Genomic DNA, 909560 nt, shown 5'->3' with positions numbered 1-909560 from the left:
CAGCGCGAACAGCCCGACGCCGCGCCTCTCCTTCGCGGGCGTCTGGGCCGGGACGGGATGCTGGGCCGGGGCCGGCTGCTCAAGCGGGGGCGCTGCAGACTGCTGGTCGTGCTCCTGGTGGGCGGCATTCGCGTAGCCGCCGCTGGGCGTGCCCCAGCCCGGGGTGGGGCGGGCAGGCTCCATGTGGCCGTAGTGGTAGTCACCGTCGTCGTCCCGCTGGTCGCCGCGCTGGCCGTTGGGGTCCTCGGTCATGAGGGTGTCCTCGCTCCTGTGGATGGACAGTCGGTGTGTCCTGTTCGTTCTATAGACTCTGGGACATGGTGCCAGAAGCTTCTGCATATTTCCCGGTCGTCCCCCCGATGCCGCTGGGAACGCTGGTGGGCCCGCTGCTGATCGGAGCAGCGGTCCTGGCGCTCATCGGGCTCGGAGCAGTGTGGGTCTCCGGCTCCGGCCGATCCTCCGGGCGGCTGGCCGCGGGGGACCGCGCCCAGCAGCTGCCGGCGGGTGAGCAGGACCCGCTGGATGAGCATCCCACGGATGAGCTGCGCAAGCAGGCCGGCTCCCTGCTGGTCAGCGCGGACAACGCGGTGCAGGAGTCGGAGCAGGAGCTGCTGTTCGCCTCCGCCGCCTACGGGCAGGAGAAGGTCGAGCCCTTCCAGGAGGATATCGACCAGGCCAAGGAGCACCTGCGGGAGTCCTTCCACCTGCAGCACCAGGTGGACTCTGCTCGCGCCGGTCGTGAGGAGCTGGACGAGCAGACCGTCAGGGAGCGGCTCAAGCAGATCATCCGGCACTGCGAGCAGATCAGCGAGACGCTGGACTCCCACCAGGACCAGTTCAATGAGCTGCGCAGCCTCGAGCGCAACCCGGACCCGGCCATCGAGAAGCTGGCCGAGAGGATCTCCGAGCTGGCTCCCCGCCGGGAGGCCTCCGAGCGCGCGCTGGAGGAGCTGGCCCGGGCCTACGACGACGAGGCCCTGCGCCAGTACCGTGACAACCTCGCACAGTCCGCCGAGGCGCTGAAGGCCGCCGAGGACGCCCGAGCGGAGGCAGCCTCGGCCGTCGAGCGCGGCGAGACCTCCGAAGCGGTCCTCACCCTGCACTCCGGGGAGCAGGCCGCCGCCGACGCCGGGGAGCTGGTGGACTCCCTGGAGCACACCGAGGAGCGGCTGCGCACCGCCCGGAAGAACCTCGAGATCGGCATCGCCCAGACCGAGACGGACATCGCCCAGGCCAAAGCCGTCTACGAGGCGGGGCAGGGCCATGATCTCGCCGGTCCGGTCGCCGCCGCGGAGACCGCCGTCCGCCGCGCCAAGGATGCCCTGGCCTCCGGGGGGCGCATCGACCCGCTGGAGCTGCTGGAGGCCCTGGAGATCGCCCACCGGGAGCTTGACGAGCCGCTCAACGCCGTCCGGGACCAGCAGGCCAAGGACCGCAGGGCCCGCGAGGTGCTCGACCACGAGCTGCTCACCGCCCGCAACCAGGTGCAGTCCTCCGTGGACTACCTGCGCTCGCGCAGGTATGGGATCTCCGCGACCAGCCGCACCCGCATGGCTGAGGCCGAGCGGCGCCTCGCCGAGGCGGAGAGCCGCGGCGCCGGTGAGCCGGCCCGGGCGGTGGAGGCCGCGCAGCAGGCCAAGCAGCTGGCAGTCCAGGCCGCGCAGATCGCCCAGCGGGAGCAGGCCGAGGCCAACCTCGGAGGCTCTGGGAACTTCGGCCCCGGCTACCAGACCCCCGGAGCCGGGATGGGCCGCCCCCGCTACGGCACCGGGGGAGGGTTCGGCGGCGGGTTCGGCATGGGCATGGGCTACGGCCGCCGCTCCCCCATGGGCAGTGCGATGCGCACCGCACGGATGGCGAACCGCATGTCCGGCGGCCGGCGGCGGCGCGGGCTCTTCTGAGGAAGCCCGCGGAGCTCCGCAATCTCATCCCAGAGGCTGACGCTGTGTCCGCCCCTGCTACTAGGATCGAAGGTGTGATCGTGCCACCGCGATGCAGCCCGATAAGGAGAAGGTGATCACCGTGAGCAAGCAGTCCATTTTCGGCCGGATGTCCCAGCTGATGCGAGCCAACGTCAACGCGATGCTCGACCGGGCGGAGGACCCGGAGAAGATGCTGGACCAGATGGTCCGGGACTTCACCAACAACATCAGGGAGGCCGAGGAGGCCGTCGCCCAGACCATCGGCAACCTGCGGATGATGGAGGACGACTACAAGGAGGACCTCGACACCGCCCGCGAATGGGGCCAGAAGGCCCTGGCCGCCTCACGCAAGTCTGATGACTTCGGCAAGGACGGCGATGAGCAGTCGGCGGCGAAGTTCGACAACCTCGCCAAGGTCGCCATCCAGCGCCAGATCGACTCGGAGAACTCCGCGAAGGCCGTGGAGCCCACCATCCAGTCCCAGCGCGAGACGGTCGAGCAGCTGCGCAGCGGCCTGGAGCAGATGAAGACCAAGCGCCAGCAGCTGATCAGCAAGCGAGACGAGCTGGTCGCCCGCTCCAAGGCCGCCCAGGCCCAGTCGCAGGTGCACGACGCCGTGAAGTCCATCGACATCATGGACCCCACCTCCGAGCTCGGCCGCTTCGAGGAGAAGATCCGCCGCGACGAGGCCATGGTCCGCGGCCAGAACGAGCTGGCCGCCTCCTCCCTGGACTCCCAGTTCGAGCAGCTTGAGGACCTCGGCGAGCAGGCCGAGGTGGAGGCCCGCCTGGCGGCCCTGCGCTCCGGCGGCTCCTCGGAGCCCCGCTCCCTGGAGGCCGGCGGCGACGAGTCCGCCGTGGACGAGTCGGACTTCGCTGCCCTGGAGGCTGAGAAGGACAAGGCCTGACCCGGCTGAGGGCGGGCATAAACCTGCCGTGTTTGGTGTAATGGAGGGTGGACTCTTTGCAGTGCACCCTCCATTCACCTTCTCTAGGAGATTTTTGTGACCGTCAACGGCTCTGACAACGGTGCGGCTTCCAGCACCGGCACCGTGAACAAGGGACTGGCCCAGATGCTCAAGGGCGGTGTGATCATGGACGTGGTCACCCCCGAGCAGGCCCGGATCGCTGAGGAGGCGGGCGCGGTGGCCGTCATGGCCCTGGAGCGCGTCCCCGCCGACATCCGCGCCGAGGGCGGCCTGGCCCGGATGAGCGACCCGGAGCTGATCAGCTCCATCGTCGACGCCGTGTCCATCCCGGTGATGGCCAAGGCGCGCATCGGGCATTTCGTGGAGGCTCAGGTGCTCGAGCACCTGAAGGTGGACTACATCGACGAGTCCGAGGTCCTCTCCCCCGCCGACGAGGCCCACCACATCGACAAGACCCAGTTCAACGTGCCGTTCGTCTGCGGCGCGACGAACCTGGGCGAGGCGCTGCGCCGCATCGCCGAGGGCGCCTCCATGATCCGCTCCAAAGGAGAGGCCGGGACCGGCGACGTCATCGAAGCCGTCCGCCACCTGCGCACCATCAGGGGTGAGATCGCCCGCCTCTCCGCCCTGGACGAGGTGGAGCTGTTCGCCGCGGCGAAGGAGCTCGCAGCCCCCTACCCGCTGGTCAAGCAGGTCGCCGCCGAGGGCAGGCTGCCCGTGGTGCTGTTCGTCGCCGGCGGTGTGGCCACCCCGGCAGACGCCGCCATGATGATGCAGCTGGGCGCCGAGGGCGTGTTCGTGGGCTCCGGCATCTTCAAGTCCGGCAACCCTGCCGCCCGCGCTCAGGCGATTGTGAAGGCCACCACCTACTACGACGACCCGTCTGTGGTCACTGAGGTCTCCAAGGGCCTGGGCGAGGCGATGGTCGGCATCAGCGCCGGCAACATCCCCGAGCACCACCGTCTGGCCGAGCGCGGCTGGTGAGCAGGACCCCCACCATTGGTGTCCTGTCCCTGCAGGGCGCCGTCGCTGAGCATGAGCGCGCCCTGCAGGCGGCCGGCGCCCGCACGGTGAAGGTCCGCCGCCCCGCCGAGCTGGCCGGCCTGGACGGCCTGGTGGTTCCCGGCGGCGAGTCCACCGCGATGGCCCGTCTCGCGGCGCCGGCGGGGCTGATGCCGGCGGTCCGCGCCCGGCATGACGAGGGCATGGCCCTGTTCGGCACCTGCGCCGGCCTGATCCTCATGGCGGACCAGGTGCTGGACGCGGAGGCGCTGAAGGGCTTCGACCGGATCCGTGGACTGGACGTGGTGGTGCGCCGCAACGCCTACGGCAGCCAGCTGGACTCCTTCGAGACGGAGCTGGACACCCAGCAGATCCCGGAGTCTCAGCGCCGCCTGCCGGCGGTCTTCATCCGCGCACCCATCATTGAGGACGTCTCCGGCAAGGACGTGGAGGTCCTCGCCGAGACGGGGATCGGCGACGGCGAGACCCGCCCCGTGGCGGTCCGCCAGGGCAACCGGCTGGCGGCGAGCTTCCATCCGGAGCTGACCCCGGACCACCGCCTCCACGAGCTCTTCGTCGCCGTCGCCCAGGCGTAGAAGGACCGTTTCCACCTACACGTCCGGAGCCGGAACGGAGCACTGGCGCGCAGGCTGCTAGATGAAGGGCACCACGACGGCCACCGTCAGCCCCACCATGCCGATGGCGGCGTACCGGTACCGCTTGTACCAGGGCTTTTCGGCCTGCTCGGCGGTCTCCCGGTCCCAGACCTCGCGGCTGAACGTCACCTCACGGATCTTCTCCGGGTCCGGGGCCTCCTGCGCCAGAGTGATGACGGTGAACATCACTGCCGAAAGTACGAACATGATGCCTGTGGCGTACAGGAACTGCACCCCGTGCAGGTCCAGCAGCTCACCAGTGATGAAGCCGACCAGGCCCAGCGGCGCGATGATGATCAGCGTCCAGAAGGCGGCTCCCGCCGTCGCCCGCTTGAAGAAGATGCCGCCCAGCAGCACCACCACGAACGGCATGGTCACGTAGCCCAAGAAGCTCTGGAAGTACTCGACGATCGTGTCGAAGGTGAGGATGACCGGTGCCCACAGCACGGCGATCACCATGAAGACGCCCACCAGGATCCGGGAGAGCCGCAGCAGCTGCTTCTCCGTGTACTGCTTCTTGCGGGTCTTCACGAAGTCGTTGACCACCAGGGAGGAGGCGCCGTTGAGGACCGAGTCCAGGGTGGACATCAGGGCTGCGATCAGCGCCGCGACGACCAGGCCCCGCAGGCCCTCCGGGAGGTACTCGAAGACGAGGGAGGGCCAGGCCATGTCCGCGTCCTCCAGATCGGGGAAGACATCCCGGGCGAGGATGCCGGGGAAGATCAGCAGCACAAGCAGCGGCAGCTGCATCAGGCCGGCGAACAGCACGCCCCAGCGGCCGTGGTCCAGGTTCTTCGCCGCCAGCACGCGCTGAACCACGATGTGGTTGGAGACCCACACGTAGAAGCCCAGCCAGATCGCGCCGGTGAAGATGCCCGGCCAGGGCAGGAAGTCGTCGTCGGCAGGGCGCGCGATCGAGAAGTCCTCGTCCCCGGCGATCTCCGGGAATGCCATCCAATCCCAGTCGAAGTCCTGGAACAGGAACACGAAGATCACGCCTGCGGCGACGAACAGCAGCACCCCCTGGATCGTGTCGGTGATCATGACTGCGCGCAGACCGCCCAGGATCACGTAGACGCCGCCGAGGATCGCGATCGTGATGATGTGCACCATCAGCGGCACATCCGGGAAGAGGAGGCTGAGCACGAGAGCGCCGGCGAACATGCCGCCGGCCGAGTCGATGAGCATGCCTGTGACCACGGTGAACCCGGAGAACGCGTGCCGGGAACGTCTGTCGTAGCGCTTCTCGAGGAACTCGGGGACGGTGGTGATCTTCGACTGCAGGTAGATCGGCAGGATGAACATCGCGAAGACGACCAGGACGAGGGTGGCCATCCACTCGTAGTTCCAGACTGCGATGCCCGTCTCATAGCCGGCGCCCGCCAGACCCAGGAACTGGGTGCCGGAGAAGTTCGTGACGATCAGCGAGAAGCCGACCAGCGGCCACACCATCCCGCGCCCGGCGAGGAAGAAGTCGTCCGAGTCCTTGGTCTTCCGGCCGGACCACCAGCCGATGAAGATCGTTCCGACGATGAAGAGCGCGATGACGGCGAGGTCCAGGGCGCCGAGGTCGAAGTCAGGCATAGTGCCCCACGGTGACAGCCATCACTTGCTGATCCCTGGCCGATTCCTGGGAGCCCGGTGGACGCAAGGTGTGTGCCGCCGTCGCGCCCTGTTGTCCGCAAGAGTTCAGCCGACCCTCTCTGCGCGGCGCTCCCCTGGCCGCCGCGAACTCGGGAGGCGGCCGCGTCGAGGACTGGCAATTCGCGGATGACGAGCCCACCGGTGAGGACGGGGGTCCCTGAATCGCGATAGGTTGCTCAGCAGACCTCTCCACCGACAAGGAGCAAGCACGACATGACGGACGGACCCCAGGACGCCGCGTCGCAGGCCGCAGACCCCAGCACCTCCGCCCAGGAGCTCTACGAGCTGGCCGCCGCCCGCCCGGAGCTGCGCGCCCAGATCGCCGAGCACCCCAACGCCTATCAAGGGCTGCTCGACTGGCTGGGCACCCTCGGAGACCCTGACGTCGACGCGGCACTGGCGCGGCGCGTCCGCGAAGCAGACCCCCAGGCCACCCAAGTGCTGCCTGACAGCGGCCGGCAGGACCCGCAGCAGACGCAGGAGTTCGGGGCCGTCCACCACGAGCAGCCGGCTCAGCACGGTGTCCCTCCCTGGGAGGACCAGACCGCCGCCTACCCGCAGCAGCAGGCGTGGGGGCAGCATCAGCAGCAGGGCTATTACCCTGCTGCCCCCGCCAGCGGCCACCCAGGCCCGTATCCGCCCCAGGGCGGCTACGGGCAGTGGCAGCAGCCGGAGGCCCAGGAGGAGGAGCGCCGCAGCCCGGCCGGCATGTGCGCGCTGCTCGCCCTGCTGGTCCTCATGCTCGTCGGTGCGCTCGTCGCCGTCTGGGCGCTGTTCCTCTCCGGCGACGATGACGACGAGCCGGTCCAGGAGCCTCCTGCCGAGGAGCAGCAGGAGCCTGATGACCAGAACGGCGACGACGAGGCCGAGGAGGAGCAGGCCCAGCCGGTCACGCCGCAGTCCCCGGAGTTCGACGAGGAGGACGGCGTCCTCACCATCCCTGACATCGAGGGGGTTCAGTACTCGGTCGAGGGCAGCGCCGCCAGCGGCGAGGTCGGCCTGGAGCCCGGGGAGAGCGTCACCGTGACCGCCGAGCCTGAGGACGGATACGAGTTCCTCGACGACGCCACCGCCGAATGGGGCTTCACCGCTGAGGACGACGGCGAGGAGCGGCCAGCACCGGGGAACGCAGCCACCGGGGACGCATTCTCAGCGCCCAGCGGAAACATCCACTGCGAGCTGGGCAGCGACGACGTCACCTGCACGATCGACGAGCACGACTTCAGCGCCCCCTCCGGGTGCGAGGACGGCACCACCGTCAGCGTGGGCACCACCGGCAGCTCAGAGCCCGACTGCGGCACCAGCGTGAGCTCACAGCCCGCGAGCCTCGACTACGGCCTCTCCATGACCAACGGTGACTTCGCGTGCACCTCCGATGAGTCCGGCGTCGAGTGCTGGTCCGTCGAGACCGGCAACGGCTTCACCCTCGCCCGGGAGACCCTGGACCTCTACGACTGGTGAGGCGGAAGCCTGCCTACTGGAGCAGGCTGATGTCCCCGGCCTCATCGTCCACCAGCAGCAGACGATCGCCGACCTGATGGATGGACTCGGAGTCGGTGCGGTAGTCGTACCACCACTCGCTGCGCCCGTCCTCCCAGCCGTAGGCGGCCAGCTCCCCGTAGACGTCGACGTAGAGGAACTCCTCGCCGACCCACACACCGTGGGGGCTTCCCTCCAGGCGCTCGCTGAAGATGACCTCGCCGTCGGAGTCCAACAGGGTCACCTCGTCGGTGGATGAGTTCAGGCCGATGATCCGGTCATCCTCGGAGGCGGCGTGGATATGGGTGACCTCGGCCCGGGCGGGCTGGTCCCACTGCTCCTCACCGGTAGAGGCGTCGAGCAGCATCACGTCGGTGTGCTGGTCGTCCGAGCGGGAGCCTCCGGCCACCAGCAGACGGTCGCTGGCCTGCAGGACAGCAGCGACCTCGACCGGACGGTCCCAGGCGGGCCTCAGGTCCTCGTCCAGTCCTTGGATCTCGTAGCCGTCGCCGCGCGCACGAATCTCGAGCAGCTCGCCGTCAGCCACCACGTAGCGCTCCCGGTCGCCGCGGTTGGCGAGGCCTTCGATGCCGGAGCCGTCCCTCAGACTGATGAAGTGGCCCTCGGCCCCATCACCCTCACGCTCAGTGCCGTTGACCACTGCGTAGGGGCCCAAGCGGCCGCCGTCGGGCTCGATGGTGAGGGCAGCGGCGTTCGGGCTCGTTCTGCTCAGGCGCAGGTCGGACTCCCACTGGACCTCATCAATGCTGCCGAGGCTGCGGTGCTCCATGGCGGAGAGGGACTCCGTGCCGTCGGCGGCCTGGGCGAGCAGGATGCCGTCCTCGAAGGCGTGGACGCTGCGGTGTCCGTCCAGGCTGGTCTGCTCCTGTAGTGCGCCGTCGGAGCCGTCCACCACGGCCAGGTGGGTGACAAGCCCGGCGTCGTCCTCATCGGCCCCCTCCTCCTGCCAAGAGAGGACAGCCGAGCCGCCGACGGTCCGCACATGCAGGAAGGGGAAGGGATAGTAGGAGTGCGGGTCAGCGGAGACCTCGAAGTCCGCCAGGACCTCGGTGAGGTCGATCTCCCACTTGGGCTCGCCGGAGTCGATGTCCAGCGCCATCACCGGAAAGCCCGCGTCCGGAGCGCTGGGCTCACTCGGCAGCGAGGAGCCGAAGCCGGCGCCGTTGTGATGGTCGTCCCAGCCCAGCTCAAAGCCCTGATCGCTGCTCACTGCGTCCTGGCTGTACCACTGGTACTCGGAGGGGATCGTGCCCCAGGTGCTGGGCCGGCCGTCGTCGTCCCATTCCTCCCAGGTCTCCCACCCAGCCTCGTAGTCGCCCTCGACGCCCTCGTACCAGTCGCCGGACTCCAGCTCCTCGGAGAGCTCACCCCAGCTGGAGGGAATCTGGTGGACCAGGACGGTGCTGTCGTCCAGAGCGCTGACCTGCGGGCTCGACCAGTCGAGCCGGCTGTCGCCGAGATCATAGGGGGCCCGCCAAGCGGTTCCTGGACGCTCATCGATGTCTGCGATGCGGAAGGGGCTCTCTCCGCCCCCGCCCCCGCCGCCGATCAGGCGCGGCACCAGCAGCGCCCCGGTCACCACGAGCGTGATGACCAGCACGGCGGCGACGCCGATCACCGCCAAAGTCAGCGCGTTCAGCCGGCCGAATATCCCCGGCGTGCTGCGCGGAGGCTTCCGGCCCGCCCCCGGCGGCGGCTTGGGAGGCTGGGGCGGGGCAGGCGGCTGAGGGGCTCCGCTCGGCGGCGTCGGCGGGACGGGCGGGCTGCCGGAGTCTCTCATCATGTTCCCCTCATGAGACGGACCGCGGGCGGCCTCGTGCCCCCGCTGACACGACACTCAGCTTAGCCGGACGGTGACGCGCGTCGCTTAGCATGACGAATCTCACGCAACACTCGCCGCGTGTGAGCCCCGACCCCATAGGCTGTGAGAAGGCAACGATCAGGTTCTTGACGAGGGGTTCGCGTGAGTGACAATCAGCCGCAGGGCGCGGTCGACGGCAATGGCCAGTGGCAGCCCGGCTTCCATGACCCCCAGGGGACCTGGTACGGCGGCTTCTACGACGCCCATGGCCAGTGGCAGCCCGGCTTCTACGACCAGCAGGGCACCTGGCACGCCGGCTTCCACGACCAGCAGGGCACCTGGCACCCAGGCTTCCGCGCTCCCGACGGCACCTGGACAGACATCAGCCGGGCCGCACAGACTTCCCCTCAGCAGGAGGATCCGGAGGAGCAGGCTGACGACGCCGCCCCCGCTGAGCAGCAGGCGACCCACGCCGCCGACGCACCGGAGCAGGCCGAGCCCGCCGACGAGCAGCCCACCGAGGTGCTGCCGGCGGAGTCCCCCTCCGAGGCCGGGGGTGACGTCCCCGGAGACTCCTCCGAGCAGCTGCAGGCGACCACGGCCCTGCCCCCGCTGAGCGCCAGCACCCCCGCGGACCCCGCCGCGGCCGCTCATGAGCAGGCGCCGGCTCAGCACCAGGAGCAGCAGCCCTACCAGCAGCCGGCGGCTCACCAGAATGAGCCCGAGAAGAAGGGCAGCGGCAGCCGAGGGATGTGCCTCGTCCTGGCGATCCTCAGCCTCGTCACCGCAGCCATTCTGGCGGCGGCCGCCTGGCTGCTGCTCATCAACGAGGACACCCGCCAATGGGATCTCTTCGGCGACGATGGGGAGAACGCTGAGGAGCGGGATGAGGAGCGCCTCGACGAGCATGGTGACGAGGAGCAGGAGGCGGATGACGAGGCCAGCGTCGTCGAGCCCGGGTTCTTCCTCCAGGAGCCGGACGAGGCCGGTTTCGAGCGCGGCGAGGACTTCGCCGAGCTGCCGACCCTCTCCTCCCCGGTGGGCAGCGTGGCCTTCGACGAGTTCGCCGAGGTGGAGAGCGTGGAGGTGGACGGCGAGCCCGCCGTCGCCCCCGAGGGTGAGGAGCTGCGCTACGTCGCCTGGAGCTACGTCCCTGCTGAGGAGGAATGGCCCGAGGACGGCGAGCTGACTGTGCGCATCGGCGGCGAGGACCAGTCCGGCCCCCTCTCAGACGAAGACGTCAGCGGAAGCTTCATCGCCTCCGTCGCAGACGAGGACGCCCTCGTGCTCACCGCCCACGGCGTCGAGCAGGAGGTCAGCCTCAGCCAGGGGGACCTCGACGACGCCGACGCAGCGCTCTTCCGTCTGCCGGAGGTCCCTCACACCGATGAGATCGGCGCGACCTTCAGCTTCCCGGAGCAGTCACTCAGCGACGGCGATGACTCCGCCGAGCACGAGACCGAGCTCACCATCAGCCGAGCCATGCTCACCTACGAGCACGAAGAGCTCGAGTGGGACCTCGATGAGTACAACGACGGCTACAACGAGGGCACCAGCGACAACTGGATGCTCTACGGCCTCGAAGGCACCGGGCCGGCTGAGGCCGGCAGCATCTGGCTGATCCTGGACATGCGCATCGAGATGCAGGGGCCCGACGGCACCCTCGACTTCGACGGCGGCACCTGGACCATCACCGCCACCGATGAGGACGGGCAGAGCACCCAGCACGAGTACACCTCCCAGGCCTCCGGCATCAATCAGTGGCCCTACGGCGACTACGGCGCGGCCCTGCAGATCCCCATCAGCGCGAGCGCCGTGGAGCTGACCGCCGAGCTGGACATCGACTACGGCGGGGGCAGCGACACCATCGAGACCGACGAGCCGGTCATTCTCGAATTTCCCGTCGAGGACTGACCCTTCCGGCCCGGGCCGGTGCTGCTCAGCTGAGAGTGGTGCTGGCCGCTCCGAGGGCAACGACGGACGCGGCGCACGCCAGACCGGCCCACCCGCGGCGGGCGGGCCGCTCCCGCAGAATGGCCACCGCCAGAAGGATGGGCACCGCCGGGTAGACGGCAACGATCGCCGAGGTGGTCGCCAGCCCCACCCCGGAGGCGCTGAGGTGGAACAGCAGCATGCCCGTGGCGCTGAGCCCGCCGGCCACCAGCACCAGAGCCCCGCCGCGCCCGCGGGGCATCAGCTGACCTTTGCGGCGGGCAAGAACCAGCACCAGCATCACCACGAATGAGGCCGCCGCCCACGCGAGCAGGCCCTGGGTGAAGGTCTCGCCCGGGATCTGCGCCACACCCACCAGCTCCACCGCGTAGCCCAGCCCCGCGCAGAGAGCCAGGGGCGCGGAGCCGCGACGGGACTGCGTCCTCGGCTCCGGCAGGCTGCCGTGGGCGGCGACGGTGGGGATGGAGGAGGTGACCACCGGCAGCGGGGAGGTCACGACCGCGGCCGTCCCGTCTCCGCGCTTCTGTGAGACGAGCAGCCAGACGGTCAGCATCGCCATCCCGATCAGCACCAGCCTCACCGGCGTGATGGCCTCGCCGAGGAAGCTCATGGCCACCAGGCCGGGGGTCACAGTGGCGGTCACCGTGGAGGCGCCCACCGCCAGGGTGAAGGTGGCCCGGGAGAGGGCGGCGTACAGGCACAGTGAGCCGGCCACCCCGCCCAACGCGGCGACGACGCCCCACACGAGCGCGGGGATGCTCCATGTCTGCGGCAGCGGCTGCTGCAGCAGCAGAGCCGCGGCCACAAGCACCACGCCGTACTGAGTCCAATAGGCCACGGCCAGCGGTCCCGACCGACGGCTCACCGTCCCGCTCAGGTAATGGCCGGCGCCGAACATCACGGCCGCGCAGACGGCGTAGCAGATCTCCATGACGACTACTGTCCGGCGTGATGACCTTGTACGTCCACGGCACAGTGATCGGCATTTCCATTGCTCACACAGCAATGGTTGACTGGTGGGATGGGTGTTCGGCTGATTGATGAGGCGCTGCCGCTGCTGGAGGCGGTGGCGCAGTACGGCGGGGTCAACGCCGCCGCTGACGTTTTGGGCCGCAACGCGTCGGGCATATCCCGGCAGATCCAACGGCTCTCAGCCGAGCTGGGCACCCCGCTGCTGGAGCGTCAGGGCCGCACCGTCGAGCTGACCGCGGCCGCTGAGGCTCTGGTGCGGGCGGCCCCGCAGCTGCACGCCGCGGATGAGGCCGCACGGATGGCAGTCTCCGACGCGGCGGATCCGAGCGTGGGCGAGCTGCGGATCGCCTCGCACGTCTTTGCGATCTCCTCGATCGTCCTGCCGGCCCTCCACCGTTGGGGGACAGTGTGGGAGCACAGCGTCTGGCGCGTGCGGGAGGCCGAGCCGGCGCTGGGGCAGCGTCTGCTCACAGCGCGGGAGGCCGACATCGTGATCATGCCTGCGGGCCCGCATGCCCCGGCTGATGACCACCCTCGCTTTGCGGTGCGGCGACTGGTCACAGAGCCCGCGGACCTGATTGTGCCGCGCGGGCACCCGCTCGCGGTCCGGGAGGATGAGGTGAAGCTGGCTGAGGCCTCCCAGGAGCCGTGGATCCTGGGATCTGCCGGGCAGGGGTCTCGGCAGGAGATTCTGGAGCAGTGCTCAAAGGCAGGCTTCACCCCGCCGGAGGACCACCATGCCCAGGACTGGACGGCCGTCTCCACCCTGGTCGCCTCCGGGCTGGGAGTCTCCCTGATGCCGCGGATGGCACCCACCCATCCCGGGGTGGTTCGCGTCAGCCTCTCCGGGCCCACCGCCCCGGTCCGCACGATACTGACAGCGGTGCGCCGCGGCTCCGAGCAGCGCCGGCTGATCTCGGCGGCCCTCGACATCCTCACGACGACGGCGGCGGACGCGGTCGCCAGCCAGCAGCCGCTGCTCGGCCTCGGCTGAGCGCCTCGCCTCGGGTCCGCTGACGCGCGCGGGCTGCCCCATGAACCTCGCCGAAGGAATATTGCCTCTTCACCCGACGAGGACTTTCCACTATCGTACGAACTATGGAACGGCTCACGCCTCTAGAATGGCCCGTCATTCGCCAGCTGCGCTCCCGGGACTCCACCGGCCGCGGCGCCGCGGTGACGTCCAAGCAGACGCGTGAGACCACCCCCCGCACTGACGACGCTGACACCGTGGTGCAGAGCATCTGCCCCTACTGCGCGGTCGGATGCGGCCAGAAGGTCTATGCCAAAGACGACCGCGTGATCCACATTGAGGGAGACCCCGACTCCCCCATCTCCCGCGGACGGCTCTGCCCCAAAGGCGCAGCCAGCGAGCAGCTCGTCAACTCTGCGGGACGCCAGACCAAGATCCTCTACCGCGCTCCGCGCTCGCACGAGTGGGAGGCGCTGGACCAGGACCGGGCGATGGACATGATCGCCGACCGGTTCATCGACGCTCGCCGCCGCCACTGGGAGGACCACGACCAGCACGGCAATCCGGTCAACCGCACCCTAGGCGTCGCCAGCCTCGGCGGGGCGACCATCGATAACGAAGAGAACTACCTGATCAAGAAGCTCTTCTCCGCCGCCGGTGCGGTGCAGATCGAGAACCAAGCGCGCATTTGACACTCCTCCACGGTTCCCGGTCTGGGAACCTCGTTCGGGCGAGGCGGCGCCACACAGCCCCAGCAGGATCTGGCCAACGCTGACTGCATCGTCATTCAGGGATCCAATATGGCCGAGTGCCACCCTGTCGGATTCCAGTGGGTGACTGAGGCGAAGAAGCGCGGGGCACGCATCATTCACGTCGACCCTCGATTCACGCGCACCAGCGCAGTGGCCGACAAGCACATCGCTCTGCGCGCCGGCAGCGACATCGTGCTCCTCGGCGCGCTGATCAACTATGTGCTGAGCAACGACCTGCACTTCGAGGAGTACGTCCGCCACTACACCAATGCGGCCACCATCGTCTCTGAGGACTACCAGGGCGCCGAAGACCTGGACGGCCTCTTCTCCGGCTACAGCCAGGAGAAGGGCACCTACGACGAGACCTCCTGGTCCTACCAAACTTCTGGTCGTGACGAGAAGGTTGAGCAGCCCGGCCCTCAAGAGGATGGCGATGAGGCGGAGCCGCAGGAGTACGGAGAGGGCGGTCCGCCCCTGAGCCACGCCGACCTGGCTCACGACGACACCCTGCAGGATCCGCGCTGCGTCTTCCAAGTGCTGAAGCGTCACTACCTCCGGTACACCCCAGAGATGGTGGAAGAGGCCTGCGGCATCTCCGCCGAGGACTTCCGGTACCTGGCCGAGTCGGTGGCCAAGAACTCGGGCCGCGACCGCACCACAGCCTTCTGCTATGCGGTGGGCTGGACCCAGCACGCCCAGGGCGCACAGTTCATCCGCACAGCAGCTGTGCTGCAGCTTCTCTTGGGGAACATGGGACGGCCCGGCGGCGGCATCATCGCCCTGCGCGGCCACGCCACCATCCAGGGCTCCACCGACATCCCCACACTGTTCAACCTCCTGCCCGGCTACCTGCCGATGCCCGAGGCCGGACAGCACAACACCTTGGATGAGTTCACCGAAGCGATCGGCTCAAAGCATCAGAAGGGCTTCTGGGCCAACGCCGACATCTACACCGTCAACCTGCTCAAGGCCTGGTGGGGCGATGCCGCGCACCAGGACAACGACTATGCCTACGAGTACCTGCCGCGGCTGACCGGAGCCCACGGAACCTACCAGACAGTGGAGCGTATGCTCCGCGACGAGCTCGACGGCTACTTCCTGGTGGGACAGAACCCCGCTGTGGGCTCCGCCAACGGCAAGATGCAGAGAATGGGCATGTCCCATCTGAAGTGGCTGGTGGTCCGCGACTTCAACCTCATCGAATCCGCCACCTGGTGGAAGGACGGCCCCGAGATCGAAAGCGGCGAGCTGCGCACTGAGGACATCGACACCGAGGTCTTCTTCATGCCGGCGGCCAATCACACAGAGAAGGCCGGGTCCTTCACACAGACCCAGCGACTCGTCCAATGGCGTCACCAAGCCGTGCATCCGCCCGGGGACGCCCAGAGCGAGCTGCAGTTCTTCTACGAGCTGGGCAGGCGCCTCCGGGAACGCCTTGCGGACTCCGATGACCCGCGGGACAAGCCGCTGCTGGACCTGACCTGGGACTATCCCACTGACCAGCACGGAGAGCCCGATGCCGAGGCCATCCTGAAGGAGATCAACGGCTATCATGTCTCGGGAACCGAGGCAGGAAAGCCGCTTTCGGCCTTCACCGAGATGCGCGGCGACGGTTCCACCGCCGGAGGCTGCTGGATCTACACCGGGATCTACGCCGACGGGGTCAACCAGGCGGCGCGCCGCAGACCCGGCCAGGAGCAGGACGAGACCGCCGCCGAGTGGGCCTGGGCCTGGCCGGCCAACCGCCGTGTGCTGTACAACCGGGCTTCGGCCGACCCCCAAGGGCGTCCGTGGAGCGAGCGCAAGAAGTACATCTGGTGGGACGCCGACCACGAGCATTGGACAGGCAAAGACGTCCCGGACTTCCCCAAAGGCCTGCCGCCGGGAGCGAAGTCAGATCCGGAGGCGGGCGGCCCCGAGGCGCTCGCCGGCGACGACCCCTTCATCATGCAGGCCGACGGCAAGGGGTGGCTGTTTGCGCCCAGCGGCATGGCGGACGGACCGATGCCCACCCACTATGAGCCCCCGGAGTCGCCGATCTCGAACCCTCTCTACGGGCAGCAGAGCAACCCTGCGCGCATCGTCTTCCCCCGCAGTGACAACCTGCTCGCGCCCTCGGCGGTGGATCCGGGATCCGAGGTCTACCCCCACGTCTTCACCACCTATCGCCTGACCGAGCACCACACGGCCGGAGGCATGAGCCGGTTCCTGCCGTACCTCGCCGAGCTGCAGCCGGAGATGTTCTGCGAGGTCTCCCCGGAGTTCGCAGAGCTGATCGGCCTGGAGAACTATGGGTGGGCGACCATCATTTCGCCGCGCTCGGCCATCGAGGCCAAGGTGCTCGTCACCGATCGGGTCCGCCCCCTGACCGCCGGCGGCCGACGCATCCACCAGGTGGGGCTTCCTTACCACTGGGGAACCGGCACAGACGCAGTGGTGGAGGGCGATGCGGCCAACGACCTGCTGGGAATCACGCTGGACCCCAACGTCCATATCCAGGGGTCCAAAGCCGCCCAGTGCGCCGTTCAGCCGGGCCGGCGCCCGCGCGGCCGGGAGCTGCTCGACCTGGTCGAGGATCACCGGCGGCGGGCAGGCGTCACCGCGCAGACAGGCAACGAACGGCTCACCGTGCCCTACGGCGAGTCGGACGACACCACCAGTGAGGAGGAATGATGGGTTCGCTCACCGAAGATCTCCATCGCAGCGCCGAAGCCCACGGGGACCGCGCCGAGGCCCGCAAGTCGTTCTTCACTGACACCTCGATCTGCATCGGGTGCAAAGCTTGTGAGGTCGCCTGCAAGGAGTGGAACCGCAATCCGCAGGACGGTGACCTGGAGCTGCTGGAGTCCTCCTATGACAACACCGGCGGGCTGGGCGCGAATACCTGGCGCCACGTCGCCTTCGTGGAGCAGGACAAGGACCGTATCGAGACCGCGCGAGAGTCCGGCAGGCAGCTGGTCGAGCTGGGAATGCCGAGCGTGGGGCCGCCCCCGTCGTCCGGTTCGGCCTCCGCGGCAGGATCCGACACCGCTCCCCCGGACACCGACGAGTTCCGTTGGCTGATGTCATCGGACGTGTGCAAGCACTGCACCCACGCCGGCTGCCTGGACGTGTGCCCCACCGGGGCACTGTTCCGCACCGAATTCGGCACGGTCAAAGTCCAGGAAGACATCTGCAACGGCTGCGGCACCTGCGTGGGCGGATGCCCGTTCGGGGTGATCGAGCGCCGTGATGAGGGGATCATTCGGGCCAAGGTGGAGCGGAACCAGTCCAAATTTGCCCAGGAGGTGCCCAATGAGGGCACTGCCAATAAGTGCACGTTCTGCCACGACAGGCTCGTGGACGGCCAGACTCCGGCCTGCGCCCAGACCTGCCCCACCACCTCGATCAAATTCGGCGAGCACACCGATATGGTCGCCCAGGCCCGCGAGCGCGTCGCCGAGCTGCACAGCCAGGGCATGACTGAGGCCCGCCTCTATGGGGCCAACCCCAATGACGGCGTCGGAGGAACCGGCTCCGTGTTCCTCCTTCTGGATGAGCCGGAGGTCTACGGCCTTCCGCCCGACCCCCGTGTTCCCACGAAGGATCTGCCGCGGATGTACAAGCACACCGCGATGGCCGCGGCCGGCATGCTCGCCGCAGTAGGGGCTTCCTTCGTCTGGGGAGGCCGCCGGTGACGACGTCGCAGCACGACGCCTACCGACACCCGGAGCCTCGTGCGGAGGGCAGAAAGCGGAAGGCCGACGAAGGCGCGCGCGAAGTGCCGGTGGTCGAGAAGCCGAACTTCTCCTCCTACTACGGCCGGCCGGTCGTCAAAGCCCCGCCCTGGGGCGACGAGATCGCAGGCTACCTCTTCCTCGGCGGGCTGGCCGGCGGCTCCTCTCTGCTCTCCGCCGGGGCCCAGCTGACCGGCAAACCGATCCTGCAGCGCAATGCACGGATCATCTCCCTGGGCGCGGCCGGGCTGGGCACTGCGGCGCTCATCCATGACCTGGGCCGGCCCGAACGGTTCCTATACATGCTGCGCACGTTCAAGCCCACCTCGCCGATGAGCATGGGCAGCTGGCTGCTGAGCTCCTTCAGCACCGCGGCAGGTGTCACCGCCGCCGTGGAGGTGGACCGTCTGTCCCGATACCGGCTGCCCCTGGGCCCAGGCCGCCGTCTGCTGCACGGGATGGAAGGGCCTGCCGAGGCGGGGACGGCCCTGCTGGCTGCTCCCCTGGCCAGCTACACCGGCGCCCTTCTGGCCGACACCGCGGTGCCCACTTGGAACGCAGGCCGCGACGAGCTCCCGTTCCTGTTCGCCTCCTCTGCGTCCCTGGCGGCTTCCGGCGCGGCGCTGGTCTCAACGCCGACGGCCCAGACGCAGCCGGCCAGGGCGCTCTCGGCGGTCGCGGGCGTGGGCGAGGTGATCTCGATGAAGGTGATGAAGAAGCGGATGCACCCTGCCGAGGCTGAGCCGCTGGAGAAGGGCGCTGCCGGCACCATGCTGAAGTGGGCTGAACGGCTCACCGTCGCCGGCGCGGTCGGATCTGTGCTCCTGGGCGGTCGGCGCGCGCCGGCGGCGGCCAGCGGGCTGCTGATGCTCGGAGGATCCGCCCTCACCCGACTGGGGATCCTGCGCGCAGGCATCGCCTCAGCTGAAGATCCCCGGCACACGGTGGAGCCGCAGAAGGCCCGGCTGCAGGCAAGGCAGGCCGATGGGGTGGTGGACGACTCCATCACCACCCTCGCCTGAGCGGCGATGATGACGCTCAGGCTCAGCGGATCTCGAGGACCGGGCCCCCGGTCTCCGGAGCCGGCGTGGTGTGCCCGATGACCGGGTAGCCGGGCACTTCCCCGACCACCAGCAGACCGCCGGATGTCTGAGCGTCTGCCAGCGTCAGCAGCTCTTCCTCACCGATGCCGCCGCCGGCGCTGAGATGCTCACGCACCCAGTCGAGGTTCCGCCGGGTGCCCCCGGAGACATACCCCTCACGCAGCGCCTCGGCTGCTCCATCGATCAGCGGGACCGCTGCGGCTTCGAGACGGGCGCCGACGCCGGATCCTCGGCACATTTTGTACAGGTGGCCCAGCAGCCCGAAGCCCGTCACGTCGGTGGCCGCTCGCGCGCCCGCTGCGACAGCAGCCTGAGCGGCGTCGCGGTTCAGCGTGACCATTGTCTCAACTGCTTCGGCGAAGACCTCGCCGGTGGTCTTGTGGCGGTTGTTGAGCAGCCCCAGGCCGATCGGCTTGGTCAGCGTCAGGGGCAGACCCGGCTCGGCTGCGTCGTTGCGCAGCAGATCCTGGATCGGCGCGGTGCCTGTCACAGACAAGCCGTACTTCGGCTCCGGATCGTCCACCGTGTGGCCGCCGATCAGGGGGCACCCTGCCTGTTCGGCGACCGCCAGACCGCCGCGCAGCACCTCAGCCAGCAGCTCCATCGGCAGAGTCTCCCGGGGCCATCCGACCAGGTTGATGGCCACCATCGGCGTGCCGCCCATCGCGTAGATGTCGGAGAGCGCGTTGGCCGCGGCGATCCGGCCCCAGTCATAGGCGTCATCGACCACCGGGGTGAAGAAGTCAGCGGTGGAGAGAACGGCGGTGCGGCCGTCGAGGCGAACCGCTGCGGCGTCGTCGCCGTTGTTCAGGCCCACGAGGACCTCGTCGTGCTGCGGAGACGGCAGGCCGCCCAGCACCTCCTCCAGCTCGCCCGGCGGGATCTTGCACGCACATCCTCCGCCGTGAGCGTAGGTCGTCAGTCGCGGTGCAGCAGCATGAGCGGGCATGGGGCCGAGTATAGGAGCGCAGGAGGAGAAGGTCACCCTCAGGCTGCATCTCCCCTTCTCAGGGGCCTGCGGCCGGGAGCCTCCGTGGTACTTTGAGGGAGGAGGCGTATGAGTCCTGGTGGGCTCCGCGGTCTTCAAAACCGTTGAGACCGAGCATCTCGGTCTGGCGGGTTCGATTCCCGTCCGCCTCCGCCACACGCGCACAGGCGCCGCCTTGCCGAGAACGCTCCGCGGCGACGCCACCACCGGTCGGAGGGAGACCAGACGTGGTCGAAGACGATCCTCGCCGCCTCATTCCGGGGACTGACACCCTGCTGTCCCACCCTCGCGTGCGCAGGGCCTCGAACACCCTCAGCCGCCATGTGATCGAACAGCTGATCCACCAGGCTCAGGAGCGCGCCCGCCACGGTGAGCTGCCCCCGGACCGTGTAGAGGGGGAAGTGCTCGCCCAGCTGGATGCCTACCGACCATCGTCCATGCGGCCTGTCATCAACGCCACCGGCGTGGTCGTCCACACGAATCTCGGTCGCGCGCCCCTCTCCCCCGCGGCCCGCAGCGCCGTCGCCGACGCGGCCGGATACGTCGATGTGGAGATGAATCTTGAGACGGGCCGCCGCTCCCGGCGCGGGGCATCAGCCCGCCGCGCCCTGCTCGCCGCCTGCCCACCGGCCGAGGATGCGCTGGTCGTCAACAACGGTGCCGCCGCACTGGCTCTTGCGGCCGCCGCGCTTGTGGGCACCGGCACGATCGTCATCAGCCGCGGAGAGCTGGTCGAGATTGGTGCCGGCTTCCGCTTGCCGGAACTCATCGAATCCACAGGCGCCCAGCTGCTCGAAGTCGGCACCACCAACCGCACCCACCGCTCCGACTATGCCGCCGCCCTGGCTCAGATACCCGAAGGCACCCCGGCCTGCGTGCTGAAAGTCCACCCCAGCAACTACCGCATCAGCGGGTTCACGTCCTCCGCGACAGTCGCAGAGCTGGCCGCCTTGAGCCGGCAGCACCAGCTGCCCCTGGTGGCAGACATCGGCAGCGGTCTCCTCGCGCCGGAGGCGGCGCTGCCTGATGAGCCTGATCTCGCCACCACCCTGAGCGATGGGGCGGACTTGGTCATCGCCAGTGGGGACAAGCTGCTGGGAGGGCCCCAGGCAGGCTTGCTGCTGGGCACCTCGGCTGTCATCTCACAGCTCTCCGCACACCCGCTGGCCCGAGCGATGCGCACCGACAAGCTCACCCTTGCCGGACTGGAGGCGACGCTGAACGGCGGCGAGACCCCGGTGAGCACGGCACTGAGCCCGGACGGCGAGAAGCTGCGCCAGCGCACCCAGCGCATGGCTGACTCGCTGGGAGCCGAGGTGGTTCCTCATGACGGTCGTGCAGGCGGCGGAGGGGGACCTGGAGTGCCGCTGCCCGGCTCGGCGGTCCAGCTTCCCGAGCCGGCCGCCGCGCTCCTCAGAAGCGGCGAGCCGCCTGTTGTCACCCGCACCCACGGCGCATGGTGTCTGCTGGATCTGCGCTGCGTGCCGGAGAGCGAGGACGAGACCGTCCTGCAGGCCGTCCGCACGGCCCTGGAAGACCTCCCTCCCCCCACCCGAGGGGTCGGCTGACGATGTTTGTCATGGCCACCGCCGGTCATGTCGATCATGGCAAGTCCACACTGGTCCGAGCACTGACCGGCACCGAGCCGGACCGTTGGGATGAAGAGCATCGCCGCGGACTGACGATCGACCTGGGCTTCGCCGCCACCGCACTGCCCTCGGGGCGGGTCGTCTCCTTCGTGGACGTCCCTGGGCATGAGCGCTTCCTGGGGAACATGCTCTCCGGCCTCGGCCCAGCGCCCATGGTCTGCTTCGTCGTCGCCGCCGATGAAGGATGGCAGCCCCAGTCCAGCGACCACAGGGACGCGATTGCTGCCCTGGGCATCGAGACGGGGCTGATCGTCATCACCCGCACGGATCGTGCCAGCGACCAGGTTCCCGAGGTCCTGGAGCAGGCGCGTCACGAGCTTTCCCGCACCGGCCTGGGCGCCGCACCTGCTGCAGCGGTCTCCGCCGCCACGGGCGCCGGCATGGATCAGCTGCGCAGGACCCTCGACTCGGTGCTCGCCGCAGCTCCACGACCCCAGGTCGATGCTCCGGTACGGACGTGGGTCGACCGGGCGTTCAGTCTCCGCGGTGCCGGCACCGTGGTCACCGGCACGCTCGCTGCGGGGCGGCTCCACCGTGAACAGCGGCTGCACCTGTTCGGCGAGCAGGTCGACGAGACGGTGGTGATCCGAGGACTTCAGGCACAGGGTGCTGACGTGGAGATCCTGGAGGCCGCCCACCGGGCCGCAATCAACCTGCGCGGGACAGTCGCCGAGCAGATCGGGCGCGGCGATGTTCTGCTCAGTCCCGGGGACTGGCACCTCACCCGCACGATCGACGTTCGGCACACCACGGGAGAGGACTTCTCCAACGCGCCGCAGAGCGTCACCGTCCATATAGGCACCGCCGCCGTGGCCGCCAGATGCCGCCGGTTCGACGACCACCACGCCCGTCTCACGCTCACCCGGCCGGTTCCGGCGCAGATCGGAGACCGTCTGCTTCTGCGGACCTCCGGCAGCCGCACAGTCCTGGCGGGTGCACAGGTGCTCGACGTCGTCCCGCCTTCGCTGAGCCGCCGCGGGGACGGTCGACGGCGCGCCACAAGGCTGGCAAGCATGCCCGCCGCAGGAGACCTCCGGGACGAGGTTCTCCGGCGGACAGCCGTCACCGCCGACTCGCTGCGCCGCATGGGCATCCAGGTGCCCGATGCGCTGCCCCCTCAGGTGCGGCGGATCGACGACTGGCTCCTGGACGCAGAGCAGGTCACCCGGTGGGGGCAGCAGCTGCGGGACGCTGTGGAGAATCACACCCAGCGGGACGCTCTGTCCGCGGGGCTCTCCAAAGGTGCTGCGGTCGATCTTCTCGCACTGCCGGACAGCGCATTGCTGACACCGCTGATCCTTGAGGCCGGGCTCCACCAGGCGGCAGGCCGCATCACGACCGGGTCTGGGCGGCGCACCCTGGGCCCGGCGGAGAAGTCGACGGCTCTCCTGGAGCGCGAACTGAACGAGTACCCGTTCCGCGCGCCGGAGGCGCAGAGGCTGTCTGAGCTGGGGCTGGGCGAACGGGAGCTGGCCGCGGCCGAACGTCACGCACGACTGCTGCGGCTCGCTGACGGCGTGGTCCTGCTGCCCAGCTCACCGGCCCGAGCGATGCGAGAGCTGGCCGCACTGGAGCAGCCCTTCACCATGAGTGCCGCACGGCAGGCGCTGGGCACCACCCGGCGAGTGGCTGTTCCTCTGCTGGAGCATCTTGACTCCTTGGGGTGGACTCGCCGCCTTGACGCCTCGCTGCGCGAAGTAGTGCGCTGAGCCCGTCAGGACGCAGGAAAAGGGGCTCTTCGGATTTCAGGTGGGGATGTGCCCGTCGAGGCCTCCGCCGATCAGCAGCATACGTAGCCGGTAGTTGTGTCTGTTGCGGAAGCCTCGGGCGATGCGGCGGGCCAGTTCGATGAGCCCGTTGATGGCCTCAGTCCCGCCGTTGTTGGCCCGTCCGGTGGTGAAGTAGCCCAGGAACTCGGTCCGCCACCGCCTGAGGGTCCGCCTGAGCCTGGCGATCTCCGGGACCGGGCAGGACCGGAAAGACTCCAGCACCTTGACCGCGATCCGCCGTCCGGCGCGTAGGTCCTTGTGCTGGTAGGCAACCCGGAGTTCTTGGGCGCATTGGAAGGCCAGGAAGAATTCCTCATGCCGGGGGTCAGCGGTGATCACCTCCTCGATCTTCCGGCACTGGGCCTCGGTGAGGTTCTCGATGCCTGTCTGCAGCAGCCGCCGGATCCGGTAGAGCGGGTCACCCTTACGTCCCCGGTGGCCCAGGGTCTCTTGCTGAACCCTACGGCGGACCTCATCCACGGCCTGGGTGCCGAGTTTGACCACGTGGAAGGCATCCAACACGGCGGTGGCCTCATCGAGCTTGGAATCGATGGCGTTCTTGTACCCGGCGAAAGGGTCCAGCGGGGCGACCTGGATACCGTCGCGGAAGTCCTTGCCGCGTTGGTTGAGCCAGTCAGCGTAGACAGTGCCGGTGCGCCCAGGCACCAGATCCAGCAACCGGGCGGTGAACCGCCCTGGGTTTCTTGGAGACTCCATCGTTTGGAAAGGATGATGGAGACATGCCAAGAGAGGTCAACCCGGGCAATGCGACCACGCGCCGATACTCCGAGCAGGAGAAGGCCGCGGCGGTGCGGATGGTCCGCCAGCTGCGCAAGGAGCTGGGCACCGACCGCGGCACCGTGAAGAGGGTTGCGACCCAGCTGGGCTACGGCCCCGAGTCAGTCCGGTCCTGGGTCCGCCGAGCTGACATCGATGAGGGCCGCGCTCCGGGCCAGAGCACCGAGCAGTCCGCGCGGGAGAAAGCCCTGGAACAAGAGAACCGAGAACTGCGGCGCGCCAACGAGATTCTGAAACGGGCCGCGACTTTCTTCGGGGCGGAACTCGACCGCCAGTCACCGAGATAGTCGCCTTCATCGAAGCTAACAAGGACGACGTTGTTGAAGGCCGTCGACTCGGAGTCGAGCCCATCTGCACGATGCTGCAGGTGGCTCCGAGCACCTACTACGCCGCGAAACACCGCGCCCCCTCAGCTCGGAGCGTGAGAGATTCTGAGCTGATCCCGCAGCTGGTGAAACTCCATGCCCAGAACTACGGAGTCTATGGAGCCAGGAAACTCTGGAAAACCGCGAACCGGGCCGGCCTGCAGATCGGTAGAGATCAGACGGCGCGACTGATGCGCCACACTGGCCTCGAAGGTGTTCTTCGGCGCAAGAAGATCCGCACCACCACACCTGACCCTGAAGCCCCACGGCATCCGGATCTGGTCAACCGCGAGTTCACCGCGATCGCGCCGAATCGGCTCTGGGTCACCGATCTGACCTACGTGCCGACCTGGGCCGGTGTGGCCTATGTCTGCTTCATCATCGATGCCTTCCCAGAACCGCACTCGATCTTCTCGCCATGCCACAGTCGGTCGCCCTGGTGAAACGATCTGACCCCGATACTCACGAACGCGTTTCTGCTTCGCCCCGATCCCCATCGAACACCTCTTTCAAGTAGGTGTTGCGAGGATCAGTTGAATACGGCCAATTCACATCCATTCGCTACGGCGAGAGACTGGCCGAAATCGGGGCCACTGCTTCGATCGGCACTGTTGGGGATAGCTACGACTGTCAGTCTGTTTCTACCGGGTTCCGCAAGAATCGGGTAGTCCCGACCGGAGTGCTCTGACCCTTGCTTATGACTGGACCCTGATGGTGCCTTGGCGTTGTACTGTCGAGCTTCCGGCCGGGCAGGCAAGAACACGCTGCCGCCGACCAGGAGTGACCTAATAGGAGCCTGGAGCCAAGCAAGTCAACGAAGCGTCCTCGTGACAGTCCTGTCCACCTGGCCGACGACAGTGTGCAACGTTCACACTACGCCGGCAAGGAGCGCAGGGACTATGGCCACAGCGCCAGAGATCAGATCGGGATACGTCGTTATCGGCGTCGATACCCACAAACACATCCACGTCGCCGCGGTCATGGATTCCGTCGCCGGAATCCTGGCCACGTTGACGATCAGCACCGACACCGGCGGTTTCAAGCAGCTGTTGACCTGGGCAGAATCCTTCGGGAAGGTCCTGGTCTTCGGCATCGAAGGCACCGGCTCTTACGGGGCCACCCTGACTTCATTCCTGCGCCGGAACGGGCACAAGGTGATCGAAGCCGGAAGGCCAGATCGGCGGATGCGCCGGATGAACGGCAAATCCGACACCCTCGACGCTGAGAATGCCGCACGAGCGGCACTCTCAGGGCTGGCCACAGCGACCCCGAAGACCGCTGATGGCGCCGTGGAGATAATCCGGCAACTGAAGGTCGTCCACGACACCGCGGTGCGTGACCGCTCAGCAGCTATGGTGATCCTCAAAGGCATGCTCGTCCACGGCGACGACGAACTGCGGGCCACCACCAACCGGATGACACGGATCAAACTTGCCCGACACCTGGCTGCACTGCGTCCCCGGAGCCTATCCACCCCGGAAGATGCTCTGCGGCACTGCCTGCGCACCCTGGCCAAGCGGTGGCTGGTAATGGACTCCGAGGTTAAAGAAGTCGCAGAGATGATCGCCCAGCTGGTCACGGCTCAGTGCCCAGAGCTGCTGGAGCGTTTCGGTATCGGCATCGACACCGCCGCCGAGATCCTCATCGTCGCTGGAGACAACCCGGAACGAATCCGTTCCGAGGCTGCCTTCGCGAAACTGGCTGGTATCAGCCCAGTGCCCACCGGATCAGGGATGACCAGCGGTAAGCACAGGATCAATCACGGAGGCCACCGACAGCTGAACTCCGCGATCTATCGGACCGTGATCGTCCGGATGCAGCACCACGAGCCCACCAAGGCCTATGTGGCCCGCCGCATCGCTGAAGGCAAGTCCAAACGCGACATCATCCGTTGCCTGAAACGCTACGTCATCCGTGAGGTCTACCACCTCATCAAGGCCCGCCCCGGGACCGCAGAGGTAGCCCAAGTAGCTATTTGACAGATATAGGAGCGTCAATGCTCTGGCTGAGACCGTCAACGGCTACTACAAGGCTGAGCTCATCCGAGGGCCGGTGCGCGCGCAGCGCGGTCCATGGAAGACGGTCGAGGATGTGGAGCTGGCGACTCTGGGGTGGGTCCACTGGCACAACACTGAGCGGCTCCATGGGTACCTCGGTGACAGGCCGCCAGCTGAGTTCGAGGCCCTGTTCTACGATGACAACACCAGAGCCAACGAGCTGGTGGAATCCCTATAGCCGGAGTCTCCATCAAACCCAGGGCGGTTCAAAATCGGCTCTCGGTTTCGTTCGTCTGGCACGGGACATACGACACGAGGAGCCCCGAAGGCCGCGAAAAGCTGCGGAAACTCGCCAAGATCGCGGAGGAATTCTCTACAGAAGATGTGCGCATGAGGGACCGCGAAGAGTTGATTCATGGTTCCTCTCTAGAGCGAGCCCTAGAAAGGTCCAGGAACGGCAAAGGGTCCTTTGACGACGTGGTCCGTGAGATTAGAAACATCAGCAAAGCTGGTTTTTATGGGTAGCACTTGAACTCCTCGCCCATCTTCCGGACAGACAGAAAAACGCGAACAGTCAAACCTGCAATTGAGTCCCGCCCACCACGGCCTTGTCTTCCACGACAGCCACGCTTGGACTTCGGCCGCGCGGGCCCGGCTCGTTTCGTGCCCGCGCATGGAAATGGGCCCAAGACGTCAGCTCCCTCTAGAGCACCACCACCAGTTTCCCACCCATAAGTGCCTGCCCAGCTTCGGGCATCAGGACGAGGATCAAGGTTGGGCTGCGGACCTCCGGAGTAGAACACGAGCGGTACAAGAAACTGGGACCCCTCTCACTGTCCGATAGCCCCGCACCCTGGACGGCAGGCCCCACCACCAAATCACAACCGCGTCGGCGGACCGAGGCTAAAGCTGGACAGCAGTCATTCCTGCCTATAACATCGATTATCGATATATTGATATTCGATAAGGGGTCGGTATGAGTCAGGAAACAGAGATCAGAACCACGGGGGCGCGACGGATGGGAGCCTGGGTCATCCGTGCCGCTATCGTTCTGGCGGCGCTTTTCGGAATAGCAGGGAATATCAGTCGGGGTGTGGCTCTCTCGCTGGGTCGGCCTCCGATAAATCTGGGCACTGAACCGCTGCCTGGCTTGCCCTTGGACCGTCTGCCCATTCTCTTACAGGCTGAGCTGCGTGAAGGCGCAACGGGCACCGTGGAAGATTCTGACTTGGTCCTCAGGCTCTTGAACATCGTTCCGCTTTTCCTTGAGGCGCTCACCGTGGTGGTCGCGGCATGGTTACTGTTGCGGGTGCTGAGCAGGGTGGCGGCGCGGGAGGCGTTTAGCACGCAGGTGGTCAGCAGGTGGCGTGCGCTGACCGGAGTGCTCCTCGCTGGTGGGTTGCTCACCGGACTGATCAATTCAGCAGCGTTCCTCTACCTGAACTGGAATCTGGGCTTACTGGGGATGGACCGCGGGCTAGACCCTGAGGAACGCGATGCTTTCCTCGGTGGAGACTATATGGCAGTCGGAATCGATGTGCCGCACTGGCCTATACCGGTGATCATCGCTGGTCTGGTTGCACTGGCCCTCACCGCCGCGTTCCGCGCCGGAGCCCAATTGGAACGAGATGTCGATGGCGTCATCTGAGTCCAGCGACGCTGTCCCCCCGCATCGCATTGTCTTCCGCCTCGATGAAGCACTTATCCAGCGAGGTATGACCCTCACTGAACTCTCAAAGCGCACGGGCATCACGATGGCAAACCTCTCGACGCTCAAGAACAACCGGGCAAAAGCCATCCGCTTCACCACCTTGACGGTGATCTGTGAAGCCTTGCAGATCGAACCGGCGCAGCTGTTTGCGATAGCGGAGTAGAAAGCCTCAACTGCCGGATACCCTCGGCACACTGTCCCTGGAGAAGTTCCCTGTGAAAAGGAGTATGTATGGATACAAAGTCTTCAAAGATTGTCATCATGGTGTTTCCCCTGATGCCGGTTCTGTTAGTAGCGACCTCCTGTGGTGAAGATACTGCTGATACAACGTTCGACGGTGTCGATGACCTCATGTCTTCTATGGAATCTGAAGGTCTCGAATGTAGCGTCATGGAAGGTACGACGCTACAGAGTGGCACGGATGAAGTGGGTGACCAGGTCATGTGCGCAGAGGGTCACTCACTCATGGTGTGGGATGCGGACTCTGATGCCGACACCGAAACCAGCGAAAATGACCCATTGGTGAGCGGGTTGGAAGAACAGGGAGCGATCGAGCATCTTCGCGGAGAAAACTGGCATGTGATGTCTATAGATGGCGAGCTGCTGGACGGCCTGCAGGAGAGCTTCGGCGGTCAGCGCAACGAGGAGGGCTTCCCAAACTTCGCGGTGGATTAACCATCACCACAGCGCATCAGTGAGCAGCGACCTTGGAGGACTGAAGCCCGTCCTAAATATTATGCGCGCAAGAGCAGCTACGACTCTGTCACGGCACGATCAATCCGCACGGCCCTCGCCAATGAAAGTAATACATGTGTCAAGGACCTCACAAGCTTCCTCGACCGCGCCGACCGGGAGCAGGATCGGTGATGTGGTCAGGCTGGATCAATGCCAGGTGATTCCCCACCCGAAGGTGCGGTCAGCGGCGAAGACCAGGGAAAGCAGCCCCCATAGGTGGCGCGAAGATGGCGGGAAGCATCAGAAACGAGCCGTCCGGAGGAGCGCCGGGGGATCTTCGTACATGGGGGGTGAGTTCCGGATCAGAATCACCGCATTATCCCGGTATTTCCAAAGCAACGGACCCGCTACAAGCGCCCCTAACCCTGCTACCCACAGAATCCATATCGGTTCACCCATGCATGGACCTTACCGCGCCGGCCAAAGAGAACGTGCGCACACGGCTTCCTACACGTCCATCCAACCGAACCCCATGGCGATGATCACCAGACTACAAACCAGCGCTATCCCAGCCCCGCCCAAAGCGTTATATATACCTGTCGGATCATGATCCGACCGACGCGGCCAACGAGAATCGCCCAACATGCTCTCGTGCCGGAGATTTATCTTCCTCAGCTTCTTGCGGTTCAAGGCCACCCATAAGCCGATAGCGACGAACGCGGCTGGGACTAGCATCCAGATCGAGAATCGGTGTCAGCTTACCTAGACGCCGTTGTCGACGCCGCCGGTGATAGGTCCTCTCGATCTAGTAGACGATCTCCCTGCGGAGCTCGTCCCTTAAGGACCAGCAGCGCTTGTTGAGCACGTTCTTCTGCGCCACCACCGCGGAATCACAGAGCATCACGCCCGAACCGCTGTGGATTGCTGCTCAACAGTCTCACAGAGCACCCACACGATCCCTGGGTCCGAGCAGCACTAACAGCAGCAGGCCGCTGAATCCTCGACCAGAAAAGCACAGAAGAAGAACCCCTCGGACCTGAAAACCTAGAACCCTGGTCTGAGCAAGGTTCAGGGACAATGGGCAAAGGGAAAGGGCCGCTGATCTAAGAAAACTCCTAGTCAGCGGCCCTTTACAGTTGCGGGGGCAAGATTTGAACTTGCGACCTCCGGGTTATGAGCCCGGCGAGCTACCGAACTGCTCCACCCCGCGTTGGGCTTCCCGTTTCCGGGACTTTTCTATCTTACACGGGGGTGAACTGGAGTCAAAATCCGGGTGCTCAGCCCTCCTGCTCCTGGAGCTCGAGCAGCTGCTCGATGAGCTGCTCGAGCTCGGCCTGGGCTTCGCCGTAGGCGGCCCAGTCGCCGTCTGCCATAGCCTCCTGCGACTCGTTCATGAGCTGGCCGGCCTCCTCGAGGAGCTCTGCAGTGTCGCCGTCGATCGCCTCGGGCTCCGCAGTCTCCTCGTCCTCAGCCGGCTCCTCGTCGTCGTCCTCATCAGGAACGGTGGCTTCCTCATCCTCAACGGCGTCCGGGTCCACACCCTCGAGGTCGTCATCGACGGCCTCGGCGTCAACACCGGCGCCCTCGGCTGCCTCCACGCCGGCGTCGCCGTCGAAGATCATGTCCAGGGCCTCCTGGAGGGTGTCGCCGTAGCCGACCTCCTCGCCGAAGGCCACCAGGACCATGCGCAGCGCAGGGTAGGCAGCACCGGTTCCCGTCGCCTGCACGTAGACGGGCTGCACGTTGAGGATTCCGTCGCCGGCAGGCATGGAGATCATGTTGCCTCGCAGAACCTCAGAGCCGCCCAGCTCCAGCACGTTCAGCTGGGAGGCGACCGTGGAGTGCGAGTCGAAGTTCGCCTGCGTCTGCCCAGGGCCCGGGATCGCGGTGTCACGCGGGAGCTCCAGGAGCCTCATCTGCCCGTAGTCCTCATTCTTGACCCCGTCCTCGCCGGTGCCGGCGTCGCCGGAGGCGGCCAGGAAGCCGTAGAGGACGTTGCGCTGCTGGCCGTCCGCCTCAGTGGCGGGGATGAACGTGGAGGTCAGCTGGAAGCTGGGGTCCTCCTGCTCCGGCATCTGCAGGGTCATGTAGTACGGGGGCTGGGACACTGCGTCGTCGCCCGAGGTCGGGTCCGAGGGGATGGACCAGGCGTCGTTGCCCTCGTAGAAGGTGCCCGGGCTGTCCACGTGGTACTCGGTGAGCAGCTGGCGCTGCACCCGGAACATGTCCTCCGGGTAGCGGACGTGGTCCAGCAGGTCCGCGGACATCTCCTCGTAGGACTGCAGGCTGGAGGGGAACACGTTCTGCCAGGCCTCCAGGATCGGGTCCTCGTCATCCCAGGCGTAGAGCTCCACCGATCCGTCATAGGCGTCCACGGTGGCCTTCACCGAGTTGCGGATGTAGTTGACCTGCCCGGTCAGCGCCGGCCCCTCCGTCATGGCGTCCTGGGTGGCGGACTCCAGCTGCTGCTGGGCGGAGTACGGGAAGCTGTCGGAGGTGGTGTACCCCTCGATGATCCACTTCACCCCGCCGTCGACGATGGCCGGGTAGATGTTCTGGTCCACCTCCAGGTAAGGGGCGACCTCCTGCACGCGCTCACGCGGATGCCGGTTGTAGAGGATCTGGGACTCCTCGTTCATGTCGCCGGAGAGGAAGATCTCCGGGGACCCGAACTCCAGGGCGTACACCAGGCGGGAGAAGTAGTTGCCCACTGAGGGGCCGCCGTCGCCGCTGAAGGTGTACTGGGTGTCCTGGCCGTCGTCGCCCTCACCCTCGACAGCCTCGCCGTCCTCGTCCTCCACGATCTGCGCGGCCGGACGGTCCAGCTCCATCGGGGCCGCATCCTCCGGGGCGCCCACGACCGAGTACTCCGGGGAGTTCTCGCCGAAGTAGATGCGGGGCTCGTAGTCATCGTCCGAGGCCAGCTCGCCGGTGGTGGGAATGCCCTGCAGAGTGAACTCGGGACGACCCTCATCGGTGACGGTGTTGGCGCTGGCGGCGACCAGGCCGTAGCCGTGGGTATAGATGAGGTGCTGATTGACCCAGGAGCCCTCCGTGGGGGCATTGACCTCACGGGCGGCGACCACGGTGTCGTGCGTCTCGCCGTCGATGTCATAGCGGTCGAAGCTCAGTGTGTCCGGGAACTGGTAGTACGGACGGAACTGCTGGAACTGCCGGTATGCGGCCGAGACCAGGTTCGGGTCCAGCAGACGAATGTTCTCGATGTTGGCCTCGTCACCGGCAAGCGCGCCCTGCTCGGCCTCCGGGGTGGCCTGGTAGTCCTGCTGCTCCATATCATCCAGCCCGTAGGCGTAGCGGGTCAGCTCCATGTTCCGCTCGATGTACTCGGACTCCAGGGTCTGCTCAGTCGGGCCGACCTGGTACTCCTGGACCAGGAACGGGTAGACCCCGGTGCCGACGATCGCGGTGATCACCAGCATCGCCGCACCCACCAAGGAGAGGCGCCAGCGGGCAGTGATGGCGGTGACGATGAAGATCAGCGCCACCAGCACCGCGGCCACCGCGAGGATGGTCTGGGCGGGGATGACAGCGTTGACATCGGTGTACATCGCGCCGGCCCAGTTGCCGCTCTGGTCCTGCAGGGTGGCGTAGCGGCCCAGGAACCAGTTGGCGCCCTGGAGCAGCAGGAACAGTGCGGCGATGGCCGCCACGTGCCAGCGGGCAGCCTTCTCCACGATGAACTTGCCGGACTGCTCGATGCGGATGGATCCGAACAGGTAATGGCAGAGGATGCCGGCGATGCCGGCGACCAGCAGTGCAGAGATCAGGAACCCGACGATGAAGTTCAGGAACGGCAGGGTGAAGACGTAGAAGCCATAGTCCAGGCCGAACTGCGGGTCCGTCTCGCCGAACGGCTCCTGGTTGAAGAACAGCAGCACCCCGTCCCAGTTCGCCTGGGCGGCGGTGCCGGCGAACACACCCATCAGAGCGGGCAGGCCGAACATCAGCAGGCGGCGCATCGAGGTCAGCGACCGCTGGTACTGGGCCACCGAATCATTGCCCTGGCGAACGCCCTCGGGCCGGAACTTGAACGCCAGGAACAGGGAGAGCCACACCATCAGGCCCATCACCAGGAACGCGGCGGCGAACACCGCCACCCGGGCGATCCGCTCAGTCCAGAACACCTCCTGGTAGCCGAGCTGGCTGAACCACATCACATCGGCGTAGACGCCCGCGAGGAACACGAACGCAGCCAGCAGGGCCACGATGATGATGATGGTCAGAATCAGGGCGGATGGCCGGCGGAACCCGCCGGACTCCCCGGAGGAGGCGCGGCCGCCGCCGTTGGAGCCGCCCTCGTCGTCATTGCCGCGGCCGGAGCCGCCGAAGCCGGAGTTGCCGAAGATGCCCCCGCCGAAGGGGTTCTGGGAACCGAATCCCGGGTTGGAGCTCACGCGTGTCTCGTCCTCTGTCTCTTCTGCTGTGTCAAGGGGAGTGATCTGCGCACGCCGACGACGTCGTCTAGCGTCCGCAAGGTTCTGATTGTCTCAAAAAGTCCTGGTCGTCGTCACGGACTGCTTCAAGCACCTCTACAGCCTCATCCACAGTCTCGACGCCGTAGACGTCGAGGCCGCTGACGAGCCTGCCGTTCAGCTCATCACAGTTCTCGCGTGGGGCCAAAAAGTGCTCAGCACCCGCATCCCGGGCCCCCACGATCTTCTGCGGAATTCCTCCGATGGGGCCCACCGTGCCGTCCGGGTCCACGGTCCCGGTGCCGGCCCAGCTCTCCCCGCCGGTCAGGGAGTCCTCGCTCATGGTGTCGATGATTCCCAGCGCGAACATCAGCCCCGCTGAGGGCCCGCCCACGTTCTCCGAGAGCCGAAGCTCCCCCTCCACCGGGAAGTCGAAGTCAGTGCCCATCAGGGTTCCCATGTAATAGTCGCCGTCGGCCTCCTGGTAGGTGGGGACATCGATGCCGATCTCCTCGTCCCCGCGGAGCACGGTCAGCCGCACGGGCTCCCCGGCAGCTTCATTGACGGCGCTCCGCAGCCCCTCGATTCCGGTGATCTGCTCGCCGTCAGCGGCGAGGACCCGGTCCCCGGGCTGCAGCTGCTCCCCCACCCCGGCCTCCTCAGCCTCAGGGGTGAACCCCTCTACGAAAAGCTCCACGCCGAACTCGATGCCCTGCTGGTCCAGCGCTGCGGCGAACGCGAGATCCTGGGATGAGGTCATCGCAGCAGTGTTGCGCTCCCGCACCTCCTCCGCCGTGGTGCCGGAGGGGTAGACGAGCTCGTGCGGGGTCAGGTCCACGGTGGGGCTGAACCAGCCGCGCACCGCATCAGGCACGAACAGGGTGGAGGTCGGCGCACCGTTGACGTAGACCGTGGTCAGCGCGAGCGTGCCCTCGGTCGGGTAGGTCTCCGCCCCGTCGACCTCGATGATCGGCTCGGTCTCCTCGCCGTTCTCATCATGCTGCACGTCAGCGGTGGTGTTGAAGATGGGTCCGGGGGACTCGCTGATGTACGGGGCCGGAAGGGCCAGAGCGACCACGCCGCCCACCAGGGCTACCGATCCGCCAGCGAACTGAACGGTCCGCCGAAGCCCCAACTAGCGCTTCTCCCCATCGTCGTCGTCCCCGAACTCGCCGTCGAGGAGCTTCTTCAGCTCGTCGTCCATGCTGGCGCTGGCCTGCTCGCGCTCTGCACGGCGGGCGTGGAAGCCGGCAGGATCATCCAGGTCAGCCTCCTCCGGCTGCACGTCCGGATGGGACCAGACCTCATCACGCGCCTCGATCCCGCCGGTCTCCCGCAGGTGCGCCCACAGCGCTGCCGCGTCCCGCAGACGACGAGGCCGCAGCTCCAGGCCCACCAAAGCGGCGAAGGCCTCCTCCGCGGGACCGCCGGTGGCGCGGCGCCGGTTCATCGTCTCCCGCAGCCGCTCCGCAGAGGGCAGGTGGGCGCCGGCCTGGGCGACGACGTCGTCCACCCAGCCCTCCACGAGGGCGACCGTCGTCTCGATCCGACGCAGGGCCGCCTTCTGCATGTCGGTGTGCTCGGCGAAGAGATCCACGCCGAGATCGATCTCCATCGTCTCGGGGTTCTGCGGGTCGATCCCCTGGGCGATCTCCTCCAGGCGGGACATGTCCACCCGCAGGTCCGCGGCAAACTGCACCACCGCGTTGAAGAGGTCATCCGTCAGCCACGGGGAATGAGCGAACAGGCGAATCCGGGCGGCCTCACGCAGCGCCAGGTAGAGCATGATCTCCTCATCCTCCACATCCAGACCCTTGCTGAACTCCCGGACGTTCGCCGGGAGCAGCACCGCGCTGGTGCCGGCCAGGGGCAGCCCCACATCCGAGCCGGAGAGCACCTCTGCGGACAGCTTGCCGATCGCCTGGCCCATCTGCCCGGCGACCGACATGCCGGTCATACGCTCCATCATGCCCATCATCTGCCCCATCGCCTCGGGCGGAATCATGCCCTTCAGCTCCTCCGGCAGCTGAGGGCCGCCGTTCTCCTCGAGCTGCTCGCGCATCACGCTGCTCAGCGCCTCCACCGTGGACTCGGCCACCGGCTGGCTCAGCCGCTGCCACGACTCCGAGGTCTGCTCGATCCACTGCCGACGGGTCCAGCCCTGGCCGATCTGGCCCAGCGCCTCAAAAGTGGTGGCCTCGTTCAGCCACATGTCTGCCAAGCGCAGCGCCGAGTCGATCTGGTGCTGATCGGCAGGAGTGACCGAGGGATCATCCTCAGCAGCGGCGGAGAGCGCCGCGGACTCGGCAACCTCCCAGTTCACCGGCCCGGCAGAATCATCATTCTGCATCGCGGAAAACATGGCCTGGACCTGCCCCATGAGCTGCTGCATCATCGGGTTGTTCGGATCCATGCCGAACGGACTGCCGCCGCCCAGCCCCCCCAGCTTCGAGGGGTCGAAGCCGGCGAACGGGTTCTGCTGGCCGCCCTGGCTCCCGGACTGGCCCGCGCCGGGGGTTCCGGTGAAGCCCATGCTGGGGCCGCGGTCGTCCTTCTTCTCCTCGGAGCCGGCGTCATCGTCCTCGCTCTGCTCCCCCTTCTCCCCCTCGGGGAAGGCCTCCCCGAAGAGGCGCCGGAGCATCTCCTCAGGATCCTGGTTGTCACCCTGGCCCGGGTTCTGGCTGTTGTCGCTCACGCGTCACGCTCCTTGAGGCATCGATATGGGCGCGCTGACATCTGTCCCCAGCGTAGCCCCCGCACCTGGGGATACGCCGCCCAGTTCGCCCAAGGGATAAGTGATGGCGATTTCCGGCTCACACGCGGGCGAAGAGGCAGTCGCACCCCTCGACGACGCTGACCGGGGCGGTGGCCAGCTCACCCGAGGCCAGACTCCCGGACAGAATCCGCCCCTCAGCGGCAGCGGGGTGCTCCCCGTCGATGAGCGTAAGGACCTGCTGGGCTGCCAAGGCCCCCACCAGCGACGCAGCCGCCGGAGCCCTCCAAGCGGCTCGCACCGGGTGAGCGTCGTGCTCAGCCTCCCGGCACGACGGGAAGCCCCCGACCGACGGTGCGGGAAGAAGGCACTCAGGGCAGGCCCCCGCGTCCGGCCCCAGCAGCGGACCGACGCTCCAAGCCTCCGCACCCCACTGCACCGGCAGGCTCGGGTGCTCCAGCCCCGCCGCGCCCAGACGAGACATCACCGCCCCAGGCTTCCCCACACTGACCTGCAGGTCCACCCCCGCCGTGCCGAACTCCTCCGGGGCCGCCATGACCTCCGCACCCGCGCACTGGGCCCCCAGCCTCCCCGCAGCCGCGTCCTCCCGGCTCCGCCCCACCTCGTGCGCCCGAAACCCCGAGCACCCCAGCCCCTCGTCCGCCTCCTCCGCAGAGACCAGCGCGGCGTCGCGCACCAGCACCGTGCCGACCCCCTGGCGCGCCAGATGCTCAGACACACCGAGCCCGACAGGGCACAGCCCGTCGATCAGCACCGTGGCAAGCTGGCGGCGGGCGAAGGTCTGCGGGGCTGCGTATCGGCTCATTCCGCCATTCTTGCCGCAGCCCCATGACCCCTGCTCCCGCTATCCACAGGCCTTAGAGTGGGCCCCTATGGCTGGGCGGCAGAGGCAGAATGAGACGCAGCGCGAGGAGCGGATCACCGTGGACGGCCACGAAGTGATCGTCATCCGCTCCGCCCGCCGCACCCGCACCGTCTCCGGAGACCAGGTCGGCGGCCTCCTGCGGCTGCGTGTGCCCGCCCGGACCAGCCGCCGCGAGCTCGACAAGCACGCCCGCGCCTTCCGCAGACGCATGGCCTCCAAAGGCTCAGCGGCCGCCGCCGGGGACGGCGCCCTCGCCGAACGCGCCAGCGCTCTCTCCGCGAAGTATCTCGACGGGATTCCGCAGCCGACCTCGGTCACCTGGTCCTCCCAGCAGCTGCGCCGATGGGGCTCCACCACCTCCACCACCGGCACTGTCCGCCTCTCGGCCCGGCTGAAGCACATGCCCGGCTGGGTAGTGGACGCCGTCCTCGTCCACGAGCTCGCCCACCTGCTCGAGCCCGACCACGGGGCCGCCTTCAAAAAGCTGGTGGACAGATACCCGCGCACCGCCGAGGCCGATGCGTTCCTCGCCGGAGTCAGCTGGGCTGAGGAGAACCTGAGGACCTGAGCACGGCCTTCAGCCCGTCGCCGTGGGCCTCCAGCTTCTTGGGGCCGACGCCGGGGAGCTTCAGCAGCTCATCGTCCTCCGGGGCGGGCCTGTGCTCGGCGATGATCTCCAGCTCGGCGTCGGCGAAGATCATGAACGCGGGCTTTCCGATCTCCGCGGCGGTCTCCCGCCGCCATTCGCGCAGCGCCTCGAACAGCTCCGGCTCATACCGGGGCGGGCAGTCCTCGCAGCGACGACGACGCACCTGGGTGGCAACCGTCAGCGCGATCCCGCAGGTGGCGCAGGTGGCGGTCCTCTTCTGCGACGCCGCGTTCGGGCTCGGCTTCCCGGAGCCGGGGGCGATCTTCCGGACGGTCGGCTCCAGGCCCAGCTCGGCACGCAGCGGCTCAAGGAACCGGGACGGCTTCCGGCGGCCGCGGCCGCCCGAGTGCCGGGCCGACGCCGAGCTCAGCGAAAGATGCTTCCGGGCACGGGTGATCCCCACATAGAGCAGGCGCCGCTCCTCATCCACCTCCGCCTGCGACTGGGCGAAGCTGATCGGCATCAGGCCCTCGCACAGCCCCGCCAGAAACACCGCGTCCCACTCCAGGCCCTTCGCCGAGTGCAGCGAGGCCAGCGTCACCCCCTCAACCGTGGGGGCGTGCTGGGCCGCGGAGCGCTCCTCCAGCTCAGCGAGGAGCTCACGCATCGTGCATCCATCCCGCTCGGCGGCGAGGCTGTCGGCGAGCGCGACGAGCGCGGCCAGGGACTCCCAGCGCTCCCGCACCGCGCCCGTCGAGGCGGGAGCCTTCTCCGACCAGCCGAGGGAGGAGAGGACCGCGCGGACCGCCTCGGGGACCGTCTCGTCCGAATCCACCAGGGAGCTGGTCCGCAGAGCGGCGAGGGCCTCACGTACCTCGCGGCGGGAGAAGAACCGTTCGGAGCCGCGGAGCTGATAGGAGATCCCGGCGGCGGCGAGCGCCTGCTCGAAGGTCTGGGACTGGCCGTTGGTGCGGTAGAGGACGGCGATCTCGCTGAGCGGAGTGCCGTCCTCGGAGATCCGACGGATCTCTGAGGCGATCCAGGCGGCCTCGGCGTCGTCGTCGGCGTGCTGGGTGAGCTGCGGGGCGGGCCCGCTGTCCCGCTGGGAGATCAGCTGCAGCGGCTCGGGCCAGTCCGGGGGATCCTCGGCCTGCTCCCCCGCCGAGCGCTTCCAGTCAGCGCGGCGCTGCAGCCGGGGCTGCTCAGCGCTGCGGTCGGCCAGCAGGGTGTTGGCGAGCATCACCACCTGGGGCGTGGAGCGGTAGTCCCTGACCAGCCTGACCACCTCGGCCTGGGGGTGGCGGCGCCGGAACTCCAGCAGGTACCGGGGGCTGGCACCGGTGAAGGAGTAGATGGTCTGGGCGGCATCTCCCACCACGCAGATCTCCTCGCGTCCGCCGAGCCAGAGGTCCAGCAGCCGCTGCTGCAGCGGGGAGACGTCCTGGAACTCGTCGACCACGAAGTGGCGGTACTGCTGGCGGACCTGGGCTGCCACCCGCTCGTCCTCGGTGAGCATCCCGGCGGTCAGCAGCAGCACGTCCTCGAAGTCGATGACGTGCTGGTCGTCCTTCAGCTCCTCGTAGGCGGCGTAGAGCCTCGCGAAGCTGGCGTGGTCCAGGCCGGCCGGCTGGTCCCTGCCCGCGGCGGCCGCCGCATAGTCCTCCGGGGTGATCGTGGAGACCTTCGCCCATTCGATCTCCGAGGCGAAGTCCCTCAGGGAGGCGCGGTCGCTGGTGAGCCGGAGGCGCTTGGCTGCCTCCGCGATCAGCCGGACCTTGTGGCTCAGCAGCTGGGGCATCTGCCCGCCCACCGACATCGGCCAGAAGTACTGCAGCTGGCGCAGCGCGGCCGCGTGGAACGTCCGCGCCTGGACCCCGGGGGCGCCCAGGCTGGCCAGCCTCGAGCGCATCTCCGCGGCGGCTCGGGCGGTGAACGTCACGGCGAGCACCCGGTGCGGGTCATACACCCCGGCACGCACCCCGTAGGCGATCCGGTGTGTGATGGCGCGCGTCTTGCCCGTGCCGGCTCCGGCGAGGATGCACAGCGGCCCGGTGAGCGTGGAGGCGGCGGCGCGCTGCTCGTCGTCGAGCCCGTGGAGCACCGCCTCTGGGCCCGCAGCGGCTGAGGATTCCATGGGCTCTACGGTATCCGCCCGCCCAGACGCCCGCTGAAACTGTCCACAGGCGTCTGATCAGAGCGTTCACCCGTGCCGCACCCGGCGTTTCAGCAGTGCACGACGACGCCGCGCTCCTAGGCTTGCACCGTGCAATGGACATCGATGGAACTGGCGGCGCTGGCCACACGCGCAGTGCCGGGGCTCTCCCCCACCGGGGTCGCCGCGGCCGCTGACGACGCGCGCGACTTCGCCTCCGCCGTCGTCGTCGACACCGCCGAGAACCGGTGGCGGGTCCGTGCGCCCCAGCACCCCCAGGCCGCCATGCGCCTGGAGACCGAGGTTCAGGTGCTGCGCGGCTTCTCCACCTCGATCCGCGCGGAGCTTCCCTTCCGCGTGCCGAGCGTGGCCGGAGCCGCACGGGTGGACGAGATGCGCGTGTTCGTCTACAACCACCTGCCCGGCAGTGCCCAGCCGCTCGATGAGCTGGTCGACGCCCCGGAGGGGCTGATCGATGACGTAGGCCGCACGGTCGCCGCCGTGCACAGCCTCACCGAGGCGGTGGTGGACCACGCGGAGCTGCCCCGCTACTCCGCGGAGCGGCTGCGGCAGCGCCGGCTCAACGAGCTGGACAACGCCGCGGCCACCGGGGAGGTGCCGGCCCAGCTGCTGCGCCGCTGGGAGCACGCCATGGAGGACAAGGGGCTCTGGGAGTTCACCCCCACCGTGGTGCACGGTGACCTGCACGAGGACAATCTGCTCGTCGAGGGTGAGCGGGTGGTGGCGGTCACGGGATGGACCGACCTGCACCTGGGAGACCCGGCGGGGGATCTCGCCTGGCTGATCTCATCGCCTCGGCAGAGCTTCGCCGACTCTGTCACGCAGGCCTACCGCAAGCACCGCGCCGAGGCGGACGCGGAGGCCGACGAGCACATCCTGCAGCGCGCCGCCCTCGCCGCCGAGTTCTCCCTGGCCCAGTGGCTGGTCCGCGGCAAGGCCGAGGAGAACGAGGACATGGTCGCCGAGGCCCGCGAGCTCCTGGAGAAGCTGGCCTCCGACATCGAGGCCTACGGCGGCCGGGAGATCTCCGCCACTCCGATGGAGGGTGAGGAGCCCGCGGCCGCTGACCGGCAGGACTCCCAGCCGGTGGTCCGGGCCGGGTCCGCAGCGACCGTCGCCGGCTTCGGCGAGCCCGACGACGACGGCGAGCCCGCGGTCATCACCGACGCCGACACCTCTGCCGCATCCGCAGCCTCCCCGGAGGACGAGGACCACCCCACCGACAAGGTCGCGCCGGTCCAGCCGCGGCACGGCCGTCCGGCCGACGAGGACCCTCCGACCGAGGAGATCCCGGCCTACCTGGACGACTCCGAGTTCGACACCGGCGAGGCCCCCGCCGTCGACGAGTCTCCCAGCACCGGTCCGCTTCCGATACGGGCCGACGCAGCCAGCGAGAAGCGTGCCAAGCAGAAGAACTTCTTCCCCAGCTCCGCCTCCTCCGCTTCCTCCGCCGGCTCTGCCCGGTCAGCAGAATCTGCCCGATCAGCCGGCTCTGCCCGGTCTGCGGGATCGGCCCGATCGGCTCAGAGCCCCGCGGAGACGGATGAGCACGACGAGGCCGCGACATCGGCCTCAATCTCGATCTATGATCGTCACCCGGGCCTGCGCCCGCCCGGCGCCTGAACAGCGAGTCAGGCCCTCCGGAAATTTTCCGGCGCATTTCGCGTTGGAGCTATTCGTGTCGATGGCGACACCCCTTGCCGATTGAAGCCGTTTTGAAGGGTCGAGCCAGACATGACCAAGACCAGCAAGCCGAACCAGACCGTCCAGGAGCCTGAGACCTCCGCGATCGGGCCGATGACCAGCCCGATCTCCATCCTCACCGGGTCCATGCCCGCGGTGACCGGGTCCATGCAGGCTGTCAGCGGTCGCGGCGGCCCCCAGTACTCCCCCAAGCAGATCGTCGTCGCCATCATCGCCCTGGCGATGGGCGGCTTCGCCATCGGCGTCACCGAATTCGCGATCATGGGTCTGCAGCGCGACGCGCGTGCTGATCTCGGCATCAGCGAGTTCGAGGGCGGCCTGCTGATCTCCTTCTACGCATTCGGAGTGGTGCTGGGCTCCCCCGTGCTGGCGCTGATGGGCGCCCGCCGGGAGCGGAAGTCCTACGGGCTGTTCCTGCTCGGATTCTTCGCCGTGGCCCACCTCCTGAGCTTCATCGCCCCGAACTTCGAGATGATGCTGGTCTCGCGATTCCTCTCCGGGATGCCGCACGGCGCCTACTTCGCCACCGCCGCGCTGATCGCCGCGCATATGGCGGGCCCCACCAGGCGCGCCCAGGCGATCGCCGTCGTCCTCTCCGGACTGACCATTGCGAATATGGCCGGTGTGCCGCTGGTGGTCTGGCTGGGCCAGCTCTGGGGCTGGCGGGCCATGTTCCTGGTGGCCGCGCTGGTGGCGGTCGGCACCATGATCGCCGTGGCGTTCGCCGCCCCGCGTCAGCCCGCAGCCGCCGGAGCCTCCATCTCCGCGGAGCTGAAGGGCCTGAAGAACCAGCGGCTCTGGGTGGGCGTCTTCCTTGCCGTGTTCGGGTTCCTCGGGATGTTCGCCGTCTACTCCTTCATCGCTGACATTGCAGTGGACCTGGCCGGGTTCGGCGAATCGAGCCTGCCGTTCATCACCTTCGTCTTCGGCACCGGCATGGTGATCGGAACGTTCGTGGGCGGCTGGCTGACCGACAAGTCCGTGCTGTACACGGTGCTGGGCATGGCGATCGCAGTGGCGATCTCGATGACGCTGTTCGGCCTCCTTGCGGACATCGGCTGGATCATGGTCGGCCTGCTGCTGCTGCTCGGCTCCGCCTCCGCCGGCCTCGGTCCGGCAATGCAGACCCACCTGATCGACACCGCCCCGAAGGCGCCGCAGCTGGCGGCGACCTTCCAGCACTCGGCGTTCAATGCCTCCAACGGCCTCGGCGCCCTGTTGGGCGGCCTCGTCATCGACATGGGCCTGGGCCTGCGCGCCCCTGCCTTCGCCGGTGCGATCTTCGCGGTGCTGGGCGTCGTCGTTACCCTGTATGCGATCCACCTGACCAAACGAGAAGGACTGAAGGTCTGAACACTCCCCAGGAGCCCGAGGGCTCACATCAGCCCCGCTCTGAGAGCACAGCCTCGCCGCACCCCGCCACAGGCGGGGCTCCCCTCATCACAGGCTCCGTGCCGGTGGTCACTGGGGAGGTCCCCGTCAGCGGTGAGGGGCCGGAGTACTCGCCGAAGCAAGTGGTGGTCGCGATCATCGCCCTGGCCCTGGGCGGCTTCGCCATCGGAGTCACCGAGTTCGCGATCATGGGGCTGCAGCGCGAGGCTGTGGCTGATCTGGGAATCTCGATCTCCCAGGGCGGGATGCTGGTGACCTTCTACGCCCTGGGGGTGGTGTTGGGCTCGCCGGTGCTGGCACTGCTGGGCGCGAAGCGGGAACGGCGCTCCTTCCTGCTGATGCTGCTGGTGCTGTTCATCGTTGCGCACATCATCAGCTTCTTCACCGCGAGCTTCGAGCTGATGCTGGCGGCCCGGTTCCTCTCCGGGCTCCCGCACGGCGCCTACTTCGCGGTGGCTGCGCTCATGGCCGCCCAGATGGCGGGCCCGGCCAAGCGTGCCAAGGCGATCGCGACGGTGCTGTCCGGGCTGGCTATCTGCAACGTGGTCGGTGTGCCTGCTGTGACCTGGCTGGGGCAGATGACGCACTGGCGTGCGATGTTCCTGGTGACCGCTGTGCTCGCGGTGGTCACGATGCTGGCGATCGTGTTCTTCGCCCCGAAGCAGCAGCCTCCGGAGGGCGCGTCGCTCTCCGGGGAGATCCGCGGACTTGCGAACGCCCGGCTCTGGGTCGGCATCGCGATGGGCGTGGTCGGGTTCTCGGGAATGTTCGCCATCTACGCGTACATCTCCCACATCGCTGTGGACGTGACCGGGATCGCCGAGTCGGCCCTTCCGGTGGTGGTGCTGCTGTTCGGCGTCGGCGGCCTGATCGGCAACTTTGTGGGCGGCTGGATGTCGGACAGATCGGTGCTGTGGACCGCGCTGATCGCGATGGTGCTGGTAGCGGTGTTCATGACCGCTTTCGGACTCTTCGCGCACATCCCGTGGCTGATGGTGACGCTGCTGGTGCTGGTGGGCATCTCCGCCTCGAGCCTGGGCCCCACGCTGCAGACCCACCTGATCGACGTCGCTCCGAAGGCTCCCCAGCTGGCTGCGACCTTCCACCATTCGGCGTTCAACGCTGCGAACGCGATGGGCGCGTTCGTGGGCGGCATGGTGATCGACCTGCAGATCGGCGCCGAGCCGCTGCGCTCCCCCGCCTATGCGGGCGCGATCTCAGCCACGGTGGGCGTGCTGATCACCTGCGTGGCGATCCGGATGGCCCGCCGCGGCGGGCACCCCGTCTGACTGGTCGGCCTCAGCCCTTCAGCTGCTGCTGCATCTGGGTCATCAGGACGAACAGCTGCGGCAGGAGCCGTTCGAGGCGCTCCTGGGCGGGCACATCCCCGGGTTCCCCTGCGACGCAGATCAGGTCGAAATAGACCTGTCCCTGATGGTCGAGGACGGCGCGGCCGCGGGCCCGGATGGTCATGTCGTCGAACTGCTGCTTGACCGTGACGCCCTCCAGCTGCGCGGCCTCGGCGGTGACCGGCTCGGCCGGGCGCCCGACGAGGTGGATGCGCTGGGGCACCACACTCGCTGTGTTCCGGATGACGTACTCGGTGTCCTCCACCTTGACGGCAATGTCGTTGAAGGGGCCTACGGTGTGGCTGAGGCCCTTGGCCTCCAGCGCGGCGGTGAAGCGTGTGATCCAGGCAGCGTTCGTCGTGATGGCAGACATGCCCAGCACCCTAGCTGAACTGTGTCATGAGCCGAACGCAGCGCGCGCCTGGATGATCAGGCGCTCCAGCTCGTCCTCTGACTGCAGTGCCTCGGGCGTGATGGTCCTTCCCTGGTCGAGGTAGACGAAGTGGGCGCTGATCTGCTGCGCCGGGATGCCGTAGAGCCTGCTGAACGCGAGCCGGTAGACGGCCAGCTGCAGCTGCTTCTGCTGCAGGTCCTTGCCGGTCGGGACGCTGCCGGTCTTCCAGTCGACGAGGTCCCAGGTGCATTCGGCCATCCTGGCGTTGCGCTCAGCTTTGGGGAGCCGCTCCCAGCGGTCGTAGTCGGCGGTGCCGAGCTGCTGACCGTCGGGTCCGGTCCCGAACACGGCATCGAGCCGGCCCCGGAGGGTGACCCCGGCCAGTGAGGCCTCCACAGCGATCTCCATGGCGTAGACCTGCCGCTGGGCCCAGGGCGTGGCCCGGAAGTTCTCCTTGACCGTCTCCAGGTCGAAGATCACTTCGAGGTCCTTGTCGGCGCTGACGGCGTCGTCGATCTCGGGGAAGGGCGCGGTGGCCTCGAACTGCTGCTCCACCCAGGCGTGCACCACGGTGCCGCGGCGGGCCGCGCGGGACGGGCGCCGAGGCACCGGCCGACGGACCTGCTCGGCGACCTCCGCCGGGTCCTGGGCGAGGGCGATGAGCCTGGAGGCGCTCAGGTGCTCGGGCAGGGCGGGACGCCGGGCGCTGCGCCGGGCGAGCTCGGCCCGTCGGATCACGTGCTGGACGCGATCTGCCCAAGGACTGTCGGTCCGTGGGATGTTCTCGGAGGGCGCGGTCCCGCCGCCCATCTCGGCCTGGGCCTGCCGGACCAGCTCTGCGGCCTGCTCCAGGGCGGGGCGGCGGGTCTTCGGCAATGGTCGGCGGGTCTCGAGCTCGACGTACTGGTCGATGGAGGTGGGGTCCTGAGGGTCAGCCTCCACGTGCTTCACGCGGCGCACGGGGACCTCGGCGAGGGGATCATAGGGCCATTCGGCGACCTCGAGCTGCCCGGCGTCGGGGTTCTCGGGCTTGTCCTCAGCGTCGTACTCGTACCAGTTCAGCCGTGTGAAGCCTTCTCCGTCAGCGTCGGCATCTGCCCGGCGGATGTCTTCGAGGAACTCGGAGGGCTCTCTGCCTCCGGCGGACCCGTAGAAGCTCGCGCCGGTGCACAGCAGCAGACGGCGGGCGCGGGTGAAGGCGACGTAGGCGAGGCGGCGCTGCTCCTCGCGGGCGAAGGAGGCGCAGTCCTCCTTGAACACGCCGCCCTCGTACTTCTTGGAGCTCGCGGCACCGGCGGAGCAGGCCCAGAGCTGGGCGGTCTCCTGGTCGGAGTCCCACTGGGGAATGGACTCCCGGTCGCCGCGCAGCGGCCAGGGCAGGTTGGCCTGGCTGTTGAGCCAGTTCTGGGCGGCCGCCCTGCGCTGCGGGAACTTCTCCTCCCGCAGTCCGGCCACCGCGACCACGTCCCATTCGAGGCCTTTGGAGGCGTGGACGGTCAGCAGCTGGACGGCGCCGGGGACGGGGTCCTTGGGGGCCTGCTCCAGGCCGCGCTCCTGGGCTGCTGCGGCGTCGAGCCATGTGAGAAATCCGCGCAGGTCGGTGGGGTCTGCCCCCGAGGCATAGGCCTGGGCCTGCTCGATGAACGCGTCGATCTGCCGGGTGGCGTGGTGCTGGGCCTCCCAGGGGCGGGAGGCGACTTCCACGTCGAGGCCGATGTGCGCGACGAGACGCTGGATGAGTGTGCCGAGGTCGAGGCCGACGAGGCTGCGCAGAGCCCGGAAGTCGTCCTGGGCCCGCAGGAGGCGGGCTGCGCCGGTCTCGCTGAACCCGTACTGGTCGGTGAGCCGGGCGGTGTCGGCGGGCAGCGAGTCGATGGCTTCGATGAGGCTGGAGAGCTCGTCGACCTCCAGCTCGGAGGTCGGCAGACGCTCGGCATCATGGGGCTCGTCCTCGCCTTCGGGGACGGGCCGGCGGCGCCGCCGGTTCTGCAGCCCGGAGGCGTACCGGCCGAGGGTGCGGAGGTCTCTGGGGCCGAGCCGGTACCGGGCTCCGGCAAGGATGCGGATCATGGCATCGGAGCGCCCCGGGTCTGCGAGCACACGGAGGTGAGCGATGGTCTCAGCCACCTCGGGGACATGGATGAGGCCGCGCAGGCCGAGCAGCTCATACTCGAGTCCGGCCCGGCGCAGCCGCTCGGCAATGTCGGCGAGCTGGCTGTGGGTGGGGGCGAGCACTGCGCAGGACGGCGGCTTCTGCCCATGCTTCCGGGCGTTCTCCATCTCTTGGGTGAGGTGGGCGGCGATGGTCTGCGCCTCGTCCGCGTCGGTGGTGAAGAACCCGTACCGGACTTCGCCGGTCCGCACTCTGTCCTGTGGGAGTATCCCGGCGGCGTCGGGGGTGCGCAGGGGGCTGAGCCTGCGCCTGAGGTGAGCGGTGGAGCGGTGCCAGCGCTGCTGGGGGTTGTGCGCGTCCTGGGTGAAGCGTTCCACCGCGGTGTTGGCGACCCGAAGGATGGCCCGTCCGTTGCGCCACGCGACGGTGAGCTGCCGCAGCCCCGCGGGTGCCCGCTCACCGGTGACCGGGTCCACGGTGGGGAACCGGTGGGAGAAGTCGAAGAGCTGGCCGGCGGAGGCGCCGCGGAACCCGTAGATCGACTGGTTGGGGTCGCCCACGGCGGTGACCGCGGTGCCGGACCCTTCGCCGTAGAGCTTCGCGAAGAGTTCCAGCTGAGCGTAGGAGGTGTCCTGGAACTCGTCGAGCAGGACGAGCTTGTACTTGCTGCGCTCGGCAGCCGCGGCGGCGGGCACGGTCTGGGCGATGCTCACCGCATGGCGCAGCAGGTCGCCGAAGTCCATCAGCCCTTCGGCCTCTTTGGCCTGGTGATATCGGCGGACCAGCTCGGGCAGCTCCCCGCGGGTGCGCAGCAGGTCCAGCAGGCCCTGCTCCCCGCTGGTCAGGGGCTTTGCCTTCTGCTCGGAGAGACGCTCACCGCGGGCGAGCTCCCCCTGGAGGTATTCGGCGACCTGCTCGGGCGCGACGAGGTGCTCGGCGCAGTCTCCGGCGAGCGTGAGCACCTGGTTGGGGAGGGTGGAGGCAGCGGTCCCAGCGTCGACGAAGGCGTCGCCGCGCTCGTAGCGCCGGACCAGCGGGGTGATGAGCTGCCAGGCGGCGGCGTCACCGATGAGCTCGACCTCCGGCTCCAGGCCTATGTGCATCCCGTACTCGGTGACCAGGGACTGGGCGTAGGAGTGGTAGGTGGAGATGACGGGGGAGACGAGCCCCTGGGCGTCGAGCACGACATCATCCTCGAGGGTCCCCTCCGGGATGAGGGTGCTGCGGTCGAGCAGCCCGGCCTGGACGAGCTGGGTGAGCTTGGCGACGACTCGTTCGCGCAGCTCCCCGGCGGCTTTGCGGGTGAAGGTGACGCCCAGGACCTGATCAGGCCGGAGGATGCCGTTGGCGACGAGGTAGACGACCCTGTCTGCCATGGTGGCGGTCTTGCCGGAGCCTGCTCCGGCGATGACCAGCGCCGGCTCCAGGGGCGCCTCGATGACGTCCTTCTGCTCAGGCGTGGGCGGGTCGGCTCCGAGCCGCTCGGCGATCTCCGCGGAGGTGTACTGGGGTGAGGGGCGGGGGGTGTGGAGGCTCATGGCTGGGTGACCTGCTTGTTCTGCTCAGCGAGGGGGCTGAGCGGGCCGGGGCTCTGGCCGGGCCCAGTCCAGCCTCCCCCGGGGCTGCGGCGGGCGGCGAAGCTGGCTCCGGTCATCGCTTCCGCGGCGGCATGGAGCATCCGGTGCGGCCAGGCGTGGGGGTTCTCCAGGGGCGCTGCGTCCTGCTCACGGGTGGTGGGGTTCTTGTTCACCCCGACGTAGAGCAGCGCGGCCTTTTCCAGGGGCGCCCGCAGGTTCTCAGGAAGGTCTGCGTGGGCGAGGAGCAGCTGGTAGGTGCCGAGCTGGGCGTGCCGGGCGGTGGCCTTGGCGCTGGCCGCGCTGCGTCCAGTCTTCAGGTCGATGACCCAGAGAGTGCCTTCGAGGGTCCTTTCGATGCGGTCGATCATGCCGCTGATGACGACCTCACGCTCTCCGCCGGACAGCTGCAGCGTGGTGGCCGCAGCGGCTTTGAGCTCGACATGAGCCAGCTCGCGGGCGGCCCCGGCCTCCCGGTGGTAGTCGGCGAGCTGCCGGAGCATGTCTTGGGCCCGGGCCCATTCGGCCTCGGCCTGCCACCCGGGCTCGAGCCTGAGCTGGTCCCACCGGGCGGCGAGCGCCTCGCTGAGCCTCTGCGGGTCAGTCTCTTCGGGGTGGGCCTCGGCGACTTCGTGGATGAGAGTGCCGAGCATTCGGCTGAAGTCGGTGGGTTCGGTGCCGCCGGCTTCGGCGGTGAACCAGCCGAGGGGGTCCTCGACGGCGCTGCCGACGCTGGAGGGAGATACGCGCACCTCTTCCTCGGGGTCCAGGATGGGCCCCTCGGTGCTGAGCGGCTGGAGGCCCCACCAGTGGCTGGGGTCGGCTCCGCTGATGCGGTGCTCAGCGAGGGCGGCGAGCGCCTGGGCGGCGTCGTGGTCCTCGCCGTGGGTTTCGAGATGGCGGCGGAGCTGGGCCACGAGCCGGGGGCCGGTGAGGGGGTCCGGGGCGAGGCTGGCCGCTGGGGCGCGCTGGTGGGCGGGGGCGATGAGGTCGAGGAGCATGCTGGGCCGCTCCTCCTCGGACTCCACCGCGATGGCGAAGATGCGGGCGCGCGCCCGGGATGCGGAGGCCGCGAAGAGCCGGTATTCGTCCTGGAGGGTGCGTACGCGCCTGACCAGGTGACTGCTGTCTTCGGGCGCCGTGCCGTGTTCTACGGCGTCGACGAGGTCGGTGCTGGCGAGCAGCTGGCCGCGGGGTCTGAGGTTGGGCCAGACGCCTTCCTGCACCCCGGTGAGAATGACAGTGTCGAATTCGCGTCCTGCGGCGGTGGCGGGGGTGAGGATGCGCACGGCATCTTCGGGGGCCGAGCCTTCGGCGAGGGTGTCCATGGGCAGTTCGAGCCGGTTCATGTGGTCGGCGAAGCTGGCGGCGAGTGCCCGGGGGTTCTGGTCAGCGAATCGTTCGGCGGCGTGGAAGAGGGCGAGGACGGCGTCGAGGTCCTGATCGGCGCGTCCGGCTTCCCACCCGGTGCCGCGGGTGGTCTCCGCCCAGCGTTCGGAGACGGCGGCAGCTTCCCAGGCGGCCCAGAGGACTTCTTCCGGCCCGGCGGCTTGGGGAGCTGCCTCGACCACGTCGCGGGCGGCGCGGACCATCCGGGCGATGCGGCTGATCCCGTAGGCGATGCCGGGGAACTCGTCGGCGACGGCGCGCAGCACCGGTGACTCGGGGCTGCTGCCGGCTTCGAGGAGGAGCGCGTCGGATTCTCGGGGCGATTCGCCGGTCTGCTGGGCGCGGCGCCGTTCGGCCTGGCGCAGCAGCTGTCGCAGCCTGCGCTGTTTGAGCGGGTCAGTGTCGCCGTACCGGCTGCTGAGAAGCTCGATGAGGTCTTCGAGCGGCACCTGCAGGCCGGTGCTCTGCTCGGGATCCGCGAACGGGACGGTATGGGCGGTGACGAGCTCGAGGATCCGCAGCAGGGGGGCGACGGCGGGCTCCTGCTTGAGCACTCGTTCGCTCATCGGCTGGAGCACGGGGATGCTGTGGGCGCGGAGGACCTGGCCGAGATGGTGGGCGGCGGCCCCGTTGCGGGCGATGACGGCGATCTCTCCGAAGGGAACATGGGCGTCGTCGTAGCGGTCGAGGATCTCGGCGATGACAGCCTGCTCGGCAACATGCCCGCTGGCTGCGGTGACGGCCTCGGCTGCCTGGGCGGCGCTGCCCCTCTCGGCGGAGCTCACCTGCTCGTAGGGCCTCCGCAGCTCGGCGGGGCCGACCGCGCCGATGCGTTGGACGGTGCGGGTGTAGATCTCGCTGAGGCCGGGGCTGAGCCGGTGGCTGGTGCGCAGCGTAAGGGTGCTGGCCTCGCTGCCGGGCAGGCCGGCAGCGGCGTCGGGCTGCATGGAGCCGGCCTGTCCGAAGGCTGTCCACGGGCGGAGCCTGTCGGGCCGGGCACCTCGGAACCCTTGGACGGCGGCGTCCGGATTCGCGAAGGCGATGACCGCGCGGCCGGCGCCGATGAGCCGCAGGAGCCGGAAGGTGCTGGCGCCCGCCTCCTGGAGATCGTCGACGAGGATGAGCTGGAGGCGCTCACGTTCGGCCCTGAGCAGCTCGGGGCTGTCCCGGAGGAGCTCCACGGCGGCGTTGATGAGCCCCGCGGGGTCGAAGGCATCGGCGTAGGCGGGACTGTCGAGTGCTTCCCGGTACCGGCGATACACCTCGGCTCCGGCTTCCCATTCGGGCTTGCCGTGCTGCTGGCCGAGCGCGGTGAGCTGTTCGGGGGTGATGCCGTGCTCGGCGGTGCGGTCGATGAGCTCGCGGATCTCCTTGCGGAACCCGTCGGCGGAGGCGGCTTCGGTGAGTGAGCCGGGCCAGTGCTCAGCCTCCGCGGTGTCCATCTCGGCGAGGATGTCGCGGATGATGCGGTCCTGCTCGGCCCCGGAGAGCAGCCGGGGCGCGCGGGCGGCGAAGCTGAGGATGCGGCGCCGTCGTGCTTCCCCGAGGAGCCAGAACGCGTAGGAGGCGAACGAGCGGGAGGGCTGGTCGCTGAGCGCGGCGTCAGGTGCCTCTGCCGCCCAGCGACTCTCGATGCGCTCCCGCAGCCCTGCCGCAGACGCGCGGGTGGGTGAGAGCACCAGCAGCCGCCGGGCGTCGTGGCCCTGCGCGAGGAACCGCAGGGCGAGCTCCTCCGTGAGGCTCGTCTTCCCGGTGCCGGGCCCGCCCCAGGCCAGCAGAGGGCCGTGCCCGGTGCCCAGCAGCTGCAGGACCTGCTCCTGGTCGGCGTCCCGCACAAGCCTGTCAGTCATCTCGCCCCTCCTGGATTCTGCCGCCTCTCTCATCGACCACCACCGTAGCGGGAGCCTCTGACATCGACCGCGGCAGCCCCGCTCCGGGGCCGGACGCCCCTACAGGTGGTGGGTGACGAGGAACTCGGCGGCGGCGTCGAGCTCCTTGCGGTACCGCGGCTCCAGCCGACCCCGGATCATGTCCAGGGCGGCACGGTTCCGCGGATGCTGCAGGCCGATGACGGCACCGCCCACCGCCGCGATCGAATCCGAGTCTCCCCGGGTCATCACCAACCGTCTGATCGCCGGAATGACGGTCTCCTCGGCGTAGAGCGAGGCGACGCCGAGCACGTTGAACAGGGTCTCGTCCGCGGTCCAGCCCTCGCCGAAGACCGTGTTCACATCCGCCTGCTGCTCGCCGGACGGGTCCAGGGTCCTCTCCACGGCGTACCAGCGGGCAGCGAAGCCCAGCAGATCCCGCTCCAGGGCATCGAGGTCCTCGCCCATGGCCTCCGCCAGCGGCGAGTCCATGTCACGGATCTCGTCGATGACCCTCACCGCGTGGAACAGCAGCTCCGGATGGGCGGGCGCGGAGACCCGGCCGTTGAGCAGGTCGCTCACCAGCAGGGTCAGAACCGCCGAGGCGGCCCATCCCTTCGGGTGGCCGTGGGTGGTCTGCGACTGCAGCACCGCCAGGCTCATCAGGGTGGACCGGGTGTAGGGCAGGAGCCCCAGCCAGGGAGTGCGCATGATGGTGCCGCTGCCCAGGCTGCTGTTGTCCGCGCCCTCGTCCCCGGTGATCTTGTCCATGGCGGCCTCATAGCCGGCCAGCGCGGTCATCACCGTCTCGCCGGGAGCACGGTCGTTGTCGGGGTCGTGGGCGAACTCCAGGTAGGCGTCGGCGAACGCCCGGCGCACCGTGTTCTGCAGCCCCGCGTCCGTGGAGAGGACCTCCAGGGTGATGCCGCGGCGGCGCAGGGTCCTGATGGCCTCGAGCGTGCAGAGGCCCATCTGCGTGTCATCGGTGACCTTCAGCTCCTGCGGCACCGGGGGCGGGCTGGCGAGAAGCTGCTCGTAGTCGCTGGTGAACTCGGTGGTCCGCCCCCAGGCGTCGCCGAGGGCGAACAGCAGCACACAGCTGCGGATCCTGCTGCTCCGGCGGGCCGCCAGCTCCGCCTCAACGGCCTCGGCCTTCTTCGCGGCCTCCGCCATCGCCTCCGGATCAGCGGCGGCGGGCAGCGGCGCCCGGGCCTTCTGAAAGGTGCGGCGCACCCAAGCCAGGTCGGTTCGCCCGGCGACGTACTCCGCCCAGGCGCTGGGGTTCTCCTCGCGCACCCACTCGGCGGCGTCGAGGGCCTCCAGGATGCTGGTCTCCGGGTCACGCGGCGCCTCGCCGTACCCCCGGGGCCCCAGTGCGGCCTCGATGTCACGGGCCACGCCGTCGTCGGCCGCCTCCAGGCGGACGTCCAGCTCCGGACCCTGCGCACCGGCTGCGGCGGCCGCGGCCTCGGCGTCGTTCCAGACCCTCTCCCGGTAGGCCAGCAGATGGGTGACCTTCTCCGCGGAGGCCCGCTGCTCCGTCTCCTGCGCGAGGGCTGCGGCCACCAGCTCAGGGACGCCGCGCAGGCGCCCCGGCATCTCCGAGGTCACTCGCCCTCCCCGCCCTCGAGCACCTCGGAGCGGAACCAGGCCCACTGGTCCGAGGTGATGAAGAACTGGTGGGCAGTGCCGTGGTCGATGACGACCATGATGTTCGCCAGCGACTGCACGACGCCGGCGCCCGGCACCTCCGCGACCGTCTCGACCTGCTCACGCAGCTCGGAGGGGATCTCCTGGTCAGAGGTGTAGATCGGCAGAACCGAGCCGCCGTCCAGGCCCTTCATCAGCAGAGGCGCGAAGCCGTCGTCGTCTGCTGCGCTGACGCTGGGGATGTGCACGACCACCTGCAGGAAGGAGGTGAAGATCGCGCTGATGTCATCATCGAGGTACTGCTTATCGTTGGCGTCGGCGTTGGCCGCAGCAGCAACCAGGATGCTCTTGAGGTCGGAGAGGTCGTACTCGGTCTCAGGGGTCTGGTCCGTCATGCGCCCAAATCTACCGTGGGGCGGCGGGCACGTGGCCCACCGCCCCACGGTGAACAGGTCATCTGAGAGCCTACTCCGCGGCCTCGCCGCCGGCGGCCTGGCTGACCTGCTCGCGGATCGCGGCCAGCTGCTCCTGGCTCAGCGGGAACTGGTGCTCGGTGCCCGGGTCGATCACGATGCCGGCGTTGTCCACCGACTGCAGGATCGCCACACCGGAGACCACCGCAGTGTGCGGGGCGCGCTCAGCGTACTCGGCGGGGATGGTGTCCTCGGAGCTGAACAGGGGCATCACCGCGTTCTCTTCGGTGTCCTGCAGCATCAGCGGGTTGATGGTGCCGTCCTCGGAGGCCTGCTCCACTGTGGGCAGGTACACCTGGGCCTGCAGGAAGGAGTTGACGACGTCGACCAGCTCTTCGGTCTTGGTCTCGCCCTCTGCTGCGGTCAGCAGGGCCTGCTTCAGGTCAGGCTGAGGAGCTGCGGTTTCCTGGGACATCTGAATTACCTCATCACTCGTTCGGGTCAGCACGCACTCATCGTCTTATGCACGGCCGTGTCCGCCCCACGCTACGCGAGCGCCACACCTGTGTGAAGCGGCATCAAGCGCCTACGCCGCCCGCGAATTCCCAGCTCGGCCGGCCTGGGACCCGGTCCGCTCGATGGTGCGCACCGCCCGGGCACGGACGGGACTGCAGGGCCGCTCAGCGCAGTGATGAGCGGCGCGCGCGTCAGGCGCAGATCCGCCCGGTGACGTGCCTGCGGATGTTTGCCGACGAGTGCGTCCGGGGTGCGCTGTAGGGTTTCGAGGCATGAGCGACGCCCTGTTTGAGATCACGCCCTCGGCCGAGTCCTGGCACAGCGGGCGGGTGGTCGGCTTCGATGTGGAGACCACATCCCGCCACCCTGCCCAGGCCCGGATCGTCTCAGCCGCCCTGGTGGAGCTGGAGCCCGGAGCGGAGGGCATGCGGGTGCGCGAGTGGCTGGTGGATCCCGGTGTGGAGATCCCACCGGAGACCACCGAGATCCACGGGATCAGCACCGAGTACGCCCAGGCGGAGGGCATGCCCGCCGCGGAGGCTGTCCGGCAGCTGGTGGTCGAGCTCACCAAGGAGTTCGAGGCCGGGGCCGCCGTGGTCGCCATGAACGCCCCGTATGACTTCACGGTCCTGAAGCACGAGGCAGCCCGGCACGGCGTCGGCTTCCCCTCCCCCACCCCGGTCATCGACCCCCTGGTGATGGATAAGCAGGTGGACAAGTACCGGCGCGGCAAACGCACTCTCGGTGACCTCTGCGGGGTGTACCAGGTGATGCTTGAGGCCGCTCATTCGGCCGCCGCGGACGCGAAGGCGGCCGTGGAGGTGGCGCTGTGCCTGGCCAAGCAGTACCCGCAGCTGCAGGTGCCGGCCGCACAGCTGCACGAGCTTCAGGCGGGCTGGAAGGCTGAGCAGGCCGCAGACTTCCAGCAGTGGCTGCGCCGGGCCAAGCCCGACGCCGTCGTGGACCCGTCCTGGCCCGTTCAGCAGTAGAGTCTCTGACGATGAGCCACTACCCGCACCTCAACGATGACGACGAGCGTCCCGAGGGCGACAACGGCAAGGGGCTGCCCGTCGGGATCATCCTGCTCGCCATCGTCGCCTTCATCGGCCTGTACTTCCTGGTCAGCGGCTGGATCGGCGACCGCGTCGACTACAGCCTCCTGAACACCCTGCTCTTCTAGCCGGCCTGGGCGGCCGCCTCCGCGGCTGCCGGCAGCGCCCCCAGGATCTGCTCCACCGCGGCGTCGTCATGGGCTGCGGAGAGGAACCAGGCCTCGAACACGCTCGGCGGCAGGTACACACCGGCGTCCAGCATCGCGTGGAAGAACGGGCCGTACCGGAAAGCCTCCTGGGCGCCAGCCTCCGCATAGTTGTGCACACCCGTGCTGCTGGTGCCGAACGCCACGGAGAACAGGTTCCCGACCTTCTGCAGCGTGTGATCCACTCCCGCCTCGGCCAGGGCCGCGGTCAGCGCGTCGGCCACCGTCTGAGCCTTCTCATCAATATGCGAGTACACCGCGGCGTCCGCGTTCTCCAGCGTTGCGGCGCCGGCGGCCATCGCCACCGGGTTACCGGAGAGGGTGCCCGCGTGGTAGACCGGGCCGGACGGCGCCAGGTGCTCCATGACTTCAGCACCGCCGGCCAGCGCGGCGGTGGGCAGCCCGCCGCCGATCACCTTCCCGAAGGTGAACAGGTCCGGGGCCCAGCCCTCAGCCCGGCCGGAAGCGCCCCAGTATCCCGCCTCAGTGATGCGGAAACCCGTCATCACCTCGTCGAAGATCATCAGAGCGCCATACTTCTGGGTGATCTCCCGGATGAACGCGTTGAAACCCTCCCCCGGGGGGACGACCCCCATGTTGGCCGGGGTCGCCTCAGTGATCACGGCGGCGACCTTCTCACCGTGCTCGGCGAACACCTGCTCCAGGGCGGCACGGTCGTTGTACTCGATGACGACCGTCTCGGAGGCCTGCGCCTCGGTCACGCCCGCGGACCCGGGGAGGCCCATCGTGGCGACACCGGAGCCGGCGGCGGCCAGCAGGCCGTCCGAGTGGCCGTGGTAGCAGCCGGCGAACTTCACCACGATGCTCTTCCCAGTGGCGCCGCGGGCCAGACGGATCGCGGTCATCGTGGCCTCGGTTCCTGTGGAGACGAACCGGATCCGCTCCGCCCCGGGCACCCGGCCGCGGACCAGCTCGGCCAGCTTGGCCTCGTTGGGGTGGGAGGTGCCGAAGCCGAGCCCGGCATCGACCGCCTGGTGCACGGCGTCGATCACCGCGGGATGCCTATGCCCGAGGAGGGCCGGACCCCAGGAGCCCACCAGGTCCACGTACTTCCTGCCCTCAGCGTCGGTCAGCCAGGCTCCCTCCCCGGCCACCATGGAGACCGGGGTGCCGCCGACCGAGCCGTGCGCACGCACCGGGGAGCTCACCCCGCCGGGCATCAGCGTCTGGGCAGTCTCAAACAGCTCAGCGTTAGTGGTCATGCAGTCTCCTTGATCCATCGGGCCGCCTCGGCAGCGTAGTAGGTCAGCACGTTCGCGGCACCCGCGCGGCGGATGGAGGTCAGGGCCTCCAGGACCACCTGCCGTCGGTCGATCCACCCGTTGGCGGCGGCGGCCTCGATCATCGCGTACTCACCGGAGACCTGGTACGCGGCCACCGGAACGTCCGAGGTCTCGGCGACGTCGGCGAGGATGTCCAGGTAGGCGGTGGCAGGCTTCACCATCACCATGTCGGCGCCCTCAGCGAGGTCCAGTTCGACCTCTTTGAGGGCTTCGCGCCGGTTGGGAGCGTCCATCTGGTACTGGCGACGGTCGCCTTTGAGCTGGGAGTCCACTGCCTCGCGGAAGGGCCCGTAGAACCCGGACGCATATTTGGCGGCGTAGGCGAGGATCGGCACATGGTGGTGACCGGCGTCGTCGAGCGCCTCACGGATCACCGCCACCTGGCCGTCCATCATGCCGGAGGGGGCGACGATGTCCGCACCTGCCCTGGCCTGCTCCACGCCCATGAGCGCGTAGATCTCCAGGGTGGCGTCGTTGTCCACGTACCCGGCCTCATCCACGATGCCGCAGTGCCCGTGGTCGGTGAACTCGTCCAGGCAGAGGTCGCTCATGACGGGCAGGTCTTCCCCCACAGCGTCCTTCACCGCGCGGATGGAACGGTTCAGGATGCCGTCGGGGTCGGTGCCGGCGCTGCCCTGCGGGTCACGCTCGGCGGGGATGCCGAAGAGCATGATGCCGCCGAGCCCCAGGTCCCGGGCCTCGCGGGCGGCGCCGAGGAGTGTGTGCTCGGTGTGCTGGCGGACGCCGGGCATGGAGCTGATCGGCGCAGGCTCAGTGAGCCCCTCTCTGACGAAGACAGGGAGGATCAGGTCAGCCGGGTGCAGGCGGGTCTCGGCGACCAGGCGCCGCAGGGCGGGGGTGCGGCGCAGACGACGCGGACGATCAGCGGGGAAAGGCATGGTCCGCAGTCTAGTTCCGGGGATTCAGGGCTGCCAGGACGCCGGCTGCGGTCGGCTCCGGGAGAACCGCGTCGGCGGGGGCGCGCAGATCACGAAGGGTGCGGGCTGTGGGCTCACCGATGGCGAGGACGGTGCCGGCGGTAAGGCCCCGACGGTGCCATTCCTTCGCCGCGGAGGAAGCGGTCAGGAGCACGACGTCATCAGGCCCGGGGGTCCAAGGGAGGTCGCCGTCGACGGGGACGGTGTCGTAGGCGGCTGCCTGGGTGACGTCCCATCCTCTGCTGCGCAGACCTTCGGCCAGCTGGGGTTGAGCCCGGGCGGCCTGGGGGAGGAAGAGCGCGGCAGCCTCGGGGGTCTGTGCGAACTCGGTGAGGATCCCGTCGGCGCTGTGGTCCTGCGGCATCCAGCGCTCAGTGATCCCGGTGAGTTCGGCGAGCGTGTGTGCAGTGCCCGGACCGACGACGCCGATGCGCGTCCCCGCCGGAACCGTCCCGCCCCATCCGGCGTCCAGCAGGAACCGGACCGTATTGCCTGAGGTGAGCAGCAGCCACTGAAACTCCCCCGCGCCGAGCCGCAGCAGCGCCGTCGTGAGCGGACCGGTCTCCTCAGGCAGGACCTGCTCGGTCAGCGGAAGATGCGCGACGTCGAACCCGGCCTCAGCCAGCCCGGCCTCGAGCCGGCCGGACCGCGTGGAAGAACGGGTGAGAACTATCCGCACTCGGACCACCAGCCAACCCCTCGTTCTGTGCGTTCGGGGCGGGAAAAGGCCGTCGCACGCAAGAACGGAGGAGAAACGGTGAAGAGAAGCGCGAAGTCGCCCATCGGTTTTCCCTCAGGTGTCGATGACGTGCTTGAGGAGGCCTCTGTCCTCGGCGAGGAGGGTCTCGGCGACCTGAGTGCCCAAGCGCTCGGCAGACTCGACGCCGGCCTCACGGGTCACCCCGGCCTCCAGGGTGATCTCCTGGCCGGCGCGCTGCACCTCGGAGCCGTCCGGAGCGCACACCACAGTGTCCAGGCGCAGGTTCACCCCGCCGTCGGGCTCATCCGTGCAGCGGGCCAAACCTCCGATCGGCGCCGAGCAGCCGGCATTAAGCCGGGCCAGCAGCGCCCGCTCCGCCGTGACCTCCAGACGGGTCGGAATGTCCTCCAGCTGAGCCAGCGCGATCCCGAAGTCAGAGATCCCGGCGGCATCCTGCTCGCGGACCTCCACCGCCAACGCGCCCTGCCCGGGGGCCGGGGTCATCACCTCGGGGTCGATCAGCTCGGAGATGTAATCCTCCAGACCCAGACGGCCCAGGCCAGCCCCGGCCAGCACCACAGCGTCCAGATCCCCGCGGGCAGCCCCCGGCGCCTGGGAGGAGGACTCCGCGGCGTCCTCGAAGCCGCGGACCCGCGCCAGGCGCGTGCCCACATTGCCGCGGATGTCCACAACCTCCAGGTCAGGCCTGGCTGCCAGCAGCTGAGCGGCACGGCGCGGCGAGCCGGTGCCGACCTTCGCGCCCTCCGGCAGCTCCTCCAAGGTCATGCCCTCAGCCGCGCACAGGGCGTCCCGCACCTCCTCGCGGACCGGAGCCGCGGCGATCGACAGGCCCTCCAGGTCCTTCGCCGGCAGGTCCTTCATCGAATGCACCGCCACATCGACGGTCTCGTCGAACAGTGCCTGCCGCAGCGCCGTCGCGAAGACCCCGGTGCCGCCCAGCTGGGACAGCGGGCCGGTGAGGACATCGCCCTCCGACCTGATGGTGACCAGCTCATGAGCCCGGCCCGCCAGGTCAGAGAGCGCCACCGCCGTCGTCGTGGTCTGCTTCAGGGCCAGCTTGGAGCCGCGGGTGCCGACCCGGATGGTCCCCGCCTGCGGGCTCATTCGGAGACCCACGGGCACCAGCCGCCGGGGCCGGTCAGGTCGGACCAGTCGCCGGGGACGATCTGCTCGCCGGCTGACAGCGGCCTGCCCTTCTCGTCGGTGATGTACTCCCCCATGATGTCCACCAGGCCAGAGACGAAAGCCCGGTGAGTGCCCGGCGTGGGGGCGCGGTAGAAGACCATGTCCAGCTCCTCGGCGGTCTCCTTCGCCTCAGTGTCGAGGTCCCAGATGACCTCCATGTGGTCAGAGACGAAGCCGATCGGCATCACGACCACACCAGGCACGCCGTTCTTGGCGTCCTCCTCGATGGCGTCATTGATGTCCGGCTCCAGCCACGGGGTCTCCGGGCTGCCCGAGCGGGACTGGAAGACCAACGAATGCTCCAGCCCGGTGGCCTCCGGCAGAGAGCCCATCAGGTGCTTCGCGACCGCCTCGTGCTGAGCGGTGTAGACATCCGTGCCGTACTCGTCCCTAATCCGCTGCGGGCCCTGCGCCTCAGCCACCGCAGTGGGGATCGAGTGGGTGACGAAGATGACCTTCGGCTTCGCCTCCGGCCTGCCGGCACGGTTCAGCCGCTCCCGGACATCACGGATTCCGTCGGCCAAGGCGTCGTCGAACGGCTTGGCGAACGCCTTGTCGCAGAAGTAGGGACGGACCTTCACCAGCTCCAGCTCATTCTCCAGTCCGGTGGCCCTCAGCTCACGGTCGAAGTCCTCCAGGTACTGGTCATTGGAGGAGTGGCCTGCGTAGGCGGAGGTCACCAGCACCAGCACCCTGCGATGCCCCGCGGCGTGCATCTCCTTGAGGACGTCAGCGAAGTACGGGTCCCAGTTGCGGTTGCCCCAGTAGAGCGGCAGCTCAATGTCCCGGTGCTCCAGCTCCTTCTCCAGGGCGGCCTTCAGGTCCCGGTTCTGCTGCTGGATGGGGCTCACGCCGCCGTGGGCCCGGTAATGGGCGGCGACCTCCTCGAGCCGCTCGTCGGGGATGCCCTTGCCGCGCGTGACATTGCGCAGGAACGGGATCACATCGTCCTGGCCCTCCGGGCCGCCGAAGCTGGCCAGCAGGATCGCGTCACAGTTGGCGCGCTCGCTGTCCAGGGAGTCCTGCGGGACGCCGGTGGGTGCTGTGGGAGCGTCAGTCATCAGGCTAGAACCTCGAAGATCTCGGCAGTGCTGGAGAGACGGCGTCCGGTGTAGAACGGCGTCTCATCCCGAACGTGGTAGCGGGTCTCGGACTCGCGCAGCTTGCGCATCATGTCCACCAGGGCGGTCAGCTGCGGGGCCTCCAGGGCCAGCAGCCACTCCCAGTCGTTGAGGGCGAAGGCGCTGGTGGTGTTCGCCAGCACCGTGGGGAACTCCTGGCCCAGCTGGCCGTGCTCGCGCAGCATCGCGCCACGCTTGGCCGGGTCCATCAGGTACCAGTCATAGGAGCGGTTGAACGGGTAGACGACCAGCCAGTCCTCAGCCTCCACCCCGCGGGAGAAGGCCGGCACGTGGCCGCGGGCGAACTCGGCGGTGCGGTGCACGCCCATCGCAGAGAAGGCGATCTCGGTCTGGTTCAGCAGAGCAGTCCGGTGCAGCTGCCGCAGTGCGGCCTGAATGTTCTCCGCCCTGTGGCCGGTCAGCCAGACCATGACGTCAGCTTCGGCGCGCATGCCGGAGACGTCGTAGACGCCTCGCAGCTCCACTGCTTCGTCGTCCTTGCCGAGCCCCTTTCCTGCGAAGGACGAGGCGACGGCGTCAAACTCCTTGACGTGCTTCCTCTTCGGCTGGGTGGACGGCTTGCGGCGCGCTTCGCCGCCGGCGGCTCCGCGCCCGGAGGCGCGTTTGAACACTGCGTAGAGGGTGTACCAGTCCTTGCCGGAGGAGTTGACCTCCTCCGGTGTCCGCTGGGGGTTGCGGCCGTAACTCATGGGACGCCTCCTTCAGGCACTGGCTTTTCTGAGCTATTCGCAATAGGCAGTCTAGCGACTTTTCTACGTCACGTAGAAGAGCGGCGCCCGATCTCCGCAGCCACTCTACGCGCGTGCGGAATGACCCGCGCCAGCCCCGTCCCCGCAAACCACGTCCCCGCCAGGTGGAGCCTCGGCTGCCGGGACCGCCCAGCCCGCCGGTTGTGCAGGGCGACGGCGGCCCGCACCTGCTGCAGGCTGCGCGCCTGGGCGGGGCTCGTCCCGGGCAGCGCCCGACGCCAGCGGACCACCTGGGCCTCAAGGATCTGATCCTCAGCAACCGGCCCGCCGGGCAGGTCCTCACCGAACAGGGCGACGACGTCCCGCCTCGCCTGAGCCTCCAGCTCCGCGTCGGAGGAGCCCCAGCCGAAGCCGTCCGAGCCGTCCGTGCGGCCGTAGGAGAGCCGCACCGCATGATGACTCTCCCCCAGCTCAGCGGCGAGCGCCTCTCGCGCCCAGTCCCACTTCGCCGAGACGTGCGTCATCGCCTTCGCCCCGATCCCGGTGACGTGCGGGGAGACGAGCATGCCCGTGCCGCGGGGGCGGGCATCAAGCTGCGGAGCGTTGAGCAGCAGGGTGACCAGCGCGACGCCGCGGGTCGCATCCTCGACGCGCCACCGGGCCAGGCCGCTGGCGCTCGAGCCAGGGACGGCGGTGCCCATCCCGCCGAACGCGGAGGGCAGCGGCGCCGGGTTCAGGACCCCCGCGACCAGACGGCCGGCGGAGGGGGCGTCAAGGGCGAGCACCACGTCGTCGTACCCAGCGAGCTCGTTGAGATCCAAGATCGGACGGTTCCGCTCGACGCGGACTCCGGCCTCGAGGAGCTTCTGCTCCAGGGCCGCGACGAGCGTGTGGATGCCGCCGGTGAGCGACTGCACAGCCGAGCCGGCTTTGGGCTGCGCGGCGTCATCTCCCGGCCGCGGGGAGGCCGCGCCGGCCGCCCCGCCTGAAGCCTGCTTCGCCTTCTGCGCGGCCACCGCGCGGGCGAGCGAGCCTTCTGCGATCATCGCCTCGAACAGACCGGGCGCGACGGTGCGCAGGTCCAGCTGGTCGGGGCCGGCCGAATAGACCCCCGCCGTGATCGGCGCGACCAGGGTGTCGGCGAGCGCGTCGCCCATCCGGTCCCGCACCACCGCGCCCACGGACGGCCGGTCCTCCGAGGACCAGGCCATCGGCGCGGTGAGGTCCTCTGCAGCGCGGGCCGCGGCGGCTTCGCCGATGAGCGCACGGACGTCTTCGGCCTGCGGGTCCGCGGGAACACCGAGGATCCCCGTGGCCGGCAGCGGCCCGACGGTGTGCGAAAGCTGCAGCCAAGCCCCAGCAGGGTGAGGATCCGCCAGATCATCTGCGAGCCCCAGCTCCTCGACGAACTCCCGCACCGCGGGGCTTCGGGTCGCGAAGGCCTCCGCCCCGGCATCGATGCTGACCCCTGCCCCGCGCGCAGGCCGCGGCGCCTTCGCGCCTGAGGCCAGACCCTCACCCAGCACCAGGGGAGCCAGGGCGCCGCCGAGCCTGTCCGAGGACTCGAACAGCACGACGTCGTGCCCGGCACGCGCCAGCTCCCACGCTGCGGTCATCCCGGCGATTCCCCCGCCCACCACGGCAGACTGCGTCATTCGGCACCCCTTCTCGGGTTGTCCCATCATTGTTGGCTTAATCCGCTCTCTATCAACGGCAGATACGCCAACAAGGCAGGGGTGATTGGTCAATCGATGGAATGGATGAGCTCGACGACGCGGGTGAGGACCTCCGGATCAGTCTCCGGCGGGACGCCGTGGCCCAGATTCATCACATGCCCGGCCGCCCCGGAGCCGGCCTCGACGATCCCGCGGACGTGGGCCTCCAGCACCTCCCACGGGGCGGTGAGCAGGGCCGGGTCGATGTTGCCCTGCAGCGGGGTCTCCGCGCCCACGCGACGGGACGCCTCCGCCAGGCCCAGCCGGTAGTCCACCCCGACGACGCTCGCGCCGGCGTCCTTCATCAGGTCCAGGATCTCCCCGGTGCCGGTGCCGAAGTGCACCACCGGGACCCCCAGGTCCTTCACCTGGGAGAGAGCGGAGGCCGAATGCGGCATCACGTGCTCGGCGTAGTCGGCCCGGCCCAGCGAGCCGGCCCATGAGTCGAACAGCTGCGCGGCCGAGGCGCCGGCCGTCACCTGGGCGCGCATGAAGGCGCCGGAGGCCTCAGCGGCCCACTCGGCCAGCGCCCGCCATGTGTCCGGGTCCGCGTGCATCATGGTCCGCGGCCCCAGGTGGTCTCGGGACGGACGGCCTTCCACCATGTAGGCGGCCAGGGTGAACGGAGCACCCGCGAACCCGATCAGAGGCGTGGAGCCCAGCTGCGCCGTCGTCCGCTGAACCGCCTCAACGATCGGAGCGAAGGCATCCTCGTCCAGATCCGGGAGCTTCGCGACGTCTGCCGCGGTGCGCACCGGCGAGCCCAGCACCGGACCGACCCCGGGCTGGATCTCCACATCGATCCCCGCCAGGCGCAGCGGAACCACAATGTCGGAGAAGAAGATCGCGGCGTCGACGTCGTGCCGGCGAACCGGCTGCATCGTGATCTCAGCGGCCATCTCCGGGTCCAGGCAGGCATCCAGCATGGTGGTGCTCTCGCGCAGCCTCCGGTACTCCGGCAGCGAACGCCCGGCCTGGCGCATGAACCAGACAGGACGGCGGGACGGAGCGGACGGCTCGCCCACGGCGTCATGACCCCCGCGGTACTGGTTGAGCAGCGGAGCGTCAGCGGTCACGCCGGCGGCGAACGGGTGGGTCTCAGGGAGGCTGGTCAAAGTCACGCGCCCCATTCTGCCAGGGCTGGGTCCCCCAGGCGCGCGGGCCTCCCCGGCCTCTCGGCCGCGCTGCCGCGGCCTTCGCGCCTGAAGTCCGCCCATTCTGCCCACGCGGGCCCGAAGGGCTAGAATGCAGGACGCCGTGGTTCTGTTCTCGCTAGTCGCAACCCACTCCGACCTGGACCTCGAGACGGTCGGAACCCTCTCCTCAGGAGCGGCCGACGTCGCCGCTTCTGTGTCTCTGCCTGCCATCACCCTGGCCACCTGCAACAGGCTTGAGATCTACGCCGAATCCGCCTCCGGAAGGCCCGAGGACGTCCGCGCCTCCCGCCAGGCGCTCATCGAAGCCGTCGCCGGCTCCTCCGGGCTCGACAGAGACACCGTCGCCCGCAGCTTCAAGGTGCTGGTGGAGGACGACGCCGTCAACCACCTCTTCGAAGTCGGGGCCGGGCTGGACTCCGCCGTCGTCGGCGAGCGCGAGATCGCCGGCCAGGTGCGACGCTCCCTGATCGAAGCGCAGGCGGCCGGCACCGTCTCCGGGAACCTCACCAAACTCTTCGAGACCGCCACCCGCACCGCCAAAGACGTCGGCGCCAGGACCGCCTTGGGCGTCCGCGGCCGGTCCATCGTCTCCGTGGCCCTGGACATCGCCGGGGACATGCGCGGCGGCTCAGACACCTTCTACCCCGCCGCCGGCGCCCTGCTGATCGGCACCGGCGCCTACGCCGGCACCGCACTGGCCCAGCTGGCCGAGCGCGGCGTCCCCAATATCTCAGTGTTCTCCGGATCCGGGCGGGCCGAGGAGTTCCTCGCTGATCGGGCCGCGCAGCTCGCCGAGCGCGGAGGGGATGCCCGGCCGCTGCAGATGCACGAGCTCGCCCCCGCCCTGGCCGGCGCCGACGTCGTCATCGGCGCCTCCGGCGGAAACCGTCAGATCACCGCCGGTGAGATCCGCAGCCTCGCGCAGCTGGAGCGCCGCCAGGACGAGGGCCAGCCTCCCCTGATCGTCATCGACCTGGCTCTCTCCCACGACTTCGCCCCTGACGTCGCCGAGCTGCCCGGCGTTGAGCTCATCACCCTGGAGTCCGTGAAGCTCGCCGCCCCCGAGGAGACCTCCGCCTCCGTGGAGCAGGCACGCGCCGTCGTCGCCGACTCCGTGCAGCAGTACCTCACCGAACGCCGGGAGCGCACCGCCGACGACGCGATCGTCGCCCTGCGCAAGCACACCCAGTCCGTCTTCGACGAGGAGATGGAGAAGGTGCGCAGGCAGCACGGCTGCACCGCCGCCGCCGAGGAGGTCGAGTTCGCCGCCCGGCGGATCGTCCGGAAGCTGCTGCACACCCCCACAGTCCGTGCCCGCGAGCTCGCCGCCGAGGGCCGCACCGACGAGTACATCGCCGCCCTCAACGCACTGCTCGGGCTCGAGGTGGAGCCGCGCGAGGACTCCCGGCGCTCCGCCCCCGCCAAACGTCGTCGGGCCGAGGAGTTCTCCCCCGCCGAGCTCGCCCAGATGGCCGCCTACCTGCAGCAGGTCCCCGAAGGCGGCTTCTGCCGCTTCCACCGGCCCGGCGAGTTCTCCGTGGACCGCCTCCCCGAGCTCAGCGTCCTCCGCAGAACGGCCTGAGCGGGGCCAAGTGCACCACCAGCAACTGTCCAGGGTCCTTTGACCCTGCGCTGACCTGCGGCTCCTAGCGTTCACACCAGATCAGATACGCAAGCAAGAAAGGTGAAACGCATGCAGCTCTCAGACGTTCGCAGCATCTTCGAGGCGGAGGGTCCCTTCGCCACGGTGTACCTGCAGGCCCAACCCGCCTCCCCCAATGCTGAGCAGGAGGTCCGCCTGCGCTGGGACTCGCTGCGCGGCGAGCTCGCCGACGCCGGCGCCCACGACGAGGCCCTCTCCGCCCTGGACAGCGCGATACTGACGGAGAACATCACCGCCGTGCAGACCGAGGGCCGGGTGCTGATCGCCAATAAGGACGGCCTCCTGCTGGAGCGGGACTTCGACTCCACCCGCGACGGCGGTGACCGGGCCGTGCTCGGCGAGCCTGCATCCCTGGGCGACTACGTCCGCCAGCGGGCCCGGTCCGTGCGGGCCCTGGTGGCCATCACCGACCAGGAGAAGGCCGTGCTGCGCCGCGAAGTCTTCACCTCCGAGGAGATCCTGGCGACCGCGCCGGAGACTCGCGTGGAGGGCTCCGCCACCGAGACTGTCAACAAGCCGCGCGAGGGCGCCGAGCACCACCGCCGGATGCAGCAGCGTGCGGACGAGGCCGCTGCCCTGAACATCCGCGACATCACGGAGCGGGTGGCGAAGGCCGCCTCCGCGTGGAACCCCGACATCGTCGTGGTCGCCGGCGAGGTGCAGGGGCGCAAGCGCCTGCTGGACGAGCTCCCCGCCGATCTGAAGGAGATCGCCCGTGAGATCGGCTCCGGCGGCGGCATCCCCGCAGACTCTGCCGATGAGGGGGCTGAGCAGTCCCTGCACGAGGACCTGGCCGCCCTGGCCCGAGAGATCACCCTGGAGCGCACCAAGGAGGTGACTGACCGGTTCAACGAGAACAAGGGCAACGGTCAGGCCGTGGAGGGCGCCGAGGATATCCTCAAGGCCGTTCGCCTGGGCGCCGTCGACACCCTGCTGCTGCGCTATGACGCCGAGGCCCCGGGCGAGGACAAGCTGCTCGCCGAGGCTGCCAGCGTGGACGCCTCCGTGGCCCTGGTGGGCACGGGCGTGAAGGAGAACGCAGCAGCGATACTCCGCTATGAGGCCCCCACCGACCAGCTCAGCTAGAGCTGGTCGGTCCCCTCGACATGGCCGGTGAGAATGTGACGGAGCTTCAGGCGAGCCGCCCTGTCTCCGCTCACGTCCCACCGGCCATTCGTCCTGTCCCTACGACTGACTAGACTGGTCCGAGTGACCGAAGAGCACAGCGACGCCGGACAGCCCCCTGCTGAGGACCTCCGTGAGGAGTACGCGCAGCTGGCCGAGCAGGTCCGAACCCACCAGGTCGCGTATCACGTGGAGGACGCCCCGCAGATCTCCGACGCCGACTACGACGAGCTCATCCACCGGCTGCGGCAGATCGAGGCGGAGCATCCCGAGCTGGTCGCCGCGGACTCCCCCACTCAGCAGATCGGCGGCGAGCCCTCCTCTGCGTTCGCGCCGGTCCAGCATCTGCAGCGGATGTACTCCCTGGAGGACCTGTTCTCCCAGGATGAGCTGCGGGTCTGGTACGACCGCACCGTCGAATCCCTGCAGAGCCTGCGGCCCGGGGAGGCGCCCCGCTGGCTCACCGAGGTGAAGATCGACGGCCTGGCCATCAGCCTCCTCTACCGCAGCGGAGAGCTCGTCCGGGCAGCCACCCGCGGCGACGGCACCACCGGCGAGGACGTCACCCACAATGTGCTCACCATCAAAGACATCCCGCAGAGGCTCCAGGGGGAGAACCACCCGGAGGAGATCGAGGTCCGCGGAGAGATCTTCATGCCGACCGCGGAGTTCAATGCGCTCAACGAGCGGCTGCGCGAGGCCCGCGAGAAGGAGTTCGCCAACCCCCGCAACGCCGCCGCGGGCTCCCTTCGGCAGAAGGACCCCGCCAAGACTGCCGAGCGGCCGCTGTCCATGTTCGTGCACGGGATCGGGGCCCGGTCGGGCCTGGAGCTGAGCAGCCAGCACGAGGCCTACGAGCAGCTGGCCCTCTGGGGCCTGCCGGTGTCCCCGTACACGCGGATCCTGGAGACCTTCGAGGAGATCGAGGCGTACCTGGACGAGCACCGGGCCAACCGGCACAGCCTGGTCCACGAGATCGACGGCGTGGTCATCAAGGTCGATGGGTTCGAGGCCCAGCGGGCCCTGGGGCACACCTCCCGCGTGCCCCGGTGGGCGGCCGCGTACAAGTACCCGCCGGAGGAGGCCTCCACCGAGCTGCTGGACATCCGCGTGCAGGTGGGCCGCACCGGCAGGGTCACGCCCTTCGCGATGCTCGAGCCGGTGAAGGTCGCCGGGTCCACTGTGGAGAAGGCCACCCTGCACAACCAGGATGTGGTGAAGCTCAAAGACGTGAAGATCGGAGACCGGGTCACTGTCCGCAAGGCCGGCGACGTCATCCCCGAGGTCCTCGGGCCGGTCCCGGCCGAGCGGGAGCGGCGGGAGGCCGAGGGGCTGCTGCGCGAGTTCGTCTTCCCGGCGTCGTGCCCGGCCTGCGGCGCCGCCCTGGCACCGGCCAAGGAGGGCGACGTCGACTATCGCTGCCCCAACGCTGAGACCTGCCCGGCCCAATTGGCCGAGCGGGTCATCCACGTGGGCTCCCGCGGCGCCCTGGACATTGAGGCCCTCGGCGAGGAGGCCGGGCTGGCGCTCACGAACCCAGACCCGGAGGAGGTCCGTCCGCCCGCCGAGCTCATCGACGCTGGAAGGACCCGCGAATCCGGCGCCCCGGTGGACTTCGACGACGACGGCGAGCCGCGCCCCCAGAGCCCGGTGCTGCGCAACGAGGCCGGCCTCTTCGGCCTTGCCCCGGAGGACCTGCGCGGGGTCTACCGGTGGCGGGAGGTGCTGGAGAAGCGCGCGGAGACCGGAAAGTTCGAGCCCACCGGCCGGTACGCGCCGGTCCTGTACTTCTGGACCAAGCCGCAGTACGGCCCCGACGGCCAGCTCAAAGAGCCGTCCAAGCCGCGGGAGAACACCAACACACTCTTCAAGGAGCTCGAGAAGTCCAAGGAGCAGCCGCTCTGGCGGGTCCTTGTGGCTCTGTCCATCCGGCATGTGGGGCCCACCGCCTCCCGCGCCCTGGCCAGCGCCTACGGGTCCATGGACAAGATCCGAGCTGCCAGCGAGGAGGAGCTCGCCGGGATCGACGGGGTGGGCCCAGTCATCGCCGCCTCGATCCGTGAGTGGTTCAGCGCGGACTGGCACTGCCGCATCCTCGACGCGTGGGCCGCCGCCGGAGTGCGGACGGAGGATGAGGTCGACGAGTCTGCGCCGCGCACCCTGGAGGGCCTCACCGTGGTGGTCACCGGCTCACTGGACCGGTTCTCCCGGGACGAGTCCAAGGAGGCGATCATCGCCCGCGGCGGCCGCGCCTCCGGCTCCGTCTCCGCAAAGACCCACTATGTGGTGGCCGGCGGCTCCGCCGGTTCCAAACTGGCCAAGGCCGAGCAGCTGGGGGTGCCGGTGCTGGACGAGGACCAATTCGAGATTCTGCTGAAGCAAGGCCCCGAAGGACTGGAGGAGAGCGCATGAGCACCGACCCGAGCACACTGGATGAGCTGCTGAGAATCGCCAAGGAGGCCGCCCGGGCCGGAGCCGATGTGCTCGCCGGACGGACTGAGACCGCACCCGCCGGCATCCCGCTGACCGTGGAGAACTCAGGGCTGCAGACCAAGACCTCCGCAGCGGACTTCGTCACCGACTTCGACAAACAGGCTGAGGACGCCGTCCGGGACGTCATCACCTCCTACCGCCCCCACGACGTCATCTCCGGGGAGGAGTACGGCACCACTGAGGTCTCCGACCCCTCGGGCTACCGCTGGTCCATCGACCCGCTGGACGGCACCACCAATTTTGTGCGAGGCATCGTCTACTACGGCACCTCAGTGGGACTGCAGTCCCCTGAGGGCGAATGGATCCTCGGTGTCGTCGACGCCCCCGCCCTGCGCAAGCTCTGGTGGGCGTCCGCCGGTCAGGGCGCCTGGACTGCGTCCTACAGCTCTGACCCGGTGCAGCTCACCGGACCCACCGGTGAGCTCTCCGCCGGGCTGCTGGCCAGCGGCTTCGCCTACGACGCGGAGCGCCGGGAGGAGCAGGCCGCGGCAGTCTCGGCGATGCTCGCCCAGTTCGGCAACATGCGCCGGCTCGGCGCGGCCGCCCTGGACATCTGCATGGTGGCCGAGGGGACCCTGGACGCCTACGCGGAGTACGGCATCCAGGAGCACGACTGGGCAGGCGCAGCGGTGATCGCCGACGAGGCCGGGGTGCCGATGCGCCGGGCCGCCCACGCAGACGGCAACGAGAACCCCGACTGGACGATCGCCGGGGACCTCGGCATCAGCCATGACCAGCTCCAGCCGATGCCGGAAGGACTGTGATCCGACCATGAGCTTCACCAAGAGCACGACCCCGCCGCAGGCCGCCCTCGTGGAGGCCGCAGGACTGCGGTGGCTGAAGAGGGCTGAGCACGACGGCGGCCCGCCGGTTGCCGGGGTCATCGCCGCCGAGCACGGCCGGCTCGAACTGGAGGAGGTCCCCTCCGGCACACCGTCGCCCGAGGCTGCGGAAGCTTTCGGGTCGGCGCTCGCCCGGATGCACCGCTCCCTGCCGGCGGGCACCGAGTTCGGCGAGCTTCCGGACGATCATCCTTCGGGCGTGCCGCCGCTGTTCGGCCCGGCCGACGCTCTGTTCGAGGTCGGCGCGGACACCTACGACTCCTGGGGCGTGTTCCACGCCCGGGAGCGGCTGGACCCGGTTCTGGAGCGGCTGAGCACCCACATCAGCATGGACGACGCCTCGGTGCTCGCCAAGGCGCGCAACCGGATCGCCTCCGGGGAGCTGGACCTCGACGAGCCGGCATCGCGGCTGCACGGGGACCTCTGGGCCGGCAACGTGCTGTGGAGCCCGAACGGGGCGGTGCTGATCGACCCCACCGCCCACGCAGGGCACCGGGAGTCGGATCTGGCGGTGCTGCAGATGTTCGGCCTGCCCCATCTGGACACAGTCCTGGAGGCCTACGACCAGACCTGGCCGCTGACTGACGGCTGGGAGGACCGGGTCCCGGTGCATCAGCTGTTCTATCTGGCCGCGCACTGGCTCCTGTTCGGCAGCAGCTACGCTCCCCGCACCCTGGAAGCCGCCCGTCGGGCAGTCCAGTACGAATAGATCGGCGAGCGCACCCCTCTACGACATACGTCGTGCACAGCTGTGCGGTCGCACAGACGTGCATGGCCAGGTGTGACGCGGGATACAGTGGACGGCATGACAACGACGTCTGATGAGCTGCACCGGGTCCACCGGGCAGCGCAGCTGTACTACGAGGAGGGGGCCACCCAGGCCGAGGTCGCCGCCGAGCTGGGGATCTCCCGGTCCTCCGTGAGCCGCATGCTCAGCGAGGCCCGGCGGCTCGGAATCGTGGAGATCCAGGTCCGCCGCCCGGCCGCCGGCGGGGTGGAGTCTCTGGGGCGGGAGCTCGCTGAGGCGCTCGGCATCCGGAGGGTCCGTCTAGCCCCCGGCGACCAGTCGAAGCATGTGGGGCCGGGCCTGGCTCCCCAGGCCAGAGAGTCTCTGCATGAGGCCGGCCTGCGGTCAGGGGACGCCCTGCTGGTCGCCTCCGGGGAGACCACCTACGCGTTGGCCCAGCAGCGGCTGGGCGACTTCTCCGGCGTCGTCGTCGCCCCCACGGTGGGCGGGCAGGCGGAGCCGGACCCGGAGCACCAGACCAACGAGGTGGTGCGGGCGTTCACCGCCTCCAACGGCGGGCGCCCGCATTACCTGTTCGCACCGTCCATGCCCTCCGAGGCGCTTGCGGAGGCGCTGCGTGACGACCCGGGCTATCAGCAGATCATCCGGGACTGGGAGTCGGCCTCAGCCCTGCTGATGGGCATCGGAGCGCCGACGATGACGCGCCGGGCGATCGCCCAGTCAGTGCCGCGCAGCCACCCGAGCCTGGCGCGGTCGGTGGGCGATGTGTGCCTGGCGTTCCTGGACCGGGAGGGAAAGGAGGTGGACTTCCCGGGGCGCGAACGGTTTGTGCGGATACCTCAGGAGACGCTGCGCCGCATCCCGGTGCGGATCGCCGCGGCGGTGGGCGGGCAGAAGGCCCCCAGCATCCGGGCGGCGGCCAAGGAGTGCTGGTTCACCACCCTTATCACCGATGAGGCGACGGCCCGGGCTGTGCTCGCGGCGAAGGACTGAGCCTCAGCTCACTCCGTAGGCGAGGAGGCCGTTGGCCCAGCTCTCGATGGCGGGCCAGTCGCGGAAGTCGACGTCAGTGGGCTGCTTGCCGACCTTCAGCTGCAGCTTCTCCCAGAAGGAGAGCTTCTCCTCGCTGATGGCGCCTCGGAAGTAGGCGACATCACGGGTGGGGAACCGGCGCAGATCGGCGGTGAGCTCAGGGCTGAGCTTGGGGCCTCCGCCGACCGCGTAGAGGAAGAGGGGCTTGCCCTGCAGCTCGGTGCGGTGAGCCTCCAGGAAGAGGGGGCCCTCACCGAGGAACTTCTGCCGGTAGACCGGGAAGCCGACGATGATGTTGTCGGACTCGTAGATCCACTGGCCGGCCTCGCCGGTGTCCTTCACGTGGGCGGAGACTCCCCGGGCTGAGAGAGTCGAGGCGATCCGCTCGCCGATCTCTGCAGTCGAGCCGTGCCTGCTCGCCACTACGACCATGGTCGTCATCGTCTTCTCAGCCTTTCGCCGGGTTCCGGGTGCTCACCCCAGCCTAATCGAAGCGCGCTGATCAGGAGGACAGGGAACTATCTGACCCCGCGGAGGTCCAGCTCGAGACCGGTGTCGCCGCCCTGGGCCAGGGTGACCGGGATGCCCCAGTCCTGCTGATAGAGGTGGCAGGCGGCGTGCATCGGGATCTCCTCGCCGGGGGCACCGTCGCAGGCGGCCGCACGGGCTGTGATGTGAAGGACGCCCTCAGGCACCTCGGGGCTGAGCCGCAGCGTCCGAGTGAGCCCCTCGGAGTTTCCGGCCCCCTCCACGATCAGCCCGGGCGGGGTGGACGAGACCTTCAGCTGGGTGGGGTCCCCCCACCGGTCGTCGAGCTTCTGGCCCGCGGGTGCGCTGAACCCGATCTGCAGGTCGAACTGCCCCGGGGCGACGGCGGTGGCGGGCCGCTGCGTCTGCGAGGCGCCCTCGTCCACTGTCAGATACTGCTCGGGGACAGCCACGCGCACCAGCTGGTGGGCGTTGGTCTCCACCACCAGCAGGCTGGTGCCGTCAGCGTCGACGAGGACGTCGCTGGGCTCCTTCAGCCCGCGTGCCACCGTGGACACCTCAGCGGGCAGGGACTGGCCGTCCGCCGCCGTCCGGGCGGGGGCGTAGCGGCGGACAGCGCCGTTGTAGGTGTCGGCGACCAGCACTGAGCCGTCAGGCAGCGCGGCGACCCCGAGGGGATGCTGCAGGCGAGCCTGGGCGGGGACGCCGTCGCGGAACCCGAAGTCGAAGAGCCCCTCCCCCACCAGGGTTTCGGTGTGCGGGGCGTCCGGGCTCTCCCCCACGCGCATCACCCGCAGGCTGGAGGTCTCCGAGTCGGCCAGCCAGATGTCCCCTGCGGCATCCTCAGCAAGCCCTGAGGTCTGGGCGAACCAGGCCTCCTCCGGGGCCCCGTCGGTGAGGCCCTCCAGCCCGGTGCCGGAGAAGAGGGCGAGCTCACGGCTCACCGGGTCATAGCTGAAGATCTGGTGCGTGCCGGCCATCGCAACGATGACCCGCTGTCCTGAGGCGGACCACACCACGTCCCACGGGGAGGACAGGGAGACGCTCAAGGGGTCGCCTCCGGCGAGCAGCCCCGGGGTCTCCGGACCCGTGTCCCTGGCCCGGTCGCCGTCGATGAGGCGCTGCACGCCGTTTCCCGCCAGGGTGATGACCCGGCCGGTGGTGGTGCTCAGCCCGCGGAGCCGGTGGTTGACGGTGTCGGCGACGACGACGTCGTACCCGGCCTGCTCCGCGGCGTCGGCGGGCAGCACGGCGAGGCCCTGGGGCTCATTGAGCTCGGCCGTCTCGGCGCTTCCGTCCCGGTGGCCGCGCTCACCGGAGCCCCAGGACCGCACCACCGTCTCGAGGTCGGCGTCGAGCTCCACGACCCGGTGGTGACCGGTGTCCGAGACCAGGAAGCGTCCCTCCCCCGCCGGGGACGGGACCGCCTTGCCGGGGAAACGGAGAGTGCGGGAGACCGGCTCGGGCGGCACATAGACGCCCTCGCCGCGGTGCAGGGTGCCCTTGGCCTCGTGCTCGGCGACGAGCTCCTCCACCAGGGAGGCCAGCCCGGCCACGTGGCCCTCGCCGGCGAGATTCGCGGCGATGTAGCCCTCCGGGTCGATCACCACCAGCGTGGGCCAGGCGCGGGCGGAGTAGGCCTGCCAGGTGGTGAGCTCCGGATCATCCAGCACCGGGTGCTCGATCTCGTAGCGCTCCACCGCGGCCGCCAGCGCGTCCGGGTCAGCCTCGTGCTCGAACTTCGGGGAGTGCACGCCGACGGTGACGAGCACGTCGTCGTACTTCTCCTCCAGAGGACGCAGCTCGTCCAGGACGTGGAGGCAGTTGATGCAGCAGAAGGTCCAGAAGTCCAGGATGATGATCTTGCCGCGCAGGTCCTCGAGGGTGACCTGCTTCCCGCCGGTGTTCAGCCAGCCGCGGCCGATCAGCTCCGAAGCACGGATCCGGGTGCGCGGCACCGCGCGCTCTGCTGCAGTCTCAGTCATAGTCCTTCCCAACTCCGCCGAAGCGGCCAGCATTCCTCAGCGCCGGAGGTCCCGCTCCGCCATCTGCTCGAACATCTGGTTGTAGGCCTCCAGGTCCGCGTCGCCCGTGCGTTCGGCCTCCCGGTCCACGCGTCTCATCTCGCGCTTGTCGTCCTTGGCCCACTGGATGCAGGCGATCACGCCCAGCACGACGGCGGGGATCTCGCCCAGGCCCCACATCAGTTCGGCGCCGCTGTGCTGGTCATCGATCGCGGGGAACCAGCCGTGGCCGATGCTGCCGAACCATTCGGCCTCGATGAGCTGCTCGGTCTGCATCAGAGCGATGGCGAAGAAGGCGTGGAACACCATGGTGGCCAGCAGGATGATCACCCGGATGAAGTGCGGGGGCCGCTGCGGCAGCGGGTCTCGGCCGATCAGCACCAGCGCGAAGATATATCCGGTCAGCAGGAAGTGGGCGATCATCAGCACGTGGCCCAGGTGGTAGTTCAGGGCGAGGCCGAACACCGGCGTGTAGTAGAAGACGATGATGGAGCCGGCGAAGTTCACGCAGGCGACGATCGGATGGGTGACGAACCGCGACCATCGTGAGTGCACCAGCCACAGGATCCATTCGCGGGCTCCCCGGGTGCCGTCGGTCCGGGAGGGCAGGGCCCGCATGGCCAAGGTCACCGGGGAGCCGAGCACGAGGAAGATCGGCGCGACCATCGTCAGCGTCATGTGCTGGATCATGTGCCCGGAGAACAGCACCATCCCGTAGACGGCCGGCCCGCCGGAGGTCACCCACAGCAGCACGGCCAGCCCGGTCAGCCAGGAGACCGTCCGCATGACCGGCCAGCTGATCCCGCGGCGCCGCACCTTCACGAACGCCAGCAGGTACCAGACGGCGAGGAAGACGACGAGGGCGGTCCACAGCCAGTCGAACCGCCACAGGGTGAAGTATTCGCCGAGCCCGGGCTCGGGGGGCAGGTCATATCCTGTCAGCGTCCGGGCAGGGGTGGCGTCCTCGGGCAGCTCCTCCGGCACGGGCGGAGAGGTGCGTCCCAGGACCGCGGAGATCGCGATGATGGCGGCCATGATCGCCACTTCGGCGATGATCAGCTGCCACAGCAGACGGGTGGTGCTGTATGACGTGGCCGGCTGGCTCGTCCGGTCCGCTCCGGCGCCGCGGACGTCCCCGGCCAGGCGCGGGATGATCCAGGCACGGTGTGCCCAGCCGATGCCGGCCAGCACCAGGGTGAGCATGGTCTTCGCCACCAGCATCAGTCCGTAGGAGGTGCTGAACAGGTCTGCGAGGCCGAAGACCCGCAGGTTCGCGTTGATCAGCCCGGAGACAGCCACCAGCACGACGGCGATCCCCGCCAGCGCGGAGTAGCGGCGGAGCAGAGTGCCGAGCAGCTCGGGGCCGCCCTGATCGCGCGCGGCGAGCTCCGCGGCGCTGCGTCGGATCTGGGGAGCCAGCAGGGCCAGCACGACCAGGCCGCCCACCCAGATCACGACCCCGAGCAGGTGGAGCAGCAGGGAGTTCACCGCCGCGATGTGATCATCCCCGGACGCGGAGTGTCCCACCATCGCCATGGGGATCAGGGCGCAGAGGCCCAGTGCCGCGGTGAACCCAAGCCCGGCGGGGTGCCGAACCGCGGTGACCAGGGTGGAGAACAGCCCGGCGAGGATGACGACTGCCAGCCACGCCTGCCCGGTGGGGATATTCGTGACGTAGTCGAAGAACCCGGCGGAGAACTCCTCGTCCACAGTGACGGCGATCCCCGCAAGCGAGGAGAAGGAGAGCACCAGCACCGCGATCGCAGTGACCGTCCAGACGACGGAGGCGATGGCGGCGATCTGCAGGGTGCGGGCGTAGAGCGGATGCTCCGGGGCGGCCTCCCCCTTGCGGGCTCTGCGCTGCTGACGGCTGCGCGGGCCCGTGCGGGCCGGAATCACGGCCGCGGCGAGAAGGGCGGCAGAGACGGCCGCGGCCATCGCGATGTGGTGGATGTAGCGGGCGACGGGCAGGCCCCAGTGGGTCGCCGTGCCCGGATCGGCGATCTGCCCGGCGTCCCCCACGCCGGTCAGCAGCCCGGTGACGAGCAGGACCAGCAGGCCCAGACAGAGTGCCGCGGCCGTGATGGGCAGCGGGGCCGCCCACAGCTTCGGCTCAGTCCTTGCTGTCATGCTCGCCGTGCTGCCCGGATTCGCCGCCGTCGACGTCCTCAGCGTCTTCTCTCGCCTTCTGCCACTGCTCGTTGGCGCGGATCTTCTGCCGCATGGTGAAGAGCACCACCACCATGAGCGCGAAGGCCCCCGCGGCGAAGAGGATGGGTGCCCAGGTGGGGCCGTCGACCTGCGCGTTCGCCGTCAGCAGTGCGTGGAAGGGTGCGAGATCCATGGCCGAAATTCTACCGGCCGCAGAAGCCGAAGGGCCCGTGACGAGGTTCACGTCACGGGCCCTTCGCGTGCTGGGGCTCATCTGCCCCTTGCCCTGCCTCAGGGCCGACGGCCTTCGCCGTCCCCACGAGGCTCAGGGCTGATGCCTGATCACTTGCCGGAGGCGGCAGCCTTCAGCTTGGAGCCGGCGGAGAGCTTCACGGAGTAGCCGGCGGGGATCTCGATGGTCTCGCCGGTCTGCGGGTTGCGGCCGGTGCGAGCGGCACGCTCGGTGCGCTCCACGGACAGCCAGCCGGGGACGGAGACCTTGGAGCCGCTGGAGACCTCCTCGGAGAAGACCTCGAAGACGGCGTCCAGCACGCCGTTGACGGCGGCCTGGGAGTTGCCGGACTTCTCGGCGACGGCGGCGACGAGCTCGCTGCGGTTCAGTGCCATAGTGATTGTCCTCCTGGACTTGTTCCTGTTAGGCCCCGCGGACCGGCAACTTCCGCGTCATTCCGCGGATCGCGGCCCGGCGGGCTGTCAGAACGGCAACTTACCACCACGGCCGGAGCCTGCAAGCCTGAAACGCCCCAGTGCGGCGATTTGCCGGGGTTTTCCGCTCCGAGCTGACTCCGGGAGGGGGCGCAGGCGCATAAAAAGGGGGACCGCCCCGAAGGACGATCCCCCTTTTTGAGGGCGCAGCGGCTACAGGATCACCAGGAAGACTTGGTGATGCCGGGCAGCTCGCCGTTGTGCGCCATGTTGCGGAAACGGATGCGGCTGATGCCGAACTTCCGGAAGGTGCCGCGGGGCCGGCCGTCGATGCTGTCGCGGTCACGGACACGGACGGGGCTGGCGTCGCGGGGCAGCTTCTGCAGGCCCACGCGTGCGGCCTCGCGCTCCTCATCGGAGGCGTTGGGGTCAACGAGGGTCTTCTTCAGCTGAGCGCGCTTCTCGGCGTAGCGCTCAACGATGACCTTGCGCTGCTCGTTCTTTGCGATCTTGGACTTCTTGGCCATGATCAGCGCTCCTCTCGGAAGTCGACGTGCTTGCGGACGACCGGGTCGTACTTCTTCAGCACGATGCGGTCAGGGTTGTTGCGGCGGTTCTTGCGGCTCACGTAGGTGAACCCGGTGCCGGCCGTCGACTTCAGCTTGATGATCGGACGTACGTCCTTGTCCTTTGCCATTAGAGCTTCTCACCCTTCGCAAGCAGATCGGCGACGACGGCGTCGATTCCGCGCACGTCGATGGTCTTGATGCCCTTGGTGGAGAGGTTGAGAGTCACCTTCCGGCCGAGGGAGGGAACCCAGTAGGTCTTCTTCTGGATGTTCGGGTCGAACCGGCGCTTAGTGCGGCGGTGCGAGTGGGAGATCTGGTTGCCGAACTGCGGCCCCACTCCCGTCACCTGGCAACGTGCTGCCATGATCACTCCTTATTGGATATCAGTACTTAGATGCTGTTTTTCGGTCCGCGGTGCGAACCGCTTCACTGGCACCGGTACGAGCGACCAGGCTGGGTGAGATCCAACCGAAGCTGCCTGCGGACACGCGGTAACCGCGCGGACGGTGCAAAAGTTTGGCGCTTGGACTGTTTTCCGGGCGCCGCATCCCTTTTACAGGGCACAGCACAGCCAAGCAGACAAAGATCTATAGTACGCGGCTGCCCCTTCGGCCGCAAAGCGGCGGAGCTTCAGCCAGACGTCGGACGGGCCGGCCGGGCGAACCGGCTGCCGGAGCTCTGCTCGTAGGCGGCCGCAGCACGCAGCACCAGGGCGTCCTGATTGCGGGCTGCGACGAACTGCAGCCCCACGGGCAGGCCGTCCTCGGCGACCCCGCAGGGCACCGAGACGGCGGGCTGCTGGGTCATGTTGAACGGGTAGGTGTAAGGGGTCCAGGAGGTCCAGAGATCGGACTTCCATCCCTCAGGCGCCTGGCGGGTGCAGTCGAAGGCGGTGATCGGCATGGTGGGTGTGACCAGCAGGTCGTACTTCTCATGGAAGGCGCCCATCTGCACGCCCATGTTCATGCGGACCTGCACCGCGTCGAGGTAGTCGAGCGCGGAGGCGTCCCGGTACTTCTCGATGCCTTCCCGCAGTCCCGGGTCAACCTGGCCGAGCGCCTCGGGGCCGTAGGCCTCCAAGACCTTCGCGGCGCCGGTGAACCAAAGCACGTGGAAGGGCTCCACCGGATCCTCGAGCCCGGGGGTGACCTCTTCGACGATGGCCCCGGCCTGCTCGAGCTCTGCGACGGCGGCGCGGACCAGCCGCTCCACCTCGGGGCCGTTCTCCCCGAAGCCGAGGTCCGGGCTGAACGCGATCCGCAGCCCCTTCAGGCCGCCGTCGAGCGCCTCCGCGAAGGAGGACCTCGGCGTCGGCAGCGAGGACCAGTCGCGGGAGTCGTACCCGGCGATGATGTCCAGCAGCAGGGCGGTGTCGGTGACGGTGCGGGTCATCGGTCCGGCGTGGGCGAGGGTGCCGAAGGGCGAAGCAGGGTACATCGGCACCAGGCCGTAGGTCGGCTTGATCGCTACGGTGCCGGTGAAGGAGGCGGGGATGCGGACTGAGCCGCCGCCGTCTGTGCCGACCGACCAGGGGCCCATGCCTGCCCCGACCGCGGCTGCGGAGCCGCCCGAGGAGCCGCCGGCGTGGGCGGAGGGGGCCCACGGGTTCGAGGTTCCCCCGGAGCGGAGACAGTCGGTGACGCCCTTCCACGCGAACTCGGGGGTGGAGGTCTTGCCGAGCAGGACGGCGCCGGCCTCCCGCAGCCGGGCGACGCAGGGGGCGTCCCACTCCCAGGGCCCGGCCTCGTCGATCAGCTTGGTGCCGCGCAGGGTGGGCCAGCCCTTGGTGCCGAAGATGTCCTTGATGCTGGCGGGCACGCCGTCGCCGGGACCGAGGGTCTCGCCGGACGCCCACCGGGCGGCGGACTCCTGAGCGGAGGCGAGCGCAGAGTCCCTGTCCACCAGCACGAAGGCATTGAGGTCGCCGTCGCGCTCTTCGATCCGGGCCAGGGCGGCCTCAGTCGCATCCACCGGGGTGAACTGCCCCGTCGCGTAGCCGTCGAGCAGCTCAGCTGCGGTCAGGTCTGCCAGCTCGGTCATGGGGGCCCTCCTAGATGTGGTGTCGACGACGACGGTCAGCGCTCAAGTGTGCCACCTGAAATGTTTCCGCCCGGTGACATGGGGGAACGGGTCATTGCGGGCGGGGAACGTACCCCTTCTCCTTGTCCACCACGTTGCTCAGCGGCTCCCCGGCGAGCCACTTCTCCGCGTTGGAGAGGAACTGCTCGGCGAGGGTGGGCTTCCATCCGACCACGTCGCCGGACATGTGGGGGCTGATGAGGATATTGTCCGTCTCCCACAGCGGCGAGTCCTGCGGCAGCGGCTCGACGTCGAACACGTCCAAGGATGCGAAGCCCAGCGGCCCCTCGCGCAGAGCATCGGCGAGGGCGGGCTCGTCCACGGACTGGCCGCGGCCGATGTTCACGAAGTGCGCGCCCGGCTTCATGGCGTTCAGCACTCTCCGGCTGATCAGCCCATGGGTCTGCGGGGTCAGCGGGGCGGCGTTGACGAGGATGTCGGCCTCGCCCACATGGTCGGCGAGCTCAGCGGAGGGAACGACGACGCCGAAGTCCGGGTCGTCCTCCCGTGCGGTGCGCCCTGCTCCGCGGACCTGGATGCCCACGGCGCGCAGCAGCCGGGCGGTCTCGCGGCCGATGGCGCCGGTGCCGACGACGATCGCCGTCGTTCCCTGGACTCGCCTGGTCTCCCGATGGTTCCAGGCCTTCTGGGCCTTGTACCGGAACCCGGCGGCGAAGTCTTTGGCCTCCGCCAGGACGGCGGCGAGCACCCATTCGGCGATGGGCCGGTCGAAGGTCCCCTGCGCGTTGGTGACGACGACCTCGGAGGCGGCGAGCTCGTCGAAGATCAGCTTGTCCACCCCGGCGGCTGCCACATGGATCCATGTCAGCCGGTCGGCATTCGGCCAGGCCTTCTGGACGGCTTCGGAGAAGAAGTCCCAGAGGAAGAGGGCATCGGCTCCGCGGACCGCTTCGGGGAGACCCTCAGCGTCGGTGAAGCGGATCTCTGCTCGTCCGTCGAGCCGCTCGAGCCCGGGCGGCACGGCCAGGGGCACAGAGTCGTCGGAGGGGCGCAGGACTGTGATCACCGGAAGGTCTGCCATGCAGGCAACCTACCAGCGAGGAGCGCCGGAGTAGGGTGGGCGCATGGAGTTCAGACACCTCGGCAATTCCGGCCTGAAGGTCTCGGAGATCACCTACGGCAACTGGCTGACGCACGGCTCCCAGGTGGAGAACGAGGTCGCCGTGCAGTGCGTGCACGCTGCGCTGGAGGCGGGGGTCACCACCTTCGACACCGCGGACGTCTACGCGAACACGGTCGCCGAAGAGGTTCTCGGCGATGCGCTGAAGGGCCAGCGGCGCGAGTCCCTGGAGATCCTCACCAAGGTGTACTTCCCCACCGGGCCGAAGGGCCACAACGACACCGGGCTGAGCCGCAAGCACATCATGGAGTCCATCAACGGCTCGCTGAGGCGGCTGGGCACCGACTATGTGGACCTGTACCAGGCGCACCGCTTCGACTTCGCGACGCCGCTGGAGGAGACCATGCAGGCGTTCGCCGACGTGGTGCGGCAGGGCAAGGCGCTCTACATCGGTGTCAGCGAGTGGAACGCCGAGCAGATCCGGGCCGGGCACGCGCTGGCGGAGGAGCTGGGCATCCAGCTGATCAGCAACCAGCCGCAGTACAACATGCTGTGGCGGGTGATCGAGCCGGAGGTGATCCCCGCCTCGGAGGAGCTGGGGGTCAGCCAGATCGTCTGGTCGCCGATCGCCCAGGGCGTGCTGACCGGCAAGTACCTGCCGGGCCAGCCGTACCCGGCGGGCTCGCGGGCTGCGCACGAGGAGTCGGCGCATTTCGTGGAGAAGTATCTCAACGAGGAGATCCTCACCGCGGTCCAGCGGCTGAGGCCCATTGCGGAGGAGCACGGGCTGACCCTGGCGCAGCTGGCGATCGCCTGGGTGCTCAGCCGCCCGAATGTGGCCTCTGCCCTGGTGGGCGCCTCCCGCCCGGAGCAGATCGCCTCGAACGTCGCGGCGGCGGGTGTGAAGCTCTCGGAGGAGACGATGGCCGCCGTCGACGCCGTCATCGGGGGCCTTGCGCAGACTGACCCCTCGCTGACCGCATCTCCGCCGGAGCGTCTGGCCTGAAAATGGGTGTTACCACACTGTAGACTTTCGGCCGTGCACGCACGATCAGCAGCAGCGGTCCCCCTCCTCGCCGCACTGTGCCTGTTTGCCGGTGCGGCCGCCGCACAGGCCACTGAGACCGGCGAGCCGCCTGCCGCGGAGAGCCCCCCAACCTACGAACCCGGGGAGGAGGACAACGCCGCTCAGAACGACACGGTCGCTCCCGTGCCCACGGAGGACGGGTCACCCACTGAGACTTCCCCTCCTGACCCGACGACGCCGGCCACGGATGAACCGTCACCTACCCCTACGGAGACCGAGACGCCGCCGGCCACGGATGAGCCGTCACCTACCCCTACGGAGACCGAGACGCCCACTGAGGCGCCGACTGAGTTCAGCATCACCTGCGGCGGGAACGCTTCCCTGTACCCCGGGGAAACCACGACCGTGACGGTCAGCGCCCCGAGCGGCACTCAGCTGTCCCCCGGGGCCCCCTCCTCCCTGGGAGGGAGCGTGTCCCTCTCCGGCAACCAGGTCACCTACACCGCGCCCGACTCGCTGAGCAGCACCGGACAGGATGTCTTCACCGTCAGCGGCACCTCCCCCGACGGAGAGACCGACGCCTGCTCGATCACCTTCACCGTGTACGGCCAGGACGCACCCACCTCGCCTCCTCCGGAGGAGCCCACCGGCTCGCCGACCGACCCGGGCACGGAATCGCCCGACCCCGAGTCGCCGGGCGCTGAGGACCCTGGCACTGAGGCTCCGAACGGCGGAGGCGCCCCCACCCCCACTGAGGACGGTCCTGGGAGCACGCCGGCCTCCAGCCCGGGGGACCTGTCTGTGCCGGGCGCCCCGGACACCTCGGCGAGCACCCCGACCCCCCAGGCGGGCGACGGCTACGGGCTGACCCTCCCGGGGATCTCCGGGCTGATGGACCCCTCCAGCGGCAACCCGCACGTCCCCGGCGGGGCTGAGGAGGACGAGGCGGCCGAGCCCTCGGACGAGGACCAGGACGAGTCCGAGACGCAGAACGAGAACGACGCAGCGCTCGCCCAGACCGGCGCGAGCCTGTGGGCTACGCTCCTGGCCCTGCTCGCCATCGTGCTGGGAGCCGCCGCAACCCTCACGGCTCGGCGGCCATCACGCACGTGACCCGGCTTCAGGCGTGAAGGCCGGCCGAAGCCTCTGCGGCCCGAGAGACGTGTGCGGCGCAGGCAGGAGCTAATCGCTGGCGGGACGCAGAACGTAGCCGGCGCCGCGGACGGTATGGATCATCCGCGGCATTCCGCTCTCGATCTTCTTCCGCACATAGGAGATATAGAGCTCCACGAGGTTCGCCTGCCCCGCGAACTCGTACTCCCAGACCTCCTGAAGGATCTGCGACTTGGGCAGGACTGTACGAGCGTGACGCATCAGCAGCCGCAGGAGCCGAAACTCGGTGTCGGAGAGGTCAATGTCCACCCCCGCCCGGGTGACGGTGCGGCTGTGGGTATCCAGCTCCAGGTCGCCGACCACCAGACGCTCGCCGTCGCGGCTCTCCGGAATCCGGCCGGTGAGCAGGTGCAGGCGCCGCAGCGACTCATCCACCCCGATGTGCGCGGCCATGTGGTCATCCGCTGAGGTGCAGAGCCCGAGGATCTCCTCGTCCGGCGCGTCGGAGTCGAACCACAGCAGCGCGGCCATCTCCGCGCGCCCTTCGCGGAGGCGGGCGACGGCATCGTCGAGCTCGGCGATGCGGCGCGAGGCGCGGGCGTCAGCGACCAGCAGATGGACCTCCTCCTCGTCGGCGAGCTGCACGGCTGCGTCCGCGGATGAGGCGGTGAGGACTTTGACGTCCAGGCTGCGCAGCCTGGCGGTGAGCTCGCTCGAGGCCGGCGAGGGCCCGGCGAGGATCAGCACCGGGGAGGAGATGCGCAGGGATACGCCGGAGCTCTCCTCAGTGCTCTGCATTCATCCTCCCGGCAATAGAAATATTGTCCCGATCATATAAGGATCACTATGCGGAATCATGGGCACCGCACCAGCAGGGCGCGGCTGATGAGGCTCTAAGCTGTGACGGACGCCGCGCTGCCAGCTGACTTCGAAGGACATATCCGACTGTGAAACAGACTCTCTCATCCCCCACCGAGGCCTTCCGCGCCGCCCGCGACCAGCTCGTGGCCTGCCAGAGCGACTATGAGCGGGCCCGGGCGGAGTTCGCCTGGCCGCGGCTGGAGCACTTCAACTTCGGACTGGACTGGTTCGACGCCGTCGCCTCCACCCCGGAGCGGGCCGGACAGGATGCGCTGATCATCGCCGAGGCGGACGGCTCGGTGCTGCGGCGCACCTTCGCTGAGCTGTCCGAGACCTCCAACCGTGCGGCCAACTGGCTGCGCGAGGCCGGGGTGAAGCGCGGCGACCGGATCATTCTGATGCTCGGTAACCAGGTGGAGCTTTGGGAGGCCATGCTCGCCGGCATCAAGCTCGGAGCCGTGCTGATCCCCACCACCACCCAGATGGGCCCGGCTGACCTGCAGGACCGGGTGACCCGCGGCGAGGCGACCTGGGCGGTGGCAGCCGGCCCGGACTGCGAGAAGTTCGCCGAGGTGGAGGGGGACATCACTCTCATCCACGTCCCTGGGCACTACACCCCCGACGCTGAGACGCCCGCCGTCTCCTCCCCCGCCGGCGCCCCACGGCGTGTGCTGCGCTTCCCGGAGGCCTACGCGTCGCCCTCAGCCTTCACCCCGGACGCGCCCTCCGCGGCTCACGAGACCCTGCTGCTGTACTTCACCTCCGGCACGACCAGCCTGCCGAAGCTGGTGGAGCACACCCACACCTCCTACCCGGTGGGGCACCTGACCACCATGTACTGGATCGGCATCCAGCCCGGGGACGTGCACCTGAACGTGGCTGGGCCGGGCTGGGGCAAGCACGCCTGGTCCAGCTTCTTCGCCCCGTGGATCGCCGAGGCGACGATCTTCGTGTACAACTACGGGCGCTTCGACCCCGCAGCGCTGATGGAGAACATGGACCGGCACGGGGTGACCAGCTTCTGCGCCCCGCCCACTGTTTGGCGGATGCTCATCCAGGCGGACCTGGCCCAGCTGGCACGCCCGCCGCGGGTCACCGTCTCCGCCGGGGAGCCGCTGAACGCCGAGGTCATCACTCAGGTGGAGAAGGCCTGGGGCACCACCATCCGTGACGGCTACGGGCAGACCGAGTCCACGCTGCAGGTCGCCAACACTCCCGGCCAGGAGGTGGTCTCCGGCTCCATGGGACGGCCGCTGCCCGGCTACGAGGTGGTGCTGATCGACCCGCAGACCGGCGCCGAGGCCGATGAGGGCGAGCTGTGCCTGCGCGCGACCCAGGAGCAGGGCCCGGACCGCCCCCTGGGGCTGTTCAAGTCCTACTACGGCGACGCCGGACGAACCTCCGAGGTCTTCCGCGGCGGCGTCTACCACACCGGTGATGTGGTCCGGCGGGAGGAGTCCGGGGTGCTCACCTATGTGGGCCGCTCCGACGACGTCTTCAAATCCTCCGACTACCGGATCTCCCCCTTCGAGCTGGAGTCGGTGCTGGTGGAGCACCCGGCCGTGGCCGAGGCCGCGGTAGTGCCCTCCCCTGATCACCTGCGGCTCTCGGTGCCCAAGGCATTCGTCACCCTGACCGGCGGCTACCAGTGGAATGAGGAGACCGCGACGTCGATCCTCCAGCACTGCCGGGACTCTGTGCCGCCGTTCAAACGGGTCCGCCGCATCGAGCTGACCGACCTGCCGAAGACGATCTCCGGGAAGATCCGTCGCGTGGAGCTTCGAGCGCTTGAGGAGCAGCGAGCAGCCGCCGCCGAGGCCGCACGGGCCGAGCAGGAGTTCCTCGATGCGGATCTCAAGCTCAGCAAGGGCTGAGCCTGCTCCCCGGCGGGGCCCTTCCGACCAGCCTGCGGGCCGTGTGCTGGCGGCGCAGCACTCACTGCCCGCTGACGCGTACCCTCAGGCGTTCCAGAGGCCGTAGCTGTCGCCGAGGCTGGCGATCTTCTGGGCGCGGGCCAGGCGCGGCAGGTAGGACCCGTCGCCGATGGCAGCACCTGACTCGTGCGCCTCGAGCACCTCACGGGCCCACTGCAGCTCCTCCTCCGAGGGGGCGAGACCTGTGTTGACCTGCTCCACCTGCGCACGGTTCAGGGAAAGCTTGCCCGTCATGCCCATCTCCGCAGTCACCCGGCACGCCTCGGCCACCGCGTGCTCCGAGGCGTTCGCCTCAGCAGGGCCGTCGATAGCGCCCGGCAGGCCGCCCACGCGCGAAGCGATCACCAGACGGGATCGGGCATACGCCAACGCCATCGGGTCCGCCGAAACGCCCACATCCTTGCGAAAGTCGTTTGTGCCGAAAGCCAGCCGGAACGTCCCCGGCGCCGAAGCGATCTGGGTGACGTTCTCCACCCCCAGCGCCGACTCGATCAGCGCGATCACCGGGGTGCCTGCCTTCAGGCGCATCGCCGTGTACGTCACCTGATCCGGCCGCTCCGTCTCCGCGAGCATGACCCCCCGGAGACCATCCGCCTTTGAGAGCGCCTTCACGTCATCCTCCCAGTGCTCCGACGTCGTCGGGCTGATCCGCACCCACGCCGTCATACCCCCGTTCAGGGCATTGAGCACCGACTCCCGGGCGGAGGCCTTCCCCGCCGCAGGGACCGAGGCCTCCAGGTCGAAGATCACCGAGTCCGCCTCAGAGGCCAGCCCAGGAGCGAAATCCTCCTGCCGCGCAGCGTTGATCAGCAGCCACGAACGAGACAATTTGGCCGGCAGTGCAGCGGCTCGACGGTTCCGGATCGGCATGCCCCCAGCCTAGCCCGGACGCCTGCTGAGAGGCGGAAAGCACCGCTTGACACACCCCCTCTCCCAGCCGCAAACTATAGGCACAACGGAGCGCTTCAGATTTGAAGCAAATCCGTGGGAATGACTTACAGCTCATTCCTGTTACCCCTGAATACAGACGTGACCCAGAGCTTCCGTTCCCTCTGAGTCACACTCTGAATAGTTGAGAAGTTGAGGCTGGGTGCCAACCATCCCACCCCCTCCGTGCGGCATCCGGACTCCTTCTCAATAGAGGTGGGGGCGGCCCCCGTTCACCGCCCCCACCTCGCCCCTCCTCTTCTCAGATGCCGCATAGCGACGCAGTTCTCCTCAAAAGGGCTTCGCGGCGCTGCGGGAAATTTTCTGCTGCGCCGATGCTCTGGCGTACTCTTTTCTGGTGCCTATTCTCCGCCTGTACTGCCCCCTGAGCGCCGCTCTCGCGCTCACGCTGGCTCTCACCGGCTGCGGGCAGGGGCAAGAAGACGACGGGACTGCACAGGGCGTCGGACCCGAGGCCGAGCAGGATGAGGGCGCCCAGGACTACGACAATCCCGTCCCCGCGCCGGAGTTCGAAGACGACGACTCCGTCCGCCTGCCCCTCGGATTCATCAGTCCGGCCGGCCAGGACGAGGCCGCGCCCCTTGACGACGGTGGAATCGGCGAAGCCGACGACGCCCCCGGAGACCCCTTCGAGCCCCAGCCCGAGCAGCCCGACCCGCATCTGACAGAGATCGCACGCACCGGATCCTTCGGGTGCGAGGACCGGATCTCTGTGGTCCGCACCACGCCCATGGTCGTCGAGGACCCGGCCGAGGCCGCTCTCGAGTTCCTCCTCGACGACCAGTACGGCCAGCACGGAAGCCCCGCCTTCATCAACTCCCTGGCCGCCGCGAGCCTCTCTCTCGAAGACGTCGAGCTCTCCGGCAGCACCGTCGTCGTCGAGCTGTCCGGGCAGCCCCCCACCGCTGACGGATGCCAGGCCTGGCAGGTGCTCAAGCAGATCGAAACCACCGCCCGCGTCGCCACCGGCGCGGACCAGGCCGAGATCCGGGTGAACGGCTCCAGCCTCGTCGAGCAGCTCGGCATCGGCCAGGACGAACCCCTGCAGATCAACGAGATCGAACCAGAAGTCGACTACTGAAGGACGCCTGCCCCCGCCCCGGCATCAGTCCAGCAGAAGGCCCGGCTCCTCCATCACCTTGGCAACATCGGAGATGAAGGATCCGGCCTGGTCGCCGTCGATGAGCCGGTGGTCGAAGGACCCTCCGATGACCATCACGTCACGAGGGACGATCTGGCCGTCCACCACCCAAGGCCTCTTCCGGACCGCGCCCAGGGCAACGATGCTCGCCTGGCCCGGAGGCAGGATCGGCGTGCCCGAGTCCAGGCCCAGGGTGCCGATGTTGGTGATGGAGATGGTCCCGCCCTGCATCTCGCCGGGGGTGGTGCGCCCGTCCCGGGCGTCCACGGTCAGCTGGGTGATCGCAGCGGCCAGCCCCTGCGTGTTGTACGTATGGGCCTCATGGATCACCGGGACCATCAGCCCCCGGGGGGTCGCGGCGGCGATCCCGAGGTTCACATAGTTCCGCAGGGTGTAGTGGGTCTCATGCCATGTCGCGTTGACCTGCGGGTTGCGGCGCGCAGCCCAGATGATCGCTTTGGCGGCGAACAGCATCGGCGAGACGCTCAGCCCCTGGTACGACGGGTCCTGCTTCAGGGCGGTGCGCAGCTCCATGGTGCGGGTGACGTCCACCTCTTTGAAGACGGAGACGTGCGGGACGTTCTGAGCTGAGGCGGCGACGTTGAGGGCGGTGGCCTTCCGCACTCCCCGGACCTGCACGTTCTCCTCACGCGGCCCGTCATAGAGCAGCCCGATCTCCTGCGGCGTGGGCGGGCGCCCCTGGGAGGTCGGTGCGCCGGCGCGCGGGGTCTGCCCCTTGTCCTGCTGCGCCTTCTTCGCCCGGGCCTGCCGCTCCACGTCGTCCCGGGTGATCTGCCCGTTCCGTCCGGAGCCGACGAGCTCCCAGACGGCGACGCCGAGCCGCTTCGCCAGGGCGCGCACCGGCGGGCTCGCCTTGGAGACGATGTCCGCGAGGTCCGTGGTCTGCAGCCCCGGCGGCCGCGGCGCCGCGACGTCCTCCTCCAGGCCCAGCGCGGCCGCATCGATGACGTCCGGCGCGGTGGGGCGCACCCGTGGGCGATGCTTCGCGGAATCAGCCTTGGGACCGGAGCCCACCAGCGCCTGGCCGCCCTCCTCCTGAGAGGACGACGCGCCGCTCTCCTCCTCGCTGGGCGCGGGGCCGGCGTCATCGCCCTCCCCTGCGATCCGGATCAGCGGCTTGCCGACCTCGACCGTCTCGCCCTCCTCGGCCAGCAGTCCGACGACCTCCCCGGCGAAGGGGACGGGGAGCTCGACCAGAGATTTGGCGGTCTCGATCTCGCAGACGATCTGGTTGACCTCGACCGTCTCCCCCGGTGCGACCTTCCAGGAGGTGATCTCGGCCTCGGTGAGGCCCTCTCCGACATCGGGCAGCATGAAGGTGCGTGTCACCGGACGACTCCGTTCTGGTAGGCGAAGGCACGCTCGACGGCCTCGAGCATCCGGTCGATGTCCGGCAGGTAGCGGTGCTCCTGCCCGGAGGGCGGATACGGCATGTGGAAGCCGCCGACCCGCAGCACCGGCGCGGCCAGGCGGTGGTATGCCCGTTCGGTCACCCGGGCAGCGATCTCCGCGCCGAAGCCTCCGAACGTGGGAGCCTCGTGCGCGACGACGAGTCGCCGGGTCTTCGCCGCCGAGCGGGCGATGGTCTCGTCGTCCAGGGGGCTGATGGAGCGGACGTCGACCACTTCGACGCTGCGGCCTTGGACGGATGCAGCCTCCGCGGCGGCGAGCGCGACCGGCACGAGGGGTCCGTAGGCGGCGATGGTGGCGTCGGTGCCCTCCCGGAGCACCTGAGCGGTGAACGCGTCGGGGGCGGGGTTTGCTGTGTCGACCTCGCCCTTGAGCCAGTAGCGGCGCTTGGGCTCGAAGACAATGACGGGGTCGTCGCAGACGATGGCCTGCCGGGTCATCCAATAGGCGTCCTGAGCCGATGAGGGGGTGATGATCCGCAGCCCAGCAGTATGCGCGAAGAGGGCCTCCGGGGATTCGGAGTGGTGCTCGATGGAGCCGATGTGCCCGCCGTAGGGGATACGGATGGTGACGGGGACCCGGATTGCGCCGTCAGTGCGGTTGTGGATCTTGGCGAGCTGGGTGGTGATCTGGTTGTAGGCGGGGAAGACGAATCCGTCGAACTGGATCTCGGCGACGGGCCGGTAGCCGCGCATCGCCATCCCGATGCTGGTGCCGAGGATTCCAGACTCCGCCAGGGGGGAGTCGATGACCCGGTGCTCGCCGAAGTCAGTCTGAAGCCCGTCGGTGACGCGGAAGACTCCCCCGAGGGCGCCGATGTCCTCACCGATGAGGAGGGTCTTCTCGTCAGCGGAGAGCTCGTCGCGCAGGGCGGCGTTGATCGCCCTGGCCAGGGGCAGAGTGCGCACGGCTGCCTCCGAGGATTCTGCTGTCACTTCCGGCCCTCCTCCTCGGCGAAGCCTGCCTCGTAGTCCTTCAGCCAGGCCCTCTCCGTCTCGACCTGGCGGTGCGGCTCGGCGTAGACGGTGTCGAAGACCCGCTCAATGTCGATGGACTGCATGGCGGGCACGGTCCGGCGCAGGTCTGCGGCCAGGTCCTCGGCCTCTTCCTTCACCTCGTCGAAGAAGGCCTGGTCCGCCTTGTCTGCGGCGGTCAGCCAGGTCCGGTACCGGGTGATGGGGTCCTTGGAGGACCATTCCTGCAGCTCTTCGGCCGCCCGGTACTTGCTGGGATCGTCTGCGGTGGTGTGCGCTCCGATCCGGTAGGTCACCGATTCGATGAGCTTGGGCCCCTTCCCCGCGCGGATGCTCTCGGCCGCCGCGGCGGCGACGGCGTAGCTGGCCAGGACGTCGTTGCCGTCCGCCCGGATGCCTTCGAAGCCGTAGCCGGCGGCACGGTCAGCCAGCGGTACGCGGGACTGGGTGCGGGCGGGCACGGAGATCGCCCAGTGGTTGTTCTGGATGAGGTAGAGCATGGGCAGCTGGTAGGAGGCGGCGAACACCATGGATTCGTGGATGTCGCCCTGGGATGAGGCGCCGTCGCCCAGGCATGCGAGCACGATCTCGTCTGCGGCCCGGTCCCGGGGCAGGGCGTTGAGGCGCAGGTCCTGCTGGATGCCCATGGCCCAGCCTGCGGCGTGCAGGGTCTGGGAGGCCAGCACGATCGCGTAGAGGTGGAAGTTGTAGGCGTTGGGGTCCCAGCCGGAGTGGGCGGTGGCCCGGAAGAGAGTCATCAGCTCCTCGGGGCTGATGCCGCGATAGAGCGCCATGGCGTGCTCGCGGTAGGTGGGGAAGACCCGGTCGGTGGGGTTCAGGGCGGCGATGGTTCCGATCTGGGCTGCTTCCTGGCCGGTGGCCGGCGCCCAGAGTGCGAGCTGGCCCTGCCGCTGGAGGCTGGTGGCCTCGGCGTCGAAACGGCGCTCCACGGCCATGTGCCGGTAGAGGCCGCGCAGGGCGTCGTCGTCGAGCCCCTGAAGGTAGGGGCTGTAGGTCTCGTGCTCGGTCAGCGTGCCGTCTTCGGCGAGCAGCTGGACAGGCTGCACAGGCGGGCTCCTCTCGGCGGCGACGGCGGTCCCGCTCACCTTCTCATAGCTGGGGAAGGCTTCCAGGTGCTGACAAGGTACAAACCATTAGGATCGGGACTGTGAGAATCCTACTGGTGATCATTCTGAACGCCCTGGCCGTCTGGGCGGCCACCCTCGTTCCCGGCATCTGGGTGAGCGGCTGGAGCCAGGAGCCGCTGATGGTGGTCCTGGCCTATCTGGTGGTGGGCGCAGTCTTCGGCGTGGTCAACGCGATCATCAAGCCGGTGCTGTCATTCCTGGCGATGCCCATCACCTGTCTGACCCTGGGGCTTTTCGCGATCGTCATCAACGCGGCGATGCTGATGCTCACCGGGTGGCTGGTCACCGCGCTGATCCCGGGGGTGGAGTTCGTCATCGACAGCTTCTTCTGGGACGGCGTGCTGGGCGCGATCGTCGTCGCGCTGGTCTCGGCGCTGCTGGGCACGTTCCTGCAGACCGAACGGGCCTGAGGCCTATCCGGGCCGGTACTCCGACTCACTGACGTAGATCTTCGCCGTTCCCCTCACGAGCCCGGCGAACTCCTCGGCCACCTGGCGCTGCCCCTCGTCGAGGTATTTCTCCGGGTTCTCGTCGACCTCCCTGACGATGTTCAGGTTGTGCTCGAAGTCGTGGGCCTGGAACCGGAGGCTCATCCCTTCCTCCTCGATGAAGTCCTGGGTATCCCTGAGCTCATCGATCGGCTTCCTGCCATGCTCGGCATAGCTTCTCCCGGAGTCCGCCAAGCCGCTTGCGCTTCCGGCTCGCGGCCCGTCGCCTTTGTAGTCGACGTCGATGTCCACCCTGTTGGATGAGGGGCTGTTGCGGCCTCCCTTCAGCCAGGTGACGACGTCGTTGCGGTCTCCCATGTGGACGATGGCCGCGTCATGATCGATGTCCTCGCTGGTGGCCGGGGCGCCGAGGCTGTCGGCGGTGCGGACGCTGTACCGCTCAGCGGTGGTGGAGCCCTTCAGCAGGTTGGTGACGGCCAGTCCGCCCTGGCTGAACCCGGAGAGCATCACGTCAGCCCCCTCCTCAGCCCCGGCGTCCCGGAGCGCCTGATCCGCGATCCGGTCCACGTTCGCCGAATCGTTGGCGAAGGCGTCCGCAGTGGTGAGCAGGCCCCGGCTGGCCAGAGGATCGAGCCCGTCCTCCGCGGTGTGCTCGTCGAGGTCCAGCCCGGGGATATAGACCGCGTAGACAGGGTCCCCCTCCCCACTGTCGATCTCCGCGACGACGACGTCTCCCTGATCCGAGTAGCCGGCCATCGTCTCGTAGAAGCCGCCGCGGGTTCCGTCGAAGACCTCCGCGCCGGCCTCTTCGGTACCGGTGACCTGCAGCTCGTACTCGCCCAGCAGGGTCTCCGCGCCCAGGCTGCCGCCGTATCCGGCGGCGCGCATCATCGCTTCCACGCGCAGCCGGGCTTCAAAAGCTCCTCGGCCTGCCCGTCCCTGAGGCAGCAGCCACGAAGCCTCAGCCGCAGTGGGAAGCGTCATGGCGATGGTGGCTGCCCCGTAGTCACGCGCGTAGAGCCAGTTCCCCTCGAGGATGGCCTCCAGCATCGGAAGCTGACCCCAAGGGGTGACGCGCTTGAGGGCTTCCATCCATCGCTGGGCCGCCGCCTCAACCTCCCGGTAGGCCTCATGGGCCTCATCGACGCCCGTCACGGCCTCCGCGAGACCCCAGGCTGCAGCGCCGGCCCGAAACCGGAGCGCTCCGACACGGGCTTTGAAGCCGGGGTACCTCCAGGTGGGTGCCGGCGGGGTCGTTCTGCGGTCGGCGTGGGCGAGGTGGGAGCTCTGGGCCTGCATCGTGGTGACCGCCTGGCCCAGGTGGACCGACGCTTGGGCGAGCGCATCCCAAGCAAGGTTGATGCTGGTCGGACCGCCGCGGACCCGCACGGTCATGTCCGGGCTCTCATCAGCGGGCGCCCGGCTGCTCGGGGCAGAAGCAAGAGGCATGGGAGATCCTTTCTCAGGAAGTCAGCCCGGGAAGGCGCTGGATGGCGTGCCGGAGCGGTGCGGCCGTGTCGCTGCTCACGAAGTCGGCGAAGATCTCGGCGGAGCCCATCGCTGTCTCCAGCGCGGCCCGGGCCGCCCGCCCCTGGGCCTCCTCAGCGAAGGTCTCGAAGATCGCGCCGAAGTCCAGGCTGGCCGCCAGCGTCAGGGCCGCGTGCCACTGCCTGGCCTGGTCTGCGAGCGCGGCAAGCTCCCCGGCGATGAGCAGAGCCTCCTCGCGCAGCTCCTGGGCCTGCTCCTGGATGCTGGCCCCATGACCCTCCAAAGTTCCCATGACGGTGCGGAAGGCGCCTGCTGCCTGGGATTCCCATTCGACGCCTGAGGCGTGGACGATGTGTGCGGCGTACACCGTGTGCAGAGCAGAGACGGCGCCGAGCTGCTCAGCGGCTGCCCGGTAGTCCTCCACCATCTGGTCCAGCTGCTGAACCGCTGCTGATGCCACCATGCTCTGCCCCCTCCGCTGCCCCGCTGCTCCGCCTCGATCTGCAGAAACATTAGGATGCGGAGCCACGACGGCGGTCGCGGGCGCATCAGGGTGTGGAGCACCCGGAGTGGCCCTCTCACCCGCGGAAAGGTGTGGAAGACCCAACGGGCCGGCGTCGCGCTCCCCCGCAAAGTGGAAGAATGTGGACCATGCTGACCTCTGCGCACTCTGCCGCCCAGGACCGTGTCTCCCTCGCCGCCGCTGAGCCGACGATCGCCCTGGGGGCGCTGGACGGCCGCTACCGCAGCGCCGTCGCGCCCCTGGTGGATCACCTCTCGGAGGCGGCGCTGAACCGCAACCGGATCCACGTGGAGGTGGAGTGGTTCATCCATCTGTGCGAGCAGCAGGTGCTGCCCGGCCTGCCCCGGCTCACCGAGGAGCAGATTCGGGGCCTGCGCGGCATCGTCACCGGCTTCGGCACCGACGCGATCGCCGAGCTCGGCACCATTGAGGCGGAGACCGTGCATGACGTGAAGGCAGTCGAGTACTTCATCGCCCGCCGCCTGGACTCTCTGGAGCTGGGCGGGCTGAAGCCGCTGGTGCACTTCGCCTGCACCTCTGAGGACATCAACAACCTCTCCTACGCGGTCGGGATCCGTGACGCGGTGGAGCAGGTGTGGCTGCCGGAGGCCCGCACCATGCTCGAAGGGCTGAGCTCCATGGCGGAGCAGGCCGCCGAGGTGCCGATGCTCTCCCGCACCCACGGCCAGCCGGCCACCCCCTCAACCCTGGGCAAGGAGATTGCGGTCTTCGTCCACCGGCTGGGCCGGCAGGTGCGCCGCATCGAGCAGCAGGAGTACCTGGGCAAGATCAACGGCGCCACCGGCACCTACGCCGCTCATCTGGCCGCAGCGCCGGAGGCCGACTGGCCCGGCATCGCACAGTCCTTCGTGGAGAAGCTGGGGCTGACGTTCAACCCGCTGACCACCCAGATCGAATCCCACGACTTCCAGGCGGAGCTCTACGCGGACATCTCCCGCTTCAACCGGATCCTGCACGGGCTGTGCGTGGACATCTGGAGCTACATCAGCATCGGATTCTTCAAGCAGATCCCTGTAGCCGGCGCCACCGGCTCCTCCACCATGCCGCACAAGGTCAACCCGATCCGGTTCGAGAACGCCGAGGCGAACCTGGAGATCTCCAGCGCCCTGCTCGACACCCTGGGGGCGACCCTGGTGGAGTCCCGCTGGCAGCGCGACCTCACCGACTCATCCGGCCAGCGCAACATCGGCACCGGCATCGGCCACTCTGTGCTGGCGCTGTCCAACGTGACCAAGGGGCTCAAGCAGCTCGACGTCGCCGAGGAGACCATCGCCGCTGACCTCGACGCGAACTGGGAGGTGCTCGGCGAGGCCGTCCAGACGGTCATGCGCGCCGAGGCGATTGCCGGCACCGAAGGGATGGAGAACCCCTACGAGCGGCTCAAGGAGCTGACCCGGGGCCGCCGGGCGGACGCCGAGAAGCTCCAGGAGTTCGTCACCGGTCTGGGCCTCTCGCCCGCCGCCGCGGACCGCCTGAGGGGGCTGACCCCGGCGGAGTACACCGGGCTGGCCGCCCAGCTGGCCAAACAGTTCGGCTGAGGCCCTCGGCGCTAGGCTGAGAGCATGCTCGAGCTGCGCAAGGTGTGCCGGTCCTACTCCGGCCGGCAGGTGCTCCACGATGTCTCCCTCAGCGCCGCCCGCGGTCAGCTGACCGGCTTTGTGGGCGGCAACGGGGCCGGCAAGACCACCACGATGCGCATCATCCTCGGGGTGCTCAACGCCGACTCCGGGCAGGTGCTGCTGGACGGGGAGGCTCTCTCCCCCGCCTCCCGCACCCGGTTCGGCTACATGCCGGAGGAGCGCGGCCTCTACCCCAAGATGCCCCTGGCTGAGCAGCTGGCCTACCTGGCCCGTCTGCACGGCTTCCCGCGGAGCCGGGCACGCGCCCGCGCCGTCAGCCTGCTGAAGCGGCTGGGCCTCGGCGGCCGGGCCGAGGACGCGCTCGAGTCGCTCTCCCTGGGCAATCAGCAGCGGGTCCAGGTCGCCGCAGCGCTGGTGCACCAGCCGGACGTGCTGGTGCTGGACGAGCCGTTCTCCGGGCTGGACCCCATGGCCGTGGAGGTGGTGCTGGGCGTGCTGAGGGAGCACGCCGCCGGCGGGGCCGTGGTGCTGTTCTCCTCGCACCAGCTCGACGTGGTCGAGCGTCTCTGCGATGACCTGGTGATCATCGGCTCGGGCAGGGTCCTCGCTGCGGGTCCGCGGGAGGAGCTGCGCGAACGGCATGGCACCCGGCGCTATGAGCTGATCACCGAGGACGCCGGATGGGTCCGCATGATCCCGAACGTCGCCGTGGATGAGCAGACCGGCGGACGCGCCCTCTTCCGGGCAGAGGAGGAGGCCGCCCAGCAGGTGCTGGCCGCAGCCGCTCAGCGGGGCCCGGTGCGCAGCTTCCGGCCGGTGCTTCCGACGCTCTCGGAGATCTTCAAGGACGTTTCCGCCGAGAACGCTGAGGAGCTCGCCCGATGAGCACCGCTGCCCCGCAGGCCTCCCCCGCCCCCGAAGCGCCCGGGCCGGGCCGGGCCGCGCTGCTGGTGGCCGAGCGTGAGATCACCACTCAGGTCCGCTCCAAGGCGTTCCTGATCAGCGTTGCGGTCACGGTGATCATCGTGCTCGGCGGGATCCTGCTGATGTCCGCCTTCGGCGGCGGCGAGCCGGAGGATGCTGAAGTTGCGGCCGCCGAGCTGGGCGAGGCGCAGCTGGACACCCTCGAGGGCCTGCCGCTGAGCGTGACGACCGCCGACTCCCGCGACGACGCGGTGGAGCGGCTCTACGCGGGTGAGGCGGAGGCCGTCATCACCTCGAGCGAGGAGTCCCCCACCGGTTTCCACGTGATCGGCCGGGAGCAGGTCCCGTACGACATCGTGAACATGCTCTCCGCCCAGCCGACCACCGCCACCCTGGAGGAGCCGGACGAGCAGGCCCCCCTGCGGTTCGTGGTGCCGTTCCTCTTCGGGCTGGTGTTCATGATGCTCACGATCGGATCGGGCACGGTGATCCAGCAGAACACCATCCAGGAGAAGCAGTCTCGGGTGGTGGAGATCCTGCTCTCCACCATCTCGGCACGGTCGCTGCTGGTGGGCAAGGTGCTGGGCAACACGCTGATGGCGATCGGCCAGGCGGTGGTGATCGCCGGTGCGGCGGCGGCTGGGCTGATGATCACCGGGCAGACGGAGCTGCTGGGCCTGCTCTCAGCGCCCATGCTGTGGTTTGTGGTGTTCTTCCTGCCGGGATTCGTGCTGGTCGCGTCGATGTATGCCGCCGGGGCCTCACTGGTGTCCCGGCAGGAGGATTCGGGGCCGGTGATGCTGCCGACGATGATGCTGGTGATGCTGCCGTACTTCCTGGTGCTGTTCTTCGCCGAGAACGAGCGGGTGATGCAGGTGGCCTCCTACATCCCGTTCACCGCTCCGGTGGCGATGCCGGTCCGGCTGTTCTTCGAGGAGGTGGCGTGGTTCGAGCCGGTGTTCGCGATGATCGCCCTGCTGGCCGGCGCGGCCCTGGTGATGCTGCTGGCCGCCCGGATCTACAGCCGCTCCCTGCTGCGCACCGGCCAGCGGGTCTCCCTGCGCAGCGTCCTGACATCCGCTGAGTGAGGCGGGGGCTCAGCATCGGGCGGCTCTGAGGGCCAGCTCCAGCAGGCCGCCTAAGCGGGCCTGTGCTCGCCTCGGCCAAGCCTCAGCAGCAGCCTGTCCAGGCCGAGGAAGGCGAACGCCAGGGCCAGGTAGAGCAGCAGGATCGAGACGATGTAGACGCTCACCCCCGCGTAGCCGAGGGCGGGGACGTCGAGGATCTCGTACGGGTACCAGTCCATCCGCGGCCCACGAGCCAGGGTGACCACCAGCCAGGCCACGGGGATGAGCATCGAGGCCAGCACGATGCGCAGGCTCAGTCGGCCGTGGGGCCCGACTGCGGCCCACACCAGCGGCGCCAGCAGCGGCACCACCACGTGCAGGACCGTGTCGTTGAAGAGCATCACCCCGGTCAGAGCGGCAGGACCGCGCAGCAGCAGATTGAACACGAGCCCGGTGATGATGATGCACACCAGCCCCGAGATCCGCACGGTCTGCAGCAGGGCCGATCGTGACCCCGGCCGCACCGCTGTCCAGGCGGAGCTGATGAGCACCATCAGACCCGACAGGAACGTGAAGTACGCCAGCTGGTTGAGCATATGCTCCCAGCCAGCCACGATCACCCCGGTGTAGCCGACGCCACCAGGAAGGACACTGTCCCGGGTCCACCCCAAGTACAGGGAGGTGACCAGCCCGGCGAGGGTCAGCAGCGCCAGCAGCGCGTGCACAATGCGGGCGGGCGCAGAATGCTGAAGGGGCATGCCGCCCAGGCTATCCGGCGGCATGCCCCTTCAGGTGATCAGGCCTGATCAGAGGAGCTCTGATCAGATGTGGGTCTCGACGTCTGCATCCTCGCGCAGCTGGTCCACGTGCTCCTGAGCAGCCTCGTTCTGCCGCTGCTGCATCATCTGCTCGTGGATCTCATCCCGGACCTCATCGAACTCAGGGGTCTCGGGGGCTTCCTCGCCGTCGGCGCCCTCCTCAGCCTCGGGCTGCTGGGCCACCTGCTCCTCGTAGGACTCCTCGAGCTCCTCCTCAGTGGGCTCGTCCACGTCAAAGCTGTCGATGAGCTTCTCCACACGGACCTGGTCCTCGGCCTGCCCGCGCAGCTCATCCTCGCTGATGCCCTGCTCCTCGGCCATCTCGAAGAGCTGGTCGAGGGACTCGAGGCCGTTCTCCTCGGCGGTCGCCTCGAGCTCCTCCTCGACCTCCTCCTCGGAGGCGTCGAAGCCCTGCTCCTCGGCGTCATGGATGAGCAGCCGGTTGCCGATGACCTGCTCGAGAGTCTGCTCCTGGAGCTCATCCTCGTCGGGCTCCTCGCCGGTCATCTGCGACATCATCTGGGCGTTCATGAATTGGTTCTGGTAGGCGGCCTCGTACTCCTCGGCCTCGATGTCCTCGTCGTTGACGGTGGCGACGACGTCAGGGAGGTCGCCCAGGTCCGGCTCGGACATCTCCTGCTGGCCCTCGGGGCCTTCCTGCTGAACGTCTTCCTGGGCCTGCTCCTGCGGCGCCTCGCCGTCGCCTTCGGCATCGCCGTTGTCGCAGGCGGCGAGACCGAACAGCAGGCCAGCCAGGGCAAGGCTGGTCAGTGGTGCTTTCTTCATGACCAAAGTGCTCCTTACAGCATGGGGTTGAGCGGGAACGCTAACACTGTGACCACAACATGCAACCCAGCCCACGTTCAGGCCCTCGGAAGGCTTGGGGCTGTCTGCCGGTTAGGCTGTGCGGCATGCGTTCAGCCCCTTCGATGCAGGCGTCCCGACGGTCTCAGGTTCCTGGGTTCGAGGTGATGCGCATTGTGGGACGGATCGAGCAGCTGCGCGCGGCCGGGCGGGACGTGGTGTCCCTCACCGCGGGTGAGCCCGGCTCAGGCGCACCTCCGGCGGTGAACGACGCCGCGGCCCGGGTCCACGCGGACCAGACGGTGCTCAACTACTCCCCCGCCCTGGGCATCCGGCCCCTGCGGGAGGCGATCGCCGCCCACTACGGGGACTGGTATGACCTGGAGGTCCCGGCTGAGCGGGTGGCGGTCACCACCGGCTCTTCGGGCGCTTTTGTGCTGAGCTTCCTCGCCGCCTTCGACCACGGGGCACGGGTGGCGCTCGCCCGCCCCGGCTACCCCGCGTACCGCAACATTCTCACCAGCCTCGGCATCGATGTCGTGGACCTGGACTGCGGCCCTGAGGTTCGCTTTCAGCCGACTGTGGAGCAGCTGGCCGCCGCGCACGCCGAGCGGCCCCTGGACGGGCTGATCCTCGCCTCGCCCGCCAATCCCACCGGCACCATGCTGGACCGTGAGCAGCTGACCGCCCTGAGCGCCTGGTGCGCGGAGAGCAGGGTTCAGATGATCAGCGACGAGATCTATCACGGCATCAGCTACACCCAGCCCTCCGTGAGCGCGCTTCAGGTCAGCGGCGAGGCCGCTGCGGTGTCCTCGTTCTCCAAGTATTGGGGAATGCCGGGCTGGCGGCTGGGCTGGGCGATTCTGCCCGAGCATCTGGTGGACGCGGTGGACCGGCTGGCCGGCAACGTCACCCTGTCAGCCCCGCACGGCTCCCAGATCGCAGCCGTGGAGGCGTTCAGCAGGGACTCGATGCAGTTCTGCCAGGACCAGACGGCCGGCTATGCCAGGGCCCGCCGGATGGTGCTGGAGGCACTGCCGCAGCTCGGATGGGGCGAGTTGGCGCCGGCGGACGGCGCCTTCTATGTCTACGCCCATCTGGGCCAGCACCTCGGCGACGGCCCCGGCCGGTTCCGCAGCTCCCCCGCCTACGCCGAGGCTCTCCTCGAAGAGGCTGGGGTCGCCGTCGTGCCCGGCACCGACTTCGACCGGCTCGCCGGCCACGAATGGATCCGGCTCTCCCTGGCACCCGGTCCGGAGAAGGTCGCCGCGGGCCTGGAACGGATCCTCGCCTTCCACGGGGATCGCCCCAGCGGCTGAGTGAAGCCCTACTGCGCCCTCTGCTGGCGGGAGTAGGCAGCGCTGATGACGACGACGGCCACCACGATCAGCAGCAGGGAGAGCGCGACGGCGGCGTCGGGGTCCGTCTCACGCTGCAGGTAGATCTCCAGGGGCAGAGTGCGGGTGACGCCCTGCTGGTTGCCAGCGAAGGCCAGCGTGGCGCCGAACTCGCCGAGGCTGCGGGCGAAGGCCAGCACCGCGCCGGAGACCAGGCCAGGGCCGATGAGCGGCAGGATGATGTGGCGCAGGATTCCGGTTCGGCTGGCCCCGTCCACTGTGGCTGCCTCGATCACCTCGCGGTCCATGCCGCGGACGGCCGTCTCCACGCTGATCACCAGGAAGGGCATGGACACGAAGGTCATCGCCAGTATGACGGCGACCGAGGTGTAGGCGATCCTGATGCCGAAGAGGTCCAGCGTGCCGGAGAGCATGCCTTGGCTGCCGAAGGTGTAGAGCAGCGCCAGACCGCCGACCACCGGCGGCAGCACCAGGGGAAGCAGCACCAGGGAGCGCACTATGGTCAGTCCGCGGAAGCGGGCGTGGGCGAGCATCAGCGCCAGCGGGACGCCGAGGATCAGACAGAGCACCGTGGCGGCGAGCGCAGTCCAGATCGAGAGTCGGAGCGCATCGAGCGAGGACTCGGAGGTCAGGAGCCCGGGCAGCTCGGCCCAGTCCAGCCGGGTCATCATCCCGCTGACGGGAAGCAGGACGACGGCCGCCCCCAGCAGGCCGGGGATCATCACCCATGCCGGGGGGCGGCTGAACCGTCGGGTCGCTGCGATCACTGCGGGTCGCTGAAGCCTGCGTCGCTGAGAATCCGCTGGGAGACCTCATCCTCGAGGACGAAGTCGATGAACTCCTGCCCGGCCTCGGGCGCCTCGGCGTTCTCCAGCACAGTGATCGGGTAGAGGTTGGGGTCCTCCTCGGCGCCCTCGATCTGGATGGTCTCCACGTCAGCCCCGCCCTGCAGGGCGTCGGTGGCATAGACGAGCCCGGCGTCGGCCTCTCCGCTGCGCACTCGGCCGAGCACGTCGGTCACCGACGTCTCCTCGGAGACCGGGGCGATCTCCATCCCAGCAGTCTCAGCGATGCGCTGTGTCGCAGCCCCGCACGGCACCGCCTCAGCGCAGATGACGGTCTCGACGGCGTCATCATCAAGGTCCTCCAGGGACTCCACCCCTGCCGGGTTCCCCGAGGGGGTGACGATGACCAGGAAGTTCTCGGCGAAGAGCTCAGGCTCACCATCGACCAGACCGCCCTCGACGGCATTGTCCATATTGGTCTCGTCGGCGGTGGCGAGCACATCGGCCGGGGCCCCGTTCTCCAGCTGCTCGACCAGGCCGGACGAGCCCGCGAAGCTGAACTCGACCTCAGTGCCGGTCTCCTCCGCGTAGAGCTCACCGATCTCCTCGAAGACTTGGCTGAGGCTCGCGGCGGCGAATACGGTCACGGATTCCTCGTCCCCGGCGTCGGCGCAGGCAGTGAGCAGAAGAGCTGAGGCAGACAGCAGCGCGAAAGTGCGTCTCACCGGGATGCCTCCGGGCGGTCGATGCCTACGTTGGTGGCCTTCATCGAGGCGGTGGCGACCACGCCCGGCTCCAGTCCGAGGTCACGCACAGCCTCAGTGCTGATCAGCGAGACCACGCGGTAGGGGCCGCACTGCAGCTCCACCTGGGACATCACCGGGTCAGATGTCACCTGGGTCACGAGGCCCACGAACCGGTTGCGCACCGAGGAGAACCCCTCGGGCGATGGCACGTGGCTGCTGCGCTCGCGGGAGAACCGTGCCAGCTCTGCGCCGTCGACCACCTTCTTTCCGGCGTCGTCGGCCTGCGCAGTCAGCTCCCCCGAGGAGATCCACCGCCGCAGAGTGTCATCGCTGACACCGAGGAACCGCGCAGCGTCACTGATCCGAATCTGAGGCATATAAATACCCTAACAGTGCGCGTATGCGGATGCATGACTGATATTCATCCTCACATGACGTTTGATGATCAGCAACCATCAATCCGTACTACGGTGGCAGGATGATGCCATCACTCGGAGCTGACCCGCTGATGCCCTCGCCGTCGGAGCTCGTGTTCCTTCTCCTCACAGTGGTCGCTGCCGCGTGGGCGATCATTGCGCTGATCATCAAGGCCAAGCACCTGAGCTTCGCGAACAAGTTCGCGCTCGGGGTGCTCAGCATCGTGGTTCCGCTGATCGGTCCTCTGCTGGCGCTGATCGTCGCCTACGAGAAGCCCAGCGAGCTCATTCCGATGCCGCAGCGGGAGCGGCAGAAGCTTGAGGAATACCGCAAGGCGAAGCGCGACGACGGCTCGGCCTGAGCGCCGGCGGGACCGTCTTCAGCGGCGGCAGACCCTGCCTCGTCACCTGCTCTGCCGGTGTCAGTCCTCCGCAGCGGCGAGCTGGCCGCAGGCGCCGTCGATCTCCTTGCCGCGGGTGTCCCGCAGCGTGGTGGGAACCCCGGCCCTGTTGAGCCGGTCCAGGAACTCCTGCATGACTGCAGGCTTTGAAGAGGTCCACACCGAGTTGGGGGTGGGGTTCAGCGGGATCGGGTTCACATGCACCCAGCCGCGGCCCCGGGCGTTGAGCTTCTCCGCCAGCAGGTCCGCTCGCCACGGGTGGTCGTTCATGTCCCTGATCAGCGCGTACTCGATGCTCACCCGGCGGCCGGTGCGCTGGTAGTACTCGTAGGCGGCGTCGATCGCCTCGTCCGCCTTCCACCGGTCGTTGACCGGGATCAGCTCGTCGCGCAGCTCGTCGTCCGGGGCGTGAAGGCTCAGCGCAAAGGTGATCGGCAGATCCTCGGCCGCCAGCTTACGGATCGCCGGGACCAGGCCCACAGTGGAGATCGTGATGCCGCGGGCTGACATTCCCAGCCCCTCAGGGGCAGGGTCGACCATGCGTCGGACGGCGCTCATCACCCTCTTGTAGTTCGCCAGCGGCTCACCCATCCCCATGAAGACGATGTTTCCGACGCGCTGGGGCCCCGCCTTCCCGGATGCGTCCGGCGACGCGGCAGCCTCGCTCTGGCCCTGCTTCACTGGGGAGATGTCCGAGTCTGGGTCGTCGGTCTCCTCACCGAGCCCGGCGTGGTCGGCCTCCTCCGCGACCTCAGCAGCATTGGGGGCGTCGAGCTCGCCGGCGGCGATCACCCGGTTGGCCTGCACGATCTGATCGACGATCTCCGCGGCGGACATGTTGCGGGTGAGCCCGTTCTGTCCGGTGGCGCAGAACGGGCAGTTCATGCCGCAGCCGCACTGGGAGGAGATGCACAGGGTGATGCGGTTCTTGTACCGCATCAGCACCGATTCGACCATAGCGCCGTCGAAGAGCCGCCAGAGGAACTTGATGGTGGCGCCGTCGTCGGTCTTCAGCCGGCGGACCTCCGTGAGCAGCGGGGGCAGGAACTCCTCGACGAGCTTCTCCCGGGCGTCCGCAGGCAGGTCCGTCATCGCGGCCGGGTCGGCGGTGTAGTGCTGGAAGTAGTGCACGGAGAGCTGCTTGGCGCGGAAGCCCGGCAGGCCCAGCTCCTTGGCCTTGGCGATCCGCTCCTCGAGAGTGAGGTCGGCGAGGTGCTGGGGCGGCTGCTTGACCCGTTTGGACTGGGAGAACTGCAGCTTGGGGCGGCCCTCCGCGTCCAGGGCCTGGGTCCACCCCTCAGCCTTGGGGCGGACCTGCGGGCGGGCGTCAGAAGTCTCAGACATCCCTCCCATTGTCCCACGGGAAGTCGCGGGGGCCGGCCAGCTCAGACAGCGCATACTGACCCTTGCGCCTCCCTCTCAGGCGCCCGCACGGCCTGTCTTCCAGTAGCCCATGAAGCTCACCTGCTTGCGGGAGAGCCCGATCTCTTTGACCAAATGGCGCCGAAGACGAGTGATGACTCCGGCTTCTCCTGCCAGCCAGGCGTACTCGCGGAACCCTTCTGGGTCGGCGACCTCCCAAACCGGCTCCTCGGGAGAGAGCTCGCGGTGCTCCCCCGAACCTGCGGGCGCGCCCACGCGAGCGAGGCCTGGCGCCCAGGCCGCGCGTCGAGCTTCGAAGATGATCTGACGCCTGCGGCCCCAGTCACGCACCGCGGCGCTGAGCAGCTCGCCCATGGGGGAGTCTTCGCGGGGAAGCCAGCGCACGACGACGCCGGCCGGCGGCTTCACCTCGAGCACGTCCCCCGACGTCGGCACCTCGAGGTAGGCCTCCCCGAAGAACACGCCGGCCTCATCGGAGACGGCGAGGGACTCCAGGATGCTGCAGATCGCAGGGGCGGCGGTCTCGTCGCCGGCGAGCATGACCTCCCGGGCGGTGCCCGGGTTCCATTCGATGCCGCCGCCGGGCTCCTCGGAGCGGCGATCCGGGCCGATGACGACCAGCTCGTCCCCGGGCCGGGCGGAGGCCGCCCAGGACGCGGCGGGCCCCATGGATCCCGTTCGCTCCTCGTGGAGGACGAAGTCGATGTCCACTTCCCGGTCCAGCGGCCGGATGGCGCGGACCGTGTAGGTGCGGATCGGGTTCTGCTCCGCCCCAGGCAGCTGCCGCCAGGCGGTGTACCACTCCATGAGCGACGGCGGCGGGTCCGCGAACAGCCCCAGGTCCGGGAACGTTCCGCCTTCCCGGGGCAGGAAGATTTTGATCCTCTGATCCCAGGCCGGCAGCCCTGTCCGCCGCGTCGTCGCCTCGACGCCCTGAGGGCCGAAGTCGGCGAGCGCCTCATCCGTCACGGTCACGCGCATGAAGTGCGGGGACAGGCGGACGACCCGCGCCACCTGGGTCCGGTAGGCGCGGGTCGCAGGCACTGCTGCCTGGGATGCGGCTGCGGGCATCAGTCCAGGTTCTCGACGGCCTCGGCCAGCTGCTCGGGGAGCTCCTCGAGGACCAGTTCGATGCTGAGCGGGGATCCCGCGGAGAACGCCTGGACGAGATCGTCCTGATCGTCGAGCAGCACGGCGCGCTCGTCCTGGACCACGTCCAGGGAGGACAGCAGCGGGTCCGCCTCGAGCTCCTCGAGGGTGTAGCCGATGGGGAAGAGTACAGCGACCTCAGCGTCGAGCACCTCGACCTGCTCCTCGGAGACGTCGGCGAAGAAGCCTTGGTTGGGCTCCATGTCCGCGGCGGGGCCGTACATCTGGAAGCCGAGCTCCTCCATGATGTCCCAGCGCATGTCGCCGGTGTAGCTGAGCCCGTAGGCCTCTCCGAATTTGGATCCGGTGACTGCCTCGACCCCGTCGAACTCGGGGTGCTCCTCGCGGGCGGCGGCGAGGCTGTCCTCGGTGTCGGCGATGAGCTGCTCACCCTCCTCAGTGAGGCCCAGGGCGTCGGCGATGAGCTGGGTGTGGTTCTCCCAGCCGGGGTTGAAGTTCTCCGCCCCCTCAGGCCCGGAGACGGTGGGGGCGATCTCGGAGAGCCGATCGTACTCGCCCTCCTCATACCCGGAGTTCACGTTGAGGATCAGGTCCGGGTCCAGGGCCTGGATCTGCTCGTAGTCGAGCTCCTCGTCTGAGCGGGGGATCACCTCGGGATCGCCCTCCACCAGGTCGGCGGCCCAGGGGCCGACGCCGTGGTTCTCTTCGCCGAAGCCCAGCCAGTCATGCACAGCGATGGGCTCCACGCCCAGGGCGAGCGACACCTCGGCGTCGGACCAGCCGAGCGCGACGACTCGCAGCTCGCCGCCCTCGGGAATCTCCACCTCGGTGGGGCCGTACATGTGCTCCACGGTGACGGTGCCGGATTCGGCGCCGGCTGCGCCGCTCTCCTCAGCGGCGTCGGCGTCGCCGCTGCCTCCGCAGGCGGACAGGGTCAGGGTGAGCGCGGCGGCTCCTGCGATCAGGGGACGGGTGTTCTTCATGGGTTTCTCCTTCAGGGTGGACGGCCCAGCGTGGTTGGGCGGTCTGAATCGGGCGGAAAGCGGTTCAGGGCGCCTGCGGCGAGGCGGAGCCCCCGACGGATGCGGGTGCTCGGGGGATCACCAGGGGACGCCCCGTTTCGGGATCCTCGATGATGCGGGCATCGACGCCGAAGACCTGCTCCACCAGCTCGGAGGTGCCGACGTCGGCGGGGTCGCCCTGGGCGAGGATCTCGCCGTCGCGCATGGCGACCACGTGGGTGGCGTAGCGCAGCGCCTGGTTGAGGTCATGGAGGACGGCGACGAGGGTGCGGCCCTGCTGCTGCAGGCGGGTGCAGAGCTCGAGGACCTCGATCTGGTGGGAGATGTCGAGGAAGGTGGTGGGCTCGTCGAGCAGCAGCAGGGGCGTCTGCTGGGCGAGCGCCATGGCGATCCAGACGCGCTGCCGCTGCCCCCCGGAGAGCTCGTCGACAGGACGGGCAGCGAGGTCAGCGGTGCCGGTGAGGTCAAGGGCCTGCCCCACGGCCTCCTCGTCTTCGCGGGACCAGCGGCGCAGCAGGCTCTGGTGGGGGTGCCGGCCCCGGGAGACGAGGTCGGCGACGGTGATGCCGTCGGGGGCGGTGGAGGACTGAGGCAGCAGCCCGATGGTGCGGGCCAGCTCCTTGGCGGGCCGGGCGCTGATCGCCTGGCCGTCGAGGAGGACCTGCCCGCCGGTGGGGCGGATGAGTCGGGCGAGGCTGCGCAGCAGGGTGGACTTGCCGCAGGCGTTGGGCCCCATGATCACCGTGAAGGAGCCCTCTGGGATCTGCAGGTCCAGGCCGTTGAGGACGGTGCGCTGGTCATAGCCGGCGCACAGCCCTTCCGCGGCCAGCCGGTGGGCTGCTCTCTCCGCTGCCTGTGTCATGCGGCTCTCCTTCGGCTCATGCTGATCAGCAGCCACACCAGGTAGGCCCCGCCGAGGATCAGGGTGACCACGCCCACCGGCAGGCTGGCGGGCATCAGCGGGGATCGGGCGACGGCGTCCGCGGCGGTCAGCAGCGCCGCGCCCATGGCCGCGGCGGGGATGAGCTGCACGGCTCCGGTGCCGGTCAGCCGCAGCGCCAGCTGGGGCGCCACCAGGGCGATGAACGCGATGGGCCCGGCGCCGGCGGTCACCGCTGCGACGAGCAGCACCGCGCAGACGAACTGGGCCAGGCGGACGCGCTCGGTGCGGATGCCGAGGGCTGCCGCGGCGTCGTCGCCCATCTCGATCAGCGTCATCTCCCGGGCGTTGGCGAGCAGCACGGGCCCGGCGAGCGCCATGATCAGCAGCAGCGGGAGGGCGTGGGCCCAGGCGACGTCGTTCACGGACCCGGCTCCCCAGTTCGCCACGGAGATCGCCGTCTCGAGGTCAAGCACGGTGACCAGGTAGGTGTTCAGGGAGCCGAGGAAGATGCTGATCCCGATGCCCACAATGATGAGCCTCAGCCCGGACACGCCCAGGCCGCCTGCGGTGTGACGCATCGCCAGCAGGTAGATCACAGCACCGGTGACCAGGCCGCCCGCCGAAGCCGCCGCGGGTGCCGCCCACATGCCGTTGAGGCCGACCGAGGCGGCGATGAGCACACCCGTGTACGCGCCGGTGGAGAAGCCGATGATGTCCGGACTGCCCAGCGGGTTGCGGGTCTGGGACTGGAAGACCGCGCCGGCGACGGCGAGCGCGGCACCGCCGACGAGGGTGAAGATGACGCGCGGCGCCCGCCAGTCAAGGATGACCCGCGCGGCGCCTTCGTCGGATTGGCCTGTGAGCGCCGCGAGGACGTCTGCGGCGCCGAGGGCGGCCGAGCCGCTGATCATGTTCCACCAGGCCGCCGCCAGTGCGGCTGCGCAGAGGAGCCCGACGACGATGAGGCTGCGCCGGTGGAGCCTCAGGCTGAGGCCCCCTCGGCGGAGGGTCCGGAAGCGGTCCGCTGGCGCCTGCTGCGGGAGGGCTGCGGCGCTCACAGCTGCCTCACCGTCCGGCGTCGGGTCAGCCATATCAGCACGGGCGCTCCCAGGAAGGCGGTGACCACGCCCGCAGGCAGCTCCGCGGCGACGGCGATGCGGCCGAGGATGTCCGCGGTGAGCAGCAGCGCCGGAGCGGCGATGAGACTCAGCGGCAGCAGCCAGCGGTGGTCAGGTCCCACCAGCATCCGCAGCATATGCGGGACCATCAGCCCGATGAAGCTGAGCGGCCCGGCGGCGGCGGTGGCCGCCCCGCAGAGCAGAGTGACCGAGCACAGCCCCGCCAGGCGGGTGAGGCCGGGGCGAGCACCGAGCGCGGAGGCGGCGTCGTCGCCCAGGGCGAGGGCATTCAGGGCGCGCGGGAGGGTGAGCGCGATGAGCAGTCCGGCGGCGAGGAACGGCAGGAGGGCTGTGATTTCCTCTGTGCCGCGGCCCTGCAGCGAGCCGGCGGACCAGAAACGGACCCGGTCGAAGACGTCCGGGAGCGCCAAGGTCACGGCGAAGCTGATTCCGGAGAGGACAGCGCCGACGGAGACGCCGGTCAGCACGAGCTTGGCTGGGTTAGCTCCCATGGGTCCGGAGGCTCCGATGGCATAGACCGCGACGGCGGTGATCAGCGCGCCGACGACAGCGAGCCACACGTGTCCGGTCCCGACACTGGTGCCCATCACCGCGGAGCCGAGGACCACGGCGGTGTATGCGCCGGCGTTGACGCCGAGGAGGCCGGGGTCGGCGAGGGGGTTTCTGGCGAGGGCCTGCATGATGACCCCGGATACGCCGAGTGCAGCCCCCGCGAGCAGGGCCAGAAGGGTGCGGGGAACGCGTCGCTCCAGGATGAGCAGCTCGGCGGTGCCGCGCGCCTCGGCGGGGAGGTCCCCGGCGGCCCAGCTGCGCAGGGTCGCGGCGGTCTGAGCGGCAGGAAGGTCACCGGAGCCGATGAAGAGGCTCAGCACAGTCAGTCCGCCCAGCAGCGCGAGCCCTGCGGGGAGAGCTGACCTCTGGCGAAGCATCAGCCCGTGAGGACGGCGTTGCTGACGCGTGCCTGCGACGTCGGCCTCCGACTGGGCGGGGGCCGACATCGGGACAGGGGTGCGCTCCCCTGCCTGGGCGGTCTGGACGGACATGCTTCCTCGGTGATTAGAAAAAGTGAATATGCCCCAATAGCGAGCTGTAGTTAAAGTACGAGGCATCATCTCGCGGCGCAACCGATGCTTATAGACTTTGAATTGCGCGAAACGGACAATCTCTCGCCCTATGGATGGCTCGAAGCCTTCTTCTGCAAGACGTGAAAGTCAGGTGCATCTCATCTGGTTAGCAGCACAATCACTGTCCTAATAGAGTCAGCCTGGTCGCTTCCATAGCGTGGCTGCGCCCTGGAACGAGCTCACTCCCGAGGAAGGAAGGCACCCGGGGTGGAGCCGGTGACTCGTTTGAACGCGGCGATGAACGCGCTCGACGAGGCGAAGCCGACCTCCTCGGCGGTCTCTGCGACGCTCATCCCCGACGGCAGCAGCTCCAGGGCCCGATGCACGCGCGCCTCCGCCGCCCACCGGGCGTACCCGACGCCGGTCTCCGCCTGGAAGCTGCGGGTCACGGTTCGGGGGCTGATGCCCAGCCGCCGCGCCCACTCAGCCGCGGAAGGGGCGGCCGCAACGTCCTCCAGGACCGTCTCGGCGATTCCGCGGGCAGGGTCCCGCTGCGGCAGATGCAGCGTCACCTCCGGACCGGAAGGACGGATGAGGTCGATGATCACTGCCTCGGCGCGCGACCGCTCCCCCTCAGTGAGCTCCTGGGTGTCCACGTAGTCCAGCAGCCCGGCGAGCAGCGGCGTGATGGTCACGCCCACCGGAGCCTCGGAGATCGCCGCGACCGTCTCCGGGTCGAAGAACGTGGCCCGGTAGAGGGTTCCCGCACCGGCACGACCGGTATGCCTCGTGCCGGCCGGAACCCAGAGCCCGTGCGCTCCGGCCACCGTCCACACGCGCTGCCCTGCACCGATCGCGGAGGCTCCGCGCGGGTTCCACAGCAGCTCGTGGAACGGGTGGGCGTGCTCCTCCCACTCCACCGGCCGAGGCAGCTGCTCCCCCATGCCTCGGATGATGAAGCCGAACTCCTCGGCCTCCTGCGGCTCAACCCGCCTGACCTCGACGCTCACCGCACACCCCTCACGGCGTGTCCCCGGAGAGCAGCAGAAGCAGGGCCGCCAGGGCGATGCCGATCACCGCACCGGTCATCGCCAGCGTGGAGGTGATCGCGGCCGGGTACCGCTCGTCCGTGATGCCCTGGGCGGCACGGGCGTAGCGGCTGCGCTCGCTGAGGAGGATGCCGAGAGCAACCAGCGCGCAGGCCCCTACCAGCGTGAGCACCACGGCTCCCTGGTAGGGGATCCAGCGCAGCAGGAACCCCGCCACCACGATCAGCAGCAGCAGGGTGCGGTTCCAGGCGAGCAGGGTCCGTTCGGGCTGGACCCCGGGGTCCTCGTGGGCGGGATGACCTGCGGCGGCGCTCATCGGCGGCTCAGGCGGCGATGAGCCAGATGGCCAGCACGGCGGTGACCACCGCGACTCCGCCGGCCAGCAGCGGGGCGATCAGAGGTACCGGCAGGGAGCGGCGACGGCGCAGGCTCCGCTCCACCTTCACCCAGCGCACGAACGATCCGGCGGCGAGCAGGATGCCCAGCACCAGGAGGCTGGCGGCGAGGGCGGTGCGCACGGTCTCGGTGAATACGGTCTGGGTGAGCGCCTCCACGGCGACGCCGGCGGCCACCAGTGCCATGGCGGTGCGGATCCAGGCCAGGAAGGTCCGCTCGTTGGCGAGGGTGAACCGGGGGTCGGGATCTTCGCCCTCCCCCAGAATCCGGTACTGCCAGTCGGGCAGGGTGCTCATCGGGTCTCGTCCGGGATCTTGCCGTGCTCCAACGCACCCCAGAAGTCACCGCGGACGTAGCGCTGCTCGGGGTCCGGGGCGAAGTCGAAGGGACGACGACGGCCGGCGGCCAGCGCCTCGGCGACCAGCTGGCGACGTCGCTGACTGGCGAGGACGTCCTGCTCCAGGTCGGCGAGGTCATACCGGGTGGTCAGCTCCTTGCGCATGAGCTCGAGCTGCGCGGCGTGCTCCGGGGAGCCGGCCAGGTTGGTGAGCTCATCGGGGTCCTCGTCGAGATTGTAGAGGTGATCGGGGTCGCCGGGGCAGACGGAGAGCTTCCAGCTGCCGCGCACCAGGGAGAGGTGGGGCCGGTGGGTTCCCTCGGCGAGGTACTCGATGACGACGTCGCGCTCGGCGGCGCCGCTGCCGGCCTCCTGGGCTGCGATCTCGGTGAGCGGGCTGCCGGGCAGGTCCGCGTCCGTGCCGTCCGTCCCGGCGAGGGCACTGAGGGTGGGGGCGAGGTCCAGCAGGGAGACGGTGGTCCGGAATCGCCCGCGGGGCACCAGGTGCTCCGGGCCGGCGACGATGAGCGGCACCCGGGAGGAGCGCTCGTAGGGACTCATCTTGTACCAGAGGCCCTTCTCGCCGAGCATGTCGCCGTGGTCGGAGGTGACCACGATGATCGTGTTCTCCGCCAGGCCCAGGTAGTCGAGGCGTTCCCTCACCGCGCCGATCTGGTCATCGATGTAGCTGACGGCCGCGTAGTAGGCCCGGCGCGCCCGCCGGACCTCGTCCGGGGAAGGGTCCTTCTTGTCGAAGCCGCTCATGGCCCGCAGCCGGTGGGTGTGCGGGTCGGCCTGGGCGTCGGGCACCTCCGGGTGGGCCGGGTCGGGGATCTCGACGTCCTCGAACCGGTCCCAGTGCTCCGCCGGGGGCTCGTAGGGGTCGTGCGGGTGGATGTAGCTGGTGACCGCGAGGAACGGCTGGGGCTCCTCGCCAGCGCGCTCGGCGGCCTGCTTGGCGCGGGCCCGGTCGTTGAGATGGCGCAGCGTCCGCCAGGTCACCTCGTCGTCGAAGTCCTGCTGCACGGTGGCCTTGGAGACCCCGGCGCTGAACACGGAGTCGGCGTCGTGGTACCACTGCAGCTTCTCCTCCATGGGCAGCTTCCAGTCCGGCACCATGTCGAGGTCTGCTGGGTAGACGTCCGTAGTGAGACGCTCCTCGAATCCGTGGTGCTGATCCGGGCCGATGAAGTGCATCCGCCCGATGAGGGCTGTGTGGTAGCCGGCGTGGCGCAGCCGGTGGGCGAAGGTCGGCACCGACGCGGCGAAGTCGTCCCCGTTGTCGTAGCAGCCGAGCTCGCTGGGCAGCTGGCCGGTCATCATCGATGCCCGCGACGGCGCGCACAGCGGGGTATTGCAGTAGGCCCGGTCAAAGACCGCCCCCTCCTCCGCGAGCGCGTCGATGTTGGGAGTGCGTGCTGCCTGGTCCCCGTAGGCGCCGAGCGACTGGGCGGCCATCTGGTCGGCCTGGATCACCACGATGTTCGGCCGTGCCGGCGGGGACACAGTTCCGTTGTCGTGGCTGATCTGAGCACCGGCGCCCTGCGGGTATGGGGTTTCAGACATACTGCGTCCCTCCTTCGGGGTGTTCGGGAAATCGAAAAGATGCGGAGACGGCGTCGTCCCCGGCCCCTAGAGTAGCTGTCTGACTGATGCCGACGTGGAGGTTACTGATGAGCGCGTGCTGCGGACCCGCCCGGAACGAGGGCGCCGTGCCTGAGGCTGCCGCGCCCGGGCTGGACGACGACGCCGCCCTGGTGCGTGAGCTGGCGGCCGTGGCCGGGAGCGACCTGCGGTTCGTGGGGCTGGCCGGGGGCACGTTCCTCATGGGTTCGGAGGACCCGCTGGCGTACCCGGAGGACGGGGAGGGTCCGGTGCGCAGCGTGCAGGTGTCACCGTTCGCGATCGCCGCGACCACGGTGACGGTCGCCCAGTTCGCGACGTTCGTGGCTGCGACGGGGCATGTGACGGACGCGGAGCGGCACGGGGACTCCCTGGTGTTCAAGGGCCTGCTGCCGGATGAGCTGCGGGAAGCCTCGCCGTCGACGGCGGAGGCGCCCTGGTGGCGACAGGTGGCCGGTGCCAGCTGGCTCCGCCCGGAGGGGCCGGGCTCCTCCGTGCTCTGCCGGGAGGACCACCCCGTCACGCATGTCTCCCAGCGGGATGCCGCAGCTTACGCCGCCTGGGTGGGGGCACGGCTGCCCACGGAGGCGGAGTGGGAGTTCGCGTCCCGGGGCGGGCTGGAGCAGCAGCCGTTCCCGTGGGGCGCGGAGCGTGAGCCGGACGGGGAGCCGCGCATGAACACCTTCCCGGGCGAGTTCCCGGACCACCCGGGGGCGCCCGTTGGGACGGTGCCGGCGTCGTCGTTCCCGCCCAACGGGTACGGGCTGCACAGCATGACCGGCAACGTGTGGGAGTGGACGTCAGGCCGCTGGTCGGCAGCGGATCCGCGCCCGGTGATGCGCGGCGGCAGCTATATGTGCCACGCCTCCTACTGCCGCCGCTACCGGACCTCCGCCCGCACCGCCTCCACCGCGGACACCACCCTCGGCCACACCGGCTTCCGCCTGGCCGTGGACGTGGTCTGACCGCCTACGCAACGAGAGGCCAACCTGTGCGGCATCCGAGGGCTCAGGAGCGCTGAATGCTGCTCATATTGGTCTCTCGGTGCCACTCGGCCCAGAACAGTCCTCGGACCTGTTCACCAAACCGCCTCGAAAACGTTCACGAAGCCCCCTCGTGATCGTTCATCTACACCCCTCGGATTCGTTCATATCTAATGGCCCCAGGCAAGGATTTCGGCACTCTGAAGAAGCTGTGGAGAGGCAATCCTCCGGCGAAGAAGGTACTCGAGAAGCAACCGTCGGAGACGGTCTCGACGATGGAAAATGGCCCCTTATCGTTGACACCTTCGTTAGCGTGGACGGACCTGGACAGTCGACGACGGTATCGACATGAAGCCAAAACTCGCACTCCTGGCAGCATGGGGGCTCGTTACCACCGCAGCCGCCTGCGGAGCCGACGACGCCCCTGACTCCCCCGCGGACTCGCCGGCCGGCACCACGCCAGCTGAGGACTCCCCCGCTGACACCTCCGATGACAGCCTTCTCCCTGTGCCGACGTATGAGCCACAGGAGGATCGAGTCGGCATGGAAGCGCTGCTGGAGGGAGAGCTCAGAGAAGAGGACGGATGCGTCTTGATCGACTCCGGTGGTGAGCTCTCGGATGAGGAGGGAGAGTCGTCACGCTTCGTCCCCTCCTTCGCTGAGGACCGCATCGAGCCCGCCGACGACGGCCTCTTCACCTTTGAAGAAGCCACCTACGAGGTCGGGGACGAGATCTCCGTCGGCGGCGGAGGAGGCATCACAGTGGGTGAGAGCGACAACCCATCCATCCCCGCCTCCTGCCCCGATGACCTCTCCGTCTGGACAGTTCACCCGGGCTGAGCAGACCTCTACGTCTTCAGGCGCTCAGCACCAGAGCCGGTCGATCGGCATGACGCGGAGCCGGTCCTCATAGATGTAGGAGCGAGTGCCCGTGCTCAGCGCGATTCCCGCAGCGGAACGATCGCCCACTGCATCCCGCATTTTCCGGAGGCCACCAAAGTCCTTGCCTGGGATTCGTACAGAGGCTTTGAGCTCAAAAGCCCACACACGACCGTCGTTCAGCTCAATGACGAAATCCCCTTCCTCATCATCGCTGGTGCACCAGTGGTCGATCACATGGGGCTGCTCCAACCATGAAGCCTGCGTTCGGATGAGATTGTCCACGCTGAAAAAGAGGGCTTCGCCGACGTCTCCGAATGGCGCCGTTCCCAGGAGGAGTTCTGGCGTTCGGTCGGCGCAGTTTCCGCCGGAATGCTGCTACGCCTTGAACCGTTCTGCGAGCGCCTTGAACTGGGGGGAGGGGTTGCCGAAGCGGTGCAGGGTCATGGAGACCGACTGCTCCTTCACCCAGTGACGCAGCTCCACGCGGCCTGACCCGGTCACCGGGTCATCCAGCAGGGCCACCTCGGGGCGGGACGCCACCGCTTCCCAGACCACCGGGCTGAGGGAGCCGACGGCGCGGACCCGGGCGCCCACGCCCTGGTCGTACTGGCCCTCGGCGAGCGCGGCCGCGAACTCCTCCTCCGACTCGTTCTTCTCCACATCCATCCCGAAGGCTTTCGCAGCGAGCTTCACCGCACGGCGAGTCTGCTTGGACGCCTCCTTGTCCACGGAGATCACAGCTCCCGCACCAGCCGTATGGCCGGCGATGACCGTGCGGAGCACGTGGTGCGGCTCGGCGTCGGCCCCCACACGCAGGACCACGCTGGTGGGCAGGTACCGGAAGATGTTCGCCTCGGATTTCAGCCCCGTGGGGTCCTTCGGGGTGCCGAACTCGGCGTCCCAGGCGGCGGCGTCTGAGGCTGCGGCGGCCTTCAGCCAGGCGTACCCGGACTCGGTGACCGTCTTCCGGTCCAGGGCGTCCGCAAGCAGCTCCCCCACGGTCCCCTCAGGCGCCGGGACGCGCGCCGCCGAAGCGACGTCGACCGCGTCCTCCCAGGTGCCGAAAAGCATCACATAGTTGGGGCCGCCCGCCTTGGAGCCCAGCCCCACCGACGACTTCTTCCAGCCGCCGAACGGCTGCCGCTGCACGATCGCTCCAGTGATGCCCCGGTTCACGTACGCGTTGCCGATCTGGACCTGCTCCAGCCACTGCTCCACCTCGGCCGGCTCCAGGGAGTGGATGCCGCCCGTCAGCCCGTACTCGACGGCGTTCTGCAGGGCGACGGACTCGTCCAGGTCCTTGGCCTCCATGAGCCCGAGCACCGGGCCGAACACCTCGGTGAGGTGGAAGAAGCTGCCCGGCTTCACCCCCGTCTTGATGCCCGGGGACCAGAGGCGGCCGGTGTCGTCCAGCTGACGGGGCTCCAGCAGCCACTCCTCCCCCTGCTCCAAGGTGGTCAGGGCCCGCTGCAGCTTCTCGCTGGGCTGCTCGGTGAGCGGGCCCACCGTGGCGGAGAGGTTCTGCGGCCAGTCGACCACCAGAGACGAGGCCGCATCCACCAGCTGCCGCCGAAACCGCTCCGAGCTGTAGACACTGCCCACCAGGATTCCCAAGGAAGCGGCGGAGCACTTCTGGCCGGCGTGCCCGAACGCGGAGCTCACCAGGTCGGCGACGGCGAGGTCCCGGTCCGCGGCGGGCGTCACCACGAGAGCGTCCTTGCCGGAGGTCTCCGCATTGATGGTCAGGTCCGGCTTCCAGGAGCGGAAGAGGGCCGCGGTCTCGGAGGCGCCGGTGAGGATGACCCGGTCCACGCCGTCGTGGGAGATCAGCTTCTTCCCGGCCTCCCCCTCATCCGGGTGCATGCCGTGCAGCACCTTCCGGGGAACCCCGGCATCCCACAGGCACTCCAGCAGCGCCGTCGAGCAGCGCGGGGTCGGCTGCGGCGGCTTGTGAATCACGGCGGCACCGGCCGCCAGGGCCGCGACCGTGCCGCCGGTGGGAATCGCCAGCGGGAAGTTCCACGGAGGGGTGACCAGCACCAGCCGGTCAGGCGTGAACACTGCGCCCTCCACCTGCTCCAGCTCAAGGGCGCGGTGGGCGTAATAGCGGATGAAGTCGATCGCCTCAGAGATCTCCGGGTCGGACTGGGCCAGCGCCTTGCCGACCTCTGCGGCGGCCACCGATGCAAGATGCCCCCGCCGGGCGGCCATAATGTCCGCGGCACGGTAGAGGATCCGGGCACGCTCAGCGGCGGGCCGTGCCGCCCATTGCTCACCGGCGCCGCGGGCCTGCTCCACCAGGGCATCAACATGCTCGGCCGCTACGGTTTCCGGGACCGACTGCTGAGCGAGCCACTGCGGAGTCGCCTGGGCGATGACCTTCTCGGTCCACCGCTGGTTGGGCTCCAGGGCCGGGTTGGTGTCCGGCTCGTTGCGGAAGGCGGGGATCCCGTCGGCGTAGTCGCCGGGCTCGGCGTCCTCCTCCGCGAGGCGGTCCTGGGTGTGGTTCGGCTCGGGTGCGGCGTCGCCGTCCTGATCGAGGATTCCGGCCAGAGTGCTCACCGAGGAGCGGAACCGTCCCTCCTCCCGGAGGAACGCCTCGCTGCCGCGGCCGGCGTCGTCCACGCTGAGCCCGAAGATCCCGGACATGAAGTTCTCACTGGCGGCGTTCTCCTCGAGCCGGCGCACCAGGTAGGAGACCGCGACGTCGAACTCCTCGGGACGGACAGCCGGCACGTAGAGCAGCAGCTGGCCGACGTCCTCCCGGAGGGTCTGCTGCTGCTCGGCGGCCATGCCCTGGAGCATCTCAAACTCCAGCCGCTCCGTGACCCCGCGGCGGGCGCCCAGCAGGTGGGCGAACGCGATGTCGAAGAGATTCTGACCCGCAACGCCGAGCCGGACGCCGCGCATCCGCTCGGCAGTCAGGAGCCAGTGCAGCACCCGCTTGTAGTTGGCATCGCTGGCCTCCTTGGACTCGCAGGTGGCCACGGGCCAGTCGTGAACGTCCGCGTGGGCCCGCTCCATCGCCAGGTTCGCGCCCTTGACCAGGCGGATCTTGATGCCCGCCCCACCGGCGTCGACCCGGGCGCCGGCGAACTCCGTGAGCTCCTGGACGGCGGCGAGCGCGTCCGGCAGGTAGGCCTGGATGACGATCCCTGCCTCGTAGTCCTTCATCTCCGGGCGGGAGAGCAGCCGTTTGAAGATGTCGATGGTCAGCCGCAGGTCCCGGTACTCCTCCATGTCCAGGTTGATGAACTTGGAGCCTGCGGGGGCGGCGGCCGCCTCAGCGTAGAGGGGGATGAGCCTCTCGGTGACGTAGTCGACGGTCTCCTCGAACCCCCACATGCTGATCCGGCTGGCAATGGAGCTGGCCTTGATGGACACGTAGTCGACGTCGTCGCGGCGCAGCAGGCGGAACGTGTCATCCAGGTGCTTGTCCGCCTCCTGCTCGCCGAGGACTGCCTCTCCGAGCAGGTTGATGTTCAGCCGGTTGCCGTCCTTGCGGATCTTGGCGACGGCCTTGCCGAACTGTCTGCCGCGGGCGTCGACCACCATGTGCCCCACCATGGAACGCATCCGGCGGCGCGCGGCAGGTACGACGACGTCGGGAAGCATCTTGCCCAGGGCGGAGCCGGTGCGGATCTGGGCGAGCTCGAGCGCGTCCAGGGTGTCGGGGGCGAGCTCGCCGAGGTCCTTCAGCGCGGAGGCGGCGGCCTTGGTGTCCTCAGTGCGGATCACCCGGTCCACGAATCCCACCGTGAAGTCCAGCCCGGTGGGGTGGGACAGCACCGCGGAGAGCGCCTTGGCGGATTTGTGCGGGGCGACGCCGGAGGCCTGGGTGCGCTGCAGCCAGCGGCGAACCTGCTCGACGGCGTCATCGGCGAGCGCCTCAAGCTCGAGGCGCGCCTGCTCATCGGTGGGGTGCGCGAACGTGGTCTCACTCATAGAGGCAAGCATAGGGAGGCCGATCCCACTTTTCGATAAAACCGAACAGTGCTTCCCGGAAGCATCGGATGATCAGTAATATCGGCGTCATGCTGAACCTCCACCGGCTGCGCCTGCTCCACGCCTTCCGGCTCCGCGGAACCGTGTCCGCGGCCGCTGGAGCGATGGGACTGAGCCCTTCGACGGTGTCCCAGCAGCTGACCCAGCTGGAGCGGGAGGCCGGCGCGGAGCTGTTCCACCGCGGGGGCCGATCCCTGCGCCTGACCCCCGCCGGGCTGCGTCTGGCCGAGCACGCCCGGACGATGCTGGATCTGCAGGACGAGGCGCTGCGATCACTGTCCGCCGGGGAGCCGGAGCTCTCCGGGGTGCTCCGGCTCTCCGTGTTCCAGTCAGCTGCGCTCGCCCTTGCGCCCTCAGCCCTGACCCGGCTGAAGGCTGACCACCCGGACCTGCGGGTCGAAGTGGTCCAGGCACCCCCGGAGCGGGCACTGTTCGACCTCGCCGGACGCCGGCACGACCTGGTGGTCGCCGAGCAGTATCCGGGGGTGAGCCGGCCCCGGCAGGCTGAGTTCGACATCGAGGAGCTGGGCACCGACCGGCTGTGGGTGGTGGTGCCGAGCCAGCTCGCCGACACGGCGCCCGATGACCTGGACGCCTACCCGTGGGTGATGGAGCCGGCAGGCACGGCGTCGCGCGAATGGTCCCTGCAGCAGTGCCGGGCGCTCGGGTTCGAGCCGGACGCCCGGTTCACCACGGATGATCTGGTCTCGCACCTGCGGATCATCCGGGCGGGGCTCGCCGTCGGGATCCTCCCGGAGCTGCTGCTGACAGACCAGGGCACCGACGGCGTCGCCCTGCTGCCCCTGCCTCAGGAGCCGTCGCGGAGCATCTACACCACGGCCCGCCGCGCCTCGGCCGAAACCCCAGCGGCCCAGGCCTGCCGCAGCGCCCTGCGGGAGGCCTTCCGGCTCAGTGCTGCTCGCCGCCGCGGTCTGCGACAAGGTCGCGGAGCCGGGTGAAGGTGCGGCCTGAGCCGATGCCGTCATGCTCGAACTCGTTGGTCACCCAGCGCTGAGAATTCCCGATCCGGCTGAGCGTGCCCAGCGACAGCTCCGCGTCCACGAACATGTCGTCGAAGTAGACCGCGGCCGCCAGCGGCACCTCGTTGGAGGCCAGCCGCTCGAGGTCATAGATCGGCGCCCAGTCCTCCTTCCGGTGCAGCGCATTCACCGCCGGGGCCATCGGCTTGAGGGCGCGGATCTCCTCGAACATCCATGGGAAGGACATCTCGCCTGTGAGCAGCAGAGGCCTCTCCCCCTCCGAGAACTGAGAACGGCGGTCCCGCTCCGCCTGAGCCGCCCACCCGGTGGGACCCGAGGCCGGGTCCGCGTAGATCGCCTCCTGCAGGGTCCAGTACAGGGTGCGGCCCGCCTGGGAGGATTGGACCTGCACGTCCTCGAGGAACCCCTCGGAGAGCCGGCCGGGCCGGGCGAACGCCGTCTCTGCCAGCCAGTGCATACGCTCGAAGCCCGGCTTCATCCCGAAGTCCTGGCCGAGGGACTGGAACCGCCGGACGGTGAGCCGATCGCCGTCGGGCAGGAGGACATCCTCCTCCATCAGCAGGTCGGCGATCTGCGCGATGGTGTCCGCGTCCTGCGGGTAGCGGCGATAGTATTCGGCAGTCTTCTCCTCCACGCGCGGGAAGGTGCGCGCGTAGATGTCGGCGGCCCTCGGCGGGACGCCGGGAATGCCGCCCGTCACGTAGCAGGCGGCCAGCGCCTCCGGGTGGAAGGACAGGTAGGTGAGGGTGAGGAACCCGCCGTAGGACTGCCCGAGGGTGGCCCACTTCCGTCCGCCGAAGAGGGTATGCCGGACGTGCTCGACATCGCGGATGATCGAGTCCGCGCGGAACAGGGCCAGGTAGTCGGCGCCTGCCTCGGCACTGCCCCGTTCGGCAACGTCGCGAGCCTCCAGCGGGGTGGAGCGCCCGGTGCCGCGCTGGTCCGCCAGGATGATCCGGTAGTGCTCCAGCGCCTCCTTGATCCAGGAGCCGGGTGCGGTGGGCCGAGGGTTCGCACCGCCGGGGCCGCCCTGCAGGAACAGCAGCAGCGGCAGGTCTGCGCTCCGCTTCTCCGGGTGCACGAGCTCCCGGACGAACAGCCGGATGGTCTCCGCCGCAGGGTTCTCCCAGTTCAGCGGCACGTCAAGGGTGTGCTCCTGCACCCACATTCCCGGCATGGGGTATCCCACGAGGCTCTCCTTACGGGGGTTGCGCTTCTTCTGCTGCGCCCAGCCTATGCCGGAGCGCGGCGGCTGCGGGTGGCCGCGAACCATGCGCCCAGGATGATGAGCGCGCAGCCCAGCAGCTGCCAGGCGGTGGGAACCCGGGCGAAGATCACGACATCGAGCATCACCGCGAAGACGGCGCTCAGCAGCATGAGGGTGGAGGAGGCGGTCTCGCTGAGGCCTGTCATCGCCATGTTGAAGCACAGGTAGGTGATGACCTGCCCCACCAGGGCGAGCACCGCGAACCAGGCCCAGCCCTCCCACGTCTCAGGGGCGGTGAGCCGGCCGGAGATGCCGGCGGCGGCGAGGCTGACGAGCCCCGCGGACAGGCAGACGATCCCCAGCACGGTGAAGGGGGCGGGGCGGAGGGTGCGCGGGGCGGTGCGGCGGATGATCGCCAGGTAGAGGGCGTAGCAGGTGCCCGCGGCGAGTCCGGCGAGGACCCCCTGCCAGTTCAGGGCGTCCTCCCCGAAGGCTCCGGCGGCGAGCGCGACGCCGAGCAGCATCATCGGCACGATCCACAGCAGGGAGCGCATGGGCCGGATGCCTTCTGCCGCCCAGCCCAGGAGCGGGAGGATGACGAGCTGGATGTTGATGAGAACGGTGGCGATGCCGGCCCCGATGACGACGATCGAGGTGTTGTAGAACGTGTAGTCGGCGCCGATCGCGACACCGCCGATGACCGCCCCTGTGAGCGTGCGCACGGGCAGCGCGTCGGCCCGGTCCACGCGGCGCAGCTCCCAGATGATGAAGGGCAGCAGCATGGGGCATGCGAGCAGGCACCGCCAAGCTGCCACGCTCATCGGCTCGGAGTCGAGGCCGGCGATGATCGCGGCGGACCCGGCGAGGGCGAAGGTGCCCACCAGCATCAGCAGCACGCCGCGCGCAGGAGAGATCACCCGGGCATCCTATGCACCGAACGGCACGCACCGTGCAGCCGCCCTGGCATCTAGGCCCAGCGGGTCAGGAGGTGCCCGATGATCTGCGCGGCCTCCTCATACTTCTCGGGCGCGGGCCCAGCATAGGTGAGCCGCAGGTGTGCGCCTGTCGGCTCAGCGGGAAACAGCTCGTCGCCCGGGACCACGCCGACTCCCGCAGCCGCCAGCTGCTGGGCGAAGGGCTCCGCGGCCACGCCGTCCGGCAGCCGCACCCACAGGTGGAACGCGCCACGGGGAACATGGGCGACCTCCACCTGGGGAGCGTGCGCCTGGAGGGCCTGAAGAAGCATGGTCCGCCGGCTGCGCAGCTGCTGGGCGACGCCGCGCAGGTGGGTGCGCCAGGCGGGCTGGGTGACGACGTCGAGGGCCGCGGCCTGGAGCACGCCGCTGACGTAGATGGTCTCGGCCTGCGCGGCCGCCAGCAGCCGTTCCCGGGCGGGACCGCGTGCCATCACGGCCGCGACCCGGATGGCCGGGGAGACGCTCTTGGTCAGGGAGCGGATATGCACCACGTGCCCCGCCTCGTCCTCGGCGGCGACTGACTGGGGATGTGAGTCGGTGTCGAAGTCCCGGGCCCAGTTGTCTTCGATCAGGAACGCACCGTTCCTGCGGATGACGTCGAGGATCGCAGAGCGACGCTCGGCTGACCACTGCGTCCCTGTGGGGTTGGTGTAGTTCGGCTGCGCATAGAGAACGCGCGCCCCCGACCGTTGGAAGGCACGGTCCACCTCCTCGGGGTCAGGTCCTTCCCCGGAGATCGGCACGGGGACCATCTGCACGCCGCTCTGCTGCGCAGCCAGGATGGCACCCCAGTAGGTGGGCGACTCGATGAGCAGCGGCTGCCCAGCTCCCACCAGCGCCCGGAAGCAGGCTCCCAGACCGGGCTGACTGCCGGGGAAGATGAGGACGTCGTTCTCACGGGGAGGAGCGAGGCCCGCCTGCATCTCTTCCGCCAATTCGGAGGCGAACCAGGCGCGGAGGTCGGGCAACCCTTCGGCGGAAGGCCAGTTCACCACGGCCCGGCTGCGCGCGGCACGGGTGAGAGCGGTGCGCACGAGTCGGTCAGGCACGAGCTCCGGGGCCGGAAAACCGGAGCCGAGGTCGATGTGGTTCCCGGAGATGCTCCGAAGCGCGGAGGCGAGGCCCCGTGACCCGCTGCGCGGTCCGAGCGCGGCAGTCTGCCACGAGTAGTCCTGCGGCGCTGGGGCCCGCAGCGCACGGACGAAGTTCCCCACTCCTGGACGGCTTTCCACGAGCCCGGCGCTGACCAGCTGCCGGAGTGCCTTCTGCACAGTCACAGGGCTGACCCCGTGCTCAGCCACCAGCGCCCGGGTGCTCGGCAGTCTGGCCCCCGCAGGCGCCTGCTCAGCCCAGGACCTCAGCTCCTCCACCAACACTCCAGTGCTATTGTGTTTCATGAGAACAAAGAGTAGCGCTACTCATTCTGTCTCCGCACCGTTATCCGGTTCCGAGAGGCAGGGAATTCTCTGGGGTCTGCTCGGGGTGGCGGCGTTCTCACTGACAGTCCCGCTGACGCGTGCTGCCGTCGAATACGACGGGCTCCCTCCCCTCTTCGTCGGAGCCGCGCGCGCAGTGCTTGCCGGGGCGCTCGCTCTCATGGTGCTTCTCATGCTCCGCCAGCGCATCCCCTCCCCAAGGCTCTGGCCCAGGATCGCCGTCGTCGCTGGAGGCGTCGTCGTCGGATTCCCGATGCTGACCTCCTACTCACTGACCACGTCCTCTGCAGGTCATGCCGCCGTCATCATTGCCCTCCTCCCGGCCACCACTGCGATGGTCGCTGTCATCCGCACCGGTGAGGGGCCTCCGCGGGCCTTCTGGGTCGCAACGGCGCTCGGAGCGCTGGCCGCTGGCGCATTTGCAGCTGTCCATGGCGGCGGGTTCAGCTCGTTCGGCTGGCCTGATGCGCTGCTCCTAGCCGCAGTGGTCGCGGGAGCCTTCGGCTACGCGGAGGGCGGCCTGCTGGCGCGCGAGCTCGGGGCGTGGCAGACGATCTGCTGGGCGCTGGTGATGTCGCTGCCCGTGATGGCCCTGCTCACCGCGGTGTCCGTGAGCGCAGAGTCTCCTCGGGCTGAGCCGCACCAGTGGTTGGCGTTCCTGTACTTGGGCATCATCTCGATGTTCCTCGGCTTCTTTGCCTGGTACCGGGGCCTGGGCATCGGCCCCGTCTCGCGGGTGAGCCAGATTCAGCTGATCCAGCCCGTCATGAGCCTGTGCTGGGCTGCGCTCCTGCTGGGTGAGCGGATCACGTGGCTGACGCTCCTCGGGGGTGCGGCTGTCCTGCTCTGCGCCGTCGCGGCTGTGCGCATTCGTATTCAACCAGCCTCAAGGAAGTAGGTTCTGGCTGTGCCGTTTCTCTCACTGATCGCGTTCATCATTGCTGGGGCTGGGACGCCTGGGCCCAACAACACGATCGCGCTGGCCTCCGGCGCCAACTACGGGTTCCGACGGACCCTGCCCTGCATCGCCGGGGTGAACGTAGGATTCCCCATCATGATCGTCCTGGTGGGGATGGGGCTGGGCGGGGTGCTCGCCCAGTGGCCCGTCGTGCTGGACATTCTGCGGCCCGTTGGGGTGGCGTACCTGCTCTGGCTGGCCTGGCACATCGCCGTCGCACCCACCGAGGTGGAAGCGCAGGGACAGGGGAAGCCGCCCGGGTTCGTGAAGATGGCGCTGTTCCAACTGGTCAATCCCAAGGCCTGGACCCTGGTGATCGCCGCCCTGTCCACCTACACGGGCTTCTGGGACTCGTTCTTCAGCGAAGTGCTGGTGATCGCACTGTTCGCCATGGTCTTCGGCGCTCCCTGCACCGCCGCCTGGGCACTGATGGGCGTTGGGGCGGGGAAGCTCATCAGCAAGCCCACTCACATGCGCGCGTTCAACCTCATCATGGCCGGCCTGCTGGTCGCCTCCCTCATCCCTGCCTTCCTAGAGATCTGGGACTCGGCTGAGCCGCTGCTCACACGGCTTTGAAGCGACGGAGGCGCAGGGAGTTCGCCACCACGCTGAGGGAGCTCAGGACCATGGCCGCCCCGGCAAGCATCGGATTGAGCAGGCCCAGGGCCGCCAGCGGGATCGCAGCCGTGTTGTAGAGGAACGCCCAGAACAGGTTCTCCCGGATGGTTCGCAGCGTCCGGCGGGCCAGCTTCAGGGACTGACCCACACTGCGCAGATCCCCGCGGATGATCGTGATATCCGCGGCGTCGATCGCCACATCCGTGCCCGTGCCCATCGCCACGCCCAGGTCGGCCTGGGCCAGGGCTGCAGCGTCGTTGACCCCGTCTCCGACCATGGCGACCCGTTTGCCCTCAGCCTGCACGCGCCTGATCGCAGCCACCTTGTCCTGAGGCATCGCCTCAGCGACCACGTCCTGGATGCCGACCTCCGCGGCGACCCGCCGGGCCGAGCCCTCGTTGTCCCCGGTGAGCAGCATGGTGTCAGCTCCGAGCGCCTTCAGCTCCGCCACGGCCTCCTCACTGGTCGGCTTCACCGCGTCCGCAGTGATCAGCACTCCTGCGAAGACGCCGTCCACAGCGACCAGCACCGGGGTGGTGCCGCGTCCCTCCGCGGAGGAGAGCAGCATCCCGATCTCATGCGGAACCTCCACGCCCTCGGCCTTCATCAGCCGACGGCGTCCGACAGCGACCCGGTGCTTGGTCCCGTCGCGGCCAGCCACCTCGCCGCTGACTCCCTGTCCCTGGTGATTCGCGAAGCCCTCGGCGACCGGCAGGCTGCTGGCCCGGGAGCCGTGCGCCTCACGGGCAGCGTTGGTCACCGCCCGGGCCACCGGGTGCTCCGAATAGGACTCGAGAGCGCCCGCCAGGCGCAGCACCTCCAGGTCCGAGAACCCCTCAGCAGTATGCAGCGCGTTGAGGTGCATAGCCCCGGTGGTGACCGTGCCGGTCTTGTCCAGCAGCACGATATCGACCTCCCGAGAGGACTCCAGCACCTCAGGGCCCTTGATCAGGATGCCCAGCTGGGCGCCGCGGCCCGTCCCCACCAGCAGGGCGGTGGGCGTCGCCAGGCCGAGCGCGCAGGGGCAGGCAATGATCAGCACCGCCACCGCCGCCGTGAACGCCGCCTCCACGGGAGCACCAGAGAGCAGCCAGCCCACCAGGGCGACGACAGCGATCACCAGCACCGCCGGCACGAAGACGCCGGAGACCTTGTCCGCCAGCCGCTGGACCTCCGCCTTGCCGGACTGCGCATGCTCCACCATCCGGGCCATCTGGGCCAGCTGAGTGTCCCCGCCCACCCGGGAGGCACGCACCAGCAGGATGCCGGAGGTGTTCACGGTGGCACCCACGACGGCGTCGCCCTCAGCGACCTCCACCGGCACCGACTCCCCGGTGAGCATCGACATGTCCACCGCGGAGGCACCGCGGACCACTGTGCCGTCGGTGGCGATCTTCTCCCCCGGGCGGACCAGGAACTCGTCGTCGACGGCGAGCTCGCTGATCGGAATGCTCAGCTCCTCGCCCTCCCGGTGGAGCGTGACGCCCTTGACCCCCATGCTCAGCAGGGACCGCAGCGCCTGCCCCGCCCGGGATTTGGCGCGCTTCTCGAAATAGCGGCCCAGCAGCAGGAACGCGGTGACCGCGGTGGCCACCTCGAAGTAGACGCTGGCCGCCCCGTGGGCGTGCCCGCCTGCCCAGTACGGGGTCTCGAAGAGAACGAACTCGTGGCGCATCTGCGGGTCCCCGGCCGCGCCGAAGAGCATCGCGTACAGCGACCAGATCAGGGCGGCCAGAGTGCCCAGGGAGATCAGGGTGTCCATAGTGGCAGTGCCGTGCCTGGCATTCAGGGCGGCAGCCCGGTGGAAGGGCCAGCCGGCCCACAGCACCACCGGCAGGCTCAGGGCCAGGGAGACCCAGGCCCAGTAGTCGAACTGGGTGGCCGGGACCATCGCCCACACCACCACCGGAAGTGTGAGCACCGAGGCGATGATCAGCCGCAGCCGCAGGGCCCGCAGGTCGCGGCGTCCCAAGGGGCTGCCATCCCGCTCGCTCGGCGGCGGGGGGAGCTCGGCGGTGTAGCCGGTCTTCCTCACCGTTTCGATCAGCTGTCCGACGAACGCGTCCCGCTCCTGCGGCCCCCGCCCGGAGACCCACGCCTTCTCAGTGGCGTAGTTGACGTGCGCGGTCACCCCGTCGAGCTTGTTGAGCTTCTTCTCCACCCGGTTGGCGCAGGCCGCGCAGGTCATCCCGCCGATGGCGAGCTCGACCCGGTCCGGCTCCGCGGAGAGGGCTGGCGCCTGGGAGTCGACGTCGCTGGTCATGCGGCGCGCACCGCGGTGTAGCCGGCTTCCTCCACGGCAGCCAGCACAGCTTCGTCCGGCACGCTCGCCCCTTCCTCCGGAGCGATCTGCAGCTGCCCGGAGGACGCGCTGATCTGCACCTCGGCGATGCCGGAGAGTTCGTCGAGCTCCTCACGCACCGCCGCTTCGCAGTGGGCGCAGGACATGCCGGTCACGGTGTAGAGCTGAGGGGTAGGCATGCTGCGTGAAACGCTGCCGGCCCCCGCCCTGTTCCCTGCTCAGGGCACAGAGAAGCGAGCCGCCGTATGAGGCCCTGACGAGGCGGAAGGACCGCTCCTACGTTCCCAGCCGTCACCCAGAGTCCGGATCGTGAAATGTCGGCAACACCCGCTTTACACCGGCGACAAGGCAAGGAAACCGCGCACCCATAGCCTGAGGCCGGGTCCGCCGCCGCGGCCCCGACGCTCCTCACGAAGGAGCCGGAAGAGACTCGCACAGCCCAGGAGGCGGTGACCGTGGAACCGGCAGCAGGCATCGTCGCTGATGAGCACTTCCTGCACGTCCAGACGCCCAGCGGCACCGTGGAGATCGTCGGGAACACCCTCAGGCTCCCCGGCCGCGAACCGATTCGGCTCGCCCCCGGGCCGATGTCCGTGATGCGCGTCCTCGCGCGCGCCCAGGGTGCAGTCATCTCCCGCGACCACCTGCTGCGCATGCTCCCCCACTGCGGCTCCGCACATGGGCTCGAGATGTGGATATCCCGGCTCCGGCACTCCCTCCCCGAAGCCGGCATGGTCCAAACTGTGGTGAAGCGCGGCTACCGCCTGGCGCTGTAGACACCGATGAGGGGCAGGACCAAGCGGCCCGGCCCCTCATCGATCTGATTCGGATCAGCTGATCCAGGACTCGATGGTCTCGGTGTTCTCCTCCACCCACTGGGCGGCGAGGTCCTCGACGTCGGCGTCCTCATCCTCGTCCTGGAGCATCGCGTTCTCGATGTCCTCCAGCGGAATCTCGAACTGCTCCAGCATCTCCACGAACTCCGGAGCCTCGTCGCGCAGCTCAGTGTTGATCGCGGCCCAGCCGGAGAGCTCCGGGCTGGCGCAGTCCTGCTGACCGCCGTCGAAGCAGTCCTCGTGGTACTCGTTGGGCTCCTCCAGCTGCACCAGGTCCAGCTGGCTGAACAGCCAGTGGGGCTGGTAGAAGAAGAAGAGGATCGGCTCCTCATCGCTGTAGGCGCTCTCCACCTCAGCGATCAGCGCCGCCTCGGAGGAGGTCAGGTGCTCGAGATCCAGGTCGAAGCCCTCAAGCCGCTCGGCGTTGTGCTCGGTGGTGACCCAGCCGGCCTCAGCGTCGTAGAGGGTGTTGTCCACCAGGTCGGCGTACTCCGACTCGGACAGCTGATCCACGGACTCCAGTCCCTCCAGCTCGCCCTCAGCGGCATATTCGGGGATGAACCAGCCCTGAGCAGCCCCGCCGTAGGTCTCGGAGACCATCTCAGTGGTCTCCTCGTAGTCCTCGGCGAAGCCCTCGTGGTTGGGCATGATGGCGTCCACCAGCAGGTCGACGTCGCCCTCGCCCAGGCCGGTCCATCCGACCGCCGGGTCGAACTGGGTGCTGCTGACCTCGTCGACGCCGAGCTCCGGGTACTCCTCGGCGATCTGGGTGACGACGGCGGCCTGGAACTCGGAGGCGAGCCAGTTGAACTCGCCGAGCTCCAGGGTGATGCCCTCCTCATTGCCGTTCTCCCCGGCGTCGCCGTTGTCATCGCCGTTGTCGCCGCAGGCGGAGAGCGCCAGGGCGGAGGCGAGGCTCAGAGAGGTCAGTGCTGCCAGACGGCTTTTCTGCATACGCATAGATTCAGTTCTTCCTTCATGTTCTCTTCAAATACGAGTGGGGACCTGCGGTTGCGTCACACAGCGGTGCTACGGCTCTCGGCCCCACCAGCCGATCGCATCTGCCTCCCAGGAGTCGTTCTCCCAGCCGGCGGCGATGTTGGGAGCGCACTTGCGCGGCTCCTGCGGCTGGCTCATCGCTTGAAGGTTCAACGTCATACGTATCAGCCGCGCGACGGCTTCTGCCCTTCAGGGCTCTCACCCTCGGGCTCCTTGGGGTCATTGTCCAGCTCGGCTACCACGGCTTTGAACTCGCCGGTTGCGGGGTCCCAGCCGTCGCCCCATTCGCCGGTCTCGTAGTTGTAGCCCACCGGGTCTCCGTCCTCGTTGGTGCGCTGATACCACTCGGTGTAGTCGGCGTGGGCGGAGTCGATGACCGCGCCGGCCCCGCTGCCCGGCTCTGTGGGCACCACTTCGAGGGCAAAGTTGTCCCCGTAGCGGTCCACACCGTCCATCACGGCGTTGCGCATCGCCCGGTCTGCGTAGCGCAGCCGGATGGCCCGGGGATCCGTCTGCAGCTCGCGGAACCAGGCGACGATGATGAGCAGGATGATCAGCGCGAAGGGCACTGCGGTGATGATGACCAGCTGCTGCAGCCCCTCCAGGGCGGACTCATCGCCCAGCAGGAGCATGACCAAGGCGATTCCGGTCATCACCAGGCCCCAGAAGACGACGACGAGCGGCCGCGGGCTCTGGCTTCCTCGCGAAGAGAGCATCCCCATAACGGTGGACGCTGAGTCCAGGGCAGTGATCGCGAAGACCAGCAGCACGGCGATGCTGACCACCGGGACCCAGTTCGCCAGGACCGGCAGGTTCTCGATCACGGTGTAGAAGACCTCAGGCGGCGCGAGTGCGAGGCTGCCGTCCTCATCGTCCTCGAAGCCCGAATAGCCCTCACTCCGCATCCACATCGCCGTGCCGCCGAGCACACCGTAGGAGATGACCAGCAGCAGGGTCGGGATGGTGATGACGCCGAGGATGAACTGGCGGATGGAGCGGCCGCGGGAGATGCGCGCGATGAAGATTCCCACGAACGGCGACCAGGACATCCACCAGGCCCAGTAGTAGACGGTCCACCAGGACTGAAACTCCTGAGTCTCCTCGCCCCAGGACGCCGAGCGGCTCATCATGTCGACCATATTGCCCAGATAGGACATGAGGCCCGACGGCAGCAGGTTCGCCAAGAAGAGAGTGGGGCCTGCGATGAAGACCAGCCCCACCACGCCCAAGGTCATGACGATGTTGATATTGGAGAGGTAGCGGATGCCGCGGGAGACTCCGGACACCGCGGAGAGGATGAACCCGACGGTGAGCACCGCAATGATCGCGATGAGCACCGTGTTGCCGGTCTCCCCCCAGCCGGTCACGATCGTGACGCCCTGCTGGACCTGCATCGCAGCGATGCCCACGGTGGCAGCGGTGCCGAACAGGGTCGCGATGATCGCGAAGATATCGACCATCTGGCCGGCCAGGCCCTCAGTGTGGCGCTTGCCGAAGAGGGTCCGGAAGATCGAGGACATCAGCAGCACACGGCCGCGGCGATAGGCGGCATAGGCCACCGCACCGCCCACCAGGGCGTAGATGGCCCAGGCGTGGAAGCCCCAGTGGTAGAAGGTCTGCCCCAGGGAGTAGTGGAGAGCCTCCGTGGTCTCGGCCTCATTGGTCAGCGGCGGCGGCGAGGTGTAGTAGTCCAGCGGCTCAGAGGGCCCGAAGAAGAGCACCCCGATGCCCAGGCCGGCGGCGAAGAGCATGGAGATCCAGGCGAAGGTGGAGAACTCCGGCACTTCGTCGTCCTTGCCCAGAGGAATGCGGCCATAGGGGGAGAAGGCCAGGCCCAGCATGACGACCAGGATGATGGCTGCGGAGATGTTGAACAGCCAGGAGATGTTGAACGTGACCCAGGTGAAGGCCGCGTCGGCGACGGAGGACACCTGCTCGGGGGCTGCCAGGCCCCAGATCACGAAGGCGACCGTCAGCACCCCGGCGATGATGAGCACGAGCTTGTCGACGCTGTAGCGCCGACGCTGCTCATCGATGCCGATTCCGGGCACCAGCGCCGGGTGAGTGTCGTGGGGATAGTTGGGACGCCGGTAGTCAAGCGTTCGCAGCATCCCGCCAGCACGACGAGCCTCATCACCCAGCCGCCCCCGGCGGCTGCGTTCAGGGCTATGCGATTGTTCGTCCGTCATTGCGCTTTTGACCTCAGGTGCGTCTGGTTCAAGGTGGTCCGAGTGTCCTGGTCCTGCACTATACAGAGTTGCGGATGAACGTCAGATCAAATGACTTTCTCCCCGCCTCGCCGGCCTTCGCCTCGAAATCGGTGAGCACTCGCCCAGGGAACCGGGGCGCCCAGCCCTGGTTCGCGTTGCTGAACTCAGCAGACTCAGAGATCACCCTGCGCATCTGAACCGCATAGTGCGGCCAGTCCGTGGCCAATCGCCAGCGTCCGCCGGGACGAAGCGCGCGGGCGGCCTTGGCGGTGAACGGAGGCTGGATGAGGCGGCGCTTGTTGTGCTTCTTCTTGTGCCACGGATCGGGGAAGAAGATCCACAGCTCATCGAGGTGCCCCTCCGGGATGAGCTTGTCGAGGAGCTCGACCGCATCCAGGCAGGCCACGCGTACGTTGGGGAGCCCCTCGCGCCGCAGTCGGGCGGCGAGCTGGGCGGCCCCCGGCCGGTAGACCTCGACGGCGATGAAGTCCTGGTGCGGGCTCGCGGCCGCGGCGGCGGCCACCGCCTCACCGGAGCCGGAGCCGATCTCCACGATCAGGCCCGACCCTGCGACGTCGTGCCTCCGCCCGAACTCCTGCTCCCAGTCGATGCTGAACCCTTCGGCCACGGAGGTGTCCCGTTCGCCGGAGGGGACGTCCAGCAGCTCTTTGCCCAGCGCGGCGTCCCAGGCGCGCTGGTAGCTGGGCTTGAGGTTGTTGGAGCGGCGGACGAAGGACAGCGTCCGACGACGGTGCGTCGGCGCATCAGCGGATCCGGGGATGTTCTCAGAGGTCTGTGGCATCAGTCGTTGAGGATATCCTGCGCTCCGATCAGGAACTCACGCAGCAGGGGCCCATTGTCCGTGGAGCCCCACTCCCCCTCTTCGAGGAAGATCGCCACCGCGAGATCCCCCTGGAAGCCGATCACCCAGGTGTGAGGCAGATCCTCGCCGGACTCGGCGGTGCCTGTCTTGGCGTAGACGTGGTCGCCGGGAATCGGGTCGAGGAAGTCGAGAGTGCCGTAGGGGACCGTGCCTTCCATCAGCGCGCGCATCTGCTCGCCCTCCTCCTCGGTGAGTCCCTCTCCTGTCTCGGCATCATCGTCCGGCTCCCCGGCCCCCTCCACCAGCCAGGGGTGGACGGTGCGGCCGTCAGCGATCGAGGACGTCACCGCGGCCATCCCGAGCGCGGAGGTTTCAACGGTGCCCTGCCCGAAGAGGTTCGCGGCGTGCTCGTTGAGCTCCGCCTCCTCCGGGAGGCTGCCCTTCATAGCGTGCACCCCGATGCCGACATCGTTGTTGATCCCCAGATCGAGGGCGGCCTCACGCAGGTCTCCGGCACTGACATCCTCATGGGCGGCGGCGAAGACTGTGTTGCAGGAGTGGGCGACGGCGTCGGCGAAGCTGAGGCTGCCGGTGTGCTCGTAGCCGGAGACGTTGGTGAACTGCTGGCCGTGCACCGTCACACTGCTGGGGCAGCTCACCGTGGAGCCGGCGGACAGCCCGTCCCGCAGCATCGCAAGGGAGGACACCATCTTGAACGTGGATCCCGGCGCGTAGGCTGACTGGGTGGCGGCCTCCACCGCCGACTCATCGGGGCTGTGGCTGGCCGCAGCGAGGATCCCGCCGTCCGAGGGCCTGATCGCCACCATCCCGGCGCCGGTGTCCTGGTCCTCCATGATCTCCTGGGCGAGGTTCTGCAGGCGCGGGTGCAGGCTGGTGCGCACGTCCTCGCCGGTCTCAGGGTCGGTGGAGTAGAGGGTCTCTTCGCCCCGGTAGATCCGCACTCCGGGGGTGCCGCGCAGGGTCTGCTCATGCACGCCCTGAACACCGGAGGTGCCGACCATGTCGCCGACCTGCAGGGCGGGATCCTCCTCCATGTGCTCGGCAGTGACCGGGCCCACCCGGCCCAGCAGCAGCGGAGCGAAGTCCGAGCTGTCCGCCAGGGACATCTCCGACTCCAGCCAGTGGACTCCGCGGATGCTCTCCACGTCCTCCACAGTGACGTGGCCGCCGTCGCGGCGCACGGTGATCGCCTCCACGAAAGCCTCCTCGCCGTAGGCCTCGACCTGCTCCACGTAGGCGTCCGCGCCGATCCCGACCGTCTCGGCGAGCTCCCGGGCGGAGGCCTCCATCTCCTCATCCTCGTCCTCGCCGAACTGAGTCTTGTCCACCCCGAGGACCACCACATCACGGTTGTAGACCATCGCACGGCCCTCACCGTCCATGATCCGGCCGCGATCGGCCCCGGTGGTGCTGATGCCGATCTCCTCGTGCCCCTGATAGCCGGGCAGGAACAGGTCATAGTCAGCGTCGAGGTACCAGGTCTCGGACTCCTCGTGGTAGTTCAGCTCGGCCTCGGTGGTGTAGTCCCAGTCCTCGTCGTCGACGCCGAGGGCGTCCAGCTCCCAGGTGTGCCGGTAGGTGATCTCGGCCGTGGGAGCCCGGGGCGAGTCCTCCTCGGGGAGGTCGATGTCGGTCTCGGCGACCTCGACCTCCAGGCTCAGCTCCTCCAGCGACTCGTGCAGCCGCTCTGCGGCGGTGCTCAGCGACTCCGCGTCGCCCGAGGAGAGCGCAACGCCCTCCAGGTCAGCCTGCTGGAGGGCCTGGGCAAGCTGCTCAGCGGCCGGGCCCAGGCTCTCGGCCGGGTCCGGGTCATCGGAGCATGCTGAGAGCAGCGCGGCGCCGGCGGCTCCGGACAGAAGATAGCGTCCCCACGAATGCTTCATCCGTCCAGTATGCGTCAGAGGGCAGACATGCCGTCGGGCAGTTACGAAACGGGTCTGACCAGGCCGGATGCGCTGCTACGCGGAGCGGCGGAACAGGACGATCTCACGGCTGGCCGGGCGGGGGCGCTGTCCGCGGGCAACAGTGACCACGTCCCCGTGGGGACCCACGGCGAACACCCGGGAGCCGCCGCTGCGCTGCACCTCCCGCAGCTGGTCATGCAGCGCGGAGACCTCATCCTGCAGCTCCTCGACCTGATTCTGCAGAGCGATGATCCGCCGGATGCCCTCCAAGGAGACGCCCTCCTGGGAGAGCTGCTGGATCTGCCGCAGCTGATCGACATCGTACGGCGAGTACCGACGATGCCTGCCGCCCTGCCGCTTGGGGGTGACCAGGCCCATCCGGTCATACTGGCGCAGGGTCTGGGGGTGCATATCAGCCAGCTCGGCAGCGACTGAAATGACGAAGATGGGGGCGTGACGGTTCGACGTCGCACGCTGGGACATCGAATGCTCGGTCGTCACAGCGCGGCCCTCCCCTCCAGTCCTTCACGGGGATCGGTGCCCGCGGTGGCGTCCCGGTAGGCGCGCACGGCCTCAAGCGCCTCCTCCGGCAGGTGCTTGGGCACGGTGACATCAACGACGACGAGCATGTCGCCCTCGCGCTTCTTGGTGCGGATCCCCTGGCCCTTGAGCCGCAGCGTCCTGCCGGAGGATGTGCCCGCGGGAATGCGGATCTTCACCTTCTCCCCGTGCACGGTGGGCACCTCGGCGGTCGCGCCGAGGGCAGCCTCGTCGAAGCTGACGGGCAGGTGGATGCGGATATTGTCGCCGTCGCGTTCGAAGAATGGGTGCGGGGTGATGGAGACCTCCACCAGCAGGTCGCCGCTGCCGCCGGGACCCTGTGACCCTTTGCCCCTGACCCGGACCTTCTGGCCTTCCTTCACCCCCGGGGGGATGCGGACGTCGATGACGCTGCCGCTGGGCTCCCGCAGGCCCACAGTGGTGCCGCGGACCGCGCCCTTGAAGGAGATGGTGGTCCTGGCGGTGCGGTCGGAGCCCTTGGGCGCTGCCCCCGCGCTTCCGAACCGGCCGCCGAAGATGTCCTCGAAACCGCCTCCGCCGCCGGGGAATCCGCCGGAGCCGCCGCGGCCGAAGCGGTCACCGAAGAGACCGCCGAAAACGTCCTCAAATCCGCCGCCGGCCCCGGCGCCGCCGCCTCCTGAGAAGCGGGCGCCGGAGCCCATGGCGCGGATCTGGTCATACTCACGGCGCTGCTCCGGGTCGGAGAGCACGGTGTGCGCCTCGGAGATGTCCTTGAACCGCTGCTCGGCCCCGGGATCGTCCGGGTTCTTATCCGGGTGGTTCTCCCGGGCGAGCTTGCGGTACGCCTTTTTGATCTCCTCGGCGGAGGCGTCCTTGGACACGCCCAACACCTTGTAGAAATCCTTCTCCAGCCATTCCTGCGAAGCCATCGGGCGCCTCCCTTCTGCCAGTACTGTTCACAGCGGGCGCACGGCCCGCCTGCCGGTCGGCAGCAGGGCGCCGACCTTCAACGCTTGAGCGCTACTCCGTCCTGCCGGAGCTGACGATCACCTGGGCTGCTCGCAGCAGCCGCTCGCCCAGCCGGTATCCCGAGCGGACGACGACGGCGATGTGGTCCGCCTCCACGTCCTCGCTGGGCTGCTGCATGATCGCCTCGTGCTCGTTGGGGTCGAAGGCCATGGCGACCTCGCCCACACGCTCCAGACCCTGCTGGGCCAGCACTGTCTCGAGCCGCTCTGCGATGTGGGCGAAGGGCCCGTCCTGCAGCTCCCCGGCCTGACGGGCGCCGGAGATGTCGTCAAGCACCGGCATCAGCTCGGTGATCAGCTGACCTTTGACACGGTCCTTCTCAGCGGCCCGGTCCCGCTCCACGCGGCGCCGGTAGTTCTGATACTCGGCGGTGACCCGGCGGAGGTCCTCCTCCAGCTCAGACTCGCGGCTGTAGCCGGACTCCTCGAGGACCTCCTCGGCCGCCTCGATCCGCTCGGCAGGCTCGGTCTCGACCCCGCCGGAGGCCTCATCGAGGCCTACCTCGCGCAGCTCCGGATCCTCAGCGGTCTCCGGGTCGTCTGCGGCCAGCGGGTCAGGCTGGGTGCCCTCCTGGCCTGCCGGGGCCTCGTGAGCCTGCTGAATCTCCTCGGCGCCGTCCGGGGCATCGCGGAGGATCCGCTCGGCCTCAGCCAGCGGGTCCGCGGCCGGGTCGCCGGCTGCGGCCTGAGCGTCCTCGGAGGCGCCCTGACCCTCAGCCTGCTTGCCGTCGGAGGGGACCGGGTTATCCGGAATGCCCTCTTCGCCCTGCTCGGGGTTGAACTTGTCCTTAGCCATCGGCGGGACTCCTTACCTGTATCGGTTCCAGCAGTTGGTGGGACGGATCACTTGTTCTGCTCGGACTCGTCCTCGTCAACCACCTCGGCGTCGACGATGTCCTCGTCCTCCTGGCCGGGAGCCTCAGCACCGGGGGCTCCCTCGGCTCCGGCCTCAGCGCCCTGGGCGTACAGGGCCTCTCCGATCTTGCCCTGGGAGGCCTGAAGCTTCTCGAAGGCGGCCGTGACCTCGTCGTCGTTGTCCTGGCCCTCCAGGGCCTTCTTCACAGCGTCGACGTCGGCCTGGACCTCGTTCTTGACATCCTCGGACAGCTTCTCGTCGTTCTCCTTGAGGAGCTTGTCCACGGAGTAGGCGGTGGACTCGGCGGCGTTGCGCTGCTCAGCTGCCTCACGGCGCTTCTTGTCCTCCTCGGCGTGAGCCTCGGCGTCAGCCACCATGCGCTCGATGTCCTCCTTCTCCAGGGAGGTGCCGCCGGTGATCTTCATGGACTGCTCGGTGCCGGTGCCCTTGTCCTTCGCAGAGACGTGGACGATGCCGTTGGCGTCGATGTCGAAGGTCACCTCGATCTGGGGCATGCCGCGCGGGGCGGGGGCGATGCCGGTCAGCTCGAAGGTGCCCAACGGCTTGTTGTCCCGGGTGAACTCACGCTCACCCTGGAACACCTGGATGGCAACGGAGGGCTGATTGTCCTCAGCGGTGGAGAACACCTCGGACTTCTTGGTGGGGATCGCGGTGTTGCGCTCGATCAGCTTGGTCATCACCCCGCCCTTGGTCTCGATGCCCAGGGACAGCGGGGTGACGTCGATCAGCAGGACGTCCTTGCGCTCACCGGAGAGCACGCCGGCCTGCAGGGCAGCGCCCATGGCGACGACCTCGTCCGGGTTCACGGTCTTGTTGGCGTCCTTGCCGGAGAGCTGCTTGACCAGGTCTGCGACGGCCGGCATACGGGTGGAGCCGCCGACGAGGATCACGTGGTCGATCTCGCTGATCTGCACGCCTGCTTCGGCGATGGCGTCGTTGAACGGCTTCTTGGTCCGATCGAGCAGGTCCGAGGTCATGTCCTCGAACTTGGCGCGGGACAGGGTCTCGTTCACGTGGACCGGGACGCCGTCGTTCTGGGTGGCGTAGGGGATGTTGATGGTCGCGGAGGTGGCGGAGGAGAGCTCCTTCTTGGCGCGCTCGGCCTCCTCCTTCAGACGCGGGACAGCGATGGAGTCCTTGGAGAGGTCCACGCCCTCCTTCTGCCTGACCTGCTCGACCAGCCAGTCGATGATCCGCTGGTCCCAGTCGTCGCCGCCGAGGCGGTTGTCGCCGGCGGTGGCGCGCACCTGAATGGTGGAGAAGTCGTCGTCGTCCTTGGCGACCTCCAGCAGGGACACGTCGAAGGTGCCGCCGCCGAGGTCGAAGACCAGGATGAGCTCCTCCTCATTGCCCTTGTCCAGGCCGTAGGCCAGAGCAGCGGCGGTGGGCTCGTTGACGATGCGGGAGACGTTCAGCCCGGCGATCTCGCCGGCCTCCTTGGTGGCCTGGCGCTCGGCGTCGTTGAAGTAGGCCGGGACGGTGATGACCGCGTCGGTGACGTCCTCGCCCAGGTATGCCTCGGCGTCATGCTTCAGCTTCATCAGCGTGCGGGCGCTGATCTCCTGGGGCGTGTACTTCTTGCCGTCCACCTCGGTGCTCCAGTCAGTGCCCATGTGGCGCTTGACGGAGGCGTAGGTGCGGTCCGGGTTGGACACGGCCTGGCGGCGTGCCACCTCGCCGACGAGGACCTCGCCGGACTTGGAGAAGCCGACCACCGAAGGGGTGGTGCGGGCACCCTCAGCGTTGGCGATCACGGCGGGCTCGCCGCCCTCCAGGACGGAGACCACGGAGTTGGTGGTACCCAGGTCGATTCCTACTGCACGTGCCATGTGCGGGGCTCCTTTCGAAAGCTCACAAGAGATTGTGTTGAGCGGTACAGGCTCAAGTTTCACCCCAGTCATCTTTGGGTGTCAACTTGACTTGAGCCGATCTGACTCAACTTTGCTCTGCGATGAGAGGAACGCCGCGGCCAGGAGGTTTATTTCCCGCGGACACGGCCCCGCACGAGCTGCCTCAGGAGCGGACCGCCCTTCCCGCCCAGTCCGGCCGGACGATGGGGTGCCGAGCCGTACGCTCGCGCACCTCGCTGGGGAAAGGCTGAGCACCGGCAGGATCCCCGCCCACATGAACCCCGACAATCTCCTCCGTGGCAACGAGAGTGCCGGCGTCGTCGTGCATCTCATGAGCCAGGTGGAGCTTCTTCTCCCCCGCTCCGGCGATGACGGTGCGGACGGTCAGCCGGGCGCCGCGCGGCACCTCCTGGAGGTACCGGACGTGAGCCTCGACTGTGTACAGGGAAGCGCACTGCCGCTGCCGGTAGGCGGCATCCATGCCCAGGGCCTCCATCGCCTGGTCGGTGGCGAAGCCGAAGATCAGCACATAGTAGGCCTCGGAGAGATGGCCGTTGTAGTCGATCCACTCCTCGCGGACCTCTGCGGAGCACTCAGGAAGACTCACAGCGCCTCCCCTCGATCATGCGGCGCAGGGCGATGATCCCGCGGTCCCGCTCCGCCACGAGCTCCCGGACCGCACGAGCATCCTCCGCCGCGCAGCCCTCCACCACGTCGTCACGCAGCTTCTCGGTCAGCTCGGGCGCGTCGAGCCGGGTCCACGGCGACTTCAGAGAGGGGCCGAAATGGTCCAGCATGTGCGCCATGCCTCCCTCCCCGCCGGCCAGATGAAAGGTCAGCATGGGCCCCTGGAACGGCCAGCGCAGCCCCGGGCCCTCCGTGATGGAGCGGTCGATCTGCTCCACCGTGGCCTCACCGTTGTCCACCATGTGCAGAGCCTCCCGCCACAGGGCCTCCTGGAGCCGGTTGGCGATGAAGCCCGGAATCTCACGGTCCATGGTGATCACTGATTTGCCGATGCGCTCATAGAAGCCTGACGCCCACCGGACCGCCGCCGCGGAGGTGCGCTCCCCGCCGACCACCTCCACCAGGGGGATCAGGTAGGGCGGGTTGAACGGGTGGCCCACCACGAACCGCTCCGGGCGCTCTGCGTTCAGCGCCATCTCCGTCATCGAGTATCCGGAGGTGGAGGAGCCGATGACGACGCCGGGCGCCGCCGCGGCGTCGAGGTTCGCCAGCAGCTCCTGCTTGAGCTCCAGCACCTCCGGCGCAGACTCCTGGACGAACTGCGCACCCTCGAGCGCCTCGCCGAGGTCGGTGTGGAAGGTGAGGCGCTCCCGGGACGCCCCCTCATCCAGGCCCAGCTCGGTGAGGGCGGGCCAGGCGGCGTCGATGAGGCGCCGCAGCTTGGGCTCCGCCTCCGCGGACGGGTCCCAGGCCCTCACCCGGAACCCGCGTGCCAGGAAGTAGGCGGCCCAGCCGCCGCCGATGGTGCCGACTCCGACGCAGCACACGGTGGTCACCTCTGCCGGTGCCGGCATAGTCTCCGCGCTGTGAGCCATCAGTGCGCCTCCAGCCCGAGGATCTCGCGCGCTTCGTTCGGTACGGCGACCTTCCGGCCCATCGAGTCGATGATTCTGCCGGCCTCCGCGGTGAGCTGCGCGTTGGTGGCCTTGACGCCTCTGCGCAGGTAGAGATTGTCCTCCAGACCCACCCGGACGTGCCCGCCGAGGAGCACGGACTGCGCCGCCCAGGGGAGCTGGTTGCGGCCGATGGCGAAACTGGTCCACTCCGCGCCGTCGGGCACCATGCTCACCATGGCGTTCAGCAGGCCCGGGTCGGCGGGGGCGCCGTAGGGGATGCCCATGCACAGCTGGTACATGGGCGGATCGGCGAGCAGGCCCTCGTGGTGAAGGGTGTTGGCGAACCACAGGTTGCCGGTGTCGAAGAGCTCCAGCTCCGGCTTCACGCCGAGCTCCTTGATCCTGGCGGCGCCCTCGCGGATCATGTCCGGGGTGCCCACGTAGATCTGGCTGCCGTCGCCGAAGTTCAGGGTGCCGCAGTCCAGGGTGCAGATCTCCGGCCGGATGGCCTCCACGTGCTTGAGCCGCTCGAGCCCGGACACGAGGTCGGTGCCCTCGACCCGGCCGAGGCTCTCACTGGGGCTGGCGGGGTCGACGGCGAGGTCTCCGCCCATGCCTGCGGTGAGGTTGATGACGGGGTCGACGTCGGATTCCCGGACCCGTTCCACGACCTCCTCGTAGTAGGCGGTCTCGCGGGAGCCCTGAGCGGTGTCCGGGTCGCGGACGTGGATGTGGATGACGGAGGCGCCGGCGCGGGCGGCCTCGATGCCGGACTCGGCGATCTGCTGGGGGGTGACCGGCACGTGCTCGGACTTGCCGGCAGTGTCGCCGGCCCCGGTGAGGGCGCAGGTCAGGATGGTGGGCTCAGCCATGGGATCTCCTCCGCAGGATGGGGACGGGTTCCCGACCATCGTTCCGGTCCTGATACGCATGCACAAGCAAACGTGATGCACGGATTGTCAATATATGCTTTACAGTTTCCGGATGCGGAGCTTCGAACCTGATCTGGGACGGCTGCGCACGTTCCTCGCCGTCGTCGCGGAGGAGTCGATCAGCGCGGCCGCGGACAACCTGCGGGTCACCCGAGCCGCCGCCAGCCAACAGATGCAGGCGCTGCAGCGAGACACTGGGCTGACCCTCTTGGAGCGTCGCGGCCGCGGGATCGCTGTGACCGCCTCCGGCCGGCAGTTCGCGGCCCGGGCGGAGCGGCTGCTGCAGGAAGCCGGGGAGCTGCAGGGCCTGGCAGCAGACCTGCGGCAGGGACGCACCGGCTCCCTGGTGATCTCCCACTTCGTCTCTGTGGGGGTGGCCTGGATTCCAGCGATGGTGGCCGCGATCTCATCGGAGTTTCCGGAGCTGCGGATCACGATGCGGCTCTGGGATCTGGAGGAGGCGGCCGAGTGGGAGCCGGATGCGGAGATCTTCGTCCAGCACCCCGACGTCGTGGACCGCTCCGGCTACCGCACGGTGGAGCTGATGCAGGACCCGTACGTGGTGGTGCTGCCCGCCGGGCATCGCCTGGCTGAGCGTGACCAGGTGGCGCTGGAGGACCTGCGCAGCGAGCTGTGGGTGGACAACGACTACACGCGCGGCCCCAATCGGAAGATCCTCATGCAGGCCTGCGCAGGCCTGGGGCTGGCGCCGGACTTCCGCATCGAGACGCAGGACTACGCGGCAGCGGCCGCCTGCGTGGAGGCTGGGGTCGGCATCACCGTGATGCCGCAGCTGTCCTGGCAGACCATCTCCGGCATGGTCGGCGGCGTGCGCGCCCGCTCGCTGACGGAGCCCGGCCTGCACCGCATACTGGCCGTCCGCACCAAGGAGGGAATGGAGCGCTCCCCGGCCGTCCAGCGCCTCCTCGAGCTCCTCCAGGACGAGGTCAGCCGACAGGTCTGACCGCTGCGAGGCCTCTACATCGCGATGCCGATGTACTTGGTCTCCAGGAACTCGTCGATCCCGACGTCTCCGCCCTCACGCCCGAGTCCGGACTCCTTGATGCCGCCGAAGGGAGCGGCCGGGTTGGAGACCGCGCCCTGGTTGAGGCCGACCATCCCGGACTCCACCTGCTCAGCCACGCGCACAGCCCGGGTGAGGTCGTTGGTGAAGACGTAGTTGACCAGCCCGTACTCGGTGTCGTTCACCCAGTCGATGACCTGATCCTCCTCGTCGAACGGGGTGAGCGGAGCGACTGGGCCGAAGATCTCCTCTGACCACATGCGGGCCCGGCGCGGAACCCCCGAGAGCACCGTGGGCGGGTAGAAGTACCCCTCCCCCGCGGCAGGCTCGCCGCCCAGGATCACCTCGGCACCCGATCTCACGGCGTCGTCGACGAGCTCTGCGACCTTGTCCCGCTGGCGGGAGTCCACCATCGGGCCGACCTTCACGTCGTCGTCGACGCCGCGCCCCACCTTCATCGCACCCATCTTCTCGGCAAGCTTCTGCGAGAACTCCTCGATGACGCTGGAGTGGACGAAGATGCGGTTGGCGGCCGTGCAGGCCTCCCCGGAGTTGCGCATCTTCGCGAGCATCGCTCCCTCCACCGCCCTGTCCAGGTCGGCGTCCTCGAAGACGACCAGCGCCGCATTGCCGCCGAGCTCCATGGAGGTGCGCAGAACCTTCTCCGCGCACTGCTCCAGCAGCTTCCGGCCCACCGGGGTCGAGCCGGTGAAGGAGAGCTTCCGGGCGATGCCGGAGCGGATCAGCGGCTCCGTGACCTCACCGGCCGTGGAGGTCACCACGATATTGACCACCCCGGCAGGCACCCCTGCCTCATGAAGGATGTCGGCGAGCGCGAGCATCGACAGGGGGGTCAGCTCGGCAGGCTTCAGCACGCTGGTGCAGCCCGCGGCGAGGGCGGGCCCGATTTTGCGGGTGCCCATGGCCAGGGGGAAGTTCCAGGGGGTGATGAGGATGCTGGGTCCCACGGGCTGCCTGTGGATGAGGAAGCGGGCGCTGCCGGTGGGCGCGGTCTGGTAGCCGCCGCTGATGCGGGTGGCCTCCTCAGCGAAGTGCCGGAAGAACTCGGCGGCGTAGTTGACCTCCCCGTAGGCCTCGGCCAGGGGCTTGCCCATCTCGAGGGTCATCAGCAGGGCGAGGTCGTCCTTGCGCTCGTGCATGAGCCGGAACGCGTTCATCAGGATGTCGGCGCGCTGCCGGGGAGGCATCGTCGCGAAGCCCTTCTGGGCCGCTTCGGCTGCCTTCAGGGCGTCCCAGCCGTCCTCGGGGGAGGCATCGGCCACTTTGGTGAGGACCTGGCCTGTGGAGGGGTCGACGACGTCAAGCGTGCGGCCTTCGCGGGCGTCGCGCCATTCGCCGTCGATGTAGAGCCGGGTGGGGGCGGCGGCGATGACGGCCTGCTCGCGGTCTGCGGTGATCAGGGCGCTCATGGGAGGTCTCCTTCTGGGACGGGAACGGGCATGGTTTCGAGGAATCGGAGGCGCGCACCCTCGAGGTGGCAGTGCAGCCAGGACCGCCACGTCTCGTCGCCGGCGCGGAGCATGGCGGGCAGGCTCGCGTGATCTTCTGCGCTGCGGACGAGGTTCTCGCCCGGCTGGGGGTTGAGGGTGAAGAGAGCAGCCAGGGTGGGCTCGAAGAGGTTCCAGACGGCCTGGGAGCGCTTGCCGCCGCCGATCTGCAGCACCGTGCGATGGAACTGCAGGTCGGCTTCGGCGAATGCGGCCTGCTCCCCGCGGGCGGCGGCCTCGCGCATTCGGCCGGCCGCGTCCTCCAGCGGGAGCCAGTCCGCGTCGGCGATGAGCCCGGATTCGACAGCGGTGCGCTCGATCATGTGCCGGATGGAGAAGATCTCGTCGACGTCCCGGCGGGTGATCGTCGCGACCCGGTATCCCTGCCGGGCCGGGTAGGCGAGACCTTCGTGCTCGAGCTCCTTCAGGGCATCGCGGACCGGACCGCGGCTGACCCCGTGCTGCTCGGCCAGCCGGGACTCCACCAGGTGGGAGTGGGGCGGCAGCTCTCCGGAGAGCACCTGCAGCCGCAGCCGGCGGGCCAGCCGGGCCCCCAGCGGGGAGGAGGTCAGCGGATCGGCGACGGGCGTGCCCGTCGACGGGGAGGTCATCGGCCCGCCTCTTGGCCGGGCCGGCCTGCGCCCTGGGCCAGCAGCTCGGCGAGGTGGAGGGCTGGCACCTGCTCCAGGTCTTCGAGCTGGACCCTGCAGGACATACCATCGGCGAGCACCACCCGCTGCGCGGCGCCGTCGCGGCTCCTCTGGGCTCGCACGGCGGGCAGCAGGTTGGACTCCGCGACTGCGACGGAGGTCTCGTAGTGGCCCTTCTCCATCCCGAAATTCCCGGCCAGGCCGCAGCAGCCGGCGACTTTGGTGACCTGCGCGCCGGCAGACTCCAGGAGGGCCTGATCAGCGTCCCAGCCGATGATGGACTCCTGGTGGCAGTGCGGCTGCGCGACGATATCAACCCCGGTGAGGTCCGGCAGCTCAACGCGCGCCTGCTCTGCCAGACGGGTGACGAGCTCCCCGAAGCTCAGCACCCCCTCGGCGACAGTCTCGGCGTCCTCGACGGCGCTGAGCTCCACAGCGTCTGAGCGCAGGGTGACCAGACAGCTGGGCTCCAGGCCCATCACCGGCACTCCGGAACGGATGTAGGGAGCCAGCATGCCGACGGCATCCTCGATGCGGTCGCGGGCCTGGTCGAGCTGGCCCGTGGTGATCCAGGGAAGCCCGCAGCATCCCCGCTTCTGGATGACTTCGACGCTCAGCCCCTGGCCGCGCAGAAACTCCAGGGCGCCGCTTCCCGACTGGGGGAAGAAATGATCGGTGAAGGAGTCCGCCCATACATAGACGTCCGGCAGGCCGGCCTCTCCCGGCGGCGACGACGCCGCGCGCCTCTTCTCCGCCCGTTTGAGCGTCCTGCGGGCGAAGGAGGCGACGCCGCGGCGCTGGTCAATCCCCGCAGCCCACTTCACGAGCGCGGCCACGGGCGGCACCCGCATGCTGAGGTTGGCCAGAGGCGCAGCCGGCGCGGTGAGCGCAGCCCACTGGGGAAGCCGGCCAAGGATGTAGTGGCTGCGGGGGCGCAGGCGCCGCTTGGGGCTCCCTGCGGCATCGCGATCATAGGTCTGGTGCAGCGCCTCGGCCTTGTAGGTGGCCATGTCCACTCCGGCGGGGCAGTCGGAGGCGCAGCCCTTGCAGGACAGGCAGAGGTCCAGGGCCTCGTGGACGGCCGGATCGGCCAGTCCGTGGACAAGAGTCCCGTCCATCGCCTCCTGAAGGATGCGGCCGCGGCCACGGGTCGAGTCCTTCTCCTCACGGGTCGCCACATAGCTCGGGCACATCACCCCGTTGGCTTTGGGCGCCACGCACCGCCCCACTCCGGAGCAGCGGTGGGCGGCGGCGCCGAAGTCCCCGGCGTCGTGGGTCATCCGCATCCCCGGGAACGGCAGGTCCGCCTTCGGCTGAGTGGGCCTGATGCTCTCGGTGTGAGGAACGACTCCGGCACCCGCGCCCTGCTCGTCTGCGGGGGATGTGATCACGCCGGGGTTGAGGAGGTTCTCCGGGTCGCAGATCCGCTTGGCCTCCGCGAAGAGTGCCAGGGACTCGGAGCTGTACATGGTGGGCAGCAGCTCGGAGCGCACCCGGCCGTCACCGTGCTCCCCGGAGAGCGAGCCTCCGTAGGCGGCGAGCCGCTCGGCACAGGCTGCCATGAACTCACGGAAGACGGCGGTGCTGTTCGGGTCCCCGTGCTGGAAGGGGAAGTCGATGCGGCAGTGGATGCAGCCGTCGCCGAAGTGCCCGTAGGGGTAGCCCTGCAGGCCGAACTCGGCCATCAGCCCTTCGAACTCCCGCATCCAGCTGCCGAGGTGCTCCGGCGGGACCGCGGCGTCCTCCCACCCGGAGTGGGCCGGCGTCTCCAGGCTGATGCCGGCCAGACCGGCACCGTCCTCACGAATCTTCCAGAGCGCGGCGGCCTCCTTGGCGTCCTCGATCAGCCGCTCGCCCACTGCCCCGGAGGCAGCCTTCACCCGGTCAAGGATCTCTGGGGCGTCCTCCCCAGCCACCTCGACGAACAGCCAGGACTCTCCGCGCGGCAGGGTGGGCACTCTCTTGCCGGCTCCCCGCACCAGCGCGACGAGACGGGAGTCCATCCCCTCGCAGGCGATCAGCCGTCCGCTGCCCGCGCCCAAGATGTGCGGCACGGCGTCGGCGGCCTCCGCAACAGTGGGGAACCCGAGCACCATGAGACGGCGGCCGGGCTCGTCCTGCACCAGGTTCACCGTAGCCTCCAGCACCGTGCCGAGGGTGCCCTCAGTGCCGGCGAGGAAGCGTTCCACCCGCCCACGGTTCTCGGGGAGCAGGTGCTCGAGGCTGTATCCGGAGACCTGCCGCCCGAACTGGCCGAAATGGGTGCGGATGTGGCCGAGGTTCCGCTCGGCGAGGCTCAGCAGCTGCTCGGCGGTGCGGCCCTGCGCGCGGCCGGAGCGGGCGTCGAAGCTTCCGATCTCCCCGTTGCCGAACAGGACAGCTGCGGCCTCAATGTTGTCGGCGGTGCGTCCGTAGCCCAGCGCCCGCGATCCGCACGCATTGTTGCCGATCATTCCGCCGATGGTGCACCGGGAGTGCGTGGAGGGGTCCGGGCCGAACCGCAGCCCGTAGGGCGCGGCGGCCCGCTGCAGGTCAGCCTGGACGACGCCTGGCTGCACGGTGGCGGTGCGGGCCTCAGCGTCGATCTCCACGATCTGCTTGAGGTCACGGGTGTCCAGGACGATGCCCTCCCCCACCGCGTTGCCGGCGATGGAGGTGCCCGCCCCGCGCATCGTCAGCGGGACGCCGAGCTCCCGGGAGACCTGGTGGGCGGCGTGGACCTCGTCGATGTGCTGGGGCCGGGCCACCACCTGGGGGACCACCCGGTAGAGGCTGGCGTCGGCGGAGTACATCCCGCGCGTCAGAGCGGAGTCGTCGGCACTGGCGACTCCGGCCTGGCGCAGGCGGCGGCGCAGCTCGGACGCGGCCTGGGCCTCTGCTGGGGCGACGGCGGGTGCGCTCACCGGTGAGCCTCCTTGGTCTGTCCTGAAAAACCTGTCCGCCGAAAAACTGTTAACAGTTTACGGCTAGTGCTACCGTAGCATCGCAGACCCCGATCTCAACTTCTCCGAGGAGCCCCAAGATGGCGCAGCTCTCCCCGCAGCTGAAGCAGGCCACCCCCGTCGTCGCCGACCGCGCCGAGGGCGTGTGGATCTACGACGACGCCGGAAACAAGCACCTGGACTTCACCGCCGGGATCGGCGTGACCTCCACAGGGCACTGCCACCCCAAAGTGGTGGCAGCCGCCCAGGAGCAGATCGGCAGCCTCATCCACGGCCAGTACACCACCATCATGCACAAGCCCCTGCAGCAGCTCACCGCCAAGCTCGGTGAGGTCCTGCCCAACGGGCTGGACTCCGTCTTCTTCTCCAACTCCGGCTCCGAGGCCGCGGAGGCTGCGCTGCGCCTGGCCCGCCAAGCCACCGGCCGGCCCAACATCGTGGTCTTCCAGGGCGGATTCCACGGACGGACCGTCGCAGCGGCGTCGCTGACGACCTCCGGCACCAAATTCAAAGCAGGCTTCTCGCCGCTGATGTCCGGCGTCGCCGTCTCCCCGTTCCCCAACCCCTCCCACTACCGCCACTACGGCTGGGACGCCGAGCAGGCCACGGACTTCGCGCTCCGGGAGCTGGATCTGGTGCTGCAGACCCAGTCCCACCCCAAGGACACCGCCGCGTTCCTGGTCGAGCCGGTGCTGGGCGAGGGCGGCTACATCCCCGGCAACGAGCGGTTCTTCGCCGGCCTGCAGGAGCGCGCCGAGAAGCACGGCATCCTGCTGATCGTCGACGAGGTGCAGACCGGGTTCGGCCGCACCGGGAAGTTCTGGGGCCAGGAGCACTTCGGCCTGACCCCGGACATTCAGATGTTTGCCAAGGGGATCGCCTCCGGCTTCCCGATCTCCGGGATCGCCGCCTCCGAAGCCGTCATGTCGAAGGCATGGCCGGGCTCCCAGGGCGGCACCTACGGCGCCAACGCGGTGGCCTGCGCGGCTGCCGTCGCGACCCTTGAGGTGCTCGAGGAGGAGGCCCTGGTGGCCAACGCGGCCGCCCGAGGCGAGCAGCTGAAGGCAGGCCTGCGCAAGATCGGGGAGAAGTTCGACGCCGTCGTGGACGTCCACGGCCTGGGCCTGATGGTCTCGGTGGAGTTCGCCGACAAGGACGGCGAGCCCGACGGCGCAGCCGCTGCGGCTGCGCACAAGCACGCGGCCGAAAACGGCCTGCTGCTGCTCACCAACGGAATGTACGGCCAGAACGTCCGCTTCATCCCCGCTCTGGTGGTCACCGAGGACGAGGTGGACCAGGCCCTGAAGCTCTGGGATGAGACCCTCAGCGCTGTGCTGTGATCAGCGTCCTTCAGCGGTCACACGGCCCTTGCTCACCAGATCTTTGAGGTGAGCGTGGGGTACTTGGCATCGAGTTCGTCTCCGCTGGACCTCCGGGTCACGCGGCGCCTGATCCAGGGGGCCAGGTAGTCCTTGGTCCAGGCGAACTCGGCGTAGACCTTCTGGTGGATCGCTTTGATGGGAGGCTCCTCCATCTCGGGGAGCTCGATCTCGTCCTTCTCCCCGAGGACTCTGAGCGTCTCCTTGGCCATGAGGATATGCCCTTCGATGCTCAGGTGCAGGCGGTCCTCGTCCCAATACCGCCAGTCCTGGAGCTGCTTCATGTGCCAGAAGTCCACCAGCTCAAGGCCGAGGTCCGCGGCGATCTTGCGGACCGCCTCGTTGTAGATGGCGGTCCGGCCGCGGGTTGCCTTGAACATGGGCGCCTTGCCTGAGTCGAACCCGGTGAAGAGCACCACGCGGCCCCCCGTCTCCACCAGTCGCTCCACGGCCCATCGGTACCGCTCCATCAGGACGTCCAGGTGCACGGTGGGGCGAAGGATGTCATTGCCGCCGGCGTAGAAGGTGACCAGGGTGGGGTTGAGGGAGACGGCGGCGTCGAGCTGGCCGTCGATGACCTGCTGCAGCTTCCGCCCCCGGACCGCGAGGTTGGCGTACCCCCAGGAGGGGTCATTGCTGATCAGCTGGGCAGCGACCCGGTCGGCCCAGCCACGCACCCCATTCGGGCTCGAGGGGTCGATGTCCCCGACTCCTTCGGTGAAGGAGTCCCCGATGGCGACGAACCGCCTGGCGAACGGGCCGCCGAGTTCATCAGCGCCGGACATAGGACCTCCCCCACTTGACTGCATATCCCGCCACCCTACCTCTCGCGCCTAAGCCGTTTGAAGCAACGGGTGCGGAGGCGATTGCCAGGGTTCTTCTCGGGGTCTATGCGCCCTTCATCCCAGAAGGTTCTGGACCTGCTCCTGCGTCAGGGGGCGAGTGGGCCGTCCCTCCAGCAGGAATGCCAGCTGAGCGGAGACCTCCAGCTCCTCTGCCGCGTTGACCGCATCCTCCAGGCTTGAGCCTGCCACGATCGAGCCGTGATTGGAGAGGATCACGCCGGGGCTCCGCTGGCCTGCGGCGAGAATGTCCTCAAGCATCTCGGCGGCACCTGGCTTGTAATAGGGGACGGTAGGGACTTCCTGGCCCAGGCGCATGACGAAGTAGGGAGTGAGGGGCGGGATGCCTTCTTCGGTTCGCAAGCAGCTGTAAGCCGTCACATAGGTGGAGTGCAGATGAACGATCGCCTGGGCCTCGGGGCGGGCCTGGTACATTGCCTGGTGCATCACCACCTCCTTGGAGGGTTTGGGACCCGCAATATGGTCCCAGCCCTGACTCAGCACGGAGAGTCGGTCCGGCTCCAATCGCCCAAGCGAGGAGTTGGTGGGCGTCATCAGGTAGCCGGCCTCAGTGCGCACACTGACATTGCCGGCGCTCCCCACGGAGAAGCCCCGCTCGAAGAGGCTGGCGGCCAGCTCGACGATCTGCTGTCGCAGGTGCTGTTCGGTCAAGGTTCCCCTCTCAGAAGATGAAGCTGGCGATGAGCAGCATCACCATTGTGGCGGCCCAGGCGATGGTGGTGGGGACGGACCACACCAGCATCTGGTGCTTGGCGTTCTTCACGCCGAGCATACGGTTGACCACCCAGAAGAAGCTGTCGTTGAAGTAGCCGAAGAACAGTGCGCCCAACGAGGCCGCCTGAGCGGCCAGCACCATGTTCACATCCGGGACCTGAGCCAGAATGGGTGCGGAGATCGAGGCCGAGGTGATGATGGCGACAGTGCCGGAGCCCTGGATGATGCGCACCACAGTGGCAATGATGAAGGGTATCAGGATGGTGGGCAGCGGCAGGCTCGCCACAGCCTCGCCGATGGCCTCTGCCGAACCGGACTCACGCAGCACCTCGCCGAGCGCACCACCGGCGCCGGTGACCAGCAGGATGATGCCGGCAGCCTGGACGCCTTTCTCCATATCGGCAATGGTGCCCTGGCGGCTCTGGTTGCGGGTCAGGCCGTAGACGGCGGCCAGCACGCCGAAGAGCAGGGCGATGACCGGGTTCCCGATGAATCCTGCAACAGAGACCACGCCCTCGGGCAGGTCCAGCACCCCGGCATCGGTGAGGTTGGTGGAGAAGGTGTTGATGAAGATCAGCACGATCGGCAGCAGTATCGGCAGGATGGAGATGAAGAGGCTGGGAAGCTCCTGCTCGCGCTCATCGGCGCGCTGCTGGAACTCTTCGAAGGCCTCGGCAGGGCTGAGCGTCTCGCCGGTGTCACGTTCGATCATGGCCTCAATCCGTGGGCCCATCACCTTCGCGTAGATGGTCACCAGGAGCATGGCGGGGATGGTGAGCACCACGCCCCAGATGATCATCTCGCCGATGCCGACCCCGAAGATCCCTGCGGCGCCGAGCGGGCCGGGAGTCGGGGGAACAGCGTGGTGGGTGACGATCAGGCCGCCGGCCAGGGCGATGCCGAGGGTGAGGATGGAGCGCCCGGTGGTGTGGGCCAGGGACCTGACCAGCGGCTGAAGGATCACATAGGCGGAGTCGACGAAGATCGGGATGGAGATGATGAAGCCCGCCACGGAGAGAGCCCATTCCTCCTTCTTCTTCCCGATCCAGCGGATCAGGGTGTAGGCGAGCTTCTCCGCAGCTCCGGAGACCTCGAGGATGCGCCCCATCATCACACCCAGACCGATCACCAGACCGATGGTGCCCAGGGTGGAGCCGAATCCGGCGGTGATGGTCTCGATGACGGCGTCGGGAGCCATGCCCGCAGCCATGCCGGCGATCGAGGCGGCGATGATCAGTGCGAGGATCGCGTGGATCTTCGTTTTGACGACGAAGAAGATCAGCAGCGCCACTGCTGCTGCGAGGCCGACGAGGGCCCCTACCTCGGACGTTCCGAGCTCATTCATGGTGTCCTCCTTGACACTGAATCAGGTGTGCGAGCGAAATCGCCTCAGGCGACGAACTCCTCATGGAATTGCCGGACGGCAGCCTCGAAGCTGCTGTCCGGACGGAAGCCGAGCGACAGAGTTCGTTCGACGTCGAATTCCCCGGGCCAGGAGCAGACGATGTCCATGATCTTCTGGTCCTCACGGCGGCTCACCAGCGAGCGAGCCTCTGCACCGCCGACAGTCTCGAGGGCATCGAGCATCTCGGCGACTGTGACGGTGACCCCGGGAAGGTTGAGCACACGCCAAGTGCCGAGCCGGTCTGCCTCGACAATGAAGGCGTGAACGAGGTTCTCCACCGCAGTATTGGGCGAGGAGAGCCACATACGTGTCTCCAGCGGCACCGGCACCTCAGAGGCGACGCCCTGCAGCGGCTCCCGGATGATGCCGCTGGCGAAGGATGAGGCTGCTGAGTTCGGTGTGCCGGGACGCACGGAGATGGTGGGCAGTCGGCAGATCCGGGCGTCCACATATCCCTTGCGGGAGTATTCGTTGACCATCAGTTCGCCGATGGTCTTGGTCGCCCCGTAGGTGGACTCCGGCTGGGCGGCGAGGTTCTCCGGGACCACCTGAGGCATCTCTCCGCCGAAGACGGCCAGGGAGCTGGTGAAGATGAAGGCCGGGCGCTGACCGGTGGCCCGAGCCGCTTCCAGCAGCTGCTTGGTGGCGTCGACGTTGACCTTGTAGGCCAGGTCGAAGTCGGACTCCGAGCCTCCGGAGAGCACTGCAGCCATGTGGTAGATGCCCGCGACGTCGGCGTCGACAAGCTCGGAGACCAGCTGCGGGTCGGTCAGGTCGCCCACGCGGGAGTCCACGCGGGGGTCCTGGACGGGGCATTCGGCAAGGTCCAGGGAGATGATGCGGGTGACTTGGACCGGCAGGCGGCCGGCGTCCTGGGCTTCGAGCAGCTGGCTGATGACGCGGCTGCCGAGGAATCCGGCTCCGCCGGTGACGATGATCTTCATCGAATCGCTGGGTCCTTTCATGAGTGTGGTGCAGAGGTGTCGAGAGATCCGGGGGCTGTGGCCGGATCGGAGGAGCCGGTCAGCAGCAGGTCTACGCCCAGCTCGGCGGAACGGTCCTGGGCCGCCTGGGACAGGGAGGGGTCGGTGATGAGGCCCTCGAAGGCGCCGAAGCTGATGGCCTTGTACGCGGCGACCCGGCCGTATTTGCTGGCGTCCGTGGTCAGATAGGACCGGGAGGAGTTCTCGATGATGGCGCGTTTGACCATTACTTTGGCCTCCGTGGGCACCGAGAGCCCCCTGAGATCGAAGGAGGAGGCAGAGACGAAGGCCAGGTCGATGTTGAACTCGGCCAGCTCTGCTGCTGCGGTGGGTCCGTCCGTCGACATGTTCCCGGGGTCCAGGCGGCCGCCGAGCACATGGACCCGTGCCTGCGGGTGCTCCCCCGCTGCGGCGGCGACGGCGAGGTCGTTGGTGACGATGACCAGGGGCTCCGGAGCTGCGCGTTCGACGAGCTTCCGAGCCAGCGCGAGCATGGTGGTGCCGGCGTCGAGGTACACCACGTCCCCCGGGGAGACGAGGTCCGCGGCCCGCGAGGCGATGGCATCCTTCTCGATTGGTCGGATGCCGAGTTTGGCCTGATGGGTGGCATCCAGGGCGATGCGGGAGGGTTTGGTCACTCCTCCTGCCACAGAGACGAGGCGGCCGTCCTCCTCGAGCACCTTGATGTCCCGCCGGACCGTCATGTGGGAGACCCCGAGCGTCTCGGTGAGATCTGCGATCGAGGCTGATCCCTGCTCATCCACGATATGGACCAGACGACGGCGGCGCTCGTCGGGAATCATCACTGTCCCGACCTCCCCTGCTGGGCCCGGTAGGGCCTGAACCAGTCCAAGCCTTCAGCGGTGGCGGCTGCCGGACGGTACTCGCAGCCGATCCACCCGGTGTAGCCCGCAGAGTCGATCCTCTCGAACAGATACGCGTAGTTGACTTCTCCAAGGTCCGGTTCGTGTCGGTCCGGGACCCCGGCGATCTGGATGTGCGAAGTCACCGGCGCGGTGCTGGCGATGAGTCGGGAGAGATCTCCGTCGGTGATCTGAGCATGGTAGAGATCCAGCTGCAGGCCGACGTTGGAGTGGTCGATCTCGTCGAGGATCTGTCTGCCCATGCCCACGCTGGAGAGGAAGTATCCGGGCATGTCCACAGGATTGATGGGTTCGATGAGGATCCGCACCCCGTGGGCCTGGGCCGTCTGGGCGGCACGGCGGATGCGCTCCACATACCGCTGCCGTGCTGCAGGGTCGGCGGAGTCGGCGATCCCGGCCATGACGTGGACCTGGCGGCAGTTCAGCGCGCGGGCATACTCCAGGGCGGTCTCCAGCCCCTGGTCGAACTCTGCATCCCGGTCCGGAAGAGAGGCGATGCCGCGCTCCCCGTCCTCCCATCGGCCGGGCGGGGCATTGAACAGCGCCTGGGTGAGGCCGTGCTGCTGCAGGGCGGAGGAGATCTCATCCGAGGTGTGCTCGTAGGGAAAGAGGTACTCCACCGCACGAAAGCCTGCTTCCGCGGCTGCGCCGAAGCGCCGGAGGAAGGGCTCCTCGGTGAACATCATGCTGAGGTTGGCTGCGAACTGGGGCATAGCGTGGTCTCCTCTCAGCTGCCGGCGGAGCCGTCAGCCACCAGCTGCTGGGCGGCTGCGAAGAACTGCTCGTCGCCGAAGTTCCCGGACTTCAGGGCGAGGTCCAATGCACCGTCCAGGCTGAGGGTCCAGGGCACTCCCGGAGCGATCTGCGGACCGACTTCGAAGCCGGCGACGCCCAATGCCTGGGTCACAGCACCTGAGGTTTCGCCTCCCGCGACGATGAACCGGGTCACGCCCCGCTCGCGCAGGCCGCTGGCGAGGTCTCCGAAGAAACCCTCGATCGCTGCGGAGAGGCGCTCCGCCCCGTAGGTCTGCTGCCATTGCCTGACCGTCTCCGGGGCGGCGGTGGCATAGACCATGGGCGCCGGCCCGCTCGGGGCCCCACCGATGTGGTTCAGGACCCACTCGGTGAGCTCACCCAGGTAGGCCCGGGGCTCGTCGATGACGCGGGCGACGTCGAGCGCGGCACTGGGGGCCTGCTGCCTATACTCGGCCACCTGCTTGTTCGTCATCTGGGAGGACGAGCCGGAGATGACGAGGGCGGGGCCGCTGGTGAATTCCCACTGCTGGGCGGCGGATTCGGCAGCCGGGGCCTCATCCCGGCCGGTGAGGGCCCTGCCCAGACCGGATCCCATGCCGGAGCCGCCGGTGAGCAGACGAAGGTGGCGGGACGCTTCTCCGATGGTGTCGAGGTGGTCGTGGTTGAGAGTGTCGATGACCGCGTAGCGGGCCCCCCGGGCCTTTGCCTCATTGAGCGCGTGCCGGACAGCCTCCGGGCCCTGTTCGACCACCTGGTATGGCACGGCTGCTGCTGTGCCGCGACTCTGCGCCTCCATCAGCCGCAGGAGGTTGGAGTCGGTCATGGGGGTGACCGGGTGGTCCTTCATGCCGGATTCGTGGAGCGGCTGGTGGTGCACGAAGAGGCTGCTCTGGTAGACCGTCCGACCGTTGACCGGCAGAGCCGGCACGATGACGGTGAAATCCTCTTTCAGCTCCTCAAGGAGGGCGTCGGTCACCGGGCCGATGTTCCCTGCGGCAGTGGAGTCGAAGGTGGAGCAGTATTTGAAGATGATCTGCTCAGCACCCAGCTGCTGCAGGATCCGGCAGGCGCGCAGGCTCTGCTGGACCGCGTCATCTGCCGGAATGGACCGGGTCTTCAGGCTGATGACGACAGCGTCGGCGTCGAGGTTCTCAGGCGCTTGTTCCGGGCTGTTGAGCTGAGCTGTCCGCAGGCCGGCAGAGACCAGGAAGCCGGCGATATCGGTGGCTCCGGTGAAGTCGTCGGCAATCACACCTATGCGCAGCGTCATCGGCACGCCTTTCTGTGGGGCTGCATCATTGCAGTGATTCAAGTCGCACTGTGTTCATATCTGTGAAGACTAGATCACAAGTTCACATAAGCTAACACGCTCCGGCAGTGAATGTGAAGCCGATCACCAAAAAGCGGCACAAAAGAAGGAGCCCTCTCTGGTTCGCCTCAGCGGCGGCAGAGAGGGCTCCTTCTGAACAGGCAGCAACAGTCCTGTCTCAGCGGTGCAGGGGGTTCGCGCCTGGGGGCCGCTCGTCCTGCGCAACCGGGCCGGGTGCGGTCGCACCGTCGGCGAACGGGGAGCCGCCCAGCCTCTCGCGGCCGTGCTCGGACAGCCAAGATTCCAGCTCAGGGCCCTTCGGCACGATCTGAGTGGGGTTGATGTCCTCGTGGACCTCGTAATAGTGGGCCTTGATCTGGTCGAAGTCGACGGTGTCGCCGAAGCCGGGAGTCTGGAACAGGTCCCGGGCGTAGCCCCACAGGTTCGGCATCTCGGCCAGTTTGTTCCGGTTGCACTTGAAGTGGCCGTGGTAGACGGCGTCGAACCTCACCAGGGTGGTGAACAGGCGGACATCCGCCTCGGTGATGTTTTCGCCCATCAGGTAGCGGCGGGAGCCCAGCCGCTCCTCCAGCCAGTCGAGGGTTTCGAAGAGGCGGTCGTAGGCCTCCTCGTAGGCGCGCTGAGAGCCGGCGAACCCAGCCCGGTAGACGCCGTTGTTCACCTCAGTGAAGACCCGTCTGATGACGGGGAGCATGTCCTCGACCAGCTCGTCCGGGATCAGGTTCGGGGCGCCCTGGCGGTGGTGGTCCTTCCACTGGGTGGAGAGGTCGAAGGTCAGCTGAGGATAGTTGTTGGTGACCACTCCGCCGCTGGGAGCATCCACCAGGGCGGGCACGGTGATGCCGCGCGGGTAGTCGGGGAAGCGGGCGAAGTAGTTCTCCTGCAGACGCTCAGTGCCGAGCATCGGGTCCTTGGCGCCCTCATCCAGGTCGAAGGTCCAGGAGCGGACGTCGTGCACCGGCCCCGGGGTGCCCAGGGAGATGACGTCCTCCAGACCGAGCAGGCGGCGAATGATGATGGTGCGGTGCGCCCACGGGCAGGCCCGCGCCGCGACCAGGCGGTACCGGCCGGGCCCCGCGGGCCAGGCTTCGGCGTCCGCGGTGAGTCCTCTCATGCGCGGGTCGCCGATCTTGGAGGGCTCCTCCTGCGGTGCGGAGCGGGCGGCGGCGACATCGGCGACCACCCGGTCCTCGATATAGTTGGTGTCCCGAGAGAACTCCTCCCCGGTGACGTAGGCGCCCTGAGTGGAGTGTTCGGTCCCGAACGTCTGCTGCTTGTCCTCGGCCATGGCCTGTCTCCTCGCATCTGGTCTCACCGGGTGCCGGTTCGCTCACGCTCCACCCTAGTTGAGGCCACTAAGATGGGGCCATGGCTTCCCACACCGCGCTCATCACAGGTTCCACCGCCGGGCTCGGGGCAGAATTCGCCCGCCAGCTCGCCTCCCAGGGATACGCAGTGGTGCTGGTGGCCCGCAGCGAGGAGAGGCTGAACGAGCAGGCCGAGCACCTGGGCAAGCGGTACGGCACTGAGGCTGAGGTGATCGTCGCGGATCTGATGACCGACGACGGCGTCGCCGCGGTCCAGGAGCGGCTCGCCGACGACTCCAACCCGGTCCACGTCCTGGTGAACAACGCCGGGCACGGCCTCGGCGAGCCGTTCATCGACAGCAGCCTCGACGCTGAGCGCGGCCTGGTGCGCCTCCATGTGCAGACCACCATGGAGCTCACCCACACTGCTCTGCGGCACATGGTGGCCCGTCGCGGAGGCCGCATCATCAACGTCGCCTCGGTGGCGGCCTTCACACCCACCGGCACCTACTCAGCGGCGAAGTCCTGGATGCTGAACTTCTCGAAGGCGATGCACCAGCAGCACAAGCACGACGGCGTGCTCATCACTGCAGTCTGCCCCGGGCTGGTCCGCACCGAGTTCCACGAGCGCGGCGGCATCGAGGTCACCAGCTCCAAGAGATGGATGTGGCTGGAGCCCGATGACGTCGTGCGTCAGGCCCTGACCGCCAACGCCCAGGGCGCCGCCCAGTGCGTCCCCTCAGTCCCCTACCGAGCGCTCACCACCGGCCTGAAGTTTGTGCCCGACCGGGTGGTCCACTGGGTCTCCGAGCGCGGCGTGGGCATCCCCGGCCAGGAAGGCTCCGAGGAGGAGAGCCGGACAGAGGGTGACAAGAAGGCCTCCAACCACCAGCGAACCTGACGGTGCTCCGCGCCGCTGAGCGTCATCCCGTGCGCCCCAGCTGCGGCATCAGTCCGCCTGCTGCTCATCTTGGCGGGCCTGACGCTCCCGGTAGGCGTCCTCGCCGGGGCCGACGAGGTCGCGGCTGCGCTGAACGGCCTGGATGGATCCGGTGAACAGCCCTGCTCCCTCGCCCGGGGCGGCAGCGGGAGCGGACTCGGCCGATTCGCCGTCGACCGCGCCGAACTGCCCGGTCCCCACCGGCTCCGGGACTCGGCCGAGAGCCTGCTCGTTGCTGTAGAGCATCCGCTGGGTGAGCATCGCGTACGGGTGCTCCGTGCGGATGTAGTTGACCATGTCCTCACGGATCAGGCACCGCAGGTCCCACAGGTCCGCTGAGTTTCGGGCCGAGACCACCACGCGCGCTTGGGCGTGACCCTCAGTGGCCTCCGTCAGCTGCAGATTGTACGTCTGCCCGTCCCACAGCTCGGTGGTGTCCAGCACCCGCTTCAGCCGGCGGCGCAGAGCATCCATCGGCACCCGCCAGTCGACGTCGAGCTCCACGGTGCCCATCAGCTCGGTGCCCACGCGGGTCCAGTTCTCGAACGGGGTCGCCACGAAGTGGGCGCTCGGATAGATGAATCGGCGGCCGTCCCAGGACTTCACCACCACAGCGGAGAGTGTGATCTCCTCCACATTGCCGAAATTGTCCTCAATGACGATGACGTCGCCCACCCGGATGGAGTCGGTGAAGGCCAGCTGAATGCCGGCGATCACGTTGGACAGCGTGGACTGCATCGCCAGACCGGCCACCACCGAGACCACACCTGCGGAGGCCAGCACACCGGCGCCCAGGCCGCGAAGATCCTCGTTGAGCAGCAGCACCGCCGCCACCGCCAGAGTAATGATGACCGCCGCGAGGATCCGGCCGATCAGGTCCACCTGGGTCTGCACCCGACGGCCACGACGGTCTTCCACGCCCGGCTCGTCCTCCCCCACGTACCTGGAGAGGATGATGGCCTCCACGATCTTCACCACCCGCAGCGCCCACCAGGCCACGCTGACGATGAAGGCGACCAGCAGGCCCACGTACACCGGGCCCTGCCACCAGGCGTCGACTGCGAAGTAGACGCTCAGCGCCGAGCCTGCGAACAGCAGCAGGAAGAACAGCGGCAGCCGGGTCCGACTGATCGCCCGCCGCACGGCCGGCTTCCTCCGGAAGAGCTGCTTCAGCACCGTGGAGACCACCAGGGTGACCACCGCGGCGAAAAGCGCGACGATCGCCGCCCCGATAAGCACCCCCATCAGCGGCCCCGCCTCCGAGACGATCTGCTCAAACTGCTCCGGGACGCGATCCTCCACCTCCGTGACGACATCGTCGAACGGATCCTGCTCGGCCGCCTCGTCGTCGTACTCGACTGCCATGGGGGTCAGAAGGGCGCGCGGGAAGGTCGTCTGCATGGCCTGCATACTGCCACGGGCCTCCGGATCACGGAAGGGGCCGAGAATGCTGGAACAATAGTCTGCACCACCCTGCACTGACCCGCCCCAGGAGACTCGTTGCTGACCCTCAAAGACCTGCGCGGCACCGCCGTGGACGCCCTGACCCTCGCCCAGGACGCCGAGCTGCTCCCGCGCGCCGGGACCGACATCACCGCCACCGCCGACAAGGTGACCCCCATCCTGGACGAGGTCCGCAGCCGCGGGGTACCCGCGCTGATGGACTTCGCCGAAAGGTTCGACGGCGTGCGCCCCGAGTCCCTGCGCGTGCCGGCTGAGGCGATGGCTCAAGCCACGGAGCGCCTCGACCCGCAGATCAGGGAGGCCCTCGAGACCTCCATCGCCCGGGCCCGTGAGGTGCACACCGCCCAGCTTCCGGCGGCCTCGGTGATCGCGCCCGGCCCGGACGCGAAGGTCACCAACCGGTGGGTGCCGATGGCACGGGTGGGGCTCTATGTCCCAGGCGGGCAGGCGGTGTACCCCTCGTCGGTGGTGATGAACGTGGTGCCCGCCCAGGTGGCCGGTGTGCAGTCGCTGGCGATCGCGTCCCCGCCGCAGAACGAGTTCGGCGGGTGGCCGCACCCCACCATTCTCGCCGCAGCCCACCTGCTGGGGGTGGATGAGGTCTACGCGGCCGGGGGCGCCCAGGCTGTCGGAATGTTCGCCTACGGCGCGCGCGACGAAGCCGGCGAGCTGGCCTGCCCGCCGGTGAGCTTCATCACGGGGCCGGGCAACATCTTTGTGGCGACCGCCAAGCGGGCCGTGCAGGGGGTGGTCGGGATCGACGCGGAGGCCGGACCCACCGAGATCATGGTGCTCGCGGACGAGACCGCACCGGCCAACCTGGTGGCGGCGGACCTGATCTCTCAGGCCGAGCACGACGAGCTCGCCGCAGCCGTACTGGTCACCCCGTCCGAGGAGCTGGCCCGGACGGTCATCGACCAGGTGCAGCACCAGGCGGCGACCACCAAGCACACCGAGCGGGTGCGCGCCTCACTGACAGGGTCGCAGTCGGCGGTGCTGGTGGTGGATGACCTGGACGCCGCCGTCGCGGTCGCCAACGCATACGGCGCCGAGCACCTGGAGGTCATGACGGGCGACGACGACGCCGTCGCGGAGCGGATCACTGACGCTGGAGCGATCTTCCTCGGTCACTACAGCCCCGTCTCCCTGGGCGACTACTGCGCCGGCTCCAACCACATCCTGCCCACCGGCGGGGCTGCCCGCTACTCGTCCGGGCTGAACGTCACGGCGTTCATGCGCTCCCAGCAGGTGGTCCAGTACGGCCGCGAAGGCCTCGGACTGGTGAGCTCCCAGGTGCGCCGCCTCGCCGACGAAGAGGGCCTCCCCGCCCACGGCGACGCCGTCGACGCCCGCTTCGGCTGAGTCCCGCCTGACAGCAGTGGCGACAGGTCACGCACGCCTCAAGCCTCGCCGTCTGTCCCTCAGTCCTGGCCGGACTCCGGGTGCGGGACGCCGGGGTGCAGGTAGAGGGTGCCGTCCTCCTCTGTGACCAGGTGAGTCTTCACCGGCTCCAGCGCCGGCGGGGTCTCGGGGACGCCGGTCTTCAGGCAGAACCCGGAAGCATGCATGGGGCATTCGAGGACACCGTCCTCCACGAACCCGTCAGAGAGCGGGACAGCCTCGTGGGAGCACTCGTCATCCAGCCCGTAGTAGCCGCCTTCGAGGGCGTGCACCACGGCGATGTCCTCGCCGTAGCCGGTGTCGTCAGCTTTGGCCAGCATCACCTCCCCGGCGGGGAGCTGGTCAGCGGGCCCGAGTGCAACTTTGTCAGCCATGCACGCCAGTCTACTGACCAGTGCCCTGACGTTTCGTGTAGCCGCGGAGCAGCTCCAGCTGGCGGCGCTCCTTCTTGGAGGGGCGGCCGGTGCCGCGTTCGCGCCGGGGGAGACCGACGTCGCGGGGTCTGACCTGCTCGGGCGAATGGTCCTTGTAGGCCTTCTGAGCCACCGGCGCGCCGACCCGCTTGGCGTGGGTGCGGATGACTTCGAGGATGACCGCATAGCCGGGCCGTGAGATCTGCAGCCGAACGCCGGGGACGATCTTCGAGGCAGGCTTGACAGGTTCGCCGTCGACTTTGATCTTCCCGGCCCGGCAGGCCTCGGTGGCTGCGGAGCGGGTCTTGAACATACGCACTGACCACAGCCATGCGTCGATCCGCACCGGTGCGACAGGTTCCTCGCTCATACCCACCCAGTGTAGGGATAGCACGAGAAAGCCCCCGAACCGGCTGCGTGAGGGGGACGCTGAAGATGCCGGCCCGGGGGCTGAATCACTCGCACCTCGAAGAGGCACTCTCTACAGTAGGGGCAGACCTTGACGGGACCCCCTGGTTTCACTGGATATTCACTGTGAATCTATGCGCGGTCCTCTGGTCGAAGCACACAGGCGGAACGCCGAGCACCGAGAACGGACCTTAAACCTGTGCTTGAGCTGTGAATCGCGTGGATGGTCGCAGCCTCATTACGGTGTCGGTGACTGCCAGGGGGCCGCGCTTCCCATCGCGCATCTGCCTCTTGCCCGCAGTCGAAGAGACCTTTCGCCGTCGAACGTCTCCACACGGCGGAAGGCCCGTGCATTGCGTGCCCAGAGTGAGGAAATGACCGTGACCGCGCAGAAGAAGCTGGCTCCAGCCATCATCGGGACCCTGGCCGCCGGGGCCGTGGTGCCCCTGAGCGCCACCGGGGCGTCCGCCGACGCGGACTCGCCCAGCAGCGGGGACTCCCCGCGGAACCTCGGGACCTCTCAGTTCAGCTCCCCGCAGTTCGCCGGCACCTCCCTGTCCGGCGGCATCGAGCTGCGCGTGCCGGCGTCGAACCCCGCAGCCCGAAGCGACAACGCCGGCGAGCGCCTGCGCGTCACCCAGCCGCTGAACGTGCGCAGCGGCCCCGGCATGCAGCACGCGGTAGTGGACGGAATGTTCACCGGCACTGAGATCGCCTCCACTGGGCGCAGCGGCAAGTGGGTGCAGTTTGAGCGCAGCGGCAAGCAGGTCTGGTCCCACGGCGACTACCTGGAGCCGGTCACGGACGAGGCGGAGACCGTCACCGCCTCCCCTGCCCCCAGCACATCCAGCAGCGGTGAGCGGCTGAGGGTCACCACCCCGCTCAACGCCCGCAGCGGCCCCGGCGTGCAGCACGCAGTGCTGCAGGGCATGCCCGCCGGCACCGAGATCACCGTGACTGACCGGCAGGGCGACTGGGTGCAGTTCAGCCGCAACGGTCAGCAGGTCTGGTCCAACAGCTTCTACATGGAGCAGGTCGGCGGCCAGGAAGCCTCCTCCGGCTCCAGCTCCGCTCCCTCATCCAGCAGCTCAGCGGGCAGCAGCCCGGACAGCTCATCCAACACCGGCGGCGGTTCGAGCTCAAGCGGACCGGACAGCGGCAGCGGCAGCGGACCCAGCAGCTCAGCGGGAAGCTCCAGCTCGGACGGCGGCTCCTCTTCCGGAAGCAGCTCGAACAGCGGCTCCTCGTCGGAGAGCGGCAGCAGCTCGGAGTCGACCAGCTCCAGCACCTCCGCCTCTGCTTCCTCCGAGAGCTCCGGCGGCGACAGCTCAGGCAGCCCCTCAAGCTCGGAAAGCTCGGACGAGAGCACCGCCTCATCGGACTCGTCCTCCGGCGGCTCCGCCTCCAGCGCTCCCGCGGCCACCGGGGAGACCGCCACAACCACCGTGCACCAGAACCTGCGCTCCGGGGCAGGGATGAGCAACGGCGTCCTTCGGACCGTAGCCCCGGGCACTGAGCTGGACATCCTCGACGAGACCGATCTGTGGGTTCAGGTTCGGCACAGCGGCACCACCGGCTGGCTGGCAAAGTCGCTGCTCGAGCTCTCCGGCGAAGACAGCGGCTCCTCCGGCAGCGCCGACAGCGAGTCGCAGACCAGCGCTGAGAGCAGCGGCGGGAGCAGCGCCTCCTCAGACGCGCCCTCGTCCGAGAGCTCCTCCAGCTCCGGCTCTTCGACAAACGCCGGATCCTCCAGTGAGACCGCCCCCTCAAGCAGCAGCCAGACGGCGACGACGTCCGCTGCCCTGAACTTCCGGTCCGGCCCAGGCACCGGCAACGCCGTGATCAGCACACTCCCGGCGGGGACCCAGATCCAGGTGCTCGAGCAGAGCAGCGGATGGGTCCAGACTCAGCACAACGGCCGGACCGGTTGGGTCTCAGCTTCCTACCTGAGCGGACTGGGCGGGCAGCCCTCCGGGTCCAGCTCAGGCTCCAGCTCCTCGAACGGCTCCTCCAGCAGCGGCTCGGGCTCCAGCTCAAGCGGGTCATCGAGCTCCTCCTCGGACAGCAGCTCCTCCGACTCGAGCAGCTCTGCCAGCTCCGGCAGCTCAAGCACGGGGAGCACCTCCGGCTCAACGAGCTCCGGGTCCACCGGCAGCTCGAACAGCGGCAGCACCTCCGGCGAGCGGCGCGGTCCCAGCTCCGGTCAGCACCGGCAGTCCCCCCACGGGCCCTACAGCCGGGCGTGGGACGAGCTGGCACAGTGCGAGTCCTCCGGCAACTGGTCCATCAACACCGGAAACGGATACTACGGGGGCCTTCAGTTCTCCCAGCAGTCCTGGGAGTGGGTCGGCGGAACCGGCCGTCCGCACGAGGCCTCTCGCCAGGAGCAGATCAGCCGGGCCTACGCCCTCTGGCAGCGCCAGGGCTGGAACGCCTGGCCGGCATGCTCCAGCCGGCTCGGCCTGTCCGGGAGTCCCGGCGGCTACGGCGACAGCTACTTCGACGTGCACGGCCAGTAGCCCCTTCGGACACCACCGCGAAAAACTCACAGTGAATGTTCAGGAGTTTTCAGGCGTTCCATCAAGGTAGGCCCCTACATTAGTAATCACCTCATCAAGGTGCGAGTGATTCAAGACCCCGGATCGACACTTCTAGCGTCCCCCTCACGCAGTCGATCCGGGGTCTTTCTCGTGCGGACGGCCAGCCTGAAGCGTCGCGACCGGGACTAGGCAGCCGGAAGGCGCCGGATCGTGAGCCAGTTGGCACCGGTGACCACCAGGGTTCCCAGCGTCAGCCAGACGGTCCACGTCAGGGCGTTCTGGTCGACCAGCCACTGCCCCACAGCGCCCCAGCCGCCGTAGACGGTGAGCCCCGCGCCGGTGACCAGGAGGGCCAAGCCGAACAGTCCGTAGACGATCAGCGTGCGGACCATGCCCAGCAGGCGGTAGAGCATCGGAACGAGCAGACCATTCATCATGGAGAACATCGTCGCTGCGATGAGCACCAGCCCCAGCCCGAAGACCCCGGCAGGCTCCATGAAGTACGAGATCGCCAGCATCGACTGCCCCGTGCCGAAGGTGTCGGTGAGCTCCTCCAGCCCTATCACCGCAGCGACAAGCAGGCCGGCGGTGAGTGCAGAGGCAAGGAAGACCAGGACAATGCCGGCCAGCGTCACCCGGCGGCTGTAGCTGAGGCTCAGCGCATGCGGTACGCCGTAGGCCCCGGCCATGGCCGCGCTCACAGCCAGCGCGCCGATCACGGCGCCATAGACTCCGCCCACAGTGATCTCGCCGGACATCTCCTCACCCTGCACCTGAAGCCAGGTGAGGATGCCCAGTTGGACGGCATAGGCGATGGGCAGAACGATCAGAGTCATAGTGATGACGTTGTTCTTCAGCAGCAGGTGCAGCCGTGCTGCGGCGATGATGCGGCTCATGCCTGCCTCTCCTTTCCGCGTGCGTCCTGCTCCCGGGTGGTCAGATGCACGACGAGGTCCTGCAGGCCCACCGGCAGCACATCGATCTCCAGCTCTGCGGCCCGCTGACGCTCCGCCTCCGACAGATGCCCCTCAACGGTGAGCCGCACGGTACGGCCCATGGCCTCACGAGTGAGCACCGCACGGCCGCCGGCGAGGTCATCGACGGCGTCATCGCGGCCCACCAGGGTGACCGCCCGGTCCCGCAGGGCGTCAGCCTCCTCGTGCAGGAGGACCTGGCCTCTGTCCAGTAGCACTACGTTCTCGATGAGGTGAGCAATCTCGTCGATGAGGTGCGAGGAGACGATGATGGTCCGCGGGTGCTCGGTGTAGTCCTCCAGCAGCGCCCGGTAGAACTGGCTGCGCGCTACCGGGTCCAACCCCACATAGGGCTCATCGAACAGGGTCAGATCCGCCCGCGACGCGAGACCGGTGATCACCCCGACCGCGGAGCGCTGACCGTGCGACATCTTCTTGATCTTGGTCCTCTCCGGAACCTGGAACTCTTCGGCCAGCCGTTCGCAGATCTCCCAGTCCCAGTTCGGGAACGCATCGGCGGCGGCTTTGAACGCATGACGGGCCTTGATGTCCTCGGTGTAGCGCATGGACTCACGGATGAAGCAGATCCGCGGCAGGACTGACTCATTCTCGTGCGGGACCTGACCGAAGACGCTCACCTCGCCGGAGCTCTGGAACTCCTGCCCGGTCACGACGGACATCAGGCTGGACTTTCCGGCGCCGTTGCGGCCCAGCAGGCCATGGATGGACCCGGCAGCCAGCTCCAGGTCAACGCCGTCGAGCGCCGTCGTGCTTCTGTATCTTCTGGTCAGCCCGCGCACACGGACCGCGGCAGCATCTGCAGGGTCGGCCATGGCCGCTCCTCTCATTCAGTGCGCTGCGCACGCTGACGCAGCATCTCGATCACTTGGTCGGCTGTCATTCCCAGGTGCTCGGCCTCAGCCAGCACCGGGTCCAGGTAGTGATCGGCGAAGCGCTGCCGCCGCTCGGTGCGCAGAATCTCCCGCGCACCCTCGGCGACGAACATGCCCAGCCCCCTGCGCTTGACCAGGATCGCCCGGTCCACCAGAAGGTTCACGCCCTTGGCGGCGGTGGCAGGGTTGATCCGATGGAAGGCGGCCAGCTCATTGGTGGAGGGGGCACGCTCCCCCTCAGGAAGGGAACCGTCCAGCACGGAGGCCTCCACCTGCTCCGCGATCTGCACGAAGAGCGGACGTCCTTCCTCCACCGGCTCACCGCCTTTCTCCTCATCCTCGGCCCAGGGCTGGACCAGCTTAAACCGCATCACTACCTCAGTGGTTCATTACTTTACTAAGTAACCACGGAACAGCGTCGGGAGTCAACCCTGTTCCCCATCGGCAGGGCGGCATAGGATGACAGGAAAGTGACGACAAACGACGGGAAGTGAGCGAACGTGGAGCGCGAAGCGAACATCGAATGCTGGCTGACCGACATGGACGGCGTCCTCGTCCGTGAGTACGAGGCCCTGCCCGGTGCCGCAGAGCTGCTGGAGCAGTGGCGCCGCAAGGACCTTCCCTACCTGGTGCTGACCAACAACTCGATCTTCACCGCCCGCGATCTCTCCGCCCGCCTGCGCAACTCCGGCCTGATAGTCCCCGAGGACCGCATCTGGACCTCCGCACTGGCCACCGCGACATTCCTCGCCCAGCAGGTCGGCGGGGAGCACAGCGCCGCCGGCACCTGCTACGTGGTCGGCGAGACCGGGCTGACGACTGCCCTCCACGAGGCCGGGTTCGTGATGACCGAGACCGACCCGGACTACGTCGTCGTCGGTGAGACCCGCAACTACAGCTTCGAAGCGATCACCAGAGCCGTCCGACTGATCAACGGCGGCGCAAAGTTCATCGTGACCAACCCGGACGCCACCGGCCCCTCGCCCGAAGGAGTCATGCCGGCGACCGGTGCCATCGCCTCCCTGATCTCCAAGGCCACCGGCCGCGCCCCCTACGTGGTGGGCAAGCCGAACCCGATGATGTTCCGGTCGGCTCTGAACAGGCTCGGGGCCCACTCGATGAACACCGCGATGATCGGCGACCGGATGGACACCGACATCGTCGCGGGAATGGAGGCCGGCATGTACACCGTGCTGGTAATGACCGGAGTGTCCTCCCAGGCCAGCATCTCCGACTACCCCTTCCGGCCCAACCGGATCATCGACGGCGTCTACGAGCTCGTCGACGACCCCCTGCTGCAGACCGAGCAGGAGCCCGACGACGCATAGTCAGGATGTCAGCTGACGCTCCAGCCCGGCTCCCTCGACGTCGACGTCAGGCAGAATCCGGTCCAGCCACTTCGGCAGCCACCAGGCGGCCGGGCCGCACAGGGTCAGGACCGCCGGGACCAGCAGCAGGCGCACCACGAAGGCGTCCAGCAGCACACCCACCGCCAGCCCCAGCCCGATCGAGGCGACCATCGGATCCGGGGTGAAGATGAACCCGGCGAACACGCTCGCCATGATCAGCGCCGCCGCGGTGACCACTGCACGCCCGGCGTGCAGGCCCTGACGGACCGCCAGCCGCGGCCTGGCCCCGTGGGCGTAGGCCTCCCGCATGCCGGAGGCAGTGAACAGCTGATAATCCATCGCCAGGCCGAACAGGATGCCGACCATCAGGATCGGCAGGAAGGTCATCACGGGTCCCGGCCGGGTGACCCCGAAGAGGTCCGCGCCCCAGCCCCACTGGAAGACGGCGACCACCACGCCGATCGCGCCGGCCAACGATCCGGCGAAGCCGACAGTGGCGATGACAGGCAGCAGGATGGAGCGGAACACCATGATCATCAGCACCAGGGACAGGCCGACCACCAGCAGCAGGTAGAGCGGCAGGGCGTCGGCGATCACCCCGGAGATGTCGATGTTCGCCGCGGTCATGCCGGCCGCGGAGAGCTCCACGTCCTCCACGGACGCTCCGGCCAGAGGGTTGCCGTCGCGGAACTCGTGGACAAGATCCTCCGTCGACTCAGCGGAGGGCCCCTCGACGGGCACCACCTGATAGGCGGCCATCGTGTAGTCCTCGGAGAGAGTGATCGGCACGACGACGTCGATGTGCTCGTGCTCGGCCAGCTCCTCAGCGATCTCCAGCTGGTAGTCGGTGGCCTCAGCCTCGGAATCCAAGGCCTCAGGGAAGTCAGCGAGAGCGACGAGCGGGCCGTTCATGCCCTGTCCGAAAGCCTCCTCAGTCTCCACATAGGCCTGGTGGGAGCTGGAGTCCTCAGCCTCCGAGCCGGCGTCGGGCAGCCCCAGCCGCAGGTCGAAGGTGGGGATCGCCAGCAGTGCCAATCCGGCGACGGAGGCCGCAGCAAGGCCGAGCGCCTTCGCGGTGCTCATCGGCGCGGATATCTTCTCCTCAGGCCTCTCCTCCGCCTCAGCGGCGGCCTCGACGCGGCGGCGCTCCTTCTTGCTGAGGATGCGCCGGCCCACCAGCTTCAGCAGAGCAGGGGTCATGCTGGTCGCCATCAGCACCGCGATCAGCACGCAGAACGCGCCGACGGTCCCCATCAGGCCCAGCATCTGGATGCCGGTGACGTTGAGCGCCAGCAGGGCGATGATGACGGTGGCACCGGCGAAGACCACCGCGTTGCCCGCCGTGCCGTTCGCCAAGGCGATGGATTCTCGCAGGTCCATGCCGTCCTTCAGCTGGCGGCGGTGCCTGCTGATGATGAACAGGGCATAGTCGATGCCGACGGCGAGACCGAGCATCAGCCCGAGGATCGGGGTCATCGCCATCATGTCCACCAGGCCGGAGAACGCCATGGCCGTGGCCACACCGATGCCGACGCCGACCAGGGCGTTGAGCAGCGGCAGGCCGGCGCCGATGAAGGTGCCGAGCATGACCAGCAGCACGATCGCTGCAATCATCAGGCCGATAGCCTCAGCCACGGAGAACAGGTGAGGCATCTCGAAGGCGATGTCACCGCTGGGGAGCACATCCACGCCATCGATCCCGGCCTCAGTGAGCTCGTCGGCCACAGCCTCAAGGTCCTCCATGCCGACCTGCTCCAGCGGCACCTCAAAGCCGATCATCAGCACCGCGACGTCGCCGTCCTCACTAACCATGGAGGCGTCTTCGGTGAGCGCAATCATCCGCTCGGCGCGCTCCAGCTCCGCCTCACCATCTCCGGAGGCGAGCTCCTCCTCAGCGGCCTCGAGCTCAGCCAGGCCCTCCTGAGCCTCGGTCAGCTGCCCCTCGGCCGCCTCAATCTCAGCCAGAGCGGCCTCAGCCTGCGCCTCAGGCATAGCACCGGCCTCCGCGGCGGCCTCAATCTCAGCCCGGCTCTGCTCCAGCTCCTCGAGCGCCCCCGGCAGCTCCTCCGGGGTCATGCCGGCTTCGGCGAGGCCGGCCTCGAGCTCCTCGCGGCCCTCCTCAATCTCCGCGGGAGCGCTCTCCAGCTCCTCGCGGGCATCGGCGAGCTCCTCCTGCCCGGAGGCCATCTCCTCCTGCGCCTCGAAGGGGTCGGTGACCTCCTCGACGACGTCGTGCCCTTCGAGGTCTGCGATGAGCGCGGCGACCTGCTCCTGCTGCTCGTCGGTGAACGGCCCGCCGTCGTGGGTGCGCAGCACTGCAGTTCCGGAGCCGCCGCCGGCGTCGGGGAGCTCATCGGCGAGCCGGTCGGCGACCTCAGTGGTCTCCAGGTCCGGCATGGTGATCTGGTCGGTCAGCTGCCCGCCGAAGCCTATGAAGGCCATGGCGGCCGCCAGAAGGGCGGCGAACCAGGCGGCGATGACAGTCTTGGCGCGGCGGGCGGCGAGCAGCCCGAGCCTGTGGAGGAGCGTAGCCATAGGCACGAGCCTAAACGGAACGCTGCGTCTCATAAAAATTTCCGAGACGCTGCGCCTCGAAAAGTGAGGAAGTTCACACCCCTATCGCCTCAGCGCACCCTCCAGCAGCATGTCGACGAGCCGACCGGCCCACTCCGGATCAGGCTTTCCCGCAGTCACCATCTGCATCACCACCGGCCCCATCACCGCCGAGGTCAGCAGGGACGGATCAGTGCCCTCGCGCAGATGCCCGGCCTCCGCGGCAGCCCGGAAACGTGCGGCCAGGTGGGAGTTGGCCCACGGATCAGCCTCCCTCACCAGCTCCTGCATCTCCGGGTCGCTGGTGACCAGCGCCGCCATCAGGCTGCGGGTCATCGTGACGCCGTCGTCCGTGCCCTCCTCGCTGCGATGCCCCTCCTCAAGCCAGGCATGCAGGTCAGCCTTGAGATCCCCCGTGTCCGCGACAGGGGCGAAGTCCAGCTTCAGGTAACCGGTCAGCAGAGCCTCAAGCACAACAGCAGCCTTGTTCTGCCACCAGCGGTAGATCGTCTGCTTGCCGACGCCGGCCTCCGCGGCGATGCCCTCCACGGTGACCGCCTCATAGGCGCAGCCCTGCTCGTCCAGCAGGCGGGCCACCGCCTCCATCACCGCACGGTGGGAGGCCTCGCTGCGGGGCCGTCCCCGCCTGCCGGCGCTCATGCCTGCACCTTCTCACGATCACTCGCAGCCGCGGCGTCGCCGTCCTCACCCTCCGACTGGACGAGCCGGGCGCCCTCGACGTCGACGTCGGGCATGATCCGGTCCAGCCAGACAGGAATCCACCAGGCCGACCTGCCCAGCAGAGTCAGCACTGCCGGGACCAGCAGCACGCGGACCACGAAGGCGTCCAGCAGCACACCCACCGCCAAGCCCAGGCCGATGGAGGCGACCATCGGATCCGGGGTGAAGATGAACCCGGCGAAGACCGATGTCATGATCAGCGCGCAGGCGGTCACCACCACGCGCCCGGCATGCAGGCCGCGGCGGACCGCCAGCCGAGCGGGCACGCCCTTGGCGTAGGCCTCCCGCATGCCGGAGGCCGTGAAGAGCTGATAGTCCATCGCCAGGCCGAACAGAATGCCCACCATCAGGATCGGCAGCATCGTCATGATCGGGCCCGGCCGGCCGAGAGCCAGCAGCTCCGCGCCCCAGCCCCACTGGAACACCGCGACCACAATGCCCACCGAAGCAGCCAGCGATCCCACAAACCCGAGGGTCGCCACCACCGGCAGCAGGATGGAGCGGAACACCATGATCATCAGGATCAGGCACAGACCGATCACCAACGCGAGGTACAGCGGCATCGCATCCGAGATGATGTCCGAAATGTCGATCTCCGCCGCGGTGATGCCCGCCACCGAAACTTCGTGGACACCCTGGTCCTGCACCGGGTTCGAATCCCGCAGCTCATAGACAAGATCCTGCGTGGACTCCGCGGCCGGACCCTCCTCCGGAATCACCTGGTAGGCGGCCATCGTGTTCTCGTCATTCATCGCCAGGGGAACCACCGTGTCTGCGTGGTCCAGGGCGCCGAGCTGATCGGCGACGTCGAGCTGCCGCTCCCCCGCCTCCATGTCCCCCAAACCTTCAGGGAAGTCAGCGACCACCAGCAGCGGGCCGTTCATCCCCTGCCCGAAGGCGTCCTCCGTGACCATGTACGCCTGGTGCGCAGCCGTGTCCTCAGCCTCCGATCCAGCATCGGGGAATGCCAGCCGCATATCCATGGCAGGCAGCGCCAGCACCGCCAGCGCACCGATGGACGCCGCAGCGTACAGCAGGGAGCGTCCCACCGGGATCGGCTCACCGATGCGGCTCTCCGCGCTCCCTCCGGACTTCCACTCCGCACCGATGTACCGACGCTCGCGCGGCCGCAGGATCCGCCAGCCCACCAGCTTCAGCATGGCCGGAATGATCGTGGTGGCCAGCAGCACTGCGCTCACCACGCAGAACGCGGCCACTGAGCCCATCATCGCCAGCATCGGGATGCCCGTCACATTCAGGGCCAGCAGGGCGATCACGTTGGTCACCCCGGCAAAGACCACCGCGTTGCCCGCCGTGCCATTGGCCAGCCCGATGGATTCTCGGAGGTCGATGCCGTCCTTCAGCTGCTCCCGGTGCCGGTGGATGATGAACAGCGCATAGTCCAGGCCCACCGCCAAGCCGAGCATCAGGCCGAGGATCGGGGTGATGTTGTTCATCTCCACGACCCCGGAGAGCGACATCGCGGCCATCACGCCGATGCCCACGCCCAGGATGGCGGAGAGCAGCGGCAGGCCCGCCCCCACGAAAGTGCCCAGCATGATGAACAGCACCAGGCCGGCCACCAGCAGGCCGATCGCCTCCCCGACGCCGAAGATCGGCGGCATCTCCATGGACAGATCCCCGCCCGGCAGCACCTCCAGGCCATCGATGTCCGCTCCTGTGAGCTCGTCGGAGACATCGGCGATCGCCTCTGTGCCGACCTGCTCGATCGGGTCGTGGAAGCCGACCATGAGGACGGCGACGTCCTCATGGTCGGAGAGCAGCTGAAACTCCTCATTGAGCTCCAGCTGACGCTCCGCCTGGTCCAGCTCCGCCTCGGCGTCCCCGGACTCCAGCTCCTCGCGCTGCTCGGCGAGCTCCGCCTCGCCCTCTTCGATCTCAGTGAGCGCCTCATCGGCGGCGTCGAGCTCAGCCTGCTGGGCCTCCAGCGGCTCCAGGGCCTGCAGCTGAGCCTGCGCGGCCTCCAACTCGTTCCGCTCAGCAACGATCTCCGCCCGCTGGGCGTTCAGCGCGTCCTCCTGCTGGGGCCACGTGCCGTCGGCCAGCGCCTGCTCCACCTGGGCGTCCAGCTCAGCGTCAGCGGCGTCGAGCTCGGCCAGCCCGGCCTCGATCTCCTCGCGCTGCTCGGCGGCCTCCTCCGGGGTGGTGCCGGCATCCTCCCACGCCTGGTCGAGCTCAGCCTGGGCCTCGTCGATGTCGTCACGGTCCATGCCGCCGAGCTGCTCGCGGGCCTGCTCCAGCTCCGCCTCTGCCTCATCGAGCTGCTCCTGCCCGTCATCGAGCTCGGCCCGGCCCTCTTCGACCTCATCGCGGGCGTCGGCGAGCTCCGCACGGGTCTCCCAGGGATCGGTGACCTCGTCGACCACCTCGTGGGATTCGACGTCTGCGATCAGCTCCTCGACGGCCGTGCGCTGGTCCTCGCTGATCGCTGAGCCGTCCTCGGTGCGCACCACCGCGGTGGCTGATCCGCCGCCGGCGTCCGGCAGCTCCTCGGCCAGGCGGTCTGCGACCTCCGAGGTCTCCAGGTCAGGCATTGAGATCTGGTCCGTCAGCTGGCCGCCGAAGCCGGCGAACGCGCTGCCGGCGAGCACCAGCATCGCGAACCAGAACGCCAGCACAGCCTTCGCGCGCCGTGCGGCGAAGAGACCCAGCCGGTAGAGGAGACGTGCCATCAATACCCTTCAAGAAATGAGCCGTGCAGAATGGATCCAGCCACCATGTATTGTGCCGCGCCTCAGCCCGAACGTCCGAGGCCACCCTGAACCTCCTCCTGAACCTGCTGGCCGTCCTGCTCATAGGATGTTCCGCATGCCTACGCCGTCTCTCCCCGCTTCACTGGGAGCCGACGGCGCATTTGAGCTCTTTGAGGCGCTCTCAGGCGAACTCGCCGCCGGCCCCCGGTCCTTTCTGGATTCCTCCGATGCTGGTGTCACTCCGGCGCCCCGACGAAGCGCCCAGAGCATCCTGGCCTTCGGTGCCGAGGTGGTGACGACCGAACCGAGCGAGTTCGGCCCCTGGCTCTCGGGCGCGTGGCCCGGTGATGGGGATTGGTTCGGGGTCCTGGAGTATGAGCAGTCCGGCCGGTTCTTCCGGGCGGAGCGGACCGTCGTCGTCGACCATCGCACCGGGACCGTCACCCCTCACGGCGACGAGGAGTGGGCCCAGCACGTGGAGCAGACGCTCGCTGAAGTGAGCTCCGCGCCTGGGGACAGCGACTTCGCCCCTCGGCTCACCGGGCTCACCGTCCGCGACTCCCAGGAGGAGTACCTGGCGAAGATCAGCGAGGCGCAGGCAGAGATCCGGGACGGAAACTCCTATGAAGTGTGCCTGACCACCGCAGTGACCGGGACCCTGCACGGCGGGGCCTTCGAGGCCTACCGGCGGCTGCGGGCTGCGAACCGGGCGCCGTTCACCCAGCTGCTGATCCTGCCCGAGCCGGAGGGCGGGACGCTGGAGATCCTCTCCACGTCGCCGGAGCGGTTTGTGAGCATGGATGCGGAGGGAACAGTCCGTTCCGAGCCGATCAAGGGGACTCGGCCCCGCGGCGCCACCGCTGCAGCCGATGCGGCCCTGGCGGAGGAGCTGCGCACCCACCCGAAGGACCGGGCGGAGAACGTGATGATCGCAGACCTGGTCCGCAACGACCTGTCCGTCTACGCGGCCGCGGGCACGCTGCGGACCGAACGGCTGTGCGCGGTGGAGAGCTATCCGAGCGTGCACCAGATGGTCTCCACGATCAGCGCCCGGCTGGCTCCGGGCTCCTCACGCGCTGCGGCGGTGCTCGCCGCGTTCCCGCCCGGGTCGATGACGGGTGCGCCGAAGCTCTCCACCATGGAGATCCTGAGGCGCCTGGAGGGCAGTCCGCGCGGCCCCTACTCCGGGGCGGCGGGATTCTTCGGGGCGGACGGCAGCTGCGACCTCTCGGTGGTGATCCGGACCGCCGTGCTGCGCCGACCAGCCGGCGCCGGCCAGCCGGCGTCGCTGCACCTGGGAGTGGGAGGGGCGATCACGGCGGACTCGGAGCCTCAGAAGGAGTGGGAGGAGATCGTGGTGAAGTCCCGGGGGGTCCTCAACGCCCTCGGGGGCGAGTTCCCGTCCCGTGAGTGAGGCGCGTCGCCCCGCCGCTCGGCCGCAGGCCGCCGTATGCGCCGGGAGCCGACCGACTACGCGTTCTCGAGGTGCTCTTCGAGCTTCTCGGACTGGATGTCCAGCAGGTCGGTGAACGTCTCCTGGTCCATGTTCACCGCGCTGAGCATGATGGTGTTGGGGCCCACGTCGGCGGTGGCGGAGTAGACCTCCACCCGCGAGGCGCCGTCCTCCTCGTCGCCCATGGTGATGGTGAGGCTCATCCCGTTGAAGGGATAGTCGTCGTCGGTCTCCAGGGGTGCGACGTCGATCTCCTCGTCGCGAAGGTCCAGGCCGTCCGAGCAGGCAGCGGTGAGGTCCTCCCACAGCTCGGAGGTCTGGCTGGGACTCTCCTCCGGATAGGCGAGCGCCCACACGACGAGGGTCTCCATCGGGCCCTCCTCGGCGTCCTCGTCGTCAAGGGTGCGCCGATATTCGTGGGCAACGCCGGCCTGGGCGTCCTCTCCGACGAGGCTCACATTGACGGTGTCCAGGGCGGCGGCGCACTCGGATTCGCCGAAGGCGTCCGCGTAGGCGCCCGATTCGACGGCGAGCTCCTCGTCGAACCAGCCCAGCCCAGTGTGGGTGGAGTGGCCGGTCGGGGTCTCGGGCAGCTCTCCGGAGGTGAGGAGGATGTCCATCATCTCCTCCTCGCTGAGCGGCTCCGGATCCTGCTGCTCATCGTCCTCGGCGGTCTCCTCGGCCTCGCCGGGGGCGGCGGCGGTCTCCTCCGCGGTCTCCGCGGTGGGCTGGGGGCTGCCGCCCTCAGCATCGGCGTTCTCATCGTCGCCGCAGGCGCTGAGCAGCAGCGCGGAGGCGGCGGCGATGACAGCACTCACCGTCAGGGGGAAGCTGTGGGCTGTTCCAGGCACGCGCACCAGGGTAGTGGAAATCAGGTCACTGCAGTGCAGCTGTGAGCCTACTCACATTATCCAGGTAGCGGGTTCCCCAGCTCCGAGAGGCCCATGCGTCGGCGCTGACCTCGGAGGATATCCTGAAGTACTCCGCCAGCACGGCGTCGAATTCGGCGATCTTTTCGTCATCGACCACCATGAGGGTGACTTCCAGATTCAGGGTGAAGGACCGCATATCCATGTTGGAGGAGCCCAGCACCGCGGTGTCCTGATCCACCACCATGAATTTGGAGTGCAGGACGTCCGGGGCCGGGTAACGGAAGATCCGCACCCCGGCCTCTAGCAGCGCCTGGTAATAGGACTGCTGGGCGTGCTGGACGAGGAACTGGTCCGCCTTCTCGGTGACGAGGACGACGACGTCGACGTCGCGGTAGGAGGCGTTGGTCAGCGCGTAGAGCAGGGAGTCGTCCGGCACCAGGTAGGGGGTGCAGATGACGAGCCGCTCGGTGGCCTGGTAGATGAGGTCATTGAAGAGCCGCAGGTTGTTCTCGTCCGGGAAGCCGGGGCCGGAGGGCACCACCTGCGCCAAAGAGCCGCCGCGGGTGGCCTCGTCGGCCTCGATGTCCACCATCATGGGGTGCCCGTGCCTGGTCAGGGCGGGGTTCTCATCGGTTTCGGCGTACCAGTCGGTGGCGAAGACGATATCCAGCCCGGTGACCGCAGGGCCGGTGATCTTCGCGTTGAGCTCCACCCAGTGCCGGCCCATGCGCTGGGCGGACCTGCGCTTGTAGTGGGACTCGATGAGGTTCGCACTGCCGGTGAACGCGGTGCGGCCGTCGACCACGACGATCTTGCGGTGGTTGCGCAGGTCCGGGCGGGAGAACCGCAGCCGGAACGGCCGGATGGGAAGGGCCCGGCGCCACTGGAAGCAGTCCGGCCATTCCTTCTCCGCGGCCCTGAGCCGGCGGACCAGCTTCCGGTACCCGTTGGTGCGCATACTGCCGACATGGTCGTAGAGCAGGCGGACGGTCACCCCACGGGCGGCGGCTCGCTCCAGCGCGGCCAGCACCTTCGCTGCGACGGGGTCCTCCGCGATGATGTAGAAGAGCATATGGACGTACTGTTCGGCGCCGTCGATCTCGGCGGCCATCTGGTCGAAGTAGTCCTCGTACCCCGAGATCAGCTCCACACGGTTGCCGTCCTGGACGGGGAACGCGCCGAGGTTCCGGTTGAGGGCGGCGGTGGCGCCGAGCTGCTCATCGAGGTCGCGCAGCTGGTCGGAGAGGTCCATTCCGCGCGTGGCCCTGAGCACCTCCTCATTGATGCGGGCCTGGCGGCGCTGCCTGCGCGCGGAGAGCTTCGCGCTGCCGATCAGCAGGAACAGCGGCAGGGCGACGGCGGGGATGAAGAAGATGGCGATGAGCCAGGCCATGGCGGTCTGGGGACGGCGGTTCTCCGGGATGATGCCGAGCACCGCCAGTCGGATTCCGATCTCCACAGCGAGGATGAGGACCACAGCCCAGGTGGGAAAAGTCTCAATCCCCAGTCCGCTCAAAGGCCACAGCATCTGCCCCACAATACGGGGAATCGTTGGATGCGCCGGGCAATGGGCCTTCTGGAGGAGTAGGCTGGTGGGCATGGCTGAGCATTTTCAGGACCACTCTGTGTCCGCCGTGGCCGTCCGCATCGATGCCGAGCACCCTGAGGGCTTCCTCTTCGACCCGCACCAGCCGCAGCTGCGGGTCACCGACCTCGGCGCAGTGCGCGGGGACGGGATCTTCGAGACCATGCTGGTCCGGGAGGGTCACGTGCGAAAGTTCGACGCCCACTTGGCGCGGCTGCAGCGCTCGGCCGGGATCACGGACATCGGCATTCCCCTCGTGGAGTCCTGGCGCGCCGCCGTGGAGCGCGGCCTGGATGAGTTCCGGGCCCGCGGAGGCCTTCCGCCGGAGGTGACGGTGCGGCTCTCAGCGACCCGCGGGGTGGACGGCGAGCCTGCCAGCGATGACCCAGCGTTCGCGGGCACCTATTGGGCACTGCTGACCCCGGTGCCGGAGGAGACGATCGCCAAGCGCTTCTCCCCCATCTCAGTGACTCTGCTGGACCGTGGGTACGACGCCGACCTCGCCGAGCGGGCGCCCTGGCTGCTGCTGGGCGCGAAGACGCTCTCCTACGCGGTGAACATGGCCGCCCTGCGGTACGCGAAGGCCAAGGGGCACAACGATGCGATCTTCGTCACCCCGAACAGCCAGGTCCTCGAGGGGCCGGTGTCCACGGTGCTGCTGCTGAAGAAGAACCCGGCGGACCAGGAGAGGCCCAAGCTGGTCACCCCCATCCTGGAGACCGGGATCCTCCCCGGCACTACCCAGGGCGCGATCTTCGCGGCCGCGGAGCGGCAGGGCTGGGAGCTCGGCTACGGCCCGCTGTCCCCGCAGGACCTCTACGAGGCGGACCATGTGTGGCTGGTCGGATCGGTGGCGCTGGCCAAGCCGATCGAGCTGATCGAAGACCAGGACGGCGTCGAGCACCGCCTCGAGACGGACGAGCACTGGACTGCCAAGCTCAATGAGTTCCTCGAGGAGGACCTCCCGGTCCAGCACCCGGCTCCGGAGGCGTAGGTCAGCCCTCCCAGGCCGCGGCCCCGTACTGCTCCTCATGACTCGGAGGCCTTTGGCCGCTTCGGCACGGACGGTGGAGTCGGATTTGATGTCGATACCGATGATGCGGCCGCTGCTGAGGACCGTCAGCCCATCGGGCGGGCGTTCTCCAGCACCGGGATCTTCTGACGGGCTTCTTCAACATCGGAGGGGTCGATGTCGACAACGAGCAGCTCGGGACCTTCGCCGGCTTCGGCGAGGATCTGGCCTGTGGGTGAGACCACGAGGGAGTGCCCGACGCCGGTGGGCGCGGGAGCGAGCTCCTCAGGGTCGGTGCCGGCAGGCAGTGCCTGGCCGCAGGCGATGATGAACTGGGTGGAGTCGAGCGCCCGCGCGGTGACCAGGGTCTTCCACTGAGCGATTTTTCCGGGGCCTGACTGCCAGGAGGCGGGCAGGATGGTGACTGCGGCTCCTTGGCGGGCGTAGTGCTGGAAGAGCTGAGGAAACCGGACGTCGTAGCAGGTGGCGAATCCGACAGTCGCTCCGCCGATGCGAGCGGTGAGGGGATCCTCACCGGGCTGGACGGTCTTGGACTCCTGGAAGCCGAAGGCGTCGTAGAGGTGTATCTTCTCGTAGCCGAGCGTGAGCTGCTCGCCGTCGCTGATGAGCAGAGTGTTGGCAACACGGTCGCGGCCTTCTTCGCTGGGCTGGCCGGGGGTGAACATCCCCACCACGACGACGACGCCGTGCTCCTCAGCGATCTCCTCCACACGGCGCGCAAAGGGCCCGTTCAAGGGCTCTGCGATCTCACCGAGCGGGTTGCCGAAGGCCCGCTGCGCCGCTTCGGGGAAGACGATCACCTCGGCCCCCTGCTCAGCAGCCTCGGCGGTCCGCTCAGCGACGAGCTTCAGGTTCTTCTGGACATCGGCCCCGGTGGTGATCTGTGCGACGGCGATCCTCATGCGGCCCATGCTACGAAAGGCCTACGGCAGGCGGAAGGGGCGGGGTATGGTGGGGGCATGGACAAGCTGATTGAGAAGGGCATGACCGTAGTCATCTCGTTGGGCGCAGGCTATGTGGCCACCAAGGCCTTCGACCTGGCCTGGACCCAGATCACCGGCGAGAACCCGCCCAAAGACGACGAGATCGACGCCGTCGACATCAAGCGCGCGCTCGTCTTCGGCGTCACCTCCGCCGCCGTCACCGGCGCAGTGCAGGTGCTCTCCCAGCGGGGCGCCAAAGCCGCCACCCGCAAAGTCCGCGGCGGCTACGGCAGCCGCAGCGAAGTGTGATCAGAGCTTCTTAGAAGGACGATCGCCCGTCGTCGAAGTTCCGGCGGCGGGCTTCTTCCTGCCGTTGCCGTCACGGCCCAGCAGGTAAGCGATGCCGATCGCCGAGATCACCGCAGCTCCGAAGGAGAACGCAGCAGTGACGCCCGGCTCCGTCTCCATCAGGCTCGTGATGCCAGCAGTCACCGCAAGGATCGTGATCAGGACGAGGGCAATTTTGAGGATCATAGTCCTAGCCTAAGACTCATCAGGCTGAAACAGGCTGGGAATCCGCTCACTTGTTACGCTCGCTCATCCTCAGGATCCTTCAGCTCCCGGCGCACCCCGCTGTGGCGAGAAAGCCGGTCAACTGTCAGCGCCAGCTCATCATGGGTCAGCAGATCCGTGCGCAGGTGCTTAGTCCGATAGCCGGCCCGCCCCACCACATGGGCACTGACCGGAGCGGTGAGCAGCATCAGCGACCACGCCAGCAGGCACACCCCCAGCCACGTCCACGATCTCCACATGATCCCCGCGGAGAGCAGCATCGTCAGCAGCCCCAGCACCTGCGGCTTCGTGGCCGCATGCATGCGGGAATGAAGATCCGGGAAGCGCACCAGCCCGACCCCGGCGGCCAAAGACATCAGCCCGCCGACCACCATGCACACCGCGGCCAGGCCGTCGAGAAACTCGTCCCAGCCCATCAGGAGCCCTCCCTACCCTCATCGTTGGCGTGCTCGCCGACGTCGTCGTCATCGGCCCTGCGCGCCCGCGCCTGAGGCTTATACCCGGACTTGGTGAGCCTGGTGAACCACGAGGTGGTCTCATCCTCCTCCGGCTCCTCAGGCGCCGGACGCGGGTAGGTGCGGGCACCGGGGACCTCCACCGTGTGGTTCTCCGTGCCCTCCTCGTGGAGCCGGTTCTGATCCAGAATCTCCGGGGGCGTGGTGTCCTTCGGGATGGCCGGATCTGCGACCGGCCCCTCAGCTGTGCTCAGCTCCGGCTCCGGGGTGCGAACCACCACGTAGCGAGCCAGGGCCACCGCCCCCAGGAAGCCGATCATCGCAGTGACCACCACAAAGATGATGTGGTCCTGGTGCTGGTTGTACGCCATGTCAGTGAGCATCACTGAGGCCACCACGATGAGGATCACGTCCAGGCTGATCACCCGATCCAGCACGCTCGGCCCCCGGTAGGCCCGGTACACCGCCCCCAGCAGGGCGACGGCCAGCAGACCCTGGGTGATCCAGTACGCGTAGTCGAGCATCATGGCTTCCCCTTCCGGCGGGGGGTCTTCCCGCTGGTGTCAGACAGCCCGTCACCGCGCCGGCCGAGGACCTTGATATCCGCGCTTTGGCTGGCGATCGGCGCCTCCCGCTCCGTCTTCGACAGACCGGCCACACGGCCCAGACGCTTCTCCGCCTTAATCACGGCAAGGTCGGACCGGTTGCCGAGCACCCGGATCAGCAGCGCCTCCGTGGCCAGCGCATCCTGCCGGACCTTCTCAGCATCGGCGTCGTCGGTCACGTTCAGCACGTGCAGGTACAGCGTGGCAGTGGTGCGGTCGATGTCGACCACCACAGACCCGGGTACCAGCGCCAAGGCGTGCGCGGTCAGGGTGACCATCAGATCGTCGTGGCTGCGCAGCTGGATGGAGGTGATGGAATTGCGGACCCGGGGTCCCTTCCACACGGCGATCCAGGAGACCTCGAAGCTCGCCCACACCATCTTGCCGAGGAATCTCAGCAGGAACACCAGCCCCCAGAACGGGTTGACCCGCCCGGTTCCCCGCAGCGGCGGCAGATAGAACACCCGAACGATGATCGTCGCGTAGATCACGCCGATGATGAACGTGCCCAGCTCGAAGGACTGCCAGAGAGCCATCCACACGATCCCGAGCACCAGGATCAGCGGCAGCTCCAGCCGCAGAGGAGTGCGAGGGCGCCTCATTCGCCGACCTCCTCATCCACGCTTGTGCCGTTCTCCGCAGTCTCCATGTCCGGCTGGACGGAGGTGTCGACAGGGGCATGCTCCTCCGCTCCCCCGTCCTGCGGGTCCGGATCCAGGTCCAGGGACTCGGTGAACTCGACCAGGTCGTCACGCACCGAGTCCACCTGCTCCTCCCCCAGCACGGCGTCCAAGTAGGGGGTCCGCTCGTACATGTCCTGCGCGGCGGCCCGGGAGTAGTCCATCAGCGGGCCGGCGAACACGGTGAACGCCAGGGACATGCACACCAGCGCCGACGTCGGCGCCACCATAGTGGGCGGCAGCAGCCGCCTGTTCGCCGCACGGGCGTGAGCCAGGGTCTTCGGCTTCAGCAGCCGGGGGGCGCCCTCGGCGTCCTCCGCATTGCGCCAGAAGGACTTCGACCAGATGCGGGCCACCGCCAGCAGGGTCAGCAGGCTGGTCACCACCGAGGCCACGACCAGGGTCCAGGTGATCCAGGTGTTCTCGGCGATGCCGCCGGCCATCATGCCGACCTTGCCGAGGAACCCGCTGAACGGCGGGATCCCGGCGAGGTTCAGGGCGGGGATGCAGAACAGGATCGCCAGCACCGGAGAGATCTTCGCCAGCGAGCCCAGCCGGTCCACGTTCGAGGTCCCCGCCCGCCGTTCGATGAGACCGGTGACAAGGAACAGGGTGGTCTGGATGGTGATGTGGTGGGCCACATAGAAGATGGTGGCCGCCATCCCGATGATGCTGGTCAGGCTGAGGCCGAACACCAGGTAGCCGATGTGGCTGATCAGAGTGAAGGACAGCATTCGCTTGATGTCCGCCTGGGCGAGGGCGCCCAGGATTCCGACGATCATCGTCAGCGCAGCCACGATCATCAGGGCGGTGTTGATCCGGTCCCCCGGGAACAGCAGAGTCTCCGTGCGGATCATCGAGTAGATGCCCACCTTGGTGAGCAGCCCCGCGAACACCGCGGTGACCGGCGCCGGTGCGGTCGGGTAGGAATCCGGCAGCCAGAACGCCAGCGGGAACACCGCCGCCTTGATGCCGAAGGCGATCAGCAGCATCACGTGCAGCATCAGCTGGGTGCCCTCAGGCAGCTCCTGGATCTTCAGCGCCAGGTCCGCGAGGCTCACCGTCCCGGTGGCCGCGTAGAACAGGCCGATGACGATCAGGAACAGCGAGGACGACGCGATCGAGACCACCACATAGGTGACCCCGGCACGGATGCGGGCCTCACCTCCTCCAAGAGTCAGCAGCACGTACGACGCCGTCAGAAAGATCTCGAAGCCGACGAACAGGTTGAACAGGTCCCCTGCGAGGAACGCGTTGGAGACGCCGGCAACCAGTATCAGATAGGTGGGATAGAAGATGCTGACCGGGCCGGAGTCGTTCTTCTCCTCGGCCGCGCCCTGCCCCACCGCGTAGAGCAGCACCGCCAGGGTGATGATCGAGGAGGTGACCAGCATCAGCGCGGCGAACCGGTCGATCACCATGGCGATGCCGAACGGCGCGGGCCAGCCGGCCAGGTGAATCGCATGGGTGCCGCCGTGCCACACCTCGTTCAGCAGCCCGGCCTCCAGCACCACCGTGACGATCAGGGTGCCGATGGTGATGGACTTCTGCAGGTTCTGATTCCGGTAGAACGCAAAGGCGAAGGCCGCCCCGAAGAACGGGATGAGGACAGCCAGAGGCGTGAAGTTCAGCAGGTTCGGCTCCATCAGTGCTCGCCCGCCTCACTGCGCTGGGGACGGTCCGCGCGGGCCGGCTTGCCGGTGGATTCCGGCCGGATGGTTCCGGTGTTCGGGTCAGTGGTGCCGGCGAACTCGGAAGTCTCGGAGGCGATCTCGGCGTCCTCCTCAGGATCGTAGGCGCCGACCGCCGCGGCCACGCGGCGGTCCTCCTCATCATCGGTGAGCTCGTCCTGCCGGGCGAGCACCCAGGAGCGGTAGATCAGCGCGAGCATGAACGCGACGGTGGCGAAGCCGATGACGATCGCAGTCAGCAGCAGCGCCTGCGGCAGCGGATCCAGATATTCGGCGGCGTCGAGGCCCTCCTCGTAGATGGGCGCCTGACCTGCCCGGCCCGCGGTCATCAGCACCAGCAGGTTGGCGCCGTTGGACATCAGGATGATGCCCAGCAGCACCCGGGTCAGGGAGCGTTCGAGCATCAGGTAGAGCCCGATGGCGAACATCGCGCCCATGACGATCAGCAGGGTCAGGTTGATGGTCACCGGGCCACCCCCATTGAGGTGCGGGAGTGGATGCTGTGCCCGATCGCCGAGCGCTGATTCTCCTGCTCGCTGCGCACATCGATCTCAGAGCCCAGCGACCGGAGCACATCCACGATCAGACCGATCACCACCAGATAGACGCCGACGTCGAACAGCAGCGCGGAGACAAAGTGGTGCTCCCCGAGGATCGGCAGGTCGAAGTCCAGCACGAAGGACTGGAACGCCTGCCCGCCCGCGAAGAGCGGCAGGATCCCGGTGAAGCAGGCGATCGCCAGGCCCCACCCCATCAGCGCGCCCGCGGAGAACGGGATCGCCGCCTCCAGCTCATACCGGCCGCCGGCCAGGTAGCGCAGGACGAACGCCAGCCCTGCCAGGAGCCCGCCGGCGAAGCCGCCGCCGGGGGTGTTGTGCCCAGCCAGCAGCAGGTACAGCGAGATCAGGATGATCGTGTGGAACATCAGCCGGGTGATCACCTCAAAGATGATCGATCGGTGCTCCGGGGCGAGGGTGCGCCCGGCCACCAGCCAAGCCTCACGCGCCACGGTCGCGAAGGAGCGCGCCACCTGGATCTCCTTGACCTGGCGGGTGGAGAGCTCCTGGTCGGAGAGGATCCGGCCCACAGAGCCGGTGGGGACCTCGTGCAGGCTGCGGCGCTGCACGTCGCGGCGCTTGACGAAGATCAGGCTGGCCACGCCGGTGGCTGCGGCGGCGATCACGGTGATCTCGCCGAAGGTGTCCCAGACACGGATGTCCACCAGAGTGACGTTGACGATGTTGGAGCCGTGGCCGATCTCGTAGCTCATCCACGGGTACTCCACGCTGACCGGCTCCGCCACCCGGCCGCCCATCGCCAAGGCGGCAGCCGCCATGACCAGCAGGCCGAAGGCGCCCCCGAGGACCGCCCGGCCGAGCTTGAAGCGGGTGGGGTTCTGGGTCCACACCCGGGCCGGCAGACTGCGCAGCGCCAGGACGAAGGACACCAGGATGATGGACTCCACCAGCAGCAGGGTCAGGGCAAGGTCCGGGGCCCCCTGGATGGCGAACATCCCGGCGATGCCCCAGCCGCAGAGCCCCATCATCAGCACCGCCATAAAACGTTTGGGCGCCCACACGGCACCGAGCCCGCCGGCGATGATCACCGCGCCGAGGACAGCCTGCAGGGGCTGCTCGGCAATGATCCAGTCCTCCGGCATCTGATGCTCGGTCATCAGCATGATCACACCGGGCACCACGGTGGCGACCCCGAAGATGATGAAGAGGTACCAGCCCAGGGAGCCGCGCTGAGTCTTGGAGGTCAGCCAGGCGGCGAAGTCGTCCAGGGCTCGCAGCGAGTACCGGTAGACCCGCTCCGCATCCAGCGGGGCGGGGATCGGCTTCTGCTGCAGGGCGGAGCGGCCGATCAGCCAGAAGATACCCAGACCCAGGGCCCAGGTCAGCACAGAGAGCCCAAGCACCGGCGTGAATCCGTGCCAGAGCGCCAGGTAGGTGTCCGGCAGGTCCGGATCCGCGGGCGCGAACCCCTCCGCGAAAGGCTCGACGATCGCCTGCAGCGGAGCCGGCCACACCGCGAACAGCAGGGTGGCCCCGGCGAGGATCACCGGCGAGGCGAGGAAGACAGGGTCCGGACGTCCGTGGAACTCCGTGGGGGCCGCCTCAGCCCCGTCATCGTCCCTCTTCACCCCGAAGGCGCCCCAGAGGAACCGCAGCGAGTACGCCACCGTCAGCGCCGAGGCGACGACGATCCCGGCCATCAGGGCCCATCCCGCGGCACCGCTGACCTCCGCGTAGCCGTAGAAGGACTCGAAGACGACCTCCTTGGCCACGAACCCGAACAGCGGCGGCAGCCCCGCCATCGAAGCCGCCGCGATGATCGCGGCGGCCAGCAGGGTGCGCTGGCTGCGGCCGATCCCGGAGAGCACCCGCAGGTCTCGGGTGCCGGTCTTGTGGTCGATGATCCCGACGATCATGAACAGGGCGGCCTTGAACAGCCCGTGGGCCAGCAGCATCGCGATGCCCGCCAGGGCAGCGTCGCGGGTGCCCAGCCCGTTGACCATCACCAGGAAGCCCAGCTGGGAGACCGTGCCGTAGGCCAGCACCAGCTTGATGTCGGTCTGGCGCAGCGCCCGATAGGCGCCGATCAGCATCGTGACCAGGCCGAGGATCAGCACCATGGGAAGCCAGAATGCGCCGTCGTGGAAGCCTTCGGCGAAGCGGGCCACCAGGTAGACGCCCGCCTTCACCATGGCAGCAGCGTGCAGGTAGGCGGACACGGGGGTCGGGGCGGCCATCGCCGCCGGCAGCCAGAAGTGGAACGGCACCAGCGCCGACTTCGAGAGAGCGCCGAGCAGGATCAGCGCCATCGCGCCGTCGACCGCCCAGTCCCCGGACAGCTCCCCGCCGGCCGCGATGATCTCCGAGATCCGGTAGGTGCCTGCGAGCTGCCCGATCCACAGAAGGCCGATCAGCATCGCCAGGCCGCCGAAGGTGGTGACCACCAGCGCCTGCACCGCCGAGCGACGGGCGAACACCCGGTGCCCGGAGTAGCCGATCAGCGTGAAGGAGAGGATCGTGGTCAGCTCCCAGAAGATGAAGAGCATGACGATGTCATCCGAGAGAACCAGTCCCAGCATCGCTGCGGCGAAGGCGAACAGCTGGGCCGCGAACGGGCCCTGCGCCGCCTCCCGTGCTGGGAAGTACCGGGCGCAGTAGAGCATCACCAGAGCGCCGACGCCGGTGATCAGCAGGGTCAGGGCATAGCTGAGCGCATCAAGCCGCAGGGCGATCTCGATGCCCAGCTGCGGAATCCACTCATAGGACTCCGTCCGCGGCTCCTGGAGCACCGCTCCGCCGTAGGCGACCGTGAGCGCGAAGCCCGCACCGAGGATGCCGGCGAGCACGTGGAATGCCTTCCGGCCCACCACGCTGAAGAGGGCGGGGGCGACGATGCTCGCTGCGAAGAGCACAGCAAGCACCATCAGCATGGGGCGACCTTTCAGGAGGAGGAGGCAGGAGGAGTTCACGCAATGCTATCAGCGCCCCTGTACTATCCGATCGTGATGAGCACCTCACCCACCGATGCCCCATCCTCTGCCTCCGGCGGAGAACCCCCTGGTCAGCCGCTCAGCAAGAAGCTGGTGGCGTACTGGTCCATGTGGTCGTGGGGCAACGCCACGGTGTCCGCGGTGATGACCACCTTCGTCTTCGGCACGTACATCACGTCCGAGGCGTTCGGTCCTGGAGACCGCGGCGCCCAATACCTCGCCGTGGCCACGGCGATCGCGGGCGCCGTCGTCGCCCTGACCGCGCCGGTGATCGGACAGCGCACAGACAAGGCCGGCCGCCGCCGGCTCTGGCTGACGCTGAACACCGTCATGGTCGTCACGATGGTGGCGGCCTGCTTCTTCGTCCGCCCCGAGGAGGGGTACCTGCTCCTGGGCGTGACCCTGATGGCGCTCATGGGGGTCTTCGACGAGTTCGCCAACCTGAACTACAACGCGATGATCACCGACATCAGCGACCACAGGCGGATGGGCCGCGTCTCCGGGCTCGGCTGGGGCGCAGGCTATATGGGCGGGATCGTGCTGCTGCTGATCGTCTACGTGGGGCTGATCGCCGGAGAGCCGCCGCACTGGTTCGGCCTCGGGGAAGAGGACGCCGTCAACATCCGGGCCGTCGCGCTGCTGGCCGCCGGGTGGCACCTGGTCTTCGCGCTGCCGCTGCTGCTCACCAAGCTCCCCACCGCCGACCAGGACCAGGTCGAGGAGAGAGTCTCCGTCGCGGAGTCCTATCGGCGGCTCTTCCGGGTGCTGGCCGGGCTCTGGCGCGAGGACCGCAACACCCTCTGGTTCCTGCTCTCCTCCGCGATCTACCGGGACGGGCTGTCCGCAGTCTTCACCTGGGGCGCGGTGCTGGGCGTGCACGTCTACCAGATCGAGGATGCCGACATCCCCTTCACCCAGATCGCCGGCTCAGTGCTGCTCTTCGGGATAGCCGGCAACGTCGTCGCCGCCCTCGGAGCGTTCGCCGGCGGCTGGTTCGACGACAGGCTGGGCCCGCGCCGAGTCATCTCCTTCAGCATCGTCAGCCTGCTGGTCATCGCCGCCATCATGTGGTTCATGGTGCAGCCGCGGCAGTTCGGCCCGGTGACCATGTCGCCGGTGGAGGCCTTCTGGCTCTTCGGACTGCTCCTGTGCCTGTTCGTCGGGCCCGCGCAGGCCTCCTCCCGCTCGTTCCTGGGCCGGCTCGCCCCGCCGGACCGCGCCGGGGAGCTCTTCGGGCTCTACGCCACCGCCGGCCGGGGCATGTCCTTCCTGACCCCGGCGCTGATCGGGCTGCTGATCGCCGTGGTCGGCGGACAGGTGATGGCCATTCCGGGGATCTTCGTCGTGCTCAGCGCGGGGCTCATCATCCTGCTGACCCTGGTACGAGACCCGCAGGGCACCGCCCGCATGCACGACCACGCCATCAGGAGATGATGGTGCGGTGGAAGTTCTCATGGCTGCGCGACGCCGTCGGTCCGCGCTGCCCCTGATACCTGGACTGGTGGGCCCCGGCCCCGTAGCCGTGCTCGGCCGGTGAGGTCAGCCGGAAGAAGCAGAGCTGGCCGATCTTCGAGCCGGGCCACAGCTTGATCGGCAGGGTCGCCATATTCGACAGCTCGAGGGTCACCTGCCCGGAGAAGCCGGGGTCGATGAACCCCGCGGTGGAGTGGGTGAGCAGCCCCAGACGGCCCAAGGAGGACTTTCCCTCCAGCCGTGCGGCAATGTCGTCCGGCAGGGTGACAGCCTCATAGGTGGCGCCGAGGACGAACTCGCCCGGGTGCAGGACGAACGGCTCATCCGGGTCCGTCTCCACCAGCCGGGTCAGATCGGGCTGCGGCTCGGAAGGGTCGATGTGCGCGTACTTGTGGTTGTCGAAGAGCCGGAACATCCGCTCCAGCCGCACGTCCACGCTGGAAGGCTGGATCAGAGAGGCGTCCAGAGGGTCCAGCTGGATGCGCCCGGCGTCGAGCTCGGCGCGGATATCACGGTCTGAGAGCAGCACGCAGACAAACTACCAGGCAGGCGCAGGCGTAGGCTGTGGTCGGACAGTCAGCTCACGACGTCGGAGGGTTCAGCATGGCAGCGGTGCTCCAGGGCTTCACCGTCATATGGATCATCATCGCCGTCGGCTTCTTCGTAGGGCGGATCGGGCTGCTCGGCCCGGAGGCCCGGCTCACCCTCTCCCGGCTGACGTTCTTTGTGGCCTCCCCCTGCCTGCTGTTCACCACGATCTCCTCCTCACCCATCGGGGAGGTGCTGGGGCCGCAGTTCGCCGTCGCCGCGCTCAGCGCCTTCTCCACCCTGGCAGTGTTCATGCTGGTGGGCAGGGCCCTGCTGCGGGGCCGGAAGGGATCGGAGCTGATGATCGCCGGGATGGGCGCCTCCCTGGTCAACGCGGCGAACCTCGGCTTCCCGATCGCGGAGTATGTGCTGGGCGATGTCCGGCTGGCCGCACCGATCGTGATGTTCCAGCTGGCGTTCTACGCGCCCCTCTACGTGATGGTCATGGACCAGCTGGCCCGCAGGGAGAAGGCCTCCGCGAAGAGCAGCGGTGCCGGCTCACGGCTGGCGGCGCTGCGGTCCATGGGCCGGTCAGTGCTGCATCCGGTGATCATCGGCGCTCTGCTGGGCCTGGTGTTCTCCTGGCAGGAATGGTCCTTCCCGGAGCCGATGCAGGAGGCGATCGAGCTGCTGGCCGGGGCCTCCATCCCGCTGATGCTGCTGGCCTTCGGCCTCTCCCTGGTAGGGGTGAAGCCTCTGGAGAAGGCCGGCGGGCGACGGCGTGACGTCACCCTGGCCTCGAGCATGAAGCTGATTCTGCACCCGGTGATCGCGTTCCTGATCGCCTACTTCCTCTTCGGGCTGGAGGGGAACATGCTGCTGGCGGCGGTGATCATGGGCTCCCTCTCCACCGCGCAGAACGTCCTGGTCACCGCCGTGCGCTACCAGTCCGGGGAGACCATCGCCCGGGACACAGTGCTGGTCACCACTGTCCTCGGCATCCCCTCGATGGTCATCATCGCCCTGCTGCTCGCCTGAAAGGGGTCCGCAGGCTTTACCCTATTGCGGTGACCTCCGCGCCTCCGCCCCCGCCGTCAGAGCACCACGGCCGTGCTGACAACACCTTCCTCCGGCAGCAGGGCGCCGGGGATGAGGGGCAGGCCGGGGCCGAGGGCCAGCGCAGCTACGCCGGCTGGGGCTGGCTGGCCGCGCTGCTGATCGCTGTCTTCGGCGCGGTCATCGCCGTCTGGCAGGTCAACGAGCGGGTCTATACTCCCGAGACCGCCGTGGAGGACTATTGGGAGGCGCTGCAGGCCGGCCGCGGCCGCGTCGCCCTGGGGCACTTCGAGCAGCGGCCCGAGTTCCTCTCGGAGGGGGACCTGGACCACGTTCTCCTCAACGGGGACCCGCTCTCCCGCAGCGCCGAGCTCATCGAGGCCGCACGCCTCGAGCTGGGCCCCGAGGACGAGGATGCCGCGGCACAGCTGGACTTCGTCGTCGGCAGCGAGAACTACAGCACCACTCTTCAGGTGGAGCACATCGGCACCAGCTGGGGGTTCTTCGACGAATACAGCATCTCTCCCCACGCGCTCACATGGTTCGAGGTGGATGTTCCCGGCGCCCCGCAGGGCGGCATCGGTCAGGTCACCGTCAACGGGGCTCCGGTCAATCTGGAGGCTGAGACCGCCCGGCTCTCGGCGTTCGCTCCCACCGCTGCGGACGTGGAAGTCGACTCACAGTGGCTGATCGGCCAGGCGCAGCACACCGTCACCGCCGAGGATCCCGGCGAGCCGGCCTCGCGCGTGACCCTGGATCTGGAGGCCAGCGAGGAAGCCGCCGGGGTGCTCCGGGACGAGCTCGCCGAATTCTTCGAAGGCTGCGAGCAGCAGGTCCTCATGCCCTCCGGCTGCCCCATCGGGACCTCCACCCCGCACAGCGTGGACCCGGACAGCATCAGCTGGGAATTCCCGGACCCCGAGGAGTTTGAGCTGAGCTTCGACGCCGAGGGGTGGGACGTCGATCACGGCGACCTGTCCGCCGAGGTCAGCTTCGACGCCGTCCACTACTACGACGGCACCCAGATCAGCGAGACGGAGTCAGTGCCCTTCGAGCTGGACATCGCGGTGGGCGCGAGCGGCGAAGACCTGATCGTCTCCGTCAGCGGCTCCGAGGCCCAGGAGAACGAGGAGCAGAATGCCTTCTGGGGCTGAGCAGAACGGGCTATAGACTCGACGAGTGACGGAACAGGACTCGGCGCCTCCTCAGCCTGGCCGCGCACCCTCACCCAGCCCGCCCCAGCGGGAGCTCACTCCTGAGGAGCAGCGCTCAGCGGCGGACCCTCAGCTGCTGGAGCGCCATGGGCTGAACTCCGTGCAGGTCGGCGAGCGCCAGCGTCTGGGACTGGCGAACGTGCAGCCGCACACCACCTCACGCTCCATCCGGGAGATCCTGCGGACCCATCTGCTCACCCTGTTCAACGGGATCATCTTCGCCTGCGCGCTCATCATCGTGCTGCTGGGCCGGTGGCTTGACCTGCTGTTCGCGATCGCGGCGGTGGGCAACGTCATCATCGGCTTGGCCCAGGAGTATGGGGCCAAGCGGAAGCTCGACGCCATCGCCCTGCTGCACCAGGACCATATCCGGGTGCTGCGGGACGGGATGGTGATGCTGATCCACCGGGAGCAGATTGTGCTCGACGACATCGTCGAGCTGCGGCGGGGCGACCAGGTCCCCGCCGACGGGGTGGTGGTCTCCGCCTCGGACATGGACTTGGACGAGTCGATGCTCACCGGAGAGGCCCGGCCGGTGCCCAAGCACAGGGGGGACCCGATGCTCTCCGGGACCGCGGTGCTCGCCGGGACGGGCCGGTTCGTGGTGACAGCGGTGGGCGCCAAGGCCCATGCGGTGCAGCTGACCGCCGAGGCGAAGAAGTACCTGAAGATCAACTCGGAGATCCGACGGGCCCTGGAGCGGATCGCGTTCTGGCTGTCCATGGCGCTGATCCCGATCACCGTGGTGGTGTTCAACGGCCAGATGCAGGCCCACGGCGGCTGGTCAGAGGCCTGGGAGTCCGGGGAGTGGCAGGACGGGCTGGTCACCGCGGTCTCCTCGGTGACTGCGATGATCCCGGCGGGGCTGGCGCTGATGACCACCATCAGCTTCGCCCTGGCGGCGGTGAAGCTCGCGCAGAACCAGGTGCTCATCCAGGAGCAGCCGGCGGTGGAGATCCTCGCAAGGGTCGATGTCGTCTGTCTGGACAAGACCGGCACTCTCACCGACGGCACCATCGTCTTCCACGGGGCCGCGCAGGTGGACGCCGGCGGACGGACCGGCGCCTGGGAGCGCCCGGAGGATCTGGCGGTCCGGCCCGAGCAGCCCTGGCAGCAGGTGCTGGCGCACTTCGGGGCTGACGAGCAGGCCAACCCCACCGCGGCGGCGCTGAACGTTCCCTTCCACGACCTGCCGCGGCACCAGCCGGCCTGGCAGGTTCAGTTCTCCTCGATGCGGCGGTTCTCCGCAGTCACCTTCGAGGAGTCCGCCGGACCGCTGGCCGGGCACTGGATTCTGGGAGCGCCGGAGATCCTCAACGAGGCGGCGGTGGCTGAGGGGGTCGACATCGCCTCCCTGCTGCAGCAGGCCGACGCGATCTCCGCCCAGGGACTGCGGACGGTGGTGCTGACCCACGCCCCGGTGACCGCCCCGCTGGACTCCGAGGACACTCTCCCGCTGCGCCGCGGCGAGCAGCTGCCGGGCCCCCTGCGGCCGGTGGCGCTGCTGACCTTCAGGGAGAGCGTCCGGCGGGATGCCGCCACCACCCTGGACTACTTCCGGGAGCAGGAGGTGGGGCTGCGGATCATCTCCGGGGACAACCCGCACACGGTGGCCGCGGTGGCGCGGGAAGTTGGGCTGGGGGTCCAGGGCGACGGGGTGGACGCCGGGCAGCTGGGCACCGACCCGGAGACGCTTCGGGCGGCGCTGGCCCAGCACACCGTGTTCGGCCGAGTCAGCCCTGAGCAGAAGGCATCGATGGTGGAGGCGCTGCAGGCCAACGGGCACGTGGTGGCGATGACCGGGGACGGGATCAACGACGCCCTGGCGGTGAAGCGCGCGGACCTGGGGATCGCTATGGGCTCGGGGGCGCCGGCCACCAAGGCGGTGTCACGTCTGGTGCTCCTGGACGGCAAGTTCGCCCGGCTGCCGGGGGTCCTCGCCGAAGGGCGGAAGGTGATCGCCAACGCGGAGCGGCTGGCGCACCTGTTCCTGACGAAGACGGCGTTCGGCGTCGCACTGGGACTGCTTTTCGCCATCATGTTCTGGCCGTTCCCGTTCCTGCCGCGCCAGTTCTCCACGGTGGACTTCATCATTGTGGGGGCTCCGGCGTTCTTCCTTGCGATGATGCCGAACCCGCAGCGGTACCGCCCCGGGTTCCTCCGACGATCCGCCCTGTTCGCGCTGCCGCCCTCAGCCGCGATTGTGGCGGCGGTGGTGACCGTCTCGTTCTTCGGCCGGCTCTTCGAGGCGGCCCCCGCTCAGATCCAGACCGCCAGCTTCATCACCCTGGCGCTGGTGGGGCTGTGGGTGCTCAACGCGGTGCTGCGACCCCTGAACCTGGCCAGGGCCGCCGTCGTCGTAAGCCTGTATGCGCTGCTGGCGGCGGTGCTGCTGGTGCCGATCAGCCAGCGGTATCACCTCTTCGCGATGCCGGAGGCGGAGCTGCTGGCGGTCGCTTTCGTCACCAGCGTGCTGGGCTGCGGAGCCGTGGAGCTGGGCCACCGGGCCTACATCGCTGTCGTGGACCGTCCGGCTCTGCGCATAGGTGGTGAGGAAGCGCAGGAAAGACCTCTCTGAGCGCGCAGCTCTGAACGGACCGCACCGCCATGTCCCATGTCCTGAATGGGACTTCCTCCTTCGCCCGGAACTCGCCTCTGTTCCGGCCGACGCTGATTGTTCACCCTGAGTTCACCCCAGGTCAGCCCTTCCGTCACCTGCTGCCGCCACGCTGATGTGCGGACGGCGACTCCGCCGTGGAATCACGAACGCGCACCTGATGACGGAGAAGACGATGACCCTCAGCACCCCCATGTCCTGGACCAAGGCCCTGTCCCTCACCGCAGTCGGGGCTCTCGCCCTCGCTGCCTGCGGAGACAACGATGAGGCCGCGGCCGCCGGCGGCGACGCCGTCGCGGGCGTCACGGAGGTCGAGGGCGCGGAGTCCTGCGCCGAGCACGAGCCGCTCACGTTCTCCGACACCGGCGTGGACGGCCTGGAGACCCTGGTTCTGGAGTTCGAGGACTTCCGTCTCGCCCTGGAGGAGGCCACTGGCCTGGAGGTTGACTTCCAGCCGATGACTTCCCGCACCGCCGCCTCCATGGCGCTGGAGAGCGACGACCTCGACATCCTCCTCACCGGCCCTGCCGAGTACGTGGTGCTGCAGGCGGAGGCTGAGGCCGTTCCGCTGGTGGGGGTGACCCGTGAGGACTATAGAGCAGCGATCTTCAAGCGCTCCGATGACGATTCCCTGCAGTCGGTTGAGGACCTGGAGGGCGGCACTGTCCTGACCAAGGAGGTCGGCTCCACTTCTGGGCATCTGGGTCCTCTGGAGATGCTGGACTCCGCCGGCCTGGTCCCTGAGGCGGGCGACGTGGAGGTTCTCCCGCTGGACGGCACCGAGCAGGAGGCCTTCGCCGGCGGCGACGGCGACGCGATCGGCACCGGCATCTCCGACTTTGAGAGCCTGCAGGAGCTCATGGGTGAGGACTCTGTGGAGATCCTCGAAGAGGGCCCGGACCTGCCCAATGACCTGTTCATCGCCCGTGCGGGCCTGGGCGAGGAGTGCGCCCAGTACATCGAGGATGCCCTCTACGAGAACCAGGACGTCATGCTGGAGGCCATCGTCGCCACCGGTGAGAACGACAAGTACATCGGTTCGGAGTTCGTCGACGCCGAGGACTCCGACTACGACGACACTCGCCGCGCCTTCGAGGCAGCCGGGTTCGACAACTACGGCGACCTCCCCGACGAGGACGAGTGATGGCTGAGACCGTCATCGACGTCGCCGGGCTCGTCAAGGAGTTTCCCAACGGCACCCGGGCTCTCGACGGGGTCGACCTGAGAATCGGCTCCGGGGAGACCGTGGTGCTGCTGGGCGCCAACGGCTCGGGGAAGTCCACCCTGCAGAAGTGCCTGACCAAGTTGGTCCCCCCCACCGAGGGCAGCGTGAACGTGCTGGGCACCGAGGTCAGCACCGCCCCCAAGAAGGAGGTCCAGCAGCTGCGCACCGAGGTCGGGGTGGTGTTCCAGAAGATCAATCTGGTCCGTGAGCTGTCCGTGCTCACCAACGTCATCCACGGGTCTCTGGGCCGGGTGCGGTCCTCCCGCAACTGGTTCTCGACAACCGCTCGTTCCGAGCAGCGGGATGAGGCCATGGAAGCCCTGGAACGCGTGGGCCTGAGCCATGTGGCTGGCCGCCGTGCTGAGCAGCTCTCCGGCGGCCAGCAGCAGCGGGTCGCCATCGCCCGGACGCTCATGCAGCGGCCTCGGATGATCCTCGCCGATGAGCCCGTGGCCGCCCTGGACCCGCGGGCCGGGCGCCAGGTCATGGACCTGCTGTGGCAGGTCGCCGAGGAGGAGCGGCTCACCCTGCTGTGCACCCTGCACCAGCTGGAGCTCGCCCGCGAGTACGGCCACCGCGTCGTCGCGCTGCGCGAGGGGCGCGTGGACATGGACACCTACATGTCCCGGATTGCCGACGAGCAGCTCGAGGGCCTCTACACCCACGAGGACGAGGACCACGGGCCCGCCCTCCCTCCGCGCGCCGCCGCCCCTGAACGTGTGCTGGAAGGGGCAGCCCGATGACCGACACCCTCACCAAGCCCTCAACGACCCCCTCCTCCGGAGGCCACGCTGAGCCGCCGGCGCGGGTGAAGGCTCCCCGGTGGACCTCCGTGGCCATCGTGGTGCTGCTCCTGGCTCTGGCCGGCCACGGGCTCTACCGGATGGACATCAGCTGGTCCCGCGCCATGCAGGGCCCAGAGAACATTTGGGACTTCATGACCAGCTCGGTGCCGCCGAACATCAGTCGCTGGGACAGCCTCGGCGCGCTCATGCTGGAGACCCTGGAGATCGCGCTCATCGGCACGGTCATCGGTGTGGGGCTCTCCCTGCCGGCGGCCCTGCTCGCCGCACAGAACACCACCCCGTTCCTGCCGGTCGCATGGGTCATGCGGTTCATCCTCACCGCGTTCCGGTCGGTGCCGGACCTGGTGTGGGCGCTCATCTTCGTAATGGCCGTGGGACTGGGGCCCTTGGCGGGCATCCTGGCGATCACCGTGGACGTGCTCGGCTTTGCCGGCCGGTTCTTCGCCGAACGTATCGAGGAGGTGGAGCGTGGACCTCTGGACGCTATCCGCTCCACCGGAGCCGGTGTGCTCGCGGTGGTGAGCGGCGCGGTGCTGCCGGCGTCGTTCGCCTCCTTCACCGCGACCAGCCTGTACTGCCTGGAGAAGTCAATCCGTGGGGCCACGATCCTCGGGATGGTGGGCGCCGGCGGCATCGGCATGGAGCTGACGCCGGCCTTCAATCTGCGTCAGTACGACACCGCCCTGATGATCGTCATCCTCATCCTGGTGGTGGTGCTGGCCGCCGAGCAGCTGAGCACCATGGTCCGGCGCCGCATGCTCGGAGCTGACCAGCTGATGCGCTGATGCCGGAGCGGCGCCGCCTCCAGCACTGACCTTGTTCCTCAGATCGTCAGGGTCTCGCTGCCGGAGGACTGTTCCCCACATCGCGGAATCGCAGTAGACTCGCTGCGCCATGCTGAGAACTGTGATGAGCGGAAAGATCCACCGGGCCACCGTCACCCAGGCCGACCTGCACTACGTGGGGTCAGTGACCGTTGATGCTGACCTGCTTGAGGCCGCCGACATCGTGGACGGTGAGCGGGTCCAGATCGTGGACATCACCAACGGCGCCCGTCTGGACACCTACACGATTGCCGGCGAGCGCGGCTCCGGGGTGATCGGCATCAACGGGGCCGCCGCACACCTGGTCCGCCCCGGCGACCTCGTCATCCTGATCTCGTATGTGATGGTCGACGACGCAGAGCTCGCCGAGCACACTCCGAACGTGGTGCATGTGGACGGGGAGAACCGGATCGTGAAGCTCGGCACGGACCCCGCCCAGCCGGTGCCCGGCTCAACGGACCAGATCCCGAGCCGCTAGACCGGAAGCGCCTCAGCGCTCGAGGCGGCCCCCGCGGCGGTCTTCACCACCACGGCGACCTCCGGTCTGATCCGCTTCCGTGCCCGGGAGACCCTCCCCCGGAAGACCCCCGGCTCATCCGGCACCGGCGGCAGAATGTGCCCGTCGGCCCATGCCTGAGCCGGCTCCTCCGCGGTCCCGGCACCGCTGAGCCTCACCGTGACCTCCCAGAAGGCGCCCTGCGGTGCGATGCTCACCTTGTAGCCCACCGAGACGCCGTGCGCCTGGGTCGCGGCGGTCACCTGATTGCTGGGGAGGCTGGGGGTGAGGAAGGCCTTCTGCCGGCGGCGGGTCGCCTTCTCGTAGGCGAGCGCCTGAGTGAGCAGGGAGTCGTCGCTGTAGGCCGGCCCGGCGAAGGTCAGCCCCACGGGCATCTGGATGTCTGCCATGAACCCCATGGGCACGGTGACGGTGGGGATGCCGAGGTGACGGATGACCCGGTTGCCGTTGGAGTAGACCACCCCGTTCTGGGAGGCGTGGTCCATGCTCTCAGGACGGGTGAAGAGATCATCGCGGCCGACATCGCCAGCGGCGGGGAACACCACGCCGTCGAGCCCTTCGCGGCGCATCCAGTCCTCGAAGTCCTGCTTGCGGGCCTCCTCGAGTCCGCGCAGCAGGTGGCTGATGCCGGGGACCTCGTCATAGCTCTCCGGCAGGCCGGCCTTGACGAGCTCGGCGAGCCGGGGCCAGTCGAAGCCGCCGCGGGCGCGGGTGACCCACACGTGGACGGGCGCATCCTCTTCAGGGAAGACGCTGTCTCCGTCGACGTCTGCCCAGGTGCTCAGGGAGGGGTCCCCGTTCTGCTTCAGGAACTGGTCCAGTGCCATGGCGGTGATGGTGCCGCCCTCGATGTCCCGCCAGCTGGCCGGCACCAGGCCACGGGCGGGCAGGCCCTCGGATCCGGGACGGTCCTCCTCGTAGTTGGAGACCACGGGGAAGTCTGTCTCGATGACTTCGGCGCCCAGGCTGCGCAGGTCGGCGGCGGCCTGCTCCCAGAGCGCTTTGACCGTAGGACGGACGGCCGGGGGCACGAGCAGACCCTCGTCCTCGCCGATGTACATCTTCGGCACCCCGAGGCGCAGCCCGTCGAGGCGCTCGGGCCTCTGCCGCAGCACCGGCTCGGGGAAGACCTGCCCCGGGGAGGGCAGCTCGACGGCGCTCTGCTGCCGCCAGAAGTCTCCGGCGGTCTCCTGGTCCTCCACGGCGAGCACATCCACCAGGTGCAGCAGGTCCTCGACGGTGCGGGTGTGGGGGACGACGACGTCGCAGGTGGGTCTCAGCGGCCAGTTGCCTCGAATGGAGATCACGCCCCGGGAGGGGGTGTAGGCGACGATGCTGCTGTTAGAGGCCGGCGACCGTCCGGAGGAGACCGTCTCCTCGGCCATCCCGAAGGCGCAGAGGCTGGTGGCCACCGCTGCTGCGGAGCCGCTGGATGAGCCGGAGCCGTAGGCGGCGGTGAGGTACTGGGGGTTGTAGGGGCTGCGGGGATAGTCGTAGGCCCCGGGCTGGACTCCCCCGGCGGCCATCGGAGGCATGTTGGTCTTGCCGATGAGCACCGCCCCGGCCTCCCTCAGCAGGGCGACGGTGGCGGCGTCGTCCTGGGCGATGAGGCCCTTCAGCGCACGGCTTCCGGAGGCGACGGTGAGGCCGACGGCCATGTAGCTGTCCTTCACCGTGAAGGGCACGCCTTCCAGCGGGCCGGCCGTCCCCGCCCGGCGCCGGGCGTCGGAGGCCTCCGCCTCGGCGAGGGCCCCCGGGCTGAGGACGGGGACAGCGTTGAGGCAGAGCCCGGTGCGGTCGAACCAGGCGATGCGGTTGAGATAGGCGCAGACCAGGTCCACGCTGGTGAGCTCCCCGGACTCCAGGCAGCGGAGCATCTCGGCGATGCTCATCTCCACGACATCATGATTCTGCACGCGGGCTCTGCCTCTCAGCGTCGGTGTTCTTCAGGGAGTTCGGAGGCTGCTCAGCCTTCGAACTCAACTTCCTCGTCGAAGGAGAGGTCCAGCGGCTCCCAGTTCTCGCCGGTGAGGTCCAGGTCCTCGTCCTCCAGATCGGCCAGCGCCTGCTCGATGTACTCATTGGTCCATGCGGAGTCGTCGGGCTCCTCCGTGATGGGCTGGGCGCCCTCCTCGTTGGTGGCGCTCATGGCGGCCTCGACGGTCTCGTCCCAGGCGGCCTCGTCGATGACGCCGAAGCCGTCCTCGGCGGGCCAGATGAGACGGTTGGTCTCGTGGACCATCCACAGCTCGTGGGGCTGGTCCCAGCCGGAGCCGGCCTCGATGGTGATGTCGGCGGCCTCCTCCGGGTTCTCGGCGGCCCAGGCCCAGCCGCGGATCACCGCGCGCAGGAAGGCGACGGTGTCCTCGGCATACTCCTCGTCGGACTCGAGCCGCTCGGTGTCGGCCCAGATGGCGTCCTGAAGCATGGCGCCGCCCGTCTCCTCGTACTCGATGACGGTGAAGTCGTCCTCGGTGTAGAGCTCACCGGTCTCCGGGTCCTCGGCCTGCAGGAGCATGGCGTACTCGTTGTATGTCATGGCCTGGGCTGCGTCGATGTCGCCTTCGAGGAAGGCGTTCATGTCGAAGGACTGGGTGATGATGTCCACGGTGGTGGAGTCGAGGTCGTACTCGGCCATCGCCGCGAAGATCTCCCACTCGTTGCCGAAGCCCCAGGAGCCGATGCGCTGCCCCTCGAAGTCCTCCACCCCGTCGATGTCGGAGTCGGCCCAGGCGACCTGAACGGTGCCGGAGTCCTGGAAGGTCTGGGCCACGTTGGTCAGCTCCGCACCGGTGGCCTCCAGCGTCTCGAGGACCTTCGGCACCCAGGCGATGGCATAGTCGACGTCGCCGCCTGCCAGGGCGTCCTGCGGGACGATGTCGCCGCCGGACTCGATGATGTTGACCTCCAGGCCCTCCTCTTCGAAGAAGCCCTGCTCGACGGCGGCGAAGTAGCCGGCGAACTGCCCCTGGGGCAGCCACTGCAGCTGCAGATCGATCTGGGTGAGATCGTCGTCGCCCCCGGCGTCGCCGTCGCCGTTGTCCCCGCCGCACGCGGTGAGCATCAGGGCGGTGCCGGCGATGAGCCCGGTGGCCTTGGCGGTGCGGGTGAACCGCGGTTGTGTGTTCCTCATTCTCTTCCTTCTTCCTTGTGATGGGTGCAAGTGGGACGTCTCAGCTGATGGCGGTCCGCCCGCGGTTGGCGAGCTTCTCCAGGGCCAGAGCGGCCAGGTAGAACAGCAGCCCCAGCACGATCGAGGCCAGCACGTAGGCCCAGGCCCGCGGGTACTGGCTGGAGGCCGCCGCGGCAGAGATGATTCCGCCGAGGCCGCCGCGGGGTCCTCCGAAGTACTCCGCCACCAGGGCGGAGATGACCGCCAGGGAGGAGGCCAGCCTGACCCCGGTGAACACGTAGGGCAGGGCGGTGGGCAGCGTGATGGTGCGGAAGGTCTGCAGCCCGGTGGCTGCGTAGGTGCGCATCAGGTCCCGGTGCTCCGGGTTGGTCTGCCGCAGCCCGCGCAGGGCGGAGACGAACACCGGCACGAAGCTCGCCAGCCCGGCGATGGCCTGCCGGGGGAACTGAGTGGTGCCGAACATGGTGTTGAGGATGGGGGCCAGCGCGACGATCGGGATGACCGCCAGGGCTGCGACGATCGGGTTGACCATCGCGTCCACCGACTTTGAGGATGCCGCCAGTGCGGCGAAGCAGACCCCCAGCACGGATCCGATCACCAGTCCCACCAGGGAGTTCCAGCCGGTGATGCCGGCGGCGGTGAGGATCGAGTCGGAGAACTCCAGGGCCTGCTCGAGGATGGAGAGGGGCGTGGGCAGCAGGTAGGAGGAGATCCCCAGCCCGCCGACCACCAGCTGCCAGAGGATCAGCCCGACGGCGCCGACCGCCAGCGGGGCGATGATGCGCCCGAGGTTCTGCTGCCGAGGCGTGAGGGTGCTTGCGGCCATCAGCGGGTCTCCGCTCCGCGTCCGGCCGGAGCTCCCCCGTGCAGGGCCTCCCTGACCGCGGTGATCATGTCGAAGTAGCTGGTCTCCTCGCGCAGGTCCTCGCCGCGCTCGGCAGTGTCGGCCAGCTTCATGTCCACAATGTCGGCGATCCGGCCGGGCCGTGGGGACATCACCACTACCCGGTCCGAGAGAAACACCGCCTCGGGGATGGAGTGAGTGACGAAGACGACGGCGGCGCCGGTCTCCGCGCATATCCGCAGCAGCTCCGTCTGCATCCGCTCACGGGTCATCTCGTCCAGGGCGCCGAAGGGCTCGTCCATCAGCAGCAGCCTGGGCTTCTCCGCCAAGGATCGAGCGATGGCGACGCGCTGCTGCATGCCCCCGGAGAGCTGGTCGGGGTGATGGTCGCCGAACTCCTCCAGCGCCACCATGTGCAGCAGCTCCTGGACCCGTTCCTTCCGCGCGGCCTTGTCAGCCCCGTGCAGCTGCAGGGGCAGGCCGATGTTGTCGTTGACGGTCCGCCAGGGCAGCAGGCCCGCCTTCTGGAAGGCGATGCCGTAGTCCTGGTCGCGGCGGGCCTGGTCCGGGGTCTTGCCGAAGACGGTCAGCTCCCCGCCGGTGGGCTGGTCGAGGTCGGCGATCAGCCGCATCAGAGTCGATTTGCCGCAGCCGGAGGGGCCGATCAGGGAGACGAACTCCCCGGCGGCGACGTTGAGCGAAATGTCTGAGAGGGCGTGGACCTCCCCGGAGGAGGCCGGGAAGATCTTGTCGACGCCGACGGCGTGAACAGCGGTGCTCATGAGGCGGTCTCCGTTCGTCGGTACTTGCGCAGGGTCAGGCCCAGCAGGGCGATGGAGCCGGCGGCCACCAGGCCCAGGGCGATCGCCCCGAAGATGGGGCCCCACGCCTTGGCGGGGTCATTGGAGGCCTGTCCTGCGAATTGGATGAGAATGCGTCCGATGCCGCCGCGCAGCCCGGTGGAGACCTCGGCCACCACCGCGCCGATGACCGCGTTGGCGGCACCGAGGCGGAACGCCGAGAGCAGGTAGGGGACCGCGGCCGGCAGGCGCAGCCGGATCAGGGCGGTCCACCAGCCCACCGCGTAGGTCTTCATCAGCTCCTCGTGGGCGGTCTCGGGGGATTGGAAGCCCTTCAGGGCACCGACGGCAATGGGGAAGAAGGCCAGCCAGGAGGCGATCACCGCCACGGACATCCAGTCCTGCCACTCGATGATCCCGAGCTCCAGCTGGTTGCCCCAGGAGCGGACCACGGGGGCGAAGGCGATGATCGGCACCGTCTGGGACAGCACGATCCAGGGCAGCAGGCCCCATTCGGCGACCCGCCAGCGCAGCATGATGAGCGCCAGGCCGACGCCGACGATCACCCCGACCAGCCAGCCGGAGGCGGCGATCCCGAGGCTGAGCAGGGCGGCGGAGGCCACAGTGAGCCACAGCGGGTCCGCGGTGGTGGCCTGGGTCTCGCCCTGGAACATGCGGGCGACCATCTCCCAGATATGCGGCATCGCCAGGTCTGAGGTCCGCGGGAGGACCCGGGTCTCCCCGATCAGCACGCCGTCGTCGGGTCCGAGGAACTTGTAGACCTCCCAGAGCGCCAGCAGCGCGAGGATGCCCAGCGCGCCCCAGACCCAGGGCCCCAGGCGGGTTCCGGCGCCCTTCTTCAGGCTGACCTGTGTGGGGGCTGCGGTCATCGTCCACCCCCTGCGGCGGAGGCGGCCGGCAGCGTCGTCGGCATGCGGCGCAGCCGCGGAGCGAGGTCTGCCTCGAAGGCCCGCAGGAACCGGCGCTGGTCCTGTCCCGGGGCATGGAAGACCAGGTGGGTGAACCCCGCGTCGACGTACTCGCCGATCCGGGCCGCCACCTCGTCCGGGTCCGAACCGACGATCCATCTCGAGGCGATCTGCTCGATCGGCAGGGCGTCTGCGGCGGCCTCCATCTGCACCGGGTCGGTGATGGAGTGCTTCTGCTCGGGGCTCAGCGACAGCGGCGCCCAGAACCGGGTGTTCTCCAGCGCCTGCTTCGGGTCCGGGTCGTAGGAGAGCTTGATCTCGATCATCCGGTCGATCTGGTCCATCCGGCGGCCGTTGATCTCAGCGCCCTCCGCGACGGCAGGCATGAGCTTCTCCGTGTAGAGATCCATCCCCTTGCCGGAGGTGCAGATGAAGCCGTCGCCCACCCGTCCGGCGTACTTGGCCACAGTGGGGCCGCCGGCGGCGATGTACACCGGCACCGGGTCCTCCGGACGGTCGTAGATGGAGGCGTCGCGGGTGATGTAGTAGTCGCCCTCGAAGCTGACCCGCTGCTCAGCCCAGAGCTGCCGGATCAGCCGAACAGCCTCCCGCAGCCGGGCGAACCGCTCCTTGAACGCCGGCCATTCGCTGCTGCCGTGCGCGCCGTTCCATCCGGTGGCGGTCTCGTTCAGCGCCTCCCCGGACCCCACGCCGAGGATCACCCGCCCGGGGTGGAGCACCCCGAGGGTCGCGAACGCCTGGGCGATGACGGCGGGGTTGTACCGGTAGTGGGGGGTCATCACCGAGGTCCCCAGCCGGATGGTGGAGGTGCGCTCCCCAGCGGCGGTCAGCCAGGCCAGCGAGAAGGGGGCGTGGCCGCCTGTGTGCCGCCAGGGCTGGAAATGGTCGGAGATGAAGGCCGAGTCGAAGCCGTGCTGCTCGGCGGCGACGGCGAGCTCCACGAGCTCGCGGGCGCCGAACTGCTCCGCGGAGGCTTTGTATCCCAGGGTCAGGCTGCTCATAGATCCTCAGGACTTGGCGAGGACCTGCTCGTCATACTCGGGGATGATCTTCTCCCCGTAGACGCGCAGGGTCTCTTCTTTGTTGTCATGGGCGAGGTAGCCGGCGAACTGGGTCATGCCGACGCCTTCGAGCTGCTTGAGCTTCTCCCGGTGCTCCTCAGCGGTCCCGATGAGGCAGAACCGTTCGACGATCTCGTCGGGAACGAAGTCCACGTGGTCGTTGCCGGCCCGGCCGTGCTGGTTGTAGTCGTAGCCCTGGCGGTCCGCGATGTAGTCGGTGAGCGCCTTGGGGACCTCGGAGTCGGTGCCGTAGCGGGAGACGATGTCTGCCACGTGGTTGCCGACCATGCCGCCGAACCAGCGCGACTGCTCAATGGCGTGGGCGCGGGACTCCTCCGAGCCGTCGGTGATGTAGAAGGGCGCTGCCACGCAGAAGCTCAGACTGTCGGGGTCGCGGCCGGCCTCCTCTGCTGCGGTGCGGACGGCTTGGATCATCCATTCGGCGATCTCGACGTCGGCGCACTGCAGGATGTAGCCGTCGCCGACCTCACCGGCGATGGCCAGGGCCTTGGGCCCGTAGGCGGCCACCCACACGTCGGTGCGGGACCCCTTGGACCAGGGGAGCTGGATGGTGGCCTCGTTGACCTCGGCGGCCTCAGAGCTGGCCAGACCTCTGATGACCTCGATCGAGCGGCGGAAGTCCCGCAGCTTCACGGGCTTGCCGTTCATCACACGGACGGCGGAGTCGCCGCGGCCGATGCCGCAGACGGTCCGGTTGCCGAAGTGGGCGTTGAGGGTGGCGTGCAGGGAGGCGGTGACCGTCCAGTCTCGGGTGGCCGGGTTGGTGACCATCGGCCCCACCTTGATGGTGGTGGTCTGGTCGAGGATCAGCGAGTAGATAACGTACGGCTCCTGCCACAGGATGTGGGAGTCGTATGTCCAGAAGTGGTCGAAGCCGTGCTCCTCGGAGAGCCGCGCCAGCGCGAGCGTGCGTGCCGCGGGCGGGTTCGTCTGTGCGACGACGCCGAATTCCATAGTGATGTGCCTTTCCGTTCTGAAGATCGGGTGCTGGCTCAGATGAGGTACTGGGAGAGCCCGCGCTTGACGAACTGGCCATGCCCCTTGGCGCCCTTGTAGGCACCGTCCTCCACGAGCACCCTGCCGCGGGAGATGGTGACGTCGACGTGCCCGTCGATCTCGAAGCCCTCCCAGGCGGAGTAGTCCATATTCATGTGGTGGGTCTTGTTCAGCCCGATGCTGGTGTGGCCGGCGGGGTCGTAGACGACGATGTCGGCGTCGGCCCCCGGCTGGATGACGCCCTTCTTGCCGTACATGCCGAACATGCGGGCCGGCGTCGTGCTGATCAGCTCCACCCAGCGCGGCAGGGAGATGCGTCCGTCGACGACGCCTTGGTAGAGCAGGTCCACACGGTGCTCCACGGAGCCGATGCCGTTGGGGATGGAGCGGAAGTCGTCCTTGCCGAGCTCCTTCTGGTCCTTCATGCAGAAGGGGCAGTGGTCGGTGGAGACCATCTGCAGGTCGTTGGTCCTCAGCCCCTGCCACATCGCTTCGAGGTGGCCTTCCTGCTCGCTGCGCAGCGGGGTGGAGCACACCCATTTGGCGCCTTCGAAGTCGCCCCACTGATCGGAGGAGGCGCCGAGCTGCTTCTCCAGGGAGAGGTAGAGGTACTGGGGGCAGGTCTCGCCGAAGACGTTCTTCGCCTTGTCTCGGGCCCAGGCGACCTGCTCCACGGCCTGCTTGGCGGACATGTGGACGATGTACAGGGGCGCGTCGGTGAGGTCGGCGAGCATGATGGCCCGGTGCGTGGCCTCCTCCTCCATCTGCCAGGCGCGTGCGATGCCGTGGTAGTAGGGGGCGGTCTTGCCCTGGGAGGCGAGCTGCTCGGCGAGGACGTCGATGGCGGGGCCGTTCTCAGCGTGCATCATGGTCATCAGGCCGAGGTCGCGGGCCTTCTGCATGGCCCGGAGGATCTGGGCGTCATCGGCGTAGAAGACCCCGGGGTAGGCCATGAACATCTTGTAGGAGGTCACCCCCTCGTCGACAAGCTTCTCCATGGCCTTCAGAGAGCTGTCGTCGACTCCGCCGATGACCTGATGGAAGCTGTAGTCGACGGCGCATTCGCCGTCGGCGAGGCCGTGCCAGGTCTCCAGGCCGTCCTCGACGCGTTGGCCCTGCTTCTGGATGGCGAAGTCGATGATGGTGGTGGTGCCGCCCCAGGCCGCCGCCCGGGTGCCGGTCTCGAAGGTGTCCGAGGCGTTGGTGCCGCCGAAGGGCATCTGCATATGGGTGTGGGCGTCGATGCCGCCGGGAATGACGTACTTGCCGGCGGCATCGATGATCTTGTCGGCGCCGGCCTCGTAGGTGCCGGGAGTGAAGAGGGCGGAGATCTTCTCATCCTCGATGAGAACGTCGGCCTGCCCGGTTCCGGTGGCGTTGACGACGGTGCCGTTGGTGATCAGGGTCTTCATCGGACTGCTCCTTATCAGGGGGCGGTGATGGCGCTGTAGGTGTCGGGGCGGCGGTCGCGGTAGAACTGCCAGCTGTCGCGGACCTCGCGGATCTGCTCCTTGTCGATGTCGCGGATCAGCAGCTCCTCGTGCTCGGAGGAGCCGGTCTCCCCGACGAAGTTTCCGCGCGGATCTGCCACGTAGCTGGTGCCGTAGAAGCTCACGGCCTTCTCCCCATACTCGTTGTCCTCTTTTCCGACTCGGTTGGGGACCACCACGAAGTACCCGTTGGCGGCCGCGGCAGTGGGCTGCTCGAGCTCCCAGAGCCGGTTGGAGAGGCCGGGCTTGGAGGCGTTGGGGTTGAACACGATCTCGGCCCCTCCGAGCCCGAGCATCCGCCAGCCTTCGGGGAAGTGCCTGTCGTAGCAGATGGAGACCCCGATCCGGCCGACGGCGGTGTCGAAGACGGGCCAGCCGAGGTTGCCGGGGCGGAAGTAGAACTTCTCGTAGAAGGAGTCCACATGCGGGATGTGGTTCTTCCGATATTTGCCGAGGATGGCGCCGTCGGCATCGACGACGACGGCTGTGTTGTAGTACACCCCGGCCATCTCCTCCTCGTAGATGGGCAGGACCATCACCATGGAGTGCTCCTGGGCCAGCGCGGCGAAGCGCTGCACGATGGGCCCGTCGGCGGGCTCGGCGAAGCTGTAGTACTTCCTCTCCTCGGTGATGCCGAAGTAGGGCCCGTAGAAGAGCTCCTGGAAGCAGATCGCCTGGACGCCCTCGGCGGCGGCGCGGCGCACGAAGTCCTCATGCTTGGCCAGCATGGTCTCCTTGTCGCCGGTCCAGGCGGTCTGGCTGAGCGCGACGCGGACCATCGTCATAGCAGTGTCCCCTCTTTGTTAATATCACGTTAAATAAATTTCACATGTTCTGGTTCATCTCCGGAATTGCGTCGATCCTTCCAGAGCATTCACTGCCCCTCCGGATACATAGTGTCAAGGCAGGATGATAGCGTTTTTCCACTGTGTAAACCTCGCGTGCTCAATGGAAAACATAGTCTTCTTCGGTACCCCGAGCAGCACCTGAGAGGGAGGAAGAGCGTGCGCATCAGCGGCACACCGGACCGTGACGGATTCAGCCTGACAGTGCCGGTCCGCTGTCCCTCCACCGGCAAGAGCCGGCTGGCGGCAGAGCTGAACGGCCCCCTGGCCGCCAGGCAGCAGCTTGCCGAGGCTCTGGCCCGGGACACGCTGGAGGCCGCCGCCCGCTGCCCCGCAGTGACACGTCTGCTGCTCGTCACTGACGATCCCGGCTGGACAGCAGGACTGCCCGGCGAGGTCCTCGTCCAGAGCAGACCCGGTCTCACAGCCGCAGTCCAGGAAGGCATCGCCGCACTGGGGGACGCGCCGCGCACCGCTGTGATGCTCGGCGACCTCCCCGCCCTGCGCCCCGAGGACCTGGGCGCCGCCCTGCGGCTCGCAGCACGGGTGCCCCTCGGATACGTCCCCGACCGCGCAGGCACCGGAACAGTGCTGATCACCGCCGCGGCCCCCGCCCGGCACCGCCCGCAGTTCGGCCCGAGCTCAGCCCGCCTCCACGATGAGGTCGGCTGCACCGATCTGGGCATTCCGGCGACCTCGGCGCTGCGCTGCGATGCGGACACCCTCGCTGACCTTCGGGCCGCCGCAGGCATCGGTCTGGGACCGGCCACGGCCGTCGCGGCTCACGAGCTGGGACTCATCGCAGCCCGCGCCCCATCACCGGCAGGAGCGCCCGCATGAGCCGAGTCGCGGTAGATCTTCAGCCTCCTCGGCCGGAGGCGGCCGACCCGCTCCCCCAGGAGCCGGTGCTCTCCGCGTTGGCCCACGCGGAGAGCAGCGGGGAGCCCACGCCTGCCCACGCCGAGGCTCTGCTGGCCGCCCGCGGCCCCCAGCTGGAGCGGCTGCTGAACCTTGCCGGACGCCTGCGCGATGAGGGCGCCGCCGCGCGCGGGGACAGCACCGGCCGGCGGATCACCTATTCGAAGAAGGTGTTCATCCCGCTGACCACCCTGTGCCGGGACCGGTGCCGCTACTGCACGTTCGTGGACACCCCCGGCGGCCTCAGGAAGCAGGGGAAGCAGCCGTTCCTCTCCCGCGAGGAGGTGCTGCGGATCGCACGGGAAGGGGCCGAGGCCGGCTGCAAGGAGGCCCTCTTCACCCTGGGCGACCGGCCCGAGGACCGCTGGGAGGCGGCCGGCGAGTGGCTGGCTGAGCACGGATGCGCCTCCACGCTCGACTACGTCCGGGAGACGGCGGAGCTGGTCCGGGAGGAGACGGGACTGCTGCCGCACCTGAACCCAGGGGTGATGACCTGGACCGAGATGCAGCGGCTGCGGCCCGCCGCACCCTCGATGGGGATGATGCTGGAGACGACATCCTCGGCCCTCTGGTCCCAGCCGGGCGGGGCGCACTACGGCTCCCCGGACAAGGACCCGCAGGTGCGGCTGCGCGTGCTCGACGACGCCGGACGCTCCAGGATCCCCTTCACCACGGGGATCCTGCTCGGCATCGGGGAGACCCTGGCGGACCGGGCCGACTCCCTCTTCGCCATCCGGGACGCCCACCGGAAGTGGGGCCACATCCAGGAGACGATCGTCCAGAACTTCCGCGCCAAGCCCCGCACTGCGATGCAGAACGAGCCGGACCTCGCCACCTCCGAGTATGTGGCCTCAGTGGCGGTGGCCCGCTGGGTCATGGGCCCGGAGGCCCACATCCAGGCGCCGCCGAATCTCACCGACCCGCAGGAGCTGCGGCTGCTGCTGCGGGCCGGAGTCGACGACTGGGGCGGGGTCAGTCCCGTGACCCCCGACCATGTGAACCCCGAGCGGCCCTGGCCGCAGATCGAGGACCTGGCCCGGATGACCGCCGAGGCCGGCTACGAGCTGGACGAGCGGCTCACCGCCCACCCGCGCTGGACCGCTGAGCCGGACTACTGGCTGGATCACCGGCTCCGCAGCCCAGTCCGGCGGCTGCTTGAGACCGGTGCGGCGGGACCTGCTGCGCAGCGCCTCGCCCCCGCCCTGCACACTGATGCCGACCGCACCCTGCTCCGGCAGGCCGAAGAGGACGGTGACCGGCTGGCCGAGCAGGACTGGGCGCGGCTGCTGCAGGCCAGCGGGGAGGCCCTTGAGCGGCTCGCCTCGCTGGCTGATGCCGTCCGCGCCGAACGGGTGGGCGATCAGCTGACCTGCGCGGTGAACCGCAACGTCAGCGCCGCCCTCTACGACCCCCATCAGCTCCGCGGGGGGCTCAGCGATGACGATCTGCGGGGGATCGCCGCGGAGGCTGCCGCGGGGGGCGCCACCGAGATCTGTGTGCAGGGGCCGGTGGACGCCTCCCTGCCCGGCCAGGCATATCTGGACCTCGTGGACGCTCTGCGCGCCGGAGCGGACCTTCACCTGCACGCCTACCGGCCGGCGGAGATCCTGGACGCCGCCGGCCGGCTGAGCATCTCCCCCACCGAGTTCCAGCAGCGGCTGAAGGCCCACGGAGTCGGATCGGTGCCGGGGACAGCTGCCCGCATCCTCGACGACGAACTGCGGCACGTGCTCAGCGCAGGCACGGATATGCCGGCCGTGCAGTGGCTGGAGCTGATCGGCAGTGCGCACCGGGCCGGGCTGCGCTCCACCGCGACCATGGTCTACGGTCACCTGGAGACCCCGCTGCAGACGGTGCAGCACATCATCGCCCTGCGGCGGCTGCAGCAGCAGACGGGCGGTTTCACGGAGTTCATCGCGATGCCCCTTCTGCCCCAGGACTCCCCAGCTCCGGTGCCATGGGTGCGAAGGATGGCCGACGACCGGCAGACCCGGGCAGTGCACGCCGTCGCGCGACTGATGCTCGCCGGTCAGATCGACCACATCCAGGCGGCCTGGCCCAAGTTCGGGCTGGGCGCGGCTGAGGCGGTGCTGGCCGGCGGCGCGGATGACCTCGGCGGAGTTCTCCTCGAAGGGCTGCGCCCGGAGGCTGACCCGGAGGCCGGCCGCAGCCTGAGCCTGGCGGATGTGCGCAGGAGCGCGGAGGCGCTGGGCCGGACTCCGGTGCAGCGCAGCACCGTCTACGAGCCGCTGGGCACCCTGGCGGGAGCCGCCGCGTGACAGCGCTGGAGGGAACTCACGTCCGGGTGCTGGTGGTCGGCGCGGGGTTCGCAGGCATCGGTGCGGGGATCCGGCTGGCCCGCAGCGGGGAGCGCTCCTTCCTGGTGCTTGAGCGGGCTGGGACGGTCGGCGGCACCTGGAGGGACAACACCTACCCGGGGGCTGCCTGCGACATCCCGTCCCACCTGTACTCCTTCTCCTTCGCTCCGAAGCCGGACTGGCGACGCCGCTTCGCTCCCGCGGAGGAGATTCACCAATACCTGCAGGAGTGTGCGGAGGAGGTCTCCGGCCATATCCGCTGCGGGGTCCGGATGCTGTCCGCAGCGTGGGATGACGACGAACGCTGCTGGCGGGTGCTCACCTCGGCAGGAACGGTGACCGCCTCTGTCCTCGTGCTCGCCCCCGGGCGATTCACTCGGCCGGCCCTGCCCGAGCTGCCGGGGCTGGTGACGTTCCCGGGGCCCGTCTGTCACACCGCACGCTGGGATCCCAGCATCGCTCCGGAGGGCACGCGGGTCGGCGTGGTCGGCTCGGGCGCCTCCGCGGTGCAGGTCGCTCCCGCCCTCGCTGAGCAGGGTGCTGAGGTGACGGTGTTCCAGCGCAGCGCCCCCTGGATCATCCCGAAGGGGGACGCCGCCTACGACCGCGCCGAGCGGCAGGCGTTCGCCGGGAACAGCGAGGCCCGGGCGGCGCATCGGGCGGAGATCTTCCAGGATCTGGATGCCGGCTTCGAGGCTCGTGTGCTGGGCACCGAGGCGCATGAGGCGCTGCGTCGCCGCGCGCAGGAGCACCTGCACCGCAGCATCCCTCCGGGCCCGGTCCGTGACGCCCTGGCCCCGGCATCCGAAGTGGGGTGCAAGCGGGTGCTGCTCTCAGACGACTTCTACCCGGCGGCGGCCTCCGGCGCGGTGTCGGTGGAGGCCTCCGCACCAGTCACTGTGAGGGGACAGAGCGTCCGGGCTGCCTCGGGCCGCACCTATGAGCTGGACGCGCTGGTGTTCGCCACCGGATTCGATGCCTCCCGGCCGGCGATCGCCTCCGCAGTATTCGGGCGGGGCGGGACCAGCCTCGCTGAGCATTGGGCCGGCGGAATGACCTCCTACGCCTCGACCGCGGTCTCCGGGTTCCCGAACTGCATGCTCCTGGGAGGTCCGAACGCGGCGCTGGGGCACAACTCCGCGGTGGCGATGCTGGAGGCCCAGTTCGAGCAGCTGCTCAGCACCCTGGCTGCTGTCCCGCGGGGCGGCGTATGGGAGGCGCGCCCGGAGGCCGAGCGAGCCTATACGGCGATGATCGATGAGCGGGCTGCGGCGACGGCCTGGGTCAGCCCGGGGTGCACCAGCTGGTACCGCGACCGCGGCACCGGGCGGGTGACTCTGCTCTGGCCCGGGACCGCCGAGGAGTACCGACGCCGGTACGCCGCTTTCCGTCCCGAGCACTACATGCTGAGCAGCACGCCTGCGGAGACGCCCGCATGAGGGCGGCGGTGATCGCCGGAGGAGTGGGCGGCGCCAAGTTCGTGAAGGGACTGCGCGCAGCCCTGGGCCCGGAGGACAGGATCAGCGTCATCGTGAACACCGGGGACGACATGTGGCTCACGGGCCTGCGGGTCTGCCCGGATCTGGACTCGATGATGTACGCGCTGGCGGGGATGAACGACGCTGAGCGCGGCTGGGGCCGCGAGGGTGAGAGCGAACGGGTCAGCGCGGAGCTGGCCGAGTACGGGGTGGGATGGCCCTGGTTCACCCTCGGCGACCTGGATCTGGGAACCCACGTCGCCCGCACCGCGATGCTGCAGGAAGGCATGCCCCTCTCCGCGGTGACGGACCGGCTGTGCGCACGCTGGAGCGAGGCGTTCCAAGCCCCGCGGACTCGGCTTCTTCCGGCCACGGACCAGGAGGTGGAGACCTGGGTGACTGCCGAGGAGGACGGTCAGGTCACGGAGATGCATTTTGAGGAGTGGTGGGTGCGCACCCGTGCCTCAGCCCGGGCCCAGCGGTTCGTGCAGCGGGGCGTCGAGCAGGCCCGAGCGGGCCCGGGGGTGAAGGAGGCGCTGGCTGAAGCGGATGTGATCCTGCTGGCGCCGTCCAACCCGGTGGTGTCCATCGGCACCGTGCTGGGGCTTCCCGGCGTCGGCGAGCGCCCGGGTCTGCCGGGTATCCCTGGGATCGGGGAGGCGCTGCGCGAAGCGGCCGTCCCGGTGGTCGGGGTCTCACCGATCATCGGGACGGCGCCGGTGCAGGGGATGGCCCGGCAGTGCCTGGAGGTGCTCGGCTATGACTGCTCGGCCGCCGCTGCGGCCCAGGCCTACGGCGCCCGCGCTGGGGGCGGCCTGCTGGACGGTTGGCTGCTCGCGGAGGAGGACGCCGCCGCCCTCCCTGCCCTGGAGGGAGCAGGAATCCGAGCCCGGGCCGCCCCGCTCTGGATGCGGGATGAGACCACCAGCCGACGGCTCGCTCAGGACGCTTTGGAGCTTGCGGCCGCGATCTCTTCGTAGGCTTGGCGGCGGCCTTCGGCGATGGCTTCGTCGGTGCCGAGGCGGAACATGTCCCCCGGGCCGGTGCGCACCAGGCTCCGAGCGCCGGGCCCCTCCAGGGCCACGAGGTGGCCGAGACCTCGGACCACCGCCACCGGCAGGCCTGCCGCCTTGCCTTTGACCAGGTCCGCCATCGCGCAGATCTCATCCCCTGCGGCGATCGCCGTGGCGGTCAGCTCTTTGCCGGCGGAGTCGGTGCCGCCGCGGTGGTCGTGGATGACCCGCACCCCGGAGGCACCGATCGCGGCGTCGGTCTGGCCCATCCGCCACGCCCTGCCCAGCGTGTCTGAGATCAGCACGCCTGCCTGCACATCCAGCTCCTCGGAGAGGGACTGTCGCAGCCTGTCCGCGGAGGCATCCGGGTCCTCCGGCAGCAGCAGGACGGTGCCGTCCTCCGTGTTGCTGGCGTCGACTCCGGCTGCCGCAGCGACGATGCCGAGCCGGTTCTCCACGATCCGGGTTCGGCCCGGACCGTCGGCGCGAGCACGGGAGGCCACCTCCCGGACGGTCTCGGCGCTGATCGCCTCCTCACGATCCTCGGCGGCGACGATCCGGCCCTCCGCCTTGGAGACGATCTTGGAGGTCACCACCAGGATGTCCCCGTCGGCGAGCGCCCCGGCCTCACCCTGCGCAGCAAGAGCGCCGAGGATCAGAGCGGCGAGGTCATCGCCGGGCCGGACCGCCGGGATTCCGGGCAGCGCCCATGCCGTGATGGCGCCGTGCGCCTGGTGATCAGTCGGCGCCTGGCCCTCCGCCATTCAGGCCGCGTGCTCGTCGGCGAGGGCGAGAACCTCGTCGAGGACGTCAAGGCCGAAGGTGATCTCCTCCTCGGCGATGTTCAGCGGCGGACAGACGTGGATCCGGTTCATGTTCACGAACGGCAGCACGCCCCGCTCCTTGCAGGCCGCGACAATCCGTCCCATGACCTCGTGGGTCTGTCCGTAGGGTGCCAGCGGCTCCCGGGTGGCGCGGTCCTGGACCAGCTCGACGGCCCAGAACGCGCCGGTGCCGCGGACATCGCCGACGGACGGGTGGTTCTCCCTGATCTGCTGCAGCTTGGGCCCGATGACGTGCTCGCCCAGCCGGGCGGCGTTCTCCACCATCTCCTCCTCGGCCATGGCGCGGATGGTGGCGACTGCGGCTGCTGCGGCCAGCGGGTGGCCGGAGTAGGTGAGCCCGCCCGGATAGGCCTGCTCGGCGAAGCTCGAATAGATCGCATCATCCATAGCGACCCCGCCCATGGGCACGTACCCGGAGTTCACGCCCTTGGCGAAGGTGACGATGTCAGGCTCCACCTCATAGTGCTGGTGGGCGAACCACTTCCCGGAGCGGCCGAAGCCGGCCATCACCTCGTCGAGGATCATCACAATGCCGTGCTCGTCGCAGAGCTGCCGCACGCCCTCCAGGTATCCGGCCGGGGGCAGGTAGATGCCGGCTGTGCCGGGGATGGCCTCCAGGATGATGGCGGCGGCCGAGCTCGGACGCTCCAGCTCCAGGACCTGCTTCAGGTGCGCCAGCGCCGCCTGCGCCTCGTCCTGCTCCGTCCAGGCGTCCTTCTGACCCTCAGGGGCGAAGTAGGAGCGGTAGGTGTAGGCGGGCAGGAAGTGGACGACCCCGGCGTCCTCCTCATTCGGAATCCGGCGGGGGTCACCGGTCAGGTTCACCGCCAGCTGGGAGCCGCCGTGGTAGCTGCGGTACGCGGAGAGGACCTTCCGCCGGCCGGTGTGGTGCCGGGCCATCCGGACGGCGTGCTCGTTGGCGTCAGCACCGCCGGCGGTGAAGAAGACGTGGCTGATGTCCGCAGGGAGCCGTTCGACGATCAGCCGGGCCGCCTCGGAGCGGGCGTCGTTGGCGTGCTGGGGCGCGACGGTGCAGAGCTTCTCCGCCTGATCTCTGACGGCCTGCACAATGCGCGGATGCCTGTGGCCGGCATTGGTGTAGATCAGCTGGCTCGTGAGGTCCAGCAGGGGGCTGCCCTCACCGTCCCAGATCCAGGAGCCTTCGGCGTCGAGGACGGTCATCGGGGCCAGGGTCTCCTGAGCGGACCAGGAGTGGAAGACGTGCTCGCGGTCCAGGGCGTAGGCGGTGCGGCCCGCCTCGATCTCCTCCTGGCTGAACTCGCGGTGCGGGGCGAGGCTGCCCACGGCGGTCGGCGTCGTCATCTCATACACCCTTCTTGGCAATCTTGGTGCTGTGGGCCTGGTCCCGGGGCCGGATGATCATCAGGTCAACGTTGACGTGCTCGGGGCGGTCCAGCGCCCAGCCGATGGCCTCAGCAATGTCCTCGCCGTGCAGGGGCTGGTAGCCCTCGTAAACCTTCTTGGCGAGTTCCGCGTCCCCGGAGAACCGGGTGAGGCTGAACTCCTCGGTGGCCACGTTGCCGGGGGCGATCTCGATGATCCGCACCGGCTCCCCCACGATCTCCCGGCGCAGCGTGGTGGAGAGCATCCGCTCAGCGTGCTTGACCCCGGTGTACCCGGCCCCGCCCTCGTAGGGCTCGTGCGCGGCGGTGGAGGTCACCACCACGATGTCCCCGCCGTCGCCGTCGCGCAGCAGCGGCAGCACCGCCTGGGTGACCCGGAGAGTGCCCAGCACGTTGAGCTCGTACATCCAGCGCCAGCCGTCCAGGTCGCCGTCCTCCACCTTGTCCAGTCCGAGTGCGCCGCCGGCGTTGTTCACCACGCCGTCGAGGCCGCCGGTGGCCTTCAGATGATCCACGAGCGCGGTGACCTCCTCGTCAGAGGTGATGTCCAGCCGGTAGGGCTCCACATTGCTGTACGCCTCGGCCAGCGCGTCCAGCCGCTCCTTGCGGCGGGCAGAGGCCACCACCCGGTGCCCCTGCTCGGCGAGGCGGCGTACGGTCTTCTCACCGATGCCGGTAGAGGCGCCGGTGACGAGGATGCGACGGTCGGTTCCGGTGGTAACGATGATGCTCTCCTTCGCGTGGGGTCCGCCACCATGATGCTCGGCGCACGGCACTTCGACGAAAGCAGAGTGTCAAGTGACGCGCAGCAGTTCTTACAGAGAGTAAAGTCTGGGCATGGTGGATGTGACGCTCAGCGTGGAGGAGAGCCTGCGCCTCCACCCCATGGCTGCCGGTGAGCCGGAGCTGCTCACCCCCGCGGCGGGTCTGGCCCGCACCATCAGATGGGTGCACATCATCGGCCAGGACCGGCCGGGGGCGATGCTGCAGGGCGGGGAGCTGGTGCTCTCCACGCTGCCCCGGCTCGACGAGTCCCGGCCGCAGCTGACCGATGCCGTCCGCGGGTACCTGGAGGATCTCGACACCACCGGGGCCGCGGCCCTGGCGGTGGAGGTGCTGGCCGACCGGCCGCTGCTCAATGCGGCCCTGGATGAGGTCGCCGCCGAGCGGGAGGCCCAGCCCGCCGCCGGGAACCTCGTGCCGCTGCTGCGGTTCACCCGGCAGGTCCGATTCGTGGAGATCACCGAGGCGCTCCACCGGGAGCTCGTCTCTCGGCAGCTCGGCGCCGCCCAGCAGGGGCAGTCCTGGGATCCGATCGTCAGTGCGACCACCAACCTGTTCGACGATCTCGCCTCCCCCGGCGGCCTGCCGTCCGAGGAGGTGGCCGCCCGAGCCAAGGCCCTCGGCATGCCGGCCGGCGCTCGTTACACGCCCCTGGTCTTCACCACCCATGACTACGCGGGCGCCTCAACCGCCGCCGAACGGCAGGCTCCCTCGCTGGCGACCCTCATCCGCAGTGCGGCCAACTCGCTGAAGCTTCCGGCCCTGGTAGGCGCCGGGGAGCCCGGGGATGTCTGGGTCGTGCTGGCCCACGGCGACCCCCGCAAGCTCTGCGCCGCCGTCCGCCAGGCTGTGGTGCGGCGGCGCACCCAGGAGATCATTCCTCGGTACACAGTCGGGGCCGACCTGGACTCCATCAGCCTCACTGAGGTTCCCGACGCTCTCCCCCGCACCGCCCGGACCGCGGCCGCCGCCTCCGCCCTGAGCCGGCTGGGCCGCCTGCCCGAAGCCGCCACCCCATCACCCCGGGCCGGGTACTGGACCGCCGCGGACCTCGGCCTCTCCGGCCTGCTGGTCCGGCTCGCCGGAGACCCGTCTGCCAGCTGGTTCCTCCATCACTATCTCGCGCCCTTCCGCGGAGCCGAGGGCGAATCGATGCGGGAGCTGGTCGATGCCGCGGTCCGGGCGGGAGGAAACAAGGCCGAGCTGTCCCGGGCACTGGGCATTTCCCGGCCCACGCTCTACTCCCGCATCGCCCGGCTCGAACGCGCCCTCGGCCACGACCTCGACGGCGAGACGCTCGCCACCCTGCACACCGCGCTGCTGCTGGAGAGGCTCAGCGGATGAATCAGGGTCGGATCAGGGGCAGACCCTGGTGACACCCCGCCGTCGTCCCGCTAGGTTGGGAAGCACCAGCCACCGCAGAACGAATGGAGCAGCACTATGGGACTCATCTCACTGGGCGCCGGCATCGCCATCGGCTACGCGATCGGCACCAGCAAAGGCCGCGAAAAGGTCGAGACCACCTTCGACTCCGCCAAGAAGAAGGCTGGGGAGACCTGGAACCGTCCCGACGTCCAGGACTTCGTCTCCAAGACCTCCGAGCGAGCTGAGGAGCTCGCCCATGAGGTCGCCGATCAGTCCCGCCGAGCCGCCGCCTATGCCTCCGACGCCGTGAAGAAGGCCGCAGAGCAGGCCGACGCGGCCGCCGACAAGGCGGAGGACATCATCGACGAGGCCGAGGAGACTGTCCAGCAGGCTGCCGCAGAGTACAAGTCGCCCGAGACCAAGACGACCTACAACGGCGACGTGATCTCCGACCCCGGCCAGACCACCGAGCGCAAGGGCACCGACTGGGCCAATGAGGGCGGCTCAAAGCCCTGACCCATTACGCTGAGCGGGTGATGGATCTGCCCCGGCTCGTCTCTGAGCACATCGCCCCGCAGCGCGACTCCTTCCGCACCGACGGAGACCTCCCCTCTGCCCAGCACCTGCTGGGCCTGGCACTGGCTGAGCGGCGCATCCGCCTGAAGAGGATCACCGACGGCCGGTGGGTGTTCATCTTCGGCGGCGCCATCATCGGCGGGTGGGCCAACGGGGTCACCACTCTCGTCAGCGCTCACGGGCGCCGCGTGCTCGCCAGCCCCGAGAGTCTCGCCGCCCACCTGGACCTCATGGAGATCCCCCACCGCATCGGTCCCCGCAGCGCCGCCGGGGACGCACAGGATGGGCCGGCCGAAGAGCGTCCCGAAGGCACCGCGCCCGCCGCGGAGAAAACCGTCCAGCCGCTGACCCTGGAGATCTACACCGCCGGACGGGAGGCTGTCAGCGTGCTCGCCCTCGTGGACCGGGAGCAGCTGGCCGAGCCCCGGCCCGATGACCCGCAGACCATCGCGGTGGACGTCACCGACCTCGCCGCCGACGAGCTCAAGCAGCTCGGCACCGACGCGCTCCGCGCCGTCCCCGGGGTGCTCGCCGGGGCAGCCGTGCTGAGCGCGCCCTCCCTGGACACCGCGCAGGGCGCCGTGGTCGTCGCCGTCTCCGAGGAGGCCTCCCCCCTGCCGCACCACTTCCCCACCCTGGGGCCCGGCCGGCCGGTCAGCGCGGCGATCGCCGAGCAGATCCTCGCCGCCGCGGCAGTGTGAAGCCGCTAGGCTGGCCCCACGATGAGCTCTGAGCCGCACACTTTCCCCATCGGCGCGCGTCGCCCGGGCCGTGCCCGCCGCGGCGCCCCGCAGGCGCCCGCCCCCGATGAGACGGCCCCGCGGCCGGCCGGTCCCGACGCCGGAGCGGGCAGCCCGAACTTCCCCCTCCCTCCCGCTGGGCCCCCCGCTCCGCAGCCGGCGGCACCGGAGACGCAGGAGCGCCACGCCCTGCCGGAGGTCCGCCCCGCGGTCCGCCTTCCGGAGGATGCCTCCGCTACGGCCCAGTTCATCGTGGAGCAGGTGGAGCCCCGGTACGAGCAGATGCGCCGCTGGTCTTCGACCATGCCGCACCAGGCCCTGCTGCAGCGGGCCGCCCGCCGCAAGCGGATGACCATCAAGATCATCTCCGAGTCCAACCAGCTCTTCTTCCTCTCCGGGGTGGTCGTCGGCGGCACCGACGGGGTCATCACCTCGCTGGTCTCCCACCAGGCACGCCGGCTCTCCCGGTCCAAGGCCATGACCAAGCGGTACCTGCAGGCCTCCGAGGTGCCCACCCCGCGCGGCAAGGCGATCAGCCCCACCGAGTTCTCCCGGGCGGTGAAGACGATGAAGTCGCTCGGCAAACGGGTAGCGGTCAAACCGTCGTCCGGCCGGATCGGCAAGGGGATCACCGCGGACATCACCCGCGAGTCCGATCTGCGGGCCGCCTGGGCGAAGGCGATGGCAGCCCGGTCCGCCACCTCGGACTCCCGCTACCTGATCGTGGTGGAGGAGCACACCCCCGGCCTGGACGTCCGTGCGTATGTGGTCGGCAGCCAGGTGGTGGGCGCGGTGGCCCGCATTCCGCTGTACGTCATCGGCGACGGGGTGACCTCAGTGGGCCGGCTGGCCGATGAGGAGATCGCACGGCGCCGCGCCAACGACTACCTCAGGCCCCGCCAGCCGGAGGTCGACGACGCGTTCCTCGCCCCCGCCGGGATCACCCGCAGCACGGTGCCTCCGATGGGTGAGCTGGTGATGCTCACCCAGATCGCCGACACCACCCGCGGCGGCGGCCTGGCGTTGGACGTGCTGGACAGCCTCGCCGACGAGCTGAAGGACCTCGCCGTCGACGGCCTGCAGGCGATCCCAGGCCTGGGCGCCGCGGGCGTGGACCTGCTGGTACCGGACCTGGAGTCACCGGAGGGAGCGGTCGTGCTGGACGTGAACCCGTACGCGAACATCGCGCAGTTCCACTACCCCAGCTACGGGGAGCCGCGGAAGGTCAACGACGCGGTGATGGAGGAGATCCTGGAACGCGCCTCCCGGTGACGAGGAGCTTTCGTCCAGGCTTCTCTGCCAGGTTGGGAAGAGTCACACCCCAAGGAATCCAGTGCGAGGAGGCAGTCTCGTGAGCACCACTGACCGCACCAAGATGGACCCGGACCAGACGAAGACGGGGGAGCCCCGCTTCCACACGGATCCGCCCGAGGAGGACCTTGAGGCGATGCACGATGACGAGGTCACCGTCAATGGCCAGGAGGTGCACCTCAACGACATCCGTGACGCGATGAACTCCCATGAGGGCGTCCTGGAGTCGGGGGTCTGTTCGATCAGCGACGACGAAGCCGGCAGCATACCGGTGGCGTTCGTCGTGCTCAGCGCGGCAGCCCGGGACGAGGTCAACGCGACCCGCCTGCCGCCCGACGACGGCTCGCAGACACGCTCCGTCCCCCCAGGGGAGAAGAAGCTGGTGGACTCCGTCCAGGCCCTGGTGGCCGAGAAGGTCTCCGAGGAGGCCGTGCCGCGCAAGATCATCCCAGTCCTGGAGATGCCGAAGGATAAGGAGGGGCAGGTGATCAGCCGGGTGCTGGGCCGCCTCTACGCCGGGGAGGACCCGGAGGACGCCTCGGGCGTCCAGAACCAGAAGTGCCTGGCCTCCATCAAGAAGCTCTGCCAGGAGATGGGCACCGCCAAGGCCAGTGCCTCCGCCGGAGGGCAGTGACCGCCCCGCCCGCCGGGCTCAGGCGAAGTCTGCTGAGCCCGGCATCGTCCACTGCAGCGGCGAGGAGTGCCAGGAGCTTCCCGCCGAAAGCATGATGCGGCCGCTGATGTAGCGGTCGGTGGACCATTCCAGAGGCCGTCCGGACGGGTCCCGGGAGATGCGCCGATGCACCAGCAGCGGCGCCCCCCGGGAGACCCCGAGCCGGGCGGCCTCCTTTGCTTTGGCCCCCTCCGCGCCGAAAAGATGCTCGGCGTGGCTGAAGTGCACCCCGTGCTCCTCGGCGAGCACCGAGGTGACGGACGGGGCGTCCTCCTCCAGGGCCTCAACGATCTCGCCGAGCCATTCCGGGTAGTGGGTGTGCTCGAGCATGACGGTCTCGCCGCCGAGGGTGCGCAGCCGCACCACGGAGAGCACCCGGCGTCCGCGCGGGACCTGAAGGAGGTCCGCATCGGTCCGGCCTGCGATCTGCCACTGGGCGTCCAGCACCTGTCCCCCGGGCACCAAGCCCTGCTGGTGCGCCCATTGGGCGAAGGAGCGGAACTCCTCATAGCTGCCCTGGCGGCGCGGCAGCCGCACCACCCGTTTGGGCCGGCCGCGGCTGCCGTCGACGGTGCCCTCCTCCACCAGCTTCTTCAGCGCCACCCGGACGGTGCCGGGTGAGACCTCGAATCGTTGGGAGAGCTCCCGCTCAGAGGGCAGCGAGGCGCCCACCGGGTATGTCCCCGCTTGGATCTCGTCGCGCAGCGCCTGCGCAATATGTGTGAACGCGAATGTGCTCACGCTGCCGCCTCTTCCATCGTCCACCATCCTAGGCGGGGGTGCGCGCCCAGGAGTTCATACAGAGTTCACTCACTGGTGATCTTCCATTTGACTGAGTGTAGTTCACTAGTGAGGATAGGTGGCGCTGGCGGTCTGATCCGCTGAAGCCTCACTGAATCGCTCACAACTGTCTGACGCACCGAAGGGAAGACCATGTTCACTCGCACCCAAAAGGCTCTCGGCGCCTCCGCGGCCGCCGCCATCGCCCTGACCGCCTGCGGCGACGAAGGAGGCGAATCCGAGGCATCCCAGAACTGGCGCGAGGCCGCCTCCGTGGAGGACGGCGGAGGAATGGACCAGCTCATCGAGGACGCCCAGGCCGAGGGCCAGTTCAACGCAATGGGCCTCTACGAGGACTGGGCGAACTACGGCGAGCTGCTCGAGACGTTCTCCGAGGAGTACGACATCGAGATCAGCAACGACACCTCCACCGGCTCCAGCCAGGACCTCATCAACGCCGTGGTGAACCGCCAGGGCCAGGACAACTCCCTGGACTACCTGGACACCGGCGTGAGCTTCGCCGAGGACGCCGCGGAGGACGGCCTGCTCGCCGAGTACTCCCCGCAGACCATCGATGACATCGATGAGGAGTTCGTCTCCGAGTCCGGCACCTGGATCAACCACCTGGGCGGGACCGTCGCCATCGGCTGCGACACCTCGCGGGTCGACGACTGCCCCGAGAACTTCGAGGACCTGCTGGACCCCCAGTACTCCGGGCAGGTGGCCCTGCCCTCCAACCCGACCGCCTCTGAGGGCTCGTTCATGATCGTCCACGCCGCGGCGGAGGCCAGCGGCGGCAGCTTCGACGACATCACGCCCGGCATCGAGTTCTTCGGCGAGCTCTCCGAGATGGGCAACCTCGTCCCCGTGGAGGGCGACGCCGGCACCATCGAGACCGGCGAGACCCCCATCGTGCTCGACTGGGACTACCTGCTGCAGCCCATCGCCAACGACCTTGAGGACGACGCCGGCATCGAGATGGAGATCAACCTGCCAGAGGACGGCCAGGTCTCCTCCTTCTACGCCGCCTCCATCAACGAGGACGCCCCGAACCCGGCTGTGGCACGCCTGTTCTACGAGTTCCTGTTCTCCGACGAGGGCCAGAACATCCTGCTGGAGGGCTATGTCTCCCCGGTCCGCCTGGACGCGATGATCGAGCAGGACACCGTGGACGAGGACGCCCTCGCCGAGCTGCCCAGCCAGGACGGCATCGAGGCCCCGCAGCCCACCCTGGAGCAGCGTGAGGCCAACCAGCAGATCGTCAACGAGCAGTGGGACGGTACGGTGCAGTGAGCCTGCCCATCACCCAGCCCGCCAGCGGGCCGCGGCCGGGCCTTCTCAGCCGCGCCCGCTGGCAGGGCGCGGGGGCCGCACTGCGGTCCCCGGCCGCGCTCTCCCTGCTGCCGCTGGGCCTGATCCTGGCACTGTTCTTCATCCTGCCGATCGCTGGCATGGCGGTCATCGCGCTCTCCGTGGAGGCCGAGGACGGCAGCACGACCATCGGCCTGGACCACTTCATGGCCCTCACCGGGGGCTCCCACTCCCAGGCCATCGTCAACTCCCTCCAGGTGAGCCTCGTGGGCTCGGCGGTCGCCTCCGTGGTCGGCGCGCTGACCGCGTTCTGCATCTCCCACATCCGCTCCAAGAAGCTGGACTCTGTGGTGGCAGTGTTCTCCTCGGTGCTGGCGAACGACGGCGGCGCCCCGCTGGCCTTCTCCTTCATCGTCACGCTGGGCAATGCCGGAGTGATCTACGCCGCGCTGAACCTCAGCGCCATCGGCTTCTCCCTGTACTCCTGGCAGGGCCTGGTGGTGATGTACCAGTACTTCCTGATCCCCACGATGGTCATGGTGACCCTGCCGACCTTCATGGGAATCCGGAAGGAGTGGCGTGAGGCCAATGCCGTGCTCGGCGGCTCGGCGCCGACCTTCTGGCTGCGGGTGGGCCTTCCGATCGCCGCCCCTGCGCTGCTGGGCGGCTGGATCCTGTGCTTCGGCGCAGCCTTTGCCACCCACGCCTCCGCGGCGGTGCTGATCGGTGCCGGCGGCTTCCCGCTGATCCCGCTGAACATCTCCTCGCTGCTGGGCCAGTCCCCAGCCAGCCAGCCCATCGCCATGGCACTGGGCATCACGATGGTGGTCATCGCCGTCGTCGTGCTGATCGTCTTCAACCGGCTGCAGAGGAGGACCGCACGATGGGTCGGCTGAGATTCGCCAACTGGGTGCCGGTGCTCGCCGTCGCCCTCTACGTGACCATCCCGGTGCTGTGCAGCATCTACTACGCCGTCTTCCCCGGCGGAAGCTTCTCGCTCGGGGCATACTCGGTGATCACCGAGGACGCCAGCCTGGCCGCCGCAGCATCCCGCACCTTCCTGATCACCGGCCTGACCATCGTGGTCCTGGTGGCGACGCTGGTGCCGGCCCTGGTGGCGGTCCACCTGTGGGCGCCCAAGCTGCGCCCCGTCCTGGAGATCCTGTGCACCCTGCCGCTGGTGGTCCCTCCCATCGCGATCGCCGCCGGCGTCGTCGCCCTTCTGCGCTGGGGCGCCCAGCAGGGCCGCGGATCCATGGCCAGCCAGATCAGCCAGTTCCTGCAGAACCCGGACCTGCCCCTGATCCTGGTGGGCACCTATGTGGTGCTGTGCCTGCCGTTCACCTTCCGATCCATCGACGCCGGGCTGCGGACCATCCCGCTGAAGGCGATGGTGGAGGGCTCCGCGGTGCTGGGCTCCAGCACCTGGGGGACGATCTGGCGGGTGGTGATCCCGAACATCCGCGGCTCGATGCTGTTCTCGGTGTTCTTCGCCACCGCCCTGTGCTTCGGGGAGTTCTCCCTGGCAGCCACCCTGGGCCAGCAGACCGTCCCGGTGTGGCTCTATGACGTGTCCTCCAACAACTTTCGCGCCTCGATCGCCATTGCGGTGCTCCTGAACCTGACCACCTGGGCCCTGCTGTTCGTCGCAACGCTGTCCGCTGATCGGTTCTCCCCCGCGGGCCGTGCAGCCCGCGCCGAACGTGCCCTGCAGAAATCCAGCCAGAAAGCCGCTGCCTGATGACTACCGCCGCTGAACGCTCCCGCCCCGCTGAGACCCCCTCCAACGAGGTGGTGCTCGAGGGGGTCTCCAAGGCCTTCGGCCCCACTACAGTCCTGCAGAACATGGATCTGACCCTGACCGCCGGCGAGTTCGTGACCGTGCTGGGACCCTCCGGCTGCGGGAAGACCACGGCCCTGCGGATCCTCGCCGGGTTCGAGAATCCCACCACCGGTCGGGTGCTGGTCGGCGGTCGGGACCTCACCGGCATCGCGCCGAACCGCCGCGGCATCGGCATGGTCTTCCAGGCCTACAGCCTCTTCCCGAACATGACCGTGCAGGAGAACGTCGAGTACGGCCTGCGGGTCCGGAAGGTCGCCAAGGAGAAGCGTCGCCGGACCGCCCAGGACATGCTGGAGATGTGCGGGCTGGAGCAGTTCGGCTCCCGGTTCCCGCACCAGCTCTCCGGCGGCCAGCAGCAGCGGGTGGCGCTCGCCCGCGCCCTGGCCACCCAGCCGGAGGTCCTGCTGCTCGACGAGCCGCTCTCCGCCCTGGACGCCACGGTCCGTGTGCAGATCCGTGACGAGATCCGCCGGCTGCAGCAGCAGCTGGGGATCACCACCATGTTCGTCACCCATGATCAGGAGGAGGCGCTGGCGATCGCGGACCGGGTCGCGGTGCTGAACTCCGGGGTGATCGAGCAGATCGACGCGCCCCATGAGGTGTACCAGCGTCCGGCCAGCGAGTTTGTGGCCCGGTTCGTGGGCACGGTGACGGAGCTGGGCGCCCCGAGCGGGTTCGCCGGCGGTGAGCTGGCCGCCCGGCAGCCGGGCGAGAACCTGGACACTCTTTTCGTCCGGCCGGAGGACCTGATGCTGGTTCCCGCCGAGGACGGGGACTGCACCGTGGCCTCCCAGGTGTACACCGGCGAGCGCACCATCATTCGGGCGGCCGCCCCGGAGGGGGACCTGGAGCTGGTGAGCTCGGTCTCAGCCTCAGAGGCCGCCGGGCTGGTGCCGGGCACCCGGGTGCGCCCACAGGTCATCTCGGAGCCGGCGCTGCGCCTGCCGGCCGGGGCCGCTGCATGAGCGCGGAGGCCCGCAGCGCAGCCCTGCGCCTGTCCACGGCGGAGGGCCCGGTGGAGCTGGGCGTCTCCGCGGCGGTGTTCGACTGTGACGGGCTGCTGGTGGACTCCGAGTCGGTGTGGCTGGAGATGATCTCCGCCTGGCTGGCCGACCGCGGCGTCGCGGGTGCCGCCGCCGCTGATTTTCACGGGCTGTCGGTGGATGACACAGCCACGCGTCTGGCCGCGCTCCCGCAGGTGCGCGGCGATGCCGCTGCGGTCGCCGCCGAGCTCACCCGCCGCTACTCCCAGCTCCTTCAGGAGGGCACAGAGCCGATGCCTGGTGCGGTGGAGGTCTTCACCGGCTTGGCGAGCGCTGTGCCGACTGCGGTGGCCAGCAACGGCCTGCGCCCCGATGTGCGTCTGATGCTGCGCGCCTCCGGGCTGTGGGAGACCGCCCAGGCGGTGTGCACAGTGGATGAGGTCGCCTCCGGCAAGCCGGCCCCGGACCTGTACCGTGAAGCCTGCCGCCGTCTCGGCGTCGCCCCCGAGGAGGCGGCGGCCTTTGAGGATTCCGCCGCGGGCGCCTCGGCAGCGATGGCCGCGGGCCTGACGGTGGTGGGGGTCAATGCGGACCCGGATGTGTCTCTGCCCTGCCACCACCGCCTGACCGCCCTGACCGCCGTGGAGCTCGCTGCGGCCGCCGGATAGAGCCGTCGCGCGCCTCTCGCACCCAACCGTTACGGAGTCCCCTTGCCTCAGACCCCTCAGCCCACCCGCCGTCCTCAGGACACCCTGGCTGACGAGCCCGTCGACCAGCTCACCAGCCCGCAGGAGGCCGCCGCGGCCAAGCTTCGTGAGCTGCGGACCCTGCAGGTGTTCTCCTGGAACCTGTGGTTCGGCGGCCGTGAGATCGACGACGCGGCCGCCAAGCAGGCTGCGGTGCTCGAGGATCAGGACGCTGACATTGTGATGCTGCAGGAGTGCTTCGGCACCGCCGGGGTGCGCCTGGCCCGCCGGGCAGGGATGACTGCGGCCCAGCAGGACTTCAACTGTGCGGTGCTCAGCCCCAGCCCGATGCGGCTGCTGCCCACGGACACTGCTCCCTATGCGACTGCGGCGCTGGTGCAGACCCGCGCCGGGGCTGTGCTGGCCTGGTCGGTGCACCTGGCCTCCCCGGACTACGGCCCGTATCGCGGGGATGAGCTGCCGCATGCTGCGGAGGAGGTGTTCGGCCAGCCGGGTGAGCAGGAGCGCACGGCACAGGCGCAGCAGATCCTCTCCGAGACCGATCAGCTGCTGGAGGAGCTCGGCGAGGTGCCGGTGGTCATCGCCGGGGACTTCAATGTGCCGTCCTCCTTGGACTGGAACGGCGAGCATCGCCCGTCGGCCCGGTGGCCGGCCCCGCGGCTGTTCATGGAGGCCGGCTTCGCCGACGCGTTCCGTGAGGCCCACCCGGACCCTGCCCAGGCTCCGGGGCTGACCTGGTCGCAGATCGAGGATCCGGAGACGGAGCCGCGAGACCGCATCGATTTCGTGTTCGTGCGCGGGCTCGAGGTGGTGAGCGCTGATCATCTGGGCGGGGCGGCCGACGACGCCGACGCACCAGCTGACCCGGGCTTCACCGAGTACGGGGGCGCCGCTCGGCACATCCCCTCCCAGCGGCAGAACGCCTTCCCCTCGGACCATCTGGCGGTCCGTGCCGCCCTGCGCCGCTGGGGAGGCCGGCCCCCGGGGGCCTGAGGCCGCAGATATTACGTTTGTGACTGTCCCTCTTTGTGCACGCCAGGGGCTCTCGCGTACAGTCTTGCGGGTATCCATCCGGAGCGGCTGAGAGATCTGGCTCGATGACGCCGCAGCAACCACTGCAGAGCACTCATCTGCGGGCTCGGTGCTAATGCCAGGAACGATGGGAGTGAATTCTCGCATGACCTCTTCTGCCACCCTCGAGGCGCCTGCGGCAGCCCCTGCCCCCCAGTCCGCCGTCGCCGAGGCGACCGGCCGCTACTCGCTGAACGTCCGCTTCGACGGCGTCGGCCGCAGCTTCGGCGGCCGCACCGTGCTGCGGGACGTCAGCCTCGAGATCGCCCCCGGCGAGGTGCTCGCCATCCTGGGCACCTCCGGCTGCGGCAAGTCCACCCTGCTGCGGGCGCTGGCCGGCCTGGACACCGGGTTCAGCGGCGAGCTGACCATCGCCGGGGAACCGGTGAGGCCCTATGACGACCGCACCGCCGTGGGCTTCCAGGAGCCCCGCCTGCTGCCCTGGCGCTCCGTGCGGAAGAACGTCCAGATGGGCCTGCCCCGCGGCCTATCCAAGGCTGAGGGGGAGGCCCGGGTGGATGAGCTGCTGGAGCTGGTCGGCCTGGCCGACCGGGCCCGCCTGAAGCCCCGTGAGATCTCCGGGGGCATGGCCCAGCGGGCCTCCCTGGCCCGGGCCCTGGCCCGCCGCCCCGGGGTGCTGCTGCTGGATGAGCCCTTCGGGGCGCTGGACGCTCTGACCCGCCTGAAGATGCAGGACCTGCTGCTGGACATCCACGCCCAGACCGGAACCACCGTGCTGCTGGTCACCCACGACGTCGACGAGTCCCTGCAGCTGGCAGACCGAATCCTGCTGCTCGGCAGGGACGACCGCAGCGCCGGCGACCCCACCGCAGCGGAAGGCGCTACCACCAAGCGTCTGCTGGCCGTGCCGGGGAGCCGGCCCCGTGATCGCACCTCCGCTGAGCTGGCGGACCTGAAGTCCCAGCTCTACGCCGGCCTCGGCGTGGCCGCCCACTGACCGTCCCGCACGGCTCCCATCCTCACGCTCTCTGGGCCTGCCCCGGGCAGGCCCGCCCCCATGACCTGCTGACACCGCGAAAGGCCCACCTATGCCCACCTCCTTCTCCCGCTCCGCCCAGTCCGTCACCGCCCTCGGCGCGGCCGCCCTGCTGGCGCTGTCAGCCTGCGGCGACGACTCCGACGGCGAGCTGGACACCCTGAACATCGACTTCGCCACCTACAACCCGCTCTCCCTGGTGATCCTGGAGCACGGATGGCTGGAGGAGGAGCTCGAGGAGCTCGGCACCGACGTCACCTGGATCCAGTCCCACGGCTCCAACCGGGCCAATGAGATGCTGCGCGCCGACGAGCTGCACGTGGGCTCCACCGCCGGCTCCGCGGCGCTGCTGAACCGTTCGGTGGGCGCGGATGTGCACACCTTCTACGTGGAGTCCCAGCCGGAGTGGGCGGCCCTGGTGGCCCGCCCGGAGTCCGGCATTGAGGGCCCCGAGGATCTGGAGGGCGCCTCCGTGGCCGCCACTCTGGCCACCGACCCGTTCTTCTTCCTGGCCCGCTCACTGGAGGAGGCCGACCTGTCTCTGGACGACGTCGAGGTGCAGGCCCTGCAGCACGCCGACGGCCGCCAGGCCATGGAGAACGGCGACGTGGACGCCTGGATGGGCCTAGACCCGATCATGGGCGACGCCGAGCTGGCCGGCGCGGAGCTGGTCCACCGGGACATCGACTTCAACACCTTCTCCACCATCAACGCCACCGCGGACTTCCTGGAGGACTACCCGGAGGTCGCCCAGACCGTGGTGAACGTGTACGAGCAGGCCCGCCAGTGGGCCGTGGAGAACCCGGACGAGACCGCTGAGATCCTCGCCGAGCACGCCGGCATCGAGCTGGACGTCGCCGAGCTGGTCATCAGCGAGCGGGTGAACTTCGACATCAGCCCTGTTCCCGGCGATGACCTGCACACCTCCCTGGAGCCGGTGGCCCCGTTCTTCGTGGAGACCGGCGACGTCGACTCCGAGGAGCAGGTCCAGGACGCCCTGGACGAGCTGTTCTGGCCCGAGTACGCCGAGGAGGCTGAGGCCACCGACGCTGAGGGCGCTGACGACGCCGCGGAGCAGGCCGAGATCGAGGAGGACGAGGACGCGTGAGCCAGACAGTCCAGCAGTCTCCCGACGCGGGCACCGCGAACAGCACGGCGTCCTCCCTCGCCGCGGAGCAGATGGCCACCGGCAAGGCGAAACCTGCCCGCAGCGGTGGCCTCAACGGTCCCGTGAAGGTGGTGGTCGGCGCGATCGTGCCCCTCGCGCTGCTCGCCGTGTGGTGGCTGGTCACTGACGCTCTTGAGATCTTCACCCCCGTCCAGCTGCCCTCTCCCCTCGCAGTCTTCGAGGCCGGGCAGGGGCTGCTCGAGTCGGGGGCGCTCTTCAGCCATGTGGGCATCTCGGTGCAGCGTGTGCTCGTCGGCTTCGCCCTGGGCGCGGGCGCAGGCCTGGTCCTGGGCTCCCTGCTGGGCCTGTCCAAGGCGGCCGACGCGCTGCTCCACCCCACAGTGGGAGCCTTCCGCGCGGTGCCTTCCCTGGCCTGGGTGCCGCTGATCCTGCTGTGGGTCGGCATCGGTGAGGACGGCAAGTACCTGCTGATCGCCATCGGCGCGTTCTTCCCGGTGTTCACCTCGGTGCACTCGGCCCTGCGGCATGTTGACCCGCAGCTGGTGGAGGCCGGGCGGGCGTTCGGCTTCCACGGGGTACGCCTGCTGACCACGGTGCAGCTGCCCGCCGTCGTGCCTCCGGTGTTCTCCGGGCTGCGGCTGGGTCTGGCGCAGTCCTGGCTGTTCCTGGTGGCGGCGGAGCTGCTGGCCGCCGCGGAGGGCCTGGGCTTCCTGCTCACCGAGTCGCAGAACAACGGCCGGGTGGACCGGCTCCTGCTGGCGATCGTGCTGCTGGCCATCCTGGGCAAAATCACTGACGCGCTGCTCGGCCTGGTCGAGCGCAAAGCGCTGAACACCTGGGCCTGAGAAGGCCTGCGAAGGAGGTCCGCATTGCCGAAGCCCGCTGAGCACCCGCTCTTCGCCGACGTGCACGCCTGGCCTGAGCCTACTGACCATGCCGGCCGGCTGGCGCACTGGGAGCGCGCAGCGGGGCTGCTGGACTGGGAGTCGGAGTGGCACAGTGTGCGCGCCTGGGAGCCGCCGAACCCGGAGGCGCGGCGCGGGCCGGTGATGCGCTGGTTCGAGGGCGGGACCCTCAACGCCGCGGTGAACTGCGTGGACCGGCATGTGGACGCCGGCCGCGGGGAGAAGGTCGCCCTGCATTTCGAGGGCGAGCCGGGCGACCGGGAGTCAGTCACCTACGCGGAGCTGCGGCGCCGGGTCAGCAAGGCCGCCAACGCCCTGGAGTCTCTCGGGATCGGCCATGGGGACCGGGTGGTGGTCTATCTCCCGGTTCTGGTGGAGACCATCGTGATCACCCTGGCCTGCGCCAGGATCGGCGCGGTGCACCAGCTGGTGTTCGGCGGCTTCTCCGCCGAGGCGCTGCGCTTCCGCGTGGAGGACACCGGCGCGAAGCTGCTGGTCACCACGGACGGCCAGTTCCGCCGCGGCCAGGCAGTCCCGGTCAAGGAGAATGCCGACGCCGCCGTGGAGGGTCTCACCGCAGACGCCGGCGGCAGCGTGGAGCACGTGCTGGTGCTGCGCCGGACCGGCTCCGAGATCAGCTGGGAGGGAAGCGACCTCAACGGGGACGGGCTGGGCCGTGACGTGTGGTGGCACGAGGTCGTCGACCCGGCTGAGGAGCAGCATGAGGCGCCGATGTTCGACGCGGAGAATGAGCTGTTCATCATGTACACCTCGGGCACCACGGGAAAGCCGAAGGGCCTGGTGCACACCACGGCGGGGTACCTCACCGGCAGCCTGTACTCCTACCTGCGGCTCTTCGCCCACCCAGAGCCGGCCCGGCGGGAGAACGACGTGCACTGGTGCACCGCGGACCTCGCCTGGGTGACCGCGCACACCTATGAGATGTACGGCCCGCTGGCGGCCGGCGCCGCACAGGTGATCTACGAGGGTGTGCCGAACGTGCCGCACCCTGGCCGGCACTTCGAGATCATCCAGCGGCACCGGGTGACCAGCTACTACACCGCCCCCACCCTGGTCCGCTCCCTGATGGGCTGGTGGCCCACGGGGATTCCCGCCGAGTACGACCTCTCCTCCGTCCGGCTGGGCGGCACCGTGGGCGAGGCGGTGAACCCGGAGGCCTGGTGGTGGCTGCGCGGCCAGATCGGCCGGGACACGGTGGACGCCGAGGGCCGCCCGGCCCTGCCGATGGTGGACACCTGGTGGCAGTCCGAGTCCGGCTCCACCGTCCTCTCCCCCCGGCCCGAGGACCAGACCTTCAAGCCGGGCTCTGCGACGCGCCCCCTGCCCGGCTGGGGCGCGGAGGTGGTCGACGACGACGGCGCCCCCGCCGCCGCCGGTGAGCAGGGCAGCATCGTGGTCACCGAGTTCGGCCCCTCGATGGCGCGCGGAGTGTGGGGAGACCCGGAGCGGTTCTACACCTCCTACTGGGAGAAGCACTCCGCCCGGGGCTGGTTCCTCGCCGGGGACGGCGCCAAGCGGGACGAGGACGGAGACATCTGGATCCTGGGGCGCATCGATGACGCGATCAACGTCTCCGGGCACCTGCTCTCCACCATCGAGATCGAGTCCGCCCTGGTCTCCCACCCTGATGTCGTGGAGGCCGGCGTGGCTCCCTGCCAGGACGCGAAGACCGGCCACGCCGCAGTCGCATTCACCGTGCTCAGCGCTGCGGCCGCCGCACGTCTCGACGGCTCCCCCGAGGCAGAGACGGAGCTGGCCAGGAGCCTGCGCGACCATGTGGCCAAGGTGATCGGCCCGGTCGCGAAGCCCCGGGACATCATCCCGGTCCCGGAGGTCCCGAAGACGCGGTCGGGCAAGATCATGCGCCGCCTGCTGACCCAGCTGCACGACGGCGAGCAGCTCGGCGACACCACCAGCCTGCAGAACGAACCCTGCGTGCCGCAGATCGCTGAGATCTGTGAGGCGCGCGCAACAGCACCCCAAAGGAAAGAGGCAGCACGATGAGCAGCGACCGCCAGTTCGGGTTCCGCACCCGGGCACTGCACGCCGGCGCCGTCCCGGACGCCACCTACGGCACCCGGGCGGTGCCTATCCACCAGTCCACGTCCTTCGTCTTCAAGGACAGCGATGACGCCGCGAACCTCTTCGCACTCCAGAAGTTCGGCAACATCTATTCCCGCATCGGCAATCCGACGGTCGCCGCGATGGAGGAGCGGCTCGCCTCCCTGGACGGCGGCATCGGCGCTGTGGCCACCGCCTCCGGCATGTCCGCGGAGTTCCTGGTGTTCGCCGCGCTGTGCGAGCAGGGCGACCACATTGTGGCCAGCTCCAAGCTCTACGGCGGCACCGTCACCCAGCTGGACGTCTCGCTGCGCCGGTTCGGCATCGAGACCACGTTCGTGAACTCGGACGAGGCGGAGGACTTCAAGGCCGCTCTGCAGGAGAACACCAAGCTGATCTTCACCGAGGTGGTCTCCAACCCCAGCTCGGACATCGTGGATCTGCCCGGCCTGGCCGAGGTGGCCCACGAGCACGGCATCCCTCTGGTGGTGGACTCCACGCTGACCACCCCGTACCTGCTGCGGCCCATTGAGCACGGCGCGGACATCGTCACCCACTCGGTCACCAAGTTCCTGGGCGGGCACGGCACCACCCTGGGCGGTGTGATCGTGGAGGCCGGGACCTTCCCGTGGAACAACGGCAACTTCCCGCAGATGACCGAGGAGGTCGCCTCCTACGGCGGTCTGTCCTGGTGGGGCAACTTTGCCGAGTACGGCTTCCTCACCAAGATCCGCGCCGAGCAGCTGCGCGACTTCGGGCCCTCTCTGACCCCGCAGGCCGCATTCCAGCTGATCCAGGGGATTGAGACCCTGCCCCAGCGCATGGAGGAGCATGTGGCCAACGCCCAGAAGGTCGCCGAATGGCTTGAGGCCGACGAGCGCGTGGACTACGTGAACTATGCGGGCCTGGCCGAACACCCCCACCACGAGCGCGGCAAGCAGCTGCTGCCCAACGGTGTGGGCTCCGTATTCAGCTTCGGCATTGCCGGCGGCCGGGAGAACGGTGAGCGCTTCATCGAGTCCCTGCAGCTGGCCTCCCACCTGGCCAATGTGGGCGATGCCCGTACCCTGGTGCTCCACCCGGCGTCCACCACCCACCAGCAGCTCTCGGCCGAGCAGCTGGAGGCGGCCGGAATCCCGGATGACCTGATCAGGATTTCTGTGGGCCTGGAGGACGTTGACGACATTATCTGGGACCTGGACCAGGCTCTGGAAGCTGCTACAGAAGGAGGCTCCAAGTGAGCGAGCAAAGGTCCCGCGCTGCGGGCACCGCAGAGCGGTCAGCGAGCGAACGCCCCAACGGCGCCTGGGAGGAGCCGGGCCCGGCCCGTCGTCTGCAGCTGCTGCGCGCGGCGAAGTCGGTGGCGATCGTGGGCATGAGCAACAAGCCCGCCCGCGCCAGCTATTTTGTGGCCACCTATCTGCAGTCCGACTCCAGCTACAAGCTGTACTGGGTCAACCCCGCCCTGGTGGGGAAGACGGTGCTGGGAGAGCCGGGCTACGCCTCTCTGCAGGACCTGCCGGAGGCCCCCGACATTGTGGTGGCCTTCCGCAGGCCTGCTGATCTTCCGGGCCTTGCCGAGGAGGCCGCCCAGATCGGCGCGAAGACCTTGTGGGTCCAGCTGGGCATCCACTCCGAGGAGGCCATGCAGCGTGCCACGGATCTGGGCATCAGCGCAGTGCAGAACCGGTGCATCAAGATTGAGCACGGCCGGTTCCACGGCAATCTGCACCTGGGCGGCTTCGACACCGGCGTCATCAGCGCCAAGCGCCAGCTGCGGGACGCCTGAGGCTTCAGCAGACGCAAGATCCCCCTGCTGCTTCCAGAGCAGGTCTTCTCAGCGAGAGACCTCGGGAAGCGGCAGGGGGATCTTCTGCTTCTGCCGTGAGGCGTCAGAGACCGAGCGCCTGCAGCAGGTCGAGCGTCAGCTCCCCGACGTTGCCCACGAGCTCGCCGGCTCCGTCGAGAATGCTGTCCAGGGGTCCAGTGACCATGAAGGGCCTCCCTTACTCAATCAGAACGCCGGAATCTCCGACGTCCCGTCCATCCTCGAGGGGAGGGGAAGGCCGAACAAGACATTTGAAGTTACCAATGAGTGAAATAGTCATGTCGTGAAGCTCCTCAGCACCTGACCATCAGCTGGAGGGTCACTCTCAGCGGCGCCGCGGAAGCGGACTCAGGCTTGAGGAAGGCCTCCGCAGAGGCCAGCCGGGGCGTTCTCGCACCTAGTCCACGAGGTCGTGGATCTGGACGACCTGGTCGCGGCCGGGGCCGACACCGATCGCTGAGAACCGGGTGCCGGAGAGCTCCTCGAGGGCCCGTACGTACTTCTGGGCGTTCTCCGGGAGGTCTTCCATGGTGCGGGCGCCGGTGATGTCCTCGGTCCAGCCGTCGAAGTGCTCGAAGATCGGCTTGGCGTGGTGGAACTCGGTCTGGGTCATCGGCATCTGGTCGTGCCGGACGCCGTCGACCTCGTAGGCCACGCAGACTGGGATGGACTCGATGCCGGTGAGCACGTCCAGCTTGGTGAGGAAGTAGTCGGTGAAGCCGTTGATGCGGGTCGCGTACTTCGCCATGACGGCGTCGTACCAGCCGCAGCGGCGGGGGCGGCCGGTGTTCACGCCGAACTCTCCGCCTGTCCTCTGCAGATACTCGCCCCACTCGTCGAACAGCTCAGTGGGGAACGGACCGGCCCCCACGCGGGTGGTGTAGGCCTTGATGATGCCGATGGACCGGTCGATGCGGGTGGGGCCGATGCCCGAGCCTACGGACGCGCCCCCTGCGGTGGGGTTGGATGAGGTCACGAACGGGTAGGTGCCGTGGTCCACGTCCAGGTAGGTGGCCTGGCCGCCCTCCATCAGCACGACCTTGCCCTCGTCCAGCGCGTCGTTGAGCAGGTTGGTGGCGTCGACGACCATGGGGCGCAGGCGCTCGGCGAAGCTGAGGAAGTATTCGACGATCTCGTCGACCTCCACGGCCCGGCGGTTGTAGAGCTTGACCAGCAGCTCGTTCTTCTGCCGGAGGGCGCCTTCGATCTTCTGCCGGAGGATGGACTCGTCGAAGATGTCCTGGACCCGGATGCCGAGCCGGCCGACCTTGTCCATGTAGGTGGGCCCGATGCCGCGGCCGGTGGTGCCGATGGCACGCTTGCCCAGGAACCGCTCGGTCACCTTGTCCAGGGTCTGGTGGTACGGGGCCACCAGGTGGGCGTTGGCGCTGATCCGCAGCTTTGAAGTGTCCGCGCCGCGGGCCTCGAGCCCGTCGATCTCCTCGAAGAGTGCTTCCAGGTTCACCACCACGCCGTTGCCGATGACAGGTACGGCGTTGGGGGAGAGGATGCCTGCGGGAAGGAGCTTCAGCTCAAACTTCTCGCCGCCGACGACGACGGTGTGGCCGGCATTGTTGCCGCCGTTGGGCTTGACCACGTAGTCCACTCGGGAGCCCAGCACGTCGGTGGCCTTGCCCTTTCCTTCGTCGCCCCACTGGGCGCCGACGATCACAATGGCGGGCATAGTTGGCTCCTTGAGAGAACTGGCGAATGGACCGTCTGGAGTCTACCAACCGGGCTTTGAGGAATCGCCCAGGGGCGCTGACTAGGGTCGGTGCTATGGGTGCAGCACTGATGAAGATGATGACCACGTTTCTGAAAGCACGGGTTTTGGCGAAGTTCGCCATGCCGAAGGTTCTGCTGATCCTGGCGGCGGTGAAGCTGCTGCGGTGGTTCTGCTCCCGCCGGAAGGGGGCCCGCCAGTGACAGACGGAGCCCGCCTCGTCACCGACTTCGAATCTTCCATCAATGCGGTCCGTGCGGTCTCGGGGTTCCTCGAGGGTGAGGGACACGCGGCGATGGGCACCGGCCCGTCCTCGGAGGGCCTGGCCGGCGTCGCCGCGTCGCTGCCTGAAGGCGCTCGGGCCAAAGCTTTTGAGTGGGCAGGCCGCGCGGAGGCCCTGTCGCCCACCAAGCTCGGAGACATCAGGGCGGACACCATTGATCAATGGGTGGTGGACCAGTACTCCAAGGACGACGCCGAAGGACGGCCCCAGCAGTTCCCGGTGATCGTGGTGGGTGCGGTCTCCGGTGCTGCGTTCTTCCTCTCCGCCGCGCTGGGAGCGCCTTACCTGCCGCAGACCACCCTGGTGTCGCTCGCCGACGGCGACACGCACCCGGATGACATCGCCGGTGCCATGGAGGCGTGGGCCCCCGCGGCCCGACAGATCGCCGCGCAGAACCCGCGGGTCACCGTGCACCACATGCATGACCCGGCTCAGGACCGTCCGATGATGCAGCAGGCGGCGTTCTTCCGCCTCAAGCGCCAGGAGCTCGGACCGGTGTATGAGCAGTTCATCCGGACCCACCTGGCACCTGACGGGGTCCTGCTCACGTTGGAGAGCACCCGCACCTGGCGGGCCACGGAGACCGGACAGCGCAGCTATTTTCAGTTCGGCTGCCTCGGCGGGCTCCCGGAGGAGGAGTACACCGCTGGTTCCGAGCGCGTCGCGGAGTTCCTCGCCGATCAGGGCTCGGAGCGCCGGTCCTGGTCCCCGCCGGAGCCGACCACCCGCACCCCGGACGGAGAGTGGGGGACAGCTCCCGCACTCACCGAGGACGTGGACCGTTTCGCGCAGCAGGCTGGGCTTCGGCGTCGTCGGCTGTATACGAACGAGCCCCAGGACTCCTCGGCCTTCGTCGCGGAGCTGTACCGGGACTGGTACGACCGCCTCGGCGACGGGGGCCACCGGATGCTGGCCCAGATGTACACGCACGTGGACCCGTATTGGACGCTGGCGACCCGGTCGGTGCCGTTCTGGAACAGGTTCCACAAACAGCCGAGCTTCGATGTCTTCTCCGAGTATTTGGAGACTGCGGAGCCGTACAGGGAGATCTTTGTGAGCCTCTTCGCCCACGGTGTGCGTTCGCCTGCCCTGGTGAGCCCCGAGGAGTGGGAGCGGCTCGCCGCGGAGCACGTCCAGGAGCGGGCTGAGGTGATCGGTGTGGACTGGGATGCCTACCCGATGGATACCGGGGCCCCGTTCCGCTATCAGGAGGCGATGAAGAAGATTGCCGAGCATCGGGACATTCCGGACCCGCTGAGCATCGAGGAGGTGGACGCCTTCGCGGAGCAGTACGGGATCCTCACCGAAGGGCCCTCACTGCCGGAGCACCACGACGACGTCGAGGGCCACGGCATCCGCAACCCCATCGCCTGGGTGCAGGCCTAGCCGCGAACTTTGGCGATCTGCTCCTCGGCGCTGGGGTCGCAGTCGTCGAGGAGCTTGCTGATGCGGAGGACTTCCTGCTCCTCGCCGATGGCGGCGGCCGCCTGGCCCAGGGAATAGAGGGCGCGCAGGAACCCATGATTGGGCTCGTGGCTGTAGGGGACCGGGCCGGTGCCCTTCCAGCCGTTCTGGCGCAGGGAGTCCAAGCCGCGGTGGTAGCCCACGCGGGCGTAGGCGTAGCCCTCGACGGTGTAGCCGCCGTCGAGCGCGTCCTCGGCCAGCAGCGCCCACACCAACGACGATGTGGGGTGCTTGGCCGCCAGGTCCACCGGCTCCTCGCCGGCTGCGAGGGACTCAGTCACCTCCGGCTCCGGGGGCAGCAGGGTGGGCTCAGGCTCCATGAGGTTCTTGCCGAGGATAGACATGGCCCCAGCCTAACCGGGAACAGGCTCACACCGGCACTGCGGCGGCCCTGGTCTCCTCAGCGGAGCCGCCGCTGCCCCTCTTCGACTTCTTCTGCCTCACCTTGGCGCCATGGATGACCCGGTGCCGGACGAACCCGGAGACCTGATCCACCACCATGGTGATCGCGATGATGACGAACAGGGTGATGCCGATCGCCTCCCAGTCGTAGGGGCGCTGGCCGAAGAGCCCGTTGGGCGGGCTGATGAGACGGCCGATGCCGCCTGCACCCAGCGCACCCAGGATGGCCGAGGCACGGATGTTGACCTCGAATCGGTAGAGCCAGATCGCCAGAACCTCCGGCAGCACCTGCGGAAGCACCGCCCACCGGACGCGCTGGACATGGGTGGCGCCAGCCGCGGTGGAGGCCTCCAGAGGGCCCGGGTCCACGCCCTCGATCGCCTCAGAGATCAGCTTGGAGAGCGTACCGATGGAGCTGATGCCCAGCGCGAAGGCACCAGCCATCGCACCGCCCATCTGAGCCGGTCCCACACCCAGCAGCGGGATGAAGATCGCCACGGCGAACACCAGCTCCGGGACCGCGCGAATGACCGAAAGGATGAACCGCATGGGGATGTAGATGGCCAGCGGGGCCATGTTGCGGGCCGCGAGAATGCCGCAGGGCAGGGAGAAGATCGCCCCGACCAGTGTGCCGATCCAGGCGATCGCCACGGACTCCAGCATCGCCTCGAACGCACTGGACCAGTCGTCGCGGGCGTCCTCATCCGGGATCTGGGCCACCCCGCTGACCATCTGGACGCTGTAGTCCCAAATGCGGGCGGGCATCTCAAGAAGGGCGGAAAGAGTCATCCCGGTGCCGGCGGCGGCCGAGATGAACAGCACGCCCACAAAGATGAGCGCCATATTGTACCAGAACTTGACCGGCTTGACCGGGCGCATGTCCAGGCGATCCGGGCTGTAGCCGGAGGCCCCGGACGAGATGCGACGGTGCTCCTCGGCACGCTGGCGGCCGGTGCGCAGGTAGGCGAGCCCGTAGATGCCTGCGCCGAGCGCGACGACGGCGCTGCAGATCGCCAGACCCCACAGGGCACGGAGCAGCACCGGTGAGGACTCGGCGGCCGGCGTGTAGGTCAGCAGGAAGCTGACCGCGGCCAGCAGCACAGAGCCGACCACGGCTGAGGCGATTTTATACCCGTGGCTCACAGCAGCTTCCTCCGAATCCACAGGGACAGCAGGTCCACCAGCAGGACCACCAGCACCAGCGCCCACAGGATCGCGCCGACGTTCTCATAGCCCTGGGACATGCGGCCGATCTGCCGGCTCAGCTCTCCGCCGATGCCGGCCACTCCCACGACGCCGAGAGCGGCGGAGGCGCGGATGTTCAGCTCGAACACGTACAGGCTGTAGGAGATGAAGCTGGGCATCACGGCCGGCAGCACAGCCGCCCGGTCGCGCTGAATGAGACTGGCGCCAGCGGCGTCCGCGGCCTCCAGGGGCCCCATCTCCACGGCATCGATGGACTCGCCCAAGAGCTTGGCGACGATCCCGATGTTGAACATGATGAGGGCCAGGACCGCCGCCAGCGCACCGAACCCGTAGGCTGTACTGCCGATGAACGCCGCGAAGAGCAGCGCCCATGCCACGTCGGGGATGGAACGGACCACGGAGTTGAGGCTCTTCACTCCCTGGCTGGTGAACCTGTTGGGGCTGGAGACCGGCGAGGCCAGCATGGCGAGCAGCAGTCCGATCAGACAGCCGATGATGGTGGCGACGATCGCCATGCACAGAGTGATCAGCCACTCTCCCCAGATCGGCCGGGAGGTGCCGGCCACGTTGGAGAAGAGCAGGTAGGACCAGTCCGGGTTGAAGTAGCCGACCAGCTGCTCCCGGGTGCTTCCGCCGGTCAGGCGGCCCGGCAGCTCGGTGATCCGGTCCAAGAAGTAGATGTTGGCGCCGGCCCAGTAGCTGATGATCACAAAGCTCAGCGCTCCGAAGGCCGCCATCGCACCCGTGCGGGTGAACCAGCACAGCGCCAGCACCCCGAGCATCACCAGGAAGCCGATCAGCGGCCACTGAGGCGCCCACAGGGTGGTGAACCCCAGGGGCAGAAAGAGCACCTCAGTGGATTCCCGGGTCCACCAGAAGAAGGCGAGGGCGAGGACCGCGATGCCGACCAGAAGCAGGTAGTTCTGCAGCGGGGGCTTGGGCGGCTCTGGTCGCTTCACCGGAGTGGGCTCGGCCGTGCTGGGGGCCCGATCAGCGACAGCGGTCACGTCAGGGCTTCCCTGCCTGGCCCGCGCCCACTGCCTCGGCCTCCGCGGCATCCTCTGCGGCAGCCGGGGCCGGAGCAGAGCTCTCATCCTCGGAGAGGGACCGCTGGTAGACGTCCTCGATGACAGCGTCGGTCGCCTCTGCTGTGGTGCCGTCGAAGACGACCTCACCGTTGCGCATCCCAATGATCCGGTCTGCGTAGTCACGGGCGAGATCGAGGTGATGCATGTTTACGATGCAGGTGATGCCCAGCTCTCGCTGGATGCGGCGGAGGTCGCCGAGGACCTTGCGCGCCGTCGGCGGGTCCAGGGAGGCGACCGGCTCATCGGCCAGGATCACCTCTGGGTCCTGGGCAAGCACGCGGGCGATCGCCACACGCTGCTGCTGGCCGCCTGAGAGGGCGGAGGCCCGGTTATAGGCCTTGTCAACGATCCCCACACGCTCCAGCGACTGGAAGGCGACCTCCTTGTCCTCCTGCCCGAACCAGCCGAGGAGGGAGCGCCAGGTGGGCGTGACAGCAGAGCGGCCGATCAGCACGTTGTTGAGAACAGAGATCCGCCCGACGTTGTTGAACTGCTGAAAGATCATTCCGACCCTGGAGCGCAGCCTCCGCAGCTTGGACTTGTTCCTCGGGTCCACCACGGTGTCCCCGACGCTGATGGAGCCGTTCGTGTAGGGCACCAGCCCGTTGACCGCGCGGATGAGGGTCGACTTGCCCGCACCGGAGAGACCGATGATGGCGACGAACTCGCCCTGGCCGATGTCCACGCTGATGTCGCTCAGCCCCTTGAAGCCGTTGGGGTAGACGACGTCGACGTTCTCAAACTTGATCATGGTGAAAAGGTTCTGACGACTGGGGTGCGGGCCGCGGCTCCATACCGCGGACCGCACCCCAGCATCTCAGAGATTTCCTCTCAGCTGAAGGTGAGCGGTCGGGTCACTCGTCGCCGAAGTCCAGGTAGACCTGACGGGCGACGTCGAGCGCCTCTTCGTCAGCTTCGGCCAGACCGTTGATCTCGTAGACGTCGTAGAGCGGGTCGCCTTCATCCAGGTCACCGGAGTCCGCGAAGCTCAGCCACGCGTCGGTCAGGACCTCCAGCTCGTCCTCAGTGAACTCGTCGGAGGCGACGATGCCGTCGTTCGGGATCGGGCCGGCCCATGCGAAGACCACCAGCTCCTCGCCGACGTCCGGGTTGTCGTCCACGATGTTGGTGCGCGCGTCGTCGAAGGAGGTGCCGATCTCGAAGTCGCCGTTGTAGACATTCAGCACGGCGTCGTCGTGACCACCGGCGAACTGGGGGTCCACCTCGACGCCGAGCTCGTTGAGCTGGGTCTGCGGGAAGTAGAAGCCGGAGGCTGAGCCCTCCTCCACGTAGGCGACCGGAGTGCCGTCCTCGATCAGCTCGAGAGCGTCCTCGCCCATCGGGCCGTACTCGGCCAGCTCGCCGGAGTCCTCGTCGTAGATGTCGTTGCAGAACAGGTACCCGTCCTCGTCAGCCACCGGCTCGTCGAGGCAGTAGGTGTCGGGGTCGTTGGTGAACCACTGGGTGACATACGTGTCCGCGCCGAAGCGGATGGACTGCAGGATGGGGGTGCCGTCCGCCTCATCCTCAGCCTGGATCATGCCCACCGGCCCGGACATCACCAGCTGCACGTCACCGGACTGCATGCCGGAGATGACGCCCTGGTAGCTGTCGGCGAAGAAGATCTCCACCTCGAATCCGTCCAGTGCCTCGGAGAGCTGCTCGGCCAGCGCCTCAGCGTTCTCCTCCTCAGCCTCGGTCGCTGAATCGGTGGCGGGCACCAGGCCGATGGTGATGGAGTCCACGGACTCGATCTCGCCGGCTGCCTCGCCGCCCTCATCGTCGGCGGCGCCGTCCCCGTTCGCATCCTCTTCAGTCTGATCCTCAGCGTCCTCGTCGCCGGTGTCGATGTCGCCCTCGTCGCCGGCACAGGCAGCCAGGGAGAGAGTCAGCACGGATGCCAGCGCGAAGGCCGACTTGGTGTTCATACGCATGTGAACGTCCTTAGTCCATAGATCCAGGTGCAAGTGCAGGTCCCTGAGCCCGATCAGCCCAGAGAGGTGATCTGCGGCACGGAAGCCTGATGCTTACTCTATGGTCGCGCTGAACAGCCCCTCAACTTGTGACAGGCGAGTTTTCACAGACGTCACCCAGAATTAACTGGCGGCCGAGTCTTCCGCCCAGGTGCGGATGTGCGGGACGGCTTCCTCGAAGGAGGCTAGCCTCTCGTGCGGGCGTCCCAGACCCGTGCCGAACCGGTCGAGCAGGATGGTCCTGCCCCCGAGCTCCGCCGCCGGGGCCAGGTCGTTCTTCCAGATGTCGCCGACCGAGAGGATGCGGCACTCAGCAAGCTGAGCCTCTCCCGCCGCCTCCTGCATCGCATCCTGCATGCCGAAGGGCTTGCGGGCACTGTTGACGACGACGTCGAAAGCACCGTCCAGGCCCAGCGCTGAGAGCCACTGCTCGAAGCCGGCCGCCGGCGAGTTGGTGATCAGCGCAATCCGCACCCCTGCAGCCTGCAGCTCGGCGATAAGCTCCGGTGCGCCTTCCGGGGCGTGGACGTCGGTCTGCTCCAGCCCCTCCCGGGTGATGTCCTCCCGGGCTGCCATGAAGGCCGTCCCCAGCTCAGGACTGCTCAGCCCGGCCTGCCGGCCCAGCATCTGAACCAGCTGATACCCGTCCTGGAGCGGCCATGCGAGCGGGTGGGCGCCCTCCGCCTCGGCCTCCTCGGCAAGGACCTTCGGCTCCCCGGCGGCATCCAGCTCGATCTCCGGGATGTCCAGGGAGTCGGCGGACAGCGCCTGAGCCACGATGCGGGAGATGCTCCGGCCCAGCCCAGGAAGCCCGCTCTCGGCGACCAGGGCGTCTGCACGACGGGCATAGAACGTCGCCGGCTCGTCGCCGAGGCAGACGGTGCCGTCGAAGTCCAGGATGAGCAGCTTGCGCCGGTCAGCGGCAGTGGTCAGCACGGGGAAGGCCCTCACAGGAAGATGCGGCAGGGATCAGGGACGGAGCGTCCATGCAGATACTGTACAGCGGACGAACCGTCCTCAATGTCAGGGGACTGTCATGTGACGCAAGTGTTGCAGACGCAGAAGGGGCCCCGTGGGCGCACAAGCCCACGAGACCCCTTCCAGCAGACTCCGGCCTACCTGATGGTCTTGCCGGCACTCCCCAGAGACTGTGCGGCCTCCACAATCCGGGCAGCCATGGATTCCTCGGCCTTCTTCCCCCAGACGCGGGGGTCGTAGGTCTTCTTGTTCCCGACCTCGCCGTCGACCTTCAGCACGCCGTCGTAGTTCTCGAACATGTGTCCGGCCACCGGGCGGGTGAACGCGTACTGAGTGTCCGTGTCGATGTTCATCTTGATGACGCCGTAGCTCACAGCGTCCTCGATCTCCTGCTGGCTCGAGCCGGAGCCGCCGTGGAACACCAGGTCGAACGGGCGCTCCTTGCCGTACTTCTCCGCAGTCGCCCTCTGGATCTCGTCCAGGATCTCCGGACGCAGCTTGACGTTGCCCGGCTTGTAGACGCCGTGGACGTTTCCGAAGGTCAGGGCGGTGATGTACCGGCCCTTCTCACCGGTGCCCAGCGCCTCAAGGGTTGCCAGGGCGTCCTCAGCAGTGGTGTAGAGCTTCTCGTTGATCTCATTCTCCACACCGTCCTCCTCGCCGCCGACGGTGCCGATCTCCACCTCGAGGATCTGCTTGGCGGCCGCGGAGCGTGGCAGCAGCTCGGCGGCAATCCGGAGGTTCTCATCCAGGGCCTCCGCGGAGCCGTCCCACATGTGCGAGTTGAAGATCGGGTCGCGGCCGGCCTTCACCTCCGCCTCGGAAGCCTCCAGCAGCGGCAGCACAAAGCTGTCCAGGTGATCCTTCGGGCAGTGGTCAGTGTGCAGCGCGATGTTCACCCCGTAGTTCTTCGCGACCTCCTTCGCGAGGGCGGCGAAGCCCTTCGCGCCGGTCACCATGTCCTTCACGAAGGGGCCGGACCAGTAGGCGGCGCCGCCGGTGGAGACCTGGATGATCCCATCGGACTCGGCATCGGCGAAGCCCTTGATCGCGGCGTTCAGAGTCTGGGAGCTGGTCACGTTGACCGCAGGGTAGGCATAGCCGCCGGCCTTGGCGGCGTCGATCATCTCGGTGTACTTGTCCGGCGTTGCAACGGCCACGTGATGCTCCTCTATGAGTGAAGTCGGTACTGACAACGGCGTCTGCGGCGCCCTCACCCCATCCTAACGAGACGAGAGCCACACGTAACCCCGGGAGGACCTCTCCCTTGTTAGGTTGGCCGCGACCGTGCAAGCCCGAACCGAACCAGACAGGGGTTGTCGCCATGTTCCCGAAGGTCAAGCTCTCCCACATGCCCGTCCGCATCGCCGCCGGCGCGCTCATCCTCAACGCCGGCTGGGATATCCGCCAGCTGCCCGAGGAAGCCGCCGAGGGCGTGCAGGAAATGGGCGCCAAGGCAATGCCCGAGGTCAACAGACTCAAGACCAAGGACTTCCGGGAGGTTCTCTCCGACTCCGAGCTCACCCTCGGCGCTGCCCTGCTGCTGCCCGCGATCCCCTCCTGGCTGGCCGGCGCAGGGCTCACCGCGTTCTCCGGCGGCCTGCTCCGGATGTATCTGAAGTCCCCTGAGATGACCAAGGACGACGGCGTGCGTCCCACTGAGGTCGGCACCCCCATCGCCAAGGACATCGTGATGCTCGGGGCTGGCGTGACCCTCATCCTGGATGACCTCTTCCGCCGGAAGCAGTAAGGCCCAGCGGCCAAAATGTGCAGCATCCGGACCTGATTCGGCTCCCGATGGTGCCGAATTTGGCCACTCACACGGAGACGGTCGCCTCGCGCCTGAGCAGGCTCTGCTTGACCTCTGCGCCGTAGCGGAAGCCGCCGAGGCTGCCGTCCGTCCGGATGATGCGATGGCACGGCACAAACAGCGCAGCTGCGTTGGAGGCGCAGGCGCCCGCCGCCGCGCGCACCGCCAGGGGTGAGCCGGACCGGTCCGCGTACTCCCGGTAGGTGATGGGCTCCCCTGGCGTCACCGTGCGGAGCGCCTCCCAGGCCTGCTGACGGAAGGGCCCTGACCTCTGCAGCACCGGCACCAGGCCGACGGCCGCGTGGTCGCCGGCGTAGTACTTCCGCACCGCTTCCTCCGCCTGCACCAGCACGGTCGGCGCCGCGCCTTCCAGCTCGTCGCGCAGCGAAGGATGGATCAGCTGCAGGAGCTGGTCGGCCTCAGCGGTCCATCCCGAGGCGAGCACGTGCTCCTCATCGGCGAGGATGGTGAAGGGGCCGTCCGGTGTGGTGAGCGTGGTGGGGCTGATCGGGCTCATAGGTTCAGGGTAGCCCCAGCAGCCGCAGCCCCGCGGCGGAGAGCGCACCGATGAGCACGACGACGATGAACGGCGCCCGCAGCATCAGGGCGACGGCGGCTGCCGCCAGCGCCCCGAGCCGGGCGTCGAAGACGAAGCCGTCCTCGTAGGAGACTGTGTTGAGCGCGACCAGCGCGGCCAGCAGCCCGATGGTCAGCAGCCCGGAGATGCGGCCCACAAGCGGGTGCGCCAGCCACGTGGCGGGCACCGAATAGCCCAGAAGCTTCAGCGCGAAGGCCGCCGCGCAGGCGAGCAGCACCCATGTCCACATGCTCATGCGTCGGCCTCCTGGGAGGCACGTTCCATGCGGGCCGCGAGCAGGCCCCATAGGATCGCAGCCGCTGCGGCGATGAGGATCGGCACACCGGCCGGCGCAAGCGGCATCGTCAGCACTGTCACCAGCGCCGCGACCACTGCCAGCGCCCAGGGCTCGCGGGCCTTCAGCCGGGGCCAGAGCAGCCCCAGGAATGCGGCGACGACCGCCCCGTCGAGGCCGAACGCCTCCGGATCCGCCATCGCATCGCCCAGCAGCGCCCCGATCGCCGTGGCGGCGGACCAGCCGATCCAGATTCCGATGCCGGTGAGCCAGAAGCCTCGCCGCTGCTCGGGCCTGGTCTCCTGGGCCGTGGCGGCCGCCATGCTCTCATCGATCGTGACCTGGGCGGAGAGGAGCTTCTTCAGCCCGAGGGGTCTGAGCAGGGCTTTGATCTGGATCCCGTAGAGGGTGTTGCGCACCCCGAGGAGGGTCGCGCTGCTGAACGCCGCGGCCGGCGAGCCGCCCGCGGCGACCACCCCGATGAATGCGAACTGGGAGCCGCCGGTGAACATCAGCACGCTCAGCGCCGTCGTCTGCCAGAAGCTGAAGCCGGCGGCCACCGCCAGCGCCCCGAAGGAGATCCCGTACAGAGAGACCGCCAGGGTGATGGAGGCAGCCATCCGGCTCGCAGGCGTCACGCGCAGCAGCGCCTCGTCCTCATCCTCGGTCCTGGGCACAGCGCAATGCTAGTAGGAATCCGGGCTATCGTTTCTTCGATGAGGATCGGGGTGTTTGATTCCGGGCGCGGAGGTGAGGCCGTTGCTTCTCGCCTGCGGGAGCTGCTGCCGGGATCAGACGTGCTCACGGCCGACGACGCAGCGAACGTGCCGTATGGGAGCCGGTCCGACGAGGAGGTGCAGCGGCTCACCGCTGAAGGTGTGAAGCCGCTGCTGGATGCCGGCTGCGATGCGGTGGTGCTCGCCTGCAACACCGCCACCGCGGCTGCCATCGACCATCTGCGCAGAGACATCCCGGCGATCCCCTTCGTCGGCCTGGAGCCGATGGTCAAGCCGGCCGCGGCGATGAGCCGCAGCGGGGTCATTGCTGTATGCGCCACCCCGGCCACTCTGCGCAGCGGCCGCTATCAGCGGCTCAAGGATGCCTGGGCGCCGCAGACGCGCGTACTGGAGCCGGACTGCTCCGCCTGGGCTGCCGCTGTCGAACGCGAAGGACCCGAGGTCGTGGACCTGGCCCCGCTGGTTGAGGAGGTGCGGGGCTCCGGCGCCGATGTCGTCGTGCTGGCCTGCACGCATTACCACTGGCTCAAGGAGCGGATCGAAGCCCAGCTCGCCGCCGAGCTCCCGGAGCGCGGCGTCACCGTGCTGGAGCCCTCGGACGCCGTCGCCGGCCAAGTCGCCCGCGTGCTGGGCTCGCCGCCGCGCAGCGGCCTCTAGGGCACCCCCGGTGCCGCGTGCTGGCGGATCCAGGCATGCATGGCGATCCCAGCTGCCACGCCTGCATTGATGGAGCGGGTGGAGCCGAACTGCGCGATCGAGAGCGTCGCCGCAGCGGCGTCGCGGATCTGCTCGCTCAGCCCCGGGCCCTCCTGCCCGAAGACGAGTGCGCACCTGCGCGGCAGGTCGTAGGTCTCCAGCGGCACTGAGTCGGGGAACAGGTCCACCCCCAGCACGGGGAGCCCCTCGTTCTCCGCCCAGGCGACGAAGTCCTCCACCGTGGGGTGGTGACGGACGTGCTGGTACCTGTCGGTCACCATGGCCCCACGCCGGTTCCACCGCTTCTTTCCGATGATGTGGATCTCTTTGGCCAGGAACGCGTTGGCTGTGCGGACCACGGTGCCGATGTTGAAGTCGTGCTGCCAGTTCTCGATCGCCACATGGAACTCGTGACGACGGGCATCCAGGTCCGCGACGACCGCCTCACGCTTCCAGTACCGGTAGAGGTCGACGACGTTGCGACGGTCCCCCTGCTCCAGCAGCTCCGGATCCCAATGCTCGCCCTCAGGCCAGGGGCCCTCCCAGGGCCCGACGCCCACCTCGCGCGCAGGCTCAGCATCTCCGCGCTCGTCATCTTCTGCACCGGCGCCCTGACTCATCCGGCTGAGCGTACTACGCTCAACGCATGGGCCAGACAGCAGAATCTCCCGACAATCCTCTGGAGCAGCTCTCCCTGGAGCAGCTGCGTCAGCGCAGCTCCGCCAAGTGGCGGGTCTTCGGCGACGACGTGCTGCCCCTCTGGGTGGCTGAGCAGGACACCCCCCTCGCTGAGCCGGTCGCTGAGACCCTGCGGCGGGCCGTGGACCTCGGCGACACCGGCTACCCGTCCACCGGGCCATATGTGGAGGCGTTCCGCAGCTTCGCCGCCCAACGCTGGGACTGGGAGGTCGCCGCAGCGCAGGTGCGCCCGGTCCGGGACGTGATGAGCGGAGTGGTCAACGCCCTGCACCTCATCACTGAGCTCGCGGACACGGTCATCGTGAACTCCCCGGTGTACCCGCCCTTCTTCAAATACCCCGTCTCCGGGGGCCTGCGCGTGGTGGAGTCCCCGCTCGGCCCAGACGGGCGCATCGACTTCGAGACGCTCGAGGAGTCCTTCAACCTCCGCACCTCGGGCGGAACCGCGGTGTTCCTGCTGTGCAGCCCGCAGAACCCCACCGGCGTGGTCCACACCCGGGAGGAGCTTGAGAGGGTCGCCGAGCTGGCAGACTCCTACGGGGTCAGAGTCGTGGCCGATGAGATCCACGCCCCCCTGGTGCACGAGGACCGCGGCTTCACCCCTTATCTGACAGTTGATCCGAGGGGTCTGACCCTGATGTCCGCCTCGAAGGCATGGAACCTCGCGGGCACCAAGGCGGGGCTGCTGATCGCCGGGGAGGGCGCCGTCGAGGACCTGGAGAACCTGCCGCCGGAGGTCGCCTACGGGCCCAGCCACTTCGGCGTGCTCGCCCAGACCGCGGCCTACCGCGACGGCGGCGCGTGGCTGGACTCCCTGCTCGGAGGCTTGGACGCCAACCGCCGCCTGCTGGGGGACCTGCTCGCCGAGCACGCCCCGAAGGTTGGATACACCATGCCGGAGGGGACCTACCTGGCGTGGCTGGACTTCTCCGCCTACGGCTTCGAGGACGAGCCGGCCGGCGGGCTCGAGTCGCCCATACAGGGGCCGGCCAGGCGCCTGCTCACCGACGCCAGGGTCGCACTGACGGGCGGACATGCCTTCGGAACCGGCGGGGAGCGCCACGCACGCCTGAACTTCGCCTGCTCCCAGGCCGTGCTCATGGAGGCCGTGGAGCGCATCGGCCGCGCGCTCGCCTGACCTCGTCAGCTACTCTCGGGCGGGTGACCGAACCGATCATTCGTGACGCCCAGCCAGCCGACCTGCCCGCCGTCGCCGCGATCATGGACCACTACGTCCGTGACACCGTGGCGACCTTCGCCGAAGAGGCGCCCACTCCGGCCCAGTGGGAGGAGCGCCTCACGCACAAGCGGCAGCAGGGACTCCCCTTTCTGGTTGCGGAGGTGCACGGGGATGAGCCGGGGGCGAGCTCAGACGTCGTCGGCTTCGCCTATACGGACTGGTGGCGGCCCAAATCCGCCTGCCGCACCGCTGTGGAGGACAGCATCTACCTCTCCCCCTCGGCCGGGGGCCGCGGCACCGGCACCGCGCTGCTGAGCGCCCTGGTCGACCGCTGCGCGGAGGCTGGGCACCGGCAGATGATAGGAGTGCTCACCGACGTGGAGACAGAGGCCTCCTACGCCCTGCACACCAAGCTCGGGTTCCGAGCTGTGGGCCACCTGCCCGATGTCGGCGCCAAGCACGGCCGCAGCCTCGGCACCTACCTGCTGCAGAGGCAGCTCGGCTGAGCGTCGCTGCGGGGCCGTTCGCCCATCACTCCAGGCCGAGGTCAGTCTTGGAGTAGGCGTAGAGGTAGGGGACATCAGCCTCTTCGGCAATGTGGTCGCCTGCACCGGTGGCGCGGTCCACGATGACGGCAACCGCCTGGACGATGCCGCCGGCGCTGCGCACGCCATCCACGGCGGTCAGGGCGGAGCCGCCGGTGGTGGAGGTGTCCTCCAGCACCACCACTCGGCGGCCGTTCACAGCGGGCCCCTCGACCTGCCGCCCCATCCCGTAGTCCTTCTGCTTCTTGCGGACCACGAAGGCGTCCACGCTGCGGCCCTTCTCCCGGGCTGCGTGCATCAGCGCGGTGCCCACCGGATCCGCACCCATGGTCAGCCCGCCGGCGGCGTCGAACTCGATGCCTGCCTCGTCCAGCAGGTCAAGCATGACCCTGCCGACCAGCCCGGAGGCCTCATGGTGGAGGGTGACCCGGCGCAGGTCCACGTAGTAGTCGGCCTCCTTGCCGGAGGACAGGGTGACCCGGCCCCGCACCACGGCGAGGTCACGGATGAGCTGGTTCAGGCGGTCGCGGTCGGCGATGGAAGTCATACCCGCATCCTATGGCTCGGGGGATGCCGCACGGCGCCGCGCCCGCCGTGTTGAGGGTTCTTTCAGCGGCCATTCACGCGCCTGACATGGAGTGCTCGCTAGACTCCGAGGCATGGGTGAACTGCGAGCACAGATTCTGGACGAGATGGGTGTGAAGCCCGCCATCGACCCGGCGGAGGAGGTCGAGCGACGCAGCACGTTCCTCGCCGAGTATGCCAAGGCCGCCGGCGCCGCCGGCCTGGTGCTGGGGATCTCCGGGGGCGTGGACTCATCCTTGGCGGGGCGACTCTGCCAGCTGGCCGTCGAGAAGCTCCGCGGCGAGGGCTGCGAGGCCGTCTTCCATGCGATGCGGCTGCCGCACGGCAGCCAGCAGGACGAGGAGGACGCCAAGCGGGCCCTGGAGTTCGTCGCTCCGGACAAGACGCATACGTTCAACATTGAGAAGGCCGTCACAGGGGTGGATGTGGCGTTCGCCGAGGAGCACGGGCGGCAGCTGCAGGACTACCACCGCGGCAACGTGAAGGCCCGGCTACGGATGGTCGCCCAGTACGCGGTGGCAGGCGAGCACAGCTCGCTGGTGGTCGGGACCGACCACGGCGCGGAGGGCGTCACGGGGTTCTTCACCAAGTACGGGGACGGCGGGGTGGATGTCGCTCCGCTGTTCACTCTGAACAAGCGGCAGGTCCGGCAGATCCTCAAGCATCTGGGCGCCGACGAGCGTCTCTACACCAAGGCGCCCACCGCGGATCTGCTGGACGAGAACCCGGGCCAGCTGGACGAGGCGGAGCTGGGCCTGACCTACGACCAGATCGACGACTATCTGGAGGGCCGCGAGATTGACCCTGAGGCGGCTGCGAAGCTGGAGAAGCAGTGGCTGAAGACCCGCCACAAGCGGACCGTCCCGACCACCATCGCCGACGACTGGTGGAAGTCCGGCTCCTGATAGCGTTCTGCCGATGCGGATCGCTACATGGAATGTGAACTCACTGCGGGCCCGGGCTGACCGGGTGGAGGAGTTCCTGGAGCGTCAGGACGTGGACGTTCTGGCCATCCAGGAGACCAAGTGCAAGGACGAGAGCTTCCCGTGGGAAGTCTTCGAGCACAACGGGTACGACGTCGCTCACTTCGGCTTCAGCCAGTGGAACGGTGTGGCGATCGCCTCCCGTGTGGGGCTGAAGGACGTGGAGCGGACCTTCCCGAACCAGCCGCCCTTCGGCAAGGGCGGCAAGGACCCGGTGCAGGAGGCTCGCGCCATCGGCGCGACGTGCGACGGCGTGCGCGTCTGGTCCCTGTACGTCCCGAACGGGCGTTCCCGTGAGGACGAGCACATGACCTACAAGCTGGCCTGGCTGCGCAAGATGCGCGAACACGCTTCAGCGTGGCTGGCTGAGGACCCGCAGGCGCAGATCCTTCTGGCCGGGGATTGGAACATCGCGCCGGAGGACGAGGATGTCTGGGACATCGACTTCTTCGAGAAGAACCGGATGACCCACGTGACTGGGCCCGAAAGGGCAGCTTTCCAGGAGTTTGTGGACGCCGGGTACACCGACATCGTCCGGCCGCACACCCCGGGGCCCGGCGTCTACACGTTCTGGGACTATACGAGCCTGCGCTTCCAGAAGCGGCAGGGCATGCGGATCGACTTCCTGCTGGCGTCCCCCGCTCTGACGCAGCGAACGGAGCACGCATTCATCGACAAGGACGAGCGCCGCGGCAAGGGCGCCAGCGACCATGCCCCCGTTCTGGCAGACCTCAGCTGATCAGGGTTCACCCAGGGCTCAGCTGAGCCCCTCTCTGAGATTCTCCAGCTGTCAGGCCCCCTTCTGCGCAAGCGTCGCGGCCGCGGCCGTCAGCTCCACGCCGAGCCGGCCAAAGACGATCACCAGCAGAGGGATGACCCAACTGAACAGCAGGCTCTCCAGCACGGCCCATACGGGGAAATCCCCCGGGAAGGCGGATGCCTGCACGACGGTGTCGATGATCCCGAAGAACCACCACAGGCCGACCAGGACCACGATCAGCAGGAAGAAGATTCTGGCGTGCTTCGGCGTCTGGAACTTGTCGAAGCTGAAGATCGCGCCGAAGCTGGGCCCCTGAGCCTTGGGCTCGCTGTGCGGGTAGTAGCCCTGCTGACCCTGCGGCCGCTGCTGAGGGGCGGGATGCTGCGACCCGGGCCGGCCAGGGCCCGGCGGCGGATGGGGCGCGCCAGGACTCTCGTTCTCACCTGGCTGCTCGGGCGGGTTGGGCGGCTGCGTCATAGTAGGCACTCCTGTTGAACGGTAGAGCTTGCGGAAGCCCATCCTGGCTGGTCACGTACACGGCGGGGAAGGCATTCCGCCTCACTTCTTGGCGTTGAGATCCTCCAGCTCCTCCACCGCGGCACCGGTGTTCTGCGCAGTGCGGATGGCAGCGATCATGAACTCGAGCACCACACGCAGGATGATCAGCTGCACGAACGCCCAGATCGTTCCCCCGACCACACCGGCCAGGAAGAGGAGGAAGGCGACGAACCCGTTCTCCGAGGCCGCGGCGACCGTGGTGATGAGAGTGCCGATCATGGTGATCAGCCAGCCGATGACGATAGCGATCATCAGCAGCACATAGATGAAGGAGGCGAACTTGACCGCCACGAAGCTCTTGAAGCTCAGGTCGAAGAGGGCGCTGAAGAAGCCCCTGCCCTCCGTCTGGTTCTTCCTCGGCTCGTCAGATCCGCCGAGGCTGCCCTGTGAGCCGCCCGGGTACTGCGGAGGGGGCTGATTGCCTCCGCCCTGGGGCACGCCGGGGTGGGGAGGCTGCGGAGCGTTCGGACCCTGACTGCTGGGACCCTCACTGTTCGGCTCCGGAGCGGGAGGGGTCGGGGGCTGAGTCATTCTGGTTCCTGCCTCTCAGGTGTGTGATGACCGCTGTCTGCAGGGCGGGATACGGCCGCCTGCGCACATCCTTCCAGGCAAGAGGCCCGGAAACGAGGGATAACCATGTATTACGCAGAAAACCCCCGAACTTCCGCAGAAGCTCGGGGGTTTTGCTGTGACACCGGATTTGTGGCTCCGACCGGCGTCGATCCGGTGACCTTTCGATTTTCAGTCGAACGCTCTACCAACTGAGCTACAGAGCCCTGACTGAATCCGATGCCTGGCGACCCTGACGGGACTTGAACCCGCGACCTCCACCGTGACAGGGTGGCGCGCTAACCAACTGCGCCACAGGGCCTTATTCTTACTTGTTTCGACCTTAACGGCCGAGGAAGAACGTTACCAGCAATCTTCCTGCAACGTCCAATTCCGATCTTCAGGCCAAAGGCCCGGCCATTGCGCATGACCGAGCCGAAGACTCCGTACCCCCAACGGGATTCGAACCCGTGCCGCCGCCGTGAAAGGGCGGTGTCCTAGGCCGCTAGACGATGGGGGCCCGAACCCACATATGGACAGTGCCCAACATGGAGACCACATCAGGATAGTCGGTGCCGCACAGGGGCATCAAATCAGCTTCGACGGCCTTAGAGTGGCCGTATGGCCGCTGAGATGTCCGACGAGGAGTTCGACGACGCCGTCGCCGTTGCTCTGGAGTCCATCCCAGAGCAGCTGGCCTCCAAGATCGAGAACGTCGCAGTCTTTGTGGAGGACACCTACATCCCGGAGCCGTGGGAGGACTCGGACACCGTTCTGCTGGGCCTGTACGAGGGAATCCCGCTGACGGAGCGCAGCGAGGCCCCCTGGGCGATGCCGGACCGGATCACCCTGTACAAGGAGCCGACCCTGAGCATCTGCGAAACCCGGGAGGACGTCATTCGACAGGTGCGGATCACTGTGGTGCATGAGGTGGCGCATTTCTTCGGCATCGATGATGAGACCCTGCACCGTCTGGGCTGGAACTGAACCGAAGCTGGAGCCCCGCTGGGTGCTTCGACCGATCTAGCACAGGCCTGTGACAAACCTTGGTAACCCTCAACCTTCAAGTAGCTTGAAGGTTCGGTGAGACCTTTTTGTGACCTTCGATCCCCGGAATCACAAGGATCAATGCCTCACAGCTCGATCACAGAAACAGCGACACACCTTGTGGGCGTGACCTTTTCGCAATTAACGTGATCGTCAGTAGCACCACGAAAGGACCGAACCGGTTCAGAGCCTTCCCATCGCTCGACAGCCGGATGAGGAGCTTCCCATCGCTTCCGCCTCATCCGACCTGTGCCGGCCCGGTCCCCGGTGGACTCCCGCTGCGCCCGAGGAACAAAGTGAGGAACTGCTGTGAAGAACCGTAATCTTGCGGTGGCGGCCGTCACCGCCGTCATCGTGACCACCGCGCTGGTAGGGACCACCCTGCCCGACATCGTGGCCGACCGCACCAACAATGCGGTCGAGCAGCAGGGGCAGGACGGCACCGTCGAAGGCGGAACCACCACCTCGCTGCCCGACGCACCGTCCGTCGACGAGATCTCCGGCGTCAAGGGCGACCGCGACGCCAGCGACCAGATGATCGCTGACATTGCCGGCCGCATCGACCAGGCCAGTGCCCGCGCCGACGAGCTCGAGCAGAGCCTGATGCGTGAGCAGGCTGAGGCCGCTGAGCGCCTCGCCGCCGCAGAGGAGGCCGAGGAGGCCGCCGAGCAGGCACGAGCCGAGGCCGCGGCCGCCCTCGAGATCGACACCGAGGACGAGGACACCTCCGCCGCTGACGTGCTCCTGGGCGATGAGAGCAGCCTCGCCGAGGACGCCACCGACCAGCAGCTCGAGGAGCAGGCCGAGTCCGACGCCGTCGCCGCCGAGCAGGCTGCCCGCGAGGCTGAGGCCGAGGCCGAGCGACTGGCGGAGGAGGCCGAGGAGGCATCCGCCGGGATCGCCGGCAGCACCGACTCCGCCGTCCAGGACGTCGAGGAGCTCGGCGAGAACGTCCACCGACAGATGGTTGCCCTCCACGAGCTCGAGGGCGAAGGCTACAGCCTCCAGGAGTTCTACGAGCTGGTGCTCGGCAACTCCGACTTCCTCGACGACGACGGCGACGTGGACTACCAGGCTCTCGCCTACCGGGTGCAGCAGCTGCGCGCTGAGGCCGAGCAGGCTGAGGTCACCGATGAGGACGTCGAGGCTCAGCCCGCCTCCAACACTTCCTCGGAGGATGCGGAAGGGGAAGCCGCACCCTCCGAGGAGAGCAGCTCGCCGTCGCCCTCCGAAACCGCTGAGCCCACCCCCACCGAGGAGCCCAGCGAGACTGCGACGCCGACCCCCTCCGAAACGGCATCCCCCACCCCGAGCGAGACCGCGGAGCCGACGCCCTCTGAAGAGCCGACTGCCTCTGAGGAGCCGACCCCCTCGGAGGAGCCGACTCCCAGCGAAACGGCTGCCCCGACCCCGAGCTCCACTCCGAGCCCCACAGAGAGCGCATCCTCCGGCCCGGCATCGTTCGGCCAGCTCTCCTCCGATCAGCAGGACCTGCTGGGCCAAGCCGCAGAGCTTGAGGACATCTCCAGCGCCTCGAACTACTACACCCTGGCGCAGAGCAACGACACGTTCATGAACTCGGACGGCTCGTTCGACTTCGGCGCGATGCGTGAGCACGTCCGCTACCTCGACTCCCAGGCCTCACCCACACCATCCTCCACGCCGAGTCCCTCCCAGAGCAGCTCGAGCCCCTCGAGCACTCCAAGCTCCACCCCGTCGTCGACTCCCTCCTCGACACCGAGCCGGAGCTCGAGCCCCTCACCCTCCCCCACGCAGAGCTCATCGGCACCCTCGCCGCAGTCCTACGGGAACCTGAGCGCCGACATGCGGCGGCTCATGGAGCGCGGCGCTGAGCTTGAGCCCGGGTTCTCCGGCTCCGGCAGCGACTACTACCAGGCTGTACTGAACAACCCCGACCTGACCGACGGCTCCGGTCAAGCATCTCAGGTGGAACTGACCATTCGCGTCAGGCACCTTGAGAATACGGAGAGTGGGAGCTCGGGCACTTCGGGCAGCTCAGACTCCGGGTCATCAAGCTCCGGCAGCTCGAGCTCCTCCAGCGCGCCTGCTCCGACCCAGTCCTCCAGTGCCCCTGCTCAAACCCAGTCCCCCACTTCTGGGACAGGGGCCCAGGCCGCCGGGAGCGGCGGAAGCGGCGCACGCTCCGCCGCCGTGAGCACGGCCCGCGGCATCGTCAACACGCCCGGTGTGCGTTACCAGCACGCCGGCAACGGCCCGCGCGGCTACGACTGCTCGGGCTTCACCGTGGCGGCCTTCCGCTCAGCCGGCATCAGCCTGCCCCGCACTGCGGCCCTGCAGTCCACAGTGGGCACCACCGTCTCGATCAGCGACCTTCAGCCCGGTGACCTGGTGTTCTGGGGCGGCCGCGGCAGCGCCTACCACGTCGCGATCTACGCCGGCGGCGGCATGGTCCTCGACGCAGGCACCCCGACCTCCGGCGTCACAGAGCGCCGGATGTGGGGCGGCGCCTCGCACGGCCAGCGCGTGGGCTGACCCATAAGAGGATTTCGGCGCCCCGCTCTGCGGTAGGGCGGAACGCCGAACACTGAGAAGAGCACGCAGGCCCCGGGGATCGGACACCCCGGGGCCTGCGTGTGCGCTCAGCCTCTAAAGGACGGGACCGAACTCATCACGGTTCCCGATGCGGCGGTCCTCCTCCTCCGGGACCACCATGAGCGGACCCTCGGCGTGCTGGATGACTCCCTGTGAGGTGGAGCCGAGCAGCATCCCGGCGAATCCGCCGCGGCCCCGAGTGCCCAGCACGGTGAGCTGCGCGTAGCGGGTCTGCTCCACCAGCACGTCCACAGAAGTCCCGGAGTGGACTTCGTACTCGATGTGCAGCGTCGGGTAGTGGTAGTTCAGCCAGAGCGCACCGGCGTAGAGCTTGCCCTGCAGCTCTTCGACGGCATCGGCGTCATCGATGTGGGTGGGCGCCCACATGGTGATGGCGCTGACCGGCGGCAGGGCGCAGACCAGTTTGAGGCTGGTCTGCCGCTCAGAGGCTTCCCGCGCCGCGGTCAGCGCCGCCACGCGCCCATAGTCGGAGCCGTCCACACCGGCGACGACGGGGCGGCTGTCGCGCTCGTGAATGGGAGTGGCGCCCTGGTCCAGGAGGCTCTGCGGCGGCTCAGCGCCGGGTGCATCCGCGGCGGAGACGATCGGGATGGCCCCGGTGGCGGTGGTGACGGCATTCTCAGCCCGGGATGAGTACTGCAGCGGCACCAGCACCACGGGCGAGTGCGCATGGGCCGGCAGCGCGGAGGAGACGGAGCCGAGCAGCCGGCCGAGGAAGCCGCCCCGGCCGCGTGTGCCGATGACGATCAGCTCGGCGGTCCGGGACTCCTCAAGCAGCACGGTGGAGGGGTCTCCGGGCTCGATCCGGTAGGCGACCTCCCCGGGGTAGTCCCGCAGGAACTCCTTGGCCTGGTCGATCACCCCCTCCGCCCCGGCGCGCAGCCCGGAATCATCCATCATGGCGTAGCCCCCATCCATGGAGGAGGCGGCGAAGGCGGGCATGGAGTAGGCGGTGAGCACGGTCAGCCGCATCTTGCGGCGATGGGCCTCCGCGGCGGCCCAGTGCGCCGCGCGCAGGGACTGCTCGGAGCCGTCGACGCCGACGACCGCTCCAGCGGCCGGGCTGGTGCTCTCAGGTGCGTCCGTCACGAGTGACCTCCCTCACTGGGGTTCGGTCCTCCCATAGTACGCCGAGGGCCCCGACGCCGGCAGGGACCTTGCGCCCGGGGCGTGTGATCAGACCAGCGCCGGGGGCGAGGAGACGGCCCGGATGATCCGCTCGGGATAGTTGGTGGTGATCTCCTGGACGCCGAGGGACAGCAGCATCTCGGCGTCGTCCTGCGTATCCACGGTCCAGACCCGCAGCCGGGCGCCGCGGGCTATCCAGGCTTTGGCCTCGGCCCGGTGAGCCCGCACGTAGCTGATCCCGGGCCCTGCCATGCCGATCTGCCGGTTCCACACCAGCGCTTCAGAGCCCCTTACCGCCCCCCGCATGGCCGCCGAACGGGCGCGGACGTGGTGACCGGTGACCGGCGCGAGCAGGGCGCACAGCCTCTCCGCCGGCACCAGCTCCCCCAGATGGCGCAGAGAGCCGGGAGAGAAGCTCATGAAGGAGACCTCCACCGTGTGCTGCCCCGAGCGGATCGTGGAGGTCTCGGGATCCCATCCGTAGGCCAGCAGCACCCGGAGGACTCGATCCTCCAGCTGGTGCCCGAAGGGCGAAGGGTGCTTGAGCTCAACGGCCAGGTGCACACTCCGCCCAGCATGGGAGAGCACATCGAGGGTGTCCTGCAGGGTCATGAGCTGCCGGCTGGGCGATCCGTACTCGCGGGGCAGATCCGGAGTCCTCCAGCTGGTGACGTCCAGGGTGCGCAGCTGGGCGAGAGTGAGTCCTGCCAGAGCGCCCCGCCCGTCCGTGGTGCGCTCCAGGGTGGCGTCGTGGAAGCAGACGACCTCTCCGTCCCGAGTGAGGTGCACATCGATCTCAAGCCCGTCAGCGCCCTCTTCGAGCGCCCGGAGGTAGGCCGCTCGGGTGTGCTCAGCGAAGACCCCCGAGGCTCCGCGGTGGGCGAAGATCCCTGCACGCCGTCGAGGGGCGGCAGGCGGGGTGCACGAGGAGGCGGACTGGACGCTGACTGCGGCTGTCGTCACGCTCCGCACTGTAGAGAGCACAGATCAACGGGGGGCGACCAGCAGGAGAAACCCAGGTGGAACGTCAGGTGAACAGTGTGTGAACCCGCTCAGGCGGCGCCCTCGGCCGCGATGCCGCCGTCCTTGGGCTCCGTCTCCTTCAGCTCTTTGCGCTCCCTGCGCTGAGCCCTTCCCTCCGCCTTGAGCGCCTTCTTCCGATGACGGCGCTCCTTGCGCTCCGTGCGGTGCTTCTCCCGCTCGAGACCACGCCTGAAGTCCTCCACCAGGGATGCCGGAGTCTCCTCAGGCAGCTGGCCGAAGGTCTTGTGCGCGGTCTCCACCACCCGGGAGGAGAGGGCACGATTGGTCGCTCCTCCGACGACTGCACCGATGCCGAAGGGGATGGCACGAGCGAACATGGATGATCCCTGCCGGACGAAGAAGCGCCTCAGGAACTGTTTCCTGATCTGATTGGCAACCAAGCTCGCCATGGTGGAGGAGCCCGCGGAGGAGGCTCCCCAGGAGCTCAGAGGAACCATCGAGCCGATGGGGCCGGCGCCCTGTCCGCCAGCCTGAGTGTTGAGCTCCGAGAGCAGCTTGCGGCCGTCCTCGCCGAGCATCACCCCCATCACCAGCAGCTTCGCCTTCTGCGGGTCCTCGGTGGTGATTCCCGAGAGCTCCGCCATGGACTGCGCGTAGATGGCGCACAGCTCCAGGAAGCCCCCGGTGGCGGCCGCGGAGATGCTCAACGAGGCCACCGTTCCCACGCCGGGGACGGCGGCTGTGGCGCCGATCGCCGCACCGGACCCGGTCATCGTGCGCTTGAACTCCTTGTCGAGCTCATAGGCCAGCTGCCGGTTGGTGTGGGTGGGGTGAGCTTTGCGCAGGCGGCGCAGGTTCGCCAGCACCACGGGCCGCTGAACCGTGACCGCGCGGGTCAGCCAGTCCTCGGCGGCCGGGGTGAGGCTGCCATCCTCGGTGAACGCCTGCTGGGAGACGAAGCTGACTCCCTTCGCCGCCGCGTAGCCGGTGGCCGCGCTGCGGAGCACAGAATTGCTGGCCTGCTTCTTCTGTGCAGCTTTGGGAGCCGGGTTCGCGGCCAGCGGCTCGTCGTCGCCGCCGCGGAAGGGGATGATGCTTTTCGGGGCCATGGTCGGCAGTCTACGGGCACGCACCGGGGCGGGTCAGCCTCGACGGAGAGGCTCAGCCCTCAGAGGTGATGTCCAGCCAGACGAGGCGGTCCTCCAGGCTGCGGGGGTCGGAGGGATCAACAGTCTCGTAGCCGAACTCGCCCTCTCCGGGCCAGAAGATTCCGGAGCCGCTGACATCCAGCCCGCTGGAGGGCAGGACCACGGAGGCTCGCTGATCCTCCCCGCCATCAACCCATCGGGTGGCGGTTCCGTCCGTCTGAGCGACCGGACCGGAGCGGGAAAGGAGCTCGGTCTCGGTGACCGCCTCGGGTTCGGGGTCCTCCAGCACCGGGTGGTCTGTCAGGCGGTCCAGGCCTGTTTCCTCGCTGAGGGAGGGCTCTCCGACGACGACGGCGTCTGCGCCGGGCGCAAGCCCGCCTTCAGCTCCCTCGTCGTCATAGAGATACCACGCCTCCGAGGAGACGTAGTCGCTGATCAGCTGCGCCATGTCCTCGGAACGGATCTCCTCGAGCGGACCGGGGTCCTCCGGGGCAGCGGTCGCCGTGGCGATGAGGTGGACGGGCTCGCCGTCCTCGACCAGCACCGGCACGTCCCAGAGGGTCGTCGAGGCCAGCCGGAGGATGGACTCCTCAGCCTGGGTGAAATCCTCATCCTGGAGGGACGAGCCCGGGAGGTCCTGCCAGAGGAACTCTCGGAAGGTGCGTGCGCCGTCTGTGTCGAGGGGCTCCTTGGAGAAGATGATGATCCCCTCCTCTCCGGGGTACTGGCCGTACCCCATCGCATCGCCGGGACCGCCGACGGTGCCGTCGCCGTCGAGGTCCACACCGGAGTCGATGCCGGAGTTGGTGGGAGCGGTGAAGACGTGGGAGTACTCCTGCCCGGCCTGGCCGTTCTGGCCGCTGGCGAGGTACTGGTTCTTGAGGATCTCGGCGATGCGGCCATCCTCGTCATAGCTGACGCCGGTGAGGACCAGCACGTCAGGCTGGTTGATCTGGGCCGTCTCCGCGACGGTTCGGGCCTCGGAGTGGTTTCCGCCGGCAAGCTCACCGATCAGGGCGTCCAGAGGATCGGAGTCCTCCGGGTCGGATGCGGTGAGCCCGGCGTGCAGGGTCGCGACGCGCAGATCGTCATCGCCCTTCTCCACGGTGGTGGGCTCGCCCTCCGCGCTGGGCTCGCTCGTCGCCGGCTGACCCGGTGTGGGGTACACCGGGTTGGAGACCGCCACATGGGCGGTCCCCGGGGCGGGTGCTGACTGCGCTGCCGGTGCGGAGACCATGATGAGGCAGGCGGCGGCGGCCGAGCCGACCGTCAATGGTCCCCCCTTGAGGCGCGCAGGCTGAGTGAAGCCTTTGGGCATGCGTTCCACGGTAGCGGGGACGAATGACAGTGCCAACCCATGATTTTCAGATTTGAAGAAACGTTATAAAGCCGTAACGTCCATGGCTGAGGCGCCGCCGGGACCACGCGTCCGCGGCTTCCAGCAAGCTTTCACCTCGCAGTTGTTGCCCCGCCCAGCGAGAGTATGGTGGGCCACGGAGTACACAGCCGAACAAGAGGAAGGACAAGCAGCTATGACTGTGGAGCCCGAGTCGAAGCTCCGGGACTGGTCACTGCCGGATGTCTGGCGAGGACTGAACAAGCCCGTATTCATCCCTGCGGTGATCATCATCATCGCAGGGCTTATCTTTGCCACCTGGTGGGGCGCTCAGTACGGCGGTGAGGGCTTCGAGCAGCTCAACGACACCGTCGTGGAGACCATCGGCTGGTGGTACGTCATCCTGACCGCGATCTTTGTCGGATTCGCCTTCTGGGCCGGCCTCTCCAAGGCAGGGAGCATCCGATTGGGCCGCGACGATGAGAAGCCTGAGTTCGCGCTCGGCTCCTGGTTCACGATGCTCTTCGCCGCCGGCATGGGCATCGGCCTGGTGTTCTGGGGCGTGGCCGAGCCGCTGTGGCATTTTGTGGCGCCCCCGGAGGTCACCGGCGACGCCACTGCCGAGGGCATGACCACCCAGTCCGACCTGATGGGCTCCGCGCTCGGCGTCTCCGCCTTCCACTGGGGCCTGCACGCCTGGGCCATCTACGTGGTGGTGGGACTGGGCCTGGCCTACATGACCTTCCGGCGCGGCCGCCCGCTGTCCATCCGCTGGCTGCTGGAGCCGATCTTCGGCCGCAGGCTCATCGAATCCTGGGTGGGCCACCTCATCGACATCGTCGCGATCACCGGCACCGTCTTCGGCGTCGTGACCTCCCTGGGCTTCGGCACCCAGCAGATCGCCGCCGGCCTGGGCTTCATGGGCTGGGTCGAGGACGGCTCGGATCAGTTCCTGCTGACGATGGTCGTCGTCATCATCATGGCGATCGCAACCGTCTCGGTGATCACCGGCGTGAACAAGGGGCTGAAGTGGCTGTCCAACATCAACATGATCACCGCGGCCTGCCTGGCGCTGTTCGTGCTGGCCGCCGGCCCGACCCTGTTCCTGCTGCAGTCCTTCGTGTCCAACATCGGTGAGTACATCCAGATCTTCCCGCAGATGCTCTTCGAGTCCTCCATGGACTACGCCGGCGCCGGCGGCGAGGGAGTGACCGACGAAGGCGGCCTGCTGGGCAGCTTCTCGGTCGACTGGACCGTGTACTACTGGGGCTGGTGGATGTCCTGGGCACCCTTCGTGGGCATGTTCATCGCCCGGATCTCCCGCGGCCGCACCGTGCGCGAGTTCGTGCTCGGCGTGCTGCTGGCCCCCACCATGGTGGGCATCCTGTGGTTCTCCATCTTCGGCAACTCCGGCCTCTGGTACCAGATCACCGAAGGCGTCATGGTGGACTTCGATGAGGAGGGCAACGCCGAGATCGGCACCGAGGAGTCGCTGTTCCTGCTGCTCGAGCAGTTGCCGATCGCCACCATCACCTCCGTGGTCGCAATCATCATCATCACCCTGTTCTTCATCACCTCCGGCGACTCCGGCTCCCTGGTGACCGACGTGCTGTCCTACGGCGGCCGCACCGAGACCCCCAAGCTGACCCGGACCTTCTGGACCGTGCTGATCGCAGTGACCGCCATCGTGCTGCTCTCTGCGGCTCCGGACCCGGAGGCCTCCATGACAGTGCTGCAGATGTCAGCGATCATGGCGGCCGCACCTCTGTCGATCGTCTACGCGCTGGCGGTCGTCGCCCAGCTGCGCCTGTTCCTCTATGAGGGCCGCACCTCGTCGAAGTACGTGCGGGTACGGCGCCATGCCACCAAGGCGGCCATGGTCAAGGCGGCCCGCGAGGAGGCCGGCAAGGACGAGGGCACCGAGGTGGAGCGCACCCTGCTGGGCCTGCTGAACAAGCAGACCAAGTCGCTGCGCTCCATGTTCGGCGGGGCCTCCGCCACCCTGGCCGGGCTGCCGGCCAGGTCCAGCGAGCGCCAGCTGGCTGAGGGCATGGCGAACGATGACCTGGTCCTGGCTGTCGAGGAGGTCCCGGCCCAGGCCACCACGGTGGACACCGAGACCGGCGTGCTCGGCTGGAACCGCAAGGACGGGTACACCGATCCGCTGACGGACACCGGCTTCGACTCCCGCGAGTACTCCGAGTCCTACGAAGGCTGGGAGAACGAGTCCGAGGAGTTCTTCGACGTCACCGTGGCCACCGGCGCCATCGAGACTGTCGAGCCGAACGTCAGGCCCAAGAAGGACTAGGCGAGCAGCCGCCCTTCGCCGAGCAGAGGGAAGTGCCCCGTCCGGAACCCTCCGGGCGGGGCACTTCCGCATCCAGGGCCTACTCCGGTGAGGCGGCCCGGGTGGCTGGGACTCCCAGCCGGGCACGCAGCTCCCGGGCGCGGCGCCGGGAGACCCCCACGCGGGAGCGCTCCCTGTCCCCCATCACCAAGGTGAGCGCTCCCCCGAAGTCCGGGGTGAGCTCCCGGACCAGGTGCAGGTTCACCAGGCAGGAGCGGTGGGCTCGGAAGAAGTGCTCCGGCAGCCGGCGCTCCAGCTCGCTCAGGGAGAAGGAGACCAGGAGCCGCTCGTCGCCGAGCTTCAGACGGGCGTAGCCGCCGGCGGCGTCGGCGAAGACGATCCGGGAAGCATCCACGAGCACGGTCCGGCCCTGACGCTGCACCGGGATCCGCACGGCCTCATGCTCCAGCTCCGCACGCGGAGCCGACCGGCCGTTCTGGTCGGAGGTGATCAGCACGTTCGCGCCGAGCCGCTCGAGCAGGGCCATCGCCTCCTCCGGGCAGCTGACCTCGCCGATGATCTCCACTCCGCGGGCCGATGCCGGGTGAGCGGGTCCCTGTCCAGGATGAGAGCACGCACGGCGGACATCACTCCACGGCCTTCCGGCCGGGCTGCTCCCACCCGCGGATCATCCGGACGGCGGCGTGCAGCAGCAGCAGCGTCGCACCCGCGGAGAGCACAAGCCCCATCCCAGGAAGGAAGGAGCCCCATTGGGTGGAGATCGAGGCGCTGATGAGGTTCCATGTCTGCCAGGCGACGAGGACGCCGGTCAGTCCGCCCGCGATGAGCGCGTGGGCGATGGCCAGACGCCTCTTGGGGAAGAACCCGCCGGCGAGCGCGAGGACGCCCATGCAGACAGTGACCAGGCCGGGGCCGTCGGTGCCGCGGAGGACGAATGCTTCGCCGATGATGTCCTGGGTGAGGGTCACGTAGACCCAGGGGGAGAACGTGGCGATGAGGAGCATGAAGCCTGCGCCGAGCATGGCGAGGCTGCCCATATGGAAGATTCCGAAGCCTTGGCGGCTGCCGGCCTTGAGCCGTTCTGCGACGCCGGCGAGGCCCTGCAGCTCTGCGGCTGACTGGATGGTGCCGACTTCGGCGGGTTTCGAGGTTTTGGACTGCTGTGTGGCTGCCATGGCCTCAGACTAGGGTGAGCCACATCACATATCTATAGGTTCGCTGGAAACCTTCGATGAGCGGCCGAGTATCCGCGCCGAGCGGTGCCGCACGCCGATCAGGCGGCACCGGACCCTCCTGCCAAACCCGTTCACGGCTGAGAAGTGACCGCTCAATGGAGAGCGGCGGCCGTTCGTCCCGATTCAGTTGTGACTCGGGTCACATTCAGGTTCTCTGGCTTCAGGCCCTGGTGCACAGACGCGTCGGGGAACGCATCACCTCCATGAAGAGAAGGAGAAACCATGTCAGACGTGACCCAGCATCAGGAGGCCGGCAGTCCGCCGCCGGACCTCAGCTGGCGCAAACGTTACTGGAAGAAGAACGTGAGGATGCTCATCATTCTGCTGAGCATCTGGGCGTTCGCCTCCCTGGGCCTGAGCGTCATTCTCATCGAACCCCTGAACAGCATCGTCATCCTCGGGTTCCCGCTGGGCCTCTGGTTCGCCCAGCAGGGATCCATCATCACCTTCATCCTCATCACGCTGGCCTACGCCATCTGGATGGACCGGATCGACAACGAGTTCGGCGTCGCTGAGACCAGCGGAGGGGTTCAGTCATGAGCAGCCTGCAGTTTTGGACATTCTTCTTCCTGATCCTGACCTTCGGGATCTACATCGTCATCGCCTGGCGCGCCCGCGTCAGCCAGTCCAAAGACTTCTACGTCGCCTCCCGCGGCGTCTCCGCGGTCACCAACGGCGCGGCCGTCGGTGCGGACTGGATGAGCGCGGCCAGCTTCATCGGCATGGCAGGCATGGTCGCCTTCATGGGATCCGACGCCTCCGTCTACCTGATGGGCTGGACCGGCGGCTTCGTGCTCCTGGCCCTGCTGCTGGCCCCCTACCTGCGCAAGTGGGGCAAGTTCACCGTCCCCGAGTTCGTCGGCGACCGCTACTCCGACAGTGTGCGCGTGGTAGCCGCAGCCTGTGCCATCATCGCCTCCTTCACCTACGTGGTCGGCCAGATGACCGGCGGCGGCGTCGTCTTCGCCCGGTTCCTCGGCCTGCCCGCCGAATGGGCCGTGATCACCTGTGCCGCAGTGATCTTCTTCTACGCCGTGCTCGGCGGGATGAAGGGAATCACGTACACCCAGGTTGCCCAGTACATCGTGCTGATCACCGCGTACATGATCCCCGCCGTCGCCGTCTCCACCCAGATCAGCGGGATTCCGGTCCCACAGATCACCTTCGGGCAGATCCTCAACGAGCTGGACGGGCTGCAGCGGGACTTCGGGCTCAACGAATTCACCAACGCGTTCGCCGGTCGCCCCGGCGGCATGCTCGACGTGTTCCTCGTGACCCTGACCATCATGCTCGGCACGGCCGGCCTGCCCCACGTGATCATCCGCTTCTACACCACTAGGACGGTCCGCGGCGCACGCTACTCCGTGTTCTGGGCACTGTTCTTCATCGGCATCCTGTACCTGACCGCACCCGCCGTCGGCGCGTTCACCAAGCTGAACCTGCTGCGCGGGGCACAGGGGTCCTCCCCCGAAGAGCTGCCGTCCTGGATCGAGCCCTGGTCCGACGCCGGGTACGTCACCCTCAACACCGACGGCATCATCCAGACCGTCTCCAACCAGGCCGCCTCAGGCGCCGACCTCATCGTCTCCAACGACATCATGGTCCTCGCCTCCCCCGAGATCGGCGGTCTGCCGGCCCCCATCATCGGGCTCATGGCAGCCGGCGGCATGGCGGCCGCCCTCTCCACCGCAGCCGGGCTGCTGCTGGTCATCTCCTCGGCAGCCAGCCACGACATCTACTACCGGATGATCTCCAAGGAGCAGGCATCCAACGCCAAGCAGATGCTCGTGGCACGCGTGGCCATGGCCGCCGCAGTCGTCGTGGCCGTCATCGGAGGCCTGAACCCGCCCGGGTTCGTTGCTCAGGTGGTCGCACTGGCGTTCGGCATCGCGGCCTCCACCATGCTGCCGGTGCTGATCCTCGGAGTCTTCTGGAAGAAGGCCAACGCCAAGGGTGCCGTCACCGGCATGCTGGCCGGCCTGATCTTCTCCGGAAGCTACATGATCTACACCCTGGAGATCTTCGGCACCAGCGCCAACGACCACGTCTTCGGCATCTCGCCGGAGGGCATCGGCGCCATCGGCGCCCTGATCAACACCACCCTGGTCGTCGTCGTCTCGCTGGCCACCAAGCCGCCGAGCGAGGAGATCCAGGAGATGGTGGAGGAGATCCGCTACCCCCAGGCCCGCAAGGCTGAGGAGGTCATCGGCTCCTGACCTGACAGCGCGAGCGAAGGCCCTGACCCCCTCCTCCTCTATGACGCCGCTCCGCGGCTTGCATACAAGGAGTCCTCCGGGGTTGGGGCCTTCGCTCGCGTCGCCTGCGGGGCCGATGACCTCCGGCCTGCGCGCTTGGGGACGGCGGGTGGGAGAATGAGGGGATGGGTGCTGAGCTTCCGCAGACTGTCCGGCTGAGCCGCTCAGGAGAGCTGGCGGTGCTGGAGAAGGATCCGATCACCGAGTCTGGGGCGGTGCTGCTGATCGGCGAGGCCGAGCAGTCACATGTGGAGGTCGATGATCCCGCCTTTCTCCTCCATGACTACATCCGGCGGATGCGTTCCGTGCTCACCGCCGTCTCGTCCTCCCAGCACTGGACGCCGGAGTCCGCGCTTCACCTGGGGGCCGGGGCGCTGACCCTGCCGCGGTGGATGGACGACCGCTGGAGCGGCATCGAGCAGACCGTGGTCGACTATGAGCCCGAACTTGTCGGCTTCGTCCTGGAGCACCTTCCGATGCGGTCCGTCCCCGCGTCCGTGGTCGCCGACGCCGCGGAGGCGCTCACCGCCCACCTGGCCGGGCAGCAGTATGACGTTGTCGTCATCGACCTGTTCAACTCCGCTGAGGCTCCGGCCCACCTCACCGAGGAGAGCTTCTTCCGGCAGGCACTGGCCCTGGTGCGACGGGGAGGGCTGCTTCTGATGAACTTCGGCGACGACGCCGGCATGCGGTTCGCACGCACCCTCACCCGCACCGTGCTCGCCGCTGCTGACGAAGAAGCCTCACGCGTGCTCGTCGCCGGCCCGGACCAGGTGCTCAGCGCCCACGCCGAGGGGAACCTCATCCTCGCCGTCGCCGGGGAGGACTTCACCGACGCCGAGCTGAACCAGATCTGGGCCGCCGGGCCCCACCCCGGCGACCTCCTCAGCGGAGACGAGCTGCGGCAGTGGGGCATCCCACCACGTTCTGCACCGTGACATATTCGGCCGCTCCCAGCGCCGCTCGAGGACAGCGAGTTCGTCCCGGCCTCGTTCTCCGTATCCGCTCTGCCGTGACCTGCTGATCCCCCACCTGGCGGAGCCTGGGGCGGGCTCAAGCTTCTGTTCAGAGAGGCGTGAGCATCGCCCCAGGTCAGCACAGGTTCCCGTTCAGAGACCTGGTGTTAGCTTCCACCCGTACGGATCATACGCAAGGACAACATGTGCACAAGGAGCAACATTGGGTCTGAATATCTTTGTCCTGGGCCTCGATGACCTCAATCATCGTGCCCTGAAGAAGCTCCCCGGAGCCGAGGACTACACGTTCCACCAGCTGCTGAGCTTCGACGCGCTGCAGGACGGCGCCTTCACCGTCAATGACCTCCTCGAGAAGGCCGAGCAGCAGCTCGACGCCTTCGACGGCAGCATTGACGCGATCGTCGCCTACTGGGACTTCCCGGCCACCGCGATGGCCCCCATCCTCGCCGAGCGGCACAGCCTGCCCCATGCGAACCTCAGAGGCATCGTCACCGTTGAGCACAAGTACTGGAGCCGTTTGGAGCAGCAGAAGGTCGCCGGCGAGGAGATCCCCGGCTTCGGGCTGATCGACCTCAACGACCCCGAGGTCTCCCTGCCCGGAGACATGAGCTTCCCGGCCTGGATCAAGCCCATCAAGTCCACATCGTCCGAGGGCGCCTACCGGATCACCGACAGCACCGCCCTGAACGAGGCGCTCGAGGAGGAGCGCCAGGTGGTCGACCGGATGGGCGGCGGCTTCAACGAAATCCTCGAACGGGTCGACCTCCCCCAGGAGATCGCCGAGATCGGCGGCAGCGCCGCCATGGTCGAGGAGGAGGCCTCCGGCTCCATGCTCACCGTGGAGGGATACAGCTACAAGAGCGAGGTGCACGTCTACGGCGTCATCGACTCCCACCTCTACGAGGGCACCTCCAGCTTCCTGCGCTACCAGTACCCCTCCCAGCTGCCCGCAGACGTCCAGGAGCACATCGGCGATGTCTCCAGGCGGGTCATTGAGGCAGTCGGCCTGCACCACAGCACCTTCAACATCGAGTACTTCTGGGACGCCGAGCGGCAGAAGCTGCGCCTGCTGGAGATCAATTCCCGGCACTCCCAGTCCCACGCCCAGCTGTTCTACCTGGTTGACGGACGCCCCAACCATGCCTGCATGGTGGATCTGGCCCTCGGAAACCGTCCGGCCATGCCCGCTCAGAACGGTGAGTTCAAGGTGGCCGGCACCTGGTTCCTCCGCCGCTTCCAGGACGGCTGGATCAGCCGGGTCCCCACCCCGGAGGAAGTCCGGGCCGTTGAGGAGAAGCACCCCGGCACCGCCATCCAGATCGAGAAGAAGGCGGACCGGAAGCTCTCCGGGGACGTGGCCGAGGACGCCTACAGCTACACGCTGGCGGAGATCTTCACCGCCGGGCAGACCGAGGAAGAGATGGTCGAGACCTACAACAAGGTCGTCGACGAGCTGAACTTCGAGATCGAAGACCTCTGAGGAGGGCTATTCCATTGCACACTGTGACCTCACTTCCCTACGACGTCGAGGAGACCGAGCACCTCTGGATTCCGCTCTCCGACGGCACCCGCCTCTCGGCCCGGCTGTGGAGGCCGGTCGCCGCTGAGGAGGAGCCCGTCCCGGGGATCGTGGAGGCCATCCCGTACCGCAAGCGGGACATGACCGCCCAGCGGGACTCGGTCCACCACCCTTACATGGCCGGCCACGGCTACGCCTGCCTCCGCCTGGACCTGCGCGGCTCCGGCGACTCCGAGGGCGTGCTGGAGGACGAGTACCTCGAGCGGGAGCTGCAGGACATCGAGGAGGTCCTCGCCTGGATGGCCTCCCAGCCGTGGTGCTCCGGGAGGACCGGCATCATGGGCATCTCATGGGGCGGGTTCAACGGGCTCCAGGTCGCAGCCCGCCGGCCCGAGTCCCTGGGCGCAGTGGTCACCGTGGCCTCCACGGATGACCGCTACGCCGACGACGTCCACTACATGGGCGGGCTCATGCTCACCGACAACCTGTCCTGGGCCTCCACCATGCTCGCCTACTCCACCTGCCCGCCCGACCCCGACGTCGTCGGCGAGAAGTGGCGCGACATGTGGCGTGAGCGGATCGAGGGCTCCGGCCTGTGGCTGGAGAAGTGGCTGAAGCACCAGCGCCGCGACGACTACTGGAAGCACGGCTCCATCAGCGAGAACTTCGACGACGTCGAGGTGCCGGTCTTCGCAGTCAGCGGGTGGGCCGACGGCTACTCCAACTCCGTATTCCGCCTGCTCGAGGGCCTGAACGCTCCCACCCGGGGGCTCATCGGCCCCTGGAGCCACAAGTACCCGCACCAGGGCGAGCCCGGCCCCGCCATCGGCTGGCTGCAGGAGGTGGTCGCCTGGTGGGACCACTGGCTGAAGGACAGGAAGGACAACGGCGCCGCCGACGGTCCGGACCTGTCCATCTGGATGCAGGACACGATCGAGCCGGCCACCGCCTACGACGACCGGCCGGGCCGCTGGGTGGGCGAGCCCTCCTGGCCCAGCCCGCGCATCAACGAGATCCGGCACCCGCTGGGCCGGCACTCCATCCTGGCCCCTGACAAGCCGGAGCCCAGCCCGCCGGTGAGCATCTCCTCGCCCCTGTCGGTGGGGCTCTACGGCGGCAAATGGTGCTCCTACAACGCCCCGCCGGATCTCCCCTACGACCAGCGCGAGGAGGACGGCGGCGCGATGATCTTCACCGCCGAGCCGCTGGATGAGCGCCTTGAGCTGCTCGGCGCACCGGTGGCTGAGCTGACCTTCGAGGTGGACCGGCCGGTCGCGCAGGTGGCTGTCCGGCTCTCCGACGTCGCCCCCGACGACGCCGCCACACGGGTCTCCTACGGGGTGGCCAACCTCAACCATCTCAACGGGCACGACTCCCCCGAAGAGCTGGAGCCCGGCAGGAAGTACACGGTGCGCGTGCACCTCAACGGCATGGCGCAGTCCTTCCCCGCCGGCCACCGGCTGCGGCTGTCCGTGTCGACCTCCTACTGGCCCGTGACCTGGCCCTCCCCCGAGCCGGTGCGCCTGACCGTGCACCCGGAGGAGTCTGCGCTGATCCTGCCCGAGCGGCCCTTTGAGAACGATGAGGACGCCTCGCTGGTGCCGCAGTTCGGCGAGCCGGAGGGCACTGAGCCCATCGCAGTGGATCAGGTCATCCCCGGGGATCTGGACTGGAAGGTCTCCCGCAGCCTGGTGGACCTCTCAGGGTCCCTCGAGGTGGTCAAGGACCTGGGTGTGGTGAACCTGCCGGACATCGATCTGAACCTGACCCGGCGGGCCTACGAGAAGTACAGCTTCGTGGGCCGGGACTATGACTCCGTCCGCGGCGAGACCGACTGGACCATGGGCTTCTCCCGCGGCGATTGGAGCACCGAGATCCGCACCAAGACGGTGCTGACCTCCACTCCCACTGAGTTCCTCGTCTACGCCGAGCTGGATGCCTATGAGGGCGAGACCCGGTTGGCCTCCAAGACCTGGGAGAGGACGATTCCGCGGGACCACATCTGAGTCGGTTCCGGGGGCGCGCAGGCCGTTCCTGCCGCTCGCTGGCCTCAGCCGGTGACGTCGACCCACTCGACCCCGGCTGAGGCCAGTTCGCCTTGGCCGTGGGTGAGCGCGGCAGTCCGGGCGGTGAGCACGGCGAGGTCCTCGTCCGTGTCGGGCACAGCCAGACGCAGCGCTGCCTCCCCCGCTGATGTGTAGTCCGCGCCGGGGACCTGGATGCCGTGGCTGCGCAGCTCGTTCTCCCACTGGCCCGCCTGGGCGATGGGGGCCAGGAGGCTGAAGAGCCGCATTCTGCGACGGAGGAGGAACTTCCCCCGCGCCTGCTCCAGAGCGGCGAGGACAGCATCCGAATAGGCGCTGACGAGTCCGCCCGCGCCCAGCAGGGTGCCGCCGAACCAGCGCACGACGACGACGGCCGCGTCGGAGAGGTCCTGCGCTCCGCCGGGCATGTCAGCCTTGTTCAGCGCTTCGAGCATGGGGGCCGCGGCCGTGCCGGAGGGCTCGCCGTCGTCGTTGGCCCGCTGGATGCGCCGGTCAGGACCGATGACCCATGCGGAGCAGTGGTGCCGTGCGGCGTGGTGCTCCCGGCGCAGCTCGTCCACCAGCGCCTGCGCGTCCTCGACGGCGTCGCTGCGGGTGAGCACGGCGAGGAAGCGGGACTTCTTCCGCTCAATCTCCGCAGCGACCCTCACTCCGGGCTGCAGCACCGTGTACTGCGCCGTCGTCGTCGCGTCCATCAGGCTTCGGCCTCCACCGACCGCCACCGGCGGTACGCCCCGACGGTCAGGACAATCACCACCGCCCAGGAGACCAGCACGGGCAGGGCGGTGAGGAGGGTCGGGCTCGCGGCGAACGCGCCGATCGCCACCAGGGAGACCTGCCCGGGGACGATGCTGAGAAGACTGGCGCTCACGTACACGCGCTGCCTGACTCCGAATACCCCCGCCCCGTAGTTCACCGGCCAGTAGGGGATGCCGGGCATGAGCCGCATCATGCAGATCGCCTCGAACCCTGCGCGGGAGAGGTGGCCTTCGATACGTCCCCGGTAGCGGCCGAGCATCCGCAGCACGGTCCTCTCTCCGAGGACCCGGGCGAGCCAGTATCCGCCCCACGCACCGATCGTCACGCCGATCACCGCGACGATGCTCCCCAGCCCCACTCCGTAGAGCACTCCGGCGGCTGTTGCCATAATGGTGACGGGGATGGGAGTGACGGCGACTGCGGCGTACAGGCCGATGAACGCGACCATCCCCAGCAGTCCCCAGTCCGCGGCCATCTGCTGCAGCGTCTCCAGCGCGGGCAGGTCCGCGTTGAACGCCAGCCAGATCATCAGCAGCACCACGGCGACCAGGGCGCCGTTGCGCACCAGGCTCACCCACGCGGCTTCCTCGTGCCCGCTCTGATCTGCGGCCATCAGGGCTGTCCGGTGATCGCGGCGAGGAGCGCGTCGACATCCTCGGCGGTGGTGTCGAAGGAGCACATCAGCCGCACGAGGGCAGGATCGCCGGGCCAGTCGTAGAAGTGGAAGGCCTGCCGCGCCCGGGCCTTGGCCTCAGCAGGCAGAGTGGCGAAGACGACGTTGGACTGTGTGGGCACCGGCAGTCCGACGCCGGGGGCCTGCTCCAGCCCGGCGCGCAGCCGTGCGGCCATCGCGTTGGCCTGCCCTGCAGAGCGCTGCCAGAGGTCGCCGCCGTACAGAGCCGTCAGCTGAGCGGAGACGAACCGCATCTTGGAGCCCAGCTGCATGGTGGACTTCCGCAGGTACTCGAGTCCGGGGGCAGACTCCGGGCTGAGCACGACCACGGCTTCGGCCCCGAGGAGACCGTTCTTGGTTCCGCCGAGGCTGAGCATGTCGACGCCGGCGTCGCTGGTGATCGCTGCGAGGCCGGTGCCCAGGTGCGCAGCGGCGTTGCCGAGCCGGGATCCGTCCATATGCAGGATCATGCCGCTCTCGTGCGCATGGTCGGCGAGGGCTCGGACCTCCCCGGGGGTGTAGCAGGTTCCGAACTCAGTGCTCTGGGAGATGGAGACAGCCAGCGGCTGGGCGCGGTGCGGGTCGCCCCACCCCCAGGCGTGCTTGTCGACCAGCTCTGGAGTGAGCTTCCCCTCAGGCGCTTCCACGGGGAGCAGCTTGAGGCCGGCGGTCTTCTCCGGAGCCCCGCCCTCGTCGCTGTTGATGTGCGCGGAGGCCGCGCAGATGACCGCGCCCCAGCGGGGAAGGGCAGCCTGCAGGCCGACCACGTTGGCCCCGGTCCCGTTGAAAACAGGGCAGGCGACGGCGTCCGGGGCGAACAGATCACGGATCAGCTCCTGCAGCTGGGCGGTCCAGGGATCCTCCCCATAGGCGGGGGCATGGCCGACGTTGGCCTCAGCGACGGCGGCGAGCACCTCGGGGTGGGCCCCGGAGTAGTTGTCCGAGGCGAAGGTCCGCGGGTGGGCTGCCGGGTCGGTGCTGGAAGATGTGCTCATCCGCATGAGTCTAGGCGGAACCTGCCGGGCGCAGGCCGCAGCACTTTATGACGCCGGATTTTCCCCGCCGTTCCCGGTTCACCCGCCGGCAACGCGGAGGGGGTAGAGTTTTTTCCTTAGGATTGCGATGGAACGACGCAGTTCTTCACTCCCGCACCACTGAGGACCCTCTCCACAATGAACTCCATATTTTCTCGTGTCGGAACGGCCCTGGCAACGACTGCCGCCCTCGTCCTGACCGCCTGCGGCGGCGCCAACGAGGAGGAGCCCGAGGAGGAGGAGGAGGTTGACGTACGCCCCTCGGACGCCCATTACGGTGCCTGCCTCATCTCTGATCAGGGCGGCTGGGACGACGAATCCTTCAACCAGTCCGCCTACGAGGGCGTGATGCGCGCCGTCGACGACTTCGGCATCGGGCACGACGAGGCCCAGTCCACCTATGAGTGGGACTACGAGCCGAATATGGAGGAGATGCTTGAGGCTGAGTGCGACCTCATCTTCGGCGTCGGCTTCATGCTCGAGGAGACGATCAACGCCACAGCTGCGGCTCAGCCGGACACTGAGTTCGCCCTCATCGACGAGGTCATCTCCGAGGAGCACGAGAACGCCAGGACCCTGGTGTTCAACACCGGTGAGGCCGCCTACCTGGCCGGCTACCTGGCCGCGGCCATGACCGAGTCAGGCACCGTGGGCACCTGGGGCGGCATTCAGCTCCCCTCGGTGGCCGTGTTCATGGACGGCTTCGCCGACGGCGTGGACCGCTACAACGAGGACAACGGTGAGGACGTCGAGCTTGTGGGCTGGGACAAGGAGACGCAGGAAGGCTCCTTCTCCGGGGACTTCACCGACACGACCCAGGGTGAGCTCGTCACCGAGCAGCTGCTGGCCTGGGGCGCTGACATCATCATGCCGGTCGCCGGCAACGCCGGCCTGGGCGCCGGCGACATGATCGTCGAGGCGGAGGCGGCGATGATCTGGGTGGACTCCGACGGCTACCACTCCACCCGCTACGGCGACGTCATCCTCACCTCGGTGAAGAAGCAGATCTCTGAGGCGGTGTACGACACCATCGAGGAGGGTGAGGCAGGCCGGTTCAGCAACGAGACATACATCGGGGACCTCGAGAACGAGGGCGTAGGCCTGGCTCCGTTCCACACGTTCGAGGACGAGGTGCCTCAGCAGGTCAGTGATGACCTGGAGCGCCTCCGCGAGGAGATCATCTCAGGCGAGACCGTTCTCGAAAGTGAGAACGCCCCCCAGCAGTAGCCGCCGGCACGGTGTCGGCGGGAGTAGTCTCAGCAGGTGCAATGGATCGAAGCGATCATCCTCGGCCTGGTTCAGGGCCTCACGGAGTTCCTGCCCGTCTCTTCCTCCGCCCACCTGAGGATCGTCGGAGAGTTCCTGCCGGGGGCCCATGACCCCGGCGCGGCGTTCACCGCCATCACCCAGCTCGGGACCGAGGCGGCCGTACTGGTGTTCTTCTGGCGCGACATCCTGAGGATCTTGGGCGCCTGGGGGAGAGCGGTGCTCGGCCGGGGCTCCCACAGCTCCCCCGATGCGCGGATGGGCTGGCTGATCATTGTCGGCACCATTCCGATCGTCGTGCTGGGACTGGCGCTGGAGGACTTCATCATGTCCACCTTCCGCAGCCTGTGGCTGGTGGCGACGATGCTCATCGCTTTCGGCATCCTGCTGGGCTTCGCCGATCATGTCGGCACCCAGCGCAAACCTCTGGATCGGCTGAGCGTGCGCGACGGCATCATTTTCGGCTTCGCGCAGGCGTTGGCGCTGGTGCCCGGGGTCTCCCGGTCCGGCGGCACCATCACCGCGGGCCTGCTCATGGGCTACACCCGTGAGGCTGCGGCTCGCTATTCCTTCCTGCTTGCCATCCCGGCCGTCTTCGGCTCTGGGCTCTATAAGCTGATCGGCGCATTCGGAGAGCAAACCGGTCCCTACACGATGGGCCAGACGATGCTCGCCACAGCTGTGGGCTTCGCAGTGGCCTATGTGATCATCGGCTGGTTCCTCGCCTATGTCTCAAGAAACAGCTACGGCCTCTTCGTGGGCTACCGGATACTGCTCGGCATCTTCGTCTACATCATGCTGAGCTTCGGCATCATCAGCGCTTGAGCGGAGCCTAAGCCGCCCGCGGCGCGCTGAGCCGGTCGGCCAGCTCCTGGGCGCGGGAGCGAATGTCATCCCTGATGAGCTCCATGCGGCGGCGGCCTTCGATGCCGCGCAGGGAGGGCTCGTCGGTCTCCCATCGCTCAATGGTGACGCCCTCAGTCTGGGGGACCTCTGCCTCTGCGCCGAGAATCACCACATGGCCTGCTTCCCGCATCGCCTCGGGGGTCAGCTGACGGGGTGCCCGTGCCGCAATGTCGACGCCGACCTCAGCCAGCACCTCGGCGGAGAGCGCGTTGACCGAACTGCCGGCCCGGGTGCCGGCAGAGGAGATTCGCACCGCGTGGAGCTGCCCGCGCTCTGCGAGGATCTTCTCGAGCAGGCCCGAGGCCATCTGGGACTTGCCGCCGTTCTTCACGCACACGAACAGTACGCCGCGGGTGGTCTCATTCATCAGCTGACAGTCTCCTCTGCATGATGTTCGGCGCTGTCCTGGTCGTCCTCACCAGGCATCAGATGGTCCAAAGTCTCCCTCAGGCCTTCCAGCGACCCGGGCACCACGGAGTAGTAGGACCATGTTCCCCGCTTCTCGCGATGGAGATATCCGGCGTCTACCAGGACCTTCAAATGGTGCGAAACCGTGGGCTGGCCCAGGCCGACAGGTTCAGTGAGGTCGCAGACACATGCCTCAGCGTTCTCTCCGGCTGCCACAAGCGAGAGCAGCACCAGCCTGTTGGGGTCGGCCAGCGCTTTGAACTTCGCGGCGGCCTCCACCGCTGCCTCGTCGTTGAGACTGCCCGAATCGGGGGGAACAGCGCAGCACTCAGCGGCTGACTCCGACATGGGCCGACCTCCAAATATTGACGAACTTCGATGTTTCATCAATACTCTCACATCGACAGGCATCAATCTATAGACGGAGGCTCGGTCACCCATGCAAGGCGCAGCGCCCGATGCCGCACCCGTCGTGGCTCGACTCTCCCTCCTCGACAAGTTCCTGCCGGCCTGGATTCTCGGGGCCATGGCTTTGGGGCTGATCATCGCCGCCGCTGCTCCCGGCATCGGTGAAGCAGTGCATGCCGCAGAAGTGGCGGGAGTCTCTGTTCCGATCGCGATCGGCCTGCTGGTCATGATGTACCCGGTGCTGGCCAAGGTCCGCTACTCCGAGGCGCACCTGGTGCTGCAGGACAGAAAACTCCTGGTCACCTCGTTGGTGATCAACTGGCTGCTGGCTCCCGCGTTCATGTTCGCCCTGGCATGGATCTTCCTCCCCGACCTGCCGGAGTACCGAACAGGCCTGATCATCGTGGGCCTGGCCCGCTGCATCGCCATGGTGTTGATCTGGAACGACCTGGCCTGCGGCAGCCGAGAGGCCGCGGCCGTGCTGGTGGGCGTCAACTCCATCTTCCAAGTCTTCATGTTCGGCGTTCTGGGCTGGTTCTATCTTCAGCTGCTTCCCGCATGGCTCGGCTTGGAGACCACCTCGGCCCAGTTCAGCATCTGGACAATCACCCTTTCCGTCCTGGTCTTCCTAGGCATACCGCTGGCCGCAGGCTTCCTGACTCGATTCGTCGGCGAGCGCGCCAAGGGCCGCACCTGGTACGAAGAGCGCCTCCTGCCGAAGCTGGGCCCGTGGGCCCTCTACGGCCTGCTGTTCACCATCGTCGTGCTCTTCGCCCTTCAGGGCGACCAGGTCCTCAGCCAGCCCCTGGACGTGGCTCGCATCGCTGTCCCGCTGCTGATCTACTTCACGGTCACGTTCATCGCCTCCATGGCCCTCGGCTGGATGCTCAGGATGGGGTATGAGCGCTCCACCACACTGGCCTTCACCGCCGCGGGCAACAACTTCGAACTCGCCATTGCGGTGTCCATCGCCACGTTCGGCGCCACCTCGGGACAGGCGCTCGCCGGCGTCGTCGGCCCGCTGATCGAAGTCCCTGTCCTGGTGGGCCTGGTCTACTTCGCCCTCTGGGCCCGAAAGTTCTTCCGCACGACAGATGCTCGCGGCGACCGAATCATCGCCCACACGACGCCCACAACGCTCTGACATGCTGATCCAGCTGCCTGCCGCCTCAAAGGAGCCTCGGACATGACCGCTGAACTCCCTGTCGCCGTCATCGGAGGCGGCCCTGTCGGCCTGGCCGCGGCCGCCCACCTTGTGGAGCATGGGCTTGAACCCGTCGTCGTCGAATCCGGTGACCATGTCGGAGCAGCCATGAGCCGGTGGGGGCATATCAGGCTGTTCTCACCCTGGCAGTACAACATTGATGCTGCCTGCCGCCGTCTGCTGAGATCCACCAGCTGGACCTCACCTCGGCCCACTGCACTGCCCACCGGCGCGGAAGTCGTCGAGCACTATCTCCAGCCGCTGGCTGAGACCCCTGAGATGCGAGAGCGCGTTCGTGTGGGCACTCGGGCCACAGGGATCAGTCGAGCTGAATCTCAAGGCGCCGACGGCATTCGACCCTTCGTCGTCGACGTCGAGCAGGAGGGCCGACCCAGGCGCATTCATGCCCGTGCTGTGGTCGATGCCTCCGGCACCTGGCATCAGCCGAACCCGATGGGGAGATCAGGCTCGCCCGCCTCCGGTGAGCATGATCCTGCCGCAGCACCGCATCTGCTCGGGGCACTGCCGGATGTTCTGGGGAATGACCGGTCACGGCTGGCAGGGCAGCGCGTGCTGGTGGTCGGCTCAGGCCACAGCGCAGTCAACACACTGCTGAACCTCGCAGCGCTCAAGAGGCACGCACCTTCCACGGAGATCAGGTGGGCCATTCGCGGCACTAGCCCTGATCCCATCTACGGGGGCAGCGACGCCGACCAGCTGCCCGAACGGGGCGCCCTGGGACAGCGGCTTCGCCGGCTCGTGGAAGGCGGTCAGATCGAGCTCCTCACCTCTGCTGCCGTGGAACGACTGCGCACCGACGCCGAAGCTCTGCTCGTCAGCTTCGCTGATGGTCGGACGCTCAGCACTGACAAGCTGATCTCCGCCACAGGCTTCCGGCCTGATCTCTCCCTTCTGAGCGATCTCCAACTGGATATGGACTCCACTCTCGAGGCCCCGCGCCGATTGGCGCCTCTGATTGACCCGGCCCTGCATTCCTGCGGAACGGTCCGTGCTCACGGAGCCGGTGCTCTGGCCCATCCGGAGGAGGATCTTTTCATCGCGGGAACGAAATCCTACGGTCGGGCCCCGACATTCCTTCTGGCAACGGGCTACGAGCAGGTCCGCTCCATCGCAGCGCATCTGGCCGGAAGGGACTCCGTCCCACGGGAGCTCGGCCTGCCCCAGACCGGGGTCTGCTCCGCATAGGCAGCCGCCTTGCGGATCTGCGCGCCGTTCTACGGCACCAGGGCTCATCCCGCCCGCGCGCAGGTCTCACCTGTGGAGGACCCTCCGCCATCGGTAGGGCGGGAAGTCCTCCGGCCAATGCACCGTCACAGTCCTGATTCCCCGGACGAACCGTCTGCGGAGGGCGCCGACGTCGTAGAAGGGGCGCATTGAGATGCCCATCTTCGTCCCTCCTCTGAGATATCCCACTCGGTGGCGGCCTCCGAGGTGGAAGGACAGGTCCATATCATCATGGATCTCTGGGTCCTCCCGGTGGACGGAGTCGCGCACTGCTTCCCATGCTTCGGCGCGCATGGCCAGGTGAGATCCGAACAGAGGGCGGTGTCCCAGCGCCGCAGCCGAGACCAGGGCGTAGGCGCCGAGGTAGGCGGCGGCCAGCGGCGTCCGGAGGACAGTCGGCCCGTCGTAGAAGCGCGCAGGCCCGGTCAGCGCGGAGACGTCCGGCCGGGCCTCGAACGCTGCGATCACCTCCTCGATCCACAAGGGCCCCGGGATGCAGTCCGCATCCATGCGGAGGATGAGCTCCCCGGCCGCCGCATCGTACCCGCGGGAGCTTGCCGCCGGGATGCCCGGGGCCGCGCACCAGACGACGGCGGCGCCGGCAGCCTCTGCCACGGCTGCAGAGGCATCGGAGGAATCATTGTCCACCACGATCACCTCGTCCGCCCGCCGAGTCTGGCGGCTCAGCGCCGCCAAGCACACCCCGAGGAAGGCACTGTCATCCTTGCAGGGGATCACCACCGAGACGGTGGGGCGGCGCTCCGCGGCACCCCCACTCACATTCGCTCCCAGGCTTCTGCCTCACCTGGAACAGGTATGAACAGCGGGTGCGCGGGGGGCGCGCCGCGGCCCGAGCCGGGTTCGCCCGCGGCAACGGACTCGGCGGTCTCGAGCGCCGACGGTGACCGCATCTCGATCTTCTTGCGCAGATGGCGCCATTCGAACTCCAGCTGTCCTGTGGTCACCTCGATGCGCGGAAGGTCAGCAGGCTGAGCTTCCTCCGCAGGCGGCCGAGCTATTCGACTGGCGTCGAACCGGTAGCCGCGATGCACCGCCTCCTCCCGGAGACCCTGCAGGTAGACCCCGATGGCCCGCACCGGCTCCGGGTGCTCACGGAACCGGTGCAGCTGCGGGTGGCGCGTGTACCCGCGCGTTCGTCCCAGCAGCACAGCCTGAGCCAGCAGGGCTTCGCGCCAGCACGCGATCAGGCCCTGGCGGTCCAATGCTGCAGGATGCAGTGACCACAGACGCACCGCTAGGGCTTCACTCCCGCTGCCGCGGGGCTGAAGCCCCGGCGAACGTTCTCGCAGCATCCGGGCCGGCATACGTCGAACCAGGGCCCCAGGTCTGTCAGGTGCGGCCTTTCGGCGACCGGGGTCGCCTGCATCCGCTCCTCGATGAGGTCTGCCACGCTGGAGACGAAGGCGGCGTGAACACCTGGGGTCGGCGTGCGAACGGCTTGGAGGCCAGCCTCCTCGGCAGCCTCCATGGCTTCCTCATCGAGGTCCCAGAGCACCTCCATGTGGTCGCTGAGGAAGCCCAGCGGCACCACGGCAACTGCCTTCGCCCCCTCGTCCGGCAGCTCAGCAATACGATCACAGACATCGGGCTCGAGCCAGGGCTGGGACGGCGGCCCGGACCGGGACTGGTAGACCAGCTCCCACTGCGTGTCGGCACTGGCCTGGCCCGCTTCGCGCAGCTGCTCCATAATCTGCCCGCCCACAGCCAGGTGCTGGGCGGCATAGGCGCCGCCTTCGCCCAGGCCGAGCTCCTGAGGGCCCGAACGCTCAGCATCAGCAGACGGGATCGAGTGCGTGGCGAAGAGCACCCGGATCTGGTCAGGAGCGACCCCCTGGTCGGCGAAGCCCTGCAGAGCATCTGCGACGCCTTCGGCGAAGGGCTGGACGAAGCCGGGCACGTCGAAGAACTGCCTGACCTTATCGATCCGCACCACGCCTTCAAGCCCTGTGTCGAGGATCGCCCGGGCGAAGTCCTCCCGGTACTGGCGGCAGGAGGAGTACGAGCTGTACGCGCTTGTCGCCACCCCCAGCAGGCGGGTATGGCCGGCCTCGGCAGCCTCCCTGACCGTGTCCTCCAAGTACGGGGCCCAGTTGCGGTTGCCCCAGTAGATGGGAAGGTCGAGGCCGCGGCGTCGCATCTCGTCCTCGATCGCTTGGCGCAGCTGCCGGTTGTGCTCGTTGATGGGGCTCACGCCGCCGAAGTGCCGGTAGTGCGTGGCGACCTCTTCGAGCCGCTCATCCGGGATCCCCCGGCCGCGGGTGACGTTGCGCAGGAACGGGATGACGTCATCCTGGCCCTCTGGCCCGCCGAAGCCGGCCAGAAGAACGGCGTCATACTCCTGAGGCGCTGACACGTGGCGGGGACCGCCGATGGAGGCCTCCGTTGCGAAGGGAACCTGGGTGGTCTCCGGGCCGCCGCTGGCAGCGGAGGAGCTCGGGCTGGGGTCTGTCATGGTGACTGTCCTTTCATACAGCGGGTGGGGCGATCGGTCAGGAGGCAGAGAGCAGCAGAATCGTCAGCGCCGCACCGGCGGCGTAGTTGATCCACAGAAAATGTCTCCATCCATGGTGGGCTCGTGAGGCCGAAGCATCGCTGAGCGAGGCGTACGGAAGGGCTGCAGCAAGGTAGGGGATCACCAGCAGGCCCGCCAGCGCCCACGGCCAGCCGGTGCCCAGCACCAGCAGACCCGCCGACGCCCAAAGGGCCAGCGCGATCCGAACAGTTCGTCGTGCGCCGAACGCTGTGGCGATGGAGCTGATGCCGGCTTCTCGGTCGGGGCCTATGTCCTGCACTGCCCCGAAAGCATGGCTGGCCATACCCCATAGGAGGAAGGCGCCCAGAGCACAGGCCACAAGGAGGCTCACCTCCCCGCCGGCCAGGGCTATGCCGTATGCGGCGGGAGTGACGAAGTGCAGGCTGGAGGTCAGCGAGTCGAGGACCGGGATCTCCTTGGTGCGCAGCGGCGGAGCGGAGTACGCCACGACTGCCAGCATGCTCAGACCCAGCACGGCCCATGAGACGGGATTGCCCAGGGCCGCCAGCACCAGGAGGAAGGGAACGGTCAGTGCGGCACTGGCGATGAGCATGGGCCGATGCAGCGACGTGTCGAGCAGCGCTCCCTCCGCCCCGCCTTTGCGCGGGTTGGCCATGTCGGAGGCATGGTCGAATACGTCGTTGATGCCGTACATCGCCACGTTGTAGGGCACGAGGAAGAAGACAGTCCCGACGATCAGCGCCGGTTCGATGCCGCCGCCGGCCAGAAGCCAGGCAGCCGCGAAGGGGTAGGCGGTGTTGATCCAGCTCAGCGGACGCGAAGAGCGCAGCAGCTCAGGAATCACTGGCTCTCCTTCGGGTCTCGAGAGGGCGCAGGAGAACCCAGACCGCGGGCAGGAGGATGACGCCGGCGATGGGATATGCAAAGTCTTCGATCGGTGCCTGCCCGATGCGCAGCCCTGAGATGACCTCGTCGTCGTAGCTGACGAGGCCGACTCCGATGATCACGTTGTCGAAGACTGCGGTCAGCACGATCAGCACCAGAGCCGCAATCCCGGCCGCAGGCACCAGCAGTCCTGCCTGCGGCTCGGAGGCCGCCGAGGCCTGGGAGCGTCTGCGCGCCTGGACGCGCGCGGCGCCCAGTGCAAGCACGACGCTGAATGCGATGAAGGGTGCGCAGAGCGCCAGGTAGGTCAGTCCGCCCATCTGGACCTCCGATGTGCGAGCACGCGCTGGGCTCCGAGCACGAGGACCATCGTCAGGTGACTGAGGAAGGTGAGGAACACGATCTCCTCGAGCGGGAGCTCCGGCGCAAGCATGATGCCGGTCATGTAGGGGCCGGGGCCTTGGAAGAAGATGCCGAGGGCGATGCCCCCGAAGTCCCATGCCAGAAAGAGCATGAGGCCTGCTAGGACCACAGCGGCGGCGCGCAGGGGACTCCGAAAGACGAACAGCTCGAAGCGATGGTCGATCACCAGCATGCACGCCAGGGAGGTGAGCAGGGCGGTCAGATAGGCAAGACTGATGAGCGCCTCAGGCATCCGAACGCTCCTGAGCCTCGTTCCGGCTGTCCCGGCGCAGGGAGTCTCTGACCAGCTCTGCGCTGATCAGGCACATGGGCACGCCGATGCCGGGCATGGTGGTGCTTCCGGCGTAGTACAGCCCGCGGAGCTTCGGCGAACGGATCGGACCGCGAAGGAAGGCGCTCTGCCGCAGCGTGTGGGCTGGTCCCAGCGCCCCGCCGCGCCATGCCCCGAACTCCCGGGCGAAGTCGGCCGGACCGATGCTGCGGCGCACATAGACTCTTTCCTCAAGGTCTTTGATGCCTGACCAGGCGGCGATCTGCCGGATTGATTCGTCGACGATCTGCTCAACCGGAGCGTCGCCCGCACCGCCTGCACCGCCGCTCCCGAGAGTCTCATCAGCACGGGTGGGCACGAGGACGAAGAGGTTCTCGTCGCCGGGCGGAGCGACCGCGTCGGTGGCGCTGGGCCGGCAGACGTAGAGGGAGCGCGGCGGGCCAGCAGGGGCCTCGGCGCCGGAGATCTCGTCGAAGCCCTGCTGCCAGTTCTCCGTGAAGAAGAGCGAATGGTGCGCGAGCTCGGGGAGCTCTCCCTTGACTCCGAGCAGCGCCAGGACCGCTCCCGGGCCGGGGTCTCGGCGCTTCCAGGCGCGCGAGGATCTTGTCCGGTGCTCGGCGGCCAGCAGGTCCATCTCGGTGTGGTGCATGTCGGCGCTGCTGACGACGACGTCCGCTGCCAGGAACTCCCTGTCCCCGTCAGCATTGGTAAAGTGGACGCCGGCGGCTCGGCCTGCGGACGCGGCGATGTGCTGAACTCTGCACGAAGTGCGCAGGTCCGCTCCGTGGCCCCGGCCCAACCGAGCAGCTGCCTCGACGACAGCGCTGAACCCGCCGCGAGGATGGAGCACCGACTGGTTGATGTCGAGGTGGCTCATCAGGTGATAGAGGCTCGGCGCCGCCCGGGGAGAGGTGCCGAGGAAGACCGCGGGGTAGCCCAGGATCTTCTGGACCCGAGGGTCGGTGGTGTGCCGGGAGATGAAACGTTCCAGCGGCTCTCCCAGCAGGCGCAGGAGCCTGGGCAGCCGACGGATCAGTGCGGGGTCCGTGAAGTCCCGCAGTGAGCTGTAGGTCGAGTAGAGCAGGCGGTCCGTCGCCAGGCGGCAGGTCTCTGCGGCTGAGGCCATGTAGGCGTCCAGTGAGCCGGGAGTCTCCTCCAGGGATTTCAGCGCCTGCAGGGAATCCTGGTCCGGCAGGTCGAAGGGCTCTGACTCGCCTTCGAAGAAGACCCGGTAGGCGGGGTCGAGGGGGACGAGGTCCAGCTCCGCCTGAGCAGATGTGCCCATCTGCTGGAAGAACCGGTCGAAGACCTCCGGCATCAGATACCAGGAAGGACCGGTTTCGAAGCGGAAGCCCTGCTCGCGCCACTCCCCCGCACGGCCGCCCAAGGCTCCCCTGGCTTCCAGCAGGGTCACCTCGAGGCCGTCCCGGGCCAGAAGGGCGGCTGAGGCCAGTCCGGAGAAGCCGCCGCCGATGACGACGGCAGTGCGAGGCTTCGATGTGCGCGGCCTCATCGCCGGCTCCTGACGGCCTCAGCTGTCAGCACTCCGATGAGGAGCCGCACCTTGGTGCGCCGAGGGACGCTGACGCGGCGATTCTGCAGTTCGGCGGCCGGCGTCTGACTCAGCCGGCGCGCCAGCTCCTCGAAGAGTCCTGCGGCCAGCGCGGTAGCCCGACGGGGCCCCGGCGGGAGCATGGGAAGGACTTTGCGCGCGGCCGCCAGGTCTTCGTCGATCTCAGCGAGGAAGGCTGCCTTCTCCGGCTCGCTCATCTCACCGGGGATCGTGCCGGGGAAGTAGGCGCGGCCGCGCTGAACGGCATCTTCACCGAGGTCACGAAGAAAGTTGATCTTCTGGAAGGCGGCCCCCAGGCGGGCTGCCCCTGACTCGGCGTCAGCCATCTGCCCCTCCGGGAGCGATGCATCCCCCAGAAACACGCGCAGGCACATCAGGCCCACCACTTCGGCTGAGCCGTGCACGTAGGCGGCGTACTGCTCCCGGCTCAGCGAGCGCACCGGTTCGAGGTCCCGCCGCATGGAGCGGAAGAAGGCCGTCACCAGGGCAGCCTCGAGTCCCGCGGAGCGGGCAGCTGCTGCGAAGGCGTGCACCACCAGGTTCGCGCTGAATCCCCGTTCGAGCGCCACCAGCGTCTCCTGCTCGAGGGCGTCCAGCACTTCACGCTGGTGGCCCTTGTCCAGCCCGGCCTCCTCAGCCGTTCCGTCGACGATCTCGTCGGCCACCCGCACCAGGGCGTAGATGCTGCGGATCCCCGTACGAGTGGTGGGGGGCAGCAGGCTGGTGGCCATGCCGAAGGACGTCGAGTACGCGTCGATGACAGGCGATGCCGCCGCCTGCGCAGCGCGGGTGTAGAGACTCAGATCATTGGTGGTGCTGGTCGCGCTCGTCATAGGACCTCATCCTCAGCACGCGGCTGCGAACGTTCCCCGTAGAGAGGCATCTGCGGAATCTGCATCACCATCCATGGGCTGAAGGCCCACGGAGCAGCTTCCACAGCATCTCTGAGCTGCTGAGGGGCCACCCAGGCTGTCTCCATCACCTCTTCAGGATTGGGCTGGGGCAGATGGTCAACCGTGACGGTGAAGACGGGGCAGATCTCGTTCTCGACAATGCCGGAGGCATCGGTGGCCCGGTATCGAAAGTCGGGGAGTGCCGCGGACACGTCGGCGATGTCCAATCCGAGCTCGAGGCGCCCATGTCGCCTGACGGCGTCCTCCCACGGCTCATCCGGTCCGGGGTGACCGCAGAAGGAGTTGGTCCACACCCCTGGCCAGGTCTTTTTGCTCAGTGCGCGCCGTGTGACCAGAACATTGCCGCCGCCGTCGACCACATGGCAGGAGAACCCGAGATGCAGGGGAGTGTGCGGAGTGTGGGCATCCTTTTTGAGGAGGGTTCCGCGAGGCTCGCCCTGGGGAGTCACCAGGACTACCTGGCTCGGCTTCTCAGGCTCCAATACACGCACCTCAATCAGCTAGCCTGCCTAGTAATTAACTTAGCTAATCATAACTGTGCAGTCTCAGGATGCACACTACCGAACCGAACGAACTGCCCGAGCGCCTCTGACCTCACCCATCAGGCTCCCCGCGATGCCCTGAACGCTGCCGAGACTGTGCCTCAGCAGCGAGGCGCGCCACCATTTTCCGGAAGATCACGGCATGGAAGGGCGCCAGAGCCAGCCAGTACGCCCGTCCGCCCAGCCCCGAGGGGAAGAAGATGGCGCGCTGGGCCAGGACCGCACCATCGCCGTCGGGCCTCACACAGAACTCAAGCCACGCCTGGCCGGGCATCTTCATCTCGGCACGCAGCCTCAGCAGACGTCCGGGGGCCAGGCTCTCGACCCGCCACCAGTCCACCGCATCGCCGAGCTGAAGGCCCTCTTTGCTGCGCCGGCCGCGGCCCAGCCCGACTCCTCCGATCAGCTTGTCGGCCACACCGCGAAGCCTCCAAGCCTTCGAGAGTGAGAAGTAGCCCTTCTCGCCCCCGATGCCCTCGACAACGCTGAACACCGCCTCGGGCGACGCCGTGGTGGACGCTTCGCGCTGATCCATCAGCACGGTCCGACCGGCCCATTCCGGGTCGGAGGGCAGCGGCTCGGACGGGACTTCGAGGGGGTGAGCACCTGCCCACGTGGTCTCCACACGGTCTGCCGACATCTTGTCGAGAGCGAGCTCCACGGCGGTCTCGTAGTCGGTGACCCCGTCCTCAGGAGGGGGGATCAGCTCATCGATGCCGCGCTCTTTGACGACGCAGTCGTGCTGGAGGGACTGCACGAGGGGTATCGCCAGAGAGCGGGGGATCGGCGTGACGAGGTTGACCCACTGAGCCGCCAACCAGGGGGTCAGGACCGGCAGGGGGATGACTGCGGGCTCACGCAGCCCTGCGGAGCGGGCGTAGAGCTTCATGAGCTGGGCGTACGTGTGGACGTTCGGCCCGCCGATGTCGCACCGGCGACTCTCCGAAAGGCGCAGCTCCGCCGCATGAGCCAGGTAGTGCAGGGCGTCCCGCACGGCGATGGGCTGAACTCTGTTGAGCACCCACTGCGGGGATGGCATAGCAGGCAGGACGTCGGTGAGGTGGCGAATCATTTCGAAGCTTGCGGAGCCGGAGCCGATGACCAGCCCGGCCTGCAGCGTCAGCGTCGGCACTGCGCTGGCTTCGAGGATCTCTCCGACTTCAACCCGGGACTGCAGGTGGGGGCTGAGCTGACCTTCAGGATGCAGCCCTGAAAGGTAGACGATGCTTCGTACGCCGCTCTCGGCGGCCGCTTGTCCCACTGCTTCGGCGCAGCGCTTGTCCATGGCGGCAAAATCGCGTCCTCCGCTCATCGAATGGACGAGGAAGTAGACCACGTTCACGTCTTGGCACAGTGCGCGGGCGCTCTCGAGCTCATCGAGACTGCCTTCCAGGACTTCGACGTCGTCGCGCCAGGGCACGTCGCGCAGCGACTCTGCGCGCCTGGTGAGCACACGAACGGTGTGCCCTGCTTTCAGCAGCTGGGGCACCAGGCGCCCTCCGATGTAGCCCGTAGCTCCCGTGACAGCGATGTGTGCCATGTGCCGCCTTCCAGCGTCGCAGTGCCTGGCGGCCATCCGCGGTGCGGCTGCGGCTTTCCGCTTTTTTGCGGAGCGTTATCGCTCGTGGTCCATAGCTACCACCTGAAACTGTGCTTGGGCTGATACCGGAAAGGTCCGGCACCCCTGGTCAGCGGCCCAGAACGTGCCGGAGCGCCTCGTCGAGGGCGGCATGCCGGAAGCCGAAGCCCGTGCCGCGGACGCGCTCAGCACTGACGCGCTGGTCGGCCATGGCCACCTCTCGGGCGCCTTGGCGTCCGAGGAGCAGCTTCGGTCCGAAGCTCGGCACGGGAACAGCGGCGGGCCGATGAAGCACTTCGGCGAGCTGCCGTGCGTACCCCTTGGCCTGCACGGGGTTCGGCGCGGTGCCGTTGAGGGGCCCTTCGACCGCGGGATGCAGGGCGGCGTGAACAATGAGCGACGCGATGTCATCGATGCTGATCCAGCTCTGCCACTGCTCGGATCCGAGCGGGCCGCCCGCTCCGAGGGCGAAGAGCGGCAGCATCTGCTGCAGCACACCACCGGCGGGGGTTTGGACGATGCCGGTGCGGACCATGGAGACCCGGACTCCGGCGTCCCGGGCCAGAGCCGTTGCTTTCTCCCACTGCCGGCAGACGTCCGCGAGAAAGTCTGTGCCTGCGGGTAGGTCTTCGGTCAGGATCTCCTGCTGGTGGTGGGCGCGGTCCTGCGGCGTCGCGCCGTAGAATCCGACGGCTGAGCCGCTGACCAGGGCGCGGCCCCGGTGATCCGAGGCTTCGGCACGAGCAAGAGCACGGGCGATCAGCTCCGTGCCGTCAACGCGGGAGGCCCTGACCCTGCGCTTATGCGAGGCGGTGAACCGTCCGGCCAATGGGTGGCCCGCCAGGTGGATGACCACGTCGACGTCCTCGAACTCTGCAGGGTCCAGCTTCTGGGCCTGCGGATCCCATGGGATCACGCGCCCGCTGTGACCTGCGGCGGTGTTCGTGCTGGATGAGGACGATGAGGCACGGACCATGGGCCTGACCTCGATTCCAGCACCGCCCAGCAGGGCGCAGACCTGCCTGCCGATCAGCCCTGAGGCTCCGGAGACTGCCGCTGCACGAGGTTTCGGCGGCTCGGGCGATGAGGCGAGCGTGCCGAGGCTCTGGTGGAATGCCAGCTCTTCTGCTGTCTGACGCTCCCTGTACTCGAAGATTCTGCGCAGCTCAGCTTCGAATCGGGAGGCTGCAGCTCCGGAGACCGCGGAGGGCACCCGGCGGAGCAGGGGAAGTTCGTAGTGCACCTTTTCTGTGAGCAGGGTTCCGCCGTTCTCATCGGAGAACTCCCTTTCGTGATGCCATTCGGAGAGCGGGCCGGAGACGATGTCGTCGGAGAAGCCCGAGCCGGCGGTGAAGTCAGTGTGCCGCGCCTTCCAGTGCATCCATGTGCGCAGCGGGATGCCGAGCTGGGAAGTCAGCAGCCCGGCGACAGCGGTCAGGCTCGTGCCCCACACTCCGGGGAGGTTGATCCCCAGAGTCGACTGGGAGCCCTCTTCGAGCCCGTTGGAGGGCTCTTGAACCACTCGTCCGGCGAAAGGCGGATGGAGGCGGGTGAGCGCGCCGGGGCGGGCGTACCAGGAGAAGACGCTCTCTCGCGGGAAGGGAATGTAGGACCGATATTCGAAGACTGGCATAAGACCCATCCCATGGACTGCACTGTCGGTTGCCTGCGGGACGACTGAGCCGGCGCCTCGCCAGGAGGTCTCTTTGAGTCTAGATCATCGGATTGAAAGTCCGTTCGAGACCCAGCTCTGGCATGGCGCTTTAGAAAAACTCCAGATCAGGGCGTTGGCGTGCGTTGGATAGAACTGGTCAAAACCCAGCGTAAACGACCCTCGGGTGCACCCGGGGTGTACCGGAACATCCCCTCAGAGTGGTCAAAGGTCCTGATCGAGCCGCGCCTTCTTCTGCTCGATCTTGACAGCGCTTCCTGCCTGCCAGCGAGTCCGTCCCGCTGAAGTAACTTCAAGGAGCCTGCTGAGGGTGTCCGCGCTATTCGGTCTCGGGCAGAAATGCCACCAGCGCATCCGCTCGAAGGCGATCCTCAGCAGAGGATGAACCTCATGTTCGCCCAGTAGTCCTTGTCCTCGGCCGGCTGTGCATCCTCGAGTGGTCCTGGCCAGTACTGCACTGCCAGGCCAGGTCCACCTTCACATCCCCGATCCACCGGCCGGTATCCGCGTCCGAACAGACGAAGGTCACCTGCCGTGCCTGGACGTTCGGCTGGTTCTCTCCCCCGCCTGTGGGCTGGGAGGATTTGAAGTGGAACTCCACGTGGTCTCCGAGGTCCCGCTGAGCCACGTCGATGAGAGCTCCCTGCGCGTCGTGGAGCTCTTTCTCTGTGGTGACCAGGTCCACATCCTTGGTTGCACGCAAGTCGGGAACGCGCGCGAGAAGACCGGTTCCGCCCTTCAGCAGCCATTCACTGCGTTCCTGGTCTGCGAAGACTCGGCAGAGGAACCGGTCGAAGACGGCGAAGCGCAGATGCGCATCCACCGTTGCCCGCTGATCGTTCCTGGCGACCGCCTTGTAGGCGGCGGAGAACGTCTTCCAGCTGCCGTACTGTTCACTGTCCAGTTGAAACGCCTGCCACTTCGTAGAGGCACTCTCGCAAGTCCGTACCGGAGGAACGCTGATTCCGCCGCGCCAGAGGCTCCAGATAGTGCGCCAGTTTCGCATCCGAGGCAATCAGTCCGGCCCGGCGGGCATCGCTGAGGACGTCTCCCACCAGCGAGAGGTCCTGGTTGGTCTCCACCAGGTCTGCGATCATGCGCTCTACCCTCATCACCGGCAGGCCATCGACCCTGCTCACATCCTCTCGCGACAGCAGACCCTCCCGCTGAGCGCTCATGACTTGCACTTTAGACGCCTCTGAACACAGCAGCGGTGACAGTCGCCCCGCCGACAGGAACGACGCGAACGACATTCTTCAGCAGGCCGTCGATCTCGTCCCGAAATGGTCCGACGCTAATGCCCCGCATCCCATAGAGGACTGTTATGGCGGCGGATTTCGGCCTGGCCTACGACGATGGGTGGCCTCATCCTCAGAGAGATCGTCTCGAAGCTGGCTAGAGACCCAGGTCGGGATACATCATGACGCTTGTCTTCGTGTGCAACTCTCACGGGGTTGCACCGGTTCTTTCCCCTCCGATGACCCATTGAAAGTTGCGTCTCGACGGTTAAAGCAGCTCTCGACGCAACTTTGGATGGGTAGAACTCATGTGCACGGGCACCCTGCCCGCCTGGAGTTGCAGTAAACGGCCACCAAGGAGGGCTGCTGAGTCGAGTGGTCCCCGCACAACGTCATCGATTCGGCCGATGCCGCACGACAAAACCCCCTAGTCATATCGCACTGACTGGGGGTTTTGTGTTCACGGTGGGCCCTGCGGGACTCGAACCCGCGACCAGCGGATTAACCTCCCACTTCGGCTTTCGCCGCCGCCCTGCTGGGCGTTCGTGGTCTGGACTGTCCCTTCACCGTAGCGTCTGCCGTAGGTGCCACCCGTCCAGTCTCTACACCTTCCGAGACAGCTGTCTCGGCTTGGCTCGGGATTGCCATCTAGATGATCTAGGAAGGGTTCCCCGACTTTGAGTGGTGTCATCCCCAACGTTTCCGCTGGGGCGCTCCTATTTGAAGTCCGATGCTCTACCAACTGAGCTAAAGGCCCATGCCGCCGCTATGAGGCGGCATCCGTGTATTCGATTGTCCAACGACGTTCCGCACGCCTGGTACCCAGAAGGCTGTCCCGGGTCGTTGGGCACGCGGAAACGCGCCCTTCATCATATCCCATCGCGGTATCCAGCTTCGCCCCATCTGCACTCCGGCAGAATAGGTGTGAAGCATGACGCTTCGTCACCCTGAAAGGATCCAACTGTGAGCACCCTCGCTTCCCGAACACTGCTGGTCGGGTGCGGAAAAGTAGGCACCCGCCTGGCCGAGCGCCTCATCGCCGACGGTGGGGAGGCATTTGGGCTGCGGCGCACCACCGCCTCGCTGCCCTCCAGCATCATCCCTCTGGCTGTTGACCTTCTCTCGCCGCCACCTGTCTCGTTGCCGCAGGTGGACACAATGGTCATCACCATCACCCCCAGCATCGGCGGCTCAGATCACCCCGACGGCTATGCGACCGCCCTCAAGCATCTGGCAGAGGCGCTCCCCTCACCCCCGGAACGGACAGTGATGGTCTCCTCGACCGGGATCTTCGACGGCCCGGGGCGGGCAGAACCGATTTCAGAAGCAGACCCGGCAGCTCCTGTCACACCACGGGCCGAGAGGCTCCTCGAAGGCGAAGCACTGGCCAAGCAGCTTTTCGGCGCCCACATCGTGCGTCCAGCGGGCATCTACGGCCCGGGGCGTGGAATGCGGCTGCGCAAGGTTCTCAGCGGCGAATCCGTGCAGTACGCCAGACGAACCAACCGGATCCACGAAACGGACCTGGTCAGCATCCTCCACGCGATGCTCACCCACCCCTCACCGCCTGAGCTGCTGCACGCAGTCGACCAGCACCCGGCCCCGCTCGGTGAAGTGGTCACGTTCATCGCCGATCTGCTCGCCCTCAGTCCCCCGCCCAGAATCACCCCCGAGGAACCGAGCGGCAACGTCTTCGACGGCTCACGACTCTCAGGCTGGTTCGGCGAGCTGCAGTTTCCGAGCTATCAGGACGGCTACCGCCAGCTCATTGCTGAGAGGCAGACGCACCACCCGTAGAACAGGCAGCTGAGGGAGACGCCCCCTGCGCCCGTCGATCCGCACCCAGGACAGAAGGCTGCTCTCCCACAGCGGCGGTGGTGCCGCACCGAAGCTGGCGCGTATCCTCGCATCATATGAGCGATGCTCCGCGCTTCCGCCGCCCGGCCTACAACGACCCCGCCAGCTTTGACCGCCGCGAAGGCGGAGCCGACCCTGCCGCGATCTCCCAAGCGGCCCACGACTCCGCCCACGCACTGGTCGACGCCGGGCGCAGCGCCGGCGACCCCGATCTGACCGCACGGTTCGTCCGGCTCGCCGAGACCGAGGGGATCGACGCCGTCGCCGGACTGTGGGCACACTCCTCGGCCCACTCGCTGGCCGGCTCCCTCTGGCGCATCTACGCGCTGCGCACCGCGGTCCACTCCTCCCCCGAACGGATGAGCGAGTACTACCAGCTGGGCCGCTCCGACTCCGCCCCGCACGTCATCGCCGGAATCGCGGAGCCGCCCACCGCCGAAGAGATGACACGCCTGGCAGACCGGGTGCTCAGCGGGATGCACGACGGCGACATCGACGTCGCGTTCGACCGGGCCGCGGCCTTCTGCCGGGTCATCGCGCGAGGACAGGCCCTCTGGACGGACAGGCAGCGCCTCTCCAAGGAGGATGCACGCCAGCTGACCTCCCGGGCCAACCAGCTGGTCCGTACGGCTGAAGAGCTCGAGCGCTCGGCACGCTCATATAGAGCAGGCACCCTGGACTGAGCCGCCCTCACCGCACGATCCGTTGCCACAATGATGCGGACAATGGTGAGATACACAGAAGAAACACGTCCGGACGTAAGATGCTCTCCAATGCTGCGAGGAACGACGCAGCTTTCACTCACATCGCATCTCTGAGGAGCCCCTACATGAAGCCCATCACCTCACGTGCCGGCATTGCCCTGGCCGCCGCTGCCGCACTGACGCTCTCCGCCTGCGGCGAAGCCCCCGATGAGGAGAACGGCGACGGCGAGAACGGCGAGGCTGCTGAAGACGTCGACTACACCGCATGCCTGGTCTCCGACGAGGGCGGCTGGGACGACCAGTCCTTCAACCAGTCCGCCTACGAGGGTCTCCAGGACGCCATCGAGGACTTCGGCGTCGACGACCAGACCGCGGAGTCCCAGTCCGAGGCTGACTACGACACCAACGTGGACGCCATGGTCCAGCAGGGCTGCGACGTCGTCTTCGGCGTCGGCTTCCTCCTGGAGGAGTCTCTGAACGCTGCCGCCGGGGCCAACCCGGACACCGACTTCGCCCTCATCGACGAAGTCTTCTCCGAGGAGCACGAGAACGCCAAGCCCCTGGTCTTCAACACCGCCGAGGCCGCCTACCTGGGCGGCTACGTGGCCGCGGCCATGACCGAGTCAGGCACCGTGGGCACCTGGGGCGGCATCCAGATCCCCTCGGTGACCGTGTTCATGGACGGCTTCTCCGACGGCGTGGACCGCTACAACGAGGACAACGACGAAGACGTCGAGCTCGTCGGCTGGGACAAGGACGCCCAGAACGGCTCCTTCTCCGGCGACTTCTCCGACCAGACCCAGGGCCAGCAGGTCACCGAGCAGCTCTTGGCCCAGGACGCCGACATCATCATGCCGGTCGCCGGCAACGCCGGCCTGGGCGCGGGCCCGGCCATCGAGTCCGCCGACGCCCAGATGATCTGGGTTGACTCCGACGGCTACGAGTCCACCGAATACGGTGACATCATCCTGACCTCCGTGCTGAAGCAGATCTCCCAGGCTGTGTACGACACCATCGAAGAGGGTGTGAACGAAGAGTTCAGCAACGAGCCCTATGTCGGGGACCTCGAGAACGAGGGTGTCGGCCTGGCACCGTTCCACGACTTCGAGGACGATGTCCCGGAGGAGGTCGTTGAGGCCGTCGAGCAGATCACCGAGGAGATCATTGCCGGTGAGACCGTGGTCGAGAGCGACAACGCTCCCTCCGAGGACGACGCCGAGGCTGGCGACGAGGACGAGGCCGAAGAGGACGAGTGAGAAGCCTCCACGGGTCGAACGCTGACGCCAGCAGCACGTAGGGTGCCGACGTGAAACTTGAGCTGAGAGACATCACCAAGAGGTTCGGCTCCTTCACCGCCAATGACAGCATCAGCCTGACCGTAGAGCCGGGGCAGATCCACGCTCTGCTGGGTGAGAACGGGGCCGGCAAGTCCACCCTGATGAACACCATCTATGGGATGCACGCCCCCACCTCGGGGCAGATGCTGCTGGACGATGAGCCGGTGAGCTTCAGCGGCCCGGGCGATGCCGTGGCGGCCGGGATCGGCATGGTGCACCAGCACTTCATGCTGATCCCGGTCTTCTCAGTGACCGAATCCGTCGCGCTGGGCTACGAGCCCACCTCCGGGGCCGGGATGATCGACTTCGCCGCCGCCCGGAAGCGGGTTGAGGAGATCTCGGCCCGCTTCGGGTTCGACGTCGACCCGGACACGACCATCGAGGAGCTTCCGGTCGGCGCCCAGCAGCGCGTCGAGATCATCAAAGCCTTGGCGCGGGACGCCAGAGTCCTGATCCTGGACGAGCCCACCGCGGTCCTCACACCCCAGGAGACGGACGAGCTGATCAGCATCATGCGTCAGCTCAAGGAGGCAGGCACCTCCATCCTCTTCATCACGCACAAGCTGCGTGAGGTGAAAGCTGTGGCTGACACCATCACGGTGATCCGCCGCGGCGAGGTGGTCGGCTCCGCAGAGCCCACCGCCTCCGAGACCGAGCTGGCCAGCCTCATGGTGGGCCGCGAGGTCAGCCTCACCACCCAGAAGCAGCCCGCCCAGCCAGGAGAGGCAGCACTGGAGATTGAGGGGCTGACCGTCCTGTCCGGAAACGGGAAGGTGACGCTGGACAGCGTCACCCTGGATGTGAAGGCCGGGGAGATTCTGGCTGTCGCCGGAGTGGACGGCAACGGCCAGACCGAACTGACCCAGGCGATCCTCGGGGTGAGGCAGGCCGCCTCCGGGGATATCCGCCTCAACGGGGAAAGCCTGAAGGGAAAGAGCGTGAAGGAACGGCTGAACTCCGGCCTCGGCTTTGTGCCGGAGGACCGCTCCACCGACGGGGTGGTCGCCGGCTTCAGCATCACGGAGAACTTTGTGCTGGACATGTACGACCAGCCTCCCTACGCCTCCGGCCCAGCGATGAAGCCCGCGGTGATGCGAGCCGCCGCCCAGGAGCAGACCACACGGTTCGACGTCCGGATGGGCACGGTGGACGATCCGATCCGCACCCTCTCCGGCGGCAATCAGCAGAAGGTGGTGCTGGCCCGGGAGATGAGCCGGGACCTGAAGCTCTTTGTGGCCTCGCAGCCCACCCGCGGGCTCGACGTCGGCTCCATCGAGTTCGTGCACCGCACCATCATCGAGGAGCGCGACAAGGGCACCCCGTGCCTGATCGTCTCCACCGAGCTGGACGAGGCGCTGAACATCGCCGACCGGATCGCGGTGATGTACCGCGGCCGGGTGATCGGCATCGTCGGACCGCACACCTCCCGGGACGTGCTCGGCCTGATGATGGCCGGCGTCCCCTCCGAGGAGGCGGAGCGCATCGCCGCCGAGCACCAGACCACGCTCTCCGAGATGGATGAGGAAGTGGACGGATGAGCCAAGACACAGACCCCCAGACCAAGGACGCGCAGAAGGGTGCCCTGGCCGACGCCGAGTCCAAGCTGGCGCGGGCCATCCGCGAAATGGGCCAGTCCTCCGCAGTCGTCTCCCTGCTGGCACTGGTGATCGCTCTGGCCGTGGGCGCGCTGCTGATCCTCGCTGCGGATCCCAACGTGCGCTCCACCATGGGGTACTTCTTCACGCAGCCCGGCGACTTCTTCGCCACCAGCTGGGCCACCATCTCCGAGGCCTACACCGCCCTCTTCCGCGGCGCCGTGTTCGACTGGACGGCCGCGGACCTCTCCCGATCCGTCCGGCCGCTCACCGAGACGATGACCAACGCGGTGCCGCTGATCCTCTGCGGCCTCGGCATCGCCATCGGCTTCCGGTCCGGGATGCTGAACATCGGCGGCCAGGGCCAGATCATCCTGGGCGCGACCTCCGCGGGCTTCCTCGGCTACGCAGTGAGCATGCCGGTGGGCATCCACATGCTGTTCGCCCTGTTCGGCGGGCTGCTCGGCGGCGCAATCTGGGGCGGCATCGCCGGTGTGCTGAAAGCACGCACCGGCGCGAACGAGGTGATCGTCACGATCATGCTCAACCACATCGCGCTCTACCTGCTGGCCTGGCTGCTGCAGCAGCAGTGGTTCGTCCAGACCGGCTCCAACCAACCCCGCTCCACCGGGGTGGATGAGTCGGCCCGGCTCTTCGGCCTCCTCGGCGACGGATTCCGGCTGCACGCCGGGTTCCTGCTGGCCATCCTCGCCACGTTCTTCGTCTGGTGGCTGCTGGAGCGCTCCACCCTCGGGTTCGAGATGCGCGCCATCGGAGAGAACCCCGAAGCCGCCCGCACGGCCGGGATCTCCGTGCCCAAGGCCACCGCCCTGGTGCTGATCATCGGCGGCGGGCTCGGCGGACTCGCCGGCGCCGCGCACGTGCTCGGCACCCAGTACTCACTGACCGGCGGCATCGCCGGCTCCTTGGGCTTCGATGCGATCACCGTGGCGCTGCTGGGCCGCTCCAAGCCGCTGGGCACCTTCCTGGCCGGCCTGCTGTTCGGCGGCCTGCAGGCCGGCGGCGTGCTGATGCAGGCCTCCACCGGGACACCCATCGACATCATCCTGGTGGTCCAGTCGGTCATCGTGCTGCTGATCGCCGCACCCCCGCTGGTCCGGGCCATCTTCTTCCTGCCGGACCCGGAGAACCCCGGCAAGAAGATCTCGCGCCGCAGGGCCAAGCGCGCCGAGGAGGTCCCCGCATGAGTGTGGTCGCCCAAGAGCACAAGACCGGTGAAGCACCCCTCCAGCCGATCAGCTGGAAGTACCCGATCACCTACCTGATCCTCTTCCTGCTCAGCGCCCTGTTCCCGCTGACGGTTTCCAGCGGCAGCACCACCATCTTCCGGGTCGCCAGCGCCCGGGACTTCGTGGAGATCCCGCCGCTCACCATCCCCTCCCTCGCCGGGGGGCTGGTCTGTGCCGTGCTGCTGGCCGGCCTGACGGGCTACGCGTTCTGGCGGGCAGCCCAGCGCAGGAGACCCCAGCTGTTCGTGCCGATCCTCTTCGGCACCCTCTTCGTGCTCGCATTCCTGATCTGGGCAGGCTCCGGCCGCGGCGCGGTCATCCCGCTGACCACGATGCTCACCGGCGCTCTGGCGCTCTCCGTCCCCCTGATCTTCGGCGCGCTCTGCGGACTCGTCGGCGAACGGTCGGGCGTCATCAACATCGCCATCGAGGCGCAGCTGCTCGCCGGGGCCTTCCTGGCAGCCGTCGCGGCGTCGCTCCTCACCAACGCCTACTTCGGGCTGATCGCCGCACCGTTCGCCGGGGCAGCGGTCGGTGCGCTGCTGGTGTTCTTCTCCGTGAAGTACCAGGTCAACCAAATCATCGTAGGTGTGGTGCTCAACGTCCTCGTCCTCGGGCTGACCAGCTTCTTCTACTCCACCCTGCTCACTGAGAACGCAGGAGTGTGGAACGCCCGGCAGCAGCTGGACCGCCTGCCTATCCCCTTCCTCTCCGAGATCCCGATCCTCGGGCCGGTGCTGTTCAACCAGACCATCCTGGTCTACCTGATGTACGTCGTCGTCATCATCCTGCACATCATGCTGTTCCGCTCCCGATGGGGGCTGCGGATCCGTGCCGTGGGCGAGCACCCCAAAGCAGCAGACACAGTAGGCATCAGCGTCAACCGCACACGAGTGCGCAACGTGATCCTCGGCGGCGCGATCGCCGGTCTCGGCGGGGCCTCCTTCACCGTGGGGCAGGGCCTCGCATTCGGGCCCGAGATCTCCGCGGGCCAGGGTTTCATCGCCCTGGCCGCGATGATCCTGGGACGTTGGCGGCCGATCTCCGCACTGCTGGCGGCCCTGCTGTTCGGGTTCTCCACCTCACTGGGCAACACCCTCTCCGCAATCGGCACCCCCGTAGCCTCGGAGATGCTGCTGATGCTCCCCTACATCATCACGATCTTCGCGGTGGCAGGATTCGTGGGCCGGGTCCGCCCACCGGCAGCCAACGGCACCCACTACGTGAAATAAGAGGGATGCTGCAGCCCGCCCGCACATCGGGCGAGCCCCGCTCCTTGACGCACCCCATGCACAGCCCCCAAACTTGTACGCGCGGTGCCGGGCTGCAGGTAACCCCCGGGCTCCAACCATTTGCCGCTGCGAGCGGCCACGCGCCGTGAGGCGTTCCCAGCCCGGCACCCACCCCTCTCCCCTCACGCGTTCACCTCTGCGCTATACACTCAGAACCCGTAGTTGACTCTCTGTTCATTCTTATCGCTGTGGGGACGCATGATTGCTCTGAACCGGGCGCGCCATGACGGGCCGGCCAACCTGCTCGCTGAGATCGCCGACGAGCTCCGCTCAGGCACCAGCCTGCTGGCTGAGCTGCTGGGCACCGCCTCCTCCGAGCGGCCGTCGCACCGCGAGGACCTCCTCTCCCTGGAAGGCAGGGCGATGGATAAGCACCTGGCGCTGATGACACAGATCCGCAGCGTCTTCCTGACCCCCATCCCGCGTGAGGATATCTACGCGATCTCCTCCGGGCTCAACCGTGCGATGGAGCACCTCGTGGCGGTGGGCGACCTGCTGATCTCCCGGTCCGGGCTGGCCCTGCCGGAGCAGGCGCACCAGCAGCTGGAGATCGCGGACCGCCAGGTGGAGCTGACCGCCTCAGCCCTGCGGCGCCTGGACGATTTGGACCACCTGGAGGAGTACTGGTCCCAGACGCAGCGGCTCACCAAGCAGGCCAACCGGGGGCACCGGGAATGGTTCACCTCCACAGACGGGACCCTGCAGCCGGGGGTCGCCCTGCAGCACGCGGAACTGTCCTCGGAGATCCTCGCGGCGGTGCACGCGCTGCGTGACGACGTCGCCACAGTATGCGGGTCCATCGTGGTGCGGGAGTCCTGATCGGTGGAGCTGCTTCTGCTGGCCCTGGTCGTCGTGGTCCTGGTGCCGACCCTGTATCTGTCGGGCCTTCATGATGTGCCGAACGCCATTGCCATTCCGGTCCGCACCCGCGCCCTGACCGCCCGGGCCGCGACCCGCCTGGCCGCCGCCTGCACCGCGGCGGGGGTGCTCTCCGCACTGCCCGTGGGCCTGTATCTCTACACCTGGTTCGACTTCCCCTCAATGAGCTCGGAGCTGACCCTGCTGGTCGTGCTGGTGTCGCTGCTGACGGTCCTGGGCTGGAGCCTGCACACCTACTTCCAGGGGATGCCGACCTCCATCACCCACATCCTGCTCTCGGCGCTGCTGGGCGCGACCCTGGCGGCCGCGGTCGTCTCGGGGGCCGAGGGGCAGGACATTCTGGGGATGCCGTGGATGACTCCGATCCTGCCGCTGCTCGTCTCCCCGGTGGCGGCTTTCCTGGTCGCCTACCTGCTGGTGTTCCTGGCGGCCCGGCTGGTGCGCGGCGAGGAGGCCGAGGAGATCAACCGGACCTCCCGGATGGCGCAGTGCGTGAGCGTGGGGCTGACGAGCTTCGGCACCGGCATCCAGCAGGGGCAACGGTTCCTGATGGTCGCGCTGATCGCGCTGACCGCCGCCGGCGTGCCCGACGGCGACCTGTGGTTGGGGCTGGGGGCGGTGCTCTGCGCAGGAGTCATCGCCCTGGGGTGCCTGAACGGCGGGTGGCGGATCGGGCACGTGCTGGGGCACCGGCTCGTGGCGATGGACCCGCTGCGCGGCATGGTCAGCACCACGACGACAGCAGGCCTGCTCGTGCTCGGCTCCCTGGTGGCGGCTCTGCCGCTGTCCACCTCATTCACCGCGGCCTCAGCGATCATGGGCGCCGGCTCCAACCAGCGGTTCGCCACGGTGAACTGGCGCCAGTTCCGCCGCATCGCGCTCTACTGGGCGGCCACCCCGGTGGTCGGAGTCGTGGCTGCCGCCGCCCTCACGTTCGGCCTCAGCCACCTGCTGTGACCTGAGCCTGAGCCGATCAGCCGAACTGACCCGTCACGTAGCGCTCGGTCTCAGGGCTGTCAGGATTGTTGAAGATGGTGCGGGTGTCGTTGTACTCGAACAGCTTGCCGGGCCTTCCGGTGCCTTCGATGTTGAAGAAGGCGGTCTTCTCGCTCACCCGGGAGGCCTGCTGCATGTTGTGGGTGACGATCACCACGGTGTACTCGTTCTTCAGATCCGCGATGAGATCTTCGATGGCGAGGGTGGAGATCGGGTCGAGGGCGGAGCAGGGCTCGTCCATCAGGATGACGTCGGGCTCCACAGCCACGGTTCGGGCGATGCAGAGGCGCTGCTGCTGACCCCCGGAGAGGCCGGAGCCGGGCTTGTCGAGTCGGTCCTTGACCTCGTTCCAGAGGTTGGCGCCGCGCAGGGCCTTCTCGGCGATGTCCTCCGCGTCGGACTTGGACAGCCGGGCGCCGTTGAGCCTGTAGCCGGCCAGGACGTTCTCCCGGATGCTCATAGTGGGGAACGGGTTGGGCCGCTGGAACACCATCCCGACCATGGAGCGGACGGTGACGGGGTCGACGCCGGGGCCGTAGATGTTGTCCTGGTCCAGGAGCAGCTCGCCCTCCACCCGAGCCCCGGGGAGCACCTCGTGCATCCGGTTGAGGGTGCGCAGGAAGGTGGTCTTGCCGCACCCGGAGGGGCCGATGAACGCGGTGACCGACTTGGGGGCGATGCTGATGCTGACGCCTTCGACGGCGAGGAAGTCCCCGTAGTAGACGTTGAGGTCTTTGGCGGTGATGCTCTTGGACATGGCAGGTTCTGGCTCCTCAGCGGCCGGTCTTCTTGGGGGCGAACAGGTGTGCGATGACCCGGGCTGCCAGGTTCAGCAGCATCACGATGGTGATCAGGACCAGGGCCGCGCCCCAGGCTCGCTGCTCGGAGAGGTAGGAGAGGTCCCCGGTGCCGGTGGGGTACTGGAAGGTCTGGTAGATGTACACCGGAAGGGTCATCATTCCGGAGGTGTCGAGCATGTCCCAGTTGACGCGGGTCAGGGTGCCCGCGGTGAGCAGGATGGGGGCGGTCTCGCCGATGACCCGGGCGATGGCCAGAGTGACCCCGGCGGCGATGCCGGAGATCGCCGTCGGAATGACGACTTTCAGGATGGTGCGCCACTTCCGCACGCCGAGGGCGTAGGAGGCTTCGCGGAGCTCGTTGGGGACCACGCGGAGCATCTCCTCGGTGGTGCGCACGACGACGGGGATCATCAGCACGCTCAGCGCCGCGGAAGCGGTGATGCCCATGCCGTACTGCCCCGCGCCCATGCTCCACAGGCCCGCCTCGCTGCCGACCATCAGGATCACGGAGACAGCGGCGGCGCCGAACAGGCCCGCGACGATCGAGGGGATGCCGGTCATCACGTCCACGAAGAAGGTGATGCCGCGGGAGAGCGGCCCGCCCCGAGAGTACTCGACGAGGTAGATGGAGGTCAGCAGGCCGATGGGCACCGAGATCACAGTGGCGGTGAGGGTGATCATCAGGGAGCCGATGATCGCGTGCCGCACGCCGCCGCCCATCGGCTCTTCGCCCTCGTGGATGCGGCGCTCGGAGGACTGGGCGTTGTGCTGGCTCATGTCGTCCGTGAAGAAGCCGGCGTTGGTGAGTCCCTGCACGCCGTCGGAGGTCACCGACCAGATCACCGAGATCAGCGGAATCATCGCGATGGCGAAGGCCACGTAGACCAAGTTTCGCCCCATCTCGTCCGCTGCTTTGCGACGCCCGATCTGCCGGCGGGTGATCCCGTAGGCCAGGGCGAGGTGCGCCGCCGCGGCGAGGACGAACCACAGGCCCCAGCTGATGCTGAGCTCCTCAGCCCCCAGACTCAGGAGCGCCTGGAGAGCGAAGCCGATCACGATCCCGCCTGCCGCGCAGGCCAGCAGGAACCACCTGGGAAGCACGTTGCCGGCCAGCGAGTCGGGCCGGATGAGCCGGCTCGGGCTGCCCCCGGATGACGGGGCGCCGGCGGGCCCCTCCACGGAGGCCTGGGTGGGCGTTCGGATGTCTGTCTGACTCATCAGTTGGCTCCCGAGAATTCCTGGTGGCGGGACACGATCCATCGGGCGATCAGATTGACGATCAGGGTGAGGATGAACAGCACCAGGCCGAGCGCGATCAGCTGGTGCCAGCGTTCGGTGCCCTGCGCGGTCTCGCCGAAGTTCAGGGCGATCTCGCGCGGAATGGTGGAGTTGCCGGCGGAGATCAGCGACCATTGGAACCCGAGCCCCGAGACCACCATCACCACCGCCATCGTCTCGCCGAGGGCACGCCCCAGGGCGAGCATGTTCGCGGAGATGATCCCTGCCCGGGAGAACGGCAGCACCGCCATCCGGATCATCTCCCAGCGGGTGGCGCCCAGCGCCAGGGCAGCCTCCTCGTGCAGCTTGGGAGTCTGGATGAAGATCTCTCGCTGCACCGACGCTGCGATCGGCAGGATCATCACCGCCAGCACCACCGACGCGGTGAAGAGGTTCTGCCCCAGGCCCGGGGACCCCGCAAACAGCGGGATCCCCCAGCCGAAGCTCTCCTGGGGCCGCTGGTACAGCCACTGGTTCAGCCAGTGGTAGAGCGGCAGCATCGCCGGGGCCAGGACGAACATCCCCCAGGCCCCGTAGACCACCGACGGGATCGCCGCCAGCAGGTCCACCACGTACCCGATGGTCTTCGACGCCCTCGGGGGCGCATAGTGGGAGATGTAGAGGGCCACACCGGTGGAGACCGGCGCCGCCATGATCAGCGCCAGGAGCGCGACGACGATCGTCCCGACGACGAAGGGCCAGGCGTACTCCAGGAACCGGCCGATGACCAGCCCTTCCTCCTCCTGGTAGAGGGCGCCTCCTGAGTTGTAGGACAGGAAGATCGCGACGAAGGCGAGGATGATCAGGATGAAGATGCCGGCGAACTTCGCCAGGTTCGCGAAGGCCCTGTCCATGCCGGCGCCGGCCTTGTCACCGGCTGCCAGCGAGTTCACGCCGGCGCCTCGGCGGGCGGTGGTCCTGGGCCCGCTGGGGGTCTCCTCGTCGGTGGTGGTCACCGGGTCTCCCTCAGAAATGGTGCGTGGTGGGAACGGGTCAGCCTGCTGAGATCTGGCTGATGGATTCCTGCGCCTGCTCCATCAGCTCGTCGTTCAGCGGGGCGGCGCCGGCCTCCTCGGCGGCGATCTGCTGGGCATCCTCAGAAGTGATGTAGGCGGCGAAGGCCTGAGCCAGCTCGGCCTCCTCCTCGTCGGAGTACTCGTTGCACCAGATGGTGTAGGCCACCTGGACGATCGGATATGCGCCCTCCTCATCGGTGGCGCGGTTCAGGTCGAAGCCCATGTCATTGTCGGCGCCCTCACCGCGCAGCTCGGAGGAGGCGACCGCCTCAGCTGCGGCCTCCGGACTGGGTCCGGTGGCGTCCTCGCCGATGACCAGGCTGACCGAGGTCAGGCCGCCCTGCTCGGCCTGCTCGGCGTCGGCGTAGGTGATCGCACCATCCACGGAAAGGGCTGCCTCGATCACGCCGGAGGTGCCGTCACCGGTCTCGGCGGAGATGTCGCCGGGCCACTCAGAGTCGGCGTCCCAGGCCCAGGCCTCGGTGGCCTGCTCGAGGTAGTCGGTGAAGTTCTCAGTGGTGCCGGATGAGTCCTGGCGGTGGACCACGGTGATGGTCTCGGACGGCAGCTCGGCGTCCTCGTTGAGCTCGGCGATCGCGTCGTCGTCCCAAGAGGTGATCTCGCCGGAGAAGATCTGGGCGATGGTCTCCCCGTCGAGATTCAGCTCATCCACTCCCTCAAGATTCACCCCCACGGCGATCGGCAGGATGGCGGTGGGGATGTGGAATGCGCCGTCGTCGCCGCACCGTCCCTGGGACTCCTCAAACTCCTCCTCGTCCATCAGCGCGTCGGAGCCGGCGAAGGCCACAGCCTCGTTGAGGAACTGGGCGCGACCGTCCCCGGAGCCCACCGGGTCGTAGTCGACGTTGGCGCCGTCGGTGATGTTCGGGAACTCGGCCTGCCACTCCTGAATGGCCAGCTGGAAGGAGGAGGCGCCTGCGCCGGCGAGGTTACCGGAGACCGAGGCGAGGTCGACGTCGCCGGATGCTTCCCCGTTGTCGCCGTTCTCCTCGACGCCGCCGCCGTTCTCGTCAGTCTCGTCGACGTCGCCGTTGTCGCCGCAGGCGACCAGCGCCAGGGATGCCACGGACAGGATGGCCGCAGCGCGGCCGAAGCTCGAAACGTTCACTTGGTGTCCCTCTCTGAAGGATTCTGTCTCCGAGACACTGCAGAGATGCGCCGCGGAGTCCTTTGGTGCTGTCACTGGTCCCCTCCGCTCCCCCGGGCCGGTCAGGCCTCAAGAGCAAGGTGCGCGGCGCGAACCAGACGTCACGCTAGGGAGGGGAGGTGTCCAGCAGTCAGCTTCGGAGTGAACAGAGAATGAACTCCCGGCGACCAAACGGTTCAGCCGGAGCAGCTCCTTCAGAGCGACAGGATCATCCGGGTGTTGCCCAGGGTGTTCGGCTTGACCCGGGCGAGGTCCAGGAACTCTGCGACCCCCTCGTCCGGGGAGCGCAGCAGCTCCGCGTAGACCTCCGGGTCCACCGGCGCCCGGTCCTCACTGATCGGCTCGAACCCGTGCCGGGAGAAGAACTCCGTCTCGAAGGTCAGGCAGAACACGCGGGCGACCCCGAGTGCCCGGGCACGCTCCAGCAGCCGCGTCAGCAGCGCGGAGCCCAGCCCGGTCCCGCGTGCCTCCGGGCTGGTTGCCAAAGTCCGCACCTCGGCAAGGTCCTCCCACATCACGTGCAGAGCCCCGAAGCCGATCACTCGGCCCTCGGCGTCCTCGGCGATGAGGAACTCCTGGATGCCCTCGTAGTAGGCGACGGCGTCCTTCGGAACCAGCACCCGCTGCTCCACCAGAGGCGCCGAGAGCTCCAGGATGGCACGCACGTCCCGGGTGCGCGCAGGACGGATGCGGTACAGGCCTGCGATGTCCAGCTCGCTCATTCGGGCTCGTTCCCTTCCAGCGTGAAGGTGTGGGGCTGAGAGGCGGCTCCGGACACCCCTACGGTCAGCTGATACTCCCCGCCGGGCAGGTCCGCGGGGGTGCCGCAGTCCCCGGAGGAGTCGGAGCGCGGCCAGTTCAGGTCCGCCCTGGCTGTCTCCCCAGCGGCGAAGTCCCGCTCCATGGACTCACCATCGATGTCGCACTGCTCGGTGGTGAAGACCTCGGTGCCGTCCCGGGAGATGCTCCAGGTCTGCTCGGCGGTGCCGACCTCGATGGTGCATTCGCTCCCTGAGACGTTCCGGACCTGCATGATCAGCCTGACCGCCTCATCGGCGGCGTACGACTCGGCATGGGTGCTCGCGCTGACCAGCACGTCGTCGGGGCTGCAGTGCCCCTCCGGGACCTCAGCCGGCTCCTGAGCGGCATCGCCCTCTGGCTGGGCCCCATCCTCGCCCTCCTCAGGAGCGGGGATGTCCTCGTCCTGCTGCTGGCCCTGATCAGGCGAGCCCTCCTCGGCGTCGTCGTCGGAGAAAGCCTCCATCAACCCTCGGACGCCCCAGATCACCAGGGCGAGCAGCAGCACGCCCAGGATCGCGGCCACCAGTCGGCGGCGGCGGGCCACCTGGGGCGAAGGACGGCGCGGGCTGCTCATGCCCCTCAGGGTAGAACGGCCGCAGCCTCACGCCGCCGACGCCACTCGGCAGGCCGCCCGATCGGCTTCCTCAGTCCAAGGCGACGAAGACAGTGTCGCCGAGCATGTCCGGGGTGACGGCGAGCGTACCGTCAGTGACATCGTCGGCGGGAACATGCAGGGCGATGTTTCCGGTTTCGGAGGCGCCCTCGTAGAGGGTGGTGAGGGAGTCGAAGGCGTCCGGGGCGACGGCCGTCACGTCTGCCTCCGTGAAGGTGCTGCCCTCCGAGGAGACGTATTCGACGCTGGCCCAGGGCATGTCGCCCTCGGCATCGCTGCCGGTGTACTCGGCGGTGATGTTCACCAGGATGTAGGTGCTGCCGTCCTCGGGGGGCTCGTTGAACTGGTTCTCGGCCAGCACTGCGTCCTCAGCGTCGAGGTCCACACTGTTGACGGTCACGGCCCAGTCGCCGCTGGAGATCCGGGTGCCCAGCGGGTAGGGATTCTCGCGGGTGCCCTCCTCCGCGGGCTCCTCATCCTCGGCCGGGGCCTGCTCGCCCTCCCCGGCAGCGTCGTCGGACTCTTCGGGAGTCTCGGCGGCGGTGTCCTGGTTGAAGCTCTCGTCGATGGCGCCGGCCACCACGGCGAAGAACACGATGAAGCCGATGACAGTGCCGACCACGGAGATGATGACCGCAGCAATGCCGGTGCCGCGACCTCTGCCCTTCAGGAACAGGGAGACCAGTCCCAGGATGAACGCGATGGGCAGCAGCACCCATCCGACGATGAGGGCGCCCGGGATGCAGGCGAAGACGGCACCGACGACCGCGGTGACGAGGGCGGTGATGCCCAGGATGTTCCTCCTGCTGGGGCTGTCGCTGGTGATCTCCGAGGCGGCGGGCTGGTGCGGGGCTGTCACGGTGTACCTGTCTTTCGTCGGGAACGAGTGATGCGCGGTTCTGCGCTGATGCTCAGCCTTCCCGGCGCCGGGCCTGCGTTCGACGGGCGATCAGGCGGACCCGCATGCCCGATCGGGCATTCCTGATGCCCCCATCCGCCCTGCTCAGGCGTGTGGGCGCTCAGTAGACTTGCGGAAATGACCCCCCGAAACCGGCAGCGGCCGGTACTGCACCTGCTGGCCTCCTGCGCCGCCGTCGTGCTGATGATGTTCGTCGGGATGCTGGTGCTCACCAGCGCGATGATGACGTCCCCCCGGGCCCTGGACCCTGGCACGGACGAGATCACCGACTTCGGCGTCGTCCAATTCATGCTGGGAATGCTCGTGCTGCTGACCCTGCCCTGGTACCGACGGCTGCCCTCTCTGCTGCTGGCCGTCGGCGCGGCGAACGCAGTCATCGTGCAGGCTGACCCGTACGTGCTGGCTGTGGGCCTGGCCGTGTGGATCGCTCGCTGCCGTCAGCGCTGGCACTGGGCGGTGGCCGGAGCCGGGTTCGCTGCCATCCTGGTGAACGCCGCCATCCACCTCAGCGCCCTGCAGCACTGGCCCGATGAGGACTACCAGCGCACCGGACAGCTGCTGGTCGCTGCGCTGACCATGATCTGCCTGGGGCTGGTGCTGGGCATCTCCTTCTGGGCCCGGCAGCGGCGCTCCGCCGAACAGGCCAAAGTCCAGGCACAGGCCGCCCAGCACAGTGCGGGGGAACTCACCGACGAGCTCACCCGGCAGCGGGAGCGCCACGACCTCGCCCGGGAGGTCCACGACACTCTCGCCAGCCGGCTCTCCGGGCTCTCCCTGCAGGTCGGCAGCCTGGAGAAGACCACCCAGCGCGGTGAGACGGAGCAGCTCGACGAGGCGCTGCGCACCACCCGCAGCTACGCCGACCAGGCGCTCCTGGATCTCCGGACGCTGCTGACCTCGCTGCGGGAGGGCGGCGTCGCACCCTCCGCCCCGGCCAAAGCCCCCGCCGGCGCCCAGGACCTGCAGGACCTGTTCGACGACTCGACCGCGACAGGCCTGGAGATCCGGCCCTACATTCTCCTCGACGGCTACTCCTCCGCCCCCGCGGCCCTGCAGCGGGCCGTCTTCCGCATCACCCAGGAGGCGCTCACCAACGCCCTGCGGCACAGTGCTGACCGGGCCGTCAGCGTCCGCATCGGCGGAGACCCGCAGCGGGGCATGAGCCTGGAGTTCAGCAACCGCAGCACCGGGCAGTCCCAGTTCGCCGGCGGCTCCGGGACCGGGCTGGTCGGCGTCCGGGAGCGGGCCGAGCTGCTGGGCGGAAGCGCAGAGGCTCACCAGGGCGACGATCAGTTCACCCTCCGCGTTCGCCTTCCCTGGGCATCCCCCGAACCCTCCGGGGACCACCCGGCAGCCCCGAGCTGACCCGGTGCCGGCAGGCGCCCAGCCGGGCCGATAGACTGCCTGCCGTGCAGATCACGGTGGTCATGGTCGACGACGACGCCCTCGTCCTCGAGTCGCTGAAGCGGATCCTCGCCCAGCACGACGACCTCACCCTCCTGGGCACCGCCGCCACAGGCGCCGAGGCTCTCCAGCTGATGCGCAGCACCCGCCCCGACGTGATGCTCATGGACCTGCAGCTTCAGGGCGAGATGGACGGCGTGGAAGCCACCCGCCGCACCCGCAGCTCCTTGAGCCCGCCCGCGGTGCTGGCCGTCACCAGCTTTGACGCTGAGGTATATATGCGCGGGGCCCTGGAGGCGGGCGCCACCGGGTTCCTGCTGAAGAACGACGCCGCCGACTCGCTCGCCTCAGCCATCCGCATGGCCCACGCCGGGGATCCCATGATCTCCCCGACCCTGACCTCCCGGCTGATCTCCAGCTACATCGCCCCGCGCACAGACCCGGTCTGCGCCCAGGCTCGGGAACAGGCGGAGCGCCTCTCTCCCCGGGAGATCCAGGTCGCCCAGCTGGTGGGGGCAGGCAAGACCTACAGCGACATCGCCCAGGACCTGTTCATCTCTCCCAGCACCGTCAAAAGTACCCTCAGCCGCGCCATGAGCGCCGTCGGTGTGGACTCCAGCGCCCAACTGGCCGTGCTGGTGGCCCAGGCCCGACTCGACCTGCTCGAATAGGCCGCCTCAGCGGCGGCGTCGCCACCTGATTGAATGGGCCCCATGACGACGACGCCCACCGCCCCGCAGGCCAAGCAGGTGCCCGTGCAGCGCACCCACCACGGGAACACGTTCACCGACCCCTACGAATGGCTGCGCGAGAAGGACTCCCCCGAGGTCCGCGCGCACCTGGATGCGGAGAACGCCTACACGGAGGCGGTCACCGCTGAGCAGCAGCCGCTGCGGGACGCAATTTTCGAGGAGATCAAGCACCGCACCGTGGAAACTGATCTCTCCGTTCCGTCCCGCCGGGGCGGGTTCTGGTACTTCTCGCGCACGATTGAAGGCGAGCAGCACCCCATCTTCTGCAGGGTTCCGGTGCAGGACCCTGAGTCTTGGGAGCCGCCGCAGGTGGAGGCAGGCGAGGAGCTCGACGGCGAACAGGTGTACTTCGACACCAACGCGGAGGCTGCCAAGCACCCGTTCTACTCCATCGGCGGGCTCTCCATCAGCGCTGACGGCAGCCTGCTCGCCTATTCCGAGGACACCAGCGGCGACGAGCACTGCACGCTGCGCCTGCGGAGCCTCAGCACCGGGGAGAATCTCCCCGAGCAGGTCGACAACGTCCACGGCGGCGGGATCCTCGAGCCCGCAGGGCAGCGGGTCTACTACATGGTGGCCGATGCCGCCTGGCGGCCCTACCGGCTCTATCAGCACACTGTGGGCACCTCCGCCTCTGAGGACCGGCTGCTGCTGGAGATCACCGATGAGCAGCTGTGGACCGGCGTCGGGCTCTCCGCGGACAAGAAGGAGCTGGTGATCGTCTCCGGAAACTCGGAGTACAACGCCACCCGGCTGCTCGATGTCACGGACCCGGAGGCCGAGCCCCGGCTGCTGATCCCCGAGTCTCGCCGGCTGCTGCACAGCGCGGAGCCCATCGAGCTCGACGGCGAGCGCCTCATCCTGCTTGCCCACAACGCCGAGGGCCCGAACAACTCGGTCTCGCTGACCAGCGCGGACGCCTTGGCCGCACAGGCCGACGCCGAGGCGTTCGACCCGGGCGCACCGCTGCTCACCCATGAGGACACGGTCAAGGTGGACGAGAACCTGGTGGTCACCGCCTCCCAGGTTCTGGTCACCGCCCGGGCGAATACGGTGGAGTCGGTGTTCCTGCTGCCGCTGGAGACCATCCGGCAGGTGCGCGACGGTGGAGCACCGGCGCCGCCGTCCTCGTTGGCCTCCCCGCAGTTCCAGGAGGAGCTCTATACCCTCAGCCTGGCTTCCGCCGAGTATGAGGCACCCCTCTTCCGTGTGGTCTACACCTCCTGGCTGACCCCGCCGAGGGTCTACGACATCCCGCACAGCGATGTCTCGGCTCCCGTGCTGCGCCGGGAGACACCGGTGAACGACGTGGACCTCTCCGCCTACCGGGCCCACCGGGTGTGGGCCACCGCGGAGGACGGCACCGAGGTGCCGGTCACCGTGATGCACCACCATGATGTCGCCCCCGACGGGACCAACCCGCTGCTGGTGTACGGGTACGGCTCCTACGAGATCAGCATGGACCCGATGTTCGGGATCGCCCGGCTGAGCCTGCTGGACCGAGGTGTGGTGTTCGCCGTCGCGCACGTCCGCGGCGGCGGCGAGCTCGGCCGCGCCTGGTACGAGGCCGGCAAGAAGCTCGCAAAGACCAACACGTTCTCCGACTTCATCGCTGTCACCGACGACCTGGTCGCCGCGGGCTGGGGAGCCCCGGACCGGGTGGCGGCCCTGGGCGGCTCCGCCGGCGGGCTGCTGATGGGCGCGGCGGCGAACATGGCCCCGGAGAAGTACCGGGCGATCCTTGCCCAGGTGCCGTTCGTGGACAACCTCACCACCATCCTCGACCCGAACCTGCCGCTCTCCGCGCTCGAGTGGGAGGAGTGGGGCAACCCGATCGAGGACCCTGAGGTCTACCAGCTGATGAAGTCCTACTCCCCCTACGAGAACGTGCACGACGCCGAATACCCCGCGATCGCGGCAGTCACCTCCCTGCACGACACCCGGGTGCTCTACGTGGAGCCCGCCAAGTGGGTGCAGAAGCTCCGCGAGCACCAGCAGTCCGACGCCCCGATCGTCTTCAAATGCGAGATGGACGGCGGGCACGGCGGAGCCTCCGGCCGGTACGAGCAGTGGAAGGAGCGAGCCTGGGACTACGCGTTCCTCGCCCACCATCTGGGGGCCGCTGAGCGCAGCAGCTGACCTGAGATGCAGAAATGCCCCTCGCCTCTCTGAGGCTGAGGGGCATTTCTGCGCGAGGCGGGTGTCAGCCCTTGTAGCGGTCGATGCTGCGCTGCAGCTCGGCCTCGGCCTCTTCACGACCGGCCCAGCCCTCGATCTTGACCCACTTGCCGGGCTCGAGGTCCTTGTAGCGGGTGAAGAAGTGCTCGATCTCCTTGACCAGGAAGTCGTTGAGGTCGGAGAGGTCGGTGATGTCGTCGAACCGCTTGTCGTCGGGGACGCAGATCAGCTTGGCGTCGCCGCCGCCGTCGTCGGTCATGTTCAGCACGCCGATGGGGCGTGCCTCCACGACGACGCCGGGGAACAGGTCCACGTCAGGGATGTAGACGAGCGCGTCGAGCGGGTCGCCGTCCTCGCCGAGGGTGTCGTCGAAGTACCCGTAGTGAGTGGGGTACTGCATGGGAGTGTAGAGGACCCGGTCCAGGCGGAGCCGGTGGGTCTCATGGTCGATCTCGTACTTCACGCGGGATCCGGCGGGGATCTCGATGGTCACGTCGCGGACAATCGCCACGGTTCCTCCTTGGTCGCTGGTCTGAAGACTCAAAGTTCAGCCTACAACGCACGGAAGATCTGCCCCGTGCAGGTGAGTGACGCTGGATGCCTTGACATATATCGAAGATCAATAGAATATCGAATAGCGATATACTGATTTTCGATACACGAAGAGGGCATCTCCGATGACGGGAGCAGGGCGATGAGCGCAGAGAAGACACCTTCGGCTGACAGCGGACTGGGGCGCCTAGGGCACGTGGGGGTGCTCATCCTCCTGTGGACATTCCTCGGGACAAGACTGATCGAGGAGCTCCATAGGAGCATCTTCGACGGGGAGACCGCCATCGCCATCAGCCTCCCTGACGAGGAGCCTGAGATCGCCGTCGCTGAGGACACATCATTGCCGCTGCAGGACCAGGTGCCCGTCATTGTGCCGACGGACGAGCTGGCGGGCGGAACGCTCGCAATGGTCATCGGAGCTCGAGGGGTCCTGCTTCTCGGCCTCGCCGTCGGTACGGTGCTGATATGGCGTGCCCTGGGCCGCTTGAGCCGTGGCGACGCTTTCACCGTCGGCACCATCAGCTGCCTGACCAAGCTCTATGCCCTCGGCCTGGCAAGCTGGTTCGCCTACCAGGCCATGGTGCACTTCGGCGCGAATATGATTCTGCGCGACCTGGACTTGTCAGGCGAGAGCGCCTCGGGCCTCTGGGGCAGCGACGATTTCATGTACGGGGTTCTGGTGCTCCTCGCCCTGGTCATCTTTACTGAGACGCTCCGCCAGGGGAAGCGCAATCAGGACGAGCTTGAGGGACTCGTCTGATGAGCCCCGAGAAGCCTGCAACGGCCGAACCGCAGGTTGCCTGCCACCTGGATGCGCTGCTCCAGAAGCGAAGCATGACCCTGACCGAGCTGTCCGCCCAGGTGGGCATCACCTACGCGAACCTGTCAGTGCTGAAGAACAACCGCGCCAAAGCGATCCGCTACAGCACCCTCGTCGCCCTATGCCAAGTCCTGGACTGCCAGCCAGGAGATCTCTTCACCGTCCGCTGAGACAGTGGAGGAGACTCGCTTTCATCGCGGGATTGGTGCCGGTCTCCTGTGCCTCTTGCCCGAGCCACGTGGATCCAATCTCAAGGCGGCGATGAGCCAGGTCGAGATCAGGTAGGCCGTCATCCCCACTGCCGTGTCAGAACGAGCGTCGACGACCGCCATGCCGCCATCTCCCCATCCGCTTGCTTCTGAATCCGTCGGGCGACCTCCTCCTCCATCTTCTCCGGAGAAGGAACAGAGGCGTGCCAGGTTCGCCAAAGCTCTCCCGGCTTCACCGCCCCAGCAAGGCCAGCAGAGTGCGCCTGCGCCAAGGGCTCAAGCCGCACCCGCTTATGCTCCATCAAGGGCGCGGTGGCGTATCGGTTCAACTCATGCATCAAGATCACTCCCCAGGGGCTTCTTCCCCGTCCGCTCACGGCAGGCGAAGGTCTGTGCCGAGCTGGCGGGCCAGGGTTTTGGCTGCTGCTGTGGTGCGGGCTTCTGCGCTGCGGCGCGGGAAGCCCGGTTCGGGCCACATCTGGTTGACCACCAGTTCACCCCTGCTCCGCCAGAGATCCGCCCGGCCGATCAGCTGGTTCCCCGAGAGCACACCCATCACGTAGTGGCCGTAGACGCGCTTGGCCTTCGGCACGTACGCCTCGAACGTGTAGTCGAAGCCGAAGATCCGCTGCGCACGACGCCGGTCCCTCAGCAGCGGGTCGAACGGGCCGATCAGCCTCGCCTCCCGCACCGGCCCCAGCCCCGCCTCGTCGATCTCATGCTCTAAGGCGCTCGGAAGCACGTAGACAGTCTCCCGCCAACCTTCGACCTCCATCGGGACCAGGTCCGCCAGCTCCACACCGTGCGCGGCATCCCCCTTGCTCAGGTGGTAGTGGTGGGCGAAGTCCGCCACGCTCATCACGCCCAGCGCTCCCGCGGCGCGGCGCGCCAGGCCGGCCCGCAGCTCATCCGGCGGCAGGTGCTCGGCCTCGTGGACCGCGGCAGGAAGCGCTCGCTCCGGCAGATCGAAGAGACGTACGACGCCGCGGCGGGCGGTCACCACCAGGTCACCCATGCGCACCATCAGCTCCGTGGCCTTCTTCACCTGGGACCAGTGCCAGCCGGTGGTGCGCTCCGGGCCGAACTCGGCCTCAATGGTTCCCGTTGCCGCGCCGCCTGGGTGGGCGGAGACGAGCTCCAGGATGCGTTCGCGCACATGCGGCTCGACCTTGTGGCCATGCCGCTCCCGGACTGCCTCACGGCGCAGTCGCAGCAGCGGCCAGTCCTCGAGCGGAAACACGCACGCCACCTTCGTGAACGCCTCAAAGGACACCGGGTGATCAGCGGGCCAGAGAGACGCGTCAACATCCTCAGCCCGGGCCTGCCGCGGAAGCCGTGTGAGGCAGGTGAGCCGCTGGGCCGTGGAGACCCTGGTCAGCGGGTCCAGCTGGATCAGCCCCATCCCGCGCAGCACACTGGCCGCGTCCTCGTACTCGGCCGGCCCGGCCGGAGGCGGAATGCGTTGAGCGGCGACGACGGCGCCCCGCACCCATTCGGCGCTCACCTGCGCCGGCATTATCAGGCCCCTCCGCTCTCGAGGAAGGCGCGCAGCCTGTCACTGCCCTCCACCTCAACGGGCCATTCGGGCTTCTGGAAGTCTTCGGGGGAAAGCCGAAAGAGATCGAGCTGCTCCGCACTGCGGCGGTGCGCGTCCGGGGCCCGGCGGCTCCCGCACGGCGTGTAGCCGAGCTTCTCAGAGACCCGGCGGGAGGCGGTGTTCCACTCGTAGGCGTCCGACTCCGCGTACTCGGCGCCGAAGTGGTCGAAAACCCATGCCAGCATCATCGCCCGCATCTCAGTGCCGTAGCCGTGCCCGTGGTGATCGGCTCGCAGCCAGCTTCCGGAGCCGACCGTCCGCAGCACGGCCCAATCCTTCGCGAACACGTCCTGCATGCCGATGACCGGCCCCTCAGTGTCACCGTCCTTCAGGAATACGCCGAGCGGCAGATGCCAATGCTCTGCGGTGACCAGACCGCGGGTGGACCAGATGAACGGCAGCGAGTTCCTAGCCATCTCCGCAGGCGGCTTCTCATTCCAGGGGGCGGAGAACGGATTCTGCTCGGTGTGCGTCACACCGGAGGACGCGGCGGCAAGATACTGCGGGAAGTCCGCTTCGCGCAGTACCCGCAGCACCAGTCGGGGAGACTCGATGCGCAGCCCGAAGGCGGGCCAGATCTCCTCGAGCGTCTGGGACGGGTCGTCTGTGCGGACCTGGAACTGTGCGGCCATGGACAGACAATACCGCCGAGCCCGCGGGCGGCTCAGACCGTGCTGGCAGGCAGCCGGGCGCCGGCCGGGCCCCGGGGCGCGTCATCGTCATCCGCTGTCAGGTCAGACTCCAGGGTGCGGCGCCTCGTCCGCCAGTTGCCCGTGGCCCAGGCGCCGATCGCCACGCACAGCCAGCCGATGAGGACCCCGGCCAAGCTGTCCACCAGGTAGTGCCAGCCGAAGTAGAGGGTCGCCAGGAATGTGAGGCCGAAGAACGCCCAGCCGACAAACCGCAGAATATTGTTCCTGATGACCAGGTGTGCGAAGAGCGCCATCGTAAACGTCACCGAGCAGTGCAGGGAGGCGAACGCCGCCACTCCGTGAATGACATCCGCGTTCACCGGGTCCGCCAGAAACGTCTCACGATTCTGCCAAAGGGCATCCTGCAGCGCAGAGGTATTGGTCTCCGGGAGAGCGTTGTAGGCGGCGGCGGTCCCCTCGTAGTAGATGGGCCCGACGGCAGGCAGCAGGTAGTAGCTGACCGTTCCGACGATCCAGTTCAGGCTCATCGCAGTGGCGTACCAGGCGCCCACTGTGAGGTCCCGGCTGAACACCAGCACCACGCCCAGGCTGATCGGCACCACCGGCAGGTAGATCAGGTAGACGAAGGACAGGAACGCCGCGGAGAAACCGGTGCCGAATATGTCCTGGAAGACGAAGGCAGGGTTCACATCTCCGAAGATCCACTGGTCCAGAACGGCCAGCTCCGTGTCCCACAGGACTTCGCCCGTGAGGATAGGGAGCACCGATTTCAGGTTCCGGTAGCCCACATAGCAGACATAGAACACCAGCAGCCCAGTGCAGATGCAGAGAACCCGGCGCAGGGTCCACTCGTACCTGATCACCTCGACGACGCCGCGGGAAACCTGCTTCCACCCGCAGCGGCGGATGGCCGCCGGGATCAGACCCGCCACGAACATCAGGACAGCAAGCAGCGGCAGCCGGATATAGGCGGGGCCCAGGAAACCCTCCGGGTCGCGCAGCCCAACCCCGGTGTATACGGAGGCTGCGATGGCCGCAGCAGCGGTCAGGACCGCCACAATGCCGATGAAGGCGTACGGCCACTTCTGAGCAGAAGGCATCTGAACAGAATATGACGATCAGGTGAACAGAGCGCGGCATGCTCCCCGCGTGTGACAGCATTCGCGCCGCGGAACGGGACTGACGGCGTCGGGGCCAGCCCGGGTCAGCGACGGATGGCTTCGATGGAGTAGCCGGTCCTGGTCCACTGGCCCGGGGAGAGGAAGGCGACGTCCTCCCCGGAGTTGAACGCGTTGGGCGGGCAGGTCATGGGCTCCACGGCCACCCCGGCACGATTGATCTGGTCACCGGTATAGACCTGCGCCCAAGGCGTGTCAGAGATCAGCCGCACGACGAACCCGGAGGGCCCGTGAGTGAGCTCCGCGGTCCACCCCTTGCTGGGCAGACCCGTATAGGCGTGGTCGATGCTGCGGCCGGTCAGCAGCGGCCCTCCGCTGAGGTCCAGGTCACCGGACACCGGCACCCGGTCCACCACCTTGCCGGAGGGCTTCGTCTTCGCCACGGAGCGGGCGGGCAGACGCAGCCGGCACTCCTTCAGCGGCGCGCCGCCGGCGGTCAGATAGGGGTGGAAGCCGACGCCGAACGGCGCCGTCTCGAAGACCTGAGCGCGTCCTCTCCCCGGGGTGTAGCGGGCCATCAGGGTGGCCGCCAGCCCGAACCCAGCACCCACCCGGTAGACCAGCACCACCTCCAGCGGAAACGGATACCCCTCGGTGGGCTCGACGAATCCCCGCAGGTGGACCTCGGAGGCCCGCCGCAGCAGGATGTCGAACCGCACGCTGGAGAGCAGCCCGTGGATGGCGGAGCCCGTCTCCGGCTCCGTGATGTCCAGGTGCATCTTCTGGCCCTCGTGAAGGTACTTGGCACCGGCGACCCGGTTGGGCCATGGCGCCAGGGGAGCTCCGGCAAAGGCGCCCTGAGCGCTCTCCGCAGGCACCACCAGGTCGTCCTCGCCGCTGCTCAGCGACAGCAGCTGTCCTCCGCGCAGGCCGACCTCTGCGGTGTAGTCGCCGGAAGTGATGGTGACCGTCTTCGCCATCCTCGACATGTGAAGCTCCTCTGATCGGGACCATTCCTCACCCGGCGCCGGCAGCGCCCAGCGTGAGAGGTGAAGTGTTCTCCCCCGATAGATTAGTACCTATGAGACCGACTGAAATGACCGACCCCGCGCGCCCCGCTGACTTCTCCGTCCCTGCGGCGGGCGAAGGCGGAAGCTTCGACTTCGCAGACGGCACCAGGATGCTGTGCCTCGACGTGGACGGCACCATCGTTGACCACGACGGACACATGACCGAGGCCGTGCGCGACGCCGGCCGCGCCGCCGTCGCCGAGGGCCACACCGTGGTGATATCCACCGGCCGCTCCCTGCTGGCGACCCTGCCGATCATCGAGACCTTCGGCATCACCCACGGATACGCGGTCTGCTCCAACGGCGGAGTCACTCTCCGGATCGACACGTCCCTGCTGGACAACTACGAGGTCATCGACCGGCAGGTGTTCAACCCGGCCGAGGCCCTGGAGACCCTCGCCGAGCGGCTGCCCACCGCCCGCTTCGCGATCGAGACCTCCGCTGGCCGCTTCATCGCCACCGAACGGTTCGAGGACCGCAGCTTCGGGCTGGTCGCGGAACCGGTCAGCTTCAAGGACATGAAGCGCTCCGAGGCGGTCCGGCTGGTGGTCAACTCGGACGACTCCACCGCCCAGGAATTCGCCGACGCCGTCCGCAGCATCGGCCTGCAGGGGGTCAGCTACGCGGTGGGCTGGTCCGCATGGCTGGACGTCGCCGCCCAGGGCGTCACCAAAGCTTCATCCCTGGAGGTGCTCCGGAACCGCCTCGACGCCCCGCACAAGGCGACGATTGCGGTCGGCGACGGGCTCAACGACGTCGAGATGCTGCGCTGGGCGCACCGGGGCGTGGCGATGGGGCAGGCGATCGATGAGGTGAAGGACGCCGCCGACGATGTCGCCGGCAGCGTCTACCAGGACGGCCTCGCCGAAGTGCTGCAGTCCGTCCTTTAGGCGCGAACGCCCAACGATCTCAGCAGCAGCTGCTGACGTCGTCGAACGGGTCGCGCTTTCCTCCGACGCCGGTGAGTTCGGCGTCGTCGCCGTCGGGGCTCCTCCGGGCGGCGAGCATCGCGATGATCGACTCGACCAGCACCCAGGTGCCGGCCACCAGGATGATGGCGTTGAGGGTCAGCAGCAGCCAGTTGCCGTCGGCGTAGAAGTCGCCCAGCTGCACGACGGCGGCGAAGAGGCTCATGGCCAGCACGAAGCCCATCGGTATCAGCACGGGCAGGAAGGGTCGGCGCCGACGGATCAGCATCACGGTGATGATGCCCATCGTCAGGGCGGCCAGCAGCTGGTTGGTGGTGCCGAACAGCGGCCAGATCAGCATTCCCCCGGAGCCGTCCGCCCCCTGGGAGAAGGTGAGGGCCGCGGCCACGCCCACGGCGATGCCGGTGGCGGCGAAGATGTTGATCCGCACGTTGCCGATCTCGCCGATCTCCTGGACCACGAAGCGCAGCAGCCGAATGCCGGTGTCCATGGTGGTTGCTGCGAAGAGCACCGCCATAGTGGCGAGGATCGTCGCGGAGAGGGACTCCGGGATGCCCAGGCCGGCGTTGACGATGGTGCTGCCGCCGGCCACGAAGTTCGCGACCGGGCCCTCGTTGAAGCTGCTGTAGACGTCCTCCCACTGGGCGAGGGTCTGGAACCCGGCGGTGGTGGCGATGATCGCGCCGAGGGCCAGCAGCCCTTCGCCGACGGCCCCGAAGTAGCCCACGAACCTGGCGTCGGTCTCCTTGTCCAGCTGCTTCGAGGTGGTTCCCGAGGCCACGGTCCCATGGAATCCGGAGATCGCGCCGCAGGCGATGGTGACGAAGAGCAGCGGCACCAGGCCGGGGGTTCCGTCGGGGGTGCTGGTGTTCACCGCGGGGGCGACGATCGTCGGGGTGGCGATCAGCACCGCTCCGTAGAGGATTCCCAGGCCGATGAAGAGCTGGACGCCGTTGATGTAGTCGCGCGGCTGCAGCAGCACCCACACCGGCAGCAGAGAGGCGACTGCGGCATAGATGAACAGCAGCACGATCCACTGGCCGTTCGGGTTCAGGCCGAGGAGGGTCTCCGGCAGGCTGACGGGGACGCGGTCGCCGACGATGATCAGCCCGTAGAGCGCCGCGACGCCAAAGACGGTCACCAGCGGGAGGCTCCACTTCATCCGGTAGATCAGCTGGCCGATGATCAGGGCGACGCCGAGGGCGCCCCAGACGGGGATCACTGAGGTCGGCTGGGCGACGAGCAGATCGGAGATGACGACGGCGAAGGCGCAGATCACCATCAGCAGCAGCAGGAAGACCACCACGATGAACAGGTTCCGTCCCCGCGGGCCGATGTAGCGTCCGGAGAGGGTGCCGATGGACTGGGCTCTGTTCCGCTGGGAGGCCCAGAGCGCGCCGAGGTCGTGCATGCCGGCTATGAAGACGGTGCCTATGGTCACCCAGAGGAACGCCGGCAGCCAGCCCCATATCACCGCGACCGCGGGCCCGACGATCGGTGCCGCCCCTGCCACCGAGGTGAAGTGGTGGCCCCAGAGGACATACTTGTTGGTGGGGACGTGGTCCACCCCGTCGTACTGGGTGTGGGCGGGTGTCTTGAAGTCGGCGCTGAGCGCGTACACCCGGCGAGCCAGGAAGCGGGAGTACAGGAAGTAGCCGCCGAGCATCATGGCGCTGCCGATGCCTGCCAGCACCAGTGAGTTCATGCCGTCCATGGTGAGCGCTCCTCGACTAAAATGTGACGCAGCTTACTGTGGCGCAGATCATAGTACCAGCGAACGCTCAGGTCAGCTTGGTTGCCTGGGGAGGGCATCCGCACCCCAGCGACAACGGAGCTGCACCCTCATGTCTGAGCCTCTTCCCGACAAAGCCCCGCCCGCACGCCGCCGTGTGGAATCCGTCTTCTCCGCGGAGCCCGATGCCCGGCAGAACCCGCTGCCCCGAGCCAACCCCCTGGAGACCCTCCAGATCCTCCGGGACGTCGAACTGCCCATGATCGCCAAGGGCCCCATCATCCGCCGCCCCAAAGTGGTCGGCCTCGTGGAGCGCACCGGCTTCGAGGCCCGGGCCGTCAGACGCATGCAGACCATCGCTGGCCGCTACGGCTCCGGCCCCCTCATGCTCTCCCTGCCCAAGAACATGGCCACAGTGCTCGACCCTGAGCATGTCCACCGCATCCTCGACGCCTCGCCCGAGCCCTTCGCCCCCGCCGAAACCCTCAAACGGCACGCCCTGAAGCACTTCGAGCCCAAGGTCGCCCTCATCTCTCACGACGAGGAGCGCACCCAGCGCCGCCGCATGAATGAGTCCGCCCTCGACAACAACCATCCCATCCACCGGATGGCCGAGACCTTCATGCCTGCCGTCCGCGAAGAGGCGGAGGCTCTGCTGCGGGACGTCGACGCCCAGGGCGGCACCCTGAAGTACATGGACCTCCTCGACGCCTGGTTCCGGGTGGTCCGCCGGGTGGTCCTCGGGGACTCCTACCGGGACGACAAGCAGCTCACCGAGCTCATCGAGAAGCTGCGCGCCGACGGCAACTGGGCATTCCTCAAGCCGGTGGACAAGTCAGGCCGGCAGGACCTGCTGGACCAGCTCCACGCCGCCCTGGACAAGGGTGAGCCCGGAAGCATCGCCGCCTTCATGCGGGACATGGACTTCGGCTCCGAGGACCAGCCGGCCGAACAGATCCCGCAGTGGCTCTTCGCGTTCGACCCCGCAGGCATGGCCACCGCACGCGCCCTCGCCCTGCTCGCCGAGCATCCGCAGGAGATGGCCAAGGCCCGCAAGCAGATCGCCGCAGAGGGCGACGAGACCGCTCCGATGCTCCAGCAGCTGCGCGGCTCGGTCCTGGAGTCTCTGCGCCTGTGGGCGACGACGCCGATGATCCTGCGGGAAACCACCCAGGAGGTCGAGTTCGAGCACGGAGTGATGCCCGCGGGCACCACCGTGCTCATCTTCGCCCCGTTCTTCCACCGCGACGACCGCAACCTCGACTTCGCCCACAGCTTCTCTCCCGAGATCTGGGAGGAGCCCCGCACCCGGGACGACTGGCCGCTGCTGCCGTTCTCCGGGGGCACCGGAATCTGCCCCGGCCGTCACTTGGTGCTGCTGCTGACCAGCAGCTTCCTCGCCGAGATCATCAGCGCGAAGGACGTGTCCCTGACCAGCCACGACCTCGAGCCCGGAAACCTCCCCGGGCTTCTCAACAACTTCGCCCTGGAGTTCCAGCTGACCTGACCGCCGGGCGTCAGCCCTTCACGGGCGAGAGCCGGGCGAAGCATTCACGACCACGGCCGGCCGCTCTCTGCGTCCGGCTCATACGGCATGCCTCGCCGGGCTGGCGCTCCTAGTCCATGAACGGCAGCCCGGCCCGCGCCGTGTGGTGCTCAAAGACGAGGTTCGTCTCTGTGAGAGCAACGGCAGGGTTGGACGAGAGCCGCTCGATGACGAATGTCCTGACATGCTCGGCGTCGCGCACCTGCACGTGGATCAGGAAGTCCTCCGTGCCTCCCAGGATGAAAAGCTGGGTGACTTCTGGGTGCTCCCTCAGCTCCTCTGACATCTGCTCCATGAGATGCCGTGCGCCCGGCCGGAGACGAACGCTGACGAGCGCCTGAAGGTGATAGCCCAGCACGCGGGGGTCCACGTCGAGCGTGAAGCGGGAGATGATGCCCCTGTCCTTCAGCGCACGCACGCGGGCTGAGCACGCGCTGGGAGACAGCCCTACCTTTCGAGCAAGCTCTGCGTTCGGGATGCGCGCATTGGAGTTGAGCTCCTCCAGGATCCGACGGTCTGTGAGGTCCAGCATCGGCTCATGATCAGCGGCCGGCAAAGCTTACACACTCCTCGTTCAGGACGATCAACGAAATTTTAGTGATGATAGCGCAGATTATTCTGCTGACCCACCATTCGGCTGGACTATCAACCATGATTAGAGGGTCTTATCGTCGATTGTTTGGAGATACTGATGCGAGTAGGGATTCCGGCAGAGGTGAAGAACCACGAATACCGTGTGGGGCTGACTCCGGCTGGCGTTGACGCGCTGAGGAGGAGCGGGCACGAAGTCGTCGTGCAGTCTGAGGCCGGCAGAGCGTCCGGCTGCGCAGACGAGGACTACGCGGCAGCCGGGGCGGACATCGTCCCCTCAGCGGAACAGGCGTGGGCGGCGGACATGGTGCTGAAGGTGAAGGAGCCGGTCCGGGAGGAGTACGGATTCCTGCGTCCTGGACTGCTGCTCTTCACGTACCTCCACCTGGCCGCTGACAAGCCCCTGACCTCAGCGCTGCTGGACGCTGAGACCACCTCTATCGCCTACGAGACCGTGCGGGACCAGAACGGACTGCTGCCGCTGCTGACCCCCATGAGCGAAGTCGCCGGCAGGCTTGCCGCTCTCGAGGGAGCAGCGCACCTCAAAGCTGCCGCCGGCGGACGGGGCATCCTGCTCTCCGGGGCCCCCGGTACCGCGCCTGGAAAAGCTGTGGTCATCGGCGGAGGCGTCGCCGGGGAGAACGCAGCCCGGGTCGCCCAGGGGCTCGGGGCTGAGGTGACGGTGCTCGACATCTCCCCCTCCCGGCTCCGGGAGCTTGATGCACGGTACCGCGGAGCGATCCAGACCCGGCTCTCCACTGCCTACGAGATCGCAGAACAGGTTGCGGACGCAGATCTCGTGGTCGGATCTGTGCTCATCCCGGGCGCGGCAGCCCCCAAGCTGGTCACCAAGGAGATGATCAGCAGCGCGAAGCCGGGGACCGTGTTCGTGGACGTGGCCATCGACCAGGGCGGCTGCTTCGAAGGCTCCGTCGGAACCACGCACGATGCACCGACCTTCTCCCTCGGCGATGCGGTGATGTACTGCGTCACCAACATGCCGGGGGCCGTTCCGGCGACCTCTACCGCCGCACTGACCAACGCGACCCTGCCCTACGTGCTGAAGCTGGCCCAGCACGGGTGGGAAAAGGCCGTCGAGACCGACCCCGGACTGGCGAGCGGCCTCAGCACCGCACACGGCGTGCTGCGGAGCCGGGAAGTGGCGGCGGCCCACGGTCTGCCCATGTGAGAGGGCCGGAGAGCCGCTCCGGGACGGCTCGCCAGGGGTGCCCGTCATGGCGAGTCCAGTGCACCCTTCCTGCTGTGCCGCCTCCTATGCGGCCGGCACCCAGTCCTGGGGTGCTTCGATGACAGCGCGGAGGGCACGGAGGGCGCCGCCGCTGGCTGCGGGGGAGAGCCCGCTGCGGGATTCGCGGACACGGAACTCGCAGAACTCGGCGGCCAGGACCCGCTGCCGCAGCTGAGCTTCGATGCAGGAGCGGAGCAGATCGGTGAGCGGAGCGAACTCGCCGCCGAGGACGACGTCGTGCACGTCCACCAGGTTCACCGCCCCGGAGAGCGCAACCCCGAGAGCTTCCCCCGCCTGGGCGACGGCGGCGCGGGCCTGAGCTGCGGCGTCGTCGTCGCCCTCGGTCAGTGAGACGAGATCTTCAGCGGTGCCCGTGGGGCTGAGCCCGGCGGCCTGCAGCAGGCTGTGCTTGCCGGCGTAGACCTCCAGGCAGCCGGTGGAGCCGCAGCTGCACTGGGGGCCGGAGGGCTCCACGGTGAGGTGGCCGATCTCCCCGGCCCAGCCGTGGGGGCCTGGGTCGACGAGCCCGTCCACCACCACCGCGGAGCCGATCCCAGCCTGGGCGGAGAGGTAGATGAAGGTCTGCTCAGTGAGGTCCTCGGCGGTGAGCTCCTCGGCGACGGCGAGCGCGGCGAGCTTGGCCTCATTGACCACGAGGGCGAACCCCGGGCGCTCCGGCCAGCCTGCCCCGAACGCGTCGATGACGTCCACGGACTTCCACCCAAGGTTGGGGGCGTAGAGCAGGGAGCGTTCGTCGCCGGCGACCAGGCCGGGGATCGCTGCGACGGTGCCGACCACCCGTGCGCCGGTTTGCTGGGCTGCGGCGGCGACCCGGCCGGCGAGCGCGCCGGCGCTGCCCAGCACCTGGGCGGGGTCGGAGTCGCGGTAGTCGCCTTCGATGATCTCCTCGGACAGCACCGCCCCGGTGAGATCCAGGGCTCGGGCGGCCATGAAGTTCACGTTGACCTCCACCCCGAGGCCCGCGAGGGTCTTCCGGGCGGGGGTCAGCGGCACTGCGGGCCGGCCGCGGGCGCCCCCGACGACGGGGGATCCTTCGCGGACGATCCCGGCGGCCAGCAGCTCGTCCACCAGACGGGAGACCGTGGAGCGGGTCATTCCGGTGCGGATGCTGAGGTCTGCCCGGGAGAGAGGCTCGGCGGCGGCGAAGATCTCTTCGGTGAGGACCAGCAGGTTGGCCTCCCGGAGGGTCTCCTGGCGGGCGCCGGGGCGGAGCGCTTCGCCGTTGCGGGGCCGGTCGCGGCGCTGGGGGCGGGCAAAGTCGTTCTTGCCGCTCTCCTGGGTCTCGGCGACGAGCCCGCGGGAGAAGGACCTCCGCCCCAGTCGGGCAAGCTCGCCGGGAACCGGCGCGGCGGCGGGGCGCGCAGCGGTGTCGTCCCGCACTGCCGTGTGCGGCTCGTCGCTGGTCGCCGTGCCCTGAATCACGGACTTGATCTTAGCTCCTGCAGCATTTAGGTTTCACCTAGAAACAAAATGAGTCGGCAATCACACCCCGGCACCGCGGACACCCGCTGATCCCACCACATCCCTGACACGATCCCTCGGAGGAACCGATGGCAACGACGCCAGCATCCGACTACAAGTTCTCCTTCGGCCTGTGGACCGTGGGCTGGACCGCCCGCGATCAGTTCGGCGAGGCCTCCCGCCCTGAGCTCGAGCCCTGGGAGTACCTCCCCAAGCTCAAAGAGGCCGGAGCCTCCGGCGTGACCTTCCACGACGACGACGTGGCGCCCTTCGGCACCGACGACGCCGCGCGGGAGAAGCACTTCTCCAAGTTCAAGCAGGTCGCCGATGAGGTCGGCCTGAAGGTGGAGATGCTCACCACGAACACCTTCTCCCACCCTGTCTTCAAGGACGGCGGCCTGACCTCCAATGACCGCTCCGTGCGCCGCTTCGGCCTGCGGAAGCTGCTGCGCAACGTGGACCGCGCCGCCGAGTTCGGCGCTGAGACCTTCGTGATGTGGGGCGGACGCGAGGGCTCCGAGTATGACAACGCCAAGGACCTCCACGCCGCCCACGAGCGCTACGCCGAGGGCATCGACACCATCGCCGGCTACATCAAGGAGAAGGGCTACGACCTGCGCATCGCGCTGGAGCCCAAGCCCAACGAGCCCCGCGGCGACATCTTCCTGCCGACCATCGGCCACGCCCTGGGCCTGATCGCCGAGCTGGAGAACGGCGACATCGTCGGCCTGAACCCGGAGACCGGGCACGAACAGATGGCGGGCCTGAACTTCACCCACGGCATCGCCCAGGCACTGTGGGCCGGCAAGCTGTTCCACATCGACCTCAACGGCCAGCGCTCCATCAAGTACGACCAGGACCTCGTCTTCGGCCACGGCGACCTGATCTCAGCGTTCTTCACCGTGGACCTGCTCGTCAACGGCTTCCCCAACGGCGGCCCCACGTACGACGGCTGGCTGCACTTCGACTACAAGCCCTCCCGGACCGACTACCTGCAGGGCATCTGGGACTCCGCGGCCGCCAACGTCGAGATGGTCACGCTGCTGGCCGAGAAGGCAAAGGCCTACCGGGCGGACCCGGAGGTCCAGGAGGCGTTCGAGGCAGCCGGCATCCACGAGCTCGCCGAGCCCACCCTGGCCGCCGGCGAATCCGTCTCCGACCTGCTGGCGGACGAGTCCGCCTACGAGCAGTTCGACGCCGAGAAGGCGGCCGAGCGAAACTTCGGCTTCGTGAAGCTCAACCAGCTGGCCCTGCGCCATCTGGTGGGCTGACCATCTAGGCTGAGCGCATGACTCTGGTCGCAGGCATCGACTCCTCCACCCAGTCCTGCAAGGTCGTCATCCGCGACGCCGAGTCCGGCGCGCTGGTGCGCCAGGGCTCCGCCAAGCACCCCGACGGCACTGAGGTGAGCCCTCAGGCCTGGTGGGACGCGCTGCTGGCAGCGATCGAGCAGGCCGGGGGGCTCGACGACGTCGCCGCCGCGTCGGTGGGCGGCCAGCAGCACGGCATGGTGGCGCTCGACGCTGACGGCAGCGTCATCCGCGACGCTCTGCTGTGGAACGACATCCGCTCCGCCGACGCCGCTGAGGCCCTGATCGCTGAGCGCGGGCACGTGGTGGAGGGCTCCGACACCGCCAACGCCCTGATCAACGGGGCCGCCGCCTGGGCTGAGGCCACCGGTTCGGTGCCCGTGGCCTCCCTGACGGTGACCAAGCTGCGCTGGCTGGCTGATGCCGAGCCCCAGAACGCGCAGAGGGTCGCCGCCGTCGCGCTCCCCCACGACTGGCTGACCTGGAAGCTCTCCGGCTCGAAGGCCCTGGAGGATCTCGCCACAGACCGTTCCGAGGTCTCCGGCACCGGCTACTGGGACACCGCACGCAGCCGGTACCGCTACGATCTGCTCGCCCAGGCGCTGCGGGTCACCGAGGACGCCGCCCGGGCGATCGTCCTGCCGCGGGTGCTGGGCCCCCACGAGGCGGCCGGCGCCGGAGACCCCAGCCGCGGCTGGGGTGGGATGGTGCTGGGCCCCGGAGCCGGGGACAACGCCGCCGCCTCCCTCGGCATCAATATGGGGACCGGGGACGTCTCGATCTCCATCGGCACCTCCGGAGTGGTCGCCGCAGTCTCCCCGAAACCGATCCAGGACCCCACAGGACTGATCAACGGCTTCGCCTCCGCGACCGGGGAGCACCTCCCGCTTGCCGTCACCCTGAACGGCTCGCGGGTGCTCGACGGGACGGCCCGGATGCTCGGCGTCGACCACGACCAGTTCGCCCAGCTGGCGCTCTCAGCGAACCCGGGCGCCAACGGCCTGACCATGATTCCCTACCTGGAGGGTGAGCGCACCCCGAACCTCCCGCAGGCCACCGGCTCGTTCGTGGGCATGTCGCTGACATCGATGAACCCGGCCGACGTGGCCCGCGCCGCCGTGGAGGGCCTGCTCTGCGGGCTGGCCGACGGCCTGGAGGCCCAGACCAGGCTGGGCGTCCCGGTGAATTCGATCCAGCTCATCGGCGGGGCGGCCCGCTCCCCGGCGGTCCAGCAGATCGCACCTGCTGTCTTCGGACGCGAGATCCTGGTGCCGGAGCCGGGCGAGTACGTCGCCGACGGTGCCGCACGGCAGGCAGCCTGGGTGCTCTCCGGAGCCGAGCAGCCGCCCTCGTGGAATGTCTCCCCCCTGCAGACCTTCACCGCCGAGCCCACCCTCGGCCTCCGTGAGATCTACAGCAGCCGCCGCCATCTCTACGCCAAGCGAGGCTGAGAAGCCCTGCGGCAGCCGCAGCGGCTGAGCGCCGCATGATTGATCCAGCTCAGCGGCCCTTGGCGATCTCCCAGCGCAGCTGAGCCTCTGAGGGCGACTGCACCGGAAGGAACAGCGACTCGCGCAGGCGGCGGTTGGCGTCAGAGGTGACCACGTACCCTCTGCCGCCGGAGGTCTTTCCCTCCAGCGCTGCCAGGGAGACGGCCAGCTGCCCGGCTTTCAGACGCAGCCGAAGCACATCCTTGCGCTCCGCCGGGCTGTCGGTGCCCACGGAGCGGGCAAAGCCTCGCAGGGTCTCTTTGGCGTCCTCCAGCTCGTCCTTCAGCTGGCAGAACTCATCGAAGAAGACCTCGTTGAGGCCGGGCAGGTTGGCCCGCGCCATCCGGAAGCTGGCGGTGGCCAGGCCCATGCAGAAGGCGGACTGCAGGATGGCGAACGTGGGACGGCACCGGCCCAGGAATCCGTAGAAGTCCGTGGAGAGGACCTGCTCCTCAGGGATGCGCAGGTCCTCAACCTTCACATAGGTGGAGGCGGTCCCCTGCAGCGCGAGCAGGTCCAGATCCTTGCCGACCTCCACGCCGTCGCTGCTGAGCCAGAACGCGACGATGGTGGGAACAGCGTCTTCGGAGCCCTCGGTCTTGTCCCAGGCAGCGGAGACGACGAGGGCATCCTCGTAGAGGTTGGAGGCCCAGGGCAGGCGCCCGCTGATCACGAGGTCGTCGCCCTCACGCACCAGGCTGAGGTCCAGGGTGCCCGCGCCGGCGAAGGTCTTGAAGGCAGAGGCCATGCCCGAGACTCCGGGCACGGAGCCGGTGCGCAGCCGCGGCAGGACGGAGCGCGCCCACTCGGTGTCGGCCGCCGCCAGGTACTCGATGCCCATGCGGTGGCCCCAGAGTGCGAAGCCGCTGGCCAGCGACCGCTCCGCGAGCGCCTCGACGACCGCAGCCTGGTCCAGCAGCCGGCCTCCCGTGTTGGCGGGCGCGCCCAGGTCCAGCTGACCTGCCCGTCCGAGAGCCGGAAAGATCTCGCGGGCGAAGGCCTCCCCCTGGTCCACGGCCAGGGCGTTCTCCTTGGCTGAGGCGAGCGCCTCCGCGGGCACCTCGACCGCAGCCAGGGGCTGCTCAAGTGCGGGCTGAGCCATCCGAATCAGCCGTGGGAGGAGGCGTCGCCGTCGGCCTCGGCATGACCGGCTCCCACCTTGAGGCTGGTCTCGAAGGTGGCAGGGCGGGAGAAGGTGTTGACCACCGGGGACCATTTGATGGCGCTGTCGGTGATGGCCTGGAGAGTCTCCTCGTCGGCGTCGCCGTCCAAGTAGACGTGCATGTCCACGTGGGAGACGCCGAGGACCTTGTCCTCGGCGAGGTCGCCCACGCCCCACGCAGCCGAGATGTCGATCCTGCCCTCAAGCTCCACCTCGACCTTGGTGAGCTTCACCCCGCGCTTGGTGGCGTTGGCGACCAGGCCCACGGAGACGCAGGAGCCCAGGGCGCCCAGGGCGATCTCGGTGGGGTTGGGGGCCTCGTCGTCGCCGAGCAGCTTGTGCGGCTCAGAGATCAGGTAGCCCTCATGGTCACGGACGTAGTTGTAGTTCCGGAAGCCGGAGTCCAGCACGGTCTTGGACTTGACGACCTTATGGCCGTGCTCCGGCTGCTCTATGTTCTTGGCAGCCAGGCTGTCCAGGCCCTGGGAGTCGATTCCGTTGAAAGTGCCGGTCACAGAGGTCTCGGTCATCAGCTGTACTCCTGAGGTGATGGTGGTGCTGATCTTTGCCCGGAATGCTAACCGGCGGGAGACTCCGGGGGAAATGTCTCGCCACATTACGAGACAGCTGGTGCGCCGATGTTCGCAGTCTCTAGCATCCACCGCATGGACAATCACCCCGGCCGTGCCCTCACCCGGCGCCGCCTGCTGAGCCTGGGCGTCGGCGCCTCCGCGGCCGCGCTGCTGGCCGGATGCTCCCCCGATGCCGAGGAGCCCGCCGGGGGCGGAGGCGGCGGTGCCGCCTTCGAGCCGAGCCTGTCCGCGCCCGAGAACCTGGAGCAGACTGACATCACCGTCGGCTTCGTGCCGATCACCTGCGCCTCCCCGATCGTCAACGCCGCGGCGTTGGACATCTACAGCCACTACGGCCTCAACGTCACCCTGAGACGCTACACCGGCTGGGGTGAGCTGTGGACCGCCTTCGTGGCCGGCGAGCTGGACGCCACACAGTTCCTGGCACCCATGCCGCTGGCCATCCACCACGGCTTCGCCTCCGGCCAGCGGAACATCCGACTGCCGTATGTGACCAACATCAACGGAAACGGCATCACCGTCTCACAGCGGCTGGCCGGGCAGGTCAACGGCCCAGAGGACTTCAGGGGCCTGAGGATCGGGCTGCCGTTCGAGTACTCGGTGCACTACCTGCTGACCATGGACTACCTGTCCTCCGGGGGCCTCGACCCGCACTCCGACGTCGACCTGCGCATCATGCGCCCCGCAGACATGGTCACGGCTCTCTCGGTGGACCAGATCGACGCCTTCTGCCTCCCGGACCAGTTCAACCAGCGCGCGGTCGCTGAAGGGGTGGGCTACATCCACACGCTCACCAAGGACCTGTGGGAGGACCATCCGTGCTGCAGCTTCGCCGTCGGGGAGGACTTCGCCGCGGCGAACCCCAACACATACACAGCCCTGCTGCGCGCCATCGGAGACTCCGCCCTGTTCATCGACGACCACGACCACCGGGCCCAGACCGCGGAGCTGATGGCTCAGCCCGCCTACCTGGGCCTGCCGGAGCCCGTGCTCACCGCGGTGCTGACGGGCAACTTCCCGGACGGCACCGGCCAGGAGCACTCCATTCCGGACCGCATCGGCTTCCAGCCCTACCCGCATGAGTCCTATGGGACCTGGATTCTCGACGCCCTGCAGCGCTGGGAGCTCACCGGCGGGCAGCAGTTCACCACGGGCGCCGAGCACTCCGCCGCGGTGGCTGACGTGTTCGACTCGGCGTCGGCCGCTGAGGTGCTCGAGGAGCTCGGCAGCGTCACCGAGGAGCGCAGCGCCGAGTCCGTCCTCGGCCGGACCTTCGACCCCCATAACCCCCTTGAGTGGAGCGAGCAGACCGCATCATGACGACCGCCTCAGAGAAGAAAGCATCCCCGCAGGCGCTGCAGGACGCCGCCCGGCGCGAGCGCACACAGCACCGTCTGCGGGCCGCAGCACTGTTCGTCGTGGCCTTCGCGGTCTTCATCGGAGGCTGGCAGCTGCTGACCACCGGGTACGACGACGGTGGGCTGGCCCCCACCCCCGCCGCCAGCTGGGAGCGTCTGGTGGAGGTTCTCGCCGGCGCCTTCACCCATAATCCTCCGAACGACGTCGGCATCCTCTTCCACCTGCTGGCGTCCCTGCAGCGCGTGATCCTCGGGTTCGGCCTCGCCGCGCTGGCGGCGATCCCGCTGGGACTGCTGCTGGGAACCAGCAAGACCATCAACGCTGCCCTGGACCCGTTCATCCAGGTGCTCCGTCCCGTCTCTCCGCTGGCCTGGCTGCCCATCGGCCTGGCCCTGCTGCGCGACGCTGAGGGCACCGCCGTGTTCGTGATCTTCATGGCCAGTCTGTGGATCATCCTGATCAACACGATCGACGGGGTGCGGCGGGTCAATCCCCTCTACCTTGACCTCGCCAGGACCCTGGAGGCGACCTCCGCCAACAGGACCCTGAAGATCCTGCTGCCGGCCACCCTGCCCGGCATCGTCACGGGTCTGCGCACCGCACTGTCCACCGCCTGGCTGGTGATCGTGGCCGCGGAGATGATCGTCGGCAACCGAGGGATGGGCACCTTCGTCTGGACGGAGTGGAACGCGATGAACATCAACAGCATCGTCGTCGCGATCCTCATCATCGGCGTCGTCGGATTCGTCCTGGACCGCTCCATCGCCCAGCTGCACCGGCTCACCCCGAAGAATTAGGAAGACCACCGCACATGACTGCCACTGCTCCAGACACCGCAGCCCCCGAGGCTTCCGTCCCCGCGCTCGCCGTCGAAGGCGTCACCAAAGGCTTCCCGCACCGTAAGCGCGGCTTCCAGCCCGTGCTGGGCGAGACCTCCTTCACCATTGAGAAGGGCGAGTTCGTCACTATCATCGGAGCTTCCGGATCCGGGAAGTCCACACTTCTGAAGCTGCTGGCGGGCCTGGAGAGCCCGGACGAAGGCACCATCCGGCTCACCGGCGAGCCTGTCACCCGGCCCAGCCGGCGCCTCGGCGTCGTATTCCAGCAGCACGTTCTGCTGCCCTGGATGACCGCCAAGCAGAACGTCCTGTTCGCGCTCGACGCCGACGGCTCCTCCGAGCGCTCCGCGAAGGACAAGGAGCAGCTCGCCGACTACTGGCTGGAGCTGGTTCAGCTCTCCGAGGCGAAGGACATGAAGCCGGGGCAGCTCTCCGGAGGCATGCAGCAGCGGGTCGGGATCGCCCGCGCCTTCGCGCTCGAATCGGAGGTGCTGCTGCTCGACGAGCCCTTGGGCGCACTCGACGCCTTGACCCGGCACGCCCTGCAGCTGCAGCTTCTGCACCTCTCCGAGCAGGAGAAGCGGACCTCCGTGCTGGTCACCCATGATGTGGACGAGGCGCTGCTGCTCTCCGACCGCATCCTGGTGCTCTCCCCCGGCCCGGAGGCGAAGATCGTCCGTGATGTCCGGGTGCCCTTCGACCGGCCCCGTGACCGGGACAGCATTCAGGCGAGCCAGAACTATCTCGCACTGCGCCGCGACCTGCTGAATCTCCTCACCGACCAGTCCTGACCCGCGGACGCACCGGCCGCGAGCCCATCAATGACGCGCGCGACGGGCCCTTCCGGGGCCTGCCGGTACCCGGTGCCGGCCCAGAGGTGAAGCCGCTCGGAGTCACCTGCCTGTCCCGCTGCGGCCCGGAGGGGCTTGGTCAGGTGGTGCAGGGCCGGGTAGGCGGTGGGCGCCGAATCCTGGTGCCGATCGATGAAGCCGTTGCGGAGGGCACGGGCGGGACGACCGGTGAACGCCCGGGTCAGCACCGTCTCCTCACGGCGGGGGTCAGCCAGGGCAGCCCGGTGGGCGGCGGATGTGCCGGCCTCATCCGTGCGCAGCAGCAGAGTGCCGACGGCGACGGCCTCAGCCCCGGCCTCGAGTATCCGCAGCACCGCCTCGGGCCCGTCGACTCCGCCAGCGCCGATCACCGGAAGGTCCACCGCGTCGAGGACCTCCCGCACCAGCTCATCGGTCTCCTTGGGCCTCGGAGTGCGGAACGGGTCGTGGGCGGCGCTGTGACCGCCGGCTCGTGCCCCCTGGACCGCCAGACCGTCGGCGCCGGCATCCCGCGCGGCCTGAGCCTCTCCCGGGGTCGTGACGCTGATCAGCACCCGTGATCCTGCCTCCTGCAGGGCGGCGATCTCTGCGGGCCGAGGGATCCCGAAGGTCATGGAGACCAGCGGCACGGGGTGCTCGATGAGCAGCTTCAGCTTGGCGTCCCAGTGGTCATCGTCCGTCACCGGCTCCGACTCAAGGGTGAGCCCATAGGCCGCGGCCTCCGGCTGAAGCTCGGCCGCGTAGGCGCGGAAGGCGTCCGGATCAGGGGTGCGCCCCTCGGGCACGAACAGGTTCACTCCGAACTGGGCGCCGAGGCGCCGCGCTGCCTCCATCTCGCCGCTGAGCGCCTCAGGGGTCTTGTAGCCGCCCGCGAGGAAGGGGAGCGCCCCGGCGTCAGCGACCGCCTCGGTCAGGGCCGGTCCGGTGGGGCCGCCGGCCATCGGCGCTGCCACGATCGGCAGCCGGGAGCGGATCAGACGACTCGGCATTGAGCCTCCTTGCAGAAGAATTGCGGCGCTGAGGACTCTACTCCGACGCGGCCCAGGCCGAAACAGGCGTCCGTCGAAAAATCCAGCGCTGCTGACTTATCCGCGTCCTATGCTCAGCAGATGATCCAACAGCGCAGGGATGAATGCGGCGGGAGGCTCACGGGCCGCTGGTGGCGATGCGCAGCAGGGCATCCACGCAGGCTTCCGCGCTCCAGTCCGGATGCACAGTCATCCGTTCGATGCTCAGCGTCACGGCCGCGGAGAGCAGCGCGGTGGCCGCGATCTCCAGGGTGTGGCGAGGGGTGAGGCTCTCCCCGGCAGCCCTGCTCCGCTCAAGGTGCTCGATCCGGTCGGCCAGCAGGGAGACGATCGCCTCCTTCTCCGCGCGCAGCTGGTGGCTCTCGTCGCCCTCCCGCTGGGCGAGCGCGAAGGCCACCAGCCCGGTGAACGAAGAGTGGTCCTCGAGGAAGCGGAATGCGGCGGCCACCTGGGTGCGGAAAGCCTCCCGAGCGTCCTCCGGGGTGGGACCCTCCCCCTGCAGGCCGTCCATCAGCTCCTTCATCTCTGCTGCGCCGTGCACCAGGATCTCCCGGACCAGGCTCTCCTTCGAGGAGAAGTGGTAGTACACCGAGCCTTTGGCGACGCCGGCCAGGCGGGCGATCTCCTCCACCGTGTGCTCCTGGACGCTGCGATGATCATCCAGGGCCATCATCGCGCGGAGGATCCGAACCCGCGCGGAGGCCTTGGGCTCAGCTGCTGTGACGCTCATGCAAGCTCCTCGATCGGCGGACGAAGGCGTTCCAGGTCCCACATCCTATGTTTCTTCACCGCCAGCCACAGAACGGCCAGTCCGACCGCGGCGGTGACGCCCATCGCCGCCAGAGCTCCGACGACCGCCCCGGCGTCGGCCCCATAGATGACGTGCCGCAGCCCGTCGGTGACATAGGTCAGCGGCAGCACCGGATGGAGGAGCTCCAGCGCACCGGGCAGGGTCTGGGCGGGGAAGGTTCCTCCGGCGGCGACCAGCTGCAGCACCAGCAGCACGATGATGACGAACTTCCCGGGGTTGCCCAGCAGCATCACCACCCCTTGGACCAGGGCGGTGAACGCGGCCGAGGCGGCCAGCAGCACGGTCAGGGTCAGCATCGGGTGCACCGGCTGCAGGCCCACTGCGAAGACGACGACGCCGTAGAGCAGCAGCGCCTGCACCGCCCCCAGGGCCAGGAACGGCAGCCAGGAGCTGAGGGCGACCTTCAGGCTGGAGGCGTTCGAGAGCAGCGCCCTGGCTGAGGTGGGGCGCAGCACCTGCATCATCACCAGCGTCCCGATCCACAGGGCCAGCCCCATGAAGAACGGCGCCAGTCCTGCGCCGTAGGAGCCGGCCTCCGACTGGGCGGACTGATTCACGTTCAGAGGGTTGCCGATGACTTCGCTCACCTCGGCGCGCTCCCCCTCGTCAGGGTTGGGCACCTCCTCGGCGCCGTCGCCCAGGGCTTCGTTCAGCTCCTGCGAGCCTTCGGCGAGCTCACCGGCACCGTCCTGCGCCTCGATCAGCCCGTCGAGGAGCTCCCCAGCTCCCTCATCAAGGTCTGAGGCGCCTTCGGACATCTCGGACACGCCGTCCTGCAGCTCGCCGACCCCGTCGTCGACGGCGGAAGCCCCCTCGGAGAGCTCCTCCGCGCCTTCGCTGAGCTCGCCCGCGCCGGAGAGAGCCTCCCCCACCCCGGAGGACAGCTCGGGCAGGGCATCGGCGAGCTCTGAGGCACCGGAGGTCAGCTCGGAGCTGCCCGAGGCGAGCTCCGCGGCACCATCTGCCGCCTCGCGGGCGCCTGAGGCCAGCTCATCCACCGATTGCTGTGCCTCCGTCAGGCCGGTCCGGGCTGACTCGGCGCGCGCGGCCAGCTCCGAGTCGTCGAGGGTGTCGCCCAACGCCTCGGCGGCCTCGTCGCGCTGCTCCTCCTCGATGACCCCTGCGTCGATGAGACTCTGCGCACTGTCCTCCGCGCGGTCTGCGGCGGCGCCCTCCACCTCCTGGAGCGTCTCTGCGGCCTCCTGGGACGCGTCAGCGAGCTGCTCGTTGCCTTCGGCGACCTGCTCGGCGCCGGTGCTCAGCTCACCGAGTCCCTCGTCGAGCTCCTCCGCGCCCTCGGCGAGCTCACCGACTCCCTCCTGAAGCTCTCCGACGCCGGTGCTGACGGCCCCGAGCCCGGTGTGGAGCTCACCGGCACCGGTCTGAAGCTCCTCCGCCCCGTCTTCGAGCGCGCCTGCGGCATCGCGGAGGGTGACGAGGCTGCTGCTGAGCTCGCCCACGCCCTCGTCGAGCTCGCTGGTGCCCTCGGTGAGCTCTGCGGCACCCTCACGCAGCTCAGCGGTCCCCTCCTCAAGCTCCTCGCTGCCGGAGTGCAGCTCGCCGGCCCCCTCCTCCGCGTCGAGCAGCTCCTGGCGGATGCGGCCGAATCCGGTGAGGATCTGGTCGGCGGTCTCTCGGCCGACCTCCTCGCTGATCGATTCGTGCAGCTCCCCCGCCAAGACCTCCACCACGCTGGAGAGCAGATAGTTGTTGGCCTCGTTGACGAGGATCTCCAGCTCGGCCTGCTCGGCCGACTCAAGATCCTCCGGCGAGGCGAGCGCCTCGGAGAAGCCCTCCGGGATGATGAGCGCGAACTGGTGGTCCCCGCGGTAGGTGCTGGCTTCCGCGGCCTCCTCGGTCTCGACGGCCTGCCAGCCGAAGGAGGCGTCCTCGAAGAGGTCCTCAACGACCTCATCGCCGATCACCCGATGCTCGCCGTCGAACTCCGCACCGGCGTCGAGGTTCACCACGGCGGCGTCGACGTCCTCCATGCTCCCGTAGGGGTCCCAGTTCGCGTAGAGGTAGACGGCGCCGTAGAGGACTGGGATCACAGCGAGGCCGATGACGGTTTTGATGGGGTCAAGCCCGCTGAGCAGGCGCTTGACCTCGGACAGCGGGTGGGCGAACAGGCTCACAGGGGCACCTCGGGGGCGTCGCTGAGGATCGCGAGAACGGCTCTGCCCTCACCTGCGGCGCCGTGCAGAGTCTCCGCCAGCTCAGTGCCGGGCAGGCCGCGCCGGTCCGGAGACTCGACGACGGCGAGACGCACGGCTGGGTCGCTGAAGGCGAGCTCGGTCAGCAGCCAGAGCCGCAGCTGCGCATCGATCGCTTCGACGGGCTCCCCGGCGAGGTCTGCGGCGTCGTGCTGCTTCAGCCACTCAGCGGCAGAGGGGCGCCTGTGCCTTCGGGAGCGCGGCTGGAGGCCGAGCGTCTCGGCCACCAGGTCCTTGACCTTCATGTGGTGCTCGGCCGCGGTGAGCCCCGGGGCGTCCACCAGCGCAGATGCCCGGCGCAGAGCGGCGAGGTCCTCCTGCTCATCGATGAGGACCAGCCCGGCATCGGGCACCATCCGGCCGGAGGCCACCAGCCCCAGGGCGTTCCGGCCCAGCGGCGAGGGGACGACGACGGTGCCCGCCTCAGCGCTGCCGAGCTCCACGCTGACATCGCTCAGCAGAACCCCGTGGTGGTCCTCCACCCCTGCATCCACCAGTTTGAACATGGCCGCCATGTTACTGAACTGACCGGTCAGTACAAAATGAGGCGCTTGAGCTTCGCTGCGCGGAGATAGGGATAGCCTGGGGCCCGGCTCCGACGGCGCCGACGAAGAACAGCGAAGGGATGAGGCGTGTGAGCGTTGTGCAGGTGGGCATCGTCGTGACCGACCGATACCGGCCCGACGATGAGGACAACGACACCGGCCCGCTGATCCGGGCCCTGGAGGAGCGCGGCGTCTCTGCGGAGCCTGTGGTGTGGCACCGGTGGCCGGCTGATGCTGAGGACGCCGCGCGGTTCAGCCTGCTGGTGCTGCGCTCCCCCTGGGACTACCCGCAGCGGGAGCAGGAGTTCCGCCGCTGGCTCCAGCAGGCGCAGGAGCACGTCACCGTGCTGAACCCTCCCGCGCTGGTGACCTGGAACCTCGACAAGCTCTACCTCCGCGAGCTCGAGGAGCGAGGGATCGCCCTCGTTCCCACCGAGTGGGTCACGGACGCCTCGGAGCTCGACGCCGCCCTCGCGCGCCGCGGCAGCGACTGGGCGGTGATCAAGCCCTCCGTCTCTGCCGGCGCCGAGGACACTGAGCTGCTGCGTGCCGACTCCCCGGCGGCGAAGAGCCTCGGCGAGCGGATTCTGGGCCTCGGACGGACGGTGATGATCCAGCCGGAGATCCCCGAGCTCTCCGAAGGGATGGAGAAGGCGCTCTACTTCATCGATGGGGCCCACACGCATACGATCGCCAAGGGGGCGCTTCTCGCCCGCGGCGGGGGCTTCCGCGGAGGCCAGTACCTGGAGAACCCGCAGCCGGTGACGGCGAGCGAGGAGGAGACCGCCTTCGGCGCCGAGGTGATGCGCGCCGTCGAGACAGCGACCGGCGGCGAAGCACCGCTCTACGGCAGGGTCGACATGGTGAGCTCAGCCGAGCACGGCATCGTCCTGCTGGAGGTCGAGCTCTTTGAGCCGGCGCTGAACCTGCACCGTGTCCCCGACGCCGCCCGCTCCCTCGCCGAAGCGATCGCCGATCGCCTCTGAGGCGGGCTCGCCGTCAAGCAGCGGCTGCCGCTTCACCGTCCGGCGGCAGCCCGCAGCTCCGCGCTGGGGTGAGGGGCGGCCTGGACTCGGTCACCCCGGCTGATCCCCAGCCCCTGGGCCTCTGTGCGGGTGAGCTGCACGTGCACCGGGCCGGGCTGGACGGCCTCGTCCAGAGTGACTTCCAGGCGGATCTCGAAGCCGACCCGGTTCCAGCGGGTGATCTCCCCCGCTAAGCCTTCGCCCTCATGCTCCGGGCGGATGACGACGTCGTGCGGGCGCAGCAGCACATTCCCCAGCCGGGTCGCCTCGCCGATGAAGTGGAAGACGAAGTCAGTGGCGGGCTTGTCGTAGATGTCCTCAGGGGTGCCGACCTGCTCGATGCGGCCCTCGTTGACCACCACGATGGTGTCGGCGACCTCGAGGGCCTCCTCCTGGTCGTGGGTGACGAAGACACTGGTGACATGGACGTCGTCGTGAAGGCGGCGCAGCCAGTCCCGCAGCTCCTTGCGAACTTTGGCGTCCAGGGCTCCGAAGGGCTCATCCAGCAGCAGAACGGTCGGGTCGATCGCCAGCGCCCGAGCCAGAGCCATGCGCTGACGCTGCCCGCCGGAGAGCTGGGAGGGCAGCTTGTCTCCGTGCTGCGAGAGCTGCACCAGCTGCAGCAGCTCGTCCACCCGCTGCCTGATCCGGTCCTTGGGAACCTTGCGGATCTCGAGCCCGAAGGCCACGTTCTTGGCCACGGACATGTGCTTGAAGGCGGCGTAGTGCTGGAAGACGAACCCGATGTTGCGCTTCTGGGCAGGCAGCACGGTGACGTCCTTGCCGTCGATCTGCACGGTGCCGGAGTCGGCGGACTCCTGCCCGCCGAGGATCCGCAGCAGCGTGGTCTTGCCGGAGCCGGAGGGGCCCAGCAGCGCGGTCAGGCCCCCGGAGGGCACCGAAAGGCTGATGTCCTTCAGCGCGGCGAAGTCGCCGTAGTTCTTGTTCAGCTGAGAGATCTCAATCCCCATGGCTCTCCTCAGGGTCGGTCCCGCTCGTGCGGGCGCAGGATGGTCACGATGGCCAGGGCCGCGACGGCGACGAGGGCCAGCAGGAAGCCGACGGCGTAGGCCTGGCCGGTCTCGAAGCCCTGGTGGAGGCGCTGGACGGCGATGGTTGCGGTTTCGGTCTGGTTGACGATGCCGCCGGAGACGATCAGCACCGCCCCGAACTCGCCCACGGCCCGGGCGAGGGTGAGCACCAGCCCGTAGGCCACCGCCCACTTGATGGAGGGCAGGGTGATTCTCACCAGCACCTGCCGGCCCGAGGCGCCGAGCGACTGCGCGGCGGTCTCCTGGTCAGTGCCGACCTCCTGCAGCACCGGCATGACAGCCCGCAGCACCAGCGGCAAGGACACGAAGGTCACAGCCAGCACGATGCCGGGGAAGCTGAAGATCAGCTGCACGCCCGCCTCGGCGAGCGGAGCGCCGAGCAGTCCGTGCACCGGCCCGTAGGCGAGCAGCAGGGCCAGCCCGACGACGATCGGGGAGACGGAGGCAGGCAGGTCGGCGAGCGCGGAGAGCAGCCGCCGGCCGGGGAACTCGTAGCGGACCAGGAGGATGCCCAGGGCCACGCCGAGCATCGTGTTCAGCACCACCGCGCAGGCCGCTGCGCCCAGGGTCACCCATACGGCGCTGCGCACGGAGGGGTCGCTCAGGGCGATCGCCAGGTAGTTCTCGCCGGAGAGGAAGGTCTCCTGGACGACCATTGCCAGCGGCCAGCCCACCAGCAGGAACAGGTAGACCACGACGACGCCGACGCGCAGGTATGCGGCCCTACTCACCATGGCGGGCCACCCTCCGGGAGATCACGTCGAGAATGCCGATGGCGGCCAGCGCGACCAGCAGCAGGAAGACCGCGACTGAGGCGGCCGCGGCGGTGTTGTCGGTCTCGATGTAGGACTGGATGCGGATGGGCGCGCCCTCTGAGACGTTGGGCCGATTGCCGGTGAGCAGGACAAGGGCGCCGAACTCGCCGACGCCGCGGGCGAAGGAGAGCGTGGCTCCGGCGGCGATGGCCGGGGTCAGGGCGGGGAGGATCACTCGCCGGAAGGTGGTGACCTTGGAGGCGCCGAGGGATTCGGCGGCCTGCTCCACCTCGGTGTCGAGTTCGATGAGCACCGGCTCCACGGTCCGGACCACGAAGGGAAGGGTCACGAACAGCACGGCGAGGAAAACAGAGTAGGGGGTGCCGAGCACGTTGATGCCCAGGGGGCTGGTGGGCCCGTAGAGGCTCAGCAGCACCAGGCCCGCCACCAGGGAGGGCAGGGCGAAGGGGATGTCGATGAGGAGCTCGATGATTCGCTTGCCGGGGAACCGGTCACGGACCAGCACCCAGGCGATCAGGGTGCCGACCACGATGTTCACCGCGGTGGCGGCCAGCGCTGAGGTGAGGGTGAGCTGTATGGCGTTGGCGGTCTGGACGTTGGTGAGGGTTCCCCAGAAGACCTCCCACCCGTCGTCGAAGGAGGCGACGATGACCAGTGCCAGCGGCAGCAGCACCAGCAGGGAGAACCAGAGCACGGAGATGCCCAGGGCCAGGGAGGCGGGGCGGGTGAGTGTGGTGGCGCGCATCAGCTCATCCCTGACTGTTCGATGATCTCCGTGATGATCCCGTCGGTGTCGAAGTAGTCCTCGACGACCTGGTCCCAGCCGCCGAAGTCATCGTCGATGGTCCACAGCGTCTCCACCTCGGGGTAGGGGTCGGTGGGGTCCTCGGCGCCCTCGACGTCGTCGATCTCCATCTCGTCGGCGACGTGGCGCAGCGGCCGGAAGCCGTAGCCGGCGTAGATCTGCTGACCCTCGGGGCTCAGGGCGAACTCCAGAAAGTCCTGGGCAGCCTGCGGGGAGTCTTCGGTGACGGCAGCGGGGTTCTCGATGAGCAGGTTGCGGTCCGGCACGATGTACTCGTAGTCCTCCCCCGCCTGGCGTCCCAGGATGGCCTCGTTCTCGTAGGAGAGCAGCACGTCGCCGGTGCCGTCGAGGAAGGCGGTGGTGGCGTCGCGTCCCGACCCCGGGAAGGCCTGGACGTTCGCGATCATCTGCTCCATGTACTCGGCGGCCTCATCCTCGGTTCCGCCGTCCTGAAGCACCGATCCCCAGGCGGCCAGGATGTTCCACCGGGCTGCGCCGGAGGAGCCGGGGTTGGGGGTGACGATGCCGACGTCGTCACGGATGAGGTCCTCCCAGTCTGTGATGTCCTTGGGATTTCCCTCCCGGACCACCAGGACGACGACCGAGTCAGTCACCATCCCGCTGCTGGGCCCTTCGTCCCAGTCCTCAGCGACCATGCCCGCCTCCTCCAGGCGGGTGACGTCCGGCTCGATGCTGAAGTGGACGAACTCGCCGGGGAGGCCGTTGGCGACGGCGCGGGACTGGTCGCCCGAGGCGCCGTAGGAGGTGGCGTAGGTGACGCCTTCGCCCTCGGGGGTCTGGGAGAAGGCGTCGCCGACGGCGGCATTGGCCTCGGCCGGCACGGCGAACCCGACCATGGTGATCTGCTCCTCGCCGCCGCCGGCAGCGCAGCCGGCGAGCGCGTTGAGAGCCAGGAGAGCGAGGCCAGGGCGCCCATAGCTGTGAACATATTTTTGTGCCCGGCGCATCGGCCCTCCTCTCCATGTCAGGTGATTACGCCTCACATTAAAGGAGAATGGGATCTGTGACGCCGCGCATCGTCACGCGGCGTCACAGATCCCATTTAAGTGTTCATTTATAAGTTCAACCTTGGGCCAGTGCTTCCCCCACGCGGGCGGGGGTGTCCAGCACCCGGCGGCCGGTGACGTGCCGGATCTCACCGGTGAGGCTCAGCTCAGCCGCCAGCGGCAGGTCCTCCGCGCTGGGCCCGGCCCAGACGTCGATGGCGCCCGGTTCCACGATCCGCCGGAAGCCGGCTCCGGTGAAGGCGAAGCGGTCCGCGTGCACCCAGAACGTGACCTCCCTCGCCTCCCCCGGGGCCAGCGACACTCGCTGGTAGCCCAGCAGCTGCTTCACCGGGCGGGTGACCTGAGCGTGCCGGTCGCCGAAGTAGAGCTGGACGACCTCTTCAGCCGGGCGCTCGCCGGTGTTGGTCACGGTGACACGGATGTCGGCAGTGCCGTCGACGTCGATCTCCCCGGGCTCCACGGCCAGGCCGCTGTACTTCACGGTGGTGTAGCTCAGCCCGTGGCCGAAGGGGTACAGCGGAGTGGGGTCCAGGTTGGAGACGCCCTGGCTGTTCTGCCCCAGCGGCGCAGCGATGTAGCCTACGGGCTGTCCGCCGGGACGGGCGGGGACGCCGATGGGCAGGCGGCCCGTCGGTTCGATCGACCCTGAGAGCAGCTCCGCGAGTGCCGGACCGCCCTCCTGCCCGGGGAAGAACCCCTGCACCACGGCGGCACAGCGTTCGGCGATGCCGCCGAGGGCGTAGGGGCGGCCGGTGATGAGCACCAGGACCACGGGGGTGCCGGCGGCGAGCACCGCTTCGATGAGCTCCTGCTGGGCTCCGGGCAGCTTGAGGTCCTCGGCGTCGCAGCCTTCGCCGGAGGTGCCTCTGCCGAACATGCCTGCGAGATCGCCCACGGTGATGACGGCGAGGTCTGCGGCAGCGGCGGCGTTCGCGGCGGCCGGGACCCCGGCGTCGTCGTATTCGACGATGGGCACGCCCGGGGTGTGGGTGATCTCAGCCTGGGCGTAGGTCTCGCGCAGAGCCTCGAGGATCGTGGGCACGGGAACACCGAGGCCGTGGTGCGGGAAGGTCCCCTCCGGGTACTTGACGAGCACATGGTTGGGGAAGGAGTAGCAGCCCATCATGGTGCGGGCGTCATCGGCTGAGGGGCCGACGACGGCGATCCGCTTCCCGGCCAGGTCGGCGGGCGCCGCCGGGAGGGTGCCGTCGTTCCTCAGCAGGACGAGGGACTTCTGAGCGACCTCGCGGGCGATCCGCCGGTTGGCCGCGGAGTCGAGGTCCCGGCTCTCATCGATCTGCGGCTGCCAGTGCGACTCGCCCTTCGGGGCATCCAGCAGGCCGAGCTCGATCTTCTGACGGATCACCCGGGCAGCGGCGGTGTCGATGACGGCCTCCTCGAGCAGGCCTTCGCGGACTTGGGCAGGCAGGGTTCGGTAGCCGCCGGTGTGAGGAAGCTCGATGTCCAGCCCTGCGGAGACGGCCAAGCGGGCGGCCTCGGCCTGGTCCGCAGCGACCCGGTGCATCTTCTCCAGGAAGGCGACGGACCAGTAGTCGGCGACCACAGTGCCCTCGAAGCCCCACTGCTGACGCAGCACTTCGGTGAGCAGCCAGTGCGAGGTCGCCGGGGCCTCACCGTCGATGTCGGCGTAGGAGTTCATCACCGAGCCGGCCCTGCCCTCGCGGACCGCCATCTCGAAGGGGACGAGGATCAGGTCCATCAGCTCGCGCCGGCCCATGTGCACCGGAGCGTGGTTGCGTGCGGCCCGGGACGCAGCGTATCCGGCGAAATGCTTCAGGGTGGCGATGACCCCTGCGCTCTGCAGGCCCTTCACATACGCGGTGGCGAGGGTTCCGATGACGTAGGGGTCCTCGCCGATGGATTCTTCGACTCGGCCCCAGCGGGCGTCGCGCACCACGTCCAGCACCGGGGAGAGCCCCTGCTGCACGCCCACGGCGGCCATATCCTCGCCGATGGCCTGGGCCATGCGCTCGATCAGCTCCGGGTCAAAGGTGGCGCCCCAGGCCAGCGAGGTCGGGTAGACGGTGGCCTGGTAGGCGGTGAACCCGGTGAGGCACTCCTCGTGGGCGATCGCCGGAATGCCGAACCGGCTGTTCGCAGCCACGGCGGCCTGCCGCTCGCGCAGATCCTTCGCAGCCTCGGGGACGCTCAGCGGCTCAGTGCCGTAAGTGCGGGTCAGATGCCCGAGCCCGTCGAGGATCTCCTCCTCGAAGGGAAGCTTCCCCGCCGACATCGCGTCCTCCATCGGGGCGACGTCGCCCTCGACGTCCTCGGTGTCAGCCTGCATCTCCCAGTGGGCGCCCAGCTGGGAGACCTTCTCCTCCAGGGTCATCTGTGCCAGCAGCGCTTCCGCGCGCTCCTCGGCGCTCAGAGACGTGTCATTCCAGGGTCCGCGAACAGTCATAGTGGTCCTTCTTACTTGGAGAAGCCGGCGGTCAGCCCGGCGACGATGTAGCGGCGGCCCACGATGTAGGCGGCCAGCAGCGGCAGCGCGGACAGCACCACGGCAGCCAGGGTCGCTGGAGTGTCCACGCCGAACTGGCCCTGGTACTCCCAGAGGCTCAGCGGCAGCACTCGGACGTCCCGGGACTGGGTGAGCACCAGAGGGAACAGGAAGCCGTTCCACACCTGGAGGGCTTGGTAGATCCCCACGGTCATCAGGGCCGGCTTGGACATCGGCAGCACCAGGGAGGTGAGGATCTTCCACTCGCCGGCGCCGTCCACCCGCATCGATTCGAAGAGCTCGTTGGGGATGTCGCGGACGAAGTTGACGATGATCAGCACGCTCAGCGGGATGGCGAAGGCGATCTGCGGCAGGATGAGCGCCCACAGGGTGTCATACAGGCCCAGGTACTGGATCAGGTAGTAGACGGGGATGATGGTGGCCTGCACCGGGATCGCGATGCCCAGCAGGATCATCTGGAAGAGGCGGCCGCCGCCCCAGCTGGTGGAGCGGGTGATGTAGTAGGCGGCCATCACCGAGACCGCCAGCACCACAGCGACCGTCGAGATCGTCACGATCACCGAGTTCAGGAAGAAGTGGAAGAAGTCGTTCTCGATGACCCGGACGAAGTTCTGCAGGGTCGGCTCAGCGGTGGGGACCAGCTGGTTATTCGCTGCCAGATCCTGCCGGGAGCGGAACGAGGTGATGACGATGAAGTAGATCGGCAGAATGATGATGCCGAGCCACACCCAGCCCAGGATGCCGCCCAGCACGTTGGGGGACTCGTAGGGGCGGGCGGGCTTGGTGCCGCGTCCCTTGGGTCCGAAGGCTTTGGTGCCCTGGGCTCCACCCTCGGGCTCAGCGGGGTTCAGGCCCTGCCCAGCGTCCGGCATCTTGGCCTCGGTGGATGCGGTATGGGTCATCGGTTCAGGCACCTGCCTTGTCGGACTGCATCTTGGTGGAGCCGGAGAGCACGTTCAGCAGCAGCGAGAGCGCCAGCCCGATCGCCACCAGGATCACCGCGATCACCGAGGCGTTGCCCAGGTTATGGGAGCTGAAGCCCTCGATGTACATGTCCAGCGGAAGAATTCGGACGGCGTTGGCCGGAGACCCGCCGGTCAGCACATAGATCAGGTCGAAGTAGGTCAGCGAGCCCACCAGCATCAGCGTGGATGAGGTGATGAAGGTGTAGCGCAGCTGGGGCAGGGTGATGGAGAAGAACTGGCGCACCCGGCCGGCGCCGTCAAGCGTGGCCGCCTCGTACATCGTCTGGGGGATCTGCCGGACGCCGGCCTGGTACAGCAGCGCGTGGAAGGGGATGAAGCACCAGCCGACCACGAACACCATCACGAACATGACCAGGTTCGGGTTGGACAGCCAGTCATTGGGCAGCGGCAGCCAGGACAGCGCCGCCGAGATCCCATAGTTCGGGGAGAACAGCGACTGGAAGGTCAGCCCGACCGCCACTGAGCTGAACAGCAGCGGCAGGAAGTACAGGACCGACAGGAGCGCCCGGTACTTCTGGGCCCCTGCCATGAATACGCCCAGGAGCAGTGCCGTCGGCATCTGGAAGAGGTAGGAGCCGACGACGAAGTAGACCGTCAGCTCCAGGGCCCGCCACGTGAAGCTGCGGTCGGACAGGACGGTCTCCCAGTTGCTGGTGCCGACCCACTCCACGGTGCCCCGGACCGTCTGCCAGTCCAGGAAGGAGATGGCGATCACGCCGAAGAGCGGCACGAGGGCGAAGAGCCCGAACAGCGCCACTGCGGGCACCGCCATCAGGAAGGAAGGTCCTTGGCGGTGGATGCCCGACTTCTTGGGCGGAGTCGTCGGCCTGGGACGTTTTGCCTCGTCTGCGACCTTTGGGCCCTGCGGGCTCTCCGGGGCGTCCGTGGAGCGGGGTGCGGCAGTCTCAGTCATGGGTGAGGTGTCTTGGTCCTGTGTCAGCTGGTCGCGCTGTCCATGTTCTCCGCGAACTCCTCCGGGGTGATGTTCCCGGAGAGGATCTCGGAGAGGTTGTCCATCAGGACCTGCTCATGCTCAGGCATCACGGCCTGGTCCCAGGACAGCTGGAAATGATTGGCCTCGGCGACCAGTTCGTCGGCGAAGGTCAGGAAGTCTTCGGCTTCGGTGCCCTCGATGCGGTCGCTGATGTCATTCAGCGGCGGCAGGGAGCCGGCGTCGAGCATGGCGTCCACCGCCTCGTCGTTGTAGAGGTGCTCACTGAGGTAGGCGATGGCGTCCTCCTGCTCCTCCTCGGGGGCATCGGCAGAGACCGACCAGTAGTTGGCGGGGTTTCCGACGATGTTGCTCGGGTCGCCCTGCCCCTCCTCCAGCTCCGGGAAGGTGGTGAACCCGAAGTCTCCGGACTCGGCGAACTCGGGGAAGTCCATGTTGATGGTGGCGTAGACCCACGAGCCCTGCAGCAGCATGGCGGCCTGGCCGTCGGCCAGCAGCTGGGCGTCCTCGTTCTGAGCGGCGGAGATCCCGTTGTAGGTGTCGATGAAGCCGCCGTTCTCGCCCAGCTCCTGGATGGTCTCCAGGGCGAAGAGGATGGACTCGTTGCTCCAGGACTCGCCGTCCTCGATCACGCCGGCGAACTGCTCCTCGCCGCCGTGGCGGTCAGTCAGGTACTGCAGCCACATCAGGGCGGGCCAGGTGGAGCCGCCCGCCAGGGAGAAGGGAGCGATGTCGTTGTCGTTGAAGACCTCGATGGCCTCCTCGACGTCCGACCATGTTTCCGGAATGTCCAGGCCGACCTCGTCGAAGACTTCCTGGTTGTAGTACATGACCACGGGCTGGACGTCGTTCAGGGGGACGGCGTAGGTCTCGTCGTCGATCACGCCGTTCTGCCAGACAGCCTCGTGGACGCGGTCCTCCAGCTCTCCGGTGTGCTCGGTCAGCGGGATGACGCGGTCGGACTCGACGTACTCCAGGAGTGCGCCGCCGGTCCAGCTCATGATGAGAGTAGGGGCTTCGCCGGCGCCGACGGCGGTGCGGATCTGCTCCTTGTAGGCGTCGTTCTCGTAGGCCTCGACGTCGATCGCCTGCTCGGGGCTCTCATCGTTCCACCGCTCGAAGTCCTCCTCGATCTGAGGCCAGCCGCCTCCGGTGAGGACCCATGCATTGGCGTCTCCCCCGCCGTCGCCGCTGTCGTCGCCGCAGGCAGTCAGTGCGACCAGGGAGGTGATCGAAAGACCAGAGATGCCAGCTGTGAGTGAGTGCTTACGCGCCATTGCGTATGTCCTTTCGGGTGATCCTGCGGACCCGAACGGCTGCCCGTTTTGGGTGCCGGCGTGATGTGGCCCACATTTCGTCTTATCGAAAGACTAAATATCTCGAGCCGGGTGTGTCAAGCGCCACATTTTCGACCTGGGCGCACGAAAAGGCCCGGCTCAGTTCGCTGAGCCGGGCCTTGGCGCTGTGCGGTTCAGATCAGGCGGATACCTTCTCGATGTGGCTGCGGATGAACCACTGGAAGAGCTCCAGCTCCTTGATCTGACCGATGAGCAGGTCCTCAGTGACGAGGTCGACGTCGCCGACTTTGCCCATGACCTCGCGGTGGTCACCCAGGACGCCGGCGTAGACCTTGTCCAGCTCCTTGAGGTGGTCCTCCACGGGGGCCTTGTACAGGGGGTAGTCGGCCCAGCTGCGCTCGGAGACCAGCTCGCCGGTGAGGCCGGAGGGAGCCACGCCGAGGGTGGCGATGCGCTCGGCCACCTCATCGGCGAACTCACGGACCTTGCTCACCTGGGGGTCGAGCATCTCGTGGACGGCGATGAAGTTGGGTCCCACCACGTTCCAGTGCACGTGCTTGAGCACCAGGTGGAGGTCGTTGAGGGCGTGGAGGCGGGCCTGCAGCAGACCTGCGAGCTCACGTCCGTTCTCCTGGCTGATGCCGGGGACTGTGTAGTCTGCGTACTTGTCGGACATATCCGCTCCTTCGCTTAAGAGGGTCAGGGTGCTGGCTTGTGCCAACACCTAGATCTTAGAAACTCAGAATAACTTCTGCCAGCAAGATGAGGCTGTCCTTGCCGACAGCGGTGCTGAGCCCATGCCTCTTTGCTAACGAGCGAAGGTGTGCAGAACCTGATTATTTCCCGGAAGGCTCCACGACGTCGATGCCGCCCAGGTAGGGGCGCAGCGCCTCGGGGATGCGGATGGAGCCGTCGGCCTGCTGGTGGTTCTCCAGAATCGCGACGATCCACCGCGTGGTGGCCAGGGTGCCGTTGAGGGTGGCGACGGGCGCCGTCGGACCCTTGGTGCCGTCCTCTTTGACGGTGCGCTCACGGATGTTCAGACGCCGGGCCTGGAACGTGGTGGTGTCCGAGGTGGAGGTCAGCTCCCGGTAGGTGCCCTGGGTGGGGACCCAGGCTTCGCAGTCGAATTTGCGGGCCGCGGAGAGGCCGAGGTCCCCGGCGGCGGTGTCGATCACCCGGTAGGGCAGCTCCAGCTTGGTGAGCATCTGCTCCTCCCATTCCAGCAGCCGCGCGTGCTCAGCCTCGGACTCCTCGGCGGAGCAGTAGACGAACATCTCCAGCTTGTTGAACTGGTGGACGCGGATGATGCCGCGGGTGTCCTTTCCGTGGGAGCCGGCTTCGCGCCGGTAGCAGGTGGACCAGCCGGCGTAGCGCTGCGGGCCCGCGGAGAGGTCGAGGATCTCGTCGGCGTGGTAGCCGGCCAGCGCCACTTCGGAGGTGCCGACGAGGTAGAGCTCGTCGCGCTCGAGGCGGTAGATCTCGTCGTCGTGCTCGACGTCGAACCCGGTGCCGGCCATGGTGTCGGGGCGGACCAGGGTGGGGGTCATCATGGGGGTGAAGTCGGCGGCGAGCGCCTGGTCCAGCCCCAACTGCATGATGGCGAGCTCAAGGCGGGCGCCGATGCCTTTGAGGAAGTAGAACCGGGCGCCGGAGACCTTCGCTCCGCGCTCCATGTCCACCGCTCCGAGGGCCTCGGCGAGCTCGAGGTGGTCCTTGGGCTCGAAGCCCTCTGCGGCGAAGTCACGCGGGGCGCCCTCGGTGCGCAGGGTGATGAAGTCGTCCTCACCGCCGGCGGGGACGCCGTCGTGGATGAGATTGGGGAAGCCGGCCTGCAGCCGCCGCAGCTCCGCCTGGGCCTCCCCGGAGGCGGCCTCGGCGGCTTTGACGTCCTGGCTGAGCTGCTTGACCTCCTCCAGCAGCTGCTGCTTCTCATCGCCTTGGGCCTTGGCGACCTTCTTGCCGTGGACCTTCTGCTCGGCACGGAGGGACTCGAAGCGGGTGATCGCTGCGGAGCGGACCTCGTGAGCGGCCATGAGCTCGTCCACCGCAGACTCAGAGGCGCCCCGGGCGCGCTGCGAGGCCTTGTACTGCTCCGGGTTCTCGATGAGGTCCTTAATGTCGATCACGGGGACCAGCCTATCGGGCGGCCCGCCATGCGATCATCATTACGGCTCAGCACCCGCTGATCAGATCACCGTGACCCCCAGCCTCCACCTCATCCTGGAGCTGCTCATCGTACTCATCAGAAGGCACAACGGCGTACTCCACCAGGTCTGACCCCCCGAGGGTGGCCTGGTCGCTGCACGCCTGGACGATTGTCCACGCTGCACCACCATCGGGGGCGTAGCTGGGCTCCTCGCCGACAATGGGTGACGCGTCCTGAACGATGACCTGCGTCTGAGCCGAAAGCTCTTCCCTGACGTCTCCCTCATTCACCCCTACAAGGTCTCCGGCCGCGTCTCCCGAAGGGCCTGCATCAGTATCAGAAGTGCATGATGCAAGCAGCAGCGCAAAGCAAACGAGGGTGAAGACGCGCGCCGTCACTCTTCGCAACATCAACTCGCCTCACAATGCGTCACACACGATGTCTGTCGGATCCGGGCCCAACATTTATTTCGGCAGGCAATGGGACATCTATACATTTTTCCTCCCGTTAGTGTCGAAACAGCCGCTTTCACACCGAAGTCCTCATAGTGATGCCTCGTGCGAGCGACCCATAAAGGGGATGCAACGAGGTCAGCGTGTCCCCTGCAGGAGGGGTCATCCAGCGGTCTGGTCGGTCACGGCGCGGGCCACACCGTTGACCTTCAGTGAGGACGGCACCACCTCGGCCTTCACCCCGACCACCTCTCCCACGGCGTCGCCGTCGATCTGGAACGGCATCGGCTCCTGCATCTCCAGAGAGCACCCGGCGGTCTGCTTGACCGTCATCACCGGGATGTCCTCACCGAAGCGCAGCGCCGTCTTCGCCACGATGCGCGCCCAGTCCCACGGGTTCCGCGGGGAGAGAAGCACCACGTCCATCTGCCCGTCGTCGAAGAGGGCGGTCGGCACCAGACGCACTCCCCCCTGCAGGGTTCCGCAGTTGGCGAGCAGGACGGAGCGGATCCGGACCTCGGCACGATCACCGTGGTCGAGCTCCACGGTGACGTCCTTGCGACGTCCGGCCACGTGCCGCAGCCCGGACTCTCCGTAGGCGAGCCACCCAGCCCGTGCTTTCAGAGCCTCACGGGTGTCTGCCATCACCTCAGCGTCGAGCCCTCCTCCAGCGATCACCATGGACAGCTCTTCGTCGATGGACCCATCAGCACGCTTGAGCTGAAGCTGCAGCGTGTCCACCGCGTGAGCCTGACCATGAATGGCTTCTTGGACGCAGAACAGCAGGTCATCATGCGGCAGGCCGATGTTGCGGGCGAAGAGGTTCCCCGTCCCCATCGGCACCACGCCCAGGGCGATGTCCGTGCCGGCGATCTCTGCGGCGACCGCCCGGACGGTGCCGTCGCCTCCGGCTGCGATGACGACGTCGCAGCCGGCATCCAGCGCCCGGCGGGTCATCACATGGCCCGGGTCATCAACGGTGGAAGCCATGATCAGCGGGGTGTCCATGCCGGCCTCGGAGCAGACGAACTCGATGAGCCGGACCGCCTCAGCCGCATGCTCCTTGGTCACATTCAGGACCACGCCGACCAGACTCATAGGCCCGAGTGTATCCACGGGCGGCTGATGAGAAGCCTCACCCGTGCTGAATGAGGGAGGCCACCCACTGCTGGGCGGCGTCGAACGCCTCCTCAGAGACGTCCGGGCGCATCTGCTGGGCTTTGCCGTCCGCCCGCGGGTAGGAGCCGAGGAACCGGACCGCCGGGGAGACCCGGTGGATGCCGGCGAGCGCGTCCGCGACCCGCGGCTCGCGGATGTGGCCCTCCAGGTCCATGGAGAAGAAGTAGTCGCCCATCGCGCTGCCGGTGGGGCGGGACTCGATGCGGCAGATGTTCACCCCGCGGGTGGCGAAGTGCTCCAGCAGCTCCATCAGCGCGCCCGCCCGGTCCTCGGGCAGGGGGATGGTCACCGTGGTCTTGTCGGCCCCGGTCATCGCAGGCACCGGGCCCGGCTTGGCGACCAGCACAAAGCGGGTCACCGCCCCAGGGACATCCTCGATCCCGGAGGCGATCACATGCAGGCCCAGCTGCTCGGCCACCAGGGGGGCGCAGATCGCCGCATCCGCCACCGGGATGTCCGTGGTCAGGCTGTGCGCGCCGGCGGCGGTGGACGACGCGGGAACATACTCCACCCGAGGCAGCACATTCTCAGCCCAGGAGCGGACCTGCGCCCAGGCGTGGGAGTGGGTGGCCACCGAGGACACCTCGGAGAGCTCCATCGGCTGCCCGGAGGCCAGCACGAAGGTGATCGGAACAAGCGTCTCGGCGGTGATCTGCAGGTGGTGAGCCACCGAGACGGCGTCCAAGGTGGCGGTGACCCCGCCCTCCACGGAGTTCTCAATGGGGACGACGGCCGCGTCGGCCTCCCCATCGTCAACCATGGTCAGTGCGGCCAGCACGCTGGAGGTGGGGATGCGTTCAGCCTGCTCGGCGCCGGGCATCTGGGCCAGGGCGGCCTCGGTGAAGGTGCCCGCGGGGCCCAGGTAGGAGTAGCGGAGTGTGCCGGTCACAGGGATGAAGCCTACCCCTCAGAGGATGCGGGGCTCCCCATCCTCACCCTCGATGGGGCGGCCGGAGGTGACCCAGCCGTCATACCCGCCGCCGACGAAGAGCACCGAGTACCCCTGCTGGGTCAGCCAGCCGGCGATCTGAATGCTGCGGCCCCCCGTCCGGCAGATCACGTAATAGTCCTCGTCCGGGTCAAGCTCGGCGTCGAACCTCACAGGGACCTCCTCCACCGGTATGTGAAGGGCGCCGGGGGCATGCCCGGCCCGGAACTCGTAGACCTCCCGGACGTCCAGCAGCTGGGCGTCGGCGGGGACCTCTGCGGCGGGAACAGTCTCGACGTCGCTCATGCCGTCACGATAGCGCGCTGAGCCTCCCCGCGGCACGACGATGTGCATAGAGTGAGGCCTATGGCACAGCTCAGCTCCCCGCACCCCGCACCCTCGGCTGAGCACATCACGGACCGCACCCGAGCCGACTTCCGCGCTTCCACGGCAGACCAGTGGAGGGCCGCGATCCTGACCGGGGATGTGAGCGCGGTGGAGCTGACCGGCACGGCGCTGACCGCCGCTGCGACCCTCACCGAGCTCGGCGCGTTCATTTCGATGGATCCGGAGTACGCGCTGGCGAAGGCAGAGCAGCTCGACGAGGTCGTCCAGATGGTCCGCCGGCACGGGTCGCTCGCCGAGCTCTCAGCGAAGACGCCCCTGCTGGGGCTGCCGCTGGCGTTCAAGGACCTCAGCCGGGTCGGCGGGCTGCCGAGGACTCGCGGAACCCTCGCGATCCCAGCGGACATCCCCGCCCGGGACGAGCCGCTGGTGCGCCGCACGCATGCCGCCGGCGCCGTCAGCATCGGCAAGACGCAGGTGCCCGAGTTCGGACTGCACTGCTACTCGGAGAACCGGGTGGGCCCGCCCGCCCGGAATCCGCTGGATCCTTCCCGGACCGCCGGGGGCTCCTCAGGCGGGGCCGCCGCCGCGGTGGCAGCCGGAATCCTGCCGTTCGCCCCGGGCAGCGACGGCGGCGGCTCTATCCGCATCCCCGCTGCCGCCTGCGGGCTGGTCGGGCTGAAGCCCGGCCGCGGGCGCCTTCCCGACGACCCGCAGGCCCCGCTGGCCGCGAACGTCGGGGTCAACGGACCTCTGGCCACCATCCCCCAGGATGCCGCCCTGCTCTTCGACGCGATGGCAGGAAGCCGGTTCCGCACCGAGCCTGCAGACGGGGCCAAGGACCGCCTCGGCCTCGCCTACGGCCCGGCCTCCCGTGCCGTCCACCACGCACAGCAGCACGGCACGGCACCGGTGAGGGTGGGCGTGACCGCTGAATCGCCTTTCTCCCCGGAGCTGGAGATCACCCTCGCGGAGGGAGCCGTCGCCGCCCTGGAGGAGGGCATCCTCCGGCTGAGCCGCCGAGGCCACAGCGTTCAGGGCACGGATCACTGCACGGGCTCGGAACGCTTCTGGCCCGCACAGTTCTACAGCGACTTCACCGCCCTGTGGACCTCACGGCTTGCCCGCGGGAACTTTCAGGAGGACCAGCGGGAACAGATGGAGCCGCTCACCCGCCACTACCTCGAGACCGCCGAGGCTCGCCCAGCCGGTGAGGCAGAGGCCGCCGAGGCTCGCCTTCAGCAGGCCGCCGACGCCGCCGGGGACATCTTCGGCCCCTGGGACCTGATCATGACCCCGGTGCTCGGGTACGCACCCCCGGAGGTCGGCTGGTTCGACCGCCTGGAGCCTGCCGCGAACGGGGCCGAGCAGTGCCGGTTCACCCCATACACCGCCATCGTCAACGTGCTGGGCCTTCCTGCCATCAGCGTGCCGGTGCACACCGATGCCGACGGGCTGAGCTGGAGCATCCAGCTCATCGGCAGGCCGAGGACCGAGGAGCACCTGCTGGCCCTGGCAGCCACCCTCATGCAGGAATGAGAGCGAGGACGGCCTTCAGGCAGAGCAGCTGATCCCCGCCCGCTGCTGCCCCCTTACCTCCCGGAGGTGTCCTCGTCCCAGCTGCCACCGGTCTCGAGGTGTGCGGCGTCGTCCTGGTTCACGGGGACGGCCAGGTCAGCCTCGGTGTCCTCGAAGCCGGCGTCGGTGCCGCGCCAACGGGCGATCGCGCTCATCCCGTGGTGGATGACGAGGGCGGCGACGGACCCCAGAGCGATGCCGGTGAAGACGATCTCGCCGAAGAGCATCGTGTAGTCGGCGATCGCGATGATCAGAGGCACCCCAGCGACGGCCAAGTTGATCGGATGGGAGAAGTCCACCTTGTTCTGCACCCAGATCCTCACCCCAAGGATGCCGATCATCCCGTAGAGCACGGTGCCGGCGCCCCCGAGGACGCCGTCGGGAACCGTGTTGACCAGGGCGCCGAACTTCGGCACCAGGGCCAGCAGGATCGCGAACATGCCGGCCACCCAGTAGGCGGCGGTGGAGTAGACCTTCGAGGAGGCCATCACACCGATGTTCTCCGCGTAGGTGGTGGTGCCGGAGCCGCCGCCGGAGCCGGCGAGCATCGTCGCCGCGCCGTCGGCCATCAGCGCCCGGCCGGTGATCGGATCGAGGTCCCGCTTAGTCATCAGCGCCACCGACTTCACATGCCCGACGTTCTCCGCCACGAGCACCAGCACCACGGGAATGAAGAGCACCAAGACGCCGGGGTGGAAGGTGGGGGAGGCGAACTCCGGCAGGCCCACCCACCCGGCGCCGTCGACCTCAGAGAAGTCCACCTCGCCGCGCACCACAGCCACCAAGTAGCCCACGACGACGCCGACCAGGATAGAGAGGCGGCCGAGCATCCCGCGGAATAGCACCCCGGCGACGAGCATCGCCACGATCGTCACCGTGGCGGTCACCGGCCCCTCCTGGACGTTGTCCCAGGCGGCCGGCGCCAGGTTCAGGCCGATGAGCGCCACGATGGATCCGGTGACCACCGGGGGCATCAGCTTCTGGATCCAGGCGGGTCCGGCGAAATGGACGATCAGTCCCACCAGGAACAGTCCCAGGCCGGCCGTGAGGATGCCGCCGAGCGCTCCTGACATCCCGTACTGTGCGCTCGCCGCGCCCACGGGGGCGAGGAACGCGAAGGACGAGCCGAGATAGCTGGGGACCCGGCCCGCGGTGATGACCAGGAAGAGCAGGGTGCCGATCCCGGAGAAGAGCAGCGTGGTGGACGGCGGGAACCCGGTGATCACCGGGACGAGGAACGTGGCGCCGAACATCGCGACCACGTGCTGCATGCCGACTCCGGCGGTCTGCGGCCAGCTCAGCCGCTCCTCCGGGGCAACGACGTCGCCGGGCCTGATGGTCTTTCCGTCACCGTGGATCTTCCAGCCGAAGCCGGGCACGAAGCTTTTTGTCACGGCGGACGAGTCTAACCGGCCGTAGACGCAGAAGGGCCGGGCAGGAGCGTGTCCTGCCCGGCCTCGGGAGCTCAGCGCGGAGGCTGGCCTCAGTCCTTCTTCATGCCGTCGGCGAAGCCCTTCACCGAGTCGCGGGCGTCGCCCGCTGCGTCCTTCACGGACTCGCCGGCGTCCTTCAGCTTGCCCTGAAGATTCTGGCCCTTGCCCTCGGCCTCGGTGCGCTCGTCACCGGTGAGCTTTCCTGCGCCCTCCTTGGCGCTGCCGGCCACCTTGTCCTTGCCTGCGTCTGCCTTGTCCTCGAGTCCCATCAGCGGAACCTCCTCTTTCTGTCTGCGGACAATTTCAGGAATCATGTTACTGAGCGGTTTACGCCTTGTCAGCACTCTCAAGGGGATTCATGGCAAGCTCTGGGCCGACACCCAGACTCCAGACGTCGTCGCATACCAATCTGCTGAGGAACTTTCAAGCTTTGTGCAGCGCTGTTGGAATCGTCACCGGGTCTTACTAATCTTGGAGCGATGAGCGACCAACAGAGCAATGAGCTGATCATCCTGCGGCCACCCACGGTGGCCGACGGGGCAGACCTCTGGCGCCTTGCGGAGGGCACGGGGGTGCTGGACACCAACACCCCCTACGCGTACCTGCTGTGGGCGCGAGACTTCGCCGGGACCTCAGTGATCGCTGAGGTGGAAGGAGAGCCGGCGGGCTTCATCACCGGCTACCGCAAACCGACAGACCCCTCCACCCTGTTCGTGTGGCAGGTCGCAGTGGACTCCCGGTTCCGAGGCCGCGGGCTGGCCAAGAAGATGCTCTTCGACCTGGTCGAGCGCACTGCCGACGACGTCTCCCGGCTGGAGACTACGGTCACCATCGACAATGAGGCCTCCCTGGCGCTCTTCGGGGCCCTGGCCCGCGCACACGGCACCGAGATGACCCGCACCTCCCTGTTCACCGAAGACCTCTTCCCGCATCAGGAGGAGACTGGTGAGGAGCACGCCGCCGAGGACCTCTACACCGTGGAGCCGCTGCACGCCCCGGCGACGTAGTCGAACCCCCAGGTTCTCCCAAGCTTTGTCGTCGTACTCTAAGTTTCTGTTCGCAACCCGTTAGGTAACCCAGGAAAGAAGCATGGCTACAGACATTTTTGATACCCGCGAATCCCAGGTGCGGAGCTACTGCATGAGCTGGCCCGCCGTCTTCGAGAAGGCAGAGGGCCCCTATCAGTGGTCCGAGGACGGCACCAAGTACCTGGACTTCTTCTCCGGGGCGGGCGCGCTGAACTACGGGCACAACCATCCCGAGCTGCGCGACCTGGTGGTCGAGTATGTGGCCAACTCCGGGGTCACCCACTCCATGGACATGAAGTCCCCCGCAAAGAGGCGCTTCCTGGAGACCTTCGATCGGGTCATCCTCGAGCCCCGCAACCTGGACTACAAGGTGATGTTCCCCGGCCCCACAGGAACCAACACTGTGGAGGCCGCGCTGAAGCTGGCCCGCAAGGTCACCGGGCGGCAGCACATCCTGTCCTTCACCAACGCGTTCCACGGGATGACCCTGGGCGCCCTGTCCGTGACCGGCAACTCGATGAAGCGCCGCGGCGCAGGCATTCCGCTGACCAACAGCTCCAAGATCCCCTACGACGACTACTTCGACGGGGACATCCCTGACTTTCTCTGGCTGGAGAAGGTCCTTGAGGACTCCGGCTCCGGCGTGGACAAGCCCGCCGCCGTCATCGTCGAGACCGTCCAGGGCGAAGGCGGCCTCAACGCGGCCCGCATGGAGTGGCTGAAGGCCCTGGCCGACCTGCTCAAGCGGCACAAGATTCTGCTGATCGTCGACGACGTGCAGGCAGGCTGCGGTCGCACCGGCACCTTCTTCTCCTTCGAAGAAGCAGGCATCTACCCCGACATCGTCTGCGTCTCCAAGTCGATCTCCGGCTATGGCCTCGCCATGGCGCTGACCCTGTTCAAGTCCGAGCTGGACGTCTGGGAGCCCGGCGAGCACAACGGGACCTTCCGGGGCAACAACCTCGCCTTCGTCACCGCCGCCCGCGCCCTGGAGCTCTTCTGGTCCGACGGCTCCTTCCAGAAGGAGCTCGCCGGCAAGATCGAGACCCTCCGCACCGGCATGGAGAAGATCACCGAGCACGTCAAGGGCTCCTACATCAAGGGCCGCGGCTTCCTCACCGGCGTCAGCTTCCCGGACCCGGACACCGCCGGAAAGGTCGCCGCCGAGGCGTACAAGCGCAACATGCTCGTTGAGACCTCAGGCCCCCAGGACGAGGTCGTCAAGCTGATGCCCGCTCTGAACATCCCGGACGAGGATCTGCAGAAGGGCCTGGCCATCCTGGAGGAGGCCGTGCTGGCCGCCACAGGCCAGATGGGGGAGCCCAGCCGCCTCCGGGCACCCCACTGACCGGCAGCTGGCCCGGCGGCGGGCCTCCCTGACGTGCCCCGTGCTCGGTAACCGGGGCGCAACGTTCGCCTGGGAGCATGACCTCAGGCACGACGGCGTCGTCCCTCCCCAAACTTTAAGGAGCGTGTATGTACACCCTGCACATCGATGACCTCAACGGCACCGACCGCGACATCAACGAGCCCAACTGGCGATCCCGCCGAATGGTCCTCGCCAAGGAGAAGGTCGGCTTCTCCCTGCACGAGACCACGCTGCGGGCTGGCACCGAGAACGACTTCTGGTACGCAAACCATGTGGAGGCCGTCTACTGCGTGGGCGGCAAGGGCACCCTCACCGACAAGGAGACCGGCAAGGAGTACCCGATCACCGACGGGTTCCTGTACCTCCTCGACGGGCACGAGAAGCACCATGTGTCCGTGGAGGAGGAGATGCGCATGGTCTGCGTCTTCAACCCCCCGGTCACCGGCCGCGAAGTCCACGACGAGAACGGCGTCTACCCGCTGATCATCGAAGAGGACTGAGCTCTTCCTCTGAAGCTAACCTTCAACCTTCGGGCCCGGTCGCACTTCGGCCGGGCCCGCTGCGTGTCTACAGTAGGTGCGTGCGCGAAGCCTGGGAGGGAACCAAGCGACTGGTCAGCCGGATGGCCCAGTCATCCCCGCCGCGCACCGCGCTGCTGATCTTCGCAGCGGTGATCATGGTGTTCACCGCGCTGCTGCTGGCCCCCTGGTCCACCGCCGACGGCCGCTCCCCCGCCTTCCACGACGCCCTGTTCACCGCCACCTCAGCAGTCTCCGTCACCGGACTGACCTCAGTGAACACCGCCGAGCACTGGTCTCCGGCCGGACAGATCGTCATCCTCGCCGGCATCCAGATCGGCGGACTCGGCATTCTCACCCTCGCCTCCCTGGTCGCGCTCTCCGTCACGCACCACCTCGGACTGCGCACCCGGCTGGTCGCCGAGCAGGGAATGCCCACCGGCTCCCTGGGCGAGGTCGGCTCCCTCATCCGCACCGTGGTGATCTGCTCCCTCGTCGTGGAGGCGGCCCTCGCCGTCGTTCTGGTTCCTCGGCTCATCCAGCTGGAGCAGGACGTGCTCGCCGGCATCTGGCACGGGCTCTTCTACTCGGTCTCCGCGTTCAACAACGCCGGGTTCATCATCCACCCTGACGGGCTCGACGGCGTCAGCCACGACCCCGTCGTCCTCTGGACAATCATGATCGGCGTCTTCCTCGGCTCGCTCGGATTCCCAGTGCTGCTGGTGCTGTGGCGGTGCCGCTGGCACGTCAAGCGCTGGGGCCTGCACGCCAAGCTCACCATGGAGGTGACCGTGCTGCTGATGGTGCTGGGCGCCGTCGGCTACGCCCTGCTGGAATGGAACCACACCGAGACCATCGGGCAGATGACCGCCGGGGAGAAGCTGCAGAACTCCCTGTTCGCCTCGGTGATGATGCGCTCGGGCGGCTTCTCCGTGGTTGAAAATGCGATAGAGCACTCCGAGACGATGCTGCTCACCAGCGCGATGATGTTCGTGGGCGGCGGCTCGGCGTCCACCGCGGGCGGCATCAAGGTCACCACCTTGGCGGTGATCTTCCTGGCGTTCCTCGCCGAGGCCCGAGGCCACGGCGAGTCCACCGCCCACGGCCGCACCATTCCCGCCCAGGCTGTCCGGGTGGCAGTCAGCGTGGTCGCCATGGGGGCCACGTTCATCCTGGTCTCCACCATGGCGCTGATGATCATCAGCGACGAGGACCTCGAACGGCCGCTGTTCGAATCGATCAGCGCCTTCGCCACATGCGGGCTCACCTCCGGGCTGAGCTCCGAGCTGCCGCCGTCCGGCCTGTACGTGCTCTCCGCACTGATGTTTGCTGGACGTGTGGGCATCATGACCTTCGCCGCAGCCCTGACCCTGCGGCAGAGCCGCATCCGCTACCGCTACCCGGAAGGACGGCCGATCATTGGCTAGACAACGACGCACCCCCAACAAGCCGATCCTCATGGTGGGGATGGGCCGGTTCGGCATCGCCCTGGGCGAGCAGCTCGTCTTCCAGGAGAAGGAAGTCCTGGCCGTGGACAGCGACGGCCGTCTCGTCCAGAAGTTCGCGGACATCTTCACCCACACCGTCCAGGCCGACGCCACCGACATGGAGGCGCTGCGGCAGCTCGGCGCCGAGGAGTTCGACTCCGCGGTGGTCGGCGTCGGCACATCCATCGAGTCCTCCGTGCTGATTGCCGCGAACCTCGTGGACCTCGGCGTCAAACAGGTGTGGGCCAAAGCCATCAACCCCACGCACGGCAAGATCCTCACCCGCATCGGCTGCCATCACGTCATCTACCCCGAGCACGACGCCGGGGTCCGTGCCGCCCACCTGGTCTCGGGCCAGATGCTGGACTTCATCAAGTTCGACGACGATTTCGCCATCGTGAAGATGCGCCCGCCCAAGGTCCTGCACGGCAAGACCATCGACCAGGCCCAGCCCCGCAAGAAGCTCGGCGTCAACGTGGTGGGCGTGAAGTCCCCCGGCGAGGACTTCGTCTACGCCCAGCCCGACACCCTCGTCTCCGCAGGCGACACCATCGTCGTCTCCGGCGACGTCAGCAGACTGGAGTACTTCGCGGACCACGCGTAGAGCTGTCATAGAGTTGACCGTGTGACTCGCACAGCAGCCCTCCCGTCCACCGCCGTGGTGTGGGACCCAGCCCTGCTGGACTACCGATTCACCGCCGCCCACCCGATGGACCCGGTGCGGCTGGAGCTGACCGAGCAGCTGTGCGCCCAGCTGGGGGTGCTCGACGCGGAGAATGTCATCACCATCACCCCGGAGCTCGCCACCGCTGAGCAGCTGGGCAGCATCCACGAAGCCGGCTACCTGGACGCGGTGCGAGAGGCTGACGCGAACGGGGTCGCCTCGGAGGAGCACGGACTGGGCACCGAGGACACTCCCGTGTTCCCGCAGATGCACCAGGGAGCAGCACGGATCGCCGGGGGCACGGCCGCGCTGGCTGAGGGGATCGCGTCGGGCCGGTTCGCCCGGGGCGTGAACTTCGCCGGCGGCATGCACCACGCCCACGCCGGCCGGGCGGGCGGGTTCTGCATCTACAACGACGTCGCCCTCGCTGCTCAGACGCTCCTGGATGCCGGGTTCCGCCGCATCGCCTACATCGACGTGGACGCACACCACGGGGACGGCACCCAGCAGATCTTCTACGCGGACCCGCGGGTGATGACAGTATCGGTGCACCAGTCGGGCGCGAACCTCTTTCCGTTCTCGGGGTACCCCAACGAGACGGGCACCGGGGAGGCCGCGGGGATGAGCGTGAACCTTGCCCTGCCGGAGGAGACGGACGACGCCGGCTTCCTCCGGGGTTTCCACGCCCTCGTACCCGCAGTGCTGGACGCGTTCGAGCCGGAGGTGATCCTCTCTCAGCACGGCGCCGACGCCCACGCTCAGGACCCGATGAGCGACCTGCGGCTGAGCCTGGAAGGGCAGCGGCGGATCGCCCTCGACATCGCTGAGCTCGCCGAGAGGCACTGCGCCGGACGCTGGCTCGCCACCGGCGGCGGGGGCTACGCGGTGCACGGCATCGTCCCGCGAGCCTGGACCCACCTGACCGCCGTGGTCGCCGGATCCCCCATCCCCCCAGACGCCAAGGTTCCGCGGGGCTGGCAGGAGGAGCTGACTCACCTCGGCGTCGACCCTCCGACGAGCATGGGCGACGGCGCGGAGCCCGTCTTCCGCAGCTGGGAGGACGGCTATGACCCGGAGAACGCTGTGGACCGTGCCATCATCCAGACCCGCAAGGAGATCTTCCCCCTGTGGGGCCTCGACCCCTACTATGACTGAAGCGGTCCCAGCGGCGGCAGCCTCGCCTCCGGTTTCGTCTGCTGGGGGGCGGGTCTGTAAACTGCTCCGAGACCATTTGGCCTACCCCCTATAGACAAGGACTGTCGCCCTATGGGTTCAGTGATCAAGAAGCGCCGCAAGCGCATGGCGAAGAAGAAGCACCGTAAGCGTCTGCGTAAGACTCGCCACCAGCGACGCAATAAGAAGTAGCAGCTTCATTCAGGGCCCCGGATCCTCGCACAGAGGCCCCGGGGTCTTGTTGTATCTGCCTGCTGTTTCCGAAGGAGGCCACGTGAGAGATGTTGAGGTGCTGGTCAAGCCGGGCTGCCACCTGTGCCAGGACGCGCTGGCGGTCACCGCACAGGTGTGCGAGGAGTTCGGGCTGGAGCACCGGACCACGGACATCACCCAGGATGCGGTGCTGGCGGAGCAGTTCGCCGAAGAGATCCCGGTGCTGCGGATCGACGGGGTGCCGCGGGACTTCTGGAGGTTCGACTCGGCCCGCCTGCGCCGCCTGCTCAGCAAAGCGACCGGCTGATCTCTCCTGCCCGGGCGGCGGAGGCTTTGGCGCCGGCGCGGATGGTCTCTGCCATCCCGGCATCGTCGAAGGTGCGGATCGCCTGCTCGGTGGTGCCGTTGGGGCTGCTGACGTTGCGGCGCAGCTGGGCGGCGTCGGCGGCACCCCCGTTCTCCACAAGCATCCTCCCGGCACCGTAGAGGGTCTGGGCGGCGAGGTCCGCCGCGAGCTCAGGGGCCAGGCCCATCTCCACGCCCGCCGCAGCCATGTGCTCAGCGAGGTAGAACGCGTAGGCGGGCCCGGAGCCGGCGACCCCGGTGAGCGCGTCGATCTGCGGCTCATCGAGGATGTGGACACTGCCGGAGGCGCCCAGCAGCTCAGCCACCGTCTCCGTCTGCTCGCGCATGGTGTGGGCGCCGGGAGCCAGCCCGACGACGCCGAGGCCGACGGACATCGGGGTGTTCGGCATGGTGCGGATCACCGGCTGCCCCTCGCGCAGAGCCTCCTGCATCATCTCGAGGGTGACGGCGGCGGCTACGGAGACGACGACGGCGCCGGGCTTGAGCGCCTCACGGATCTCGGCGCAGAGGTCGGTAATCTGGTGGGGCTTCACCCCGAGGAAGACGACGTCGGCCTCGGCAGCAGCCTTCAGGTTGGCCTCCGGGGTGCTCTCCTCGGACAGGGCAGTGACGCCGTGCTCGTCCCGGGCCCGCTGCGCGGAGGCCTCAGACCGGTTGGTGACGGTCACGTCGGCGGGTGACACCCCGGAGCCCAGCAGCCCGGCGAGGATCGCCCCGTTCATGGACCCGAGGCCAAGCATCGCAATCTTCGCAGAAGTCATATTCCAACCCTACTGGGCCCCTGCTTCACCAGGCTCGGTGATATTGGGGTGGCGGAGGCACTGCTTGCGTTGCTCCAAGAGCGTTCGCTGCTCGACGCGGCCAGTGCGGGTCTCTCAGCATTGCCCTGCCGAGCAGTACGACATCTGCACTTCCATCCTCAACAATCTCAGCTGCCTGCTCGGGCTCTGTGATCAGGCCAACTGCTCCGACCGGCACGCCGGAGCTGCGTACTGTGCGAGCGTCAGCTACCTGATACCCCGGGTAGGCCTTGTAGTCCACGTTGGGAAGCAACCCACCGGAGGAGCAATCGATGAAGTCGGCACCCTGTTCTGCAAGTCGCTCAGCAAGCGTTGCCGATGCTTCCGCAGTCATACCCCCGTCAGTGACGTCGCTGACTGAGAGGCGCACCAACAGCGGCGTCTCAGGAGACAACACTTCACGCACTGCCCGGACCGTCTTCAGAAGGAAAGATTCCCTCGCCTCGGGACTTCCACCCCATTGATCATCACGTTGATTAGTCAAGGGGGAGAGGAACTCGTGAAGGAGGTAGCCATGTGCTCCATGAAGCTCCACAGCATCGAAACCCGCTTTTTCGGCTCTTTCAGCAGCGTCCGCGAAACTTCGGATGATCTCCCAAACTTCTTCCTCAGAGAGAATTTCAGGAGCGGACAAATACCCAAATGCCTGCCTTGTAGCTCCTTTGGTTTTCCAACCACCTTGTTCGGCGGCCACACTCCCTCGATCGGGCGCGTCACCAGGGAGGTTGCGATATTTGCTTCCTTTTCGGCCGGCATGCGCCAGCTGCACTGCGATTCGAGAGCCAGCCGCATGCACGAAGTCTGTCACTCTTTTCCACGCAAACATCTGCTCTGCCGCCCACAGCCCGGCGTCCTGGGGAGTGACTCTTCCTTCTGGGCGCACCGCAGTGGCCTCCGTGATGAGCATCCCTGACCCACCAAGGGCTACCGCCCCATAATGAGCAAGATGGAAATCACCGACGGCTCCATCTTCATCAGGGCAGGCATACATGCACATGGGGGACAACCACACGCGGTTGGACACTTCGATGCCTCGCAGGGTGATGGGGCTGAAAATCTTGGGATTCATACGCCTCCTGCAGAGTCTGCCGATACAGCGCGGCCTGCTAACGGGGCGACCTCGGAAGGAAGGAGAATCTCAACCTCAGGTTGCTCCACCAGCCAGGCAAGGAATCTCTCCGCAACATCGGCGAAGCACGCCTGCCCGAGCACCCAGCCGAACCAGCTGAGCCCTAAGAAACGAGATCCTACGATATCCGCGTCTTCAAGCAGCTGCTGCACCGTGTCTTTAAGGAACTGCTCGTAGTCGTCAAATCTCATACCGCGCGTATAAAGTGCGAACATGTCCTCAGCCTCCAGTGAGAAGGGCAGGCTTACCACCTCACTCGGCTCAGTCGGAACCACCACAGGGGTCTCATCAACAGGCCACTCACCGAACCAAGAAATCCCTGCCTGAGCTAACAGGGCATGGGTGCGGCTGGAGGTTGCACGCTCCGGAGAGAACCACCCGGCAGGCGTCCGCCCTGTCGCCTCACGAATCGTGCCCAGACACTCTCGGATGGTGATGAGCTCCTTTTCGGGTGAGATTTCCTCGCTGAAAACGAGGTTCGCGGCACGCCCCCTAGCAACAATTTCGGGGGCCCTACGCCCTACTTCTCCGGCCAGGCCGGGTGCATGCTCCACACCATATTGGTCAAGCGTTACTGCAAAGGGCACTCCTACGGCTTCTGCGATGGACATAAGCCGAAAAATACCTACGGTGAGACCGAAGTCCCATTGGGACAGCCTGACAACCTGGCCGATCCGAGGTTCACTGGTGTCCCTTCCGACGCCTCCCTGCATCTCCAGCGGCTTCAAGGCTCCCTCAGGAACGTTGTCCATATATGCTGGAGCATGCATGAGGATGCTGACGGCGAGCTTCTTTCCGCTGGGAAGGAACCAGTCTGCACGAGCCGGCTCATAGGTGCGTTGCAAGTCTGGGGCGTAAACCGTGACGCCCCGATTGTCCACAATCTTCCTGCTTGTCATTGTTATGCACCCCCGGTCGTCTTAGTATCCAAAGACATCGCATGTGATACCTGGTCCTTGTAGTGGTGTGCGATGTAGTGGTCGGTGATCTGCCCCGCCGTGGCCAACCAGACACGGCCATCCCTGCGGAGGTAGTCGAAAATCTCTTCAAGGTGCTTCTGCATGCCAGGCTGCCCGATGATGAAGGGATGAGTCGCGACACATGCCACGCGGCCCTGCCCATCTTCCTCTGCATCTCTGAGCATCCTGCTGATCTGGGCAATCACCATCTGCACGAAGTACTCGCCGGAATAATGCTTGGCGAAGAGAAGGGGCACGTCGTTCAGCATGTAGCTGTACGGGATAGAGACCAGCGGCTGCTCACTCTCGACCCGCAGCGGTCGGGGCTGTTCGTCATGGACCCAGTCGGCGTGATATGTCATTCCGTGCTTAACCATTAGATCGCTGGTCTGCACAGTTCCGGAAATTTTAGGCCCGAGCATTCCCTTGATTCGCCGACCGGCGTAAGTTTCAGCCAATCGCTGAGAAATGTCGAAGAACTCACTCTCTTGTTCTTCGGTGTACCCATAGACGGTGCGGAGGTTAGAGATACCGTGGCTCATGATCTCCCAGTCACGTTCAAGCATGGCCTCTCTTACCTCTGGAACTTCCTCGAGCAGAGCCAAACTCAGCGAAACAGTGGAAGGAATCTCAAACCGATCCACCGCTCGAAGCATCCGCCAGAAACCTACCCGGTTTCCGTAGTCCCGATGCATATAGTGCTGCACGTCAGGGGCAGGAACACGTCCCTGCGGAGAAGCACTGTACGCAGGAACATAGTCGTAATGCTCTACGTTGGGGGCATGCCATACCGCAACGGTTTTTCCCTCTGGCCAAGTCACCTGAGGGCGCCCGGGCATAGGCGCATAGATCAGTCGGTCATCGGTGGCGATCATGCGGCAGTCCCTACAGAAGCACTCCCTGTCAAAGCTTTGAAACGCTGGAGCGTCTCCTCAAGGGAGACTACGTCTCCGAAACGATCCTGCATATCCCACAGGGAAACTTCTCCAGAGAGCGTGCGGAAGTCGTCGCAGCATTCTTCAACCACGCTGACTCGGTAGCTTCTATAGGCGGCGTCGACCACGGTGGCTCGCACACACCCGCTTGTAGAAGTGCCTGTCATCACGAGCTCATCAACATTCAGTTCTTCGAGAAGGTCTTCCAAGCTTGTCTTGTAGAAGCCTGAAGCAACGGTCTTCTCCACCACATGGTCCCCGGGCTGCGGGGCGACCCGCTCGTCGAAGTCTGTCCACGGATTTCCTCTTTCGCAGCGTTCTGTAAGAGAGGACCTAACGCGCTGGGCAAGCATCCTGTCTTCCAGTGAGTCAAGGATCATCGCGAGGTAGATCACTGGGACCCCCGCCTGACGAGCTCTCTCCAGGAGGACCGCCGTGTTTTTGAGCACCGTCGCAGTCGACTCACCAATCTTCTCGTGCTGTGTGAATGCTCTCTGGAAGTCAACAACCACGACGGCGGGCTTTCGCCCCGAGCCGATCTTCGTCCGTTGTTCACGCAGTTCTTGAATCTTGGCCACTTCGTTATTCCAGTCGTGGTCTTGGGATAGTGTCATGCTGTTTTCTCCTGTCGGAGGTAGAGGGGTTACTGCTGGGTCAGCACATCAGTGAGCGCGCGCGATGATCTGGTATCCAGCGATGCAATCAGCAGCCGGAGCTCTTCCTTAGTGAGGCTGGTAGGAGACATAGCCAGGTGGGCGCTGGTCAGTGCGTCCCATTCATTCTGTTCGAACGGCGTAAGCTCCTGGTCCCCGCAGGGGTGATCGACGCTTACGGCGATGGCTCGACCGTCTTCCAGCTCTGCAGTGACACGGGCGGGACGCGAGGCGGAGGTGAGACCGGAAAAATCGTGGCTGGGCCTCACCCTGACGCGGCTGACGGCCTTCCTGAACTCCTGTGTCCATGCCTCGGGTGTCGAGCGGACGTAGCTGACATCGCCGTACAGAAGAGCGGAACTTACGGCAAACGGGATCGAGAACCATGCACTGTGCCGGGTCGTGAGCTCTTCACGGCAGAAGTCAGTCGCAAAAGGCGGCACTTCCACAGTCAGTTCTCTTACGGTGGCCAGTTCTTGTCTGCCCATGTGCATTTCCTGGCGGAGCTTGAGCACAGCGTCGATGGAGCCGTGCAGATAGGCACAAGCACTGTGCCTCTTGAAGTAGTTTCCGGTGATAAACCACTGGCTGGAGTGGGAACCTCCGACGTGCGCCCGGTCCAGACGCCCTAACCCTCCAAGGCCGAGCGCCTCACCCGCTTGCAGGCCTGAGGCAGCGAACCTGCTGGCGTTGAGACCGTTGAGGTTGGCCGCACCTACCCACTGGTCCCTTACGGCACCGCCTGCGTGAACGGCAGACCACGACGTGGCAATTGGCATAGCCAGGCCAGCCCGAATCGCCTCCTTAACCTGGGCACGAGGAAGTCCCAGAAGCGCAGCACATCCTGCGGCAGCTCCTACGGCTCCCGCCGTACCGTGCGGGTGCGCTTCAGGAGGAAGGTCCGCTACGCTGCCTATCCTCGCGGTCACTTCATAGGCGATAAGCAGTGCCCTTTGGAGAAGCCAGCCAGGCGCATTTCGAACGGCAGCCAGAGACAGAACTGCGGGGAAGCATTGTGCTGCCGGATGACCTCCAGCTTCCCGGTGCCCCTCGTCCATCTCCATCGAGACCGCAGCGACACCCCCTAGCCAGCACGCGCTCTCCAACGAAAGATCTACAGGCAGGGGCACTCCATTACGTCCTCCCCATGCTTGAGCCAAAGCGACGCAATGCTCCGTGCTGGCTCCCGCCAGCATCACGGCCAGTGTATTCTCCAAGACCCGGTCGAGAGCGTCAGATACCTCTGGGGGCAGCGAACGATCGGGGCTGGAGTACTCAGCCGCAAACTCGGCGAGGCCTTCCGCCACTGAGGGAATTGACGTGGCAACCTCCGGGGCAGGAGGCCTCGCACTTTTCTGGGAGAGAATGCTCATGAGTCTCCGGAAGAGTTCCACTCTTCGAAGGTGCTGGTGTCATACATTTGGGTCACGTCGTCATCCGTAGCGTCCGTCATACCGAGGCTTTCGTAGAAGTCGCGAGACTCATAAATCTCATCAACTTCTTCCTCACTGAAGTCGAGCCGGTAGCTGACCTTGTCCTGAACGGTCTGTGCGAGACTCTCATCGTCGATGCCGCTGTTCTCCATCACCAGGTCAAGCACCTCGTCCGGGTTCTCCTCGATCCAGTCAATGGCGTTGTCCAACGCGGTGAGGACACGAACAGCAAGCTCTTCGTCTTCTACGACGTCTGAACCACCGACGGTATAGCCGGTGACGGGCATCGTCTCTTCCGAGTCCAGGACCACGCTGGAACCCTCGGTCTCTGCAAGGGACTGGCTGACATTCGGCTCCCACATGGATGCCGCGTCAAAGTCCCCCCGCGTTAGGCCTGTAACCAGCTGAGCCGCGTTGACGTCTTCGTAATCAATGTCTTCGGCGCTGAGGTTGTGACTTTCGAGGAAATTGCGCACGTGCATGTCGAGCACCGAACCGTGAGGAGCTGCAAGGGTCAGACCCTCAAGGTCTGAAGAGTCACTGACGTCTCCCGCCTCCTCGTTGGCAACGATGCCGTACCAGCCGTCGCCCACAAGGTTGGAAGCCAGCGCTGTCACGTCGCTGCCTGATCCCGCCAGCAGGCTGAGGGTGGAGGAGGTGGTGCTGGTGATGTCGGCCTGCCCCGCGGTGATGGCCTCAGTAGCTTCCATCCCGGAAGGGAATTCGACGAGCTCTGCCTCGATCCCCTCCGCAGCAAAGAAGTCTTCTTGCACTGCCACATAGAGATGGGTGAAGAAAAAGTCTGGTGCTACTCCGACCACGATAGAGGCATCAGGCTCTGGGTGATCGGCGTTGCCACCGCCGTCGCCGCATGCCGAAAGCGTCAGAAGCGACGCGGCTGAAACGGTTGCTACAGCTGCCTTCATGGGATTCTGCTTAGAAATGTGCATCATTTCCTCCTGCGAGTGATGGGTTGGGGGGTATCTCGGGGGTTTTCCGGGGGCGGCGATCGCTGCCAAGCACAGCTCCGATGAGCGCAGTCAGCGCAAGGAGGGCAAACGCTGCTTGCAGCCCTAGGACGAAGTCCGGGTGCACGCTGCTGGGCAAGGGATATTCGCCGGCATAGATCGCAGCTCTCGCCCCAGGACTAAGGAAAAGCGTGGCGGAGGCCAGCGATACGGCTGTCGTCGTGAGGAAGCCAAGGTTGAGGGCCGTCGAGCGTATGCCGTTCGATACTCCTCGACGTTCCACAGGCGTGATGTACATGATGAGGCTGGTGTTGGGAGTCATGAACAGCCCAATTCCCAGTCCTAGCGCAACCAGCGCGATATACGTGTATCCGCCCAGGTGTCCCAGCTGAAGCAAGACGATGAGAGTTAAAGATGCCGTTGAGACCAATGCCATTCCAAGTGAGGCTAAGAATCCGGTAGAGACTTTTCCCACAAGTCGTCCAGCGCACTGAGCGGCTGCCATCGTCGCCAGGGGCGAGGCAATAGCGATGAGCGACACTTCAAAAGCAGAGAGCTCTTCAACCGCTTGAAGATAGATAGACAGCAGCAATATCACCGCGTAGTGGCTGAAGCCGCAGAGAAAGACTGCGGTATAGCGTCGCCCAAGCTTCGGGATTCGGAACAGAGACAGGTCGACTAGGGGGGTGCTGCGCTTTGCCTGTGTATAGATGAAGGCCACCATCAGGGCCACGGCAACCATGATGAGTATTGGCCCTTGAGCGGAGCTCCATCCTGTGGCAGACCCGTCCGCCATCCCAGCGACGAACGCTCCCAGGCTGGAAATTAGGAGCACTGATCCGAATACATCAAACTTGTCCCGGCCTCTGCCAGTCCTTCCCGGAACCAGTTTCCAGGACAGAAGCAGACTGAACACTGTCAGAGCAGAGGAGGCGATAAAGATCCACCGCCAGCTGAAGTACTCCGTTGTTATGCCGCCGACCACCGGTCCCAGCACCTGCCCCAAGGCTGCCGAGGTGGCATTCATCCCCAGCGCCATCGGCATCTTTCCCTGCGGGAAGACATCCGTGAGGATGGCGGTGGTGTTGGAGATGATCGCCGCCGCTCCGAGACCTTGGACCAGCCGAGCGAGTACGAACAGATCAACGTTGCCGACCACTCCCGCAACAACGCTGGAAACGGCGAAGACACCTACCCCGAAGACATAGAGTGCCTTCCGACCGAAAATGTCTGCCAAACGGCCGAAGACCACTATGAAGGCCGTCAGCACAAGCTGATAGGCGAGGATGAACCACGTTGATTGCGCTGGGGAAGCCTGAAAATCATTCGCGACGACAGGCATCACAATGATAAGACTTGTAGCATTGACGAAGACCAGAATCACATTCACACTGGTGGCGATTAGCACCCACCATGCAGCCTTGCCCGATGCTTCGAGGGTCAGGGACGGGCTCATGCGACTGCCTGGCCAGGGCTGCTCTGATACTTCCGGCCTAGAGTGTTCATCAGGATGACGAAGATTCGGTCGCTTACGAGCCCGAGGATTCCCAGAACGAGTATCGCGCTGAAGACCGAGGGGATGTTCGTGGTGGTCATACCGTTGTTGATGGTGACGCCGAGGCCCGAGGCGGCTCCCAGCATCTCCGCCGAGACGATAGTCATGTAGGCGTTGCCCAGAGCGATGCGTGCACCTGCGATGATATAAGGCACACTTCCTGGCAAGGTGACCCACATCATGCGTTGCCACCAGGAAATTCCCGTCGCGCTAGCCATTCTCTGCATATCCTGAGGAATTCCGGTCCGCGCCTCCAAGGTGCTAAGGGCAACGACGAACACACTGGTGTACATGACCAGAACGATCTTTGAGGTTTCGCCTGCACCGAACCAGACGAGGGCTGGCGCAAACCACGCCAACGGAGGAACGAAGCGGAAGAACGTCACGAAAGGTGCCGTGAGCCCGAGGAAGATCTTGCTTGCGCCGAAGAGTAGACCTAATAACACCCCTAACAATGATCCGAGCAGGAATCCGGAGAAGATACGGCCGAGGCTTGCGCCGGTCGCTTCGATGAGACGTCCATTAGCCGTGTTCGCCACCAGATTGTCGACAACGTCCATGGGTCTTGGGAACAAGAAGGGGACACCGTAGCTGCGCGAAAGCACCTCCCAGACAACCCCTATGACGAACAGTGAGGTCAGAAGCATCACGCTGCTACGCCCCCAACGCACCAGAAGACCTCGAAGCTCAGCTCCTCCATGGATTGCTGACCCCTTCTGCACAGTTTGCACGGTTCCTGCTGTCATAGGTCTGCGCTCCCTGCGTAATAGCGGCCAAAGATCGTCTTTCTAAGCATCACGAAGAGAAGATCTCCCAGGTAACCGATAACGCCAAGAATGAGGATGCATGCGAACATCAGGTCCGTACTGAACGTTGTTCGAGCGTCAAAGATCAGGAACCCCAAACCTGACCGTCCAATAATCATTTCGGCACCGACAACGGCCATAAACGCTAATCCGAGCGCAAGACGCGCCCCCACGAGCGTGTACGGCACCGCGGAGGGGATAAGAACCGAACGGAAAATTCCGAGCGAACTCATTCCAAAAGTACGCGCCATTCGAATCTTATCGTTGTGCACCGAGGCGATCCCCGAGATGGTGTTAATAGCCACCGGGAAGACCGTTGCGTAAATGACAACAAATTGGATGGGCGGCTCTCCGATCCCCAACCAGATCGTGGCCGGCACAATCCAAGCTATAGGAGAGACAGATCGCAGGAAATTCAGATAGGGGTTAAGAATTCGCCTGGCTAGACCAAAGGAACCAATAGCGGCACCGACCAAAAGCCCTGCTCCTGAGCCCGCACCGAACCCCACGACTACTCGCCAAAGCGTATCGAAAAGATGTTCCCGCATGCCGGATTCTACCGCCATTGATGTTACTGCCACGACCACCGAAGAAAAGGCTGGAAGTACCATTGAATTATCGATTGACAGCGCGGTAATCTGCCATGCCATAGTGGCCAAAAAGATTCCTAAAACTCCTAAAACTTTAGGAGAATCAGACAGGCGTTTACGAAGAGAGTGCCCCGAAGAAACAACTGGCTTATAGCCAGCCCTCGGCCCCGAGCCCTCAGCAAGGAGCGCACTCATGCAGCTGCCCGCTCATTCGGAACGCCAAATGGCTGACGTGCTTTAGCCGCTGTCACCCTCGCCTCCAGCTCGTTGACGCGCTCTGTAAACTCAGACGTCCTCTGCCTGGGCCGCTCCAGACCGATCTCCATCACTGAATGCAGATAAGCGGCCGGCCCGGCGCTCATTACTCCGACACGGTCCGCAAGAATCACCGCCTCGGCAATGTCATGGGTAATAAACAGAATCGTTCGACGCTCCCGAGACCAAATGTCGGAAAGCTCATGCTGCAAAGTAGCTCGCGTCTGGGCGTCCAGCGCGCCGAACGGCTCGTCCATTAGCACCGTCGGCGCATCAGTGGCGAGGCCCCGAGCAATTTGGACTCGCTGCTTCATGCCGCCCGAGAGTTCATGCGGGTACTTGTCTGCCTGTTTCTCTAACTCCACCAGCGTCAGCGCCCGTTTGACCTGCTCTTTCCTCTTGCCCGGAGCAAGACCTGCCACCTTCAGGGGGAAGTCCACGTTCTGCCGCACAGTGAGCCATCCAAGGAGCGAATCATGTCCCTGAAAAACAACTGACCTATCGGGCCCAGGAGCACTGATGGGCTTTCCTTGCAGTCGAATCTCCCCAGCGCTGGGGAGCTCAAACCCTGCCACCTGATTGAGGATTGTCGTCTTCCCACAACCGGAAGGACCCAGAAGCACGAAGAACTCGCCCTCCCTGAGGGCAAGGGAGACATGTTCCATCACTGAAGGCAGAGACGGCTTATAGGCGTACGAAACATCATCGATCTCCAGGATCGATTGCTCCACTGCAGTGGCAGACATTGCGACTCCCTAAATTGCGTTCCGCTGAGCGGACCTTGTGAGACTTCTCTAATGCTAGAAAAGAGGCGTTTAGCTGGCATTACTCGCTTGTTACGGAATGGTGAACTGTAAACTAGTGTTCCACTGAATAGAACAAGAGGTTATGCTTCTTGCAGTACGAAGGGAGCCCCCACGTTGGAACACACTTCAACAACTTCTCCATCTGTCACTGGGCGAGTCGCGCAGACACTGCTGGCCTTCAACGGCGCAGGACGATGGCAAGGCGTCTCCGAGCTGGCGCGTGAGCTAGGGCTGAGCAAGTCTGTAGTGCATCGAATCCTGCAGCAGCTGGTACAGACAGGCCTAGTCCGCTATGACACCACCCGAAGGGCTTATGCCCTTGGTCCTGCATCTGTTGCTCTAGGCATGCGCGCGTCTGCAGAAGACGACCTAAGGGCAGCAGCCATGCCTGCAATATCAAAACTTGCTGAAGTAACTGGTGAAACAACTACGCTCTCTGCCCGAATCGGCTACAGGCGCTGCTACGTGGCGCAGATTGAAAGCATGCAACGCATTCGAATCACCGTATCGATCGGCGAACATACACCCCTGACGGTCGGAGCCAGCGGAATCTGTATGCTCGCCCAGCTTCCTTCAGAGCAGGTCAACGATGTGCTCTCGCTTCCCATCCCGTCTCTCACGCCACGCACCCCAACGGACCCAGAGGTCCTGAGGAATCGCTTAGAAAGCATCAAAGAGCAGGGGTGGGCTACAACTCGCTCAGAACACGTCCCCCTGTCCCAAGGCATCGCTGCCCCCATCACTAACGCGGATGGGCTTCCGGCTGGTTCTCTCAGCATCGGTTTTCTGGCAAGCCGACTAGAAGGCCAAGCAATCGATAAGTATGCAGCCCTAGTTGTGGAAGCTGCCAAACGCGCGAGTCAGGCCTACCAGCGAAGACTAACGGAAGCCGAATATGGAACAGAAACTCATGGAAGAACAAGCGCTCACGACCCAACAGGTGCCGGCTGATTTTCACTCGATCGAGTGAGAACCACTGTTTAACAGGGCGACCGGCCGCAGCATGTAGTGCTCTCCCATGGGATCGTCGCACCTGACGGAGTGCCCCCTTGGTGCACCGCGCAGTGTCTTTCTTGCCGATCGGCTGGAGAACCAGCCCATGGACAGGTACCACGAACTGCTCCCTGCCGGTGCCAACTAGGCCAGTCTGTCTTATCAGGAAAAAATCGCGGATTTCCTACCACTGTACTGGCGTCAGTGAACGAGAGTGCTGTCCCTGCCACCTGGGACAGCACTGACGAGCTTCCGAGTATATTCCTCTTTCGGCGCACTAAATATAGTATTAGGGTGACCAGATTCAATAATATATCCCTGGTTCATAACATGAACTCGATGGGAGATGAGCCGCACGACGGCCAAATCGTGACTAATAAATAGATAGCTCAGGCCAAGTTCTTCCTGCAGCCTCACCAAAAGCTCCAGAACCTGTTTCTGCACCACTACATCGAGAGCTGATACTGCTTCATCAAGTACAACGAGCTCAGGATCGAGCGCTAAGGCTCGGGCTATGGCGACGCGTTGACGTTGTCCTCCGGAAAGCTCTGATGGAAGGCGATCTGCAAGGGTAGGAGGAAGCGCAACCAGGTCCAAGAGACAGCGCACGCGTTCCTGCCGCTGAGCCGGGTTTCCGATTTCGTGAATATCCAGTGGCTCTTTAATACTGTCACGCACAGTGAAATAGGGGTCGAGCGAGCCATAAGGATTCTGAAAGACAGGTTGCACTCGGCGGCGGAAGTCAACTAGTGATCTACCCTGCATCTTTGCGAGTGATGTTCCCCTTAGCAGGACGTCACCCTCGGTGGGCACCTCGAGCCCCAGGACCATCTTCGCAGTCGTCGACTTTCCGGAGCCCGACTCGCCCACAATGGCTATGGTTTCACCCTCTCTGATCACGAAGGATGAATCCTCCACCGCAGTGAAGCCACCACCTCCGCCTCGAGTTCGATAGACTTTCTTTAAGCTGTCCACTACGAGGAGCGGGTCCTCCGACTGGTCCTCCCCACGTACTTTAACGAGAGGTTCACTATCAAGACTGGGCGAGGCTTGAATGAGCTTTCTCGTGTAGTCATGGCTCGGCGACCGTAAAAGATGCTTAGCAGACCCTTCCTCGACAACACGACCGTTCTTCATCACGACCACGTAGTCGCTGTGCTCAGCAGCGAGTTCAAGGTCATGTGTGATCATCAAGAGCGCTGTCCCCATCTGTTCCGCAAGCTCCTCCATCCTCTCCAGGATGGAGCGTTGAACGGTGACATCCAAGGCACTCGTAGGTTCGTCTGCGATAAGAAGCTTTGGCCTGCACGCCATGCCAATGGCGATCAGGACTCGCTGTCGCATTCCGCCAGAAAGTTCGTGAGGGAATTGCTTGGCACGTCGACGAGGTTCTGGGATACCCACCATATCCAACAGTTCGACGACCCGCTCTTCAACTTGGGCCTTGCCCCGTAGGCCATGAACCTTGAGTGCCTCCTTAATCTGCCGACCTACGCGCTGCAGGGGATCCAAATTGGACATCGGATCCTGCGGGACGAGGCCGATCTCTCTTCCACGAATCGATCTCATCTCACGCGGGGACATCGTGCACAGGTCTTTACCCTCGAAGAGGATCGACCCCGCTGTAATGGAACCATTTGCAGCCAGCAGCCCGTTGACGCAGGAGGCAGTTGTCGATTTACCAGAGCCGGATTCCCCAACCACTGCAAGATTGTGTCCGGCACCGATGGTGAAGGAGACCTCTCGGAGTCCCGGGATCATCCCTCCAGCTGTTTCAAAGTCCACGCTTAAATCTTGAATTTCAAGCCGATGATGGTTATTCATTAGTCACGCCTCCCAGCAATTTACGATCTCTTTTACCGAGAGAACTTTTCCGAAAAACCATTCGATGGCAAAAAGGGAGTGATCATTACGGTCTTGAGTGAACTCCGCCACAGCATCCCGGGCGACGAATGTTCCATAATCTCTCTGGCCGGCATCGCGAGCAGTACTTTCAACACAAATATTTGTTGTAACGCCGCAAATTACTAAGTTGCGTATGCCCAGGCCTGTCAGGACCGGTTCGAGACGCGTTCCATAGAAGGCACTAGGACGTGACTTGTCGATGACTACCTCACCCTGACGCGGAGCAAGCTCGGGGACTATATCCACTCCTGGATCTTCAGGAGACAGGGCGCGCGCTTCATACCGCTTCCGCGCCCGCTCTGTCCGGATTGCCCCGAAGTCTACAAGCCCGGGACTGTAGACGTAGCGTGTAAAGATGACAGGAATACCTGCGTCGCGTGCGTGCTCTACTAGCGTCTGCGTTCCTGGCAGTGCCTTCCGGAGAGGCCCTACCGACGGTCCCCCACTAAGAGCGCCCAGGCTTGCATCGAGGAAAGCTCCTTGCATATCAACTACGATCAGGCACGTGTCCTCGCAGGGAATCATATTCATATAATCACCAATTCACCTTAGTCAAAAATGAATAGTCCATCGGGACGAGGTTCCCAGTCAGTCCCCTCGCTTGCTCCGAACGTGTACACGTCAGTAAACAAGGGCGCGTAATACGACTCGTCGTTAATGACCTGCAAAATCTGCCCAAGTAGCTCTGCGCGCTCCTCAGCATCTACTGTAGCAATCTGTTCAACCATCAGATCATCGATCTGATCATCATTGAAATATCGAGTACTGTCAGGCGCTGCTAACAGAGAAAGTGGTAAGTCAGCATCCATAATCGAGGGGGCGAACTGCCAAATATAGATCCCAGGTAGTTCATTGTTCAACCATGCCGACCTGAAGTTGCCAGTCTCCTGTTGATCAAGTTCTATTGTCAGCCCTGCCTCTTCTAGGTAACCGCCAACTGTCTGTGCAAGCTGGGAGACCTGAGGTAGCTCTGTTGCGGGATAACTCAGGACGATGGGCGTACCGTCATAGCCAGCATCTTCCAGCAGCTCAGCAGACGAGTCAGCATCATAATCTGTGGGCAAGATGTCATCGTTATAACCGAACACAGTCGGGGCCACCATCTGTCCCGTGGGCTCCGCAAGACCTTGATAAAGATCAGAACTGATGGCTCCTCGATCCAGCGCCAGGTCAATAGCTTCACGAACCTGAGGGTCCGCAAGCGGCCCCCCCTCGACATTGAAGCCCAGATACAAAACCCTGTTGCTTTCCTGCTCCATCACCTCAACGCCTTCTGTATCCCGCAAAGTGTCCACATTCGCAACACCGAGTTGCGCAATGTCCAGGTCACCCGCCTGCAAAGAGTTGGCTCGAGTAGATTCATCTGTAATGAATCGGATTTCGACCTCTGAATAAGGCCCATGGTCCCCGTGGTAGTCCCCATACTGACTGAGACTGAGACCGTCGCCCCCGTTCCAGTTCTCTACAACATAAGGGCCAGACCCGACCGGATCATTCGCGAACCCCTCCGGATCCTCCTCGTAGACATCCTGAGGAAGGATCGAGATAAGGGTGGCTTGTCTATCGAACGCTGCGTACGGGGCGTCCATGGTGAAGGTGACCTCGAACTCCCCCGTAGCCTCGACAGCCCCTATGGAGGAGACATAGGAGCCAATCGCAGCATCATCACGCTCCAGACCTTGCTCATAGCTGAAGACTACGTCTTCAGCCGTCACAGGTTCACCGTTGTGGAAAGTAGCATCATCTCGGAGAACGAATGTCCACGTCTCCGCAGTTTCATCAGTATCCCAACTCTCAGCCAGGCCCGGCCCGACCTCCCCATTTTCGTCAATCACGGTTAGCGCCGAGAACACAGAGCGGAAAACACTAACGGCCGGGATACCGATGTCGTAAAGAGGATCCAAAGTAGACGGTTCACCGTTCAAGGCCACGTTGATGGAGTCACCAGAGTCAGCCTCCCCCGCGCCCCCCTCGCCATTGTCATCATTCACGTCTGAATCGTCGTCAAACCCACCAGTACAGCCGGTAACAACGAAGGCCCCTGAAAGAATAAATGCAGATCCTATTTTTACTGCCCTTGAGCGAACACTCATGGATAACCTCTCTATATTAATATTGCGATTTAATTTCTCTTTGGTTATTTTCAGACATTTACTGCCGCCTGTTACCTGCACGAACCCCCTGCGATAGAAACTGCGCGCCTGCGATTAAGAGAAAAGCAACTGTTGCCGGCGCAATAACCAGGTGCGGCGATGTTTGTAAATACGCTTGGCCTTCAGCGATTAGCAGCCCAAGACTGGGATTAGGGGGCGGTACCCCGAGTCCCAAATAGCTCAGTGAAGACTCAATAGTTATGACAATTCCTAATTGATAACCGGCTGTAACCAATAGCTCTGGTGTAACGGCACGGAGCAAATGCTTACGAATTATCCAGGGTGCAGAACCGCCTGCAGATCTTGCTGCCGCCACGAAGTCCTGCTCACGAAGAGAAAGCACCATGGAGCGGACTAACCGACCAAAAACGACCCAGTTCATGATGCCTAAAAGAATGGTAAGCATCCAGATGTCAGGCCCTAGAGCAGCGACAACGACGATCAGTAGCAACATCGTCGGAATAGCCAGAGTGATATCCGCAGTGGCCATGAGGAAGTTATCCAGTCGCCCGCCTCGATAACCCGAAATAAGCCCCAGAAGCAACCCTAGGAGAGCACTAATTGCCACAGACCCAACCCCAATCAAAAATGAGGTTCGAGTAGCGACTGCAACCCGGCTCAGTATGTCCCGCCCTAGTTGATCTGTCCCCAACACGTGGGTGGCATCTACAAATGGGGCCACCAGTGAGGCTCCAAGTTGTTGTGCGAACGGATCAGTGTTCGGGAGCAAGGGCACAACGAAAGCAAGTATGAGCACGACCGCAAGGAACAACATCGATAACAGGCCCGTCGGGGTGAACCGTCCCAGCACATTTCCCCGTAGCGGGCTCTTTTGTTTACCTTCAACCTCTTCTACTGCCGTAACCTCGCTCACTTTGTCACCCTCACTCGCGGATCGATCACTGCATAGAGCATGTCAACGACGAAGTTAATGACCACAAAAATAATGGCGATAACCAACACTCCTGCTTGAACGACCGGATAGTCACGTTGCTCGACCCCCTGGACAATCAGTCGTCCGAGTCCGGGCCAGTTGAAGACCGTCTCCAGCACGACAAGTCCACCGAGCAGCACGCCTAGATTTACACCCGCCACTGTGATCAGCGGCACCAAGGCATTAGGAAGCTGATGTGTAAGAACCACCCGGGTACGGGAAGCGCCCTTGGCTAGCGCTGTCCGCACATAATCTTCGTTCCTGCTCTTTGCGAAAGAACCGTTGATCAGGCGTAAGTACAGAGCGACCTCGAAAGTAGCGATAGTGACGATAGGCAGCACATATGAGGCGTACGAGGTCCGGCCGATGGCAGGCAGCATGCCCAGCCAGATCGAAAAAACCAGAATCATCAAGATCCCGAACAGATACGGAGGGATCGCTTGTCGGGCAGTGGCGACCCACAACATTGCGTTTCGTACTGCAGGATAAGGAGAAAGCTCACCCCAGACCGCTACAGCAACTGCAGCGCCGAATCCCAGCAGGAACGAACCGATAGCTAACTCAAGAGTGTAGGGAAGCCGCTCAAGAACGATGTCAAGCGCAGGCGCACCCTGTCTTATCGAATCTCCGAAATCTCCAGTCATCGCCCCGCCGAGGAAATAGAAAAACTGGATGACGATCGGTTCGTCAAGCCCCAAAGAGGCACGAGTGGCCTCTACCTGGTCCGGCGGCGCCTCTGGAGGCAGCATGAGCAAGACTGGATCTCCAGCCATTCGCGCAAGAACGAAGGCAACAATAACTACCACGAGCAGGGTCGCTACCGCCCTTGCTGCACGAGCTGTGATGAACCGGATCACAACGCCTCCTGTCATACATCCGATATATTCGCCTATTGCGTTCTGATCAGAGTAGTGACCTGGTGTTACGAGAGCATTACGGCTCTAGAACCCTGAAATCACGCGGAACAGAAAGATCGCGACTACAGTCCGTCTATTCATCCGATGAATTACGGTGCGACCGATAGGCTGGGTATGATGGCTGTTACTGATCTATAGGAAGGCTGAGATTCCATGAGTGACCGCGTTCAAGGAGGCGAAGACGCACTCCCCGTGAAACGTATAGATCCTGCCTACCAGCAGGTGGCCAATCAATTGCGTGCCTTGATCATCGACGGCAACCTTGCGCCCGGGGATAGGTTGCCGAACGAGGACAAGCTATGCAGTCGCTTCGGCGTCAGCCGCAATACTGTCCGCGAAGCGCTGCGCATCCTCAGTTCAGATCACCTCATCTACGCCGTGCGGGGAGCGGGCGGTGGAACGTTCGTTACCGCCCCGGACGTTCTGAGCATCCAGGAACGTCTTCAAACCAGTCTGCGTCTACTCACAGGGAGTAATGAGATAGATCACGACGAACTATTCGAGGCAAGGGCGTTACTCGAAATTCCGACGGTTCGTAACGCAGCACGCCACCGAACGCCAGAAGATATCGACCGACTTCGCCAACTAGAAGCACGAGTTCAGCATGCTGGCAATACTCTCGAGCGCACGGAGAACAGTGAAGACTTCCACCAAGCCATTTTTGAAATAGCGGGCAACCGCGTGCTGTCGATCATCGCTCCTCCGGTCTGGGCGGCGCTCACTTTGAGCTGGAGGGATCAGAGCAGCCCACACCGGTGGTCGACGATCGACCATGACCACGGACGTATCCTCCAGTGCGTCGAGGCAGGGGACGAGGACGGTGCAGCACATGCCATGATGGCGCATCTTCGTGACCTTCATGGGATCTCCCAGGGAGGAGACCAAAATGACTAAACCGACTGTCTCCACGAGAACACCCTTATTAGCCGAGTCACTAGCTTTTCATGCCCGTGTCAGGCCGGAAGACATTGCTTTGCAGGACGAAAACGGCACACACACTTTCAGGGATTTGGCATCGATAGTTCAGGAGCTCACCTACTTCATCGAGAACTCCGCACTACCACAACGAATCGGCATTAGTGCGGGCAACAATATATTCCACGTTGCAGCTCTGTATGCCATGGCTTCTGCAGGACGAATCGGGGTGATCTTCGACCCCAAGTGGAAGTCGATGGAGCTCAAAGCAGCCCGGCGAGCATTCGATGTTCAGCATGTTCTGATAGATGCACAGTCTCTCGAACTGGAGCGAGCTGACTTTCACACCCACTTGATTCAGAAATCATTGCAACGTGCTGAGCAAAGGTTCCCCGACCTACGCACTAAGGGAAATCCCAGTGACACTTTCCTCATATCACCGAGCGGCGGAACCAGTGGTAAGATCAAAGGCTCCCGAATAACCCACGAAGCTTCTGTCGCTCGCATCGTCACACAATTGGTGGAATTCGGCATTCCATCTCAGGGAACTTTTCTGGCCTCAACACCTCTTTATCATGGAAGTGCCAGATCGTTAGGACTTGGCTACCTCTACGCAGGAGGGAGCCTCCGCGTCACCCCCGCATTCGACGTCGACAGGTGGTTCGAGGATGTGGCAGGTGCAACTGCAACCTTCTGTGTCCCAACCATGCTCCATCGACTGGTTCGACATCCAAAAGCCCGGAAGCTACCCGATGAAATGCGCCTGCTGACTGGTGGCGCCCCAATTGATCCGCAGCTAGCAAAGACCGTCCGAGAAATTCTAAGCGATAACTTCTACGACTATTACGCATCCGTAGAGAGCGGACCCGTTACGGTCAAACATCCATTCGACACGAACCTTCCAGTCGGTTGTGTCGGCAGGCCAGCATTCGGCGTAGATGTGCGCATCAGTGAGCCCGATGAAAAGGGTATCGGTCGGATAGTTGTTAGCGGCCCGTGCATCTCGAGCGGTCAGGAAGGGGATACTGCCCGTTCAGGAGAGCTACTGACCGAACTGCACCTGAATGATCTTGGGCGGCTGGATGAGAGTGGCTACCTCCACCTCCACGGGCGCACTGATGACACCATTATTAGCGGAGGAGTGAACATCCATCCAGGAGAGATCGAGTCTCTGCTGGAGTCCCACCCGGAGGTTCAGATGGCGGCTGTAGTTGGCGTTTCGTGTGCTGAATGGGGACAGAGGGTTGAGGCAGCTGTTGTGACCCACGACGGTCCAGGTGATGGCAATGACTTTCTCGACTTTTTGCGCCCTCAGCTCTCTCCTGCTAAAAGGCCCAAGGCCATCCATGTGCGGCAGACCTTGCCCATGACCAGCATCGGAAAGATCAACCGTCGAGCACTAGCTGCTCAACTAACCGAGGAGATCAGATAATGGGAGCGATCGATATTTGCGTCGGGCTTCAGACGCCCGAAACAGTCAAGTTGCGGCCAGACTGGGCGAAACGTTTCTTTGAAGGGACGTTCAAAGCTGCGAACAGCACAGTTCAAGGTGTTCCACTGGCCGACTACGTAGACATCATGGATGAGGCAGACGTTGATGTGTCTCTCCTCTTCTCTCCTAAGGCTGGGCCCAAGCACGAGCCGACTAGTTATAGACCTGATCCTAAAATCGTCGCGCGTGCCGTCGAGTCGTACCCCGATCGCTTTCGGGGCCTGATCGGCCTAGACCCCACTAAACCCATGCAAGCGCTGGCTGAACTTGAGTACGCGGTCTCATCCCTGGGCTTCATCGGTGCCCACATTTATCCGCATTGGTTCGGTCTCCCACCGGATGATGCCCTTTGGTATCCGATCTACGCCAAGTGCTGTGAACTGGATATTCCGATCCAGATGCAGGTCGGACACTGCCTCCTGTACACATCGGAGAAACCCCTACGATCAGTCGGTCGCCCCATCACACTTGACAAGATCGCCTGTGACTTCCCCGATCTTAAGGTCATTGGCATCCACACAGGGTGGCCATGGGCAGAAGAAATGGTGGCAATAGCTTATAAGCACCCGAACGTATACATAGGAACGGATGCCTACTCCCCTAAACACCTTGATTCTAAACTTGTTCATTATATGAATACATTCGGTAACAAGAAAGTTCTTTTCGGAACGGACTACCCTGTTATAGATCCACGTCGTGCTGTTTCAGAATTTTCTAGCCTTGAATTGAGAGATGCCTCATTAAAGATGATTCTCTCTGAAAATGCACGCCGGGTCTATGCCTTGGATAACTGATGTCACCAGGGAATTATGACCTCGTGATAGTCGGGGCCGGCGCGGCTGGGCTTACTACGGCCATTGAAGCAGCGGGAGGGGGCATACAAACACTGCTACTCGAATCCGACAACAAAGTTGGCGGGGCTCTGCACGTGTCCTCCGGCCAGTTGAGCGCCGGCGGCACCAGACTGCAAGCTCAGTGCGGAATCAGTGACAGTCCAGAAGAGCACCTTGCAGATGTGCTCCGCATCGCGGATCCAGCATCCCTTCACCTTCCGCTCGTGCAGAGAGCCGTCAGCGGTGCGCCTCAAACTGTGGACTGGCTATTAGATGAAGGACTTGAGATACACCATTCCTGCCCAGCCTTCTATCACTTCCACGAAACCTACTCAAAGCCCCGCACCTATTGGGGCGTTGATGGGGGGAATTCCATTCTCAAGGTCCTTGTCAACCTTTTAAAACCGCACATCGTATCTCAGCAAGTGACCCTTAGCCTCAATTCTAGGGTTATTGGGATTAAGGTGAGCAGGGGGAGGCGCGTGGACCTTCAAGTAACTACCTCCAATGGTGATCAAACCATCAGCGCAAATCACGTGGTATTTGCCACAGGCGGGTACGCCGCGAACTCAGAAATGTTTCGTGAACTTACAATTCAAGAGCCCGTACTCTCTGCAGCATGGCCCAAAGCGGATGGCAACGCACTTACTCTTCTTCGCAGAGAAGGGGCTGCTATCTGGGGGGAGAGAATCTTCGTCCCCACGTTTGGTGGGGTTGAAGATCCGCCTGGCTCGCACCGCACTTCCCGATCGTGTATCCCCGCCCTGGTTCCCCAGGAGAGGCCTCCATGGGAAGTCTACGTCGACGAGAACGGACGGCGGTTTCTCAGGGAAGATGCAGCCAGCGTCCACTATCGAGAAAAGGCCCTTCGGGATCTGCGTCCTATGCACTTCTGGGTCATCTTCGACAGAACCATCCAGGAGTCTGCACCTCCACTGTTCCCAAAATGGGCCACCCAGGACATTGAACGCGCGTGGAATGTGCATCCCGACTTCGTACGCGCCGACACTCTTGAAGCTCTCGCACGAAGAACATCAATGCCTCCTGCTGCGCTCACCAATACCGTGAGTTCGTATAACCGAGTCGCCCTAGACGGGGCTCCAGACGAGTATGGGCGAGTCCATACTCCGCAAGCGATCCAGTCTCCTCCATTCTTCGCTGTACGGAACCACGCGACCGTCCTGAAGAGCTTCGCAGGTATCCGCGTCGAGGAAAACCTGAAGGTACACTTTTCGGATAAGGACTCTGCCCCCAATATTTACGCTGTGGGCGAGCTCCTCGGAGGAGCTCCTCTGAGCGGTGACGCGTTCATCGGCGGAATGAGCCTCACCCCGGCACTCACTCTTGGCCGTCAACTAGGCCAGCAGCTTACAAAGCTCTAGAGGTCCACGCCGCGGTTCAGCGAACGTCTCACAGAACCAGGGCAACCATAACTGGGAGTATCGAACCTCTTGCTCCCAGTTAAATCCCTTAAGTGGGGGTAAGGATGTGCTTAGACCCACTTACAGGCCCCCAGCCTCCTGGCCGAGGTGGTAGCGGGCGAAGCTGAGGGACTCGGCGAGCATCCGTTCCCGCTCCCCCACCTTCCGGGCGCTGCGGGTGGAGACCTCCACGGCGACCACTCCGTCGAATCCGGTGCCGCCGAAGTCCGGCTCGGCGAGCAGCTCCATGGCCTCGGCCACCCGCTGATTCCCATGGCCGGGGACCAGGTGGTCATCCTTGAACCCGTTGGACCACCCGTCAGTAAGATGCACGTGCCGCAGCCGGGAGCCCAGGGATTTCACCGCCTCATAGGAGTCGTCCTCGGCGGTGGCGGCATGGGAGAAGTCCCAGGTGACGTGCTTGTACCCATAGGCCACCGGATTCCAGTGCGGAAGGTACATCTTGGCCTCACGCCCGCCTGCCCGCCACGGGTACATGTTCTCCACGCCGAACATGATCCCGGTCTCCTGCTCGATCTGGTGGACCAGCTCCGGGAACCGCACAGCGTACGCTCCCTGCCAGCGGAAGGGCGGGTGCGCGACGACGGCGGACGCGCCGACATCCTGTGCCAGGCGGGCAGACTTCCACAGCTTCTCGTCCGCGGTGCCCCACACCTGCTGGGTCAGCAGCAGAGTCGGGGCGTGGATCGCCATCACCGGCAGCCCGAACCGCTGCACGGCGTCGTTGATCACCCTCGCCTGCTGGGTATCGGCGCGGTGGGTGACCATCACCTCCATCCCGTCATAGCCGAGGTCCTGGGCGACGGCGAACCCAGCATCCAGGCCGAGCGGGTAGATCGAGGAGGTCGACAGGGCAACCGGGATCCGGGAGGTCCGCTCACTCATCAGGCGTGCTCCACAGTGATCTGCTTGACGTCCTTATGGTTGGGCCGGCGCAGCTCCCGGGCGAGGTCCACGTGCCCGACGCCGGGCGCGGAGGGCAGCGTGACCCCGTTGGTGCGGGAGAGCGTGTCCAGCCTGCGCAGGATCAGGCCCTCACGCAGCGCCCAGGGACAGATCGTCAGCTCCTCCACGCCGAACGCCTTCATGGCCGCCTCGGCGGCGATCGCGCCGGCGAGGACCTGCGGGGCGCGGGTCTCCGAGACGCCGGGCAGCTCGGCCCGCTCCTTGGCGGAGAGGTCGCCGAGCTTCTTCACCAGCGCCTTGAGGTCCTTGTGCCTCAGGACCCGCAGCACGTACGGCCCCTCCGCAGAGGGCGCCGACCCGGTGAGCCGGGCGAGGGACCGGAACGTCTTCGAGGTGGCCGTCACCATGGTCTTGGGAGTGGTGGGGATCTCCAGGTTCTGGGGGAACTCCCGCCGGGCGGCGGCGATCTCCTCCGCGGCGTAGGCGCGCAGCTCCTTGACCTGGGACTTCGACGGCGCCTTGTCCCGAAGCCGGCCTGGGCTCTGCAGCTCCTCCGGCAGCCACTCACGGGTCAGCCGGGCCGCGCCCAGCGGCACGCTCAGGGCCGTGGAGGGCAGCTCATCCTGCCCGTAGGCGATCTCCAGGGAGCCGCCGCCGATGTCGAAGTTCAGGATGTGGCCGGCGGACCAGCCGCGCCAGCGTCGCACGGCGAAGAACGTCATCGCCGACTCCTGGGCGCCGGTGAGCTCGGTCAGCTCGATGTCAGCCTCCGCCTGGACCCGCTGCAGCACCTGCTCACCATTGGCGGACTCCCGGATCGCCGAGGTGCAGAAGGCCAGCAGGTCCTCGGCCCGGTGCCGAGTGGCGAAGCGCATCGCATCGTTGATGAACTCCAGCAGCTGCTGCTGACCCTCCTCTGTGATCGCGCCGTCCTCGTCAAGGTGCTGCACCAGCGAGAGAGGGCGCTTATGGGAGGCGAACGGCTCCGGCTTTGCGCCGATGTGCGCATCGACCAGAGCCAGGTGGACGGTGTTCGATCCGATGTCGAGCACACCCAGTCGCATGAGTCTGTGCGATCCCCTCAGTAGTCCTAGGACTTCTTGGCGGCGGTCTTCTTGCGTGCCCCGCCGCTGCTCTTCTTGGCACCTTTGGCTGGTGCCTTGGCTCGTTTCTCTGCCAGCAGGGAGAACGCCTGCTCCTTGGTGAGCTGTTCCAGGGAGACGCTGCGCGGCACCGTGACGTTCGTCTCCCCGTCGGTGACGTAGGGGCCGAAACGGCCGTCCTTGACCACCACGCTCTTCTCCGTGGTGGGGTCCGCGCCGAACTCGGCCAGGGGCGGCTTGGCGGCCTGACGGCCGCGCTGCTTGGGCTGGGCGTAGATCTTCCGGGCCTCACCCTCGGTGATGGTGAAGAGCTGCTCCTCGGACTCCAAGGAGCGGGAGTCGCTGCCCTTCTTCAGGTAGGGGCCGAAACGACCGTTCTGCGCGGTGATCTCCTGGCCGTCCTCGTCAGCGCCGACGACCCGCGGCAGCGACAGCAGCTTCAGCGCGTCCTCCAGGGTCACGGTCTCCAGGGACATCGACTTCAGCAGGGAGCCTGTGCGCGGTTTGGGCGGCTTCGGCTTCTTCTTCGGCTTGGGCTTGCCGTTCTTGTAGTACTCGGTGGGCTGAGCGTCCAGGTGCGCCTGGATCTCATCCTCCGTCATCTCCGGGATGACCTCGGTGACGTAGGGGCCGAACCGTCCGTCCTTCCCGACGATCTCCCGGCCAGTCTCCGGGTCGGTGCCAAGCACGCGGCCGGAGTGGGCGGCCTGCTCGAACAGCTCCTCGGCCCTCTCCGCAGTGAGCTCGTCCGGAGCAATGTCCTCAGGGACGTTGGCGCGCAGCATCTTCAGCTCGCCGTTCTCGTCCGCCTCCCCGTCCGGGCTGGGGCGCTCCAGGTAGGGGCCGTAGCGGCCCACCCGCAGCTCCACGCCGTCAGCGACCCTGATCGTGTTGATGGCCCGGGCGTCGATCTCCCCCAGGTTCTCCACCACGTTCTTCAGACCCTCCTCAGCGGTCTCCGCGCCGAAGTAGAAGCCCTGCAGCCAGGCCTCACGCTCCACGTCCCCGCGGGCGATCTGGTCCAGGTCGCCCTCAAGCCGGGCGGTGAAGTCATAGTCGACGTACCGGCCGAAGTGCTCCTCCAGCAGCCGGATCACGCTGAACGCAGTCCAGGAGGGCACCAGGGCGGAGCCGCGCTTGGTCACGTACCCGCGGTCCATGATGGTGGAGATCGTGGGAGCGTAGGTGGAAGGACGGCCGATCTCCCGCTTCTCCAGCTCCGCGACGATGCTGGCCTCAGTGTAGCGAGCCGGCGGGGTGGTCTCGTGCCCCTTCGCCTCCACATCCGTGCCGGTGAGGGCCTGACCCTCCTCCAGCTGGGGCAGACGCTTGTCCTTCGCGGACTTGGCGTCGTCGTCCTTCTTCTCGGAGTCATCGGCGACCTCCTCGTAGGCGGCGAGGAAGCCCGGGAAGGTGATCACCGTTCCGGACGCTCCGAAGGTGGCGCTGCGTCCGTCCTTCGCGGCGCCGGTGAGGCGGACGCTGGCGGTGAAGCCCTTGGCGTCCTCCATCTGGGAGGCCACGGTCCGCTTCCAGATCAGCTCATAGAGCCGGAACTCGTCCGCAGACAGCTCGCTCCTGACCTGCTTGGGGGTCCGGAAGGAGTCTCCGGCGGGACGGATCGCCTCGTGGGCCTCCTGCGCGGTCTGGCTGCGTTTGCCGTACACGCGCGGCTTCGCCGGGACGGACTCCCCGCCGTACAGCTCAGTGGCCTGCTTCCGGGCCGCGTTCAGCGCCTCGTTCGACAGGGTGGTCGAATCCGTACGCATGTAGGTGATGTAGCCGTTCTCGTACAGCCGCTGCGCCACCTGCATCGTCACCCGGGAGGAGAACCGCAGCCGGCGGGCCGCGTCCTGCTGCAGGGTAGAGGTGATGAACGGCGGCTGCGGGCGACGGCTGTAGGGCTTCTCCTCCAGTGAGTCCACGCTGAACGGAGCGTCGGTGAGCCCCTCGGCCAGGGACTCGGCATCATCCTTGGTGAGCACGACGACGTCGCGCCGAGACGTCTTCAGCTCACCGGTCTCGTCAAAGTCGCTGCCCTGGGCGATCCGGTCACCGCTGACCGCGTTCAGCTTCGCGGTGAAGGGCTCACCGGACGTCGTGGCGAACTCACCGGTGAGATCCCAGTACGAGGCCGGAACGAACGCCATCCGTTCCCGCTCGCGGTCCACCACCAGACGGGTCGCCACGGACTGCACACGGCCCGCGGAGAGCCCGCGGCCCACTTTGCGCCAGAGCACCGGAGAGATCTCATAGCCGAACAGCCGGTCCAGGATCCGGCGGGTCTCCTGGGCGTCCACCAGGTCCGTGTCGATCTCCCGGGGGGACTCCATCGCACGACGGATCCCCTCCTTGGTGATCTCCGTGAAGGTCAGCCGGTAGGTGGGGACTTTGGGCTTGAGCACCTCGTAGAGGTGCCAGGCGATCGCCTCGCCCTCCCTATCAGCATCCGTTGCGAGGTAGAGCTCGTCGGCCTCTTTCAGCCGCTGCTTGAGCTCCCGAACCTTGGACTTCTTGGAGTCGGAGATCACATAGTAGGGCTCGAACCCCTCATCGGGGTTCACGGCAAACTTGCCGAAGGGGCCCTTCTTCATGTCATCCGGCAGCTCCGAGGGCTGCGGGAGGTCACGGATGTGCCCCGCCGAGGCATCCACGATGAAATCGTCGCCCATGTACTTCGCGATGGAGCGGGATTTTGCCGGGGACTCGACGATGACGAGCTTCTTGCCTTCAGGCACTGATCTCCTTGGAACCTACTTGGGTGCAACGGTGCGGCTGCTTGGCGGCTGCGCCTCACTATATAGGTTGAGGTATCCGTCAACGTAAAGGTCCAGAACCTCAGCCTTCAGGGAATCGTCGTCCGCGTCGGTGAGGGCGCAGACCGCGGTGATGATCTGCCCGGCCGCCAGTTCACCGTCGGAGGCAGCCATGAACCCCGCTGCCGCGCTGCTGATCGGACGGGCCCGGCGCAGGCCCGCACCCTGACGGGCGATGATCACCTCCGGGTGCTCAGAGCCGAAGCGCTGATACCGCTCCTCGGTGACGTCTCCGGCCACGGTCAGGCGGTGGGCGAGGAGAGACTCCGGATCCTCAGCGGCCCGTGCCGCGGTCTGCCCGATCACCGGACCCAAGGGCTGCTGGACCTCTCCGGTCAGCTCCTCGAAGCGTCTCCAGGCTTCCTGCCCGACCCGGGGCTTGGACAGCCAGATCATTCCGAAGCCGACTCCCTGCACGCCCCGCTGCTCGAAGTCACGCAGATAGGCCGCGTAGCGACGTCGGTACTCTGCCAGGTCACGCTCCTCGCTGGCGTCCCGCAGCCAGGTCTCCGCATACTGCGGCGGAGTCTGCAGATCCCGCTGGATGAACCAGGCAGACAGCCCTGAGCGCTCGGCCCACTGCCGAGGACGGAGAAACGTGTCACCATCAGGCGCTTCCGCAGCGGAAGGGGTGCCCGTGCTCGCCGAAGCGGAGGCCTGAGCCGCCGCGGGAACCTCCCAGTTTCCGAGCATCTGGACGGCCGCCCCCGAGTTCAGCACCTCGGGGATGCCGGTGATCAGCTCCGCCATGAGGGTGTCACCCTCCCGGCCGCCGTCCCGGTAGACGTACCGCTCCTCCTCGGCGGCACCAGTGCGCGGGGTGATGACGAACGGCGGGTTGGAGACCACCAGGTCAAAGGTGCGGCCCGCCGCCGGCTCCAGCAGGCTGCCGTGCAGCAGCTCCACCCGGTCCTCGAGGCGATGCGGGTCCAGGCTCAGCGCGGGCGCGTTGAGCAGAAGGTTGAAGCGGGCGAACACCAGGGCCCGCTCCGAGACATCCGTTCCCACCACGTGCTCGGCATGGTCCAGCAGGTGAAGCAGCTGAATCCCGCAGCCGGTCCCGATGTCCAGGGCGGAGCCCACCGGCCGGCGGTGGGTGCCGGCCGCCAGGGTGAGGCTGGCCTGCCCGACGCCGAGGACATGGTCGTGCGGAAGCGCGCCGGAGACTTGGTGCGCGGAGAGGTCGCTGGTCACCCAGAGGTCATGGGCAGCCTCGCCCCCCTGCACCTGGTAAGGGCGCAGGTCAGCTGAGGGGCGCACGCGGCGTCGCTCCCTCGCAGCCTCGCTCGGTGCAGCGTGGGGCCCCTCCTGGGGTGTGATGGCAGTGTCCTCAGGGCCGGGGCCGGTGATCTCGGCGAGGCCGAGCCGGACCAGCCCCTGTGTGCGGGTCCGGGGCAGAGCGGCATCGATCTGCTCGGCGGTGACCTCCACGGAGACCAGCCACAGCGCGGTCAGCGCCGCGCACGCCGCATCGTTCCTGCCGTGTTGAGGGGAGGGGTCTTCGAGCAGCTCAAGGATGCGCAGCTGGCCGGGGACCACCTGCTCACGGTCCAGGGCCCCCACCGCCTCAGTGCCGAGGAGCTGCGCCACGCCGTCGTTGGTGAAGTTCGCCGCGGCGAGATCCTCACGCAGGGCGGCGATCAGCTCCAGATCAGAGCACGACGGCGGGGCAGGGGAGGTCTCCGGCATGCTCACAGCCTAGTCGCGCGGCTTTTGGGATGAGATGTCTCAGGCGCTGAGGCCGGGCTGTCTCATCGGATTGCGCGCCGTCGGCCCTCACACTGCGTCCAACGCACGATTGGATGAGATCAGGCGGAGGCAGCAGAGGCCTGGTGCGGACGGCGGGGCTTGCCCAGCTCACCCGAGTTGGGGTCAGCCGGGTCGGCCTCCAGCCGGGCCGCACAGTTCTCGCACCGGGTGGTCTCCGGAATGTGGGCGCACCTCTCGCAGTAGAGCCGCAGAGTGGAGCAGCCGCGGTCCATGCAGTTGAAGAAGGTCGACGTCGCGCCGCCGCAGCTCGTGCATTCGCCGATGGTTCTGGCGTCCTCGCTGAACCGGGTGTTCATCCGTCCGTCGAAGACGTACAGCTCACCCTCCCAGCAGCCGGCGTCGCCGTAGGCCTCCCCGTAGCGGACGATGCCGCCGGCGATCTGGTAGACCTCATCGAACCCGCGGTTCTTCATCAGCGCGGAGAGCACCTCGCAGCGGATGCCGCCGGTGCAGTAGGTGACGATCGGCTGGTCCTTCAGGTGGTCGTACTTCCCTGAGTCGAGCTCGGCGATGAAGTCACGAGTCGTCTGGGTATCGGGCACCACGGCGTCCTTGAACCTGCCGATCTGAGCCTCCATCGCGTTGCGGCCGTCGAAGAAGGTCACCTCCAGGCCGTCGCGCCTCTTGGCATCGATCAGTTCGTGGACCTGCTCCGGCTCGAGATGCTCGCCTCCGCCGACCACGCCGGACTCGTCCACCTTCACCTCGCCGGGCACTCCGAAGGCCACCAGCTCCGGCCGCACCTTGACGCTCAGCCGGGGAAAGTCCTCCACGTCGCCTTCCGACCATTTGAACTCCATCCCCTTGAACGGGGCGTAGGCGCGGGTCTGCTTCACGTACTGCTTGACCGCCTTCATCTCACCGCCGACGGTCCCGTTGATCCCGTGCTCGGAGACGATGATCCGCCCGCGCAGGTTCAGGTGCTCGCACAGGGTGCGCTGCCAGAGCTTCACCGCCTCCGGGTCGGACAGCGGGGTGAAGAGGTAGTAGAGAACGATGCGGGACTGGCTCACCCCTCCAGGATAAGCGGCAGGCCGCAAAACCCCTGGTCAAAATGTGACCCATGCCATATCGTGGCTGTATGGGCGTGGAACTGACTGACGAGCTGGTAGGCACCTGGGTGACAGGATGGGCGCGCACCCACAACTACGAGGTGACGCACGAGGGGCGGGTCCACACCGCCAGGCCCACCGGCGACTCCGAAGCCTGGGAGTACGTGCTCTACGCACCCGAAGAGGTGGAGCTGCGCAAGATCGCCTCCGCCGTCGGCAAGTCGCCCGAACGTCTGCTGACCGTCATTGCGGACCCCAAGGACGACGTCATGGGGCTGCGCAGCATCGACGGACTCGAGCTGATCTCCGACGAGGAGGTCATCATGATCGCCGATATGGCGCACCAGGACGTGGAGGACCCCATCACGCCGGAGGATTTCACGACCTCCCGCGAGGACTTCGGCGAGTGGACGCTGTTCACCGTCCATCAGGGGGAGAGCACCGCGGCCCGGGGGCGGCTCGCCGTCGTCGACGGGTTCGCCATCCTCGACCGGATCTACACCGCCCCCGACTACCGCCGCCAGGGACTGGGCACCTTCGTCACCCGGGCCCTGCTCGCCCTCGCCCACGAGCAGGAGGTGGAGCACGGGCTGCTCGTGGCCACTCATGACGGCCGGGAGCTCTACGAGTACCTCGGGTGGGAGCTCGTCGGCGACGTCCATGTCTTCGGCGCACCCGGCGCCACCGACCGCCGTCGCCCCTCCCACTCCCAAGTGGACAATATTTGAACATAATGTGGCGCTGAGGGCCTTCGTCGACTATATTGGCGGGCACTGCCACAAAGAGTTCAAAATTTCACGGCCGTATATGCGAGGCCTCGCCTCGGCCGCTCCTGCACGTGGCAGCTTCACGTCCACGACGGAAAGGAGCGGCAATGCCCGCCCACACCTCTCTGACCGAACGCCTCGACGCCGGCCCCGTGATCTGCGCCGAAGGATTCCTCTTCGAGCTCGAGCGCCGCGGCTACCTCACCGCCGGGGAGTTCGTCCCGGAAGTCGCCCTGGAGCACCCCGAAGCCCTGAAGTCCCTGCACGTGGACTTCCAGCGCGCAGGCTCCGACATCGTCCAGGCCTTCACCTACAACGGGCACCGCGAAAAGATGCGGGTCATCGGCAAGGAGGACCTCCTCGAGCCGCTGAACCGCTCCGCCCTGCGGATCGCCCGAGACGTCGCTGACGCCGAGCCCGGCAACTTCATGGCCGGCAACATCTCCAACACCAACATCTGGGACCCCTCCGACCCGGCCAAGCAGGCTGAGGTCCGCGGAATGTTCGAGGAGATGGTCGGCTGGGCCGTCGAGGAGGGAGCCGACCTCATCATCGGCGAGACCTTCTACTACGCCGGTGAGGCGCTCGCCGGCCTCGAGGTCGCCAAGGCCAGCGGCCTGCCCGTGGTGCTGACCCTGGCCCCGATGGCCTTCGAGGAGATGGCCGACGGCGTGGGCGTCGTGGAGACCGCCCAGCAGCTCGAGCAGGCCGGAGCAGACGTCGTCGGGCTCAACTGCTTCCGCGGCCCCGAGACGATCATGCCCTGGCTGAGGCAGATCCGGGAGAAGGTCTCATGCCACGTGGGCGCCCTGCCCATCCCCTACCGCACCACCGCGGAGGAGCCCACCTTCTTCAGCCTCTCCGATGTGCGCGCCACCGTGCCCTCCCCGCACGGCCGGACCTTCCCCACCGCCCTGGACCCCCTGTTCACCAACCGGTACGAGATCGGCGCCTGGGCGAAGGAGGCCTACGACCTCGGCGTGAACTATCTCGGCGTGTGCTGCGGGGCCTCCCCCATGCACATCCGGGAGGTCGCCGAAGCGGTGGGGCTCACCACCGAGGCCAGCAGGTTCTCCGAGAACATGCGCAACCACTTCATGTACGGCAGCCACGACCGTCTGGCCGAGAACATCGCCGCCCTCGGCGCCCGGGCGTAGGCAGCCCCTCCGCCTTGTAAGTTGGGCGGGTGCATGACCTCGACCCGGATGACCCGCTGACACTGCTGCGTGAGGCGGGGCTGTCCGCCGACCTGGGCGCGGAGGCCTCCTCGCTGCGGCACCTGCGCACTCTCCCGGCACGCGAGGCGGTCACCGCCGAATGGCCGGACTGGGTGCCGGGGCCGCTGCGGGCCGCCTACCGGCAGACCGGCGCCCCGGCGCCCTACGCTCACCAGGTCCAGGCCGCCGAGGCGCTCCACGCCGGGCGGCACATGATCCTGGCGACCGGGACGGCGTCGGGAAAGTCCTTGGCCACCCAGCTCCCTGGTCTCGCGGCGATCCTCGGCGCCCCAGCCGGGGCGGCAGCCGCGGCGCATCCCACCGGCGAGGCCGCCGTCCTCTACCTCTCCCCCACCAAGGCCCTGGCCGCCGACCAGCTCGACAGCCTCAGGGAGCTCGCCGAGACGGTCGGGGCCGGGGGCCCGGCCGGCGGCATTCGACCAGAGGCCTACGACGGCGACACTGACCCGGAGTCCCGCTCCTGGGTGCGGCAGCACGCCAACTTCGTCCTCTCCAACCCAGACATGCTCAACGCCGGAATCCTGCCCAATCACCGGGGCTGGGCCCGGTTCTTCGCTCGCCTGCGTTACGTGATCATCGATGAGGCGCACACTGCGCGCGGGATCTTCGGCTCCCACTTGGCGCTGCTGCTGCGCCGGCTGCGGCGCGTGGCGCGCGCCTACGGCGCTGATCCGGTGTTCGCCGGGGCGAGCGCCACCAGCGGCGACCCGGCAGCCTCCTTCGCCCGGCTGATCGGCGAGCCCTCGGACGGCGTGACGGCGGTGACCGAGGACGCCTCGCCCCATGGTGCGGTGGACGTATACCTCTGGGAGGCGGCCGACGCCGTCGGGATCAGCGGGGACCGCGGTGCACCGGTGAAGCGTTCGCTCACCGTGGAGGCTGCGGACCTGCTGACCAATCTGGTGGTGGCGGGCCGGCGCAGCCTCGCCTTCATCAAGTCCCGGCGCGGCGCGGAGACGATCGCCCGGATCGCCGGGGAGAGCCTGTCCGAGGTGGACGCCTCCCTCACTGAGCGGGTCTCGGCCTACCGGTCCGGGTACCTGAAGGAGGAGCGCCGGGAGCTGGAGCGGCAGCTGCGCAGCGGGCAGCTGCTCGGCGTCGCCTCCACTCCTGCCCTGGAGCTGGGCATCGACATCTCGGGGCTCGACGTCGTCGTGATCGCCGGCTGGCCGGGGACTCGTGCGTCCTTCTTCCAGCAGCTGGGGCGCGCCGGACGATCCGGGCAGCGGGGGGCGGCGTTCTTCATCGGCGGGGACGAGCCGCTGGACTCCTACCTGCTCGCCCACCCGGAGGCGATCTTCGACCGTCCGGTGGAGGACGCGGTCACCGACCCCTCCAACCCGCATGTGGCCGCTCCGCACCTGCTGGCCGCAGCCCAGGAGCTTCCCCTGACTCCGGCGGACATCGAGGAGGCTGGCCTGTTCGCCGGACTGCGCTGGCTGGCTGAGGCGCTGACCCAGCAGGGGCACCTGCGGCGGCGGCCCCGGGGCTGGTTCTTCAACCACGACGACGCCTCGGCCGCCTCGTGGGTGAGGCTGCGCTCCGACGGGGCCGGCCCGTACACGATCGTCAACGTGGAGGACGGCACTGTGGTCGGGGATATGGGGGCCGCACAGGCTCAGCCGCAGGCCCACCCGCAGGCGGTCTACGTCCACCAGGGCCGCACCTATGTGGTGGAGGAGCTGGACCTGGAGCAGAGCACGGTGCTGGTGGCACCGGCGAACCCTCCCTACTACACCCAGGCCCGGGAGACGACGACGATCAGCGTGATCGAGACCCAGCGCACCGAGCCCTGGGGCGGGTTCAGCCTCTGCTTCGGGGCCGTGGAGGTCACCAGCGCCGTGGTCGGCTTTCAGCGCAAGGCTCTGGGGTCCTCCGAGGTGCTCTCGGATGAGCCGCTGGAGCTGCCGCCGTCGACTCTGCGCACCCAGGCGGTGTGGCTGACCGCTGCCGAGACCACCTTGCAGGAGGGCGGGGTGATCGTGGAGCACGTGCCGGGAGCGCTGCACGCCGCTGAGCACGCCATGATCGGGCTGCTGCCGCTGCTCTCCAGCTCGGACCGTTGGGACATCGGCGGGGTCTCCACTGCTCTGCATGCAGACACGGAGCTGCCGAGCATCTTCGTCTATGACGGCCATCCCGGGGGCGCCGGGTTCGCCCAGCGCGGCTTTGAGCTGGCGGCGGACTGGGTGCGTGCCACCGCTGAGGCGATCGAGGCGTGCGGCTGCTCGGACGGCTGTCCCTCCTGCGTGCAGTCCCCCAAATGCGGCAGCCGGAACAGCCCGCTGAGCAAGCAGGGGGCGCTGAATCTTCTGCGCACCGCGCTGAAGCACCATGACGCCGAGCAGGCAGGTGAGGCAGGCCGGCCCGCGTGGGGGCACACGCGAGCCGTGCGCGGCTGGGGCTGAGCGAGTTCCGCGGGCGCTTGCGCGGCGAGCCCCGCTCTCGGCCGGCGGCGGAAGCCGGGGTTTTGCACGTGCGGGCGAGAAAGCACGACGACGCTCCGGCCTCTCCACAGGGCCCTCGCCCTCGCCGCCTCTGGGCGGCCCGGGCGCGGATGGTGGGCAGGGTCCCGGCACCACCGCCGGGGCTTTCCCATCGTGAAGGAGACACCCTATGAAGAACACCGGCTGGCCCGCCCCGCTGCAGCGGGAGCAGGCTGAGGACGCGCTGAAGGCCCTCCATCAGGACGAGGACGGCCTGGCCACCGCTGAGTACGGCATCGTGATGCTCGCCGCGGTCGGGTTCGCCGGGCTGCTCACGGTGATCCTCACCTCGGACACCGTCCAGGGCCTGCTGAGCAGTGTGGTCGAGTCTGCGCTGAGCCACTGAGCATCATGAGCCTCGCGGAGGATCCCGGGGACCGGGGGTCAGTGACGGCGGAGTTCGCCCTGGCGCTTCCGTCCATCGTGGCGGTGCTGCTGCTGGTGCTGAGCCTGGGATCCCACGGTGTCCAGGCGGTCGCCCTGGAGTCCGCGGCGCGCGAGGCGGCCCGGGAGCTGGCTCGCGGGGAGCCGGCGGCCGTCGTGGAGGAGGCCGCTGTCCGTGCCGCCGGCGACAGCGTCACCGTCACGCTGTCCCCCGACGGGGCCTACACCCGGGTGCTCCTGACTCGTCCTGTCCGGATCGCTGGGCTGATCGAGGTGTCCTCCGTCTACGAGGCCGAAGCCTCGGCCCTCACCGAGCACGTCGGAGGATCAGGCCGATGAGGCGCGGCGGGGCCGCGACGCCGGACGAGGACGGCTCCGGGACAGTGGCGGCCATCGGGGTGATCGCGGGGCTCATGGTGCTGTTCGCGGTGGTCCATCTGATCACTGCTGCGGCTGCGGCCGGCGCCCAGGCTGCCCGTGCGGCGGATCTGGCGGCGCTGGCCGCGGCTGACACCGCCCGCGGTCTGGCAACGGGCGACCCGTGCGCTGCGGCTGAGCAGGTCGCGGTGCGCAACAGTGCCGCCGTACTGGACTGCAGAGTGGGCGGCGAGCACGAGACCGAAGTGCGGGTGACCGTGAGCGTGGAAGCGGAGCTTCTCCTCCTGCCGGCGCAGCTTTCGATGCCGGGCACTCGGGCGGAGCGCACCAGCCGGGCCGGCCCGCCGGAGGCTCTGCAGGCAGGGCATGTGGAGTAGGCTCCCATGCTCTGATGACCGTCTATATCGACCCGCCGATCTGGCCCGCGCACGAAACTGCGTTCGGGCACCTGATCTCTGACTTCTCCCTGGTGGAGCTGCACACGTTCGCCGGCGCGGCGGGGATCAGCCCGCGCGCCTTCGACCTGGACCACTATGACGTCGCGGCCCACCACTACGAACGGCTGGTGGCCTGCGGGGCGGTGGAGGTCACCGGGCGTGACCTGGCCCGGATCCTGCGCGACTCCGGCCTGCGCATCAAGCACAAGGACAGATAGCTCCGGCGACGACGAACGCACCTGATGTGGTGTGATGGGCGCATGTCTGACGCTCTTGCGCTCTTTGACGATGCTGACGTCCGCAGGGTGCTGTGCGTGGTCGCCCACCCGGACGATATGGAGTACGGGGGCTCGGCCGCCGCCGCCCGATGGGCTGAGCACGGCATCGAAGTGTCCTACCTGCTGCTGACCGCCGGGGAGGCGGGGATGCGGGAGGAGCTCCCCTCCGAGGTCGCCGTGCTGCGCGCTGAGGAGCAGCGGGCCGCCTGCGCTGAGGTGGGGGTCAAGGACCTTGTGATCCTGGACTTCGCGGACGGCGCCCTGCAGGCCGATCTGGTCGTGCGGGAGGCGATCGCCCGCCATATTCGCCGGGTGAAGCCCGACGTGGTGCTCACCCAGACCTGGGAGCTCGAGGTCAGCTGGGGCCTCAACCACGCTGATCACCGGGCCGCTGGCCTCGCGGCCGTGGACGCAGTGCGCGACGCCGACAACCCGTGGGTCTTCCCGCACCTGGCCGAGCAGGAGGGGCTCAAGGCTTGGGGTGCGAGCTGGCTGCTGAGCTTCGGGGGCGAGCCCACCCACCTGATCAACGTCACCGGGGAGCCCCTGGAGCGTGCAGTCGCCTCGCTGGAGGCCCATGAGCAGTACCTGGCTGCCCTGGGCGGGGACTTCGACGCCCGCGGAATGCTGGAAGGGATGATGTCGGCGGCAGCCCGGCGCGGCGAAGACCCGAGCATCACCCACGCCCTCGGGGTAGCGGCATACCGGATGTAGATCACAGTCCGAGCGTCTCCGGGAGCATGCTGATGATCACCGGGACCACTCCCAGCAGAATGAAGGCGGGGAGGAAGCAGGCGCCCAGCGGCAGCATCATCTTCACGCCGAGCTCCCCGGCGGCGCGCTCGGCTTCGTGCCGCTGCCGGGCGCGGGCCTGAGCTGCGGCGGCTTCGAGCATTCGGGCGCTGGGCGCACCGGTGGCGTAGGAGAAGCTGAGGTGCTCACAGTAGAGGGCCAGCTGCGGATGATGCTCCACGTGGGCGGAGGCCTGCTGCCACCCGGCTCCAGCGGCGAGCGCCCGATGCATCCTGCCGAGCGGATCGGCTCCGGGGACGGTGCGGGCGAGCCGGTCCAGGGCCGCTTCGATGCCGATCCCGGCGGCCAGCAGCGCCCCGGTCAGGTCCAGGAGGGATGCCGCGTCGACGTCACCCGCCCCCGGCTCTGCGTTCTTCGGCGCACGCCTGCGCGGGGCAGCCCCTGGCAGGCGTGCGTCGAGCCGGGGTCCGCCGGGCGCGAGCAGAAGGATGCTGACGGCTGCGAGGGCGCCTGCGGCGAGGGCGGGGATCACCGGACTGCCCTCATATGCGGGCTTCGACGGACCGGATCATGTGTCGGCTCCAGAGCCTGCCGGCGAGCAGGAAGAGCAGCCCCAGCCCGAGGCAGCCGAGTCCGGCCGCGCTGCCGAGAAGGGCGGAGACCGGGTCGGCGCCCATCAGCTGGCCGAGCAGCACTCCGCCGAGGGGCAGGAGGGTGAGGATCAGCTGGGTGAGTCGGGGGCCGGCAGCGGCGGTTCGGACGGCAGCGCGCAGCTGCGCGGCATCGTCCAGGGAGGCGGCGAGCCGCTCGATGAGCTGGGAGAGCGGTGCCCCCGTCTGCTCGGAGAGCCGTGTGACCGCCAGCAGGCGGGTGAGGACGCGCCTGGTCTGCTTCTGGGCGGCGTCCTGGCTCTTCTCCTCCAAGGTGCTGAGGCTGCGGCGGATCCCCTCGGCTGTGCCGGCCCCGGAAATCTCGGAGGCGGCGATCTGCCCGGCGATCGGGACGAAGGGGTGGTCGGACCGGGTGCGGGCCCAGTGGTCACGGAGGTCTGCCCACGCCTGAGCCTCTCCGCGGCCGGACGCCAGCAGGGCGGCGAGCTGTCGGAGCAGCTGGGCGGCCTCCTCCTGCCCGGCAGGCCGCTCTGCGACGGGCCGCAGCCGCAGCAGACGTTCCCGCACCGGCTCTCGCCCGCGCCGCCGAGGCAGTGCGCCGGGCGGCCGCGGAAGCCCCAGGAGGGCGGCGACGATGGCGAGGGCGCAGGCGGTCGCTGCGAGCACGGCGCTCAGAGCGGGGCCTCTTCGTCAGTCCAGAGCTGCTCCCAGCCGGGACCGCGCTCAGCGCCGTCGCCGGTGGTGGTGAGCGCGGGCACCATCGTGAGGCGGTCGTCGGCGTAGGTCACCAGGGAGAGCTTCACCGGCATCCGCTGGCCGTGCCGTCGCTCTACGTGGACCACGGCATGGAGGGCGACGGCGGCCTGGATGCGGACGGTGTCCGGGGTGAGCCCGGCGAGCGCGCCCATCGCTGCCAGGCGGGCAGGGACGGCGTCGGGCGAGTTCGCGTGGACGGTGCCGAGAGCCCCGGCGTGGCCGGTGTTCATGGCGGTGAGGAAGTCCCGCAGCTCCGCGCCCCGGCATTCGCCGACGATCAGCCGATCCGGCCGCATGCGGAGGGTCTGGCGGACCAGCTGTCCCATGTCCACACCGCCGGCGCCCTCCACGTTGCCGACGCGGCCCTGCAGGTGGATCACGTGCGGGTGAGCAGCCTGGATCTCCGTGGTGTCCTCAACGATGATGATCCGCTCCTCGGCCGGCACCTCGCCGAGCATCGCCGCCAGCAGTGAGGTCTTGCCGGAGCCGGTGGCCCCGGAGACGAGCAGGTTCATGCGTGCGCTGATGATCCGGCGGATCGCCCGCAGCCACTCCTCGGCGCTGTTCCACTGCCCGGCGAGGTCCTCCAGGGCGACGGTGCGGCTGCGCGCCACACGCACCGAGATCATGGTTCCTTCGACGGCGATGGGCGGGATGACGGCGTGGATGCGGCAGTTCCCGATGCGGCCGTCCGCGCAGGGGCGGCCTTCGTCCAGCCGCCCGCCGGAAACGCTGATGAGCCTCCGCGCCAGGGCGCGCGCCTGATTCTCGGAGCCCACCTGCACCCCGGTGCTGCGCAGCCCTGCTGCCCCGTCGGTCCAGATCATCCCGTGGCCGTCCAGGACCACGTCGGTGACCCCGGGCTGGTCGGCGAACTGCTGGAGCGGGCCCAGGCCGACAAGCTCGTCGCGGAGGGTGCGGACCAGCTGCTGGGCGGTCCCGGAGCTCAGCGCCATCCCCTGGGCCCGGACGGCCTCAGCGATGCGGGAGGCGGTGACCGGCTCGGAGGTGGAGGTCAGCTGCTCCCGGAGAGCATCCATCCGGTCCGGGCTGATCAGAGCCTGCTCCTGGGCACTCTCAGACACGCGGCACCGCCCGGTGCTGGTGGTCGAAGTCTCCGGCCAGCCGTTCCAGCAGTCCCCCGATCAGCCGAGCGCCGTGTGCGGCCCGCAGCAGCTCATAGGCCGCGGAAGGGTCGTCGGCGGCACGCATCCACCGCTGCTCAGCGAGGTCCGCGGCGACCTCAGCGCCCAGCGCCTGCTCCAGCTCGCCCAGGCCCCAGCCGGGCGCGGGCCTGCCGTTGGCCATGACCGCGGCGGGCTGCCCCGGGGCGGCGTCGAGGATCTGCCCGGCCGCCGCCGCGGCGCGCGGGGTGGGGCGGGTGACCACGAGCAGATGGTCCGCCTGCTCGGCGACGGACGTCCAGAGGGCCGCCCGGCCGAGGTCAAGCACCACCAGGTCGAACGCACGGGCGCCCGCCCGGAGGATGGTTTCCAGTCTGGCCCGCAGCTGGGCAGCATCTGTCTCAGGCCCGCCGGTCAGCAGGTGGACGCCGTCCACCACGGGCACGGCACGGGTGAGATGTGCGGAGGAGACCTCGCCCTCCGTGGCGATCAGCTGCGGCAGCTCAAGCCCCTCACCCCGCACTCCGCCGCCAGCGCGGGCGTGCTCAAGCAGGTGATGCAGCCCGCTGCCGGCCCCCGCCTCAGCGTCCAGCAGCAGCACGCGGTCGCCCCGCACGGCGGCCTCAGCGGCCAGCAGGTACGCAGCAGTGGTGGCTCCCGCCCCGCCGACAGCTCCGGCGACGGCGACCACGCTGCCTTCAGCCCGGTTGAGGACCTTCGCCGAGAGGTGCTCGCTCAGCCAGGCCTCCCCGGCAGGCAGCGGCACCGGGGCGGCCTGCGGCGCCAGCGCGGCCGCCGCCCAGAGAGCCTCAGCCTCACGGCCGACCAGCAGCGTCTGCCCGAGCCCGCGCGGGGGCGGGGCGTCCGGGCCGCACAGCAGAGCCGCCCACTCCCCCGTGGTGCTCGGGTCCGTGTCCCGCCACCCGGCCCGGACGTCCAGCCGGGCACCGACGACGGCGGCGATCAGGGCAATATCGTCGCGCAGCTGCTCATCCTCGGTGACGAGCAGCAGCCGTGGCTCCTCAGGCTCAGATCGCATGCGGGCCAGCCTCGTTCGGCACAGACCCGCTGACCCGGCCTCGAACCCCATCTGTGGGCCCGTCGGAGCGTCACGCTCGCCCCGCCCGGTGCTGTGCAAGACCGAGCTCGCCGCCGGCCGGGCCCGCGGCACTATGCGCTCAGGGGGTGCCCCTCTGCCTGAAGCTGGCGGCGCGTATAGCCGGCGCGGAGCTTCTCGAGGAGCTCTTCGCGGCCGGGCTTGAGCTCATAGGCCAGCAGCTTCTCGGCCTCGACCGGATCAGTCTCCCCGGCACCGCGGCTGGGGCACCATGCGGCGATGGGACAGGCGCCGCATGCGGGCCTGCGGGAGTGGCAGACGCGGCGGCCGTGGTAGATCAGCCGGTGGGAGAGGTCGGTCCAGTCCTTCGGCTCGAAGAGAGCGCCGACGGCCCTCTCCACCTTGACCGGATCGGTCTCCTCGGTCATTCCGAGCCGGCGGGCGAGCCGGCCGAAGTGGGTGTCGACGGTGAGGCCGGGCTGGCCGAAGGCGTTGCCGAGCACCACGAACGCGGTCTTCCGGCCCACGCCGGGCAGCCTGACCAGCTCAGCCATGGTGCTGGGCACCTCGCCGTCGTGCTCCTCGACGAGAGCGCCGGAGAGGCCGAGGAGAGCTTTGGTCTTCGAGTTGTAGAAGCCGGTGGGCCTGATGATCTCCGCCAGCTCCTCCTCCCGGGCGGCCGCCATCGCAGAGGCGTCCGGGTACTTCGCGAAGAGGCGCGGGGTGACGGAGTTGACCCGGACGTCGGTGGTCTGGGCGGAGAGGACGGTGGCGACGAGCAGCTCGAAGGCGTTCTCGAAGTCGAGCTCCGCGACGGCGTAGGGGTATGCCTCGCCGAGCACACGGCTGATCTTCCGCACACGGCGCTTCTTTCCCAGCAGCGTCTCCTCAGGCATCCGCCCATCCTAGAAGAGGGGCTGACCCGGTTCTGACATGCGGACTTCACAGCACACACGCCCACACGTAGTATCTGTGATGCAGACCACAGACCATCTGTGAGGAGACACGTATGAGCAGCACCGCAGCACCCGGCACCGTCCAGCATGAGCAGACCGGCCCCTTCCCCCCGGGCGCACGCTTCGCCGCCGCCGCGGTGGCAGATGCTGGCCGCTACGAGGCCGCCGGGGCAGACCGGCTCGCCTACTGGGCCGAGCAGGCACGCGGAACGCTCAGCTGGGACACCGACTTCGGCGAGGTCCTCGACTGGTCGGACGCCCCCTTCGCGAAATGGTTCGTGGGCGGGCAGCTCAACGCCGCCTACAACTGTGTGGACCGGCATGTGGAGGCGGGCCACGGCGAGCGCGCCGCCCTGCTGTTCGAGGGCGAGCCGGGCGATTCCCGCCGGATCACCTACGCGGAGCTGGCCGAGGAGGTCGCCCGCGCCGCCAACGCGTTCGAGTCCCTCGGAGTCTCCAAGGGGGACAGGGTGGCGATCTACATGCCGATGATCCCGGAGACGGTGATCAGCATGCTGGCCTGCGCACGGATCGGCGCCCTGCACTCGGTGGTCTTCGGCGGGTTCAGCTCGGACGCGCTGCGCTCTCGCGCGGACGACGCCGAGGCGAAGCTGATCATCACCGCGGACGGCTCCTACCGACGCGGGAAGCCCTCGCTGCTGAAGCCCAACGTGGACGAGGCGCTGGCCGAGCCGGGCCACACGGTGGAGCATGTCCTGGTGGTCCGCCGCAACGGCGAGGACGTTTCCTTCACGGAAGGACGGGACCTGTGGTGGCACGACGTCGTGCCGGACCGCTCCGCTGAGCACGCCTACGCCGCGCACGATTCGGAGCACCCGCTGTTCATCCTCTACACCTCCGGCACCACGGGCAAGCCCAAGGGCATCCTTCACACCACCGGCGGCTACCTGACCCAGACCGCGGTCACCGCCCGCGACAGCTTCGACCTGCGCCCGGAGACCGACGTGTACTGGTGCACCGCCGACGTCGGCTGGATCACCGGGCACAGCTACCTGGTCTACGGGCCGCTGGCCAACGGCGCCACCCAGGTCATCTACGAAGGCACCCCGGACACCCCGCACAAGGGCCGGCTCTGGGAGATGGTCGCCAAGTACGGGGTCACCCAGCTCTACACCGCCCCCACCCTCATCCGGACCTGCATGAAGTGGGGCCGCGAGATCCCCGAGGAGTACGACCTCTCGTCCCTCCGAGTGCTCGGCACGGTGGGCGAGGCGATCAACCCGGAGGCCTGGCTGTGGTTCCGGGAAGTCATCGGCGCGAGCAGCGGCCCCGGCCGTCCCCCCAAGGATGAGCCAGCACCCATCGTGGACACCTGGTGGCAGACTGAGACCGGAGGGCACATGATCGCTCCGATGCCCGGGGTCACCCACACCAAGCCCGGCTCCGCGCAGAAGCCCGTGCCCGGCATCGACATCGGCATCGTCGACGAGATGGGTGAGCCTGTGGGCAGGGGCGAGTCCGGGTTCCTGGTCATCAAGCAGCCGTGGCCGGCCATGCTGCGCGGCATCTGGCGCGACCCGGAGCGGTACCGGGACACCTACTGGTCCCGGTTCGGCACAGACCTGTACTTCGCCGGCGACGGCGCCCGGTACGACGAGGACGGGGACATCTGGATCCTGGGCCGCGTGGACGACGTCATGAACGTCTCGGGCCACCGGCTCTCCACCACGGAGATCGAGTCCTCTCTGGTGGCCCACGAGCAGGTCGCCGAGGCGGCGGTGGTCGGCGCGAAGGACGCCACCACCGGTGAGGCCGTCGTCGCGTTCGTCATCCTCAACGCCGAGTCGGAGCAGGCCGACCCGGAAGCCATGGAGGCCCAGCTGCGCGAGCACGTCCGGGCAGACATCGGACCCATCGCCAAGCCGCGGAACGTGCTGGTGGTCCCGGAGCTTCCGAAGACCCGCTCCGGGAAGATCATGCGACGGCTGCTGAAGAACGTCGCCAACGGTGATGACGTCGGGGACGCCTCCACGCTCTCCGACCCCTCCGTGATGATCCAGATCGCCGAGGACATGCGCACCAAGCACGCAGAGTAGGGCGGCGACAGCTGCTCACGCATAGACTGCGCGTATGGCTGAGCGTCTGCTGATCGTGCACGGTCCGAACCTGAACCTCCTGGGGACCCGGGAGCCGGAGATCTACGGCTCCGCGACCCTGGAGGACATCAACGAGCTGTGCCGGCGCACGGCCGCGTCCTACGGGCTGGAGGCCGACTTCGTCCAGTCCAACCACGAGGGCGAGCTGATCGATGCGATCCAGGCCGCAGCAGGCACCGCCGCCGGCATCGTCATCAACCCGGCCGCCTACACGCACACCTCCGCGGCGATCCATGACGCGCTCAAGGCCGTCGGCCTGCCCGTGGTGGAGGTGCACCTGTCCAACGTGCACGCCCGCGAGCCGTTCCGGAGGCACTCCTACGTCTCCCCGGCGGCGAACGCGGTCATCGCCGGGGCAGGCCCGGCCGGCTACCAGTACGCGGTGGACCACCTCGCAGCCCTCCTCAGCTTGTAAGCTGGCCCCATGGCTGAACAGACCACGTGGGAATACGCCACCATTCCGCTCATCATCCACAACACCAAGGGCATCCTCGACCAGTGGGGCGAGGACGGCTGGGAGCTCGTCACCGTGCTTCCGGGCCCGGAGGGCAACGCTCCGGTCGCCTACCTGAAGCGGCCTCGGCAGTAGAGGGCGCCGGAAGACGATGTCACGAGTCGAGGAGCGCCTGGCTGAGCTGGGCATCACCGTGCCTGAAGTGGTCCCCCCGGTGGCTGCCTACCAGCCCGCCGTCGTCGTGGACGGCGTCGTCTACGTCTCCGGGCAGCTGCCGCTGGTGGAGGGCAGGCTTCCCGCCGCCGGGAAGGTCGGCGCGGGGGTCAGTGCTGAGCAGGCCTACGAGCTGGCCCGCCAGTGCGGCATCAACATCATTGCCGCGCTGAAGCATGCGGTGGGGGACCTGGACCGGATCACCCGGATCGCGAAGGTCGGCGGGTTCGTCGCCTCCGCCCCGGAGTTCACCGGCCAGCCGGGAGTGATCAATGGTGCTTCGGAGCTGCTGGGCCACGCCTTCGCCGACGCCGGGCAGCACGCCCGCAGCGCGGTGGCGGCGCCGGTGCTGCCGCTGGACACCCCGGTGGAAGTGGACGCCATCGCCCATGTCTCCTAAGAGCTCCCCGGAGTTCACCCCGGTCATCATCGGGACGGACCTCAACGCCTACCACATGGCCACGGCCTTCTACGAGGGCTTCGGAATCAGGCCGCACGTCATCGGCAAGGTGAACCTGGGCTTCACCGGGTACTCCTCGATCATCGCCTCCACCACCCTGGTGGACAGCCTCGACGACGCTGAGGTGTTCCTCCCGGCCCTGCTGGAGTTCGCCGCAGCGCACGAGGACGCCGACCCGCTGCTGCTGGTGGGAACCAGCGACCACTATGTGCGCCTCATCATCGAGAACGCGGAGAGCCTGAGCCCGCACTACCGGTTCAACTGTCCGAGCATGGAGCTGCTGGACACGCTGCAGTGGAAGGAGCTCTTCTACCCGTTCGCCCAGAAGCACGGGCTGCCGATCCCGGAGACTCATTTCCACTCGGTGGGCGAGCCGCTGACTGCGGAGATCTCGGACTTCCCCGTGATCGTGAAGCCTTCGGACCCGGTCCAGTACAACCGGACCGCATTCGAGGGCCAGGAGAAGGTCTACCGAGTCTCCTCGCATGAGGAGCTGGCCGCGGTCGTGGAGAAGATCGAGGCCTCCGGGTACCGGGCCCCGATCATCATCCAGGACTTCATTCCCGGCGGGGACACGTCCCTGTACGAGTCGGACCTGTACCTGCACACCTCCGGCAAGGCTGAGTTCGTGAACCTCGCCCAGGTGGTGCTGCAGGAGCACGAGCCGACCGCCATCGGGAACTTCGCCTCCGTCATCTCCCGGTACGACCGTGATGCGATGACTCTGATGAAGAGCTTCCTGGAGGAGATCGGCTACACGGGGCTGGCAAACTTCGACCTGAAGTGGGACGAGCGGGACGGCAGCTTCAAGATCCTCGAGGTGAATATTCGTCAGGGCCGCTCCAGCGACCACGCCACCGCACAGGGCCACAACCTGGCGGGCTACCTGGTGGAGGACCTGATCCGCGGACGGCAGCCCTCCGAGTGCGTGTTCGTGGAGGAGCGGCGGCTCTACACCCTGGTGCCGCGCAGCATCCTGAAGAAGTACACGAACGACCCGAAGGTCCTCGCCGACGTCGACCAGATGTACCGGCAGAAGAAGGTGCACAGGCCGATGATCGCTCAGGGCGAGCGGAGCCTGAAGCGCCGGGCCTGGGCCGCTGTCCGCGCAGTCCGTTACCGGAAGAAGTACGCCGAGGCCACCTGGGCCAAGGGCCTGTGACCAGGGTTTGCCTGTGACCGCTGCTGCTCCCTCTGTGTCTCTGCACCCGATCAGCGCCGCGCAGCACACGGAGTTCCTCTCGGAGCGCCCGTGGGCCAGCTTCATGCAGAACCCCCAGTGGGCGTTGGTGAAGCCCGAGTGGGAAGGGTTCTCCGTAGGGATCTTCCGCAGCGGCGACGGCCGGCAGGAGCAGCTGGTGGGCGCCGCGCTGGTGCTCGGGCGGCGCCTGCCGGTGCCGAGGCGCATCCCGCTGCTGGGCGCCAAGCGTCTGGCCTACATTCCTGAGGGCCCCGTCCTGGACGAGGACGAAGCGCCCCTGACGGAAGTCCTGCCTGCACTGACTGACTATCTGGCCGGGGCGGGCGCCTTCCTCATCCGGATGGGCCTGCCCGGCCATGTGCGCCGCTGGTCTGCGGCGGAGGTGCGCCAGGCCCTCGCCGACGCGGCGGCTGAGGAGCCCGCCGCCCGGGAGGGCATCGCGGGACTGGCCCCGGTGCAGGAGGACCCGCGGATGCTGCGGGCCCGTCAGCAGCTGCTGGACCTCGGGTGGGCTGAGCCGGAGCCCAGCACGGACTTCGAGGCCGGCCAGCCGCAGTTCGCCGCGAGCATCCTGCTGACCAAGAAGAACGACGAGGGCACGGAACCGCCCCTGAGCGTGGATGAGGTGCTGGGCCGGATGAACTCCACCTCACGCCGGCAGACCCGGAAGTCCACCCGCTCCGAGCTCACCGTCCTGGACTCCGCGGACGGTGACGCCGAGGCACGGCTTGCCGAGTTCCAGGAGCTCTACCGGGCCACCGCCGAGAACCAGGGCTTCCTCCCCCGCCCGGCGGAGTACTTCCGCCGGCTCCACTCTGCGATGAACCAGGGGGGGCTGAGCGAGTGCCGGGTGCTCTGCGCACACTTTGAGGGGAAGCCCCTGGCCGCCGCTGTCTATATCCGGCAGGGAGACCTCGGCTTCTACGCATACGGCGCGTCCTCGAACGAGGAGCGGAAGCGGTACGCCCCGCGGCTGCTGCAGCTGCATCAGATCGAATTGGCGCTGGAGGCCGGGTGCCGGTGGTACGGGCTCGGCGGGATCAGCCCCTCCCTGGAGAAGGACTCGCCTGCCCGCGGCCTGGCAGAGTTCAAGACCACGATGGGTGCCGACGTCGTGCAGTCCCTCGGCGAATGGGACTGCACGGTGAACCCCGCGCTCGCCAAGGTCTTCAACCTCTACATGGCCCAGCGAGGAATCTGAGGCGACCTGCGCCTCGGGGGCGCCGGGACTACCGCGAGCGCTGGCGGATGCGCTGAATGTCGAGGATGACGACGGCGCGGGCCTCCAGGCGCAGCCAGCCGCGCTGGACGAACTCTGCGAGCGCCTTGTTCACGGTCTCACGGGAGGCGCCGACCAGCTGGGCCAGTTCCTCCTGGGTGAGCTCATGCGCCACCAGGACGCCGTCCGGGGCGGGGCGGCCGAAGCGGTCTGCGAGGTCCAGCAGGGCCTTGGCCACACGGCCCGGCACATCGGAGAACACCAGGTCGGCCAAGGACTCGTTGGTGCGGGTCAGCCGCTGGGCCAGGGCCTGCAGCAGCTGAACGGAGACCTCAGGGGCCTGGTGGATGACCTTCTTGAGGTTCTCGTGCTTCAGGCCGGCCAGCCGAGTCTCAGACACCGCGGTGGCGGTGGCGGTGCGGGGCGCCGGGTTGAACAGTGCCATCTCGCCGAAGATCTCGCCGGGGCCGAGCACGGCCAGCAGGTTCTCCCGCCCGTCCGGAGTGGCGCGGCCGAGCTTGATCTTGCCGGAGGTGATGAAGTACAGCTCATCGCCCTCCTCGCCCTCGTGGAAGATCGACTTCCCGCGGGAGAGCTCCACCTCGGTGAGCTGGTCGGTGAGGGTGGAGAAAGCGTCGTCGTCGACTGTGGCGAACAGGGGCGCGCGGCGCAGTACGTCGAGGTCCATGACCGTTCCGTTTCTGGGTAGGCGGACGAGGGAATCAGGCAGTTTTTTACTACTGCCTGTAGAAAAGTTACCAGAGTCACACGATATTCCCGCAGGGTGCCGGGCGAGCGGTCTGCGCGCATCAGCACGCGGTGCCATAGGCTGGAGGCCGGCCTTTTCAGCCCGGCCCCTGCACCCACAACGCACAGAAGCACCCGGAGGACACGTGGAGCCCACTCTGCTGGACATCATTCTGGTGCTGATCCTCATCGGGTTCTTCATCGGCGGGGTGGCCCGAGGCTTCTGGAACACCCTCGGAGGGGCCGCCGGGTTCCTGGTGGGCGCGACGGCGGCGTTCTTCGCGATGCCGATGGTGGCCGGCTGGGTGACTGACCCGTTCTGGCGGGTGATGGCGGTGATCGGCACAGCGATCGTGCTGGTGGTTGCCGGGCATGCACTGGGCTCCGCCGCCGGCCGTGAGGTGCAGAAGCTCTTCCGCGGCGAGACCCTTCAGGCAGTCACCGCGGTCTTCGGCGGGCTGCTGAACCTCTTCGTGGCCGCCATTGTGATCGCGGGGCTGAGCTTCTCCGTGCAGGGGATGGGCTTCGCCCCGGTCAACCAGCACATCCAGCAGTCCATGGTGCTGCGCGCCCTCGACGGCGCGATCCCCGACTCGGTGGAGCGGATGTTCGGGCAGGTGCAGGGCGCCGTCGTCGACTCCGACATTCCAGAAATCGCCCAGCTGCTGGTCCCGGAGACCGATGAGGCCCCGGAGCTCAGCGGGGAGCTGACCGCTGAGGCCGAGCAGACCGCCGCCTCCGTGGCCCGCATCACTGGGGTGGCGGAACAGTGCGCCCAATCCCAATCAGGGTCCGGCGTGGCGGTCTCCTCCACCCGGGTGGTCACCAACGCGCACGTCGTCGCCGGGGTCTCCGAGCCTTCCGTGGAGATGCCCGACGGCCAGGTCGTCACTGGTCGGGCCGTCCACTTCGATCCCGCCTCCGACCTCGCCCTGCTGGCCGTGGATCCGCTGGATGCCCCCGCCGCCAGCCTCGGCGAGCCCCTCAGCGCGGGGGATGAGGGCTTCGTGATGGGCTACCCCTCCGGCGGACCGTTCACCGCCGGCCCGGCCGTCGTCCAAGCCCGCGACACCTCGCAGGTCAACAGCATCTACGGCGAGGACCCCTCAGACCTTGAGATCTACCAGGTCAACGCAGACGTCCGGCAGGGCAACTCCGGCGGGCCGCTCGTGGACCCGCAGGGCGACGTCGTCGGAGTGATCTTCGCCCGCGCGATGGAGGGCAACGCAGTCGGCTTCGCCGTGACCGCCGACGCCGCCGGGGAGGTCCTCACCGAGCCCGACGCCTTCGCCGACACCGTCAGCACCGGCCAGTGCACGGAGAGGTGAGAGGCGAAGGCCCGTTCAGCCCTGGTGGAAGGCTGAGCCGCGGATCAGTCCTGCTGCCATGTTCCGGCGGCGTACTTTCTGCCCTGCCTGAGGTGCCGGCCGAGGAGGTAGGCGTTGCGCCGGGGTGAGAGATCCTTGGCATAGGTGAGCGGGTTGCTGTCCCTGCGCTCACGGAAGAGCCGCTTGACCTCGGCCAGCACCTGGGGGTCCTTGACGTACTCCTTGAGCACGTATCGGGGAGTGACCCGGAAGAGGACATCGCCTTGGGCGAGGGTCAGCTCCCTGCGCCGGCCGTGGACGACGTCGTCGACCAGGTACTGCATCATCGGGTGGCCGAGCTGGGAGGTGTAGTAGCTGGAGCGTCCGGGACGGCAGTTGATCTCCATCACCTTGTAGACGCCGTCGCGCTCATCCCATTTCATGTCCGCGTTGGCGATGCCGGTGTAGCCGACGGCTTCGAGGAAGTCTCTGAACTTCAGCATGATGGCCTCGTCATATTTGGAGATGATGGCGCTGTAGGTGCCCACGGCGTTGGCGGCGTGCTCCTGCAGGGCCACCTGGCCGAGGGTGACGAGCTCGCACTTCGCCTCGCTGTTGAGGTAGAGCACCGCGTCCCAGTTCTTGGTGTCGTCGCCGGGGACGTACTCCTGGATGATCAGGGATTCTCGGTAGGGGGAGTCCTCGACCGCGGAGACGACGTCGAGGACCTCGTCGAGGGAGCCGAGCCGGTAGACCTTCTGGTGCCCGCGGATCTGCGTGTGGTGCTGCCACCACTGGTTGGAGTGGGTGGGCTTGATGACCACGGGGAACCGGTCGATCTGCAGCTCGAAGGGCTCGCCGACCCGGTGGATCTGAGTCGCGGGGATGTCGAGTCCGTGCTGCTGAGCGAGCGTGTAGAACGCCTCCTTGTCCATGAGCTGGGCGCGCAGCTCCTCGCGGGGGCTGTTGAACAGGTAGTGCCCGGAGAGCCTCTCAGCGTGGCGGGCGACCATCTCCACGTAGATGTCGTTGCTGGGAACCAGCACCAGGGGCACCCCGTGCTCAGCCTGCAGCTCCGCGGCGGCCTCGGTGAGGATCCGCAGGAACGCGTCGTCGTCGTTGAGGTCCTCGTGCAGCCGCAGGTCGAGGATCGAGGAGGCCCAGGTGTACCCGGTCTTGTTCCGGGCGAGCATCACCGACTTCACGCCGTAGATCTCGTGGAAGCTGCGCGCGGCGGTGTAGCCGTGGATGAGGGGGCCGAGGATCACCGGGAGGAAGCCGGCTTTCGCGGGTGAGGTCATGGGTGTCACGGTAGCTCACGCGCGAGGGCGCGCTGCTTCCACCTCGTGTTGAGGTCCTGCTGAGCCTGGGTTGACCTGCCCGATATCATAGTGCGGATGGCACCGCGCAAATCTCCCCTCTTCGACACCGCCACCACCGTGGGCAAAATCATGTCCTTCCTCGGTGTGAGCGCGCTCTGCGGCATTCTCGCCGCGGGCCTGATCTTCCCCCTGGCAGCCACTGGCGGCGCCGCCGCGGCCGCGGGCTCCGACCTTCTGGAGGAGATCCCCACTGAGCTGGAGGAGGCCCCGCTGTCCACCCCGTCGGTGATGCTGGACGCCGAGGGCAACGAGATCGCGGAGTTCTACGAGGAGAACCGCCAGCCGGTGGACCTGGACGAGATCTCCGACTCCATGCAGGACGCCATCCTCGCCATTGAGGACGAGCGCTTCTACGAGCACGGCGGCGTGGACGCCCGCGGCGTGGGCCGCGCCTTGGTGCACAACCTCACCCGCCCCACCCAGCAGGGCGCCTCGACCATCACCCAGCAGTACGTGAACAACGTGCTGAACAACGCGGTCACGATCACCGGAGAGGGCCAATACACGATCTCCGGCATCAACGAGAAGACCTACGGCGACAAGCTCCGGGAGATGAAGCTCGCCGTCGGCGTGGAGCAGGAGATGACCAAGGAGGAGATCCTCGAGGGGTACCTCAACATCGTCCTGCTCGGCGGCCGGAACTACGGCGTGGAGGCCGCTGCCCAGTCCTACTGGGGGGTCTCCGCCTCCGAGCTGAACATCCAGCAGTCCGCGGTGCTGGCCGGCATGGTGCAGTCCCCCAACGCCTACAACCCGCGCGCCAACCCCGACGCCTCCCTGTACCGCCGGGACACGGTGATCGACACGATGGAGCGCAACGGGTTCATCTCCGCCGACGAGGCGGAGGAGGCCCGGAGCTCAGATCTCGGCCTCATCGAGGACCAGGGCGAGACGGCCGGCTGCATCAACGCCGCCAACGCCCCCTACTTCTGCGACTACGTCACCAAGCTGATCGCTGAAGACCCGCAGTTCGGGGAGACCGAGGAGGACCGCCTCAACCTGCTGAACCGCGGCGGCCTGCGCATCGAGACCACCCTGGACCCGGAGCTGCAGGAGGCTGCAGAGGACGAGGTCTACGACAACGTCGAGATCGGCCACAGCTCCGGCGCGGTGGGCACCATCACCACCCTGGAGAACGAGACCGGCAACGTGCTTGCCATGGCACAGTCCACGGAGTACCACACCGATGACGACGAGGATGCCGGCCGCACCACGATGAACTTCAACACCGACCACCCCTACGGCGGTTCCAGCGGCTTCCCCGTCGGCTCGACCCTGAAGCCCTTCGTCTCCGCCGCCTGGGTGGAGGAGGGCGGCTCCATGGACGACGTCGTGGAAGCCAGCACGGACCACTACGAGCAGGGCCACTCGTTCGACGCGAGCTGCCGCGAGGGCGGCCAGGTCCAGCTGCCCGACGAGGAGGGCTGGCAGGTCGACAACGTGATCGATGAGCTGGACGACGAGGACACCACGGTGGACTTCGGCCTGTTCTACTCCCTGAACACCGCCACGGCGGCGACCGCGGCGGACATGGACCTGTGTGCGCTCAACGACATCGCTGAACGCTCTGGCCTGCACCACCCAGTGCGGGATGAGGACGGCGAGTTCACATACCCCGACTTCACCCGGGCCATCTCGGCCATCATCGGTGGCATTGAGCTCTCCCCCATGACTCTGGCTGAGGGGTACACTGCCTTCGCCCAGGACGGTGAGCGCTGCGAGAACCGCGCGATCCTCTCCGTGACCGACGCGCAGGGCAACGAGTACCCCGGCCAGGAGACCAGCTGCCACCAGGCGTTCGACGACGACATCGCCGCACAGGTCAACGACACCCTCATCAACATCGCCGAGGACATCCCGGACGACGATCCCTCCTACCCGATGCTCGGCAAGACGGGCACCTCAGACGGCGGCACCAACACGTGGTTCGCGGGGTCCACCCAGGGCCTGACCACGGTCAGCCATGTGGGCACTTGGGAGGGCCACACCTATGAGCGTTACAACCTCAGCGACGAAACCTTCGGCGGCACCTTCTACGACGACCAGCTCTACGGCAGCCACCTCGCAGCCCCCATGTGGTACGACTACATGACCCAGGTGGCTGGTGCGTACCCGACCGGTGACTTCAGTGAGGCGCAGGACTCGCCCTTCAGCGACCGGCGCGAGAACCGGTACTGGCCGTACTCCCTGGCCACCGGCCCCGACAACGGCGGCCAGAACGACGACGATGACTCCGATGACGACGACTGATCGGACGGCCCCCTTCGCGGAGTGCGCCCGCTAGCGGCGGCGGCCGGGCTGGTCCTCACGGCAGGATCCGGCACCGCCGCCTACGCGGGCGTCGTCGAGCGTCGCCGGTACACGCTCCGGCAGGCTGAAGCCGCCCTGGCTGGGCTGCGAGAGCCGCTGCGGGTCCTTCACATCGCAGACATCCACTACGTGCCCGGCCAGCGCAAGGCGTTCCGGTGGCTGCAGGGGCTGGCTGAGCTTCAGCCGGACCTGGTGATCAACACGGGGGACAACCTCTCCCACCCGGACGCGATACCAGAGGTGCTGGAGGCGCTCGCCCCGCTGCGGGCGCTTCCCGGCGCGTTCGTGCCAGGGTCCAACGACTACTACGCCCCGCGGGCGAAGAACCCGCTGAAGTACCTGGCCGGCCCTTCCCGCCCGCACCAGGAGCATGGCGAGCCCACTCTGGACACCGCCCGGCTGCACGCCGGGTTCGAGTCCTCCGGCTGGGCCAACCTCACCAACGCCCACGCTGCTCTGACCGTGGGCGCCAATCGGCTGCAGCTGGCCGGCACCGACGACGCCCATATTGAGCGTGACGCGTTCGACGGCTGGGGCTCCGGCGAGGGCGCCCGCCTCGCTGTGACGCACGCACCGGTGCGCTCGGTGCTCGCCGAGTTCGCCCGGGCAGATGCTGGGATCGTGCTCGCCGGACACACTCACGGGGGGCAGGTCTGCCTGCCGGGAGGCCGGGCGCTGGTCACCAACTGCGACCTGCCCACCCCGCAGGCGAAGGGCCTCACCCGGATCGACCGCACCGGGGCCCCCTCCCCCAGCGGCGACACGCTGCTGCACGTCTCAGCGGGGATCGGCACCTCAGCGACCGCCCCGGTCCGCCTGTTCTGCCCGCCCGAGGCCACCCTCCTGACTCTGCTGCCCGCCCCCGACCCCGCCGGAGCTGCCGCCTGATGTCTGATCCGACCGCTTCTCAGCAGCAGGCGCAGCAGGGTGAGCAGCGCAGCCTATGGCGAGCCCTGGCCCGCCTGGGCCCCTACACCGAGGGGCTGCGGCTGCGCTGGGCGCTGGGCCTGCTCTCAGCGGTGGGCGCAGGAGTGACCGCGCTGGCGATCCCGCAGATGCTGGGAACGGTGGTCGATGATGTTGAGGCGGAGGGGGCCGCGGCCCGGGCGGTGTGGTTCGGCGCCGGGTTCATCCTGGCCCTCGGCATCTTCGAGGCGCTGCTGGTCTACCTGCGCCGGTTCTTCGTGATCCCGGTCGCTTCGGACGCGGAGACCTCGATGCGCACGTCCCTGTTCGCCCGCCTGGCGGGGCAGTCGGCGGCGTTCCACTCGGCCTGGGATGCCGGCCAGCTGCAGTCGCGGGCGATCGCGGACCTGAACCTGCTGCGCCGGTTCTTCGCGTTCGGCTCGCTGATGCTGGTGACCGTGGTGGTCACCCTGATCACCGGCCTGACCCTGATGTTCCTGAACTCCCCGGTGATGGCTGCGATCTTCCTGTGCGGGGCAGTCCCGGTGCTGCTGTTCGGCCCCTGGTTCCGGCGCCGCTTCTCGCAGCTGTCCCGGTCCTCCCAGGACCAGGCCGGAGACGTGGCCACCCACGTGGAGGAGTCGGTGCACGGGATCCGGGTGCTCAAAGCCTTCGGCCGGGGCAGGTACGCCCAGGCGAGCTTCCGTGAGCAGGCTCGGCGCCTCCGCATCCTTGAGGTCACCAAGGCGAAGACGCTGGCGACCTTCCAGCTGCTGATGATCCTGCTGCCGGAAGGGGTGCTGGCGATCTGCCTGGCCGGAGGGATCTGGCAGGTCAGCGAGGGCAACGCGACCGCAGGAGCGATCACCAGCTTCTTCGGCGTCGCCATCGTGCTGAAAGCGCCGCTGGAGAACATCGGGCAGCTGCTGTCCATGGTGTTCATGGCGAAGACCGGCCTGGACCGCCACATCGACGTGATGGACATCCAGCCTGAGCTGACCTCCCCGCAGCAGCCGAGGACCGCCCCGGAGCGGGGCGTGGTGGAGCTGGAGGATGTGCGCTTCCGGTTCCCGGACGCCAAGCCGGGCGAGCCGGACCTGCTGGATGGGGTGAGCCTGCGGGTCGAGCCCGGCGAGACCCTCGCCCTGGTCTCTGCGACCGGCGGCGGCACCTCCACGCTGCTGAGCCTGATCCCGCGCCTGTATGACGTCACCGGCGGGGCGGTGCGGGTCGACGGCGTCGACGTCCGCGACTTCGACCTCGCTGATCTGCGCTCACGGGCGACGATCGCGTTCGAGGAGCCCACGCTGTTCTCCGCCTCCGTGCGGGCCAACGTGCTGCTGGGCACCGGTCACCAGCGCGACGGCGATGACCCTCACCACCCGGACCGGGACGCGTTCCCCGCAGATGATGAGCTGCAGCAGGTCATGGAGGACGCCCTCGCCACTGCCGACGCCGGGTTCGTCGAGTCCCTGCCGGACGGTGTGGACACCCGGATCGGCGAGGAGGGGCTGAGCCTCTCGGGCGGGCAGCGGCAGCGCCTGGCCCTGGCGCGGGCCATCGCTTCCCGCCCCTCGGTGCTGCTGCTGGACGACCCGCTCTCCGCGTTGGACGTGGGCACCGAGGAGCGCGTCACCGAACGGCTGAAGGAGGCCCTCGAGGGAACCACCACCATCATCGTCGCCCACCGCCCCTCCACTGTGGCTCTGGCCGACCGGGCAGCCCTGCTGCACCGGGAGCCCGGGCAGGGGGCACGGATCGCAGAAGTGGGCACTCACGCGGAGCTGCTGGCCCGCAGCGAGCTCTACCGAACCGTGATGGCCCCCGAGCGGGAGGTCCTCCGATGACCGAGATGACCGATCAGAGCAGAGGCCCGGAGAAGGATCCGTTCGCGCATCTGCGCGGCACCGCCGGGGAGGAGCAGACTGACCTCAGCAAGGAGGAGCGGAGGTTCATCCGGCGCCGCTCCTGGAGGCTGCTGGTGCGGGTCTCCGAGGGGCAGCGCCTCCGACTGCTGCTGACCGCCCTGGCCGTCGTCGTCTCCCAGGCCGCGCAGGCCTCCACTCCGATGATTGTGGCCTTCGCCCTCGACTGGGGGATCCCCACCCTGCTGGACGGCGACTCCCGCGGGCTCTTCGTCCCCGCCGCGGTGTACATGACCGCGGCCGTCACCGCTGCGGTGCTCCTGTTCTGCTATACACGGATGACGGCCACCGCCGCCCAAGCCATGCTGTACCGGCTGCGGGACGAGGTGTTCGGCCAGACCCAGCGCCTCTCCCTGGACTTCCATGAGAAGTACACCTCCGGGAAGGTCATCTCCCGGCAGACCAGCGACCTCGAATCCCTGCGGGAGCTGCTCGACGGCGGGGTGAACGCCCTGGTGCAGGGCGGTATGTTCATGCTCTTCACCGCCGTCTCGATCGTGATCATGGACCCGCTCTCCGGGCTCGTGCTCGCCTGCGCCACGATTCCCGTCTTCTTCCTGGCCCGCTGGTACCAGAAGCGATCCGAGGTGGCCTACCGGCGCACCCGGATCAGCTCCGCCCGGATGATCGTGCACTTTGTGGAGTCCATGACGGGCATCCGGGCCGTCCAGGCGTTCCGCCGCGAGCACGCCAGGGACCGGCAGTACCGCCGGCTCGCCGGCAACTACCGGGATGACCAGGTCAGCGCCATCGGCCTCTTCGGGGTGCTCCAGCCCTCTCTGCTGCTGGTCGGCAACCTCACCGTCACCGTGGTGCTGCTCTGGGGCGGCTTCCGCGTGCTGGAGGGAGACCTCGGGGCGGGAGTCCTGGCCGGCGTCGTGATCGCCGCCAAGCGTGTGTTCCAGCCGCTGGACATGATCGCGATGTTCTACAACTCTCTGCAGTCCGCCGTGGCCGCCCTGGAGAAGGTCTCCGGCCTGCTGGAGGAGAAGCCGAAGGTCGTCGAGGCGGAGAGCCCCGTCCGCCTGCCGCAGGCCAGGGGCGAGGTGAGGTTCGACGCCGCCGAGTTCAGCTACTCCGAGAACGGGCCGGTGGCGCTCAAGCAGCTGGACCTCCGGATCCCCGCCGGCCAGACCGTCGCGATCGTCGGGCGCACGGGCGCTGGCAAGTCCACCCTGGCCAAGCTCCTCTCGCGCTTCTACGACGTCACCTCCGGAGCGGTGTCGCTCGACGGCGTGGACCTGCGTGAGCTTGCTGAGGAGGACCGGCACCGGCACGTGGCGATGGTCACTCAGGAGGGGTTCCTGTTCTCCGGAAGCATCCGGGAGAACATCGCCCTGGGCCGCCCGGAGGCCTCCTTCGATGAGATCGTCGCCGCCGCGAGGGCCGTGGGCGTCCACGAGTTCATCGAGTCTCTGCCTGAGGGCTACAGGACCGATGTGAACAGGCGAGGCGGCCGTCTCTCCGCCGGCCAGCGGCAGCTGATCAGCTTCGCCCGCGCGTTCCTGGCCGATCCGGCCGTGCTCATCCTGGACGAGGCGACCGCCTCCCTGGACCTGCCCAGCGAACAGCTGGTCCAGCAGGGCCTGGAGCGTCTCCTCGGGAACCGGACGGCGCTGATCATCGCGCACCGGCTCTCCACCGTCACCATCGCCGACCGGGTCCTGGCGATCGACGACGGCGAGGTCGTGGAGGACGGCGCCCCGCAGGAGCTGATCGAGGCCGGCGGCTATTTCTCCCAGCTCCACGCGGCGTGGGAAGCCAGCATGTCGTCCTGACACGCACTGGCCCATTGGCCGTCATCGGTGCCCTCTGCTGGCATGATGACCCTGGGTCCTCTGCAGCCTTCCCCGCATCTTCCCCCGAAGCAGATGGCCTAGGAGAACCGCTGTGCCCACGGAACAGCTGGCTGAACGGCCCGCGCCCGCACCCGCTGAACCCCAGCGTGCCCGTCCCGCCCGGATCAGGGACCGGATCAGGCACGACGGCGGCCGCTCCCGCCTCCACGGGCTCGACGCGCTGCGTGCGCTCGCCGTGGTGCTGGTGATCGTCTACCACATCAACCCGTCCTGGGCGCCGGGCGGCTTCGTGGGGGTGGATGTCTTCTTCGTCATCAGCGGGTTCCTCATCACCTCGCTGCTGATCCGCGAGCACCGGGACCGCGGGCGCATCGACCTGAAGCGCTTCTACATCCGTCGCGCCCGGCGGCTGATCCCCGCAATCGTGCTGGTGGTGGCGGTGTGCACTCTGGCAGCGGCGGCGCTGGGCGGAGACGTCCTCTCCGGGCTGGGCTGGCAGCTGGTCGGGATCTTCACGTTCACCGCGAACTGGGTGCAGATGGTCACCAGCTTCGACTACTTCAACGCATCCCAGGCGGGGCTGTTCGACAACTTCTGGTCTCTGGCCATCGAGGAGCAGTTCTACCTGCTCTGGCCGGTGCTGCTGATCGCGTTCCTGGTGAGGACGAAGCTGCCCAAGCAGGCGTTCGCGCGGATGCGCGCCAACCTGGTGGGCCTGGCCGCGGTCTCTGTGGTGCTGATGCTGGGGCTGGTGCACTTCGGGCAGGCGAACGTCGCCTACCTCGCCACGGTCAGCCACCTGTACGGGCTGCTGCTGGGCGCGGCGCTGGCGTTCAGTCCCAAAGCGTTCCTGAAGACCGGCGGGGTGCACGCCGGCGCCGCCGGGGATCTCTCCGGGCACGCCTCGGGGGGCGCCGCCGCAGCCCCTGCGCCGTCAGAGCCCTCTCGCCTCCGGGGCACGGCCCGGACCGCCGGCCGCGGTGCGCTGGCGCTGCTGATGGCGGCCTTGGGCCTGGCCTCCATCATCCTTCTGACGTTCACCTCGGTGGGTGAGACGCCGGGCCGGGAGCCGCTGCTGACCCTCGGCGCGACGCTCGCGGGCCTGCTGCTGGTGTGGGCCTGCCTCATCGCCCCGGCTGCGGTTCCGCGCCTGGCGGATCGGGGCGTGCTCGGCTGGATCGGCACCCGCTCCTACGGCCTGTACCTCTGGCACTTCCCGCTGATCGTGCTGGCCGACCATGTGATGGCCGCCCGCCGGATCCCGCTGCTGGACCTGCTGGATCAGTACGAGGTCCGGGTGCTCGCCGTCGTGCTCGCCGCCCTGGCCGCGGAGGCCAGCTACCGATGGGTGGAGATGCCGGTGCGACGCCGCGGCTTCGCCCACCTTCTGCGGGCCCCCGTCCGTGCCGCCGCGGCGGGGACGATCGTCGCCCTGCTGATCAGCTCCGTGGCCTGGTCGCAGACGCGCAGTCCAGAGTCCACCACCCTGCAGGACACGCTTGCTGCGGGGCAGGAGCACACCCACTCCTTCACGGATGAGGCCGACGAGGATGAGCCCGCCGATGCCCCGGCCGATGAGGAGCACGACGATGAGGCTGAGTCCGCGTCCCGGGGCGGCATCCTGCCGGAGGAGCTGAGGGTCCCAGGTCACGCCGGCGCTCCGTCCGACGAGGAGCCCGCCGAGCCCGAGGGCGCCCCGAGCATTCCCGACGAGCCCCAGCCCGGCACCCCCGAGGCTCAGACGCCGGAGCCCGAGCCGAGCCCCACCCCGGAGCCCGAGCCCGAGCCCGAATCTGAGCCTGAGCCGACCCCTGAGCAGGAGTCCGGTCAGACGCCCAGCGAGGAGCCCTCCCCCAGCCAGGAGTCTCCTCCCGCGGAGAGCGGCAGCGGCGCCAGCATGGTCGCCGTCGGCGACTCGGTGATGCTTGCATCCACCGGCGCCCTGACCAGCCGCTTCGACGTCGTCGTGGACGCCGCTGAGTCCCGGCAGCTGGTGTCCGCGCCGGACGTGGTCGCCGCGGCGGTGCGCCAGGTGCCTTCGGCCGAGACCGTGGTGATCGGTGTGGGCATCAACGGTGTGGGCGGCGAGGCGGATATGCGCCGCGCCGTCAGCGCCGCCGGCGACCGGACCGTCATCCTGGTGAACCTCTACGGGCCCCAGGCGTTCGTGAGCTCGCACAACGCGATGCTGCGGGGGGTCGCCTCCAGCCGCGGAAACGTCCGGGTCGCTGACTGGAACAGCCGGGCCAGCGCCAACACCCACTGCCTGCAGGCCGACCAGGTCCACCCCACCGGCGAGTGCACCGACGAATACGCGGCGGCGATCGCGGGGGCGCTGTAGCTACAGGACCGGCTCCTCACCGGTGAGACGGCGGTAGGCGTCGATGTAGCGGTCGCGGGTGGCGGAGACGATGTGCGCCGGCAGCGGCGGGGGCACGACGCCGGAGTCCCGGTCCCAGCCGGACTCCTCGCTGGTCAGCCAGTCGCGGACGAACTGCTTGTCGAAGCTGGGCTGGGCCCTGCCCGGCTCCCACTCGTCGGCGGGCCAGAAGCGGGAGGAGTCGGGGGTCAGCACCTCGTCGGCGAGCACCATCCGGCCGTCCTCGCCGATCCCGCATTCGATCTTGGTGTCCGCGAGGATGATGCCTGCCCGTCGGGCACGCTGGTGGGCGACCTCGTAGACCTTCAGGGCGATCTCCTTAAGCCGGCGGGCCTGCTCCGCGCCGACGATCTCCTGGAGGCGGCCGTAGCTGATGTTCTCGTCATGGTCGCCCTGCTCGGCCTTGGTGGAGGGGGTGAAGAGGGGCGCGGGCAGCTCGGAGCCGTCCTCCAGCCCGGCGGGCAGCGCGATCCCGGTGACGGTGCGGCTCCGGCGGTACTCCTTCAGCCCGGAGCCGGTGAGGCAGCCGCGGACGATCGCCTCGGCCTCGACCATGTCCAGGCGGCGGACGACGATCGCCCGGCCGGCGACGGCCTCGGGCACCTCCGTGGAGACCACGTGGTTGGCGATGCCGTGCTCCTCGAGCTGCCGGAACCACCAGAGGCTCATCTGGGTGAGGATCTTGCCCTTGTCGGGGATGCCGGGGGTGAGGACGTGGTCGTAGGCGCTGACCCGGTCGGTGGTGACCAGCAGCATCACGTTCTCGCCGTCCCAGCCGGAGCCTGGTGCGGGGGTGTAGAGCTCACGGACCTTTCCGGAGCCCGCATGCACCCAGCCGGGCAGCTGCGGGGCGACTCGGATCTCTCCGCGCAGCGCCTTGGCTGCGATGTCGGTGCGGTGCTGGGCGCCGGGCCAGCTGATCCTCCCGACCCCGGCGTAGGCGCGGTCACGGGCCTCGGCGAGGCTGGCGCCGGTGCCGACGACGGCAAGCACGCGCCCGCCTGCGGTGACGATCTCCCCGGCGTCGTCGGCCTTGGTCCCCGCGTGCAGCACAGAGACGCCCTCGATCTTCTCGGCAGCCTCCAGGCCGGTGATCGCGTCGCCCCTTCGGGGGCTGTCCGGGTAGTTCTCCGCGGCGAGGACGACGTCGACCGCCGCGCCGGGCCTCCATGCCAGCAGACGGCCGGCTCCGTCCGGGCCGGCGTTGAGGCGGCCCGTGGCAGCATCGAGGAGGAGGGTTCCGAGCCCGGTCTCCAAGCGCTCCAGGACCGCCTGGGTCTCCGGGTCGCCGAAGCGGACGTTGAACTCCACGACCCGCACCCCTCGCGAGGTCACGGCGAGGCCGCAGTAGAGCACTCCGACGAACGGAGTGCCGCGGCGGGCCATCTCCTGGACCGTGGGGGCAGCGACCTGGTCCATCACGATCTGCGTGAAGTCACGGGTGGTTCCGGCGTCGTCGGTCTCGGTGTAGCCCTCGAGCCAGTCGAGAGGGGTGTAGGCCCCCATGCCGCCGGTGTTGGGGCCCTCGTCGTCGTCGAAGATCCGTTTGAAGTCCTGGGCGGGGGTCAGCGGCACCAGGCTCTCCCCGTCGGAGAGGACGAAGAGGCTGACCTCGGGGCCGTCGAGGAACTCCTCGATCACCACGGAGCCGCCGGCCTCGAAGCAGGCCCGGGCGTGGGCGAGCGCGGCGTCGCGGTCCTCGGTGACCACCACGCCCTTGCCCGCGGCCAGCCCGTCATCCTTGACCACATGCGGGGCGCCGAACCTCTCCAGAGCCTCAGCGGCAGCGTCCGGGCCGGAGGCGTGCACGGCCTGGGCGGTGGGGACGCCGGCGGCCGACATGACCTCCTTGGCGAACGCCTTGGAGGCCTCCAGCTGGGCCGCGGCCCGGGACGGGCCGAAGACCGGCACCCCGGCGGCCCGCACCGCGTCGGCCGCTCCCGCGGCCAGGGGCGCCTCCGGACCCACCACCACCAGGTCGAACCCGCCGGCGAGCGCCAGCTCCGCCGCTGCAGCGCCGTCCTCCGCGTCCACCGGGTGACAGGCGACGTCGCGGGCGATCCCCGCGTTGCCGGGGGCGGCCTCCACCGCCTCGACGGCCGGGTCGCGCAGCAGCGCCCGGACAATCGCATGCTCACGGCCGCCAGGGCCCACCACCAGAACCTTCATAGGACCAACACTATCGCTCGGTAGGCTGAGCACTCATGAGCACAGTCCAGACCGCCTCCGCGGCCGATTCCGCCGAGCTGGCCGTGGTGACCCGGGCCGGCATCGTCGAGTCCCGCCATCTCGGCTCGGCCGTGCTGGTCCGTCCCGACGGCAGCGTCGCCCACTCTCTGGGGGCGCCCGGCAAGGTGATGTTCCCCCGCTCCACGCTGAAGCCCCTGCAGGCCATCGCCTCCCTGCGCACCGGCGCGCTGATCTCTCCGGAGGCGGTGGCGATCGCCTGCGGCTCGCATGTGGGATCCCGCAGGCACCAGCAGCTGGTGGCCGAGACTCTCCGCGCCGAAGGCCTGGACGAGACCCATCTGCGCTGCCCGCCGGCCCTGCCCTCGCAGAAGCTGGACCTGAAGGTCCACATCGAGGCCGGCCATGAGGCCACCCCGCTGGCCTACAACTGCTCCGGCAAGCACGCCGCGTTCCTCGCCGCCGTCCGCACCCAGGGCTCCCGGCTGGCCACCTACACCGACCCGGAGCACCCGTTGCAGCAGTCCGTGCTGGAGGTCATCGAGGAGTACGCCGGCGAACGCCCCGCCGCCGTGGGGGTGGACGGATGCGGGGCGCCCGCGCCGGCGCTGAGCCTGACCGGGCTGGCCCGCGGCATCGGGAAGGTCGCCGGCGCCCAGCGGGACCGCGGCGCCGAGCTGCACGCCTTCACCGTCGCCCAGGCGATGCTCGACTACCCGTGGCTGGTCCACGGCCGCCGGGAGACCGACACCGTGGTGATGGAGGACCTCGGGATCATCTCCAAGCTCGGCGCGGAGGGGGTGCTGGTGCTCGCCGCCCCTGACGGCACAGCCGCCGCGGTCAAGACCCTCGACGGCGCCGCCCGCGCCAACTATCTGGTGGGGCTGAGCCTGCTGGCCTCTCACGGCGCGGTGGACCTCGACCGGCTCTCCGCGGTGCTGAAGAAGATCCTGAAGCCGATCACCGGCGGGGCCGACCAGCGCACCGTGGGCGCCGTCCGGCTCAGCGAAGCCGTGACCAGCGTGCTGTAGCGATGGCGCGACGTCGTATCTCCGCTGAGCAGGGCTCCGCCGCAGTCCGCTCCTGGATCCGCGACCAGGAGGCCGGCTCAGACACCGACCGGAAGACCCGCGCAGCAGCGGTGCGGTACCTGCTGGAGGAGCTGGCGGAGCGTGCCCGCGGCAGCAGCGTGGAGGTGCGTGTTCCGCCGTGGGGGGTCACCCAATGCGTGGAGGGTCCCGCCCACACCCGCGGGACGCCCCCGAATGTGGTGGAGCTCGACGCCGAGACCTGGCTCGGCCTCGCCACGGGCAGGCTCTCCTGGAATGAGGCCTGCGCGGCCGGCAGGATCAGCGCCTCCGGCACCCGGGCCGACCTCTCAGCTGTGCTCCCGCTCATCTGATGCCTCCGGGTCGTGAAGCTCCCGGGCCTTGCCCAGCTTCCGAGCCGGATGCCCCGCTTCATCCCCGGCCGCTGCGCTGCAGCAGCTCCGTCAGCTCGGCGACCTCTGAGCGGAGGGCCCTGAGCTCCTGGTAGACGATTTCGCTGTCGCGGCGAGGCTCGCCCTCGGCGTCCTGCTCGGCGTCGGCCTCGGCGGGGGTGGTGCGGTGGTCGTCTTCGACTTTGGCGCTGGGCATGTCGTGCAGCGTATTCATGGCATCCACGATCACCGCGATGATCAGGTTCAGGGCCGTGAAGGCGGCCAGGATGATGAACGGGATGAAGAATGCCCAGGCCCACGAGTGCTCCTCCATCGCCGGGCGCACAATGGTCTCCCAGGAGCTGAGGGTGGCGATCTGGAAGAGGCTGAACAGCGAGGACCAGAAGTTCCCGAAGTACTCCGGCATGGTCTCTCGGAAGAAGGTGGTGGCCATCACCGCGGCCACGTAGAAGATGATGCCCAGCAGCAGGCCGGTGGAGAGGATCCCGGGGATCGCGGCGAGCAGCGCGCCGACGACTTTGCGCAGCTGGGGAAGCTGGGAGATCAGCCGCAGCACACGCAGCACGCGCAGGGTGCGGAGCACCTCGAAGCCCTCGCCGGCGGGCACCAGGGCCGCGCCGACCACCAGGAAGTCGAAGACGTTCCAGGGATCCCGGAAGAACCGCCAGCCGAAGGCGAGCAGCTTCAGGGCGATCTCGACCACAAAGATGGCCAGGCAGATCACGTCGATGGTGACGAGCACCGGCCCGACGGCGTCCATCATCTCCGGGGAGGTCTCCAGGCCGAGGACCACCGCGTTGACGAGGATCACCAGGATCACGAGCCGCTGCACGGGGCTGGACTCCACCCACTCCCCCAGCCGGGCGCGCCACGGCGACGGCGCGACGGGGACGGCTTCAGCAGGGGTGCTCATAGCCCGCTCATCCTAGGGCATGTGCATCCTGTCACCACCCGCGCGCGCAGACGCGCCAAGGCAGTAGACTGGTCCCATGCCTTCACACGAGCCGCGTCGTCGTGCGCGTGTGCGCAGCACGCCCAAGCTCATCCCGTTCCTTGCGGGCGCCCTGATCCTCGCGTTCACCGCTGCGATCATCACCGTGTACTCCACCCCGCCGGCGGAGAACTACACCCGCACAGCCTCCATCGGCACCCTCACGATGTTCTACGCGGTCCCCGCCCTGATGCTCGGGGCGACCGCCTACCTCGTCACGGAGAGGATCATGCGGCGCCGGACCACCACCTACGAGATGGAGCGCCTGTCCCGCAACGGCCGGGGCAGCTCCCCCAGTGAGGGAAATGAGGGCCCGCGCAGTGCCTGATACAACGTCGCGCCTGAGCTTCGACCTCCTCGACGAGGACCCGCTCCCGCAGGACGAATGCGGGGTGTTCGGGGTGTGGGCGCCGGGCGAGGAGGTCTCCAAGCTCGCCTACTACGGCCTCTACGCGCTGCAGCACCGCGGGCAGGAGTCCGCCGGGATCGCCGCCAGCGACGGGCGCAGCATCAAGATCTACAAGGACGTCGGGCTGGTCTCCCAGGTGTTCGACGAGGCGACCCTGTCCGCGCTGACCGGGCACATCGCTGTCGGGCACTGCCGGTACTCCACCACCGGGGCGAACAACTGGGCCAACGCCCAGCCCACCCTCGGCGCCACCCCGCACGGGACCGTCGCCCTGGGGCACAACGGCAACCTCACCAACTCCGCGGAGCTGCGGGACAAAGTCATTGAGCGGCACGGCGAGCGGTCCTTCGGCGAGCTCGCCCAGGGCAACACCACGGACACGGCCCTGGTCACCGCCCTGCTGCACGACGAGCCCGGCAACTCCCTCGAGGAGCAGGCCCTGGCCCTGCTCCCGCAGCTCAAGGGCGCGTTCTGCTTGGCGCTCATGGACGAGAACACCCTCTATGCGGCCCGCGATCCGCAGGGCGTGCGGCCGCTGGTGCTGGGCCGGCTGAGCCGCGGCTGGGTGGTCGCCTCCGAGCAGTCGGCCCTGGCGACAGTGGGCGCCTCCGTGATCCGTGAGATCGAGCCCGGCGAGCTCATCGCGATCGACGCCGAAGGGGTCCGCTCCCACCGGTTCGCCGAGTCCAAGCCTGCCCGGTGCGCGTTCGAGTACGTGTATCTGGCCCGCCCGGACGCCACCATCAACGGACGTTCCGTGTACGAGTCACGGGTGGAGATGGGCCGGCAGCTCGCCCGCGAGGAGAAGCACGACGCCGACATCGTCATCCCGGTGCCCGAGTCCGGCACCCCTGCGGCGGTCGGCTACGCAGAGCAGTCCGGCCTGCCGTTCGCCCAGGGGTTCATCAAGAACGCCTATGTGGGCCGCACGTTCATCCAGCCCTCCCAGACGCTGCGGCAGCTGGGCATCCGGCTGAAGCTCAACGTGCTGGAGCATGTGGTGGCCGGCAAGCGCGTCGTCGTCGTGGACGATTCGATCGTCCGCGGGAACACCCAGCGCGCCATCGTAGGCATGCTGAAGGAGGCCGGCGCGGCTGAGGTCCACGTGAAGATCTCCTCCCCGCCCATCAAGTGGCCCTGCTTCTACGGCATCGACTTTGCCACCAGGGCGGAGCTGATCGCCAACGGCGCCACCATGGAGGAGATCGCCGCGGCCGTGGGGGCTGACTCCCTGGCCTACATCAGCGAGGACGGGATGATCGCCGCCACCGGGCAGCCCCGCTCCACCCTGTGCACCGCCTGCTTCTCCGGGGAGTACCCGATCGAGCTGCCCCCGGAGAACCGGCGCGGCAAGATGCTGCTGGAGCAGCCCCGCCTTCCCGGAATGCCCTACCAGCGGCCCCAGACCGGGTGCGAGCCGGGGCCCGACTCCGAGTTCGAGCTGGACGAGACCGAGCCGCCGCTGCGCGAGGAAGTGACCTCTTAAGTGACCGAACCCACCACCTATGCGTCCGCGGGCGTGGACACCGAGGCCGGCGACCGTGCCGTCGAGCTGATGAAGGCGCATGTGGAGGCCACCCACGGCCCCCAGGTGATGGGCGGTGTGGGCGCCTTCGCGGGACTGTTCGACGCCGCTGAGCTCAAGCGTCTGCCCCATCCGCTGCTGGCCACCAGCACCGACGGGGTGGGCACCAAGGTGGCGATCGCCCAGGCGGTGGACAAGCACGACACCATCGGCTTCGACCTGGTCGGCATGGTCGTGGACGACATTGTGGTCATGGGCGCCAAGCCGCTGTTCATGACCGACTACATCGCCTGCGGGAAGGTGGAGCCGGCCCGCATCGCCGACATCGTCTCCGGGGTGGCGAAGGCCGCCGCGGAGGCCGGCACCGCCCTGGTCGGCGGGGAGACGGCCGAGCACCCGGGGCTGCTGGACGAGCACGAGTACGACGTCGCGGGCGCGGCCACCGGCGTGGTGGACGCCTCCGCGGTGCTGGGCCCCGAGCGGGTCCGCGCCGGCGACAGGATCATCGCGATGGCATCCTCCGGCATCCACTCCAACGGGTACTCGCTGGTGCGACGCATCGTCGCGGACGCCGGCTGGGCGTTCTCCCGGCAGGTGCCGGAGTTCGGACGCACCCTGGGCGAGGAGCTGCTGGAGCCGACTCGCCTGTACACCGCGCCATGCCTGGATCTGGTGACCGCCTTCAACGGCGACCCTGCTGAGGGCGAGATCTCCCCGGAGGCACCGGTGCGCGGATTCAGCCATGTCACCGGCGGCGGCCTCGCCGCGAACCTCGCCCGTGTGCTTCCGGCGGGGATGCTGGCCACCGTGGACCGGTCCTCCTGGTCTGTCCCGGCGGTGTTCAGCGTGCTGTCCGATCTGGGCCGGGTGCCGCAGGCGGATGCGGAGCGCACCTGGAACCTGGGCGTGGGGATGGTGGCCGTGGTGTCAGCCGAGAAGGCCGACGACGCCGTGGCTCACCTCAACGCGGCCGGCCAGTCAGCCTGGGTCATCGGCGAGGTCACCGAGTACCGCCCTGACGCGGTGGACGTCTCCAGCGAGGACTTCGCCCAGGGCGCCAAGGGCGTGGACGGCGGCGGCGTGCTGCTGACCGGCGCCTACTCCGCCTGAGCGCCCCTGCCTCTCCTCAGACTGTCCCTGCGCGGAGGGTCTTGGCGGCTCTCCTGCTGGGCGCCTTCGCTCCCGGCTGCACGAGCCTGCCGACCACCGCGAGCAGCCCGTCGACTGTCAGGGCCAGCACCGTGACCAGCACCGCGCCGACCAGCACACGTCCGTAGTCGTAGAGGGCCAGGCCGTCGAAGATGTACCTGCCGATCCCGCCGAGATTCACGTAGGCGGCGATCATGGCGGTGGCGATCACCTGCAGAGCCGCTCCGCGCAGGCCCGCGACCATGCCGGGCAGCGCGTTGCGCAGCTCGACCCCTATCACCTGACGGCGCGCCATGCCCATCGCCCAGGCAGCGTCCACCACGGCCCGGTCCACGCTGCGCATGCCGGAGTAGACCCCCGCCAGCAGCGGCGGGACGGCCAGCGTGACCAGCGCCAGGACCGGGGGCAGCAGGCCCAGCCCCATGAAGAGCACCAGCAGGGTCATCAGGCCCAGGGACGGTATGGCCCGCAGCGAATTGGCGGCCGTGACGATGAGGGTCTGGCCCCGCCCCGTATGGCCCACATAGATTCCGGCAGGCACGGCGATGACCGCCCCCAGCACCACGGCGATGAAGGAGTACCAGAGGTGCTGGCCCACACGGATGAGAATGCCCTGGTCCCCGAGCCAGTTCTCCGCCTCGGCGAAGTAGGCGAACATGTCAGCCAGCATGGGCACGCTCCCAGGGGGTGAGCAGCCATCCTGCTGCGGCGATGAGCCGGTCGAGGATGAAGGCGAGCACCATGATGGCCAGGATTCCGGCAAAGATCTGGTCGGGGTAGCTGCGCTGGTAGCCGGAGGTGAAGAGCTCCCCCAGCCCGCCGACTCCGATGACTGCGCCGACTGAGACCAGGGAGACGTTGGTGGCGCAGGCTACGCGCAGCCCGGCGGTGAGCACGGGCACGGCCAGCGGCAGGTCCACGAAGACGGCCCGGGAGAGCCGGGAGAAGCCGCTGGCCTGAGCTGCGTCGCGGACGCTGCTGTCCACGGCGTCGAGGGAGTCGAAGACCGACCGCAGCGTCAGGGCCGCCGAGTACAGCGTCAGCGCGGCGATCACGTTGATGGGATCAAGGATCTGGGTTCCGATGAGGGTGGGTATGGTCACGAACAGCGCCAGGGAGGGGATGGTGAAGGCCACGGAGGCCAGTGCCACCGCGATCCTGCGGCCGCTGCGGCCGTCGTTCAGCAGCAGTCCCAGGGGCACCGCGATGAGCAGCCCCAGCACGGTGGGAATCGTGGCGAGCACCGTATGCTCCCAGAACAGCTCCATCAGCCGCGAGAAGTTGTTCAGAGCCCAGTTCACCGCTGGTCAGCTCCTGGCGTGCCCTGCGAGAGCAGCGAAGACGTCCGTGCCCTCCGCCGCTCCGATCAGACGCCCTGATCTGTCTGTCACCGGAGCCATGTGGGCGGGGGAGGACAGCACAGCATCCACGGCGGCTCTGAGGCTTCCGTCTTCGCTGAGGGCAGCGGTCACCGGTGTCCTGACCTGGGAGGAGTCCTCCCACGTCTCGGGGCGCCCCTCGGCGTCCACGATGAGGGCCCAGCCACGCTGCAGCGCCACCCGGCCCCCGCCGGCGCCGGATGCCGGAGTGATGGGCACGCCTGCGGCGCTGGCGAAGGCGAGCGAACGGATGCCCCTTTCGCGCCCGACGAACCGGGAGACGAAGTCATTGGCGGGGGCCGTGAGGACCTGCTCGGGGCTGTCATGCTGCTGGAGCACCCCGCCGGGGCCGAAGACGGCGATCTTGTCGCCGAGCAGCAGGGCCTCCTCAATGTCGTGGGTGACGAAGACGATGGTCTTCCTCAGCTGCGCCTGCAGGCGCAGGAGCTCCTGCTGCAGGTCCTGGCGCACCAGCGGGTCCACGGCGCTGAAGGGCTCATCCATCAGCAGGATGGGCGGGTCTGAGGCGAGGGCCCGGGCAACGCCCACGCGCTGCTGCTGGCCCCCGGAGAGCTGCGAGGGGTATCTCGCGGCCAGGGACTCTTCCAAGCCGACCCGGGCAAGCATGTCGTAGGCGATGCGACGAGCAGCCTTTCTGCTCTCGCCTGTGAGCCGCAGCACAGTGGCCACGTTGTCCAGCACGGAGCGGTGCGGCAGCAGTCCGGCGTGCTGCATGACGTAGCCGATTCCTCGGCGCAGCTGGGTGCGGTCTGCCTCGGCGGTGTCGGCGCCGTTCACCGACAGCGTGCCCTCAGTGGGCTCGGTCATCCGGTTGATCATCCGCATCGCGGTGGTCTTGCCGCATCCCGAGGGTCCCACGAACACGGTGACGGTCCCCGCCTCCACGGTCAGGCTGAGGCCGTCCACGGCGGAGGTGCCGTCCGGGTACACCTTCGACACTGCGCTGAAGGTGATCACGGGGTCCCGCGCTTCCGCAGGGCGGGCCCTTCGGCGGCGCCTGCAGTGCTCATCCGTCGATCAGACCGTGCTCTTGGAGCCATTCCATGGCCGCGTCGGACGGCTCTTGGTTCTCGCTGCCGCCGACGCGGTCGTTGAGCTCAATCAGCTCCTCGGTGCTCAGCAGCCCCGACACCGAGTCGAGGGTTTCGGCGATCTCGTCGTCCAGTGCGTCGCTGCTGATGATGGGCACCACCTGCTGGGCGGGGAAGTTGCTCTCCGGGTCCTCGAGCACCACGAGGTCGTTCTCCGGCAGGGCGGGGCTGGTGGTGAAGATGTTGGCCGCGGTGACGTCGCCTCCGACCAGAGCATCCACGGTGGCCGGCCCCCCGCCGTCGGAGATGGGGGTGTAGCTGGAGACGCTCAGGCCGTAGTTCTCCTCGAGCCCCGGCAGACCGACTGAGCGCTCCTGGAACTCGGGAGGTCCGGCGAAGGTGATGTCCTCGGAGCGGTCAGCCAGGTCGGCGATGGTGGTCAGCTCCCACTCCTCGGCCGTCTCGGAGGTGACCACCACCGCGTCGGTCGACTCGGCCTCGGCGGGGGACAGCATCTCCAGGCCTCGTTCCTCCAGGGCCTCCGGGAGCTCCTCGTTGATGCTCTCAGCGTCCGCCGCTTCGGAGTCATCGTCCAAGTAGAAGAGGAGGTTCCCGGTGTACTCGGGGATCAGGTCGATCGAACCGTCCTCCAGGGCGGGCACATAGGCCTCCCGGGAGCCGATGTTCATGCTGGTGCTGACGTCGACCCCGCTGTCCTCGAGCGCGTGGGCGTAGAGGTAGGCGACGATTTCGGATTCCGGAAAGTCTGCCGAGCCGACGGTGACAGCGCCGGAGTCCGCGTCCTCGCCGTCCTCGTCCGATTCGGCAGTCGGGTCGGCGCAGGCGGCGAGCACCAGAGTGCCAGCAGCTGCGAGGGACAGCCAAGCGGCAGGCCGTCGGCCGAATCGCTGGGGGGTGATCGGCTGGCTCATGAGACGGATCCTCCATGTGTGCTGGTGAGCTTCCCGGCAGAAGCCGGGTCCGACCATCCTAGAAGCTGGATCCTGGACCTATCCTCCACACGGCAAGGGCGAACGTTCAGGAGCCTGCTCCGCCTGCCCCTCCCCGCTCAAGGATGCGCCGGATCAGCCTCTCCCGCAGGGAGGGATCCAGCTGCCGGTCTGCGAGGGCTTCGTAGAGCCACAGCCCGTCCGAGGCCAGCCGGGCCAAGAACCTGTCCACCGCCTCGTCGTCGGCCTCCTCCGGCAGCCGGGGGGCCCAGCGGTCATGCACCCCGCTCCATATGGCCTGCGACTCAGGGTCTTCGGCGGCCTGAAGCATCAGCTGCAGCTCGGCGCGGTCCGGGTTGCCCGCGGGGCTTGCTGATCCGCGCACGTAGGCTTCGAGCCGGCTGTGATCGTCCAGCTCATCGGGGTGAGCGAGTGCGCTCTCGTCGCTGACCTGCTGGGCCATGTAGCGCTCCCAGCCGCCGGAGACGTGCTCGTGGAGGGCGCGCAGCAGCGCCTCACGGGAGGGGAAGTGGTAGACGAGCCCACCCTTGGTCAGGCCGGCCTCTGCGGCCACAGCCTCATAGGACAGGGCGGTCACCCCGTCCCGCTGAACCACCCGGGTGGCCGCCTCGAGTGCCTGCTCACGCTTGGACTCCCGCACGTTCACTCGCTTCCCATCTCATCGCTTCGCGCTGAGCCGGGGCCCCGGCTCGATCTCTTGCCTTACCTTAGTGATTATTGGGGTAGGCCTGGGACTCGGTGCCGGGCTTGTAGGGCCAGAGGAAGGCCGCGGCTGCGATGGAGCCGGCGATCATCACTGCGGCGAGGGTGACCAGGACGCTGAGGTAGGCGGCGTCGAACGCCGATGAGGCCGCATCGATGACACCGGCGTCTCCGCTCTCGAGGGCAGCGGCCGGCGAGGCGCCCGTGTACCCCTCAGCTCCCTCCGGCAGGATCAGCGCGTGGGTGTACACCAGCGTCAGCAGGGCGCCCAGCAGCGCGACGCCGAGCAGGTTGCCGAACTCATAGGACACCTCCTCGGTGGAGGCGGCCATACCGGCACGGTGCGGCGGCACATTGCCCATGATGGCTGTGGAGGCCACCGAGATGGAGCACCCCATTCCCGCACCGGCGACCACCAGGGAGGCCACTAAGCCCGGCAGGGTGTCCTGAAAGGCGGAGAGCGCAGCGGCGACCGTGCCCAGGGCCGCCACGCCCATGCCCCCGCCGATGAGCACCAGCAGTCCCACCCGCTGCAGCAGGGCCCCGCCCACCAGGGAGAACGGAGCGGAGCCCACCGCCAGCGCGGTGACCAGCAGCCCGGCCTGCAGCGGGCTGAACCCCTCCAGCAGCTGGTACCGCTGGGCTACTGCCAGCTGGACCCCGGCGGTGATGAACGTGGCCAGTCCCGCGCCGATGACCCCGCCGGTGAAGCCGCGGTTGCGGAACATCCCGAAGTCGATCAGCGGCTCTGATTCGCGGCCCAGGCGCACCTGCCGCCGGGCGAAAAGGGTGAGCACGACGGCGCCCACCGCCGTGGAGACGATCGCGACCGGATAGTCGATGGGAGATTCTGCCCAGGTCTTGATGGCCAGCACCGCGGCCCCCATGCCCACCAGTGCCTGGGCCGAGGACACCGCGTCCCACTTCCGCGCCGCGTCGTAGACGTTGCGCGGTCCCACCAGGACCATGGCGATGGAGGCGGCCACCACGATCGGCAGGTTGATGAGGAACACTGCGCCCCACCAGAAGAACTCCAGCAGCACACCGGCCACGATGGGTCCCATCGCCATGGCGACCATGAACGTGGAGGCCCACACGGCGATGGCGATGTTGCGCTCGCGCACATTGGAGAAGCTGATGCGGATCAGGGCCAGTGTGGCCGGGAGCATGAGCGCACCGCCGACGGCCAGCAGCGCCCTGGCGCCGATCAGCACCTCCGGGGTAGGCGAGTAGGCGGCGGTCAGCGAGGCGACCCCGAAGACCAGCATGCCGGCCTGGAAGGTCCGTTTGTGCCCGAACCGGTCGCCGAGGGCGCCGGAGCCCGGCAGCAGGCCCGCCATGAACAGCGGGTAGATGTTGAGGATCCACAGCTGCTGGGAGGCGCTGGCCTCCAGCGCGGAGGTCAGGCGCGGCAGGGCCGTGTAGAGGATGGTCATGTCCAGGGCGACCAGCAGCAGCCCGGAGGAGACGATGGCGAGCACGGTCCAGCGCTGCCAGCGCGACAGGGATGTGTCTGGAGCCGCGGAGGGCCGGAGGGGGCCGCTGGCCCGGTAGTCGGCCCGGGGCAGAGGTCCGGTCTCCGTGCTCACCGCCCTGCGCCGGCGAAGTCTCCGCATCACATCCACGACCGGAAACTGTACCGTACGTTTGGTTCAGTTTCCTGGGCGGGTGCGCGTCAGCGTGACTGCTCAGCCGCTGGCTCAGAACTGATGACGCCCGGCCCGCTCGGCGAACTGGTCCATCGCCCCGATGGTCGCGGGGGCCTGGGCGGGGGCCCTCGGAGCACCTCATCCAGCGCCTGGAGCGCGGGGGTGATGCGGGTGCGCCAGCGGTGGTCCGCTTTGGCGTCCGCGCGGGAGGGGCCGCCGTTGATCACCGCGATGGGCTTGCCGGCCCGGTGCATCGCCAGCGCAATCGAGAATCCGCTCATCACTGCCATCGAGCTGCCGACCACCAGCAGGGCCGAGGAGCCATCCACCAGCTGCCGCACCGCCGCTTTGCGCTCCTCCGGAACGTTCTCTCCGAAGTAGACGACGTCGGGCTTCAGCGTGTCCGCCCCGCAGGCCAGGCACCCGATGAGCGTGAAAGCGTCCACCCAGGACTGGTCGAGGGTGACGTCACCGTCCGGGTTCACGTTCTCGGCGGCCACCATGGCCGCCTCCGCGTATCCCGGGTTGGCCTCCTCGATGCGCAGGTCCAGTGCCCGCCGGTCCTCCGTCTCGCCGCAGGTCAGGCAGGTGACCTGGTCCAGGTTCCCGTGCAGGGCGATGACCGGCTCGGAGCCGGCGGCTGCGTGCAGGCCGTCCACGTTCTGGGTGACCAGGCCGGAGAGGAGGCCGCGCTGCTGCCAGGCGGCCAGAAATTGATGTGCGGGGTTCGGCTGCGCGGCCCCCATGTGGCGCCAGCCGACGAATGATCGGGCCCAGTACCGGTGCCGCGCCGCGGCGTCGTACTTGAACTCCTGGTATGTCATCGGCCGGTGCCGGTGCAGAGAGCCCGCCGGACCCCGGTAGTCGGGAATGCCGGAGTCGGTGGACACCCCTGCGCCGGTCACGCAGAGCACAGACCCCGCGGAGAGGAGCCCGGCAATCCCTGCTTGGGCCAACTGCGGGGCCTGCGGCTCCACGGAGTCCTCAACGATCCGGGCGATGGATCGCAGGGCCGCGGCGTGCGCCCGCTCGGCCTGCTGCGTGAAGACCGGTGAGCGATCGCGGCTAGCGCTGCTCCTCGCCATCGGCGTCGAACTCGTCGGCGTAGGGGTCCTCGTACTCGCTGCCGGCACCCTCGGCGTCGTCACCGCGGGATTGTGCGAGCTCCCGCTCCAGGGCCGAAAGGTCCGTGTCCGGGGTGAAGTACTTGATCTCCCGTGCCTGCTTGGTTGCTTTAGCCTTCTGACGGCCACGCCCCATGAGCGGGACCCCCTTAACATCTACTCATGCCGCAGCGGAATCTCGGAAGGTTCACTGCGGGCTTGACTGTTCAGATGATGTGCTTCGTGCCCCCTAAGTTAGCATGAGGCTCCCCGTTGCGTCGCACCGATCGGAAGGCTCCGCTTGGATGAGTGAGGACCCCCGCAGCACTGCCGAGATCGCCCGCCCCGCCACTCGCCGGCAGCGCCGGGCCGCCTCTGAGCAGGGGGTGCAGCTCAACGCCATCCCCTTCCTGATCGCCGGGGCGCTGGTGGTTCTGGTGACCCTGGGGCTGCTGTGGTGGTTCGTCATCCGCGAACCTGGTGAGGATGAGGACGCCGGAGCCTGGGAGTGGATCGAGGAGCCCGCCGACGGCGTTCATGCCCGGGACGTTCCCCCCGAGGACTGGGAGACCGGCTGGTGCTTGGTCGGGTATGCGACGGAGGACGAGCCCGCCGACGTCGTCGACTGCGAGCAGTCCTACGATGTCCAGGTGGTGCTCCGGCAGAACATCTCCGACGGCTCCTACCCCGGCGACACAGAGGTCGCAGACACCGCGCACGAGTGGTGCCACGATGACCTCAGCCTCAACGAGGACGCTGTGGCCGAAGCCGACTATGACCTCGCCGTTCAGCTCAACCATCCCACCGAGTCCACCTGGAACAGGGAGGACGACCGGCTGGTCTCATGCTTCCTCACCCGCAGCGACGACGGCTCCCTCACCGGCGACTACATGCTCGACGAGGACGCCGACGACGAGGATGAGGATGCCGTCGAGGACCCGGCCGAGGACGGGACGGCAGACGGCGTCGACGTCTCGGCCGAGCCCCGCGACCAGGAGTAGCCTCAGCCCTTCTTCAGGGTGAGCCCGTGGGCTGAGCGCTCCTCGAGGGTGAGCTCGTCACGGTCCACCACCACGGTGTCGCCGTCGGCGATCTCACCGGCCAGCAGCGCCTTGGCGAGCTGGTCCCCGATCTCCCGCTGGATGAGCCGGCGCAGCGGCCGGGCTCCGTAGGCGGGGTCGTAGCCGGTGAGGCCGAGCCATTCCTTGGCCGAGTCGGTGACGTCCAGGGTGAGGCGCCGTCCGGCGAGCCGCTCCTGCAGGGAGCGGATCTGGATGTCCACGATGGGCGTCAGCTGGTTCATGCCGAGCGGGTCGAACAGGACGGTGTCGTCGAGCCGGTTGAGGAACTCCGGCTTGAAGGCGGTGCTCACCACACCCATCACCTTCTCCCGCTTGGCGTCCTCGTCCAGGCTCTGGTCCACCAGGTACTGGCTGCCGAGGTTGGAGGTGAGGATCAGCACCACGTTGCGGAAGTCCACGGTGCGGCCCTGCCCGTCGGTGAGCCGGCCGTCGTCGAGGACCTGCAGGAGGATGTCGAAGACCTCGGGGTGGGCCTTCTCCACCTCGTCCAGCAGCACCACCGAGTAGGGCCGACGCCGCACCGCCTCGGTGAGCTGGCCGCCTTCGTCGTAGCCGACGTATCCGGGGGGCGCGCCGACCAGCCGGGCGGTGGAGTGCTTGTCGGCGTATTCGGACATGTCGATGCGGACCATGGAGCGTTCGTCGTCGAACAGGAACTCGGCGAGCGCCTTGGCCAGCTCGGTCTTGCCCACACCGGTGGGGCCCAGGAAGAGGAAGGAGCCGGTGGGCCGGTCGGGGTCGGCGACCCCGGTGCGGGCCCGGCGGACGGCGTCGGCCACGGAGCCGACGGCGCGCTCCTGTCCGATGAGGCGGGAGCCGATGCGCTCCTCCATCTGCAGCAGCTTCTCGGTCTCACCGGCGAGCATCCGTCCGGCGGGGATGCCGGTCCAGGCGGAGATGACGTCGGCGATGGCGTCGGAGTCGACCCGCTCGGGGACCATGCGGTCAGCCTCGTTGGCCTGCTGCTCCTGGGCTTCGGCCTCGGCGATCTCTGCCTCGATCTGGGGGATGTCCCCATAGAGGAGGCGGGAGGCTTCGCCGAAGTGGCCTTCGCGCTGGGCGCGTTCGGCAGCGGATTTGAGCTCGTCGCGCTTGGTGCGCAGCTCGCCGGCCTTCTTGTGGGCGCCGCGCTCGGCCTCCCACCGGGACTGCAGCTCGGTGAGCTGCTCGGACTTGTCGGCCAGTTCGGCGCGCAGGGCCTCGAGCCGCTCCTGGGAGCCGGCGTCGGTCTCCTGGGAGAGCCACTGCTCCTCGACTTTGAGGCGTTCGACGGCGCGGCGCAGCTCGTCGATCTCGACGGGGTCGGAGTCGATCTCCATCTTCAGCCGGGAGGCGGCCTCGTCGACGAGGTCGATTGCTTTGTCGGGCAGCTGCCGGCCGGTGATGTACCGGTCGGAGAGGGACGCGGCGGAGACGAGGGCGGCGTCGGCGATCTCGACTCCATGGTGGGCCTCGTACTTCTCCTTGATGCCGCGCAGGATGGCGACGGTGTCCTCCACCGAGGGTTCGCCGACGTAGACCTGCTGGAAGCGGCGCTCCAGGGCGGCGTCGGATTCGATGTTCTCCCGGTACTCGTCGAGGGTGGTGGCACCGATGAGGCGCAGCTCGCCGCGGGCGAGCATGGGCTTGAGCATGTTGCCGGCGTCCATGGAGCCCTCGGAGGAGCCGCCGGCTCCGACGACGGTGTGGATCTCGTCGATGAAGCTGATGATCTGGCCCTCGGCGGCTTTGATCTCATCGAGCACGGCCTTCAGCCGCTCTTCGAACTCGCCCCGGTATTTGGAGCCGGCGACCATGGCGCCGAGGTCAAGGCTGATGAGGGTCTTGCCCTTGAGCGCGTCGGGCACGTCGCCCTGTTCGATGCGCTGGGCGAGGCCTTCGACGACGGCGGTCTTGCCGACGCCGGGCTCGCCGATGAGCACCGGATTGTTCTTGGTGCGGCGGGAGAGCACCTGGACCACGCGGCGAATCTCGGCGTCGCGGCCGATGACCGGGTCCAGCTTGCCGTCTTTGGCGAGGGCGGTCAGGTCGGTGCCGAACTTGGAGAGCGCCTCGGAGGTGGCCTCGGGGTTGGCGCTGTCGCCGGACTGGCCGGCGCGGACCTGGCCTGCGGCCTCCTGGAGCGCTTCCGGTGTGGCGCCGCCGCGGCGAATGGCCTCAGCGGTGTCCTGGGACTCGGTGGCCAGGGCGAGGAGCAGGTGCTCGGCGGAGGTGTAGGTGTGCCCTGCGGCTTCGGCGATGCGCTGGGCCGCGTTGAGGACGCCGGCGAAGGCGGGCGATCCCTGGGGGTCGGCCGCGCTGCCGAGCTGCGGCAGCTTGGAGATCAGCTCGGAGGCGGCGGAGGAGACGGCCTCCGGGCTGGCGCCGGCGGTTTTGAGCACCTGCACGGCGAGCGACTCGCGGGTGTCCATGAGTGCCTTGAGCAGGTGGGCGGGCTCCACCCGCGGGTTCTTCACCTGCCCGGCGTAGGAGACGGCAGCCGCGACCGCCTCGCGGGACTTCTCAGTGAGCTTGTCAATATCCATGGCCTCGCGGCCCCCTTCCTGTCACACAGACTACGACGACCCAAACTTGAGTCATACTCACTCAACTTAGGGCGTACCGACTTTATTCCGGTTCAGGAGTGCCGGAGAGTCGAACCGTAGATGTAGGTTTCGCTCAATTTGTCAGTAATCCCAGATTTATGTCAGTGGCGTGTCAGAGGTCCCACTGATCTGACAGTAGGCAACACTGAAGCATGGGCATGCGCGAGGCCTCCTGATGCGTACTGGGTTTAGTTCCGGTCTGTTGAGCAGAGAGGATTGGAACTATGGCAGGGACGTATACACCGGAGTTCAAGGACCGGGCATTGAGAATGTTGGCTGATCATCAGCGCATCGAGGAGTCTTCTCGTTGGGCCGCTGCTGAGGCTATCGGCCAGAAACTAGGGGTTTCGCCCCACACGCTGAATACGTGGGCGAAGCAGGCTAAACGAGATGCCGGGGAAGAACCGGGGCCCACCAGTGATGAACTCGATGAGCTGAAGCGGCTACGGCGTGAGAACCGCGAGTTGAAGAGAGCCAATGAGATTCTGAAGTCTGCTTCGGCGTTTTTCACCGCGGAGCTCGACCGTCCCACCACGAGATGATCCGCTACATCGACCAGTACAGGGATCGTTTCGGAGTCGAGCGCATCTGTCGGGTCCTCAACGCGACAGAAGGTGGGTTCATCACCTCCCGAGGATTTCGGGCAGCTAAGACCAGGGTCCGCTCAGCCAAGGAGCTCAAAGACGATCTGTTGATCGGCGAGATCCAGCGTATCCACGCCGCGTCTACGGAGTCCGGAAGATGTGGCCTGCCCTACGCCGAGAAGGCTGGGACATCGGCCGGGACCAGGTCTACCGGCTGATGCGTAAAGCCGGACTCTGCGGTGTTGTGCGGGGCAGGAAACCTCGAACCACGGTGCCTGCCCCAGTTCCAGATCATCGACCTGACCTGGTCGAACGCAACTTCAGAGCCCCCGCACCAGGACGGTTATGGGTCGCCGATATCACCTACGTCAGGGCAAGTGCGGGCTTCGTGTACACAGCCTTCGTGATCGATGCCTACTCCCGTCGGATTGTGGGGTGGGCCACTCGGGCTTCGATGACCACCGAGGCACTGTCGTTGGAAGCGTTGGAGCACGCTGTGGCTACTGCCAGGCGATCTGAGGAGGGAGGACTTGTTCATCACAGCGATCGTGGCGGCCAATATGTCGCTGTGGCCTACACCGAGAAACTCGCTGACCACGGCATCCGACCCTCCGTTGGGACCGTCGGAGACTCTTACGATAATGCCCTGGCCGAGGCAGTCAACGGGCTGTATAAGACTGAGCTGATCTACTCCCAGCCGGCGTGGCGATCCCTAACTGAGGTGGAGTTCGCCACGATGAACTGGGTCCACTGGTGGAACACCCGACGGCTGCACGGACACCTAGGTCACCAGACACCCGCCGAGGTTGAGGCGGCATATTATGAACACCAGCGGGAGCAGACACCCGCTTCATAACCTCGGAACCAAACCCAGTACGCATCATAGGCAAGCCAGATCAGACGTCACCTATTCGTGTGGCAGACCCCGTTGCACTGGCTCTTTATTCAGGTGCGAGTCAGCATCGAGACTAACATTGCCAACTAGGATCGATGAGTCGAGAACATGCTCCAACTGCGAAGAAAGTACACAATCCATGTCAAAGTATTTATATTTTCCAAGTCAATATGACGGTTCTATTCGAAGCTTGCTTCTTGACGCAAATGTTGTGGGCCATTTAGACACAATTTCCCGTAGGGGCTCTTCTTTCGATGAAAAAAACGTCCAGAACCGCGTGGCTGACCTAGTTGCCCGCCTAAGTGAGAATGTCTTCGTGATGCCTGGTCTGGGCGCAGCAGAAAGTCTGATGCGCAGAAAGCCTGGGATAAGAGAAGCCTCGAACTACTCTCGGCGAAGTGCAAATGCCATGCGGCTCCTCGTCGACAACCGGCGGTCGCTGCAGGCTTGGTCTCAAGGCAGTGATGTCTTGCCCGACCCTCAGCACCCTAACGACGGTGAAAGCGGAAACGGAGTCCCTGAGGCGGATCTCCGTATTGTAAGAGAGAATTTAATCCTGCCCTCCTATGCGATGGTACTTAAGGCTTACCAGCTTTTCCTCGAGCGACGGGACCCCTTGGTTGCGTTCGGGAGCCTCGCGTTGTTTGCCGCGGAGCTTTTCGGTCGCGGGTCACGTGAAGTCACTCTCGGAGCCTTGTTGCTTGCCGGCAATTCGCCAGGGCGCGAGATGGCTTTGAACATAATGAAGCTGAGGCAAGAAAAATGTCTCGATTCCACCCTAGATGCACTCTGGAATACGAGCTTTGACCTTACGTATTCTAGGATCGCCACAATGCCATCCCTGCCGGAGTTGAGGGGTCTGATTCCGCAACCGGCAGTCTTCGTTACCGACGACAAGCACCTAGGCAAGTTTCTTGCGCTTGTTCAACCAGTCGGCGCCATGAGCCACAATCACGGCGCAGGTCTCACTGCAGACCTCGTCACGTTTGAAAACCTAGTTTCTGAAAATCTCGCTGATGGTGTGGCTCAAATCGTATCCCGGGGAAATGCTGAGGCGAGCAGTGAAACAACGGACCTTGAGCTCATTGGACGAATCCGACGCTACAAGTCCAGGCAGTACATACAGCAGCTTGAGTCGTGGTTCGCCGACCGTTACCCGGAGAGCTCTCTCGGCACGACGTCAGGAGATTGAGCGCGAACATTATCTAGCCCTTGGACACATATTGCCCCGAAAGCTCAGAAGGGTCTGCCGCACTAATGGGTGACATCTGATCTGGCTTGTTTGCGGTTGAGCTGGGGGAGGTCTGGCGTCGCTCTCACGGCGAGACCATGACTGCCACCCCATGGCGCCGCCCCCTGGTTGCACTCCTAGCCTCAAGGTTAGGGACGGGTTAGCTACCCTGGAATCACACGTACGGGATTGCCACTGTCGAGACGGAAGACTGACCATGATCATTCAACCCGCGTTTGAGGTTCCGCCTGAGATCTACAAAAGCCTATTGGCTGGCGATCTCGTTCGCTACGGCGGCGTAGTGCGCGATACGAGTGGCCGACTTGTGACGCATCTCAAGGAGATTCCTACACCCGAGAGAGCCGCGGAGAACGCGACTCGTATTGCCGCAGCCGGCCTCAAGAACCATTGGGCCGCTGCTGGGTTAGGGACAGTGGTAGCGATTGCAGCCGGCGGCGGGGTGGTCCTAGCGGTGAGAAAGCGCAAGAAGGACGCAGAAGTGAACGTGCCCAAGTGCGTGCAGGATTATAAGGTCTCACTCGAGTCGTACCTGGAAGCGATCCAGACCGGCCGCCTTGATCGAGGCAACATCGATCGTCTGATCACGGACCTTGACGCAGTAGTCGCATACGGCCAGGACAATGACACCACTGTGGCGTTCTCAACCGATCAGCTTGCTAAGATCATGAAAGTTGCCTGTGATTACACCATCGAACTTGCCAGGGCGAACCCAGTCGAACTGAATGAGACTCAGACGCTAAGCGAGGCCGACGATGGTGATGTTGTCGTGGATCTGCGTCAACACCTCGAAACTCAGAGACGAATTTTCGACCAGTCGGCCTGACTTGTGACCGAAGTGATCGTGACGCGGGATTCGCTCTTACCCTCAGCGCAAGGGAAACGGCTGGAACTCTGCACTGATCGGTGACGGCGCGCCGTGCTTTTCAGGTCAGGTCCCCAGGTCTACGCGCCACTACAAGACGTCGGCCTGACGGTAGGCAACCTGTTCGGTGGTGATCACCTGGAATTGGTTGGGTCAGCGAGTCGGAAGACCGGTGTTCCCGCGCCCGCCGGCACTGAGCTCAGCGAAGGTTGGACTGGCACCCGCGTCGCGGAATCACCCTCACCGACTGTTCGAGCCCCTGAGGATTACGACAAGTTAGTGAGACAGACCGCGTCTTAGCGAAATGTCACTCCCCATGTCAGCGGCTGACCCGTATGACAAGTTCCGCGGGATCCTACAGCACGGATCGATTTGGACCATCGCTGAGCAGGTCAACGAACTGAGGAACTTGCAAGGGACTGGTCACGGAAGAACTATGCACATGGGCGTATCTGAAGACCTTGCACTCCTAGTGATTTCGCGAAGCCTGTTCGGTGGCTGAGTACATGCTCAATCTGCTGGAGCGCAGTCACGGGAGATAGTCGAAACGAGTGGAAACCAAACTGTAGGTCAGGTCAGGCGACTCCGGACTGCAGCGCGGCTGCCTCGAATCCTTTTCGAGGACCAGCAGCAGCGGGAGCGCTGATGTCTTCGAGCAACGTGTGGAACGTCGTCTACTGGGGCGGGGCCGACGGAGCAGTCGCTGGAGCACTCGGCGAGGATGCCGCACTCAGTTCTCTCATGCTCTTCTTCACCGCTTTCATGGTTTCCTCCCTGCTCTGGTGCTTCATCTGCGCGGGAGTCATTGCAGGGCTGAAGAGAACGATGAACACCACATGGACCCGCCTCATCGAGGGCCGATCCGGAGTGGCTCTGCTTGTGATGGCGGTGCTGCTCGCGGTTCAGGCCGGTGGCTGATCGTCTGAAGACGTGGAATCTCGCCGTTAAACTCCGACCAGGCAGGTGCTGACAGGGCGCGGCCAGCGCAAAAGGAAGGAACCGCATGCACACGATCCCTGAGGGTATCGATACACCAGAGATCATGATCGACAGGGACGTACTGGTACGCAATATCGCTCGTATGGCCACCACGGTCGGTGCTAAGGGGCTAGAGGTTCGACCTCACGCTAAAACGCACAAGGTGCCGGAGATAGCGGCCCTGCAGCTCTCAGCCGGGGCCGTCGGCCTAACCGTGGCAACCATTGGAGAAGCCGAGGTCTTCGCGGAACACGGCGTAGACGACTTCTTCATCGCATATCCCCTATGGATCGGACCTCGGGAAGCCGACCGACTGCGGCGCCTCTTGCGCGCAAACGTCCGCCTCGCAGTCGGAATGGACTCCCCCGAAGCAGCCCAGATGATGGCGCAGTCCATGGGACCCGAAGCCGGCCAGATACACGTTCTGCTGGAGATCGACAGCGGCCACCATCGCAGCGGGATAGCGCCGGAAGCCGGCGTAGCCGTTGCCGAAGCAGCCGCAGCCGCCGGATTGCACGTCGCGGGCATCTTCACGTTCCCCGGGCACAGCTACGCCCCCGGTATGCCGATCAAAGCTGCAGAACAAGAGGAATCGGCTCTCGGCACAGCCTCGACCCTGCTCGTTGCCGCAGGGTTCAATGTCGAGCGTCTCAGTGGAGGCTCCACTCCTACGGCCGCCCTGACGGGTCCTTCCATTGTCACTGAAGTAAGACCAGGGGTTTATGTGTTCGGTGACGCACAGCAGCTCGAATTGGAACGATGCACCCCAGAAGACATCGTACTCACCGTCGCTGCCACAGTTGTCAGCCGACACGAGGGCACCCACGGCATGCCGCGAAGAGTGATCCTCGATGCGGGTAGCAAAATCCTCGGCAGCGACCGACCAGCGTGGACAACAGGCTTCGGCAGAATCATGGACCGCCTCGACGCCCGCATCACTGCACTGTCAGAACATCATGCCACCGTCGTATGGCCACCCGAAGTGACCCTTCCCGCATTGGGTGAGCGGCTGCTCGTCATTCCGAACCACGTGTGCATCGCGATGAACCTCGTCGATGAAGTAACCGTGACAGCGGATGGCACCATCATCGACCGGTGGCGCGTTGCAGCCCGCGGACATAACAAGTAAGCCAACAACAGTTACCGCGGCGGCTGCTTGCACTCAGTAACGATGTCTCGGCATAGTCGGAACGTGAGGGGCGCTGACTAGGAGTCTCTGGTCCTCGCCGAGGCGCCGGCTTCGGATGAGACCGCCGCACCACTGTGACCACGACGTCGTTTGAGCGTCAGACGCAGGCTCAGTGCCGCGTAATAGATCACGTAGCCGCCGGACAAGGCGATGAGCCACAGGCTCGGCGAGGGGTACTGCATAAGGATCAGCGCGTAAAGGCCGAACCAGACGAGGGTGAGCGTCATGGTCAGCCACCATGCGGTCTCCGTTTGGGAGGGGTAGACGTACTTGATCGGGACGAACACGAGCACTGTCAGAACAAGCAGTGCGGTGGTGGTCGTGGCCACGCCGGCGCCGAGGACGATCAGGTAGAACGCCGCAATGTTCCAGTAGCTGGGGAACCCGACGAAGAAGTGGTCGTCGGTCTTGGCGTCGCTGCGGCAGAACTGGAAGCAGGACGCGAGCAGAGGCACGGAGGCTACGACGCCGCCCCACCACCCGTCCGGGAGATAGCCCGTGCTCCACAGCAGCACCATGGGCGCAAAGGCGTAGGTGATGTAGTCGACGATGTTGTCCAGCAGCGCACCGTCGAAGCCCGGCGTCACCTCCTTGACCCGGAAGTGGCGGGCCAGGAAGCCGTCTGAGCCGTCGATGATCATGGCGGCGAGGAAGAGCCACAGCACGGTCTCGACTTCACCGGCGTAGGACATGTGCACCATGAGCAGGGCAAGGACCACACCCACGGCCGTGTAGGCATGGACCGACACCGCGCTCAGGCGATGCCAAGGGCCGAATTGGGGTCCAGACATGGGGTCACCCTAGTCTCCGATGTGCCGACGGCCACATCGGACTGCTCGACGGGGTCGCCCTACGACAGCAGTGATAGCAAGACCAAGCTCGAGGCCACGGTTCACAGCCTCTGGGATCGCGCCCTAGGGAGCGATCGAGAGATCCCGATCGCCCCCCCGCCGCCGGATTCATCACCGAACGACTCGAGCGTCAGAAGCTCCCATCCGGAACCGAACGATTCGATGTGAAGACGCCTGCACGACTTCGTACTGTTTCAAACGCCGATCTGGACCTTTCTGAGGATTACGACAAGTTAGTGAGACAAACCGCGTCTCAACGAAACGTCATCCCCATGTCAGCGGCAGTCGCGTCTGCCAAGATCCACGGCATCTTAAACGTAGGTAGGTTGTCGGATCTCATCGAACTTGCCCAAGGGTGCAGGCTGAGGCAATGAGCGCTGACGATGCGTATCTGCGAGTTGCTCTCCGGTGCGCCACAAGAAGTCTCGACCACGAGCCGCGCTTGCGGGAATCCCACCAAGGAATAGTTAAAATTTGAACGGGTTACACAAGTCAGCAGCAGATGGCGCTCACTGAACTAAGGAGTAAAAACAATGGCACGTCAGGACAATGGCAAGGTCGCTCTCGTGGTCGGCGGCGGTCAGGGCATCGGTCGCGCGGCAATTGAACGGCTGCACCGGGACGGCTTCAAGGTCGCCGTCGGCGACTTCAACACGGAGGCCGCACACCAGGTCGCGGAGTCACTGGGCGGTAAGGCCAACGGTGCCATCGCCGTCGAGGTCAACGCCACCAACCGTGAAAGCGTCTTCGCCGCCGTCGACGCGACCACACAGGAGCTTGGCGGCTTCGACGTCATCATTAACAACGCCGGAATCGCCCCCCAGACTCCCCTGGAAGCAGCCACCGAGGCCGACTTCGACAAAATCTTTTCACTCAACGTCAAGGGCGTTCTCTGGGGCATCCAGGCCGCGGCGGCCAAGCTGCAGGAACTGGGCCACGGCGGCAAGATCATCAGCGCAGCCTCGCAGGCCGGCCACAAGGGCAACAAGGGGATCCCGCTCTACTCTGCCACCAAGTTCGCCGTGCGCGGCATGAGCCAGACCGCGGCGCGTGACCTCGCCCAGTTCGGCATCACAGTGAACACCTACGCACCCGGCATCGTGCGCACCCCGCTCATGGAGACCCTCGCCAAGGAGACCGCCGCGGCCGCAGGTCAGCCCGAAGAGTGGGGCTGGGAGCAATTCACCACGGATATCTCCCTGGAGCGACTCGCCGAAGCCGACGACGTCGCCAACGTCGTCTCGTTCCTGGCCGGCCCAGACTCCGACTACATCACCGGACAGTCCATCATCGTCGACGGCGGCATGGTCTTCAACTGAGGTGAACCGCGATGTCACCTCGCCGTTGTAAACCAGGCGCACGGCACAGTCGGCAAACATCTTTGCCCGACCGCTCCGTGCGCCTGACCCTATCTTGCCAGTGTTTAAGAGTCAACGACGCTGTTTGGCAAACGATTGGACGCCTAAAGCAGCCTGGACGTGCCGTTTTCGTACGACCGCAACATCAAGCCGATGCGCTCCGAGTAAAACCGGCGCATGATCTCGGCGGCGTACTAGGCGGGCTTTGGCGTCGGCTCTCCAACGCCCCTGGCCAAACGACGTGGCCGCGGGCAGTGCACCTGCCTACCGACAAAGTCCGCGGAACGTTTCTCAAGCTTGGCGCCCAACGTCGGACCCGCCCATCTCGGAAGCACCGGAGTTTCGGCACCTGGCCCACTTCCCCTGGAACCAGCCGAGAGCCGCACCGGTCTTCCTCGGCTGAGCTTGAGGATTCTGACAAGTTAGTGACAAAGTGCGTATCGACGAAATTTCAGACCTCAGGTCAGCGCCATGCGTCTATGACAGATTCGACGAGAACCTACACGCATGTATGACAGGCCAAGTTATCGTCTGCCCCTGCATCAGCCCCCGGTGACCGATATTGCAACTGCGCCTTAACCAGGGCCTAGAACTGGATGCCAGCTTGCGCCATCGCCAAGCCCCCGGCTCGTGCAAGGATTGAAAGCGTAGACCTTGCTAAGAGTTCGCCGGCCAGTAATGGGAGATCTGATGCCAGTAGAGATGGGCATGTGGCGGATCGATGGGGATTCGCCGCAGCGATTGCCGAGCGGGCTGCTTCCCTCCGAAGCCCAACTTGAGGACTTTCTGGAGCGCGACCCCTCGTTACTGGGCGAAAAACTCCTTGTCATTGCCCGACAGTTGCGGACGCCTCATGGAAAACTCATCGATCTGCTCGCTCTCGACGGTGACGGCAACCTCCATGTTCTGGAGCTGAAACGAGACCGGACCCCGCGTGAGGTCGTCGCGCAGATTCTTGATTATGGTTCCTGGGTCACTGAACTCGGTCGCGAGAAGATAGCGGAGATTGCTGCCGAGCATCTCGATACAGAGCTTGAGCAAGCTTTCGCTGAAGTGTTTGACGCCCCCCTCCCCGATGAGCTCAATAACGAGATTCAGATGACGATTGTGGCGACAGAGCTGGACGACAGTTCAGAGCGCATCGTGACCTTTCTGCGCGAATTCGGAGTGCCCGTCAACGCAGTGTTCTTCTCTTACTTCGAAGACGGCGAGCGTCGGTACCTTGGACGGTCCTGGCTCGCATCAGGCGGCCAGCCAACAACGGCTCGAGCAGCAAGCAAACGCAGCAAACAAGCGGAATGGAACGGCAGGGACTGGTTCGTTACCTTCGGTGATGATTCGACTCGTTCTTGGGAAGACGCTCGACGCTATGGATTCGTCTCCGCCGGCGGTGGCGAGTGGTACTAGCGAACCCTTAAGAACCTTCCCACTGGCGCCCAGATTTTCGTTCAGATTCCCAAGCATGGATATGTCGCCGTTGGTGAAACTTTGGCTGAAGCTGCCCCTTTCGAGGCAGCGCAAGTCTTCCATGAAGGACAATGGACGCCCCTGAAAGATCTGCCGCTGTCTGCGGACTACCGTCATACCGATGCGCCCCGAACCACTCCAGAAGATTCGGAGTTTGTAGTACCCGTGCGCTGGACTGCCAGTCGCCCCAAATCCCAGGCTTACTGGGAGAAGGGCATGTTCGCCAACCAAAACAGCGCCGGCAAGCTCCGCCAGCAGTACACACTGGGCAAACTGGTGACGCAGTTCGAGCTCAACGGCGAGAACAGTCGAAGCGCTTAGGACACCAGTCCCTCTGAAGCTCAGATGATCTGAGCAGCCTCGACAGAGACCACCGCTGCCTCAAGCGCTGACCCCTACGCAAAATCCACGCGTCGACGCTGCCGCACGCCCCCGACTAGTCACGACAGAAACACATAAGAAATTCACAGGATAGGTCGATAACTTTTTCAACACAGGCCGTCGGATTCCCGAATCTTCCCGGGTGCATCACCGCTGAAATCCAGGCCATCCGGGGCTTTCGGACTCTTGCTGAACCCTCATCTGTGGCGATCAGATTTCCACGCTGGAGAAGAGCCTAACCGCCCCATAAACCCTGACGGGGAACTGATTGTGACCTTGACGTGATCTTAATTCTGCTGTTGTGTAGGTCACGGCGGGTGAATCCCACCACATTTAAATAGGGTCAGCAAAGAGATCGATTCACTCGCTTCGCCTGGTGACGGCTACTGACGCTTAGATTCGTGTGTTCAGTGCGCCACAGCGCACCGGCGGGCGGGAGAAACCCAACCCACAAGGGGATCCCGTATGAGGCAGTCCACATCTCCATCTCCATCACCCATGACCCGGCCGCCAGCGCGACGAAGTCGCTGGCGCACCCTCGCGGCCTTCATGACCAGCACTGTGCTTGCCTCAGGGGCTGCCCTAGCGGGCGCGGCCCCGGCTCAGGCCTTCGACGGCGAGAATCGCAGTCATGCATTGGCCGAACTGATCAACGCAGATGCCTTGGGCATCGACGCCGCCACCGCCGTCACTGCGGAGCAGAACTTCCTCGACGACGAGGGAGAGGACCCGGCGACCAGCACTATTGACGCCGAGTTGCTGAACCAGCTCGCCGCGGTCGATCTGGGAGGAGTCTCGGTAGGCATCGGCTTGGATGGCCTTGGCGTGGGTGCGCTCAGCGGTTTCGCCCACACCCCCGAACCCACCAGTGCCACCGCCGCCTCCGGCACGGTCACCTCAGAGGGGGCCATCGAGGTCAGCGGCGACACCACCGGGTTCGCCTCGGTGGATTTGACCGCGGCATTGGCGGACCTCGGGCTGAGCACCGAGGGCATCGTCGATGACCTGTCCTTGGAACTGGGCGCATTGGCGTCTCGCGCCCAGGAGACTGAGGGGACGCTCGACAGTGAGTACGTGCTGGCAGGCGCCCAACTCAGTCTGGACAGCCCCGCGCTGGCAGAGCTCACCGGCCTGCTCAATGGGGCAGTCGATGAAATCGATACTGCCGTCAACGGCCTTCTGGCAGCTGAAGGCCCCGTACAGGATGCGCTGGATACTGTCCCCACTGAACCGGTGGAGGTGAACCTGATCGGAGATCTTGACCTGCTCACCGTAAACCTTGGATCTCCTGAGCTGAATGCCGCAGTGGACTTGGCCGGCGTCGCGGATGATCTGTTGGCCGCACCGCTGGTCAGCACCTCGGAACTGGTCACTCTTGATCTCAGCACCGGCGAAATCCTGGTGGACCTCGCCCAACTGCACGGCGGGAGCCTCAACGGGCTGCCGGCCAACACCACCCTGCTGACTCCTGGTGAGATCGAACTGATCCTCAACGAGGTGACTGGTCTTCTGTCCGAACTGGGAGACAACGTCACCGCAGCAGTGAACACAGCTATCGAGGGAACTGCCGTCTCACTGACTCTGGATCCTGACGTGAGCGCTGCATTTGGCGCCGTGAGCGGCGGCATCGACATCACCATAAACACCACCGTGGCCGAGCTCCTGGGCGGCGGCGAGGGCATCAGTGAGGGCGACATCGAAATCGGCGGTGACCTTTCACTGCCGGGAGCCGACGGCCTGCTGGGTCAGCTGCTCGAAGGACTGGTCACCCCCATCCTCACTGATCTGGTCCCGGCGATAGCGGCTCCGTTTACCGCTGAATTGGAAGCCGGACTGGGCACTCTGGCGGCAGACACCGTCGATAACGCCATTGATCCTGTGCTGTCAGGACTCACCCCAGTTTTCGACTCGCTGAACGAGATAGTCAGCCTCACCGTCAACGCACAGAGCTCACCGGGCGATCTCGGCGAGACGTCGTTTACCGTGCGGGCGCTGGTGATCGATGTTCTTCCCTCGATCGACACAGCTGCGGTCCAGCTCGCCTCCTCCACTGTGTATGCCGAGGATGAGGCGGAGGATGAGCCAGGTGATTTCGACACCGAAATCTCCGCAGATCCCTCCAGTGTGGACCAAGGCGAATCCACCACCGTCACCGGAACGGGCTTCGCCCCAGAAGAGACCGTGACCGTCAGCATCCCCGGGGCCACCCAGGACGACGACCCCCTCACCGTCACCACCACCGACGATGACGGCGCCTTCACCGCAGAGCTGCCCATCCCGACGGATTACCCGACCGGCGATGCGACCATCACCGCGGTCGGCGAGGACTCACAGACCCCCGCCACCACCGTCATCACCGTCACCCCACCCGGCGACGACGATGACGATGACGAGGACGCCGACCAGGACCCCACCATCACCGTGGACCCCGACACCGCAGCACCCGGTGAGACCATCACCATCGGCGGAGACGACTTCACCCCCGGCACCACCGTCGACATCGACATCACCGACGACGACGGCAACACCATCGACACCATCGAAGACATCCCCGTCAACGACAACGGCGAATTCACCCACGACTGGACCGTCCCCGAAGGCACCCCACCAGGGAACCTCACCGTCACCGCCGAGGACGAGGAAGGAAACTCCGCCAACGCACCACTGGAGATCATCGCCGTCACCCCACCCGGCGACGACGATGACGATGACGAGGACGCCGACCAGGACCCCACCATCACCGTGGACCCCGACACCGCAGCACCCGGTGAGACCATCACCATCGGCGGAGACGACTTCACCCCCGGCACCACCGTCGACATCGACATCACCGACGACGACGGCAACACCATCGACACCATCGAAGACATCCCCGTCAACGACAACGGCGAATTCACCCACGACTGGACCGTCCCCAGCGATCTCGGTGAAGGCGCGTTGATCGTCACTGCAACGGACCAGGAGGGCAACACCGCGAGTGCAGTACTCGATGTGGTGGGCGCTCCCGTGACGGGTGTGGGCGATTCCGATGACGGGACACAGGCTGATGGTGCGGCCGACACAGCTGGCACGGGCGGAGCTCTTGCTATGACCGGTGCGACAGTCGGCGTGCTGGCCGCCGCCGCGCTGGTGTTGGTCATCATGGGCGTCGGGATATACGCCGCCTCCCGTCGCCGTCGGTCACCAGCAGCGGACTGAGTCCCTCCCGTAACCGACGTGATCGGCAGAGATGAAGGGGGCGGCGTCACCTTACCTTCGGGTGGCGTCGCCCCCTTCATCGTCTGTGTCTGGTGCAGAACGGCCTGAAACTCAATCCGTTAGCGGAGAGGACCGCATCTCGGGGAAATGTCTACTCTCCATGTCAGCGCCCGGCTCATGTGACCAGGGCCGCGGGATCCTGCGGGGATGCACATCTGGTCACGCTGACTGCATCCAGTAGCATGAGACACGACCTTCGACGGGCAGTTTGGCCGTCAAGAGCATTTATCCACACCGGAGGGCTCATGACCGCAATGGGTGTGCGGAGAATTGTCAGTTCAGTCCCTGACGGCGTCTTTTTCGTATTCGGCGTGATCTCATCTGTGTGGTTCGCCATTCTCTTCGCTGTGGCGGACGTCCATTGGGGATGGGGACTGGTCGGATTCGCCATCGCTTTCTGGCTGCTGCTGGCCTATCTCGTGCTTCCGCGGCTGCACAATATCCTCACTCGGATCTATGTTCCGGGGTACTTCATCGGCCGAGCCCGCACCAGCGACGGGCTGCTGGGAGATCCGGTCAATCTTGCGTTCCGCGGTGATGAGTCACAGGTTCACGCAGTCATGCGAAGCGCCGGGTGGATAAAAGCCGATGATCTGACCTTCAACACCAGCCGACGCATCGTCACCTCGACGCTCCGCCGGCACAGCTACCCAGAAGCGCCCGTGAGCCCTCTGCTGCTCTTTGATCGGCAGCAGGACTTTGCTTATCAGCAAGAGGTTCACGGCACCCCGGGCCAGCGCCACCACGTGAGGTTTTGGCGCTGTCCGCCAGGGTGGATGCTGCCGGGCGGGTTCGACGCGGACTGGCTGGCAGCAGCAACATATGACCGCAGGGTCGGACTGTCCCTCTTCACGCTTCAGATCACCCATAAAATCGCACAGGACACCGACGCCGAGCGAGATCACCTCACAGCGACCATTAGCGAAGCAGAGCCCTCTGTGGTGGTCAGTGTTATTGAGGACTACTCGACTGGTTACCACTCCCGCAATGGTGGTGGTGACTCCATTGCCACGGACGGTGACCTCCCCATACTGGATGTTCGCCCCGTCCACGAGCTCGGTCTGTCCGATTCCGCCGACCAGCCAGGAGCCGAGAGCCGCAATCGCACGCCCATCATGACTGTGGTGGGCGCCGCTCTGACCGGAGCACGAGGCCTCGCAGCATTCGCGACGGCGGCAGCGCTCCTGTTTGGGCGCGACGACGACGGCACCGTGCGAACGATCGACGGTTCGGCCCTTGGGCTTCCCGACAATGCCCTCCTCTTCGGCCTGGTGGCCGTACTGGCAACGTTCGCAGTTGCCGAGCTGTTCATCTGCTGGCGGGTGCTCCACGGCGGGAACGCCGCACGCCTGTTCGCCATGACGCTGAGTGCGGCGGCTATCGTGGTGCACTCAGTGACCTACGGATTGGGAGTTCATTCGGCGGCATTGCACTCAGGGCTCGTGGGCCTAGGCTTAGACATCCTGCTGGTGTGTGCCCTGTCCAGCGCACAGGCACGCACTTACGCTGACAGGCCTTCGTCAGGCGCCAGCAGGATGGAACGCCGCGATCGGGCTGCCAGCAGTATGACCACCGACCCCTGATCGAACTTAGGCGGGCGGTGCTCCGAATGGCTGCGCGAGGGTCCCACCCCAGTCGCGCCAGATCGGACAGTCTCGTCCGGGCTGCCCCTCGAGGAACCGAATGGACTCTTCGGCGAAAGCATCGGAAAGAGGCAGATCCGGGTGTGCCGATCGGACAGGGCACGCGTTTCGGTCGACATCCAGCTCACCTCCCCCAGGCATCAGGGCAAGGTCGCCGGCCACGGTCACGCTGAGGGTCCGCACCTCCTCCGGCAGCTGCTGCTCGAGGACCTCCCTCGTAGAATTCGGGGTGGCCTGCAGTTCCAGCGCCGCTGGAGACACGGGATCGAACTCAAAACCTGCGAGCTCCCCCAACGGAGCGGCCAGCTGCAACAGGTCCCCCAGCACCCGGCCCGCGCCGTTCTCCCCCGGCGGCGGGTAGCCGGTGGGGCTGTCCGGCAAGGATCCGACCATCACCAAGGCATCAATATCTGCTTCGCCGGCCGCAAGCGCTTCCCACGCCACCCAGATGGCATGAGAATGGCCTGCCACCACCAAGGGTCGCGGCAGGTCCTCCGTCTGCGCGGCAAAGGAGGCCGCCTGATCCTCCAAGGGCTGCTGAGTATGCTCCGGCTCGTAAGGCGCTCCTGTGGTGATCGGGCATACAGCGTCCCCCTGGGGCTGTCCGTCTCCAGGTCCGGCGTAGGAGAAGTAATACACCTGCCCACAGGAATAGCCCAACCTGTCCGGCTGCAGCTCAACAATGGTCCCGCCGCCTGAAGAGCTGACGATGCCGCCCATGATCATGAGGGACCCTGCACGCGGAGGCGGCTCTTGGGTTCCTTCGTCGTTCCATCGCGGCCACATCAGCGCCAAGGCGCCTGCCGCTGTCACCGCCGCGGCGGTGACAAGCAGCGCCCCGGGGCGAGACACCGGGGGTCGGCTCAGCCCCCACAGCGCCAAGGCAGCGGCCGCCGCAGAGACCGGAACGAGCCAGAGGGTCAGAGATTCAGCACCCTGGGCTAAGGCGCCGATGCCTACCACGACGGCGAAATAGCTCAGCACAATCTCCAGCCGCAGGCCCTCTCGCCAGTTCCGGCTGAATGCGGAGCGAATACGCAGGCGGCGGGGCCAGGCCAGGGCTGAGCCGAGAACCGCAGCAGCGGCCAGCACGCCGACTCCTATCCAGAAGAAGCGCGAATTCGGCATGGTGGAGGCAACCGTCACCATGACCGCAGCGACTGTGGTGGGGATGCTCAGCAAGCCGTACAGCCGCGCGGCCCGACCGAGATTGATCCACGTGAGGCCGCCCACAAGGTAGGCCAACAGGCTGATGCGCATCATCAGGACCGCGCCCAGCGCCCCCGCTGCGACCGGCCACGAGGGGGCATAGACGATGATGAGCCGCAAGTCTGTGAAGAGGTCCAAGGGCGGCAGCGCCACCAAGTGCACCAGACCTGGCCATTGCGGCAGCGCCCCGGATGCTGCCAGGATCACCACAGCGATCGAAAGGCCCGCCAGCGGCCACATGCGGTGCCATTCGAAGCGTGCGACTGCCCCGGCGGCATCGGAACCGCCGTCGTCAGTCACGGCAAACTGGTGACGAGGAGGCACCGTTGTCTCCTGATGTCAGCTGAGCGTCGGACTATGCGCTTTCTCACGCTGGCGCAAGTCTTGCACAGGCCAGCTCTTCAGAGCGACCGACTCCTTGTTGAGCTGGAACGGGACCGCACACCTCGCCGGCATACGGCGTGGCAGGTCGACCAGGGCAAGGACTCACACGGTGGTTGAGCCGTTCCTCGGCTGAGTTCCCCTGCCTTTGGGAATGATGGCTGGCGTGCCCGCCACCGGATCTTCGATCACCACGCATTCCACACCGAATACCCTGCGAACCATCTCGACCGTGACGATTTCCCACGGCGGGCCCACTGCCACGATCTGGCCATCTTTCATGGCGATCATATGCGTCGCGTAGCGTGCCGCCTGGTTGATGTCATGCAGAACCGCGACCAGCGTCTTGCCCGCCCCGTGCAAATCCGTGAAGAGCTCCATCAGATCAATCTGGTGGGCGATGTCCAGAAACGTGGTCGGCTCATCCAGCAGCAGCAAAGACGTCTGCTGCGCCAGGACCACGGCGATCCAGGCTCGCTGTCGCTGACCCCCTGACAGCTCCGCGACTCGCTTCCCGGACAGTTCGGCAAGACCAGTGGCGGCCAGGGCCTCGGACACCGCCGTGGCATCCTCCCGCGTCCACTGCCGCAGCAGCCCCTGATGGGGGTAACGGCCCCGGGACACCAGATCCGCCACCGTCATACCATCAGGGGCAAGCGAGCTCTGCGGCAACAAGCCGATGCGCCGGCTGACCGCCTTAGCGCCATACTCGCGAATATCCCGCCCCTGCAGCAGCACCGAGCCCGCGGCCGGCTTCAGCAGACGCGCCAGTGCGCGCAGAAGAGTTGATTTGCCGCAGCCGTTGGGGCCGACGATCACGGTGAAGGACTCTGGCGGAATGGTTGCGCTGAGGTCCTCGGCAATCACCTCCTGGTCATAGCCCAGGGTGAGTCCCGAAGCAGCGAGGGGCGAGTCCTCAATGAGTCGATCACCTGCGGTGTGGTCGAACCGAACCGGCGCCTCGGCGGTGAGGTCTTTCATGAGTGCTTCCTCGTTTCATGGATCAGCAGCCAGATCAAATAGGTGCCGCCGACCACGACGGTGACCACCCCGACCGGCAGCGGCTCTGGGGCCAGATGCTGGGCCACCGCATCTGCGCCCAGCAGCAGAGCGGCTCCTACGACAGCGGAGGCCGCAACGGGGATGCCGGGGGAACGGAGCAGGCGCAGAGCGATCTGCGGAGCGGCGAGCGCGATGAAGGAGATGGGTCCGGCAGCGGCCGTGACTGCGGCGGTGAGGCCCACTCCGGTCACGATGAGCCATAGCCGCGAATACTCAGCTCTGACTCCCGAAGCCCGGGCGACGTCGTCGCCCATCTCCAGTTGGTGAAGCGGGCGGGACATCAGGACGATGCACGCAGCACAGACGAGAATCATCACGGCAGCTACGCTGATCTGGGTCCAGGTGATGGCGTTCAGTGAGCCCGCGCCCCAAGCCGCGGCGCTCATGGCGACGTCGAGGTCAGCTTTGAGCAGCATCCACGTGTTGAGACTGCTCAGCATCGCTGAGACGCCGATGCCCACAATGATGAGCCTGAACCCTCTGACGCCCCGGCTGTAGGACAGGAGGTAGACCAGCAGCGCTGTGATGATCCCGCCGATGAGTGCACCTTGGGCGACGACGACGAAACTTCCGGACACTGTGATCATCATCAGTATCGCGCCGGTGTAGGCCCCCGATGCGAAGCCGATGACGTCCGGGTTGCCAGCGGGTTCTGCGTCAGTGACTGAAAGACGGCACCTGAGACACCCAACGCCGCGCCGAAGGTGATCGCCGCCAGCACACGAGGCAGGCGCCATTCCAGGACAACGACGCGAGGAAAGCCCTGCTCGCGTCCCAGTGCGACGTCGATGATCTCCCTGACAGTGACGGTATAGCTTCCCATCCCGAGCGCGAAGATGCCGAGTGCAATGGCCGCTGCCGCCGTGACCGTGGTGATGAGCAGACCTCTGAGGCTCACCCGCAGGCAGATGCGCCCGTGGCCTAACTGCCAGTACCGGCGGCCGAAATCGATATCAGGGTGGCCGGTCATAGCATGCTGGCCTTTCGTCGTCGCACCAGGAGGATCATCACCGGGGCACCGACCAAGGCCGTCACGATACCCACGGGCACTTCGCCCGGACGCATGATCAAGCGTCCGAGCACATCGGAGGTCAGAAGCAGCAGCGGTGCCAGAACGAGGGTGTAGGCGAATATCCATCGCTGATCCGGTCCGGTGATCCAACGAGCGACGTGGGGAATCATGAGGCCGACGAAACCGATGGGGCCTGCGAGTGCGGTGGCGGTGCCTGCCAACAGCGTCACCGCGAGGACGACCAGAGCACGAGTAAGCCCGATGCGTGCGCCGAGGGCAGTGGCGACATCATCTCCCAAGGCGATCGCGTTCAAGGCGCCGGTGCACCACAGAGCGATCACGAGTCCCAGGACGAGGAACGGCAGGACGGTCACGATCATCTCCGTTTCACGTCCCGCGAGACTCCCGGCCGCCCAGAACCTCATCTGGTCGAAGGTTTGGGAGTCCAGCAGGGTCAGGCCGGTGGTGAGTCCGGTGAGCACTGCACCCAGTGCCACCCCGGCAAGTGTGACGCGGATCGGGTCAACCGGTCCGCGTCCGGAGGCGGCGATGGCGTAAACCCCGAATGTCACGATGAACGCGCCGCCGAAGCCGAACCATACATACCCGCCGATGGAGGACACTCCGAATACTCCGATGCCGAGTGCAACGGCGAAGGCGGCCCCGGCGTTGACCCCGAGAATGCCCGGGTCTGCGAGGGGGTTGCGCGTCAATGCTTGGATCAGCGCCCCAGCAGTGCCCAATGCCGCGCCGACCACGAGACCCGCCAAGGTTCTGGGGATTCGTGTCTGGTGAATGATCAGTTCCTCTGGAGCAGCCGCTGTCTCAACCGTGATGGAACGGACAGCGTCCATCACCGTGCCCAGAGGGATGTCCCTGGCCCCCACCGCTACGCTGACCACGCACAGGCCAAGCAGTGCGGCGGCCAGCACCAACCACATGGAGAGATTCTTCAGGTGCCCGTGCCGAGTTCCTGGGAGGGCTCCAGCAGTCACAGTCGGGCTTCTCCGAGTCTCCAATACCCGGAAAACAGGATCTTTGACTTATCGACTCCTCTGGCGTTCACCAGGTGTCGACGAACCAGCTTCACGGTCAACGCCTCAGCGCAGACCCAGGCGTAGTCAATCGTATTCGGAAGGTCAGCGCACTCCAGGTCCCTGAGCAGACTCGAGCCTGGCCTCGCCTCATTGCGCACGTGCCACTGGATGGGAACATCGGTGTGAATCTGCTGAATCTCATCATCGCTTGGGACCTCGATATGCACCGTGACGTGCTGACTGTCCAGCCGACCCCTCGTAGGTGCCGGCTCATCAGACTCAAGCAGTGCGGCCAGCGCTGGCAGGGAGGTCTCGTCACCGATGAGCAGCTGAGTCCTCACCGAATCCTCGGGTGCGTAGACACCTTTGCACTCGCAGAAGCCGACGATGTCGCCCCTCTGCGCCCTGCTGGCCCAGCGACCAGCTGGCCCGCTGACCTCTCCCTCACCGTGAAGGACCATATCGACGTCCACCTGGCCCACGGAGGGGCGGTGCTGCCGGACGGTGTACCACCGCACGTCTGGACGCAGCTCTTCGGGGATGAGAGCGACGAGGGCACGGGGAGAAATCTGCGGTGGGTGTTCGGACGGCAGCTCCAAAGTGCCGGAGCGAGGGATCATGAGGCCGAAGTACTCATCCGCGGCCAGCGTCTGAAAGTCGCAGAACTCTTGTGCTTCCAAGGTGAGCCGACGCATCCGCGGGGTCAGCTGAGTGACTTGCGCGACTCGGCAGGCAAAGGCCCGTCGGGCATCACGTTTCAGGGGAGTGCGTCGGCTTTCGGCCAAGGGGTGTCCTTCTCGATCTCTGAAGCGGGAGTCAGCTGTACCTCCGTGATGCTACACAAAACAGCATGTGGGCGTTTCTTATTTTCATCAAAGCGTCCTTCAACGAGGTGCCCTGGAGGGCTAAGAGAGGCGAACGGCGGCAGTTCGTAACATTAGGTTCACCGAAGCCTAATACCTGTTGAACGCATGATGTAATAAGCGTCGTTTGCCGGCGGGAGCTCCCGCCAGTCACTGCTGAAAGGACTTATGACCGTGAACCGCTCACCCATCTCGCCGCGCCACCGCATGTGGTCCAGTGCTGCAGCCTTCGCTGCGCTCGCCTCGCTTGCGCTGACGAGTTGCGCCGCCGAGGGCTCTGAACAGGATGAGGTGAGTGAGGATCAGGCCGAAGGGATCGAGGAAGCGCAGACGGTCGAGCATGCCATGGGCTCCACCGAAATCCCCGACCAGCCAGAACGCGTGGTCGTGCTGGAGATCAACCTCCTGGATACGGCCATGGCGCTCGGGGTCGTTCCCGCCGGTGCAGCACTCATCGTCAATACGGATGAGCTTCCCGACTATCTGGGCGAAGACGTTCAGGACATCGCCAGCGTGGGCAGCATCACCGAACCTTCACTGGAGCAGATCGCCGACCTCGATCCGGATCTCATTCTCGGTGCCAAATCCCGTCATGAGGACCTCTATGACACCTTCAGTGATATCGCGCCCACGGTGTTCGTCGAGTCTCCGGGAGGAGACTGGCGCAGCAGCATCCGCACCGTCGGGGAAGCCTTGGGGGTTCCCGACACCGCCGATGCGCTGCTGGCCGACTATGACGAGCGCACCGCTGAGGTGAAGGAGGACATGGATCTGGCAGGTCTGACAGCCCAGGTCATCCGGCCACGAGAGGCCGGAGCAGTACGCCTCTACGGTCCCGACACCTTTACCGGCGATGTTCTGTCCGATCTCGGCTTCGAGATACCCGAGCAGGACTGGGAGGACAACGGCATCCTGGAGATCTCCTCGGAGAATGTCGGTGACCTCGCCGCAGACCGGGTGTTCGTGTCATCGGACCCCACCACTCCGGACCTGCCGGACTGGACCATGGACCTGTTGGAAGGGACTGACAGCGAGATCCATCACGTCGATCACGAAGTCTGGATTGCCGGCGTCGGCCCACTGGGGGCGCAGGAGATCATCGCCGAAGTCGAGGAGATCCTCAGCCAGCCTTAGCTTGCTGTTCGACAACAGAGCCCAGGTCGCCCTGAAGGCGCCGGAGCGCACGAAAAGAGGCGCGGCACGGAAAACGATCCGCGCCGCGCCTCTTTCACCGGCAGGTGGTCACTCGCCGGTGGGGTGAGCGGCCAACCGTACGAGCCGCTCGTTGGTGAACTCGCGCAGCGCCCACTGGGCGTTCTCCCGGCCGTAGCCGGAGTTGTTGATGCCGCCGAACGGGAACTCGGGGCTGGAGTCCATGTGCGTGTTCACGAACGTCATGCCAGCCTCGATCTGCTCGGCGAACCGCTGGCCGCGCTCCATGTCCTGGGTCCACACGGAGGCCATCAGCCCGTACTGGGTGCTGTTGGCGATCTGCAGAGCCTCCGCCTCGTCATGGGCCTTGAACACCATGACGGCGGGGCCGAAGAGCTCGTTGCAGCCCAGGTCGCTGTCGAGGTCGATGTCAGTCAGCAGAGCCGGTGACATGAACCAGCCGTCACGGTCCAGCTTCTCGCCGCCGGTGTGCAGGGTGGCCCCGTCCTTTGCGGCCTGCTGGACACGCTCCACCACCTCGTCGCGCGCACCCTCGGAGGACAGCGGCCCCATGTCGGTGCTGGGATCATCGGCAGGTCCCACGGCGGTGTTCTCCACGGCCTCCTTGGCGGCGGCGACGAAGTCCTCGTAGAGGTCCTCAACCACGATGAGCCGTTTGGGTGAGGTGCAGACCTGACCCGCGTTGGTCAGCCGCAGGGTGACCAGCTTCTGAGCCAATGCGGAGACGTCGTCAGTGTCCAGCACGACGGCGGGGTCATTGCCGCCCAGCTCCAGGACCGACTTCTTCAGGTGCTTGGCCGCAATGCCGGCCACCGATGCGCCGGCGGCCTCAGAGCCGGTGAGGGATACGCCTTTGACCCGGAAGTCCTCCAGGACCTTCTCGGCGTCGCTGCTGTTGAGGTAGATGTTGGTGTAGACGCCTCGGGGCAGCCCAGCCTCCTCGAGGATCTCCTGGAAGGTCTGGGACGAGACCGGGCAGATCGCCGCCTGCTTCATCAGCACCGCATTGCCGACCAGCAGGTTGGGCACCGCGAACCGGGCGATCTGGTTGTAGGGGAAGTTCCAGGGCATGATGCCCAGCAGCACGCCGAGCGGATCGTGCTTCACATAGGTTCGCTCAGCGCCCTGCGCCTCGGGGAGCTCCGTCGGCTCCAGGAATGATGGGCCGCTGTCCGCATACCACCGCAGCGTGTAGGCGACCTTCTTCGCCTCAGCCACGCCCTGCTGGTGCGGTTTGCCCATCTCGCGACCGATGACGCTCGCGAGCTCATCCACACGGTTCTCGATGATCTCCGCTGCCGATCTGAGGACGGAGGCCCTCTCGGAGACAGGCGTGGAGCGCCATGTCTGGAAGGCGCGGTCTGCCTCGTCGATGATGGAAGGGATCTGCTCGGCTGACACCGAGTCGAAGGTCTCTTCAGTCTTGCCGGTGTTCGGGTTGATGACTGCGAAAGTGCTCATGGGTCCCCATTGAACGCCTCTGAGCGGTTGCCGTACAGGAATTTCGGCAGCGGCGGAACTGAGCGTCTTCGTATTCCCGCCGCACCCATGGCGCCGCATCGTTCGCAGGGGGCGCATCCGACGTGGAACTCGCCATGACGGGGTGTGCGGCGAATAGAAGCGCATGCCCTGACCGCGACCAGGCGACGCCTCGTCATCCCTGATCCAACCATTGATATATCGAGGTTCCTCGATTAGTCTTGAGCCCATGGCTGGTCAAGTAGAGGTCTTCAAGGCGCTGGCAAATGAAACCCGTCTGGACATACTCCGCTGGCTCAGAGTTCCAGGGGAGCACTTTCCGGCGCCCGCGATGCACGCCCCGGACCACGTGCGGGAGAACGGCGGGGTCTGCGTGCGCGACATTCAGGAGAAGGCGGACATGTCTCAGTCGACCGTCTCGCACTACCTGCATGTCCTCCAGCGTGCGGGCCTCGTCCTGTCTGAGCGCCACGGCCAGTGGACCTATTACCGGCGCAATGAGGAGAGGCTGCGCGAGGTCGCAGACTTCATAGAGGGAGAGCTCTAGCGCTGATGCTGGATCTGCCTGCTACAGCCGGAGCTGCAGCGCACCTATACATCGAAATTTCGCAATACCTACAACTTCCGCTTCATAGGTGAAGGAGCCCCACAGTGCCTGTCAGAACAGTGAACGAGCTTCCCGTCTCAATCTTGGATTTGGCGACGATCAGCGAAGGGACGACGCCGGGAGCCGCCCTCCGCAGCACACTCGACCTGGCCGAACGAGCCGATCAGTGGGGGTACCACCGCTACTGGGTCGCCGAGCATCACAACATGGCACCGATCGCCAGTGCCGCGACTTCCGTGCTGATCGGCCTGATCGCCGAGCGCACCAGAAAGCTCCGTGTTGGATCCGGCGGGATCATGCTCCCCAATCATTCCCCGCTGATCATCGCTGAACAGTTCGGCACCCTTGAGTCCCTCTATCCAGGGCGGATCGATCTCGGCTTGGGCCGCGCCCCCGGAACCGACGGGAGAACCGCCCAGGCTCTTCGTCGCTCCGCCTCGGACGATTTCCAAGGCATGGTCGACGAACTGCGCAGCTACTTCACTCCGGAACGCACCGGCCAACGTCCTCAGGTCCAGGCCATTCCAGCTGTCGGCCAGGATCCGCTGGTGTGGCTGCTGGGCTCCAGCGACTTCAGCGCCGGGCTGGCTGCTCAGCTCGGTCTGCCGTTCTCATTTGCGGGCCACTTCTCTCCTGGGTTCACCTTTCCGGCGATCGATACGTATCGCAAGAACTTTCAGCCCTCCGAGGTGCTCTCTGAGCCTTATGTCACGCTCGGCCTGAACCTTTCGGTCGCTGAGACGGACGGCGAGGCCAGGCTCCAGTTCTCCTCCACCGAGCAGCATTTCCTTGCTCTGGGACGCGGCCGTCCGGTGGAGATTCAGCCTCCCCGCGAGATGACGCAGCAGGAGGTGAGGGCTGTGCACAGCTCAGTCTCTGGTGCCGTCGTGGGTTCGCCGGCAACCGTCAAAGAGCAGTTGGGCAGTCTGTTGGACACCGCCGAGATCGACGAGGTCATGTTCACCTCTTACATCTACGAGCATGAAGACCGGCTGAGGTCCTACGAACTCCTCAAGGAGGTCGTCGATGGCGCGTAGCGTCGCATAGAGCGACAGGCCTGCTGCCGCGTGGTTCGGCAAACATTCTGCCGACTCTTGGCAGCACGGAGGGACATGAAGGAGAAGATCGCAAGAGAGGGCGACTCATATGTCGAAGATCATCATCATTGGAGGACACGGAAGGGTGGCGCTCCGGCTGGCGACTCAGCTGGCGAAGCGCGGCGACGAGGTCACCGGCGTGTTCCGCAATCCCGATCACGAATCCGAGGTCGCTGAGACGGGCGCGCAGGCTCAGCTGGGCGACATTGAGAGCATGGATTTTCAAGAGATCACCGAGCTGCTCCGCGGGCAGGACGCCGTCGTCTGGGCTGCAGGAGCCGGCGGCGGCAGTGCACAGCGCACGTATGCCGTCGATCGCGACGCGGCGATCCGGACCATGGACGCCGCTCAGGCCGCGGGTGTGAACCGTTTTGTTCTGGTCTCCTACCTGCGTGCTCGGCCCGGACACGGAGTCGCCCCGGACGAGGCGTTCTATCCCTATATTGAGGCCAAGAAGGCTGCTGAGGAGCACCTCCGCGCCACCGAGCTGGACTATACGATCCTGGCTCCGGACTACCTCACCTCAGACGCGCCCACTGGAATGATCGACCTCATCCTCTTCCCTGCCCAGGAGACCTATGTATCGCGTGGGGACGCAGCGGCCGTTGCGGCCACCGTGCTGGCCCAGACATCGGCTCAGCGGCGTACGATCAGCTTCCGCAGCGGTGATACCCCGATCGCCGAGGCAATCAGTGATTGAATCTCGGCGGCCGCGTCGAAGGACTGGTGAAACGAACGAGGCGCCTAGCCCCGTGGCTGCGGCGGGGGCGTCTTGGTGGTGAAGGAGACAGTGATCCAGCTGTGCGGATCATCGCCGTTCAGCTGCGCCCTGGTCTCATCCCGGATGCTGTCCCATTCCTCCAGGGATCGCATGCCTTTGCCCTCCGGAACGTAGTAGACGACATCGATGGTGCGAGCGCGCCCCTGCTGAGCGGCGTAGACCCGGTAGTCCAGGAATCCGCAGGACTCTGCGACGCCGCCGGCGGCGGCCTCTGCCTGCCTCTTCAGCTCCGGCGGCGTCACCAACGAGATCTCCGCGACGGCTCTGCGCAGCGTCGAGAAGGGCACCGGCAGAAGAATCAGCGCCACAACCCCTAGGACTGCCGGGTCGATGTAGGGCATGAGCCACTCCGCGTCAGTGCCCTGGATGAGCGCGCCGATCAGGAACGCGATCAGCAGGGCGCTGGTCACTCCGCCTGCCATGATCCAGCCCTTCACATCAATGGCGACCAGGGCAGAATCGAGCTTCTTGTTCGCGCGGTGCTCAATGAGCCCGATGACGAATGTGAGCACCACCACCACCGCGGCGTAGACGACGGCCGGGCCGAACTCCACATCGCGCCCGCCGCTCAGCAGCGCCGAGATCGCCTGGAAGAGCGCGTAGGCGGCCACCGACATCATCAGCAGAGCGTTGACGGCCAGCACGATGGGCTCAAAGTGCCAGAAGCCCATGGTGAAACGATCATGGGTTCGTCTCGACAGCTCATGGGACGCCGACTTGGCAATCAGTCCAGCCAGCGTGATCGAGACGATCGACATCACGGCGTCGACCAAGGAGAAGACACCGTCGAACAGGATCGCGAACGAGCCGGAGAACAGGCCGAACCCGATGCCCAATGCTGAGACGAGCAGAACCCCCGCAAGAGAGAGCTTCAGGGCCTGCTGCTCTGTGCGCATCACTCGACACCTTTCCTCGAAGAAGCCAGCGCTGTCTGCTGATCCTCACTGAACACAGCGAGGCCCGGTGATCAGTCCTTGCGGGTGATGAGGGCGACGGCGATCGCGGCCAGCCACGCATCCTTGGCCAGCGGGGTGCCGTCCTGGGAAGGCCTGACACCATCAGCCTCGGTCATGGCGTCGTTGCGAAAGTACATGCTGAGCATGCCGGCCGAAAACCCTCCCAGAGCAAGCCCGGCCAGACGGTTGCTGACCAGGGGAGTGAGCAGCGCCGCGCCCAATGCGATCTCCCCATATGCCAGCGCCTTGCCGAACTTCTCCGGCGGCAGGTTCTTCACAGCGGGGACTCCGGTGGCCGCCATGCCCTGCAGCCCGGCCGCAGACTCTGCGTCCAGCTTCAGCTTGCCGATCCCCGCGTTCAGAATGAAGGCTCCGGGAACAGTGCGCAGCGCCAAGGTTGAAAGCTTCATGACCTTCTCCAACATGTGTAGGGGCAGGAGACCCGCAGCCTCCTGATCTTTCCAAGAACGAGATTACAGGGCGCTCCCGGAGCATGGTGCGAAAATCACCGGTGGGAAACGCCCGGATCTCGTGATGTAGTGGGCCTATGACTGCGCGCATCGTCTCCATCGGCACCGCCGTACCCGGCGCAGCCGTCCCCCAAGAGAAGCTGCGCGCCTTCTTCGCGGACCAGCCCGACGCAGCTCCCCTGACCCGGCGCCTGATCACCGCAGCCTTCGACGCCGCCGCCATCAGCAGCCGGCACACCGTCCTGCCCGGCCTGCACGGCGAAGCAGACGATATCTTCACCCGCGACAGCGGCGAGCTGCTCACCCCCGGCACCGGAACGCGCAACGAGATGTACCGCCGGCAGGCCCCGCCGCTGGCGCGAGAAGCCGCGCACAGCGCGCTGCAGGAAGCCCGCATCGGCGAAGCCGACATCACGCACCTGATCACCGTCTCCTGCACGGGCTTCTTCGCCCCCGGCATCGACTACCATCTGATCCGCGACCTGGGCCTGCCCACGTCCGTCGAGAGAAGCCATCTGGGCTTCATGGGCTGCGCGGCAGCCATCCCCGCCCTGCGCCAGGCCGCGCAGATCACCGACTCCCACCCCGGGGCGGTCGTGCTCATCGTCAGCGTCGAGCTCTGCTCCCTGCACATACGCAGCAGCAGCGACCCAGAACAGATCGTTGCCGCCTCCGTCTTCGCCGACGGAGCAGCCGCCGCCGTCGTCACCGCAGACACCAGCCGAGGACGCAGCGGCGGACTGTCGATGGACCATTTCGCCACAGCCCTCACCGAGGAGGGCGAGGCCGACATGGTCTGGACCATCGGCGACCAGGGCTTCGACATGAGGCTCTCAGCAGAGGTCCCCCGGATCATCGGCCGTGAAATACGCGCGGCAGTCGACAGGCTGGTCGGCTCCGCGGAGGCGCCGCAGACATGGGCCGTCCACCCCGGAGGCCGGAGCGTCCTGGACCGTGTCGAAAAGGGGCTCGAGCTCAGCCCCGATGCTCTGCAGCCCTCCCGTGCGGTGCTGAGCGACTACGGAAACATGTCCAGCGCCACCATTCTGTTCATCCTCCGGCGCATCATGCAGGACCCTGCCCCCCGAGCACCGATCGCCGCTCTCGCCTTCGGACCCGGGCTCACCGTGGAATCGGCGCTGCTGCACACGGTGACATGAGCATGAGAAAGCCCCTGGCCGAGCGGGACGAAAACCTGCAGGAGCTCATGGATGACCCGCAGTGCGACCCGCGCCGCCTGGACGCCACATTCCGACGATTCGGCCTCGTCAACCGCGCCGTCTCCGGATGGGACAGCATCTACGCGTCACACGTGCGGCCGTTCCTGTCCAGCCTGCAGCGGCCCGCCCGCGTGCTGGACCTCGGCTCCGGCGGCGGTGACGTCCTCCGACGCCTCTCACAGCTGGTGGCCAAAGACCGCCTGACCGTCGAGTGGACCGGTGCTGACCCCGACCCGCGCGCCCACCGCGCCGCCACCAGGAAGGGACCGGCCCACGTGAGGTTCCTCTGCACAGATGCCGAGACCCTGCGCCGCAGCGGCGAAACCTTCGACCTGGTGATCACCAACCACGTCATCCACCACATCCCGTCACCTGAGCTGAAGAGCTTCGCCCACGCCTCCCGGATGCTCGCCTCCGGACTGGTGCTGCACAACGACATCGCCCGCAGCCGGCTCGCATACCGCCTCTACGCCATCGGGGTGACTCCCGTGAGCCCAGGAACCTTCCTGAAGACCGACGGGCTGCGCTCCATTCGGCGCAGCTACACGGCCCCCGAGCTCAGCAGCGCCCTGGCAGATCCGTGGACAGTCACATCTGCAGCCCCCTTCCGCGTGCTGGCAGAGGCCCCCGGCGGTGCCTGACGTCATCGTGATCGGCGCGGGGCCCGTCGGTCTCCTCATCAGCGCCGAGCTGCGCCGCCTGGGCGCGGAGGTCACCCTGCTCGAGCAGCGCCCGCAGCCCGGTCCCGGCAGCAGGGCCATCGGCATTCACTCACCCGCGCTCGCCGCGCTGGAAGCCTCAGGTCTCACAGCCCGAATCCTGGATCAGGCGCTGCGGGTCAGAGCCGGCCAAGCCCAGGTGCAGGGACGCGTGCTGGGAACCGTGCGCTTCGACGCGCTGAACCGACGCTTCCCCTTCGTGGCGACCCTGCCCCAAGAGTCCACCGAGGAGGCGCTCAGCGCAGTCGCACCCCCGCCCGAACGCGGAGCGACGGTCCATCAGCTCCGCCCCCGGCACGACGGAGTCATCGTCTGCACTGACTCCGGAGAGCGCAGCGCCCCGCTGGTGGTGCTGGCCGGCGGCGCCCGCTCGCGGCGGCTGGTCTTCGCTGAGCCTGAAGCGCACCACTACCCGGACCGCTACCTGATGACCGACGCCCACGTCGGCGAGTCCTCCGATGAGACGACTGCCGTGATCCACCTGGAAGCACGCGGAGTGCTCGAGTCCTTCCCGCTGCCAGGCCGTCGCAGACGGTTCGTCGCGTGGGACCCGCCGAACAGCTCCCCGGACCCCGCAGCCCGGGCAGCGCGAATGGCGGACGCCCTGCAGGGACAGGCGGAGGACGAAGCCGTCCAGGTGCGAGAGTTCGGCGTCCGACGATTCATCGCCCCGCGCATGCGGAACAACCGGCTCTTCGTCATCGGGGATGCCGCGCACGAGGTCAGCCCCATCGGCGGCCAAGGGATGAACCTCGGCCTGCTCGACGCCGCCTCGCTTGCGCCCCCTCTGGCCCAATGGGCACGCACCGGCTCGGCCCCGGAGGCTGAGCTGCAGACCTGGGAGCGGACCCGGCTGCGCTCGGCCCGACGGGCGGCGGCGCTCGCCGGCGTCAACACGCGGCTCGGCCGGAGCGCCTCGCCGCTGACCCACCATGCACGCCAGGGACTGGTCACGGCGATGCTGGGCCCCGGGGCTCGTCGGCTCTTCACCCACGCCTATGCCATGGGGCTGGACCTCGACGCCTGAACCAACGCCCGGCGCACCGCACGCCAAGGCCCGCTCTAGGCCGTCAGGGAGCCTCCTGAGAGCACCAGCTGAACTGCCAGGATCAGAGCGGCGAGCATCACCAGGCGAAACTGCAGCCGCCCCGAACGGGCTCCCCTGCCGGCTGCGACGGTGAACGCGGCGAGCACCACCACCGCACCGAAGAGGAGCCAGGAAACAGCAGGCACCTCAGCCGCCCGCCATTGCGCCGGCCCGAGCGTGGCGGCCGCGGCCCCCACCACCACGGCCGCGGACGCACCCAGGGCTGAAATCTGCCCGCCGAGGCGGTGCGGCAGACCGCGGATGCCCGTGCGAGCATCGTCCTCCAGATCAGGCAGAACGTTGGTGAAATGCAGTGCGATGCCCAGCGCAGCCCCGGTGCACCACACCCACACGCCGGCCCACTGAGCCGGCTCATCTGCCAGAACCGGCAGCGAGGGGAAGATTCCGAACGTCACCATGTAGGGCAGCACGGACAGTGCTGTAGCTTTCAGCCCGGCGTTGTACGCCCACGCGGAAGCCAGAGCAGCAGCATGGGCAGTCAGCAGGCCTGCCCCCAGCGGAGCCGACAGAAGCAGGGCGGCTCCCAAGCAGGCCCACGTGGCAGCCCAGGCGGCGCGCACGCTGATGTCGCCCCGGGCAATGGGCTTGTCGCTGCGCTGCACCGCACGGTCCCGCTCGGCGTCCAATGCGTCATTGGACAGTCCCACCGAGAGCTGCCCGAAGAATACTGCCGCTGTCAGCAGAGCACCACGCCAGAGCTCCAGCTCTGCGCTGAGCGCAAGCAGGCCGGCCAGAGCCGTCACCACCAGTGTGGGCCCGGGATGGGACGACTTCCACAGCGCGCCCAGTGCTGACATGGAGGTGCTTCTCATACGCGCCAGTCTGCCATCGCCGGCGGCCCAGCATCCTCAGTGCGAAGATGCTCCCCAGGGATGACGATTCCGCGCGTCTACTCCGCAAGAATGATGGGCATGTTGAGCACACTCGTCGCGAACTTCGCTGCTGCCGCCCAGGAGAACCCCTACGCACCCATGCAGGAGTGGGTCGAGAGCCTCCACGGACTCGTGCAGTGGCTGATGGTGATGGTCGTCAGCGCCGTCCCATTCCTGGAGGCCTATGGGGGCGCGTTCCTCGGCGCGCTCGGCGGGATGCCGCTGTGGCTGCTGCTGCCGAGCGCCGTCATCGGAAACATGCTGGTGCTCTTCGGGCTGGTCTACATGGCCCAGTGGATCCGTGGCCAGGCAGTGGGCGAGCCCGCCCCGGAGGAGGAGCTGTCCAAGAAGAAGCAGCGGGTGAAGCGGATCTTCGATCGGTTCGGGGTGCCCGCGGTCGCGCTGCTCGGCCCCTTCGCGCTCCCCAGCCAGTTCACGGCTCCGCTGATGGTCGGGTTCGGCGCCAGCCGGAATGCCGTGATGCTCTGGATGCTCATCTCGGTGATCCTTTGGGCTGTGCTCGGCTGGGCGCTCGGCGCCGGCATCGTCAGCTTGGTGTCCTGATGCACTGACCCTAGCTCTGCTCCTCGTCCCGCGGGTAGCGCTGGGCCTCCCGAGAGCCCTGAGTGAGATTCCTGACCACAACATTGTCATCGAAGTTCGAGCCGAACGCGCCGGCCACGGTGCCCATCGAAGCAGCCATCCAGGCGATATCCACATAATTTCTGAACTCGCCGTCAGCGTTCTCCACTGTGGCGGCCAGGAAGTCCGGGTCGATGAGCATCAGTCCCATCGCCAGGATGGTGAAGAAGAGGATGGCGTACAGCGTGGCCACCGAGACCACCAGGCTGACAATGGTGGATATGTTGTAGAGCATCGCCTCGCGGCGACCGCCCAGGTCAGCGGGCCGGTCCCACAGCCTGTTCGACACGATCAGCCACGTCACAACCGCCGCCACCGATATGAGGCTGGCGAGCATGAGGCGCCACCACGGCAAGGCATTGGACATCTCCCAGATCGTGGAGAAGAACACGCCGAAGGCACCGGTGGCCACGGCGGCTGCGAAGACGCCGGAGAGCTTCGGCATGGACCACAGCGGCTCATTGGCGACCACCATGCCCATCAGCATCCAGACACGGCTGGGCACAGGCAGACGCGGGTTCACGTAGACGGTCTCGTGCCCCTGCTGGTCGCGAACCTCGTTCAGCAGGCCCCCTTTGGTGCGGGCCTCCTCGGCCGTATCGTAGATCAGAGCACGAACAGCGCCGTTGATCTGTACCCGCAGCCCTCCCCGGCAGCCGATCGGTCCCAGGGCCGGCAGCGAAATGACGGCGAGCTTCTCCGCGAAGTGCAGCTCCGTGGTCTTGGAGCGCCGCCCTGCCGTTCTGGGCACCTCCGTGACCACAATGGTGATGTCGGCCTCAGAGTTTCGCGCCCACTGCAGGGCCTGGTCCAGGTCCAGGGTGCCGTCGGTGCGCAGCGGGATCAGCGCCTGCTCATGCGCCACAGCTGAATGGCGCGCCCAGTCCCGGTTCGGCTCATCAAGGATCTTGCGCATGATCAGCGACGTGCGGCCCGGGTCCGAATAGATCGCTATCTTCCGGCGCGAGTCGTCTTCGGGCTGGCGCACGTCACCCTGTCCCTGGTTGCCGTGCCCGCCGTGAGGACCATGCTTTTCGCGCTGGGAGGAAAACACGCCCAGGAATATACGACGAAAGTCTGATAGCAGCCTGACCGGACCGTCGCCGTACGCTGAACCTTCGCTAGGAGCCCAGCTTCTCCAGGACCAACGGCTTGACCTTGGAGCCGTAGAGCTCAATGGCTTCCATCATGTGTTCGTGCGCCAGCGGGCCGTTGCCGTACTTCAGGCCGAAGCGAGTGATGCCCAGGGCCTCCTTGGTCTTCACGATCTTGTCCGCGACGGTCTCCGGAGAGCCGACGAACAGCGCGCCGTGGGTGATCTCCTGCTCGAACTGGTCGCGGCCCGGGTAGCCGTTGCCCCAGCCGCGCTCGCGGCCCAGCTGCGCCATGGTCTCGGCCCAGGAGGGGTAGAAGATCTCCTTGGCCTTCTCGTCCGTCTCGGCGACGAAGCCGTGTGAATGGCTGGCCACCCGGAAGTCCTGGCCGTGGCCGAACTCCTGCAGCGCGCGATAGTAGAGGTCCACCATCGGAGCGAACCTCGGCGGCGCTCCACCGATGATGGCCAGCTCCAGGCCCACGCCGTGCCGGGCGGCCCGCACCACGGAGTTGGGCGTGCCCCCGACGGCGATCCAGGTGGGGAGGCCGTTCTCATGGTTGGTCTTGGGGTAGATCTCCTGGTTCTTCAGGCCCGCGCGGGTCCGACCCTCCCAGGTGACCCTTCCTTCGCTGCGGAGCTTCGCGAACAGGTCGACCTTCTCCTCGAAGAGCTGCTCGTAGTCGGAGAGGTCGTAGCCGAACAGCGGGTAGGACTCGATGAAGCTGCCCCGCCCCAGAGAGACCTCAGCGCGGCCGCCGGTGATCCCGTCGATGGTGGCGAACCGCTGGTACACCCGCACCGGGTCGTCGGAGGACAGCACGGTCACAGCACTGATCAGCTTGATCCGCTCAGTGGCGGCGCCCACAGCTGAGAGCACGACGTCGGGCGCTGAGATCGCGTAGTCGGGCCGGTGGTGCTCACCGATGCCGATGACGTCGATGCCGACCCTGTCGGCGAGCTTCGCCTCCTCGAGGATGTTGCGGAGCACCTCGGGCTGAGACAGGGTGCGGGACCCGTCCGGCGTGCTGGTGACATCTCCGAAGGTGTGGATGCCGAACTCGAACTGGTCGGTGTGACGCTCGCTGCTGATAGCCACGTTCTCTCGCTTCCCGTCTTATCGCTTCGCACTGAGCCGGGTCCCCGGCTCACGCTCCTGTGCCAACCGCCCGTCGTCGCCGAGAATTCCTTCAGATTTGAAGGACTTTTGCGGCCCGCCGCACCGTCTCCGTCAGCCGCTCCATATGCGCGGTGCTGGTGGACCACCGCTGCCAATGCAGCTGCACCTCCTCCGGGGCGAGCTCCGGGATCACCTGCAGGTCCGGATGAGTACCCTCGCGCACCCCCGCCGCGAGCATAGTGTCCGGGATGGTGCCCCAGCCCAGCCCGTGCCCGACGGCTGCGTTGTAGGCCTGCACGCTCGGCACCAGGTGCGTCACCGCGGGGGTGCCCACCCCGAGGCCGGCGAGCGCGGCCCGCTGGGTGTTGTCCCGAATGCTGTAGTCCACCTGGGGGACGCGCACCCAGTCGACGGCGCCGTCGTCGCGCCGGTGCCGGTCCAGCAGCTCCGCTGAGGCGACGGGCCAGTACCGCATGGTGCCCAACGGCTCGGACACGCAGCCGGAGACGGGGGTGGGGTGGTCGGTGACCGCGGCGGCGACGGTGCCGCTGCGCAGCAGCTCGTGGGTGTGCTGCTGGTCCTCGGTGTGCAGGTGAAGCTCGACTCCGTCCCAGGTGGCGGCCTCCTGCAGCACTCGGATGAACCAGGTGGCCAGGGTGTCCGCGTTCACGGCGATGCTGATAGTGGTGACGGGCTGAGCCTCTGCCGATTGGAACCCCAAGACGGCACGAGCCTCATCCTCCAGAAGGAGGGTCTGCCGGGCGATGCGCAGCATCTGCTCCCCGGAGACGGTGGCCCGTACGGGGACGGTGCGGGTGAGAAGAACGTGGCCCACCTCCTGCTCGAGGGCCTTGATGCGCTGGGAGAGAGCGGACCCGGAGATGCGCAGCAGGTCCGCGGCGGCTCCGAAGGTTCCCTCGTCCACCGCTGTGACGAAAGCACGCAGATGATCAGTGTTCACGCTGTTAAGCATAGCTTCAGATGCTGAAGAATTTTGCGCTGGTGCGGATGGGCGACGGCGGCGCAGGATAGTCGTCATGACCATTCTGCTCACCGGATTCCTTACCACAATGGCCCTGATCGTCGCCATCGGCCCGCAGAGCGCCTGGCTGCTGCGGCAGGGGCTCCGGCGCGACCGCGTCCCGCTGGCGGTGGCTGCATGCCTGGTGGGCGACATCGTCCTCATCGTCCTGGGTGTGGTCGGCGTAGGAGTGGCTCTGGAGGCGGCCCCGTGGCTCCTGGAGGTGCTGCGCTGGGTGGGCGTCGCCTACATCGCCTGGTTCGCAGTGAAGTCGTTCCGCTCCGCCTGGCAGGCTCGGCGAGGGGCGAAGGACCAGCGCAGCGACGCCGTGGACGAGGCGCTGACCTCGGAGATGCCGGCGGTGAGTGCCCAGAAGCACGGATACGACGCTGGACCGTCGGGCGGCACTGCGACGCTTCAGCGCACTGCGGCTCCGGCGACGTCACGGGCCTCTGCGGTGGCGGCAGCAGGTCTGGCCCTGTCCCTGCTGAACCCCCATGCCCTGGTGGACACCCTGGTGGTGCTGGGAACGATGGCGAACAGCTTCGGGGACGGCCGCTGGCTGTTCGCGGCTGGGGCGATGCTGGCCTCCGTGCTCTGGCACACGGTGCTCGGTGCAGGCAGCTCCGCCCTGGCGGGAGTGCTCAACCGCCCCCGCACCTGGGTGGTGATCGACGTCGTCGTCGGCCTGACGATGCTCACCGTCGCCACCATGCTCGCCCTCAACGGAGTGTGATCATTGATGTCGACGGTGAGACGGCGCGGCAGCATCAGGGGCCGAGCAGCGCCAGCGGCACCACTGCGACGCCGCCCGCCCTCCGGTAGGCGTGCTCCCCAGTGGTGATGATGATCTTGTCCCGGACGCGGTCGCCGATCTGATCTTCCAGCCAGTTCAGGTGCTTGACGTCACCTGCTCCCACCTCTGCCTTCAGCTTCACCTCAATCGCGGCCACGGAATGATCCCGGTTCTCCACGATGAGGTCAATCTCATGCTCTCCTCCCCGCGTACGCAGGTGGCCGACCTGACTGTGCATCGCTTGGGCATACACGCGCACGGACTGGGTGACCAATGACTCGAACAGGGCTCCCAGCCAGGTCTCCTCGCCTCGGCCCACTCGCTTCCCCTGTCCGGTGATCAGCCCCTGCTTGTCCACGCCGGCCAGCCGTGCCGCCAGCGCAGGGTGAGCTGAATCTACCAAGTTGCGGGTCTTGAACCTACCAAAACGTCGACGCAGCAACTATCGTTGACAACCAAAGGGAAGCAACTTAGGTTGACATTGTGAGCTCTTCCGAGACGGCGCAAGCTGCCGCCGACACCTCAGACCCCCGAGCCGGACTGCGCGCCGTCGCGTCGCTGCGGGGACTCACTGACACCCTCGAACTGAAGCAGGTGGAGGCAGCCCTACGCGCCGGCATGACCTGGCAGCAGATCGCCGACCACCTCGGCGTGAGCCGACAGGCCGTCCACAAGAAGTACGCCAAACGCGTCGACCAGACCATCCCCGTGCCGAGGAGGCGCACATGAGCAGAACCGCCGAAGCACTCTCCACCGCCTACGCGCTCAGCCTCACCTCTGCGGAGGAGGCCTCCCGATGGGGACGGAAGAAGATCGACATCGAGCACCTGTTCCTTGCCGTCCTCCTCAACGAGCAGCCCGCCGGCCAGGCGCTCCGCTCCCTAGGCATCACCCTCGACGCCGCACGGAAGGCCATCGAGGAGCAGCACGCCCATCAGATGAGCAGCATCGGGGTGAATGACGTGCAGCAGCCCATCGGCCGCATCACCCTCTACGAGGCCAAGGCCCACTTTGACTGGAGCGAGAACGCCAAGCGCACGTTCCAAGGCGCAGGCAAGGGCCGCCGCAGCAGACAGCGGAAGCAGGGGAACGCTGCCGACGTTCTCCGCGAGCTCCTGGAGGAGCCCAGCGGGTTCATCGCCGCCGTGCTCGAACGGCTCGGGACGAATGCCGACGAGGGCCGAGAACGCCTCGCAGAGATTGAGTCCCGGTCGGCCTCTCGCCAGCCTGACCGGAAGCCGTCCCAGCTCAGCGTCACCAAAGACACCTTCATCCCCGCCTCTGCGGAAGAAGTCTTCGCGCTCGTCTCAGACCCCGAGCGCATCCCAGACTGGGACACCGCAGGGTCCGACGTCGAGCACACAGGCAAACAGACATGGGAGGCACTCCTCCCGGCCGCATGGCCGAACGGCAAGCCCCGGACGCCCTCCGAGGAGAAACGCCGCCAGGTCTTCGAACTGATGGATGCCGCGGAGCCCCACCGGGTCGTGTGGCGAGTGAGCTTCCCCGGCAATTCCGTCAGCAAGCCCCACTGCCGCGCGATCCGCCTCTGGCCCACGGACGGCGGCACCCATATGCGGTTCACCGTGACCTACCCGCGAGATGCCCACCGGCTCCGCCGCCTCGTCGGCACCGCTGTGCGACCCGGCCTGCAGCCGCTCCTCTGGGTGCAGGCCGCTCACCTCTCCACCCAGATCAGCCTCAACTTCCGCTGAGCCCAGGACCAGTCCGAACTCTCAGGAGGCCAGCCGGCCCCTAATCCTGGAGCTCGAGATCCTTCAGGATGCTGATCGCCGCGTTGTAGCCTCCCATCCCATGGGCGCCGCCTCCCGGCGGAGTCGAGGAGGAGCACATGTACACCCCGTCAGGCCCCGCCGCATAAGGAATCACCGGACGAGGACGGGCCACCATCTGGCTCAGCGTCGGCAGGCCGCCGCTGATGGTTCCGCCCACCAGATTCGGGTTCCACGCCTCCAGCTCCTCCGGCCCCCATACCTTCCGCTCCAGGACCACGTCCCTGAACTCGGGCGCCTGCCGAGCGATCTCCTCCTCAATCAGCCGCACAGCCCGCCGTGCTCCGGAGGCATCCAGCCCCTGCGGCACATGCGCGTAGGCCCACATGGTCTGCCGGTGATCCGGAGTGCGGGCCTCATCAGCGGCACCGGTCTGAGCCATGAGCACGTACGGACGCCCGGGGAGCACCCCGCGGCCGACCGCTGACTCTGCCGCGGCAATCTGGGAGGCCGTGCCGCCCAGATGCACGGTGCCGGCATTCGCCATCTCCTGGTGCTTCCAGGGGACGGGGCCGTTCAGCAGGTAGTCGACCTTCACAACGGCGGGCCCGTAGTCCCACCGGCTGAACCGCCGGCGCAGCCAGCCGGGGAGATCGAGCCCGTCCATGCGCAGCATCTGCGCGGGGGTGAGGTCCAGAACCACCACGTCGTAGACCTCCTCGGCAGTGCGCTGCAGACTGCCGCTGGTGCCCGCCAGCTTCCAGCCCCGGCGCCGGAGGTCCTTGCGAGTGCCCATTCGCCCGGCAGGCAGCCGCGCCTCGACCATCGACTCCACCATGAACCCGCTCTCAACCCGGCCGCCGCGAGCGGTGATTGCCTCCACCAGGGAATCCACCAGCTGCTGGGACCCGCCGCGCAGCACCGGCCAGCCGCCGGCGTGGGCGGCCGCCCCGAAGATCACCCCGAACGCCGAGGTCATCGTTCGGCTCAGGGGGGAGGCGGAATGCCCGGCCAAGCCGGCGAACAGGGCCCGGGTGCGCTCCTCGGAGAAGAGCCGGTCCAGAGCACGGGCGGGCAGTGCCCCGCGCAGCCCCAGCTGAGCCAGGGCGTGGGTGCGCCCCAGCGCGCCCGCTGCCCCGCTGAGCGGCGCGAAGGAGGAGCGCCGCAGCCGCTGTGAGAGGGCGGCGTCGGCGCTGAGGCACGCAGCATCCTCGTACTGGTAGGCGAAGGGACGGCTCGGCGGGGCGAACACGCTTTTGCGGACGTCATCCCAGTGCCGCACCAGCGGACCCATCAGCGCCTCCCACCGGGGGCCATCAGCGCCCAGCCCGGCAGCGGTCTCCTCCAGGGAGGCGTGAAGCACCGCGGGCGGGCAGCCGCCGTCGATCCCGTGCACAGCGGGAATGCGCGGATGAGCCCAGTCCGGGGCGGTGTCCAGGACGGCGTCGTATGCGGGTGAGGCGATGGTCAGCGGGTGCACGCTGGCGCCGAGATCGCTCACCAGCCCGGCGCCGAACAGCTCGGCCGACCGCAGCGCTCCCCCGGGCGCCTCCGCCGTCTCGAAGACGGTCACCTGGGCGCCTGCCTGGGCGAGCCGGTTGGCGGCCACCAGGCCGTTGGGACCGGACCCCACCACTGCCGCGCGCCACCTCATAGGCCTACCCTACGGTCCTCACCCGCTCCACCTGGGCGGCGATGTTCCGGATGAACACCACCAGCCAGCTGAACAGGATCGCGGCGGCCACCAGCTCCATGGAGGTGAGGTTCCAGTAGTCCAGCGGAATCCAGAGGACGAAGGAGAAGATCAGCGCGGCCGCCTCGATGTAGCTGAACAGGTAGAAGGAGCGGGGAAACCCGGGCAGCCAGTACGGCATGCCGAGCAGCAGCACGAGGAAGAAGAGCGCGAACCCGGCGGTGGCGACCACGTGCCCGTCGTGGTGCAGGCTGATCGGGATCAGCCCCACCCCCGCCAGGCAGACCCCCATCCCGATCATGCAGATGCGCACGATGCCGATCCTCGGGGTCCAGAAGTGCCCGTCGAGGCGGATCGAGACCCGGGCGCGCAGAGGGACCTTCCCGCTGCCCTCCTTGGCGCGGCGTCGCCGCTCCGCCAGCCTCCTGCCGACCTTCGCCCGGGCGGCGTCTGCCCAGACGTGCAGGTCTCGGGTGATGAACGCAGTGAGGGTGGTGATGATCACCCCAGAGACCACCAGCGTGGTGTTGAACGTCCAGAAGCTGGTGGTTCCGGCCTGCCCGGTGCCCAGCTCGGAGAACATCACGTGCCACCAGTAGGGATTCTCGGCGAAGAGGGTCGAGATCAGGATGCCGCTGGCCATGAAGATCGCCAGGATCGTCGAGAGGGTGAAGGCGGTGATGCGGGCCCCGGAGTTGAAGCTGAAGTAGGCGCTGACCGCGCCGACCAGGGCCACGAGCACGGACCCGGCGATATGGTCCACGGTCAGGCCGATGAACGCCTCCTGGAACACCCGGAAGATCCCCAACGATGCCATCACCGCGATGGAGCTGTGCACCACGGTCAGCGAGACGGTGTCCATCAGCTGCCGCAGGGCGGGCCGCTGCCCGATCCACAGGTTCGCCATCCGGGTGTTCAGCGACCAGCCGACGACGAACGCCATCCCGGCGGTCACCCCTCCGACCACGGCCCCGTAGAACTGGATGGACATGTCATCGTTGCCGGCCAGGGCGGGCCGCTCCCCTGGGAAGACCAGGAACCCCACGACAAGACCGATCATCCCGCCGAAGAGCAGAGACCAGATCGCCCGGGACTCGATGAGGATCTGCAGCCGGGCCTGGGACTCCGCCTGGGCCGCGGTGGTCTGAGCGGGGTGGGCAGCCTCCTCAGCAGCCGCACGGGCGGCCAGCTGCCTGGCTCTGCCTTGGGTGCCGAAGGAGCTCATCACTCAACAATTATCATTCCGGCCCTACCGCCGGGTCGAAGTGTGAGGGTAGTCTCACAAACATGAAGGATGACATCGTCGCACCTCAGCCGGTGGATGCCGGCCCGCACGCCGTGGGGTTCCGGGCCTTCGTCCCGGCCTCACCCGAGGAGGTGTGGGCGCTCGTGGCGAACCCGCACCGGCACCACGAGTTTGACGGCTCCGGGACGGTGAAGTCCCAGGCGATCGGCCCGCACGAGCTCGCTGAGGGCACGAAGTTCAGCGTGCATATGCGCAAGTTCGGGGTCCCGTACCGGCTGCCGCTGCGGGTCACCCGCGCGGAGCGGAACCGGACGGTGGAGTGGCGCCAACCGACCGGGCACCGATGGCGGTGGGAGATCGAGCCCGCCGAGGGCGGCGTCATCGTCACCGAGACCTTCGACACCTCCCGGCAGCTGCCGCCGGCGCGGGCAGCGCTGAAGGCCGCCGGAGTGCTCAAGGAGAACGCCGCGAACATGCAGGCCTCCCTGGTGCGGATGCGGGGCCTCTTCCCGGAAGGCATATGACCCTCCCGGCCCTCATCCCGAAAACGCGGCTCCTCAGCAGCCGGCCGAAGGACGTGCACGGCATGCGCGCCCTTGGGGCCGGCCACGTGGCTCTGACCAGGTGCGATGCTTTGCGGCTACACTGTGGAGCACAAGCGTCTGCACCGGACGGCCGTTACCTGTCCGCGGACGCTTTTCAGTTGCACCGAGTGACCGTACTGCCGTACCAGGCCGGTCACGTGACATGGGCAGGAGAGGCTGCATGTTCAACCCGGAGATCAACCGCGCACTGACCGCGGCTGCCGATCTGATCAACACTGAGGCGGGCCTCAGAAGCAACCAGCAGGCACCCGACACCCTCACCACGGTGGAAGGCCTGAGGACTTACGCGGGCCGGCAGGACGCCGGCCTGGACTGGCCCACCTCCACGGTGGACCGACCTCAGCTGGAGAAGGTCCAAGGGCTGCGGACCGCCCTGCGGCAGATCTGGAACCAGGCCCCCGTGACCGGGAGCCAGCCGGCGGAGCAGATCAATGAGCTGCTCGCCGGGGTGGGCACCCGCCTGGAAAAGGTCGACGACCCCGGCAGGGACAAGCCTCCCTTCCGGCAGGCGCCGATCCCGGTCTCGAAGAAGCTCGGCGACGTCATGACCGCCACCATCGCGGCGGGGCTGGCGCACCTGGTGGTGGAGGAGGAGACCAGCCGTCTGCGGACCTGCAAGGGCGAGGACTGCGACGCCGCGATCATCGATCTGACCAGGAACCGCTCCAAACTGTTCTGCGACTTCGGCAACTGCGCCAACCGTGCGCACGTCCGGGCCTACCGGGCCCGGCAGGCTGCGGCCCGAAAGAACGGCCGCAGCGACGCCGCTCCCCCGCAGAATGAGGAGGAGCCTCGCCGGGAGCGGAAGCTGAACAAGCCGTCCTCGGCAGAGAAGGCCGCGGCCATCGAGCAGCCGACCTCGGAGTCGGCGGTGGCGGCCAAAGAGTTCCGCGACCAGATGCGCAGCGAGCTGATGGATGCGCGCGCCAAGGCAGAGAAGAAGTCGAAGAAGAAATGAAGGGGGCGGCGGCGCTACTCGGCGTCGCGGCCGTAGGGGGGCTCGCCGTGCTCGCGGCGGGCCTCCTCCTGCTTCTTGCGGCGCTCCTTCTCACGCCGCTCAGCAACCTGCTGCCTGTAGAGCTCCTCTGAGTTCAGATTCACCCCAGAGCCCTGCCTGAGCTCCTCCGGGTTCTCCCGGGAGGCGAGCTGCAGCATGGAGACCAGCAGCAGCGCAACGATGAACGCGATGCCGAAGGCGATGAGCGCCAAGTTGATGGGTGCATTGAGGCCGCCGGCCTCCCCCACACCCTGCTGGACCCGAGGATTGTCAGTGCCGCCCGAGGTGGCCATGAACACCACTGCGGCCGCAACTGCCCCCAGCACCGCCGAGAAGATCAGGGGAGCCTTCACCGACTGAAGCAGGGAGCGCCGCCGGTTCTGGTCATCGGGCACGTGCAGGTTCCAATCGGACGGGGTTCTGGGGCCACACTATTCTACGCGAGACATCAACGGCTCGCCTCGCGGCAGTGCGCCTCAGGCCTTCGCCTGCCGCGCCTCATGAGTGAGGCCCGCAGCGCTGATGAGCAGCAGCGCCGCGGCGAGGATCATTCCCATTCCGGCGGTGCCGGCAACGGCATGAAGGTCGGGGCCGTGCCAGATGAACAGGGCGACGCCGGTGAGCGCGGTGACCGTGCCGACGGTGATGTGGTCGCGGGCGGGGACGAACTCGTGGCGCACCCGGATGCCGCCGATGAGCTCAGCTGCGCCCATGCTGAGAAGTCCGATGCCGGCGGCGACGGCGACGGCGACGCTGCTCGTCATAAAGATGACGACGACGCCGCTGAGCGCCCAGAGCGCGGCCCCGGCTGCCAGTGCCGTCCGCAGCTTCTCCGGCACGTTCTCGTTCTTGCCGTACTCCCACACCATGGAGGAGGCGAGGACGAAGAACGCGGCCATGACGACTTTGCCGACGACGAAGGCGTTCTCGCCCCAGAGCCCGGCAAGCTCCGCGTTGCCGGTCCAGAAGGTGGCGAAGGCGCCGAACGCGGCGGTGAATCCGGCGCGGAGCCAGACGGGCCGCTGGAGCGCGGCGGCGGTCTCAGCAGGAACTTTGGTCACGGACACGGCCAGGAGTCTACGCCCGCTCAGCGGGTTTCGCCGAGGCGCATCCAGGTCTCCGTTCGGATGCGCAGGCCCAGGGTCAGGGCGCGGCCGCCCATGAACACGACGGCGAACGCCAGCCAGAGCCACAGAATCGCCGTCGTGCCCGTGCGTCCCTGCTGAGCGGCCCACCACAGGGCGGGCAGATAGATGCCGAGGTTCACCAGGCCGGCGAGCGCGAGGTAGGGGACGTCGCCGGCTCCCATGAGGACGCCGTCGAGGATGAACACGAAGCCTGCCAGCGGCTGCGCTGCGGCCAGAACAAGCAGGGCGGCGGTGATCCCCGCAGCCACCTGCTCATCCGGGGTGAACAGCGCCGGCGCCCAAGGCGCGGCAGCCGCCACCAGCGTACCGGTGACCATCCCGAAGCCCAGCGACCAGAGGATCATCAGCCGGGTCATCCGGCGAGCCTCCTCCTTGCGCGCACCCCCCATCTCCCGGCCGATGAGCGCCTGAGCTGCGATCGCGAGCGCATCCAGGGCGAACGCCATGGTGGAGAACACCACGAAAGCCACCTGGTGCGCGGCCAGGACCTCCGGGCCCAAGTCCGTGGCCACCAGCACCGTGGCGAAGATCGCGGCGCGCAGCGCCAGGGTGCGCAGGAACATCCAGCCGCCCACCGCAAAGGAGCTGCGCAGTCCCATCGGGTCCGGGGCAAGCGCCACCCCCCGGGCGCGCAGCCGCGGGGCGAGCATCACCAGGTACGCGACCGCCATCCCCCACTGGGCGATCGAGGTGCCCAGCGCGGCGCCGGCGACCCCCAGATCCAGCGGGTGGACCAGGCTCAGGTTCAGCACCGCGTTGCCGGTGAACCCGACCGCGGCGACCACCAGCGGGGTCTTGGTGTCCTGGAGGCCGCGCAGGGTTCCCACAGCTGCGAAGACCAGCAGCATGGCCGGCAGGCCCGGCAGCGACCACAGCAGATACGCCCAGGCGTACTCATGGACAGCACCTTCGGCGCCCATCGCCCGCAGCAGCTCGGGGCCGAACGCGGCGCCGGCCAGCGCCAGGACCATCCCCAGGAGCAGGGCCAGCCAGACGCCGTCGCGCCCTGCTGCCAGCGCTTTGGCCAGCCTGCCCGCGCCCAGGAACCGGGCGACCGCGGGAGTGGTGGAGTAGGCGAGGAAGATCATCAGCCCCACCACCGTCTGCATCACTGTGATGCCCAGCGCCGCGCCCGCCAGGGGCTCGGTGCCGAGCCGTCCGATGATCGCGGTGTCGGCCAGCAGGAACAGCGGCTCCGCCACCAGCGCCCCCAGGGCGGGGACAGCCAGGCTGAGTATCTGCCGATGGACTGGGCGCGGATCCCTGGGCGAGTCCGCGGCGTCCGGCTCGCCTGAAGCGCCGTCGCGCTCTGCGGCTGTCATGTCAGAGGATGATCAGGGCGAGATCGTCCATGTAGGGCATCAGGAAGTACATGCTGCACACGGCGACGATGTTGTTGAACGCGTGCACGAACCAGGCGAACGCCAGCGACCTGCCGCTGAAGATGTACGCAAGGGTCATGATCACCGACATGGTCAGGTAGGTGAACAGGGAGGTCATGATGAGCACCGCATCCCCGGTCATCAGCTCCGCGGTGACGTGCACCCCGGCGAAGATCAGGATCGAGATCGCCGCGCACACCCAGATGTTCAGCACCGTGGAGAGCTTGCCCACCAGCTGGTGCCGGAAGAAGTACTCCTCGATGTAGGGCACCACGATCCCGAAGAGCAGCAGTGCGGCCCAGAACGGCACCACCTGCATCATCTCCTCCAGGCCGGCCTGGTTCTCCGAGACGGTGGGCTCCTCCCCGAAGATCACGAAGATCAGCACCGTGATCAGCAGGTTGCAGAGGATGGTCACCAACCACAGCCCGGGCACGGCCAGCAGCTTCAGCCATGCCAGGGCGCTGTGGGTGAACACCCGGAAGCTGCGGATCAGCGCCTTGGCGTTCAGCGGCAGGATCAGCGCGAGCAGGATCCCGAAGATCACGGCGTTGAGGATGAACTCCCCCATCCAGTCCTCATCGGTGAGCTCTACGCCGCCGGCGGCGTCCAGGCCGGAGGCCTGTGCCAGCAGGGTCAGCAGCGTGGTGCCGATCAGGAAGAACCCGAAGTACGGGACCGCGGTCAGCAGGTCCCACCAGGAGAGCCGGCCCGGGTCTGAGTCCGGCTGTCCCCACAGGCGGGCAGGGAACCCCTTGGCCGGGTGCTTGACCGAATGCCGCTCCGTGCCCCCCCGGGTGCCCTCGGTGTTCTGGGGCTGTCCCGGCGGATATTGGCCCGGTGCCTGCTGGGGCGCGGGCTGCCCGTACCGGCCGGCCTGGCCGTAGGGATCCGACTGGCCGTCCGGACCTGGGGCCTGCCAGCCCGAGCCGGGCTGCGCCCCGTAGGGGCCGGGGGTGTGCGGTTCGGGTGCCTGCTGCTCATTCACGCTGGTCAGCCTAACGGGACAGGCACGACGTCGTACTCAGCCTCAGGGCGGAGATCAGCGGCTCACACCGGGTCCGGGGAGGGCGTCAGCAGCGTCGCGTTGCGCAGGTCCCGGATGCGGCGGGCCTTCTCAGCGACGGCGTAGTCCTCATCCGAGATGGGCTCCCAGCGGGTGATGCGCATCGCCGCGCCGCTCTCGTCGAGCGCGACCATCACCGGCAGCCCGTAGGCGACGTCCTCCGGGCGGCGTTCGGTCCGGTCCCCGCTGCGGACCCGGACGAGCACGTGCATCGATTTGGTGCCGGTGAGCACCAGCCGTGCGTCCACCTCCACGAGGTCGCCCACGGTGATGGGCCGGTAGAACCGGACCCCGCCGGTGAGCACTGAGGTGACCCGGTGGCCGCTGTAGCGTTCGGCGCAGATCTCAGCGGCGAGGTCGATCCACTTCATCACCGCGCCGCCGCGGACCTTCCCGTCCGGGTAGCGCTCCTCGGTGTCGGCGACGAACCGCAGGGTCAGCGCCTCGGGCTCCCCCATGGACTCGGGCAGAGCGCGGATCTGCTCCTCGATCTGCCGACGGTGGTCCATCCGACGGGCGGCGTCGACGTCGCGCCGGATCTCCAGGTCCGTGGAGGGCTCAAAGGGGGCAACCTCAACGGGCTCGCCGTCCTCCCCCACGGCCACGTAGATCATGAAGCACTCGGTGCAGACCTTCCAGGACCCCTCCGCGCGGGAGAGCACCCGGGTCTGGATGTGGACGCTGCGGCGGCCGGTGTGCACCACCCGGGCCTGCACCCGCACCGGGGTGTCCCGGGGGACCGGCCGGGTGAAGTGCATGTTGCCCACGTAGGAGGTCACGCACTGGGAGCGGGTCCATGACGCCGCGCAGGCGTAGGCGGTCTTGTCGATCCAGTCGACCACGGTGCCCGCGGCGACGTTCTTCTTCCCGGAGGTGCCGGTGACCTCCCGGAAGGTCAGCTCAATGTTGGATCGGCGCGCCACAGCCACGACTCTACCCGGCAGCACGCGTCACGCGGCGGCCTCGCGGACTCAGGCTTAGGATGAGGAGGCAGTAAGACCCTGACTTACAGCAGATCCCGATCCGCACAGACGTCTGAGGCTTGATATGCACCCCTTCGAGAACCCCTTCCGCCACAGCGCCGAGGCCAAGCGGCACGCACTGCGCCACTTCCGCGCCGTCATCTTTGACATGGACGGCGTGGTCACCGACACCGCCGGCGTGCACTCCAAGGCGTGGAAGGAGCTGTTCGACGCCGCACTGGCCGAGATCGCCGGGGCCCCGCAGCCGGAGTTCACCGACGAGGACTACCTCAACTATGTGGACGGCCGGCCCCGCGAGGACGGGGTGCGCAGTCTGCTGGCCGCCCGCGGCCTCGAGGTTCCCGACGGCCGCCCCGGCGACTCCCCGGACTCGCTGACCGTCCACAGCCTCGCCGCCCGCAAACAGGGGCACTTCGAGACCGTGATGGACCGCGACGGCGTGGAGACCTTCAGCACCACTGTCACCCTCATCGACCGGCTGCGGAGGGATGAGATCCCGATCGCCCTGGCCACCAGCTCCCGCAACGGGCGTGAGGTGCTGCGCCGCGCCGGGCTGCTGGAGTCCTTCGACGTCATCGTGGACGGCTCCGACATCGCCCAGCTGGGGCTCCCCGGAAAGCCGGCCCCCGACATGTTCCTGCATGCCTCCGTGCTGCTGGGCGTGGAGCCGCAGGACGCCATCGTGGTCGAGGACGCAGTCTCCGGGGTTCAGGCCGGACGGGCCGGGAACTTCGGCATGGTGGTGGGCCTCAACCGGGGCGATGACCCCAAGCGCCTCAAGGAGGGCGGGGCCGATATCGTGGTCAGGGACCTCGCCGCGGCGAAGCTGGAGACCCGCACCACCCGGCCCTTCGACCCCACATGGGTGCTTCGCTACGACAGCTTCGACCCCAAGGAGGAGCCCACCCGCGAGACGCTGACCACCACCGCCAACGGCTACTGGGGCACCCGCGGCTCCTACCCCGGCACATCAGCCGACGCCGCCCACTACCCCGGCAACTACATGGCGGGAGTCTTCAACCGGCTGAAGACCGACATCATGGGGAAGACCGTGGAGACCGAGCACATGGTCAACATCCCCAACTGGACCTTCCTTGAGATCACCCCGGAGGCGGGCAGCCCGCTGCTGCCCGGGTCCCCTGAGCTGATCGACTACTTCCAGGAGGTCGACATGCGCCGCGGCCTCCACACCCGCGTGGCCCGCTACCAGGACCTCCACGGCCGCCGCACCAAAGTCACCATCCGGCAGTTCCAGTCTCTGGCCAACGTCCATCTCGGCTGCATGGAGGTCAAGCTCGAGGCGGAGAACTGGTCCGGCAGCGTCGCCATCCGGTCGATGATCGACGGGCGGGTCGCCAACCGGAACGTCGCCGCGGACCGGGAGCTCTCCGGAAACCACCTCGAGGCCGTGGACGCCCGCGAGGTCGACGGCGAGACCGTGCTGCTGGAGACCCAGACCAGCCAGTCCAAGGTGCAGATCGCCGTCGCCTCCCGCACCTCCGTGACCACCCCCGGGATGACCACCCCCATGCGCCGCCCTGTCATGGAGGGAGACCTGGTGGCCGGCCACGACATCTCCCTGAACCTGGACGCCGGGGTGCCGGTGCGGATCGAGAAGATCGCCGCGGCCTCGAACTCCCACGACCACGCCATCAGCACCGTCTGGCACAACGCGGTCAAACGCGTGCAGCGAGCCTCCAGCTTTCGGGAGCTCCTCAGCTACCAGGAGGAGATGTGGGGGGCGCTCTGGCACCGCTTCGCCGTCTCCCTCGGCAGCGACGCGGAGGAGGCCGGCACCAACCAGCGCCAGCAGCTCGCCCTGAACCTTCACACGTTCCACGTGCTGCAGACCGCCAACGGGGCCCGCCACGACCTCGACGCCTCCCTCGGCGCCCGCGGCCTCCACGGCGAGGGGTACCGCGGCCACCTGTTCTGGGACGAGATGTTCATGTACCCGATGCTGACCCTGCGCCGGCCCGAGCTGACCCGCGGACTGCTCATGTACCGGTATCGGCGACTGGACGAGGCCCGGGAGATGGCCCGCGCAGAAGGCTACGAGGGTGCCATGTACCCGTGGCAGGCCGGCTCCGACGGCCGCGAGGAGACCCCCGCCGAGCTGTGGAATCCCCGCTCCCAGCAGTGGATGCCGGACAACTCGCACCGGCAGCGGCACGTCTCCCTCGCCATCGCCTACTCGGTGCTGCGCTACTTCGAGGTCACCCAGGACTACACGTTCCTCTCCGACTACGGCGGGGAGATGCTCGTGGAGATCAGCCGGTTCTTCGTGTCCATGGCGACGTACGACGCCGAGGCCGACCGGTACGACATCGAAGGGGTCATGGGCCCCGACGAGTACCACGACGGCTACCCGGACTCCCCCGGCTCGGGGCTGCGGAACAACGCCTACACCAACGTGCTCGCCTCCTTCGTTCTCCGGCACAGCGCTGAGCTGGTCCGTGAGCTCGACGACCGGGACGATCCGCTCTCCGAGTGGCTGGACATCTACGACGACGAGCTCGAGAACTGGGACCACGTCTCCCAGCGGCTGCGCATCCACTTCCATGAGGGCGGTGTGATCAGCCAGTTCGAGGGGTATGAGGATCTTCTCGAGTTCGATTGGGAAGGCTACCGCGCCAAGTACGGCAACATCGGCCGCCTGGACCTGATCCTGCAGGCCGAGGGCGACGCCACCAACCATTACAAGCTCTCCAAGCAGGCCGACGTCCTGATGCTCTGCTACATCTTCTCCGCCCAGGAGCTCATCGGGGCGCTGAAGCACATGGGCTACGAGCTGACGATGGACGACTTCGGCCATACCATCGAGTACTACCTGGCCCGGTCCTCCCACGGGTCAACGCTCTCCCGGCTGGTGCACGGCTGGGTGGCGGCACGGTTCGACCGCGCCGGATCCTGGAACCTGTTCAAGGAGGCTCTGGAGGCCGACATCGCCGACACCCAGGGCGGCACCGTCCGCGAAGGCATCCACATGGGGGCGATGGCCGGCACCGTGGACATGGTGATCCGCTGCTACGGCGGCGTGGAGACCCGCTCGGATGCGCTCTGGCTGCACCCGCTGCTGCCGGACGAAGTGCCCGAGGTCTGCTTCCGGATCCGGTACCGCAACCAACCGATCCTGGTCCGCATCGACCACGAGCAGGTCACCCTGAACCTCTCGGAGGGCTCAGCGGAGCCGATCGACGTCAATGTGGAGGGGCAGCACAAGTGTCTGGAGCCCGGGGAGGTCTGGACCGTACCGCTGCAGCACCAGGCCCGTGAGTACGAGCGGCGGAGGGTCAGCGTCTAGTCCCGGGGCCGGTCGGTCTCCCACTGCACCACGCGCTTGGTGCCGGGGACCACGGCCAGGCTGCCGGTCTGCCGGAAGCCGGCCTCGATCTCCTCGAGGCTGCGGCCCTTGGTCTCCGGGACCTTCACCCAGCAGAAGATCAGGCCCGTCAGCGTGGAGACCGCCAGGCCGAGGAAGACCCAGCCGACACCGAAGGCATCCAGCAGCGGCGGGAACCCGAACGCCACGACGGCGTTGGCCGCCCAGAGCGCCGTCGTCGCCAAGCACATGGCAGCCGCACGCACCCCCAACGGGAAGATCTCCCCGAGCATCACCCAGACGATGGAGCCCCAGGAGGCCTGGAACATGAAGATGTACAGGGTGATGCAGACCAGGGTGATGACTCCGACCGCGCCGGCCTCGGGGGTCTGCCCGGCCGCCTCCATAGCCTCCAGCTCCTCCTCGCCGGGCAGCATGGTCAGCCCGGCGATGCCCAGCACCGCCAGGGAGACCATCGCGCCGGCCGCGCCGATCAGCAGCAGGGGACGGCGGCCGAGCCTGTCCGCCATGGCGATCGCGAAGATGACCGCCAGGATGTGGGTGATGCCGACGATCAGGTTGGAGGCGACGGCGTCCTCCGCGCTGAAGCCGACCGTCTGCAGCACGGTGGGGGTGTAGTAGACCACCGTGTTGATGCCCATGAACTGGTTGTAGAACGCCAGGCCCAATCCGATGAGCAGGGCGGGCTTCACCCACGGCTGCGTGAGCGCCTCCCGCACGGTGCGCCCAGCGGTGCGCTCGGCTTCGATGGTGGTTCTGATCTCGAGCATCTCCCGTTCGGCCTCGGCGGCGTCGCGGTCGTAGTGGAGAATCTCCCAAGCCTCGTCCTCGCGGCCCTTCTGCACCAGCCAGCGCGGGGTCTCCCAGACGAACAGCAGCCCGGCGGCGAACAGCAGCGACGGCACCACGGACAGGCCGAGCATCCACCGCCAGCCGTCCACCTCGCCGGCGCTGATGTCACCTGCGAAGGCCAGCCCGATCACGAACCCGAGGAACTGGCCCACGCCGATCGCCAGCGCGTAGAGCGCCGTCGTCCGTCCGCGCAGCCGGGCCGGTGACAGCTCGGAGAGGTAGACGGGAAGGATGAGCGCGGCCAGGCCGGCGCCGATGCCGGTGACGAACCGGAAGACGGTCAGGGTGATCCACTCCGGGGAGAGCGCCATGCCCACCGGGCCGATGATGAACACCACGGCGGTGGCCCAGAGCACGGCCCGGCGTCCGTACTTGTCGGAGAAGTACCCGCCGACGGCGGCCCCCACGACCGCGCCGATCATCAGCGCGGCGACCAGGGTCCCTTCGATCCAGGCACCGACATCGAGGTCCTCACGCAGGTAGAGCAGGGCCGCAGAGATGACGCCGGTGTCATACCCCCAGTTCAGCCCACCCAGGGCTCCGAAGACGTAGATGAGCCACGTGGACTTCTTCGCCGCTGAGGCCGCACGGGGCCGCAGCGGCTTCTGTCGGTCGTGCTCGGCAGGGTCAGGCATCTCTCGATCGTCCTTCCGTCGTCATGCGCATCACACGTTCTTGGGCACCACTTATACACCCAACACTGGCTGAACGCCCCGATAGGCTGGTCCGCATGACTGACCCTGACATGGCAACACCGGCCCTGCTCGCCGCCGCTGAGGCGCGGCTGGAGACGATGATCGCTGACGTTCAGCGGCTGGTCGAGGCGGAGAGCCCCTCGAACGACTACGACGCCGTGGCCCGCGGCGCCGCCGAGGTGGTCGCCCTGGCCTCGGAGCGGCTCGAGCTCGACGCCTACGGGGTGGACGCCGAAGCCCTGGTGCACGACGGCGTGACGAACGTTCGCATCAGGTTCGGCTCGGCGGACCCGTGCGTGCTTCTGGTCAACCACCAGGACACCGTGTGGCCGATCGGCACGCTTGCTCGGAAGCCGTTCACCCGCACTGACGGTGTGATGCGCGGCCCCGGCGTCTTCGACATGCTCACCGGCGTCGTGATGTCCCTCCATGCCGCCGCCCTTCTGCACGAGGCCGGGCAGGACCTCACCGGACTGTCCATTGTGGTGACCGGGGACGAGGAGGTCGGCTCCGCCACGGGCAGGCGGCTGCTCCTTGAGGAGGGGAGGAATGCCCGGGCGGCCTTCGTGATGGAGGGCGCGATCGGTGAGCGTGGGGACCTGAAGATCGCCCGGAAGGGCACCGCGGACTGGCAGGTGCACGTCCACGGGCGTGCCGCCCATGCCGGGCTGGACCCGGAGAAGGGCATCAACGCCGGCATCGCCCTGGGACAGCTGCTCCCTGCCATTGAGGCGCTCGGCGACCCGGCGGTCGGCACCACGGTGACCCCCACGGTCATGGCCGCGGGCACTACGACGAACACGGTCCCTGACGTGGCGACCGTCGCGGTGGACGGCCGGGCCACCAGCATCGCCGAGCAGGAGCGCACCGACCGGCAGATCCGTGAGCTCACCAGCCCGGTGGAGGGCACCCGGGTTGAGGTCACCGGCGGCATCAACCGTCCTCCCATGGAGCGCACCGCCGGTGAGGGCCTTTTCCGTCAGGCGGAGCGGCTCGCCGGGCAGCTGGGCATCGAGGCTCCCGCCGGGCGCGAGGTCGGCGGCGCCTCGGACGGCAATTTCACCGCCGCGGCCGGCATCCCCACTCTGGACGGGATGGGGGCGGTCGGCGACGGCGCCCACGCCGAGCATGAGCACGCCCTGACCGCATACATCGCCCCCCGGACCGCCCTGCTGGCGGCCCTCATCGCCGAGAATCTATGAGACTTCTCAGCTGAGGAGGTCTTTGGCGATGGTCTCCTTGAGGACCTCGCTGGTGCCGCCGAAGATCGTCATCAGGCGGACCGCCAGGAACGCCTGGGCCACCGGATACTCGAGAATGTAGCCGTAGCCGCCGTGGAGCTGCAGACAGGTGTCCACAGCCTGCTTGGTGAACTCCGAGGTGTGGAGCTTCAGCTTCGCGGCCGTGATCTGGTCCAGGCCGCCGTCGTTGTGCTGCTCCACAGCGGCAGCCAGCATCCGCTGGGCGGCCTCCAGCTGGGCGGCGATCTCCGCCAGCTGGAAGCGGGTGTGCTGGAACCCGGCGATCGGCTGGCCGAACGCCTCCCGGTCCTTCACATACTGCAGCGTGGAAGTCAGCACAGTGTCCGTGACGACCACGGCAGCGGCTGAGAGCGCGAGCCGGCCCTGCGGCAGCACCGCCTTGGCGTACTCCAGGCCGCGGCCCTCCTCCCCGATGAGGTTCCCGGCGGGGATGTTCACATCCGAGAAGAACAGCTCGGCGGTGTCCGAGGCCTTCAGCCCCATCTTGTCCAGCTGCCGGCCGGGCTGATACCCGGGGTTGTCCCTCTTCTCCACCAGGAACAGCGAGTAGGAGTCCCCGGTGCGGGCGAGCACCAGGGCCGCGTCGCCGCTGATGCCGTTGCCGATGAAGGTCTTCTGCCCGTTCAGGGTCCACGAGCCGTCGTCATTCTTGACCGCCTTGGTGCGGATGCCGCGCAGGTCGGAGCCGGCACCAGGCTCGGTGAAGGCCACCGAGGTGATCAGGCTGGCATCCATGAACCGGGGCAGCCACGCCTCCTTCTGCTCCTCGGTGCCGAACTGCAGCACCGCGGGCAGCACCCAGTCGTCGTGCAGGTGGAAGGCGAGTCCTGCGGCCAGGCAGTCGGCCCGGGCGAGCTCCTCGTCAATGATCATTCGGAACCGGTAGTCGGACAGGTCCATCCCGCCGTGCTCCTCCGGCACCGCCAGTCCCAGCAGCCCGTTCTCCGCTGCCGCTTCCCACAGCGAGCGGGGCATCATGTGCGCGGCGTCCCACTCCTGATAGTTCGGGGCGACCTCGCGGGTCACGAACTCGCGGACAACCTCACGGAACTCCTCGTGGAGCTCCTCATAGAACCCGTTGAACATAACGGTGAGTCTACGCTCAGCCGGGTGTGCTCAGCGCCGCCTCGTGTCGCTGGATCACGCGTTGGGCCTGGGCGATGACGGGGGCGTCCACCATCTCGGAGCGAAAGCGGAAGGCGCCGCTGCGGGCCGGGTCGGCCATGGGGGCGTCGTCTGCTGGGATGCCGGCGTGGACGGCGAACTCCACCAGCAGGGCCTTCGCCCATTCCACCTGTGCGGGCTCGGGGGCGTAGGCGGACCGGATCGTGGGGACCTGCTGGGGGTGGATGCAGGCTTTGGCGATGAACCCTTCGGCGACGGCATCGGCGGTCTCCTGCCTGAGCCGGGCGACGTCCTTCAGGCTGGTGAAGATCGTGTCGACGGCGGGGATCCCGTAGGCCCCGGCGGTCAGGAGAAGCTGGCTGCGGGCGTGCCGGATCACTGGCAGGCAGGCGCCGTCTGCGCGGCGGGCCCCGGCCCCTCCGAGCCCGGCGATGAGATCCTCGGTGCCCCAGAAGAGGGCGACGACGGAGGGGTGGGCGGCCAGCCGGGCGGCCTCCAGCACGCCGCGGGGCGTCTCGATCTGAGGGATGAGCCCCACGCCGGGCAGGCGGGCGGCGAGGTCGTCGAGCTCGGCGGGGTCCTCCGCCTTCGGCGCGATCACCCATCGGACCTCGGTGCCGGCCACGGCGGCGGCATCCTCGGCCTGCTCCCCGGAGGCCGCCCCGTTGATCCGCACGATGGTGCTCTCAGGGGTGAGCTCGTCCTCCCAGTTCAGGGTCTGGGTGAGGTTCTCCCGGGCATGGGCCTTGTGCTCGAGCAGGACGGCGTCCTCCAGGTCGAGGATCACGGCGTCAGCGCGGGCGGCGGCTTTGGCGAACCGTTCGGGGCGGTCAGCAGGGCAGAAGAGGAGGGCCGGACCGAGCGTGAAAGCTGCCATGCGTCCTACATTACGCCGCCCCTGCCCGGGCGGCGCGGATCGTGCGAAACTGGAGGGCGATTCTGGAACGCTGCGGATACCTGGACTGAAAGGACCTCATGCCGGCACCGCTTCACATCATCACCCTGGTCAAATGGGTGCCCGACTCCCAGCTGGAGCGCCGCTTCACGCAGGAGAACCGCCTGGACCGCTCCGAGGGGATCCTCGGTGAGCTGGATGAGTACCCCCTCGAGGCGGCTCTGCAGATCAAGGAGTCGCTGACGGACCGTGAGGTGCGGGTCTCCGCTGTCACCGTGGGCCCCGAGGGCGCCTCGGCCGCGCTGAAGAAGGCGCTGCAGCTCGGCGCTGACGATGGATTCCGGCTGACCGATGACGCTCTGGCCGGGGCGGACGTCTGGGCCACCTCCGCGGCGGCTGCCGCACTGGTCCGCACGGTGCGCGACCAAGCAGATTTCGAGAGCGACGACGACGCCGAGTGGCTGGTGCTGACTGGCATGGCTTCTGAGGACGGCGAGTCCGGTGCCGTTCCTGCCCAGATCGGCGAGCGCCTCGGCATCCCGGCCCTGACCCAGGCGGTGGAGATCGGCCTGCAGGCCGAGCACCTGGTTGTCAGCCGGATCAGCGGCGGGGCGATCCAGAAGCTCGACGTCGCTCTGCCCGCCGTCGTCTCGGTCACTGACCAGGCCAATGACCCGCGCTATCCGAACTTCAAGGCGATCATGGCTGCCAAGAAGAAGCCGGTGTCTGCTTTCGACCTGGCTGATGTGGGGCTCGCGCCGGCTGAGACGGTCCCGAAGGTGGAGCTTGTGAACGTGCGGCAGCGTGCGGCCCGGCCGGCTGGTCAGGTCGTCACTGACGACGGCGCGGGCGGGAAGAAGATCGTGGACTATCTCGCGAAGGAGCGTCTGGTATGAGCATGGCCACTTCCGGAATCAGCCAGGTCCTGGTGCTCCTGGACCGTGTGAACGAGTCCCTCACGGGCGCGCAGGCGGAGCTGCTGACCATCGCGGAGCGCCTGGGCGATGTCTCCGTGGTCTCCGGCGCCTCGGCGGAGGCCGCGGCCGGACCGCTGAGCATCAAGGGCGTCCGTGAGGTGTACGTGGGCGAGGGCGAGATTCTCCCGCCCGACGTGGCCCTGGTGGATCTGCTGGAGACCGCGGTCAAGGAGTCCGGCGCCTCAGTGATCCTGGGGACGGACACTCCGGACGCGGTGGACGCTCTGGCCCGCCTTGCGGTGCGGCTGGATGCCGGCCTGATCACCTCCGCCACGGGGCTCGATACGGACGGCACCGTCACCAAGTCGGTGCTGGCCGGTGAGCGCACCACGGTCTCCCGGGCTGCGGAGGGGCCGCTGATCGCCACGGTGAAGCCCAATATTGTGGAGGCTCTGCTGGAGGGCGGCGCAGCCCCGGAGGTGACCGCCCTGCCGGTGAAGCCTGCTCCCGGCTTTGAGGTGCTGGAGACGGCCGAACTGCCCAAGTCAGGGAGGCCCCCGCTCGCTGAGGCGCGCGTCGTCGTCGCCGCTGGTCGGGGTGTGGACGGCGACCTGACCCTGGTGGAGGAGCTCGCTGATGAGCTGGGTGCCGCCATCGGCGCCTCTCGCGCGGCGACCGACGCCGGGTGGGTCCACCACTCCGCGCAGGTGGGCCAGACCGGTGTGACCGTCTCCCCGCAGCTGTACATCTCGGTGGGCATCTCGGGAGCCATCCAGCAGAAGGCGGGCATGCAGACTGCTGATGTGATCGTGGCGATCAATAAGGACGAGGATGCCCCGGTGTTCGAGATCGCCGACTACGGCGTCGTCGGGGACCTCAACGACGTCCTCCCCCAGATGGTCGAGGAGCTCCGCGCCCGCAAGGGCTGAATGGCTTTCAGGGGACATTCAGGAAATCAGGCATAGAGTAATCGGTATGACTGAACCGACTCAGAACAACGGTCCTTACGGCCAGCCCGCTGAGCCGAACGCCGCCGAGAGCCCTTACCCCGCAGGCCATTACGGCCAGGCGCCGCAGGGCGGTGAGCAGCCGGGCCAGCAGAACGCCACCCTCTCCCTGGTCTTCGGAATTCTGGGCATCCTGCTGCTGCCGATCGTCTTCGGCCCCCTGGCGGTCTGGCAGGCCAGCGTGGCACGCAGGGCCGGCAACGTCTCCGGCGTGCAGACCGCTGGCCGGGTCACAGGCTGGATCGGCGTGGCCTTCGCTGCCATCGCGGTTCTGTTCGTGCTTCTCGCCCTCGTCGGCTTCATGACCACCGCGCCCTGACGCCGCCGCAGCCCTTGCGCCTCTCACCTCGACGCACGGGGAACGTACGCTCTCTGGAAGGAGCCCCCTGTGACACAGGGATCTGACGACGCCGATCACCCTCGCCCCGACTACGAGCAGTCCAATCAGGGGCACTACCCTCAAGCACCTCAGAGTCCGGCTCAGCCTGGCGGCTACCCCGCCTACCCGCAGCAGACCTACGCTCAGCATCCCGGGTACGGGCACCCCGGCTCTCCGCAGGGCGACTATCCCTACGCGGACGGCCCCGCGCCCGGGTCCGGCTACGGCTATCAGCAGCAGCCGCCGGGAAAGGGGAACGAGACCGCCGGTCTGGTGCTGGGCATTATCGGTCTGGTCAACGCCGTGGTCATCTCCCCGTTCCTGTGGATCACCGGCCCGGTGTCCCTCGTGCTCGGCTGGCTGGGCGTCTGGCAGGGCCGCAAAGCCAACCGCGGCGGCGCAAACGGCGCCCCAGGTGTGGTGATGGGGTGGATCTCCCTGGCGCTGGGAATCCTCTACCTGCTCGTGATCCTCGGGCTCCTCGTGTTCATCCTCATCGCCGCCGGCCAGTACGCCTGAGCACGACCGTCCCACACGCTCAGGGGGCTCAGTCCTGGGCGACGCTGACCTTCACGCCGATGTTGCGGGTGGCCTTGAAGCATGGAGAGGACCCTTGTTCAGGCAGACACTTGGCGGGGGTGGGACACCCGCGCCGGACGTAACCCTCCTGCGTTCCCCAGCAGCCGTGGTGGAGGTTCTGCAAGGATGGCCTCCAAGGACACTACGGCGCTGAGGGGGCGGCATGGCAGAGGAGCAGCGCGGTGGGACAGGCCGGAGCGAAGCCCCATCACAGGGACAAGCCTTCAGAAAAGAAGAACGTCCCCTCACTTTTCCCTCGATGGCGTCCCGTCCAGAACCAGACTTCACCCTGGATGTCTTCCACCGGAGCCTGCTGACAGCTTCGGTTGCCGTCGCGGTGCTGATCAGCGCCTATACGCTGCTCCAGGTGCCTTCCATGCCAGAGGAAGTACCCATCCACTGGTCGCTCAGCGGCACGGTCTCGTACGGATCACGCAGCACAGTGGTCCTCATAGCCCTGACGCTCCTACCGATCGTCATCGGCACGGCTGTACTGACCCGCTTCCCGAAAATCTTCAATTTCCCGTTCGAACTCAGCAAAGACAACGCTCAGCGTCAGTATCGCAACGCCGTGCAGATGCTGGTTTGGGTGACAGCAGCTCTCACCGTGATGAGCACGGGCCTGTATCTTCCCTGGCTCTTGGGCAACGAGAACATCGTCCTTGTCCACGTAGGCACGGCCGTCCTCGTCGCAAGTATGGTCTTCTTCGTCGTGCGGATGTACAAGCTTCGGTGAAGACGAAATGCTGAAAACCCGGGCACCACGAGCCCTGCCCCTCGGGCGGCTTCTCGGCACTGGTGTAAGCATGCGACGCGCAAAGCCGGCCACCACTCTGCACATCTACCGATGCAGATGAAGCCCCACGCGCAGCGGTTCAGAACCTCTTTGCTGCACGCGGGGCCGCACATGTGGCACAGACCTGCCACTGCTCGGGGAAAGTCAGCAGGCTCCTCTCGCCACTGCCGAGGCAAGGATCAACCCGCTGCCTCCCCGTCATTCCGGTAATCAGTCCTGGTCGACGCTGACCTTCACGTCGATGTTGCCGCGGGTGGCCTTGGAGTAGGGGCAGAAGGCGTGAGCTTTCTCAGCCAGCTCCTCGGCGGCGGCCTGCTCCAGGTGCGGCAGGACCACCTCAATCTCAGCGGCGAGGGCGACCCCGCCGTCGTCGTCGCCGCCGATGCTGACCTTCACACCGATGGAGGCGTCCGTGGTGTCGTAGTCGTCCCCGGCCACTTTCTTCATCGCGCCGAGGAAGCAGGCCGACCAGCCGGCGGCGAAGAGCTGCTCAGGATTCACGCCCTCGCCGGAGCCGCCCATCTCCTTCGGCGGGGCAAGGGTGAAGTCCAGGGCCCCGTCCTTGGTCTTGGCCTGGCCCTCGCGGCCGCCGCCGGTGGCAAGAGCCTCTGCGGTGTACTTCACGTCAACTGCCATGGTGTCCTCCTAGAAGAGTCATCGAACGGGTGTCCGTCTCCTAGAGCATCACACCCGGCCCAGATGTTCCAGGGGATCCGGGGAGTCTGAGGCGGACGTTGACCTGCGGCCCAGGGTGGCACAATTGCTCCCGATGACTGACGCCCAGCCCAGGTGGCTCTCCGCGGGAGAGCCTGCCGCCATCGCAGAGAATCTCCGAGCACGTTTCAGCGAGGAGTTCGGCGCGGACCCCGCAGGGGTCTGGTTCGCACCGGGCCGGGCGAACCTCAACGGGGAGCACATCGATTTTCACGGGGGCCGCTGCCTGCCAATGGCCCTGCCCCACGGCACCTATGCAGCAGCCCGCCCCCGCACCGACGGGGTGCTGCGCGTGCGCACCCTGGAGGCCTCCCTGGATCAGGGGGCCTACGACGTCGCGATCTCCACCATAAGCCCCAAGGCCGCCCAGGCCCCGGACGAGCTTCCGGGCTGGACCCGGTACGTCTCCGGGGTGCTGTGGGCGCTGCAGCAGGCAGAGAGCGAGGATCTGCGGCTCCCGGAGGGATTCGGAGCGGACCTGCTGATCCGCTCGACCCTGCCGGTGGGCGGCGGGCTCTCCTCATCCGCGGCGCTGGAGTGCGCGGCCGCCCTGGCGTTCGTCGGGCTGGGCTCCGCCCTGGGACATGAGAACCCCGGCACCCTGCTCACTGACGCGCTCACGGACTCCCACCGGGCGGAGATCGCCGCAGCCTGCATGCGCGCCGAAGTGGAGGTGGTGGGAGCAGGCACCGGGGGGCTGGACCAGACCACCTCGATGCGCGCGGCCGAGGACATGGTGCTGTCCCTGGACTGCCGAGACCTCACCGTCCAGCAGGTGGCGATCGGGTTTCTGCTGCGCGGACATCGGCTGATCGCCGCGGACACCGACACCCCCCACGCGCTCTCCGACGGAGAGTTCGGCTCCCGGCGGGCGGACTCCGAGGCGGCGGCAGAGCTGCTGGGCGTCTCACGGCTGCGCGACGTCCTCGGTCCCCGCGCTCGCAAGGCAGAGGTCGACGACGCCCTGGCCCGCTTCGACGAGCTCGCTGAGGGAAAGCAGGAGATCTTCGGCCGGCCGACGGAAGACTGCCGACGGCGGCTCAAGCACGCACTGACGGAGATCGCCCGGTCCGAGAAGCTGCACCATCACTTCGCCGGGGAGTGCCACGGGGTCACCGAGACGGCCGAGGAGCTCGGCGAGGTAATGACCGCCGGGCACAGCAGCATGCGGCAGTACGCACAGGTCAGCTTCCCCCTGGCCGACCGGGTGGTGAAGACCGCCCTGGGGGCAGGCGCGCAGGGTGCCCGGCTGATCGGCGGCGGGTTCGGCGGCAGCGTGCTGATCCTCGCCCCCGATGCCGCCGTGGACGCCCTCACAGCGGCGGTCAGCCGACTGGACGCGGGGATCCGCTTCGTCAACGTCACCCCCAGCGGCCCGGCCCGGGCCCTTTGGCCCGCCGCGTAGGCTGGAGACGAGATGAGCAGCAAGAAACCCTCGTCCAAGAAGAAATCCCCCGCGAAGAGGAAGCCGGCGTCCAAGAAGCGGCCAGCCGGCACATGCGCCGCAGCCAAGGGCGCTCAGCGGAAGCCCTCCTCAGTGCCGCGGAAGCAGCGGGAGGAGCAGCTGCGCCGTCAGGAGCAGCGCTGGAAATGGGCCCGCCGGCTGTGGGCGGTGGTGACCGCGCTGCTGATCGCCGCGCTGCTGTTCGAGTCGACGATGATCTTCACCCTCGGCATGGGGGTGTACATGCTCTCGGTGCAGGAGTTCATCGGCCTGTGGTTCGTGGCCGGAGGGTACGTGCTGGCGTGCCTGCCGTGGGCATTCGGACTGCTGATCGCCACCGGCCAGTTCTGGCGAAGCCTGACCCATTCCCTCTGGATCGGCCTGATCTACGGCACCGCCGGCTTCCTCTTCCTCGACCAGATACTGGCCGCCCTGTAATCTGCCGGCATCGCGCACGCCTCTCGGCCGGCTGCCGAGGCGTCGCCCTTCGGGCCTCAGGCCCTAGAAGTCCCTCGCCATATCCTGGAACCTCGCATAGTGGCCCTGGAAGGCGACGACGATGTCCCGGGTGGGGCCGTTTCGGTTCTTAGCGACGATGATGTCAGCTTCCCCGGCGCGCTCGGTCTCTTTGTCATAGACCTCGGGGCGGTGCAGCAGCAGAACCATGTCGGCGTCCTGCTCGATGGACCCCGATTCGCGCAGATCGCTGACCTGGGGCTTCTTGTCAGGGCGCTGCTCGGATCCTCGGTTCAGCTGGGAGAGCGCGACGATGGGGACGTCGATCTCCTTGGCCAGGAGCTTCAGGGTGCGGGAGAACTCGCTGACCTCCTGCTGGCGGGATTCGACGCGTTTGCCGGATGAGAGAAGCTGCAGGTAGTCGAGCACCACGAACTTCAGCCCGTTGCGCTGCTTGAGGCGCCGGCATTTGGCACGGATCTCCATCAGGCTCATGTTGGGGCTGTCGTCGATGTACAGGGGCACGTTGTCGAGCTTGTCCACAGCCTGGGAGATCTTCTCCCAGTCCTCGTCCTTCAGGTTTCCTTTGCGAAGATCCCCGAAGAGCACCCGGGACTCGGCCGAGAGCAGGCGGGAGGCGATCTCCGTGCGGCCCATCTCGAGGGAGAAGAACGCAGTGGGCATGTGGTTGTTGACCGCGGCGGACCGGGCGAAGTCCAGGGCCAGCGTCGATTTGCCCATGGCCGGACGGGCGGCCACGACGATCATCTGGCCGCCGTGGAACCCGTGGGTGAGCTCATCGAGCTCCCGGAACCCGGTGGGAATGCCCGTGAGGGAGCCGTCGTGGGCGGCGTTGGTCTCGATCTCGTCGATGGTGGGAGCGAGCACATCGGAGAGGGAGACGTAGTCGGCGGACTGCCGGTTCTCAGCAACGGAGTAGATCTCCGCCTGAGCCTCATTGACGATCGCCTCAACCTCGCCGTCGGCGGTGTGGCCGAGCTGGACGATCTTGGTGCCGGCCTCCACCAGGCGACGGAGCATGGCCCGTTCGCGGACGATCTCCGCGTAGAAGCTTGCGTTGGCGGAGGTGGGGACGGTCTGGGCAATGTTGTGCAGGTAGGTGGGGCCGCCCACCCGCTGCAGCTGCTGCTTCTTGGAGAGCTCGTCATTGACGGTGACGACATCGGCGGGCTCGCCGCGGCCGTAGAGGTCGATGACCGCTTCGTAGATCATCTCGTGGGCAGGGCGGTAGAAGTCCGTCCCGCGGAGGATCTCGACGACGTCGGCGATCGCGTCCTTGTCCAGAAGCATCCCGCCGAGCACCGACTGCTCGGCGACGACATCCTGCGGGGGGATACGGGACTCGTGGCCCGCGCCGGTGGAGGGGTCGTAGGTGTCGATGCTCACCGCACCAGCGTACGGGAGATCGAGGGGGTCACACTCCGCTGATGTAGGGCAGCATGAGCACGAGAATCATCAGGCCTACTCCGACGGCGAGCGTGATGCCGACGGCCCGGTTGGATGCGGAGAAGCCGAGGTCATCATCGGATGAGGGACGGCTCCGCCCCTCGTCGATCTCCTGGTCCTGCTCCGGACGGAGCGCGAAACGGGTCTCGCCCTTCTCAGACTCCTGGAACGTCATATCAGCCTCCGCTCTGATGGCGGGTTGGGATCATTACTGCTATAGAACTGTAAGCACCAACACTGAGAGCGCCCTGAGCACAAGGTAAAACTTCACCTCTGATCCGCGCCGAACCTGGACGAACGGGGGAGTGCGGATGTCAGGGGGTCATGGCTGCGCGGCGACGCCCGTCACCTGTTCCCGCGACCCCCAGGAACAGGGTCACGGCCTTCCTGACGGCGCTTGACCATCAGCTCATGAGTCGGGGCAGCAGGAGTGGAGGCCGGCTGCTGCGCGGCGAACTCCTCCCGCAGCACAGGCACCACCTGCTCGCCGAGCATGTCGATCTGCTCCAGGACGGTCTTCAGGGGCAGGCCGGCGTGGTCGATGAGGAACAGCTGCCGCTGGTAGTGCCCGGCGTACTCGCTGAAGGTCAGCGTGCGCTCAATGACGTCCTGCGGGGTGCCCACGGTCAGCGGGGTGTGTCGGGAGAACTCCTCGAGGCTGGGCCCGCCGCCGTAGACCGGCGCGTTGTCGAAGTAGGGGCGGAACTCGCGGACCGCCTCCTCCTTAGTGGACCGCATGAACACCTGGCCGCCGAGGCCTACGATGGCCTGCTCGGCGGGGCCGTGGCCGTAGTGCTCGTACCGCTGGCGGTACAGGTCGATGAGCCGCCCGGTGTGCTCCTTGTTCCAGAAGATGTTGTTGTGGAAGAAGCCGTCGCCGTAGTAGGCCGCCTGCTCGGCGATCTCCGGAGAGCGGATGGAGCCGTGCCAGACGAACGGCGGAGTGCCGTCCAGGGGCCGAGGAGTGGCGGTGAAGCCTTCCAGCGAAGTGCGGAACCGGCCCTTCCAGTCGACGCTCTCCTCACGCCAGAGCTTGTGCAGCAGCGAGTAGTTCTCGACGGCAAGAGGGATGCCCGCCCGGATGTCCTTGCCGAACCAGGGGTAGACCGGCCCGGTGTTGCCTCGGCCGAGCGTCAGGTCGACCCGTCCGCCGGTGAGATGCTGCACGTAGGCGTAGTCCTCGGCCAGCCGCACAGGGTCGGTCGTGGTGATGAGGGTGGTCGCGGTGGAGAACAGCAGCCGTTCGGTCTGGGCGGCCAGGTGCGCCATAAAGATCGGGGGATTGGCGGGTGCGACGAAGGGCGGGTTGTGGTGCTGGCCGATCGCGAAGACGTCCAGGCCCACCTCCTCGGCCTTCTTGGCAATGGCCACCGTCGCCTCGATACGCTCGTGCTCCGAGGGCACCCTGCCGGTGGTGGGGTCGGGCGTGACGTCGCCGATGGAGAAGATTCCGAACTGCATACGCACCAGGGTAGTTCAAATTTGAAAGAGACACGACTCCCTGTGGTCCTCCCTCATGGACGGCCTGACCTGGGCAGTTATCCCCAGACTCCGCTGTGCGGATTATCACCAGGGTGGGGATAACCTGTGGAAAATGCCTCAGAGACGCTGCCGCAGCACCGCTTATACACGCCTGTGCGGCTAACAGCAAGCGCCGCTCACGGACGGAAACCGCTCCTGAAAAAAGTTCTCCCCACAAGCGTGTCGCTGTAAAACCCCAGGTCAGACCATTGCATCCACGAGCTTCCACATTCTATCCACAACCTTTCCCTCAGGTAGTGCACAGAACACGCCGCATACTTCACAAGTAATCCACAACCCCGGTGGACAGAGCTATTGCTCCGGCCCTCACAGCCGCTCTAGAGTGTTGATCGTCCCGCTTTGATGGGAGCAACAGACGGCGCGGGTATTGGCTGGAGATTCCTTCAGCGTGCATCCGCGTCGACGGATCGCTGGGCCGCCGGCACAGGGAAGAGGATCGGACCTTCGCGGTGCGATCCTGCTGGTACGGCCTCTCGCGAGGGCCCGGCTCGGCGGTCCGCCCCCTCGCCCCTAGGAATGCTGGGCGAGGAAGCCGGCGGTGGTCACCGGCCATGTCTGCAGGTCCTCCGGGGTCTCCGCGATGCGCAGCTGACATCCCGGAATCGCCGCGTGCAGCTTCTGCGCGGTGGAGACGGGGTGCGCGTGGTCATCCGCCCAGGCCAGAATCTGCACAGGGATGCTGATCGTGCTGATCTCTTCCAGCGCCGGGAGGTCCGTCATCGCCGCTCCCCTGAAGATCGAGGGCAGCAGCTCCTGGCTGACGGCGGGCACCCGCTCCTTGGGGCGGTCAGCCAGTGCCGGCGGGGGCAGCACGTCCTCGCCCACGCGGACGAACGCACCGATGCCCTTCTTCTCCACGAGATCCGCTGAGGCCCGGTAGGACTCCCCCTGGGCGACCCGGGTCTCCCAGGCGGTGGGCGGCACCATCAGCGTCAGAGTCCGGAACCGCTCGGGATCTCGAAGAGCCGCGTAGAGCAGCGTGGCAGTGCCCATCGACGGCCCAGCGGCATGGACCTTCTGCCCGGGAGCGAGGGTGTCGAGCAGCCCGAGCAGATCATCCGCGAGGTGCGGCCAGAGGTAGTCGTAGGGGAAGGGCCTGCCGGTGGAGGAGCCGTGGCCGCGCGCGTCGTAGCGCAGCACCCGGAAGTCCCCCGGCAGCCCGGCGGTCATGTCCAGGCCGGCGCGGTGCTCCCGCCAGGCGGAGGAGGTGAGCCCGTGCATCTGCACAAAAAAGGGAGCCTCGGGGGCGTCCGGCCCGGTGAGCTCGTAGGCGAGGGATGCGCCTTCAGTGCGGAGTGCGGCGATCTCGGCTGCTGCCACGGGTGAGAGGTCACCTCTTGCTCATCTGTTAAACCGGCGTTCATACAACCGGCGCTTTCGGTTTTCAGCTGAAACCTAGACTACGCCTCATGCGGCTCACCAATGTCTCCCAGATGCACGTGCAGGCCGGTCGGCTGCTCAGCTACAGCCTGACCGTGCAGGAGGCCGCAGAGCCCGGGCAGCGGATTCCGGTATCGTTCGACCAAGACCGGCACGTCAGCTTCGGCTCCCGCCCGGGGTCCTGGATGGCGGCGGCGTTCCGGCTTCCGGTGCATGCCTCCCGGGAGACGGTCGCGGAGGCCTGGCATGCGGTGATCGCTCGGCACGGCGCCCTGCGGAGCGTCTTCGGCTGGAAGCAGCCGGGCGCCCCCTCCAAGAGGCGCGACGACGCCAGCCCGGTCTGCGGGGGCCCGGACACAGAGTTGGAGCTCACCCCTGTGGAGGTTCTCGGCGGGGCCTGGGAGCCGCTCAGCCCCGCTGAGCCTCTGCCCCCGCAGCCCGAGCGCACAGGCCATCACGACGCTGCGGGCATCGCTGTCCAGCAGGTGCCGTCGCTGACCGCCGAAGAGATCCGGAGCGCTCTCCGCTCCCACTTCGACGCAGTCTGCGACCCATTCGCCCGACCCTCCCACCGGCTCTGCCTGATCGAGGAGACCGCCGACGGCGGCCCGCCCCAGGTCGTCATCGGCTCCGACCATTCCCATGTGGACGCGTGGAGCCTGCTGGTGCTGATGCGAGACCTCTCGGCCGCTGTGGAGGACCTGCTCGCCGGCCGCTCCCCCGGGGAGGCGCTGCCCCCGGCGGAGTCCTTCTCGGTGCACTCGGCGGCCCTGGAGGCCCGGCCGTTCCCTCCGGCTGAGATCGTGGCACGCTGGCGGGAGATCCTGGACTCCGGCGGCGGAGCCATGCCGACCTTTCCCCTGGACCTCGGGGGCTCCTCCCCGGCCCCCGAGGTGGTGGAGGTGCGGGATGTCTTCGACGCCGAGGAGCTCGCCGACGTGGAGGCCCACGCCAAGGAGAAGGGCGTACGGCTGATCGCCGTCGCCGTCTCCGTCATGACCAAGCTCGCGCACGAGCTGGTCGGCGAGCCGCTCCGGGCCGTGTTCCCGGTCCACTCCCGCTATGATGCGCGCTGGTATGACGCGGTGGGCTGGTTCATCACCAATTCGGTGATCGAATCCGCAGACCCGGATTATCATGCCTGCTATGCGGCGGTGAAGGAGGCCGTGCGCCTGGGCTCCCACCCGCTCGCGCCGATCATGCGGCCCTACGGGGGCATGCCGCAGGACCCTGGGATGTTCGCGATGTCCTGGTTGGACCACCGGAAGCTGCCGGTGAACGTGCCGGAGGACCTGCATCCCCAGCACGTCTCTGCGATGATCCGCACCGACGGGGTCATGGTGTGGTTCGTCATCAACGAATCGGGGATGCACCTGCGGTGCCGCTACCCGGACACCCGGCAGGCCCGCCGGGCCATGCGCACCTGGCTGGCCGGACTCGTCTACGGGCTCCGCGGCCCCCTGGAAGGGATGCGGAAGCCCGCCGGACGCAGCAGGGCCCCGGAGCAGGCTCCCTGACGGAAGCCCGGCCCGGGGCCCTGGCTGCGGGGTGACGCCTACTTGCCGGCGGGGATCACATTCAGATCCAGTGCCGCGGTCACATCAGCGTGCAGCTTCACCGTGGCGGCGTAGCTTCCGGTGGCCTTGATCCGCTCGGGGATCTCCACCGTGCGCTTGTCGATGCTGCCGAGGCCTGCGGCCTCCACAGCCTCAGCGATCTGAGCAGGACCCACGGTGCCGAACAGGCGGCCGGACTCGCCGGTCTTCACCTGGATGCTGACGGGGTTGGCCTGCAGCTTCTCAGCCAGGGCCTGGGCCTCCTCAACAGTGGCGATCTCGCGGGCCTGACGTGCTGCGCGAAGGCGCTCCACGTCCTTCTCGCCGCCCTTGGACCACGTCATCGCGTAGCCGCGGGGCAGCAGGTAGTTGCGCGCGTAGCCGTCCTTGACCTCCACGACGTCGCCTGCGGCGCCGAGTCCGGTCACTTCCTGAGTCAGGATGAGCTTTGCCATTGGTTGTTCCTTTCCTTCCTCAGTCGGACTCAGCCGCGGCCTGCGCCGGCGTAGGGCAGCAGGGCCATCTCGCGGGCGTTCTTGATGGCCTGCGCGATCTTGCGCTGCTCCTGCACGCTCACGCCGGTGACGCGGCGAGCACGGATCTTGCCCCGGTCGGAGATGAACTTCCGCAGCAGAGCGGTGTCCTTGTAGTCGATGTGGGTGATGTCAGCAGCCTTGAGCGGGTTCGCCTTCGGCTTGATGGGCTTCTTGGTGTCAGCCTTGCCAGCCATCGTGGTGCTCCTTTTCCTTGATGGAGCCCGCAGCCCGGGTGGGCGCGGGATGGTGATTGATCAGAATGGTGGTTCGTCGTTGCTGGGGGTCTCCCAGCCGCCTCCGGTGGAGGGCTGGCCGCCCCATGGGTCGGGCTGCTGCCCGCCCCCCGGGCCGGAGCCCCAGCTGCCGGAGCTCTGCTGGCCGCCGCCGTAGGAGTCGCCGCCGAAGCCTCCGGAGGGACCGCCTCCGAAGCCGCCACCGCCGCCGCCGCGGTTGCCGCCGCCTCCCGGCTGACGGTTGACCTGCATGGTGGCGAAGCGCAGCGAAGGCCCGATCTCATCGACGTCGAGCTCCCAGCTGGTCCGGTTCTCGCCCTCCTTGGTCTGGAAGGAGCGGGCCTTCAGGCGGCCCTGGGCGACCACACGGGTTCCCTTGGTCAGCGACTCCGCGGCATTCTCCGCCGCCTCGCGCCACAGCGAGCAGCGGACGAACAGAGTCTCGCCGTCCTTGAACTCGTTGGCCTGGCGGTCGAAGTACCGGGGAGTGGAAGCGATGACAAAGTTGGAGACGGCCGCACCCGAAGGGGTGAAGCGCAGCTCCGGGTCAGCAGTCAGGTTCCCGACGACGGTGATGATGGTTTCATTGGCCATGATTTCTCCTCAGAGTGATGTATCCGAATTCGGTTGAGTACCAGCGGCGGAGAGCCACGAAGATCGTCAGGCGATCTTCATCTCTTCGGGACGGGTGATCTTGGTGCGCACGATGGTCTCGTTCAGGCGCAGCAGACGGTCAAGCTCCTTGGCCGTCTCAGGGTTGGAGTGGAAGTCGACGACGGCGTAGATGCCCTCAGTCTTCTTGTCGATCTCGTAGGCGAGCTGGCGACGGCCCCAGACATCAATCTTGTCCACGGTGCCCTCGTTCTTCTTCACGAGCTCCATGTACTTGCCCAGAGTCGGCTCAACGGTGCGCTCGTCAACCTCGGGGTCGACGATCACCATCAGTTCGTAGTGACGCATGTGTGAACCCACCTCCTTCGGTCTTGCGGTGACGGGACTTCCGTCACAGGAGGTTCGATGCGTTCGTGCGCTCTGAAGCGCACAACTCAGCTATCTTACGGCACTCAGGCCCCGCTGAAAAAACTGCTGACGGCATCGCGGAGGTGCGCGATGTCCTCGGCTCCGCACATCTCGCGGGCTGAGTGCATGCTGAGCAGGGGGATGCCGACGTCGACGGTGCTGATGCCCAGGCGGGTTGCGGTGATCGGGCCGATGGTGGAGCCGCAGGGAACGTCGTTGCTGGAGACGAACTCCTGGAACGGGACGCCTGCGTCCCGGCAGGTGCGGGCCCACATGGCGGTGCCGCGGGCGTCGGTGGTGTAGCGCTGGTTGGCGTTGATCTTCAGCAGCGGGCCCCCGTTGAGCAGAGGACGATTGGCCGGGTCATGCCGCTCCGGGTAGTTGGGGTGCACTGCATGGCCGGCGTCGGAGCTGACGTGCCAGGAGCTGTGCATCGCCCGGGCCCGCTCGTCCGGGGCGGCGCCCAGCCCGGCGTAGATCCGGTCCAGCACCTCTTCCAGGAACGGGCCGGCCGCGCCGGAGCGGGAGCCGGAGCCGACCTCCTCGTGGTCAAAGGCGGCCAGCATCGGGATGGCACCGGTGAGGCTCCGCCCGGCGAGCTGCTCGAGGGCCGCCAGCCCAGCGTGCACGGAGGAGAGGTTGTCCAGCCGGCCGGAGGCGAGGAACTCCTCCCGTGCCCCGAACCGGGCGGGCGCCTGGGCGTCGGCGACCACAATGTCGTACCCGTCCACCTCCTCGCCGCTCATGCCGGCGGAGCGGGCGATCATGTCCAGAACGTCGGTCGCCCCGTCGGCGGCGAGCGCGAGGATCGGCTGGGTGTGCTGCTGCTTGCCGAGCTTGAGGCCGTCGTTGACCTGCCGGTCCAGGTGGATGGCGAGCTGGGGGATGCGGGCAACCGGGCCGGTGTCGACGGTGCGTTCGCTGCCGTCGCTGAAGACCATCCGGCCGGCGAGGCGCAGCTCCCTGTCCAGCCAGGAGTTCAGCAGCGGGCCCCCGTAGACCTCAACCCCGGCCTGGACCCATCCGTGCCTGGCGACGGTGGGGGCGGGCTTGAGCTTGAACCCGGGGGAGTCGGTGTGGGCGCCGAGGATCCGCACCGGGGCCGTGGGGACGGCGTCCCCGGGCACGGCCCAGGCGATGACGGCGCCGTCGCGGACCACCACATACTTCCCGCCGGGCCGCATCCGGCCCCAGTCCTGGTGCTCGCCGAGCTGTGTGTATCCGGCTGCTGCGAGCCGCCGGGCGGTCTCCTCGGCAGCGTGGTAGGAGGACGGCGAGGCCGTCACGAACTCTCCGAGGTCAGCCACCAGCTGGTCAGCGCTCATCGTCATGGTGACCAGCCTACTCAGCGCTGAGGAGGCCGGCTTGATAGACGTACACGACCGCCTGGACCCGGTCACGCAGCTGAAGCTTGGTGAGAATGCGGCGCACGTGGGTCTTCACGGTGGCTTCGGAGAGGAAGAGCCGGCCGGCGATCTCCGCGTTGGAGAGCCCTTCGGCGACGGCGAAGAGCACCTCGGTCTCCCGCTGGGTGAGCGGCTCACGGGGGACGCCGTCGTTGAGGGCGCGGGCGATGTCCTCCCCGCAGGGCGCCGCTTGATCAGGCTCGGCCGCGGGCTCTCTGCGGACGGGCGCGGCCGCTGCGGCGTCGGGCTGCCCTCTGCGGAGATAGACCTCGAGGAGGCGCTGGGTGATGCGTGGGGCCACGACGGCGTCCCCGTTGGCGACGGTCCGCACCGCCTCCACCAGGGCGGCGGGCTCCACGTCTTTGAGGAGGAACGCGCTGGCCCCGGCCTGCAGCCCGGAGAACGCGTACTCGTCGAGGTCGAAGGTGGTGAGGATGATGACCTTGGTGTCGGGGTGCTGCTCGACCACTCTGGCGGTGGCTTCGATTCCGTCCATCCGGGGCATGCGCACGTCCATGAGCACCACGTCGGGGATCTCCCCTCCGAGCTGGCCGAGCAGTTCGAGGGCTTCGGCGCCGTCGGCCGCCTCCCCCACCACCTGCAGGTCCTCCTCGCCTTCGAGGATCAGCCGGAACCCCATTCGCAGCAGGTGCTGGTCGTCCACGAGCGCGACTCTGATGCTCATGCGTCTCTCCTCCTCTGGGGCGGTTCGAGGACCGCCCGGACGGTCCACCCGCGGTACTTGCCGGGCCCGGCCCACACGGACCCGTTGTAGAACCCGGCGCGCTCCTGCATGCCGCGGATCCCCAACCCGGATCCTACCGAGGAGCGGGGACCGTCGGCGTCGGCGACAATGCCGTCGTCCGTGATGCTGATGATGACCTGGGCCGGGCCGGCAAGCCCCAGCGCTTCGGCCTCCTTCTGGCTGTATCCGTCCTCGGCGAGGCGCTGCCATTCCTCCTCGGTGGTGCCGGGGAGATGTTCGACGGCGGCTTCGACGTCGGTGACCTGCCGCCCGTATCGCAGCACGTTGGTCAGCGATTCCTGGATGATGCGGTGCACCGTGAGCCCGAATGCGGCATCCTCCGGCAGCGGCGGACCGGAGGTGCGTACCCGCAGGGGCAGCCCGGCCTGCCGAAATCCTTCGTAGAGCTCCTCGAGGGACTCGCGCATGGGCCGGCGGGCCTCACCGACGTCCTCCCCCTTCTTCAGCACTCCGATGACGCGCCGCATGTCTGCCAGCGCGGTTCGGCCGGTGGAGGACAGCTCAGTGAGGACCTCCTCGGCGCGTCCGGGGTCGCGGCGGCTGACCACTTTGGCCCCGTCGGCCAGGCTGATCATCACCGACAGCGAATGGGCGACGACGTCGTGCATCTCCCGGGCGATCCGGTTGCGCTCCGCCGCCTGCGCAAGCTCATGGCTGCGGGAGGCCCACTCGAGCATCTCCTGCTCGTGCCGGCGGGAGGTGCGGACCGCGGAGCCGATGGCTCCCGCGATGCCGGTGGAGAACAGCTGGACCACCACGATGACGGCTCCGAGACCCATGACGTTCTCGGTCGGCGCCATGTACACATCGGTCAGCCAGAAGCTCGGACCGTGCTCAGCAGTCCAGGCGTCCAGCCGGACGTAGCTGGCGTAGCCGAACACCGTGACCGGCACACCGGTGCCCACCGCCCAGATCAGGCCACGATGCAGGCCGATGCAGTAGGCGGCGAACCAGACGCTGAGCATCTGGGTGCCGTTCCAGGGGTAGAAGGCCAGCATCGCCGCCTCCGTCAGCCCAGCCGCGAGAAGCACCAGCAGCGGCCACCGGTGCCGGAAGCAGAGCAGCGCGGCGATGAGCAGGTGCCCGGGCAGCAGCCACCAGGCGCTCTGCCCCATGTCCAGGGCGGCGGTCGGAAGGGTCCACAGTGAGATGAAGAGGTAGATCCCGACGACGGCGGCGTTCATGCACCGGGGGTGGCGTCGGAACCACCCGCGGATGCCGGGCCGCCGGACGAGGGCGAGCTCCTCGAACCCGCTGGTGGGAGACGGCGGCGGCCGCTCAGACTCTGGCATGGGCTCCAGTATCAGGCATCGGCGCGGAGGAATCGGATCCAGCCGGCGATGGTCGGGACGACCGCCCAGACGAGCATGCCGAGCATCGCGACCGGCCTGCCCACCTCACGGTGCTCGTCGCCGAGGCGGACGAACTCGTTGAGGAAGAACATGTAGTGCCACTCGGAGAGCGACTGCACCCAGTCAGCCTGGGTGACCCCATACATCACTGCCAGCGCCAGGTCGATCACGAACAGCAGCACCGCCAGCACCACAATCCCGCCGGCGGAGGAGCGCAGCAGCAGGCCCAGTCCGAACCCGAGGGCCGCGGTGATGATCATCGCCAGCCAGCTGGCCCCGTAGATGATCGGCACGGTGCCGTCGGCGACGACGTCGAGGACGCCCAGCTGCTCGGTGATCAGTGCCGCAGTCAGGTGGCTGATCCCGACGATGACGGCCGCGGCGGCCGCGGTCATCAGCAGCACCGCCACCAGTTTGGCGGCGGCGAGCATCCCCCTGCGGGGCACCGCGGTCAGGGCGGAGCGGATCGAGCCGGTCGAGTATTCGGTGGTGACCGCGATGACGGCGAGCGCACCGAGCAGGATCATCGCGAAGTAGGTGCCGGCCATCGCGCCGTCAGCGATGTCGCTGGGGTGGCCGAGTTCGGCCTCGGCGGCCGCGCCGGTGAAGCTCCAGGAGACGGCCGCGGCCAGCAGCACGCTCAGGCCGACGGAGATGCCGGTGAGCCACCACGCGGTGCGCAGGGCGGCAAGCTTGCGCAGCTCGGAGACCAGCGCCCCGCCGAAGGTCAGCCCCGGCAGATCCGGATCAGGGGTGAAGGGCCGGACGGGCTCGTGGACGCCGCGGGCTGTGCGGTGGGGGCTCATCCGGCTCCTCCTGAACGGTATTCGACGTGCTCTCCGGTCAGCCTCATGTAGGAGTCCTCCAGCGAGGTCTCCTGCGGGGTGAGCTCGTGGAGCACCACCCCGGTGTCCAGGGCGCGGCGGCCGATGATGCGGGGGCAGACGCCGCTGACCTCGAAGGTCTCGGTGTCGAGGGATGTCAGGGTGACGCCTTCGCCGCTGAGCGCGTTCATCAGCGTCGCGGCCTCCTCGGCACGGACGAGGGTGCGCTGCTCCGCGCCGTCGCTGATGAGCTCGCCCATGGGTGCGTCGGCGAGGATCCGACCGCGGCCGAGCACGATCAGGTGGTCGGCGGTCTGGGCCATCTCGCTCATCAGGTGGGAGGAGACGAACACGGTGCGCCCTTCGGCGGCGAACTGCCGGCAGAGCTGCCGCACCCAACGGACCCCTTCCGGGTCCAGCCCGTTGACCGGCTCGTCCAAGACCAGTGCCGCCGGGTCCCCGAGGAGCGCGGCGGCGATCCCGAGGCGCTGGCTCATCCCCAGCGAGTACTGCCTGATCCGCTTGTTCGCCGCCGGCCCCATGCCCGTCAGCTCGATGACCTCCTCGACCCGGCCCGCGGGGATTCGGCAGGGGGCGGCGAGGGCCTTCAGGTGCCCGCGGCCGGTGCGGCCGGGATGGGCGGCGCCGGCGTCGAGCACCGCGCCCACATTGCGGATGGGGGCTGGGTGGCGCGCATACTCCATCCCGCAGACGGTGATGGAGCCGGACGTGGGCCGGTCCAGGCCGACCGCCATCCGCATGGTGGTGGACTTCCCGGACCCGTTGGGCCCCAGGAAGCCGGTGACCTGCCCGGGCTGCAGGGCGAAGCTGATCCCGTCCACCGCGGTGGTGGCCCCGTAGGTCTTGGTGAGGTTCTCGGCTGTGATCACGGCAACCACACTAGGTCCGCCCCCAGGGGGAGCACATCCCTCTCAGGGCTGATCTCAGGCCCGCTGATCTCGATCACATGAACCCGGTGGTGGCCCGCTCCAAAGCAAAGCTACGCCTTCTCCCTATACGTCCACGCCCGGACGGGGGCCTCCAGCGGGCCTCGCTTGAACTTCGCGAACCACAGGTGGGAGACCAGCAGCTGGGCCGCCCAGAGGGCAAGGACGATTCCGCCGACGGCGCCCGCCTCGAGCTGACCTGCCAGGCCCAGGCCGGGAGCGGCGAAGATCAGCATCAGCACCAGCGACTGCAGCAGATAGTTCGTCAGAGACATGCGCCCTGCGGGAGCCAGGAGCCTCACCAGCCAGTCGAATGCTCCGGAGCGGAACGCCAGCAGCAGCACCACCACGTATCCGAAGGACTGGATCGGCCCGGCCGCGAGGGCGAGAGCCTGACCCATCATCGCCCAGGCGCCGCCGTCGTGTCCGGCCGTGCCCGGCGGCCCCCACGCCAGCCACGAGCCGAGCCCGCTGACCAGCAGCCCGAATGCCAGTGCCGGCAGCGCCATCGCCAGCAGACGCCCGGTGGCGAACTCGCCCGCCAGCAGCCGCTCGATCAGCCGTGCGCGGCCGACCACCAGGCCCACAAGGAACGCGGCGAAGGCGAGGGGACCCTGCCCGAGCAGAATGTTGAAGACCATGACGATCCAGGCGATGAGCTGGTACAGCAGATAGGAGCCGATGGATCCGGTGTACGCCTCGGTGACGTCCTCGGCGCTCAGCCCGAAGTCGAACCCGCCGCCCATGGCGTCCCCGCCGGCGGCCGCGTCCATCATGGCCATGAGGGCGGCGCTGCCCAGCACCACTGCCATCACCAGCGCATAGAGGCAGCCTGCGATGATCAGTGCCGGCTTCGCGCTGATCCGGCGGACGGCGAGCAGAAGCATCCCGAGGATCCCGTAGGCGAGCAGGATGTCGCCGAAGAAGAGGAAGATCCCGTGCAGCGCGCCCAGCACGATCAGCGCCGCGGAGCGGCGCAGCGAGCGCCGGGCCTCGGAGGCCCCCGTCTCGGCGGCGCGCGCCCAGGCGAGCACAAAGCTCAGCCCGAACAGGAAGCTGAAGACCACATACGACTTGCCCTCGAACAGCAGGCTGGAGGTGAAGCGGACGACCTGGTCGGCGCCGGTGGGCTGAGCAGTGTCCAATTCCCCGGTGAGGGCTCCGACGATGGTGTCAGGGCGGGCGAAGAACCACACGTTCACGGAGATGATCCCCAGCAGCGCCAACGCCCGCAGCGCATCCACCGCATGCAGCCGGACGGGAGAGGCCGACGACGCCGGCGCCGTGTGGGCCTGTGCGCTCGTGGGTGCTCCGTTCTGACTCTCTTCATGCTCCGCGCTCATGCCCAAAACCTACTGGGATCGCCCGGTCGCTGCATCCGTCGCAAGGATGAGCAGCGCCCAGGTGCCTGGCGAGGACATACACGAGGCCGAAGGCATCTCTTCAGACGCGGACGATGTCGCGGGACGGGCGGTGCATGTCCCAGATGACCTGTGCGCAGATGTACAGGGTGCTGAGCATGTGCGCCGCCGCAGCGATGACGTAGAGGCTCTCGTCGAAGCTGTGCTGCGGCTCGGCGTCGCCGATGATGTTCGCCAGATGCATCCAGATCGCCCAGAAGTGCAGCAGCTGCACCGCATGCCAGATGATCACGTCCCGCATACGGGGTGCGGCCAGCACGATGAGCGGGGCAAGCCACAGCATGAACTGCGGCGAATACACCTTGTTGGCGATGCAGAACGCGGCGACGATCAGGAACAGCAGCTGCACCATCCGCGGCGGCACCGGGGCGGTCATCCCCAGCACGAACACCGCCGCGCAGCAGGCCAGGAACAGCAGGAAGCTGAGAGTGGACACCGTGTCGGCGTCCGGGCCCTGCTCGGCCAGGGTCTGCCACACGTGCCAGATGCTCGAATACCCAGCTCCGCGTTCGGAGGAGAACTCGTAGAACCTGACCCAGGACTCCCAGCTGATCAGCATCGCCGGAACGTTCAGCACGGCCCAGGCGGCCGCCCCCGCCGCCGTGAACCTCACCAGGCTGGCCAGGTCCGGGGCGTCCTCCGGGTGAGCTGCGGCGGCATCGTCCTTCCGCAGCTGCCTGCGCACCGCAAGGGTGAAGAGCGCGCCGAGCATGAATAGGGGGTAGAGCTTGAAGGAGGCCCCAACGCCGATCAGCAGGCCCGCCCAGGCCCACCGCTGCCGCTGAGCGAGAAGGATCGCCCCGGCGAGCGCCAGGGCGGGATAGATGTCCCAGTTGATCCCGATGCCGAAGATGATCGCTGGGGAGAGCGCAACGATCGCCGCGTCCCAGGGCCTGTGGCGGGCCGCCCGCATCGTCACCAGCACCAGGGCGAACCAGCACAGCGCAGCGGTGAGGAACGTGACGTCCCAGAACAGCAGCCCGGTGCGGTGCTCCCAGTAGCCGTCGGTGAGACCATCCAGCCCGTGCGTCACGCTGGCGGCCAAGGAGGCCAGCAGCATGGTCAGCACCGGGTACTCGAAGGTGCTCAGGTCCTCAAGGAACGGCGCCCATGGGGACTCGGCAAAGTCCCGGCCGCTCCACAGCGCGGCCACATCCGAATAGCAGCCGTAGTGGTAGACCTCCACTCCGCCCCAGCCGTTCGCCCGGCAGTGCTGCATGGACAGCGCCGACAGCAGGACCCCCACCGCGGTGAGGGCCAGGAGCACCCGCGGCAGCGTCCAGAAGCCTTCCCTCCGGGGCCCCATGCGCCGTCCCGCCGGGCCTCCCGCCCGGTCGGAGAGCAGCCGCACCACCGGGTCCGTGCGAGAGATCGGAGCGGGTCGCTGCATCACAGGCTCTTGCGGGCCCAATCCTTCAGGAGGGCGACGGCGTCGTCGTGCTCCATGGGGCCGTGCTCCATCCGGTGGTCCAGGAGGAACTTGTACGCCTTGCCGACGCTGGGCCCGGGGGGAATGCCGAGGATCTCCATGATCTGTTCGCCGTCGAGGTGGGGGCGGATCTTGGAGAGCTCCTCCCTCTGCTTCAGCTCGGCGATCCGGTCTTCGAGGTCGTCGTAGGCGTGGGCGAGCCGGTTGGCCTTCCGCCGGTTGCGGGTGGTGACGTCGGAGCGCGTGAGCCGGTGCAGCCGCTCCAGCTGATCCCCGGCGTCCGTGACGTACCGGCGGACGGCGGAGTCGGTCCACTCCTGCTCGCCGTACCCGTAGAACCGCATGTGCAGCTCCACCAGCTTGGTGACGGCTCTGATGCTGTCCTTGTCGAACCGCAGCGCCTGCATCCGCTTCCGGGTCATCTTGGCGCCCACGACGTCGTGGTGACGGAAGCTGACTGCCCCGCCCGGCTCGAACCGACGAGTCTTAGGCTTGCCGGCATCGTGCATCAGCGCCGCGAACCGGAGGATGAAATCAGGCGCCGGGACGGGGCCCTCGGCGTCCGTCTCAAGGTCAGCGGCCTGCTCAAGCACCTGCAGCGAATGCTGGTACACGTCTTTGTGGCGGTTGTGCTCATCATCCAGCCGCTTCAGGGCCGGGACCTCCGGCAGCACGATATCGGCGAGGCCGGTGTCGACCATGAGGTCGATCCCGGCCCGCGGCGACTGCCCGTTGATGAGCTTCACCAACTCCGCCTGGACGCGCTCGGCGGAGACGATCTCCAGGCGCCCCGCCATCTGAGTCATCGCCTCACGCACCTCCGGGGCGACGTCGAGGCTCAGCTGGGAGGCGAACCGTGCGGCACGCATCATCCGCAGCGGGTCATCCGAGAAGGACTCCTCCGGGGTCGCCGGAGTGCGCAGCTGCCTGCCCACCAGGTCCCGCACGCCCCCGTGCGGATCCACCAGCTCCAGGGAGGGAAGGCGCAGCGCCATCGCGTTGACGGTGAAGTCACGGCGGACCAGGTCATCGCCGAGATCCTTGCCGAATCGGACCTCCGGCTTCCGGGAGCCCGAGTCATAGGCCTCAGCCCGGTACGTGGTGACCTCGAGCTGGTAGTCACCCTCCGCGTCGGACTTCCGCAGGCCGATGGTGCCGAAGTCCCGGCCGATCTCCCACACCGCATCCGCCCAAGGGCGCACGATCCTGAGAATCTGGTCCGGCTGCGCGTCTGTGGTGAAGTCCAGGTCAGGCGAGAGCCGACCCAGGAACAGGTCCCGCACCGGGCCGCCCACCAGCGACAGCTCGAAACCGGCGGCCTCAAACCGATCGCCGAGAGCAGCAGCAGCATCCGGCAGGCGCGCACCGTCCGGGAATCCCTGGGGAAGATCAACCATGATGCAGAACAGTCTAGGGGTGCGCACAGGGCATCACGGCGCGCGGCATTCGACGTCGGAGGATTCCTTGTCTTCGAGCCGCGAAGCGGCCTCGTGCATGAGCAGACGTCGCCTGCTGCGCTCCCCGGCTCAGAAGCAATCCTCGTGAAACGGCCCACGGTTAAGGTAGAGAGTATGACTACGGCCGACGCGGGAGGTGAAGCGCAGACCCCCCTGACTGTCTCGATGGGCGCCCGCCGGGCGGCCACCTATCAGCAGGGTCCCGCGCGCGCCCGCCAGTCCGGCCAGATGCCCACCGTGGAGGAGGTCAGCGCCGGCGGAGTGGTGATCCGGCCGGCCTCCCGTGGGTTCGAAGCGGCGATCATCGCCCGGTACAACCGGGGCGGGCGGCTCGAATGGTGCCTGCCCAAAGGCCACCCGGAGGGCGCCGAGGACTACGAGCAGGCGGCCCTGCGGGAAGTGGCCGAGGAGACGGGGATCGAAGGCTCCATCCTGACGTCGCTGGGCTCCATCGAGTACTGGTTCACCGTGCCCAGCCATCGGGTGCATAAGACGGTCCACCATTTCCTGATGGAGGCAGTGGGCGGCGAGCTCACCATCGAGAAGGACCCGGACCACGAGGCGGTGGACGTCGCCTGGGTGAACCTTGACGAGCTGGACCGGCGGCTCTCGTTCCCGAACGAGCGGCGGATCGTGGGCGCGGCCAAGCAGGTCATCAGCGACACCGTCTGAGTGGCCTATAGTCGGCTCCGATGAGCCAACCCTCCCCTCCTGCCCACGCCCCGAAGAACGGGGTCGCTGCGGCGTCGACCATCATGGCGGCCGGCACTATGGTCTCGCGTGTGCTCGGGTTCCTCCGCAGCATGCTGCTTGCGGTTGCGATCGGCGGCACCACGCTGATCGTCGACATCTTTGAGCGGGCCAACACCATTCCGAACTCGGTCTACCTGCTGCTGGTGGGCGGCATGTTCAACATGGTGCTGGTGCCGCAGCTGATCAAGGCAGCGAAGAAGCCGGATCAGGGCGCGGACTACACTTCCCGGCTGCTGACGCTGAGCGTCGTGGTGATGTTCGTCTGCACCGCGGTGCTGACGGTGTGCGCCTACCCGATCCTGCGGCTGCTGACCCTGGGGTGGAGCGAGCCGATGCTGGCCCTGGGCACCTCGTTCGCCCTGTGGACGCTGCCGCAGGTGTTCTTCTACGGGGTGTACGCGGTGATCGGCCAGATCCTCAACGCGAACGCGAAGTTCGGCTGGTACATGTGGGCGCCGGTGCTGAACAACCTGGTGGCGATCACCATGCTGATCGGCTACATCGTGGCGTTCGGCCAGCATCAGGCCGGGGACGACGGGATGGCGGAGTGGACCACCACCCAGACGGTGATTCTCGCGGGCGGCCACACCCTGGGCATCGCCGCACAGGCCGCGATCCTCATCTGGCCGCTGAGCCGGCTGGGCCTGACGCTGCGCCCCAAGTTCGGGGTGCGGGGCATGGGGCTGGGCGCCACTGGCCGGATCGCCGCATGGACGCTGCTGACGATGACGATCGGCAACGTCTCCAACATCATCCACATCCGTCTGATCTCAGGCGCGACGGCGGCCCGTGAGGAGATGGGCGAGGACGGCGCCTCGGTGCCCGGCGAGTATGCGGCCAATATTGCTGAGCTCATCGTGCTGCTGCCGCACTCAGTGTTCGTGCTCTCGATTGCGACGGTGCTGTTCAACCAGATGTCCGACGCGATGGGCGAGGGCCGGGTGGATGAGGCGCGTGAGGTGATGAACCGGGGCCTGCGGATCTTCGCGATCCCCATCATGTTCTCCACCATCGCGTTCGTGGTGCTGGCCGGGGTCCTGGGGCGGCTGTTCGCCGGCGCCGCGGCAGACGCTGACATGGCGGCAGCGGCCATCGGGCAGCTGCTCATCCTGTTCGCGGTGGTGCTGCCCTTCCGCTCCGCCTCCCTGTATATGATGCGGACCTTCTACGCCGCTGAGGACGCCAAGACCCCCTTGAAAGTGACGCTGGTCACTATGGCCTTCGGGCAGGTCACCGCCCATGCCGCACTGCTGGTTGTTCCCTACGAGTCCATGCCCTACGTGGTCGTCGCCGTCTGGGGCGCGATGAACGTGATGCGCTACGGCTGCTTCCACGTGCTGGCCGCGCGCCGCTGGGGCAGCTTCGGCCTGCCCAGCATCATCACGGCCTACGTGAGCTCCGGCTGGGCCGCCGTCGCCGCCGGGCTCGCCGGCGGGCTGGCGGCGTGGGCGATGGGCGCCTACACCTTCGGATTCGCCTACGACAGCATCCTCACCGCCGCCGTCACCCTTTTGATCTCCGGGTCAGTGATGGCCGTGGTGTACATCGCGGTGCTGCGGGTGCTGCGGGTGCGCGAATTCCATGAGTTCATGGAGCCCATCGGCCGCCGGGTGCCGGCAGCTCGCCGCCTGGTTCGGCTGTAGGAGCGTCCCAGGGCGGTACGCTAAGGTTTTCAGGCTGTTCTGATGTCCGTCCCGCTAGTCCAAGGAGTGTCCGTGGCGAAGCCCTTCGGCGTCCGCGATGTGGTCGGCGGCCGCTACCGCATCACTCACCACGTGGTGACCTCCGCGGACCAGGACATCGTCTTCCAGGCCACCGACGAGGCGCTGGGCCGCGAAGTCTCAGTGCTGCTGGCCTCCCGCTCGAACGCTAAGCAGGTCGCCACCTCCGCCCGTGAGCTGGCCGCCGGTGAGCGCGACTCCGAGGTGGAGGTCCTGGACCTCGGACTGGCCGAGGACCGCACCTATCTGATCTCCACCCTCGTGGACCCCAACCAGCTGCTGGATCTGGTGGTCCCGGATGCGGCCCCCTTCGTGGAGCCCTACTTCACGGACTCTCTGGGGTCGGAGATCTTCGGCCAGTCCCGTGAGATGCAGCCGCAGACCTACGAGGACGACGCCGAGTACTACGCTCGTCTGCACGAGTCTCCCAACGCCCCGGCGCCGGGGTGGGCGAAGAAGCGTCTGCGGCGCGGAGAGGGCCGCCAGGGCCGGGAGCACAGTCCCCGCCGTCGGCCTTCGTTCCTGGACAAAGCAGGCCCCGCACCGACGGCCGCGGAAGCCGCTGCTGCGGAGAAGGCCTTCGTTCCCGAGCTGGGACTCCTCTCCGACCTGGATGAGGTCGAAGCTCCTGCGGAGAAGGACACCGACGAGACCCTCGAGGCAGCCTTCCGCCCTCAGAACGTCGGAGCCGCAGAGACTTCCGCGCTGACATCCTCAAATGACGCAGAAGGTGATGACAGCCGTGATGAGGAGGCGGCAGGCACTTTCGTCGAAGATGCCCCATCCCAAGCGATGACAGCCCTGCCCTCTGCCTCTCCGGCAGCCGATGCCTCCCTGAGAGTCGATGAGCTCGTCGCCGAAGGCGAAGAGGTCATCGACAACCCGCCGGAGAAGCCGGACCCCGGCTACAGCCGCACCGCAGCGCCCACCGGCCTGGACCATGACAGCCCCACCATGGGCGACGCCGAGCCGAGCAGCTTCACCAGTCTCATCACCTCCGCCCCCAAGGGGAGCCCTACCAGCTTCCCCTCTGCCGGCAGCCGCAGCAACGGCGGGCCCCGCCCCCGCCGAGCTGGCTCCGCCCCCGCCGAGAGCACAGACAGCGCCCCGGACCGTGCAGCTAAGCTCACCCCCGCACAGATGATCTCCGCCGGCGTCCTCGTCCTCCTCCTGATCCTTGCCGCCATCATCATCTTCTCAGCCCTGCAGGGCTGAGGCCCTCGCGCGGCGCGGGGGGTCACACCCCTGCCCGCACACGCCCCAGATGGAATAGGCTCCACAGAAAGAACTGTTGACTCAATGGCATTCCACGACCACCACGAAGGACACACAGCGTGACTGACCAGACTCCCAACCAGGTGCACGACGTCGTCATCGTCGGATCCGGGCCTGCCGGCTACACGGCCGCCATCTACACTGCCCGCGCCAACCTGAACCCCGTGGTGCTCGCCGGATCAGTCACCGCCGGCGGTGAGCTCATGAACACCACTGAGGTTGAGAACTTCCCGGGCTTCCCCGAGGGCATCATGGGCCCCGACCTGATGATGAACATGGAAGCCCAGGCCCGCCGCTTCGGCGCAGACATCCGCCATGAGGACGCCGCCGAGCTCAAGCTCGAAGGCGACATCAAGGCCATCATCACCGGCTCCGGCGAAACCCTTCATACGCGCGCCGTGATCCTCGCCACCGGCTCCGCCTACCGCGAGCTCGGCGTTCCCGGTGAGAAGGAGCTGTCCGGCCACGGAGTCAGTTGGTGCGCCACCTGCGACGGGTTCTTCTTCCGCGAGCAGCACATCGCGGTCGTCGGCGGCGGCGACTCCGCCATGGAAGAAGCCACCTTCCTCACCAAATTCGCATCCAAAGTCACCGTCATCCACCGCCGCGACTCCCTTCGCGCGTCCCAGATCATGGCCGATCGCGCCCACGCCAACGAGAAGATCGACTTCATCTGGAACCATGAAGTCACCCGCGTCGACGGTGACGGCAAGCTCAATCAGCTGGCCCTGCGCAACACCGAGACCGGCGAAGAGTCCACCCTGGACGTCACCGGCCTCTTCGTGGCCATCGGACACGATCCGCGCACCGGACTCTTCGCCGACCAGGTCGAGCTCACCGAGGACGGAACCGTGAACGTCGACGACCGCTCCTCCCGGACCTCACTGCCCGGAGTCTTCGCCGCCGGTGACGTCCTTGACCCTCACTACCGGCAGGCCGTCACAGCCGCGGGCTCCGGCTGCGCCGCCGCTCTCGACGTCGAGCAGTACCTCGCCTCTCGCCTGCCCACCACCCCCCAGCTGGCAGAAACCTCCTAAGAAAGGAACACAACATGTCAGAGCTGCAGACAGTCACCGATTCCAGCTTCGAGACCGCGGTCCTCCAGAACGACAAGCCCGTTCTGGTCGACTTCTGGGCCGAATGGTGCGGCCCCTGCCGCGCCCTCTCGCCCATTCTCGAAGAGCTGGCCAACGAGAACGAGGGCAAGATCGACGTCGTGAAGGTCAACGTGGACGAGAATCCTGCCACCGCAGCCAAGTACGGCATCACCTCCATCCCCGCCGTCTACGGCTTCAAGGGGGGCGAGCACGTCGTCTCCTCCATCGGCGCCAAGCCCAAGCCGGCGCTCGAGCAGGAGTTCGCTGACCTCCTGAAGTAGTTTCAATCTGTTGCGGGACGTGCCCCCGCAGTGATACCCCTCCTCCTTTGCGACGCCGCATGGCGGCTTCCGCCGGCAAGGGACACTCCGGGGATCACTGCGGGGGCACTTCTGTCTCGGCGCACGGATCCGCTGTCTGTGTGCGACGGTCGGGTGCTTGCTTGTTTCACGTGAAACGGCCCCGCCCCTTTTTGTGGGGCGGGGCCGTTCTGCGTTGTTGCCTACTTTCAGCTCTGGACGTGCAGGCCGAGCTGCTGGAGAACTCGTTCCAAGTCTTCGACTCCCGCAAAGTCGATGGCGATACGCCCCTTCCGAGCGCCGAGCGTGATCTTTACCTGAGTATCGAGCTGGTCGGTCAGTGCCTCTGCATACTCATCGAGCTGCTCATATCGGCTGCTTTGAGGGAGGCGGTCCGTTTCACGTGAAACGGGCTCGTGCGCCTGCTCGCTTCTCTTCTTCATGAGGGACGCCTGCTCTTCGGACGCACGAACCGACAGACCCTCAGCGACCACCCGTCCCGCGAGCTCCTCCATCTCCTCCTCCGTCTCAAGGGAGAGCAGGGCCCGTGCGTGCCCTGAGGAGAGCACGCCGGCAGCGACCCGACGTTGGGCGGCTGCAGGGAGACGCATCAGACGAAGGGTGTTCGAGATCTGGGGCCTGCTTCGTCCGATCCGCCTGGACAGTTCCTCCTGACTGATGCCGAAGTCATCGAGGAGCTGCTGGTAGGCGGCCGCCTCTTCCAGGGGATTCAGTTCGGAGCGGTGGATGTTCTCAAGAAGCGCATCCCGGAGAAGGTTCTCGTCGGCAGTGTGCCGGACAATTGCCGGAATCGTCTCTCGCGCTGCCGCCTGAGAGGCACGCCAACGACGCTCACCCATGATGAGTTCGTACATTCCTCCATCGAGGGGACGAACAACGATGGGCTGCAGAACCCCGATCTCTCGCACCGAGTGAACCAGCTCTGCCATGTCTTCCTCGTCGAACACCTGCCGGGGCTGTCGAGGGTTGGGCTGAATGTATTGCACGGGGACTTCGAGGAACTCTGCTCCCGCGGGCGATTCCGTTTCACGTGAAACGGGAGGCGTGTCGGACATGGAGCCGGCCCTACCGGGTGAGGTGGACGGCATCGCGGGCATCTCTGCGCGCTTCCTGCCATTCGCGCGGCTTACGGTTGTTCGATTGCGAGGAGCATCCGTTTCACGTGAAACCTTCTGGGTCTCGAGATGCGACTTGGCTGAGAAGAAGACATCGATCGGCCGCTCCGGTCGGTCGGCGGCTGCTTCCTGCGTTTCACGTGAAACAGGCTCTGCCGGGATCTCAGGCTCGACCGGCGCAACGGCATGGGCTGTCGCTCCGGAAGCCGACTGGTCTTCTCCGTCGGAGTTGATGAGTGCGCCGAGTCCACGGCCGAGGCCGCGTCGTTTCCGCTCTGCCATAAAAGCTGTCCTCCCCAGCGTATGAATGAATAGTGTCCATTCTATGTGCTAGGGGATGGTCCCCCTATGGGAGTTTCACGTGAAACGGGAAGGTCAGAGCAAGTGGAGACACAACCAGGCCCCGTTTCACGTGAAACGGGGCCGTCGGTCGATATCCGGCTTCACAGGAACATTTCAGCCGACGAACGGAGGTCCATCGGAGTGCTGAACGATTTCAGCCGCAGCTTCAAGATAAGCCAGTGCGCCGGTACTGTCCCGAGCATACGAGATGACGCTCTGCTGGTAGCTCGGTGCCTCAGCGATGCGCACACTGCGAGGTATTTTGCTCTCGAGCACCTCATCACCGAAGTAGTCCTTCACTTCGTGCACCACTTGGGCAGCAAGGTTCGTTCGTGCGTCATACATGGTGAGAAGAATGGTGGAGACCTGGAGCGCCGGGTTGAGGTGCTTCTGGATGAGATTGATGTTGTTGAGCAGCTGGCTCAGCCCTTCCAGTGCGTAGTACTCGCACTGGATCGGGATCAGCACCTCTTTGGCCGCGACAAAGGCGTTGACGGTCAGGAGGCCGAGGCTGGGCGGGCAGTCGATGAAGACGTAGTCCAGCCTGGGCTGGCCCGTCTCTTCGCGGTGACGGATGTACTCGTCGAGGGAACGTTGGAGTCGCTGCTCGCGGGCTACCAGGGAGACCAGCTCGATCTCTGCGCCGGCGAGGTGGATCGTTGCCGGAACCACCTGGAGGTTCTCGACGTCCGGGGAAGTGCCCACAACCTCTGCGATGGAGAGGTCGTCGATCAGGACGTCGTAGATCGAGTCCGTCTCTGCGCTGTGCGGGACGCCGAGTCCTGTGGAGGCATTGCCCTGCGGGTCAATGTCGACGACCAGCACGTTGAACCCGTGGTCAGCCAGGGCCGCGGCGAGGTTCACGGTGGTGGTGGTCTTTCCGACTCCGCCCTTCTGGTTGGAGACGGTGATGATGCGGGTGCTCTCGGGCCGCTCCAGGGACATCTCTGAGAGTCTGCGGCGTCGGCGCTGCTCGTCCTGCAGCTGTGCGGCCAGCGGGGATTCCGAGAGTGAATCAGTCATGACGACGAGTCTAAGTCAGTCGGCTGACACAGGCGTGCGTCGGATTCTCACCACGGTGGTGGGCTCCTCCAGGATCGTCTCGCCGAGCAGCTCGACTGCAGGGGGCTGGAGCTTGAAGCGACGAACTGCCTTGACCGCTGTGTCGATCTCGTCCGCGGCGCTGCGCCCCTTGATGAGCAGCAGCTGCCCGTCATCAGCGAGCAGCGGAGCTGTCAGGGGCACAAGCTTCTTCAGTGATGACACTGCTCGAGCGGTGACCACATCAGCCATCACCTCATCAGTGACTTCCTCCGCGCGGCCGCGGATCACATCCGCGTTGTCGAGACCGAGGTCGGCCACGACGGCCGAGAGCCAGTCGACCCGGCGCTCCATGGGCTCGATGAGGGTCATCCGGACATCGGGCCTTGCGATAGCCAGAGCAAGCCCCGGCAGTCCCGCCCCGGAGCCGACGTCGGCGACGTCGCCCCCTTCGGGGAGCTCCGGTGCCAGAGCTGCGCAGTTGAGCACGTGCCGAGACCACATACGAGGGACTTCTCGCGGGCCGAGAAGCCCATGATCGATCCCAGTGGTGCACAGGTGCCCCACGAAGCGTTCCGCAAGCGGAAGCCGGTCGCCGAACAGCTGCTCGGCGGCGGTTCGTTCCTGGGCGGTCAGCTCTGGTGCCGGAGTCTCGCTCATGAGGCAGAGACCACCACGTGACGCTTGCGGCCCTCGCCCTCGGAGCCTGAGGTCAGTCCGGCCTCGGCGACGAAGTCGTGCACGATCTTCCGCTCGAACGCAGTCATCGGGTCGAGGTGCACCTCCTCCCCGGTCTCCTTGGCCTTCTCGAGTGCCTCGTGGGCCTTGGCCTTCAGCTCCTCGTTGCGGGCGCTGCGGTGACCATTGATGTCGAGCACCAGGCGGGTACGCTCACCGGTGGCGGCGAGCACCGCGAGGCGAGTCAGCTCCTGGAGGGCGTCGAGGGCCTCGCCATCACGGCCTACGAGGTCCTGCAGCTCGGCGCCGCCGTCCTCAGCCTGAATGGAGATGAACGTCCGTTCGCCCCGAATCTCGATCTCGATGTCTCCGTCGAGGTCGACGATGTCCAGCAGCTCTTCGAGGTAATCGGCGGCCACGTCGCCCTCGTCGGGGGCTTCCTCATCGTCAGAGGCCGAGCCCTCGAGCTCTTCGACGTTCTCCTCGTTCTCGACGACGTGCGCCTCCTCGGGGGCCACAGTCTCATTGCCGTCGACCACAGGGTTCTCGGCGGGGTTCTCAGAGGTTTCCGTCATCGTTGTCCCTTTTTCTTCTTTTTCTTCTTACGCTTGCGGGCCGGCTGGGCCTGGGAGCCCTTGTGCTGGCCGGTGGGCTTCTTGGCCTCTTCTGCTGCCCTGCGGGCTTCCTCGCCGACGGGCGGCAGGCCCTTGGCCGCGCGGCGGAGGTTGAGCTCCTTCTCCGCCATGGAGCCTGGGGTCGGGTTGTTGCGGATGACCCACCACTGCTGGCCCATGGTCCACAGATTGGTGCAGGTCCAGTAGATGAGCACGGCCAGCGGGAAGTTCACGCCGCCGAAGATCATGGCCAGCGGCAGCACGTACAGCATGATCTTCTGCATCTGTGCCATCTGGCCGGTCTGGGCAGCCTCGGACATGTTCTTGGCCATCAGCTGCTTCTGGGTGAAGAATTGGCTGGCCACCATGGCGGCGGTGAGGACGCTGGCAAGGATGACGACGGAGACGACATCGCCCTGGGTGTTGGGGTCTCCCTGGACCGCGCCCCAGAGGACGTCGGACATGCCGACGCCGAAGATGGAGGAGCCGTCCAGGCTGGTGACCTCGTCCGGGCCGAGGGCGAAGTAGCCCTCCTCGTGGTACTCCTGCTCGCGCACCCGGTTCAGCATCCAGAACAGGGAGAAGAAGATCGGCAGCTGCGCGAGGATCGGCAGGCAGGTCATGAAGGGGTTGACTTTGTGCTTCTTGAACAGCGCCTGCTGCTCCTGCACCATCGCCTGGCGGGAGACCGGGTCCTTCTTGCCCTTGTACTTGGCCTGCAGCTTCTGCATCTCCGGCTGCATGGACTGCATGCCGCGCTGGGACTTGATCTGCCTGACGAACAGCGGGATCAGCAGGGAGCGGATCACCAGCACCAGCAGGATGATGGACAGGGTCCAGGTCCAGCCGGACGCGGAATCCATGCCGAGGAACTCGAGCACCGTGTGGGCGATGCTGAGGATGAATGACACGGCCCAGCTGAAGGGCCACATAATCGTGTCGAGGAAGTTCATATAACTCTCAAATGGTTGGCCCGGACCTCACTGCTTGGGACGCTGTCCGGGTGAAAGCTCGCAAAAGATCAGCCCTCAGGGTATCGGAAGTTCCTGCTGCCTACGGGCTGCTCGCATCGCGGTCGATGGGCGGGTGGTTAGTCTCTATGATCGCCGGGAGCTCTCCCGCGGGCCAAATCCGCTCAGCGCAGGGAACATGGTCGACTCCGCCGCCGGTGAAAGGGTTGCACCGCAGGATTCGCCACAGAGTCAGCGCGCTGCCCCGGATCAGCCCGTGGGCGGTGACTGCTTCAAGCCCGTAGGCCGAGCAGCTGGGGTAGAACGCGCACACCTGTCCGTAGAGGGGCGAGATGAGCTTCCTCCACATTCGGATGAACAGCACGGCGGGGTACGACGGCGCTCGGCGCGCCCGACCCCACCAGCTGCTGCGGATCTCCTCCTCAGTCGGGGGGTCTCCGGGGCGGCCGGGGAGCTCGCCCTGCTCCACGTAGAAGTCGCGGTGGCGCAGCCAAGCGGCGTTCTCTCCGCTGCTCACGGGGTCTCTCCGTGGCCGGCTCGCCTCAGGGCCCGCTTCAGGCCGCTCCGGAGGTCCTTGGCGAGCTTCTGGTGGTCGGCTTCGATGATCGGGGGCAGGGCCCGGACGACGACGTCGATCCGATGGCCCTCTACCTGCCGGGGCGGGAGCAGTTCGGCGCAGAGGTGACGCAGCCGGCGTGCGGTGCGGTGCCGGGCTACGGCGTTGCCGACGGCCTTGGACACGATGAACCCTGCACGCCAGGGAGGAGCCGGCTCCCCGGCGTGGTCCGCGGGAACCGCACGGACGGCGACCACGACGGTCTCTGTGCCGGCCCGGGCGCCGGCTCGCATGACTGCTTGGAAGTCCTGGGACTTCCGGATGCGGTGCGGGACGGGGAGCATGCTCAGAACACTAACGACCCGCCCCCTGTGCAGGGAACGGGTCGTTGAAGGCGTATGAAGGCGCTCAGGCGCTGAGCTGCTTGCGGCCGCTGCGGCGGCGTGCAGAGATGATCGACCGGCCCGCGCGGGTGCGCATGCGGGACCGGAAGCCGTGCTTACGGCTGCGGCGGCGGTTGCTCGGCTGAAAAGTCCGCTTGGTCATTGGTCTTCTCCCAAATGAGATGGCTGTGAAGTCTTCCAGGCTCCGCTCGGCGCTGGCCCATCCGCCTTCTCTGGCGTCAAGGCGCGCACATATCACAGAGCGACCTGTCAACACTACGCGCCACGGCATTCCAGAGTCAACTCCACAGGTTGTCAACATGGTTCCCACAGGCTTGTGCACAACCTGTGGAATACTGGCCGAGCACAACCCCCGGCCCTATAGCACAGAGCCAGAAAATCACCACGGAGGACCTCGCAGCGTGTCGGAAGACCCACATACCAGCGTCACAGCCAGATGGCAGCAGGTGATCACCGAGCTGCGCGAGAACCACGGAATCAGCGGTCTGAAGCTCACCGACATCGCCCGCGCGATCCCCCAGTCGGACCAGCTGATCGGTGACACCCTGCTGCTCGCAGTCCCCCATGAGCGCATCCGCGAAACGATGCAGTCCACTCTGCAGGCCCAAATATCTGCCGCGCTGCGCAGCGTCTTCGGCAAGGACGTGCTGTGCGCGTACGTCATTGACCCGGAGCTCGCGAAGCGGCAGAAGCCCGAGGCCCCCGCGGCTGCCGCCGCCCCCGACGCCGCGGCTCAGCCGATATCGTCCTTCGAGCCCGCGGCACCGCAGGTCCACGCTCTCCGCCCTTCAGGGGGACCCCCGGCAGAGCCGCAGCGCACGCCCGCCTACGCGGAGCCGGCGGCAGCGCCGCCGCCCCCTGTTCCCGGCCCGGATGCCACCGCTCCGGGAGAGACCTTCGAGGCCTCCCGGCTGAACCCGCGGTACACCTTCGACACATTCGTCATCGGCTCCTCCAATCGGTTCGCGCATGCAGCCGCGAACGCGGTCGCTGAGGCACCGGCGAAGGCCTACAACCCACTGTTCATCTATGGGGACTCCGGACTGGGGAAGACTCACCTCCTGCACGCGATCGGCCACTACGCCCAGCGCCTCTACTCCGGCATCCGGGTGCGGTACGTGAACTCTGAGGAGTTCACCAACGACTTCATCAACTCCATCCGCGACGACGAGGGTGCCAGCTTCAAGACCCTCTACCGCAATGTGGACATCCTGCTGCTGGACGATATCCAGTTCCTCGCGGACAAGGAGCGGACGGTGGAGGAGTTCTTCCACACCTTCAATACGCTCTACAACAACAACAAACAGGTCGTCATCACATCGGACCTGCCGCCTAAGCAGCTCTCCGGGTTCGAGGAGCGGCTGCGCTCCCGGTTCGAGTGGGGCCTGATCACCGACATTCAGCCTCCCGAGCTGGAGACTCGTATCGCCATTCTGCGCAAGAAGGCGAACGCGGAGAACTTCTCCTGCCCGGATGACGTGCTGGAGTACATCGGATCGAAGATCTCCACCAATATCCGGGAGCTCGAGGGCGCCCTGATCCGTGTGACGGCCTACGCGGCGCTGAACAAGCAGGACGTGAACCTGCACCTGGCCGAGCAGGTGATGCAGGATCTGATCTCGGACGATCACGCGCAGGAGATCACCGCCGAGCAGATCATCAACGCCACCGCGGAGTACTACTCCTTCACCGTGGAGGAGCTGATGTCCAAGTCTCGCAACAGAACGCTGGTGACCGCGCGGCAGATCGCGATGTACCTGCTGCGGGAGCTGACTGAGATGTCATTGCCGAAGATCGGCCAGGCCCTCGGAGGCAGGGACCACACCACAGTGATGTATGCGGAGCGGAAGATCCGGGAGCTGATGGCCGAGCGTCGCGCCGTCTTCAACCAGGTCACTGAGCTTACGAACAAGATCAAGCACGGCCGATAGATCCAGACGACCAGAAGTTCTCAACGGGTGTGGACTTCTGGTCTATGCACATCTCACACGGGTGTAGTTCAGCGCAGAAAGCGGCCTGCGGAGCGTTTGACTTTCCAATAATCCACAGTTTTCCCCACATTTCCACAGGCAGGGGTGGAAATAGGCCTCATCCCTTCCCACACCTGTGGATAAATCAGTGGAGAATCTGAGGACGACCACGGGCAAAGCTGGGGATAAGTCGCAGAAGCCTGGGGAAATCAGCTTCATAGGGCGAAAATCCTCCCCATGTGATTCACATCCGCTGCTGTCGCAGTGCACACCTCACCCCACAGGAAGAACACCGGCACCGGCGCTCAACAGGCAGTTATCCACAGAATCCACACCTGTTACTGCTGCTACTGACCTTCACCCCTTATGAATTCGGACAGCGCACAGTGAGCCCACGCCCCGCAGCGCATCGAAGACCGCCTCCGGCAGACAAGATGTTGTGATCAGGTGCGGCTCCGGAGGCTTATCTTGTGATGCTCCAGTAGCGAGGCGCTGCTGACTGCCGGTAGGCTCATGAACCAGACGTGTCCGTTCCCGTAAGGAGACTTTCCACAGTGCAGTTCACCGTTGACCGCGATGTCCTCTCGGAGGCTGTCTCCTGGGCTGCACGGTCGCTGTCTCCGCGGCCCCCAGCGCCCGTTCTCTCGGGTCTGCTGGTCAGGGCGGAGAACGGCCTCGTCTCCATCTCAAGCTTCGACTATGAGGTCTCTGCACAGCTGAGCATCGAGGCGAGCATCGACTCCGAAGGCACAGTCCTGGTGTCTGGCCGGCTGCTGAATGACATCGTGAAGTCCCTGCCGAACGCTCCGGTGACTCTCGCGCTTGAGGATGCGAAGGTGCGGGTGACCTGCCGATCCTCGACCTTCACCCTCACGACGATGCCTGTGGATGAGTACCCGGAGCTCCCAAGCCAGCCGCAGACTGCTGGAAGCGTGGACGGCGCGTCCTTCGCCCGTGCGGTCTCCCAGGTGATCACCGCGGCTTCGCGCGATGACACGCTGCCGATCCTCACGGCAGTGAAGCTGGAGATCGAAGGCGATGCCATCACGTTCCTCGCCACGGACCGCTACCGCTTGGCGATGCGTGAGATCACCTGGACCCCGTCCCAGCCTGATATCTCAACCTCGGTGCTGATCAAGGCGAAGACGCTCAATGACGTCGCGAAGTCATTGGCCGGCGGCGGCGATCTGAACATCTCGCTGTCCGAGGACGATGCGCTCGTCGGCTTCTCCTCAGGAAGCCGACGGACCACCAGCGTGCTGGTGGACGGAGACTATCCGAAGATCCGGCAGCTCTTCCCGGAGGAGACTCCGATCCATGCGGTGGTCAACACTGCTGAGCTTATTGAGGCCTCTCGTCGTGTGTCCCTGGTCTCGGAGCGCAACGGACATGTGCGCCTGCAGTTCACTGAGGACAACCAGGTGACGCTGGACGCAGGTGTGGACGACAACGCCTCCGCCTCGGAGACGATCCATGCCCAGCTCACCGGAGACCCGATCACCGTAGGCTTCAACCCGGCATACCTGAACGAGGGCCTGAATGTGATCAGCACCGAATATCTGCGCTTCTCATTCGTCTCCGCTCCCAAACCGGCTATGATCACCGGCCAAAAGGCGCCTGACAGTGAGAGCTCCACCGAGTTCCGGTACCTGCTGATGCCGGTGCGGCTGCTCAACAATTAGTCAGAGGCCCTGAAGCGTGCGGCTTTCGCAGCTTGTTCTCCAGGATTACCGCAGCTACCAGGATTCCGAGCTGACCCTGGAGCCCGGCTCCAATGTGCTGCTGGGCTACAACGGGGTCGGCAAGACGAATGTGGCTGAGGCCGTCGGGTATCTGGCGACTCTGTCATCACACCGGGTGCCGAATGACGGCCCGCTGATCCGGCACGGCCAGGAGCAGGCCATCATTCGAGCCGCGGCGCACCGGGGGTCACGGGAAGCGTTCCTGGAGGTTGAGATCAACCCCGGCAGGTCCAACCGAGCGAGGATCAACCGGGGCAGTCCGGTTCGGGCCTCGGAGATTCTGGGGATCCTGCGGACGGTGCTCTTCGCCCCGGAGGACCTTGAGCTGATCAAAGGACCCCCAGAGGTGAGGCGCCGTCTGCTGGATTCTCTCGCTGTTCAGCTGCGCCCTGCTCTGGCGGGGGTCCGGCAGGACTACGAGAAGGTCCTCAGACAGCGCAACGCTCTGCTGAAGTCGATCCGGCACGAGGGATTCACCGCCACGCACGAGTCCACCTTGGCGGTGTGGGACGCTCAGCTTTCGGCGGCTGGAGCCCGGCTGCTGCGGGCCCGGCTGGACATGCTCACAGCCCTGCTGCCGCACACCGCGGATGCCTACCAGGAGCTCTCGCAGAGTGTGCGCGCCGCCGCTATGGAGTACAGCAGCTCGTTGGAGCGTGACGGCGGGGAGCTGGCTGGGGCGAGCACCGAGCAGCTGACGGAGTGGATGCAGCAAGCGTTGGGGGAGGCGCGCAGCCAGGAGCGTGACCGTGCCGTCACGCTCATCGGGCCGCACCGCGACGACGTGCACTTCACCTTGGACACCACCCCGGTCAAGGGGTACGCCTCGCACGGGGAGACCTGGTCCTATGCGTTGGCGCTGCGGCTGGGCTCATACCGTGTGATGCTCGATGACGACCCCAATGAGGGCGCGGAGCCGATCCTGATCCTCGACGATGTCTTCGCGGAGCTTGACGCACGACGTCGCCGTCGGCTCGCGGACCTCGCAGCCGGAGAGGGATCCTCCTCGGCGCCGGGGCAGCTGATAGTCACCGCGGCGGTGGATGATGACGTGCCTGAGCAGCTGCTCGCCAACGCCTACCGGGTGGAGTCGGAGGACCAGATCAGTCGGGTCAGCCGTTATGAGTGAGCGCCGCAGTCCGCAGGCGTCTTCGGATGTGAAGGCTGAGGCTTCTGCCGACGGTCGGGAGTCCGCGGACCCTGCGGCAGCTGACGGGGCCAGCATCGACGCCGCTGCCGAGATGTACCGGCGCTTCCGCAAGGCTGCCGAGCAGCGGGGCGAGGCGAGGATGCGCGGCCCGGCCCGACCCAGGCAGCAGCCTGGACGCTCCTCTGCGTCTGGGGAGAGGACGGGTCTGGCCGGCGATCCTCGCAGCACGTCCCGGTCCGCGGTCCCGCCCCAGAGGGCCGGCAGTCTGCGCGATCCCAAACCGTTGGGCGAAGCGGTGAAGGGGCTGATCCGCAGCCGTGGGTGGAGCGCCCCGGTGGCGGTGGGAGGAGTGATCAGCCGCTGGGAGCAGCTGGTCGGTGAGGCTATCGCGGAGCACTGCACCCCCGAGAGCTTCGAGGACGGCGTCGTCGTCGTGGCCTGCGACTCCACCGCTTGGGCCACCAATCTGAAGCTCATGAAGTCCCAGCTGCTGGAGATGTTCGCCCGGGAGCTGGGGCCGGGGATCGTCACCGCCCTGGACATTCGCGGGCCCTCAGCCCCCAGCTGGAAGAAGGGACGGCTCACCGTCCGCGGCCGGGGGCCTCGCGACACCTACGGCTGAACCCCTCATTTCGCCTATGCCGCACTGAGGCCCTGATCTGCGATCAGACCCCCATCGACCAGACCCACAGAATGTCCTGGGCGCCTTCTGCGGCCGCTCAGAGCCAAGTTCTTCTGTGAGAACCCCGTCAGAATGGGGAAAACGGCCTTCTGGGCGGTAGAATGGCGGCAATATCACGACCGCTACGAGGAGACGATCCACCCGCATGACAGCGGATTCCACCACATCGGAAGATCAGGGCAACTACGGCGCATCGGACATCACCGTCCTGGAGGGCCTCGAGGCGGTCCGGAAGCGTCCGGGAATGTACATCGGCTCCACGGGCGAGCGGGGACTCCACCACCTGGTCTACGAGGTGGTGGACAACTCAGTCGACGAGGCCCTGGCGGGCTACTGCGACCACATCCAGGTGACCCTGCAGGATGACGGCGGCGTCCGGGTGGAGGACAACGGCCGCGGCATCCCGGTGGACATGCACCCCACGGAGGGCAGGCCCACGGTCGAGGTGGTCATGACCATCCTGCATGCCGGCGGCAAGTTCGGCGGCAGCGGGTACGCGGTCTCCGGAGGCCTGCACGGCGTCGGCATCTCTGTGGTCAACGCCCTGTCCTCCGATGTGGAGACGCGCGTGGCGCGGCAGGGCAGCCGGTGGTCCATCAAGTTCGCCGGGGGCGGCCGGGTCGCCCAGGAGCTGAGGGAGGAGGGCCCCACGGACGATCGGGGCACCACCCAGATCTTCTACCCGGACGCGGAGATCTTCGAGTCCACGGAGTTCAGCTTTGAGACGCTGCGGGCCCGGTTCCAGCAGATGGCATTCCTGAACAAGGGGCTGCGCATCACGCTGCGGGACGAGCGCCGCATTGCGGAGAACATCGTGGTGGAGGACGAGGTCGTTGAGAAGGACGATGCTGAGGTCTCCTCCGCTGAGGATGCCGCTCCCGCTGAGCCCGGCGAGCAGCAGAACGCGGTGCAGGAGGAGGAGAATGCGGGCCGCGTCGTCGTCTATCAGTACGACCACGGCCTGCTCGACTACGTGAACCATCTGAACAGGGCCAAGCGCGCTGAGATGGTCCACGACGATGTCATCGCCTTCGAGGCCGAGGACGACGAGCGCGGGATCGCCGCTGAGCTCGCGATGCAGTGGACGCTGACCTACTCGGAGTCGGTCCACACCTACGCGAACACCATCAATACGCATGAAGGCGGCACTCACGAAGAGGGCTTCCGTGCGGCGATGACCTCCCTGATCAACCGCTACGGCCGGGAGAAGAACCTCATCAAGGAGAAGGAGGACAATCTCACCGGTGAGGACATCCGTGAGGGGCTGACCGCTGTCATCTCTGTGAAGCTCTCCGAGCCGCAGTTCGAGGGCCAGACCAAGACCAAGCTGGGCAACTCGGAGGCCCGCGGCTTCGTGCAGCGCGTGGTCACCGACCATCTGGGTGACTGGCTGGAGCGCAACCCGGGCGCCGGCAAGGCGATCATCGCCAAGGCGCAGTCCGCGGCCACCGCCCGGATGGCAGCTCGGAAGGCCCGTGAGAATGCCCGCCGGAAGTCCCCGCTGGAGACCTTCGGCATGCCCGGGAAGCTCTCGGACTGCTCCTCCAAGGACCCCTCCGAGTCAGAGATCTACTTGGTGGAGGGCGACTCCGCGGGCGGCTCCGCCAAGCGCGGGCGCAATCCGCGCACCCAGGCGATCCTTCCGCTGCGCGGAAAGATTCTGAACGTGGAGCGGGCTCGGCTGGACAAGGCCCTGGGAAACCAGGAGATCCAGTCGATGATCACTGCGTTCGGCACCGGCATCGGCGAGGAGTTCGACGCCGGCAAGCTGCGGTACCACAAGATCGTGCTGATGGCGGATGCTGATGTGGACGGCCAGCACATCACCACCCTGATGCTGACCCTGCTGTTCCGGTACATGCGCCCTCTGATCGAGAACGGCCATGTGTTCCTGGCTCAGCCGCCGCTGTACAAGATCAAGTGGTCCAACGGGGACCCGGACTACGTCTTCACCGACGCGGAGCGGGACCGTGCCCTGGAGGCCGGCCGCGCCGCTGGCCGCAAGCTCCCCAAGGAGATGGGCATCCAGCGCTACAAGGGTCTGGGTGAGATGGACTACTCCGAGCTGTGGGAGACCACCATGGACCCCGACAACCGCACCCTGCTCCAGGTCTCCATGGAGGATGCCGCCGCTGCGGACGAGATCTTCTCGGTGCTCATGGGCGAGGACGTCGAGTCCCGCCGAGGGTTCATCCAGCAGAACGCCAAGGATGTCCGCTTCCTCGACATCTGACCCCGGCTTCACCTCAAGACTGCGCTGAAGAGAGAGCACACAGACCTATGACTGACACTCCTGAGAACTCCCAGAACGAGGACGGCCAGGCCCCCCACGGCGTCGAGCCTCCCCTGGAGGGCACGCTTGCCTCCGTGGACCGGATCCAGCAGGTGGACCTGCAGACCGAGATGAAGCGGTCCTACCTGGACTATGCGATGGCCGTGATCGTCGGCCGTGCGCTGCCTGACGTCCGTGACGGCCTGAAGCCGGTGCACCGCCGCGTCCTCTACGCGATGTACGACGGCGGCTTCCGTCCGGACCGGTCCTTCAACAAGTGCGCCCGCGTGGTCGGCGATGTGATGGGCTCCTACCACCCGCACGGCGACATGGCGATCTACGATGCCCTGGTCCGCCTCATCCAGGACTGGGTGATGCGCTACCCGCTGGCCGCCGGGCAGGGGAACTTCGGCTCCCCCGGCAACGACGGCGCGGCCGCCCCCCGCTACACCGAGACGAAGATGGCCCAGCTGGCCATGGAGATGGTCCGGGACATCCACGAGAACACCGTGGACTTCCAGGACAACTACGACGGCAAGCAGCAGGAGCCCGTGGTGCTGCCCAGCCGGTTCCCGAACCTGCTGGCCAACGGCTCCTCCGGAATCGCCGTCGGCATGGCCACCAACATTCCTCCGCACAACCTGCGTGAGCTCGCTGACGGCGTGCAGTGGTACCTGCAGAACCCACAGGCCTCCCGGGAGGAGCTGCTGGAGGAGCTGCTGCAGCGCGTCAAGGGCCCGGACTTCCCGACCGGCGCGCAGATCCTCGGCACCAGGGGCATTGAGGACGCCTACCGGACGGGCCGCGGCTCCATCACCATGCGCGCGGTGGTGAACGTCGAGGAGATCCAGGGCCGTGCGTGCCTCGTGGTCACTGAGCTGCCTTACCACGTGAACCCGGACAAGCTGGCGGAGAAGATCGCCGAGCTCGTCCGCGACGGAAAGATCGCCGGGATCGCGGAGATCCGTGACGAGTCCTCCGGCCGCACCGGCCAGCGGCTGGTGGTGGTGCTCAAGCGCGACGCAGTCGCCAAGGTGGTCCTGAACAACCTTTACAAACACACCAGCCTGCAGGAGAACTTCTCCGCGAACATGCTGGCCCTGGTGGACGGGGTCCCGCGCACCCTGAGCCTGGACGCGTTCATCCACCACTGGGTGATGCACCAGATGGACGTCATCGTCCGGCGCACCCAGTTCCGGCTCGGCAAGGCCGAGAGGGAGGCCCACATCAAGGTGGGCCTGCTGAAGGCCCTGGATGACATCGACCGGGTCATTGAGACGATTCGCGGCTCCGCGAACGTGGATGAGGCTCGTGAGGGCCTGAAGAGGCTGCTCGACATCGACGATGACCAGGCCACCGCCATTGTGGACATGCAGCTGCGCCGCCTGGTGGGCCTGGAGCGCCAGCGCCTGCAGGATGAGTACGACGAGCTGATGCGGCTCATCGCCGAGTTCAAGGAGATCCTCGCCAGCGAGGACAAGCAGCGCCAGGTCATCGGCGGGGAGCTGCAGACCATCGTGGACAAGTTCGGCGACGACCGTCGAACCCATATCCTGCGCGGCTACGACGGCGACATGTCCATGGAGGACCTCATTCCCGAGGAGGATGTGGTCGTCTCCATCACTCGCGATGGGTACGTCAAGCGCACCAGAATCGACAACTACCGCGCCCAGCAGCGCGGCGGGGTCGGGGTCCGGGGCGCTCAGCTGCGCGCGGACGACGTCGTCGAGCACTTCTTCGTCACCACCACGCACCACTGGATCCTGTTCTTCACCAACCTGGGCCGGGTATACCGGACCAAGTGCTACGAGCTGGTCGAGGCCGGACGTGACACGAAGGGCCAGCATGTGGCGAACATCGTGGCGTTCCAGCCGGACGAGCACATCGCCGGCGTACTGACCCTGAAGAACTACGACGACGCCGATCACCTGGTGCTCGCCACCCGGGGCGGCCTGGTCAAGAAGACCAAGCTCACCGACTACGACACGCCCCGTCAGGCCGGCGTCATCGCCATCAACCTGCGTGAGGACGACGAGCTGGTCTCCGCGAAGCTGGTCTCCGCGGAGGACGACCTGATGCTGGTCTCCAAGAAGGGGCAGTCCCTGCGGTTCACCGCCTCGGACGAGGCGCTGCGCCCGATGGGCCGTGCGACCTCCGGTGTGACCGGCATGAAGTTCCGTGAGGAGGACGAGCTGCTCACCGCCGACGTCGTCACCGAGAGCTCATACGTCCTGACGGTCACCGAGGGCGGCTACGCGAAGCGTACCGACGTGGGCGAGTACCGGGTGCAGGGCCGAGGCGGCCTGGGCATCAAGGTCGGGAAGTTCGCCGAGGACCGAGGCAACCTGGTGGGCGCCATGGTGGTTGAGGAGGACGACGAGGTGCTGGTGGTGATGGCCTCCGGCAACGTGGTCCGCTCCGCAGCCAGCGGCGTCCCTGCCCGCGGCCGCGACACTATGGGTGTGATCTTCGCCAAGCCGCGGAAGAAGGACCGGATCCTCAAGGTGGCCAAGGCCGCGGGAGCGGCTCTGGAGGCCGCCGGCGAGACTGCTGAGGAAGAAGCGGAGGCCGGCGCCCAGGGGGACTCTCAGGGACAGGCTGAAGCGGCTGGGCAGGAGCAGTAGGCGTATGCAGTACCGTGGTCTCTCGATCATGACCTATGAGACTCAAGATGGAGGTCTCCAGTGAGCGAAAACCAGGCCGGCCACGGAGGCAGTAACCCCCCGACGAGCCGGTTCCCTGCTCCGCGTCCGCGCGCCTCGTCGCCGCAGGAGACCAGTGCCGCGAAGCCCGCGCCCCGCCCCAAGCCGGGCGCACCCCGTCCGCAGTCTGGGCCCCGGCCCCAGTCCGGCGGCGGCAGGCCTGCCGCGCGGCCGCAGGGCGGTCAGCGCCCCCAGCCGCAGCTGGTTCGCCCCACACCTAAGGCCAAGGTCCGAAAAGCTCGTCTGCTGGTCTCCAAGGTGGACCCGTGGTCTGTGCTGAAGATGAGCTTCCTTCTGTCAGTGGCGATGGGCATCATGCTGGTGATCTGTGCGGTCACCATCTGGACCGCCATGGATGTCACCGGGATCTTCGACCGGGTCAACGAGCTGGGCGAGCAGGTGCTCGGCGCGGAGGCCGGCGGCGTCGGCTTCCAGATCGAGGAGCTTGTCAGCGTGGGCCAGGTGGCCTCCTTCGCGACGATCATCTCAGTGGTCAACGTCGTGCTGCTGACGCTGCTGTCGATGCTGGCGGCCGTGCTCTACAACCTCAGCGCCTCCCTGGTCGGCGGCGTCGGCGTCACCCTCACGGACGACTGATTTGAGGCATCAGCTCTCGCTGGTGTAACGTAGAGTGGTCGCCGGGCGAGGCGGCTGCGATACGGGCGTATAGCTCAGGCGGTTAGAGCGCATCGCTGATAACGATGAGGTCCGAGGTTCAAGTCCTCGTACGCCCACAGGCTGAGCAGAGGTTCAGCCGTCACGCTGTTCAGGAGAATTGAAATGAAGAGGCTCCTCATAGTCGCTGCAGCTGCAGCAGGCGCACTTGCTTACCGCGAGTGGCGCCGGAATGAGGAGAGCCGCGCTGTCTGGGCCGATGTCACAGACAGCGTGGAGAAAGAAAACTGAACACCCGCAAGGGGCCTTAGCTCAGTTGGTAGAGCGCCTGCTTTGCAAGCAGGATGTCAGGAGTTCGAGTCTCCTAGGCTCCACAGAACAAGAAAAGTCGCAAAACCCCAGGTCAGAGCCCCTCTCCTCAACGGGAGAGGGGCTCTTTCGTGTCTTGGCTCATATTCCTCAGGTGGGCCAGCACATCACGGCGCAGGGTGGGCTGATAGCCAGGATTGAATTCCTCCATGGTCCTCCCGGGCAGGGAGCCCTGCCCTGGTGACCCGCAGTTCCTACGCTTCACAGCGACGTTTGAGTCATCGGGAGTCGAGCAGATTCACTCGGATCGGTTTGAGAAGGTCGGAGAGTTCCTTCATCTTCTCCGCTGGGATCGCGTCGATGACCGTTCGTCGGACCTGTGCCACGTGGTGCGGCGCCACGCGTTCCAGGAGCGATTGACCCTCCTCCGTCAGGGTTGCCACCAATGACCGCTTGTCCATGGCAGAGGGGGCACGCAGAACCCATCCCTTGTCCTGCAGCTTTGAGACCGCGTGCGAGAGGCGTGATTGAGAGCCGTTGGTAAGGATCGCGAGATGACTCATCGGCAGACTCCCATCAGGGGAGTCGCTGAGCATCGCCAGTGCGTTGTACTCGAACCGTGTCATGCCGAAATCGCGCCTCAGCTGGGAGTCGATCACCGAGGGAAGAAGCTCGATGATCGCCAGCATATTCATCCACATGTCGGCCTCGTGGTCATCGAGCCACTCCGGTTCAGTCATAGATGCCATAGTCACAGAAATTAATTGACTGTTCAAGTAAACAGGGCTAAACTCGATCCAGTACTTGAACATTCAACTAAAAGGACGCATCATGCTCATCGCATTCTGGATCGTTAACGGGCTGCTGGCCATCGTCTTCGTCGGCGCCGGCCTCATGAAGGTGATCCGCCCTCGGGCCGCACTTGCCGACAGTGGCATGGGCTACGTAGAGGACTTCTCCTCCACCCAGGTGAAGCTGATCGGTTTTGTCGAAATCCTGGGAGCAATTGGCCTTGTCCTGCCCATGCTGCTCGACATAGCCCCGGTCCTCACTCCCGTCGCTGCGGTGGCCCTCGCGGCAACGATGTTCGTTGCCGCCTCGGTGCACATGCGTCGGAAGGAATCGCCCGCAGCCCCTCTGGTGCTCGGCTCCATCGCCGTCCTCAGCGCGATTCTGGGGTTCCTCATTCTCTGACCCCGTTCTCTTCGTCCTTTCCCAGGAGGTCCGAGGAGCGGCAGATTCCAGGCTGAGCCGGTCCGGCCGCGGACAGTGCCGGCAAGGTGGGGATCGTGAGTGGCAGTGGCCTTCTGAGCAAGAGTGCGGCGCCGATCGGGGACGGTGAGGTGGGAGCGTCAGAGCGCCAATAGTTCATCCGTGGAGAGATCAGAGACGCTGACGGTGACGCGCGTCCCCCAGGGGTCCTGCGCTGAGACGCTTCGGCCGTCGGTCGTGAAGTCAATGGAGTGCGCAGCCAGTCGAGCCTCCAGGGCCGCGATGTCTTCGTCCCTGGGTACCGTCACTGCCACGTTTCCGAGTCCGAGGCGGGCCGCACGGGGACCGGCACCGCGACTGTTCCAGGTGTTCATCGCGATGTGATGGTGATAGCCGCCGGCAGAGGCGAAGAGTGCTCCGGGATAGCCCGTCTGCGTCGCTTCGAAGCCCAGCGCGTCTACGTAGAAGGATCGTGCCACGTTCAGGTCCCCGACCCTGTGGTCTGGCGGCTCTGCTGTTCCTTCAGCGGCGCGCCTCAGAGTGATGGACTCAGACTGCGCGGTCGCAGATCAGCCCCTAGCTGGGGTTTTCTGGCGCCGAGAGGCTGAAACGAGCACGTGGTCCGCGCTGAATCGTCCGGCACCGAACGTCGCCAAGACCACCAGCCCTGCGAACAGGGCGAGGACCAATTCGAAACCGCCCTGCTCCACGAAGACTCCCGCTGGGGCATGGACCATGACCAGCGCGACCACCATGGCGACCGCATTGACCGCCGCTGCAATCGAGGTGATGAGTCCGACGATGAGGAGTGCGCCACCGATGAGCTCCGCTCCGGTCACCAGTGCTGCACTGAGGGACGGCGCCGGAATGCCCATGCCCTCAAAGGAGCTGGCCGTCCCAGCCACGGTCCACTCGTTGAACTTCTGCCAGCCGTGAGCGATAAGGATAACGCCGAGGCTGACTCGAGCAAGCAGCAGGGCGACGTCGGACAGCACGGGGAAGGCGGTGTAGGGTGCAAGAATTTTGCGCATGAGGATCCTTCCAGATCAACAAAAGTTGGATGCTTTTTCGTGCCTCACAGCCGGAGAGCCATGAGGTCGGTGCGTTAGCAACAAGCTCTGACCGGGGCACTTTGCTTGTCGGTACAACCATAACAGAAGTTGTATCGTTAACTAATGCGCGCCATCGGCCGAGCTCCAACAACCAATCGCCATCGTGACGGGGTCACGAGTCACGGAGGCGGTTCGACAACCTGGTGGAACCGCTAGGCAACTCTCCGGTGCAGGTCTTGAAACAGCGCCGCTCCGCCCGTGAGGCAGCCTCGGTGCGCCCCAGGTGCGCCCTGAGATTCCGCTAACCCTCTCTGACTAGGGGAAATGCGCTGTGCCGCCATGCTTTGCAAGCAGGATGTCAGGAGTTCGAGTCTCCTAGGCTCCACGAAACACACAAAACCCCTTGTCAGAGTGATTTGGCAGGGGGTTTTGTCATGCAACATTGCCCGAACGGGTCGGGTGCGAATCAGGCTGCGACGCGCCGCAGGACCGGGTCAGCCAAGCGCAGGCCCGGCAGGCACAGGGTCTGCCCGAATGTCATAAAGACCTCATCACGGTGTGTGAAGTGGCCGTAATCGGTGATGACGTACTGGGAAAGGTCATGGGGGCCGCCGGCGGTCTCGCCGTTCCAGTCCACGGCACAGCGCCCCGCCGCCTCAAAGAGAGTCTCTGATCCCTCGTTGGTGAACTGCTCTTCTCCGCGGCAGCCGATCGGGCCGAAGAGTTCCGACGCTGATACCCATTCTTTGAGGTGGAACTCCGGCCAGGCCAGCAGGATCTGCGGAGGCAGAAGGAATGAGCTTCGGGGGAAGCGTGGGGCCCAGAAACGGCGGTCGATCATCAGAGCACGAGATCGGGTTCCGATGCCGAGGCCCCTCGTGGCGCTTTCCAGAATCGCGAGGCGCTGGCTGCACGAGCCGAATCCGCGCTGGAGTGTGCGTGAAGCGGGTGTCGTCTCGTTGAGGGCATAAACCCCGCGGACCTCCTGTGCAACGATCCTGTGCACAGTGCCCAGCACGCCACGTGTCACACTCTCAGCAGACTCTGACGAGGCGCGCGCGATCAGTGCCCTGATCGGAGCACTCTGATGGTCAAGAATCGGGGTGGGGCTGGTGGATCCCGCTTCGGCTTCGGTGTTCCCTGTGGAAGAGCGCAGGCGGCGGTACCACGGCGTCGTCAGTGAGGCCACGGAGAGCATCGCCATACTCCGAGACTACGCCAGACGCGGATACAGCCGGTGTCATCTTCTGCAGGGAACTCGGCCTGATCCGTAAGGTGCGGTGGCATGTCCTCCTATCGACGAGGCACTGCACTGACCATGCTCGGAGCACTCGCCCTCACCGCCTGCGGGGCTGACGGGCGAGACCTGCCGGAGGATGAGATGAACACCTCCGAGCTTGCTGAGCTGCTCCTCTTTGAGCCGGATGAATACCCCTTCGAGACGGCGAGCATCGAGGCCGATGACGACCACCCCGCACGAGTGGCTGAGCAGCAGTGGCCCGGGCTCGCCGGAGCTGCATCCGGGGCCGGGATGGGACTCCCCGGCGTACCCGAAGCAGACTGCGGCATGGATGAGCTGGAGGAGATTCTCGACCTGCTGGTCAGTGGGGAGGACCACGACCCGCAGGCAGGCGTGTGGGCGGAGCTGGACTCGTCGGAGGCTGACGACGACAGCGGTCCGCCCCTCTCCCTCGAGGGTGCGGCCATCCTTCTGCAGTCCCACGATGAGGTCGACGAGTCCGAGACCGAGGAGCTGTGGGAGCAGTTCTACGACGCGTGTGCCGGAACCTCGGAGCACGAGGTCGGAGACCTCTCGCTCGAGCCGCTCGAGATCGAAGGTGCCCACGGGTTCAGCCGGCAGGTCGAGTTGGCTGAGGAGGACCCTGACATTCCCGCCCTGGACACCCACGTCGTGCACCTGGAGTTCGGGCAGAACTCGCTGCGGGTGCTCGGCTTCGGCATCATCGAGGAGGAGATGGAAGAGGTCGTCACCGCCCAGCTGGACCGGCTCGAAGAGGCGGGCTGACCAGGGGAGCGACCGCTCACCGATGCGTATGACCGCTCATCGCACCTCAGGGGCCGCACAGTTGCATGAAAGTGTCCTGTTTCACATAGGATACTGAGGTCTGAATCACACCGATTGCAGGCGCTAAGCATGGCCTAGCACACCTCCGTCTTCAGGAAAGAGCAGACCTCCATGACACGTATTACGTGCCCTGTGCTCAGCGAGAAGATCATCTCCGCTGAGGAAGCAGCCAACTTCATTCACGACGGCGACGTCGTCGGCATGTCCGGATTCACCGGCTCCGGCTACCCCAAGGGTCTCCCCGCCGCCCTCGCCGAGAAGGGCAAGGACGCCCGGGAGAAGGGCGAGGAGTTCGGCATTGAGATCTACACCGGCGCCTCCACCGCCACCGACGCCGACGGCGTGATGGCTGACGCCGGAGTGATCCGCAAGCGTTCCCCGTTCCAGTCCGACCCGTCCCTGCGCAAGGCCATCAACACCGGTGAGACCGAGTACGTGGACACCCACCTGAGCCACCTGGCGCAGCAGCTGCAGTTCGGCTGGTTCGGCAACCTTGACGTCGCCGTCATCGAGGTCGCAGCGATCCTGCCCAACGGTCAGCTGGTGCCCTCCTCCGCGGTGGGCAACAATCAGATGTGGCTGGACCTGGCCGACAGGATCATCATCGAGGTCAACGACTGGCAGCCACGCGCGTACGAGGGTCTGCACGACGTCTACACCGGCATCGGCGTGCCGCCGGAGCGCAAGCCCATCAACGTGACCGAGCCCTTCCAGCAGATCGGGTCTCCGTACCTGCAGGTCGATGCTGAGAAGGTCGTCGGCGTGGTCCACACCGACGCTCCGGACCGCAACGCACCCTTCAAGCCCGCTGACGAGGTCTCGAAGGCCCAGGCTGACCACATCGTCGACTTCCTGCGGTACGAGATCAACCAGGGCCGTCTCCCCGACAGCCTGTTCCCGATCCAGTCCGGCGTCGGCAACATCGCCAACGCGGTGCTGGTGAACCTCGCGAACAGCGAGTTCGAGGACCTGACCTCCTACACCGAGGTCATCCAGGACGGCATGCTGGACCTGATCGACGCCGGCAAGCTGAAGTCCGCCTCCGCCACCAGCTTCGCGCTGTCCGCTGAGCGGGCCGCTGACTTCAACGCCAACATCGAGAACTACAAGGGCCGCATCCTGCTGCGCAACCAGGACGTCTCCAACCACCCGGAGATCATCCGCCGGCTCGGCATCATCGCCATCAACGGAATGGTGGAGGCAGACATCTACGGCAACGTGAACTCCACCCACGTGATGGGATCCTCCGTGATCAACGGGATCGGCGGCTCGGGCGACTTCACCCGCAACGCCTACCTGAACTTCTTCGTGTCCCCGTCGGTGGCCAAGGACGGTGCGATCTCCACGATCGTTCCCTTCGCCAGCCACATCGATCACACCGAGCACGACACCCAGGTGATCGTCACCGAGCAGGGCATCGCCGACCTGCGTGGCCTGGCGCCGAAGAAGCGCGCCCAGACCATCATCGACAAGTGTGCGCACCCCGACTACAAGGATCGGCTGCAGGACTACTTCGACCGCGCGGTCGCGTCCAACCCCAAGGGTCTGCACACCCCCCACCTTCTGGGCGAGGCGCTGTCCTGGCACAAGAGCTTCCAGGACAGCGGCAGCATGTGATCCTTCGCCTGCGCTGAGCAGAAGCCCGGTCCCGATCTTGGGGGCCGGGCTTCTGCTTTTCCACAGGTCTTATCCACAGTGTGAAGAACTACACGTGTGTGATTCGTTCCCCAACTGGGGATAAAGCTGTGGAAAACCTCAGCCGCGGGGCTTCATCCGAGTGTTGGGGAGATCCGGTGCCGGAAGCGGAGGATGCTGGCCAGGGGGGAAATCTCCGAACTGAGGGAAGGGCCTTCCGTCCCCGTACCCAGTGCCCGCAAGCTGGTCCCGCAGCTCGCCCTGCACCGGGAGGCCCAAAGCGCCCTCCTCGACCTCCACCTCCCGCTCGGCACCATCGGCTTCCGCAGCCTTTTCCACAGGTCGGAAGGCGGTGTGCTCCACGGTGCTCAGCGGCGAGCCGGCTTCGGGAGCTTCGAAGCCCATCTCCGCCTGATAGGCGGCGCGGTAGGCGGCAATCTCCTCATGGGAGCGGCCCACAAAGTTCCACCACATCACGATCTGCTCGCCCAAGGGCTCGCCGCCGATCAGCAGAGCAAGAACGGGCTCCTCCTGTGCGGTCACCCGGAGCACCTCAGCACCAGAGTCCACCACCGCAAGGTGGTCGGCCGGAACGTCGCAGCGGTTGAGGCTCACCGCGCCCTGGATGCGCAGCAGGGCATGCTCATGCCCGGCGGGCACTTCGATGTCCACACTTGCGCCCGGCTCAAGGCGCAGCTCCGCCCCGGTCAGCGGAATGTAGGTCTTCACCGGGGAGCGTTGGCCGAGGAGTTCCCCGAGGAAGACCGTCGCCTGCCAGCCCTCACCGATGACGGGCTCGGGCCGGTGGGTCTCGAGGCTGGGCTCCACATACCGGTGCTCGTCAGGGAACGCATACCAGAGCTGGGCCCCGTGCAGCACAGTGGTGTCCGCCGTGGAGTACTCGGAATGGCTGATGCCGCGGCCTGCGTTCATCAGTGCCACCTCGCCTGGGCGGACGGTCGCCCAGTTTCCGGCGGAGTCGAGGTGGTCCACCCGGCCGCTGAACAGCCAGGAGCAGGTGGCCAGGCCGGTGTGGGGGTGACGGGGAACCCGCATCGGCGTGGACTCGGTGAGATCGTCCGGTCCGTAGAAGTCGAGGAAGCACCAGGCGCCCACCAGGGAGCGGGCCCGCTGCGGCAGGGTGCGCCGGACGCTCATGGCCCGGGGGCCGCCGAGGGGAACATCTCGGGGCTCGAGAAGCTGCACGCCCGAGGGGCCGGCGGTGATGCCGGGGCTCAGCTGCCCCTCAGGAGGCGCGCTGTCGACGTCGGCTCTGCCCTGCGAGTCGTAGTAGGCATCAGGGCCGTTGATGCAGACCTGTTCCTTGGGCTGAGTCTCGGTGCTGCTCATAGAGCCAGTCTACGCCGAAACTGTTTCAAATTTGAAGAACCCTGGAGGGTGCGAGACCCGCTCTCAGAATCCGAGGATCGGAGGCTGCCCCAGCTGCGGCGGATTCACCAGCGGGATCCCCACGATGGTGAGGGCGATGAGTGCGACGGCGATCCCTGCCAGTCCCAGGGTCTGCCAGAGTACGCGTCGTCCGCGCGGAGCCTTGGCGATGACCAGCGCCACCAGCGCACCGGCGACCAGTCCGCCGAGGTGCCCCTGCCAGGAGATGTTCGGGACGATGAAGCTCATCGCCATGTTCACCGCGACCAGGGCGATCACTCCGCCGGACTCCGCTCCGGAGGAGCGCATCAGGATGAAGAGGGCGCCGAAGAGCCCGAACACAGCGCCCGAGGCGCCCACCGTGGGCACATTGGGCTCGGTCAGCCAGAGCACCGCCACCGAGCCGCCCAGGGCCGAGAGCACCAGCAGCGCGGCATACCGCAGCCGGCCGATCGCAGGCTCGATCACTCGGCCCACAATCCACAGGGCAAGCATGTTGAACCCGATGTGCATCACGTTCGCCGGCGAATGCAGCACCGCAGAGGTCAGCATCCGCCAAGGCTCCATGAGCCACTGGGAGGTGTGCGCCGGCGCATAGCTCAGATAGCCGGTGACGTTCGCACCGGTGGTCTGCGCAGTCCACTGCAGGAGGTACATCACTGCGCAGAGGGCGATCACCGCATAGGTCAGGCGGGGCTTCTCATCCGCCCGCAGGGGTGCCCCGAACTCAGTGCGCTGAGCGGGGCGACGCCGCCGGGCCTCATCCAAGCAGCCGGGGCAGTGGAAGCCCACCGGCGCAGGCGTCTGGCAGTCCGTGCAGATCGGGCGGTCGCACCGCTGGCACCGGATATAGGACGGCCGGTCCGGGTGGTAGAAGCACGACGGACCGGCCGGAACCTCAGAGCTTCCGTAGGACGGGACGCTCACGAGAGACGAATCAGAGCTCGGTGATCTCGATGGTCTCGACGACCACGTCCTCCTTGGGACGGTCACGCATGTCAGTGGGCACGGAGTTCAGCGCGTCCACGACCTTCTTGGACTCCTCGTCCCGCACCTCGCCGAAGATGGTGTGCTTGCCCTGGAGCCAGGTAGTGGGCACTGAGGTGATGAAGAACTGGGAGCCGTTGGTGCCCGGACCGGCGTTGGCCATCGCCAGCTTGTGCGGCTGGGTGAAGTCCAGCTCGGGGTGGATCTCGTCCTCGAACTGGTAGCCGGGTCCGCCCACGCCCAGGCCCAGCGGGTCGCCGCCCTGGATCATGAAGTCCTTGATGATGCGGTGGAACACGGTCCCGTCATACAGGGGGGTGCTCACCTTCTCCTCACCGGTCTCCGGGTGCTTCCAGGCGATCTCGCCGGTGGCCAGGCCCACAAAGTTGTTCACGGTCTTGGGGGCGTGGTTGCCGAAGAGCTCGACGACGATGGTGCCCTGGGAGGTCTTCAGAGTTGCCTTGTGCGTTGCGATAGCGCTCATGCATGTCATTCTCGCACGGTCCAGCCTGCACAGGGGCTGGGAGGAGCCTGGGGGAATTCCCCGAATCGACGGCGCCCCGGCCTCGTCGTAGCACGCGGCAGTGTGAACAACGTAGGCTGTAGAACGCAACCGATCCTGATTCGGAGGAAGCATGGCGAAGAAGAAGAAGTCAAGCTGGGAGCACAAGCTGCTCGCCGGCGTCGAGACCGCCACAGATTGGACTGCGCCCAAGGTCGGCGCAGCGGCTGATTGGGCGGAGAAAACCTACCGCAAGAGCGCTCCGAAGGTTCAGGACGCCTCAGCCAAGGTGCTGTACGCGGTGGAGGATGGTGCCTATCTCGCCGGCGGCCAGGCGAAGAAGCTCGCCGCCAAGGCAGGCGACGGCGTCTACGCCCAGTATGACAAGCTCCCCAAGAGCACCAAGAAGGACATCGAGAAGGTCCTGGCCAAGTACGAGGGCGCCAAGGCAGACGTGCGGAAGAAGTACGTGCCCGCCGCCGCAGGCCAGCTCTCCGGCTACGCGAACAAGACTGCCAAGCTGATCCACAAGGCTGAGGTCGACCCCCGTGTGGAGAAGGCCCTCATCAAGGCCACCGGTGACAAGAAGATCGTCAAGAAGCTGCGGAAGAACTCCGAGAAGGCTGCCAAGAAGGCCTCCAAGGAGCTGAAGAAGCAGTCCAAGACCGGCGGCAAGAAGAAGGCCCTGCTGGTCTTCGGCGTCGTCGCTGCCGGCGTGACCGCCGGAGTCGCCGCATGGCGCGCGTCCAAGCCGGTCGAGGACCCTTGGAAGAAGCCCGAGCCCGTGAAGACCACTGAGGCAGAGGCTCAGAAGCCCGCAGCAGCTCCGGCTGCCAAGCAGGCTGAGACCAACCAGGACACCAAGCCAGCCGCGGCCGAGGTTCCCTCGCCCAAGCCGGCCACCGAGTAGTCCTTCGACTCAGGCTCACCAAAAGGGGCGGTCCGCATTGCGCGCGGACCGCCCCTTTTCGTGCGTCCGATACGCCTTACCGGATCGGGTTGAGCTCGGCTGCCTTCTCGGCTGCGCCCTTCAGGCCCAGGGATTCCAGCCAGTTGCCGAGCATCCGGTAGCCGCCCTCCGTCAGGACAGACTCCGGGTGGTACTGCATTCCCCACAGGGGCGCCTCCCTATGCGCCAGCCCCATGATGACTCCGTCCTCAGTGGAGGCGGTGACCTCCAGAACGTCCGGGACAGTGTCCGGCCTCACCGCCAAGGAGTGGTACCGGGTGGCCTCGAAAGTCTCCGGCAGACCAGCGAAGGAGGCATGACCGGTGTGAGTGACCGGACTGGTCTTGCCGTGCATCAGCTGCGCGGCGTGGGTGACCGTGGCTCCGAATGCCTCGCCCAGACCCTGGTGGCCCAGGCAGACGCCCAGCATCGGCTCCCGGGATTCCGCGCACCAGCGGATCAGCTCCACCGAGACGCCCGCCTCCGCGGGCGTTCCGGGGCCCGGAGAGATCAGCACGCCGTCGTGCGCGGCGGCGATCTTCTTCACCTCCTCCAGAGCGTGGTCATCGTTGCGGATGACCGTGGTCTCCGCGCCCAGCTCCCGGAGGTATCCGACGAGGGTGTAGACGAAGCTGTCGTAGTTGTCGATGACCAGGATGCGCGTCATGCCGGTCCTTCCAGGGTGGAGTCGTTGAGGGGGCTGTACTGGTGCAGCCATGGGAACACCACTTCCATCAGCAGCAGGACAATGGCCGCCGCCAGCAGCAGGGCGAGGATGATCCGCAGCCACAGGGGGCCGGGGAGCACCGTGCTGAAGAACCACGCGTACATCAGTTCTCACCTGCCAGAAGAGGGTCGTCGTCGGTCCAGCCTGAGGCCTGCAGGTGGTGATCGATCTCCTCGGGAGCCTGACCGCCGTAGGGGATGAAGTCGGTGATCTCCGCGTGGTGGATGAGCCGCTCCGCGTTGGAGAACAGCGGGTGACAGGTGGTGAAGGTCAGCACCCCGCTCTCCGGCTCCGCGCCGGCTTCCGAGGGGACCGCCTCCAAGACCCGGGTCTCGTGGGGGAGGACCACCTCACGCTCAGCGACCTCATAGACGAAGATTCCCTCAGCCGCCTCGATGTAGATGCGGTCCCCGGTCTGCAGGTCGTCCTGGTTGCCGAGCATGTTGCCGTTGGTCTGCCGGTGCCCGGCCAGCGCGAAGTTGCCGGGCTCGTCCGGCATCTGGGTGGTGGTGTAATGGCCCAGGGCGCCGCGGTCGATCTGCTCCGGGCCCGTGCCGTGACGGATCGGGGTGGCCCAGTCCTCGCCCAGGCGCGGCACGTAGGCCATCCCCATGGTGGAGACGCCGTCAGCGAGGTCATTCATGGAGGGGGCGCAGCCGATCTCCGTGCCGTCCTCCAACGTGTAGCAGACATCGAAGTCGATCTCCTCGTCCTCAGAGCCCGGGCGGTACTCCTCAAGGCCTGCGTAGTACTCCTCGGCGGACTCCTGCCGGTCCCGCTCCGCGTCGATGCCGGTCCACCACAGCTCCCAGGCCACGAACAGCATCCCCAGCACGCCCAGGGTGATCAGCACCTCGCCGAAGCCGCCCAGCACGGTGGAGAACACGGAACGACGACGGCGGGGCCGGTGCTGAGCCGGAGGGTGCGGCGTCGGCGCTGCATGCTTCATAGGGGCAGCCTCGATCTGCGTAGAATGGCGGGACACAATCAGCTAGATCATCGCAGATTCTCAGCAGGGAGTTCCAGTAGTGGCCGAGGAGTCGAAGAAGAGCCGCAGGAGCGGCAACCCCGCCAAGCGGGCGGCAGCCGAGGCGGAGACCGGCACGGAGGACGCTGAAGCCTCACCGCTGCGCGGCGCCGAGACCTACGCGTTCAAGGACCTTGAGCCTGAGGAGCAGTCGCTGCCCAAGTGGTACATGTACACCGCGGTCGGTCTGCTGCTGCTCGGCCTGCTCTGGATCTGTCTCTACTATCTGATCCCCGGCGGCGGTCCCATTCAGGCCGCAGGCGGCTGGAACATCATCATCGGCGGCGGAATCTCGATGACCGGGTTCTTCATGCTGATGCGTTGGAAGTGATCCGCCCGCTCTCCGGGCGCTGAGCGGGTCTCAGCGGGGACGGACTGCGGCCGCGGACCGGGCGCGGGCGGTCAGATCCGCCACTGACTCGTGCTGCAGGGCGCCGATCTCTGCGTCGTACTTCTGCTTCACCGCTGTCCCGATCAGAAAGTCAGCGACTGCGGGGTTCTTCGGCAGCAGGGAGCCGTGCAGGTAGCTGCCGATGACGTTGCGGCGCCGGGCCCCCTCGTAGGGATCCTGATCATTGTTGCCCTCGCCGGTGGTCACCGTGGCCAGGGGGCTGACGCCGTCGCCCAGCCACGTCTGCCCTGAGTGGTTCTCATACCCGATGATCCGGCCGAACTCCTCCGACTCGGTGACGATGTTTCCGATCAGCCGGCGGTCCGTGCCGTAGGTGGTCACATCCAGCAGCCCGATCCCAGAGATACGGACGCCGTCCCGGGTCTCGAAGTAATGGCCGAAGAGCTGGTACAGCCCGCAGATCATCAGCATCGGCACATCCGCCTCCGCCATCTCGTGAAGCCGGTCCCCGATGCTCAGCAGGTCATTCTGGATGCGGTCCTGGCCGGAGTCCTGACCGCCGCCGCCGATCAGGATGTCGGCCTCCTCCGGGAACTCGTCGCCCGGATCATAGGAGTGCATGACAGGGGTGTACCCGTACCACTCGAGGCGCCGCTGGATGGTCAGGGCGTTGCCGTAGTCCCCGTAGATGTTCATATCCCGGGGGTACAGCTGGACAACGTTGATCTCGGTGCTCATGCGAAGTCCTCCACCTCGGTGTAGGCCGCCAGGTGCCGGCGGATGGCCAGCATGGCCGTGTAGGTGCAGTAGATGCGCTTGGGGGTCTCCGGATGCCCGGCGACGAACGCCTTCAGCGCGGTGCCCAGATCCGGCTCCGCAGAGCCGACGTGCACGTGGTCGTAGGTCAGCCGCAGCGCCATGTCGTAGGCGCGGACCCCGGAGGTCACCGCGACGCCGTGCTCAGCGAGGACCTCGAAGGAGACGTCCCACAGCCATGACATGTCCCGGCCGTCGGCGTAGTCGTCGTTGATGGCGATCATCGTTGCGGTGCCCGCGTGGGGGAAGCTGGAGAGCCCCAGCCGGAAGCCGGCCGGGTTCTTCACCAGCACCAGGTCCAACGGCTGCCCGTTCACGGTCAGGGACTCCCCGCGGCCGAACGCGGGAGCCACGAGCGCCAGAGATTCGATGAGCCGGCCGGCGTCTGCGTCATCGCCGAGGGCCTGGCGGACCAGGGCGAGGGCGGCGGCGGCGTTGTAGACGTTGTACGCGCCGGTGACCCGCAGCTGGGTGCTGATCCGCTCGCCGCCCACCAGGAAGGTGCCCCCGCCGGGGGTCAGCTCTGAGAGCACCACATCCGCGGGCACCGGGGGAGCGTCCGCGTCCACGCTGGCGTGCTCGGGCGACTCCCGGGCGGCGCTGCCGCTGTCTGCATGAAGATCGTCGTCGGAGGGAAAGTGGTGCTTCACGGCGGGGCCGAGGCCGAAGCAGCTGACGGCCCGCCCGGGGACGGAGTCGGCGATGCGTGCGACTCGGTGGTCCTCCCGGTTGAGGACGATGCCGTCCGTGGTGTGCTCGGCGATGGTGCGCAGCAGTCCGGCGGTGGTGTCGATCTCTCCGAACCGGTCGAGCTGGTCGCGCATCACGTTCAGCAGCAGGGAGTGGTTGGGGCGGACGGCTTTGACGAAGTGCACGGCGTGGGCCTCGTCGAGTTCGAGCACGGCAATGTCCGCGTTGAGCTTTCCGAACGCGTTGACCTCTCCGAGCAGCGAGGCGACGACGCCGCGGGTGAAGTTGGACCCGGACCGGTTGGTCGCCACCCGAAGCCCCTGGCCGCGCAGCAGCTCCACGACCATCTTGGTGGTGGTGGTCTTGCCGTTGGTGCCGGAGACCACGACGACGCCGCGGGGCAGCTGGGAGAGGGTGCGGGCGAGGAAGTCCGGGTCGGCCTTCTCCACCACGAGGCCGGGGAACGCGGAGCCGGAGCCGCCGCGGAACCGGGTGGCCAGGCGGGCGGCGCGGCCAAGCGCGACGGAGGCCAGTGAGCGGGGGTGGGGCAGGCTCACCGGAGGCTACTCCTCGTCGTCCTCGTCGCCGTTGCCATTGTTCCCGTTCCCGTTCCCATTGCCGTTGTTCCCGTTGTTGCCATTGTCATCGTTGCCGTTGCCGTTGCCGTTGCCGTTGCCGTTGTCCTCGTCCGAGTCGTCCTCGTCGGGTTCCTCGTCCTCATCCTCCTCGTCTTCCTCCTCCGGCTCAGGCCAGGACTCTCCGCTGACGGTGTTGAGGGTGACGGTGGCGTCGTTGGGCACGCTGCCGCCGTCGTCGACGGACTGGCCGTTGACTTCGAGTTCGATGACCTGGCCGGCGAAGTAATCGTCCGGCTCGTCAAGGATGACCCAGTTCAGCTCCCAGGAGATGCCGGCGTCGGTGAGGGCGGCCTCCACAGGCTCCCGCCATTCGCCGACCAAGCCGGAAGGCAGCTGAACCTCCCCGGTGGAGACAGTCAGGCTCACACTGGAGCCGGCCTGGACCTCGGTGCCCTCCTCGGGGCTGACGGCGAGGACCTCCTCGGCGGAGGCGGAGGGGTCGTCCTCCTCAGTCACCTCGCCGACTTCCAGGCCCAGGCTCTCCAACTCAGCGGTGACAGTGGCCTCGTCGGAGCCGACCAGTCCCTCCGGGATGGTGACGGACTCGGCGCCCTCAGAGATGTAGAGGGTGACCTGTGAGTCCTCCTCCACCATCTGCCCGGCTTCAGGGTCGGTGCCGATGGCGTGGTCGGCGTCGATCTCCTCGTGCGCCTGGTTCTCGATCTGCGGGCGCAGGGTGGCTTCGGAGAGCTCGTCGAGCGCCTCGGACCGAGTCATGCCTTCGACCTCGGGGACAGCGATCTCCTCAGGGTCGCCGCCGCCCAGCTGAGTGAGCAGATACACGCCGGCGGCGATGAGGCCCACCAGCAGGACCGCGCTGAGGATCGGCAGAAGCAGCCCGCGGCGGCGTCGTCCTTCGCCGTAGCCGTAGTCGGCGTAGTCGTCGATGTCCGGGTCTTCAGGGGTGCGGGCCGAGAGCGCGGGGGCCGAGCTGCCGACGAGGTCGTCGAAGCTGCGGTTGGCCCCGGCCCCTGCTCCGGCGGCCGCGACCGCCGGCATTACGCCGGTGGCGTCGTAGTCGTCCACCGGGATTCCCTGGAGCGCGTTCTGCAGGGCGTGGTGGAACTCGCCGGCGTCCTGGAACCGCAGAACAGGGTCCTTGGCCAGGGACTTGGCCACCACGGACTCCATGGCCGGGGTGACTCGGGCGTTGAACTCGGAGACCGCCGGGGGCTGCTCCTTGACGTGCTGATAGGCGACCGAGACCGGTGATTCGCCCACGAAGGGGGGCCGGTTGGTCAGCAGCTCGAAGAGCAGGCAGCCGGCCGAGTAGAGGTCGCTGCGGTGGTCGACGATCTCTCCGCGGGCCTGTTCCGGGGAGAGGTACTGGGCGGTGCCCACCACCGAGGCGGTCTGGGTCATCGTGTTCGCGGAGTCGGCCACAGCCCGGGCGATTCCGAAGTCCATCACCTTCACCGCGCCGTGGTTGGACACCATCACATTGGAGGGCTTGATGTCCCGGTGGACGATGCCGCGCTCGTGGCTGTAGCCGAGGGCGGCCAGAATCCCGGACATGTATCCGACCGCCTCCACCTCGTCCAGAGGCTTGCCGAGGGCGTGGTCGATCTTCTCCTGCAGGGGTGGGGCGATCGCCTGAGTGGGCTGGTCCTCCTCCGAAGGGATCTGGTCGGAGAGCGCCAGGACATCGTCGGAGTCGCCGGTTCCGCTCTCGTGCGGCGGCGGGGGCGGCGCGGCGGTCTGGTCGGCCTCGGTGTTCGGGCTGCCGTGGAGGATGTGGCGCAGGGTGACCCCCTCCACGTGCTCCATGATGATGAAGGGAGTCTCAACCCCGCCGTTGGAGTCCACCGTGGCCTGGCCGGTGTCATACACGCCGACGATGCTGGGGTGGTTCAGGGAGGCCGAGGACTGGGCCTCACGCTTGAACCGGGTGATGAACTGCGGATCCCGGGCGAGGTCCGGGCGCAGCATCTTCACGGCCACGGGCCTCTGGAGGGAGAGATCGTGGGCACGGTATACGTCGGCCATGCCGCCGCGCCCGATCAGGGTCTCAATGCGGTAGCGGCCGTTGAGCACGCGCTGGTCTGTCTCAGTCATGGATCAACTCAGTGTCGCATATGGGCATCGGGGTCACTCCGACGCATTGGAGCTGGTGGTCAACGTTCCGGTGCCGGCGGTCGTGCCGGTGGTGGGCGCCGTGGCCTCGGCCTCGTCGTCCTCCTCGCCCTGGTCTTCGTCCGGGCTGGGGGAAGGGCTGGTGGGGGTCGGCGAGGGCGAGGTGGGGGTGGGCGACGGCGTCTCGTCGTCGTCATCCTCCTCAACGCTGCCGTTGCCCTGGCCGTCGTCCTGGGCCGGCGGGGGCGCGGGGGCCTGGGTGGTGGGCGCGTCCTGCTGCGGCGGCGCCTGGGTGGTGGGCGCCGGCGGCGGGCCTGCGGAGTATCGGAGGTGGATCACGCTGCCGGGAGGCATCTCGCCGGTGGGGATCACCTGGATGACGGTGCCGGCCGGCTCGTTCGAGGCGGCCTCCTCGGTCTCCACCTCGAACCCCTGGTCTTCGAGGATCGCTGCTGCCTCCTCCACGGGCAGGCCCAGCAGCGCCTCCTGGTCGATGTCGATGAGCTCCGGCTCGGCGGTGACCGTCTCCACCTCGGTGGGCGGCTCGGTGGGCTCGCCGGTGGCCAGCTGCTCGTCGGGGGAGTCTCCCGAGGCGAGCCGGGGCAGGAAGATCGCCGCGGCGAGGGCCAGCAGCACCAGCAGCACGAGGATGGCCGCGGACCACTTCCACCCGGGAGCGTCCCCCTGGACCGGGGAGACGGGCCGTTCGCCGGTCTCAGGCTCGTCGGCGGAGAGGCCGTAGGCGATCCCAGGGCCGGAAGGGTCTTCGGGCTGCTCGGGGGTCCTTGCTGACGGGGCCCCCGCCTGCGCTTCCCCCGGGGAATCGCCCCCTGGAGAGGCGTGGTAGGCGGGGAGGATCTGCGTGTCGACGTCCTCGCCGACGGCGAGGTGGCCGCGCATGGCAGGCACGGCCTCCAGCGCTGCGGTGAGGTCCTGCCGCAGCAGGGCCTCAGCGGCGTCGGCCATCTTGGTTGCGTTGGCGGGCCGCTCCTCGGGCTCCTTGGCGAGCATGGTCATGATGAGCGCGCGGACGGGCTCGGGGATGTTCTCGGGCAGGGACGGGGGCGGCTCGTTGACCTGCTTCAGGGCGATCGCGATCTGCGAGTCCCCGGTGAAGGGACGCTGGCCGATCAGCGCTTCGTAGCCGATGACGCCGAGCGCGTAGATGTCGCTGGAGCCGGTGGCGTGCTGGCCGGTGGCCTGTTCGGGGGAGAGGTACTGGACGGTGCCCATCACCTGGCCGGTGGCGGTCAGCGGGACCTGGTCGGCAAGCCGGGCGATGCCGAAGTCGGTGATCTTCACCCGACGGGTGGGGGTGATCAGCAGGTTGCCGGGCTTCACGTCACGGTGGACGAGGCCCTGGTCGTGGGCGACCTGCAGGGCACGGCCGGTCTGGGCGAGGATCGAGAGGGTCTTCTCCCAGGGGAGAGTCTTGTCCTTCTCCAGGATGAGGCTCAGCGGGCGGCCGGGGACCAGCTCCATCACAAGGTAGCCGGAGCCGGCCTGCTCGCCGTAGTCGTAGATGTCGGCGATGCCGGGGTGGTTCAGCAGCGCGGTGTGCCGGGCCTCAGCGCGGAACCGGCGGAGGAAGGCCTCGTCGCCGGTGTACTCCTCCTTGAGGATCTTGATGGCGACGGTGCGGCCGAGGATCTCGTCGTCGGCCTTCCAGACCTCGCCCATCCCGCCGATGGCGATCCGTTCGGTGAGCTTGTACCGGTCGCCCATGGTGATGCCTACTGCTGGCCTCACTCGCTCATCACCTCCTCAACCATCGACGCGAAGTTCCCGGCGGTCAGTGCGGAGCCGGTGGTGTAGCTGGTGCGCTCGTAGGTGACGGTGATCGCATACTCCGGCTCGTCGGCGGGCGCGAAGCCGGTGATCCAGGAGTGGACCTCATCGGTGCCGTCGATCTCCGCGGTGCCGGTCTTCACGGCGATGTCGTGGCTGGTCTGAGCCGCAGCTGCGGCGCCGGTGCCCGATTCGGCGGTCTCCACCATCATCTCGGCGATGTCGGAGGCGGTGGAGGAGGACATGACATCATTCAACACCTCCGGAGCCGGCTGGGAGAGGATCTGGAGGTCGGAGCCGCGGATTGTGTCGACCATCTGCGGCTGCATCAGGGCCCCGTCGTTGGCGATGGCCGCAGCCGCCATGTTCATCTGCAGCGGGGTTGCGGTGACGTTGTCCTGGCCGATGGAGCTCAGAGCCAAGGGTGCGTCGTGCAGGTCCTCCTCCGGGAAGTTCGACGCGGTGACGTGGTTGGGGATGCGCATCGGCTGGTTGAAGCCGAAGGCCTCGGCGGCCTCCAGCAGCGGGCCGTGTCCCATGTCCATGGCGGCCTCGGCGAAGGGGGTGTTGCAGGAGTTCGCAAAGATCCAGGTCAGCTCGGCCTGCGACTGGGCGCCGCAGCCGCCGTCGCGGAAGTTCTGCAGCGTGTTCTCGGTGTCCGGCAGGTCGATCTCCGGCGGGTTGTCGAGCTCCTCGTCGATCTCGTAGTCGCCGGACTCCAGCATGGCGACGGCGTCGATGAGCTTGAACGTGGAGCCCGGGGCGATGGTCGAGTTCATCGGCCTGAAGCTGTAGGGGTCAACCCCAGCTTCGTCCAGCTGATTCACGTTGGCCGTGTACTGGTCATACGACTGCACGGCCAGGTCGTTGGGGTCGTAGCTGGGCTTCGAGGCCATGGCCCTGACCTCTCCGGTATCCACCTCGGTGACCACGATGGAGCCGCGGGCGTCATCGGGAATGAGGTCGAAGGCGGCCTGCTGCAGGGAGTGGTCGAGGGTCAGCTCCACCTGCGCTCCCTGCAGGGTGTCCCCGGTGAACAGGGAGGTCACACGGTCAAAGAACTGGGAGTCCGACTGTCCGGTCAGGTACTCGTTCTCAGCATTCTCGATACCAGCGGGGGCGCCCTCCTGAACTACGGAGAAGAAGCCGGTGATGCCGGCGTAGAGCTCAGGCTCGTGGTACACCCTCTGGTAGTCGTACACGGAGTTCTCCGACTCCACCGATTCGACGATCGGGGTCCCGTCCACAGTGATGGGTCCACGGGGGGCGCCGGCCTGCTGGATGGTCTGTCGGGCGTTCGTGGGATGTGAGTCGAGATCATCGGTGAGGACCACCTGGATGAGGCTCAGCGCCACCAGCAGCACCATGAACATGGCGACCGAGACGATCCAGGTGTGACGTATGGCGCGGTTCATCGGTCACCTCCGGCGGGCTCGCTCTGACGGGCCGGCTGGGTCTCTCCGGTGTCCTTCCAGGTCAGCGGGTGCTCGGTGCCGGAGGCCCCCTCCCCGGAGGTGTTGACCATTCCTCCGACGACGACGGGCCGGCGCGCGGAGTGGCTGATCAGCAGCATCAGCGCGACGATCAGCCAGTTGGCCAGCAGCGCGGAGCCGCCGGCGGCCAGGAACGGTGAGACCAGGCCGGACATGGGAATGACCCGGGTGATGCCGCCGACGACGACGAACACCTGAAGCACCAGCACCACGGCCAGGCCCACGGCGAGCAGCTTGCCGAAGGAGTCGCGGGTGCCGATGCCGGCGCGCATGTAGCGGCTGAAGAGCAGCAGGTAGAGCACCAGCATCGCGGCCAGGCCGATGAATCCCAGCTCCTCGCCGAAGGCGGCGGGGATCATGTCCGAGTTGGCCAGGGGCGCCATCTGGGGGGAGCCCGAGCCGAGGCCGGTGCCGGACAGCCCGCCGTTGGCCAGGCCGAAGAGTCCCTGGACCACCTGGTGGGAGCCGCCGAACTCGCGTCCGTAGATGTCCGGGTCGAAGGGGTCCAGCCAGATCTGCAGGCGCTGCTGGGCGTGCGGGACGTACATGAAGGCCAGGGCGGCGCCGGCTGCGATGAACCCGCCGCCGATGACGATCCAGGAGATCCGCGAGGTCGCCACGTAGATCACGGCCACAAAGAGGCCGAAGAACATCAGGGCGGTGCCGAGGTCGTTCTGCATGATCAGCACGCCCAGTGCCGCCAGCCAGGCGATGAACAGGGGTGCGAGGTCCCGGGCGCGGGGGAGGCTCAGCGGACCGATCTTCTTGCCGGCGAGCAGGATGAGGTCACGGTTGTTGGCGAGGAACCCGGCGAAGAATATCGCCAGGGTGACTTTGGCGAGCTCACCGGGCTGGAAGGTGGCGATGCCGAGGTTCACCCACACCCGCGCCCCGTTGAGCTCCATGCCGATGCCCGGGAGCATCGGCATCATCAGCAGGATGACGCTGGCCAGCAGGGAGATGTAGGTGACCTGGCGCAGCCGCCGGTGGTCCTTGAGGAACCACATCAGGGCGACGGCGGCGAGCATGGACACGGCGGTCCAGGCCAGCTGCCGGCCGGCGACGTCCTCGTAGTTGGGGGTGAGGTCCAGCCGGTGGATCATCGCGATCCCCAGCCCGTTGAGGGTGACCACGATGGGCAGGATGAACGGGTCGGCGTACCGTGCGCGCAGCCTCAGCACCACGTGGAAGCCCAGGGCCATGGCGGCATACAGTCCGCCGGTCACCCAGTAGAAGGAGTCCAGGGTCTCGTCGAGGGTGATGCCGACGAGCAGCTGGGCGCCGATGCCGATCACCAGCGCGGCGGCCAGCAGCAGCAGCTCTATGTTTCGGCGGGGGCGGTAGGTCTCCGTGGAGGCGGTCATTGCTGGTCACCATCCTCAGTGAGGTCGGCGTCGTCGGCCAGGGCTTCGACGATCTGCTCCGCGTGGCGGCGGTCGTCGGCGGGGATGCCGGACTCCAGGCGGTCCCGCTCGTAGCGGCTCAGCTCATCGATGGGGATTCCGGAGTGTTCGTTGACCTCCGAGAGGCTGATGGGCCCGAGCTCCTGGGAGACCCCGGTGTAGATGGCGACCTCGCCGTCGTCCTCGCCCACGTAGTACTGCTGCTGGGTCCACACGTAGCCGATGAACGCGACCACGGCGACCAGAACGGTCAGCAGCGCGACGAACGTCGGCAGGAACCAGGCGCGGCGTCGGCGCGCCTGGGCGAGGGAGTCGACGTCGTCATCGTCGAGCTCGAGGCCGAAGTCCTCGTCCTCCTGCTCCTGCTCCTGGGAGTCTCCGCCGTCCTCGGTGTCGGTGTCGGCGTCGTCGGCCACCCGGGTCAGCGGGTCCTTGTGGTGGGGGTCGTAGCCGGCGAGCATCTCCGAGTAGGTGTGCCGCACCGGCTTCAGCGGCTGCCCGGAGAGCACGGGGACCGGGTGCTCGTCCACGTTGCGCGGCACCAGCGGGATGGTGCCGGTCTCAGTGGCGGTGGTGGCCGCGCCGACCAGCACGTGGGGGCGGACCCCGATGGTGGAGCGGACCATGGAGGCTGAGAGCGGGGAGAGCTCGGCGTCGTCGTACTCGTGGCCGGTCATGGCCTCCTTGTTGACCACGGGAATGAGGTCCATCTCCATCGTCTGGTGAGGGTTCTCGTCCCATGTGTAGGGGCCCTCCGCGGCGGCGACCGCCTGCTCGGACAGCGGCAGGGAGTCGGAGTCGGCGAGGTCTGCCTCGTCGGCGTCGACCACCTCCAGGGCGACGACGGTGACGTTGTCCGGGGCGCCTCCGTCGAGGGTCAGGTTGGTGAGATCGTCGACGATCTGCTCCAGGGAGAGGGTGGAGCGCAGCTTCTGATCGATCAGCCGGTCGGAGACGATCGCGTTGAGCCCGTCGGAGCAGAGCAGCCAGCGCTCGCCGGCCTCGAGCGGGAAGCTGGTGATGTCCAGCTCGGGGGAGGCGTCGACGTCGCCGAGGACCCTCATCAGCACGTTCTTGTGCGGGTGGTACTCGGCGGCCTCGGGGTTGAGCCGGCCCTCGTCGATGAGCCGCTGGACGAACGTGTGGTCCTTGCTGATCTGCCGGAACCGGCCCTTCTTCAGCCGGTAGGCCCGCGAGTCCCCCACGTGGGCGAACTGAAGGCGGTCCTTGGTGATCAGCAGCGCGGTGATGGTGGTTCCCATCCCCTGCAGCTTCGGGTTGGTCTCCACCAGTTTGGACAGGAACGCGTTGGCGGTCTGGATCTCGTCGGGCAGGACGGTGTCCGGCTCGGAGAACCCTCGGGTGTCCAGGTGGGCGAGGTCCAGCACGGTGGAGGCAGAGGCGACGTCGCCGCCGGCATGGCCGCCCATCCCGTCGGCGACGACGGCGAAGAAACGGCCCGCGTAACCGGAGTCGTCGTTCTTGGAGCGGACGACCCCGTCCTCGGAGCGTGCGGCGAAGCGGAAGACCAGGGCCACTACGTTCTCAGCTCCAGGACGGTCTTGCCGATGCGGATGCGGTCCCCGGGCTCCACGGTGGAGGCGCGGGTGAGCTGCTCATCGCCGAGCCAGGTTCCGTTGGTGGAGCCGAGGTCCTCGATGAACCAGCGGGATCCCTGAGGGAACAGGCGGGCGTGGCGGCCGGAGGAGTAGTCGTCGTCGAGCACCACGGTGCACTCCTGGGCGCGGCCGAGCATGACCGGGGATGAGCCCAGCTCCACCTCGGTGCCCACGTGCGGGCCCTCCGAGACCACGAGCCGGCGGGGCTTGGGCCGGTGGGCGGGCGCCTGGTGCATGGTGGCCTGCTCGCCGCTGCCGGGGCTGCTCCCCTGCGGGGCCGGCGGCTGGGAGGCGGGGCTCCCGGTCCGTGTGCGGGAGCGGCGGGAGACCATCATGTCGCGGCCCTGGGCGGCGATGATGGAGAGGATCAGGATCCACAGCAGCAGCAGCAGGCCGAACTGCAGGACGGTGATGGCGAGTTCGCTCATAGGCTCCTCCGAGTCACCCCAGGCGGAATCGCAGCCGGGCGTTGCCCATGGCGATGGTGGCGGAGTCGTAGAGCTCCGCGTCTCCGGTGGCGGGGGTGAGCGGCTGGCCCTCTACGGAGGACCCGTTGGTGGAGCCGAGGTCACGCGCGTACCAGCGGCCTTCGTGCTCGAAGATCTCCAGGTGCTGCCGGGAGACGCCGGTGTCGGTGATGGTGATGTCCGCTGAGGAGGACCGCCCGATGATGGTGTCCTCGCTGAGAGCGTGGGTGTTCCCGGCGTGCTCGAGGATGGCGCTGGTCTTGGCGGCCTCTGCGCCTGCTTTCGCCATGCTGGTGGGCAGGGCGGCGGTGGCTGCGGGGCCTGCGGCGGCGGCGGGCCGGCCGGATGCCTGGGGGGCGGAGGGCGCTTCGGGGGCGGCCCCGGAGTCGGTGGTGGTCTCGATGCTCATCTGGCCCTTTTTGAGCTCAGTGTTCTTCACGAAGGTGGCCTTCACGGAGCCGAGCAGGGTGTAGTCCTGGGAGTCGGCGTGGCGGATGATCTCTTCGCAGAGCTCCTCGGCCAGGGTGGTGCCGTACTTCTTGGCTTCGCTGAAGTCGGTCTCGGAGAGGCGGATCTTGAAGAGGTTGGGCACCAGGGTGGCGCCGTTGGGTGCATGGGTGGACTCGCGGTCCATATGACGGCGGACGGCGGTGGCGATCTCCACGGGGCCGAGGCTCCCTCCGTGCGGGGAGAAGGCGCTGCGGACAGCCTTCTCGATGCCGCGCTCCAGTGAGTCGAGCAGTCCCACAGCCACCTCCTTTTGGGGTTGAACGTGCGTGTGCCTGTGGGGGAAGGGCACGCCGCACTGCGGGCAGTGTCGCGGGACAGTCTACGTCCCGTGGGTTCGGTAACCCCAGAAGAGCATCAGTTCCGGCTTGACGGTGCCTGGATGGGCTGGTGCGAGATGTCGGCGTCGGCGGCGACCATGCTGAGGCTCCACCGCCGCAGCTCCAGGGCCCCGGAGGGGCGGGGCTTTGGCTCTGGAGAGCTTCTCTGCCGCTCTGTTCCTCCGGCCCAGGCTTCACAGGCTCCATTCATCCAGGTGCACGCAGGGCCCGGTCCTCTGCTGTGCTGGCAGATGACCGGGCCCTGCGGCGTCGTGCTTGAGGGGCTCAGCCCTGGTGGACGAAGGCGGACTCGATGTCCAGGGTGACCTTGTCGCCCACGAGGACGCCGCCGGCCTCGAGCGCTGCGTTCCAGTTCAGGCCGAAGTCCTTGCGGGAGATCACGGCGGAGCCGGAGAAGCCGGCGCGGGTGGCGCCGAACGGGTCCACGGCCTGGCCGCCGAACTCGACCTCGAAGGTGATCTCCTTGGAGACGCCGCGGATGGTCAGCTCGCCGGTCAGGTCGAAGGTCTCACCGGTGGGCTTGACCTCCTTGGCGACGAAGGTCAGCTCGGGGTGCTCCTCGGCGTTGAGGAAGTCCTCACCGCGGACGTGGGCGTCGCGGTCGCCGTTCTTGGAGTTGAAGGAGTCGGCGCGCACGTGCACGTCGACGTCGGAAGTGCCGTCCTCGGCGACCTTCAGGGTGCCGGTGGCCTCCTCGAACACGGCGCGCACCTTGGAGATGCCGGCGTGACGCACGGTCATGCCGATCTCGGAGTGGCCTGCGTCCAGGGTCCAGGTGCCGGGGGTGAGAGTAATTGCCATGATGATCTCCTCAGATCTTTTCTCGGGAACTGCGTGGTCTGCTTGAGGTCCTGCTGCGGGTCTGTGCCGTGCACACCTCGAACGTAGGCAACCAAGCTGGGCACCACCTTATTTCAAATTTGAAGAAGCGTCACCTGTTGGGAGTATTAGGTTGAGGACTGGAGCACCGTCGATGGGGGAGAAGAGTGCCTGAGCTGCCTGAAGTGGAAGTGGTTCGCCGCGGTGTGGAGACGTGGGCGGCCCGGCGCCCGGTTCTTCAGGTCCAGGTGCATGATCCGCGGAGCCTGCGCCGGTATGCGGAGGGCCCGGAGCATTTCCGCCGCGAGCTGGTGGACCGGACGCTGGGAGTCCCGGAGCGACGGGGCAAGTTCCTGTGGATTCCGCTGAATGACCAGTACGGGGCCCCGCTGGAGCAGACGCTGATGATCCATCTGGGCATGAGCGGCCAGGTGCTGGTGGAGGCAGCGGATGCCCCGTTGGAGAAGCACCTCAAGATCACTCTGCACCTGGGCGCGCTGCCGCACTTGGAGGAGCAGGGGGCGGTGGAGGAGGCCCCGGATCAGCTGCGGTTCGTGGATCAGCGGATCTTCGGCGGCATGCAGATCAGCCCCCTTGTTCCTGACCCTGTGCTTACGGAGGGGGCGGGCGACGGCGTGCCTCGGCTGGTGCCGGCGGCCGCCGCACACATCGCCCCGGATCCGCTGGAACCGGTGACCACGGCGGAAAGGTTCTTCCGGACGCTGCGGGGGCGGCGCACAGGGCTGAAGCGGGCCCTGTTGGACCAGGGGATGGTCTCCGGGGTGGGGAACATCTACGCGGATGAGGCGCTGTGGCGGACCCGGCTGCATTATGCCCGCCGCACGGAGACGATCACTCGGGCCCAGGCGTCCCTGCTGCTGTCCAGCCTGCAGGAGGTGATGGGTGATGCGCTCGCCGCGGGCGGCACGAGCTTCGACAGCCTGTACGTGAACGTGAATGGGGCGAGCGGGTACTTCGACCGGTCCCTGCAGTGCTACGGCCAGGCGGGCCGACCCTGCTCACGCTGCGGGACCCCCATCAGCCGTGAGAAGTTCATGAACCGGTCGTCGTACTTCTGCCCAAGGTGCCAGCGGTAAGCGTCGTTGTGCGACGAGTGCTTGTCATGCCGTCTGTACACTACGATGATGACCTACCTCAGCTACAGTGCGTTCCCCACTGCGAATGGTGGCGGCAATCCCGCCGGTGTTGTTCTTGATGCGTCGGCAATGGACGCACATGAGATGCTGGCGCTTGCGTCAGATCTCGGATACTCGGAGACCGCGTTTCTCCGCCCGATTGGTGAGCGTGAGTACTCGATCCGCTACTTCAGCCCGCAGGCAGAGGTCGATTTCTGTGGGCACGCGACCGTTGCGGCATCCGTGGCTTTGGCCGAGGATCGATATGGAGCAGGCGATCTGCTGCTGCGCTCGAACGTCGGAGAGATTCCGGTCGAGGTTGTGGACGGTCCTCACGGGCCGCAGGCGACTCTCACCACGGTCACCCCTGACACTACCGCCCTCGAGGTGTTGTCGGAGCTGTTGGAACTGCTCGGATGGGATGAGGGCGACCTCGATCCTTCCTTGCCTTATGGTGCGGCATTCGGCGGCTTGTGGCATCCGATTCTCTGGGCGGCGTCCCGTGAGCGGCTCGCTGAACTCGAGTACGATTTCGAAGGACTCAAAGATCTCATGCTGCGGAAAGGGTGGGGCACGGTCAGCCTGCTCTTCCGGGAGTCACCGACCTTCATTCACTCGCGCAACGCGTTCCCCGTCGGTGGGGTGATAGAGGATCCTGCGACCGGGGCCGCTGCGGCGGCACTCGGTGGCTTCCTGCGGACGCACGATCTTCTCCCCGCAGACGGTCAATTCACCGTTCTGCAGGGGGAGGACATGGGGCAGCCTTGCCTGCTTGCAGTGGATGCCCGAGGAGATGCAGGGGTGCGGGTTAGCGGCACGGCTCGGCCTATTTCGGGCTGATGGGACATTAGGACATACTTGCGCGGTAAGCCAGTTACAGCGGTGTAGTTGGGCTACTTTGACCGGTCTTTGAACGCCTACGGTCGGGGCGGTGAGCCGTGCGATCGCTGCAGCACCCCGATCTGCCGGGAGAGGTTCATGGGCCGCAGCAGCTACTTCTGCCCCGTCTGCCAGCCGAAGCCGCGGAACCCACGGTGGTAGCCGGATGCAAACGCGGTAGTGGAACGTGTGCAAATAAGGAAATGGCCAGGTCGGAAGCTTGCTCAAGAGGGTCAAAGGGTGTTCAAAAGGTAGCGTAGAAGATGTTCGAAAAGTAGCGTAAAGTGTGTTCAAACGGTAGCGTAGGGGTGTGGAATACCGCCTGAGAAGTATCGATGCCCAGCTTGATGAGCTACTCACCTACGAGTCTGCAGTGGCGATCGACGGTCCGAAGGGCGTCGGAAAGACAGAAACGGCGCGGCGTCGCGCAGGCCATTCCTGGCATCTCGACGATGAGGCTGAACGTGCGGTGGTTCAGGCAGACCCTAAGTTCGAAGGCGCTCCTGCGGGAACCCTCCTCCTGGATGAGTGGCAGCATTACCCGCCTATTTGGGATTCGGTGCGGCGGCGAGTGGATGAGGGGGCGCCACCGGCAAGATTCTTGCTGACGGGGAGCGCGTCGCCTGCTCCGGGGAACGGCACCCATTCAGGAGCAGGTCGGATCACCTCCGTCCGCATGCGACCCATGGCTCTCCACGAACGGGGAGCTGAGGACCCTGCCGTCAGCTTGTCGGAGATGCTGAGGGGCAAGGCTGACCGGCTCAGCGGAGAGTCTGTGCTCAGTGCCTCTGACTACTACACCGCGATTACCCAGAGCGGATTCCCCGGTATCTGCACTTTGCCGCCTCAGGGTGCGCAGCGCCGTCTCGAAGCGTACCTGCGAAGGATCGTGGATAAGGAGATGCCGGACCAGGGGTATGCCGTGCGCCGTCCCGAGACGCTTCGTCGTTGGCTCACGGCGTATGCGGCAGCTTCCTCACAGACCGCTTCGTACTCGAGCATCCTGGATTCCACTACGAGCGGTGATGGTTACCAGCCTGCCAAGACCACGACCATCGCGTACCGGGACCAACTCACGCAGCTGCGGCTCCTGGATCCTGTGCCGGCCTGGAGCCCTGCCCTGAACAGCCCGTTCAAGTGGTTGCAGTTCGCACCGAAGCATCAGTTGGCTGATCCCGGGCTGGCAGCTCACCTCTTGGGGCTGACAGCCCAGGATCTTGGTGGATCTAAGGGCGCCGCAATGGCCGGGCACCTCTTCGAGTCGCTGGCGACCTTGTCTGTGCGGGTGATCGCTGAGGCCATGGATGCTCGCGTTGGGCACTTGAGAACAAAGGCGGGGCGCCAGGAGGTGGATCTCATCGTGGAGGCCTTCGACGGCTCCGTGGTGGGGGTCGAGGTGAAGCTGTCGGCGCACGTCACGGATGAGCATGTGAAGCATCTGCGCTGGTTGCGGGAGCAGATGCCTGACAGGGTTTCGGATGTGATGGTGCTCTACTCGGGGAAGCACGCGTACCGCCGGTCTGACGGGGTAGCGGTTGTCCCCTTGAGTCTCTTGGGTGACTAGCCTGGGTGCATGACCACGTTCTTCACGTCGGACCAGCATTTTGGGCACGCGAACATCATCAAGTACTGCGATCGCCCGTTCGCGGATGTCCCGGAGATGGATGAGGGGATCATTGCCCGCTGGAACGAGACGGTGGGCCCGGATGATGAGGTGTGGGTTCTGGGGGACTATGCGATGGGGGACCGCGCCCGCGGGCTGAGCTACCTGTCCCGCATGAATGGGACCAAATATTTGGTGTCGGGGAATCATGACCTGTGCTCCCCGGTGGAGCGGAACGGGCACCTGCACGTGCAGCAGTACGCGGATGCGGGGTTCGCGGCGGTGGTGTCTCAGGCGGAGGTGAAGCTGCCGGAGGTGGTGCCGGGTGAGGGTGGCCTGCGGGTGCTGCTGAATCATTTCCCGTATGAGGGCGATTCGCACACGGAGGAGGACCGTCATGCCCAGTTCCGGCTGCGTGACCTGAGGCAGACCCTGGTGTGCGGGCATGTGCACGATGACTGGCGGGTGCGGCGCTCGCCGGAGGGGACCCTGCAGGTGAACGTGGGCGTGGACGTGTGGGATTTCCGTCCGGTGTCTGCGGAGGACCTCCACCGGTTCATCCTCGAGCAGGGTGACGCTACCCCGTCCAGGCGGTGAGGAGCTCTTCGGCGTTCCAGATGCGCGCGAAGTCGGCGTCGGTTTCCGCATGGCCTGCTGTCACACCTACGAGCGGGGTTTCGCTGATGGCGCCTGGGACGGCGGTGACGGCTGCACTCAGGCTGCGTGCGTCTCGGGCTGTGAGGGGCTGGTCGTCTCGCCATTTGATGGTGCCGGCAAACATGATGTGGCTGGCGGGCCTGGAGTCTGTGCCGATGATGTCGATTTCGGGGGTGTTGCTGCGTGGCCACCATCCGCCGATTTCGCGCACGTGCGGCCAGTCGTCGTTGGGGAGGAGCCGGGAGAGGGCTTCTCTGATGAGGGGTTCAATGGCGCGTCCTCGCCAGGATGAGTAGTTCTGCTGGTGGCGTGCGAGGGCGAGGTCGGGGCGTCCGCGGTCGATGTCGGGGAGGGATGTTTGGACGAAGGCGAGCCAGTAGCGCAGGGACGGGTCTGCGATGCGGAAGCGGCGGAGTTTGCTGGTGGTGCGGGTGGAGAGCGGTTCGTCGACGGCGAGGAGCCTTCGTCCTGTGAGCCGGTGGAGCGACTGGGAGAGGGTCGCTGAGGGGAATCCTCCGTCTGCGCCGGCGCGCTGGATGGCGGTGAAGGTTCGTTCGCCTTGGGCGCCGACGGCGAGGAGGACGTCGTGGTCTGTGCTTGTGGAGCTGATCTCTCCGTGCAGCACGCGGGTTCCGGAGACGACGAGGGCGCTGGTGGGGCGCTGGTATGAGGTGGTGAGGAAGTCGTTGACGCTCATCCCTTTCTCCCATTCTTGGGCGACGAGGGGCTGTCCTCCGGTGATGAGGTGAGCGTCGAATGCTTCGGATCCGTGGGTGCCGGTCATGGTGGCGACTTCGGCGGGGTTGAGGGGTTGGAGCACCATCTCTGTGGCGCGGTCGTGGAAGGGCTGGTCGGGGGCGTTGAGCTGTTCCATGGCGGAGAGATCGCTGCCGAGGAGGAGCAGGAGGACGGGTTTTCTGGAGAGCGCGCGGTCCCAGACGCGTTGGAGTTCGCCTGCTCCGCTGGGGAAGTTTTCGAGGAGCCAGGGGGCTTCGTCGAGGACGACGATGCTGGGGGTGTCGTCGGGGAGGGTGGTGGCCAGGAGGGTGAGTGCGGCGGTGAGGGTCTGGGGGTTGCTGTCTTGGGCGAGCGTGGTGTCGGGGACGCTGGAGTGGGTGACTGCGTGGAGCAGGTCTGTGAGCTCTTGCTGGGCGGGGGCGTGGCGGGCGGCTTGGAAGTAGACGTGGGGTGCGTGGGCTTGCTCGATGAATTCGGTGACGAGGCGGGACTTTCCGACGCGTCGGCGTCCGCGGAGAAGGACAGCGATGCCCTTGTCTGCTCTGGTGCCGCGCTGGACGGTGCTGAAGAGGGTGCGGAGCTCCTCGAGCTCGCGCTGCCTGCCGATGAAACTCACTTCGCCTCACTAAACTTCAAAAAAGTAAACTTTACTCATGCGAAGTTAACACAGGGAGGGGTGGTGTGGGTACGGTCTTTTTCATGAGCGGTTCTGATGTTCGGGTGATTCGTGTGGCTGCGGTGGTCCTGACGGACGCTGCGGGCCGTGTGCTGACGGTGCGGAAGCGGGGGACTGACCGGTTTATGCAGCCGGGCGGGAAGCCTGAGCCGGGGGAGTCGCCGGCGCAGACGGCTCTGCGGGAGACGTTTGAGGAGACGGGTCTGCGGCTGGATCCGGCGGACTTGGTGCTGATGGGTGAGTTCTCTGCACCGGCGGCGAATGAGCCGGGGTTCACGGTGGTGTGTGACACGTTCCGGGTGAGGCTCGACGACGACGCGGAGGATGTTCTTGCTCGGATCCAGCCCGCCGCGGAGATCGAGGAGGTCCGCTGGGTGGAGCAGGAGGACCTCCTCGGCAACGACGACCTCGCCCCGCTCCTCACCGAAGTGATCGCCCCAGCGCTCCTTAAGTAGGAGTGGGACGCTTAGGGGTTCTGCGCTTCTCGGAGCGTGGTTTCGATGCGTTCGATGACTTCTGCGGGGTCTTCGTGCTCCCAGAAGCGAAGGATGGTCCAGCCTGCGGCACGGAGCTTTTGGTCGGTGTCTTTGTCCCGTTCGATGTTCCGCTGGATTTTGGGCATCCAGTAGTCAGGGTTGGTCTTGGGCGGGATGAAGTGCTCAGGACATCCGTGCCAGTAGCAGCCGTCGATGTGGACTGCGACTTTCAGCCGGGTGAAGGCGATGTCGACGGTGCGACGCCGATCCTCGGGGAGGGGCCGGTAGGCCACCCGGAAACGCCATCCCCGCCGGTGAAGCTCCCGCCTGACCAGCAGCTCAGGCTTCGTATCCCGTGCGCGGTTGGCGCGCATCGTTAGACGCGCATGCTCCGAGGAAGCCCATGAATCGCCCATGTGCTCAGCGTAGAGGTCGTGTGAGAGGAGGGGGAACTCTCGATCAGACAGTCGCTTTTGCCTTGCTGAAACTCGAGAATTCGTCAGTACGGCGGCCGAGGCTGGCCTTCTCGTGGTCGTACTTGACCCCTTCGAACGTGAGGAAAAGGGCCCTGAAGATTGCACGCGCACCCTCAGCTGGAACAGCCATCCCGACCTGTTTTCGGATGCTTGAAGGGCCCCCTGAGAAACGGAAATTTTGAGGGAAGGTCTGCAATGTAGCGCGTTCACGGTTGGTGAGAGCGCGGGGCGCGTCCCAGTGATAGATGTGGGTCCCACCTCCTCCGGACCCTGTCACGGTGTAGCTCGGCTCGTCCGGGCGGAGGCGGCGGTAGATGTTGCTTAGGGTTGCTCCCTTCACCTTGAGGCGGAGATGAGCATTCCTGGGATCCTGCAGGCGCTCAGCATTGAAGGCATTCTCGCCTGGCGCGATGAGTTCGAGGCGCTCGCGCACGGCCCCGCGGTGAATCGGCATCTCATGGTGGAGGGCGTCAGGAGCGATCTTTTCGAAGGCTTCCTGGACCGAAAGCGGTTCGTCCTGGGTAGGAGGTGCGGGAACTTTGAACTCGTAGGGCAGATTTCCTCTTATTCCCACAATGATGATGCGCCGCCGTTTTTGGGGCACGCCGTACTCTTCGAAGCGGTAGACGTGCGGAACGAGCTTGTAGCCATATTTCCCGGCATTTCGCATCGCGTTCATGATGGTTGTCAAAGCTCGGTCACTGTTGGCGCTCAGAAGCCCGGTGACGTTTTCTGCTACGAACCATTTGGGATTATAAGTATCAAGGACCTCGATTCCCTTTTCGTACAGAGGCCCGAATTCGCCTTCGAGCCCTTTGTTCTCTCCGGCGCTGCTGAAGTCGTTGCATGGAAAGCCGAACGCAAACCCCTGGATGGGAGTCAGCTCCCCAATTGGAACTCGGGCCTCGTCCCTTACGTCCCCGCGGTAGAACTGATTGGGGCGGATGTTGGCTTCGTAGGTGTCGGCTGTGTCTTCGTCGTAGTCATTCGCCCACTCATGAACGATACGGACGTCGTGACCCATCTCTTGAAGATCCTGGGCGGCCCACCGTGCCCCCAGGGCCATGCCGCCCGGCCCGGAAAAGAACTCGCCCATGCGGTACACGGTGCTCAAGGGAGCTCCTTTCATGCGGGTGGGAGGCTAACTGAAACAGGTTAGCAGCCTCAGCTGGTTGGATTGGGTTCGCTGGGTAGGGGTGGTTGAAGATGATGGCCAATTGTTCCAGTATTCGAACATACATTCGACTGCAGCTCAACCGCTTAACGGACTGCTGCAGGACACAGGTATGTCTGAGGCCCTGTGTAGTGTCGTCCCCGAGCAGCACAACCGCCGGGTCAGAGCCGCAAGGGAGTCACCAATGGAGGATCAGCTTCGTCAACTTCTGCAGACGCAGCTCGAGAACCAGCTGAGCAAAGATGGTGTGACATGGGAGGAGGCCCACCGCCGAATTCTTGCTCAGTTTGGGTCCATGGAGGGTGCAATAGGAGCTATGGAACGTATCAAGGCGGATCGGGACGATTATCTGCTCGAGCGTTTTCAGGCGAGCTCCGAGGTGCAGATCGCAGATAAGCAGGAAGCTTACTGGTACGAGGGCCCCATTCCTGACCAGGTGTGGGATGCGCTGAAGGGCCGTATGGAGTCCGGCGGTCTCGCCGGCGCGGTCGAGAGCATCGACCGACACTCCACAGAGATTGTTGAGCAGCTCTCAGAGCCGCACAACCTCAACGACAAGCGGTCTGGGCTTGTCATCGGGTATGTGCAGTCGGGCAAGACGGCGAACTATGCTTCCGTGGTGGCCAAAGCCTTCGACGCCGGCTACAAGCTCGTTATCGTGTTCGCCGGAGTTCTCAACAACCTTCGTCGTCAGACTCAAGGCCGACTCATCCGTGACCTTGACGTGCACAAGCCTGTGTGGACCGAGCTCACAAGCATGGATGGAGACTTCGCGCGGGTCGAGAATGCCGTTCCCCTCGTCAGCGGCTCGAAAAGACTGCTGGCGGTGGCTAAAAAGAACCCCACACGGCTCCAGAACATTCAGCATTTCCTTGAAGAGCTGCCGGATGAGAAGCGCCTCAACTTGCCGATCCTCATCATCGACGATGAGGCTGACCAGGTCACTCCCGACTCCGCTGCAAAAAAGGAGGAGATGTCCAAGATCCATGCGCAGCTGCGGGAGATCTGGAGCCTTGTCGGCAACGGCTCATATGTGAGCTATACGGCCACCCCCTTCGCCAACCTCTTTATGAAGCCGGACGAGGACGATACGCTCTACCCGAGCAACTTCATCCACGTGCTTCCGGAGCCTGATGGGTACTACGGGGCTCGTAAGATCTTTGGACTTGAGGAGGGCGACGAGGACGTCGCTGGTGCGGACGCCGGCGCAGAGGTGACTCGCGATATTCCGGATATTGACCTCGAAGAGGTCGTCCCGCCTTTAGGGCGTGGTGCGGACGTCTCAGAGTTCAAGGCGACCGTCCCGCCCTCGTTGCGCAGAGCTGTTCAGTGGTTCGTCCTCGCCACGGCGATTCGGCGGAGTCGCGGTCAGGGCAGCAAGCACTCCAGCATGCTTGTGCACACGACTCCTCGAGTGGAGCCGCACTTCTCGATCCAGAGTGCTATTGAGAACTACCGGGATGAGCTCAGCAGGGCGGTCAAGGAAGACGGGGACTGGTCAACTCTCCGGAGTCTCTACTTCCAGGAGATCGAGCGAGCCTCCAGCTTCAGGGAACCCGAGTTCGGCGAGGAATCCTTCGACGACCTGAAATCTCACATTCGGGCTGTGCTGAGCGACCTGGTGACAATCGTTGACAACGGGGCCGAGGAGTCGGAAAAGCGCCTGGACTATCCGGATGATCGGGCTGTCACTGCCATCGTGATCGGCGGTGGAACGCTTTCGCGCGGGCTCACCCTCGAAGGATTGTTTGTCTCCTACTTCACCCGCACGTCCCGAACTTATGACACTCTCCTGCAGATGGGGCGCTGGTTCGGCTTCCGCAAGGGCTATGCAGACTTGCAGCGCATCTGGCTCAGCGAGGGCCTGGCCGACGACTATCGCTACTTGGCGACGGTGGAGGCTGAGATTCGCCGTGAGATTGCTGAAATGCGCAAAGCCGGACTGAAGCCGAAGGACGTGGGGGTCCGCGTTCGACGGCACCCAGGGCGGCTTGAAATCACGGGCCGTTCCAAGATGAAGTTTGCCCACAAGCTGGAGGTCGGCTTCGAGGGGCGACGCGACCAGACGCATGTGCTAGATGCACGCCTGCCTGTCCTCCAGGACAACCTTGAGCAGGGCCGACGCCTCCTCTCCGCGGCGAAGGCCAGTGCTGCTCCTGCTCAGCCGCGTTCCGGAGGCGCTGTGCTCTTGGAAGGCGTCCCCTACGAGGTGATCCGCGAATTCATGGAGGGGTTCCGAGCTCACCCATTCCACGGGAATCTGCACGACGGAACGATGCTGAAATGGCTCGACGAGTGGGATCGCAAGCTGAAGGATGGCTCGATCACTGGCCCAGACCCCGAGAATCTGTGGAACGTGGTACTTGCTTCCGGTGTCAGTGGGGGACCGGAGTGGGAGTACGACGGCGTCACCATTCACAAGACGCGTCGTGCGGCTGTCAGCGGATCCGCACCCGCTGAAGCGCGGAATGAGGACACTCGGAGTATTCGCGCTCTCATGTCAGACGGCGACCATATTGCGGATATTCGTCTTCTTTCGCACGCGGGAGCGCCCGGCTTCGAAGATCTAGAGCTGAAGGACGATGAGACGCGTGCTCTGCGTAAGAAAAAGGTCCAGGGCCGCGGCCTGATCGTCCTGTACGTGATCGACAAAGATTCGAAGCCTGACGCGAATCAGAAGGGTACGAGAGAGGCGCTCGCGGCACCGGAGGATGTGCTCGGTTACGGCCTCATCGCACCTGTGAATCCCCACGCAGCAGCGTTCGACCGCTCAGTGTTCGTCGGAGTCACGCCGACGCCTTCGGCTGCTGTTGAGGATGACGAGCCCATTGAAGAGCTTGCGCCCGAGGACACCGAGGCTGATCATCAGGTAGAGGGCTGAGAATGACGTCCCCCATCGAAGACGCACTCCGGACGGCCCTCTTCTCTGTCGGGAGTTCACCTGAGGATCACGATGATGAAGGCTTTGAGGCTGCGCCTGTTCGCGACCAGGGTGAGGACGCTGTCCTCTTTGTCCGTCATGATGAACGAGGCGCTCCAGAGGGGCTAGTCAGGGTCCATGCCCCGCTTCCGCGCCCAATGGAGATCAGTGATGCCATCCACATTGGTTCCGCATCTCTGACAACAGCAGGGCAGGGCAGTCTCCCTTCAGGCAAACACGAGTTCCTGCGTATTCGATGTACCCAGTTGCATCTCGCAGAGGCGTTCAAGAGCTTTCTTGACGAGATTCGCAGAAAGCTCAAGCAGGGGCGGTACAAACCCCTGGACATCGTGAAGGTGACTGCCAACAATTGGCGTGCTCTCCTGTCGGTGGCTGCGAAGGAGCATTCCGCCGAAAAGCTGGCCGGCCTGTTCGGCGAGCTGACCATCCTTGATCTCCTGCTGGAGCGCCATGGGCACGATGTGCTCGACACATGGCAGGGGCCGGACAGCAAACCCCAGGACTTCCGGTCGTCGTACTGCGCCATCGAAGTGAAGACGTCCTTCAACCGGTCGTCCCAGACCGTGACTGTGCACGGTCTGACTCAGCTCGATCCGCCGCCGCAGAGTGACCTGTTCATTGTGCTCGTCCACGTCGATGAGAGCGCTCATGGAGCTCCTCTGGATGATCTCATCGAGCGTGTCCGAGCCAAGGGGGCGGATGAAGAGATGCTCAGCGAGAAGCTCCACAATTTGGGGTACGTCCCCGGCAACGAGCACAACCGGAAGTCCAAGTTCCAAGTCATGTCGCGAAACACGTGGCAGGTGCAGGATGATGCGCCCGGTCTGCGGTGGTCTCAGCTCTCGGACCGGCACATCACTGGTTTAGCTGGGATGGTGAAGTTCAGCTTCTCCCTCAGCGTCCTCGGCCCCGCACTGACGGAGGAGGAGGAAGACAAGCTTCTGTCGCAATTCATGAGCGGGGAGGGAGGCAACGAATGAGCAGCTCGACACAGCCGCTTGCGCGCTACTCTAAGCCGCACGGCGCGGGAGATATCAGTTCGAGGGGTCTGGACCAGATCATGGGAACTACGGAGCTGTCGCGTGTCGAGATGCTCCTCCGCGAAACTCTGCAGAACGCCTGGGACGCCCGTCTTGAGGGGGAGCAGCCTATCTATGGGGCCGAGGCCCGGTGGCTGAAGCCCGAGTCTCTTCAGGTCTTACGGCACGACCTCTTTGCAGATCTCCCGCCTGTTTCTCCTGTGAAGGATTCTCTGGCCAAGGCCTCCTCAGCAGTAGTCGAAGTCTATGATCGTGGGACATCAGGGCTGGATGGGCCATTGGATCCCACTAGCGGGGAAGTCGATTCTGAGCAGTCGAACTTCGTCAAACTCGTCTATGACATCGGCTCGACCAAGCCCGCCGGCGGGGGTAGCGGGGGCACGTATGGCTTCGGCAAGACAGCAGCCTTCACCGCATCCGCTTCGCACACTGTCGTCTACTGGACCGCCTGTCAGACCCGACAGGGTCCGGAGCACCGGCTGATCGCGGTGTGCCATGGGAAGGATTACGTAGACAGTGGTACCCGATTCACCGGTGTCCATTGGTGGGGTGAGCCGGCAGAGGTCGGCGGGCTCGTGTTGCCAGTGCGGGGCGAAGCGGCTCGCAGGCTCGGCGAAAAGCTATTCTCCAAACGTTTTGCCCCCGGTGAAACGGGAACTTCTATCCTCATTCTGGACCCAGTTTTGGCGAGCGCTGTCGCCGAGGGCGATGGTGTCGGCGAGGAGGAAGTCGCCGAGGGAGTCAACGGCGTCACCACCAGAAAGCAGCTTCGGGAGCTCCAGAGGCAGATCACCCTTGCCTCCGCCAAGTTCGCTTGGCCGAAGGTGACCGTTCCGGCCGACGCCGCTGCGCCCCCTATGGCTCTGCATATTGGGGGAGAGTCTGATCCTGCCCCTGACGAGATCAGGGGTGCGCCGGACCTTCGGCCGTTCAAGCGACTGATGAACGCCCTCCGCGACTATCAGGAGCAGGGCACCTCGCGTGAGAGTAGGGAGACCGTGATCGTGGACGATCTGCTGATGGAGATCGCCTGCCGTCCCCTGCGCAAGGGGTCTGGGGGCTACTACGGAGATCTGGCGGTCGCTAAGGTCCCCAACTATCGCAATGAACAGGGCGAAAGCCACGCGGATTGGGCGATGAATCGTCTCTGCAATATGCGCCACGAAGCTGAGTTGGTAGTCAACTACGAGGAGATCGGAGGCGTCGAAGCAGAGGGGTACGCCTGGTTCGCCGTTTTCAAGCCGCGGGCAGGTTTCGATGCGCACTTCGCCGCTGCCGAACCCCCCGCCCATGATCGGTGGACCCCCGGGGGCGGTATGAGTCCCGAGTCGAACGCGACCGTGCGCAGTGCGAAGCGGCTCGTGCCGCAGAAGATCAGGCAGGTTCTCGCTCCTTCTTCTTCCAGCGTGTCTGGCGGAAGCGAATCTGCAGTGGGAGTTGCCGAGGAGCTCAGCAGCTTCGTTCCCCAGGGTAAGGCATCGGAGATCGAAGGGGCTGCGCCTCGTCCTCCCGGTGAAAGGCGAGCGTCGGCGAAAAAGCGGGCCGCTCACGTCACGCTTGTCTCCTCACAGGCCCAGCGTCTGGAGTCCGGACAGCACCTCTACTCGTTGATCATCGCCGCCGCCTCCTCCGAGGTCATGGTGAGACTCAAAATCAAGGCCCGGACAGCAGGAAAGTCTGAGCTCTTCGATACGGGAGACGTTGCCATCCAGTGGGAAGGCGACGCGGAGGCAGTCTTTGCTGACTCCTCAGAGCGCGAACTGCACGCCGGCCAGCAAACCAGGGTCGAGGTCTTCGTGCCTGCCGACACTGCAATTGATGTCGACCTGAAGGGGGAGACACTGAGCGATGGCTGAACCGCTTTTTCCCTACCCTCGCCTGCAGGATGATGACGTCCAGTGGTCTTCCTATGAAGTTGCTGTCGACGGGGTTCCGACAGTAATCGAAGACGTGTCCTCGAAGGTCGACGGCCTCAGCCGCATCACGGTTAGCCTCGGTGTCCGAGTGTTAAAACCCACGCTCCGGGAGATGAATCTTGCCGCCTCCTCAGTGCTATTGGGGCTGGTGGTCAAAGCACCGGAGTCGAACTATTCCATCAATGCTGAAGCCCACCTGGAGCAGGGTGAGGAGGAAACACTCTTCGGGCGCGCTGCTGTGGGCATTCACGCATCAGATCTCGCAGGTGAGCTGACGTTCGAGGGGGCCCTTCTCGCAGTGTCATCAGGAGGTTCTGCGCTTCCGATGAAGTTGGCAGATATGGAGACGCAACGAGCCGACCTTGTCGATCGGTCGCGCTTCCCCACATTGGCATATTCATTTTCTAAGGCAGGCCAGCCATCCATTCCGTGGAGACTAGATATGAGTTCATCCAACTCAGATGATGATTTTAGTCTTTCAGTGAGATTGCACCTCAACACGGACTTCTCCGTGGTCCGGGACATCAACGCAGGTCGGGCAGGTGCTGACGCAAAGTCCTCACTGAAGAAGGACATCGCACGAGGCATTCTTCTGGAGACTGCTCGGTTGGCTGATGGGCTGACTGAAACTGCTTTCGACGACCTCATCGAAGATGAGCCTTTCTCGGTCCTGGCAGGTGCGGAGCAGACAGCCGAGATGTTCATGCGCACTTCCCTACGGGATGCCCTGCGGCTCCTTCGTGACGACCCGAGCGAGTTCGAAGTGCGACTTTCTGACGGGACGCAGTATTTCCGAGGAGACAAGTGATAGAGAGGCAGACTAGGCAGCAGGGCCTGCTCTTCCCCCGACTCGGCGCGGAAGCTGCGGAGATGGCATGGCAACAGATGCGTGCGGGGAAGGAGCTTCGTCCGCTTGATATGGACTTCCGGCACAACTACGCGCCGACGGGCGGCGAGCGTTTCACTGAGGCTGATGTTTTCCGGGCCCGTGAAGCCGTCTTGGCGGAGATGGCGGGGGTTGCGTTGGACGAGAGCCGCCGTTGGGATCAGGAGATGTCAGCCTCGCTTCGGAAGCACTTCCCCCTCGCTCCCGCAGAAGCTGGTCGCGGCGACACGTGGGACTACATAGCTTTCATGGTCCTGCCCGACTTAATTGTCCATCGCTTTGACCCGACCACCAGTGATCGAGCTCGCTTTCAAGGCGAGAGCCGCCGACACGTCCTGCGCCGTCTTTGGAGACGCACTCAGGTCTTCGAGGAGCGGTTCTACTATGGCGAAGATGCGCTCAGTGAGGATGAGTTCGGCAACCTGCTTGAACGCCAGGTTACAGCGTTGCGGCCTGCTCTCGCGAACACGGCAGCCCGTTACATCCTCAGCAGCATGCTTCATGGACAGGACAGAAGAGATTTCACACGCCGCCTGCTCAAGATCATGACTTATCGCACTGCCATCTACTGGGTCGATGTGAAGGACGAAGACATCCTCGATAACTTCGTCCGCGACTGTGCTCGGGAAGCTCACCCCGCGCTTGCGGCCCGCTGAGGTTGCGTAGGGCCATGCAATGCATGCGGCGTTTCTGTAGCGTCGGAGTGAGTCGCGTACTCAACTGAGGAGAATGATGGCTCATCTGCCGACGTCGGGCCTTCGGGCCGTGACCTTCACTGGAGCGGGGCTGCTGGTTCTTGTGCTCGCCAGCTGCGGAGACACCACAGACACTGAAGACGGGGCTGAAGACCCCGAAGCGGCGCTGGAGCAGTACTGGGACGCCATCGAAGAAGGCAACCCCGAAACCGCCTGTGCGCTCAGCCACTCCGATCACCGCGGCGGTCTCTACGCCGACTGGGACGAAGACGAACAGCAGGCCTGCATCGACGAACTCGACGATCTCAGCGAATGGCTCCAGCAGGAACCCGACAGTGGCGATGTCGACACCGTCGCTCAAGTCTTCAGCAAAGGCGACACTGAAATCCACGAACAGGACAACGGTGAAGCCCGCATTCACCACATCCCCGCCGCCGATGACTACCCCATGGGCCCTACCCTTTACGACGCCATCAGCGTCAATGACCACTGGTACCTCGACGAGCCCGACCCGCTTCCCATCAGCGCCGAGTTCTGATCGCTCATGATGGTGCGGACATCCTGCGTCCAGGAGTGCGGAGATCCTTCATTCGAAGAATAGCTGAACCCTGAGAACAAAGGGATTCAGAGGTATTAGTGGGCATAACGATGCAGGATGTCCGCACATCATGAGGAAGTCATGCCCGCTGTATACCGCCATCGCTTTGCCGAAGATGTGCTCATCGAAATGCTCAGCCACGCGCCCGTGGTCATCTTGGAAGGCGCTCGGGCTGTTGGTAAGACCAGCCTCGTCAAGAACCTCGTAGACCAAGGCCACCTTGCCCAATACGAAACGTTCTCCGACGCCGCCACCCTTCAAGCCGCACAAGCAGATATTCGTGGATGGCTGCGCAGACTCAAGCAGCCCTTTGTCATCGACGAGGCGCAACTACTCCCTGAGCTGCCCACCGCCATTAAGCACCTGCTCGACGAAAACGCTGACCACATCAGCTGCATGCTCACCGGTTCAGCGGCCCTCGGCAACCAAGGCTTCGGCGGTAGCGACCCCCTGGCCAGACGAACCCACCGGTACGGGCTGGAACCTCTGACCGAAGCTGAGCTCAACGACAACAACGGGCTCTGGTCCGTCACCGACAAACTCTTCGACGCCGACCCCTGGGTGAAACACCCGGAAGAAGACGCGACCTGGCAGGAAGCGATCCTCCTCGGAGGGATGCCAGAACACCGCCTCACCGCCAGCCCACGCCCAGGACGCTTCCTGCACAGTCATGTCCGGCTCGGAGCCGAATCGATCCTCACCGAAGACGTCCTTCCCGACGAGCGATTCGACCGCATTCGTGCGCTCACCATCCTTGACCACCTCCTCCGGGTGCCCGCCGGTGAAATCAACGCCGAACCCCGGCAAAGACGCGTTCCGCGGACTCTGGGCGCTCCAAGAGGAATATCCCGACCAGTTCCACCGCGGCTACGTCATCGCGCCGAACGCCCCCCGCAGCCCCCACGGCGAAAACATGTGGACTCTTCCCCTCTCCGCCCTGAAAGACCACAGCCTGTGGGAGTAATAAGGCCGGCAGCTCACCGACCGTTCAGACGAGCGAGGAGCACCCGGCGTCGTGCATATGCTTGACGCCGTGGAAACTGACTGCCTGATCCGGCCGCCCCAGCCCCAAGACGCCGAAGCCCTCGGCCGGATGCACAACACCGCCTGGCGAGAGGCCTACGCCCACTTCATCCCCGAACGGTTCTACGACGCCAAAGCCGAAGCCGACCGCATCAGCATGTGGAAAGAAGCCCTCAGCCAGCCCCGCAGAGGCACCCTGCGCATCGCCCTCCACCACAACCAGATCATCGGATTCGCCAACTACGGGCCAGGAAAAGACGACGACGCCCCGCGCAGCCACCAGCTCTACGGGCTCTACACCCTCGCCGCCCACCACGGCACCGGACTAGCCCACCAGCTCATGGCCCACGTCCTCGGCCCACAACCCTCATACCTCGAAGTCTTCAAAGACAACCCCCGCGCGGTCCGCTTCTACAGCAAATACGGATTCGCCCTCCACGACGAGCTCCCCATGAGCCGCTGGAACCCCAGGGACCAAGACATCGCCCACATCAGCGCCCTACGCCTCACCCGCGACTGAACCCCAGGCTCAGCCCGCCGCGCGCGCAACCCGACGCTGCAGCGCCTCCCACTGAGCCGCCGGCTCCAACGAGACTGACAGGGTATGCAGCTCGATGACCTCGCCATGCTCGGCGACAAAAGGGCCCCTCTGAACCATCGTGCCCGGCATCAGATTCATCATCAGCAGCGCCGCCTGACGAGCACCGCCCTCCGGCAGAGCAACCCCAACAGACACCACCGCAGGCTCAATATCCGGCACCCGACGCGCCGCACGCCGAGCAACATCCACACCACCCCTCGCCGACTGCCACAAAAACCACCCCGCCAACACCAAAGAGCCCCACACACGGGCAGGCCAACGAGACAGCTCCGGGCCGCCCCGCGGAGGCAGAAGCACCAGACTCAGCACCGTCCCCGCAGCCACGCTCACCACCCCATACAGCGCATAGTCCGCCGAAGGACCCGCCAGCACCACCCACACCACGCCCAGAAGCAGGGCGCGCAGAAGAACCGAGACCACAAACCTCACACCAACCACCCCACAGACAGCACCATCAACGCCGCAACCAGCACCACCAGCACCGCAGCACCGCTGAACTCCCACGACCTCAGCCGCCGCTCGCCCCCATCGAGCCCCTGCTCCGTCCGCTCACCCGCAGAAGACATCACATTCCACACCGAAGCCCGCACCATCGCCGTGCCCCGATGCGCACCGTCCAGCACCACCGCTGCGCCCCGGCCGGCGCGAGCGGCCAGAGACTCCTCAGCCACCACCAGATCACCCGGCTGAACAGCCGACCCATCAGCATGCATTGCCCACCCAGGCAGCCAGCCCCGATGCGCCGACCACCACACGCCCAGCCCCAGCACCACACCCAGCAGCAGCGGCCACGTCGCATCCCACAGCGGACCCAACTCCCACGAGAAGCCCCCAGCCTCCAACCAGAACGCGCCCACCAGCCACGGCACCGCAACCCCCGCCGCACACACCAGCAGCCACGACGCCAACTCCCCGGCAGGGCGGTGCTCCGGGTGCCGCTCCGCAGACCACAGCAGCCAGCCGCACCGCATCAGCAGCACCACAGACCCCGTGGCCACCAACGGCAGCAGGTAATAGAGATCCGCGCCCAAGAACGTCACCCCCTCCACCGTCTCCTTCGAGACATACTTCCCATAGGCGCCCGACGTCAGCGGAGCCCCCGCCACCGCCAGCGCAGCGCCCACCAGGCCCACCAGCACCAGCCAGCGAGTCCCCCCGGTGCCGAAGTGCTTCGCCACCGGGACACCCAAGAACAGGGCGCCCTTGGCCAGGCCATGATGCACCGCATACAGCACCGACGCCGCCGCGGCAGTCGACGCCAGCTCCGGCACCAGCAGCCCCGCCGCCACCAAGCACGTGATGAACCCCATCTGGCTGATCGTCGAATAGGCGAGCACCACCTTCGGGTCCCGCTGCAGCACACCGATCGCCGCCGCGGCGAACGCACCCACCAACGCCAAAGCCAACAACGTGTACCCCGTCGCAGCCAGCGCAGCCTCACCCAGCGGCAAGAACCGCAGCCATCCCACCAGGCCAGCCTTCACCATCGCCCCCGAAAGCACCGCCGAGGCCGCCGGAGGAGCCGCCGGGTGCGCCAACGGCAGCCACACATGCAGCGGCACCGTCCCCGCCTTCACCCCAAAGCCGATCAGCAGCAGCACCACAATCAGCCCCGTGAGCTCAGACTCCGCCACCGCCGCCGGAGCATCTGCAACCCGATGGCCCCCCGCGCTCGCCGTCAGAATCAGGCCCGCCAGGATTGCGGTCTCCGAGATCACCGACATCACCAGATAGATGCGAGTCGCCCGCTGCGCCTCCTGGGACCGGTAATGGATCACCAGCCCCGCTGCGGAGAAGCTCAGCAGCGCGAACGCCGCATAGAAGCTTGCCGCATCCGCAGCCACATAGGTCCCCACATTTCCCACGAAGCACACCAGCAGAAACGCCGTCAGCGCCCCCGAACCCTTCTCCGTGTCCCGGAGCTTCGTCCACGAGACCGCCATCAGCGCCGCCGAATACAGCAGCGCAGCGATCAGCGTCAGCGACCTCGCCCACGGGTCCACGTAGAACTCCGCACCGAGCAGCAGCCACGGCACCTCCAGCCGAGCACCTTCCCCGAACAGGCTCAGCAGCACAGCCGGCAGCGTGGTCAGCGGCGCAAGGATCGCCGTCGTCCGCCGCACCCGGTGCGCAGCCGAGGGGCCCGCCGCCCCCGCCAGAGCAATCACACTGACGGCCAGCGCCGGCAGCAGGAACGCAGAAGCAATCAGCATCAGCCGAACACCCCCTCAGCGATGAACCGGGAAACCTCCAAGGGCGAGAACACCAACGAAGCCCCCAGCCCCACCGCCACCGTGAAGGCGGCAGTGCACAGCGCAGGCACCAGAAGCGCCTTCGGCTCATGCACCGCCGGTCCAGCAGAGTCCGCCTCTGCTGGGTGAACATCATCCCCTTCCTTGCGGCCGCCGCTGGGCGCCCACCCGGTATCCGGGGACGGCTCAGAGAACCAGATCCGGAATACCACCGGCAAGAAGTACGCGGCGTTGAGCATCGAAGAGGCCACCAGAACCCACAGCACCCACGGATGCGGAGAGTCCAGCGCCCCCAGGCCCAGCTGCCACTTGGAGATGAACCCGGCCGTCGGCGGAAGACCGATCATCCCGAAGGCCCCCACCGTGAAGGCCGCCGACGTCCACGGCATGCGCCGGCCAGCACCCTGCAGGTCGCTGATCTTATGCGCGCCCATCGCCTCAGCGAACAGGCCCGCGCAGAAGAACAGGGTGATCTTCATAATCCCCTGATGCACCAAGTGCGCGATGCCCCCCGCCGTGCCCGCCATGGAGAACATCGCCACCCCCAGCACCACATAGCTGACCTGCGAGACGGTGGAGAACGCCAGACGACGTTTGAGCTCATCCGCCCGAAGCGCCTGATACGAGCCGTAGAGCACCGTGATGGCCGCCACCACCAGCAGCGGCGTCAGCACACCCAGCTCCTGGGCCGCCTGGACGCCGAAGACATCGTCGACCACGCGCACGATCCCGAACACGCCCGCCTTCACCACCGCCACCGCATGCAGCAGCGCCGAGACCGGAGCAGGGGCCACCATCGCGGCCGGCAGCCAGGAATGCAGGGGAACCAGGGCAGACTTCACCCCCATGCCGCCCACCAGCAGCGCAAAGATCATGACGGCGGTCCCCGGGCTGGCGGAGGCGAGATCAGCGACACTGGCGGCCCCGCCCTCCGCGAAGTCCACCGGGCCGACCTCCATGGTCAGCCAGACCACCCCGATCAGCACCGCGACCCCTCCGCCCAAGGCATACCGCAGATACGTCTTCGACGCCCTCAGCGACTTCTCGTCCCCCCAATGCGCCACCAAGGGGTAGGTCGTCAGCGTCAGCAGCTCGTAGAACACCAGGAACGTGATCAGGTTCCCGGAGAAGCTCAGCCCCACAGTCGCCGTCACGCACAGGCTGAAGAACCCGAAGAACCGGGACCGGTTCGGCTTGCCCTCCAGGTAGCCGATCGCGTAGATGGTGGTCAGCAGCCACAGAATCGCTGAGAGTCCGGCGAACAGCAGCGCCAGAGGATCCACCCGCAGCACCAGCTCGATGGGCTCGCCGCCCGGGGTCGGCAGGAACGGCATGGCGAACTCCGGCCGCAGACCCTCCGCGATCACCCCGGGCACCAATGCGGCAATCAGCAGCACCTTCACCCCGGCAGCGACCAAGTTGATCGAAGACCGCAGCCGCACCTGATGCTCCCCCAACGGGAAGATCATGGTCGCTGCCGCCAAGGACAGCGCCACCATGACCACAGGGATCGCTGTGAGCAGCAGCTGGCTGCTCGTCACATCGTTCACCACGGGGCGCCCACCTCCAGCACATCGGCGAGCCACGCCGGCAAGAATCCCGTGAGGATCGTCGCCGAGCCCAGCGCGAGAACAGCCATGCCCGGAACGGAGGTGAAGTTCCGGGAGGTCTTCACCGTGGGACCCTCGGTGGTGTCATCGCTGCTGAGGTCGTCATCACCGGCGTGCGGGTCCTCCTGCATCAGCAGCGGGGCGATCCCGCGCACCAAATAGCCGGCGGTGAGCACGGTGCCCACGGCCACGACCACCAAAATCCACCACTGCTGGGCCTCCACCGCGGCCGTGGCCACCTGCCACTTGCCCGCGAACCCCAACGACACCGGCAGACCGATCAGCCCCACCGCTGAGAGCCCCATGCTCATCACCACCATCGGGTGCGTGCGCACCGCCCCATGAAGCTCAACGATCTCGTCCGTGCCATAGGTGTCCTTCAAGTACCCGGCGGCGGCGAACAGGCCTGCCTTGGCGATCCCATGGCCCACCGCCAGCGCCACGATTCCGCTGTAGGCGCCCGGGGCGACGTCGTCGTGCCCCGGCATCGTCTCAATCAGCAGCGGGAACGCCAAGAACCAGTAGCCCACCTGCGCCACCGTCGAATAGGCGATCAGCGGCTTCAGCCGCACCTGCCGCAGCGCCACCAGCGACGCCCCGATCACCGCCGCGGCCCCCAGGGCCCCGAGAATCCACGCCAGCGGCTCAGCAGCCTGTGCCTCCGGCAGCACCCACAGCCACACCCGCAGAATGACGAACAGCGCAGCCTTGATCACCAGCCCCGACAGCAGCGGGGACACCGCCCCCGGCGCCTGGGAGTGCGCGCTGATCAGCCAAGCGTGCATCGGCACCAGGGCCAGCTTCAGCGCCAGTCCCACCGTCATCAGACCAGCCGCCAGCAGCAGAGCCGGCTCCTGCTCCCCACCGGGCTGCTGCAGGGCCGCCGCCGTCTGAGAGATGTCCAAAGTTCCTGTCACCGAGACCAGCAGCCCCACACCCACCAGGAACAGAAGCGAGCCCAGCACCGCGATGAACAGGTACCGCAGCGCCGCGGCCCACGCGCCTCGTCCGCCGAGCGCCACCAGAGCCACAGCGGTGAGACCCACCAGCTCCAGGCCCACATACGTGTTGAACAGGTCTCCGGAGAGGAACACCGCGTTCAGCCCGGACCAGCAGCCCAGCCACAGCGGCCAGAACCCGCGCGGGGTGTCCCGGGACGCTGCGGCGAAGACGCTCAGGCTCACCCCGACCAGGGCAGTCAGTCCCAGGAAGACCGCACTCAGGCCGTCCGCGCGCAGATGAATGCCCAACGGGGCCCCATACCCTCCCAGCGCCGTCTCCTGAACGCCGCGGGAGACAGTCTCGAAGATCAGCAGCAGGCTCAGCGCACCAGTCAGCAGCGCCGTCGCCGCCCCCGTGACGCTCCCGCCCCTGGGTCCCAGCAGCGCGGTCGGACCAGCAGCCGCCAACGGCAGCAGCACCACTGCGCCCAGCAGAAGATCGACGCTCACCCGCGCTCACCCCCTTCTTCGATCCGGCGGATCAGCACCGCGCCGAACCCGGTGAACGCCACCGTGATCACCAGCCCGGTGATCACCAGCGCCGAGAGCACAGGCTCCGCCTCCTCCGGGGCGCGGGAGGCGATCGCCAGCAGGATCAGCAGCGAGCCGATCCCCACCACGTTCATCGCAATCAGCCGGGCCACCAGATCCCGCACCAGCAGCAGCCGCACTGTCCCCGCCGCGCACACGGCAGTGCCCAGCAGCAGATAGAGAACAGCGGCGCTCATCCTCCCACCTCCTCAAGCTGACCCTGAGGCTCAAGAGCGAGGAAGATCGTATACAGCCCAGCAGCGATGCCGACTGTCAGCAGCACCTCCACCGTCAGGATCGCCCCGAACGCCCAGGCCGGGTCCCAGCCCAGCCAGTCGCCCGTCAGCACATACCCGAGAAGACCGGCCGCGATGAACGCCAGCACCCCGACCACCAGTGCCGGGCGCAGCACGTAGGAGTGCAGCCGGGTGAGCGTCGCCCCAGCCACCCGCAGCAGAATCAGCAGGGCCGCCAGCAGCGCGCCCGACTGGAACGCCCCGCCCGAGTCCGAGCTGCCGGCGAAGAGCAGCCACAGCCCCGCCACCAGCAGCACCGGCGCCGCCGCTCGGACCATCCACGCCAGGTTCCGCGGCGCCTCCGGCAGGCCGGCCGGATCCCTGAGCCGCGCCGGATCCATGAGCGCCAAAGCCGCCAGCGCGGCGAGCATCAGCACGCCGGACTCCAGCAGGGTGTCATAGGCGCGGAAGGCCAGCAGCACCCCAGTGATCTCATGCTCCACACCGGTGCCCGGCATCTGCTCAGCCAACGGCTCTGACCAGCCCGGCGGGGTCTCCTCCAGCGCCGGCGCAGCACGCAGCCATGCCGCACCAAGGACCACCGTGATGGTCGCGCCCGCGATGATGCCGAACATGGCGTTCAGCCTGGCCCGGAGCCGGCCGGCCCCGGCAGGTCCGCCCCGCTCATCCGTGCCGGTGCTGGGCGCCGCGGCCAGGTACACCAGCACAGCGCCCAGCAGCCCCCCGCCGAGTCCCGCCTCGGCCAGGGCCACGTCGACGCTCCCCATCCGCAGCCAGATCAGAGAGGCGACGACGCCGAGCACCAGGAAGCCCATCGCCTGAGCGATCCGCAGGCGGGGCAGCACAGCGGTGCCCGCCGCCGCAAGTGCGGTGGCCGCGAGAAGCCAGTCGAGCAGGTGAGCCTCAGCCATCAGCCGCCTCCTCCGGAGCGGCATCAGCACCGTCCTGTTCGAGGCGGCCCGGCTCAATGCTGTCCGCTTCGACGGCGCCCAGCACCCGCGCGGACACAGAGGCCGCCGCCAGCGCCAGCACCCAGGTGAGCAGCAGCACCCCCGCCGCGGTCAGGCTGCCCATCAGCATCGCGACGCCGGCCAGCACCAGCCCCAGGCCCAAGTTGTCCGCCTTGGTCAGTGCGTGCAGACGGCTGCGCACATCCGGGAACCGGATCAGCCCCACGGTCCCGGCGGTGAAGAACACGGTCCCGGCTCCGGCCAGCAGCAGACCGAAAACCTCCACAACGCTGCTCATTCGGCGGACCTCCGCGGCAGCGCGGCCCGCACCGCAGCGGTCACCGCGGCAGTGCCGGTGAGCACCAGGGCGACGTCGAGGAAGCGGCGTCCGTCGTCGGACAGCACCGCCAGGATCCCGGTGAGAGCGGCCCCGGTGGTGCCGGCCAGCAGGATCACCAGCAGCCAGCTGCCCGCCATCCCGCGGCGGGCGCAGACGAGCAGAGCGGCAAGCAGATTCAGCAGCAGCACGGCGAAGACCACCGTCAGCACTGCTTCAGCCACTGGCCCTCCTCATGCCGATCAAGCCGGCGGGACATTGTTCCTGGTCAGACGCTCTCAAGTGACCCCATCTTTCCAGGTCCGCCCGGCGCTGGGCCACAGAGACGCTGATCGCACCCCGAGCCTGCGGTTCACCGGGCCGGCTGACCTCGGTAATGTGAGCTTCGACGACGCCGTCGAACCCAGGAGGCACCCATGGCTGAGAAGACTCCGCACCAGAACATCACCTTTCCGCTGCCCGGCTCAGACGTCACCGACACCGGCCACGGGTATCTGGCCACCCCGCCGTCGGGATCCGGCCCCGCAGTGATCGTCATCCAGGAGTGGTGGGGGCTCACCGATCACATCAAGGAGGTCGCCGACCGGCTCGCCGTCGAAGGATTCGTGGCCCTGGCCCCGGACCTCTACGGCGGATGGATCACCCACGACGGCGACGAGGCCGGCGAGATGATGTCCAAGCTTCCCGCCGAGGAGGGCGCCGAGCAGCTCGCAGGCGCCGCCGACTTCCTGCTCGCCCACGACACCGTCACCTCCAAGACCGTGGGGGCGATCGGCTTCTGCATGGGCGGCGGGTTCGTGCTGGCTCTGGCCGCCCAGCAGCGTGAGAAGGTCTCCGCCGCCGTCCCGTTCTATGGGGTCGGCCAGGCGGTCCCTGAGTCCTACGCCGGGGTGAAGGCCGCTGTGCAGGGCCACTACGCCAAGCAGGACCAGATGTACCCGGAGGAGGACGCCCGTCGGCAGGAGGCCCAGATCCGCGAGGAGTCCGGGGCCGAGGTCGAGTTCTTCTACTACGACGCCGGGCACGCCTTCCACAACGACACCAACGCCATCGGCACCTACGACGCGGAGAAGGCCCAGCTCGCCTGGGACCGCTCGGTGGACTTCCTCCGCAAGAAGGTCGCCTGAGCAATACTCCAACGGTCCAGCCGGAACCTCTCTAGGCTGACCCCATGGAGAGGCGCAGCGCACCAGCACCCCGAACGTCCCTGACCGCCGCGGGGCTCAGCGCCCTGCTGCTCCTCTCCGCCTGCGGTGAGGATGGCCCCGCACCCGAGCCGGAGGATTCCCCGGAGCCGACCTCCGAGGAGGCCGACGCCGCCGAACAGGCAGAGGAAGGCGAAGGTTTCTTCGACGGCGCCGACCCAGACGGTGACGAGGAGTCCGAGGAGGAGCCCGACGCTGGGGACGACGCCGTCGACGTCGCCGCCCACGTGCAGGACGCCGAATGGCTCTACTCGCCCTGGGGATGGGAGGAGCCGCGAGAGGTCACCGTCCAGGACGGCGCCGGCACCGCGGACTATGCCGACGGCGTCGAAGGCGCATTCAGCGTCGGCGAGGCTCAGACCGCAGACCTCACCGGAAACGGCGCGGAGGACGCCGTCGTCCCCCTCACTGTGGAGGCCCGGGATCTGACGGAGACCATCTGGTACGTGTGGCTGGGCCCCGATGACGGGGGCGAGCCGGAGCAGATGAAGTGGCCGCTCGCCGCAGAGCAGTCCTGCTGGGACGAGGTCGATTCCGTCAGCATCGAGGACGGCGACACCATCCGGATCACCGGCACCCGCTACGACGGGGGCCTGAGCATCGCGTGCGACCCCACCCTCGAGGACGCCTCGCACGCGACCTCCCGGGACGAGGCCTCCGGCTACGCCGAGCTGAACCGGCAGGTGGAGCTCCACGAGTACGACGGCGAGTGGTATCCCATCCTCACCTCCCCGTTCCATGCCTGGGGCGGCACCTGCCCCGGCAGTGTCCCCGCCCACGGAGAGCCGATGTACGACGTCGCAGCCGCCGTGGCGCCCGCTGACTCCGCGCCGATCGGCCTCGAGCCGGACCCGGTGGAGGACGACCACGAGAACCCCTACGGCGGCGTCCCCGGGGGCGCCCAGTACGTGATGGGCTACAGCTTCTACCACGGCGGCATGGCCCAGTACCTGGGCACCGACCACTTCCTGACCCCCATCCGCCCGGAGGAGGGGGAGGGGTACAGCCACCAGTGCTATTTCATGACTGACTACCCACAGTGAGCGCCCCAGCTGCCCCCTATATAGGCTGGGCGGGTGAGTGACGATGCCGAGCACCAGGAGCAGGCGGGGCTGACCCTCGGCGCGATCCCCGGGGCCTCACCGGACAAATGGGCGGGCCGCTGGCGCGCCCGGTTTCCCGAAGCTCCGCTCGCCGTCGTCTACTATGACGACGCCGGCGGCGCCGACTCCGACGCCGCGCTCGCTCGCCTCACCCGCGGCACTGTGGACCTCGCCTACATCCGCAGCCGGCAAGGAGCCGACCCGGTGGACCAAGGCCTCTTCCACCGGGTGGTGCTCTACACCGAGGTGCCCGTGGTCTGCGCCGCCCGCGACCATTGGGTCGCCGCCGCGGAGGAATCCGTGCCCTGGGGGGACATCGCCGAGGAGACGTTCTTCGACCCGGCAGACATGACTCCCGGGGAGCCCCCCGACCCGCACGCCCCCCGCACCGGAGAGAACCTCGCCCGCAATGAGCGGATCGCCCTGGAGGTCGTCGCCTCCGGGGCCGGGCTGATCCTCCTCCCCAACTCGGCGGCCCGAGCCCTCTCCCGCAAAGACGTGATCATCCGGACCGTGGAGGACCAGCCCGGGTACGACGTCGCGCTCGCCTGGCTGCGGGAGAAGGACAGCGACCAGATCCAAGAGTTCATCGGGATCGCCCGCGGCCGCAAACCTCAGTCCGCCCGCACCCAGCTCCCCAGCAGCCGGAGGAAGACCCCCAAGAAGCCGCAGAGCAGGACCTCGCAGAGCAGAGCAGGCCGTCAGTCCCAGCGCGGCGGAGGCGGGGCCGCACGCCGGCGTCGGCGCAGCTGACCCCGCCGCACGGGGCTCAGCCGTCCTTCAGCGCCTGTCCAGGCTCACCGCTCTAAGGTGGAGGCATGACTGAGGAGAACGTCACGGCCACCACCGTCCCGGAGCCCACCCAGCTCGGCCAGCTTCGTCGCGAGCGGCTGCTCTCGGCCCGGCTCTACGTGTGCACCGACCTGCAGCGATTCGTCACCCGCCCCGAGGCCGGACCCGTGGAGGAGCTGGACCTTGAGGCGCTGCGGAGCTTCTACGTGGAGGCGTTCAGCGGTGGCGCCGACATCATCCAGGTCCGCGACAAGCAGGTCTCGGTGCAGACTGAGCTCACCGCGCTCACCCTGCTGAAGGAGGTCGCCGACTCCTGGGGGACGCTCTCCGCCGCCAACGACCGGGCCGACGTCGCCCTCATCAGCGGAGTGGATGTCTTCCACATCGGCCAGGAGGACCTCACCACTGAGCAGGCCCGGCAGATCCTGGGCGACGACGTCGTGATCGGCCGCTCCTGCCGCACTTTTGAGCAGGTCCGGGGAGCCGCCGCCGACCCCGGCATCGACTACTGCTCCACAGGCCCGGTTTGGGAGACACCCACCAAGCCGGGCCGCGCGGCCGTCGGCACGGATCTCCCCGCCCGGGCCGCCCAGCTGGAGACCGGCAAGCCGTTCTTCGCGATCGGCGGGATCGATGCAGGCAACCTCAGCGAGGTCACCGAGGCAGGCGCGGACCGCGTCGTCGTCGTCCGTGCCGTGACCCAGGCCGAGGACCCGGCTGCGGCCGCCCGCGCACTCCGCGAGAAGCTCCCCGCCTGAGACCCAGTCTCCTGGTCAGGACAGCTCATGACGCCGTGTTCAGGAGCGATCGCCCCTCTGGCTGCCCTGATCAAGGGTGTCTTTGAGCACGACGGCGGTGCGCGCCGCCTGATCGTGCCAGCCTCGACGGTGAGGGTGGCGGCCGATCGCCATCGCCAGGGCGGCCATCGTGGCCAGGCCCAGAAGACTCCAGTTTCCCGGCAGATAGGACAGGGTCAGCGCGAAGAAGACCGCAGCGCGCAGCAGGGAGCGTCCGAATCGAGGCCACTCCCCCGTCTGCAGATCCACTGCCCTGAGGCCCACGAACAGCTTGCCGAGCGTGCCGCCCTTCCACGCGGTCATACCCGGCTCATACAGCATCAGCAGCGCAAGCATCAGGCCGATCTGCCAGGCTGCGCCCTCCATTCCGGCGCCCGCCAGGGCCACAGCGAGCCCTGCCGCGGCCATCGACAGAACGACCAGAAGAACCGCGTCCACCGCCCGTGCCCAGAATCTGATCATCACATCCGCGGGCTCAGCGCTGCCGCGATCCGGGACCACGATCCGCTCAGGCGCCCGGGCGTCCTCATTGCTGCCCTGTGCCAATGCTCGCTCAGCTCCTTCCGCTCCGTCGACTCCGCACGCTACCTATGTGCGGCGGAAGAAGTCACGGGGACCGGGCGTTGGGCACCCGTGAACCGATCCTCAAGTTTTGAAGGAGCTGCAGCATGAGCACCAGCACCCTGGGCAAGACCCTGGACCGTGAGACCATCGGCCGCCTGTTCGAGGGCTCCCGCACCACCAACACCTTCACCGACGAGCCGGTGGACCCCGCCCTCATCCAGAAGGTCTACGAGGATCTGCGCTGGGCGCCCACCGCCTTCAACTCCCAGCCGCTGCGGCTGACCATCCTCACCGACGGTGATGCTCGCGACGCCGTCGTCGAGCACATGATGGACGCCAACCAGGCCAAGACCAAGGCCGCCCCGCTGACCATCGTGGCCGCCTGGACCGCCGACTGGCACGAGCACATGCCCACGCTGCAGCCCCAGCGGGAAGGCGCCCGGGAGCGCTTCGCCGAGGCTGAGGGCATGCGCAAGGGAGTGGGCGAGCAGTCCGCGCTCATCCAGGTCGGCTACCTCATCACCGCCCTGCGCGCCCACGGCCTCGAAGTCGGCCCCATGACCGGGCTGAAGGCCAGCGCCTTCGACGAGATCCTCCACGCCGAGAACGGCTGGAAGACGCTCGTGGTGATCAACGTGGGCCACGCCGCGAACCCTGACGACGAGGACGCCGTCCGCCCACGCGCGGGCCGCCTCGAGTTCTCCGAGGCGTCCCAGATTCTCTGAGCAGACGTTCAGCCTCCATGTCTTGCACGTCAAGATCGACTGACTAGGTTGAATCCGTAAGCGACACAGATGAGAGATCCCGAAGGAGGATGCTCATGGCCGACATCACCGGCAAGAAGATCGCAATCCTGACCACCAACGGCGTCGAGCAGCCCGAGCTGACTGAGCCCAAGAAGGCCATCGAGTCCGCCGGCGGCACCGCCGTCGTCGTCTCGCCCAAGGAAGGCTCCATCCAGGCCATGAAGGGTGACTGGGAGCACGCCGATCACTTCGAGGTGGACGTGCACCTGCCCTCAGCCGACCCGTCCGAATACGCAGGCCTGGTGCTGCCCGGCGGCACGCTCAATGCCGACACCGTCCGGATCGACGAGGACGCCCAGAAGTTCGTCAAGGCGTTCTTCGAGGCAGACAGGCCCGTGGCCGCCATCTGCCACGGCCCCTGGATCCTCACCGAGGTCGGCGCCGCCAAGGGCCGGACTCTCACCAGCTACCCCTCCCTGGCCACCGACCTGAAGAATGCCGGTGCGACCTGGGTGGATGAGTCCGTGGTGGTCTCCGACGGACTGGTCACCTCCCGCACCCCGGACGACCTCGAGGACTTCAGCCGAGAGTTCCTCGCACTGGTTGAGAAGGCCTGACCAGGTCACTCTCTTCGGCTTCTGGGGCCCGCCGCATGCAATGCATCGGCGGGCCCCCTCCCACGCGGGGGAAGGGCCTTCGCGCGTGAGCGAGGCCTCGGCAAGGTAGTACACTGTTCTTCACGCCGTGACGGTGGGATCACTCGCACTCATCACGGCGGCCAGCGGCTGTAGCTTAGTGGCAAAGCTTCTGCCTCCCACGCAGACGACGCGGGTTCGATTCCCGTCAGCCGCTCCGAAATTGGGGGAGCGCCGCCCTCCGCGGGGAGGGCCTTGATCCTCCCCGGTTACATGTCGGCGGCAGGGCCGCCTCAGACCTGAAGGTGGTGCCGTAAATGTCAACTGCTGTTGTCGGAGCTGGCGTCGTCGGGCTCCTGACGGCCTGGCAGCTGCGCCTGACCGGCCATTCCGTCACCATCTTCGATCCGGCCCCAGCCTCCGAGGCCTCCTACGCGGCGGCCGGGATGCTCGCGCCCATCAGCGAGGTGCAGTACGGGCAGGAGGAGCTCTGGCCGCTCATGGCTGCGGCACTCGAGGAGTACCCCGCCCAGATGGCAGCCCTGCAGAAGGCGGTCCGCGCCCCCACCGGGTACTGGGAGAACGGCACCCTGCTGGTCGCCGCCGACCCTGGTGACCGCGAGGCCGTCAATGACCTCGTCGGCGTCCACCAGTCCCACGGGATGCAGGTGGAGCCTCTGACCTCCCGCGCCCTGCGAGAGCGTGAACCAGCGCTCGCCCCCGGAATCTCTAAAGCCTGGAAGGTCCCCGGGGACCATCAGGTCAATCCGCGGCAGCTCGTCGTCGCCCTCAATGAGGCGCTCAGCGCCGAGCTGGACCCCGGCGCGTTCCCCGACGCCGGCCCGCCCGCGGCCTGGGCGGCCGAGAAGGTCGTCGACATCCGCCACGAGCTCGGCGGGGTGCAGCTGACCACCGATCAGGACAATGAGCACGACGCCGCGGCTGCGGTGCTGGTGCCCGGGCTCGGCTACTCACAGATCACCGGAATCCCGCGCGACCACCCTCAGCTGCGCCTGCGCCCGGTGCACGGCGACGTCCTGCGGCTGCGATACACCGACGGGCAGCTCACCCCAGGGGAGCGGCGGCTGATCACCTCCACTCTGCGGGCCCGGGTCTCCGGACGACAGGTCTACCTGGTGCCCAGGGAGCGCGAAGAGCTCGTCGTCGGCGCCTCCGTCCGGGAGGACGCCCGCCCGGGGGCGCACGCCGGCTCCGTGGCAGAGCTGCTCGCCGACGCGATCGCCGTCCTGCCCGCCGTACGGGACATGGAGCTGCACGAGATCACCGCCCGCGCCCGTCCCGGCACCCCTGACGACCGGCCCTACACGGGGCTGCTGAGCCCCGACGTCGTCGTCTCCACCGGATACTCCCGCCACGGGATCCTGCTCGCCCCGCTGGCTGCCCGGCTCACCGCCGGGATGCTCAACGGGACCCTCACCGAGCAGGACCGGGCCCACCTGGAAGCGACGGACCCGCGCCGCCATCGGTGAGGCCGCGCGCCGGGAACACCGCTCGCGGAGCTGGTGTTGAATAGGGCCTATGCCCACAGTCACCATCAACGACGACGTCGTGGCCCTTCCCGAGGCCGCCACTGTGCTCGACGCCGTCTCCCGCACCACAGGCCGGGAGCTGCAGCCCGACGGCACCCCCGCCGACGGCAGGCGGCTCGGCGTGGCCGTCGCCCTCGCCGGGGAGGTGCTCCCGCGCAGCCGCTGGTCCGCCATCCAGCTCGACGAGGGCGCCGAGCTGGAGATCGTCACTGCGGTGCAGGGCGGCTGACTGATGGAGAAGGAGCATATGACTGCCTCGCAGACGCCGCCGCTTCAGATCGGCGACTACACGCTGGACTCCCGGCTGATCATGGGCACCGGCGGGACCACCGACCTCGCCGCCCTGGAGAAGGCGCTGGTCGCCTCAGGGACCACCCTGACCACGGTGGCGATGCGCCGGTTCAGCCCGGAGACCAAGACCAGCGTCTTCAGCCTGCTCGAGCGTCTCGGCATCGACGTGCTGCCCAACACCGCCGGCTGCTACACGGTCAAGGACACGGTGCTCACCGCGGAGCTGGCCCGGGAAGCGCTGGAGACCAGCCTGATCAAGGTGGAGGTCATCGCTGATGAGCACACCCTGCTGCCCGACGTCGTCGAGACCCTCGAAGCCACCGAGCAGCTGGCGGACAAGGGCTTCACCCCCCTCGTCTACACGATCGACGACCCGGCCAGCGCATTGCGCCTGGAGTCAGCCGGGGCCGCAGCGGTGATGCCGCTGGGCTCCCCGATCGGCACCGGCCTCGGCATCCTCAACCCCCATAACCTCGAGCTGATCACCTCCCGGGCCTCAGTCCCGGTGATTCTGGACGCCGGGATCGGCGCCGCCAGCGAGGCCGCCCAGGCGATCGAACTGGGCTGCTCAGCGGTGCTGGTCGCCTCCGCAGTCACCCGCGCCCAGCAGCCCGAGAAGATGGCACACGCCGTGCGGCTCGCGGTGGAGGCCGGGCATCTCTCGGCGCAGGCCGGCCGCATCCCCAAGCGCGAGCACGCCCTGGCCAGCTCTCCGATGGAGGGGATCATCAACCCCGTGGAAGACCTCACATGAGTGACCTCAACCAGTTCACCCGCACCCAGGCAGAGCGGTTCCAGCGGCACTTCTCCCTGGCCGGCTTCGGGATCGAAGCCCAGGCAAAGCTGCTGAACTCCCGGGCGGTGGTGATCGGCGCCGGCGGGCTCGGCGCCCCCATCCTCACCTACCTGGCCGCCGCCGGCGTGGGCACCATCGACGTGATCGACCACGACGTCGTCGACCGCTCCAACCTCCACCGCCAGGTCATCCACTCCGAAGCCGCCCTCGGACAGCCGAAGACCGCCTCCGCCGCCGAGGCGATGCGCGGACTGCACCCGGAGGCCACCATCCACGAGCACCGGCGGCCGCTCACCGCGGAGAACGCGCTGGAGCTGATCGGGCCCGCCGACATCGTCGTGGACGGGTCCGACAACTTCGCCACCCGGTACGTGGCCGCCGATGCCTGCGAGATCGCCGGCAAGCCGCTGATCTCCGGGTCGATCCTGCGGTTCCAGGGCCAGGTCAGCATGTTCTGGTCCCAGCCGGAGTTCGCCGGCGGTCCGGACGCTGAGCGCTGGCCGGCGGGCAGCCGCGGCCCCGGCTACCGGGATCTCTACCCCGAGGCGCCCGACGCCGGGGAGGTCCCCACCTGCGCGGAAGCTGGAGTGCTGGGCGTGCTCCCCGGCGTGATCGGCAGCCTGATGGCCACTGAGACGGTGAAGTTCCTCGCCGGGATCGGCCGGAGCCTGCTGGGCCGGGTGCTCACCTATGACGCCCTGACCGCAGGCTTCCGGGAGCTCACCCTCAACCCGGACCCGGACCGGGACCCCGTCACCAGCATCGGCGCCGACGTCGCGGGCCTCGGCGGCGGTCCCGCCGACGCCTGCGAGGCGGACACGGACGCGCTGCGCAGCCGCGAAACGCAGGGAGCCGCCTCTGATCCGGGTGAGCTTCGCACCCAGGAGAACGGGCAGACCGAAGCGGACGACTTTGATTTCAACCCCTTCACCGGGGAGCCCAAGCGTGCCGATGACCTCACCCCCAAGCAGCTGCGCGAGGCGCTCGCCGCCGGGACCGTCGCCGGCGTCGTCGATGTCCGTGAGCCGCACGAGTGGCGGGCCGGGACCATTGAGGGCGCTGTGAAGATGCCCCTGGGCGACCTCGCCCGCAGCGGTGAGGTCCCCGGTGCCGACGAGGGTGCGGCAGACCGTCCGGTGGTGCTCTACTGCGCCCACGGAATCCGGTCCCGGCAGGCGGTGGACTGGTTCAAGCAGCAGAACCCGGACCTGCCGGTGGCGAACCTGCTCGGCGGCTACGATCTCTACCGCCAGGCGTAGCCGACAGGTTGGGTAGTGTAGAGGCGTGAGCAGCTACCTGGCGGTCATCGGCGAATGTTTGGTGGACGTCGTGCACACCGAGACCTCCGCGCCCATGGCGCACGTGGGCGGCAGCCCCTTCAACGTGGCGGTGGGCCTGGCTCGGCTCGAGCATCCGGTGGTGTTCGTCGGCCGGCGCGGCAGTGACGACTACGGCCGGATGATCGCCCGCTCCCTGCGCTCGGCCGGGGTCACCAGCCTGCTCGGCGCCGACAGCCGCCCCACCTCCGTGGCCTCCGCCACCCTGGACCCCACCGGCCAGCCCAGCTATGAGTTCGAGCTCGACTGGACGCTGCCCGACGCCGCGGCCCTCGAGGAGAGGTTCGCCGCCCAGCGCCGGACGCGCACCCACCTGCACACCGGGTCCATCGCGTCGATGCTTGAGCCCGGCGCGGAGACCGTGAAGGCGCTGCTCTCCGACGCCCGGGAGACCGCCACCATCTCCTACGACCCCAACTACCGGCCCACCATCGTGCCCAACCGGGAGCAGGCCCGCCGGCAGGCGGAGGAGTTCATCGCTCTCTCCGACGTCGTCCAGGCCTCCACGGATGATCTCGAGCAGCTGTACCCGGAGCGCACCCACGCGGACACGATGCACGCCTGGCTGGAGCTCGGACCCTCCCTGGTGACGGTGACCCGCGGGGGCTCCGGGGCGATGGCGGTCGCCGCCAGCGGCATCGCCGAGCAGCCGGTCTTCAGCGTCGAGGTGGCGGACACGGTGGGCGCCGGCGACTCCTTCATGGCCGCGACCCTCTCCAGCCTGTTCCGGCGCGGCCTCCTCGGCGCGGAGAACCGGGAGGCTCTGCGCCGCATCGGCCTGGATGAGCTGCGGGAAGTCCTGAGGGTCTCATCTCAGGCAGCGGGGCTGACCTCCGCGCGCTTCGGCGCCCAGCTGCCCACCGCCGCGGAGCTCACCGCCGCCCTGGAGGCGCCCCAGCCGTGAACCGCCCGGACCCAGAGAGCTCCTTGCCAGCCGCTCAGGCCTCCTACCGGAAGCACCCGTACCGGTCCGTGCCCTACCTGCTGAACTCCCAGGACGGGCCGCTGGCGAACCAGCCGCTGGCGTTCGTGCACCGGGGCGGTATGCCGGAGGCGGAGAACACTCTGGCCGCTTTTCGGCGGGCGGTGGACAGAGGCTACAAGTACATTGAGACGGACGTGCGGACCACGGCCGACGGGGTGCTGGTCGCCTTCCACGATGAAGCCCTGGACCGGGTCACCAGCATCACCGGCACTGTCCGGGAGAGGACCTGGGCGCAGCTGGCGGAGGTCCGGGTGGGCCGCGACGGCGAATGGATCGAGCCGCTGGCTCGCTTCGATGAGCTGCTGGAGCAGTTCCCGGACACTCATTTCAACGTGGACCTGAAGGACTCCGCCGCAGTGGAGCCGTTCTGCGAGGCGGTGGAGAAGCACCGGGCGCACCACCGGGTGCTGGCGGCAAGCTTCAACGACGCCCGCCGTCACCGGGTCAGCAAGGCTCTGAGCCGGAAGGTGGCGACCTCGGGCGGCTGGACGGCAATCGGGCTGATCGTGGCCTTGGGTCCGCTGGGGTTCCTCGGCCGGCTCTCCCGCAGGATTGCGGAGATCGACTGCGTCCAGGTTCCCATCAGACACGGCCCCCTCCGGGTGGTGCGGCCCAAGTTCATCGAACGGTGCCACCGTGCTGGTCTGCAGGTCCACGTCTGGACGGTGAATGAGCCGGAGGAGATCGAACGCCTTCTGGACATGGGAGTGGACGGCATCATGACCGACGACGCCGATGCGCTCGCCGGGGTCATGAGGTCTCGGGGCCTCTGGCCGCAGGGCTGAGCGGACTCCGGTCGCGCAGAGCCGACGTCGGCCGCTCTCTGAGCTGAGGGCCAGCATAGGGGCGTACCCTCGAGGGCATGCTAGAGATGCTGACGACGACGGCGCCTCTCTTTCCCTGGTGGGCACGCTGGCTGGCGCTGGTGGCCGGCGCCCTGTTCATCGGGGCGCTGATGATCTTCGCCCAGACCAAGCACGGCTCCAGCGGGCAGACGGCGGGCTGGTTCGCGCTCATCGCATTGCTCCCGATCCTGGGGCCGATCATCTATTTCGTCGCCATGACCGTCCGCCACCGCAGCCAAGCCGGCTCCACACCCGGCAAGGGGCGCTCGGAGACGATGGCCCCGGAGGAGGTCGCCGAGGCGCAGCGGTACGAGCAGACGCGGCGCCGCGAGAAGGGCGGGCGGGCCTAGCGTCTGATGAGCGAATCTCATCCTGTGGTCTGAAGCCTCCGGAGGGAGCCGCTCCTAGACTGACTGCATGACCGCTCTGCCCGACGCCGAGAAGCGCGGGCCGGTGCACCTGGGCGTCACACGGTTCTTCGAGGCGAGGCGATGGTTGGGCGATGCCCTGTTCAAAGTCCTGCCGCTGAGCCTGCTGGCGCTCAACACCTGGGGGCTCCGCCGTCCCGGGACAGGACTGATGGGCGCGGACATCTTCTGGCCGCTCATGCTTCTGCTGGAGATGAGCGTCATCCTTCTGCTTGCCCTCAGCCGCATCAGGCCGGGCCTGGCCGCCGGGTCCGCCGCGGTCGCCTGCACTCTGCAGATTCTGACCCTCCAGGGGCCCGGATGGTCCTCCCTGGCGGTGCCCGTTTTCATATATTCGGCGGCTAAGTACGGCTCCCGCAGAGCCTCCATCGTCATCTTGGGATGGGGGCTGCTCGGTGCGCTTCTGGCGGCGGCCTACATGGCGCTGGTCTTCCTGATCGAGTGGCACCGGCGCGATCCGACCCAGGTGGGATCGCCTGTCCTGAGCCAGGATCTTCCGCGTCTGCTGACCTATGCGCTGCTGCTTGCCGGCTTCTGCGCAGCGGTGGTGGTCGCGGCGTGGACGCTGGGGGATCTGGGCGGCCGGCGTCGCCGCGAGCAGGCCGCGATCAGTGAGAAGAATCGTCTGCTGGAGGTGGAGCGGGACCAGGAGGCGCGCCTCGCCGCTGATGCCGAGCGGATGCGGATCGCCCGGGAGATGCATGACGTCGTCTCCCACTCGATGTCGGTGATGATCGCCCAGTCCGACGGCGGCCGGTACGTGGTCCACGCGCATCCGAATCAGGCGGAGGAGGCGTTCGAGGCGATCGGCCGCACCGGCAGGGACGCGCTCAGCGAGCTGCGCCGCATGCTCGGGGTGCTGCGCGAGGATTCCGAGGAACTGGCTCGCAGGCCCGCCCCCAGCCTGGAGCAGCTGCCGCAGCTGATCGAAGACGTCCGTGCCTCCGGGCTGGAGGCCCAGCTCGCCGAAGCGCCCAGCAGCGGGCCCGCGCTGACCGAGGGCGCGGGGCTGGCGGTCTACCGGATCATTCAGGAAGCGCTGACCAACACTCTCAAGCACGGAGGAGAGCAGGCCGCCGCCGCAGTCCGCATCACTGTTGAGGGCGGCGCTGAGGCGGACCGCCCAGGGCACGATGACGCCGAGCTCGTCGTCGAGGTCCGGGACACCGGACAGAGCTCCGCCGCGCCCTCCGACGGCGCAGGATCCGGGATCCTCGGCATGACTGAGCGGGCCCGGCTCTACGGCGGAGAGGTCGAGGCCCAGCCGGAGCCGGGAGGATTCCGCCTCACCGCCCGCTTCCCCCTGAGCCGAGTGGCCGCCGCAGCTCAGCCCGACGCAGAAGGTGGTTCCCCGTGAGCATCACCGTCTACCTCGCCGATGATCAGGCTCTGCTGCGCGCCGGCTTCGCCATGGTCATCAACTCCCAGCCGGACATGGAGGTCACCGGGCAGGGCGGCACCGGGAGCGAAGCGCTCGCCGCCGCCCGGGCGCAGCGGCCCGACGTGATCCTCATGGACATCCGGATGCCCCAGATGGACGGGCTGGAGGCCACCGGGCGGATCACCGCGGACCCTGCGCTCGCCGGCACCCGGGTGATCGTGCTGACCACCTTCGACACCGACGAGTATGCCCTGCAGGCCCTGCGGTCCGGCGCCGCCGGATTCCTGCTGAAGGACGTGCAGCCGGAGGTGCTGCTGGACTCCGTCCGCACGGTGATGCAGGACGGGGCGGTCGTCGCCCCCACCACCACGCGGCGTCTGCTGGACGCCACGCTGCTGGGCGAGGGCCGAGCAAGAGCTCCAAGCGCTGAGCAGCAGCAGAAGCTGGACCAGCTCACCGGCCGGGAGCATCAGATGCTGGAGGAGATGGCCACTGGCGACTCCAACACCGAGATCGCTGAACGCCTGTTCGTCTCCGAGGCCACGGTGAAGACGCATGTGGGCCAGGTGCTCGCCAAGCTCGGGGTCCGTGACAGGGTCCAGGCCGTCGTCTTCGCCTATGAGTCCGGAGTGGTCGAGCCCTGATCTCCGCCCGCAGGATGAGATGAGCTTCCGACCCCAGGCCGATGTGCCCGCGCCGGACTCTCCGTAGCGTCGCAGCCATGATCATTTCATCCGTCGCGGAGGCCCCGGCGCAGCCGGCGTTCACCGCATCGCACCTGACCAAGACCTACGGCACCGGCGACGCCGCCGTCCGCCCGCTGAAGGACCTTTCGCTGCAGGTTCCTGCGGGAACCTTCACCGCGATCATGGGGCCCTCCGGCTCCGGGAAGTCCACTCTGATGCACGTGCTCGCGGGCCTCGACACCGCCGAGACCGGCACCGTTGAGCTCATCACCGGCAAGGGCCCGGTGGAGCTCACTCACCTGAACGAGCAGCGCCTCACCCGCGTCCGCCGGGAGCACATCGGGTTCATCTTCCAGGCATTCAACCTTGTTCCTGCGATGACCGCCCGGGAGAACATCCTGCTTCCTTCCGCCCTCGGCGCCCCCGCACCGGACAAGCAGGCGTTCGCTGAGGTCATCGACCGCCTCGGCCTCGCCGACCGGCTGGATCATCGCCCGCACGAGCTCTCCGGCGGCCAGCAGCAGCGGGTCGCGGCGGCGCGCGCCCTGGTGGCCCGGCCCGCGGTGATCTTCGCCGATGAGCCCACCGGAAACTTGGACTCCAGCACCGGCGCAGAGGTGCTGGGGCTGCTGCGTGCCGCCGTGGACGAATACTCCCAGACGGTGGTGATGGTGACTCACGACGTCGCGGCCGCAGCTGAGGCCGACCGGGTGGTCATCCTCAACGACGGGCGCGTGGTGGACACCCTGGAGCGTCCCAGCGGGGAGGCGCTCGCGGCTCGGATGCTGGAGGTGCGGGCATGAGCGTGCTGCGCGCCAATCTGCGCTCCTCGGGCAGGCGGCTGATCGCCGCCGGCATCACCGTGGCGATCTCTGCGGCGTTCATCGTGGGCGGGCTGCTGATGGTCGACTCCTTCACCCGCGGGATCACCGCGGAGGCGGAGGCCGAGGCGGCAGGGGCAGACGTCATCGTCCAAACGGCCGAGCTGGTCGACCTCGAGGATCGCGAGGAGTATCAGAACGACCCTGACCTCGCCGAGCCTGCCGATGCCGAGCTGCTGCAGCAGATCGACGAGCTCGACGGGGTGGAGTCGGCTGAGCCCATCCGGGCCGCCGCACTCGTAGGAGCCGAAGGCGCCGGCCTGCCGGTCTCGGAGCTGACCGGCTCGATGCAGTACGAGCTGATCATCGGGAGCACCCCGGAGGCCGACGATGAGCTCCTGGTCTCCGAGTTCGCGGCTGAGGCCTACGAGATTCAGGTGGGTGACACCTTCAGCGCCCAGCACGGCGTCCCGGACGAGGCCCAGGAGGACGGTTTCACCCTCGTCGAGGAGGACTACGAGGTGGTCGGGATCGCAGACCTGCCCGGCACCTCGCGCGGCCTGCTCGCCGCGGCGGGTATGGATCGGCTGCCGATGAACCCCACGCCCGAAGAGATCCGGGTCGTGCTCCCCGAAGGGTCCAGCAGCCCCGCCGACCAGGCATCCGTCCAGGAGCAGATCGAACAGCTCACCGGCCTCGAGGTGCTCACCCACCAGCAGGTGGTCGACGAATGGGTCGAGCAGCGCACCGGCGAGGCTGACCTCCTGATCTACATCACCCTGGGCTTCGGCGCAGTGGCCGTGTTCGTCTCTGCCCTGGTCATCACCAACACGTTCAGCGTGCTGGTCGCCATGCGCCAGCGCACCATGGCGCTGCTGCGGGCCATCGGGGCCAACGCCGCCCAGCTGCGTCGCGCCACCCTCGCTGAGGGGGCGCTGCTGGGCCTGGTCTGCGGTGCTGCGGGGATGCTGCTCGGCTGGGGCGGCGCCGCTGCGTTCACTCTCGGAGCCAATGCCGCCTTCGACGCAGAGCTGCCGGTGGCGATGCTGAACCTCACCGCCGCCGTGACCGGGCTGGCCATCGGCGTGCTGGTGACCGTGCTGGCCTCCGCCTGGCCGGCCTTTCGGGCCGGACGCGTCTCCCCGATGGCGGCGCTCGCCCCGGCCGGGCTCGCACCCAAGAGCTCCTCGCTGTCCTGGCTTCGGACAGTTCTGGGTCTGCTGCTGGCCGTACCCGGCCTCACCCTGCTGATCCTGGCTGCGGGGACCGTCGGGGAGGAGACGGACGGCGTCGTCGAGCCTGCCGCGGTTCTCGGCCTGCATCCGGCGGTCATCGGTGTGGGCGGGGCGATGCTGGCCTTCCTGGGAGTGCTCCTGCTCGCCCGCCTCTTCATCCCCCCGCTGGTGGGCTGGCTGGGAGCCGCGCTCGCCGGGGCGGTTCCGGGTCTGCGCGCAACGGCCCGGCTGGCGGGCCAGAATGCCAGGCAGGTTCCTGCGAGGACCGCGGCCACAGCCTCGGCCCTGCTGGTGGGGGTGACCTTGGTGGTGACGTTCACCGTGGGCGCGAGCACCGCGGAGCGGGTCCTGTACGACGAGCTGGGCGAAACCTACCCAGTGGACGGGATCGCCTACGGGCTGAGCGATGCTGACCAGGAGATGCTGGCTGAGGACAGCCGGATCGACGCCTCAGCTGAGCTGGGGGTCCTCGAAGCATCCCCCCAGGAGGATCCCGGGGAGCCGGTCACCCTGCTCTTCGCCGATCCGGAGGAGGCGTCCGGGGTGGTCTACGACGACGCCTTCGTTCCTTCCGAGGGAACCGCGGTGCTCGGAAGGGAGCTCGCCGTTCTCTTCGACCTGGAGGAGCCTGTGCGGTTCGAAGCGGAGGGGGACTCCGCGTCCCTCGCCGGTGAACTTCACCACAGTCTGCCGCCTGAGGCTGCTCTGCTCACGGCGGAAGACCGCGGCGGACTGCCGGCCGGGTGGGATGCGGAGGCTGACGGCAGTGCGCTGATGCTCCGGTTCGTCGAGGAAGCCTCCGAGGGGCAGATCGTCAACCTCCTGGAGGAGCTCGAGACTGATGACGCCGCCTTCGACGGCGGAGTGATGCGCGCCGGCATGGGCGGGGTGATCGACGGCGTGCTGCTGGTGGTGCTCGCCCTGCTGGGGGCAGCGGTCATCGTCTCGGTCATCGGGGTCTCCAACACGCTTTCGCTCTCGGTGTTCGAGCGGCGTCGCGAGGGGGCGCTGCTGCGCGCGGTCGGCATGCCGCGCAGAGCGGTGGGCCGCATGATCAGCTTGGAGGCGCTGCTGCTCGCCGCCGTCGCTCTCCTTCTCGGCACTGCCCTGGGGATGCTGTTCGGGTGGGCCGGGGTGGCTTCCCTGGTGTCTCGGCCGGATTGGAGCGTGGCTCTGGAGGTGCCGTGGCTGCGGATGGGCGTGATCTGGTTCGCCACTCTGCTTGCGGCCCTGCTGGCCGCCTGGCTCCCGGCCCGAAGGATGTCCAAGGTCAGGCCCGCCCAGGGCCTCGCCGCCTGATTCTGCTTTCGCAGCCCGTGATTCATACGATTCGTCGAGCACCCATCAAGGGAGTGTCCAGGTTGTCAGGGTTGCGTGGGGGCTATGGCGTTCCCATGAGTTCGCTATGAAGACAGTTGCACCGGATACGTAAGGAGTGATCAAAAATGGGCGGCGGCATCTACATCGGTGGTGGCCTTCTGACCATCATCCTCATCATTATTCTGCTGGTCGTGTTCCTCTGATCTGACCGCAGCGACAGCACGAAGAGAGCGGGCTCGGCTTCATCGGAAGCGGGGCCCGCTCTCTGCATGTCCGAGAGCCCGCACGCCGCGCGGTGGTTCCGGCGGCAGGAAAGCCCCGTCTTCACGCCTGGGGCGGCAGCAGAGGCTCACGCCTCGGCGTCTGCGAGGGCTTCCACGTCGGCGAGCTGGGCGTGCGGGGTGCCGGCGGGGGGTTCGCCGTTGAGGCGCAGTCCCGTCTCCACGTCGAAGAGGTGGACATAGTCCGGGTGGGGCCTGATCCCGACCGTCTCGCCCTTGGCCGGAGGTCTGCGTCCGTCCACCCGGACGATGAAGGGCTGGAAGGTGCTGATCCCTTCGGGGCTGCCGTAGATGTAGGCGTCGGCACCCAGCTCCTCGACCACATCGACCACCATCGGAATGCCGGTGCCGTCGGAGGAGATATCCATGTCCTCGGGCCGGACGCCGAGGATCACCTGGTCGGTGTTCGCTTTGGCCAGCGCCTCGCGGGGAACGGGCAGCCGGTCCCGGCCGAGGGTCACGCCGGCGCCGTCGTGGAGGACCTTGAACAGGCTCATCGCCGGGGAGCCGATGAACCCGGCCACGAAGACATTGGCGGGGGCGTCGTAGAGGTTTCGGGGGGTGTCGACCTGTTGGAGGATCCCGTCCTTGAGCACGCATACCCGGTCTCCCATGGTCATCGCCTCGACCTGGTCGTGGGTGACGTAGACGGTGGTGGTCTTCAGATCCCGGGTCAGGGCGGCGATCTGGGTGCGGGTCTGCACGCGCAGCTTGGCGTCCAGGTTGGAGAGCGGCTCGTCCATCAGGAAGACCTTGGGGGAGCGGACGATGGCTCGGCCCATGGCTACGCGCTGGCGCTGACCGCCGGAGAGGGCCTTGGGCTTGCGGTCCAGGTAGGGGACCAGGTCGAGAATCTCTGCGGCCTTCTGCACTCGTTCGGCCCGCTCCTGCTTGGAGACGCCGGTGATCTTCAGTGCGAAGCCCATGTTCTCCGCCACCGACATGTGGGGATAGAGGGCGTAGTTCTGGAAGACCATCGCGATGTCCCGGTCCTTCGGCGAGACGTGGGAGACATCCTCCCCGCCGATGAGGATCCGGCCCTCGTTGATCTCTTCCAGGCCGGCGAGCATTCGCAGCGCGGTGGATTTGCCGCAGCCGGAGGGGCCCACCAGCACCAGGAACTCGCCGTCGGCGATCTCCAGGTCCAGCTGGCTGATGGCGGGCCGAGCGCCCGGAGTGTAGATGCGGCTCGCGGAGTCATAGGTGACAGAGGCCATTGCTTCCCTTTCACGGGCAGGTACGTGCCCGACGATCCGTTGTGAAGGTGAAAAGTCCGGGCACGACGCCGTGTGAGCGGTCCTCGTTGACCAGATGTGTGAATCACACCACACTTTGGGGGAGGGAGTCCATCCGGAAAGGAGCAGGGCCGGACACAGGAAGGGGCTCCCGCATGGTGCGGGAGCCCCTTCCTTCAGATTCTCAGCCGAGCTTCAGTCCTCGTCGCCGCCGTCCTCGTCCTCCGTCTCGTCAGCGCCGAGGTGGCCCACGCCTTCGCGCTGCTGGGCGTACTCGATCATGAAGTCCGAGCAGAGCTCCTCGACCTCTTCCTGGCTGACATGGGGGTCGTGGGCCGCGCCGCTGCCCCAGGTCACCGGGCAGTGGTCGAGGTGGCCGACGCTGGAGGCCATGTCGAATCCGTCGAGATCCTCGGCGTACGCGCGGTACTCCTCGAGGGCGCCGTCGTGGACGGTCGCTTCGACGTCCTGGGCCTCCCCGTTCACGCTGAGGGTGGCTGGCTGCATGCCGCCCGGGGGAACTTCGACGGAGGAGACGATGTGCTCCCCATCGTGCTCAAGGTTGGCCATCTCGCCGGGCTCGAGGTCGAAGCTCAGGCTTTCGCCGGTTGCTTCGATCTCGATGGAGACGTCCTCGGAGCTGCGGTTGTTCACGGAGCCGAGCAGGCGGGCGTCGCCGCCCTCCTCGTTGGCCACGAGCATGATGTGGCGGAACTGGACTTCACCGATGTCGGCGCGAACGCCGTCGGAGGCGGAGTACTGGTGCGTGGTGGCCTGGTAGTTGATGGCGCTGCAGCCGGCGGTGCTGATGACAGCTGCGGCAGCTGCGAATCCCACGGCTGCGCGGCGCAGGCCAGAGGCGCCCGGCGCGGAAGGAGCGAGTTTCACGGGTGCGTCTCTCCTTGTAAGAGGTGCGTGTACGACGTCTGCGGTCCAGGGTACTTCATCCCGCGGAATTTCTACGCTTTGTAGAAGAAAGATTGCGGCGCGAACCTTATGCCGGCCGCTCGTCGCCACCCGTCATGACACGCCGTGCGCCGCCCCGCCGTGCTAAAGTTGAGGTCGGGAAAGGGGAATAACTACATGAATTTCGAAGTCGGCGAGACAGTTGTATACCCGCACCACGGTGCAGCCACCATTGAAGAGGTCGAGATGCGGACCTTCAAGGGCGAGGAGAAGACCTACCTCACCCTGCGTGTGTCTGAGGGCGATCTGACCATCAAGGTCCCCGCAGACAATGTTGACCTGGTCGGCGTCCGTGACGTGGTCGATGAGGAGGGCCTCGACAAGGTCTTCGGCCTGCTGCAGGCAGAGCACACCGAGGAGCCCACCAACTGGTCTCGGCGGTACAAGGCCAATGTGGAGAAGCTGGCCTCCGGCTCCATCCACAAGCTGGCTGAGGTGGTGCGTGACCTGTGGCGGCGCGAGAATGACCGCGGCCTCTCCGCCGGTGAGAAGCGCATGCTCTCTCAGGCTCGCCGCATTCTGGTCTCCGAGCTTCGCCTGGCCAAGGAGCTGGAGGAGGACGAGGCAGAGAAGCTGCTCGACGACGTCCTCGCCAACAAGGCCTGAGACCCACGCTTTCCACACTTGAGTGCTGAGCTTTCCGAGCGCCCGGACGATGCCCTGACTGAGTCAGGCCGTCGCCGGGCGCTCGTCGTTGTTGCTGCCGGATCCGGCACCCGTCTGGGGCACGGCATGGCCAAGGCGGCAGTTCCTCTGGATGAGCGCACCGTCCTGGCCCACGCGCTGGACGCCGTCACCGAGGAGCTGGGCTTCGGCGTCGTCGTGCTGGTGCTGCCCGCAGGCCCGGAGGTGTTCGAGCACCTCTCGGCCGCGGGGAGTCTCCTGGCGAACCGCACGGGGATCGAGGTGGTGGTCACGGTCGGCGGCGGAACCCGCGCGGCGTCCGTCGACGCCGGCGTCCGGGCCGTGGAGGAGCACGCGAGTGCGCAGGGGTGGGCTCCCGAGCAGACAGCAGTGCTCATCCATGACGCAGCCCGCGCACTGACCCCGCCGGAGGTCTACCAGCGGGTGGCTGCCGCCGTGGAGGCCGGAGCCCCGGCTGCTGTGCCGGGACTCGCGGTCGCCGACACGATCAAGCAGGTCGGGCCATCCGAGCAGCTCGGCGCTGAGCCGGTCCGCTCCACCCTGGCCCGCAGCGAGCTGCGCGCCGTCCAGACTCCGCAGGGCTTCGCGATGCCCACGCTGCAGGCCGTTCGCGCGCACTTTGCCGGCCTGGACGAGACGGCTGCTGAGGCGTTCACCGATGAGGCGATGGCCGCTGAGCACCTGGGGCACCTCGTCGTCGTCGTTCCCGGTCATCAGCACGCCCTCAAGATCACCACTCCCACTGACCTGGTCACCGTCCGCGGCCTTCTCAGGGCATACGGGACAGCGGACGCGCCCGGTGCGAAGGCCGCCGCGATGCGGCCGAACGCCGGGCGTGACATCGGTGCGCCGACGGGACCAGGGCTGCCTCGGGTGGGCATCGGACACGACATCCACGCGTTCGCCCCGGAGACCGAGCCCTGCCGGCTGAGGCTGGGGGGACTGGACTGGCCGGGCGAGCAGGGGCTGGCCGGGCACTCCGACGGCGACGCCGCCGCTCACGCCGCCTGTGCTGCGCTGTTCTCCGCGGCGGGCCTGGGCGACCTGGGGACGCATTTCGGCGCGGACACCATCGGCACCGCCCGGCAGGAGATCGCCGGGGCCTCCGGGGCCAGGCTTCTCGAGGAGGCGGGTCGTACGGTGCGTGAGGCGGGCTTCGAGATCGGCAATGTGGCGGTCCAGATCGTGGCGAGCCGCCCAAAGTTCGCCCCCCGCCGTGAGGAGTCCGAGGCGGCGCTGACCCGGGCGGCGGGCGCCCCGGTGTCCGTCTCGGCCACCACGTCGGACGGATTGGGATTCACCGGCCGGGGTGAAGGAATCATGGCCACAGCAACGGCTCTTGTTTATACGATTTCCTGACGCCTGCGCGGTACAGTTGCCCCGTGGCACTGCGACTCTACGACACTAAAACCGCGGAAATTCGGGACTTTGAGCCCCTCGACCCGGGCCGTGTCTCCCTCTACTACTGCGGTGCCACGGTTCAGGGCCGTCCGCACGTGGGGCATGTGCGCTCCGCGGTGGCCTTCGACGTCCTGATCCGCTGGCTGGAGGCCACCGGGCTGGAGGTGCTGTCAGTCCGCAACGTCACAGACATCGACGACAAGATCCTGGAGAAGTCCGCTGCCTCCTACGCTGAGGACTTCCAGCCGAGTGAGGACTACCCGGCGGCTGAGCCGTGGTTCGCTCTGGCCTACCGGTTCGAGCAGGCCTTCCACGCCGCCTATGACGCTCTGGGGGTTCGCCGCCCGCGCTGCGAGCCGCGCGCCACCGGCCACATCACCGAGATGCATGCCCTGGTGCAGCGGATGATCGACGCCGGGCACGCCTACCCGGCTGAGGACGGCTCCGGCGATGTCTACTTCGACGTCCGCTCCTGGCCCGCCTACGGCGAGCTGACCCGGCAGAGCGCGGATGACATGCAGGACGCGCCCGACGCCGACCCCCGCGGCAAGCGCGACCCCCGCGACTTCGCCCTCTGGAAGGGCCGCAAGGAGGGCGACCCGGAGACTGCTGCCTGGGATTCCCCGTGGGGCCGGGGCCGTCCGGGCTGGCACCTGGAGTGCTCGGCGATGTCCACCAAATACTTGGGGCGGACCTTCGACATCCATGGCGGCGGCCTGGACCTGCGCTTCCCGCACCACGAGAACGAGCTGGCGCAGTCCGCGGCGGCCGGGGACGGGTTCGCCCGGTTCTGGCTGCACAACGGCATGGTCACCTATGAGGGCCAGAAGATGTCGAAGTCCGTGGGCAACACGATCTCCCCGGAGGAGATGCTGGCGATGGCTCGTCCCAAGGCGGTCCGATACTTCCTCGGTCAGGCGCACTATCGCTCCCAGCTGGATTATCGTCCGGGCTCCCTGCAGGAGGCGGAGGCTGCCTTGGAGCGGGTCGAGAACTTCCTCGCCCGTGCCGTGCCCGTCTCGGACGCCGGCGGATCCCGCCTGCCGGAGGAGTTCGCCGCTGCGATGAATGACGATCTCAACGTTCCCGCCGCGCTGGGGGTGCTCCATGAGACTGTCCGGGCCGGCAACACTGCCTTGGCGGAGGGCGAGCACGAGGCCGCGGGGCAGCGTGCTGGCGAGGTGCACCGCATGCTGGGCGTGCTCGGCCTCAACGATGTCCCCGAGCCGGAGGCTGCGGGCGGCGGCCCGGAGGCCGGGGCGCTGAGCCAGTTGGTCGAGTCGCGGCTGACCGCCCGCGCCGAGGCGAAGCGGACCAAGGATTTTGCCCGAGCGGATGCGATCCGTGACCAGCTCACCGCAGCCGGCGTCGTCGTGGAGGACACCCCCGACGGCGCCTCCTGGACACTGAAGAAGGTGGAGGCCTGATGGCCAAGGATTCTCGTCCCAAGAGCGCAGCCGTCCGCAAGGAGAAGAAGGGCGCGACCGTGGGCTCAGGGGGCCAGGGCCGCCGAAAGCTTGTCGGCAAGGGCCCCACTCCCAAGGCGGAGGACCGCGTTTACCATAAGGCGCATCGGCAGAAGCAGCTCGCCGAGCGGGCCGAGGCCAAGCGTGCCGCGAGCCAGCCCCGCACTCGCGGCTCGGGCCGTGGCGCGGACGACGTCGTGGCCGGCCGCAACCCGGTCGTGGAGGCGCTGGCTGAGCGGGTTCCTGCGGTGGAGCTGCGGATCGCCACCGACATCGAGTACGACGGCCGGGTGCGTGAGGCCCTGCGGCACTCTGCCGAGCAGGGAATCCGGGTCAAGGAGGTGGGCCGCCGGCAGCTGGACAGCTTCACCGGCGACGCCGTGCACCAGGGGCTTGCTCTGGTGCTGCAGCCGTATGAGTACGCAGACCCTCAGGAGCTGCTCGAGGGTGAGCTCGAGCGTGCCCGGAAGGGCCACATCGCCCAGCCGCCGCTGTTCATCGCCTGCGATTCGATCACCGACCCCCGGAACCTCGGGGCAATCCTGCGGGCTGGGGCAGCTTTCGGCGCCTCGGGTGCGATCGTCCCTGAGCGTCGCAGCGCCGGGGTGACGGCGACCACCTGGAAGACCTCTGCGGGTGCGGCGGCCCGGGTTCCGGTGGCGCAGGCCAAGAACCTGACTCAGACGCTGAAGCATGCTCAGGAGCAGGGCTACTTCGTGGCCGGCCTGGACGGCGACGGGGATCTGAGCCTGCCGGGGATGAGCCTGGCGAATGAGCCCCTGGTGCTGGTGGTCGGCTCGGAGGGCAAGGGCCTCTCCCGCCTGGTGTCGGAGACCTGTGACACGATCGTCTCCATTCCGATCGCCGCGAGCACGGAGTCGCTGAACGCGTCGATGGCGGTAGGCATCAGCCTGTACGAGATCTCGACTCTTCGTGGGGGGGTCCGGCAGTGATGGGCTCCCGGATCCGGGGTGAGGAGCAGCCGGGATTCTTCGAGATCCTCAGCACCTGGCTGCCCCACCAGCCGTGGTTCCGAGCTCCGCGCGGGCGGCTGTCGCTGACCCGCGTGGGGGGCCTGCGTCTGCCCACCCCGGAGGGCGACGCGGACAGCAGGCTCTTCCTGGAGCTGCACATCTTCGAGGTGGCGCACCCGGAGGGCCCCGAACGGATCTCGGTGCCGGTGGTCCTGCGCTCCCGCCCGTCCGCGCTGGCCGGCAAGTCGGCCTTCATCGGGAAGCTGACCTCCCCGGAGCACGGTGAGCTGTGGGTGTACGACGGCGCGGGAGACCGCGCTTTCCTCGCTGCGTGGATCGAAATGGCCCGCCGCGGGCAGGGCAGCCGCAACGGCCGCTCCCGCGGGCAGGCCTACGCGGACTTTGACCGGAGTGAGCCGACGACGGTCGGGCTGCGCCGCACCGGCGTCGAGCCTCCGCGCGACGGTGTCTCCCGCACCCTGGTGATCCCGGAGGGTGCGGAGGATGGCCCGGCATGGGATCAGCGAAGAGTCGTAGACCTGGTCCGCCGTCCCGAGGGAGAGCAGGATGAGCTGCTGGACGCCCTGGTGACGCTGAGCCAGGCGCACTGCGAGGTGATCCCGAAGGTTCTTGGGACGATCACCGGGGCTTGGGAGCAGAAGGACGATGAGGAGGACCCCGGCTACTGGGTCTCCGGCACCCTTGGCGTGATTCGGGAGGCGGGGCTGGCCGCGCCCGATGCGGGGACGGTCATCCGTGAGGCTCTGCAGGCAGGTGAGGACTTCCGCTCCGGAGGCGAGCAGCTGGGGCGCGCCGTGGGCACATTCCATGCGGATCTGGCAGGCTCCTTCGGCTCGCACCCGCAGTCCGCGGAGCAGCTGAGGAGCATGGCGGGAAGCGCTCAGACCGCCTTGGCTCAGCAGTGGGAGCAGGCGCGCGAGGAATTCGACGAAGATGAGGCAGCGGACCTCAATGAGGTCATCGACCTGATGCGGATGCAGCTGCGCGACGCGGATGAGCCGCTGATGCTGCAGCAGATCCACGGCGACCTGGGTGTGGAGCATCTGCGCCGGACGGCTGAGGACAAGTGGCTGGTGCGGGAGCCGCAGGGGCTGATGTCCCATGCGCTGGGCCTCCGCGATGTGGTCATGGTTCTGATGTCGTCCGCCGATGCGGTGATGCAGGTGGCCGCGGAGACCCCGGAGATCCTCCGGGCGGCGGCCGAGCAGGAGGAGGCGAACGCCAACGCCGGGACTGCCTCGAGCGCTGAGGCGGACGCCCCTGCCGAGCCCGTGAACTTCGGCCTCTGGTACGAGGAGTTCACACAGGCTTTCCTGTCGGGATACCGGGCTTCGGACGCAGACAGCGCCGGTGTGGATTCGGTGTTCTTCCGGGCCGCCATGCTCGCTGAGGCGCTGGATCTCTTCCGCAGGTGGAACGGGCAGTGGGTGTTTCGGCCCAGCATGCTGCTCCAGGTCGACAACTGATCTGACCTGGGGTTAGAGTAGACCTCACGCTCTTCGGAGCGGCCCAGCGGGGCTCGGAGAAATCCGGACTTGCGCAGGGTGTCGGAGAGATATAAAGTTTCTATCCGCGCCGCAGAGCACAGCCGATATGGCAGAAAGCTCAAGGCGATCTAGGATCAAATATGATCCGTCTTCTGTCGAAATGACTCAGACAAAACGGAGTTGACACTCCAAAGAAGAGTCAGGTAAGATAGAAAAGTTGCTTCAGAGCGATCCGGAAGAGATTCCTTCCGGTGGTGCTGACAGCGATTGCTGCTTGAGAACTCAATAGTGTGCCAAGTTTGTTGATACCAATTATTTATTTATTGGTGGTCACGCTACCACACCCCCGTGTGGGAAGACGTGACATGCCAGATCAACTATTCATCTAATGGAGAGTTTGATCCTGGCTCAGGATGAACGCTGGCGGCGTGCTTAACACATGCAAGTCGAACGATGAAGCTTCCAGCTTGCTGGTGGTGGATTAGTGGCGAACGGGTGAGTATCACGTGAGCAACCTGCCCTTGACTCTGGGATAAGCCTGGGAAACTGGGTCTAATACCGGATATGACTACGTCCCGCATGGGGTGTGGTGGAAAGCTTTTGCGGTCTTGGATGGGCTCGCGGCCTATCAGCTTGACGGTGGGGTAGTGGCTCACCGTGGCTTTGACGGGTAGCCGGCCTGAGAGGGTGACCGGCCACACTGGGACTGAGACACGGCCCAGACTCCTACGGGAGGCAGCAGTGGGGAATATTGCACAATGGGCGAAAGCCTGATGCAGCGACGCCGCGTGCGGGATGACGGCCTTCGGGTTGTAAACCGCTTTCAGCAGGGAAGAAGCTTTTTGTGACGGTACCTGCAGAAGAAGCGCCGGCTAACTACGTGCCAGCAGCCGCGGTAATACGTAGGGCGCGAGCGTTATCCGGAATTATTGGGCGTAAAGAGCTCGTAGGCGGTTTGCCGCGTCTGCCGTGAAAAATCCGGGCTTAACTCGGATCGTGCGGTGGGTACGGGCAGGCTAGAGTGCAGTAGGGGAGACCGGAATTCCTGGTGTAGCGGTGAAATGCGCAGATATCAGGAGGAACACCGATGGCGAAGGCAGGTCTCTGGGCTGTTACTGACGCTGAGGAGCGAAAGCATGGGGAGCGAACAGGATTAGATACCCTGGTAGTCCATGCCGTAAACGTTGGGCACTAGGTGTGGGGGACATTCCACGTTTTCCGCGCCGTAGCTAACGCATTAAGTGCCCCGCCTGGGGAGTACGGCCGCAAGGCTAAAACTCAAAGGAATTGACGGGGGCCCGCACAAGCGGCGGAGCATGCGGATTAATTCGATGCAACGCGAAGAACCTTACCAAGGCTTGACATGGACCGGATCGCTGCAGAGATGCAGTTTCCCTTCGGGGCTGGTTCACAGGTGGTGCATGGTTGTCGTCAGCTCGTGTCGTGAGATGTTGGGTTAAGTCCCGCAACGAGCGCAACCCTTGTCCTATGTTGCCAGCGGGTTATGCCGGGGACTCATGGGAGACTGCCGGGGTCAACTCGGAGGAAGGTGGGGATGACGTCAAATCATCATGCCCCTTATGTCTTGGGCTTCACGCATGCTACAATGGCCGGTACAGTGGGTTGCGATGCCGTGAGGCGGAGCTAATCCCTAAAAGCCGGTCTCAGTTCGGATCGGAGTCTGCAACTCGACTCCGTGAAGTTGGAGTCGCTAGTAATCGCAGATCAGCAATGCTGCGGTGAATACGTTCCCGGGCCTTGTACACACCGCCCGTCAAGTCACGAAAGTTGGTAACACCCGAAGCCCACGGCCTAACCCTTGTGGGGGGAGTGGTCGAAGGTGGGACCGGCGATTGGGACTAAGTCGTAACAAGGTAGCCGTACCGGAAGGTGCGGCTGGATCACCTCCTTTCTAAGGAGCTGGCTGCGAGTTGTGGCCGCCCCGTTGTGGCATCCGAGTGTGGTGTCCCGGGGTTTGCTCATGGGTGGAATATCAGCGAATCACACTGTTGTGGTGTGGGCTTGGCTTGCGGCGTGATGCTTTCATGCTTTAGTACGTGGTCTTTGTGGCTGCTGGAACGGGTGTGGGGTTGGTTGTGAGTCTGGTTTTTGGTGCACTGTTGGGTCCTGAGGCAGCAGCCGTTTGGTTGGTGTGCTCTGGATTGTTGCTTCTGCTCCAGAACGCTGCGCACTGTTTGGTGTGTGGTGGTGGGGGTGGGGGTTGTTGTTTGGGAACTGCATAGTGGACGCGAGCATCTTTGTTTGCAATTTTTTTGTTGAGTGTCATCGTGCGCTGGCCTCTTTGTGGGGTTGGTGTGTGATGTGTCGTTTGGTGGCTTACATCGCTATGTGTAGTGGGTGTAAGTGTTTAAGGGCGCATGTGTGGATGCCTTGGCAGCAGGTGCCGATGAAGGACGTGGGAATCTGCGATAAGCCTGGTGGAGCTGATAACCGAGTGTTGAGGCCAGGATGTCCGAATGGGGAAACCCCGTGCACTGTTATGGTGCGCGACCAGCCGCTGAATGTATAGGCGGTTTGGGGGGAACGCCGGGAAGTGAAACATCTCAGTACCGGCAGGAAGAGAAAACAAGAGTGATTCGGTGAGTAGTGGCGAGCGAAAGCCGATGGGGCTAAACCCATCATGTGTGATAGCTGGTAGGCGTTGCGTGGTGGGGGTTGTGAGGCCCAGTGTCCAGGATCTACCAGTCTTGGCGGTTGAGGTGCGGGCGTATAGACGAAGAAGGTTGAGTCCTTCACCGTAGAGGGTGTGAGTCCCGTAGTTGTAATGCGTTCCGCCGGCTGTGCTGGGTTCTCGAGTAGCACGCGGCTCGAGGAATCGTGTGTGAATCTGCCAGGACCACCTGGTAAGCCTGAATACATCCTGCTGACCGATAGTGAATCAGTACCGTGAGGGAATGGTGAAAAGTACCCCGGGAGGGGAGTGAAAGAGTACCTGAAACCATGTGCCTACAATCCGTCAGAGCATCCTTGTTGGTGTGATGGCGTGCCTTTTGAAGAATGAGCCTGCGAGTTAGTGCTCAGTAGCGAGGTTAACCCGTGTGGGGAAGCCGCAGCGAAAGCGAGTCTGAATAGGGCGATGTAGTTGCTGGGTCTAGACCCGAAGCGGAGTGATCTACCCATGGCCAGGTTGAAGCGCGTGTAAGAGCGCGTGGAGGACCGAACCCACCTAGGTTGAAAACTGGGGGGATGAGCTGTGGGTAGGGGTGAAAGGCCAATCAAACTCTGTGATAGCTGGTTCTCCCCGAAATGCATTTAGGTGCAGCGTCGCGTGTTTCGTCCGGGAGGTAGAGCTACTGGATGGCCGATGGGCCCTACAAGGTTACTGACGTCAGCTAAACTCCGAATGCCCGAGACGTGAGAGCGCGGCAGTGAGACGGTGGGGGATAAGCTTCATCGTCGAGAGGGAAACAGCCCAGACCACCGGTTAAGGCCCCTAAGCGTGTGCTAAGTGGGAAAGGATGTGGAGTTGCTCAGACAACCAGGAGGTTGGCTTAGAAGCAGCCATCCTTGAAAGAGTGCGTAATAGCTCACTGGTCAAGTGATTCCGCGCCGACAATGTAGCGGGGCTCAAGCACACCGCCGAAACCGTGGCATTCAGGCTTTTGTCTGGATGGGTAGGGGAGCGTCGAGCAAACCGGTGAAGCCGCAGCGGAAGCTAGTGGTGGAGGTTGTTCGAGTGAGAATGCAGGCATGAGTAGCGAAAGACGCGTGAGAAACGTGTCCGCCGAATGACTAAGGGTTCCAGGGTCAAGCTAATCTGCCCTGGGTTAGTCGGGACCTAAGGCGAGGCCGACAGGCGTAGTCGATGGACAACGGGTTGATATTCCCGTACCGGCGAAGAACCGCCCACGCGAACCCGCTGATACTAACCGCCTGAACCCTGCCATAGTGCCCCTTCGGGGGTGCGTTGGCAGGTAGTAGCGTGGGACCTGAAGCGGTCTAGCGAGCGTATTAACAGGTGTGACGCAGGAAGGTAGCCGGGCCCAGCGATGGTTGTCTGGGTCTAAGAATGTAGGCTGGCTCCTAGGCAAATCCGGGAGCCGTGATGGCTGAGATTTGATGGGCCCCCACTTCGGGTGGGGGATCCGGTGATCCTATGCTGCCGAGAAAAGCATCGACGCGAGGTTCTAGCCGCCCGTACCCGAAACCGACACAGGTAGTCAGGTAGAGAATACCAAGGCGATCGAGATAATCACGGTTAAGGAACTCGGCAAAATACCCCCGTAACTTCGGGAGAAGGGGGGCCATCCGCTTGATCAGCCTGCGCGGCTGTGAGGGTGTGGTGGCCGCAGAGACCAGGGGGGTCCGACTGTTTACTAAAAACACAGGTCCGTGCGAAGTCGTAAGACGATGTATACGGACTGACTCCTGCCCGGTGCTGGAAGGTTAAGAGGACCCGTTAGGCTCTTCGGAGTCGAAGCGGAGAATTTAAGCCCCAGTAAACGGCGGTGGTAACTATAACCATCCTAAGGTAGCGAAATTCCTTGTCGGGTAAGTTCCGACCTGCACGAATGGAGTAACGAGACCCCCGCTGTCTCAACCGTGAACTCGGCGAAATTGCACTACGAGTAAAGATGCTCGTTACGCGCAGCAGGACGGAAAGACCCCGAGACCTTTACTATAGCTTGGTATTGGTGATTCGCATCACTTGTGTAGGATAGGTGGGAGACTGTGAAGCCAGCACGCCAGTGTTGGTGGAGTCATCGTTGAAATACCACTCTGGTGTTGTGGATCATCTAACTTCGGGCCCTGATCGGGTCCAGGGACAGTGCCTGGTGGGTAGTTTAACTGGGGCGGTTGCCTCCCAAAGAGTAACGGAGGCGCCCAAAGGTTCCCTCAGCCTGGTTGGCAATCAGGTGTCGAGTGTAAGTGCACAAGGGAGCTTGACTGTGAGACAGGCATGTCGAGCAGGAACGAAAGTTGGGACTAGTGATCCGGCGGCACCTTGTGGAAGGGCCGTCGCTCAACGGATAAAAGGTACCTCGGGGATAACAGGCTGATCCTCCCCAAGAGTTCATATCGACGGGATGGTTTGGCACCTCGATGTCGGCTCGTCTCATCCTGGGGCTGGAGTTGGTCCCAAGGGTTGGGCTGTTCGCCCATTAAAGAGGCACGCGAGCTGGGTTTAGAACGTCGTGAGACAGTTCGGTCCCTATCCGCTGCGCGCGTAGGAGATTTGAGAAGGTCTGTCCTTAGTACGAGAGGACCGGGACGGACGAACCTCTGGTGTGCCAGTTGTACTGCCAAGTGCACCGCTGGTTAGCTACGTTCGGGATGGATAACCGCTGAAAGCATCTAAGCGGGAAGCCGGCTTCAAGATAAGATCTCCGACACCATTGGTGTGAAGGCTCCCTATAGATGATGGGGTTGATAGGCCAGATGTGGAAGCGCAGCAATGCGTGAAGCTGACTGGTACTAATAAGCCGACCACTTACACCACCACCACAACGCATATGCTCAATATGTTGTGAACTCTGTGCTGCGTCCACTCTGCGGTCCTCTTTCAACAAACCCTGTGTTTGATGGAAGCAGACCTTTGTCCAAGTCAATATTGTTCGTCACGATCCTTGTTGTTCGTGGCCCATAGATTTCCACGCCCCCCCTCTTCTTTGGTGGTTGGTGGGGTGTGGTCTAGGGTTACGGCGGTCATAGCGTGGGGGAAACGCCCGGTCCCATCCCGAACCCGGAAGCTAAGACCCACAGCGCCGATGGTACTGCACCGGAAACAGTGTGGGAGAGTAGGTCACCGCCGGACACACTTTCACAGAAAGGCCCCTGAACTGCGAAGAAGCAGATCAGGGGCCTTTCTGCCGCCGCCAACAGATTCGTGGCAACCCACAAATGCCTGTATGATAAACAATCGCGCATAGCGACCACGGGGTGTGGCGCAGCTTGGTAGCGCGCCTCGTTCGGGACGAGGAGGTCGCAGGTTCAAATCCTGTCACCCCGACCAGTGGAACCCTGAGACAACAGGGATGCAGCCCGGTACCAGCCCGCCCGGTACCGGGCTTTTTGCCGCCCCGAAATATCCACACGGCCAGTACTGCAGGGCCCTCGACGTGCGGCCATGTAGGGTGGAATATCCATCAGGATCTTCGCGCTATTACTTCGCAGTACCCTGAACAGTTCCCGGATGCGCTGCATCGGTATGCAGCGCCACCAGGACGACACCCCGCCCCATGACGGAAGGACGTGCTGATGACGCTGCTGACGGCTATGGCCACAATGCTCATAGCTGTCGGAGTCGCTCGTCCCCTCTCCTACCGCTTCGGCCGCAACGCCGGCTACCCCATCGCCGCACTGTTCCTGACAGCCCTGGGCCTGGTGCTCAGCGGGGCTCCAAAGGTCCTGGACGGCGGCACCGTCACCGGCGAGTGGATGTGGATCAGCAGCCTCGACATCGCACTGCGCCTGCACCTGGACGGACTCAGCCTGGTCTTCTCCATCCTCGTGCTGGGCGTCGGCGGCCTGATCATGTCCTACTGCGCTCGGTACCTGAGCGAGGAGTACGACCACGGCCGGCTCTACACCCTGCTGGCGCTCTTCGCCACCGCGATGCTCGGCATGGTCCTCTCCGCCGACCTCATCACCCTCTTCGTCTTCTTCGAGATCACCACCCTGTGCTCATTCTTCCTCATCGGCGGACAAGGCCTGCACCAGGCCAGATCCGCCACCCGGGCCTTCGTGATCACAGCATCCGGAGGCTTCGCGCTCCTGGGCGCGGTGCTGCTGCTCTGGCACACCACAGGAACGACTGACCTCACTGCCATCCTCGCCGACGCCGAGACCGTCTCCTCCTCCCCCTACGCGCCATGGATCGGCGGCCTGATCATCTACGCGGCGATCACCAAGTCCGCGCAGTTCCCCGTCCACTTCTGGCTGCCCGACGCGATGGTGGCCCTCACCCCGGTCAGCGCGTACCTTCACGCCGCCACACTGGTGAAAGCCGGCATCTATGTTCTGATGCGCTTCTCCGAGCTGTTCGCCGACTTCTGGTGGTGGACCGCCGTACTCCTCACCCTAGGCCTGATCACCACAGCGATCGGCGCCGTGTTCGCCCTCCAGCAGCACGACCTCAAGGCGCTGCTCGCCTATTCGACCGTCAGCCAGCTGGGCTGGATTGTGGCGCTGATCGGCGTCGGCACCAACGAAGCGTTGGGAGTCGCAGGACTGCACAGCTTCTCCCACGCGCTGTTCAAAGCCACCCTGTTCATGCTTGTCGGCGTGATCGACAAGGAAGCCGGCAGCAGAGACATCCGAGAGCTCTCAGGCCTCTACCGAGTCATGCCGTTCACCGCAGTCCTGACAGGCTTGGCGGCGATGTCCATGGCCGGGCTGCCCCCCTTCCTCGGGTTCGTCTCAAAGGAGGAGAGCTACTATGCCTTCCTGAACCTCCCCGGAGGCTGGGGGTGGGCCGTCGGGACCGTGGCAGTGGCCTCAGCCGCGGTCACCTTCGCCTACAGCTTCCGGCTGCTCTGGGGCGCATTCTCCGGGCCGACCCATCAACGAGGGCTCTACGACGCGCACTGGAGCTTCCTCGTCCCTGCTGCAGTGCCCGCAGTGGCGGGACTCATGCTGGGCATTTTCGTCGACTACCTCAACCCCCTGTTCGACCGCTCAGTCCAAGACACCGTGCTCTCAGCGGACGCCTACGCCGGACTGAGTCTGCTGCCCACCTCGGTCGCCTCCCCGGCGCTCTGGATGTCCGTGGCCACAGTGGTGCTCGGCCTGGCGCTCTTCCTGGCCCGCGGCCCGGTGGACCGTGCGCTGAAGCGGCTCGTCCTGCCGGTCACCGGCGTACAGGTCTACGACGCCGGGTACGCGGGGCTGCTGCGGTTCTGCGACTGGATCGCTCGTCCTGCCCGCTCCGGAGCTCTGGCTCCGCACGTGCTCTGGCCATTGGGAGCGATAGCGGCCCTCGGCCTGGCGGCTGCCATCCTAGGGGTCGGTCCCGCCGTGGACATTCCCGCCTCGCGTCCGCAGGACTGGTTCGTCGTCTCCCTGACAGCGCTGGCCGTTCTCGGACTGTGCCTGACCCGCTCCCGCTTCGGCGCAGTCGTGATGCTCGGCATCGTAGGATTCCTCATCGCCGGATGGTTCCTGCTGCTGGGCGGAGTCGACCTCGCCCTGACCCAGATGCTGGTGGAGATCCTCACCGTGGTCGTCGCGGTGCTCGTGCTGCGCAGGCTGCCCGATCTCTTCGCGCCCGTGGGGGCCCTGCGCCGCGGGGGAGCAGCAGTGGTCGCTGTGGTCATCGGCCTCTGCGCCGGGGCCGCGACCCTGGTGCTCACCGGACGGCGGGACCCGACGTTCGCCGCCGACTGGTACGTCCAGGAGACCGAGGAAGCCGCCGGGGGCACCAACCTGGTCAACTCGATCCTCGTGGACTTCCGCGGCCTGGACACCTTCGGGGAGATCACAGTGCTGGCGGTGGCAGCCGTCGGGCTGCTGGCCCTGCTGCGCGGCGAAGCACGGCCTGACGAGAAGGCCCGCTCCATGGACCTGCCCGGCGACCGCAACGTGCTGAGCACCATCAGCACAATCCTGGTGCCGCTGATCGCCGCCGTCGCGCTGTGGCTGCTCTGGCGCGGCCACTACGAGCCGGGCGGAGGGTTCGTCGCCGCGCTGGTTGCCGCCCTGGCTGTGGTCATCGCCCGGCTGCCCCGGTCAGCAGACGCTCCATCCAGGCTTCGCCCTGCCGGACTGCTGGCTGCGGGGCTCATCATTGCGGTGGCCGCCGGGACCCTCGGACTGATCCAAGGCTCCTTCCTCCGTCCGATCACCGGAAGCATCGAGATCGGACCGCTGTATCAGGCAGTCACCACGTCGCTGATCTTCGACCTCGGAGTCTTCTTCGCCGTACTGGGCCTGGTGGCCGCTGCGCTGGACCGATTCACCCGCGGGAAAGTGCTCAGCGCCGACCTGCCCGACGCTGCAGCGGGCCAGCCCCAGCCCCCAGACAGAGAAACCGCCGAATCTTCAGGAGGTGAGAGCCGATGAGCGCCGCACTGCTGGTCACCGTGCTCGTGGCAGGGGGCGTCTACCTGATCCTGCAGCGGGGCTTGGTCCGCGCAGCCTTGGGCTTTGTGCTTATCGGCCACGCCGCCAACGTCATCATCCTCGCCGCCGGGGGCCAAGAGGGCCGCGAACCCGCCTATGTGGGCGAGGGCTCTCCATCCGAAGGGATCGCGGATCCGCTGCTTCAAGCGTTTGCCCTGACCGCCATCGTCATCACCTTCGCCCTGACGGTCTACCTGTTCGCCCTGGCCGGCCACGGCGGCGACGAGGACGGCAGCCCCTCCGACGCCGAGCCCTCCGACGCCGATGAGCACACCGGAACCGTCGTGGACTCGCCGCCGCGCGGAGAGCCCCTCGGCACCCACCGCAGCGGAAACCAGCCCACAGGACGCACCGAGGGGAGGGCGCACGCATGAGCCACGACATCCTCGCGGCGCTGCTGCCGGCCTTCCTGTGGCTGCCGATCCTTCTCGCCGCAGCCGCTCTCCTCGCCCGCCGCTCGCCGGCCCTGCAGCGTGCTCTCGCCCTGGCGGTCCACGCCCTCGCACTGGGGGGCGCGATCACTGCCCTGGTCACCGTCAGCGACGGCTCCGTGATCGCAGAGCAGGTCTCAGGATGGGACGCCGGCATCTCCATCCCGTTCGTGCTGGACACCTTCTCCGCCCTGATGCTGAGCGTGGCCGCCCTCATGGTGCTGGTCTGCACGCTCTTCGCCGTCTTCACCGGCGACGACGCCGACCCGTACTTCCATCCGCTGGTGCTCGTGCTCTCAGCGGGGGTGTACGGCGCCTTCCTCACCGGCGACCTGTTCAACCTCTTCGTGATGATCGAGGTCGCGCTCATCCCCTCCTACGTGCTGCTGACCCGCAGCGGCCGGCCGGCGGCGATGACGGCCGGGCGCATCTACTTCGGCGTCAACCTGTTCGTCTCTGCCGTCCTGCTGGCCGGAGTCGGCATGGTCTACGGCAGCGCGGGAACCGTCAACATGGCCGAGCTCGCAGGCGCCGCCGCTGAGTCGCCCGCTGTGGGCCTGGCCACCGGCGTGGTGCTGCTGGCCCTGGGCGCCAAGGCCGCACTGGTTCCGGTCCACACCTGGCTGCCCCGGTCCTACCCCTTCGCCTCAGTCGCGGTCACCGCTCTGCTCTCCGGGCTGCTCACCAAGATCGGCGTCTACGGCGTCTTCCGCGTCTACGGCCTGATCTATGAGGGGACAGGTCTGGAGACTCTCTGGCTTGTCGTGCTGCTGGCCACCATGATCGTCGGTGTGCTCGGAGCCCTCGGCGAGTCCGGCATGCGCTCGATCCTGAGCTTCCATATGACCAGTCAGGTCGGCTACATCATGCTCCCGCTGGCCTTCTTCGGCCCTCTCGGGATGGCCGCCGGCATCTTCTACATGGTCCACCACATCATCGTGAAGGCCGCCCTGTTCCTCGCCTGCGGTGCAGTGGAGCACCACGCCGGAACCGGGAAGCTCTCCCAGCTGGGCGGCTACGCCCGCCGGGAGCCCTGGCTGGGCCTGGTGTTCATCCTCGCGGCGCTCTCCCTGGTGGGCATCCCCCCGATGTCCGGCTTCGTCGCCAAGATGTCGCTGATCCGGGCCTCACTGGACGCCGGGCTCTACATCGCCGCCGCCTGCGCCATCGTCGTCAGCCTCTTCACGCTGCTGTCTATGCTCAAGATCTGGAACGGGGCCTTCTGGGGAGCTGACCCTGAGCCGGTGAAGGAAACCGTGCAGCTGGCCCCCGCGGCGACCGCCCCTGACGTCACCGACCCCGCCGCCGGCCGTCTGTCCCGCAAGTTCAGCCGCACCGCCCCCAGCAGCCCCGACCGGGTCCCCCGCCGGCTGATCCTGCCCGCAGCGCTGCTGGTCGTCTGCACCATCAGCATCGGCCTGGGGGCTGAGGTGCTGATGGGCCTGGCCACCACCGCCGCTGAGGGGCTCAGCGACACCACCAGCTACACCGAGGCGGTGATGGCCCAATGACCCGCCGTGCACAGCAGCTGATGCGGCTCCCTGGGCTGCTGGTGTGGTTCGTCGGACAGATGTTCCAAGCCAATTGGCAGGTCGCCGTCGACATCCTGACCCCCGGCAGCGCCCTGACGCCCGCGATCGTCGCCTACCGAACCCGTGCAGCCACACCGAGAGAGATCACTGCACTGAGCAACCTCATCACCCTGACCCCCGGCACCCTCACCATCGACGTGGATGAGGCGCCCGGCCGCGGGCACACGCTCTATGTGCTCGGTCTCTACGCCCCGGAGCAGCCCGAGGCGTTCCGGGCAGAGCTGCAGGAGCTGGAAGACCGGCTGCTGCGCGTGACACGCCCCGGCGAGGCCAAGAGCAAGGAGGCCGATCACCGATGAGCCCGCATGAGCTGCTGAATCTGGAGATCTTCGGCATACCCCTTGGGTGGGCCTGCCTCGGGCTGCTGGTTCTCACCGTGCTGCCCGCTGTGCTCCGCGCCGCGCTCGGCCCCCACGAGGCTGACCGCGCCATCGGTGCTGACCATGTCTTCTTCGTCCTGGTTGCATCCCTCGCGCTGCTCAGCCTGCTCTGGGAGCGCTCCCTGCTGATCGACCTGGTGATCGTGGTGACGCTCATCGGCTTCATCTCAGCCCTGATCTTCGGCCGCTACCTCGGCCGGACCCGGGATGCGGGACAGCCCGCTTCGCGAGGAGGTGAGCCCGAGTGATCGAAACGCTGCAGACCCTCGCCGGAGCAGTGCTGCTGGGCGCGGGCATCGCGCTGTTCGTCGTCGCCGCTGTCGGCCTGGTCCGCTTCCCTGACCCTTACACGCGGCTCACTGCCGTCACCAAGTCGGGCACGCTCGGACTGGTGCTGCTGCTGTGCGGCGTACTCGCGATGGATCCGAGTCTGGCCCACGCGATCAAGCTCATTCTTGCTGTGGTGCTCCAGCTGCTCACTGCGCCCATCGGCGGGCTCGCGCTGAGCCGCGGAACCTTCCGCTCCGGAGCGCCGCTGCCTGAGCCGCTGCAGTACAACGAGCTCAGCGGGCACCGTCACGATTCCGCATAAGGCGTGAGGCTGCGCTCTCCCTCCCCAAATACCTGTGCCCTGGGTCACAGAGATCCTTTTCTTCTGCAATGCGAAGAACTGCAGATCTTTTTCCTCCATCTGGTGGTTCCGGGGGTTGCGCCGGGGTGAGACTGGAGTCACATCCCGCAACGAGGAGGTTGCGGGGACCGGTCAACGATTCAAAGGAGATTCACTATGACCGACACGGTGAACCAGCAGGTTGAGGGCATCGCAGAAGAGCCCGCATCCAAGATCGACCCCGACTTCAGCAAGAAGGTGGAGGCCCTCCAGGAGGACTGGACGACCAACCCTCGCTGGAAGAGCGTCAAGCGCGACTACTCCGCCACCGACGTCGTGAAGCTCCAGGGATCCGTGCAGGAGGAGAAGACCCTCGCCAAGCGCGGCGCCGAGAAGCTCTGGAAGCAGCTGACTGAGGAGCACGCCGCGGGCAAGTACACCAACTCCCTCGGTGCGCTCTCCGGCAACCAGGCCGTCAACTACGTCAAGGGCGGCCTTCGCGCCATCTACCTGTCCGGCTGGCAGGTCGCCGGTGACGCCAACATCTCCGGGCACACCTACCCCGACCAGTCCCTGTACCCCGCGAACTCGGTGCCGACCGTGGTGCGCCGCATCAACAACGCCCTCATGCGCGCCGACCAGATCGACTACCTGGAAGGCATCAAGGACGTCCAGGACTACGTGGTCCCCATCGTTGCCGACGCTGAGGCCGGCTTCGGCGGCCCCCTCAACGCCTACGAGCTCATGAAATCCATGATCGACGCCGGTGCGGCAGGCGTGCACTGGGAGGACCAGCTCGCCTCCGAGAAGAAGTGCGGCCACCTCGGCGGCAAGGTGCTCATCCCCACCAGCCAGCACGTGCGCACCCTGCAGGCAGCTCGTCTCGCAGCCGACGTGCACAACGTCGACACCCTGATCGTGGCCCGCACCGACGCCGAGGCGGCAACCCTGATCACCTCCGACGTCGACGAGCGCGACAAGCCCTTCATCACCGGGGAGCGCACCGCGGAGGGCTTCTACAAGGTGAAGAACGGCATCGAGCCCTGCATCGAGCGAGCCAAGGCCTACGCTCCCTACTCCGACCTCATCTGGATGGAGACCGGCACCCCGGACCTGGAGGCGGCCCGCCAGTTCGCCGAGGCAGTCAAGGCCGAGTACCCCGACCAGATGCTCGCCTACAACTGCTCGCCGTCCTTCAACTGGAAGAAGCACCTCGACGACGAGACCATCGCCAAGTTCCAGAACGAGCTGGGCAAGATGGGCTTCACCTTCCAGTTCATCACCCTGGCCGGCTTCCACAGCCTCAACTACGCCTCCTTCAACCTCGCCAAGGGCTACAAGGAGGAGCAGATGAAGGCCTACGTGGAGCTGCAGGAGGCCGAGTTCGCCGCAGAGGGCGACGGCTACACCTCCACCCGCCACCAGCGCGAAGTCGGCACCGGCTACTTCGACGCGATCTCCACCACCCTGAACCCCGACTCCTCCACGGTCGCCCTGAAGGGCTCCACCGAAGAGGGCCAGTTCCACTGAGGAGATGACTGATGATGAGCACTGCAGGAATCATGATCAACGGCGTCGCTGACAGCCCTCGTGCCTCGCTGCACGTGATCACCGCGGACGTGGGCGAGCCTGAAGGCGCGAGCCCGCAGGCAGCGCAGCCCCAGGCCGCGTAGAGCCTGCAGGCCCATACGGAGCCACCGGCCCCCAGGAGTTTTCGAGGTCCTCCTGGGGGCCGGTCCCGTCCGGAAGAAGACCGTTCAACATGTAACATGTCTCACATGCGCTCAGCGGAGAGTGTCGAAGAGGACAACGACGAAGGCGTCGACCTGATCGCCCTCGGCCGTCGTGTCCGCCACCTCCGCAAGAAGCAGTCCATGACCCTGGACGACCTCGCCGAGGCCGTCGGCACCGCGCCCTCCCAGCTCTCTCTGCTGGAGAACGGCCGCCGTGAGCCCAAGCTCTCCCAGCTGCGGCAGATCGCCAAGACTCTGGGCGTCGCCGTCGACGAGCTCTTCGGCACCGAGCCTCCCAGCCGGCGCGCCGCACTGGAGATCGAGCTGGAGAAGACTCAGCGCGGCCCCCTCTATTCCGCGCTGCACCTCCCCAGCGTGCGCATCTCCAGCAGGCTCCCCACCGACGCGCTCGAATCCCTGGTGGCCCTGCAGCGAGAGCTGAAGCGCCGCCTGGAGGAGCAGGCCGCCACCCCGGAGGAGGCCCGGCGCGCCAACACCGAGCTGCGCGAGGAGCAGCGCGCCAAGAACAACTACTACCCGGAGCTCGAGGCCCAGGCCGCCGAGCTGCTCGCCGCCGTGAGGCACGATGCCGGCCCGGGCGGTCAGCACCGGCCGCTGAGCCACCACAAGGCTGCTGACCTCGCCGAGCACCTCGGCTACTCCATCCGCTACGTGTCCCGGCTCCCGCACGAGACCCAGTCCGTCACCGACCAGCGGAACATGGTCATCTATCTCACCCAGTCCAGCACCGGGGCGCGGGACGCGCGCTCCCTGCTGCTGCAGGCGCTCGCCCATCGGGTGCTCGGGCACACCGCGCCCCAGGACTACTCGGAGTTTCTGCGCCAGCGGGTCTACGCGAACTACCTGGCCGGGGCCCTGCTGATGCCGGAGAAGGCCACCACCGACTTCCTCAACCAGGCCAAGCAGGCCAAGGAGCTCGCGATCGAGGACATTCGGGATGCGTTCGCGGTCAGCTACGAGTCGGCCGCCCACCGGTTCACCAACCTCGCCACCCAGCACCTGGGGATCACCTGCCACTTCCAGAAGGTCCACGAGTCGGGGATCATCCACAAGGCCTACGAGAACGACGGCGTCCGCTTCCCCACCGATCACTCCGGTGCGATCGAGGGCCAGACGATCTGCCGCCGGTGGACCTCCCGTGAGGTGTTCGACGTCGAGGACAAGTTCCGCTCGTTCGACCAGTACACCGACACTCCGCTGGGCACCTTCTGGTGCACCGCCCGCACCGAGTCGCACTCCTCCTCCACCTACTCGCTGTCCATCGGGGTGCCCTTCGAGCACGCCAAATGGTTCCGCGGCAGGGCCACCGGCTTCCGCTCCAAATCCCGGTGCCCCGACGACCCCACCTGCTGCAGGGTCCCGCCCGCCGAGCTCTCCGAGGTGTGGGAGGGCCAGGCCTGGCCCACCGCCCGGGCCAACACTCACCTGCTGGCGGCCATGCCGGAGGGCGCCTTCCCGGGGGTGGACTCGGAGGAGGTCTACAGGTTCCTCCAGTCACAAGGCTGAAACAGTCGCACTGTTATTGTTGAACAATCGAAAGTGCACTGGCAGCGAAGGAGACACCCGTGGCCCGGATCGACCTGAACAGCGACGTCGGAGAGTCCTTCGGCAACTGGTCCATTCCTGACGCTTCCATGCTCAGCATCGTCTCCAGCGCGAACGTCGCCTGCGGCTTCCACGCCGGCGACCCGCTCACCATCCGCGGCACCCTGCAGTCCGCCGTGGAGAAGGGTGTGGCCGTCGGCGCACACATCGGCTACCGGGACCTTGCCGGATTCGGCCGCCGCTTCATCGACTACCACCCGCGTGAGCTCTCCGCCGAGGTCATCTATCAGCTGGGCGCTCTGGACGGCCTGGCCCGAGCGGCAGGCACCCGCATCCGGTATGTGAAGCCTCACGGCGGCATGTACAACACCATCGTCCACCACAAGGACCAGGCGCACGCGGTCATCGATGCCATCGCCGAGTATGACGAGACGCTGCCCGTCCTGCTGCTGCCCGGCGGGTACGCGCTGGACTACGCCAGGAAGCAGGGCCTGCGCGGAGTGGCCGAGGCCTTCGCGGACCGCGCCTACAACCCCGACGGCACGCTGGTCTCCCGGCGTGAGCCCGGTGCGGTGATCGACGACGCCGGCCAGGTGGTGGAGAACATGCTCCGTCTGGCCCAGGACGGTGTCCTCATCGCCCGGGACGGAACCCGCATCAGGACCGAGGCCGAGTCCATCTGCACCCACGGCGACACTGCCGGCGCCGCCCAGATGGCCGCCACCCTGCGCAGCGCCCTGGAAGACGCCGGGGTGCAGATCCGCAGCTTCGTCGAAGCCTGAGCCGCTGATGAAGAGCATCAGGCAGGCCGCCACCAGTGTCCGCCGGGCAGGCACCCGCGCGCTTCTGCTGGAGTTCGGTGCGCTGGAGACCGTCCTTGCCGCCCACCAGCAGCTCAGCCGGAAGCCGCTCCCGGGGCAGGAAGACCTCGTCGCCGCCGCCCGGACCGTCATGATCCGATTCTCGTCATCAGCGGCGCTCACCGCCGGCCGGGACCTGCTGGACCGGATGCCGCTGCCCGAGCGCCAGCACGGTGAGGCTCGTGAGGTGACCATCGACGTCGTCTACGACGGGGAGGACCTCCCTGAGGTCGCAGAGGCCCTGGGCATGGGCGTCCAAGAGCTCGTTGAGTGGCATACGTCCCGGATCTGGACAGGCAGCTTCGGCGGGTTCGCGCCCGGGTTCACCTACTGCGTCCCGGCCAGCGGCGCGATGCAGATCCCCCGGCGCTCCTCTCCCCGGACGGCCGTGCCGCCGGGCAGCGTGGCGCTCGCCGGAGAGTTCTCCGCGGTATACCCGCGCAGGTCCCCGGGCGGATGGCAGCTGATCGGCCGCACCGGTGCGGCCATGTGGGACCTGGCCCGGGAGAGCCCGGCCCTCGTCCGGCCTGGAGACACGGTCCGGTACCGCGCCGTCGAGCACCTCCCCCCGCCCGGAGAGCCGGACCCTGCGTCGGAGCTCCCCAGCCCGGACGGCGCCGCGCTGACCGTGGTCTCCCCGGGGGTGCAGACCTTGGTGCAGGACTTCGGCCGTCCCGGCCTCAGCGACCTCGGAGTCTCCCGCGCCGGCGTCGCGGATGAGGCGGCCGCCGCACAGGCCAATCGGCTCGTCGGAAACGCGAAGCAGGCCCCGGTTCTGGAGACGCTGATGGGCGGACTGACCCTCCGTGCGGACCAGACCCTGGTGCTGGGCGCCAGCGGCGCCGAGGTCCAGCTGAGCATCACCGGCAGGAGCGGCCCCCGGACTGCCCCGGTGTCAGCCCCGTTCGTGCTGCTGGAGGGGGAGACGCTCACCCTCGGCATGCCCTTGCGCGGACTGCGCACGGTGGTCGCCGTGCGCGGAGGGATCGAGGCCGCACCGGTGCTCGGCTCCGCCTCCTCGGACACGATGTCCGGGCTCGGCCCCGCGCCCCTGCAGGCGGATCAGCCGCTGCGCATCTCCTCGCCGAAGGGCCTCACTCCGGTGGGAGGCCCGGAGCGGCCCACTCTCTTCATCCCTGATACCGCCGGCCGGGCGGTCCTTCGCTTCACCTACGGCCCCCGTGAGGACTGGTTCGGCGCGGCAGAGCGGACACGGCTGCACAGCCAGGACTGGCAGGTGACTGCCGAGGCTGACCGCATCGGAATTCGGCTCGCGCCTGACCCCGCTGACCCGGAGGCCCGCTCCCTCCGGCGCGCCAAGCATGAGGAGCTTCCCAGTGAGGGCGTTCCGCGGGGCTCCCTGCAGGTGCCTCCGGAGGGAAGCCCGGTGCTGTTCCTCAACGATCACCCCGTGACCGCGGGCTACCCGGTGATCGGCGTCGTCGTGCCCGAGGACCTGTCTGCTGCGGCCCAGCTGGGCCCCGGCGACACCGTCGCCCTGCAGCCGGTGAATCCCGACACGCTAGCCCCGACTGACTCTTTGGAGGCCCGACCATGAAGCGCATTCTGATCGCCAACCGGGGTGAGATCGCGGTGCGAGTGATCCGCTCCGCCCGGGAGGCCGGGTACAGCACCGCTGCCGTCTACGCGGATCAGGACGCCGCCGCACTGCACGTCGAGCTTGCAGATACGGCTGTCGCGCTCGGGGGAGACACGGCCGCGGACACGTACCTGAGCATCCCGCGCATTCTTGAGGCGGCACGGACTGCTGGCGCCGACGCCGTCCACCCCGGGTACGGGTTTCTCTCCGAGAACGCGGACTTCGCCCGGGCCGTGATCCAGGCAGGAATGACCTGGATCGGTCCGGCCCCGGAGCCCATCGAAGCCCTCGGCAACAAAGTCACCGCCCGGCAGATCGCTGTCGACACCGGTGCGCCCCTGGTCCCGGGCACCGACGGCCCCGTCTCCTCAGCGGAGGAGGTCCGAGCCTTCGCGGCCGAGCACGGGCTGCCTGTGGCGGTGAAGGCCGCCCACGGCGGAGGCGGCCGTGGGATGCGGATCATTCGGGAAGAGTCGGAGCTGGATGAGGGCTACGCCTCCGCGGTGCGGGAGGCCGAGGCCGCCTTCGGCCGCGGAGAGTGCTTCGTGGAGCGCTTCCTTGACCGCCCCCGGCACGTGGAGGCCCAAGTGGTCGCAGACTCCCACGGCAGCGTGGTGGTGGTCGGCACCCGCGACTGCTCTCTGCAGCGCCGCAGCCAGAAGCTCGTGGAGGAGGCCCCGGCCCCCTTTCTCGCCGAGGAGGCCCGAGAGCGCATCCATGAGTCCGCCCGAAGCATCTGTGCCGCGGCGGGATACGTCGGCGCGGGGACCGTGGAGTATCTGCTGAGCCCCGACGGGCTGCTGAGCTTCCTGGAGGTCAACACCCGCCTGCAGGTGGAGCACCCCGTCACCGAGGAGACCGCCGGCGTAGACCTGGTCGCTGAGCAGCTGCGCATCGCCGAGGGCGGCCGGCTCACCCTCACCGAGGACCCGCCGCCGGCCGGACATGCCATCGAGTTCCGGCTCAACGCAGAGGACCCCGCCCTCGGGTTCCTCCCCGCCCCCGGACGCGTGGAGCTCTTCAGCCCGCCCACCGGTCCCGGCATCCGGGTCGAAACAGGCATCCGCACCGGGGATGAGGTCTCCGGTGCCTTTGACTCCATGTTCGCCAAGCTCATCGTCACCGGCCCGGACCGCGCCACCGCGCTCATCCGGGCGCGTACGGCGCTCGCCGAGATGCGCGTCGAAGGCATCCCCACCGTGATGCCGTTCCACCGGGCGGTGCTCGAAGCGCCTGACTTCACCGCCGAGTCCGGGGCCGAAGGCTTTGCCGTCCACACCCGGTGGATCGAAGCCGACTTTCAGGATGCGCTCACCGAGTCCGAGCATCTGGCCTCCGCGGTCCGGCACCAGGAGCAGCCTATGCGCCGAGCCGCTGTTGAGATCGACGGCAGGGTCGTGCAGCTGGGGCTCCCCGCCTCGCTGCTGAGGCTGTTCGGCTCCGCAGAGACTGCCGCAGAGCAGGGCGGCCGGCCTCAGGAGGACAGCGCCGTCACAGCACCCATGGCCGGGACCCTGGTCACCTGGCTGGCCGAGGACGGCGCCGATGTGGAGAAGGGGCAGCCGGTTGCGGTCCTGGAGGCGATGAAGATGGAGCAGAACATCACTGCCCCGGTGTCGGGAACCCTCGCCCGGGAGGATGTCGCCCCCGGCGGCTCGGTCGCGGGCGGGCAGGTGGTCGCACGCATCAGCTGACGCCCGGCGGCCCGGTAGGTTTGGGCCCATGTCTGATGATGTCTGGGCCTCGTTGGAACCGGTCGGCTCGGGGCCCGATGCTCACGCCCACCTGCCCGAGCGGGCTGCGGCTGCCCTCCGGGAGCAGATCGCGGCCGGCCGGGTGCTGCCCGGCACCAAGCTCCCCGAGGTGCGGATCACCCACCAGCTGGGCGTTTCGCGGCACACGCTGCGCAGCGCCTTCCAGGTCCTCGCGGGGGAAGGGCTCGTCCAGCGTCACCCCAACCGGGGGGTCTTCGTCTATGAGCCCCAGCCCGAAGACATCCGAGAGCTCTACCGGGTTCGTCGCATCATCCAGACCGGCGCCCTCCGGGCCGCAGCATTCCCGGAGAAGTCGCTCGAAGGGCTTCAGGAGATCGTCGGCCGAGCCCGCAATGCACTCGGGGGTGAGGACGTGCACGGCATGGCTGAGGCCAACCAGCAGTTCCACCGGCTGATCGTCGCCCAGGCCCGCTCCGTCACCTTGGACACCCTGATGAGCGAGGTGCTCGCCCGGATGCGGCTGGCCTTCCTCACCCGCCGGCACGAACCCACGTTCCACACCCGATATGTGCATCGCAACGGAGAGCTTGCCGACCTGCTCAGCACGGGTCGGCGACGAGAGGCCGAAACGTATCTGATCGAATACCTGGTCACCGCGGAGAACGACCTCATCGCCCACCTGGAGCAGGAATGAGCCCCTCTGCGTTACGTCTGCGTAAAACTTTCCCGGATTGTTGGACAATCCCTTGCTCTGATTGTTGAACAACATCTAGTGTCTGGCTCAAGCACCACGACGACGTCGTGAATGCCCACGTACCGCAGCCGTCCTGAGGGGAAGCATCGTGTCTGAGCCGACACCCGCCGTATCCGCCGCCGAGGCGGAGCAGAAGCCCAAGGGCCCCACCTTCACCGCCACCCGCCGCACCGCCATGCTCGGCGCCATGTTCCTCATGGCCGTCTCCGCAGTCGGGCCCGGCTTCATCACCCAGACCTCCGAGTTCACCATGCAGCTCGGCGCCGCCTTCGCCGCGGCGATCCTCATCTCCGTCATCGTCGACGTCGCCATCCAGATGAACGTGTGGCGCACCCTCGGCGTCTCCGGGCTCTACGCCCAGGAGCTCGGCAACCGTATTCTGCCCGGCCTCGGATGGGCGCTCGCCGCCCTGATCTTCTTCGGCGGAATCGTCTTCAACGTCGGCAACATCGCCGGTGCGGGCCTCGGCATGCAGGCCATGTCAGGACTCGATCCCCAGATCGGCGGGGCCGTCTCCGTGCTCATCGCCATGGCGATCTTCCTCTCGAAGAGGGCCGGAGTCGCCCTGGACCGCATCGTGATCGTCTGCGGCGCGGTGCTCATCCTCCTCATGGGCTACATGGCAATCGTCACCAGCCCGCCGGTCGGCGAGGCAGCGATTCAGACCTTCGCGCCCACTCTGCCGGAGGGGGAGGGCCTGAGCACGTTCTTCTTCGTCACCACCACGCTGATCGGCGGCACCGTCGGCGGCTACATCACCTACGCCGGCGCGCACCGGGTCATCGCCTCCGGGCACACCGGCCCCGAGAACGCCTCCACCATCGCCCGCACCTCCGTGATGGGCATCATCGTGGCCAGCGTCATCCGCTACCTGCTGTTCCTCTCGATTCTCGGCGTCGTGACCGCGTACTCCGTCACCCAGATCGAAGAGACAGGGCAGGACAACGTGGCGGCCTCCGCTTTCCTGCTGGTGCTGGGGGAATGGGGACTGCGGGTCTTCGGCGTGGCCTTCTGGGTCGCCGCGATCACCTCCATCCTCGGAGCCACCTACACTTCGGTCTCCTTCATCACCACCCAGAAGACATCCCCCCGGGTCCGCGCCGGCATGCTGATCGGATTCCTGGTGCTCACCTGCGGCATCTACCTGACCCTGGGCCAAGCGCCGGCCACTCTGCTGATCATGGCCGGGGCGTTCAACGGAGCGGTGCTGCCGCTCGGCTTCGCGGTGATCCTCATCGCTGCCTGGTTCAGGCGCGAGACCCTGCTCGGCGGGTACAAGTACCCCAAGTGGCTGCTGATCAGCGGCACCCTCATCTGGCTGCTGACCATCTACATGGGCGCGAACTCCCTCACCGGGATCGCGGACCTGTGGACGCAGGGCTGAGAGCACCAGGATGATGATCACGCCGGCAGAGACCACGCCGGCCGCGGCTCGGGCACAGTTCCGGGCAGGGCTGCGACGGCCCACCAGCGGCTGCAGCGCCGGCTATGCGCAGGCCAACCTCATCGCGCTGCCGCAGGGGCAGGCCTTCGACATGCTCCTATTTGCTCAGCGCAACCCCAAATCCTGCCCGGTGCTGGGCGTTCTGGAGGCAGGTCAGCTGAGCTCTGAGCCTCTGCTGGGCGTCGAGGGCGGAGATATCCGAACGGACATCCCGGCCTACCGGGTCTATCGGAGCGGTGAGCTGGCCGAGGAGGTGCCCGACGTCGTCGAGCAGTGGCGCGACGACCTGGTCGCCTTCCTCATCGGCTGCAGCTTCACCTTCGAGGCGCCCATGCTGGAGGCCGGACTGCCCATTGCCCATATTGACCAAGGCGTGAACGTGCCTATGTATGAGACGGGCATAGCCTGTGAGCCCGCTGGATCGATCTCCGGGCCCATGGTCGTCTCCATGCGGCCGCTGCCCCCGCATCTGGTCTCCGACGCGGTGCGCATCACCTCCCGGTACCCGGGCGTCCACGGAGCCCCGGTGCATATCGGCGATCCGGAGGCCCTGGGCATTGCAGACATCAGCGCCCCTGATTTCGGCGACCCGGTCCAGATTCCGGAGGGCTGGATACCGGTGTTCTGGGCCTGCGGGGTGACGCCGCAGGCCGCAGTGATGGCCTCGAAGCCGGAGTTCGCCATCGGGCACGCTCCCGGACACATGCTCATCACTGACATCCCCGACACTCGCCTGCAGGTTCCCTAGAGCCTCTCTCCGGGTGCCTGTGCGGGCTCTCAGGGCGACGGCGATAGTCTGGTTCGGTGAACGAATCCGAACCTTCCCGGCGCGCGCAGCAGATCCGCTGGGCGGCCTCCGTGCTGGCCTTCCTCATCGGGTCCGCGGCTGTGATCCTGCTGATGCTTCCCAGCGCCTGGGGGATCGCGGCCGGGCTGCTGGTGGGCGGCGCGGCCGGCGCCGGCACCTACGGAACCCTCTACGGGCGGGAGATCAAAGCTCAGGAGCAGGCCACTCTGCTCACCACGGAGCAGGAGGCTCTGCGGGAGCAGCTGAAGCAGACCGAGACCACAGTCCGGACCCGGCAGGGCGAGCTGCCGCCGTCAACCCACGGCCAGCTGCGGATGATGGTCGTAGGCTTGGACGAGATCATCCAGCGCTGGGAGGCCCTGCGGCGCGCCCCCGAGCAGCAGGACGCGGTGGCGATGACTGTCCGCCGGCACCTGCCCCGCACCCTGGATCTGTTCCTGGAGCTGCCGGACACGGCCAAGCCGGAGCACGCAGAGGAGTTCAAAGCGCAGGTCAGCCTGATGGCGGAGGCGGTGGCGAAGACCCGCGACGACGCCGTCGGCAAGGACCTCCAGGCTCTCCGCCGGAACCGTCTGCTGCTGGAAGAGGCGCTCACCGACCCCGATGAGCGCCTCTTCCGCGACCTGTAGCCGACGCCGGCAGGCTCCTCCTTCAGTCAGAGCCTGCGGCGATGCGGCACCGGATCAGCGCAGGTGCTCATAGGCGGGCAGTGTCAGGTAGTCGATGTAGTCCTCGGAGAGGACCAGCTTCCTGACGACGTCGGCGGCCGGCTCGAAATACTTGGCGAAGGTGTCGGCGTCGCCGATCTCCTCCCTCAGCCGGGCGACCTCCTCCTCGAGCAGCCGGTCCACGAGCTCGCGGGTCACCTGGTTGCCGGTGTCGGCGGTGACGGTGCCGTTGTGGATCTGCTGCCACACCTGGGAGCGGGAGATCTCCGCGGTGGCGGCATCCTCCATCAGGTTGTGGATGGCGACTGCGCCGTTTCCGGAGAGCCAGACGGCGGTGTAGTAGGTGGCGACGTAGAGGTTGGTGCGCACACCCTGCTCGGTGACATCGCCCTCAGCATCGCCCGTGCTGAGCAGGTCCGCGACGCTGACGCTGACCTCGGGGCGTTTGCGGTCCACCTGGTTGGGCTTGTCGCCCAAGACCTTGGTGAACTCATCCTTGCAGAGCTCTACGAGGTCCGGGTGGGCGACCCACGAGCCGTCGAAGCCGTCGTTGGCCTCGCGGGACTTATCGTCGCGGACCTTCTCGATGGCCCTCTCGGTGACTTCAGGCTCGCGACGGTTGGGGATGAATGCCGCCATGCCGCCCATGGCGAAGGCGTCACGCTGGTGACAGGTCTTGACCAGCAGCTCGGTGTAGGCGCGCATGAACGGCTGAGTCATGCCGACCTGGGCGCGGTCAGGAAGCACGAACTTCTTGCCTGAGGACCGGAAGTACTTGATCATGCTGAACAGGTAGTCCCAGCGGCCCGCGTTGAGGCCGGAGGCGTGGTCGCGCAGCTCGTAGAGGATCTCGTCCATGCAGAACGCGGCGGGGATGGTCTCGATGAGCACGGTGGCGCGGACGACGCCGTGAGGCAGTCCGAGCTTCTCCTCCGCGAAGGTGAACACGTCGTTCCACAGCCGGGCCTCGAGGTAGTGCTCAAGCTTGGGCAGGTAGTAGAAGGGGCCCGTGCCCTTCTCGTGGAGGTGCTTGGCGTTGTGGAAGAAGTGCAGGCCGAAGTCGACCAGTGCGCCGACGGCGGGCTTGCCGTTGATCTCGATGTGCTTCTCGGGCAGGTGCCAGCCGCGGGGGCGGACGACGACGGTCGGGAGGGTGACGTCGTCGCGGAGCCTGTACTCCTTGCCCTCGGGGGAGGTGAACTGGAGGATTCCCCGGGCGGACTCGTAGAGGTTCTTCTGCGCGTCGACCAGGTTGTTCCAGTTGGGGGAGAGGGCGTCCTCCAGGCAGGCCAGCCACACTTTGGCTCCGGAGTTCAGCGCGTTGATGGCCATCTTGGCCGGGGCCGGCGGTCCGGTGATCTCCACGCGGCGGTCCTGCAGGGCGGGGGGCTGCTCGGCGACCTTCCAGTCGGCCTCGCGAACGTCCTTGGTCGCCGGGTCGAAGTCGAGTGTGCCGGTGCGGGCGGCCTCGGCCTGGGCGGTGCCGCGACGCTCAAGGAGCTCGTCGCGGGTGGGCGCGAACGTGGCGTGCAGCTCCTCGATGAACTGCAGCGCCTCGTCGGTGATGATCAGGTCGGTTCCCTCGACCTCGTAGGGCTGGCTGACGTTGATGCTCATGGTGCTCCTTCTGTTCACAGGTGGGAAGAGCCTGGGCTCTGTCTATTTCTATGCCATACAATTCGCACTATGAAAGAAACAGTCCGCAATGCGGACTCTCCGATGGAGCGGGACCCGCAGAGAGTCCAGGTGGTCGAGCGCGCTTTCGGGCTGCTGGAGACGCTGATGCAGCGGCAGGGCGCGGCCACCGCCGGCGAGCTGAAGGAAGCTTCCGGGCTGGCCGGCCCCACGGTTCACCGGCTGCTGCATACCCTGATGGGGCTCGGCATGGTCCATCAGCTGCCGGATAGGCGCTACGCGCTGGGAGCGAACCTGGTGCCGCTGGGGGAGGGCGCCACCCGGCAGCTGGGCGGCCCGGCGGTCCCGCAGATGCAGTCCCTGGTGGGGGAGCTCGGCGAGAGCGTGAACATGGCGGCGATGGAGTCGGAGATGGTCGTCTACATCGCCCAGGCGCCGTCCCCGCACTCGATGCGGATGTTCACTGAGGTGGGCCGACGCGCCTACATGCATTCCACCGGGGTGGGCAAAGCGATGCTCGCCACGATGGGGCGCGACCGGGTCCGGGAGGTCCTCTCCTCCACGGGGATGCCCTCGATGACGCCGAAGACCCTCACTCGGCCCGATGCTCTGGTGGAGCAGCTGCCTGTGATCGCTCAGCAGGGCTACGCGCTCGACGACGAGGAGCAGGAGCTCGGCGTGCGCTGCCTGGCGGTGGCGATCCCGCACGGCCCCACCCGCATGGGGCTGTCCGTCTCAGGCCCCACCGCCCGCATGGACGACGCCTTCATTCGCCACGCAGTGCCCCTGATGACTCGCACAGCAGCGGAGATAGGTCGAAAGCTCAGCCGGAGGATCTAGTAGACACTCGGCAAATCTGCACCTCTAGTGGAGTTCGGGAAGGCTCCTCCCAGGAGAGTCTCAGCAGGTTCGTGCGAAGACGGATGTCTCTCTCAGCGACTACGTCGATGAGATTTGTGCGGGGGCCTGAGTCTCTCCGTGCCTGGCTGAACGCCTACAGCGCTGCTACGGCGACAGATGCGACCTATGAATCAATTCTCGATGCCGCGACCCCGGGCCAATCGAGCAAGCCTGGGAGCGCAATATGCTTGCCATCGAGGTGAAACTTGCCGCCTCTGCTCGCAACGACCATGTGAAGCGCCTCAACTGGCTTCAAGAGAAGGTCAACGACAATCGCCGTCTTGCTCGAATGGTGATCACTTCCGGGCGCGAGGCATATCAACGCGCATTCTCAGAGTGAGGTGGACCAGGGAAGCTGGGAGCTGGCGGCCGACTCCATGAGCCACTGTGTAAGCACCGCCGTTCCTGAGGCTGATTGATGTTCAGCGGGCATCGGCGAAGGCGTTGAGGACCTCCGCGAGTGATGCTGGCTCGGGGATGCGGAAGCGGGCTCCGGTCTCGCCGTCGCCGACCTTGACGCTGACATCGTCGCCGGCGAGCACGGCGAACCCGGTCTCGTCGGTCACATCATCACCGGCGAAGAACACGGCGTCGGGCTGCAGGTCGGCGCGCAGCTCTTCGATCGCCTCACCCTTGGTGGACTTGCGCACCACGGCCTCGAGAATCTTCTTGCCCTCCTTCTGGTGGGCGCCGTCCACCAGGGTCAGCGCGGCCCGGGCCTCGTTGAGCACGGCATCCTGAAGGGACTCCTCCCTCACATGACGGACGTGCAGGGCCGCGCCCGCCGGTTTGTACTCCACCCAGACGCCTTCATGCTGGTCCGCGATTCCTTCCAGCACGCTGATGATCTCCTGGCGGGAGGCCTCCTCCGCGTGGGTGAGCTGCAGACCCGGCGAGTCCGGCCCCAAGTACTTCTCAGCCCCGTGGGAGCCGATCAGCACGGTGCCCTCCGGGGGTGCGGCCTGCCGCTGCAGGTCGCTGATGGGCCGGCCCGATACGTAGGCCAGGATGATCCTCGGGTCGTTCAGTTCGGCGATCCGATCGATGGCCTCACCGTTGGCGGGCACCGGGACGGCCGAGTAGGCGTCTGCGACAAGCTCGGCGACGCAGCCGTCGAAGTCCAGGCAGACGAGGACCTTCTCCTGTGCGGCGAAGGTCCTCAGGGCCTTCTGCAGGTCATCGGGCAGGGTGAAGCTCACGGGTCTCTCCTGGCGGATCGAGGCGGACGGGACTGGGTCTGAGCCTACTGGGACTTCTGCTGGGAGAGACTCTCGAGGAACTCCTCGGCCCAGCGGGTCACATTGTGGGAGACCACCTGGCGGCGCAGGCTGCGCATTCGCTTCCGGGCATCCTCCTGGTCGATGGTCGCTGCCGTGACCATCGCCGCCTTGAGCTCCTCAATGTCATGCGGATTGATCAGCAGCGCCTGCCGCAGCTGGTCGGCGGCGCCGGTGAACTCGGAGAGGACCAGCACGCCGTCGCCGGACTTCCGCGCAGCCACATACTCCTTGGCCACCAGGTTCATGCCGTCGCGCAGGGCGGTGACGAGCATGACGTCGGCGGCGAGGTAGAGCGCGACCATCTCCTCGATCGGGTAGGAGTGATGCAGGTAGCGGACCGCGGTGTGGCCCATGGTGTCGTACTCACCGTTGATGCGGCCCACGGTCAGGTCGATCTCGTCGCGCAGCAGCTGATATGACGCCACCCCTTCGCGGGAGGGGGATGCGATCTGCACCAGAGTGACGTCGCCGACCTGCAGCTCGCTGTCGCGCAGCAGCTCCTCGTAGGCCTTCAGGCGGTGCCGGATGCCCTTGGTGTAGTCCAGCCGGTCCACGCCCAGGAAGATCGTCTTGGGGTGGCCGAGTTCGGCGCGGATCTGGGCGGCCCGGGCAATGATCGAAGGGTCCTGGGCGAGCTCCTGGATCTTCCCGGTGTCGATGCTGATGGGGAACGCTTTGGCATCTGCGGTGCGGTAGCTGCCCTCCGGAGGTGCGGAGAGCTGACGGGGTGCGGTGCCGCGCTCCGGATCGGCGTCGAAGCCCTTCAGCGGGGAGCCGGCCTGCGAATCGTGCTGGTTGGGCACATAGACGCGGTCCGACTTGATGTAGTGGCCCAGGCGATTGCGCACCGCACGCTGGAAGTTCTTGGCGTCGGACTCCCGCTGGAAGCCGATGAGGTCCGCGCCGAGCAGCCCGCGGAGCACCGAGTGCCGCCACGGCAGCTGCGCGAAGAGGCCCGGGGGCGGGAACGGGATGTGGTTGAAGAATCCGATCGTCACATCCGGGCGCAGCTCGCGCAGCATCTGCGGCACGAGCTGCAGCTGGTAGTCCTGAATCCAGACGGTGGCCCCCTCGGAGGCGACCTTCGCAGCAGCCTCCGCGAAGCGCTGGTTCACGCGGCGGTAGGCGTTGAACCAGCGGCGGTGGAAGCTGGGGCGGACGATCACGTCGTGATAGAGCGGCCAGAGCGTGTCATTGGAGAACCCCTCGTAGTAGTCGTGGACCTCCTGCTCGCTCAGCGGAACCGGGTGCAGATGCAGGCCTTCGTGGTCGAAGGGCTCGAGCTCCTCGTCCACGGCGCCGTGCCAGCCCACCCAGGCACCCTCAGAGGCGGCCATGATGGGCGCCAGGGCGGTGACGAGCCCCCCGGGGGAGCGCTGCCAGCCGGTGGTCCCGTCGTCGCTGGTCACCCGGTTGACGGCGAGTCGATTGGCCACGACTACGAACTCATACCCCTGCTGCTCCATATCCGCCACCCTCCAAGAATAGCCTGGACGTTCGCTGAAAGCCCAGGTCGGCGTCGGCATCCACATTCCGGAGGTACGCTGTCCCCTGCTGTTCCATGAATCCATTCGCACACTGGGAGACGTCTTCCTATGGCACGTAGTACCGAGAGCGCCACCGCGCGCGAGCGCGCCCGCCAGATGCAGGCAGACCAGGCCAAGAAGGACAAGCGGGCATCATTGCTGCTGCCCGTGATCGTCGTGGTGCTGGCTGTGGTCCTGGTGGCCGGCATGATCTTCTGGGCGGTGAGCCGCGACGGTGACGAGGTCGCCTTCACCGAGGGACCGGCTCCGTCCGTCGCGAACGAGTACGGCGGGATCTCCCTGACCTCCTCCACCGAGATCGAAGAGGGCGCGGACCTCGGCACCGTGGACGCTGAGAGCACGCCCGAGCGGGACGAGAACGGCACCGCGCCCCGTGAGGAGGGCGAGCCGCCGCACCTGGTGATCTACACCGACCCCGGCTGCCCCGCCTGCCAGCAGATGGAGCAGAGCTACGGCTCCACCATCGCCGAGCTGCTGGACCAGGGGCTCATCACTGCCGAGTTCCGGTCCGTGCAGGTGGTCGGCTCTCCCACCAACTACTCCGCCCGGGCCTCAAGCGCCTTCGCCTGCATGGCTGAGGAGTCTCCGGAGAGCTACAAGGACTACCTGACCTACATCACCGCCACCTACGCGCAGGATGAGCTGAGCAACGACGGCCTCGCCCAGGTGGCCCAGGACCAGTACGGCGCTGACATCTCCGAGTGCATCGAGGACGGCACCTACCGACCCTTCAGCTCCTGGACCACCAACCAGGCCGGCGAGACCCTCGCCCAGATGGGTGTTCAGTTCGCCACTCCCACCGTCTTCATCGACGACCAGGACTATGGCCTGGACTTCATGGAGGCCCTGGGCGAGGAGATCGACGCCTACTCAGCTGAGATCGGCGAGGACGCCGAGGGCATCGACATCGACGATGAGGATGTCGACACCGACGCGCAGACCGAGGACGAGGCCGAGGACGACGCCGTCGAAGCGCCCGAGGATGACGAGGAAGACGCCGAAGATGACGAGTGATCATCCCCGGCGGTAGCATGGGCAGCCGGCGTCGGTGCGCCTGAGCGCCGTCGCCGCGCCTCCTTAGCTCAGTTGGTAGAGCAGCTGATTTGTAATCAGCAGGTCGTCGGTTCGAACCCGGCAGGGGGCTCCGCAGAAACTAGACGCACCGGTCAGGAATGCGGCGGGAGCCGCAGGTGTTCCCACTCCTTGTGCAATCTACTGATACCCCCGCTGAGTCCTCCGCCTCAGAGCGGATGCCGACCGCGGACAAGCTGACCATCGGCGCGCTGCTTGTCGCCACGTTCGTCATGATCCTCAACGAAACGATCATGAACGTGGCGCTCTCGCCGCTGATGGAGGAGTTCCAGATACCCGAGCCCACCGTCCAGTGGCTCACCACCGCGTTCATGCTGACTCTGGCCGTGGTGATTCCCACCACCGGCTACATCATTCAGCGATTCACCCTCCGCGGGGTCTTCACCGCCGCGATGCTGCTGTTCGTCGCCGGCACCGCGCTCGCCGCCGCGGCCCCCGGATTCCCGGTGCTGCTGGCCGGACGTGTGGTCCAGGCCGCCGGCACCGCCATCATGCTGCCGCTGATGATGACGACCGTGCTGACCCTGGTGCCGATGCATCGCCGCGGCGTCGTGATGGGGAATATCGCCATTGTGATCTCCGTGGCCCCGGCCATCGGTCCGACGGTCTCAGGAATCATCCTGGAGATCGCCGATTGGCGCTGGATGTTCCTGACCATCCTGCCGGTCGCCGTCGTCGCCCTGGTGCTCGGCCGGCCCCGTCTGAACACCGACCCCGGGACCAAGGGGAAGGGGCTCTCCATTCCGTCCCTGCTGCTGGCCGTGCCCGGCTTCGGCGGCATCGTCTACGGGATCAGCCAGATCGGCGGGGGCCACGGCACCGAGGACCTGGACCCGGAGGCGGCAGGCATGTCCGTGGACCCTGCGGCCGTCGGGGTGCTGGTGGGCGGTCTGCTGTTCCTGGCTGCGTTCGTGCTCCTGCAGCTGCGCCTGCAGAAGTCCGACGCTGCGCTGCTGAACCTCAAGCCGTTCACCTACACCCAGTACACCCGGGCCCTGATGATGATGCTGCTGATGATGATCGCCCTGTTCGGCGCCCTCATCCTCCTGCCGCTGTTCCTGCAGCAGATCTACGGGCTCAGCCCGCTGGGCACGGGCCTGCTGATGCTGCCCGGCGGCCTCCTGATGGCGCTGCTGGCCCCGATCGTGGGCCGTGTCTACGACCGCGTCGGTCCCAGGCCGCTTGTTGTTCCCGGCGCCAGCATCCTGATTGTGTCCATGACTGCACTGGGCTTCATCAGCGCGGCCACCCCCTGGTGGATGATCCTGGTGGCCCATCTGGTGCTGTCCGTTGGGCTGGCCCTGCTGTTCACCCCAGCGTTCACCACGGCGATGAACCCTCTGCCCGCGCCTCTGTACTCGCATGGCTCCGCGGCGCTGAACACGCTGCAGCAGCTCTCTGCGGCGATCGGCACCGCCGCCTTGGTGGCGGTGATGGGGCTGGGCGCCTCGATGGCCGCTGCCGACGGACTCTCCCCGGAGGCCGCCGCTGTGGAGGGCTTCCGGACCGCGTTCCGGTTCGCTGCCGCGCTGAGCGTGGTGACCCTGCTGCTGGCATTCGGCCTGAGGGCCACCCCCGCTGCGGGCAGCTCTGAGAAGAGGGAGGCGCTCGCGCACTGACTGCGCAGAACTCTCCAGACAAGGAGCGAGGCCCGGCAGACGCACCATCTGCCGGGCCTCTTCTTGTCGCACCCAAGTGAGCACAACCTTACACATACGTTCCGCGATTAGCAAACATCTGTGTTTCTAAATGAGGGGAATAGCTCGCCATCCGCAGTGTTGACGCCCCCAGAACCGCAGAATCCACCCCACAGGAGGCACCCATGGCTGAGCGCGGAACCGTCATCATCATCGGAGGCCACGGCAAGATCGCCCTTCTCGCGGCCCCCAAGCTTGCTGACGCCGGATACGACGTCCGCTCCCTCATCCGGAACCCTGAGCACGCCGACGATGTCCGGGCCGCCGGGGCCCAGCCCGTCCTCCTCGACATCGAGAGCGCCGGTACGGCCGCTCTCGAGGAAGCCTTCGCCGGCGCCGAAGCTGTCGTCTTCTCCGCCGGAGCCGGCGGCGGCAGTCCCGAGCGCACCAAGGCCGTGGACCAGGACGCTGCCATCCGCAGCATGGAAGCCGCCCAGCAGGCCGGCGTCGCCCGATACGTGATGGTCTCCTACGCCCGCAGCGAGACCGACATCCGCACCCTCGACCCCGAGAGCAGCTTCTACCCCTACGCCGCCGCCAAGCACCACGCAGACAACCATCTGCGCGGCACCAGCCTCGACTACACCATCCTCGGCCCCGGCAAGCTGACCCAGGGGCCCGCCAGCGGAAAGGTCAGGGTCGTCGACGTCGACGAAGCCGCCGCCGCCCAGGAGAGCCCCGAGGCTGTCGCCGCCAGCCGCGAGAACGTCGCCGAAGCCATCCGGCACGTCCTCACCCAGCAGGCCGCAGTGCGCGAGACCGTCAACTTCTTCGACGGAGAGACCCCCCTGCCCGAGGCCATCCGCTGAACTGGAAGAAAATCCGCAAACCCTGCTAAAGTTGGGCGTCGCCGTTCCGACGGCGAAAGCCCGCTCGCCTAGCTCAGTTGGTTAGAGCGCACGCTTCACACGCGTGAGGTCACTGGTTCGAATCCAGTGGCGAGCACCACGTATTGCGGGATCTGCTCTTCACTCTGAAGACCGTTGCGATACTTCGACGTCCAGTCGAGGTCGGCTGCAGGGCGGCCTCCCGATCTCAGGGCTCACTGTTCTTGCGGTGAGCCCTTCTGTGGTTCACTGGCTTTTTGGGAGGAGGCACCGTGGGATCAGAGGACCGTCGGGAGTCCAGCAGCAGGAAAGACGAGGCGCGTCGGCTCAGCTCCGAAGAAGGCCTCACCGGCTACGAATCCGAGCCCATCGATCCCGTCATCTCAGAGCCTGAGGCGGACACCAGCCTCATCCCCGTCGTCAAACCCTCCGCCGAAACCGGCGAGCCCGAGGACGAAGGCTTCGTCTCCTCCCTCACCGGCTCCATCGCCGCTTCCTGGAGATCCGCCGCGGAGGAAGCCACTCTCGAATGGGAGGAGTACGACGCCGAGGCCGCCGCCCGCGCCGCCGAGGAGGCCGAGGCTGAGCAGGAGACCACCCGGCACTCCTACTCGGACGACTTCTCCCTCGCCGACTCTGCCCAGCCCAAGACCGGGTCCAACCCCGCCACCGGCGCTGTCCCCGCCGTCGGCAGCGCCCCCACCGGCCAGCACCCCACCGTGCCCCTGACGGGCCCGTCGACGCCCATCTCCTCGCCCAGACGGCGCTCCGTGCTGCGACCCACCTGGCTCAAGCCCAGATTCGGCAGCCAGTTCGGCAAGGGGCAGATCCTCGACCGGACCGTCTTCGACCGTCGCGCCAGCCCCCAGCATGTCTTCAACAAGATCATGCAGACCGAGCGGCCGGCCACCGGGCAGGAATCCATCGTGGACCGTCTTGCCGGCACTCCCTACCAGCACGTCCAGCAGGCCCAGGCGGCTGAGATGCCGGTCGAGTCCGACGAGCTCGAGACCATCAGCCTGGTCCTCGATCTCGGCGAAGCCCTGTTCCGCTACGGAGCCGGCGCCCTGGAGGTCGAAACCTCCATCATCGCCACGACCGCCGCCTTCGGGATGAAGAACACCGACGTCGACATCACCAACCAGTCCATCAGCCTCAACTGGGCCCCCGAGGGCAAGATCCCCTACTCCCGGGTGCGTGTGGTCCGCTCCTGGTCCTCCAACTTCAATGCGCTCTCGGCCGTGCACCGGCTCGTCACCGACATCACCTCCGGGCGCCTCACCCGCACCGAGGCCGGGCAGCGCCTCACCGAGATCACCCGTGAGCCCAAGCCCTACCCCCGATGGCTGGTCACCCTCTGCGGCGGGATCTTCGCCTCATTCTTCGTCAGCTACCTCGGCGCTCCCATCTTCGACGCCTTCGCCGGGTTCACCGCCACCCTGCTGATTCTCTGGGCCACCCGCCAGCTGGCTGCCTGGCGGGTCCCCGAATTCTTCACCCTCTCCGCCGGCGGGTTCATCGCCTCGGCGTTCGCGATGATCGTCTTCGGCCTCGACGCAGAAGTCACCCCGTCCATGGTGGTGGCAGGAGGGCTGATGATCCTGCTGCCCAGTGTGCGGATCGTCGGTGCCCTGCAGGACGCCATCAACGGATTCCCGCTCACCTCCGCAGGGCGGATCGTCTCCTCCATGATGGCCTTCGCGGGCATGACCGCAGGGATCATGGCCGCGGTCGTGCTCTCCGACATGGCCGGGATCGCGCAGGAGGAGCTGGCACAGGGCCTGGAGCGGATCTACCACCCCACGGTCCTCATCGTCCTGGTGTTCGTGGCCTGCTCCGCGGCCGCCGTCGTCGAACAGAGCCGCCCCAAGCTGATCCTGCCCACCGGCGCGGTCGGAGCGCTCGGGTTCTGCGGGCTCTATGCCGGGGAGCTCGTCGGCCTGGGCGACCGGTTCACACCCGTGATCGGCGGAGCGATCGTAGGCGCGCTCGGCAGGATCGTCGCGCTGCGGCTCGGCGCCCCCCAGCTGGTCGTCGCCGTGCCCGCCATGATGTTCATGCTCCCCGGACTGATGGTCTTCCGCGGCATGTACCAGCTCGCCATCGAGAACACCACAGCGTCGATGCTCGTGGGGCTCTTCGAACTGTTCAACGCGCTCGTCATCATCATGGCGATCGCCGCCGGCATCGTCCTCGGAGACGTCCTCATGAGGCCCTTCACCACCGCTCTGCGATCCAATGAGCGCTCAAGGGCCCGGCGCCGCTGACCCAGCCTTCAGGCGTCGGGCCGGACCGGCTCACTGGAGCTGATGCAGGCGCCAGTCGACCGGCGCGGACCCCATCCGTTCCAGAGCCGCGTTGATGCGGCTGAACGGCCGGGAGCCGAAGAAGCCCCGGTGCGCAGACAGCGGCGACGGGTGCGGGGAGACGATCACCTCGGTATGCTCCCCGGCGTTCAGCAGCGGCTGCATCTTGCGGGCGTCAGCCCCCCACAGCGCCGACACCAGAGGGGTCCCCCTTCCCACCAGGGCGCGAACCGCCGCCTCGGTGATCTCCTCCCAGCCGATGCCTCGGTGCGAGGCCGGCTTTCCGGCACCCACGGTCAGCACTCGGTTGAGCATCAGCACTCCCTGGTGGGACCAGGCGGTCAGGTCCCCGTGCAGGCTCGGCGGCACCCCCAGGTCAGACTCCAGCTCCTTGAAGATGTTGTTCAGCGACTTCGGCAGCGGCCGCACATCCTTCGCCACCGCGAACGACATCCCGATCGGATGCCCCGGCGTCGGATAGGGATCCTGCCCGAGGATCAGCACCCGGACGTCCTCGAACGGCTGCCGGAACGCGCGCAGCACATTCTGCGAGCCCGGAAGGATCTGCTCCCCGCCCGCCCGGCGGCTGACCAGGTCCTCGCGCACCCGCGCGAGCTGCGGCTCCATCCCGCTCAGTGCCCGTTCCCAGCCCGGGTCCAGCGGGGCTGCCAAAGAATCAGTCAATCCCATGGGAGAGCACTCTAATAAAGCGTGGGCCGAGGGAACAGAGCTGGAAATGCGGGAATGCTCGGGGCACCGCCCGTAGAATCGCGGCTATGAGCCACTTCCCCCACGACGAGTTCGACGACGTCGCCCCCTACTCCTCCGGCGAGGCCGGCAAGCACCGCTCCTCCGGCGCTTACGCCGCCGGCGGGCCAGCGGCTGCGGGCGGCTCCTCGGGGGCGATGAAGTGGATCGGCATCCTCGCCGCCCTGGCGATCGTGGCCGTGGCGGCCGTCTACCTGATCCTCCCGCTGCTCAGCTCCGATGATGACCCCGAAGCCGGTCAGGCCGGAGAGGACGAGGCGGTCGAGGAGGAGCAGGACACCGAGGATGAGGGTGAGGAGGCCGATGCCGAAGGCGAGGACGGCGAGAACGGCGAGGGCGCCGAGGACGAGGGCGGCGGGGATGAGGACGCCGCTCAGGAGGACGAGGACGGCGTCGACATGAGCACTCCGGTGCGGATCGCCAACGCAGGCGCCCCGGACTGGTCTGCCAGCGATGTCGACTACCGCCTCACCCAGGAAGGCTTCAACACCACCGGTCGGCTCGACTGGGACTCCTCGTGGGGCCAGGTCGGCACTCCCGTGGTCTTCTACCCCACTGAGGACGAGGCGGAGTTCGCCCAGGAGGTTGCGCAGGCGATGGGCTTCGAGAACACCTCCCACAACCCTGCCTGGGAGACCGCGGTGATCGTAGTCGGTCCCGAGTACTCCCTGGTGCACACCCAGGACGAGCTGGAGCAGTTCGTCGAATCACAGTGACGCCGCCCGTCCGCTGCCGGGAGCCCTGAGCCCTCAGCTCACTTCCGCGGGCGGTATCGTCTGTAGGCAGCGGCGATGACCGGGTCGACGGCGTAGTCCCACTCGCCGAGAGTCTGCATCAGCTCCGCGCCCTGCTTGGTCTTGAACTGGGTGATGCCGGTGGTCGGCTCGGTCCGCTCCAGGGAGGGGCTCACCCCGCCCAGGTTGAACCAGCGCAGCCTGTTCTCCACCAGGTGCTCGATCTGCTGAAGCTTCAGGAAGATCGGCGCCTCCAGCTTCCGCTGCTGCTCGGAGGATCCCGCGTAGAGGGCGTGGCCGGTCTCGCCCTGGCCCACGTACAGGCTCGTCGCCAGCTGCTGGCCCTCAGAGCTGGCGAGGAAGATCGTGGTCTCGGCGATCCCGGAGCTGCTCAGCGCCTCCATCAGCGTCCTCACGCCCTCCTTGGGGCGGGGGGTGAACCCGTGGCGCTGCGCGGTCTGCAGATGAAGCGCGTAGAAGTCCTCCAGCGACTCCGTCCCGTGCCGGGTGACCTCAACCCCGCTGCGGGCCGACTTCCGCATGGATTTGCGGGCGCTGGAGCTCATCCCGGCGAGCACGTCGTCGACGTCGAGCGGCTCCCCGTCCTCTGAGGCCAGGGGAATGCGCGCCTGGAACTGGGGCCAGCCGGCTTCCAGGCTCATGCTGATCGGCAGGTCCTTCCACCCCAGTCCGATCAGCTCCGCCTGCAGCGCGAGGGCCTCCTCGTCGACATGGTCGGGCTCGACGTCGGGGATGGTCCTGGCCTGTTCGGCGGCCAGCGCGTCGCGGATCGTGCCGGCGCTCCACCGGCGGGCCACTGTGGGCAGGCCCATGCGGATCAGGAAGGCCCCGGTGGACTTCAGGTACTCGGTCAGCGCCGGCAGCACCGCGGGGTAGGAGGTGTGCGCGGGGTCGATCACCGGGCCCTCGGGGATGTAGGCGAAGTGTTTGCGGCCTAGCACTGGAATCCGCTCCGGGATCGGCACCCGTTTGCCCAGCACCAGCGCCGTGCCCACCAGGTTCTCTCCCTGCCAGATCCCCAGGGCCTGGGAGCGCCAGGAGCTTACTCGCGCCCAATGCGGGTTCTGCAGGAAGTTCGCCTCCGGCCGGGAGGCCAGGAAGCCCAGGTGCTCCTCGGCGGCAATGGGGCGGATCGTCACAGCGCTCATCGCGCCAACAATACCGTGGGGGCACTCCCGGGAGAGGTGCTTCTCCCTTGCACTCGGAGGGGGTGAGTGCTAAGAATTGTATTAGCACTCTCAGAGTGAGACTGCTAAAGCTGAACCTGACAGGTGAAGGCCATTCGGTGCTCCCGGTGACGCGGGAGCGGGCCGTCCGTCGCGGGCATCTGACAGGGTTCCCCCAACATCGTCAGATCACAAAGGTCCAGGAAGGACAGTGCAGACATGGCCAAGACCATTGCATTCGACGAAGAGGCCCGCCGGGGCCTCGAGCGGGGCCTGAACGCCCTCGCCGACGCCGTCAAGGTCACCTTGGGCCCCCGCGGCCGCAACGTGGTGCTCGAGAAGTCCTGGGGTGCCCCCACCATCACCAACGACGGCGTCTCCATCGCCAAGGAGATCGAGCTCGAGGACCCGTACGAGAAGATCGGGGCCGAGCTGGTCAAGGAGGTCGCCAAGAAGACCGACGACGTCGCCGGCGACGGCACCACCACCGCCACCGTGCTCGCGCAGGCGCTCGTCAAGGAGGGCCTGCGCAACGTGGCGGCCGGTGCTGACCCGGTCGGACTGAAGCGCGGCATCGACACGGCGGTCGAGGCGGTCACCGAGGAGCTGTTCAAGGCTGCCAAGGAGATCGAGACCACCGAGCAGATCGCTGCCACCGCCTCCATCTCCGCCGCCGACAAGCAGATCGGTGACCTGATCGCTCAGTCCATCGAGAAGGTGGGCAAGGAAGGCGTCATCACCGTCGAGGAGTCCAACACCTTCGGCCTGGAGCTGGAGCTCACTGAGGGTATGCGCTTCGACAAGGGCTACCTCTCCGGCTACTTCGTCACCGACGCTGAGCGTCAGGAGGCCGTGCTGGAGGACCCCTACATCCTCATCGCCAACTCCAAGATCTCCTCCGTGAAGGACGTCATCGGCGTGCTTGAGCAGGTCATGCAGTCGGGCAAGCCGCTGCTGGTCATCGCTGAGGATGTCGAGGGCGAGGCCCTGGCGGCCCTGGTGGTCAACAAGCTCAAGGGCACCTTCAAGTCCGTGGCTGTGAAGGCGCCCGGCTTCGGCGACCGCCGCAAGGCCATGCTGGCTGACATCGCCATCCTCACCGGCGGTCAGGTCATCGCCGAGGAGGTCGGCCTCAAGCTGGAGAACGCGACCCTCGACCTGCTGGGCACCGCCCGCAAGGTGGTTGTGACCAAGGACGAGACCACCATCGTGGAGGGTGCGGGCGACGCAGACGAGATCGCAGGCCGCGTCAGCCAGATCAAGGCCGAGATCGCCAACTCGGACTCCGACTACGACCGTGAGAAGCTCCAGGAGCGTCTTGCCAAGCTGGCCGGCGGCGTGGCCGTCATCAAGGCCGGCGCGGCTACTGAGGTGGAGCTCAAGGAGCGCAAGCACCGCATTGAGGACGCCGTCCGCAACGCTAAGGCTGCTGTGGATGAGGGCATCGTCGCCGGCGGCGGCGTGGCCCTGATCCAGGCCGGCGCCCGCGCGTTCGAGGGCCTGAAGCTTGAGGGCGACGAGGCGACCGGCGCGAACATCGTGAAGTTCGCCGTCGAGGCCCCGCTGAAGCAGATCGCCATCAACGCGGGCCTTGAGGCCGGCGTGGTGGCTGAGAAGGTCAAGGGCCTGACCGACGGCGTGGGCCTCAACGCTGCCACCGGCGAGTACGAGGACCTGCTTGAGGCCGGCATCAACGACCCGGTCAAGGTCACTCGGTCCGCGCTGCAGAACGCAGCCTCCATCGCCTCGCTGTTCCTCACCACTGAGGCCGTCGTGGCCGACATCCCTGAGAAGCAGCCGGCTGGTGCCGGCGCTGAGGGCATGGACCCGATGGGCGGCATGGGCGGCATGATGTGATCGTTGCCTGACCTCCTCATAGAAGAGCCCGTGAGGGCATTTCTTGAAGCAGAACTATGAGTTGGACTGAGTAATTGAATCTAGGTCGCGAGGGCCTGGGCCCGGTGCTGAATCGGGCCCAGGCCCTCGCGCTATGTCGAGACCCGATCGATGTCGTACTTCAGGTGGTCGAAGAAGTTATCCATGATTGCGCTGGCTGCGGCTTAAGGCATGCTGCGGCAGCCAATGAGGCTCGAGGGCCCCGCCGGGCCGGTGACTGCTTTTCTGCAGGCGCATCGGTCAGGAGATCTTCGTATGTGCCTGGGTGGACTCGCGGGCGATCAGCTGCGGCTGGAATACGGTGTGCTCGACCGGCGAGCAGGGGTCCTTTATGGCACGCTCAAGAAGCTTGGCGGCGTGTTTGCCCATCTCTGCTGAAGGTTGGCGGACGGAGGTTATGGGTATGGTCGCGTTCGCAGCGAACTCAATGTCGTCGTACCCGGCGAGCATCATCGTTCCAGGGACGTGCACGCCGGCACGCACAAGAACCTGCAGCGCGCCGAGGGCAATGAGGTCATTGGCGGCGAAGATGCCGTCCGGCCGCTGATCGGGTGGTCGGGCGAGGAGCTGCTCGGCAGCACGGCGTCCGGCGGCCGCGTCCATAGCACCGGAATCCGAATACTCGACTGCGACGTTTTCTCGGCCTTCCTGGGCGCGGCTCTCTGCCCCTCTGAGGCGGTCGCGAACCTGACCCAGGCTCTGCGGCCCTCCGATGACCATGACACGTCGCGCACCTTGGCTGATGAGGTGGTCAGCGGCCAGCCAGCCTCCGCGTACGTCGTCAACCGAGACGGACGAGAGCTCGCCGTCTCCGGCCTTCCGGTCCATGATGACCACGGCGACACCGGTCTCTTTCAGCTTCTGGAGCCGTGGCACCACGTCGCCGACGGGCACGATCAGAATCCCCGAAACCCTCTGCTGCTCGAACAGGTCCAAATAGGTCAGCTCTCGGTCGCTCTGCTGCGATGAGTTTCCGAGGAGCAGCGGCCTGCCCTGCTCGGCGAGCTGAAGTTCGGCGCCGCCAGCGAGATTCGTGAAGTACGGATTCCCCGCGTCGAGCACAATCATTCCTACGGCCACGTTGAAGCCAGACCGGAGCTGTCTGGCTGCCTCATTTCGGACGTAGCCGAGCTCTTTGATGGCGGCCTGGACTCGCGCATAGGTGCTCGCGGTGACCCGGTCAGGGTGATTCAGAGCATTGGAGACCGTGCCGGGGGAGACGCCTGCCCTCTCCGCCACGTCTCTGACTTGCGGTGCTCCCATGAGACCTAACGATACAGCCGCGATTGCACGGGCGAGGGGGCGGACCATTGACATCAGTGTGATGTGGCTCATATGATCTAAATCACAGTTTAAATCGATTTACTGTCGGGTGAGACCGCTGTCGATCGAGGACCGAGATCACCAGTCACAACGGAGGGTTCATGGTCGCTACGCAGACCCAGCCTGTTCTCGAGCTAGAGGGCGTGCGCAAGAGCTTCGGCAGCGTCAAGGCGCTCGCCGACGGCACGCTGACGGTGCATCCCGGATCGATCCACGCGCTGGTGGGTGAGAACGGGGCAGGAAAATCCACTCTCATCAAGATCGTTTCCGGACTTCATAAGCGCGACGATGGTGCATTCCGCTTCCGCGGAGAGGATGTCCGGTTCGCCTCAACCGCAGATGCCAAAGAATCCGGCATTGCGGTCATTTACCAGGAGCCGACGCTCTTCCCGGATCTCACCGTGACGGAGAACATCTTCATGGGACGGCAGCCAGTCGGCCGGGTGAGACGCATCGACAAGGCCGCTATGCTCCGGCAGGCTCAGCAGATCTTCGACCGTCTGGGCGTTGATCTGGATCCGCTCCGTCCCGCGGAAGGGCTTTCTATCGCGGACCAGCAGATCATCGAGATCGCGAAAGCAATATCCCTCGATGCCCATCTGCTCATCATGGACGAGCCGACCGCGGCGCTTTCAGGCATGGAGGTGGAGCGCCTCTTCAACGTGACTCGCAGTCTGAAAGACGAGGGTCTCGGCATCGTCTTCATCTCCCACAGGTTCGGTGAGGTCTTTGACCTCACCGACACCATCACGGTCATGAGGGACGGCATGCATGTCGGCACCGTAAGCACCGCAGAGACGAGCAATTCCGAGCTGGTCACCATGATGGTCGGCCGGGAGGTGGACGAACTTTATCCCAAGAGGCCCGCCGAACTCGGGGAAGTCGTCCTCGAGGTGGAGCAGCTCAGCTCAGCCGGCACCTTCCGGGACATCACTTTGAACGTCCGTTCGGGGGAGATCGTTGGGTTGGCTGGGCTTGTCGGAGCAGGTCGCAGCGAAATCGTCCGGGCAGTCTTCGGGGTGGACCACTACGACTCCGGGGCAGTGCGGATGATCGGGAAACCCGTGCCGCGGAAGAGCCCGGGCGCCGCTGTTGAGGCAGGCATGGCTCTCGTTCCAGAGGATCGACGCCAGCAGGGTCTCGTCGTTGAGTCCTCGGTGGCCCACAATATCGGAGCCGCTATTCGTGGCCGGCTGCAGAGGCTCGGGATCATCACCCGCGCTGCGGAGAACCGTACTGCCGTTCCCTGGGCGGGACGCCTTCAGGTCAAAACTGCGGCGATGTCCATGCATGCGGCCACTATGAGTGGCGGCAACCAGCAGAAAGTGGCGATCGCCAAATGGCTCGCCACGGATCCTAAGCTGCTCATCATCGATGAGCCGACCCGCGGCATTGACGTCGGCACCAAGGCCGAGGTCCACCGGCTGCTCTCGCAACTCGCCGGCGAAGGAATGGCGATCCTCATGATCTCCTCCGAGCTGCCGGAGGTGCTGGGTATGGCCGACCGCGTGCTGGTGATCAGCGAAGGACGCCTGACCGCCGAAATACCGAGGGAAGATGCAACCCCGGAGAATGTGATGCACGCGGCCACCTCTCGCCATGAGCAGGTCCGGGACGGAGCAGCGGCATGAGTGTTGAAGCCATCGCCGCGCCGAGCCGCAAGACCGAAGCCCAGCGTTTGGTGCGGAAGGTCCTAGGCTCCCGTGAGACAGCGATCGTCCTTGTCATCCTGGCCGTTATCTTCGCGGCTACCAGCATGAACCACGGTTTCCTGCTGAGCAGCCAGGGCTGGCGTGATCTGTTGCTGACGCCGTCCATCCTGATGGTCCTTGCGGTGGGGTCAGCGATAGTGATCGTCACCCGCAACGTGGACCTATCGGTCGGTTCCACGTTAGCGATCACGGCGTACATGACAGGACGTCTGTTCATCGACTTTCCCGGCATTCCGATCATCGTGGTGGTCCTCATCGGTATCGCGGTGGGAGCCGTGCTGGGCCTCATCAACGGGGCTTTGGTCGCGTTCGGCAAGGTGCCTGCGCTGGTGGTCACCCTCGGCACGATGTATATCTACCGCGGAATCGTCCTGACGTGGGCGGGCAGTGACCGGATCAATGCCTCCGATATGCCGCGCGACTTCCTGCGGCTGGGCACTATGCAGGTCGCGACGATTCCTCTTCTGACCATCGCCGCGGTGATCATCCTCATCGGTGCCGCCTACTGGCTCAGCTCTACGCGCAGCGGACGCGAGATGTACGCAATTGGGTCCAACCCAGAGGCGGCAATGCTCTACGGGCTGCCTGCCACCAAGCGAGTCATCGTGGCCTTTGTCGCCGGAGGTGCGCTGGCCGGTCTAGCCGGCGTAATGTACGCGGCCCGCTACGGCACCGTCAGCGCCAGCGCGGGCATGACCTGGGAGCTCAACGCCATTGGGGCGGCAGTGATCGGTGGCGTCGCGATCTTCGGCGGCTCGGGAACAGTGTGGGGCGCAGCCTTCGGGGCGATTCTGCTGATGACCATCAACCGGACCCTGCCCATTCTCGGAGTGCCGGATTTCTGGCAGCGCGCAGTCGTCGGCGCCCTGATCATCGGCGCGATCGTACTGGACCGCTATCTCGCCGTCCGACGGACGAGGAAGCTCAACGAAGCGAGGGATGAGATATGAGCGCCGCCGCCGCTGAAGAGACGACTGTTCGGCGCTACAGCCACTACCACCGGCCCTTGTGGGTGAGGACACTGCTCACCACTGAGTTCCTCATCATTGGCATACTCGCGTTGGTCTGGGCCTGGGCCAACCTCTCCGTTGACCACTTCTCGGGGCCGCTGACCATCCGGTATCTGCTGCTGGACATTGCGCCGCTGATGATGATCGCCCTGCCCATGACGCTCATCATCGTGACTGGGCAGATCGATCTCTCTGTGGCCAGCATCATGGGTCTCTCCTCCGTAGTGGTAGGCATCGCCCACGTCGAATGGGGCATGTCGTTACCGGCAGCCGGCCTACTGGCGATACTCGTCGGAGTAGCCTGTGGGGCCTTCAACGGGTTCTTCGTGGCCTACGTGAAGCTTCCTTCGCTCGCGGTCACCATCGGTACGCTCGCCCTCTTCCGAGGTTTGGCGGTGGGGCTCCTGGGAACCACCGCTCTGACGGACTTCGACCCAGAGTGGACCTCATTGGCCACCGCCTCTCTCGGAGACTCGCGAGTGCCCCTCATAGTCATTCCCGTCCTGGTGCTCATCGCGATCTTCGTGGTGCTGCTGCACTTCACCCCTTTCGGGCGGGGCCTGTATGACATTGGGCACAACGACACGGCGGCACGCTTCAGCGGCGTGAACGTCGCCCGGTCACAGATGACTACTTTCGTGCTTTCAGGCGCGGTCTCAGCCTTTGCCGGCATCTTTTACACACTGCGCTACGGCAACTCCCGCGGTGACAACGCCATGGGCCTTGAGCTTGAAGTGATCGCAGCAGTCCTGCTCGGCGGGGTCCTTATCTTCGGCGGTCGCGGTGCGCTCCACGGAGTGATCGCCGGGGTCCTGCTGATCGGCGTCATCTCCTCCGCCTTCCGCATGGAAGGCGTCACCGTGAACGTCATCAACATCATGATCGGCGTGCTCCTCATCGCTTCGGTGACGACTCCCCAAATTGTCTCGGGCCTCCAAAGACGGCGGCCCACTAAGAGAAAGGCAGAACAATGAAGAACCCCACCAGCAAGCGGACAGCGCTGCTCGCCGTCAGCATGAGCGCAGCACTGGCATTGGCAGCCTGCGGCGGAGACGCTGAGGGCAACGGCGGAGAAGCGGAGGGCAGTGATCTGGAGGTCACCTTCATCCCCAAGAACCTCGGCAACCCGTACTTCGACACCTCCAATGCTGGCGGTGAGAGCGCCGTAGGGGAGTTCGGCGGAAGCTTCTCAGAGGTCGGCCCCCAGGAAGACACTCCAGATGGGCAGGTGCAATACATCAACACCGCAGCTCAGCAGGGTGCTGACGCCATTGTGATATCCGGCAGTGACCCTTCGGCGCCCTGCGATGCACTCAACGAGGCGCGGGACGTGGGCGTCGCGGTTGTGACCTTCGACTCGGACACCAATGCTGACTGCCGCGATGTCTTCGTCAACCAAGCCGACGCCTCAGGCATCGCCCAGGCGCAGGTGGATCTGGTCTCCGAGCAGATCGGCGGGGAGGGGCAGATCGCAGTCCTCTCCGCCTCCGCCAATGCGACGAACCAGAACCATTGGATCGAGCTCATGGAGGAGGAGCTGGAGGACAACCATCCCGACATCGAGCTGGTGGAGATCGCATACGGCGACGACGATGATCAGCGATCCTTCGATCAGACCGCTGCCCTGCTGCAGACCCACTCCGACCTGGATGCCATCGTGTCGCCGACGACTGTGGGGATCGCAGCCGCTGCCCGATACATCTCCGACTCCGACTACGCGGGCGAGGTGCTGGTGACCGGGCTCGGCACTCCGAACCAGATGCGCGAATACGTCGAGGACGGCACCGTCGAAGCATTCGCGCTCTGGAACCCAGAGGACCTGGGATACCTCTCCGGGTGGACTGCTCATGCCTTGACGACTGGTGAGATCGAAGGCGAAGAGGGCGACACCTTCGAGGCGGGTGAGCTCGGCGAATACACCGTCGGGGCAGACGGAGAGATCATCCTCGACGACCCCTTCGTCTTCGACGCCGACAACATCGACGATTTCGACTTCTGAGCCAGAGGCGCCCACAGTCTCAGAGCAGAAGGTCGACTGGTGCCCCGACTGGGCACCTCGTCTCCCTTTGCAGCCGTCCGAAGCCCGTGATCGGGGCCGACAGCCCCGGAAAGGACCCCTCCATGCAGCGCGTCTGCTTCCAACTGCAGGTCAAGCCTGACCGGCTCGAAGAGTACGCTGCCCGGCATGCTTCCGTGTGGCCCGAGATGCTCCGAGCTCTGAAGGACGCCGGGTGGCAGAACTATTCCCTGTTCGTGAGGGAGGACGGTCTGCTCATCGGTTATTTCGAAACACCCTCCCTTGAGCAGGCTCAGTCTGCGATGGAGGGCACACGGGTGAACACACTCTGGCAGTCCGAGATGAGCGAGTTCTTCGTGGAGCTCGGAGACGCACGGCCGGACACCGGCTTCGTGCAGCTCAGAGAGGTCTTCCACTTGGAGGACCAACTGGCCGTTGCAGGCACCAAGATCACTCCCGACCCAGAGAAAGCCTGACTCACCATGCCCACCTTTGAGCAGATCGCATCTCAGCTCGATCACCAGGCCATTGAGGTGCCCTCCTGGGCCTACGGCAACTCCGGGACCCGTTTCAAGGTGTTCGGATCAGCAGGCACGCCCCGCACCGTTGAGGAGAAGATCGCTGACGCCGCCGCCGTACAGCGGTTCACGGGCCTTGCCCCGAAGGTCGCCCTCCATATTCCTTGGGACAAGGTGACCGATTACTCCGCCCTGCGCACGTACGCAGCGGAGCAGGGGATGGAGATTGGGACCATCAACTCCAACACCTTCCAAGACGACGACTACCGCCTGGGAGGGCTGACCCATCACGACTCGCGAATCCGCCAGAAGGCGATCGATCACCACTTTGAGTGCATTGAGATCATGCACGCAGCTGGCTCGCAGGACCTCAAGATCTGGCTCGCCGACGGGTCAAACTATCCCGGTCAGGCAGATCTGCGATCACGTCAAGACCGTCTGGCGGACTCTCTCCGGCAGATCTATTCGAAGCTGGGGAAGGAGCAGCGGCTGGTGCTGGAGTACAAGATCTTCGAACCTGCGTTCTACCACACTGACGTTCCGGACTGGGGCACAGCACTGACCCACGTGCAGGCGCTCGGAGACCGTGCGCTGGTCTGCCTGGACACCGGCCACCACGCCCCCTCTACCAACGTCGAATTCATCGTCACCCAGCTCCTGCGCGCCCGAAAACTGGGTTCGTTCGACTTCAACTCCCGTAATTACGCCGACGACGACCTCATCGTCGGCTCCGCTGACCCCTTCCAGCTCTTTCGGATCCTCTTCGAAGTCATCCGGGGAGGAGGCTACGAGCCGCACTCTGGGGTCGCTTTCATGCTCGACCAGTGCCACAACGTGGAAAAGAAGATCCCCGGGCAGATTCGCAGCGTACTCAACGTCCAGGAGATGACTGCGCGGGCACTCATGGTTGACCGCGAAGCCCTCACCGGCGCCCAGGAGGCCTCTGATGTTCTCGGAGCGCACGAAATCTTCATGGACGCGTTCTACACCGACGTGCGGCCGGCGCTCGCCGGCTGGCGCGAAGCCCGCGGCCTGCCCGCCGACCCCATGCAGGCCTACGTCGAGTCCGGATACCAGGAAAAGATCGAAGCCGACCGCGTCGGCGGAACCCAGATGAGCTGGTAGGAGCCTTCATGACACACCCCACCATTGAACAACTGATCGCCCGGTCCAACCGCCTCGGCTCCGACCCTAAGAACACCAATTACGCCGGCGGAAACACATCCGCCAAGGGCACCGACCGCGACCCCGTCACAGGTGATGACGTTGAGCTTCTTTGGGTGAAAGGGTCTGGCGGAGACCTCGGCACCCTGAAGGAGTCAGGCCTGGCGACTCTCCGGCTGGACCGCATGCGCGCGATGGTGAACACCTACCCCGGGGCGGAACGCGAAGACGAGATGGTTGCTGCGTTCGACTACGCCCTTCACGGCAAAGGTGGGGCCGCCCCCTCCATCGACACCGCCATGCACGGCCTGGTCGACGCTGCCCACGTGGATCACCTGCACCCGGACTCTGGCATCGCCATCGCCACTGCCGCCGAAGGGCCTGAGCTGACCCAGAAGATCTTCGGCGACAAGGTCGTCTGGGTCCCGTGGCGCCGTCCCGGATTCCAACTGGGTCTGGACATCGCCGAGATCAAGAAGCAGAACCCGCAGGCCGTCGGCTGCATTCTTGGCGGCCACGGCATCACGGCTTGGGGCGAGACCTCCGAAGAATCCGAGAGGAACTCCCTGTGGGTCATAGACACCGCTGCTGAATACATCAGGGAAAACTCCAAGCCCGAACCTTTCGGCCCCGCCCTGGACGGCTATGGTGCCCTGAATGAGTCTGAGCGCCGGGCAAAGGCGGCCGCACTGATGCCGACCATACGTTCCTTCGCCAGCCAGGACAGGCCTCAAGTGGGGCATTTCACCGACGACCACGCGGTCCTGGACTTCCTCGCTCATGCCGAGCACCCGCGCCTGGCTGAGCTTGGCACCAGCTGTCCGGATCATTTCCTGCGCACCAAGGTCAAGCCTTTGGTGCTGGACCTGCCCTCTGATGCTTCCGTCGAGGACTCCGTCAGTCGGCTGCGGAAGCTGCATGAGACCTACCGCAAGGACTACCAGGCCTACTACGATCACCACGCTGGGCCCGACTCGCCCGCCATTCGCGGGGCTGACCCGGCCATTGTGCTGGTGCCGGGTGTTGGCATGTTCAGCTTCGGCAAGGACAAGCAGACCGCCCGGGTGGCCGGTGAGTTCTACATCAACGCGATCAACGTGATGCGCGGCGCCGAGGGCCTGTCCACCTACGCTCCCATTGATGAGCGCGAGAAGTTCCGCATCGAATACTGGGCCCTTGAAGAGGCCAAGCTGCAGCGCATGCCCAAGCCCAAGGAACTGGCCACGCGCATTGCTCTGGTCACTGGAGCCGCCTCAGGGCTCGGCAAGGCCATTGCTGGGCGCCTCGTTGTTGAGGGGGCAGTCGTCGCCATCGCGGACCTGAATCTTGAGAAAGCCCAGGAGGCCGCAGCTGAGATCGGGGGGCCGGACAAGGCCGTCGGTATCGCCGTGGACGTCTCCGACGAGAACGCCGTTCGACAGGCCGTCGATGAGACTCTGCTGGCTTTCGGCGGACTGGACATTGTGGTTAACAACGCCGGGCTCTCCCTATCCAAGTCTCTGCTGGAGACGGCTGAAAAGGACTGGGACCTTCAGCACAACGTGATGGCGAAGGGCTCCTTCCTGGTGTCGAAGACCGCCGCCGAGGTCCTCATCGACCAGGGACTCGGCGGAGACATCATCTACATCTCCTCGAAGAACTCGATCTTCGCCGGGCCCAACAACATCGCCTACTCTGCCGCCAAAGCCGACCAAGCCCACCAGGTCCGCCTGCTGGCTGCTGAGCTTGGTGAGCACCAGATCCGCGTGAACGGCATCAACCCCGACGGCGTGGTGCAGGGTTCGGGAATCTTCGCCTCCGGCTGGGGTGCCAACCGCGCCAAGACCTACGGCATTGAGGAGAAGGATCTGGGCAAGTTCTACGCCCAGCGCACCATCCTCAAGCGCGAGGTGCTGCCGGAGAATGTCGCCAACGCGGCTTTCGTCCTGTTGAGCTCGGACATGTCCCACACCACCGGACTGCACGTGCCGGTCGATGCCGGTGTGGCTGCGGCCTTCCTGCGCTGAGCAGAGCACACTGGACATGGCAGAGAAGACTCTCCACGCGGCCGTGGACCTCGGGGCCTCGTCCGGCCGTGTGGTTCTGGGGCGAATCGGACCAGACGCCCTTGAGCTCCGGCAGACCGCCCGCTTCCCCAACGGCGCAGTCAACCTCCCAGACGGTCTGCACTGGAACCTGGTGGGGCTCTACGAGCATTCGCTGAACGGGCTGACCGCTGCGGTGCGGCAAGCCGGCGACAGCGGACTGACCTCAGTGGGGATCGACTCCTGGGCAGTGGACTATGGGCTGCTCGCAGGACCGGATCCCTCGCGGATGAGGCTGCTGGGCACCCCGTTCCATTACCGGGATGAGCGCACTGTCCAGGGTGTGGAGAGGACCCACGCAGTGACTCCGTTCGCGGAGCTCTACGCGCGCAACGGTCTGCAGTTCCTGCCCTTCAACACGCTTTATCAGCTGGCGGTGGAAGAGCAGCTGGAAGTCACGCGCCGGTTGCTGCTTATCCCGGATCTGCTGGGATACTTTCTGACCGGCGAGCAGCGGACCGAAGCAACCAATGCATCCACCACCGGACTGCTGAACATACAGACTGGCCAGTGGGATGCTGAGCTTATACAGCGACTGGGGCTGGACGCGGAACTCTTCGCCCCGGTGGCAGCGGCTGGCGCTGCCTTAGGCAGGACCCGGCAGGAACTGGCCCCGCAGCTGGGTGGCCGCAGGATCCCAGTGACTCTGGTGGGCTCCCATGACACCGCCAGTGCCGTTGTGGGCACCCCCCTCTCTACCCCGAACTCCGCATACATCTCCTGCGGCACGTGGGGCCTTGCGGGTCTGGAGCTTGGGGAGCCAGTCGTGACTGAGGCCAGCCGCAAGGCCAATTTCACCAACGAAGGAGGGGTCGACGGACGCGTCCGCTTCCTCACCAACGTGATGGGCACCTGGCTTCTGTCCGAGACCCTTCGCGCCTGGGAGCAGCAGACCGGCCATGCCCAAGATCTACCAGCTCTGCTGCGGGCCGCTGGTGAGGTACCCGCCTCCGACGTTGTCACCTTCGACGTGCAGGACCCCCGATTTGTCCCGCCCGGCGACATGGCCGCTCGTATCGCAGAGCTCTGTGCCGAGCAGCAGAAGCCAGTGCCGCCGGCGAAGCCGGAGATGGTGCGCAGCATCATCGAATCCATCGCCACCGGCTTTGCTCAGGCAATGAAAAGTGCTGCCCAGCTGTCCGGGAAGCCCCTGGACGCCGTGCACATGGTCGGAGGAGGCTCGCTGAACGCGCTGCTGTGCCAAGCCACAGCCGACCGCAGCGGACTTCCTGTCCTCGCCGGCCCAGTGGAGGCCACCGCCATCGGCAACCTGCTCGTACAAGCCCGCGCCGCCGGGACAATCACGGGAGAGCTCGAGGATCTCCGTGAACTGATCACCTTCACCTGCCAGCCCACCACGTATCAGCCCCGGCACTAAGGAGCGCCATGATCCAGCGACAACTTCCCAAGCCCCGCGACCTCGCGCCGCTGATGCAGTTCAAGAAGTTCGACTTCAACGCCTCCCGTCGCCGCCTCAACGCTGCGCTGACCATTGAGGATCTGCGGAAGATCGCCAAACGTCGCACCCCGAAGGCTGCCTTTGATTACACCGATGGCGCTGCCGAGGGCGAGCTGTCATTGTCCCGGGCCCGTCAGGCCTTCCAGGACGTGGAGTTCACCCCCTCTATTCTTCGAGATGTCTCCGAGGTGGACACCAGCACCCAGATCTTCGGAGGAAGCTCCGCACAACCCTTCGGCATCGCGCCCACCGGGTTCACCCGGCTGATGCAGACTCAAGGAGAGACTGCCGGTGCCTTGGCTGCCGGGGCCGCCGGCATTCCGTTCACGCTGTCGACCTTGGGCACCACCAGCATCGAAGACGTCAAAGCCGCGAATCCTGACGGGCGCAACTGGTTCCAGCTGTACGTCATGAAGGACAGGGAGATCTCCTACAAGCTTACCGAGCGTGCGGCAGCCGCTGGTTTCGACACCCTCATGTTCACCGTGGACACTCCGGTGGCTGGGGCTCGCCTTCGCGACACCCGCAACGGCTTCTCAATCCCGCCCGCATTGACTCCCTCCACCGTCATCAACGCGATTCCGCGGCCCTGGTGGTGGTATGACTTTCTGACCACCCCGCCGTTGGAATTCGCCTCGCTCACCTCCACCGGGGGCACCGTGGGCGAACTGCTTGACAAGGCGATGGACCCATCCATCAATTTTGAAGACCTCAAGGTTATCCGTGAGCTTTTCAACGGCAAGCTCGTAGTCAAAGGTGTCCAGTCGGTTGAGGACGCCCGGAAACTCGCAGACCTCGGCGTCGACGGCGTGGTGCTCTCCAATCACGGCGGACGGCAGCTCGACCGTGCGCCGGTTCCCTTCCACCTGCTGCCCGACGTGGCGCGGGAAGTCGGTAACGATCTGGAGGTCACCATCGACACCGGCATCATGAGTGGAGCAGACATTGTGGCCTCGCTTGCGCTGGGCGCGAAGTTCACCTTCATCGGCCGTGCCTACCTCTATGGGCTGATGGCCGGCGGACGCATCGGTGTGGAGCGGGCCATCGAAATCCTCAGTCAGCAGATCGAGCGCACCATGAAGCTGCTTGAGGTGTCCAGCATTGAAGAGCTCGAGCCCAAGCACGTTATGCAACTGACCCGACTCGTACCACGAGTCTGAAACAACGGCTCAGTACTGCAACTCTCACATTAGCAACTTGCTGTGATGGCGGAACCGAAGTGCAGAGACTTGTTCCTTGGCACCGGGGACGCCACAGCGGCCTCGAACCTCGGGCTCTGGTCTGCATCGTTGCGCAGAGAGAGGCCCCCGCAGGAGCATCACGCGGGGGCCTCTCTCTGTCTTCTGGGCGAGGGCTTGGCTCAGCGGCCGAAGACGCGAGTGTTCGCGGACTCGGTCTCCTCGTACTGGGCGGATGCTGAGGCCATCGCCTGACGGACGCTTGCCAGGGACTGCTCCACCTGCACCTGGGCGGAGCGCCACTGGGTCAGCACATCCTGGAAGGCGACTGCCGCGGAGCCCTTCCACGTCTCCTGCAGCTGGCGCAGCTGTCCCTCCATCATGTTCACGTCCGACTGGATGCGGCCCAGGGTGGCCTCGACGTTCTGACTCTTCGACAGCAGCTCCGTGGTGTCGATCTGAAAAACCGCCATGATCCGTTCCTTCCGTCTGGGGCGAAGGCGTCTCCTTCTGCCCCGACGGTATGAAGCCGAACCCCGACCCTGGCGGCGGCTGAGCACATCATGTGGAGCGGCCAGCGCGCCCCCGCCCCACTCTGCCTGTCTGTGGAAGACCGGTGCCCGGGCGGGCCTGCCTACTCGCTGCGGTGCTGCAGCGCCGCCTCCCGCAGATGCTCGATGTCGCCGGTGTCAAAACCGGGATCATCCTCCAGGCCCTCAGCCTCGTCGTCGTCCAGGGCGTCCTCCTCCGGAGGCTCAGCCATGGGCAGGCGCAGGGTCATCGTGGCGCCTCCGCCCTCCGTCTCGGAGTGGCGGACGCTGCCGTCGTGCTGGGCGGCGATCGCCGCGCAGATGGCCAGCCCCAGCCCAGTCCCGCCGGTCTCCCGCTGCCGGGAGGAGTCCGAGCGGTAGAAGCGCAGGAAGATCTTCTCCGCGTCCTCCTCGCTGATCCCCTCGCCGTGGTCGCGCACCTGGATGACCGACTCCGGCTTACCCGTGATCAGGCTTTCCGTGCCCACCGCCAGCTCAATGGGGCTGCCGGCCGGGGTGTAGCGCAGAGCATTCTGCACCAGATTGGTGACCACCTGACGGATGCGGCCCTCGTCGCCGATCACCGGGGCTGGGCGGGCCCGTCCGTCGTCGAGCCCGATCACCTTCGCCTCACGGTCCGGGGCGTTGACGCTCATATCCATCATCGCCTCGTGCGCGACGATGTTCAGGTCCAGCGGGACCGGCTCCATGGGCCGCTGCTCATCCAATCGGGCCAGGGTCAGCAGATCCTCGACCAGGTCGCCCAAACGAGTGGCCTCAGATTCAATGCGCCCCATGGCCGCGTGCACGGCGTCAGGGTTGTCCTCCATCCCACCGTGGCGGTAAAGCTCCGAGAACCCGCGGATAGTGACCAGAGGGGTGCGCAGCTCGTGGGAGGCGTCCTGGATGAAGCGGCGCATCTTCTCCTCGGAGGCGACGCGGGCGTCGAAGGCACGCTCAATGTGCTCGAGCATCACGTTCAGCGAGGCCGCCAGTCGTCCCACCTCGGTCTCCCGGGGAGCAGTGGTCTGCACGCGCTGGGAGAAGTCCCCTGCGGCGATGGCGCCGGCCGTCCGCTCCACCTTCAGCAGGGGGCGGAAGGCACGGGTGACCAGCGAGTAGGCGATGATTGAGGCGCCCAGGGTGGCCAGCAGGCCGATGGTCGCCACCAGGAACGTGGCTCGCTCCACTGACGTCTCCACCGAGCGCAGCGGCAGGGCGATCACCAGCGATCCCTCCTCGCTGCGCAGCGGATGGACCTGAACCCGCCAGCCGCGGGAGTCCTCCTGAGTGCCCGCAACCTCGAAGGACTCGCCGAACTGCTCCCTTGCCTCCTGGATGGTGGGACGAGGCAGCTCCGGGTGGTCGCGGGCCTCAGAGGGCCAATGGGTGCGCAGCAGCGGCTCGCCCCCCTCATCAACCACCCAGGCGTGGAAGCGGACGATGCTGCCGTGGTCCACCTCCGGCTGCTCGGGGTCCACCTCCTGGTGCAGGTACCCGGAGACCAGATCCGCGTTGGCGGCCAGATCCTCGTCCATATTGCGCAGCAGCTCCTGCCGGAACAGGGATGCGGAGACGAAGGTGGTGACGACCAGCGTCAGCAGCAGCAGGGCGGTGGTGATGGTCACCAGCTGGGTTCGCAGCGACGTGCTCCGCCACGTGCTCGAGAGCTTCTGGGCGGCGCGGCGAGGCATAGGGGCCAGTCTATCCTGCAGGGAAATTCAGCCTGAGGGTGAGCTAGGGTGCTGGTGCGCGCAGATGTGACACCGGAGTGAAGAGGGAGCTCATTGAAGAAGACGCTGCTGGGCTGGGGCCTGTTCGTGGCGGGCGTGATCGTGCTGGTTTCTGCTGCGATGATCGGCGGCGGCCTCGCACTGGTCCATCAGCCTGATCAGGAGGAGCGCGAGGTCCCCGCACCAGCCCAGGAGGAGCCGGAGCCTGAGGATGAGCCGGTCGCGGGGGATGAGCCCGAGAACGACCCTGAGGCCGAGGAGGACGAGCCGGCTGCGCACATCGCCTCCGAGGTCCTCGCAGGGCCCGCAGACACAGATCTGAATGTCCGCCTCGAGGAGATCCTCGAGGGGCGCCCCGGGGAGTACAGCGTCAGTCTCATCGAACTCTCCGGAGAGGGCCGGCACGCCGCCTACAGTGCGGATGCTCCCATGGAGCCGGCCAGCACCTATAAGCTGTATGTGGCCTACAGCGCCCTGAAGCAGGTCGAGGCCGGCGAGCTGGCCTGGGATCAGGCCATTGCTGATGGGCGCGATCTCGACCAGTGCTTCTACGACATGATCGCGGTCTCGGACAACCCCTGCGCCGAGGAGCTGCTCTACGACGTCGTCGGCCGTGACCAGATCGTCGCGGACCTCCCGGAGACGGGCGTGGAGACCACCAGCTTTGAGGTCGGCGACGTCCACACCACGGCCGAGGACCTCGCCGGGATGCTCGCCCGCTGGGAGTCGGGGGAGCTTCCGCTGGATACTGAGAGCGATGCCGTGCTGATGGATGCCATGGCGGAGAACATTCACCGCGACGGCATCCCCGCCGGAGTATCCGGCGACGTGCACGACAAGGTGGGCTTCATCGACGGGTACCTGCACGATGCCGCCGTCATCCACGACGAGGCTGGCACCTGGGTGCTGACGATCCTCACCGAAGGCTCCAGCTGGGATGAGATCGCAGAGATCGCCGAGGAGGCTGAGGCGGCGCTGGGACGCTGACCCCAGCATGCCCGCCCCGGCTAAGCCTCGGCCTGCTCCTTCTCCCCCTCGTTGAGGCGCTCCTCCCAGGGCACCCACTCAGGCGCCAGCAGGGCGTCCCCGCTGGGCAGCATTCCGACCTCGCACACGGTGACCTTCTGGGAGCGGGGCGCCCGGGCCAGGGTGGCGAACCATTCCCAGCCCCAGTAGCCGGGCTTGTCCGCGGCGAAGCGATGAGTCACCAGGCGCAGATCCTCGGCGACGGCGGAGACGTGATCGCCGACCTCGCCGGGCCCGGCGATCTCCTCCACGGCGGTGCGGGCCGTGGTCACGGCGGCAGCCAGGGGCTGGTCAGGGGTGGCCATGCTGGTCCTCCTCAGGCATCGAAATCGTCGGCCACGCGGCGCAGCAGCGCGGCGATCTGCTGGGCGCGCTCCGGCTTGGGGTAGTGCCCCCTGCGCAGCTGGCCGGTGGTGTTGTCCAGCATGGTGACCAGGTCCTGGACCAGCTCGCCCATCTCCTCGGCGGGCTTGCGGGCGGCCTTGGCCACCGACGGGGTTTCGCTGAGCACCCGCACCGACAGCGCCTGCTTGCCGCGGCGGCCGTCAGCTACACCGTAATCGAGACGGGTGCCGGACTTCACGACGGCGCCTCCGGGCAGCGCGGAGGAGTGCAGGTAGACCTCCTCGCCGTCATCGCCGGTGACGAACCCGAAGCCCTTCTCGGCGTCGAACCACTTCACTTTTCCAGTGGGCACTGTGCTGAACCTCCTTCTGACAGAAGCTTTAAGGGTAACGCCGATAGAATCGGCCTCATGCCAGACGCCCCCGCAGTCCTCCCCGCCCCGGGGCCCGTGTCCCGGGCCGCCCTGATTCTCGGCGTGATCATCACTGCCGTCTCCTTCGTCGCGCTGCTGGTGATCCTGAGCCTCTACTTTGTGGAGACCACCCCGCACGCAGCACTGTACTGGCTGTCGCTCTGGGGCCTTCCTCTGGGCTTCATGCTGATGCTCAGCTACGTGCTGCTGGCACTGCGCCGCCGCCAGCACGCCCGGCGCCTGCGAGCTCTCGGCGCCCCTGCTTGAGCGGAGAAGAGCGCCGGCGTCCCTCATGCTCACTGCTCAGCCAGGAAGTATTCAGCCGACTCCCAGAAACCGGGTGTTCACTGGCGCCGTGACTGAGAACAAGACCGAAGGCAAGCTGCTCGTCGTTGACGACGAGCCGAACATCCGTGAGCTGCTCGCAACCTCCCTGCGCTTCGCGGGCTTCGAGGTGGCCGCGGCCGCCAATGGCCGCGAGGCCCTGGACACCGTGGAGGAGTTCTCCCCGGACCTGGCGGTGCTGGATGTCATGCTCCCGGACATGGACGGCTTCACCGTCACCCGCCGCCTGCGCTCAGCCGGCAAGCACTTTCCCGTGGTGTTCCTCACCGCCCGGGACGATACCGACGACAAGATCACCGGCCTCACCGTGGGCGGGGACGACTACGTCACCAAGCCGTTCTCCCTGGACGAGGTGGTCGCCCGCATCAAGGCCGTCCTGCGCCGCACCGCCCCGGATGACGGCGAGGACGCCATCCTGGCCATCGACAACCTGGAGCTCGACGACGACGCCCACGAGGTTCGCCGCGACGGCGAGATCATCGAGCTCTCACCCACCGAGTTCAAGCTGCTGCGCTACCTGATGATGAACCCGAACCGGGTCCTTTCCAAGCAGCAGATCCTCGACCACGTGTGGGAGTACAACTTCAACGGGGACGCCTCAATCGTGGAGTCCTACATCTCTTACCTGCGCCGCAAGATCGAATCCGGTGCTGAGGGGGCCCCCGCCATCCAGACGAAGCGTGGGGTCGGCTACGTCCTCCAGACATGGGAGCGCCGTCAGAAGACTCAGGGCATCGGTTAGGCTCCGACGCCGCAGCCAAGCAGAGGGAGGGAGAGCCCATGGGCTCTCCCTCCCTCTGCTGATGTGCGGAGGCTCAGCTCTGCAGCACGAAGTCGATGGACTTCAGCAGCTGGCTGATGTCGTCGGGCTCGATGGCGGTGAAGGTTGCGATGCGCAGCTGGTTCCGGCCCAGTTTGCGGTACGGCTCCACGTCGACGATCCCGTTGGCTCGCAGCGTCTTCGCCACGGCGGAGGCGTCAACGGCGTCGTCGAAGTCCACGGTGCAGATCACGTTGGAGCGGTCCTCGGCCCGCTGCACGAACGGGGCCGCGAGGCTGTGCTGCTCCGCCCACCGGTAGACGCGGGAGGCGGAGTCGGCGGTCCGGGCGACGGCGAAGTCCAGACCGCCGGATGAGCTGATCCACCGGATCTGCTCATCAAGGGTCACCAGGGTGGCCAGGGCTGGCGTGTTGTACGTCTGGTCCTTGCGGGAGTTGTCCACCGCGGTCTGCAGGTTCAGGAAGTCGGGAACCCATCGCTCGGCGGTGAGCTTCTCGGTGCGGGCCAGCGCCTTCGGGGACATGATCGCGATCCAGAGGCCGCCGTCGGAGGCGAAGTTCTTCTGGGGCGCGAAGTAGTAGACATCGCTCTCGGCGACGTCCACGGCGAGGCCGCCCGCGGCGGAGGTCGCGTCGATGACCATCAGCGCGTCGTCGTCGGCCCCTGCCACGCGCTCAACGGGGGCGGCCACGCCGGTGGAGGTCTCATTCTGCGGCCAGGCGTAGACGTCTGTGCCGACCTCAGGCCGCGGCTCGGGACGGGTGCCCGGCTCCGCCGTGAGGATGCTGGAGGCCTCCAGGAAGGGAGCCTGATCGGTGGCCTTGGCGAACTTGGAGCCGAACTCGCCGAAGGAGAGGTGCTGGGCCTTGGAGGAGACGAGGCTGAAGCTTGCGATGTCCCAGAAGGCGGTGGAGCCGCCGACGCCCAGCACCACCTCGTAGCCCTCCGGCACCTGGAACAGCTGGCTCAGCCCCTCGCGAACGCTTCCCACCAGGGACTTCACCGGAGCCTGACGGTGGGAGGTGCCCAGCAGCCTGGCGCCCGCCTCGGAGAGCGCGGCGACCTGCTCTTTCCGGACCTTGGAGGGCCCGGCCCCGAAGCGCCCATCGGCGGGCAGCAGCTCGGCGGGGATGGTGATGTGCTCAGCGACCACTGGCGTGACTCCTTGCAGGTGAGATGATGTGTGCTATGCCATGCCCAGCCTAGTTGTTACGGGAGCACAGGTTGACCGATCTGATCGACACCACAGAGATGTATCTGCGCACTATCCTCGACCTCGAGGAGGAGGGGATCGTGCCGCTGCGCGCCCGGATCGCCGAACGCCTCGAGCACTCAGGGCCCACGGTGTCGCAGACCGTGGCCCGCATGGAGCGCGACGGGCTTCTGCATCTGACCGAGTCCCGGCAGCTGGAGCTGACCGAGTCCGGCCGCGAACTGGCCGTCCAGGTGATGCGCAAGCACCGGCTCGCCGAGCGGCTGCTCTCCGACGTGATCGGACTGGACTGGCCCTATATCCACGAGGAGGCCTGTCGCTGGGAGCACGTGATGAGCGAACGCGTGGAGCGCCGGCTGGTGGAGATCCTCGAGGATCCGGTGGAGTCTCCCTACGGCAACCCGATCCCCGGGCTGGAGAAGCTCGGCGTGAAGAGGGTCGCGCATCCGGCCTCGCTGGCGCGCACCACGCTTCGCCGGGCCGCGGAGCTGCACGGCGGGCAGAACAGCCACTGGCGGATCCAGCGCTTGGCCGAGTCCATCCAGGTGGAGCCGGAGGTGCTCGAGCAGCTGCTGGACGTGAGGCTGCGCCCGGGCGTGGATGTGACGGTCAAGGGGATGAACGAGGCGTACGTGCTCCTGTCTGTGCTGGACGAGCAGGAAGGGGAGTTCGACGTCGAGCTGCCGCTGGAGGTCGCCCAGCACATCTTCGTGAACGAACGGTCCGTGTGAAGATTCTCCGCTGACCTGCCCCGGGCAGGCACTCCAGGCGGGGATGCATCCCCGGGGCTTCAGCGCGTGACCGTTCTGTGACAAACCGACACACGCCGCTCAGCGCTCGTGCTCTTGTCCGGGGGATTTCAGCCTTTCCGCAGGCTGATCGGGGTGCGTCGTGACCTGAGCGTGACATTTATATCGAACCGTTATAAAGTCGTTGCCGTGCTCGGGCGCATGTCCGAGATGCCTGAGCACGCCGGACCGGCACCAACCCTGCGGCTGGCCCGGAAGCACACCACTACCGCATGCAGGGGAAGAGGTTTTGAAAGTGACAGAGAACACCGAATTCGCTTCGCGCCGCGACCGGCGTCGCGCCCGTGGCCTTGCCGGCGCTGTCTCCGCCCACGCCGGCGCTGCTGGTCGCACCGCCGCCGCCTCCCTGGCTGCCTCCGGTCTGGTGATCGGCTCCGGCGTCGCCGCGAATGCTTCAGAGACTTCCGCAGACGAAGGCCGCGAGGCCACCACCGTTGAGGTCACCACCGGCGATCTCAGCGTGGAGCGCGCCTCCAGCGCCGCTCCGGTCAGCGTCACCGCATCGCGCGACGCCGAGCTTGCCTTCGAGCGCCCAGCCGTGACCTCCGAGTCCGCCGCTCCCGCTGAGGAGGAGGCTGAGCCGGCTCCTGCCCAGACCGAGTCCGCACCGGCCTCCCAGGGGCAGACGCAGGCCCAGAGCCAGCCCGCTCAGACTCAGCAGGAGCCCGCGCAGGAGAGCTCGGGCCAGTCCTCCGCCGCCGGCGGCCAGGCTGAGCAGAGCCAGTCCGACGACTCCCAGTCCGGCCCGCAGGCTGCTTCCGGCGGCGATTCCTCCTCCTCTGAGTCCTCTGACTCTGGGGCAGGCTCCGGCTCCATCGTGAGCGCGGCGCACGCAGCATTGGGAACTCCCTACAGCTGGGGCGGCACCACTACTGGCGGCATGGACTGCTCCGGGTTCATCAACTGGGCCTATGCCCGTGCCGGAGGCCCCACCGTCCCCCGCACCACCCACGGCATGATGGCTTCGCTGCCCCGTGTCTCCAGCCCCCAGCCCGGCGACATCGTGATCGCAAATGGTCAGTCCCACGGCGGCATCTACATCGGCAACGGCCAGGTCATCTCCGCCACGGTATCCAACGGCGTGAGCATCCATTCTCTGCACGCCGGCTGGCACAACCCGACCGCCTACCTCCGTCCGGGCGGCTGAGCCTCGCGTCACTCTTCGTGTGCTTCCTCAGGGGCGCAGTCCGCAGGGACTGCGCCCCTGACGCGTTTCCACAGCTTTTCCAGCCTGCTCCAAGGCTGCATGTGGCCTGGTCAGCGGCCACCGTGATGAAAATGTGACATCGAGACCTTTCTGTTATAAAGTCATTCCCGTGCTGATCACAGAGACCAAAACCCAGAGCCGCCGCGAGCGTCGCGAGGCCGCCGGCATGCAGGCCGTGCAGCTCCGTGCCGCAAAGCGCACCGCCCGTACCGGTGGGGTCGCCGCCCTGGCCCTCACCGCCCCCGGCCTCCTGGCCGCCACCCCCGCTGTCGCAGAAGCCGCTGAGGCCACCGACACCACGCGCGCCTCCCAGGAGATCGGCCTGACTCTCGAGAAGGCCGAGCGCGCTTCTCAGGTTGAGTCCCCCGAGTCCGCAACCGTCGTGGCCTCCCCCAGCTCGGAGCTGGCCTTCGAGCGCCCCTCGGTCAGCTCCGAGTCCGCTGCCCCGGCTGAGTCCGAGGAGCCCTCCTCCACCACGACTGAGCAGCAGACCACGACTGAGTCCGCCCAGACCGGCGGCACTCAGGAAGAGGCTGCTCAGGCCGGCACCGCCACCGGCCAGCAGGAGACCGCTGACGAGAGCCAGTCCATGGCTGCCGCCAGCGAGACCGCTGAGCCCGCTCAGTCGGCCACCAGCGGCGGCGGCATCGTCTCTGCGGCCTACGCGGCCATCGGAACCCCCTACGTGTGGGCCAGCTCCAGCCTCTCCGGCATGGACTGCTCCGGCTTCGTGAACTGGGCCTACGCCCAGGCCGGCGGCCCCAGCATTCCCCGCACCACTGGCGGCATGCTTGCCTCCCTGCCCCGGGTTTCAAGCCCGCAGCCGGGTGACATCGTGATCTCCAACGGTGGTGGGCACGCTGAGATCTACATCGGCAACGGCCAGTCGATCTCCTCCACCACCAACGGCGGCGGCGTGCACCAGCACAGCACCGGGTACTCCGGTGTGGTCGCCTACCTGCGGCCGAGCGGCTGATCCCAGCCGACTCTCAACGTGATCGTCAGGGGCGCAGTCCAAAGGACTGCGCCCCTGACGCGTCCCCGGGGCCCTGAGGCTGAGCCCGCGCCGCAGATGGCATATAGTTGAGGACGGACAGATTCGCAGCGCACGTCCATCCAGCCCTGGAGAGACGGCGCCCGGGAGGCTGATCAGATGCGAACACTGGTGCTCAACGCCGGCTACGAGCCGCTGAGCGTGGTGTCCTCCCGCCGTGCCGCCCTGCTGGTGATGCGCGGAAAAGCCAGCATCCTCGCCCAGGACGGCACGCCCATCGCCTCGCCCTCTGCTCTGATCCCCAGGCCCAGCGTCGTCCTTCTGCATCGTTACGTGCGGGTGGTCAGGCGCGGGCCCGCGACCCCTTCGCGGCGCGGTGTTCTGCGCAGAGACCATCGGACCTGCGCCTACTGCGGCAAACCCGCCGCCACCGTGGACCACGTCGTCCCTCGTGCCCGGGGCGGAGACTCCTCCTGGCAGAACCTCGTGGCCTGCTGCGGTCCCTGCAACGTGCGCAAAGGGGACAAGACCTTGGAGCGGCTGGGCTGGACGCTGCGTGTCACCCCGAAGGCTCCTCTTCACCACATGTGGCTGCCCCAGGAGCTCGACGCCCCGCAGGAGGCCTGGATGCCCTTCTTGGAGCACAGCCCTGCCTGAGAGCGCCCCTACGCCTGACGCCCCTCACGAGGGAGCCGTCGCGGTGCGCGCAGCGATTCTGCTCGCAGGCGGACGAGGCGCACGCCTGGGCGGAGTGGACAAAGCATCTCTCACCCAGCACGGACGCACGCTCCTGAAGCACTGGATCGAAGCGCTGAGCGTCCGAGGCGCTGAGGAGATCGTCGTCGTAGGCCCCGAGCACCTCAAAGACCAGGTTTCGATGCTGCCGTACGCGTCGAAGGAACCCGGTGGGGGCGGAGACCCCTACGTGCGGGAGCGCCCGAATGTCACGGTGGTTCGTGAGGAGCCTGCTTACGGGGGGCCGGCCGCTGCTGTCTACGCGGGGATGCAGGCTCTGCAGGCCCAGACAGGACACGTGCTGCTGCTGGCCGTCGACGTCGTTGATCCCGGACCGCTGCTGAACTGGCTGCTTGATCAGGCCGCGGGCAGCGGAGCAGAGGCCGTAGTGCCCCTGGATTGGGAGGGCCGGGATCAGTTCCTCAGCTCAGCGGTTCCCGTGCAGGCTCTCCGAGAGCAGATGCTTGGACTGGACGCACAGACGGTTGAGGGCGGCCGCGTCAGAACCCTCCTGGCTCCTATCCCTCATCGCCGGCCGGTCATGCCTGCGCATCTTGGGAAGGACGTCGACAGGCCGGAGGATGCGCGGCGCCTCGGAGTGAATCTGCCCTAGACACAGCTGTGTCCCGGCCCCCACACGGGCAGCCGGGACACAGTCAGGGGCGCACGGATCAGCTGATCACGGAGTGAACGCTCCGCACGGCGGCCGCTGCCAGACGTGCTGCGGTGAGCAGTCCGCTGGCCTCGGTCTCAGCGTCATCGCCGTCGACCTCGTCAGGCTCCGGCGGGAAGAACAGCTGGATCGCGTTGATGAAGGTGTAGACCAGGCCGTACAGCATCGGAATGGACACCACCACCCAGGCCACCGGGACCGGAACGATCGGGGCGCCGGCCGGCTCGACCTTTGTGTCGGAGCCCTTCTTCTGGGTCTCGGCCTCAGCCTTCTCCTCTGCGTCGTCCTTGTCCTCATCGTCCTCGGAGGGCTTGGACTCCTCATGCCACTTCTCGCTGACCGGGCGCACCATCAGGTTGGCGATGAAGCCCACCACGAGCAGGCCGGCCATGATGAACAGCGCCGGCCGGTAGTCCGCGGCGGTCAGATCCTCACCCGGAACGCCGTCAGCGGCATCCAGAGTGATGTTCACGATGGCCGGTCCCACGATGCCGGCGGCCGACCAGCAGGTCAGCAGCCGGCCGTGGATCGCGCCGACCTGGACGGTGCCGAAGAGATCCCTCAGGTAGGCCGGAATGGTGGCGAAGCCGCCGCCGTAGAAGGACAGGATGATGCCGATCAGAATGATGAACGCGGCCATGTTCGTGTTGCCGAACATGCCCAGCGCCACGTAGAGCGCAGCGCCCAGACCCAGGTAGATCATGTAGATCGGCTTGCGGCCGATCTTGTCCGAGGTGGAGGCCCAGATGAACCGGCCCAGGGTGTTGGTCAGCGACAGGTAGCCGACAAACCCGGCGGCGGCCACTGCCGCGACCTCCGGGTGGGCAAAGGTTTCGCCGTCGTCCTCGCGGAAGAAGTCCTGCACAAAGCTGGCCGCCTGCGGCAGCAGACCGATGGACGCGGTGATGTTGACGAACAGCACCACCCAGAGCAGCCAGAACTGCGGGGTCTTGACGGCGTTGTTGGCGGTGACGTTGCCTGCCGAGATCATCTTGGAGGATTTCTTGGTATCCGGGTCGAAGCCCTCCGGCTTCCAGCCTTCGGGCGGGACCCGGACGATCCAGGCGGCGAAGAGCATCATCAGGCCGTAGACCACGGCCAGGGTCAGGAAGAGGTAGCCGACCGAGGCGCCTTCGTCAGCACCCATGTCATCGAAGATGCCCATCATCATGTTCGAGAACGGTGCGGCGATCATCGCGCCGACGCCGAAGCCCATGATGGCCATGCCGGTGCCCAGGCCGGGACGGTCCGGGAACCATTTCATCAGCGTGGAGACTGGGGCGATGTAGCCGATGCCCAGGCCGATGCCGCCGATGACGCCGTAGCCCAGGCCCACCAGCCAGAGCTGCTGGGTGAAGATGCCGACAGAGCCGACCAGGAAGCCGGAGACCCAGCAGACCGTGGATGCCAGCATCGCCATCCGGGGGCCGCGGGAGTCCACCCACTTGCCGAACAGGGCTGCGGAGAGGCCCAGCAGCACGATGGACAGGGAGAACGCGAAGAACGCCACCGCGGTCTGGGCTGCGTCCTCACCGCCGAAGATGGGGCCGAGGATCTGGCCGAAGATGCCCACCAGCGGGTCCTCGGAGAAGTGCTCGGCCAGCCGCCCCTGGTACACCGAGGTGCCGTAGACCTGCCCGATGCACATGTGGATTGCCAGGGCGGCCGGTGGGATGAGCCAGCGGTTGAACCCCGGACCCGCAGTGATCTTGCGGTAGGAGTCTGCGCGCGTGTCGGCGCTTGGAGCCATTGGTGCAACTCTCCTCAGTATTGGTTTTGTGCGGGGATTCAGCGTGGGCACGTTATCACCGGGCTGCTTCGGCGTGCTTCTACGGCCTGTAGAAGACCCACCGATCTTCCGGGGCGCCGGCGAGCCTGATGGGACGGCGAGCCTTATGAGACCCTGGAGGGCAGCTGGTCACCTATCTGAACGTCCCAAGCTCCAAGGAACCTGAAATGTCTGTCAGCGAAAACCCTGAAAAGTCCGAGTCGCAGCTCACCAGGGAAGCTATTGAGCTCTGGGTCGACGAGCTCAAGGAGCACCTGGAGATCCCCGAGACTGAGATCGACATCAATAAGCTGCTGAAGCTTGCCGGCGTCGCCGCGCACACCGTCGTCCGCCCCGCAGCGCCGGTGAGCACCTACGTCATCGGATACGTGGTCGGCCTGGCCGAAGCCTCCGGGCAGGCCACCTACGAGCAGGCCTTCAATGCCGCCAGCCGGGTCGCTGAGCACCTGCTGGAGCAGCGCCAGCAGGCCGAGGGCTGATCCCCGCCCATCATGCTGAGCCTTGCTGAGGCGCGACGACGAGCCGCGGCGGCCGAGCCTGCGCCTGCCCGGCGAGTGCCGCTGGGGGAGGCCGGCGGCCTGATCAGCGCGGAAGGGGTTCGTGCCCGGCTGGACATTCCGCACGTCTCAACCTCCGCCATGGACGGCTGGGCGGTGAGCGATGCAGGGTCCCACGGCGGCTGGGAGGTCATCCCGGAGCGCGCCGAGGGCCCTGCGGACATTCTGCCGGCGCTGCGCCCCGGCCAGGCAGCAGGAGTCGTCACCGGGTCTCCCGTCCCGGAGGGCACCGTCTCCGTCCTTCGTCAGGAGCACAGCGAGCACAGTCAGCGTTCCCTCCGCGCGCTTCCGGAAACTCCTGATCTTGAGCCGGGGCGCAACATCCGGCCCCGCGGGGTGGAAGCCTCCCAGGGGGACTCGCTGCTGCCCGCAGGGGTGCGGATCACCCCAGCCAGGGCCGCGGCGGCCGCCGTCGCCGGATACGACGAGCTGCTCGCCCGTCCGGCCCCGACAGTCAGGCTGGTGCTGACCGGCACGGAGGTGGTCACCTCCGGCATCCCTGGGCCCGGGCAGGTGCGTGATGTCTTCGGAGTCGCCCTGCCCTCGATGCTCACCGGGCTCGGTGCGGTTCCCGCGGCCTCCGCCCGGCTGCAGGACGACCTCGGCCAGATGCTCGAGCAGCTGCGCACCGCATCAGAGGATGTGGTCATCACCACCGGCGGCACCGCTCACTCTCGGGCGGATGTGCTCCGGCCGGCCCTGGAGAAGCTCGGTGCGGAGATCGTCGTCGACTCTGTGGACATACGACCCGGCCACCCGGCTCTGCTGGCCCGGCACGCCCAGCGGTGGGTGCTCGGCCTTCCGGGCAACCCCCTCGCCGGCTTCGCCGCGCTCTCGGCGCTCGGCGTTCCGCTGCTGTCAGCGCTGGCCGGCCGGACCGCGCCCAGCCTGCGGCTCACCGCCGCCGAGCAGCTCACGGGCGCCCGCCGGGGCCTCCGCCTGCTCCCCGCCAGCGCGGCCCAGGACGGTGTTCGTGCTTCCGGGCACGACAAATCCCACATGATGCGGGGCCTGGCTGAGGCTGATGTCTTCGCCGTCGTGCCGCCCGCGGGGATCTCGGCCGGAGAGCCCGTGGAATGTTTCGAGGTCCCCGGCGCGTTGCCCTCTCTACGCCGTACCCACGAGGAGCAGTGATGGGCCGTCTGATCCAGCGCAAACGCGTCACCCGGGTGATCCGTCCCCAGGAGGGGGACGCCGTTGCCAGCCACCGCACCAAGCTCGACTCCATCGCCGTGGAGGAGCCCCTGGAGCTGCGCCTGGGCGGCGAGTCCTTCACCGTGACGATGCGCACCCCCGGCAACGACTTCGAGCTCGCCGCTGGGTTCATGGTCGCCGAGGGGCTGGTGGTCTCCGCCGAGCAGCTGCGCGGGCTGCGCTACTGCTCCGGGCAGGACGAGTTCGGCAACCAGACCTACAACGTGATCGACGTCGGCATGGACCCGGTGCTCGCTCAGTCGGCGCTGTCCGGAAAGCGCAACGTCACCACCACCTCCGCCTGCGGGATCTGCGGCACCACCAGCATCGACGCCGTGGAGAAGACCCTCCCGCCGGGGCGCGGCAGCCGAGACCTGAGCATCACTGCCGAGCAGCTCCTCAGCCTCCCCGACGCGCTGCGCGACTCCCAGGCGCTCTTCTCCAAGACCGGCGGAGTCCATGCCGCCGGCCTCTTCGGCGCCGACGGTGAGCTGCTCTGCCTCCGTGAGGACGTGGGCCGGCACAACGCGGTGGACAAAGTGGTCGGCTGGGGCCTCATGGAGGGCCGGCTCCCCCTGGCCGGAACCGCCCTGCAGGTCTCCGGCCGTGCGAGCTTCGAGCTCGTCCAGAAGGCCGCGCTCGCCGGGGTGGAGCTGCTCTCCGCCGTGGGGGCGCCGTCCTCGCTCGCCGTGGACCTCGCAGACCGTTCCGGGCTCACCCTGGCCGGTTTCTCCCGGGGGAAGAGCATCAACGTGTACACCCACCCCGAGCGGATCATCGACCTCGCCGAGGACGATGCCTCCGCCTCCGAGATCCAGCCCGGGCGTGATGCCGCAGGCCGCTCCGTTCCCGCAGAGCGGAACACTGAACAGGCCGTGAATGCGCCCGCCTGAGGGCCTCGGTACGATTGAGACCAAGCAAGCCCGAGACATCTCACCCCACTGTGAAGGATGAGCGCACCCATGAATGACGTTCGCGGACGCATCGCCAATTTCAAGGACATCGACGAGAGCAATCTCAAGATCACCCACAAGAAGGACTATGCCGCCGGTCTGAAGGCGGTGCAGGTCTCCTTCAAGCGCAGTCTCTTCCACGGCGGCGTCCGCCGCACGGTGAGCAACTTCTACCGCGTCAACCAGGACAAGGGCGTGGACTGTCCCGGCTGCGCATGGCCCGAGTCCATCACCGGCGATCGCAAGCAGGTTGAGTTCTGCGAGAACGGTGCCAAGGCCCTCGCCGAGGAGCACACCAAGCGGATCTGCCCGCCCGAGTGGTGGGCCGAGCACCCCATCTCCGAGCTCGAGAGGAAGACCGAGTACTGGCTGGGCCAGTCCGGCCGCATCACCCACCCGATGATCATTCGGGAGGGCGAGACCCACTACAAGCCCATCTCCTGGGACGAGGCCTTCGAGACCATCGCCGAGCACATCAAGGCCACTACGCCTGAGCGCTCCGTGTTCTACACCTCCGGGCGCACCCCCAACGAGACTGCGTTCATGTTCCAGCTGATGGCGCGCTCCCTGGGCACCAACAACCTCCCTGACTGCTCCAACATGTGCCACGAGTCCTCCGGCACCGCGATGAACCCCACCATCGGCATCGGCAAGGGAACCGTCTCCCTGGAGGACATTGAGAACGCCGAGCTGATCTTCGTGATCGGCCAGAACCCCGGCACCAACCACCCCCGCATGCTCGGCTCCCTCGCGAAGGCCCGCCATCGCGGCGGCAAGGTGGTCTCCGTGAATCCGCTGCCGGAGGCCGGCCTGATGAAGTTCAAGGACCCCCAGGCTCCCATGGAGCACCCGCTGCAGTCCCACAAGGTGCTCACCGGCGACAAGATCTCCGACGAGTACCTCCAGATCAAGGTCGGCGGCGACCAGGCGCTGATGCAGGCGCTGGGCCACCTTCTCCTGAAGAAGGAGGAGGAGAGCCCCGGCAGCGTGCTGGACAAGGACTTCATCGAGCAGTCCACCAAGGGCTGGGAGGACTACAAGGCTGCCCGCCAGGAGCTGGACTGGGACGAGATCGAGGAGGCCACCGGCCTCGAGCGCGCCGAGATCGAGAAGATCGGCGACATGCTCGCCGCGTCCAAGGCCACCATCTTCTGCTGGGCCCTGGGGATCACCCAGCAGCCCCATTCGGTGGACACCATCAAGGAGATCATCAACCTGCTGCTGATGCAGGGGAACTTCGGCAAGCCCGGCGCCGGCGCCTGCCCCGTCCGCGGCCACTCCAACGTGCAGGGCGACCGCACCTTCGGGATCTGGGAGAAGCCCAAGGAGGACTTCCTCCAGGGGCTCGACGCGGAGTTCGGCATCGTCTCTCCGCGCGAAGAGGGCTACGACTCCACCCACACCATGTACGCCATGGCGGAAGGCAACGTGGACGTGTTCGTCTCTCTGGGCGGCAACCTCGCCATGGCGAACTCCGACACTGAGGTGATGGAGAACGGCCTGCGCAACACCGGGCTGACCGTGCACATCTCAACCAAGCCCAACCGCAGCCATGTGGCCCACGGCAAGACCAGCATCATTCTGCCGACCCTCGGCCGTTCCGACCGGGACGACAAGCACCCCGGCGGACGTCAGTTCCTGTCCGTGGAGAACTCCATGTCCGTGGTGTCCTCCACCCAGGGCCGCCTCGAGCCGGTCTCCGACCACCTGCTCTCCGAGCCGTCCATCCTCGCCGGCATGTCCCAGGCGATCTTCAAGGACGACCCGGACCACCCCATCGACTGGCAGGCCATGGCCGACGACTACGACGTCATCCGCGACCACGCCTCCCGCGTGATCCCCGGGACCCAGGACTTCAACAAGCGCATCCGCCAGAAGTACGGCTTCGTGCTGCCGAACCCGCCGCGCGACCACCGCGAGTTCGCCACCGAGGACGGCCGGGCCTCCTTCACCGTGCGTGAGATGGAGTACCTCAAGCCCCCGGAGGGGCACCTGGTGCTCCAGACCATGCGCTCCCACGACCAGTACAACACCACCTTCTACGGACTGGACGACCGCTACCGCGGCGTGAAGGGGGGCCGTCGTGTGATCCTCATCCACCCCGACGACCTCAAGGAGAGCGGCTTCGAGCACCGCGAGGTGGTGGACGTGATCTCCGTCTACGACGGTGAGGAGCGTCGTGCCAACCAGTTCACCCTGGTGGAGTACCCCACTGCGCGGGGCTGCGCGGCCGCCTACTACCCGGAGGCGAACGCCCTGGTCCACCGGGATCTGAAGGCGCGCGAGTCCAATACTCCGGGCTTCAAGGCCATGATGGTGCGGTTCGTGCCCTCCACCGGCACCGACCGCACCACCATCAACCACCAGGTCGAGGTCGAAGTCGCGGCCTGAGTGGCGTAGACTGAAGCGCAGTACGTCATTTTCATATTTGTTAGTGGCCGAAAAATCTTCCCTCAGGGCCTGGCCAGGCGTTGAGGGAAATGCGCCGTGAACTCATCGGTGCAGAGAAACAGCAGTAAGGAAACACCATGGCCACTGGCACCGTGAAATGGTTCAACGCCGAAAAGGGATACGGCTTCATCGCCCCCCAGGACGGCTCCGACGACGTGTTCGTGCACTTCAGCGCGATCAACAGCTCTGGCTTCCGCTCCCTCGAGGAGAACCAGCAGGTTGAGTTCGAGACTGCCCGCGGACCCAAGGGTCTGCAGGCTGAGAACGTCAGCCCGCTCTGATCGAGAGACGAGCGATGATCAGGCGCTAGCTGCCTGAGACGGCACTGTGGCCCCCGTTCCATCCGGAGCGGGGGCCACAGTCATGTCTGGACAGACTTTCTTCTCCTGGGGGCGTGGGCTCTTCCCCCAGGAGCTCAGCTGTGGGCGGCCATGGCGCGGAGCTCGCCGAGAGCCCCGGCGCCGCGGACGGCGACGCCCTGGTCCTCCTCCTGGGCGGCGAGGCGGACGACTTCGCCGATCACCAGCACAGCGGGCGGACGCAGCTTGGCGTTCGCGGCGGTGGCGATCATCTCCTGCGAGTCGGCGATGAGGATCCGCTGGTCGTCGCTGAAGCCGCGCTCCACCACGGCGACGGGAGTGTCGGCGCGCATCCCGTGACTCTGAAGCCCAGTGAGCGTATTGGCGAGGGTGCCGACTCCCATGAGGATGACGGCAGTCCCGCCGAGGGCGACCAGGCCTGTGAGCTCCTCGTCGGTGAGAGGGTCGTGCCCGGAGATCACAGTGAAGGTGCGGGTGATGCTCCGTGCGGTGACGGGGATCCCGGCAGCAGCCGGAACAGAGATCGCCGAGGTGATTCCCGGCACGACGGTGACGGGGACGCCGGCGTCGCGGCAGGCGGCGACCTCTTCGCATCCGCGGCCGAACACGAACGGGTCCCCGCCCTTGAGCCGCACCACGTGCTTTCCGGCCTGCGCGGCGTCGAGCATCATGCTGTGGATGTTCTCCTGGGTGACCCTGTGATGGCCGGGACGCTTGCCGACGTCGAACAGCTCTGCCTCGGGGGCCCACTCGCGCAGCTCCTCGGTGGGGGCGAGCCGATCGTAGAAGACCACGTCGGCTGCCGCGAGGGCACGCATGGCACGCACGGTCATCAGGTCCGCGGCTCCGGGGCCGCCGCCCACCAGTGTGACGCGCCCGGTGCGGTCGGGCTTCTGTTCAAACATATCTTCAAGAGTAGGCCCGGCATGTAACTCGGGGATGACAGTGCCTTCACGCAGAGTCACATGCCGACCGGTACGATGGATGAGTCCCGCCTCAGTAGCTCAGGGGATAGAGCACCGCTCTCCTAAAGCGGGTGTCACAGGTTCGAATCCTGTCTGGGGCACAGAGCATCGGCGGTCCTTGTCGAGGAGCCGAGCGAAGCGACCCCAGTGCAGTCCGCCTCGGAACGGACCGCAGCATGGTTCAGAGGGCATTCATGACAGGTCCTCGAGCATCTCCTGCATCTGGCTGATCTCCGCGCTCTGCTCTGAGATCACGTTCTCTGAGAGTTCCAGGGCGTCGGGGCTCTCCCCATTCTCCAGGTGGTCCTCAGCCATGCTCACTGCACCTTCATGATGGATGATCATCTGCTCCAGGAAGAGTCGCGAAGCTTCTTCTCCCGAAGCTGTTTCAAGCTGCTCGAGGTCGCCCTCACTCATCATGCCTTCGTGCGAGGCCCCATGCTCGCGGTGTTCGTCCTCATCGCTGGTCTCGTGCCCCCACGCCGCCAGCCACGTCTCCATCTCATCGATCTCAGGCTGCTGGGCGGCTCGGATGTCTTCAGCGAGAGCGGCAGCATCAGGGTCTGCGTCATCCTCCTCCAAGAGGAGGTCGGACATCTCCACGGCCTGCTGGTGGTGGACGATCATCCCCGACACGTACTCCACGTCGGCCTCGTTGAACTGAGCGTCTGTCGCCTCAGGAGTGTGCTGATCATGCTCACCTGCCGGGGAAGACCCTTGGTCGCCGTCCTGCGCGCAGGATGACAGCACAAGCGAAGCTGCCAGCAGGCCGGCCAGCTGGGGGGTGAAGGTGGTTCTCATTCTGAGCTCCTTTCGGTGGGCTTCTCGGACTGATTCAACCCGATGGGAAGCAGCTCCGTCGCTCCAGCAGCCCGCTCTTGCGAAAATCTTCATAGAACCCTGAGCAGCCGTTGACGACTGCGGAAGGCCCTGCGGCTATCTCTTGCTGCGGCTTCGGTCCCAGGGCGGACGAAGCAGCGCTTCCAGTGGACCCTGGTGCGCGACTCGGAACCAGAGGATTGCGAAGAGGATCAGCCCGGTGCACAAGGCGATCGTGGTGGTCAGCCCGCCCAGCAGCGTCTCAGGTCCCGGCCTCACCACGAGTGCGAGGACGAGGAGATGGGCTGCATAGGCGGTGAGAGCCATGCGTCCCAGCGCAGCAAGTGATCGGGCGCCGGGCCCGCTCCATCCGGGGACTTTCAGGCACACTCCCAGCACGAAGACGGCCGCTCCGCCGCCCCCGAGTATCCATAGGGGCATCTCTGAGTGCGCCACATCACTGACCAGGCGCTGCCAGTCATTGTGGCTGGATGGTTCGCCGAACACTCCGATGAGAGTCAGCGATGCGACGTGCGCAGCCGCAGCCGTGAGTCCTCCCCACAGGATGAGGCGGGTGCTGATCTTTGGCTGTGCGAGGTCCAATCGTCCCAGCCACATTCCGAACAAGAACGGGGCAGCCCACACCACGGCTGGGTAGGGGCCGGTCACAAGGACATCGGTGAGTATCTCCCAAGGTGGTTCAGCCGCTGTCACAGGTTCCCGTTTGAAACCATGCTCTTGGTGGTCTTGGATCAGGATCCACAGGAGTGGGCCGAGGCCGACACTGGCGACGGTCAGAGCCAGCAGCAATCGGCTGCCTGCCCTGATGAGGGGCAGCCCTGCCAAGAACAGCGCCGCATACGTTGTCAGAATGACTCGGATCTCATGCTCTGGCTCCTGGAGCAGGAGCCCCACCGCAAGGAGCAGAAGGGCGCGCCAGAGAATCGCCTCCCAAGGAACGCTGCTCTGATGGTTTCTGGCTCTTCGGGTCATGAGCGTGAAGCCGACGCCGCCGAGCAGGACGAAGAGAAGTGACGCTCGGCCGTGGGGCAGGCGGTAGATGAAATCCATAAGGGACGAGCCGTCCCGCGGCCCGACATTGACAGCGACCATGCCGATGATGGCCAGTCCGCGTGCTGCATCCAGGGCTGAGACTCGAGCTGGGCCTGGATGATGCTCAGTCGCGGAGAAAGTCACTCTCGAAGGTGACACATTCAGTCTCCCGGGGTTTGAAGCTGGAGATGGCGCAGAGTTTCTGGTTTGCGCGCGACCATTGACACTAACGAGCGCGCCGCTGGTTTACGGGCCAGATCGTCGTTTCTTGACTGAATCTTCACACGCCGCCCGTCCGTGGGCGGCCGTCACTGCTGGTCTTCGTCTGCCGCGTACGGGAGTTCGATGGTGAATGTCGCTCCGTGCCCAAAGCCTTCACTCGTCGCCGTGGCTCGCCCGCCGTGAGCCTGGACGATGGACCGAACGATGGCAAGGCCGATACCGGAACCGCCGTGGGTGCGGTTTCGTGCTGAGTCCACGCGGTAGAACCGCTCGAAGAGGTGCGGCAGGTGCTCGGCTGCGACGCCGTGTCCGCTGTCCTCGACCTGAAGAACTACCGCCTCTCCGGCTCTCAGAGTGCGCAGAGTGACGGCATCGTTGCTCTGGGTGTTCCGCAGGGCGTTGTCCAGCAGGTTGGTCAGCACTTGGGACAACCGGTCCCTGTCCCCGTAGATCACGGGGTCATCCGCGCTGACTTCCGCTGACAGCCGCACGCCTTCGCTGAGGAATGAGGCGCGCGCCTGCGCCTCAGCTGCTCGGACCAGTTCATTCACAGAGAGCGGTTCGTTCTTCACGCTGAGCCGATGCTCCTCGGCAGCGCTGACCAGCGAGACGTCGTCAGCAAGGCGCCGGAGGCGTTCAGTCTGCTCACGCAGCATGACGATCGTCTCGGGCTCGGCTTCGGTGACCCCATCAAGCATCCCCTCCAGGTACCCGTCAACGGTTGCCAGGGGTGTCCGCATCTCGTGGGCCAGATCTGATAGAAGACGCTTTCTCGTCTGCTCCGTGGTCGCCAGCTCCGCAGCCATACTGTTGAAGGCCGACGCGAGCTCCCTCAGCTCCACCCCCATCTTCCCGGCGGGAACCTCCCCGCGATAGTCGCCGCCTGCCACCCGCAGCGCAGCGCTGCGCAGGGTGTCCACCGTTGATGTGATGCGTCGGGCAAGAATCACGCTGACCAGGACTGAGGCGAGGCAGGCGGCAAGGAGGGCCAGGGCCAGGGACAGCTGCCATGCATGCCCGAAGGCCTCCTCCGCGTGAGCAACCACCTCAGGGTCCGGGTCAGAGGTCTCCACCATGAGCATGTGCTCATGAAAGATCGCCGGCCCTGTCACGAGTGCAACAGTCCAAGCCGTCAAGCCGGCTGCAGCTACCACCAGAACTACCGAGAGCAGGATTCTGCTCTGAAGTCTCAGCTCGCCCGGCAGTCTCATGACGAGGCTCTGTCCGGCTCGAGCTTGTAGCCCACGCCGCGAACAGTGCGGATGAAGCGGGGACGGGCGGGCTGGTCGCCGAGCTTTCTGCGGAGATTGCCGATGTGAACATCGACCAGGTGCTCGTCACCAACCCATTCCTCTCCCCAAACCTGGTTGATCAGTTCCCGGCGAGAGAACACGGCGCCGGGCTCGGCGATCAGTGCGGCCAACAGGTCGAACTCGGTTCGGGTCACCTCGACCGGGTGAGAGTCCAGCCGTATTTCCCGGGAGGCCTCATTGACACGCAGGGGCCCCACCAGATGCGTCCGGGGCGGCGGTGCGGCCGCCAGCCGAGGCCTGCGGAGCATAGCTTTGACTCGAAGCACCAGTTCTCTGGGGCTGAAGGGCTTGGTGACATAATCATCAGCCCCTACGGACAGCCCGATGAGGCGGTCACCCTCATCTGCTCGAGCCGTAAGCATGATGACGTAGCAGTCAGAGAAGGTCCTCAGCTGGCGGCATACCTCAACCCCGTCCAATCCGGGCAGCCCGAGATCCAGGACAACCACTGATGGCTGGTGCGAGCGGATCAGTCGCAGGGCCTCGTGCCCGTCGTCGGTGGCACGAACAGCGAACCGATCCCGCCGCAGGTAGTCGCCGACCAGTCGAACCAGCGGCGCCTCGTCCTCAACGATCAGCACCGACGGCTGCGGGCTCATGGCGTGGTGGCTCATCGTTCGAGCGTAGAACACCCACGCGGCACCAGGCTTCCACGTCTCGCAGGCAGCAATGCCGTGCGGTGATCGCTTCGCGGCATACGTGAGCCGTCCTGCCTGGGTGCGCGCCGCGGCCCCGGCCTCGTTGTGCTGAGGCTTCTGCCCGTGGGACGATATGGGCAGAGATCGAGGCTTCCTAGGGGTACTGCCCATTCGGGCGCTTTCTGCAGTGTGATCTGGTCGTATCTCGACAGCCGGTCGGCTTTCTCCGCCTCACATATCTCTCCACATCGCCGACATCCGCACTTTTCCCTGGAGGGCCTATGCCGCCCCACAATCCGACGACCCCGATCGACCCCGTGGTCTCCGAGCCGGACACCAGCAGCCAGCTTCTGCCCGTGGTCAGGCCGGCGTCCGAGACGGCCCCCGTGCCTAAGCAGAAGCGCCGCGCCAAGCCTCCGCGGGCGGCCGGGAAGAAGAAGCCGGCTCGCTTTGACCCCGCCGCGTTCGAGCAGAAGGCCGACGTCCGCCACGTCTTCCGTCGGGTGATCGAACCCGCCCAGGCGGCCACCGGCACCATCCCCATCGTCGACCGGCTCGCCGGCACCCCCTACGCCAATCCGATGCTCGCCGAGGCGCCGCAGGAGGCCGACGAGCTCGTCACCATCGACTTCGTCCTCGACCTGGGGGAGACCCTCTTCCGCTATGGGGCCGGCGCCTTCGACGTGGAGACCAGCATCATTGCGGTCACCGCCGCCTTCGGGATGAAGAACATCGATGTGGACATCACCAACCAGTCGATCATCTTCAACTGGGCGCCCGAAGGCAAGGTCCCCTATTCCCGGGTGCGTGTGGTCCGTTCATGGTCCGGGAACTTCCGGGCACTCTGCGACGTCCACCAGATGGTCACCGACGTCATTTCCGGGCGGCTGACCCGTGCTGAGGCGCAGCGGCGGCTCGAAGAGATCCGCAGCGAGCCCAAGCCCTATGCGCGCTGGGTGGTCACCCTCGCCGGTGCGCTCTTCGCGGGCCTTTTCGCCAGCTACACGGGCGCCCCGCCGCTGGATGCTTTCCTCGGCTTCGCAGCCACCCTGCTGGTGCTCGGCATCACCCGGCAGCTGGTCGCCTGGCGGATCCCGGAGATCTTCACCCTCGCCGCCGGCGGGTTCACCGCTACGGCGTTCGCCTTGGCGGCGGTCTGGATCGGCGCCGACATCACCCCGTCCATGGTGGTCGCCGGAGGGCTGATGATCCTTCTGCCCAGTGTGAGGATCGTCAACGCCATGCAGGATGTCATTCATGCCTTCCCGATCACCGCGGCCGGGCGGCTGGTCTCCACCTTGGTGTCCTTCGCGGGCATGACGGCGGGGATCATGACTGCAGTCATCGCCGCCGACGCCCTGGGCGCCCCCGAGGTGGAGATCGTCCAAGGCATCCATCACATCTATAACCCGGCGGTCCTGGCGCTGCTGGTGCTGGCGACCGCTGTGACCGCCGCGATCGTGGAGCAGGCGCCCTGGCGGCTGCTGCTGCCCACAGGCGCCGTCGCCTGCCTCGGCTTCTCCGCGTACTACGCCGCGGAGAGCCTCGGCCTGGGCAGCTGGTTCTCGCCGGTGGTCGGTGCGGTGGTGATCGGGTCCCTGGCCCGCATCATTGCGCTGCGGCTGCAGGCCCCGCTGCTGGTGGTGGCAGTGCCGGCAATGATGTTCATGCTCCCTGGTCTGATCATCTTCCGCGGGATGTATCAGATCGCGCTCGGCTCCTCCGCGGAGATGATGAACGCAGGGCTTCACCTGCTGTTCACCGCCATGACCATCATTGTGGCGATCGCCGCCGGCATCGCCCTCGGGGACGTGCTCATGCGGCCCATCACCTCCCGTATGCGGCAGAACCGGTGCCGGGTGGACCGCCGTGACCAGGTCGACGACCTTGCTGCGAACACCGGGACCATCCCCATCGGCGGAAGGGCAGACATCGAGGACTAGGCGCAAGCCCGCCGCTGCCCTCCGAGCCGGCGTCCTCGTGTGGGATTCCCCACTCCCCGGAATGCGACGTCGGGCCCTGAGGTTGCCCCTGCCGGACCGCACGACCCCTCCAGGCAAGGACACCGATGACCTCCGCCCTCTTCACCCCCGTCACCCTCGGCTCCATGAATCTCGCCAACCGGCTCGTCATGGCCCCGCTGACCCGCATCCGCTCCGAGGAGGACGGAACCCCCAACAGCACGGTGGTCGAGTACTACCGGCAGCGGGCCGGCACGGGACTCATCACCACCGAGGGCACCTGGCCGGCGGGGGAGGGGCGCACTTGGATCGGGCAGCCCGGCATTGAGACGCAGAAGCACGTGGAGGGCTGGCGCCGGGTGGCCGAGGCGGTGCACGCCGAAGGCGGCCGGATCATCATGCAGATCATGCATGGCGGGCGTATAGGCCACCCGAGCATCTCCGCCACGGGACGGGTCGCTGCGCCCTCGGCGATCGCCGCCCCGGGCGAGATCCGCACCCCGGAGGGCAAGCAGGCCCACCCCGTCCCGCACGCTCTGACCACAGAGGAGGTCGGCGAAACCGTGCAGCAGTTCGTCCGGGCTGCGGAGAACGCGGTCGCCGCAGGAATGGACGGCGTCCAGATCCACGGGGCAAACGGCTATCTCATCCACGAGTTCACCGCTCCCACCACCAATCAGCGCACCGATCAGTACGGCGGAAGCCCCGAGAACCGGGCTCGGCTCTCCGTGGAGATCGCCGCTGCCACCGCGCGGGCGATCGGTGCGGGCAGGACCGGCATCCGGCTTTCTCCGCAGCACAACATCCAGGGCGCCCTCGAGGAGGACGACGCCGACGCGCTGGCCACCTACCGGGCGCTCGCCGAGGGCCTGGCGCCGCTCGGCCTGGCCCACATCGACGTGCTGAATGCAGATCCGGCCTCTGAGCTGGTTCAGATGATCCGGAAGGTGTCAGGTGCTCCGCTGGTCGCCAACACCGGCTTCGGCGTGCAGACCGACCGGGAGGCTGCCGCGCGTCTGGTGGACGAGGACCTTGCTGAGGCGGTCAGCGTAGGACGTGCGGTGATCGCCAACCCGGACTTGGTCCGCCGCTGGTGGGAGGACCTCGCGGAGAATGAGCCCGACCCCGCCACCTTCTACGTGGGCGGAGAGCGCGGCTACACCGACTACCCCTTCTACGAAGGCTGAGCTTCTCCTCAGCAAGGCAGGGAGCACGGCGCTTTCCGCCGCAGCGGCTCCTGCCATGCAGGGTCTCAGCTGACTGCGATGAGAGCGATTCCGGCGGCGACCACCGCGGCCCCTGCCAGCCGGCGGACGGGGTCCTTCTCCTTGAACAGCCACCAGGCCAGCAGGGAGCCGATGATGATCGATGACTCCCGCACCGGGGCCACGAGCGCGACCGAGGTGAAGGTCATCGCATAGAGCACCAGGATGTACGCCAGCGGGGAGAGCGTCGCGATGATGACGGCGGGCCTCTTGTCACTGCGCCAGGTGGGGCCTATCAGCTCCCGCCTGCGCAGCACCCACGGCAGCATCACAGCGGACTGGAAGACCCCGCTGAGACCGAAGTAGAGGATCGGGTCGATGCCCAGGCCATTGACGGAGTAGTTGTCCCACAGCGTGTACGCCGCGATGGCCGCGCCCGTTGCCGAACCGTAGAGCAGCCCGGTGCCCAGCCCGGAGGAGCGCTGGAACAGCTTCCGTCCCGTGACGAGCAGAATCCCTCCGATGACCACGAGGCCTCCGATCAGCGCGAGGGTCTCTGGGCGCTCCCCGAGGACTGCGACGGCGATCACAATGGTCAGGACCGGGCCGACTCCGCGTGCCACCGGGTAGACCACGCCGAGATCAGCCTTCCGGTAGCCGGTCTGCAGCAGCTGGGCGTATCCGATGTGCAGCAGCGAGGTGACGAAGGCCGCCGCGGGGAGCTCCCAGCCGTAGTCCGCGTCGGTCACCACGGCACGGGCGACGCCGACGGGAAGGGTTGCCGCACACGCCATCGAGTAGTACATCCAGATGAAGATGGTCGTGTCCCCGCGGGATGTCTTCGCCGCCAGGTTCCACACGGCGTGGAAGACCGCGGCCGCCAGCACCATCGCCAGCGCGATGCCGCTCATGCCGTCACCCCGAGGGCCACCGCCGAGCGCAGCATGTCCACCACGGCGAGGCTCTGGCGGGTCTCACCGGTGTGGCGGAGGCCGACCGGCCGATGATCTGCGCGGCGGTGCCATTGAGCGCGGACTGGGGGTCTGTGGTGACAAGGTTCACCACGCGGGCGTGGCCGTCCTTCAGCCTCGGCAGCAGCGACCGCAGCCGTCCCCGCATCGCCAGAAGATCCTCACACTCTGAAACCACATTTCATAAATTATCATCAATGAGAAAACCGTTTCATTGCTCTTCCAGCCATTCGGCAAAGGTCTGCTCACCCAGCTCGGCATCGCTCACCCAGTGGGGACAGGCCTGAGCCCTGCCCTTCGCAGCCGAGCCGACAGTCGCGCGGGCCCTCTCTGGATAGAGGCCGGGTAACTCAACAAGGCTGGGACTCCTGTGCAGAGGATGTCGTGTCAGGGGGCGGTCGTAGAATGGAGCCGTCATGGATTTTCTCTTCACTCCGCCTTCAGAGCGTGCCGGCCAGGGGGCCCGCGGGACACGCAGCGGCCAACTGGCCGGTGCCCACGACGACGCCCCGGCGGTTCTGCAGGAGTCGCCGGCTCCGTCCGAGGCGGCTGTGGAGGGGCTGAACCCGCAGCAGAGGGAAGCGGTGCTCCACTCCGGGTCCCCGCTGCTGATCGTGGCCGGGGCGGGCTCCGGGAAGACCGCGGTGCTCACCCGCAGGATCGCTCACCTGATCCAGACCGGAGCGGCCCGGCCGCACGAGATTCTGGCGATCACCTTCACGAATAAGGCCGCCCGAGAGATGAGGGAGCGCGTGGAGCGGCTCATCGGCCCGGCCGCTCAGCGGATGTGGATCTCCACCTTCCACTCCTCCTGCGTGCGGATCCTGCGCGCGGAGGCGGCGACCATCGGCCGGAAGTCCAGCTTCACCATCTATGACGCCTCCGACTCCCTGCGGCTGGTCACCCAGATTGCGAAGGAGCACCAGCTGGACCCCAAGCGGTTCAGCCCGCGGGCCATCCGCAACAGGATCAGCGCCCTGAAGAATGAGCTCATCGACGCCGAGGAGTTCAGCGCCAAAGCGCCCAATGAGCCGTTCTCCGAGGCGGTCTCCACGATCTTCGCCGAGTACTCCCAGCGGCTGCGCGCGGCCAACGCCTATGACTTCGACGACCTGCTCACCGAGACCGTCTACATGCTGGAGGCGTTCCCCGCCGTCCGTGACAGCTACCGCCGCCGCTTCCGGCACGTGCTGGTCGACGAGTACCAGGACACCAACCATGCTCAGTACCGGCTGATCAGCCAGCTGACCGCCCCGGATGAGGAAGTGCAGACGGCTCCGGCCGAGCTGACCGTCGTCGGCGACTCCGACCAGTCGATCTACGCGTTCCGGGGTGCCGACATCCGCAACATCACCGAGTTCGAGCGGGACTACCCCCAGGCCCATGTCATCAAGCTCGAGCAGAACTACCGCTCCACGCAGAACATCCTTGACGCCGCCAACGCGGTCATCTCCCAGAATTCGTCCCGCCAGGAGAAGAGCCTCTGGACCGAGTCCGGGGCGGGGCCGGACGTCACCCTGCATGTCGCCCATTCCGAGTCCGACGAGGCCGAGTGGATCGCCCGGACCATCGACCGGCTCGGCGACGACGAGGGCGTGAAGCCTTCCGACGTCGCCGTCTTCTACCGCACCAACGCCCAGTCCCGCTCCCTGGAGGAGCGACTGATCCACCGCGGCATCCCCTACCGGGTCATCGGCGGCACCCGGTTCTACGACCGCAAAGAGATCAAGGACGCGCTCGCCTACCTGCACGTGGTCAACAACCCCGACGACGACGTCAACCTCCGGCGCATCCTCAACGAGCCCAAGCGCGGCATCGGGGAGAAGGCGGAGGACGCCGTCGCCCAGCTCGCCTCCCGCGACCGGATCACTTTCCTCGAGGCGCTCCGCCGGGCCGATGAGACCGCCGCCTCCACCCGCGCGGTCAAGCAGATCGGATCGTTCGTCCGGATGATCGACGACGTCACCAGCCTCGCCGTCGATGAGAACCCCTCCGTAGTGCTTGAGGCGGCGCTCGAGCAGTCCGGAATGATGGCCGCGCTGCGCGAGTCCAAGGATCTGCAGGACGAATCCCGCGCCGACAACCTGGGCGAGCTCGTCGCCGTGATGAAGGAGTACGAGGCCAACACGGAGGAGGCCTCCCTTGAGGGCTTCCTTGAGCAGGTCAGCCTCATCGCCGACGCCGATGCTGTCCCCGCCGCCGACGATGACGAGTCCGCCCGCCTCGCCGCCGAGCAGGGCCAGGTCACCCTGATGACTCTGCATACAGCCAAAGGCCTTGAGTTCCCGGTGGTGTTCCTCACCGGCATGGAGCACGGCGTCTTCCCCCACCAGCGCTCCATGGGCGACGCCGAGCAGCTCGCCGAAGAGCGACGGCTCGCGTACGTGGGGCTGACCCGGGCCGAGCACCGGCTCTGCCTGAGCCGGGCTGAGTCCCGCAGCCTCTGGGGGCAGGTCTCCTACAACCCTCCCAGCCAGTTCCTCGCCGAGATCCCGGAGCATCTGCTGCACTCCAGCCCCGAGTCCGTGCCGGCCCGCAGCGGCGGCTCCCGGGGCTTCGGCTCCGGCGGGTTCGGAGGCAGCAGCGGAAGCTTCGGCGGCACCGGATGGAGCAGCGAGGAGTCCCTCACGGGAGCTCGCTCCGCCCCCTCCGCGCCGAAGAATGTGAACCCGACCCGGGAGATCCCCTCACTCAGCGCCGGTGACCAGGTCAAGCACGGGAAATTCGGCGTCGGCGAGGTGCTCGGCGTCGAAGGATCAGGAGACAAGACCGTGGCGAAGGTTGCCTTCGGCGGTGCTGAGAAGCGTCTCCTCCTGCGATATGCTCCCCTGGAGAAAGTCACCTGAGTCACATTTATGAAGTGATGTGACGCCAGCGGGCTCTCGTCACTCGCTTTGTCGTCAACACAGAAGGACACCCCTGTGGACCTTTACGAGTACCAGGCGCGCGACCTGTTCGAAGCGCACGGAGTCCCCGTGCTCGCAGGCGTGGTCGCCACCACCCCCGAAGAAGCAAAGAAGGCCGCCGAGCAGATCGGCGGCACTGTGGTCATCAAGGCCCAGGTGAAGGTCGGCGGCCGCGGCAAGGCCGGCGGCGTGAAGCTGGCCAAGACCCCGCAGGAGGCCTACGAGCACGCCCAGGCGATTCTCGGCATGGACATCAAGGGTCACACCGTGCACCGGGTGATGGTTGCCCAGGGCGCGGAGATCGCGGAGGAGTACTACTTCTCCATCCTGCTGGACCGCGCCGAGCGCCAATATCTGGCGATGTGCTCCAAGGAGGGCGGCGTCGAGATTGAGCAGCTCGCCGAGGAGTCCCCGGAGAAGCTCGCCAGGGTCAACTTTGACCCCAACGTCGGCGTCACCGGCTCCATCGGCGGCTATATCGCCGCCAAGGCAGGGTTCGACGCTGCTGACGCACCGGCGCTGGCGAAGGTCTTCAAGCAGCTGTGGAAGGTCTTCAAGGAGGAGGATGCTTCTCTGGTGGAGGTCAACCCGCTGGTGCGGACCGGGGACGGGCGCATCATCGCTCTCGACGGCAAGGTCACGCTGGACGAGAATGCCGCGTTCCGCCAGCCCGGGCACGCCGAGCTGATCGACGAGTCATCCGTGGACCCCCTGGAGGCCAAGGCTGCCGAGCACGAGCTGAACTACGTGAAGCTCGACGGCGAGGTCGGCATCATCGGCAACGGCGCAGGGCTCGTGATGTCCACTCTCGACGTGGTCGCCTACGCCGGTGAGGCTCATGGCAGCGTCAAGCCCGCCAACTTCCTCGACATCGGCGGCGGTGCCTCCGCCGAGGTGATGGCTCACGGCCTGGACGTCATTCTCTCCGACAGCCAGGTGAAGTCCGTGTTCGTCAACGTCTTCGGCGGGATCACCAGCTGCGACGCCGTCGCCAACGGCATCGTCAAGGCCCTGGACATCCTCGGCGACACTGCCACCAAGCCGCTGGTGGTCCGCCTCGACGGCAACAACGTGGAGGCCGGGCGGAAGATCCTCGCCGAGGCCGACCACCCGCTGGTCACCACTGCCGACACCATGGACGCCGGGGCCGATAAGGCCGCCGAGCTGGCCAATAAGTAAGGGACGGAGACAGATATGTCGATCTACCTCAACAAGGACTCCAAGGTCATCGTCCAGGGCATCACCGGCGGCGAAGGCACTAAGCACACCGCCCTGATGCTCAAGGCGGGCACCAACATCGTCGGCGGCGTGAATGCCCGCAAGGCCGGCACCCACGTCACCCACGTCCACAAAGACGGCTATGAGACCGACCTGCCGGTCTTCGGCTCCGTCTCCGAGGCGATGGCTGAGACTGGTGCCGACGTCTCCGTGGCCTTCGTGCCGCCCAAGTTCGCCAAGGACGCCGCCGTGGAGGCCATCGAGGCCGGCATCGGTCTGCTGGTGGTCATTACGGAGGGCATCCCGGTCCAGGACACCGCCGAGTTCTACAACCTGGCGGCCGCCAAGACTGGGTCCGACGGCAAGCCGACCACCCGCATCATCGGCCCCAACTGCCCCGGCATCATCACCCCCGGCGAGGCACTGGCCGGCATCACTCCGGCCAACATCACCGAGTCGGGGCCTGTCGGGCTGGTCTCCAAGTCCGGCACCCTGACTTACCAGATGATGTACGAGCTGCGGGACATCGGGTTCTCCACGAGCATCGGCATCGGCGGCGACCCGGTCATCGGCACCACCCACATCGACGCGCTCGAAGCCTTCGAGAACGACCCCGACACCAAGGCGATCGTGATGATCGGTGAGATCGGCGGCGATGCTGAGGAGCGTGCCGCGGAGTACATCAAGGCCCATGTCACCAAGCCGGTGGTCGGTTACGTGGCAGGCTTCACCGCACCGGAGGGCAAGACCATGGGCCACGCCGGTGCCATCGTCTCCGGCTCGTCCGGCACCGCCGAAGCCAAGAAGGAGGCCCTCGAGGCAGCCGGGGTCAAGGTCGGCAAGACGCCGTCCGAGACGGCCGAGCTGCTCCGTCGAGCGGTCAAGGGCTGAGGCTGAAGCAGAACCAGGCAGCGCCGCCGCAGCTCCTCCCAAAGAGCTGACGGCGGCGCTTCTGCGTGCCGGCACATTTTCTACAGAGTGTAGAAAAACTCGGCGGGTCTCGATACGATGGTGTCCCCGACCCCCCCCCGAGGTGCCGGGGGGAGAGAGGAAGCTCCCATGCTGTTCGACCACCCGAACCAGAACCCCGTCCTCACACTGGCCGAAGACCAGTCCTGGCAGCTGCTGAGCACCGCGGAGCTCGGGCGCCTGGTCCTCGTCGTCTCCGGCCGGCCGGACATCTTCCCGGTCAACTTCGCCGTTCAGGACCGGACCATCGTCTTTCGGACCGCTCCCGGCACTAAGCTCGCCGAGCTCACCGTCAATGACCAGATCGTTTTCGAGGCTGACGCCGTGCTGCCCGAGGAAGGCTGGTCCGTGATCGTCCGCGGCACCGCCGAGCAGCTGCAGACCTCCGATGAGCTCGCCGCGGCGGAGGCGCTCGGGCTGGAGACCATTGTGCCCACCGTCAAAGAGCACTACGTGCGCGTCACCCCGACTGAGATCACGGGTCGTCACTTCCTGCGGGGTCCGGCCCCCGAGGCCGATCCCGGCTCCGGGTCCAACGCCAGCTGACCAGGCCGCAGCGCCGGTCCGGCCCACCGCACGTCACTCACCGCACCTTGAGAACGGAGACGCCCATGACCACGCACACCCAGAGCCGGCTGCCAGTTCGGGCTGAGGCCCCGCGCATCCTCATCCCTGCGCTCTACCTGCTGGCGGTGGTCAGGATTCTGCTCGGATTTGAGTTCCTCTGGGCCTTCCTCGACAAGACCTTCGGGTGGCAGCTCAACACCCCGCCCGGCGCCGGGTGGATCGACGGCGGCTCGCCCACCGAAGGCTACCTCAGCGCCGAACGGGCTCTCGAGCCGGTCTTCAGCCCGATGGCGGGGGCCACCATTGTGGATATCCTGTTCATGGTGGGCCTGCTGTGCGTGGGCATCGGCCTGATGCTGGGCATCGCGGTGCGGCTGGCCGCCGTGGCCGGCGCGCTGATGCAGTTCTTCATGTGGCTGGCGGCCTTCCCCATTGAGGCCAACCCCTTCGTCAACTACAACCTGACCAACGCAATCGTGATTCTGGCCTTCGCCTTCCTGGTGGGCCACATGCGGCTGAGCCTTGCGCAGCCGTGGCAGCGGGCTGTGACCAGCATCGCCGGTGAGAAAGGAGCTGCATGGCTGAAGTGAGCGCCCGTCCCCAGAACGAGCTCACGCCGCCGCATGCGCTCACCGCGGAGCAGGCGCTCACCCAGTATGAGGCCGACGCCGCCCTGGGCCTCACCCAGCAGCAGGCCCAGGAGCGGCTGGCCGTGCACGGGGCCAACGCTCTCCCCGCCGCGGAGAAGGACAGCGCCGTCGTCCGGTTCCTCCGGCACCTCAATGACGTGCTGATCTACGTGCTGCTGGGCGCGGCGGCCCTGACCGCTGTCCTGCAGCACTGGATCGACACCATCGTGATCCTGGCGGTGGTGCTCATCAACGCCGTCGTGGGCTTCCTCCAGGAGGGTCGGGCGGAGCGGGCGTTGGAGGGAATCCGCGAGATGCTCTCCCCCTCTGCCGCCGCTCGGCGCGACGGGCAGTGGCAGACCGTGCCGGCCGGGGACCTCGTCCCTGGGGACATCGTCCGGCTGCGCGCAGGCGATCGGGTTCCCGCTGATCTGCGGCTAACTGAGGCTCAGGAGCTGAACATTGAGGAGTCCGCCCTCACCGGGGAGTCGGTTCCTGCCCAGAAGAGCGCCGCCCCGGTCAGCCCGGAAGCCCCACTGGGCGACCGTTCCTGCCTTGCCTTCTCCGGAACTATGGCTACCTCCGGTGCGGGGCAGGGCGTCGTCGTCGGCACCGGCTCGCAGGCTGAGATCGGCCGGATCAGCACCATGATGAGTGAGGTGGAGTCGCTGCAGACCCCGCTCACCCGGCAGATCGCCGCCTTCGGGCGTTGGCTGGCGCTCGCCGTGGTGGTCATGACCCTGGTGCTGGTGCTGGTCGGAATGTTCGCCCACGGCACCGATACCGGTGAGCTGCTGCAGGCCGCCGCGAGCTTCGCCGTTGCCGCAATCCCGGAGGGCCTGCCCGCGCTGATCACCATCACCCTAGCCCTGGGCGTGCAGGCGATGGCCCGGCGGAAGGCAATCACCCGGCGCCTGCCTGCTGTGCAGACGCTCGGCAGCGTCACCGTGATCTGCTCGGACAAGACGGGAACGCTCACCAAGAACGAGATGACCGTGGCCGCCGCCGCGCTCGCAGACCGGGAGCTGACCGTCACCGGGACCGGGTACGCCCCGGAGGGCGAGGTGCACGACGACGCTGCTCGCGTGGATCTGCAGGACCCGGCATTGCGCCGGCTGACCGAGGCGATGAGCATCGCCAATGACACGCAGCTCATCGAGACGGACGGCCGATGGGGTATCAGCGGCGAGCCCACCGAGGGCGCGCTGCAGGCCTTCGCCGCCAAGGTCGGCTTTGACCCTGCTGGGGTGAAGCGCACTGCGACCCTGCCGTTCAGCTCGGACAACAAGCTGATGGCCACGGCGGCTGAGACCGACGGCGGGCCCCGGGTGCTGGTCAAAGGCGCGCCCGACCGTCTGCTGGACCGGGCCGCCGCACAGATGGGCCCGGACGGTGCAGCACCCCTGGACCGCGCCTACTGGGAGGCCCAGGTGGAGCGGCTCTCCGCGCAGGGGCTGCGCGTGCTCGCTGCCGCTGAGCGCGACGGCTCAGCCGGGGACGCTGAGCTGCTGACCCTCGATTCTCTCGAGGAGCTGACTTTCCTCGGCGTCGTGGGGATCGTGGACCCGCCCCGGGAGGCGGCGATCACAGCAATCGAGACCTGCCACGATGCCGGGATCAGTGTGAAGATGATCACTGGCGACCATGTGGGCACTGCGAGCGCCATCGCTGCCCAGATGGGAATCGATGGGGGAGCGGGCGCGGTCAGCGGGCACGAGCTGGAGCAGGCCGATGACGCCGAGCTGCGGCGCCTGGCCGAGACGCACAACGTGTTCGCCCGCACCAGCCCGGAGCACAAGCTGCGGCTGGTCAAGGCCATGCAGGCCGAGGGCGAGGTGGTGGCGATGACCGGCGACGGCGTCAACGATGCTCCCGCCCTCCGCCGGGCTGACGTCGGCGTCGCCATGGGTGTGAAGGGCACTGAGGTCACGAAGGAGTCGGCGGAGATCGTGCTCGCCGATGATGACTTCACCACCATCGAGGCGGCGGTGGAGGAAGGACGGCGCATCTATGACAACCTGCGCAAGGCGATCGTCTTCCTGCTGCCCACCAATGGTGCCCAGTCCGCTGTGGTGCTCTTTGCCGTGGCACTGGGATGGACGCTGCCGCTGACGCCGCTGCAGGTGCTCTGGGCCAATATGGTCACTGCGGTGACCCTGGCGTTCGCCTTCGCGTTCGAGCCCGCGGAGCCCGGGGTGATGCGACGGAGGCCCCGGGACCCTGCCAAGGGGCTGGTGGAGCTGCGTCATATGGTCCAGATCGGTGTGGTGTCCCTGCTGATCGCGGCCGCGACGATCGCAGTGTTCCAGTGGCGGATCGCCGTCGGGGACGACCTCGAGTCGGCCCGGACGCTGGCGACCACGGTGCTGGTGGTCTGCCAGGCCTTCTACCTGTTCAACGTCAAGGCCCTGGAGTCCTCCAGCCTTCGGCCGGCGGTGCTCGGCAGCAGCCGGGTCGCCTGGGGCTGCGTGGCGGGACTGACGGTGCTGCAGCTGCTGTTCATCTATGCGGCACCGCTGCAGGCGCTCTTCGAGTCCCAGCCGCTGAGCCCCGAGCACCTGGCGGTGGTGACGGGAGCCGGCGTCGTCGTCTTCCTCGTGACCGAGCTCATCAAGCTGGCGCTCCATGGGAGGAAAACACGGGTCGTGCGGTCAGCGAGGCCCAGAGGAGCGGATCTTTAAGCACCAGGAGTTCGGGTCTGAGGGCCCGATGGTTAATTGCGCGCCGATGGATTGCGCACGAACATGCATTCCTTCCAACCCTATACATGAAGATCCCCATGGAGGATACGGCTCGTTCCTCGAGCAGTTTGGGGAGGTGCTGATGGTGAACACGGAGATTGCCCGTGAGCTGCATTTCAGCAAGGAGACAGTCAAGACGTATAGCAAGCGCCTGAACGAGCGTTTCGGCACGCATGACCGAACATAGCTGCTGGTCCGTGCTGCCGAGCTGGGGTTCGTCGAGCCGCGCCTGGGTTAGATCTGCCCAACCTGCAGTGTCCACCGGGGACGGTAGGCCGAGGTGTTTAATGTCCCCTGAGGGGGACTAGAGGTGGGCTCTAAATTCCTAGAAGCATTGAAGCGGCGTCACAGTGGCATCCAAAGATGGTGAAAGGAAACTTGATATGACGGCAGTCTCGACTCCTGAAAATACGTCTCCCGGGACGATAAGTGTGGCGGCATTGCTTGCCGTGGCTGTGATGGTGGCTGCAACCTTCGTTGGCGCACCAGGTGCTCAGGCCGAAGAAGTAGGCGCCCCCGAGGCTCCGGAACACGCAGTGTTGGCAGACGATAATCTTGAGCCTGCTGAGCTCACGACTCAGCAGCAAGCTGACGTTGAAGCGGTCTCGGCGGCTATTGATCGTGAAAGTGGCGTTTTTGATGCTTCTGCTGCTCGAGAGACGGGCCTCTCTGAGCAAGGCATCGCGGACGTTGCTGCTGTTGTAGATGGAATGGGCGGTGAAGTCAGAGGGGAAGCGCCGATCGCAGATGCAAGTGAAGAAGTTGGGGCCATGGCTTCGACTATGAGTACCTGCACGGCCTCCTACAATCAGTACTACATTCCGTGGGGGCATCAGTGGATTTTGGACTCCTGCGCTACTGACCGTCTGATTGCTGCAGTTGGGCTCGGTGCTGCTGCGCTTATCGCTTGCCAAACCTTTGGCTCCACCGGTGGTATCTATCTCAACGCAGGAGGAACTCCTCCTGTGAGCTGCTGGGGGCGCTGATGGGGCGTCATCCGGAAAGGAGAAATTCGTTATTAGTGAAAGTTCTCTTCGGAATTGTCGTGATGGGATATGTTGCTGTGGCTGTCTTCGGGGTGGATATTCTGCTGCATGACGACCCAGTGATAAGTATCAGGTTTTTCGGTAATCTTCTCGTTCTCGTGACAATCGGAATGCTGTGGTTAGTTGTCCTAACACGTGATGCACGAACAAAGGGATGAAATGGTTGCTAGGCCGTGGCGCGATTGCGAATCGATGGTCAGCCGACGGTGACGCCGAGGACTGAGCCGAGGGCGTAGGTGAGCGCGGCGGCGCCCAGGCCGATCGCCAGCTGACGCAGCGCGCGGGTGGTGGGGCTTGTCCCGGACAGCAGCCCCACCACCCCGCCGGTCCCCAGCAGCGCCAGTCCCACCAGGCCGGTGGAGAGCCCGACGGCGAGCCACCCGTCCGCGCCGAACAGGTACGGCAGCACAGGGATGAGCGCGCCGACGGCGAAGAAGCAGAAGCTTGAGCCCGCGGCGGTCCAGGCAGAGCCGACGGCCCGGTGCTCGTCCTCCGCAGCCTCCTCGCTGTGGGAGAGCTCGGGGCGGCAGTCGCAGTCGAAGACGTTCAGCCGCTCAAGGGCCCGATGCTCGGCGTCGGCCTCGCTGAGCCCGCGGGCCCGGTAGACCAGCATCAGCTCGTTGTGGTCCAGATCCAGGTCAGGTGCCGCGCGCAGGGTCGCCTGGGTGGGGCGCGTGGCGTCCAACAGCTCCCGCTGGCTGCGCACGGAGATGAACTCTCCGGCCGCCATGGACAGCGCCCCGGAGAGCAGCCCGGCGATCCCAGCCAGCAGCACCACAGTGGCACCCACGCCGGTGCCGCCCATCCCCATGATCAGCGCGAAGTTGGAGACCAGGCCATCATTGGCGCCGAAGACGGCGGCCCGGAAACCGCCGGAGAGCTTCTCCCTGCCGCGGGCGGCAAGCGCCCGGACGACCTCCTCATGGACTTCCTCGTCGGCAGCCATGCGGGGGGTGGCATCCTCGTCACGGGCGTAGGGAGAGTCGCCCTCGGCGCGCTGGGCCAGGGCCAGGACAAACACTGAGCCGAAGATCCAGGCCATCCGCCCCAGCAGCACCCGGTGGGCGCTGGGACGCGGCAGGTTGTAGGAATGGGGGCCGAGCAGGGTCCGCCAGTGCGCCTGGTGGCGCTTCTCCGCCTCGGCCAGGCCCAGCAGGATCTGCTTCTCCTCGCCGGTGCGCTTCTGCGCCAGCTTCCAGTAGAGCTTGGCCTCGGCCTCCTCATCGGCGAGGTACTTCCGCCACCGGCGGATCTGCTGCGGGGTCGGCTCGGCGGGGGCGCTGTCGGGCTCGTGCTGCTGCTCGGTCTCCTCGCTCACCCCACTATGGTGCGCAGAAAGTGGCACCTGGCGGCGACAGGCAGACTCCGCGTGACAAAGCTTCAGCGTCCCTAACCCTTCGGCATTCCTAAACCTTCATCAACCTTAGTGGTGAGCGGACCTGAGAAAGGTCGGTAATATGGCCAGCCGTTGCCAAGAGGCTTTATCGAAACCCTCATGGAGGCCATATCTGTATTGACGGATTGGCGAACTCGGCCACCGTTCCAGTGTGATGCCGTAGTGGTTGACGCGGAGAGAACGGGACCCAACATCTCTGTGTCCTTGGCCGAACGCGCAACGGGTAAACACGCAGGGGTTTTGCTGCTGGACCTCAGTGCGAGACTGATCGTCAGTTACGAAACCCCAGAGTTTGAGTGCCACCTCAGCGATATATCGCCTTGGGCCGTAGGGTTCTGATTCAAAGTTGATGACGGGCCAGCCCTTAGAGGGCATCGGGCCTGAGCTCAAAACGTCACTGGTTCCAGACGAACCGGGCAGGGACCTCTTCCGCGGTCGGGGACTCCACCCCGGGGGCCAGGCCCACGTAGCCCGGGGCCAGGTGGGCGTGCGGGGACGGGGCGCCGTCGAAGGACAGCTCACCACGGGCTCCGTAGGGCCGGAAGGTTCCTCCGGCGCGGGTGAGGATGAGCTGGGCGGGCGCAATGTCCCAGGGGCTGGTGCGGCAGTTCACGACCACATCGGCCCAGCCCGCGGCGGCGTAGCAGAGCTCCAGGGCGCCGGAGACGATCCGCCGCACGGTGGCGTAAGCAGTCACAAGCTGCCCGAAGGTACGCAGCGCCTCATCTCCGTGCCGGTTCACCATCCAGGGGCCGGGGAAGTTGGTCAGCAGGTTCAGGTTCGGCTCGGCCACGCCGGTCTTCGGGGCCGGCGCGAGCACGGACTCCGGGACGTCCCGGGTCCTCAGGTATGCGGCGTCGTCGTCAGCGGAGAAGGTCAGCTCGTTGATGGGGTCATAGACCACTCCGGCGACCACGACGTCGTCGACTGCCGCTCCGATGCTGATGCTGAAGTGGTCGAAGCCGTGCGCGAAGTTGGAGGTCCCGTCGATGGGGTCGATGATCCACTCCACCCGGCCCTCACCGTGGGATCCGCCCTCCTCGCCGGTGAACCGCGAGTCCGGCACCGCCTCGGAGAGCCGCTGGATCAGCGCTTCCTCAGTCCGATTGTCGTGGATGGTGACGAGGTCGCTGTTGGAGGTCTTCGTCTCCACCTCCATGGCGGCGCGGAACGCCTCCTTCAGGGGAGTGCCCACCGACTGTGCGGCGGAGACGGCGATGGTTCTCAGGTCTGCGGGGGAGGGGATGGTGCTCACCTGGAACAGGCTACCGGCCGCGCGTTTCAGCTCCCGACGGTGCCGTTCACGCAGAGTTCATCGCTATTCAACCTGGGGGCCTCCCGCCCGTCACCAGGGACGTCCTAATCTGGGAGTGATGAAAGTCGCGGTTGTTGCTGAAAGCTTCCTGCCTCATATGAACGGGGTGACCAACTCCGTGCTGCAGGTGCTTGCTCACCTGCATCGCCGCGGCGATGAGGTCACCGTCGTCGCACCCTCCGACTCGATGTTCGACTCCCACCCGCTGGCCGAGGAGCTCCCGGACCAGCCGGAGCTCTACCACGGCTACCCGGTCATCCGGGTGCCGGCCCTTCCGCTTCCCGAGTACCCGAGAGTGCGGGTCGCCGCCGGCTTCGTGACGCGGATTCGCCGTATTCTGGAGGACCTGCAGCCCGACGTCGTGCATGTCGCCTCCCCGTTCGTGCTGGGGTGGCGGGCCATCCAGGCCGCCGACGCCCTGGGCCTGCCGACGGTCTCCATCTACCAGACCGAGGTCCCTGCCTACGCGGGCCGGTACAAGGTCCCGTGGGCCGAAGAGCTGCTCTGGCAGCACGTGGAGCGGATGCATCAGGCCTCCACCTACACCCTGGTGCCCTCCGCCTTCACCAAGCAGCAGCTGCGCGAGCGCGGCATCAGACGACTGCGGACCTGGCGGCGCGGGGTGGACGCCGAGCTGTTCAGCCCGGTCCGACGCTCCGCGGAGCTGCGGGCTCGGATCGCTCCGGACGGTGAGCTGCTCATCGGGTTTGTGGGCCGCCTGGCTGCGGAGAAGCAGGTGGAGGACCTCGCGGTGCTGGACAGGATGCCGGGCACCCGGCTGGTGATCATCGGCGTCGGCCCCATGGAAGAGTCCCTGGCCAGGGAGCTGCCCAACGCCTGCTTCGCCGGGTTCCAGTCCGGCGAGGACCTCGGCGAGCATGTCGCGAGCTTGGACCTGTTCGTGCACCCCGGGGAGGCGGAGACCTTCTGCCAGACCATCCAGGAGGCCCAGGCCGCCGGGCTGCCGGTGGTTGCCGTCGGCCGCGGGGGACCCCTTGACCTGGTGGACGAGGGCCGCACCGGCTGGCTCTACCCGCCTGGAGACTTGGAGGGTATGCGACGCCGGGTGGAGCACCTGGTGAACGACGACGCCGCACGCGCCTCCTTCGGCACGGCGGCTCGCGCTCAGGTGCAGGGGCGGACCTGGGAGGCGATATGCAATCAGCTGATCGGCCACTACGCCCGGGCCATCGAGGTCAACCGCCGCGTCCGCTCAATGCGTGCCACCACCTACATCCGTGCCCAGAACCGCGTCATCGGCACGCTGCTGCCGCGCTGATCGTCAGCTGGCCGGCGTGCGCCTGAACGTTCGGCTCAGCGGGGCGGTGAGGTACCCGGCGGCGCAGCCCGCGGCCGTCCAGGCGCCCAACAGGCCGGCGGTGAGCAGCGCATCGGGGCCGACGTCGGCGAAACGGCCCACCCCCAGGGAGAGGTGGGACAGCCATAGGGGCCCGACCAGCAGCACGGCCGCCACGAGCCCCGTCAGGGCCCCGAGCACCAGGGTGGAGATGCTCAGTGAGACGGCCCGTACCCGAATCCTCAGGGCGCACCAGTCGTCAAAGTGATTCTCTCCCTCGCGGGCCAGCCAGACACCGGCGTACAGTCCTGCGAGCACCGGCAGGGCAAAGACCACCCATCCGTGCTCGAAGCCATGGTCGGGAACCACCGCCAGCACAGGCAGATAGTCCACTCCCGCAGCGGCTGAGAAGCCCGGCTCCACCGGCGCGTCCGCGCCCAGGCTGAAGCCGGCGCCGGTGGTGTAGGCGAGCGTCCAGAGCAGCAGGTTCGGCACAAGCGCCAGCTGCAGCACGGTGAGCCCCACAGCGCCGCCCCAGCCTGCGTCGGCCTGCTGGTAGGCGTTGGCGATGTCCATCCACCCGGCGAGGACCACCCCGGCCAGCAGCGCCGCAGCCAGTCCGACGGCGGCCACCGCGGATGCGGCTCCGGCTCGCAGCACCGCCCACAGGTAGGCTCCCGCCCATTTGACGGGCGCGGACCACCGGTCAATCCGCTCCTCCATGTCCATCCCGAACATGCGGGCCACGCTGCGCGCCTCGGACACGCAGCCGCCCGTGGAGGCCAGCAGCGCCAAGCCGCCCGCAGCCAAGGCCGCCCACATCGGTGAGGTGGCGCCGAACGGGGTCTCCACCCATACGGCCAGCCCGGCGGCCGCGGCGAGGAGCACCAGAACGAACGTCGCCAGCCCCAGCCAGAGCTGCGTCGGGTAGGCGCCCTGGGCCAGGCGCCGCCCGGACCGCCAGGACAGCAGCACCGGAATGAGCGTCAGCCCCAGCGGCACCGCGTGGAAGACGCCGTCGCGGCCGACGGCTTCCCCGCTGAGATCCAGCGGAGCGGCGTGCATGATCAGCCACAGCTGCCCTGCTGCCTGGCCTGCGCCCTCCACGTCCCAGGCGGCAGGGTCGGCCAGGAAGGTGATCAGCCCAGTGGGAACCGCGATCAGCAGGGCTGTCAGCAGAACCGTCTGGACGCCCTCGAGCAGGCCGAAGAGCCACAGCGGCGGGGTCGGAAGACGCAGCCGGCGTCGTCGTCCCTCACGGGCGTCGGCGTCAGGGGCGGAGGCAGAGTCCTCGGGCATCATCACTATGGTGCCAGTGCGAACCCGGGTGAGCGGGATGAAACCCCGCGTTGTTCAACGGTGATTATGATGTGCCGTGATGATGCCGCCGGGTGACCGCAGAGAGCAGGACGACGCCGCGCCTGCCTGGGCGGACGTGGGCTGGAGCAATCAGGACCTCGCCGCGCTGCGCCGGCACTACACCGACGCCGGCCGCAACCAGGCGATGAAGATCGAGGACCGCTGGCACCAGTTCCGGCTCGGCCTCTCCCGCAGGCGCGGCCAGCACGTCACCGTCCTCTCCCTGGCCGGGTACGGGTCCCCACGATGGGTGCGGGTCTTCTCCCGGGTGGTGATGGCCCCGGACCGCGACTTTGAGAACGGCCGGCGGGTGGCCAAAGTGATCGCCGACGGGGTGCGCGGGTGGCGGAACTTCGTCTCCGCCCCGGTGCCGTTCGCCCAGCTGAAGGTCACCATCGCAGGCCGCGAGTACGACGTCGCCGCCGACCGGGGCGGGATCGTCGACGAGGTCATTGAGATCGAGGGTGACCCGCTGCCGGACGGCTGGACTCAGATCACCCTGCAGGCGCCCGGCGAGGATCCCACCTCCGCAGGCATCCGGGTCATCGGCGACGAGACCGCCGCCGGCATCATCTGCGACATCGACGACACCGTCGTGGTCACCAAGCTGCCGCGCCCTTTCCTTGCGGCCTGGAACTCCTTCGTGCTGGATGAGCATGCCCGCACCCCCACTCCCGGGATGGCGGTGATGATGGAGAGGATGAAAGCGTCGATGCCCGGCCCCCCGGTGCTGTACCTCTCCACCGGGGCGTGGAACGTGGCCCAGACCCTCACCCGGTTCCTCACCCGGAACCTGTACCCGTACGGTCCGCTGCTGCTGACTGACTGGGGCCCCACCGAAGAGCGCTGGTTCCGGTCCGGCCGCATGCACAAGGAGGAGCAGCTGGAGCGTCTTGCCCGGGAGTTCCCGCACGTGAAGTGGGTGCTCGTCGGCGACGACGGTCAGCACGATCCGGCCATCTACGCGGAGTTCGCCCGGGAGCACCCGGACAACGTCCAGGCCGTCATCATCCGGGAGCTCACCTACACCGAGGCGGTCCTGGCCGGCGGCCGCGCCGAGGCGCCGGAAGGTGAGGAGCTGCTGCAGGCTGGGGGCCCCGGTGAGGACACCCACGGGTACCAGCACGTGGGGGAGCACCGGATCCCCTGGGTCTACGGGCCCGACGGCAAAGCCATCAGCCACCAGCTCAGCGACATCGGCCTGCTGCGGTAGAGGAGACGGCCTACTGCTGCTGGTTCATGCTGAGCGGCGAGAGCATGCTGTCCTCGTAGTCCTGCAGGCACTGGTTGTGGGCGCGGTCGGTCACGGCCCGTTCGGTGCAGGCCTCGAACTCGGCGGTCGCCTCCCAGAACAGTGCCTGGGCGCCTGCGCTGATGCCGAGGAGCCCGCAGCACAGTCCGGTGAAGACGGCGGCCAGGTGCATCATTGCCCCGGCCTTGACGCGCACGGACCGGACCAGCATCAGGACACCAAGGGCGATCCCGGCGAGTCCGGCGGCCACGGCCAGCAGCTTGTAGGGCAGCGGCAGCTGCGCGGTTCCCCAGGCGATCACCACGGCGAGCATGCCCCAGCCGAGCCATTTCAGGTCGGCCCTGAGCTTCTCGGGGGAGCGCTGCCCTCCGGCGGGGGCCCCTGAGGGTGATGTGGTGGTGCCCGGCTGCCCGCCGGAGGGTGGGGTCGTTGTCATCCCTGTGATCGTATCCAAGAGCCGTTCGCAGATTCCTCCTCAGGGATGATTGCGGACAGGGGCGTGCGGCGTAGGCTGAAAGGTATGACGACGACGCCGAACGGTGACAACGCGCCCGAGAACGAGTCCGGCCGGCAAGGGTCTGATGAGGACCGTCCCCAGCCGCGCTACGGGGCCTACGCTCCCCGCCAGGAGACCCCGCAGGGCGGACAGCCGGAGGGTCAGCAGCAGCCGGCCGGGCCGTACGGCCAGCCCACCTGGGGCCAGCCCGGCGGGACCGAGCAGCCGGCGTCGGCCCCTCAGCAGCCCAACCCGTACGGCAGCCCCTCCGGCCAGCCGCCCCAGGAATCCAGCTACCACACCGGCTACCAGCCCTCCCCGTACGGCCAGCCGCCTGAGGCCCATCACCCGCAGGGTGAGCAGGGCTTCGCCCCGGCAGCCCCCGCGGAGAAGCCGAAGCGCCCGGTGGCGCTGCTCGTGGCAATGCTGGCGATGCTGGGCGCCGGCGCACTCTCCCTCGGCTGGGGCATCTACAGCTTTGTCCTCCTGAACTCCATGGAGCTGCAGGAGGTCATGGGTGAGGCCCAGTACCAGCAGTTCCTGGACCAGATGGATGAGCAGTGGGAGGCCCAGGCGGCCGGGAACCCTGAGCTGGAGGGCACAGATCCGGAGGAGTTTCTGGACCTGTACATGACGATCTTCGGCGGGATGGCCCTGGTGTGGGGCCTCTTCCTGCTGGCGATGTATGTGCTGTGGGGCCTCCTGGGCACCATGGTGAACAACGCCTGTCGGATCATCGCGACCATCTGGTGCGGCCTGAGCGTGTTCATGCTGTTCCTCGGGTTCTTCGCCCCGCTGGCCTTGGCGATGACTGCTGGTGTGGTGGGGCTTTCGATCCTGGCGATCGTGATGATGTTCCTGCCGCCGTCGAACGAGTTCTTCAGGCAGCGCCGGCGGTGGAAGGACGGCCAGCGCGCTCAGCCGGTCCGCTGACGGCGGTGCACGGACCGGCGTCGAAGTAGGCTGAAACGCATGCGTATTGTGGTGCTGGTCTCCGGCTCGGGGTCCAATCTTCAGGCAGTGATCGACGCCGCCCAGTCAGGTGACCTGCCTGTGGAGATCGCGGCCGTGGGTTCGGACAAACCGGAGGCCTACGGCTTGGAGCGGGCCCGAAGCGCCGGGATCGAGACCTTCATCGCCCCCCTGCAGAAGGGGGCGACGCCGGAGCAGCGGCAGGAGTGGAACCGGCGGCTGGGCGAGGCCGTGCTCAGTTTTGAGCCGGATGTGCTGGTGTCCAGCGGGTTCATGCGGATCGTCTCCGCCGAGTTCCTCGACACCCTGGTGCGTACGGACGGGCAGGCGGTGCCGATGATCAACACGCATCCGGCCCTGCTGCCCAGCTTCCCTGGGGCGCACGCCGTCCGGGACGCCCTCGCCCATGGGGTGAAGGTCACCGGCTGCACCGTGCATCAGGTGGACTCCGGGGTGGACACCGGACCGATCCTCGCCCAGACCGCGGTGGAGGTGCTCCCCGGCGACGACGAGCCGACCCTCCATGAGCGCATCAAGACGGCGGAGCGTGACCTGCTGAACCGGGTCCTCGCCGAGACCGCGCGCGGCGAGCACACGTTCAGCTGAAGGAGAGTGGCCTTAGACGCAGCGTCGCCGGCATCGCTGGCAAGTTGAGTTCACTTGGCTTGAGCAGCATGACAGAAGTGCGCTGGGACATGACGTGGAAAACAAGCAATGCAGACGAGGCCAGCACTGCAAGTAGCGGTGACTTTGCCATCGAGGTCGTCGTGCGGGAGATCGGCGAGGTGTCGGCACTCCCCGCAGCTTGCGTCAAGACCGAGGTAATATTCAGTCGCCAAAGCGATCATTCTCCTTGATTTGCGTTCTGGGTGGTTGAGGATCTCGCCGCCTGGGCAAAGATGACGACCCCGATCAGGGCTTGTCCGACATAAAGGAATACAAAATTCCTGGTTTCCATACATCAGGAGTCCTATAGCCAGTACGAATAGCGCAGCACCGCCGACTGCGGGAACTGTGTTCCAGGGGATCTGTTTTCGAGTCAAGAGAGGCTCCGATTTTCTGGGGTTCACTTTTATGGTTTCAGGGTGGACAGGGTCTTGGCGTGTCCCCTGCGGTGGACATTCGGTCAGACGGGATGACTCCGATTTCTGCAAGACTGGAGGGTATGATGTCTGCCTCTGCCGCCCACTCCGCTGCACCCGTCCCGACCACCGGCCACGCCACGGTGCATCTGGTCCGTCATGGGGAGGTCTACAACCCGAACAAGGTGCTGTACGGGCGCCTCCCGGGATTCGGGCTCTCTGACCTGGGCAAGCAGATGGCCCAGGGCCTGGCCGACCACTTCTCTGTCCGCTCTGAGCGAGGCAATGGTCCCGTGATTCTGGCGTCCTCCCCGCTGCAGCGCGCCCAGGAGACCATTGCCCCGGTGGCTGGGGCCCTGAACCTGCCGGTGCGGATCGAGGGCCGGGTCCTGGAGGCGGAGAACGCGTTCGAGGGGATGTCCTCGGTGAAGCGGCAGCTGCGGCGTCCTAAGCACTGGCCGCTGCTGGTCAACCCGTTGCGGCCCTCCTGGGGGGAGCCGTACAAGGCTCAGGTGAACCGGGTGCTCGCCGCGGTGAAGGATCTCGCCGATGAGGCGATCGCTGAGCACGGCGACGGCGCGGAGGTGGTGGTGGTCTCCCATCAGCTGCCGATCTATGTGACCCGGCTGTGGGGGGAGAACCGGCCTCTGTTCCACGACCCGCGCTCCCGCGAGTGCACCCTGACCAGCATCACCAGCCTGCACATCGGGCCCCGCGGCGTGGAGGCCGTCAGCTACGAGGAGCCCAACCGGGAGCTCAGCAAGCAGGCCCTCGCCCTCCCCGGCGCTTAAATAAATAAGTATCTGCAATTCATCTTTGTGGGTTCCGCCACCGTACTAGATGTGCCGCAGACACTTTCCGGTTTGAAGCCCGATGCGGTCCGGACACACAGATGACAGCAGGACTTCAGTTGTTTGTTGAGTTGTCTACTTAGGCAGGGGTATCTTTGGTGATGTAGCCGCGGGCACCCGCCCGGAGGGGTCGTACGACGTGGTGATCTGTTGTGAAGGTGGTCACCATGAGGATGGCGAGCGCGGGCATCGAGTCCAGTAGTTCCTGAGCGGTGTGGATACCGTTCTTTCCCAGAAGGTCGATATCCATGACGACGACATCCGGCTCTATTGCCAGCACGTCTCTCACTGCTGTCTCACTGTCGCCGGCTTCTCCGGCCAGGCTCAAGTCCTCGGTAGAGTCCACGTAGAGACGGAGAGCTTCCCGCATAAGCGGCTGATCCTCCACCAGAAATACACGAGTCATGGTTCCTCCCGATCCGGAGCCTACGGTTGCCAGGATGCAGGGGCCAGAGAGGGAGTCGGATTGTCCACCAAAGTGCACTCTACGGGTACTCTTCACTGACATACCTTCGGAACATGAGCACCGCGATTACTGCCAGCGCAGTCTTAGCACTGTCCGTGTCGAGTGTCCTTGGTGCGAGCTACGAGCCCGATACATGGATTGGCCATCACGTCTGTGAGATGGTCCCCAGTCATGCTCTATGTGATTGACTAGATTCTTGTGAGGCGTAGCGCCAGCGTCATATGGGATTCGGAGCCGCCGGGCCGGAAACTGCTGAGCGTTCTGACTATCTAATCGGCGCTTTGGGTCCTGGTTGACGTCCTGCTGGCTGCATTCGCGCATGAGATTTCCATCTCGGCGAGTGGGCTCCTTTCACTGCTTCTATGGAACCTCTGTCTCGGCCTCTTATGGATTGGCCTCGCTCCTGCAGCAGCCGGTGCCCCGTTCGCACTGGGTGTTGTCCTCGTGTTCGAGCACCTGCCTGTCTACCAAATCGTTCCTATCCTGTTGATGGCGACGTTGGTGGCAATATATGCAGGTGCCTGGTTGCGCAGAGCCTACCTAGTTGCCGCCCTGGCGTCGCTACGTGGTGCCGCCTGACTGGGTGACTGTATATGTAGCGCCTGTTGCCTGAAGATCCTCTTCAATGGCCTCTGAGTCTGCTCTCGAAAGATGTACTTCCTCGGGGTTGAGTGCAAGGCCGTCAGGAGCGTTCTTCTTCTATCTGCCTCAACGATTCTCCTTTACCATCGATTAAGGCGTTGACTAATGCACCAAGGAAAATAATGAAGAGCGCTGGGAGTAGATCGGCCAAAGCCCAGCTGGTGTTGGGGAGAAGGGCTTTGAGGAAGAGATAGCCAATGCTTCCTCCCGCCATCACAAGTGCAGATCGGGCGGTGGGATTTCGCTTTGGCATGACTTCAGCCTCGTTGAAATCAGAGTGGAGGGACAGCCCCCGGGGCGGACTCTTCTCCTTCACTGCCGCAGGACTGTGACGTCCCCGGAGACGGATGAGACCTCAATGAGGTCCTCGGCCTCCGGGTTGTCCTCGAGCCTCGAGTAGACCCCTCCCTGCTCCGTCTCGATGTCCGTCCGGAACGAGGCCTCCTCAGGCAGAACGAGGGTCACGTTGCCCGAGCCCGTGGAGACTTCCACGTCACCGGGCTCAGCCAGCTCCAGCCGGATGTCGCCCCCGGCGGTCCGCGCCTCGACGGACGCGGTCTCCAACTCTTTGCCTGTGATGCTCCCGGAGCTGCTCCGCGCACTGAGCCGACCTGTGAGGCTGGTGGCTGTCATGGGTGCGGACTCGCTGCGCACCTCCACCGAGCCGGAGAGACCGGAGACAGACTGGCTTCCACGATCAGCATGGGTGCTCACCGCGGTGCCCGGCGGCAGGGCCACGTCGAAGGAGGCTGTGCATCCCCGCCCATCAGCCTCATCGGGGGAGTGGAAGTACGCGTCCATGGTGAACATGCGCCCGTCGGTTGCCTCCGGGTCTCCGTCGAATCCTCGCTCCGGCCTGTCCACCAAGGAGGCGGGGCAGGTGCCGGAGTAGGCCCACTCCGCGCTGACGCCGGCGGCCTGCTCCCAGACCTGCATCTCGACGTCGTGCCCGCCCAGCTGTGCGGCCGCCGGTGATGCGGTCTCAAAATGCGAAGCGCCGGCTCCGCCCTCCCCTCTGACGGGGCTCAGGCCCTGAGGGGTCACGATCAGTGCCGCGCAGCTGGCGGCGAAGAAGAGCAGCGCAGTGAATGTCCCCCCGAGGTTCACCCAGTTCCTGACGGCGCGGGGCGTGGTCGGAGGTCTGGTGCGTGCGGTGCTCATCGGCTGCTCTCCTGTTCTGCCCCGAGGTAGCGCAGCACCGCCAGCACCCGTCGGTTCTCTGCCTGGGCGGTGGTGATGCCGAGCGTGGTGAAGATCGAATTGATGTGCTTGGAGACTGCCGAGTCGCTCAGGTGCAGCTCGGCGGCGATGCCCGCGTTGGAGCGGCCCTCCGCCATCAGCGCCAGCACCTCGTGCTCGCGCGGGGTCAGCAGCTCCAGCCCGTCCCGGGCGGAGCGCCGCGCCATCAGCTGGGTGACGACTTCCGGGTCCAGGCTGGTGCCGCCGTCATGCACCTTCCGGACGGTCTGCAGAAACTCAGCGACGTCGGCTACCCGGTCCTTCAGCAGGTAGGCAACCCCGGAGGTGTCCCCGGCGAGCAGGTCCACCGCGTACTTCTCCTCCACATACTGGGAGAGCACGACGACGGCGATGCGCGGGTGCGCCCTGCGGAGAGTGAGCGCGGCGCGCAGCCCCTCGTCGGTGTGGGTGGGAGGCATCCGGACATCAGCGATGACGAGGTCCGGGGTGTGCTGCTCAACTGCCAGCAGCAGCGCCTCCGCGTCCTCGACGGCGGCGACGACCTCGATCCCGGAGCTGGTGAGCAGCTGGTGCAGCCCCTCGCGCAGCAGTACGGAGTCCTCGGCGATGATCACGCGCACGGCAGCTCCACCTCGATCCGTGTTCCCTCTCCCCGTGGGGAGGCGATGGTCATGGTCCCGCCCACTGAGCGGACCCGCTGCTCAAGCCCATCCAGCCCGGAATGGAGGGCGGAGACTGCCCCGCCCTCGCCGTCGTCGGTGATCACCAGGCGCACCGTGTCCGCCTCGCGCCGCGCCCACACGGTGCCGTACGAGGCGTCAGCGTGCCGGACCATGTTGGTCACCGCCTCAGAGATGACGAAATAGGCGACCGACTCGATGTGCGCGTGTGGACGGTCCTCGATCCGTATGTCCACCTCCACCGGGTGCGGCGCGCGGGATGCGATACCGGAGACGGCGGCGTCGAGGCCCCGGTCCTCCAGGACCGCCGGGTGCAGGCCCCGGACGATGCTGCGGATCTCGGTGAGCGCCTCCCGGACCTCCCCCTGGGCCGCGCTGATCAGCTCCGGGTCCACCGGCTTGTGCGGGTCGATCTCATGCCGCTGCCTGGCCATGCCCAGTCGCATCGCCAGGGCGGTGAGCCGCTGCTGGGCGCCGTCGTGCAGATCCCGCTCAATCCGGCGACGCTCCGCGTCGGCCGCGCTGACCGCCGAGTCCCGGGACTCCGCCATTTCCTCGAACCTGCGCTGCAGCTGCTCCCGATCGTCGGCGCCCCACATCCGGGACACCACCCATACGTCCGCGCGGGAGACCCACCTGATCAGCCCGGGCGCCAGGGTCAGCAGGAACAGCAGCAGGCCGCGGAGCAGGTACGCGCCCTCCGCGGTGATCCCCGGCAGGTTCCCCAGCGGCATCAGCAGCCCCACCGGCACCACCACGAACGGGATCGCGACGACGGCCAGCATCACCGGCGAGAGAAGCACCCCTACCACCGTCCATCCGGCTCTTCTGCGCACCTCCGGGTCGGAGAGGTTGAGCTTGGGCGCGGCCGTCCAACTGTGCCGCCGAGCCGGGGCGGAGATGAGCCCCTGCGGGTGAATATGCCCCACCAGGGAGGCGACCCGGCTGCGGTGCACATGCGCCCAGTCCTGCGAAACGGCAGTGAAGATCCAGGCCAGAAGCAGCCCGAGCGTGGCCAGCAGCGCGAGCTCCAGGAAGAAGCTGCCCGAAGGGCGCCGTCCGAACGTCAGTAATTCGAACGAGTCGATGACCAGCCACGCGAAGACGCCGACCCCGCCGAGCATCAGGAAGAGGAGGCCGCCGATGGTCAGCGAGATGGTCTCGGCGACCATCTGCGGGACCGTGTCGTGCCGAAGGCGCCGAAAGAAGCCCGGACGGCGCTGCTGCTCAGCCGCTGAAGCTCCAGGGCCGGGTGCCGCGCTCGCCGTCGTCATAACTATGACCCTACGAGGCCGCCGATGCCCGGAGCGAGGCCTTCATCTGTACGGTTCAGGTGGAGTTATCTGCACCTATGGTCAGAACCTCTGCCCCGTGGCCGGGGGTGCGGCTGAACTTGGTGTCAGGGGTGAGCGGAGGGTGTCTGGTCACTTCGGCCAGGACGAGGTCGAGCGCTTCCCTAAGCGATGGTCTTGGCTCGTAGCTTCCATACGGCTCAGAGGCAGGGTCGTTGAAGGGCTCCCGCCTTTGAGCGAACGATGAACTGCATCTCAGAGATTGACCCGGCCATCCCCCGTATTTGCTTGACCTCGCTTGCGCCAGAGGTACGCCAGAAGACATGAAATGCCAGCTAAGACGGAAAGGAGAGCCCCGATCGCTCCAGTCGCAGAGTCCTTGCCGCTTAAGTTATCGACGATGCTCCATACGCCCATCGTGATCCCGAGGAGGAAGAAAACTAGCCCACTCGTGAAGATGATCCGATTCATCATGGTTTGTCTGCCTGTCCTCTCACTGGCTCCAGCACACTGGGACAGTGCCGGTCAGATAGATCCGGATGCACTGGCCCCACGAGTTGCAGAGAACTGGGGTGCAAGGTGCTCCATCTCCGGCGGAAAATGGGCAGTGTCCTCCTCCTGTGCCTGGGCGCTGGTGATGTTTGCAAGCAAGAGAGCTGCTCCAATTCGTTGGCGCTCAGCCGCGATATGAGCGGCAAATCAAGTCTGCTAATCGAACGTGTATGTCCGCGAGTCCTCTGTGGGGGACTGTTTGGCCTCTTCGAGGTGGACTACTGCGTATCGTCTGAAGTGTCGTCCCGCCGTACTGGTTCTTCCACCGGTAGTAGGTGGCCTCGGGTACTCGAGTTCGCGGGCGATAACGGCGACATCGCGGCCTTCGGCATGGAGTTTCTCGGCGTCTTGGATCTTCCGGATCGTCTGTTCCGGGGCATGGCGTCGTCTCTTGCTTGTCACAGTCACACCAGTTTTCCCGCCCGGAGGCCCGGGCGCTAGGGCAAATCTCATAACCGGTGGACCGAAACCAGGGGGGTCACTCCACTGGAAAAGTAGTCCTCTCAGGAGACTGAGCGGGCCTCTAATAATTTGATCGTGGTTCGACGACCCCAAGTTCTGCGGCCCGAACTAGTAGCTGAGTGCGATCATGTGTGCCGAAACGCTCATTGAGCCGCTTGCTGTAGGTTTTCACGGTTTCTCTGCTGAAGTGAAGGGAGCGGGCGATCTCAGTATTCGTCTGGCCGCGCGCGATGCCCTTCAACACTTGCAATTCCCCAGGCGGGACGTCAGGAATCCCCGCGTTCCGGGCGAGGGCTTCAGCAATATCCAATGGCGCAGTTTCTGGGTGCAATGGGGCACCAAGGGCACTTCGAGGGGTCAGAGGGTGGTGGCCGGCAAAAACGGATCGAACCGCCTCAAGGACCGTCGAAGCATGTGCGTCCTTGGTGATATACCCGCGAGCCCCCGCTCGGAGAGCTCGGACTACATGGTGGTCTGTCGTAAAGGTGGTAACGACCAGGACGGCAAGTTCGGGCATTTCTTTCAGAAGCGACTGGGTGGCGGCGACGCCGTTCTGGCCGGGGAGATCAACATCCATCACGACGACATCTGGGCGATGCGCCCTGATCTGCTCTACTGCTTCAACCCCGTTGTCGGCCTCTCCTGCGAGCTCAAGGTCGTTCGTAGATTCAATGTAGAGGCACAGTGCTTCCCGCATCATGGGCTGGTCTTCAACTACAAAAACGCGAATCATGGAGCCTCCTGCTCGAAGCCTAAGTCGTTCTGCCTGCGTGACACGAGGAGTAGCTGGCAATTGTCCCCCAGAGGGGACTGTCTCAGGGCGCAATCGGTGCATAGCCTGCGCTTATGACGAAGGTGCTTTCAGTTACTCTGGCCGCCACAATGTTCGTTGCTCCCGAAGCGCTCCTTGGGGAAGTGGGCCCGGACTTTTGGATCGGGGAACAGCTGTGTGAGCTGTTCCCCGACTACGCGGCTTGTGATTGACTGAAGGGCGATGGCTTCAACGTCCGGCAGCACGTGGTTCGCGGAGAAGCCTGATCGCAAATTTCTAGGAGTTCTTACAGGGATATCTGCTCTCTGGATCCTCGCCGATGTGACGCTCTTTGGGGCCTTTGCCGAGAACCCCGTATCAGTAGGGGGCCTTGTTTCGCTCCTTCTGTGGACTTTATGCCTCAGCGTGCTGTGGGGTGGAGTCCTTGTCGCTGCTCTCGCTGCTCAGATGTGTTTGGCCCTGGTTCTGACTGTCGGGTACATACCCTTCTATCAGGTGCTTTTTCTCATCTTGATGGCCGCAGTAACAGCTATGCATGCTGTCGCATGGCTGCGCTGGACCTACATTTTGTCGTCCTTGATGTGGGCTTGTGCTGTCGGCATGCAGTTCGGGTCGACAAGCACAGCGTTAGGCGCTGCGATCTTCATTTCTATCCTGCTCTTAGCGTCGTATGGGGCGGGGTGGGGTGTGCGGCGCGTGCTCGCGCGAAGTTGCGAAGACCGAGCTGAACGACTGCAAGCGGAGAAAGCGAGAGAGGAAACGCTGCGAGCGGAGCGATCTCGGGTCGCTCGCGAACTGCACGACAACATTGGGCGTGACCTCACGATTCTGGCAATGCGAGCCGATGCCATGAGCTTGAACCCGTCAGCCGCGGCTACGCCTGAAAAGGTGAAGCTCCTAGGAGCAACGGCACGCTCAGCGCTGGACGATCTTCGAGAAATGGTTTTGGTCCTAAAAAGGGACGGAGCTCTACTGGGCGAAGGAGAAGGAAGCCTTTTCCCGGACGAGGCTGACAACTTAGTTCAGGAAGTCGAATCTCACGGAGCTTTGGTGAACAAGGTCATTGGTGGGGAGTGGGCGGATGTTCCTCGTTGGGTGAGGGCGCAGCTCTTCGCCATTGTCGGCGAAGCCCTTTTAAACGCGCATAAGCATGGGCAGTCGAGGTCCGGTCGCGTGGCCATCAAACTTGGCGCGCAGGCACATGGGGGACAGTGGGACATCCAGGTGGAAAATGAAATGGCGGAGCCGTTCCCCTTGGCTGAGAGTGCTTACGGATCATCAGGTGTAGGCCTGGAAAGTATGCAGGCAAGGTCGCGAAGCGTCGGGGCTGACTTTTCAGCAGGGGGCGATGCTTCTGGCCGATGGGTGTTGTGGCTGGGCTCCCGCAGCGCTTCGGAGACTTGCGCGCGGTCGTGACTGTTTCTGCGGCAGGTTGCTGCCGAAATTGGTCCGCGAGTGCGAATTTCGGTGCTGGGGAGCCCTGGTGTGATCTCAGAAGCAGGGGGCCTCAGATGAGACCCCCTGCTGTACGAGTTCGCGATTGTAGATGCAACGTGCTCCAGGTTGGGGCCGGTGCTCCGCCCCCAACCTGGACATCGATGCGCAAGTATCGACGCCCTGGGGGGGGGCGGCGTGCTGGAGGGCACATGGCGGATGTTTTCTACCGCCGGTAGAATTTATCGGTGATGCTTCGCCGTCGTTCCCCCCGTGCCTCACGTGCCCTGACCGCCGTGGCCCTGTGCTCTGCGCTCGCCCTCGCCGCCTGCGGCTCCGAGGGCGATGACCTCGCCGACCGGGCCGGCAACGACGGCACCAACTACGTGGCCGGCGACGGCACCGTCGAGGAGTACGCCCCCGAGAGCCGGGGGGAATCTCTCGCCTTCGAGGCTGAGACCTTCGACGGCGACCAGGTCAGCGAAGACACCTTCCAAGATGAAGTCTCCGTGGTGAACTTCTGGTACGCCAATTGCCCGCCGTGCCGCAAAGAGGCCCCGGACCTCCAGGAGATCCACGAGGACTACGCCGACGACGGCGTCCAGTTCCTCGGGGTCAACACCCGCGACACCCAGCCCACCGCAGAAGCCTTCGAGCGGAACTTCGGGATCACCTACCCCTCCATCGAAGACCGCGGCGGCTCAGTGATGCTCGCCGTCACCGACTATGTGCCGCCGTCCGCGGTCCCCACCACCCTCGTCATCGACCGTGAAGGCCGGGTCTCCGCCCGCATCATCGGGCTGGTGGACCCCGGCACTCTGCGCGCCCTGATCGACACCGCCCTGGACGAGGAATGAGCCCTGCGCTGACCACGGCCGCCCAGGCGGCCGCCCCACCCGCGCTCGCCATCACCAACAACCGGTTCGCCGAGATCATCTTCGACGGCGGATTCCTCATCGCAGCCCCCGTGGCCCTGCTCGCCGGGCTGGTCAGCTTCCTCTCACCCTGCGTGCTCCCGCTGGTGCCCGGCTACCTCGGCTACGTCACCGGCCTCTCCGGCACTGCGCTGAACGAACGCTCCCGGCCCCGCATGGTGCTCGGGGCAACTCTGTTCGTGCTCGGGTTCAGCGTCGTCTTCGTGCTGATCGGCGCGGTCTTCACCTACGCCACCACCTGGCTGCGGGTCGAAGGCGGCTGGGTGACCCAGCTGCTCGGCGTCCTCGTGATCCTTATGGGCCTGATCTTCATGGGCGCCTTCAGCTTCTTCCAGCGGGAGGCCAAGATCCGCCGCCGCCCCCCGGACGGTCTGCTCGGCGCCCCGCTGCTGGGCGCCACCTTCGGCATCGGATGGGCCCCCTGCATCGGCCCGACCCTCGCCGCGGTGCTCACCCTCACCTACGGCAGCGACCCGGGTCGCGGCGCCCTGCTCGTCTTCATCTACTGCCTGGGGCTGGGGCTTCCGTTCATCCTGATCAGCCTCGGACTGCAGCGCGGCATGCGCGCCCTCGACTTCTTCAAGCGGCACAAAGCCGCCGTCATGCGCACCGGCGGAGGCGTGCTGATCGCCATCGGGGTGCTCATGGTCACCGGACTCTGGAACACCTGGGTCTGGGCCCTGCAGGACTGGTTCGCCACTGAGATTGTGATGCCCATCTGATGAGCAAGAAGAAGCACGACGACGTCGTCCCCTCGGCCCACCGCGACAACGCCCGCGAAGACGCCATGAACGAGGCCGCCGGGGAGCCCAAGCCCCGGAAGCAGGCCACCTCGCCTGAGCTGGGCCTGGTGGGGATGCTGCGATGGGCGTGGACCCAGCTGACCAGCATGCGCACCGCCCTGATGCTGCTGCTCCTGCTGGCTGTGGCCGCCGTCCCCGGATCCCTGTTCCCGCAGCGGGTGCAGGACGACTTCGCCGTGCAGACCTGGATCGAGGACAACCCCACCTGGGGCCCCATCCTCGACGCCCTCCAGTTCTTCGACGTCTACAGCAGCTTCTGGTTCAGCGCGATCTACCTGCTGCTGTTCATCAGCCTGATCGGCTGCATCATCCCGCGCGCCCGCAAGCACTGGCAGCAGATGACGACCCCGCCGCCGCGCACCCCCAAGCGCCTCCAGCGGCTCCCCGAGTACGGCGCCCTGGAGCTGGACGACGATGGTCCCGCCCCCGAGCAGGCGCTCGAGGACGCTGCGAAGGCGCTGAAGAAACGCCGCTACCGGGTCGAGGTCCGACCCAACGAGGACGGCACCGGGTCGGTCGGCGCCGAAAGGGGCTACCTCAAGGAAGTTGGGAACATCATCTTCCACGTCTCTCTGGTGGGGGTGCTGATCTGCGTGGCCCTGGGCTCCCTGTTCAGCTACCGCGGGCAGAAGGTGATCGTGGAGGATGAGGGCTTCGTCAACGCGCTGGCCGCCTACGACAACTTCTACCCCGGCTCCTGGTTCAGCGAGGACCAGCTGGACCCGTTCAGCATCCAGCTCAACGGCTTCGACCGGACCTTCGACCGTCAGCTCGACGGCGAGGGCGAGCCCAGCGAAGGATTCGGAAGCGCCATCGACTTCACCGCTGACGTCACCGTCCAGGACGGCGCCGACGCCGAGCCGGAGGAGACCACCCTGCGGGTCAACCACCCGGTCACCCTGGGCGGGGCGAACCTGTACCTGGTCGGCAACGGCTACGCCCCGGTGGTCACCATCCGCGACGGTGAGGGCGAGGTCGCCTTCTCCGGGCCGGTCATCACCCGTCCCGACGACGGCACCTACACCTCCATGATGGTGATGAAAGCACCTGACGCGAACCCTGAGCAGCTGGGCCTGCAGGGCCTGTTTCTGCCCACCGCGGTGGACGCCGGCGACGGCATGGCCGTCAGCGTGGACCCGGAGCTCGGCAACCCGGAGCTGCACCTGAACTCTTACTACGGGGACCTCGGCCTCGACGACGGCCTCCCCCAGAACGTCTACGTCCTGGAGACTGACGACCTCGACGTCCTGAACTCCCGTGAGGTCGACGCCGGCGGCATCGTCCTGGCCCCCGGGGAGACCCAGGAGCTGCCCGAGGGCCTCGGGGAGATCGAGTTCCACGAGGTGCAGGACTACATCGCCATCGACATCACCTACAACCCCGGCGAGCTGGGCGTGCTGGCGTTCGCCCTGCTGGCCACCGGCGGACTGCTGGGCAGCCTCTTCCTGCGCCGCCGACGGGCTTGGGTGACGGTGGAACGCGCAGGCTCCGGGCGTACACTGGTGCGCTACGGCCTGCTCTCCCGCGGAGAGGACTTCTCCCTGCGCGAGGAGAGCATCGCACTGCGCACCCAGCTGGAAGAGAACTGGCCGGTGCGGCCTCCGGAGTCCCCTGAGGACGACGGCGCCCCCGCCCCGGCAGAGAGCCCCACAGAAACACGAGGCAGCTGATGATCACACTGGCTACGGCCCCCGCCGAGCAGCCCACCATCAACGTGGAGCTGGCTGAGTACTCCGAGCTGTTCATGCTCATCGCCGCGTTCATCTACACCCTGGCGTTCATCCTGTTCACCGTCGACACCGTACGATCTTCGGCGACTATCCGCCGGGTGGAGGCGGAGCTGGCCGAGGAGCAGGCCGCCGAGCGGCAGGGCACCCTCGTCAGCGCCGGGGTCGGCGGTGACGCGCCCAACGCTCCGGCGAACGACCAGGATGTGCCCGACCAGGCCGAGGTGGACGATGAGCTGGTCGACAACGACATGGCCTACACCGGCGCCCCCCGGCCGATCGCGAACGTGGCGGTGGCGCTGACGGCGGTCGCCCTGGCCGCCCACGCCTTCGCTGTGGTGGCCCGCGGACTCTCGGCCAGCCGCTGGCCGATGGGGAACATGTACGAGTTCCTGGTCTCCACCACGGTGCTGGTCGCCGCGGTCTACCTGGTGGCGCTGATCCGGCGCGACCTGCGCTTCCTGGGCTCCTTCGTGCTGGGCCTGATCGTCACGATGATGATTGTGGCGACCATCGCCTTCCCGACGCCGATCGGACACGTCCAACCAGCTCTGCAGTCCCCCTGGATCGCCATCCACGTCTCCCTGGCCTCCCTGTCGATCGGCCTGTTCGTGCTGACCTTTGCGATGAACGTGCTGCAGCTGATCCAGGCCAAGCGGGAGAAGGCTGTGACCGCCGGCCCGGCGTCGCGCACCGAGCGGGGCCTGGCCGGCGGCTCCTTCCTGCGGCTGGTGCCCAACGCGTTCTCCCTGGAGAACTGGGCATACCGCTTCAATGCCGTCGCGTTCGTCTTCTGGACTCTGGGCCCCATGATCACCGGCGCCATCTGGGCCCAGCAGTCCTGGGGCCGCTACTGGGGCTGGGACACCAAGGAGATCTGGACCTTCGTGATCTGGGTGGTCTACGCCTGCTACCTGCACGCCCGTGCGACCCGCGGCTGGACCGGCAGCCGGTCGGCCTGGCTGAGCATCATCGGCTTCGCCTGCATCGTGTTCAACTACGCGGTGGTCAACGTCTACTTCCCGGGCCTGCACTCCTACGCGGGCCTGCCGGAGTGACCCGATGGCGATTCTGAAGTTCTCCCTGATCCGGCTCGGCGTCTTCCTGCTGGTGTTCTTCGCCGCGTTCTTCGCGCTGCCCCTGGAGGCCCTGCCCGGAGTGCTGCTGGCGATGGCGATGGGGCTGATCGTCTCCTACGCGGTCGGTTTCCTGTTCTTCAATCAGCTGCGCCTGAATGCGAGCAGGCAGTTCGGCCGCCGGATGGAGGGGCACCGGCCCGAGTCCCGCACGGAGGCGCAGGACAACGACGCCGAGGATGAGCTGGCCGAGCAGTTCCACGAGGAGCAGGACGGCCCGGGGCCCAGCGCCGCCCGCTGAAGCAGCTGCTCAGCTCCGGCTGAGGCTGTGCGGGGGTGCGTGATTTACCCTTGAGGGCATGCCTCGACTGCTGCTCGGACTGGGTGTTGTTGCCCTAGCACTGACTATCTACACGCTCATCGAGTCCCTCCAGACCCCACGACACCGGGTTCGGGTGATGTCCAAGGTCGCCTGGATCGCGGTGATCATCCTGGTGCCTCTGATCGGCCCGCTGCTCTGGCTTTTCTTCGGCCGGGTCCGGAAGGACGGCCCCGCCGCCCAGCAGAAGCGCCCCTCCGCCCCGGACGACGACCCGGAGTTCCTCCGCGGCGTCGAGTTCCGCCGTCGCCAGGCCCAGCGCCGCGAAGAGGAGGAGCGCAAGCGCCGTGAGCAGGAGCAGAAGAAGAACCGGGACAAGCCCAAGGATGACGAAGAGACCTCCGACGGCACCGACTCCGACGACGAATCCCCAGGTCAGCCGAACACTTAGCGTTCAGGAAACGTCCAGCGGAAAGCCAACTGCTTCCAAGGGCCGGGTGCCATGCTCGCACGCAGAACATCACCTCGTGATCCAAGGAGTTGCACCGAACTATGGCAGAAGCACTTTTGGCCACCACTACTCTGGCTGCGAACAACACCGGCCTGCTGGGCGGCGTCGGCATCGTCGGCCTCATCGTCTTCATCATTGCGGTCGTCATGGTCTGGCAGTCCGGCCTGGGCACCCTGCCCAAGGTCCTGCTGACCATCCTGGCACTGCTCTTCCCAGTGGTGGGCGGCATCATCGCGATCGTCGTCGCGGCCATGAACAAGGCTTAGCGCCGTCGCGCAGAGATCCCACCGCTGTTGACTTATCTGCTCCCTGTACGGGCCGGATAAGCGAAGAAGGGTAGGACGAACGAGAAGGAGGCCCCGGCTGGGAAAGATTCCCGGCCGGGGCCTCCTTCTGTCTGTGCCCGGTCAGCTGAGCAGCAGCGCCGCGGAGAACGTGGCGGCGAAGCCCAGCCCCAGGATGGAGGTCTGCTGCAGCGCCGGGATCAGGGCCGGGCCCGTGCTCTGCTGGTTCAGAACCAGGCGGCTGGGCCGGACGGCCAGAGGCAGCGTGAGAAGCGTCAGCGCGTACCAGAAGCTGACGGCGATCATTCCCTGTGCCAGCAGCACGGGCAGGATCAGCATGAGCGCGAACCCGATGCGCGCCCGACGCTGTCCCAGCCGCACCGCCAGGGTCCGTTTGCCAGTCTCAACGTCGGTGGGGATGTCACGGATGTTGTTGGCCATCAGCAGGGCGGAGGCGATCAGCCCGTGCCCGACGGCGCCCACCCAGACCTCATGCGGGAACTCTGCGACGGCGCCGTTCGCCGCGGCAGCCTCCACCACGGCGAACGCGGTGCCTGCCGTGGCCACCAGCCCGAAGAAGATGAACACCATGACCTCACCGAGCCCCAGGTACCCGTAGGGCTTCTTCCCTCCGGTGTACCACCAGGCGGCGAGGATGCAGACGAGCCCGACGCCGATCAGCCACCAGTGCCCGGTGAGGGCGACGATGACCAGCCCGGCCAGTCCCGCGACGCCGAAGCTGAGGAACGCTGCGCGCTTCACCGCGGCGGGGGAAGCGGCGCCGGAGCCGGTGAGCCGCATCGGGCCCACTCGCTCGTCATCGGTGCCGCGTACGCCGTCGGAATAGTCATTGGCGTAGTTGACCCCCACCTGCAGGGCCAGCGACACCACCAGTGCCAGCACGGCAACGGTCCACTGGATGGCATAGATGCTGCCAGCGGGGGCGTAGGAGGTGTCGGCAAGGGGGGCTTCGGCGAACCCTGTGATCCTGAATCCCTGGGAGAACGCCGCGGCGGCGCCGATCACCGCGGGTGCGACCGCCATGGGGAGGGTGCGGGGGCGTGACCCGGCGATCCACTGCTGTGCTGTTGCCAAAACTCTCCTGCTCGATCAGAGGCGCAATGATTCAGCGGCCTATTCTCCCTGATCCCTGCGCCGAGTGGTCAGTCTGAGCAGCATCGGGGCCGATTTCCGGAGGTTCAGCCGTTGGAATTGGCCTTTCGGCGCCCGGGCTGGGCCGCGGCCCGCAGAAGACGGTTCAGTGCCTGCCGGTCGGGTTTGCCGTTGCGCAGCTGGGGAAGAGCGCCCAGCAGCTCGTAGTGCTTCGGAACCGCGGGGGCGCCGAGCTGCTCCCGCACTGCTGCGTTCAGCTCATCGAGGGTGCTGCGGCTGCGGCTGACCTGGGACAGTACGACGACGGCGCACACCTTCTGCCCCCACTCGGGGTCCTCCGCGCTGGCCACGAACGCGTCCCTGACGCTTGGATGCTCCTCCAGCACCTGCTGGATCCGGACGGCCGAGACTTTCACCCCGCCGGTGTTGATCACGTCATCGGTGCGCCCGGTGATGCTGAGCACCCCGTCGCGGATCTCGCCGAGGTCGTCGGTGCGGAACCGGCGCTCGCCGGCCGGTGTGCTGTCGAACCTCTCGGCGGTCAGCTCGGAGTCCCTATACCCCAGCGCGACCTGCGCCCCGGAGAGCAGGACCCGGCCCTCGGCGTCGAGTTCCACGCCGACGCCGGGCAGGGGAGCGCCGTCGTACACGCACCCGCCGCAGGTCTCCGCCATGCCGTAGGTCCGCAGTACGTTGAGCCCCAGGCGCTTCGCCCGGCCGAACAGCTCAGGGGAGGTTCGCCCTCCGCCGAGCAGAATTGCGTCGAACCGCCGCATCGCCCCCAGCAGCCTCTGGTCCTCGCTGTCGAGGAGACGCTGCAGCTGGGTGGGGACCAGGGAGACGTAACGGCGCTCTGCGGTCAGCTGCTCAGCGGCCGCAGCGAACGCCGTCGGCTCAGCGGACCGCTCGAGCAGGGGAACGGGCACGGTCCCGGCTCGGAGGGAGCGGGTGAGCACCGCGAGCCCGGCCACATAGGAGGGGTGCAGGGTCAGCAGCCACTGCCCGTGGCCGCCGAGCGCCTGCGCGGTCATATCCGCTGAGGCCCGCAGCGCCTCGGCGGAGAGCAGGGTCTCCTTGGGCGTCCCGGTTGACCCGGAGGTCCGCACCACCACCGACACTCGCTCAGAGGATCCGGGACCTTCTGCGGCTTCGATGGCCGTGGGGGCTGGGCCCCGGGCAGAACGCACCGGCCATCTCCCCCCGGAGACCTCCGGGCGAGGGGCCCACGACGGCGGCTGGCCGGGCTGAGGGGGCAGGAACTCTGCTGGCGGGGCGTCCCCGTCCATGGCATCCCGCAGCGTTTCTAAGGCGCCGTCCACCCACTCGCTCATGCGGCGTCGGGCTTGGCCCGCTTTTCGAGGCAGGCTCCGAGGATGTCGAGGTGCCAGAGCTCCTCGCCGGCGATCCATCCGTACCTGGGCATGCGCTGCTCCGTCTCAGTAGTCCTGCGAGAGGTCTTGGGCCGGCGTCGCGCCGCTAGCTGGGCCGGCCACGCGGCCAGCTTAGCGAACGCTGGATCTCGGCTCCGGCCCTGGATGAAGACTGCTGCCCTCAGCGGTCAGCGGTCGAGGTCGGTGAGCTGCTGGACGGTGACTCGGTGCGCGGAGTTTGACCATCCGGCCGACTCGGCACCTTCGCCGGTCTGACCTTCAGGGCGCCCAGGTGCGATCACATCGAGCACTTCGCCGAACTTCGTCAGGAGAGTCTGAGCCGGCACAGAGTGACGTAGGATCCTCCCATGGTCTTGCCAGCAGCCGATTCCCTGTCAGTGACCAGAGGATTGAGCATCGCTCCGAGCCAATCCTGCAACTCCCAGCTGGCAGAAGCCCCCTGGGAGTTCGACGCCGCCCCAGGCTATGGCCCCGGCTCATCCCAGGCGGACCCGGTGCCCGCCCATACGGTGAACGCCGAGGCCCGCCCCGGGCAGCTGCCCGAGCTGTACCGCCGGCTCCCCGAGGAGGAGCTGGCCGAGCGGATCCGGGCCGCCAAGGCGCACCTGGGCGAAAGGCTGGTCACCCTCGGGCACTTCTACCAACGGGACGAGATCGTAGAGCACACCGACTTCGTCGGCGACTCCTTCCAGCTGGCCAAAGCGGCGCTGACCAAGCCCGAAGCCGAGCACATCGTGTTCTGCGGAGTGCACTTCATGGCCGAGACCGCCGATATCCTCTCCTCGAACAGCCAGAAGGTGATCCTGCCCAACCTCGCCGCGGGCTGCTCCATGGCAGATATGGCCGATGAGGACTCCGTGGAGACCGCCTGGGAGGAGATCTGCGAGGCCTACGGCGCCGACCCGGAGAACGTGGCACCCGACGAGGGCGGCATGCTGCCGATCCTGCCGGTCACCTATATGAACTCCTCGGCCGCGCTGAAGGCGTTCTGCGGCCGGCACGGCGGCATCGTGTGCACCTCGTCCAATGCGGAGACTGTGCTGGAGTGGGCCTTTGAGCGGGCACACCGGGTGCTGTTCTTTCCCGACCAGCATCTGGGCCGCAACACTGGCCGGGCGATGGGCGTGCCCACAGAACGGATGCCCATGTGGAATCCGCGCCGGCCTCTGGGCGGGAACACCCACGCCCAGCTGCAGGACGCCGAAGTGCTGCTGTGGCACGGGTTCTGCTCAGTGCACCGCCGGTTCACCGTCGCTCAGATCGAGAAGGCCCGCGCCGACTACCCCGGCGCCAAGGTCATCGTGCACCCGGAGTGCCCCATGCCGGTGGTCGACGCCGCCGACGCCGCCGGCTCCACCGAGGCGATCCGTCACTACGTGGCAGCCAGTTCGCCGGGGGATGTGATCGCAATCGGCACCGAGATCAACCTGGTCAGCCGGCTGGCCGCCGAATACCCTGACCGGACCATCTTCTGCCTGGACCCGGTGGTGTGCCCATGCTCCACCATGTACCGCATCCACCCCGGCTACCTGGCCTGGGTGCTCGAGGAGCTCTGTGAGGGGCGCACGGTCAACCAGATCAGCGTGCCGGGGCCGGTGGCCGCGGATGCGAAGATCGCCCTGGACCGGATGCTGGCCGCACAGCCGAAGTAGGAGGTCCAGACGTCCATGAGCCTGCATCTGACCGACCAGCAGATCGACCGTGTGATCCGTCTGTCCCTGGAGGAGGACGCGCCCTTCGGGGACCTGACCTCGCAGGCGTTCGTTCCGGCAGAGGCCCAGGCCCGTGCTGCCCTGGCAGCGCGAGAGCCGGGGGTCATGGCCGGCGGGCGGGTCTTTGCCCGGGCCATGGGAGCGGTCGACGCTGGCGTGCTCGTCGATCTGAGAGGTGCCGAGGGTGCCCCCTTTCAGGCGGGGGAGACGCTGGCCGTGGTGACCGGGCCCGCGCGCGCCATGCTGACCGCTGAGCGGACCGCCCTGAACCTGCTGCAGCGGATGTGCGGGATCGCGACCCTGACAGCCCGGTATACGGCAGCGGTGGAGGGCGCCGTCTCGGCGGCGGGGCGCCCGATCCGGATCACCGACACCAGGAAGACGACCCCGGGCCTGCGTGCCTTGGAGCGTCATGCGGTGCGCTGCGGCGGCGGGCACAACCACCGGTCCGGGCTCTCTGATGCGGTCCTGGCCAAGGACAATCACCTGGCACTGGTGGGAGATCTGGCGGAGGCGATCCGGCAGGCCCGCAGCCGCCTCCCCCACACCGCGCATATCGAAGTCGAGGTGGACCAGTACGAGCAGATCCCGGCCGCTCTCGCGGGCGGGGCCGACACCATCATGCTGGACAACTTCGGCCTCGATGACCTGCGCCGCGGTGTGGAGCTCATCAGCGGGAATGCCCTGGTGGAGGCCTCCGGCGGAGTCACCCTGGAGACCGTGGCAGATATCGCGGCTGCCGGGGTGGACCTGATCAGCGTGGGAGCGCTGTCCCACAGCGCACGGGCGCTGGACATCGGGCTGGATATGGATCTGGGCCTGAATGGGAAGTTGCGGGCGGACTGATGGCTGATCCGCTGTCCTCGTCCCCTCTCTATCTTGACCATGCCGCCACCGCTCCTCCACGGCGCGAGGTGCTGGAGGCCATGTGGCCCTACCTGGCGGGGAACTTCGCGAACCCGTCCAGCCGGCATGAGCCCGGCCTGGCCGCCGACCACGCCCTGCAGGATGCGCGGCGGAGGGTGGCCGCACAGCTGGGGGCCCGGCCCGCAGAGATCGTCTTCACCTCCGGGGGGACTGAAGCGGACAATGCCGCCGTCAAGGGCATCGCCCTGGCTGCTTCCCAGCGAAGGGATGAGCATGCCAAGCACGTGCTGGTCTCCGCGGTGGAGCATCCCGCAGTAGGGGAGTCTGCCGCCTGGCTTGAACGGTTGGGGTTCCTCGTCGAACAGATCCCGGTAGATGGGACTGGCCTGGTTTCCCCGGAGGTCCTTGCCGGGATGATCCGGGAGGAGACCGTCCTGGTGAGCGTTCAGTACGCGAATCCTGAGGTCGGCACGGTTCAGGACATTCCTGCCTTGAGCGCGGTGACCGCTGAGCGTGGGGTTCCGTTCCACACCGATGCTGTGCAGGCCGCGGGGTCCGCCGACCTCAGCGTGGACGCTCTGGGGGTGCAGGCGATGACCCTCGCCGGGCATAAGGTCGGCGCTCCCCACGGAATCGGGGTGCTGTACCTGCGCCGCCGCACCCCGTTCGAGCCGCTCATCCATGGTGGAGGCCAACAGCGAGACCGGCGTTCGGGCACCGAGAATGTTGCCGCTGCGGTGGGTATGGCTGTGGCCATGGAGCTGGCTCAGGGCTCACAGGAGCGGGACGATTCGGGCTCCCTGACCGCCCGCCGGGACCGGTTCATCGACGCGGTCGAGCTCCAGGTCCCGGGGGCTCGGCTCACCGGTCACCGGACCCGCCGCCTGCGGGGCCATGCCTCCTTCGTCCTGGCAGGCCGCAGCGGCGAATCAGTGCTGCTGGACTTGGAGCGCCGCGGCATTCTCTGCTCTTCCGGCTCAGCGTGTGACGCCGGAAGCGCCGATCCCAGCCCCGTCCTCCTGGCGATGGGCGTAGAGCCTGAACTGGCCCAGACCGCTGTTCGCTTCACGTTCGGGCCGGACACTGCGGATGCGGACCTGGAACGTACCGCCCGGGCGCTTGCTGCCTGATGCGCGCCACCGGCGTGGAGCTCACCGCCAGCTGGGACGAGGAGGACGACGATGCGATGTATGTGGGCTGAGCAGGCCCCTGAGCTGCTGAGGTATCACGACGCTGAATGGGGCTTTCCCGTCTCTGATGACCGCCGGCTCTTCGAGAAGATGTGCCTGGAGAGCTTTCAGTCCGGCCTGAGCTGGCGGACCATCCTCAACAAGCGGGAGAGCTTCCGTGCGGCCTTCGCGAATTTTCAGATCGAGGCCGTTGCCCGCTTCGGTGACTCCGACGTCGCGCGTCTGCTCGGCGACGCGGGAATCGTCCGGAATCGGGCCAAGATCGAGGCAGTGATCAATAACGCTCGCCGCGCTGAGGAGCTCCTGGAGCACGAGGGGCCTCTGGCGAGGCTCATCTGGTCCTATGAGCCAGCCGCTGCCGAGCTCGGCGAACCGCAGACGATGACGACGTCGCCTGCCTCCATCGCCATGGCCAGGGACCTCACGTCTCGTGGCTGGAAGTTCCTGGGCCCGACGACGCTCTTCGCATTCATGCAGTCGATGGGTCTTATCAACGATCACCTGCTTGCCTGTCCCACTCGTCCCGCTGTGGACGCAGCGAGAGGGGAGTTCACCCGCCCGGGGCCACGCTGATCATCGGCTACTGCAGTGAGGAGGGATGATGCGGACAGGCGGGATCCTGTGGTCGATCAGTAGTAATAGGGGAACTGGGACCAGTCGGCGTCGCGCTTCTGGAGGAAGGAGTCGCGGCCCTCCACGGCCTCGTCCGTCATGTAGCCCATGCGGGTGGCCTCCCCGGCGAACACCTGCTGGCCGGCGAGCCCGTCGTCGGCGGCGTTGAACGCGAACTTCAGCATCCGCACCGCCTGCGGCGACTGCCGGGCGATATCCGCGGCGTACTCCAGAGCAGTCTCCTCCAGCCGCTCATGCTCGACCGCCTCGTTCACCGCGCCGGCGGCGACCATGTCCTCCGCGGAGTGCTCCCGGGCCAGGAAGAAGATCTCACGCGCCTTCTTCTGGCCCACCTGCCGGGCCAGCAGCGCCGAACCGTACCCGGCGTCGAAGGAGCCCACCGTCGCATCCGTCTGCTTGAACTTTCCGTGCTCCGTGGAGGCGATCGTCAGATCCGCCACCACGTGCAGCGAATGCCCGCCGCCGGCCGCCCAGCCGTTCACCACAGCGATCACCACTTTGGGCATCGTGCGGATGAGCCGCTGGACCTCCAGGATGTGCAGCCGGCCCGCCCGGGCCGGGTCCACGGACTCGGCGGTCTCACCCTCGGCGTACCGGTAGCCGTCGCGACCGCGGATCCGCTGGTCCCCACCGGAGCAGAAGCTGTGGCCGCCGTCCTTGGGGGAGGGCCCGTTGCCGGTCAGCAGCACGGCCCCGACGTCTGAGGTCATCCGGGCGTGGTCCAGGGCCCGGTACAGCTCATCCACCGTGTGGGGCCGGAACGCGTTGCGCACCTCTGGCCGGTCGAAGGCGATCCGCACCGCGGGCAGGTCCCGGAGCACCGCGCCCCCGGTGTCGCGCTCCACCCGCCGGTGGTAAGTGATGTCGGTGAAGCCGAAGCCCTCCACCCTCCGCCACTGGTGCGGGTCGAAGACATCGGAGACCTGGTCCGGAAGCTGCGAGTCAGTCACAGCAGACGAGTGTACTGACCGCGCAGTACTGTGGGGGTATGACGACGACGCCGGACGCCAGCGCCCAGCCGGACATCACCGAGGAGCACGCCGCCGAGCTGCTCATCAGCTGGGACATGGTGGAGAAGACCGCCTCCCGGCTCATCCCCGCAGGTCCCCGGATGAAGCCCTCCGAGGCGAAGGCTGAGGTGCAGGCGCTGCGGCAGGCCGCCGCCGACGCGGTCCCGCACGTGCACCGGATCACGGGGATCGCCGCGGCCGAACACCTCGGGGAGGACCTCTCCGACGTCCGGGTCGTTGACCGCGCCGGCTGGGCCCGCGCCAACACCCAGACGTTCCGGCAGCTGCTGGGCCCCGCCCTCCACGCCGCCGCCCGGAACAAGCCCGAGCTCGCCCAGAAGGAAGGCTCCGCCGGCCAGGTGCTGGGGGCCTCCGCCGCGGGTGCGGAGCTGGGCGCGATTCTCGGCTACCTCTCCGCCCAGGTGCTCGGCCAGTTCGAGCCGTTTGAGCAGTCCCGGCTGCTGCTGACCGCCCCCAACGTGGTCACCATCGCGGAGGAGCTCAACGTGGAGCGCGACGACTTCCGCCTCTGGGTATGCCTGCACGAGCAGACTCACCGCGTCCAGTTCGCCGCCGCCCCCTGGCTCGCCGACCATCTGCGCGGCAAGATCACCGAGCTCTCCGCCTCCACCATGGCCGAGGCCGACTCCCTCCCCGAGCGGATCGCTGAGACGGCCAAGCAGGTGCGCGCCGAGCTGCAGGAGGGTCGCCGGCCCGGCCGCAAGCAGCTCCTCAGCGCCATCCAGACGCCCGAGCAGCGTGAGACTCTCAGCCACCTCACCGCGGTGATGAGCCTGCTGGAGGGCCACGCCAATGTGGTCATGGACGCCGTCGACGCTGACGTCGTCCCCACTGTGAAGACCATCCGCCGCCGCTTCAACGAGCGAGCCAAGCGTCGCAGCCCCATGCAGAGGATCGTCCGGAGGCTGCTGCAGCTGGACAAGAAGGCCGCCCAGTACAAGGACGGCCAGTCGTTCGTCTCCCGGGCCGTGGAGCTGGTCGGCATGGACCAGTTCAACACGGTCTGGGAGGCCCCCGAGCACCTGCCCACCGAGGATGAGATCCACGATGCCGAGGCGTGGGTCTCCAGGGTGGGGCTGAAGAAGCTCTCCGACACCGGCGCCCAGACCTTCGGCGGCTGACCTTGGCCGCTCCTGTCCCTCTTCACCCGGCCCGCCGGGCCGTAGGAGAGGCGCTCGCCCCCGGGGAGCTGAACCTGGTGGGCTGCTCGGGCGGGGCCGACTCCCTGGCGCTCGCCGCAGCGGCCTCCTGGCACCACCGGAAGGAGTCCGGTCCGCACGCCGGCACCCGGGTGGGCGCCGTCGTCGTCGACCACCACCTGCACCCCCGCAGTGTGGAGATCTCCGGGCAGGCGGTTCGGCAGCTGAAGGGGCTGGGGCTGGAGCCGGTCCGGATCGTCTCAGCGGATGTGGACTGCGATTCTCGCCAGGGGCCGGAGGCCGCCGCGCGGACCGGCCGCTATGCCGCCTTCCGGAAAGCCATGAGTGAGCTGGGGGCGGCACGGGTGCTGACTGCCCACACCAAGGACGACCAGGCCGAACAGGTGCTGCTCGGGCTCGCCCGCGGCTCCGGCACCCGGTCCCTGGCCGGGATCCCCGCGGCCCGCGGCCCGTATCGCCGGCCTCTCCTGGAGCTGGCCCGTGCCGACACTGAGGCGATCTGCGCCCACCATGGGCTCACCTGGTGGGAGGACCCCGCCAACAGCGATCCCCGTTACCTGCGCTCCCGACTGCGGACCGACGTGATGCCGCACCTGCGCGAGCATCTCAGCCCCACCATTGCCGACTCCCTGGCGCGCACCGCCGCGATCGCCGCGGAGGACGCCGCCTACCTCGAATCCCAGGCCAAAGAGATCTTCCCCACCCTTCTTGAGGACCCGGACGCCTCTGGTGCCCTGCGCCTGCAGCTCAAAGGACTGCGCGCCCAGCCTCCGGCGATCCGCCGTCGCATCGTCGCCCTCGCTGCTGTGGCGGCAGGCGCCCCGGCCCCCAGCTCCGAGCGGCTGCAGGCGGTGGAGCGCCTGGCCTCCGGCAGCCGATCCCGGGGGCCGGTCCAGCTTGAGGGGGAGCTGGAGGTCTACCGGGGTGCACGGGGAACTGCTGAGTATGGAAAACTGATCCTCATCCCGCCGTCGTCCGGCTGAGGCAAGGACCCTGTGACGCCGGACCCGCACCGTTCGCCTGAGAAGGAGCCTGCAGACGCATGGACAGCCATGACGTGACAGCTGATCTGGAAGAAGTTCTCCTCACCAAGGAGCAGATCGACGAGCGCATCAGAGAGCTGGCGGAGGCGGTCGACGCCGACTACGCCGGCAAGGACGTGCTCCTGGTCGGCGTCCTCAAGGGGGCGGTGATGGTCGTGGCGGATCTGGCCCGGGCGATGACCAGCCACCTCTCCATGGACTGGATGGCGGTGAGCTCCTACGGCTCCGGCACCAAATCCTCCGGTGTGGTGCGCATCCTGAAGGACCTGGACACTGACCTCACCGGCAAGCACGTGCTCATCGTCGAGGACATCATCGACTCCGGCCTCACCCTGTCCTGGCTGAAGGCCAACCTGGAGTCCCGCGGCCCGGCCAGCGTGGAGATCTGCACCCTGCTGCGCAAGCCGGAGGCGGTCAAGGTGGACATCGACGTGAAGTACGTGGGCGTGGACATCCCGAACAAGTTCGTGGTCGGCTACGGCCTCGACTTCGCGGAGAAGTACCGCAACCTCAGCTGCATCGGCATCCTCGCTCCCCACGTCTACGAGTGATTGCAGGGCCATTGAGCCGAGTCGATCGTGATCGATCTCACAGCAGGGTGCTGTAGGCTCGCCAGAGCCGACCACCCCTGGAGGCCCGCGTGCATGAGTCTTCTCCGCCGCTGAGCAAGGCGGCAGCAGCGTACGCCTCCCTGCGGAGGAAGATCCAGACCGGCGAGCTCGCCCCGGGAGAGCGGGTCACCCTCCACCAGCTCGCCGAGATGCAGGGCATGAGCCTGACTCCTGTCCGGGAGGCTCTCAAGCGGCTGGTCGCTGAGGGCTTCGCCGTCCACGACGAGCACGTCGGCACCCGCATCGTCGAGTTCACCTCGCAGCGGGTGGAGCAGATCTACCGGCTGCGCACCGTGCTGGAGCCGATGGCGGTCCGTCTGGCCGCGCAGCGGGCCGATGACGAGTCCGAATACATCCTGGGGGAGTTCCTGCGGCGGACGGAGGCGGCGCAGACCCCGCAGCAGCGTGCGGAGGCCAATGAGCAGTTCCACTTTGCGCTGTATCGGCTGAGCGGTGACCGGATGCTGGTGGGGTTCATCGAGCAGCTGTGGGCGGGCGTGCCGTACACCGCCCAGCGGATCTACCGGGACCCGGAGGGCGGCCGCAGGTCCTCGAGGGAGCATCGCCGGATTGCGGAGGCGGTGGCCGCCGGTGATCCGGAGACGGCGTCGGCGGAGCTGGAGCTGCACATCGGACAAGGGCTGATGTCGGCCCTGGCGAGCTTTGAGCTTTGATCCTTTATAAAAACCCGGCTAGTGTAGCGCCGCTCACACATGCGTGATGTGGGCAACACAGACAGACAGAACCTCGAAGGAGCGACGTTGAGCGTCGAAGCGACGGACCGGGCAAAGACGCCCGGCGATCAGACCTCTGAGGCCCCGGAGGGGGTCGACGGCGACCGGACGAATATCCCCGCCGCACCTGCGGCCTCGGCGGCCGCCGAGTTCGACAGGCCGGACTCCTGGACCCGGATCATGGGTCTGCCGATCCACTGGTTCGCGATCTTCTTCGCGGTGATCATCGCCTGTGCCTGGCTGGAGGTGCTCCCCAACGCGATGCTGGCCGGGTTCGCCGTGGTGATCCTCGTCGGCGGACTGCTGAACTGGATCGGCGGACGCGTGCCGCTGCTGCGCAACTACGGGCTGCCCACCGTGCTGGCGATCCTCTCCCCGGCGATCCTTCTGCACTTCGGACTGTTTCCGGAGTCGCTGGCGGAGAACATGGAGATCTTCACCGACGGCAGCGAGATCGGCTTCATCGACTTCTATGTGGCCAGCCTCATCGCGGGCTCCATCCTCGGCATGCCCAGAGCTCTGCTGCTCAAGGCCGGCGCCCGCATCGCGGTGCCGCTGCTGGGCACCATTGCCACGGTGTTCGTGGTGATCGGCGCCGTGGGCGCCGCGCTGGGCTTCGGCCTGCGCGAGGCTGTCCTGTTCATCGCGGCCCCGATCATGGGCGGGGGCGTGGGAGCCGGGATCGTACCGATGTCGGGGATCTACGCGGACCAGATGGGCGGCGACGCCGGTGCGTACGTGGCGCAGCTGATCCCCGCGGTGATCATCGCCAACGTGCTGACGATCTTCTGCGCGGGCGTCTTCAACGGCATCACCTACAAGGGCCAGCAGTTCTTCGTCGGCTTCAACGGCAACGGGCAGATCGTCCGGGTGGAGGGCAGGAGCGACCAGTTCAAGGCCAAGCCGAAGCCCACCGGCGGAACGTTCAACGTGCTGGCCATCGGCCTCACCACAGCTGCTGTCCTCTTCCTGGCGGGCAGCCTGATCGCCGAGTTCGTGCCGGGCCTGCACGCCTACGCCTGGACGATCCTGCTGGCCGCTGTGATCAAGATCTTCGGCCTGATGCCGGAGGCCTTCGAGGACGCGGTCTCCACCTGGTTCGGGTTCGTCTCCGGCACCCTGACCCCTGCTCTGCTGGTGGGCATCTCGATCACCTTCTTCGAGTTCGACGAGCTGGGTGCGCTGCTCTCCGACTGGCGCTACCCGGTGCTGGTGCTGCTGGCTGTGGTGACTGCGGTGACCGTCTCCGGCGCGCTGGGGTGGCTGGTGAAGATGTACTACGCCGAGACTTCGGTGGCGATCGGCATGGGAATGACGGATATGGGCGGCACCGGCGACGTCGCGGTGGTCTCGGCGGCGAACCGCCTTGAGCTGATGCCTTTCCTGCAGGTCGCCTCCCGCATCGGCGGCGCCCTGGTCCTGCTCCTCGTCAGCCTCCTCATCCCAGTGCTGGGCTGACCGTCCCCGGGTCGGCAGAGGGTTCGCGGACCTGATAGAACTGCGTGGTGAGTCGACGAGGATCTGGGCTGCCGCGGGTGCTGCTGGTGGCCACCGTGCTGGTGGTCGCCGCCAACCTTAGGCCCGCCATCAGCGCCGTCGGCCCCCTGCTGGAGCAGATCCGGGCTGACACCGGCCTGAGCCCCTCCCTGCTCGGGCTGCTCGGGGCAATACCCGTGCTCAGCTTCGGGGTGGTCTCACCCTTCGTGCACACCCTCGCCTCCCGGTGGGGGCTGGAGCGCAGCATTCTCGCCTCGCTGATCCTGCTCGCTGTCGGGACCGTCATCCGTTCCCTGCCGCCCGGAGCGCTGCCCGGCGACCCCGCCGCCAGCGCCCAGATCTCCCTGCTCACCGGCACCGCGATCCTCTCCATCGCCATCGGCGTCGGGAACGTGCTGGTCCCCGCCGTCGTCAAGCGCGACTTCCCCGACAGAGTGCCGGTGATGACCGGGCTGTACACGGCCACGATGGCGGGCTCCGCGGCCCTGGCCTCCGGCACCGCGGTCCCGCTCTCAGGGCTCGCGCGCTGGGAGCTCGCCCTCGGGGCAGGAGCGCTGCTCGCGCTCACCGCCGCGGCGCTCTGGAGCCTCCGCTTCCGGGAGCCGGCGCCGAAGACCGCCTCCATCCCCGTGGCCCCGCACGCCGCTCAGCCGAAGGCCGCCAGCATTTGGAGCTCCCCGGTGGCCTGGCAGGTCACCGCCTACTTCGCGCTGCAGTCCACCATCTTCTACCTGCTGCTGACCTGGTACCCCTCGATGCTCGCCTACCAGGGCATCGGGGAGGCCTACGCAGGGTGGATGCTCTCGCTCTGGCAGGGCGTCGGGATCGCCGCCAGCCTCACAGTCGGCCCGGTGCTGCAGCGGTCCCAGGACCAGCGGCTGGTGGCCTTCCTGATCTGCTGCAGCATGGCCGCCTCGCTCATCGGCCTGCTCGCCGCGCCGGCGCTGGTGCCGCTGTGGACCCTTCTGGGCGGGTTCGCCACCGGCACGATGCTGCTGCTCGCGCTGACGATGATCTCCCTGCGTGCCCGCACGCCGCAGGAGGCCAGCCGGCTCTCCGGGATGGCGCAGGGAGTCGGCTACCTGTGCGCCGGCACGGGTCCGCTCCTGGCCGGGGCGGTGTTCGACCTCACCGGCTCCTGGGCTCCCGTGATCTATGGGATGCTGGCCGCCGTCGGACTGCTGGCCGCGGCTGGGTTCCTGGCGGGCCGGAAGGTGCATGTGCGCTGAGGGCTCTACGCTCTGGGCGAGGCGGAGCCGCCCCGTTCCGCGGCAGGATTCAGACGCTAGTACCGTAGTGTCAGTCTGAATCTGCCCTGACGACGGAGCGCTATTGAACTTCAAGAAGATCTTCACCGGACCGCTTTTCTGGATCCTCGCCGCGGTGGTGCTGCTGCTCGTCGTCGTGCCCCTGCTGTTCGGCTCCTCCGGAGCCGGCGAGCAGGTGGACACCAACGTGGGCATGGAGCTGCTCGAGGAGGGAGAGGCTGAGGAGGCCCGGGTCGACGACGGCGACTCCCGGGTCGACCTGACACTTTCTGAGTCCTTCGAGCTCGATGGGCAGGACCTCGGCGACGCCGTCCACTTCCACTTCTCCCAGGCCCGTGCCGAGACGGTCGCGGAAACGGTGGCCGACGCTGGCCTGGAGGGCTACACGGACGAGCCGGAGCAGTCGAACTGGCTGCTGAGCATGCTCGGGTTCATGATTCCGTTCCTGCTGATCGCGCTGCTGTTCATCTGGCTGATCACCCGGATGTCCGCCGGCGGCGGCCGGATGATGCAGTTCGGCAAGTCCAAGGCGAAGATGTTCGACAAGGACATGCCGCAGGTGACCTTCGCCGACGTCGCCGGCTCCGAGGAGGCGGTGGAGGAGCTCCACGAGATCAAGGAGTTCCTCTCCGAGCCGGACAAGTTCCAGCGCCTCGGCGCGAAGATCCCCAAGGGCGTGCTGCTCTACGGTCCGCCCGGCACCGGCAAGACCCTGCTCGCCAAAGCGGTGGCGGGCGAGGCCGGCGGCTCGTTCTACTCAATCTCCGGCTCCGACTTTGTGGAGATGTTCGTCGGGGTGGGCGCCTCCCGGGTGCGTGACCTCTTCAAGCAGGCCAAGGAGAACTCCCCGGCGATCATCTTCGTGGACGAGATCGACGCCGTCGGCCGACAGCGCGGCGCAGGCGTGGGCGGAGGCAACGACGAGCGCGAGCAGACTCTCAACCAGCTGCTGGTGGAGATGGACGGGTTCGACGCCAGCACCAACATCATCGTCATCGCCGCCACCAACCGGCCCGACGTCCTGGACCCGGCGCTGCTGCGACCCGGGCGCTTCGACCGGCAGATCCCGGTGGAGGCCCCGGACTTCGCCGGCCGCAAAGCGATCCTGGAGGTGCATTCCAAGGGCAAGCCGATGGTGGATGACCTGGACATCAGCGCCGTGGCCCGGAAGACCCCCGGGTTCACCGGCGCGGACCTCGCCAACGTGCTCAACGAGGCGGCCCTGCTGACCGCCCGCTCCAACGCCGACCTGATTGATGACCGTGCCGTGGACGAGGCCATCGACCGTGTGATGGCCGGCCCGCAGAAGCGCACCCGCCTGATGAAGGACCACGAGCGGAAGGTCACCGCCTACCATGAGGGCGGGCACGCCCTGGTCGCTGCGGCCCTGAACTACTCGGCTCCGGTCACCAAGATCACCATCCTGCCCCGTGGCCGCGCCCTGGGCTACACGATGGTCATCCCGGAGGACGACAAGTACTCCACCACCCGCAACGAGCTGCTGGACCAGATCGCCTACGCGATGGGCGGGCGAGTGGCCGAGGAGATCGTCTTCCAGGACCCCTCCACCGGCGCCGCCAACGACATCGAGAAGGCCACCGACACCGCCCGGAAGATGGTCACCGACTACGGCATGTCCGCGAAGATCGGCTCCGTGAAGCTGGGCTCCGGGGACACCAGCCCGTTCCTCGGCAAGGAGATGACCACGGGCAAGGAATACTCAGAGGAGCTCGCCGCCACCGTGGACGCCGAGGTCCGCGGGATCATCGAAGAGGCCCACGACGAGGCCTACGGGGCCCTGAGGGAGAACCGGCACGTCCTCGACCGTCTGGCCGAGGAGCTGCTGCGGGTGGAGACCCTCGGGGCCAAGGAGGTCGCTGAGATCTTCTGGGACGTGAAGAAGCGCCCAAGGCGCCAGGTGTGGGAGTCCAGCCCCGACCGTCCGATCATCGTCGAGGGCGAGACCGTCTCGAACGGCACTCATGAGGACGCCGGCAGCACCTCCTCCGCCCCCTCGGAGAGCGGCGATGGCTGAGGGTGTTGACCTGCCCCGGCTTGAGGCGGCCGTCCGGGAGATCCTGCTCGCCGTGGGGGAGGACCCCGACCGCGACGGCCTGAAGGAGACCCCCCGACGGGTGGCCTCGGCCTACGCGGAGTCCTTCAGGGGCCTGGCGGAGGATCCCGCGGACCTGCTGTCCACCAGCTTCGACATCGGGCATGAGGAGCTGGTCCTCGTCCGGGACATCAGCTTCTACTCGATGTGTGAGCATCACCTGCTGCCGTTCTACGGGGTCGCCCACATCGGCTACATCCCGTCCGAGCACGGCAAGGTCACCGGGCTGTCCAAGCTGGGCCGGCTGGTGGAGATCTTCGCCAAACGTCCCCAGCTGCAGGAGCAGCTCTCCGCGCAGATCGTCGACGCGCTGATGACCCACGTGGCGCCGGCCGGAGCGATCGTCGTCGTCGAGGCGGAGCACCTGTGCATGTCGATGCGCGGGGTGGCCAAGCCCGGCTCCAAGACCATCACCTCCGCAGTCCGCGGACAGCTGCGCGACGCCGCCACCCGCAGCGAAGCGATGAGCCTCATCATGGCGGGGCGGTGAGCATGCGCACCCTGGTGATGGGCATCCTGAACGTCACCCCGGACAGCTTCTCCGACGGAGGCCGGCACGACGACGTCGCCTCAGCCCTGGCCCAGGCCCGACGGATGGTGGCCGAGGGCGCAGACATCCTCGACCTCGGCGGGGAGTCCACCCGCCCCGGTGCCGAGCCGGTGGAACCGCGGGAGGAGCAGGCCCGCCTCCTTCCGGTGCTGGAGCATCTCCTGGAGGAGGTCCCGGCGCGGATCTCCGTGGACACCCGACACCCGGAGACGGCCCGGGCGGCGCTCAGCCTTGCCCGGGGCCGCGCCCCGGAGCTGATCATCAACGATGTCTCCGGCCTCCTCACCCACCCGGACATGCCGGCCGCGGTCGCGGAGGCCGGCTGCGACGTCGTCATCACCCACAACCGGGGCGACTCCAAGACGATGCAGGACCGCGCCCAGTACGACGACGTCGTGTCTGAGGTGCTCGAGGAGCTGCAGCAGATCCGCCAGCAGCACCTCGACGCCGGGGTGAGCCCCGAGCGGATCATCCTGGACCCGGGGATCGGCTTCGCGAAGACCCACGAGCAGAGCTGGCAGCTGGCCACCCATGATCTGGACAAGTTCGTGAGCACCGGCCACCGGGTGCTTCTCGGGGCGAGCCGAAAAGGCTTTCTGGGAGCTCTTCTGGCAGATGCGGAGGGCATGCCGCGCCGAGCAGAGGAGCGGGACACGGTCACCGCCGTCCTGAGCGCCCACGCAGCCTCCGTCGGGTGCTGGGCCGTGCGGATCCACGCCGTGCGGCCCAGCGCCGATGCAGTCCGCTTCGCCGGCGAGCTGGGAGCCGAGCCCCGCTTTCGGCGGGAGGCTCCGACACCGGGAGGCTTCGCGTATGTGAGCGGACCTCGTTCGGGCACTTGAGGGTTGCGGTAGCGGAACCCCCACCCCTGCGAGAGAGTAGTGGCATGGGTGCAGACATCATCCGGGTGACCGGGCTGCGGCTCCAGGGCCGGCACGGCGTCTTTGAGGCGGAGCGGGCTGCCCCGCAGCCTTTCGTCATCGACGCTGAGGTGCACCTCAGCGTCGCCCAGGCCGGCCGCACCGACGATATGCGGGACAGCCTCTCCTACGCGGATGTGGCCACCGACCTGGAGCGGGCCGTCACCGGTGAGTCCTACCACCTCATCGAGCGGGTGGCCGCCGAGTGCGCTGAGCGGGTCCTCCGCCTGGACTACCGGGTCTCCAAGGTGACCATCACCCTGCACAAGCCCGAGGCGCCGATGCCTCAGGACTTCGAGGACGTCTCCGTCACCATCACCCGCACCCGCGCGGACCTTCCCATCACCTCCGTGCCCGCCCCTGCCGGCCCGGCTGCTCAGACCGCCGCCGAGCACTCTCCGTACGGCAGCATCTCCCTGGCAGAGGCGGCCGATGAGGCGGCGACCCGGCACCTGCGCGACCCCGACCTTCCGGCCGCCTTCCCGGTCCGCAGCGTGCTCGCCCTGGGATCCAACCTGGGAGACTCCCGCCTCACCCTGGCCTCCGCCGTCGCCTCCCTGGAGGAGAACGAGGACATCGTCGTGCTCAGCCAGTCTCCGCTGGCCCAGACCAAACCGATGGGCGGGCCCGGCAACCAGCGGGACTACCTGAACCAGGTGGTGGAGATCGAGACCCGGCTCTCCCCGCACGCCCTGCTGGACCTCGCTCAGGCGATCGAGGCGGAGCACAACCGTGTCCGGGAGCAGCGCTGGGGCCCGCGCACCCTGGACGTGGACATCGTCACCTATGCCGGCGCGGTCATCGACTCTCCGCGGCTGCAGGTGCCGCACCCCTCCGCGGCGGAGCGCGCATTCGTGCTGCTGCCGTGGTCCTGGATGGACCCGGTCGCACTGCTGGAGGGCCGGCCGGTCCGGGAGCTCGCCGCCGAGGCGCACGACTACGACGACGTCGTTCAGCTGCGCCCCGGCGACGCCGCTGCTGAGCAGGACGCAGCCGGCACGGAGGAGGACGCTCAGCAGTCATGACTCCGATGCGTCCGGCCTGGCTGCTGGTGATCTTCGGGGCCTCCGCGCTCGCCGGCTTCCTCGCCGCCCACCTGACCGCGGCCGTGGGCATCTCCTCGCCGGTGCTGCCGATCATCTCGGTGATCACCTTTGTGGGACTGGGAGTGCTGCTGCTGGCCTTAGGGCTGGTGGTCCGCTCGGACCAGCGCCGGATTGAGCGCGCCGCGCACGAGGCCGGGCTGAAGAATGAGGAGCCCCGGCATCCGGCCCGTCGGCTCCACCCCCTGCAGGCGCTCCGGGTCGCCGTCGCCGGGCAGGCCGCCGCCTACGCGGGCGCGCTGATCGCCGGATGGCACGCCGGCGTGCTGCTCGACCTTGCCCCGGCTGGGGGTCTGGGCACCCCGAATGTCAGCGCCGCGGTGGTGATCGGTCTGGCCGGGGCCGGCTGGGTGGTGGTCGGCGCCGTCGTCGAGCGCCTCTGCCGGATACCTCCCGACACCGGTGCTGGGGGAGGCGGTACGCTCGCAGACGAGAAGAACACTGAGGACGGAAACGAGGGATATGCGCTCTGAGGCGATCGACCCCGCGGGCGTGGAGTGGACCCGGGTGGATGAGAAGCTCATCACGGTCCGATACATCTCCGGAGCGGCCGGCTGGCTGCTGTGGCTGGCGTTCCCGGTGGCAGCGGCTGTGCTGAAGCTGCTGGGGATCTGGGACATCTGGGCCTGGCTGCTGTGGCCGGTGCTGGTCGGGATGGTGGTCTGGGCGGCGATCGACCTGGCGCTGATCCCCCGCCGAGTCCGCGCCATCGGCTACTTCGAGCGCCAGGATGACCTGCTGATCCGCACCGGAATCCTTTGGCAGCGTGTCGTTGCGGTGCCCTACGGCCGGCTGCAGTACGTGGACATTGAGGCTGGCCCGATCATGCGGAAGTTCGGGATCTGCACCGTGCAGCTGAAGACCGCCTCCGCCGACACCGACGCCTCCATCCCGGGCGCCACCCGCGCGGAGGGCGCCCGGCTGCGCGACGAGCTCTCCGCCCGCGGTCAGGCCCGACTGGCAGGACTCTGATGGCTGAGCGGCACCCGGATGACGGCGGCGCCCAGCCCGTGCCCGAGAGCAGCGAGACCAAGGAGCCCTGGTTCGACGAGACCTGGACGCGGGTTCATCCGCTGAGCCCGCTGGTGCAGGGCTGGGCGATCTTCATCGGTCTGCCGGTGATTGTGCTGGGCTACAACTGGCAGGCCTGGCAGGGACTGTGGGAGGCGCTCCGCTCCGGGGAGCTGCAGGAGACAGTCCGGGAGAACCCGACCGCCACGCTGATCGGCGCCGGTCTTCTGCTGGGGCTGTTCCTGATGATCTTCGGCGGCGCGTTCCTCGGCTGGTGGTTCACCCGATACAAGATCACCGATGAGCACGTGATGGTGAAGTCCGGGGTGTTCGTCCGGCAGCACCGGCAGGCCCGGATCGACCGGGTGCAGTCGGTGGACCTGCGGCAGCCGCTGCTGGCCCGGCTCACGGGCCTGGCGGAGCTGAAGTTCGAGGTGGCCGAGGGCGACGCCACCGCGGTCACCCTGTCCTTCGTGCGCCGGTCCGAGGCGGAGGAGCTGCGCAGCGAGATCATGGACCGGGCGGCGGGCCGCAACGATCGTGCGGCTGATGCAGCAGGGCACGCCGACGGCGGGCCGGGAGCTGGGCTCAGCGAGGACGGCGCCCCTGCGCCGCGCCCGGATGCCGCTGCGCCGCAGCCGGGCGGCGGACCCGAAAGATTCATCGCCAAGGTGCCGACGGGTCGGCTCATCGGTTCGATCGTGCTGGGCCCGGTCGTCGGCGTCGTCGTGTTCATCACCGTGCTGGCGGCGGTCGCCGCCGGCGTGATCACCGTGATTCCGGCGCTCTTCGGGGACGCGGACAACCCGGCTGGGGTGTGGATGGTGATCGTTGGGGGAATCGGCGCAGTGCCCTTCCTGATCCCCGTGGCCCTCGGCATGGTGTTCACCGTCTGGGGCCAGCTCAACAGCTCCTACGGGTTCACCGCGACGATGACCGACGCCGGGCTGCGGCTGCGCTACGGGCTGACCACCACCAACGCCCAGACGGTCCCTCCCGGCCGGGTGCAGGGGCTGAGCATCCGGCAGCCGCTGCTCTGGCGAATCCCCGGCTGGTTCCAGATGAACGTCACTGTGGCCGGGTACGGGCTCGATGCTCGCAACCAGGTCCTGCCGGTGGGCACCAAGGACGAGGTGATGGCGATCGCCGCGGAGATCTTCCCGGACCTGCAGGTCGACAGCCCCGAGGAGCTGTTCCTGCACGGGCTGACCGGCTCCGGGGAGGAGGCGGGCTTCACCGCGGTGCCGCGCCGGGCCCGGATCTTCGACCCCCTGGTGCGCAGGCGGCGCGGATTCTTCACCACCCCGAGCGTCCTGATGCTCCGTGACGGCTGGGTTGCCAGGGTGCTGCGCATGGTCCCGCATGAGCGGGTGCAGTCCCTGGAGCTGAGCCAGGGGCCGCTGGCACGGAGGCGCGACGTCGTTGACCTGCGGGTCCACCTGCCGTCCGGTCCCGTGCTCGGCCAGGTGAAGAACCAGGACCTGGCCGCCGCCTCGGAGCTGTTCGAGTTCGAGGCCGCTCAGGCGGCGGTCGCTCGCCGCATCTCCGACCGCAACCAGTGGATGCAGCCGGAGGAGCTCGCTGAGTTCGAACGCATGGTGGAGAAGATCGAGGCCGAACAGGATGAGCCCCGTGCCGATTGATCCGTACGCGGGGGACCTCCCGCCCTCGGCGCGGGACGGGCGGCTCGGCGTCGGGGTGATCTCCGCGGGCAGGGTCGGGGCCGTGCTCGGAGCCGCGCTGCGGAGCGCCGGACATCAGCTGGTGGGCGTGCATGCGGTCTCCTCCGCCTCCCGGGAGCGGGCTGAGCTGCTGCTGCCGGACGTCCCGGTGCTCGAGATCCCCGAGATACTGCGCCGGGCCGAGCTCATCCTGCTCGCCGTCCCCGATGACGCCCTGCCGGAGGTCGTCTCCGGGACGGCGGAGGCCGGACACTTCCAGCCCGGACATCTGGTGGTCCACACCTCCGGCCGCTTCGGCACCGGGGTGCTCACTCCTGCGGAGCAGGCCGGAGCGATCGGCCTGGCCATCCACCCGGCCATGACGTTCACCGGCACGAGCATGGACCTGCAGCGGATGACCGCCGCAGCCTGCGCGGTCACGGCTCCCGCGGAGGTGCTGCCGGTCGCCCAGGCGCTCGTGGTGGAGATGGGCGCGGAGCCGGTCGTCGTCGCGGAGGAGCATCGCGGCACGTATCACGCTGCCCTCGCGCACGCCTCCAACCATCTGAACACCATCACCGCCCAGTCCGCCCAGCTGTTGGAGGCGGCGGGGGTGGAGAGCCCGGCCCGCCTGCTGGGCCCGCTGATGCAGGCCTCCCTGGACAATGCGCTCGCCTCCGGGGAGTCCGCGCTGACCGGGCCTGTGGCCCGCGGCGATGTCGGCACGGTGCGGCTTCACCTGGACCGGCTGGCGGCTGTGGGCGTCCCGACGGACATCCGCAGCGCCTACACCGAGCTGGCCCGCGCCACCGCCCAGCGCGCCCTGGCCCGCGGCCTCATCACCGAGGCGAAGGCCGCTGAGATCCTCGACGCCCTCGGCCGCTGAGCAGTCTTTGCCGAGAGGCCAATCTGCGCAGCATCCGAGACTGAAACTGCCCAGATGCTGCTCGATGTGGCCTCTCGGCGCCCGGATTTAGACTGGCGCCGTGAGTCAGATCTTCCGAACCGTCCCCGAGTTCCAGGCCGCCCTCGCCGAAGCGGTCAGCCGCACTCCGGCGGAGCCCGCCGTGGTGGGATTCGTCCCGACGCTGGGTGCGCTGCATTCGGGGCACGGCGCCCTGCTGCGGTCTGCCCGGGAGACGTCCGACGTCATGGTCGCCAGTGTGTTCGTCAATCCGCTGCAGTTCGACGACGACGCCGACTACCTCCACTACCCCCGCCAGCTGGAGTCCGACGCCGCACTGCTCGCCGAGCATGGGACGGACCTGATCCTCGCCCCGGAGCTGGAGGAGATGTACCCCAGCCACCCCGGGGACGCTGAGGCGCCTGCGCCCCAGCTGCGGGTCAGCGCCGGTGAGATGGGCCGAATGTGGGAGGGCGCCTCCCGCCCAGGCCACTTCGACGGCGTTGCCACGGTGGTCGCCAAGCTCTTCAGCATCGTCGCCGCCCCCCTGGGGGGAGCGAAGCTGGAGGCCTGGTTCGGGGAGAAGGACGCTGAGCAGCTGGCGATCATCCGTCGCCTCGTCACCGACCTCAGCCTCCCGGCGACGGTTCGGGCCCTGCCCACTGTGCGGGATCAGAACGGGCTCGCGCTCTCCTCCCGCAACCAGCGTCTCTCCGCTGAGGAGTATGACTCCGCGCTGGCGCTCTCCCGTGCGCTGCGGGCCCTGGCCGGCCAGGCTGAGGCGGGCGAGCCGCTGGACGTGGACCGGCAGGCGGCCCAGCTCAACGCGGCCGAGGGCGTGGACCTGGACTACCTCGTCGTCGTCGACCCCAGCACCCTTCGGGAGGTCGACCTGCAAGAGGCCGTCCCCCTGGCCCGGGAGGCCCTCGCCCTCATCGCCGCCCGCGTCGGCCCCGTCCGGCTCATCGACAACATGAGACTGGTGCCCACGGTTTAGGCTGACTGCATGACTTCTGCGCTGTTTCCGCACACTGATGAGTCCGTCCGGCCGCAGGATGATCTGAACCGGCATGTCAACGGCGCGTGGCTGGCCACCGCGGAGATCCCCGAGGACCAGGACGCCTACGGCGCTTTCCACCAGCTGCGGGACAAGGCCGAGGAAGACGTCCGCTCGATCCTCGAGGAGGCCGCCCAGGCGGTGAGATCCCCCGACACGGCCCAGTCCCTGGACCCTGACTTCGGCGAGATCCAGCACCGGATCGGCACCTTCTACGCCGCGTTCATGGATGCCGAGCGCGCCGAGGAGCTCAAGCTCGCCCCCATCGAATCCAAGCTCGCAGAGATCGACGCCGCGGAGACCCCCGGCGCGCTGCTGCGACTCTCCGCCTCCTGGCAGCGAGAGGGCGTCAGCGGGCTGGTCGAGGCTGGTGCGGTGCGGGACGCGGGCAACCCCCAACGGGTGCTGTGGCATGTGATGCAGGGCGGTCTCGGCCTGCCGGACGAGGCCTATTACCGGGAGGACACCTACGCGGAGATCCTTGCCGAGTACGAGCAGCACCTGGTCCGCCTGCTCACCCTCGGCGGCCGCGCCCAGGACGACGCCGACGCTGCGGCAGCCGCCGTCGTCGACCTGGAGAGGCGTCTGGCCGGGCACCACTGGGACCGTGTGACCACCCGCGATGCGCAGAAGCGCTACAACCTGATGCCCCGGGCTGAGGCTGAGGCGCTGATGCCGCTGCTGGCTGAGGCGATCGAGGGCTGGGGGCTCAGCGATGCGCAGGCCGCGGAGATCGTCGTCGGCCAGCCGGACGTGCTGGAGGGCTTCCAGGCGGCGCTCGTCGAGGAGTCCCTGGAGACCTGGAGGAACTGGCTGCGCGTCAGCCTGCTGCGCAGTGCGGCCCCGCTGCTGCACGAGGCGATGGTCGACGAGCACTTCGACTTCTACGCACGCACGCTCAACGGGACCCCGCAGCTGAAGGAGCGGTGGAAGCGCGGCGTGGCGATGACCAACGCCCACCTGGGGGAGGACATCGCCCAGATCTATGTGGCCCGGCACTACCCGCCGGAGGCCCGCGCGGCCATGGATGAGCTGATCGCTTCGCTGCTGGAGGCCTACCGGCAGTCGATCTCCCAGCTGGAGTGGATGGGGGAGGACACCCGCGCCCGCGCTCTGGAGAAGCTGGACTCCTTCACTCCGAAGATCGGGTTCCCCAACCGGTGGATCGACTACTCGGACGTGCAGGTGGGGCCTGACGCTGTCGCGAACTCCTCCTCTGCTGCGATCGCCGAGTGGGAGCGCGACGTCGCGAAGATCGATGAGGGGCCGGATGACGAGGAATGGCACATGACCCCGCAGACGGTCAACGCCTACTACCACCCGCTGGAGAACGTGATCTGCTTCCCGGCGGCGATCCTGCAGCCGCCGTTCTTCTCCGCGGACAGGGACATGGCCCAGAACTTCGGCGGCATCGGCGCGATCATCGGGCATGAGATCGGTCACGGGTTCGACGATCAGGGGTCCCGCTACGCGGCCGACGGCTCTCTCACCGACTGGTGGACCCAGGCCGACCGGGAGGCCTTCGAGCAGCGCACCGGCAAGCTCGTGGACCAGTTCAAGGAGCTCGCCCCCTCCGTCCTCAACGAGGAGCACACCGTCAACGGGGAGCTCACCCTGGGTGAGAACATCGGTGACCTCGGCGGCATCGGCATCGCTCACAAGGCCTACAAGCTGTGGCTGGACGGCGGCGAGGACGAGGAGGTCGACGGTCTCACCGGGGATCAGCGGTTCTTCTGCGCCTGGGCCTCCGGCTGGCGTCAGGTGATCCGTCCCGAGCGCGCCCTGACCCTGCTGAGCATCGATCCGCACAGCCCCGCCGAGTTCCGCGCCACCCAGCCGGTGAAGAACGTGGACGCCTTCCATGAGACCTTCGGCACTGCTGAGGGCGACGGCATGTGGCTGGCCCCGGAGGAGCGCGTCACTATCTGGTGAGGGGCGAGGGCCTCGGGCGGGTGCTGCGGCTGGGCCTGCCCCCCGGTCCGGGAGGTGCGGACGGCAGGCGGAGCCGGTAATGCGCAGACCCGTGAGGCAACTAGACTGACCCGGTGACTTCTGACGCCCCCGCCGCCGAGAACACTGTGGACAACACCGACCAGCGTGCCGTTCGGACGGACAAGCGCGCCCGCCTGCTCGAGAAGGGTGTGGCCCCCTACCCCGTGACCGTGCCGCGCACGACGTCGCTGGCTGGCGTCCGTGAGCGGTTCGACGGCAGGATCGAGGCGGGGGAGTCCGCCGGCGAGACGGTCTCGGTGACCGGACGGGTGATGTTCATCCGCAACACCGGCAAGCTCTGCTTCGCCACGCTGCAGGAGTCCGGACCCTCCGGTGATGCCGTCCGCCTGCAGGCGATGCTGTCTCTGGCGGAGCTCGGCGAGGAGGCGCTGGCTGACTGGAAGGCGCTGGTGGACCTGGGAGACCATGTGCAGGTCACCGGGGATGTGGTGATGTCCCGCCGCGGCGAGCTGTCAGTGATGGCGACGTCGTTCGCCATGGCATCGAAGGCTCTGCGGCCGCTTCCGGTTCTGCACGCGGATCTGAACGAGGAGACCCGGGTGCGTCAGCGCTACGCGGACCTGATCGTCCGGGACGAGGCCCGCCAGATGGTCCACAGGCGTGCGGCGGTCACCCGCGCGATCCGGGATTCCCTGCACTCTCGGGAGTACGTGGAGCTGGAGACCCCGATTCTGCAGCTGGTCCACGGCGGTGCTCAGGCGCGGCCCTTCGAGACGCACCTGAACGCCTTCGACCAGCCGATGACGCTGCGGATCGCCACGGAGCTGTACCTCAAGAGGGCCGTGGTCGGCGGCATCGACCGAGTGTTCGAGATCGGCCGGGTGTTCCGCAACGAGGGCGTGGACTCCACCCATTCCCCGGAGTTCACCACCCTGGAGTCCTATGAGGCGTGGGCGGACATGTACACGATGGCGCAGCGGATGCAGGAGATGATCCTGGCCGCCGCGGACGCCGCAGGCGTGGACCGGCAGATCGAGACGGAGGCCGGCACTGTGGACCTCGACGGCGAGTGGGCCTGGATGTCTGTCTACCCAGGGCTTTCTGAGGCTGTGGGCCAGGAGGTCACTCCTGGCACGGACGAGCAGGCCCTCCGGGAGATCGCTGAGAGGCATCGCGTCTCGGTGTCTGCGGACTGGAACGCGGAGAAGCTGGTGATGGAGCTCTTCGGGGAGATCGTGGAGCCGACCCTGATTCAGCCGACCTTCGTCTGCGACTACCCCCCTGCGGCTCAGCCTCTGGCTCGTGAGCACCGGGAGAAGCCCGGGGTCATTGAGGCCTGGGACCTGATCATCGCCGGCAGCGAGCTGGGCACTGCGTTCTCTGAGCTGATCGACCCGGTGGTCCAGCGGGAGCGATTCGTGGAGCAGTCGGAGAAGGCCGCCGCGGGTGATGAGGAAGCCATGCAGCTGGACGAAGATTTCCTGCGCGCCCTGGAGTACGGCGCTCCGCCGATGGGCGGCCTGGGGTTGGGCATTGACCGCTTGGTGATGCTTTTCACCGGCGCTGGAATTCGGGAGACAATCCTGTTCCCCCTCCTCAAGCCCGAGGTGAAGGGCTCCTAGGAAGGAAACCATGGGCGAAGAGTTCTGGGACTATTTCTCCGCATTGGCCCCCTCCATTGGTGTGGGGCTTCTGTTCTGGTTCGTTATCCGCGCGATTTTCCGTGCTGACCGGGCAGAGCGCGCCACTGAGGCTCAGATTCGGGAAGAGACTAAGCCGGATAATGACGCCGGTCACACATGAGAAGCTGCAGATTTACTGTAATTCTTGCTCGTAAATACTGAGTTTTCTGTTGGGTTGACTGGCCAGTAATTCTCCTGAAATACTGATATGACAGTCCCGCCGTGGTGTCATGGCAGGACAAGTCACATTCATTGGCCTGAACGGAACACCCGGGGGTGGGTATCAGGCTTAAAAATCGCTGATCAGTGAGGAATTTAGCCCATGGCTAAGAAGGTTGAAGAAGTTCTTATCGATGATCTGGACGGCACTCCTGCCAAGGAGACCGTCAATTTCGGCATCGACTCCCAGTTCTACGAGATTGATCTGAACGAGGAGCACGCCAAGGAGCTGCGGGACGTGCTGCGGAAGTACAAGCGCAAAGCCCGCACCATCGGTCCGCCGTCTCCGCAGAACGAGGCCAAGCAGATTCGTGAGTGGGCCGTGGAGAACGGCTACACCGTTGCTAAGCGTGGGCGCCTCCACCGCGACATCGTCGAGGCCTACCGCGCGGCGAAGAAGAAATAGTGAGCTTTCCTCTCACGCTGGGGGCCCGGAAGCACACGCTTCCGGGCCCCCAGCTTTTCCCTGTGGCGAACAGGGGAGCATCCGGGCTCCGGCTCCCTTACTGTTGAGGTCAGGAACGACAATGCAAGGAGTGTCTGTTGGCCATGTTTGAGAGATTTACTGACCGCGCCCGCCGCGTCGTCGTCCTGGCCCAGGAAGAGGCCCGGATGCTCAACCACAATTACATCGGCACCGAGCACATCCTGCTCGGACTGATCCACGAGGGCGAGGGCGTGGCCGCCAAGGCGCTGGAATCCCTCGACATTTCGCTGCAGGGCGTGCGGGAGAAGGTCCAGGAGAAGATCGGGCCCGGCCAGAACGCCCCCTCCGGCCACATCCCCTTCACCCCGCGCGCCAAGAAGGTGCTGGAGCTGTCGCTGCGCGAGGCGCTGCAGCTGGGTCACAACTACATCGGCACCGAGCACATCCTGCTCGGCCTCATCCGTGAGGGTGAGGGTGTGGCAGCCCAGGTGCTCGTGGAGCTCAACGCTGACCTCAACAAGGTCCGCCAGCAGGTCATCCAGCTTCTCTCCGGCTACTCCGGCGGTGAGCAGGGCGGCAAGGAGAAGGCCGGCGCCGGGGTCGGCGGCGGCGGATCCGAGGGGCAGCCTGCAGGCTCCGTGGTGCTGGACCAGTTCGGGCGGAACCTCACAGCGGCCGCGCGTGAGGCCCAGCTGGACCCGGTGGTCGGCCGCGACTACGAGCGCGAGCGCGTCATGCAGGTCCTGGCCCGCCGCACCAAGAACAACCCTGTCCTGATCGGCGAGCCCGGTGTCGGCAAGACCGCCGTCGTCGAGGGCCTCGCCCAGGACATCGTCAACGGCGATGTGCCTGAGATCCTCCGCGACAAGCAGCTCTACACCCTGGACCTCGGCTCCCTGGTGGCCGGCTCCCGGTACCGCGGCGACTTCGAGGAGCGCCTGAAGAAGGTCCTCAAGGAGATCAAGACCCGCGGCGACATCATCCTGTTCATCGACGAGATCCACACCCTCGTCGGGGCTGGTGCGGCTGAGGGCGCGATCGACGCCGCCAACATCCTCAAGCCGATGCTGGCCCGCGGCGAGCTGCAGACCATCGGCGCCACCACGCTGGACGAGTACCGCAAGCACATCGAGAAGGACGCCGCGCTGGAGCGTCGCTTCCAGCCCATCCAGGTGGATGAGCCGACCGTGGAGGTCACCGTGCAGGTTCTCCGCGGGCTGCGTGACCGCTACGAGGCCCACCACAAGGTCTCCATCACTGAGGAGGCCCTGGAGGCTGCCGCCAACCTCGCCCACCGGTACATCAACGACCGTTTCCTGCCGGACAAGGCGATCGACCTGATCGACGAGGCTGGCGCCCGGCTGCGCATCCAGAAGATGACCCCGCCGCCGGAGCTCAAGGAGTTCGAGACCAGGATCGAGGACGTCCGTCGGGAGAAGGAAGCCGCCATCGACGCCCAGGACTTCGAGGGCGCCGCGAAGCTCAGGGACGACGAGCAGAAGCTCATCGAGGAGAAGGAGTCCAAGGAGGAGGCCTGGAAGTCCGGCTCCATGGACGAGATCGCCGAGGTCGACGGCGACCTGATCGCGGAGGTGCTCGCGTTCTCCACCGGCATCCCGGTGTTCAAGCTCACCGAGCAGGAGTCCGACCGCCTGAAGCGGATGGAGGAGGAGCTGCACAAGCGGGTCATCGGCCAGGACGAGGCCGTGAAGTCCCTCTCCCGTGCGATCCGCCGCACCCGCGCCGGCCTGAAGGACCCCAACCGGCCCTCCGGCTCGTTCATCTTCGCCGGGCCCACCGGCGTCGGCAAGACCGAGCTGGCCAAGGCTCTGGCGGAGTTCCTGTTCGGCGATGAGGATTCGCTGATCACCCTGGACATGTCTGAGTTCAGCGAGAAGCACACCGTCTCCCGTCTGTTCGGCGCCCCTCCGGGGTACGTCGGCTACGAGGAGGGCGGCCAGCTGACCGAGAAGGTCCGGCGCAAGCCGTTCTCCGTGGTGCTCTTCGACGAGGTGGAGAAGGCCCACGCGGACCTGTTCAACTCGCTGCTGCAGATCCTGGAGGACGGTCGCCTGACCGACTCCCAGGGCCGAGTGGTGGACTTCAAGAACACCGTGATCATCATGACCACCAACCTCGGCACCGGGGACATCTCCAAGGGTGTGATGACCGGCTTCACCTCGAACGCGGACACCTCCACCAACTACGAGCGGATGAAGGGCAAGGTCAGCCAGGAGCTGCGGCAGCACTTCCGGCCTGAGTTCCTGAACCGTGTGGATGACACGATCGTCTTCCCGCAGCTGGCGCAGTCCGAGATCGTAAAGATCGTGGACCTGTTCGTGGACCGCCTCCGGTCGCGCCTGTCCGAGCAGGCCATGACCCTGGAGGTCGCTCAGGAGGCCCGCGAGTTCCTCGCAGAGAAGGGCTATGACCCGACAATGGGTGCCCGCCCGCTGCGCCGGGCCATCCAGTCGATGGTGGAGGACCAGCTCTCCGAGCGGATCCTCTACGGCGACATTCCGCACGGCGCGGAGATCAGCATCGGCCTCACCGGCGAGGGTGCCAGCCGCGAGCTGACCTTCGACTGGAAGATGCCCGCTGAGGAGCTCGAGGCAGGTCAGGAGCCCGCAGCCATCGAAAGCTGAGGCCTGATCGGACTCATCCGATCAGGAGCTGAGCCATCAGGATAGAGCCCCGGGGAGGGTGACCTTCCCGGGGCTCTCCTGTGCCCGTTCGGCGAGGCCGTCGGCCAGCAGGGAGTCCAGGCAGCGACGGCGCTGTTCGGCTGAGGCATCCGGCAGCGGAAGAGACTCCAGGAGAACGTGCTCCTCAGGGGGCTGGCCCGCGGCGGCAGCCTCCCTCAAGGCGGCCATGATCGCGCCGCGGACCTGACGGTCGGTTCCGTGCCAGGCCTGGCCGCGGGGCTTCTGCTCCTCCGTCGGAGCGGGGGAGCCTGCCGCCACCCACGCGCACATCTCCTGCACGGGGCAGACCTCGCACGTCGGGGACTTTGCCGTGCACACCAGCGACCCCAGCTCCATCGCAGCGATGTTCCAGGCACACGCCACCCCGCCCTCGTCGAGCGCAGGGTCGGGGAACACCTCGTGCGCCAACCTCCGCTGAGCCGCCGTATAGGTCTTGCCCGCCAGCGGCTGGGCCTCGAATATACGAACCAGCACCCGGCGGATGTTCGTGTCCACCACCACTTCCGGCTCCTCGAAACCGAAGCAGGCCACCGCCGCCGCCGTGTACTCACCCACCCCCGGCAGGGCGCGGAGCTCGTCTCGGGTGCCGGGCACCTCGCCGTCGTGCCTCTCCACCATCGCCGCCGCTGCCTGCTGAAGCCTCAGGGCACGGCGCGGATACCCCAGCCGGTCCCACACGGTGAGAACGTCCGCCGCCGATGCCTCCGCGCACACGGCAGGGGTGGGCCAGCGGCGCAGCCACTCCTCCCACCGAGGCAGCACCCGGTTCACCGGGGTCTGCTGCAGCATCACCTCAGAGACGAAGACGCCCCAGGGAGAGCAGTCCGGCCGGCGCCATGGCAGGTCACGCTTCTGCGCGTGGAACCAATCGATCACCGGCCCATGAACCTGCTCCGGCTCCGGGGGGCAGAGGGTTTCAGACACAGTGGCGGCGCTCAGCCGTCCAGCCCGTAGCGGCGGCGGACTGCTGCCGGGGGCTGTTCAGAGGACTGCTGCCATCGGTCCCGTCCGAAGCTGTACTCGGTCGGCTCGTTGCTCATCGAAGCAATCCTAACCAAGCACGGGGAGATGGGCGTCAGCTTCGTCATGCTCCATGCCGGTGGCCTCCAACAGGTCCACCACCATCGTGCGGATCAGCAGGACAATGGTGTCGCCTTCGAGGTTGTGGATGCCGAGGCGCTGGGGGTGCAGCTGGGCGGCCACAGCAGCCAGAGACTTCGCGGCGGCCTCCATTCCTCGGTCGAACCCGGGCCCGGACTCCGCGACCGCCCGGGAGAGCAGCGCGGTGCCGTCGGCGAGCTCGTCGAGGAGGCGGGCCAGGTTCTCCGCGCCGGCGGTGTCCAGGGCGGCGTGGTCGATGCTGCTGATCGAGCGCCGCACCACCACCCGCAGGGAACGCACGGCGAGGTCCAGCTTGTCGGCGGTGCGTTCGATCCGGCGGATGTAGTGCCGGTGCCGCCGGTGGGCCGGCGAGTAGCGGGTGAGCTCCTGGGCGGTGGTGACCGCCTTGGTGACCTCGTCGATCTTCGGCTGGGTGCCGCGGGCCCGGATGAGCGCATGCCAGCCCTCGCGGGAGTCGCCGTCACGCACCGCTGCTGCGGTCTCCCGCAGGGCACGGGTGAGGTCCCCGGTGACTCCCTTCAGCTCCCGGACCGGCTCCGAGCGCGGGTCCTTGGGGGTGAGCAGGGCGATGGCCAGGGCGGTGGCCCCGCCCACCATGGCGTCAGCGCTGCGGCTGAACACGCCCAGCGCGGTGTCCTCCGGGGCCGGCAGCACCACCACGAGGAGCGCCTGCAGCCCCATCTGCATGGCGAAGGTGGCCCCCGAGTCCAGGAATCTCGCGATCATCACCGCGAGGAAGACGACCCCGACGGCCACCAGCCACCCCTGGCCGAAGAAGTGGACGAGCATGTCGGCGATGAATACGCCCAGGGTGCAGCCGGCGGCGACCTCGATGACTTTCCGGCCGCGCGGCTCCTTGGTGAACCCCATGGCGACCAGTGCGGCCACGGCGGCGAAGATCGGCTGATGGTGGCCCAGCAGCTGCTCGGCGATCAGGTACGCGCCCACCCCGGAGGCGGTCATCTGCGCGGCCGGAACCACAGAGCGCCGCGCCCGGGCGAAGCCGGCCCGGCTGTGGGTGAGCATGAAGCGTACGCCGCCGCGGCTGGCGTGCTTGAAGGAGTCGGCGGCGCTGCTCACATGCACGAGTCTATGACGATGCCTCGAACAGCAGGCTCATCGCCTCCGCCAGCGAGCCGACCTCCCGGACCTTCAGGCCCTCCGGAGGGTCCTCGGCGCCGCCCCGGGGCACCAGGGCGTGGGTGAACCCGAGCCGGGCGGCCTCCTGCAGGCGCCGCTGCAGCCCGGTCACCGGGCGGACCTCGCCGGCCAGGCCCACCTCCCCGAAGGCGAGGAACCTGTTGGGCAGGGACTTCTCCAGCGCGGCGGAGGCCACCGCCAGTGCGACGGCGAGGTCCGCGGCGGGCTCGCTGATCTTCGCCCCGCCGACGGTGGCCACATATGTCTCGGACTTCATCAGCGCGGCGAGCTTGGCTCGGCGCTGCAGCACGGCCAGCAGCATCGAGACCCGGGGGGAGTCCAGGCCGGAGACTGCCCGGCGAGGCTGGGCAGCCTGAGACTCGGCGACCAGAGCCTGAACCTCTGCGGTGAGGGGCCGGCGGCCCTCCAGAGAGATGGTGATGCAGGTGCCGGGAACGCGTTCGGCCATGGCGGAGACGAACAGCCCCGAGGGGTCGGCCAGAGATTCGAGGCCGTTCTCGCCCAGGTCGAAGCAGCCGACGTCGTCGGTGGGCCCGTACCTGTTCTTCACGGCGCGCAGCAGGCGCAGGCGGGAGTGCCGGTCGCCTTCGAACTGGCAGACCACGTCCACCAGGTGCTCCAGCACCCTGGGCCCGGCGATGCTGCCGTCCTTGGTGACGTGGCCGACGAGGATGGTGGTCATGTTCCGTCGCTTGGCGGCCTCGATCATCGCTGCGGTGACCTCGCGGATCTGGGTGACCCCGCCGGGGGAGCCCTCCACCTCCGCGGAGGAGAGCGTCTGGACCGAATCCATGATGGTCAGCTGCGGGTCGGTCCTCTCGATCTGCCCGAGCGCCTGCCCCAGGTCTGACTCTGCGGCCAGGTAGAGGTGGTCGGAGAGCCCGCTGATCCGCTCAGCGCGCTTCTTCACCTGCGCCGCGGACTCCTCACCGGTGAGGTACAGCACTGGCTGGGAGCTCCCGTGCCGCTCCGCCACCGCGGCGGCGGCCTGCAGCAGCAGGGTGGACTTCCCGACGCCGGGCTCCCCGGCCATGAGGATCACCGCGCCGGGAACCAGCCCGCCTCCGAGCACCCGGTCCAGCTCTCCGACCCCGGTGGGACGGAACTCTGCGACTGAGGAGTCCACCTCGCCGATCGTCGTCGCCGGGCTGGCCACGCTGGCGGCCGCGGCGGTGCGGGCGGTGAGTCCCGCGTCCTTCTCCTGCACGCTGCCCCAGGACTGGCACTCCGGGCAGCGGCCCACCCATTTCACGGTCTGCCAGCCGCATTCGGCGCACTCGAAGGCAGGCGCGGAGGACTTCTTCTTGGCCATGCTTCAGAGGGTATCCCTCGTCCCGGACACGCCGCTCGGCGTTGCTGTGCGGCGGGAGGCCTCACACCCGATAGAGGTGAGCGAAGTTCTCCGGGATCGGGTAGCGGATCTGCTCGGCCTGGGTGCTGGAGGAGGGGACTCCGCGCTGGCGGCGGCCGGCCTCTGAGGCGAACAGGCTGATGCCTGCGCCCGCCACCATGAATGCCGGGCCCCCGGAGAGCAGCGCACCCGCCAGCCAGTGCCACAGGGTCGGGTCCTCAGCGCCGTCCAGCAGGCCGGACCAGCCCCCGCCGAAGAGGAAGCTCAGCCCCGCGGACGCGGTGAACAGGATTCCGAGAACCCAGCACAGCGCCGCCGCCGGAGCAGCCGTCGGCGGGTTGTCGATGAGGACCGTGTTGCGGTTCGGGTCGGCGCGCATGATCGCCCAGCCGGCGATCAGCCCCCATGCCGCCACCACCAGGTAGGCGGCGATCATGTCTGAGGGCCGGTGCCAGTCCTCAATGAAGATGTAGGTGCCCCAGCCGCCGGCCCACACCGCGGCCAGCAGGCCCATGAAGGGGCGCTGCCGGGGACTCGCCACCAGGAAGACGGCGACGGCGGCCGAAGCGGCGAGGGTGGTGTGCCCGCTGGGCAGCGAGTTCGGCAGGTCTGCCTGGGTCAGGAACGCCGAGACGTTCCGCCCGTCCTCGACAGGCTCCCGCTCCATCCAGCCGTACTTCATCACCTGGGTGGTGATGTTTGCGGCAGCAGCGCTGCCCAGGGCGATCAGCCCGGCGATGAACTTCTGCCGAGTCAGCACCAGCAGCCCGAAGAGGATCGCCGGCGGGGTGAGGATCCACAGGCCGGTCCAGAAGCTCTCGCCCTCCTCCCGCGGCAAGTACGGCAGCGGGTGCTCGAAGTGCACGGCGGTCAGCCGCGGCACCGTGTCCACCACCTGGCCGAGCGTGGTGCGGACGAAGATCTCATAGGTTCCGATGAGCAGGGCGCAGCACACCAGGATCCCGGCGATCCACAGGCCTGTGCGGCGGGCAGGCGGACGCAGCGTGCTCGACATGCACAGAAGTATCCCAGCTTCTGCCCCGCCCGCGGCAACATAGGGTGAGAAGCATGCCGGACCGTGTCGCAGACCTGCCGCCCCTCGAGGAGCTCCTGCACGAAGCCGTCGCCGTCTCCCTGCCGATGCGCACCCGGTTCCGCGGGCAGGCGGTGCGGGAGGCGCTGCTGCTGCGCGGGCCCGCGGGCTGGGCCGAGTTCGCCCCGTTCCCCGAGTACGGCGCCGAAGAATCATCGGCATGGCTCGCCGCCGCGGCGGAGGCCGGCTGGACCGGGCTGGGAGCCCCGCTGCGGGGGAGCGTTCCTGTCAGCGCGACCATGCCCGCAGTCGCCGCCGACCGGGTCCCGGAGGTTCTCGCCCGGTACGGGGACGGCATCACCACGGTCAAGATCAAAGTCGCCGAGCCGGGGCAGGGCGCCGACGACGACGTGGCCCGGGTGTCCGCCGTCGTTCACCAGCTCCCCGGGGTCAGCGTGCGGGTGGACGCCAACGCCGGCTGGGACGTCGCTGAGGCCGCCGCCGTCCTGCCGCGGATCGCCGAAGCCGCGCACGGGCGGCTCGAATACGCTGAGCAGCCCGTCCCCGGGGTCGAGGGCCTCGCCCGCCTGCGCGAGGCCCTGCACGCCGCTGGGCACTCTGTGCGGATCGCTGCCGATGAGGCCGTGCGCAAAGCTGAGGACCCCCTGCGGGTCGCCCGGCTGGGCGCCGCCGACCTGCTGGTGCTCAAGGTCCCGCCGCTGGGGGGAGTGCGTCGGGCGCTGGACCTGGTGGAGCAGGCCGGGCTGCCCGTCGTCGTCTCCTCCGCCCTGGACACCAGCATCGGGCTCACCGCCGGCCTGGCGCTCGCCTCCCGCCTGCCCCAGCTGCCCTACGCCTGCGGGCTGGGCACCGTGACCCTGTTCGAGCACGACGTCGTGGGCTCGCCTCTGCTGCCCGCGGACGGTCGTCTCGGCGTGCCCGTGCGGGACGGTGTGATCGCTGCGCCCGAGCCGGACCCGGAGCTGGTGGGCCGCGCCCGCCTCGGCCCTGAGCGGCAGGCCTGGTGGTTCGACCGCGTCCGGGCCGCACACCGCGTGCTCGCCAGTAGGATGCTGGAGTGAGTTCCCCCCGGCGTCCGTTCCGCGAGTTCGACGACTCCCACGACGCCGAATCCCTCCGGCTGGCCCGCCGCGTCATCCGAGGTCTCACCCCCGGACTGCGGCACGTCGTCGTCGCCCCAGGATCCCGGTCCGCGCCCCTGGCGTACGCGCTCGCCGAGGCCGAGCAGCTCGGCGCCGTCACCGTGCACATGCGCATCGATGAGCGCTCCGCCGCGTTCACCGCCCTCGGACTGGCCCTCGCCGTCGGGGAGCCCGCCGCCGTCGTCACCACCTCCGGCACCGCGGCCGGCAACCTGACACCCGCCGTCATGGAGGCCGACCTCGCCGGGGCGCCGCTCGTCGCCATCACCGCAGACCGGCCCGAGGAGCTGCACGGCACAGGCGCCAACCAGACCACCTGGCAGCAGGGCATGTTCGCCGGCCGGGTCCGGGATGAGCTCCACCTCGAACAGGGACTGATCCGGCAGGGGCACCTGCGGCTCGAGCCCGAGTCCCGCGACGACATCCTCGCCGCCGAAGCCCAGGTCGCCCTGCTGCTGCGCCAGGCCGGAGCCCGCAGCCGGCACGAGGCTCCCGGGCCGGTTCACCTCAACATCGGGTTCGCCGACCCGCTGGTGCCGGCCGAGCCTCCCTCACCGCGAGGCGCCGGACGCTGGGCCCGCCGGAGCGTGATCCCCCCAGGGAGACGGCAGCGGCCGCACCGTTCCGGCGACGGGGTGGTCCCGAACGCCTCTCGGCCGGCTGCCGGGACGCCGGCCCTGACGCCCGCAGGCGCTGCGGCCGCGGCCCTGAGCCCCGCTGAGCACCGCCGGTCCCGCCGGGACTTCGATGTCGCCTGGCTCGACGACAGCGCCCCCGAAGGCGCCCCCAGGATGCTTCAGGAGACGGCCGCACGGCATCGTACGGTGTTCGTCCTCGGGCACGACGCCCCCGCCGAAGCCGTCCGCATCGCCCGCCGGCTCGGCCAGCCGGTCCTCGCCGAGCCGACCTCCGGGGCGCGCTGGGCTGAGCTCGGCCCCGTTCAGGGCTACCGGCTGGTGCTGCAGGCCCCCGAAGGCACCGACACGGCCAGCCTGGTGAGCTCCGTGGAGTGCGTGGTCGTGGCAGGCCGGCCCACCCTCACGCGGCCGGTCCAGCAGCTCATCAGCCGGGAAGACGTCCGCGCCGTCCAGTACGCGCTCACCGCCGAGCCCTGGTTCACCAGCCGCCTGCCCCGCCGGGTCATCAGCGAGGCCGGCGATCTCGCCGAATTCGCCGGGGACGCCCCCGAAGGCTGGGCGGAAGCCTGGGAGGAGGCCGGGCTGACGGTGCAGCGCGCCGTGGACTCGGTCCTCCGTGACGACGACGGCGAGCTCACCTCTGTGCGCGCCGCCCAGTTCGTCGCCGAGACAGCCCCCGGCCCCCTGCTGCTCGGCTCCTCCTCCGTCATCCGGGACGTCGACCTCGCCGCCGTCCTCACCCGCCGGGATCCGACCCGCCGGGTCTACGCGCTGCGCGGCCTCTCCGGCATCGACGGCAATGTCTCCGCCGCCGCCGGAATCGCGCTCGCCGGCGGGAACCGGGTCACCGCGCTCGTCGGCGACCTCACCTTCCTCCACGACTCCAACGCCCTGCTGCACCCCAGCACCGAACGCCGCCCCACCCTGGACATCGTGGTGATCAACGACGGCGGCGGCGCGATCTTCGACCAGCTGGAGCATGGCACCATCGGCCGCCGCCCCGGTCAGGCCGAGTCGGTGGAGCGGCTCTTCGGCACCCCGCAGACCGTGGACATCGAGGCGCTCGCCGACGCCCATCAGCATGAGTACCGGTTCGCGGACACCCTCGAGGAGCTCGGCGACGCACTGGCGCACCCGGACGACCGGATCGGGATCCGGATCATCGAGCTGCGCACCGACCGCACCGGTCTGCGGGACCTCCACGCCAGGGTCCGAGCCGCCGCCTACCCCGACGCGGTGTAGGGCAGCCCCAGCGCCGAGAGCATCGGTCGGAGCTTGGACTCGGTCTCGGCGAGCTCGGCCTTCGGATCCGAGCCGGCCACAATCCCTGCGCCCGCGTAGAGCCGCACCCGGTGCGCCTCCTCCTCCAGCACGCCACCCCGCAGGGCGATGCCGAACTCGGCGTTGCCGGCGGCGTCCATCCAGCCGATCGGCCCGGCGAAGGGCCCACGGTCCAGGCCTTCCAGCTGCTCGATCAGCTGCCCGGCGGCGCCGGTGGGCGTCCCGCACACCGCAGCGGTGGGGTGCGCCGCGTAGGCCACCTCCAACGGTCCCGGTAGCCCGTCGTCGTCCGTGCGCGCCAAGGTTCCGGTCACATCGGTGGCCAGGTGGTACACGTTCGGCAGCTCAAGCAGCCGAGGGTCTGCCGCAGACTGCAGGGAGTCGGTCAGCGGGGCCAGCTGATCCCTCAGGGAGGCGACGGCGAGGTGGTGCTCCCGGCGCTGCTTCCCGTCGGCGAGCAGCGACTGGGCCGATGCCGCGTGATCCACAGTTCCGGCCAGCACCCGGGAGAACAGGCGGTCCCCGCGCAGCTGTACGAGCATCTCCGGGGTGGCGCCGAGCATCTGCCCCACCCGGTAGGTCCAGGTCTGCGGGTAGTCGGCGGCCAGGCGTGCCAGCAGCGGCCCCGCGGGAACCGGGGCATCAGCGGAGACGACGACGTCGCGGGCCAGCACCAGCTTCTCCACCGTCCCGTCGCCGATGGCGCTCAGACCGGCGGTCACCGCGCTGAGGTACTGCGCCTGCGAGCGTGTGCCTGCCTGCAGGGCAGTCCGGGGGAGGGGCGGCGGGGTCCCCGGCCCCGCGAGGCGCAGGGACCGGCCCTCCAGCACCAGCCCGTGCCGGGCCAGGACGCTGACGGTGTCGCCCTGACCGTCATCGGTGATGATCACTCGGGCGCCGCCGTCGTCGTCTGTGCGGATCAGCACTTCTGGAACCACCAGCAGCGAGGTGTACTCCGACTCCGCCGAAAAGGTCACCGAGACGAAAGCCACCAGGTCACTGTGCTCAGTCCCCAGCTCGTCCCACACCTGCGCGAGCCGCTCGAACCGGCGGGGGCCCGACGCCGTCGTGCGCGCCGCCTCGCCCAGGCCGATCAGCCCGTCTCCCTCACGCACCCACGCCGCGGAGGGCTCGAGCCCAGCCAGCAGCCCGGTGAGCTCGCGGCCGGCAAGATCCACCTCGACTGTGCGCAGGGTCAGGGGACGGGGCGCGGAGGTCATGGCCTGCCAATCCTACTCGTCGGGCGAATCTGCAAGAATGCTGGGGTGAATCCCACAGGACCCCGTGCTGGGCTGGACAAGAATCCCGACGACGTCGCCGGCATGTTCGACCATGTGGCTGAGCGGTACGACATCACCAACGACGTCCTCTCCATGGGGCGGACCAAAGTCTGGCGCCGACGCCTGGTGGAGGCGCTGGACGTGCAGCCGGGCGAGCACGTCCTCGACCTCGCCGCCGGCACCGGCTCCTCCACCGAGCCCTTCCACGACGCCGGGGCGCATGCCGTCGCCTGCGACTTCTCCGAGGGGATGCTCGCCGTGGGCCGCCGTCGCCGCCCCGACATGACCTTCGTCCAGGGTGATGCGATGAGCCTGCCGTTCGAGGACGGCCGGTTCGACGCCGTCACCATCAGCTTCGGCCTGCGGAACATCGCTGACCCGGCCGTGGGCCTCGCCGAGATGCTCCGGGTCACCAAGCCCGGGGGCCGGCTCGCCGTCATGGAGTTCTCCGACCCCACCAACACGGTCTTCCGCACCATCTATCAGGAGTATCTGATGCGTGCCCTGCCGCCGGCGGCTCGCGCCGTCTCCTCCAGCCCGGACGCCTACGTCTACCTCGCCGAGTCCATCCGCGCCTGGCCCGGCCAGGACCTCCTCGGCCGCATGATCGAGGGCGTGGGATGGTCCGACGTGCGATACCGCAACCTGACCGGCGGGATCGTGGCGATCCACCGCGCGGTGAAGACCCCCGACGCCGGATAGAGTTGCCTGCGATGACTGATCCCTCTGTGCAGACCGATTCCCCGGCGGATGCACTCACCATCAAGCTTCCCGCGGGCTTCGACGTGCTCGCGGCCGACGAGGCGCTGTCCGCCGGCATCACCGAGGCGCTGGACCAGGTCGAGGAGCAGCTCCTTGAGGCGCTGACCACCGACGATGAGCTCACCAACACCTCCGCCCGCTACCTGGCCGAGGCCGGCGGCAAACGGATCCGGCCGCTCCTGACCGTCCTGACCGCCCAGCTGTTCGACGGCGTGAATGCGGAGGTCCGGCAGGCGGCGGCTGTGATGGAGATGATCCACCTCGCCACCCTGTACCACGACGATGTCATGGACTCGGCGCCGCTGCGCCGCGGCACCCCATCCGCCCACGAGGTGTGGGGGAACTCGGTGGCGATCCTCACCGGGGACCTGATCCTCTCCCGGGCCTCCCGGATGATGGCGGAGCTGTCCCAGGAGGGGGCCCGGGTCCAGTCCCACACCTTCGAGCGCCTGGTGATGGGTCAGCTGCACGAGACCGTCGGGCCGCAGGGCAGCGAGGACGCCTACAAGCACTACCTCAGCGTCATCGCGGACAAGACAGGCTCCCTGGTGGCGGCGGCGGCCCGGCTCGGCGCCCACTTCGGCGGCGCCGAGGGCGCTCAGACCCAGCTGCTGCACGACTACGGGGAGGCCGTCGGCATCGCCTTCCAGCTCGCCGATGACATCATCGACCTCGCCGCCGACGGCGAAGCCTCCGGGAAGACCCCCGGAACAGATCTGCGCGAGGGGGTTCCCACCCTGCCGGTGCTGCTGCTGCGCGGGGCCGCCGCCCAGGGCGACGAGGCCGCCCGGGACGCGCTCACGCTCGTCGACGGGGACCTCAGCTCTGATGAGGCGCTCGCGGAGGCCGTGTCCGCCGTCGTCGCTCACCCGGTGACTGAGCGGGCCTGGGAGGTCGCCCGCTCCTGGTCTGCACGCGCCAAGGAAGCAATCGCCGACCTCCCCGACTCCACCGTGAAGCAGGCCCTCAACAGCTTCGCCGACGCCGTCGTCGACCGCGAAGGATGAGCCGGGCCCGGGGGCGTTCCTGTCCCGCGCGCTCCCGGCCGGCCCCAGAGGCGCTGGCCTTCACGCCGAAGGCCTCTTCTCCGCCAGCACCTTCTCCAGCGCCGGGCGGAGCTCCACGGCCTTCTGGGCACGGAACTCCGGGCTGAGCGGGGCGCGGACCTGCCGGTAGAGCATGTCGTCCCTCCAGCGCGGGAACACGTGCAGGTGATAGTGCCAGACGTGCTGGTTCCCGGCGGGCTCATTGTGCTGGCGGGTGCTGGTGCCCTCCGGGTCCCAGGCCAGCTTCATCGCCAGTGCGACGTCGCGGGACATCGAGCTGATCCTGGCGAGGATCGCATCGTCCATGTCGTACAGCGCCTCAAGGTGCTCCGTGGGGCAGATCATCGCATGCCCGGGATAGGGGCCGAACCCGTCGCAGGCGATGAACACCACGACATGCTCGTCCTGGTGCACCAGATCACCCAGCTCACAGCGGTTGGCCGGGTGCGAGACATCGCCGGCCACCAGGCCGCAGAACGGGCAGGCGTAGTCCGGCGGAGCGTGCGACTCCCAGGCAACGGGCAAACTTACGCCTCGTCCTCTTCGAAGGAGAACTCCAGCAGGTCGAAGAGGAACTCGCTGACCGTGGCCCCCTCCGCGGTCCACTCATGGGTGGCGTTCTTCCGGCGGCGGATCAGCGGGTCCGGCACCCTCAGGTCAGAGACCTCGATGCCCCAGGCGAAGCGCTCCTCCTCATCCTCCAGGAACAGCAGGTGGCCCTCCTCGGTCACCAGCTCGTCCGGGTCGAAGAAGAAGTGGTACGCCTCCATCAGCTCCTCGCAGCGGCCCAGCGCGAGGTAGAACTCCTCCAGCACCAGGGGCAGGCGGGAGGAATCCGGAAGCTCAGAGTCTGCCAGCAGGTCAGCAAGCTCCTCACGTGTGTACCCCTCATCCGGGGTCCACCTGTCGTCAAGGTACTTGGGGACCAGCGCCTGGAACTTCTCGTAGAGCATCTCCGCCACAGAGACAGCCTAATGCCCGGCCATGTCTTTGAGCCGCTGGATGCGGTCGTCCATGGGCGGGTGGGTGGAGAACATCTGCTTGGCACGGGGCCCGAAAGGGTTGGCGATCATCATGTGGGCATGCGCGTCGTGCTTGGGATCCTCGTTCAGGGGGATCTGCCGGATGCCGCCTTCGAGCTTGTTCAGCGCTGAGGCCAGTGCCAGCGGGTCCCCGGAGAGCTCGGCGCCGTCGGTGTCGGCGTCGTACTCGCGGGTGCGGCTGATCGCTGAGCGGATCATGCTTGCGGCGATCGGCATCAGGATCGCGGCAAGGATGGCTCCGATCAGCGCCAAGGGGCTCTGGTTCCGCCCGCCGCCGCGGCCGAAGAGGATGAAGAACTGCGTGATGGTGGTCAGGAAGCCGGCGACAGCGGCCGCCACCGACGAGATCAGGATGTCCCGGTTGTAGATATGCATCAGCTCATGGCCTGTGACGCCCCGCAGCTCCCGCTCGTTGAGCAGGTTCAGGATGCCCTCGGTGTAGCAGACCACACCCTTCTCCGGGTTGCGTCCCGTGGCGAACGCGTTGGGGGTCGGCTGGGGCGAGATGAAGATCCGGGGCGCCGGCTGCTGGGCGCGGGAGGCCAGCTCCTCCACCATCGCGTAGAGCGCCGGGGCCTGCTCGCGGGTCACGGGATAGGCCTTCATGGCCCGCAGCGCGATCTTGTCCGAGTTCCAGTAGGAGTACGCCACCGACACCAGGCCGATGATGCCGAAGATGAAGATGAACGCGGGGGTCTCCGTGGCGGCGGCGACGATCGCGCCCACCACCAGCACCATGGCAAAGAGAAAAGCGAGCAGGCCTGCAGTTCTGAGCCGTCCGTGATGGTTGTGCATACGGTCCCTTTCGCCGGTGTGGTGTGTCCCTAGGAGGGCAACATCATCGTATCCGGGGAGATTCCGCAGGGCCTCCCGCAGAAGTGTTGAGAAGTATTTGGCCGGAGTTAACCTAAAGTTCACCTTGGGTTGGGAGCGTTCATCATATGGCCGTTACCCCCGCCGAGCGACAGGTCACCGCTCGCGCCGCAGACGCCCCCGCACCCGCCATCACCAACAGCCTCGAACAGGGAAAGACGCCGGCTCCGCAGCACCAGGCGCAGACCCCCGTCAGCCGCCGTCGGGCGCTGCTGAACTGGGCCGCCGTCGCTGCCGGGGTCTACCTGCTGATCACTGCTGTGGGCATCATCGGCTCCGGATTCTCCCTGGCAGCCGGGGACCAGGCTGAGGAGCTCTTCAGCTTCGCCGCGAACCCGATCATCGGCCTGATGATCGGCATCGCCGCCACCGCGCTCACCCAGTCATCCTCCACCACCACCTCTGTGACCGTCGGCCTCGTGGCGGGCGGGCTTCCGCTGGGCATCGCGATCCCGATCATCCTGGGCGCGAACATCGGCACCACGCTGACCAACACCCTGGTCTCCCTGGCGATGGTGAGGGACAAGGACCAGTTCCGCCGCGGATTCGCCGCCGCCACGGTCCACGACTTCTTCAATCTGCTGGCAGTGGCCATCTTCCTGCCCCTGGAGATGGCCTTCGGGCTGCTCGAGCGGACGGCCACCGCCGCCTCGGGACTCCTGGGAGGCAGCGAATCCGCGGAGACCGGCCTCATCGAGACCATCCTCGGAGGGTTCGGCGCGCTGATCAAGGGCGCCACCGGCCCGGCCGGCGACCTGGTCGAGGCCGGCTTCTCCCCGCTGCCCGACGTCTGGGCCGGCATTGCGATGATCGTCTTCGCGATCGTGCTGATCCTGCTGGTCATCAACATGATCAGCCGCAAGCTCAAGGCCGTGCTGGTCGGCCGCGCCGAACGGGTGCTGCACGCCTCCGTGGGCCGCAGCCCGATCACCTCCATCGGCTCCGGCGCCCTGGTGACGGTGATGGTGCAGTCCTCATCCACCACCACCGCGCTGATGGTGCCGCTGGCCGGCTCCGGCAAGCTGTCCCTGCGCCAGATCTACCCGTTCACCCTGGGCGCGAACATCGGCACCACCATCACCGCCCTCGTCGCGGCGATGGCGTTCGACGGCGAGCTCGGCACCATCGCGCTCACTGCCGCCCTGGTGCACCTGTTCTTCAATCTCTTCGCCACCGCGGTGATCTTCGGCATCCCGGGCCTGCGGGAGGTGCCGCTGCTCGGTGCCCGCTGGCTCTCCGAGCTGGCCGCCCGCCGCACCCTCGCGGCCTTCGCATGGGTCGGCGTCGTCTTCGTCGCAGTCCCCCTCGTCCTGATCTTCGCGCTGTAGCATCCCGGCGGCGCGCGCAGGTCGCGCACGCCTCTTGGACGCGTGATCGCGGCCTTCACGCCTGAAGAGGAATGGCCGACGGCGAAGATTCTGCCGTCGGCCATTCCTTGTGCCTGCTGCTCAATCAGCGCATGTTGATGAACTGCAGGGCGGCATCGTCGAAGTCTTTGAGCAGCGCGATGACCTCCTGGAGGTCATCGCGGGACTTCGAGCTCACTCGCAGCTCGTCGCCCTGGATCTGGGCCTTCACCGATTTGGGACCCTCGTCCCGGATGGTCTTGGAGATCTTCTTGGCGGCGGCCTGGTCGATCCCCTCCTTGATCTGTCCCTCGATCCGGTATTCCTTGCCGGAGGCCTTCGGCTCCGATGCCTCGAAGGACTTCAGGCTGATGCCCCGCTTGATCAGCTTGGACTCGAACACGTCCTGGGCGGCCTTGGCGCGCTCCTCAGAGCTCGCCCGGATGATGATCGCTTCGCCGGAGAAGTCCACCTCTGTGCCGGTTCCCTTGAAGTCGTAGCGCTGTGCGATCTCCTTCTGCGCCTGGTTCAGGGCGTTGGAGACCTCCTGCTTGTCCACCTGGGACACAATGTCGAAGCTTGACTCTTTAGCCATGGGCTCACCTTTCGTCGTCGAGTGCTGTGTGTAAGATAACGTCCATAACTTAATGATGAACATTTCTCGCAGCGAGCATGCGAAGCCTCGCGACTGTAGTGGTCACCGCTGCGAACCCTTCCTTCCAAGCACCTGACGCGTGCTCGGCCGGCAAGAGGTTCGCACCGGTCGGGGCTCCACCCGGTACGGCGCTCCCTCCCACGGCTGAGCCCAACCGACACGAAAGGATGCGGCTCGCATGCCCCTCTCCCAAGACCCCTCCCAGCAGATCCTCGTCTCCCACGCCGGGTCCCTGCCCCGCACCCCCGAGCTCATCAAGGCCAACGCCGCCCGCGAGTTTGAGGAGGACGGCCTCACCCTCAGGCGGACCCCCGAGTTCGAACGGCTGCTGGCGGAGGCTGTTCAGGGCCTCGTCGCCCGCCAGGCCGCCCAGGGCGTCAGCCACCCGGGCGACGGCGAGTACGGCAAAGCCATGCGCTCCGCTGTCGACTACGGCGCGTGGTGGTCCTACATCTTCCAGCGCGTCGAAGGCCTGGAAGTCACCGGAGAGGACATCTTCTCCCAGCCCCACGTGGAGTCCAGCCCCGGCAACGTGCAGCTGACCAGCTTCCCCAACCGCCGCGACTGGGTGAAGTTCTCCGATGCCTACTCGGACCCGGACTCCGGCATCGGCACCGGCAACCACGCGACCCCCTTCCCCGCCACCGTGGGGGAGCTGAAGTACACCGGGCATGAGCAGGTCGCCTCAGACGTGAAGAACTTCCGCGCGGCCCTGGACGCCGCCGGTCTGGAGACCGGCTTCATCACTTCCCTCTCCCCGGGATCCGGCGCCCGCATCGCGGACCGCCACTACGGCGACGAGGAGGCGCACATCTACGCCTGGGCCGATGCCCTCCGGGAGGAGTACAAGGCCGTCATCGACGCCGGCCTCATCCTTCAGATCGACGACCCCTCTGTGGCAGAGAACTGGGACCAGATCAGCCCTGAGCCCAGCGTCGAGGACTACCGGAAATTCACCCAGCTGCGCGTCGACGCACTGAACTATGCGATCCGGGACCTGCCTGAGGACCAGATCCGGTTCCACCTGTGCTGGGGCTCCTGGCACGGCCCGCACACCACCGACATCGAGTTCAAGCACATCGTGGACCTGATGCTGCAGATCAACGCCAAGTACTACTCCTTCGAGGCCGCCAACGTCCGCCACGAGCACGAGTACACGGTGTGGGACGACGTGAAGCTCCCCGAGGGCAAGGTCATCGTGCCCGGCATCGTCTCCCACGCCACCAACGTGGTGGAGCACCCCGAGCTGGTCGCCCAGCGCCTGGGCCGGTTCATCGAGCGGGTCGGCAGGGAGCACGTCATCGCCTCCACCGACTGCGGCCTCGGCGGACGCATCCACCCGCAGATCGCCGACGCGAAGCTGGAGTCCCTCGCCCAGGGGGCAGCCCTCGCGACCAAGAAGCACTTCTAGCCAGTCCCGGAGGCGCAGGGGTCACGCACGCCTCTCGGCCGGCTGCGGAGGCGCCGGCCATCGTGCCTGAAGCGCGCATGAAAACGGCGACGGCGGCCCGTCACCCTCACCAGGAGGGCCGGCGGGCCGCCGTCGCCGTATCCGAAAGGAGCTGAGCGTCAGGACTGCTCGGCGTCGCCGCCCTCGGCCTGCTGCTCCTCCACCTGCTTATGGATCTCCGCCATGTCCAGGTCCTTCACCGCCTTCACGACGCCGTCCAGCTGCTCAGCGTTCAGGGCGCCGGGCTGGGAGAACACCAGAACCTTCTCCCGGAACACCATCAGCGTGGGGATCGATGTGATGCTCGCTGCGGCGGCCAGCTCCTGCTCGGCCTCAGTGTCCACCTTCGCGAACGTGGCGTCAGGGTGCTGCTCCGAGACCTGCTGGTACACCGGAGCGAACTGTTTGCAGGGACCGCACCAGTCGGCCCAGAAGTCGATCAGCAGGATGTCGTTGTCCTCGAGCGCCTGCTGGAAGCCGTCAGCGGTCAGGTCTGTAGTAGCCATGGGGCTACGGTACGCACCCGCGCTGCCGATTCGAGAATTTTTCCGCTCTTGGGTAAAGTTGCTTGGTGCCTCGAACGAGGCCTCACAACTTCATGGCAGGTTACCCGAGCGGCCAAAGGGAGCTGACTGTAAATCAGCCGGCATTGCCTACGGGGGTTCGAATCCCTCACCTGCCACAGGGAATGAGAAGGGGGACTCTGGCCACGCCAGAGTCCCCCTTCTCATTCCCCTCCCTCCTATGGGCGCTCGCGCAGCTGCCTCCCGGCCCGAAGGGCCCGTCCACATTTCCTTCGGGTCCGGTGATCACTGTGACCGGTACCCTGTTGGGCGTAGCTTCTTCACTCATGCACGCACAGAACTTCTCCCGGAGGCCCTGATGGCAGAGATCGATGCCGCCGAACTGGCGCGGCGGCTCGGATCGCGCACCCCCGCAGGCATCGCCTCCCAAGTGCAGGAGCTCATCGATGACGGCACCCTCGCCCCCGGGGCCCGGCTCCCCACCGTCCGAGACCTCGCCCAGGAGCTAGGCGTCTCCGTCGGCACCATCGCCCAGGCCTGGGGGCTCCTCCGCGAGGAGAACGCCGTCGAGACCCGCCGCCGCGGCGGCACCCGGGTGGTCGATGCCCAAGGGGCAGAGGCCGCCGGGTTCCGCGGCTTCCACGCCATCGACCTCCACGCCTGCAGTCCCGACCCCGCCCTGCTGCCCCCGCTCGAAGATGCCGCCGCGGCCGCGCTGAAGCACCCCAGCATCAACGCCTGGGGCCGCGAGTACCTCACCGAGGATCTCCGCCGCGCCTGCGCGCAGGACCTCCCCTTCCAGCCTGAGCAGGCGATCGCCGTCGCCGGCGGCGCCCGCGGGCTCTGGCTCGCCACCGCCGCCGCCGTGAGCCCCGGCGGGACCCTCGCCGTCGAGAGCCCCTTCGACCCCGGGTTCCTTGAGACCGCGCGGAAGATGGGCATCACCCTGCACGCCGTCGCCACTGACGAGCAGGGCCCCCTCCCCGAATCGCTGCAGGAGGCGCTCGACGCCGGGGCCGCCGCGTTCGTGCTCGCCCCCGCCGGACCCTTCGGGCACCAGCACATGCTCACCGAGGATCGCGCCGAGCAGCTCCGGGCGCTCCTTGACAGCACTGACGCCGTCATCATCGAGGACGACCCGCTCGGTCCCCTGGTGGAGAGTCCGCCCGCCAGCCTCGCCGCCTCCTACCCGGACCGCAGCCTCCGGGTCCTCGACTATGCCCGGGCCTTCGGCGTCGACATCCGCACCGCCGTTCTCGCCGGCCCCGAGCGGCTGATCGCCCGGGCCGTGCAGCTGCGCGCCGAAGGTCTCTCCTCGCACAGCCGGATCCTGCAGCAGATGGTCGCCGAGCTTGCCGGCTCCACTGGCCAGCGCCGCCGGCTCAAGAGCGTCCGTCAGCGCTACGCCCGCCGCCGCGAAGCAGCCGTCAGAGCCTTCGAAGCGGCTGGATTCCCGGTGGCCAGCGGCCCCAACAGCTGGAGCGTCTGGGTGCAGGTCGTCGACGAGCATCGCACCACACTCGCCCTCTCCTCCCAGGGAGTGGTGGTCGACGCGGGCAGCTCCGCCTACCTGCAGCCCGCGCAGGCCCCCAGCCTGCGGATCAGCATCGCCCAGCTGCCCGAGGACCCCGAACGTCTTGCCGAGCTCACCCAGATGGTGGGTGTGGCAGCGGCCGGCAACCTTCGCCCCACCTTCGTCTGAGCCGCTAACGGCTCCGGTGATCCTCCGAGGTGAGCTTGGGGCCCATTCGCTGGTGCTGAAACCCTGAGAGCTTCAGCAGCCGGACGATCCGCTGCCGGTGCGGACGGTACGGCTCCAGCAGCTCCACCATCCCGGCATCGTCGGTGCGGGTCCCGGTCATCGCCTCGCCCACGAAATGCGCCAAGTGGTAGTCGCCCACTGCGGGAAGGTCCGCGGCTCCGTGGGAGCGCTGCAGCGTCTCCGCCGCAGTCCAGACTCCGACGCCGGGGATCCCGGCCAGGGTCTCCGCGAGCTGGTTCACCGCATCGGTCTCCACCGGGGTCTCTGCCCCCAGGCGGTGGACTGCGGAGGCGCGCCGGGCGATCTGCTGGATGGTCTTGGACAGCGGCGGCTGCACCCACAGCCGGTGCCACTCCCAGGACGGCACCGCTCGCAGCTGGGCCGCTGTGAGCGGCATCCGCAGCCACTCCGGGACTGGCAGCGCCGCACCCTGAGCCCAGTCGGCGGCCGGCGCGTCCCCGTGCCGGCGCAGCAGGCTCCGCCATCCGTGCCGAGCCTGCTCGTGGGTGACCTTCTGCTCCAGCGTCACATTGATCAGCTGGTCGAACAGCGCTCCGGCGGCAGGCAGCCGCACCCCGGGGTGACGACGTCGGACGGTCGCCAGAGCGGTGGAGACACGGTCTCCGAGGGCGTCGAGCAGCAGTTCGAGGCAGGTCCAGTCGTCAGCGGCTCCCAGCACCAGCGGAGCCCGGTTCAGCGCCGCGGCGGATGCGTCCTCGGAGTCAGCGGCGACCCGGGCGCGTACGCGTGAGACGTCCAGCTGATCGAACCGCAGCACCGCCCGCCCGGACGAGCCGCCCGCGTCGCCCCTGTCCGCTGACGGCACCCGCAGCGACAGCCAGGCGCCAGCACCCGGAGCCCCGCGCGGCCCTCCCTCAAACACGCCGCGGTCCACCCGCACCGCCGGATCGGCGTGCCCGCGCTGCAGCACGCCCAGCGAGCGCGGCAGGTCATAGGGCGCCCCCAGGTCCACCGTCCGCTCGGCCTCGCTGATCATCACCGGTACAGCCTCCCACTTCACTGTTTCTCCGAAAGTCCCGCACCCTCGGTCCGGGGCTCGCCCACCGGTAGTCTGGGACCCATGAATTATGCCGATTCCGTTGTGGAGCTCATCGGCTCCACCCCGCTGGTGAAGCTGAACAAGGTCACCGAGGGCATCTCCGCCACGGTGCTGGTCAAGCTCGAGTATCTGAATCCGGGCGGGTCCATCAAGGACCGCATCGCGCTGAAGATGATCGAAGCCGCCGAAGCCGAGGGCAAGCTCTCCCCGGGTGGGGTGGTGGTGGAGCCCACCTCCGGCAACACCGGGGTCGGCCTGGCGCTCGTCGCCCAGCAGAAGGGGTACCGGGCCGTGTTCGTCACCGTGCCGAAGGTCGCGCAGGAGAAGCGGGACGTGCTGCGCGCCTACGGGGCCGACGTCGTCGTCGGCCCTGCCGGGGTGGACTCGGAGTCCCCGCTGAGCTACTACGGGATCTCCGACCAGCTCGCCGAGGAGATCAGGGGCGGCTACAAGCCCGATCAGTTCTCCAACCCGAACGCGCCCGGCTCCCACTACGAGACCACCGGCCCTGAGATCTGGGAGGACACCGAGGGGAAGGTCACCCACCTGGTGGTCGGGGCGGGAACCGGCGGCACCGTCACCGGCACCGGCCGCTACCTCAAAGAGGTCTCCGCGGACCGGGACTCCGGGTCCGTGCGGGTGGTGGTCGCCGACCCGGACGGCTCCATCTACTCCGGGGGCGAAGGCCGCCCCTACTTCGTTGAGGGCGTCGGGGAGGACGTCTGGGTCAAGAACTATGACCCCTCCGTGCCGGACGAGCACCACGCGATCACCGACGCCGAGTCGTTCGCGATGTGCCGCCGGCTGGCCACCGAGGAGGGCCTGCTGGTGGGAGGCTCCTCCGGCACCGCGGTCTCCGCCGCGCTGAAGGTTGCCGAGGGCCTGGGGCCGGATGACGTCGTCGTCGCCGTGCTGCCCGACTCAGGCCGCGGGTATCTGGCCAAGATCTTCAACGACCAGTGGATGGTCGACCACGGCTTCGGCGAGGTCGTCTCCACGACCACCGGCACGGAGCTGGCCGTGAAGACCTCCGAGCAGCTCTCTGAGGCGGTCCGTGACGGCGTGATCGGCGCCGCCACCACCGACCAGGCCCCCGGCACCGGTGAGAAGGACCCCTCCACCACCACCGCGGCGGACCTGCTGCACGGCAAGCGGGACATGTTCTCCGAGGCTCTGCCGGAGGTCATCTCCATCAGCCGGGAGACCACCCTGCGGGAGGCGGTCAGCGTGATGAACCGCTACGGCGTGGACATCGTCCCGGTGATCGACCACCCGGGCCCGGTGGCCCGCATCGGTGAGGTCTACGGGGTGGTCGACGTCGAGCATCTTTCCGAGGACGTCATCGAGGGCCAGGCCAGCCCGGACGAGCTGGTCTCCGACCACCTGCGGGACGATCTGCCGCTGGTGGGGATCACGGAGACCGTCTCGCAGATCCTCGCCAAGCTGCGCAGCAACCCGACCCTGCTCGTCGCCGATCGCGGCGACATCGTCGGGGTGCTGACCCGCAACGACCTGCTCGCCCACCTCTCCGGCGCCGACCGACAGGAGATCGACCTCAATGAGTGACCAGAACCGGGCCCCCGGCTTCTCGACCCACGCGATCCACACCGGCCAGGACGTTGACGAGGTGTACGGGGCCGTGGTGCCCCCGATCCACTTCTCCACCACCTACGCCCCTGACGGCATCGGCAACCTGCGCAACGGGTACGACTACGGCCGCGCCGGCAACCCCACCCGCACCGCCCTGCAGGAGCAGCTCGCCTCCTTGGAGGGCGGCAGGCACGCCTTCAGCTTCGGCTCCGGGCTCGCCGCGGAGGACGCGCTGATCCGTGGACTGATGCGTCCCGGCCAGCGTCTGGTCATGGGCAACGACGCCTACGGCGGCACCTACCGGCTCTTCGCCCGGGTGCACGGGGACTGGGGCGTCACCAACACTCCTATCGACCTCTCCGACCATGAGCGGGTTGCCTCCGAGCTGAAGCACGACGACGCCACGCTGCTCTGGGTGGAGACCCCCTCCAACCCGCTGATGGGAGTCACCGACATCCGCGCCCTGGCGGACATCGCCCACGCCAACGGGGCGCTGCTGGTGGTGGACAACACCTTCGCCACCCCGTACCTGCAGCTGCCGCTGAGCCTCGGCGCCGACGTCGTCGTGCACTCCACCACCAAGTACATCGGCGGCCACTCCGACGTCGTCGGCGGTGCCGTGGTCCTGGGGGAGGGCGACGACGCTGATGACCTGGCGGAGAAGGTCGCCTTCCAGCAGTTCGCCGTCGGCGCGGTCTCCGGGCCGCTGGACGCCTACCTGACCACCCGCGGCCTGAAGACCCTGGGGGTGCGGATGGACCGGCACTGCTCCAACGCGCTCACCATCGCCCAGCACTTCGAGGGCCACCCGGCCATCGAACGGGTCCTGTACCCGGGACTGGAGTCCCACCCGCAGCATGAGCTGGCCAAGTCCCAGATGCGCGGCTTCGGCGGCATGGTGTCCCTGCAGCTGGCCGGCGGGGAGCCCGCAGCCCGGAAGGTCGCCGAGGGCACCAAGCTGTTCATCCTGGCCGAGTCCCTGGGCGGGGTGGAGTCTTTGATGAACTACCCGCACGAGATGACACACGCCTCCGTCCGCGGCACCGAGCTCGCCGTCCCGGAGAACCTCCTGCGGCTCTCTGTAGGCATCGAGGACGTCGAGGACCTCATCGACGACGTCGAGAAGGCCCTCGCAGGCCTGTGACGCCCAGAAGGGGCCTCCTCGGCGCTGTGGAGGCAGTCTGCGTGGTGCATCAGCTGACGTTTGATCCCGGGCCGGTGGGGACCACTGCTATCGATAAGCGGCCGGTTGAGGGGCCGGTGAAGGTGCGGACCCTGGGGCTGCACGGGGATGTGCAGGCGGATCGGAAGAATCACGGAGGCGAGGAGAAGGCGGTCTACGCGTACTCGGCCGACGACGCCGCATGGTGGGGTGATCAGCTGCAGCAGGAGATCCCCGCCGGGTATTTCGGGGAGAACCTGCGCATCACTGGCCTGGACGTAGACTCCGCCACGGCGGGGGAGCGGTGGCAGGTGGGGGAGCGCGTGGTCCTTGAGGTCACCCGTCCCCGCATCCCGTGCGCGACCTTCGGACGTTGGGTGGACCAGCCCCAGTGGGTGAGGCGCTTCCTCGCCGCAGGCCGCCCCGGCACCTATTTCAGAGTCATCACCACCGGCGAGATCCGAGCCGGGGACGAGGTCCGCATCCTCAATGAGGGCGAGGGCCCTACTATGCGGGAGGTCGCCGCAGCCAGAGGCCCCGCAGCAGCCCGCCCCAACGACTGAATGCGCAGCGGGACAACGGAGGGGTCTTTTTGTCGGCAGAGAACTTACGGTCCCCTCCGTTTTCGCGTTGAGGCCGCGCAGGCGCTCCTGACGCGAAAACGGAGGGGACATAGGGCCTGAGCGGCGGCGCGAATCTCCTCGAAATGCCCGTTGGGGAAGGGAGTCCGCAGAAACGACGAGACCCCGGGCGGATGCCCGGGGTCTCTGTGAAGCGGTAGCGGTGCCGGGGCTCGATCCCGGGACCTCACGATTATGAGTCGTGCGCTCTAACCAGCTGAGCTACACCGCCATGCGAAAGGCCCACGCCGCGCAACTTCGCTTGCGCTGCGCGGGCCCTATTTTCGCGAGCCCCAACCGGGAATCGATCCCGGGACCTCAGTCTTACCAAGACTGCGCTCTACCTCTGAGCTATTGGGGCAACGACAGAACATCCTAGCACCGGATATTCATGCCGCTCAAATCGCCTCAGCGCGGCGATCTGCGATCAGTGGCGGGCCTTCTTCTTCCCGCTGAAGCCGGCCTTGCGGGGGCCTTTTTTGAATCCGCCGCGGTCGCCGCCGGAGCGGGGCCCAGGGGCGCCGGCATCCTTCTCGATACGGATCAGCTCGCCGCCGATCCGGGTCTTCGCCAGGGCGCTCCACTGGTCGCTGGAGAGCTGCTCAGGCAGCTCCACGAGGGTGTGGGTGGGCCGGATGTCGATGCTGCCGATCTGGGCGCCGGTCAGCCCGGCCTCACCGGTGATCGCTCCGACGACGTGACCGGGGGTCACCCGGTTGTTGCGGCCGACGGCCAGCCGGTAGAGGGCGTTGCCCGGCGCGGCCGACGGTGCGCCCTTGGGGCCCCGCTCGGCGCGCGGGCCGCGGTCCTCGAACCCGCCGCCGCGGTCGCCGCCCTTATCCTCACGGAACTCGGGCATGGCGCCGCGCATGCCGGCGTCGTCGTTCTCATCCAGCAGCAGGGAGCGGCCCTCGTGGACCATGGAGACCAGTGCGGCCGCCACGTCCTCGGCGGGCACATTGTGCTGGTCCACGTACTTGCTCACCAGGCCGCGGTACTCCTCGAGGTCCTCGCCGGAGAGAGTGGCGGTGATCCGCTCGGAGAACTTCTCCAGGCGGGAAGCGTTGACGTCGGCCACCGAGGGCAGGCTCATCTGCTCCACGTCCTGGCGGGTGGCCTTCTCGATGGAGCGCAGCATCCGCTTCTCGCGCGGGGTGACGAACAGGATCGCCTCGCCTGAGCGGCCGGCACGGCCGGTGCGGCCGATCCGGTGCACGTAGGACTCGGTGTCCAAGGGAATGTCGTAGTTGAACACGTGGCTGATCCGCTCCACGTCGAGGCCGCGGGCGGCCACATCGGTGGCGACGAGCACGTCGATGCGTCCCGACTTCAGCTGCTCCACGGTCTTCTCCCGCAGATTCTGCGGGACGTCGCCGTTGATGGCGGAGGCGCGGAACCCGCGTGCGTTGAGCATCCCGGCGACCTCCTCGGTGGCGGAGCGGGTCCGGACGAACACGATGGCGGCGTCGTGCGCCTCGGTCTCCATGATCCGGACCAGCGCCTCCGGCTTGGCGTGGTGCTTGATGAACAGGAACCGCTGCCGGGTGTTGGAGCTGGTCTGGGTCTTCGCCTTGACCTTCACCTCCACCGGGTCGTTGAGGTACTGCTCGGAGATCCGGCGGATCGCGGTGGGCATGGTTGCGGAGAACAGCGCCACCTGCTTGTCGGCGGGGGTCTGGGCCAGGATCTTGTCGACCTCCTCGGCGAAGCCCATGCGCAGCATCTCGTCAGCCTCGTCGAGCACCAGGTGCTCCACCTCGGAGAGGTCCAGGGACCCCTTCTCCATGTGGTCGATCACACGGCCGGGGGTGCCGACCACCACGTTCGCGCCGCGGCGCAGCCCCTGCAGCTGGGGGCCGTAGGGGGCGCCGCCGTAGATCGGCAGCACGGAGATGCCGTCCACCTTGTTCGCGTAGGTGGTGAAGGCCTCGGCGACCTGGATGGCGAGCTCACGGGTGGGGGCGAGCACCAGGGTGCTGGGGCGGCTGCCGAGGGTGCCGGCATCATGGGCGTTGGCCATGTGGGTCAGAGCCGGCAGGGCGAACGCGGCGGTCTTGCCGGTGCCGGTCTGGGCCAGCCCGACGACGTCGCGTCCGGCGATCAGCTGCGGGATGGTCTCCGCCTGGATGGGGGAGGGGGTCTCGTAGCCCATGGCCTCGATGGCGGCCATGACCCGGGAGTCCAGGCCCAGCTCGGAGAACGGCGGGATGGAGGGGGTCTCAGTGTCAGACATGGCGGGTGACTCCTTGTCACATCAGTGGCCTCAGGCCACCGTGGCCGCACCTCAGCGCTCCGACGACGTCGACCGCTCGTGCTCGAGCAGCCCGCTCAGGGAGCAGGGCTGCGCATGGGCACGGCAGGACTTATCGGATGGTTTTCGCTGAAGCGAGGATCACGGGGACTCAGGCCGGGGAACGGCTCCGGAGTCGACCCGCACACAGAACAACAGAACTCCACCGGACCTACCAGCTGGGGTATCCAGCTGCGCCGGGAGTCAGCAACAGATAAACGGGATTATCCGGAGAATGCTCAACCAGCATACGCGCACTTCACGAGAAACCCCAATCGCCCCTGGGCGGTGCCGTCATCCCCGCCGTCTCACTCCGAGCCCGGACGCCGGTGAGGTTCGTGTCAATCATCGGTCACATGGCCAATACGGCCGTGAAATAGGCGGCTCCTAGTGTGGGCGTCATGAACTCACTCGACCGACGCAGATTTCTGGCCGGAACCGGCGCCGTCTCGCTCGCCTCCCTGCTCACCGGCTGCCGCGCCTTCGGCATCAGCGGCAACGGCGGAGGCGCAGAGGAGGGCGAGACCGCCGGCGACGGCGCCCGCGACGTCACTCTGGGCTTCATCGCCCTGACCGACTTCGCGGCTCTGGCGATCGCGGAGATCAACGGGTACTTCGAGGAGCGGGACCTCAACGTGCTGGTCCGCAAGGAGACCTCCTGGGCCACCACCCGGGACAACCTGCAGTCCGGCGAGATCGACGGTGCCCACTGCCTCTATTCGATGCCGTTCAGCGTGGCCAGCGGGATCGGCGGCAACGGCGCCCGCGACATGCGGATCGCGATGATGCTGAACCACAACGGCCAGGCGATCAACCTCACCCATGAGCATTTTCCCGACGTCGGCTACGGGGATATCGACGCCGCGGGAGAGGCGCTGCGCGGGATGAGCAACCCCACCCTGGCGATGACCTTCCCCGGCGGCACCCACGACCTCTGGCTGCAGTACTGGCTGATGGCCATGGACATCGATCCGATGAATGATGTGAACCTGCAGGTCACCCCGCCCCCGGAGATGGTCGCCAACGCTGAGCGCGGCGAGATGGTCGCCTACTGCGTCGGCGAGCCCTGGCCCGGGGTGACCGTCTCCCGCGACATCGGACGCACCCACCTGGCCACCCAGGACCTGTGGACCCACCACCCGGAGAAGGCGCTGGTGGTCAACACCCAGTTCGCCGAGGAGCGCGAGGACGTGCTGCGCGACGTCATGGGTGCGATCCTGCAGGCCTCCGAATGGCTCGACAACCCGGACAACCGGGCCGAGGCCGCCGAGCTGATCTCCCCGCAGGAGTGGGTCAACGCACCGGTGGAGGACATCGAATCCCGGATGCTCGGCGAGTACGACCTCGGAGACGGCACGACCGAGCAGTACGAGGACACCCAGATGCTCTACTTCAACGACGGGTTCGTGAACTTCCCCCGCAAGTCCCACGGGATCTGGGCGCTGTCCCAGTACGTCCGCTCCGGCCAGCTCGGCGCCGACGAGGTCGACTACGACATGGTTGACGAGATCGTCATGCAGGACCTCTACCGGGAGGTCGCCGAGGCCGAAGGCATCGACGTTCCCGATGACGACATGGAGCCCTTCGAGGTGGCACTCGACGGTGCCACCTTCGATCCCAACAATCCCGAAGAGGAGGCGAACCGGTCATGAGCCAGATCACGGCCACCGCCGAGGAGACAGTCACAGCATCGGACAGCAGCGGGACTCCCCCGCATTCCGGCACAGGAGAGACTCCGCCGCCCCCGGCGCGGAAGTCAGCCTCGGCGGCCTACCTCTCAGCACTGGGCTGGGGGCTGGTGGGCTTCGCCGCCGTCGTCCTGCTCTGGTGGGTCTTCGCCCCGGACCGGCTGCCTGCGCCGCCCGAGGTCGGAGCCCGCATCATCGAGGACATCTCCGACCCGTTCGGCGCCGGCGGAATTGCGATCCTGCTGGGCCTGTCCCTCGGACGTGTGCTGGAGGGGTTCGCGCTGGCGGCCGCCGTCGGCATCCCTCTGGGGCTGGCGATGGGCACCTCCACCAAATGGTGGAACTCGGCGAACCCGGTGGCCCAGCTGCTGCGCCCCGTCTCCCCGCTGGCCTGGTTCCCGATCTTCGCAGTGATCTTCATGGACTCCGAGCAGGCCTCCATCTGGGTCATCTTCATCACCGCCCTGTGGCCGATCGCGATCAACACCGCGGCCGGGGCCTCCGCCATCCCCGAGGACCAGAAGAAGGTCGCCCAAGTGTTCAAGTTCGGCCGGGCCGCCTACATCCGGCACGTGCTGCTGCCGAACACCTTCGCCTCCATCGTCACCGGAATGCGTCTGGCCTTCGGCATGGCCTGGCTGGTGATCGTAGCCGTCGAGATGCTCGGCACCGCGGTGGGCATCGGCAATGACACCTGGGAGGCCTACAACGGAAGCCGCTTCGACCAGATGATGGCCAACATCCTCTGGATCGGACTGATCGGACTGGTCGTAGACTGGCTGTTCCTCAAGGCCGTCGACGTCCTGTCCAAGAAGGAGAACAAGTCGTGAGCCTGAACATCGATCACATCTGGAAGTCCTATGACACCAAGCGCGGCGTCCAGTCCGTCCTGAGGGGCGTGGACATGGAGGTCAAGCGCAACGAGTTCGTCTCCCTGATCGGCCACTCCGGCTGCGGGAAGTCGACCCTGCTCAACGCGATGGGCGGGCTGAACAGCATCGACGGCGGCAGCATCACGCTCGACGGTGAGCCGATCGACGGGCCCGGCCCGGACCGGGCGATGGTGTTCCAGAACTATTCGCTGCTGCCCCGTCTCTCGCTGGCTGAGAACGTGGCGGTGGCCGTCCGCGAGGCCCGGCCCGACTGGGGCAGGGCCCGCATCGACGAGGGCGTGGAGAGGTACCTCAGCGCCGTCGGCCTCTGGGAGCAGAAGGACAAGAAGCCCTCCGAGGTCTCCGGAGGCATGCAGCAGCGGTGCGCGGTGGCCCGGGCCTTCGCGGTGGAGCCGGCGGTGCTGCTGGCCGATGAGCCCTTCGGCGCCCTGGACGCACTGACCCGCGCCCGGCTCCAGGACCAGCTGATCGATCTGTGGAAGTCCGAGTCGGACACGGAGATCGTGGTGATGGTCACCCACGGCATCGATGAGGCGATCCTGCTCTCGGACCGGATCGTGGTGATGGGCGCACCGCCGAACCCCTCGATCATCGAGATCATCGACGTCGACCTCCCCCGGCCCCGTGACCGGGTGAGCATCATCGACGACCCCCGCTACCGGGAGGTCCAGGAGCGGATGATGTACCTGCTGACCACCACCCCCAACGAGCGCGAGAAGATGCCGCCGAAGGACACATCCGTGGCCCCGCGCGAGCCCGCGCCCGCCCACGGCTGAGAACAGGAGAGATGACGACGCCGCCTATGGCTGCCAGCGAGGCCCCGGAGACGGGGACCCCGGCGAGACGACGGACAGTGCAGACGCACTGCCCGTACTGCGCCCTGCAGTGCGCGATGAGCCTGACGGTCACCGAGCGGCCGGGCGAGGAGAACGCGTATGAGACTGCGGGCGCGAGGTTCCCCACCAATCAGGGGCGCCTGTGCCGCAAGGGGAGCACCGCCCATGAGCTGCTGAAGAGCCGCAGCGACCGGATCACCGCCCCGCTGATCAAGGAGGACGGCGCCTTCCGGGAGGCTGACTGGGAGGAGGTCCTGGACCTCGTCGCTGACCAGGTGCGGACCATTCAGTCCGAGCACGGGAAGGATGCCGTCGGGGTCTTCGGCTCAGGGGCGCTGACCAACGAGAAGACGTACGCGATCGGGAAGTTCGCGCGGGTCGGGCTCGGAACCTCCCAGATCGACTACAACGGGCGCTGGTGCATGTCCTCTGCCTCGAAGGCCTCCACCCTGGTGTTCGGCCTGGACCGGGGGATGCCGTTCCCGCTCACCGACCTCAACGGCGCGTGCACGGTGCTGATGCTCGGCTCCAACGTGGCCGATACGATGCCGCCCTTCGTCCAGCACCTCGACGGCGTCCGGGACAAGGGAGGGCTGATCGTGGTGGACCCGCGCCGGTCCGCCACCGCAGAGCTGACCGCCGACGGCGCCGGCGTGCACATCCAGCCCACCCCCGGCGGGGATCTGGTCCTTCTGCTCTCCGTGATGCAGGTTGTCCTCGAGGAGGGCTGGGCGGACGCCGATTACCTGACTGCCCGCACCAACGGCCTGGAGGAGCTCCGGCGCTCGGCCGCTCACTGGTGGCCCGAGCGCGCCCAGACGGCCACCGGAGTCGGTGCCGACCAGATTCGCCTGCTCGCACGGAAGCTCGGCCACGCCGCGCACGCTGCCCGCCACGGCGGCGACCCCGTCTTCATCCTCACCGGCCGCGGTGTGGAGCAGCACCGCGACGGGACCGACACTGCCCGTGCCGCGATCAGCCTCGCCCTGCTGCTGGGTCTGCCCGGCGGCGGGATGCCGGGGGAGAGCGGCGGCCGCCGCGGCGGCTACGGGACGCTGACCGGCCAGGGCAACGGCCAGGGCGGCCGCGAGATGGGTCAGAAGTCCGATCAGCTGCCCGGCCTCCGGATGGTCGCCGACCCGGAGGACCGCGCCCGGGTCGCTGAAGTCTGGGGCGTGGACGCCGCCGACATCCCCGGCCCCGGCAAGCCCGCCACCCAGCTGCTGCACCAGATGGCCGGCCCCGACGGGGTGAAGGCACTGTTCGTCCACGCCTCCAACATCGCGCTCTCCGCGCCCGACGCCGGCCGTGTGGTGGAGAACCTCCGGAAGCTCGACCTGCTCGTCGTCGCCGACTTCTTCCTCTCCGAGACCGCCGAGGAGGCCGATATCGTCCTCCCTGTCCTGCAGTGGGCCGAGGAGGAGGGCACCATGACCAACCTCGAAGGCCGGGTGCTGCGGCGCCGTCGTGCCGTGGAGCCGCCGGAGGGTGCGCGCTCGGAGCTGTGGATCTTCGCCGAGCTCGCCCGCCGGCTGGGTGCGCCGTCGGCCTGGCCCACTGAGCCCGCCGAGGTCTTCGAGGAGCTGCGGGAGGCTACCCGCGGAGCGAAGGCCGACTATTCCGGGCTGGACTACGCGATGCTCGACGACGGCCGCGCCGCCTACTGGCCGGTCCCCTCGGCGCTGAGCTCCGGTGAGACCTCCATGACCGGAGAGCCGGTCATCGGCACCTCCCGGATGTTCTCCGAACGGTTCGCCCACGCCGACGGGAAGGCGAAGCTCTCCGCCATCCGTCCCCGCCGCCAGAACCAGCCTCGCGCAGCCGGGGAGATCACCTTCACCACTGGTCGGCTGATGGAGCACTACCAGTCCGGAACCCAGACCCGGCGGGTCCCCGCGCTCGCCGAAGCCCAGCCGGAGGTCTATGTGGAGGTCCACCCCGCCACGGCCGCCCAGTACGCCCTCTCGGAGGACGGGTACGCGGTGCTGGAGTCCGCGCACGGGCAGATGCTCGCCCGGGTGGAGGTCACCGACGGGATCCGCGCCGACACCGTCTTCGCGCCCTTCCACTTCCCCGGCTCGGGCACAGCGAACCTGCTGACCCGGGGGCTCACCGACCCGGAGAGCTCCATGCCGGAGTTCAAATCCACCCCTGCCACCATCCGGCCGGCCGCACCGCACGAACGGCCCGCGCCGGAGGGGGCCAGAGCACCGGAGGGAGCAGCCGCATGAGCGCGTCCCGCATCGTCATTGTCGGGTTCGGGCCTGTCGCCTCCCGGCTGGCCGAGGAGCTGATGCCCGAGGTCCGTGCCGGCCAGGTCGCACTGACCATCATCGGCGCTGAGCAGCGTCCCGCCTACAACCGCATCCGCATCGGCGACGTCAGCGTCGGCCGGATCGCTCCCGAGGAGCTGGTCATCGACTCCCCGGAGGCGCTCGCCGCTGACGGTGTGGACCTGCGGAGGGGCATCCAGGCCACCCGCATCGACAGGTCCGCGAAGATCGTGGCCCTCTCCGACGGCGAGCGGCTGCCCTACGACAAGCTCGTCCTCGCGGCCGGCGCTGAGCCCCGGGTGCCCCGCTGCACGGTGGAGGCCCGGCGCGGCGGAAAGCTCGACGCCGAACGTGCCGGTGCCGAGATGCCCCAGGGGGTGGTGCCCCTGCGCACCATGGAGGATGCGCTCGCCGTTCGGGAGAAGGTTCAGGCCCAGCAGCCCGTCGTCGTGCTCGGCGGCGGCGTGCTCGGCGTGGAGGCGGCCCTGGCGCTGGCTGAGATGGGGCGCGAGGTGAAGCTGCTGCACCGCGGGAACATCCCGATGAGCCGTGAGGTGGACCTGGATGCCGGCATGCTCCTGCGCCGGGAGCTTCTCCGGGTGGGCGTGGACGTCCGGGCGGCCTCCGACGTGCGCGAGGTGGTCTCCGACGACGGGAAGCTCACCGCGGTCCGCACCTCCCTGGACGAGCGGATCCCGGCGGCGCTGCTGGTGGTCTGCATCGGCGTGGCCGCCCGGGACGAGCTGGCGAAGGATGCGGGGCTGCCCTGCTCCTGGGGTGTCACGGTGGGGTACGACGCCCGCAGCACGGGCGACCCGGACATCTTCGCCGTGGGCGACTGCTCCTCGGTGGACGGCAAAGGCTCATCCGGGCTGATCGCCCCGGGCTGGCTGCAGGCCGAGGCCGCCGCGGCGAGCCTGCGGCAGGACCTCGGCCTGGCACCACAGGTGGACCTGGACGCCGCAGGGGAGCCGATCGAGTTCGCCCGGCCGCAGCAGCCCGCTGGGCTGGACGTCATCCTGATGAAGTCGAAGACGCTGAACATGGCCTGCGCCGGGAAGACAGACGTCGACCCGTGGGATCCGAGCTCCCCGGAGGTCTCCACCTGGTCTGACCCGCGACGCGGCCAGTACCTGCGGATCGTCGTCGAGGGGGAGAAGCTGATCGGGTTCGTCTCCATCGGGATGCCGCGGACGGCAGCGGAGCTGTCCATGCACGCTTCGCGCGGAACCCTGCCGGCTGCGGACCGCACCGCGCTGCTGGCCGCTGAGCATGCCACCAAGGAGGCCGAGCTGGGCCCTGAGGATGTTCTCTGCCGCTGCGCCGGCACCACGGTCGGAATGGTTCAGGAGGCCGCCCTCTGCTGTCAGAGCATCGACGACGTCGCGTCCCAGACCCGGGCAGGAACCGGCTGCGGCACCTGCCATCGCACCATCGAGAAGATTCTCGATGAGTCGGAGAAGCAGCCCGCCTAACCGTGGGCGAGGAGGTCCGCCGAGGCTTGGTCGAGGACGAGGTCGGTGACCAGGCCGGCGGCGAGGGCTCCGCGGAGCGCCGGGATCTTGTGCGGGCCGTTGACCACGCAGACCCGGCGGGGGATGCGGGAGAGCTCGTCCGGGCGGATGCCGGAGCAGCGGCTGTTCAGCTCGATGTTCCGCCACGACCCGTCCCCCCGCAGAAAGACGGTGCAGATGTCGCCGACCACCTGCTCATCCGTCAGCTGGTTGAGGTCCTCCCGGCTCAGGTACCCCTCCGCGTAGACCTGGGACGGCCTGCCCGCGGCGAACGTACCCACGCCGAACACGGCGAGTGAGGCACGGCGCTGCAGGTTGAGCACGCGTGAGGTCGAGCGCTCCCGCCAGAGCATCTGCTTGGTCTGCTCGTAGTCGAAGATCGCCGGAACCGCGAAGAGGTGCGGCCGGCCACCGTACACCTGCGCGAAGCGTTCGACGACCCCCATTCCCAGGCCGGTCCCGGCGGACTCAGCCCCGGCCGGCTGGGAATTCACCGCTCCGTTGAGCTGGACCACCTGCAGCCCCGGCACCTCTTTGGCGGGCAGCCGACCCACCACGGAGGTCATCGTTGCGCCCCAGGCGGCACCGATCACCATGTCCGGCTCCACCAGCGAATCGATCACCCCGGAGGCCAGCGCGGCGACCGCCTCCTGCCGTGCGGAGGCGTCTTCGCGGCTGAGGGTGTGGGCCACATGCGCGGTCACCCCGTAGTCCTCGGCGATCCGGTGCTCCAGGGCGCTGGGCCGGTCGGTGGGCGGGTGCAGGCTGATCCGCACGATGCCCTGCTCGCGCGCCTCGGCCAGCAGGCGGGAGACGGTGGACCGGGAGACGCTGAGCTCGTTGGCGATGTGCTGCATCGTCCGGTTCTCGGCGTAGTACATCTGTGCAGCCGTGTACTCGATCTTCTCCCGGTATGAGGTCTTCATAAACCCATTCTGAACCACTGGTGCACGTATGTGCATACCTATTGAGAAAAAGACCGGTGTTCGGATGTTATGGAGGTCACAGTCAACGCCGACCTCTACAGGATGAGCCATGAAGCCTCTGCCGATGAACCCCTCCTCCCGCGCCGACGCGCTTGAGGCATTCGCCGGCACCAGTCCGGAGCATCCGCTGGACGTCATGGTGGTCGGCGGCGGTGTGGTCGGCGCCGCCGCGGCCTTCGACGCCGCAACCCGCGGGCTGAGCACCGGCCTCGTCGAGGCTCGGGACCTCGCCCAGGGAACATCATCGCGCTCATCCAAGCTGGTCCACGGCGGCCTGCGCTACCTGCAGATGCTCGACTTCAAGCTGGTCGCTGAGGCTCTGCGGGAGCGGAACCTGCTCATGACCCGCACCGCGCCCCACCTGGTCAAGGGCCTGCCCTTCGTCTTCCCCTTCGAGAAGCGCGCGATCGACCGCGCATTCATCGGCTCCGGGGTCACCCTCTACGACAGCCTGTCCTTCGGGGCCTCCGTCCGCGGCAACGGCCTGAAGTCCGTGCTCACCGGACAGGGCCGCGCCCCCCTGCACCGCCACATGAGCCGCAAGGGTCTGCAGCAGCGCTTCGCCGGGCTGGACCAGGAGAAGTTCGTCGGCGCCCTGGAGTACTTCGACGCCCAGGTCGACGACGCCCGCCTGGTGATGACCCTGGCCCGCTCCGCCGCCAGCCTCGGCGCCCACGTTGCTGTCCGCACCGAGGTGGTCGAGTACGTGCGTGAGACGCACCACGGCGAGGAGCAGGTCACCGGCGTCGTCATCCGCGACCGGGAGACCGGGGACACCACCACCGTCTACGCCCGCGAGACCATTATGGCTGCCGGCGTCTGGACCGGCGAGCAGGAGAAGCTCGCCCACGACGACGCCGAGGACGGCTCCGCTCCCGCGCTGAAGGTGCTGGCCTCCAAGGGCATCCACATCACCGTGCCGAAGGACCGCATCCCGGCGCAGGAGCACGTCGGGGTCATCACCCAGACCGAGAAGTCGGTGCTGTTCATCATCCCCATGGGCGACTACTGGTCAGTGGGCACCACAGATACCGCATGGCATGAGCCGGTCGATGTCCCCGCCCCCAACGCCGCGGACATCGACTATGTCCTCGAGCACGCCAACGCCGTGCTGTCCACTGATCTTGTCCGCGAGGACGTGATCGGCACCTGGGCCGGCCTGCGCCCGCTGCTGCAGCCGGTGGACGCCGGCGAGGCCGCCAGCTCCAAGGTCTCCCGCGAGCACACCGTGATGCGGCTGGCTCCGGGGCTCTCCGCGGTGGCCGGCGGCAAGCTGACCACCTACCGGTCCATGGCCGAGGACGCCGTGGACTTCGCGATCTCAGAGAAGTTCGCCGACCGCGCCTCCCTCACCGAGCGTCTGCCGCTGCTGGGCGGGCAGGGCTACGGCGAGTGGGCCGGCCGTGCCGAGGAGATCGCCGCGCAGCACAGCTTCTCGCCGACGACGGCTCAGCGTCTGCTGGGCCGCTACGGCTCCCTGCTCGGGGAGCTGCTGGCGCTCATCGATGAGCAGCCTGAGCTCGGCGAGGAGGTGCCCGGAGCCGCCGGCTACCTGGGCGCCGAGTACGTGTACGCCGCCCGGTATGAGGGGGCCGTGCACCTGGAGGACCTGCTGGAGAGGCGCACTCGTCTCTTCCACGAGACTGCCGATCGCGGGCTCGAAGCAGCCGATCACGTGATTGCCATGGTCAGGGACGATCTCGGGTGGGACGATGAACGTGCCGCCTACGAGAAGCGGGCCTACACCAGCTACGTGGAAGCCCACCTGGCGGCCGAGCAGTCCGCCACCGACGTCGAGGCCGCTCAAGCGATGGCCGAGGCGCTCCCCGTCCAGCAGACCCTCCGCACCACATGACCGATTAAGAGGAACGAAGAACCAGCTCACATCGAGCACCGTGACAAAGGAGTCATCCGGTGGAAACCATCTTTCTGTTCGAAATCATGGGCACAGCGACCCTGACCCTGCTGGGCGGCGGCGTCGTCGCCAACGCCCTGCTCCCCGGGGCCAAAGGAAACGGCGGCGGCCCGCTCATGATCCACTTCGGCTGGGGGCTGGCAGTCTTCGCTGCCGTGTACGTCTCCTGGGGCTCCGGGGCGCACATCAACCCGGCGGTGACCACCGGCATCTTCGTCTCCGGGGAGGCCGAGTTCGCCGACGGGATCGCTGCGAACGTGCCGCATATGCTCGCCTACTTCGCTGCCCAGGTCATCGGCGCCTTCCTCGGTGCGGTGGCCGCGTGGCTGGCGTACAAGAAGCACTATGATGCCGCGGACGATCCCGGAGTGATCAAAGGGACCTTCTCCACTGACCCTGCTGTGCGCAGCTACGGCTGGAACACCACCACGGAGGCCATCGCCACCTTCGTGCTGGTGCTGGTGATTCTGCTCTTCGGGGCCACACCCTCCGAGCTGGGCCCGCTCGAGGTGGCCCTGCTGGTCGTCGGCATCGGTGCTTCCCTGGGCGGTCCCACCGGCTACGCCATCAACCCGGCCCGTGACCTGGGTCCGCGCATCGCTCACGCGGTGCTTCCCATCCGGAACAAGGGCGGCAGCGACTGGGCCTACGCCTGGGTGCCGATCGTGGGGCCCATCCTGGGCGCCACCGCCGCCGGACTGACAGCCCCCATCCTGCTCGCCGGCTGAGCGCCGCCGGCGCACCCGCTGACCTGACTGTCCACACTCTGAAAGGACACCGCAATGACTGAGAACGCCCCCACCACCAAGCGCCCCACCGAGGACCAGTACGTGCTCGCCATCGACCAGGGCACGACGTCGACCCGTGCGGTGGTCTTCGACCACGCCGGCCGCATCGTATCCTCGGGGCAGCGCGAGCACCAGCAGATCTTCCCCAAGGCAGGCTGGGTGGAGCATGACGCCAACGAGATCTGGCGGAACACCCGCGAGGTCATCGGGCTGGCCCTGGCGGATGCCGACGTGAACCGGCACAGCCTCGCCGCCGTCGGCATCACCAACCAGCGGGAGACCACCCTCGTCTGGGACAGGAGCACCGGGGAGCCGGTCTACAACGCCATCGTCTGGCAGGACACCCGCACCCAGGCCATCTGCGACCAGCTCGAGGAGTCCCACGGCTCCGAGAAGTTCCGGGAGCGGACCGGTCTGCCGCTGGCCACCTACTTCGCCGGCCCGAAGATCCGCTGGGTGCTGGACAACGTCGAGGGCGTCCGGGAGCGCGCCGAGGCCGGGGACCTGCTCTTCGGCACGATGGACTCGTGGCTGATCTGGAACCTCACCGGCGGCACCGCCGGCGGCATCCACATCACGGACGTGACCAACGCCTCCCGCACCCTGATGATGAACATCGACACCCTCGACTGGAACGAGGAGCTCGCCGAGGCGGTCGGCGTGCCGGTGAGCATGCTGCCCCAGATCCGCTCCTCCTCCGAGGTGTACGGGTACGGCCGCAAGGAGTCCCTGCTGATCGACACCCCGATCACCGGGATCCTCGGCGACCAGCAGGCCGCCACCTTCGGCCAGGCCTGCTTCACCCCCGGCCAGGGCAAGAACACCTACGGCACCGGCAACTTCATGCTGATGAACACCGGTGAGGAGATCATCCGCTCCGATCACGGGCTGCTGACCACCGTGGCCTACCGGCTGGGCGAGGAGACACCGGTCTACGCCCTGGAGGGCTCCATCGCCGTCACCGGCTCCCTGGTGCAGTGGCTGCGCGACAGCCTGGGCCTGATCTCCTCAGCCCCTGAGGTGGAGACCAAGGCGAAGAAGGTCGAGGACAACGGGGGCGCCTACATCGTGCCGGCGTTCTCCGGGCTGTTCGCCCCGCACTGGAAGCCCAATGCCCGCGGCGTGATCGTGGGCCTGACCCGCTATGTGAACCAGAACCACCTGTGCCGTGCGGCCCTGGAGTCGGTGGCCTACCAGTCCGCTGAAGTGGTGGACTCCATGGCCCATGACGCCGCCGATCCGCTCAAGGAGCTGAAGGTCGACGGCGGCATGGTCGTCAACGAGACGCTGATGCAGTTCCAGGCCGACGTGCTCGGCGTGGACGTGGTCCGCCCGGCCGTCATCGAGACCACCGCCCTCGGCGCTGCCTACGCAGCCGGTCTGGCCGTGGGCTTCTGGGACTCCATCGATGACGTCACCGCCAACTGGTCCGAGGACTCGCGCTGGTCCCCGCAGATCGAGGACACCGAGCGTCAGCGCCTCATGCGGAATTGGTCCAAGGCCGTCACCCGCAGCTTCGACTGGGTGGACGAAGACTCGGAGCAGTAGTTCTCAGACGTTTTGAATGGGGCGAAATGTAGGGGGCTGGTCATGAACAGGGCCAGCCCCCTTGTTTCCGGCTCCGCTCAACGGACAGTAGGTGTGACATCTCCTCTGGAGCGTATCCAGATTCCGCAGTAGCCTCGTGCTGAGCGATGAACTCGCTACCGAACTCTAAGGCCCGCTCTTCGTCACAGGAAGTGGTGGAGCAGCCAGTTCCGACATAGGCGACTATTAGCGACCCCAGGGCCATAGGTGAAACCATCTGTGGTTGTTGTGTTCGGTGGGTCAGCGACGCCAAGTACGTCGACACTAGAGGCCGACTGTGAAGTCAACACCCCCTGCACAGAAACTTGATGCTGAAGAGCACCCCATGCAGGACGCCGTGCGCGCAGGCCCCGCTTACGTCTTGATGCGGTAGCCGCGCTTGACCACGGTCTGCACCAGGTCTGACTCCGGGAGAGCTTTGCGCAGCCGGGAGACCCACATCTCCAGGGCGTGCTCGGAGTCGCAGTAGCGGACCTGCTCGAGCAGGTGCTCCCGGGAAAGGGTGGCGCCCTTGACCTCCATGAGGGCGCGCAGCAGGCTGAGCGGGCCCGGCGCCAGGCGCACGGGGTCCTCCGTGACCTCGGGTGCCCGGAATTCGGCGCCGCGAAGCTCGATGGGCCCGTGCTGGGTGTCCAAGCGCAGGGTGTGGTGGGTCTCCAAGTGGTCGATGACCTTCTTGATCATCGCCCCGAGCCTCCACCGGGACGGGATGACGGCGTCGACCCCGGCCTCATAGAGCGGCTGGGCGGTGACTCCGCCGACGGCCGCGGCGATCACGTCAGTCTGCAGGGCCTCGATGAGCGCCTCGCGCTTGCCGTACTGCTGGGCGACGCCGAGCATCGCGTCCACCCCGGGGGCGGCGGTGAAGGTCAGCAGGTCCAGCTGACGCTCGATGACAGCATCGATCATCTTCAGCAGCTCGGAGTCCTCCGGCGGCTTGGTCCAGGTGTAGGGCATCACAGCGACGACCTGGGCCCCGGCCTGCTCCACCCGGGAGATCTGGTCATGGTTGAGCAGGCCGTGCAGCTGGAACGCCACGGTCTTCCCGGAGATGTCGTTCTCCAGAAGCATGTCGAGCATCGTCTCGGTGCGCTCGTCCTCGGCCGCGCCGTCGTCGTCGAGCCCCACGGCCCGGACAGCGCCGCGTGCCTTGGGGCCGCGGACGAGGATGGAGGCGCTCTCCAGGACGTCGGAGAGCTGCGGCCAGACGCCGTAGGCCTCGGCGGCCTCGGCCCAGCGGCGCATCCCGTATGCGGTGGTGATGACCGCGTAGTCGGGCTTCGCATCGATCACCTTGTTGGTGTCGTGCTGCAGGGTGATGGATTCGGTCAGGGAGGCGATCCGCAGGGCCGGGGCGTGCATCACCTCGGCGCCGCGGCGTTCGAAGGCGCTGATCAGCTCCTCCGAGCGGCGGTCGGAGGTCACGCCGATCCGGAACCCGGAGAGGGTCTGCGGCAGCGACGAGGCGGCCGAGCCCTCCGCAGATCCGGTGGTCGGCGCCTCGGGGATCTCCTGGGGGGAAGGTGTGGGTTCCACGGTCCCCACCCTAGTGCGCTGTTCGTTCACAGGCGTCCGTCCGCTGGTGCGCCGACGAGCTCAAGCTGCTCATCGGGCTCCATGCCCTCCTCGCCCTGTGCGAAGGCTTCGGTCTCCTCGGACCTGACGGGGATCTCGGGGCCCAGCAGCACCGGCCCGGTGCCGGTCTCCGCGGCCTGCTTCTCATCCTCGGTGGCCGGGCGGATCTGGTCACGCTCGACGATGTACTTCAGGTCGGTGTCGGGGGCGTCGGGGGCGTTGATGAAGCTGCGGAAGCGGCGCAGCTTCTCCGGGTCGTTGAGGGTGGCGGCCCATTCGTCCTCGTAGCGGTCCACGTGCCGCTGCATGGCCTCCTCGAGATCCTCGGCGATGCTCAGGGAGTCGCGGACGACGACGTCGTAGATGTGGTCCACGCCCCCGGGCAGCTCCTCGATCCAGCGAGCGGTGCGCTGCATCCGGTCTGCGGTGCGGATGTAGTACATGATGTAGCGGTCCATGTACTTCAGCAGGGTCTCATCGTCCAGGTCCTTGGCGAGCAGCTGGGCGTGCACGGGGGTGGCCCCGCCGTTGCCGCCCACGTAGAGGTTCCAGCCGTCCGGGGTGGCGATCACGCCGGCGTCCTTGCCTCGGGCCTCGGCGCATTCGCGGGCGCAGCCGGAGACGCCGAACTTCATCTTGTGCGGGGAGCGGATGCCCTTGTACCTGTTCTCCAGGCGGATTCCCATGGCCACAGAGTCCTGCACCCCGTAGCGGCACCAGGTGGTGCCCACGCAGGACTTCACGTTGCGAAGCGCCTTGCCGTAGGCCTGCCCGGACTCGAAGCCGGCGTCGACCAGCCGCATCCAGATCTTCGGCAGCTGCTCCAGCCGGGCGCCGAAGAGGTCGATGCGCTGTGCCGCGGAGATCTTGGTGTACAGCCCGAACTCCTTGGCGACCTCGGCGAGCGCTCCCAGCTTGTCGGGGGTGATCTCCCCGGCGGGGATGCGGGGCATGACCGAGTAGGTGCCGTTCTTCTGCATGTTGGCCAGGGCCCGGTCGTTGGTGTCCTGCAGCGCGCCGCGGCCGTCGTCGAGGATGTACTCGTCGTGCAGCGCGGCGAGCATGGAGGCGACCGCAGGCTTGCAGATGTCGCAGCCGAGGTTCACCGAGCTGTCCGCCGGGGAGCCGAACTGCTCCACCACCTCGGTGAAGCTGCGCAGCCCCGCGCCCCGGACCTTCTCGAAGAGGTCGTGGCGGGCCAGGGCGAAGTGCTCGCACATCGCCCTGGAGACCTCCATGCCCTGCATGAGCATCTCCTTCTCCATGACCTTCTTGGCCATCGGAAGGCAGGAGCCGCACTGGGTGCCGACCTTGGTGCACTTCTTCATCCCGCCCATGTCGGTGACGGGCTCACCGGTGGTCTCGCCCTTGACCGCGCAGCGGAGGTGCCCGGCGTCGACTGCCTTGCAGGAGCAGACCTCGGCGTCGTCGGGCAGGTCCATGTCCACGCCGCCGCCGGAGACGGAGAGGAAGGCGCCCGGCTCAGCGGGCAGCTCCCTGCCCAGCAGGGGTCGCAGGGAGGTGTAGGGGGAGGCGTCGCCGACGAAGACCCCGCCCAGCAGGGTCTTGGCGTCGTCGGTGACGACGAGCTTCTGGTAGAGGCCGGCGACCGCGTCGGCGAAGGTGACCTCCAGGGCTCCCGGTGTGGTGCCCAGAGTGTCGCCGAAGCTGGCCACGTCCATGCCCGCCAGCTTCAGCTTCGCGGCGGTGTCGAAGCCCTCGAAGCTGGCCTCGCCGCCGCAGAGCCGGTCGGCGACGACCTCGGCCATCGCGTTGGCCGGAGCCACCAGTCCCATGCAGATGCCCTCAAAGTTGGCGACCTCGCCGATCGCCCACACATGCTGGGCCGAGGTCGAGCAGGTCTCGTCGATGGTGATGCCGCCGCGGGAGCTCAGCCCCAGCCCGGCCTCCCGGCCCAGTTCGTCCCGGGCAGTGATGCCGATCGCGGCGACCACCAGGTCCGCCGGGACGTCGTCGCCGGTCTTGAAGCTCAGGGTGTGCTTCGCCGAGGAGGTGTCCTCATTGACGCTCAGCGACGCCGGCCGCTCGCCCATGCGCAGGGCGTAGCCCTCCTTGGCCAGCAGCCGGTTCAGGGTCCGGCCGCCGCCTTCGTCCAGCTGCGCGTTCATCAGATAGTCGCGGGAGTGGACGATCGTCACCTCGGCGCCGTGGCCCTTCAGCCCGCCGGCGGCCTCCAGCCCCAGCAGCCCGCCTCCGATCACCGTGCACTTCGGAGTGCGGCCGAGCTCCTCGGCCAGGCGGTGGACCTCGTCGACCAGCCAGTCGACGTCGTCGAGCGTGCGGTAGACCGCGATGTGCTGGCTGCCGTCGATCGGCGGCCGCGGCGCAGAGGACCCGGTGGCGAGCACCAGCTCGTCGTATCCGTGCACGGTGCCCTCGGCGTCGGTGATGGTCTTCGACGCGGTGTCCAGTCCGACGATCTGAGTGGAGGTGTGCAGGCTGACCTGCGGGTTCTCCCAGAGGTCCTCCTCACCCAGCAGCAGATCATTGCCGCGGTCCTCGAACCGCTTGGACAGCGCCACCCGGTCATACGGGGGCAGGGCCTCCTCGGTGTAGAGACTGATCCGCAGACTGGCCTCGTTGCGGTCCGTCAGGGCCTCCACCAGCCGGTGCGCGGCGGGGCCGCCGCCGACCACGGCAACGTGACGGCGACGATCGGTGCTGTTTCCGTGGGCGGGTGACATGGGTCCAGAGTCTCAGCGCGCCATTAAACCCCCGTGACCTAGGTGTGAGACCGGTGTGACAGTCTCCTCACACCCTCGCCCGGATCTCTGTGAGGTGATTTTTACGCCCGCCCTGTTGATCTGAAACGGGGGCTGGCTACGATGATCCCAATGGCTGAAACCGAGGAGAAGCGCCCCGCGAAGACCCAGTGGCACACGATCTGCCGCATGGACGACCTCGACCCCATGTGGGGCGAGGCGGCCCTGGTGGGCAGCAAGCAGATCGCCCTGGTCCGCCTGCCCGGCGACCGGGTCTTCGCCGTCGACCACTGGGACCCGGTGGCCCGCGCCAACGTGATCGCCCGCGGCATCGTCGGGTCCAAGGGCGGCATGCCCACCATCGCCTCGCCCATACACAAGCAGGTCTACGCCCTCGAGACCGGCGAATGCCTCTCCGACCCCGAGGCCGCCGCCATCAGCACCTACGATGTCCGCATCACAGACGGACAGGTGGAGGTCAACGCATGAGCGTCTCCGCCGAAGGCATCACGCTGCAGGCCAACGCCTCCGAAGGGCCATGGACGGAGCCCGCCGCCGCGCTCGCCGCGATCTCCCACGGCACCTCCTCCGCCCACGGCCAGGCCGTCGTGGCCGCGCTCGCCGAGCAGGTCGCCCAGGCTGCCCGCGGCGCCGAGAAGGTCACCCAGGTGAAGCTGGGCCATGTGGACGTCCAGCAGCCCGACATCGCCGCCACCCTGGACTCCCTGCCGGAGGGCACCCCGGCGGTGCTGGTGCCGCTGCTGCTCTCGGCCGGCTTCCACGTCAACGTGGACATGAGGGAGGCCGTTGAGGACACCGCCCGTCCGGTGACCATCGCCGGAGCGATGGGTCCCGACGAGCGGCTGGTCAAGGCCCTCGCCCAGCGGCTCTCCGAGGCAGGAGCGGACCCCCAGAGGGACCAGATCGTCCTCGGCGGCGCCGGGTCCTCCGACACCTCGGCCCAGGCCGATGTCCGCGAGACCGCGGAGATGCTCGCCGACTTCCTCGGAGCCCCGGTGACGGCGTCCTTCCTCTCCTTCGCCGAGCCCACGGTCGCCGACGCCGTCGCCGAGGCGCGTGCCGCGGCGCCCGGCGGGCGGGTCGCCATTGCCAGCTATCTGCTGGCCCCCGGCTACTTCCAGGACAAGTTGGGCGCCCAGGGCGCAGACCTTGTCACCGAGCCGCTGCTGAGCATCCCCGACGGCACCCCGGACATCCCCGCCGGCCTTGCCGAGATGGTCCTCGACCGCTTCGCTGAGGCACTGACGAGCCTCTGAGCCCCGGTAGGATGAGCCTGATGTCCCAGCAGCTCTCCAACGCCCAGATGGACCCCTGGTCCACCGGAACCCCCGCGTACCGGGCCGCCCTGGTCATCGGTATGGCCGGCAGCCTGATCGGCATCATCCTCATCGTGGTGTCCGGCATTCAGAACAGCTCCGCGCTGCAGACCGCGGGCCTGGTGGTGCTCGGCGTCGGGATGGTCTCCCACCTGGTGGGGATCGGGCTGCGCAAAGGGCAGGCCGCCCGCATCATTCGCAAGCGCGGTGCTGCCGATGACGCCGAGAGGAGCAGCACGTGAGCATCTCAGCCGAGCGCGAGGGGCACACCTATGACCCCGCGCAGCCGTACCAGGTCTCCCGGGAGGCGGTCCGTGAGTTCGCCGCCGCGGTGAAGGCCGAGCACCCCGCCCACTTTGAGCCTGAGGCCGCCTTGCGGCTGGGGCACGCGGACCTCGTCGCTCCGCCGAGCTTCGCCGTCGTCGTCGCCCAGCGTGCCGAAGCAGCCGTGATCAACGACCCGGCCGCCGGCATCGACTTCTCCCGGGTGGTCCATGCTGAGGAGCGGTTCACCCACCATGCCCCGATCACCGCCGGGGAGGCCCTGACCGGTCAGACCACCCTGGACCGTATTCGTGTGATGGGCGGCGGGGCGATGGTCACCACCGTCACCGAGATCACCAACCAGGACGGTCAGGCGAAGTCCACCGTGACGTCATCCCTGCTGGTCCGCGCTGAGGAGGAGAGCTGATGACTGAGGATCTTCAGGCGCGAAGGCAGACGCCGCCGCAGGCTGCCGAGAAGCTAGCGGGCTCTGCCCGCAGCTGGGACCAGCTCCGGAAGGGCCGGAGCATCGGCAGCAGCCGGGTCAGCCTCTCCCGCGCGGACCTCATCCGCTACGCCGCTGCCTCCGGGGACCACAACCCGATCCACTGGAACGAGCGCTTCGCCCGCGAGGTCGGGCTCGACGGCGTGATCGCCCACGGGATGCTGACCATGGGCGCGGCCGTGGACCTGGTGAGCCAGTGGGCCGGCGACCCGGGCGCCGTCGTCGACTATCAGACCCGCTTCACCAAGCCCGTGCCCGTGGCCGACGCCGCGTCAGGCTCGCCCGAGCAGACGACCGCCGAGCTGGAGATCACCGGCAAGGTCGGCAAGCTCGACGAAGAGGCCGGCACCGTCCGCATCGACCTCACCGTCGAGCTGCTCGAGAGGGAGGACCGCACCAAGGTCCTCGCCAAGACTCAGGCGCTGGTGAAGCTTCCGCCGTCTGGGCACTGAGGCCCTTCAGCGCAGTGCGCCGTGACATGCGAGCGCCTCATTCCATGGCACAGCTGGAAGCTGGAGCTTCCTTCACCTCCGTGATGGGAAGAATGAGCGGAGCTCTGCCGTTGGTCAGAGGACGACGGTCGCGAGCGACGGGCCGTCCTGCCTGGTAAGGACAGCCGACAAGAAGGGAAGCTTCCCTATGGGCGACATACGCAGCGTGTTGAAGGACAAGATCGGATTCGGGACCGCACCCCTGGGGAACATGTACCGTGCCATACCCGAGGAAGAGGCCCTGGCGACTGTTGAGGCCGCATGGGACCAAGGCATCCGGTACTTTGACACTGCCCCCTTCTACGGTGCTGGTTTGGCTGAGGCTCGCCTGGGAGAGGCGCTGTCGCAGCACCACCGCGACGACTACGCATTGAGCACCAAGGTGGGGCGCCTGATCCTCGATGAGCAGGAGGAGAAGGAGGGCCTGTTCGCGCACGGCCGGCCGAACAGGGTCACCACGGACTACTCCGCCGACGGCACTGCGCGGGCCATCGAACAGAGCCTGGAGCGGCTGAAGACCGACCGGCTGGACTTTGTGTTCGTCCATGACATCTCGCGGGACCACTTCGGGGATGACTGGATCTCAAAGTTCGACGAGGCGCGCACCGGTGCCTTCCGTACTCTTGCGCGCCTTCAGCAGGAGGGCGTCATCGCCGGGTGGGGCTTGGGCGTCAACACGACGGAACCCATAGAGCTGGCCCTGGATATGGACGAGGCCGCCCCGACGATCAGCCTCTCCGCCACCCAGTACACCCTCCTGAACCATGAGCGCGCTCTGCAGCGCATGATGCCCAGCGCTGAGGAGAAGGGCGCTCGGATCGTTGTCGGCGGGCCCTTCAACTCGGGCGCTCTGCTGGGCGGCGACCACTACAACTACGCGGAGATCCCGCCCCGCATCGAACAGCGGGTCACCGAGCTCACGGCGATCGCGGAGCAGCACCGCATCAGCCTGAAAGCTGCCGCGATCCGATTCTCCGCGGCCCACCCCGCGGTGGCTGCGGTCATTCCCGGCTCGAGCCGTCCCGAGCGCATCGCGGAAGACGTCTCGGCGATGAGTGCTGACATTCCGGGGGCGTTCTGGGAGGAGCTGCTTGAGAAGGGGCTCATCTCAGCGGGGGCCCCGCTGCCGCGCTCCTGAGGCCCCTCGCCGGTTCATGTCCTGCCTGCTTGCGCCTCTAGTAGAAGAGGTGCGCCATGCCGACGATGATCGGCAGGGTGATGATGGTGCGGCCCAGGAAGATCATCACCAGGTGGTGGAACTTCACCGGGATCCGGGAGGCCAGCAGCATGCCGCCGGTCTCGGACATGAAGATCAGCTGGCTCACTGAGAGGGCACCGATGATGAAACGGGTCATCTCCGCTTCGATGCCGGCGCCGATGATGGCCGGCAGGAGCATATCCGCGAAGCCGATGAGGACAGTCTCCGACGCGGCCTGGGCCTCCGGGACCTGCATCAGCTCCAGCACTGGGACGAACGGGTACCCCAGCCAGCTGAACAGGGGCGTGTGCTCGGCGATGACGACTGCGATGGTGCCGACCGCCAGGATGATGGGGATCACCGCGAGCCACATCTCCAGGGCGTTCGAGGCGCCGCTGCGGGCCACTTCGCGCACCCGGACCTGGCTTCCCCGCGTCAGGGCACTGTCCCAGGCGCGACGCAGCAGGGGCTGGGACTGCTCCTCGTCGTGCTTCTGGCCGGTCCCCGGGGATACTGCCGCATGGGCCGCGGTGCGCGGGTCAGCGGTGATGCCTTCGGCAAGCTCGTCGGGGAAGCGTGACAACGGGGGGATGCGCGGCATGATGATCGCCGCGGCGAGGCCGGCCGCGATGATCGTGAGGTAGAACGGAGCGAACATATGCTCCAGGCTCAGGTAGCCCAGGATCACCACGATGAACGTCACCGAGACGATGTTGAAGGTGGTGCCCAGCACCGCGGCCTCACGCTTGGTGTAGTGGCCCTGAACGTACTGCTGGTTGGTCATCAGCACGCCGATGGTGCCGTCGCCCAGCCAGGAGGTGAGCCCCACCACCGAGGAGCGTCCCGGCACCTTGAACAGCGGGCGCATCACTGTGGTCAGCAGGGCGCCGGCAAAGTCCAGGAGCCCGAAGCTCAGCAGCAGCGGGAGCAGGAAGCCGGCCAGGGCGAAGACCACGACCAGCAGTGAGGCCAGCTCCAGGATCAGCCCGCCGGTGTCATCGCCCCATATCCATTCCGGGCCGAGCTGGAAGAGGATCGCGACGCCGAACACCAGTCCCAGCACTCGGGTCACCAGCCAGAAGGGGGAGGCCTTGAACAGGGTCCTGCCCCACTCGTTCTCCAGGAGAGCGGGGCGGGCCGCCCTGTAGAGGATGGTGCCGACAGCGGAGACGGCCAGCAGCGCCAGCAGAAGCCAAGGGATCAGCGCTGCCAGCGCATCGCCCACGTTCCCCGCCATCCACGCGATGGGGATGGTCAGCGATCCGGCGCCGTCGGGCACCGGAACCATGAAGATGAAGACGCCCAGGAGGGAGGGCAGGATGAACCAGAGCGCGGCGCTCCTGCTGTTCTGCACGGCGGTCATGGTCCTCAGATCCTTCGTAGGCGCAGCGGCGATGCCCGATCCGTTGCTCAGGCCGGGGTAGATCCTATGCGGAGAACTCGTCAGGCGCGATGTCGGTCCTCGGCGGTTCGTCCGGGATAGGGTCAGTGCCGATGAAGACTTTCGCCCAGAACACGACTGCCCGCGTGGGCGGACCGGCGGGGGAGTGGATCACCGCCTCCTCCGACCAGCTCGTCCTGGCCGTGCTGCGGGAGCACCACCTGCCCAGCGATGAGGACCGCGCCGCCGGCCGTGACACCCTCCTGGTCCTCGGCGGAGGCTCCAACCTTCTCGTCTCCCAGGACGGTTTCGACGGGACCGTCCTGCAGCTGGCTTTCTCAGGCATCAGCGCCGAGCCGGTGGATGAGGACGGCGTCATCGTCACGGTGGCAGCTGGGCACCTGTGGGACGACGTGGTCGCCTGGACGGTGGAGCGTGGTCTGTCCGGCGTGGAGGCCCTCTCCGGGATTCCCGGCGCCACTGGTGCCGTGCCGGTGCAGAATGTGGGCGCCTACGGGGCCGAAGTCTCACAGACCCTCCTGGACATCACCGCTTGGGACCGGCTTGAGGATGAGCGGGTCGTGCTCACCAACGAGGAGCTCGAGTTCGGCTACCGGGACTCCCTGCTGAAGCGGGAGACCATCGCCGGCTCGCCCCGCTACGTGGTGGTCGAGGTCCGCTTCCGGCTGAGCCACGCCCCCGGCCGGGCGCTGTCGGCCCCTGTCCGCTACGCGGAGCTGGCACGTCAGCTGGGCCTGGACATCAGTCTGCCGGAGGAGCAGCGGCGTACGGATCTGCTTGCGGTCCGCCAGAAGGTCCTGGAGCTGCGCGGCTCCAAAGGCATGGTGGTGGATCCCGATGACTATGACACCTGGTCCACCGGCTCCTTCTTCACCAACCCGATCGTCCCGGCGTCCTCGGCTGAGCACATCCCGGCCGAGGCGCCCCGCTTCCCGGCCGGAGACAACGAGGAGGGCGAGCCGCTGGTGAAGCTCTCAGCGGCCTGGCTGATCGACAACGCGGGAGCAGGCAGGGGCTTCGGCGCAGACCTGACGGCTGGAAAGGCCTCCCTGTCCACCAAGCACACGTTGGCGGTCACCAACCGCGGCGGGGCCAGCACGGAGGATCTGCTGACCGTGGCGCGCGCCGCACGCGACAAGGTGAAGGACGCCTTCGGCATCGAGCTGCGCCCCGAACCAGTCCTCATCGGCTGCCAGCTGTGAGCTGAGCCGCCTGTTCAGACCCGTTCCCCGGGGGTGGGGATGTCTCCGGTGTAGAGGCCGGTGGAGAGGTATCGCTCACCGCCGTCGGGGAAGACCGCCACGATCGTCCTGCCCTCGTTCTCGGGGCGCACCGCCAGCTGCTCGGCGGCGTGCAGGGCGGCGCCGGAGGAGATGCCGACCAGCAGGCCCACAGAGTGCGCCAGCTCCCGCGCCACCCGGTATGCCTCAGCCCCGGGGACGTCGAGGATCTCGTCGGCGAGCTCCAGCTCCAGCACCGGCGGGACCCCGTTGCCGCCGATGATTCCCTGGATGAGGTGGGGGCTGAACTCCCCGCCGCGCAGCACCGGCGCCTCGGCAGGCTCCACGGCAACCGCCTGCACCCGAGGGTTCTGTGACTTCAGGTACTCGGCGGCTCCGGTGAAGGTTCCCCCGGTGCCCGTGGTCGCCACCAAGAAGTCCAGCTCGCCGTCGGTGTCGGCCCAGATCTCGGGGCCGGTGGTCTCCCGGTGCACCTTCGGGTTGGCTGGGTTTCCGCCTTGGCCGGACAGGAAGGCGCCGGGCGTCTCCTCCACTATCTGCCCGGCCCGCTGGTTGGCTCCGGCCATGGCGTCCTTGCCGGGGGTCAGCACCACCTCGGCGCCGAGCGCCTCGAGCAGTCCGCGGCGCTCCACCGAGGCGTCGTCGGGCATGGCGATGATCACCTTGTAGCCCAGCGCCGCGCCGATCCAGGCCAGGGCGATCCCTGTGTTGCCGCTGGAGGCCTCCACGACGGTCCCGCCCGGCTTGAGCTTCTCCTCGGCGACGGCTGTCTGCACGATGGACAGGGCTGTGCGGTCCTTCACGCTGGAGGCAGGGCTGAAGTATTCCAGCTTCGCCAGGATCCGCGCCTTGGAGCCGGGGACCGCGGCGGTGACGTCCAGCAGCGGGGTGCCGCCGACGAGCTCAGTGAGGTTCGAGAAGATTCGGCCCATGTGACGCGATCAGAGCTTGCCGATGGAGATCAGCAGCATCCGGCGCAGCGGCTCGGCCGCACCCCACAGGAGCTGGTCGCCCACGGTGAAGGCGCTGATGTACTCAGGGCCCATCTCGAGCTTGCGGATGCGGCCCACCGGGATGGTCAGCTCGCCGGTGGCGGCCACGGGGGTCAGCTGATCCATGGTGGCCTCCTTCTCGTTGGGCACCACCTTCGAGTATTCGGTGCCCTTGTCGATGATGGACTCGATCTCCTCCACGGAGAGGTCCTCGCGCAGCTTCAGGGTCAGTGCCTGTGAGTGCGAGCGCAGAGCACCGATGCGCACGCACAGGGAGTCGAAGGGCACAGCGTCCCCGCGGCGGTCCACGCCGGGAGCGAGGCTGTCGCCGCGGCCGAGGATCTTGTTGGTCTCCACGCCGCCCTTCCATTCCTCCTTGGCGACGCCGTTGCCGAGATCCGCGTCGATCCAGGGGATGAGGGAGCCGGCCAGCGGCACCCCGAAGTTGGAGGCGTCGACGCCGCCGCGCTGAGCCTCAAGCACTCTGCGGTCGATGTCGAGGATGGCGGATGCCGGGTCCTCCAGCTCGGCGCCGACGGTCTCGCTCAGGGCGCCGAACTGGTTCAGCAGCTCACGCATGTGCTTCGCGCCGCCGCCGGATGCCGCCTGATAGGTCATGGCCGTGCCCCACTCGATCAGGTCCTCCTTGAAGAGCCCGCCCAGGCCCATCAGCATGCAGGAGACGGTGCAGTTGCCGCCGACGAACTCTTTGACCCCCGCATCGAGCCCGGCGTCGATCACGTCCCGGTTGATGGGGTCCAGGGTGATGATGCTGGAGTCCTCCATGCGCAGAGTGGAGGCGGCATCGATCCATACGCCGTCCCAGCCGGCCTCCCGCAGCTTGGGGTAGACGGCTTTGGTGTAGTCCCCGCCCTGGGCGGTGACGATGATCGGCAGCTTCGCCAGGGTCTCGATGTCGTGCGCATCCTGGAGGGAAGGGGTCTCCAGCTCGAGGTTCTCGAAGGCCGGCGCCGGGCCGCCCGCGTTGGAGGTGGAGAAGAACACCGGGTTGAAGTGGTCGAAGTCTCCTTCGTCGAGGAACCGCTGGATGAGCACGGAGCCCACCATTCCGCGCCAGCCGACCAGTCCCACAGACGGGGTGCCGGCGGCGACAGCGGACGTGGCGGCAGAAGCAGGCGCAGAAGTCATGCTCTCCACCCTAGCGAATCCGGCTCAGGTGCCACAGGGCACAGGTCACACTCGGCGGTAGGTCTCGAAGCGGTAGGGGGTTCCGGTCTCGGAGATGTCCCAGTTCCCTGCGCCCTGTGCGCTGCCGATCAGCTCCCACCGGCGAGGGTCCAGCTCGGGGGCGTAGGTGTCGCCGTCGACGCGCTCGTTGATCACGGTCACGCTTGCCATGCCCGCGAGGTCCTTCTCCACGGCCTCCGCGTAGACCGCGCCGCCCCCCATGATCCAGATGGTGCTGCGGGCGTCGCTGATGTGCGCCTGAGCGGTCTCCAGCGCCTTCTCCAAGGACGACGCTGTCACCGCGCCCTGCTCAGCCAGCTCGCCGGTGCGCGCGGCGTCACGGGTCACGACGACGTTCACCCGGCCGGGCAGGGGGCGGAACCTCTCCGGCAGCGACTCCCAGGTCCGCCGGCCCATGATCACCGGGCAGCCTGCGGTCACCGTCTTGAAGTAGGCGAGATCCTCCGGCACGCGCCAAGGCATGCCCCCCGCAGCACCGATGACACCGTCCGGGGTCTGGGCCCAGATCAGGCCCACCGCACCGCGGCTCATACGGCGACCGGGGCCTTGATGGTCGGGTGCGGCTCGTAGCCGAGCACCTCGAAGTCCTCATACTCATAGTCGAAGATCGACTCCGGCTTCCGCGCCAGCCGCAGCTGCGGGTACGGGCGGGCCTCGCGGGACAGCTGCTCCCGGACCTGCTCAGAATGGTTGGAGTAGATATGGCAGTCCCCGCCCGACCAGATGAACTCGCCCGGCTCGAGGCCGGTCTGCTGCGCGACCATCAGGGTCAGCAGCGAGTAGCTGGCGATGTTGAACGGGACCCCGAGGAACATGTCCGCGCTGCGCTGATACAGCTGGCAGGACAGTTTTCCGTCCGCCACATAGAACTGGAAGAGGATGTGGCAGGGCGGCAGGGCCATCTGCTCGATCTGTCCCGGATTCCAGGCGCTGACGACGTGGCGGCGGGAGTCCGGGCTGTGGCGGATCTGCTCCACGATCTGACTGATCTGGTCGATGCTGGTGCCGTCCGGGGCCGGCCATGAGCGCCACTGCACCCCGTAGATGGGCCCGAGCTCACCGTCGTCGTCGGCCCACTCGTTCCAAATCCGCACATCCCTCTCGCGCAGCCAGGTGTTGTTGGAGTCCCCGCGCAGGAACCAGAGCAGCTCCAGCGCCACACCCTTGAAGTAGACGCGCTTGGTGGTGATCAGCGGGAAGGACTCGGACAGGTCGAACCGGATCTGACGGCCGAACACGCTGCGGGTCCCCGTGCCGGTGCGGTCCTCCTTCAGCGTGCCGCTGTCCAGCACATCAGCGAGCAGGTCCTCATAGGGGGTTCGGATCGCGGCAGTCACGCCGGCCAGTCTAACGGGCCGCGCGGCGGCGGCTCCTCGGCCTGCCGGTCCGCCTGCGCGGGACGGTCAGGGCCCCACTATGGAGCCTGCGCCCGTCGCTTCGCCCTGAGGCTCAGTCCTCGTACGGTTCGTAGATCTCCACGGAGACGATCTGTCCGCCGCGGTCCACCGCCTGCTGGGCGACGAGGACCGCGCCCGGCTGCAGGTAGGGGTCCGCCTGAGGGATCGCCTCGGCGAGGGAGGGGCTGTCCAGCCAGGTCTCCAGAGTGTTGAGGACCAGGGGGAGGACCGGGCGGTGGGTGCACACCAGGCTGGGGGCGATCAGCTCCAAGGATCTCCGGATCCGGCGAGCAGTCTTGTCGGGGTCCTGGCGGGCGCGCTTCTCGGTGAGCGTCTTGCGGTACTTGATCCGGTGCCGGTGCTTCTTCACATACGGCGCGACAGTCTCCGCGCAGCGCTTCCAGGGCGAGCAGTGCAGGGTGCGGGGCCGCCAGGCGCTCAGCAGCTTCTCCACGGTCTTGGCCTGGCGCTTGCCGGTGGCTGCCAGAGGACGTTCTGACTCCGGCTTGGACCAGGAGGAGCGGGGCTTGGACTTGGCGTGCCGCAGCACCACGAACGGCACAGTGCGCAGCCGGGCCTCCTCGCTGAGGCGCTCCAGCTCCAGGAGAGGATCGACGTCGCCGGGCTGGGTGAGCAGGTCGCGGGCCTGCTCAGGCGTGGCCCAGCGGACCTGGTCGGTCTCCTCGCCGTCGTGCTTGGGCTTGCCGTCGATGATCTCCGCGGCCCAGTACCAGACCTCCTTGGTGCGAGGGCCGTCCTGCCCCGGCACCTCGTAGCGGGTGACCGGCAGCGGGACGCCGAGCCGGATCTTGGTGCCGACCTCCTCTGCGACCTCACGGACCGCGCACTCGGGCAGCGTCTCGCCGTCGTCGAGCTTCCCTTTGGGGAAGGACCAGTCGTCGTACCGGGGGCGATGGATCAGCAGCACCTGCAGCTGGCCCTGGTGGAGCCGCCACACGAGTGCGCCGGCGGCGAGGACCTCCGCCTGGGTGCCGTCGTCTGACAGTGCGGCGCTGCGGCGGCGGGGGACGTGCTGCATGGGATGCTGCGCGGGCTCCAGGGCGTCCGGACGGTTCACAGTCAAAAAGTACCAGTCGGGGCGTACTGCGTGTCGGTCTTGAACACCTCGAAGCCCAGCTTCCTGTACAGCTCGACGGCGGGGGTGTTCGCCGCGTCCACGTAGAGGATGATCTCGCCGAGGCCCTGGGAGGCCATGTGGCCGATTCCGGCGAGGGTCAGCTGCCTGCCGAGGCCGCGGCCCTGAGCCTGCGGTGCGACGCCGACCGCGTACACCTCGCCGACCGGGCCCGGCTTCCCGTCCTGCAGGGGGATCTTCGTCCAGTGGAACCCGAGCAGCGACCCCTCCTCCCAGGCGAGCAGCAGTCCGGCGGGGTCGAACCAGTCCTCAGCCATCCTCGCCTGCAGGTCAGAGAGGGTGAGGCGGCCCTGTTCGGGGTGGTCGGCGAATGCTCCGGCGTTGACCTCCAGCCACGCCTCCTCGTCATGCTCGGGGGAGAACCTGCCGAGGCGGACTCCCTCGGGCAGCTCCGGCTCAGGGAGGCTGGCCGGGTCGGTGTGCCGCATCACCCAGAGCTCACGCACCGGCTCCCAGCCGAACCGGGCTGCGAGCTTGGGGGCGGCGGGGTGGCCGCCGTGGGCCCAGGCCAGCCGGGTGCGGCCCTCTGCGGGGGCGAGGGCGCCTGCAGCGAGCTGCTGCATCAGGCGGGTGCCGACTCGGCGGCCGCGGCAGTCGGGACGGACCACCAGCTCCAGGGTCGATTCGGCGTCCCCGCCTTCTGCGGCCGCGTGCACGACGAGGCCGGCTCCCTCCATCTCCAGCCGTCCCGAATCCTCAGCGGACCAGGCGCCGATCACTGTCGCCGAAGGGCGGCGGCCGTCTGCGCCGGCACGGATCTGCACTTTGGACGCGTCGTTGAACGGCTCCGCGCCGTCGGCGTCCCGGGCGGCGTCGGCCAGGCGAGTGAGCTGTTCGGCGAGGTCGGCGCTGAGGGCTGCCGGAAGGATCTGGAGCTCGGGTGAGGGGTGGTCGCTCATAGTCCCCAGGGTAGTGCGACGCTCAGGCGTCGTCGGCCTCGCCGTCCACCAGCAGCCGGTAGCCGACGTTGCGCACTGTGCCGATGAGCGATTCGTGCTCCGGCCCCAGCTTGGAGCGCAGGCGCCGGATGTGCACGTCCACGGTGCGTGTGCCGCCGAAGTAGTCGTACCCCCACACCTCGTGAAGCAGCCGGTCGCGGGTGAACACCTGGCCCGGGTGCAGCGCGAGGTGCTTGAGCAGCTCGAACTCCTTATAGGTGAGGTTGAGCAGCTTGCCGTGGATGGTGGCCATATAGGTGGTCTCGTCGATGACGATGGCGCCGGCGCGGATCTCCCCGGCGGGAGCCTCCTCCTGCGTCTCCACAGCCGCCATGCGGATGCGGGCGTCCACTTCGCCCGGGCTCGCGCCGGTGAGGATGAAGTCGTCGGCCTGCCAGGACTCGTTCAGCGTCGGCAGCGCGGCCTCGTTGACGATGACGATGACCGGGGAGAGCATCGAGGACCTGACCAGTTGGCAGAGGGAGCGCGCGTGGCTGAGATTGTTCCGGGCATCCACCAGTGTGATGTCCACCGTGGGCGCCCGAACGATGGAGGAGGCCTCCGACGGGAACGGACGGGTCCGGTGGTTCAGCAGCTCCAGAGAGGGCAGAGCGTCCTCGGGGGAGTCGGAGAGCAGGAGCACCTGCGCCATCGGCCTTCCCTCCACTCATCAAGACAACTGCGGCTGGCCAGCGACACTACACGGACGGCAGGCCCAGGGCATTCCAATTTCCGCCATGCGAAAATTGTCCGGAATGATTCGACCTTGAGTATAACCATGGCGTGATCCGGGTCTCTGGCAGGATGGGACTGTGACCCGGATATCCCTGATCATTGCCGCCTGCGCCGCAGCGCTCGCCGTCATCCTCGCCGTGCTCTTCGGCGCACGCCCTGCGATGGCCGCCGCTGCGGTGCTGGCCGCCGGCTTCATGATCGCCGTCGCAGCCCAGGTTCTCTGGGGTGCTGGTCCGCACCGGCTGCAGCGCACGTTCGCGGTGGTCTCCGGCCTGGCGGCGGGCTCTCTGGCCGCAGGGGCCGGCGCCTACGTCATCGACAGTCTTCTGCTCGCCTGAGCAGGAGTGTGACCCGGTACACTGACCGCTATGACTGACGCACAGATCATTGCACTTGAGGTGTTCTTCATCGGCCTGATCGCGCTGGCCGGCCTGGTGATCGGATACATCGCCTACCTTGTGCTCTCCCGCCTGTACAAGGGTCAGCGCTGAGCCCGCTGTGACTGCACCGTCACCTCTGCTGAACCGCCATGGTGCGGTGGCCGCATCCGGGCCCGACGAAGGCGTCGCAGCCCATTACGGCAGCCCCGTGCCCGAGCAGCGAGCGCTGGAGGCCGGCCGTGCCGTGGTGGACCTGTCCCACTATGCGGTGGTGACGGTCTCCGGGCCCGACCGGCTGTCCTGGCTGACCACCCTGAGCTCCCAGCAGGTCGCCGGCCTGAAGCCGGGAGAGTCCTCCGAGCTGCTGCTGCTGGACATCTCCGGCCGCATCGAGCAGGCACCCGCCATCACCGACGACGGCGAGACTGCCTGGCTCATCACCGAGGCGTCCCACGGCGCCGCGCTGGCCGAGTGGCTGGACTCGATGAAGTTCACGCTGCGGGTGGAGATCGCTGACCGCACCGCCGAGTATGCGGTGCTCGGCTCCGCAGCGCCGCTGCCGGAAAGCGTCGAGTCCCCGGCGGCGTGGACCGATCCGTGGCCGCAGCTGGCCCCCGGTGCCGAGAGCTACTCGGCTGTGGCCGAGGAGGAGCACCCAGGCGCCGACTGGGCCTGGCACCTTACGGTGGTGCCCCGCCGCCAGGTGGAGGAGGCCATCGCCTCCCTGGAGGCCGCCGGCACCAGTCTGGCAGGCATGTGGGCCTATGAGGCGCTGCGGATCGCTGCTTGGCGTCCCCGGCTTGCCCAGGACGTGGACGCCAAGGCGATCCCGCACGAATTGGACCTGATTCGCACTGCCGTTCATCTGAGCAAGGGGTGCTACAAGGGGCAGGAGACCATCGCCCGAGTGCATAACCTGGGGCACCCGCCTCGTCGCCTCGTGTTCCTGCACCTCGACGGCTCCGAGCACACGCTTCCCGCCCCCGGGGCTGAGGTGCTGGCGCCGAAGGACCCCGGCGATCGTGATTCCCTCGCCAAGGAGCGCTCTGTGGGCGTGGTCACCTCAGCGGCCCGCCACCATGAGGCCGGTCCGATTGCGCTGGCCCTGGTGAAGCGGAAGGTGGACACGGAGGCGCAGCTGGTGGTCCGCCATCGGCCCCCGCAGGAGGAAGGCTCGGAGGAGCCGCCGGAGCCGGCCTTCTACGCCGCGGGACAGGAGCTCATCGTCCGGCCGGACGCGGGCCAGGCCGTCGGCAGGCCCCAGGGCGATTTCCTGAGGGGCAGGCCCCGCTGATCCGCCGGCCTCAGCGGCCGAAGAGGATCTTGGCCTCCTCGTAGCGTTCGAGAGGGACTTCCTTGAGCCCGTCGAGGGCCTCCTCCAGGTCCACCTTGACGATCTCAGTGCCGCGCAGCGAGGCCATGTGCCCCCACGCCTTCTCATGGACGAGGTCCAGCGCCTTCATGCCGAACCGGGTGGCGAGCACCCGGTCATACCCGGTGGGGTTCCCGCCGCGCTGGATGTGGCCGAGCGTGGTGTTGCGGGTCTCGATGCCGGTACGCTCCTCGATCTGGGCCGTCACCCATTCGCCGATGCCGCCCAGGCGGGGCCGTCCGGAGTCCTCCACCCCCTTGCCGGCCAGCGCCTCCTCAGCACCTTCGGGGATGAACCCCTCGGCGACGACGACCAGGGGGGACCGGCCGCGGGAGTGGACCTGTTCGGTCCATTCGCAGATCTGGTCCATGCTGACCCGCTGCTCGGGGATCAGGATGGCGTGGGCACCGGCGGCCATCCCGGAGTGCAGGGCGATCCAGCCGACGTGCCGTCCCATCACCTCGGCGACCATGGAGCGGTGGTGGGACTCGCCGGTGGTGCGCAGCCGGTCCATCGCGTCGGTGGCGATGCTGATCGCAGTGTCGAACCCGAAGGTGTAGTCAGTCGCCTTCAGGTCGTTGTCGATGGTCTTGGGCACACCGACGACGGGGATGCCGTCGTCGGCCATCCGCTTGGCGCCTGCCAAGGTGCCCTCGCCGCCGATGGCGATGACGGCGTCGACGTCGTGCTCCTTCATCGTCTCGGCGATGTTCTCGGCCCCGCCCTGGGGGTGGTTGTACGGGTGGGTGCGGGAGGTGCCGAGGATGGTGCCCCCGTTGCGGGAGATGCCGCGGACGTCGTTCCTGGTCAGGGGGAAGTAGTCGGCCTCGATGAGGCCTCTCCAGCCTCCCCGGAACCCGAGGAACTCGTCCTCGAAGCTCTTCTCCCCGTGGAGCACTGCGGCACGGATGACGGCGTTCAGGCCGGGGCAGTCGCCTCCGGAGGTCAGCAGTCCGATGCGCATAGTTTCAGGCCTTCCCAATCAGGTCTCGGATGCGGTCGATGCCAGTCTTCAGGTCTTCGTCGCCGAGTGCGTAGGAGAGCCGGAAGAACCCTCCCGGGCCGAATGCCTCACCGGGCACCACGGCTACCTTGGCCTGCTCGAGGATCACTTCGGCCAGCTGGGCGGAGGTCTGCGGCACCACCCCGCCGATCTCCTGGCCGAGCGCTGCGCGCACGTCCACGTAGGCGTAGAACGCGCCGGCGGGGGTGGGGCAGTCGAACCCTGCGATGGAGTTCAGCCCATCGACCATGGCGCGCCGGCGCCGGTCGAAGGCCGTGCGCATCTCGTGGACGGCGTCCAGCGGCCCGGTGACCGCGGCCAGGGCAGCCATCTGGGAGACATTGGCCACGTTGGAGGTCGAGTGGGACTGCAGGTTGGTCGCACCCTTGATGATGTCGGCGGGGCCCACCATCCAGCCCACGCGCCAGCCGGTCATTGCGTACGTCTTGGCCACGCCGTTGACGATGACGACCTGATCGGCGAGCTCCGGCAGTGAGGCGATGGAGGTGAAGGGGACTCCGTCGTATGTCAGGTGCTCGTAGATCTCATCGGTGATGACCCACAGCCCCTTCTCGGCGGCCCAGCGCCCGATGGCGAGAGTCTCCTCCTCGGAGTAGACGGCGCCGGTGGGATTCGACGGCGAGACGAACAGGATGGCTTTGGTGCTGGGGGTCAGCGCGGCCTCCAGCTGGTCCACCGTGACCTTGAACCCCTGCTCTGGGCCGGCGAACACGTCCACGGCGTTTCCGCCGGCCAGCCGGATGGCCTCCGGGTAGGTGGTCCAGTAGGGAGCGGGGACGAGAACATCCTCGCCTGGGCCGATGAGCGCGGCGAGCGCGGCGTAGACGGCCTGCTTGCCGCCGTTGGTGATGAGCACCTGGGAGGCGTCGGCGCTGTACCCGGAGCCGCGGGCGGTCTTCTCCGCCACGGCCTCGCGGAGCTCGGGGAGTCCCGCCGCGGGGGTGTAGCGGTGGAAGCGGGGGTCCTTCGCGGCGGCGACGGCGGCCTCGACGATGTAGTCCGGGGTGGGGAAGTCGGGCTCTCCGGCGCCGTAGCCGATCACGTCCTCGCCGGCGGCCTTCATGGCCTTCGCCTTGGAGTCCACCGCCATGGTGGCGGAAGGGGCGATGGCGCTGATGCGGTCTGACAGGCGTGAGGCTGGAGAAGGCATATGGACAGCCTAACGCGACCCGTCCCAGCCGTCACCGGTGCTCCGGGGTCAGACGGCAGGTCCGGGATTGGATTCCCTGACCATTTAGGGTGCACAATAGTAAACATGACAGTGGCGTATTTGGAGCAGGGTTCCCCATCCGGGCACTGCGTCTCCGGCATCGAGCGGACGCCTGTGCCGCCCCTGCCTCCCAAGTGGAGGACCAGCCGATGGCCGCTCATCGAGGAGGATGACGAGCAGGGCTTCGTCACGGTCACCTTCCTGCGCCTGGCCCCCTCCGCCCACACTGTTCTGCTCATCCTTGACGGCCTCACCGAGGTTGAGGATGCCCAGCGCTCTGAGATGGAGTTCCTCGGCGATGGAATCTTCGCCATCGCCTGGCGGATGCCTCGCGGCGCCCAGCTCGGCTACAGCTTCTATGACTGCTCCGGCGCCTGCGTCCCATGGCGCGACCAGGCCGACTGCCCCCTCGGCCGCCTGGTCGACCGGTCTCAGGCCGACCAGCGCAACCCCGAGCGCTGCAGGGTGGACGGCCGCGAGCTCTCTCTGCTGAGCATTCCGGCGGAGAGGCCCCGCCGGCTCGCGGCCTGAGCGGCGCCGGTTCCGGGCAGTTGGCTTCCTGCGCCTCCCGTGCGTAAAATGGAGCACTGGTGTCTCAGGCACCTGGACTCAGTGTGCCTTTCAGGAGGCTGCTGGTTCGGGCTGGGAGCCCTAGGGCAGTGGCGCAATTGGTAGCGCAACGGTCTCCAAAACCGTAGGTTGCAGGTTCGAGTCCTGTCTGCCCTGCACAGCGTTGGAAGGTCGGCCTGCTGCGGCGGCGCGGGCCTCCGGCCTGAAGATCACCCAGTGATCTGTTTGAAGAACTGACCACGGCAACGCACAGAAGATGGAGCCTGCGTGTCCCACACCCCGGTGACTGACGTCGACGGCGCATCCGGCGACGGCGGGTCCAAGAACCCCTTTGTGCGGACATGGCGCTTCCTCAAGCAGGTCATCGATGAGCTGCGGAAGGTCATCGTTCCGACTCGCTCGGAACTGCTGAACTACACGCTGGTGGTCCTGGTCTTCGTGCTGATCGTGATTGGGATCGTCTCCGGGCTGGACTGGGTCTTCAGCCGCGGAGCGGACTTCATCTTCGGCGCCTGAGGCGACGTCGTCGTACGCATACATACCAAGGAGAATCGTGTCTGATCAGGAGCTTGAGCAGGAGGAGGCAGCCGAGGCTGTCCCGGCCGACCAGGAGCAGCCTGCCGCTGCCGAGGAGGAGGAGGAGGTCGTCCCTGCTGAGGAGGAGAAGACCTACGAGGAGCGCGCTGATGAGCTCAAGGCTCAGCTGCGCCGCGGCCTCGGCGACTGGTACGTGGTGCACACCTACGCCGGCTACGAGAAGCGTGTGAAGTCCAACCTGGAGACTCGCATCCAGACCCAGGACATGGAGGACTACATCTTCGAGATCGATGTCCCCATGGAAGAGGTCGTCGAGATCAAGAACACTCAGCGCAAGATCGTCAACCGGGTCCGCATTCCCGGCTACGTCGTGGTCCGCATGGAGCTCAGCGACGAGTCCTGGGGCGTCGTCCGCCACACCCCAGGGGTGACCGGCTTCGTCGGCAACGCACATGACCCGCAGCCGCTGTCCACCGACGAGGTCTTCGAGATGCTCAAGGAGCACCGCCTCGGCAAGCCCGGTGAGCAGAAGAAGGTCGAGGTCGGCGACGGCGAGGACGGCTCCGCCGGTGCAGCGTCCTCGAGCGACGTCAAGGTCGACTTCGAGGTCGGCGAGTCCGTGACCGTCACCGACGGTCCGTTCGCCACCCTGCCGGCCACGATCAACGAGATCCACGCCGACTCCCGCCAGCTGGTGGTGCTGGTCTCGATCTTCGAGCGCGAGACCCCTGTCACCCTGAACTTCAACCAGGTCGAGAAGATCTACTAGCTGAGCCTCCGCAGCCGAGGGACAGCCCTACGCGCTGCTGAAGCTCATGAGCGGCGCCTCGGCGTCGCCGCACAACTTAAGCTTCGTCGTCGTGCTCCGTGCTTTGGGAGCGCGACGACGTCATGAGCGGCCCGGCCAGGTCCGCTCGCCCCAGCGCTCACGCTCCTGTGACCGTTGGACGCACGAACAGTAAGGACAGATTATGGCCCCGAAGAAGAAGGTCGCCGGTCTGATCAAGCTGCAGATCGAGGCAGGCGCCGCCAACCCGGCACCGCCCATCGGTCCCGCGCTCGGTCAGCACGGCGTCAACATCATGGAGTTCTGCAAGGCTTACAACGCCGCGACTGAGGCTCAGCGCGGCAACGTGATCCCTGTGGAGATCACGGTCTACGAGGACCGCTCCTTCACCTTCATCACCAAGACCCCGCCGGCCGCTGAGCTGATCAAGAAGGCAGCGGGCGTGAAGAAGGGCTCCAGCGTTCCCCACACTGACAAGGTCGGCAAGCTGACCCAGGCTCAGGTTGAGGAGATCGCCCAGACCAAGATGGAGGACCTCAACGCCAACGACATCGAGGCTGCCTCCAAGATCGTTGCGGGAACTGCCCGATCCATGGGCATCACCGTCGACAGCTGATTGAGCCGCGTGAGGACGCGAGCTCGCTCATAGTCCTTCGAGGCGATCGAGAGCGGTGAGCGCCGACGGCGCGAACGGCTGACAGAACAAATTTGAGAGCCCGGCACCGTCCGGGTCCGTGGGATAGGGCCGAGCGCGGTCCGCGTACCACAACTGCTAAGGAGAGAACGCAGATGGCACAGCGCAGCAAAGCATATCGGGCGGCCGCCGAGAAGATCGACGAGAACGCCCTGTACTCCCCGGCCGAGGCAGTCGCCCTGGCCAAGGACAGCAACCCGTCGAAGACCGACGCGACCGTTGAGGTCGCCATGCGGCTTTCGGTGGACCCCCGCAAGGCAGACCAGATGGTTCGCGGCACCGTGAACCTCCCGCATGGCACCGGCAAGACCGCCCGCGTGGTCGTCTTCACCCAGGGTGACAATGTGGCAAAGGCCGAGGAGGCCGGTGCGGACTTCGTGGGCGGCGACGAGCTCATCGCCAAGGTCGCAGACGGCTGGACCGACTTCGACGCGGCCGTGGCCTCGCCGGACATGATGGGCAAGGTCGGCCGTCTCGGCAAGGTCCTGGGTCCTCGCAACCTGATGCCGAACCCGAAGACCGGCACCGTCACCCCAGATGTGGCTAAGGCAGTCGGCGAGATCAAGGGCGGAAAGATCGACTTCCGCGTCGACAAGCACTCCAACCTGCACTTCATCGTCGGCAAGACCAGCTTCGACACCCAGGCTCTTGCGGAGAACTACGCCGCAGCCCTGGAGGAGATCCTTCGCCTGAAGCCTTCGGCATCCAAGGGCCGCTACATCCAGCGTGCCACCGTGGCCACCACGTTCGGCCCCGGTATTCCGGTGGACCCGAACGTCACCAAGGTGGTCGCTGAGTAAGTCCGCGCACCCCTCAAAGAGGCCCGCTCTCCATCGAGGGCGGGCCTCTTTGCATCCCGGCCTGCGGCGAACGTCTCAGGGGGACCCGGCCTGTATGCGGGCAGGCGCGCAGCGCACTTGGCGGACCCGCCGCGTTTCCCGTATAGTTGAGCACTGACCAAAGACCGCCGGTCGTTCATGTCGTGAAGATCCAGTTGGCTCTGGAGATTCGGTCACCGGGAATCACTTCTCGGAGTACGGCAGAACTGTAAAGACCCACACGGGCGACCTGCGCAGGACACTGAGCCGAACCGGCAGCACAGCTGAGACGATTATGTCGCGCTGTCTGACTCTGGTGAGCCCCGTGCGTCTGCGCAGCGGGGCTTTTTTGATGCCCCGATTCTCCCGGACCCGTCTGGCCGGCCCTGCAATCGGAAGGAGTGCCATGGCGAATCCTGAGAAGGCCGCCGCGGTTGAGGAGCTGAAGAACCTGTTCAGCGGCTCCGACGCGGCCGTGCTCACGGAATACCGCGGCCTCAGCGTGGAGAAGCTGCAGAAGCTGCGCAACTCTGTGCGTGAGAACGCGAACTACGCCGTGGTGAAGAACACGCTCACCGAGATCGCGGCCGAGGAGCTCGGCATCGATGCCTTTGAGGGCAAGATGCAGGGTCCCTCCGCGATCGCCTTCGTCCACGGCGACCCCGTCGACGTGGCCAAGGCACTGCGTGACTTTGCCAAGGAGAACCCCGAGCTCATCGTCAAGGGCGGCTACATGGATGGCGCAGCCCTCGACGAGAGCGAGATCAAGAAGCTCGCGGATCTTGAGTCCCGTGAGGTTCTGCTCGGCAAGCTGGCTGGCGCCTTCATCGGTGCCCAGTCCAAGGCTGCCGCCGTCCTCCAGGCGCCGCTGTCCAAGACCGTCCGCACGGTCGAGGCGCTGCGCGCCAAGGAAGAAGAGGCTGCCTGACGCTTGTCAGTGCGCCGCATAAGCATCAAGATCCGCAACAAGCAACAGAACTAAGGAGCCGTCACAATGGCCAAGATGAGCAATGAGGAGCTGCTGGAGCAGTTCAAGGAGATGTCCCTGATCGAGCTCTCCGAGTTCGTGAAGCTCTTCGAGGAGACCTTCGACGTGACCGCCGCAGCCCCGGCTGCCGTGGCTGCAGCCCCCGCCGCCGGCGGCGAGGGCGCTGAGGAGGCCGAGGAGCAGACCGAGTTCGACGTCGTCCTGGAGGACGCCGGCGACAAGAAGATCGGTGTCATCAAGGAGGTGCGCGGTCTGACCTCCCTCGGTCTGAAGGAGGCCAAGGACCTCGTCGACGGTGCCCCGAAGCCGGTCCTGGAGGGTGTCGACAAGGAGGCCGCCGAGAAGGCCAAGGAGACCCTGGAGGGCGCAGGCGCCAAGGTCACCCTCAAGTGATCCCCGCCGCGTAAGCGGCACATCACGTCAGAAGAAGCCCCCCGGAGGAGCAGTCCTCCGGGGGGCTTCTCGTATCTGCAGGCAGGGCCTAAAGGCGCGTTCCGGGCTTGGGCCGCAGGCCGGCCAGCACCAGGGACAGGCCTGCCGCCGTGCAGACCACCAGACCCACCACGATCGGATCGATCATCAGCCCGAGCGTCACCGTCGCCAGGACCCACAGGGCCAGCAGCAGACACACCGCCCCAAAGATCACAGAGCCCAGACGAACACCCTTTCGCTCCCCGGCAGAGGAGCGGACCGTCGTCGAGCCCGCAGAGGCCTGGTGCATCTCCTGACGCTGCCACCAGCGCGGCTTCCGCTCCGGCTCCTTCCATGTGAAGTCCTCCTCCGACTGGGCCCGCAGAGACTCAGCCAGCAGAGCATCCACATCCTCCGGCGGGGGAACATCGGGCCGTCCCGAAGGCGGCATTGGGCGCGTCCTGTCATCCTGGCTGCTCATGGTCAGCCCTCCTCCTCGTACGTAGCGGCGTCGTAGACGGTGACGCTGCCGAATGCCTGATTCACGCTGATCTCGATCTGCCCAGCGACATGGCCCGCCTCATCGGCCGGGCCGAAGCTGCGCTCCTCCGTGCCGATGCCGACCCGCTCCTCGCTGAACGTCTCCGTGCGGAACTCCAGCTTGGAGAACGCGTGCGAGGCAGTCACCGTCACCTCGGCGTCGTCGGGCACCACGACATCAACGCTGCCGAAGCCGCCGTTGACCTCCGCATGGTGGGCATAGCCCTCATCCGTCCCCGCGTAGGACGATGGGTCCGTGAGGTCGACCGTGGTGTTGGCGAAGGCAGTGTTCACCTCCTCGGACGAGGTCGCGTAGTTGCCGAACACATGAGTGGCGCCCCCGCCGGAGTGGCCGAAGGCGAGTGCCAGCATCACCGCGGTCAGCGACGCGAGCAGCCCGGTCCGTCCCCGCCGTCCGCGCAGCCCGGAGCCGATGTGCATCAGCGCCAGCAGCGCCACCAGTCCCGCAAGCACGGTGAGCACCGCCCCAGTAGCGGTGAAGCCCAGTGCGGAGCCGAGAAGCATCGCGATGCCGAAGGCCGGGGCAGCAAGCAGGAGCAGGCCGAAGGTCACCATCCGGCGACGGCGCCTCTCCTCCCGCTCAGCCGGGTCCGGGTCCGCTGCGGCCCCGCGCTGGGCGCGGGCGTGCCGGGCGGGAGCAGGGGCGGTTCCCGTCTCCGGGGAATAGGTGTAGGTGTGCTCGCCGTGCGCGTCGGCCGCTGTGGGAGATGCTGCCGGGACCCGTTCGGCGCCCTCCTTGGGGTACCAGGCGGGTCTGCCGTCGTCGCGCGCGGGCTGAGCCTCCTCCCGACCTCCGCCGGAGCGCCCGTCCCCTGAGGGCCGCTCCTCTCGGCTCCCCCGGGAGAAGTTCCGCATCAGCAGGTAGACCACCCAGCCGACGACGCCGAGGACCACCACGTTCACCACGAACTGGAACGGGCCGGCAGTGGCGGGGGTGAACACGTTCAGCGCCCCGAACCCGGCCAGCAGGCCGCCGCCGATCGCCCCGGAGCTGAAGTCTCCGCGGAGGGCGCGCTGAAGGTGGATGCGCCCCTCCTGGTCCGGAAGGAACAGCCACGCCAGCCCGTACAGCAGGGCGGTCGGCGCAGCCACGAGGATGAACGCCAGGACGCCCAGCCCCCGGACCAACGTCGAATCCCAGCCCAGCTTCTCGCCCAGGGCGGCGAAGACACCTCCCGCCCAGCCGTTTGAGGGGCGGCGTGCGCCGGTGGAGCGCACCCAGTCGAAGATCTGATGCCCGGCCTCACGGCGGCCGTCGTGCTGCTTGTCGTCCATGCTCCAATCCTCTGCTCGGCCGGGCATCCGTCGCTATGAGGGGGCACCCTGACAAATACCCTGATCCTTCCCTCAGGCTCCCGGAATTCCGGTGCGCAGGGCGTGTCAGGCGCGCGGCCCCGTGGCAGGATGAACGTATGACCGCCACGCCCAGTCCGTCCCCGCGCCCGGCCGGCCGGCCGCCGCTGCGGCGCGCCCTGGGCACACCGCTGGCGGGCGTCGCGCTCGGCACCGCCCGCCACCTGGGGGTCTCAGCCCCCGCGGCGCGCGTCGGCTTCATCCTGCTGGCCGCTCTGGGGGGAGCGGGGATCCTGCTGTACCTGTGGCTGTGGATCTTTGTGCCCGCCGAGCATGAGCCCGCTCCGACCGCTGGCGCCCGCGGCCTGTCCGGGCCCGCGGCTCAGCCCGCCTCTGAGAGCGCGCCGCAGAGCACGCGGGACGACGCCTCGCCCGCTGCCAGAGTTCGAGGTGCCCTCGACTCGCTCACCAGCTCCCCGGAGGTCCTCGCCGGAGGGGTGCTGCTGGCTGCCGCCGCTCTGCTGGCCGGGCAGATGCTCGGCCTGGGCGTGGACTGGCGGATCGTCCTGCCGCCGGCGGTGCTGCTCCTCGGGGTGCTGCTGGCCTGGCACCAGCTGGACCGCACGGGCCCCCACGCGTCCTCGGGGGACGGGCGGGCTGCCCTGCTGTGGCAGATCGGCGGCGGGGCCGCCATGGTGCTCATCGCGGTGCTGGTGATCGCATCCGGTCTGGTGCCCGCCGGGGAGCTCATCATGGGGATCACAGTGGCGGCGATGCTGCTCGCGGGGCTGGGGCTGGTCGTCGCCCCGTGGCTGATCCGCCTGCACCGCACCTCCCAGGCTGAGCGTGCACGCGCCGCCGCTGAGGCGGAACGGGCTGACATCGCAGCGCACCTGCATGACTCAGTGCTCCAGACCCTCGCGATGATCCAGAAGCAGAAGACCGACCCGGCCGCCGTCGAGCGCCTTTCTCGGGGTCAGGAGCGGCAGCTGCGTGCCTGGCTCTATCGGCAGAACGCTGAGTCCACCGGCACCTTGAAGGATCAGCTGCTCGCCGCGGCGGCCGAGCTGGAGGACGCGCACTCCGTGCCGGTGGAGGTGGTCAGCGTGGGCGAGTCCCAGTCCCCGGACCACAGTGCGCTCGTCGGAGCCGCCCGCGAGGCCATCCTCAACGCCATCAAGCACGCGGGCCCCGCCAGCGTCTACATCGAATCCTCCGCGGAGGAGGACGCGGTGTTCGTCCGGGACCGCGGCGCGGGCTTCGACGTCGAGGCGCTCGCCGAGGACCCGGAGAAGTCCGACCGTCTGGGCGTCCGCGAGTCGATCATCGGCAGGATGCGGCGGTCCGGGGGAGAGGCTCGCATCCGCTCCGGCGCGCGCGGCACCGAGGTCCAGCTGCACATGCCCGTGGAGCCGCGGGCCCCCGCTGAGCCTCCCCGTGCTGCCCCCGCTCCTGTTCAGAAGGGACCCGTCGGATGACGCGCCGCGTGGTGATCGTGGATGATCACGGGATCTTCCGCGCTGGGCTGAGGTCCGAGCTGGGCGACGCCGTGGAGGTGATCGGGGAGGCGCACGATGTGGAGTCCGCCGTCGAGGCGGTCACGGAGCAGAAGCCCGAGGTGGTGCTGCTGGACGTGCATCTGCCGGGCGGCACCGGCGGCGGGGGAGCGGAGGTGGTGCGGGCCTGCCGCTCGCTGCAGGAGCAGACCCGCTTCCTGGCGATCAGCGTCTCGGACGAGGCCAGCGACGTCGTCTCGGTGATCCGCGCCGGCGCCCGCGGCTACGTCACCAAGACCATCAGCACCGCGGATCTCGTCGACGCCGTCGAGCAGGTGGCCCAGGGCGACGCTGTGTTCTCTCCGAGGCTGGCGGGATTCGTCCTGGACGCCTTCGGCACCACGGGTGCGGCTGAGGACGTCCGCGACGAGGAGCTGGACCGGCTCTCCGCCCGGGAGGTTGAGGTGATGCGGCTGATCGCTCGCGGGTACACCTACCGGGAGCTGGCGGGGGAGCTGTTCATCTCCATCAAGACCGTGGAGACGCATGTCTCGAGGGTGCTGCGGAAGCTGCAGCTGAGCTCCAGGCATGAGCTCACCCGATGGGCTGAGCAGCGGAGAATCGTCTGAGCAGGCGACACGAACACGCCCCGGCGGCGCAATGCTCTCGCCGGGTGCGCCGTCGTCCTGCTACTGTGTGTGCCAGCTCGTGAATTTGGCCGGGCTTCTCTCTGCGCGCACTTGCACGCGCGCCCTTATGGATGTATTCTCAAAGTTCGCGTCGTCTCCATTTGTCATGCCTTCATATAGCGGTGGGCAGCTTAGGACGGTGCCGCCTGGAACGGGCGGCGCGGACCTAAAGACCATTGGACGCTGACATTCGGAAGCTACGAAGGTCTTCGGAAGGATCCCTCTTGGTCGCCTCGAGCACCTCAATCAATACCGCTGCATCGGCCCGTACCGCTGAATACGCCGGCCGCATCTCATTCGCAAAGATCCACGAGCCCCTGGACGTTCCGGAGCTGCTGGCTCTGCAGATCGAGTCCTTCGACCGCCTCGTCGGCAACGAGGCCTGGGCCGCTCGTGTGGAGGAGGCCCGCGAGAAGGGCATCAAGGGCGTCTCCGACACCTCCGGGCTCGCCGACATCTTCGAGGAGATGTCCCCCATCGAGGACTTCCAGGAGACGATGTCGCTCTCCTTCTCCGACCCGGAGTTCGCCGACCCCAAGATGACGGTGGAGGAGTGCAAGGACCACGACACCACCTACTCGGCCCCGCTGTACGTCAAGGCCGAGTTCATGAACCACAACACCGGTGAGATCAAGCAGCAGACGGTCTTCATGGGCGACTTCCCCCTGATGACCGACCGCGGCACCTTCATCATCAACGGCACCGAGCGCGTGGTCGTCTCCCAGCTGGTCCGCTCCCCGGGCGCCTACTTCGAGAAGTCCCCGGACAAGACCAGCGACAAGGACATCTACACCGCCAAGGTGATTCCTTCCCGCGGCGCATGGTTCGAGCTGGAGATCGACAAGCGCGACCAGGTCGGCGTTCGCCTCGACCGCAAGCGCAAGCAGCCGGTCACCGCTCTGCTGAAGGCCTTGGGCTGGACGGAGTCCCGCATCCTCGAGGAGTTCGGCGACTACGACTCCATCCGCGCAACCCTGGAGAAGGACGCCTTCGCGGACCAGGACGAGGCCCTGCTCGACATCTACCGCAAGCTGCGTCCGGGCGAGCCGCCGACAGTCGAGGCCGGCCGCTCCCTGCTGGAGTCCCTGTACTTCACCCGAAAGCGCTACGACCTCGCCAAGGTCGGCCGCTACAAGCTGAACCGCAAGCTGGGCGTGGACAAGGAATTCTCCGCCGCGGACGCCTCCGTCCTCACCGAAGAGGACATCACCGCGATGATCCACTACCTGTGCGCCCTGCACGCGGGCCGGGAGTCCATCAAGGGCGTGCGCGACGGCGACCAGATCGACCTTCCCGTGGCCGTGGATGACATTGACCACTTCGGCAACCGGCGCATCCGCGCTGTCGGCGAGCTCATCGAGAACCAGGTCCGCACCGGCCTGTCCCGGATGGAGCGCGTGGTCCGCGAGCGGATGACCACTCAGGACGTGGAGGCCATCACTCCGCAGACCCTGATCAACATCCGTCCGGTGGTGGCCAGCATCAAGGAGTTCTTCGGAACCTCCCAGCTGTCCCAGTTCATGGACCAGAACAACCCGCTGGCCGGCCTGACCCACAAGCGTCGCCTGTCTGCGCTGGGCCCCGGCGGCCTCTCCCGCGACCGTGCGGGCATGGAGGTCCGTGACGTTCACCCCTCGCACTACGGCCGCATGTGCCCCATTGAGACCCCTGAGGGCCCGAACATCGGTCTGATCGGCTCACTGGCGACCTATGGCCGGATCAACAACTTCGGCTTCATCGAGACCCCGTACCGCAAGGTGGTCGACGGCAAGGTCACCGACCAGGTCGAGTACCTGACCGCCGATGATGAGCTGCTGGCCCAGATCGCACAGGCCAATGCTCCGCTGCAGGAGGACGGGACCTTCTCCGAGGAGAAGGTCCTCTGCCGAGGCCGCGCCGACGCCGCGGCCGGCGAGCAGGGCGAGCCGATTCTCGTGGAGCCCTCCGACATCGACTACATGGATGTCTCTCCGCGCCAGATGGTCTCCGTGGCCACCGCGCTGATCCCCTTCCTGGAGCACGACGACGCCAACCGTGCGCTCATGGGCGCGAACATGCAGCGTCAGGCTGTGCCGCTGCTGGAGGCCGAGTCCCCCTACGTCGGCACCGGCATGGAGAAGTACGCCGCGGTCGACGCGGGCGACTCCGTCACCGCCCAGAAGTCCGGTGTGGTCACCAAGGTGGCAGCGGACCTGGTCACCGTCCTCAACGACGACGGCACCCAGACCCACTACCCGATCATGAAGTTCCAGCGCTCCAACCAGGGCAACGCCTACAACCAGCGGGTGCGGGTCTCCGAGGGCGACCGCGTCGAGCGCAGCTCGATCATCGCCGACGGCCCCTCCACCGAGTTCGGCGAGCTGGCCCTCGGCAAGAACCTGCTGGTCGCCTTCATGTCCTGGGAGGGCCACAACTTCGAGGACGCCATCATCCTGTCCCAGCGCCTGGTGCAGGACGACGTGCTCACCTCCATCCACATCGAGGAGCACGAGGTCGACGCCCGTGACACCAAGCTCGGTGCTGAGGAGATCACCCGGGACATCCCCAACGTCTCCGAGGAGATGCTCGCTCAGCTCGACGAGCGCGGCATCATCCACGTGGGTGCCGAGGTCGAGTCGGGCGACATCCTCGTCGGCCGCGTCACCCCCAAGGGTGAGACCGAGCTGACGCCCGAGGAGCGCCTGCTGCGCGCCATCTTCGGCGAGAAGTCCCGCGAGGTTCGGGACACCTCCCTGAAGGTGCCCCACGGTGAGGCCGGAACGGTCATCGGCGTGCGCATCCTGGACGCCGAGGAGGGCCACGAGCTTCCCCCGGGCGTGAACCAGGTGGTCCGCGTCTACGTGGCCCAGAAGCGCAAGATCACCGACGGCGACAAGCTCGCCGGCCGGCACGGCAACAAGGGCGTCATCTCCCGCATCCTGCCGGTGGAGGACATGCCCTTCATGCCTGACGGCACCCCTGTGGACGTCGTCCTGAACCCGATGGGCGTGCCCGGCCGTATGAACATCGGCCAGGTCATGGAGCTCCACCTCGGCTGGGCAGCCTCTCAGGGCTGGACCATCGAGGGTGCCTCCGAGTGGCTCAAGGATCTGCCGAACCTTCCGCTGGAGACCGGCCCCACCAAGGTCGCCACTCCGGTGTTCGACGGGGCCAACCCCGAGGAGCTCACCGGAATCCTCGAGTCGATCAACCCGAACCGGGACGGCGAGAAGATGGTCGCGCCTTCGGGCAAGGCCCAGCTGTTCGACGGCCGCTCCGGTGAACCGTTCCCGGAGCCGGTCTCTGTGGGCTACATGTACATCCTGAAGCTGCACCACCTGGTGGATGACAAGATCCACGCCCGCTCCACCGGCCCGTACTCCATGATCACCCAGCAGCCGCTGGGCGGTAAGGCCCAGTTCGGCGGCCAGCGCTTCGGCGAGATGGAGGTCTGGGCCCTGGAGGCCTACGGCTCCGCGTACACCCTGCAGGAGCTGCTGACCATCAAGTCCGACGACATCCACGGACGCGTGAAGGTCTACGAGGCCATCGTCAAGGGCGAGGACATCCCTGAGCCGGGCGTTCCTGAGTCCTTCAAGGTGCTCATCAAGGAGATGCAGTCCCTGTGCTTGAACGTCGAGGTGCTCAACTCCGAGGGCAAGGCCTTCGAGATGCGTGACGCAGACTCCGACGACTCCGGCTTCAGCGCCGCTGAGGAGCTCGGCATCGATCTCTCCCGCGCCGAGCCCAGCTCGGTCGAAGAGGTCTGAGCCTCTCCAGCATCGCCAGAACGTCTTACGAAGCTTTCAGACAGAAAAGAGAGATACGGACTATGTCCCCTGAATCCTCATTCGGCACAATGCGCATCGGCCTGGCCACCACTGATGAGATCCTCAACTGGTCCCACGGCGAGATCAAGAAGCCCGAGACCATCAACTACCGCACTCTGAAGCCCGAGAAGGACGGCCTCTTCTGCGAGAAGATCTTCGGCCCTTCCCGGGACTGGGAGTGCTACTGCGGCAAGTACAAGCGCGTGCGCTTCAAGGGCATCACCTGTGAGCGCTGCGGCGTGGAGGTCACCCGCTCGAAGGTGCGCCGCGAGCGGATGGGCCACATCGAGCTCGCCGCCCCGGTGACCCACATCTGGTACTTCAAGGGTGTGCCTTCCCGCCTGGGCTACCTGCTGGACCTGGCTCCGAAGGACCTGGAGAAGGTCATCTACTTCGCGGCCTACATGATCACCCACGTGGACGAGGACAAGCGTCACGACGAGCTGCCCAACCTTGAGGCAGAGGTCACCCAGGAGCTCAACCACCTGAGCACCCAGCGCGACGCAGACCTCGCAGCCATCTCCAAGGAGCTTGAGGACGGCCTGGCCGAGCTCGAGTCCGAGGGCGCAAAGGCTGCCGAGAAGAAGAAGTTCCGTGAGGGCAAAGAGAAGCAGATGGCTCAGCTGCGCAAGCGCGCAGACGCCGAGATCGACCAGATCCAGAACACCTGGGACCGCTTCAAGAGCATCAAGGTCGGCGATCTTGAGGGCGACGAGACCCTCTTCCGTGAGATGCGCGCCAAGTACGGCGAGTACTTCGAAGGCTTCATGGGCGCCGAGGCGATCCGCCGGCGCCTGGAGAACTTCGACATGGAGGCTGAGGCCGAGTCCCTGCGCGAGACCATCGCCACCGGCAAGGGCCAGCGCAAGACTCGCGCCCTGAAGCGCCTGAAGGTCCTCAACGCCTTCCTGGTCAACGGCAACGCGCCCACCGGCATGGTCCTCGAGGCAGTCCCGGTGATCCCGCCGGAGATCCGCCCCATGGTCCAGCTCGACGGCGGCCGCTTCGCGACCTCCGACCTCAATGATCTCTACCGCCGTGTGATCAACCGCAACAACCGCCTCAAGCGGCTGCTGGACCTCGGCGCACCCGAGATCATCATCAATAACGAGAAGCGCATGCTGCAGGAGTCTGTGGACTCCCTGTTCGACAACGGCCGCCGCGGCCGCCCGGTCACCGGGCCGGGCAACCGTCCGCTGAAGTCCCTGTCGGACATGCTCAAGGGCAAGCAGGGCCGCTTCCGCCAGAACCTGCTCGGCAAGCGTGTGGACTACTCCGGCCGTTCGGTCATCGTGGTCGGCCCGCAGCTGAAGCTGCACGAGTGCGGCCTGCCCAAGCAGATGGCGCTGGAGCTCTTCAAGCCCTTCGTCATGAAGCGTCTGGTGGACCTCAACCACGCCCAGAACATCAAGTCCGCCAAGCGGATGGTGGAGCGCCAGCGCTCCCAGGTGTGGGACGTGCTCGAGGAGGTCATCACCGAGCACCCGGTGCTGCTGAACCGTGCACCTACCCTGCACCGACTGGGCATCCAGGCCTTCGAGCCGCAGCTCGTGGAGGGCAAGGCCCTGCAGCTGCACCCGCTGGCCTGCACCGCCTTCAACGCTGACTTCGACGGCGACCAGATGGCAGTGCACCTGCCGCTGGGACCGGAGGCTCAGGCTGAGGCACGTGTCCTGATGCTCTCCTCCAACAACATCCTCAAGCCTTCCGACGGCCGTCCCGTGGCTCTGCCCACCCAGGACATGATCATCGGCCTGCACCACCTGACCACCGTCCGTGAGGACGAGGCAGGCGCCGGCCGCGTGTTCTCCACCGTCGGCGAGGCCTGGATGGCCTATGACCTGCGTGACCTTCACCTGAACGCCCCCGTGAGGATCTCCGTCGACGGGTTCGTCCCCTCCGACGACGTCTCGGCGCCTGAGGGGTGGACGCAGGGCAGCCCCGCCCTGATCGAGACCACCCTGGGCCAGGTCATCTTCAACGAGCTGCTTCCGGAGGACTACCCCTACCAGGGCAGGGTCGCCGACAAGAAGCAGCTGGGCCGGCTGGTCAACGACCTCTCCGAGCGGTACTCCACCGTTCAGGTTGCCCAGACCCTGGACAACCTGAAGGACGCCGGCTTCTACTGGGCCACCCGGTCCGGTGTCACCGTGGCCATCTCTGATGTCACCTCGGACTTCGACAAGGCCGCGATGATGGAGGAGTACGAGGCGCAGGTCGCCAAGGTCGAGGAGGACTTCGGCCTTGGTCTGATGGACCGTGATGAGCGCACCACCGAGCTGCAGGAGATCTGGAACAAGGCCACCGCCGAGATCCAGGACGCCATGATGGCCGGAATGGACAAGTTCAACAACATCAACCGGACCGTGACCTCCGGTGCCCGCGGCAACTGGCACCAGATCCGTCAGATCGCCGGCATCCGTGGTCTGGTGACCAACCCGAAGGGCGAGATCATCGCCCGGCCGATCAAGTCCTCCTACCGTGAGGGCCTGACCGTGCTCGAGTACTTCGTCGCCACCCACGGCGCCCGCAAGGGTCTGGCCGACACCGCGCTGAAGACCGCCAACTCGGGCTACCTGACCCGCCGGCTGGTGGACGTCTCCCAGGACGTCATCGTCCGTGACGAGGACTGCGGCACTGCTCGGGGCGTTACAGTGCCGATCGCCCAGCCTGTGGCCCACCGCCATGACGCGGGCGGCGCGCAGGACGTGCTGGTGAAGTCCGGCCGGACCTACGTCACTGACGCCGAGGGCGTGGAGTTTGAGCTGCATGACATGGTTGAGACCTCGGCCTATGCCCGGACGCTGGCTGAGACCGTCGCCGATGAGAACGGCGAGGTGCTGGCTTCGGCGGGCGCCGAGCTGGGCGACGTGCTGATCAGCAAGCTGTTCGAGGACGGCGTGAAGACCATCAAGGTCCGCTCCGTCCTGACCTGCGAAGCGCCGGTAGGCACTTGCGCGGCCTGCTACGGGCGGTCCATGGCATCCGGCTCCCGGGTCGACGTCGGCGAGGCGGTCGGCATCATCGCGGCACAGTCCATCGGTGAGCCCGGCACGCAGCTGACCATGCGTACCTTCCACTCCGGCGGTGTCGCCTCAGCGGACGACATCACCCAGGGTCTGCCTCGTATCCAGGAGCTCTTCGAGGCTCGCTCCCCGAAGGGTGTGGCTCCGATCGCGGAGTCCTCAGGCAGGGTGCGCTTCGAGGAGGACGAGAAGCAGGCTCGCCTGGTGCTCACCCCGGATGACGGTGGGGAGGAGCAGGTCTACCCGATCCTGCGCCGCGCCACCCTGCTGATCGAACTCGGCGAGAACATGGACCAGACCGTCCACGTGGAGGTCGGGACCCAGCTGACCCGCGGTTCGGTGGACCCCAAGCAGGTTCTCCGTGTGCTCGGCCCCCGTGCGGCTCAGAAGTTCCTGGTCGCCGAGGTGCAGGAGGTCTACCAGTCTCAGGGTGTGGACATCCACGACAAGCATGTCGAGGTCATCGTCCGTCAGATGCTGCGCCGCATCACCGTCATCGAGTCGGGGGAGACTGACCTGCTTCCGGGTGAGCTGGCTGACAGGTTCCGTTTCCAGGCCGCCAACAAGGCAGCCTTCCAGGCGGAGCGCAGGCCAGCATCCGGCCGTGACGAGCTGATGGGCATCACCAAGGCCTCCTTGGCCACCGATTCGTGGCTGTCGGCAGCCTCCTTCCAGGAGACCACCCGGGTTCTCACCCAGGCGGCCATGGAGGGCAAGTCTGACCCGCTGGTCGGGCTCAAGGAGAATGTCATCATCGGTAAGCTCATCCCTGCCGGGACCGGGCTGGACCGTTACGTGCAGACCGAGGTGGAGCCTACTGAGGAGGCGAAGGAGAACCTGTTCACCGGGCCTTCCATGTACGGCTCCAGCTTCGACTACGCCGGAGCTGAGGGGGACGCGGAGTTCCACGCGATCCCGCTCGAGGAGTACAACACCGACGTCGACTTCCGGTGAGCCGGTAGTCTTCGCTTCCCCGTGATGGCGGGGGCCGAATCCCAGCCGGAGCAGTCCTTGTGCGCGGCGCCGAAGGCGCACCATGAGGACCGGGCTGGGAGAAGGCCCCCGCCGTTCGCGCATCAACACACGGACCTGGTATCGTTGACCTGATTGTTTCTGTGTGGCAAAGGACTCGGTCCGGGTTGCGGGGAAGGTGCGCAACGAATGCCACATGTTTTTGTGTCTGCACCCAGACAGGAGAGCACCGGCAGGCCTCCCCTGCGCAGAGACGTGACCCGGCCGGCACGGCCATAAACCTCTGAACCAATGGAGAACAGATAGTGCCTACTATTCAGCAGCTGGTGCGCAAGGGCCGTCAGCCCAAGCCCACCAAGAACGCAACCCCTGCCCTGAAGGGCAGCCCCATGCGCCGCGGCGTCTGTACCCGCGTGTACACCACCACCCCCAAGAAGCCGAACTCCGCACTCCGCAAGGTCGCCCGTGTGCGCCTCGGCGGCGGGGTCGAGGTCACCGCGTACATCCCTGGTGAGGGCCACAACCTCCAGGAGCACTCCATCGTGCTGGTCCGCGGCGGCCGTGTGAAGGACCTCCCCGGTGTGCGCTACAAGATCGTCCGCGGAGCCCTCGACACCCAGGGTGTCAAGGGTCGCGGCCAGGCCCGCAGCCGCTACGGCGCGAAGAAGGAGAAGAAGTAATGCCTCGTAAGGGACCCGCGCCCAAGCGCCCCCTCGTCCAGGACCCGGTCCACGGCTCCCCGCTGGTCACCCAGCTGATCAACAAAGTGCTGATCGACGGCAAGAAGTCCACCGCTGAGCGCATCGTCTACGGTGCTCTCGACGGCGTCGCCGCAAAGACCGGCGAGAACGCCGTGGAGACCCTGAAGACCGCGATGGACAACATCCGTCCCGCGCTGGAGGTCCGCTCCCGCCGCGTCGGCGGCGCCACCTATCAGGTGCCCGTGGAGGTCAAGCCCGGCCGTGCGACGGCCCTCGCGCTGCGCTGGCTGGTCGGCTACTCCAAGGACCGCCGCGAGAAGACGATGACCGAGCGTCTGATGAACGAGATCCTGGATGCGTCCAACGGTCTCGGGGCGGCCGTGAAGCGCCGTGAGGACACCCACAAGATGGCAGAGGCCAACAAGGCCTTCGCCCACTACCGCTGGTAAGCACTACTTCCAGAAGCAACCACTTAAGGGGAAACACCGTGGCACAACAAGAGGTGCTCACTGACCTGAAGAAGGTCCGCAACATCGGCATCATGGCTCACATCGACGCCGGTAAGACCACCACCACCGAGCGCGTCCTGTTCTACACCGGTCTGAACCACAAGATCGGTGAGACTCATGATGGTGCGTCCACCACGGACTGGATGGATCAGGAGAAGGAGCGCGGCATCACCATCACCTCCGCCGCGGTGACCTGCTTCTGGGAGGACAACCAGATCAACATCATTGACACCCCCGGCCACGTCGACTTCACCGTCGAGGTGGAGCGTGCGCTGCGCGTCCTCGACGGCGCAGTCGCCGTGTTCGACGGCAAGGAGGGTGTGGAGCCGCAGTCCGAGACCGTGTGGCGCCAGGCGGACAAGTACAACGTGCCGCGCATCTGCTTCGTCAACAAGATGGACAAGCTGGGCGCTGACTTCTACTTCACCGTCGACACCATCAAGGATCGCCTCGGCGCCAAGCCGCTGGTGATGCAGCTGCCGATCGGCTCCGAGTCCGACTTCGTCGGCGTGATCGACGTTCTGAACCAGCAGGCTCTGGTGTGGCCCGGCGATGCCAAGGGCGATGTGACCATGGGTGCCCAGTACGAGACCCGCGAGATCCCGGACGAGCTCAAGGAGCGTGCTGAGGAGTACCGCAATGAGCTCATCGAGAACGTGGCTGAGGCCGACGAGGAGCTCATGGAGAAGTACCTCGGCGGTGAGGAGCTCACCGTCGACGAGCTCAAGGCCGGCATCCGGAAGCTGACCATCGAGGGTGAGGCGTACCCGGTCTTCTGCGGATCCGCCTTCAAGAACCGCGGTGTCCAGCCCATGCTCGACGCTGTCGTGGACTACCTGCCCGCCCCGGCGGACATGGACTCCATGGAGGGCCACAAGCCTGGCGACGAGGAAGTGTCGATGACCCGTAAGCCGGGCAAGGACGAGCCGTTCTCCGCCCTGGCGTTCAAGATTGCGGCTCACCCGTTCTTCGGGCAGCTGACCTTCATCCGCGTCTACTCCGGCAAGCTGTCCTCCGGCGCGCAGATCCTCAACTCCACCAAGGGGAAGAAGGAGCGCATCGGAAAGCTCTTCCAGATGCACGCCAACAAGGAGAACCCGGTTGAGGAGATCCAGGCCGGGCACATCTACGCGGTGATCGGTCTCAAGGACACCACCACCGGTGACACGCTCTGTGACCCGAACGAACCGATCGTCCTGGAGTCCATGAGCTTCCCGGAGCCGGTGATCTCCGTGGCCATCGAGCCCAAGTCCAAGGGCGACCAGGAGAAGCTGTCCACCGCGATCCAGAAGCTGGCCGCCGAGGACCCGACCTTCACGGTCACCCAGAATGACGAGACCGGCCAGACTGAGATCGGCGGCATGGGCGAGCTTCACCTGGACATCCTGGTGGACCGCATGAAGCGCGAGTTCAAGGTCGAGGCCAACGTCGGCAAGCCGCAGGTGGCTTACCGCGAGACCATCAAGAAGCCTGTCCAGAAGGTGGAGTACACCCACAAGAAGCAGACCGGCGGCTCCGGCCAGTTCGCGAAGGTCATCGTGGACTTCGAGCCCCTGGACACTTCCGAAGGCGAGCTCTACGAGTTCGACAACGCTGTGACCGGCGGCCGCATCCCCCGCGAGTACATTCCCTCGGTGGATGCCGGCATCCAGGATGCGATGCAGCTCGGAGTGCTGGCCGGCTACCCGATGGTGGGCGTCAAGGCCCGCCTGACGGATGGTCAGTACCACGACGTCGACTCCTCCGAGATGGCGTTCAAGCTCGCCGGCTCCCAGGTCTTCAAGGAAGGTGCCAAGCGCGCCAACCCGGTCCTGCTTGAGCCCAGGATGGCCGTTGAGGTCCGGACTCCTGAGGAGTACATGGGCGACGTCATCGGTGATCTGAACTCCCGCCGCGGTCAGATCCAGTCCATGGATGACGCGGCCGGCGTGAAGGTCATCAAGGCTGGCGTGCCGCTGTCGGAGATGTTCGGCTACATCGGCGAGCTGCGCTCCCGCACTCAGGGGCGCGCAGTGTTCACGATGACCTTCGACTCCTACGCCGAGGTTCCCAAGGCTGTGGCGGAAGAGATCATCGAGAAGTCCCGGGGCGAGTAGCCCACTGGCCGGATAAGGTCAATTTCAAGAAACACCCCGTTATTTAGTAGACTTCCGAGAGTTTCAGCCTGGGACGCCCCTGTGCCTGAAAGAAGTCTTCTTCACCAACACGTTCTATAGGAGGAACCTGTGGCCAAGGCAAAGTTCGAGCGGAGCAAGCCGCACCTCAACATCGGCACCATCGGTCACGTCGACCACGGCAAGACCACCCTGACTGCTGCCATCTCCAAGGTCCTGGGGGACAAGTACCCGGAGCTGAACGAGCAGCGTGACTTCGCCTCCATCGACAACGCACCCGAGGAGCGCGAGCGCGGCATCACCATCAACGTGTCCCACGTTGAGTACCAGACGGAGAAGCGCCACTACGCACACGTCGACGCTCCCGGCCACGCTGACTACGTGAAGAACATGATCACGGGTGCCGCTCAGATGGACGGCGCCATCCTCGTGGTCGCCGCCACCGACGGTCCGATGGCTCAGACCCGTGAGCACGTCCTGCTGGCCAAGCAGGTCGGCGTCCCCGCTCTGCTGGTCGCTCTGAACAAGGCCGACATGGTGGAGGACGAGGAGCTGCTGGACCTCGTTGAGATGGAGGTCCGGGAGCTGCTCTCCGACCAGGACTTCGACGGTGACAACGCTCCCGTGGTGCGCACCTCCGGCCTGAAGGCTCTTGAGGGCGACGCCGAGTGGGTCAAGTCTGTTGAGGACCTGATGGAGCAGGTCGACGAGTTCATCCCCGAGCCGGAGCGTGACAAGGACAAGCCGTTCCTCATGCCCATCGAGGACGTCTTCACCATCACCGGCCGCGGCACCGTGGTGACTGGACGCGCCGAGCGCGGCACCCTGAAGATCAACTCCGAGATCGAGATCCTCGGCATCCGCGAGAAGCAGAAGACCACCGTCACCGGCATCGAGATGTTCCACAAGCAGCTTGACGAGGCATGGGCCGGCGAGAACTGTGGCCTGCTGCTGCGCGGTCTGAAGCGTGACGACGTCGAGCGTGGTCAGGTGGTGGCAGCTCCCGGCTCCATCACCCCGCACACCAAGTTCGAGGCCAACGTCTACATCCTCTCCAAGGATGAGGGCGGGCGTCACAACCCCTTCTACACCAACTACCGTCCGCAGTTCTACTTCCGGACCACCGACGTCACCGGTGTCATCGAGCTGCCCGAGGGCACCGAGATGGTCATGCCCGGTGACAACACCGAGATGTCCGTCGAGCTCATCCAGCCCATCGCCATGGAGGAGGGCCTCGGCTTCGCCATCCGTGAGGGCGGCCGCACCGTTGGCTCCGGCAAGGTCACCAAGATCGTTGAGTGATCTGCTGTCCTAGGCTGCTCAAGGTGGCCCCGGCGCTGTGCGCCGGATAACTCCTTGAGGGACTCGAGAGGCCCCCGGCACCGTGAAGGTGCCGGGGGCCTCTCGCATGCGCTGTCGCCTGTTCGCGGCAGGCTTGGGGGTCATGTCCTATGGGTGGGTTTGCATACGGCAGTCCCGCCGTGGCACTATAGACAAGTTGCTCGCCGCCGGGACCACGTGCGCCCAGCTGTGCAGCAGACAAGCTATACAAACCACCCCGACCATACCGCGGGTGCCGCTGTGCGCTCTCACCAGCGCATCGTAAGCGACACGCCCGACCGCGGGGGCCGGAAGCCTACAGGGTGAGGAACCCGTCGGAATCGGCGGATTCACTCTGTTCGGCCAGACCAGAACTGCAGAAGGTGTTGACAGCTTCACTGTCGGCCGCTCGTCGGCCGCGCCCCCTCTCTTGGGGTTGGAGTCCGCATCGTCTCTGCAGCCCGGGGCTGGCCGCATTGAGGACGTACTGCAAGGACCACAGAGAGGCTCAATGCCATGGCGGGACAGAAAATCCGCATCCGGCTGAAGTCGTACGACCACGAGGTCATTGACACCTCGGCTCGGAAGATCGTCGACACGGTCACGCGCGCAGGCGCCACGGTGGTCGGCCCCGTGCCGCTGCCGACTGAGAAGAACGTCTACGCCGTGATTCGTTCACCTCACAAGTACAAAGATTCTCGCGAGCATTTCGAGATGCGCACCCACAAGCGCCTGATCGACATCGTGGACCCCACGCCCAAGGCCGTGGACTCACTGATGCGTCTCGACCTGCCCGCTGACGTCAACATCGAGATCAAGCTCTGAGAGGGAGGTGCCTGAACAATGAGCAACATTTCTCGCGTTGAGCTGCCCGTCAAGGGTCTGCTGGGCACCAAGCTCGGCATGACACAGGTCTGGGACGAGGACCACAACCTCGTGCCGGTCACCGTGATCCAGGCTGACTCCAACGTCATCACTCAGATCCGCAGCGAAGACTCTGACGGCTACAGCGCCGTGCAGATCGGCTTCGGCGCCATCGACCCCCGCAAGGTGACCAAGCCCCTGGCAGGCCACTTCGCCAAGGCCGGTGTGACCCCCCGCCGCCACGTGGTTGAGATCCGCACCGCGGATGCCGCTGACTACGAGCTCGGCCAGGACCTCTCCGTGGATGCCTTCGAGGCAGGCCAGAAGGTCGACGTCGTCGGCAAGACCAAGGGCAAGGGCTTCGCCGGCGTCATGAAGCGTCACGGCTTCGCCGGCGTCGGCGCATCCCACGGCCAGCACAAGAACCACCGCAAGCCCGGCGCCATCGGTATGGCAGCGACCCCGGGCCGCGTGTTCAAGGGTCTGCGGATGGCCGGCAAGATGGGCAACGCCCGTCACACCACCCACAACCTCACCGTCCACGCCGTGGACGCGGAGAAGGGCCTGCTGCTGCTGAAGGGTGCCGTTCCCGGCTCCCGCGGCGGCACCATCCTCGTCCGCACGGCCGTGAAGGGAGCATGATCCACATGGCTAAGAAAGTTACTGTCGATCTCCCCGGCGCCATCTTCGACGTCGAGACCAAGCCCGCGCTGATCCACCAGGTGGTTGTGGCGCAGCAGGCTGCTGCTCGTCAGGGCACCAGCAAGGTCAAGACCCGCTCCGAGGTCTCCGGGACCACCGCCAAGCCGTTCCGCCAGAAGGGCACCGGCCGCGCCCGTCAGGGTTCGATGATCGCCCCGCACATGATCGGTGGCGGCGTCGTGCACGGGCCCACTCCGCGCTCCTACGAGCAGCGGACCCCCAAGAAGATGAAGGCAGCCGCTCTGCGCGGGGCCCTCTCCGACCGGGCCCGGAATGGCCGCGTGCACGTCCTGGACGCCATCGGCGGCGAAACCCCCTCCACCAAGGCCGGCAAGGAGGCCCTGGCAGCTGTGGGCGTCGCCCGCAACTGGCTCGTGGTCATCGGCCGCGAGGAGGACAGCGCTGCGCTGAGCCTGCGCAACCTGCCCGAGGTGCACACCCTCTACGCAGACCAGCTGAACACCTACGACGTCGTCGTCTCCGACGAGGTCGTGTTCACCCAGGCCGGCTACGACGCCTTTCTCGCCCACGCTGAAGGCGGCCAGAAGGACAAGGAGGAGGCCAAGTGAGCGCCACCATCAATAAGGACCCGCGTGATGTGATCATCGCTCCGGTGATCTCCGAGAAGTCCTACAACAACATCGACGAGGGCAAGTACACCTTCCTGGTGGCCCCCGGCTCGAGCAAGACCGAGATCAAGTACGCCGTGGAGCAGATCTTCAGCGTCAAGGTCGACAAGGTCAACACCATCAACCGCGAGGGCAAGCGCCGCCGCACCCGCTTCGGCTGGGGCAAGCGCAACGACACCAAGCGCGCGATCCTCACCCTCAAAGAGGGCTACGCAATCGACATCTTCGGAGGAGCCGCAGCCTGACCGGCTGCCGGCACCACTTGATCGAAGGAAGAGCACATGGCAATTCGTAACCTCAAGCCGACCACCCCGGGCCAGCGCGGCTCGTCCGTGGCCGACTTCGCAGAGATCACTCGGGACACCCCCGAGAAGTCCCTGCTCAAGCCGCTGACCAAGACCGGCGGCCGCAACGGCCAGGGCAAGATCACCACCCGTCACAAGGGCGGCGGCCACAAGCGCCAGTACCGCGTGATCGACTTCCGCCGCTCCGACAAGGACGGTGTGCCCGCCAAGGTCGCCCACATCGAGTACGACCCCAACCGCACCGCACGCATCGCGCTGCTGCACTTCGCAGACGGCACCAAGCGCTACATCCTGGCTCCCGCCAAGCTGAATCAGGGCGACGCGATCGAGTCCGGCCCCAACGCGGACATCAAGCCCGGCAACAACCTGCCGCTGCGCAACATCCCCCTGGGCACGGTCATCCACGCAGTGGAGCTGCGCCCAGGAGGCGGAGCGAAGCTCGGCCGCTCCGCAGGAGCCTCCATCCAGCTGGTGGCCCGCGAGGGCAAGTACGCCCAGCTGCGTCTGCCCTCCGGCGAGGTCCGCAACGTTGACGTGCGCTGCCGTGCCACGGTCGGACAGGTCGGCAACGCCGAGCAGTCCAACATCAACTGGGGCAAGGCAGGCCGAAACCGTTGGAAGGGCATCCGTCCGACCGTCCGCGGTGTGGTCATGAACCCTGTCGACCACCCGCACGGCGGCGGTGAGGGCAAGACCTCCGGCGGTCGCCACCCGGTCAACCCCAACGGCAAGCCCGAGGGCCGCACTCGTCGTCCCAACAAGGAAAGCGACAAGCTCATCGTGCGTCGCCGTCGTACCAAGAACAAGCGATAGGAGCCTGGAAACATGCCACGCAGCTTGAAGAAGGGCCCCTTCGTTGATCAGCACCTGTTCCTCAAGGTCCAGGCTGAGAACGAAAAGGGCACCAAGAACGTCATCAAGACCTGGTCCCGCCGTTCCATGATCATCCCGGACATGCTCGGCCACACCATTGCCGTGCACGACGGACGCAAGCACATTCCCGTGTTCATCACGGAGTCGATGGTCGGGCACAAGCTCGGCGAATTCGCTCTGACCCGCACATTCCGCGGACATGTGAAGGACGACAAGAAGGGCAAGCGCCGCTGAGCGGGGCTGCACTTCAGGAAAGAAGGAGAGCAATGGAAGCCAAGGCAATTGCGCGCTACCTGCGTGTGACGCCTATGAAGGCCCGGCGCGTCGTCGACCTTGTCCGCGGCAAGCAGGCCAATGAGGCACTGGCCATTCTGCAGTTCGCCCCGCAGGGCGCTTCGGAGCCGGTGTACAAGGTGGTCGCATCAGCGCTGGCCAACGCACGTCAGCATGCTGACCGTGCAGGTGCGGCCTTCAACGAGGACGACTACGTCATCACTGAGGCCCGGGTGGACGAAGGACCGACCATGAAGCGGTTCCGCCCCCGCGCTCAGGGACGTGCCTTCCGCATCAACAAGCGCACCAGCCACGTGACCATCGTGGTCGGCACAGAAGAGAAAGGTGGGGATCAGTAGTGGGACAGAAGATCAACCCCAATGGTTTCCGTCTGGGCATCACCACTGACCACGTCACCCGCTGGTACGCCGACTCGAGCAAGCCGGGTCAGCGGTACAAGGACTACGTGAAGGAAGATGCCCAGATCCGTGAGCTGCTCGAGAAGAGCGTAGAGCGCGCCGGCATCTCCCGTGTGGAGATTGAGCGCACTCGTGACAGGGTCCGTGTTGACATCCACACCGCCCGTCCCGGCATCGTCATCGGTCGCCGCGGCGCCGAGGCTGACCGGATCCGCGGTGCGCTGGAGAAGCTCACCAACAAGCAGATTCAGCTCAACATCCTTGAGGTGAAGAACCCCGAGACCGATGCTCAGCTCGTCGCACAGGGCGTCGCTGAGCAGCTGGCCGCCCGTGTGGCCTTCCGCCGCGCCATGAAGAAGGCCATCTCCTCCGCCATGCGCGCCGGTGCCAAGGGTATTCGTATCCAGTGCGCCGGCCGACTCGGCGGCGCTGAGATGTCCCGCTCCGAGTTCTACCGCGAAGGCCGTGTGCCGCTGCACACCCTGCGCGCCAACATCGACTTCGGCAAGCACGAGGCCAAGACGACCTTCGGCCGCATCGGCGTGAAGGTCTGGGTCTACAAGGGCGACCTCACCGCCAAGGAGCTGGCTGCCCAGCAGGCATCCCAGCCCTCCGGCCGCGGCGGTGCCCGCGGAGGCCGGAACGAGCGCGGCGGTGAACGTCGTCGTCGCGGCGGCGGACGCCGTGACGAGGCTGCCGCAGCACCTGCCGCAGAAGGAGGGCAGAACTGATGCTGATGCCTAAGCGCGTCAAGTACCGCAAGCCGCACAAGCCCAAGCGCGGCGGCATGGCCAAGGGCGGCACCGAGCTGGCCTTCGGCGAGTACGGTATCCAGGCACTGGCCCCGGCCTACGTGACCAACCGCCAGATCGAATCGGCTCGTATTGCCATGACCCGTCACATCAAGCGCGGCGGCAAGGTCTGGATCAACATCTACCCCGACCACCCGCTCACCAAGAAGCCCGCCGAGGTCCGCATGGGCTCCGGCAAGGGCTCCCCCGAGTGGTGGGTCGCCAACGTCAAGCCCGGACGAGTGATGTTCGAGCTGTCCGGTGTCAGCGAAGAGGTCGCCAAGGAGGCCCTGCGTCTGGCAATCCACAAGCTGCCGATGAAGGCACGCGTCATCAGCCGAGAGAGTGGTGAGTGAAATGGCAGTCGGATCCAAGGACCTGACCGTGGAGAAGCTTGCCCAGTTGGAGGACTCCGAGCTCTCCGAGCACCTCCGCGGTGCCAAGGAGGAGCTGTTCAACCTCCGCTTCCAGCACGCCACCGGGCAGCTGGAGAACTCAGCCCGCCTGAAGGCTGTCAAGCGAGACATCGCCCGCATCTACACGGTGCTGCGCGAGCGCGAGCTCGGCATCCGTGAGGCCGCGGCCGAGGCCGAGAAGGAGACTGAGGACTGAGTATGAGCAAGCAGGACACCACCGCCGCAGCGCCGGCGAACAAAGCGCAGAGCGACGCCGCCTCTGAGCGCAACTACCGCAAGAACCTTCGCGGCGTCGTCGTCTCCGACAAAATGGAGAAGACGATCGTCGTAGAGGTCGAGGACCGCATGAAGCACTCCCTGTACGGGAAGGTCATGAAGCGGCACACCAAGTTCAAGGCTCACGACGAGAACGGCGAGGCCGGCATCGGCGACACCGTTCAGATCTCTGAGACCCGCCCCCTGTCCGCCACCAAGCGGTGGCGCCTGGTGCGGATCATCGAGAAGGCGAAGTAACGCCTCGAGCCCGCTGAGCAGCGAAAAGGGACCGGACCCCGTGTTTTGGGGTCCGGTCCCTTTTTCTGTATGATAGTGAAATTGTGCGCCCGTGTGCGTTGGTTTCGTCATGATTCCGCCGCGGACAGCGCATGTCCCCCAATGTCGCCTCGGCCAGTGACAGGGCCCGCAGCGTGATGGTCGGCAGTTCCGCTGCCACTGACCTGAAGGCAGCTGTTCGGGCCCAAAGACCGGATCCGCCCGGTCTCGCTCACTGGGAAAGCGACGGGGGAGAACACCCGTATTTCTATATGTTCCACAAGGCTCGCGTGCGCGTGAGAACCAGTAGGACGACAGGAGAAACCACGTGATTCAGCAGGAATCGCGGCTGAAGATCGCCGACAACACCGGTGCCAAGGAAATCCTTGTCATCCGTGTGCTCGGCGGATCCGGACGCCGCTACGCAGGCATCGGTGACACATTCGTCGCCACCGTCAAAGACGCCATCCCCGGCGGGAACGTCAAGAAGGGCGACGTCGTCAAGGCCGTCGTCGTCCGGTCGAAGAAGAAGGCACGTCGCAACGACGGCTCCTACATCTCCTTCGACGAGAACGCCGCCGTCATTCTCAAGGGTGACACTCAGGACCCGCGCGGCACCCGTATCTTCGGGCCCGTGGGCCGTGAGCTTCGCGACAGCAAGTTCATGAAGATCGTCTCCCTGGCTCCGGAGGTGCTGTAACCCATGGCAGCAAAGATCAAGAAGGACGACCTCGTCCAGGTGCTCACCGGCAAGGACAAAGGCAAGCAGGGCAAGGTGCTGGAGGTGCTCCCCAAGCGCGACCGGGTGGTCGTCGAGGGGATCAACCGGATGAAGCGCCACCTCCGTGCCGGTCAGTTCGGCAGCACTGAGGGCGGCATCGTCGAGTCCGAGGCTCCCATCCACGTCTCCAACGTCGCCGTCGTCGACCCCGAGTCCGGTCAGCCGACCCGCGTCGGCTTCCGCGTCGAGGAGGCAGACGGCGAGACCAAGAAGGTCCGCTACGCCAAGGCCTCCGGGAAGGAGCTGTCATGACCGAGACCGTCAACGAGACCAAGATGACTCCGCGGCTGAAGACCAAGTACCGCGAGGAGATCCGCAGCTCCCTGCAGGGCGAGTTCGAGTACGCCAACGTGATGCAGATCCCGGGGCTGGTCAAGGTCGTGGTGAACATGGGCGTCGGCGAGGCAGCTCGCGACTCCAAGCTCATCGACGGCGCCGTGACCGACCTGACCAGCATCACCGGCCAGAAGCCCAAGGTCACTCGGGCACGGAAGTCCATCGCGCAGTTCAAGCTGCGTGAGGGCCAGCCGATCGGCACGCACACTACGCTGCGCGGAGACCGCATGTGGGAGTTCGTGGACCGTCTGGTCACCTTCGCACTGCCCCGCATCCGCGACTTCCGGGGCCTGAGCCCCAAGCAGTTCGACGGCAACGGCAACTACACCTTCGGTCTGAACGACCAGTCGGTCTTCCACGAGATCGACCAGGACAAGATCGACCGTCCCCGCGGTATGGACATCACCGTGGTGACCACTGCGAGCACCGACGAGGAGGGCCGGGCGCTGCTTCGCGCACTGGGCTTCCCGTTCAAGCAGGACTGACTCCTTAACGAAAACGACGTCGTAGGTCCCCCCACCAGAGCTCGACTCCGGAGGGGGAGAAACCGCGGCGAGGAAGGGCACACGCCCCAATATGACGATGACCGATCCCGTCGCAGACATGCTGACGCGTCTGCGCAACGCCAACTCGGCCTTCCACGACCAGGTGTCCATGCCCAGCTCCAAGCTGAAGGTGCGGATTGCCGACATCCTGAAGGCGGAGGGCTACATCACCGACTGGCGCGAGGAAGAGGCCGAAGTCGGCAAGACCCTCGTGATCGACCTGAAGTTCGGTCCGAACCGTGAGCGTTCGATCGCCGGCCTGCGCCGGATCTCCAAGCCGGGCCTGCGGGTCTACGCGAAGTCCAACAACCTCCCGCACGTGCTGGGCGGCCTGGGCATCGCCATCCTGTCCACATCCTCCGGTCTTCTGACCGACCGGCAGGCAGGCAAGAAGGGCGTAGGCGGAGAAGTTCTCGCCTACGTCTGGTAACCGGAAGGAGCGCACCAGAAATGTCACGAATTGGTCGACTTCCGATCACCGTTCCCTCCGGAGTTGAGGTCAAGCTCGACGGCCGCGAGGTGACCGTCAAGGGCTCGAAGGGCGAGCTCTCCCGCACCATCGCGCAGGGCATCACCCTGGAGATCGAGGATGGCACCATCACGGTCAACCGTCCCGACGACTCCCGCGAGGCCCGCTCCCTGCACGGCCTGACCCGCAGCCTGATCAACAACATGATCATCGGCGTCACCGACGGCTTCACCAAGAAGCTTGAGATCGTCGGCACCGGCTACCGCGTCCAGGCCAAAGGCAGCGACCTCGAGTTCGCACTGGGCTACTCCCACCCTGTTCCGGTTGAGGCCCCTGACGGGATCACCTTCACCGTCGAGGGTGCGAACAAGCTCGCCGTCACAGGCATCGACAAGCAGCAGGTCGGCGAAGTCGCCGCGAACATCCGCAAACTGCGCCGCCCCGACCCGTACAAGGGCAAAGGCGTGCGCTACGAGGGCGAGCAGCTTCGCCGCAAGGCCGGAAAGGCAGGTAAGTAATCATGGCTATCGGTATCAAGGGCAAGTCCAAGTCCGCTGCCCGCGGCCGGCGCCACCTGCGCCTGCGCAAGAAGGTCTCCGGCACCGCCGAGCGGCCGCGCCTGGTGGTCAACCGCTCCTCCCGCCACATGGTGGCCCAGGTGGTCAACGACCTCGAGTCCCACACCGTGGTCTCCGCCACCACCATGGAGGCAGACCTTCGGAGCTTCGACGGCGACAAGACTGCCAAGGCCAAGCGCGTGGGCGAGCTCATCGCCGAGCGGGCCAAGGCTGCCGGCATTGAGGCCGTGGTCTTTGACCGCGGCGGCAACAAGTACCACGGCCGCGTGGCCGCCGTCGCCGACGGCGCCCGGGAAGGTGGGCTGAAGCTGTGAGCGAGAACACCAACGAGAAGGACGCACAGGTGACTGAGGCGAACGAGACCACCGAGGCAGCTGCCCAGCAGCAGCCCCAGTCCGAGAACACCCAGAGCCAGGGCCGCAGCGAACGCTCCGGCGGGCGTGACGGCGGCCGCGGAGGTCGCCGTGAGGGCGGCCGCGGAGGCCGCGGGGGAGGCCGCGACGACGACCGGGACAAGTTCCTCGAGCGCGTCGTGACCATCAACCGTGTCTCCAAGGTCGTCAAGGGCGGTCGTCGCTTCAGCTTCACCGCGCTTGTGGTCGTGGGCGACGGCGACGGAACCGTCGGCGTCGGCTACGGCAAGGCCAAAGAGGTTCCCGCCGCGATCCAGAAGGGCGTCGAGGAGGCCAAGAAGAGCTTCTTCCGCGTGCCTCGCGTCGGCTCGACCATTCCGCACCTGGTCAAGGGTGAGGACGCAGCCGGCGTCGTGCTGCTGCGCCCCGCATCCGCAGGTACCGGTGTGATCGCCGGCGGTCCCGTGCGTGCCGTGCTTGAGTGTGCAGGCATCCACGATGTGCTGACCAAGTCCATGGGCTCGGTCAACGCGATCAACATCGTTCACGGAACCATCGACGCTCTGAAGCAGCTCGAGGAGCCCGAGGCTGTGGCAGCCCGCCGCGGCAAGTCCCTCGACGAGGTCGCCCCGGCCCCCATGGTCAGGACCATGCAGGCCGACCGTGAGGCCCGCGCTCAGAAGGCAGGTGCATAAGCAATGGCACAGAAGATCCAGCACAGCACCGCACCGGACTTCAAACCTTCCGATGCGACGCTGGAGATCACCCAGATCAAGTCCACCATCGGTGCCAAGCCGGCCCATCGCGAGACTGTCCGGTCCCTCGGCCTGAAGCGCATCCACCACACCGTGGTGCGCCAGGCCGACCCGGTCACCGTGGGCATGCTCAACGCGGTCAAGCACCTCGTCAAGGTTGAGGAGACCAAGTAATGGCAGAGAACACCCCCGCAGAGGGCGATGTCCTCAAGCTGCACGACCTGAAGCCTGCTCCGGGCTCCCGCAAGGCCCGCACCCGTGTGGGCCGCGGTGAGGCCTCCAAGGGCAAGACCGCGGGTCGCGGCACCAAGGGCACCAAGGCCCGCTACCAGGTTCGGCCCGGCTTCGAGGGCGGTCAGCTTCCGCTGCACATGCGCCTCCCGAAGCTCCGCGGCTTCAAGAACCCCTTCCGGGTCGAGTACTCCCCGGTGAACGTCGGCAAGCTGGCCGAGGTCTACCCCGAGGGCGGCGAGGTCACAGCATCCGACCTCATCGCCAAGGGCCTGGCCCGCAAAGGCCAGCCGGTGAAGATTCTCGGCACCGGCGAGATCTCCGCCGCGCTGACGGTGAAGGCTCACGCCTTCTCCGGCTCCGCGGAGCAGAAGATCACCGCAGTCGGCGGGTCCGTTGAGACCCTGCCGGTGAAGGGCGCTCCGAAGCCGGAGTGAAGAAGCCCCTGACGTGAGACGAGCCCCCTGGGGCCTCAGCTGAGGCCCCAGGGGGCCGTTCGCGTTAGGATGGCAGACTGTGTGGTCGCCTGACCCATTTGAGGAGGACGCTTGTTCAGCGCAATAGCCAGGGTGTTCCAGTCACCCGACCTGCGCATGAAGATCCTGTTTACGCTCGGGATCATCGTGATCTACCGCATCGGCGCATTCATCCCCGCCCCCGGGGTCGACTACGCCGGCGTTCAGCGGTGCCTTGCGCTGGGCAACGCCGAGGGCGGCCTGTACAACTTCGTGAACATGTTCTCCGGCGGGGCGATGCTGCAGCTCTCCGTCTTTGCGCTCGGAGTCATGCCCTACATCACGGCGGCCATCATCGTGCAGCTGCTGCGCGTGGTCATCCCTCGCTTTGAGGCGCTCCAGCGGGAAGGAGCGCAGGGCCAGGCAAAACTGACCCAGTACACCCGCTACCTCACCCTTGCGCTGGCCCTGATGAACGCGACAGTGCTCGTCACCATGGCGCGCACCGGCACGCTCCTGGGGTGTGAGGGCGAGTGGATCATCCCCGACCAGTCGCTGTTCATCATCGTGCTGATGATCCTCACGCTGGTCACCGGCGTGGCGATGATCATGTGGCTCGGCGAGCAGATCACTGAGCGCGGCGTCGGCAACGGCATGTCCATCCTGATCTTCGTCGCCATCGCCGCCGGCTTCCCCGGCTCCATGCAGGAGATCTGGGCCGTGCAGGGCTGGCGGGTATTCACCGTGGTCTGCGTGATCGGCCTGCTGCTGATCGCGGCCATCGTCTTCGTCGAGCAGTCCCAGCGCCGCGTGCCGGTCCAGTACGCGAAGAAGCAGATCGGCCGCCGCACGGTGGGAGGCTCCTCCACCTACATCCCGATCAAGGTCAACATGGCAGGGGTCATCCCGGTCATCTTCTCCTCCTCGGTGCTGATGCTGCCGAGCGTGTGGATGCAGTTCAACCAGCCGGAGGCCGGCGAGGATGTGGGGCCGCTCTATGAGTTCGTCGCACAGTACTTCGGCTCCGGCGACCACCCCCTCTACATGGCGGCATTCTTCCTGGCCACGGTCGGCTTCACCTACTTCTACGTCTCGATCACGTTCAACCCCAACGAGGTCGCGGAGAACATGCGCAAGTACGGCGGCTTCATCCCCGGTGTGCGTGCAGGCAAGGCCACTGAGTCCTATCTGGGCTACGTGATCAGCAGAATCACCTTCCCGGGCGCCCTGTACCTCGGCTTCATCGCGCTGATCCCGCTGATTGCGTTCGTGCTGATCGAGGCTGACCAGAACTTCCCGTTCGGAGGCACGTCGATCCTCATCATGGTCGGGGTGGGGCTGAACACGGTGAAGCAGATCAACGCTCAGCTTGAGCAGCACAACTACGAAGGGCTTCTGCGATGACACGACGCATGCTGATCGTCGGCCCCCCGGGCGCCGGCAAGGGAACCCAGTCCAAGAAGATCTCCGAGGAGCTCGGCATCGTCGCCATCTCCACCGGAGACATATTTCGGGAGAACATCAAAGGCGGCACCCCGCTGGGCCAGGAGGCCCAGAAATACGTCGAGGCCGGCAATCTGGTGCCTGACTCCCTGACCAACCGGCTCATCGAGGACCGGCTGTCCTGGGACGACGCCGAGAACGGCTTCCTGCTGGACGGCTACCCCCGCAATCTGACCCAGGTCGAGGCATTCGATGAGATCATCGCTCGCCTGGGCGTGGAGCTGGACGTAGTCCTGGAGCTCACGGCGGAGAAGGAGGAGCTCGTCTCGCGGCTGGCCAAACGAGCTCAGCAGGAGGGGCGCAGCGACGACACCGAGGATGTCATCCGCCACCGCCTGGAGGTCTTCGAGTCGGAGACCTCCCCGATGATCGCCGAATACTCCACCCGTGGGCTGCTCAAGCAGGTCGACGGGCTCGGCGCCGTGGACGAGGTCAACGCGCGCATCATGAAGGAGCTCCGCTGAGCATGTTCCGCTCGCGCGTCGAGCTGAAGACCCCCGAGCAGCTCCGGCACATGGACGCGGCCGGCAGCATCCTCTGTGAGGCGCTGGACGCGACCGTCGCCGCCGCAGCCCCAGGGGTGACCACCGGTGAGCTCAACGACGTGTTCTCCGAATTCATCGCCCGCCGGGGCGCCAAGCCGAACTTCCTGAACTACCACGGGTTCCCAGCCTGCATCTGCACCTCCGTCAACGAGGAGGTCGTCCACGGGATCCCCGGGGGGCGGGTCCTTGAGCAGGGCGATGTCCTGAAGATCGACGGCGGCTGCATCATCGCGGGGTGGCACTCCGACTCTGCCCGCACGGTGATCCTCGGCTCATCCGCCGACGGTACGGCGGACCCGGCCGATGAGCGACTCTCTGAGATCACGAAGGGTGCTCTCTGGGCCGGCATTGCCGCTTTCGCTGAGGCGAAGCACATCGGCGAGGTCGGGGAGGCCATCGAGGAGCACATCACCTCCCAGAAGGGTCCCGCGCTGGGGATCCTTGAGGACTATGTGGGGCACGGCATCGGTTCTGCCATGCACATGGCTCCGGATGTCTTCAACTATTCGACCGGCATGAAGGGCACCAAGATCAAGCCCGGCATGGCCGTGGCCATCGAGCCCATGCTGGTCCGAGGCGGCATCGACACGAAGGTGCTCGACGACGACTGGACCGTGGTGACCACTGACGGCTCCCGCTCCAGCCAGTGGGAGCACTCCGTCTGCCGGCACGAAGACGGCGTCTGGGTCCTCACCGCGCCCGACGGGGGAGCAGTCGAGCTGGCTGCGCACGGCATCACTCCGGCGCCTCCGGCCTGAGCGCAGACCCGCCGAGTGGCGCGCGTTGCTTGACTCCGGTAGGATCGTCTGTTGGTTGTCTCTGCGGTCATCTGTGCCCAGAGGCTCTGAAGCAGAAATCCAGATCCTCCGCTGAGACTCAGCGCCATCAGTCCGTCTGACGGCGTATTCGCTGCGGGGGATCGCGACCGGTGTGTGGAGCGTATGGGGAAAAAAGAAGGCGTCATCGAAGTAGAGGGCTCAGTTGTCGAGGCTCTGCCCAATGCCATGTTCCGAGTGAGGCTGGAGAACGAGCACGTGGTGCTCGCCACCATCTCGGGCAAGATGCGCCAGCACTACATCCGCATCCTCCCCGAGGACAGGGTCGTCGTGGAGATGAGTCCCTACGACCTCAACCGCGGCCGCATCGTCTACCGCTACAAGTAAACCAAGACAGAGGTATAGCCATGAAGGTGAAGCCGAGCGTCAAGCCGATCTGCTCCGACTGCAAGCTGATCCGCCGCAAGGGCGTGGTCCGAGTGATCTGCAAGAACGCACGCCACAAGCAGCGCCAGGGCTGAGGCCCAGCGCAGCACCGCAGCTCGAAAAAATAGAACAGCAGCGCAGCTCGCAGGAGCTGGCGAGCACACCTCCGGTTGCCGAAGGCCGGAGACCCGATGAGAGCCTCACCTCCGAGGCCGGGCCGGAAATGGTCCCAGCGGGGAGCACTGCTGAAGACCTTCGGACGAACTAAGGAGGACTGACCAGATGGCACGTCTGGCAGGAGTCGACATCCCCGATGCGAAGCGCTCGGTGATCGGACTCACCTACATCTACGGCGTGGGCCGCACCCGCGCCGCCGAGGCCCTTGAGGCCACCGGCATCGACCCCAACACTCGCGTGAAGGACCTGACTGACGACCAGCTCGTTCAGCTGCGCGACTACATCGAGGGCAACTTCACCGTCGAAGGCGACCTCCGCCGTGAGGTCTCCGCCGATATCCGCCGCAAGGTCGAGATCGGCTCCTACGAGGGGCTGCGCCACCGTCGCGGCCTGCCCGTCCGCGGTCAGAAGACCAAGACCAACGCGCGCACCCGTAAGGGTCCGAAGAAGACCGTCGCAGGCAAGAAGAAGTAGTTCAGCAGGAGAATTATGCCCCCCAAGACTCGAGCAGCCGCGCGCAAGCCGCGCCGCCGCGCATCAAAGAACATCACGCAGGGCCAGGCTCACATCAAGTCGACCTTCAACAACACCATCGTCTCCATCACTGACTCCACCGGTGCGGTGGTCTCCTGGGCCTCCTCCGGCGAGGTCGGCTTCAAGGGCTCCCGCAAATCCACGCCCTTCGCTGCGCAGATGGCCGCTGAGCAGGCTGCCAAGCGGGCGCAGGAGCACGGGATGAAGAAGGTTGACGTGTTCGTGAAGGGTCCCGGCTCCGGCCGCGAGACCGCCATCCGCTCCCTGCAGGCCGCAGGCCTGGAGGTCGGCTCCATCTCCGACGTCACCCCGTCGGCCCACAACGGCTGCCGCCCTCCGAAGCGCCGCCGCGTCTGACACGGCTTCTTCGCCGGCCACACAGCACCCCGGCGGCACGCATGCCGTCGTCGTGCGCCACATCTGAAGTTCCCCGCCGACAACAGTGTGCGTCAAATAGCGGACGCATACGGATAAGGAACCACAAGTGCTCATTGCACAGCGCCCCACGCTGACAGAAGAAGTCGTCAACGACACCCGCGCCCGTTTCACCATCGAGCCGCTTGAGCCCGGCTTCGGCTACACCCTCGGCAACTCGCTGCGCCGCACCCTGCTCTCCTCGATCCCCGGCGCTGCTGTCACCAGCATCCGCATCGACGGCGTGCTGCATGAGTTCAGCACCATCAACGGTGCCAAGGAGGATGTCACTGAGCTGGTCCTCAACGTGAAGAAGCTCTCCGTCTCGTCCGAGCACGACGAGCCCGTGGTCGCCTACCTCCGCAAGGAGGGCCCCGGCCCGGTCACCGCAGCCGACATCACCCCGCCGGCGGGCGTGGAGTTCCACAACCCGGACCTGCAGCTGCTCACCCTCAACGAGGACGGCAAGCTGGACCTCGAGCTGACCATCGAGCGCGGCCGCGGATACGTCTCCGCCGCCATGAACAAGCTCGAGGACTCCGAGATCGGTCGGATTCCCGTGGACTCCATCTACTCCCCGGTGGTCAAGGTCAGCTACAAGGTCGAGGCCACTCGTGTGGAGCAGCGCACGGACTTCGACAAGCTCACCATCGACGTGGAGACCAAGCCCTCCCTGGTGCCCCGTGATGCCCTGGCCTCCGCCGGCTCCACCCTGGTGGAGCTGTTCGGCCTGGCCAAGGAGCTGAACTTCTCCGCCGAGGGCATCGAGATCGGCCCTTCGCCGACCGATGCCGCCCTGGCTGCGGACATGGCTCTTCCGATCGAGGACCTGGAGCTCACCGTGCGCTCCTACAACTGCCTCAAGCGCGAGGGCATCCACAGCATCGGTGAGCTCACTGCTCGCTCCGAGGCTGACCTGATGGACATCAGGAACTTCGGTGCCAAGTCCATCGACGAGGTCAAGGAGAAGCTGGTCGAGTACAACCTCCAGCTCAAGGACTCCCCGGAGGGCTTCGACCCCGCGGCAGCCCGCTTCGCCGCTGAAGAGGAAGAGTACGACGACGAGGACCCTCAGTTCTCCAACTGAGGCTCCGCACAGATTCGGCTCGCCTCACAGGGTGAGCGTGTAACCAAGGAGTAAGACAATGCCAACCCCCACCAAGGGACCGCGTCTGGGCGGAGGCCCAGCGCACGAGAAGCTCATGCTGGCCAACCTCTCGGCCCAGCTTTTCGAGAACCGTTCGATCACTACTACGGTGACCAAGGCCAAGCGTCTGCGTCCCTACGCTGAGCGGCTCATCACCCTCGCCAAGAAGGGTGATCTGGCTGCCCGTCGCAGGGTGGTCGCCCAGATCAGCGCGAAGAACGCCACCAACCAGGGCATCGTGCACGAGCTGTTCACAGTGATCGCCCCGGCCATGGCCGAGCGCGAGGGCGGCTACACCCGCATCACCAAGATCGGCAGCCGCAAGGGCGACAACGCCCCCATGGCTGTCATCGAGCTGGTGATGGAGCCGGTGAGCCCCAAGCAGAAGGTCGTCCGCGACGCTGAGGCTGCGGCTGCTGCTGCCGCCCCCGCCGAGGAGGAGCCTGCTGAGGAGCAGGCTGCCGCCGACGCAGTCGAGGCAGAGGCATCCGACGAAGCTGCCGCTGAGACCCCGGCCGACACCGAGGCTGACGAGACCGCAGCCGAGGCCGCGGCCGAGGAGACCCCGGAGGAGGACAAGTAGGTCCTCTGCTCTGATACAGAAATGCCCCCGTGCCCGATCTAGGGACGGGGGCATTTCTGTATCGTTCTCCCCATGCCCCGCATCCGCCTCGATCTCGCCTACGACGGCAGCGCCTACCGCGGGTGGGCGGCCCAGCCCGGGCTCGCCACTGTGGAGGGGGCGCTCCGGGACGCCCTGGCCACCATCATCCGGCGCGAGGTGCCCGTGACCGTCGCCGGGCGGACCGACGCCGGAGTTCACGCCCGTGGCCAGGTGGTGCACCTCGATCTCAGCGACGAGGAATTCGACGGCCTCTCCCGCAGGCGTGAGATAGAGCCCGCCGAGGCGATGCGCCGCCGACTCTCCGGAGTGCTGGGACGGCAGGCGGGCGCCGTCGTCCTTCATTCCGTCCGAGAGGTGCCGGGAGAGTTTGATGCCAGGTTCTCCGCGCTCAGCCGCACCTACACCTACCGGATCGCCGACCAGCAGCTGCTCTGGGACCCCCTGCGCCGTCAGGACACCGCCTGGGTGCGCACGCCTCTGGAGGATCGCGTCATGGATGCTGAGGCGATCAGCGTGCTCGGCCTGAAGGATTTCGGAAGCTTCTGCAGGCCGCGCGAGCACTCCACGACCATCCGGGAGCTGCAGGATTTTCGCATCCGTCGCGGCGAGGACGGCATCATCACGGCGCTGCTGACCGCTGACGCATTCTGCCACCACATGGTGCGAGCACTGATCGGGGCATGCATGGACGTGGGGGAGGGGCGACGCGAGCCCGGCTGGCTGGCGTCACGCCTCCGCGAGCCCTCCTGGGATCAGCGCGTCCGCCTCGCGCCGCCCCAAGGACTGGTCCTGGAATCAGTGGCGTATCCAGAGGACGCTCAGCTCGCCGGACGGGTCTCGCAGACCCGGGCGATGCGCCCTGGGAGCTGATCCCTCCCGCATCATGCACGAAGCTCCTGGCCCCTCAGCGCGACACTTCTCACCAAATATGTTGCATCAGAAGTTATAAGTCGGCAGAATCAATGCGATCATGCTCAACGACGAGTAGAAATGAGAGCAAAGATGACCTCGAACAGTGAAGCAGCAAGGGGGTCACTGGGCGGTGCGGTCGCGTGGGTCGTCCTCGTCGCCGCGTTCGGCGGATTTCTCTTCGGCTTCGACACCGCCGTGATCAACGGCGCGGTCGGGCCCATTGCCGACGAATTCGACCTCGGCGCATTCATGCAGGGCTTCAGCGTCTCCAGCGCGCTGCTGGGCTGTGTGATCGGCGCCTTCGCTGGCGGAACCATCTCGGACCGTGTGGGCAGGCAGAAAGCGATGCTCATCGCCGCCTCCCTCTTCTTCGTCTCCGCGATCGGCACCGCGCTGGTGTTCAGCGTCTACGACCTGATCTTCTGGCGTGTGGTCGGCGGCATCGGCGTCGGTATGGCCTCGGTGATCGCCCCGGCCTACATCGCTGAGGTCTCCCCGGCGAACTGGCGCGGCCGTCTCGGCTCGCTCTTCCAGCTGGCGATCGTCACCGGCATCTTCATGGCCGCGTTCTCCAACTGGATCTTTGCTGAGGTTGCCGAAGGAGCCTCCAACGAGCTGTGGTTCGGCCTGGAGGCGTGGCGCTGGATGTTCCTCTCTGAGGCGGTTCCCGCCCTGATCTACGGACTCCTGGCGCTCTCGGTGCCGGAGTCGCCTCGCTACCTGGTCTCCCGCGGCCGCGACAAGGAAGCTGCGAAGGTCCTCCAGGACGTCGTCGGCATTCAGGGGCAGGACTCCCTGGCGGCCAAGATCACAGAGATCCGCGACACCATCAACTTGGAAGCGCGACAGAAGCTCAAGGATCTGTTCGTCGGCGGAAGACTGATGCCCATCGTCTGGGTCGGGATCGGCCTGGCCGTCTTCCAGCAGTTCGTCGGCATCAACGTGATCTTCTACTACTCCACCACGCTCTGGCAGGCCGTGGGCATTGAGGAGGACCAGGCGATGCTGGTCCAGGTCATCACCACCAGCCTGAACATCATCGCCACCATCGTCGGCATCCTGATCGTGGACAAGGTCGGCCGTCGCATACCGCTGGCCGTGGGCTCCGCGGTGATGGCTGTGGGCCTGGGCATGATGGCGATCTCCTTCTCCTTCGCCCAGGTGGTCGGCGACGCCGGTGACGATGGCGGTGTGATGCTGCCCGAGCCGTGGAACATCATTGCCCTGATCTCGGCCAATATCTTCGTGATCGGCTTCGGCGCCACCTGGGGTCCGTTCATGTGGCTGATGCTGGGCGAGATGTTCCCCAACCGGGTGCGCGCTGTGGCCCTGGGCGTCGCCTCCGCGTTCAACTGGGGCTCCAACTTCCTGGTCTCCTCGCTGTTCCCCTCGATGGCGGAGCTCTCACTGGTCTTCGCCTACGGCTTCTATGCGATCAGTGCGCTGGTCTCGCTGTTCTTTGTGCTGAAGTTCGTGCCGGAGACCAAGAATCGCGAGATCGAGGAGATGACGCAGAACGCCTACTCCAAGGCCTGAGCCAACGCCTCGACGAAGCTGGAGAAGTCCCTGCTGCGCCTGATGATGCGCTGCAGGGACTTCCTCTCTCCGAAGACTTCCACCAGCTGCTCGAAGACCGTCTGGAACGCGTCCCGCTCAGCTTCGCTGAAGGCCACGAGCGCAATGGCCTGGACCCGTTGGCCGCCCCAAGGAAGGCCGCCCTCCGCGATCCCGATGGAGATGGCGGTGGTGGTGGCTGTCATCTCCATGGCGTGAGGCACAGCGAGCGCCTCGGTGAACGCGGTGGAGGACATGGCCTCCCGGGCCACGGATGCCTCGATGTAGGAGGCGTCGATCACGCCCCGCTCCACCAGCGGCTCGCCGAGCAGGCGGATGGCGTTCTCCTCGTCGGAGGCCTCGAGAGGGCGGAAGAACGCGTCTTCGCTGAAGTACCGTTCGAGCTTCTGGCGCAGCCGGGCCAGCCGGCGAGTGCGTCGTACGCGGGCGGCGGCAGCGGTGATGCGGTCCACGTCGGACTGGGTGAGGAAAGGCGCGAGGGTGACGATGCGCTCGTCAGGCGTGGGCGGCGGGACGGTGCTGAGGATGAGGTCGGTGTCGAAGGATGACCAGTCGGGATCCACGCCCGTCTCCATCCGGACCACTTCCACCGAGGCGCCGAGGGTCTCGTCGATCCGTGAGCGGAGCAGCTCGTGGAGCTCGTAGTAGCCGGGGCTGACGATTGTCGCGGTGAGGGCGGTGTCGGCCCACCGGGTGGCTTCGAGCCGCCCTCCGACGTGCATGGCGAGGTAGCCGATCTCGTCGTCGGGCAGGGGGACGCCGAGGCGCTGGGAGATGTCTGAGGCGAGCGCGACGGCGATCTCGAAGACCATGGGGTAGGCGGATTTGAGCGATTGGGTCATGGGGTTGCGGGACCAGGCGTGCTGCTCGGCGCGGAGCATGAGGTTCTGCACGTGGAGGGAGAGGCGCCGGACGAATCCGGGATCGTCGAGGCCGACCATGTAATCGTGAGCGGCACGGGCGACGGCGGCGGCGACGACGCTTTCGACCTGCGGGTCGGCCTGGACCGGGCGCGTCCCGCCGGGGGCGACGACGCGGGTCAGCGCCAGGGATGCCAGGTGGTCGAGGTCCGCGGGGGTCAGGCGCAGGCTGAAGTGGCGGGTGCTGAGCTCGCCGAGCATGGCGGTGATGCGAGCGCGGTCCTCGTCAGGCGGAGATGCCGCCGCCGGGGGCCGGCCGTCGGCGGCGGATGGCTCCAGAGGGCGCCCTCGGGCGGCGCGGTCGGCGGCGATCGCGGCGTGCAGGGCCACGTCGGCGGAGGCGAACTCGTTGACGTAGAACCCCAGTCCGCGCAGCTGTTCGGCCAGCTCCCGAGCGAAGGGGCCCAGTGCGGCGCCGTCAACCGTCCGCAGTGCGGCGGCCCGTCGCATGGAGTCGACGTCGAAGCTCTCCTGCTCCATCTCCTCATGCACCAGGGAGGAGATCAGCCGGCGCTGGGCGGCTTCGCTGCCGGAGAGCATCGCCCGCGAGCCGAAGCGGTCCAACGTGAGGTCACGGCCGAGCATCATGGTCCGGGCGCGCTGCAGGTCTGCCTCGACGGTGGCTTCGCTCAGGTGCAGCCGCTCGGCGGTGCGTGCGAGGTCGACCCCGGAGGCCGCCTCGAGCAGCTCACGGATGAGTGCGCGCGCCCTTGCGTCCGGGGACGATTCGGAGCGTGCGGGGCGCAGCCGGCTCAGCCGGCGAGGGTCAGCCCGGTAGCCTTCGGGGCCGGACTCCACCGCGGGGGCGCCTTCTCCGGCGTCGTGAGTCTCCTCGGCCCCGGCCCGCGCGTTGATCTGCGAGATGTAGCTGCGCACGCTGCGCGGGGTGACGCCGAGGGAGTCGGCCAGGGAGGCGCCGGTGATCCACCCCTGCTCCTTCAGGAGCAGAGAGATCAGCTGATCCTGGCGCCGGGTGCCCACCTGTGCATCCTCCCACAGGCCTGTCGGCCGAGTTTCCGCGGGGGCGGAAAAAAGCATCGTCCGCGGACCTATGGCTCTGTGCCCTGCATCACGGGACAATCGAGGACGGAAGAAAACTCCGGAGAACTCACAGAACGAGCAGCAGAAGGCAGATCGATGAAGATCCTGGTGGTGTGCGGCGCAGGCGCGTCCAGCACATTCATCGCCCAGCGCCTCAACCGGGCGCTGGAGGGCGAAGGCCTGCCGCACACCGCGCAGCCAGGTGCCCAGTCGTCGCTGCTGTACGAGCTGGATGAGGCCGACGCCGTGCTTCTGGGTCCCCACCTGGCGGACCTTGCCGAGGACGTGCGCGGGCTCAGCGGGCCGCAGCAGACGCCGGTCGGTGTGCTTCCGGAGAGCATCAGCACAGACCTCGACGGCAGCGCAGCCCTGGGTGCGCTGCTCGAGCTCATCAGCAGCGCGGAGAGCCCCTCCGCCTAGATGAGTCATCAACCCCACGAAAGGCTTCTCATCATGTCCGCATCGCGCACCGTCACCGTCGCCTCCTCCAGCGGCCTGCACGCCCGCCCTGCCAAGCTGTTCGTCTCCGCAGCCCAGGAGACCGGTGTTCCGGTGACCATCGCCAAGGGCGAGAAGACGGTCAACGCCGCCAGCATCCTCACCGTGCTCTCTCTGGGAGTGGAGAAGGGCGACGAGGTCGTCCTCACCGCCGAGGGGGAGAGCGCCGAGTCCGCGCTGGACACCCTTGAGCAGCTCCTCGTCACCGACCACGACGAGGCCTGAGCATGACTCCCGCCGGATCCAGCGCCGGGATGCTCATCGGCACCGGCATCGGCCAGGGCGTCGCCCACGGCCCGGTGGCCCGCATGGCGCCCCCGCCGGCCGCCCCCCTGGCGGAGAAGTCCACCCTCGCCCCTGAGAAGGAGAGGGAACGGGCCGCTGAGGCCGTCAGCGCGGTCGCCGCAGACCTCGCCGCCCGCGGCGAGAAGGCGGGGGGAGAGGCTCAGGAGGTCCTTGAGGCCCAGGTCATGATGGCCCAGGATCCGTCCCTGGCGGAGGCCGTGGAGGCGAAGACCGCTGAGGGCAGCCGGGCTGAGTGGGCGGTGCACAGCGCATTCGAGGAGTTCGCTGAGATGCTCAAGGGCCTCGGCGGCTATCTGGGCGAGCGTGCCGCCGACCTCAACGACGTCTCCCAGCGGGTCGTCGCCCACCTGCGCGGCCTGCCCGCCCCAGGCGTGCCCGATCCCGGCCGCCCGTTCGTGCTGGTCGCCCGGGACCTCGCTCCCGCTGACACCGCCCTGCTGGACCTGGACAAGGTTCTCGCGCTGGTGACCGTGGAGGGCGGCCCCACCTCTCACACCGCGATCCTCGCCCGCGGCGCGGGAATCACCGCCGTCGTCGGGGCACGGGGCGCCGAGACCCTCGCTGAGGGGCAGGACATCATCGTCGACGCCGCCTCATCCCATGTCATCGCAGACCCCACCGCTGAGCAGCGTGCTGAGGTGCAGCGCCGCATCGAGCAGCGCGCCGCCGTACAGTCGGCCCCCGTCACCCCGGGTGCGCTCGCCGACGGCACCGCCGTGCCGCTGCTGGCCAACCTGGGCAGCCCCGAGGGTGCGGAGAACGCGGTGCAGCTGGGCGCTGAGGGCGTCGGGCTGTTCCGCACCGAGTTCCTCTTCCTCTCCTCCGACAGGGCACCGTCCGTGGATGAGCAGGCCAAGGCCTACACCCAGCTGCTGGAGGCGTTCCCCGGAAAGAAGGTCGTGGTCCGTGTGCTCGACGCCGGGGCGGACAAGCCCCTGCCGTTCCTCACCAACGATGAGGAGGAGAACCCTGCCCTCGGTCTGCGCGGCATCCGCGCCCTGCTTGCCAAGCAGGAGGTCCTCGAGGACCAGCTGACCGCGCTCGCCCAGGCTGAGGCGGCGACCGAAGCCGACGTGTGGGTCATGGCCCCCATGGTCTCCACGGTTGAGGAGGCCGAGCAGTTCACGGAGCTCGCCCTCGCGCACGGGCTGAAGACCGCAGGTGTGATGGTGGAGGTCCCATCCTCCGCTCTGCTGGCCGAGCCGATCCTGCAGCGCACCGGCTTCGCCTCCATCGGCACCAACGACCTCACTCAGTACGCCATGGCCGCAGACCGCCTCCTCGGGTCCGTGGCCAGCCTCCAGGACCCGTGGCACCCCGCCGTGCTGCGGCTCATCCGTGAGGTCGGAGCCGCAGGCCGGTCCGCCTCCAAGCCGGTGGGCGTCTGCGGCGAGGCGGCAGCGGACCCGCTGCTGGCCGTCGTGCTGGTGGGCCTGGGCGTGAACACCCTGTCCATGGCGCCTGCCGCTCTGGCCGAGGTCCGCTACGAGCTCTCCCAGCACACCGCAGACTCCGCCCGTGCGGCCGCTGAGGCCGCACTGGGCACCACCAGCGCCGCCGCCGCCCGTGCGGCCGTGCGCGAGGCGCTCACCCAGTAGCACCTTCTACAACGACAACCGCAGAACAACGAGAGGGGCACGCGATGACGACGACGTCACCTGCCGCAGAAGCAGAGTCCGGCGCGCCGGACCAGAAGCAGCCCGGGGCGCTCCGGGTCGGGATCCAGAAGGTCGGGTCCTTCATGTCCGGCATGGTGATGCCGAACATTCCCGCGCTGATCGCATGGGGCATCGCCACCGCGATCATCGTCAACGTCAGTGAGTTCACCGAGGACGGATGGGCTCCCACCAACGCGCTCGACGGCGTGATCTACCCGATCATCCACTACCTGCTGCCGATCCTCATCGCCATGCAGGGCGGCCGGATGGTCTATGACACTCGCGGCGCTGTCGTCGGTGCGGTGGCTGCCGTCGGCACGATCGCCGGCTCCGACTTCTTCATCGACCAGCTCAACGAGACGCTCCCCGAAGCGGAGGAGCTTGAGTACGTCCACATGTTCATCGGCGCGATGATCATGGGTCCGCTGGCCGCCTGGCTGATGAAGAAGATCGACGCCATCTGGGACGGGAAGATCAGACCCGGCTTCGAGATGCTCGTCAACATGTTCTCCGCCGGAATCCTCGGCTTCATCATGCTGGTGGTCGGGTTCTTCCTGCTGGCCCCGCCGATCAACTGGCTCATGGAGACGCTCGGCTCAGCCGTTGAGTGGCTGGTGGACAACAATCTCCTGCCACTGACCTCCCTGCTCATCGAGCCCGCTAAGGTCTTCTTCCTGAACAACGCCATCAACCACGGCGTGCTCACCCCGCTGGGCACCCAGCAGGCGGACGCTGAGGGCAGCTCCATCCTCTTCCTGCTCGAGGCCAACCCCGGCCCGGGTCTCGGTCTGCTGCTCGCTTTCACCGTCTTCGGCGTCGGCGCTGCTCGTGCCACCGCCCCGGGCGCTGCGCTGATCCACTTTGTGGGCGGCATCCACGAGGTCTACTTCCCCTACGTGCTGATGAAGCCGGCCCTGCTGGTCGCTGTGATCGCCGGCGGTGCGACCGGTGTGACCACCAACATGCTGCTCGAGGTCGGCCTGCAGGCGCCTGCCGCCCCCGGTTCAATCATCGCCATCTACCTGCAGTCCGCAGGCGGTGGGGTCGGCAACGTGGTGGGAGTCACCCTCTCCTGGGTCCTCTCCGCAGCGGTGACCTTCGCCGTGGCCGCCCTGATCCTCATCAAGGACCGGAAGAAAGACCTGGCCAGCGAGGATAAGTTCACCTCCGCCGTCGCCAAGACTGAGGCAGCCAAGGGCAAGAAGTCCGAACACCTGGCCAACCTGGCCGCCGGTGCGGGCGCTGTGCCGGCCGCCGCCTCCGCGAAGATCCAGACGATCTACTTCGCCTGCGACGCCGGCATGGGCTCCTCCGCCATGGGCGCCTCAGTGCTCCGCAAGAAGATGAAGGAAGCCGGCATCACCGACATCGACATCACCAACAAGGCGATCCCGAACCTGCCGGGCGACGCGGACCTCGTCATCACCCAGCAGCAGCTCACCGACCGTGCCCGTGGCCAGGAGCCCGACGCCGTCCACGTCTCCGTGGACAGCTTCATGAACGCCCCCGAGTACGACGAGGTCGTGGAGCTGGTCAGGAGCAGCCGCGAGGAGAGCCCTGCCGCTGAGGAGTCATCAGCTCCGGCCGCTCATGCTGAGGCGGAGGGCGGCGTCGCCACAGAGACCGCGGTACTGACCCCGGCGCGGGTGACCATCGTCTCCGGCACCGCCACCAAGGATCAGGCGCTGCAGCAGGCCAACGAGATCCTCGTCTCCGCCGGAGCGGTCACCGAGGACTACCTGCAGGCCATGCGGGACCGTGAGGCGACCGTCTCCACCTTCATGGGCAACGAGCTGGCCATTCCGCACGGCACCAACGAGGCCAAAGACGCGGTCAAGGCCTCCGCGCTGTCCGTCACCCGGTACGACGGCGGGGTGGACTGGTCCGGCGACCAGGTCAGCTTCGTCATCGGCATCGCCGGTGTGGGCGACGAGCACCTGCAGATCCTCTCCCGGATCGCCGAGCTCTTCGCCGAGGAGTCCCAGGTCCAGAAGCTGAAGGAAGCCTCCACCGAGGAGGAGATCTTCCAGATGCTTCAGGCCGTCAACCAGTAGAACCAGCAGCGAACAGACGAGGAGACCGCCTCATGAAGGCAGTGCATTTCGGCGCAGGCAACATCGGCCGCGGATTCGTGGGGCTTCTGCTCCATGAGGGCGGCTATGAGGTGGTCTTCTCCGACGTCGCCGCCCCCCTGGTGGACGCTCTCGCCGCCGCCGAATCGTACACCGTGCACGAGGTCGGCGCCGGCGGGCAGGACAGGACAGTCACCGGCTTCAGGGCGCTCAACTCCGCAGAGAGCCCGGAAGCGGTGGCCGCCGAGGTCGCCGACGCCGACGTCGTGACCACGGCGGTGGGGCCCACCATCCTGAAGCTCATCGCGCCTCACATCCTTGCCGGACTGCGCGAGCGGGCCGAGGATGCGGCTCCGCTGCAGGTCATGGCCTGTGAGAACGCGATCGGCGCCACCGACACCCTTCGCGAGCACATCGCTGAGCTCGCCGGTGAGGAGTGGGGCGCTCTGTCCTCCAATGCAGTCTTCGCCAACACTGCGGTGGACCGCATCGTGCCCGGCCAGCCGTCCGAGGGCGGCATCGACGTCACCGTGGAGCCCTTCTACGAGTGGGCGATCGAGCAGGGCGCCTTCGGCGGCCGGCTCCCCAGCATTCCCGGTGCGCACTTCGTGGACGAGCTCGGCCCGTACATCGAGCGCAAGCTCTTCACCGTCAACACCGGCCACGCCACCGCCGCCTACTTGGGCCAGCGGGCCGGACTGGACGCCATCGCCGAGGCGCTCGCCGACGAGAAGGTCGGAGCAGGCGTCGCCGCCGCCCTCGAGGAGACCTCCGCACTGCTGCGCGCCAAGCACGGCTTCACTGATGAGGAGATGACCGAGTACCGGACCACCATCCTCGATCGCTTCCGCAACCCTGCCCTGCCGGACACCGTGGACCGTGTGGGACGTCAGCCGCTGCGCAAGCTCTCCCGCAGCGAGCGGCTCATCGGCCCCGCAGCCGAGGCCGCTGAGCAGGGCCTGGCGGTGGACGGCCTGCTGAGTGCCGTCGACGCGGCCCTGGAGTTCACCGGAGACGAGCAGGCCCAGCAGCTGCACCAGCTGCTGGACCGAATGCGCGCGGCAGAGGTCTCCCCGGAGGCTGTCACGGCGGAGGTCACTGGGCTGGATCCTGTCCACCCCCTCTTCGACCGCGTCCGCGACATCGTCGCATCCCGTCTCTGAGCTCTCTCCCCGAACGCTGACGGCGGTCAGGCTGAGGCAGCCTGAGGCTCCGCCTTCTGCGCGGGGGCGCGTCGGACCCAGCGCTTCAGCGCGATCACGCTGAGCGCCGTGACGGCAGCGCCGCAGAGGACCGAGGCCAGGAACAGCGGGAAGCTCTCCACCGCGAACGGCACGAACACGCCGCCGTGGGGAGCGAAGGAGGTGACCCCGAAGGCCATGGTCAGCGCGCCGGTGGTCGCTCCGCCCAGCATCGAGGCGGGGAGCACGCGCAGCGGATCTGCCGCGGCGAAGGGGATCGCCCCCTCGGAGATGAAGGCGGCGCCCAGCAGCACGGCCGTCTTTCCGTTCTCCTGCTCCGCGGAGGTGAAGAGCCTCCGGTCCACGAAGGTCGCCAGGGCCATGCCCAGCGGCGGCACCATGCCCGCTGCCATCACCGTGGCCATGATCATCAGCGGGGCATCGGCTCCCGCCGCGACAGCCCCCGAGACGCCTGCGACGGCGAAGGAGTAGGCCACCTTGTTGACCGGGCCGCCGAGGTCCACGCACATCATCAGGCCGAGGATCAGCCCCAGCACGACGGCGGCGGAGCCCGTCATGCCCTCGAGCCACCCCTCCAGGGCGGCGGTCAGCTGTGCGATGGGGCCGCCGAGGAAGAGGACCATGGACCCGGCGGCCACGATGGTGGCCAGCAGCGGGATGATCACTACGGGCATGAGCCCCGCCAGCCAGCGGGGAACGTCCAGCCGGCGGAAACCGGCTGCCACAGCGCCGGCGAGCACACCGCCGACGATGCCGCCGATGAAGCCGGCGTCCATGCTGAGTGCCACCGCGCCGGCCGTGAATCCGGGCGCGATGCCGGGCCGGTCCGCCATGCCGTATGCGATGTATCCGGCCAGTGCGGGAACCAGGAAGTTCATGGCCGCCCCGCCGATGACGAAGAACACCGCGCCGAGGTACCCGCCGAGGGCGCCGAATCCGTGGAACGGGTCAGGCAGCTCAGCCTCGGAGGGCAGGCTCCACAGGGTGCTGCCGAAGGCGATGTCCTCCGCGGCGTCGGTGATGTTGTACCCGCCCAGCAGGAAGCCCAGTGCGATGAGCAGGCCGCCGGCGGCCACGAACGGGATCATGTAGCTCACGCCGGTCATCAGGACCCGCTGGGTCTTCCGGCCGAAGCTCTCCGACTCCTCCTCAGCGTTCTCGGAGGAGCCGCTGTCCTCGACGCTGACCGTCTTGGCCTGCGGGTCCTCGGCGGCGGCCAGGGCTTCGCGCAGCAGCGACTCCGGATCATCGATGCCCCGGCGGACGCGGGAGGCGACCACCGGCTTGCCCACGAACCGCTGCTTGTCGCGGACGTCGACGTCGGCGGCGAAGACGACGGCGGAGGCCTCGGCGATGGCGCTGCGCTCCAGGGGAGCGGAGCCGGCGGAGCCCTGGGTCTCCACCTGCAGCGAGATGCCGAGCCGCTCGGCGGCCTGCTTCAGTGCGTCGGCGGCCATATAGGTGTGGGCGATGCCGGTGGGGCAGGCCGTGACGGCCACCAGGCTCGGAGCGCCCTCCGCGGCGGAGGCTGCGGCCGGCTGGTCGACCGGCTCCTGCGCGTGGCCGCCCAGGGCTGACTGGAGCAGCTCCACGGCGTGGTCGGGGCTCTGCGCTGAGCGCAGCGAGGAGACGAACTCCTCGTCCATCAGCGAGGTGGCGATGGTGGAGAGGATCTTCAGATGCTCCTGGTCGGCGCTCTCGGGAACGATGATGAAGAAGACCAGGTCAGAGGGCTCGTCCGGGTCGAAGGGGACGGGCTGGGGCAGCCGGGCGAAGGCGACTGTGGGGCGGCTGACCGCTGCGGTGCGGCAGTGCGGGATCGCGAAGCCGCCGGGCATGCCGGTGGAGGACTGCTCCTCACGGGCCCATGCGGCCTCGAAGACGGGGTCGGCGCTCTCGGCGCGCCCAGCCAGGACGAGCCGCTCGGCCAGGGCACGGATGACCTCCCGGGGGTGCTCCTCGGTGAGCTCATCCAGGCTGACCAGGTCAGTGGTGGTGATGGACATGGCGGTTTCCTTACTTCGTGGGGGGTAGCTCCTCGACGACGATGTCGAGGATCCTGAGGTCTTGGGGGCGAGGCATGGTGGAGCCCGGCAGGGAGGCTGCGGCCCGGCCCTGGGCGGCGGCGCGCCGCAGACGCTCCTCCGCCGCGGCGCCCCGGTGGGCGGCCAGCACGTACCCGGCGAGCGAGGCGTCGCCGGCGCCGACGGTGCTGCGCACCACGAGCGGGGGTCCGGAGGCGGCGAGGACCGGCGCGTCCGAGGAGGGCTCCGGCACGAGGACGGCTCCGTGCGCGCCGAGGGTCACCAGTGCGGCCCGCACGCCGTGCTTCTGCACGCTGCGGACCAGCTCGGCTGCGAGGCCGCGTTCGCCCTCCAGCTCCGCGGGGCTCACGGCGGGGGAGGCTGCGGCGCCGCATAGGGCGGCGTGGAGCTCCAGCAGCTCCTCGGCATTGGGCTTGATGAGGTCGGGCCCGGAGGCGGCGGCGTGGGCCAGGGCCGGTCCTGAGGCGTCGACGGCGATCGGTGGCGGCTGAGGCCCGCCAGCATTGCGCAGCCCGGCTATGACGTCGGCGTAGAAGGTCTCGGGCATGCCGGGCGGCAGTGAGCCGGCCAGTGCGGCCCAAGACGCGGACCCTGCGCGCCGGATCACGGTCTCGAGGAATGCCTCGACCCGCTCCTGGGGCAGAGCGGGCCCGAGCTCGTTGACCTTGGTGGTGGTGCCGGCAGGGTCGGTGATGGTGATGTTGGTGCGCAGGGGGGTGCCGATCGGCAGCGCCTCGTGGCGCACGGCGAGCTCCTCGAGGGCGGTGAGCACGGGGTCGCCGGGGTCGCCGGGGAGCAGGGCGAGGGAGTCCTCACCGGCTGCGGCCAGCGCGCGTGCGATGTTGACGCCCTTGCCGCCCGGCTCGGCGTGCTGGCCGGCGGCGCGCTGCACCTGTCCCACGGCCAGCGGCGCGGACAGCTCCACGGTCTTGTCCAGGCTCGGGTTGGGGGTGACGGTGAGGATCACGGGGCCACCACCACGGACACCTCGGCCTCGGCCAGGGCATCAGCGAGGGAGGCCGGCGGCGCGGCGTCGGTGATCAGCACGTCGATGTCCTCCAGCCTCGCGAACTGCACCAGGGAGCTGCGGCCCAGCTTCGAGGAGTCGGCGAGCACCACGCGCTGGCGCCCGGCCTCGAGCAGCTCGGTCTTCACGGCGGCCTCCTGCGTGTCAGGGGTGCTCAGCCCGAACCCTGCCTCCACCCCGTTGGTGCCGAGGAAGACGACGTCGGCGCGGCGTCGGCGCAGCGCCGCGGTGGTCTGCACGCCGACGGCGGCTCCGGTGATCCCGCGGATGCTGCCGCCGAGAATCTCGACGTCGACAGAGGGGGAGGAGCTGAGCTTCGCCGCGATGGGCACCGCGTTGGTGATCAGGAAGCGGTGCTCCTCGGGGTCTTCGGCGCTCCTTTCCCCGGGGGCGGTGAGGAGCTCGGCGAGGGCCTCCGTGGTGGTGCCGGCGTCGATGATCATGGAGCCTCCTTCGGCAGGAGGCAGGTACGCGAGCGCCGCATGGGCTATGCGGCGCTTCTCCTCGGCCCGACGGCTCTGCCGCTCCTGGAGCGGCGCCTCGGTCCGCGATGCGGAGGCGGCGGGCACTGCGCCCCCATGGATGCGGCGCAGGGCTCCTTCCGCCTCGAGCTGGTCCAAGTCTCGTCGGACGGTCTCCCGCGTGACGGCGAAGGTGTCAGCGAGCTGCTGGACGCTGACGCTGCCGTCCTGTGTCAGCAGAGCACGGACGCGGCCGTGGCGCTCGGCGGCGAGCAGGGGCATGGGGACCTCCCTCAGAGAGACTGAATGTGGTATGTGCCACATTAGTGTGGGATTTCCCACACAATATCTGTGCAAATCTGTGTTTGCAAGAGGCCTTGCCTGTGCGAGAGGAAGTCGGCAGGTCGAGCGGGATGCAGGTCGACCAGCTTTCCGGTAGAGTGACCAGCTGTTGTGCGTGTCCACCCCTGCCTGGATTCGTGTTGAGGCGGCTCAGTTGCATGGCCATCAAGCCTCCATGGGACGGGACGGGGACCTACGGGCCCGGCATCTTTCCAGCCCTCACCTGGAAAGCCGGAACTGCACCGACATATCAGGGGCGCCCCGCGCGTCCCGGACCTGAAGAGTGAACAGGCACCTGCGCCGTCGTGCATCTCACACACGTGCGGAGGCTGGAGCCTGACCGTAGAACAACCGACCGTAAAGGCATGAACACCGTGCGTACGTACACCCCCAAGCAAGGAGACGCCGACGCTCAGTGGCACGTCATCGACGCCACTGACGTCGTCCTGGGCCGGCTGGCCACCCACGCCGCTGACCTGCTGCGCGGCAAGCACAAGCCGACCTTCGCGCCGCACCAGGACATGGGCGACTTCGTCATCATCATCAACGCCGACAAGGTCGCCGTCACCGGCGACAAGGCCTCCAAGAAGCGCTACTGGAGGCACTCCGGCTTCCCCGGCGGCATCAAGTCCCTCTCCTTCCAGGAGATGATTGAGCGCTTCCCGACCCGAGCTGTGGAGGTTGCCGTCAAGGGCATGGTTCCCCACAACAAGCTCGGCAGCGCCCAGCTGAAGAAGCTGCGCGTCTACGCAGGCAGCGAGCACCCGCACGCCGCTCAGCAGCCCAAGCCCTACGAGATCACCCAGGTCGCTCAGTAGGCGCTGGGAAGGAGCAGAACATGACTCAGACCACTGAAGACACCACCGTGCAGGCATCCGAGACTGAGGAAGTGACCAGCTACACCTCCGAGTCGCAGGCCGCGCCTGAGGCAGCCGAGCAGGCATCGGCTGACCGCAACCTCTCCGTCCCCGGCGCCGCCATCGGCCGCCGCAAGCAGGCCCGTGCCCGCGTCCGGATCGTCCCCGGCTCCGGCAAGTGGACCCTCAACGGCCGCAGCCTGGAGGACTACTTCCCCAACAAGCTGCACCAGCAGGAGGTCAACGACCCCTTCACCCTGCTGGGCCTCAGCGGAGCCTACGACGTCGTCGCGCTGATCGACGGCGGCGGCCCCTCCGGCCAGGCCGGCGCACTGCGCCTGGGCATCTCCCGCGCCCTGAACGGTGTGGACCGTGACCACAACCGCGCGGCCCTGAAGAAGGCCGGCTTCCTGACCCGCGACGCACGCGCCGTGGAGCGGAAGAAGGCTGGGCTGAAGAAGGCCCGCAAGGCCCCGCAGTACTCGAAGCGCTAATCACAGCTTCACTACGAAAACCCCCGCCGGCTCATCCGGCGGGGGTTTTCTCATGGTTGGGCTATTACACTCACCATCAATATGACCAGACTCTTTGGAACTGATGGGGTCCGTGGTGTGGCCAATGGGCTGCTGACCGCGGATCTTGCTCTTCGTCTTTCTCAGTCGGCTGCGGTGGTGCTGGGGGGTGATCAGATCAGTCGTGGGCCTCGGCCGGTGGCTGTGGTGGCTAGGGATCCGCGGGTTTCGGGGGAGTTTCTCTCGGCGGCGGTGCAGGCTGGGATCGCCTCGGTGGGTGTGGATGTCTATGACGCCGGTGTGCTGCCGACCCCGGCGGCGGCGTTCTTGGTGGCTGATATTGATGCTGACTTCGGGGTGATGATCTCGGCGTCGCATAATCCGGCGGCGGATAATGGGATCAAGTTCTTGGCTGCGGGGGGTCATAAGCTTGATGATCGGGCCGAGGACGCGATCGAAGCGCAGATGGCTCAGCAGCCTCCGACCCCGACGGGGGCTGATGTGGGGCGGGTGCAGCGTTTCGCTGATGCGGAGGACCGGTATGTGGTCCATCTGCTGGCCAGTCTGGGCGGGGTCTCGCTGCAGGGGCTGAAGGTCGTCATCGATTGTGCTCATGGGGCCGCCAGCGGGTGTTCGCCGGAGGCGTTCGCTGCTGCTGGTGCCCAGGTGGTGGTCATTGGTGCTGACCCGGATGGTGTCAATATCAATGAGGGGTACGGTTCGACGCATCTGGAGAATCTGCAGCAGGCGGTGGTCTCCCATGGGGCTGATATGGGGGTGGCCCATGATGGGGATGCTGACCGGTGTCTGGCGGTTGATCACACCGGTGCTGTCATCGATGGGGATCAGATCATGGGTGTCCTTGCCCGGGGGCTGAAGGAGGCCGGGGGGCTGGTCGATGACACCCTGGTGGTCACGGTGATGAGCAATCTGGGGCTGAAGCTGGGGATGGCTTCTGCTGGCATCGGGCTGGTGGAGACTGCGGTGGGGGACCGGTATGTGCTCGAGGGCATGCGTGCTGGGGGCTATTCGCTCGGCGGTGAGCAGTCGGGTCATCTGATCTTCTCCGACTATGCCACTACTGGTGATGGGGTGCTGACCGGGCTGCAGCTGGCTGCTCGGGTCGCTAAGACCGGCAAGAGCCTGAAGGAGCTGGCTGATGAGGCGATGACTCGTTTGCCGCAGGTGCTGGTCAATGTCAAAGGGGTCGATAAGGCCAGGGTGAAGACTCATCAGCCGGTGCAGGAGGCGGTGGCGGCCCTGGAGGACCGGCTGGGGGCTGAGGGCAGGGTGCTGCTGCGTCCTTCGGGTACGGAGCCGGTGGTGCGGGTGATGGTCGAGGCCACCCATGCCGAGATCGCCCACGCCGAGTCCCAGGCCCTGGCAGACATCGTCAAAGCAGAACTCACCCTCTAGAGCGCGACGAGCTGCTCAGGCCCTGCCCCAGACGACGTTCTTGGCCCTCCCGAAGAGGCCGGTCTTGGCTTCGGCATCCTCCTTGGCCTTCTCCTCCTCCTCGGCCCTGCGCTCAGCTTCGACGAGCTGCTGGATGAACGCGGGGTTTGTGACCTCGGTCTGGGCCTTGAGTTGGTCGCGGATCTCCTTCAGGAGGGTGATGCTCTCCTCCTCCTCTTCCTCCTCCGGCTCGCCGAGGGCCCTGTTGCGAGCCTCGATGATCCTGCTCATGGGAAGCACCACCACAAAGTAGACGGCAGCCGCGATCAGCAGGAAGTTCACCACAGTGGTGGCCAGCACGCCGAACTGCATCTCAGGGCCGTCGAGCCCAGGGACGGTGTAGGTCCAGAGGTCGTCGAACTCAGGCTCGGAACCGCCGATCAGCTGGGCGACCAGCGGCATGAGGACGCTTTCGACAAAGGCATTCACCACGGCGCCGAAGGCAGCGCCCAGTACGACGGCGACCGCAAGGTCAACAACATTTCCCTGTTTGATGAAGGCGAAGAATCCTTTGAGCATCAACCGATCCTATGCGCGGGAGGGTTCCGGGCCCATAGACTCACTGATGATGAGGACACGGACCCGAGGAGCCCTGATGCTCGCCGCTGCGGCCGCCGCCCTTGCCGGCTGCGGCACGGAGGCGCCCGAGGACGCCGGGGAGAGCCCCGGCCCTGCCTCAGCGGAGCCCTCGGAGGCCCACCAGGAGCAGCCCGAGGAGCCGGCGCCAGAGGCTGAGGAGGAGTCCGGCGCGTTCACCATCCTCTCCGCGGGGGACGTGCTCATCCATGACGCGATCATTGCTGCCGCGGAGCAGCAGGACGGCAGCTACGACTTCGCTGAGGGCCTCTCCGGCGTCGAGCACTGGGTGTCCGGCGCGGACCTGGCGCTCTGCGGGATGGAGGTGCCGATCGTCCCGCCCGGCACGGAGCCGGTCGGGTATCCGGTCTTCGGCGCTCCGGACGAGCTCGCCGACTCGCTGGCGCAGACCGGGTTCCACGGCTGCACCACCGCTACCAACCACTCACTCGACATGGGGGTGGACGGTGTGCAGCACACCCTGGACACCTTCGACGCCGCCGGACTGGGGCATGCGGGCACCGCCCGCACTGAGGAGGAGGCCGCCGAGCCTCAGCTCTACACCCTGGAGCGCGGGGACCGGGAGATCGTCGTCGCGCATGTGGCGAACACTCAGATCCACAACGACCCCTTCTACCCGCCCCAGGAGACCCCCTGGGTGGTCGCCGACGGGGACGCCGAGGAGATGAGCGCGCAGGCGGAGCAGGCCCGAGCCGACGGCGCGGACCTGGTGATCGCCTCAGTGCACTGGGGCGAGGAGTACGCCCACGCCCCCAACGAGGAGCAGAACGAGTACGCGTCGGAGCTGGCGGAGGCCGGGCAGATCGACCTCGTGTTCGGCAACCACAGCCACACGCCGCAGCCGCTGGAGCAGCTCGACGGCGGCCCGGACGGCGAGGGTATGTGGGTGACCTGGTCGCTGGGCAACTTCTTCACCAACCAGGACGAGGAGTGCTGCGTCCCCGAGACAGCGACCGGCATCATGGCGCTGGCTCAGGCGGAGGTCGACGACGACGGAGCCCGCATCACGGGGCTGGAATGGTCCCCGGTCACTGTGGACCGGGAGGGGGCCAGCCGCGGGGAGGAGACCTTCCGCGGCATCTACCCGTTGGCCGAGCTGCTGGACGGCGAGCATGAGCACGAGATTCCCGACGAGGTCCTCGAGGACCGCTGGGAGCGCGTCGTCGACGTCATGGGGGAGGACGCCCTGGCCGCCGAGCCGCCGGAGCCCACGGGTGAGGCCCCCGACGTCGTGCCCCGCTCAGGCTAACGGTCGACGGCCGGATCCTCCAGGTAGTCGTACTCGTAGTCAGGGGCTGGAGGCTGGTCCCAGTGCTCCTCGAGGGTGACGCCCTCCTCGAAGACCTCCGCGGCGGCTTCGACGCCGAGGTAGCGCAGGTGCCAGGGCTCGTACTGGTAGCCGGTGATGTCTTCGGCGCCCTCGGGGTAGCGGATGATGAACCCGAACTCATGGGCGTGCTCGGCCACCCATTCCCCCTCCGGCATGCCGCCGAAGGATTCGAGCAGCTCGTCAGGGTGGGAGTCCTCGGTGAGGATGTCCACGGCGAGCCCGGTCTGGTGCTCGGAGTAGCCCGGCCGGGCGGAGCGGGCGTCGGTCCATTCCTGACCGTGCTCCCAGTACCAGCTGTCGTAGAGGGCGAACTGGTGCTCGTAGTCCCGATAGGCGGTGGTGACGGCCAGGGCATGGCCTTCCTCCGCGGCGGCGGCGAACAGCTCCTCAAGGGCCCCGGCAGCCTCCTCGCGGAGCTGCTGGCCCTCATAGTGCTGGAAGATATCGAGTTCGCGCAGGTCCGAGGGCACATGGTCGGCCGGCTCCAGCGGGTTTCGCTTGTTCACCAGCACATAGGTGGAGTCGGGGTCCCAGCTCGCCTCTGAGGCGGGAGCGTCGTCGTCCGCCTCTTCGGCCTGCTCCGTCTCAGGCTCCTCCGCCGTCGGCGGTGCGCCCTCACCTTCAGGGGTGGGCGCTGGGATGCTCTGCTGAGCGGGCGTCTGCTCCGGGCTCTCCCCGTTGTCGGGTGTGCAGGCGGCCAGCCCGGCCGCGCCGCCGATGGCCAGCAGCGTCCGGCGGGACAGGTAGGGAGCGGGACGGTCAGAGCGCATAGGATTCAGATCTTTCGGAGCAGCACCCGGTTGGTGGTGTGGTCCTCGCCCTTGACCATCACCAGTTTTGCTCGGGAACGGGTGGGAGCGATGTTCTCGCGAAGGTTGGGGCCGTTGATGCGGTTCCAGATGTCGGTGGCCCAGTTGGTGGCGGCCTCGTCGCTCAGGGAGGCGTAGCGGTGGAAGTAGCTGCCGGGCTTGGCGAAGGCAGAGTCCCGCCACCGCATGAACCGTTCCACATACCACTTCTTGATGTATTCGGGACGGGCGTCCACGTAGATGCTGAAGTCGAAGAAGTCGCTCAGCGCCAGCCCGGTGGTCCCGTCGAACCGTGGGCGGGCCGGCTGCAGCACGTTGAGCCCCTCCACGATCAGCACGTCCGGGCGACGCACGACGACGCGCTCCTCGGGGACGATGTCGTACTTCAGGTGGGAGTACTTGGGGGCGGTCACCTCAGGGCGGCCGGACTTCACCTCGGAGACGAACCGCAGCAGCGCTCGCCGGTCGTAGGCCTCCGGGAAGCCCTTGCGGTCCATGATGCCGCGACGCTCCAGCTCCGCGTTGGGGTACAGGAACCCGTCAGTGGTGACCAGCTCCACCCGGGGTGTGGAGGACCAGCGCGAGAGCATCTCCTGCAGCACGCGCGCCGTCGTCGACTTCCCCACCGCCACCGAGCCGGCGACGCCGATCACGAACGGGGTGCGCCGGGTGTCGCCGCCGAGGAACTCATTGGTGCGGTGCCGCAGGTCCGCGTTGGCCTCCACATAGATGGACAGCAGCCGGCTCAGCGGCAGGTAGATCTGCTCCACCTCGTTGAGGCTCAGGTGCTCGCCGATGCCGCGGAGACGATCGACATCGTCCTGGTTGAGCGGCTGCTCGATGGTGTCGGCCAAATGCGCCCACGTGTCACGGTCCAACCCCACGAACGGGGAGCTGGTGCGGACCTCCTCCGCCGGGGGTGAGTCGGCCCAGGCGGCGGCGCTGCCCATCCGTGGGACGGGTGCGGTGTGCAGGGCAGGCTTCTGCGGCGGGAGCCGGTGGTCAGGCCGGGCCTCGGCGCGCTCGTGGGCAGAGTGGTCAGGTGCGGACACCCTGACACGATAGCGGCTCGGCGTCCTGCAGGTGGCAGCGGTACTCTTGCGTGCATGTGTGGAATTGTGGGTTATGTGGCCTCGTCGCAGAGGGCTGGTCAGCATCAGGCGATGGATGTGCTTTTGGAGGGGCTGCGCCGTTTGGAGTATCGCGGCTATGACTCGGCGGGGGTGGCCACGATTGCTGATGGTCGGGTGGCTGCCAGGAAGAAGGCGGGAAAGCTGGCGAATCTGGTGGCTGAGATTGAGGCTGCTCCGGTGGTTCCGGCGCTGGTGGGCATTGGTCATACCCGGTGGGCCACTCATGGGGGCCCTACGGATGTCAATGCGCATCCGCATCTGGGTGATGGTGGGGATCTGGCGGTGATCCATAACGGGATCATTGAGAATTTCAGTGCGTTGAAGGCTGGGCTGGTTCGGGCTGGTGAGTCTTTTGACTCTGAGACCGATACTGAGGCGGCGGCGAAGCTGATCGGGCAGTTCTACCGGGGTGAGGCTGCTGGGGATCTGACTGAGGCGATGCGGTTGGCGGTCAATGAGCTTCAGGGGGCGTTCACGCTGCTGGCGGTGCACGCGGATCAGCCTGACCGGGTGGTCGCTGCCCGGCGGAACTCGCCGTTGGTGGTCGGCCTGGGTGAGGGGGAGAACTTCCTGGGCTCGGATGTCTCGGGGTTCATTGATTTCACCCGTGAGGCGGTGGAGCTGGAGCAGGATCAGATTGTGACGATCACTGCTGATGAGGTCTCGATCATGGGCTTTGATGGTGTCGCGGCCACCGGTAAGCGGTTCCATGTGGACTGGGATGCTGCTGCCGCGGAGAAGGGCGGCTATGAGACCTTCATGGAGAAGGAGATCCATGAGCAGCCCAAGGCGGTCGAGGACACCCTTTTGGGCCGCACGGATGCTGCGGGGCGGCTGAGCCTGGATGAGCTGCGGATCGATCCTGCTCAGCTGAAGGGGGTTTCCAAGATCATGGTGGTCGCCTGCGGTACGGCTGCCTATGCCGGGCATGTGGCCAAGTATGCGATCGAGCATTGGTGCCGGATCCCGGTGGAGGTGGAGCTGGCCCATGAGTTCCGGTACCGGGATCCGATCATTGATTCCTCGACCCTGGTGGTCTCGATCAGCCAGTCCGGGGAGACCATGGACACGCTGATGGCGGTCCGCTATGCCAAGGAGCAGGGCGCGAAGACCCTGGCGATCTGCAACACCAACGGGTCCACGATTCCGCGGGAGTCGGATGCGGTGCTGTATCTGCATGCCGGCCCGGAGATCGCAGTGGCCTCGACCAAGGCGTTCTTGGCGATGATCACTGCCTCCTATGTGCTGGGTCTGTATCTGGCGCAGCTGCGCGGGCAGATGTTCTCCGAGCAGATCGCTGATGTGCTGGCGGATCTGCATCAGATCCCGCAGAAGGTCCAGCACATCCTGGATCATGCTGATGCCATCAAGGACCTCGCCCGTGAGATGGCTCAGAGCCCCTCGGTGCTGTTTTTGGGTCGGCATGTGGGCTACCCGGTGGCGCTGGAGGGGGCTCTGAAGCTTAAGGAGCTGGCCTATATCCACGCGGAGGGCTTCGCCGCCGGTGAGCTCAAGCATGGGCCCATCGCGCTGATCGAGCAGGGCCAGCCGGTCTTTGTGGTGGTGCCCTCCCCGCATGGGCGGCACAGTCTGCACGCGAAGGTCGTCTCCAATATTCAGGAGGTCAGGGCCCGGGGCGCGAAGACCATCACTGTGGCCGAGGCCGGTGATGATGCGGTCAGCGAGTTCTCCGAGCAGGTCTTCTTCGTCCCGGAGACCCAGCCGCTGCTGATGCCGCTGCTGACCACCGTGCCTCTGCAGATCTTCGCCTGCGCACTGGCCAGTGAGAAGGGCTACGACGTCGACCAGCCCCGCAACCTCGCCAAATCCGTCACCGTGGAATGAGCCCCGTGAGGAATCCCAGCCTTGTTGATGCATCTGGTCTCTATAGGGGGCAGATACATCAACAGCGAAGGGATAGAGCGTCATGATCGTCGGGATCGGGGTTGACGTCGTACAGGTCTCCCGCTTCGAGGAGCAGCTGCGACGGACTCCTGCCCTGCGGGAACGTCTGTTCACCCCCGCCGAGCGGGAGCTGAGCATCCGGTCCCTCGCGGCGCGCTTCGCCGCTAAGGAGGCTGTGGCCAAGGCCCTCGGCGCCCCGGCGGGGATGAACTGGCAGCACTGCCAGGTGATTCCCGACGCCGCGGGCGCCCCCCACATCCACGTCACCGACAGTGTGGCCGCGGCCGCCGGGAGCAGAGGGATCGCCCGCTGGCACCTGAGCCTCTCCCACGACGGGGACATCGCCACCGCCATGGTCGTGGCCGAAGGAAGCTCCTGATGCCCCGCGTTCATGGACCCCGCGCGGAGGATCATAAGTACAGCCGCGGCACCCTCCACGTGGTGGCCGGCTCCGATCAGTACCCCGGCGCCGCGATGCTCTGCGCCGGGGCGGCAGTCAGCACGGGCGTCGGCATGGTCACGCTGCAGACGCCCCGCCGGGCCGCTGACCTCGTGCTGGCCCGGCATCCCGAGGTGGTGGCCGTCGAGGCGGACGCCGCGCGGTCCCGGCTCGAGTCGGCGAGCGCCGTCCTGATCGGACCTGGTTCGGGTGAGGATCAGGACCGGGCCGCTGAGGCACGGGACGCTCTGCTGAGCGCCTCCCGCTCCGGCACCTCGTGCCTGGTGGACGCGTCGGCGCTCGACCTGATCCCTGAGCAAGTGCCGACGGATGAGCTCGGCGAGCATGTGGTGCTGACCCCGCACGCCGGCGAGGCCCTGCGCCTGGCCCAGCGTCTCGGCGACGCCGCTGCGGAGGCGGCGCTCAAAGACAAGGACCCGGCGGCCGGCGCAGCGGCCCTGGCGAACGTGACCGGCTGCGTCGTCGTGCTCAAGGGCCCCAAGACAGCCGTGGCCCACCCCAGCGGGACCACCACGACGCACCGGCCCAATACTCCCGGGCTCGCCACGGCCGGCACCGGGGACGTGCTGGCCGGGATCGTCGGCGCCCTGCTGGCCACCCAGGCCGAGCCGCCGGCCGTCGTCGCGATGCTCGGAGTGAAGCTGCACGGTGCCGCAGCCCAGGCCATCGACCCCCGGGCAAGGGGCCGGTTCGGGGCCTCCCACCTGGTGGAAGCGATCCGGCGGGCGGACTGACGCCCGATAGGGTTGTACGCATGAATTTTTCCGGCAGCGCGGGGGCCGAACGGGCCGCCCGCATCGACGTTGCCGCCCTGAGGCACAACGTCCGCACCATCGCAGACTACGTCCGCCCCGCCAAAGTGATGGTGGCCGTCAAAGCGGACGGCTACGGCCACGGCGCCCTCACCGCAGCCCGGGCGGCCATCGACGCCGGGGCGGACTGGCTCGGCACCGCCCACGTCGCCGAGGCCAAAGCGCTGCGCGACGCCGGAGTGGAGGCCCCCATCCTGGCCTGGCTGCACACCCGCGGCACCGACTTCGCCGAAGGCATCCGGCACCATATCGACCTCGGCGTCTCCGGGTGGGAGCTGGAGCTGATCGCTGAGGCTGCCGAGCAGCTGCACATCCCCGCCCGCGTGCACCTGAAGATCGACACCGGCCTGGGCCGCAACGGGTGCACCGCCGAGGAATGGCCGGCGCTGGCTGCGAAGGCCGCCGAGTACTCTGAGCGCGGACTGATCAGTGTGGAGGGAATCTTCACCCACCTTGCGGTCGCGGACGAGCCTGACCGCAGGGAGACCGACGAGCAGCTCGCCGCCTACCGGGAAGCCGTGGAGGTCGCCGAGGCCCACGGCGTGGTTCCGGACCTTCGGCACGTGGCGAACACCCCAGCCGCCCTCTCCCGCCCGGACGCGCACTTCGACATGGTGCGCGTCGGCGTCGGCGTCTACGGGCAGAGCCCCTTCGCGGACCGCACCCCGGAGGACCTGGGGCTGCGTCCGGCGATGGAGCTGCGCACCACGGTGGCGAATGTGAAGCGGGTTCCCGCCGGGCAGGGCATCAGCTACGGGCTCACCCACCGCACCGACCAGCCGACCTCCCTGGCGCTGATCCCGCTGGGCTACGCCGACGGGATCCCGCGCATCGCCGTGGACGCGCCGGTCTGGATCAACGGCCGGATCTGCCGTTCGGCGGGCCGGGTGGCGATGGACCAGTTCGTCGTGGACCTCGGCAGCGAGGAGACCGACGTGCGGGTGGGCGATGATGCCGTCGTCTTCGGCGGGGGCTCCGGCATCGCTGCCGCGGACTGGGGCACCGCCGCCCAGACCATCAACTACGAGATCATCACCCGCATCGGTGAGCGGGTCCCCCGTGAGGTCGTGGACACCGGCGATGACGCCGAGGCGCCGGGGCAGGACGCATGAGCCAGGACGCCGCACCTGCCGCGGCGCTGCCGGGGGAGCAGTGGACGCTGAGGACGCTCCTGGAGGACTTGGAGGCTACGGAGTCGTTCGCGAGGGCGCTGGCCGCGCAGCTGGCGCCGGGCGACCTGCTGGTGCTCACCGGCGGGCTGGGCGCGGGCAAGACCACCTTCACCCAATCGTTGGGGGAGTCCTTGGGGGTGGAGGGGCCGGTGACTTCGCCGACCTTCGTCCTCGCCCGCGTCCACACCAGCCTCGGCGAGGGCCCGGACCTGGTGCATGTGGACGCCTACCGCACCGACGCCGAAGGCCTGGAGTCCCTGGACCTGCCGGCCGCCCTGCCGCATTCGATCACTGTGGTGGAGTGGGGCCGCAGCCGGGTGGAGGGGCCCGTCGCCGGACCCGAAGGGTCCTGGCTCGATATCGAGCTGCTCCGTGCCGAGCAGGAGCCGGCCTACGACGCCGCGCTCTCCTCGGAGTGCACTGTTCAGACGGACTTCACCGAGTCTGAGGAGGAGCTCCTCGGAGCCCCGCGCACTGCGGTGCTGCGCGGCTACGGCCCCCGCTGGGCCGAGCCGGTCCTGCTCTGACCCGGACCGATGCTGGGCAGTCCTTCCTGACGAAGGTTTCCTCTCCGTTCATCAGGCGTTCACTGTGATCGTTACCAGCGGTTCATCTTGCCTAGGGACTGTGTCCTTCGTGCCCGGACCGGATGGGTCCGCGGACTCGCATATGAATCGCTTCACAGAGGAGGGCCCGCACGATGATTGAGACCCTGTACCGCAGCCCGCTGGCCAGGCTGGCAGCTCTGGGCTTCGCCGGCATCCTGGCCCTGTCCGCCTGCGGTGAGGCCGCGGACGAGGACAACGGCGCGGAGAACGGCACCGCTGAGGACAGCGGCGAGGAGCTCGAGGACCCAGAGGGTGAGGTCGGGGGCGAGGGCGATCCGATCCGCATCGTCGGGGTCCCCGCGGAGGAGGCTGCTCAGCTGGAGGCTGGCTTCGAGCTTCTGATGGAGGTCATTGCTGGTGAGACCGGACGGCCCGTGGAGTTCAACCACTCTACGGACTACAACGCCGTGATTGAGGCGATGGTCGCCGGCCAGGCTGATATGGGGATCGGCTCCCCCTTCACCTATGTGCGGGCTGGCGACGCCGGCGCCGGCGTGGACGTGCTGGGCGGCCGCATCGAGGAGGAGGGCGAGGAAGCCGGCTACGTCTCCTATGCGCTGGTGCGTTCCGACTCCGACATCGATAGCCTCGAGGAGGTGGAGGGTGAGAGCGTCTGCTACGTGGAGCAGGGCTCCACCTCGGGCTTCCTCTACCCCTCGGCCGGCATGCTTGAGGCCGGCCTGGACCCTGAAGACGATGTCGATCCGGTCTTCCCCGGCTCCCACGACGGGGCGATCCTGGCCCTGCTGGACGGTCAGTGCGATCTGGCCTTCGCCTACGACTCCATGGTCGAGGTGCTGATGCCTAACCGTGGTGAGCTCAGCGAGGACGACTACGAGATCGTCTGGGAGTCCCCGGTCATCCCGGCATCCCCCATCTTCATGAATACCGACACCCTCGATGACGAGGCGCAGGAGCAGCTGCGCGGCATGTTCGACGACGGTCTGATCAACGTGGATGCTCTGGTCGAGGAGGGCTACTGCGGCTCTGCTGATGACTGCTCCCTGCCCGAGGAGTCCTACGAGTACGCTCCCGTCGACGACGGGATCTACGACGGCATCCGCGAGGTCTGCGAGATCACCGAGGCGGAAGCCTGCGACTGATGTCTGCCATCGTCCTGAAGAATGTCACCAAGAAGTTCCCGCCGTCGACCACCGCCGCTGATGACATCAGCCTGAGCATCGACCCGGGCACGTTCACCGTGCTGCTGGGGCTCTCCGGGTCGGGAAAGTCGACCATGCTCCGACTGATCAACGGCCTGCATACGCCCACCTCCGGATCAGTCACCGTGCTGGGCACGGAGGTGGGCGCTGCCCGCCGGGCCGAGCTGAGGGCGCTGCGCCGCGACATCGGCATGGTCTTCCAGCAGTTCCACTTGGTGGGTTCCATGTCCACCCTGGAGAACGTGTGCACCGGCGCGCTGGGCTCTCTGTGGGGCCCGCGGGTGGGACTGTTCAGCTACCCGAAGGCGGTGCGGCAGCGCGCCCTGGATCAGCTGGAGAGGGTCGGCCTGGCTGATCAGCGGTTCCAGCGGGCGGACACTCTCTCCGGCGGCCAGCAGCAGCGGGCTGCAGTGGCTCGTGCCCTCGTTCAGCAGCCCAAGGTGCTCTTGGCGGACGAGCCGGTAGCATCCCTGGATCCTGAATCCTCCAGCCAGGTGATGAGCCTCATCGCCCAGATTGCTGAGGAGGACCAGCTGACGGTGGTGTGCAGCCTGCACCAGGTGGAGCTGGCCCGCGAGTGGGGCGACCGAATCATCGGCCTGCGCAGTGGGGTGAAGGTGATGGACGAAGCCGCCGCTGATGTCACCTCGCAGGACGCTCGGAGCATCTACGTGCCGCGAGCCGCTGCGGGGCCCCAGCCGGCAACTGAGCCTTATCGGGAGGCCGTGGCGGTATGACTGCCGGCGTTCGGGAGACGGCTGCCGGTCCGGCCCCTGAGCTCCCGCCGCATGACCGTGCGCCCGCTGCTCCATCTGGCGCCCGCACCCTGCACGGTCCCTCGGCGCGGGGCATGCTGGGCTTCGCCATCATGGTGGCGTTCGCGGCAGGCGGCATCTGGTCGATGATCGAGCTGCGAGTGAACGTCGCGTCGTTCATCGCCGGCTATGAGAACGCCGTCGTCTTCTTCCGGGAGCGTGTGGGAGGGCTGCAGCTCCCTGAGGTTCCGGCCCTGCTCGAGTCCACGGCGATGACTCTGGCGATTGTCACCCTGGCCACACTGCTGGGCATGGTGATCTCGGTGTTCATGGGACTTTCCGCAGCGTTCAACACCTCTCCGTCCAAGACGGTTCGGGCTGTGGCCCGCACGGCGGTTGTGGTCATGCGTGCGATCCCCGAGCTGGTGATGGCGGTGATCTTCATCCGGATCTTCGGAATGGGGACCGCCGCCGGGATCCTCGCGCTGGGGCTGAACTCGATCGGCATGCTCGGCAAGTTCTACGCGGACGCGATCGAGGATCACGACGACGGTCCTCGCCGGGCCCTCGAGGCGGCCGGCGCTTCGCGGAGCAGACAGGTCTTCGGGGCCACTCTGCCTGGAATCATGCCGGCGATCGTCGCCCACGGCCTGCACCGCTTCGACATCAATCTGCGCGCCTCGGTGATCCTCGGCTGGATCGGTCTGCCGGGCCTGGGCGCTGATCTGAGTCAGGCGCTGGGCGTGGGCAGCTACGACCGCGGCATTGCCCTGGCACTTGTGATCCTGGGGATCTGCATCGGTGCGGAGCTGCTTTCGGGATTCCTGCGGATGAAGCTGATGGGCCGTTCGAACCCGAGCCGATTCGGCTTTGTCTGGCTGTTCGGCAAGGCCCGTGACCGCTGGAGCGCCTCCCGTCCGGACGAGACTGCGGCCCGTCCCGGCCTGGGTGAGCGGACCACCCCGCCGTGGAACGGTGAGCGGATCTCCCGGTTCACCTATATCGGCCTGTTCATCGCGCTGGTCCTGGTCTCGGCCTGGTATGCGGAGATCAACTGGTCCCGGTTCTTCGAGGGGTTCGCCTCGATCCCGTCAGTGTCCGCACAGTTCTGGCCGCCCGACGATGGCGGGCTGGGCGGCACGCTGTGGGCCGCACTGCTGGAGACCATCCAGATGGGGCTGGCGGCAACATTTCTCGGGGCGGCGATCGCTCTGCCGGTGGGCGCGCTGGCGGCCCGAAACGTGGCGCCGAGCATGTGGGTCGTTCAGGTCTTCCGCACGCTGATCGTGGTGACTCGCGGGATCCCTGAGCTGATTCTGGCCATCATCCTCATCGTGATCATGGGGATGGGTCAGGTGGCCGGGGTGCTGGCCCTGGCGCTGGGCGCGATGGGCCTGCTCTCCAAACTGGTGGCGGACTCCCTCGAGGAGACGGACGTGAGAGTCCAGCAGGCGGTCTCCGCCGGGGGCGCGAACCGGTGGCAGGTCTTCTTCGCCGCGACTGCTCGCCAGGCAGCGCCAGCCTCGGTGGCTCACCTGCTCTACCAGCTGGACGTCAACATTCGTGCTGCCACCCTGCTGGGCATCGTCGGCGCGGGGGGTGTGGGCTACTACGTGCTCAACGCCAACCGGGTGCTGCAGTTCGAGGTGGTCACCTGGATCCTGCTGATGATCTTCGCTGCGGTGCTAGTCCTGGAGTTCCTGTCGATGCTGATGCGCCGCCTGCTGCGCTGAGCCCGTCTGGCGGACCAGAGAGCCGCGCTGCCCAGGTGCGGGGCCTCCGCTCTCGCCGGTCGGACTTAGACTGGTGGGGTGCTTCTGCTCGCTCTGGATACCTCCGCCGGCGCCTCGGCGGCCCTGACCCGTGACGGGGAGGTCATGGCCCAGTGGAGCACTGAGGCGACCAACACCCACACGGAGGTCCTCGCTCCCGCGGTGCAGGGGCTTCTGCGGCAGGCAGACGTCGCGGGGGCTGACCTGGACGGCGTCGTCGTCGGCGTGGGGCCCGGACCGTTCACCGGGCTGCGCGTGGGCATTGCGCTCGCCCAGTCGCTCGCCGCCGGATGGGGCGCACCGCTGCACGGGGTCTGCAGCCTCGACTCCCTCGCCCTGCGTGCGGCCGAGGGGGAGGTCGTCACCGGTGAGTTCCTCGCCGTGACGGATGCGCGGCGCCGTGAGGTCTACTGGGCCAGCTACGAGAACGACGACGACGGGTCCCGCCTGGTGGAGGGGCCCTTCGTGAGCCCCGCCGCTGACCTGCCGGACCTGCCCGCTGTCGGCGCCGGCGTCAGCCTCTTCCCGGAGGCGCTGACCGCCCCCTCTGAGGCTGCGGCCTCGTGGGTTCCGCACGCTGCTGAGCTGGCGGCCCTGGCCGAGGGTGCGCTCGCCGGTGAGCTGATGGGTGTGCTGTGCCAGCCGCGGCCGCTCTACCTCCGGGAGTCCGACGCGAAGGTCCCCGCCCAGGTCCGGCGGAGGTCCGGATGAGTGCGGCGCCTCAGCAGACCGCCGGCGCTGACGAGCGGCCCGTGGCCCTGCGCCGGATGACCGCGGCGGACGTGCCCGCGGTCCTCGCCCTGGAGCGGGAGCTGTTCCCCGCCGACCCGTGGCCGGAGGCCTTCTTCTACGACGAGCTCGCCCAGGCTGAGCCGACCCTGCCCGCCCACCGGGCCACCCGCAAGTACTGGGCGGCCGAGGACGAGGGACAGATCATCGCCTACGCGGGCATGATGTGTGTGCTGCCCCTGGCCGATGTGCAGACCCTCGCCGTCGCGCCTCAGGCCCAGGGCCAGGGGCTGGCCCGTCAGCTGCTCGGCCTGATCGAGGCTGAGTCCCGGAGCCGCGGGGCTGAGGACCTGCTCCTGGAGGTCCGGGCGGACAACCCCGGCGCTCAGCGGCTCTACCTGCGCAGCGGGTTCGAGCAGATCCATCTGCGCCGCGCCTACTACCCCGACGGCGGCGACGCCCTGATCATGCGCAAGCGGCTTGCGGAGCCGAAACCCTCTGTGGGACCCGTGGGAGGCAGATCATGACTGAGCCGCTGGTGCTGGGAATCGAGACCTCCTGCGACGAGACCGGGGTCGGGATCGTTCGCGGTCGGCAGCTGCTGGCTCATGAGGTCGCCTCCTCGATGGAGGAGCACGTTCGGTTCGGCGGGGTCATCCCGGAGATCGCCGCCCGTGCGCATGTGGAGGCATTCGGGCCCACTCTGCGCAGGGCCCTGGACGCCGCGCAGATCGAGCTGGAGGACATCGACGCCGTCGCGGTGACGGCCGGGCCCGGCCTGGCCGGGGCCCTGATGGTGGGGGTCTCCGCGGCCAAGGGTCTGGCGATGGCGCTGGACAAGCCGCTCTACGGGGTGAATCACCTGGTCTCCCACGTCGCGGTCGGCCTGCTGCGGGGGGAGGGCGACGACGCTGGTGCGGAGCTGCCGCCGAGAACGGGGGCGCTGCTGGTCTCGGGCGGGCACACCGAGCTGCTGCGGGTGGGCTCGCTGAGCGACGACGTCGAGCTGCTGGGCTCCACCATCGATGATGCGGCCGGCGAGGCCTATGACAAGACCGCGCGCCTGCTGGGGCTGGGCTATCCGGGCGGGCCCAAGATCGACGCCGCCGCGGCCGAGGGCAGTCCGGAGGCGTTCACCTTCCCGCGCGGGCTGACCGCCCCGAAGTTCGTCGGTTCGGCGGAGAGCCCGGGCAAGCACCGGCACAACTGGTCGTTCTCCGGGCTGAAGACGGCTGTCGCCCGGTCCGTGGAGCAGTTCGAGCGGGCGGGCCGTCCGGTCCCTGTCGCAGACATCGCGGCGAGCTTCCAGGAGGCGGTGGTGGACGTCATCACCGCGAAGGGGGTGCGCGCCTGCGGTGAGCACGGCATCGAGCACCTGCTGCTGGGCGGGGGTGTGGCGGCCAACCGCCGCCTGCGCGAGCTGCTGGCCGAGCGCTGCGAGGCCGCAGGGGTCAGCCTGACCGTACCGCCGGTGAGCCTCTGCACCGACAACGGGGCGATGGTGGCCGCGCTGGGAGCCGAGCTCGTCGCAGCCGGCGTCGCCCCCTCACGCCTGGACCTCCCCGCCGCCTCAAGCCTCCCTGCCGGCCGCATCACTGTCTGAGCCGGGGCCGGAGCGCCTACAGAGGGGCTAGGCCGTTGATGCTGGTGCGGGTGCGTGCCGCGGAGTCCAGCACCACCTGGCGGAGGTCGCCGTCGTGCATCTCCGCGACCTTCTTCTGCCGCTGGTAGCCGGCCTGCTGGGCCATCCTCTCCACGTACCGCAGCTCGTCGGCGCAGCCCAGCGCCTCGGCGATCGGCTCGAGGCGGTCCAGCTCCTTGGCGAGGTGGTCGCCCACCAGCTCCTCGTCGCCGTCCTCGTTGAGGATGATGATCGCATCCATTCCGTACCGGGCGGCCCGCCACTTGTTCTCCTTGATGTACCAGGCCGGCATCGGGGTGACCGAGCCGCCGGCCTCCAGGGTCCGGAGAGTCTCCTCCACCAGGCACTGGGTGAGCGCAGCCAGTCCGGCGATCTCCTCCAGGGTCGCGACGCCGTCGCAGATCCGCAGCTCCACGGTGCCCAGGCGCGGCACGGCCCGCACGTCCCAGCGCACCTCGGTGACATCCTCGACCACTCCGGTGTGCATCAGGTCGCTGACGGCCCGCTCGTACCCGGACCACTCGTCGAACATGTACGACTGCCCAGCCGTGGGAAGCTGCTGGAACATCAGCGACCGGTTCGACGCGTACCCGGTGTCCTCGCCCGACCAGTACGGCGACGACGCTGAGAGCGCCTGGAAGTGCGCGTTGTAGTTGCACAGGGCGTTCACCGCCGGCATCGCGAACTTCACATCCGGCAGGCCCACGTGCACGTGCACCCCGTAGATCACCATCTGGCGGCCCCACCACTGGGTCCGCTCGATCAGTTCGTTGTACCGCTCCTTGTCCGTCACCGGCTGCTTGGTCGGCGGAGCAAAGGGGTGCGATCCCTGGCAGTACAGGTCCACGTCCAACGGCTCGCAGTGCCGCATCACGCTGCGGGCGGTCTGCCGCAGCTGCCCCACGCCCTCGTCCACGGTGGTGCACACATCGGTGACCAGCTCCACCGTGTTCAGCAGCAGCTCCTGCTTCACATACGGGTGCTCGTCATCCCCCGAGAGCTCCGGCATCTCCGCGCGGGCGGCCTCCAGGATCCGTTGGGCCACGCTGCGCAGGTCACCGGTCTGCCGGTCCACCAGCGCCAGCTCCCACTCGATCCCAAGCGTGCCGCGCTCAGACTGAGCAAAAGGCAGTTCCACAGGCTCTCCTCACCGTCGGGCAACAGCCTCCCAGCCTATTCGCCCAGCTGGAAACCCCCTGACAGCCCTCTTGACGCCGCTGCAGGGGGTGAAGAGGCTGGAGGAATGGAGGACGAGAAGAGACTGACCAAGACGCGGCTGTGGACGCTTCGGATCGTCGTCATGATGCTCGCGGTCTATGTGGGGATCAGCTCTGTGATGCAGCTGCTGGGACATTGGGAGCAGCCGACCGGTGCGCGGAGCTTCGTCGATCTGCTGCCGCTGTGGGCGATGGTCATCGCTCTGCTGGGCATGGTGCTCGTCGAACGGGACCACAGGCGTGCCGCCCGGGGCTGATCACTTTCGCAGCCCTCCCAGCGTTCGGTGCTGGAGTTTCGCGGCAGTTGGGGCCGTATTGGGCCAAAGCGCGGCCAGAATCCAGCACCGAATGGCGGCTGCGGCCGTATCCTGGCCCGGATGATTTTACGACGCCGCCTCCTTGGGACTGCGCTGCTGGGCGCCCTGCTGCTTTCCGCCTGCGGGGACGGAGAGCCCGACGACGCCGGCGCGGACGGCGCCGCGGGCGAGGAGGGCCCGACCGAGGATGAGCTCGCCCAGCAGCAGGAGGCGGAGGAGCGCGCAGCCGCGGAGGAGGCCCTCGAGGCCCGGAGCGCGGCGCTTGCCGGCCCGTCCGAGGACCACCGCGACCAGGCGTCCGGGATCGTCGCGGAGATGAGCCTGGAGGAGCGGGCCGGGCAGGTGCTCATGGGCGAGTACTCCGATGCGGACGGCTCTGAGGCGGCCGAGCTGATCGAGGAGCACCACCTGGCCGGTGTGATCGTGATGGGCCACAACGTGCCGCGCGGGGAGGGCGGGGTCGACGTCGACCGCCTTGCCGCGGAGCTGGAGACGATCCGCTCCGCCGGCGGTGAGGACCGAGCCGCCGCCCCGATGGTCTCGATCGACCAGGAGGGCGGGCTGGTGACCCGGGCCGGCGCCCCGCTGACCGAGTGGCCCGCCCCGATGGCCTACGGGGCAGGGTCCGCTGAGGAGGAAGAGCCGTCCGAGGACGAATCGGCCCCTGAGGCTGACACCAGCACCGTGCACCACGGGCACCGGCAGATGGCCGCGGAGCTGGCCGAGACGGGCTTCCAGATCAGCTTCGCCCCGAACGCGGATGTCACGGTGGGCGCGTCCGACCCGACCATCGGCTCCCGCTCCTTCAGCAGCGATCCGGGGACAGCGGCGGACCTGGCGCTCAGCGGGATCCGGGGTCTTGCCGAGGGTGGGCTGGCCGGATCGGTGAAGCACTTCCCCGGGCACGGCTCCGTCTCGGAGGACTCCCACTACACCCTGCCGGTGCAGGATCAGACCGTGGAGGAGCTGCGCGGCCGCGACTGGGTCCCCTTCGCCGAGGCCGCCGACGCGGGGGTGCCGATGGTGATGATGGGACACATCGAGGTCCCTGACCTGGACCCGGGGGTGCCGTCCTCGCTGTCGGAGGCCGCCTACGAGGAGGTCCGGCAGATGGGGCACGAGGGTGTGATCGTCACCGACGCGATGAACATGGGGGCGATCGCTCAGAGCTACGGGGGCGACCAGGCGGTGGTGGATGCGCTCGCCGCCGGGGCCGACCTGCTGCTGATGCCCGCCAGCGCACCCGGGGCTCATGCGGCGATCATCGACGCTGTCGAATCCGGCGAGGTCGAGGAGGAGCGCCTCGGTGAGGCTGCCGAGCGGGTGGTCGCGCTGTCCCTCTGGCAGGAGGACCTGGCCGCCGGTGAGCTGGATGCAGGCCCCGACGTCGAGCTGCCGGAGGAGATCGCCCCGGAGGGTGGGACGCTCTGGGATCAGGGGCCGTCATCGACCGCTGAGCAGGTGGCCGCGGAGGCGGTCACCCTCGTGGAGGGCGAGTGCGAGGCTCCGCTGGCGGATGATGCGGTGCAGGTCGCCGGGGGCACCGAGCAGGACCGGGCCCGCTTCACCGCGGCCGCAGAGGCCGCCGGCCTGCAGGTGGGCTGGGGCCCGCTGGTGACCCTGCTGGGCGGGAGCACCCCCTCCAGCGGCGACATCGTGGTGGCCGTGGACCGCCCGGAGGCGCTCGCCGATTCCCAGGCAGAGACCAAGCTGGGCCTCTACGGGCGCAGCCCGGAGAGCTTCGCGGCCCTGGTTGAGGTGATCCAGGGCGCTGCGGCGCCGGGCCGGCTGCCGGTCAGTGTCGGGGAGCACGACGCCGGCAGCTCCGCCTGTTAGAGCATGTTTGTTTGAGAACGCATCTGACTAGCGGTCCCGTCATGGCGCGGAGGCGCCCCTGGGGGTGACGATGGTGCCATGGGGCATGCTCATTCTCACCACGCGCCGGCTGACCAGAGGGGCCGGCTGGCGCTGGCCTGCGCGATCACGGTCGGGATCGTCATCGCACAGCTGCTGGGCGCTTGGCTGACGGGATCGTTGGCGCTGCTGACGGATGCGGTGCATTCGGCTTCGGACAGCCTCGGCCTGCTGGTAGCGCTGTGCGCGGCGCTGCTGGTTCAGCGGGCGGCGAGCCCGCAGCGGACGTGGGGGTGGCGCCGGCTCGAGGTGCTGGCGGGGTTCGTGCAGGCGGCGCTGCTGCTGGGCATCGGCGGCTACGCCCTTGTGGAGGGCATCGGACGGCTGTCCTCGCCCGCGGAGGTGACGCATGGGCTGCTGCTGGTGTTCGGCCTCATCGGCCTGGCGGGGAACCTGATCTCTCTGGCGGTGCTGTCCAGCGGGCGGAAGGACAGCTTCAATATGCGGGCGGCCTTTCTGGAGGTGCTCGCCGACGCGCTCGGCTCGGTGGCGGTGATCGCAGCCGCGGTGGTCATCTGGCTGACGGGCTGGCAGCAGGCTGATGCGGTGGCGGCTCTGGCGATCGCCGCGCTCATCATTCCGCGGGCGGTGAAGCTGCTGATCGAGACGGCCCGGGTGCTGCTGGACTTCGCCCCCCACGGCCTGGATCTGGATGCGGTGCGTGAGCACATGCTGGCGCTGGACCACGTGCGGGAGGTCCACGACCTGCACGCCTCCACCGTGGCCACGGGCCTGCCGGTGCTCTCCGCGCATGTGGTGGTGGACGACGCCTGCTTCCGTGACGGCTGCGCTCCGGCCAAGCTGGCGGAGCTGCAGGCCTGCGTGGCTGAGCACTTCGACGTCGCGGTGGAGCACGCCACCTTTCAGCTGGAGACCCGCGACGTCGCCGCCGAAGAGACCCACATCCATGCCTAGAAGCCAAACATTACGAACGTACGGTTTCTCTGCTACGCTGATCTCCGGCGAGGGGAGACCCCTCTCGCAAGGACGGTGAGCCCGCCGGCGATCTGACCCAGCCGGCCCACTGCCTCACACCGTGTGACTGCATCCCGCCGTCCCATGCAGCACGCGAACGGTAGCCATGACTGCGCAGACCCCTGCCAATCCCCAACCTGTCCTGCCCGCTGAGCGGGCAGGCCTCCGTGCCTGGCTCGGCCTGGCCACGCTCGTGCTCCCCGTCATCCTCATCTCAGTGGACATGACGGTGCTGAGCTTCGCCGTGCCGCACCTGTCCGCGGATCTCGCGCCCACCGGCGAGCAGCTGCTGTGGATCGTGGACATCTATGGGTTCCTCATCGCCGGCTTCCTCATCACCATGGGATCCATCGGTGACCGGATCGGACGACGCCGGCTGCTGCTCGTCGGCGCTGCTGCCTTCGGTGCGGCCTCCGTGCTGGCGGCGTTCAGCACCAGCCCCGAGATGCTCATCGCAGCCCGGGCGCTGCTCGGCGTCGCCGGAGCCACGCTGATGCCCTCCACGCTGTCGCTGATCCGCAGCCTCTTCCCCGACGATCGCCAGCGCATGGTCGCCGTTGCCGTGTGGGCCTCCGCGTTCTCCGCCGGGGCGGCCTTCGGGCCGATCCTCGGAGGACTTCTGCTTGCGCACTTCTTCTGGGGCTCGGTCTTCCTGATCAATCTCCCCGTGGTGGCCCTGATCCTCGTCGCGGTGCCGCTGCTGGTCGCGGAGTCCAAGGATCGCAGCCCTGGGCGCATCGACCCGCTCTCGGTGCTGCTCTCCCTCTCCGCGATGCTCGCCTCCGTCTATGGGGCCAAGCGCCTCGTCTCCGGGGAGGTGAGCGGGCTCGCAGTCGCCGCACTGGTCATGGGGCTGGCCGGTGTGGTCCTGTTCATCCGGCGGCAGCGGAGACTGCCCCACCCGCTGCTGGATCTCTCCCTCTTCTCCCTGCCGAGGTTCCGGGCAGGGATCGTCACCAATTTCATGCTGATCTTCTCGTTGGTGGGGACCCTGTTCTTCCTCACCCAGCTGCTCCAGTCGGGGTACGAGCTGTCCCCGCTGAGGGCAAGCCTGGTGCTGGTGCCGGGCCTGGCGGTCTCGGTGCTGGCGAGCTTCATCGTCATCCCGATCGCCCGGCGGTTCGCTCTGCGGACGGTGATCAGCGGCGGCCTGCTGGTCTCGGCCGCTGGCCTGGCACTGGTGACCCAGCTTCCCGCCCAGGAGGGTGTGGTGCTGGCGCTGGTCGCCTTTGCGGTGCTGGGCCTGGGCAGCGGGCTCACCGAGACGCTGACCAACGACGCCGTGCTCACTGCCGCCCCGCCGGCCCGTGCAGGTGCGGCCTCCGCGATCTCCGAGACCGCCTATGAGCTCGGCGGCGCACTGGGTGTGGCGGTGCTGGGCAGTGTGCTGACCGCCGGCTATCGGATGAGCCTTGAGGGCGCGGAGCCGGAGGATCTGCCCGACGGCGCTGTGAGCCGGGCCGCCGAGACGATCAGCTCCGCCTCGGTGGTCGCCGATGAGGTCGGCGGCGGAGCAGGCGCTGAGCTGTGGGCGGCCGCCCAGGAGGCCTTCGCCTCCGCGGTGAACCTCGCCGGCGGTCTGGCCGCGGTGCTGGTGCTCGCCACAGCCGCCCTCGCCTTCTTCCTGCTCCGCCGTGACCGGACCTGAGAGGCCTGGGCTCCTGTGGTGCTGGTCAGCATATGAGGCTGAACCCATACGCAGTAGAATCCGAGGCGTGTCCGCTGAGATGAGCATCGCCTCGAGCATGCTGCGCGGCGTGCTCATTGCGGCCAGCGCCGTGGGTGCCGGTGTGCTGGCGCACGCCGCGGCCGGGCAGCACAGCCCGCACGCCGTCGTCGTGCTCCTGGCGATGACGGTGGCCGTGCCGGTCAGCACCGCGCTCGCCTCCGTGCGGCTGAGCCGTCTCCGCCTGGCCGCTGCAGTGCTTCTCAGCCAGGCGGTGCTGCACGGTCTCTTCGCGCTCTTCCCCGCAGCCCAGTCCTCCCGCCTGCAGGCCGCCGGAGGAGAGGCGGGGCACGCTCATCACCCGCACGTCGCGGTGATGTCCGGCGCTGCCGATCATGCCGCGCACCAGACTGACGCGACCATGGTGGCTGCGCACCTGATCGCAGCTGCGGGCACCTACGCCGTGCTGCGCCGCGGGGAGCTCATCCTCGCCGCACTCAGCCGGCTGCTCGGCGTGGAGCCGGCTGCGCTCGGGCTTGACCAGGCCGTCTCGTCCGCGCCCGCCCCACGTCTGCCGCAGGCGCCCGAGGCCCCGCAGCTGCGCGCTGACCTGTGGTGCGGGGAGGGGCCCTGTACCGTGCGGGGCCCGCCCGCTCCCGTGAAGTAGCAAGCACCACTGCCGCTGCCTCGCGCGCCCTCGTGCGGCGCGCTGGGGCACCACTTCACGAGACTAAGGATTCTTCATATGAGCACCGCTGCACACACCCCTGCCCGCCTGCCCGCTCTCATTGCGCTCTCCGGCGCGGCAGCGCTGACCCTCGGCGGGCTGACCGCAGTCCCCGCATACGCGCATGACAGCCTCATCGGCTCCACCCCGGAAGAGGGTGAGGTGCTGGAGGAGCCGCCCGGGGAGATCATCCTGGAATTCTCCGGGGCCGGGCTGACCGTCGGCGACACCGTCACCAACGACATCTGGGTCCTGGACGAGGACGATGAGAACTGGGCATCCGAGGAGCCCGCTGAGGTCGACGGCTCCACGATGAGCACTGAGCTCCCTGAGGGACTGCCCGACGGGGACTACGAGGTCGTCTACCGGGTCGTCTACTCCGACGGCCATGACGAGGAGGCCGGCTTCACCTTCGAGGTCGACGCCGAGGAGGACGCGGCTGGGGAGGATGAGCCTGCGGCCGACGACGAGGCGGAAGAGCCCGGGGCCGGGGGCGCGGCTGAGGAGGCCGATCCCGCCCTGGAGGATGAGACCGATGGCGCCGAGCAGACCGGTGACGAGGACGGGCTCGCCGCATCGGTCGTGCTGATCATCGGAGCGGTCGTCCTCATCGTGCTCGTGGGTGCTGGACTGGTGATCCGGCAGAAGCTAAAGGCCGGCGACCGGACGTCCACGAAGTAGCCCCCTGACCCGGGGCCGGGCGGCGAGTTCTCTGCCGAACTCGCCGCCTGTGCACCCGGTCGAGGCTCAGAGGGGCTCGACGACGGCGACCAGCCGCTCCTCGCCGATCCGAGTGATGACCAGGTCTCGGTGCACCGGGGCCTTGGTCCTCCTCCTTCCGGTGAGCAGCTGGCGGCGGAGCTGCTCGGGCACGACGTCGACGCCTCGCTTCCTGATCTCCAGGGAGGTCACGCCCTCCTGGCTCGCCCAGCGCTTCAGCGCCTTCGGCTTGAACTCCTGCACATCAAGTATCCGGTGCCCGCGGGCCAGCTGCTGCGCGCCGTCGTTGTGCGCCCCGCTGCCACAGAGGTAGGCGATGTGCTCATCCAGCAGATGGGCGCCCAGCTTCTCGGCGAGCTCGGCCACCAGTCCTGCCCGGATCACCGCCGGGTCCGGTTCCCAGAGGATCCCGCTGAAGCCCTCCCGTCCAGCAGGTTCAGGGTCAATGCCCTTCCCGAAGCTGCTCGACGCCGTCAGCTCTGCCGTCCGCACGGCTCCATTCCCGGTGCTGAGGGCTGTCGCGGCCCGGCGGACGCCGGGGCGGGCGAGGTCGTTGAACCAGAGCACCACTTCGACCAGCTCCCCGTCGATGCTCACCCATTCGGCCTCACAGCCGTCAGGGATCAGCTCGTGGGGGATGCCTGGGCCCAGCTTCACCCCCAGGGGCACACCGGTGGCGGCCAGGTCCGTGACGAAGCTCAGCGGGGGCGAGAATTCCTCCGGGTCCCAGAGGCGCGCAGCGGAACCGCCTGAGCGGCCGCGCCTCTCATCCCGCCGGGCAGGGTCCAGCCAGACGCCACGGACCCGGGAGGCGGTCTCGAGAAACGCCTCAGCGGTCGCCTGGACCACCTGGGCCTCCGGGAAGGGGCGCAGGTTGATGGTGGCGGCTGCGGCGGTGGTCTCATCGGCCTCCACCGCGGTAACGGCCAGTTCGGCGGCTGCGAACGCCATGGAGTCCCCGCCGAGGCCGCAGCCCAGGTCCGCCACGTGCTTGGCCCCGGCGTCGCGGAAGCGGCTGGCGTGCCGCGCGGCCGCCGGCAGCCGGGTGGACTGCTGCAGGCCTTCGCGGGTCAGCAGCATTCGGTCCGCAAACTCCCCGAATTTTCCTCGGGCCTCGGCGCGCAGCTGGGACTGGGTGAGTGCCGCCGCCGTGGTCTCCGGGTCCCAGCCCTCCTTGCGCAGGCGCTTGTTCAGCTCGGCCGAAGCGGAGGCGTCGTAGGGAGGAAGTGAGTTCAGCAGCTCCCACCCTTCGGGTGTGAGGACGGGCTTGAGCGCGGTGAAGGACACTGCTCCACGTTATCGGGCGTGGCTGGAGCCCCTCGTCGGACATTCCGCAACATTCGTGTAACGAAATGTGAGGTGTGTTGCTCACCGTCTGCGGGCACCTTAAGCTACTCAAAGCTTAGGATAGGCTAAGTCGAATAACGATAAGGAAGGTAGTCATTCCATGACTCTCTCACTCACAGCACCCGAGGGCGAGAAGAACCCGCTGGCCAAGCTGCTCTCCGTGGGGGCCGTCGCAGCGCTGGCACTGACCGCCTGCGGCGACAGCGGCGATGACAGCGCGGCCGACGACGACGTCGACAGCGGCGCTGAGGAGAACGGCGAGGCCGGCGGCACCGTGGAGATCGAGGATGATCACGGCACCCACGAGATCAACCTCGACGAGGTGGACTCCATCGGAGCATTCGACAACCGCACCTTCCGTCTCCTGGAGGACCTCGGTGTGGAGCTGGACGTCGCCGCCCGCGGCCTGATGCAGCCCCACGTGCACGAGATCTACGCCGAGGACGAGGACATCCTTGACACCGGCAACCACCAGGAGCCCGACTTCGAGGTCTTCGCCGCAGCAGAGCCTGATCTGGTCATCACCGGCCAGCGCTACTCCCAGTACTACGATGAGATGGCTGACCTGATGCCTGAGGGCGGCACCATCCTCGAGTGGAACGAGTCCGTCTCCGACCCTGAGACCTTCTTCGACGGGCTGCGGGAGCAGGCCGAGAACGTCGGCCTCATCTTCGGCGCCGAGGAGGAGGCCGATGACCTCATCGCTGACCTCGACGAGGCCATCGAGCGGGTCGAGGCCGCGTACAACGGCGAGGACACCGTGATGGGACTGCTGACCTCCGGCGGTGACATCAACTACGCCGGCCCCAACGAAGGCCGTGCCGTGGCCGAGATCTTCCAGGAGTTCGATCTGGAGCCGGCCCTGGAGGTCGATGACGAGTCCAGCGACCACGAGGGCGACGACATCTCTGTGGAGGCCATCGCCGACGCCGACCCCGAGTGGATCATTGTTCTGGACCGCGACGGCATGAACCCCAATGACCCTGAGTACACCGCGGCCGAGGAGCTCATCGCTGACTCCCCGGCCCTGCAGGAGACCGCCGCGATCGAGCAGGATCAGATCATCTACATGCCGCAGAGCATGTACATCACCGAGGACATCCAGGCCTACACCGAGTTCCTCAACGACTTCGCCGACGCCCTGGAGGCTGCCGAGTGATGAGCCTTCAGGGCACCTAGCGGTGGCCTGATCACGGCGCCCCGCTCCGGCTCAGGGGCGGGGCGCCGGCATGAGGGCATCACCGGTGCATTCGACCTGCGTTCCCTAACGCGTTTAGCATTGCCTCACTGACTTTCGAGCACTCGCACGTTGTCCATCGAATCCGGAAGCCCCTATGACCACCACCCTGCGGCAGGACGTCTCGCAGACCAGCCGAGACATCCTCGTGGAGGACCCCCGCACCCGCCGTCACCGGCGCCTGTGGACCCCTGCCTTCCTCGTCGCGATCCTGGTGACCCTCGGGCTCCTCGTGGTCTCCCTGCTGACCGGCCAGTTCGACGTCTTCGGGGGCGAGGACTGGGAGAACTTCTGGATGTTCAGCATCACCCGGGTGCCGCGCACCGTCGCGCTGGTCCTCGCCGGCGCGGCCATGGCCATGTGCGGGGTGATCATGCAGCTGCTCACCCAGAACCGTTTCGTGGAGCCCTCCACCATGGGCACCACCGAATGGGCAGGCCTGGGCCTGATCCTGGTGATGTGGCTGGTGCCCAGCGCCACCCTCTTCGAGCGGATGGTCGGCGCGGTCATCATGTCCTTCGTGGGCACCATGGTGTTCTTCGCGTTCCTGCGCCGGGTCTCCCTGAAGTCCAGCCTGATCGTCCCGATCATCGGCATCATGCTGGGCGCGGTCGTCTCCTCCGCCACCACCTACCTGGCGCTGATGACCGACCGGCTGCAGACCCTCGGCATCTGGTTCCAGGGCTCCTTCACCGGGGTGATCCAGGGCCGGTACGAGCTGCTGTGGATCGTGCTGGGCGTGACCGTGCTGGTCTTCATCGTCGCCGACCAGTTCACCGTGGCCGGGCTCGGCCGGGACATGGCCACCAACGTCGGGCTGAACTACGCGTTCGTCCTCTTCATGGGAACCGCGATGGTCGCCGTCGCCACCGGTGTGACCGCGACCGTAGTCGGCGCGCTGCCCTTCCTCGGGCTGGTGGTGCCCAACATTGTGGCGCTCTTCCGCGGCGACGATCTGCGCACCAACCTGCCCTGGGTGGTGCTGGTGGGCATCTGCACGGTCACCATCTGCGATCTGATCGGCCGGCTGATCATCGCACCCTTCGAGATTCCGGTCGGCATGGTCCTCGGCCTGGTCGGCGGCGTGGTCTTCCTCGGCCTGCTGCTGCGCCAGCGGAGGAAGGGCGGCCTGGTCTCATGATGCTCAAGACCGCGGAGAGCAGACGGCGCACCGAGCAGCACGACGCGGGCGGCAGGACCCCGGATGAGGCCGCCCGCCGCTCCGGGCCGATCACCGAGCCCAAGCACATGCGCCGCTACATCCTGGTGGTGGGGGTGCTGATCGCCCTGGCCGTGGGAGTCACCTTCGGCATCATGACCTGGAACAACCCTGCCGATACCGGATCGAGGCCCTGGTGGCTGATCGTGGAGATGCGGCGGGACTCGCTGATCACCATCGCGGTGGTCGCGGTCTGCCACGCAGTCTCCACGGTGGCGTTCCAGACCGCTGTGAACAACCGGATCCTCACGCCCGGAATCATGGGCTTCGGCTCCCTCTACACAGTCATCCAGACGTCCGCGGTGTTCCTCCTGGGCGTGGGCGGGGCGAGCGCGCTGGTCGGCGTCGGCCCCTTCCTGCTGCAGATGGCGGCGATGGTGGTGTTCGCCACCGTCCTCTACACGTGGCTGCTCGGCGGGAAGTTCTCCAACATCCACATCATGCTGCTGGTGGGCGTGGTCATCGGCGGGGTGCTGGGCTCCCTGTCGAACTTCATGCAGCGGATGCTGACCCCCAGCGAGTTCGACGTGCTGCAGGCCCGGCTCTTCGGCAACATCTCCAACGCCCGGGTCGACTATCTGCCCTACGCGATCCCGATCGTGGTCGCCGTCGTCGCGCTGCTGTGGGTCCGTTCCAATACGCTCAACGTGATCGCTCTGGGCAAGACGAATGCCCTGAACCTCGGCATCAGCTACAAGCGGGAGCTGATCATCATCATGGCGCTGGTGTCTCTGCTCGTCGCAACCGCCACCGCGCTGACGGGCCCGATGATGTTCCTCGGATTCCTCGCCGCGACCCTCGCCTACCAGTTCGGAGACACCTACTCGCACCGGATGCTGTTCCCGCTGGCGGTGCTGTTCGCCTACACCATCCTGGCCGGCAGCTACTTCGTCCTCCGTCACATCTGGGACGCCGGGGGAGCCGTGACCATCATTGTCGAGCTGATCGGCGGACTGGTCTTCCTGATCGTTCTGATGAGAAAGGGGCGCCTGTGAGCATCACGCTGACCGACGTCGTCAAGGACTACTCCGAGAAGGTCAGGATCGGGCCGGTCACCACGGAGATTCAGCCCGGGGGCGTGACTGCCTTGGTGGGACCCAACGGTGCGGGCAAGTCCACCATCCTCACCATGATCGGGCGCCTGCTGGACGTGGACCAGGGGGAGATCACCGTGGCGGGGCACGACGTCGTCAACACCCCCTCCAAGACCATCGCCAAGATACTCTCGGTGCTGCGGCAGGAGAACCACTTCGTCACCCGGCTGACCGTTCGGCAGCTCGTGGGCTTCGGCCGGTTCCCCCACTCCCGAGGCCGGCTGACCATCGGGGACGAGAAGTACATCTCCGAGGCCATCGATTTCCTCGACCTCACCGACCTGGAGAACCGTTACCTCGACCAGCTCTCAGGCGGGCAGCGTCAGCGCGCCTACGTGGCGATGGTGCTCGCGCAGAACACCGACTATGTGCTGCTGGACGAGCCGCTGAACAATCTGGACATGCAGCACGCCGTGGCGATGATGAAGCAGCTGCGCCGGGCCGCAGACGAACTCGGCCGCACTATTGTGATCGTCCTGCACGACATCAACTTCGCCGGCCACTACTCGGACAAGATCCTCGCGATGAAGAACGGCCAGGTGGTCAAGCACGGCACCCCGGCCGAGATCATGCAGAACGACGTCCTCTCCGAAATCTTCAACACCGAGGTCAACGTCATCGATGGCCCCAACGGCCCCCTCGCCGTCTACTACTGAGCAGTTTTCGTCCCAGCGCGGAGCGAGTCCGCGGCTCTCGGCTGGCTGCGGAGGCGCCAGCCTTCACGCTTGGAGCCTCTGTTCGCCTCCGCGTCATAAGAGCGGTTCACCCGCAAACGTGTCCGACGTGGTGTCTAGGGGCGACCTATGGACCGCATCAGAGGATGCCGCGCAGTGGGATGAGGGCGGTCTCCACGGCGCGCACTGAATGGGGGCGGCGGTGCCAGTCGGAGGCGGTGAGCAGCTCGCAGTGCTCGGCGTCGGCCTCAAAGACCTTCTCCATCTCAGCGGCGAAGCCGGCGTCGATGATTTCCAAATTGGTCTCGTAGTTCAGGCCCAGGGAGAGCCGGTCGATGTTGGCGGTGCCGACCGTGGACCAGATGCCGTCGATGGTCGCGGTCTTGGAGTGGATCATCGCCGGGGTGTAGAGCAGGACCTTCACGCCCGCCTCAAGCATGTCCCGGTAGAAGCCCCGGGTGACCCAGTCTGCGACGACGTGGTTGGACTCTTTGGGCAGCATGATCCGCACGTCCACGCCGCGCTCGGCTGCGTGGATGAGCGGCTTGAGCACCTGCTGGTCCGGCACAAAATAAGGGGTGGTGAGCCAGATCATGTCCTGCGCCCGTTCGATCGCAGTCAGGTACATGTGCCGGATGGGGTAGACCAGCTGCACGGGCAGGTTGGAGGCCACGGCCACCTTCGGGTTCCAGGACTGCGGCGGTATCCAGTCAATGCGGGCCTCGAGGGCGTGCCCCTCGTTCCACGCGTTCGCGAAGGCCTGCCGGAGACCCCACACGGCAGGGCCGACTTCGCGGACGTGGGTGTCACGCCATTCGCGGGCGAACTCATCACCGATGTTGAAGCCGCCGACGAAGCCCGTGTCGTCATCCACTACCAAGATCTTCGAGTGGCTGAGCCCGGTGTAGCGGACCGGGCCCCGCCAGAACCTGGCGCCGATGGGGAACATCCGGTGGACCAGTATCCGCGGATCCAGCTGCTTGAAGAAGGACCGGGGCACGTTGTGGTTCGCGTAGACGTCGTAGATGACGTAGACCCGCACCCCACGGGCTGCCGCCGCGTTCAGCGCGTCCACGACCCGCTGGCCGGTCCCGTCGCTCTGCCAGATGTAGGCCTGCAGCATCACCGACCGTTCAGCGCCGTCGATCGCGGCGATCATGTCCTCGAAGAGGACGTCTCCCGCCGTGTATATGGTCATCTGGGAATCCTCGACCTCGGCGCCGAAGATTCCCGGATTGGGAGGCTGCCGCCTCCCCCGCTCCTTCTGACGGACCTTGTCCCACACCATCACTCCGCCCACAATGGCGGCCTGGGCGCCCGCGAGGGCACCAGCCCCGACTGCGGCTGCCTTCAGCACCTTTACTGCCATGTCCGACAGCCTATCGAGCGCTTCATCGCGGCAGAGTCCAGCAGGCGGACTTCTTGGGGGAACCGTGTGATCTTCGCGTAACAGGCGTTACGATCTATCAGTTTTCCATTGTCCCTAATGAACGAGTCATCGCCGCTATGCCCAACACTGCCGAGACGGCCCCCAGCGCACAGGCTGAGGCCAATCCCAACCAGCACGATCAGATCGCTGATGAGAACCTGAAGACCCCGCGGCACCGCATCATCGCGGCCTCGCTCATCGGCACCACGATCGAGTTCTACGACTTCTACATCTTCGCCACCGCGGCAGCATCCATCTTCCCGCTGCTGTTCTTCTACGGCGACGACGAGGGCACCGCAGTGCTCCTGTCACTGACCACCTTCGGCGTCGCGTTCCTCGCCCGCCCCCTGGGCGCGGTGATCTTCGGCCACTACGGCGACAAGGTCGGCCGCAAAGCGACCCTGGTCGGCGCACTGCTCGTGATGGGCATCGCTACGTTCCTGATCGGCCTGCTGCCAACCGTCCATCAGGTGGGTCTCTGGGCCCCGGCGATGCTGACGGTCCTGCGCTTCTGCCAGGGCCTGGGCCTGGGCGGCGAATGGTCCGGCGCAGCGCTGCTGGCGTCCGAGACGGCCCGCCCCGGCAAGCGTGCGCAGGCGGCCATGTGGCCCCAGCTGGGCGCTCCCTTCGGCTTCATTCTGGCCAACGGCCTGTTCCTGGCCCTCGCGGTCGGCTTCAACTTCAACCTGGCCGACGCCGCCGCGGCCGGCACCGGCGCCCTGGATGACCCGTTCCTGGTATGGGGCTGGCGCGTGCCGTTCATCCTCTCCCTGATCATGGTCGCCGTCGGGCTCTACATCCGGCTGCGCATCGAGGAGACGCCCGTCTTCGCCAAAGCGCTGAAGAACAATGAGAAGGTCAAGGCGCCCATCGGTGAGGTGTTCAGGAAGAACTGGTGGGAGATCATTCTCGGCACCTTCATCATGCTGGCCACCTACGGGCTCTTCTACATCATGACCACCTGGATCGTGACCTACGCGGTGCAGCCCGAGACCGTCGGCTCCCTCGGCTACGACTACCAGTCCTTCCTGGCGCTGCAGGTGGTCTCCATCATCCTGTTCGCCGTGTTCATTCCGATCGCCGGCCGGCTCGCCGACGCCTTCGGCCGCAAGAAGATGCTCCTGACCACTACCGCAGGGATCATCGTCTTCGGCCTCAGCTTCGGCATGTTCATCGGCCCGGACGTGCTGGGCACCGGTGCCGACATGAACGTCTGGCAGATGTTCGCCTTCCTCTGCGTGGGCATGGCGCTGATGGGCCTGACCTTCGGGCCGATGTCGGCCTACCTGCCGGAGCTCTTCCCCACCAACACCCGGTACACCGGCTCAGGCGTGGCCTACAACATGTCCTCCATCCTGGGCGCGGCTGCGACCCCTCCGGTGGCCAGCTACCTGGTGCAGAACCACGGCGTGCACGCCGTCGGCTTCTACCTGGTCTTCCTGGCCAGCCTGACCCTGATCAGCTTGGTCCTGAGCCCGGAGACCAACCACAAGTCGCTCTACACGGCGGAGAAGGCATCCGTCTGACCCCGCCCGCACGGTGAACGCCGGCGGCGGAAGGCCTCCTGTCTGCGGACGGGGGCCTTCCGCCGTCCGGGGGCGCGGGAGTAGCCTGAGGCCATGCTGACTGCATTCTCTGTTGCACCCGATTCCGCCTCCGCTGCTGAGGACGGCTCCGTGAGCGAAGCCGTCACCGCTGCCGTGCGAGCGGTGAAGGACTCCGGCCTGCCCTACGAGCTGACCTCGATGTTCACCACCGTCGAGGGTGAATGGGACGAGGTCTTCGCGGTGATCAAGCAGGCGACCGACGCCGTCGTGGCCGTCTCCCCGCGCGTCAGCCTGGTGATCAAGGCAGACATCCGGCCCGGATACACCGGCCAGCTCAGCGGAAAGGTCCAGCGGGTCGAGGAGAAGCTGAACGGGTAGCGTCGGCCCGACAACCTCTCCGGACCAGAATGTGTCTTTGAAAGGTCGGCGCAGTCACTAAGGGGAGAGCTGCCCGGAGGGATCCGGGTTAACAGCATCGGAGACCTGCGGTGCCCCGCTCAGCTCCCCGACCGCAAGATCGATGAGCGCCCTGGCCGCAGGTCGCGGCTTCACGTCCGAGGGCCAGGCGATGTGAAGCCGCACCGGCGGCGTCGGCGGATGGATATCGAGGGTCTCGACCCGCAGTCCCTCGTTGGTCAGTCCGTGCTGGAACCGCTGGGCGAGCACCCCGTAGCCCATCCCGCGGCCTACTAGCGACCGGGTCAGCTCTACGTCCCGGGTGCGGAACCGCACCTGAGGCCGCAGTCCCCGGGAGGCGAAAACCTGCAGAATATGCTCCCGGCTCGGCGGCAGGTCCAGCAACACCAGCGGCCTGTCCACCAGATCCTCGAGTCGGACGGTCCCCGGCGGGTCCTCCTCCCTCGTATCCGGAGCCTGGCCTTCGGGGACGATGATATAGGCATAGCGAGTCACCACCGGAATGGACTCCATCCTCTCGTGCAGGGTGGTGTCGTAGAGCAGCGCGACGTCGATCTCCCCGTTCCACGCCGCGGTGTGCAATTCGTTCTGGTCCCCGGTGACAAAGCGCGGCTGGATATTCGGGTAGCGCCGCTCGAGTCCCTGAAGCAGAGCCGGCAGCACACCGGCGGCCAGCGGGATGTAGCAGCCGATCGTCACCTCCCCGGAGATGTCGTCGTCGGCCTGGGCCTCGGCGGCCAGTTGCAAACCCCGGGCCTCGTGCAGCAGTGCCGTGGCTCCCCGGGCGAATCGGCGGCCCGCCGCGGTGAGCCGTACCCCGTGCGCCCGGCGCCGCACCGTCAGCTGCACTCCCACTGAGCGCTCCAGCTCGGTGAGCGCTCCGGCCACCGCCGAGGGGCTGGCCATCAGTGCCTTCGCCGCCGCGTTGATCGTTCCCTCCCGGGCGACGGCGTCGAACACCTCGAGCTGGCGCAAGGTGAACTGCGGCATCACTCACGGCTCCTCATTGCCCACGGCTCGTGGGACTGTCCTGCTGGGTTCATCGTTGGCTCCTGTCTGGCCGGAGTGCGGACGGGGATGCACGACCTCGTCTCCTTCAGCTTTCCGTGCTGTGCGCTGTCGATTCTGTGCACCAGGTGTACGGAAACGTGCAGAACACGCATAAATGTGGCGTGAATCACACTACAGTGTGAGAATGATCAGCGGGGGGAGCAACAGAAAGACGTGAGCACTATGACCGCTGAGGCACATCACACGTTCAACCCCGAGGCGTTCGCTCCCGGGGAGCGTTTCGACGCGTGGCGGTATACCGTCAACAGTGCCTTCGTCCCCCTCGAGGCCGCCGCCCGGCATCCTGAGGCCTACAGCGCCCACCTGGTGGGCCAGCACATTGGCTCTGTGGAGGCGACGGAAGTCGGCGGGGACCCGGTGCGGATCCGCCGGACTCGGCGGACCATCATGGCCTCCGACCCGGGGATCTACAAATTCGCCCTCCAGATCACCGGCCGCTGTCTGGTGCGCCAGGAGGGCCGGGAGGCTGCGCTGCAGCCCGGGGATCTCGCCGTCTATGACACCGCGCGGCCCTATGACCTGGACTGTGAGGTTCCCTACCGGATGTTCGTCATGCAGATTCCGCGCCACGAGCTCGGTCTGCATGAGGACCAGACGCGTCAGCTCACCGCCGAGCGGATCCCGGGCGGTTCGGGGCTGGCTGCTCTGACCTCCTCGCTGCTGGCGGGGATGGACCAGCAGCTGCGCGACGGCGAACTGACTGCAGAGCCGCGGGCCGCCGCCGGAGCGGTCCAGCTCATCCAGGCGACGCTGCGCCAGCAGATGCGGCCCGAGTCCGCCGAGACGCCCGCGGCGGAGGTCCTGCATCTGCAGGCGCTGCGGTTCATCGGCGAGCGGATCTCGGACCCGGGACTGTCGGTGAGCACGATCGCCCCGGCGCTGCACGTCTCAGTGCGATATCTGCAGAAGCTCTTCGCCGCCAGCGGCACCACGGTCAGCGACCTCATACGGGAGCGACGGCTCGAAGGCTGCCGGGTGGAGCTCATCGACCCGGCGTCGGCGACCCGCCCGGTGGCCGCTGTCGCTGCTTCCTGGGGATTCATCGACGCCTCGAGCTTCTCCCGGGCCTTCCGCCAGCAGTACGGCATGACCCCCTCCCAGTACCGAAGCAGTGCTGGTCCCGGTGGCCGCGAACATGTCGTGGCCACTACACAGCCGCGTGTGGTGGCCAGGGCCTTTAGACCATGAAGTCGGCGTCCTCGCCGCGCTCCGCCTCAGAAGCAGGTTGCACGCCGAGCAATCCGCTCAGCGGGTGATGACGTGGGGTTGGCTGACTTCCTTCAGTCCGTGGATGCCGAACTCGACGCCGAAGCCCGACTCTTTCGCCCCGCCGAAGGGGACTCGCGGGTCGATGGCGCCGTGCTTGTTGATCCATGTGCTGCCGGCCACCAGCCGGGCAGCGACGTCCTCGGTCCGGTCCGGGTCGGTGCCCCAGACGGAGGAGCCGAGGGCAACGTCGAGCTCGTTGGCCCACTCGATGGCTTGGTCCAGGTCGGTGTACTTCACAATCGGCAGCGCAGGGCCGAACTGCTCCTCGGTGACCAGCCGCTGATGGGGGTCGATGTCGGCGACCAGCGTGGTGGGGTAGAAGTAGCCGGTGGCGTTCTCGTCCGGGTCTCCGCCGATGAGGATGCGGGCCCCGGATTCCTTCGCCGAGGCGACCAGGTCGGCCACGATCTGCCACTGCGGCTTGTTCTGCACCGGCCCGAGCACGTTCTGCTCCTCGAGTCCCACGCCCATGGGGGACTGCTGGGCGACCTCGACGAGCGCCTCGCAGACCTGATCGTAGAGCGACTCAGGCACGTAGAGGCGTTTCAGGGCCGCGCAGGTCTGCCCGGTGTTGATAAAGGCTCCCCAGAAGATGTCGTCGGCCAGCGCCTTCGGGTCGGCGTCGTCGAGGACGATGCCGGCGTCGTTGCCGCCAAGCTCCATGGTCATGCGCTTCACGGTGTCCGCGGCGGTCTTGATGATGCTCTTGCCGGTCTCGGTGGAGCCAGTGAACATGATCTTCGCGACATCGGGGTGGGCAGAGAGGCGCTCGCCGACATCGCCGCGGCCGGGCACGGCGATGAGGACGTCGGCGGGCAGGGCGGTGTTGAGCACCTCGATGAGCGCCAGCACGCTCAGCGGCGTGTAGCCGGAGGGCTTGACGACCACGGTGTTGCCTTGGCGCAGGGAGGGGGCGATCTGCCAGATGGATATCATCATCGGCCAGTTCCACGGTCCGATGGCGCCGACGACGCCGAGGGGCCGCCAGTGCAGCACGGAGCGGCCGGATTCCTCGTCGACGATGACTTCAGGCTCGAGGGTGAAGCTGGCGGTGGCCCGCAGCCATGAGACGCAGGCGCTGACTTCGAAGCGGGCGTTCGGGCCGTTGAGCGGCTTGCCTTGTTCCCGGGAGAGCAGGATGGCCAGCTCTTCGGCGTGGGCTTCGAGGGCTTCAGCCGCAGCGTTGAGCGCCTCAGCGCGCTCCTGGCTGCTGACGGCTGCCCACTGCGGCTGGGTTGCCTTGGCGCGGGCGACGGCGGCGTCGAGGTCGGCGACCGTGGTTTGCCGGGTCCGGCCGACGAGCTCTCCGGTGGCAGGGTCGTGGATCTCCCGGCCGCCTTCGGCGGGCTGGATGCGCTCCAGCAGGGAGGAGGTGGGAGCGTCGGTGACGGTCATGAGTTTCTCCTTCAGGTGATTATCAGTGATCTAGGTCACTTCCGGACCCGGTCATGACAAGACTCCGTCATTGCGCCGCTGGTGTCGTTGACTGCTGGCGCACTCCGCTGTGCCTGAGGCGAACTGAATGTGTTCTAGGTCACAAATCTGGAGGGCTCCGTGGTGCACTGAGATGCAAACGCTTCACTGTGATGCAAAACACGCAGGCGTTGCGCAGATCCCGACACCCCGCGACGGGGCGTCCCGCGCCCGGGAAAGGAGTACCACCATGGTCACCAAAGACGAGCTCTATGAGGTCGGCATCGCCCAGCGCCGCCACATGTTCGGCCACGAGGGAGCCGAAGACCAGACTGAGCACACCACCGGCCTCAACGACAAGATCCAGGACTTTGTCACCCGCTACTGCTTCGGCGACATCTGGCAGCGCCCCGGTCTGGAGACCCTCGACCGCAGCAAGATCACCTTCGCCATGATGGTCGCCACCGGCAAAGCCCACGAGACCCGCATCCACGCTCGCGGCGCCCTCGCCAACGGGGTCACCCCTGTCCAGCTGCGCGAGATCGCTGTGCACGCCACGCTCTATGCCGGCATCCCCGCTGCCGTCGAGGGCCTGCGCGCCCTCGAGGAGGTCTTCGCCGAGAAGGGCATCGACCTGCATCTCGACGGGGAAGGGCAGCAGAAATGAGCGCCGCCGAGCAGGAAGCCGCCCGCCAGGACGGCACGGATCAGCAGAAGACCCTGGCTGTCGGTTTCATCGGCCTGGGCACCATGGGTGAGCCGATGGCGGCAAATATCGTTGCCGCCGGGTACGACCTGCGGGTCCACGACGTCGACCCCGACCGCACCCGCGAAGTCGCTGAGAGGCTCAGCAGCCGTCCAGAGGAAACCCCCGCCCGCGTCCACCCCGCTTCAGATGCCGACGATCTCGCCGACCGCGACGTCATCGTGCTCATGCTGCCCACCAGTGCCATCGTCCGCGCCGCGCTGCTCGACGAGGACGGCCAGCTGAAGATTCCCTTGCGCTCCGGCGCCGTGGTGGTCGATATGAGTTCCTCCGACCCCACCGAGACCGTTGCCACCGGCAAGCAGCTGGCCGCCCACGGCATCCCGATGGTCGACGCACCGGTCTCCGGCGCCCGGGAACGGGCCATCGCCGGAACCCTGGCCATCATGATGGGCGCCGACGAGGAGGCAGCCGCCGAACGGTCCGCCCCTGTTATCGAAGCGATGAGCCGGGCCATCTACCGCACCGGCCGGCTCGGCACCGGGCACGCGATGAAAGCATTGAACAACTTTGTCGCCGCCTCCTCCGTCGCTGCGACCTCCGAGGCCCTCACTGCCGGCGGTCGCTTCGGCCTCGATCCCGCCGTGATGGTCGATGTCCTCAACGACTCCACCGGACAGAGCTTCATCACCACCCACGTGCTGGGTCCCCACGTGGTCGAAGGACGCTACGCCAGTGGATTCGCCCTGCCGCTGATAGCCAAGGACGTGCGGATCGCCGAGAATCTGCAGCGCACCGTCGGCCACCACGCCCCGGTCTGCCAGGCCGTCTCCGCCCAGTTCGGCGCCGCTGAAGCCGCACTGGGAAACACCGACCACACCGAGGTCTACCGCTTCTGGGGAGAGGGCTGACCGCCTAGCCCCGAGGCGCCCACGCCCGGCATGCCGTGCCGGGCTCCACGAAAGGAACAACGACATGGTCACACGCACATCGCACCGCCGGTCCCTGACCGCCGTGGCCGCCCTCGGGCTGCTGGCCGCCTGCGGCGGGGAGGTTGAAGGCAACGACAGTGGGGAGGGCAACGGAGGTGACGCTGCCCCCGAGGTCACTCTCACCCTGGTCACCTCCGCCGCCGAAGGCACCCCGAGTGCCGAGGTCCAGGAGTGGTACGCCGATGAGCTCGAATCCCGCAGCGAGGGACGCATCGAGATTGAGCGCACCGAGGCTTAT

Annotated in this window: 839 protein-coding genes, 16 tRNA genes, 3 rRNA genes, 12 pseudogenes and 1 riboswitch (2 of these 871 only partly in view); of the genes and pseudogenes, 473 read left to right on the top strand and 397 right to left on the bottom strand. The window is 67.4% G+C overall.

Translation table 11 applies throughout. The features are described 5' to 3' along the window. Window positions 1–252, bottom strand: the 5' end (the start) of a protein-coding gene (locus tag FWJ47_RS05055) for a S1C family serine protease (protein WP_170228485.1). The gene continues 1269 nt to the left of window position 1, outside the view; the window shows 252 of its 1521 coding nt (coding positions 1–252); it begins with the start codon at window positions 250–252; the stop codon falls past the left edge of the window. Between the two features lie 65 nt (window positions 253–317). On the opposite strand from FWJ47_RS05055, the gene FWJ47_RS05050 reads away from it, so the two are divergent. The 4 genes from FWJ47_RS05050 to pdxT all read left to right on the top strand — a co-directional run bounded on the left by FWJ47_RS05050 (window position 318) and on the right by pdxT (window position 4448). After that, window positions 318–1901: a coiled-coil domain-containing protein gene (locus tag FWJ47_RS05050; RefSeq protein ID WP_147104979.1), complete on the top strand. Its 1584-nt coding sequence runs from the start codon at window positions 318–320 to the stop codon at window positions 1899–1901. Between the two features lie 121 nt (window positions 1902–2022). Further along, window positions 2023–2829, top strand: coding sequence for a PspA/IM30 family protein (locus FWJ47_RS05045; protein ID WP_147104977.1), 807 nt, complete (start codon window positions 2023–2025; stop codon window positions 2827–2829). Window positions 2830–2925: 96 nt separating this feature from the next. Next, complete coding sequence (gene pdxS / locus FWJ47_RS05040) at window positions 2926–3834, top strand: pyridoxal 5'-phosphate synthase lyase subunit PdxS (RefSeq protein WP_147104973.1); 909 nt, start codon at window positions 2926–2928, stop codon at window positions 3832–3834. After that, window positions 3831–4448, top strand: a complete 618-nt coding sequence (pdxT, locus tag FWJ47_RS05035; RefSeq protein WP_147104970.1) for a pyridoxal 5'-phosphate synthase glutaminase subunit PdxT — start codon at window positions 3831–3833, stop codon at window positions 4446–4448. Before pdxS ends, pdxT begins: the two co-directional genes overlap by 4 nt. A gap of 57 nt (window positions 4449–4505) precedes the next feature. Here pdxT and FWJ47_RS05030 read toward each other — a convergent pair whose 3' ends face one another. Beyond that, window positions 4506–6092 carry a sodium:solute symporter family transporter gene (locus FWJ47_RS05030; protein ID WP_147104965.1) on the bottom strand — a complete coding sequence of 529 codons (1587 nt, stop codon included), beginning with the start codon at window positions 6090–6092 and terminating at the stop codon, window positions 4506–4508. Window positions 6093–6365: 273 nt separating this feature from the next. Here FWJ47_RS05030 and FWJ47_RS05025 point away from each other — a divergent pair, with 273 nt between their 5' ends. Further along, complete coding sequence (locus FWJ47_RS05025; protein WP_147104963.1) at window positions 6366–7613, top strand: variant leucine-rich repeat-containing protein; 1248 nt, start codon at window positions 6366–6368, stop codon at window positions 7611–7613. A gap of 13 nt (window positions 7614–7626) precedes the next feature. On the opposite strand, the gene FWJ47_RS05020 is transcribed toward FWJ47_RS05025, so the two are convergent. Then, complete coding sequence (locus FWJ47_RS05020) at window positions 7627–9432, bottom strand: outer membrane protein assembly factor BamB family protein (RefSeq protein ID WP_147104960.1); 1806 nt, start codon at window positions 9430–9432, stop codon at window positions 7627–7629. Between the two features lie 183 nt (window positions 9433–9615). Here FWJ47_RS05020 and FWJ47_RS05015 point away from each other — a divergent pair, with 183 nt between their 5' ends. Then, window positions 9616–11367: a hypothetical protein gene (locus FWJ47_RS05015; protein ID WP_147104957.1), complete on the top strand. Its 1752-nt coding sequence runs from the start codon at window positions 9616–9618 to the stop codon at window positions 11365–11367. 25 nt (window positions 11368–11392) lie between these two features. On the opposite strand, the gene FWJ47_RS05010 is transcribed toward FWJ47_RS05015, so the two are convergent. Beyond that, window positions 11393–12337: a DMT family transporter gene (locus FWJ47_RS05010; RefSeq protein ID WP_147104955.1), complete on the bottom strand. Its 945-nt coding sequence runs from the start codon at window positions 12335–12337 to the stop codon at window positions 11393–11395. Window positions 12338–12427: 90 nt separating this feature from the next. Here FWJ47_RS05010 and FWJ47_RS05005 point away from each other — a divergent pair, with 90 nt between their 5' ends. The 4 genes from FWJ47_RS05005 to nrfD all read left to right on the top strand — a co-directional run bounded on the left by FWJ47_RS05005 (window position 12428) and on the right by nrfD (window position 18841). Continuing rightward, window positions 12428–13372 (top strand): LysR family transcriptional regulator, encoded by a 945-nt coding sequence (locus tag FWJ47_RS05005; protein WP_147104950.1) that lies wholly within the window; start codon window positions 12428–12430, stop codon window positions 13370–13372. A gap of 104 nt (window positions 13373–13476) precedes the next feature. Then, on the top strand, window positions 13477–16776 hold the full coding sequence (gene fdh / locus FWJ47_RS04995; RefSeq protein ID WP_246126169.1) for a formate dehydrogenase: 3300 nt from the start codon (window positions 13477–13479) through the stop codon (window positions 16774–16776). Further along, window positions 16776–17780 (top strand): 4Fe-4S dicluster domain-containing protein, encoded by a 1005-nt coding sequence (locus FWJ47_RS04990; RefSeq protein ID WP_147104941.1) that lies wholly within the window; start codon window positions 16776–16778, stop codon window positions 17778–17780. Before fdh ends, FWJ47_RS04990 begins: the two co-directional genes overlap by 1 nt. Beyond that, a complete protein-coding gene (gene nrfD, locus FWJ47_RS04985) occupies window positions 17777–18841 on the top strand; it encodes an NrfD/PsrC family molybdoenzyme membrane anchor subunit (protein WP_147104938.1) in 1065 nt (354 codons plus the stop codon). Before FWJ47_RS04990 ends, nrfD begins: the two co-directional genes overlap by 4 nt. Before the next feature lie 22 nt (window positions 18842–18863). Here the strand turns inward: nrfD and selD are convergent, their stop codons facing one another. Continuing rightward, window positions 18864–19871, bottom strand: coding sequence for a selenide, water dikinase SelD (gene selD / locus FWJ47_RS04980; RefSeq protein ID WP_147104935.1), 1008 nt, complete (start codon window positions 19869–19871; stop codon window positions 18864–18866). A 100-nt stretch (window positions 19872–19971) separates the two neighbouring features. Here selD and FWJ47_RS04975 point away from each other — a divergent pair. The 3 genes from FWJ47_RS04975 (at window position 19972) to selB (ending at window position 23268) form a co-directional block, all read left to right on the top strand. Then, window positions 19972–20066 (top strand) — tRNA-Sec (locus FWJ47_RS04975). A gap of 71 nt (window positions 20067–20137) precedes the next feature. Then, window positions 20138–21478, top strand: coding sequence for an L-seryl-tRNA(Sec) selenium transferase (selA, locus tag FWJ47_RS04970; RefSeq protein WP_147104932.1), 1341 nt, complete (start codon window positions 20138–20140; stop codon window positions 21476–21478). 11 nt (window positions 21479–21489) lie between these two features. Further along, on the top strand, window positions 21490–23268 hold the full coding sequence (selB, locus tag FWJ47_RS04965) for a selenocysteine-specific translation elongation factor (RefSeq protein ID WP_342779650.1): 1779 nt from the start codon (window positions 21490–21492) through the stop codon (window positions 23266–23268). Between the two features lie 36 nt (window positions 23269–23304). On the opposite strand, the pseudogene FWJ47_RS04960 reads toward selB, so the two are convergent. Continuing rightward, window positions 23305–24024 (bottom strand): annotated as a pseudogene (locus tag FWJ47_RS04960) (ISL3 family transposase); the annotation flags it as partial. A gap of 44 nt (window positions 24025–24068) precedes the next feature. Between FWJ47_RS04960 and FWJ47_RS04955 the strand changes: the two are divergent. The 6 genes and pseudogenes from FWJ47_RS04955 to FWJ47_RS04930 form a co-directional block, all read left to right on the top strand. Continuing rightward, window positions 24069–24887 (top strand): annotated as a pseudogene (locus FWJ47_RS04955) (IS3 family transposase); the annotation flags it as partial. Between the two features lie 503 nt (window positions 24888–25390). After that, a complete protein-coding gene (locus FWJ47_RS04950; RefSeq protein ID WP_147104926.1) occupies window positions 25391–26470 on the top strand; it encodes an IS110 family RNA-guided transposase in 1080 nt (359 codons plus the stop codon). Window positions 26471–26486: 16 nt separating this feature from the next. Further along, a pseudogene (locus tag FWJ47_RS04945) lies at window positions 26487–26726 on the top strand (integrase core domain-containing protein); the annotation flags it as partial. A 738-nt stretch (window positions 26727–27464) separates the two neighbouring features. Continuing rightward, window positions 27465–28136: a DUF2975 domain-containing protein gene (locus FWJ47_RS04940; protein WP_147104923.1), complete on the top strand. Its 672-nt coding sequence runs from the start codon at window positions 27465–27467 to the stop codon at window positions 28134–28136. Then, window positions 28117–28362, top strand: a complete 246-nt coding sequence (locus FWJ47_RS04935; RefSeq protein WP_342779649.1) for a helix-turn-helix domain-containing protein — start codon at window positions 28117–28119, stop codon at window positions 28360–28362. Before FWJ47_RS04940 ends, FWJ47_RS04935 begins: the two co-directional genes overlap by 20 nt. Window positions 28363–28430: 68 nt before the next feature. Further along, window positions 28431–28874, top strand: a complete 444-nt coding sequence (locus FWJ47_RS04930) for a hypothetical protein (protein WP_147104917.1) — start codon at window positions 28431–28433, stop codon at window positions 28872–28874. Window positions 28875–29619: 745 nt separating this feature from the next. Here FWJ47_RS04930 and FWJ47_RS12420 read toward each other — a convergent pair. The 6 genes and pseudogenes from FWJ47_RS12420 to FWJ47_RS04905 form a co-directional block, all read right to left on the bottom strand. Further along, a pseudogene (locus tag FWJ47_RS12420) lies at window positions 29620–29748 on the bottom strand (IS3 family transposase); the annotation flags it as partial. Between the two features lie 262 nt (window positions 29749–30010). After that, window positions 30011–30084, bottom strand: a tRNA-Met gene (locus tag FWJ47_RS04925). Window positions 30085–30151: 67 nt separating this feature from the next. Next, a complete protein-coding gene (locus FWJ47_RS04920) occupies window positions 30152–33289 on the bottom strand; it encodes a UPF0182 family membrane protein (protein ID WP_147104914.1) in 3138 nt (1045 codons plus the stop codon). A gap of 67 nt (window positions 33290–33356) precedes the next feature. Continuing rightward, window positions 33357–34442: a YlbL family protein gene (locus FWJ47_RS04915; protein ID WP_147104912.1), complete on the bottom strand. Its 1086-nt coding sequence runs from the start codon at window positions 34440–34442 to the stop codon at window positions 33357–33359. Next, window positions 34443–36002 (bottom strand): zinc-dependent metalloprotease, encoded by a 1560-nt coding sequence (locus FWJ47_RS04910; RefSeq protein ID WP_246126168.1) that lies wholly within the window; start codon window positions 36000–36002, stop codon window positions 34443–34445. Window positions 36003–36120: 118 nt separating this feature from the next. Beyond that, window positions 36121–36846 carry a hypothetical protein gene (locus FWJ47_RS04905; protein ID WP_147104909.1) on the bottom strand — a complete coding sequence of 242 codons (726 nt, stop codon included), beginning with the start codon at window positions 36844–36846 and terminating at the stop codon, window positions 36121–36123. Window positions 36847–36913: 67 nt separating this feature from the next. Between FWJ47_RS04905 and FWJ47_RS04900 the strand changes: the two genes are divergently transcribed. Next, window positions 36914–37474 carry a M48 metallopeptidase family protein gene (locus tag FWJ47_RS04900; protein WP_147104906.1) on the top strand — a complete coding sequence of 187 codons (561 nt, stop codon included), beginning with the start codon at window positions 36914–36916 and terminating at the stop codon, window positions 37472–37474. Here FWJ47_RS04900 and FWJ47_RS04895 read toward each other — a convergent pair. After that, window positions 37443–39629: an ATP-dependent DNA helicase UvrD2 gene (locus tag FWJ47_RS04895; protein ID WP_147104903.1), complete on the bottom strand. Its 2187-nt coding sequence runs from the start codon at window positions 39627–39629 to the stop codon at window positions 37443–37445. The two genes, FWJ47_RS04900 and FWJ47_RS04895, sit on opposite strands and share 32 nt — an antisense overlap. Before the next feature lie 129 nt (window positions 39630–39758). Between FWJ47_RS04895 and FWJ47_RS12240 the strand changes: the two genes are divergently transcribed. The 3 genes from FWJ47_RS12240 to FWJ47_RS04875 all read left to right on the top strand — a co-directional run bounded on the left by FWJ47_RS12240 (window position 39759) and on the right by FWJ47_RS04875 (window position 44053). Then, a complete protein-coding gene (locus FWJ47_RS12240) occupies window positions 39759–41291 on the top strand; it encodes a phosphotransferase (protein WP_246126167.1) in 1533 nt (510 codons plus the stop codon). Between the two features lie 111 nt (window positions 41292–41402). Beyond that, window positions 41403–42725 carry an MFS transporter gene (locus FWJ47_RS04880; RefSeq protein ID WP_246126166.1) on the top strand — a complete coding sequence of 441 codons (1323 nt, stop codon included), beginning with the start codon at window positions 41403–41405 and terminating at the stop codon, window positions 42723–42725. A 104-nt stretch (window positions 42726–42829) separates the two neighbouring features. Further along, a complete protein-coding gene (locus tag FWJ47_RS04875) occupies window positions 42830–44053 on the top strand; it encodes an MFS transporter (protein ID WP_246126165.1) in 1224 nt (407 codons plus the stop codon). A 10-nt stretch (window positions 44054–44063) separates the two neighbouring features. Here FWJ47_RS04875 and FWJ47_RS04870 read toward each other — a convergent pair whose 3' ends face one another. The 6 genes from FWJ47_RS04870 to FWJ47_RS04845 all read right to left on the bottom strand — a co-directional run bounded on the left by FWJ47_RS04870 (window position 44064) and on the right by FWJ47_RS04845 (window position 53989). Beyond that, entirely contained in the window at window positions 44064–44486 is a 423-nt protein-coding gene (locus FWJ47_RS04870) for a hypothetical protein (RefSeq protein ID WP_147104896.1), read from the bottom strand. Between the two features lie 24 nt (window positions 44487–44510). Continuing rightward, window positions 44511–48158, bottom strand: coding sequence for an ATP-dependent helicase (locus tag FWJ47_RS04865; RefSeq protein WP_147104894.1), 3648 nt, complete (start codon window positions 48156–48158; stop codon window positions 44511–44513). Next, window positions 48155–51433, bottom strand: a complete 3279-nt coding sequence (locus FWJ47_RS04860) for a PD-(D/E)XK nuclease family protein (protein ID WP_170228484.1) — start codon at window positions 51431–51433, stop codon at window positions 48155–48157. The genes FWJ47_RS04865 and FWJ47_RS04860 overlap by 4 nt, the downstream gene beginning before the upstream one ends. A gap of 99 nt (window positions 51434–51532) precedes the next feature. Further along, window positions 51533–53062, bottom strand: coding sequence for an ADP-ribosylglycohydrolase family protein (locus tag FWJ47_RS04855; protein ID WP_147104888.1), 1530 nt, complete (start codon window positions 53060–53062; stop codon window positions 51533–51535). Continuing rightward, on the bottom strand, window positions 53059–53496 hold the full coding sequence (locus FWJ47_RS04850) for an SseB family protein (RefSeq protein ID WP_147104885.1): 438 nt from the start codon (window positions 53494–53496) through the stop codon (window positions 53059–53061). The genes FWJ47_RS04855 and FWJ47_RS04850 overlap by 4 nt, the downstream gene beginning before the upstream one ends. 70 nt (window positions 53497–53566) lie before the next feature. After that, on the bottom strand, window positions 53567–53989 hold the full coding sequence (locus tag FWJ47_RS04845) for an SseB family protein (RefSeq protein WP_147104881.1): 423 nt from the start codon (window positions 53987–53989) through the stop codon (window positions 53567–53569). 313 nt (window positions 53990–54302) lie between these two features. Here FWJ47_RS04845 and FWJ47_RS04840 point away from each other — a divergent pair, with 313 nt between their 5' ends. Together FWJ47_RS04840 and FWJ47_RS04835 are read left to right on the top strand one after the other, a co-directional pair. Next, window positions 54303–55019: an exonuclease domain-containing protein gene (locus FWJ47_RS04840; protein ID WP_147104878.1), complete on the top strand. Its 717-nt coding sequence runs from the start codon at window positions 54303–54305 to the stop codon at window positions 55017–55019. An 11-nt stretch (window positions 55020–55030) separates the two neighbouring features. Continuing rightward, a complete protein-coding gene (locus tag FWJ47_RS04835) occupies window positions 55031–55210 on the top strand; it encodes a hypothetical protein (RefSeq protein WP_147104875.1) in 180 nt (59 codons plus the stop codon). Here the strand turns inward: FWJ47_RS04835 and hemL are convergent. The 8 genes from hemL to hemE form a co-directional block, all read right to left on the bottom strand. Continuing rightward, a complete protein-coding gene (hemL, locus tag FWJ47_RS04830; protein WP_147104872.1) occupies window positions 55207–56511 on the bottom strand; it encodes a glutamate-1-semialdehyde 2,1-aminomutase in 1305 nt (434 codons plus the stop codon). The two genes, FWJ47_RS04835 and hemL, sit on opposite strands and share 4 nt — an antisense overlap. After that, window positions 56508–57491 (bottom strand): porphobilinogen synthase, encoded by a 984-nt coding sequence (gene hemB, locus FWJ47_RS04825; protein ID WP_147104869.1) that lies wholly within the window; start codon window positions 57489–57491, stop codon window positions 56508–56510. Before hemB ends, hemL begins: the two co-directional genes overlap by 4 nt. A 10-nt stretch (window positions 57492–57501) precedes the next feature. Further along, the gene (locus tag FWJ47_RS04820) at window positions 57502–58218 is read right to left on the bottom strand and encodes a uroporphyrinogen-III synthase (RefSeq protein WP_170228483.1); all 717 of its coding nucleotides are present in this window, start codon (window positions 58216–58218) and stop codon (window positions 57502–57504) included. 105 nt (window positions 58219–58323) lie between these two features. Continuing rightward, window positions 58324–59355 carry a hydroxymethylbilane synthase gene (hemC, locus tag FWJ47_RS04815; protein WP_147104863.1) on the bottom strand — a complete coding sequence of 344 codons (1032 nt, stop codon included), beginning with the start codon at window positions 59353–59355 and terminating at the stop codon, window positions 58324–58326. Beyond that, complete coding sequence (locus tag FWJ47_RS04810; RefSeq protein WP_147104860.1) at window positions 59352–60497, bottom strand: ferrochelatase; 1146 nt, start codon at window positions 60495–60497, stop codon at window positions 59352–59354. The genes hemC and FWJ47_RS04810 overlap by 4 nt, the downstream gene beginning before the upstream one ends. Continuing rightward, a complete protein-coding gene (gene hemQ, locus FWJ47_RS04805) occupies window positions 60497–61267 on the bottom strand; it encodes a hydrogen peroxide-dependent heme synthase (protein WP_147104856.1) in 771 nt (256 codons plus the stop codon). Before hemQ ends, FWJ47_RS04810 begins: the two co-directional genes overlap by 1 nt. 68 nt (window positions 61268–61335) lie before the next feature. Then, window positions 61336–62922 carry a protoporphyrinogen/coproporphyrinogen oxidase gene (locus tag FWJ47_RS04800; RefSeq protein ID WP_170228482.1) on the bottom strand — a complete coding sequence of 529 codons (1587 nt, stop codon included), beginning with the start codon at window positions 62920–62922 and terminating at the stop codon, window positions 61336–61338. An 89-nt stretch (window positions 62923–63011) separates the two neighbouring features. After that, the gene (gene hemE, locus FWJ47_RS04795) at window positions 63012–64112 is read right to left on the bottom strand and encodes a uroporphyrinogen decarboxylase (RefSeq protein ID WP_147104849.1); all 1101 of its coding nucleotides are present in this window, start codon (window positions 64110–64112) and stop codon (window positions 63012–63014) included. 127 nt (window positions 64113–64239) lie between these two features. On the opposite strand from hemE, the gene FWJ47_RS04790 reads away from it, so the two are divergent. The 6 genes from FWJ47_RS04790 (at window position 64240) to FWJ47_RS04770 (ending at window position 72003) form a co-directional block, all read left to right on the top strand. Further along, window positions 64240–65721: a glutamyl-tRNA reductase gene (locus FWJ47_RS04790; RefSeq protein ID WP_147104846.1), complete on the top strand. Its 1482-nt coding sequence runs from the start codon at window positions 64240–64242 to the stop codon at window positions 65719–65721. 111 nt (window positions 65722–65832) lie between these two features. After that, window positions 65833–66888 (top strand): baeRF2 domain-containing protein, encoded by a 1056-nt coding sequence (locus tag FWJ47_RS04785; protein ID WP_147104843.1) that lies wholly within the window; start codon window positions 65833–65835, stop codon window positions 66886–66888. A 123-nt stretch (window positions 66889–67011) separates the two neighbouring features. Then, window positions 67012–69339, top strand: coding sequence for an NAD-dependent DNA ligase LigA (ligA, locus tag FWJ47_RS04780; protein ID WP_246126164.1), 2328 nt, complete (start codon window positions 67012–67014; stop codon window positions 69337–69339). Then, window positions 69336–70184 carry an inositol monophosphatase family protein gene (locus tag FWJ47_RS12035; RefSeq protein ID WP_170228481.1) on the top strand — a complete coding sequence of 283 codons (849 nt, stop codon included), beginning with the start codon at window positions 69336–69338 and terminating at the stop codon, window positions 70182–70184. The genes ligA and FWJ47_RS12035 overlap by 4 nt, the downstream gene beginning before the upstream one ends. 7 nt (window positions 70185–70191) lie before the next feature. Further along, window positions 70192–70971, top strand: coding sequence for a fructosamine kinase family protein (locus FWJ47_RS04775; protein ID WP_147104840.1), 780 nt, complete (start codon window positions 70192–70194; stop codon window positions 70969–70971). A 96-nt stretch (window positions 70972–71067) separates the two neighbouring features. Next, window positions 71068–72003: a sugar-binding transcriptional regulator gene (locus FWJ47_RS04770; RefSeq protein ID WP_147104837.1), complete on the top strand. Its 936-nt coding sequence runs from the start codon at window positions 71068–71070 to the stop codon at window positions 72001–72003. 3 nt (window positions 72004–72006) lie between these two features. Here the strand turns inward: FWJ47_RS04770 and FWJ47_RS04765 are convergent, their stop codons facing one another. The 10 genes from FWJ47_RS04765 to FWJ47_RS04720 form a co-directional block, all read right to left on the bottom strand. Further along, entirely contained in the window at window positions 72007–72483 is a 477-nt protein-coding gene (locus tag FWJ47_RS04765) for a flavodoxin domain-containing protein (protein ID WP_147104834.1), read from the bottom strand. Between the two features lie 77 nt (window positions 72484–72560). Beyond that, a complete protein-coding gene (locus FWJ47_RS04760) occupies window positions 72561–74516 on the bottom strand; it encodes an NHL domain-containing thioredoxin family protein (RefSeq protein WP_147104831.1) in 1956 nt (651 codons plus the stop codon). A gap of 36 nt (window positions 74517–74552) precedes the next feature. After that, window positions 74553–76685, bottom strand: coding sequence for a bifunctional copper resistance protein CopD/cytochrome c oxidase assembly protein (locus FWJ47_RS04755; protein WP_147104828.1), 2133 nt, complete (start codon window positions 76683–76685; stop codon window positions 74553–74555). Beyond that, on the bottom strand, window positions 76669–76899 hold the full coding sequence (locus FWJ47_RS04750; protein WP_147104825.1) for a hypothetical protein: 231 nt from the start codon (window positions 76897–76899) through the stop codon (window positions 76669–76671). Before FWJ47_RS04750 ends, FWJ47_RS04755 begins: the two co-directional genes overlap by 17 nt. A 149-nt stretch (window positions 76900–77048) precedes the next feature. Beyond that, the gene (locus FWJ47_RS04745; protein ID WP_147104822.1) at window positions 77049–77333 is read right to left on the bottom strand and encodes an HU family DNA-binding protein; all 285 of its coding nucleotides are present in this window, start codon (window positions 77331–77333) and stop codon (window positions 77049–77051) included. A gap of 260 nt (window positions 77334–77593) precedes the next feature. Then, window positions 77594–77899: a 30S ribosomal protein S14 gene (rpsN, locus tag FWJ47_RS04740; RefSeq protein WP_147104820.1), complete on the bottom strand. Its 306-nt coding sequence runs from the start codon at window positions 77897–77899 to the stop codon at window positions 77594–77596. 2 nt (window positions 77900–77901) lie between these two features. Continuing rightward, window positions 77902–78069: a 50S ribosomal protein L33 gene (gene rpmG, locus FWJ47_RS04735; protein ID WP_147104815.1), complete on the bottom strand. Its 168-nt coding sequence runs from the start codon at window positions 78067–78069 to the stop codon at window positions 77902–77904. Beyond that, a complete protein-coding gene (gene rpmB / locus FWJ47_RS04730; RefSeq protein WP_147104812.1) occupies window positions 78069–78305 on the bottom strand; it encodes a 50S ribosomal protein L28 in 237 nt (78 codons plus the stop codon). The genes rpmG and rpmB overlap by 1 nt, the downstream gene beginning before the upstream one ends. A 266-nt stretch (window positions 78306–78571) precedes the next feature. Next, window positions 78572–79981 carry an amidase gene (locus FWJ47_RS04725; RefSeq protein ID WP_147104809.1) on the bottom strand — a complete coding sequence of 470 codons (1410 nt, stop codon included), beginning with the start codon at window positions 79979–79981 and terminating at the stop codon, window positions 78572–78574. A 91-nt stretch (window positions 79982–80072) separates the two neighbouring features. Continuing rightward, the gene (locus FWJ47_RS04720; RefSeq protein ID WP_147104806.1) at window positions 80073–81062 is read right to left on the bottom strand and encodes a D-2-hydroxyacid dehydrogenase; all 990 of its coding nucleotides are present in this window, start codon (window positions 81060–81062) and stop codon (window positions 80073–80075) included. Window positions 81063–81105: 43 nt separating this feature from the next. On the opposite strand from FWJ47_RS04720, the gene FWJ47_RS04715 reads away from it, so the two are divergent. Together FWJ47_RS04715 and FWJ47_RS04710 are read left to right on the top strand one after the other, a co-directional pair. Further along, window positions 81106–82107, top strand: a complete 1002-nt coding sequence (locus tag FWJ47_RS04715; protein ID WP_147104802.1) for an aldo/keto reductase family protein — start codon at window positions 81106–81108, stop codon at window positions 82105–82107. Between the two features lie 33 nt (window positions 82108–82140). Next, window positions 82141–83241, top strand: coding sequence for a hypothetical protein (locus FWJ47_RS04710; RefSeq protein ID WP_147104800.1), 1101 nt, complete (start codon window positions 82141–82143; stop codon window positions 83239–83241). A gap of 69 nt (window positions 83242–83310) precedes the next feature. Here the strand turns inward: FWJ47_RS04710 and FWJ47_RS12145 are convergent, their stop codons facing one another. Further along, window positions 83311–84039 (bottom strand): winged helix-turn-helix transcriptional regulator, encoded by a 729-nt coding sequence (locus FWJ47_RS12145; RefSeq protein WP_211358968.1) that lies wholly within the window; start codon window positions 84037–84039, stop codon window positions 83311–83313. Window positions 84040–84188: 149 nt separating this feature from the next. Between FWJ47_RS12145 and FWJ47_RS04700 the strand changes: the two genes are divergently transcribed. Next, entirely contained in the window at window positions 84189–85976 is a 1788-nt protein-coding gene (locus tag FWJ47_RS04700; RefSeq protein WP_147104798.1) for an AMP-binding protein, read from the top strand. A gap of 84 nt (window positions 85977–86060) precedes the next feature. Here FWJ47_RS04700 and FWJ47_RS04695 read toward each other — a convergent pair whose 3' ends face one another. Further along, window positions 86061–86906, bottom strand: coding sequence for an HpcH/HpaI aldolase/citrate lyase family protein (locus tag FWJ47_RS04695; protein WP_147104795.1), 846 nt, complete (start codon window positions 86904–86906; stop codon window positions 86061–86063). Between the two features lie 415 nt (window positions 86907–87321). Here FWJ47_RS04695 and FWJ47_RS04690 point away from each other — a divergent pair, with 415 nt between their 5' ends. Then, window positions 87322–88065 carry a GerMN domain-containing protein gene (locus FWJ47_RS04690; RefSeq protein ID WP_147104792.1) on the top strand — a complete coding sequence of 248 codons (744 nt, stop codon included), beginning with the start codon at window positions 87322–87324 and terminating at the stop codon, window positions 88063–88065. 24 nt (window positions 88066–88089) lie between these two features. Here FWJ47_RS04690 and FWJ47_RS04685 read toward each other — a convergent pair whose 3' ends face one another. From FWJ47_RS04685 to FWJ47_RS04675, 3 genes are read right to left on the bottom strand one after another with little or no spacing between them, the layout of a single operon-like run. Beyond that, the gene (locus FWJ47_RS04685) at window positions 88090–89475 is read right to left on the bottom strand and encodes a dihydrolipoamide acetyltransferase family protein (protein WP_170228480.1); all 1386 of its coding nucleotides are present in this window, start codon (window positions 89473–89475) and stop codon (window positions 88090–88092) included. Continuing rightward, window positions 89472–90491: an alpha-ketoacid dehydrogenase subunit beta gene (locus FWJ47_RS04680; RefSeq protein WP_425465990.1), complete on the bottom strand. Its 1020-nt coding sequence runs from the start codon at window positions 90489–90491 to the stop codon at window positions 89472–89474. Before FWJ47_RS04680 ends, FWJ47_RS04685 begins: the two co-directional genes overlap by 4 nt. After that, entirely contained in the window at window positions 90488–91597 is a 1110-nt protein-coding gene (locus FWJ47_RS04675) for a thiamine pyrophosphate-dependent enzyme (RefSeq protein ID WP_147104789.1), read from the bottom strand. Before FWJ47_RS04675 ends, FWJ47_RS04680 begins: the two co-directional genes overlap by 4 nt. A gap of 116 nt (window positions 91598–91713) precedes the next feature. Between FWJ47_RS04675 and FWJ47_RS04670 the strand changes: the two genes are divergently transcribed. Further along, window positions 91714–92088, top strand: coding sequence for a phage holin family protein (locus tag FWJ47_RS04670; RefSeq protein ID WP_246126163.1), 375 nt, complete (start codon window positions 91714–91716; stop codon window positions 92086–92088). Between the two features lie 3 nt (window positions 92089–92091). Here the strand turns inward: FWJ47_RS04670 and FWJ47_RS04665 are convergent, their stop codons facing one another. Together FWJ47_RS04665 and FWJ47_RS04660 are read right to left on the bottom strand one after the other, a co-directional pair. After that, window positions 92092–93576: a hypothetical protein gene (locus tag FWJ47_RS04665; protein ID WP_147104781.1), complete on the bottom strand. Its 1485-nt coding sequence runs from the start codon at window positions 93574–93576 to the stop codon at window positions 92092–92094. Between the two features lie 13 nt (window positions 93577–93589). Then, window positions 93590–94078, bottom strand: a complete 489-nt coding sequence (locus tag FWJ47_RS04660) for a hypothetical protein (protein WP_147104778.1) — start codon at window positions 94076–94078, stop codon at window positions 93590–93592. Window positions 94079–94266: 188 nt separating this feature from the next. Between FWJ47_RS04660 and purB the strand changes: the two genes are divergently transcribed. Genes purB through FWJ47_RS04645 form a run of 3 tightly spaced genes read left to right on the top strand, consistent with a single transcriptional unit; the run spans window position 94267 to window position 97751 of the window. Further along, window positions 94267–95697 (top strand): adenylosuccinate lyase, encoded by a 1431-nt coding sequence (gene purB, locus FWJ47_RS04655; RefSeq protein ID WP_246126162.1) that lies wholly within the window; start codon window positions 94267–94269, stop codon window positions 95695–95697. Window positions 95698–95721: 24 nt separating this feature from the next. Then, the gene (locus tag FWJ47_RS04650) at window positions 95722–96624 is read left to right on the top strand and encodes an ABC transporter ATP-binding protein (protein ID WP_147104775.1); all 903 of its coding nucleotides are present in this window, start codon (window positions 95722–95724) and stop codon (window positions 96622–96624) included. Next, on the top strand, window positions 96621–97751 hold the full coding sequence (locus FWJ47_RS04645) for an ABC transporter permease (protein ID WP_147104772.1): 1131 nt from the start codon (window positions 96621–96623) through the stop codon (window positions 97749–97751). The genes FWJ47_RS04650 and FWJ47_RS04645 overlap by 4 nt, the downstream gene beginning before the upstream one ends. A 50-nt stretch (window positions 97752–97801) precedes the next feature. Here the strand turns inward: FWJ47_RS04645 and FWJ47_RS04640 are convergent, their stop codons facing one another. Further along, on the bottom strand, window positions 97802–98488 hold the full coding sequence (locus tag FWJ47_RS04640; RefSeq protein WP_147104769.1) for a Pr6Pr family membrane protein: 687 nt from the start codon (window positions 98486–98488) through the stop codon (window positions 97802–97804). A 63-nt stretch (window positions 98489–98551) separates the two neighbouring features. Beyond that, a complete protein-coding gene (locus tag FWJ47_RS04635) occupies window positions 98552–99334 on the bottom strand; it encodes a SurA N-terminal domain-containing protein (protein ID WP_147104766.1) in 783 nt (260 codons plus the stop codon). A 125-nt stretch (window positions 99335–99459) separates the two neighbouring features. On the opposite strand from FWJ47_RS04635, the gene FWJ47_RS04630 reads away from it, so the two are divergent. Continuing rightward, window positions 99460–100671, top strand: a complete 1212-nt coding sequence (locus FWJ47_RS04630) for a pyridoxal phosphate-dependent aminotransferase (RefSeq protein ID WP_246126161.1) — start codon at window positions 99460–99462, stop codon at window positions 100669–100671. Between the two features lie 8 nt (window positions 100672–100679). Here the strand turns inward: FWJ47_RS04630 and FWJ47_RS04625 are convergent, their stop codons facing one another. The 3 genes from FWJ47_RS04625 to FWJ47_RS04615 are packed head-to-tail and all read right to left on the bottom strand — an operon-like array spanning window position 100680 to window position 102618. Beyond that, entirely contained in the window at window positions 100680–101477 is a 798-nt protein-coding gene (locus tag FWJ47_RS04625; protein WP_342779648.1) for an ABC transporter permease, read from the bottom strand. Continuing rightward, window positions 101474–102220, bottom strand: coding sequence for a molybdate ABC transporter substrate-binding protein (modA, locus tag FWJ47_RS04620; RefSeq protein ID WP_211358965.1), 747 nt, complete (start codon window positions 102218–102220; stop codon window positions 101474–101476). The genes FWJ47_RS04625 and modA overlap by 4 nt, the downstream gene beginning before the upstream one ends. Further along, on the bottom strand, window positions 102217–102618 hold the full coding sequence (locus FWJ47_RS04615; RefSeq protein ID WP_147104760.1) for a TOBE domain-containing protein: 402 nt from the start codon (window positions 102616–102618) through the stop codon (window positions 102217–102219). The genes modA and FWJ47_RS04615 overlap by 4 nt, the downstream gene beginning before the upstream one ends. Before the next feature lie 101 nt (window positions 102619–102719). On the opposite strand from FWJ47_RS04615, the gene FWJ47_RS04610 reads away from it, so the two are divergent. Beyond that, entirely contained in the window at window positions 102720–103019 is a 300-nt protein-coding gene (locus FWJ47_RS04610) for a hypothetical protein (protein WP_147104757.1), read from the top strand. A gap of 60 nt (window positions 103020–103079) precedes the next feature. On the opposite strand, the gene rlmN is transcribed toward FWJ47_RS04610, so the two are convergent. From rlmN to betC, 10 genes are all read right to left on the bottom strand, one after another. Continuing rightward, on the bottom strand, window positions 103080–104402 hold the full coding sequence (gene rlmN / locus FWJ47_RS04605) for a 23S rRNA (adenine(2503)-C(2))-methyltransferase RlmN (RefSeq protein ID WP_170228479.1): 1323 nt from the start codon (window positions 104400–104402) through the stop codon (window positions 103080–103082). Between the two features lie 75 nt (window positions 104403–104477). Further along, window positions 104478–105512 carry a siderophore-interacting protein gene (locus tag FWJ47_RS04600; protein ID WP_147104751.1) on the bottom strand — a complete coding sequence of 345 codons (1035 nt, stop codon included), beginning with the start codon at window positions 105510–105512 and terminating at the stop codon, window positions 104478–104480. Beyond that, window positions 105512–106534: an iron-siderophore ABC transporter substrate-binding protein gene (locus FWJ47_RS04595; protein WP_147104749.1), complete on the bottom strand. Its 1023-nt coding sequence runs from the start codon at window positions 106532–106534 to the stop codon at window positions 105512–105514. Before FWJ47_RS04595 ends, FWJ47_RS04600 begins: the two co-directional genes overlap by 1 nt. Before the next feature lie 64 nt (window positions 106535–106598). Continuing rightward, the gene (locus FWJ47_RS04590) at window positions 106599–107435 is read right to left on the bottom strand and encodes an ABC transporter ATP-binding protein (protein ID WP_147104746.1); all 837 of its coding nucleotides are present in this window, start codon (window positions 107433–107435) and stop codon (window positions 106599–106601) included. Then, entirely contained in the window at window positions 107432–108547 is a 1116-nt protein-coding gene (locus FWJ47_RS04585; RefSeq protein WP_147104743.1) for a FecCD family ABC transporter permease, read from the bottom strand. Before FWJ47_RS04585 ends, FWJ47_RS04590 begins: the two co-directional genes overlap by 4 nt. Then, entirely contained in the window at window positions 108511–109638 is a 1128-nt protein-coding gene (locus tag FWJ47_RS04580; RefSeq protein ID WP_246126160.1) for a FecCD family ABC transporter permease, read from the bottom strand. Before FWJ47_RS04580 ends, FWJ47_RS04585 begins: the two co-directional genes overlap by 37 nt. A gap of 260 nt (window positions 109639–109898) precedes the next feature. Continuing rightward, window positions 109899–110669, bottom strand: a complete 771-nt coding sequence (locus FWJ47_RS04575; RefSeq protein ID WP_147104740.1) for an AraC family transcriptional regulator — start codon at window positions 110667–110669, stop codon at window positions 109899–109901. A 10-nt stretch (window positions 110670–110679) separates the two neighbouring features. Continuing rightward, the gene (locus FWJ47_RS04570) at window positions 110680–111024 is read right to left on the bottom strand and encodes a DUF202 domain-containing protein (RefSeq protein WP_147104736.1); all 345 of its coding nucleotides are present in this window, start codon (window positions 111022–111024) and stop codon (window positions 110680–110682) included. A 7-nt stretch (window positions 111025–111031) separates the two neighbouring features. Next, the gene (locus FWJ47_RS04565; protein ID WP_147104732.1) at window positions 111032–111400 is read right to left on the bottom strand and encodes a YidH family protein; all 369 of its coding nucleotides are present in this window, start codon (window positions 111398–111400) and stop codon (window positions 111032–111034) included. Next, window positions 111397–113007 (bottom strand): choline-sulfatase, encoded by a 1611-nt coding sequence (betC, locus tag FWJ47_RS04560; RefSeq protein WP_147104729.1) that lies wholly within the window; start codon window positions 113005–113007, stop codon window positions 111397–111399. Before betC ends, FWJ47_RS04565 begins: the two co-directional genes overlap by 4 nt. Window positions 113008–113114: 107 nt before the next feature. On the opposite strand from betC, the gene FWJ47_RS04555 reads away from it, so the two are divergent. Both FWJ47_RS04555 and FWJ47_RS04550 read left to right on the top strand, forming a co-directional pair. Next, on the top strand, window positions 113115–114029 hold the full coding sequence (locus FWJ47_RS04555) for an SUMF1/EgtB/PvdO family nonheme iron enzyme (RefSeq protein ID WP_147104726.1): 915 nt from the start codon (window positions 113115–113117) through the stop codon (window positions 114027–114029). 366 nt (window positions 114030–114395) lie between these two features. Then, window positions 114396–114887, top strand: a complete 492-nt coding sequence (locus FWJ47_RS04550; RefSeq protein ID WP_147104723.1) for a hypothetical protein — start codon at window positions 114396–114398, stop codon at window positions 114885–114887. 24 nt (window positions 114888–114911) lie between these two features. Here the strand turns inward: FWJ47_RS04550 and FWJ47_RS04545 are convergent, their stop codons facing one another. Together FWJ47_RS04545 and FWJ47_RS04540 are read right to left on the bottom strand one after the other, a co-directional pair. Continuing rightward, the gene (locus tag FWJ47_RS04545; protein ID WP_147104720.1) at window positions 114912–115211 is read right to left on the bottom strand and encodes a hypothetical protein; all 300 of its coding nucleotides are present in this window, start codon (window positions 115209–115211) and stop codon (window positions 114912–114914) included. A gap of 93 nt (window positions 115212–115304) precedes the next feature. Further along, a complete protein-coding gene (locus FWJ47_RS04540; RefSeq protein WP_246126159.1) occupies window positions 115305–118874 on the bottom strand; it encodes a bifunctional proline dehydrogenase/L-glutamate gamma-semialdehyde dehydrogenase in 3570 nt (1189 codons plus the stop codon). 68 nt (window positions 118875–118942) lie between these two features. On the opposite strand from FWJ47_RS04540, the gene FWJ47_RS04535 reads away from it, so the two are divergent. After that, window positions 118943–119893, top strand: coding sequence for a LysR family transcriptional regulator (locus FWJ47_RS04535; protein ID WP_147104711.1), 951 nt, complete (start codon window positions 118943–118945; stop codon window positions 119891–119893). Here the strand turns inward: FWJ47_RS04535 and FWJ47_RS04530 are convergent. Genes FWJ47_RS04530 through FWJ47_RS04520 form a run of 3 tightly spaced genes read right to left on the bottom strand, consistent with a single transcriptional unit; the run spans window position 119844 to window position 123516 of the window. Continuing rightward, entirely contained in the window at window positions 119844–121208 is a 1365-nt protein-coding gene (locus FWJ47_RS04530) for an alpha/beta fold hydrolase (protein ID WP_246126158.1), read from the bottom strand. The genes FWJ47_RS04535 and FWJ47_RS04530 overlap by 50 nt on opposite strands. After that, window positions 121169–122059 carry a DMT family transporter gene (locus FWJ47_RS04525; RefSeq protein ID WP_147104709.1) on the bottom strand — a complete coding sequence of 297 codons (891 nt, stop codon included), beginning with the start codon at window positions 122057–122059 and terminating at the stop codon, window positions 121169–121171. Before FWJ47_RS04525 ends, FWJ47_RS04530 begins: the two co-directional genes overlap by 40 nt. Before the next feature lie 50 nt (window positions 122060–122109). Continuing rightward, window positions 122110–123516, bottom strand: a complete 1407-nt coding sequence (locus tag FWJ47_RS04520) for an aminotransferase-like domain-containing protein (RefSeq protein ID WP_147104706.1) — start codon at window positions 123514–123516, stop codon at window positions 122110–122112. On the opposite strand from FWJ47_RS04520, the gene FWJ47_RS04515 reads away from it, so the two are divergent. Beyond that, window positions 123515–124453 (top strand): DMT family transporter, encoded by a 939-nt coding sequence (locus FWJ47_RS04515; RefSeq protein WP_147104703.1) that lies wholly within the window; start codon window positions 123515–123517, stop codon window positions 124451–124453. The genes FWJ47_RS04520 and FWJ47_RS04515 overlap by 2 nt on opposite strands. Before the next feature lie 9 nt (window positions 124454–124462). Continuing rightward, a complete protein-coding gene (locus tag FWJ47_RS04510) occupies window positions 124463–125089 on the top strand; it encodes a LysE family translocator (RefSeq protein WP_170228478.1) in 627 nt (208 codons plus the stop codon). Here FWJ47_RS04510 and FWJ47_RS04505 read toward each other — a convergent pair. Together FWJ47_RS04505 and FWJ47_RS04500 are read right to left on the bottom strand one after the other, a co-directional pair. After that, the gene (locus FWJ47_RS04505; RefSeq protein WP_147104696.1) at window positions 125076–127394 is read right to left on the bottom strand and encodes a heavy metal translocating P-type ATPase; all 2319 of its coding nucleotides are present in this window, start codon (window positions 127392–127394) and stop codon (window positions 125076–125078) included. The genes FWJ47_RS04510 and FWJ47_RS04505 overlap by 14 nt on opposite strands. Then, window positions 127391–127612, bottom strand: a complete 222-nt coding sequence (locus FWJ47_RS04500; RefSeq protein ID WP_147104694.1) for a heavy-metal-associated domain-containing protein — start codon at window positions 127610–127612, stop codon at window positions 127391–127393. The genes FWJ47_RS04505 and FWJ47_RS04500 overlap by 4 nt, the downstream gene beginning before the upstream one ends. 276 nt (window positions 127613–127888) lie before the next feature. Here FWJ47_RS04500 and FWJ47_RS12235 point away from each other — a divergent pair, with 276 nt between their 5' ends. After that, entirely contained in the window at window positions 127889–128209 is a 321-nt protein-coding gene (locus FWJ47_RS12235; RefSeq protein ID WP_246126156.1) for a winged helix-turn-helix domain-containing protein, read from the top strand. 54 nt (window positions 128210–128263) lie between these two features. On the opposite strand, the gene FWJ47_RS04490 is transcribed toward FWJ47_RS12235, so the two are convergent. From FWJ47_RS04490 to FWJ47_RS04440, 11 genes are all read right to left on the bottom strand, one after another. After that, window positions 128264–129229, bottom strand: coding sequence for a glycine betaine ABC transporter substrate-binding protein (locus FWJ47_RS04490; RefSeq protein WP_147104691.1), 966 nt, complete (start codon window positions 129227–129229; stop codon window positions 128264–128266). Window positions 129230–129432: 203 nt separating this feature from the next. Further along, entirely contained in the window at window positions 129433–131379 is a 1947-nt protein-coding gene (locus tag FWJ47_RS04485; protein WP_246126155.1) for a BCCT family transporter, read from the bottom strand. A 136-nt stretch (window positions 131380–131515) separates the two neighbouring features. Next, a complete protein-coding gene (gene trmB, locus FWJ47_RS04480; protein WP_147104687.1) occupies window positions 131516–132280 on the bottom strand; it encodes a tRNA (guanosine(46)-N7)-methyltransferase TrmB in 765 nt (254 codons plus the stop codon). Beyond that, window positions 132280–134205: a penicillin-binding transpeptidase domain-containing protein gene (locus tag FWJ47_RS04475; protein WP_147104682.1), complete on the bottom strand. Its 1926-nt coding sequence runs from the start codon at window positions 134203–134205 to the stop codon at window positions 132280–132282. The genes trmB and FWJ47_RS04475 overlap by 1 nt, the downstream gene beginning before the upstream one ends. A gap of 75 nt (window positions 134206–134280) precedes the next feature. After that, window positions 134281–134709, bottom strand: coding sequence for a heat shock protein transcriptional repressor HspR (locus FWJ47_RS04470; protein ID WP_147108933.1), 429 nt, complete (start codon window positions 134707–134709; stop codon window positions 134281–134283). Between the two features lie 14 nt (window positions 134710–134723). Then, window positions 134724–135677, bottom strand: a complete 954-nt coding sequence (locus tag FWJ47_RS04465) for a DnaJ C-terminal domain-containing protein (protein WP_147104680.1) — start codon at window positions 135675–135677, stop codon at window positions 134724–134726. Between the two features lie 91 nt (window positions 135678–135768). Then, the gene (locus tag FWJ47_RS04460; protein ID WP_147104677.1) at window positions 135769–136572 is read right to left on the bottom strand and encodes a nucleotide exchange factor GrpE; all 804 of its coding nucleotides are present in this window, start codon (window positions 136570–136572) and stop codon (window positions 135769–135771) included. Window positions 136573–136619: 47 nt separating this feature from the next. Beyond that, the gene (dnaK, locus tag FWJ47_RS04455) at window positions 136620–138482 is read right to left on the bottom strand and encodes a molecular chaperone DnaK (protein ID WP_147104674.1); all 1863 of its coding nucleotides are present in this window, start codon (window positions 138480–138482) and stop codon (window positions 136620–136622) included. 184 nt (window positions 138483–138666) lie between these two features. After that, entirely contained in the window at window positions 138667–139110 is a 444-nt protein-coding gene (locus FWJ47_RS04450; protein WP_147104670.1) for a thioesterase family protein, read from the bottom strand. Further along, complete coding sequence (locus FWJ47_RS04445) at window positions 139097–140065, bottom strand: 3-hydroxyacyl-CoA dehydrogenase NAD-binding domain-containing protein (protein WP_211358964.1); 969 nt, start codon at window positions 140063–140065, stop codon at window positions 139097–139099. Before FWJ47_RS04445 ends, FWJ47_RS04450 begins: the two co-directional genes overlap by 14 nt. Then, on the bottom strand, window positions 140065–140958 hold the full coding sequence (locus tag FWJ47_RS04440; RefSeq protein WP_147104668.1) for a beta-keto acid cleavage family enzyme: 894 nt from the start codon (window positions 140956–140958) through the stop codon (window positions 140065–140067). The genes FWJ47_RS04445 and FWJ47_RS04440 overlap by 1 nt, the downstream gene beginning before the upstream one ends. A 112-nt stretch (window positions 140959–141070) precedes the next feature. On the opposite strand from FWJ47_RS04440, the gene FWJ47_RS04435 reads away from it, so the two are divergent. Further along, window positions 141071–141982 carry a LysR family transcriptional regulator gene (locus FWJ47_RS04435; RefSeq protein ID WP_170228477.1) on the top strand — a complete coding sequence of 304 codons (912 nt, stop codon included), beginning with the start codon at window positions 141071–141073 and terminating at the stop codon, window positions 141980–141982. Window positions 141983–141996: 14 nt separating this feature from the next. Here the strand turns inward: FWJ47_RS04435 and FWJ47_RS04430 are convergent, their stop codons facing one another. Genes FWJ47_RS04430 through FWJ47_RS04420 form a run of 3 tightly spaced genes read right to left on the bottom strand, consistent with a single transcriptional unit; the run spans window position 141997 to window position 147103 of the window. Next, the gene (locus tag FWJ47_RS04430) at window positions 141997–143472 is read right to left on the bottom strand and encodes an NAD-dependent succinate-semialdehyde dehydrogenase (protein WP_147104662.1); all 1476 of its coding nucleotides are present in this window, start codon (window positions 143470–143472) and stop codon (window positions 141997–141999) included. After that, window positions 143469–144161 (bottom strand): GntR family transcriptional regulator, encoded by a 693-nt coding sequence (locus FWJ47_RS04425; protein WP_147104659.1) that lies wholly within the window; start codon window positions 144159–144161, stop codon window positions 143469–143471. The genes FWJ47_RS04430 and FWJ47_RS04425 overlap by 4 nt, the downstream gene beginning before the upstream one ends. Next, window positions 144158–147103: an FAD-binding and (Fe-S)-binding domain-containing protein gene (locus FWJ47_RS04420; protein ID WP_246126154.1), complete on the bottom strand. Its 2946-nt coding sequence runs from the start codon at window positions 147101–147103 to the stop codon at window positions 144158–144160. The genes FWJ47_RS04425 and FWJ47_RS04420 overlap by 4 nt, the downstream gene beginning before the upstream one ends. A 119-nt stretch (window positions 147104–147222) precedes the next feature. Here FWJ47_RS04420 and FWJ47_RS04415 point away from each other — a divergent pair, with 119 nt between their 5' ends. Then, window positions 147223–148482 carry an aspartate aminotransferase family protein gene (locus FWJ47_RS04415; protein WP_147104656.1) on the top strand — a complete coding sequence of 420 codons (1260 nt, stop codon included), beginning with the start codon at window positions 147223–147225 and terminating at the stop codon, window positions 148480–148482. A gap of 32 nt (window positions 148483–148514) precedes the next feature. Here the strand turns inward: FWJ47_RS04415 and FWJ47_RS04410 are convergent, their stop codons facing one another. The 8 genes from FWJ47_RS04410 to FWJ47_RS04375 all read right to left on the bottom strand — a co-directional run bounded on the left by FWJ47_RS04410 (window position 148515) and on the right by FWJ47_RS04375 (window position 156744). After that, window positions 148515–149306, bottom strand: a complete 792-nt coding sequence (locus tag FWJ47_RS04410) for an SGNH/GDSL hydrolase family protein (RefSeq protein ID WP_147104653.1) — start codon at window positions 149304–149306, stop codon at window positions 148515–148517. 114 nt (window positions 149307–149420) lie between these two features. Continuing rightward, entirely contained in the window at window positions 149421–150035 is a 615-nt protein-coding gene (otnC, locus tag FWJ47_RS04405) for a 3-oxo-tetronate 4-phosphate decarboxylase (protein ID WP_147104650.1), read from the bottom strand. A 10-nt stretch (window positions 150036–150045) separates the two neighbouring features. Beyond that, window positions 150046–151443 (bottom strand): GntP family permease, encoded by a 1398-nt coding sequence (locus FWJ47_RS04400; protein ID WP_147104647.1) that lies wholly within the window; start codon window positions 151441–151443, stop codon window positions 150046–150048. A gap of 44 nt (window positions 151444–151487) precedes the next feature. Further along, on the bottom strand, window positions 151488–152447 hold the full coding sequence (gene denD, locus FWJ47_RS04395) for a D-erythronate dehydrogenase (protein WP_147104643.1): 960 nt from the start codon (window positions 152445–152447) through the stop codon (window positions 151488–151490). 17 nt (window positions 152448–152464) lie between these two features. Continuing rightward, on the bottom strand, window positions 152465–153289 hold the full coding sequence (locus FWJ47_RS04390; protein ID WP_147108923.1) for a DeoR/GlpR family DNA-binding transcription regulator: 825 nt from the start codon (window positions 153287–153289) through the stop codon (window positions 152465–152467). Then, window positions 153289–154083 carry a 2-oxo-tetronate isomerase gene (gene otnI, locus FWJ47_RS04385; protein WP_147104640.1) on the bottom strand — a complete coding sequence of 265 codons (795 nt, stop codon included), beginning with the start codon at window positions 154081–154083 and terminating at the stop codon, window positions 153289–153291. Before otnI ends, FWJ47_RS04390 begins: the two co-directional genes overlap by 1 nt. A gap of 14 nt (window positions 154084–154097) precedes the next feature. Then, a complete protein-coding gene (gene otnK, locus FWJ47_RS04380; RefSeq protein ID WP_147104637.1) occupies window positions 154098–155396 on the bottom strand; it encodes a 3-oxo-tetronate kinase in 1299 nt (432 codons plus the stop codon). A 217-nt stretch (window positions 155397–155613) separates the two neighbouring features. Then, window positions 155614–156744, bottom strand: coding sequence for a glutathione S-transferase family protein (locus FWJ47_RS04375; protein WP_147104634.1), 1131 nt, complete (start codon window positions 156742–156744; stop codon window positions 155614–155616). An 80-nt stretch (window positions 156745–156824) separates the two neighbouring features. Here FWJ47_RS04375 and FWJ47_RS04370 point away from each other — a divergent pair, with 80 nt between their 5' ends. After that, window positions 156825–157664 carry an SDR family NAD(P)-dependent oxidoreductase gene (locus FWJ47_RS04370; RefSeq protein WP_147104631.1) on the top strand — a complete coding sequence of 280 codons (840 nt, stop codon included), beginning with the start codon at window positions 156825–156827 and terminating at the stop codon, window positions 157662–157664. A 48-nt stretch (window positions 157665–157712) separates the two neighbouring features. Here the strand turns inward: FWJ47_RS04370 and FWJ47_RS04365 are convergent, their stop codons facing one another. Next, entirely contained in the window at window positions 157713–159104 is a 1392-nt protein-coding gene (locus tag FWJ47_RS04365) for a mechanosensitive ion channel family protein (protein WP_170228476.1), read from the bottom strand. A gap of 99 nt (window positions 159105–159203) precedes the next feature. Here FWJ47_RS04365 and hisD point away from each other — a divergent pair, with 99 nt between their 5' ends. Next, complete coding sequence (hisD, locus tag FWJ47_RS04360; protein WP_147104625.1) at window positions 159204–160529, top strand: histidinol dehydrogenase; 1326 nt, start codon at window positions 159204–159206, stop codon at window positions 160527–160529. 59 nt (window positions 160530–160588) lie between these two features. On the opposite strand, the gene FWJ47_RS04355 is transcribed toward hisD, so the two are convergent. Together FWJ47_RS04355 and FWJ47_RS04350 are read right to left on the bottom strand one after the other, a co-directional pair. Next, entirely contained in the window at window positions 160589–160942 is a 354-nt protein-coding gene (locus FWJ47_RS04355) for a non-heme iron oxygenase ferredoxin subunit (protein WP_147104622.1), read from the bottom strand. 10 nt (window positions 160943–160952) lie between these two features. Continuing rightward, the gene (locus FWJ47_RS04350; protein WP_147104619.1) at window positions 160953–161351 is read right to left on the bottom strand and encodes an RNA-binding S4 domain-containing protein; all 399 of its coding nucleotides are present in this window, start codon (window positions 161349–161351) and stop codon (window positions 160953–160955) included. 412 nt (window positions 161352–161763) lie between these two features. Between FWJ47_RS04350 and FWJ47_RS12335 the strand changes: the two genes are divergently transcribed. Further along, window positions 161764–163908 carry an SH3 domain-containing protein gene (locus FWJ47_RS12335; protein ID WP_170228475.1) on the top strand — a complete coding sequence of 715 codons (2145 nt, stop codon included), beginning with the start codon at window positions 161764–161766 and terminating at the stop codon, window positions 163906–163908. Window positions 163909–164114: 206 nt separating this feature from the next. Here FWJ47_RS12335 and FWJ47_RS04340 read toward each other — a convergent pair whose 3' ends face one another. Genes FWJ47_RS04340 through FWJ47_RS04330 form a run of 3 tightly spaced genes read right to left on the bottom strand, consistent with a single transcriptional unit; the run spans window position 164115 to window position 166167 of the window. Next, window positions 164115–164825, bottom strand: a complete 711-nt coding sequence (locus FWJ47_RS04340; RefSeq protein WP_147104613.1) for a hypothetical protein — start codon at window positions 164823–164825, stop codon at window positions 164115–164117. Continuing rightward, window positions 164822–165736 (bottom strand): ABC transporter ATP-binding protein, encoded by a 915-nt coding sequence (locus tag FWJ47_RS04335; RefSeq protein WP_147104610.1) that lies wholly within the window; start codon window positions 165734–165736, stop codon window positions 164822–164824. Before FWJ47_RS04335 ends, FWJ47_RS04340 begins: the two co-directional genes overlap by 4 nt. A gap of 11 nt (window positions 165737–165747) precedes the next feature. Next, window positions 165748–166167 carry a GntR family transcriptional regulator gene (locus tag FWJ47_RS04330; protein WP_147108920.1) on the bottom strand — a complete coding sequence of 140 codons (420 nt, stop codon included), beginning with the start codon at window positions 166165–166167 and terminating at the stop codon, window positions 165748–165750. 129 nt (window positions 166168–166296) lie between these two features. Between FWJ47_RS04330 and FWJ47_RS04325 the strand changes: the two genes are divergently transcribed. Next, window positions 166297–167124: an HAD-IIA family hydrolase gene (locus tag FWJ47_RS04325; protein ID WP_147104607.1), complete on the top strand. Its 828-nt coding sequence runs from the start codon at window positions 166297–166299 to the stop codon at window positions 167122–167124. Here the strand turns inward: FWJ47_RS04325 and FWJ47_RS04320 are convergent, their stop codons facing one another. The 3 genes from FWJ47_RS04320 to FWJ47_RS04310 all read right to left on the bottom strand — a co-directional run bounded on the left by FWJ47_RS04320 (window position 167125) and on the right by FWJ47_RS04310 (window position 173132). Next, window positions 167125–169680, bottom strand: coding sequence for an MMPL family transporter (locus FWJ47_RS04320; protein ID WP_147104603.1), 2556 nt, complete (start codon window positions 169678–169680; stop codon window positions 167125–167127). 81 nt (window positions 169681–169761) lie between these two features. Then, entirely contained in the window at window positions 169762–170358 is a 597-nt protein-coding gene (locus tag FWJ47_RS04315; protein WP_147104600.1) for a TetR/AcrR family transcriptional regulator, read from the bottom strand. Further along, on the bottom strand, window positions 170355–173132 hold the full coding sequence (locus FWJ47_RS04310; RefSeq protein ID WP_147104598.1) for an MMPL family transporter: 2778 nt from the start codon (window positions 173130–173132) through the stop codon (window positions 170355–170357). The genes FWJ47_RS04315 and FWJ47_RS04310 overlap by 4 nt, the downstream gene beginning before the upstream one ends. A gap of 136 nt (window positions 173133–173268) precedes the next feature. Here FWJ47_RS04310 and FWJ47_RS04305 point away from each other — a divergent pair, with 136 nt between their 5' ends. Then, window positions 173269–174567, top strand: coding sequence for an anthranilate synthase component I family protein (locus tag FWJ47_RS04305; protein WP_246126153.1), 1299 nt, complete (start codon window positions 173269–173271; stop codon window positions 174565–174567). A gap of 56 nt (window positions 174568–174623) precedes the next feature. Here the strand turns inward: FWJ47_RS04305 and FWJ47_RS04300 are convergent, their stop codons facing one another. Then, complete coding sequence (locus tag FWJ47_RS04300; RefSeq protein ID WP_147104592.1) at window positions 174624–175457, bottom strand: hypothetical protein; 834 nt, start codon at window positions 175455–175457, stop codon at window positions 174624–174626. 25 nt (window positions 175458–175482) lie between these two features. Beyond that, the gene (cls, locus tag FWJ47_RS04295; protein ID WP_147104589.1) at window positions 175483–177006 is read right to left on the bottom strand and encodes a cardiolipin synthase; all 1524 of its coding nucleotides are present in this window, start codon (window positions 177004–177006) and stop codon (window positions 175483–175485) included. A 70-nt stretch (window positions 177007–177076) separates the two neighbouring features. Between cls and FWJ47_RS04290 the strand changes: the two genes are divergently transcribed. Beyond that, window positions 177077–178057, top strand: coding sequence for an aminotransferase class IV (locus FWJ47_RS04290; RefSeq protein ID WP_147104586.1), 981 nt, complete (start codon window positions 177077–177079; stop codon window positions 178055–178057). 125 nt (window positions 178058–178182) lie between these two features. Here the strand turns inward: FWJ47_RS04290 and FWJ47_RS04285 are convergent, their stop codons facing one another. Beyond that, on the bottom strand, window positions 178183–178998 hold the full coding sequence (locus tag FWJ47_RS04285) for a carbon-nitrogen hydrolase family protein (protein WP_147104583.1): 816 nt from the start codon (window positions 178996–178998) through the stop codon (window positions 178183–178185). A 57-nt stretch (window positions 178999–179055) separates the two neighbouring features. On the opposite strand from FWJ47_RS04285, the gene FWJ47_RS04280 reads away from it, so the two are divergent. After that, entirely contained in the window at window positions 179056–179328 is a 273-nt protein-coding gene (locus tag FWJ47_RS04280; protein WP_147104580.1) for a DUF4235 domain-containing protein, read from the top strand. Here the strand turns inward: FWJ47_RS04280 and FWJ47_RS04275 are convergent, their stop codons facing one another. From FWJ47_RS04275 to FWJ47_RS04245, 7 genes are read right to left on the bottom strand one after another with little or no spacing between them, the layout of a single operon-like run. After that, window positions 179329–179553: a hypothetical protein gene (locus FWJ47_RS04275; protein ID WP_147104577.1), complete on the bottom strand. Its 225-nt coding sequence runs from the start codon at window positions 179551–179553 to the stop codon at window positions 179329–179331. It abuts the gene before it with no gap. Between the two features lie 53 nt (window positions 179554–179606). Beyond that, the gene (gene mnhG / locus FWJ47_RS04270) at window positions 179607–180008 is read right to left on the bottom strand and encodes a monovalent cation/H(+) antiporter subunit G (RefSeq protein WP_147104573.1); all 402 of its coding nucleotides are present in this window, start codon (window positions 180006–180008) and stop codon (window positions 179607–179609) included. Further along, complete coding sequence (locus FWJ47_RS04265; protein WP_147104570.1) at window positions 180008–180574, bottom strand: MrpF/PhaF family protein; 567 nt, start codon at window positions 180572–180574, stop codon at window positions 180008–180010. The genes mnhG (FWJ47_RS04270) and FWJ47_RS04265 overlap by 1 nt, the downstream gene beginning before the upstream one ends. Next, complete coding sequence (locus tag FWJ47_RS04260; RefSeq protein WP_147104567.1) at window positions 180571–181254, bottom strand: Na+/H+ antiporter subunit E; 684 nt, start codon at window positions 181252–181254, stop codon at window positions 180571–180573. Before FWJ47_RS04260 ends, FWJ47_RS04265 begins: the two co-directional genes overlap by 4 nt. Further along, the gene (locus FWJ47_RS04255) at window positions 181251–182978 is read right to left on the bottom strand and encodes a Na+/H+ antiporter subunit D (protein WP_147104564.1); all 1728 of its coding nucleotides are present in this window, start codon (window positions 182976–182978) and stop codon (window positions 181251–181253) included. The genes FWJ47_RS04260 and FWJ47_RS04255 overlap by 4 nt, the downstream gene beginning before the upstream one ends. Beyond that, window positions 182978–183490, bottom strand: coding sequence for a Na(+)/H(+) antiporter subunit C (locus FWJ47_RS04250; protein ID WP_147104561.1), 513 nt, complete (start codon window positions 183488–183490; stop codon window positions 182978–182980). The genes FWJ47_RS04255 and FWJ47_RS04250 overlap by 1 nt, the downstream gene beginning before the upstream one ends. Then, a complete protein-coding gene (locus FWJ47_RS04245; RefSeq protein WP_147104558.1) occupies window positions 183487–186471 on the bottom strand; it encodes a Na+/H+ antiporter subunit A in 2985 nt (994 codons plus the stop codon). The genes FWJ47_RS04250 and FWJ47_RS04245 overlap by 4 nt, the downstream gene beginning before the upstream one ends. Before the next feature lie 75 nt (window positions 186472–186546). Between FWJ47_RS04245 and FWJ47_RS04240 the strand changes: the two genes are divergently transcribed. Next, window positions 186547–187965, top strand: coding sequence for an MFS transporter (locus FWJ47_RS04240; RefSeq protein ID WP_147108916.1), 1419 nt, complete (start codon window positions 186547–186549; stop codon window positions 187963–187965). On the opposite strand, the gene dcd is transcribed toward FWJ47_RS04240, so the two are convergent. Next, a complete protein-coding gene (gene dcd / locus FWJ47_RS04235; RefSeq protein ID WP_147104555.1) occupies window positions 187955–188533 on the bottom strand; it encodes a dCTP deaminase in 579 nt (192 codons plus the stop codon). The genes FWJ47_RS04240 and dcd overlap by 11 nt on opposite strands. Window positions 188534–188568: 35 nt before the next feature. Between dcd and FWJ47_RS04230 the strand changes: the two genes are divergently transcribed. The 7 genes from FWJ47_RS04230 (at window position 188569) to panD (ending at window position 196752) form a co-directional block, all read left to right on the top strand. Beyond that, window positions 188569–189570, top strand: coding sequence for an AEC family transporter (locus tag FWJ47_RS04230; RefSeq protein ID WP_342779646.1), 1002 nt, complete (start codon window positions 188569–188571; stop codon window positions 189568–189570). 29 nt (window positions 189571–189599) lie between these two features. Continuing rightward, window positions 189600–190742, top strand: a complete 1143-nt coding sequence (locus FWJ47_RS04225) for a hypothetical protein (protein WP_147104553.1) — start codon at window positions 189600–189602, stop codon at window positions 190740–190742. A gap of 25 nt (window positions 190743–190767) precedes the next feature. Further along, window positions 190768–193380, top strand: coding sequence for an HAD-IC family P-type ATPase (locus tag FWJ47_RS04220; protein WP_147104550.1), 2613 nt, complete (start codon window positions 190768–190770; stop codon window positions 193378–193380). 199 nt (window positions 193381–193579) lie between these two features. Continuing rightward, a complete protein-coding gene (locus FWJ47_RS04215; RefSeq protein ID WP_147104547.1) occupies window positions 193580–194563 on the top strand; it encodes a PhnD/SsuA/transferrin family substrate-binding protein in 984 nt (327 codons plus the stop codon). Next, on the top strand, window positions 194563–195387 hold the full coding sequence (phnC, locus tag FWJ47_RS04210; RefSeq protein ID WP_147104544.1) for a phosphonate ABC transporter ATP-binding protein: 825 nt from the start codon (window positions 194563–194565) through the stop codon (window positions 195385–195387). Before FWJ47_RS04215 ends, phnC (FWJ47_RS04210) begins: the two co-directional genes overlap by 1 nt. Next, window positions 195384–196235, top strand: a complete 852-nt coding sequence (gene phnE, locus FWJ47_RS04205) for a phosphonate ABC transporter, permease protein PhnE (protein ID WP_147104541.1) — start codon at window positions 195384–195386, stop codon at window positions 196233–196235. The genes phnC (FWJ47_RS04210) and phnE (FWJ47_RS04205) overlap by 4 nt, the downstream gene beginning before the upstream one ends. A gap of 109 nt (window positions 196236–196344) precedes the next feature. Then, window positions 196345–196752 (top strand): aspartate 1-decarboxylase, encoded by a 408-nt coding sequence (panD, locus tag FWJ47_RS04200; protein WP_147104538.1) that lies wholly within the window; start codon window positions 196345–196347, stop codon window positions 196750–196752. Here panD and FWJ47_RS04195 read toward each other — a convergent pair. From FWJ47_RS04195 to FWJ47_RS04155, 9 genes are read right to left on the bottom strand one after another with little or no spacing between them, the layout of a single operon-like run. Further along, a complete protein-coding gene (locus FWJ47_RS04195; RefSeq protein WP_147104535.1) occupies window positions 196749–198707 on the bottom strand; it encodes an amidase in 1959 nt (652 codons plus the stop codon). The two genes, panD and FWJ47_RS04195, sit on opposite strands and share 4 nt — an antisense overlap. A 50-nt stretch (window positions 198708–198757) precedes the next feature. Then, the gene (locus FWJ47_RS04190) at window positions 198758–199924 is read right to left on the bottom strand and encodes an ABC transporter substrate-binding protein (protein WP_147104532.1); all 1167 of its coding nucleotides are present in this window, start codon (window positions 199922–199924) and stop codon (window positions 198758–198760) included. Window positions 199925–199964: 40 nt separating this feature from the next. Further along, entirely contained in the window at window positions 199965–200750 is a 786-nt protein-coding gene (locus tag FWJ47_RS04185) for an ABC transporter permease (RefSeq protein WP_147104529.1), read from the bottom strand. Beyond that, a complete protein-coding gene (locus FWJ47_RS04180; protein WP_147104526.1) occupies window positions 200750–201550 on the bottom strand; it encodes an ABC transporter ATP-binding protein in 801 nt (266 codons plus the stop codon). Before FWJ47_RS04180 ends, FWJ47_RS04185 begins: the two co-directional genes overlap by 1 nt. Continuing rightward, window positions 201547–202458, bottom strand: coding sequence for an ABC transporter permease (locus tag FWJ47_RS04175; RefSeq protein WP_147104523.1), 912 nt, complete (start codon window positions 202456–202458; stop codon window positions 201547–201549). Before FWJ47_RS04175 ends, FWJ47_RS04180 begins: the two co-directional genes overlap by 4 nt. Next, window positions 202455–203519: a glucose-6-phosphate dehydrogenase (coenzyme-F420) gene (gene fgd, locus FWJ47_RS04170; RefSeq protein WP_147104520.1), complete on the bottom strand. Its 1065-nt coding sequence runs from the start codon at window positions 203517–203519 to the stop codon at window positions 202455–202457. Before fgd ends, FWJ47_RS04175 begins: the two co-directional genes overlap by 4 nt. A gap of 6 nt (window positions 203520–203525) precedes the next feature. Further along, the gene (locus tag FWJ47_RS04165) at window positions 203526–204554 is read right to left on the bottom strand and encodes a TIGR03842 family LLM class F420-dependent oxidoreductase (protein ID WP_147104517.1); all 1029 of its coding nucleotides are present in this window, start codon (window positions 204552–204554) and stop codon (window positions 203526–203528) included. Window positions 204555–204592: 38 nt separating this feature from the next. Then, the gene (hydA, locus tag FWJ47_RS04160) at window positions 204593–206008 is read right to left on the bottom strand and encodes a dihydropyrimidinase (RefSeq protein ID WP_147104514.1); all 1416 of its coding nucleotides are present in this window, start codon (window positions 206006–206008) and stop codon (window positions 204593–204595) included. Window positions 206009–206022: 14 nt separating this feature from the next. Continuing rightward, window positions 206023–206871, bottom strand: coding sequence for a nitrilase-related carbon-nitrogen hydrolase (locus tag FWJ47_RS04155; protein WP_147104511.1), 849 nt, complete (start codon window positions 206869–206871; stop codon window positions 206023–206025). A 219-nt stretch (window positions 206872–207090) separates the two neighbouring features. On the opposite strand from FWJ47_RS04155, the gene cofC reads away from it, so the two are divergent. From cofC to cofD, 4 genes are read left to right on the top strand one after another with little or no spacing between them, the layout of a single operon-like run. Then, the gene (gene cofC / locus FWJ47_RS04150) at window positions 207091–207771 is read left to right on the top strand and encodes a 2-phospho-L-lactate guanylyltransferase (protein WP_170228474.1); all 681 of its coding nucleotides are present in this window, start codon (window positions 207091–207093) and stop codon (window positions 207769–207771) included. Beyond that, a complete protein-coding gene (cofG, locus tag FWJ47_RS04145; RefSeq protein WP_147104505.1) occupies window positions 207768–210128 on the top strand; it encodes a 7,8-didemethyl-8-hydroxy-5-deazariboflavin synthase CofG in 2361 nt (786 codons plus the stop codon). The genes cofC and cofG overlap by 4 nt, the downstream gene beginning before the upstream one ends. Further along, the gene (locus tag FWJ47_RS04140; protein WP_211358963.1) at window positions 210125–211606 is read left to right on the top strand and encodes a flavin-containing monooxygenase; all 1482 of its coding nucleotides are present in this window, start codon (window positions 210125–210127) and stop codon (window positions 211604–211606) included. The genes cofG and FWJ47_RS04140 overlap by 4 nt, the downstream gene beginning before the upstream one ends. Further along, window positions 211603–212625 (top strand): 2-phospho-L-lactate transferase, encoded by a 1023-nt coding sequence (gene cofD, locus FWJ47_RS04135; RefSeq protein ID WP_147104502.1) that lies wholly within the window; start codon window positions 211603–211605, stop codon window positions 212623–212625. The genes FWJ47_RS04140 and cofD overlap by 4 nt, the downstream gene beginning before the upstream one ends. Here cofD and FWJ47_RS04130 read toward each other — a convergent pair. From FWJ47_RS04130 to FWJ47_RS04120, 3 genes are read right to left on the bottom strand one after another with little or no spacing between them, the layout of a single operon-like run. Continuing rightward, entirely contained in the window at window positions 212586–213422 is an 837-nt protein-coding gene (locus FWJ47_RS04130) for a coenzyme F420-0:L-glutamate ligase (RefSeq protein WP_147104499.1), read from the bottom strand. The two genes, cofD and FWJ47_RS04130, sit on opposite strands and share 40 nt — an antisense overlap. Then, a complete protein-coding gene (locus FWJ47_RS04125) occupies window positions 213423–214826 on the bottom strand; it encodes an aspartate aminotransferase family protein (RefSeq protein ID WP_147104496.1) in 1404 nt (467 codons plus the stop codon). A gap of 1 nt (window position 214827) precedes the next feature. Further along, the gene (locus tag FWJ47_RS04120) at window positions 214828–215592 is read right to left on the bottom strand and encodes an SDR family oxidoreductase (protein WP_147108908.1); all 765 of its coding nucleotides are present in this window, start codon (window positions 215590–215592) and stop codon (window positions 214828–214830) included. Window positions 215593–215704: 112 nt separating this feature from the next. On the opposite strand from FWJ47_RS04120, the gene FWJ47_RS04115 reads away from it, so the two are divergent. From FWJ47_RS04115 to FWJ47_RS04095, 5 genes are all read left to right on the top strand, one after another. Beyond that, entirely contained in the window at window positions 215705–216994 is a 1290-nt protein-coding gene (locus FWJ47_RS04115) for a PucR family transcriptional regulator ligand-binding domain-containing protein (RefSeq protein ID WP_147104485.1), read from the top strand. A 96-nt stretch (window positions 216995–217090) separates the two neighbouring features. Then, entirely contained in the window at window positions 217091–217531 is a 441-nt protein-coding gene (locus FWJ47_RS04110) for a hypothetical protein (RefSeq protein ID WP_147104483.1), read from the top strand. Window positions 217532–217548: 17 nt separating this feature from the next. Continuing rightward, window positions 217549–218292, top strand: coding sequence for a hypothetical protein (locus tag FWJ47_RS04105; protein WP_147104481.1), 744 nt, complete (start codon window positions 217549–217551; stop codon window positions 218290–218292). A 21-nt stretch (window positions 218293–218313) separates the two neighbouring features. Next, entirely contained in the window at window positions 218314–219603 is a 1290-nt protein-coding gene (locus FWJ47_RS04100; protein ID WP_147104477.1) for a hypothetical protein, read from the top strand. A gap of 79 nt (window positions 219604–219682) precedes the next feature. Continuing rightward, window positions 219683–220276, top strand: a complete 594-nt coding sequence (locus tag FWJ47_RS04095) for an AMP-binding enzyme (RefSeq protein ID WP_147104474.1) — start codon at window positions 219683–219685, stop codon at window positions 220274–220276. Between the two features lie 18 nt (window positions 220277–220294). Here the strand turns inward: FWJ47_RS04095 and FWJ47_RS04090 are convergent, their stop codons facing one another. Next, entirely contained in the window at window positions 220295–221056 is a 762-nt protein-coding gene (locus FWJ47_RS04090; RefSeq protein WP_170228473.1) for a GntR family transcriptional regulator, read from the bottom strand. Between the two features lie 192 nt (window positions 221057–221248). On the opposite strand from FWJ47_RS04090, the gene FWJ47_RS04085 reads away from it, so the two are divergent. The 12 genes from FWJ47_RS04085 to FWJ47_RS04030 all read left to right on the top strand — a co-directional run bounded on the left by FWJ47_RS04085 (window position 221249) and on the right by FWJ47_RS04030 (window position 233912). Then, window positions 221249–222388: an ABC transporter substrate-binding protein gene (locus FWJ47_RS04085; RefSeq protein ID WP_147104468.1), complete on the top strand. Its 1140-nt coding sequence runs from the start codon at window positions 221249–221251 to the stop codon at window positions 222386–222388. Further along, the gene (locus FWJ47_RS04080; RefSeq protein ID WP_170228472.1) at window positions 222385–223302 is read left to right on the top strand and encodes a spermidine/putrescine ABC transporter permease; all 918 of its coding nucleotides are present in this window, start codon (window positions 222385–222387) and stop codon (window positions 223300–223302) included. The genes FWJ47_RS04085 and FWJ47_RS04080 overlap by 4 nt, the downstream gene beginning before the upstream one ends. Next, complete coding sequence (locus FWJ47_RS04075) at window positions 223290–224147, top strand: ABC transporter permease (RefSeq protein WP_147104465.1); 858 nt, start codon at window positions 223290–223292, stop codon at window positions 224145–224147. Before FWJ47_RS04080 ends, FWJ47_RS04075 begins: the two co-directional genes overlap by 13 nt. Further along, complete coding sequence (locus FWJ47_RS04070; protein WP_147104462.1) at window positions 224147–225214, top strand: ABC transporter ATP-binding protein; 1068 nt, start codon at window positions 224147–224149, stop codon at window positions 225212–225214. Before FWJ47_RS04075 ends, FWJ47_RS04070 begins: the two co-directional genes overlap by 1 nt. After that, window positions 225211–225900 (top strand): HAD family hydrolase, encoded by a 690-nt coding sequence (locus tag FWJ47_RS04065; protein ID WP_147104459.1) that lies wholly within the window; start codon window positions 225211–225213, stop codon window positions 225898–225900. Before FWJ47_RS04070 ends, FWJ47_RS04065 begins: the two co-directional genes overlap by 4 nt. Before the next feature lie 42 nt (window positions 225901–225942). Continuing rightward, a complete protein-coding gene (locus tag FWJ47_RS04060; RefSeq protein ID WP_147104456.1) occupies window positions 225943–226932 on the top strand; it encodes an endonuclease/exonuclease/phosphatase family protein in 990 nt (329 codons plus the stop codon). A 71-nt stretch (window positions 226933–227003) separates the two neighbouring features. Beyond that, window positions 227004–227105: riboswitch (SAM riboswitch) on the top strand. An 11-nt stretch (window positions 227106–227116) separates the two neighbouring features. Beyond that, on the top strand, window positions 227117–227968 hold the full coding sequence (locus tag FWJ47_RS04055) for an ABC transporter ATP-binding protein (RefSeq protein WP_147104453.1): 852 nt from the start codon (window positions 227117–227119) through the stop codon (window positions 227966–227968). Window positions 227969–228059: 91 nt separating this feature from the next. Beyond that, complete coding sequence (locus FWJ47_RS04050; RefSeq protein ID WP_147104450.1) at window positions 228060–229115, top strand: aliphatic sulfonate ABC transporter substrate-binding protein; 1056 nt, start codon at window positions 228060–228062, stop codon at window positions 229113–229115. A 71-nt stretch (window positions 229116–229186) separates the two neighbouring features. Next, window positions 229187–229981 carry an ABC transporter permease gene (locus FWJ47_RS04045; protein WP_147108902.1) on the top strand — a complete coding sequence of 265 codons (795 nt, stop codon included), beginning with the start codon at window positions 229187–229189 and terminating at the stop codon, window positions 229979–229981. A gap of 24 nt (window positions 229982–230005) precedes the next feature. Next, entirely contained in the window at window positions 230006–232066 is a 2061-nt protein-coding gene (locus FWJ47_RS04040; RefSeq protein WP_425465989.1) for an acetate--CoA ligase, read from the top strand. After that, entirely contained in the window at window positions 232063–233364 is a 1302-nt protein-coding gene (locus FWJ47_RS04035) for an O-acetylhomoserine aminocarboxypropyltransferase/cysteine synthase family protein (RefSeq protein ID WP_147104444.1), read from the top strand. The genes FWJ47_RS04040 and FWJ47_RS04035 overlap by 4 nt, the downstream gene beginning before the upstream one ends. A 92-nt stretch (window positions 233365–233456) precedes the next feature. After that, window positions 233457–233912, top strand: a complete 456-nt coding sequence (locus FWJ47_RS04030; RefSeq protein WP_246126313.1) for a CoA-binding protein — start codon at window positions 233457–233459, stop codon at window positions 233910–233912. Between the two features lie 436 nt (window positions 233913–234348). Here the strand turns inward: FWJ47_RS04030 and FWJ47_RS04025 are convergent, their stop codons facing one another. After that, window positions 234349–235635, bottom strand: coding sequence for an adenylosuccinate synthase (locus FWJ47_RS04025; protein WP_147104437.1), 1287 nt, complete (start codon window positions 235633–235635; stop codon window positions 234349–234351). A gap of 95 nt (window positions 235636–235730) precedes the next feature. Here FWJ47_RS04025 and FWJ47_RS12030 point away from each other — a divergent pair, with 95 nt between their 5' ends. Beyond that, complete coding sequence (locus FWJ47_RS12030) at window positions 235731–235877, top strand: hypothetical protein (protein WP_170228471.1); 147 nt, start codon at window positions 235731–235733, stop codon at window positions 235875–235877. Then, window positions 235874–237343, top strand: coding sequence for a hypothetical protein (locus FWJ47_RS04020; RefSeq protein ID WP_147104434.1), 1470 nt, complete (start codon window positions 235874–235876; stop codon window positions 237341–237343). Before FWJ47_RS12030 ends, FWJ47_RS04020 begins: the two co-directional genes overlap by 4 nt. On the opposite strand, the gene FWJ47_RS04015 is transcribed toward FWJ47_RS04020, so the two are convergent. The 7 genes from FWJ47_RS04015 to fbaA form a co-directional block, all read right to left on the bottom strand. Beyond that, window positions 237340–237765, bottom strand: a complete 426-nt coding sequence (locus tag FWJ47_RS04015; RefSeq protein ID WP_147104431.1) for a DUF3151 domain-containing protein — start codon at window positions 237763–237765, stop codon at window positions 237340–237342. The genes FWJ47_RS04020 and FWJ47_RS04015 overlap by 4 nt on opposite strands. 25 nt (window positions 237766–237790) lie before the next feature. Beyond that, complete coding sequence (phnE, locus tag FWJ47_RS04010) at window positions 237791–238966, bottom strand: PhnE/PtxC family ABC transporter permease (protein WP_147104427.1); 1176 nt, start codon at window positions 238964–238966, stop codon at window positions 237791–237793. Next, complete coding sequence (locus tag FWJ47_RS04005) at window positions 238963–240036, bottom strand: PhnE/PtxC family ABC transporter permease (protein ID WP_170228470.1); 1074 nt, start codon at window positions 240034–240036, stop codon at window positions 238963–238965. Before FWJ47_RS04005 ends, phnE (FWJ47_RS04010) begins: the two co-directional genes overlap by 4 nt. 1 nt (window position 240037) lies before the next feature. After that, window positions 240038–240868 carry a phosphonate ABC transporter ATP-binding protein gene (gene phnC, locus FWJ47_RS04000; RefSeq protein ID WP_147104421.1) on the bottom strand — a complete coding sequence of 277 codons (831 nt, stop codon included), beginning with the start codon at window positions 240866–240868 and terminating at the stop codon, window positions 240038–240040. 103 nt (window positions 240869–240971) lie between these two features. Then, a complete protein-coding gene (locus tag FWJ47_RS03995; RefSeq protein WP_147104418.1) occupies window positions 240972–242051 on the bottom strand; it encodes a phosphate/phosphite/phosphonate ABC transporter substrate-binding protein in 1080 nt (359 codons plus the stop codon). A 162-nt stretch (window positions 242052–242213) separates the two neighbouring features. Further along, window positions 242214–243026 carry an HAD family hydrolase gene (locus tag FWJ47_RS03990; RefSeq protein ID WP_170228469.1) on the bottom strand — a complete coding sequence of 271 codons (813 nt, stop codon included), beginning with the start codon at window positions 243024–243026 and terminating at the stop codon, window positions 242214–242216. Between the two features lie 179 nt (window positions 243027–243205). Beyond that, a complete protein-coding gene (gene fbaA / locus FWJ47_RS03985) occupies window positions 243206–244228 on the bottom strand; it encodes a class II fructose-bisphosphate aldolase (protein ID WP_147104411.1) in 1023 nt (340 codons plus the stop codon). Window positions 244229–244392: 164 nt separating this feature from the next. On the opposite strand from fbaA, the gene FWJ47_RS03980 reads away from it, so the two are divergent. Beyond that, window positions 244393–244818, top strand: coding sequence for a hypothetical protein (locus tag FWJ47_RS03980; RefSeq protein ID WP_147104408.1), 426 nt, complete (start codon window positions 244393–244395; stop codon window positions 244816–244818). A 67-nt stretch (window positions 244819–244885) separates the two neighbouring features. Here FWJ47_RS03980 and FWJ47_RS03975 read toward each other — a convergent pair whose 3' ends face one another. Genes FWJ47_RS03975 through FWJ47_RS03965 form a run of 3 tightly spaced genes read right to left on the bottom strand, consistent with a single transcriptional unit; the run spans window position 244886 to window position 246370 of the window. Then, window positions 244886–245395, bottom strand: a complete 510-nt coding sequence (locus FWJ47_RS03975) for a methylated-DNA--[protein]-cysteine S-methyltransferase (RefSeq protein ID WP_147104406.1) — start codon at window positions 245393–245395, stop codon at window positions 244886–244888. Between the two features lie 4 nt (window positions 245396–245399). Continuing rightward, entirely contained in the window at window positions 245400–245711 is a 312-nt protein-coding gene (locus FWJ47_RS03970; RefSeq protein ID WP_147104400.1) for an AzlD domain-containing protein, read from the bottom strand. Beyond that, on the bottom strand, window positions 245708–246370 hold the full coding sequence (locus FWJ47_RS03965; protein ID WP_147108899.1) for an AzlC family ABC transporter permease: 663 nt from the start codon (window positions 246368–246370) through the stop codon (window positions 245708–245710). Before FWJ47_RS03965 ends, FWJ47_RS03970 begins: the two co-directional genes overlap by 4 nt. Window positions 246371–246466: 96 nt before the next feature. Here FWJ47_RS03965 and FWJ47_RS03960 point away from each other — a divergent pair, with 96 nt between their 5' ends. Next, entirely contained in the window at window positions 246467–247144 is a 678-nt protein-coding gene (locus FWJ47_RS03960) for a glutamate racemase (RefSeq protein ID WP_170228468.1), read from the top strand. Here FWJ47_RS03960 and FWJ47_RS03955 read toward each other — a convergent pair. Further along, window positions 247141–247803: a TrmH family RNA methyltransferase gene (locus FWJ47_RS03955; RefSeq protein WP_147104394.1), complete on the bottom strand. Its 663-nt coding sequence runs from the start codon at window positions 247801–247803 to the stop codon at window positions 247141–247143. The genes FWJ47_RS03960 and FWJ47_RS03955 overlap by 4 nt on opposite strands. Window positions 247804–247829: 26 nt before the next feature. On the opposite strand from FWJ47_RS03955, the gene FWJ47_RS03950 reads away from it, so the two are divergent. Next, complete coding sequence (locus FWJ47_RS03950; RefSeq protein ID WP_147104391.1) at window positions 247830–249020, top strand: MalY/PatB family protein; 1191 nt, start codon at window positions 247830–247832, stop codon at window positions 249018–249020. A gap of 23 nt (window positions 249021–249043) precedes the next feature. Beyond that, complete coding sequence (locus FWJ47_RS03945; protein ID WP_147104388.1) at window positions 249044–249568, top strand: GNAT family N-acetyltransferase; 525 nt, start codon at window positions 249044–249046, stop codon at window positions 249566–249568. A gap of 25 nt (window positions 249569–249593) precedes the next feature. Here FWJ47_RS03945 and pyrE read toward each other — a convergent pair whose 3' ends face one another. Then, a complete protein-coding gene (gene pyrE / locus FWJ47_RS03940) occupies window positions 249594–250154 on the bottom strand; it encodes an orotate phosphoribosyltransferase (RefSeq protein ID WP_147104385.1) in 561 nt (186 codons plus the stop codon). A 112-nt stretch (window positions 250155–250266) separates the two neighbouring features. Here pyrE and nadE point away from each other — a divergent pair, with 112 nt between their 5' ends. Both nadE and FWJ47_RS03930 read left to right on the top strand, forming a co-directional pair. Then, window positions 250267–251097, top strand: coding sequence for an ammonia-dependent NAD(+) synthetase (gene nadE / locus FWJ47_RS03935; RefSeq protein ID WP_147104381.1), 831 nt, complete (start codon window positions 250267–250269; stop codon window positions 251095–251097). 13 nt (window positions 251098–251110) lie between these two features. After that, the gene (locus FWJ47_RS03930; RefSeq protein WP_147104378.1) at window positions 251111–251914 is read left to right on the top strand and encodes an exodeoxyribonuclease III; all 804 of its coding nucleotides are present in this window, start codon (window positions 251111–251113) and stop codon (window positions 251912–251914) included. A gap of 51 nt (window positions 251915–251965) precedes the next feature. Here the strand turns inward: FWJ47_RS03930 and FWJ47_RS03925 are convergent, their stop codons facing one another. From FWJ47_RS03925 to FWJ47_RS03905, 5 genes are all read right to left on the bottom strand, one after another. Then, window positions 251966–252412: a DUF4282 domain-containing protein gene (locus FWJ47_RS03925; protein ID WP_170228467.1), complete on the bottom strand. Its 447-nt coding sequence runs from the start codon at window positions 252410–252412 to the stop codon at window positions 251966–251968. A gap of 81 nt (window positions 252413–252493) precedes the next feature. Next, window positions 252494–253024: a DUF4282 domain-containing protein gene (locus FWJ47_RS03920; protein ID WP_147104373.1), complete on the bottom strand. Its 531-nt coding sequence runs from the start codon at window positions 253022–253024 to the stop codon at window positions 252494–252496. Between the two features lie 172 nt (window positions 253025–253196). Next, window positions 253197–253269: transfer RNA gene (locus FWJ47_RS03915), tRNA-Phe, on the bottom strand. Window positions 253270–253287: 18 nt separating this feature from the next. After that, window positions 253288–253364, bottom strand: a tRNA-Asp gene (locus tag FWJ47_RS03910). A gap of 125 nt (window positions 253365–253489) precedes the next feature. Next, window positions 253490–253562: transfer RNA gene (locus tag FWJ47_RS03905), tRNA-Glu, on the bottom strand. Between the two features lie 101 nt (window positions 253563–253663). Here FWJ47_RS03905 and FWJ47_RS03900 point away from each other — a divergent pair. Then, window positions 253664–254029, top strand: a complete 366-nt coding sequence (locus FWJ47_RS03900; RefSeq protein ID WP_147104370.1) for a metallopeptidase family protein — start codon at window positions 253664–253666, stop codon at window positions 254027–254029. A gap of 369 nt (window positions 254030–254398) precedes the next feature. Beyond that, entirely contained in the window at window positions 254399–256603 is a 2205-nt protein-coding gene (locus tag FWJ47_RS12140; protein ID WP_211358962.1) for an NlpC/P60 family protein, read from the top strand. 114 nt (window positions 256604–256717) lie between these two features. On the opposite strand, the gene FWJ47_RS03890 is transcribed toward FWJ47_RS12140, so the two are convergent. The 4 genes from FWJ47_RS03890 to FWJ47_RS03875 all read right to left on the bottom strand — a co-directional run bounded on the left by FWJ47_RS03890 (window position 256718) and on the right by FWJ47_RS03875 (window position 261262). Beyond that, the gene (locus tag FWJ47_RS03890) at window positions 256718–257773 is read right to left on the bottom strand and encodes a universal stress protein (protein ID WP_147104367.1); all 1056 of its coding nucleotides are present in this window, start codon (window positions 257771–257773) and stop codon (window positions 256718–256720) included. An 87-nt stretch (window positions 257774–257860) separates the two neighbouring features. Further along, on the bottom strand, window positions 257861–258775 hold the full coding sequence (locus FWJ47_RS03885; RefSeq protein ID WP_147104364.1) for a glycerophosphodiester phosphodiesterase: 915 nt from the start codon (window positions 258773–258775) through the stop codon (window positions 257861–257863). An 89-nt stretch (window positions 258776–258864) separates the two neighbouring features. Continuing rightward, window positions 258865–259905: a hypothetical protein gene (locus tag FWJ47_RS03880; RefSeq protein WP_147104361.1), complete on the bottom strand. Its 1041-nt coding sequence runs from the start codon at window positions 259903–259905 to the stop codon at window positions 258865–258867. 52 nt (window positions 259906–259957) lie between these two features. Continuing rightward, entirely contained in the window at window positions 259958–261262 is a 1305-nt protein-coding gene (locus FWJ47_RS03875) for a hypothetical protein (protein WP_147104358.1), read from the bottom strand. Window positions 261263–261476: 214 nt separating this feature from the next. Between FWJ47_RS03875 and FWJ47_RS03870 the strand changes: the two genes are divergently transcribed. Next, window positions 261477–263588, top strand: coding sequence for a BCCT family transporter (locus FWJ47_RS03870; RefSeq protein WP_147104354.1), 2112 nt, complete (start codon window positions 261477–261479; stop codon window positions 263586–263588). A gap of 79 nt (window positions 263589–263667) precedes the next feature. Here FWJ47_RS03870 and FWJ47_RS03865 read toward each other — a convergent pair whose 3' ends face one another. Together FWJ47_RS03865 and FWJ47_RS03860 are read right to left on the bottom strand one after the other, a co-directional pair. Further along, on the bottom strand, window positions 263668–264153 hold the full coding sequence (locus tag FWJ47_RS03865) for a LytR/AlgR family response regulator transcription factor (RefSeq protein WP_246126152.1): 486 nt from the start codon (window positions 264151–264153) through the stop codon (window positions 263668–263670). Window positions 264154–264214: 61 nt separating this feature from the next. Then, complete coding sequence (locus FWJ47_RS03860) at window positions 264215–264763, bottom strand: hypothetical protein (RefSeq protein ID WP_147104352.1); 549 nt, start codon at window positions 264761–264763, stop codon at window positions 264215–264217. Window positions 264764–265045: 282 nt separating this feature from the next. On the opposite strand from FWJ47_RS03860, the gene FWJ47_RS03855 reads away from it, so the two are divergent. The 5 genes from FWJ47_RS03855 (at window position 265046) to FWJ47_RS03835 (ending at window position 271580) form a co-directional block, all read left to right on the top strand. After that, window positions 265046–265363 (top strand): DUF4212 domain-containing protein, encoded by a 318-nt coding sequence (locus FWJ47_RS03855; protein ID WP_147104349.1) that lies wholly within the window; start codon window positions 265046–265048, stop codon window positions 265361–265363. After that, window positions 265360–267039, top strand: a complete 1680-nt coding sequence (locus FWJ47_RS03850) for a sodium:solute symporter family protein (RefSeq protein WP_147104346.1) — start codon at window positions 265360–265362, stop codon at window positions 267037–267039. Before FWJ47_RS03855 ends, FWJ47_RS03850 begins: the two co-directional genes overlap by 4 nt. 164 nt (window positions 267040–267203) lie before the next feature. Further along, window positions 267204–268016, top strand: a complete 813-nt coding sequence (locus FWJ47_RS03845) for a spermidine synthase (RefSeq protein ID WP_147104342.1) — start codon at window positions 267204–267206, stop codon at window positions 268014–268016. Window positions 268017–268257: 241 nt separating this feature from the next. Continuing rightward, the gene (locus FWJ47_RS03840) at window positions 268258–269535 is read left to right on the top strand and encodes an ATP-grasp domain-containing protein (protein ID WP_211358961.1); all 1278 of its coding nucleotides are present in this window, start codon (window positions 268258–268260) and stop codon (window positions 269533–269535) included. 23 nt (window positions 269536–269558) lie between these two features. Beyond that, complete coding sequence (locus FWJ47_RS03835) at window positions 269559–271580, top strand: CocE/NonD family hydrolase (RefSeq protein WP_246126151.1); 2022 nt, start codon at window positions 269559–269561, stop codon at window positions 271578–271580. A gap of 44 nt (window positions 271581–271624) precedes the next feature. Here FWJ47_RS03835 and FWJ47_RS03830 read toward each other — a convergent pair whose 3' ends face one another. The 3 genes from FWJ47_RS03830 to FWJ47_RS03820 are packed head-to-tail and all read right to left on the bottom strand — an operon-like array spanning window position 271625 to window position 274046. Continuing rightward, complete coding sequence (locus FWJ47_RS03830; protein WP_147104335.1) at window positions 271625–272314, bottom strand: IMPACT family protein; 690 nt, start codon at window positions 272312–272314, stop codon at window positions 271625–271627. Then, window positions 272314–272991, bottom strand: a complete 678-nt coding sequence (locus FWJ47_RS03825; protein WP_246126150.1) for a TVP38/TMEM64 family protein — start codon at window positions 272989–272991, stop codon at window positions 272314–272316. The genes FWJ47_RS03830 and FWJ47_RS03825 overlap by 1 nt, the downstream gene beginning before the upstream one ends. Then, entirely contained in the window at window positions 272991–274046 is a 1056-nt protein-coding gene (locus FWJ47_RS03820; RefSeq protein ID WP_147104333.1) for a threonine aldolase family protein, read from the bottom strand. Before FWJ47_RS03820 ends, FWJ47_RS03825 begins: the two co-directional genes overlap by 1 nt. Before the next feature lie 177 nt (window positions 274047–274223). On the opposite strand from FWJ47_RS03820, the gene FWJ47_RS03815 reads away from it, so the two are divergent. After that, window positions 274224–275312, top strand: a complete 1089-nt coding sequence (locus tag FWJ47_RS03815; protein WP_147104330.1) for a BMP family lipoprotein — start codon at window positions 274224–274226, stop codon at window positions 275310–275312. 36 nt (window positions 275313–275348) lie between these two features. Next, window positions 275349–276176 carry an undecaprenyl-diphosphate phosphatase gene (locus FWJ47_RS03810; protein WP_147104327.1) on the top strand — a complete coding sequence of 276 codons (828 nt, stop codon included), beginning with the start codon at window positions 275349–275351 and terminating at the stop codon, window positions 276174–276176. Window positions 276177–276183: 7 nt separating this feature from the next. Here the strand turns inward: FWJ47_RS03810 and FWJ47_RS03805 are convergent, their stop codons facing one another. Next, on the bottom strand, window positions 276184–276624 hold the full coding sequence (locus FWJ47_RS03805; RefSeq protein WP_147104324.1) for an arsenate-mycothiol transferase ArsC: 441 nt from the start codon (window positions 276622–276624) through the stop codon (window positions 276184–276186). Continuing rightward, the gene (locus tag FWJ47_RS03800; protein ID WP_147104321.1) at window positions 276624–277013 is read right to left on the bottom strand and encodes an ArsR/SmtB family transcription factor; all 390 of its coding nucleotides are present in this window, start codon (window positions 277011–277013) and stop codon (window positions 276624–276626) included. Before FWJ47_RS03800 ends, FWJ47_RS03805 begins: the two co-directional genes overlap by 1 nt. Before the next feature lie 91 nt (window positions 277014–277104). Between FWJ47_RS03800 and arsB the strand changes: the two genes are divergently transcribed. Continuing rightward, window positions 277105–278217 carry an ACR3 family arsenite efflux transporter gene (arsB, locus tag FWJ47_RS03795; protein ID WP_147104319.1) on the top strand — a complete coding sequence of 371 codons (1113 nt, stop codon included), beginning with the start codon at window positions 277105–277107 and terminating at the stop codon, window positions 278215–278217. A 42-nt stretch (window positions 278218–278259) separates the two neighbouring features. Then, the gene (locus FWJ47_RS03790; RefSeq protein WP_147104316.1) at window positions 278260–279483 is read left to right on the top strand and encodes an FAD-dependent oxidoreductase; all 1224 of its coding nucleotides are present in this window, start codon (window positions 278260–278262) and stop codon (window positions 279481–279483) included. A gap of 66 nt (window positions 279484–279549) precedes the next feature. Here the strand turns inward: FWJ47_RS03790 and FWJ47_RS03785 are convergent, their stop codons facing one another. The 13 genes from FWJ47_RS03785 to FWJ47_RS12025 form a co-directional block, all read right to left on the bottom strand. Continuing rightward, on the bottom strand, window positions 279550–280302 hold the full coding sequence (locus FWJ47_RS03785) for a glycosyltransferase family A protein (RefSeq protein WP_147104313.1): 753 nt from the start codon (window positions 280300–280302) through the stop codon (window positions 279550–279552). Beyond that, entirely contained in the window at window positions 280299–280775 is a 477-nt protein-coding gene (locus FWJ47_RS03780) for a pyrimidine dimer DNA glycosylase/endonuclease V (protein ID WP_147104310.1), read from the bottom strand. The genes FWJ47_RS03785 and FWJ47_RS03780 overlap by 4 nt, the downstream gene beginning before the upstream one ends. Window positions 280776–280777: 2 nt before the next feature. Further along, window positions 280778–281995: a ferrochelatase gene (locus tag FWJ47_RS03775; protein ID WP_147104306.1), complete on the bottom strand. Its 1218-nt coding sequence runs from the start codon at window positions 281993–281995 to the stop codon at window positions 280778–280780. Between the two features lie 37 nt (window positions 281996–282032). After that, window positions 282033–282881, bottom strand: coding sequence for a prenyltransferase (locus FWJ47_RS03770; RefSeq protein ID WP_147104303.1), 849 nt, complete (start codon window positions 282879–282881; stop codon window positions 282033–282035). Beyond that, window positions 282871–283242 (bottom strand): lycopene cyclase domain-containing protein, encoded by a 372-nt coding sequence (locus FWJ47_RS03765; protein WP_147104300.1) that lies wholly within the window; start codon window positions 283240–283242, stop codon window positions 282871–282873. The genes FWJ47_RS03770 and FWJ47_RS03765 overlap by 11 nt, the downstream gene beginning before the upstream one ends. Then, on the bottom strand, window positions 283230–283577 hold the full coding sequence (locus FWJ47_RS03760) for a lycopene cyclase domain-containing protein (RefSeq protein ID WP_211358960.1): 348 nt from the start codon (window positions 283575–283577) through the stop codon (window positions 283230–283232). Before FWJ47_RS03760 ends, FWJ47_RS03765 begins: the two co-directional genes overlap by 13 nt. Beyond that, window positions 283570–285129 (bottom strand): phytoene desaturase family protein, encoded by a 1560-nt coding sequence (crtI, locus tag FWJ47_RS03755; protein WP_147104297.1) that lies wholly within the window; start codon window positions 285127–285129, stop codon window positions 283570–283572. Before crtI ends, FWJ47_RS03760 begins: the two co-directional genes overlap by 8 nt. After that, entirely contained in the window at window positions 285126–286022 is an 897-nt protein-coding gene (locus tag FWJ47_RS03750; RefSeq protein WP_147104294.1) for a phytoene/squalene synthase family protein, read from the bottom strand. Before FWJ47_RS03750 ends, crtI begins: the two co-directional genes overlap by 4 nt. Continuing rightward, the gene (idi, locus tag FWJ47_RS03745) at window positions 286019–286585 is read right to left on the bottom strand and encodes an isopentenyl-diphosphate Delta-isomerase (RefSeq protein WP_147104291.1); all 567 of its coding nucleotides are present in this window, start codon (window positions 286583–286585) and stop codon (window positions 286019–286021) included. Before idi ends, FWJ47_RS03750 begins: the two co-directional genes overlap by 4 nt. A gap of 112 nt (window positions 286586–286697) precedes the next feature. After that, the gene (locus tag FWJ47_RS03740; protein WP_147104287.1) at window positions 286698–288185 is read right to left on the bottom strand and encodes an SDR family oxidoreductase; all 1488 of its coding nucleotides are present in this window, start codon (window positions 288183–288185) and stop codon (window positions 286698–286700) included. Window positions 288186–288333: 148 nt separating this feature from the next. After that, window positions 288334–289866: a TIGR01777 family oxidoreductase gene (locus FWJ47_RS03735; protein WP_246126149.1), complete on the bottom strand. Its 1533-nt coding sequence runs from the start codon at window positions 289864–289866 to the stop codon at window positions 288334–288336. A gap of 418 nt (window positions 289867–290284) precedes the next feature. After that, on the bottom strand, window positions 290285–290719 hold the full coding sequence (locus FWJ47_RS03730; RefSeq protein ID WP_170228466.1) for a nucleotidyl transferase AbiEii/AbiGii toxin family protein: 435 nt from the start codon (window positions 290717–290719) through the stop codon (window positions 290285–290287). Window positions 290720–290789: 70 nt separating this feature from the next. Further along, window positions 290790–291074 carry a hypothetical protein gene (locus FWJ47_RS12025; RefSeq protein ID WP_170228465.1) on the bottom strand — a complete coding sequence of 95 codons (285 nt, stop codon included), beginning with the start codon at window positions 291072–291074 and terminating at the stop codon, window positions 290790–290792. Between the two features lie 1023 nt (window positions 291075–292097). Here FWJ47_RS12025 and FWJ47_RS03725 point away from each other — a divergent pair. From FWJ47_RS03725 to FWJ47_RS03690, 8 genes are all read left to right on the top strand, one after another. Beyond that, window positions 292098–292931: a Rossmann-fold NAD(P)-binding domain-containing protein gene (locus tag FWJ47_RS03725; RefSeq protein ID WP_147104277.1), complete on the top strand. Its 834-nt coding sequence runs from the start codon at window positions 292098–292100 to the stop codon at window positions 292929–292931. 116 nt (window positions 292932–293047) lie between these two features. Beyond that, entirely contained in the window at window positions 293048–293674 is a 627-nt protein-coding gene (locus tag FWJ47_RS03720; protein ID WP_147104274.1) for a hypothetical protein, read from the top strand. Between the two features lie 146 nt (window positions 293675–293820). Beyond that, window positions 293821–294951, top strand: a complete 1131-nt coding sequence (locus tag FWJ47_RS03715) for a BMP family lipoprotein (RefSeq protein WP_147104270.1) — start codon at window positions 293821–293823, stop codon at window positions 294949–294951. A 50-nt stretch (window positions 294952–295001) separates the two neighbouring features. Continuing rightward, window positions 295002–296570: an ABC transporter ATP-binding protein gene (locus FWJ47_RS03710; RefSeq protein WP_147104267.1), complete on the top strand. Its 1569-nt coding sequence runs from the start codon at window positions 295002–295004 to the stop codon at window positions 296568–296570. Further along, window positions 296567–297835, top strand: a complete 1269-nt coding sequence (locus FWJ47_RS03705; protein ID WP_147104264.1) for an ABC transporter permease — start codon at window positions 296567–296569, stop codon at window positions 297833–297835. Before FWJ47_RS03710 ends, FWJ47_RS03705 begins: the two co-directional genes overlap by 4 nt. Beyond that, window positions 297832–299109, top strand: coding sequence for an ABC transporter permease (locus FWJ47_RS03700; RefSeq protein ID WP_147104261.1), 1278 nt, complete (start codon window positions 297832–297834; stop codon window positions 299107–299109). The genes FWJ47_RS03705 and FWJ47_RS03700 overlap by 4 nt, the downstream gene beginning before the upstream one ends. Before the next feature lie 258 nt (window positions 299110–299367). After that, a complete protein-coding gene (locus FWJ47_RS03695; RefSeq protein WP_147104258.1) occupies window positions 299368–299988 on the top strand; it encodes a DUF47 domain-containing protein in 621 nt (206 codons plus the stop codon). Window positions 299989–299991: 3 nt separating this feature from the next. After that, window positions 299992–301005 carry an inorganic phosphate transporter gene (locus tag FWJ47_RS03690; RefSeq protein ID WP_147104255.1) on the top strand — a complete coding sequence of 338 codons (1014 nt, stop codon included), beginning with the start codon at window positions 299992–299994 and terminating at the stop codon, window positions 301003–301005. Between the two features lie 16 nt (window positions 301006–301021). Here FWJ47_RS03690 and pstB read toward each other — a convergent pair whose 3' ends face one another. The 7 genes from pstB to FWJ47_RS03655 form a co-directional block, all read right to left on the bottom strand. Beyond that, complete coding sequence (gene pstB, locus FWJ47_RS03685; RefSeq protein ID WP_147104253.1) at window positions 301022–301801, bottom strand: phosphate ABC transporter ATP-binding protein PstB; 780 nt, start codon at window positions 301799–301801, stop codon at window positions 301022–301024. 16 nt (window positions 301802–301817) lie between these two features. Then, a complete protein-coding gene (gene pstA / locus FWJ47_RS03680; RefSeq protein ID WP_147104250.1) occupies window positions 301818–303062 on the bottom strand; it encodes a phosphate ABC transporter permease PstA in 1245 nt (414 codons plus the stop codon). Further along, window positions 303062–304078, bottom strand: a complete 1017-nt coding sequence (gene pstC / locus FWJ47_RS03675) for a phosphate ABC transporter permease subunit PstC (RefSeq protein ID WP_246126148.1) — start codon at window positions 304076–304078, stop codon at window positions 303062–303064. Before pstC ends, pstA begins: the two co-directional genes overlap by 1 nt. Window positions 304079–304115: 37 nt before the next feature. Beyond that, complete coding sequence (pstS, locus tag FWJ47_RS03670) at window positions 304116–305267, bottom strand: phosphate ABC transporter substrate-binding protein PstS (RefSeq protein WP_170228464.1); 1152 nt, start codon at window positions 305265–305267, stop codon at window positions 304116–304118. 233 nt (window positions 305268–305500) lie between these two features. Further along, complete coding sequence (locus FWJ47_RS03665) at window positions 305501–306028, bottom strand: amino-acid N-acetyltransferase (RefSeq protein WP_147104247.1); 528 nt, start codon at window positions 306026–306028, stop codon at window positions 305501–305503. Next, window positions 306025–306681: a hypothetical protein gene (locus FWJ47_RS03660; protein WP_147104244.1), complete on the bottom strand. Its 657-nt coding sequence runs from the start codon at window positions 306679–306681 to the stop codon at window positions 306025–306027. Before FWJ47_RS03660 ends, FWJ47_RS03665 begins: the two co-directional genes overlap by 4 nt. 70 nt (window positions 306682–306751) lie before the next feature. Next, window positions 306752–307579: a DUF308 domain-containing protein gene (locus FWJ47_RS03655; protein ID WP_246126147.1), complete on the bottom strand. Its 828-nt coding sequence runs from the start codon at window positions 307577–307579 to the stop codon at window positions 306752–306754. Between the two features lie 177 nt (window positions 307580–307756). Between FWJ47_RS03655 and FWJ47_RS03650 the strand changes: the two genes are divergently transcribed. The 3 genes from FWJ47_RS03650 to FWJ47_RS03640 are packed head-to-tail and all read left to right on the top strand — an operon-like array spanning window position 307757 to window position 311934. Further along, window positions 307757–309004, top strand: a complete 1248-nt coding sequence (locus FWJ47_RS03650; RefSeq protein WP_147104239.1) for a sensor histidine kinase — start codon at window positions 307757–307759, stop codon at window positions 309002–309004. Window positions 309005–309048: 44 nt separating this feature from the next. Then, the gene (locus FWJ47_RS03645; protein WP_147104235.1) at window positions 309049–309714 is read left to right on the top strand and encodes a response regulator transcription factor; all 666 of its coding nucleotides are present in this window, start codon (window positions 309049–309051) and stop codon (window positions 309712–309714) included. A gap of 42 nt (window positions 309715–309756) precedes the next feature. After that, complete coding sequence (locus FWJ47_RS03640; RefSeq protein ID WP_147104232.1) at window positions 309757–311934, top strand: S9 family peptidase; 2178 nt, start codon at window positions 309757–309759, stop codon at window positions 311932–311934. A 64-nt stretch (window positions 311935–311998) separates the two neighbouring features. On the opposite strand, the gene FWJ47_RS03635 is transcribed toward FWJ47_RS03640, so the two are convergent. Next, the gene (locus FWJ47_RS03635) at window positions 311999–312478 is read right to left on the bottom strand and encodes an inorganic diphosphatase (RefSeq protein WP_147108871.1); all 480 of its coding nucleotides are present in this window, start codon (window positions 312476–312478) and stop codon (window positions 311999–312001) included. 189 nt (window positions 312479–312667) lie between these two features. Here FWJ47_RS03635 and FWJ47_RS03630 point away from each other — a divergent pair, with 189 nt between their 5' ends. Both FWJ47_RS03630 and FWJ47_RS03625 read left to right on the top strand, forming a co-directional pair. Further along, window positions 312668–313285 (top strand): hypothetical protein, encoded by a 618-nt coding sequence (locus FWJ47_RS03630; protein ID WP_147104229.1) that lies wholly within the window; start codon window positions 312668–312670, stop codon window positions 313283–313285. Next, window positions 313285–313515: a helix-turn-helix domain-containing protein gene (locus FWJ47_RS03625; protein WP_147104225.1), complete on the top strand. Its 231-nt coding sequence runs from the start codon at window positions 313285–313287 to the stop codon at window positions 313513–313515. Before FWJ47_RS03630 ends, FWJ47_RS03625 begins: the two co-directional genes overlap by 1 nt. 412 nt (window positions 313516–313927) lie before the next feature. Here FWJ47_RS03625 and FWJ47_RS03620 read toward each other — a convergent pair whose 3' ends face one another. From FWJ47_RS03620 to FWJ47_RS03605, 4 genes are all read right to left on the bottom strand, one after another. Then, the gene (locus FWJ47_RS03620) at window positions 313928–315070 is read right to left on the bottom strand and encodes a DNA glycosylase AlkZ-like family protein (RefSeq protein WP_147104221.1); all 1143 of its coding nucleotides are present in this window, start codon (window positions 315068–315070) and stop codon (window positions 313928–313930) included. Between the two features lie 2 nt (window positions 315071–315072). After that, complete coding sequence (locus FWJ47_RS03615) at window positions 315073–315783, bottom strand: GNAT family N-acetyltransferase (protein ID WP_147104217.1); 711 nt, start codon at window positions 315781–315783, stop codon at window positions 315073–315075. Window positions 315784–315815: 32 nt separating this feature from the next. Beyond that, a complete protein-coding gene (locus FWJ47_RS03610; protein ID WP_147104214.1) occupies window positions 315816–316904 on the bottom strand; it encodes a phosphatase PAP2 family protein in 1089 nt (362 codons plus the stop codon). Between the two features lie 104 nt (window positions 316905–317008). After that, on the bottom strand, window positions 317009–317911 hold the full coding sequence (locus FWJ47_RS03605) for an aldose epimerase family protein (RefSeq protein WP_147104211.1): 903 nt from the start codon (window positions 317909–317911) through the stop codon (window positions 317009–317011). A gap of 92 nt (window positions 317912–318003) precedes the next feature. Between FWJ47_RS03605 and FWJ47_RS03600 the strand changes: the two genes are divergently transcribed. Then, window positions 318004–318882, top strand: a complete 879-nt coding sequence (locus tag FWJ47_RS03600; RefSeq protein ID WP_246126146.1) for an HAD family hydrolase — start codon at window positions 318004–318006, stop codon at window positions 318880–318882. 19 nt (window positions 318883–318901) lie between these two features. Here the strand turns inward: FWJ47_RS03600 and FWJ47_RS03595 are convergent, their stop codons facing one another. After that, entirely contained in the window at window positions 318902–320626 is a 1725-nt protein-coding gene (locus FWJ47_RS03595) for a carbon starvation CstA family protein (RefSeq protein ID WP_147108864.1), read from the bottom strand. A gap of 139 nt (window positions 320627–320765) precedes the next feature. Here FWJ47_RS03595 and FWJ47_RS03590 point away from each other — a divergent pair, with 139 nt between their 5' ends. Continuing rightward, window positions 320766–322160 carry a cytochrome P450 gene (locus FWJ47_RS03590; protein WP_147104207.1) on the top strand — a complete coding sequence of 465 codons (1395 nt, stop codon included), beginning with the start codon at window positions 320766–320768 and terminating at the stop codon, window positions 322158–322160. Window positions 322161–322269: 109 nt separating this feature from the next. Here the strand turns inward: FWJ47_RS03590 and FWJ47_RS03585 are convergent, their stop codons facing one another. Continuing rightward, window positions 322270–322755 carry an Lrp/AsnC family transcriptional regulator gene (locus FWJ47_RS03585; protein WP_246126145.1) on the bottom strand — a complete coding sequence of 162 codons (486 nt, stop codon included), beginning with the start codon at window positions 322753–322755 and terminating at the stop codon, window positions 322270–322272. Between the two features lie 135 nt (window positions 322756–322890). Here FWJ47_RS03585 and ald point away from each other — a divergent pair, with 135 nt between their 5' ends. Then, entirely contained in the window at window positions 322891–323979 is a 1089-nt protein-coding gene (gene ald / locus FWJ47_RS03580; protein ID WP_147104204.1) for an alanine dehydrogenase, read from the top strand. A gap of 84 nt (window positions 323980–324063) precedes the next feature. Here ald and FWJ47_RS03575 read toward each other — a convergent pair whose 3' ends face one another. After that, window positions 324064–325482, bottom strand: coding sequence for an ROK family transcriptional regulator (locus FWJ47_RS03575; RefSeq protein WP_147104201.1), 1419 nt, complete (start codon window positions 325480–325482; stop codon window positions 324064–324066). Between the two features lie 128 nt (window positions 325483–325610). On the opposite strand from FWJ47_RS03575, the gene xylA reads away from it, so the two are divergent. Then, a complete protein-coding gene (gene xylA / locus FWJ47_RS03570) occupies window positions 325611–326792 on the top strand; it encodes a xylose isomerase (protein ID WP_147104198.1) in 1182 nt (393 codons plus the stop codon). Between the two features lie 17 nt (window positions 326793–326809). Then, window positions 326810–328282, top strand: coding sequence for a xylulokinase (locus FWJ47_RS03565; RefSeq protein WP_147104196.1), 1473 nt, complete (start codon window positions 326810–326812; stop codon window positions 328280–328282). 49 nt (window positions 328283–328331) lie between these two features. Here FWJ47_RS03565 and FWJ47_RS03560 read toward each other — a convergent pair whose 3' ends face one another. Then, the gene (locus FWJ47_RS03560) at window positions 328332–329423 is read right to left on the bottom strand and encodes an acyl-CoA dehydrogenase family protein (protein WP_170228463.1); all 1092 of its coding nucleotides are present in this window, start codon (window positions 329421–329423) and stop codon (window positions 328332–328334) included. Between the two features lie 5 nt (window positions 329424–329428). Continuing rightward, window positions 329429–330013, bottom strand: a complete 585-nt coding sequence (locus FWJ47_RS03555) for an OsmC family protein (RefSeq protein ID WP_147104190.1) — start codon at window positions 330011–330013, stop codon at window positions 329429–329431. Window positions 330014–330148: 135 nt separating this feature from the next. Here FWJ47_RS03555 and FWJ47_RS03550 point away from each other — a divergent pair, with 135 nt between their 5' ends. The 3 genes from FWJ47_RS03550 to FWJ47_RS03540 are packed head-to-tail and all read left to right on the top strand — an operon-like array spanning window position 330149 to window position 333065. Next, window positions 330149–331396, top strand: a complete 1248-nt coding sequence (locus FWJ47_RS03550) for an ABC transporter substrate-binding protein (protein ID WP_170228462.1) — start codon at window positions 330149–330151, stop codon at window positions 331394–331396. Next, complete coding sequence (locus FWJ47_RS03545) at window positions 331393–332232, top strand: ABC transporter permease (protein ID WP_147104183.1); 840 nt, start codon at window positions 331393–331395, stop codon at window positions 332230–332232. Before FWJ47_RS03550 ends, FWJ47_RS03545 begins: the two co-directional genes overlap by 4 nt. Window positions 332233–332246: 14 nt before the next feature. Then, complete coding sequence (locus FWJ47_RS03540) at window positions 332247–333065, top strand: ABC transporter ATP-binding protein (protein WP_147104180.1); 819 nt, start codon at window positions 332247–332249, stop codon at window positions 333063–333065. Here the strand turns inward: FWJ47_RS03540 and FWJ47_RS03535 are convergent. From FWJ47_RS03535 to FWJ47_RS03520, 4 genes are all read right to left on the bottom strand, one after another. Further along, window positions 333014–334093: an NAD(P)H-dependent flavin oxidoreductase gene (locus FWJ47_RS03535; RefSeq protein ID WP_147104177.1), complete on the bottom strand. Its 1080-nt coding sequence runs from the start codon at window positions 334091–334093 to the stop codon at window positions 333014–333016. The genes FWJ47_RS03540 and FWJ47_RS03535 overlap by 52 nt on opposite strands. Before the next feature lie 157 nt (window positions 334094–334250). Continuing rightward, window positions 334251–334862, bottom strand: coding sequence for a TetR/AcrR family transcriptional regulator (locus FWJ47_RS03530; protein ID WP_147104174.1), 612 nt, complete (start codon window positions 334860–334862; stop codon window positions 334251–334253). Beyond that, window positions 334859–337078 (bottom strand): YhgE/Pip domain-containing protein, encoded by a 2220-nt coding sequence (locus FWJ47_RS03525; RefSeq protein ID WP_147104171.1) that lies wholly within the window; start codon window positions 337076–337078, stop codon window positions 334859–334861. Before FWJ47_RS03525 ends, FWJ47_RS03530 begins: the two co-directional genes overlap by 4 nt. Beyond that, the gene (locus FWJ47_RS03520; RefSeq protein ID WP_147104167.1) at window positions 337075–337662 is read right to left on the bottom strand and encodes a hypothetical protein; all 588 of its coding nucleotides are present in this window, start codon (window positions 337660–337662) and stop codon (window positions 337075–337077) included. The genes FWJ47_RS03525 and FWJ47_RS03520 overlap by 4 nt, the downstream gene beginning before the upstream one ends. A 119-nt stretch (window positions 337663–337781) precedes the next feature. On the opposite strand from FWJ47_RS03520, the gene FWJ47_RS03515 reads away from it, so the two are divergent. Continuing rightward, complete coding sequence (locus FWJ47_RS03515; protein ID WP_147104164.1) at window positions 337782–338687, top strand: ATP-grasp domain-containing protein; 906 nt, start codon at window positions 337782–337784, stop codon at window positions 338685–338687. A 32-nt stretch (window positions 338688–338719) separates the two neighbouring features. Here the strand turns inward: FWJ47_RS03515 and FWJ47_RS03510 are convergent, their stop codons facing one another. The 14 genes from FWJ47_RS03510 to FWJ47_RS03445 all read right to left on the bottom strand — a co-directional run bounded on the left by FWJ47_RS03510 (window position 338720) and on the right by FWJ47_RS03445 (window position 353122). Beyond that, window positions 338720–339697, bottom strand: a complete 978-nt coding sequence (locus FWJ47_RS03510; RefSeq protein WP_147104161.1) for a sulfate/molybdate ABC transporter ATP-binding protein — start codon at window positions 339695–339697, stop codon at window positions 338720–338722. Between the two features lie 8 nt (window positions 339698–339705). After that, window positions 339706–340512 (bottom strand): sulfate ABC transporter permease subunit, encoded by an 807-nt coding sequence (locus tag FWJ47_RS03505; protein WP_147104158.1) that lies wholly within the window; start codon window positions 340510–340512, stop codon window positions 339706–339708. Then, window positions 340502–341299 (bottom strand): sulfate ABC transporter permease subunit CysT, encoded by a 798-nt coding sequence (gene cysT, locus FWJ47_RS03500; protein ID WP_147104155.1) that lies wholly within the window; start codon window positions 341297–341299, stop codon window positions 340502–340504. Before cysT ends, FWJ47_RS03505 begins: the two co-directional genes overlap by 11 nt. Next, window positions 341299–342327 (bottom strand): sulfate ABC transporter substrate-binding protein, encoded by a 1029-nt coding sequence (locus tag FWJ47_RS03495; protein WP_147104153.1) that lies wholly within the window; start codon window positions 342325–342327, stop codon window positions 341299–341301. Before FWJ47_RS03495 ends, cysT begins: the two co-directional genes overlap by 1 nt. Window positions 342328–342442: 115 nt before the next feature. Beyond that, window positions 342443–344812 (bottom strand): glycoside hydrolase family 3 N-terminal domain-containing protein, encoded by a 2370-nt coding sequence (locus FWJ47_RS03490; RefSeq protein ID WP_147104150.1) that lies wholly within the window; start codon window positions 344810–344812, stop codon window positions 342443–342445. A gap of 11 nt (window positions 344813–344823) precedes the next feature. Continuing rightward, entirely contained in the window at window positions 344824–345774 is a 951-nt protein-coding gene (locus FWJ47_RS03485) for a carbohydrate ABC transporter permease (protein ID WP_246126144.1), read from the bottom strand. Between the two features lie 4 nt (window positions 345775–345778). Continuing rightward, a complete protein-coding gene (locus tag FWJ47_RS03480) occupies window positions 345779–346771 on the bottom strand; it encodes a carbohydrate ABC transporter permease (RefSeq protein ID WP_211358959.1) in 993 nt (330 codons plus the stop codon). A 23-nt stretch (window positions 346772–346794) separates the two neighbouring features. Then, window positions 346795–348087, bottom strand: coding sequence for an extracellular solute-binding protein (locus FWJ47_RS03475; RefSeq protein WP_147104147.1), 1293 nt, complete (start codon window positions 348085–348087; stop codon window positions 346795–346797). A gap of 199 nt (window positions 348088–348286) precedes the next feature. Then, window positions 348287–348784 (bottom strand): Dps family protein, encoded by a 498-nt coding sequence (locus tag FWJ47_RS03470; protein WP_147104144.1) that lies wholly within the window; start codon window positions 348782–348784, stop codon window positions 348287–348289. A gap of 160 nt (window positions 348785–348944) precedes the next feature. Further along, a complete protein-coding gene (serS, locus tag FWJ47_RS03465) occupies window positions 348945–350237 on the bottom strand; it encodes a serine--tRNA ligase (protein WP_147104141.1) in 1293 nt (430 codons plus the stop codon). A gap of 46 nt (window positions 350238–350283) precedes the next feature. Beyond that, complete coding sequence (locus FWJ47_RS03460; protein WP_147104137.1) at window positions 350284–350547, bottom strand: hypothetical protein; 264 nt, start codon at window positions 350545–350547, stop codon at window positions 350284–350286. A gap of 324 nt (window positions 350548–350871) precedes the next feature. Then, window positions 350872–351807 carry a diacylglycerol/lipid kinase family protein gene (locus tag FWJ47_RS03455; RefSeq protein ID WP_147104133.1) on the bottom strand — a complete coding sequence of 312 codons (936 nt, stop codon included), beginning with the start codon at window positions 351805–351807 and terminating at the stop codon, window positions 350872–350874. A gap of 37 nt (window positions 351808–351844) precedes the next feature. Beyond that, window positions 351845–352783, bottom strand: coding sequence for a prephenate dehydratase (pheA, locus tag FWJ47_RS03450; RefSeq protein ID WP_425466003.1), 939 nt, complete (start codon window positions 352781–352783; stop codon window positions 351845–351847). A 12-nt stretch (window positions 352784–352795) separates the two neighbouring features. Continuing rightward, a complete protein-coding gene (locus tag FWJ47_RS03445) occupies window positions 352796–353122 on the bottom strand; it encodes a rhodanese-like domain-containing protein (RefSeq protein ID WP_147104126.1) in 327 nt (108 codons plus the stop codon). A gap of 60 nt (window positions 353123–353182) precedes the next feature. Between FWJ47_RS03445 and FWJ47_RS03440 the strand changes: the two genes are divergently transcribed. After that, a complete protein-coding gene (locus FWJ47_RS03440) occupies window positions 353183–354700 on the top strand; it encodes an amidase (protein WP_147104123.1) in 1518 nt (505 codons plus the stop codon). A gap of 53 nt (window positions 354701–354753) precedes the next feature. Here FWJ47_RS03440 and FWJ47_RS03435 read toward each other — a convergent pair whose 3' ends face one another. Both FWJ47_RS03435 and FWJ47_RS03430 read right to left on the bottom strand, forming a co-directional pair. Beyond that, a complete protein-coding gene (locus FWJ47_RS03435; protein WP_246126143.1) occupies window positions 354754–356133 on the bottom strand; it encodes a uracil-xanthine permease family protein in 1380 nt (459 codons plus the stop codon). A gap of 89 nt (window positions 356134–356222) precedes the next feature. Further along, window positions 356223–356441: a CsbD family protein gene (locus tag FWJ47_RS03430; protein WP_147104120.1), complete on the bottom strand. Its 219-nt coding sequence runs from the start codon at window positions 356439–356441 to the stop codon at window positions 356223–356225. 210 nt (window positions 356442–356651) lie between these two features. On the opposite strand from FWJ47_RS03430, the gene ectA reads away from it, so the two are divergent. From ectA to FWJ47_RS03390, 8 genes are all read left to right on the top strand, one after another. Further along, on the top strand, window positions 356652–357179 hold the full coding sequence (gene ectA, locus FWJ47_RS03425; RefSeq protein ID WP_147104117.1) for a diaminobutyrate acetyltransferase: 528 nt from the start codon (window positions 356652–356654) through the stop codon (window positions 357177–357179). A gap of 82 nt (window positions 357180–357261) precedes the next feature. Beyond that, the gene (gene ectB, locus FWJ47_RS03420) at window positions 357262–358548 is read left to right on the top strand and encodes a diaminobutyrate--2-oxoglutarate transaminase (protein WP_147104114.1); all 1287 of its coding nucleotides are present in this window, start codon (window positions 357262–357264) and stop codon (window positions 358546–358548) included. 128 nt (window positions 358549–358676) lie between these two features. After that, window positions 358677–359069 (top strand): ectoine synthase, encoded by a 393-nt coding sequence (locus FWJ47_RS03415; protein ID WP_147104111.1) that lies wholly within the window; start codon window positions 358677–358679, stop codon window positions 359067–359069. 80 nt (window positions 359070–359149) lie between these two features. Beyond that, on the top strand, window positions 359150–360514 hold the full coding sequence (locus tag FWJ47_RS03410; protein WP_246126142.1) for a TrkH family potassium uptake protein: 1365 nt from the start codon (window positions 359150–359152) through the stop codon (window positions 360512–360514). Window positions 360515–360545: 31 nt separating this feature from the next. Next, a complete protein-coding gene (locus FWJ47_RS03405) occupies window positions 360546–361178 on the top strand; it encodes a potassium channel family protein (protein WP_147108846.1) in 633 nt (210 codons plus the stop codon). A gap of 21 nt (window positions 361179–361199) precedes the next feature. Beyond that, window positions 361200–362393, top strand: a complete 1194-nt coding sequence (locus tag FWJ47_RS03400) for an acetoin utilization protein AcuC (RefSeq protein WP_246126141.1) — start codon at window positions 361200–361202, stop codon at window positions 362391–362393. A gap of 111 nt (window positions 362394–362504) precedes the next feature. After that, window positions 362505–362603, top strand: a complete 99-nt coding sequence (locus FWJ47_RS03395; protein ID WP_081652675.1) for a 30S ribosomal protein bS22 — start codon at window positions 362505–362507, stop codon at window positions 362601–362603. A gap of 82 nt (window positions 362604–362685) precedes the next feature. After that, window positions 362686–362931, top strand: coding sequence for a glutaredoxin family protein (locus tag FWJ47_RS03390; protein ID WP_147104108.1), 246 nt, complete (start codon window positions 362686–362688; stop codon window positions 362929–362931). On the opposite strand, the gene proC is transcribed toward FWJ47_RS03390, so the two are convergent. From proC to FWJ47_RS03335, 11 genes are all read right to left on the bottom strand, one after another. Further along, window positions 362912–363751, bottom strand: a complete 840-nt coding sequence (proC, locus tag FWJ47_RS03385; protein ID WP_147104105.1) for a pyrroline-5-carboxylate reductase — start codon at window positions 363749–363751, stop codon at window positions 362912–362914. The two genes, FWJ47_RS03390 and proC, sit on opposite strands and share 20 nt — an antisense overlap. A gap of 25 nt (window positions 363752–363776) precedes the next feature. Next, the gene (locus FWJ47_RS03380) at window positions 363777–364859 is read right to left on the bottom strand and encodes an NADH:flavin oxidoreductase/NADH oxidase (protein ID WP_147104102.1); all 1083 of its coding nucleotides are present in this window, start codon (window positions 364857–364859) and stop codon (window positions 363777–363779) included. Continuing rightward, complete coding sequence (locus FWJ47_RS03375; RefSeq protein ID WP_147104099.1) at window positions 364856–365818, bottom strand: polysaccharide deacetylase family protein; 963 nt, start codon at window positions 365816–365818, stop codon at window positions 364856–364858. Before FWJ47_RS03375 ends, FWJ47_RS03380 begins: the two co-directional genes overlap by 4 nt. 2 nt (window positions 365819–365820) lie before the next feature. Continuing rightward, window positions 365821–366753 (bottom strand): polysaccharide deacetylase family protein, encoded by a 933-nt coding sequence (locus FWJ47_RS03370; RefSeq protein ID WP_147104096.1) that lies wholly within the window; start codon window positions 366751–366753, stop codon window positions 365821–365823. Continuing rightward, on the bottom strand, window positions 366750–367427 hold the full coding sequence (locus FWJ47_RS03365) for an isochorismatase family protein (RefSeq protein WP_147104092.1): 678 nt from the start codon (window positions 367425–367427) through the stop codon (window positions 366750–366752). Before FWJ47_RS03365 ends, FWJ47_RS03370 begins: the two co-directional genes overlap by 4 nt. Window positions 367428–367456: 29 nt before the next feature. Further along, window positions 367457–368839 carry an MmgE/PrpD family protein gene (locus FWJ47_RS03360; RefSeq protein WP_147104089.1) on the bottom strand — a complete coding sequence of 461 codons (1383 nt, stop codon included), beginning with the start codon at window positions 368837–368839 and terminating at the stop codon, window positions 367457–367459. After that, entirely contained in the window at window positions 368836–369825 is a 990-nt protein-coding gene (locus FWJ47_RS03355) for an ABC transporter substrate-binding protein (protein WP_170228461.1), read from the bottom strand. Before FWJ47_RS03355 ends, FWJ47_RS03360 begins: the two co-directional genes overlap by 4 nt. A gap of 10 nt (window positions 369826–369835) precedes the next feature. Beyond that, on the bottom strand, window positions 369836–371323 hold the full coding sequence (locus tag FWJ47_RS03350) for an MFS transporter (protein ID WP_147104082.1): 1488 nt from the start codon (window positions 371321–371323) through the stop codon (window positions 369836–369838). Next, window positions 371320–372069, bottom strand: a complete 750-nt coding sequence (locus FWJ47_RS03345) for an ABC transporter permease (RefSeq protein ID WP_246126312.1) — start codon at window positions 372067–372069, stop codon at window positions 371320–371322. The genes FWJ47_RS03350 and FWJ47_RS03345 overlap by 4 nt, the downstream gene beginning before the upstream one ends. Before the next feature lie 95 nt (window positions 372070–372164). Next, window positions 372165–372878: an ABC transporter permease gene (locus FWJ47_RS03340; RefSeq protein WP_170228459.1), complete on the bottom strand. Its 714-nt coding sequence runs from the start codon at window positions 372876–372878 to the stop codon at window positions 372165–372167. Between the two features lie 131 nt (window positions 372879–373009). After that, window positions 373010–373819: an ABC transporter ATP-binding protein gene (locus FWJ47_RS03335; protein ID WP_147104074.1), complete on the bottom strand. Its 810-nt coding sequence runs from the start codon at window positions 373817–373819 to the stop codon at window positions 373010–373012. A 174-nt stretch (window positions 373820–373993) separates the two neighbouring features. Between FWJ47_RS03335 and FWJ47_RS12415 the strand changes: the two genes are divergently transcribed. Next, complete coding sequence (locus FWJ47_RS12415) at window positions 373994–374830, top strand: IclR family transcriptional regulator (RefSeq protein ID WP_170228458.1); 837 nt, start codon at window positions 373994–373996, stop codon at window positions 374828–374830. A 243-nt stretch (window positions 374831–375073) separates the two neighbouring features. On the opposite strand, the gene FWJ47_RS03320 is transcribed toward FWJ47_RS12415, so the two are convergent. Genes FWJ47_RS03320 through FWJ47_RS03300 form a run of 5 tightly spaced genes read right to left on the bottom strand, consistent with a single transcriptional unit; the run spans window position 375074 to window position 380721 of the window. After that, window positions 375074–376696: a dipeptide ABC transporter ATP-binding protein gene (locus tag FWJ47_RS03320; RefSeq protein WP_147104068.1), complete on the bottom strand. Its 1623-nt coding sequence runs from the start codon at window positions 376694–376696 to the stop codon at window positions 375074–375076. 3 nt (window positions 376697–376699) lie between these two features. Then, window positions 376700–377302 carry a cysteine hydrolase family protein gene (locus FWJ47_RS03315; protein ID WP_281289256.1) on the bottom strand — a complete coding sequence of 201 codons (603 nt, stop codon included), beginning with the start codon at window positions 377300–377302 and terminating at the stop codon, window positions 376700–376702. A gap of 23 nt (window positions 377303–377325) precedes the next feature. After that, entirely contained in the window at window positions 377326–378951 is a 1626-nt protein-coding gene (locus FWJ47_RS03310) for an ABC transporter substrate-binding protein (protein WP_147104062.1), read from the bottom strand. Next, complete coding sequence (locus tag FWJ47_RS03305) at window positions 378929–379804, bottom strand: ABC transporter permease (RefSeq protein ID WP_147104059.1); 876 nt, start codon at window positions 379802–379804, stop codon at window positions 378929–378931. The genes FWJ47_RS03310 and FWJ47_RS03305 overlap by 23 nt, the downstream gene beginning before the upstream one ends. Further along, window positions 379801–380721 carry an ABC transporter permease gene (locus FWJ47_RS03300; RefSeq protein WP_170228457.1) on the bottom strand — a complete coding sequence of 307 codons (921 nt, stop codon included), beginning with the start codon at window positions 380719–380721 and terminating at the stop codon, window positions 379801–379803. The genes FWJ47_RS03305 and FWJ47_RS03300 overlap by 4 nt, the downstream gene beginning before the upstream one ends. A 213-nt stretch (window positions 380722–380934) precedes the next feature. Here FWJ47_RS03300 and FWJ47_RS03295 point away from each other — a divergent pair, with 213 nt between their 5' ends. The 4 genes from FWJ47_RS03295 to FWJ47_RS03280 are packed head-to-tail and all read left to right on the top strand — an operon-like array spanning window position 380935 to window position 385403. Further along, the gene (locus FWJ47_RS03295) at window positions 380935–381675 is read left to right on the top strand and encodes a FadR/GntR family transcriptional regulator (RefSeq protein WP_147104053.1); all 741 of its coding nucleotides are present in this window, start codon (window positions 380935–380937) and stop codon (window positions 381673–381675) included. Then, window positions 381668–383128 (top strand): class I adenylate-forming enzyme family protein, encoded by a 1461-nt coding sequence (locus FWJ47_RS03290; RefSeq protein WP_170228456.1) that lies wholly within the window; start codon window positions 381668–381670, stop codon window positions 383126–383128. Before FWJ47_RS03295 ends, FWJ47_RS03290 begins: the two co-directional genes overlap by 8 nt. Continuing rightward, entirely contained in the window at window positions 383128–383982 is an 855-nt protein-coding gene (locus FWJ47_RS03285) for an amidohydrolase family protein (RefSeq protein WP_147104047.1), read from the top strand. The genes FWJ47_RS03290 and FWJ47_RS03285 overlap by 1 nt, the downstream gene beginning before the upstream one ends. Continuing rightward, window positions 383982–385403 (top strand): FAD-dependent oxidoreductase, encoded by a 1422-nt coding sequence (locus tag FWJ47_RS03280; RefSeq protein ID WP_147104044.1) that lies wholly within the window; start codon window positions 383982–383984, stop codon window positions 385401–385403. The genes FWJ47_RS03285 and FWJ47_RS03280 overlap by 1 nt, the downstream gene beginning before the upstream one ends. A gap of 120 nt (window positions 385404–385523) precedes the next feature. On the opposite strand, the gene FWJ47_RS03275 is transcribed toward FWJ47_RS03280, so the two are convergent. The 5 genes from FWJ47_RS03275 to trhO all read right to left on the bottom strand — a co-directional run bounded on the left by FWJ47_RS03275 (window position 385524) and on the right by trhO (window position 393071). Then, window positions 385524–386348 carry a sugar phosphate isomerase/epimerase family protein gene (locus tag FWJ47_RS03275; RefSeq protein ID WP_147104041.1) on the bottom strand — a complete coding sequence of 275 codons (825 nt, stop codon included), beginning with the start codon at window positions 386346–386348 and terminating at the stop codon, window positions 385524–385526. Continuing rightward, window positions 386348–387433, bottom strand: a complete 1086-nt coding sequence (locus tag FWJ47_RS03270; protein ID WP_147104038.1) for a Ppx/GppA family phosphatase — start codon at window positions 387431–387433, stop codon at window positions 386348–386350. Before FWJ47_RS03270 ends, FWJ47_RS03275 begins: the two co-directional genes overlap by 1 nt. A 26-nt stretch (window positions 387434–387459) precedes the next feature. Further along, window positions 387460–390210: a type I DNA topoisomerase gene (gene topA / locus FWJ47_RS03265; RefSeq protein WP_147104034.1), complete on the bottom strand. Its 2751-nt coding sequence runs from the start codon at window positions 390208–390210 to the stop codon at window positions 387460–387462. Between the two features lie 15 nt (window positions 390211–390225). Beyond that, window positions 390226–391977, bottom strand: a complete 1752-nt coding sequence (locus FWJ47_RS03260; protein ID WP_147104030.1) for a DUF7059 domain-containing protein — start codon at window positions 391975–391977, stop codon at window positions 390226–390228. Between the two features lie 119 nt (window positions 391978–392096). Beyond that, window positions 392097–393071, bottom strand: a complete 975-nt coding sequence (gene trhO / locus FWJ47_RS03255; RefSeq protein WP_147104027.1) for an oxygen-dependent tRNA uridine(34) hydroxylase TrhO — start codon at window positions 393069–393071, stop codon at window positions 392097–392099. A 68-nt stretch (window positions 393072–393139) separates the two neighbouring features. Between trhO and FWJ47_RS03250 the strand changes: the two genes are divergently transcribed. The 8 genes from FWJ47_RS03250 (at window position 393140) to FWJ47_RS03215 (ending at window position 399792) form a co-directional block, all read left to right on the top strand. Beyond that, window positions 393140–393838, top strand: coding sequence for a GNAT family N-acetyltransferase (locus FWJ47_RS03250; RefSeq protein ID WP_170228455.1), 699 nt, complete (start codon window positions 393140–393142; stop codon window positions 393836–393838). Window positions 393839–393984: 146 nt separating this feature from the next. Continuing rightward, complete coding sequence (locus FWJ47_RS03245; protein ID WP_147104020.1) at window positions 393985–395034, top strand: homocysteine S-methyltransferase family protein; 1050 nt, start codon at window positions 393985–393987, stop codon at window positions 395032–395034. Between the two features lie 62 nt (window positions 395035–395096). Continuing rightward, window positions 395097–397523 carry a DEAD/DEAH box helicase gene (locus FWJ47_RS03240; protein ID WP_425466002.1) on the top strand — a complete coding sequence of 809 codons (2427 nt, stop codon included), beginning with the start codon at window positions 395097–395099 and terminating at the stop codon, window positions 397521–397523. 208 nt (window positions 397524–397731) lie between these two features. After that, entirely contained in the window at window positions 397732–397947 is a 216-nt protein-coding gene (locus FWJ47_RS03235) for a DUF4244 domain-containing protein (RefSeq protein WP_147104014.1), read from the top strand. Window positions 397948–397952: 5 nt separating this feature from the next. Next, on the top strand, window positions 397953–398324 hold the full coding sequence (locus FWJ47_RS03230; RefSeq protein ID WP_147104011.1) for a TadE family type IV pilus minor pilin: 372 nt from the start codon (window positions 397953–397955) through the stop codon (window positions 398322–398324). Then, entirely contained in the window at window positions 398321–398740 is a 420-nt protein-coding gene (locus FWJ47_RS03225; protein WP_147104006.1) for an Rv3654c family TadE-like protein, read from the top strand. The genes FWJ47_RS03230 and FWJ47_RS03225 overlap by 4 nt, the downstream gene beginning before the upstream one ends. A gap of 14 nt (window positions 398741–398754) precedes the next feature. Continuing rightward, window positions 398755–399018, top strand: coding sequence for a DUF4031 domain-containing protein (locus FWJ47_RS03220; RefSeq protein ID WP_147104003.1), 264 nt, complete (start codon window positions 398755–398757; stop codon window positions 399016–399018). A 42-nt stretch (window positions 399019–399060) separates the two neighbouring features. Continuing rightward, window positions 399061–399792, top strand: coding sequence for a PIG-L deacetylase family protein (locus FWJ47_RS03215; RefSeq protein ID WP_147104000.1), 732 nt, complete (start codon window positions 399061–399063; stop codon window positions 399790–399792). A 1-nt stretch (window position 399793) separates the two neighbouring features. Here FWJ47_RS03215 and FWJ47_RS03210 read toward each other — a convergent pair whose 3' ends face one another. The 5 genes from FWJ47_RS03210 to nth all read right to left on the bottom strand — a co-directional run bounded on the left by FWJ47_RS03210 (window position 399794) and on the right by nth (window position 404275). Then, window positions 399794–400363 (bottom strand): type II secretion system F family protein, encoded by a 570-nt coding sequence (locus FWJ47_RS03210; protein ID WP_147103997.1) that lies wholly within the window; start codon window positions 400361–400363, stop codon window positions 399794–399796. Between the two features lie 10 nt (window positions 400364–400373). Beyond that, the gene (locus tag FWJ47_RS03205) at window positions 400374–401108 is read right to left on the bottom strand and encodes a hypothetical protein (RefSeq protein ID WP_147103994.1); all 735 of its coding nucleotides are present in this window, start codon (window positions 401106–401108) and stop codon (window positions 400374–400376) included. Between the two features lie 5 nt (window positions 401109–401113). After that, complete coding sequence (locus FWJ47_RS03200; protein ID WP_147103991.1) at window positions 401114–402283, bottom strand: TadA family conjugal transfer-associated ATPase; 1170 nt, start codon at window positions 402281–402283, stop codon at window positions 401114–401116. Further along, a complete protein-coding gene (locus FWJ47_RS03195; RefSeq protein WP_147103988.1) occupies window positions 402276–403361 on the bottom strand; it encodes a CpaE-like family protein in 1086 nt (361 codons plus the stop codon). Before FWJ47_RS03195 ends, FWJ47_RS03200 begins: the two co-directional genes overlap by 8 nt. 131 nt (window positions 403362–403492) lie before the next feature. Then, entirely contained in the window at window positions 403493–404275 is a 783-nt protein-coding gene (gene nth / locus FWJ47_RS03190; protein ID WP_147103985.1) for an endonuclease III, read from the bottom strand. A gap of 113 nt (window positions 404276–404388) precedes the next feature. Between nth and acs the strand changes: the two genes are divergently transcribed. From acs to FWJ47_RS03165, 6 genes are read left to right on the top strand one after another with little or no spacing between them, the layout of a single operon-like run. Continuing rightward, window positions 404389–406392, top strand: coding sequence for an acetate--CoA ligase (acs, locus tag FWJ47_RS03185; RefSeq protein ID WP_147103982.1), 2004 nt, complete (start codon window positions 404389–404391; stop codon window positions 406390–406392). A 34-nt stretch (window positions 406393–406426) separates the two neighbouring features. After that, entirely contained in the window at window positions 406427–406867 is a 441-nt protein-coding gene (aroQ, locus tag FWJ47_RS03180; RefSeq protein ID WP_147103978.1) for a type II 3-dehydroquinate dehydratase, read from the top strand. Between the two features lie 9 nt (window positions 406868–406876). Further along, the gene (gene sp36 / locus FWJ47_RS12020) at window positions 406877–407041 is read left to right on the top strand and encodes a Sp36 family protein (RefSeq protein ID WP_170228454.1); all 165 of its coding nucleotides are present in this window, start codon (window positions 406877–406879) and stop codon (window positions 407039–407041) included. A 16-nt stretch (window positions 407042–407057) separates the two neighbouring features. Next, window positions 407058–407519 (top strand): RidA family protein, encoded by a 462-nt coding sequence (locus FWJ47_RS03175; RefSeq protein WP_147103975.1) that lies wholly within the window; start codon window positions 407058–407060, stop codon window positions 407517–407519. Continuing rightward, window positions 407509–408741, top strand: coding sequence for a carboxylate--amine ligase (locus FWJ47_RS03170; protein WP_147103972.1), 1233 nt, complete (start codon window positions 407509–407511; stop codon window positions 408739–408741). Before FWJ47_RS03175 ends, FWJ47_RS03170 begins: the two co-directional genes overlap by 11 nt. Window positions 408742–408754: 13 nt before the next feature. Next, the gene (locus tag FWJ47_RS03165) at window positions 408755–409981 is read left to right on the top strand and encodes a lipid II:glycine glycyltransferase FemX (RefSeq protein ID WP_246126140.1); all 1227 of its coding nucleotides are present in this window, start codon (window positions 408755–408757) and stop codon (window positions 409979–409981) included. Window positions 409982–410009: 28 nt separating this feature from the next. Here FWJ47_RS03165 and FWJ47_RS03160 read toward each other — a convergent pair whose 3' ends face one another. Then, window positions 410010–410687: a Crp/Fnr family transcriptional regulator gene (locus tag FWJ47_RS03160; protein WP_147103969.1), complete on the bottom strand. Its 678-nt coding sequence runs from the start codon at window positions 410685–410687 to the stop codon at window positions 410010–410012. Between the two features lie 205 nt (window positions 410688–410892). Here FWJ47_RS03160 and FWJ47_RS03155 point away from each other — a divergent pair, with 205 nt between their 5' ends. After that, entirely contained in the window at window positions 410893–412074 is a 1182-nt protein-coding gene (locus tag FWJ47_RS03155) for a MarP family serine protease (protein ID WP_170228453.1), read from the top strand. 44 nt (window positions 412075–412118) lie between these two features. Here the strand turns inward: FWJ47_RS03155 and FWJ47_RS03150 are convergent, their stop codons facing one another. Continuing rightward, the gene (locus FWJ47_RS03150; protein ID WP_147103964.1) at window positions 412119–413354 is read right to left on the bottom strand and encodes a carboxylate--amine ligase; all 1236 of its coding nucleotides are present in this window, start codon (window positions 413352–413354) and stop codon (window positions 412119–412121) included. 96 nt (window positions 413355–413450) lie between these two features. On the opposite strand from FWJ47_RS03150, the gene FWJ47_RS03145 reads away from it, so the two are divergent. The 5 genes from FWJ47_RS03145 (at window position 413451) to FWJ47_RS12135 (ending at window position 422716) form a co-directional block, all read left to right on the top strand. Continuing rightward, a complete protein-coding gene (locus tag FWJ47_RS03145) occupies window positions 413451–415685 on the top strand; it encodes a transglycosylase domain-containing protein (RefSeq protein ID WP_147103961.1) in 2235 nt (744 codons plus the stop codon). Between the two features lie 21 nt (window positions 415686–415706). Next, the gene (locus FWJ47_RS03140; RefSeq protein ID WP_147103958.1) at window positions 415707–416633 is read left to right on the top strand and encodes a metallophosphoesterase; all 927 of its coding nucleotides are present in this window, start codon (window positions 415707–415709) and stop codon (window positions 416631–416633) included. After that, window positions 416633–418498, top strand: a complete 1866-nt coding sequence (locus FWJ47_RS03135) for an ABC transporter ATP-binding protein (RefSeq protein ID WP_147103955.1) — start codon at window positions 416633–416635, stop codon at window positions 418496–418498. Before FWJ47_RS03140 ends, FWJ47_RS03135 begins: the two co-directional genes overlap by 1 nt. Continuing rightward, window positions 418495–420354 carry an ABC transporter ATP-binding protein gene (locus FWJ47_RS03130; protein WP_246126139.1) on the top strand — a complete coding sequence of 620 codons (1860 nt, stop codon included), beginning with the start codon at window positions 418495–418497 and terminating at the stop codon, window positions 420352–420354. Before FWJ47_RS03135 ends, FWJ47_RS03130 begins: the two co-directional genes overlap by 4 nt. Window positions 420355–420466: 112 nt before the next feature. After that, complete coding sequence (locus FWJ47_RS12135) at window positions 420467–422716, top strand: acyltransferase family protein (RefSeq protein ID WP_147103952.1); 2250 nt, start codon at window positions 420467–420469, stop codon at window positions 422714–422716. Here the strand turns inward: FWJ47_RS12135 and purD are convergent, their stop codons facing one another. Further along, window positions 422717–424924: a phosphoribosylamine--glycine ligase gene (purD, locus tag FWJ47_RS03120; RefSeq protein WP_147103949.1), complete on the bottom strand. Its 2208-nt coding sequence runs from the start codon at window positions 424922–424924 to the stop codon at window positions 422717–422719. Between the two features lie 35 nt (window positions 424925–424959). Here purD and FWJ47_RS03115 point away from each other — a divergent pair, with 35 nt between their 5' ends. Both FWJ47_RS03115 and FWJ47_RS03110 read left to right on the top strand, forming a co-directional pair. Then, window positions 424960–425973, top strand: a complete 1014-nt coding sequence (locus FWJ47_RS03115) for an asparaginase (protein ID WP_147103946.1) — start codon at window positions 424960–424962, stop codon at window positions 425971–425973. 2 nt (window positions 425974–425975) lie between these two features. Beyond that, window positions 425976–426344: a sterol carrier family protein gene (locus FWJ47_RS03110; RefSeq protein WP_147103943.1), complete on the top strand. Its 369-nt coding sequence runs from the start codon at window positions 425976–425978 to the stop codon at window positions 426342–426344. 58 nt (window positions 426345–426402) lie between these two features. Here the strand turns inward: FWJ47_RS03110 and FWJ47_RS03105 are convergent, their stop codons facing one another. Continuing rightward, window positions 426403–427296 (bottom strand): ion transporter, encoded by an 894-nt coding sequence (locus FWJ47_RS03105; RefSeq protein ID WP_147103941.1) that lies wholly within the window; start codon window positions 427294–427296, stop codon window positions 426403–426405. A 76-nt stretch (window positions 427297–427372) separates the two neighbouring features. Here FWJ47_RS03105 and FWJ47_RS03100 point away from each other — a divergent pair, with 76 nt between their 5' ends. Genes FWJ47_RS03100 through purM form a run of 3 tightly spaced genes read left to right on the top strand, consistent with a single transcriptional unit; the run spans window position 427373 to window position 430418 of the window. Then, the gene (locus tag FWJ47_RS03100; protein ID WP_147103938.1) at window positions 427373–427702 is read left to right on the top strand and encodes a hypothetical protein; all 330 of its coding nucleotides are present in this window, start codon (window positions 427373–427375) and stop codon (window positions 427700–427702) included. Continuing rightward, window positions 427680–429269 (top strand): amidophosphoribosyltransferase, encoded by a 1590-nt coding sequence (gene purF / locus FWJ47_RS03095; protein ID WP_147103935.1) that lies wholly within the window; start codon window positions 427680–427682, stop codon window positions 429267–429269. The genes FWJ47_RS03100 and purF overlap by 23 nt, the downstream gene beginning before the upstream one ends. Continuing rightward, entirely contained in the window at window positions 429270–430418 is a 1149-nt protein-coding gene (purM, locus tag FWJ47_RS03090) for a phosphoribosylformylglycinamidine cyclo-ligase (RefSeq protein ID WP_147103931.1), read from the top strand. It abuts the gene before it with no gap. Window positions 430419–430434: 16 nt separating this feature from the next. Here the strand turns inward: purM and FWJ47_RS03085 are convergent, their stop codons facing one another. The 8 genes from FWJ47_RS03085 to FWJ47_RS03050 all read right to left on the bottom strand — a co-directional run bounded on the left by FWJ47_RS03085 (window position 430435) and on the right by FWJ47_RS03050 (window position 437470). Then, window positions 430435–431127 carry an ABC transporter permease gene (locus tag FWJ47_RS03085; RefSeq protein ID WP_147103928.1) on the bottom strand — a complete coding sequence of 231 codons (693 nt, stop codon included), beginning with the start codon at window positions 431125–431127 and terminating at the stop codon, window positions 430435–430437. Then, window positions 431117–431758 carry an ABC transporter permease gene (locus FWJ47_RS03080; protein WP_246126137.1) on the bottom strand — a complete coding sequence of 214 codons (642 nt, stop codon included), beginning with the start codon at window positions 431756–431758 and terminating at the stop codon, window positions 431117–431119. Before FWJ47_RS03080 ends, FWJ47_RS03085 begins: the two co-directional genes overlap by 11 nt. A gap of 6 nt (window positions 431759–431764) precedes the next feature. Beyond that, window positions 431765–432814, bottom strand: coding sequence for an ABC transporter ATP-binding protein (locus FWJ47_RS03075; RefSeq protein ID WP_147103925.1), 1050 nt, complete (start codon window positions 432812–432814; stop codon window positions 431765–431767). Window positions 432815–432863: 49 nt separating this feature from the next. Then, window positions 432864–433820, bottom strand: a complete 957-nt coding sequence (locus FWJ47_RS03070; RefSeq protein WP_147103922.1) for an ABC transporter substrate-binding protein — start codon at window positions 433818–433820, stop codon at window positions 432864–432866. A 106-nt stretch (window positions 433821–433926) separates the two neighbouring features. After that, window positions 433927–434505, bottom strand: coding sequence for a TetR/AcrR family transcriptional regulator (locus FWJ47_RS03065; protein WP_246126136.1), 579 nt, complete (start codon window positions 434503–434505; stop codon window positions 433927–433929). A gap of 61 nt (window positions 434506–434566) precedes the next feature. Then, window positions 434567–436177 (bottom strand): MFS transporter, encoded by a 1611-nt coding sequence (locus FWJ47_RS03060; protein WP_147108825.1) that lies wholly within the window; start codon window positions 436175–436177, stop codon window positions 434567–434569. A 59-nt stretch (window positions 436178–436236) separates the two neighbouring features. Continuing rightward, complete coding sequence (locus FWJ47_RS03055) at window positions 436237–437295, bottom strand: Sir2 family NAD-dependent protein deacetylase (RefSeq protein WP_147103919.1); 1059 nt, start codon at window positions 437293–437295, stop codon at window positions 436237–436239. Continuing rightward, window positions 437276–437470 (bottom strand): DUF3073 domain-containing protein, encoded by a 195-nt coding sequence (locus FWJ47_RS03050; protein ID WP_147103916.1) that lies wholly within the window; start codon window positions 437468–437470, stop codon window positions 437276–437278. Before FWJ47_RS03050 ends, FWJ47_RS03055 begins: the two co-directional genes overlap by 20 nt. A gap of 148 nt (window positions 437471–437618) precedes the next feature. Between FWJ47_RS03050 and FWJ47_RS03045 the strand changes: the two genes are divergently transcribed. Beyond that, entirely contained in the window at window positions 437619–438314 is a 696-nt protein-coding gene (locus FWJ47_RS03045) for a hypothetical protein (RefSeq protein ID WP_147103914.1), read from the top strand. A 2-nt stretch (window positions 438315–438316) separates the two neighbouring features. On the opposite strand, the gene clpB is transcribed toward FWJ47_RS03045, so the two are convergent. Beyond that, window positions 438317–440920: an ATP-dependent chaperone ClpB gene (gene clpB, locus FWJ47_RS03040; RefSeq protein ID WP_147103911.1), complete on the bottom strand. Its 2604-nt coding sequence runs from the start codon at window positions 440918–440920 to the stop codon at window positions 438317–438319. Window positions 440921–441204: 284 nt separating this feature from the next. Here clpB and FWJ47_RS03035 point away from each other — a divergent pair. From FWJ47_RS03035 to FWJ47_RS03010, 6 genes and pseudogenes are all read left to right on the top strand, one after another. Continuing rightward, window positions 441205–442420 (top strand): annotated as a pseudogene (locus FWJ47_RS03035) (IS3 family transposase). Window positions 442421–442649: 229 nt separating this feature from the next. Next, complete coding sequence (locus tag FWJ47_RS03030) at window positions 442650–443651, top strand: hypothetical protein (RefSeq protein ID WP_147103908.1); 1002 nt, start codon at window positions 442650–442652, stop codon at window positions 443649–443651. Between the two features lie 256 nt (window positions 443652–443907). Further along, a complete protein-coding gene (locus tag FWJ47_RS03025; RefSeq protein ID WP_147103905.1) occupies window positions 443908–444534 on the top strand; it encodes a hypothetical protein in 627 nt (208 codons plus the stop codon). A 343-nt stretch (window positions 444535–444877) separates the two neighbouring features. Beyond that, entirely contained in the window at window positions 444878–445075 is a 198-nt protein-coding gene (locus FWJ47_RS12410) for an abortive infection family protein (RefSeq protein WP_147103903.1), read from the top strand. Further along, window positions 445063–445491 (top strand): annotated as a pseudogene (locus FWJ47_RS03015) (LysE family transporter); the annotation flags it as partial. The gene FWJ47_RS12410 and the pseudogene FWJ47_RS03015, both read left to right, overlap by 13 nt. An 85-nt stretch (window positions 445492–445576) precedes the next feature. Then, window positions 445577–446680: an alanine racemase gene (locus FWJ47_RS03010; RefSeq protein WP_147103897.1), complete on the top strand. Its 1104-nt coding sequence runs from the start codon at window positions 445577–445579 to the stop codon at window positions 446678–446680. Window positions 446681–446757: 77 nt separating this feature from the next. Here FWJ47_RS03010 and FWJ47_RS03005 read toward each other — a convergent pair whose 3' ends face one another. Then, the gene (locus tag FWJ47_RS03005) at window positions 446758–447531 is read right to left on the bottom strand and encodes a CDP-alcohol phosphatidyltransferase family protein (protein ID WP_147103894.1); all 774 of its coding nucleotides are present in this window, start codon (window positions 447529–447531) and stop codon (window positions 446758–446760) included. A 593-nt stretch (window positions 447532–448124) separates the two neighbouring features. Between FWJ47_RS03005 and FWJ47_RS03000 the strand changes: the two genes are divergently transcribed. The 5 genes from FWJ47_RS03000 (at window position 448125) to FWJ47_RS02985 (ending at window position 455638) form a co-directional block, all read left to right on the top strand. Continuing rightward, on the top strand, window positions 448125–448910 hold the full coding sequence (locus tag FWJ47_RS03000; RefSeq protein WP_147103891.1) for a (S)-acetoin forming diacetyl reductase: 786 nt from the start codon (window positions 448125–448127) through the stop codon (window positions 448908–448910). A gap of 729 nt (window positions 448911–449639) precedes the next feature. Further along, window positions 449640–450356: an endonuclease NucS domain-containing protein gene (locus FWJ47_RS02995; protein ID WP_342779644.1), complete on the top strand. Its 717-nt coding sequence runs from the start codon at window positions 449640–449642 to the stop codon at window positions 450354–450356. 81 nt (window positions 450357–450437) lie between these two features. After that, window positions 450438–450737 carry a hypothetical protein gene (locus tag FWJ47_RS12375; RefSeq protein ID WP_342779643.1) on the top strand — a complete coding sequence of 100 codons (300 nt, stop codon included), beginning with the start codon at window positions 450438–450440 and terminating at the stop codon, window positions 450735–450737. 609 nt (window positions 450738–451346) lie between these two features. Then, a complete protein-coding gene (locus FWJ47_RS02990; protein ID WP_170228451.1) occupies window positions 451347–453995 on the top strand; it encodes a choice-of-anchor G family protein in 2649 nt (882 codons plus the stop codon). 305 nt (window positions 453996–454300) lie between these two features. Continuing rightward, on the top strand, window positions 454301–455638 hold the full coding sequence (locus tag FWJ47_RS02985) for an LssY C-terminal domain-containing protein (RefSeq protein ID WP_147103884.1): 1338 nt from the start codon (window positions 454301–454303) through the stop codon (window positions 455636–455638). Between the two features lie 6 nt (window positions 455639–455644). Here the strand turns inward: FWJ47_RS02985 and FWJ47_RS02980 are convergent, their stop codons facing one another. The 5 genes and pseudogenes from FWJ47_RS02980 to FWJ47_RS02960 form a co-directional block, all read right to left on the bottom strand. Further along, entirely contained in the window at window positions 455645–457231 is a 1587-nt protein-coding gene (locus FWJ47_RS02980; RefSeq protein WP_211358958.1) for a hypothetical protein, read from the bottom strand. A gap of 162 nt (window positions 457232–457393) precedes the next feature. Beyond that, entirely contained in the window at window positions 457394–458269 is an 876-nt protein-coding gene (locus FWJ47_RS02975) for an ABC transporter ATP-binding protein (RefSeq protein WP_147103881.1), read from the bottom strand. Continuing rightward, a pseudogene (locus FWJ47_RS02970) lies at window positions 458266–459173 on the bottom strand (FecCD family ABC transporter permease). The gene FWJ47_RS02975 and the pseudogene FWJ47_RS02970 overlap by 4 nt, the downstream one beginning before the upstream one ends. A gap of 143 nt (window positions 459174–459316) precedes the next feature. Further along, window positions 459317–460357, bottom strand: a complete 1041-nt coding sequence (locus FWJ47_RS02965; protein WP_342779642.1) for a FecCD family ABC transporter permease — start codon at window positions 460355–460357, stop codon at window positions 459317–459319. Further along, window positions 460354–461184 (bottom strand): siderophore-interacting protein, encoded by an 831-nt coding sequence (locus FWJ47_RS02960; RefSeq protein WP_147103878.1) that lies wholly within the window; start codon window positions 461182–461184, stop codon window positions 460354–460356. Before FWJ47_RS02960 ends, FWJ47_RS02965 begins: the two co-directional genes overlap by 4 nt. Window positions 461185–461436: 252 nt before the next feature. Here FWJ47_RS02960 and FWJ47_RS02955 point away from each other — a divergent pair, with 252 nt between their 5' ends. After that, window positions 461437–462396: an ABC transporter substrate-binding protein gene (locus tag FWJ47_RS02955; RefSeq protein ID WP_170228450.1), complete on the top strand. Its 960-nt coding sequence runs from the start codon at window positions 461437–461439 to the stop codon at window positions 462394–462396. Window positions 462397–462504: 108 nt separating this feature from the next. On the opposite strand, the gene FWJ47_RS02950 is transcribed toward FWJ47_RS02955, so the two are convergent. Further along, window positions 462505–463896 (bottom strand): NAD-dependent succinate-semialdehyde dehydrogenase, encoded by a 1392-nt coding sequence (locus FWJ47_RS02950; RefSeq protein ID WP_147103871.1) that lies wholly within the window; start codon window positions 463894–463896, stop codon window positions 462505–462507. A gap of 247 nt (window positions 463897–464143) precedes the next feature. On the opposite strand from FWJ47_RS02950, the gene FWJ47_RS02945 reads away from it, so the two are divergent. From FWJ47_RS02945 to FWJ47_RS02935, 3 genes are all read left to right on the top strand, one after another. Beyond that, window positions 464144–464461: an ArsR/SmtB family transcription factor gene (locus tag FWJ47_RS02945; protein WP_147103869.1), complete on the top strand. Its 318-nt coding sequence runs from the start codon at window positions 464144–464146 to the stop codon at window positions 464459–464461. 104 nt (window positions 464462–464565) lie between these two features. Continuing rightward, the gene (locus FWJ47_RS02940; RefSeq protein WP_147103866.1) at window positions 464566–465558 is read left to right on the top strand and encodes an LLM class flavin-dependent oxidoreductase; all 993 of its coding nucleotides are present in this window, start codon (window positions 464566–464568) and stop codon (window positions 465556–465558) included. Between the two features lie 109 nt (window positions 465559–465667). Further along, window positions 465668–466318 (top strand): NAD(P)H-binding protein, encoded by a 651-nt coding sequence (locus tag FWJ47_RS02935; protein ID WP_147103863.1) that lies wholly within the window; start codon window positions 465668–465670, stop codon window positions 466316–466318. A 44-nt stretch (window positions 466319–466362) separates the two neighbouring features. Here FWJ47_RS02935 and FWJ47_RS02930 read toward each other — a convergent pair whose 3' ends face one another. Both FWJ47_RS02930 and FWJ47_RS02925 read right to left on the bottom strand, forming a co-directional pair. Then, a complete protein-coding gene (locus tag FWJ47_RS02930) occupies window positions 466363–467295 on the bottom strand; it encodes a cation diffusion facilitator family transporter (protein WP_147103860.1) in 933 nt (310 codons plus the stop codon). A 71-nt stretch (window positions 467296–467366) separates the two neighbouring features. After that, window positions 467367–467765, bottom strand: coding sequence for a hypothetical protein (locus FWJ47_RS02925; RefSeq protein WP_147103856.1), 399 nt, complete (start codon window positions 467763–467765; stop codon window positions 467367–467369). Window positions 467766–467902: 137 nt separating this feature from the next. On the opposite strand from FWJ47_RS02925, the gene FWJ47_RS02920 reads away from it, so the two are divergent. From FWJ47_RS02920 to FWJ47_RS02910, 3 genes are read left to right on the top strand one after another with little or no spacing between them, the layout of a single operon-like run. Next, the gene (locus tag FWJ47_RS02920; protein ID WP_147103852.1) at window positions 467903–468985 is read left to right on the top strand and encodes a type III polyketide synthase; all 1083 of its coding nucleotides are present in this window, start codon (window positions 467903–467905) and stop codon (window positions 468983–468985) included. A 2-nt stretch (window positions 468986–468987) separates the two neighbouring features. Then, on the top strand, window positions 468988–469686 hold the full coding sequence (locus FWJ47_RS02915) for a methyltransferase domain-containing protein (RefSeq protein ID WP_147103848.1): 699 nt from the start codon (window positions 468988–468990) through the stop codon (window positions 469684–469686). Next, entirely contained in the window at window positions 469679–470791 is a 1113-nt protein-coding gene (locus FWJ47_RS02910; RefSeq protein ID WP_147103844.1) for an FAD-dependent oxidoreductase, read from the top strand. The genes FWJ47_RS02915 and FWJ47_RS02910 overlap by 8 nt, the downstream gene beginning before the upstream one ends. A gap of 35 nt (window positions 470792–470826) precedes the next feature. Here FWJ47_RS02910 and FWJ47_RS02905 read toward each other — a convergent pair whose 3' ends face one another. Then, window positions 470827–471684 (bottom strand): UbiA family prenyltransferase, encoded by an 858-nt coding sequence (locus FWJ47_RS02905; protein WP_246126135.1) that lies wholly within the window; start codon window positions 471682–471684, stop codon window positions 470827–470829. Window positions 471685–471783: 99 nt separating this feature from the next. Between FWJ47_RS02905 and FWJ47_RS02900 the strand changes: the two genes are divergently transcribed. Continuing rightward, complete coding sequence (locus FWJ47_RS02900) at window positions 471784–472308, top strand: hypothetical protein (protein WP_147103841.1); 525 nt, start codon at window positions 471784–471786, stop codon at window positions 472306–472308. A gap of 10 nt (window positions 472309–472318) precedes the next feature. Here FWJ47_RS02900 and FWJ47_RS02895 read toward each other — a convergent pair whose 3' ends face one another. The 3 genes from FWJ47_RS02895 to FWJ47_RS02885 form a co-directional block, all read right to left on the bottom strand. Then, entirely contained in the window at window positions 472319–473374 is a 1056-nt protein-coding gene (locus FWJ47_RS02895) for a GtrA domain-containing protein (RefSeq protein WP_147103838.1), read from the bottom strand. 133 nt (window positions 473375–473507) lie between these two features. Continuing rightward, complete coding sequence (locus FWJ47_RS02890) at window positions 473508–474578, bottom strand: LLM class flavin-dependent oxidoreductase (RefSeq protein ID WP_147103835.1); 1071 nt, start codon at window positions 474576–474578, stop codon at window positions 473508–473510. Window positions 474579–474669: 91 nt separating this feature from the next. Beyond that, on the bottom strand, window positions 474670–475560 hold the full coding sequence (locus FWJ47_RS02885; RefSeq protein WP_147103832.1) for an ArgP/LysG family DNA-binding transcriptional regulator: 891 nt from the start codon (window positions 475558–475560) through the stop codon (window positions 474670–474672). Window positions 475561–475636: 76 nt separating this feature from the next. Here FWJ47_RS02885 and FWJ47_RS02880 point away from each other — a divergent pair, with 76 nt between their 5' ends. Continuing rightward, complete coding sequence (locus FWJ47_RS02880) at window positions 475637–476356, top strand: LysE/ArgO family amino acid transporter (protein WP_147103829.1); 720 nt, start codon at window positions 475637–475639, stop codon at window positions 476354–476356. A gap of 34 nt (window positions 476357–476390) precedes the next feature. Here the strand turns inward: FWJ47_RS02880 and FWJ47_RS02875 are convergent, their stop codons facing one another. Beyond that, window positions 476391–476819 carry a DUF4143 domain-containing protein gene (locus tag FWJ47_RS02875; protein WP_246126134.1) on the bottom strand — a complete coding sequence of 143 codons (429 nt, stop codon included), beginning with the start codon at window positions 476817–476819 and terminating at the stop codon, window positions 476391–476393. Between the two features lie 80 nt (window positions 476820–476899). Between FWJ47_RS02875 and FWJ47_RS02870 the strand changes: the two genes are divergently transcribed. Continuing rightward, window positions 476900–477145, top strand: a complete 246-nt coding sequence (locus FWJ47_RS02870; protein WP_147103820.1) for a helix-turn-helix domain-containing protein — start codon at window positions 476900–476902, stop codon at window positions 477143–477145. Then, entirely contained in the window at window positions 477142–478131 is a 990-nt protein-coding gene (locus FWJ47_RS02865; protein WP_147103815.1) for an SRPBCC family protein, read from the top strand. Before FWJ47_RS02870 ends, FWJ47_RS02865 begins: the two co-directional genes overlap by 4 nt. Window positions 478132–478171: 40 nt before the next feature. Here FWJ47_RS02865 and FWJ47_RS02860 read toward each other — a convergent pair whose 3' ends face one another. Together FWJ47_RS02860 and FWJ47_RS02855 are read right to left on the bottom strand one after the other, a co-directional pair. Further along, window positions 478172–479803 (bottom strand): phytoene desaturase family protein, encoded by a 1632-nt coding sequence (locus FWJ47_RS02860; protein ID WP_147103810.1) that lies wholly within the window; start codon window positions 479801–479803, stop codon window positions 478172–478174. A 4-nt stretch (window positions 479804–479807) separates the two neighbouring features. Further along, entirely contained in the window at window positions 479808–481070 is a 1263-nt protein-coding gene (locus tag FWJ47_RS02855) for a hypothetical protein (RefSeq protein ID WP_147103808.1), read from the bottom strand. 59 nt (window positions 481071–481129) lie between these two features. On the opposite strand from FWJ47_RS02855, the gene FWJ47_RS02850 reads away from it, so the two are divergent. Together FWJ47_RS02850 and FWJ47_RS02845 are read left to right on the top strand one after the other, a co-directional pair. Then, window positions 481130–481612 carry an SRPBCC family protein gene (locus FWJ47_RS02850; RefSeq protein ID WP_147103805.1) on the top strand — a complete coding sequence of 161 codons (483 nt, stop codon included), beginning with the start codon at window positions 481130–481132 and terminating at the stop codon, window positions 481610–481612. Window positions 481613–481835: 223 nt separating this feature from the next. Further along, window positions 481836–482435 (top strand): annotated as a pseudogene (locus FWJ47_RS02845) (CGNR zinc finger domain-containing protein); the annotation flags it as partial. A gap of 230 nt (window positions 482436–482665) precedes the next feature. Here the strand turns inward: FWJ47_RS02845 and FWJ47_RS02840 are convergent. The 5 genes from FWJ47_RS02840 to FWJ47_RS02820 form a co-directional block, all read right to left on the bottom strand. After that, complete coding sequence (locus tag FWJ47_RS02840; RefSeq protein WP_147103799.1) at window positions 482666–483085, bottom strand: hypothetical protein; 420 nt, start codon at window positions 483083–483085, stop codon at window positions 482666–482668. Window positions 483086–483166: 81 nt separating this feature from the next. Then, a complete protein-coding gene (locus FWJ47_RS02835) occupies window positions 483167–483757 on the bottom strand; it encodes a hypothetical protein (protein ID WP_147103796.1) in 591 nt (196 codons plus the stop codon). A 20-nt stretch (window positions 483758–483777) separates the two neighbouring features. Next, window positions 483778–485160 carry an MATE family efflux transporter gene (locus tag FWJ47_RS02830; protein ID WP_147103792.1) on the bottom strand — a complete coding sequence of 461 codons (1383 nt, stop codon included), beginning with the start codon at window positions 485158–485160 and terminating at the stop codon, window positions 483778–483780. A 1-nt stretch (window position 485161) separates the two neighbouring features. Next, window positions 485162–486208, bottom strand: a complete 1047-nt coding sequence (locus FWJ47_RS02825; protein ID WP_147103789.1) for a CPBP family intramembrane glutamic endopeptidase — start codon at window positions 486206–486208, stop codon at window positions 485162–485164. Window positions 486209–486270: 62 nt separating this feature from the next. Next, complete coding sequence (locus tag FWJ47_RS02820) at window positions 486271–487209, bottom strand: acyl-CoA thioesterase (RefSeq protein ID WP_170228448.1); 939 nt, start codon at window positions 487207–487209, stop codon at window positions 486271–486273. A 124-nt stretch (window positions 487210–487333) separates the two neighbouring features. On the opposite strand from FWJ47_RS02820, the gene FWJ47_RS02815 reads away from it, so the two are divergent. Next, window positions 487334–490573, top strand: a complete 3240-nt coding sequence (locus FWJ47_RS02815; RefSeq protein WP_147103783.1) for a beta-phosphoglucomutase family hydrolase — start codon at window positions 487334–487336, stop codon at window positions 490571–490573. Here the strand turns inward: FWJ47_RS02815 and FWJ47_RS02810 are convergent. Beyond that, a complete protein-coding gene (locus FWJ47_RS02810) occupies window positions 490570–492099 on the bottom strand; it encodes a sugar porter family MFS transporter (RefSeq protein ID WP_147103780.1) in 1530 nt (509 codons plus the stop codon). The two genes, FWJ47_RS02815 and FWJ47_RS02810, sit on opposite strands and share 4 nt — an antisense overlap. 95 nt (window positions 492100–492194) lie before the next feature. Between FWJ47_RS02810 and FWJ47_RS02805 the strand changes: the two genes are divergently transcribed. Continuing rightward, window positions 492195–493361, top strand: a complete 1167-nt coding sequence (locus FWJ47_RS02805) for a M20 family metallopeptidase (RefSeq protein WP_147103777.1) — start codon at window positions 492195–492197, stop codon at window positions 493359–493361. Window positions 493362–493367: 6 nt separating this feature from the next. On the opposite strand, the gene FWJ47_RS02800 is transcribed toward FWJ47_RS02805, so the two are convergent. Both FWJ47_RS02800 and FWJ47_RS02795 read right to left on the bottom strand, forming a co-directional pair. Beyond that, the gene (locus tag FWJ47_RS02800) at window positions 493368–494507 is read right to left on the bottom strand and encodes an acyl-CoA dehydrogenase family protein (RefSeq protein ID WP_147103774.1); all 1140 of its coding nucleotides are present in this window, start codon (window positions 494505–494507) and stop codon (window positions 493368–493370) included. Window positions 494508–494523: 16 nt separating this feature from the next. After that, a complete protein-coding gene (locus FWJ47_RS02795) occupies window positions 494524–495423 on the bottom strand; it encodes an HpcH/HpaI aldolase/citrate lyase family protein (protein ID WP_147103772.1) in 900 nt (299 codons plus the stop codon). A gap of 98 nt (window positions 495424–495521) precedes the next feature. Between FWJ47_RS02795 and FWJ47_RS02790 the strand changes: the two genes are divergently transcribed. From FWJ47_RS02790 to FWJ47_RS02770, 5 genes are all read left to right on the top strand, one after another. Continuing rightward, window positions 495522–496337: an electron transfer flavoprotein subunit beta/FixA family protein gene (locus tag FWJ47_RS02790; protein WP_147103770.1), complete on the top strand. Its 816-nt coding sequence runs from the start codon at window positions 495522–495524 to the stop codon at window positions 496335–496337. Further along, complete coding sequence (locus FWJ47_RS02785; protein ID WP_342779639.1) at window positions 496334–497287, top strand: electron transfer flavoprotein subunit alpha/FixB family protein; 954 nt, start codon at window positions 496334–496336, stop codon at window positions 497285–497287. Before FWJ47_RS02790 ends, FWJ47_RS02785 begins: the two co-directional genes overlap by 4 nt. Window positions 497288–497333: 46 nt before the next feature. Then, window positions 497334–497684: a hypothetical protein gene (locus tag FWJ47_RS02780; protein ID WP_147103767.1), complete on the top strand. Its 351-nt coding sequence runs from the start codon at window positions 497334–497336 to the stop codon at window positions 497682–497684. Window positions 497685–497753: 69 nt separating this feature from the next. Next, window positions 497754–498263 carry a DUF4190 domain-containing protein gene (locus tag FWJ47_RS02775; protein WP_147103764.1) on the top strand — a complete coding sequence of 170 codons (510 nt, stop codon included), beginning with the start codon at window positions 497754–497756 and terminating at the stop codon, window positions 498261–498263. 223 nt (window positions 498264–498486) lie between these two features. Then, entirely contained in the window at window positions 498487–499059 is a 573-nt protein-coding gene (locus tag FWJ47_RS02770) for a DUF1648 domain-containing protein (RefSeq protein ID WP_147103761.1), read from the top strand. Between the two features lie 270 nt (window positions 499060–499329). Here FWJ47_RS02770 and FWJ47_RS02765 read toward each other — a convergent pair whose 3' ends face one another. Continuing rightward, window positions 499330–499755, bottom strand: a complete 426-nt coding sequence (locus FWJ47_RS02765) for an organic hydroperoxide resistance protein (RefSeq protein WP_147103758.1) — start codon at window positions 499753–499755, stop codon at window positions 499330–499332. 133 nt (window positions 499756–499888) lie between these two features. On the opposite strand from FWJ47_RS02765, the gene FWJ47_RS02760 reads away from it, so the two are divergent. Beyond that, the gene (locus FWJ47_RS02760; protein WP_147103755.1) at window positions 499889–501238 is read left to right on the top strand and encodes a galactokinase; all 1350 of its coding nucleotides are present in this window, start codon (window positions 499889–499891) and stop codon (window positions 501236–501238) included. A 12-nt stretch (window positions 501239–501250) separates the two neighbouring features. Next, window positions 501251–501715, top strand: coding sequence for a hypothetical protein (locus tag FWJ47_RS02755; RefSeq protein ID WP_147103752.1), 465 nt, complete (start codon window positions 501251–501253; stop codon window positions 501713–501715). A 63-nt stretch (window positions 501716–501778) separates the two neighbouring features. On the opposite strand, the gene dnaB is transcribed toward FWJ47_RS02755, so the two are convergent. The 4 genes from dnaB to FWJ47_RS02735 all read right to left on the bottom strand — a co-directional run bounded on the left by dnaB (window position 501779) and on the right by FWJ47_RS02735 (window position 506062). Next, complete coding sequence (dnaB, locus tag FWJ47_RS02750; protein WP_147103749.1) at window positions 501779–503140, bottom strand: replicative DNA helicase; 1362 nt, start codon at window positions 503138–503140, stop codon at window positions 501779–501781. Between the two features lie 28 nt (window positions 503141–503168). Continuing rightward, window positions 503169–503375: a hypothetical protein gene (locus FWJ47_RS02745; protein ID WP_147103746.1), complete on the bottom strand. Its 207-nt coding sequence runs from the start codon at window positions 503373–503375 to the stop codon at window positions 503169–503171. Between the two features lie 170 nt (window positions 503376–503545). After that, the gene (locus FWJ47_RS02740; RefSeq protein ID WP_147103743.1) at window positions 503546–504661 is read right to left on the bottom strand and encodes an LLM class flavin-dependent oxidoreductase; all 1116 of its coding nucleotides are present in this window, start codon (window positions 504659–504661) and stop codon (window positions 503546–503548) included. A 591-nt stretch (window positions 504662–505252) separates the two neighbouring features. Next, window positions 505253–506062, bottom strand: a complete 810-nt coding sequence (locus FWJ47_RS02735; protein ID WP_246126133.1) for an alpha/beta fold hydrolase — start codon at window positions 506060–506062, stop codon at window positions 505253–505255. An 89-nt stretch (window positions 506063–506151) separates the two neighbouring features. Here FWJ47_RS02735 and FWJ47_RS12010 point away from each other — a divergent pair, with 89 nt between their 5' ends. Then, window positions 506152–507639 (top strand): condensation domain-containing protein, encoded by a 1488-nt coding sequence (locus FWJ47_RS12010; RefSeq protein ID WP_170228447.1) that lies wholly within the window; start codon window positions 506152–506154, stop codon window positions 507637–507639. Between the two features lie 38 nt (window positions 507640–507677). On the opposite strand, the gene rplI is transcribed toward FWJ47_RS12010, so the two are convergent. The 12 genes from rplI to FWJ47_RS02670 all read right to left on the bottom strand — a co-directional run bounded on the left by rplI (window position 507678) and on the right by FWJ47_RS02670 (window position 519009). Then, the gene (gene rplI / locus FWJ47_RS02725; RefSeq protein WP_147103740.1) at window positions 507678–508133 is read right to left on the bottom strand and encodes a 50S ribosomal protein L9; all 456 of its coding nucleotides are present in this window, start codon (window positions 508131–508133) and stop codon (window positions 507678–507680) included. Window positions 508134–508162: 29 nt separating this feature from the next. Next, on the bottom strand, window positions 508163–508408 hold the full coding sequence (rpsR, locus tag FWJ47_RS02720) for a 30S ribosomal protein S18 (protein WP_146340640.1): 246 nt from the start codon (window positions 508406–508408) through the stop codon (window positions 508163–508165). Between the two features lie 60 nt (window positions 508409–508468). Continuing rightward, window positions 508469–509041, bottom strand: a complete 573-nt coding sequence (locus FWJ47_RS02715; RefSeq protein ID WP_147103737.1) for a single-stranded DNA-binding protein — start codon at window positions 509039–509041, stop codon at window positions 508469–508471. 66 nt (window positions 509042–509107) lie between these two features. Continuing rightward, on the bottom strand, window positions 509108–509407 hold the full coding sequence (gene rpsF / locus FWJ47_RS02710) for a 30S ribosomal protein S6 (RefSeq protein WP_147103734.1): 300 nt from the start codon (window positions 509405–509407) through the stop codon (window positions 509108–509110). A 104-nt stretch (window positions 509408–509511) separates the two neighbouring features. Then, window positions 509512–510798, bottom strand: a complete 1287-nt coding sequence (locus FWJ47_RS02705; protein ID WP_246126132.1) for a M18 family aminopeptidase — start codon at window positions 510796–510798, stop codon at window positions 509512–509514. A gap of 10 nt (window positions 510799–510808) precedes the next feature. Further along, window positions 510809–511558, bottom strand: coding sequence for a response regulator (locus FWJ47_RS02700; RefSeq protein WP_147103732.1), 750 nt, complete (start codon window positions 511556–511558; stop codon window positions 510809–510811). Beyond that, window positions 511555–512931 carry a sensor histidine kinase gene (locus FWJ47_RS02695; protein WP_147103729.1) on the bottom strand — a complete coding sequence of 459 codons (1377 nt, stop codon included), beginning with the start codon at window positions 512929–512931 and terminating at the stop codon, window positions 511555–511557. Before FWJ47_RS02695 ends, FWJ47_RS02700 begins: the two co-directional genes overlap by 4 nt. Before the next feature lie 11 nt (window positions 512932–512942). After that, window positions 512943–513797: an ABC-2 transporter permease gene (locus tag FWJ47_RS02690; protein ID WP_147103726.1), complete on the bottom strand. Its 855-nt coding sequence runs from the start codon at window positions 513795–513797 to the stop codon at window positions 512943–512945. Next, a complete protein-coding gene (locus FWJ47_RS02685) occupies window positions 513794–514705 on the bottom strand; it encodes an ABC transporter ATP-binding protein (RefSeq protein WP_147103723.1) in 912 nt (303 codons plus the stop codon). Before FWJ47_RS02685 ends, FWJ47_RS02690 begins: the two co-directional genes overlap by 4 nt. 110 nt (window positions 514706–514815) lie before the next feature. Further along, on the bottom strand, window positions 514816–516105 hold the full coding sequence (locus FWJ47_RS02680) for a DUF418 domain-containing protein (protein ID WP_147103720.1): 1290 nt from the start codon (window positions 516103–516105) through the stop codon (window positions 514816–514818). A gap of 100 nt (window positions 516106–516205) precedes the next feature. Continuing rightward, window positions 516206–517573 carry a glycosyltransferase family 87 protein gene (locus tag FWJ47_RS02675; RefSeq protein WP_147103716.1) on the bottom strand — a complete coding sequence of 456 codons (1368 nt, stop codon included), beginning with the start codon at window positions 517571–517573 and terminating at the stop codon, window positions 516206–516208. Further along, window positions 517573–519009 (bottom strand): CCA tRNA nucleotidyltransferase, encoded by a 1437-nt coding sequence (locus FWJ47_RS02670; RefSeq protein ID WP_147103713.1) that lies wholly within the window; start codon window positions 519007–519009, stop codon window positions 517573–517575. The genes FWJ47_RS02675 and FWJ47_RS02670 overlap by 1 nt, the downstream gene beginning before the upstream one ends. Window positions 519010–519234: 225 nt before the next feature. On the opposite strand from FWJ47_RS02670, the gene FWJ47_RS02665 reads away from it, so the two are divergent. From FWJ47_RS02665 to trxA, 5 genes are all read left to right on the top strand, one after another. Then, window positions 519235–519741 carry an NUDIX hydrolase gene (locus FWJ47_RS02665; protein ID WP_147108805.1) on the top strand — a complete coding sequence of 169 codons (507 nt, stop codon included), beginning with the start codon at window positions 519235–519237 and terminating at the stop codon, window positions 519739–519741. A 20-nt stretch (window positions 519742–519761) separates the two neighbouring features. After that, window positions 519762–521465 carry a murein biosynthesis integral membrane protein MurJ gene (gene murJ / locus FWJ47_RS02660; protein WP_147103710.1) on the top strand — a complete coding sequence of 568 codons (1704 nt, stop codon included), beginning with the start codon at window positions 519762–519764 and terminating at the stop codon, window positions 521463–521465. A gap of 72 nt (window positions 521466–521537) precedes the next feature. After that, window positions 521538–522758 carry a hypothetical protein gene (locus FWJ47_RS02655; protein WP_147103706.1) on the top strand — a complete coding sequence of 407 codons (1221 nt, stop codon included), beginning with the start codon at window positions 521538–521540 and terminating at the stop codon, window positions 522756–522758. Between the two features lie 119 nt (window positions 522759–522877). Beyond that, window positions 522878–523855 (top strand): thioredoxin-disulfide reductase, encoded by a 978-nt coding sequence (trxB, locus tag FWJ47_RS02650; RefSeq protein WP_147103704.1) that lies wholly within the window; start codon window positions 522878–522880, stop codon window positions 523853–523855. A gap of 14 nt (window positions 523856–523869) precedes the next feature. Continuing rightward, complete coding sequence (gene trxA, locus FWJ47_RS02645) at window positions 523870–524196, top strand: thioredoxin (protein ID WP_147103702.1); 327 nt, start codon at window positions 523870–523872, stop codon at window positions 524194–524196. Between the two features lie 227 nt (window positions 524197–524423). On the opposite strand, the gene FWJ47_RS02640 is transcribed toward trxA, so the two are convergent. From FWJ47_RS02640 to rpmH, 8 genes are all read right to left on the bottom strand, one after another. Further along, window positions 524424–525632, bottom strand: a complete 1209-nt coding sequence (locus tag FWJ47_RS02640) for a ParB/RepB/Spo0J family partition protein (RefSeq protein ID WP_147103699.1) — start codon at window positions 525630–525632, stop codon at window positions 524424–524426. Window positions 525633–525806: 174 nt separating this feature from the next. Then, complete coding sequence (locus FWJ47_RS02635; protein ID WP_147103696.1) at window positions 525807–526715, bottom strand: ParA family protein; 909 nt, start codon at window positions 526713–526715, stop codon at window positions 525807–525809. A gap of 15 nt (window positions 526716–526730) precedes the next feature. After that, complete coding sequence (gene rsmG, locus FWJ47_RS02630) at window positions 526731–527393, bottom strand: 16S rRNA (guanine(527)-N(7))-methyltransferase RsmG (RefSeq protein ID WP_147103694.1); 663 nt, start codon at window positions 527391–527393, stop codon at window positions 526731–526733. Further along, entirely contained in the window at window positions 527390–527986 is a 597-nt protein-coding gene (locus FWJ47_RS02625) for a Jag family protein (RefSeq protein WP_147103691.1), read from the bottom strand. The genes rsmG and FWJ47_RS02625 overlap by 4 nt, the downstream gene beginning before the upstream one ends. Next, window positions 527983–528978, bottom strand: a complete 996-nt coding sequence (gene yidC, locus FWJ47_RS02620; RefSeq protein WP_147103688.1) for a membrane protein insertase YidC — start codon at window positions 528976–528978, stop codon at window positions 527983–527985. Before yidC ends, FWJ47_RS02625 begins: the two co-directional genes overlap by 4 nt. Before the next feature lie 100 nt (window positions 528979–529078). Then, entirely contained in the window at window positions 529079–529513 is a 435-nt protein-coding gene (yidD, locus tag FWJ47_RS12220; protein WP_246126131.1) for a membrane protein insertion efficiency factor YidD, read from the bottom strand. Next, window positions 529510–529896: a ribonuclease P protein component gene (gene rnpA / locus FWJ47_RS02610; protein ID WP_147103685.1), complete on the bottom strand. Its 387-nt coding sequence runs from the start codon at window positions 529894–529896 to the stop codon at window positions 529510–529512. The genes yidD and rnpA overlap by 4 nt, the downstream gene beginning before the upstream one ends. Before the next feature lie 64 nt (window positions 529897–529960). Then, window positions 529961–530098 (bottom strand): 50S ribosomal protein L34, encoded by a 138-nt coding sequence (rpmH, locus tag FWJ47_RS02605; RefSeq protein WP_147103682.1) that lies wholly within the window; start codon window positions 530096–530098, stop codon window positions 529961–529963. Between the two features lie 259 nt (window positions 530099–530357). Here rpmH and dnaA point away from each other — a divergent pair, with 259 nt between their 5' ends. The 10 genes from dnaA to FWJ47_RS02560 all read left to right on the top strand — a co-directional run bounded on the left by dnaA (window position 530358) and on the right by FWJ47_RS02560 (window position 541463). Beyond that, complete coding sequence (gene dnaA / locus FWJ47_RS02600; RefSeq protein WP_211358957.1) at window positions 530358–531887, top strand: chromosomal replication initiator protein DnaA; 1530 nt, start codon at window positions 530358–530360, stop codon at window positions 531885–531887. 593 nt (window positions 531888–532480) lie between these two features. After that, window positions 532481–533608 carry a DNA polymerase III subunit beta gene (dnaN, locus tag FWJ47_RS02595; protein ID WP_147103678.1) on the top strand — a complete coding sequence of 376 codons (1128 nt, stop codon included), beginning with the start codon at window positions 532481–532483 and terminating at the stop codon, window positions 533606–533608. Window positions 533609–533624: 16 nt separating this feature from the next. Beyond that, window positions 533625–534797, top strand: coding sequence for a DNA replication/repair protein RecF (recF, locus tag FWJ47_RS02590; protein WP_147103675.1), 1173 nt, complete (start codon window positions 533625–533627; stop codon window positions 534795–534797). After that, on the top strand, window positions 534790–535440 hold the full coding sequence (locus FWJ47_RS02585) for a DciA family protein (protein ID WP_246126130.1): 651 nt from the start codon (window positions 534790–534792) through the stop codon (window positions 535438–535440). The genes recF and FWJ47_RS02585 overlap by 8 nt, the downstream gene beginning before the upstream one ends. 205 nt (window positions 535441–535645) lie before the next feature. Further along, window positions 535646–537733, top strand: a complete 2088-nt coding sequence (gyrB, locus tag FWJ47_RS02580; protein WP_147103672.1) for a DNA topoisomerase (ATP-hydrolyzing) subunit B — start codon at window positions 535646–535648, stop codon at window positions 537731–537733. A 47-nt stretch (window positions 537734–537780) separates the two neighbouring features. Continuing rightward, a complete protein-coding gene (gene gyrA, locus FWJ47_RS02575) occupies window positions 537781–540396 on the top strand; it encodes a DNA gyrase subunit A (protein WP_147103669.1) in 2616 nt (871 codons plus the stop codon). A gap of 60 nt (window positions 540397–540456) precedes the next feature. After that, window positions 540457–541071 carry a DUF3566 domain-containing protein gene (locus FWJ47_RS02570; protein WP_147103666.1) on the top strand — a complete coding sequence of 205 codons (615 nt, stop codon included), beginning with the start codon at window positions 540457–540459 and terminating at the stop codon, window positions 541069–541071. A gap of 63 nt (window positions 541072–541134) precedes the next feature. Next, window positions 541135–541208 (top strand) — tRNA-Ile (locus tag FWJ47_RS02565). Between the two features lie 46 nt (window positions 541209–541254). Continuing rightward, entirely contained in the window at window positions 541255–541380 is a 126-nt protein-coding gene (locus FWJ47_RS12130) for a DLW-39 family protein (protein WP_211358956.1), read from the top strand. A 10-nt stretch (window positions 541381–541390) separates the two neighbouring features. Further along, a tRNA-Ala gene (locus FWJ47_RS02560) sits at window positions 541391–541463 on the top strand. 213 nt (window positions 541464–541676) lie between these two features. Here FWJ47_RS02560 and FWJ47_RS02555 read toward each other — a convergent pair. Next, window positions 541677–542138 (bottom strand): MarR family winged helix-turn-helix transcriptional regulator, encoded by a 462-nt coding sequence (locus FWJ47_RS02555; RefSeq protein ID WP_170228446.1) that lies wholly within the window; start codon window positions 542136–542138, stop codon window positions 541677–541679. 91 nt (window positions 542139–542229) lie between these two features. Here FWJ47_RS02555 and FWJ47_RS02550 point away from each other — a divergent pair, with 91 nt between their 5' ends. Then, complete coding sequence (locus FWJ47_RS02550; RefSeq protein WP_147103660.1) at window positions 542230–542592, top strand: DoxX family protein; 363 nt, start codon at window positions 542230–542232, stop codon at window positions 542590–542592. 158 nt (window positions 542593–542750) lie between these two features. On the opposite strand, the gene FWJ47_RS02545 is transcribed toward FWJ47_RS02550, so the two are convergent. The 3 genes from FWJ47_RS02545 to FWJ47_RS12125 form a co-directional block, all read right to left on the bottom strand. Continuing rightward, window positions 542751–543095, bottom strand: a complete 345-nt coding sequence (locus FWJ47_RS02545; protein ID WP_342779667.1) for a VOC family protein — start codon at window positions 543093–543095, stop codon at window positions 542751–542753. Window positions 543096–543179: 84 nt separating this feature from the next. Beyond that, entirely contained in the window at window positions 543180–543641 is a 462-nt protein-coding gene (locus FWJ47_RS02540) for a DoxX family protein (RefSeq protein ID WP_147103654.1), read from the bottom strand. Between the two features lie 487 nt (window positions 543642–544128). Then, entirely contained in the window at window positions 544129–544503 is a 375-nt protein-coding gene (locus FWJ47_RS12125) for a hypothetical protein (protein ID WP_211358955.1), read from the bottom strand. Between the two features lie 444 nt (window positions 544504–544947). Here FWJ47_RS12125 and FWJ47_RS02530 point away from each other — a divergent pair, with 444 nt between their 5' ends. Both FWJ47_RS02530 and scpC read left to right on the top strand, forming a co-directional pair. Then, window positions 544948–545688: a hypothetical protein gene (locus FWJ47_RS02530; protein ID WP_147103651.1), complete on the top strand. Its 741-nt coding sequence runs from the start codon at window positions 544948–544950 to the stop codon at window positions 545686–545688. 171 nt (window positions 545689–545859) lie between these two features. Then, window positions 545860–547365, top strand: a complete 1506-nt coding sequence (gene scpC, locus FWJ47_RS02525) for a succinyl-CoA:acetate CoA-transferase ScpC (protein ID WP_147103649.1) — start codon at window positions 545860–545862, stop codon at window positions 547363–547365. A gap of 138 nt (window positions 547366–547503) precedes the next feature. Here scpC and FWJ47_RS02520 read toward each other — a convergent pair whose 3' ends face one another. From FWJ47_RS02520 to FWJ47_RS02510, 3 genes are all read right to left on the bottom strand, one after another. Next, entirely contained in the window at window positions 547504–548733 is a 1230-nt protein-coding gene (locus tag FWJ47_RS02520) for a pirin family protein (RefSeq protein ID WP_147103646.1), read from the bottom strand. Between the two features lie 63 nt (window positions 548734–548796). After that, a complete protein-coding gene (locus FWJ47_RS02515) occupies window positions 548797–549699 on the bottom strand; it encodes a rhomboid family intramembrane serine protease (protein WP_170228445.1) in 903 nt (300 codons plus the stop codon). Between the two features lie 10 nt (window positions 549700–549709). Beyond that, window positions 549710–550243, bottom strand: a complete 534-nt coding sequence (locus FWJ47_RS02510) for a peptidylprolyl isomerase (RefSeq protein ID WP_147103643.1) — start codon at window positions 550241–550243, stop codon at window positions 549710–549712. Window positions 550244–550394: 151 nt separating this feature from the next. Between FWJ47_RS02510 and FWJ47_RS02505 the strand changes: the two genes are divergently transcribed. Continuing rightward, complete coding sequence (locus FWJ47_RS02505; RefSeq protein WP_147103640.1) at window positions 550395–551171, top strand: hypothetical protein; 777 nt, start codon at window positions 550395–550397, stop codon at window positions 551169–551171. Window positions 551172–551247: 76 nt separating this feature from the next. Here FWJ47_RS02505 and FWJ47_RS02500 read toward each other — a convergent pair whose 3' ends face one another. The 3 genes from FWJ47_RS02500 to FWJ47_RS02495 are packed head-to-tail and all read right to left on the bottom strand — an operon-like array spanning window position 551248 to window position 552886. Further along, window positions 551248–551877: an aminodeoxychorismate/anthranilate synthase component II gene (locus FWJ47_RS02500; RefSeq protein WP_147103638.1), complete on the bottom strand. Its 630-nt coding sequence runs from the start codon at window positions 551875–551877 to the stop codon at window positions 551248–551250. Continuing rightward, complete coding sequence (locus FWJ47_RS12005; RefSeq protein WP_170228444.1) at window positions 551874–552041, bottom strand: hypothetical protein; 168 nt, start codon at window positions 552039–552041, stop codon at window positions 551874–551876. The genes FWJ47_RS02500 and FWJ47_RS12005 overlap by 4 nt, the downstream gene beginning before the upstream one ends. Next, window positions 552041–552886, bottom strand: a complete 846-nt coding sequence (locus tag FWJ47_RS02495; protein ID WP_147103633.1) for a class E sortase — start codon at window positions 552884–552886, stop codon at window positions 552041–552043. Before FWJ47_RS02495 ends, FWJ47_RS12005 begins: the two co-directional genes overlap by 1 nt. 79 nt (window positions 552887–552965) lie before the next feature. On the opposite strand from FWJ47_RS02495, the gene FWJ47_RS02490 reads away from it, so the two are divergent. Continuing rightward, entirely contained in the window at window positions 552966–553295 is a 330-nt protein-coding gene (locus FWJ47_RS02490) for a cell division protein CrgA (protein ID WP_147103630.1), read from the top strand. Between the two features lie 30 nt (window positions 553296–553325). Here the strand turns inward: FWJ47_RS02490 and FWJ47_RS02485 are convergent, their stop codons facing one another. The 10 genes from FWJ47_RS02485 to FWJ47_RS02430 all read right to left on the bottom strand — a co-directional run bounded on the left by FWJ47_RS02485 (window position 553326) and on the right by FWJ47_RS02430 (window position 565952). After that, on the bottom strand, window positions 553326–554054 hold the full coding sequence (locus FWJ47_RS02485; RefSeq protein ID WP_147103625.1) for a type 1 glutamine amidotransferase: 729 nt from the start codon (window positions 554052–554054) through the stop codon (window positions 553326–553328). Further along, on the bottom strand, window positions 554051–555379 hold the full coding sequence (locus FWJ47_RS02480) for a Mur ligase family protein (protein WP_246126129.1): 1329 nt from the start codon (window positions 555377–555379) through the stop codon (window positions 554051–554053). Before FWJ47_RS02480 ends, FWJ47_RS02485 begins: the two co-directional genes overlap by 4 nt. A 6-nt stretch (window positions 555380–555385) precedes the next feature. Continuing rightward, window positions 555386–557515, bottom strand: coding sequence for a protein kinase domain-containing protein (locus tag FWJ47_RS12000; protein ID WP_170228443.1), 2130 nt, complete (start codon window positions 557513–557515; stop codon window positions 555386–555388). A gap of 33 nt (window positions 557516–557548) precedes the next feature. Further along, window positions 557549–559282 carry a protein kinase domain-containing protein gene (locus FWJ47_RS02460; RefSeq protein WP_147103622.1) on the bottom strand — a complete coding sequence of 578 codons (1734 nt, stop codon included), beginning with the start codon at window positions 559280–559282 and terminating at the stop codon, window positions 557549–557551. Then, window positions 559279–560736, bottom strand: a complete 1458-nt coding sequence (locus FWJ47_RS02455; protein WP_147103619.1) for a penicillin-binding transpeptidase domain-containing protein — start codon at window positions 560734–560736, stop codon at window positions 559279–559281. The genes FWJ47_RS02460 and FWJ47_RS02455 overlap by 4 nt, the downstream gene beginning before the upstream one ends. Continuing rightward, window positions 560733–562178: an FtsW/RodA/SpoVE family cell cycle protein gene (locus tag FWJ47_RS02450; RefSeq protein ID WP_147103616.1), complete on the bottom strand. Its 1446-nt coding sequence runs from the start codon at window positions 562176–562178 to the stop codon at window positions 560733–560735. Before FWJ47_RS02450 ends, FWJ47_RS02455 begins: the two co-directional genes overlap by 4 nt. Continuing rightward, a complete protein-coding gene (locus FWJ47_RS02445; protein ID WP_147103613.1) occupies window positions 562175–563755 on the bottom strand; it encodes a PP2C family protein-serine/threonine phosphatase in 1581 nt (526 codons plus the stop codon). The genes FWJ47_RS02450 and FWJ47_RS02445 overlap by 4 nt, the downstream gene beginning before the upstream one ends. Next, window positions 563755–564264, bottom strand: a complete 510-nt coding sequence (locus FWJ47_RS02440) for an FHA domain-containing protein FhaB/FipA (RefSeq protein WP_147103610.1) — start codon at window positions 564262–564264, stop codon at window positions 563755–563757. The genes FWJ47_RS02445 and FWJ47_RS02440 overlap by 1 nt, the downstream gene beginning before the upstream one ends. A gap of 13 nt (window positions 564265–564277) precedes the next feature. Continuing rightward, window positions 564278–565051 carry an FHA domain-containing protein gene (locus FWJ47_RS02435; protein WP_147103607.1) on the bottom strand — a complete coding sequence of 258 codons (774 nt, stop codon included), beginning with the start codon at window positions 565049–565051 and terminating at the stop codon, window positions 564278–564280. A gap of 364 nt (window positions 565052–565415) precedes the next feature. Next, window positions 565416–565952, bottom strand: coding sequence for a YceI family protein (locus FWJ47_RS02430; RefSeq protein WP_147103604.1), 537 nt, complete (start codon window positions 565950–565952; stop codon window positions 565416–565418). Window positions 565953–566137: 185 nt separating this feature from the next. Between FWJ47_RS02430 and mutM the strand changes: the two genes are divergently transcribed. The 6 genes and pseudogenes from mutM (at window position 566138) to FWJ47_RS02405 (ending at window position 570185) form a co-directional block, all read left to right on the top strand. Further along, window positions 566138–567067 carry a bifunctional DNA-formamidopyrimidine glycosylase/DNA-(apurinic or apyrimidinic site) lyase gene (gene mutM / locus FWJ47_RS02425; RefSeq protein WP_147103600.1) on the top strand — a complete coding sequence of 310 codons (930 nt, stop codon included), beginning with the start codon at window positions 566138–566140 and terminating at the stop codon, window positions 567065–567067. A gap of 48 nt (window positions 567068–567115) precedes the next feature. Next, window positions 567116–567946, top strand: a complete 831-nt coding sequence (locus FWJ47_RS02420; protein WP_147103597.1) for a PhzF family phenazine biosynthesis protein — start codon at window positions 567116–567118, stop codon at window positions 567944–567946. A gap of 51 nt (window positions 567947–567997) precedes the next feature. Then, window positions 567998–568147: pseudogene (locus tag FWJ47_RS02415) on the top strand (zinc finger domain-containing protein); the annotation flags it as partial. A 148-nt stretch (window positions 568148–568295) separates the two neighbouring features. Further along, window positions 568296–568673: pseudogene (locus FWJ47_RS12215) on the top strand (AAA family ATPase); the annotation flags it as partial. Between the two features lie 87 nt (window positions 568674–568760). Then, window positions 568761–569549, top strand: a complete 789-nt coding sequence (locus FWJ47_RS12210) for an ATP-binding protein (RefSeq protein ID WP_246126306.1) — start codon at window positions 568761–568763, stop codon at window positions 569547–569549. A 9-nt stretch (window positions 569550–569558) separates the two neighbouring features. Then, window positions 569559–570185, top strand: coding sequence for a metallophosphoesterase family protein (locus FWJ47_RS02405; protein WP_147103588.1), 627 nt, complete (start codon window positions 569559–569561; stop codon window positions 570183–570185). Here FWJ47_RS02405 and FWJ47_RS02400 read toward each other — a convergent pair. Next, entirely contained in the window at window positions 570166–571599 is a 1434-nt protein-coding gene (locus tag FWJ47_RS02400) for an ATP-binding protein (RefSeq protein WP_147103585.1), read from the bottom strand. The genes FWJ47_RS02405 and FWJ47_RS02400 overlap by 20 nt on opposite strands. A gap of 83 nt (window positions 571600–571682) precedes the next feature. On the opposite strand from FWJ47_RS02400, the gene FWJ47_RS02395 reads away from it, so the two are divergent. Further along, window positions 571683–572114, top strand: coding sequence for an NUDIX hydrolase (locus FWJ47_RS02395; RefSeq protein ID WP_147103582.1), 432 nt, complete (start codon window positions 571683–571685; stop codon window positions 572112–572114). 11 nt (window positions 572115–572125) lie between these two features. On the opposite strand, the gene FWJ47_RS02390 is transcribed toward FWJ47_RS02395, so the two are convergent. Beyond that, the gene (locus FWJ47_RS02390) at window positions 572126–572551 is read right to left on the bottom strand and encodes a very short patch repair endonuclease (protein WP_147103579.1); all 426 of its coding nucleotides are present in this window, start codon (window positions 572549–572551) and stop codon (window positions 572126–572128) included. Window positions 572552–572594: 43 nt separating this feature from the next. After that, entirely contained in the window at window positions 572595–573716 is a 1122-nt protein-coding gene (locus tag FWJ47_RS02385; RefSeq protein WP_246126305.1) for a DNA cytosine methyltransferase, read from the bottom strand. Window positions 573717–574101: 385 nt separating this feature from the next. On the opposite strand from FWJ47_RS02385, the gene FWJ47_RS02380 reads away from it, so the two are divergent. From FWJ47_RS02380 to FWJ47_RS12405, 7 genes and pseudogenes are all read left to right on the top strand, one after another. Further along, window positions 574102–576666 (top strand): Z1 domain-containing protein, encoded by a 2565-nt coding sequence (locus tag FWJ47_RS02380; RefSeq protein ID WP_170228442.1) that lies wholly within the window; start codon window positions 574102–574104, stop codon window positions 576664–576666. A 2-nt stretch (window positions 576667–576668) separates the two neighbouring features. Continuing rightward, window positions 576669–577706: a PD-(D/E)XK motif protein gene (locus FWJ47_RS02375; protein ID WP_147103569.1), complete on the top strand. Its 1038-nt coding sequence runs from the start codon at window positions 576669–576671 to the stop codon at window positions 577704–577706. After that, entirely contained in the window at window positions 577703–579622 is a 1920-nt protein-coding gene (locus tag FWJ47_RS02370) for a hypothetical protein (RefSeq protein WP_147103566.1), read from the top strand. Before FWJ47_RS02375 ends, FWJ47_RS02370 begins: the two co-directional genes overlap by 4 nt. Next, on the top strand, window positions 579615–580490 hold the full coding sequence (locus FWJ47_RS02365; protein ID WP_147103561.1) for a hypothetical protein: 876 nt from the start codon (window positions 579615–579617) through the stop codon (window positions 580488–580490). The genes FWJ47_RS02370 and FWJ47_RS02365 overlap by 8 nt, the downstream gene beginning before the upstream one ends. Then, entirely contained in the window at window positions 580487–581224 is a 738-nt protein-coding gene (locus tag FWJ47_RS02360; RefSeq protein WP_484213809.1) for a DUF6339 family protein, read from the top strand. The genes FWJ47_RS02365 and FWJ47_RS02360 overlap by 4 nt, the downstream gene beginning before the upstream one ends. Window positions 581225–581300: 76 nt before the next feature. Then, a complete protein-coding gene (locus tag FWJ47_RS02355) occupies window positions 581301–581801 on the top strand; it encodes a hypothetical protein (protein WP_147103553.1) in 501 nt (166 codons plus the stop codon). Between the two features lie 117 nt (window positions 581802–581918). After that, a pseudogene (locus tag FWJ47_RS12405) lies at window positions 581919–582305 on the top strand (AAA family ATPase); the annotation flags it as partial. Here FWJ47_RS12405 and FWJ47_RS12200 read toward each other — a convergent pair. Beyond that, window positions 582270–582623 carry a hypothetical protein gene (locus tag FWJ47_RS12200; RefSeq protein WP_246126126.1) on the bottom strand — a complete coding sequence of 118 codons (354 nt, stop codon included), beginning with the start codon at window positions 582621–582623 and terminating at the stop codon, window positions 582270–582272. The pseudogene FWJ47_RS12405 and the gene FWJ47_RS12200 overlap by 36 nt on opposite strands. A 19-nt stretch (window positions 582624–582642) precedes the next feature. Here FWJ47_RS12200 and FWJ47_RS12195 point away from each other — a divergent pair, with 19 nt between their 5' ends. Next, window positions 582643–582825, top strand: coding sequence for a hypothetical protein (locus FWJ47_RS12195; RefSeq protein ID WP_246126125.1), 183 nt, complete (start codon window positions 582643–582645; stop codon window positions 582823–582825). A gap of 69 nt (window positions 582826–582894) precedes the next feature. Next, a complete protein-coding gene (locus tag FWJ47_RS02345; protein ID WP_170228440.1) occupies window positions 582895–583404 on the top strand; it encodes a GNAT family N-acetyltransferase in 510 nt (169 codons plus the stop codon). A gap of 9 nt (window positions 583405–583413) precedes the next feature. Here FWJ47_RS02345 and FWJ47_RS02340 read toward each other — a convergent pair whose 3' ends face one another. The 8 genes from FWJ47_RS02340 to FWJ47_RS02305 are packed head-to-tail and all read right to left on the bottom strand — an operon-like array spanning window position 583414 to window position 590647. Next, window positions 583414–583905, bottom strand: coding sequence for a Na+/H+ antiporter subunit E (locus FWJ47_RS02340; protein ID WP_170228439.1), 492 nt, complete (start codon window positions 583903–583905; stop codon window positions 583414–583416). A 5-nt stretch (window positions 583906–583910) separates the two neighbouring features. Further along, window positions 583911–585698 (bottom strand): proton-conducting transporter transmembrane domain-containing protein, encoded by a 1788-nt coding sequence (locus FWJ47_RS02335; protein WP_211358954.1) that lies wholly within the window; start codon window positions 585696–585698, stop codon window positions 583911–583913. After that, window positions 585698–587278, bottom strand: a complete 1581-nt coding sequence (locus tag FWJ47_RS02330) for a complex I subunit 5 family protein (RefSeq protein ID WP_246126124.1) — start codon at window positions 587276–587278, stop codon at window positions 585698–585700. Before FWJ47_RS02330 ends, FWJ47_RS02335 begins: the two co-directional genes overlap by 1 nt. A 5-nt stretch (window positions 587279–587283) precedes the next feature. After that, window positions 587284–588798: a complex I subunit 5 family protein gene (locus FWJ47_RS02325; RefSeq protein WP_147103541.1), complete on the bottom strand. Its 1515-nt coding sequence runs from the start codon at window positions 588796–588798 to the stop codon at window positions 587284–587286. Continuing rightward, the gene (locus tag FWJ47_RS02320) at window positions 588795–589076 is read right to left on the bottom strand and encodes an NADH-quinone oxidoreductase subunit K (RefSeq protein WP_147103538.1); all 282 of its coding nucleotides are present in this window, start codon (window positions 589074–589076) and stop codon (window positions 588795–588797) included. Before FWJ47_RS02320 ends, FWJ47_RS02325 begins: the two co-directional genes overlap by 4 nt. Next, window positions 589073–590047, bottom strand: coding sequence for an MnhB domain-containing protein (locus FWJ47_RS02315; protein ID WP_170228438.1), 975 nt, complete (start codon window positions 590045–590047; stop codon window positions 589073–589075). Before FWJ47_RS02315 ends, FWJ47_RS02320 begins: the two co-directional genes overlap by 4 nt. Then, a complete protein-coding gene (locus FWJ47_RS02310; protein WP_147103533.1) occupies window positions 590040–590384 on the bottom strand; it encodes a cation:proton antiporter in 345 nt (114 codons plus the stop codon). Before FWJ47_RS02310 ends, FWJ47_RS02315 begins: the two co-directional genes overlap by 8 nt. Beyond that, window positions 590381–590647, bottom strand: a complete 267-nt coding sequence (locus FWJ47_RS02305) for a hypothetical protein (protein WP_147103530.1) — start codon at window positions 590645–590647, stop codon at window positions 590381–590383. The genes FWJ47_RS02310 and FWJ47_RS02305 overlap by 4 nt, the downstream gene beginning before the upstream one ends. Before the next feature lie 192 nt (window positions 590648–590839). Between FWJ47_RS02305 and FWJ47_RS02300 the strand changes: the two genes are divergently transcribed. The 4 genes from FWJ47_RS02300 (at window position 590840) to thiE (ending at window position 594281) form a co-directional block, all read left to right on the top strand. Next, window positions 590840–591550 carry a dienelactone hydrolase family protein gene (locus tag FWJ47_RS02300; protein WP_147103527.1) on the top strand — a complete coding sequence of 237 codons (711 nt, stop codon included), beginning with the start codon at window positions 590840–590842 and terminating at the stop codon, window positions 591548–591550. A gap of 44 nt (window positions 591551–591594) precedes the next feature. Further along, window positions 591595–592671, top strand: coding sequence for a hypothetical protein (locus FWJ47_RS11995; RefSeq protein WP_170228437.1), 1077 nt, complete (start codon window positions 591595–591597; stop codon window positions 592669–592671). A 33-nt stretch (window positions 592672–592704) separates the two neighbouring features. After that, on the top strand, window positions 592705–593484 hold the full coding sequence (locus tag FWJ47_RS02295; protein ID WP_147103524.1) for a LysR family transcriptional regulator substrate-binding protein: 780 nt from the start codon (window positions 592705–592707) through the stop codon (window positions 593482–593484). A gap of 65 nt (window positions 593485–593549) precedes the next feature. After that, window positions 593550–594281 carry a thiamine phosphate synthase gene (gene thiE, locus FWJ47_RS02290; RefSeq protein ID WP_147103522.1) on the top strand — a complete coding sequence of 244 codons (732 nt, stop codon included), beginning with the start codon at window positions 593550–593552 and terminating at the stop codon, window positions 594279–594281. Between the two features lie 39 nt (window positions 594282–594320). On the opposite strand, the gene FWJ47_RS02285 is transcribed toward thiE, so the two are convergent. Continuing rightward, window positions 594321–594866 carry an RDD family protein gene (locus FWJ47_RS02285; protein ID WP_147103519.1) on the bottom strand — a complete coding sequence of 182 codons (546 nt, stop codon included), beginning with the start codon at window positions 594864–594866 and terminating at the stop codon, window positions 594321–594323. Window positions 594867–594988: 122 nt separating this feature from the next. Between FWJ47_RS02285 and FWJ47_RS02280 the strand changes: the two genes are divergently transcribed. The 14 genes from FWJ47_RS02280 to FWJ47_RS02215 all read left to right on the top strand — a co-directional run bounded on the left by FWJ47_RS02280 (window position 594989) and on the right by FWJ47_RS02215 (window position 607919). Beyond that, a complete protein-coding gene (locus tag FWJ47_RS02280) occupies window positions 594989–595609 on the top strand; it encodes a malonic semialdehyde reductase (RefSeq protein WP_147103516.1) in 621 nt (206 codons plus the stop codon). Between the two features lie 95 nt (window positions 595610–595704). After that, a complete protein-coding gene (locus FWJ47_RS02275) occupies window positions 595705–596247 on the top strand; it encodes a type 1 glutamine amidotransferase domain-containing protein (RefSeq protein WP_147103513.1) in 543 nt (180 codons plus the stop codon). Window positions 596248–596411: 164 nt separating this feature from the next. Continuing rightward, window positions 596412–596482 (top strand) — tRNA-Gly (locus FWJ47_RS02270). A 100-nt stretch (window positions 596483–596582) separates the two neighbouring features. Then, on the top strand, window positions 596583–597755 hold the full coding sequence (gene thiO / locus FWJ47_RS02265; RefSeq protein WP_147103510.1) for a glycine oxidase ThiO: 1173 nt from the start codon (window positions 596583–596585) through the stop codon (window positions 597753–597755). 49 nt (window positions 597756–597804) lie between these two features. After that, on the top strand, window positions 597805–598044 hold the full coding sequence (thiS, locus tag FWJ47_RS02260) for a sulfur carrier protein ThiS (RefSeq protein WP_147103507.1): 240 nt from the start codon (window positions 597805–597807) through the stop codon (window positions 598042–598044). Window positions 598045–598062: 18 nt separating this feature from the next. Then, window positions 598063–598860: a thiazole synthase gene (locus tag FWJ47_RS02255; RefSeq protein WP_147103504.1), complete on the top strand. Its 798-nt coding sequence runs from the start codon at window positions 598063–598065 to the stop codon at window positions 598858–598860. Beyond that, a complete protein-coding gene (locus FWJ47_RS02250; protein WP_147103501.1) occupies window positions 598857–600161 on the top strand; it encodes a ThiF family adenylyltransferase in 1305 nt (434 codons plus the stop codon). Before FWJ47_RS02255 ends, FWJ47_RS02250 begins: the two co-directional genes overlap by 4 nt. Before the next feature lie 25 nt (window positions 600162–600186). Next, a complete protein-coding gene (locus FWJ47_RS02245) occupies window positions 600187–601143 on the top strand; it encodes a carbohydrate kinase family protein (RefSeq protein ID WP_147103498.1) in 957 nt (318 codons plus the stop codon). Beyond that, window positions 601140–602009 (top strand): glycerophosphodiester phosphodiesterase family protein, encoded by an 870-nt coding sequence (locus FWJ47_RS02240; protein ID WP_246126123.1) that lies wholly within the window; start codon window positions 601140–601142, stop codon window positions 602007–602009. Before FWJ47_RS02245 ends, FWJ47_RS02240 begins: the two co-directional genes overlap by 4 nt. A 77-nt stretch (window positions 602010–602086) precedes the next feature. Next, window positions 602087–602419, top strand: coding sequence for a PLD nuclease N-terminal domain-containing protein (locus FWJ47_RS02235; RefSeq protein WP_147103497.1), 333 nt, complete (start codon window positions 602087–602089; stop codon window positions 602417–602419). A 67-nt stretch (window positions 602420–602486) separates the two neighbouring features. Beyond that, window positions 602487–603854 (top strand): sensor histidine kinase, encoded by a 1368-nt coding sequence (locus tag FWJ47_RS02230; protein ID WP_147103493.1) that lies wholly within the window; start codon window positions 602487–602489, stop codon window positions 603852–603854. Beyond that, window positions 603851–604522, top strand: coding sequence for a response regulator (locus tag FWJ47_RS02225; protein ID WP_147103490.1), 672 nt, complete (start codon window positions 603851–603853; stop codon window positions 604520–604522). Before FWJ47_RS02230 ends, FWJ47_RS02225 begins: the two co-directional genes overlap by 4 nt. 77 nt (window positions 604523–604599) lie before the next feature. After that, complete coding sequence (locus FWJ47_RS02220; protein WP_147103487.1) at window positions 604600–605367, top strand: ABC transporter ATP-binding protein; 768 nt, start codon at window positions 604600–604602, stop codon at window positions 605365–605367. Then, window positions 605364–607919, top strand: coding sequence for an FtsX family ABC transporter permease (locus FWJ47_RS02215; protein WP_147103484.1), 2556 nt, complete (start codon window positions 605364–605366; stop codon window positions 607917–607919). The genes FWJ47_RS02220 and FWJ47_RS02215 overlap by 4 nt, the downstream gene beginning before the upstream one ends. 370 nt (window positions 607920–608289) lie before the next feature. Here FWJ47_RS02215 and FWJ47_RS02210 read toward each other — a convergent pair whose 3' ends face one another. Next, window positions 608290–609438 carry an ABC transporter ATP-binding protein gene (locus FWJ47_RS02210; protein ID WP_147103481.1) on the bottom strand — a complete coding sequence of 383 codons (1149 nt, stop codon included), beginning with the start codon at window positions 609436–609438 and terminating at the stop codon, window positions 608290–608292. Between the two features lie 213 nt (window positions 609439–609651). Next, entirely contained in the window at window positions 609652–610344 is a 693-nt protein-coding gene (locus FWJ47_RS02205) for a hypothetical protein (protein ID WP_147103478.1), read from the bottom strand. A 195-nt stretch (window positions 610345–610539) separates the two neighbouring features. On the opposite strand from FWJ47_RS02205, the gene FWJ47_RS02200 reads away from it, so the two are divergent. From FWJ47_RS02200 to FWJ47_RS02085, 25 genes are all read left to right on the top strand, one after another. Next, a complete protein-coding gene (locus FWJ47_RS02200; RefSeq protein WP_147103475.1) occupies window positions 610540–611028 on the top strand; it encodes a CarD family transcriptional regulator in 489 nt (162 codons plus the stop codon). Window positions 611029–611046: 18 nt separating this feature from the next. Continuing rightward, complete coding sequence (gene ispF / locus FWJ47_RS02195; protein WP_281289232.1) at window positions 611047–612426, top strand: 2-C-methyl-D-erythritol 2,4-cyclodiphosphate synthase; 1380 nt, start codon at window positions 611047–611049, stop codon at window positions 612424–612426. Between the two features lie 23 nt (window positions 612427–612449). Further along, complete coding sequence (cysS, locus tag FWJ47_RS02190) at window positions 612450–613895, top strand: cysteine--tRNA ligase (RefSeq protein WP_147103472.1); 1446 nt, start codon at window positions 612450–612452, stop codon at window positions 613893–613895. Continuing rightward, window positions 613895–614887, top strand: coding sequence for a 23S rRNA (guanosine(2251)-2'-O)-methyltransferase RlmB (gene rlmB / locus FWJ47_RS02185; protein ID WP_147103469.1), 993 nt, complete (start codon window positions 613895–613897; stop codon window positions 614885–614887). The genes cysS and rlmB overlap by 1 nt, the downstream gene beginning before the upstream one ends. Beyond that, complete coding sequence (locus tag FWJ47_RS02180) at window positions 614887–616395, top strand: maltokinase N-terminal cap-like domain-containing protein (protein ID WP_147103466.1); 1509 nt, start codon at window positions 614887–614889, stop codon at window positions 616393–616395. Before rlmB ends, FWJ47_RS02180 begins: the two co-directional genes overlap by 1 nt. 406 nt (window positions 616396–616801) lie before the next feature. After that, window positions 616802–618328, top strand: a 16S ribosomal RNA gene (locus tag FWJ47_RS02175). A 446-nt stretch (window positions 618329–618774) separates the two neighbouring features. Then, window positions 618775–621876 (top strand): 23S ribosomal RNA (locus FWJ47_RS02170). A 199-nt stretch (window positions 621877–622075) separates the two neighbouring features. Further along, window positions 622076–622192 (top strand): 5S ribosomal RNA (gene rrf, locus FWJ47_RS02165). Together the 16S, 23S and 5S rRNA genes with 1 tRNA gene alongside form the textbook arrangement of a ribosomal RNA operon. A gap of 121 nt (window positions 622193–622313) precedes the next feature. Beyond that, a tRNA-Pro gene (locus tag FWJ47_RS02160) sits at window positions 622314–622390 on the top strand. A 245-nt stretch (window positions 622391–622635) separates the two neighbouring features. After that, on the top strand, window positions 622636–625437 hold the full coding sequence (gene mbhE / locus FWJ47_RS02155; protein ID WP_147103462.1) for a hydrogen gas-evolving membrane-bound hydrogenase subunit E: 2802 nt from the start codon (window positions 622636–622638) through the stop codon (window positions 625435–625437). Further along, complete coding sequence (locus FWJ47_RS02150; protein ID WP_147103459.1) at window positions 625434–625871, top strand: sodium:proton antiporter; 438 nt, start codon at window positions 625434–625436, stop codon at window positions 625869–625871. The genes mbhE and FWJ47_RS02150 overlap by 4 nt, the downstream gene beginning before the upstream one ends. Then, window positions 625868–627439: a monovalent cation/H+ antiporter subunit D family protein gene (locus FWJ47_RS02145; protein ID WP_246126122.1), complete on the top strand. Its 1572-nt coding sequence runs from the start codon at window positions 625868–625870 to the stop codon at window positions 627437–627439. Before FWJ47_RS02150 ends, FWJ47_RS02145 begins: the two co-directional genes overlap by 4 nt. Further along, entirely contained in the window at window positions 627436–627819 is a 384-nt protein-coding gene (locus FWJ47_RS02140) for a Na+/H+ antiporter subunit E (protein WP_147103456.1), read from the top strand. The genes FWJ47_RS02145 and FWJ47_RS02140 overlap by 4 nt, the downstream gene beginning before the upstream one ends. Next, window positions 627816–628148, top strand: a complete 333-nt coding sequence (locus FWJ47_RS02135; protein WP_147103454.1) for an MrpF/PhaF family protein — start codon at window positions 627816–627818, stop codon at window positions 628146–628148. The genes FWJ47_RS02140 and FWJ47_RS02135 overlap by 4 nt, the downstream gene beginning before the upstream one ends. Next, entirely contained in the window at window positions 628145–628492 is a 348-nt protein-coding gene (gene mnhG / locus FWJ47_RS02130; RefSeq protein WP_147103451.1) for a monovalent cation/H(+) antiporter subunit G, read from the top strand. Before FWJ47_RS02135 ends, mnhG (FWJ47_RS02130) begins: the two co-directional genes overlap by 4 nt. 195 nt (window positions 628493–628687) lie before the next feature. Further along, entirely contained in the window at window positions 628688–630040 is a 1353-nt protein-coding gene (aceA, locus tag FWJ47_RS02125) for an isocitrate lyase (protein WP_147103448.1), read from the top strand. An 11-nt stretch (window positions 630041–630051) separates the two neighbouring features. Beyond that, window positions 630052–630183 carry a hypothetical protein gene (locus FWJ47_RS12330; RefSeq protein WP_281289231.1) on the top strand — a complete coding sequence of 44 codons (132 nt, stop codon included), beginning with the start codon at window positions 630052–630054 and terminating at the stop codon, window positions 630181–630183. A gap of 96 nt (window positions 630184–630279) precedes the next feature. Then, entirely contained in the window at window positions 630280–631770 is a 1491-nt protein-coding gene (locus FWJ47_RS02120) for a helix-turn-helix domain-containing protein (RefSeq protein ID WP_147103444.1), read from the top strand. Between the two features lie 59 nt (window positions 631771–631829). Continuing rightward, on the top strand, window positions 631830–632591 hold the full coding sequence (locus tag FWJ47_RS02115) for a LamB/YcsF family protein (RefSeq protein ID WP_147103440.1): 762 nt from the start codon (window positions 631830–631832) through the stop codon (window positions 632589–632591). 7 nt (window positions 632592–632598) lie between these two features. Then, window positions 632599–634227 carry a 5-oxoprolinase subunit B/C family protein gene (locus tag FWJ47_RS02110; RefSeq protein ID WP_147103437.1) on the top strand — a complete coding sequence of 543 codons (1629 nt, stop codon included), beginning with the start codon at window positions 632599–632601 and terminating at the stop codon, window positions 634225–634227. Next, the gene (locus FWJ47_RS02105) at window positions 634224–635963 is read left to right on the top strand and encodes an acetyl/propionyl/methylcrotonyl-CoA carboxylase subunit alpha (protein WP_147103433.1); all 1740 of its coding nucleotides are present in this window, start codon (window positions 634224–634226) and stop codon (window positions 635961–635963) included. The genes FWJ47_RS02110 and FWJ47_RS02105 overlap by 4 nt, the downstream gene beginning before the upstream one ends. 28 nt (window positions 635964–635991) lie before the next feature. Beyond that, entirely contained in the window at window positions 635992–636678 is a 687-nt protein-coding gene (locus tag FWJ47_RS02100; RefSeq protein WP_170228436.1) for a GntR family transcriptional regulator, read from the top strand. A gap of 148 nt (window positions 636679–636826) precedes the next feature. Beyond that, complete coding sequence (locus FWJ47_RS02095) at window positions 636827–638122, top strand: NRAMP family divalent metal transporter (RefSeq protein ID WP_425465988.1); 1296 nt, start codon at window positions 636827–636829, stop codon at window positions 638120–638122. A 10-nt stretch (window positions 638123–638132) separates the two neighbouring features. Continuing rightward, the gene (locus FWJ47_RS02090) at window positions 638133–638930 is read left to right on the top strand and encodes a putative hydro-lyase (protein ID WP_211358951.1); all 798 of its coding nucleotides are present in this window, start codon (window positions 638133–638135) and stop codon (window positions 638928–638930) included. A 56-nt stretch (window positions 638931–638986) separates the two neighbouring features. Further along, window positions 638987–639619 carry a hypothetical protein gene (locus FWJ47_RS02085; protein ID WP_147103426.1) on the top strand — a complete coding sequence of 211 codons (633 nt, stop codon included), beginning with the start codon at window positions 638987–638989 and terminating at the stop codon, window positions 639617–639619. A gap of 54 nt (window positions 639620–639673) precedes the next feature. Here FWJ47_RS02085 and aceB read toward each other — a convergent pair whose 3' ends face one another. Then, complete coding sequence (gene aceB, locus FWJ47_RS02080) at window positions 639674–641275, bottom strand: malate synthase A (protein WP_147103423.1); 1602 nt, start codon at window positions 641273–641275, stop codon at window positions 639674–639676. A 69-nt stretch (window positions 641276–641344) separates the two neighbouring features. Between aceB and FWJ47_RS02075 the strand changes: the two genes are divergently transcribed. Then, window positions 641345–642133, top strand: a complete 789-nt coding sequence (locus FWJ47_RS02075; RefSeq protein WP_211358950.1) for an IclR family transcriptional regulator — start codon at window positions 641345–641347, stop codon at window positions 642131–642133. A gap of 244 nt (window positions 642134–642377) precedes the next feature. After that, the gene (locus tag FWJ47_RS11990) at window positions 642378–642533 is read left to right on the top strand and encodes a hypothetical protein (RefSeq protein ID WP_170228435.1); all 156 of its coding nucleotides are present in this window, start codon (window positions 642378–642380) and stop codon (window positions 642531–642533) included. Between the two features lie 82 nt (window positions 642534–642615). Here FWJ47_RS11990 and otsB read toward each other — a convergent pair whose 3' ends face one another. Together otsB and FWJ47_RS02065 are read right to left on the bottom strand one after the other, a co-directional pair. Beyond that, window positions 642616–643392, bottom strand: coding sequence for a trehalose-phosphatase (otsB, locus tag FWJ47_RS02070; RefSeq protein WP_170228434.1), 777 nt, complete (start codon window positions 643390–643392; stop codon window positions 642616–642618). 44 nt (window positions 643393–643436) lie between these two features. Further along, complete coding sequence (locus FWJ47_RS02065; protein ID WP_211359013.1) at window positions 643437–644939, bottom strand: alpha,alpha-trehalose-phosphate synthase (UDP-forming); 1503 nt, start codon at window positions 644937–644939, stop codon at window positions 643437–643439. 129 nt (window positions 644940–645068) lie between these two features. Here FWJ47_RS02065 and FWJ47_RS02060 point away from each other — a divergent pair, with 129 nt between their 5' ends. The 6 genes from FWJ47_RS02060 (at window position 645069) to FWJ47_RS02035 (ending at window position 650903) form a co-directional block, all read left to right on the top strand. Next, on the top strand, window positions 645069–646034 hold the full coding sequence (locus FWJ47_RS02060) for a DsbA family protein (RefSeq protein ID WP_147103417.1): 966 nt from the start codon (window positions 645069–645071) through the stop codon (window positions 646032–646034). 57 nt (window positions 646035–646091) lie between these two features. Next, window positions 646092–646164 (top strand) — tRNA-Thr (locus FWJ47_RS02055). A 61-nt stretch (window positions 646165–646225) separates the two neighbouring features. After that, on the top strand, window positions 646226–647731 hold the full coding sequence (locus tag FWJ47_RS02050) for an MDR family MFS transporter (RefSeq protein WP_246126121.1): 1506 nt from the start codon (window positions 646226–646228) through the stop codon (window positions 647729–647731). Between the two features lie 203 nt (window positions 647732–647934). Further along, the gene (locus tag FWJ47_RS02045; protein ID WP_147103411.1) at window positions 647935–648618 is read left to right on the top strand and encodes an SDR family oxidoreductase; all 684 of its coding nucleotides are present in this window, start codon (window positions 647935–647937) and stop codon (window positions 648616–648618) included. A 62-nt stretch (window positions 648619–648680) separates the two neighbouring features. Next, window positions 648681–648757, top strand: a tRNA-Val gene (locus FWJ47_RS02040). Window positions 648758–648908: 151 nt separating this feature from the next. Next, window positions 648909–650903, top strand: coding sequence for a threonine/serine exporter family protein (locus FWJ47_RS02035; protein ID WP_147103408.1), 1995 nt, complete (start codon window positions 648909–648911; stop codon window positions 650901–650903). Window positions 650904–650933: 30 nt separating this feature from the next. Here FWJ47_RS02035 and FWJ47_RS02030 read toward each other — a convergent pair whose 3' ends face one another. Next, complete coding sequence (locus tag FWJ47_RS02030) at window positions 650934–651632, bottom strand: uracil-DNA glycosylase (RefSeq protein WP_147103405.1); 699 nt, start codon at window positions 651630–651632, stop codon at window positions 650934–650936. 86 nt (window positions 651633–651718) lie between these two features. Between FWJ47_RS02030 and FWJ47_RS02025 the strand changes: the two genes are divergently transcribed. Then, window positions 651719–652426 carry a LytR C-terminal domain-containing protein gene (locus tag FWJ47_RS02025; RefSeq protein ID WP_147103402.1) on the top strand — a complete coding sequence of 236 codons (708 nt, stop codon included), beginning with the start codon at window positions 651719–651721 and terminating at the stop codon, window positions 652424–652426. 38 nt (window positions 652427–652464) lie between these two features. Here FWJ47_RS02025 and FWJ47_RS02020 read toward each other — a convergent pair whose 3' ends face one another. Beyond that, on the bottom strand, window positions 652465–653613 hold the full coding sequence (locus FWJ47_RS02020; RefSeq protein ID WP_147103399.1) for a lipid II:glycine glycyltransferase FemX: 1149 nt from the start codon (window positions 653611–653613) through the stop codon (window positions 652465–652467). A 237-nt stretch (window positions 653614–653850) separates the two neighbouring features. Here FWJ47_RS02020 and groL point away from each other — a divergent pair, with 237 nt between their 5' ends. Next, window positions 653851–655488, top strand: a complete 1638-nt coding sequence (gene groL / locus FWJ47_RS02015; protein ID WP_147103395.1) for a chaperonin GroEL — start codon at window positions 653851–653853, stop codon at window positions 655486–655488. A 279-nt stretch (window positions 655489–655767) separates the two neighbouring features. Here groL and FWJ47_RS02010 read toward each other — a convergent pair whose 3' ends face one another. Further along, complete coding sequence (locus FWJ47_RS02010) at window positions 655768–656790, bottom strand: LacI family DNA-binding transcriptional regulator (protein ID WP_147103392.1); 1023 nt, start codon at window positions 656788–656790, stop codon at window positions 655768–655770. Between the two features lie 161 nt (window positions 656791–656951). On the opposite strand from FWJ47_RS02010, the gene FWJ47_RS02005 reads away from it, so the two are divergent. From FWJ47_RS02005 to FWJ47_RS01965, 9 genes are all read left to right on the top strand, one after another. Next, window positions 656952–658481, top strand: coding sequence for a sugar ABC transporter ATP-binding protein (locus tag FWJ47_RS02005; protein WP_147103387.1), 1530 nt, complete (start codon window positions 656952–656954; stop codon window positions 658479–658481). Next, complete coding sequence (locus FWJ47_RS02000; RefSeq protein ID WP_147103384.1) at window positions 658478–659512, top strand: ABC transporter permease; 1035 nt, start codon at window positions 658478–658480, stop codon at window positions 659510–659512. The genes FWJ47_RS02005 and FWJ47_RS02000 overlap by 4 nt, the downstream gene beginning before the upstream one ends. Beyond that, the gene (locus FWJ47_RS01995) at window positions 659509–660546 is read left to right on the top strand and encodes an ABC transporter permease (RefSeq protein WP_147103380.1); all 1038 of its coding nucleotides are present in this window, start codon (window positions 659509–659511) and stop codon (window positions 660544–660546) included. The genes FWJ47_RS02000 and FWJ47_RS01995 overlap by 4 nt, the downstream gene beginning before the upstream one ends. Beyond that, window positions 660543–661571 (top strand): rhamnose ABC transporter substrate-binding protein, encoded by a 1029-nt coding sequence (gene rhaS, locus FWJ47_RS01990; RefSeq protein ID WP_147103378.1) that lies wholly within the window; start codon window positions 660543–660545, stop codon window positions 661569–661571. The genes FWJ47_RS01995 and rhaS overlap by 4 nt, the downstream gene beginning before the upstream one ends. Window positions 661572–661693: 122 nt before the next feature. Continuing rightward, on the top strand, window positions 661694–662065 hold the full coding sequence (locus FWJ47_RS01985; protein ID WP_147103375.1) for an L-rhamnose mutarotase: 372 nt from the start codon (window positions 661694–661696) through the stop codon (window positions 662063–662065). Window positions 662066–662071: 6 nt separating this feature from the next. Next, window positions 662072–663232 (top strand): L-rhamnose isomerase, encoded by a 1161-nt coding sequence (gene rhaI / locus FWJ47_RS01980; RefSeq protein WP_147103373.1) that lies wholly within the window; start codon window positions 662072–662074, stop codon window positions 663230–663232. Window positions 663233–663240: 8 nt separating this feature from the next. After that, window positions 663241–665277, top strand: a complete 2037-nt coding sequence (locus FWJ47_RS01975; RefSeq protein WP_147103371.1) for a bifunctional aldolase/short-chain dehydrogenase — start codon at window positions 663241–663243, stop codon at window positions 665275–665277. Between the two features lie 16 nt (window positions 665278–665293). Next, window positions 665294–666733, top strand: coding sequence for a rhamnulokinase (locus FWJ47_RS01970; protein ID WP_147103369.1), 1440 nt, complete (start codon window positions 665294–665296; stop codon window positions 666731–666733). Window positions 666734–666741: 8 nt separating this feature from the next. Then, window positions 666742–667974 (top strand): alpha-hydroxy acid oxidase, encoded by a 1233-nt coding sequence (locus FWJ47_RS01965; protein ID WP_147103367.1) that lies wholly within the window; start codon window positions 666742–666744, stop codon window positions 667972–667974. A gap of 200 nt (window positions 667975–668174) precedes the next feature. Here the strand turns inward: FWJ47_RS01965 and FWJ47_RS01960 are convergent, their stop codons facing one another. Next, window positions 668175–668465 carry a WXG100 family type VII secretion target gene (locus FWJ47_RS01960; RefSeq protein ID WP_147103365.1) on the bottom strand — a complete coding sequence of 97 codons (291 nt, stop codon included), beginning with the start codon at window positions 668463–668465 and terminating at the stop codon, window positions 668175–668177. A 161-nt stretch (window positions 668466–668626) separates the two neighbouring features. Further along, window positions 668627–670216 carry a sensor histidine kinase gene (locus FWJ47_RS01955; RefSeq protein WP_147103363.1) on the bottom strand — a complete coding sequence of 530 codons (1590 nt, stop codon included), beginning with the start codon at window positions 670214–670216 and terminating at the stop codon, window positions 668627–668629. Between the two features lie 93 nt (window positions 670217–670309). On the opposite strand from FWJ47_RS01955, the gene FWJ47_RS01950 reads away from it, so the two are divergent. Then, window positions 670310–671242 (top strand): serine hydrolase, encoded by a 933-nt coding sequence (locus FWJ47_RS01950; RefSeq protein WP_147103361.1) that lies wholly within the window; start codon window positions 670310–670312, stop codon window positions 671240–671242. Window positions 671243–671262: 20 nt separating this feature from the next. On the opposite strand, the gene FWJ47_RS01945 is transcribed toward FWJ47_RS01950, so the two are convergent. Both FWJ47_RS01945 and FWJ47_RS01940 read right to left on the bottom strand, forming a co-directional pair. Then, window positions 671263–671586 (bottom strand): DUF3027 domain-containing protein, encoded by a 324-nt coding sequence (locus FWJ47_RS01945; RefSeq protein WP_147103359.1) that lies wholly within the window; start codon window positions 671584–671586, stop codon window positions 671263–671265. 11 nt (window positions 671587–671597) lie between these two features. Further along, a complete protein-coding gene (locus FWJ47_RS01940) occupies window positions 671598–671978 on the bottom strand; it encodes a cold-shock protein (RefSeq protein ID WP_147103356.1) in 381 nt (126 codons plus the stop codon). A 57-nt stretch (window positions 671979–672035) separates the two neighbouring features. Here FWJ47_RS01940 and FWJ47_RS01935 point away from each other — a divergent pair, with 57 nt between their 5' ends. Together FWJ47_RS01935 and FWJ47_RS01930 are read left to right on the top strand one after the other, a co-directional pair. Then, a complete protein-coding gene (locus tag FWJ47_RS01935; RefSeq protein ID WP_147103354.1) occupies window positions 672036–672305 on the top strand; it encodes a hypothetical protein in 270 nt (89 codons plus the stop codon). Between the two features lie 88 nt (window positions 672306–672393). Next, window positions 672394–673125, top strand: coding sequence for a response regulator transcription factor (locus FWJ47_RS01930; RefSeq protein WP_246126120.1), 732 nt, complete (start codon window positions 672394–672396; stop codon window positions 673123–673125). A 73-nt stretch (window positions 673126–673198) separates the two neighbouring features. Here FWJ47_RS01930 and serC read toward each other — a convergent pair whose 3' ends face one another. Beyond that, entirely contained in the window at window positions 673199–674317 is a 1119-nt protein-coding gene (serC, locus tag FWJ47_RS01925) for a phosphoserine transaminase (protein ID WP_147103350.1), read from the bottom strand. 71 nt (window positions 674318–674388) lie between these two features. On the opposite strand from serC, the gene FWJ47_RS01920 reads away from it, so the two are divergent. The 5 genes from FWJ47_RS01920 (at window position 674389) to mobA (ending at window position 678735) form a co-directional block, all read left to right on the top strand. Further along, on the top strand, window positions 674389–675108 hold the full coding sequence (locus FWJ47_RS01920) for an iron-dependent transcriptional repressor DtxR (RefSeq protein ID WP_147103348.1): 720 nt from the start codon (window positions 674389–674391) through the stop codon (window positions 675106–675108). 313 nt (window positions 675109–675421) lie between these two features. Beyond that, a complete protein-coding gene (locus tag FWJ47_RS01915) occupies window positions 675422–676333 on the top strand; it encodes a C40 family peptidase (protein ID WP_147103346.1) in 912 nt (303 codons plus the stop codon). Window positions 676334–676502: 169 nt separating this feature from the next. Then, window positions 676503–677369, top strand: a complete 867-nt coding sequence (locus tag FWJ47_RS01910) for a C40 family peptidase (protein WP_147103344.1) — start codon at window positions 676503–676505, stop codon at window positions 677367–677369. 177 nt (window positions 677370–677546) lie between these two features. Continuing rightward, on the top strand, window positions 677547–678044 hold the full coding sequence (locus tag FWJ47_RS01905; RefSeq protein WP_147103342.1) for an HNH endonuclease: 498 nt from the start codon (window positions 677547–677549) through the stop codon (window positions 678042–678044). Window positions 678045–678087: 43 nt separating this feature from the next. After that, the gene (gene mobA / locus FWJ47_RS01900) at window positions 678088–678735 is read left to right on the top strand and encodes a molybdenum cofactor guanylyltransferase (RefSeq protein WP_170228433.1); all 648 of its coding nucleotides are present in this window, start codon (window positions 678088–678090) and stop codon (window positions 678733–678735) included. A gap of 58 nt (window positions 678736–678793) precedes the next feature. On the opposite strand, the gene FWJ47_RS01895 is transcribed toward mobA, so the two are convergent. Next, window positions 678794–680545, bottom strand: a complete 1752-nt coding sequence (locus FWJ47_RS01895; protein WP_147103339.1) for an OFA family MFS transporter — start codon at window positions 680543–680545, stop codon at window positions 678794–678796. Window positions 680546–680751: 206 nt separating this feature from the next. Here FWJ47_RS01895 and FWJ47_RS01890 point away from each other — a divergent pair, with 206 nt between their 5' ends. From FWJ47_RS01890 to FWJ47_RS01870, 5 genes are all read left to right on the top strand, one after another. Beyond that, entirely contained in the window at window positions 680752–681063 is a 312-nt protein-coding gene (locus FWJ47_RS01890) for a DUF6457 domain-containing protein (RefSeq protein ID WP_147103337.1), read from the top strand. Between the two features lie 12 nt (window positions 681064–681075). Further along, the gene (locus FWJ47_RS01885; protein WP_147103335.1) at window positions 681076–682275 is read left to right on the top strand and encodes a molybdopterin molybdotransferase MoeA; all 1200 of its coding nucleotides are present in this window, start codon (window positions 681076–681078) and stop codon (window positions 682273–682275) included. After that, window positions 682275–683228, top strand: a complete 954-nt coding sequence (gene fdhD / locus FWJ47_RS01880; protein WP_147103333.1) for a formate dehydrogenase accessory sulfurtransferase FdhD — start codon at window positions 682275–682277, stop codon at window positions 683226–683228. Before FWJ47_RS01885 ends, fdhD begins: the two co-directional genes overlap by 1 nt. Before the next feature lie 69 nt (window positions 683229–683297). Next, window positions 683298–685679 (top strand): FdhF/YdeP family oxidoreductase, encoded by a 2382-nt coding sequence (locus tag FWJ47_RS01875; RefSeq protein ID WP_246126119.1) that lies wholly within the window; start codon window positions 683298–683300, stop codon window positions 685677–685679. 137 nt (window positions 685680–685816) lie between these two features. Beyond that, window positions 685817–686020: a cold-shock protein gene (locus FWJ47_RS01870; RefSeq protein ID WP_146340828.1), complete on the top strand. Its 204-nt coding sequence runs from the start codon at window positions 685817–685819 to the stop codon at window positions 686018–686020. 134 nt (window positions 686021–686154) lie between these two features. Here the strand turns inward: FWJ47_RS01870 and cobA are convergent, their stop codons facing one another. After that, window positions 686155–686964, bottom strand: a complete 810-nt coding sequence (cobA, locus tag FWJ47_RS01865) for a uroporphyrinogen-III C-methyltransferase (protein ID WP_147103329.1) — start codon at window positions 686962–686964, stop codon at window positions 686155–686157. Between the two features lie 88 nt (window positions 686965–687052). On the opposite strand from cobA, the gene FWJ47_RS01860 reads away from it, so the two are divergent. Further along, window positions 687053–687125, top strand: a tRNA-Arg gene (locus FWJ47_RS01860). 91 nt (window positions 687126–687216) lie between these two features. Here FWJ47_RS01860 and FWJ47_RS01855 read toward each other — a convergent pair. From FWJ47_RS01855 to FWJ47_RS01840, 4 genes are all read right to left on the bottom strand, one after another. Continuing rightward, on the bottom strand, window positions 687217–687825 hold the full coding sequence (locus FWJ47_RS01855; RefSeq protein WP_147103327.1) for a DUF305 domain-containing protein: 609 nt from the start codon (window positions 687823–687825) through the stop codon (window positions 687217–687219). A gap of 135 nt (window positions 687826–687960) precedes the next feature. Next, a complete protein-coding gene (locus FWJ47_RS01850) occupies window positions 687961–688836 on the bottom strand; it encodes a DUF418 domain-containing protein (RefSeq protein WP_342779666.1) in 876 nt (291 codons plus the stop codon). Window positions 688837–689204: 368 nt separating this feature from the next. Continuing rightward, complete coding sequence (locus tag FWJ47_RS01845) at window positions 689205–690194, bottom strand: sensor histidine kinase (RefSeq protein WP_246126118.1); 990 nt, start codon at window positions 690192–690194, stop codon at window positions 689205–689207. 131 nt (window positions 690195–690325) lie between these two features. Further along, entirely contained in the window at window positions 690326–691045 is a 720-nt protein-coding gene (locus FWJ47_RS01840; protein WP_147103321.1) for a response regulator transcription factor, read from the bottom strand. 305 nt (window positions 691046–691350) lie between these two features. On the opposite strand from FWJ47_RS01840, the gene FWJ47_RS01835 reads away from it, so the two are divergent. Together FWJ47_RS01835 and FWJ47_RS01830 are read left to right on the top strand one after the other, a co-directional pair. Next, window positions 691351–693012: a threonine/serine exporter family protein gene (locus FWJ47_RS01835; protein ID WP_147103319.1), complete on the top strand. Its 1662-nt coding sequence runs from the start codon at window positions 691351–691353 to the stop codon at window positions 693010–693012. A 125-nt stretch (window positions 693013–693137) separates the two neighbouring features. Further along, a complete protein-coding gene (locus tag FWJ47_RS01830; protein ID WP_147103317.1) occupies window positions 693138–694217 on the top strand; it encodes an alkene reductase in 1080 nt (359 codons plus the stop codon). A gap of 65 nt (window positions 694218–694282) precedes the next feature. Here FWJ47_RS01830 and FWJ47_RS01825 read toward each other — a convergent pair whose 3' ends face one another. After that, window positions 694283–695146 (bottom strand): DMT family transporter, encoded by an 864-nt coding sequence (locus FWJ47_RS01825; protein WP_147103315.1) that lies wholly within the window; start codon window positions 695144–695146, stop codon window positions 694283–694285. A 4-nt stretch (window positions 695147–695150) separates the two neighbouring features. After that, on the bottom strand, window positions 695151–695384 hold the full coding sequence (locus FWJ47_RS01820) for a hypothetical protein (protein WP_147103313.1): 234 nt from the start codon (window positions 695382–695384) through the stop codon (window positions 695151–695153). A gap of 238 nt (window positions 695385–695622) precedes the next feature. Between FWJ47_RS01820 and pcrA the strand changes: the two genes are divergently transcribed. The 8 genes from pcrA to FWJ47_RS01780 all read left to right on the top strand — a co-directional run bounded on the left by pcrA (window position 695623) and on the right by FWJ47_RS01780 (window position 705222). Further along, entirely contained in the window at window positions 695623–698052 is a 2430-nt protein-coding gene (gene pcrA / locus FWJ47_RS01815; protein WP_147103311.1) for a DNA helicase PcrA, read from the top strand. A gap of 75 nt (window positions 698053–698127) precedes the next feature. Next, window positions 698128–699291: an ADP-forming succinate--CoA ligase subunit beta gene (gene sucC / locus FWJ47_RS01810; protein ID WP_147103309.1), complete on the top strand. Its 1164-nt coding sequence runs from the start codon at window positions 698128–698130 to the stop codon at window positions 699289–699291. A gap of 15 nt (window positions 699292–699306) precedes the next feature. Then, on the top strand, window positions 699307–700221 hold the full coding sequence (sucD, locus tag FWJ47_RS01805) for a succinate--CoA ligase subunit alpha (RefSeq protein WP_147103307.1): 915 nt from the start codon (window positions 699307–699309) through the stop codon (window positions 700219–700221). 168 nt (window positions 700222–700389) lie between these two features. Further along, entirely contained in the window at window positions 700390–700845 is a 456-nt protein-coding gene (locus FWJ47_RS01800) for a pyridoxamine 5'-phosphate oxidase family protein (RefSeq protein ID WP_147103305.1), read from the top strand. Window positions 700846–700910: 65 nt separating this feature from the next. Beyond that, window positions 700911–701456: a DoxX family membrane protein gene (locus tag FWJ47_RS01795; RefSeq protein ID WP_147103302.1), complete on the top strand. Its 546-nt coding sequence runs from the start codon at window positions 700911–700913 to the stop codon at window positions 701454–701456. Then, window positions 701444–704176 carry an HAD-IC family P-type ATPase gene (locus FWJ47_RS01790; RefSeq protein ID WP_147103300.1) on the top strand — a complete coding sequence of 911 codons (2733 nt, stop codon included), beginning with the start codon at window positions 701444–701446 and terminating at the stop codon, window positions 704174–704176. Before FWJ47_RS01795 ends, FWJ47_RS01790 begins: the two co-directional genes overlap by 13 nt. After that, the gene (locus tag FWJ47_RS12400) at window positions 704121–704423 is read left to right on the top strand and encodes a LuxR C-terminal-related transcriptional regulator (protein WP_147103298.1); all 303 of its coding nucleotides are present in this window, start codon (window positions 704121–704123) and stop codon (window positions 704421–704423) included. The genes FWJ47_RS01790 and FWJ47_RS12400 overlap by 56 nt, the downstream gene beginning before the upstream one ends. Before the next feature lie 196 nt (window positions 704424–704619). Then, complete coding sequence (locus FWJ47_RS01780) at window positions 704620–705222, top strand: hypothetical protein (RefSeq protein WP_147103296.1); 603 nt, start codon at window positions 704620–704622, stop codon at window positions 705220–705222. 256 nt (window positions 705223–705478) lie between these two features. Here the strand turns inward: FWJ47_RS01780 and FWJ47_RS01775 are convergent, their stop codons facing one another. Continuing rightward, a complete protein-coding gene (locus FWJ47_RS01775; RefSeq protein ID WP_147103294.1) occupies window positions 705479–706600 on the bottom strand; it encodes a VIT1/CCC1 transporter family protein in 1122 nt (373 codons plus the stop codon). Window positions 706601–707072: 472 nt separating this feature from the next. Next, the gene (locus FWJ47_RS01770) at window positions 707073–707933 is read right to left on the bottom strand and encodes an inositol monophosphatase family protein (protein WP_246126117.1); all 861 of its coding nucleotides are present in this window, start codon (window positions 707931–707933) and stop codon (window positions 707073–707075) included. Window positions 707934–708051: 118 nt separating this feature from the next. On the opposite strand from FWJ47_RS01770, the gene FWJ47_RS01765 reads away from it, so the two are divergent. Next, the gene (locus FWJ47_RS01765) at window positions 708052–709272 is read left to right on the top strand and encodes a glycosyltransferase family 4 protein (protein WP_147103289.1); all 1221 of its coding nucleotides are present in this window, start codon (window positions 708052–708054) and stop codon (window positions 709270–709272) included. 3 nt (window positions 709273–709275) lie between these two features. Here the strand turns inward: FWJ47_RS01765 and FWJ47_RS01760 are convergent, their stop codons facing one another. Beyond that, on the bottom strand, window positions 709276–710589 hold the full coding sequence (locus tag FWJ47_RS01760) for a cell division protein PerM (protein WP_147103287.1): 1314 nt from the start codon (window positions 710587–710589) through the stop codon (window positions 709276–709278). A gap of 79 nt (window positions 710590–710668) precedes the next feature. Here FWJ47_RS01760 and FWJ47_RS01755 point away from each other — a divergent pair, with 79 nt between their 5' ends. Further along, window positions 710669–711862 carry an App1 family protein phosphatidate phosphatase gene (locus FWJ47_RS01755; RefSeq protein WP_246126116.1) on the top strand — a complete coding sequence of 398 codons (1194 nt, stop codon included), beginning with the start codon at window positions 710669–710671 and terminating at the stop codon, window positions 711860–711862. Window positions 711863–711872: 10 nt separating this feature from the next. On the opposite strand, the gene FWJ47_RS01750 is transcribed toward FWJ47_RS01755, so the two are convergent. Next, complete coding sequence (locus FWJ47_RS01750; protein WP_147103285.1) at window positions 711873–712337, bottom strand: hypothetical protein; 465 nt, start codon at window positions 712335–712337, stop codon at window positions 711873–711875. Between the two features lie 84 nt (window positions 712338–712421). Here FWJ47_RS01750 and FWJ47_RS12120 point away from each other — a divergent pair, with 84 nt between their 5' ends. From FWJ47_RS12120 to FWJ47_RS01730, 4 genes are all read left to right on the top strand, one after another. Then, window positions 712422–713330 carry a hypothetical protein gene (locus FWJ47_RS12120; protein WP_211358949.1) on the top strand — a complete coding sequence of 303 codons (909 nt, stop codon included), beginning with the start codon at window positions 712422–712424 and terminating at the stop codon, window positions 713328–713330. 39 nt (window positions 713331–713369) lie between these two features. Next, complete coding sequence (gene purN / locus FWJ47_RS01740) at window positions 713370–713975, top strand: phosphoribosylglycinamide formyltransferase (protein ID WP_147103283.1); 606 nt, start codon at window positions 713370–713372, stop codon at window positions 713973–713975. Window positions 713976–714043: 68 nt separating this feature from the next. Next, a complete protein-coding gene (locus FWJ47_RS01735; RefSeq protein WP_147103281.1) occupies window positions 714044–714226 on the top strand; it encodes a hypothetical protein in 183 nt (60 codons plus the stop codon). A 308-nt stretch (window positions 714227–714534) separates the two neighbouring features. After that, window positions 714535–715242 (top strand): histidine phosphatase family protein, encoded by a 708-nt coding sequence (locus tag FWJ47_RS01730; protein WP_211358948.1) that lies wholly within the window; start codon window positions 714535–714537, stop codon window positions 715240–715242. Window positions 715243–715381: 139 nt separating this feature from the next. Here the strand turns inward: FWJ47_RS01730 and FWJ47_RS01725 are convergent, their stop codons facing one another. From FWJ47_RS01725 to FWJ47_RS01700, 6 genes are all read right to left on the bottom strand, one after another. Next, window positions 715382–715690, bottom strand: coding sequence for a response regulator (locus FWJ47_RS01725; protein ID WP_170228431.1), 309 nt, complete (start codon window positions 715688–715690; stop codon window positions 715382–715384). 760 nt (window positions 715691–716450) lie between these two features. Beyond that, a complete protein-coding gene (locus FWJ47_RS01720; RefSeq protein ID WP_147103277.1) occupies window positions 716451–716726 on the bottom strand; it encodes a hypothetical protein in 276 nt (91 codons plus the stop codon). Next, window positions 716723–717571: a DUF4097 family beta strand repeat-containing protein gene (locus FWJ47_RS01715; protein WP_147103275.1), complete on the bottom strand. Its 849-nt coding sequence runs from the start codon at window positions 717569–717571 to the stop codon at window positions 716723–716725. Before FWJ47_RS01715 ends, FWJ47_RS01720 begins: the two co-directional genes overlap by 4 nt. Next, the gene (locus FWJ47_RS01710) at window positions 717568–718230 is read right to left on the bottom strand and encodes a response regulator transcription factor (RefSeq protein WP_147103273.1); all 663 of its coding nucleotides are present in this window, start codon (window positions 718228–718230) and stop codon (window positions 717568–717570) included. Before FWJ47_RS01710 ends, FWJ47_RS01715 begins: the two co-directional genes overlap by 4 nt. Next, complete coding sequence (locus FWJ47_RS01705) at window positions 718221–719564, bottom strand: sensor histidine kinase (protein WP_147103271.1); 1344 nt, start codon at window positions 719562–719564, stop codon at window positions 718221–718223. The genes FWJ47_RS01710 and FWJ47_RS01705 overlap by 10 nt, the downstream gene beginning before the upstream one ends. A 1093-nt stretch (window positions 719565–720657) precedes the next feature. Beyond that, window positions 720658–721329, bottom strand: coding sequence for a response regulator transcription factor (locus FWJ47_RS01700; RefSeq protein ID WP_170228430.1), 672 nt, complete (start codon window positions 721327–721329; stop codon window positions 720658–720660). Window positions 721330–721590: 261 nt separating this feature from the next. On the opposite strand from FWJ47_RS01700, the gene FWJ47_RS01695 reads away from it, so the two are divergent. From FWJ47_RS01695 to FWJ47_RS01660, 8 genes are all read left to right on the top strand, one after another. After that, entirely contained in the window at window positions 721591–722784 is a 1194-nt protein-coding gene (locus FWJ47_RS01695; RefSeq protein ID WP_147103267.1) for a sensor histidine kinase, read from the top strand. Window positions 722785–723053: 269 nt separating this feature from the next. Next, window positions 723054–723659, top strand: a complete 606-nt coding sequence (locus FWJ47_RS01690) for a TlpA family protein disulfide reductase (RefSeq protein ID WP_147108747.1) — start codon at window positions 723054–723056, stop codon at window positions 723657–723659. Beyond that, complete coding sequence (locus FWJ47_RS01685; protein ID WP_147103265.1) at window positions 723656–724459, top strand: cytochrome c biogenesis CcdA family protein; 804 nt, start codon at window positions 723656–723658, stop codon at window positions 724457–724459. Before FWJ47_RS01690 ends, FWJ47_RS01685 begins: the two co-directional genes overlap by 4 nt. Beyond that, window positions 724459–726210, top strand: a complete 1752-nt coding sequence (resB, locus tag FWJ47_RS01680; protein WP_342779633.1) for a cytochrome c biogenesis protein ResB — start codon at window positions 724459–724461, stop codon at window positions 726208–726210. The genes FWJ47_RS01685 and resB overlap by 1 nt, the downstream gene beginning before the upstream one ends. After that, entirely contained in the window at window positions 726210–727325 is a 1116-nt protein-coding gene (gene ccsB / locus FWJ47_RS01675) for a c-type cytochrome biogenesis protein CcsB (RefSeq protein WP_147103263.1), read from the top strand. Before resB ends, ccsB begins: the two co-directional genes overlap by 1 nt. Before the next feature lie 4 nt (window positions 727326–727329). After that, a complete protein-coding gene (locus FWJ47_RS01670; protein WP_147103261.1) occupies window positions 727330–727644 on the top strand; it encodes a DUF4229 domain-containing protein in 315 nt (104 codons plus the stop codon). Between the two features lie 58 nt (window positions 727645–727702). Continuing rightward, a complete protein-coding gene (locus FWJ47_RS01665; protein ID WP_147103259.1) occupies window positions 727703–728113 on the top strand; it encodes a PLD nuclease N-terminal domain-containing protein in 411 nt (136 codons plus the stop codon). Between the two features lie 101 nt (window positions 728114–728214). After that, window positions 728215–728439 (top strand): hypothetical protein, encoded by a 225-nt coding sequence (locus tag FWJ47_RS01660; protein ID WP_147103257.1) that lies wholly within the window; start codon window positions 728215–728217, stop codon window positions 728437–728439. 141 nt (window positions 728440–728580) lie between these two features. Here the strand turns inward: FWJ47_RS01660 and FWJ47_RS01655 are convergent, their stop codons facing one another. The 3 genes from FWJ47_RS01655 to FWJ47_RS11980 form a co-directional block, all read right to left on the bottom strand. After that, window positions 728581–729552, bottom strand: a complete 972-nt coding sequence (locus tag FWJ47_RS01655) for a 1,4-dihydroxy-2-naphthoate polyprenyltransferase (protein WP_147103255.1) — start codon at window positions 729550–729552, stop codon at window positions 728581–728583. A 104-nt stretch (window positions 729553–729656) separates the two neighbouring features. After that, the gene (locus tag FWJ47_RS01650; protein ID WP_170228429.1) at window positions 729657–730901 is read right to left on the bottom strand and encodes an AMP-binding protein; all 1245 of its coding nucleotides are present in this window, start codon (window positions 730899–730901) and stop codon (window positions 729657–729659) included. Window positions 730902–731128: 227 nt separating this feature from the next. Then, window positions 731129–731287: a hypothetical protein gene (locus FWJ47_RS11980; protein ID WP_170228428.1), complete on the bottom strand. Its 159-nt coding sequence runs from the start codon at window positions 731285–731287 to the stop codon at window positions 731129–731131. Window positions 731288–731308: 21 nt separating this feature from the next. Here FWJ47_RS11980 and nadA point away from each other — a divergent pair, with 21 nt between their 5' ends. Genes nadA through FWJ47_RS01630 form a run of 4 tightly spaced genes read left to right on the top strand, consistent with a single transcriptional unit; the run spans window position 731309 to window position 735303 of the window. Then, entirely contained in the window at window positions 731309–732613 is a 1305-nt protein-coding gene (gene nadA, locus FWJ47_RS01645; RefSeq protein WP_147103251.1) for a quinolinate synthase NadA, read from the top strand. Between the two features lie 15 nt (window positions 732614–732628). Next, window positions 732629–733519 (top strand): carboxylating nicotinate-nucleotide diphosphorylase, encoded by an 891-nt coding sequence (gene nadC, locus FWJ47_RS01640; RefSeq protein WP_147103249.1) that lies wholly within the window; start codon window positions 732629–732631, stop codon window positions 733517–733519. Then, window positions 733519–734670 carry a cysteine desulfurase family protein gene (locus tag FWJ47_RS01635; protein WP_147103247.1) on the top strand — a complete coding sequence of 384 codons (1152 nt, stop codon included), beginning with the start codon at window positions 733519–733521 and terminating at the stop codon, window positions 734668–734670. Before nadC ends, FWJ47_RS01635 begins: the two co-directional genes overlap by 1 nt. A gap of 51 nt (window positions 734671–734721) precedes the next feature. Next, complete coding sequence (locus tag FWJ47_RS01630; RefSeq protein ID WP_147103245.1) at window positions 734722–735303, top strand: DNA-3-methyladenine glycosylase I; 582 nt, start codon at window positions 734722–734724, stop codon at window positions 735301–735303. Window positions 735304–735359: 56 nt separating this feature from the next. On the opposite strand, the gene FWJ47_RS01625 is transcribed toward FWJ47_RS01630, so the two are convergent. After that, entirely contained in the window at window positions 735360–736313 is a 954-nt protein-coding gene (locus FWJ47_RS01625; RefSeq protein ID WP_147103243.1) for a 1,4-dihydroxy-2-naphthoyl-CoA synthase, read from the bottom strand. A 38-nt stretch (window positions 736314–736351) separates the two neighbouring features. On the opposite strand from FWJ47_RS01625, the gene FWJ47_RS01620 reads away from it, so the two are divergent. The 20 genes from FWJ47_RS01620 (at window position 736352) to FWJ47_RS01530 (ending at window position 758952) form a co-directional block, all read left to right on the top strand. Then, a complete protein-coding gene (locus FWJ47_RS01620) occupies window positions 736352–737515 on the top strand; it encodes a zinc-dependent metalloprotease (protein WP_147103241.1) in 1164 nt (387 codons plus the stop codon). A 2-nt stretch (window positions 737516–737517) separates the two neighbouring features. Beyond that, a complete protein-coding gene (gene tilS, locus FWJ47_RS01615; RefSeq protein WP_147103239.1) occupies window positions 737518–738537 on the top strand; it encodes a tRNA lysidine(34) synthetase TilS in 1020 nt (339 codons plus the stop codon). 59 nt (window positions 738538–738596) lie between these two features. Next, a complete protein-coding gene (gene hpt / locus FWJ47_RS01610; RefSeq protein WP_147103237.1) occupies window positions 738597–739148 on the top strand; it encodes a hypoxanthine phosphoribosyltransferase in 552 nt (183 codons plus the stop codon). Between the two features lie 89 nt (window positions 739149–739237). After that, window positions 739238–739882, top strand: coding sequence for a GntR family transcriptional regulator (locus FWJ47_RS01605; protein WP_147103235.1), 645 nt, complete (start codon window positions 739238–739240; stop codon window positions 739880–739882). An 87-nt stretch (window positions 739883–739969) separates the two neighbouring features. Continuing rightward, window positions 739970–741400, top strand: coding sequence for a 2-hydroxycarboxylate transporter family protein (locus FWJ47_RS01600; RefSeq protein WP_170228427.1), 1431 nt, complete (start codon window positions 739970–739972; stop codon window positions 741398–741400). A gap of 47 nt (window positions 741401–741447) precedes the next feature. Then, the gene (locus FWJ47_RS01595) at window positions 741448–742668 is read left to right on the top strand and encodes a CynX/NimT family MFS transporter (RefSeq protein WP_170228426.1); all 1221 of its coding nucleotides are present in this window, start codon (window positions 741448–741450) and stop codon (window positions 742666–742668) included. A gap of 103 nt (window positions 742669–742771) precedes the next feature. Continuing rightward, a complete protein-coding gene (gene ftsH, locus FWJ47_RS01590) occupies window positions 742772–744742 on the top strand; it encodes an ATP-dependent zinc metalloprotease FtsH (RefSeq protein ID WP_147103230.1) in 1971 nt (656 codons plus the stop codon). Continuing rightward, window positions 744735–745310, top strand: coding sequence for a GTP cyclohydrolase I FolE (gene folE, locus FWJ47_RS01585; protein WP_246126115.1), 576 nt, complete (start codon window positions 744735–744737; stop codon window positions 745308–745310). The genes ftsH and folE overlap by 8 nt, the downstream gene beginning before the upstream one ends. A gap of 2 nt (window positions 745311–745312) precedes the next feature. Beyond that, window positions 745313–746212: a dihydropteroate synthase gene (gene folP, locus FWJ47_RS01580; RefSeq protein ID WP_147108742.1), complete on the top strand. Its 900-nt coding sequence runs from the start codon at window positions 745313–745315 to the stop codon at window positions 746210–746212. Between the two features lie 44 nt (window positions 746213–746256). Next, on the top strand, window positions 746257–747315 hold the full coding sequence (gene folK / locus FWJ47_RS01575) for a 2-amino-4-hydroxy-6-hydroxymethyldihydropteridine diphosphokinase (RefSeq protein WP_147103227.1): 1059 nt from the start codon (window positions 746257–746259) through the stop codon (window positions 747313–747315). Further along, on the top strand, window positions 747312–747866 hold the full coding sequence (locus tag FWJ47_RS01570; protein ID WP_147103225.1) for a DUF3180 family protein: 555 nt from the start codon (window positions 747312–747314) through the stop codon (window positions 747864–747866). Before folK ends, FWJ47_RS01570 begins: the two co-directional genes overlap by 4 nt. Beyond that, entirely contained in the window at window positions 747856–748365 is a 510-nt protein-coding gene (locus FWJ47_RS01565; RefSeq protein WP_147103223.1) for a PH domain-containing protein, read from the top strand. The genes FWJ47_RS01570 and FWJ47_RS01565 overlap by 11 nt, the downstream gene beginning before the upstream one ends. Beyond that, window positions 748365–750047: a PH domain-containing protein gene (locus FWJ47_RS01560; protein ID WP_147103221.1), complete on the top strand. Its 1683-nt coding sequence runs from the start codon at window positions 748365–748367 to the stop codon at window positions 750045–750047. The genes FWJ47_RS01565 and FWJ47_RS01560 overlap by 1 nt, the downstream gene beginning before the upstream one ends. Continuing rightward, window positions 750037–750951 (top strand): Rossmann-like and DUF2520 domain-containing protein, encoded by a 915-nt coding sequence (locus FWJ47_RS01555; protein WP_246126114.1) that lies wholly within the window; start codon window positions 750037–750039, stop codon window positions 750949–750951. Before FWJ47_RS01560 ends, FWJ47_RS01555 begins: the two co-directional genes overlap by 11 nt. A gap of 100 nt (window positions 750952–751051) precedes the next feature. Continuing rightward, window positions 751052–751966 carry a pantoate--beta-alanine ligase gene (gene panC, locus FWJ47_RS01550; protein ID WP_211358947.1) on the top strand — a complete coding sequence of 305 codons (915 nt, stop codon included), beginning with the start codon at window positions 751052–751054 and terminating at the stop codon, window positions 751964–751966. A 9-nt stretch (window positions 751967–751975) separates the two neighbouring features. Then, a complete protein-coding gene (locus FWJ47_RS01545; protein ID WP_147103217.1) occupies window positions 751976–753958 on the top strand; it encodes a M13 family metallopeptidase in 1983 nt (660 codons plus the stop codon). A gap of 113 nt (window positions 753959–754071) precedes the next feature. Beyond that, window positions 754072–755601, top strand: coding sequence for a lysine--tRNA ligase (lysS, locus tag FWJ47_RS01540; RefSeq protein WP_147103215.1), 1530 nt, complete (start codon window positions 754072–754074; stop codon window positions 755599–755601). Window positions 755602–755611: 10 nt separating this feature from the next. After that, window positions 755612–755782, top strand: coding sequence for a hypothetical protein (locus FWJ47_RS11975; protein ID WP_170228425.1), 171 nt, complete (start codon window positions 755612–755614; stop codon window positions 755780–755782). Between the two features lie 201 nt (window positions 755783–755983). Then, complete coding sequence (locus FWJ47_RS01535; RefSeq protein WP_147103213.1) at window positions 755984–756286, top strand: histone-like nucleoid-structuring protein Lsr2; 303 nt, start codon at window positions 755984–755986, stop codon at window positions 756284–756286. A gap of 143 nt (window positions 756287–756429) precedes the next feature. Beyond that, window positions 756430–758952, top strand: a complete 2523-nt coding sequence (locus tag FWJ47_RS01530; RefSeq protein WP_147103211.1) for an ATP-dependent Clp protease ATP-binding subunit — start codon at window positions 756430–756432, stop codon at window positions 758950–758952. A gap of 36 nt (window positions 758953–758988) precedes the next feature. On the opposite strand, the gene FWJ47_RS01525 is transcribed toward FWJ47_RS01530, so the two are convergent. From FWJ47_RS01525 to FWJ47_RS01510, 4 genes are all read right to left on the bottom strand, one after another. Continuing rightward, the gene (locus FWJ47_RS01525) at window positions 758989–759936 is read right to left on the bottom strand and encodes an HhH-GPD family protein (protein ID WP_246126113.1); all 948 of its coding nucleotides are present in this window, start codon (window positions 759934–759936) and stop codon (window positions 758989–758991) included. 126 nt (window positions 759937–760062) lie between these two features. After that, window positions 760063–761214: an FUSC family protein gene (locus tag FWJ47_RS01520; RefSeq protein WP_246126112.1), complete on the bottom strand. Its 1152-nt coding sequence runs from the start codon at window positions 761212–761214 to the stop codon at window positions 760063–760065. A gap of 10 nt (window positions 761215–761224) precedes the next feature. Beyond that, window positions 761225–762607: a DNA repair protein RadA gene (gene radA / locus FWJ47_RS01515; protein WP_147103206.1), complete on the bottom strand. Its 1383-nt coding sequence runs from the start codon at window positions 762605–762607 to the stop codon at window positions 761225–761227. 61 nt (window positions 762608–762668) lie between these two features. Beyond that, window positions 762669–763661, bottom strand: coding sequence for a phosphatase PAP2 family protein (locus FWJ47_RS01510; RefSeq protein WP_147103204.1), 993 nt, complete (start codon window positions 763659–763661; stop codon window positions 762669–762671). Between the two features lie 53 nt (window positions 763662–763714). On the opposite strand from FWJ47_RS01510, the gene FWJ47_RS01505 reads away from it, so the two are divergent. Continuing rightward, a complete protein-coding gene (locus tag FWJ47_RS01505; protein ID WP_147103201.1) occupies window positions 763715–764761 on the top strand; it encodes an o-succinylbenzoate synthase in 1047 nt (348 codons plus the stop codon). Continuing rightward, the gene (gene menD / locus FWJ47_RS01500) at window positions 764758–766722 is read left to right on the top strand and encodes a 2-succinyl-5-enolpyruvyl-6-hydroxy-3-cyclohexene-1-carboxylic-acid synthase (protein ID WP_147103199.1); all 1965 of its coding nucleotides are present in this window, start codon (window positions 764758–764760) and stop codon (window positions 766720–766722) included. Before FWJ47_RS01505 ends, menD begins: the two co-directional genes overlap by 4 nt. Here menD and FWJ47_RS01495 read toward each other — a convergent pair. Beyond that, window positions 766704–767981, bottom strand: a complete 1278-nt coding sequence (locus tag FWJ47_RS01495) for an isochorismate synthase (protein WP_147103197.1) — start codon at window positions 767979–767981, stop codon at window positions 766704–766706. The two genes, menD and FWJ47_RS01495, sit on opposite strands and share 19 nt — an antisense overlap. A gap of 45 nt (window positions 767982–768026) precedes the next feature. Here FWJ47_RS01495 and FWJ47_RS01490 point away from each other — a divergent pair, with 45 nt between their 5' ends. Both FWJ47_RS01490 and FWJ47_RS01485 read left to right on the top strand, forming a co-directional pair. Next, window positions 768027–768743 (top strand): demethylmenaquinone methyltransferase, encoded by a 717-nt coding sequence (locus FWJ47_RS01490; protein WP_281289229.1) that lies wholly within the window; start codon window positions 768027–768029, stop codon window positions 768741–768743. A gap of 11 nt (window positions 768744–768754) precedes the next feature. Next, window positions 768755–769810, top strand: a complete 1056-nt coding sequence (locus tag FWJ47_RS01485) for a polyprenyl synthetase family protein (RefSeq protein WP_147103195.1) — start codon at window positions 768755–768757, stop codon at window positions 769808–769810. Between the two features lie 60 nt (window positions 769811–769870). Here FWJ47_RS01485 and FWJ47_RS01480 read toward each other — a convergent pair whose 3' ends face one another. The 3 genes from FWJ47_RS01480 to FWJ47_RS01470 are packed head-to-tail and all read right to left on the bottom strand — an operon-like array spanning window position 769871 to window position 771687. Next, a complete protein-coding gene (locus FWJ47_RS01480) occupies window positions 769871–770374 on the bottom strand; it encodes an HIT family protein (RefSeq protein ID WP_147103193.1) in 504 nt (167 codons plus the stop codon). A 2-nt stretch (window positions 770375–770376) separates the two neighbouring features. Then, window positions 770377–770811: a hypothetical protein gene (locus FWJ47_RS01475; RefSeq protein ID WP_147103190.1), complete on the bottom strand. Its 435-nt coding sequence runs from the start codon at window positions 770809–770811 to the stop codon at window positions 770377–770379. 9 nt (window positions 770812–770820) lie between these two features. Then, complete coding sequence (locus FWJ47_RS01470; protein ID WP_147103188.1) at window positions 770821–771687, bottom strand: M48 family metalloprotease; 867 nt, start codon at window positions 771685–771687, stop codon at window positions 770821–770823. Between the two features lie 146 nt (window positions 771688–771833). Between FWJ47_RS01470 and FWJ47_RS01465 the strand changes: the two genes are divergently transcribed. Then, complete coding sequence (locus FWJ47_RS01465; protein ID WP_147103186.1) at window positions 771834–773093, top strand: Na/Pi symporter; 1260 nt, start codon at window positions 771834–771836, stop codon at window positions 773091–773093. Window positions 773094–773217: 124 nt separating this feature from the next. Here FWJ47_RS01465 and FWJ47_RS01460 read toward each other — a convergent pair whose 3' ends face one another. After that, window positions 773218–773706, bottom strand: coding sequence for a YajQ family cyclic di-GMP-binding protein (locus FWJ47_RS01460; protein WP_147103183.1), 489 nt, complete (start codon window positions 773704–773706; stop codon window positions 773218–773220). 238 nt (window positions 773707–773944) lie between these two features. Between FWJ47_RS01460 and FWJ47_RS01455 the strand changes: the two genes are divergently transcribed. Continuing rightward, complete coding sequence (locus FWJ47_RS01455; protein WP_147103181.1) at window positions 773945–775177, top strand: cobalamin-independent methionine synthase II family protein; 1233 nt, start codon at window positions 773945–773947, stop codon at window positions 775175–775177. Between the two features lie 158 nt (window positions 775178–775335). Here FWJ47_RS01455 and FWJ47_RS01450 read toward each other — a convergent pair whose 3' ends face one another. After that, window positions 775336–775722: a thioredoxin family protein gene (locus tag FWJ47_RS01450; RefSeq protein WP_147103178.1), complete on the bottom strand. Its 387-nt coding sequence runs from the start codon at window positions 775720–775722 to the stop codon at window positions 775336–775338. Between the two features lie 94 nt (window positions 775723–775816). On the opposite strand from FWJ47_RS01450, the gene FWJ47_RS01445 reads away from it, so the two are divergent. Together FWJ47_RS01445 and FWJ47_RS01440 are read left to right on the top strand one after the other, a co-directional pair. Further along, window positions 775817–775898: transfer RNA gene (locus FWJ47_RS01445), tRNA-Tyr, on the top strand. A 200-nt stretch (window positions 775899–776098) separates the two neighbouring features. Next, window positions 776099–777442, top strand: a complete 1344-nt coding sequence (locus FWJ47_RS01440) for an aminotransferase class I/II-fold pyridoxal phosphate-dependent enzyme (protein WP_170228424.1) — start codon at window positions 776099–776101, stop codon at window positions 777440–777442. A 4-nt stretch (window positions 777443–777446) separates the two neighbouring features. Here FWJ47_RS01440 and FWJ47_RS01435 read toward each other — a convergent pair whose 3' ends face one another. After that, window positions 777447–778499: a DNA-3-methyladenine glycosylase family protein gene (locus FWJ47_RS01435; RefSeq protein ID WP_246126302.1), complete on the bottom strand. Its 1053-nt coding sequence runs from the start codon at window positions 778497–778499 to the stop codon at window positions 777447–777449. A gap of 84 nt (window positions 778500–778583) precedes the next feature. Between FWJ47_RS01435 and FWJ47_RS01430 the strand changes: the two genes are divergently transcribed. From FWJ47_RS01430 to FWJ47_RS01420, 3 genes are read left to right on the top strand one after another with little or no spacing between them, the layout of a single operon-like run. Further along, complete coding sequence (locus FWJ47_RS01430) at window positions 778584–780128, top strand: pyridoxal-phosphate dependent enzyme (protein WP_147103172.1); 1545 nt, start codon at window positions 778584–778586, stop codon at window positions 780126–780128. Then, window positions 780121–781296 (top strand): cystathionine gamma-synthase, encoded by a 1176-nt coding sequence (locus FWJ47_RS01425; protein WP_147103170.1) that lies wholly within the window; start codon window positions 780121–780123, stop codon window positions 781294–781296. Before FWJ47_RS01430 ends, FWJ47_RS01425 begins: the two co-directional genes overlap by 8 nt. Before the next feature lie 41 nt (window positions 781297–781337). Beyond that, on the top strand, window positions 781338–781877 hold the full coding sequence (locus tag FWJ47_RS01420) for an MOSC domain-containing protein (protein WP_246126111.1): 540 nt from the start codon (window positions 781338–781340) through the stop codon (window positions 781875–781877). Between the two features lie 215 nt (window positions 781878–782092). Here the strand turns inward: FWJ47_RS01420 and FWJ47_RS01415 are convergent. From FWJ47_RS01415 to FWJ47_RS01405, 3 genes are all read right to left on the bottom strand, one after another. Next, window positions 782093–782166: transfer RNA gene (locus FWJ47_RS01415), tRNA-Met, on the bottom strand. A gap of 57 nt (window positions 782167–782223) precedes the next feature. Beyond that, window positions 782224–782295 (bottom strand) — tRNA-Thr (locus FWJ47_RS01410). A gap of 66 nt (window positions 782296–782361) precedes the next feature. Further along, window positions 782362–784167, bottom strand: coding sequence for a DEAD/DEAH box helicase (locus FWJ47_RS01405; protein WP_147103166.1), 1806 nt, complete (start codon window positions 784165–784167; stop codon window positions 782362–782364). A 458-nt stretch (window positions 784168–784625) separates the two neighbouring features. Between FWJ47_RS01405 and FWJ47_RS01400 the strand changes: the two genes are divergently transcribed. Genes FWJ47_RS01400 through FWJ47_RS01380 form a run of 5 tightly spaced genes read left to right on the top strand, consistent with a single transcriptional unit; the run spans window position 784626 to window position 791389 of the window. Then, window positions 784626–785876 (top strand): ABC transporter substrate-binding protein, encoded by a 1251-nt coding sequence (locus FWJ47_RS01400; protein WP_147103164.1) that lies wholly within the window; start codon window positions 784626–784628, stop codon window positions 785874–785876. Further along, complete coding sequence (locus FWJ47_RS01395; RefSeq protein WP_147103161.1) at window positions 785873–786742, top strand: ABC transporter permease; 870 nt, start codon at window positions 785873–785875, stop codon at window positions 786740–786742. Before FWJ47_RS01400 ends, FWJ47_RS01395 begins: the two co-directional genes overlap by 4 nt. Further along, on the top strand, window positions 786739–787581 hold the full coding sequence (locus FWJ47_RS01390) for an ABC transporter ATP-binding protein (RefSeq protein ID WP_211358946.1): 843 nt from the start codon (window positions 786739–786741) through the stop codon (window positions 787579–787581). The genes FWJ47_RS01395 and FWJ47_RS01390 overlap by 4 nt, the downstream gene beginning before the upstream one ends. 11 nt (window positions 787582–787592) lie before the next feature. After that, the gene (locus tag FWJ47_RS01385; protein ID WP_246126110.1) at window positions 787593–789872 is read left to right on the top strand and encodes a molybdopterin oxidoreductase family protein; all 2280 of its coding nucleotides are present in this window, start codon (window positions 787593–787595) and stop codon (window positions 789870–789872) included. Continuing rightward, on the top strand, window positions 789869–791389 hold the full coding sequence (locus FWJ47_RS01380) for an FAD-dependent oxidoreductase (RefSeq protein ID WP_147103159.1): 1521 nt from the start codon (window positions 789869–789871) through the stop codon (window positions 791387–791389). The genes FWJ47_RS01385 and FWJ47_RS01380 overlap by 4 nt, the downstream gene beginning before the upstream one ends. On the opposite strand, the gene FWJ47_RS01375 is transcribed toward FWJ47_RS01380, so the two are convergent. Next, window positions 791386–792354 carry a sugar-binding transcriptional regulator gene (locus FWJ47_RS01375; protein WP_147103157.1) on the bottom strand — a complete coding sequence of 323 codons (969 nt, stop codon included), beginning with the start codon at window positions 792352–792354 and terminating at the stop codon, window positions 791386–791388. The two genes, FWJ47_RS01380 and FWJ47_RS01375, sit on opposite strands and share 4 nt — an antisense overlap. Window positions 792355–792463: 109 nt before the next feature. On the opposite strand from FWJ47_RS01375, the gene FWJ47_RS01370 reads away from it, so the two are divergent. The 3 genes from FWJ47_RS01370 to glpK are packed head-to-tail and all read left to right on the top strand — an operon-like array spanning window position 792464 to window position 796665. Then, entirely contained in the window at window positions 792464–794269 is a 1806-nt protein-coding gene (locus FWJ47_RS01370; protein WP_147103156.1) for a glycerol-3-phosphate dehydrogenase/oxidase, read from the top strand. A gap of 59 nt (window positions 794270–794328) precedes the next feature. After that, window positions 794329–795057, top strand: a complete 729-nt coding sequence (locus FWJ47_RS01365; RefSeq protein ID WP_147103154.1) for an MIP/aquaporin family protein — start codon at window positions 794329–794331, stop codon at window positions 795055–795057. Window positions 795058–795111: 54 nt separating this feature from the next. Next, complete coding sequence (glpK, locus tag FWJ47_RS01360) at window positions 795112–796665, top strand: glycerol kinase GlpK (RefSeq protein ID WP_147103153.1); 1554 nt, start codon at window positions 795112–795114, stop codon at window positions 796663–796665. Window positions 796666–797058: 393 nt separating this feature from the next. Here the strand turns inward: glpK and FWJ47_RS01355 are convergent, their stop codons facing one another. Next, window positions 797059–798240: a uroporphyrinogen-III synthase gene (locus tag FWJ47_RS01355; RefSeq protein ID WP_246126109.1), complete on the bottom strand. Its 1182-nt coding sequence runs from the start codon at window positions 798238–798240 to the stop codon at window positions 797059–797061. Between the two features lie 26 nt (window positions 798241–798266). Continuing rightward, the gene (gene nirB / locus FWJ47_RS01350; RefSeq protein WP_147103151.1) at window positions 798267–800984 is read right to left on the bottom strand and encodes a nitrite reductase large subunit NirB; all 2718 of its coding nucleotides are present in this window, start codon (window positions 800982–800984) and stop codon (window positions 798267–798269) included. A gap of 150 nt (window positions 800985–801134) precedes the next feature. On the opposite strand from nirB, the gene nirD reads away from it, so the two are divergent. From nirD to FWJ47_RS01320, 6 genes are all read left to right on the top strand, one after another. After that, a complete protein-coding gene (gene nirD / locus FWJ47_RS01345) occupies window positions 801135–801491 on the top strand; it encodes a nitrite reductase small subunit NirD (RefSeq protein ID WP_246126108.1) in 357 nt (118 codons plus the stop codon). Then, window positions 801488–802279, top strand: coding sequence for a sirohydrochlorin chelatase (locus FWJ47_RS01340; RefSeq protein WP_147103148.1), 792 nt, complete (start codon window positions 801488–801490; stop codon window positions 802277–802279). Before nirD ends, FWJ47_RS01340 begins: the two co-directional genes overlap by 4 nt. Before the next feature lie 20 nt (window positions 802280–802299). After that, window positions 802300–802581, top strand: coding sequence for a hypothetical protein (locus FWJ47_RS01335; protein WP_147103146.1), 282 nt, complete (start codon window positions 802300–802302; stop codon window positions 802579–802581). Next, window positions 802578–803030: an FAS1-like dehydratase domain-containing protein gene (locus FWJ47_RS01330; protein WP_147103144.1), complete on the top strand. Its 453-nt coding sequence runs from the start codon at window positions 802578–802580 to the stop codon at window positions 803028–803030. The genes FWJ47_RS01335 and FWJ47_RS01330 overlap by 4 nt, the downstream gene beginning before the upstream one ends. Beyond that, entirely contained in the window at window positions 803030–803560 is a 531-nt protein-coding gene (locus tag FWJ47_RS01325) for a MaoC family dehydratase (RefSeq protein ID WP_147103142.1), read from the top strand. The genes FWJ47_RS01330 and FWJ47_RS01325 overlap by 1 nt, the downstream gene beginning before the upstream one ends. Window positions 803561–803747: 187 nt before the next feature. After that, window positions 803748–804737 (top strand): aldo/keto reductase, encoded by a 990-nt coding sequence (locus FWJ47_RS01320; RefSeq protein ID WP_147103140.1) that lies wholly within the window; start codon window positions 803748–803750, stop codon window positions 804735–804737. Between the two features lie 37 nt (window positions 804738–804774). On the opposite strand, the gene FWJ47_RS01315 is transcribed toward FWJ47_RS01320, so the two are convergent. After that, complete coding sequence (locus tag FWJ47_RS01315) at window positions 804775–806160, bottom strand: YjiH family protein (RefSeq protein ID WP_147103138.1); 1386 nt, start codon at window positions 806158–806160, stop codon at window positions 804775–804777. Between the two features lie 131 nt (window positions 806161–806291). Here FWJ47_RS01315 and FWJ47_RS01310 point away from each other — a divergent pair, with 131 nt between their 5' ends. Next, entirely contained in the window at window positions 806292–807401 is a 1110-nt protein-coding gene (locus tag FWJ47_RS01310; RefSeq protein ID WP_147103136.1) for a UDP-N-acetylmuramate dehydrogenase, read from the top strand. A 14-nt stretch (window positions 807402–807415) separates the two neighbouring features. Here the strand turns inward: FWJ47_RS01310 and cysK are convergent, their stop codons facing one another. The 7 genes from cysK to FWJ47_RS01275 form a co-directional block, all read right to left on the bottom strand. Then, window positions 807416–808372 carry a cysteine synthase A gene (gene cysK / locus FWJ47_RS01305; RefSeq protein ID WP_147103134.1) on the bottom strand — a complete coding sequence of 319 codons (957 nt, stop codon included), beginning with the start codon at window positions 808370–808372 and terminating at the stop codon, window positions 807416–807418. Between the two features lie 9 nt (window positions 808373–808381). Then, window positions 808382–809581 carry an aspartate-semialdehyde dehydrogenase gene (gene asd, locus FWJ47_RS01300; protein WP_147103131.1) on the bottom strand — a complete coding sequence of 400 codons (1200 nt, stop codon included), beginning with the start codon at window positions 809579–809581 and terminating at the stop codon, window positions 808382–808384. 45 nt (window positions 809582–809626) lie between these two features. Further along, entirely contained in the window at window positions 809627–810172 is a 546-nt protein-coding gene (locus FWJ47_RS01295; RefSeq protein WP_147103129.1) for a dihydrofolate reductase, read from the bottom strand. Next, window positions 810169–810987 (bottom strand): thymidylate synthase, encoded by an 819-nt coding sequence (locus FWJ47_RS01290; protein WP_147103128.1) that lies wholly within the window; start codon window positions 810985–810987, stop codon window positions 810169–810171. The genes FWJ47_RS01295 and FWJ47_RS01290 overlap by 4 nt, the downstream gene beginning before the upstream one ends. A gap of 103 nt (window positions 810988–811090) precedes the next feature. Next, a complete protein-coding gene (locus tag FWJ47_RS01285; RefSeq protein WP_342779630.1) occupies window positions 811091–812116 on the bottom strand; it encodes an NUDIX hydrolase in 1026 nt (341 codons plus the stop codon). Between the two features lie 2 nt (window positions 812117–812118). After that, the gene (gene mshD / locus FWJ47_RS01280) at window positions 812119–813093 is read right to left on the bottom strand and encodes a mycothiol synthase (RefSeq protein ID WP_147103126.1); all 975 of its coding nucleotides are present in this window, start codon (window positions 813091–813093) and stop codon (window positions 812119–812121) included. A 22-nt stretch (window positions 813094–813115) separates the two neighbouring features. Continuing rightward, complete coding sequence (locus FWJ47_RS01275; RefSeq protein WP_147103124.1) at window positions 813116–813784, bottom strand: winged helix-turn-helix transcriptional regulator; 669 nt, start codon at window positions 813782–813784, stop codon at window positions 813116–813118. A gap of 160 nt (window positions 813785–813944) precedes the next feature. On the opposite strand from FWJ47_RS01275, the gene FWJ47_RS01270 reads away from it, so the two are divergent. From FWJ47_RS01270 to ygfZ, 3 genes are read left to right on the top strand one after another with little or no spacing between them, the layout of a single operon-like run. Beyond that, complete coding sequence (locus FWJ47_RS01270; RefSeq protein WP_147103122.1) at window positions 813945–814205, top strand: hypothetical protein; 261 nt, start codon at window positions 813945–813947, stop codon at window positions 814203–814205. Window positions 814206–814235: 30 nt separating this feature from the next. Then, window positions 814236–814358 (top strand): hypothetical protein, encoded by a 123-nt coding sequence (locus FWJ47_RS12325; RefSeq protein ID WP_281289228.1) that lies wholly within the window; start codon window positions 814236–814238, stop codon window positions 814356–814358. 7 nt (window positions 814359–814365) lie between these two features. Then, window positions 814366–815541 carry a CAF17-like 4Fe-4S cluster assembly/insertion protein YgfZ gene (gene ygfZ, locus FWJ47_RS01265; protein WP_211358945.1) on the top strand — a complete coding sequence of 392 codons (1176 nt, stop codon included), beginning with the start codon at window positions 814366–814368 and terminating at the stop codon, window positions 815539–815541. Between the two features lie 10 nt (window positions 815542–815551). On the opposite strand, the gene FWJ47_RS01260 is transcribed toward ygfZ, so the two are convergent. Together FWJ47_RS01260 and FWJ47_RS01255 are read right to left on the bottom strand one after the other, a co-directional pair. Further along, complete coding sequence (locus FWJ47_RS01260; RefSeq protein WP_147103120.1) at window positions 815552–816583, bottom strand: 6-phosphofructokinase; 1032 nt, start codon at window positions 816581–816583, stop codon at window positions 815552–815554. A 4-nt stretch (window positions 816584–816587) separates the two neighbouring features. Further along, a complete protein-coding gene (locus tag FWJ47_RS01255; protein WP_147103118.1) occupies window positions 816588–817793 on the bottom strand; it encodes a pyridoxal phosphate-dependent aminotransferase in 1206 nt (401 codons plus the stop codon). A gap of 105 nt (window positions 817794–817898) precedes the next feature. Here FWJ47_RS01255 and FWJ47_RS01250 point away from each other — a divergent pair, with 105 nt between their 5' ends. From FWJ47_RS01250 to rplL, 8 genes are all read left to right on the top strand, one after another. Beyond that, window positions 817899–818384, top strand: a complete 486-nt coding sequence (locus FWJ47_RS01250) for a hypothetical protein (RefSeq protein ID WP_147103116.1) — start codon at window positions 817899–817901, stop codon at window positions 818382–818384. 122 nt (window positions 818385–818506) lie between these two features. Then, a tRNA-Trp gene (locus tag FWJ47_RS01245) sits at window positions 818507–818579 on the top strand. 111 nt (window positions 818580–818690) lie between these two features. Next, window positions 818691–818939: a preprotein translocase subunit SecE gene (gene secE, locus FWJ47_RS01240; protein ID WP_211358943.1), complete on the top strand. Its 249-nt coding sequence runs from the start codon at window positions 818691–818693 to the stop codon at window positions 818937–818939. Between the two features lie 37 nt (window positions 818940–818976). Continuing rightward, window positions 818977–819729, top strand: a complete 753-nt coding sequence (locus FWJ47_RS01235) for a transcription termination/antitermination protein NusG (RefSeq protein WP_147103114.1) — start codon at window positions 818977–818979, stop codon at window positions 819727–819729. 202 nt (window positions 819730–819931) lie between these two features. Beyond that, the gene (gene rplK, locus FWJ47_RS01230; RefSeq protein WP_147103112.1) at window positions 819932–820363 is read left to right on the top strand and encodes a 50S ribosomal protein L11; all 432 of its coding nucleotides are present in this window, start codon (window positions 819932–819934) and stop codon (window positions 820361–820363) included. A gap of 173 nt (window positions 820364–820536) precedes the next feature. Then, window positions 820537–821241 (top strand): 50S ribosomal protein L1, encoded by a 705-nt coding sequence (rplA, locus tag FWJ47_RS01225; RefSeq protein ID WP_147103110.1) that lies wholly within the window; start codon window positions 820537–820539, stop codon window positions 821239–821241. Between the two features lie 424 nt (window positions 821242–821665). Then, complete coding sequence (rplJ, locus tag FWJ47_RS01220; protein WP_147103108.1) at window positions 821666–822187, top strand: 50S ribosomal protein L10; 522 nt, start codon at window positions 821666–821668, stop codon at window positions 822185–822187. A 66-nt stretch (window positions 822188–822253) separates the two neighbouring features. Further along, window positions 822254–822640: a 50S ribosomal protein L7/L12 gene (gene rplL, locus FWJ47_RS01215; RefSeq protein WP_147103106.1), complete on the top strand. Its 387-nt coding sequence runs from the start codon at window positions 822254–822256 to the stop codon at window positions 822638–822640. A gap of 88 nt (window positions 822641–822728) precedes the next feature. On the opposite strand, the gene FWJ47_RS01210 is transcribed toward rplL, so the two are convergent. Continuing rightward, complete coding sequence (locus FWJ47_RS01210) at window positions 822729–823139, bottom strand: hypothetical protein (RefSeq protein WP_147103104.1); 411 nt, start codon at window positions 823137–823139, stop codon at window positions 822729–822731. 2 nt (window positions 823140–823141) lie between these two features. Then, window positions 823142–824494, bottom strand: a complete 1353-nt coding sequence (locus FWJ47_RS01205) for a PspC domain-containing protein (RefSeq protein ID WP_170228423.1) — start codon at window positions 824492–824494, stop codon at window positions 823142–823144. Between the two features lie 137 nt (window positions 824495–824631). Here FWJ47_RS01205 and FWJ47_RS01200 point away from each other — a divergent pair, with 137 nt between their 5' ends. The 39 genes and pseudogenes from FWJ47_RS01200 to FWJ47_RS01010 all read left to right on the top strand — a co-directional run bounded on the left by FWJ47_RS01200 (window position 824632) and on the right by FWJ47_RS01010 (window position 858049). Further along, on the top strand, window positions 824632–825990 hold the full coding sequence (locus tag FWJ47_RS01200) for an ATP-binding protein (RefSeq protein ID WP_170228422.1): 1359 nt from the start codon (window positions 824632–824634) through the stop codon (window positions 825988–825990). Then, window positions 825987–826637: a response regulator gene (locus FWJ47_RS01195; protein ID WP_147103099.1), complete on the top strand. Its 651-nt coding sequence runs from the start codon at window positions 825987–825989 to the stop codon at window positions 826635–826637. Before FWJ47_RS01200 ends, FWJ47_RS01195 begins: the two co-directional genes overlap by 4 nt. A gap of 284 nt (window positions 826638–826921) precedes the next feature. Beyond that, window positions 826922–830446, top strand: a complete 3525-nt coding sequence (gene rpoB / locus FWJ47_RS01190; RefSeq protein WP_147103097.1) for a DNA-directed RNA polymerase subunit beta — start codon at window positions 826922–826924, stop codon at window positions 830444–830446. Between the two features lie 62 nt (window positions 830447–830508). Continuing rightward, a complete protein-coding gene (gene rpoC / locus FWJ47_RS01185; RefSeq protein WP_147103095.1) occupies window positions 830509–834486 on the top strand; it encodes a DNA-directed RNA polymerase subunit beta' in 3978 nt (1325 codons plus the stop codon). A 323-nt stretch (window positions 834487–834809) separates the two neighbouring features. Beyond that, window positions 834810–835184, top strand: coding sequence for a 30S ribosomal protein S12 (gene rpsL / locus FWJ47_RS01180; protein WP_147103093.1), 375 nt, complete (start codon window positions 834810–834812; stop codon window positions 835182–835184). After that, the gene (gene rpsG / locus FWJ47_RS01175; RefSeq protein ID WP_147103091.1) at window positions 835184–835654 is read left to right on the top strand and encodes a 30S ribosomal protein S7; all 471 of its coding nucleotides are present in this window, start codon (window positions 835184–835186) and stop codon (window positions 835652–835654) included. The genes rpsL and rpsG overlap by 1 nt, the downstream gene beginning before the upstream one ends. A 38-nt stretch (window positions 835655–835692) precedes the next feature. Further along, entirely contained in the window at window positions 835693–837810 is a 2118-nt protein-coding gene (gene fusA, locus FWJ47_RS01170) for an elongation factor G (RefSeq protein ID WP_281289227.1), read from the top strand. A 129-nt stretch (window positions 837811–837939) separates the two neighbouring features. Further along, window positions 837940–839130, top strand: a complete 1191-nt coding sequence (gene tuf, locus FWJ47_RS01165) for an elongation factor Tu (RefSeq protein ID WP_147103087.1) — start codon at window positions 837940–837942, stop codon at window positions 839128–839130. Window positions 839131–839664: 534 nt separating this feature from the next. Then, window positions 839665–839973, top strand: a complete 309-nt coding sequence (rpsJ, locus tag FWJ47_RS01160; protein ID WP_022871716.1) for a 30S ribosomal protein S10 — start codon at window positions 839665–839667, stop codon at window positions 839971–839973. Between the two features lie 18 nt (window positions 839974–839991). Further along, the gene (gene rplC, locus FWJ47_RS01155; RefSeq protein ID WP_147103085.1) at window positions 839992–840654 is read left to right on the top strand and encodes a 50S ribosomal protein L3; all 663 of its coding nucleotides are present in this window, start codon (window positions 839992–839994) and stop codon (window positions 840652–840654) included. 5 nt (window positions 840655–840659) lie between these two features. Then, window positions 840660–841283 (top strand): 50S ribosomal protein L4, encoded by a 624-nt coding sequence (gene rplD, locus FWJ47_RS01150; protein ID WP_147103083.1) that lies wholly within the window; start codon window positions 840660–840662, stop codon window positions 841281–841283. Beyond that, window positions 841280–841588 (top strand): 50S ribosomal protein L23, encoded by a 309-nt coding sequence (gene rplW / locus FWJ47_RS01145; protein ID WP_147103081.1) that lies wholly within the window; start codon window positions 841280–841282, stop codon window positions 841586–841588. The genes rplD and rplW overlap by 4 nt, the downstream gene beginning before the upstream one ends. Window positions 841589–841624: 36 nt before the next feature. Further along, window positions 841625–842461: a 50S ribosomal protein L2 gene (gene rplB, locus FWJ47_RS01140; protein ID WP_147103079.1), complete on the top strand. Its 837-nt coding sequence runs from the start codon at window positions 841625–841627 to the stop codon at window positions 842459–842461. 12 nt (window positions 842462–842473) lie between these two features. Then, window positions 842474–842755 (top strand): 30S ribosomal protein S19, encoded by a 282-nt coding sequence (gene rpsS / locus FWJ47_RS01135; RefSeq protein ID WP_146340969.1) that lies wholly within the window; start codon window positions 842474–842476, stop codon window positions 842753–842755. A 32-nt stretch (window positions 842756–842787) separates the two neighbouring features. Beyond that, on the top strand, window positions 842788–843153 hold the full coding sequence (gene rplV, locus FWJ47_RS01130) for a 50S ribosomal protein L22 (protein WP_147103077.1): 366 nt from the start codon (window positions 842788–842790) through the stop codon (window positions 843151–843153). Next, complete coding sequence (rpsC, locus tag FWJ47_RS01125) at window positions 843153–843944, top strand: 30S ribosomal protein S3 (protein ID WP_147103075.1); 792 nt, start codon at window positions 843153–843155, stop codon at window positions 843942–843944. Before rplV ends, rpsC begins: the two co-directional genes overlap by 1 nt. Next, the gene (rplP, locus tag FWJ47_RS01120; RefSeq protein ID WP_147103073.1) at window positions 843944–844360 is read left to right on the top strand and encodes a 50S ribosomal protein L16; all 417 of its coding nucleotides are present in this window, start codon (window positions 843944–843946) and stop codon (window positions 844358–844360) included. Before rpsC ends, rplP begins: the two co-directional genes overlap by 1 nt. A gap of 1 nt (window position 844361) precedes the next feature. Further along, window positions 844362–844613, top strand: a pseudogene (gene rpmC, locus FWJ47_RS01115) (50S ribosomal protein L29); the annotation flags it as partial. A 5-nt stretch (window positions 844614–844618) separates the two neighbouring features. Next, window positions 844619–844933 carry a 30S ribosomal protein S17 gene (gene rpsQ / locus FWJ47_RS01110; RefSeq protein ID WP_147103068.1) on the top strand — a complete coding sequence of 105 codons (315 nt, stop codon included), beginning with the start codon at window positions 844619–844621 and terminating at the stop codon, window positions 844931–844933. A 346-nt stretch (window positions 844934–845279) separates the two neighbouring features. Then, window positions 845280–845651, top strand: a complete 372-nt coding sequence (gene rplN / locus FWJ47_RS01105; RefSeq protein ID WP_147103066.1) for a 50S ribosomal protein L14 — start codon at window positions 845280–845282, stop codon at window positions 845649–845651. 3 nt (window positions 845652–845654) lie between these two features. Beyond that, on the top strand, window positions 845655–845984 hold the full coding sequence (gene rplX / locus FWJ47_RS01100; RefSeq protein ID WP_147103064.1) for a 50S ribosomal protein L24: 330 nt from the start codon (window positions 845655–845657) through the stop codon (window positions 845982–845984). After that, the gene (gene rplE, locus FWJ47_RS01095) at window positions 845981–846553 is read left to right on the top strand and encodes a 50S ribosomal protein L5 (protein WP_147103062.1); all 573 of its coding nucleotides are present in this window, start codon (window positions 845981–845983) and stop codon (window positions 846551–846553) included. Before rplX ends, rplE begins: the two co-directional genes overlap by 4 nt. A 91-nt stretch (window positions 846554–846644) precedes the next feature. Continuing rightward, a complete protein-coding gene (gene rpsH / locus FWJ47_RS01090) occupies window positions 846645–847043 on the top strand; it encodes a 30S ribosomal protein S8 (protein WP_147103060.1) in 399 nt (132 codons plus the stop codon). A gap of 20 nt (window positions 847044–847063) precedes the next feature. Then, on the top strand, window positions 847064–847600 hold the full coding sequence (rplF, locus tag FWJ47_RS01085) for a 50S ribosomal protein L6 (protein ID WP_147103058.1): 537 nt from the start codon (window positions 847064–847066) through the stop codon (window positions 847598–847600). A 2-nt stretch (window positions 847601–847602) separates the two neighbouring features. Beyond that, window positions 847603–847974, top strand: coding sequence for a 50S ribosomal protein L18 (gene rplR / locus FWJ47_RS01080; RefSeq protein WP_147103056.1), 372 nt, complete (start codon window positions 847603–847605; stop codon window positions 847972–847974). Continuing rightward, window positions 847971–848708, top strand: coding sequence for a 30S ribosomal protein S5 (gene rpsE, locus FWJ47_RS01075; RefSeq protein ID WP_147103054.1), 738 nt, complete (start codon window positions 847971–847973; stop codon window positions 848706–848708). The genes rplR and rpsE overlap by 4 nt, the downstream gene beginning before the upstream one ends. Before the next feature lie 3 nt (window positions 848709–848711). After that, the gene (rpmD, locus tag FWJ47_RS01070; RefSeq protein WP_147103051.1) at window positions 848712–848942 is read left to right on the top strand and encodes a 50S ribosomal protein L30; all 231 of its coding nucleotides are present in this window, start codon (window positions 848712–848714) and stop codon (window positions 848940–848942) included. Further along, entirely contained in the window at window positions 848942–849436 is a 495-nt protein-coding gene (gene rplO / locus FWJ47_RS01065; protein WP_147103049.1) for a 50S ribosomal protein L15, read from the top strand. Before rpmD ends, rplO begins: the two co-directional genes overlap by 1 nt. Window positions 849437–849547: 111 nt before the next feature. After that, the gene (secY, locus tag FWJ47_RS01060; RefSeq protein WP_147103047.1) at window positions 849548–850858 is read left to right on the top strand and encodes a preprotein translocase subunit SecY; all 1311 of its coding nucleotides are present in this window, start codon (window positions 849548–849550) and stop codon (window positions 850856–850858) included. After that, on the top strand, window positions 850855–851421 hold the full coding sequence (locus FWJ47_RS01055) for an adenylate kinase (RefSeq protein WP_147103045.1): 567 nt from the start codon (window positions 850855–850857) through the stop codon (window positions 851419–851421). Before secY ends, FWJ47_RS01055 begins: the two co-directional genes overlap by 4 nt. 2 nt (window positions 851422–851423) lie before the next feature. Continuing rightward, window positions 851424–852260, top strand: a complete 837-nt coding sequence (map, locus tag FWJ47_RS01050; RefSeq protein WP_425465987.1) for a type I methionyl aminopeptidase — start codon at window positions 851424–851426, stop codon at window positions 852258–852260. 183 nt (window positions 852261–852443) lie between these two features. After that, window positions 852444–852665, top strand: a complete 222-nt coding sequence (gene infA, locus FWJ47_RS01045) for a translation initiation factor IF-1 (RefSeq protein WP_146340987.1) — start codon at window positions 852444–852446, stop codon at window positions 852663–852665. Window positions 852666–852685: 20 nt separating this feature from the next. Then, window positions 852686–852799 carry a 50S ribosomal protein L36 gene (gene rpmJ / locus FWJ47_RS01040; RefSeq protein ID WP_147103041.1) on the top strand — a complete coding sequence of 38 codons (114 nt, stop codon included), beginning with the start codon at window positions 852686–852688 and terminating at the stop codon, window positions 852797–852799. Window positions 852800–852986: 187 nt separating this feature from the next. After that, a complete protein-coding gene (gene rpsM, locus FWJ47_RS01035) occupies window positions 852987–853355 on the top strand; it encodes a 30S ribosomal protein S13 (RefSeq protein WP_147103039.1) in 369 nt (122 codons plus the stop codon). Between the two features lie 15 nt (window positions 853356–853370). Continuing rightward, window positions 853371–853772, top strand: a complete 402-nt coding sequence (gene rpsK / locus FWJ47_RS01030) for a 30S ribosomal protein S11 (RefSeq protein ID WP_146340990.1) — start codon at window positions 853371–853373, stop codon at window positions 853770–853772. A gap of 127 nt (window positions 853773–853899) precedes the next feature. After that, a complete protein-coding gene (locus tag FWJ47_RS01025) occupies window positions 853900–854916 on the top strand; it encodes a DNA-directed RNA polymerase subunit alpha (protein ID WP_147103037.1) in 1017 nt (338 codons plus the stop codon). A gap of 58 nt (window positions 854917–854974) precedes the next feature. Further along, complete coding sequence (gene rplQ, locus FWJ47_RS01020; RefSeq protein WP_147103035.1) at window positions 854975–855559, top strand: 50S ribosomal protein L17; 585 nt, start codon at window positions 854975–854977, stop codon at window positions 855557–855559. Window positions 855560–855631: 72 nt separating this feature from the next. Next, window positions 855632–856471, top strand: a complete 840-nt coding sequence (truA, locus tag FWJ47_RS01015; RefSeq protein ID WP_147103032.1) for a tRNA pseudouridine(38-40) synthase TruA — start codon at window positions 855632–855634, stop codon at window positions 856469–856471. A 132-nt stretch (window positions 856472–856603) separates the two neighbouring features. Continuing rightward, window positions 856604–858049: a sugar porter family MFS transporter gene (locus FWJ47_RS01010; protein WP_147103029.1), complete on the top strand. Its 1446-nt coding sequence runs from the start codon at window positions 856604–856606 to the stop codon at window positions 858047–858049. On the opposite strand, the gene FWJ47_RS01005 is transcribed toward FWJ47_RS01010, so the two are convergent. Next, a complete protein-coding gene (locus FWJ47_RS01005; RefSeq protein WP_246126107.1) occupies window positions 858034–859989 on the bottom strand; it encodes a BglG family transcription antiterminator in 1956 nt (651 codons plus the stop codon). The genes FWJ47_RS01010 and FWJ47_RS01005 overlap by 16 nt on opposite strands. A gap of 156 nt (window positions 859990–860145) precedes the next feature. Between FWJ47_RS01005 and FWJ47_RS01000 the strand changes: the two genes are divergently transcribed. From FWJ47_RS01000 to FWJ47_RS00980, 5 genes are read left to right on the top strand one after another with little or no spacing between them, the layout of a single operon-like run. Further along, a complete protein-coding gene (locus tag FWJ47_RS01000) occupies window positions 860146–860469 on the top strand; it encodes a PTS sugar transporter subunit IIB (protein ID WP_147103027.1) in 324 nt (107 codons plus the stop codon). A gap of 33 nt (window positions 860470–860502) precedes the next feature. Continuing rightward, window positions 860503–860772, top strand: coding sequence for an HPr family phosphocarrier protein (locus FWJ47_RS00995; RefSeq protein ID WP_147103025.1), 270 nt, complete (start codon window positions 860503–860505; stop codon window positions 860770–860772). 2 nt (window positions 860773–860774) lie between these two features. Next, window positions 860775–862451 carry a phosphoenolpyruvate--protein phosphotransferase gene (ptsP, locus tag FWJ47_RS00990; RefSeq protein ID WP_246126106.1) on the top strand — a complete coding sequence of 559 codons (1677 nt, stop codon included), beginning with the start codon at window positions 860775–860777 and terminating at the stop codon, window positions 862449–862451. A 44-nt stretch (window positions 862452–862495) separates the two neighbouring features. After that, complete coding sequence (locus FWJ47_RS00985) at window positions 862496–864565, top strand: PTS mannitol transporter subunit IICBA (RefSeq protein ID WP_147103022.1); 2070 nt, start codon at window positions 862496–862498, stop codon at window positions 864563–864565. 32 nt (window positions 864566–864597) lie between these two features. After that, window positions 864598–865746: a mannitol-1-phosphate 5-dehydrogenase gene (locus FWJ47_RS00980; RefSeq protein WP_147103020.1), complete on the top strand. Its 1149-nt coding sequence runs from the start codon at window positions 864598–864600 to the stop codon at window positions 865744–865746. Window positions 865747–865772: 26 nt separating this feature from the next. On the opposite strand, the gene FWJ47_RS00975 is transcribed toward FWJ47_RS00980, so the two are convergent. Genes FWJ47_RS00975 through FWJ47_RS00965 form a run of 3 tightly spaced genes read right to left on the bottom strand, consistent with a single transcriptional unit; the run spans window position 865773 to window position 869600 of the window. Further along, complete coding sequence (locus FWJ47_RS00975; protein ID WP_147103017.1) at window positions 865773–867791, bottom strand: PTS fructose transporter subunit IIABC; 2019 nt, start codon at window positions 867789–867791, stop codon at window positions 865773–865775. Between the two features lie 10 nt (window positions 867792–867801). Then, the gene (locus FWJ47_RS00970) at window positions 867802–868797 is read right to left on the bottom strand and encodes a 1-phosphofructokinase family hexose kinase (protein ID WP_147103015.1); all 996 of its coding nucleotides are present in this window, start codon (window positions 868795–868797) and stop codon (window positions 867802–867804) included. After that, window positions 868794–869600: a DeoR/GlpR family DNA-binding transcription regulator gene (locus tag FWJ47_RS00965; protein WP_147103013.1), complete on the bottom strand. Its 807-nt coding sequence runs from the start codon at window positions 869598–869600 to the stop codon at window positions 868794–868796. Before FWJ47_RS00965 ends, FWJ47_RS00970 begins: the two co-directional genes overlap by 4 nt. A gap of 434 nt (window positions 869601–870034) precedes the next feature. Here FWJ47_RS00965 and rplM point away from each other — a divergent pair, with 434 nt between their 5' ends. The 3 genes from rplM (at window position 870035) to glmM (ending at window position 872445) form a co-directional block, all read left to right on the top strand. Beyond that, window positions 870035–870478, top strand: coding sequence for a 50S ribosomal protein L13 (gene rplM, locus FWJ47_RS00960; protein WP_147108707.1), 444 nt, complete (start codon window positions 870035–870037; stop codon window positions 870476–870478). 20 nt (window positions 870479–870498) lie between these two features. Then, the gene (gene rpsI, locus FWJ47_RS00955; RefSeq protein WP_147103010.1) at window positions 870499–871011 is read left to right on the top strand and encodes a 30S ribosomal protein S9; all 513 of its coding nucleotides are present in this window, start codon (window positions 870499–870501) and stop codon (window positions 871009–871011) included. An 81-nt stretch (window positions 871012–871092) separates the two neighbouring features. Continuing rightward, window positions 871093–872445 (top strand): phosphoglucosamine mutase, encoded by a 1353-nt coding sequence (glmM, locus tag FWJ47_RS00950; RefSeq protein WP_147103008.1) that lies wholly within the window; start codon window positions 871093–871095, stop codon window positions 872443–872445. 15 nt (window positions 872446–872460) lie between these two features. Here the strand turns inward: glmM and mscL are convergent, their stop codons facing one another. Beyond that, window positions 872461–873003, bottom strand: coding sequence for a large conductance mechanosensitive channel protein MscL (gene mscL, locus FWJ47_RS00945; protein ID WP_147103006.1), 543 nt, complete (start codon window positions 873001–873003; stop codon window positions 872461–872463). A 49-nt stretch (window positions 873004–873052) separates the two neighbouring features. Between mscL and FWJ47_RS00940 the strand changes: the two genes are divergently transcribed. Continuing rightward, window positions 873053–874330, top strand: a complete 1278-nt coding sequence (locus FWJ47_RS00940; RefSeq protein WP_170228421.1) for a CapA family protein — start codon at window positions 873053–873055, stop codon at window positions 874328–874330. Here the strand turns inward: FWJ47_RS00940 and FWJ47_RS00935 are convergent. Continuing rightward, the gene (locus tag FWJ47_RS00935; protein WP_147103002.1) at window positions 874327–875181 is read right to left on the bottom strand and encodes a M15 family metallopeptidase; all 855 of its coding nucleotides are present in this window, start codon (window positions 875179–875181) and stop codon (window positions 874327–874329) included. The genes FWJ47_RS00940 and FWJ47_RS00935 overlap by 4 nt on opposite strands. 5 nt (window positions 875182–875186) lie before the next feature. Next, window positions 875187–876170: a type I pantothenate kinase gene (gene coaA, locus FWJ47_RS00930; RefSeq protein ID WP_147108704.1), complete on the bottom strand. Its 984-nt coding sequence runs from the start codon at window positions 876168–876170 to the stop codon at window positions 875187–875189. Window positions 876171–876326: 156 nt separating this feature from the next. On the opposite strand from coaA, the gene glmS reads away from it, so the two are divergent. The 11 genes from glmS (at window position 876327) to tsaD (ending at window position 887332) form a co-directional block, all read left to right on the top strand. Then, on the top strand, window positions 876327–878198 hold the full coding sequence (glmS, locus tag FWJ47_RS00925; RefSeq protein WP_147103000.1) for a glutamine--fructose-6-phosphate transaminase (isomerizing): 1872 nt from the start codon (window positions 876327–876329) through the stop codon (window positions 878196–878198). 82 nt (window positions 878199–878280) lie between these two features. Then, entirely contained in the window at window positions 878281–878637 is a 357-nt protein-coding gene (locus FWJ47_RS00920; RefSeq protein WP_147102998.1) for a holo-ACP synthase, read from the top strand. Further along, a complete protein-coding gene (locus FWJ47_RS00915) occupies window positions 878637–879452 on the top strand; it encodes an NAD(P)H-hydrate dehydratase (RefSeq protein WP_147102996.1) in 816 nt (271 codons plus the stop codon). Before FWJ47_RS00920 ends, FWJ47_RS00915 begins: the two co-directional genes overlap by 1 nt. A 20-nt stretch (window positions 879453–879472) precedes the next feature. After that, on the top strand, window positions 879473–880642 hold the full coding sequence (alr, locus tag FWJ47_RS00910; protein WP_147102995.1) for an alanine racemase: 1170 nt from the start codon (window positions 879473–879475) through the stop codon (window positions 880640–880642). After that, entirely contained in the window at window positions 880639–881229 is a 591-nt protein-coding gene (gene tsaE, locus FWJ47_RS00905) for a tRNA (adenosine(37)-N6)-threonylcarbamoyltransferase complex ATPase subunit type 1 TsaE (protein ID WP_147102994.1), read from the top strand. The genes alr and tsaE overlap by 4 nt, the downstream gene beginning before the upstream one ends. Before the next feature lie 173 nt (window positions 881230–881402). Next, window positions 881403–882413, top strand: a complete 1011-nt coding sequence (gene phnD, locus FWJ47_RS00900; RefSeq protein ID WP_147102993.1) for a phosphate/phosphite/phosphonate ABC transporter substrate-binding protein — start codon at window positions 881403–881405, stop codon at window positions 882411–882413. Then, window positions 882413–883210 carry a phosphonate ABC transporter ATP-binding protein gene (phnC, locus tag FWJ47_RS00895; RefSeq protein WP_147102992.1) on the top strand — a complete coding sequence of 266 codons (798 nt, stop codon included), beginning with the start codon at window positions 882413–882415 and terminating at the stop codon, window positions 883208–883210. Before phnD ends, phnC (FWJ47_RS00895) begins: the two co-directional genes overlap by 1 nt. Next, entirely contained in the window at window positions 883207–884961 is a 1755-nt protein-coding gene (locus tag FWJ47_RS00890; protein ID WP_211358939.1) for a PhnE/PtxC family ABC transporter permease, read from the top strand. Before phnC (FWJ47_RS00895) ends, FWJ47_RS00890 begins: the two co-directional genes overlap by 4 nt. Before the next feature lie 78 nt (window positions 884962–885039). Further along, window positions 885040–885711, top strand: coding sequence for a tRNA (adenosine(37)-N6)-threonylcarbamoyltransferase complex dimerization subunit type 1 TsaB (gene tsaB / locus FWJ47_RS00885; RefSeq protein WP_147102990.1), 672 nt, complete (start codon window positions 885040–885042; stop codon window positions 885709–885711). Beyond that, window positions 885708–886256: a ribosomal protein S18-alanine N-acetyltransferase gene (gene rimI, locus FWJ47_RS00880; protein WP_147102988.1), complete on the top strand. Its 549-nt coding sequence runs from the start codon at window positions 885708–885710 to the stop codon at window positions 886254–886256. The genes tsaB and rimI overlap by 4 nt, the downstream gene beginning before the upstream one ends. Beyond that, window positions 886253–887332, top strand: a complete 1080-nt coding sequence (gene tsaD, locus FWJ47_RS00875; protein ID WP_147102986.1) for a tRNA (adenosine(37)-N6)-threonylcarbamoyltransferase complex transferase subunit TsaD — start codon at window positions 886253–886255, stop codon at window positions 887330–887332. The genes rimI and tsaD overlap by 4 nt, the downstream gene beginning before the upstream one ends. Window positions 887333–887348: 16 nt before the next feature. Here the strand turns inward: tsaD and FWJ47_RS00870 are convergent, their stop codons facing one another. Continuing rightward, the gene (locus FWJ47_RS00870) at window positions 887349–888509 is read right to left on the bottom strand and encodes a glutamate--cysteine ligase (protein ID WP_147102983.1); all 1161 of its coding nucleotides are present in this window, start codon (window positions 888507–888509) and stop codon (window positions 887349–887351) included. A 105-nt stretch (window positions 888510–888614) separates the two neighbouring features. Here FWJ47_RS00870 and FWJ47_RS00865 point away from each other — a divergent pair, with 105 nt between their 5' ends. From FWJ47_RS00865 to FWJ47_RS00840, 6 genes are all read left to right on the top strand, one after another. Then, complete coding sequence (locus tag FWJ47_RS00865) at window positions 888615–888845, top strand: hypothetical protein (RefSeq protein ID WP_147102981.1); 231 nt, start codon at window positions 888615–888617, stop codon at window positions 888843–888845. 120 nt (window positions 888846–888965) lie between these two features. After that, window positions 888966–890741 (top strand): glycoside hydrolase family 3 N-terminal domain-containing protein, encoded by a 1776-nt coding sequence (locus FWJ47_RS00860; protein WP_246126105.1) that lies wholly within the window; start codon window positions 888966–888968, stop codon window positions 890739–890741. A gap of 78 nt (window positions 890742–890819) precedes the next feature. Beyond that, window positions 890820–891734, top strand: coding sequence for a cation diffusion facilitator family transporter (locus tag FWJ47_RS00855; RefSeq protein ID WP_147102979.1), 915 nt, complete (start codon window positions 890820–890822; stop codon window positions 891732–891734). Between the two features lie 166 nt (window positions 891735–891900). Then, window positions 891901–893442, top strand: coding sequence for an MFS transporter (locus FWJ47_RS00850; protein WP_147102977.1), 1542 nt, complete (start codon window positions 891901–891903; stop codon window positions 893440–893442). A gap of 67 nt (window positions 893443–893509) precedes the next feature. Then, window positions 893510–894127 carry a hypothetical protein gene (locus FWJ47_RS00845; protein ID WP_147102976.1) on the top strand — a complete coding sequence of 206 codons (618 nt, stop codon included), beginning with the start codon at window positions 893510–893512 and terminating at the stop codon, window positions 894125–894127. A gap of 78 nt (window positions 894128–894205) precedes the next feature. Continuing rightward, window positions 894206–894868: a copper resistance CopC family protein gene (locus tag FWJ47_RS00840; protein ID WP_147102974.1), complete on the top strand. Its 663-nt coding sequence runs from the start codon at window positions 894206–894208 to the stop codon at window positions 894866–894868. 66 nt (window positions 894869–894934) lie between these two features. Here the strand turns inward: FWJ47_RS00840 and FWJ47_RS00835 are convergent, their stop codons facing one another. Continuing rightward, complete coding sequence (locus tag FWJ47_RS00835) at window positions 894935–896194, bottom strand: THUMP-like domain-containing protein (protein ID WP_147102971.1); 1260 nt, start codon at window positions 896192–896194, stop codon at window positions 894935–894937. Between the two features lie 160 nt (window positions 896195–896354). On the opposite strand from FWJ47_RS00835, the gene FWJ47_RS00830 reads away from it, so the two are divergent. The 4 genes from FWJ47_RS00830 to FWJ47_RS00815 all read left to right on the top strand — a co-directional run bounded on the left by FWJ47_RS00830 (window position 896355) and on the right by FWJ47_RS00815 (window position 900460). Continuing rightward, on the top strand, window positions 896355–897413 hold the full coding sequence (locus tag FWJ47_RS00830; RefSeq protein WP_147102969.1) for a siderophore ABC transporter substrate-binding protein: 1059 nt from the start codon (window positions 896355–896357) through the stop codon (window positions 897411–897413). A gap of 175 nt (window positions 897414–897588) precedes the next feature. Continuing rightward, the gene (locus tag FWJ47_RS00825) at window positions 897589–898632 is read left to right on the top strand and encodes an ABC transporter permease (RefSeq protein ID WP_147102967.1); all 1044 of its coding nucleotides are present in this window, start codon (window positions 897589–897591) and stop codon (window positions 898630–898632) included. Next, the gene (locus FWJ47_RS00820; RefSeq protein WP_246126104.1) at window positions 898629–899705 is read left to right on the top strand and encodes an iron chelate uptake ABC transporter family permease subunit; all 1077 of its coding nucleotides are present in this window, start codon (window positions 898629–898631) and stop codon (window positions 899703–899705) included. Before FWJ47_RS00825 ends, FWJ47_RS00820 begins: the two co-directional genes overlap by 4 nt. Beyond that, window positions 899702–900460 carry an iron ABC transporter ATP-binding protein gene (locus FWJ47_RS00815; RefSeq protein ID WP_281289226.1) on the top strand — a complete coding sequence of 253 codons (759 nt, stop codon included), beginning with the start codon at window positions 899702–899704 and terminating at the stop codon, window positions 900458–900460. The genes FWJ47_RS00820 and FWJ47_RS00815 overlap by 4 nt, the downstream gene beginning before the upstream one ends. A 157-nt stretch (window positions 900461–900617) precedes the next feature. Here the strand turns inward: FWJ47_RS00815 and FWJ47_RS00810 are convergent, their stop codons facing one another. Beyond that, window positions 900618–901847: a phospholipase D-like domain-containing protein gene (locus FWJ47_RS00810; protein WP_147102965.1), complete on the bottom strand. Its 1230-nt coding sequence runs from the start codon at window positions 901845–901847 to the stop codon at window positions 900618–900620. Between the two features lie 137 nt (window positions 901848–901984). Between FWJ47_RS00810 and FWJ47_RS00805 the strand changes: the two genes are divergently transcribed. Both FWJ47_RS00805 and FWJ47_RS00800 read left to right on the top strand, forming a co-directional pair. Then, complete coding sequence (locus tag FWJ47_RS00805; RefSeq protein ID WP_147102963.1) at window positions 901985–903433, top strand: MFS transporter; 1449 nt, start codon at window positions 901985–901987, stop codon at window positions 903431–903433. Window positions 903434–903526: 93 nt separating this feature from the next. Next, on the top strand, window positions 903527–903832 hold the full coding sequence (locus FWJ47_RS00800) for a thiamine-binding protein (protein ID WP_147102961.1): 306 nt from the start codon (window positions 903527–903529) through the stop codon (window positions 903830–903832). 57 nt (window positions 903833–903889) lie between these two features. Here the strand turns inward: FWJ47_RS00800 and FWJ47_RS00795 are convergent, their stop codons facing one another. Beyond that, window positions 903890–904861 carry a LysR substrate-binding domain-containing protein gene (locus tag FWJ47_RS00795; RefSeq protein WP_147102959.1) on the bottom strand — a complete coding sequence of 324 codons (972 nt, stop codon included), beginning with the start codon at window positions 904859–904861 and terminating at the stop codon, window positions 903890–903892. 243 nt (window positions 904862–905104) lie between these two features. Here FWJ47_RS00795 and FWJ47_RS00790 point away from each other — a divergent pair, with 243 nt between their 5' ends. Beyond that, a complete protein-coding gene (locus tag FWJ47_RS00790; RefSeq protein WP_147102957.1) occupies window positions 905105–906130 on the top strand; it encodes an AraC-like ligand-binding domain-containing protein in 1026 nt (341 codons plus the stop codon). A 57-nt stretch (window positions 906131–906187) separates the two neighbouring features. Here FWJ47_RS00790 and FWJ47_RS00785 read toward each other — a convergent pair whose 3' ends face one another. After that, on the bottom strand, window positions 906188–907606 hold the full coding sequence (locus tag FWJ47_RS00785) for an aldehyde dehydrogenase family protein (RefSeq protein WP_147102955.1): 1419 nt from the start codon (window positions 907604–907606) through the stop codon (window positions 906188–906190). A gap of 268 nt (window positions 907607–907874) precedes the next feature. Between FWJ47_RS00785 and FWJ47_RS00780 the strand changes: the two genes are divergently transcribed. The 3 genes from FWJ47_RS00780 to FWJ47_RS00770 form a co-directional block, all read left to right on the top strand. Continuing rightward, window positions 907875–908291, top strand: a complete 417-nt coding sequence (locus FWJ47_RS00780; RefSeq protein WP_246126103.1) for a carboxymuconolactone decarboxylase family protein — start codon at window positions 907875–907877, stop codon at window positions 908289–908291. Then, window positions 908288–909241, top strand: coding sequence for an NAD(P)-dependent oxidoreductase (locus FWJ47_RS00775; protein ID WP_147102953.1), 954 nt, complete (start codon window positions 908288–908290; stop codon window positions 909239–909241). The genes FWJ47_RS00780 and FWJ47_RS00775 overlap by 4 nt, the downstream gene beginning before the upstream one ends. Window positions 909242–909305: 64 nt before the next feature. Beyond that, a protein-coding gene (locus FWJ47_RS00770) for a TRAP transporter substrate-binding protein (RefSeq protein WP_147102951.1) crosses the window boundary here: on the top strand, window positions 909306–909560 show its beginning. The gene runs 882 nt beyond the window's last position; only the first 255 of its 1137 coding nucleotides appear in the window; its start codon is at window positions 909306–909308; its stop codon lies beyond the right edge, outside the window.

It is taken from the genome of Nesterenkonia populi (assembly GCF_007994735.1).
GTDB classification, from domain to species: Bacteria; Actinomycetota; Actinomycetes; order Actinomycetales; family Micrococcaceae; genus Nesterenkonia; species Nesterenkonia populi.
This window is presented reverse-complemented; position numbering and strand designations above follow the sequence as displayed.

Excerpts from the sequence above, each read along its gene's own strand:
- FWJ47_RS05050 (WP_147104979.1), top strand. The coding sequence starts at position 318 with ATGGTGCCAGAAGCTTCTGCATATTTCCCGGTCGTCCCCCCGATGCCG.
- FWJ47_RS05030 (WP_147104965.1), bottom strand. The coding sequence starts at position 6,092 with ATGCCTGACTTCGACCTCGGCGCCCTGGACCTCGCCGTCATCGCGCTC.
- FWJ47_RS05025 (WP_147104963.1), top strand. The coding sequence starts at position 6,366 with ATGACGGACGGACCCCAGGACGCCGCGTCGCAGGCCGCAGACCCCAGC.
- FWJ47_RS05020 (WP_147104960.1), bottom strand. The coding sequence starts at position 9,432 with ATGAGAGACTCCGGCAGCCCGCCCGTCCCGCCGACGCCGCCGAGCGGA.
- FWJ47_RS05010 (WP_147104955.1), bottom strand. The coding sequence starts at position 12,337 with ATGGAGATCTGCTACGCCGTCTGCGCGGCCGTGATGTTCGGCGCCGGC.
- FWJ47_RS05005 (WP_147104950.1), top strand. The coding sequence starts at position 12,428 with ATGGGTGTTCGGCTGATTGATGAGGCGCTGCCGCTGCTGGAGGCGGTG.
- FWJ47_RS04990 (WP_147104941.1), top strand. The coding sequence starts at position 16,776 with ATGGGTTCGCTCACCGAAGATCTCCATCGCAGCGCCGAAGCCCACGGG.
- selD (WP_147104935.1), bottom strand. The coding sequence starts at position 19,871 with ATGCCCGCTCATGCTGCTGCACCGCGACTGACGACCTACGCTCACGGC.
- selB (WP_342779650.1), top strand. The coding sequence starts at position 21,490 with ATGGCCACCGCCGGTCATGTCGATCATGGCAAGTCCACACTGGTCCGA.
- FWJ47_RS04950 (WP_147104926.1), top strand. The coding sequence starts at position 25,391 with ATGGCCACAGCGCCAGAGATCAGATCGGGATACGTCGTTATCGGCGTC.
- FWJ47_RS04940 (WP_147104923.1), top strand. The coding sequence starts at position 27,465 with ATGAGTCAGGAAACAGAGATCAGAACCACGGGGGCGCGACGGATGGGA.
- FWJ47_RS04935 (WP_342779649.1), top strand. The coding sequence starts at position 28,117 with ATGTCGATGGCGTCATCTGAGTCCAGCGACGCTGTCCCCCCGCATCGC.
- FWJ47_RS04930 (WP_147104917.1), top strand. The coding sequence starts at position 28,431 with ATGGATACAAAGTCTTCAAAGATTGTCATCATGGTGTTTCCCCTGATG.
- FWJ47_RS04905 (WP_147104909.1), bottom strand. The coding sequence starts at position 36,846 with ATGAGCCGATACGCAGCCCCGCAGACCTTCGCCCGCCGCCAGCTTGCC.
- FWJ47_RS04900 (WP_147104906.1), top strand. The coding sequence starts at position 36,914 with ATGGCTGGGCGGCAGAGGCAGAATGAGACGCAGCGCGAGGAGCGGATC.
- FWJ47_RS04895 (WP_147104903.1), bottom strand. The coding sequence starts at position 39,629 with ATGGAATCCTCAGCCGCTGCGGGCCCAGAGGCGGTGCTCCACGGGCTC.
- FWJ47_RS04880 (WP_246126166.1), top strand. The coding sequence starts at position 41,403 with ATGACCAAGACCAGCAAGCCGAACCAGACCGTCCAGGAGCCTGAGACC.
- FWJ47_RS04870 (WP_147104896.1), bottom strand. The coding sequence starts at position 44,486 with ATGTCTGCCATCACGACGAACGCTGCCTGGATCACACGCTTCACCGCC.
- FWJ47_RS04865 (WP_147104894.1), bottom strand. The coding sequence starts at position 48,158 with ATGAGCCTCCACACCCCCCGCCCCTCACCCCAGTACACCTCCGCGGAG.
- FWJ47_RS04860 (WP_170228484.1), bottom strand. The coding sequence starts at position 51,433 with ATGACTGACAGGCTTGTGCGGGACGCCGACCAGGAGCAGGTCCTGCAG.
- FWJ47_RS04850 (WP_147104885.1), bottom strand. The coding sequence starts at position 53,496 with ATGACGGACCAGACCCCTGAGACCGAGTACGACCTCTCCGACCTCAAG.
- FWJ47_RS04845 (WP_147104881.1), bottom strand. The coding sequence starts at position 53,989 with ATGTCCCAGGAAACCGCAGCTCCTCAGCCTGACCTGAAGCAGGCCCTG.
- FWJ47_RS04840 (WP_147104878.1), top strand. The coding sequence starts at position 54,303 with ATGAGCGACGCCCTGTTTGAGATCACGCCCTCGGCCGAGTCCTGGCAC.
- FWJ47_RS04835 (WP_147104875.1), top strand. The coding sequence starts at position 55,031 with ATGAGCCACTACCCGCACCTCAACGATGACGACGAGCGTCCCGAGGGC.
- hemL (WP_147104872.1), bottom strand. The coding sequence starts at position 56,511 with ATGACCACTAACGCTGAGCTGTTTGAGACTGCCCAGACGCTGATGCCC.
- hemB (WP_147104869.1), bottom strand. The coding sequence starts at position 57,491 with ATGCCTTTCCCCGCTGATCGTCCGCGTCGTCTGCGCCGCACCCCCGCC.
- hemC (WP_147104863.1), bottom strand. The coding sequence starts at position 59,355 with ATGAGCCCGCAGGCGGGGACCATCCGGGTCGGCACCCGCGGCTCCAAG.
- FWJ47_RS04810 (WP_147104860.1), bottom strand. The coding sequence starts at position 60,497 with ATGACTGACGCTCCCACAGCACCCACCGGCGTCCCGCAGGACTCCCTG.
- hemQ (WP_147104856.1), bottom strand. The coding sequence starts at position 61,267 with ATGAGTTACGGCCGCAACCCCCAGCGGACACCGGAGGAGGTCAACTCC.
- FWJ47_RS04800 (WP_170228482.1), bottom strand. The coding sequence starts at position 62,922 with ATGACGCAGTCTGCCGTGGTGGGCGGGGGAATCGCCGGGATGACCGCA.
- hemE (WP_147104849.1), bottom strand. The coding sequence starts at position 64,112 with ATGGGGCGCGTGACTTTGACCAGCCTCCCTGAGACCCACCCGTTCGCC.
- FWJ47_RS04785 (WP_147104843.1), top strand. The coding sequence starts at position 65,833 with ATGCAGCTCTCAGACGTTCGCAGCATCTTCGAGGCGGAGGGTCCCTTC.
- FWJ47_RS12035 (WP_170228481.1), top strand. The coding sequence starts at position 69,336 with ATGAGCACCGACCCGAGCACACTGGATGAGCTGCTGAGAATCGCCAAG.
- FWJ47_RS04775 (WP_147104840.1), top strand. The coding sequence starts at position 70,192 with ATGAGCTTCACCAAGAGCACGACCCCGCCGCAGGCCGCCCTCGTGGAG.
- FWJ47_RS04770 (WP_147104837.1), top strand. The coding sequence starts at position 71,068 with ATGACAACGACGTCTGATGAGCTGCACCGGGTCCACCGGGCAGCGCAG.
- FWJ47_RS04765 (WP_147104834.1), bottom strand. The coding sequence starts at position 72,483 with ATGACGACCATGGTCGTAGTGGCGAGCAGGCACGGCTCGACTGCAGAG.
- FWJ47_RS04760 (WP_147104831.1), bottom strand. The coding sequence starts at position 74,516 with ATGACTGAGACTGCAGCAGAGCGCGCGGTGCCGCGCACCCGGATCCGT.
- FWJ47_RS04755 (WP_147104828.1), bottom strand. The coding sequence starts at position 76,685 with ATGACAGCAAGGACTGAGCCGAAGCTGTGGGCGGCCCCGCTGCCCATC.
- FWJ47_RS04750 (WP_147104825.1), bottom strand. The coding sequence starts at position 76,899 with ATGGATCTCGCACCCTTCCACGCACTGCTGACGGCGAACGCGCAGGTC.
- FWJ47_RS04745 (WP_147104822.1), bottom strand. The coding sequence starts at position 77,333 with ATGGCACTGAACCGCAGCGAGCTCGTCGCCGCCGTCGCCGAGAAGTCC.
- rpsN (WP_147104820.1), bottom strand. The coding sequence starts at position 77,899 with ATGGCCAAGAAGTCCAAGATCGCAAAGAACGAGCAGCGCAAGGTCATC.
- rpmG (WP_147104815.1), bottom strand. The coding sequence starts at position 78,069 with ATGGCAAAGGACAAGGACGTACGTCCGATCATCAAGCTGAAGTCGACG.
- rpmB (WP_147104812.1), bottom strand. The coding sequence starts at position 78,305 with ATGGCAGCACGTTGCCAGGTGACGGGAGTGGGGCCGCAGTTCGGCAAC.
- FWJ47_RS04725 (WP_147104809.1), bottom strand. The coding sequence starts at position 79,981 with ATGACCGAGCTGGCAGACCTGACCGCAGCTGAGCTGCTCGACGGCTAC.
- FWJ47_RS04720 (WP_147104806.1), bottom strand. The coding sequence starts at position 81,062 with ATGGCAGACCTTCCGGTGATCACAGTCCTGCGCCCCTCCGACGACTCT.
- FWJ47_RS04715 (WP_147104802.1), top strand. The coding sequence starts at position 81,106 with ATGGAGTTCAGACACCTCGGCAATTCCGGCCTGAAGGTCTCGGAGATC.
- FWJ47_RS12145 (WP_211358968.1), bottom strand. The coding sequence starts at position 84,039 with ATGCAGAGCACTGAGGAGAGCTCCGGCGTATCCCTGCGCATCTCCTCC.
- FWJ47_RS04695 (WP_147104795.1), bottom strand. The coding sequence starts at position 86,906 with ATGCCGATCCGGAACCGTCGAGCCGCTGCACTGCCGGCCAAATTGTCT.
- FWJ47_RS04665 (WP_147104781.1), bottom strand. The coding sequence starts at position 93,576 with ATGCCTCTTGCTTCTGCCCCGAGCAGCCGGGCGCCCGCTGATGAGAGC.
- FWJ47_RS04660 (WP_147104778.1), bottom strand. The coding sequence starts at position 94,078 with ATGGTGGCATCAGCAGCGGTTCAGCAGCTGGACCAGATGGTGGAGGAC.
- purB (WP_246126162.1), top strand. The coding sequence starts at position 94,267 with ATGCTGACCTCTGCGCACTCTGCCGCCCAGGACCGTGTCTCCCTCGCC.
- FWJ47_RS04650 (WP_147104775.1), top strand. The coding sequence starts at position 95,722 with ATGCTCGAGCTGCGCAAGGTGTGCCGGTCCTACTCCGGCCGGCAGGTG.
- FWJ47_RS04645 (WP_147104772.1), top strand. The coding sequence starts at position 96,621 with ATGAGCACCGCTGCCCCGCAGGCCTCCCCCGCCCCCGAAGCGCCCGGG.
- FWJ47_RS04640 (WP_147104769.1), bottom strand. The coding sequence starts at position 98,488 with ATGCCCCTTCAGCATTCTGCGCCCGCCCGCATTGTGCACGCGCTGCTG.
- FWJ47_RS04635 (WP_147104766.1), bottom strand. The coding sequence starts at position 99,334 with ATGAAGAAAGCACCACTGACCAGCCTTGCCCTGGCTGGCCTGCTGTTC.
- FWJ47_RS04630 (WP_246126161.1), top strand. The coding sequence starts at position 99,460 with ATGCGTTCAGCCCCTTCGATGCAGGCGTCCCGACGGTCTCAGGTTCCT.
- FWJ47_RS04615 (WP_147104760.1), bottom strand. The coding sequence starts at position 102,618 with ATGCCTCAGATTCGGATCAGTGACGCTGCGCGGTTCCTCGGTGTCAGC.
- FWJ47_RS04610 (WP_147104757.1), top strand. The coding sequence starts at position 102,720 with ATGATGCCATCACTCGGAGCTGACCCGCTGATGCCCTCGCCGTCGGAG.
- rlmN (WP_170228479.1), bottom strand. The coding sequence starts at position 104,402 with ATGTCTGAGACTTCTGACGCCCGCCCGCAGGTCCGCCCCAAGGCTGAG.
- FWJ47_RS04600 (WP_147104751.1), bottom strand. The coding sequence starts at position 105,512 with ATGCCCGCAGCCGCATCCCAGGCAGCAGTGCCTGCGACCCGCGCCTAC.
- FWJ47_RS04595 (WP_147104749.1), bottom strand. The coding sequence starts at position 106,534 with ATGAAGAACACCCGTCCCCTGATCGCAGGAGCCGCCGCGCTCACCCTG.
- FWJ47_RS04590 (WP_147104746.1), bottom strand. The coding sequence starts at position 107,435 with ATGACACAGGCAGCGGAGAGAGCAGCCCACCGGCTGGCCGCGGAAGGG.
- FWJ47_RS04585 (WP_147104743.1), bottom strand. The coding sequence starts at position 108,547 with ATGGCTGACCCGACGCCGGACGGTGAGGCAGCTGTGAGCGCCGCAGCC.
- FWJ47_RS04580 (WP_246126160.1), bottom strand. The coding sequence starts at position 109,638 with ATGTCCGTCCAGACCGCCCAGGCAGGGGAGCGCACCCCTGTCCCGATG.
- FWJ47_RS04570 (WP_147104736.1), bottom strand. The coding sequence starts at position 111,024 with ATGAGCGCCGCCGCAGGTCATCCCGCCCACGAGGACCCCGGGGTCCAG.
- FWJ47_RS04565 (WP_147104732.1), bottom strand. The coding sequence starts at position 111,400 with ATGAGCACCCTGCCCGACTGGCAGTACCGGATTCTGGGGGAGGGCGAA.
- betC (WP_147104729.1), bottom strand. The coding sequence starts at position 113,007 with ATGTCTGAAACCCCATACCCGCAGGGCGCCGGTGCTCAGATCAGCCAC.
- FWJ47_RS04555 (WP_147104726.1), top strand. The coding sequence starts at position 113,115 with ATGAGCGCGTGCTGCGGACCCGCCCGGAACGAGGGCGCCGTGCCTGAG.
- FWJ47_RS04550 (WP_147104723.1), top strand. The coding sequence starts at position 114,396 with ATGAAGCCAAAACTCGCACTCCTGGCAGCATGGGGGCTCGTTACCACC.
- FWJ47_RS04540 (WP_246126159.1), bottom strand. The coding sequence starts at position 118,874 with ATGAGTGAGACCACGTTCGCGCACCCCACCGATGAGCAGGCGCGCCTC.
- FWJ47_RS04535 (WP_147104711.1), top strand. The coding sequence starts at position 118,943 with ATGATCAGTAATATCGGCGTCATGCTGAACCTCCACCGGCTGCGCCTG.
- FWJ47_RS04530 (WP_246126158.1), bottom strand. The coding sequence starts at position 121,208 with ATGGTTCGCGGCCACCCGCAGCCGCCGCGCTCCGGCATAGGCTGGGCG.
- FWJ47_RS04515 (WP_147104703.1), top strand. The coding sequence starts at position 123,515 with ATGAGAACAAAGAGTAGCGCTACTCATTCTGTCTCCGCACCGTTATCC.
- FWJ47_RS04520 (WP_147104706.1), bottom strand. The coding sequence starts at position 123,516 with ATGAAACACAATAGCACTGGAGTGTTGGTGGAGGAGCTGAGGTCCTGG.
- FWJ47_RS04505 (WP_147104696.1), bottom strand. The coding sequence starts at position 127,394 with ATGACCAGCGACGTCGACTCCCAGGCGCCAGCCCTCTCCGCGGAGCCG.
- FWJ47_RS04500 (WP_147104694.1), bottom strand. The coding sequence starts at position 127,612 with ATGCCTACCCCTCAGCTCTACACCGTGACCGGCATGTCCTGCGCCCAC.
- FWJ47_RS04490 (WP_147104691.1), bottom strand. The coding sequence starts at position 129,229 with ATGCGTATGCAGAAAAGCCGTCTGGCAGCACTGACCTCTCTGAGCCTC.
- FWJ47_RS04485 (WP_246126155.1), bottom strand. The coding sequence starts at position 131,379 with ATGCTGCGAACGCTTGACTACCGGCGTCCCAACTATCCCCACGACACT.
- trmB (WP_147104687.1), bottom strand. The coding sequence starts at position 132,280 with ATGCCACAGACCTCTGAGAACATCCCCGGATCCGCTGATGCGCCGACG.
- FWJ47_RS04475 (WP_147104682.1), bottom strand. The coding sequence starts at position 134,205 with ATGAAGCATTCGTGGGGACGCTATCTTCTGTCCGGAGCCGCCGGCGCC.
- FWJ47_RS04470 (WP_147108933.1), bottom strand. The coding sequence starts at position 134,709 with ATGTCCCAGCGTGCGACGTCGAACCGTCACGCCCCCATCTTCGTCATT.
- FWJ47_RS04465 (WP_147104680.1), bottom strand. The coding sequence starts at position 135,677 with ATGGCTTCGCAGGAATGGCTGGAGAAGGATTTCTACAAGGTGTTGGGC.
- FWJ47_RS04460 (WP_147104677.1), bottom strand. The coding sequence starts at position 136,572 with ATGGCTAAGGACAAGTTCAACCCCGAGCAGGGCGAAGAGGGCATTCCG.
- dnaK (WP_147104674.1), bottom strand. The coding sequence starts at position 138,482 with ATGGCACGTGCAGTAGGAATCGACCTGGGTACCACCAACTCCGTGGTC.
- FWJ47_RS04445 (WP_211358964.1), bottom strand. The coding sequence starts at position 140,065 with ATGGCTCACAGCGCGGAGACTATGCCGGCACCGGCAGAGGTGACCACC.
- FWJ47_RS04440 (WP_147104668.1), bottom strand. The coding sequence starts at position 140,958 with ATGGCTGAGCCCACCATCCTGACCTGCGCCCTCACCGGGGCCGGCGAC.
- FWJ47_RS04435 (WP_170228477.1), top strand. The coding sequence starts at position 141,071 with ATGCGGAGCTTCGAACCTGATCTGGGACGGCTGCGCACGTTCCTCGCC.
- FWJ47_RS04430 (WP_147104662.1), bottom strand. The coding sequence starts at position 143,472 with ATGAGCGCCCTGATCACCGCAGACCGCGAGCAGGCCGTCATCGCCGCC.
- FWJ47_RS04425 (WP_147104659.1), bottom strand. The coding sequence starts at position 144,161 with ATGACCTCCCCGTCGACGGGCACGCCCGTCGCCGATCCGCTGACCTCC.
- FWJ47_RS04415 (WP_147104656.1), top strand. The coding sequence starts at position 147,223 with ATGGCGCAGCTCTCCCCGCAGCTGAAGCAGGCCACCCCCGTCGTCGCC.
- FWJ47_RS04410 (WP_147104653.1), bottom strand. The coding sequence starts at position 149,306 with ATGTCCGGCGCTGATGAACTCGGCGGCCCGTTCGCCAGGCGGTTCGTC.
- FWJ47_RS04400 (WP_147104647.1), bottom strand. The coding sequence starts at position 151,443 with ATGAATGAGCTCGGAACGTCCGAGGTAGGGGCCCTCGTCGGCCTCGCA.
- denD (WP_147104643.1), bottom strand. The coding sequence starts at position 152,447 with ATGAAGATCATCGTCACCGGCGGAGCCGGATTCCTCGGCAGCCGCGTC.
- FWJ47_RS04390 (WP_147108923.1), bottom strand. The coding sequence starts at position 153,289 with ATGATTCCCGACGAGCGCCGCCGTCGTCTGGTCCATATCGTGGATGAG.
- otnI (WP_147104640.1), bottom strand. The coding sequence starts at position 154,083 with ATGCCCCAGTTCGCAGCCAACCTCAGCATGATGTTCACCGAGGAGCCC.
- otnK (WP_147104637.1), bottom strand. The coding sequence starts at position 155,396 with ATGACGCTGCGCATAGGTGTGATTGCCGACGACTTCACCGGAGCCACC.
- FWJ47_RS04375 (WP_147104634.1), bottom strand. The coding sequence starts at position 156,744 with ATGGCCGAGGACAAGCAGCAGACGTTCGGGACCGAACACTCCACTCAG.
- FWJ47_RS04370 (WP_147104631.1), top strand. The coding sequence starts at position 156,825 with ATGGCTTCCCACACCGCGCTCATCACAGGTTCCACCGCCGGGCTCGGG.
- FWJ47_RS04365 (WP_170228476.1), bottom strand. The coding sequence starts at position 159,104 with ATGCAGACGACCTTCCCGCGCGCCCTTCTGACCCCCATGGCAGTCGAG.
- FWJ47_RS04355 (WP_147104622.1), bottom strand. The coding sequence starts at position 160,942 with ATGGCTGACAAAGTTGCACTCGGGCCCGCTGACCAGCTCCCCGCCGGG.
- FWJ47_RS04350 (WP_147104619.1), bottom strand. The coding sequence starts at position 161,351 with ATGAGCGAGGAACCTGTCGCACCGGTGCGGATCGACGCATGGCTGTGG.
- FWJ47_RS12335 (WP_170228475.1), top strand. The coding sequence starts at position 161,764 with ATGACCGTGACCGCGCAGAAGAAGCTGGCTCCAGCCATCATCGGGACC.
- FWJ47_RS04340 (WP_147104613.1), bottom strand. The coding sequence starts at position 164,825 with ATGAGCCGCATCATCGCCGCAGCACGGCTGCACCTGCTGCTGAAGAAC.
- FWJ47_RS04335 (WP_147104610.1), bottom strand. The coding sequence starts at position 165,736 with ATGGCCGACCCTGCAGATGCTGCCGCGGTCCGTGTGCGCGGGCTGACC.
- FWJ47_RS04330 (WP_147108920.1), bottom strand. The coding sequence starts at position 166,167 with ATGCGGTTTAAGCTGGTCCAGCCCTGGGCCGAGGATGAGGAGAAAGGC.
- FWJ47_RS04320 (WP_147104603.1), bottom strand. The coding sequence starts at position 169,680 with ATGGCTACGCTCCTCCACAGGCTCGGGCTGCTCGCCGCCCGCCGCGCC.
- FWJ47_RS04315 (WP_147104600.1), bottom strand. The coding sequence starts at position 170,358 with ATGAGCGCCGGCAGGCGGGGACGGCCCCGCAGCGAGGCCTCCCACCGT.
- FWJ47_RS04310 (WP_147104598.1), bottom strand. The coding sequence starts at position 173,132 with ATGGCACGTCTCCTCTACCGGCTGGGTCTCTTCGCCGCACGGCGCGCG.
- FWJ47_RS04305 (WP_246126153.1), top strand. The coding sequence starts at position 173,269 with ATGCCTACGCCGTCTCTCCCCGCTTCACTGGGAGCCGACGGCGCATTT.
- cls (WP_147104589.1), bottom strand. The coding sequence starts at position 177,006 with ATGCTGTGGCCTTTGAGCGGACTGGGGATTGAGACTTTTCCCACCTGG.
- FWJ47_RS04290 (WP_147104586.1), top strand. The coding sequence starts at position 177,077 with ATGGCTGAGCATTTTCAGGACCACTCTGTGTCCGCCGTGGCCGTCCGC.
- FWJ47_RS04285 (WP_147104583.1), bottom strand. The coding sequence starts at position 178,998 with ATGAGGATCGCCGTCGCACAGATCACCACCGGGGCCGATGTCCAGAAG.
- FWJ47_RS04280 (WP_147104580.1), top strand. The coding sequence starts at position 179,056 with ATGGACAAGCTGATTGAGAAGGGCATGACCGTAGTCATCTCGTTGGGC.
- FWJ47_RS04275 (WP_147104577.1), bottom strand. The coding sequence starts at position 179,553 with ATGATCCTCAAAATTGCCCTCGTCCTGATCACGATCCTTGCGGTGACT.
- mnhG (WP_147104573.1), bottom strand. The coding sequence starts at position 180,008 with ATGGGCTGGGACGAGTTTCTCGACGGCCTGGCCGCGGTGTGCATGGTG.
- FWJ47_RS04265 (WP_147104570.1), bottom strand. The coding sequence starts at position 180,574 with ATGATGCTCGACTACGCGTACTGGATCACCCAGGGTCTGCTGGCCGTC.
- FWJ47_RS04260 (WP_147104567.1), bottom strand. The coding sequence starts at position 181,254 with ATGAGGCGCCCTCGCACTCCTCTGCGGCTGGAGCTGCCGCTGATCCTG.
- FWJ47_RS04255 (WP_147104564.1), bottom strand. The coding sequence starts at position 182,978 with ATGGAGCCGAACCTGCTGAACTTCACGCCTCTGGCTGTCCTCATCCCG.
- FWJ47_RS04245 (WP_147104558.1), bottom strand. The coding sequence starts at position 186,471 with ATGCTGATGGTGCTTGCTGTGCTCTTCGCAGCGAGCATCGTCGCCCCC.
- FWJ47_RS04240 (WP_147108916.1), top strand. The coding sequence starts at position 186,547 with ATGAGCACCTCACCCACCGATGCCCCATCCTCTGCCTCCGGCGGAGAA.
- FWJ47_RS04215 (WP_147104547.1), top strand. The coding sequence starts at position 193,580 with ATGACGGAGAAGACGATGACCCTCAGCACCCCCATGTCCTGGACCAAG.
- phnC (WP_147104544.1), top strand. The coding sequence starts at position 194,563 with ATGGCTGAGACCGTCATCGACGTCGCCGGGCTCGTCAAGGAGTTTCCC.
- phnE (WP_147104541.1), top strand. The coding sequence starts at position 195,384 with ATGACCGACACCCTCACCAAGCCCTCAACGACCCCCTCCTCCGGAGGC.
- panD (WP_147104538.1), top strand. The coding sequence starts at position 196,345 with ATGCTGAGAACTGTGATGAGCGGAAAGATCCACCGGGCCACCGTCACC.
- FWJ47_RS04190 (WP_147104532.1), bottom strand. The coding sequence starts at position 199,924 with ATGAGGAACACACAACCGCGGTTCACCCGCACCGCCAAGGCCACCGGG.
- FWJ47_RS04185 (WP_147104529.1), bottom strand. The coding sequence starts at position 200,750 with ATGGCCGCAAGCACCCTCACGCCTCGGCAGCAGAACCTCGGGCGCATC.
- FWJ47_RS04180 (WP_147104526.1), bottom strand. The coding sequence starts at position 201,550 with ATGAGCACCGCTGTTCACGCCGTCGGCGTCGACAAGATCTTCCCGGCC.
- FWJ47_RS04175 (WP_147104523.1), bottom strand. The coding sequence starts at position 202,458 with ATGACCGCAGCCCCCACACAGGTCAGCCTGAAGAAGGGCGCCGGAACC.
- fgd (WP_147104520.1), bottom strand. The coding sequence starts at position 203,519 with ATGAGCAGCCTGACCCTGGGATACAAAGCCTCCGCGGAGCAGTTCGGC.
- FWJ47_RS04165 (WP_147104517.1), bottom strand. The coding sequence starts at position 204,554 with ATGGAATTCGGCGTCGTCGCACAGACGAACCCGCCCGCGGCACGCACG.
- hydA (WP_147104514.1), bottom strand. The coding sequence starts at position 206,008 with ATGAAGACCCTGATCACCAACGGCACCGTCGTCAACGCCACCGGAACC.
- FWJ47_RS04155 (WP_147104511.1), bottom strand. The coding sequence starts at position 206,871 with ATGACGATGGTCCGCGTCGCGCTCAGCCAGACCGCCTGGACCGGCGAC.
- cofG (WP_147104505.1), top strand. The coding sequence starts at position 207,768 with ATGAGCCGAGTCGCGGTAGATCTTCAGCCTCCTCGGCCGGAGGCGGCC.
- cofD (WP_147104502.1), top strand. The coding sequence starts at position 211,603 with ATGAGGGCGGCGGTGATCGCCGGAGGAGTGGGCGGCGCCAAGTTCGTG.
- FWJ47_RS04130 (WP_147104499.1), bottom strand. The coding sequence starts at position 213,422 with ATGGCGGAGGGCCAGGCGCCGACTGATCACCAGGCGCACGGCGCCATC.
- FWJ47_RS04125 (WP_147104496.1), bottom strand. The coding sequence starts at position 214,826 with ATGACGACGCCGACCGCCGTGGGCAGCCTCGCCCCGCACCGCGAGTTC.
- FWJ47_RS04115 (WP_147104485.1), top strand. The coding sequence starts at position 215,705 with ATGGTGGATGTGACGCTCAGCGTGGAGGAGAGCCTGCGCCTCCACCCC.
- FWJ47_RS04110 (WP_147104483.1), top strand. The coding sequence starts at position 217,091 with ATGGGACTCATCTCACTGGGCGCCGGCATCGCCATCGGCTACGCGATC.
- FWJ47_RS04100 (WP_147104477.1), top strand. The coding sequence starts at position 218,314 with ATGAGCTCTGAGCCGCACACTTTCCCCATCGGCGCGCGTCGCCCGGGC.
- FWJ47_RS04085 (WP_147104468.1), top strand. The coding sequence starts at position 221,249 with ATGTTCACTCGCACCCAAAAGGCTCTCGGCGCCTCCGCGGCCGCCGCC.
- FWJ47_RS04075 (WP_147104465.1), top strand. The coding sequence starts at position 223,290 with ATGGGTCGGCTGAGATTCGCCAACTGGGTGCCGGTGCTCGCCGTCGCC.
- FWJ47_RS04070 (WP_147104462.1), top strand. The coding sequence starts at position 224,147 with ATGACTACCGCCGCTGAACGCTCCCGCCCCGCTGAGACCCCCTCCAAC.
- FWJ47_RS04065 (WP_147104459.1), top strand. The coding sequence starts at position 225,211 with ATGAGCGCGGAGGCCCGCAGCGCAGCCCTGCGCCTGTCCACGGCGGAG.
- FWJ47_RS04055 (WP_147104453.1), top strand. The coding sequence starts at position 227,117 with ATGACCTCTTCTGCCACCCTCGAGGCGCCTGCGGCAGCCCCTGCCCCC.
- FWJ47_RS04050 (WP_147104450.1), top strand. The coding sequence starts at position 228,060 with ATGCCCACCTCCTTCTCCCGCTCCGCCCAGTCCGTCACCGCCCTCGGC.
- FWJ47_RS04045 (WP_147108902.1), top strand. The coding sequence starts at position 229,187 with ATGGCCACCGGCAAGGCGAAACCTGCCCGCAGCGGTGGCCTCAACGGT.
- FWJ47_RS04035 (WP_147104444.1), top strand. The coding sequence starts at position 232,063 with ATGAGCAGCGACCGCCAGTTCGGGTTCCGCACCCGGGCACTGCACGCC.
- FWJ47_RS04025 (WP_147104437.1), bottom strand. The coding sequence starts at position 235,635 with ATGCCCGCCATTGTGATCGTCGGCGCCCAGTGGGGCGACGAAGGAAAG.
- FWJ47_RS12030 (WP_170228471.1), top strand. The coding sequence starts at position 235,731 with ATGGGTGCAGCACTGATGAAGATGATGACCACGTTTCTGAAAGCACGG.
- FWJ47_RS04015 (WP_147104431.1), bottom strand. The coding sequence starts at position 237,765 with ATGTCTATCCTCGGCAAGAACCTCATGGAGCCTGAGCCCACCCTGCTG.
- phnC (WP_147104421.1), bottom strand. The coding sequence starts at position 240,868 with ATGATCAAGTTTGAGAACGTCGACGTCGTCTACCCCAACGGCTTCAAG.
- FWJ47_RS03995 (WP_147104418.1), bottom strand. The coding sequence starts at position 242,051 with ATGCGTATGAACACCAAGTCGGCCTTCGCGCTGGCATCCGTGCTGACT.
- FWJ47_RS03980 (WP_147104408.1), top strand. The coding sequence starts at position 244,393 with ATGTTCCCGAAGGTCAAGCTCTCCCACATGCCCGTCCGCATCGCCGCC.
- FWJ47_RS03975 (WP_147104406.1), bottom strand. The coding sequence starts at position 245,395 with ATGAGCCCGATCAGCCCCACCACGCTCACCACACCGGACGGCCCCTTC.
- FWJ47_RS03970 (WP_147104400.1), bottom strand. The coding sequence starts at position 245,711 with ATGAGCATGTGGACATGGGTGCTGCTCGCCTGCGCGGCGGCCTTCGCG.
- FWJ47_RS03965 (WP_147108899.1), bottom strand. The coding sequence starts at position 246,370 with ATGGCTGCCTCCATCACCCTGGCGGTCTCTCTGTACGGGATCTCCTTC.
- FWJ47_RS03960 (WP_170228468.1), top strand. The coding sequence starts at position 246,467 with ATGAGGATCGGGGTGTTTGATTCCGGGCGCGGAGGTGAGGCCGTTGCT.
- FWJ47_RS03955 (WP_147104394.1), bottom strand. The coding sequence starts at position 247,803 with ATGAGTCAGGGCGCCGGTGCAGAAGATGACGAGCGCGGAGATGCTGAG.
- FWJ47_RS03950 (WP_147104391.1), top strand. The coding sequence starts at position 247,830 with ATGGGCCAGACAGCAGAATCTCCCGACAATCCTCTGGAGCAGCTCTCC.
- pyrE (WP_147104385.1), bottom strand. The coding sequence starts at position 250,154 with ATGACTTCCATCGCCGACCGCGACCGCCTGAACCAGCTCATCCGTGAC.
- nadE (WP_147104381.1), top strand. The coding sequence starts at position 250,267 with ATGGGTGAACTGCGAGCACAGATTCTGGACGAGATGGGTGTGAAGCCC.
- FWJ47_RS03930 (WP_147104378.1), top strand. The coding sequence starts at position 251,111 with ATGCGGATCGCTACATGGAATGTGAACTCACTGCGGGCCCGGGCTGAC.
- FWJ47_RS03925 (WP_170228467.1), bottom strand. The coding sequence starts at position 252,412 with ATGACGCAGCCGCCCAACCCGCCCGAGCAGCCAGGTGAGAACGAGAGT.
- FWJ47_RS03920 (WP_147104373.1), bottom strand. The coding sequence starts at position 253,024 with ATGACTCAGCCCCCGACCCCTCCCGCTCCGGAGCCGAACAGTGAGGGT.
- FWJ47_RS03900 (WP_147104370.1), top strand. The coding sequence starts at position 253,664 with ATGGCCGCTGAGATGTCCGACGAGGAGTTCGACGACGCCGTCGCCGTT.
- FWJ47_RS03880 (WP_147104361.1), bottom strand. The coding sequence starts at position 259,905 with ATGGCCCCGAAAAGCATCATCCCCTTCCGCGGCGGCGACGACGAGCCG.
- FWJ47_RS03875 (WP_147104358.1), bottom strand. The coding sequence starts at position 261,262 with ATGCCCAAAGGCTTCACTCAGCCTGCGCGCCTCAAGGGGGGACCATTG.
- FWJ47_RS03870 (WP_147104354.1), top strand. The coding sequence starts at position 261,477 with ATGACTGTGGAGCCCGAGTCGAAGCTCCGGGACTGGTCACTGCCGGAT.
- FWJ47_RS03860 (WP_147104352.1), bottom strand. The coding sequence starts at position 264,763 with ATGGCAGCCACACAGCAGTCCAAAACCTCGAAACCCGCCGAAGTCGGC.
- FWJ47_RS03855 (WP_147104349.1), top strand. The coding sequence starts at position 265,046 with ATGTCAGACGTGACCCAGCATCAGGAGGCCGGCAGTCCGCCGCCGGAC.
- FWJ47_RS03850 (WP_147104346.1), top strand. The coding sequence starts at position 265,360 with ATGAGCAGCCTGCAGTTTTGGACATTCTTCTTCCTGATCCTGACCTTC.
- FWJ47_RS03845 (WP_147104342.1), top strand. The coding sequence starts at position 267,204 with ATGGGTGCTGAGCTTCCGCAGACTGTCCGGCTGAGCCGCTCAGGAGAG.
- FWJ47_RS03830 (WP_147104335.1), bottom strand. The coding sequence starts at position 272,314 with ATGGACGCGACGACGACGGCGCAGTACACGGTGCTGCAGCCCGGAGTG.
- FWJ47_RS03825 (WP_246126150.1), bottom strand. The coding sequence starts at position 272,991 with ATGGCCGCAGATCAGAGCGGGCACGAGGAAGCCGCGTGGGTGAGCCTG.
- FWJ47_RS03820 (WP_147104333.1), bottom strand. The coding sequence starts at position 274,046 with ATGAGCACATCTTCCAGCACCGACCCGGCAGCCCACCCGCGGACCTTC.
- FWJ47_RS03815 (WP_147104330.1), top strand. The coding sequence starts at position 274,224 with ATGAACTCCATATTTTCTCGTGTCGGAACGGCCCTGGCAACGACTGCC.
- FWJ47_RS03805 (WP_147104324.1), bottom strand. The coding sequence starts at position 276,624 with ATGAATGAGACCACCCGCGGCGTACTGTTCGTGTGCGTGAAGAACGGC.
- FWJ47_RS03800 (WP_147104321.1), bottom strand. The coding sequence starts at position 277,013 with ATGTCGGAGTCAGCCGCTGAGTGCTGCGCTGTTCCCCCCGATTCGGGC.
- arsB (WP_147104319.1), top strand. The coding sequence starts at position 277,105 with ATGCAAGGCGCAGCGCCCGATGCCGCACCCGTCGTGGCTCGACTCTCC.
- FWJ47_RS03790 (WP_147104316.1), top strand. The coding sequence starts at position 278,260 with ATGACCGCTGAACTCCCTGTCGCCGTCATCGGAGGCGGCCCTGTCGGC.
- FWJ47_RS03775 (WP_147104306.1), bottom strand. The coding sequence starts at position 281,995 with ATGACAGACCCCAGCCCGAGCTCCTCCGCTGCCAGCGGCGGCCCGGAG.
- FWJ47_RS03765 (WP_147104300.1), bottom strand. The coding sequence starts at position 283,242 with ATGGGCGGACTGACCTACCTGGCGCTCTGCGCACCCTTCATCGCATTC.
- FWJ47_RS03760 (WP_211358960.1), bottom strand. The coding sequence starts at position 283,577 with ATGCCTGAGGCGCTCATCAGTCTTGCCTATCTGACCGCCCTGCTCACC.
- crtI (WP_147104297.1), bottom strand. The coding sequence starts at position 285,129 with ATGAGGCCGCGCACATCGAAGCCTCGCACTGCCGTCGTCATCGGCGGC.
- FWJ47_RS03750 (WP_147104294.1), bottom strand. The coding sequence starts at position 286,022 with ATGACGAGCGCGACCAGCACCACCAATGATCTGAGTCTCTACACCCGC.
- FWJ47_RS03740 (WP_147104287.1), bottom strand. The coding sequence starts at position 288,185 with ATGGCACACATCGCTGTCACGGGAGCTACGGGCTACATCGGAGGGCGC.
- FWJ47_RS03735 (WP_246126149.1), bottom strand. The coding sequence starts at position 289,866 with ATGGGTCTTATGCCAGTCTTCGAATATCGGTCCTACATTCCCTTCCCG.
- FWJ47_RS12025 (WP_170228465.1), bottom strand. The coding sequence starts at position 291,074 with ATGAGCGCTCAGCGGGAGGGTCTGCTGTCGCGAGAGGATGTGAGCAGG.
- FWJ47_RS03720 (WP_147104274.1), top strand. The coding sequence starts at position 293,048 with ATGAGCGATGCTCCGCGCTTCCGCCGCCCGGCCTACAACGACCCCGCC.
- FWJ47_RS03715 (WP_147104270.1), top strand. The coding sequence starts at position 293,821 with ATGAAGCCCATCACCTCACGTGCCGGCATTGCCCTGGCCGCCGCTGCC.
- FWJ47_RS03705 (WP_147104264.1), top strand. The coding sequence starts at position 296,567 with ATGAGCCAAGACACAGACCCCCAGACCAAGGACGCGCAGAAGGGTGCC.
- FWJ47_RS03700 (WP_147104261.1), top strand. The coding sequence starts at position 297,832 with ATGAGTGTGGTCGCCCAAGAGCACAAGACCGGTGAAGCACCCCTCCAG.
- FWJ47_RS03695 (WP_147104258.1), top strand. The coding sequence starts at position 299,368 with ATGATTGCTCTGAACCGGGCGCGCCATGACGGGCCGGCCAACCTGCTC.
- pstB (WP_147104253.1), bottom strand. The coding sequence starts at position 301,801 with ATGTCCAAGAGCATCACCGCCAAAGACCTCAACGTCTACTACGGGGAC.
- pstA (WP_147104250.1), bottom strand. The coding sequence starts at position 303,062 with ATGAGTCAGACAGACATCCGAACGCCCACCCAGGCCTCCGTGGAGGGG.
- FWJ47_RS03665 (WP_147104247.1), bottom strand. The coding sequence starts at position 306,028 with ATGAGCGAGCTGGACATCGCAGGCCTGTACCGCATCCGTCCTGCGCGC.
- FWJ47_RS03660 (WP_147104244.1), bottom strand. The coding sequence starts at position 306,681 with ATGAGCAGCCCGCGCCGTCCTTCGCCCCAGGTGGCCCGCCGCCGCCGA.
- FWJ47_RS03650 (WP_147104239.1), top strand. The coding sequence starts at position 307,757 with ATGACCCCCCGAAACCGGCAGCGGCCGGTACTGCACCTGCTGGCCTCC.
- FWJ47_RS03640 (WP_147104232.1), top strand. The coding sequence starts at position 309,757 with ATGACGACGACGCCCACCGCCCCGCAGGCCAAGCAGGTGCCCGTGCAG.
- FWJ47_RS03630 (WP_147104229.1), top strand. The coding sequence starts at position 312,668 with ATGAGCGCAGAGAAGACACCTTCGGCTGACAGCGGACTGGGGCGCCTA.
- FWJ47_RS03625 (WP_147104225.1), top strand. The coding sequence starts at position 313,285 with ATGAGCCCCGAGAAGCCTGCAACGGCCGAACCGCAGGTTGCCTGCCAC.
- FWJ47_RS03620 (WP_147104221.1), bottom strand. The coding sequence starts at position 315,070 with ATGCCGGCGCAGGTGAGCGCCGAATGGGTGCGGGGCGCCGTCGTCGCC.
- FWJ47_RS03615 (WP_147104217.1), bottom strand. The coding sequence starts at position 315,783 with ATGGCCGCACAGTTCCAGGTCCGCACAGACGACCCGTCCCAGACGCTC.
- FWJ47_RS03610 (WP_147104214.1), bottom strand. The coding sequence starts at position 316,904 with ATGCCTTCTGCTCAGAAGTGGCCGTACGCCTTCATCGGCATTGTGGCG.
- FWJ47_RS03605 (WP_147104211.1), bottom strand. The coding sequence starts at position 317,911 with ATGTCGAGGATGGCGAAGACGGTCACCATCACTTCCGGCGACTACACC.
- FWJ47_RS03600 (WP_246126146.1), top strand. The coding sequence starts at position 318,004 with ATGAGACCGACTGAAATGACCGACCCCGCGCGCCCCGCTGACTTCTCC.
- FWJ47_RS03595 (WP_147108864.1), bottom strand. The coding sequence starts at position 320,626 with ATGAACTCACTGGTGCTGGCAGGCATCGGCAGCGCCATGATGCTCGGC.
- FWJ47_RS03590 (WP_147104207.1), top strand. The coding sequence starts at position 320,766 with ATGTCTGAGCCTCTTCCCGACAAAGCCCCGCCCGCACGCCGCCGTGTG.
- ald (WP_147104204.1), top strand. The coding sequence starts at position 322,891 with ATGCGAGTAGGGATTCCGGCAGAGGTGAAGAACCACGAATACCGTGTG.
- xylA (WP_147104198.1), top strand. The coding sequence starts at position 325,611 with ATGGCAACGACGCCAGCATCCGACTACAAGTTCTCCTTCGGCCTGTGG.
- FWJ47_RS03565 (WP_147104196.1), top strand. The coding sequence starts at position 326,810 with ATGACTCTGGTCGCAGGCATCGACTCCTCCACCCAGTCCTGCAAGGTC.
- FWJ47_RS03560 (WP_170228463.1), bottom strand. The coding sequence starts at position 329,423 with ATGGCTCAGCCCGCACTTGAGCAGCCCCTGGCTGCGGTCGAGGTGCCC.
- FWJ47_RS03555 (WP_147104190.1), bottom strand. The coding sequence starts at position 330,013 with ATGACCGAGACCTCTGTGACCGGCACTTTCAACGGAATCGACTCCCAG.
- FWJ47_RS03550 (WP_170228462.1), top strand. The coding sequence starts at position 330,149 with ATGGACAATCACCCCGGCCGTGCCCTCACCCGGCGCCGCCTGCTGAGC.
- FWJ47_RS03545 (WP_147104183.1), top strand. The coding sequence starts at position 331,393 with ATGACGACCGCCTCAGAGAAGAAAGCATCCCCGCAGGCGCTGCAGGAC.
- FWJ47_RS03540 (WP_147104180.1), top strand. The coding sequence starts at position 332,247 with ATGACTGCCACTGCTCCAGACACCGCAGCCCCCGAGGCTTCCGTCCCC.
- FWJ47_RS03535 (WP_147104177.1), bottom strand. The coding sequence starts at position 334,093 with ATGCCGAGTCGTCTGATCCGCTCCCGGCTGCCGATCGTGGCAGCGCCG.
- FWJ47_RS03530 (WP_147104174.1), bottom strand. The coding sequence starts at position 334,862 with ATGAGCGTCACAGCAGCTGAGCCCAAGGCCTCCGCGCGGGTTCGGATC.
- FWJ47_RS03520 (WP_147104167.1), bottom strand. The coding sequence starts at position 337,662 with ATGTTCAAACTGGTGGATGCAGGGGTGGAGGACCACCACGGGGTTCTG.
- FWJ47_RS03515 (WP_147104164.1), top strand. The coding sequence starts at position 337,782 with ATGAGGCGTGTGAGCGTTGTGCAGGTGGGCATCGTCGTGACCGACCGA.
- FWJ47_RS03510 (WP_147104161.1), bottom strand. The coding sequence starts at position 339,697 with ATGGGGATTGAGATCTCTCAGCTGAACAAGAACTACGGCGACTTCGCC.
- FWJ47_RS03505 (WP_147104158.1), bottom strand. The coding sequence starts at position 340,512 with ATGGTGAGTAGGGCCGCATACCTGCGCGTCGGCGTCGTCGTGGTCTAC.
- cysT (WP_147104155.1), bottom strand. The coding sequence starts at position 341,299 with ATGCGCGCCACCACACTCACCCGCCCCGCCTCCCTGGCCCTGGGCATC.
- FWJ47_RS03495 (WP_147104153.1), bottom strand. The coding sequence starts at position 342,327 with ATGCGCCGGGCACAAAAATATGTTCACAGCTATGGGCGCCCTGGCCTC.
- FWJ47_RS03490 (WP_147104150.1), bottom strand. The coding sequence starts at position 344,812 with ATGACTGTTCGCGGACCCTGGAATGACACGTCTCTGAGCGCCGAGGAG.
- FWJ47_RS03485 (WP_246126144.1), bottom strand. The coding sequence starts at position 345,774 with ATGACCCATACCGCATCCACCGAGGCCAAGATGCCGGACGCTGGGCAG.
- FWJ47_RS03480 (WP_211358959.1), bottom strand. The coding sequence starts at position 346,771 with ATGACTGAGACTGCCGCACCCCGCTCCACGGACGCCCCGGAGAGCCCG.
- FWJ47_RS03475 (WP_147104147.1), bottom strand. The coding sequence starts at position 348,087 with ATGGCGCGTAAGCACTCACTCACAGCTGGCATCTCTGGTCTTTCGATC.
- FWJ47_RS03470 (WP_147104144.1), bottom strand. The coding sequence starts at position 348,784 with ATGTCCGACAAGTACGCAGACTACACAGTCCCCGGCATCAGCCAGGAG.
- FWJ47_RS03455 (WP_147104133.1), bottom strand. The coding sequence starts at position 351,807 with ATGAGTCTGGTCGGCGTGGTCCTGAATGTGACCAAGGAGCATGCGGCT.
- FWJ47_RS03445 (WP_147104126.1), bottom strand. The coding sequence starts at position 353,122 with ATGAGCGACGTCGAGACTGTTCCCGCCGCAGAGGTCCCCGCCGACGCC.
- FWJ47_RS03440 (WP_147104123.1), top strand. The coding sequence starts at position 353,183 with ATGGCACAGCTCAGCTCCCCGCACCCCGCACCCTCGGCTGAGCACATC.
- FWJ47_RS03430 (WP_147104120.1), bottom strand. The coding sequence starts at position 356,441 with ATGGGACTCGAGGACAAGGCAGACGCAGGCAAGGACAAGGTGGCCGGC.
- ectA (WP_147104117.1), top strand. The coding sequence starts at position 356,652 with ATGAGCGACCAACAGAGCAATGAGCTGATCATCCTGCGGCCACCCACG.
- ectB (WP_147104114.1), top strand. The coding sequence starts at position 357,262 with ATGGCTACAGACATTTTTGATACCCGCGAATCCCAGGTGCGGAGCTAC.
- FWJ47_RS03415 (WP_147104111.1), top strand. The coding sequence starts at position 358,677 with ATGTACACCCTGCACATCGATGACCTCAACGGCACCGACCGCGACATC.
- FWJ47_RS03405 (WP_147108846.1), top strand. The coding sequence starts at position 360,546 with ATGGTGGGGATGGGCCGGTTCGGCATCGCCCTGGGCGAGCAGCTCGTC.
- FWJ47_RS03395 (WP_081652675.1), top strand. The coding sequence starts at position 362,505 with ATGGGTTCAGTGATCAAGAAGCGCCGCAAGCGCATGGCGAAGAAGAAG.
- proC (WP_147104105.1), bottom strand. The coding sequence starts at position 363,751 with ATGACTTCTGCGAAGATTGCGATGCTTGGCCTCGGGTCCATGAACGGG.
- FWJ47_RS03380 (WP_147104102.1), bottom strand. The coding sequence starts at position 364,859 with ATGAATCCCAAGATTTTCAGCCCCATCACCCTGCGAGGCATCGAAGTG.
- FWJ47_RS03375 (WP_147104099.1), bottom strand. The coding sequence starts at position 365,818 with ATGACAAGCAGGAAGATTGTGGACAATCGGGGCGTCACGGTTTACGCC.
- FWJ47_RS03370 (WP_147104096.1), bottom strand. The coding sequence starts at position 366,753 with ATGATCGCCACCGATGACCGACTGATCTATGCGCCTATGCCCGGGCGC.
- FWJ47_RS03365 (WP_147104092.1), bottom strand. The coding sequence starts at position 367,427 with ATGACACTATCCCAAGACCACGACTGGAATAACGAAGTGGCCAAGATT.
- FWJ47_RS03360 (WP_147104089.1), bottom strand. The coding sequence starts at position 368,839 with ATGAGCATTCTCTCCCAGAAAAGTGCGAGGCCTCCTGCCCCGGAGGTT.
- FWJ47_RS03355 (WP_170228461.1), bottom strand. The coding sequence starts at position 369,825 with ATGAAGGCAGCTGTAGCAACCGTTTCAGCCGCGTCGCTTCTGACGCTT.
- FWJ47_RS03350 (WP_147104082.1), bottom strand. The coding sequence starts at position 371,323 with ATGAGCCCGTCCCTGACCCTCGAAGCATCGGGCAAGGCTGCATGGTGG.
- FWJ47_RS03345 (WP_246126312.1), bottom strand. The coding sequence starts at position 372,069 with ATGCTTCTGACCTCACTGTTCGTCATAGGGGTTGTCTGGGAGGTGCTT.
- FWJ47_RS03340 (WP_170228459.1), bottom strand. The coding sequence starts at position 372,878 with ATGGCATGGCAGATTACCGCGCTGTCAATCGATAATTCAATGGTACTT.
- FWJ47_RS03335 (WP_147104074.1), bottom strand. The coding sequence starts at position 373,819 with ATGTCTGCCACTGCAGTGGAGCAATCGATCCTGGAGATCGATGATGTT.
- FWJ47_RS03320 (WP_147104068.1), bottom strand. The coding sequence starts at position 376,696 with ATGAATAACCATCATCGGCTTGAAATTCAAGATTTAAGCGTGGACTTT.
- FWJ47_RS03315 (WP_281289256.1), bottom strand. The coding sequence starts at position 377,302 with ATGATTCCCTGCGAGGACACGTGCCTGATCGTAGTTGATATGCAAGGA.
- FWJ47_RS03295 (WP_147104053.1), top strand. The coding sequence starts at position 380,935 with ATGAGTGACCGCGTTCAAGGAGGCGAAGACGCACTCCCCGTGAAACGT.
- FWJ47_RS03290 (WP_170228456.1), top strand. The coding sequence starts at position 381,668 with ATGACTAAACCGACTGTCTCCACGAGAACACCCTTATTAGCCGAGTCA.
- FWJ47_RS03285 (WP_147104047.1), top strand. The coding sequence starts at position 383,128 with ATGGGAGCGATCGATATTTGCGTCGGGCTTCAGACGCCCGAAACAGTC.
- FWJ47_RS03280 (WP_147104044.1), top strand. The coding sequence starts at position 383,982 with ATGTCACCAGGGAATTATGACCTCGTGATAGTCGGGGCCGGCGCGGCT.
- FWJ47_RS03275 (WP_147104041.1), bottom strand. The coding sequence starts at position 386,348 with ATGAGTGAGCGGACCTCCCGGATCCCGGTTGCCCTGTCGACCTCCTCG.
- FWJ47_RS03270 (WP_147104038.1), bottom strand. The coding sequence starts at position 387,433 with ATGCGACTGGGTGTGCTCGACATCGGATCGAACACCGTCCACCTGGCT.
- FWJ47_RS03260 (WP_147104030.1), bottom strand. The coding sequence starts at position 391,977 with ATGCCGGAGACCTCCCCTGCCCCGCCGTCGTGCTCTGATCTGGAGCTG.
- FWJ47_RS03250 (WP_170228455.1), top strand. The coding sequence starts at position 393,140 with ATGGGCGTGGAACTGACTGACGAGCTGGTAGGCACCTGGGTGACAGGA.
- FWJ47_RS03245 (WP_147104020.1), top strand. The coding sequence starts at position 393,985 with ATGCCCGCCCACACCTCTCTGACCGAACGCCTCGACGCCGGCCCCGTG.
- FWJ47_RS03235 (WP_147104014.1), top strand. The coding sequence starts at position 397,732 with ATGAAGAACACCGGCTGGCCCGCCCCGCTGCAGCGGGAGCAGGCTGAG.
- FWJ47_RS03230 (WP_147104011.1), top strand. The coding sequence starts at position 397,953 with ATGAGCCTCGCGGAGGATCCCGGGGACCGGGGGTCAGTGACGGCGGAG.
- FWJ47_RS03225 (WP_147104006.1), top strand. The coding sequence starts at position 398,321 with ATGAGGCGCGGCGGGGCCGCGACGCCGGACGAGGACGGCTCCGGGACA.
- FWJ47_RS03220 (WP_147104003.1), top strand. The coding sequence starts at position 398,755 with ATGACCGTCTATATCGACCCGCCGATCTGGCCCGCGCACGAAACTGCG.
- FWJ47_RS03215 (WP_147104000.1), top strand. The coding sequence starts at position 399,061 with ATGTCTGACGCTCTTGCGCTCTTTGACGATGCTGACGTCCGCAGGGTG.
- FWJ47_RS03195 (WP_147103988.1), bottom strand. The coding sequence starts at position 403,361 with ATGCGATCTGAGCCTGAGGAGCCACGGCTGCTGCTCGTCACCGAGGAT.
- nth (WP_147103985.1), bottom strand. The coding sequence starts at position 404,275 with ATGCCTGAGGAGACGCTGCTGGGAAAGAAGCGCCGTGTGCGGAAGATC.
- acs (WP_147103982.1), top strand. The coding sequence starts at position 404,389 with ATGAGCAGCACCGCAGCACCCGGCACCGTCCAGCATGAGCAGACCGGC.
- aroQ (WP_147103978.1), top strand. The coding sequence starts at position 406,427 with ATGGCTGAGCGTCTGCTGATCGTGCACGGTCCGAACCTGAACCTCCTG.
- sp36 (WP_170228454.1), top strand. The coding sequence starts at position 406,877 with ATGGCTGAACAGACCACGTGGGAATACGCCACCATTCCGCTCATCATC.
- FWJ47_RS03175 (WP_147103975.1), top strand. The coding sequence starts at position 407,058 with ATGTCACGAGTCGAGGAGCGCCTGGCTGAGCTGGGCATCACCGTGCCT.
- FWJ47_RS03170 (WP_147103972.1), top strand. The coding sequence starts at position 407,509 with ATGTCTCCTAAGAGCTCCCCGGAGTTCACCCCGGTCATCATCGGGACG.
- FWJ47_RS03160 (WP_147103969.1), bottom strand. The coding sequence starts at position 410,687 with ATGGACCTCGACGTACTGCGCCGCGCGCCCCTGTTCGCCACAGTCGAC.
- FWJ47_RS03150 (WP_147103964.1), bottom strand. The coding sequence starts at position 413,354 with ATGACCTCACCCGCGAAAGCCGGCTTCCTCCCGGTGATCCTCGGCCCC.
- FWJ47_RS03145 (WP_147103961.1), top strand. The coding sequence starts at position 413,451 with ATGGCACCGCGCAAATCTCCCCTCTTCGACACCGCCACCACCGTGGGC.
- FWJ47_RS03135 (WP_147103955.1), top strand. The coding sequence starts at position 416,633 with ATGTCTGATCCGACCGCTTCTCAGCAGCAGGCGCAGCAGGGTGAGCAG.
- FWJ47_RS03130 (WP_246126139.1), top strand. The coding sequence starts at position 418,495 with ATGACCGAGATGACCGATCAGAGCAGAGGCCCGGAGAAGGATCCGTTC.
- purD (WP_147103949.1), bottom strand. The coding sequence starts at position 424,924 with ATGAAGGTTCTGGTGGTGGGCCCTGGCGGCCGTGAGCATGCGATTGTC.
- FWJ47_RS03115 (WP_147103946.1), top strand. The coding sequence starts at position 424,960 with ATGAGCACAGTCCAGACCGCCTCCGCGGCCGATTCCGCCGAGCTGGCC.
- FWJ47_RS03110 (WP_147103943.1), top strand. The coding sequence starts at position 425,976 with ATGGCGCGACGTCGTATCTCCGCTGAGCAGGGCTCCGCCGCAGTCCGC.
- FWJ47_RS03105 (WP_147103941.1), bottom strand. The coding sequence starts at position 427,296 with ATGAGCACCCCTGCTGAAGCCGTCCCCGTCGCGCCGTCGCCGTGGCGC.
- FWJ47_RS03100 (WP_147103938.1), top strand. The coding sequence starts at position 427,373 with ATGCCTTCACACGAGCCGCGTCGTCGTGCGCGTGTGCGCAGCACGCCC.
- purF (WP_147103935.1), top strand. The coding sequence starts at position 427,680 with ATGAGGGCCCGCGCAGTGCCTGATACAACGTCGCGCCTGAGCTTCGAC.
- FWJ47_RS03085 (WP_147103928.1), bottom strand. The coding sequence starts at position 431,127 with ATGCTGGCTGACATGTTCGCCTACTTCGCCGAGGCGGAGAACTGGCTC.
- FWJ47_RS03070 (WP_147103922.1), bottom strand. The coding sequence starts at position 433,820 with ATGAGCCAGCCGATCACCCCCCAGCGATTCGGCCGACGGCCTGCCGCT.
- FWJ47_RS03060 (WP_147108825.1), bottom strand. The coding sequence starts at position 436,177 with ATGCGGAGACTTCGCCGGCGCAGGGCGGTGAGCACGGAGACCGGACCT.
- FWJ47_RS03055 (WP_147103919.1), bottom strand. The coding sequence starts at position 437,295 with ATGGCGAGGAGCAGCGCTAGCCGCGATCGCTCACCGGTCTTCACGCAG.
- FWJ47_RS03050 (WP_147103916.1), bottom strand. The coding sequence starts at position 437,470 with ATGGGGCGTGGCCGTCAGAAGGCTAAAGCAACCAAGCAGGCACGGGAG.
- FWJ47_RS03045 (WP_147103914.1), top strand. The coding sequence starts at position 437,619 with ATGAGTGAGGACCCCCGCAGCACTGCCGAGATCGCCCGCCCCGCCACT.
- clpB (WP_147103911.1), bottom strand. The coding sequence starts at position 440,920 with ATGGATATTGACAAGCTCACTGAGAAGTCCCGCGAGGCGGTCGCGGCT.
- FWJ47_RS03025 (WP_147103905.1), top strand. The coding sequence starts at position 443,908 with ATGATCATTCAACCCGCGTTTGAGGTTCCGCCTGAGATCTACAAAAGC.
- FWJ47_RS12410 (WP_147103903.1), top strand. The coding sequence starts at position 444,878 with ATGTCACTCCCCATGTCAGCGGCTGACCCGTATGACAAGTTCCGCGGG.
- FWJ47_RS03010 (WP_147103897.1), top strand. The coding sequence starts at position 445,577 with ATGCACACGATCCCTGAGGGTATCGATACACCAGAGATCATGATCGAC.
- FWJ47_RS03005 (WP_147103894.1), bottom strand. The coding sequence starts at position 447,531 with ATGTCTGGACCCCAATTCGGCCCTTGGCATCGCCTGAGCGCGGTGTCG.
- FWJ47_RS03000 (WP_147103891.1), top strand. The coding sequence starts at position 448,125 with ATGGCACGTCAGGACAATGGCAAGGTCGCTCTCGTGGTCGGCGGCGGT.
- FWJ47_RS02995 (WP_342779644.1), top strand. The coding sequence starts at position 449,640 with ATGCCAGTAGAGATGGGCATGTGGCGGATCGATGGGGATTCGCCGCAG.
- FWJ47_RS02990 (WP_170228451.1), top strand. The coding sequence starts at position 451,347 with ATGACCAGCACTGTGCTTGCCTCAGGGGCTGCCCTAGCGGGCGCGGCC.
- FWJ47_RS02985 (WP_147103884.1), top strand. The coding sequence starts at position 454,301 with ATGACCGCAATGGGTGTGCGGAGAATTGTCAGTTCAGTCCCTGACGGC.
- FWJ47_RS02975 (WP_147103881.1), bottom strand. The coding sequence starts at position 458,269 with ATGAAAGACCTCACCGCCGAGGCGCCGGTTCGGTTCGACCACACCGCA.
- FWJ47_RS02950 (WP_147103871.1), bottom strand. The coding sequence starts at position 463,896 with ATGAGCACTTTCGCAGTCATCAACCCGAACACCGGCAAGACTGAAGAG.
- FWJ47_RS02945 (WP_147103869.1), top strand. The coding sequence starts at position 464,144 with ATGGCTGGTCAAGTAGAGGTCTTCAAGGCGCTGGCAAATGAAACCCGT.
- FWJ47_RS02935 (WP_147103863.1), top strand. The coding sequence starts at position 465,668 with ATGTCGAAGATCATCATCATTGGAGGACACGGAAGGGTGGCGCTCCGG.
- FWJ47_RS02930 (WP_147103860.1), bottom strand. The coding sequence starts at position 467,295 with ATGCGCACAGAGCAGCAGGCCCTGAAGCTCTCTCTTGCGGGGGTTCTG.
- FWJ47_RS02925 (WP_147103856.1), bottom strand. The coding sequence starts at position 467,765 with ATGAAGCTTTCAACCTTGGCGCTGCGCACTGTTCCCGGAGCCTTCATT.
- FWJ47_RS02920 (WP_147103852.1), top strand. The coding sequence starts at position 467,903 with ATGACTGCGCGCATCGTCTCCATCGGCACCGCCGTACCCGGCGCAGCC.
- FWJ47_RS02915 (WP_147103848.1), top strand. The coding sequence starts at position 468,988 with ATGAGAAAGCCCCTGGCCGAGCGGGACGAAAACCTGCAGGAGCTCATG.
- FWJ47_RS02905 (WP_246126135.1), bottom strand. The coding sequence starts at position 471,684 with ATGAGAAGCACCTCCATGTCAGCACTGGGCGCGCTGTGGAAGTCGTCC.
- FWJ47_RS02900 (WP_147103841.1), top strand. The coding sequence starts at position 471,784 with ATGTTGAGCACACTCGTCGCGAACTTCGCTGCTGCCGCCCAGGAGAAC.
- FWJ47_RS02880 (WP_147103829.1), top strand. The coding sequence starts at position 475,637 with ATGACCATTCTGCTCACCGGATTCCTTACCACAATGGCCCTGATCGTC.
- FWJ47_RS02865 (WP_147103815.1), top strand. The coding sequence starts at position 477,142 with ATGAGCAGAACCGCCGAAGCACTCTCCACCGCCTACGCGCTCAGCCTC.
- FWJ47_RS02860 (WP_147103810.1), bottom strand. The coding sequence starts at position 479,803 with ATGAGGTGGCGCGCGGCAGTGGTGGGGTCCGGTCCCAACGGCCTGGTG.
- FWJ47_RS02850 (WP_147103805.1), top strand. The coding sequence starts at position 481,130 with ATGAAGGATGACATCGTCGCACCTCAGCCGGTGGATGCCGGCCCGCAC.
- FWJ47_RS02830 (WP_147103792.1), bottom strand. The coding sequence starts at position 485,160 with ATGACAGCCGCAGAGCGCGACGGCGCTTCAGGCGAGCCGGACGCCGCG.
- FWJ47_RS02815 (WP_147103783.1), top strand. The coding sequence starts at position 487,334 with ATGCACCCCTTCGAGAACCCCTTCCGCCACAGCGCCGAGGCCAAGCGG.
- FWJ47_RS02810 (WP_147103780.1), bottom strand. The coding sequence starts at position 492,099 with ATGCCTGACCCTGCCGAGCACGACCGACAGAAGCCGCTGCGGCCCCGT.
- FWJ47_RS02805 (WP_147103777.1), top strand. The coding sequence starts at position 492,195 with ATGACTGACCCTGACATGGCAACACCGGCCCTGCTCGCCGCCGCTGAG.
- FWJ47_RS02800 (WP_147103774.1), bottom strand. The coding sequence starts at position 494,507 with ATGTTCAACGGGTTCTATGAGGAGCTCCACGAGGAGTTCCGTGAGGTT.
- FWJ47_RS02795 (WP_147103772.1), bottom strand. The coding sequence starts at position 495,423 with ATGGCAGCTTTCACGCTCGGTCCGGCCCTCCTCTTCTGCCCTGCTGAC.
- FWJ47_RS02790 (WP_147103770.1), top strand. The coding sequence starts at position 495,522 with ATGCCGGCACCGCTTCACATCATCACCCTGGTCAAATGGGTGCCCGAC.
- FWJ47_RS02785 (WP_342779639.1), top strand. The coding sequence starts at position 496,334 with ATGAGCATGGCCACTTCCGGAATCAGCCAGGTCCTGGTGCTCCTGGAC.
- FWJ47_RS02780 (WP_147103767.1), top strand. The coding sequence starts at position 497,334 with ATGACTGAACCGACTCAGAACAACGGTCCTTACGGCCAGCCCGCTGAG.
- FWJ47_RS02770 (WP_147103761.1), top strand. The coding sequence starts at position 498,487 with ATGGCAGAGGAGCAGCGCGGTGGGACAGGCCGGAGCGAAGCCCCATCA.
- FWJ47_RS02765 (WP_147103758.1), bottom strand. The coding sequence starts at position 499,755 with ATGGCAGTTGACGTGAAGTACACCGCAGAGGCTCTTGCCACCGGCGGC.
- FWJ47_RS02760 (WP_147103755.1), top strand. The coding sequence starts at position 499,889 with ATGACTGACGCCCAGCCCAGGTGGCTCTCCGCGGGAGAGCCTGCCGCC.
- FWJ47_RS02755 (WP_147103752.1), top strand. The coding sequence starts at position 501,251 with ATGAGCAGCAAGAAACCCTCGTCCAAGAAGAAATCCCCCGCGAAGAGG.
- FWJ47_RS02745 (WP_147103746.1), bottom strand. The coding sequence starts at position 503,375 with ATGACGTTCCAGGAGTCTGAGAAGGGCGAGACCCGTTTCGCGCTCCGT.
- FWJ47_RS02740 (WP_147103743.1), bottom strand. The coding sequence starts at position 504,661 with ATGCAGTTCGGAATCTTCTCCATCGGCGACGTCACGCCCGACCCCACC.
- FWJ47_RS12010 (WP_170228447.1), top strand. The coding sequence starts at position 506,152 with ATGCGGCTCACCAATGTCTCCCAGATGCACGTGCAGGCCGGTCGGCTG.
- rplI (WP_147103740.1), bottom strand. The coding sequence starts at position 508,133 with ATGGCAAAGCTCATCCTGACTCAGGAAGTGACCGGACTCGGCGCCGCA.
- rpsR (WP_146340640.1), bottom strand. The coding sequence starts at position 508,408 with ATGGCTGGCAAGGCTGACACCAAGAAGCCCATCAAGCCGAAGGCGAAC.
- FWJ47_RS02715 (WP_147103737.1), bottom strand. The coding sequence starts at position 509,041 with ATGGCCAATGAAACCATCATCACCGTCGTCGGGAACCTGACTGCTGAC.
- rpsF (WP_147103734.1), bottom strand. The coding sequence starts at position 509,407 with ATGCGTCACTACGAACTGATGGTGATCGTCGACCCCGAGGTTGACGAG.
- FWJ47_RS02705 (WP_246126132.1), bottom strand. The coding sequence starts at position 510,798 with ATGACGATGAGCGCTGACCAGCTGGTGGCTGACCTCGGAGAGTTCGTG.
- FWJ47_RS02700 (WP_147103732.1), bottom strand. The coding sequence starts at position 511,558 with ATGAGCATCAGAGTCGCGCTCGTGGACGACCAGCACCTGCTGCGAATG.
- FWJ47_RS02695 (WP_147103729.1), bottom strand. The coding sequence starts at position 512,931 with ATGCCAGAGTCTGAGCGGCCGCCGCCGTCTCCCACCAGCGGGTTCGAG.
- FWJ47_RS02690 (WP_147103726.1), bottom strand. The coding sequence starts at position 513,797 with ATGAGCCCCCACCGCACAGCCCGCGGCGTCCACGAGCCCGTCCGGCCC.
- FWJ47_RS02680 (WP_147103720.1), bottom strand. The coding sequence starts at position 516,105 with ATGAGCGCGGAGCATGAAGAGAGTCAGAACGGAGCACCCACGAGCGCA.
- FWJ47_RS02675 (WP_147103716.1), bottom strand. The coding sequence starts at position 517,573 with ATGCAGCGACCCGCTCCGATCTCTCGCACGGACCCGGTGGTGCGGCTG.
- FWJ47_RS02670 (WP_147103713.1), bottom strand. The coding sequence starts at position 519,009 with ATGGTTGATCTTCCCCAGGGATTCCCGGACGGTGCGCGCCTGCCGGAT.
- FWJ47_RS02665 (WP_147108805.1), top strand. The coding sequence starts at position 519,235 with ATGGGCGCCCGCCGGGCGGCCACCTATCAGCAGGGTCCCGCGCGCGCC.
- murJ (WP_147103710.1), top strand. The coding sequence starts at position 519,762 with ATGAGCCAACCCTCCCCTCCTGCCCACGCCCCGAAGAACGGGGTCGCT.
- trxA (WP_147103702.1), top strand. The coding sequence starts at position 523,870 with ATGTCAGAGCTGCAGACAGTCACCGATTCCAGCTTCGAGACCGCGGTC.
- FWJ47_RS02640 (WP_147103699.1), bottom strand. The coding sequence starts at position 525,632 with ATGGCAGAGCGGAAACGACGCGGCCTCGGCCGTGGACTCGGCGCACTC.
- FWJ47_RS02635 (WP_147103696.1), bottom strand. The coding sequence starts at position 526,715 with ATGACTGATTCACTCTCGGAATCCCCGCTGGCCGCACAGCTGCAGGAC.
- rsmG (WP_147103694.1), bottom strand. The coding sequence starts at position 527,393 with ATGAGCGAGACTCCGGCACCAGAGCTGACCGCCCAGGAACGAACCGCC.
- FWJ47_RS02625 (WP_147103691.1), bottom strand. The coding sequence starts at position 527,986 with ATGACGGAAACCTCTGAGAACCCCGCCGAGAACCCTGTGGTCGACGGC.
- yidC (WP_147103688.1), bottom strand. The coding sequence starts at position 528,978 with ATGAACTTCCTCGACACGATTATGTGGCCCTTCAGCTGGGCCGTGTCA.
- rnpA (WP_147103685.1), bottom strand. The coding sequence starts at position 529,896 with ATGCTCCCCGTCCCGCACCGCATCCGGAAGTCCCAGGACTTCCAAGCA.
- rpmH (WP_147103682.1), bottom strand. The coding sequence starts at position 530,098 with ATGACCAAGCGGACTTTTCAGCCGAGCAACCGCCGCCGCAGCCGTAAG.
- FWJ47_RS02585 (WP_246126130.1), top strand. The coding sequence starts at position 534,790 with ATGAGTGAGCGCCGCAGTCCGCAGGCGTCTTCGGATGTGAAGGCTGAG.
- gyrB (WP_147103672.1), top strand. The coding sequence starts at position 535,646 with ATGACAGCGGATTCCACCACATCGGAAGATCAGGGCAACTACGGCGCA.
- gyrA (WP_147103669.1), top strand. The coding sequence starts at position 537,781 with ATGACTGACACTCCTGAGAACTCCCAGAACGAGGACGGCCAGGCCCCC.
- FWJ47_RS12130 (WP_211358956.1), top strand. The coding sequence starts at position 541,255 with ATGAAGAGGCTCCTCATAGTCGCTGCAGCTGCAGCAGGCGCACTTGCT.
- FWJ47_RS02555 (WP_170228446.1), bottom strand. The coding sequence starts at position 542,138 with ATGACTGAACCGGAGTGGCTCGATGACCACGAGGCCGACATGTGGATG.
- FWJ47_RS02550 (WP_147103660.1), top strand. The coding sequence starts at position 542,230 with ATGCTCATCGCATTCTGGATCGTTAACGGGCTGCTGGCCATCGTCTTC.
- FWJ47_RS02540 (WP_147103654.1), bottom strand. The coding sequence starts at position 543,641 with ATGCGCAAAATTCTTGCACCCTACACCGCCTTCCCCGTGCTGTCCGAC.
- FWJ47_RS12125 (WP_211358955.1), bottom strand. The coding sequence starts at position 544,503 with ATGATCGACCGCCGTTTCTGGGCCCCACGCTTCCCCCGAAGCTCATTC.
- FWJ47_RS02530 (WP_147103651.1), top strand. The coding sequence starts at position 544,948 with ATGTCCTCCTATCGACGAGGCACTGCACTGACCATGCTCGGAGCACTC.
- scpC (WP_147103649.1), top strand. The coding sequence starts at position 545,860 with ATGACACGTATTACGTGCCCTGTGCTCAGCGAGAAGATCATCTCCGCT.
- FWJ47_RS02520 (WP_147103646.1), bottom strand. The coding sequence starts at position 548,733 with ATGAGCAGCACCGAGACTCAGCCCAAGGAACAGGTCTGCATCAACGGC.
- FWJ47_RS02510 (WP_147103643.1), bottom strand. The coding sequence starts at position 550,243 with ATGAGCGCTATCGCAACGCACAAGGCAACTCTGAAGACCTCCCAGGGC.
- FWJ47_RS02505 (WP_147103640.1), top strand. The coding sequence starts at position 550,395 with ATGGCGAAGAAGAAGAAGTCAAGCTGGGAGCACAAGCTGCTCGCCGGC.
- FWJ47_RS02500 (WP_147103638.1), bottom strand. The coding sequence starts at position 551,877 with ATGACGCGCATCCTGGTCATCGACAACTACGACAGCTTCGTCTACACC.
- FWJ47_RS12005 (WP_170228444.1), bottom strand. The coding sequence starts at position 552,041 with ATGTACGCGTGGTTCTTCAGCACGGTGCTCCCCGGCCCCCTGTGGCTG.
- FWJ47_RS02495 (WP_147103633.1), bottom strand. The coding sequence starts at position 552,886 with ATGAAGCATGCAGCGCCGACGCCGCACCCTCCGGCTCAGCACCGGCCC.
- FWJ47_RS02485 (WP_147103625.1), bottom strand. The coding sequence starts at position 554,054 with ATGAGCACCGAGATCAACGTTGTCCAGCTGTACCCCCGGGATATGAAC.
- FWJ47_RS12000 (WP_170228443.1), bottom strand. The coding sequence starts at position 557,515 with ATGACTGAGACAGACCAGCGCGTGCTCAACGGCCGCTACCGCATTGAG.
- FWJ47_RS02455 (WP_147103619.1), bottom strand. The coding sequence starts at position 560,736 with ATGAACCGCGCCATACGTCACACCTGGATCGTCTCGGTCGCCATGTTC.
- FWJ47_RS02450 (WP_147103616.1), bottom strand. The coding sequence starts at position 562,178 with ATGACCGCCTCCACGGAGACCTACCGCCCCCGCCGAAACATAGAGCTG.
- FWJ47_RS02440 (WP_147103610.1), bottom strand. The coding sequence starts at position 564,264 with ATGAGCGAACTCGCCATCACCGTCCTGCAGTTCGGCCTGCTGCTGCTG.
- FWJ47_RS02430 (WP_147103604.1), bottom strand. The coding sequence starts at position 565,952 with ATGGCAATTACTCTCACCCCCGGCACCTGGACCCTGGACGCAGGCCAC.
- FWJ47_RS02420 (WP_147103597.1), top strand. The coding sequence starts at position 567,116 with ATGACCTACCTCAGCTACAGTGCGTTCCCCACTGCGAATGGTGGCGGC.
- FWJ47_RS02405 (WP_147103588.1), top strand. The coding sequence starts at position 569,559 with ATGACCACGTTCTTCACGTCGGACCAGCATTTTGGGCACGCGAACATC.
- FWJ47_RS02395 (WP_147103582.1), top strand. The coding sequence starts at position 571,683 with ATGAGCGGTTCTGATGTTCGGGTGATTCGTGTGGCTGCGGTGGTCCTG.
- FWJ47_RS02390 (WP_147103579.1), bottom strand. The coding sequence starts at position 572,551 with ATGGGCGATTCATGGGCTTCCTCGGAGCATGCGCGTCTAACGATGCGC.
- FWJ47_RS02380 (WP_170228442.1), top strand. The coding sequence starts at position 574,102 with ATGGAACGTATCAAGGCGGATCGGGACGATTATCTGCTCGAGCGTTTT.
- FWJ47_RS02375 (WP_147103569.1), top strand. The coding sequence starts at position 576,669 with ATGACGTCCCCCATCGAAGACGCACTCCGGACGGCCCTCTTCTCTGTC.
- FWJ47_RS02370 (WP_147103566.1), top strand. The coding sequence starts at position 577,703 with ATGAGCAGCTCGACACAGCCGCTTGCGCGCTACTCTAAGCCGCACGGC.
- FWJ47_RS02365 (WP_147103561.1), top strand. The coding sequence starts at position 579,615 with ATGGCTGAACCGCTTTTTCCCTACCCTCGCCTGCAGGATGATGACGTC.
- FWJ47_RS02355 (WP_147103553.1), top strand. The coding sequence starts at position 581,301 with ATGGCTCATCTGCCGACGTCGGGCCTTCGGGCCGTGACCTTCACTGGA.
- FWJ47_RS02335 (WP_211358954.1), bottom strand. The coding sequence starts at position 585,698 with ATGCTGATTGCTTCTGCGTTCCTGCTGCCGGCGCTGGCCGTCAGTGTG.
- FWJ47_RS02320 (WP_147103538.1), bottom strand. The coding sequence starts at position 589,076 with ATGAGCGCCGCTGTTCTCTATCTGCTGCTGGGCACTGCCGTGTGCGCG.
- FWJ47_RS02315 (WP_170228438.1), bottom strand. The coding sequence starts at position 590,047 with ATGGCTGAGGCTCACCTGCTCGACTGGCTTCTCGCGGCCACCGCACTT.
- FWJ47_RS02310 (WP_147103533.1), bottom strand. The coding sequence starts at position 590,384 with ATGAGCAGCGTTGTGGAGGTTTTCGGTCTGCTGCTGGCCGGAGCCGGG.
- FWJ47_RS02300 (WP_147103527.1), top strand. The coding sequence starts at position 590,840 with ATGGCTGAGAAGACTCCGCACCAGAACATCACCTTTCCGCTGCCCGGC.
- FWJ47_RS11995 (WP_170228437.1), top strand. The coding sequence starts at position 591,595 with ATGGAGAGGCGCAGCGCACCAGCACCCCGAACGTCCCTGACCGCCGCG.
- thiE (WP_147103522.1), top strand. The coding sequence starts at position 593,550 with ATGACTGAGGAGAACGTCACGGCCACCACCGTCCCGGAGCCCACCCAG.
- FWJ47_RS02280 (WP_147103516.1), top strand. The coding sequence starts at position 594,989 with ATGAGCACCAGCACCCTGGGCAAGACCCTGGACCGTGAGACCATCGGC.
- FWJ47_RS02275 (WP_147103513.1), top strand. The coding sequence starts at position 595,705 with ATGGCCGACATCACCGGCAAGAAGATCGCAATCCTGACCACCAACGGC.
- thiO (WP_147103510.1), top strand. The coding sequence starts at position 596,583 with ATGTCAACTGCTGTTGTCGGAGCTGGCGTCGTCGGGCTCCTGACGGCC.
- thiS (WP_147103507.1), top strand. The coding sequence starts at position 597,805 with ATGCCCACAGTCACCATCAACGACGACGTCGTGGCCCTTCCCGAGGCC.
- FWJ47_RS02255 (WP_147103504.1), top strand. The coding sequence starts at position 598,063 with ATGACTGCCTCGCAGACGCCGCCGCTTCAGATCGGCGACTACACGCTG.
- FWJ47_RS02250 (WP_147103501.1), top strand. The coding sequence starts at position 598,857 with ATGAGTGACCTCAACCAGTTCACCCGCACCCAGGCAGAGCGGTTCCAG.
- FWJ47_RS02235 (WP_147103497.1), top strand. The coding sequence starts at position 602,087 with ATGCTAGAGATGCTGACGACGACGGCGCCTCTCTTTCCCTGGTGGGCA.
- FWJ47_RS02230 (WP_147103493.1), top strand. The coding sequence starts at position 602,487 with ATGACCGCTCTGCCCGACGCCGAGAAGCGCGGGCCGGTGCACCTGGGC.
- FWJ47_RS02220 (WP_147103487.1), top strand. The coding sequence starts at position 604,600 with ATGATCATTTCATCCGTCGCGGAGGCCCCGGCGCAGCCGGCGTTCACC.
- FWJ47_RS02215 (WP_147103484.1), top strand. The coding sequence starts at position 605,364 with ATGAGCGTGCTGCGCGCCAATCTGCGCTCCTCGGGCAGGCGGCTGATC.
- FWJ47_RS02210 (WP_147103481.1), bottom strand. The coding sequence starts at position 609,438 with ATGGCCTCTGTCACCTATGACTCCGCGAGCCGCATCTACACTCCGGGC.
- FWJ47_RS02200 (WP_147103475.1), top strand. The coding sequence starts at position 610,540 with ATGAATTTCGAAGTCGGCGAGACAGTTGTATACCCGCACCACGGTGCA.
- rlmB (WP_147103469.1), top strand. The coding sequence starts at position 613,895 with ATGGCCAAGGATTCTCGTCCCAAGAGCGCAGCCGTCCGCAAGGAGAAG.
- FWJ47_RS02180 (WP_147103466.1), top strand. The coding sequence starts at position 614,887 with ATGGGCTCCCGGATCCGGGGTGAGGAGCAGCCGGGATTCTTCGAGATC.
- mbhE (WP_147103462.1), top strand. The coding sequence starts at position 622,636 with ATGACGCTGCTGACGGCTATGGCCACAATGCTCATAGCTGTCGGAGTC.
- FWJ47_RS02150 (WP_147103459.1), top strand. The coding sequence starts at position 625,434 with ATGAGCGCCGCACTGCTGGTCACCGTGCTCGTGGCAGGGGGCGTCTAC.
- FWJ47_RS02145 (WP_246126122.1), top strand. The coding sequence starts at position 625,868 with ATGAGCCACGACATCCTCGCGGCGCTGCTGCCGGCCTTCCTGTGGCTG.
- FWJ47_RS02140 (WP_147103456.1), top strand. The coding sequence starts at position 627,436 with ATGACCCGCCGTGCACAGCAGCTGATGCGGCTCCCTGGGCTGCTGGTG.
- FWJ47_RS02135 (WP_147103454.1), top strand. The coding sequence starts at position 627,816 with ATGAGCCCGCATGAGCTGCTGAATCTGGAGATCTTCGGCATACCCCTT.
- aceA (WP_147103448.1), top strand. The coding sequence starts at position 628,688 with ATGACCGACACGGTGAACCAGCAGGTTGAGGGCATCGCAGAAGAGCCC.
- FWJ47_RS12330 (WP_281289231.1), top strand. The coding sequence starts at position 630,052 with ATGATGAGCACTGCAGGAATCATGATCAACGGCGTCGCTGACAGCCCT.
- FWJ47_RS02120 (WP_147103444.1), top strand. The coding sequence starts at position 630,280 with ATGTCTCACATGCGCTCAGCGGAGAGTGTCGAAGAGGACAACGACGAA.
- FWJ47_RS02110 (WP_147103437.1), top strand. The coding sequence starts at position 632,599 with ATGAAGAGCATCAGGCAGGCCGCCACCAGTGTCCGCCGGGCAGGCACC.
- FWJ47_RS02105 (WP_147103433.1), top strand. The coding sequence starts at position 634,224 with ATGAAGCGCATTCTGATCGCCAACCGGGGTGAGATCGCGGTGCGAGTG.
- FWJ47_RS02100 (WP_170228436.1), top strand. The coding sequence starts at position 635,992 with ATGTCTGATGATGTCTGGGCCTCGTTGGAACCGGTCGGCTCGGGGCCC.
- FWJ47_RS02090 (WP_211358951.1), top strand. The coding sequence starts at position 638,133 with ATGATGATCACGCCGGCAGAGACCACGCCGGCCGCGGCTCGGGCACAG.
- aceB (WP_147103423.1), bottom strand. The coding sequence starts at position 641,275 with ATGAGCATCAACGTCAGCCAGCCCTACGAGGTCGAGGGAACCGACCTG.
- FWJ47_RS02075 (WP_211358950.1), top strand. The coding sequence starts at position 641,345 with ATGAAAGAAACAGTCCGCAATGCGGACTCTCCGATGGAGCGGGACCCG.
- FWJ47_RS11990 (WP_170228435.1), top strand. The coding sequence starts at position 642,378 with ATGCTTGCCATCGAGGTGAAACTTGCCGCCTCTGCTCGCAACGACCAT.
- FWJ47_RS02065 (WP_211359013.1), bottom strand. The coding sequence starts at position 644,939 with ATGGAGCAGCAGGGGTATGAGTTCGTAGTCGTGGCCAATCGACTCGCC.
- FWJ47_RS02060 (WP_147103417.1), top strand. The coding sequence starts at position 645,069 with ATGGCACGTAGTACCGAGAGCGCCACCGCGCGCGAGCGCGCCCGCCAG.
- FWJ47_RS02045 (WP_147103411.1), top strand. The coding sequence starts at position 647,935 with ATGGCTGAGCGCGGAACCGTCATCATCATCGGAGGCCACGGCAAGATC.
- FWJ47_RS02030 (WP_147103405.1), bottom strand. The coding sequence starts at position 651,632 with ATGGGATTGACTGATTCTTTGGCAGCCCCGCTGGACCCGGGCTGGGAA.
- FWJ47_RS02025 (WP_147103402.1), top strand. The coding sequence starts at position 651,719 with ATGAGCCACTTCCCCCACGACGAGTTCGACGACGTCGCCCCCTACTCC.
- FWJ47_RS02020 (WP_147103399.1), bottom strand. The coding sequence starts at position 653,613 with ATGAGCGCTGTGACGATCCGCCCCATTGCCGCCGAGGAGCACCTGGGC.
- groL (WP_147103395.1), top strand. The coding sequence starts at position 653,851 with ATGGCCAAGACCATTGCATTCGACGAAGAGGCCCGCCGGGGCCTCGAG.
- FWJ47_RS02010 (WP_147103392.1), bottom strand. The coding sequence starts at position 656,790 with ATGGGAGCACCGCAAGTCAGAGACGTGGCGGAGAGGGCAGGCGTCTCC.
- FWJ47_RS02005 (WP_147103387.1), top strand. The coding sequence starts at position 656,952 with ATGGTCGCTACGCAGACCCAGCCTGTTCTCGAGCTAGAGGGCGTGCGC.
- FWJ47_RS02000 (WP_147103384.1), top strand. The coding sequence starts at position 658,478 with ATGAGTGTTGAAGCCATCGCCGCGCCGAGCCGCAAGACCGAAGCCCAG.
- FWJ47_RS01995 (WP_147103380.1), top strand. The coding sequence starts at position 659,509 with ATGAGCGCCGCCGCCGCTGAAGAGACGACTGTTCGGCGCTACAGCCAC.
- rhaS (WP_147103378.1), top strand. The coding sequence starts at position 660,543 with ATGAAGAACCCCACCAGCAAGCGGACAGCGCTGCTCGCCGTCAGCATG.
- FWJ47_RS01985 (WP_147103375.1), top strand. The coding sequence starts at position 661,694 with ATGCAGCGCGTCTGCTTCCAACTGCAGGTCAAGCCTGACCGGCTCGAA.
- rhaI (WP_147103373.1), top strand. The coding sequence starts at position 662,072 with ATGCCCACCTTTGAGCAGATCGCATCTCAGCTCGATCACCAGGCCATT.
- FWJ47_RS01975 (WP_147103371.1), top strand. The coding sequence starts at position 663,241 with ATGACACACCCCACCATTGAACAACTGATCGCCCGGTCCAACCGCCTC.
- FWJ47_RS01970 (WP_147103369.1), top strand. The coding sequence starts at position 665,294 with ATGGCAGAGAAGACTCTCCACGCGGCCGTGGACCTCGGGGCCTCGTCC.
- FWJ47_RS01965 (WP_147103367.1), top strand. The coding sequence starts at position 666,742 with ATGATCCAGCGACAACTTCCCAAGCCCCGCGACCTCGCGCCGCTGATG.
- FWJ47_RS01960 (WP_147103365.1), bottom strand. The coding sequence starts at position 668,465 with ATGGCGGTTTTTCAGATCGACACCACGGAGCTGCTGTCGAAGAGTCAG.
- FWJ47_RS01955 (WP_147103363.1), bottom strand. The coding sequence starts at position 670,216 with ATGCCTCGCCGCGCCGCCCAGAAGCTCTCGAGCACGTGGCGGAGCACG.
- FWJ47_RS01945 (WP_147103359.1), bottom strand. The coding sequence starts at position 671,586 with ATGGCCACCCCTGACCAGCCCCTGGCTGCCGCCGTGACCACGGCCCGC.
- FWJ47_RS01935 (WP_147103354.1), top strand. The coding sequence starts at position 672,036 with ATGCCAGACGCCCCCGCAGTCCTCCCCGCCCCGGGGCCCGTGTCCCGG.
- FWJ47_RS01905 (WP_147103342.1), top strand. The coding sequence starts at position 677,547 with ATGCGAACACTGGTGCTCAACGCCGGCTACGAGCCGCTGAGCGTGGTG.
- FWJ47_RS01895 (WP_147103339.1), bottom strand. The coding sequence starts at position 680,545 with ATGGCTCCAAGCGCCGACACGCGCGCAGACTCCTACCGCAAGATCACT.
- FWJ47_RS01890 (WP_147103337.1), top strand. The coding sequence starts at position 680,752 with ATGTCTGTCAGCGAAAACCCTGAAAAGTCCGAGTCGCAGCTCACCAGG.
- FWJ47_RS01885 (WP_147103335.1), top strand. The coding sequence starts at position 681,076 with ATGCTGAGCCTTGCTGAGGCGCGACGACGAGCCGCGGCGGCCGAGCCT.
- fdhD (WP_147103333.1), top strand. The coding sequence starts at position 682,275 with ATGGGCCGTCTGATCCAGCGCAAACGCGTCACCCGGGTGATCCGTCCC.
- FWJ47_RS01875 (WP_246126119.1), top strand. The coding sequence starts at position 683,298 with ATGAATGACGTTCGCGGACGCATCGCCAATTTCAAGGACATCGACGAG.
- FWJ47_RS01870 (WP_146340828.1), top strand. The coding sequence starts at position 685,817 with ATGGCCACTGGCACCGTGAAATGGTTCAACGCCGAAAAGGGATACGGC.
- cobA (WP_147103329.1), bottom strand. The coding sequence starts at position 686,964 with ATGTTTGAACAGAAGCCCGACCGCACCGGGCGCGTCACACTGGTGGGC.
- FWJ47_RS01855 (WP_147103327.1), bottom strand. The coding sequence starts at position 687,825 with ATGAGAACCACCTTCACCCCCCAGCTGGCCGGCCTGCTGGCAGCTTCG.
- FWJ47_RS01850 (WP_342779666.1), bottom strand. The coding sequence starts at position 688,836 with ATGACCCGAAGAGCCAGAAACCATCAGAGCAGCGTTCCTTGGGAGGCG.
- FWJ47_RS01845 (WP_246126118.1), bottom strand. The coding sequence starts at position 690,194 with ATGGTGGAGACCTCTGACCCGGACCCTGAGGTGGTTGCTCACGCGGAG.
- FWJ47_RS01840 (WP_147103321.1), bottom strand. The coding sequence starts at position 691,045 with ATGAGCCACCACGCCATGAGCCCGCAGCCGTCGGTGCTGATCGTTGAG.
- FWJ47_RS01835 (WP_147103319.1), top strand. The coding sequence starts at position 691,351 with ATGCCGCCCCACAATCCGACGACCCCGATCGACCCCGTGGTCTCCGAG.
- FWJ47_RS01830 (WP_147103317.1), top strand. The coding sequence starts at position 693,138 with ATGACCTCCGCCCTCTTCACCCCCGTCACCCTCGGCTCCATGAATCTC.
- FWJ47_RS01825 (WP_147103315.1), bottom strand. The coding sequence starts at position 695,146 with ATGAGCGGCATCGCGCTGGCGATGGTGCTGGCGGCCGCGGTCTTCCAC.
- pcrA (WP_147103311.1), top strand. The coding sequence starts at position 695,623 with ATGGATTTTCTCTTCACTCCGCCTTCAGAGCGTGCCGGCCAGGGGGCC.
- sucD (WP_147103307.1), top strand. The coding sequence starts at position 699,307 with ATGTCGATCTACCTCAACAAGGACTCCAAGGTCATCGTCCAGGGCATC.
- FWJ47_RS01800 (WP_147103305.1), top strand. The coding sequence starts at position 700,390 with ATGCTGTTCGACCACCCGAACCAGAACCCCGTCCTCACACTGGCCGAA.
- FWJ47_RS01795 (WP_147103302.1), top strand. The coding sequence starts at position 700,911 with ATGACCACGCACACCCAGAGCCGGCTGCCAGTTCGGGCTGAGGCCCCG.
- FWJ47_RS01790 (WP_147103300.1), top strand. The coding sequence starts at position 701,444 with ATGGCTGAAGTGAGCGCCCGTCCCCAGAACGAGCTCACGCCGCCGCAT.
- FWJ47_RS12400 (WP_147103298.1), top strand. The coding sequence starts at position 704,121 with ATGGGAGGAAAACACGGGTCGTGCGGTCAGCGAGGCCCAGAGGAGCGG.
- FWJ47_RS01780 (WP_147103296.1), top strand. The coding sequence starts at position 704,620 with ATGACGGCAGTCTCGACTCCTGAAAATACGTCTCCCGGGACGATAAGT.
- FWJ47_RS01765 (WP_147103289.1), top strand. The coding sequence starts at position 708,052 with ATGAAAGTCGCGGTTGTTGCTGAAAGCTTCCTGCCTCATATGAACGGG.
- FWJ47_RS01760 (WP_147103287.1), bottom strand. The coding sequence starts at position 710,589 with ATGCCCGAGGACTCTGCCTCCGCCCCTGACGCCGACGCCCGTGAGGGA.
- FWJ47_RS01755 (WP_246126116.1), top strand. The coding sequence starts at position 710,669 with ATGATGCCGCCGGGTGACCGCAGAGAGCAGGACGACGCCGCGCCTGCC.
- FWJ47_RS01750 (WP_147103285.1), bottom strand. The coding sequence starts at position 712,337 with ATGACAACGACCCCACCCTCCGGCGGGCAGCCGGGCACCACCACATCA.
- FWJ47_RS12120 (WP_211358949.1), top strand. The coding sequence starts at position 712,422 with ATGACGACGACGCCGAACGGTGACAACGCGCCCGAGAACGAGTCCGGC.
- purN (WP_147103283.1), top strand. The coding sequence starts at position 713,370 with ATGCGTATTGTGGTGCTGGTCTCCGGCTCGGGGTCCAATCTTCAGGCA.
- FWJ47_RS01735 (WP_147103281.1), top strand. The coding sequence starts at position 714,044 with ATGACAGAAGTGCGCTGGGACATGACGTGGAAAACAAGCAATGCAGAC.
- FWJ47_RS01730 (WP_211358948.1), top strand. The coding sequence starts at position 714,535 with ATGATGTCTGCCTCTGCCGCCCACTCCGCTGCACCCGTCCCGACCACC.
- FWJ47_RS01715 (WP_147103275.1), bottom strand. The coding sequence starts at position 717,571 with ATGAGCACCGCACGCACCAGACCTCCGACCACGCCCCGCGCCGTCAGG.
- FWJ47_RS01705 (WP_147103271.1), bottom strand. The coding sequence starts at position 719,564 with ATGACGACGGCGAGCGCGGCACCCGGCCCTGGAGCTTCAGCGGCTGAG.
- FWJ47_RS01700 (WP_170228430.1), bottom strand. The coding sequence starts at position 721,329 with ATGATTCGCGTTTTTGTAGTTGAAGACCAGCCCATGATGCGGGAAGCA.
- FWJ47_RS01695 (WP_147103267.1), top strand. The coding sequence starts at position 721,591 with ATGGCTTCAACGTCCGGCAGCACGTGGTTCGCGGAGAAGCCTGATCGC.
- FWJ47_RS01690 (WP_147108747.1), top strand. The coding sequence starts at position 723,054 with ATGCTTCGCCGTCGTTCCCCCCGTGCCTCACGTGCCCTGACCGCCGTG.
- FWJ47_RS01685 (WP_147103265.1), top strand. The coding sequence starts at position 723,656 with ATGAGCCCTGCGCTGACCACGGCCGCCCAGGCGGCCGCCCCACCCGCG.
- resB (WP_342779633.1), top strand. The coding sequence starts at position 724,459 with ATGAGCAAGAAGAAGCACGACGACGTCGTCCCCTCGGCCCACCGCGAC.
- ccsB (WP_147103263.1), top strand. The coding sequence starts at position 726,210 with ATGATCACACTGGCTACGGCCCCCGCCGAGCAGCCCACCATCAACGTG.
- FWJ47_RS01670 (WP_147103261.1), top strand. The coding sequence starts at position 727,330 with ATGGCGATTCTGAAGTTCTCCCTGATCCGGCTCGGCGTCTTCCTGCTG.
- FWJ47_RS01665 (WP_147103259.1), top strand. The coding sequence starts at position 727,703 with ATGCCTCGACTGCTGCTCGGACTGGGTGTTGTTGCCCTAGCACTGACT.
- FWJ47_RS01660 (WP_147103257.1), top strand. The coding sequence starts at position 728,215 with ATGGCAGAAGCACTTTTGGCCACCACTACTCTGGCTGCGAACAACACC.
- FWJ47_RS01650 (WP_170228429.1), bottom strand. The coding sequence starts at position 730,901 with ATGAGCGAGTGGGTGGACGGCGCCTTAGAAACGCTGCGGGATGCCATG.
- nadA (WP_147103251.1), top strand. The coding sequence starts at position 731,309 with ATGGTCTTGCCAGCAGCCGATTCCCTGTCAGTGACCAGAGGATTGAGC.
- nadC (WP_147103249.1), top strand. The coding sequence starts at position 732,629 with ATGAGCCTGCATCTGACCGACCAGCAGATCGACCGTGTGATCCGTCTG.
- FWJ47_RS01635 (WP_147103247.1), top strand. The coding sequence starts at position 733,519 with ATGGCTGATCCGCTGTCCTCGTCCCCTCTCTATCTTGACCATGCCGCC.
- FWJ47_RS01630 (WP_147103245.1), top strand. The coding sequence starts at position 734,722 with ATGCGATGTATGTGGGCTGAGCAGGCCCCTGAGCTGCTGAGGTATCAC.
- FWJ47_RS01620 (WP_147103241.1), top strand. The coding sequence starts at position 736,352 with ATGACGACGACGCCGGACGCCAGCGCCCAGCCGGACATCACCGAGGAG.
- hpt (WP_147103237.1), top strand. The coding sequence starts at position 738,597 with ATGGACAGCCATGACGTGACAGCTGATCTGGAAGAAGTTCTCCTCACC.
- folE (WP_246126115.1), top strand. The coding sequence starts at position 744,735 with ATGGCTGAGGGTGTTGACCTGCCCCGGCTTGAGGCGGCCGTCCGGGAG.
- folP (WP_147108742.1), top strand. The coding sequence starts at position 745,313 with ATGCGCACCCTGGTGATGGGCATCCTGAACGTCACCCCGGACAGCTTC.
- folK (WP_147103227.1), top strand. The coding sequence starts at position 746,257 with ATGGGTGCAGACATCATCCGGGTGACCGGGCTGCGGCTCCAGGGCCGG.
- FWJ47_RS01570 (WP_147103225.1), top strand. The coding sequence starts at position 747,312 with ATGACTCCGATGCGTCCGGCCTGGCTGCTGGTGATCTTCGGGGCCTCC.
- FWJ47_RS01565 (WP_147103223.1), top strand. The coding sequence starts at position 747,856 with ATGCGCTCTGAGGCGATCGACCCCGCGGGCGTGGAGTGGACCCGGGTG.
- FWJ47_RS01560 (WP_147103221.1), top strand. The coding sequence starts at position 748,365 with ATGGCTGAGCGGCACCCGGATGACGGCGGCGCCCAGCCCGTGCCCGAG.
- FWJ47_RS01545 (WP_147103217.1), top strand. The coding sequence starts at position 751,976 with ATGACTTCTGCGCTGTTTCCGCACACTGATGAGTCCGTCCGGCCGCAG.
- FWJ47_RS11975 (WP_170228425.1), top strand. The coding sequence starts at position 755,612 with ATGGGCGAAGAGTTCTGGGACTATTTCTCCGCATTGGCCCCCTCCATT.
- FWJ47_RS01535 (WP_147103213.1), top strand. The coding sequence starts at position 755,984 with ATGGCTAAGAAGGTTGAAGAAGTTCTTATCGATGATCTGGACGGCACT.
- FWJ47_RS01530 (WP_147103211.1), top strand. The coding sequence starts at position 756,430 with ATGTTTGAGAGATTTACTGACCGCGCCCGCCGCGTCGTCGTCCTGGCC.
- radA (WP_147103206.1), bottom strand. The coding sequence starts at position 762,607 with ATGGCCAAGAAGAAGTCCTCCGCGCCTGCCTTCGAGTGCGCCGAATGC.
- FWJ47_RS01510 (WP_147103204.1), bottom strand. The coding sequence starts at position 763,661 with ATGTCGAGCACGCTGCGTCCGCCTGCCCGCCGCACAGGCCTGTGGATC.
- FWJ47_RS01505 (WP_147103201.1), top strand. The coding sequence starts at position 763,715 with ATGCCGGACCGTGTCGCAGACCTGCCGCCCCTCGAGGAGCTCCTGCAC.
- FWJ47_RS01495 (WP_147103197.1), bottom strand. The coding sequence starts at position 767,981 with ATGACCTCCGCGCCCCGTCCCCTGACCCTGCGCACAGTCGAGGTGGAT.
- FWJ47_RS01485 (WP_147103195.1), top strand. The coding sequence starts at position 768,755 with ATGACTGATCCCTCTGTGCAGACCGATTCCCCGGCGGATGCACTCACC.
- FWJ47_RS01470 (WP_147103188.1), bottom strand. The coding sequence starts at position 771,687 with ATGCACAACCATCACGGACGGCTCAGAACTGCAGGCCTGCTCGCTTTT.
- FWJ47_RS01465 (WP_147103186.1), top strand. The coding sequence starts at position 771,834 with ATGGCCGTTACCCCCGCCGAGCGACAGGTCACCGCTCGCGCCGCAGAC.
- FWJ47_RS01460 (WP_147103183.1), bottom strand. The coding sequence starts at position 773,706 with ATGGCTAAAGAGTCAAGCTTCGACATTGTGTCCCAGGTGGACAAGCAG.
- FWJ47_RS01455 (WP_147103181.1), top strand. The coding sequence starts at position 773,945 with ATGCCCCTCTCCCAAGACCCCTCCCAGCAGATCCTCGTCTCCCACGCC.
- FWJ47_RS01450 (WP_147103178.1), bottom strand. The coding sequence starts at position 775,722 with ATGGCTACTACAGACCTGACCGCTGACGGCTTCCAGCAGGCGCTCGAG.
- FWJ47_RS01440 (WP_170228424.1), top strand. The coding sequence starts at position 776,099 with ATGGCAGAGATCGATGCCGCCGAACTGGCGCGGCGGCTCGGATCGCGC.
- FWJ47_RS01435 (WP_246126302.1), bottom strand. The coding sequence starts at position 778,499 with ATGATCAGCGAGGCCGAGCGGACGGTGGACCTGGGGGCGCCCTATGAC.
- FWJ47_RS01430 (WP_147103172.1), top strand. The coding sequence starts at position 778,584 with ATGAATTATGCCGATTCCGTTGTGGAGCTCATCGGCTCCACCCCGCTG.
- FWJ47_RS01425 (WP_147103170.1), top strand. The coding sequence starts at position 780,121 with ATGAGTGACCAGAACCGGGCCCCCGGCTTCTCGACCCACGCGATCCAC.
- FWJ47_RS01405 (WP_147103166.1), bottom strand. The coding sequence starts at position 784,167 with ATGTCTGACACTGAGACCCCCTCCATCCCGCCGTTCTCCGAGCTGGGC.
- FWJ47_RS01400 (WP_147103164.1), top strand. The coding sequence starts at position 784,626 with ATGAACTCACTCGACCGACGCAGATTTCTGGCCGGAACCGGCGCCGTC.
- FWJ47_RS01395 (WP_147103161.1), top strand. The coding sequence starts at position 785,873 with ATGAGCCAGATCACGGCCACCGCCGAGGAGACAGTCACAGCATCGGAC.
- FWJ47_RS01385 (WP_246126110.1), top strand. The coding sequence starts at position 787,593 with ATGACGACGCCGCCTATGGCTGCCAGCGAGGCCCCGGAGACGGGGACC.
- FWJ47_RS01380 (WP_147103159.1), top strand. The coding sequence starts at position 789,869 with ATGAGCGCGTCCCGCATCGTCATTGTCGGGTTCGGGCCTGTCGCCTCC.
- FWJ47_RS01375 (WP_147103157.1), bottom strand. The coding sequence starts at position 792,354 with ATGAAGACCTCATACCGGGAGAAGATCGAGTACACGGCTGCACAGATG.
- FWJ47_RS01370 (WP_147103156.1), top strand. The coding sequence starts at position 792,464 with ATGAAGCCTCTGCCGATGAACCCCTCCTCCCGCGCCGACGCGCTTGAG.
- glpK (WP_147103153.1), top strand. The coding sequence starts at position 795,112 with ATGACTGAGAACGCCCCCACCACCAAGCGCCCCACCGAGGACCAGTAC.
- nirB (WP_147103151.1), bottom strand. The coding sequence starts at position 800,984 with ATGTCACCCGCCCACGGAAACAGCACCGATCGTCGCCGTCACGTTGCC.
- nirD (WP_246126108.1), top strand. The coding sequence starts at position 801,135 with ATGGCTGAAACCGAGGAGAAGCGCCCCGCGAAGACCCAGTGGCACACG.
- FWJ47_RS01340 (WP_147103148.1), top strand. The coding sequence starts at position 801,488 with ATGAGCGTCTCCGCCGAAGGCATCACGCTGCAGGCCAACGCCTCCGAA.
- FWJ47_RS01335 (WP_147103146.1), top strand. The coding sequence starts at position 802,300 with ATGTCCCAGCAGCTCTCCAACGCCCAGATGGACCCCTGGTCCACCGGA.
- FWJ47_RS01325 (WP_147103142.1), top strand. The coding sequence starts at position 803,030 with ATGACTGAGGATCTTCAGGCGCGAAGGCAGACGCCGCCGCAGGCTGCC.
- FWJ47_RS01320 (WP_147103140.1), top strand. The coding sequence starts at position 803,748 with ATGGGCGACATACGCAGCGTGTTGAAGGACAAGATCGGATTCGGGACC.
- FWJ47_RS01315 (WP_147103138.1), bottom strand. The coding sequence starts at position 806,160 with ATGACCGCCGTGCAGAACAGCAGGAGCGCCGCGCTCTGGTTCATCCTG.
- FWJ47_RS01310 (WP_147103136.1), top strand. The coding sequence starts at position 806,292 with ATGAAGACTTTCGCCCAGAACACGACTGCCCGCGTGGGCGGACCGGCG.
- cysK (WP_147103134.1), bottom strand. The coding sequence starts at position 808,372 with ATGGGCCGAATCTTCTCGAACCTCACTGAGCTCGTCGGCGGCACCCCG.
- asd (WP_147103131.1), bottom strand. The coding sequence starts at position 809,581 with ATGACTTCTGCGCCTGCTTCTGCCGCCACGTCCGCTGTCGCCGCCGGC.
- FWJ47_RS01295 (WP_147103129.1), bottom strand. The coding sequence starts at position 810,172 with ATGAGCCGCGGTGCGGTGGGCCTGATCTGGGCCCAGACCCCGGACGGT.
- mshD (WP_147103126.1), bottom strand. The coding sequence starts at position 813,093 with ATGAGCGACCACCCCTCACCCGAGCTCCAGATCCTTCCGGCAGCCCTC.
- FWJ47_RS01275 (WP_147103124.1), bottom strand. The coding sequence starts at position 813,784 with ATGGCGCAGGTGCTCCTGCTCTCCGACTCCCCCGAGGACGCTCTGCCC.
- FWJ47_RS12325 (WP_281289228.1), top strand. The coding sequence starts at position 814,236 with ATGACTGACGCACAGATCATTGCACTTGAGGTGTTCTTCATCGGCCTG.
- FWJ47_RS01260 (WP_147103120.1), bottom strand. The coding sequence starts at position 816,583 with ATGCGCATCGGACTGCTGACCTCCGGAGGCGACTGCCCCGGCCTGAAC.
- FWJ47_RS01255 (WP_147103118.1), bottom strand. The coding sequence starts at position 817,793 with ATGCCTTCTCCAGCCTCACGCCTGTCAGACCGCATCAGCGCCATCGCC.
- FWJ47_RS01250 (WP_147103116.1), top strand. The coding sequence starts at position 817,899 with ATGACAGTGGCGTATTTGGAGCAGGGTTCCCCATCCGGGCACTGCGTC.
- rplK (WP_147103112.1), top strand. The coding sequence starts at position 819,932 with ATGGCCCCGAAGAAGAAGGTCGCCGGTCTGATCAAGCTGCAGATCGAG.
- rplA (WP_147103110.1), top strand. The coding sequence starts at position 820,537 with ATGGCACAGCGCAGCAAAGCATATCGGGCGGCCGCCGAGAAGATCGAC.
- rplJ (WP_147103108.1), top strand. The coding sequence starts at position 821,666 with ATGGCGAATCCTGAGAAGGCCGCCGCGGTTGAGGAGCTGAAGAACCTG.
- rplL (WP_147103106.1), top strand. The coding sequence starts at position 822,254 with ATGGCCAAGATGAGCAATGAGGAGCTGCTGGAGCAGTTCAAGGAGATG.
- FWJ47_RS01210 (WP_147103104.1), bottom strand. The coding sequence starts at position 823,139 with ATGAGCAGCCAGGATGACAGGACGCGCCCAATGCCGCCTTCGGGACGG.
- FWJ47_RS01205 (WP_170228423.1), bottom strand. The coding sequence starts at position 824,494 with ATGGACGACAAGCAGCACGACGGCCGCCGTGAGGCCGGGCATCAGATC.
- FWJ47_RS01200 (WP_170228422.1), top strand. The coding sequence starts at position 824,632 with ATGACCGCCACGCCCAGTCCGTCCCCGCGCCCGGCCGGCCGGCCGCCG.
- FWJ47_RS01195 (WP_147103099.1), top strand. The coding sequence starts at position 825,987 with ATGACGCGCCGCGTGGTGATCGTGGATGATCACGGGATCTTCCGCGCT.
- rpoC (WP_147103095.1), top strand. The coding sequence starts at position 830,509 with ATGTCCCCTGAATCCTCATTCGGCACAATGCGCATCGGCCTGGCCACC.
- rpsG (WP_147103091.1), top strand. The coding sequence starts at position 835,184 with ATGCCTCGTAAGGGACCCGCGCCCAAGCGCCCCCTCGTCCAGGACCCG.
- rpsJ (WP_022871716.1), top strand. The coding sequence starts at position 839,665 with ATGGCGGGACAGAAAATCCGCATCCGGCTGAAGTCGTACGACCACGAG.
- rplC (WP_147103085.1), top strand. The coding sequence starts at position 839,992 with ATGAGCAACATTTCTCGCGTTGAGCTGCCCGTCAAGGGTCTGCTGGGC.
- rplD (WP_147103083.1), top strand. The coding sequence starts at position 840,660 with ATGGCTAAGAAAGTTACTGTCGATCTCCCCGGCGCCATCTTCGACGTC.
- rplB (WP_147103079.1), top strand. The coding sequence starts at position 841,625 with ATGGCAATTCGTAACCTCAAGCCGACCACCCCGGGCCAGCGCGGCTCG.
- rpsS (WP_146340969.1), top strand. The coding sequence starts at position 842,474 with ATGCCACGCAGCTTGAAGAAGGGCCCCTTCGTTGATCAGCACCTGTTC.
- rplV (WP_147103077.1), top strand. The coding sequence starts at position 842,788 with ATGGAAGCCAAGGCAATTGCGCGCTACCTGCGTGTGACGCCTATGAAG.
- rplP (WP_147103073.1), top strand. The coding sequence starts at position 843,944 with ATGCTGATGCCTAAGCGCGTCAAGTACCGCAAGCCGCACAAGCCCAAG.
- rpsQ (WP_147103068.1), top strand. The coding sequence starts at position 844,619 with ATGAGCAAGCAGGACACCACCGCCGCAGCGCCGGCGAACAAAGCGCAG.
- rplX (WP_147103064.1), top strand. The coding sequence starts at position 845,655 with ATGGCAGCAAAGATCAAGAAGGACGACCTCGTCCAGGTGCTCACCGGC.
- rplE (WP_147103062.1), top strand. The coding sequence starts at position 845,981 with ATGACCGAGACCGTCAACGAGACCAAGATGACTCCGCGGCTGAAGACC.
- rpsH (WP_147103060.1), top strand. The coding sequence starts at position 846,645 with ATGACGATGACCGATCCCGTCGCAGACATGCTGACGCGTCTGCGCAAC.
- rplF (WP_147103058.1), top strand. The coding sequence starts at position 847,064 with ATGTCACGAATTGGTCGACTTCCGATCACCGTTCCCTCCGGAGTTGAG.
- rplR (WP_147103056.1), top strand. The coding sequence starts at position 847,603 with ATGGCTATCGGTATCAAGGGCAAGTCCAAGTCCGCTGCCCGCGGCCGG.
- rpmD (WP_147103051.1), top strand. The coding sequence starts at position 848,712 with ATGGCACAGAAGATCCAGCACAGCACCGCACCGGACTTCAAACCTTCC.
- rplO (WP_147103049.1), top strand. The coding sequence starts at position 848,942 with ATGGCAGAGAACACCCCCGCAGAGGGCGATGTCCTCAAGCTGCACGAC.
- FWJ47_RS01055 (WP_147103045.1), top strand. The coding sequence starts at position 850,855 with ATGACACGACGCATGCTGATCGTCGGCCCCCCGGGCGCCGGCAAGGGA.
- map (WP_425465987.1), top strand. The coding sequence starts at position 851,424 with ATGTTCCGCTCGCGCGTCGAGCTGAAGACCCCCGAGCAGCTCCGGCAC.
- infA (WP_146340987.1), top strand. The coding sequence starts at position 852,444 with ATGGGGAAAAAAGAAGGCGTCATCGAAGTAGAGGGCTCAGTTGTCGAG.
- rpmJ (WP_147103041.1), top strand. The coding sequence starts at position 852,686 with ATGAAGGTGAAGCCGAGCGTCAAGCCGATCTGCTCCGACTGCAAGCTG.
- rpsM (WP_147103039.1), top strand. The coding sequence starts at position 852,987 with ATGGCACGTCTGGCAGGAGTCGACATCCCCGATGCGAAGCGCTCGGTG.
- rpsK (WP_146340990.1), top strand. The coding sequence starts at position 853,371 with ATGCCCCCCAAGACTCGAGCAGCCGCGCGCAAGCCGCGCCGCCGCGCA.
- rplQ (WP_147103035.1), top strand. The coding sequence starts at position 854,975 with ATGCCAACCCCCACCAAGGGACCGCGTCTGGGCGGAGGCCCAGCGCAC.
- truA (WP_147103032.1), top strand. The coding sequence starts at position 855,632 with ATGCCCCGCATCCGCCTCGATCTCGCCTACGACGGCAGCGCCTACCGC.
- FWJ47_RS01010 (WP_147103029.1), top strand. The coding sequence starts at position 856,604 with ATGACCTCGAACAGTGAAGCAGCAAGGGGGTCACTGGGCGGTGCGGTC.
- FWJ47_RS01000 (WP_147103027.1), top strand. The coding sequence starts at position 860,146 with ATGAAGATCCTGGTGGTGTGCGGCGCAGGCGCGTCCAGCACATTCATC.
- FWJ47_RS00995 (WP_147103025.1), top strand. The coding sequence starts at position 860,503 with ATGTCCGCATCGCGCACCGTCACCGTCGCCTCCTCCAGCGGCCTGCAC.
- ptsP (WP_246126106.1), top strand. The coding sequence starts at position 860,775 with ATGACTCCCGCCGGATCCAGCGCCGGGATGCTCATCGGCACCGGCATC.
- FWJ47_RS00985 (WP_147103022.1), top strand. The coding sequence starts at position 862,496 with ATGACGACGACGTCACCTGCCGCAGAAGCAGAGTCCGGCGCGCCGGAC.
- FWJ47_RS00980 (WP_147103020.1), top strand. The coding sequence starts at position 864,598 with ATGAAGGCAGTGCATTTCGGCGCAGGCAACATCGGCCGCGGATTCGTG.
- FWJ47_RS00975 (WP_147103017.1), bottom strand. The coding sequence starts at position 867,791 with ATGTCCATCACCACCACTGACCTGGTCAGCCTGGATGAGCTCACCGAG.
- FWJ47_RS00965 (WP_147103013.1), bottom strand. The coding sequence starts at position 869,600 with ATGCCCCTGCTCGCCGCCGAGCGCCACGGCCGCGTCCGTGCTCTGCTG.
- rpsI (WP_147103010.1), top strand. The coding sequence starts at position 870,499 with ATGACTCAGACCACTGAAGACACCACCGTGCAGGCATCCGAGACTGAG.
- glmM (WP_147103008.1), top strand. The coding sequence starts at position 871,093 with ATGACCAGACTCTTTGGAACTGATGGGGTCCGTGGTGTGGCCAATGGG.
- mscL (WP_147103006.1), bottom strand. The coding sequence starts at position 873,003 with ATGCTCAAAGGATTCTTCGCCTTCATCAAACAGGGAAATGTTGTTGAC.
- FWJ47_RS00940 (WP_170228421.1), top strand. The coding sequence starts at position 873,053 with ATGAGGACACGGACCCGAGGAGCCCTGATGCTCGCCGCTGCGGCCGCC.
- FWJ47_RS00935 (WP_147103002.1), bottom strand. The coding sequence starts at position 875,181 with ATGCGCTCTGACCGTCCCGCTCCCTACCTGTCCCGCCGGACGCTGCTG.
- coaA (WP_147108704.1), bottom strand. The coding sequence starts at position 876,170 with ATGGGCAGCGCCGCCGCCTGGGCCGACTCACCCCCGGCGGAGGAGGTC.
- glmS (WP_147103000.1), top strand. The coding sequence starts at position 876,327 with ATGTGTGGAATTGTGGGTTATGTGGCCTCGTCGCAGAGGGCTGGTCAG.
- FWJ47_RS00920 (WP_147102998.1), top strand. The coding sequence starts at position 878,281 with ATGATCGTCGGGATCGGGGTTGACGTCGTACAGGTCTCCCGCTTCGAG.
- FWJ47_RS00915 (WP_147102996.1), top strand. The coding sequence starts at position 878,637 with ATGCCCCGCGTTCATGGACCCCGCGCGGAGGATCATAAGTACAGCCGC.
- alr (WP_147102995.1), top strand. The coding sequence starts at position 879,473 with ATGAATTTTTCCGGCAGCGCGGGGGCCGAACGGGCCGCCCGCATCGAC.
- tsaE (WP_147102994.1), top strand. The coding sequence starts at position 880,639 with ATGAGCCAGGACGCCGCACCTGCCGCGGCGCTGCCGGGGGAGCAGTGG.
- phnD (WP_147102993.1), top strand. The coding sequence starts at position 881,403 with ATGATTGAGACCCTGTACCGCAGCCCGCTGGCCAGGCTGGCAGCTCTG.
- phnC (WP_147102992.1), top strand. The coding sequence starts at position 882,413 with ATGTCTGCCATCGTCCTGAAGAATGTCACCAAGAAGTTCCCGCCGTCG.
- FWJ47_RS00890 (WP_211358939.1), top strand. The coding sequence starts at position 883,207 with ATGACTGCCGGCGTTCGGGAGACGGCTGCCGGTCCGGCCCCTGAGCTC.
- rimI (WP_147102988.1), top strand. The coding sequence starts at position 885,708 with ATGAGTGCGGCGCCTCAGCAGACCGCCGGCGCTGACGAGCGGCCCGTG.
- tsaD (WP_147102986.1), top strand. The coding sequence starts at position 886,253 with ATGACTGAGCCGCTGGTGCTGGGAATCGAGACCTCCTGCGACGAGACC.
- FWJ47_RS00865 (WP_147102981.1), top strand. The coding sequence starts at position 888,615 with ATGGAGGACGAGAAGAGACTGACCAAGACGCGGCTGTGGACGCTTCGG.
- FWJ47_RS00860 (WP_246126105.1), top strand. The coding sequence starts at position 888,966 with ATGATTTTACGACGCCGCCTCCTTGGGACTGCGCTGCTGGGCGCCCTG.
- FWJ47_RS00855 (WP_147102979.1), top strand. The coding sequence starts at position 890,820 with ATGGGGCATGCTCATTCTCACCACGCGCCGGCTGACCAGAGGGGCCGG.
- FWJ47_RS00850 (WP_147102977.1), top strand. The coding sequence starts at position 891,901 with ATGACTGCGCAGACCCCTGCCAATCCCCAACCTGTCCTGCCCGCTGAG.
- FWJ47_RS00840 (WP_147102974.1), top strand. The coding sequence starts at position 894,206 with ATGAGCACCGCTGCACACACCCCTGCCCGCCTGCCCGCTCTCATTGCG.
- FWJ47_RS00830 (WP_147102969.1), top strand. The coding sequence starts at position 896,355 with ATGACTCTCTCACTCACAGCACCCGAGGGCGAGAAGAACCCGCTGGCC.
- FWJ47_RS00825 (WP_147102967.1), top strand. The coding sequence starts at position 897,589 with ATGACCACCACCCTGCGGCAGGACGTCTCGCAGACCAGCCGAGACATC.
- FWJ47_RS00820 (WP_246126104.1), top strand. The coding sequence starts at position 898,629 with ATGATGCTCAAGACCGCGGAGAGCAGACGGCGCACCGAGCAGCACGAC.
- FWJ47_RS00810 (WP_147102965.1), bottom strand. The coding sequence starts at position 901,847 with ATGGCAGTAAAGGTGCTGAAGGCAGCCGCAGTCGGGGCTGGTGCCCTC.
- FWJ47_RS00805 (WP_147102963.1), top strand. The coding sequence starts at position 901,985 with ATGCCCAACACTGCCGAGACGGCCCCCAGCGCACAGGCTGAGGCCAAT.
- FWJ47_RS00800 (WP_147102961.1), top strand. The coding sequence starts at position 903,527 with ATGCTGACTGCATTCTCTGTTGCACCCGATTCCGCCTCCGCTGCTGAG.
- FWJ47_RS00795 (WP_147102959.1), bottom strand. The coding sequence starts at position 904,861 with ATGCCGCAGTTCACCTTGCGCCAGCTCGAGGTGTTCGACGCCGTCGCC.
- FWJ47_RS00790 (WP_147102957.1), top strand. The coding sequence starts at position 905,105 with ATGACCGCTGAGGCACATCACACGTTCAACCCCGAGGCGTTCGCTCCC.
- FWJ47_RS00785 (WP_147102955.1), bottom strand. The coding sequence starts at position 907,606 with ATGACCGTCACCGACGCTCCCACCTCCTCCCTGCTGGAGCGCATCCAG.
- FWJ47_RS00780 (WP_246126103.1), top strand. The coding sequence starts at position 907,875 with ATGGTCACCAAAGACGAGCTCTATGAGGTCGGCATCGCCCAGCGCCGC.
- FWJ47_RS00775 (WP_147102953.1), top strand. The coding sequence starts at position 908,288 with ATGAGCGCCGCCGAGCAGGAAGCCGCCCGCCAGGACGGCACGGATCAG.